This window comes from Lactiplantibacillus brownii, assembly GCF_031085375.1.
GTDB lineage: Bacteria > Bacillota > Bacilli > Lactobacillales > Lactobacillaceae > Lactiplantibacillus > Lactiplantibacillus brownii.
Genome location: NZ_JAVCWF010000001.1, coordinates 57,672 through 980,417 on the forward strand (window position 1 = coordinate 57,672; position 922,746 = coordinate 980,417).

The 922,746-nt window shown below is 43.7% G+C and carries 785 protein-coding genes, 17 tRNA genes, 3 rRNA genes, 1 other RNA gene, 7 pseudogenes, 1 CRISPR repeat array, 4 riboswitches and 3 other annotated features (2 of these 821 running past the window's edge); of the genes and pseudogenes, 586 read left to right on the forward strand and 227 right to left on the reverse strand.

Features of this window, described 5'->3' with window-relative positions; genetic code table 11:
* On the forward strand, nt 1–1,828 hold the 3' portion of the coding sequence (locus RA086_RS00225; protein WP_308701922.1) for a TetM/TetW/TetO/TetS family tetracycline resistance ribosomal protection protein. 134 nt of this gene lie to the left of the window's left edge; the window shows 1,828 of its 1,962 coding nt (coding positions 135–1,962); its start codon lies off the left edge, out of view; the stop codon is at nt 1,826–1,828.
* A 197-nt stretch (nt 1,829–2,025) separates the two neighbouring features.
* Here RA086_RS00225 and RA086_RS00230 read toward each other — a convergent pair whose 3' ends face one another.
* A complete protein-coding gene (locus RA086_RS00230) occupies nt 2,026–2,481 on the reverse strand; it encodes an ASCH domain-containing protein (RefSeq protein WP_308701923.1) in 456 nt (151 codons plus the stop codon).
* A gap of 155 nt (nt 2,482–2,636) precedes the next feature.
* On the opposite strand from RA086_RS00230, the gene RA086_RS00235 reads away from it, so the two are divergent.
* Nucleotides 2,637–3,677, forward strand: coding sequence for a zinc-dependent alcohol dehydrogenase family protein (locus RA086_RS00235; RefSeq protein WP_308701924.1), 1,041 nt, complete (start codon nt 2,637–2,639; stop codon nt 3,675–3,677).
* Nucleotides 3,678–3,712: 35 nt separating this feature from the next.
* On the opposite strand, the gene yaaA is transcribed toward RA086_RS00235, so the two are convergent.
* Nucleotides 3,713–4,459, reverse strand: coding sequence for a peroxide stress protein YaaA (gene yaaA / locus RA086_RS00240; protein ID WP_308701925.1), 747 nt, complete (start codon nt 4,457–4,459; stop codon nt 3,713–3,715).
* A 104-nt stretch (nt 4,460–4,563) separates the two neighbouring features.
* Here yaaA and pepI point away from each other — a divergent pair, with 104 nt between their 5' ends.
* The 18 genes and pseudogenes from pepI (at nt 4,564) to RA086_RS00330 (ending at nt 29,714) form a co-directional block, all read left to right on the forward strand.
* The gene (gene pepI / locus RA086_RS00245) at nt 4,564–5,451 is read left to right on the forward strand and encodes a proline iminopeptidase (protein ID WP_308701926.1); all 888 of its coding nucleotides are present in this window, start codon (nt 4,564–4,566) and stop codon (nt 5,449–5,451) included.
* 263 nt (nt 5,452–5,714) lie between these two features.
* Complete coding sequence (locus RA086_RS00250) at nt 5,715–6,602, forward strand: EamA family transporter (RefSeq protein WP_308701927.1); 888 nt, start codon at nt 5,715–5,717, stop codon at nt 6,600–6,602.
* Between the two features lie 285 nt (nt 6,603–6,887).
* Nucleotides 6,888–8,261 (forward strand): IS4 family transposase, encoded by a 1,374-nt coding sequence (locus RA086_RS00255; protein ID WP_308701928.1) that lies wholly within the window; start codon nt 6,888–6,890, stop codon nt 8,259–8,261.
* A gap of 75 nt (nt 8,262–8,336) precedes the next feature.
* Nucleotides 8,337–10,065 (forward strand): annotated as a pseudogene (locus RA086_RS00260) (ABC transporter ATP-binding protein).
* Nucleotides 10,052–11,848 carry an ABC transporter ATP-binding protein gene (locus RA086_RS00265; protein WP_407659039.1) on the forward strand — a complete coding sequence of 599 codons (1,797 nt, stop codon included), beginning with the start codon at nt 10,052–10,054 and terminating at the stop codon, nt 11,846–11,848. Before RA086_RS00260 ends, RA086_RS00265 begins: the two are co-directional and overlap by 14 nt.
* Before the next feature lie 312 nt (nt 11,849–12,160).
* On the forward strand, nt 12,161–14,863 hold the full coding sequence (locus tag RA086_RS00270; RefSeq protein ID WP_308701930.1) for a CDP-glycerol glycerophosphotransferase family protein: 2,703 nt from the start codon (nt 12,161–12,163) through the stop codon (nt 14,861–14,863).
* Nucleotides 14,864–14,970: 107 nt separating this feature from the next.
* Nucleotides 14,971–15,366 carry a glycerol-3-phosphate cytidylyltransferase gene (tagD, locus tag RA086_RS00275; RefSeq protein ID WP_308701931.1) on the forward strand — a complete coding sequence of 132 codons (396 nt, stop codon included), beginning with the start codon at nt 14,971–14,973 and terminating at the stop codon, nt 15,364–15,366.
* A 112-nt stretch (nt 15,367–15,478) separates the two neighbouring features.
* Nucleotides 15,479–18,169, forward strand: coding sequence for a CDP-glycerol glycerophosphotransferase family protein (locus tag RA086_RS00280; RefSeq protein ID WP_308701932.1), 2,691 nt, complete (start codon nt 15,479–15,481; stop codon nt 18,167–18,169).
* Nucleotides 18,170–18,179: 10 nt separating this feature from the next.
* Nucleotides 18,180–19,331: a glycosyltransferase gene (locus tag RA086_RS00285; RefSeq protein ID WP_308701933.1), complete on the forward strand. Its 1,152-nt coding sequence runs from the start codon at nt 18,180–18,182 to the stop codon at nt 19,329–19,331.
* 172 nt (nt 19,332–19,503) lie between these two features.
* Nucleotides 19,504–20,541, forward strand: coding sequence for an ABC transporter ATP-binding protein (locus RA086_RS00290; RefSeq protein ID WP_308701934.1), 1,038 nt, complete (start codon nt 19,504–19,506; stop codon nt 20,539–20,541).
* The gene (locus RA086_RS00295) at nt 20,541–21,359 is read left to right on the forward strand and encodes an ABC transporter permease (protein WP_308701935.1); all 819 of its coding nucleotides are present in this window, start codon (nt 20,541–20,543) and stop codon (nt 21,357–21,359) included. The genes RA086_RS00290 and RA086_RS00295 overlap by 1 nt, the downstream gene beginning before the upstream one ends.
* Nucleotides 21,360–21,486: 127 nt before the next feature.
* A complete protein-coding gene (locus RA086_RS00300) occupies nt 21,487–22,986 on the forward strand; it encodes a hypothetical protein (RefSeq protein ID WP_407659078.1) in 1,500 nt (499 codons plus the stop codon).
* A 125-nt stretch (nt 22,987–23,111) separates the two neighbouring features.
* Nucleotides 23,112–23,816 (forward strand): hypothetical protein, encoded by a 705-nt coding sequence (locus RA086_RS00305; RefSeq protein WP_308701937.1) that lies wholly within the window; start codon nt 23,112–23,114, stop codon nt 23,814–23,816.
* Nucleotides 23,798–24,121 (forward strand): hypothetical protein, encoded by a 324-nt coding sequence (locus RA086_RS00310; protein ID WP_308701938.1) that lies wholly within the window; start codon nt 23,798–23,800, stop codon nt 24,119–24,121. Before RA086_RS00305 ends, RA086_RS00310 begins: the two co-directional genes overlap by 19 nt.
* Complete coding sequence (locus RA086_RS00315) at nt 24,114–27,245, forward strand: SbcC/MukB-like Walker B domain-containing protein (protein ID WP_308701939.1); 3,132 nt, start codon at nt 24,114–24,116, stop codon at nt 27,243–27,245. The genes RA086_RS00310 and RA086_RS00315 overlap by 8 nt, the downstream gene beginning before the upstream one ends.
* Nucleotides 27,229–28,038 (forward strand): DUF2399 domain-containing protein, encoded by an 810-nt coding sequence (locus RA086_RS00320; protein ID WP_308701940.1) that lies wholly within the window; start codon nt 27,229–27,231, stop codon nt 28,036–28,038. Before RA086_RS00315 ends, RA086_RS00320 begins: the two co-directional genes overlap by 17 nt.
* A 291-nt stretch (nt 28,039–28,329) precedes the next feature.
* Nucleotides 28,330–29,226: a LysR family transcriptional regulator gene (locus RA086_RS00325; RefSeq protein ID WP_308701941.1), complete on the forward strand. Its 897-nt coding sequence runs from the start codon at nt 28,330–28,332 to the stop codon at nt 29,224–29,226.
* A 56-nt stretch (nt 29,227–29,282) separates the two neighbouring features.
* On the forward strand, nt 29,283–29,714 hold the full coding sequence (locus tag RA086_RS00330; RefSeq protein WP_308701942.1) for a pyridoxamine 5'-phosphate oxidase: 432 nt from the start codon (nt 29,283–29,285) through the stop codon (nt 29,712–29,714).
* 81 nt (nt 29,715–29,795) lie between these two features.
* On the opposite strand, the gene RA086_RS00335 is transcribed toward RA086_RS00330, so the two are convergent.
* Nucleotides 29,796–31,439: a peptide ABC transporter substrate-binding protein gene (locus RA086_RS00335; protein WP_308701943.1), complete on the reverse strand. Its 1,644-nt coding sequence runs from the start codon at nt 31,437–31,439 to the stop codon at nt 29,796–29,798.
* Between the two features lie 608 nt (nt 31,440–32,047).
* Between RA086_RS00335 and RA086_RS00340 the strand changes: the two genes are divergently transcribed.
* The 3 genes from RA086_RS00340 to RA086_RS00350 all read left to right on the forward strand — a co-directional run bounded on the left by RA086_RS00340 (nt 32,048) and on the right by RA086_RS00350 (nt 34,829).
* Nucleotides 32,048–32,917, forward strand: coding sequence for a TOTE conflict system archaeo-eukaryotic primase domain-containing protein (locus RA086_RS00340; RefSeq protein ID WP_308701944.1), 870 nt, complete (start codon nt 32,048–32,050; stop codon nt 32,915–32,917).
* Complete coding sequence (locus tag RA086_RS00345; RefSeq protein WP_308701945.1) at nt 32,910–33,194, forward strand: hypothetical protein; 285 nt, start codon at nt 32,910–32,912, stop codon at nt 33,192–33,194. Before RA086_RS00340 ends, RA086_RS00345 begins: the two co-directional genes overlap by 8 nt.
* Nucleotides 33,195–33,290: 96 nt before the next feature.
* Nucleotides 33,291–34,829 (forward strand): DEAD/DEAH box helicase family protein, encoded by a 1,539-nt coding sequence (locus RA086_RS00350; RefSeq protein ID WP_308704383.1) that lies wholly within the window; start codon nt 33,291–33,293, stop codon nt 34,827–34,829.
* Between the two features lie 49 nt (nt 34,830–34,878).
* Here RA086_RS00350 and RA086_RS00355 read toward each other — a convergent pair whose 3' ends face one another.
* Complete coding sequence (locus RA086_RS00355) at nt 34,879–35,112, reverse strand: hypothetical protein (protein WP_308701946.1); 234 nt, start codon at nt 35,110–35,112, stop codon at nt 34,879–34,881.
* A gap of 229 nt (nt 35,113–35,341) precedes the next feature.
* Nucleotides 35,342–35,448, forward strand: a riboswitch (TPP riboswitch).
* 62 nt (nt 35,449–35,510) lie between these two features.
* Between RA086_RS00355 and thiM the strand changes: the two genes are divergently transcribed.
* The 7 genes from thiM (at nt 35,511) to RA086_RS00390 (ending at nt 43,927) form a co-directional block, all read left to right on the forward strand.
* Entirely contained in the window at nt 35,511–36,302 is a 792-nt protein-coding gene (thiM, locus tag RA086_RS00360) for a hydroxyethylthiazole kinase (RefSeq protein ID WP_308701947.1), read from the forward strand.
* Between the two features lie 17 nt (nt 36,303–36,319).
* On the forward strand, nt 36,320–37,144 hold the full coding sequence (thiD, locus tag RA086_RS00365) for a bifunctional hydroxymethylpyrimidine kinase/phosphomethylpyrimidine kinase (RefSeq protein ID WP_308701948.1): 825 nt from the start codon (nt 36,320–36,322) through the stop codon (nt 37,142–37,144).
* Nucleotides 37,134–37,781, forward strand: coding sequence for a thiamine phosphate synthase (thiE, locus tag RA086_RS00370; RefSeq protein WP_308701949.1), 648 nt, complete (start codon nt 37,134–37,136; stop codon nt 37,779–37,781). The genes thiD and thiE overlap by 11 nt, the downstream gene beginning before the upstream one ends.
* Before the next feature lie 450 nt (nt 37,782–38,231).
* Nucleotides 38,232–38,975: a gamma-glutamyl-gamma-aminobutyrate hydrolase family protein gene (locus RA086_RS00375; protein ID WP_308701950.1), complete on the forward strand. Its 744-nt coding sequence runs from the start codon at nt 38,232–38,234 to the stop codon at nt 38,973–38,975.
* A gap of 12 nt (nt 38,976–38,987) precedes the next feature.
* Entirely contained in the window at nt 38,988–40,613 is a 1,626-nt protein-coding gene (locus tag RA086_RS00380; RefSeq protein ID WP_308701951.1) for a peptide ABC transporter substrate-binding protein, read from the forward strand.
* A 159-nt stretch (nt 40,614–40,772) separates the two neighbouring features.
* Nucleotides 40,773–42,170, forward strand: a complete 1,398-nt coding sequence (locus RA086_RS00385; protein ID WP_308701952.1) for a flavocytochrome c — start codon at nt 40,773–40,775, stop codon at nt 42,168–42,170.
* Between the two features lie 161 nt (nt 42,171–42,331).
* A complete protein-coding gene (locus RA086_RS00390) occupies nt 42,332–43,927 on the forward strand; it encodes an HIRAN domain-containing protein (protein WP_308701953.1) in 1,596 nt (531 codons plus the stop codon).
* A gap of 52 nt (nt 43,928–43,979) precedes the next feature.
* On the opposite strand, the gene RA086_RS00395 is transcribed toward RA086_RS00390, so the two are convergent.
* Nucleotides 43,980–44,435 (reverse strand): NUDIX hydrolase, encoded by a 456-nt coding sequence (locus tag RA086_RS00395; protein ID WP_308701954.1) that lies wholly within the window; start codon nt 44,433–44,435, stop codon nt 43,980–43,982.
* 228 nt (nt 44,436–44,663) lie between these two features.
* Between RA086_RS00395 and RA086_RS00400 the strand changes: the two genes are divergently transcribed.
* The 8 genes from RA086_RS00400 to csn2 all read left to right on the forward strand — a co-directional run bounded on the left by RA086_RS00400 (nt 44,664) and on the right by csn2 (nt 54,876).
* A complete protein-coding gene (locus RA086_RS00400; RefSeq protein ID WP_308701955.1) occupies nt 44,664–46,025 on the forward strand; it encodes an amino acid permease in 1,362 nt (453 codons plus the stop codon).
* Between the two features lie 107 nt (nt 46,026–46,132).
* A complete protein-coding gene (locus RA086_RS00405; protein WP_308701956.1) occupies nt 46,133–46,807 on the forward strand; it encodes a hypothetical protein in 675 nt (224 codons plus the stop codon).
* Between the two features lie 32 nt (nt 46,808–46,839).
* The gene (locus RA086_RS00410; protein WP_308701957.1) at nt 46,840–47,625 is read left to right on the forward strand and encodes an alpha/beta fold hydrolase; all 786 of its coding nucleotides are present in this window, start codon (nt 46,840–46,842) and stop codon (nt 47,623–47,625) included.
* A 134-nt stretch (nt 47,626–47,759) separates the two neighbouring features.
* Complete coding sequence (locus RA086_RS00415; RefSeq protein WP_308701958.1) at nt 47,760–48,554, forward strand: alpha/beta hydrolase; 795 nt, start codon at nt 47,760–47,762, stop codon at nt 48,552–48,554.
* Between the two features lie 215 nt (nt 48,555–48,769).
* The gene (gene cas9, locus RA086_RS00420; RefSeq protein ID WP_308701959.1) at nt 48,770–52,822 is read left to right on the forward strand and encodes a type II CRISPR RNA-guided endonuclease Cas9; all 4,053 of its coding nucleotides are present in this window, start codon (nt 48,770–48,772) and stop codon (nt 52,820–52,822) included.
* 191 nt (nt 52,823–53,013) lie between these two features.
* Entirely contained in the window at nt 53,014–53,919 is a 906-nt protein-coding gene (gene cas1, locus RA086_RS00425; RefSeq protein WP_308701960.1) for a type II CRISPR-associated endonuclease Cas1, read from the forward strand.
* Entirely contained in the window at nt 53,897–54,202 is a 306-nt protein-coding gene (gene cas2, locus RA086_RS00430) for a CRISPR-associated endonuclease Cas2 (protein ID WP_308701961.1), read from the forward strand. The genes cas1 and cas2 overlap by 23 nt, the downstream gene beginning before the upstream one ends.
* Entirely contained in the window at nt 54,199–54,876 is a 678-nt protein-coding gene (gene csn2 / locus RA086_RS00435; RefSeq protein WP_308701962.1) for a type II-A CRISPR-associated protein Csn2, read from the forward strand. Before cas2 ends, csn2 begins: the two co-directional genes overlap by 4 nt.
* A 24-nt stretch (nt 54,877–54,900) precedes the next feature.
* Nucleotides 54,901–57,908: a CRISPR direct-repeat array (repeat unit 36 nt; unit sequence GTCTTGAATAGTAGTCATATCAATAAGGTTAAGAAC).
* 172 nt (nt 57,909–58,080) lie between these two features.
* Here the strand turns inward: csn2 and RA086_RS00440 are convergent.
* Nucleotides 58,081–60,819, reverse strand: coding sequence for a cation-transporting P-type ATPase (locus RA086_RS00440; protein ID WP_407659040.1), 2,739 nt, complete (start codon nt 60,817–60,819; stop codon nt 58,081–58,083).
* A 285-nt stretch (nt 60,820–61,104) separates the two neighbouring features.
* Between RA086_RS00440 and RA086_RS00445 the strand changes: the two genes are divergently transcribed.
* Entirely contained in the window at nt 61,105–61,590 is a 486-nt protein-coding gene (locus RA086_RS00445; RefSeq protein WP_308701963.1) for a GNAT family N-acetyltransferase, read from the forward strand.
* A gap of 217 nt (nt 61,591–61,807) precedes the next feature.
* Here the strand turns inward: RA086_RS00445 and RA086_RS15995 are convergent.
* A pseudogene (locus RA086_RS15995) lies at nt 61,808–62,631 on the reverse strand (IS30 family transposase).
* A 255-nt stretch (nt 62,632–62,886) separates the two neighbouring features.
* The gene (locus RA086_RS00450) at nt 62,887–63,780 is read right to left on the reverse strand and encodes an IS982 family transposase (protein ID WP_308701964.1); all 894 of its coding nucleotides are present in this window, start codon (nt 63,778–63,780) and stop codon (nt 62,887–62,889) included.
* Nucleotides 63,781–63,860: 80 nt separating this feature from the next.
* On the opposite strand from RA086_RS00450, the gene RA086_RS00455 reads away from it, so the two are divergent.
* The 11 genes from RA086_RS00455 to RA086_RS00500 all read left to right on the forward strand — a co-directional run bounded on the left by RA086_RS00455 (nt 63,861) and on the right by RA086_RS00500 (nt 73,549).
* Entirely contained in the window at nt 63,861–64,610 is a 750-nt protein-coding gene (locus tag RA086_RS00455) for a LytR/AlgR family response regulator transcription factor (RefSeq protein ID WP_308701965.1), read from the forward strand.
* The gene (locus RA086_RS00460; RefSeq protein WP_308701966.1) at nt 64,603–65,868 is read left to right on the forward strand and encodes a hypothetical protein; all 1,266 of its coding nucleotides are present in this window, start codon (nt 64,603–64,605) and stop codon (nt 65,866–65,868) included. Before RA086_RS00455 ends, RA086_RS00460 begins: the two co-directional genes overlap by 8 nt.
* A 42-nt stretch (nt 65,869–65,910) precedes the next feature.
* Nucleotides 65,911–66,459 carry an accessory gene regulator B family protein gene (locus tag RA086_RS15940; RefSeq protein WP_407659079.1) on the forward strand — a complete coding sequence of 183 codons (549 nt, stop codon included), beginning with the start codon at nt 65,911–65,913 and terminating at the stop codon, nt 66,457–66,459.
* Between the two features lie 80 nt (nt 66,460–66,539).
* On the forward strand, nt 66,540–66,683 hold the full coding sequence (locus RA086_RS00465; protein ID WP_308701967.1) for a cyclic lactone autoinducer peptide: 144 nt from the start codon (nt 66,540–66,542) through the stop codon (nt 66,681–66,683).
* 18 nt (nt 66,684–66,701) lie between these two features.
* Nucleotides 66,702–68,147 (forward strand): hypothetical protein, encoded by a 1,446-nt coding sequence (locus RA086_RS00470; protein ID WP_308701968.1) that lies wholly within the window; start codon nt 66,702–66,704, stop codon nt 68,145–68,147.
* A 197-nt stretch (nt 68,148–68,344) separates the two neighbouring features.
* Entirely contained in the window at nt 68,345–68,986 is a 642-nt protein-coding gene (locus RA086_RS00475; protein WP_308701969.1) for an ATP-binding cassette domain-containing protein, read from the forward strand.
* Nucleotides 68,987–69,513: 527 nt separating this feature from the next.
* Nucleotides 69,514–70,005, forward strand: a complete 492-nt coding sequence (locus tag RA086_RS00480) for a hypothetical protein (protein ID WP_308701970.1) — start codon at nt 69,514–69,516, stop codon at nt 70,003–70,005.
* 123 nt (nt 70,006–70,128) lie between these two features.
* Nucleotides 70,129–70,323: an uberolysin/carnocyclin family circular bacteriocin gene (locus RA086_RS00485; RefSeq protein WP_308701971.1), complete on the forward strand. Its 195-nt coding sequence runs from the start codon at nt 70,129–70,131 to the stop codon at nt 70,321–70,323.
* Nucleotides 70,324–70,644: 321 nt separating this feature from the next.
* A complete protein-coding gene (locus RA086_RS00490; protein WP_308701972.1) occupies nt 70,645–71,688 on the forward strand; it encodes an efflux RND transporter periplasmic adaptor subunit in 1,044 nt (347 codons plus the stop codon).
* Nucleotides 71,685–72,362 carry an ABC transporter ATP-binding protein gene (locus tag RA086_RS00495; protein WP_308701973.1) on the forward strand — a complete coding sequence of 226 codons (678 nt, stop codon included), beginning with the start codon at nt 71,685–71,687 and terminating at the stop codon, nt 72,360–72,362. The genes RA086_RS00490 and RA086_RS00495 overlap by 4 nt, the downstream gene beginning before the upstream one ends.
* Nucleotides 72,359–73,549, forward strand: a complete 1,191-nt coding sequence (locus tag RA086_RS00500; RefSeq protein WP_308701974.1) for an ABC transporter permease — start codon at nt 72,359–72,361, stop codon at nt 73,547–73,549. Before RA086_RS00495 ends, RA086_RS00500 begins: the two co-directional genes overlap by 4 nt.
* Nucleotides 73,550–73,794: 245 nt before the next feature.
* Here the strand turns inward: RA086_RS00500 and RA086_RS00505 are convergent, their stop codons facing one another.
* A complete protein-coding gene (locus tag RA086_RS00505) occupies nt 73,795–73,989 on the reverse strand; it encodes a PspC domain-containing protein (RefSeq protein ID WP_308701975.1) in 195 nt (64 codons plus the stop codon).
* Between the two features lie 77 nt (nt 73,990–74,066).
* Nucleotides 74,067–74,666 carry an NADPH-dependent FMN reductase gene (locus tag RA086_RS00510; protein ID WP_308701976.1) on the reverse strand — a complete coding sequence of 200 codons (600 nt, stop codon included), beginning with the start codon at nt 74,664–74,666 and terminating at the stop codon, nt 74,067–74,069.
* Between the two features lie 114 nt (nt 74,667–74,780).
* Between RA086_RS00510 and RA086_RS00515 the strand changes: the two genes are divergently transcribed.
* Together RA086_RS00515 and RA086_RS00520 are read left to right on the forward strand one after the other, a co-directional pair.
* Nucleotides 74,781–75,254: a MarR family winged helix-turn-helix transcriptional regulator gene (locus RA086_RS00515; protein WP_308701977.1), complete on the forward strand. Its 474-nt coding sequence runs from the start codon at nt 74,781–74,783 to the stop codon at nt 75,252–75,254.
* A gap of 152 nt (nt 75,255–75,406) precedes the next feature.
* On the forward strand, nt 75,407–75,832 hold the full coding sequence (locus tag RA086_RS00520) for an Hsp20/alpha crystallin family protein (RefSeq protein WP_308701978.1): 426 nt from the start codon (nt 75,407–75,409) through the stop codon (nt 75,830–75,832).
* A 169-nt stretch (nt 75,833–76,001) separates the two neighbouring features.
* Here the strand turns inward: RA086_RS00520 and RA086_RS00525 are convergent, their stop codons facing one another.
* Nucleotides 76,002–78,599, reverse strand: coding sequence for an SH3 domain-containing protein (locus RA086_RS00525; protein ID WP_308701979.1), 2,598 nt, complete (start codon nt 78,597–78,599; stop codon nt 76,002–76,004).
* Nucleotides 78,600–78,933: 334 nt separating this feature from the next.
* Between RA086_RS00525 and RA086_RS00530 the strand changes: the two genes are divergently transcribed.
* From RA086_RS00530 to RA086_RS00570, 9 genes are all read left to right on the forward strand, one after another.
* Nucleotides 78,934–80,403: a glycoside hydrolase family 1 protein gene (locus RA086_RS00530; protein WP_308701980.1), complete on the forward strand. Its 1,470-nt coding sequence runs from the start codon at nt 78,934–78,936 to the stop codon at nt 80,401–80,403.
* 183 nt (nt 80,404–80,586) lie between these two features.
* Nucleotides 80,587–81,111 (forward strand): helix-turn-helix transcriptional regulator, encoded by a 525-nt coding sequence (locus RA086_RS00535; RefSeq protein WP_308701981.1) that lies wholly within the window; start codon nt 80,587–80,589, stop codon nt 81,109–81,111.
* Nucleotides 81,112–81,258: 147 nt separating this feature from the next.
* Nucleotides 81,259–82,488: an MFS transporter gene (locus tag RA086_RS00540; protein WP_308701982.1), complete on the forward strand. Its 1,230-nt coding sequence runs from the start codon at nt 81,259–81,261 to the stop codon at nt 82,486–82,488.
* A gap of 118 nt (nt 82,489–82,606) precedes the next feature.
* Nucleotides 82,607–82,906, forward strand: coding sequence for an ArsR/SmtB family transcription factor (locus RA086_RS00545; protein ID WP_308701983.1), 300 nt, complete (start codon nt 82,607–82,609; stop codon nt 82,904–82,906).
* Between the two features lie 59 nt (nt 82,907–82,965).
* The gene (locus RA086_RS00550) at nt 82,966–84,156 is read left to right on the forward strand and encodes a CynX/NimT family MFS transporter (RefSeq protein WP_308701984.1); all 1,191 of its coding nucleotides are present in this window, start codon (nt 82,966–82,968) and stop codon (nt 84,154–84,156) included.
* Between the two features lie 12 nt (nt 84,157–84,168).
* The gene (locus RA086_RS00555) at nt 84,169–85,143 is read left to right on the forward strand and encodes an alcohol dehydrogenase catalytic domain-containing protein (protein ID WP_308701985.1); all 975 of its coding nucleotides are present in this window, start codon (nt 84,169–84,171) and stop codon (nt 85,141–85,143) included.
* Between the two features lie 314 nt (nt 85,144–85,457).
* Nucleotides 85,458–86,330 (forward strand): aldo/keto reductase, encoded by an 873-nt coding sequence (locus RA086_RS00560; protein WP_308701986.1) that lies wholly within the window; start codon nt 85,458–85,460, stop codon nt 86,328–86,330.
* Nucleotides 86,331–86,615: 285 nt separating this feature from the next.
* On the forward strand, nt 86,616–86,915 hold the full coding sequence (locus RA086_RS00565; RefSeq protein ID WP_308701987.1) for a bacteriocin immunity protein: 300 nt from the start codon (nt 86,616–86,618) through the stop codon (nt 86,913–86,915).
* Between the two features lie 116 nt (nt 86,916–87,031).
* Entirely contained in the window at nt 87,032–87,487 is a 456-nt protein-coding gene (locus RA086_RS00570) for a nucleoside 2-deoxyribosyltransferase (protein WP_308701988.1), read from the forward strand.
* A 51-nt stretch (nt 87,488–87,538) separates the two neighbouring features.
* Here the strand turns inward: RA086_RS00570 and RA086_RS00575 are convergent, their stop codons facing one another.
* Both RA086_RS00575 and RA086_RS00580 read right to left on the reverse strand, forming a co-directional pair.
* Nucleotides 87,539–88,162, reverse strand: coding sequence for a hypothetical protein (locus RA086_RS00575; RefSeq protein WP_308704385.1), 624 nt, complete (start codon nt 88,160–88,162; stop codon nt 87,539–87,541).
* Nucleotides 88,163–88,382: 220 nt separating this feature from the next.
* Complete coding sequence (locus RA086_RS00580) at nt 88,383–89,195, reverse strand: HAD family hydrolase (protein ID WP_308701989.1); 813 nt, start codon at nt 89,193–89,195, stop codon at nt 88,383–88,385.
* Between the two features lie 209 nt (nt 89,196–89,404).
* On the opposite strand from RA086_RS00580, the gene RA086_RS00585 reads away from it, so the two are divergent.
* Nucleotides 89,405–91,099 (forward strand): oleate hydratase, encoded by a 1,695-nt coding sequence (locus RA086_RS00585; RefSeq protein WP_308701990.1) that lies wholly within the window; start codon nt 89,405–89,407, stop codon nt 91,097–91,099.
* A 564-nt stretch (nt 91,100–91,663) separates the two neighbouring features.
* Here RA086_RS00585 and RA086_RS00590 read toward each other — a convergent pair.
* The gene (locus tag RA086_RS00590) at nt 91,664–92,419 is read right to left on the reverse strand and encodes a hypothetical protein (protein ID WP_308701991.1); all 756 of its coding nucleotides are present in this window, start codon (nt 92,417–92,419) and stop codon (nt 91,664–91,666) included.
* Nucleotides 92,420–92,717: 298 nt separating this feature from the next.
* Between RA086_RS00590 and RA086_RS00595 the strand changes: the two genes are divergently transcribed.
* Entirely contained in the window at nt 92,718–94,235 is a 1,518-nt protein-coding gene (locus RA086_RS00595; RefSeq protein WP_308701992.1) for a hypothetical protein, read from the forward strand.
* A 589-nt stretch (nt 94,236–94,824) separates the two neighbouring features.
* Here the strand turns inward: RA086_RS00595 and RA086_RS00600 are convergent.
* Nucleotides 94,825–95,130: a PTS sugar transporter subunit IIB gene (locus RA086_RS00600; RefSeq protein ID WP_308701993.1), complete on the reverse strand. Its 306-nt coding sequence runs from the start codon at nt 95,128–95,130 to the stop codon at nt 94,825–94,827.
* A gap of 220 nt (nt 95,131–95,350) precedes the next feature.
* On the opposite strand from RA086_RS00600, the gene RA086_RS00605 reads away from it, so the two are divergent.
* From RA086_RS00605 to RA086_RS00615, 3 genes are read left to right on the forward strand one after another with little or no spacing between them, the layout of a single operon-like run.
* On the forward strand, nt 95,351–95,503 hold the full coding sequence (locus RA086_RS00605; RefSeq protein ID WP_308701994.1) for a bacteriocin: 153 nt from the start codon (nt 95,351–95,353) through the stop codon (nt 95,501–95,503).
* Between the two features lie 27 nt (nt 95,504–95,530).
* A complete protein-coding gene (locus RA086_RS00610; RefSeq protein WP_308701995.1) occupies nt 95,531–95,698 on the forward strand; it encodes a bacteriocin in 168 nt (55 codons plus the stop codon).
* Nucleotides 95,692–96,381: a bacteriocin immunity protein gene (locus RA086_RS00615; RefSeq protein WP_308701996.1), complete on the forward strand. Its 690-nt coding sequence runs from the start codon at nt 95,692–95,694 to the stop codon at nt 96,379–96,381. The genes RA086_RS00610 and RA086_RS00615 overlap by 7 nt, the downstream gene beginning before the upstream one ends.
* Before the next feature lie 472 nt (nt 96,382–96,853).
* Here the strand turns inward: RA086_RS00615 and RA086_RS00620 are convergent, their stop codons facing one another.
* From RA086_RS00620 to RA086_RS00650, 7 genes are all read right to left on the reverse strand, one after another.
* On the reverse strand, nt 96,854–97,180 hold the full coding sequence (locus RA086_RS00620) for a PTS sugar transporter subunit IIB (protein WP_308701997.1): 327 nt from the start codon (nt 97,178–97,180) through the stop codon (nt 96,854–96,856).
* Between the two features lie 30 nt (nt 97,181–97,210).
* Nucleotides 97,211–98,683: a PTS sugar transporter subunit IIC gene (locus RA086_RS00625; protein WP_308701998.1), complete on the reverse strand. Its 1,473-nt coding sequence runs from the start codon at nt 98,681–98,683 to the stop codon at nt 97,211–97,213.
* The gene (locus tag RA086_RS00630; protein WP_308701999.1) at nt 98,683–100,065 is read right to left on the reverse strand and encodes a glycoside hydrolase family 1 protein; all 1,383 of its coding nucleotides are present in this window, start codon (nt 100,063–100,065) and stop codon (nt 98,683–98,685) included. Before RA086_RS00630 ends, RA086_RS00625 begins: the two co-directional genes overlap by 1 nt.
* 273 nt (nt 100,066–100,338) lie before the next feature.
* Complete coding sequence (locus RA086_RS00635) at nt 100,339–101,175, reverse strand: energy-coupling factor transporter transmembrane component T family protein (RefSeq protein WP_308702000.1); 837 nt, start codon at nt 101,173–101,175, stop codon at nt 100,339–100,341.
* Nucleotides 101,175–102,875 (reverse strand): ABC transporter ATP-binding protein, encoded by a 1,701-nt coding sequence (locus RA086_RS00640; RefSeq protein ID WP_308702001.1) that lies wholly within the window; start codon nt 102,873–102,875, stop codon nt 101,175–101,177. The genes RA086_RS00635 and RA086_RS00640 overlap by 1 nt, the downstream gene beginning before the upstream one ends.
* Nucleotides 102,876–102,879: 4 nt before the next feature.
* On the reverse strand, nt 102,880–103,440 hold the full coding sequence (locus tag RA086_RS00645; RefSeq protein WP_308702002.1) for an ECF-type riboflavin transporter substrate-binding protein: 561 nt from the start codon (nt 103,438–103,440) through the stop codon (nt 102,880–102,882).
* 394 nt (nt 103,441–103,834) lie between these two features.
* Entirely contained in the window at nt 103,835–104,104 is a 270-nt protein-coding gene (locus tag RA086_RS00650) for a hypothetical protein (RefSeq protein WP_308702003.1), read from the reverse strand.
* 313 nt (nt 104,105–104,417) lie between these two features.
* Here RA086_RS00650 and RA086_RS00655 point away from each other — a divergent pair, with 313 nt between their 5' ends.
* The 12 genes from RA086_RS00655 (at nt 104,418) to RA086_RS00710 (ending at nt 117,366) form a co-directional block, all read left to right on the forward strand.
* Nucleotides 104,418–105,134, forward strand: a complete 717-nt coding sequence (locus RA086_RS00655) for a GntR family transcriptional regulator (RefSeq protein WP_308704386.1) — start codon at nt 104,418–104,420, stop codon at nt 105,132–105,134.
* Nucleotides 105,135–105,735: 601 nt separating this feature from the next.
* Nucleotides 105,736–106,074 carry a PadR family transcriptional regulator gene (locus RA086_RS00660; protein WP_308702004.1) on the forward strand — a complete coding sequence of 113 codons (339 nt, stop codon included), beginning with the start codon at nt 105,736–105,738 and terminating at the stop codon, nt 106,072–106,074.
* 48 nt (nt 106,075–106,122) lie between these two features.
* Nucleotides 106,123–106,917: a hypothetical protein gene (locus tag RA086_RS00665; RefSeq protein WP_308702005.1), complete on the forward strand. Its 795-nt coding sequence runs from the start codon at nt 106,123–106,125 to the stop codon at nt 106,915–106,917.
* Between the two features lie 33 nt (nt 106,918–106,950).
* Nucleotides 106,951–107,748: a hypothetical protein gene (locus RA086_RS00670; RefSeq protein ID WP_308702006.1), complete on the forward strand. Its 798-nt coding sequence runs from the start codon at nt 106,951–106,953 to the stop codon at nt 107,746–107,748.
* A 72-nt stretch (nt 107,749–107,820) separates the two neighbouring features.
* Nucleotides 107,821–108,618: a hypothetical protein gene (locus RA086_RS00675; protein ID WP_308702007.1), complete on the forward strand. Its 798-nt coding sequence runs from the start codon at nt 107,821–107,823 to the stop codon at nt 108,616–108,618.
* A gap of 381 nt (nt 108,619–108,999) precedes the next feature.
* The gene (locus RA086_RS00680) at nt 109,000–109,491 is read left to right on the forward strand and encodes an alcohol dehydrogenase (protein WP_308702008.1); all 492 of its coding nucleotides are present in this window, start codon (nt 109,000–109,002) and stop codon (nt 109,489–109,491) included.
* A 135-nt stretch (nt 109,492–109,626) separates the two neighbouring features.
* Nucleotides 109,627–110,421 carry an SDR family NAD(P)-dependent oxidoreductase gene (locus RA086_RS00685; RefSeq protein ID WP_308702009.1) on the forward strand — a complete coding sequence of 265 codons (795 nt, stop codon included), beginning with the start codon at nt 109,627–109,629 and terminating at the stop codon, nt 110,419–110,421.
* A 229-nt stretch (nt 110,422–110,650) separates the two neighbouring features.
* The gene (locus RA086_RS00690; protein WP_308702010.1) at nt 110,651–111,577 is read left to right on the forward strand and encodes an ABC transporter ATP-binding protein; all 927 of its coding nucleotides are present in this window, start codon (nt 110,651–110,653) and stop codon (nt 111,575–111,577) included.
* Between the two features lie 6 nt (nt 111,578–111,583).
* Nucleotides 111,584–113,200, forward strand: a complete 1,617-nt coding sequence (locus RA086_RS00695) for an ABC transporter permease (protein ID WP_308702011.1) — start codon at nt 111,584–111,586, stop codon at nt 113,198–113,200.
* Between the two features lie 18 nt (nt 113,201–113,218).
* Nucleotides 113,219–113,863: a TetR/AcrR family transcriptional regulator gene (locus RA086_RS00700; protein ID WP_308702012.1), complete on the forward strand. Its 645-nt coding sequence runs from the start codon at nt 113,219–113,221 to the stop codon at nt 113,861–113,863.
* A 205-nt stretch (nt 113,864–114,068) separates the two neighbouring features.
* Nucleotides 114,069–115,673 carry an FAD-binding protein gene (locus RA086_RS00705; protein ID WP_308702013.1) on the forward strand — a complete coding sequence of 535 codons (1,605 nt, stop codon included), beginning with the start codon at nt 114,069–114,071 and terminating at the stop codon, nt 115,671–115,673.
* A gap of 169 nt (nt 115,674–115,842) precedes the next feature.
* Nucleotides 115,843–117,366 carry a flavocytochrome c gene (locus tag RA086_RS00710; protein ID WP_308702014.1) on the forward strand — a complete coding sequence of 508 codons (1,524 nt, stop codon included), beginning with the start codon at nt 115,843–115,845 and terminating at the stop codon, nt 117,364–117,366.
* A 188-nt stretch (nt 117,367–117,554) separates the two neighbouring features.
* Here the strand turns inward: RA086_RS00710 and RA086_RS00715 are convergent, their stop codons facing one another.
* Nucleotides 117,555–118,079, reverse strand: a complete 525-nt coding sequence (locus RA086_RS00715) for a folate family ECF transporter S component (RefSeq protein ID WP_308702015.1) — start codon at nt 118,077–118,079, stop codon at nt 117,555–117,557.
* A gap of 146 nt (nt 118,080–118,225) precedes the next feature.
* Between RA086_RS00715 and RA086_RS00720 the strand changes: the two genes are divergently transcribed.
* The 14 genes from RA086_RS00720 (at nt 118,226) to RA086_RS00785 (ending at nt 139,343) form a co-directional block, all read left to right on the forward strand.
* Nucleotides 118,226–119,080: an AraC family transcriptional regulator gene (locus tag RA086_RS00720; protein WP_308702016.1), complete on the forward strand. Its 855-nt coding sequence runs from the start codon at nt 118,226–118,228 to the stop codon at nt 119,078–119,080.
* A gap of 83 nt (nt 119,081–119,163) precedes the next feature.
* A complete protein-coding gene (locus RA086_RS00725; protein ID WP_308702017.1) occupies nt 119,164–120,441 on the forward strand; it encodes a PTS sugar transporter subunit IIC in 1,278 nt (425 codons plus the stop codon).
* 3 nt (nt 120,442–120,444) lie between these two features.
* Nucleotides 120,445–122,655: a beta-glucosidase BglX gene (bglX, locus tag RA086_RS00730; protein ID WP_308702018.1), complete on the forward strand. Its 2,211-nt coding sequence runs from the start codon at nt 120,445–120,447 to the stop codon at nt 122,653–122,655.
* A 214-nt stretch (nt 122,656–122,869) separates the two neighbouring features.
* Nucleotides 122,870–125,107 (forward strand): glycoside hydrolase family 31 protein, encoded by a 2,238-nt coding sequence (locus tag RA086_RS00735; protein ID WP_308702019.1) that lies wholly within the window; start codon nt 122,870–122,872, stop codon nt 125,105–125,107.
* Nucleotides 125,108–125,370: 263 nt separating this feature from the next.
* Complete coding sequence (locus RA086_RS00740) at nt 125,371–126,390, forward strand: LacI family DNA-binding transcriptional regulator (protein WP_308702020.1); 1,020 nt, start codon at nt 125,371–125,373, stop codon at nt 126,388–126,390.
* A 528-nt stretch (nt 126,391–126,918) separates the two neighbouring features.
* The gene (locus tag RA086_RS00745; protein WP_308702021.1) at nt 126,919–127,866 is read left to right on the forward strand and encodes a LacI family DNA-binding transcriptional regulator; all 948 of its coding nucleotides are present in this window, start codon (nt 126,919–126,921) and stop codon (nt 127,864–127,866) included.
* A 13-nt stretch (nt 127,867–127,879) separates the two neighbouring features.
* Nucleotides 127,880–129,550 carry an alpha-glucosidase gene (locus RA086_RS00750; RefSeq protein WP_308702022.1) on the forward strand — a complete coding sequence of 557 codons (1,671 nt, stop codon included), beginning with the start codon at nt 127,880–127,882 and terminating at the stop codon, nt 129,548–129,550.
* 256 nt (nt 129,551–129,806) lie between these two features.
* A complete protein-coding gene (locus RA086_RS00755) occupies nt 129,807–131,063 on the forward strand; it encodes an extracellular solute-binding protein (protein WP_308702023.1) in 1,257 nt (418 codons plus the stop codon).
* A gap of 115 nt (nt 131,064–131,178) precedes the next feature.
* On the forward strand, nt 131,179–132,468 hold the full coding sequence (locus RA086_RS00760; protein ID WP_308702024.1) for a carbohydrate ABC transporter permease: 1,290 nt from the start codon (nt 131,179–131,181) through the stop codon (nt 132,466–132,468).
* A gap of 100 nt (nt 132,469–132,568) precedes the next feature.
* Nucleotides 132,569–133,354, forward strand: coding sequence for a sugar ABC transporter permease (locus RA086_RS00765; RefSeq protein ID WP_308704387.1), 786 nt, complete (start codon nt 132,569–132,571; stop codon nt 133,352–133,354).
* 290 nt (nt 133,355–133,644) lie between these two features.
* Nucleotides 133,645–134,469, forward strand: coding sequence for a DUF1189 domain-containing protein (locus RA086_RS00770; RefSeq protein WP_308702025.1), 825 nt, complete (start codon nt 133,645–133,647; stop codon nt 134,467–134,469).
* Nucleotides 134,470–134,508: 39 nt separating this feature from the next.
* Nucleotides 134,509–135,831, forward strand: coding sequence for an alpha-amylase family glycosyl hydrolase (locus RA086_RS00775; RefSeq protein ID WP_308702026.1), 1,323 nt, complete (start codon nt 134,509–134,511; stop codon nt 135,829–135,831).
* A gap of 99 nt (nt 135,832–135,930) precedes the next feature.
* Entirely contained in the window at nt 135,931–137,031 is a 1,101-nt protein-coding gene (locus RA086_RS00780; protein WP_308702027.1) for an ABC transporter ATP-binding protein, read from the forward strand.
* Nucleotides 137,032–137,063: 32 nt separating this feature from the next.
* Complete coding sequence (locus RA086_RS00785) at nt 137,064–139,343, forward strand: glycoside hydrolase family 65 protein (RefSeq protein ID WP_308702028.1); 2,280 nt, start codon at nt 137,064–137,066, stop codon at nt 139,341–139,343.
* Nucleotides 139,344–140,051: 708 nt separating this feature from the next.
* Here the strand turns inward: RA086_RS00785 and RA086_RS00790 are convergent.
* Complete coding sequence (locus RA086_RS00790; protein ID WP_308702029.1) at nt 140,052–140,534, reverse strand: GNAT family N-acetyltransferase; 483 nt, start codon at nt 140,532–140,534, stop codon at nt 140,052–140,054.
* A 145-nt stretch (nt 140,535–140,679) separates the two neighbouring features.
* Here RA086_RS00790 and RA086_RS00795 point away from each other — a divergent pair, with 145 nt between their 5' ends.
* On the forward strand, nt 140,680–141,606 hold the full coding sequence (locus RA086_RS00795; RefSeq protein WP_308702030.1) for a LysR family transcriptional regulator: 927 nt from the start codon (nt 140,680–140,682) through the stop codon (nt 141,604–141,606).
* Nucleotides 141,607–141,818: 212 nt separating this feature from the next.
* Here RA086_RS00795 and RA086_RS00800 read toward each other — a convergent pair whose 3' ends face one another.
* Both RA086_RS00800 and RA086_RS00805 read right to left on the reverse strand, forming a co-directional pair.
* Nucleotides 141,819–143,984 carry an alpha-galactosidase gene (locus RA086_RS00800; protein ID WP_308702031.1) on the reverse strand — a complete coding sequence of 722 codons (2,166 nt, stop codon included), beginning with the start codon at nt 143,982–143,984 and terminating at the stop codon, nt 141,819–141,821.
* A 688-nt stretch (nt 143,985–144,672) separates the two neighbouring features.
* Nucleotides 144,673–146,631 carry a sucrose-specific PTS transporter subunit IIBC gene (locus RA086_RS00805; protein ID WP_308702032.1) on the reverse strand — a complete coding sequence of 653 codons (1,959 nt, stop codon included), beginning with the start codon at nt 146,629–146,631 and terminating at the stop codon, nt 144,673–144,675.
* A 257-nt stretch (nt 146,632–146,888) separates the two neighbouring features.
* Here RA086_RS00805 and RA086_RS00810 point away from each other — a divergent pair, with 257 nt between their 5' ends.
* From RA086_RS00810 to RA086_RS00820, 3 genes are all read left to right on the forward strand, one after another.
* Nucleotides 146,889–148,337, forward strand: a complete 1,449-nt coding sequence (locus RA086_RS00810) for a sucrose-6-phosphate hydrolase (RefSeq protein WP_308702033.1) — start codon at nt 146,889–146,891, stop codon at nt 148,335–148,337.
* Nucleotides 148,338–148,358: 21 nt separating this feature from the next.
* Nucleotides 148,359–149,339: a LacI family DNA-binding transcriptional regulator gene (locus tag RA086_RS00815; RefSeq protein WP_308702034.1), complete on the forward strand. Its 981-nt coding sequence runs from the start codon at nt 148,359–148,361 to the stop codon at nt 149,337–149,339.
* Between the two features lie 71 nt (nt 149,340–149,410).
* Nucleotides 149,411–151,087, forward strand: a complete 1,677-nt coding sequence (locus tag RA086_RS00820; RefSeq protein WP_308702035.1) for a glycoside hydrolase family 13 protein — start codon at nt 149,411–149,413, stop codon at nt 151,085–151,087.
* A 515-nt stretch (nt 151,088–151,602) separates the two neighbouring features.
* Here the strand turns inward: RA086_RS00820 and RA086_RS00825 are convergent.
* Entirely contained in the window at nt 151,603–152,517 is a 915-nt protein-coding gene (locus RA086_RS00825) for an NADP-dependent oxidoreductase (RefSeq protein ID WP_308702036.1), read from the reverse strand.
* 130 nt (nt 152,518–152,647) lie between these two features.
* The gene (gene nhaC / locus RA086_RS00830) at nt 152,648–154,045 is read right to left on the reverse strand and encodes a Na+/H+ antiporter NhaC (protein ID WP_308702037.1); all 1,398 of its coding nucleotides are present in this window, start codon (nt 154,043–154,045) and stop codon (nt 152,648–152,650) included.
* Nucleotides 154,046–155,307: 1,262 nt separating this feature from the next.
* Here nhaC and RA086_RS00835 point away from each other — a divergent pair.
* Nucleotides 155,308–156,984, forward strand: a complete 1,677-nt coding sequence (locus RA086_RS00835) for a glycoside hydrolase family 13 protein (RefSeq protein WP_308702038.1) — start codon at nt 155,308–155,310, stop codon at nt 156,982–156,984.
* Nucleotides 156,985–157,058: 74 nt separating this feature from the next.
* Here RA086_RS00835 and RA086_RS00840 read toward each other — a convergent pair whose 3' ends face one another.
* From RA086_RS00840 to RA086_RS00850, 3 genes are all read right to left on the reverse strand, one after another.
* A complete protein-coding gene (locus RA086_RS00840; RefSeq protein ID WP_308702039.1) occupies nt 157,059–157,964 on the reverse strand; it encodes a LysR family transcriptional regulator in 906 nt (301 codons plus the stop codon).
* A 1,015-nt stretch (nt 157,965–158,979) separates the two neighbouring features.
* Nucleotides 158,980–159,201: a hypothetical protein gene (locus tag RA086_RS00845; RefSeq protein ID WP_308702040.1), complete on the reverse strand. Its 222-nt coding sequence runs from the start codon at nt 159,199–159,201 to the stop codon at nt 158,980–158,982.
* Nucleotides 159,202–159,299: 98 nt separating this feature from the next.
* Nucleotides 159,300–160,481 (reverse strand): MFS transporter, encoded by a 1,182-nt coding sequence (locus tag RA086_RS00850; protein WP_308702041.1) that lies wholly within the window; start codon nt 160,479–160,481, stop codon nt 159,300–159,302.
* A gap of 295 nt (nt 160,482–160,776) precedes the next feature.
* On the opposite strand from RA086_RS00850, the gene RA086_RS00855 reads away from it, so the two are divergent.
* On the forward strand, nt 160,777–164,148 hold the full coding sequence (locus tag RA086_RS00855) for a SpaA isopeptide-forming pilin-related protein (RefSeq protein ID WP_308702042.1): 3,372 nt from the start codon (nt 160,777–160,779) through the stop codon (nt 164,146–164,148).
* An 88-nt stretch (nt 164,149–164,236) separates the two neighbouring features.
* Here the strand turns inward: RA086_RS00855 and RA086_RS00860 are convergent, their stop codons facing one another.
* The 4 genes from RA086_RS00860 to RA086_RS00875 all read right to left on the reverse strand — a co-directional run bounded on the left by RA086_RS00860 (nt 164,237) and on the right by RA086_RS00875 (nt 169,134).
* Nucleotides 164,237–164,368, reverse strand: a complete 132-nt coding sequence (locus RA086_RS00860) for a hypothetical protein (RefSeq protein ID WP_263390610.1) — start codon at nt 164,366–164,368, stop codon at nt 164,237–164,239.
* 90 nt (nt 164,369–164,458) lie between these two features.
* Nucleotides 164,459–165,301: a helix-turn-helix domain-containing protein gene (locus RA086_RS00865; RefSeq protein WP_308702043.1), complete on the reverse strand. Its 843-nt coding sequence runs from the start codon at nt 165,299–165,301 to the stop codon at nt 164,459–164,461.
* A gap of 747 nt (nt 165,302–166,048) precedes the next feature.
* On the reverse strand, nt 166,049–167,704 hold the full coding sequence (locus RA086_RS00870; protein WP_308702044.1) for a peptide ABC transporter substrate-binding protein: 1,656 nt from the start codon (nt 167,702–167,704) through the stop codon (nt 166,049–166,051).
* A 533-nt stretch (nt 167,705–168,237) separates the two neighbouring features.
* Entirely contained in the window at nt 168,238–169,134 is an 897-nt protein-coding gene (locus RA086_RS00875) for a helix-turn-helix domain-containing protein (protein ID WP_308702045.1), read from the reverse strand.
* A 118-nt stretch (nt 169,135–169,252) separates the two neighbouring features.
* On the opposite strand from RA086_RS00875, the gene RA086_RS00880 reads away from it, so the two are divergent.
* Together RA086_RS00880 and RA086_RS00885 are read left to right on the forward strand one after the other, a co-directional pair.
* Complete coding sequence (locus tag RA086_RS00880) at nt 169,253–170,461, forward strand: MFS transporter (protein ID WP_308702046.1); 1,209 nt, start codon at nt 169,253–169,255, stop codon at nt 170,459–170,461.
* A gap of 110 nt (nt 170,462–170,571) precedes the next feature.
* Nucleotides 170,572–171,213, forward strand: a pseudogene (locus RA086_RS00885) (group II intron maturase-specific domain-containing protein); the annotation flags it as partial.
* Nucleotides 171,214–171,341: 128 nt separating this feature from the next.
* On the opposite strand, the gene RA086_RS00890 reads toward RA086_RS00885, so the two are convergent.
* The 3 genes from RA086_RS00890 to serC are packed head-to-tail and all read right to left on the reverse strand — an operon-like array spanning nt 171,342 to nt 174,045.
* Entirely contained in the window at nt 171,342–171,776 is a 435-nt protein-coding gene (locus tag RA086_RS00890) for a GNAT family N-acetyltransferase (RefSeq protein WP_308702047.1), read from the reverse strand.
* Between the two features lie 9 nt (nt 171,777–171,785).
* Nucleotides 171,786–172,955 carry a phosphoglycerate dehydrogenase gene (locus tag RA086_RS00895; RefSeq protein WP_308702048.1) on the reverse strand — a complete coding sequence of 390 codons (1,170 nt, stop codon included), beginning with the start codon at nt 172,953–172,955 and terminating at the stop codon, nt 171,786–171,788.
* A gap of 1 nt (nt 172,956) precedes the next feature.
* On the reverse strand, nt 172,957–174,045 hold the full coding sequence (serC, locus tag RA086_RS00900) for a 3-phosphoserine/phosphohydroxythreonine transaminase (protein WP_308702049.1): 1,089 nt from the start codon (nt 174,043–174,045) through the stop codon (nt 172,957–172,959).
* Nucleotides 174,046–174,421: 376 nt separating this feature from the next.
* Here serC and RA086_RS00905 point away from each other — a divergent pair, with 376 nt between their 5' ends.
* From RA086_RS00905 to RA086_RS00920, 4 genes are all read left to right on the forward strand, one after another.
* On the forward strand, nt 174,422–175,045 hold the full coding sequence (locus RA086_RS00905; RefSeq protein WP_308702050.1) for a histidine phosphatase family protein: 624 nt from the start codon (nt 174,422–174,424) through the stop codon (nt 175,043–175,045).
* A 34-nt stretch (nt 175,046–175,079) separates the two neighbouring features.
* A complete protein-coding gene (locus RA086_RS00910) occupies nt 175,080–175,715 on the forward strand; it encodes a GyrI-like domain-containing protein (RefSeq protein WP_308702051.1) in 636 nt (211 codons plus the stop codon).
* Nucleotides 175,716–175,934: 219 nt separating this feature from the next.
* The gene (locus RA086_RS00915) at nt 175,935–176,924 is read left to right on the forward strand and encodes an aldo/keto reductase (RefSeq protein ID WP_308702052.1); all 990 of its coding nucleotides are present in this window, start codon (nt 175,935–175,937) and stop codon (nt 176,922–176,924) included.
* A gap of 170 nt (nt 176,925–177,094) precedes the next feature.
* On the forward strand, nt 177,095–177,316 hold the full coding sequence (locus RA086_RS00920; RefSeq protein ID WP_308702053.1) for a hypothetical protein: 222 nt from the start codon (nt 177,095–177,097) through the stop codon (nt 177,314–177,316).
* A 42-nt stretch (nt 177,317–177,358) separates the two neighbouring features.
* Here RA086_RS00920 and RA086_RS00925 read toward each other — a convergent pair whose 3' ends face one another.
* Together RA086_RS00925 and RA086_RS00930 are read right to left on the reverse strand one after the other, a co-directional pair.
* Nucleotides 177,359–177,709, reverse strand: coding sequence for an iron chaperone (locus RA086_RS00925; RefSeq protein ID WP_308702054.1), 351 nt, complete (start codon nt 177,707–177,709; stop codon nt 177,359–177,361).
* An 8-nt stretch (nt 177,710–177,717) separates the two neighbouring features.
* Complete coding sequence (locus RA086_RS00930) at nt 177,718–178,581, reverse strand: NFACT RNA binding domain-containing protein (RefSeq protein WP_308702055.1); 864 nt, start codon at nt 178,579–178,581, stop codon at nt 177,718–177,720.
* A 109-nt stretch (nt 178,582–178,690) separates the two neighbouring features.
* Here RA086_RS00930 and RA086_RS00935 point away from each other — a divergent pair, with 109 nt between their 5' ends.
* Both RA086_RS00935 and RA086_RS00940 read left to right on the forward strand, forming a co-directional pair.
* The gene (locus tag RA086_RS00935) at nt 178,691–179,878 is read left to right on the forward strand and encodes an acetate/propionate family kinase (RefSeq protein ID WP_308702056.1); all 1,188 of its coding nucleotides are present in this window, start codon (nt 178,691–178,693) and stop codon (nt 179,876–179,878) included.
* Nucleotides 179,879–180,016: 138 nt separating this feature from the next.
* Nucleotides 180,017–180,211 (forward strand): small multidrug resistance protein, encoded by a 195-nt coding sequence (locus tag RA086_RS00940; protein ID WP_308702057.1) that lies wholly within the window; start codon nt 180,017–180,019, stop codon nt 180,209–180,211.
* A 189-nt stretch (nt 180,212–180,400) separates the two neighbouring features.
* On the opposite strand, the gene crcB is transcribed toward RA086_RS00940, so the two are convergent.
* Both crcB and RA086_RS00950 read right to left on the reverse strand, forming a co-directional pair.
* The gene (gene crcB / locus RA086_RS00945) at nt 180,401–180,754 is read right to left on the reverse strand and encodes a fluoride efflux transporter CrcB (protein WP_308702058.1); all 354 of its coding nucleotides are present in this window, start codon (nt 180,752–180,754) and stop codon (nt 180,401–180,403) included.
* Complete coding sequence (locus RA086_RS00950; RefSeq protein WP_308702059.1) at nt 180,754–181,137, reverse strand: fluoride efflux transporter FluC; 384 nt, start codon at nt 181,135–181,137, stop codon at nt 180,754–180,756. The genes crcB and RA086_RS00950 overlap by 1 nt, the downstream gene beginning before the upstream one ends.
* A gap of 298 nt (nt 181,138–181,435) precedes the next feature.
* On the opposite strand from RA086_RS00950, the gene RA086_RS00955 reads away from it, so the two are divergent.
* Nucleotides 181,436–182,950 carry an ATP-binding cassette domain-containing protein gene (locus RA086_RS00955; RefSeq protein WP_308702060.1) on the forward strand — a complete coding sequence of 505 codons (1,515 nt, stop codon included), beginning with the start codon at nt 181,436–181,438 and terminating at the stop codon, nt 182,948–182,950.
* 129 nt (nt 182,951–183,079) lie between these two features.
* Here RA086_RS00955 and RA086_RS00960 read toward each other — a convergent pair whose 3' ends face one another.
* Genes RA086_RS00960 through RA086_RS00970 form a run of 3 tightly spaced genes read right to left on the reverse strand, consistent with a single transcriptional unit; the run spans nt 183,080 to nt 185,745 of the window.
* On the reverse strand, nt 183,080–183,739 hold the full coding sequence (locus tag RA086_RS00960) for an energy-coupling factor transporter transmembrane component T family protein (protein WP_308702061.1): 660 nt from the start codon (nt 183,737–183,739) through the stop codon (nt 183,080–183,082).
* Nucleotides 183,736–185,154, reverse strand: a complete 1,419-nt coding sequence (locus RA086_RS00965) for an ABC transporter ATP-binding protein (protein ID WP_308702062.1) — start codon at nt 185,152–185,154, stop codon at nt 183,736–183,738. The genes RA086_RS00960 and RA086_RS00965 overlap by 4 nt, the downstream gene beginning before the upstream one ends.
* Before the next feature lie 15 nt (nt 185,155–185,169).
* Nucleotides 185,170–185,745 (reverse strand): ECF transporter S component, encoded by a 576-nt coding sequence (locus RA086_RS00970; RefSeq protein ID WP_308702063.1) that lies wholly within the window; start codon nt 185,743–185,745, stop codon nt 185,170–185,172.
* 108 nt (nt 185,746–185,853) lie between these two features.
* A riboswitch (TPP riboswitch) is annotated at nt 185,854–185,946 on the reverse strand.
* Nucleotides 185,947–186,097: 151 nt separating this feature from the next.
* Here RA086_RS00970 and RA086_RS00975 point away from each other — a divergent pair.
* Both RA086_RS00975 and RA086_RS00980 read left to right on the forward strand, forming a co-directional pair.
* Entirely contained in the window at nt 186,098–186,571 is a 474-nt protein-coding gene (locus RA086_RS00975; RefSeq protein ID WP_407659043.1) for a glutathione peroxidase, read from the forward strand.
* Nucleotides 186,572–186,580: 9 nt separating this feature from the next.
* Entirely contained in the window at nt 186,581–187,441 is an 861-nt protein-coding gene (locus RA086_RS00980; RefSeq protein WP_308702064.1) for an aldo/keto reductase, read from the forward strand.
* 226 nt (nt 187,442–187,667) lie between these two features.
* Here the strand turns inward: RA086_RS00980 and RA086_RS00985 are convergent, their stop codons facing one another.
* Together RA086_RS00985 and greA are read right to left on the reverse strand one after the other, a co-directional pair.
* A complete protein-coding gene (locus RA086_RS00985) occupies nt 187,668–187,823 on the reverse strand; it encodes a hypothetical protein (RefSeq protein ID WP_308702065.1) in 156 nt (51 codons plus the stop codon).
* 306 nt (nt 187,824–188,129) lie between these two features.
* Nucleotides 188,130–188,600, reverse strand: coding sequence for a transcription elongation factor GreA (gene greA, locus RA086_RS00990; protein WP_308702066.1), 471 nt, complete (start codon nt 188,598–188,600; stop codon nt 188,130–188,132).
* Nucleotides 188,601–189,017: 417 nt separating this feature from the next.
* On the opposite strand from greA, the gene RA086_RS00995 reads away from it, so the two are divergent.
* Both RA086_RS00995 and RA086_RS01000 read left to right on the forward strand, forming a co-directional pair.
* Nucleotides 189,018–189,731: a glucosamine-6-phosphate deaminase gene (locus RA086_RS00995; protein ID WP_308702067.1), complete on the forward strand. Its 714-nt coding sequence runs from the start codon at nt 189,018–189,020 to the stop codon at nt 189,729–189,731.
* Between the two features lie 133 nt (nt 189,732–189,864).
* Nucleotides 189,865–190,170: an MFS transporter gene (locus tag RA086_RS01000; protein ID WP_308704389.1), complete on the forward strand. Its 306-nt coding sequence runs from the start codon at nt 189,865–189,867 to the stop codon at nt 190,168–190,170.
* A gap of 110 nt (nt 190,171–190,280) precedes the next feature.
* Here the strand turns inward: RA086_RS01000 and RA086_RS01005 are convergent, their stop codons facing one another.
* The gene (locus RA086_RS01005) at nt 190,281–191,018 is read right to left on the reverse strand and encodes a sulfite exporter TauE/SafE family protein (RefSeq protein ID WP_308702068.1); all 738 of its coding nucleotides are present in this window, start codon (nt 191,016–191,018) and stop codon (nt 190,281–190,283) included.
* Between the two features lie 115 nt (nt 191,019–191,133).
* On the opposite strand from RA086_RS01005, the gene RA086_RS01010 reads away from it, so the two are divergent.
* Nucleotides 191,134–191,706 (forward strand): TetR/AcrR family transcriptional regulator, encoded by a 573-nt coding sequence (locus RA086_RS01010; RefSeq protein ID WP_308702069.1) that lies wholly within the window; start codon nt 191,134–191,136, stop codon nt 191,704–191,706.
* A gap of 561 nt (nt 191,707–192,267) precedes the next feature.
* Here the strand turns inward: RA086_RS01010 and RA086_RS01015 are convergent.
* Entirely contained in the window at nt 192,268–193,686 is a 1,419-nt protein-coding gene (locus RA086_RS01015; protein ID WP_308704390.1) for a C69 family dipeptidase, read from the reverse strand.
* Between the two features lie 308 nt (nt 193,687–193,994).
* Between RA086_RS01015 and RA086_RS01020 the strand changes: the two genes are divergently transcribed.
* The 4 genes from RA086_RS01020 to RA086_RS01035 are packed head-to-tail and all read left to right on the forward strand — an operon-like array spanning nt 193,995 to nt 199,553.
* A complete protein-coding gene (locus tag RA086_RS01020; protein WP_308702070.1) occupies nt 193,995–195,833 on the forward strand; it encodes a PTS mannitol-specific transporter subunit IIBC in 1,839 nt (612 codons plus the stop codon).
* Nucleotides 195,834–195,857: 24 nt separating this feature from the next.
* Entirely contained in the window at nt 195,858–197,933 is a 2,076-nt protein-coding gene (locus tag RA086_RS01025; RefSeq protein WP_308702071.1) for a BglG family transcription antiterminator, read from the forward strand.
* Between the two features lie 14 nt (nt 197,934–197,947).
* The gene (locus RA086_RS01030) at nt 197,948–198,397 is read left to right on the forward strand and encodes a PTS sugar transporter subunit IIA (RefSeq protein ID WP_308702072.1); all 450 of its coding nucleotides are present in this window, start codon (nt 197,948–197,950) and stop codon (nt 198,395–198,397) included.
* 1 nt (nt 198,398) lies between these two features.
* Complete coding sequence (locus tag RA086_RS01035; RefSeq protein ID WP_308702073.1) at nt 198,399–199,553, forward strand: mannitol-1-phosphate 5-dehydrogenase; 1,155 nt, start codon at nt 198,399–198,401, stop codon at nt 199,551–199,553.
* A 131-nt stretch (nt 199,554–199,684) separates the two neighbouring features.
* Here RA086_RS01035 and RA086_RS01040 read toward each other — a convergent pair whose 3' ends face one another.
* Complete coding sequence (locus RA086_RS01040) at nt 199,685–200,197, reverse strand: MerR family transcriptional regulator (RefSeq protein WP_308702074.1); 513 nt, start codon at nt 200,195–200,197, stop codon at nt 199,685–199,687.
* A 175-nt stretch (nt 200,198–200,372) separates the two neighbouring features.
* Here RA086_RS01040 and trxA point away from each other — a divergent pair, with 175 nt between their 5' ends.
* Together trxA and RA086_RS01050 are read left to right on the forward strand one after the other, a co-directional pair.
* Complete coding sequence (gene trxA, locus RA086_RS01045) at nt 200,373–200,705, forward strand: thioredoxin (protein ID WP_308702075.1); 333 nt, start codon at nt 200,373–200,375, stop codon at nt 200,703–200,705.
* Between the two features lie 250 nt (nt 200,706–200,955).
* Nucleotides 200,956–201,201, forward strand: a complete 246-nt coding sequence (locus RA086_RS01050; RefSeq protein WP_308702076.1) for a hypothetical protein — start codon at nt 200,956–200,958, stop codon at nt 201,199–201,201.
* A gap of 73 nt (nt 201,202–201,274) precedes the next feature.
* Here the strand turns inward: RA086_RS01050 and RA086_RS01055 are convergent, their stop codons facing one another.
* Together RA086_RS01055 and ndk are read right to left on the reverse strand one after the other, a co-directional pair.
* Nucleotides 201,275–201,661 carry a hypothetical protein gene (locus RA086_RS01055; protein ID WP_308702077.1) on the reverse strand — a complete coding sequence of 129 codons (387 nt, stop codon included), beginning with the start codon at nt 201,659–201,661 and terminating at the stop codon, nt 201,275–201,277.
* Between the two features lie 182 nt (nt 201,662–201,843).
* Nucleotides 201,844–202,314 carry a nucleoside-diphosphate kinase gene (ndk, locus tag RA086_RS01060; RefSeq protein WP_308702078.1) on the reverse strand — a complete coding sequence of 157 codons (471 nt, stop codon included), beginning with the start codon at nt 202,312–202,314 and terminating at the stop codon, nt 201,844–201,846.
* Between the two features lie 181 nt (nt 202,315–202,495).
* Here ndk and RA086_RS01065 point away from each other — a divergent pair, with 181 nt between their 5' ends.
* The gene (locus tag RA086_RS01065) at nt 202,496–203,845 is read left to right on the forward strand and encodes a DUF2252 domain-containing protein (RefSeq protein ID WP_308702079.1); all 1,350 of its coding nucleotides are present in this window, start codon (nt 202,496–202,498) and stop codon (nt 203,843–203,845) included.
* Between the two features lie 70 nt (nt 203,846–203,915).
* Here the strand turns inward: RA086_RS01065 and map are convergent, their stop codons facing one another.
* Together map and RA086_RS01075 are read right to left on the reverse strand one after the other, a co-directional pair.
* Nucleotides 203,916–204,704, reverse strand: a complete 789-nt coding sequence (map, locus tag RA086_RS01070) for a type I methionyl aminopeptidase (RefSeq protein ID WP_308702080.1) — start codon at nt 204,702–204,704, stop codon at nt 203,916–203,918.
* 182 nt (nt 204,705–204,886) lie between these two features.
* Nucleotides 204,887–205,741 (reverse strand): Rgg/GadR/MutR family transcriptional regulator, encoded by an 855-nt coding sequence (locus RA086_RS01075; RefSeq protein WP_308702081.1) that lies wholly within the window; start codon nt 205,739–205,741, stop codon nt 204,887–204,889.
* Between the two features lie 128 nt (nt 205,742–205,869).
* Here RA086_RS01075 and RA086_RS01080 point away from each other — a divergent pair, with 128 nt between their 5' ends.
* The 7 genes from RA086_RS01080 to RA086_RS01110 all read left to right on the forward strand — a co-directional run bounded on the left by RA086_RS01080 (nt 205,870) and on the right by RA086_RS01110 (nt 217,099).
* Entirely contained in the window at nt 205,870–206,796 is a 927-nt protein-coding gene (locus RA086_RS01080) for an ABC transporter ATP-binding protein (protein ID WP_308702082.1), read from the forward strand.
* 5 nt (nt 206,797–206,801) lie between these two features.
* Nucleotides 206,802–207,614: an ABC transporter permease gene (locus RA086_RS01085; RefSeq protein ID WP_308702083.1), complete on the forward strand. Its 813-nt coding sequence runs from the start codon at nt 206,802–206,804 to the stop codon at nt 207,612–207,614.
* Nucleotides 207,615–207,983: 369 nt separating this feature from the next.
* On the forward strand, nt 207,984–208,811 hold the full coding sequence (gene pnuC / locus RA086_RS01090; RefSeq protein WP_308702084.1) for a nicotinamide riboside transporter PnuC: 828 nt from the start codon (nt 207,984–207,986) through the stop codon (nt 208,809–208,811).
* A gap of 217 nt (nt 208,812–209,028) precedes the next feature.
* Nucleotides 209,029–212,331 (forward strand): bacterial Ig-like domain-containing protein, encoded by a 3,303-nt coding sequence (locus RA086_RS01095; protein ID WP_308702085.1) that lies wholly within the window; start codon nt 209,029–209,031, stop codon nt 212,329–212,331.
* A 366-nt stretch (nt 212,332–212,697) separates the two neighbouring features.
* Nucleotides 212,698–213,417, forward strand: a complete 720-nt coding sequence (gene treR, locus RA086_RS01100; protein WP_308704391.1) for a trehalose operon repressor — start codon at nt 212,698–212,700, stop codon at nt 213,415–213,417.
* A 21-nt stretch (nt 213,418–213,438) separates the two neighbouring features.
* Nucleotides 213,439–215,088 (forward strand): alpha,alpha-phosphotrehalase, encoded by a 1,650-nt coding sequence (gene treC, locus RA086_RS01105; protein ID WP_308702086.1) that lies wholly within the window; start codon nt 213,439–213,441, stop codon nt 215,086–215,088.
* A gap of 13 nt (nt 215,089–215,101) precedes the next feature.
* Nucleotides 215,102–217,099, forward strand: a complete 1,998-nt coding sequence (locus RA086_RS01110) for a glucose PTS transporter subunit IIA (RefSeq protein WP_308702087.1) — start codon at nt 215,102–215,104, stop codon at nt 217,097–217,099.
* 106 nt (nt 217,100–217,205) lie between these two features.
* Here the strand turns inward: RA086_RS01110 and RA086_RS01115 are convergent, their stop codons facing one another.
* Nucleotides 217,206–218,603, reverse strand: a complete 1,398-nt coding sequence (locus RA086_RS01115) for an aspartate ammonia-lyase (RefSeq protein ID WP_308702088.1) — start codon at nt 218,601–218,603, stop codon at nt 217,206–217,208.
* A gap of 709 nt (nt 218,604–219,312) precedes the next feature.
* Nucleotides 219,313–220,089 (reverse strand): hypothetical protein, encoded by a 777-nt coding sequence (locus tag RA086_RS01120; RefSeq protein WP_308702089.1) that lies wholly within the window; start codon nt 220,087–220,089, stop codon nt 219,313–219,315.
* 206 nt (nt 220,090–220,295) lie between these two features.
* Between RA086_RS01120 and RA086_RS01125 the strand changes: the two genes are divergently transcribed.
* The 4 genes from RA086_RS01125 (at nt 220,296) to lpdD (ending at nt 224,615) form a co-directional block, all read left to right on the forward strand.
* Nucleotides 220,296–222,485, forward strand: coding sequence for a glycoside hydrolase family 65 protein (locus RA086_RS01125; RefSeq protein WP_308702090.1), 2,190 nt, complete (start codon nt 220,296–220,298; stop codon nt 222,483–222,485).
* A gap of 163 nt (nt 222,486–222,648) precedes the next feature.
* Nucleotides 222,649–223,464: a chitosanase gene (locus RA086_RS01130; RefSeq protein WP_308702091.1), complete on the forward strand. Its 816-nt coding sequence runs from the start codon at nt 222,649–222,651 to the stop codon at nt 223,462–223,464.
* 175 nt (nt 223,465–223,639) lie between these two features.
* The gene (locus RA086_RS01135; protein ID WP_308702092.1) at nt 223,640–224,203 is read left to right on the forward strand and encodes a UbiX family flavin prenyltransferase; all 564 of its coding nucleotides are present in this window, start codon (nt 223,640–223,642) and stop codon (nt 224,201–224,203) included.
* Between the two features lies 1 nt (nt 224,204).
* Nucleotides 224,205–224,615, forward strand: coding sequence for a prenylated flavin chaperone LpdD (gene lpdD, locus RA086_RS01140; RefSeq protein WP_308702093.1), 411 nt, complete (start codon nt 224,205–224,207; stop codon nt 224,613–224,615).
* A gap of 84 nt (nt 224,616–224,699) precedes the next feature.
* Here lpdD and RA086_RS01145 read toward each other — a convergent pair whose 3' ends face one another.
* Nucleotides 224,700–225,140, reverse strand: a complete 441-nt coding sequence (locus RA086_RS01145; protein ID WP_308702094.1) for an Rrf2 family transcriptional regulator — start codon at nt 225,138–225,140, stop codon at nt 224,700–224,702.
* A gap of 184 nt (nt 225,141–225,324) precedes the next feature.
* On the opposite strand from RA086_RS01145, the gene RA086_RS01150 reads away from it, so the two are divergent.
* From RA086_RS01150 to RA086_RS01160, 3 genes are all read left to right on the forward strand, one after another.
* Nucleotides 225,325–226,002 (forward strand): TetR/AcrR family transcriptional regulator, encoded by a 678-nt coding sequence (locus RA086_RS01150; protein WP_308702095.1) that lies wholly within the window; start codon nt 225,325–225,327, stop codon nt 226,000–226,002.
* A 222-nt stretch (nt 226,003–226,224) separates the two neighbouring features.
* A complete protein-coding gene (locus RA086_RS01155; protein ID WP_308704392.1) occupies nt 226,225–227,592 on the forward strand; it encodes an Nramp family divalent metal transporter in 1,368 nt (455 codons plus the stop codon).
* 222 nt (nt 227,593–227,814) lie between these two features.
* A complete protein-coding gene (locus RA086_RS01160) occupies nt 227,815–228,315 on the forward strand; it encodes an NUDIX hydrolase (RefSeq protein ID WP_308702096.1) in 501 nt (166 codons plus the stop codon).
* Nucleotides 228,316–228,698: 383 nt separating this feature from the next.
* On the opposite strand, the gene RA086_RS01165 is transcribed toward RA086_RS01160, so the two are convergent.
* Genes RA086_RS01165 through RA086_RS01175 form a run of 3 tightly spaced genes read right to left on the reverse strand, consistent with a single transcriptional unit; the run spans nt 228,699 to nt 229,948 of the window.
* Nucleotides 228,699–229,325, reverse strand: coding sequence for a hypothetical protein (locus tag RA086_RS01165; RefSeq protein WP_308702097.1), 627 nt, complete (start codon nt 229,323–229,325; stop codon nt 228,699–228,701).
* 33 nt (nt 229,326–229,358) lie between these two features.
* Nucleotides 229,359–229,661, reverse strand: a complete 303-nt coding sequence (locus RA086_RS01170) for a hypothetical protein (RefSeq protein ID WP_308702098.1) — start codon at nt 229,659–229,661, stop codon at nt 229,359–229,361.
* Between the two features lie 38 nt (nt 229,662–229,699).
* On the reverse strand, nt 229,700–229,948 hold the full coding sequence (locus RA086_RS01175) for a hypothetical protein (protein WP_137616962.1): 249 nt from the start codon (nt 229,946–229,948) through the stop codon (nt 229,700–229,702).
* A 257-nt stretch (nt 229,949–230,205) separates the two neighbouring features.
* On the opposite strand from RA086_RS01175, the gene RA086_RS01180 reads away from it, so the two are divergent.
* Nucleotides 230,206–232,545, forward strand: coding sequence for a cation-translocating P-type ATPase (locus tag RA086_RS01180; protein WP_308702099.1), 2,340 nt, complete (start codon nt 230,206–230,208; stop codon nt 232,543–232,545).
* A 76-nt stretch (nt 232,546–232,621) separates the two neighbouring features.
* On the opposite strand, the gene RA086_RS01185 is transcribed toward RA086_RS01180, so the two are convergent.
* Together RA086_RS01185 and RA086_RS01190 are read right to left on the reverse strand one after the other, a co-directional pair.
* Nucleotides 232,622–233,998, reverse strand: a complete 1,377-nt coding sequence (locus RA086_RS01185) for a sensor histidine kinase (protein WP_308702100.1) — start codon at nt 233,996–233,998, stop codon at nt 232,622–232,624.
* A complete protein-coding gene (locus RA086_RS01190; protein WP_308702101.1) occupies nt 233,985–234,689 on the reverse strand; it encodes a response regulator transcription factor in 705 nt (234 codons plus the stop codon). Before RA086_RS01190 ends, RA086_RS01185 begins: the two co-directional genes overlap by 14 nt.
* 168 nt (nt 234,690–234,857) lie before the next feature.
* Here RA086_RS01190 and RA086_RS01195 point away from each other — a divergent pair, with 168 nt between their 5' ends.
* From RA086_RS01195 to celB, 3 genes are all read left to right on the forward strand, one after another.
* A complete protein-coding gene (locus tag RA086_RS01195; protein WP_308702102.1) occupies nt 234,858–235,145 on the forward strand; it encodes a hypothetical protein in 288 nt (95 codons plus the stop codon).
* Nucleotides 235,146–235,225: 80 nt separating this feature from the next.
* Entirely contained in the window at nt 235,226–235,957 is a 732-nt protein-coding gene (locus RA086_RS01200; protein WP_308702103.1) for a MurR/RpiR family transcriptional regulator, read from the forward strand.
* A gap of 312 nt (nt 235,958–236,269) precedes the next feature.
* Nucleotides 236,270–237,598, forward strand: coding sequence for a PTS cellobiose transporter subunit IIC (gene celB / locus RA086_RS01205; RefSeq protein WP_308702104.1), 1,329 nt, complete (start codon nt 236,270–236,272; stop codon nt 237,596–237,598).
* A gap of 97 nt (nt 237,599–237,695) precedes the next feature.
* On the opposite strand, the gene RA086_RS01210 is transcribed toward celB, so the two are convergent.
* A complete protein-coding gene (locus RA086_RS01210) occupies nt 237,696–238,001 on the reverse strand; it encodes a hypothetical protein (RefSeq protein WP_308702105.1) in 306 nt (101 codons plus the stop codon).
* Between the two features lie 234 nt (nt 238,002–238,235).
* Between RA086_RS01210 and RA086_RS01215 the strand changes: the two genes are divergently transcribed.
* Nucleotides 238,236–238,502, forward strand: coding sequence for a hypothetical protein (locus tag RA086_RS01215; protein WP_308702106.1), 267 nt, complete (start codon nt 238,236–238,238; stop codon nt 238,500–238,502).
* A 166-nt stretch (nt 238,503–238,668) separates the two neighbouring features.
* Here the strand turns inward: RA086_RS01215 and RA086_RS01220 are convergent, their stop codons facing one another.
* Nucleotides 238,669–239,706 (reverse strand): LCP family protein, encoded by a 1,038-nt coding sequence (locus RA086_RS01220; RefSeq protein WP_308702107.1) that lies wholly within the window; start codon nt 239,704–239,706, stop codon nt 238,669–238,671.
* A gap of 217 nt (nt 239,707–239,923) precedes the next feature.
* Here RA086_RS01220 and RA086_RS01225 point away from each other — a divergent pair, with 217 nt between their 5' ends.
* From RA086_RS01225 to RA086_RS01235, 3 genes are all read left to right on the forward strand, one after another.
* Nucleotides 239,924–241,318: an FAD-binding oxidoreductase gene (locus RA086_RS01225; protein WP_308702108.1), complete on the forward strand. Its 1,395-nt coding sequence runs from the start codon at nt 239,924–239,926 to the stop codon at nt 241,316–241,318.
* 155 nt (nt 241,319–241,473) lie between these two features.
* Nucleotides 241,474–241,761, forward strand: coding sequence for a hypothetical protein (locus RA086_RS01230; protein ID WP_308702109.1), 288 nt, complete (start codon nt 241,474–241,476; stop codon nt 241,759–241,761).
* Between the two features lie 46 nt (nt 241,762–241,807).
* The gene (locus RA086_RS01235) at nt 241,808–242,497 is read left to right on the forward strand and encodes a GTP pyrophosphokinase (RefSeq protein WP_308702110.1); all 690 of its coding nucleotides are present in this window, start codon (nt 241,808–241,810) and stop codon (nt 242,495–242,497) included.
* A 101-nt stretch (nt 242,498–242,598) separates the two neighbouring features.
* Here the strand turns inward: RA086_RS01235 and RA086_RS01240 are convergent, their stop codons facing one another.
* Nucleotides 242,599–242,865 (reverse strand): hypothetical protein, encoded by a 267-nt coding sequence (locus tag RA086_RS01240; RefSeq protein ID WP_308702111.1) that lies wholly within the window; start codon nt 242,863–242,865, stop codon nt 242,599–242,601.
* 149 nt (nt 242,866–243,014) lie between these two features.
* Entirely contained in the window at nt 243,015–243,599 is a 585-nt protein-coding gene (locus RA086_RS01245; RefSeq protein WP_308702112.1) for a TetR/AcrR family transcriptional regulator, read from the reverse strand.
* A 182-nt stretch (nt 243,600–243,781) separates the two neighbouring features.
* On the opposite strand from RA086_RS01245, the gene RA086_RS01250 reads away from it, so the two are divergent.
* From RA086_RS01250 to RA086_RS01270, 5 genes are all read left to right on the forward strand, one after another.
* Complete coding sequence (locus RA086_RS01250) at nt 243,782–247,939, forward strand: MMPL family transporter (protein ID WP_308702113.1); 4,158 nt, start codon at nt 243,782–243,784, stop codon at nt 247,937–247,939.
* 160 nt (nt 247,940–248,099) lie between these two features.
* Nucleotides 248,100–248,657 (forward strand): DNA-3-methyladenine glycosylase I, encoded by a 558-nt coding sequence (locus RA086_RS01255; RefSeq protein ID WP_308702114.1) that lies wholly within the window; start codon nt 248,100–248,102, stop codon nt 248,655–248,657.
* Nucleotides 248,658–248,812: 155 nt separating this feature from the next.
* Nucleotides 248,813–250,570, forward strand: a complete 1,758-nt coding sequence (spxB, locus tag RA086_RS01260) for a pyruvate oxidase (RefSeq protein ID WP_308702115.1) — start codon at nt 248,813–248,815, stop codon at nt 250,568–250,570.
* A 688-nt stretch (nt 250,571–251,258) separates the two neighbouring features.
* Nucleotides 251,259–252,743, forward strand: a complete 1,485-nt coding sequence (locus RA086_RS01265) for an ABC transporter permease (protein ID WP_308702116.1) — start codon at nt 251,259–251,261, stop codon at nt 252,741–252,743.
* Between the two features lie 14 nt (nt 252,744–252,757).
* Nucleotides 252,758–253,489, forward strand: a complete 732-nt coding sequence (locus RA086_RS01270; RefSeq protein ID WP_308702117.1) for an ABC transporter ATP-binding protein — start codon at nt 252,758–252,760, stop codon at nt 253,487–253,489.
* Between the two features lie 91 nt (nt 253,490–253,580).
* On the opposite strand, the gene RA086_RS01275 is transcribed toward RA086_RS01270, so the two are convergent.
* Nucleotides 253,581–254,819 (reverse strand): ISL3-like element IS1165 family transposase, encoded by a 1,239-nt coding sequence (locus RA086_RS01275; RefSeq protein ID WP_308702118.1) that lies wholly within the window; start codon nt 254,817–254,819, stop codon nt 253,581–253,583.
* 437 nt (nt 254,820–255,256) lie between these two features.
* Here RA086_RS01275 and apf (RA086_RS01280) point away from each other — a divergent pair, with 437 nt between their 5' ends.
* Nucleotides 255,257–255,892, forward strand: a complete 636-nt coding sequence (gene apf / locus RA086_RS01280) for an aggregation-promoting factor (RefSeq protein WP_308702119.1) — start codon at nt 255,257–255,259, stop codon at nt 255,890–255,892.
* Nucleotides 255,893–256,312: 420 nt separating this feature from the next.
* Here the strand turns inward: apf (RA086_RS01280) and RA086_RS01285 are convergent, their stop codons facing one another.
* The 8 genes from RA086_RS01285 to RA086_RS01320 all read right to left on the reverse strand — a co-directional run bounded on the left by RA086_RS01285 (nt 256,313) and on the right by RA086_RS01320 (nt 264,715).
* Nucleotides 256,313–256,921 carry a sugar O-acetyltransferase gene (locus tag RA086_RS01285; protein ID WP_308702120.1) on the reverse strand — a complete coding sequence of 203 codons (609 nt, stop codon included), beginning with the start codon at nt 256,919–256,921 and terminating at the stop codon, nt 256,313–256,315.
* A gap of 160 nt (nt 256,922–257,081) precedes the next feature.
* Complete coding sequence (gene apf, locus RA086_RS01290) at nt 257,082–257,810, reverse strand: aggregation-promoting factor (protein WP_308702121.1); 729 nt, start codon at nt 257,808–257,810, stop codon at nt 257,082–257,084.
* Between the two features lie 573 nt (nt 257,811–258,383).
* Complete coding sequence (gene apf / locus RA086_RS01295) at nt 258,384–258,962, reverse strand: aggregation-promoting factor (protein ID WP_308702122.1); 579 nt, start codon at nt 258,960–258,962, stop codon at nt 258,384–258,386.
* A gap of 420 nt (nt 258,963–259,382) precedes the next feature.
* Nucleotides 259,383–259,757: a glycine cleavage system protein H gene (locus RA086_RS01300; RefSeq protein WP_308702123.1), complete on the reverse strand. Its 375-nt coding sequence runs from the start codon at nt 259,755–259,757 to the stop codon at nt 259,383–259,385.
* A 421-nt stretch (nt 259,758–260,178) separates the two neighbouring features.
* Nucleotides 260,179–261,096, reverse strand: a complete 918-nt coding sequence (locus RA086_RS01305) for a sce7725 family protein (protein ID WP_308702124.1) — start codon at nt 261,094–261,096, stop codon at nt 260,179–260,181.
* Nucleotides 261,093–261,809 carry a hypothetical protein gene (locus RA086_RS01310; protein WP_308702125.1) on the reverse strand — a complete coding sequence of 239 codons (717 nt, stop codon included), beginning with the start codon at nt 261,807–261,809 and terminating at the stop codon, nt 261,093–261,095. The genes RA086_RS01305 and RA086_RS01310 overlap by 4 nt, the downstream gene beginning before the upstream one ends.
* On the reverse strand, nt 261,799–264,177 hold the full coding sequence (locus RA086_RS01315; RefSeq protein ID WP_308702126.1) for an ATP-dependent DNA helicase: 2,379 nt from the start codon (nt 264,175–264,177) through the stop codon (nt 261,799–261,801). Before RA086_RS01315 ends, RA086_RS01310 begins: the two co-directional genes overlap by 11 nt.
* A gap of 178 nt (nt 264,178–264,355) precedes the next feature.
* On the reverse strand, nt 264,356–264,715 hold the full coding sequence (locus tag RA086_RS01320) for a hypothetical protein (RefSeq protein WP_308702127.1): 360 nt from the start codon (nt 264,713–264,715) through the stop codon (nt 264,356–264,358).
* A 209-nt stretch (nt 264,716–264,924) separates the two neighbouring features.
* Between RA086_RS01320 and RA086_RS01325 the strand changes: the two genes are divergently transcribed.
* Nucleotides 264,925–266,139 carry an acetate/propionate family kinase gene (locus RA086_RS01325; protein WP_308702128.1) on the forward strand — a complete coding sequence of 405 codons (1,215 nt, stop codon included), beginning with the start codon at nt 264,925–264,927 and terminating at the stop codon, nt 266,137–266,139.
* Between the two features lie 36 nt (nt 266,140–266,175).
* On the opposite strand, the gene RA086_RS01330 is transcribed toward RA086_RS01325, so the two are convergent.
* Entirely contained in the window at nt 266,176–266,601 is a 426-nt protein-coding gene (locus tag RA086_RS01330; protein WP_308702129.1) for a GNAT family N-acetyltransferase, read from the reverse strand.
* A 73-nt stretch (nt 266,602–266,674) separates the two neighbouring features.
* On the opposite strand from RA086_RS01330, the gene RA086_RS01335 reads away from it, so the two are divergent.
* Nucleotides 266,675–267,100 (forward strand): MarR family winged helix-turn-helix transcriptional regulator, encoded by a 426-nt coding sequence (locus RA086_RS01335; RefSeq protein WP_308702130.1) that lies wholly within the window; start codon nt 266,675–266,677, stop codon nt 267,098–267,100.
* A gap of 176 nt (nt 267,101–267,276) precedes the next feature.
* Entirely contained in the window at nt 267,277–268,479 is a 1,203-nt protein-coding gene (locus RA086_RS01340) for an NAD(P)/FAD-dependent oxidoreductase (protein ID WP_308702131.1), read from the forward strand.
* Between the two features lie 76 nt (nt 268,480–268,555).
* Here the strand turns inward: RA086_RS01340 and RA086_RS01345 are convergent, their stop codons facing one another.
* From RA086_RS01345 to RA086_RS01375, 7 genes are all read right to left on the reverse strand, one after another.
* Entirely contained in the window at nt 268,556–269,323 is a 768-nt protein-coding gene (locus RA086_RS01345; protein ID WP_308702132.1) for a CPBP family intramembrane glutamic endopeptidase, read from the reverse strand.
* 96 nt (nt 269,324–269,419) lie between these two features.
* Entirely contained in the window at nt 269,420–270,490 is a 1,071-nt protein-coding gene (locus tag RA086_RS01350; RefSeq protein ID WP_308702133.1) for an ABC transporter substrate-binding protein, read from the reverse strand.
* On the reverse strand, nt 270,487–271,299 hold the full coding sequence (locus tag RA086_RS01355) for an ABC transporter permease (RefSeq protein ID WP_308702134.1): 813 nt from the start codon (nt 271,297–271,299) through the stop codon (nt 270,487–270,489). Before RA086_RS01355 ends, RA086_RS01350 begins: the two co-directional genes overlap by 4 nt.
* Nucleotides 271,296–272,132 carry an ABC transporter permease gene (locus RA086_RS01360; RefSeq protein WP_308702135.1) on the reverse strand — a complete coding sequence of 279 codons (837 nt, stop codon included), beginning with the start codon at nt 272,130–272,132 and terminating at the stop codon, nt 271,296–271,298. The genes RA086_RS01355 and RA086_RS01360 overlap by 4 nt, the downstream gene beginning before the upstream one ends.
* A gap of 12 nt (nt 272,133–272,144) precedes the next feature.
* A complete protein-coding gene (locus RA086_RS01365) occupies nt 272,145–273,242 on the reverse strand; it encodes an ABC transporter ATP-binding protein (RefSeq protein WP_308702136.1) in 1,098 nt (365 codons plus the stop codon).
* 21 nt (nt 273,243–273,263) lie between these two features.
* On the reverse strand, nt 273,264–273,806 hold the full coding sequence (locus RA086_RS01370; protein WP_308702137.1) for a helix-turn-helix domain-containing protein: 543 nt from the start codon (nt 273,804–273,806) through the stop codon (nt 273,264–273,266).
* 205 nt (nt 273,807–274,011) lie between these two features.
* Complete coding sequence (locus RA086_RS01375) at nt 274,012–274,479, reverse strand: ASCH domain-containing protein (RefSeq protein ID WP_308702138.1); 468 nt, start codon at nt 274,477–274,479, stop codon at nt 274,012–274,014.
* Nucleotides 274,480–274,677: 198 nt separating this feature from the next.
* Here RA086_RS01375 and RA086_RS01380 point away from each other — a divergent pair, with 198 nt between their 5' ends.
* Together RA086_RS01380 and RA086_RS01385 are read left to right on the forward strand one after the other, a co-directional pair.
* Complete coding sequence (locus RA086_RS01380; RefSeq protein WP_308702139.1) at nt 274,678–275,163, forward strand: GNAT family N-acetyltransferase; 486 nt, start codon at nt 274,678–274,680, stop codon at nt 275,161–275,163.
* Between the two features lie 6 nt (nt 275,164–275,169).
* A complete protein-coding gene (locus tag RA086_RS01385) occupies nt 275,170–275,700 on the forward strand; it encodes a GNAT family N-acetyltransferase (RefSeq protein WP_308702140.1) in 531 nt (176 codons plus the stop codon).
* A gap of 82 nt (nt 275,701–275,782) precedes the next feature.
* Here RA086_RS01385 and RA086_RS01390 read toward each other — a convergent pair whose 3' ends face one another.
* Entirely contained in the window at nt 275,783–277,642 is a 1,860-nt protein-coding gene (locus RA086_RS01390; protein WP_308702141.1) for an LPXTG cell wall anchor domain-containing protein, read from the reverse strand.
* A gap of 799 nt (nt 277,643–278,441) precedes the next feature.
* Here RA086_RS01390 and RA086_RS01395 point away from each other — a divergent pair.
* From RA086_RS01395 to RA086_RS01410, 4 genes are all read left to right on the forward strand, one after another.
* Nucleotides 278,442–278,627 carry a hypothetical protein gene (locus RA086_RS01395; RefSeq protein ID WP_308702142.1) on the forward strand — a complete coding sequence of 62 codons (186 nt, stop codon included), beginning with the start codon at nt 278,442–278,444 and terminating at the stop codon, nt 278,625–278,627.
* Nucleotides 278,628–279,004: 377 nt separating this feature from the next.
* Nucleotides 279,005–279,367: a GntR family transcriptional regulator gene (locus RA086_RS01400; RefSeq protein ID WP_308702143.1), complete on the forward strand. Its 363-nt coding sequence runs from the start codon at nt 279,005–279,007 to the stop codon at nt 279,365–279,367.
* Nucleotides 279,364–280,257, forward strand: coding sequence for an ABC transporter ATP-binding protein (locus RA086_RS01405; RefSeq protein WP_308702144.1), 894 nt, complete (start codon nt 279,364–279,366; stop codon nt 280,255–280,257). The genes RA086_RS01400 and RA086_RS01405 overlap by 4 nt, the downstream gene beginning before the upstream one ends.
* 14 nt (nt 280,258–280,271) lie before the next feature.
* Entirely contained in the window at nt 280,272–281,297 is a 1,026-nt protein-coding gene (locus tag RA086_RS01410; protein ID WP_308702145.1) for a hypothetical protein, read from the forward strand.
* A 213-nt stretch (nt 281,298–281,510) separates the two neighbouring features.
* Here RA086_RS01410 and RA086_RS01415 read toward each other — a convergent pair whose 3' ends face one another.
* Entirely contained in the window at nt 281,511–282,881 is a 1,371-nt protein-coding gene (locus RA086_RS01415) for an aldehyde dehydrogenase family protein (protein ID WP_308702146.1), read from the reverse strand.
* A gap of 439 nt (nt 282,882–283,320) precedes the next feature.
* Here RA086_RS01415 and fba point away from each other — a divergent pair, with 439 nt between their 5' ends.
* Together fba and RA086_RS01425 are read left to right on the forward strand one after the other, a co-directional pair.
* Nucleotides 283,321–284,184, forward strand: a complete 864-nt coding sequence (gene fba, locus RA086_RS01420; protein ID WP_308702147.1) for a class II fructose-1,6-bisphosphate aldolase — start codon at nt 283,321–283,323, stop codon at nt 284,182–284,184.
* Nucleotides 284,185–284,500: 316 nt separating this feature from the next.
* A complete protein-coding gene (locus tag RA086_RS01425) occupies nt 284,501–285,145 on the forward strand; it encodes an EAL domain-containing protein (RefSeq protein WP_308702148.1) in 645 nt (214 codons plus the stop codon).
* A 135-nt stretch (nt 285,146–285,280) separates the two neighbouring features.
* On the opposite strand, the gene RA086_RS01430 is transcribed toward RA086_RS01425, so the two are convergent.
* On the reverse strand, nt 285,281–287,194 hold the full coding sequence (locus RA086_RS01430) for a coiled-coil domain-containing protein (protein WP_308702149.1): 1,914 nt from the start codon (nt 287,192–287,194) through the stop codon (nt 285,281–285,283).
* A gap of 714 nt (nt 287,195–287,908) precedes the next feature.
* Here RA086_RS01430 and RA086_RS01435 point away from each other — a divergent pair.
* Nucleotides 287,909–295,630, forward strand: coding sequence for an Ig-like domain-containing protein (locus RA086_RS01435; RefSeq protein WP_308702150.1), 7,722 nt, complete (start codon nt 287,909–287,911; stop codon nt 295,628–295,630).
* A 285-nt stretch (nt 295,631–295,915) separates the two neighbouring features.
* Nucleotides 295,916–297,481 (forward strand): glycosyltransferase, encoded by a 1,566-nt coding sequence (locus tag RA086_RS01440; protein WP_308702151.1) that lies wholly within the window; start codon nt 295,916–295,918, stop codon nt 297,479–297,481.
* A 50-nt stretch (nt 297,482–297,531) separates the two neighbouring features.
* Here the strand turns inward: RA086_RS01440 and RA086_RS01445 are convergent, their stop codons facing one another.
* The 3 genes from RA086_RS01445 to RA086_RS01455 form a co-directional block, all read right to left on the reverse strand.
* Entirely contained in the window at nt 297,532–298,854 is a 1,323-nt protein-coding gene (locus tag RA086_RS01445; RefSeq protein ID WP_308702152.1) for an MFS transporter, read from the reverse strand.
* A gap of 192 nt (nt 298,855–299,046) precedes the next feature.
* Nucleotides 299,047–299,949 (reverse strand): SPFH domain-containing protein, encoded by a 903-nt coding sequence (locus RA086_RS01450; protein ID WP_308702153.1) that lies wholly within the window; start codon nt 299,947–299,949, stop codon nt 299,047–299,049.
* Between the two features lie 16 nt (nt 299,950–299,965).
* The gene (locus RA086_RS01455) at nt 299,966–300,163 is read right to left on the reverse strand and encodes a hypothetical protein (protein ID WP_308702154.1); all 198 of its coding nucleotides are present in this window, start codon (nt 300,161–300,163) and stop codon (nt 299,966–299,968) included.
* Between the two features lie 1,439 nt (nt 300,164–301,602).
* Between RA086_RS01455 and RA086_RS01460 the strand changes: the two genes are divergently transcribed.
* Nucleotides 301,603–304,071 (forward strand): DEAD/DEAH box helicase family protein, encoded by a 2,469-nt coding sequence (locus RA086_RS01460; protein WP_308702155.1) that lies wholly within the window; start codon nt 301,603–301,605, stop codon nt 304,069–304,071.
* Between the two features lie 120 nt (nt 304,072–304,191).
* Here RA086_RS01460 and RA086_RS01465 read toward each other — a convergent pair whose 3' ends face one another.
* Nucleotides 304,192–306,159: a leucine-rich repeat domain-containing protein gene (locus RA086_RS01465; protein ID WP_308702156.1), complete on the reverse strand. Its 1,968-nt coding sequence runs from the start codon at nt 306,157–306,159 to the stop codon at nt 304,192–304,194.
* Nucleotides 306,160–306,534: 375 nt separating this feature from the next.
* Here RA086_RS01465 and RA086_RS01470 point away from each other — a divergent pair, with 375 nt between their 5' ends.
* The 7 genes from RA086_RS01470 to RA086_RS01500 all read left to right on the forward strand — a co-directional run bounded on the left by RA086_RS01470 (nt 306,535) and on the right by RA086_RS01500 (nt 317,649).
* On the forward strand, nt 306,535–307,623 hold the full coding sequence (locus RA086_RS01470; RefSeq protein WP_308702157.1) for a glycosyltransferase: 1,089 nt from the start codon (nt 306,535–306,537) through the stop codon (nt 307,621–307,623).
* Nucleotides 307,613–309,598, forward strand: a complete 1,986-nt coding sequence (locus tag RA086_RS01475) for a glycosyltransferase family 2 protein (protein WP_308702158.1) — start codon at nt 307,613–307,615, stop codon at nt 309,596–309,598. The genes RA086_RS01470 and RA086_RS01475 overlap by 11 nt, the downstream gene beginning before the upstream one ends.
* A gap of 15 nt (nt 309,599–309,613) precedes the next feature.
* Complete coding sequence (locus RA086_RS01480; protein WP_308702159.1) at nt 309,614–311,452, forward strand: ABC transporter permease; 1,839 nt, start codon at nt 309,614–309,616, stop codon at nt 311,450–311,452.
* Between the two features lie 4 nt (nt 311,453–311,456).
* Nucleotides 311,457–313,319 carry an ABC transporter permease gene (locus RA086_RS01485; protein WP_308702160.1) on the forward strand — a complete coding sequence of 621 codons (1,863 nt, stop codon included), beginning with the start codon at nt 311,457–311,459 and terminating at the stop codon, nt 313,317–313,319.
* 924 nt (nt 313,320–314,243) lie between these two features.
* Nucleotides 314,244–314,993, forward strand: coding sequence for a WxL domain-containing protein (locus RA086_RS01490; RefSeq protein WP_308702161.1), 750 nt, complete (start codon nt 314,244–314,246; stop codon nt 314,991–314,993).
* A 30-nt stretch (nt 314,994–315,023) separates the two neighbouring features.
* Entirely contained in the window at nt 315,024–316,073 is a 1,050-nt protein-coding gene (locus RA086_RS01495; protein WP_308702162.1) for a DUF916 and DUF3324 domain-containing protein, read from the forward strand.
* Nucleotides 316,074–316,170: 97 nt separating this feature from the next.
* The gene (locus RA086_RS01500) at nt 316,171–317,649 is read left to right on the forward strand and encodes a hypothetical protein (RefSeq protein ID WP_308702163.1); all 1,479 of its coding nucleotides are present in this window, start codon (nt 316,171–316,173) and stop codon (nt 317,647–317,649) included.
* A gap of 79 nt (nt 317,650–317,728) precedes the next feature.
* On the opposite strand, the gene RA086_RS01505 is transcribed toward RA086_RS01500, so the two are convergent.
* Nucleotides 317,729–318,934, reverse strand: coding sequence for an MFS transporter (locus RA086_RS01505; RefSeq protein ID WP_308702164.1), 1,206 nt, complete (start codon nt 318,932–318,934; stop codon nt 317,729–317,731).
* Between the two features lie 296 nt (nt 318,935–319,230).
* On the opposite strand from RA086_RS01505, the gene RA086_RS01510 reads away from it, so the two are divergent.
* Together RA086_RS01510 and RA086_RS01515 are read left to right on the forward strand one after the other, a co-directional pair.
* Entirely contained in the window at nt 319,231–320,643 is a 1,413-nt protein-coding gene (locus tag RA086_RS01510) for a C69 family dipeptidase (RefSeq protein WP_308702165.1), read from the forward strand.
* Between the two features lie 61 nt (nt 320,644–320,704).
* Entirely contained in the window at nt 320,705–320,941 is a 237-nt protein-coding gene (locus RA086_RS01515) for a hypothetical protein (RefSeq protein WP_308702166.1), read from the forward strand.
* Nucleotides 320,942–321,076: 135 nt separating this feature from the next.
* Here the strand turns inward: RA086_RS01515 and RA086_RS01520 are convergent, their stop codons facing one another.
* Nucleotides 321,077–322,243, reverse strand: a complete 1,167-nt coding sequence (locus RA086_RS01520) for a hypothetical protein (RefSeq protein WP_308702167.1) — start codon at nt 322,241–322,243, stop codon at nt 321,077–321,079.
* Nucleotides 322,244–322,402: 159 nt separating this feature from the next.
* On the opposite strand from RA086_RS01520, the gene RA086_RS01525 reads away from it, so the two are divergent.
* The gene (locus tag RA086_RS01525; RefSeq protein WP_308702168.1) at nt 322,403–322,945 is read left to right on the forward strand and encodes a PadR family transcriptional regulator; all 543 of its coding nucleotides are present in this window, start codon (nt 322,403–322,405) and stop codon (nt 322,943–322,945) included.
* Nucleotides 322,942–324,378: an MFS transporter gene (locus RA086_RS01530; RefSeq protein WP_308702169.1), complete on the forward strand. Its 1,437-nt coding sequence runs from the start codon at nt 322,942–322,944 to the stop codon at nt 324,376–324,378. The genes RA086_RS01525 and RA086_RS01530 overlap by 4 nt, the downstream gene beginning before the upstream one ends.
* 115 nt (nt 324,379–324,493) lie before the next feature.
* Here the strand turns inward: RA086_RS01530 and RA086_RS01535 are convergent, their stop codons facing one another.
* The 3 genes from RA086_RS01535 to RA086_RS01545 all read right to left on the reverse strand — a co-directional run bounded on the left by RA086_RS01535 (nt 324,494) and on the right by RA086_RS01545 (nt 332,163).
* Entirely contained in the window at nt 324,494–327,790 is a 3,297-nt protein-coding gene (locus RA086_RS01535; protein WP_308702170.1) for a MucBP domain-containing protein, read from the reverse strand.
* Between the two features lie 419 nt (nt 327,791–328,209).
* Entirely contained in the window at nt 328,210–331,551 is a 3,342-nt protein-coding gene (locus RA086_RS01540) for a MucBP domain-containing protein (protein ID WP_308702171.1), read from the reverse strand.
* 345 nt (nt 331,552–331,896) lie between these two features.
* Complete coding sequence (locus tag RA086_RS01545) at nt 331,897–332,163, reverse strand: hypothetical protein (protein ID WP_308702172.1); 267 nt, start codon at nt 332,161–332,163, stop codon at nt 331,897–331,899.
* A 759-nt stretch (nt 332,164–332,922) separates the two neighbouring features.
* On the opposite strand from RA086_RS01545, the gene RA086_RS01550 reads away from it, so the two are divergent.
* On the forward strand, nt 332,923–334,242 hold the full coding sequence (locus RA086_RS01550; RefSeq protein ID WP_308702173.1) for an ammonium transporter: 1,320 nt from the start codon (nt 332,923–332,925) through the stop codon (nt 334,240–334,242).
* A gap of 291 nt (nt 334,243–334,533) precedes the next feature.
* A complete protein-coding gene (locus RA086_RS01555; RefSeq protein ID WP_308702174.1) occupies nt 334,534–337,230 on the forward strand; it encodes an Ig-like domain-containing protein in 2,697 nt (898 codons plus the stop codon).
* Nucleotides 337,231–337,811: 581 nt separating this feature from the next.
* Here RA086_RS01555 and rpiA (RA086_RS01560) read toward each other — a convergent pair.
* A complete protein-coding gene (rpiA, locus tag RA086_RS01560) occupies nt 337,812–338,483 on the reverse strand; it encodes a ribose 5-phosphate isomerase A (protein WP_308702175.1) in 672 nt (223 codons plus the stop codon).
* 253 nt (nt 338,484–338,736) lie between these two features.
* Between rpiA (RA086_RS01560) and RA086_RS01565 the strand changes: the two genes are divergently transcribed.
* The 14 genes from RA086_RS01565 (at nt 338,737) to RA086_RS01630 (ending at nt 352,745) form a co-directional block, all read left to right on the forward strand.
* Complete coding sequence (locus RA086_RS01565; RefSeq protein WP_308702176.1) at nt 338,737–339,297, forward strand: matrixin family metalloprotease; 561 nt, start codon at nt 338,737–338,739, stop codon at nt 339,295–339,297.
* Between the two features lie 560 nt (nt 339,298–339,857).
* A complete protein-coding gene (locus tag RA086_RS01570) occupies nt 339,858–341,363 on the forward strand; it encodes a multicopper oxidase family protein (RefSeq protein ID WP_308702177.1) in 1,506 nt (501 codons plus the stop codon).
* Nucleotides 341,364–341,539: 176 nt separating this feature from the next.
* Nucleotides 341,540–342,688: an MFS transporter gene (locus RA086_RS01575; protein ID WP_308702178.1), complete on the forward strand. Its 1,149-nt coding sequence runs from the start codon at nt 341,540–341,542 to the stop codon at nt 342,686–342,688.
* A gap of 94 nt (nt 342,689–342,782) precedes the next feature.
* Nucleotides 342,783–343,151 carry a DUF1304 domain-containing protein gene (locus RA086_RS01580; protein ID WP_308702179.1) on the forward strand — a complete coding sequence of 123 codons (369 nt, stop codon included), beginning with the start codon at nt 342,783–342,785 and terminating at the stop codon, nt 343,149–343,151.
* A gap of 139 nt (nt 343,152–343,290) precedes the next feature.
* Nucleotides 343,291–343,914, forward strand: a complete 624-nt coding sequence (locus RA086_RS01585) for a hypothetical protein (protein WP_308702180.1) — start codon at nt 343,291–343,293, stop codon at nt 343,912–343,914.
* A gap of 83 nt (nt 343,915–343,997) precedes the next feature.
* Nucleotides 343,998–345,023 (forward strand): LacI family DNA-binding transcriptional regulator, encoded by a 1,026-nt coding sequence (locus RA086_RS01590; protein ID WP_308702181.1) that lies wholly within the window; start codon nt 343,998–344,000, stop codon nt 345,021–345,023.
* A 218-nt stretch (nt 345,024–345,241) separates the two neighbouring features.
* A complete protein-coding gene (locus RA086_RS01595) occupies nt 345,242–347,476 on the forward strand; it encodes an alpha-galactosidase (RefSeq protein WP_308702182.1) in 2,235 nt (744 codons plus the stop codon).
* A 346-nt stretch (nt 347,477–347,822) separates the two neighbouring features.
* On the forward strand, nt 347,823–348,092 hold the full coding sequence (locus RA086_RS01600; protein ID WP_308702183.1) for an LPXTG cell wall anchor domain-containing protein: 270 nt from the start codon (nt 347,823–347,825) through the stop codon (nt 348,090–348,092).
* A gap of 2 nt (nt 348,093–348,094) precedes the next feature.
* Complete coding sequence (locus RA086_RS01605; RefSeq protein WP_308702184.1) at nt 348,095–348,673, forward strand: WxL domain-containing protein; 579 nt, start codon at nt 348,095–348,097, stop codon at nt 348,671–348,673.
* 220 nt (nt 348,674–348,893) lie between these two features.
* Complete coding sequence (locus RA086_RS01610) at nt 348,894–349,487, forward strand: WxL domain-containing protein (protein WP_308702185.1); 594 nt, start codon at nt 348,894–348,896, stop codon at nt 349,485–349,487.
* Between the two features lie 201 nt (nt 349,488–349,688).
* Nucleotides 349,689–350,270 carry a WxL domain-containing protein gene (locus RA086_RS01615; protein ID WP_308702186.1) on the forward strand — a complete coding sequence of 194 codons (582 nt, stop codon included), beginning with the start codon at nt 349,689–349,691 and terminating at the stop codon, nt 350,268–350,270.
* 146 nt (nt 350,271–350,416) lie between these two features.
* Nucleotides 350,417–351,001 (forward strand): WxL domain-containing protein, encoded by a 585-nt coding sequence (locus RA086_RS01620; protein ID WP_308702187.1) that lies wholly within the window; start codon nt 350,417–350,419, stop codon nt 350,999–351,001.
* Between the two features lie 32 nt (nt 351,002–351,033).
* Complete coding sequence (locus RA086_RS01625; RefSeq protein ID WP_308702188.1) at nt 351,034–351,678, forward strand: WxL domain-containing protein; 645 nt, start codon at nt 351,034–351,036, stop codon at nt 351,676–351,678.
* A gap of 56 nt (nt 351,679–351,734) precedes the next feature.
* Entirely contained in the window at nt 351,735–352,745 is a 1,011-nt protein-coding gene (locus RA086_RS01630) for a DUF916 and DUF3324 domain-containing protein (RefSeq protein WP_308702189.1), read from the forward strand.
* Nucleotides 352,746–352,808: 63 nt separating this feature from the next.
* Here RA086_RS01630 and RA086_RS01635 read toward each other — a convergent pair whose 3' ends face one another.
* The 3 genes from RA086_RS01635 to RA086_RS01645 all read right to left on the reverse strand — a co-directional run bounded on the left by RA086_RS01635 (nt 352,809) and on the right by RA086_RS01645 (nt 355,673).
* Nucleotides 352,809–353,720, reverse strand: a complete 912-nt coding sequence (locus RA086_RS01635) for a hypothetical protein (protein ID WP_308702190.1) — start codon at nt 353,718–353,720, stop codon at nt 352,809–352,811.
* Between the two features lie 216 nt (nt 353,721–353,936).
* The gene (locus tag RA086_RS01640) at nt 353,937–354,446 is read right to left on the reverse strand and encodes a YbhB/YbcL family Raf kinase inhibitor-like protein (protein ID WP_308702191.1); all 510 of its coding nucleotides are present in this window, start codon (nt 354,444–354,446) and stop codon (nt 353,937–353,939) included.
* 30 nt (nt 354,447–354,476) lie between these two features.
* Entirely contained in the window at nt 354,477–355,673 is a 1,197-nt protein-coding gene (locus RA086_RS01645; protein WP_308702192.1) for a DUF2075 domain-containing protein, read from the reverse strand.
* 109 nt (nt 355,674–355,782) lie between these two features.
* Here RA086_RS01645 and RA086_RS01650 point away from each other — a divergent pair, with 109 nt between their 5' ends.
* The 3 genes from RA086_RS01650 to RA086_RS01660 all read left to right on the forward strand — a co-directional run bounded on the left by RA086_RS01650 (nt 355,783) and on the right by RA086_RS01660 (nt 357,358).
* Entirely contained in the window at nt 355,783–356,247 is a 465-nt protein-coding gene (locus tag RA086_RS01650; RefSeq protein WP_308702193.1) for an RrF2 family transcriptional regulator, read from the forward strand.
* 155 nt (nt 356,248–356,402) lie between these two features.
* The gene (locus RA086_RS01655; RefSeq protein WP_308702194.1) at nt 356,403–356,723 is read left to right on the forward strand and encodes a hypothetical protein; all 321 of its coding nucleotides are present in this window, start codon (nt 356,403–356,405) and stop codon (nt 356,721–356,723) included.
* Nucleotides 356,724–356,821: 98 nt separating this feature from the next.
* Nucleotides 356,822–357,358: an acetyl-CoA carboxylase biotin carboxyl carrier protein gene (locus tag RA086_RS01660; protein ID WP_308702195.1), complete on the forward strand. Its 537-nt coding sequence runs from the start codon at nt 356,822–356,824 to the stop codon at nt 357,356–357,358.
* 194 nt (nt 357,359–357,552) lie between these two features.
* Here the strand turns inward: RA086_RS01660 and RA086_RS01665 are convergent, their stop codons facing one another.
* On the reverse strand, nt 357,553–358,599 hold the full coding sequence (locus RA086_RS01665; protein WP_308702196.1) for an SDR family oxidoreductase: 1,047 nt from the start codon (nt 358,597–358,599) through the stop codon (nt 357,553–357,555).
* A 116-nt stretch (nt 358,600–358,715) separates the two neighbouring features.
* On the opposite strand from RA086_RS01665, the gene RA086_RS01670 reads away from it, so the two are divergent.
* From RA086_RS01670 to RA086_RS01700, 7 genes are all read left to right on the forward strand, one after another.
* The gene (locus tag RA086_RS01670) at nt 358,716–359,303 is read left to right on the forward strand and encodes a TetR/AcrR family transcriptional regulator (RefSeq protein ID WP_308702197.1); all 588 of its coding nucleotides are present in this window, start codon (nt 358,716–358,718) and stop codon (nt 359,301–359,303) included.
* A gap of 684 nt (nt 359,304–359,987) precedes the next feature.
* A complete protein-coding gene (locus RA086_RS01675) occupies nt 359,988–367,904 on the forward strand; it encodes a KxYKxGKxW signal peptide domain-containing protein (protein ID WP_308702198.1) in 7,917 nt (2,638 codons plus the stop codon).
* A gap of 216 nt (nt 367,905–368,120) precedes the next feature.
* Nucleotides 368,121–369,743 (forward strand): glycosyl transferase family 1, encoded by a 1,623-nt coding sequence (locus tag RA086_RS01680; RefSeq protein ID WP_308704393.1) that lies wholly within the window; start codon nt 368,121–368,123, stop codon nt 369,741–369,743.
* A gap of 27 nt (nt 369,744–369,770) precedes the next feature.
* Nucleotides 369,771–371,276, forward strand: coding sequence for an accessory Sec system glycosyltransferase Asp1 (gene asp1 / locus RA086_RS01685; protein ID WP_308702199.1), 1,506 nt, complete (start codon nt 369,771–369,773; stop codon nt 371,274–371,276).
* 11 nt (nt 371,277–371,287) lie between these two features.
* The gene (locus tag RA086_RS01690) at nt 371,288–372,814 is read left to right on the forward strand and encodes a glycosyltransferase family 4 protein (protein WP_308702200.1); all 1,527 of its coding nucleotides are present in this window, start codon (nt 371,288–371,290) and stop codon (nt 372,812–372,814) included.
* Between the two features lie 28 nt (nt 372,815–372,842).
* Nucleotides 372,843–373,040 carry a hypothetical protein gene (locus tag RA086_RS01695; protein WP_308702201.1) on the forward strand — a complete coding sequence of 66 codons (198 nt, stop codon included), beginning with the start codon at nt 372,843–372,845 and terminating at the stop codon, nt 373,038–373,040.
* Nucleotides 373,041–373,214: 174 nt separating this feature from the next.
* The gene (locus RA086_RS01700) at nt 373,215–373,760 is read left to right on the forward strand and encodes a hypothetical protein (RefSeq protein ID WP_308702202.1); all 546 of its coding nucleotides are present in this window, start codon (nt 373,215–373,217) and stop codon (nt 373,758–373,760) included.
* Between the two features lie 65 nt (nt 373,761–373,825).
* Here RA086_RS01700 and RA086_RS01705 read toward each other — a convergent pair whose 3' ends face one another.
* Entirely contained in the window at nt 373,826–377,029 is a 3,204-nt protein-coding gene (locus tag RA086_RS01705; protein ID WP_308702203.1) for a CapA family protein, read from the reverse strand.
* Between the two features lie 306 nt (nt 377,030–377,335).
* Entirely contained in the window at nt 377,336–378,247 is a 912-nt protein-coding gene (gene rihC / locus RA086_RS01710; protein ID WP_308702204.1) for a ribonucleoside hydrolase RihC, read from the reverse strand.
* A gap of 141 nt (nt 378,248–378,388) precedes the next feature.
* Between rihC and RA086_RS01715 the strand changes: the two genes are divergently transcribed.
* The 4 genes from RA086_RS01715 (at nt 378,389) to RA086_RS01730 (ending at nt 383,854) form a co-directional block, all read left to right on the forward strand.
* A complete protein-coding gene (locus RA086_RS01715; RefSeq protein WP_308702205.1) occupies nt 378,389–379,276 on the forward strand; it encodes an oxidoreductase in 888 nt (295 codons plus the stop codon).
* A 644-nt stretch (nt 379,277–379,920) separates the two neighbouring features.
* Nucleotides 379,921–381,447: an ABC transporter permease/substrate-binding protein gene (locus RA086_RS01720; RefSeq protein WP_308702206.1), complete on the forward strand. Its 1,527-nt coding sequence runs from the start codon at nt 379,921–379,923 to the stop codon at nt 381,445–381,447.
* 1 nt (nt 381,448) lies between these two features.
* Nucleotides 381,449–382,417: an ABC transporter ATP-binding protein gene (locus RA086_RS01725; protein ID WP_308702207.1), complete on the forward strand. Its 969-nt coding sequence runs from the start codon at nt 381,449–381,451 to the stop codon at nt 382,415–382,417.
* Nucleotides 382,418–382,519: 102 nt separating this feature from the next.
* Nucleotides 382,520–383,854 carry a dihydrolipoyl dehydrogenase family protein gene (locus tag RA086_RS01730; protein ID WP_308702208.1) on the forward strand — a complete coding sequence of 445 codons (1,335 nt, stop codon included), beginning with the start codon at nt 382,520–382,522 and terminating at the stop codon, nt 383,852–383,854.
* Between the two features lie 100 nt (nt 383,855–383,954).
* Here RA086_RS01730 and RA086_RS01735 read toward each other — a convergent pair whose 3' ends face one another.
* The 5 genes from RA086_RS01735 to RA086_RS01755 form a co-directional block, all read right to left on the reverse strand.
* Complete coding sequence (locus RA086_RS01735; protein ID WP_308702209.1) at nt 383,955–384,572, reverse strand: sugar O-acetyltransferase; 618 nt, start codon at nt 384,570–384,572, stop codon at nt 383,955–383,957.
* The gene (locus RA086_RS01740; RefSeq protein WP_308702210.1) at nt 384,562–385,458 is read right to left on the reverse strand and encodes an MFS transporter; all 897 of its coding nucleotides are present in this window, start codon (nt 385,456–385,458) and stop codon (nt 384,562–384,564) included. The genes RA086_RS01735 and RA086_RS01740 overlap by 11 nt, the downstream gene beginning before the upstream one ends.
* Before the next feature lie 279 nt (nt 385,459–385,737).
* Complete coding sequence (locus RA086_RS01745) at nt 385,738–386,529, reverse strand: Cof-type HAD-IIB family hydrolase (protein WP_308702211.1); 792 nt, start codon at nt 386,527–386,529, stop codon at nt 385,738–385,740.
* A 70-nt stretch (nt 386,530–386,599) separates the two neighbouring features.
* On the reverse strand, nt 386,600–387,148 hold the full coding sequence (locus tag RA086_RS01750) for an AraC family transcriptional regulator (protein ID WP_308702212.1): 549 nt from the start codon (nt 387,146–387,148) through the stop codon (nt 386,600–386,602).
* A gap of 150 nt (nt 387,149–387,298) precedes the next feature.
* The gene (locus RA086_RS01755; RefSeq protein WP_308702213.1) at nt 387,299–387,472 is read right to left on the reverse strand and encodes a hypothetical protein; all 174 of its coding nucleotides are present in this window, start codon (nt 387,470–387,472) and stop codon (nt 387,299–387,301) included.
* A 188-nt stretch (nt 387,473–387,660) separates the two neighbouring features.
* Between RA086_RS01755 and RA086_RS01760 the strand changes: the two genes are divergently transcribed.
* Nucleotides 387,661–388,473: a Cof-type HAD-IIB family hydrolase gene (locus tag RA086_RS01760; RefSeq protein WP_308702214.1), complete on the forward strand. Its 813-nt coding sequence runs from the start codon at nt 387,661–387,663 to the stop codon at nt 388,471–388,473.
* A 316-nt stretch (nt 388,474–388,789) separates the two neighbouring features.
* On the forward strand, nt 388,790–389,956 hold the full coding sequence (locus tag RA086_RS01765; RefSeq protein ID WP_308702215.1) for a cation:proton antiporter: 1,167 nt from the start codon (nt 388,790–388,792) through the stop codon (nt 389,954–389,956).
* Between the two features lie 358 nt (nt 389,957–390,314).
* Here the strand turns inward: RA086_RS01765 and RA086_RS01770 are convergent, their stop codons facing one another.
* Nucleotides 390,315–393,833, reverse strand: a complete 3,519-nt coding sequence (locus RA086_RS01770) for an Ig-like domain-containing protein (RefSeq protein ID WP_308702216.1) — start codon at nt 393,831–393,833, stop codon at nt 390,315–390,317.
* 395 nt (nt 393,834–394,228) lie between these two features.
* Here RA086_RS01770 and RA086_RS01775 point away from each other — a divergent pair, with 395 nt between their 5' ends.
* Nucleotides 394,229–394,576 (forward strand): hypothetical protein, encoded by a 348-nt coding sequence (locus tag RA086_RS01775; protein WP_308702217.1) that lies wholly within the window; start codon nt 394,229–394,231, stop codon nt 394,574–394,576.
* Between the two features lie 61 nt (nt 394,577–394,637).
* On the opposite strand, the gene helD (RA086_RS01780) is transcribed toward RA086_RS01775, so the two are convergent.
* Entirely contained in the window at nt 394,638–396,947 is a 2,310-nt protein-coding gene (gene helD, locus RA086_RS01780; RefSeq protein ID WP_308702218.1) for an RNA polymerase recycling motor HelD, read from the reverse strand.
* A 253-nt stretch (nt 396,948–397,200) separates the two neighbouring features.
* Here helD (RA086_RS01780) and RA086_RS01785 point away from each other — a divergent pair, with 253 nt between their 5' ends.
* The 21 genes from RA086_RS01785 to glmU all read left to right on the forward strand — a co-directional run bounded on the left by RA086_RS01785 (nt 397,201) and on the right by glmU (nt 419,510).
* Nucleotides 397,201–397,980, forward strand: a complete 780-nt coding sequence (locus RA086_RS01785) for a carbon-nitrogen family hydrolase (protein WP_308702219.1) — start codon at nt 397,201–397,203, stop codon at nt 397,978–397,980.
* Nucleotides 397,981–398,428: 448 nt separating this feature from the next.
* Nucleotides 398,429–398,620: a binding site (T-box leader), on the forward strand.
* Nucleotides 398,621–398,749: 129 nt separating this feature from the next.
* A complete protein-coding gene (gene trpS / locus RA086_RS01790; RefSeq protein WP_308702220.1) occupies nt 398,750–399,772 on the forward strand; it encodes a tryptophan--tRNA ligase in 1,023 nt (340 codons plus the stop codon).
* A gap of 255 nt (nt 399,773–400,027) precedes the next feature.
* Nucleotides 400,028–401,023, forward strand: a complete 996-nt coding sequence (locus RA086_RS01795) for a tRNA dihydrouridine synthase (RefSeq protein ID WP_308702221.1) — start codon at nt 400,028–400,030, stop codon at nt 401,021–401,023.
* Nucleotides 401,024–401,247: 224 nt separating this feature from the next.
* The gene (locus tag RA086_RS01800; RefSeq protein ID WP_308702222.1) at nt 401,248–402,171 is read left to right on the forward strand and encodes a Ppx/GppA family phosphatase; all 924 of its coding nucleotides are present in this window, start codon (nt 401,248–401,250) and stop codon (nt 402,169–402,171) included.
* A 22-nt stretch (nt 402,172–402,193) separates the two neighbouring features.
* On the forward strand, nt 402,194–403,468 hold the full coding sequence (locus tag RA086_RS01805) for a hydroxymethylglutaryl-CoA reductase, degradative (RefSeq protein WP_308702223.1): 1,275 nt from the start codon (nt 402,194–402,196) through the stop codon (nt 403,466–403,468).
* A complete protein-coding gene (locus RA086_RS01810; RefSeq protein WP_308702224.1) occupies nt 403,461–404,420 on the forward strand; it encodes an IpaB/EvcA family protein in 960 nt (319 codons plus the stop codon). Before RA086_RS01805 ends, RA086_RS01810 begins: the two co-directional genes overlap by 8 nt.
* 18 nt (nt 404,421–404,438) lie before the next feature.
* Nucleotides 404,439–405,140, forward strand: coding sequence for an NAD-dependent protein deacylase (locus tag RA086_RS01815; protein ID WP_407659044.1), 702 nt, complete (start codon nt 404,439–404,441; stop codon nt 405,138–405,140).
* Nucleotide 405,141: 1 nt separating this feature from the next.
* Nucleotides 405,142–405,984: a DUF72 domain-containing protein gene (locus RA086_RS01820; RefSeq protein WP_308702225.1), complete on the forward strand. Its 843-nt coding sequence runs from the start codon at nt 405,142–405,144 to the stop codon at nt 405,982–405,984.
* A 513-nt stretch (nt 405,985–406,497) separates the two neighbouring features.
* Nucleotides 406,498–408,558 (forward strand): methionine--tRNA ligase, encoded by a 2,061-nt coding sequence (metG, locus tag RA086_RS01825; protein WP_308702226.1) that lies wholly within the window; start codon nt 406,498–406,500, stop codon nt 408,556–408,558.
* Between the two features lie 191 nt (nt 408,559–408,749).
* The gene (locus tag RA086_RS01830; RefSeq protein WP_308702227.1) at nt 408,750–409,004 is read left to right on the forward strand and encodes an AbrB/MazE/SpoVT family DNA-binding domain-containing protein; all 255 of its coding nucleotides are present in this window, start codon (nt 408,750–408,752) and stop codon (nt 409,002–409,004) included.
* Nucleotides 409,005–409,216: 212 nt separating this feature from the next.
* Nucleotides 409,217–409,993: a TatD family hydrolase gene (locus tag RA086_RS01835; RefSeq protein ID WP_308702228.1), complete on the forward strand. Its 777-nt coding sequence runs from the start codon at nt 409,217–409,219 to the stop codon at nt 409,991–409,993.
* Complete coding sequence (gene rnmV / locus RA086_RS01840) at nt 409,980–410,546, forward strand: ribonuclease M5 (protein WP_308702229.1); 567 nt, start codon at nt 409,980–409,982, stop codon at nt 410,544–410,546. The genes RA086_RS01835 and rnmV overlap by 14 nt, the downstream gene beginning before the upstream one ends.
* A complete protein-coding gene (gene rsmA, locus RA086_RS01845; RefSeq protein ID WP_308702230.1) occupies nt 410,543–411,430 on the forward strand; it encodes a 16S rRNA (adenine(1518)-N(6)/adenine(1519)-N(6))-dimethyltransferase RsmA in 888 nt (295 codons plus the stop codon). Before rnmV ends, rsmA begins: the two co-directional genes overlap by 4 nt.
* Before the next feature lie 105 nt (nt 411,431–411,535).
* Nucleotides 411,536–411,787, forward strand: coding sequence for a Veg family protein (locus tag RA086_RS01850; protein ID WP_137607841.1), 252 nt, complete (start codon nt 411,536–411,538; stop codon nt 411,785–411,787).
* 129 nt (nt 411,788–411,916) lie between these two features.
* A complete protein-coding gene (gene ispE, locus RA086_RS01855; protein ID WP_308702231.1) occupies nt 411,917–412,783 on the forward strand; it encodes a 4-(cytidine 5'-diphospho)-2-C-methyl-D-erythritol kinase in 867 nt (288 codons plus the stop codon).
* Between the two features lie 309 nt (nt 412,784–413,092).
* On the forward strand, nt 413,093–414,037 hold the full coding sequence (locus RA086_RS01860) for an alpha/beta hydrolase (RefSeq protein WP_407659080.1): 945 nt from the start codon (nt 413,093–413,095) through the stop codon (nt 414,035–414,037).
* A gap of 20 nt (nt 414,038–414,057) precedes the next feature.
* The gene (locus tag RA086_RS01865; RefSeq protein WP_308702233.1) at nt 414,058–414,906 is read left to right on the forward strand and encodes a glycosyltransferase family 8 protein; all 849 of its coding nucleotides are present in this window, start codon (nt 414,058–414,060) and stop codon (nt 414,904–414,906) included.
* Nucleotides 414,907–415,031: 125 nt separating this feature from the next.
* On the forward strand, nt 415,032–415,724 hold the full coding sequence (locus RA086_RS01870; RefSeq protein WP_308702234.1) for a metal ABC transporter ATP-binding protein: 693 nt from the start codon (nt 415,032–415,034) through the stop codon (nt 415,722–415,724).
* A complete protein-coding gene (locus RA086_RS01875) occupies nt 415,717–416,514 on the forward strand; it encodes a metal ABC transporter permease (RefSeq protein WP_308702235.1) in 798 nt (265 codons plus the stop codon). The genes RA086_RS01870 and RA086_RS01875 overlap by 8 nt, the downstream gene beginning before the upstream one ends.
* Before the next feature lie 707 nt (nt 416,515–417,221).
* Nucleotides 417,222–418,058, forward strand: coding sequence for a pur operon repressor (purR, locus tag RA086_RS01880; RefSeq protein WP_308702236.1), 837 nt, complete (start codon nt 417,222–417,224; stop codon nt 418,056–418,058).
* A 69-nt stretch (nt 418,059–418,127) separates the two neighbouring features.
* Nucleotides 418,128–419,510, forward strand: coding sequence for a bifunctional UDP-N-acetylglucosamine diphosphorylase/glucosamine-1-phosphate N-acetyltransferase GlmU (glmU, locus tag RA086_RS01885; protein WP_308702237.1), 1,383 nt, complete (start codon nt 418,128–418,130; stop codon nt 419,508–419,510).
* A gap of 55 nt (nt 419,511–419,565) precedes the next feature.
* Here glmU and RA086_RS01890 read toward each other — a convergent pair whose 3' ends face one another.
* A complete protein-coding gene (locus tag RA086_RS01890; protein WP_308702238.1) occupies nt 419,566–420,519 on the reverse strand; it encodes a LysR family transcriptional regulator in 954 nt (317 codons plus the stop codon).
* Between the two features lie 208 nt (nt 420,520–420,727).
* Between RA086_RS01890 and RA086_RS01895 the strand changes: the two genes are divergently transcribed.
* Together RA086_RS01895 and RA086_RS01900 are read left to right on the forward strand one after the other, a co-directional pair.
* Nucleotides 420,728–421,348, forward strand: a complete 621-nt coding sequence (locus RA086_RS01895) for an NADPH-dependent FMN reductase (protein ID WP_308702239.1) — start codon at nt 420,728–420,730, stop codon at nt 421,346–421,348.
* Complete coding sequence (locus tag RA086_RS01900; RefSeq protein ID WP_308702240.1) at nt 421,348–423,792, forward strand: flavocytochrome c; 2,445 nt, start codon at nt 421,348–421,350, stop codon at nt 423,790–423,792. Before RA086_RS01895 ends, RA086_RS01900 begins: the two co-directional genes overlap by 1 nt.
* Before the next feature lie 72 nt (nt 423,793–423,864).
* Here RA086_RS01900 and RA086_RS01905 read toward each other — a convergent pair whose 3' ends face one another.
* Complete coding sequence (locus RA086_RS01905; RefSeq protein ID WP_308702241.1) at nt 423,865–424,494, reverse strand: LysM peptidoglycan-binding domain-containing protein; 630 nt, start codon at nt 424,492–424,494, stop codon at nt 423,865–423,867.
* A gap of 834 nt (nt 424,495–425,328) precedes the next feature.
* Here RA086_RS01905 and RA086_RS01910 point away from each other — a divergent pair.
* From RA086_RS01910 to RA086_RS01925, 4 genes are all read left to right on the forward strand, one after another.
* Nucleotides 425,329–426,309, forward strand: coding sequence for a ribose-phosphate diphosphokinase (locus tag RA086_RS01910; protein WP_137625518.1), 981 nt, complete (start codon nt 425,329–425,331; stop codon nt 426,307–426,309).
* Between the two features lie 556 nt (nt 426,310–426,865).
* Nucleotides 426,866–430,093 (forward strand): CapA family protein, encoded by a 3,228-nt coding sequence (locus tag RA086_RS01915; RefSeq protein ID WP_308702242.1) that lies wholly within the window; start codon nt 426,866–426,868, stop codon nt 430,091–430,093.
* Nucleotides 430,094–430,304: 211 nt separating this feature from the next.
* A complete protein-coding gene (locus tag RA086_RS01920) occupies nt 430,305–431,327 on the forward strand; it encodes a YdcF family protein (protein WP_308702243.1) in 1,023 nt (340 codons plus the stop codon).
* Nucleotides 431,328–431,409: 82 nt separating this feature from the next.
* Nucleotides 431,410–432,396 (forward strand): hypothetical protein, encoded by a 987-nt coding sequence (locus RA086_RS01925; RefSeq protein WP_308702244.1) that lies wholly within the window; start codon nt 431,410–431,412, stop codon nt 432,394–432,396.
* A 140-nt stretch (nt 432,397–432,536) separates the two neighbouring features.
* Here the strand turns inward: RA086_RS01925 and yidA are convergent, their stop codons facing one another.
* The 3 genes from yidA to RA086_RS01940 are packed head-to-tail and all read right to left on the reverse strand — an operon-like array spanning nt 432,537 to nt 435,545.
* Nucleotides 432,537–433,346, reverse strand: coding sequence for a sugar-phosphatase (gene yidA, locus RA086_RS01930; protein WP_308702245.1), 810 nt, complete (start codon nt 433,344–433,346; stop codon nt 432,537–432,539).
* A 21-nt stretch (nt 433,347–433,367) separates the two neighbouring features.
* On the reverse strand, nt 433,368–434,714 hold the full coding sequence (locus tag RA086_RS01935) for an HD domain-containing protein (RefSeq protein WP_308702246.1): 1,347 nt from the start codon (nt 434,712–434,714) through the stop codon (nt 433,368–433,370).
* A gap of 18 nt (nt 434,715–434,732) precedes the next feature.
* Nucleotides 434,733–435,545 (reverse strand): lipoate--protein ligase family protein, encoded by an 813-nt coding sequence (locus tag RA086_RS01940; RefSeq protein WP_308702247.1) that lies wholly within the window; start codon nt 435,543–435,545, stop codon nt 434,733–434,735.
* Between the two features lie 251 nt (nt 435,546–435,796).
* Here RA086_RS01940 and RA086_RS01945 point away from each other — a divergent pair, with 251 nt between their 5' ends.
* The 6 genes from RA086_RS01945 (at nt 435,797) to RA086_RS01970 (ending at nt 442,040) form a co-directional block, all read left to right on the forward strand.
* Nucleotides 435,797–436,237: a DUF1934 domain-containing protein gene (locus RA086_RS01945; RefSeq protein ID WP_308702248.1), complete on the forward strand. Its 441-nt coding sequence runs from the start codon at nt 435,797–435,799 to the stop codon at nt 436,235–436,237.
* 44 nt (nt 436,238–436,281) lie between these two features.
* Nucleotides 436,282–436,899 (forward strand): DNA-directed RNA polymerase subunit delta, encoded by a 618-nt coding sequence (gene rpoE, locus RA086_RS01950; RefSeq protein ID WP_308702249.1) that lies wholly within the window; start codon nt 436,282–436,284, stop codon nt 436,897–436,899.
* Between the two features lie 174 nt (nt 436,900–437,073).
* A complete protein-coding gene (locus tag RA086_RS01955) occupies nt 437,074–438,684 on the forward strand; it encodes a CTP synthase (RefSeq protein WP_308702250.1) in 1,611 nt (536 codons plus the stop codon).
* 240 nt (nt 438,685–438,924) lie between these two features.
* Complete coding sequence (locus RA086_RS01960; protein WP_308702251.1) at nt 438,925–440,202, forward strand: UDP-N-acetylglucosamine 1-carboxyvinyltransferase; 1,278 nt, start codon at nt 438,925–438,927, stop codon at nt 440,200–440,202.
* A gap of 164 nt (nt 440,203–440,366) precedes the next feature.
* Nucleotides 440,367–441,665 carry a transcription termination factor Rho gene (gene rho / locus RA086_RS01965; RefSeq protein ID WP_308702252.1) on the forward strand — a complete coding sequence of 433 codons (1,299 nt, stop codon included), beginning with the start codon at nt 440,367–440,369 and terminating at the stop codon, nt 441,663–441,665.
* Between the two features lie 129 nt (nt 441,666–441,794).
* A complete protein-coding gene (locus RA086_RS01970; RefSeq protein WP_137607813.1) occupies nt 441,795–442,040 on the forward strand; it encodes a type B 50S ribosomal protein L31 in 246 nt (81 codons plus the stop codon).
* A gap of 563 nt (nt 442,041–442,603) precedes the next feature.
* On the opposite strand, the gene RA086_RS01975 is transcribed toward RA086_RS01970, so the two are convergent.
* On the reverse strand, nt 442,604–443,737 hold the full coding sequence (locus RA086_RS01975; protein WP_308702253.1) for a baeRF6 domain-containing protein: 1,134 nt from the start codon (nt 443,735–443,737) through the stop codon (nt 442,604–442,606).
* A 199-nt stretch (nt 443,738–443,936) separates the two neighbouring features.
* Here RA086_RS01975 and RA086_RS01980 point away from each other — a divergent pair, with 199 nt between their 5' ends.
* From RA086_RS01980 to RA086_RS02020, 9 genes and pseudogenes are all read left to right on the forward strand, one after another.
* Nucleotides 443,937–444,641, forward strand: a complete 705-nt coding sequence (locus RA086_RS01980; RefSeq protein WP_308702254.1) for a class A sortase — start codon at nt 443,937–443,939, stop codon at nt 444,639–444,641.
* A gap of 80 nt (nt 444,642–444,721) precedes the next feature.
* A complete protein-coding gene (locus RA086_RS01985; RefSeq protein ID WP_308702255.1) occupies nt 444,722–445,282 on the forward strand; it encodes a LemA family protein in 561 nt (186 codons plus the stop codon).
* An 11-nt stretch (nt 445,283–445,293) separates the two neighbouring features.
* Nucleotides 445,294–446,196 carry a zinc metalloprotease HtpX gene (gene htpX / locus RA086_RS01990; RefSeq protein WP_308702256.1) on the forward strand — a complete coding sequence of 301 codons (903 nt, stop codon included), beginning with the start codon at nt 445,294–445,296 and terminating at the stop codon, nt 446,194–446,196.
* A gap of 69 nt (nt 446,197–446,265) precedes the next feature.
* Nucleotides 446,266–447,045 carry a hypothetical protein gene (locus tag RA086_RS01995; RefSeq protein WP_407659045.1) on the forward strand — a complete coding sequence of 260 codons (780 nt, stop codon included), beginning with the start codon at nt 446,266–446,268 and terminating at the stop codon, nt 447,043–447,045.
* Nucleotides 447,046–447,344: 299 nt separating this feature from the next.
* Entirely contained in the window at nt 447,345–448,721 is a 1,377-nt protein-coding gene (locus RA086_RS02000) for a UDP-N-acetylmuramoyl-tripeptide--D-alanyl-D-alanine ligase (RefSeq protein ID WP_308702258.1), read from the forward strand.
* A gap of 274 nt (nt 448,722–448,995) precedes the next feature.
* Nucleotides 448,996–450,630, forward strand: coding sequence for a DEAD/DEAH box helicase (locus tag RA086_RS02005; protein WP_308702259.1), 1,635 nt, complete (start codon nt 448,996–448,998; stop codon nt 450,628–450,630).
* A gap of 253 nt (nt 450,631–450,883) precedes the next feature.
* Complete coding sequence (gene acpS / locus RA086_RS02010; protein ID WP_308702260.1) at nt 450,884–451,246, forward strand: holo-ACP synthase; 363 nt, start codon at nt 450,884–450,886, stop codon at nt 451,244–451,246.
* Nucleotides 451,246–452,373, forward strand: a complete 1,128-nt coding sequence (gene alr / locus RA086_RS02015; protein ID WP_308704395.1) for an alanine racemase — start codon at nt 451,246–451,248, stop codon at nt 452,371–452,373. The genes acpS and alr overlap by 1 nt, the downstream gene beginning before the upstream one ends.
* A 202-nt stretch (nt 452,374–452,575) precedes the next feature.
* Nucleotides 452,576–452,969, forward strand: a pseudogene (locus RA086_RS02020) (type II toxin-antitoxin system PemK/MazF family toxin).
* 675 nt (nt 452,970–453,644) lie between these two features.
* On the opposite strand, the gene carB reads toward RA086_RS02020, so the two are convergent.
* Complete coding sequence (carB, locus tag RA086_RS02025) at nt 453,645–456,710, reverse strand: carbamoyl-phosphate synthase large subunit (RefSeq protein ID WP_308702261.1); 3,066 nt, start codon at nt 456,708–456,710, stop codon at nt 453,645–453,647.
* Complete coding sequence (locus tag RA086_RS02030) at nt 456,703–457,773, reverse strand: carbamoyl phosphate synthase small subunit (protein ID WP_308702262.1); 1,071 nt, start codon at nt 457,771–457,773, stop codon at nt 456,703–456,705. Before RA086_RS02030 ends, carB begins: the two co-directional genes overlap by 8 nt.
* Nucleotides 457,774–458,040: 267 nt before the next feature.
* On the opposite strand from RA086_RS02030, the gene argC reads away from it, so the two are divergent.
* From argC to RA086_RS02060, 6 genes are all read left to right on the forward strand, one after another.
* A complete protein-coding gene (argC, locus tag RA086_RS02035) occupies nt 458,041–459,069 on the forward strand; it encodes an N-acetyl-gamma-glutamyl-phosphate reductase (protein WP_308702263.1) in 1,029 nt (342 codons plus the stop codon).
* A gap of 17 nt (nt 459,070–459,086) precedes the next feature.
* A complete protein-coding gene (gene argJ / locus RA086_RS02040; protein ID WP_308702264.1) occupies nt 459,087–460,295 on the forward strand; it encodes a bifunctional glutamate N-acetyltransferase/amino-acid acetyltransferase ArgJ in 1,209 nt (402 codons plus the stop codon).
* Nucleotides 460,296–460,308: 13 nt separating this feature from the next.
* Entirely contained in the window at nt 460,309–461,055 is a 747-nt protein-coding gene (argB, locus tag RA086_RS02045; protein ID WP_308702265.1) for an acetylglutamate kinase, read from the forward strand.
* Entirely contained in the window at nt 461,052–462,209 is a 1,158-nt protein-coding gene (locus tag RA086_RS02050; protein WP_308702266.1) for an acetylornithine transaminase, read from the forward strand. Before argB ends, RA086_RS02050 begins: the two co-directional genes overlap by 4 nt.
* Nucleotides 462,209–463,228: an ornithine carbamoyltransferase gene (gene argF / locus RA086_RS02055; RefSeq protein ID WP_308702267.1), complete on the forward strand. Its 1,020-nt coding sequence runs from the start codon at nt 462,209–462,211 to the stop codon at nt 463,226–463,228. The genes RA086_RS02050 and argF overlap by 1 nt, the downstream gene beginning before the upstream one ends.
* A gap of 50 nt (nt 463,229–463,278) precedes the next feature.
* A riboswitch (PreQ1 riboswitch) is annotated at nt 463,279–463,323 on the forward strand.
* An 8-nt stretch (nt 463,324–463,331) separates the two neighbouring features.
* Nucleotides 463,332–463,841, forward strand: a complete 510-nt coding sequence (locus RA086_RS02060; RefSeq protein ID WP_308702268.1) for a QueT transporter family protein — start codon at nt 463,332–463,334, stop codon at nt 463,839–463,841.
* A gap of 61 nt (nt 463,842–463,902) precedes the next feature.
* Here the strand turns inward: RA086_RS02060 and cbpA are convergent, their stop codons facing one another.
* The 3 genes from cbpA to RA086_RS02075 all read right to left on the reverse strand — a co-directional run bounded on the left by cbpA (nt 463,903) and on the right by RA086_RS02075 (nt 467,209).
* On the reverse strand, nt 463,903–464,541 hold the full coding sequence (gene cbpA / locus RA086_RS02065) for a cyclic di-AMP binding protein CbpA (protein ID WP_308702269.1): 639 nt from the start codon (nt 464,539–464,541) through the stop codon (nt 463,903–463,905).
* A 153-nt stretch (nt 464,542–464,694) separates the two neighbouring features.
* Nucleotides 464,695–466,089, reverse strand: a complete 1,395-nt coding sequence (locus RA086_RS02070) for a L,D-transpeptidase family protein (protein ID WP_308702270.1) — start codon at nt 466,087–466,089, stop codon at nt 464,695–464,697.
* 157 nt (nt 466,090–466,246) lie between these two features.
* Entirely contained in the window at nt 466,247–467,209 is a 963-nt protein-coding gene (locus RA086_RS02075) for an L-lactate dehydrogenase (protein ID WP_308702271.1), read from the reverse strand.
* An 884-nt stretch (nt 467,210–468,093) separates the two neighbouring features.
* On the opposite strand from RA086_RS02075, the gene pth reads away from it, so the two are divergent.
* The 26 genes from pth to RA086_RS02205 all read left to right on the forward strand — a co-directional run bounded on the left by pth (nt 468,094) and on the right by RA086_RS02205 (nt 496,136).
* Nucleotides 468,094–468,651 carry an aminoacyl-tRNA hydrolase gene (pth, locus tag RA086_RS02080; protein WP_308702272.1) on the forward strand — a complete coding sequence of 186 codons (558 nt, stop codon included), beginning with the start codon at nt 468,094–468,096 and terminating at the stop codon, nt 468,649–468,651.
* A gap of 17 nt (nt 468,652–468,668) precedes the next feature.
* On the forward strand, nt 468,669–472,196 hold the full coding sequence (gene mfd, locus RA086_RS02085; protein ID WP_308702273.1) for a transcription-repair coupling factor: 3,528 nt from the start codon (nt 468,669–468,671) through the stop codon (nt 472,194–472,196).
* A gap of 19 nt (nt 472,197–472,215) precedes the next feature.
* Nucleotides 472,216–473,820: a polysaccharide biosynthesis protein gene (locus RA086_RS02090; RefSeq protein ID WP_308702274.1), complete on the forward strand. Its 1,605-nt coding sequence runs from the start codon at nt 472,216–472,218 to the stop codon at nt 473,818–473,820.
* A 2-nt stretch (nt 473,821–473,822) separates the two neighbouring features.
* The gene (locus RA086_RS02095; RefSeq protein WP_308704396.1) at nt 473,823–474,104 is read left to right on the forward strand and encodes an RNA-binding S4 domain-containing protein; all 282 of its coding nucleotides are present in this window, start codon (nt 473,823–473,825) and stop codon (nt 474,102–474,104) included.
* A 135-nt stretch (nt 474,105–474,239) separates the two neighbouring features.
* Complete coding sequence (locus RA086_RS02100; RefSeq protein WP_308702275.1) at nt 474,240–474,638, forward strand: FtsB family cell division protein; 399 nt, start codon at nt 474,240–474,242, stop codon at nt 474,636–474,638.
* A gap of 124 nt (nt 474,639–474,762) precedes the next feature.
* Nucleotides 474,763–475,314, forward strand: a complete 552-nt coding sequence (locus RA086_RS02105; protein WP_308702276.1) for a S1 domain-containing RNA-binding protein — start codon at nt 474,763–474,765, stop codon at nt 475,312–475,314.
* Nucleotides 475,315–475,974: 660 nt separating this feature from the next.
* On the forward strand, nt 475,975–477,351 hold the full coding sequence (gene tilS / locus RA086_RS02110) for a tRNA lysidine(34) synthetase TilS (RefSeq protein WP_308702277.1): 1,377 nt from the start codon (nt 475,975–475,977) through the stop codon (nt 477,349–477,351).
* Entirely contained in the window at nt 477,348–477,890 is a 543-nt protein-coding gene (gene hpt, locus RA086_RS02115) for a hypoxanthine phosphoribosyltransferase (protein ID WP_308702278.1), read from the forward strand. The genes tilS and hpt overlap by 4 nt, the downstream gene beginning before the upstream one ends.
* Nucleotides 477,891–477,986: 96 nt before the next feature.
* Nucleotides 477,987–480,158 carry an ATP-dependent zinc metalloprotease FtsH gene (gene ftsH / locus RA086_RS02120; RefSeq protein ID WP_308702279.1) on the forward strand — a complete coding sequence of 724 codons (2,172 nt, stop codon included), beginning with the start codon at nt 477,987–477,989 and terminating at the stop codon, nt 480,156–480,158.
* 89 nt (nt 480,159–480,247) lie between these two features.
* Nucleotides 480,248–481,135 (forward strand): Hsp33 family molecular chaperone HslO, encoded by an 888-nt coding sequence (gene hslO / locus RA086_RS02125; protein ID WP_308702280.1) that lies wholly within the window; start codon nt 480,248–480,250, stop codon nt 481,133–481,135.
* Nucleotides 481,128–482,147, forward strand: coding sequence for a tRNA dihydrouridine synthase DusB (dusB, locus tag RA086_RS02130; RefSeq protein WP_308702281.1), 1,020 nt, complete (start codon nt 481,128–481,130; stop codon nt 482,145–482,147). The genes hslO and dusB overlap by 8 nt, the downstream gene beginning before the upstream one ends.
* 106 nt (nt 482,148–482,253) lie before the next feature.
* Nucleotides 482,254–483,753 (forward strand): lysine--tRNA ligase, encoded by a 1,500-nt coding sequence (gene lysS, locus RA086_RS02135; RefSeq protein ID WP_308702282.1) that lies wholly within the window; start codon nt 482,254–482,256, stop codon nt 483,751–483,753.
* A 637-nt stretch (nt 483,754–484,390) separates the two neighbouring features.
* Nucleotides 484,391–485,956 (forward strand): 16S ribosomal RNA (locus tag RA086_RS02140).
* Nucleotides 485,957–486,043: 87 nt separating this feature from the next.
* Nucleotides 486,044–486,117: transfer RNA gene (locus RA086_RS02145), tRNA-Ile, on the forward strand.
* Nucleotides 486,118–486,146: 29 nt separating this feature from the next.
* Nucleotides 486,147–486,219, forward strand: a tRNA-Ala gene (locus tag RA086_RS02150).
* A gap of 157 nt (nt 486,220–486,376) precedes the next feature.
* Nucleotides 486,377–489,297, forward strand: a 23S ribosomal RNA gene (locus tag RA086_RS02155).
* Between the two features lie 72 nt (nt 489,298–489,369).
* A 5S ribosomal RNA gene (gene rrf / locus RA086_RS02160) occupies nt 489,370–489,486 on the forward strand.
* The 16S, 23S and 5S rRNA genes sit together here with 4 tRNA genes alongside, the layout of an rRNA operon.
* 6 nt (nt 489,487–489,492) lie before the next feature.
* Nucleotides 489,493–489,565: transfer RNA gene (locus RA086_RS02165), tRNA-Asn, on the forward strand.
* Nucleotides 489,566–489,610: 45 nt separating this feature from the next.
* Nucleotides 489,611–489,683: transfer RNA gene (locus RA086_RS02170), tRNA-Thr, on the forward strand.
* Between the two features lie 562 nt (nt 489,684–490,245).
* The gene (locus RA086_RS02175) at nt 490,246–491,718 is read left to right on the forward strand and encodes a peptide MFS transporter (RefSeq protein WP_308702283.1); all 1,473 of its coding nucleotides are present in this window, start codon (nt 490,246–490,248) and stop codon (nt 491,716–491,718) included.
* A 10-nt stretch (nt 491,719–491,728) separates the two neighbouring features.
* Nucleotides 491,729–492,616, forward strand: coding sequence for a metallophosphoesterase (locus RA086_RS02180; protein ID WP_407659046.1), 888 nt, complete (start codon nt 491,729–491,731; stop codon nt 492,614–492,616).
* Between the two features lie 68 nt (nt 492,617–492,684).
* Nucleotides 492,685–492,767: transfer RNA gene (locus RA086_RS02185), tRNA-Tyr, on the forward strand.
* Between the two features lie 9 nt (nt 492,768–492,776).
* Nucleotides 492,777–492,848, forward strand: a tRNA-Gln gene (locus RA086_RS02190).
* A 314-nt stretch (nt 492,849–493,162) separates the two neighbouring features.
* Nucleotides 493,163–493,954 carry a pyrroline-5-carboxylate reductase gene (gene proC / locus RA086_RS02195; RefSeq protein WP_308702285.1) on the forward strand — a complete coding sequence of 264 codons (792 nt, stop codon included), beginning with the start codon at nt 493,163–493,165 and terminating at the stop codon, nt 493,952–493,954.
* A 318-nt stretch (nt 493,955–494,272) separates the two neighbouring features.
* Complete coding sequence (gene nagA, locus RA086_RS02200) at nt 494,273–495,409, forward strand: N-acetylglucosamine-6-phosphate deacetylase (RefSeq protein ID WP_308702286.1); 1,137 nt, start codon at nt 494,273–494,275, stop codon at nt 495,407–495,409.
* A gap of 25 nt (nt 495,410–495,434) precedes the next feature.
* Complete coding sequence (locus RA086_RS02205) at nt 495,435–496,136, forward strand: GntR family transcriptional regulator (RefSeq protein WP_308702287.1); 702 nt, start codon at nt 495,435–495,437, stop codon at nt 496,134–496,136.
* A gap of 51 nt (nt 496,137–496,187) precedes the next feature.
* Here the strand turns inward: RA086_RS02205 and RA086_RS02210 are convergent, their stop codons facing one another.
* Nucleotides 496,188–496,925: a WecB/TagA/CpsF family glycosyltransferase gene (locus RA086_RS02210; RefSeq protein ID WP_308702288.1), complete on the reverse strand. Its 738-nt coding sequence runs from the start codon at nt 496,923–496,925 to the stop codon at nt 496,188–496,190.
* Nucleotides 496,926–497,083: 158 nt separating this feature from the next.
* On the opposite strand from RA086_RS02210, the gene RA086_RS02215 reads away from it, so the two are divergent.
* The 9 genes from RA086_RS02215 to RA086_RS02255 all read left to right on the forward strand — a co-directional run bounded on the left by RA086_RS02215 (nt 497,084) and on the right by RA086_RS02255 (nt 507,966).
* Nucleotides 497,084–498,553: a nicotinate phosphoribosyltransferase gene (locus tag RA086_RS02215; protein ID WP_308702289.1), complete on the forward strand. Its 1,470-nt coding sequence runs from the start codon at nt 497,084–497,086 to the stop codon at nt 498,551–498,553.
* A gap of 14 nt (nt 498,554–498,567) precedes the next feature.
* Nucleotides 498,568–499,395: an ammonia-dependent NAD(+) synthetase gene (gene nadE / locus RA086_RS02220; RefSeq protein WP_308702290.1), complete on the forward strand. Its 828-nt coding sequence runs from the start codon at nt 498,568–498,570 to the stop codon at nt 499,393–499,395.
* 301 nt (nt 499,396–499,696) lie between these two features.
* Nucleotides 499,697–502,351 carry a cation-translocating P-type ATPase gene (locus tag RA086_RS02225; protein WP_308702291.1) on the forward strand — a complete coding sequence of 885 codons (2,655 nt, stop codon included), beginning with the start codon at nt 499,697–499,699 and terminating at the stop codon, nt 502,349–502,351.
* 56 nt (nt 502,352–502,407) lie between these two features.
* Complete coding sequence (locus RA086_RS02230; protein ID WP_308702292.1) at nt 502,408–502,842, forward strand: hypothetical protein; 435 nt, start codon at nt 502,408–502,410, stop codon at nt 502,840–502,842.
* Nucleotides 502,843–502,963: 121 nt separating this feature from the next.
* Entirely contained in the window at nt 502,964–505,144 is a 2,181-nt protein-coding gene (locus tag RA086_RS02235; protein ID WP_308702293.1) for a Tex family protein, read from the forward strand.
* A complete protein-coding gene (locus tag RA086_RS02240; RefSeq protein ID WP_308702294.1) occupies nt 505,137–505,583 on the forward strand; it encodes a SprT family protein in 447 nt (148 codons plus the stop codon). The genes RA086_RS02235 and RA086_RS02240 overlap by 8 nt, the downstream gene beginning before the upstream one ends.
* A 71-nt stretch (nt 505,584–505,654) precedes the next feature.
* Nucleotides 505,655–506,941 (forward strand): homoserine dehydrogenase, encoded by a 1,287-nt coding sequence (locus tag RA086_RS02245; protein WP_308702295.1) that lies wholly within the window; start codon nt 505,655–505,657, stop codon nt 506,939–506,941.
* A gap of 8 nt (nt 506,942–506,949) precedes the next feature.
* A complete protein-coding gene (thrB, locus tag RA086_RS02250) occupies nt 506,950–507,825 on the forward strand; it encodes a homoserine kinase (RefSeq protein WP_308702296.1) in 876 nt (291 codons plus the stop codon).
* Between the two features lie 56 nt (nt 507,826–507,881).
* Nucleotides 507,882–507,966, forward strand: a tRNA-Leu gene (locus tag RA086_RS02255).
* Nucleotides 507,967–508,283: 317 nt separating this feature from the next.
* Here RA086_RS02255 and RA086_RS02260 read toward each other — a convergent pair.
* Nucleotides 508,284–509,510 (reverse strand): tyrosine-type recombinase/integrase, encoded by a 1,227-nt coding sequence (locus RA086_RS02260; protein ID WP_308702297.1) that lies wholly within the window; start codon nt 509,508–509,510, stop codon nt 508,284–508,286.
* A gap of 181 nt (nt 509,511–509,691) precedes the next feature.
* Between RA086_RS02260 and RA086_RS02265 the strand changes: the two genes are divergently transcribed.
* The 31 genes from RA086_RS02265 (at nt 509,692) to accA (ending at nt 542,589) form a co-directional block, all read left to right on the forward strand.
* On the forward strand, nt 509,692–512,238 hold the full coding sequence (locus RA086_RS02265; protein ID WP_308702298.1) for a site-specific DNA-methyltransferase: 2,547 nt from the start codon (nt 509,692–509,694) through the stop codon (nt 512,236–512,238).
* Between the two features lie 332 nt (nt 512,239–512,570).
* Nucleotides 512,571–513,191: a recombinase family protein gene (locus tag RA086_RS02270; RefSeq protein ID WP_308702299.1), complete on the forward strand. Its 621-nt coding sequence runs from the start codon at nt 512,571–512,573 to the stop codon at nt 513,189–513,191.
* Nucleotides 513,192–513,445: 254 nt separating this feature from the next.
* Nucleotides 513,446–513,640, forward strand: a complete 195-nt coding sequence (locus RA086_RS02275; protein WP_308702300.1) for a hypothetical protein — start codon at nt 513,446–513,448, stop codon at nt 513,638–513,640.
* A gap of 309 nt (nt 513,641–513,949) precedes the next feature.
* On the forward strand, nt 513,950–515,299 hold the full coding sequence (locus RA086_RS02280) for a LysM peptidoglycan-binding domain-containing protein (protein ID WP_308702301.1): 1,350 nt from the start codon (nt 513,950–513,952) through the stop codon (nt 515,297–515,299).
* Nucleotides 515,300–515,696: 397 nt separating this feature from the next.
* Nucleotides 515,697–516,233 (forward strand): type III toxin-antitoxin system ToxN/AbiQ family toxin, encoded by a 537-nt coding sequence (locus RA086_RS02285; RefSeq protein ID WP_308702302.1) that lies wholly within the window; start codon nt 515,697–515,699, stop codon nt 516,231–516,233.
* 1,022 nt (nt 516,234–517,255) lie between these two features.
* A complete protein-coding gene (locus RA086_RS02290; RefSeq protein ID WP_308702303.1) occupies nt 517,256–518,107 on the forward strand; it encodes a hypothetical protein in 852 nt (283 codons plus the stop codon).
* A gap of 1,165 nt (nt 518,108–519,272) precedes the next feature.
* The gene (locus RA086_RS02295; RefSeq protein ID WP_308702304.1) at nt 519,273–519,722 is read left to right on the forward strand and encodes a hypothetical protein; all 450 of its coding nucleotides are present in this window, start codon (nt 519,273–519,275) and stop codon (nt 519,720–519,722) included.
* Between the two features lie 562 nt (nt 519,723–520,284).
* Complete coding sequence (locus tag RA086_RS02300; RefSeq protein WP_308702305.1) at nt 520,285–521,142, forward strand: hypothetical protein; 858 nt, start codon at nt 520,285–520,287, stop codon at nt 521,140–521,142.
* Nucleotides 521,126–523,219, forward strand: a complete 2,094-nt coding sequence (locus RA086_RS02305) for a hypothetical protein (protein ID WP_308702306.1) — start codon at nt 521,126–521,128, stop codon at nt 523,217–523,219. Before RA086_RS02300 ends, RA086_RS02305 begins: the two co-directional genes overlap by 17 nt.
* 72 nt (nt 523,220–523,291) lie before the next feature.
* Nucleotides 523,292–523,633, forward strand: a complete 342-nt coding sequence (locus RA086_RS02310) for a hypothetical protein (RefSeq protein WP_308702307.1) — start codon at nt 523,292–523,294, stop codon at nt 523,631–523,633.
* A gap of 86 nt (nt 523,634–523,719) precedes the next feature.
* Nucleotides 523,720–524,160, forward strand: a complete 441-nt coding sequence (locus RA086_RS02315; protein WP_308702308.1) for a hypothetical protein — start codon at nt 523,720–523,722, stop codon at nt 524,158–524,160.
* Nucleotides 524,161–524,169: 9 nt separating this feature from the next.
* Nucleotides 524,170–524,562 (forward strand): hypothetical protein, encoded by a 393-nt coding sequence (locus RA086_RS02320; protein ID WP_308702309.1) that lies wholly within the window; start codon nt 524,170–524,172, stop codon nt 524,560–524,562.
* Nucleotides 524,563–524,580: 18 nt separating this feature from the next.
* Nucleotides 524,581–525,024 (forward strand): hypothetical protein, encoded by a 444-nt coding sequence (locus tag RA086_RS02325; RefSeq protein ID WP_308702310.1) that lies wholly within the window; start codon nt 524,581–524,583, stop codon nt 525,022–525,024.
* Between the two features lie 129 nt (nt 525,025–525,153).
* Nucleotides 525,154–525,828, forward strand: coding sequence for a hypothetical protein (locus RA086_RS02330; protein WP_308702311.1), 675 nt, complete (start codon nt 525,154–525,156; stop codon nt 525,826–525,828).
* A gap of 178 nt (nt 525,829–526,006) precedes the next feature.
* Nucleotides 526,007–526,447, forward strand: a complete 441-nt coding sequence (locus tag RA086_RS02335; protein WP_308702312.1) for a hypothetical protein — start codon at nt 526,007–526,009, stop codon at nt 526,445–526,447.
* Between the two features lie 44 nt (nt 526,448–526,491).
* Nucleotides 526,492–527,031: a hypothetical protein gene (locus RA086_RS02340; RefSeq protein WP_308702313.1), complete on the forward strand. Its 540-nt coding sequence runs from the start codon at nt 526,492–526,494 to the stop codon at nt 527,029–527,031.
* 32 nt (nt 527,032–527,063) lie between these two features.
* The gene (locus tag RA086_RS02345; RefSeq protein ID WP_308702314.1) at nt 527,064–527,480 is read left to right on the forward strand and encodes a hypothetical protein; all 417 of its coding nucleotides are present in this window, start codon (nt 527,064–527,066) and stop codon (nt 527,478–527,480) included.
* Between the two features lie 735 nt (nt 527,481–528,215).
* Nucleotides 528,216–528,830 (forward strand): PBECR4 domain-containing protein, encoded by a 615-nt coding sequence (locus RA086_RS02350; RefSeq protein WP_308702315.1) that lies wholly within the window; start codon nt 528,216–528,218, stop codon nt 528,828–528,830.
* A 404-nt stretch (nt 528,831–529,234) separates the two neighbouring features.
* On the forward strand, nt 529,235–530,080 hold the full coding sequence (locus RA086_RS02355; RefSeq protein WP_308702316.1) for a C39 family peptidase: 846 nt from the start codon (nt 529,235–529,237) through the stop codon (nt 530,078–530,080).
* A gap of 292 nt (nt 530,081–530,372) precedes the next feature.
* Entirely contained in the window at nt 530,373–531,347 is a 975-nt protein-coding gene (locus RA086_RS02360; protein WP_308702317.1) for a mannose/fructose/sorbose PTS transporter subunit IIA, read from the forward strand.
* 31 nt (nt 531,348–531,378) lie between these two features.
* Nucleotides 531,379–532,185 carry a PTS mannose/fructose/sorbose transporter subunit IIC gene (locus RA086_RS02365; RefSeq protein WP_308702318.1) on the forward strand — a complete coding sequence of 269 codons (807 nt, stop codon included), beginning with the start codon at nt 531,379–531,381 and terminating at the stop codon, nt 532,183–532,185.
* 18 nt (nt 532,186–532,203) lie between these two features.
* Nucleotides 532,204–533,118: a PTS system mannose/fructose/sorbose family transporter subunit IID gene (locus RA086_RS02370; RefSeq protein WP_308702319.1), complete on the forward strand. Its 915-nt coding sequence runs from the start codon at nt 532,204–532,206 to the stop codon at nt 533,116–533,118.
* A 150-nt stretch (nt 533,119–533,268) separates the two neighbouring features.
* Nucleotides 533,269–533,652, forward strand: a complete 384-nt coding sequence (locus tag RA086_RS02375) for a DUF956 family protein (protein WP_308702320.1) — start codon at nt 533,269–533,271, stop codon at nt 533,650–533,652.
* A gap of 162 nt (nt 533,653–533,814) precedes the next feature.
* Nucleotides 533,815–536,664, forward strand: coding sequence for a sigma-54-dependent transcriptional regulator (locus RA086_RS02380; RefSeq protein WP_308702321.1), 2,850 nt, complete (start codon nt 533,815–533,817; stop codon nt 536,662–536,664).
* A gap of 79 nt (nt 536,665–536,743) precedes the next feature.
* Nucleotides 536,744–537,163: a PTS sugar transporter subunit IIA gene (locus RA086_RS02385; RefSeq protein WP_308702322.1), complete on the forward strand. Its 420-nt coding sequence runs from the start codon at nt 536,744–536,746 to the stop codon at nt 537,161–537,163.
* Nucleotides 537,160–537,675, forward strand: a complete 516-nt coding sequence (locus RA086_RS02390) for a PTS system mannose/fructose/N-acetylgalactosamine-transporter subunit IIB (RefSeq protein WP_308702323.1) — start codon at nt 537,160–537,162, stop codon at nt 537,673–537,675. Before RA086_RS02385 ends, RA086_RS02390 begins: the two co-directional genes overlap by 4 nt.
* Nucleotides 537,676–538,327: 652 nt before the next feature.
* Entirely contained in the window at nt 538,328–539,299 is a 972-nt protein-coding gene (locus tag RA086_RS02395) for a beta-ketoacyl-ACP synthase III (protein WP_308702324.1), read from the forward strand.
* Between the two features lie 9 nt (nt 539,300–539,308).
* Nucleotides 539,309–539,695 carry an acetyl-CoA carboxylase biotin carboxyl carrier protein gene (locus tag RA086_RS02400; protein ID WP_308702325.1) on the forward strand — a complete coding sequence of 129 codons (387 nt, stop codon included), beginning with the start codon at nt 539,309–539,311 and terminating at the stop codon, nt 539,693–539,695.
* 2 nt (nt 539,696–539,697) lie between these two features.
* Nucleotides 539,698–541,020, forward strand: coding sequence for an acetyl-CoA carboxylase biotin carboxylase subunit (locus RA086_RS02405; RefSeq protein ID WP_308702326.1), 1,323 nt, complete (start codon nt 539,698–539,700; stop codon nt 541,018–541,020).
* Nucleotides 541,017–541,823, forward strand: coding sequence for an acetyl-CoA carboxylase carboxyltransferase subunit beta (locus RA086_RS02410; RefSeq protein ID WP_308702327.1), 807 nt, complete (start codon nt 541,017–541,019; stop codon nt 541,821–541,823). Before RA086_RS02405 ends, RA086_RS02410 begins: the two co-directional genes overlap by 4 nt.
* Nucleotides 541,816–542,589 carry a carboxyltransferase subunit alpha gene (accA, locus tag RA086_RS02415; RefSeq protein WP_308702328.1) on the forward strand — a complete coding sequence of 258 codons (774 nt, stop codon included), beginning with the start codon at nt 541,816–541,818 and terminating at the stop codon, nt 542,587–542,589. Before RA086_RS02410 ends, accA begins: the two co-directional genes overlap by 8 nt.
* A gap of 315 nt (nt 542,590–542,904) precedes the next feature.
* Here the strand turns inward: accA and RA086_RS02420 are convergent, their stop codons facing one another.
* Nucleotides 542,905–544,092, reverse strand: a complete 1,188-nt coding sequence (locus tag RA086_RS02420; protein WP_308702329.1) for an LCP family protein — start codon at nt 544,090–544,092, stop codon at nt 542,905–542,907.
* 272 nt (nt 544,093–544,364) lie between these two features.
* Between RA086_RS02420 and RA086_RS02425 the strand changes: the two genes are divergently transcribed.
* From RA086_RS02425 to RA086_RS02435, 3 genes are all read left to right on the forward strand, one after another.
* Complete coding sequence (locus tag RA086_RS02425; protein WP_308702330.1) at nt 544,365–545,318, forward strand: AEC family transporter; 954 nt, start codon at nt 544,365–544,367, stop codon at nt 545,316–545,318.
* 79 nt (nt 545,319–545,397) lie between these two features.
* Complete coding sequence (locus tag RA086_RS02430) at nt 545,398–546,429, forward strand: DMT family transporter (RefSeq protein WP_308702331.1); 1,032 nt, start codon at nt 545,398–545,400, stop codon at nt 546,427–546,429.
* 121 nt (nt 546,430–546,550) lie between these two features.
* Nucleotides 546,551–547,228, forward strand: a complete 678-nt coding sequence (locus tag RA086_RS02435) for a 2,3-bisphosphoglycerate-dependent phosphoglycerate mutase (RefSeq protein ID WP_308702332.1) — start codon at nt 546,551–546,553, stop codon at nt 547,226–547,228.
* 124 nt (nt 547,229–547,352) lie between these two features.
* Here the strand turns inward: RA086_RS02435 and RA086_RS02440 are convergent, their stop codons facing one another.
* From RA086_RS02440 to RA086_RS02450, 3 genes are all read right to left on the reverse strand, one after another.
* Entirely contained in the window at nt 547,353–548,684 is a 1,332-nt protein-coding gene (locus tag RA086_RS02440) for a C1 family peptidase (RefSeq protein WP_308702333.1), read from the reverse strand.
* 66 nt (nt 548,685–548,750) lie between these two features.
* Nucleotides 548,751–549,434: a ribose-5-phosphate isomerase RpiA gene (gene rpiA, locus RA086_RS02445; protein ID WP_308702334.1), complete on the reverse strand. Its 684-nt coding sequence runs from the start codon at nt 549,432–549,434 to the stop codon at nt 548,751–548,753.
* A gap of 20 nt (nt 549,435–549,454) precedes the next feature.
* Nucleotides 549,455–549,733 (reverse strand): GNAT family N-acetyltransferase, encoded by a 279-nt coding sequence (locus tag RA086_RS02450; protein WP_308702335.1) that lies wholly within the window; start codon nt 549,731–549,733, stop codon nt 549,455–549,457.
* Between the two features lie 238 nt (nt 549,734–549,971).
* On the opposite strand from RA086_RS02450, the gene RA086_RS02455 reads away from it, so the two are divergent.
* The 17 genes from RA086_RS02455 to rplL all read left to right on the forward strand — a co-directional run bounded on the left by RA086_RS02455 (nt 549,972) and on the right by rplL (nt 563,990).
* Complete coding sequence (locus tag RA086_RS02455) at nt 549,972–550,508, forward strand: dCTP deaminase/dUTPase family protein (RefSeq protein ID WP_308702336.1); 537 nt, start codon at nt 549,972–549,974, stop codon at nt 550,506–550,508.
* 113 nt (nt 550,509–550,621) lie between these two features.
* A complete protein-coding gene (radA, locus tag RA086_RS02460; RefSeq protein ID WP_308702337.1) occupies nt 550,622–551,998 on the forward strand; it encodes a DNA repair protein RadA in 1,377 nt (458 codons plus the stop codon).
* A gap of 19 nt (nt 551,999–552,017) precedes the next feature.
* A complete protein-coding gene (locus RA086_RS02465; RefSeq protein WP_308702338.1) occupies nt 552,018–553,178 on the forward strand; it encodes a PIN/TRAM domain-containing protein in 1,161 nt (386 codons plus the stop codon).
* 254 nt (nt 553,179–553,432) lie between these two features.
* Complete coding sequence (gene gltX, locus RA086_RS02470) at nt 553,433–554,923, forward strand: glutamate--tRNA ligase (protein ID WP_308702339.1); 1,491 nt, start codon at nt 553,433–553,435, stop codon at nt 554,921–554,923.
* Nucleotides 554,924–555,666: 743 nt separating this feature from the next.
* Nucleotides 555,667–557,079 (forward strand): cysteine--tRNA ligase, encoded by a 1,413-nt coding sequence (cysS, locus tag RA086_RS02475; RefSeq protein WP_308702340.1) that lies wholly within the window; start codon nt 555,667–555,669, stop codon nt 557,077–557,079.
* 1 nt (nt 557,080) lies between these two features.
* Nucleotides 557,081–557,491, forward strand: coding sequence for a Mini-ribonuclease 3 (locus tag RA086_RS02480; RefSeq protein ID WP_308702341.1), 411 nt, complete (start codon nt 557,081–557,083; stop codon nt 557,489–557,491).
* Nucleotides 557,463–558,257, forward strand: coding sequence for a 23S rRNA (guanosine(2251)-2'-O)-methyltransferase RlmB (gene rlmB, locus RA086_RS02485; protein ID WP_308702342.1), 795 nt, complete (start codon nt 557,463–557,465; stop codon nt 558,255–558,257). Before RA086_RS02480 ends, rlmB begins: the two co-directional genes overlap by 29 nt.
* A gap of 2 nt (nt 558,258–558,259) precedes the next feature.
* Nucleotides 558,260–558,802, forward strand: coding sequence for an NYN domain-containing protein (locus RA086_RS02490; protein WP_308702343.1), 543 nt, complete (start codon nt 558,260–558,262; stop codon nt 558,800–558,802).
* A 190-nt stretch (nt 558,803–558,992) separates the two neighbouring features.
* Entirely contained in the window at nt 558,993–559,550 is a 558-nt protein-coding gene (locus tag RA086_RS02495; RefSeq protein WP_308702344.1) for a sigma-70 family RNA polymerase sigma factor, read from the forward strand.
* Between the two features lie 85 nt (nt 559,551–559,635).
* Nucleotides 559,636–559,785, forward strand: a complete 150-nt coding sequence (gene rpmG / locus RA086_RS02500; RefSeq protein WP_308702345.1) for a 50S ribosomal protein L33 — start codon at nt 559,636–559,638, stop codon at nt 559,783–559,785.
* A gap of 11 nt (nt 559,786–559,796) precedes the next feature.
* Nucleotides 559,797–559,982, forward strand: a complete 186-nt coding sequence (gene secE, locus RA086_RS02505) for a preprotein translocase subunit SecE (protein ID WP_308702346.1) — start codon at nt 559,797–559,799, stop codon at nt 559,980–559,982.
* Between the two features lie 107 nt (nt 559,983–560,089).
* Entirely contained in the window at nt 560,090–560,638 is a 549-nt protein-coding gene (gene nusG, locus RA086_RS02510) for a transcription termination/antitermination protein NusG (RefSeq protein WP_308702347.1), read from the forward strand.
* Between the two features lie 24 nt (nt 560,639–560,662).
* The gene (locus RA086_RS02515; RefSeq protein WP_308702348.1) at nt 560,663–561,550 is read left to right on the forward strand and encodes an alpha/beta hydrolase; all 888 of its coding nucleotides are present in this window, start codon (nt 560,663–560,665) and stop codon (nt 561,548–561,550) included.
* Between the two features lie 101 nt (nt 561,551–561,651).
* Nucleotides 561,652–562,077 (forward strand): 50S ribosomal protein L11, encoded by a 426-nt coding sequence (gene rplK, locus RA086_RS02520; protein ID WP_137606316.1) that lies wholly within the window; start codon nt 561,652–561,654, stop codon nt 562,075–562,077.
* A gap of 99 nt (nt 562,078–562,176) precedes the next feature.
* The gene (gene rplA, locus RA086_RS02525; protein WP_137615855.1) at nt 562,177–562,866 is read left to right on the forward strand and encodes a 50S ribosomal protein L1; all 690 of its coding nucleotides are present in this window, start codon (nt 562,177–562,179) and stop codon (nt 562,864–562,866) included.
* Nucleotides 562,867–562,921: 55 nt separating this feature from the next.
* Nucleotides 562,922–563,036 (forward strand) — a sequence feature (ribosomal protein L10 leader region).
* Between the two features lie 29 nt (nt 563,037–563,065).
* On the forward strand, nt 563,066–563,569 hold the full coding sequence (gene rplJ / locus RA086_RS02530; RefSeq protein WP_308702349.1) for a 50S ribosomal protein L10: 504 nt from the start codon (nt 563,066–563,068) through the stop codon (nt 563,567–563,569).
* 52 nt (nt 563,570–563,621) lie between these two features.
* Nucleotides 563,622–563,990, forward strand: coding sequence for a 50S ribosomal protein L7/L12 (rplL, locus tag RA086_RS02535; RefSeq protein WP_308702350.1), 369 nt, complete (start codon nt 563,622–563,624; stop codon nt 563,988–563,990).
* A 124-nt stretch (nt 563,991–564,114) separates the two neighbouring features.
* Here the strand turns inward: rplL and RA086_RS02540 are convergent, their stop codons facing one another.
* Together RA086_RS02540 and RA086_RS02545 are read right to left on the reverse strand one after the other, a co-directional pair.
* Nucleotides 564,115–564,306 (reverse strand): hypothetical protein, encoded by a 192-nt coding sequence (locus tag RA086_RS02540; protein WP_308702351.1) that lies wholly within the window; start codon nt 564,304–564,306, stop codon nt 564,115–564,117.
* Nucleotides 564,307–564,339: 33 nt separating this feature from the next.
* Entirely contained in the window at nt 564,340–565,032 is a 693-nt protein-coding gene (locus tag RA086_RS02545; RefSeq protein ID WP_308702352.1) for a type II toxin-antitoxin system death-on-curing family toxin, read from the reverse strand.
* Nucleotides 565,033–565,574: 542 nt separating this feature from the next.
* Here RA086_RS02545 and RA086_RS02550 point away from each other — a divergent pair.
* Nucleotides 565,575–567,845 carry an excinuclease ABC subunit UvrA gene (locus tag RA086_RS02550; RefSeq protein WP_308702353.1) on the forward strand — a complete coding sequence of 757 codons (2,271 nt, stop codon included), beginning with the start codon at nt 565,575–565,577 and terminating at the stop codon, nt 567,843–567,845.
* Nucleotides 567,846–567,921: 76 nt separating this feature from the next.
* Here RA086_RS02550 and RA086_RS02555 read toward each other — a convergent pair whose 3' ends face one another.
* The 3 genes from RA086_RS02555 to RA086_RS02565 form a co-directional block, all read right to left on the reverse strand.
* On the reverse strand, nt 567,922–569,613 hold the full coding sequence (locus tag RA086_RS02555) for a hypothetical protein (protein ID WP_308702354.1): 1,692 nt from the start codon (nt 569,611–569,613) through the stop codon (nt 567,922–567,924).
* A gap of 107 nt (nt 569,614–569,720) precedes the next feature.
* Nucleotides 569,721–570,725 (reverse strand): DNA/RNA non-specific endonuclease, encoded by a 1,005-nt coding sequence (locus tag RA086_RS02560; RefSeq protein ID WP_407659081.1) that lies wholly within the window; start codon nt 570,723–570,725, stop codon nt 569,721–569,723.
* A 159-nt stretch (nt 570,726–570,884) separates the two neighbouring features.
* The gene (locus RA086_RS02565; RefSeq protein WP_308702355.1) at nt 570,885–571,544 is read right to left on the reverse strand and encodes a sunset domain-containing protein; all 660 of its coding nucleotides are present in this window, start codon (nt 571,542–571,544) and stop codon (nt 570,885–570,887) included.
* 300 nt (nt 571,545–571,844) lie between these two features.
* Between RA086_RS02565 and mprF the strand changes: the two genes are divergently transcribed.
* On the forward strand, nt 571,845–574,463 hold the full coding sequence (mprF, locus tag RA086_RS02570) for a bifunctional lysylphosphatidylglycerol flippase/synthetase MprF (protein WP_308702356.1): 2,619 nt from the start codon (nt 571,845–571,847) through the stop codon (nt 574,461–574,463).
* A 319-nt stretch (nt 574,464–574,782) separates the two neighbouring features.
* On the opposite strand, the gene RA086_RS02575 is transcribed toward mprF, so the two are convergent.
* The 4 genes from RA086_RS02575 to RA086_RS02590 all read right to left on the reverse strand — a co-directional run bounded on the left by RA086_RS02575 (nt 574,783) and on the right by RA086_RS02590 (nt 579,041).
* Nucleotides 574,783–575,358: an LOG family protein gene (locus RA086_RS02575; RefSeq protein WP_308702357.1), complete on the reverse strand. Its 576-nt coding sequence runs from the start codon at nt 575,356–575,358 to the stop codon at nt 574,783–574,785.
* A gap of 106 nt (nt 575,359–575,464) precedes the next feature.
* On the reverse strand, nt 575,465–576,475 hold the full coding sequence (nrdF, locus tag RA086_RS02580; RefSeq protein WP_308702358.1) for a class 1b ribonucleoside-diphosphate reductase subunit beta: 1,011 nt from the start codon (nt 576,473–576,475) through the stop codon (nt 575,465–575,467).
* Between the two features lie 29 nt (nt 576,476–576,504).
* Nucleotides 576,505–578,670 carry a class 1b ribonucleoside-diphosphate reductase subunit alpha gene (nrdE, locus tag RA086_RS02585; RefSeq protein ID WP_308702359.1) on the reverse strand — a complete coding sequence of 722 codons (2,166 nt, stop codon included), beginning with the start codon at nt 578,668–578,670 and terminating at the stop codon, nt 576,505–576,507.
* Nucleotides 578,671–578,810: 140 nt separating this feature from the next.
* On the reverse strand, nt 578,811–579,041 hold the full coding sequence (locus tag RA086_RS02590; RefSeq protein WP_308702360.1) for a redoxin NrdH: 231 nt from the start codon (nt 579,039–579,041) through the stop codon (nt 578,811–578,813).
* Between the two features lie 224 nt (nt 579,042–579,265).
* Here RA086_RS02590 and RA086_RS02595 point away from each other — a divergent pair, with 224 nt between their 5' ends.
* The 14 genes from RA086_RS02595 to galE all read left to right on the forward strand — a co-directional run bounded on the left by RA086_RS02595 (nt 579,266) and on the right by galE (nt 589,554).
* Entirely contained in the window at nt 579,266–579,874 is a 609-nt protein-coding gene (locus tag RA086_RS02595; protein WP_308702361.1) for a class I SAM-dependent methyltransferase, read from the forward strand.
* 1 nt (nt 579,875) lies between these two features.
* The gene (tadA, locus tag RA086_RS02600) at nt 579,876–580,382 is read left to right on the forward strand and encodes a tRNA adenosine(34) deaminase TadA (protein ID WP_308702362.1); all 507 of its coding nucleotides are present in this window, start codon (nt 579,876–579,878) and stop codon (nt 580,380–580,382) included.
* Nucleotides 580,383–580,429: 47 nt separating this feature from the next.
* An RNA gene (gene ffs / locus RA086_RS02605) (signal recognition particle sRNA small type) lies at nt 580,430–580,527 on the forward strand.
* A 177-nt stretch (nt 580,528–580,704) separates the two neighbouring features.
* Nucleotides 580,705–582,396, forward strand: coding sequence for a DNA polymerase III subunit gamma/tau (gene dnaX / locus RA086_RS02610; protein ID WP_308702363.1), 1,692 nt, complete (start codon nt 580,705–580,707; stop codon nt 582,394–582,396).
* A gap of 21 nt (nt 582,397–582,417) precedes the next feature.
* The gene (locus RA086_RS02615; RefSeq protein WP_308702364.1) at nt 582,418–582,726 is read left to right on the forward strand and encodes a YbaB/EbfC family nucleoid-associated protein; all 309 of its coding nucleotides are present in this window, start codon (nt 582,418–582,420) and stop codon (nt 582,724–582,726) included.
* A gap of 22 nt (nt 582,727–582,748) precedes the next feature.
* Nucleotides 582,749–583,348: a recombination mediator RecR gene (gene recR, locus RA086_RS02620; protein ID WP_308702365.1), complete on the forward strand. Its 600-nt coding sequence runs from the start codon at nt 582,749–582,751 to the stop codon at nt 583,346–583,348.
* 3 nt (nt 583,349–583,351) lie between these two features.
* Nucleotides 583,352–583,615 (forward strand): YaaL family protein, encoded by a 264-nt coding sequence (locus tag RA086_RS02625; RefSeq protein ID WP_407659048.1) that lies wholly within the window; start codon nt 583,352–583,354, stop codon nt 583,613–583,615.
* Between the two features lie 736 nt (nt 583,616–584,351).
* Nucleotides 584,352–585,014 (forward strand): dTMP kinase, encoded by a 663-nt coding sequence (tmk, locus tag RA086_RS02630; protein ID WP_308704399.1) that lies wholly within the window; start codon nt 584,352–584,354, stop codon nt 585,012–585,014.
* Nucleotides 585,014–585,343, forward strand: a complete 330-nt coding sequence (locus tag RA086_RS02635; protein ID WP_137615837.1) for a cyclic-di-AMP receptor — start codon at nt 585,014–585,016, stop codon at nt 585,341–585,343. The genes tmk and RA086_RS02635 overlap by 1 nt, the downstream gene beginning before the upstream one ends.
* Before the next feature lie 18 nt (nt 585,344–585,361).
* Entirely contained in the window at nt 585,362–586,381 is a 1,020-nt protein-coding gene (gene holB, locus RA086_RS02640) for a DNA polymerase III subunit delta' (RefSeq protein WP_308702366.1), read from the forward strand.
* A 25-nt stretch (nt 586,382–586,406) separates the two neighbouring features.
* Complete coding sequence (locus RA086_RS02645; protein WP_308702367.1) at nt 586,407–586,754, forward strand: DNA replication initiation control protein YabA; 348 nt, start codon at nt 586,407–586,409, stop codon at nt 586,752–586,754.
* Nucleotides 586,755–586,774: 20 nt separating this feature from the next.
* Nucleotides 586,775–587,653 (forward strand): 16S rRNA (cytidine(1402)-2'-O)-methyltransferase, encoded by an 879-nt coding sequence (rsmI, locus tag RA086_RS02650; RefSeq protein ID WP_308702368.1) that lies wholly within the window; start codon nt 586,775–586,777, stop codon nt 587,651–587,653.
* A gap of 17 nt (nt 587,654–587,670) precedes the next feature.
* Nucleotides 587,671–588,456, forward strand: a complete 786-nt coding sequence (locus RA086_RS02655) for an acyl-[acyl-carrier-protein] thioesterase (RefSeq protein ID WP_308702369.1) — start codon at nt 587,671–587,673, stop codon at nt 588,454–588,456.
* Nucleotides 588,457–588,558: 102 nt separating this feature from the next.
* Entirely contained in the window at nt 588,559–589,554 is a 996-nt protein-coding gene (gene galE / locus RA086_RS02660) for a UDP-glucose 4-epimerase GalE (RefSeq protein ID WP_308702370.1), read from the forward strand.
* 64 nt (nt 589,555–589,618) lie between these two features.
* Here the strand turns inward: galE and phnW are convergent, their stop codons facing one another.
* Genes phnW through RA086_RS02690 form a run of 6 tightly spaced genes read right to left on the reverse strand, consistent with a single transcriptional unit; the run spans nt 589,619 to nt 595,062 of the window.
* Nucleotides 589,619–590,719, reverse strand: a complete 1,101-nt coding sequence (phnW, locus tag RA086_RS02665) for a 2-aminoethylphosphonate--pyruvate transaminase (RefSeq protein ID WP_308702371.1) — start codon at nt 590,717–590,719, stop codon at nt 589,619–589,621.
* 14 nt (nt 590,720–590,733) lie between these two features.
* Entirely contained in the window at nt 590,734–591,531 is a 798-nt protein-coding gene (gene phnX / locus RA086_RS02670) for a phosphonoacetaldehyde hydrolase (RefSeq protein WP_308702372.1), read from the reverse strand.
* Between the two features lie 27 nt (nt 591,532–591,558).
* On the reverse strand, nt 591,559–592,413 hold the full coding sequence (locus RA086_RS02675) for a PhnE/PtxC family ABC transporter permease (RefSeq protein WP_308702373.1): 855 nt from the start codon (nt 592,411–592,413) through the stop codon (nt 591,559–591,561).
* Nucleotides 592,410–593,213 (reverse strand): phosphonate ABC transporter, permease protein PhnE, encoded by an 804-nt coding sequence (phnE, locus tag RA086_RS02680; protein ID WP_308702374.1) that lies wholly within the window; start codon nt 593,211–593,213, stop codon nt 592,410–592,412. The genes RA086_RS02675 and phnE overlap by 4 nt, the downstream gene beginning before the upstream one ends.
* The gene (gene phnC, locus RA086_RS02685) at nt 593,203–593,976 is read right to left on the reverse strand and encodes a phosphonate ABC transporter ATP-binding protein (RefSeq protein WP_308702375.1); all 774 of its coding nucleotides are present in this window, start codon (nt 593,974–593,976) and stop codon (nt 593,203–593,205) included. Before phnC ends, phnE begins: the two co-directional genes overlap by 11 nt.
* Before the next feature lie 36 nt (nt 593,977–594,012).
* Nucleotides 594,013–595,062 (reverse strand): phosphate/phosphite/phosphonate ABC transporter substrate-binding protein, encoded by a 1,050-nt coding sequence (locus RA086_RS02690; protein WP_308702376.1) that lies wholly within the window; start codon nt 595,060–595,062, stop codon nt 594,013–594,015.
* 296 nt (nt 595,063–595,358) lie between these two features.
* On the opposite strand from RA086_RS02690, the gene tsaB reads away from it, so the two are divergent.
* The 4 genes from tsaB to tsaD are packed head-to-tail and all read left to right on the forward strand — an operon-like array spanning nt 595,359 to nt 598,151.
* Nucleotides 595,359–596,084, forward strand: coding sequence for a tRNA (adenosine(37)-N6)-threonylcarbamoyltransferase complex dimerization subunit type 1 TsaB (tsaB, locus tag RA086_RS02695; protein ID WP_308702377.1), 726 nt, complete (start codon nt 595,359–595,361; stop codon nt 596,082–596,084).
* On the forward strand, nt 596,068–596,649 hold the full coding sequence (gene rimI / locus RA086_RS02700) for a ribosomal protein S18-alanine N-acetyltransferase (protein WP_308702378.1): 582 nt from the start codon (nt 596,068–596,070) through the stop codon (nt 596,647–596,649). The genes tsaB and rimI (RA086_RS02700) overlap by 17 nt, the downstream gene beginning before the upstream one ends.
* Nucleotides 596,642–597,100, forward strand: a complete 459-nt coding sequence (gene rimI / locus RA086_RS02705; RefSeq protein WP_308702379.1) for a ribosomal protein S18-alanine N-acetyltransferase — start codon at nt 596,642–596,644, stop codon at nt 597,098–597,100. Before rimI (RA086_RS02700) ends, rimI (RA086_RS02705) begins: the two co-directional genes overlap by 8 nt.
* A gap of 13 nt (nt 597,101–597,113) precedes the next feature.
* Entirely contained in the window at nt 597,114–598,151 is a 1,038-nt protein-coding gene (gene tsaD, locus RA086_RS02710) for a tRNA (adenosine(37)-N6)-threonylcarbamoyltransferase complex transferase subunit TsaD (RefSeq protein WP_308702380.1), read from the forward strand.
* 48 nt (nt 598,152–598,199) lie between these two features.
* Here the strand turns inward: tsaD and RA086_RS02715 are convergent, their stop codons facing one another.
* The gene (locus RA086_RS02715; RefSeq protein ID WP_308702381.1) at nt 598,200–600,176 is read right to left on the reverse strand and encodes an ABC-F family ATP-binding cassette domain-containing protein; all 1,977 of its coding nucleotides are present in this window, start codon (nt 600,174–600,176) and stop codon (nt 598,200–598,202) included.
* Between the two features lie 164 nt (nt 600,177–600,340).
* On the opposite strand from RA086_RS02715, the gene RA086_RS02720 reads away from it, so the two are divergent.
* Complete coding sequence (locus tag RA086_RS02720) at nt 600,341–601,003, forward strand: redox-sensing transcriptional repressor Rex (protein ID WP_308702382.1); 663 nt, start codon at nt 600,341–600,343, stop codon at nt 601,001–601,003.
* A gap of 61 nt (nt 601,004–601,064) precedes the next feature.
* On the opposite strand, the gene RA086_RS02725 is transcribed toward RA086_RS02720, so the two are convergent.
* Nucleotides 601,065–601,700 carry a CPBP family intramembrane glutamic endopeptidase gene (locus tag RA086_RS02725; protein WP_308702383.1) on the reverse strand — a complete coding sequence of 212 codons (636 nt, stop codon included), beginning with the start codon at nt 601,698–601,700 and terminating at the stop codon, nt 601,065–601,067.
* Between the two features lie 190 nt (nt 601,701–601,890).
* Between RA086_RS02725 and groES the strand changes: the two genes are divergently transcribed.
* The 5 genes from groES to RA086_RS02750 all read left to right on the forward strand — a co-directional run bounded on the left by groES (nt 601,891) and on the right by RA086_RS02750 (nt 608,387).
* Nucleotides 601,891–602,175: a co-chaperone GroES gene (gene groES, locus RA086_RS02730; protein ID WP_308702384.1), complete on the forward strand. Its 285-nt coding sequence runs from the start codon at nt 601,891–601,893 to the stop codon at nt 602,173–602,175.
* A gap of 49 nt (nt 602,176–602,224) precedes the next feature.
* A complete protein-coding gene (gene groL, locus RA086_RS02735; RefSeq protein ID WP_308702385.1) occupies nt 602,225–603,850 on the forward strand; it encodes a chaperonin GroEL in 1,626 nt (541 codons plus the stop codon).
* Between the two features lie 225 nt (nt 603,851–604,075).
* Nucleotides 604,076–605,911 (forward strand): APC family permease, encoded by a 1,836-nt coding sequence (locus RA086_RS02740; protein ID WP_308702386.1) that lies wholly within the window; start codon nt 604,076–604,078, stop codon nt 605,909–605,911.
* Between the two features lie 164 nt (nt 605,912–606,075).
* The gene (locus RA086_RS02745) at nt 606,076–607,173 is read left to right on the forward strand and encodes a glycosyltransferase family 4 protein (protein ID WP_308702387.1); all 1,098 of its coding nucleotides are present in this window, start codon (nt 606,076–606,078) and stop codon (nt 607,171–607,173) included.
* 308 nt (nt 607,174–607,481) lie between these two features.
* Nucleotides 607,482–608,387 (forward strand): phosphate ABC transporter substrate-binding protein, encoded by a 906-nt coding sequence (locus RA086_RS02750; protein ID WP_308702388.1) that lies wholly within the window; start codon nt 607,482–607,484, stop codon nt 608,385–608,387.
* A gap of 70 nt (nt 608,388–608,457) precedes the next feature.
* Here RA086_RS02750 and RA086_RS02755 read toward each other — a convergent pair whose 3' ends face one another.
* Complete coding sequence (locus tag RA086_RS02755; protein WP_308702389.1) at nt 608,458–609,099, reverse strand: YigZ family protein; 642 nt, start codon at nt 609,097–609,099, stop codon at nt 608,458–608,460.
* Between the two features lie 72 nt (nt 609,100–609,171).
* Between RA086_RS02755 and RA086_RS02760 the strand changes: the two genes are divergently transcribed.
* The 20 genes from RA086_RS02760 to galU all read left to right on the forward strand — a co-directional run bounded on the left by RA086_RS02760 (nt 609,172) and on the right by galU (nt 629,322).
* The gene (locus tag RA086_RS02760; RefSeq protein ID WP_308704400.1) at nt 609,172–610,518 is read left to right on the forward strand and encodes a DEAD/DEAH box helicase; all 1,347 of its coding nucleotides are present in this window, start codon (nt 609,172–609,174) and stop codon (nt 610,516–610,518) included.
* The gene (locus tag RA086_RS02765) at nt 610,484–611,161 is read left to right on the forward strand and encodes a ComF family protein (RefSeq protein ID WP_308702390.1); all 678 of its coding nucleotides are present in this window, start codon (nt 610,484–610,486) and stop codon (nt 611,159–611,161) included. The genes RA086_RS02760 and RA086_RS02765 overlap by 35 nt, the downstream gene beginning before the upstream one ends.
* Nucleotides 611,162–611,294: 133 nt before the next feature.
* Entirely contained in the window at nt 611,295–611,861 is a 567-nt protein-coding gene (gene hpf / locus RA086_RS02770; protein WP_137615811.1) for a ribosome hibernation-promoting factor, HPF/YfiA family, read from the forward strand.
* 269 nt (nt 611,862–612,130) lie between these two features.
* Nucleotides 612,131–614,494, forward strand: a complete 2,364-nt coding sequence (gene secA, locus RA086_RS02775) for a preprotein translocase subunit SecA (protein WP_308702391.1) — start codon at nt 612,131–612,133, stop codon at nt 614,492–614,494.
* Between the two features lie 94 nt (nt 614,495–614,588).
* Nucleotides 614,589–615,705 (forward strand): peptide chain release factor 2 gene (prfB, locus tag RA086_RS02780; RefSeq protein WP_308702392.1). Its coding sequence is split into 2 segments (ribosomal slippage): nt 614,589–614,660 and nt 614,662–615,705, totalling 1,116 coding nucleotides; the frame shifts between segments, so codons are not numbered across the junction.
* Nucleotides 615,706–615,889: 184 nt separating this feature from the next.
* Nucleotides 615,890–617,068, forward strand: coding sequence for a PDZ domain-containing protein (locus RA086_RS02785; protein WP_308702393.1), 1,179 nt, complete (start codon nt 615,890–615,892; stop codon nt 617,066–617,068).
* Nucleotides 617,069–617,073: 5 nt separating this feature from the next.
* Entirely contained in the window at nt 617,074–617,793 is a 720-nt protein-coding gene (locus RA086_RS02790; protein ID WP_308702394.1) for a response regulator transcription factor, read from the forward strand.
* Nucleotides 617,786–619,180, forward strand: coding sequence for a two-component system histidine kinase PnpS (gene pnpS / locus RA086_RS02795; protein WP_308702395.1), 1,395 nt, complete (start codon nt 617,786–617,788; stop codon nt 619,178–619,180). Before RA086_RS02790 ends, pnpS begins: the two co-directional genes overlap by 8 nt.
* Nucleotides 619,181–619,591: 411 nt before the next feature.
* Complete coding sequence (locus RA086_RS02800; protein ID WP_308702396.1) at nt 619,592–620,467, forward strand: phosphate ABC transporter substrate-binding protein PstS family protein; 876 nt, start codon at nt 619,592–619,594, stop codon at nt 620,465–620,467.
* Nucleotides 620,468–620,477: 10 nt separating this feature from the next.
* A complete protein-coding gene (gene pstC / locus RA086_RS02805; protein ID WP_308702397.1) occupies nt 620,478–621,407 on the forward strand; it encodes a phosphate ABC transporter permease subunit PstC in 930 nt (309 codons plus the stop codon).
* A complete protein-coding gene (gene pstA, locus RA086_RS02810) occupies nt 621,397–622,281 on the forward strand; it encodes a phosphate ABC transporter permease PstA (RefSeq protein WP_308702398.1) in 885 nt (294 codons plus the stop codon). The genes pstC and pstA overlap by 11 nt, the downstream gene beginning before the upstream one ends.
* A 14-nt stretch (nt 622,282–622,295) precedes the next feature.
* The gene (gene pstB, locus RA086_RS02815; protein ID WP_308702399.1) at nt 622,296–623,108 is read left to right on the forward strand and encodes a phosphate ABC transporter ATP-binding protein PstB; all 813 of its coding nucleotides are present in this window, start codon (nt 622,296–622,298) and stop codon (nt 623,106–623,108) included.
* A gap of 13 nt (nt 623,109–623,121) precedes the next feature.
* Nucleotides 623,122–623,877 (forward strand): phosphate ABC transporter ATP-binding protein PstB, encoded by a 756-nt coding sequence (gene pstB, locus RA086_RS02820; protein WP_308702400.1) that lies wholly within the window; start codon nt 623,122–623,124, stop codon nt 623,875–623,877.
* A gap of 11 nt (nt 623,878–623,888) precedes the next feature.
* On the forward strand, nt 623,889–624,563 hold the full coding sequence (gene phoU, locus RA086_RS02825) for a phosphate signaling complex protein PhoU (RefSeq protein ID WP_308702401.1): 675 nt from the start codon (nt 623,889–623,891) through the stop codon (nt 624,561–624,563).
* Between the two features lie 99 nt (nt 624,564–624,662).
* Nucleotides 624,663–624,986 carry a PspC domain-containing protein gene (locus RA086_RS02830; protein WP_308702402.1) on the forward strand — a complete coding sequence of 108 codons (324 nt, stop codon included), beginning with the start codon at nt 624,663–624,665 and terminating at the stop codon, nt 624,984–624,986.
* A 14-nt stretch (nt 624,987–625,000) separates the two neighbouring features.
* Nucleotides 625,001–625,357, forward strand: coding sequence for a phage holin family protein (locus RA086_RS02835; protein WP_308702403.1), 357 nt, complete (start codon nt 625,001–625,003; stop codon nt 625,355–625,357).
* Between the two features lie 159 nt (nt 625,358–625,516).
* Complete coding sequence (gene hprK, locus RA086_RS02840; RefSeq protein WP_308702404.1) at nt 625,517–626,467, forward strand: HPr(Ser) kinase/phosphatase; 951 nt, start codon at nt 625,517–625,519, stop codon at nt 626,465–626,467.
* Nucleotides 626,468–626,482: 15 nt separating this feature from the next.
* Nucleotides 626,483–627,331 carry a prolipoprotein diacylglyceryl transferase gene (lgt, locus tag RA086_RS02845; protein ID WP_308702405.1) on the forward strand — a complete coding sequence of 283 codons (849 nt, stop codon included), beginning with the start codon at nt 626,483–626,485 and terminating at the stop codon, nt 627,329–627,331.
* A gap of 17 nt (nt 627,332–627,348) precedes the next feature.
* Nucleotides 627,349–628,365: an NAD(P)H-dependent glycerol-3-phosphate dehydrogenase gene (locus RA086_RS02850; RefSeq protein ID WP_308702406.1), complete on the forward strand. Its 1,017-nt coding sequence runs from the start codon at nt 627,349–627,351 to the stop codon at nt 628,363–628,365.
* Nucleotides 628,366–628,404: 39 nt separating this feature from the next.
* The gene (galU, locus tag RA086_RS02855) at nt 628,405–629,322 is read left to right on the forward strand and encodes a UTP--glucose-1-phosphate uridylyltransferase GalU (protein WP_308702407.1); all 918 of its coding nucleotides are present in this window, start codon (nt 628,405–628,407) and stop codon (nt 629,320–629,322) included.
* Between the two features lie 45 nt (nt 629,323–629,367).
* Here the strand turns inward: galU and RA086_RS02860 are convergent, their stop codons facing one another.
* A complete protein-coding gene (locus RA086_RS02860) occupies nt 629,368–630,048 on the reverse strand; it encodes an EAL domain-containing protein (protein ID WP_308702408.1) in 681 nt (226 codons plus the stop codon).
* A gap of 232 nt (nt 630,049–630,280) precedes the next feature.
* On the opposite strand from RA086_RS02860, the gene RA086_RS02865 reads away from it, so the two are divergent.
* The 3 genes from RA086_RS02865 to RA086_RS02875 all read left to right on the forward strand — a co-directional run bounded on the left by RA086_RS02865 (nt 630,281) and on the right by RA086_RS02875 (nt 633,371).
* Nucleotides 630,281–631,702 (forward strand): FAD-dependent oxidoreductase, encoded by a 1,422-nt coding sequence (locus RA086_RS02865; protein WP_308702409.1) that lies wholly within the window; start codon nt 630,281–630,283, stop codon nt 631,700–631,702.
* A 342-nt stretch (nt 631,703–632,044) separates the two neighbouring features.
* On the forward strand, nt 632,045–632,866 hold the full coding sequence (locus tag RA086_RS02870) for an EAL domain-containing protein (RefSeq protein ID WP_308704401.1): 822 nt from the start codon (nt 632,045–632,047) through the stop codon (nt 632,864–632,866).
* The gene (locus RA086_RS02875; RefSeq protein ID WP_308702410.1) at nt 632,853–633,371 is read left to right on the forward strand and encodes a hypothetical protein; all 519 of its coding nucleotides are present in this window, start codon (nt 632,853–632,855) and stop codon (nt 633,369–633,371) included. The genes RA086_RS02870 and RA086_RS02875 overlap by 14 nt, the downstream gene beginning before the upstream one ends.
* A 124-nt stretch (nt 633,372–633,495) precedes the next feature.
* Here RA086_RS02875 and RA086_RS02880 read toward each other — a convergent pair whose 3' ends face one another.
* Nucleotides 633,496–634,389 (reverse strand): IS982 family transposase, encoded by an 894-nt coding sequence (locus RA086_RS02880; RefSeq protein WP_308701964.1) that lies wholly within the window; start codon nt 634,387–634,389, stop codon nt 633,496–633,498.
* A 120-nt stretch (nt 634,390–634,509) separates the two neighbouring features.
* Here RA086_RS02880 and RA086_RS02885 point away from each other — a divergent pair.
* Nucleotides 634,510–635,763 (forward strand): annotated as a pseudogene (locus RA086_RS02885) (glycosyltransferase family 2 protein); the annotation flags it as partial.
* A gap of 211 nt (nt 635,764–635,974) precedes the next feature.
* Nucleotides 635,975–636,913 carry a thioredoxin-disulfide reductase gene (gene trxB / locus RA086_RS02890; protein WP_308702411.1) on the forward strand — a complete coding sequence of 313 codons (939 nt, stop codon included), beginning with the start codon at nt 635,975–635,977 and terminating at the stop codon, nt 636,911–636,913.
* 243 nt (nt 636,914–637,156) lie between these two features.
* Here trxB and RA086_RS02895 read toward each other — a convergent pair whose 3' ends face one another.
* Both RA086_RS02895 and RA086_RS02900 read right to left on the reverse strand, forming a co-directional pair.
* On the reverse strand, nt 637,157–637,789 hold the full coding sequence (locus RA086_RS02895; protein WP_308702412.1) for a DUF421 domain-containing protein: 633 nt from the start codon (nt 637,787–637,789) through the stop codon (nt 637,157–637,159).
* On the reverse strand, nt 637,790–638,242 hold the full coding sequence (locus tag RA086_RS02900) for a DUF3290 domain-containing protein (protein ID WP_308702413.1): 453 nt from the start codon (nt 638,240–638,242) through the stop codon (nt 637,790–637,792).
* Between the two features lie 220 nt (nt 638,243–638,462).
* Here RA086_RS02900 and RA086_RS02905 point away from each other — a divergent pair, with 220 nt between their 5' ends.
* Complete coding sequence (locus tag RA086_RS02905) at nt 638,463–640,190, forward strand: phospho-sugar mutase (RefSeq protein WP_308702414.1); 1,728 nt, start codon at nt 638,463–638,465, stop codon at nt 640,188–640,190.
* A 129-nt stretch (nt 640,191–640,319) separates the two neighbouring features.
* Here RA086_RS02905 and RA086_RS02910 read toward each other — a convergent pair whose 3' ends face one another.
* Nucleotides 640,320–640,877, reverse strand: a complete 558-nt coding sequence (locus tag RA086_RS02910) for a M15 family metallopeptidase (RefSeq protein ID WP_308702415.1) — start codon at nt 640,875–640,877, stop codon at nt 640,320–640,322.
* A 169-nt stretch (nt 640,878–641,046) separates the two neighbouring features.
* Between RA086_RS02910 and RA086_RS02915 the strand changes: the two genes are divergently transcribed.
* The 12 genes from RA086_RS02915 to whiA all read left to right on the forward strand — a co-directional run bounded on the left by RA086_RS02915 (nt 641,047) and on the right by whiA (nt 655,502).
* Nucleotides 641,047–642,252, forward strand: a complete 1,206-nt coding sequence (locus RA086_RS02915; RefSeq protein ID WP_308702416.1) for an MFS transporter — start codon at nt 641,047–641,049, stop codon at nt 642,250–642,252.
* Between the two features lie 126 nt (nt 642,253–642,378).
* A complete protein-coding gene (locus RA086_RS02920) occupies nt 642,379–643,026 on the forward strand; it encodes a YfbR-like 5'-deoxynucleotidase (RefSeq protein WP_308702417.1) in 648 nt (215 codons plus the stop codon).
* 131 nt (nt 643,027–643,157) lie between these two features.
* Nucleotides 643,158–645,161, forward strand: a complete 2,004-nt coding sequence (gene uvrB / locus RA086_RS02925; RefSeq protein WP_308702418.1) for an excinuclease ABC subunit UvrB — start codon at nt 643,158–643,160, stop codon at nt 645,159–645,161.
* Between the two features lie 12 nt (nt 645,162–645,173).
* Nucleotides 645,174–648,029, forward strand: a complete 2,856-nt coding sequence (gene uvrA, locus RA086_RS02930; protein ID WP_308702419.1) for an excinuclease ABC subunit UvrA — start codon at nt 645,174–645,176, stop codon at nt 648,027–648,029.
* A gap of 60 nt (nt 648,030–648,089) precedes the next feature.
* A complete protein-coding gene (locus tag RA086_RS02935; protein ID WP_308702420.1) occupies nt 648,090–648,566 on the forward strand; it encodes an S-ribosylhomocysteine lyase in 477 nt (158 codons plus the stop codon).
* 243 nt (nt 648,567–648,809) lie between these two features.
* The gene (locus tag RA086_RS02940) at nt 648,810–650,045 is read left to right on the forward strand and encodes an argininosuccinate synthase (RefSeq protein ID WP_308702421.1); all 1,236 of its coding nucleotides are present in this window, start codon (nt 648,810–648,812) and stop codon (nt 650,043–650,045) included.
* A complete protein-coding gene (argH, locus tag RA086_RS02945; RefSeq protein WP_308702422.1) occupies nt 650,045–651,451 on the forward strand; it encodes an argininosuccinate lyase in 1,407 nt (468 codons plus the stop codon). The genes RA086_RS02940 and argH overlap by 1 nt, the downstream gene beginning before the upstream one ends.
* 142 nt (nt 651,452–651,593) lie before the next feature.
* Nucleotides 651,594–651,920 (forward strand): heavy metal-binding domain-containing protein, encoded by a 327-nt coding sequence (locus tag RA086_RS02950; RefSeq protein ID WP_308702423.1) that lies wholly within the window; start codon nt 651,594–651,596, stop codon nt 651,918–651,920.
* 85 nt (nt 651,921–652,005) lie between these two features.
* Nucleotides 652,006–652,542, forward strand: a complete 537-nt coding sequence (locus RA086_RS02955) for an HdeD family acid-resistance protein (protein ID WP_308702424.1) — start codon at nt 652,006–652,008, stop codon at nt 652,540–652,542.
* Between the two features lie 132 nt (nt 652,543–652,674).
* Nucleotides 652,675–653,559 (forward strand): RNase adapter RapZ, encoded by an 885-nt coding sequence (rapZ, locus tag RA086_RS02960; RefSeq protein WP_308702425.1) that lies wholly within the window; start codon nt 652,675–652,677, stop codon nt 653,557–653,559.
* Nucleotides 653,556–654,557, forward strand: coding sequence for a gluconeogenesis factor YvcK family protein (locus RA086_RS02965; RefSeq protein ID WP_308702426.1), 1,002 nt, complete (start codon nt 653,556–653,558; stop codon nt 654,555–654,557). The genes rapZ and RA086_RS02965 overlap by 4 nt, the downstream gene beginning before the upstream one ends.
* Nucleotides 654,558–654,569: 12 nt before the next feature.
* Nucleotides 654,570–655,502, forward strand: coding sequence for a DNA-binding protein WhiA (gene whiA, locus RA086_RS02970; RefSeq protein WP_308702427.1), 933 nt, complete (start codon nt 654,570–654,572; stop codon nt 655,500–655,502).
* A 610-nt stretch (nt 655,503–656,112) separates the two neighbouring features.
* Here whiA and RA086_RS02975 read toward each other — a convergent pair.
* The gene (locus RA086_RS02975) at nt 656,113–656,784 is read right to left on the reverse strand and encodes an MmcQ/YjbR family DNA-binding protein (protein ID WP_308702428.1); all 672 of its coding nucleotides are present in this window, start codon (nt 656,782–656,784) and stop codon (nt 656,113–656,115) included.
* A gap of 406 nt (nt 656,785–657,190) precedes the next feature.
* Here RA086_RS02975 and RA086_RS02980 point away from each other — a divergent pair, with 406 nt between their 5' ends.
* The 3 genes from RA086_RS02980 to RA086_RS02990 all read left to right on the forward strand — a co-directional run bounded on the left by RA086_RS02980 (nt 657,191) and on the right by RA086_RS02990 (nt 660,409).
* Entirely contained in the window at nt 657,191–658,843 is a 1,653-nt protein-coding gene (locus RA086_RS02980; RefSeq protein ID WP_308702429.1) for a peptide ABC transporter substrate-binding protein, read from the forward strand.
* A 178-nt stretch (nt 658,844–659,021) separates the two neighbouring features.
* Entirely contained in the window at nt 659,022–659,549 is a 528-nt protein-coding gene (locus RA086_RS02985) for a helix-turn-helix domain-containing protein (RefSeq protein WP_308702430.1), read from the forward strand.
* 38 nt (nt 659,550–659,587) lie between these two features.
* The gene (locus RA086_RS02990; RefSeq protein WP_308702431.1) at nt 659,588–660,409 is read left to right on the forward strand and encodes an IS3 family transposase; all 822 of its coding nucleotides are present in this window, start codon (nt 659,588–659,590) and stop codon (nt 660,407–660,409) included.
* A 61-nt stretch (nt 660,410–660,470) separates the two neighbouring features.
* Here the strand turns inward: RA086_RS02990 and clpP are convergent, their stop codons facing one another.
* A complete protein-coding gene (gene clpP / locus RA086_RS02995; protein ID WP_308702432.1) occupies nt 660,471–661,061 on the reverse strand; it encodes an ATP-dependent Clp endopeptidase proteolytic subunit ClpP in 591 nt (196 codons plus the stop codon).
* Nucleotides 661,062–661,387: 326 nt separating this feature from the next.
* A tRNA-Arg gene (locus RA086_RS03000) sits at nt 661,388–661,459 on the reverse strand.
* 81 nt (nt 661,460–661,540) lie between these two features.
* Between RA086_RS03000 and rpoN the strand changes: the two genes are divergently transcribed.
* The 12 genes from rpoN (at nt 661,541) to smpB (ending at nt 675,410) form a co-directional block, all read left to right on the forward strand.
* The gene (gene rpoN / locus RA086_RS03005; protein ID WP_308704402.1) at nt 661,541–662,878 is read left to right on the forward strand and encodes an RNA polymerase factor sigma-54; all 1,338 of its coding nucleotides are present in this window, start codon (nt 661,541–661,543) and stop codon (nt 662,876–662,878) included.
* A gap of 217 nt (nt 662,879–663,095) precedes the next feature.
* Nucleotides 663,096–664,124 (forward strand): sugar-binding transcriptional regulator, encoded by a 1,029-nt coding sequence (locus RA086_RS03010; RefSeq protein WP_308702433.1) that lies wholly within the window; start codon nt 663,096–663,098, stop codon nt 664,122–664,124.
* Between the two features lie 66 nt (nt 664,125–664,190).
* Entirely contained in the window at nt 664,191–665,213 is a 1,023-nt protein-coding gene (gene gap, locus RA086_RS03015; RefSeq protein WP_308702434.1) for a type I glyceraldehyde-3-phosphate dehydrogenase, read from the forward strand.
* Nucleotides 665,214–665,326: 113 nt separating this feature from the next.
* Nucleotides 665,327–666,529, forward strand: a complete 1,203-nt coding sequence (locus tag RA086_RS03020; RefSeq protein ID WP_308702435.1) for a phosphoglycerate kinase — start codon at nt 665,327–665,329, stop codon at nt 666,527–666,529.
* 26 nt (nt 666,530–666,555) lie between these two features.
* Nucleotides 666,556–667,314, forward strand: coding sequence for a triose-phosphate isomerase (gene tpiA / locus RA086_RS03025; RefSeq protein ID WP_308702436.1), 759 nt, complete (start codon nt 666,556–666,558; stop codon nt 667,312–667,314).
* Nucleotides 667,315–667,391: 77 nt separating this feature from the next.
* Nucleotides 667,392–668,720: a phosphopyruvate hydratase gene (gene eno / locus RA086_RS03030; protein ID WP_308702437.1), complete on the forward strand. Its 1,329-nt coding sequence runs from the start codon at nt 667,392–667,394 to the stop codon at nt 668,718–668,720.
* A 145-nt stretch (nt 668,721–668,865) separates the two neighbouring features.
* A complete protein-coding gene (locus tag RA086_RS03035) occupies nt 668,866–669,768 on the forward strand; it encodes a phosphotransferase (protein ID WP_308702438.1) in 903 nt (300 codons plus the stop codon).
* A gap of 3 nt (nt 669,769–669,771) precedes the next feature.
* A complete protein-coding gene (locus RA086_RS03040; protein ID WP_407659049.1) occupies nt 669,772–671,322 on the forward strand; it encodes a ClC family H(+)/Cl(-) exchange transporter in 1,551 nt (516 codons plus the stop codon).
* Between the two features lie 100 nt (nt 671,323–671,422).
* The gene (gene secG, locus RA086_RS03045; protein WP_308702439.1) at nt 671,423–671,659 is read left to right on the forward strand and encodes a preprotein translocase subunit SecG; all 237 of its coding nucleotides are present in this window, start codon (nt 671,423–671,425) and stop codon (nt 671,657–671,659) included.
* 52 nt (nt 671,660–671,711) lie between these two features.
* On the forward strand, nt 671,712–672,464 hold the full coding sequence (locus RA086_RS03050) for an alpha/beta hydrolase (RefSeq protein ID WP_308702440.1): 753 nt from the start codon (nt 671,712–671,714) through the stop codon (nt 672,462–672,464).
* A gap of 15 nt (nt 672,465–672,479) precedes the next feature.
* On the forward strand, nt 672,480–674,909 hold the full coding sequence (rnr, locus tag RA086_RS03055) for a ribonuclease R (RefSeq protein WP_308702441.1): 2,430 nt from the start codon (nt 672,480–672,482) through the stop codon (nt 674,907–674,909).
* 30 nt (nt 674,910–674,939) lie between these two features.
* Nucleotides 674,940–675,410: an SsrA-binding protein SmpB gene (gene smpB / locus RA086_RS03060; RefSeq protein ID WP_308702442.1), complete on the forward strand. Its 471-nt coding sequence runs from the start codon at nt 674,940–674,942 to the stop codon at nt 675,408–675,410.
* 156 nt (nt 675,411–675,566) lie between these two features.
* Here the strand turns inward: smpB and RA086_RS03065 are convergent, their stop codons facing one another.
* Nucleotides 675,567–676,430 (reverse strand): aminoglycoside 6-adenylyltransferase, encoded by an 864-nt coding sequence (locus tag RA086_RS03065; protein ID WP_308702443.1) that lies wholly within the window; start codon nt 676,428–676,430, stop codon nt 675,567–675,569.
* 293 nt (nt 676,431–676,723) lie between these two features.
* On the opposite strand from RA086_RS03065, the gene RA086_RS03070 reads away from it, so the two are divergent.
* Together RA086_RS03070 and RA086_RS03075 are read left to right on the forward strand one after the other, a co-directional pair.
* The gene (locus RA086_RS03070; protein ID WP_308702444.1) at nt 676,724–678,160 is read left to right on the forward strand and encodes an amino acid ABC transporter substrate-binding protein/permease; all 1,437 of its coding nucleotides are present in this window, start codon (nt 676,724–676,726) and stop codon (nt 678,158–678,160) included.
* A 1-nt stretch (nt 678,161) separates the two neighbouring features.
* Nucleotides 678,162–678,896, forward strand: coding sequence for an amino acid ABC transporter ATP-binding protein (locus RA086_RS03075; protein WP_308702445.1), 735 nt, complete (start codon nt 678,162–678,164; stop codon nt 678,894–678,896).
* 208 nt (nt 678,897–679,104) lie between these two features.
* On the opposite strand, the gene RA086_RS03080 is transcribed toward RA086_RS03075, so the two are convergent.
* Nucleotides 679,105–680,319: an MFS transporter gene (locus RA086_RS03080; RefSeq protein WP_308702446.1), complete on the reverse strand. Its 1,215-nt coding sequence runs from the start codon at nt 680,317–680,319 to the stop codon at nt 679,105–679,107.
* A 264-nt stretch (nt 680,320–680,583) separates the two neighbouring features.
* Nucleotides 680,584–681,489, reverse strand: coding sequence for a LysR family transcriptional regulator (locus RA086_RS03085; protein WP_308702447.1), 906 nt, complete (start codon nt 681,487–681,489; stop codon nt 680,584–680,586).
* 222 nt (nt 681,490–681,711) lie between these two features.
* Here RA086_RS03085 and RA086_RS03090 point away from each other — a divergent pair, with 222 nt between their 5' ends.
* From RA086_RS03090 to RA086_RS03110, 5 genes are all read left to right on the forward strand, one after another.
* A complete protein-coding gene (locus RA086_RS03090) occupies nt 681,712–682,563 on the forward strand; it encodes a sugar phosphate isomerase/epimerase family protein (RefSeq protein ID WP_308702448.1) in 852 nt (283 codons plus the stop codon).
* A gap of 33 nt (nt 682,564–682,596) precedes the next feature.
* Nucleotides 682,597–683,436, forward strand: a complete 840-nt coding sequence (locus RA086_RS03095) for an SDR family NAD(P)-dependent oxidoreductase (RefSeq protein ID WP_308702449.1) — start codon at nt 682,597–682,599, stop codon at nt 683,434–683,436.
* Between the two features lie 86 nt (nt 683,437–683,522).
* Nucleotides 683,523–684,407 carry a shikimate dehydrogenase gene (locus RA086_RS03100; protein ID WP_308704404.1) on the forward strand — a complete coding sequence of 295 codons (885 nt, stop codon included), beginning with the start codon at nt 683,523–683,525 and terminating at the stop codon, nt 684,405–684,407.
* 15 nt (nt 684,408–684,422) lie between these two features.
* Nucleotides 684,423–685,307, forward strand: coding sequence for a shikimate dehydrogenase (gene aroE / locus RA086_RS03105; RefSeq protein ID WP_308702450.1), 885 nt, complete (start codon nt 684,423–684,425; stop codon nt 685,305–685,307).
* A gap of 1 nt (nt 685,308) precedes the next feature.
* On the forward strand, nt 685,309–686,544 hold the full coding sequence (locus RA086_RS03110; RefSeq protein ID WP_308702451.1) for an MFS transporter: 1,236 nt from the start codon (nt 685,309–685,311) through the stop codon (nt 686,542–686,544).
* Between the two features lie 626 nt (nt 686,545–687,170).
* Here RA086_RS03110 and RA086_RS03115 read toward each other — a convergent pair.
* Together RA086_RS03115 and RA086_RS03120 are read right to left on the reverse strand one after the other, a co-directional pair.
* Nucleotides 687,171–687,734 carry an LURP-one-related/scramblase family protein gene (locus RA086_RS03115; RefSeq protein WP_308702452.1) on the reverse strand — a complete coding sequence of 188 codons (564 nt, stop codon included), beginning with the start codon at nt 687,732–687,734 and terminating at the stop codon, nt 687,171–687,173.
* A 24-nt stretch (nt 687,735–687,758) separates the two neighbouring features.
* Complete coding sequence (locus tag RA086_RS03120; protein WP_308702453.1) at nt 687,759–688,628, reverse strand: Cof-type HAD-IIB family hydrolase; 870 nt, start codon at nt 688,626–688,628, stop codon at nt 687,759–687,761.
* A gap of 115 nt (nt 688,629–688,743) precedes the next feature.
* On the opposite strand from RA086_RS03120, the gene RA086_RS03125 reads away from it, so the two are divergent.
* The 4 genes from RA086_RS03125 to RA086_RS03140 all read left to right on the forward strand — a co-directional run bounded on the left by RA086_RS03125 (nt 688,744) and on the right by RA086_RS03140 (nt 691,596).
* Complete coding sequence (locus RA086_RS03125) at nt 688,744–689,436, forward strand: uracil-DNA glycosylase (protein ID WP_308702454.1); 693 nt, start codon at nt 688,744–688,746, stop codon at nt 689,434–689,436.
* A 26-nt stretch (nt 689,437–689,462) separates the two neighbouring features.
* Nucleotides 689,463–690,443 carry a phosphate acetyltransferase gene (gene pta, locus RA086_RS03130; protein WP_308702455.1) on the forward strand — a complete coding sequence of 327 codons (981 nt, stop codon included), beginning with the start codon at nt 689,463–689,465 and terminating at the stop codon, nt 690,441–690,443.
* A 170-nt stretch (nt 690,444–690,613) separates the two neighbouring features.
* Nucleotides 690,614–691,075, forward strand: coding sequence for a tRNA (adenosine(37)-N6)-threonylcarbamoyltransferase complex ATPase subunit type 1 TsaE (gene tsaE / locus RA086_RS03135; RefSeq protein ID WP_308702456.1), 462 nt, complete (start codon nt 690,614–690,616; stop codon nt 691,073–691,075).
* Nucleotides 691,076–691,080: 5 nt separating this feature from the next.
* Nucleotides 691,081–691,596, forward strand: coding sequence for a GNAT family N-acetyltransferase (locus tag RA086_RS03140; RefSeq protein WP_308702457.1), 516 nt, complete (start codon nt 691,081–691,083; stop codon nt 691,594–691,596).
* 73 nt (nt 691,597–691,669) lie between these two features.
* On the opposite strand, the gene RA086_RS03145 is transcribed toward RA086_RS03140, so the two are convergent.
* Together RA086_RS03145 and RA086_RS03150 are read right to left on the reverse strand one after the other, a co-directional pair.
* Nucleotides 691,670–692,206, reverse strand: a complete 537-nt coding sequence (locus RA086_RS03145; RefSeq protein ID WP_308702458.1) for a 3'-5' exonuclease — start codon at nt 692,204–692,206, stop codon at nt 691,670–691,672.
* A 66-nt stretch (nt 692,207–692,272) separates the two neighbouring features.
* On the reverse strand, nt 692,273–693,028 hold the full coding sequence (locus RA086_RS03150) for an exodeoxyribonuclease III (protein ID WP_308702459.1): 756 nt from the start codon (nt 693,026–693,028) through the stop codon (nt 692,273–692,275).
* A 72-nt stretch (nt 693,029–693,100) separates the two neighbouring features.
* On the opposite strand from RA086_RS03150, the gene RA086_RS03155 reads away from it, so the two are divergent.
* The 4 genes from RA086_RS03155 (at nt 693,101) to RA086_RS03170 (ending at nt 698,361) form a co-directional block, all read left to right on the forward strand.
* Nucleotides 693,101–694,003, forward strand: coding sequence for a Gfo/Idh/MocA family protein (locus tag RA086_RS03155; RefSeq protein WP_308702460.1), 903 nt, complete (start codon nt 693,101–693,103; stop codon nt 694,001–694,003).
* Nucleotides 694,004–694,640: 637 nt separating this feature from the next.
* Entirely contained in the window at nt 694,641–695,540 is a 900-nt protein-coding gene (gene murB, locus RA086_RS03160; RefSeq protein ID WP_308702461.1) for a UDP-N-acetylmuramate dehydrogenase, read from the forward strand.
* A gap of 34 nt (nt 695,541–695,574) precedes the next feature.
* Complete coding sequence (locus tag RA086_RS03165) at nt 695,575–697,710, forward strand: cation:proton antiporter (RefSeq protein WP_308702462.1); 2,136 nt, start codon at nt 695,575–695,577, stop codon at nt 697,708–697,710.
* 141 nt (nt 697,711–697,851) lie between these two features.
* Nucleotides 697,852–698,361, forward strand: coding sequence for a MarR family winged helix-turn-helix transcriptional regulator (locus RA086_RS03170; protein ID WP_308702463.1), 510 nt, complete (start codon nt 697,852–697,854; stop codon nt 698,359–698,361).
* A gap of 79 nt (nt 698,362–698,440) precedes the next feature.
* Here RA086_RS03170 and RA086_RS03175 read toward each other — a convergent pair whose 3' ends face one another.
* Nucleotides 698,441–699,109 (reverse strand): DUF1361 domain-containing protein, encoded by a 669-nt coding sequence (locus RA086_RS03175; protein ID WP_308702464.1) that lies wholly within the window; start codon nt 699,107–699,109, stop codon nt 698,441–698,443.
* A gap of 184 nt (nt 699,110–699,293) precedes the next feature.
* Between RA086_RS03175 and cdaA the strand changes: the two genes are divergently transcribed.
* From cdaA to glmM, 3 genes are read left to right on the forward strand one after another with little or no spacing between them, the layout of a single operon-like run.
* Nucleotides 699,294–700,136: a diadenylate cyclase CdaA gene (cdaA, locus tag RA086_RS03180; RefSeq protein ID WP_308702465.1), complete on the forward strand. Its 843-nt coding sequence runs from the start codon at nt 699,294–699,296 to the stop codon at nt 700,134–700,136.
* Complete coding sequence (locus RA086_RS03185; protein ID WP_308702466.1) at nt 700,133–701,110, forward strand: CdaR family protein; 978 nt, start codon at nt 700,133–700,135, stop codon at nt 701,108–701,110. Before cdaA ends, RA086_RS03185 begins: the two co-directional genes overlap by 4 nt.
* A 25-nt stretch (nt 701,111–701,135) precedes the next feature.
* A complete protein-coding gene (gene glmM, locus RA086_RS03190) occupies nt 701,136–702,494 on the forward strand; it encodes a phosphoglucosamine mutase (protein WP_308702467.1) in 1,359 nt (452 codons plus the stop codon).
* A gap of 379 nt (nt 702,495–702,873) precedes the next feature.
* Here glmM and RA086_RS03195 read toward each other — a convergent pair whose 3' ends face one another.
* Complete coding sequence (locus RA086_RS03195; RefSeq protein WP_308702468.1) at nt 702,874–704,118, reverse strand: MFS transporter; 1,245 nt, start codon at nt 704,116–704,118, stop codon at nt 702,874–702,876.
* A gap of 202 nt (nt 704,119–704,320) precedes the next feature.
* Here RA086_RS03195 and RA086_RS03200 point away from each other — a divergent pair, with 202 nt between their 5' ends.
* The 3 genes from RA086_RS03200 to RA086_RS03210 all read left to right on the forward strand — a co-directional run bounded on the left by RA086_RS03200 (nt 704,321) and on the right by RA086_RS03210 (nt 708,153).
* Nucleotides 704,321–704,476 carry a hypothetical protein gene (locus RA086_RS03200; RefSeq protein WP_308702469.1) on the forward strand — a complete coding sequence of 52 codons (156 nt, stop codon included), beginning with the start codon at nt 704,321–704,323 and terminating at the stop codon, nt 704,474–704,476.
* Nucleotides 704,477–705,394: 918 nt separating this feature from the next.
* The gene (gene glmS, locus RA086_RS03205; protein WP_308702470.1) at nt 705,395–707,218 is read left to right on the forward strand and encodes a glutamine--fructose-6-phosphate transaminase (isomerizing); all 1,824 of its coding nucleotides are present in this window, start codon (nt 705,395–705,397) and stop codon (nt 707,216–707,218) included.
* A 125-nt stretch (nt 707,219–707,343) separates the two neighbouring features.
* Entirely contained in the window at nt 707,344–708,153 is an 810-nt protein-coding gene (locus RA086_RS03210; RefSeq protein ID WP_308702471.1) for a Cof-type HAD-IIB family hydrolase, read from the forward strand.
* Nucleotides 708,154–708,269: 116 nt separating this feature from the next.
* Here the strand turns inward: RA086_RS03210 and RA086_RS03215 are convergent, their stop codons facing one another.
* Complete coding sequence (locus tag RA086_RS03215; RefSeq protein ID WP_308702472.1) at nt 708,270–709,289, reverse strand: aldose epimerase family protein; 1,020 nt, start codon at nt 709,287–709,289, stop codon at nt 708,270–708,272.
* A gap of 346 nt (nt 709,290–709,635) precedes the next feature.
* Here RA086_RS03215 and RA086_RS03220 point away from each other — a divergent pair, with 346 nt between their 5' ends.
* The 5 genes and pseudogenes from RA086_RS03220 (at nt 709,636) to RA086_RS03240 (ending at nt 716,223) form a co-directional block, all read left to right on the forward strand.
* Nucleotides 709,636–713,580, forward strand: a complete 3,945-nt coding sequence (locus tag RA086_RS03220; protein ID WP_308702473.1) for an InlB B-repeat-containing protein — start codon at nt 709,636–709,638, stop codon at nt 713,578–713,580.
* Between the two features lie 499 nt (nt 713,581–714,079).
* Nucleotides 714,080–714,388, forward strand: a complete 309-nt coding sequence (locus RA086_RS03225; RefSeq protein WP_308702474.1) for a hypothetical protein — start codon at nt 714,080–714,082, stop codon at nt 714,386–714,388.
* A gap of 94 nt (nt 714,389–714,482) precedes the next feature.
* A complete protein-coding gene (locus tag RA086_RS03230) occupies nt 714,483–714,893 on the forward strand; it encodes a hypothetical protein (RefSeq protein WP_308702475.1) in 411 nt (136 codons plus the stop codon).
* A gap of 13 nt (nt 714,894–714,906) precedes the next feature.
* Nucleotides 714,907–715,659 (forward strand): nitroreductase family protein, encoded by a 753-nt coding sequence (locus RA086_RS03235; RefSeq protein ID WP_308702476.1) that lies wholly within the window; start codon nt 714,907–714,909, stop codon nt 715,657–715,659.
* A gap of 3 nt (nt 715,660–715,662) precedes the next feature.
* Nucleotides 715,663–716,223 (forward strand): annotated as a pseudogene (locus tag RA086_RS03240) (TMEM175 family protein).
* Between the two features lie 77 nt (nt 716,224–716,300).
* Here the strand turns inward: RA086_RS03240 and glpK are convergent.
* Nucleotides 716,301–717,812 carry a glycerol kinase GlpK gene (glpK, locus tag RA086_RS03245; protein ID WP_308702477.1) on the reverse strand — a complete coding sequence of 504 codons (1,512 nt, stop codon included), beginning with the start codon at nt 717,810–717,812 and terminating at the stop codon, nt 716,301–716,303.
* 329 nt (nt 717,813–718,141) lie between these two features.
* Here glpK and RA086_RS03250 point away from each other — a divergent pair, with 329 nt between their 5' ends.
* From RA086_RS03250 to RA086_RS03265, 4 genes are all read left to right on the forward strand, one after another.
* The gene (locus RA086_RS03250; protein WP_308702478.1) at nt 718,142–718,924 is read left to right on the forward strand and encodes a hypothetical protein; all 783 of its coding nucleotides are present in this window, start codon (nt 718,142–718,144) and stop codon (nt 718,922–718,924) included.
* A gap of 99 nt (nt 718,925–719,023) precedes the next feature.
* Nucleotides 719,024–719,095: transfer RNA gene (locus tag RA086_RS03255), tRNA-Asn, on the forward strand.
* 212 nt (nt 719,096–719,307) lie between these two features.
* Nucleotides 719,308–719,730: a Spx/MgsR family RNA polymerase-binding regulatory protein gene (locus RA086_RS03260; protein WP_308702479.1), complete on the forward strand. Its 423-nt coding sequence runs from the start codon at nt 719,308–719,310 to the stop codon at nt 719,728–719,730.
* Nucleotides 719,731–720,297: 567 nt separating this feature from the next.
* Nucleotides 720,298–720,504, forward strand: coding sequence for a hypothetical protein (locus RA086_RS03265; protein ID WP_308702480.1), 207 nt, complete (start codon nt 720,298–720,300; stop codon nt 720,502–720,504).
* An 84-nt stretch (nt 720,505–720,588) separates the two neighbouring features.
* On the opposite strand, the gene RA086_RS03270 is transcribed toward RA086_RS03265, so the two are convergent.
* Entirely contained in the window at nt 720,589–721,998 is a 1,410-nt protein-coding gene (locus tag RA086_RS03270) for a DHA2 family efflux MFS transporter permease subunit (protein WP_308702481.1), read from the reverse strand.
* Between the two features lie 203 nt (nt 721,999–722,201).
* Nucleotides 722,202–722,855, reverse strand: a complete 654-nt coding sequence (locus RA086_RS03275; RefSeq protein ID WP_308702482.1) for a metal-dependent transcriptional regulator — start codon at nt 722,853–722,855, stop codon at nt 722,202–722,204.
* A gap of 121 nt (nt 722,856–722,976) precedes the next feature.
* On the opposite strand from RA086_RS03275, the gene RA086_RS03280 reads away from it, so the two are divergent.
* Together RA086_RS03280 and RA086_RS03285 are read left to right on the forward strand one after the other, a co-directional pair.
* Complete coding sequence (locus RA086_RS03280; protein ID WP_308702483.1) at nt 722,977–724,560, forward strand: Nramp family divalent metal transporter; 1,584 nt, start codon at nt 722,977–722,979, stop codon at nt 724,558–724,560.
* A gap of 2 nt (nt 724,561–724,562) precedes the next feature.
* Nucleotides 724,563–724,994 (forward strand): universal stress protein, encoded by a 432-nt coding sequence (locus RA086_RS03285; protein ID WP_308702484.1) that lies wholly within the window; start codon nt 724,563–724,565, stop codon nt 724,992–724,994.
* Between the two features lie 109 nt (nt 724,995–725,103).
* On the opposite strand, the gene ppx is transcribed toward RA086_RS03285, so the two are convergent.
* From ppx to RA086_RS03305, 4 genes are all read right to left on the reverse strand, one after another.
* A complete protein-coding gene (gene ppx, locus RA086_RS03290; protein WP_308702485.1) occupies nt 725,104–726,057 on the reverse strand; it encodes an exopolyphosphatase in 954 nt (317 codons plus the stop codon).
* Nucleotides 726,058–728,214: an RNA degradosome polyphosphate kinase gene (locus tag RA086_RS03295; RefSeq protein WP_308702486.1), complete on the reverse strand. Its 2,157-nt coding sequence runs from the start codon at nt 728,212–728,214 to the stop codon at nt 726,058–726,060.
* Between the two features lies 1 nt (nt 728,215).
* Nucleotides 728,216–729,745, reverse strand: coding sequence for a Ppx/GppA phosphatase family protein (locus tag RA086_RS03300; protein WP_308702487.1), 1,530 nt, complete (start codon nt 729,743–729,745; stop codon nt 728,216–728,218).
* A gap of 208 nt (nt 729,746–729,953) precedes the next feature.
* Nucleotides 729,954–730,763 (reverse strand): LicD family protein, encoded by an 810-nt coding sequence (locus RA086_RS03305; protein ID WP_308702488.1) that lies wholly within the window; start codon nt 730,761–730,763, stop codon nt 729,954–729,956.
* A gap of 190 nt (nt 730,764–730,953) precedes the next feature.
* Here RA086_RS03305 and RA086_RS03310 point away from each other — a divergent pair, with 190 nt between their 5' ends.
* A complete protein-coding gene (locus RA086_RS03310) occupies nt 730,954–731,430 on the forward strand; it encodes a MarR family winged helix-turn-helix transcriptional regulator (protein ID WP_308702489.1) in 477 nt (158 codons plus the stop codon).
* A 981-nt stretch (nt 731,431–732,411) separates the two neighbouring features.
* Here the strand turns inward: RA086_RS03310 and RA086_RS03315 are convergent.
* From RA086_RS03315 to RA086_RS03330, 4 genes are all read right to left on the reverse strand, one after another.
* Entirely contained in the window at nt 732,412–733,899 is a 1,488-nt protein-coding gene (locus tag RA086_RS03315) for a glycoside hydrolase family 1 protein (RefSeq protein ID WP_308702490.1), read from the reverse strand.
* Between the two features lie 45 nt (nt 733,900–733,944).
* Nucleotides 733,945–734,763 carry a Cof-type HAD-IIB family hydrolase gene (locus RA086_RS03320; RefSeq protein ID WP_308702491.1) on the reverse strand — a complete coding sequence of 273 codons (819 nt, stop codon included), beginning with the start codon at nt 734,761–734,763 and terminating at the stop codon, nt 733,945–733,947.
* 137 nt (nt 734,764–734,900) lie between these two features.
* Entirely contained in the window at nt 734,901–735,644 is a 744-nt protein-coding gene (locus RA086_RS03325) for a MurR/RpiR family transcriptional regulator (RefSeq protein ID WP_308702492.1), read from the reverse strand.
* A gap of 304 nt (nt 735,645–735,948) precedes the next feature.
* Nucleotides 735,949–736,110, reverse strand: a complete 162-nt coding sequence (locus RA086_RS03330; protein WP_308702493.1) for a hypothetical protein — start codon at nt 736,108–736,110, stop codon at nt 735,949–735,951.
* Nucleotides 736,111–736,337: 227 nt separating this feature from the next.
* On the opposite strand from RA086_RS03330, the gene RA086_RS03335 reads away from it, so the two are divergent.
* Nucleotides 736,338–737,645 carry an NCS2 family permease gene (locus RA086_RS03335; RefSeq protein ID WP_308702494.1) on the forward strand — a complete coding sequence of 436 codons (1,308 nt, stop codon included), beginning with the start codon at nt 736,338–736,340 and terminating at the stop codon, nt 737,643–737,645.
* Nucleotides 737,646–737,720: 75 nt separating this feature from the next.
* Here RA086_RS03335 and RA086_RS03340 read toward each other — a convergent pair whose 3' ends face one another.
* Entirely contained in the window at nt 737,721–738,311 is a 591-nt protein-coding gene (locus tag RA086_RS03340; RefSeq protein ID WP_308702495.1) for an NAD(P)H-dependent oxidoreductase, read from the reverse strand.
* A gap of 100 nt (nt 738,312–738,411) precedes the next feature.
* On the opposite strand from RA086_RS03340, the gene RA086_RS03345 reads away from it, so the two are divergent.
* Complete coding sequence (locus RA086_RS03345; protein ID WP_308702496.1) at nt 738,412–738,984, forward strand: Crp/Fnr family transcriptional regulator; 573 nt, start codon at nt 738,412–738,414, stop codon at nt 738,982–738,984.
* 32 nt (nt 738,985–739,016) lie between these two features.
* Here the strand turns inward: RA086_RS03345 and RA086_RS03350 are convergent, their stop codons facing one another.
* Nucleotides 739,017–739,742, reverse strand: coding sequence for an SDR family oxidoreductase (locus RA086_RS03350; RefSeq protein ID WP_308702497.1), 726 nt, complete (start codon nt 739,740–739,742; stop codon nt 739,017–739,019).
* A 121-nt stretch (nt 739,743–739,863) separates the two neighbouring features.
* Between RA086_RS03350 and RA086_RS03355 the strand changes: the two genes are divergently transcribed.
* Nucleotides 739,864–740,199 (forward strand): winged helix-turn-helix transcriptional regulator, encoded by a 336-nt coding sequence (locus tag RA086_RS03355; protein WP_308702498.1) that lies wholly within the window; start codon nt 739,864–739,866, stop codon nt 740,197–740,199.
* A gap of 186 nt (nt 740,200–740,385) precedes the next feature.
* Here the strand turns inward: RA086_RS03355 and RA086_RS03360 are convergent, their stop codons facing one another.
* Both RA086_RS03360 and RA086_RS03365 read right to left on the reverse strand, forming a co-directional pair.
* The gene (locus tag RA086_RS03360) at nt 740,386–741,159 is read right to left on the reverse strand and encodes a CPBP family intramembrane glutamic endopeptidase (RefSeq protein WP_308702499.1); all 774 of its coding nucleotides are present in this window, start codon (nt 741,157–741,159) and stop codon (nt 740,386–740,388) included.
* 167 nt (nt 741,160–741,326) lie between these two features.
* Entirely contained in the window at nt 741,327–742,232 is a 906-nt protein-coding gene (locus tag RA086_RS03365) for a proline-specific peptidase family protein (protein WP_308702500.1), read from the reverse strand.
* Between the two features lie 168 nt (nt 742,233–742,400).
* Between RA086_RS03365 and RA086_RS03370 the strand changes: the two genes are divergently transcribed.
* Nucleotides 742,401–743,282: a MurR/RpiR family transcriptional regulator gene (locus RA086_RS03370; RefSeq protein ID WP_308702501.1), complete on the forward strand. Its 882-nt coding sequence runs from the start codon at nt 742,401–742,403 to the stop codon at nt 743,280–743,282.
* Here RA086_RS03370 and RA086_RS03375 read toward each other — a convergent pair.
* Nucleotides 743,279–744,235, reverse strand: a complete 957-nt coding sequence (locus tag RA086_RS03375) for an NAD-dependent epimerase/dehydratase family protein (RefSeq protein ID WP_308702502.1) — start codon at nt 744,233–744,235, stop codon at nt 743,279–743,281. The genes RA086_RS03370 and RA086_RS03375 overlap by 4 nt on opposite strands.
* A gap of 1,290 nt (nt 744,236–745,525) precedes the next feature.
* On the opposite strand from RA086_RS03375, the gene RA086_RS03380 reads away from it, so the two are divergent.
* The 6 genes from RA086_RS03380 (at nt 745,526) to RA086_RS03405 (ending at nt 751,140) form a co-directional block, all read left to right on the forward strand.
* Complete coding sequence (locus RA086_RS03380; RefSeq protein WP_308702503.1) at nt 745,526–746,512, forward strand: biotin--[acetyl-CoA-carboxylase] ligase; 987 nt, start codon at nt 745,526–745,528, stop codon at nt 746,510–746,512.
* Complete coding sequence (locus RA086_RS03385) at nt 746,505–747,050, forward strand: biotin transporter BioY (RefSeq protein WP_308702504.1); 546 nt, start codon at nt 746,505–746,507, stop codon at nt 747,048–747,050. Before RA086_RS03380 ends, RA086_RS03385 begins: the two co-directional genes overlap by 8 nt.
* Nucleotides 747,051–747,230: 180 nt before the next feature.
* Nucleotides 747,231–749,213 (forward strand): acyltransferase family protein, encoded by a 1,983-nt coding sequence (locus RA086_RS03390; RefSeq protein WP_308702505.1) that lies wholly within the window; start codon nt 747,231–747,233, stop codon nt 749,211–749,213.
* Between the two features lie 416 nt (nt 749,214–749,629).
* Nucleotides 749,630–750,241: a type IV toxin-antitoxin system AbiEi family antitoxin domain-containing protein gene (locus tag RA086_RS03395; RefSeq protein ID WP_308702506.1), complete on the forward strand. Its 612-nt coding sequence runs from the start codon at nt 749,630–749,632 to the stop codon at nt 750,239–750,241.
* A 64-nt stretch (nt 750,242–750,305) separates the two neighbouring features.
* Nucleotides 750,306–750,920: a nucleotidyl transferase AbiEii/AbiGii toxin family protein gene (locus tag RA086_RS03400; protein WP_308704405.1), complete on the forward strand. Its 615-nt coding sequence runs from the start codon at nt 750,306–750,308 to the stop codon at nt 750,918–750,920.
* Nucleotides 750,921–750,933: 13 nt separating this feature from the next.
* Nucleotides 750,934–751,140 (forward strand): hypothetical protein, encoded by a 207-nt coding sequence (locus tag RA086_RS03405; protein WP_308702507.1) that lies wholly within the window; start codon nt 750,934–750,936, stop codon nt 751,138–751,140.
* A gap of 470 nt (nt 751,141–751,610) precedes the next feature.
* Here the strand turns inward: RA086_RS03405 and RA086_RS03410 are convergent, their stop codons facing one another.
* A complete protein-coding gene (locus tag RA086_RS03410; RefSeq protein ID WP_308702508.1) occupies nt 751,611–754,055 on the reverse strand; it encodes a Xaa-Pro dipeptidyl-peptidase in 2,445 nt (814 codons plus the stop codon).
* Nucleotides 754,056–754,190: 135 nt separating this feature from the next.
* Between RA086_RS03410 and RA086_RS03415 the strand changes: the two genes are divergently transcribed.
* Nucleotides 754,191–754,592: an OsmC family protein gene (locus tag RA086_RS03415; protein WP_308702509.1), complete on the forward strand. Its 402-nt coding sequence runs from the start codon at nt 754,191–754,193 to the stop codon at nt 754,590–754,592.
* A gap of 74 nt (nt 754,593–754,666) precedes the next feature.
* On the opposite strand, the gene RA086_RS03420 is transcribed toward RA086_RS03415, so the two are convergent.
* Nucleotides 754,667–754,945: a transposase gene (locus tag RA086_RS03420; RefSeq protein ID WP_308702510.1), complete on the reverse strand. Its 279-nt coding sequence runs from the start codon at nt 754,943–754,945 to the stop codon at nt 754,667–754,669.
* A 110-nt stretch (nt 754,946–755,055) separates the two neighbouring features.
* Nucleotides 755,056–756,453 carry an amino acid permease gene (locus tag RA086_RS03425; RefSeq protein WP_308702511.1) on the reverse strand — a complete coding sequence of 466 codons (1,398 nt, stop codon included), beginning with the start codon at nt 756,451–756,453 and terminating at the stop codon, nt 755,056–755,058.
* 234 nt (nt 756,454–756,687) lie between these two features.
* Here RA086_RS03425 and RA086_RS03430 point away from each other — a divergent pair, with 234 nt between their 5' ends.
* The gene (locus RA086_RS03430) at nt 756,688–757,503 is read left to right on the forward strand and encodes a PfkB family carbohydrate kinase (protein ID WP_308702512.1); all 816 of its coding nucleotides are present in this window, start codon (nt 756,688–756,690) and stop codon (nt 757,501–757,503) included.
* Nucleotides 757,504–757,564: 61 nt separating this feature from the next.
* The gene (locus RA086_RS03435; protein ID WP_308702513.1) at nt 757,565–757,984 is read left to right on the forward strand and encodes a bis(5'-nucleosyl)-tetraphosphatase; all 420 of its coding nucleotides are present in this window, start codon (nt 757,565–757,567) and stop codon (nt 757,982–757,984) included.
* A 969-nt stretch (nt 757,985–758,953) separates the two neighbouring features.
* Here the strand turns inward: RA086_RS03435 and RA086_RS03440 are convergent.
* Nucleotides 758,954–759,103 carry a hypothetical protein gene (locus tag RA086_RS03440; protein WP_137616724.1) on the reverse strand — a complete coding sequence of 50 codons (150 nt, stop codon included), beginning with the start codon at nt 759,101–759,103 and terminating at the stop codon, nt 758,954–758,956.
* Nucleotides 759,104–759,255: 152 nt separating this feature from the next.
* Between RA086_RS03440 and RA086_RS03445 the strand changes: the two genes are divergently transcribed.
* The 4 genes from RA086_RS03445 to RA086_RS03460 all read left to right on the forward strand — a co-directional run bounded on the left by RA086_RS03445 (nt 759,256) and on the right by RA086_RS03460 (nt 761,821).
* Nucleotides 759,256–759,834: a guanylate kinase gene (locus tag RA086_RS03445; protein WP_308702514.1), complete on the forward strand. Its 579-nt coding sequence runs from the start codon at nt 759,256–759,258 to the stop codon at nt 759,832–759,834.
* A gap of 71 nt (nt 759,835–759,905) precedes the next feature.
* The gene (locus RA086_RS03450; protein ID WP_308702515.1) at nt 759,906–760,349 is read left to right on the forward strand and encodes a Fur family transcriptional regulator; all 444 of its coding nucleotides are present in this window, start codon (nt 759,906–759,908) and stop codon (nt 760,347–760,349) included.
* A 167-nt stretch (nt 760,350–760,516) separates the two neighbouring features.
* Nucleotides 760,517–760,996 (forward strand): hypothetical protein, encoded by a 480-nt coding sequence (locus tag RA086_RS03455; RefSeq protein WP_308702516.1) that lies wholly within the window; start codon nt 760,517–760,519, stop codon nt 760,994–760,996.
* 3 nt (nt 760,997–760,999) lie between these two features.
* On the forward strand, nt 761,000–761,821 hold the full coding sequence (locus RA086_RS03460) for a DUF6681 family protein (protein WP_308702517.1): 822 nt from the start codon (nt 761,000–761,002) through the stop codon (nt 761,819–761,821).
* 130 nt (nt 761,822–761,951) lie between these two features.
* Here RA086_RS03460 and RA086_RS03465 read toward each other — a convergent pair whose 3' ends face one another.
* Nucleotides 761,952–763,004, reverse strand: a complete 1,053-nt coding sequence (locus tag RA086_RS03465) for an AraC family transcriptional regulator (protein WP_308702518.1) — start codon at nt 763,002–763,004, stop codon at nt 761,952–761,954.
* 172 nt (nt 763,005–763,176) lie between these two features.
* Between RA086_RS03465 and RA086_RS03470 the strand changes: the two genes are divergently transcribed.
* The 3 genes from RA086_RS03470 (at nt 763,177) to RA086_RS03480 (ending at nt 768,189) form a co-directional block, all read left to right on the forward strand.
* Complete coding sequence (locus RA086_RS03470; protein WP_308702519.1) at nt 763,177–765,492, forward strand: alpha-L-rhamnosidase-related protein; 2,316 nt, start codon at nt 763,177–763,179, stop codon at nt 765,490–765,492.
* A 2-nt stretch (nt 765,493–765,494) separates the two neighbouring features.
* On the forward strand, nt 765,495–766,853 hold the full coding sequence (locus tag RA086_RS03475; RefSeq protein WP_308702520.1) for an MFS transporter: 1,359 nt from the start codon (nt 765,495–765,497) through the stop codon (nt 766,851–766,853).
* Between the two features lie 70 nt (nt 766,854–766,923).
* On the forward strand, nt 766,924–768,189 hold the full coding sequence (locus tag RA086_RS03480; RefSeq protein ID WP_308702521.1) for an MFS transporter: 1,266 nt from the start codon (nt 766,924–766,926) through the stop codon (nt 768,187–768,189).
* 97 nt (nt 768,190–768,286) lie between these two features.
* Here RA086_RS03480 and RA086_RS03485 read toward each other — a convergent pair whose 3' ends face one another.
* Nucleotides 768,287–768,829, reverse strand: coding sequence for a TetR/AcrR family transcriptional regulator (locus RA086_RS03485; RefSeq protein WP_308702522.1), 543 nt, complete (start codon nt 768,827–768,829; stop codon nt 768,287–768,289).
* A gap of 167 nt (nt 768,830–768,996) precedes the next feature.
* On the opposite strand from RA086_RS03485, the gene RA086_RS03490 reads away from it, so the two are divergent.
* Nucleotides 768,997–769,998 carry an NADP-dependent oxidoreductase gene (locus RA086_RS03490; RefSeq protein ID WP_308702523.1) on the forward strand — a complete coding sequence of 334 codons (1,002 nt, stop codon included), beginning with the start codon at nt 768,997–768,999 and terminating at the stop codon, nt 769,996–769,998.
* 13 nt (nt 769,999–770,011) lie between these two features.
* Nucleotides 770,012–770,866, forward strand: coding sequence for an alpha/beta fold hydrolase (locus RA086_RS03495; protein WP_308702524.1), 855 nt, complete (start codon nt 770,012–770,014; stop codon nt 770,864–770,866).
* Between the two features lie 152 nt (nt 770,867–771,018).
* On the opposite strand, the gene RA086_RS03500 is transcribed toward RA086_RS03495, so the two are convergent.
* Nucleotides 771,019–771,642, reverse strand: coding sequence for an HAD family hydrolase (locus tag RA086_RS03500; RefSeq protein WP_308702525.1), 624 nt, complete (start codon nt 771,640–771,642; stop codon nt 771,019–771,021).
* A 418-nt stretch (nt 771,643–772,060) separates the two neighbouring features.
* Between RA086_RS03500 and RA086_RS03505 the strand changes: the two genes are divergently transcribed.
* The 6 genes from RA086_RS03505 (at nt 772,061) to RA086_RS03530 (ending at nt 777,782) form a co-directional block, all read left to right on the forward strand.
* Nucleotides 772,061–773,260: an aminotransferase class I/II-fold pyridoxal phosphate-dependent enzyme gene (locus RA086_RS03505; protein WP_308702526.1), complete on the forward strand. Its 1,200-nt coding sequence runs from the start codon at nt 772,061–772,063 to the stop codon at nt 773,258–773,260.
* Entirely contained in the window at nt 773,260–774,252 is a 993-nt protein-coding gene (locus RA086_RS03510) for a D-2-hydroxyacid dehydrogenase (RefSeq protein WP_308702527.1), read from the forward strand. Before RA086_RS03505 ends, RA086_RS03510 begins: the two co-directional genes overlap by 1 nt.
* Before the next feature lie 624 nt (nt 774,253–774,876).
* Nucleotides 774,877–775,617, forward strand: coding sequence for an amino acid ABC transporter ATP-binding protein (locus RA086_RS03515; protein ID WP_308704406.1), 741 nt, complete (start codon nt 774,877–774,879; stop codon nt 775,615–775,617).
* A gap of 21 nt (nt 775,618–775,638) precedes the next feature.
* Nucleotides 775,639–776,475 carry a glutamate ABC transporter substrate-binding protein gene (locus tag RA086_RS03520; RefSeq protein WP_308702528.1) on the forward strand — a complete coding sequence of 279 codons (837 nt, stop codon included), beginning with the start codon at nt 775,639–775,641 and terminating at the stop codon, nt 776,473–776,475.
* Nucleotides 776,475–777,113 (forward strand): amino acid ABC transporter permease, encoded by a 639-nt coding sequence (locus RA086_RS03525; RefSeq protein ID WP_308702529.1) that lies wholly within the window; start codon nt 776,475–776,477, stop codon nt 777,111–777,113. Before RA086_RS03520 ends, RA086_RS03525 begins: the two co-directional genes overlap by 1 nt.
* A gap of 15 nt (nt 777,114–777,128) precedes the next feature.
* Nucleotides 777,129–777,782, forward strand: a complete 654-nt coding sequence (locus RA086_RS03530) for an amino acid ABC transporter permease (RefSeq protein ID WP_308702530.1) — start codon at nt 777,129–777,131, stop codon at nt 777,780–777,782.
* 64 nt (nt 777,783–777,846) lie between these two features.
* Here the strand turns inward: RA086_RS03530 and RA086_RS03535 are convergent, their stop codons facing one another.
* The 4 genes from RA086_RS03535 to RA086_RS03550 are packed head-to-tail and all read right to left on the reverse strand — an operon-like array spanning nt 777,847 to nt 781,037.
* Nucleotides 777,847–778,578, reverse strand: coding sequence for an energy-coupling factor ABC transporter ATP-binding protein (locus tag RA086_RS03535; RefSeq protein WP_308702531.1), 732 nt, complete (start codon nt 778,576–778,578; stop codon nt 777,847–777,849).
* The gene (locus tag RA086_RS03540) at nt 778,565–779,395 is read right to left on the reverse strand and encodes an energy-coupling factor transporter transmembrane component T (RefSeq protein ID WP_308702532.1); all 831 of its coding nucleotides are present in this window, start codon (nt 779,393–779,395) and stop codon (nt 778,565–778,567) included. Before RA086_RS03540 ends, RA086_RS03535 begins: the two co-directional genes overlap by 14 nt.
* Entirely contained in the window at nt 779,373–780,356 is a 984-nt protein-coding gene (gene cbiM / locus RA086_RS03545) for a cobalt transporter CbiM (protein ID WP_308702533.1), read from the reverse strand. Before cbiM ends, RA086_RS03540 begins: the two co-directional genes overlap by 23 nt.
* A gap of 15 nt (nt 780,357–780,371) precedes the next feature.
* Nucleotides 780,372–781,037: a Crp/Fnr family transcriptional regulator gene (locus tag RA086_RS03550; RefSeq protein ID WP_308702534.1), complete on the reverse strand. Its 666-nt coding sequence runs from the start codon at nt 781,035–781,037 to the stop codon at nt 780,372–780,374.
* A 246-nt stretch (nt 781,038–781,283) separates the two neighbouring features.
* On the opposite strand from RA086_RS03550, the gene larA reads away from it, so the two are divergent.
* From larA to RA086_RS03585, 7 genes are all read left to right on the forward strand, one after another.
* Nucleotides 781,284–782,558 carry a nickel-dependent lactate racemase gene (gene larA / locus RA086_RS03555; RefSeq protein WP_308702535.1) on the forward strand — a complete coding sequence of 425 codons (1,275 nt, stop codon included), beginning with the start codon at nt 781,284–781,286 and terminating at the stop codon, nt 782,556–782,558.
* Complete coding sequence (gene larB, locus RA086_RS03560; RefSeq protein ID WP_308702536.1) at nt 782,558–783,298, forward strand: nickel pincer cofactor biosynthesis protein LarB; 741 nt, start codon at nt 782,558–782,560, stop codon at nt 783,296–783,298. Before larA ends, larB begins: the two co-directional genes overlap by 1 nt.
* A 17-nt stretch (nt 783,299–783,315) precedes the next feature.
* Nucleotides 783,316–784,113: a nickel pincer cofactor biosynthesis protein LarC gene (gene larC, locus RA086_RS03565; RefSeq protein WP_308702537.1), complete on the forward strand. Its 798-nt coding sequence runs from the start codon at nt 783,316–783,318 to the stop codon at nt 784,111–784,113.
* 53 nt (nt 784,114–784,166) lie between these two features.
* Nucleotides 784,167–784,583 carry a nickel pincer cofactor biosynthesis protein LarC2 gene (gene larC2, locus RA086_RS03570; protein ID WP_308704407.1) on the forward strand — a complete coding sequence of 139 codons (417 nt, stop codon included), beginning with the start codon at nt 784,167–784,169 and terminating at the stop codon, nt 784,581–784,583.
* A gap of 2 nt (nt 784,584–784,585) precedes the next feature.
* The gene (gene larD, locus RA086_RS03575; protein ID WP_308702538.1) at nt 784,586–785,302 is read left to right on the forward strand and encodes a D/L-lactic acid transporter LarD; all 717 of its coding nucleotides are present in this window, start codon (nt 784,586–784,588) and stop codon (nt 785,300–785,302) included.
* Between the two features lie 80 nt (nt 785,303–785,382).
* A complete protein-coding gene (larE, locus tag RA086_RS03580; protein WP_308702539.1) occupies nt 785,383–786,213 on the forward strand; it encodes an ATP-dependent sacrificial sulfur transferase LarE in 831 nt (276 codons plus the stop codon).
* 294 nt (nt 786,214–786,507) lie between these two features.
* Nucleotides 786,508–787,275, forward strand: coding sequence for a formate/nitrite transporter family protein (locus tag RA086_RS03585; protein WP_308702540.1), 768 nt, complete (start codon nt 786,508–786,510; stop codon nt 787,273–787,275).
* Nucleotides 787,276–787,339: 64 nt separating this feature from the next.
* Here the strand turns inward: RA086_RS03585 and RA086_RS03590 are convergent, their stop codons facing one another.
* Entirely contained in the window at nt 787,340–788,662 is a 1,323-nt protein-coding gene (locus RA086_RS03590) for an APC family permease (protein ID WP_308702541.1), read from the reverse strand.
* 295 nt (nt 788,663–788,957) lie between these two features.
* On the opposite strand from RA086_RS03590, the gene RA086_RS03595 reads away from it, so the two are divergent.
* From RA086_RS03595 to RA086_RS03605, 3 genes are all read left to right on the forward strand, one after another.
* Complete coding sequence (locus tag RA086_RS03595; protein WP_308702542.1) at nt 788,958–789,839, forward strand: sulfite exporter TauE/SafE family protein; 882 nt, start codon at nt 788,958–788,960, stop codon at nt 789,837–789,839.
* Nucleotides 789,840–789,989: 150 nt separating this feature from the next.
* The gene (locus tag RA086_RS03600; protein WP_308702543.1) at nt 789,990–790,424 is read left to right on the forward strand and encodes a MarR family winged helix-turn-helix transcriptional regulator; all 435 of its coding nucleotides are present in this window, start codon (nt 789,990–789,992) and stop codon (nt 790,422–790,424) included.
* Nucleotides 790,421–791,578, forward strand: a complete 1,158-nt coding sequence (locus RA086_RS03605) for an MFS transporter (RefSeq protein WP_308702544.1) — start codon at nt 790,421–790,423, stop codon at nt 791,576–791,578. The genes RA086_RS03600 and RA086_RS03605 overlap by 4 nt, the downstream gene beginning before the upstream one ends.
* A 178-nt stretch (nt 791,579–791,756) precedes the next feature.
* On the opposite strand, the gene RA086_RS03610 is transcribed toward RA086_RS03605, so the two are convergent.
* The 4 genes from RA086_RS03610 to hflX all read right to left on the reverse strand — a co-directional run bounded on the left by RA086_RS03610 (nt 791,757) and on the right by hflX (nt 796,808).
* A complete protein-coding gene (locus RA086_RS03610) occupies nt 791,757–793,412 on the reverse strand; it encodes an ABC transporter permease (protein WP_308702545.1) in 1,656 nt (551 codons plus the stop codon).
* Nucleotides 793,405–794,415, reverse strand: coding sequence for an extracellular solute-binding protein (locus RA086_RS03615; RefSeq protein WP_308702546.1), 1,011 nt, complete (start codon nt 794,413–794,415; stop codon nt 793,405–793,407). The genes RA086_RS03610 and RA086_RS03615 overlap by 8 nt, the downstream gene beginning before the upstream one ends.
* An 11-nt stretch (nt 794,416–794,426) precedes the next feature.
* Nucleotides 794,427–795,380, reverse strand: coding sequence for an ABC transporter ATP-binding protein (locus RA086_RS03620; RefSeq protein ID WP_308702547.1), 954 nt, complete (start codon nt 795,378–795,380; stop codon nt 794,427–794,429).
* Nucleotides 795,381–795,521: 141 nt separating this feature from the next.
* Nucleotides 795,522–796,808, reverse strand: coding sequence for a GTPase HflX (gene hflX, locus RA086_RS03625; protein ID WP_308702548.1), 1,287 nt, complete (start codon nt 796,806–796,808; stop codon nt 795,522–795,524).
* Between the two features lie 133 nt (nt 796,809–796,941).
* Here hflX and RA086_RS03630 point away from each other — a divergent pair, with 133 nt between their 5' ends.
* Together RA086_RS03630 and RA086_RS03635 are read left to right on the forward strand one after the other, a co-directional pair.
* The gene (locus tag RA086_RS03630) at nt 796,942–797,376 is read left to right on the forward strand and encodes an NUDIX hydrolase (RefSeq protein WP_308702549.1); all 435 of its coding nucleotides are present in this window, start codon (nt 796,942–796,944) and stop codon (nt 797,374–797,376) included.
* A gap of 144 nt (nt 797,377–797,520) precedes the next feature.
* Nucleotides 797,521–797,835: a DMT family transporter gene (locus tag RA086_RS03635; RefSeq protein WP_308702550.1), complete on the forward strand. Its 315-nt coding sequence runs from the start codon at nt 797,521–797,523 to the stop codon at nt 797,833–797,835.
* Nucleotides 797,836–797,900: 65 nt separating this feature from the next.
* On the opposite strand, the gene RA086_RS03640 is transcribed toward RA086_RS03635, so the two are convergent.
* The 4 genes from RA086_RS03640 to RA086_RS03655 are packed head-to-tail and all read right to left on the reverse strand — an operon-like array spanning nt 797,901 to nt 802,090.
* Nucleotides 797,901–798,557, reverse strand: coding sequence for a histidine phosphatase family protein (locus tag RA086_RS03640; RefSeq protein ID WP_308702551.1), 657 nt, complete (start codon nt 798,555–798,557; stop codon nt 797,901–797,903).
* Nucleotides 798,558–798,572: 15 nt separating this feature from the next.
* Nucleotides 798,573–799,229, reverse strand: coding sequence for a histidine phosphatase family protein (locus RA086_RS03645; protein WP_308702552.1), 657 nt, complete (start codon nt 799,227–799,229; stop codon nt 798,573–798,575).
* 42 nt (nt 799,230–799,271) lie between these two features.
* A complete protein-coding gene (locus RA086_RS03650) occupies nt 799,272–801,128 on the reverse strand; it encodes a cation:proton antiporter domain-containing protein (protein ID WP_308702553.1) in 1,857 nt (618 codons plus the stop codon).
* Between the two features lie 17 nt (nt 801,129–801,145).
* A complete protein-coding gene (locus tag RA086_RS03655; protein ID WP_308702554.1) occupies nt 801,146–802,090 on the reverse strand; it encodes a GrpB family protein in 945 nt (314 codons plus the stop codon).
* 234 nt (nt 802,091–802,324) lie between these two features.
* Here RA086_RS03655 and RA086_RS03660 point away from each other — a divergent pair, with 234 nt between their 5' ends.
* From RA086_RS03660 to RA086_RS03670, 3 genes are all read left to right on the forward strand, one after another.
* On the forward strand, nt 802,325–802,654 hold the full coding sequence (locus tag RA086_RS03660; protein WP_308702555.1) for a hypothetical protein: 330 nt from the start codon (nt 802,325–802,327) through the stop codon (nt 802,652–802,654).
* A 62-nt stretch (nt 802,655–802,716) separates the two neighbouring features.
* Entirely contained in the window at nt 802,717–803,286 is a 570-nt protein-coding gene (locus RA086_RS03665) for a helix-turn-helix domain-containing protein (protein ID WP_308702556.1), read from the forward strand.
* A complete protein-coding gene (locus tag RA086_RS03670; RefSeq protein WP_308702557.1) occupies nt 803,286–803,708 on the forward strand; it encodes a protein-export chaperone SecB in 423 nt (140 codons plus the stop codon). Before RA086_RS03665 ends, RA086_RS03670 begins: the two co-directional genes overlap by 1 nt.
* A gap of 197 nt (nt 803,709–803,905) precedes the next feature.
* Here RA086_RS03670 and RA086_RS03675 read toward each other — a convergent pair whose 3' ends face one another.
* Complete coding sequence (locus RA086_RS03675) at nt 803,906–804,541, reverse strand: DedA family protein (RefSeq protein WP_308702558.1); 636 nt, start codon at nt 804,539–804,541, stop codon at nt 803,906–803,908.
* A 228-nt stretch (nt 804,542–804,769) separates the two neighbouring features.
* Here RA086_RS03675 and helD (RA086_RS03680) point away from each other — a divergent pair, with 228 nt between their 5' ends.
* The 13 genes and pseudogenes from helD (RA086_RS03680) (at nt 804,770) to nadC (ending at nt 822,433) form a co-directional block, all read left to right on the forward strand.
* Nucleotides 804,770–807,076, forward strand: coding sequence for an RNA polymerase recycling motor HelD (gene helD, locus RA086_RS03680; protein WP_308702559.1), 2,307 nt, complete (start codon nt 804,770–804,772; stop codon nt 807,074–807,076).
* Nucleotides 807,077–807,215: 139 nt separating this feature from the next.
* A complete protein-coding gene (locus tag RA086_RS03685) occupies nt 807,216–807,707 on the forward strand; it encodes a hypothetical protein (RefSeq protein WP_308702560.1) in 492 nt (163 codons plus the stop codon).
* Nucleotides 807,708–807,766: 59 nt separating this feature from the next.
* Nucleotides 807,767–808,690, forward strand: a complete 924-nt coding sequence (coaA, locus tag RA086_RS03690; protein ID WP_308702561.1) for a type I pantothenate kinase — start codon at nt 807,767–807,769, stop codon at nt 808,688–808,690.
* Between the two features lie 94 nt (nt 808,691–808,784).
* Nucleotides 808,785–810,341, forward strand: a complete 1,557-nt coding sequence (guaA, locus tag RA086_RS03695) for a glutamine-hydrolyzing GMP synthase (RefSeq protein WP_308702562.1) — start codon at nt 808,785–808,787, stop codon at nt 810,339–810,341.
* A 368-nt stretch (nt 810,342–810,709) separates the two neighbouring features.
* Nucleotides 810,710–811,258 (forward strand): hypothetical protein, encoded by a 549-nt coding sequence (locus tag RA086_RS03700; RefSeq protein ID WP_308702563.1) that lies wholly within the window; start codon nt 810,710–810,712, stop codon nt 811,256–811,258.
* A 107-nt stretch (nt 811,259–811,365) separates the two neighbouring features.
* On the forward strand, nt 811,366–812,085 hold the full coding sequence (locus RA086_RS03705; RefSeq protein WP_308702564.1) for a restriction endonuclease: 720 nt from the start codon (nt 811,366–811,368) through the stop codon (nt 812,083–812,085).
* Between the two features lie 1,012 nt (nt 812,086–813,097).
* Complete coding sequence (locus RA086_RS03710; protein ID WP_308702565.1) at nt 813,098–814,087, forward strand: nucleoid-associated protein; 990 nt, start codon at nt 813,098–813,100, stop codon at nt 814,085–814,087.
* Between the two features lie 154 nt (nt 814,088–814,241).
* A pseudogene (locus tag RA086_RS03715) lies at nt 814,242–814,888 on the forward strand (IS5 family transposase).
* 156 nt (nt 814,889–815,044) lie between these two features.
* Entirely contained in the window at nt 815,045–815,950 is a 906-nt protein-coding gene (locus tag RA086_RS03720; RefSeq protein WP_308702566.1) for a restriction endonuclease, read from the forward strand.
* Between the two features lies 1 nt (nt 815,951).
* Nucleotides 815,952–819,233 carry a DEAD/DEAH box helicase gene (locus tag RA086_RS03725; protein ID WP_308702567.1) on the forward strand — a complete coding sequence of 1,094 codons (3,282 nt, stop codon included), beginning with the start codon at nt 815,952–815,954 and terminating at the stop codon, nt 819,231–819,233.
* On the forward strand, nt 819,233–820,252 hold the full coding sequence (locus tag RA086_RS03730; RefSeq protein ID WP_308702568.1) for an Eco57I restriction-modification methylase domain-containing protein: 1,020 nt from the start codon (nt 819,233–819,235) through the stop codon (nt 820,250–820,252). Before RA086_RS03725 ends, RA086_RS03730 begins: the two co-directional genes overlap by 1 nt.
* 161 nt (nt 820,253–820,413) lie before the next feature.
* Nucleotides 820,414–821,613 carry an MFS transporter gene (locus tag RA086_RS03735; RefSeq protein ID WP_308702569.1) on the forward strand — a complete coding sequence of 400 codons (1,200 nt, stop codon included), beginning with the start codon at nt 820,414–820,416 and terminating at the stop codon, nt 821,611–821,613.
* Entirely contained in the window at nt 821,597–822,433 is an 837-nt protein-coding gene (nadC, locus tag RA086_RS03740; protein WP_308702570.1) for a carboxylating nicotinate-nucleotide diphosphorylase, read from the forward strand. The genes RA086_RS03735 and nadC overlap by 17 nt, the downstream gene beginning before the upstream one ends.
* 97 nt (nt 822,434–822,530) lie before the next feature.
* On the opposite strand, the gene RA086_RS03745 is transcribed toward nadC, so the two are convergent.
* Nucleotides 822,531–822,815, reverse strand: coding sequence for an iron-sulfur cluster repair di-iron protein, ric (locus tag RA086_RS03745; RefSeq protein ID WP_308702571.1), 285 nt, complete (start codon nt 822,813–822,815; stop codon nt 822,531–822,533).
* Nucleotides 822,816–823,051: 236 nt separating this feature from the next.
* Between RA086_RS03745 and RA086_RS03750 the strand changes: the two genes are divergently transcribed.
* From RA086_RS03750 to RA086_RS03785, 8 genes are all read left to right on the forward strand, one after another.
* Complete coding sequence (locus tag RA086_RS03750; protein WP_308702572.1) at nt 823,052–824,293, forward strand: AAA family ATPase; 1,242 nt, start codon at nt 823,052–823,054, stop codon at nt 824,291–824,293.
* Nucleotides 824,283–824,858 (forward strand): hypothetical protein, encoded by a 576-nt coding sequence (locus tag RA086_RS03755; RefSeq protein WP_308702573.1) that lies wholly within the window; start codon nt 824,283–824,285, stop codon nt 824,856–824,858. Before RA086_RS03750 ends, RA086_RS03755 begins: the two co-directional genes overlap by 11 nt.
* A 237-nt stretch (nt 824,859–825,095) precedes the next feature.
* Complete coding sequence (locus RA086_RS03760; protein WP_308702574.1) at nt 825,096–825,923, forward strand: MerR family transcriptional regulator; 828 nt, start codon at nt 825,096–825,098, stop codon at nt 825,921–825,923.
* 135 nt (nt 825,924–826,058) lie between these two features.
* A complete protein-coding gene (locus RA086_RS03765) occupies nt 826,059–827,087 on the forward strand; it encodes an agmatine deiminase family protein (protein ID WP_308702575.1) in 1,029 nt (342 codons plus the stop codon).
* A 220-nt stretch (nt 827,088–827,307) separates the two neighbouring features.
* The gene (locus RA086_RS03770) at nt 827,308–828,168 is read left to right on the forward strand and encodes an ABC transporter ATP-binding protein (protein ID WP_308704408.1); all 861 of its coding nucleotides are present in this window, start codon (nt 827,308–827,310) and stop codon (nt 828,166–828,168) included.
* The gene (locus tag RA086_RS03775; protein ID WP_308702576.1) at nt 828,168–829,037 is read left to right on the forward strand and encodes an ABC transporter permease; all 870 of its coding nucleotides are present in this window, start codon (nt 828,168–828,170) and stop codon (nt 829,035–829,037) included. The genes RA086_RS03770 and RA086_RS03775 overlap by 1 nt, the downstream gene beginning before the upstream one ends.
* Before the next feature lie 18 nt (nt 829,038–829,055).
* Complete coding sequence (locus RA086_RS03780) at nt 829,056–829,514, forward strand: LytTR family DNA-binding domain-containing protein (protein ID WP_308702577.1); 459 nt, start codon at nt 829,056–829,058, stop codon at nt 829,512–829,514.
* A gap of 2 nt (nt 829,515–829,516) precedes the next feature.
* Entirely contained in the window at nt 829,517–829,915 is a 399-nt protein-coding gene (locus RA086_RS03785; protein ID WP_308702578.1) for a DUF3021 domain-containing protein, read from the forward strand.
* Between the two features lie 117 nt (nt 829,916–830,032).
* Here the strand turns inward: RA086_RS03785 and RA086_RS03790 are convergent, their stop codons facing one another.
* Nucleotides 830,033–830,395 (reverse strand): winged helix-turn-helix transcriptional regulator, encoded by a 363-nt coding sequence (locus RA086_RS03790; protein ID WP_308702579.1) that lies wholly within the window; start codon nt 830,393–830,395, stop codon nt 830,033–830,035.
* 91 nt (nt 830,396–830,486) lie between these two features.
* On the opposite strand from RA086_RS03790, the gene RA086_RS03795 reads away from it, so the two are divergent.
* The 3 genes from RA086_RS03795 to RA086_RS03805 all read left to right on the forward strand — a co-directional run bounded on the left by RA086_RS03795 (nt 830,487) and on the right by RA086_RS03805 (nt 835,724).
* Nucleotides 830,487–831,728: an MFS transporter gene (locus RA086_RS03795; RefSeq protein WP_308704409.1), complete on the forward strand. Its 1,242-nt coding sequence runs from the start codon at nt 830,487–830,489 to the stop codon at nt 831,726–831,728.
* A 247-nt stretch (nt 831,729–831,975) separates the two neighbouring features.
* On the forward strand, nt 831,976–833,022 hold the full coding sequence (locus RA086_RS03800) for a DUF4767 domain-containing protein (RefSeq protein ID WP_308702580.1): 1,047 nt from the start codon (nt 831,976–831,978) through the stop codon (nt 833,020–833,022).
* 167 nt (nt 833,023–833,189) lie between these two features.
* Nucleotides 833,190–835,724 carry a M1 family metallopeptidase gene (locus RA086_RS03805; protein ID WP_308702581.1) on the forward strand — a complete coding sequence of 845 codons (2,535 nt, stop codon included), beginning with the start codon at nt 833,190–833,192 and terminating at the stop codon, nt 835,722–835,724.
* 71 nt (nt 835,725–835,795) lie between these two features.
* Here RA086_RS03805 and RA086_RS03810 read toward each other — a convergent pair whose 3' ends face one another.
* Together RA086_RS03810 and RA086_RS03815 are read right to left on the reverse strand one after the other, a co-directional pair.
* Entirely contained in the window at nt 835,796–836,584 is a 789-nt protein-coding gene (locus RA086_RS03810) for a UTRA domain-containing protein (protein WP_308704410.1), read from the reverse strand.
* 3 nt (nt 836,585–836,587) lie between these two features.
* A complete protein-coding gene (locus RA086_RS03815; RefSeq protein ID WP_308702582.1) occupies nt 836,588–838,291 on the reverse strand; it encodes an amylo-alpha-1,6-glucosidase in 1,704 nt (567 codons plus the stop codon).
* A 150-nt stretch (nt 838,292–838,441) separates the two neighbouring features.
* On the opposite strand from RA086_RS03815, the gene RA086_RS03820 reads away from it, so the two are divergent.
* From RA086_RS03820 to RA086_RS03840, 5 genes are all read left to right on the forward strand, one after another.
* Complete coding sequence (locus RA086_RS03820; protein ID WP_308702583.1) at nt 838,442–840,367, forward strand: PTS sugar transporter subunit IIBCA; 1,926 nt, start codon at nt 838,442–838,444, stop codon at nt 840,365–840,367.
* Between the two features lie 145 nt (nt 840,368–840,512).
* The gene (locus RA086_RS03825; RefSeq protein WP_308702584.1) at nt 840,513–841,010 is read left to right on the forward strand and encodes a thioredoxin domain-containing protein; all 498 of its coding nucleotides are present in this window, start codon (nt 840,513–840,515) and stop codon (nt 841,008–841,010) included.
* A 164-nt stretch (nt 841,011–841,174) separates the two neighbouring features.
* On the forward strand, nt 841,175–841,567 hold the full coding sequence (locus RA086_RS03830; protein ID WP_308702585.1) for a hypothetical protein: 393 nt from the start codon (nt 841,175–841,177) through the stop codon (nt 841,565–841,567).
* Nucleotides 841,568–841,650: 83 nt separating this feature from the next.
* Entirely contained in the window at nt 841,651–842,097 is a 447-nt protein-coding gene (locus RA086_RS03835) for a hypothetical protein (RefSeq protein WP_308702586.1), read from the forward strand.
* A 143-nt stretch (nt 842,098–842,240) separates the two neighbouring features.
* Nucleotides 842,241–842,360, forward strand: coding sequence for a putative metal homeostasis protein (locus tag RA086_RS03840; protein WP_308702587.1), 120 nt, complete (start codon nt 842,241–842,243; stop codon nt 842,358–842,360).
* A gap of 59 nt (nt 842,361–842,419) precedes the next feature.
* On the opposite strand, the gene RA086_RS03845 is transcribed toward RA086_RS03840, so the two are convergent.
* The 5 genes from RA086_RS03845 to RA086_RS03865 form a co-directional block, all read right to left on the reverse strand.
* A complete protein-coding gene (locus tag RA086_RS03845; RefSeq protein ID WP_308702588.1) occupies nt 842,420–844,432 on the reverse strand; it encodes a collagen-binding domain-containing protein in 2,013 nt (670 codons plus the stop codon).
* Nucleotides 844,433–844,669: 237 nt separating this feature from the next.
* Nucleotides 844,670–845,677, reverse strand: coding sequence for an aspartate--ammonia ligase (gene asnA, locus RA086_RS03850; RefSeq protein WP_308702589.1), 1,008 nt, complete (start codon nt 845,675–845,677; stop codon nt 844,670–844,672).
* A gap of 67 nt (nt 845,678–845,744) precedes the next feature.
* Nucleotides 845,745–845,996: a binding site (T-box leader), on the reverse strand.
* Between the two features lie 86 nt (nt 845,997–846,082).
* Entirely contained in the window at nt 846,083–847,489 is a 1,407-nt protein-coding gene (locus RA086_RS03855; RefSeq protein ID WP_308702590.1) for a C69 family dipeptidase, read from the reverse strand.
* Nucleotides 847,490–847,560: 71 nt separating this feature from the next.
* Nucleotides 847,561–848,769 carry a hypothetical protein gene (locus tag RA086_RS03860; protein WP_308702591.1) on the reverse strand — a complete coding sequence of 403 codons (1,209 nt, stop codon included), beginning with the start codon at nt 848,767–848,769 and terminating at the stop codon, nt 847,561–847,563.
* Nucleotides 848,770–848,823: 54 nt separating this feature from the next.
* Entirely contained in the window at nt 848,824–849,087 is a 264-nt protein-coding gene (locus tag RA086_RS03865) for a hypothetical protein (protein WP_308702592.1), read from the reverse strand.
* A gap of 393 nt (nt 849,088–849,480) precedes the next feature.
* Here RA086_RS03865 and RA086_RS03870 point away from each other — a divergent pair, with 393 nt between their 5' ends.
* On the forward strand, nt 849,481–849,681 hold the full coding sequence (locus RA086_RS03870; RefSeq protein ID WP_308702593.1) for a helix-turn-helix domain-containing protein: 201 nt from the start codon (nt 849,481–849,483) through the stop codon (nt 849,679–849,681).
* A 57-nt stretch (nt 849,682–849,738) separates the two neighbouring features.
* Here RA086_RS03870 and RA086_RS03875 read toward each other — a convergent pair whose 3' ends face one another.
* Nucleotides 849,739–850,380, reverse strand: a complete 642-nt coding sequence (locus RA086_RS03875) for a TetR/AcrR family transcriptional regulator (RefSeq protein ID WP_308702594.1) — start codon at nt 850,378–850,380, stop codon at nt 849,739–849,741.
* Nucleotides 850,381–850,476: 96 nt separating this feature from the next.
* On the opposite strand from RA086_RS03875, the gene RA086_RS03880 reads away from it, so the two are divergent.
* Together RA086_RS03880 and recQ are read left to right on the forward strand one after the other, a co-directional pair.
* The gene (locus tag RA086_RS03880) at nt 850,477–851,478 is read left to right on the forward strand and encodes an NAD-dependent epimerase/dehydratase family protein (RefSeq protein WP_308702595.1); all 1,002 of its coding nucleotides are present in this window, start codon (nt 850,477–850,479) and stop codon (nt 851,476–851,478) included.
* A 793-nt stretch (nt 851,479–852,271) separates the two neighbouring features.
* Entirely contained in the window at nt 852,272–854,059 is a 1,788-nt protein-coding gene (gene recQ / locus RA086_RS03885) for a DNA helicase RecQ (protein WP_308702596.1), read from the forward strand.
* Here recQ and RA086_RS03890 read toward each other — a convergent pair.
* Nucleotides 854,046–855,242: a serine hydrolase domain-containing protein gene (locus RA086_RS03890; RefSeq protein WP_308702597.1), complete on the reverse strand. Its 1,197-nt coding sequence runs from the start codon at nt 855,240–855,242 to the stop codon at nt 854,046–854,048. The two genes, recQ and RA086_RS03890, sit on opposite strands and share 14 nt — an antisense overlap.
* 103 nt (nt 855,243–855,345) lie before the next feature.
* On the opposite strand from RA086_RS03890, the gene RA086_RS03895 reads away from it, so the two are divergent.
* Nucleotides 855,346–856,239, forward strand: coding sequence for an RluA family pseudouridine synthase (locus RA086_RS03895; protein WP_308702598.1), 894 nt, complete (start codon nt 855,346–855,348; stop codon nt 856,237–856,239).
* Nucleotides 856,240–856,313: 74 nt separating this feature from the next.
* Here the strand turns inward: RA086_RS03895 and RA086_RS03900 are convergent, their stop codons facing one another.
* A complete protein-coding gene (locus tag RA086_RS03900) occupies nt 856,314–856,640 on the reverse strand; it encodes an ArsR/SmtB family transcription factor (protein WP_308702599.1) in 327 nt (108 codons plus the stop codon).
* Nucleotides 856,641–857,036: 396 nt separating this feature from the next.
* On the opposite strand from RA086_RS03900, the gene RA086_RS03905 reads away from it, so the two are divergent.
* From RA086_RS03905 to RA086_RS03940, 8 genes are all read left to right on the forward strand, one after another.
* Nucleotides 857,037–857,801 (forward strand): flavodoxin family protein, encoded by a 765-nt coding sequence (locus RA086_RS03905; RefSeq protein ID WP_308702600.1) that lies wholly within the window; start codon nt 857,037–857,039, stop codon nt 857,799–857,801.
* A 22-nt stretch (nt 857,802–857,823) separates the two neighbouring features.
* Nucleotides 857,824–857,895, forward strand: a tRNA-Arg gene (locus RA086_RS03910).
* Nucleotides 857,896–858,568: 673 nt separating this feature from the next.
* Nucleotides 858,569–859,573, forward strand: coding sequence for a hypothetical protein (locus RA086_RS03915; protein ID WP_308702601.1), 1,005 nt, complete (start codon nt 858,569–858,571; stop codon nt 859,571–859,573).
* 77 nt (nt 859,574–859,650) lie between these two features.
* The gene (locus RA086_RS03920; RefSeq protein ID WP_407659051.1) at nt 859,651–860,772 is read left to right on the forward strand and encodes a YibE/F family protein; all 1,122 of its coding nucleotides are present in this window, start codon (nt 859,651–859,653) and stop codon (nt 860,770–860,772) included.
* Complete coding sequence (locus tag RA086_RS03925) at nt 860,769–861,533, forward strand: YibE/F family protein (protein WP_308702603.1); 765 nt, start codon at nt 860,769–860,771, stop codon at nt 861,531–861,533. The genes RA086_RS03920 and RA086_RS03925 overlap by 4 nt, the downstream gene beginning before the upstream one ends.
* Before the next feature lie 60 nt (nt 861,534–861,593).
* Complete coding sequence (locus tag RA086_RS03930; protein WP_308702604.1) at nt 861,594–862,157, forward strand: GNAT family N-acetyltransferase; 564 nt, start codon at nt 861,594–861,596, stop codon at nt 862,155–862,157.
* Between the two features lie 101 nt (nt 862,158–862,258).
* On the forward strand, nt 862,259–862,930 hold the full coding sequence (locus tag RA086_RS03935) for a histidine phosphatase family protein (RefSeq protein ID WP_308702605.1): 672 nt from the start codon (nt 862,259–862,261) through the stop codon (nt 862,928–862,930).
* A gap of 20 nt (nt 862,931–862,950) precedes the next feature.
* Nucleotides 862,951–863,598: a Vat family streptogramin A O-acetyltransferase gene (locus RA086_RS03940; protein WP_308702606.1), complete on the forward strand. Its 648-nt coding sequence runs from the start codon at nt 862,951–862,953 to the stop codon at nt 863,596–863,598.
* Nucleotides 863,599–864,184: 586 nt separating this feature from the next.
* Here RA086_RS03940 and RA086_RS03945 read toward each other — a convergent pair.
* The 5 genes from RA086_RS03945 to asnB all read right to left on the reverse strand — a co-directional run bounded on the left by RA086_RS03945 (nt 864,185) and on the right by asnB (nt 870,755).
* A complete protein-coding gene (locus RA086_RS03945; RefSeq protein WP_308702607.1) occupies nt 864,185–865,216 on the reverse strand; it encodes an alpha/beta hydrolase in 1,032 nt (343 codons plus the stop codon).
* Nucleotides 865,217–865,370: 154 nt separating this feature from the next.
* On the reverse strand, nt 865,371–865,886 hold the full coding sequence (locus RA086_RS03950; protein WP_308702608.1) for a hypothetical protein: 516 nt from the start codon (nt 865,884–865,886) through the stop codon (nt 865,371–865,373).
* A gap of 134 nt (nt 865,887–866,020) precedes the next feature.
* Nucleotides 866,021–867,499 carry a UDP-N-acetylmuramoyl-L-alanyl-D-glutamate--2,6-diaminopimelate ligase gene (locus RA086_RS03955; protein ID WP_308702609.1) on the reverse strand — a complete coding sequence of 493 codons (1,479 nt, stop codon included), beginning with the start codon at nt 867,497–867,499 and terminating at the stop codon, nt 866,021–866,023.
* Nucleotides 867,500–867,633: 134 nt separating this feature from the next.
* On the reverse strand, nt 867,634–868,848 hold the full coding sequence (gene dapG, locus RA086_RS03960; protein ID WP_308702610.1) for an aspartate kinase: 1,215 nt from the start codon (nt 868,846–868,848) through the stop codon (nt 867,634–867,636).
* Nucleotides 868,849–868,853: 5 nt separating this feature from the next.
* On the reverse strand, nt 868,854–870,755 hold the full coding sequence (asnB, locus tag RA086_RS03965) for an asparagine synthase (glutamine-hydrolyzing) (protein WP_308702611.1): 1,902 nt from the start codon (nt 870,753–870,755) through the stop codon (nt 868,854–868,856).
* Between the two features lie 522 nt (nt 870,756–871,277).
* On the opposite strand from asnB, the gene apf (RA086_RS03970) reads away from it, so the two are divergent.
* Nucleotides 871,278–871,952, forward strand: coding sequence for an aggregation-promoting factor (gene apf, locus RA086_RS03970; RefSeq protein ID WP_308702612.1), 675 nt, complete (start codon nt 871,278–871,280; stop codon nt 871,950–871,952).
* Between the two features lie 72 nt (nt 871,953–872,024).
* Here apf (RA086_RS03970) and RA086_RS03975 read toward each other — a convergent pair whose 3' ends face one another.
* Nucleotides 872,025–872,468 carry a MerR family transcriptional regulator gene (locus RA086_RS03975; protein WP_308702613.1) on the reverse strand — a complete coding sequence of 148 codons (444 nt, stop codon included), beginning with the start codon at nt 872,466–872,468 and terminating at the stop codon, nt 872,025–872,027.
* Nucleotides 872,469–872,567: 99 nt separating this feature from the next.
* On the opposite strand from RA086_RS03975, the gene RA086_RS03980 reads away from it, so the two are divergent.
* Nucleotides 872,568–873,578 (forward strand): NAD-dependent epimerase/dehydratase family protein, encoded by a 1,011-nt coding sequence (locus tag RA086_RS03980; protein ID WP_308702614.1) that lies wholly within the window; start codon nt 872,568–872,570, stop codon nt 873,576–873,578.
* Between the two features lie 71 nt (nt 873,579–873,649).
* Here the strand turns inward: RA086_RS03980 and RA086_RS03985 are convergent, their stop codons facing one another.
* The gene (locus tag RA086_RS03985; protein ID WP_308702615.1) at nt 873,650–873,976 is read right to left on the reverse strand and encodes an AzlD domain-containing protein; all 327 of its coding nucleotides are present in this window, start codon (nt 873,974–873,976) and stop codon (nt 873,650–873,652) included.
* Complete coding sequence (locus RA086_RS03990) at nt 873,969–874,673, reverse strand: AzlC family ABC transporter permease (RefSeq protein ID WP_308702616.1); 705 nt, start codon at nt 874,671–874,673, stop codon at nt 873,969–873,971. Before RA086_RS03990 ends, RA086_RS03985 begins: the two co-directional genes overlap by 8 nt.
* A 250-nt stretch (nt 874,674–874,923) precedes the next feature.
* Between RA086_RS03990 and RA086_RS03995 the strand changes: the two genes are divergently transcribed.
* On the forward strand, nt 874,924–875,142 hold the full coding sequence (locus tag RA086_RS03995) for a helix-turn-helix domain-containing protein (protein WP_308702617.1): 219 nt from the start codon (nt 874,924–874,926) through the stop codon (nt 875,140–875,142).
* A gap of 257 nt (nt 875,143–875,399) precedes the next feature.
* Here RA086_RS03995 and RA086_RS04000 read toward each other — a convergent pair whose 3' ends face one another.
* Both RA086_RS04000 and RA086_RS04005 read right to left on the reverse strand, forming a co-directional pair.
* A complete protein-coding gene (locus tag RA086_RS04000; protein WP_308702618.1) occupies nt 875,400–876,119 on the reverse strand; it encodes a DUF4811 domain-containing protein in 720 nt (239 codons plus the stop codon).
* Nucleotides 876,119–877,591 (reverse strand): MDR family MFS transporter, encoded by a 1,473-nt coding sequence (locus tag RA086_RS04005; RefSeq protein WP_308702619.1) that lies wholly within the window; start codon nt 877,589–877,591, stop codon nt 876,119–876,121. Before RA086_RS04005 ends, RA086_RS04000 begins: the two co-directional genes overlap by 1 nt.
* Before the next feature lie 129 nt (nt 877,592–877,720).
* Between RA086_RS04005 and RA086_RS04010 the strand changes: the two genes are divergently transcribed.
* Nucleotides 877,721–878,173 carry a MerR family transcriptional regulator gene (locus tag RA086_RS04010; RefSeq protein WP_308702620.1) on the forward strand — a complete coding sequence of 151 codons (453 nt, stop codon included), beginning with the start codon at nt 877,721–877,723 and terminating at the stop codon, nt 878,171–878,173.
* A gap of 678 nt (nt 878,174–878,851) precedes the next feature.
* Here RA086_RS04010 and RA086_RS04015 read toward each other — a convergent pair.
* A complete protein-coding gene (locus tag RA086_RS04015) occupies nt 878,852–879,196 on the reverse strand; it encodes a hypothetical protein (RefSeq protein WP_308702621.1) in 345 nt (114 codons plus the stop codon).
* Between the two features lie 243 nt (nt 879,197–879,439).
* Here RA086_RS04015 and RA086_RS04020 point away from each other — a divergent pair, with 243 nt between their 5' ends.
* The 5 genes from RA086_RS04020 (at nt 879,440) to RA086_RS04040 (ending at nt 882,891) form a co-directional block, all read left to right on the forward strand.
* On the forward strand, nt 879,440–880,087 hold the full coding sequence (locus RA086_RS04020; protein WP_308702622.1) for a metal-dependent transcriptional regulator: 648 nt from the start codon (nt 879,440–879,442) through the stop codon (nt 880,085–880,087).
* 255 nt (nt 880,088–880,342) lie between these two features.
* Nucleotides 880,343–880,543 carry a cold-shock protein gene (locus tag RA086_RS04025; RefSeq protein WP_137617075.1) on the forward strand — a complete coding sequence of 67 codons (201 nt, stop codon included), beginning with the start codon at nt 880,343–880,345 and terminating at the stop codon, nt 880,541–880,543.
* A 171-nt stretch (nt 880,544–880,714) separates the two neighbouring features.
* Entirely contained in the window at nt 880,715–881,458 is a 744-nt protein-coding gene (locus tag RA086_RS04030; RefSeq protein WP_308702623.1) for a threonine/serine exporter family protein, read from the forward strand.
* A gap of 12 nt (nt 881,459–881,470) precedes the next feature.
* On the forward strand, nt 881,471–881,923 hold the full coding sequence (locus RA086_RS04035) for a threonine/serine exporter family protein (RefSeq protein WP_308702624.1): 453 nt from the start codon (nt 881,471–881,473) through the stop codon (nt 881,921–881,923).
* Between the two features lie 116 nt (nt 881,924–882,039).
* Nucleotides 882,040–882,891 (forward strand): alpha/beta hydrolase, encoded by an 852-nt coding sequence (locus RA086_RS04040; RefSeq protein ID WP_407659052.1) that lies wholly within the window; start codon nt 882,040–882,042, stop codon nt 882,889–882,891.
* A 49-nt stretch (nt 882,892–882,940) separates the two neighbouring features.
* On the opposite strand, the gene RA086_RS04045 is transcribed toward RA086_RS04040, so the two are convergent.
* The 3 genes from RA086_RS04045 to RA086_RS04055 all read right to left on the reverse strand — a co-directional run bounded on the left by RA086_RS04045 (nt 882,941) and on the right by RA086_RS04055 (nt 885,762).
* Nucleotides 882,941–883,663, reverse strand: a complete 723-nt coding sequence (locus RA086_RS04045; protein ID WP_308702625.1) for a TIM44-like domain-containing protein — start codon at nt 883,661–883,663, stop codon at nt 882,941–882,943.
* Between the two features lie 138 nt (nt 883,664–883,801).
* The gene (locus RA086_RS04050) at nt 883,802–884,050 is read right to left on the reverse strand and encodes a hypothetical protein (RefSeq protein WP_308702626.1); all 249 of its coding nucleotides are present in this window, start codon (nt 884,048–884,050) and stop codon (nt 883,802–883,804) included.
* 701 nt (nt 884,051–884,751) lie between these two features.
* Nucleotides 884,752–885,762, reverse strand: a complete 1,011-nt coding sequence (locus RA086_RS04055; RefSeq protein WP_308702627.1) for an LCP family protein — start codon at nt 885,760–885,762, stop codon at nt 884,752–884,754.
* A 268-nt stretch (nt 885,763–886,030) separates the two neighbouring features.
* Here RA086_RS04055 and RA086_RS04060 point away from each other — a divergent pair, with 268 nt between their 5' ends.
* On the forward strand, nt 886,031–886,693 hold the full coding sequence (locus RA086_RS04060) for a phosphatase PAP2 family protein (protein ID WP_308704412.1): 663 nt from the start codon (nt 886,031–886,033) through the stop codon (nt 886,691–886,693).
* A 68-nt stretch (nt 886,694–886,761) separates the two neighbouring features.
* Here the strand turns inward: RA086_RS04060 and RA086_RS04065 are convergent, their stop codons facing one another.
* A complete protein-coding gene (locus RA086_RS04065) occupies nt 886,762–887,559 on the reverse strand; it encodes an alpha/beta hydrolase (protein WP_308702628.1) in 798 nt (265 codons plus the stop codon).
* Between the two features lie 61 nt (nt 887,560–887,620).
* On the opposite strand from RA086_RS04065, the gene RA086_RS04070 reads away from it, so the two are divergent.
* The 20 genes from RA086_RS04070 (at nt 887,621) to RA086_RS04165 (ending at nt 909,950) form a co-directional block, all read left to right on the forward strand.
* The gene (locus tag RA086_RS04070; protein ID WP_308702629.1) at nt 887,621–888,187 is read left to right on the forward strand and encodes a GNAT family N-acetyltransferase; all 567 of its coding nucleotides are present in this window, start codon (nt 887,621–887,623) and stop codon (nt 888,185–888,187) included.
* Nucleotides 888,174–888,698, forward strand: coding sequence for an Rrf2 family transcriptional regulator (locus RA086_RS04075; protein WP_308702630.1), 525 nt, complete (start codon nt 888,174–888,176; stop codon nt 888,696–888,698). Before RA086_RS04070 ends, RA086_RS04075 begins: the two co-directional genes overlap by 14 nt.
* A gap of 186 nt (nt 888,699–888,884) precedes the next feature.
* On the forward strand, nt 888,885–890,567 hold the full coding sequence (gene alsS, locus RA086_RS04080; RefSeq protein WP_308702631.1) for an acetolactate synthase AlsS: 1,683 nt from the start codon (nt 888,885–888,887) through the stop codon (nt 890,565–890,567).
* A 58-nt stretch (nt 890,568–890,625) separates the two neighbouring features.
* A riboswitch (Lysine riboswitch) is annotated at nt 890,626–890,809 on the forward strand.
* A 206-nt stretch (nt 890,810–891,015) separates the two neighbouring features.
* Nucleotides 891,016–892,464: an amino acid permease gene (locus tag RA086_RS04085; protein WP_308702632.1), complete on the forward strand. Its 1,449-nt coding sequence runs from the start codon at nt 891,016–891,018 to the stop codon at nt 892,462–892,464.
* A 659-nt stretch (nt 892,465–893,123) separates the two neighbouring features.
* Nucleotides 893,124–893,888 carry a M15 family metallopeptidase gene (locus tag RA086_RS04090; protein ID WP_308702633.1) on the forward strand — a complete coding sequence of 255 codons (765 nt, stop codon included), beginning with the start codon at nt 893,124–893,126 and terminating at the stop codon, nt 893,886–893,888.
* Between the two features lie 103 nt (nt 893,889–893,991).
* Nucleotides 893,992–894,627, forward strand: a complete 636-nt coding sequence (locus RA086_RS04095; protein ID WP_308702634.1) for a deoxynucleoside kinase — start codon at nt 893,992–893,994, stop codon at nt 894,625–894,627.
* A 259-nt stretch (nt 894,628–894,886) separates the two neighbouring features.
* Nucleotides 894,887–896,161 carry a serine--tRNA ligase gene (serS, locus tag RA086_RS04100; protein WP_308702635.1) on the forward strand — a complete coding sequence of 425 codons (1,275 nt, stop codon included), beginning with the start codon at nt 894,887–894,889 and terminating at the stop codon, nt 896,159–896,161.
* 567 nt (nt 896,162–896,728) lie between these two features.
* Nucleotides 896,729–896,810 (forward strand) — tRNA-Leu (locus RA086_RS04105).
* A 3-nt stretch (nt 896,811–896,813) separates the two neighbouring features.
* Nucleotides 896,814–896,886, forward strand: a tRNA-Thr gene (locus tag RA086_RS04110).
* Nucleotides 896,887–896,911: 25 nt separating this feature from the next.
* A tRNA-Gly gene (locus RA086_RS04115) sits at nt 896,912–896,983 on the forward strand.
* A gap of 8 nt (nt 896,984–896,991) precedes the next feature.
* Nucleotides 896,992–897,077 (forward strand) — tRNA-Leu (locus RA086_RS04120).
* A 10-nt stretch (nt 897,078–897,087) separates the two neighbouring features.
* Nucleotides 897,088–897,161, forward strand: a tRNA-Arg gene (locus tag RA086_RS04125).
* An 8-nt stretch (nt 897,162–897,169) separates the two neighbouring features.
* Nucleotides 897,170–897,243 (forward strand) — tRNA-Pro (locus tag RA086_RS04130).
* 55 nt (nt 897,244–897,298) lie between these two features.
* Nucleotides 897,299–897,372 (forward strand) — tRNA-Pro (locus tag RA086_RS04135).
* Nucleotides 897,373–897,756: 384 nt separating this feature from the next.
* Nucleotides 897,757–898,224, forward strand: coding sequence for a CtsR family transcriptional regulator (locus tag RA086_RS04140; RefSeq protein ID WP_137606063.1), 468 nt, complete (start codon nt 897,757–897,759; stop codon nt 898,222–898,224).
* Between the two features lie 18 nt (nt 898,225–898,242).
* The gene (locus RA086_RS04145) at nt 898,243–900,747 is read left to right on the forward strand and encodes an ATP-dependent Clp protease ATP-binding subunit (protein WP_308702636.1); all 2,505 of its coding nucleotides are present in this window, start codon (nt 898,243–898,245) and stop codon (nt 900,745–900,747) included.
* 196 nt (nt 900,748–900,943) lie between these two features.
* A complete protein-coding gene (locus RA086_RS04150; protein WP_308702637.1) occupies nt 900,944–901,549 on the forward strand; it encodes a TetR/AcrR family transcriptional regulator in 606 nt (201 codons plus the stop codon).
* A gap of 242 nt (nt 901,550–901,791) precedes the next feature.
* Entirely contained in the window at nt 901,792–905,406 is a 3,615-nt protein-coding gene (gene rpoB / locus RA086_RS04155; RefSeq protein ID WP_308702638.1) for a DNA-directed RNA polymerase subunit beta, read from the forward strand.
* 17 nt (nt 905,407–905,423) lie between these two features.
* Nucleotides 905,424–909,065, forward strand: a complete 3,642-nt coding sequence (rpoC, locus tag RA086_RS04160) for a DNA-directed RNA polymerase subunit beta' (protein ID WP_308702639.1) — start codon at nt 905,424–905,426, stop codon at nt 909,063–909,065.
* A 234-nt stretch (nt 909,066–909,299) separates the two neighbouring features.
* Complete coding sequence (locus RA086_RS04165) at nt 909,300–909,950, forward strand: endonuclease III domain-containing protein (protein ID WP_308702640.1); 651 nt, start codon at nt 909,300–909,302, stop codon at nt 909,948–909,950.
* Nucleotides 909,951–910,014: 64 nt separating this feature from the next.
* On the opposite strand, the gene RA086_RS04170 is transcribed toward RA086_RS04165, so the two are convergent.
* The gene (locus RA086_RS04170) at nt 910,015–910,695 is read right to left on the reverse strand and encodes a prepilin peptidase (RefSeq protein ID WP_308702641.1); all 681 of its coding nucleotides are present in this window, start codon (nt 910,693–910,695) and stop codon (nt 910,015–910,017) included.
* A 253-nt stretch (nt 910,696–910,948) separates the two neighbouring features.
* Here RA086_RS04170 and rpsL point away from each other — a divergent pair, with 253 nt between their 5' ends.
* The 21 genes from rpsL to rplR all read left to right on the forward strand — a co-directional run.
* Nucleotides 910,949–911,362, forward strand: a complete 414-nt coding sequence (gene rpsL / locus RA086_RS04175; protein WP_137606056.1) for a 30S ribosomal protein S12 — start codon at nt 910,949–910,951, stop codon at nt 911,360–911,362.
* Nucleotides 911,363–911,375: 13 nt separating this feature from the next.
* Nucleotides 911,376–911,846, forward strand: coding sequence for a 30S ribosomal protein S7 (gene rpsG / locus RA086_RS04180; protein ID WP_308702642.1), 471 nt, complete (start codon nt 911,376–911,378; stop codon nt 911,844–911,846).
* A gap of 175 nt (nt 911,847–912,021) precedes the next feature.
* A complete protein-coding gene (gene fusA, locus RA086_RS04185) occupies nt 912,022–914,121 on the forward strand; it encodes an elongation factor G (RefSeq protein ID WP_308702643.1) in 2,100 nt (699 codons plus the stop codon).
* A gap of 852 nt (nt 914,122–914,973) precedes the next feature.
* On the forward strand, nt 914,974–915,282 hold the full coding sequence (gene rpsJ, locus RA086_RS04190) for a 30S ribosomal protein S10 (RefSeq protein WP_308702644.1): 309 nt from the start codon (nt 914,974–914,976) through the stop codon (nt 915,280–915,282).
* Between the two features lie 36 nt (nt 915,283–915,318).
* On the forward strand, nt 915,319–915,948 hold the full coding sequence (gene rplC, locus RA086_RS04195; protein ID WP_308702645.1) for a 50S ribosomal protein L3: 630 nt from the start codon (nt 915,319–915,321) through the stop codon (nt 915,946–915,948).
* Nucleotides 915,949–915,966: 18 nt separating this feature from the next.
* A complete protein-coding gene (rplD, locus tag RA086_RS04200; protein ID WP_105448015.1) occupies nt 915,967–916,590 on the forward strand; it encodes a 50S ribosomal protein L4 in 624 nt (207 codons plus the stop codon).
* Nucleotides 916,590–916,883 (forward strand): 50S ribosomal protein L23, encoded by a 294-nt coding sequence (gene rplW, locus RA086_RS04205; protein WP_308702646.1) that lies wholly within the window; start codon nt 916,590–916,592, stop codon nt 916,881–916,883. Before rplD ends, rplW begins: the two co-directional genes overlap by 1 nt.
* A gap of 23 nt (nt 916,884–916,906) precedes the next feature.
* On the forward strand, nt 916,907–917,746 hold the full coding sequence (gene rplB / locus RA086_RS04210) for a 50S ribosomal protein L2 (protein WP_308702647.1): 840 nt from the start codon (nt 916,907–916,909) through the stop codon (nt 917,744–917,746).
* A 39-nt stretch (nt 917,747–917,785) separates the two neighbouring features.
* Nucleotides 917,786–918,061, forward strand: coding sequence for a 30S ribosomal protein S19 (gene rpsS, locus RA086_RS04215; RefSeq protein ID WP_057706095.1), 276 nt, complete (start codon nt 917,786–917,788; stop codon nt 918,059–918,061).
* A 19-nt stretch (nt 918,062–918,080) separates the two neighbouring features.
* Nucleotides 918,081–918,428: a 50S ribosomal protein L22 gene (gene rplV, locus RA086_RS04220; RefSeq protein WP_308702648.1), complete on the forward strand. Its 348-nt coding sequence runs from the start codon at nt 918,081–918,083 to the stop codon at nt 918,426–918,428.
* Between the two features lie 12 nt (nt 918,429–918,440).
* Nucleotides 918,441–919,097 (forward strand): 30S ribosomal protein S3, encoded by a 657-nt coding sequence (gene rpsC, locus RA086_RS04225; RefSeq protein ID WP_308702649.1) that lies wholly within the window; start codon nt 918,441–918,443, stop codon nt 919,095–919,097.
* 2 nt (nt 919,098–919,099) lie between these two features.
* On the forward strand, nt 919,100–919,534 hold the full coding sequence (rplP, locus tag RA086_RS04230) for a 50S ribosomal protein L16 (RefSeq protein ID WP_137617107.1): 435 nt from the start codon (nt 919,100–919,102) through the stop codon (nt 919,532–919,534).
* Complete coding sequence (gene rpmC / locus RA086_RS04235) at nt 919,524–919,718, forward strand: 50S ribosomal protein L29 (RefSeq protein WP_003638068.1); 195 nt, start codon at nt 919,524–919,526, stop codon at nt 919,716–919,718. Before rplP ends, rpmC begins: the two co-directional genes overlap by 11 nt.
* 24 nt (nt 919,719–919,742) lie before the next feature.
* Complete coding sequence (rpsQ, locus tag RA086_RS04240; RefSeq protein WP_137635528.1) at nt 919,743–920,012, forward strand: 30S ribosomal protein S17; 270 nt, start codon at nt 919,743–919,745, stop codon at nt 920,010–920,012.
* Between the two features lie 42 nt (nt 920,013–920,054).
* Nucleotides 920,055–920,423 (forward strand): 50S ribosomal protein L14, encoded by a 369-nt coding sequence (rplN, locus tag RA086_RS04245; RefSeq protein ID WP_137624877.1) that lies wholly within the window; start codon nt 920,055–920,057, stop codon nt 920,421–920,423.
* 33 nt (nt 920,424–920,456) lie between these two features.
* Nucleotides 920,457–920,768, forward strand: a complete 312-nt coding sequence (rplX, locus tag RA086_RS04250; protein WP_137606042.1) for a 50S ribosomal protein L24 — start codon at nt 920,457–920,459, stop codon at nt 920,766–920,768.
* 30 nt (nt 920,769–920,798) lie between these two features.
* Nucleotides 920,799–921,341 (forward strand): 50S ribosomal protein L5, encoded by a 543-nt coding sequence (gene rplE / locus RA086_RS04255; RefSeq protein WP_137606041.1) that lies wholly within the window; start codon nt 920,799–920,801, stop codon nt 921,339–921,341.
* Nucleotides 921,342–921,361: 20 nt separating this feature from the next.
* A complete protein-coding gene (locus RA086_RS04260) occupies nt 921,362–921,547 on the forward strand; it encodes a type Z 30S ribosomal protein S14 (RefSeq protein WP_137606040.1) in 186 nt (61 codons plus the stop codon).
* A 33-nt stretch (nt 921,548–921,580) separates the two neighbouring features.
* Nucleotides 921,581–921,976: a 30S ribosomal protein S8 gene (gene rpsH / locus RA086_RS04265; protein WP_003638074.1), complete on the forward strand. Its 396-nt coding sequence runs from the start codon at nt 921,581–921,583 to the stop codon at nt 921,974–921,976.
* A 29-nt stretch (nt 921,977–922,005) separates the two neighbouring features.
* Nucleotides 922,006–922,542, forward strand: a complete 537-nt coding sequence (gene rplF / locus RA086_RS04270; RefSeq protein WP_308702650.1) for a 50S ribosomal protein L6 — start codon at nt 922,006–922,008, stop codon at nt 922,540–922,542.
* 35 nt (nt 922,543–922,577) lie between these two features.
* Nucleotides 922,578–922,746, forward strand: the 5' portion of a protein-coding gene (gene rplR, locus RA086_RS04275; RefSeq protein WP_308702651.1) for a 50S ribosomal protein L18. The gene runs 197 nt beyond the window's last position; 169 of the gene's 366 nt are visible here — the first part of the coding sequence; the start codon lies at nt 922,578–922,580; its stop codon lies beyond the right edge, outside the window.

Below are 922,746 nucleotides of genomic sequence, written 5' to 3' on the forward strand. Positions count from 1 at the left end.
CGATGATTTAGAGAAACAGCGCGGTATCACGATTTTTTCACACCAAGCTAGATTTAAAACGCCTACTCTGACGATGACGCTTCTTGACACACCGGGACATGTGGATTTTGCTAGCCAGACTGAGCAAGTGCTAAGTGTGCTAGATTATGCCATCTTGGTCGTTTCAGCAACGGATGGTATTCAGGGCTATACGCGGACACTTTGGCGCTTACTTAAACGTTATCAGGTACCGGTGTTCATTTTTGTGAACAAAATGGATGTGGTTGGGACTAATCAAAAACAGGTCTTAACACAATTGCAAACGGCACTTTCTGATCAATGTTTAGCCTTTGCGGGAGACGAACTCACAAACGAGACTTATGAGGCTATGGCGCTTCAAAATGATGAGCTATTGGATGATTTTTTGACGAACGGTAAGTTGCCTGATACAGCGGTTCAGCAATTGATTAAAAATCGCGCAGTCTTTCCATGTTATTTTGGGTCAGCTTTAAAAGCTGACGGTGTAGATCACTTAATCGCGGGCTTAGATCGTTGGACGGTTGCCCCCACTTATCCAACGGAATTTGGGGCGCGTGTTTTTAAAATTTCCTATGATGAAACGGGCGAGCGGTTAACTTGGTTACGCCTAACTGGTGGTGAGTTAGCGAATAAAGCGGTCATTTTAGGTGAGCAAAAACTCAATCAGATCCGGGTTTACAATGGGGTTAAATTTGAAATCAGACCGAGGATTCAGGCGGGCGAAGTCTGTGCGATTCCGGGATTAACTGGGACATATCCGGGACAAGGGCTAGGCAATGTTAGTGATGCGCTGCGGCCAATGATGCAACCGGTTTTAACGTACCGGCTCGATCCTAACGGCAACGATTTGCATGCATGTTTGACCGCAATGCACCAGTTAGAGGATGAAGATCCACAATTACGAGTGACTTGGTCTAGTCAGCTACAAGAATTACGCGTACAATTTATGGGGACGATTCAATTGGAAGTGCTCCAGCAGATTTTAAAGGATCGTTTTCAATTAGTCGTTAACTTTGTTGAAGGTAGTATTCTATATCAAGAGACTATTACCCAAGCAGTTGAAGGTGTTGGTCATTTTGAACCGTTGCGACACTATTCTGAGGTGCATTTATTGTTGCAACCAGCACCACGGGGTAGTGGCTTGACGTTTGCAGCCGACTGTTCATTAGAAGTTTTAGGCCGCAACTGGCAACATCAAGTGTTGTCAAATCTACAAGCCAAAACGCAACTGGGCGTCTTAACTGGGTCACCGTTGACCGATGTTAAAGTAACTTTGGTCAGTGGTCGTTCCAGTAACGTGCATTCAGTCGGCGGTGATTTTCGCGAGGCCACTTGGCGAGCCTTACGACAAGGCCTAATGATGCTCAAACAAACCGGTGGCTGCCAATTGTTGGAGCCTTGGTATCGATTCCAATTAACCGTCGGCGAGTCACAGATTGGTCGTGCGATGACGGATATTCAACGGATGCATGGCCAATTTGAGACACCAGTAACTGATCAGAATGGCCGGACAACGTTAACTGGTACGGCACCTGTTTCCGAAATGCAAGCTTACCCACAAGTTGTGCGGGCGTATACGCATGGTCAGGGTCAGTTAACGTGTTTGATTGATGGGTATCGTCCTTGCCATGATCAAAAAGCTGTTTTAGCTGATCAGGATTATGATCCAGTGGGTGATTTGGAAAATACACCAGATTCTGTTTTTTGTGCACATGGTGCTGGTTACCCTGTGCCGTGGGATCAAGTTCCAACTATGGCACACGTCCCTTATGTTTATAATGCGACACAACTGAAAGCACTAGAAAATTAAAAAGTAGTGCCCTGATAGCCTCAATAAAAAAATGAGCCTGAAAATTTCAGGCTCATTTTGATATTCCTAATATTTATAGCCGAAACGTGGCACAAAAGGCTTTGATGCAACCGAGCTACGAAAGTCAAACGATTGAAAATGCCAATCATTCGACTTTCTAGGCTATGCTCGGTAGCAAACCGCTTTTTGTCCCACTCTCATTTTTTTGAGATTGGATAGACCACGTGAAACTGTTCTAGAACCATTTTTGCGGTGGCCGGATCGAAATTTTGACCGACTGACGCGTATTCTTGCGTGAAAAAAGTATCGTGAACCTGACGCCAATAAGAATAACTACGGTCACCTTCACCTTCGTGAAAGGCATGGGCTGCATCAACTGCGGTATAGGGTTTGATTGTCACGGTATCGGTCTTGGTCACACAAATCGGGTCATCTTTGGCGTTGAGAATGACGTCGTAAGCGCCAACTTGTGGTAATGGTTCATCGGATTCGTAAAGATCATAGGCGCTAGTTGTTGCTGTCTTAATACCAGTTAAGACGAGGTTGGCTAAGTCATCAGCGTCAACGCCAAATTGATAGGCACTTTGTAATGGGGTCGTAGGTGCTAAATCGAGTGTAGCTTTTGCCTGTTCAAAAAAATCTGCTGGCGTCATTGTTGGGCCTCCTATCATGTTTGACACTAAGTATACCCTAAAATGTTTCACGTGGAACAAACCTAAATGTGTGCTTAAACTTGCCTTAAAGTCCACTTCAAGGGGTAGACTAACCTTGTTACCTTTTATGAAACTTAAATTTGGAGATGGTATTGATGAAAGCAGCAGTATTTGTTGAACCTGGAAAACTGGTCGTCCAAGACTTACCTAAGCCACAACTTAAAGAACCGACGGATGCCGTTTTAAAAATTGTTCGAGCCTGTGTCTGTGGTTCTGATCTTTGGTGGTACCGTGGTATTTCAAAGCGTCAAGCCAATAGTCCAGTTGGTCATGAAGCCATTGGCATCGTTGAATCAGTTGGTTCGGCCGTAACGGCTGTGAAGCCAGGTGATTTTGTGATTGCCCCGTTTACACATGGGTGTGGGCATTGTGCCGCTTGTTTAGCTGGCTTTGATGGGGACTGTTTGACCAAAACGGATGACGAAATCGTCGGCTATCAGGGAGAATATCTCCGCTTCAAGCAAGCTGATTGGGCCTTGGTTAAAATTCCAGGCCAACCAGCTGATTATACCGATGCCCAATTGAATGATTTATTAACCCTTGCGGATGTCATGGCAACTGGTTATCATGCGGCCACTAGTGCCGAGGTTAAAGCCGGCGATACGGTTGTTGTGATGGGTGACGGTGCTGTGGGACTTTGCGGCGTGATTGCGGCCAAGTTATTAGGGGCAACTCGGATTATTGCGATGAGTCGGCATACGGATCGCCAAGCCTTGGCAAAAGAATTTGGGGCAACCGATATCGTTGCAGAACGTGGTGATGCGGCGATTGAAAAAGTCCGTGAATTGACTGCTGGTGCTGGTGCAGATGCCGTATTGGAATGTGTGGGCACGGAATTATCTGTTGATACGGCGGTAAAAGTCGGTCGTCCTGGCGCTGTGGTTGGTCGCGTCGGGGTGCCACAAAAAGCTGAAATGAATACCAATAACCTATTCTGGCAAAATATCGGTTTAAGAGGCGGCATTGCCTCGGTAACGACCGATGACCGCAATGTTTTGTTGGCGGCAGTTTTATCTGGAAAGATTCATCCTGGTAAAGTCTTTACCCAACGTTTCAAGTTAGCCGACATTCAAGCTGCCTATGCAGCAATGGATCAACGACAAGCCATTAAGTCATTACTGATTATCAACGACTAAATCAAAAAGAGCTGGCTCAGGCCGGCTTTTTTGATTTAGTCAATGTGGCTAAAAATAAATTCTGTGGGTGTCGAACGTTCAGCATCAAAGCGATAGTGTGGATGATCAAACTTTTGAATGTCTGCTAATTCAGTAATCTGATTTTCAGCTAAAAAGCGGACCATTTCTCCACGAGCCATTTTAGCTAAGGTCGCTTTAGTTTTAAACTGACCATTGACCCAGCTACCAAAAACAATTGTGATAAAAGGCTGATTAGGCTTTAAATAAGGCCGAATACTTTTGGCATACTCCTGTGAGGCTAAGTTGATGATAGGTTCCGGTTGTGGTGTTAAGGCTTGATAAAGTTGCGATCCCCAGAAGTCGTACAAGTTAGTGCTTGAATTTACTTTAAGTTTAGCTTGCATCTCTAAGCGGTAGGGGACGACACCATCAAATGGGCGTAAAATACCGTAAAAGCCTGAAAGAATCCGTAAATTATTTTGAACGTATTTTAACCCGGCGTCCGTAAATAAATCGGGAGCCATGTATTGATATTGAATGCCACTGTAACTCAAAATTGCGGGTGTAAGTTGGCGGGTCAAGTTGAGTTCTTGCAACCAACTGTAGTTGGCCTGGGCCAATTTATCACTACAATGCCAAAGACTTTTAGCTTCAGCATAGGAAAGTTGTCGAAGTTGGGCAAGGAGCTGCTTGGTCTGGCTGAGGTATTGTGGGAGTGCGTGGTAATTAAAGGTATCCGTATCAACGACCATTTTTTTAGCGGGAGCGATAATAATTTTCATTAGACACAACTTCTTTCGGCTGAAATAATTAAATTTAGCTTAGCATATCTGGCGTAATTGTTATAAGGTAGTTTTTAGACGAGTGGTTGAGGAGGATTGATAGAATGCAAATTAAAACTGGATACATGCCGTTTCGAGGCTATCAGACTTATTACCGGATTGTTGGCGACTTAACGAGTGACCAAACGCCGTTATTATTGCTACATGGTGGTCCAGGGTCAACCCATAATTATTTTGAAAGTTTTGATCAGCTCACCACTCAAACTGGGCGCCCAGTGGTGATGTATGACCAGTTAGGTTGTGGTTTATCAAGCATGCCAACGGATTCAAACTTATGGCAAGCATCAACCTGGGTCGCGGAATTAAAAGCGTTGCGGGAGTATTTAGGCTTGTCACGAATCCATTTATTAGGGCAATCTTGGGGCGGCATGTTGGCCATTATTTATCTGTGTGAAGCGCACCCCCAGGGGATTCAGAGCTTGATTTTGGCGAGCACGTTGTCATCCGCACAGTTATGGGCACAAGAACAACATCGCTTGATTAAACTGATGACACCAGCGGAACAAGCCGCCATTGCGCAAGCTGAAACAACAGGGAATTTTACGACCCCAGATTATTTAGCGGCCAATGACCATTTTATGTTGTTACATGCCGCGGGACCAGTCACTTCGGTTTCACCTGAATTCTTACGTCGACCTAAGAAAACAGGCACCACGGCTTACACGACCGCTTGGGGCCCCAATGAATATTGCCCAACAGGAACCTTGCGTCACTATAACTATACGGAAAAGATGGCCGATATGGTTACACCAACGTTGGTGACCAGCGGGGTGGACGATCTATGTACGCCATTGATCGCGAAAACAATGGTCGATCAACTACCAAATGGTCACTGGACTTTATTTGCGCATAGCCGTCACATGGCTTTTATAGATGAGCCAGTAGCGTATTTTAAACGGCTAACGACATGGCTGGCACAACAAGACGAATAAGGTTGAGATGAGGCTAACAAACTTTATCTGCGTAAGTTAATGAGTGGCAACCTAATTTTGAAAAGTGGCTATAAAAAAGACCGGCCGACGCAGTTACGTCAGACGGTCTTCTTGATGAGGTGCGGCGACCTTCTGAACGCTTGCGCGCCGATCGCGTACCCCCATCATGGTTTGGCACCGTGAGTATTATCGCATGGTGGCATAGTCGCGTCAATTGAAAGTTTTGAATTTCCGATTATTTTTTAGAAAGCAGGTGGACACGTTTGAAAAAAGTTGCGCCATTTTTTGTGGCTCTGGGAGCCATTAGTTATGGCATTCCAGCTTCACTATTTAAGTTGGCTGGTCGTGCCGGCGTGGCTAACGGGCCGTTACTTTTTTGGTCGTTTTTGGGATCTGCAATTATTTTAACCTTAGTACAATTAGGGCATGGACGACGGCTTCGACAGCAACCAGTGACTCGACGGCAAATTTTGGCCGTGTTACTGGCTGGCACCGCTTCTGGTTTTACAAATACTTTTTATATTAATGCTTTGAAGTTTATTCCGGTCGCCGCAGCTGCGGTAATGTTGATGCAATCGGTATGGCTATCCGTTTTGTTAGGCGCGCTGATCCAGCATCGGCGGCCGACACGTTTACAAGTGATCAGTATTGGGCTGGTTTTGGCGGGGACCATTTTAGCAGCGGGATTATTGCCGATGACACAGTCGTTGTCACTCTGGGGCTTGTGCCTAGGTTTTTTGGCCGCAGTGGCATACGCCTGTACGTTGCAGTTTACGGCTAGTTTAGGCAATCAGCTCACACCACTAAGCAAAACGTGGCTACTTTGTGTGGGGGCATTTTTGATGATCGTCATCAGTTGGGGACCACAATTAGTGACTGTCCCAATGACTTTGGCGGCAGTTAAATGGGGCTTGCTCACTGCCTGTTTTTCAATGATACTTCCGCTAGCCTGCTATTCGTTATTTATGCCTAAGTTGGCTTTGGGAGTGGGGCCGGTGTTGTCTTCTTTAGAATTACCCGCTTCAATCATCACTGCGTTCATTTTATTAAACGAAAAAGTTGATTTTCAGCAAATCTTTGGTGTCATAATTATTATTGTCGCAGTGATGCTCAGCAATTTAGCTGGTGGTCGAGCGACGACAAAGTCATGAGTGTTGCAACTTATTAGTCGCTTTTTAATCGTTTGCAACGAACAAAATCCTGACTTATGATAGAAGTACAAAATTAAAGAATTTAACAAGCGCTACGGATCCTTAGTCCTGACTAGGTTTAAGCTATCCGTGACGCTTTTTTTAGATAGGAGCTAAAGGTTGAAACATAAATTCTTGTTATTAAGCCCGCCTTGGCGGGCTTTTTGAGTCAAAAAATAAACACGAACTACTCCTAGCTCGTATAATTGAGTCGACTAAAAAACAATTTACGAGGAGTGTTCGTGCATGAATATTATACATCAATCTGATTCTGATTTAGACCAACTAGTTCATTCAATCCATGGATTTACAAAATTACTTCGTTTGCCACAACTACTACGGCTTGTTAACTTCCAAAAACATAAAGGGATTCGCTTCCAATCTTTATTAGAATGGCTACTAATGGCCATTTTTCAACGCTTTTCACTTTATCGGGCACCTCAAGATCCGGCTTTCACCACCAAGACGGTACGGAATCTAATCAATAACGCTAAAACCAATTGGCAGCGCCTGACCACCCTAACCGCACAACGTCTAATACATTGGCTGATGCCACTGATGGATGCTCGGCGCCGCCAGGTATTCATTATTGATGATTCTTTATTTCAACGTGATTTTTCTAAGAAAACTGAATTATTGGCGCGGATTTTTGATCATGATCATGGAAAGTACCTGAAAGGATTTCGGGCACTAACTTTGGGTTGGAGTGATGGGAATACTTTTTTGCCGGTGAATTATGCTCTGATGTCATCTAGAAAACCTAATAATTGTTTGGGCCGCGCGGCTCAAACAACGGACAAACGAACATTAGTTGGTCAACGACGACTTCAAGCCAAACGGCCAATGAATATTGTCGCAATTGAACTATTGAAACAAGCTCTTAATAATGGCATCAAAGCGCACTATGTTCTATTTGATAGTTGGTTTTCCTCACCTAAGGCTTTTGCTGCGGTAAAAGCCCTTGGTTGTGATGGTATTGGCATGTTAAAGAAAACTAGTAAAGTCGCTTTCCGCTATCGAAAACGGGAAACTAATGTTAAATTGCTCTTTGAACGGTTTAAAAGTGAAAAACGGTCACAACATACTGATTACTTGTATAGTCCGATTGTCACCGCACAGTTGAAAGACGGGACAAAAATGGCGCTTAAGCTTGTTTACGTTGTCAACCGAAACAAAAAGAATCAGTATTTAGTTCTCGGAACAACCAAAACTGATTTGAGACCGGAACAAATTATTAAACTTTATGCCCGCCGCTGGCAAATTGAAGGCTACTTCAAAATTGCCAAACAATATTTACAATTTGATCAAACCCAAATTCAAAACTATGACGGCCTATGTGGACATCTTGCTATCACTGCCATCGCCTATGATTTGTTGGCTTTGCAACAACGTGAAAATCATGATGAGAGAACGATTGGCGACTTGTTTTTCATCATGGGTGAGCCTTTACCAGACATTCGTATTGCCCAAGCATTGGATTGGCTAATGGCCACGTTGACCGCAGTAGGTCAACGTATGGCCCTGTGTAATACTGTATTAAATTCCATTTTTGAACATTTTATGCAAACATTGCCCATCAGCCTGATTCGACTGCTGGGCAATGCCAAAGTGATTAATTAATCCCAAACCAACCCAGTGATACCAAGGGGTTAGTCTACATTTTCGTCTTTCAACCTTTAGATAGGAGTGGTCGGTTTGTTTCATATTGTGATGCAACATATCCATGGTAAGACCCGCTGGTGTTTCTTTTTAGCGCCGTTAATTATGCTAGGCGAAGTTTTTTGCGATTTACAACAACCGACGCTAATGGCCAAAATTATTGACAACGGCCTCGCAAAAGGTGATTTTAACTTTGTGATTCGACAGGCCTTGTTAATGGTCATGTTTGCTTTGCTAGGGGTTGCTTTTGGCGCTAGTGCGGGGACGTTTGGTAGCTTTGCATCATTGAAAATGGGCGAAGCACTTCGCAATCACTTATTGGTAGTCGCACTAGAAGATCGGCAGCCAGGTGGGCTTGAGCCGGCAACCTTAATCACGCGGCTCACGAATGATGTGACCCAAATGCAAAATTTAGTGATGATGCTCACGCGCGGGATGGTTCGTTCGCCGATGTTGCTACTGGGTGGGATTGTGATGTCGATACTGGTTTGTCCAGATTTGGCACCAATCTTACTGATTATTATGCCTTTGCTAATCATTTTTTTATTGATTGTTGTTCGGCGCAGTATTCCGTTATATACCAAAATGCAACAAGCAGTCGACACTGTTAACCGCATTATGCGGGAAAACCTACAAGGTGCTAAAACAATCAAAGCCTATGTTTTAGAGCCCCATCAGTTACACCAATTCAAACGTGAGAATGCCAATTTACAACAAACTAGTCAGGACGCGGTTATGGCAACCGTGATCCTATCACCAGTGATTCAACTGATGTTAAATTTAGGCGTGGTTGTGGCATTAGGGTATGGTGGTAGTTTAGCCATTAGCCAGACGATTAGTGATGGCCAAATCATGGCGTTCGTGAATTATATGATCCAGATTACTTCGGCAATGATTCAAACGGTTAATATTTACAGCCTTTTCACGAGCCATTACGAGTGCTGCCCGGGTTCAAGCCGTTTTAGCTGAAGAAGTCGCGGCACCGACAACTACGATGACCGCGACAGCTGCGCCTAACGATAATACGATTAAGTTTGATAAAGTGACCTTTGGCTATCATCAAAGTGAACCCATTCTTGATCAGGTGAGCTTTGAAGTTCCCGATGGGCAATGGCTGGGAATTATTGGGGCGACTGGTGCTGGTAAAAGTTCATTGATTAATTTATTAACACGGCGCTTTGATCAATATACTGGCAAGATCACGCTAGGCGGCGTCGATATTAAAACGATGTCATTGAAGGCTGTACATACCAAGATTGCGGTCGCACTGCAAGATTCTTTACTTTTTTCAGGAACTGTCCGTAGTAATTTGGCCTATGGTGCGCCTAAAGCGCCGACAACAGTTTTGGCACAGGCTGCCAAGACTGCGGTGGCCGCCGACTTTATTGACCAGTTACCCGCAACTTATGATGCACCGGTCGAACAGGCTGGTAAAAACTTTTCAGGTGGTCAACGGCAACGGCTAAATATTTCCCGGGCAATAGTGCCAGATTCCGATATTTTGATCATGGACGATGCAACGAGTGCCGTTGATCAAACAACGAATGCTGAGATTAAAGCGCACCTCATGCAGGCACGGTCAAAACGAACGACGATCATTATTTCACAGCGCGTGACAAACGTGATGGCTTGTGATCAGATCATGGTTTTGACGGCTGGTAAGGTCAGTGCAGTTGGGACACATGCTGAGTTGTTGAAACGATCCGAATTTTACCGACAATTAGTTAAAACTCAGTTAGGCGGTGGTCGATATGGACATGCATAGACGAGGTCCGCGTCAGTTACATCGAGAAAAAGTTCAACTAGGCGATTGGCGTCAAACGATTGCGCGTGTTTGGGCCTATTTGGCTAGTCATAAGATCAGCTTATTGATTGTTTTCTTATTAACCGTGGTAACGACCGTTGTGACGATTGTTGGAAACCGAATTAACGGTATCGTGATTGATCGTTATGTCAGTAAGCATAAATTGCAGGCGCTTTTAATGGTTTGTGCGGCCATGGTAGTCATGTATTTGATTGCGAGCATTTTGATGTATTTTCAAAATTCAATCATCATTAAAGTTGCTCAAGCAACCAGTGCCCGCATTCGGCACGACGTGTTTGCTAATCTGCAACGCTTACCAATGCGTTATTTTGATACACATGATAACGGTGATGTGATGAGCCGGTTGACTAACGATGTAGATAATATTAATACGGCTTTGATGCAGACTTTTGTGCAACTATTTACAGGGATTATTAGTGTGATTGGGATGGGTTTAGCCATGTTGATACTGTCGCCATTATTGACCGGGATCACACTGTTGAGCACGTTGGCAACTTATGGTTTTTCCAAGGGCGTGGCAAAATTAACGCAGAAAGCCTTTATGACCCAGCAAACCGCCCTTGGAAGCTTGAATACCCAGATTGAAGAATCTGTTTCAGGGAAGCAATTAGTGCAATTGTTTGACCACACAACGACGACGATGGCTGCCTTTAAACAAACTAATCGTCTCTATACGAAAGCGGCATTTCGTGCGCAGGCGTTATCTTCAATTATTGGCCCATTTAACAATATGACGAATAATTTAGCCTACGTGTTGATCACTGCAGCTGGCGCAACTTCAATTCTGAGTGGTCGAGGCTCAATTACGGTTGGGGTTATTTTTACCTTCTTGATCTATTTACGAAACTTTACGGGGCCAATTAATAATGTGCTGGATTTGATCAATACGCTTCAATTGTCTTTAGCAAGTGCTGAACGGGTTTTTGACTTGATCGATGAGCCAACTGAGACCGATAACAAGCGCGCCGTAGCGGTTAAAACAACTGCGGGACAAGTGGCATTTGAACAGGTGTCATTTGCTTATGATCAGCGCCCGATTTTGACTGATATTAATTTAGTGGCTAAGCAGGGTGAAGTCGTGGCTTTGGTTGGGCCAACTGGCGCTGGTAAAACAACGATTATGAATCTGTTAACGAATTTGTATCCTTTGCAAAAAGGTCGGGTTTTGTTGGATGGCCGTGATGTCACGACCATTAAACGGCATGATTTAAGACGGTTGGTGACCGTGGTTGAACAGGAATCATTCTTGTTCACGATGACCATTCGTGAAAATATTCGTTTAGGCCGACCAACCGCTAGCGATCAAGACGTCGAATTGGCCGCGAAGCAAGCTAATGCCGAGACCTTTATCAAGCAATTACCAGATGGCTATGAGACGATTTTAAGTGAAAATGCCCACAGTTTGTCTCAGGGACAGTGCCAATTACTAAGCATTGCGCGCGCTTTTATTACTGGAGCGCCCGTATTGGTCTTGGATGAAGCCACGGCGTCGATTGATAGTAATACAGAAGCGGATGTTCAGACCGCCATGACGGCGTTGATGCGGCATAAAACTAGTTTTGTGATTGCACATCGCTTGTCCACGATTCAAGCGGCAGATCAAATTTTGGTCATCAATCATGGTCGCATCATTGAGCGTGGTAACCACAAGAGCTTACTAGCCAAGCAAGGGTTTTATGCGGCCTTATATAATAGTCAATTTGATCAGTCGGCAACTAACTGAGGGTTATTGACTTTAAAATGAAATTTTAATCTTTTTTATGAAAGACGTTAGTCGCAATGCTAAAGATTGTCTGAGGAAAGTGAGTTTGCCGTTGCTGCGATAATATCGTTGGACCTAATTTGTGACTGGTTTTGTCGCTAAACTGACTCATGCTAGTACTGTTAGTGGGTATTTTGGGTGGTACCAAGGATTAAAATTATTGTTGAAGATGGTCAATATTTTAAAAAATGGTATAGTTAACTGGTATTTAGTCTTTTATAATCGTAAGGTCTAAATTGGAAAAATATGAAACTATTTAGGGGTGGAACATAAATGAGTTTAATTGAACGTGTCACCCGAGTTATGACGCAACGACGGTTGGAACAGTACAAATATACGTACTTGAAGTATTATAAGAAACATCGAAAGTATCAAAATACGGTTCTGGTTGAGTCAACTCATGGCGATGGCTTTTATGGCCACATGTTCTATGTCGTTAAGGAAATACGGGCTAGTTATGCGGAGATGAAGGTCTATGTGGCAGTCAATCCCGAAAAGCTAACTGAAGTAAAAGCGATCCTTCAACGCGAGAATATTGAGGGTGTTCAATTAGTGCCATATTTGAGTAACCAATATGGTGAACTGTTGGCATGTGCTGAATATCTTTTTAATGATACGTCATTCTATGATTTTTTCATTAAACAAGATTTTCAAAAATATTTTAATATTTGGCATGGGACACCACTGAAATGCTTGGGTAAAGACGATGGTGACGTTGCTGGTATGGGAAATGTGCAAAAAAATTTCTATGCGGCGGATGCGTTAGTGGTTAGTAATGATTACACGCGCGATAAAATGATTCAATCATTCAATTTGGACCGTGTGATGCGTGGCGATGTGCTAGTCAGTCCTAGTCCTCGAAATAGTATTTTAGGCGATCAAGCGGCTTGGACGTCGATTCGTAAACAGTATCAACTTGAAAATAAAGAAGCGCTCGTTTACATGCCTACTTGGCGTGGCGACGTGGTGAATGTCAATAGCGACGTTTCTAGTGTGGTTAAATTGTTGACTGCGTTAGATACGGCTTTAGCTGACGACCAAGTTCTCTTCGTAAAATTACATCCGTTCCAAGCTAAATTAGCCAAGTTGGATTTTAGTCAATATCAACATATTGTGGCCTTTCCAACGGATGTTGAAAGCTACATGTTTTTAGCTGGTACGGATGCGCTGATCACGGATTATTCTTCTATTATGTATGACTATATGAATACCCGTAAACCAGTGGCACTTTACGTCTACGATAAGAAAAATTATTATGCCTCACGTGGTTGTTATGAAGACATTGATGATTATCCGTTTACACAAGCCCACAATGTACAGGCATTGTGTGACTGGGTTAGTTCACACCATAAGGCAATTGACTACTCAGATGATTTTGCTAACCGTTATGTTGGCGCTGATAGTGAAACCGGGACTAAGGAATTAGTGGCCTATTTATTTACGCACTATGGGAATGGTGAGGCGGTGACCACGTCAAACATTTCAGCACTTTGTCCTTACAATGGCAAAGAAACTGTGGCCATCTATTCAGGGCCATTATGGAATAATGGGATTACGACGGCATTACTCAATACTTTAAATAATGTGGATGTTGACGCGCGCAACTATGTGGTATTTTTCCAGAAGAGTAGCGTTAATGTTAAATTCACGCACGTTCTATTTAACTTACCTAAGGGTGTAACCTTCTATCCGGTTCCCGGTGGGGTGCTTGGGGATACCTTTGAACGCTTTGCGGTGCGCCGATATATTCGTAGTGAACACTTTAAACTGGCGCCGTTCAGTACGGCGACTGAAAAGGTTTATCGTCGTGAATATCGTCGTATCTTGGGTGGCCTCGACCCTGACTATTTGATTCATTACACGGGATTTGAGCGTGGTTACTCTGAAATGATTGCCAGTCTTCGCTCTGAACGTGTTAAAACCGCGATTTTTGTGCATACTGACATGTTTGAAGAACGCAAATTACGTGGTAAGGGACTTAATTGGAAGATGACGGCTCGTGCTTACAAGTATGCGGATAAAGTTGTCTTAGTCAGTGAAGAGCTACGGCAAGACTTTGTGGCTGGTTTTCCAGACACGGCTAATAAGATCACGATCGTAGATAATTTTCTTGGTTCGGAAACGGTCCAGCAAGCGGCTGAAGAAAGTGGTTTAACTGCCATCATCGAAGGACCAGTGACTTATAGCAATAATTCGCGTGCCGAAGAAGCCGTTATTAACAGTCTGGGTGGCAATCACGTCAACTTTGCTATGCCAGCGGCTAATGATTTTGTTGGCAAAGTCTTACTAACGCGGTACGCACAACGGCATCAATTCAAACACGTTGAACAGGCCTTGCCCGCAATACAAGCGGCTATTAATACTAAGATGGCTAATTATGTTCAGCTAAAAGCACCGATTGATTTTTCGACTAATGATTTATATGCGATGTATGGGGTCTCTAAGCTACGTTTGCTGGATGATTTATTGAATAAGCAAATCAAAGTGTTTATTAATGTGGGTCGAATGGCTGAACAAAAAGGCCACGATCGCTTAATTAATAGCTTTGTTGAGGTGCATAAACAATATCCGAATACACGGTTGGTCATTGTGGCGCCACATGGTGATTTACGCCGAGAGACGATTCAATGGATTCGTGATTCTGGCTGCTCAGGGAGCATTTACTTGCTTGGCAGTATGGATAATCCTTATTCATTGATGAAGATGGCGGATGCTTTTGTCTTTACGTCACGCTTTGAGGGGCTAGGTTTGGTTGTCTTCGAGGCACTAGCCTTGGACATGGATGTGATCACGGTTAATTTACCAGAAACGGTGGCAATGCTTGAACCTGGAAATGCCATGATTGCTGAAAATGATGACGCCGCGATTACTAAAACTTGGCTAGCTTATATGCAACATGGTTTTGAACGCAAACCGTTTAACTTCGCGATTCATAACGATTCGTCAGTCGCACAATTTGAACAGATATTTAAGTAAGCAGGGGCGAATCGGGCATTTTTGGAAAACCCCGTAATGACGTGCTATAATGGGCTCTATTAATGAATACCGCGGATCCAGTACTGGTATACGAGGAGGATATACACATGAAACGTGTAATCACGTATGGGACATTTGATCTTTTACACTATGGACACATTGAATTATTAAGACGGGCCAAGGCTCTCGGGGATTACTTAGTTGTGGCCTTGTCTACCGATGAATTTAATTGGGATAGCAAACAAAAGAAAGCATACTTTCCGTACGAAAAGCGTAAGGCGCTTTTAGAAGCGATTCGTTACGTTGATCTGGTCATTCCTGAGGAAGCTTGGGATCAAAAAGTTCGTGATATTAAATTGTACCAAATCGATACATTTGTGATGGGTGATGACTGGAAAGGTCAGTTTGACTTTGTCGGTGAGCAAACCGATGCCGAGGTTGTTTATCTCCCACGGACGCCAGAAATTTCAACGACGAAGATTAAAAAAGACCTGAAGATGTAGTTAACGCTAATCCCAGGTATGTTAGTGTTGGCTACAATCCAAGCGGTTGTAGCCAACATTTATTTTATGAAAAGTTAGCTAAATTTAATTCAGGGGTTAAGGGGTTAGCTCGATGGCAAATTATGTAAAAAAGGCGGTCGCTCTGCTTAAGAAAGCGAAGCGAACTTACTATATTACGTGGTACCGCAATGCGTTTTTGCAGCATCACAAGTTAGAAAAAACGGTACTGATCGAGTCAACACATGGCAATGATTTTTATGGCCATATGTACTATTTGACGCAATCGTTACGGGCGTTGTACCCAGAAATGAACTTGAATGTTGCGGTAGCCAAAACTAAGCTCACTGCAGTACGACAACAATTGGACCGCTTAGGTATGCAGGATGTAAAGGTTGTCCAGTTTTTGGGCCACGAGTATTGTACCTTACTAGCTTCAGCTGAATATTTGTTAAATGATACGTCGTTTTATCCATTTTTTATCAAACAAGACTTTCAACAGTACATCAACATTTGGCATGGGACGCCATTAAAGTGTCTCGGCAAAGATGATGGTGATGTGCCAAATATGGGTAATATCCAAAAAAATTTTTATAATGCAGATAAATTAATCGTCAGTAATGACTATACGCGGCAGGCGATGATTGACTCGTTTAACCTCGACGGTGTCATGAAGGGGGACGTGGTGGTGGCACCAAGTCCTCGTAATAGTGTGCTGTGCAACGATGAACTACGACAAACCGTTCGTGAGCGTTATCAGCTTGAGAATCAGGAAGTCTTGGTGTACATGCCAACTTGGCGTGGTGGCGTGGCTAAAGTTTTAAATGAGTCGCTTAAAATTACCCCTTATCTCAAACAAATGGACGCTGCGCTGAACGATGATCAAGTGTTATTCGTCAAGTTGCATCCATTTCAAGCCCAACTTGAAAACATTGATTTTTCGCCATATCGGCATCTCAAGCCGTTCCCAATGGACATTGAAAGCTATGAATTTTTAGCCGGGACGGATGGCTTGATCACCGATTATTCGTCAATTATGTATGATTATTTAAATACGGGCAAACCCGTTGTCCTATTTTCGTATGATAAAGATCATTATTATGCGGAACGCGGTTGTTATGAAGATATCGATAATTATCCATTGCCACAGTTTAGAACGATTGAGCGGCTCTGTGAGTGGCTGAAAAATGGCTCTCGTGAAAAGACCTATGATGAGGCCTTTGCGAAACGGTTTATTAGCTTAGACAATCGTGATGGTGATCGTCAGCTGGCACGCTATATCATTGAAGGGACGACTGACTTTGGATCGGTTAAAATTGATCCGATGTCGCCTGATAATGGGCGTGAAACGGTCATTATGCATGTTGGGACGCTGTGGGGCAATGGTATTACGTCAGCGTTATTCAATACATTAACGACGGTTGATGTGACAAAACGTAACTATTTAGTCTTTATCAATAAAAATCGGTTGACTGCCGATGACCAATGGCGCTTGTTTAATTTGCCAGCGGGTGTACAGTTCTTTCCGGTGCCATTAGGGCCTGCTAATAATTTAGCGGAGCGACTTGTGGTAATGCTGTTTTTGCGATTTGAAAAATTAAATCACCGTTGGTTCCAGCGGGTTGCTGATCGCTGTTTTCGGCGCGAATATCGGCGGCTATTTGGTGATCTTAAACCCAGTGCTTTTATTCACTACACTGGCTACGAGCGTAATTATGCTGAAATGATTTCCGCGTTGGCGCCAACTGAGGTCAAAACGTCAATTTACATGCATAATGATATGATTGCTGAAAAGCGAAGCAAAGGTAAAGGCATGAATTGGGCCATTCTCACGCGTGCTTATCGCATGGTCGATCACTTGGTGTTTGTGGATGCAGCACAACGGGATGACTTTTTGAAAGTTTATCCGGCGGTGTCCAAGCAAGCTGTCGTGGTAGACAATTTTATTGGTAGTCAAACGATTCAAGCTAAATCAAAGGCACCACTGGTTACAACGCTACTTGAAGCCCCTGTTATTGTGAGTCATGCGCCAGCGATTCTACGACGACAGATTCAGGTAAAAACAACCTTGAGACTTGAATTGGACCGGCCAGCGAGCCAAGTCGCAGAAACGGCGATGGCCTTTCTCGGCGTTGAAACGGCTCAATTTGATCATTTAGCGGCGCATATCGCCGAGTCTACGGCTGGTTTACGACAGGCATTACCAGCCAAGGTACAATTACCAAATGAGTTTGAAATGTCCGCTCGGCGAACCGTTAGTTTACTTGGCTTAACACGGAGTCAACTATTAGATGATCTCTACAATCCACAATTGAAGGTTTTCGTGAATATTGGCCGGATGGCTGCGGTAAAGAGTCATGAGCGCTTGATTCATAGTTTTATTGCCGTTCACCGCCAAAATCCTAAAACGCGATTGGTGATTATTGCTTCTTATGGTGATATGCAAGCTGCGATTGAGCAATGGATCGCTGATTCTGGTTGCGCCGATGCGATTTATTTCTTAGGTCGGATGAGTAATCCATACGTGGTTTTGCGTTTAGCGGATGCATTTGTCTTCACGTCACTGTATGAATCGCTGGGACTAGTCGCATTTGAAGCGTTAGCGGTTGGGACAGATGTGGTGACGGTTTCGATTCCCGCCACTAATGCGCGGTTACAACCAGGAAATGCCTTGGTTGTCGCTAATGATCAAGCGGAGATTACCAAGAGCTGGTTAGCCTATCTGGCTCACGGTTACGACCGGACCACAATGGATTTTGCTGCGGATGATCAACGCTCAATTCATGAATTTGAACAATTATTTTAGGGGAGCAGTTATGCGAAAAATTGGGATTATTGATTTTAATATTTTCACATTAGACGGGGTCACACAAAGTGATATCAACGTGATCCATGAATTTGCGGATGCTGGTTATCAGGTTGATTATTTTAATTATCGGCCCTTTACCAAAAAGCAAATTGACGGCTTTAAAGCGAGTTCACCGGCAATGCAAAACGTCCATTTTCATCGCGTTCGTGAGTTGCCTGATCACTTAGATTGTGAAGCTTATTTTATTACCCGTGAAAAACTCCTTAGTTTGGCGCCTTATATTCAAGCACATAGTCAGGCGTTGGTGATTGGTGAGTTGCACGGCCCACTAGATCTGGTTAAGGATGAGTATCTCAAGCCTTATTTACCATTTTTGACCTGTCTACGGGTGGCGACGCCATCAATCAAGCGCCGAGTGGCAGCTGAATATGGGTTCAAACGGGTCTACGTTCAAAATGTTAGTGTTCGCCATTTGGTGGATTCGCCGAGCCACTTTAGTTCGAGCGCAATGACCGAAGATGGGTTGATCAATTTAGTTGTGCGAGCCCGTTTTGCTTATCAAAAGGATGTCGGGGCAACAATCAAGCTTTTTAGCTATCTCGTTAACACGATGAAAAAAACGAATTTTAGATTGTATCTAACGGGATATGGCCCAGAAAAGGCCCAATTAGCCACAATGGTTACTGAAAATGGTTTAGCTCAATACGTGACCTTTACCAAAACCATTCCTGAACGTCATATTTATATTTCGACGGCGCGATTGGAAACTTTGGGCTATTCAATCTGTGAAGAGTTTGCACAGGGGTATCCAGTCGTGGCTTATCCGGGTGATGATGGTGTAGTTAAAGAGAATTTTGCGGAATTTCGCGATTGTTTATGGATTACCAAGGATCCAGTTATTGATGGTCCTCGGGTCGTCGAATTTGTCTTACAGACGCGCAAACTAGCCGATTATCAGTTCAATTTAAAATTGATTGATCACTGGCATCGTGATTACGTGAAACGGTTTGAAATGAACATGCAAGCCTTTGATCAAGTCAAAGTTGATCGACCGACAGATTGGGATTTTAAGCGTACCACTAGAATCTTACGCAAACAATTTGATGGTGGCTTAAAAGGAATGGTACGCCCGATTGTTTACACGTTGCGTAACTTATAATGAATAGTTAACTGTTTAACTTATCGTTAAGTTAAACAATTGTTAACAGACAATGCAATTATGAATGAGTATAATGTAAGGGGCTCAATGATGATTATATATGGAAGGAGCTGCTAGCGGATTGGATAAAAAGCTCAAAATTCGTGCTCGTTATTTAACAAAAGAGTACGACATGATGAAAACCAAAAGCGACATGTTGAAGTCGCTGATGCCGTTTGGCAATACAAGTATAGAAAAATTCTGGGCCTTAAAAGGCGTTAGCTTTGATGTTTATGAAGGTGATAGTGTCGGCATCGTTGGGTTAAACGGTGGTGGTAAGTCAACTTTACTAAACATTGTTTCACAGATTATTCCACCAACCTCAGGTGAGCTCGAAGTCAACGGTAATACGAATATTATTTCAGTTGGTGCAGGGCTCAATGGGAAACTTTCTGGACGCGAAAATATCATCATGAAGTGTGAAATGCTTGGGATGACTAATGATGAAATCAACGCCAAAATGGATGAAATCATCAACTTTGCGGGTGATCAAGTCATTAAAAAGATTGATCAACCGGTTAAGACATATTCCAGCGGGATGAAAAGTCGGTTAGGCTTTAGTGTGTTGGTACACCAAGATCCTGATATTTTGATTATTGACGAAGCGTTGAGTGTTGGTGATGCACCATTCTTCGAAAAAGGGGTTGCCCGGATGAAGGCCTTTAAGGCTGAGGGTAAGACCATCATGTTTGTTAGTCATAGCTTAAGCCAAGTTAAGACACTTTGTGACAAGGTGATCTGGATTGATCATGGTCGCGTTGTAATGGAAGGTGCGGCTGACGAAGTGCTACCGAAGTTTGAAGAATTTCAACGGACGTATAATAAGAAGACAAAGGCTGAACGAGCTAAAATTACGCGTGAATCTGGCAAAAACTTCAGTTTGGAAGAATTACACGAAGCACATCCAGAAGATCCAATTAGTTATTTTCAGAAAAAATTATATGACAAGCCATTTAGTTGGCCAACGCAAGGTGTGCTAGGTTTTCTAACCTTGTTGCTTGTTTTTACGGTGATTGCGACACTCAGAGAAATTCCGCTACGGACGGCAATTTTACATCCGCTCTATATTCTGCCACTCAAATGGCTGGCTTTGATTGTGGGAATTATTGCAATCATTATTGGCCTCGGAGTTTGGTCTCGTCATCGTAAGGAAAGGCATGTACTCGACTAATGAAAGAAACTTGGTTAGTTTTACTTGAACAATTCAAAAATTTGAATATTATTCATCGTTTAGCTAAGTATGAGGAAAAGTCGACTTTTCAGGCTCATATTTTAGGTAACGTTTGGCAAATCCTTGATCCAGCCATTAATATTGCTATTTATTGGTTTGTTTTTGGGATTGTGCTTTACGGCAATAAACCAATGGACGGCTATTCATATGTTGCTTGGTTATTGCCTGGTTTTATTGCTTGGCAGTTTATGCGGGCCGAGATTTTAGGGGCGAGCCGCAGTATGGTCAGCCGGGTTCAAATGGTCAGCAAGATGCAGTTTCCGGTATCGACGATTCCAAGTATGACATTGGCTAGTCAGCTGATTAACTATTGGTGGATGCTGGGCATTAGTATGGTCATCATGATTGGTTATGGTGTCCGGCCATCGCTTTATTGGCTACAATTTATTTACTATTTTGTTTGTATGATTGCATTTCTATATGCACTTGGTTTGGTTACTTCGACGATTACGGTCGTTGTTCGTGACTTCCATACGTTGTTAAACAGTGCGATGCAACTGATGTTCTGGGTCAGTGGGACAATTTTTAATTTCAATGCTAATGCGACGATTAAGCAACATCCGATGATTATTCACGTTATCCAGATTAATCCGTTTTATTACGTTATTAATGGGATGCGGGAAGCCTTTTTAGGCACTGGCTGGTTCTATCATGATATTAAAAGTATCATTATTTTCTGGTCAATTACGTTGATGTTGTTAATTCTTGGGAGTCATATTCATCTGAAATTCCGTAGTCGTTTTATCGATTATATTTAAAGTTAAGGGCAGTCTTCTTTGGAAGGCTGTTTTTTTGCGGTCAGTTAGGGACGAGGTGCAGTAGACCACTAGGCAAATTATTCGTATACTTAGAGCTAGCAGAAAAATTTGGAAGGGGGTGGTGAACATCGCGGTAAAAATTGGGTCAGCGTTAAAACAATTATTATTAGCCAGTAATTTAGGCTTAAATAAAAATCACCCGTTGGCGGGTTGGCAAATCTTGACGATTCTGTATCATGATGGTGCTGGCAGTACGCCGATGACGTTGGAAACGTTGGCGACTAAGTATAATGTCGATTATTTGGATGTTGAAACTCAAGAGGCCCCCATCTCGAATCCGGTTTTAAAAGGGGTATTGGACGTGCTAGAAGCACAAGCTCATTTAATTGAAGTATCTTCTCGTAAAGTGCGGATGCCGATGAAAAATGGTGTTTATCACAATCAACAATCGTATGTTTATAAGATTACGAGCTCCGGTATTGAATATTTAACCATGATGCAGCGCGTGGTGGATGCCGAAAATACCGTCACAGCCAATATTAATCGGATTGATGAATATTGTCAGTTAGTTGACGCATTATCTGCACCAAACTTAACGACTGATAGCACGCAACTTTACAATGATTTTGCCAAGATGTTGACGGCTTACACGGATGTCATGAAAGGGATGCACAAAGTTGATGATGATTTGAGTGAACTAGCTCATGACTTGGCTTTTAATCATGGTAGTGCGGCCGCAGAGCATCTGCAAACGATGTTGACGGGCAAAGCAATCCCTGCCTTTAAACAGTTGCTCGGTCAAGCCGGATTAGTCCAAGCGTTGGCCGATAGTGAGGAATTTAGCGCTCAAGTTGCTCGCAGTCAACAGGGGCGCGACGATTTAGATGCGGCGCACGCGGCCGGAGATGCTGGCAAAATGGTGTTACGATCGCAACGAACTCAGGCCTATGTGCAACGACAATTGCACCAGTTGGCCTTAAGTTTTAATGCGAGTTCTAGTGCTATTGATAGTAGTTTGGACTCAGTTTTTATGTTATTTCAAACGATTTTAGAGGTCGTTCGATTATTGAGCCAAGAATATGACCATGTTCAAAGCCAGACGGTGGATGTCAAAGTTTTAAAGGCTAGCCTAGATGATTTGTTGACGAACTACGAGTCATTACGTATTCCAGCAGCGATCCCACGGCATTTAGCACAAGACCGAATCGTCACGGATGCCAGTGATTTATTACAGGCTACGACGATGGGACCGGTGACTTATGCTTTGAGCACCCGCGTCGCAACGGTTGCGACAGCCGCGGATAACCCAACCATTGCGGCCGATGATAAAACGACTGCGCAAACGCTAAAAGCTGGTTTGGTTGAGTTTCAAAGGTTAGTAATGCGCCAAGCTAACACCGCTATTATTGATCATGATCTGACTTTTACAACGGTTTTGGCACGTGACGAAGTGGCACGGTTATATAGTGCGACAGGCTATGATCATTATGACAGCTTTGCACCGTTTGGACGTGCGGTTAAAGAGGTTCAAACGTTGCCAAAATCAGCAGCAGTACGGTTACACTGTGCTGGTGAGCAATATTCAGTTTGGCTACCAAGCGGTTTTAAAGTTGAGTTCGTGGATTAGTTTGTATTATTTGTGTAAATTAGGAACATACGTTCGATAAAGTGTGCTATATTCTAGTTAAGCCAAGCCATGGCGCACAGAAGTCGGTACTAGCTTAAGTCAGTCACTAATTAGCAGGGGGATCAATGAGTAAATTACGACATTCTGATCAAGTTATTTTTAATGATTTGATTGATCATCAGGTTTTCACGAGTACTGTCACGACACAAACTTCGCAGAAAACAGCGACCGCCATCGAAACCTTGAAGCGTCCTGGAACTCTGCAGCGCATCAATCATTTTTTGACGGCGCTAATTGGTCAGCAACCGGAAAATTATCAAGAAAATCTGGTGCTGTTCGTCGGGACACAGGCTTTGCCGGCTGAAACGGTGCACATTTTATTAGCCACGTTAAAGGCCATTATTAACCTGCCGGAATTACAAAATATGCGCGCCGATCGGGTCGTATTGGCAGCAACTGTCGTTCGACAAGTTCATAGTGAAGTGACCGCTTGTGATGAGCGGATGATTTTACGTCAAATCAACGCGTTATTTGTCGATCAATTGGGATTGCTGACTTTAGATCAACCAGCGACACCCCCACGTGATCAGGCCGGTGAAGTGCAGGATTACTGGGATGTTAGCCCAGATTTTACCTTTGTAACGCAGTGTATCGTCGATCAGTTAATGACGAATGCCACCAAGCCAGAACGAACCCCAATTCAGCAGCTTAATTTGCAATTATTGACGCAACGGTTAGTCGTAAGACTTCATCAGAGTTATGGCAAACTTTGGTTCAGAACCGAACAGAAATTGCTGAACAATGGGCACAATTGGGTCGTTTTGATTTAGAACTTGGCGACGACTACGCGCTATTATTGGATACGCAACGGACGCCGAGTGAAGCGAAACCATTCATCATTGCCATTGTGGTTGCCCATGCTCTGGGAAATGCCGGTATCAGGGAAGCGGAACTGACAGCATTAATCAAGAAAATGATGGCAGGGATGCCGGCCGTGTCAAATGTGACAACGACACAAGTCAAACAAGCATTAGCTGACTATGATTTGGTGACCAAAGCAGACGGTTTTATTAGCCCGACCCCGTTGGTTGCGCGTTTTCAAGTTAAGCCTGAGGAGGAAATTTTAAATGACTAGACAGCAGCAATTAGTACCAGTAAGCTTTCATCTGCGTAATTTTAATAAGTATACGCAGCTAGACTTGAATGCCTCAGAACGTGGTAATTTAACCTTAATTGGTGAAAACGCTGCTGGGAAAACGACCCTGGCAAACTGTTTCTTTCCAATGCTGATTGATGGGTCGATTGCCACACCATCATTTAATCCTGCTAAAGGCACCGATCGTATTGATAATCACGGCAAGCCACGCAATAGTGCGCGTGATACGCGAACTTTTGATAGCATGTTTCTTGGTTGGGGGGCCGGAGCCATGAAGGTTCGGACAGGCTATACATATATGCAGTTGGCCTCGGAACAACGACAAGTTATTTTGGGGATTGGGGCTCACCGCACAGTTGGTGAAAAACGAAAGCCGACTTGGTGGTTTGTCGTAATTAGTCAGCAAAGTGAGCCATTGACTTTGACAACGACTGATTCAGATGGTAATGGTCTGGCCAAAGACGCCTTCATAGCGGCTAATACAGACTTAGGGTCAGATTTAGTGGTGTTTGATCAAGTTGCAGCTTATCAGGAGTATGTGACGAGTAAAGTCTATGGTTTTGATAGTGTCGAAATTTTAGAAAAATTGGCGAATGTGTATCGGTTACTGGCTTCACCAATTCTGACCGCGGGTAATGCCCGTTTTACACCAATTCGTGAAGCTTTAAAGAATGCGCAAGCGGGTATTGATTCACAAGTGATTGAAGAAGTTGCGGCAAGTCAGCGAGATGTTAATCGGATGAATGGTGTTTTGCAGCGGATCGTCCGAGTTCGAGACCGATTGGCGCGGATGAAAAAAGAAGTCTTTTGGCGAAACCTAAATCGACTAGATGACAATCAGTTACGAGACTATAACCGGGCTCATCAAAATCTTGAACGTAAGCAGACAGCCAAAGCTCATTTTGAAAAGCAAATTAGCACCTTTGTGGAACAGCTTGAATTGCTAGCTGCTAATTTAAAAGCCGCCGAAACCCAACTGGCTGATTTACGGCGTGAACAAGCCAAGCAGGATGAGATCAAGGGTCGTCGTAAACAATACGATGATCAAATTAAGACGTTAAAACAACAATTGAAGAGTTTTAAAGCCCAGCAGCAAAATTTAGCAGAACAACAAGCGAAATTAGTCGCAGCTGAGCAGGAGCAGGCTGGTCTTGAGGCGGATCAGGCACATCTGATCAATCATGATTTGCGGCCACTGCAAGCTGAGTTAAGTGCTAAAACCGCAGCGCTACCTGCATTAAAAGATGCGTTGGCAGAAGTGGATTTAGCAAAAGTCGTCCAACAATTAGCGCACTATGTTCAAGAGAATCAGGTGAATCTGAGTAAGTATCAAGCCAATCAAAATGAACAAGCACATTTAAGCCAAGATGTTGAGATTGTTCATGGGATTCGGGTTGACTTGGATAGTCGTATTGAGCAACGGGTACAAGGTCCAATGACCAGTCGTTTCAAGACGGGACTTTTAGCTGATAATTTAGATGCCCATAATACTGGGGCCGAGAAAATGAACCAGAATTTAGCACCATTATTAATGGAAGCGAAGCGACTCTTAAACGACAATCCTGACTTGCCGGTCCTACTGGATCAACCAGAACTATTGGACTGGCTTAAGCAACGGCACAAAGCGTTATCTGTTGTTATGTCTAAGCAAAACAGGCTAGTAAATGCGCTTGATAAATTAAATGATCGTGAATTAACGTTGGATGATCAGATCAAGAAACTGCAACAAACGATGCCGAAAAATTATGATGTTGAAACGGAAGTCCAACGAATTGCGACTTTAGTGACTCAGCGGGACGCGCTTAAAGTTGATGAAAAAATCAAGCAGCGGGTTCAGCAGGCCGAACAAAACTATCGTCAGCTCACTGACAAGCGTGATGATTTAAATAGTCAACGTGCAGCGCTACAAGGCAAAGTGACCAGCGCTGAAGCAGATATTGTTGGCTACCAGGCGGAACTTAAAGCATTGGCTGAGAAGCTAACTTTAGCGTTAAGAACATTGGCGCCATATTTTCCGGATGAGTTGGATATCGCTAATGTGGCTGAATTAATTAGCTATACACAGCAACATCGTGTAGAAGTTCGAAATGCACCTTATGGGGATCTTACCAGCAAAATTAGCAAATTGATTCATCGCAATGATGAAAATGGCATTGACCGTTATGCGATCGATGATTTATTTGAAGCACGCAATCACATCAGTGAAGCGAGTGCGATTCATCAACAACGATCTGTTGAAGAGAATGGCATCAAATTTGTCGCTTTTGATATTAATCATGCCCAAGCGTTAATGGCGGCAGATCAAACTGCGGTGACCAAGGCACTTGAACAATTGAAAGTGGGGAACGATGTGGCCCAAGTTGCTTATCTAGGGGCAGCCACTAATTTAATTACAACTCAGTATCATTTGATCAATGATTATAATCAAATGCTGTCAGCAGGGGTTAATCGAGAACAAAGTATCAAACTAAAAATTACTTTAACCCCTTCTGAAGTTGATCCTAAAGTAATTGAAGAGGCTCGCAATCCACGTTTACATGAACGGCCATTACTACTAGCAGAAGTGCAAAAGCGGCTTATGCGATTAGCTAATGATACAACATTGACTGATGATAACGACTTCATGACTGCTGCTAAAGAATTACTAGATACTCGTCAATGGTCAGCGTTTCAAGTATTGATTAAGCGTCGACAAAATGGCGAAGATGATTATGAAATCGTGGATGATAAGTTTGTTCAGTCTGGTGGCTCTGGTGCTGAAAAGGCCCAGGCCATGGTATTGCCGCTATTGTTGGTTCCTAAAATGTTATTGCAACGAGCGACGGCTAGTGATGCACCTTATTGGGTCATGTTTGATGAATTTGCCGATAAGCTAGATCCAGAAACGGCCAAGTTATTTGCTAAGACAATTGCCCGCTTTGGGTTTAATTTTATTGCGACGATGCCAGGTGGGGCACAGAATAAGATCTTAGCAGATGGTGTCGATAATATTGCTTATGATGTGATTGCCCCTAAGAATCAAGCAGATGGTCAATTTCATAGAAATATTGTGCGCCAAGCATTGATTTGGCAATTGGAGCGAGCAAATGAATCCTTATCGTAAACAATACGAGGCACAAACGGGTAAGGTTGTTTCTAAACATGCCCAGCGGCTGGAACCACTATTCACAAAAATTTCGACTGGTGCCACATTACCCCCACGTGGGCAACAAGCCGTTGATCTGGGCTTTACAGCGCATAGCTTAAATGATCCACGTGAAGATCCAGAAGTTTATCAATACTATCAATGGGTATTAGCTAATTTTTTTGAAGATCAAGTAGTCCATGAGTTATCTGCAAAATTGATAGGGGCAACATTTACCGCGGCTAATATTTTTAAGACTGATTTACCACAACCGATAACGCTTAACCCGTGGCAAATTGAGAAAATGATGGCCTTTCCGTTGGCAACAAAACGTGCGATCATTGTTGAAAATAACGGTGTCTTTATTTGGTTGTTACATCGTCACCCAGATTGGCCAATGATCAATCAAGCAGGCAATGATTTTAATCAGGCTTATTTAGAAGTGGTCCAGTCACTCGAACAACGTCAAGTGGCTTTAACTTATATTGGCGATATTGATAGTCGTGGGATTCAAATGGCGGACTACTTATTTGGTCAGCTTTCAGCGACTACGATTGAAACTTTTACGGCAATTCAGTCACCAACGACTGTTTTTCAGTGGTTAACGACATTTGGCAAACCCAATGTCAAACGTAGTCGAGATTTGCGAGTGATACAGCCAACATTTCGAAAGGAATTAGATTCCATTAATGTTTTAAAGTGTTTCGTGGAACAGGAGCAATTGATATCGACCTATGAGGCCTTGATTCCAGCTTGGCTCCAGTCATGTTAAATTGTTTCACGTGAAACAATTGTTACTTAAAAGTGCCATTAAATAAGTCATCAAGGAAAATCACTTCCGATTTTCCTTGATGACTTATTTTGATTGTTGTGAAAATTATTAGCTGTTGCTGTTTCAACGCGTATCCAGTAACTCATTTATCGGAAATAGCCCCAATATCATTGAATTGAAACCGGTTAAGCGAATTTGATGTAATTCATTTAAGATTACGGTATTATAGGCTAACTAAATAGATTGTGTGCGAGTGATAATGACCGCAGAATTGGGAAGGGGGTTAGTAGATTGGATTTCAAACAATTGCAGTATTATTTGATGATTGCAGATTTAAAGAACATGACACAGGCAGCTGCAAAATTACATGTTGCTCAGCCTTATTTAAGCCGCCAATTAAAACAGTTAGAGCAAGAATTAGGGGTAACGTTACTCAACCGAACGACTCGTGAAATGCAACTAACTTCGGCTGGACGGGTATTGCAGCAACGGGCCCGAGAGTTATTAGCCTTGCGTCAACAATCCATCCATGAAATTACCTCAGTTCGTGATGGTCAGACGGGAACGGTGAAAATTGGGGTGGTTGCCTCCATTAATAATGGTATTATTCCAGCTTGGTTGGCCCAGTATCATCGCCATTATCCAGGGGTACAATTCTTAATTGAGGAACGTCCAAGTAGTGAAATTGTTAAAATGTTGCGAGAGCAGCGCATTGAGCTGGGAATTATGCGAACGGCTAAACCGTTGTCCGGTTTTCAACAATTAGAATTGCCTACAGTGCCAATTGTGATGGTTGGGCGGCAATTGATTGCGTCAGAAAAACTGGCACATACGGGCATTCAGATTCTAAAGAACCAACCCCTGTTAGTGCATCGTTATCATGTCGACTTAATTACTAAACTCTGTCATCAAGCTGGCTTCGAACCGATTTTTCTGGCGCAAGTCGACAATTCATTAACCTTATTACGGCTTGCAAATCAAGGCATCGGTGTTGCACTGATTCCACAGGATTGGTTAGATCTGGTACGAATGAGTCATTTACAGGCGCAAACCCTTGCCATTCCAGAATTGACCAGACCCACAACGGTTATTTGGCAAACGTCACGATTATCATTAGTTGGGCGGCGCTTTGTCGAGTTAATCGACTCGCAGCGAATAAAAATCAATTCGAACATACGTTTGCCATGAACGTAAACTAGCGTATAATAGATAGTAACAATTAGTTAAAGGGAAGGTGTAGAGGAATGGATCTGACAACTTTACAACATGTCGTGACGATGACCAATAAAATTGCGTTAAGTACGGCTCTGGACAATCAGGCGGACGTCAAAATTGTTAATTTCGTCTGGTATCCAGCACAGCCAGCGACGCTATATTTTTCATCGGTCAAGGATAGTGCGGCTTTGACTACTTATGCGCAAAATCCAGATGTGGCGTTTATTTCGGTGCCAAATGATACCGCTGTAGGAAATCCATATATCCGGGCACAACACGTGAAATTAGAACGTTCTGAAAAGACGATGGCAGAGCTATTGCCACGGTATTTAGAAACGGTGCCTAATTATCAAAAAGTTTGGGATCTTATTGGTCCAAAACTGGTGGTCTTTGAACTTAAACTCAAAGACTTGTACGTTGATCCGGGCCTGGGTCAAAATAAAGGAACCATGCATTTTTAAAATAAGCTTTAACAAACGAATTGGCTAAAAAGCACAATCGGTACCAGCGGGTTAAAACCGTTGGTATCGATTGTGCTTTTTTTAGTTGATATAGGCGGTGCGGTAGTTCATGGCACCACTGAACTTATTGATAACGACACCTTTTAAGTGTGGCTTGATGAGAACATTTGAGCCACCTTCATATAATGGCGTCACCGCTTGATCCTGCATGGCTGTTTTGGCAGCTTGAACAAGATCTTGGTAACGCGCTGGTGCGTTTAAGGCGTCTTTTCCGTCGGCATCAGTCATTGCTTGATCATAGGCTGAATTGTGATAGTGTCCCATATTGGAATTACTTTTTGACGTTAAAATCGTTAGGGCTTGCGACGGATCAGCGAAATCCATACTCCAACTCGTCAAATTCAACTGAAAATCACCTTGCGAAACTTTTGTGAGCATCGCATTGAAAGGCATTGCACGGACAGTTACTTTGAGACCTTTCAAATGACTGGTCAGTTGGCCTTGAATAAATTCAGCGGCCTGATGGGTGGTGTCATCGTCACCGCAAGTAATCGTTAATGAAAGCTGCTTTTGATGTAGCTGTTGTTTAGCCGTTTTGAATCGCTTAGTTGCCTGAGTTAAATCGAGTGTGGCGGTATCTTTAACCGTGGCATCGCTGACAAAATCATGTCCAGTTTGCGGGTTCTTTAACATATTCGTCACGGCAAATGTTTTGGCAGGGACTGAGCCATTTTCTAAAACCGTTTTGGTCAATTGCTGCCGGTTAATTGCCAGTGAAATAGCTGCTCGTAAGTTTTGATTAGCCGCAGTTTTATCTTTTTGATTGTACTGGATAAACCCAATTTGGCCTGCTGAAAGTGTTTTGAGGTCAGCGTTATGTTTATTTTGAACATTTTGTTCGCCAGTTAATGTGACCATGTCCAACTTATTAGCTTGATAAAGGTTGTAGGCCGTTGTGCTGGATTTAACGACCTGATAAGAGATATGGTTCAATTTAACGGCCTTTTTATCTTGATAGTGTGGATTCTTGGTTAATGTCCAGTGATCATTAGTCCCCGTCCAGCCACTAAGCGTGAAGGCACCATTATAAACAGTTTTACCGGCAGTGGTACCATAGTTCTGTCCATATTTCTGAACAGCATGTTGATTAATTGGGTAAAAAGTTACGCCAGCTAAGACTTGTTTGAAGTAGGCGGCCGGTTTACTCAAGGTAATCTTTAACTGATAGTTGTTGGTTGCTTTGGCACCTAAAGTATTGGGCGCCAGCTTGCCAGCAGCAATCGCATCGGCATTTTTGATGTTCGTGAAGAGGTAGGTGAACTCCGACTTAGTTTTCGGATTCAAGGCCCGTTCCCAAGAGTAAACAAAATCCTGCGCCGTTACTGGATCGCCATTACTCCAATGTCCGTTATGCCGCAAATCAATGGTATAAGTTTTACCATCTTTGGAAACAGTCGTTTTGGTTGCCAAAGCGTTTACGGGCTGACTATTCTGATTTAAACGGTAGAGCCCTTCATCTACTTCGCTCAGAACTGAGTTGGAAACACTGTCAGTGATTTTTGACGCATCAAGACTGGTTAGGGTTGTTTTTTCATATAGATTAATGCTTTGACTGGTAGGATGAGTAGCCGGTTGTGCATTAGCATGGACGGTAAAGGCAATTCCGCCGATTAAAATGAGACTGCCGCCGAGTAGTAAAGATTTTTTGTGATTCAAAAAGCTCATGATCAATTCCTCCAAAATTAGTAATGTACTTGGTTAGAAAAATCATTGAGCGTTGCCATCGTAACTGGATCATCATGATTCACCCCGTTTTAAAGTCAAAAAAAACGTCCTTATATTACAGCCAATGCTGCGATAAGGACGGTCTATAACCGCGGTGCCACCTTAATTGAGCCCACTCAAGTCGTTTTGACTTAATATGCGCTCCAACTCCATAGAGAACAACCATTCTCCTGACAACTGACGTATGTCGCACGTCTTTTCGTACTTTCGAAATTTCGGAAAAGCCCTCGGTGGTCCATTTAATTATCTGCGTTCGGCCATACTCTCAGCAACGATGACTCTCTGTGCGGGCACGATAATCTTGATCTCCACCTCATTGGTTTATAAGGACGATATTTAAGTTGAATTCAGTGTACAGCGGGGTGTTTTAGTTTGTCAACCCATTCATTTAAATCAGTTTTCTGAACAACCAAATAATTACTGATTGTTTCACGTGAAACATCAATGGCTTTCTTATTGTACATGCCAAGCTAAAAATGGCGATCGCCAGTAGTTTGATGGTTGAACTCCGGTATAATGGACTGGAGTTTAAAATTGGAGGAAACGGTATGGGTAATTCATGGCATGGTCCGCATAGTCGTGATATTTTGAAAGCAATTGCGACTGACGCTGAATCGGGTGAGCGACAGGCGGTATATTTTGATCAGGTTCGCCAGCAACTGATGATTGAGCCACTGGCAAAATTTCAACAGCGGACTTTAACAAATCATCGGCCAAAAATCCAGTTAACGACGGCAGAAAAATTGGCGCTTTATCGGCGCCGCTTTACTGGAAGACAAGATGTCTATGCAAAACGCTATTTTAATAAGCAAGCTCAACGCGATGTTTATAGCCCCGTTACTAGTTTTATCAACGGCCGCCCTAATAAAGACGATCCGCAACCACTGACGGATGCGGTTATTAAAGCTCATTTGAAGGGCCAGATTTTCATTGGCATTTACCCACTATTGAAAAATGAAACAACTAATTTTTTAGTCATTGATGTTGACAAGCATAATTGGCAAGAAATCATGACATCGTTAGTGCAGGTCTGCAAACAACTAAAACTACCAACGGCAGTTGAAAAATCTCAATCTGGCCATGGGGGTCATCTGTGGTTCTTTTTTGAACAGGCCATCACTGCAACCGTGGCACGACGATTAGGACAAGCAGTTTTAAAACGAGCCATGGCTATTAATCCGGATATTTCATTTAAAGCGTTTGACCGACTATTTCCAAATCAAGATACGCTGCCGGCAGGTGGGTACGGTAATTTAATTGCTGCCCCACTACAATACGAGCGGATGCAACTTTGGACGGAGTTTATTTGTAAACGACCAATTCGAGCCATATGCGGATCAATGGCAGTTCTTGCAGGCAATTGGCACACTGACATTGGCACAAGTTCAAACCGTTATCAGCAAACTCGCTATGACTGACAACTTTCAATTGTTTGAATCGCCAGCACAACAGGATAGTAATTTGTTGGATGATGAACTACTAAGTCTCACTCAAAAAATAACCATTATTCGTCGGAACCAACTATATTTGCTTAAATCGCCGTTAACTACCGCTCAAATTAATGCCTTACGATGGGCGGCAACTTTTGCTAATCCGACGTTCAGCCAACGTCAAAAACAACGATTTAGTACTTGGAATACGCCAAGATATATTTCGTTGGCTGAACAAAATGAAAAATATTTAATTTTACCGTGAGGAATAGAATCGTTCTTAAAACAACGGCTTCCGAAGTTAGTCGTTCAAGACAAAACTGAGAGTGGTCGTCCACTACATGTCAATTTTAAAGGGAAGCTGCGTCCCGAACAACAACAGGCGCAACAAGCGTTACTAAAAAAGGCGATGGGCGTGTTAGCTGCTCGAACTGGATTTGGTAAAACGGTCGTGGCGGCTAGTCTGATTGCGCAAAGAAAGTGTAGTACTTTAGTAATCGTCAACAATCGGGCGTTAGCACAACAATGGCAAGCCCAGCTAGCTAAATTTTTAACGATTGCTGATGAGCCATTAGTCGAGTACACGAGAACTGGACGAAAAAGGAAGAAAAATGTTATTGGTTCATACTATGGTAATCAAAAGCGATTGAGCCAATTAGTGGATGTTGCGACCATTCAAACTTTGAGTCGACTTAAAAATGTGGCTGAGTTTACGCAAGCCTATGGCATGGTTATCGTGGATGAAGTTCACCATCTGGCTGCCGTGACTTTCGATGAGGTTGTTAAGCAGATTGCTGCCAAGTTTATTTATGTCCTTTCAGCAACACCTTACCGTCGTGATGGCTGGGATCCCATCATTTTCATGCGTGCTGGTCAAATTGTTTATAAAACGGCTAAAATTGATGAGCAACAAGTATTGACGACGAAACGGTCATTGATATTACGATTGACTAATTGGGGAATGCTAAATAGTGACCAGTTTAAAGACCAGACAATCCATGAAAATTATGAAGCTATTTTAGCGGACCGCGATCGTAACCAATTAATTGCTGCAGATATTGTCGCTAACTTTAAAGCCGGTCGTCATCAATTGGTTCTGACGAGGCGGTTGGCACAAATTGAGTTATTAAGACAGTGTTTACCCAAAACTTTAGCAGCTAAAATATTTGAGTTGTCTGGGCATCAAAAAGCTACTCAAAATCGTGAAACTATTCAAAAAATTACTGACAGTACCGCGCCATATATCATTTTTGCGACAAGTAATTATGTTGGTGAGGGTGTTGATATCCAATCGATTGATACGTTGTTACTAGCGATGCCAGTTTCTTGGAAGGGGAACGTTGAGCAATACTTAGGACGTCTAAATCGAAATTTGGCTCATAAGACTGACTTGCGAGTTTATGACTATGTTGATTTGTTTGTACCTATGTTGGCGCGAATGTATCAGAAACGATTACGAACTTATCGAGAATTAGATTATCAACTAGTAGTGGATAATCCCCAACAAGTTGTCGCAATCTATCGTGGTCAGAACGGTTATCAACAGTTAGTGCAGGCAATTAAGGCTGCAAAGGGGCAGTCAATGATTGGCGTAGTGTCTTTAACACAACCAATTTTAAAATTTATACAGCAACTTAATCCGGCGACAATCACGGTGGTCATCACCGCTAACCTTCAAGCGGCCATGCCGTTGCGTTATCAGCAATTGGTAAAGACAGGTGTCAGAGTCCAAGTGGGGGCGACGGTTTTAAACACAATTATTATTGATGAACAAACCGTTTGGTATGATTACGAGGAATTGCTTGGAAAGGCACATCAAGGCTATGCTTTAAAGTTTGGGAGTGCGGCATTAGCAGCTCATTTCAAAAAATTGTTTGATCCAGAAGCAAAATTATTTTAATAAACGAAATCCAGCCGAGTGATTAGACTCAGCTGGACCTTATGAAATGTTAAAGACGGCTGTTATAAATTAAAAAGCTAATATAACAGTTGTCGCCATCGGGTAAATCATAACCCGTGTTTTGATTAGAACCATCGTTTTCATGTAAAACGACAAATTCACCAGAACCGTAATCTTGATCATTTAAATAAGTGACGAGGCGTTCGTCGCATTCGGCTAAAGTTTTACCTGTAACGACCCGGCGATTCCAGCCACGATGAATGGCACCATTTGGATTAATCAAATTCTCCCACTCCTCATTTTGAAGTCATCAATTGCATCATCTAGGATAATGTCACCTTGATGGACAGTGTTAGTTAATTCTAATAATAATGTTTTTAGAATTAACTGAATGTTATTACGACTTAATCATAGCAAAGTTTGACTAGGTTAATCAATGGCAAGACCTGCTATTTTAGTCCAGTTGAGTAGTTGACGGTAGCGGTTACAACTATTACACTAACAGTAACTTAAATAAACACTAGGGGTGTCCACGAATGGGCTGAGATGGCAATGAACTTGCTGATCCCTTTGAACCTGTGAGTCCAGACTTGCGTAGGGAAAGTGTCGATGCTAAGCAATTTGGCAACCACCGGTTCAATAAAAGTTGAATTGGTGGCTTTTTTTATGGAGGAGAGAAAATTGAATTTAGACTTATTAACGACCTTACGTGAACAAAACCCGATTGTTTTCAATATTGCTAATTTTGTGACAGTTCAAGATGTTGCCAACGGTTTGAATGCCATTGGGGCTTCTCCAATCATGTCGGCAGAACCGATCGAGGCGCCAGACATGGTCAAAATTGCGGGTGCAATCTGTCTTAATTTGGGGACTTTGACTCAGCGACAAGTCGAACAGATGAAGGTTGTGGGTCAATTGGCAAATCAGCAGCAAAAGCCAATCGTTCTAGATCCAGTGGCAGTTGGAGCCAGTACCTATCGCCATGATGTCGCTCAAAGGTTGCTTGAAACGTTTAAAGTTGCAGTAATTCGTGGCAATGCGGGGGAGATTGCCACGTTAGCTGGAATTGACTGGCAGGCTAAGGGGATTGATGCTGGGAGTGGGGACGGTGATTTGATTAAAATTGCCCAAACTTGTGCGCTGAAATACCATTGTGTCGTTGTCCTTTCTGGCCCGACCGATGTTGTAACCGATGGAAAACGAGTGATCCAAGTTCATAACGGGACACCGTTATTTCAATTGCACGTGGGTTCTGGTGATCTACTTTCTAGTTTAGTTGCGGCATTTACAGCAGTCAGTGGTGATGATTATTTTGAAGCTGCTCAAACTGCCTGCCTAGTGTTGGCAGTGACAGGTCAATTGGTGGTCAAACAAATGACCGCCGATCGACCAGGGACTTTTGCATTTGAGTTATTGGATAAATTGCATTTAATTACGATTGAGGAAGTTAAACGGCTCGCTTCAATCAGTTAGCGAAGAAGGTTGAAATAATGAATGAATTTCCAGAAGTATTGACGATTGCCGGCACGGACAGCGGTGGTGGTGCGGGTATCATGGCTGATTTAAAAACAATGCAAGCCCGACACGTTTTTGGGACCGCCGTGGTAGTTGCGGTTACGGCGCAAAACACGTTAGGTGTCCAAGACTTTATGGCGTTGCCAGCAAAACTGATTAATGAACAATTCGCGTCGTTGGCGGCTGATTTTAAAATTCGGGCTTGTAAAACAGGAATGCTAGCGGATGCGACACATGTCAAATTAGTTGCTAGGGCATTACAGCAATATGATTTTGGCCCACTGATTGTTGATCCAGTGATGATTGCTAAGGGTGGTGCTGCCTTGTTAGCGGATGATGCAATCGAAACTGTACGCACAGACCTATTACCCTTAGCAACGGTTGTTACCCCCAATTTGCCCGAAGCTGAACGTTTAACGGGACTGGTCATCCATGATGCGGCAGGGATGGTTGTCGCTGGTCACGCCTTGCAACAACTCGGTGCTAAAAATGTCATTATCAAGGGCGGCCATGAGTCTAATGCCAGCACGGCAGCTGATTTTGTTTGCTTGGCGGATGGCCAAGCGTTTTGGCTGGCGGCTCCGCGGGTTGACACGGTTCGGACCCATGGGACGGGAGACACATTATCAGCTTGCTTAACGGCTGAACTTGCTAAAGGGGTTCCGATGGCAACTGCCATTCACACGGCTAAAGCTTATGTGACCGCGGCAATAAAACAAACGATTCAAGTTGGTCATGGTCACGGTCCGTTAAATCATTGGGTGGCACCAAGTGATGAGGTTCAACAATATGACAATTGAATTTTCGGCGGAACAGTTACGGGCATACTTTGTTTGTGGCTCCCAAGATGTGGGAAATCGTGGCTTAGTAGAAATTCTTGAGGCTGGATTACGAGCGGGAATTACAGCTTTTCAATTTCGCGACAAGGGAATCAGTCGGTTAACGGCTACGGAACGCTTACAATTGGGGCAACAATTGCACCGACTTTGTGCCACGTACCAGGTGCCGTTCATTGTGGATGATGATGTCGAGTTAGCGCTGGCTTTGAAAGCGGATGGGATTCATGTTGGACAGCGCGATCAGCAAATTCGGCAAGTCTTGGCCCAAGTTGCAGGTAAGATGTTTGTCGGCCTATCTTGTTCGACCCCTGCAGAAGTTTTGGCAGCCAATCAGTTGTCTGGTTTGGCTTACTTAGGGAGTGGGCCGGTATTTCCAACAACTTCAAAAGCAGATGCTGATCCGGTGATTGGCTTGCCGGGATTGACCAATTTGGTTCAACTTGCGCAGACACCAATTGTGGCTATCGGTGGCATTACTGAATCGCAACTGGGAAAGATTGCGGAAACGGGTGCGAGTGGGGCAGCGGTCATCTCACTATTAACACAAAGCCCAGACATGACCGCAACCGTTCAAAAAATGTTACAAGCGTGGGTGTGATTTAAATATTTCCCGGGAAATATTTAAAAACTATTTGTGAGTAGGTATGAATAGTTAACGACTATCATGGAGCTGCTAACAAATCAGAATCAACTTATCAGTTGACTTTCACACCAATTAAACTTAATCTTTAATTAATCAAATAGCCATTTTGTTTTAATTCAATAAATTATATGTTGAAGAGCAGAGTAGGTTGAAGGATGAAGATTAGCGACTACCGACAGTGTGAGGGTAGCTTCCTAATTCGACTGAAGATGGGCTTGGAGTAGTTGATTAGTCGTGTGAGCGGCTAACGCGTGTGGATTCGTTATCATCCAGACACTGATTAGTGTCATTGAGGTGGCTATTAAGCCACAAACTCAGGGTGGTACCACGAAACCAATCGTCCCTGTATGTAGTGATTACATGCAGGTTTTTTTTATGGGATAAAAAAGAAAGAGGTTGTTATTAATGACAAAGCCAATTATTGGGGTAGCGCCAGGAACATTAGCAGTAGATAGTGAAATGTTTCCTGGGCGTCAACGGGATTATGTCAATCAGGTCTATTTACGATCAATTACGGATAACGGTGGGATGCCGTTAATCTTGCCGGTCACGCAGGATAAAGAAACTATCGAACGGTATGTTGGTCTAATTGATGGGCTGTTGCTTTGCGGTGGTCAAGATGTTGATCCATTGACTTATGGGGAAGAACCATTGGAAAAGTTAGGTGGTATCGATCCTAAACGCGATGCTTATGAAATTGCGTTGATCAAGGCAGTACATGCGGCCCACAAGCCGATTTTGGGAATCTGCCGGGGCATTCAAATTTTGAACGCTTGCTACGGTGGGACCATTTACCAGGATCTGTCTTATATGCCAGCGGGGCAAGGGACAATCAAACATTTACAAGCACAATTACCAGCTTATGGGATGCACCATGTAACGGTTACGGCTGAGTCAAAATTAGCACATTTCTTAGGTCAAACAAAATTGGCAGTAAATTCTTTCCATCACCAAGCGTTACACAAAATTGCCCCTGGTTTTCGAGTTGTGGCGACTGCGCCAGACGACGTGGTCGAAGCAATCGAAGCGGATGCAGGTGGATTACGACTGGCCGTGCAATGGCATCCAGAAGAAATGCAGCAAGTTACACCAGTTATGGCGCGCTTGTTTGCCAAATTTATTGCGGAAACTAATCAGATTAAGGATTGACGGGGATAGTGAATGAAAACAACCAAAAAATGGCTCAGTGGGTTAGGCTTGATTACTTTAGGCTTAATGTTAGCAAGCTGTGGGAATCAGACCGGGTCGCAAGCTAAGAATAAAACATTAACGGTGACGGCATCACAAGCGATTGCGACGGCTAATCCTAATAAAGCTGACGATATTGCCAGTCAGGCGGCTATTGCCCAGTTTATGGAAGGACTCTACACAACGACTCAAAAGGGTAAAGTTGTGCCTGCGATTGCCACAAAAATTGTGAAGCCGACGAACGGTGGTAAGACTTATACTTTTACCCTCCGGCACAATGCGAAGTGGTCCAATGGTCAAAAAGTCACCGCAGCTGACTTTGTTTATTCATTACGACGGCAGGTTGATCCTAAGACCAAGTCGCAAGAAGTGGGACATGTGGCCGAAATCCAAAATGCAACAGCAATTACAGCGGGTAAAAAATCAGTTAAAACGTTGGGTGCTAAGGCTTTAGGTAAGTATAAATTGCAATTAACCTTGACTCAAAAGGTCCCTTATTTCAATTACCGTTTAGCCACCGAAATTTATCCTTTAAGTCAAAGCTTTACCGAAAAATATGGGAATAAATATGGTACTTCAGCCGCCAAGACATTGTCGAATGGCCCGTATGTTTTGAAGGGTTGGGATGGTACCGGCGATACTTGGAAGTATGTCAAGAATCCCTATTATTATGATCATGCCGATGTTGCCATCAAAAATGTGAAAGTTGAAACGGTTAAAACAAATAGTACCGCCCAGAACTTATTTGAAAGTAATGCCGTTCAAGTCACACAAATTACTGGGACTCAAGTTGCGAGTGCCAAACGAGGTGCCTTGAAGCACGATTTAACGATTACTAAGCTCAATCAGCTCTACTTTATGCCTTGGAATAATAAACGCACCGCAACTAAGAATGCTGATCTACGGCGAGCGGTCAGCTATGCTTTGAACCGTAACTCACTTGTGAAAGATGTTTTGAAAGATGGCTCAACGCCAGCGACGTCATTAGTGCCAACGGGAAATACTAAGAATCCAAGTACTGGTCAAGATTTCAATACCGATACCGGCAATTTATATTCTTATAGTCCAACCAAAGCCAAACAATACTGGCAAAAGGCGCAGGCCAGTCTAGGCAAGCACAAGCTGACGTTACAATTATTAACGAATGATAATGATGTGAATAAGTCTGTTGCCGAGTTTATTCAGGCGGCAATTGAAAAGAACCTCACCGGTGTCAAGGTTAATGTAAAGTCGGTGCCATTGACTAATGAAATCTCAACGTTAAGCAAAGGTAATTTTGATTTTGCAACCTTGGCTTGGTCAAGTGATTTCCAAGATCCAATTGATTTCTTAAATAAAGCTTCAATCACAAATTCAGTTGATTTTGGCAAGTTTCAAGATGCTGATTATGAAAAGCTCATTACCACGATTACGGCTGGAACACAGTCCAAAACAACGCGATATCAGAGTATGCAACAAGCAGCTAAATTGGTTGCTGAAAAGCAGGGGGTCACGCCTTTATATCAAACCGCTGCGGCTCATTTGATCAGTAGTAAGGTCGGCGGCGTTCATTTTACCTTGTTACGGGACGCCTTGTATCGTTATGCGTATTGGAAATAATCAAGTTGTTCAAAACGACTCTGACTACTAGCCAGAGTCGTTTTTGAGTTTAGGGTGTTTATTTTGATTCTAAACCAGTAGAATAAGACTTAACAAAAATGTTTCACGTGAAACATCTGGATAACTTGATCGGATTTAGTGAAGAAATGGGGAGAAAACATGGCTAAGTTTCAATTTGAAGCAACCGCACCAACGGCTTTGAAGGATCAATATGACGTGATCATTATCGGTTCTGGTAGTTCTGGATTAGTGAGTGCAATTCAAGCCCATGAGTTAGGCTTGAAACCACTTATTTTAGAAAAAATGCCCAAGATTGGCGGCAATACGACTCGCGCTTCATCGGGGATGAACGCGGCAGAAACATTCGTACAGCTTAAACACCACGTGGTCGATAGTTACGCTGACTTTTATCATGAAACATTCGTGGGCGGCGGTGAAAAAAACGATCCTGCGATGTTGGATTATTTTACCTCACACGGAGCCTTGGCAATTGATTGGTTAGCGGCTCATGGTATCGAATTGGACGACTTGACGATTACTGGTGGGATGCGGGTCAAGCGGACTCATCGACCAAGTAGTCTTGCGCCAATTGGGAGCTTTTTAGTCACAGAATTGTTGAAACTAGTGGCCGCGGACCAATTGCCATTGGTCACTAATGCGACCGTCACGCGACTGTTACAAACGGCTGGCAAAGTGACCGGCCTGACCGTTGAATTAGCCGATGGTCATCAGCGGCAAATAAGCGCACCGGCAGTCATTTTAGCGACCGGTGGTTTTGGCGCTAATCCTGAATTGATTGCTAAATATCGACCAGACTTGAAGGGTTATCGAACCACCAATCAACCGGGTGCGACGGGTGATGGCATTAATTTGTCGACTCAAGTAGGGGCTGCTTTGGTTGACATGACTCAAATTCAAGTCCACCCAACGGTACAACAAGATACGGCGCATGCTTTTTTGATTGGTGAAGCTGTGCGTGGTGAAGGTGCTATTTTGGTTAATGCCATGGGTCAACGATTTGTTAATGAATTGACAACGCGTAAAGCCGTTACTGCGGCTATTGATCAACTCCCAACGAAACACGCTTATTTGATCTTAGATCAAGCGGTTCGTGACCGGGTCCCCGCCATCAACTTCTATGACTCAGTTGGCTTAGTGGTTACGGGGTCGAGTTTGGCTGAACTAGCTGAAAAAATTGATATGCCAAGTTCACAGCTGACTACAACGGTCGCCAAATGGAATCAAGCCGTTACGGCACAAGCTGATACTGAATTCGGTCGGACGACTGGGATGGCCCATGGCTTAGCCAAGGGACCATTTTATGCCATTCATATTGCCCCCGCGGTCCATTACACGATGGGTGGTGTCAAAGTTAAGCCCACGACGCAAGTGGTTTCCACAACAGATCAGGTTATTCCTGGGCTATATGCCGCTGGTGAAATTGCTGGTGGGCTACATGGTAATAACCGAATCGGGGGTAATTCCATTGCTGAGACGGTTGTCTTCGGACGTCAAGCTGGGCAACAAGTTTATCGTTATTTATCGACATTAAAATAGTGTCAACTAAAGTTAAAAATTCTGAATAAAATCAAGAAAAAATCCGACAAGGCAATCTGTCGGATTTTTTAGCCTCGTTTTTTTATGATACCTGAGAAGGCTTTCATTATCTGACAAAAGTAGGCTATAATTAACCATAAATACAAGGGGGTGGGGCGGTCATGAAATTAACCATCGGGTCGCAGGTTTTACTACAATCGGGAGTCCGATATCAAGTTTTGGCGATCATTGATCAAGGACAACACTGTTTAGCCAAACAATTACAAACGGATGCTTTAGTGGAAGTTATTGAAACAGCTGAAATTGTTCAGATAGCTGAACTTGAGCCAACTAACTCACCGGCGATTACTGATCAAGTATTGGCGACGGTGACGGTTGTGGGTGAACACTATGTATCTGATATTCAAGCCACCCTGGCCGACTTAGCGGACGGGATGACCGTTTTATTGCAACGGGAGGCTAATAACCAATATGATGAGCAGGCGATCTCCGTTTGGACACTTGGACATGCTCGATTAGGTTATCTGTCACGTCACCAGAACACTCCTTACGCACAACTCTTAGATCAAGGCGCCTACTTGTACGGTAAGGTTAGTCAGTTAGATCAGGATGAGCAAAAATTAAAAGTATGCTTATTTCGGGTGATGGGAGTTGCTGAGACGCCTGCGCTACAGATTCAGCAACGACTAGCACAGGTTAGGACTACCAGTCCAGCGGCGTTACCTAAGCAGTTATTGATGACACCACTGGGTAATTTAATCGTTAAGAGTAACGGTCGACCACTTAATTACCAGCTCACCCCACTCACCCCGTGGCTAACGCCAGATGATCAATTGACGGTCACCCAACGCTATTTGGTCACGCCAGAATGGTCGGAAGTAACAGATCAAAGCTTAGTTACCTGTGAATTGAGTGCAGAAACCAGCGTCATCGAAACTTGGCAGAATGCTACGGAGCAAGCGGTGGTGTTGGCAAACTCGGATAGTTTTTATGTGGTTGGCCTGAGTGCGAAAACCTATTTGGCTGCCAATGATAACTTTATTGCGGATACCACGCAACCAAGAGCTTTTTATCGTGTCAATCAGGTGGCGGCCCATCAAACGGCTAGCTTTGTCGTTAGTTGGTTATCATTTGGGGCTGTACAAGTCAAAGCAGCGATGCAGCAGGCACTACATTACCCGAGTGCCAATGTTTGGTTGCCATACACCGCGCAAGCGGCTAATCAACAGCAGCTCAGTTTAACGCGAGAGGAACTGGCGACATTAGTCGTTTCGCCGTTGCCTAATTACCCGGGTGGACGGGAATTAGCCCCAAGTATTAGTGATTTAACCCTCGCGAAAATACGAGCCGTTTTGGGTGACCGAGCTTATCATGCTTTGGCAAGTTATCGGGAGCGGGTACAATTAGTTGCCGGCAGTCTCGATGATGTGGCTCCCAACTTACTACAAACGATTATTCATGCGACAATATATCATGAAATTAGTACCTTGCGTTATTTTTCACCCGACCAAGGCATCATCAGTTTGCCAGTCTATCCTTGTCAGCTGTTCAGTGAGCCATTAGGGCAACACGAGACCAAGCAAATTGGTTGGCTAGCTTTCTATAATTTTGACAGTTTTGGGCTACAACAAGTTCCCTTGACCGCAATTTCGAGTTTGGCGATTATTGATAATCCAGAACATCCGCAGCGTCTGCAACCAGACGATGAACTGGATTGGTTAAGCCTATTCCTAAATAGTTGGAATGATGTAGACTAATTGGTCAAAATAAAAAGGTGGTGACCATCGTGGACACTACCTTTTTTCATTTTTAGCGATTAAGAAATGCTTTTGCCGCAACGAGGGTGTCGGCAGTTTGTTGGTTGAGTAAAGGTGGCAAGTGGTCAAAATCAAAGTAGTCTAATCGGATGGTTTCATCCGTTGCTTGGGCTAATTGATGACCGCCCACGGCTTCAACTAAGAAGAGCTCTGTAATGGTCTGAACCACATCACCGTTAGGGTAGGTCGTCTCACCCTGATCAAAAATACCGATGGGGGCGACAATTTTAACGTCGATGCCGCTGTCTTCTTTGTATTCACGAATACAAGCAGTCGCATAGGTTTCGCCATATTCCAAGTAGCCACCCGGTAAACTCCAGTTATGCGTGTCCGTTCTGAGATTCAGCAAAACTTGCTGTTGATCGTTGACTAAAATACCGGCCGCCGTATTTAAAATCAACGGTTTGTGACCAACTAACGCGCGTAGTTCTTTAATATAATTTGCCATTGAACGTAACCTCACTTCTTTTATTTTCTATAGTATAACGGTTACTTTAGTGTAAAGATATGTTGACGAACTTCTACTCATAGCCGTGTAACGCCGGTGAGTCCTGACTTTAACTGGGTTTATTAGAAAATTATCATTTGCACCACAGTGAAATTTTAGCTAAGATGAAAGTTATAACTTGCGAGTGGTTGCAAGTCGTTCTTTGAATTAATGAAAAGAGAGAAAGTTATGCAGAGAAAATTAAGTACGGGCCAAATGCAGATGATTGCATTGGGTGGCACAATTGGGGTGGGCCTATTTATGGGGTCTAGCTCGACCATCAAGTGGACCGGACCGTCAGTTTTGATTGCGTACATCGTTTCGGGGGCATTTTTATACTTGATCATGCGAGCTTTGGGTGAAATGTTATATGTTGATCCCAATACCGGCTCGTTTGCAAAGTTTGCTTCAGAATATATTCACCCAGTGTTTGGCTATTTAACGGCGTGGAGTAATATTTTCCAATTTGTCGTTGTCGGGATGAGTGAAATGATTGCGCTGGGCGGCTATTGCCGTTACTGGTGGCCAAATTTGCCAGACTGGATTCCGGGACTGATTGCGATCGTCTTCTTAGCGGTGGCTAATCTTATTTCCGTGAAAATGTTTGGGACGCTAGAGACCTGGTTTTCGCTGATCAAAGTTGTCACGATTATCTTAATGATCATTGCTGGTCTAGGGTTGATCCTGTTTGGTTTTGGTAATCACGGTCAGCCGATTGGGATCAGTAATTTATGGTCGCATGGCGGCTTCTTTACGGGTGGTGTGAAAGGATTTGTGTTTGCACTAGCAATTGTGTTGGCTTCCTATCAAGGCATTGAGTTAATTGGTGTGACGGCAGGAGAAGCCGAGAACCCGCAGAGTACGTTGGTCAAAGCGATTCGATCGACGGTTGCGCGTATCCTGATTTTTTATGTTGGGGCAATTTTTGTGATTGTGAGCATTTACCCCTGGGATAAGCTCAGTCAGATTGGCTCGCCATTCGTGCAGACGTTTGCGAAGATTGGGATTACCGCGGCAGCGTCTATTATTAATTTCGTCGTGATCACAGCGTCGCTATCAGGGACCAATTCTGGTATTTATAGTGCGAGTCGGATGACGTATACCTTAGCTGAAAATAAGCAGTTACCACACCGAATGACGTTGTTAAATCGGCATGGCGTGCCCTTTTATGCGGTGATCGCAATTTCAACTGGAATTTTGATTGGGGTCGTTTTGAACGTTATTTTACCAATTTTCTTTAAGGATGCCAGTGAGATTTTCGTGATGGTTTACAGTTCCAGCGTGCTACCAGGGATGGTGCCGTGGGTTGTAATTTTGATCAGTCAAATTGAGTTCCGTAAGCAAAATGTGGCTAAAATGGCAGATCATCCCTTTAAAATGCCGCTATCACCTTATTCGAACTATTTGACCTTAGCCTTTTTGGCCTTGACATTAGTTTTTATGTTCGTTAATCCAGAAACACGCTATTCAATTTTAGTTGGCGTGGTCTTCTTAGCGGTGATGACGGTCATTTATTTCCACAAATATCGCCAACCTAAAACCAATGATTAGTTAATGGTTGGCAAACTGAAAAGTTTGGACGCTCGTTGTCCAAGCTTTTTCTTTCGAGAAAATTTGCGTTAAAATGGGTTATTACTTCTATTCGGAGGACAGCTAAAATGGTTAAACAAGGGCATTATGCCAAATCAAGCCGGCGTCAGCGGGTGAAACGACTACGGCAACATCACCAAGCGCAAGCCGATCATGTCATTGATCCGAAGACTGTCACCACATTCTTACTAGTGCGCTACCAATTAACACAAGGGAAACAGCAACGACCGGTCGTACGGAAGACCATGCAACACTTTTTAACACAATGGTTAGCGGTCGCGACGACGCAAGTGGACAATCGTTGGGCATTAATGACGGTGACTCAGCAGACCTTACAACAATTTAATTTACAATTACCTTGGCAAGGCTATGCGATTATTGATCAAAATTGGGACGAGTTCCAGCACTTTTTGGTAAAAGAAGTTCCAGCTGTGCCATTACAATCCCGTCTACAGGTTACTAATCAAATCACTGCGTCGCGATGGCGAGAACGGTTAAGCCAGCAATTAGCGGTCAATAGTTTGTTAGGATTGTTCGGGCAGAATCAGCAGCAGCTGGCGCAGATCACAACGGCTCAGGTTGCTGATTTGCAGGCGAGCTTGGTAACGGCGCAAAAGATTGATTGGGGAAAAGTTGCTCAATTATTGACGCCATTTGCTGACAAAGCGCTAGCCACTACGGATGCGGCAGCGACAACTTGGCTAACACAATTAACTAAAATGGTACCAACTGATTTTGACTAATTAGTCAATTCACGAAAGGAACGTGTCCGCTCATGCGATTCATCACTTCAGACCGGGTGACTTTGGTGTACTCGGATCACGGCCAAGGACCAGCTGTGGTGCTATTAGCTGGTTTCGGTTTGGCGAAAGAAATTTGGCGTGCCCAAATCCCGGTACTAGTCGCGGCAGGTTATCGCGTGATTAATCTTGATAGTCGTGGTCAAGGCCAGTCACAACGGACGCAGACCGGGCAATCGTTGAAGCGCCGAGCCCGAGACGCACATGAACTGATGACGTTTTTAGGGCTTCAACGTCCCGTTCTAGTGGGTCATTCACTCGGTGCGGCAACTTGGTTTGCATTTATTGCCGAATTTGGTGATCAAGAGGTGCGGGCCATCGTGGATGTTGATCAACCGCCAAGATTATTACCAGCACCAGGTTGGTCAACGGGACTTAAACCACTCGTTTGGTCAAAATTACCTCGCTATTGGCAGCGGCCGCTGGGCTATGCCGCTTTTAAGGCTATTGATGACGATACCGCTGCCTTAATTGACGCAACCGAAATAGTCGCGCCATTTTCTTCGCTATCGTTGTTACCACTTTTAATTGATCATTTAGACCATGACTGGCGCCAAGTCGTGCGTCAATTACAGGTGCCACTCTTGATTATTGCAGGTGCTGAATCCCCATTATTCAAGCCTGAGTTTGCAGCGATCACGGCGCAAATGACTGCGGCGGGGACTAGTGTTGTGATTCCACAAGCTGGTCATTTAGTGATGGCTGAACAAGCGACCGAATTTAACCGCATATTGCTCACATTTTTAACCAATTTATTGTAAATTAGCTGGGTCATTAAATGATTCAGTTTTTTTATTGGCGTTTAGTTGTATTTGTTAACTAAATATGTAATAATTTATTCGAATATATTTTAATAATTAGTTAGGCAAAAATGAGTTCTAAATGGGGGCAGCTTATGTCGATTCATAGTAATAATTTTTATTCCAATACATTGCGACGTTCAGTAACGGTACAAGTGATTTTACCGGAGCCGCTTGATCCAGCCGGCAAGGTGGCCGCTGATTTCTGTAGTGGTCACCAACCATTACCAGTAATCTGGTTGTTACATGGCTTGGGGGGCGATGCAACGACTTGGATTCGGCAAACGGCGATTGAAACGCTCGCGACACAATATCGCGTGGCGGTCGTGATGCCACAAACAGAGCGTGGCTTTTATAATGATGTGCCACAAGGGCCGGCCTATTGGACGTTTATGACGGAAGAATTGCCGACGCGGATGCGGTTTATGTTTCCATTAAGCGCTGAACGCAATCAAAATTTTGTGGTAGGTAATTCAATGGGTGGCTATGGCGCGCTACGGTGGGCTTTGGCGATGCCAGATAAATTTGCGGCTGTGGCGGCCTTGTCACCGGTCACTGACTTGGCAAGTTTTCGTGTTAACCAAGCGGCGATCATGCCAGACTTTGATGGTGTGTTTGACAGTCAACATCTACATGATTCACCGGTCAGCTTGGACTACTTATTAGCTCGCTTACCAGATGCTGGGGCTGAGTTACGGGTATTGATGACGACGGGCAGTGAGGACATGCTACGACCTATGGATGTCGCTTTTAAGCCTAAATTAGCCGAACAATTTGGTGACCGATTCACCTGGAAAGAGTTACCTGGCCGGCATGATTGGCCATTATGGAATCAACAATTACCAATGGTGATGCATTGGCTGAGACAGGGAAGTTTTAAAACGATTTAAGTGTAAGCAGGTAATCCCATTTGAGGGGATTGCCTGTTTTTTTGTTTCACGTGAAACAATTATAGGAAGGATTGGCTGGTCACTGGATCGCGATGACTAATACAAAATACAGGCAACGCTTACAACGCCGTGAATTCAATGATTTTAGTGTTGCAAGTTGCAAGTGATATGCGGGATAATAGGGAGCGTATTAACAATCTAAAGGGGGACTTTAATTGACTGAAAAATATGGTGTTGGTTTAGATATTGGGAGTAATTCGATTGGTTGGACCGTAGTGGATGGCAATGGCCGGTTGAAGCGTGTTAAAGGTAAGGTAGCTATTGGTGCCCGATTATTCAAAGAAGGCCAAGCTGCGGCTGATCGTCGTGGGTATCGAACGACTCGTCGTCGGTTAAGTCGAGTCAAGTGGCGGTTACGATTACTTCGGGAAATATTTGATGAACCTATCAGTAAAATAGATCCTAATTTTTTTGCACGGCGCAAATATTCGGCAATTTCACCACGAGATTCTCAGTATGATGGTCTAGCTAAAACACTATTTAATAATCAGACGGACAAGGAATTTTATGATACATATCCAACAATTTATCATTTGCGCCAGGCACTAATGTCTGAAAAACGGCAATTTGATATTCGTGAAATCTATTTGGCTATTCATCATATTGTTAAACATCGGGGAAATTTCTTGCGTACAGGAAATGCGACTAATTATCAGACGGTTCCGCTAGACTTAGTCACCGCGTTTGCAAAAATCACCGATTTAATAGCCAGAATTAATCCTGAACTTGATTTAACGTTGACTAGTAACGTGATCCAAGCTGATCAGATCAAGGCAATTCTGTTGCGAAATGATTTGTCGCGGAGTGATCGGCAAAAACAAATTGTACCACTCATGTATCTGGCTACTGGCATGACCACCGATCAGAAAAAGCAGCAAAAGTCAGTTGTGAACGAATTAGCTAAAGCGCTGGCTGGGAATAAAGCAAATGTTGCAACGTTCACTATGACTGAAATCGATGTTGCTGAGAAAAAAGATTGGTCATTTGAAATGGGAAATCTGCAAGATGCATTACCAGTAATTGAATCTAAGCTGGAACCTTCAGCAATGGACTTACTAGAAACGGTGTCAGAGTTGTATTCAGCGATTAATTTGGCGCAATTAATTCCAGAAGGGTTAACCTTCTCACAGAGAATGATGGAAAAATATAACCAACATGCTAATGATTTGGTGTTACTGAAAGATTATGTGAAGAGTCAAGCAGATCGTGCGCGTGGACGTGAAATTCGTGCGACATATGATCAATATATAGCCGGTGAGAAAAGCAAAGCGATTACCCAAGACGAATTTTATCATCGATTGGGGAAATTTGTTAAGCAAGATTTGTTAACCAATACATTTGCAGCAAAGATTGATGCAGCGATGGCGAAAGAAGACTATTTACCCAAATTAAGAACTAAACAGAATGGGTCAATTCCTTATCAAGTTCAACAAAATGAACTTGACCAAATTATTGACAATCAAAAGCAGTATTATCCTTGGTTGGCAGAGAAGAATCCTGTAAAAAAACGCCAAGGTAAGTTTCCATATAAGTTGGACGAATTAGTTGGTTTTCGGATTCCTTACTATGTAGGCCCTCTGATTACGGCGGATGAGCAAGAAGCGAGCGCCAATGCTAAATTTGCTTGGATGGTCCGCAAAGAAGGTGGGTTAATTACGCCATGGAATTTTGATAAAAAGGTAGATCGTGAGGCGTCTGCTACCAGATTTATTCAACGGATGCAAACGACCGATACTTATTTAATTGGTGAAGAGGTCTTACCACAACAGAGTTTGATTTATCAGCGCTTTACCGTGTTGAACGAATTGAATAAGATTAAGATTGATGACTGGCCAATTACGCTAAAGCAGAAGCAGCGGTTGTATGAGCAAGTCTTTAAGAAGAAAAAAACTGTTAGTGTGAAAGATATTCAGCATAATTTGGTATCTGCTGGTGAATACCCGACGGCACCAAGTATCACTGGTTTGTCAGATCCTAAACGATTCAACAGTTCTTTATCAACTTATATTGATTATCAAAAAATCATGCCAACGGCCTTACTAGACTTAACTAAGCGTGCTGATATTGAAAAGATTATTTTATGGTCCACAATTTTTGAAGATACTGGTATTTTTATTACTAAGCTAGCTAGAATTACTTGGCTAACGGCTGATCAACGTAAGCAACTTAGCCATATTCGTTATCGAGGTTGGGGACAACTGTCGAAGAAACTTTTAACTGGGTTTGAGGATGATAATGGGCGAACGATTATTGAAGGACTATGGGAAACCAACCATAATTTCATGGAACTACGTAGTCAAGCGGAAGTTGCTAGCCAAATTACAGCTGCTAACAAACAAGATTTAGATGACGCTGATTTGAAAGATGCCATTAATGACTTATATACTTCGCCACAAAATAAGAAAGCCATTCGAGAGGTCATGCTAGTTTTGGCGGATATTAAACGAGCGATGCATGGTCAAGCACCTAGTTGGGTCTTCATTGAAGCAGCGCGTGGTGGCGGTCAAAAAGGTCGGCGAACGCAATCACGGGCGAGCCAAATACAGGCCGTGTATCAAGATTCTGCCAAGGAAATTGTGGATTCACAAGTCCAACAAGAGTTGAAGACAAAGATTAAAGATAAAGCCGAATTTAATGATCGTTTAGTTCTATACTTTATGCAAAATGGGCGTGATATTTATACTGGAAAATCAATTAATATTGACCGCTTATCAGAATATGACATCGATCATATATTGCCACAAGCACTAATTAAAGATGATTCACTTGATAATCGCGTGTTGACGGATGCTACGGGTAATCGTGAAAAGAATGATAGTTTTGCAATGGAAAGATTCGGCGATAAGATGGCTTGGCAGTGGCGCGAATGGCATAAAATGGGCCTGATTTCTAGCCGAAAATTGCGCCACTTAACCATGCGATCAACTGATATTGATAAATATGCTGTTGGCTTTGTTAATCGCCAATTAGTTGAAACTCGCCAAATTATCAAGTTGGTTACTAGTTTAATTGATACAACGTATCCAGAGACAACCATTGTTTCAGTTAAGGCTAATTTGACACATCAATTCCGCGTTGCGTTTGATTTCCCAAAATTACGGGAAGTAAATAATTATCATCATGCGTTTGACGCCTATTTAACAGCTTTCTTGGGGACTTATTTATTGAAACGTTATCCAAAGCTGGAACGGTTCTTTGTCTATGGAAAGTTTGCTAAGTTACCAATTAATATGAAGCACTTCAATATCATTCGATCGTTGGAAAAGGCCCAGGAGCCAATTGTTGTTCCGGAAACGGGTGAAGTAATTTGGAATAAGACTAGTGATCTAGCGATGTTTGAAAAAATCTACAATTTTAAACGAATCCTAGTTAATCGAGAAATCTTTGAAAACCGTGGGGCCATGTTTAACCAAACACTCTATAAAGCAAGTGATAATAATTCTAAGAAACTAATCCCAAAGAAGGATGGTTTTGATACGGCTATATATGGTGGGTATTCTGGTGGTACACCAGCGTATTTAGCGATTGTTAAGGTCACAAAGAAGAATAGTGTTGAATACAGGATAATTGGCGTACCAACGTTGATGATTGTTAAGATAAATAGATTAAAAAGTAGAGGCTTCTCCGAAAAACATGCTTTAACGGAACTACTAGAATCTAAATTTCAAAAGGTAAATAAGAGGACGGGTAATGTTCAAACCAGTGACTATGAAGTTGTATTACCACATGTAAAATTTGAACAGGTAATACGAGATGACGTTAAAGGTGCAACTCATAGATTCTCACTTGGAACTAGTACAGATTATCATAATATACAAGAGTTAATTTTACCATTGAAGTTTCAGCGGAAATTGAATAAAAATACTAAGTCAGCAGCAGATTTAGATGACGTTTTTGATAGAATCATTAATCAAGTGCAAGATTATTTCCAACTTTTTGAGAATCGGAGTTTTAGAGAAAAATTGTTGTCTAGCAATACTAAATTTAAAAAACTCGTTAATATCAGCGATAAATTCAGTGTGTTAAATGAAATATGTAAGACATTGCATGCTAATGCTTCAAACGGTGATTTGAGTTTGTTAGGGTTGGGCACTGGTTTTGGAAGAACGATGCTATCGGGTGGTATAAAACTTTCAGCAGATGCAGAAATTATTTATCAGTCACCAACTGGGCTATTTGAACGAAAAGTAGCACTGAAGGATTTGTAGAAAAAAAGATGCCACCGTAAAAACGGTGACATCGCAATACATATGTAGTGGGTCGAATACGACCTCAAAAGGTGAAACTTGGCATGAATGCCTTGTTTGATCTTGACGCTAGTAGTCATATCAATAAGGTTAAAAATTGATACAAGTGCAGTTTAGCATGGAAGTTTAGAAAGTGCAAGGGGGTTTTAATTATGGGATGGCGAAACATTGTGATTACGCAACATGCTAAAGTCATGTATTCGATGAATCGTTTGATCATTCAAACGGATCAGGATAAGTATACTGTACCGGTTGGAGATATTCAGTTGCTAATGCTGGAAACGACACAGGCAGTTATTACAACTGGGGCTGTTTGTGCATTGGCGGAAGAGCACGCTAAAGTAATTTTTACGGACCATCAAGGAAATCCAGTGTCTGAAACAACGGATTATTACCCAACTCGTCGAACTGCGGATCTGATTCGACGTCAAGTTGCTTGGCCAGAGCGTCGAATTGCGAATCTTTGGACTAAAAATATTGGCAGCAAGATTCAAAATCAAATCCAAGTTGTTGATTTCAACAAGCTTGAGTCACAATCGTTAGTTGATGAGTTGGATAAGTTGGAACTCAATGATATTACTAATCGAGAGGCGGTGGTCGCAAATAAATATTTCACTATACTATTTGGTTCTGAGTTTTATCGGCGTGATTTTAATCCAGTCAATGCGGCGCTCAATTATGGCTATGCCATCTTATTATCGCTGGTGAACCGCGCTGTGGTTGCAAATGGATATTTAACTTGTATTGGAATTCATCATGTAAATAATGAAAACGAGTTTAACCTTGGATCAGATTTAATGGAACCGTTCCGGCCAATTATTGATCAATGGGTAAGCCAGCAACATTTTGATGAATTTACCCAAAATATTAAGATTGGTTTGGTTTCATTGCTAAGTGTTCAACTAGTTTTTAATGGTCGTGAACAAATCCTGAGTAACGCAATTAAGGAACATGTTGCTAACTGTTTGCACTTTTTAAGTGGCGAAACGGATGAAATTCAGATTGAGGTGATAATTCCTAATGAGGTATCGAGTCATGCGATTAATGGTCATGTTTGATCTTCCTGTTGAAACGTCTGAAGAACGACGATCTTATCGAAGGTTTAGAAAAGCATTGATTAAAGAAGGCTTTTTGATGATGCAATATTCGGTGTATGTTCGAATCTGTCCCAATAAGAAGACGGCGGGTTTCATTGAAAAACGCATTACACCGTTAGCGCCGCCTGGTGGTAAGGTCCAGACGATGACGGTTACGGAAAAACAGTATCAAGCAATGCATTACATTGTCGGTGAGCCTAGTGGTGATATTTTAAATTCGGCGGAAAGGACGATTATCATATGAATCTTACATACTATCCTTTTGAGCCATTTAAGATAGTGCCCAACAAGGTTAATATTCTTGATGTTGGTAATAGTAAAATGTATTTTGATATTTGTCGTGGCTTTTCAGATTCGGCAGATACGATTAAAATTAGTAATGATGATTTAGAAATACAAGATTGTGGAAAACAATGTAGCTGGTATGGTGACTTAATGTTCTCAGTTGATTTAAACAAGTTATTTATGCGCAAGATTCAACAACGTTTGATGGCATTGATGACTGATGAACAACAAGTAGCGCTGTTAGATCGGGGTCGTGAAGTCATATCTGGTGTAACGGATATTAGTTTTCTAATGGATTTACCTTTGGAAGTCAGTTCATTACCAGATATTGAAAAAATCATGAAGTTTGTGGGCCTTAGTTTTCCAGCCGAATTGACAGGTAATCCGTATGCTATACTGGAGACGCTAATTCAGACACATGTGGAACTTGGAATCAAAAAACAACTAGTTTTAACGAATATTAGTCACTATATTAGTAAAAAGCAGTTTTCCGATTTAAGTCAGTTAGTCAGTGATTTAAATGTAACAATTATTAACATTGAATTCTCAGAAATCAACAGAGTAGAAAAGTTCGTGGATGCTCACTATTACTACGTTGATGAGGATTTTATGGATTGGCGTAGCAAGGGTTAATTAGATCCTTATGTGAAAATGACGGTCTTGAATAGTAGTCATATCAATAAGGTTAAGAACCGGTGCTTGAGAATTGCCAAGCGCCGTCATGTCTTGAATAGTAGTCATATCAATAAGGTTAAGAACAACACTTGAATCAGTTTATAATATTGTTTAGTCTTGAATAGTAGTCATATCAATAAGGTTAAGAACCACCAACCACGTGAGAAGAGTTAATCTGTTGTCTTGAATAGTAGTCATATCAATAAGGTTAAGAACTGCGCTATCTGCATGAGAATTTGCTTGATTGTCTTGAATAGTAGTCATATCAATAAGGTTAAGAACACCATCGTTCTCACTGCGGTCAATAATATTGTCTTGAATAGTAGTCATATCAATAAGGTTAAGAACTTGTTCAAATGATTATCGTATTAATTGGGGGTCTTGAATAGTAGTCATATCAATAAGGTTAAGAACAAATACCCATGACCGGCTGCAACCAGTCACGTCTTGAATAGTAGTCATATCAATAAGGTTAAGAACTTAAGTAAATGTTAATAATGTATAAATTATGTCTTGAATAGTAGTCATATCAATAAGGTTAAGAACATGCTTAACCAGCGGAATACCGCAATTCAGGTCTTGAATAGTAGTCATATCAATAAGGTTAAGAACGTTTCTCCTCCCACTCATCAAATGGGTATCGTCTTGAATAGTAGTCATATCAATAAGGTTAAGAACTTATTGTGCATGAAATTAATGGAGGTAAGTGTCTTGAATAGTAGTCATATCAATAAGGTTAAGAACCCAGCAGCCATTTGATTCACCCTCCTAAGTGTCTTGAATAGTAGTCATATCAATAAGGTTAAGAACTTAGATTCAATTTCAGCCATGCGCTCATTGGTCTTGAATAGTAGTCATATCAATAAGGTTAAGAACATACGGCATCGTCTTCCGTTGCATATTCGCGTCTTGAATAGTAGTCATATCAATAAGGTTAAGAACGAGTGATAATGGCAACGATGATTGCGGAACGTCTTGAATAGTAGTCATATCAATAAGGTTAAGAACGAATTTATTACCAAGCAATCTGGTTCGGTTGTCTTGAATAGTAGTCATATCAATAAGGTTAAGAACCATTACCACCTGTGTAACTACTCTTGATTAGTCTTGAATAGTAGTCATATCAATAAGGTTAAGAACATCTTCGGTCTTCACTTGATAGAATCCATCGTCTTGAATAGTAGTCATATCAATAAGGTTAAGAACTGGGGTACTGAAATAGGTTATGAAAATCCAGTCTTGAATAGTAGTCATATCAATAAGGTTAAGAACCAGACTTGGTAATCATCATGGCATTAGACTGTCTTGAATAGTAGTCATATCAATAAGGTTAAGAACAAAAGAGGTTGTTTAAATGAAGAAGCTTATGTCTTGAATAGTAGTCATATCAATAAGGTTAAGAACAAATAATTAGAGACTTCATCCAAATCACCAGTCTTGAATAGTAGTCATATCAATAAGGTTAAGAACTAGACTAATTAAAAAACTGAGGTAGTTACTGTCTTGAATAGTAGTCATATCAATAAGGTTAAGAACCGACGGGAACAGTGCCATGGGAACCCGACCGTCTTGAATAGTAGTCATATCAATAAGGTTAAGAACCAATCTGACGTTGAATTGGAACTAATCCACGTCTTGAATAGTAGTCATATCAATAAGGTTAAGAACACGGAAAGAAATATGTTGCTAAGGGTAAGAGTCTTGAATAGTAGTCATATCAATAAGGTTAAGAACTCGGGCGACAGCTTATGGGCAATTGCTCAAGTCTTGAATAGTAGTCATATCAATAAGGTTAAGAACGGTCATTTTCCGGTAAAACTGTTCAAGATGCGTCTTGAATAGTAGTCATATCAATAAGGTTAAGAACCGTTCAAGCCGTCGCTGAGTCTGCTCTAGCGTCTTGAATAGTAGTCATATCAATAAGGTTAAGAACCCGGTAATACGTCAATAACATCTTTAGGACGTCTTGAATAGTAGTCATATCAATAAGGTTAAGAACACATATTATAGGTATGTTGTAAGTTTAGTAGTCTTGAATAGTAGTCATATCAATAAGGTTAAGAACAATTGCATTTTGATACTTATGAATATTTATGTCTTGAATAGTAGTCATATCAATAAGGTTAAGAACTACAATGTCAATCACCTTATAACGACATACGTCTTGAATAGTAGTCATATCAATAAGGTTAAGAACAACGGTGTTGATTGGTTGGTCCCCATTAGGGTCTTGAATAGTAGTCATATCAATAAGGTTAAGAACCTGTTTGATTTAACAAGTTTTGCATTTGGAAGTCTTGAATAGTAGTCATATCAATAAGGTTAAGAACCATCTTCGGACAGTATGCGTGGCTTAGTAAGTCTTGAATAGTAGTCATATCAATAAGGTTAAGAACCCCCGGTCCCCGACCTCGCAGCGTCGCTGGGTCTTGAATAGTAGTCATATCAATAAGGTTAAGAACGCTTAGATGGTGGCCGCGGCCGCGGGTCAAGTCTTGAATAGTAGTCATATCAATAAGGTTAAGAACTTAATTTGTTCAACATTAAAAGAAGGCATTGTCTTGAATAATAGTCATATCAATAAGGTTAAGAACTGACCATATACGAATGCTGATGGTAAAACCGTCTTGAATAGTAGTCATATCAATAAGGTTAAGAACTCAGCGTCTAAGTAAAGCGCATAATAAGTAGTCTTGAATAGTAGTCATATCAATAAGGTTAAGAACATCAAGATGAAGGATAACGAAATGGCCGCCGTCTTGAATAGTAGTCATATCAATAAGGTTAAGAACCAGTCTGTAACATTAGCGATAGTACGTCTTGTCTTGAATAGTAGTCATATCAATAAGGTTAAGAACTAATTTCAGTTGGTAAATCTTTAGGCATGTGTCTTGAATAGTAGTCATATCAATAAGGTTAAGAACGATTTTTTGGTTGCTCTATAAGCAAAGCCGGTCTTGAATATTAGTTATATTAATAAGATTAAGAATCGAACTTCCTCATACTAATGGTGGGGTACAGTCTTGAATAGTAGTCATAAGCGTATCAATAAGACAGCACTTATCTTACAGGTGCCGTTTTCTGAATAGCAATCCAATGTAAACGAAAACCCGCTAAAACTCAGTCTATTCACTGAGCCCAGCGGGTTTTAGCTTGCGTCTGTTAGCCTAAAGCTTCATCACGATCAATAAATCTGAATCGGATAAATTTTCCAATTTCAGTCACAATTAGCACAATAATTCCGGCGATGATTGGGATTCCCCAACCGTACCAAAAGTTGATGCTAGTCGTGTGGAAGACGGATTGCATGAATGGTAGGTAAATAATCCCCAACTGCAATACAATCAGAATTCCAATGATATAAAACGCCATCTTATTTTGGAAGAAGTACTTGGAAATGACTGGATGGTCGTTTCGCAAGTTGAAAAGATAGAAAATTTTCCCAAAAATGATGATGTTCAAGGACATCGTACTACCAACGACGTTTGGCAATCCAATGGCGGTCAGGTAGTCGTAAGCGAAGATACCTAAGCCTGAAATTAACAGGGAGACATAGACGATTTCGAAGGAGTCTAATTTGGACAATAAGCCAGCTTTAACGTTTCGTGGGCCACGCGCCATGATACCGGCCTCGGGTGGTTCGAAGATAAACGCAAACTGGATGGTTAACGCGGAAACCATGTTAATCCAGAGCAATTGTGTTGGGTAGAGTGGTAACTCATGTCCCATCAAAATACTGATGATGACCACTAAGCCTTCAGCAAAACTGGTTGGTAGCAAGAACCGAATCGTTTTCCGAATATTATCGAAAACGTGGCGGCCTTCGCGTACCGCTGCGACGATGTCCGCAAAGTCATCGTCGGCAAGCACCATATCAGCCGATTCTTTGGCAACTTCGGTTCCTTTAATCCCCATGGCGACCCCAATATCAGCTTGTTTTAAAGCGGGCGCATCGTTGACACCATCACCTGTCATCGAAACAACATGATCATTAGCCTGTTGTGCACGGACAATCCGCAATTTATTAGCAGGAGTTGCACGGGCAAAGACGTTATAGTCGTCGATTTGAGCTTTCAATTGGTCGTCATCTAGGGCATCAATTTCTGGGCCAGAGATGGCTTTAACATGAGGCGCCAGATTTAACTTGTTCGCAATGGCCATCGCCGTATCTGGATGGTCACCGGTAATCATCTTAACCTCAACACCAGCTTTACGAAGCTCAGCAATGGCTGTCGCCGCTTCTTCACGCGGCGGGTCAATGATACCGACCATCCCAGCTAACTCTAGGCCACCGATTTGCTTGGCATCAATCGTGTCAACACTGTTATCGACGACCTGATAGGCGAGGGCCACCACGCGCAAGCCTTCTGCGGTTAAATCGCTCATAGCCTGTTCCCAGTAGTCGGGATCATGTGCTTGGTCGGTCAAACGTAGCACGGTCGCGGGCGAACCTTTGACCATTAGCAAACGTTGACCGTCCATGTCAGCGAGTCGTGCAGAAAAACGGAAGGCTGAATCAAATGGCAATGAATCAATTTCCGCGACTTCCGGATCGTGACCGGTCATTTTACGATAGAGGGTGGTTAAAGCGCCATCCGTTGGTTCACCGGTCAATTCCCAGCGATTATTTTCAAAATGAAGTTCCGCATCGGTAGTTTGACCAGCGATGTTAACTAGCCAGGCCATACTCTTATCTTGATGCCAGTCAACTGTTTTACCGTTGAGCTTTAAGGCACCTTCGAAGTTGACGCCACCATTATCATCGTAGCCAACGCCCGTCACATCAAAGAAATGGTGCGGTGTCACGACTTTGGTCACTGTCATTTCATTTTTCGTTAAGGTCCCAGTTTTATCGGTATTAACGATATCGACGGCGCCCAACGTTTCGACGGCTGGTAGTGACTTCACGATGACATTTTTCTTAGTCATTTGTCGTGTCCCCATCGCCAAGACGACTGAGGTACTAGCTGGCAGACCTTCAGGCATTGAACCAACGACCATTGTAATGACGGCAATCAACAAGGTTGGCAAGCTATAGGTATCCATAAACATACCGAGAATGAATAGCAACACGGCGGCGACCACGATGGCGATTGACAACCCAAACCCTAAGGAGTTCAAGTTACGCATTAGTGGCGTTGGTTTATTTTTAACTTCACCCACGGATTGTTGAATGTGGCCAATTTCCGTTTCCTCGGCGGTCGCGGTGACAATGCCATAGCCAGAGCCGCTCGTTACCGCGGTTGAAGCGTAGACCATGTTTAAACGATCCGCTAAAGCCAGTTTGGTTGCCGGCATCGGTTCTTCGATCTTTTCCACGGCATTGGTTTCACCGGTTAGGACGGATTCTTGCACGCTCAAGTTATCAGCGGCAATTAAGCGCATATCGGCGGGGACCGCGTCTCCAGCTTCTAAATTAACTAAGTCTCCAACGACTAAATCGCGGGCATCGACTTCGAGCTTTTTCCCATCACGGATAACGAAATTTTTTGAGATCAGCATTTCGCGAATCCGCTCCAAAGCATTGCCAGCTTGACGTTCTTGCACATAGCCAATAATGGCGTTTGCAATGATGACCAAGCCAATAACGATGGAATCGGAATACCGCTGCATGAAAAAGGTCATAATGGCAGCGGCCGCTAAAATATAAATAATACTGTTATTAAACTGCTTGATGAACTGAATGAAGCGTGAAACCCGCTTGGTCTCAAGTTCATTCCGACCGTCTTGTTGTAAACGGTGCTCAGCTTCAGCTGCAGATAGCCCGTTTTCCGGGTCGGTCTGGTACTTAGTTGCTAAAGCTGGTTCATCAAGCTGCCACAAATTAGGGTCATCGGGGGGCATGGCGTCTTGTTCGGCTGTTTCATTTTGAGCCGACTGCTGGGTGTTATCATCTATCATTAAAAAAATCACTCCTGTTTATCATTATTAGTTTCTAACGGTTTGGTTCGGTAAAATCTCGGCGTTTATTCCGAATTAAAGAGGCCAATTTCGCCACATCCCTTCCAGGTTCTTTTATTGTTAATTATTATTATAAACGAATATTATTAACTCATGTTATAAAAATGTTTGACATTTTTATTACGGATTATTACTTTGGTTGCAATAGCATATCAGATTTCCAACCGGAAGTCGCTGTTAGCGATTGATGAAAACGTTTAACTTAATTAAATTGGAGGCACCATATTGACTAAAATTGAGATACGATATTCGACAAAAGCCGATTTGCCAGGATTATTTGCAATTGATCAGCGGATTTGGACGACAGAAAATAGTCCGGGTCCCATCTTGGCACGGACTTTAAGTGATTATGCAAGCAATTATCCGGTCGGTAGTCAGCTGGTAGCGGTCGCTGATCAACAAGTACTCGGCATGATTTCGTGGAATCCATTACCACCGTTTACTTCTGCTCGATATACTTGGGATATTGGGATTGGTGTTTCGCCGGATGCTCAGCATCAGGGTGTTGGACACCGCTTAATGACTGAATTAAAGTCGGAAGCTAAACGGCATGGTATTCACCGGATTGAATTGCGGGTGCTATCAACGAATACTGTTGCACGTCAGTTTTATGCGCAACAAGGATTCCAAGTGGAGGGGGTTAACCGTGATGCCTTCTTCTTGGCTGGAAAATTTGTGGATGATTATGGCTTGGCTTATTTAATGGCTTAATGAGTTTTGAAAAACAGTTTAAAAAGTGGCTCGCTTCACGACTGACGTCTCATCGTGTTGCGAGCCACTTTTGTTTCACGTGAAACAGCGACATAACCAATCATGAAATGAGGAACACTTAGTAATGGCATTCCTTTAAAAAATTCATTTCCCGAATTGCCAAATCAAGTGCAATGCTTAGCTGAGATGAGCCAACCAAGGAGTTATACTTTTTAGTTTAATTCAAATGGTATGGTGAGAAGAGTTCAAAGATTTCACTGGCTCTTAGATAATTCAAGAATTTTCTAAGCTTGTGATTGAGAGCCTCTTAGACCTTAGCAATATAGTCATCGTCAAAGGCTCTCATGAAATTGTCTTTGGACATGAACGCACGAATAAGGCCATTCTGGTTCTCATTAATACCTCGTTCCCAAGGTGAGTATGGGTGAGCAAAGTAGATTTGAGTATCCTTGACTTAGTTCAATAAGGCAAACTTATTGCCATTGTCAAAAGTGATGGAATGAAATTTGTCAATGATGGTTTGAAGCGTTTTACGACAGGTCTCAGCGTGATAATCAGGAATTTTTACAATGATATCATAACGGGTCAAACGATCAGTTAAAGTCATAATGGCAGGTTCACTGGCGATTCACTTACCTTTGACTAGGTCGTCCTCCCAATCACCAATCGTCGTTCGTTCGTCAATAGAAGTGCCCGAGGCCTTCTTATTCAGATATTGGTGAGCTTTTGGTAAACCGTAAAGTAAAAGTAGTCCTTAGTCGATGTACAGTGGATGTTGAAGGACAAGACTTGTCGAAATATTGATGTTGAGAGCGATGAATAAAAATATCGATACTATCTGAACAGATCTGTACCTTAAGAGACTTACAAAGCATTGTGAAGAAGAGCTGACAACGATTCAACAAACCGTTGGTATGGCAGTTTGACCGATTCTTTTTACGAATTATTTGACCGAAGTCAGCGTAGAGCCTGAATCTGGCCTCTTTCTTCAGCTGAGAGTTGTTGGTAGTGGCAAGTAGTGATAAGATTTGATTGGGTCATGGAGAATCCTCTTTCTTTATTCGGCGATGTTTAAAGTATAGGTCTCCGTGACCTTTTTGTGTAATCATACCAGGTTGTTGTGCTTTAATTTTAAATCCGAGACTTAGAATTGAGATAATTAAGTGAAGAATAACCATGAAAGGAGTGGATAAAATGCTTAGCTTAGCTGTTTGTGACGATAATGAAAATGATCTAGAGTTTATAAAAACTAATATTAACGCGTAGTGCTAGTTCCGTAATATTTCTAGTGAAGCACTAATTTATGCTAAGTCCGCTTTTACCTTGAGCTAGATTGCTATGAACCTTGATAATGTTCCATAAAAATAGTGCCGCTAATCGGCTACCTAGGCCGATTAGCGTTCGGGTTCCAGGATGTTCAAAATGGCCAACGATATTCAAATTATTAAAACCTGTTTCAATATATCGTCGTTGATTTTTTAGAAATGAGGAATTTATATGATCTGTTTTCCTCATGTTCTTTCGCAGTGGAAACCAGAAGTTGATTCCTTGTGATTTTAATCGTTCTTGAAGCTTCCGGCTCAAGTATCCGCCGTCTGCTAAGACTTGATGAGCCGGTGCTTCTCGTAAAAGCTCTTCAACTGGTTTTCTATCATCAACGTTTGCTGGTGTCAGTTCCCAGTTCACAAAATAACCGTCATTATCCATCACCGCATGTAGCTTGAAGCCATAATAATATAGTTGCTTGGTTGCGTTATAGCCTTTATGAGCTACACCTCGTAAGACTTTTGCTTGATTACTTCGTCTTGCTGAGACCAAAGTGATTGGGGCACTATCAATGATTTCATAAGTGCTGCCATGCCGATATCGCTTCAATAGATACTGACGGATCAACTTCATTATTTGAAGAAGGTCGCGACACCGACGATTGTAACGACTTCGTTCTGGAACAACCACTCCGGAAGCCGCCAAAGTTTGATGGAAGTGGGTTTCTGAAGGGTCACGTAACGCTATTCGCGCAAGCATACAAGCGATAATCGTGACGTCATTAACTTTTAGTTGACGATAATTTTGACGAAAACGAAATCTTTTTGGCAATAGTTGGTAAATTGGTGTAATTATTTTGATGAATTCTTGGACGGTTGCTTGAATTAAATTGAATTTTGGGATAGCTTTAAGGAGGCCTTGCATTTACGGTTCTTCTTTCTGGGTTTAGTCACCTTAGAAGCTACCGCAAATGCGGGCTTTTTGCATATAATTTGATTTAATCAATGAACTATCCGACAAATGTTACAAGACTAGCACTACGCGTTAATATTAATAAATTCTCTATTGAAAACAACATTGATTTTAAAACTAATTACTTTAAAAGTATTAATTCTTTCAATTCATTTTTAAATAATACAGAGCTATTGGGAATAATTCTAATTTTTGATGTTCAACTTGGTTCTAGAAATGGCATTAATGAAGCTACTAGATTAAGGGAAAAATACGGTGCAAAAATCCAGAGTGTAATTTTTGTATCTAGTTATCCGGATTTTGTGTTTTCTTCATTTCAAGCACACCCGGATGCTTATTTATGTAAACCCATTGAATATAGCAATTTTAACAAGACATTATTAAAAATAATGAAAAATGTAACCTCTGGAATATCTGAACAAAAAAACATTCTAATCAAAGATGCCTTAAATGGTGATACTAAAATAATTCCGGAAAATCAGATAATTTCCATACAGGTAGCCGATTCGTATGATAGGTCAGTTAATATTTACACTGCCAGTAAGATTGTAATTACACACGATCGATTAAATAACTTATACCAAAAGTTAGATAGGAAATACTTTTTCCAACTTTCTAGGTCAATAATAATTAATTTAAAATGGATTAGTTCAGTTAATAAAAATTACGTAAAAATGAATGGGAATAATGAATGCGCTTTACCTATACCAAGATTTAAAAAGAAGCCTTTATTAGAAAAACTAGATAATCTTGTTTTAGTAAGGATGAATGAAAATGACTAAAATTATGTATTTAATACTTATGATTTCATCCATTGCTCAAGTAATAGTATTAATTAATTTTTTAGATGCTGTATTTCTTCGTAAAAAATTTCCCATAATTGTTTATCTATCATTTGTTATGACAAACGTCTTAATAGCTTTTTCTTCAACTATTTTTTTTATCAGGCCTCTAATAGCTGGTATTGGTACCATTGCAGGTTGGGCCGGATTATCTTATTTGTACAAAGGCTCATTAAAATCGAAGTTTCTGTATATATTGACCTTTTTTGTAATGAGTGCAATTTTAGAATCAATTAGTTTATATATTTTGGGAATTGGTAACGCCAATTTTATTAGCAAACTTGATAGAGTGCGTGCTTTTAGCATCACCACTATATTGTATGTTTGTGCCCTAATGATTTTTAAATACGTATTGCGCTGGGGCAACTCAAAAATGAAATTCAGGTCGAGCTGGTCGATATATTTGTTGCCAGTTTTTGGCTTGTGTTTTGATAGTATCGTATTCTACAGAAAAGATATTTACACGACATCTTTACAAGCAGTAGTTATAATAGGCTCTTTGTTGCTGTCCCTAGACGCCATTTTCTTAGTTAATAAGTTTGATAAAAAGTATTTTGAACTGCAAAAATATGCAACCTTAAACAAGCTATTTAAAATGCAGCAAAAAAAATTACGTGTGCTAACTAAGTACGAAGAAGCACTTTCAATTGAAGTTCACAAAAGTGATGAAATGCTGCTTAAATTATATTCAGCTATTAATGTAAACAACAACTCACTTGCTTTGGATTTAATTGAAGAAAGATTATTAGAGCTGAATACTAACTTGGTGAAAGTTAGCAATCCACAAAGGCAGATAACTAAAGATTTACTTATTGACCATATATATGAGATATGTGCTAAAAATAAAATTGATTTTATCAATGATACTCAACTTAAACATACCCTTAAAAAAATTAGTATAAAGGATCAAGTAGCATTAATAAGCGTTATTTTTTCATATGCTCTAGAAGAGATACTAAATTCAACAGAAACAAATAAATATTTTAAGTTAAAAATCCATCAAAAAACAGAAATAACATTTATATTTGTTTCTTTTTCTATGAACGTTACGGATAAACAAATAAATAAAGCAAGATACATTGATTTCTCTCGTAAAAGCTATGCACTTCAGTATGTTGATGTAATGGTAAAAAAGCATTCAGGGCATATTAAATTAAAATTATCGAAAGAGTCATTTGGGATGTTAATAACATTATAATTATTTCACTACATGTTATGCATTCATATGAAAGGAAAATCTATGAGATACTTATCCATTGTTTTAGTTGACTTACTAATCAAGAATAGTCCTAGCTGGTGGGGAAAAAGAGGACTATTAGTTTATTCTTTTGAATTACTCTTAGATAGAATAACCATGTTTGGTTGTATAATTGTCTTTTCTATTTTAACTAATACAGTACTCGATGGAATGGTCGTATTTATTTCAATGACAATTTTTAGAAATCTTTTCCCGGGATTTCACTTCAAACATTTTTTTACTTGCATAATTTTTTCACTGTCCTTATTCTATCTAGCTGTGGGAATGGTAGTCTTTGCACCAGATATTCTTTTGATGAAACTACTATATGTATTGTTTGTTTTTGACATTGGTGTATTACTCTTTATAAAGATAAAACAAAACTACGTTAAAGTTATTTCATTTTGTATTCTATTCCTGATGATATCTATCGCATATTTATATTATTCACTTGTGCCTTATTTATTTTTGATTAGTTTATCACTATGTTACTCACTACTGATGTTTTTGTTTAACATCAGTATGGTGAAACGCAGTTCAGAACAAAAGTAGTGCTGTTGACAGCACTACTTTTTTTTGTCATAAAAATTCATTTACTATAAGGTTATAAAGTTTGAAGGAAGGTGATATTAATGTTAGGAAAATTAAAACATAATGTACTTCAATTATCGCTAAGACTTGCAGCAAATTCATTGTGTGTATGGTTTGCCTACACACCCCAAAAGCCTGATGAGCTTAAAAAATATAACATTTGGAACAAGCAAGGTCATAAATAAGACAAGGCGGTGGATGAAATGTATAGGTTTTATCCATTATGGAAATTAACCACACTTAGAACGTATCGTATTAATGTCCATAGAAAAAAACTATCGCTAAATAATAGTTTTCCCTATTTACCCGATAATGTAATTGCATTTATTAGTATTTTATTAAGTAGTACAAATCTGGTTACTTCGATTTTGTTTCTTCCTGTCATGTTACTTATCATTTTAAAATACAATTACTTTGCGGTTGCAGTACCTATTTACTTAAGAATATGGACATTGATTCAAACAAAAAAAGTGTTTGAAAACACTACTGGACAGAATGCAACTAATAATAGTTTTTTTAATACGTCTAGGGAAAAATTTCTTCTACAAATTTTGAAATATATAGATGTTCAAACATTGACTATTTTATGTATTTTAGTCGTTTCATTTGGTGTGAAAGCGCTAATGTTAAAAAACATATATAGCTTGTTAGGTTTAGTATTTATCACATATTTACTCATAGTATTATTTTCAAAAGATGATTTTGCCTTAGTTCTAATTCCAATCACATTGAATTTTGTCCTTCTGATTTCCTTAAATAATCTTTTTTCGGAAATCATTTGGAATAATATATTAGATTTTAAAATATTTATGCAGCAAAATAGCGATCTGAAATTAAACTATTCTGAATTGTTTCAGATCTTTGTCTTATCAACAATTGCTATAGACTGTATCGTACACGTAATTATTGTTCTATATAAGCAACTAATAAAGAATCATTTGAATAAGATACCTAGGATTAAAAACAAAAAAATAAAAATACTCAGCGAAAGCGTTATTCAATATCGTAACTTTTTAAATACGTTATCTATTTCTGAATATTTTTCTAACTTTATTCCTATTCCCTCGCTCTTGGTTATAACATTAGCTTTCGTCGCTGAGTATCCACAAAAGCAAGTTTTATTTCCACTATTTCTTGGAGTAATAGGTTGTGCTACTAATGCACGAATAATTTTTAGAAACCCATATTTTTTTCAATACTTTAAAAGTAAAAAGGAACGGCAATTAAACACAAATAGTTTTTTCAGAATATATTTGGAAAAATTAGCTTTATTACTTTACAAGAACCAATTCTTTATTGTATATGGCACGGTTTTGTGTGCTCTAGCTTCTCATGGAAACATACATTTAAAAAATATTGCCATACTAATACTAGTATTGTTGGCTTCCATGATATTACCACTTTCAGAAAAAAGCATAATTATATATAACTATGCAGACATTAAAGATGATTATGCTGAATTAACCGGTGGCATTACAATATTGGCTTTTATTTTCGGCCTATTAACACTATGTTTTGTCATAATTGGAGTTTCACTTACGAATGCTACCTTTAAAACAAATACCCTAGTGTTAAATTACTTGATTATTTTCCTACTATTTGGCGGGCTACGAACATATTTAAATAATAAATTTCAGGTGGTGATCTAATTGAAAGCTTTTTATTATCTTTTTGTATTATTCTTGTTTGTTTTTCAAACTCACCTCATTTATAAAAACTATTTTTTATATCGATCAAAAAAAGGCAAGAAATATAAACTTTCATTGATTGTTTATGTGATCTCGTTAACCTGCACGGTTCTTGCAGGACTCGCGCTAGTGTTAAACATTTGATTTGAGGTGTGTATATGGGAAACAAGTTATCTATCTATTTAAGAAATGTGAGATATAAAAATAATAGTTTGGTCGTCCTGAAAACGATTGATATCAACATAAAAAATTTCGGGCTTTATCAAATCAAGGGACCTAACGGTGTTGGTAAAACGACATTCTTCAAGACTCTAAATGGTGAACTTTTCCCTGAAGAATCAAATATATGTATAAAAAATTCCAAAATTAATATTTTTAAATCTAATAGAATAATATTATTTGATAGTGACTTTACAGGGTATTTATATTTAACGCCACTAGAATATATAGAAATACTGGCCAGTGTATTTGGTCTAAATATAGATAAACCAGTTTTTGATTCCTTGTATAGATCTTCAGGGCTATCTGCTTATGAAAGCTATTTTATTAAGGATTTGTCTCAAGGTAATAAGCAGAAATTAGCCGCAATATTACCTTGTATTTTCAACCTTGAATTTATTTTGCTAGACGAATCGTTTGAACATATGGATACAGAATCTAAAGGGATATTTTTAAATTGGATTAAAAATAATAGAGCTGAAAAGTGGATTTTCGTTATTTCGCATAATGATACTTTTGATGAATTGGAACCAGCTACCCTTCTACTTAATAATAATGGGGAACTTACTTATGCTGAATAAATTCCCCTCAAAACTAAAGTATTTTGCCCTTTTAGTTCCGACTATATCATTTATAACAGGTATTCTGTATTCTATTGTCACTTCAAAATTTTTATCTCCCTCAACTAAGCCGGTTTTAGATGCTGAAGGGATATTGACTAACTTTATCGGGATATTTTCTCATAATCTTATAGTATATTTTTTGATTGTAATTTCTGGAATATCCATATATATCATAAATACCATTAGCATTTCATTCAATTTTTGGATTTTGGTGCTAGCGTAGCAAACCAAATTTTATCAAATAATCAACACGGACTACTTATTTATTCACATGCACTCTTTGAGGTTCCTGAGTTGATAATTTGTTACTATATTTCATTATGTTTTTCGTATCTAATATTATGCAAATTACGAAGTAATGATATCTACTTTTTTAAATCATTTAAGTCGGTAAATAAATTAATTCTTATTTCTATTTTACTTCTTTTAGCAGGAGCCTTTACAGAATCCATTATATTGAATTTAACCTAATTTGGAGGGAAATTATGAAAGTATCAGGAAAAAACAAAATTTTGAAAATATCAAGTATCATCTTGTTGCTAGTTTATGGAATAGTAAGTTGGGTCTCGTCCAATAGAATTATGCAAAGTAAAGAACTGGCTAACAGTGGCTTATCAATTGAAAATGGGCATACTGCAATAGTAATTAAAAGCATATCTGTCAGTTGGTTAATTGGTAGCTTTTTGATGGGGCTAGTTATTGTGTATCTAATTTTAAGATGGCTATTCCTACGCTTTATTGATCAAGGAGAATCAAAAAAAGCCTTTAGTAATATCTTTTTTCTAAATACAAATTTCAAACTCGTTTTTCTGATTGCTATTAATTTATTTAATATATCTGCTCTTTTGAAACCTTATGTAATTCTCTTAATCACAATTTTACTAGCGTTACTCTTGAATTTATATGTATTTCGAAATTTAAACACTGCAAAAAAATGGTTTGCGGTAATTCCGTTTGCACTTTCCTATGTAATTTAAAAATATATTTGAACACTGCAAAGTGATTATCATCAATATCTTGTCAGTGATAGTTAATTTGCAGTGCTCAAATTAATAAAACTGTTGGTAATTTGTCTTATTTGAAAGGAAAAGGTGATATTTATGTTAGCTGAACTTACAGGTGTTGGAATTAGTTCTGGAATTGCGGCAACAATTATTGATTGGATCAATGCGGGGTTAACGGTAGGTACTATTTTAACTTTAATTAGTGGTGTTGCATCAGGTGGCTCATGGCTTCTTGCCGGTGCTAAAACAGCACTTAAATCTGGTGGTAAAAAAGCTGCAATTGCTTGGTAAGAAATTAGTACTGTAACTTTTTAAACATTAATTTGGGTACTACTAATGAGCTTCACTTGGAAATGTTTTTTAATATTGACACGTGGAGCTCATTAGTGATTTTAAAAAAGGGAGATGACTTAATTGAACCTTTGGTACTTATTATTTGGTGATAATTCTGGTGGGGGGGCTTTCTAAGAATTTATCATAAAAGTAAATAATTCTGAATAAATGCAGCTCAAATATTTGAGCTGTATTTATTTTAGAAAGATATGGGTTTAAACGTAGCCATCTGCGAACTTATTTGTTTCGCTAGGCACAAAATGATAGGAGTGAATACTTTTGAAAAAAAGAAGATCATGGTCGTTAGTTCTAATTATTGCATCGTTAATAATTCTTACTGTAGTTTGTGTTTTCTACTTGCACAAAGAAAACACATCGAAAGTAGCTTACAAGCCCAATTTAATAACTATAAAGAGCATGCCTGACTTAACTGAGTCTGGGAAAGTATATGCGAAAAAGGTTCAACAGTTAAAAATACCCGATGGCACAATTTCACAAATTAATATAAAGAATGGTCAGTCTGTTATTAAAAATGATATCGTGCTTACCACACATGATGAAAAAGCAGAGAGTCAGTTATCTTCAATAGAGCAAAAAATTCAAAGAAACCAGAGATCAATTTTATCTCAAGATACATTAGTTACTGTCCTTCAAAGAAAATTAACTTCGTCAGAAAATAGTAACGACGAATTAAAATTACAGTTAGTACAAGAACAGAATAACTTAGAGGACTTACAAGGCGATTTAGCGTTACTTCAGAGTAAATACAATGAAGTAAGCAGTAAAATTAATCAAACTCTTGTAGCACCTTTTGATGGCATAATAAATTTAAATGATACTAAAACGGGAAAGCCAGAGTTGATCCTTCACTCTCAGGGGTTAGAGATTCACACAACTATTTCAGAATATGACTATACTAAAGCAACTGTAGATAATAAAGTTAAGATTTTTACTTTATCAGATAGAACAGAAAAAGTAGGAAAAATACAATTTATTTCAAAGACCCCTAGTGATACAAATAAAAAGAATTTCTCTTTATACAATATGGTAGTACAAACCCATGATAATTTTATGGAAGGACAAAGCGTTAGTGTATCGATTCCGCAAAGCGGATATAAGGTCCCCTTAAAAAGTATACAGAAAAAAAAGGACAACTATTATATATATAAAATTGATAAATATGATGTTGCCCACAGGATAAGGGTAAACATTACCAAAAAGGATTCGTTTTATATAGTAAATAGTGGCTTGAAACCTGGTGATGTTATTATAGCTGATCCAACAAATAAGCTCTCTGATGGAACTGAGGTAAAGTCATCATGATTTCTATTAAGAACTTGAATAAGTACTATAAACAAGGAAATAATTCAGTACACATCTTGAAAGACATTTCTTTTGATGTTACCGCTGGAGAGTTTGTTTCTATTATGGGACCATCTGGTTCAGGTAAATCCACACTAATAAATATTATTGGGTTTTTAGACGATAGTTTTAAGGGCTCCTATTCTTTTAAAGACCAAGAAACTAGTGTGCTAAACAAAGCTAGTAGATCTAATTTAAGAAATAGGAGTGTTGGCTTTATTTTTCAGAACTTTAAACTCATAAATAATCTTACCGTAGCTGAAAATATTGCGTTGCCGTTGTTGTATAGAGGTGCACCCCATTTGGAAATAGAACAACGTACAAATGAAATTCTGGAAAAGGTAAATTTACTGAAATTCAAAGAAGAATACCCTTTAATGCTATCTGGTGGTCAACAACAACGGGTATCGATTGCCAGAGCGCTTATTAATAATCCTAAATTCTTAATTGCAGATGAACCAACCGGTGCCCTTGATTCTATTACATCCCAAGATATTCTTAATATTTTTATCCGGTTAAACCGTATAGGTACCACAATTATCATGGTTACTCATGATAAAAAGGTTGCTGAAAAAAGTCAACGTATTCTACATATTGTTGATGGTTCTATAAATAGTGATAGGAGGCTGTTATGACTCACATAGACACGTTTTCAACTGCATTGAGATCTTTGAAGAGTCATCCAAAGAGAAGCTTTTTGACCATTCTAGGAATAGTGATTGGTGTGGCAGCAGTTATTGCAATAATTTCATTAGGAAACGGGTTAAAAAGTGCAACATTAAGAAACCTGCAAACAACGCATTCTGGGCAACAAACTGCAGAAATAAGCTATACATCTAACGACTATGAGAATAAAGATAATGGCTTTGACAACGGCGATATTACGCTGTTACTCAATACTTCCTCCTTACATTTAAACAAAGTTAAACTTATAAATGAAGATGGTGTAAAAACACCTGCCAGTATGAATGTGGATTTAAATGGAAAGGAAGTAGAAAAAGCTGTTAAATTTGTCAAAAAAAGCAATCTAATTCTCCTAGCTGGAAGGCAAATAACGATAAGTGATAATAATTTAAGAAACAATGTAGTCCTAATTAATGAAAAAACAAGTAATCTATATTTTATAAATAGCAAGACAGCATTACACAACAACATAGACGTTGAAGGCACTAGTTATAGAATAATTGGAGTGTTTAAAAACATAGATTCTATCGATGAAACGTCTACAGACATGGTTATTCCGCGAGCATCTTTCAATGAAAACAAAAAAACTACCGGCAGTAATAAGATCAAAATAATATTTGATAATGGTATCAATGTTAATAGAACAAGTAAAAAAGCATCTAATTTGTTAAATAAGAAAGGTAGTCATAAGTATGTGGGAAGTTATACCTATACAAATTTAGGGGCCATTTTAGAAGGTATAGGATCAGTTATAAAGGGACTAACGTATTTTATTAGTGCCATTGCAGGAATATCTTTATTTATCGCAGGAATTGGGGTAATGAATATGATGTATATATCTGTTTCTGAGAGAACACAAGAGATTGGAATACGATTGGCTATTGGTGCGACACGTCAGAATATTATGGAGCAATTTTTGTTAGAGGCAATAATACTGACCAGCCTAGGTGGTGTTTTAGGGTTAGTTATAGGTGGCACTGTTGCATATAGCATTTCATTATTCTTGCCCTTTCGAGCCGTTATTACCCTTGGGTCAGTTGTATTGGCTGTAGGAGTGTCAACAATTGTAGGATTGATTTTTGGGCTATTACCAGCTAAACAAGCTTCTAACCAGAACTTAATCGATGTACTTAGATAAAAATAAGACTATTTCTGCTGAGTTAAGAAAAACAGGCTGTTTTTCCAGCACCTTTAACCACTCAATTCACTGTTACTATTAACATTATGACGTACCCACTATACATTAGGGTCCCAGTTTGTTCACGAAAAATAGTCTAGTACCATATTGCCTAACGATTCTCAAAGGTACTAGACTATTTTTCGTGAACAAACTGGGTTAAAGAATTTAAATTCAATCCGGATGTTTCACGTGAAACAATTTGGTTAATTTTCAATTGGATCTTTCATAATCAGCCAGAGTATCAGATAAGCGATAATCCCAGGAAACATTGGTGTAATCGCTAAAATGACAAAAATCAAACGTGCTAAGTTAGTGTTCCAGTCAAAATGTTCGGCAATACCACCAATGACACCAGCGATAACGCGATCATGACGTGAACGATGAATGTTAATTTTCATGAGTAACCTCCCCGTGAACTGTATTTTAGCTCAAGTGTAGCGTTTTAAGTTGAGTGCGTCCACTAGAACGATTAGCCTCAGTGATTGGGGAAGGGGTGATCGGTTAGCAAGGTGGTGTAGTAGCTGATCTCTGCCAAGGCAGCAGTCAGACCTTTATGGTAGCGTGGTGCCAATGGGGCAGCCGGTATTGGTTGACCATCAGCCTGTAACGTTTCCTGAACATTTCCGACTGGCGTGGGCTTTGGTAAGACAAGCACGCCCAAACGTTGCAGAATTGGGACGAGCGCCGCGGCACCAAACTGGCCACCGCGCATATTATCGGCATAAGAAATAATCTTTCCAGGTTTGCGCTGCATCTCGAAGCCAAGAAAATCCAATGCATTTTTCAAAACGGCTGGTTCAGCATGATTATATTCTGGTGTTAAAAAGACATAACCATCCGCGGCGGCCATGTCGTCGACCCAACGCTGCTGATTGGCTGGTAGCGTTCTCTGTGGATTAGCCATCGGTGGGAGTGCTTCCGAAAAAAACGGTAACTGATAAGTGGCCAAGTCTAAAAAGGTGAATTGAACGGCTGATTTAGGTTGCGTAGCCACTAATTGTTGTAAATAGTTAAATAGGTAGCGTCCTAAAGCGCCTTGCCGTGTACTACCTAAGATAATTGAAATGTTTTTCATAGATTAAAGTCCTCATTTCTAATATTGATTCATGTGAATACAAAATGGTATTATAGACTCAAATTCAAAGTAAGACAAGTATTAATTCACGTGAATTAAAAATGGAGTGATTAAATGACAGGCACCTTAATAACACAACTTATGACCGAATTAAATGGTTTCATCACGCAAGATAGGTTGAATGACCGCGAGAAGCAGTGGGCGATCAACCAAGTTAGCGATGCCCAGCTACAAGCGCAATTAAAGCAGCTTTCGACGACCGATATCAAGATTATTGCCCAGTTAGCCCAAGCGGATTCGACACGCGCCAAAGCCCTACCACAGCCAACGGCGCTCTCACAGGCGACGATCTCACGGGGACTCACCAAGTTAGCAAAATTGGGCTTAGTCGTTAAGTTTCGCAGCCTGAAAAATAATAAAGAGATCCTCGTGCGGCTAACCCCCGCTGGTCAGCAAGTGGCCGAGCTACATGTGAAGTTGGACGCGGCCATCGCAGCCAAGGCTCAGGTCATTGCTGCAGACTATTCACCGACCGAATTGGCGCGATTTGTTGAGCTGATGCACCGAATTAGTCAAATAAAGCCGTAAGCATTAGCACTCGTACGTGCAGAGTGCTAAATTCTTGCAACCATGATAAAAGCTGTTAGGATAGATGGTGAAGGTCAGGAAAGGTCAAACAGTATTTGATCGTCATGACCCGGAATAACTAGCCAGTAACTTTTTGAAAGGGGATTGTGATTATGGCTAATGAAATGATGAATCGGAATGGTTTTGGAATGTTAGATCCTTTTGAACGCATGGCACAACGTTTCTGGGCACCTTTTGATGATGGTGAACAGGCGTTAAAGACTGATATTAGTGAAACTGATGACCAGTATCAAGTTAAAGTCGATGTGCCTGGTATTGATAAGCAAGATGTTAAGTTAGCTTATCGCGATAATTTACTTTCAATTAAAGTTCAGAAGCACAGTTTCGTTGATCATGGTGACCAAGCACAAAATGTGGTCATGAATGAGCGTCGCGAAGGCACGTTGCAACGTGATTATATGTTACCAGATGTAGAAGCTGATCAAATCAAAGCAACCCAAACGGCTGGTGTTTTGACGATTACGTTGCCAAAGTCCAAGCAAGCGATTGCGGACAACGGCAAGATTGAAATTAATTAATTTCAAGCCATTAAAAAATGATAAAACTGAATTAGGTCAGGATTAATAAAAAAATAAAGTTGGCAATCTTAGCAAAACTGAGAGTGCCAACTTTTTTGTGGTCAAAAAAATGTCTATCACTAGTAAAAACTAGCAATAGACATTTAAATTTATCAGTTAATTTTACCGATTAGTCAACGATGGCAACATAACGATAGCTGCCTGAAGTAGCTAAATATTTCATCCATTGATAACCGTCTGCAGAAACGGTGCCAAGGTAATGAACTGAATCACCAGTGTAATATTCGCCGACGATTGAAGCATTTAGACTTGCACCAGTTCGGATATTAGTGTTGGTCTTAAACGTGTAATACCCAGACTTGTTTGATGTCGTGGTTGAACTGGCTTTAGTGCTGGTCGTAGTCGTTGCGCCACTAACTTTGACGTAACGTTGTGCACCACTGGCAGCTAAATAACGTAGCCAAGTTTGACCATTTTTAGTGATCTTAGCATTGTAACGAACGGTACTGCCTTGGTAATAAGTCCCAACAGTTGAGGCTGAGTCACTAGCAGCCGATTTAATCGCGGTGGTGCCGGTAAACTTGTAAGTCCCAGTAGCCGCTTGAACCGTTTCACTAGTGTTGTTAGTCGTTGAAGCTGAGCTGGTAGTCGTGGTGCCACTGATCTTGACGTAACGTTGTGCGCCACTAGCAGCTAAATAACGTAACCAAGTTTGACCATTCTTAGTGATCTTAGCATCGTAGCGAACGGTACTACCCTTGTAGTAAGTCCCAACAGTTGAAGCTGAATCATTAGCAGCGGACTTGATTGCCGTCGTGCCAGTGAACTTGTAGACCCCAGTTTCAGACTTGATTGTTTCGCTTGAAGCGCTGGAATTATTAGTTGAGGTTGAAGTAGTTGTTTTAGCGCCAGCAATCTTAACGTAGCGTTGTGCGCCACTAGCAGCTAAATAACGTAGCCAAGTTTCACCATTTTTGGTGATTTGAGCATCGTAACGAACGGTACTGCCTTTGTAGTAAGTCCCAACAGTTGAGGCTGAGTCACTGGCAGCCGATTTGATCGCCGTTGTACCAGTGAACTTGTAAGTCCCAGTCGTTGCTTTGATCGTTTCACTAGACGTGCTAGTGTTACTTGAAGTTGAGCTACTGGTTGAAGCGGCAATTTTAACAAAACGTTGCGCGCCACTAGCTGCGAGGTAACGTAACCAAGTTTCACCATTAGCAGTCACTTTAGCATTGTAACGAACGGTACTACCTTTGTAATAAGTCCCAACAGTTGCCGCTGAATCACTAGCTGCTGACTTGATAGCGGTAGTCCCGGTAAATTTATAGGTCCCAGATTCAGCTTTAACTGTGGTCCCAGTATTGATTGTGTCACCGGAATTTGTGCTGGTGTTCGTGCTGGTATTTGTAGGGGTACCAGTGTTAGTGGTACTACTATTGCCAAATGTTGCCGTGCCAGCGCTGTCGCTCAACAAACCAGTGTAGTCGATGCTGACATCAATATCGCCGGTATAAGTTGAACCTGAAGGCAAAGTTGCTTTTGAAGAAAATTGCCAAGCACCCATATCTGAATTCCAACGGGTGGTGTTCGTTGGTGTATAAGGATATTGTGCCATCCAAACACGTGAATTACCAACTGTGGCTGCAACTGCATTGGCATATTGATAATCTTTGAAAGTATAAACACCATGATTAGTATAACCAGCAGCAGTTAAAGCGGACCAGAAAGTGTTCAAGCTAGAGGCGATGCTAGCGGTCGCAGTTGAAGATTCCATATCCGCGAAGATCAGCACTTGCTTAGAAACGTTATTCGTCGTCAAGAAGTTGACCAAATTAGACGCTTCGGCAGTGGCTTCCGTGCTAGTAGTAAAGTCAGCATAATGATAGAAATCAACATTTAAACCAGCTTGGTCAGCCATTTTAGCTTCGCTAACGGCTGCTGGGTTTGTATAAGTGGTTCCTTCAGTTGCTTTAACGATAACCGTTTTAACCCCTAAGGATTTCAAAGTGTTGAAGTCGGATTGGGTCATATCAGCTTGATAAGAGGAGACATCCACAGCGTCAACCGTTGGACGAGTCGTATCACCAATCGTCCAAGTATCTTCAACAGGTAAAGATTCTGCGACCGCCATGATGCGGCTAGCCACTGGGGCAACCGTCGTGGCGGCACTGGCACTGCTAGTTACAGTTGAGCTAGCGGATACACTGGACGTGACTGAGCTAGTAGCAGCAGAACTAGTTGCTTCACTAGAGACCGTTGAGCTAGTGGCAGCCGAACTGGTTGCTTCACTGGCACTCGACGTACTAGTTGCGGCACTAGAAGTCGTAGCACTGGTGGCAGTGGACGTGCTGGCTTCACTTGCAGCAGAAGTATTAGTGGTACTAGAACTAGTCGATGCTTGAGAACTGGAACCACTAGTTACAGTGGTACTTTTGGTACTGTCATTGGTTGAATTAGTGTTAGTGGCATCGCTAGTGCTGGTGTTGGTAGCGCTACTTGTATTAGTAGTACTATCTTGACTTGCAGCGTTGCTATATGTATTAACACTGTTTGCTGATGAGCTGGTAGCACTGCTGCTGGATTCACTGGACGTTGTCTTTACTGTGGCGGTTACGTCAGCGTGGATCGTCGGGTTACTAATCAGAGCACCACCTAAAAATGAGAAAAATGTGAGGCCGGTAACGAGCCAAAGTTTACCAGATTTATAGAGCTTAAATCTTTCTGACTCATCGAAATTAAGCTGCTTTCGTGATTTAAAATTCATTAAAATTACACATCCTTTAGTAGTCTTTGTCGAACAGTTTAATTATAAAAGATTTATTAATATAAGCAAGGTCACATTGTTAAATTATCGATACTGTACACCTTTTAAGCATCGTTGTTCTAAAAGAAAATTTATTTTCAATGCGGATAGTCGTTAGGAAACTGAACTAAAAAATTCAATCAGAGTGAGTAGTCATGCAGATTTTGCTAGTGGGGTGACAGTTTAAAATAATCAACGGAGAGTTGCGCACGAGCTAAATTATCGGTATGATAGAAATGTAAGCGTATTCATAACCAAAAGAATAGTTTTTATTCAGTTAGAAAAGGTGATTGGCATGACAACAGCATTTCCCAAGGGCTTTTTATGGGGCGGCGCGACCGCAGCAAATCAGATTGAGGGCGCTTGGAACGTTGACGGTAAAGGCCCCAGTACCGCGGACATGGTGACTGGTGGGACTTTTGAAACGCCGCGTCACTATACGGCGACGATTCAACCCAACACGTATTATCCATCGCATCAAGCGAGTGATTTTTATCACCATTGGCGTGAAGACTTAAAATTATTGCATGAAATGGGCTACAACACTTATCGGCTATCAATTGCTTGGTCACGGATCTTTCCAAATGGCGATGATGAAACGCCTAACCAGGCTGGGTTGGACTTCTATCGGCAAATCTTTGAACAATGCCGTGATTATGGCATTGAACCAATTGTGACGATCTCACATTATGAAACACCGTATCATCTAACCCAAAAGTATCATGGCTGGTTGGATCGGCGGGTGATCGATTTTTATGTGAAATATTGTAAGACGATTTTCTTAGCCTATAAAGATCTTGTTCATTATTGGCTGACCTTTAATGAGATTAATATTTTAATCATGATGGGTGGAGGCTATGTTGGCGCAGGTCTACCATTAAAAGATGGTGATCCCATGTTTGGCGGTAAGATGACGGATGCTACGCGTCAAGACTGTTTCCAAGCATTACACCATCAATTTTTAGCCAGTGCCAAAGCGGTTCAGCTGGCGCACCGCATCAATTCAGATAATTGGGTCGGTTGTATGATTGCTGGGAGCTTGAGCTATCCATTAACGCCAGCACCGGCAGATGTGCTATTGAATCAACAAGAAATGGCGATGAATAATTGGTTCTGTGGTGATGTGCAAGTTCGTGGCGCTTATCCATATTTCGCCAAGCATTATTTTGATGAACATCATATTCACCTGCAAACGGCACCAGAAGATACTGCGATACTGAAAGCGGGCAAAGTTGATTTTTACTCGTTTAGTTATTATTCTTCCAATACCCGAACGGCTGATCCAACTAAAGCTGAGTCGGCTGGTAATATGACAATTGGTGCGAAGAATCCCTATTTGAAATATAGCGAATGGGGCTGGAGTACAGATGCCACTGGATTGCGGGTTTACTTGAACGCCGTCTATGGTCGTTATGGCATTCCCGTTATGGTGGTTGAAAATGGCTTAGGTGCACGGGATGAAGTGACTGCCGATGGGCAGATTAATGACGATTATCGAATCTCATATTTGAAAGAACATATCGAAGCGATGCACGCTGCGATTGATGACGGGGTGGACCTGATTGGGTATACGCCCTGGGGTTGCATCGATTTGGTGTCAGCGGGAACTGGTCAAATGGCTAAACGCTATGGTTTCATCTACGTCAACCGTGATGATCAACAGCAAGGTGACTTTAAACGGTTACCTAAAAAGAGTTTTTACTGGTACAAGCAAGTTATTGCATCGAATGGTGCAGATTTAAGTACTACGGTAACTAAAAATTAAATTGAACCTAGTGAAACGACACATAATTGGCCTGGAGTTGATTAAGTGTCGTTTTTTGGCAAATATTCAGTATTGAGAAAACATTTCCCGGGAAATAGTCAGCTTAATTTCAAATTGTCGGCTATTTTTGACAGTCAGTACTGACCAGTCTTGTTATGCTGGTGTATACGAGGAGGATTACTTATGTTAGCGACACAACTACGTGCTCACCGAAAGGCCGCTCACCTGAGTCAGGCCGCTTTAGCTCAGCAGCTTTATGTCAGCCGGCAAACAATTTCCAACTGGGAAAATGGTAAAAGCTTACCGGATATTTACAGCTTAATTGCGTTGAGTGACCTATTTGAAATATCGTTGGATGACTTCATTAAAGGAGATGTCCGTATGCAAAAACGACTGGATACTGATCAACAACTTGCGCCATTATTTGCTGCTGGCACTATTTTTGTCAGCTTTTTAACGGTCATGAACAATGGTCCAATGAGTGAACCTTTTAGCCAACGCTTACGAATGGGACTAATTATTGGTCAGTTGCTATTCAGTGTTTTTCTGCTATATAAAGGGAAAAACTATGCCCATTCCTTTATTGACCGCCGTGGAAATGGTCGCAAGATTAAGCTGGATTGGTTTTCAACTTGGTTGATGTATTATTTAACTGTTTTTAATACCGTTGTAACGGTTGCTTTTGGCCTATGGGCGCTCACCGGCTAGCAAGGTATCGCTTGATCAGAAAAATTGGTGCTAAGTTCAAAGCGACAGTAAATTAAGTGTCACTGAGTGGATAAAAATGTGATAAGCTTGTTGAGATAACAATGACTTACTGAAAATTAGTAGAATTTTAATTTGGAGATGACCGACGTGGATGACGCAGAGCGCGAGCGCGGACCATGGCATCGTAATTTAATCGTTTTATGGTTTTGCACGTTTGTGGCCGGGATGGCTTTTAGTGAAATTATGCCGTTTTTGTCATTATTTGTGAGTCAATTAGGCGATTTTACCAAACAACAGGTGACGTTTTATAGTGGGTTGGCGTATGCGGCCGATTATGCGATCTCCGCAATTTCAGCGCCACTCTGGGGCATCATTGCAGATAAAAAAGGCCGTAAAATCATGTTGTTGCGAGCATCATTAGGTATGGCAATCGCCATGGGGCTGATGGGCTTTGTGACCAATGTCTGGCAACTGGTGGCTTTACGTGCCCTACAAGGGGTGTTCGCTGGCTTTATTTCAAATGCACAGGCCTTGGTGGCCTCACAAACGCCACGGAAGTATAGCGGTCACGCGCTTAGCACGCTGATTACGGGTGCTGTGAGCGGCCAGCTTTTTGGCCCGGTGATTGGTGGCTTTTTGGCACAACTTTTCTCAATTCGAAATACCTTCTTTATTACGGCCGGCTTATTAATGTTGGCTTTCCTGTTAAGTTTGGTATTTGTGCAAGAACATTTCAAGCCGGTGGTCCATCATCGACAACCTGGTGAAAGTCGTAATCCGTTGGCTGCCTTTAAGAATCCAACTTTAATTATGATGATGTTATGTTCAACGATGATTGTTCAAATGGGGAACGCCTCAATTGCGCCCATCATTAGTTTGTATGTCAAGCAATTAATGCATAATGTCGGGCCGATTACGGTTGTCGCTGGGATCATTGCGGCATTACCGGGGATTTCAAATATCTTAGCGGCACCGCGGCTAGGCAAATATGGCGATCAACACGGTTCCGGTCGTGTGTTAGTCTTTGGCTATATTTTTGCTGTGGTGATGTATTTCCCACAAGGACTTGTTTCTAGTGTGGTGGCGTTAGGGTTTTTACGATTTGCGATTGGGATCTCAGATGGGGCCTTGTTCCCAGAGATTCAGACGGTATTGACAAAAAATACACCGGTGCATCTGACTTCGACAATTTTTAGCTACAATCAATCTTTTCAAGCGATTGGAAATATGATTGGTGCGTTCGTTGGCGGGATTATTGCGGGTATTTTTGATTACAATTCGGTCTTTATTTTAACCGCAGTGGTTTTATTGATTAACTTAGTCTTGATTTTATGGTTAGTGCCAGACATTTGGCAGGGTCGTCGAACCGCGGCGTAGGCTAAAACTGAATGGGCCTGGGACTAATAATCCTGGACTCTTTTTTGACGGTTTTTTTAATTGTTGTCATTTTTACCACGGGCTTGTTTTTCAAAATGCCACGCGCATACTTAGTTTCATGAATATCGAACTAACAACTTGTGCCGCTGAAGATCAGCGACACGTGGCAATTTTTAAGGCATTGGCTGAGCAAAATCGGTTGCGAATTATTCGGGTGCTTTATCAAACAGACCGTGAAATGACTTGTAGCGAAGTGGGGGCACAATTAAATATCAGCAAGTCGACAACCTCTTATCATTTTAAAGCGCTCCGAATCGTTGGCTTGACCAATACGCGCCAAGTTGCCCAAACCAAATATTTGTCGTTACAGTTAGCGACCTTTGACCGTTACTTACCAGGGTTCTTAGCCACCCTGTAATTTTGAGTTGCTTAATTCGATCGCTATCGAATTAAGCTGACAGAAAGAAGTCTATCCGCATGACAACAACCCATACTCATCAACATAGCCGCTATCTCGCTTTAGGAATGGTGTTAGCCGCAACGAATATGCGCCTCCCAATTACGATGATGCCAGGCCTAATTAGTCCCTTGAAACAGACTTTAGGCTTACCCAGTTCAATGGCTGGCCTGATCACCACGATTCCTTTATTGACCTTTGCCGTGATGTCACCACTAATTGCGCGCTGGGGGCATCGTTTTGGAAATGAGTGGACGATTTATGGGATGTTGATCGTTTTAGCCGTTGGGAGTTACTTACGGGTGGTGCCTTCGATCACGTTGTTATTTATTGGGACATTATTGGTTGGCATCGGGGTTGATGGTGGTAACGTCTTGATTCCAGCGATTATCAAAGATAATTTTCCGCAAAAGATTGAGTTAGCAACTAGTGGCTATACCGTTTCGATGGTACTGATCGGTTCCTTGGGGACGGGTTTGTCGGGAGTGATGGCTGCCCACTGGTCGCTACCAGTCACCATGGCCGCATTATCCGTTATTGGTCTGCTTAACTTGGTCGTGTGGTCCCCAAATTTGAAATATAATCATCGGGCACCCGTTGAAAATTCGGAGACGGCCCAAATACCGGTGCGGCCGAGCGTGTGGCGCTTGCCGTTAGCCTGGGTCGTCACGGCATTTTTTGGCTTGCAAGCCTTAGTCTATTACTCATTACTGACCTGGTTGCCCACCATCCTGACGGCGCATGGGTTTACGACCGTCGTAGCCGGTAATCTAGTGACTTTAATGCAATTAAGTATTTTACCAATGTCATTTTTGGTGCCGGCTACTTCGGGTAAAAAAGCCGGGGTGATCACCATGAATGCTATTGTGGGAATTGGATTTATGTTAGGTGCTGCGGGGATATTATTGCCCGGGTTAAGTTTGCCATTGGCAATCATTCTGTGCGTGATGCTGGGATTAGGTGCCGGGGCATCGTTCAGCCTCGCTGTCGTATTTTTTACTCAAAAGACAACTAACGGTTTTGAAACTGCTGATTTATCAGGGATGGCACAATCGGCCGGCTATTTATTGGCAGCGTTGGGGCCAGTCCTCTTCGGTTGGCTTGGTAGTCACGTTGGCTGGACGTTGGTATTGTGGCTGGCAATTGGTTTTTCAGGCTTGTTAACGTTGTGTGGGGTGATCATTCAACGTCATGAGTCAATTTATGCTTAGGGGTGTTAGAAGATGCAAGCAGCTTATATTAATCAGACTGGGGCATTTAGCAACATTAAGGTGGGTGAGTTTCCGCGACCAACGATTAAAGCGAATGAGGTATTGGTTGCAGTACAGGCTGTAGCGGTCAATCATGTGGATACTTTTGTGCGCAGTGGCGGGTTTAAAACGGCCTTACCGTTGCCCGCGGTCATTGGTCGAGATGCGGTTGGGACCGTTGTAGCCGTGGGCGCCCAAGTCACCCAATTTAATCATGGTCAATTAGTGTGGACAAACAGTATGGGCTACGCCGGGCGCCCTGGCGTAACCAGTACGCTAGCAGCTATTCCGGCCGAACGCTTATTTCCAGTTCCAACAGGGGTTGATCCCCGTCAACTGATTGGTGCGGTACATTCGGCCGCAACGGCGGCTATTTTATTACAATCGGTTTTGCAGTTAAAAGCGGGTGAAACATTACTCGTTGAAGGGGCAGCAGGCCATGTTGGCACAAAGTTGGTTCAAGTTGCGACTGCTTTAGGTGCCACGGTTTTGGCAACTGCGAATCCCCATGACTTTGCCCGGTTAGCAGCTTTGGGTAGTTACAAGAGTTATGATTACCATGGTGACTTTGCTAAGTTGATTGCTCAGGAACAGGCAACTGGGATTGATGCGATTGTGGATACCTCGGGACGGGTGAGCTTGAAGACTAATTTAGCGTTATTAGGCGTGGGCGGTCGCATTGGGCTGATCACGGCACCGAAAAATAATCAGTTCACTTTTGAAGTCCGTCAAATGTATACGCGGCAACAACAAATTCAAGGTTTTGTCATTAGTCATGCAACCTTAGCGCAACTCCAAATGGCTGGCAAACGCGTTAATCAGTTGATGGAACAAGGAAAGCTGTTGGACGATCAGCTCGTCGTTTATCCTTTTTCACAGGCAGCACAGGCTCATCACTTGGTCGAAACGAACCAAGTTAAGGCAAAAATAATTTTAATTCCGGATTAAGCTTGATGGCATCTAACTTTTAAGGTTAGATGTATTTTTTTAGACAAATCACTTGCCTTCGAGTTAGTAGAACCTAGTAAAGTATGTTTTATTAATTTATCAAACGGAGGAATAGCTGATGGCAATTTTACAAATCTTGGCAGTCGTCTTGGTTGCGACTGGGTTGCTGACTTTGGTGGGAGACCCTACTAAATCCAAGCGACATCCCGCAAAAGTCAAAGTGAAATAACGGATAAAATAATTGACCTCGACCCCGGTCCAGGCGCTAAACTGTACTTGTAAATGAAGTTAGTCAAAATGATAGGAGCGATTTGATGACAACAGTAAATGCTGCTAATGCGGGTACTTACGCATTTGATGACACGTTTAAAGTTAATCGTTTAGGTTACGGGACCATGCAGTTAACCGGTCCTGGGACTTGGGGTCCTTATAAAGATCCAGAAAATGGGATTAAGGTAATTAAAAAGGCCCTGGATTACGGTGTCGACTTTTTTGACACCGCGGATTCATATGGTCCTTGGTTCGCTGATCGTTACTTGGCGGCTGGTCTAAAGGGTGCCGCTAACCGTGATAAGATTTTTATTTCTGATAAAGTTGGTCAAACACGGCAAGGCCCAAATGTCTGGACGCCACATGGTGAACCTAATTATTTGCGGCAACAAGTTGAAGTTTCAATGATGACTTTAGGCTTGGATCATGAAGACCTTGTTTTCTTGCACCGGATTGATTCACATTTCTCAATTGCCGATCAAGTTGGCGAACTGAAGAAGTTGCAAGATGAAGGTAAGATCAAGCATATTGGTTTAAGCCAAGTCACAGTCGACCAAATCAAGGAAGCACAAAAAGTGGCCAAGATTGATGCGGTTGAAAACTTGTACAATGTCGCGGATCATCGCGATGATGATGTTTTGGACTATGCGGAGTCACAACACATGGCGTTCTTACCATGGTTCCCATTAGCCACTGGGAAGCTAGCTCAGCCAGGTAGCCCGTTAAGCACCATGGCACAGAAGTATCAAGTTAGCCCAGCACAGATTGCGTTAGCTTGGTTATTGAAGCGTTCTAAGAATGTTTTACCAATTCCTGGGACGAGTTCGGTTGAACATTTAGCCGACAATGTCGCCGCTGCGAATGTGGTACTTTCGGATGCTGATTTTAATGAATTAAGTCAATTAAGTACTAAATAGTTTTTCCGAAGAGTGGGACAAAAGGCGGTCTGCTACCGAGCATAGCCTAGAAAGTCGAATGATTGGTATTTTCAATCGTTTGACTTTCGTAGCTAAGCGGAGGTCGCAGCCTTTTGTTCCACGTTTCGGCTATAAATATTAGAAATATCAAAATGAGCCTGGGGCCTTGTCCCAGACTTTCTTTTTTTCAAAAAGTTTGCGCGTATAATTAAATTTGAGGATTAATTATAAAGAACAGCGTGACGGATGGGTCTGTTGGTTGTTCCACAAAAGGAGTTCTAACCGATGACGAAGATTAATTGGGACGGAAGTGGTCAAGAAAAAGCGCGGGTTGCGACTGGGCTAATTGCGGATATCGTGGCAAACTTGGACCCAGAAAAGGATCGGCCGTTACGCGAATTGTTGGCGGCTTACTATACTGAATTGATCAATCAGCGTTCTGGCTCTAACTTATCCGTTTTGCGACGACTTTATCTTAGCGTTAGCAAATGTATGCAGCAAAATGGTATCATCTTGAATGCTGAAAATGAGCAACGATTAGCGGCATTATTAGCCTTAGGTGCGGTGCGCTATCCGAGTGACTAGTGGCAAGTGAGGGACTAAATCAGTGGTGGTGGCAAATGTGGCTGGACTGGTGCTTGTGTTTATCGTGTGATAACGACTAGAATGGGGAAACATTGTATTGAGAGAGGTTGGATAAAATGACACCACGAATTAAGAGCAATCAGCCCACAATCTATTTGGCTGGACCATGGTTTACAGCTGGTGAACCAGAGCGATTGGCTAAGATCGAGCAACTCATGAACGACTTAGGACTGACCTACTACAGTCCACGCTTAGATGGAATTGATTTAACACCGGATGCGACGGAAGCGGATCGTAATGCCGTTTTTGCTGATAATGTTGCCCATTTGAGGCAGGCGAAATTAGTTGTTGCCGTCGTTGATGACTTTGATACGGGGACCATTTGGGAAACTGGTACTGCCTTTGGGTTGGCTATCCCAGTCGCATACTACGCAGAAACCCTAGCAGGTGGAACTTTCAACGTTATGTTGGCGAAGTCTGGTAAAGCGATGGTTGAGAATATGACAGATTTAAAAGCCTTTTTGCAAGACCCAACTTCAGATGCCTTTCAGTATGCTGGAGCGATTCGATAAAATTGAATTATTTATCAAAAAAGGCGCCTGAGTCAGTTACTCGGGGGCCTTTTAAGCTTGCTTGATTTTAAAATTATGCACTAATTTTGGAAAAATAAACCGGTCAGCCGTTGCGATCAATACGCCATTCATGAAAAAGGAATAGAACGTGCCGACGTTAACCGCGTCCACCCGATGAGTGATGGTAAACGTGATCATCATGATTACAATTGGGGGCACGAAGTCGATCAATTGTGAGGCCGTTGCGTTTCCTTTCAAATACATAAATCGTAGAATGTTGGTCGTGTCATCGTTCGGATGCATGAAAATGTTCGCCCGTTGATAGATTGAAATAGCGACACAGAACGTTGACACACCCAAAATTGAAATAAACAATCGCACGAGCCACGGCAAACTGGAGATACCAATGGCGGTGAAAGCGGCGGTAAATAAATCGACAAAATAGCTGAAGCACAAGACGAAGATGACTTCGCCAACGAAACGCGGCACATCGAGATGGCGGATGAGCACCTGATTCGTGATGGCATTGACGAGCCCAATCAAGAATAACAACAGGCCAACATCGAAGCCGAATGCTTCGTGCATGTTGACGGCCGAAGCAGTCCAGATGCCACTTCCCATATTAGAAGTGATACATAAGGCGTTCCCGCAGGCATTTAAAACTAAGCTGAAAATTAACGCGACAATTCTGGCAGTTAGCGAGTTGCCGGTCTTGGTTAATGACTGTTTCACAAAAAGATCCTCCTAAAAACAACAAAGATTATCATAACGCGTTAACTGACTAAATCACAAGTGATTGTTTTGTTGGGGAATCATATTCTTAACAAGTCGCAACGATGTTTAAGCTAATGATAAGGTGGGGCGTTTTTCAAACGGCTTGCTGGCGTTTTACGGTTCAATTCGTTAAGTTAAAGAAGTCCTGTAGATAAACGGCAACGCCATCTTGTGTATTAGGCAAGGTGATCGCACTCGCGGCTTCTTTTAAAACGTCGTCCGCGTTGCCCATTGCGACACTATATTTGGCTACCTTAAACATGCCAAGGTCATTGAGCCCATCACCGAAAACAATGGTGTGTTCTTGATCAATACCAGTGGCTGCTTGAATCGCCGTGATTGCCGTGGCTTTATCGACACCATGTGGAATAATTTCCAAATTATTGGGACCAGAACTTGCCAAGTTTAGGTTGGTCTGTTTAGCTAACGTGATTCGAACCAAGTCTAAGTCGTCCGGTTTTCCATAAGCAATGGCGTTGGTGATATGGCCCGACAAATTGGGCAACATTTCCGGGCCGATTAAGGGCATTGAATTTAGATCCGACATCGCCATAACGTTGGCTTTGGCCGCATCTCGCGTGTATGGTTTTTCATCGCCGGTATAATACAGGCGGTTAGTTTCAAAAAAGAAAACTTTACAGTTAAAGCCGAGCACTGCTTCATAGATTTTATCGAGTTGCTCAGCGGTCAGGTAGGTGGTGATTAGGTGATCGTTTTGTTCAAATGTCGCGCCGTTAGCAGCAATCACTTTAACTGGTCCGCCAATTTGTTTAGCGGCATGGCGTGCTAAGGGCAGCATGCGACCACTCGCAATGTAAAATTGATGCCCAAGCGCCATGACTTGTTGGAGCGTGTGCTGTGTGGCCGTGGTTAATTGGGTGTGATCGATCATTAAGGTCCCATCAACATCGGAAAAGATTAAATAAGTTGTCATTATTATTCACTCCTAATTACGCCAATTATACTAGACCTGAGTCATTGTAAGCCAGTTGATTATTAAATTTATATTGAGGATGAAAGTCCGGTTTGACGGCATTGTTATGAAAATAATGAAAAATTTTCAGTTCAAACTAGACAATTGGTATCCAAGTTGTATAATGTATCTGTAAGCGTTAACAAAAACCGAATTTGGGGGCGTTATTTATGGTTAAAAGTAAAGCAATTATGATTGGTTCAGGGCTATCAAACATGGCCGCAGCGGTCTATTTGATTCAAGATGGCCACTGGGATGGTAAAGATATTACCTTCTACGGTGTTGATATGCATGGTGCCAATGATGGTGGGATTACCACTGATTTCACGAATGAATATTGGAACAAGGAACACCCAATGGAAAACACAACGGGTTATGTGGCTCGTGGTGGCCGGATGTTGAACTACCGGACTTATGTGGACCTCATGGATGTTTTGGATCGGATTCCATCAGTGACGGAACCAGGAATGACGGCAGCCGAAGATACCAGAGACTTCGATTCGAAGCACCGGACCTTCGACAAAGCCCGCTTATTACAAGGTGGCAAAGGGATTATCAATGCCAGCAAGATGGGCTTTAATAATAAAGACCGTGAACTGCTGACGAAGTTGATTTTGATGCCTGATAACGAAGAAGAAAAGCTCGACAACGTTACAATTGCCGACTACTTCAAGGATGATCCACATATGTTCCAGACTAATTTCTGGTACATGTGGGAAACGACATTTGCGTTCAGAACACAAAGTGCTGCGCAAGAATTACGTCGTTACATGCATCAAATGATTTATGAATTTACACAAATTGAACATTTAGTTGGGGTCAACCGGACCCGTTACAACCAGTTTGAAAGTATGATCGAACCTTTGATCAAGTACTTACAAGGCCAAAATGTCACTTTCATCGATAACAAGATCGTGGAAGACTGGAAATTTAAAGACACCGCCATGCAAGACGAAATTACGGTCACTGGTTTGAAAGTTAAGGATGTCAAAACTGGTGATGTTGAAGACGTTGAAGTCGATGATGATACTGCGGTTATCTTCACCAACGGTTCTATTACCGACTCTGCGACAATGGGTGATTACAACACACCTGCACCTGAAAACATGGAATATGGGATCAGTGCGGCACTTTGGAAGAAAGCTACGGAACGCTTCTATAACTTAGGGACACCGGACAAATTCTTCAATGATCGGAGTGCTAGCGAATGGGTCAGCTTCACTTTAACGACTAAGGACCATCTGTTCTTAAACGAAATCGTGCGGATTACGACTCAGGAACCTGGGAATGCGTTGAACTCTTTCCTATCAACCACGCCAATTACGCCGTTGAATCAAAAGGATATCAACATGTCGATCGTGGTTCATCATCAACCACACTTTACCACTCAGAATCCTAATGAAACCGTGCTTTGGGGCTACTTCCTCTATCCACGGCGTCAAGGTGAGTTCGTTCACAAGCCATACATTAAGATGACTGGTAAGGAAATGGCACAAGAATTAATTGGTCAACTCTCCAAGGTTGATCCTGGTCCTGGCAACATCAAGGATAAGGAAAAGGAAATCATGGACAGCATCATCAATAATATTCCAGTTTACATGCCATATGCTTCGGCCTTATTCAACAATCGGGCCAAAACTGACCGGCCAGAAGTCTTACCAAAGCATTCAACAAACTTAGCCTTCACTGGTGAATTTGCAGAACAACCTTATCAGATGATCTTCACGGAACAAAGTGCGGTTCGTTCTGGTGAAATTGCGGCTTATCACTTCGCTGGGGTACCTATGGAGAACTTGGTCAAGACACCACGTTATGACAAGGATCCTAAGACCTTGATGAAAGCAACTAAGAAGTTATTTGATTAAAATTTAAATCACATTAAAGCGGCTCCGTTGCCAAAAACGGAGCCGCTTTTACTTATGTCGACCAGTGCTAAATTAGGGCATCGCAACAGCCATATTTATCAACGGATGCTTAACTTGCCGCTGCGGTTGGTCTGGACTGATGCTGGAACGTGGTGGCCACGTTTGTGAGCCAAAGTACGGTCTCACAAGCCGGGCTTTTCCTAAGCTGGAAGATTCACCAGCCAAGGAAAATTTCACCACTGAGCATCATCCAGCCCACCCTGCGCTAGTCAGTAATCCAAATATTAATTGGATTTTGAAGATATTAAGATTACCAGATACTTTGGGTACAACCACTATTTAACGTCGGAGTGGACTAGTTCGTTTGCTGTGTCGAGACACTTAGCTGGGCGGTTTTACCCAGGTTAGTGTCTTGGCCGACTTTTAAGACGTGGACTTCGGCCTGAAAGCGCCCTGCAGACCGTTCTTTGGCTGCAGGTTTGCCTCACAGCAAACGGGCTAGTCCACGGAGACGGACAATTAATGGCTTATTTTGGTAAGCATGAACACTACGATGCATTAAGCTTATTTAATTGGTTTTAGATTTGTAGTTGCTGCCCAACCAGCTTTAGTTAAGAAGACGTATTCGTGGGTCGCTGCCTTGGTGCCAGTCTTAGCATAAAGTGTCTTCGTTGCACGATAAGTCTTGCCACTCTTGATCGTCCCCGCTTTAGTTAAGGTGACGACTGGGCGATCGGCGGCAAATGCAGCCTGATAATAAGGTGTGGCTGCTTTAGTCCGGTAAGTTTGCTTCAACGTGGCGACTTTTCTAGTGACCATCAGTGTCGTCGGGTTGGTTGTATCCCTGTTAGCTGTGGTTTTCTTAGGGGCTCTCTTAGTCACTTTTTTAATGGTTTTAGCCTTGGGAACCTTATAAGCACCAGCGGTTAGGCTAGTTGCTTTGATCCAGCCAAGTGTCTTACCTTTAGTGGTCTTGAGTAAAAGATAAGTGGTCGTTTTGGCGTCCTTCTTGCCAGCTGTCACTTTAATGGCCTTGGTGGCCGTGTAGGTGGTCTTCGTCGCAAGCTTGGTGGTAGTTGGTGCTAAAGTCACCGCGGCGCGATCAGCAGTGAAGCTAGCCTTTTCAAGCGTTAAGCCAGTTCTGGTCACATGGTAGCAAACCTTTTTAAGCGTCGGGGCTTTTACCAGTGTATAGGTGGCAGTCTTGGCCTTAGTGGTCGTCGCTGCATTAGCGACTAACGTGGCAGTTGGTGCCAATGGGGTCACGGCAATGGGTAAAGCTAAAGCAATAGTTGCAAGTAATGTCTGAAATTTTTTCATGATGAGAGTCTCCCTTATTTGTTTCATTTCTACGATACAGGGACAGTTTAGTGCCTTAATTACGTCGTTACAATTTTATTGCCAATAATGATTGGAAAAAACTAAGTTAGGTTATGATTATAATTAACGGTTTTATATCAACCAATGAACTTGAATTTTGGGATTTTAACGTGATTGATTTAAGCAATTAACTCCAGTATCGTACAATAGCTTTTATCATTGATGAATCATGACGCGGCATCATTTGTGGCAATTATGCTATGCTAGAAAGAGTTTTTTTGAGAATAGGAGGAGCATCATGGCTGCAACGACAACTTTAATTACCCCCGCTGAAAATCGGTTTTTTCGGCTGAGTGAGCAAGCCCGGCGCACGACATCATTACAACAGTTAAGTGGGCTGTTGCGTGAGCATGTGACGGTCAAAGTCGATAGTCCATTTCTAATCGATACAGTCCGTAATTTAATTATGCATGACCATGCGGCTTGGTTGACGGCCTGTAGCCACGAATGGCAGTTGTTGGCGAGCCTGCCGTATGTCGTTAATCCGAGTGATGATCGGCAACATTGGCAGCACTGTGAGCTGTGCCATAAACCAGTGCGGTATGAATATCATGTGCAAAATAAGCATGATCAACGGGAATTAGTAGTAGGTTCGGAATGTGTGAAGAAATTTATGAACGCGGAAACGCGCTATTTAATGGTCATTACGACCGAGGACAACTTTTATGCGGTTGCGCAATATCAATCCTTGACCGCACAAGCGCCTGCTATTCCAGTAATCATGTTCAAGCAACCTTGGTTTACGGCATTACCAGCAACTCATCAGGCCCAAGCTCAATTGGTTCGTCATGAAACGAGTCAGACAGTGACGACTTACTTAAAGCGGCGGACGCAAACGTTGCCATTAACGGCATTGGCACCTAATTTAAAACGATACACTGAATTAGTGGCACTAGAAACGGCGACTGTGACCGCACAACAAGCGGCTCAGGCTGCCAAAAAAGTCGCGACACAACGACAACAACGAGAAACGGCCCAGCAAGTTGCTCAGTCAGCGGAACAGGATTTACGCCAGAGTCAGGCTTACCGTCAATATTTACGACAACTGGCGGGAATTATTGTCCAGCGCCCGACGCGCCCGGCTGCCAAACAGCAATTTAGTCAACTAACCCCACCAGCGACCAAACGGCCGTTGGTGAATGCGTATCAATTTGGCTTAATGGTGACGGAATATGCGCAAACACACCAGATTCAGGTCCGGCGGTTAGCGATGCTTGATCGACAATTCGTTGCCGCATTGGATCAGCAGACGCAACAACTGGATGCCCAACAAACGACGCGTTTTTATGATGATGTTTTCAACAGTTGTTGGGGCTGGAATTATCACCAAAAAGCAGATCAATTGGCTGATTGGGAGCGGCTATTAGCGACACGTTGGGGGACAAAACTAACTTTAGCAGAATTGAAACAAGCCACTGAACTGACTTCAGTCGACCATATTCAGGCTTGGCTAACGACTCATGCGGATACTGAACTGGCCTCTCAGTTGAGACAACGCTTGGAAGCTAGCCCAAAATTAAGGTGTTTGCCACGAACCCGATTGCGACGTTCAGAATTGCGTGAATTTTGCCGCCGAGAACTAGCGACGAGTCTAGATCTGGACACTTTTATTCAACGATTCAAGCAGATATATCAACTTTCGGCACCCAAACAGGCTTTAAATGAGGAGACCTTAGCTTATTACTACATTGCCAAACAGCATTCTGGTGACCACCAAGCGGCGTTAGCTCAGTTGAAGATGCTGTTGACGGAATAGTTGCGATTAGGTTGATTGAACTTGTCTGAATTTGACTGAACGGTAAACATAATAGAAAAAGTTCTGGGGTTTGGGCTATGATAGGACAAAATAACAGATGAAAAAGGCATCTGGATACGAAATCCAGGTGCCTTTTGGTGTTATCGAAGCTTGTGTATCGTAGCTATTATATTTATAAGTATCCGCTTAGATGCCGTTCCGGTTGGTCTGGACTGATGCTGGAACGTGGTGGCCACGTTTGTGAGCCAGAGTGCGGTCTCACAAGCCGGGCTTTCTCTAAGCTGGAAATTCACCAGCAAAGAGAAATTTCACCACTGAGCATCATCCAGCCCGCCCTGCACTAGTCAGTGATTCTACTATCAATTGATCTTTCATTATTAGCATATTTATCAATATTCTATTGACTCAAACTATTATCGGACGTTGTAGTGGGCCAGCTCGTTTGCCGTATCGAGACATTTTTACCCAGGGTGTTCCACGGTGAACGTGCTGGTCAACGGAGACGGACAATTAATAAGTTCTTTTAATAAATATGATGGTTACGATTGTGCTGATAATCGTCTGCCAAGCCAGTTAGTCACGCAATCGACTATGGCTTAATTAATTGTTCAGCCGTTTTTAAGACATTAACGCCATTCATGGTGCCGTAATCATGCATATTGATGACTGCCATAGGAACACCAACTTGATCTGCTAATGCTTGGGTCTTGTCGGCAATGTAGCGAATTTGTGGGCCAAGCAAGAGGACATCTGGGCGCTGATCACCAGTTAAGCGGTCTCGAATCTCTGCTGCTGCCGTGGCAAAGATTTGATAGTCAGCATCGTTAGCTTTAGCAGCAGCCTTCATTTTTGTCACTAACAGTGAAGTGGACATTCCACCGGCACATGCTAGCATAATGGTTTTTTAGTCATATCATGCACATCCAATCCAGTTATTCGATAAATAACGGTAGCATAATTTTGATTGAATGGGAAGTGGGATGAATATATTGGTATATTGTATTGACATCTGGAAAGACCTACAATGCTGTTGTAGGGGGATTCTCATACATTATATTACGCAGAAGAAGTTATCTGTGTTTGTAAAATCATTTTAATAAAGGGGATGCGTTAAAATGAAGATGATTGAGGAATTGAATACAGTAGATGTATTTGCACCTGTTTCCAATAATGAGCTGAACACTGTTGTTGGTGGCAGTTGGAAAAGCTTCTGGCGTAGTCTCAGAAGTGGCTTTTATGATGGCGAAAAAGGAATCTTTCATGGCTAGTAGTTTAGTCTAGGTTAAGGAGATATTATGGAAAATAAATTAGATGTTTTAAATAAATTTGAAGTGTTAAACGTCGATACTGAAGAAAATATTTCTGGTGGAAATAAGAAAGGAAGTCACACCAATAAAGCAGAATATGCATTTGGGACTCTTGAACGGTTAGTAACTGGTGGCTTGGAGCCTAATAGATGGTAGAATTAAATTCCAAAAGAAAATATTACCCCATAGTGTTAATCTTATTTATTGCTGGGTATTTGGGTGCAATCTTTCTTGATTATCATCTCAATTGGTTGACAATGTTTATGGCTGGAATAGTTAGTTTGATAATACTATATGGTTTTTCAAATCTAAAACTGTTTTTTCAGCCGTTGTCTTCGCCAAAATTGCGCATATTGTTAAAATATGCGCTTTTGATGTTTGTTATGCAACTGGTGGTTATCGTGTTTATAAGTATTATTTATCCTCAAGGTCTGACGTCGGTCAACAATGTACCATTAAATCCCAATAATGCACCATTAAATATCAATGCAAGCGGGATAGATTATCCTTTAATCGAAAGAATATGGATAATCTTTACAATGATGGTATCTATAGTTGGCGAGGAAGTTGGAATGGCCTCAATTTCAGTACCAATGATTCACTTACTATCGCAAACGAAACTAAAAAAATTTGCGTGGCCTATTGTCAATATAATGGGGTGTATACTATTTGGTTCTTTACACATTCCGCACTATCATTTTAATTTGATTTATCCCTTAATAGTCGGTATTACGCGTTATCCGATGACGGCTTCGTGGCGATCTGCAAATACTTTACGGAGTTCCATCTATATACATTGGCTCGCCGACTCTGTATTGATTATCGGCACATTAATTTAAATGTAGAAGGTAAGGTATCTGTTAATGTTTAGTAAAACAATAAGCATGATTAAGAGTCATCCAATTAGAACTTTTTTGGTTGCCATTATTATAGTTTTCATTATTTACTTGATTTGCGATCCTTCCTTCATTACTTCGCTTAATCAAGGATTTCACGATGGCTCTTCTGGAAAGTAATAATTCTTTGTCAACTGTTGTTGGTAGTCAGTTGTTTTTTGGTGCCTAGCTGCCTTGTGGCTAGGCACTTTTTGCGTGGGCCTGGCATGGGTGGTAAGCACCAAATAACTGACCGTCTATGATTGACACTGAATGCACGTAAGCACCCAAAGAGCCCACGGCCTGTCTCTTCCACTACTGCTATAAAGTAATAGAGGCATAAGAGCATCCCGTCGGATAACTCTTATGCCTCTAAACTTAGTATTTTCGTGTTTCTTGAAAACTTTTCTGTATCACAATTTTCTTGTTATATGTGTTACTTGTCGCCAAGTAGTTTTTCGGCACTGGTCAGAACGGCTTCACCGTTCATCATGCCGTAATCTTGCATATTAATCATGGCCATTGGAATGCCGGCTTTGTCGGTTTTCTTTTTGACATCGGCAGACATATAACCAATTTGTGGTCCAAGTAGCAAGACGTCTGGTTTGTTCTCACTATTCAATTGATGATCAATATCAGATGAGGCGGTCGCAAAGATCTTGTAATCAACGCCATCAGCTTTGGCAGCCGCTTCCATCTTGGAAACTAAGAGTGAAGTTGACATACCGGCTGAGCAAGCCAACATAATTGTTTTTTCAGCCATAATAATTAAATCCTTTCAAAATCCGAAATGTTACTTAGCAACTTCGGCGTCACCGGCAGCAGCTTTAGCAACTTCTTTGTCATGTTCTTGTTTCGTCAAGATAGCATCATACTTCTTAGCAAATGGGAAGTAGATTCCGACAGACATCAACAAGGTGATTGTTTGCCAGATAGCCATCTTCCAGCCACCGATTAAGAAACCGGAAATAATAGCTGGAGTCGTCCAAGGCGCAGCGAAACCATTTAATGGTGGAATAATCCCGAAGCGGATAACCAAGTAAGTGGAAGCCGCAACGATCACTGGTGTCAAGAAGAATGGAATAGCCAAGAATGGGTTCATAACGATTGGTAAACCAAACAGGAATGGTTCGTTAATGTTGAATAAAGCTGGAACCAATTCAATTTTACCAATGGTCTTAAATTGAACTGAGTGGGCGGCAACTAAAGTGAAGACAACCAACCCAATGGTAATCCCAGAACCAGTTAAGTTAATAAAGTTATTGTAGAATTCGTTGGTAACAACATGGGCACCTTGTGCGATAGTCAATTTACCAGCTTTATATAAAGCAGCGTTATCAAAAGTGTTAGGAATTAAGATCCCACTAGTAATACCACCCATAATCAAACCACCATGGACCCCGAAGAACCAGAAGAATGGTACTAAGAAGGCGATGATGATCGCACCACCAAAGGAATCAGATAAGCCTTGGAGTGGTGTTTGAAGTAATTTGTAGATTAATTGCAAAACGTCGGTGTTCCCAAAAGCAGAGAAGGCGGCGTAGATTAACATTGCGACAATTAAAATAATGCCGGCAGGAATCATAGCTGTAAATTGGTTAGCAACACTTGCTGGAACTTGTTCTGGTAAGGTAATCTTCCAGCCTTTACGAATCATAGCGGAGTAAGCCCAACCAACTAAAATCCCACAAAGGATAGCGGCAATCATCCCTTGGCCACCAAGCCAAGTAATGTTAATGACACCAGTAACTGGGGCCGTTAAGAAACCTTGTAAGGCATGTGGTAATTTGTCAATGTTGGCAGCAACGGCAGACCCAGACATCACTGTTTTACCAGCGGCGTTGGTAATCCCGGTACCAGCTTTGCCCATTGCACCAACTAATGGGTTAGCGATGTTCAAAGTTTGGAGAATTAAGAAAGTTGCCATGGAAGTTAATCCGGCAGGTAACGCTTCATAACCTTCATTCCGAACATAAACATAGGCAATCCCAACGGCAGCCCAAAGTGCCATGATCCCGAAGGTAGCAGTGTAGGCTTGGTTGAAGAATGCTGACCAGCCAGAAGCCTTCATTGCGGCAGCGACAGCTGGAATAGGAATATTTGATAAGATCAAGAAGACTGACCCAATAATGATAAATGGTAGGGCGTAAACCATCCCATCTTGTAAAGCTTTAACCGGTTTGGTGTTAACGAACTTCATGACCGGTGGCAAAATTTTGTTGTTAATGAAATTACTAAACGCACTTTTACTTTGCGTATTATCCATTACAATTCATCTCCGTTTTTTTCTAGTAATGCTTGTAACCAATAGAAGGACTTTTTGGGAACCCGTTTTAAGTCTTTCAAATCGTGGTTACTGCGGTTAACATAAACGACCCCGTAACGTTTTTCAATATCAGCATGTGAACTCGGAATGTCAATCAATCCCCAGCCAAGGTAACCTAAGACCTTGGCGCCGTCGATAAACATGGCATCCTTCATCGCTTTGATGTGTTCAGCGTGATACTTGATTCGCAGGTCATCTTCAATCATATGCTGGCCGTCCCAGTGCTCGCTGATCCCAATCCCATTTTCAATGGGGAAAACGGGAACTTGGTAACGATTGTATAGGTCGGTAATCAAGGTACGAAAACCAAGCGGATCGATGGTCCAGTCCCATTCGTTGGTATCTAGAAAACGGTTGCTTTCACTCCCGTAATTTAAATAACGATTGGGCGCTGTCCCTGCTGGAATCTTATCGGCATTGATCGTAGTGGTGCGATAATAGCTGAATGAAATAAAGTCCGCGTGCATCTTGGCGAGAATTTCATCATCGCCAGGCTGCAAGTCGTAATCGATATCATGATTCTTGATATAGGTTAAAACTTCGTGGTCATAATGACCGTAGACGAACGCTTCGTTCAAATTTTGATTGGAAAATTGATCCAATTGCCGAGCAGCAAAGACATCATTCGGTTTAGCAGTGGCCGGATAAACCGGTGTATCCGCTAACATTCCGCCGAACTTTAAATTAGCATAATGTTCGTGAACGTACGCATCCAATTGCGCATGAGCGAGCATCGTGTGATGGAAGATCGTATACATATCGTTGAGGGAACGATCACCCTTGGTGTAACCAGAAATATTGAAAACTTCATCGCTGAAATAAAGGTTGTGTTCGTTGAACGTAATCCAATACTTCACGCGATCTGCGAAATGGTCAATCACTTTTTTACCAAAACGGACAAAAGCATCAACCGTGTGCCGCGACATGAATCCGTTTTCTTTTTGTGCCAAAGCTAATGGCATGTCAAAGTGATAGAGACAGATCATCGGGGTAATGCCACGTTTGAGCATGGCGTTGACGAGCCGGTCATAAAAAGCTAAACCAGCTTCATTAAAGGCGCCATCACCATCTGGAACGACTCGTGACCAAGAAACTTGAATCCGGTACATGTTCATGTGCATCGATTTCATCAGATCGAGATCTTCATCATAGCGATGATATTCATCGATGGCGTCATGCCAATCGGCAGTATTTTCGGTTGCGGGACGGACATCATAAACGGACAATCCCTTACCATCGATATTCCAGGCGCCTTCGGTCTGCATACTTGAAACTGAATTGCCCCAGAAAAAATCTGTGGGCATTTTACGTGAAACTGACATATTCTCCTCCAATCTGAAACGTACAGGAAGCGCTTTCCTTAACATTGGATAGTATAAACTGAATTGGTATTAAAAACAATCCTTTTATCGCTATTTGTATAGTCTTTTATAAATATAATAATATGTAATCGCTTTCAACCATTGAAATGAAAGCCTTTTCGAAAACAAATTTTTTTTTAAAAATAATCAAAAAACGCCACAGATTTTTATTCTGTGGCGTAAATCTTAGCCTAATGGGCAGTGGTGTAGGTGGGATTTCACAGTTGGCCGAGCCTATTTAAATGGATTCCAGAAGCGACCCCCGTTGACGTGGAAGAGAAAAATGCCCAAACCAATCAATAATGCCACGACGCCTAAGGCTAAATAATCGTTAGTCTTAAATCGCTGCGCCATATACCAACTACGGTGTTTGCCTTTACCAAATCGCCGCAATTCCATTGCCTGACTGATTATTTCGATGCGGTCAAGACTAGAGAAAATTAGTGGTAAGAGAATTTGAATACCACCGCGAACGCGGGTCATGAATTTAGCTTTCTTAGAAATTTCGAAGCCTCGTGCTTGTTGGGCTAAACTAATTGTTCGGTAGTCACTTTGGACGTCTGGAATGTAACGAAGCGCAATGGCCACGGAGTAGCTGATCCGATATGAGATGCCGATCTTATTTAAACTAGCTGCAAATTCACTCGGATTAGTCGTCATCAGAAAAATTAAGGCTAACGGCACGGCAAAAGTATACTTCAGCAATAAGTTGAACTCATAAAAAAGTTGCTCGGTGGTCAGGTTAAAATAATGCTGATTGCTGCCAAGCAGCAGATGTTCAGTCCCATAGATGGTGACGCCATAGTGAGGCGCAAAGACGTAAACCATTACCAGATTTAGCACGGAGAAGCCGATAATAACGCTAACGACAAATGAGATTTCGCTGGCTTTGATTTTTGAAAAATGAAAGATGACGAGTGAAAAGAGCATGATCCCAATGAGATAGCGGGTATCATAAGTCATCATCCCAATAATCGACAAACCGACGAAACAGAGTAATTTAGTGCTGCCACTCAGCCGGTTGAGGAAAGTGTGGCGATCAGCGTAACCAATTAAAAGTTGCGATTGCATTAGCGCGCCTCCCGTTCGGCTTGGACAAATTTGGCGACGAATTCAGTTGGCGCAATGTGGTGACGTTCGGCCAAGGTGTAGAGACTTGTTTTGGCTAATGACGCTTGTTCAATAATGGCATCGTTAGTCAAAACGTCAGCTGGCGCGGCGTCCATTAAGACTTGGCCGTGTCCGAGAACGATGGTCCGGTCGGTGTATTCGAGCATCAGGTGCATATCGTGGGTAATCAGCATGATCGTCATACCTTGTTCGTGATTGATCTTTGTTAAAAAGTTCATCATTTCCGTATAATGCTGTAAATCCTGCCCGGCAGTCGGTTCATCAAGAATCAACATGGTGGGTTCGAGGACTAAGATGGCCGCAATCGTGACCCGTTTCTTTTGACCGAAGCTAAGTGCTGAGATCGGCCAGTGCCGAAATTCATAGAGACCACAAACCTTCAAGGTCGCGAGAACTCGTTTTTCGATCGTTAGCTCGTCAAGGCCGCGCAAAACGAGACCAGTGGCTACTTCATCAAAAATCAGCGTTTTGGAGATCATCTGATTGGGATCTTGAAGAATGTAGCCGATGTGGTCAGCCCGTTCCTTGACCGACAACTCAGCGAGCGACTGACCATCGAAAGTCATGGTTCCACCCTGTGGCGTTAAAAAGCCAGTAATCAAGTTACTTAATGTTGATTTACCAGTCCCATTTTGCCCGACAAGACTGATCATCTCACCGCGATGGAGCGTGAGTGATAGCTGGTCGATAATGGGTTGGTGCGGGTCATAGCCGAAGCACAACTGATCGATGGTCAATAGTGGCTTCGAATGAGTTACAGGTGGATTTAAGGTCACCCCGGTGGCCCATTGTTGTAGTCTTTCAGTCAAGTTAGGCCCAGTTAATTTGGCCAAGTTGTCTAAATGCTGGCAAGCAGTTAGATCAATGCCAGCGTGTAGTAACGCTGAGAGATATAATGGTTCACGCAATCCCAATTGAGCCATCAATGATTGCCGGAGAATTGGTTCTGGCTGATCATTAGCGACAATTCGTCCCTCTTGCATGACAACTAAGCGGTCGATCGGTTGCTGGAGCACATCTTCAATCCGGTGCTCGATAATAATGACGGTTAGATCTTCGGTATGCGTTAATTGCTCTATGAGTGCCATAGAAGCCTTACCAGAAGCGGGATCGAGACTCGCTAAAGGTTCATCGAATAACAAAATCTTGCTATTGTCGATTAAGACACCCGCCATGGCGACCCGTTGCTTTTGACCGCCAGACAATTCTTGTGGTCGATGGGTCAATAAATTTTGTAAATCTAGTGTCTGAGCCCATTTGGCAGTAGCTGCGCGCATGTCGGCCTGAGTTCGCTGATCATTTTCGAGTGAGAACGCCATATCTTCAACGACGGTCAGACCAACAAACTGACTGTCAGGGTCTTGTAAAACGGTCCCGACTTGCAGTGATAAGTCAAAAATAGAACTGGTCTGAATTTCTTGGCCGTTGATGAAGACTTGACCACTCATTTTGCCCGGGTAGGATTGGGGAATCAGCCCATTTAGGCAACGACCCAACGTGGACTTACCAGAACCAGAAGGTCCCGCAATGAGGACTTTTTCACCGGGATAAATGTCTAGATTTAGATGGCGCAAAGTCGGCTCAGTTTGACTATCGTATTGAAATGAAAAATCTTTAAAACTAATAATCGGTGCAGTCATAATGTTAACGTTCCTTTGTTAAGCTCCCGTGTTGAGTTCGCGTCCGCGCGTATAAGACGAGCAAAATCGTCCCAATGACGGCAACTGAGATTGAGTCTATGAGCCAAGTTGTGATGCCTTGGATGTAGACTTTATTAGCTGGTTCATGATAAATAATGATATCACCGGTTGGAGCTAAAAGAACCCAACCGATAAAGTTAACGATAATTTGATAAATGTTAAACCAGATTAATTTGGCTTTGCCTAAAACTCCGGTTTCAATTTTAAGGTGATTCTTGGCTAAACCAAAGGCGACCCCAATTAAACCATCAACAATGACCCAAGTCCACCAAGGTGAGCCATAAGTCACGAAATCATTCAAAGCATGTCCAATAAAGCCGGCCAGTCCAGCTGCAACGGGGCCAAAGATAGCCCCTAGCAAGGCGAGAAAACCGATAGCAACATTGACTTGGGTGTTGGGAATCCCGGTTGGAATCGCGACGAACTTCATAAGAACAAATATCACGGCGGCACCGATCCCGGTGGCAACGACGGTACGAATTGAATTAGATTGCTTATTTTGCATAACGAAAACACTCCCTAATGATAGATAGTAGTAACAAAAATAATGGCAGCTAAATGAGACGATTTAAGGCCAACAAAAAACGCGCCCGAAAGCAAGTGCTTTCAAGGACGCGTTAGCGCGGTACCACCTAGTTTTTCCGATGACTCGGACTTCTCGTGATGGTAACGGATCGCTCCGGCTAGACTGAGCCTAGCAGCTTCTTCAAGACCATCTTCAACGCGAGTTGCCATCGTTTACACCAAACACGACTCTCTTAGGACAACGACACGCTTACTCATCTTGTCACAGCTTTTTCTCATCTGAATTTAACTTATCATAGCATACGCCAAACTGAGCTGATAAGCAAGCAAACCCGAACAAATGAAGCCGGTTACATGCATATTGACCGGTTAATTCATTTGTTATGGACTTTGTGAGCCATATAATAGGCACCCCATTCGGCTAATTGGCCTTTAGAGATTGCCTTAGCATAGCCCTGTTCTAATAATTTTTCGAAAACTGGTAAGAATTGATCAGTAGTCGCCTTAGCGAGAATTTTAGCTTCTTCATGATTGCTCATTTTAGAAAAATCGACGTCAACTTCCGGTGTGAAATCCGCGAGGGCTTTAATTGCAGCGGAGTAGATGACGGCGTCTTGATCAAGTGTTAAACTGTGGACTTCCATTAATAGTCACCTCATATTTTGTGTTTGAAAGGCGAATCTCGTCGTCATCACGAAAAGTGACTAATGCGTTGCCGAATTAATCGAAGCAACGATCGTCCTAAATGTGATTACGACGATCGACCGGCTGACAAAATATCAGCTGTACTCGTCTCTTTCTCTCATTATAGCGGCTTATCAGTTGTGACGGTCAATTTAAGTTCTTAATGAGTAAAAATGATATTTTGAATAAAAAGTATATACAAATGTTTCCTTTTGGGTATGAAATGGGGTAAACTATTTGACAAGAAGTTATCGAAGAAAGAATGTGACTAATTTGGCTTATAAGTATGAAGCAATCGCTGACAGCTTACGTCAGGACATTAAAAGTGGTAAATATGCGCCTGGGGAGCTCATGCCTGACCAAAATAAACTGGCAGCGACGTTTGATACAACCCGGATTACGATTCACAAGGCCATTCAACTGTTAATTATTGAAGGGATGGTTTACTCGAAGCGGGGTGCGGGGACTTTTGTGCGTAAAGATTTTGGCTTAACGAATACACGACAAGAAACACAAGTGGACCGCCCATTAGGAACGACCCGAACGAACCAAGGTAAAAAGGTTACCAGTAAAGTTTTGGAATTGGAAGCCCGGCTGCCAACGGCGCGTGAAGCTGAACAATTAATGATTGATACCATGGACCCAGTTTATGTCATTCGACGGACCCGATATGTCGAAGGCAAAGTTTGGGCCTATGAACATACGATCATGCCAACCAGTATTGTGACTTTAACCAAACAAGTCTTGGAAGGCTCGATTTATGGGTACTTAGAAAAAGAACGTGGTATGTCGATTGCGGGCACGCACCGCTTGATTTCTGCGGCCAAAGCGACCGATGAAGATGTGGAAGCCATGGGTGCTGAACTTGATGATCCCGTGTTAGTGATCAATCAGGTCAGTTATACGGACGATGGTCAACCATTTGAAGTTTCAGAATCACATTTCCCATATGATAGTAGTACTGTTGTCGCGGATGTTCAGGTGCATTAGCGTATTGTTTATAGATTAGATCCAGCTAACTTGCCGCTCCGGTTGGCCTGGATCGATGCTGGAACGTGGTGGCCACGTTTGTGAGCCAAAGGGCGGTCTCACAAGCCGGGCTTTCTCTAAGCTGGAAACTTCACCAGCAAAGAGAAATTTCACCACTGAGCATCATTCAGACCGCCCTGCGCTAAGTAGTGTCCTTAATATCAATTTTTCGTTTTGACTGAATTTTGTCTTTGTCTGAAGCACTATTTGATGTCGGAGTGGACCAGTTCGTTCGCCGTGTCAAGACACTTAGCTGGGCGGTTTTACCCAGGTTAGTGTCTGGCCGACTTTTAAAAGACGTGGGCTTCGGCTTGAAAGCGCACTGCAGACCGTTCTTTGGCTGCAGGGCTGCCTCACAGCGAACGAGCTGGTCCACGGAGATGGCCAATCTTACAGTGACCTAATTTTATGAAGGCTCGTTAACGAGTCTTTTTTTGGGCATGAATTTTATAATTGATGGCCGGTAAACAGTGATTTATTGGGGTTTGCAATCAAGAAATAAGAGGTGCATAATTTGAGGTAAAGTAAGCGCTTTCTTAAATCAAAAGGAGGAGACCGTATTATGGCTGGAAACTTTTATCAACGGTTAATCGATAAGTATGAACCAATGACCGAAGCCGCTTTTTTAACTTTAGTTAGTGTCCGGAAACCAATTAAGAGCGACGACATTCCTAAAAAAATCGCGACGTTAACTCATAATCAATTACAACTGGGATTGGGCACTTTATTTACTAATTTGCATGCAATGACCAAAGATTATTTGATGACGGAACGGGTCGATAGCGATGACGTGCACGTGTATGAGATTACCGGGAGCGGTGAAGCGCTATTAATGGCGGAGCGCGACCGGTTAAAGTTATTGACTGAGATTATTGAAAACGAGGATTTAAAAGCAGATTAAGCGGCGAACTAGGGGGAGACTAGTTTGCTGTAACGGGAAGTGATAAGCATGCGACGTTATCGAGTGCTGATTAAAGGCTCAGCGCCTGAATTAACTTGGCTAAATAAACTCGCAGCTGACGGGTGGCTTTTGACGCAGATTAATGGCAACTGGTATAAGTTTGAACGAACCACAGCGCATTATCGAATTTTGAGTGAGTACGTGCCAAATGAAGTCGCCGAAACATTGACGACCCACGAACATGTTTTTAAGGTGTTAACCAAAGTGCCATTGACTGTCGCTAAAGCACAAGTCGTTTATACCGGTAGTTTACACCCACAATTGCAGCAATCGCGAGTGGATCATCAGGACGCGCCATTAGAACTCAAAATTGCGGTTGCCACGCGGTTACGCTATTTGAATGAGATGGATATTGCGCTTTTCATGGGCTTGGTTATTATCATCGGGTCAATCATTGTGACCAAGGATGGTATTCCGGACGCAGTTGGCGATTCGATGATCAGTATCTGGGTACTCTGCGTGGCATTTTTTGCAATGCAATCAGCTAAGGTTCATACGATAGTTGCACGGTTGCGGCGTGAAACACAAAATTATAACGGCGCTTGGCGGCCCACGAATCATGTGTTTCTGGAACATTTGCCAGCAGATTTGGATCTGGAAAAGGTTGCCAGTCTCGGGGAATGGCGACTGGTTGGACACGATAAAAAGGGGTCATATTGGTACGATGTGCAATCGTTAGCGAGTGAAATAGAAATTCGGGATGCAGTCATGGCCATTGCTCCTAAAGGGACCACGGTTAAAGTGGTTAGTTTCTTGGGACTCGCACCAATTGGTTATCTATAAGTAACTTAATTAACAAAACGGGGAAGCGGTAGTATGTGGCGACATCGATTTTTAATCAAAGGTTCTGGTCAAGAATTAAAATGGTTAAATAAGCTGGCTAAGCGGGGATGGTTGTTAGCCGGTATTCGGGGAAATTGGTATCACTTTAAGCATGTGAAACAAACTTACCGGCTCTTTAGTGAGTATGTGCCGACGGAATTAGTTGCGGAGATCACCCAGGCTGATCAGGTCTTTCAAGTTTTGGCGACCGTGCAAGTGGCAAAGCCCGACATTCAAGTGGTGTATACCGGGAGCACCCAACCAGAAGTTGTCGCTGCCCAAGTGTCACCAGGTGATCCGCAGATGCGTTTGAAAGTTGCGCTAGGCATGCGGGATAAAGCCATGAATACGATGAATTTAATCATCTATCTGGGAGTTGGTTTTCTGGCCGTGCTAGTCTTTACGATGAATAATCCGATTCAGATGGATTTAATTGGTGCCTATGCATTGATTGGGTTGCTCGTCGCATTTCGGTTTGTCCTCAGCGCTAAAAACTTACAAAAACAAATTGCGATTTTACGTCGTGATACGCAAAGTTATGATGGCGCTTGGATGCCAACCATGCACGTCTTTATTGACCCATTGACGACTGATCTGGATACTGAAGCGTTGAAATCACTGGGACGTTGGCAATTAGTTGGTCACAGTCGTAAGGGCGCCTATTGGTATGATCTACAGACACTCGCTTCCGAAAGCGAAATCAAGCAGGTTCTACACCCAGTAGTCCCAACTGACGCAACGGTCAATGTGATGAGTTGGTTAGGCATGGCACCGATTGGTTGGTTCCTTTAATGCTGTGTAGCGTTATCATAGCGCTATGCCACTTGTGACTTTGCCTAACTTAATATCTGAGGTGGCGGTAGAATGTGGCGATATCGGTTCTTAATCAAGGGCTCTGGTCAAGAATTAACTTGGCTCAATAAACTGGCTAAAAGCGGCTGGTTGCTGGCTGGAATTCATGGAAATTGGTACCACTTTAAGCATGTGAAACAAATTTATCGACTCTTTAGTGAGTATGTCCCGACGGAATTCGTCGCGGAAATCACCCAAGCTAATCAGGTCTTTCAAGTGTTGGCGACCGTGCAAGTGGAGAAACCTGATATTCAAGTGGTGTATACCGGAAGTGATCAACCGGAAGTTGTGGCTGCCCAAGTCTCGCCAGGTGATCCGCGGATGCGGTTAAAAGTTGCACTTGGTATGCGGGATAAAGCCTTGAATATGATTAATTTGTTGATCTATCTTGGCGTTGGCTTTTTGGGGGTCTTAATTTTCACGATGACTAGTGGGGCGCAACTCTTACTAGCAATGATCTATGTCTTCTTTGGCATTTACGTGATTTTCCGCTTTTTCCTAAGTGCTAAAAATTTACAAAACCAAATTGTTATTTTACGTCGTGAGACCCAGAGCTACGATGGCGCTTGGATGCCGACCATGCACGTCTTTCTCGAGCCATTGAAAACAGATCTAGATACCGACGCTTTGAAGTCGCTAGGACGTTGGCACTTAGTTGGTCGTAGCCACAAGGGCATGTGTTGGTATGACTTACAGACGCTAGCCTCTGAAAGTGAGATCAAGCAAGTTTTACGACCAGTTGTCCCGACTGAAACCACGGTGAATGTGATGAGTTGGCTGGGATTGGCGCCGCTTGGTTGGATTATTTAGTGGTTAGCTTTGAAAATGAACGTGGCCTTCTATCGGTCATTTTGATGAACTATCAAGAACTGCAAAATGAGTCTGGACTAAATGCCAGACTCATTTTGTGGTTTTATTTGGGGCTAAAATTCAATGCAATCCTTAAATAATTATTATATAAATAATATTGAGTGACATTAAATAAAAATAGTAGTATCCTAATGTATGACTAAAGCTGGTATGGGTTGAGTGTTTTCTAAATTTGACTGCTAAATTAAAATATCAATAAATAATACTATGAATGTTTTTGTATTCGTCATACTATTTTCATAAAATCAGTATAAATTATAGTTAAGTTCAATTGGTAACGGGTGCGGTACCAAGAACTAGAAGAAAATCGAGGTGATTTTGATGCGACTAAAAGATTTAACAGGTGAGACGTATAGCCGATTAACCGTCGTTGAACGTGCTGAAAGCGCGCCAAACGGGAATGCCCGGTGGTTGTGTCAATGTTCATGTGGTCGGCAAGTCGTCGTCGATAGCTATCGTTTACGCAAAGGTATTACCAAGAGTTGTGGTTGCTTGCGAGCGGACGTTAGTCGGAAAAATATTTTTGAAAATCCAAAGACACGCCAAAATATGGGTCGTAGTGATAATTTGCCATTATATCAAGGGACTTCAGTGGATCGCCTGAAGCCTAACAGTCGCAATCGGAGCGGTGTGATTGGCGTTTCTTTTGATCGTTGTTCACAAAAATGGGTGGCACGATTAATGTATCGTGGTCATTTAGTTTTGAATCAACAATTCGCTGATATGGATGATGCTATTTTAGCGCGGAAGCAAGCTGAAGAACGCTATGTCAAACCAATCTTGGAAGAATATGCTAAAACCAGCGCGGAATAAAACGCGTACATACAAAATGAGTAAGTCTGGGCTGACGGCCTAGGCTTATTTTGTTTCTAGGGGACATTAGTTGTATTTAGACGGCGTAACCGCTAAGCTTAGGCAGAAAATTAATTTGAACGGAGGATTTTACAGATGGAAATGGGTTTGACACATAAGCGGGTGTTGGTGACCGGGTCGACCAAAGGGATCGGTCGCGCAATTGCCACCGCCTTTGCTAAAGAAGGTGCGGATGTGGTCATTAATGGGCGTCGCGCGGACACGGTGCAAGGCGTGGTTGATGACTTAGCGGCAGCTTATCCGGCAACGAAGCCGATTGCGGCGCCGTTTGACATTAGTGATCAGGCCGCTGCTGAAGAACTGTTCAAACTGGTCCCCACGGTGGACGTCCTCGTCAACAACATGGGGATTTTTGCCCCAATGACCTACGATGCCATCGATGATGCCACTTGGGAACGGTTCTTTAAAGTGAATGTTTTGTCGGGAAACCGCTTAGCACGGCATTATTTACCAGGGATGTTAGCGAATGATTTTGGCCGGATTATTTTTATTGCGAGTGAAGAAGCCGTCATGCCATCCGGTGAGATGCCCCAATATTCAATGACGAAATCGATGAATCTGTCTTTAGCGAAGAGCTTGTCAAAACTTACGGTTGGGACTCATGTGACCGTGAACACGGTGATGCCGGGATCGACTTTAACCGAAGGCGTACAACAGATGCTCAATAAGATGTATGCTGAGTCAGACTTACCAGCCGATCAATGGGAACATGATTTTATGACCCATCATCGGCCTTTGTCACAGATTCAACGATTGATTCGGCCAGCCGAAATTGGTCGTTTGACCGTCTTTGTGGCGAGTCCGTTTGCCAGCAGTTTTTCTGGTGAAGCCCTGCGAGCAGATGGTGGTTTAGTGCCAACGATTTTTTAAGCTGAAACAAGTTGAGTCTGGGGATAATCCTCAGACTTTTTTTGTTTAGAAAGTGAATTTGTAGTTGGTTAAAGCTTGCTATTACGGCAATGCAGAGGCGCTGATTATTTTTGTAATTAAATTGACTCACCAGTCATTGACTTGTGAGTCAACAAGGATTATCATTGCTCCTGCATTAGAAAATCTGGGTGTGTTAGGCGGTCGCGACACACGCTAGGGGGAAGTCACAATGACAACAACAGCACCATTATTAAAAATTTCGCATTTACAAAAACGTTTTGGCAAGTTTCAGGCGTTGAAAAACATTGATTTTGCCATCTATCCCGGAGAAGTTTTTGGCTTTATTGGACCGAACGGAGCGGGAAAGTCGACGACAATTCGTGTCTTATTAGGAATCTTGAAAGCGAGTGGCGGTTCGGCCACGATTTTCGGCGAAGATGTCTGGCAACACAGTGTTGCGATTCATCAGCACATTGCGTATGTGCCCGGGGATGTTTATTTATGGCCGAATTTGAGTGGTGGTGAGATTATTGACCTCTTTTTAAAACTGAATGGCGAAAAACATTCGGCTAAAACGGATGCCTTGATCAAGGAATTTGGTCTTGATCCGCGTAAGAAAGCTCGAACTTATTCGAAAGGCAATCGACAAAAGGTTGCGTTGATTGCGGCTTTTTCCACGGATGCTGACTTTTATATTTTTGATGAACCAACGTCTGGGCTAGATCCATTGAATGAGCAGACGTTTCAAGAACACGTTTTGAAGTTAAAAGCGCAGGGGAAGAGCGTGCTACTTTCGAGTCATATTTTATCCGAAGTTGAGAAGATGTGTGATCGGATTGGTATTATTCGGGAAGGGGCGATCGTTGAAACGGGGACCTTGGCTGAGATGCGCCATTTGACGCGCACGACGATCGAGGTACAAACGGTGAAACCTTTGACCGAGTTGGCAACGTTGCCAGGAGTTCACGGTTTAACGACGAAACACGGTGAAAATCACGTTAGCTTAGCGGTAGATGCGGACCAATTGTCGGCAGTGATGAGTTACTTAACGGCTCAAAAGTTAGTGACATTGACCAGCACACCCCCAACTTTGGAAGACCTGTTCATGCGTTATTACGAATCGCCAAATGACGCACGGGCCACTGATGGGAAGTGATTTGTGATGTCAGGACAATTATTTAAACGAACCGGGCTACTGATTCGCCTTAATTTAAAACGTGACTGGACGAAAATTTTGATCTGGACGATTGCTTTGGCAGGCTTATTTACCGCCATTGCAGCGAAATTCGATGGCATCTATGGCACACAAAAAGCAATCGATACAATCGTGACAACGCTGAAGTCACCCGCCATGGTGTCACTATTTGGGGCTTTTACCGCGAAAGCACCCTATAACACGGCTAAAATATTTGCGACTGAAATGGTCGTTTTCATGGCGTTGATCATGATTGTGATGAATATCATGTTAGCGGTGGCGACAACTCGTGGTGAAGAAGATGACGGCCTTTTAGAGTTAGTCCGGGCGCACTCGGTTGGCCGCTTAGCCCCATTAACGGCCGGGTTCGCGGAGTTGACTGGGTTAAATCTCGTCATCGGTATCTTATATGGCCTTGGTCTGCAAGTGGCTGGCATGCCGGGGGCGGATACGGCTGGTAATTGGCTGATTGGCTTCGGCCTAGCTGCGATGGGCTGGTTGTTCGGAATGTTGACACTACTGGTGGCGCAACTAGCGGATAGTGCGAGTGGTACGACCATGCTGAGCTATGCGATTTTTGGTGTCATGTATGTGGCGCGAATGAGCACGGATGTCAGTGATCCTAAAACAACTTGGTGGGTACCATTTGGCTGGATTGAAAAGCTAAGCGTTTATCAGAATAATAATTGGTACCCGGTGTTGTGGATGATGCTACTAGGCCTTGCTTTGGCCGGCTTAGCGGCATGGTTGAATGCTCACCGAGATTTAGGTGCGGGTCTCTTAGCGACTCGTCAAGGGCGACGAACCGCGACGCCCTTCTTACGCGGCCCCGCAACCTTATTATGGCGACAGTCAAGAGTCAGTGTGTTTGCTTGGACCCTAGGTAGCTTAGCATTGGGTGCCTCTTATGGCTCGATCTTTAATACGATTGGTGATTTGGCCAAAAGTAACCCAATGATTAAGCAACTTTTAGGAGCAACGGCCTTGGCTGCGGCTAATCGGGTCATCGTGAAGAATTTCATTGCCGTTTTAGCCATCGTTGTTGTGGTTGTGGCACTAATTCCAGCCGTTCAAACGATGCTGAAACTGGTAAGCGATGAGAATAAAGGCTATTTGCATCAATTATATGCTACGGCAACCTCACGTTGGCAGGTTTGGGCCAGCTATACCAGTTTCGCGTTAGCAGAAGCGGTCCTCGTTTTCTTGGCCGGTTTAGTTGGCATGTACGTGACCGGGGCAAGTGTTATGACTGATCCAATCAAATGGGCCACCTATTGGCGGGTCCTATTGGCTTATCTACCAGCCATGTTTGTGATGATCGGGTTTGCAAGCTTTTTGGCGGGATGGTTGCCAAAATGGCGTTACTTAGCCTGGGTTTGGGTCCTTTATGGGTTCTTCTCCCTCTATTTAGGCAGCCTAATCAAGTTACCGATGTGGGCGAAAAAACTGACCCCGTTAGGCTTTGTCAATAAGGTCCCTATGAAGGCGATTGATTGGTCAACCAACTGGTGGTTGCTAGCGATAACTGTGCTAATATTAGTGATAGCAAGTATTGGCTATCGCCAGCGCGATTTGGCGCAGTAGCAGAAAGGCAGGCGGGCAATGGCACGGAAAGAAACGCCCAAAGACCCCGAAAAGGTCACTCGAATTCTAGCAGCCGCCACGCATGAATTTGCTGTACATGGTTATACGGCGGCCAAGACGGATCAAATTGCGGTGGTGGCACAAGTTTCAAAAGGGCTGATCTTCCATTATTATGGGAGCAAACAACAACTGTATTTTCAGACAGTGGTGGCAGCAACTGAGCGCATCAAAACCGAGGTTAATCCGCAAGCGTTCAAGACACCAGCGGATTTGGTGACCTTAGTGGTTCGCAGTACGAAATACAAAGCCGAATTTGGCCGGCAACATCCTGATGAAATGCGCTTGATGATCAATGCGTACGGTAATGTTGACAAGCTACCGGTCAAGATTCAAGGTGAATTGCGAGAACTATATGCCCAAAGCTTACAAGTATCACAAGTTTTGATCGGCAAAGTGATCGAACGGCTACCCTTACGACCGGGAGTGGATCGCGAAACTGTGATTCAGTTAATTATGGGAGTCTATCAGCAAATCTTTGCGGAGTTTCAGGCACACATGGCCGTTAATCCGGATGCTGAAACAATGCTAGATGCCCAATGGATTGTTGATCGTGCCAAACAGTATATGGCAATCTTGGAAAATGGCTTTGTGCAACCAGAATAGCTTGAACTCGTCGCAATCCTCAGAAAAGAGTCAAACAACTTAGGCTAGTCACTATTTGGAATCGTCGAGTGGTGGCTAGTCTTTTTTGCTGGCGAGAAAATGGTCATAAATTGTGTGAAACGATAAAGTTTGGCCGAGAGATAACGGCTTTTTTCGCAAATTGTGGTAAATTAGAGCTAGTAAATCAATGAAGCGAGGTCGCGGGATGGATTTGAATTTAACTGCTGAACAACAAGCGCTATGGCAACATTTAACTAACTTTAGTCAGGAAAAGTTAGCGCCACTGGATGCACAATTAGCGCAAGGACGTCAAGCGAGTGCCGAAGCCTACCAATTGTTAGTCACAGAAGGCCTGCCTGAATTAGGCTTAGCACAGCCATTTGGCCTAGAACTTGATCTCTCCACACAAGCTTTGGCGGTAGCGGCAGTGGCGCAGGGCTCGGTAAGTGCCGCGGTAATGCTGGCGACAACTTGGGTCACAGCCACTGCGCTAACGCTATACGGCAAGCCAGCACAGTTTGCTGAAACGCTACAAGCTGCCAAGACGAAGCCGTTAGCGATTGCGGTGACGGAACCAGATGGCGGTGGTCGACAGGCCAGTCAAACGAGTGCCTCAAAGCAAGCCGATGAGCATTGGTCACTGGTCGGCGATAAAAGTTTTGTGGTGAATGGTGGACAGGCGGCTGCCTATTTAGTTTTGACGCGCACTTTTCGTGGCAATCACCTCCAATTCTTAGTTCCAGCCACGCAAAAGGCTCTCAGAGTATTAGAACCCGTGCAGTTGGCGGGCTTGCCCGGTGTCCCAGCGGCGACAATACGCTTAAATGGGGTGTCGGCGACAACGTCACAAATATTAGGCTATCAAGATCAAGGCATGACCATCGCGCGACATATCGATGCCTTAGCCCGTATCTTTATCGGTGCCATTAGTGTGGGCGTGGGGCAACGAACGTTGGCTGTCGTGAAACGCTATGCTCATGAACGCGCGCTTGGTAAAGGCCTTTTAAGTGACGAGCCATTGATTCAACAACAGGCTGGTGAATTGGCAATACGGTTGCACACCAGTGAGCTGTTAACTTGGGATGCCGCTCAGCGGGTCGATCAAAAGCAAGACTTTGAAGTTGCGGCCACGATGGCGGCAGTCACAGCGGCGGAAAATAGCCTGGTAATGACGCAACAGGCTGCCCAACTCATTGGCGGGATTGCTTATACTAAGGCGTTGCCACTGGCTCAGCTCACGGGTGAAGCCCAAGCGCTGGGGATGATGACTGGGGCTAAAGCCCAATTGACACGTCAAGTGGGGTGGCATGCTCTCGGAATTGATGAACGCAAACAGCTGACTGCGGATCAACCGGTGGCGGTTGCGAAACGACTTAAAGTAGCTGATTTGCACCGCGTCGTTAAAACGCTCCGATTAACGGAAGATGTTCCCGTGACAGTTGGTTCGATCAAGGCTGCTAAACGGTTGATCGTGCTTGGCCAAGGTGCCTTAGAACCAGCGGTGTTATTGCAAGCCCAACAATTGGCAAAATGGATTGGCGCGGCAGTTGCGGTGACACAGCCGTTGACCAAATTAGAGCAATTTAGTCAGAATCAATTGATTGGTATTGACGGCGCGACGGTCGCCCCTGAAGTAATTATTAATATTGGTATTTCAGGTGCAGAACAATATGTCCTTGGGATGACAGGCGCGAAGCATATTTTGTCGGTAAATCCAGACGAAAAAGCCCCGATATTTAAAGTCTCTCAGCAGGCATTTGTTGGGACCGCTGCGGATTTTCTTACTGGCATGATTGCAGCATTGAATTGAAAGTTAATATTGTGAACAATGAGCTAACTGAAACTTAGTCAGCTCTTTTTTATTGACTAAATATGAAAATAAATACTTACCATAAAGGGGTTCCGTTGGTTAGTTAACTCATGTTACAATTAATTCAACACTTCACAATATCAAAAATATCGTTTTGGAGGGGAATGTTATGAAGACACGTGGGTTGGCATTAATGGCCAGTTTGACCATGGTAGTAGCAAGCTTGGCTGGGTGCGGGAATACTAGTTCAAGCAGTTCTAAATCAAGTCGTCACAGTAAAAGTGCGACGTCTAAAAAGACTGAGGTGACTTCTGGGGCGTCGAAGACCCAATATTCGTCAATGAAGGATCTCAAGTCCAAATATGACGTGGTTATCATTGGTGCTGGGGGTGCCGGCATGTCGGCGGCCTTGGCAGCTAAAGAAAAAGGCTTGAAGCCAGTTATCTTGGAAAAGATGTCTGTCGTCGGTGGGAATACCTTGAAGGCGTCATCGGGGATGAATGCTTCCGAGACCAAGGTCCAGAAAAAAGCTGGCATCAAGGATTCTAACGAAAAGTTCTATCAGGAAACCTTAGCCGGTGGCCATGGCACCAATGACAAAAAGATGTTACGGTTCTTTGTTGATCATTCGGCGAGTGCGGTCGATTGGCTGGACGGCATGGGAATCAAGCTGACGAACTTAACCATTACTGGTGGCATGAGTGTTAAACGGACGCATCGGCCAGCGGATGGGTCAGCAGTCGGTGGCTATTTGGTTAGTGGCCTGTTAAGAAACGTTAAAAAGCAATCGATTCCAATTTATGTTAATGCGGATGTTAAGAAAATCAATGAAGCCGCTGGAAAAGTTTCTGGTGTGAAAGTCACGTTTGATCAAGATAAGACTAAAACGATCAGTTCTAAGGCCGTCATCGTCACAACAGGTGGTTTTGGAGCTAGCAAAGCGATGATCAAGAAGTATCGTCCTGATTTATCAAAATACGTCACGACTAATCAAGCCGGTAGTACCGGTGATGGGATTAAAATGATTACCGACTTAGGTGGTTATACCGTTGATATGGATAAGATTCAAATCCATCCAACCGTTTATCAAAAGCCACCGTACTTAGTTGGTGAAGCGGTTCGTGGTGAAGGCGGCATCTTGGTGAATACCAAGGGTGAACGTTTCACGAACGAAATGGGCACACGTGATGTGGTGTCCGCCGCAATCAACAAGCAACCGGATCAATATGCCTATGTCGTATTCGATGGTGGCGTTAAGCAGCGTGTCACCGCGATTAATCAGTACGAAAAGAAAGGGATGGTTGAATCAGCGGCCACCCTGGGTGATTTAGCGAAGAAGTTGAATGTTTCAAGTAGTGAACTCGAAAAGACGGTCACAACATGGAATGACGATGTGAAAGCTAAGAAAGATGGCCAGTATGACCGGACGACTGGGATGGATCACCAGTTGAATACACCGAAATACTATGCGATTAAAATTGCGCCCGGCATCCACTACACGATGGGTGGCGTGAAGATTAATCCAGAAACGGAAGTCTTGAAGCAATCTGGTCAAGCCATTCCTGGACTCTACGCGGCTGGTGAAGTGACCGGTGGCCTGCATGGTGACAACCGAATTGGCGGGAACTCCGTCGCAGAAATCGTAATTTTCGGGCGTCAAGCTGGGACTCAAGTTGCCAAATATGTTAAATAGGTAAGACAAAAATGAGTCTGGGACAAAACCCCAGACTCATTTTGGTATTCCTAATATTTATAGCCGAAACGTGGAACAAAAGGCTGCGACCTCCGCTTAGCTACGAAAGTCAAACGATTGAAAATACCAATCATTCGACTTTCTAGGCTATGCTCGGTAGCAAAACGCCTTTTGTCCCACTCTCATTTTTATTTGGCGTTAAACCGGGTTGTCAGTTGGTTAATAATGGGTACTCTGAACAGTAGCACGAGGACGGTCGTATAGACTAAGTAAGAGACGATTTCTTGAATGAACCGCGTCGTCAGTAGCGCTGACCACGGCGTCATATACATGATGTGGAGCCAGAGACTGTTGAGTAAGAGATTCAAAATGAATAGCACGACAAAGTTGGCTAGCAAAATACGGGTTAACGAGGTGCGTTGTTGAAAGGCCATCCCGAAAACGAGGCCAGTTAAGAACGCGGTCAAAATGAAGCCGGGGAAAAAGGTGAATTTAGGAAACAAGACCATGCCGAGAAAGTAAGCCAGCGCAGTGCTGCCAGCGGTGACCAGCGGGGAAAATAGGCGAGCCGTGATAGCAATCACCACAAAAGTGAAGGCAATTTTAGTCGTGAGAAATTGTACCGACAACAGACTATTGAGCATAATTTGCATGGCGGTTAAGACGCCGAGCAGTGTGATTGATTTGACGGGTGTGTGCGTGTGGGTGGACATGTGTTTTCCTCCTTGAAGTTGATAGTTTGATTAGTATTGTACTGGAAATGGGTGGATAATACTAGGGTGAATTTGTTAACTAGTGGTGTTCGTTAACTGATTTTGCTACACTTGGCATGTTTGTTGTAACGAAAGGTGGCGAGTTAATGGAGTATTTACATGAAATGATTAAATCTACTAGTCAGTTACCGGTAAAGATGTTTACGTTTCATTCAACTAATCCAAAGCGAATTATTCCCAAACATTGGCATTTGAGTTCCGAACTACTGTATTGTTTGTCAGGATCTTTAGTGATTTGGAAAGGTTCAAAGCAATATATATTGCATCCCCAAGATGTTCTCCTAATCAATCCAAATGAAATTCATTCAACACAAAGTCCTGAACAAAACCATATTTTAGTGATTCAATTTCCAATAGAATTTTTACAAAAGGTCACTAACGGTAAATTTTATAGAGCATTTGAGTTTAACCTCAATACAATTGCTTCGAGAAAGCCAGCTCAAGATCTGTTACCTATCCTTAATCGGCTGAGTGCTTTCTCAAAGCAATATACAATTATTGATAATTTGCATGCTACAGCAGCCATTTATGAATTAATAGCACTGCTATGTACAAATTATATGATTGAAACGCCACAATCCAGCTTAAATCGAGCGGGCGACTTAACTTTATTAGGAAATATCACTGGCTATATTCAACAGCACTACCAAGAATCATTAACACTATCACAGGTGTCGAGCCAGTTCGGCTATTCGGCAAGTTATTTTTCGAAGCTTTTTTCAAACCGAATGAATTTGACCTTTTCAGATTATTTACAACAGCTTCGGTTAGATGTAGCCAATGATCGTTTATTGAATTCAAACGAAACTTTAATTAACATCGCCTTTGATGTTGGCTTTTCCAGCTATCGTAATTTTTATAATGCCTTTTATACGAATTATCAGATGTCTCCGACTAAGTATCGAAAGCGCTATCAACATGACAAAATCTTACATGTTTAGTCATAACAGATAGCAAGTATTGGTAATCATTATCCGTTATTCTTTAGGAGGAATGAAAACGATAACAAAAGGAGATCAATCTGATGAAGAAAATGCAATCATTTTTTGAAAGAATATCACCAACCTTAAATAAGATTGGTAATAACCGTTATTTACTGACTATTATGGAATCTATGATGGCCACATTGGGACCAATTATTCTAGGATCATTAGCTGTGCTATTATTAGTATTCCCAATTAAGGCTGTTCCAGCAGCCATCACTGCATGGGGATTTACCCCAATTTTAACTTCAGTTAATACTTTTACAGTTGGGGCTTTAGCACTTTACATTGTTTTCCTGATGGCACGTAATTTAGTTGGGAACTTTTTGCCAGATGATAATGGATCAGCCGCAGGAATTATTGCGCTAATGTCATTTTTATTTGTTACGCCAATGGGCAATATCGTTGCCAAAAAAGTGACGACAACGGCTTTACCTTCAACCTGGTTAGGCTCACAAGGGGTTTTTTCCGCAATGATTATTGGGTTGGTTGTTGGTCGGCTATATGTTTATATTCGGCAACACAATTGGACAATTAAGATGCCAGAAGGGGTACCACCAATGGTATCGAATGCGTTTGCGGCATTGATTCCAACAGTTGTCATTGGTTTTCTGTTCATTCTTATTGCGCGGCTGTTTGCATTTACGCCATACGGTAATATGCATCAATTTATTTATTCAGTTATTCAAATCCCGTTACGTGGACTTGGCGGTTCTATTTGGGCAATGATTTTAGTTAGTCTGTTAATGCAATTATTATGGTTCTTTGGAATTCATGGTACCAATGTCCTTTTGCCATTAGTAACACCAATTTGGTTATCAATGGATATGGAAAATCTAAGTGCAGTTTCACATGGTCAAGCACCTCAAAACATTATTGGCCTAGCATTCTTTAATGTGGTGACTTGGAGTGGTTTAGCGCTTGGTTTGGTATTATTGATGCTATTTGCTAAGAGTAAACAATACAAAGATTTGGGTCGATTATCCGTGGTGCCAGCCTTATTTGGTATTACTGAACCGGTTATCTTCGGGACACCATTGGTTTTGAATTTTGATTTCGCAGTACCATTTATTTTCAATAATACAATTGCGTTAATTATCGCGTACTTGGGAACAAAGATGGGCTTAGTAGCAACCTTTATCGGTGCTCAAACAGTCTTTGGACTACCATTAGGTTTCTTTGCGGGTGTTGAAGGTAAGATTTCAATTATTGTCATGCAATTGGTCATTCAATTAATTGTTTCACCACTTCTATGGTATCCATGGTTCAAGCGTGCAGATATGAAAGCATACAAGGCGGAAACGAGTAGTGAGGGGTAACTGATGGAAGACAAAAAATTACATGCAGTATTAGATCATTTAACGTTACAAGAGAAAATTGGACAATTGATTCAATTGCCTGGTAATTTCTTCGATGTACACACAGCAACTACTGGTCCAGAAAAGAAGTTAGGAATTGATGCTGCCGTAGTCGATATGTGTGGCTCAGTTTTAAATGTTGCCGGTGCTGAAAAAACACGACGAGTTCAAGATCAGCATTTGAAGAAAAATAAAATTCCACTATTATTTATGTCTGATATTGTTTACGGATTTAAAACAATTTATCCAATTCCACTGGGTTTAGGTGCGACTTGGGATCCTGAATTGATCGAAAAAGATTATCAAAATACGGCTGATGAAGCAAAGGCCAGTGGTAATCAAGTTGCTTTTGCACCAATGGTAGACCTCGTTCGAGACGCACGTTGGGGTCGGGTCCTGGAATCAACGGGAGAGGATCCCTTATTAAATTCACAATACGCTAGTGCTATGGTACGAGGATTTCAACATAATTTTGATGCTAAGCATGGGATTGCGGCCTGTGTAAAACATTTCGCAGCATATGGTGCCGTTGAGAGTGGCAAGGAATACAACTCGGTTGATATGTCAGAACGTGAGTTACGTCAAAATTATTTGCCATCATATAAGGCAGCAGTTGATGCAGGAACCAAGTTAGTGATGACAGCATTTAATACGATGAATGGTGTACCGATTACTGGTAATAAGTGGTTGTTGAAGGATATTCTTCGTGATGAATGGGGATTTGATGGCATAATCATCAGTGATTATGCGGCAGTTGCCGAATTGGTCAATCATGGATTTGTTCCTACTAATCATGAAGCTACTGAACAAGCTTTCAACGCTACCGTAGACATTGATATGAAATCACCATGTTATGCGAATGAGCTTCAACCGTTATTAAAGGAAGGCCGTATTGACGTACAAAAAATTGACGAGGCCTGCTGGCGGGTGTTGAAGTTGAAGAACGAAATGGGCTTATTTGAAGACCCATATCGTGGTGCTAGTGTTGAAGCTGAAAAAGAACAATTAATTACGCCTAAAAAGCGTGCATTAGCACGAAAAACGGCTAATGAAGCTAGTGTCTTACTTAAAAATGATGGGATCCTACCATTATCTTCAGATCAAAAAGTTGCTTTAATTGGTCCATACAGTAATAGCCAAGAGTTGATTGGCCTTTGGGCAGTTCATGGCGATACTAAAGATGTGATTAGTATTGAAACGGCCTTTAATGAAAAAGTTGATGCTGGTCATCTAAGATCAACATTAGGAACTAGTCTCATGGCAGCAGATGATAACTACCAAGGAATGGGAATGAGCGAATCCCAATTCAAGCAAGCGATCTTATCGTCGGATGAACAGAAAAAAGAAGATCAAAAAGTAGCCGAATTGAGTGCTTGGGCTGATGTTGTTGTGATGCCAGTGGGTGAACATACTGTTCAAAGTGGTGAAGCAGGTAGTCGTGCAAATATTAATTTACCAGCACAGCAAGTTGCTTTAATTCATCGTGTTGCCAAATCTGGCAAGCCAATTGTTTTGGTGACGATTAGTGGTCGACCTTTGGTTCTTTCGGATGTTGAAACCGACGCGAGTGCCATTTTACAAGCTTGGTTCCCAGGAACTGAGGGCGGGCATGCGATTGCTGATATTATTTTTGGAAAAACGAATCCATCAGGCCGACTCTCAATGGGCTTTCCACGCAGTGTTGGTCAGTTGCCACAGTATTATAGTCATTTGAGTACTGGTCGGTCACCATTAACTTCTGGGCATAGTAGTCGTTATATGTCGAAGTATACGGATGTTAAAGATGGCCCATTATATCCATTTGGCTTTGGGTTGTCTTATCATCAAGCTGAATATCGAAATTTAACGTTAAGTCAAGACAAGATGATGGCTGATCAGACGTTGCAAGTTTCGGTTGAGTTAGAGAATAGCTCAGCAATTGCTGGTACGGAAACAGTCCAACTATATTTGCAGGATGTGTTTGCGAGTGTTGTTCAACCTGTGAAAGTATTAAAAGACTATCAAAGAGTGACCCTAAAAGCTTACGAGACCAAGACAATTGTATTTACAATCACCGCCGAGATGTTACAATTCTACGGTCAACAGAATCAGTTGACGATTGAACCAGGTCAATTTAATGTATTTGTTGGGAATAACAGTCGGGATTGCATGAAAACAAGCTTTGAGTTTATCTAAAAATTTCAGCCGAGGATACTAGTCAAATATGATTGGAATTCTCGGCTTTTTTGGTGCAATAAAATATTTTTGAAAGTAATTATCCGTTAAATTAACTGCGCTGAATTTTGGGGCATAAGCTACTTTCAATACAATATCTTTACAAAATCATGATAGTCCTCAAACCACATTGCGCTATGGTTAAGCTAATCAAATGATTAGTGGAGGGTGACAAATGAGTAATATCGTTCAAGTGGGATCACTGCGATTGACAATTCTAACCACCAAGTTAATCCGAATTGAATATTCAGAGACGGCAGTTTTCGAAGACCAGTTCACGCAATTGGTTCAGAATCGTGACTTTGCACCATGTGAATTTACGGTAGTGAAGTCATCACAACAACATGAACTTGAAATTATCACGACTGGTTTTCATCTATATTACGATGGTGGTCATCCGGCCGAGGGAAATCTGTATATTGACGCCGCACACAACTATAGTACTTATGACAGTCGTTGGTTCTTTGGCGATCGGGTGGCGAAAAACTTAAAAGGGACCATCCGAACACTCGATAAAGCAGATGGTGCGGTGCCACTGCCGGATGGGTTAATGTCAAAAGATGGCATTAGTGTTTTAGATGATTCTAAATCGTTCACGTTGATGGGAGCGCAAGTTGTTCCACGACAAACGGTTGAAACCGATTTGTATTATTTTGCTTATGGTCGTGACTACCAAACGACGCTTAAAGTTTATTATCAGCTTACGGGATTACCACCCCTCATTCCACGCTTTGCATTGGGCAATTGGTGGAGTCGATTCTATCGCTATACCCAGCGTGAATACTTGGATTTGATGACGAAATTTGATCAACGCCAAGTTCCAATTAGCGTGGCAGTCTTAGACATGGATTGGCATCCAACTAAGATTCCCGCTAAGTATGGGAGTGGTTGGACCGGATACACTTGGAATCAGGACTACTTTCCAAATCCCAAAGCGCTATTACAAACGCTACACGCACAAGGCCGCAAAGTAACCTTGAATGTCCATCCGGCTGCCGGAATTCGGGCTAATGAAGCTTGTTATCCAGCAGTTGCACGACAACTACAGTTAACGGCGGGCCAGCCAGCCCTTTTTAATTTGCAAAATGCGGCCTTTAAACAAGCCTACTTCGAGCTGGTCCATCGACCGTTAGAACAAGCTGGGGTTGATTTCTGGTGGCTCGATTGGCAACAGGGTGGTGCCCGCAGTCAACGTAAAGTCGATCCACTTTGGCTGTTGAACATCGATCATTATCAGGATAGTGCCAAGCAGCATGCGGGAACCGGTCTGATCCTATCACGTTATGCTGGTCCGGGCAGTCACCGCTATCCAATTGGTTTTTCGGGTGACACGGTGGCTTCATGGGCTTCCTTACAGTTCCAGCCGTACTTTACCGCAACGGCAACTAACATTGGCTATACGTGGTGGAGTCATGATATCGGCGGGCATATGCATGGGGCTTATGATGCCGAATTGAGTTTACGCTGGTTACAATTAGGCGTCTTTAGTCCTATCTTGCGGTTACACAGTTCTAGCAACCCATTTATGAGTAAAGAACCTTGGAATTATCCGACTGAAATCGCGACAATGATGATTCAGTTCTTACAACTACGGGCTCAGCTCCTCCCATATCTTGATAGTGCTAATGAGGATACGCATCGTGCTGGAGTGCCACTGATTCAGCCGATGTACTATGGGCATGGGGATGACGCGCAAGCTTATCAGGTGCCAAATGAGTATCAGTTTGGTCCGGCAATGATTGTTGCACCCATTACAACGCCGGTAGTGTCACAGACTCAGCTGGCTAGTACGCCGGTCTGGCTACCGACCGGTGAATGGGTTGATTTCTTTACTGGTTTGCGCTATCACGGCAATCGGTATTTTCAAGCGTATCGTGAACGACAAAATCTGCCGGTCTTTGTCAGAATGGGGTGTATTGTGCCATTGAATCCTGATGTGATGGCACCAGCTGGAGATTTGCCAACTAACTTAAAATTGAAAATTTTTGTTGGGGCACAAGGAACCTACAAACTGGTTGAACATCAGGGCGCTGCCACTGCAACGACAACGTTTATTTGGCATGATGCTGAACGTCAACTGGAAATAGTTGTGATAGATCCACAACAAATTATCCCAGCGGATCGTCAATATGACCCCCAATTAGTTGGGGCGACAGGCACAGCGGTTATGACCGACAATCAAACGATCAGCTTTGAGGATTTTGCTGTGCGGGGTAAAGATGATTCGGTGATGATAATGCCTTTAATTCAACAGCGATTACAATTTGCTAATTTGCCGTTTGATTTAAAACGAGATATTTGGCGAACACTATCATCAGGCATAAGCAAAGATCGGTGTTTGGCCTACATTGCCACGCTAGAAAACGCTAGTCTGCAAGGCATGCTAATGGAATTGTTCACTTGTGTTTATTAAATTAGCCTAGTCACTATATAGAATAGTAGCAACGAGAGTTCCCAGTTTTTTGGAATTCTCATTGCTACTATTCTTTTAATTTACTTCAATGAATCATTGCAAAACTATTCGTTTACAGCTTAGATGGCGTAACAATTAGGCGACTCACAAAGTATTAATTGAATTATAAATAAAAGTTACGCAATTTTATGCAATCGCTTGCAAAAGCGATGGAAACGTTTTATATTAAAGCGTGTAGTGTAATTCGGATTGGAGGAAGTAAGATGGCAACCATTAAAGATGTTGCTCAACGTGCAGGGGTTTCGCCATCAACGGCGTCGCGGGCGTTGCATGGGAGTAAAATTATCAGTCAGCCCACGCGTGCTAAGGTCGTTAAAGCGGCTCGTGAGCTTGATTATGCACCGGATTTTAACGCGCAAAATTTAGCAACTAAAGCCAGCAATACTATCGGGGTAGTGTTACCTGTTGACCATCATGAAATCTTTTCAAATCCATTCTTTTTGGAAATGATTCGTGGTATCAATGAAGTTTGTAGTAAACATGGCTCAATGACCACGCTGGCTACGGGGATTTCTAGTGATGAATTGGTACATAGTATTGATGTCATGATTGCGCAGGGGCATATTCGTAACTTTATTTTGTTGTACTCAGAAAAAGATGATCCGGTTGTTGAACGACTGAATCAATTTGATGTCCATTATGTCGTGATTGGTAAGCCATATCATGATGTTAACCGTATCTCATACGTCGATAATGATAATGTGCAAGCTGGCACGGATGCTGCCCAGTATTTGCTTGACCATGGGCATCGGCGAATTTGTTTCTTGTATTCAGACCTCTCAAAAATGGTTCAAGGTGACCGAATGTTGGGTTATCAACGCGTGATGATGCAGCACCAACTGCCCAACATTATGCTGTCAGAACGCTTTGAAAGTCATGAAGCGGGTGTGCAAGCGTTGCAACAATTTTTCAAGCAATATCCTGATGTCACGGCGTTTGTTGCTGTTGATGACATGATGGCGCTGAAGTTGCAACAAGTGTTGCATAACGATCCAGAGTGGAAAGTTAAACAGTTTTCTCTAATGGGCTTTAACAACTCGATCTTTTCAGAACTCGCTCATCCAACATTAACGTCAATTGCGGTATTTCCGCAACGCTTGGGTGAAGAGGCGGCGAAAATTGCGATTGCAGATCGTCCTAAAGATGAGTTATCAACGGCGATCATTGTGCCACATCAAATTATTAAGCGACACTCTGTTCATCAAGTGAAAAAGTTATTATAGTCGATGGCCAGTGTCTCGTAGCGTTCACATTCAAAATAGGTTATTAATTGTCCGCCTCCGTGGACTAGCATGTTCGCCGTGGGGGCAGACCTGCAGCCAAGAACCGGTCTGCAGGGCGCTTTCAAGCCGGAAGCCCACGTCTTAAAAGTCGGCCAGACACTAACCTGGGGAAATCACCCAGCTAAGTGTCTCGACACGGCGAACATACTGGTCCGCTTCGACGTTGGATGATGGTTTATGATCAGAGAGAGATTGGTTAGCTTATTATCTCCGAAAGCCAATTGATATTAAGTCTGCTGCTCAGCGCAGGGCGGGCTGGATGATGCTCAGTGGTGAAGTTTTCCTTTGCTGGTGAACTTCCAGCTTAGGAAAAGCCCGGCTTGTGAGACCGCTCTTTGGCTCACAAACGTGGCCACCACGTTCCAGCATCAAGCCAGACCAACCGGAGCGGCAAGTTAGGCGGGCACTTACAAGTAAACGCAACGATACACTAGTTTCGTAACCGACGACTAAAGGAGGAATTCGTTCATGGCAACATTAAATGATGTCGCCCAACGTGCGAATGTGTCAAAGATGACCGTGTCACGGACGATTAATCATCCGGAACAAGTTCGCCCTGAATTGCGGGCAACGATTTTTCAAGTGATGCATGAGTTGAATTATCAACCTAATGCGGCTGCCCGGGCCTTAGTGAGCCGTTGTACGCGGGTCGTTAAACTGACAATTTTCGAAGATATGGACACGACTGAACCGTACTATATGATGCTGTTAGCTGGCATTGCCAACGAACTGAATCGACATCAATATGCGCTGCAATTGGCGACCAAGAATAGTTATGAAGTCGGTGAATGTGACGGCTATATTTTAACGGGAATTCGTGATGAAAATTATGCTTGGGTTCGTCAGCTGCAACAGCCAGTCGTTTTCTTCGGTCGTAATTTGCAAGGGTATGACTATGTGGACACGGATAATTATCAGGCGATTCGTGATAGCACCACGTACGCGTTGCAACGCGGTTACCTGCATTTGATCTTTATTGGGATTGATGCGGATAAACCGTTTGAGTTGGATCGTGAACGCGGCTTTCGTGACTTGATGGCCCAACATGGTTTAGCAGCGACCGTCGTGCGATTAGCGAATCACGGTCATGTTGCGACCGATTATATTAACCAACACTGGTCGGAATTTGAGCCGAATACGGCTTTTATTTGCGCGAGCGATCGGTTAGCAATTGGAATTGAAGACGGGATTCTGTTACAAGGTGGGCGCGTGCCCGCTGACTTTGGGGTGATCGGGTTCGATGGCATGCTATTGAATCAAGTCGCGTCAAAACGGTTGACGACGATGAAACAACCACTGGAAGCTATGGGGCAAGCTGCAGCTAAATTACTGCTCACTAAGATCAAACAGCCTCAGCCAGCACAAGAAAAAATAATTATTAAGTCAAATTTGTCGGTCGCGGAATCGACACGGTAAGGGAGTTTACAGTATGAGTAAGCATTGGTATGACCAACAGACGATTTATCAAATTTATCCGAAGAGTTTTAATGATAGCAATCATGATGGCATTGGTGATATTCCTGGGATTACGGCCAAAGTACCTTATTTGAAAAAGTTAGGGATCACAACGTTGTGGTTGAACCCAATCTATCAGTCGCCACAAGTTGATAATGGCTATGATGTTTCCGACTACTATCAAGTTGACCCAAGTTTGGGTACGATGGCGGAAGTTGAAACGCTGATTAAAACCGTGCATGAACATGGGATGTATCTTATTTTTGACTTTGTCCTGAATCACACCTCGGATCAGCATCCGTGGTTCAAAAAAGCGATTGCCGATCCTAAAAGTCCTTATCGTGATTATTATTTATGGCAAGATCCAGCGGCAGATGGTGGCCGGCCGAACAACTGGGGGTCATTTTTTGGTGGTAGCGTTTGGGATCTAGATCCCGCTGGCACGGGTCAGTATTACTTCCATTTATTTGATAAACGGATGCCTGACTTAAATTGGAAAAATCCAGCAGTCCAGCAAGCGATGCGCGATGTTGCTGAATTTTGGGTCGAAAAAGGGATCGATGGCTTGCGGTTAGACGCCTTTATTCACTTGGCTAAGGCAGACTTCCGGCAAACTTATCCGAGTGAGACTGGTGATCAGACACCTATTATTTCCGATATGTTCTATGCCCATTTACCTAAAGTGCATCAATATTTGCATGATTTTGTGGCGGCAATTAAGGCTAAGTATCCGGAAACCTACGTGGTTGGTGAAGCTTCCTCGGCTGATCCTCATTTGATGGTCGATTACACTAAGCCGGGGACGGATGAATGTGATAATGTCATCACGTTCAAGACGTTTGCGGATGACGATTCAGTTAATGATCCAAGTTTTACTGACACGTTCCAACCGCGCCCAATGGCCGTTACGACGTACAAGCAGCATACGGTCGGGATTCAAGCAGCATTAAAGGGCGTTAGTTTACCCACCCTATATTGGAACAATCATGATATGGCGCGCGTTGCCACCCGTTATGGGGATGTCAACTATCCGAAGCAGAGTGCCAAGTCATTAGCAACCGTGCTTTATTTACAAACGGGGATTCCAATCATCTATTATGGTGAAGAAATTGGGTTAACGAATATTCGCTATACCGATTTGGACGATTTCGAAGATCAGACCGTACCTGAGTTTGCGGCGAGTGCGAAAGCAGCCGGTAAAACGGATACCGAAGTATTAACAATGCTAAATAAGACTCACAAGATGGCTGGCCGGGGCCCAATGCAATGGGATGCGAGTGCTTATCATGGTTTCTCAGATCACTTACCATGGAAACATGGTGCAACGGATGAGATGAATGCTGCTGCCGAAGCCGATGATCCCGATAGTGTGCTCAATTACTATCGTCAGTTATTGACATTGAAGCGCCAAGACTTATTTGCGACCGGCCAATTCATTATGTTGCCAAGCAATGATCAGCTATTCACCTATGAAATTGATAACGGTCAACAACAGGCTGCAATCGTTTGCAATCTAACGGCCAACGAACAAACTTATACGTTGCCATTTACGGCTAAACAAGTTTTGTTAGGCCAAGGCGGTGCGACGGTATCGCAACGGACAGTTAAGTTGCCAGCTTGGAGTAACTTGGTGATTCAAGCCTAATATGCAATGAAATGCATGACTTTTCATAATTGGTCTATATATAATAACGTTAATATTAATAAACGATTAGAATGATTTTTTGATAAATCGGTCTAATCCTTACAGCGACAATAAATCCCAGCATTTTTCATGGCTGGGATTTATTTATTCGTAAATTTTGTTAACGTTAACATTACGAAAACGCTTGCGAAAGCGTTTGCACAGTTGCATAATAACTTATGTAAACGAATTAAGTTATCCGCAAGGAGGAAGAACTATGAGTACTTGGAAGAAGTTGGGGATGGGTGTCTTAGCCACTGGCTTGGCACTCACGCTTGTAGGTTGTGGTAATAGTAAATCATCATCGTCAAGTTCATCAAAGATGGATAAGACCTTGAAGGTATCTGCTGATCCTTCATATAAATCATATATGAAGTCAGTAATACCTAAGTTCGAAAAGAAATACAATGTCAAAGTTAAGGTTTCATACAAGGCCATGCTTGATGAAGACGATGCTTTGAAGTTGGATGGCCCATCTGGGAAAGGGCCCGATGTTTTAATGGCACCATACGACCGGGTTGGTCAAATGGCGTCACAAGGTCAATTGACAACGGCTAAGTTAACTTCTGGTCGTTACAATGCTACTGGTAAGAAGTCCGTTACATACAAAGGCAAAGTTTACGCTGCGCCAGTAACGATTGAATCTGATGTGCTCTATTACAACAAGAAATTGTTGAAGAACGCACCTAAGAACTTCACTGAATTAGAAAAATTAGCTAAGGATAGCAAATATGCTTATGCTAATGATAAGACTAAGAATGTGGCCTTCTTAACACAATGGACAAACTTCTATAACTCATTTGGTGTGATCAAAGGTTACGGTGGTTATGTCTTCGGCGACAACAACACCAATTACAAGAAGATTGGTTTGAACAATGCTGGTGCCGTTGATGGGTTAACCTACATGACTAAGTGGTTCACGAAGTACTGGCCAAGTGGGATGCAAAATGTTACTTCAAACGAAAACTTTGTCACTCAGCAATTTACAACTGGCAAGACTGCCGCTGTTATCGACGGCCCTTGGATGGCTGCAACTTACAAGAAGTCTAAAGTTGATTATGGCGTTGCCGTATTACCAACTTTGACCAATGGTAAGGATTATCAAGCGTTTGCTGGTGGGAAAGCTTGGGCTATCTCAAACTACAGTAAGCACAAGACCGCTGCACAAGCTTGGTTAGACTACATTTCTAACAATGCTAACCAAAAGACCTTCTATAAGAAGACCGGCGAAATCCCTGCTAACACGGTTGCACGTAAATCTGCTTCCGATAGTGGCGATGCCATGGCAGCTGCCGTATCAAAGCAATATGATAAAGATGTTCCTTTGATCAACTTGCCACAAATGGCTGAAGTATGGACACCAGCTCAAACGATGATGACCAATGCTGCGGCTGGCAAGATGACACCAAAGCAAGCTGCTAATAAAGCAACTAAGACTATCAAGACGAACATTTCACAGAAATACGATAAGTAGTCGATCAACTTAAATAGTTCGAAGGGGGCTGAAACAAAATTCGTTTTGTCTCAGCCCTTTTCAAAAGAAAAAGTGCACTTAATTTAGGATTTATTCGGAAAGGGGTACGGGCGACATGCAGAAAAAAGATGTTAAAAAAGCGCAACGCCTGTCAATTATTCCCGGCCTAGGGCAATTTTATAACGGTCAAACGATCAAAGGTATTATGATGCTGGTCATCTTGGCTGTCTTCATTGCCGAATTTGCCTTAGTTGGGGTTAGTGCGTTTGCTAACCTGGTTAGTTTAGGTTCAGTATCAATGGAAGATAACTCCCTGTTCATGATTATTTATGGGACGTTACAGATCTTAGTCACCATTGTCTTCATCGTGTTCTACATCGCGAACTTATACGATGCTAAACACGTCGCTGAATTAATTAACAATGGGAAAAAAGTTTCACATACGTTTAAAGAACTTGGCTCTAATCTGTTGGGTGGCGGGTTCGCTTACCTCCTGACGACGCCAGCCTATCTCTTGATGATTTTCACGATTGTCTTCCCAGTCGTGGTCACCTTACTGATGGCGTTCACTAACTATGACTTTGCTCACATTCCACCGGCAATGCTGTTGGATTGGGTTGGTTTCAAGAACTTTACGCAAATGTTCTTCTTGAGTAGTTACCGAGCAACCTTCAGTGCGGTCTTTGGTTGGACCGTTATCTGGACCGTTTGCGCGACAACGTTACAAATTATTATCGGGATCGCCACGGCGGTTATCGCCAACCAGAAATTCATTAAGTTCAAGCGGATTTTTGGGGTTATCTTCCTATTACCATGGGCGATTCCAGCGTTCGTTTCAATTATGAGTTTTTCAAATATTTTCAACGATTCCGCTGGTGCGATCAACGTGCAAGTCATTGGCTTATGGAACACCTTAGTCCCATTTGCTCATATTGCACCAATCCACTGGATGACGGATACGTTCTGGACGAAAGTTGCTATTATTATGATTCAAGGCTGGTTAGGGTTCCCATATATTTACGTTATGATTACTGGGATCTTACAAGCCATTCCGGACGATTTGTATGAAGCTGCCACTCTAGACGGTGCGACGGTCATGCAAAAATTCCGCAAGATTACGTTGCCAACGATCTTTGCGATCGCGGCACCAATCTTCGTAACGCAATACACGTTTAACTTCAATAACTTCTCGATGATCTATCTGTTTAACCAAGGTGGTCCCGGTGATGTCGGTGCCAACGCTGGTGGGACGGATATCCTGATTTCTTGGATTTACAAATTGACTACTGGGACGTCACCGCAATACTCACTTGCGGCTGCTGTTACCTTGATCATTTCTGTCTTAGTCATTGGGATTTCGTTGATTGTCTTCAAGAAGACGCACGCATTTGAAATGGAGGACTGATGTTATGGATAATACAGCAGTAGCACCTAAAAATGCCAATTCAAAGCAAAACACCGCGCGTCGGCATCGTTTCTGGAAGCAATTCTGGACCTACTTTTACATGGTTATCTTGGGAATCATTGTTATTTATCCCGTTTTAATCACGTTTATCACGGCGTTTAAAGATGCCAACGTCCAAGCTTTCGTTTTAGACTTTGGTGGTAAATGGACTTTAGCCAACTTCAAAACGTTATTTACCTCGACGCTTTATGGTAGCTGGTACTTGAACACGATGGTCATCTCCATTTCATGTATGGTCATCCAAGTTATCGTTGTTACTTTAGCCGGGTATGTATACAGTCGTTACCGCTTTGCCGGTAAGAAATTCAGTTTGACCTTCTTCATCGTTATTCAAATGGTCCCAACGATGGCTGCTTTGACGGCTTACTACGTTTTGGCCAACATGTTAAATGCGTTGGATCATTACTGGTTCTTAACCGCAATTTACATTGGTGGTGGGATTCCACAAAACACTTGGTTGATGAAAGGTTACTTCGATAACGTCCCTTACGATTTGGATGAATCCGCTAAGTTGGATGGTGCCGGAAACTTCAAGATTTTCTGGTCGATCGTCTTACCATTGGTTAAACCAATGATTGCTGTCCAAGCCTTATGGGCCTTCATGTCACCAGTGCAAGATTACCTGATGGCGAAGTTCTTATTGACTTCCGAATCGCATTACACGGTTGCCGTGGGGTTACAAACGTTCATTAACAACGCGCAGAACCAACAAGTCGTCTTATTCTCGGCTGGTGCCATTCTGGTAGCCTTCCCAATCGCCGCCTTGTTCTTCTACCTACAACGATTCTTCGTTTCCGGCTTGCTTGCTGGTGGTAGTAAAGGTTAATTTCCGTCCACTATCCGCCGTGACGGGCTGGAACGCTGTGGGCAGCGACTTTAAGCCGGAAGACCACGTCTTAAAGCTCGGCCTTCCCTAAGGCGCCAAGAACGCACCTAAGGGAATTTCACGGCTGAGCCCCGGCTCCTAGTGGACTATGATCCAAATATTCATAACGTTGACAGATATTCAGTTAATTATTATGAGCTGGTGTTGGTTAGGCCGTTGTTCCACCGCGTAGCTGTTTGATCAGTAGCAGTGGCAAAGAACTACTCAAAAAATAGTAGAGGTGAATTTTGATGCAGACAACAAATAAAGGAACGGTTGCGTTTCCAGTTCGATTTTTTGGCAGCCTCTTCTCACCTCGAAGAATGTTTACGAATCGAAATAAATATAATTGGTTACAAATTATCGTTTTGTTTATCTTCTTAACGGCCGTGATGGTGATGCCGATTCCGTTTTATTATAATCACCAAACGAATTTTAATCTCGAACCGTTTTTACCACAGATCGACAAAATGGCAAAGAGTGATCAGATGCAAACGGCTTTAACTAAAATGACCTATCAAGATCGTGAGTTTAAAGACGTGCAGCATCAAGTGATTATCAAGACTAAAACGAATGTGGCTGGCTTTAACTTGACCAAAGCAGATCGTGCTGGTCGCAAAAATGTGATCAACTTACATGCCACGGGCTTTCAAATCAACTCAGTCGGTAGTGAGTTCCAAGCAAAATATGCCTCCAGACACCAAGTCCGCAAAGATGCGCATGCTTTTCTGGTTGATTCTTGGTATCAGAGCAACAAAGTCATGATCGGTCTCTTCATGTTAATGACTTTGGGGATGATCATCGTTGGGGTCAACTTGATTCTAGTGAATGGGGCGGCAGTCTTCCTGCTACTCTCACGGCACAATAAAATTACTGATATTCGCAATTTCCGTGAAGCGGTCAACACCACGCTCGCAATGATGGGTATCGGTAGTCTGATTGCGATGGTGATTGGCTTAATTCACTTTGATGTCACAATTGAATTGACCGTTCAATCCTTGAGCCTCGCATTCGTGGTCTTATGGGTTTATATGAAAACTAAGTTTAAAGATGTTGATAAAACAGCGTTGATGTAAATTGTCGGCAAGTAATAAAGATAGAAATGAGGAAATTAAATGGCACTTGAAACGAATACGGATTTACGCAACAAGATGATCTATTCCGTCTTTGTACGTAATTATTCTAAATCTGGAAAATTTTCAGCAGTGACTGCTGATTTGCAACGTATCAAAGATTTAGGAACCGACATTCTGTGGTTATTACCAATTAATCCGATTGGTGAAGTTAACCGGAAAGGCACGTTAGGCTCACCTTATGCAATTAAAGACTATCGGGCCATCAATCCGGAATATGGGACGTTAGATGATTTCAAAGCACTGACTGAAAAAGCCCATGAATTAGGCTTAAAAGTCATGCTGGATATCGTTTATAATCACACTTCACCTGATTCTGTCTTGGCAACGGCACATCCTGAATGGTTCTACCATGACGCTGATGGTAATTTGAGTAATAAAGTTGGCGACTGGAGCGACGTTAAAGATTTGGATTATGGTCATCATGACTTATGGCAATATCAAATTGATACGTTGGTTTATTGGAGTCAATTTGTCGATGGGTTCCGTTGCGATGTTGCACCATTAGTTCCACTTGATTTTTGGTTAGCAGCGCGCAAGCAAGTTAATGCCAAGCACCCAGGAACCTTGTGGTTGGCGGAATCTGCTGGCACCGGCTTTATTCAGGAATTACGGGCACAAGGGTTCACCGGTTTATCCGACAGTGAACTTTATCAAGCCTTTGACATGACTTATGATTACGATGTGTTTGGCGATTTCAAAGATTATTGGACTGGCCAAGCCACAGTTGATCACTATATCGACTTACTGCAGCGGCAAGATACTTGGTTCCCAGCCAACTATCTGAAGATGCGGTTCCTTGAAAATCATGACAATGCGCGGATGATGAGTCTGATGCATAGTGATGCGGAAGCTATTAATAATTTAACGTGGATCTTCCTCCAACGGGGCATTCCGTTGATCTATGCAGGCCAAGAATTCTTGGCAGAACATCAACCGTCCTTATTTGATAAAGATATCATTGTTGATGATCGTCATGGTGATATGACGGCACTGATTCAAAAGTTAGCAGCTATCAAACGGTTACCAATCATGCGGGCCGATGACTATCAATTGGCCGTTGTGACTGACGGCATCATTAAAGTGACCTATCGCGGTGACGGTGAAGAACTGGTTGCTTGGTTACCATTGAAGGGTCAAATGACCACGGTTAAAACGGACTTAACCGCTGGTGATTATGACAACTTATTAACGGCTGAAAAAGTGACGGTTACGGCCGGAGAATTAGCCGTTAAGGGGCAACCAGTACTAATTAAACACACAATTAAAGCGACAACTGGCAAAGTTGCCGATCAATCAAACTAGCTGTTAATTCAGCTTTGTTTTAGCAGAAAAAAGCAACCGGTTGCGGCCGAGTTGCGTATAGGACGTTCTTAGAAACGACAGACAAGGGAGTGGCTTTCGATGGTTGAAATGAATCTTGAACACATTTATAAAAAATACGAAGGTAACGAAAAGTATTCTGTTACCGATATGAATCTTGAAATTAAAGATGGTGAATTTGTCTTCTTCATCGGACCATCTGGCTGTGGTAAATCAACCACGTTACGGATGATCGCTGGTTTGGAAGATATCACTAAAGGCGACTTGAAGATGAGTGGCCAAATCATGAACGATGTTGAACCTAAGAATCGTGACATTGCCATGGTCTTCCAAACTTACGCGTTATACCCAAATATGACCGTTTTCGACAACATGGCTTTCGGGTTACAAATTCGGAAGACTTATACGCCTTCTGAAATTAAGAAGCGGGTCGATAATGCTGCGGAACAATTGGGACTAACGGATTATTTACAACGTCGCCCGGCGAACTTATCTGGTGGGCAACGGCAACGGGTCGCGTTAGGCCGGGCAATTGTTCGTGATGCTGGGACCTTCTTACTTGATGAACCCTTATCAAACTTGGATGCCAAGTTGCGGGTCGACATGCGGACGACGATCGCCCAAATGCACCAACGTTTAAAGACTAACATGATCTATGTCACTCATGATCAAATCGAAGCGATGACCATGGCCGATCGAATCGTCATCATGAATGATGGGAAGATTATGCAAGTTGGGACCCCACATCAACTTTACAATGAACCAGTTAACCAATTCGTGGCTGGATTCATGGGGTCGCCATCGATGAACTTCTTTGAAGCAACATTGCATGATGGTCGGGTGAGTGATGGTAAAGGCCTCGATGTCGCAGTCCCAGAAGGTCGTCTCAAGACCTTAGGCGCCTACAACGGCAAGCATATTACCGTTGGGATTCGTCCAGAAGATATTCATGCTGAAAAAGTTGCGTTAGATGCTATGGCTGATCAAGTCGTTCACACCAAAGTCGTTGTTTCTGAATTCTTAGGTGCCGAAACCATGTTGTATTGCACGGCTGGCCAATCGAAGTTCACGGCACGAGTGGATGCGCGTGATTATCGTAATCCTGGTGAAAACGTGGATGTCGCTTTTGAAATGAGCAAAGCCCACTTCTTCGATCCAGAAACTAAGGACGTTATTCGCTAATAAAGCGGGGTATTTTAGGAGGACGCGAAAAAATGAAACGTATTTTTGAAGTTAACCCGTGGCACGTCATCAGTCATGAATTAGTGCCGACGGATAAACGATTACAAGAAAGTATGACCAGTATCGGGAATGGTTATATGGGCATGCGGGGCATGTTCGAGGAACATTATTCTAATGACACCCTGAAAGGGATTTACATCGGTGGTGTCTGGTATCCAGATAAGACGCGGGTCGGCTGGTGGAAAAATGGCTATCCCGATTACTTCGGGAAAGTGATCAACGCAGTCAATTTTATCAAAGTTAATTTGACGATTGATGGTGATCAAGTTGATCTTGCCAAAGATGATGTCAGCGATTTCACGATTGATTTGGATATGCACACCGGTGTCTTACGGCGATCATTCATCGTGACTAAGGGTGAAAAACGGGTCCAATTCATGATTGACCGGTTTGTCAGTGTGGCTCAAAAGGAACTTTTCGATGTGCATTACAGTGTTCATAATTTGAGTGATGAACCCGTTCAGATTGGCTTCATTTCACAAATTGATGCGGATGTCTTCAATGAAGACGCCAATTACGATGAACAATTCTGGCAAGTGCTCGATAAAAGTCATGCGGTGACTGGCGGCAGTTTAGTGGCTGAAACCAAGCCAAATGACTTCGGCACGCCCCGGTTTACTTTGGGCATGCAAATGATGCACGTGACAGATTTCCGCGGCTCGAATGCGCCAGATACCGAAAAAGCGGTAACCAATATTTTCCGTGGGACACTGGCTGCTGACGAGACTAAGAATTTTGAAAAACGGGTCGTGGTTGTGACTTCACGGGATTATCCCGATATGTCAGCTTTACGATCAGGAATGGCGAAATTAGCCGAGACTGTGCATATGCAAAGTTACGAAGACTTGCTCAATGCGCACGTTGCCGTTTGGGAAAAACGTTGGGAATCTGCGGATGTTGCCATTGAAGGTGACGATGCGGCGCAACAAGGGATTCGTTTTAACTTATTCCAATTGTTCTCCACTTATTATGGCGAAGACAAACGCCTGAATCTGGGACCAAAAGGGTTCACTGGTGAAAAGTACGGTGGCGCGACTTATTGGGACACTGAAGCCTTTGGCGTGCCATTCTACCTGTCATTAGCTAAGCCTAAAGTGACCGAAAACTTGTTGGAATATCGTTACAATCAATTGGACGGCGCTTTCCACAATGCCAAGATGCAAGGCTTAGATGGGGCGTTGTTCCCAATGGTCACGTTTAATGGGATTGAGTGTCATAACGAATGGGAAATCACCTTTGAAGAAATTCATCGGAATGGGTCCATTGCTTATGCGATTTATAATTATACCCGTTACACCGGGGATGAAACTTACTTGAAAGAAAAAGGTATCGATGTCTTGACCGCTATTTCACGGTTCTGGGCTGATCGTGTTCACTTCTCCGAACGTAAGCAACAGTATATGATCCATGGTGTCACTGGTCCTAATGAATACGAAAATAACGTTAATAATAACTGGTATACGAACTTCTTGGCGCGCTGGACGTTACAATACACGCTGGCCAGCTTGAAGAAAGTTACCGATGACAAACGCACGGCGTTGGCAGTTAGTGCCGACGAATTAGCTAAGTGGCAAGATATTATTGACCGGATGTACTTCCCACATGATGATGAACTTGGCATCTTCGTTCAAAATGATACTTTCTTGGATAAAGACTTGAAGCCAGCGTCATCGATTCCAGCGGATCAACGACCAATTAATCAACACTGGTCATGGGATCGTATCTTGCGGTCACCATATATCAAGCAAGCGGATGTGCTACAAGGCATCTACTACTTCATGGATCACTTTACCGCTGAGCAAAAGAAGGCTAACTTTGACTTCTACGAACCCTTAACGGTTCACGAATCTAGCTTGTCACCAGCCGTTCATGCCATTTTAGCTGCGGATCTGCATTATGAAGATAAAGCAGTTGAGATGTATCAACGGACAGCCCGTTTAGACTTGGATAACTATAACAATGATACGGTCGATGGCTTGCACATTACGTCGATGACCGGTTCATGGTTAGCGATTGTTCAAGGCTTTGCTGGCATGCGGGTCCGTGATGGCAAATTATCCTTCGCGCCATTCGCACCAAAGGAATGGTCACATTATCAATTCCATATCAATTTCCGAGGACGGTTATTGAAAGTTGATGTTGATCATAAAAACACCAGCGTTGAATTGGTTAGTGGCGAAGCATTAACGATTGAATTAAATGGCAAAGATGTCATCTTAAAAGATAAGGTTGCGGCAAATACTGAAGCTTGATTTCGACGCGTCCGTATCTTGCCGGAATCAAGATTTAAACCTAGAATGACCCTGTCGTCGTTCTAACCTACTCCTAAACGAAGGCCGACACTGTGATGGTGTGGGCCTTTTTTAGGTTTTAGTGGATCTTAATTGGCTTTTGACGGTAGTAAGCTTACCAATATTCTTTTCCAATTTTTTAGCTTAAACCAGATGTAAAAGCGTACACTTTCTTACTGAAGTTTTCATATAATAACCCCAGGCTCATTTTTTTCTCTAAACTTATATTGCTGTGAAACGTGTGCCAAAAAGTGGAGCTTGCCACATGTTGGTGAAAAGCTTGTGGGGGGATGCCTAAAGAGTGGTGCAGACATCGTGGGTCACAGCTTGGATAAAGTATAGCCGTAATAGAACGTGATAAACGCTGCTATTGCGGCTTTTTTGATGGGACGACTGATTAAGGGGCAAAACCGAAGTGCAGGCTAAATAATCCGATTCTTGAGACCGAGGCAGGTTTTCCGAAAATAAAACATCGCTGTCTCGGGAGCAACAACGATGTTTGATGGAAATATTAAAGTCACGTCCAGTAACGTTGTGTTGGCTGAGGAATGTTTCCGCTGACCAAAGTGATTCTCTGATGGCTGTATTGCATATTAAATAGGTGGCAGAAAACCGTTGATTTCAAGTAAAGGATGAGTGTTCATAGCAGGCACTTAGTCACAGAAATGGTTACAGATCCTTCACGAAAAACAGCGACTCTCGGTCCGGGTAATCGTAATGAATTGGCACCGCCGTTCGCGGAATTTCAGCAAAGCCGTGCTTCCGGTAAAAATGATGGGCACGCAGACAAGCCGCCGGGGTATCCAACAGAATGTGTTGCAGGTGACTGTCGCTCGCCGCAGTTAATAAGGTGGCAAATAACTGATTGGAAACGCCGTGAGCGGTGCCACGATAGTCTTGATGGACGAAAAACTTTTTGAGCACACCGTATTGATTATCTTCTTGCAGCAGGCCAATCGTGCCGACCACGTCGTCCGTTTCGTTGACGGCCAGCCAGAAGCCACCTCGGCCATTGAGGTAGTGACCCGGAATGTCAGCCATGTCGGGCTGTTCTTCTAACGATAGATCGACCTTATTGTCAAAGTTCTGGAGATACAAGATCAGGGCAATCACTTGGTTGCGGTATTTAGGCGTATACGATTTGATTTGCATAGTAATCCTCTCTTTTCGGACCCATGATTGACAGGCATTAGGTTATTTCCTATACTAGGTCACAGTAATTATTCAGTCTAGTCAAAACTTTCGAATTAATAATTCGATAATTTCGATGGTTCGGGCCAAGAAAGGGGACGTTACAATGGATATCAAGGCACTCAAGACGCTTCGGGCAATTGCAGAGACTGGTAGTTTTCAGGCCGCCGCTAATCAATTGAATTATGCTCAGTCGACTGTGACGTTTCAGGTCCAACAGTTGGAACGAGAACTGGCATTACAACTCTTTGAAAAAGTTGGTCGCAAGATGGTGTTTACCCAGGCTGGTAAGGACCTTCTGCCAGCAATCGATAATATTTTGGGAACCGTGACCGCCATGAAAAATTATGGCAAAGCTACCGCCGCATTCACGGGTGACCTACGAATTGCAATTCCGGATACCCTATTGACGTACCGGATGCAGCCGTTTCTGAAGGCCTTCCACGCTGCAGCACCGGCCGTGCAACTTTCCTTACAGATGGCCAACTGTTTCGCGATTCCCCAGCGGGTCACTAACGGGACGGTTGATGTGGGCGTACATTACGACGTGGGTAGCTACGGACCGAATCTGGTGGTGGGACGGTTGCGGGACTTTCCACTAGTCCTGGTAGCCAGTGGTCAACGAGACCCAGCAACGGTTAATTTACAAGTCAGTCACCAGCGCCTAGATTGCGCGCTGATTACTGATGACCGGGAGAGCATTTATCACAAGCGGTTCTCCGCGGCAATTGCTGAACGGGACATTAGCTTTCCGCATTTTTTGGAGATTGGTAGCGTGGAGGCCGTGAAACAGAGCGTAATCAGTAATCTGGGGGTGGCTTACCTACCCAAGTTTGTGGTTCAACCGGAATTGGACACTGGGCAGCTTCAGGTCTTACCTACGGCGTTTGCCCACGAGACGCTCACGGCAGTTTACGTTTACCGGAAGAATAAAGAGCAGTCATCCTTGTTTACAGAGTTTATTCAGTCGTTAGTGACGGCATTTACGGACAAAAATAAGTCTAAAAATTCAAGTGGATTCGGCTATGACTAAATTAGGTGCAACGCAAAAAGGCTCAACGACCGTCGACAGTCGTTGGGCCCTTTTAATCGGTTACGAACTCGCAAGCTGAGTTCTAAAATACCTCAGGGGGTGGTGCGTTTGTTTCACTATTAACTATAGCTAATCAATGCATAGTTTTGATGAAGCTTGTGTATTGAAATTGTAAAGTCGGGACTTTGGGCCGTTTTTTCTAAACGATTCTCTTAATCACAAGCTTTTAACCAAATCAGCTGACTGGCAAAATCATGAGTTGCGGGTGGTAGCGTCAAACCAACTTGATTTAAAGTTTGTCCAGAGAACTGCTGAGCATTGATAAGATAGTGGCACTGTGGCTCTAAATAGTGTAAAGGCAATGGTGTGGGCACTTTGACGGCCGAACTGAGTCCACTTGTGTAGAATAAGAGGGCTTGTTCGCGCTGTGGTGTGACGAGTAACCATGCTTGGCAGGGCGTTTTGCGCCAGTCACGTAGACGATAGAACCGGGCTTGGGTAAAGCTCGGTTGCCACAGTTTGACTTGTTCGATCTGAGTGCGAACTTGTTGTCGTTCGGGACCTGTTAAACAATTAAGTGCCATCTCGAAGCCTAGGTTACCGATGCTTGCCAAGTTTAAACGGGTCTGTAAATCAGTGACGCGGCCATTTTGACCATTGGGTGAGGCCGACACGTGAGTACTGAAACAAGTTGGTGGAAAGAGATAACTAAAGCCATTTTCGATGACAGCACGATCAACGGGATCGGTGAGGTCGCTCAGCCAAGTTTGATTGGTATAAGCTAACATGCCGAAATCCAGCCGACCGCCACCTGCGGAACAATTTTCAATGATTAACTTTGGAAAACGAGCACGTAGTTGTGCCAGTAGCGCATAAAGCCCTAAAACGTAACGATAATAGAGCTCGCCCTGCTGGTTGCTGGGTAAGGCTTCGTTGCCGACCTGGGTTAAATGCCGGTTCATGTCCCATTTTAAATAGTCCAAATGATTGTTTTCAATTAGCTTGGTGATTGTTGCTAACAAATGTTGACGGACCGTTGCTCGTGACAAATCTAGTACCAGTTGATGGCGCGCCGTAATTGGCGATCGTTGCTGATAATGCAAGGCCCAATCTGGGTGTGCCTGATAGAGCTGACTGTTGGTGGTCACCATTTCTGGCTCAAGCCATAAGCCAAATTTTAGGCCTTTTTGATGCGCTAAATCAGCGAGGGGCCGTAAGCCTTTAGGAAACTTGACTGAATCTACTTGCCAGTCGCCTAATTGACCATTTTCGCCATGGCGGTTAACAAACCAGCCATCATCGACTACGACTAACTGAATGCCCAAGTCATCGGCCTGTTGGATGGTTTGGCTGACTGTGGTTGCTGTAACGTTGAAAAGTGAGCTCTCCCAAGTGTTGACGGTGATGGGGGCTGGGACGAGACTTGGCTGTATTTGATTGCCGAAGTCGTGGAAGACTTGTGAGAGACCGTTAAAACCGGCATCTGACCAAGCTAAAGTGGCTTCGGGTGACTGAAAACTTGTTCCGGGGGTCAGTTGCCATTGGAAAGTTGTGGGTTCTAGACCAATCGTTAAACGGGTGTGGGCATATTGATCGACTTCTACGGCGGCCTGAAAATTACCACTCCAGACAAGGGCGGTGCCCAAGACGTCACCACTAAATTCGGTGGTTTGTGGCCGGGCTAATCCCATAAATGGTTGTTGTTGTGGGCCACTGGTTCCACGCAAACTACGCTGACATTGAATTCCCGGTCGCAAAGGCGCCAGAGTCGGATTAGCTTCGTGCGCGTGGGTGCCACTGAAAGTTAATGCTTCATATTGGTCATCAGGCAAATCGAGCTGCAGACTATTAGCCGTTTGGATAGTGAGCGGCTGTGTCCCTGAATTGGTGAGCGTTGTGCTACGTAAAATTAACGCCGATTGGTCAAAAAGGGTATAGTTTAACGCTAATTTAAGCCCTGATACCGTGTCAGCTAAATGCAGGGTTAAAGTGGTCACAGCGGTAGTTGGTGCGACGGTTTGCGGGAACTGATCTGGATTAATCGGGTGGTCTGAAATGGTCATATCGGTATAAGTTAAAATTGGCAATAGTTGGCCCACATTATTTTCAATCAAATAACCCGGTTGGCGATAATCGCCGCTACCGATCGTCGAATATTCCAAAGGGAGCGAGGTGACTGAATAAGGAAATGCTGAACTAGGATCTACGGCGAAGGCATGATTGCCAGTTGGTAATGGGGGTAACGTTGTGGCATCAGCCAAAGTTGCGCCAAAGTAGCGTTGAACGGGATAACGCTGGTCGAGAATCTGAATCACATAACTGATCTGGTCATTATAAAGGTTAATTAGACCAGTCTTTTTGTCAACTTTAATGGGCATGGTCGATCCTCCTATCGGTTCATTATTTGGAAATGCTTCAATGGTAATAGTCAAAACGTGCGATGAAAAACTACTGGGACTGGCAGTTTCTAATCACACGTTTCAATACTAATTTAAGCATACAGAGACTAAGTGTTCACTTGTCGCTCCGGCTGGTCTGGACTGGTGCTGGAACGTGGTGGCCACGTTTGTGAGCCAAAGGGCGGTCTCACAAGCCGGGCTTTTCCTAAGCTGGAGGTGCACCAGCAACCGAAACGTGTTCGGTCCAACTGCCCCCTCCGCTTACTACGCCATCACAACCACTCGGAAAACCGCCGGGTAATTGTAATGGCTAGGTAAATGCTCAGGAGCAACCCGTTGGTCCTCACACTCTAAAAAATTTCACCACTGAGCATCATCCAGCCCAACCTACGCTAAATAGTGAGTCTGATATTAATTGGCTTTTTGTCGGGTTCTGACTTTACTATTGTCTAAATTACAATCACTATTTGACGTCGTAGTGGACCAGTTCGTTCGCCGTGTCGAGACACTTAGCTGGGTGATATTCCCAGGTTAGTGTCTGGCCGACTTTTAAGACGTGGACTTCCGGCTTGAAAGCGCCCTGCAGACCGCTTTTTGGCTGCAGGTCTGCCTCACAGCGAACGTGCTGGTCCACGGAGACGGACAATTAAGAACCTATTTTAAATAATTAAATTGCTGCGGCGACGCCAGTTTGAGCAGGCTCGGTCAAAGCGACTACTTGATCACCAGCTGTGACTTGTTTGGCCGTCAAACGTTCAACATTGGCATAGTCAGCGGTATTCGTAATCACTAACATAACCGTTGGATCGTAGTTAGCCGCCTTCAAAGCTTTAACATCGAAAGTCCCTAATAAGTCACCCTTGTGGACGGTATCGCCTTTCTTAACCTTGGTCGTGAAATGTTCGCCATTTAAGTTGACAGTATCGAGACCCAAATGAATCAATACTTCGGCACCATCAGTTGTTTTGATGCCATAGGCGTGCATGCTGTCATAAGTGACGGTGATAGTCCCATCGGCCGGCGCTAAAACTTGATCATCTGTTGGGATGAAGGCCGCGCCTTTACCCATGATTTCTGCAGAGAAGACTTGGTCGTTAACATCGCGTAAACTTTCAGCAGTCCCACTAACAGGGGCAACCAATACTTCATCACTAACCAAACTAGCGGCTGGTGTGACCGAAGCATCAGTTGTTTCAGCTTTATCAGAATCGTCGCCTAAAGTTCGTTTGGCATAAACAAAGGTTGGAATAAAAGCGATGATAAAGGCAATAACAGCACTTAACATGAACGCTGGAATTGATTTGGAAGCAATTGAGATGAACCCAATGACGGAAGCAGGTCCCATGGCAACGGATAAGACGTGGAATAGCCCTAAGAAGACACAGGCAATCCCAGAAGCAATCGCACCGAAGACAAAGGGGTATTTCATTTTCAAATTGACCCCGAAGATTGCGGGTTCAGTAATTCCAAGTAAGGCTGACAGGCCGGCAGAAGAAGTCAATGCCTTTTGTTTTTGACTCTTAGTGGCAAAGAAGATGGCTAAAGTTGCGGCACCTTGTGCAATGTTGGCCATGGAAGCTACTGGGAAGATAAATGACCCACCAGTTTTGGCAACGTTGGCTAAGAGCTGCGTTTCAATTGCCGGGAACGTTTGATGTAGACCGGTAATGACGATGGCTGAATAGAGGAGTCCGAAGATCCCCATGCCGATCCAACCAGTAGTGTTGTAAAGACCAACTAAGCCGTTTGTTAACCAGTCACTAACGGTCCGTAAGACGGGGCCGACAATCGTGAAGGTTAAGAAACCGGTGATCACAATGGCAAACATGGGGGTAAACGTAAAGTCGAAGGCCCCTTTGATGTGTTTGTGGAAAAACTTTTCTAAGGTTGCCAAGATGAAAGCAACTGCTAAGACTGGTAAAACTTGACCTTGGTAACCGGCTTGAGAGATGTGTAAGCCAAAGACGTTCCAATAAGGCATTTTACCGGCAGCCATGGTTGCGGCAACACTGTAACCATTAACTAAGGATGGTAAGACCATGATCATCCCCATGGCCGCACCTAGATAAGGATTACCACCGAATCGCTTGGTAGCTGAAAATCCCAGCAAAATTGGTAAGAAGGTGAATGGCGCACTTGCCATGGCGTTGATCATTTCGGCGATCCCTTTTAAACCGGGATAAACTTCAACGATGGATTTTGCCATGAAAAGATGTTCAGCAGTCAAAACGTTGTTCAAAGCCATTAATAGCCCACCAGCGACTAACGCTGGAATAATAGGAATAAAAATATCTGATAGCACTTTAAGAAAGTCCATTAATGGATTGCGTTTTTGACCGGCGCTGGCGACCGCTTTAATATCGTCGGGAGTGGCTTCTTTCAAACCGGTTGCAGTGATGAGGGCATCGTAGACATGATCAACATCCCCAGGGCCAATGATGATTTGATATTGACCGTTTGTTTCAAAAGTCCCTTTAACATCGGGATCATTGTCTAATGCTTTTTGATCGATTTTTGACTCATCCTTGATAACTAACCGTAATCGAGTTGCACAATGGGCAGCTGCTTGAAGGTTGTTTTTACCAATTGCGGCTAAGACGCGGTTCGCAACTTCTTGATGGTTCATTTAAGACCACTCCTTTTGATTTTGACTAATTTAAATTTTCGTTTTGCAAGCGCTTTACAAATCCAATCATAACAAGTTTTAAATTTATGTCAAGCGTTTACCACAAAAACATTTTGGCTCAAAAAAGACGATACCACCGACACTTTGTCATAAAACATCAAGAATTTAATATAAAAATGATAAACGTTTGACATATCGATGAAAGCGGTTTTATAATGGAGCTAACTTAAATTCGTCGTGTAAAGGAGTTTTAACTAATGATCTGGAATCGTGAAACGAGATATACCCCTTATAAAGCTTGGCCTAAGAACGTCTTACCAGTTTTAAAAGCGCAAGCTAAACGGTCAAAATGGCGGCTACAACATCATATTCAACCAGCTTCCGGTCTTTTGAATGATCCGAACGGGTTTACCTATTTTAATCATCAGTGGCATTTGTTCTATCAAGTTTTTCCATATGGCCCCGTGCATGGCCTGAAAGCTTGGCAACATGCCACTTCAACGGACTTGATTCATTGGCATGATGAGGGTTTGGCGATCCAACCTGATTCCAAATACGATTCACATGGTGCATACACGGGGACGGCGTTGCCTGTTGGTGATCAGTTGTTCATCATGTATACCGGTAATGTGCGCGACGCTGAATGGCAGCGACATTCCTATCAGATAGCGGCTTGGATGGACCAAGCTAATCAGGTCAAAAAAGTTACCCCACCAGTGATTGCTGCAGCGCCGGCGGGGTATACGACCTCATTTCGTGATCCACATCTTTTTGAGCGAGACGGCCAATACTACGCGTTGATTGGTGCGCAGACGACCGCTGAAGTGGGGGCAATCCTGCTTTACCATAGTTCAGATTTGGCGCAGTGGGATTTTCAGGGTGAACTTAATTTACCTGCCGAGTTACGTGGTTATATGGTTGAATGTCCAAATCTAGTTCAGATCGATGGTCAACCCGTGTTGATCTTCTGTCCACAAGGCTTACCACAGACCACGTTGGCTTATCAAAATATTTATCCAGATGTTTATTGGGTTGGGGAAAAATTCGATTTGCCGCAAGCTCAATTCACTGCTGCTGGGCTGCCAAATCAATTAGATGCTGGTTTTGATGTCTATGCGACCCAAGCAGTTAATGCGCCAGATGGTCGGGCACTCGCGATCAGCTGGATTGGGTTGCCAGAAATTGCTTACCCGACGGATGCTGAAAATTGGGCCCACTGTTTGAGTTTAGTGAAGGAATTGACTTTAAAAGATAATCATTTATATCAGAATCCCGTTGCTGAAACGACACAGTTACGTGGCGCTTCACAACCGCTACAAGCGACGGTTAGCGGCTTGACCGGTGCTTTTGAAACAGAATTTACATTGGCTGCGGATGAACAAGTGACGCTAAAAGTTGCGACGGCTGATGCGCAACACTATCTGGCCGTTAAATTGGACGCTCAAGCGGGAACGGTGACGATTGATCGCCAACAGACCGGTCATCCGTTTGCCGAAAAATATGGTCAGACCCGGACCGCTCAAGTTCGGCCGCACGCCGCACTGAAAATTCGGCTCATCATAGATGTCTCGGTCTTTGAATGCTATATTGATAATGGGTATACCACCATGACCGGTCGATTCTTCTTGGATGATGCCCCGACCCAGTTACGTTTAACTGGGCAAGTTGGGGCGATCAGTGGGACGGTCTGGAATTGGGATAAATAAGGTGTTATTGGAGCGGTTTGAATGAAACCAAAATTAAACGACGTGGCGCAACTTGCCGGCGTCTCAGTAACGACAGTCTCGCGAGTCATTAATGACCACGGCTATCTGAGTGAAAAAACCAAGCAAAAAGTTTTTGCGGCGATGCGTGAGTTACATTATCAACCAAATAATATGGCTCGTTCGTTGCAAGGAAAGAATACACAACTTGTTGGCTTGATTTTTTCAGATATCAGCAATCCGTTTTTTGCGGAGCTGGTTTCTCGCATTGAAAAGTTACTCTTTGCGAAAAATTATAAAGTGATTTTATGTAATAGTGCGGATGATCCGCAAAAAGAACGCGATTATTTGCAAATGTTGATGGCAAATCAAGTGGATGGCATCATTGCTGGAGCTCATAATCTGGGTATTGAAGAATATAAACAGTACGGCTTACCCATTATTTCGTTTGACCGTTACTTATCGGACAATGTGCCGATTGTCAGTTCAGACAACTTTAATGGTGGCTGGTTAGCGGCTCAAACGCTACAACAGGCTGGCGCCGACAAAATTGCGATTTTCACAGGTAAAAGTCATGCGGGTTCACCGACAAATGGCCGTCGAGAGGGTTATGAAGCGTATTTGAAGCAACACGGCTTAACGCCGCACGTCCATGAATTGCCGTTTGAACTGTCGCCAGCCTTAAAAACGATGGAGATTCGGACAATTTTAGAAAATCATGCTTATAATGGGGTCTTTTGCAGTGATGATCTGACCGCGTTGCTCACAGCGAACGTGGCCCAACAGCTGAAACTAGCGGTGCCAGCGACATTACGCCTTGTTGGGTATGATGGCACCGCCTTGATTCGAAATTACCATCCTAACCTCACAACCATTGCGCAACCACTAGCCGATATTAGTACGTTACTCGTATCGTTGCTGTTACAGCGGATTGCGGATGCCAATTGTAAGCTAGAACCGAAATACACTTTGCCGGTTAAGCTAATCAAAGGCACAACGGCTTAAACTAACGGTTGCGACAGATCAGTACTAAAAGAATCTATTAATGAAAATAGTGAAACAAGGAGGCAGATCGTGTGACCGAGACAGAAATCAAATGGTGGCAACAAGCTGTTGTCTATCAAGTTTATCCGCGGAGTTTTCAGGATACGAATGAAGATGGCATTGGTGATTTGCCCGGAATCATCGCGCATTTGGATTATTTAAAAGCTTTGGGGATTGATGTTATCTGGCTTAATCCAGTTTATCAATCGCCAAATGATGATAACGGGTATGATATCAGTGATTATCAACGAATTGCGAGTGACTTTGGCACCATGGCCGACTTTGACAAATTGTTGGCCGCCGCGCATCAACGGGGATTAAAACTGATTATGGACTTGGTCGTTAACCATACTTCTGATGAGCATGCTTGGTTTAAACAGAGTCGTGCGAGTCGTGATAATCCGTACCGCAATTTTTACTTTTGGCGCGCTGGTCAAGGTGATAAAGCGCCCAACAATTGGGATTCGGCCTTTGGTGGGTCCGCCTGGCAATATGATGCACAAACGCAAGATTATTATTTGCATACTTTTTCAACGAAACAACCAGATTTGAATTGGGAAAATCCAAAGCTACGCCAAAGTATCTATGACATGATGAATTGGTGGCTTGAAAAGGGTATCGATGGGTTTCGGATGGATGTGATTAATCAAATCTCGAAGCGTCCTGGTTTGCCGGATGGGCCGCTGAAGCCGCATAGTCAATTTGGTGATTCACAAGTCACTAATGGGCCGCGTGTTCATGAATTTTTACGTGAAATGCATCAGCAAGTTTTAAGCCGTGCCGATATTATGACGGTCGGTGAAACGCACGGGGTGACGCCAGCTGATGGCTTGAAGTATGCTGGGCGTGACCGTCACGAATTAGACATGATTTTTGAATTTCAGCATTTACGTTTGGATAATAGCCAACATGGTTTTGGCAAATGGAGTACCCGCAAAACACCGCTGGTAGCCCTGAAACAAGTCATCAATGAGTGGCAAACGGGCCTGCATGGTGAAGCTTGGAATAGTTTATTTTGGAATAATCACGACACGCCTCGTGCGGTTTCGCGATTTGGCAACGACAGCCCACAATACCGTGACCGTTCGGCTAAAATGTTGGCTACTTGTCTGCATCTGTTACAAGGCACGCCGTATATTTATCAAGGTGAGGAAATTGGCATGACCAACGCACATTTTAAGCAATTGGCCGATTATCGCGATATTGAGACGCTGAATGCTTATGATGAGTTGGTGACTTCACAACATCAACTCACCGCTACGGATATGATGGCCAGAATTGAAGCCAATTCCCGTGATAATTCGCGGACACCGATGCAGTGGGACGCCACTACGCATGCCGGTTTTAGTGCGGTTCAGCCTTGGTTACGTGTGAATGATAATTACAAGACGATTAATGTTGCCGCGGCTTTAGCGGATCACCAGTCGGTATGGTATTACTATCAAAAGTTGATTGCATTACGGCATCAGCAGCCGTTAGTGACGTTAGGTGATTTCAAATTGTTGGCTCCCGCTGACGAAGCCGTGTTTATGTATGAACGTCATTGGCAAGATCAAACTTGGCTGATCATTTGTAATTTTACGGCGACCACAATAAAGCGCCAGTTGGAATCGCTCAAGACAGCGCAATCGCGTTTGATTATTGGTAATTACCCAACGGATACTGGCGACAAATTGCGTCCTTATGAAGCACGAGTTTATGCTTTATAAAAACAACTTGAAATTGGCTATAAGGCTTCCGCTTAGCTTGTCGCTCCGGTTGGTCTGGACTGATGCTGGAACGTGGTGGCCACGTTTGTGAGCCAAAGGGCGGTCTCACAAGCCGGGCTTTCTCTAAGCTGGAAAGTTCACCAGCAAAGAGAAATTTCACCACTGAGCATCATCCAGCCCGCCCTGCGCTAATTAGTGATGCTAATTTTTAAGGCTCTGGTTTTACTATTGCCTAAAAGATAATTACTATCTAAAGTTGGAGTGGACAAGTTCGTTCGCCGTGTCGAGACTCTTAGCTGGGCGATTTTACCCATGTTAGTGTCTGGCCGACTTTTAAGACGTGATTTTCGGTTTGAAAGCGCCCTGCAGACCGTTCTTTGGCTGCAGGTCTGCCTCCACGGCGAACGTGCTGGTCCACGGAAACGGACAATTGACCAACCGAATTGGCAAGTTAAGCCTGATAACTACTAGGAATAACAAAAAGAGCTTGGGATTTTTATCCCAGGCTCGATTTTTTATTTTTTGACGACGATTCGACCATCGTGTGGCTGATCAAGTAACTGGTGACCGTGAATGAAGCCGGCCAAGTTAAATGGTAATTCGTAGCCAACATGCGTCTGTAATTGTTCGGTACTGAGTAGTTTGAACAACATCTGTAAGGCCGCTTGATCTGAAATCGCGTTAGTCGCATGAATTGACCGGAATCGAATCGACTTGCTAGTGGCAGGCAAATGTTTCGCAACTGACGCAATCGTCGCGTCAAATTTTGCCATAGCTAGGTCAGCTTTCCCATCCACCCCGTTTAATGACACGTTGATGACCACGTCACCGCTGTCCGCTAAGACATGGGCCGGATCTTGATGATCGTAGGCGACAAACTGACTGATTCCTAAAGCCATTAATTCATCCGCATGACTTTGACGCGCCACGGCGATAACTTTGGCGCCTAAACGTTTGGCTAATTGAACAACCAATTCGCCAACGCCGCCCCCCGCACCTTTAACAATCACTGTTTGATCAGGCTGAATATCCGCGAAGTAACGAACTGCCTTATAAGCCGTAATCCCCGGCGTAATCAAACTGACCGCTTGGGTGGGCGTTAAATTATCCGGCACTGCCACGGTACTGTCAGCGTCGACGCAAACTTGTTCAGCGTAGGTGTGTTCTGTGTGAGCGGCAACAATGGTGCCCACCGGTAAATCGGTGACTGCCGCTCCAATTTGACTCACGCGGCCCACAACATCGTGACCGGGAATCATCGGTAAAGGTGTGGTCGCATTGATGCCTAAACGTTCAATACGATCCTCATCGTTCAAATTAACCGCTAAAGTTGTTAAAACTACTTGGCTGGCCGCTGGTTTTAAATCCGGTTGGTCAAGGGTTTCAAATACAGCGGGTCCCCCAAATTTTCGATAACCATATGCAAGCATCGTGTGCCCCCTCCTTGATATAAAGTCCTTTTGATTAATTGTAGGGGGGAAGGGGGCATAATCACAAGTGGCGACCATCGGAATCGGATTTGTGTTTACTGATTAACTTAGTAAGGGCATTTGCTTGCTTTTAAGCTTTAGCGACCTTTTGACGTTTGAGACCCCAACCGGTAAAGCCACTAATGATTGAGAAAAGTGGGGACAGCAAGCTGAAGAAACAGAATGGCAAGTAAGCCAAGGTCGAGACGCCTAGTGTACTAGCCGCAAACGCGCCGGCCACTCCCCAAGGAATCAAGTAGTTGATGACTGTGCCGCCATCTTCCAGGACGCGACTGAGGGCCAAGTTAGCAAGCCCTTGGTCGTTAAAAGTCTTCTTGAAAGCTTTACCGGGAAGAATCACGGATAAGTATTGTTCACCAACGAAAACATTGACGCCAATACCGGCTAGAATGGTTGCGGTGACAGTCATACCAGCGTTTTGTAGGCGCTTAGCCAATGGCACCATTGCCGTTTGAATCAAGTTGAAACGCATCAATAAGCCCCCTAGAGCTAGGGTCAATAAGATTAAGGAGACTGTTCCCATCATGGCACTGATTCCACCACGGGAAAGTAATTGGTCGACGCCAGCATTGCCTGTTTTAGAGACAAAGCCAGTTTCAATCATGTTGGCGATCTTAACGAGCGGTGTCTTAGGATTTTGAATAAAGATCATGATGATCGCTAAAGTGATGTTCATCAGTAATGTGGCGATGGCTGGAATCTTGCGCACGGCACAAACGAGCATTAAGACTAATGGTAACGCGGCCCACCAACTAATCGTGAAGTTTTGATTTAGGACAGCTAAAGTGGTGTTGATTTTGTCTAAATGTGTTTCAGTTGCAGCACCAGCGCCCAAAACGGTGTATAAAATCAAGGAAACCACGAAAGCGGGAATCGTTGACCACATCAAGTTACGGATGTGATCAAAGAGGTCACTTTCCGCAATCGCAGCGGCTAAATTGGTTGAATCTGAAAGGGGAGATGTCTTGTCGCCAAAAATGGCGCCAGAGATAATTGCTCCCGCAATCAAAGCCGGATTGATACCCATGGTCGTTCCAATCCCAAACAGGGCAATCCCAATCGTAGAAATAATTGTAAAGGCACTACCGATAGAAGTCCCGATGATGGCACAAACTAGGAAGACGGATGGGACGAACCATTGTGCGGAAATTAAGTGAAAGCCGAAGACCATCATGGATGGAATAATTCCGGCGGCAATCCAAACACTGATCAAGGCGCCAATGAGTAAGAAAATAAAAATGGGAATGATCCCGGTTTTGATCCCCTCGATGATGCCACCATGAATATCATCCCAAGCAGCCCCGCGAACACGGGCCCACAAAATGACTAATGCAATGACGACAATAACGGGGGTTTGTGGTGACAACCCAAATTTGATGACGCCAAGTCCCATGACGGCTAGCATGATTAATAGAACCGTTAAGGCTTCCGGCAAACGAACCGGCCGCCAATTATCTGTATTTTTCATTAATGAACACTCCTCTAAAATTTTTCGATAAAAAAATCGTCCCCGCTGCAATAATTGCAACAGGGACGATTGATTAGACCGTGGTACCACCCAGCTTGAAAAGACCATTGTCCTTTCCACTCACTAGTTGATAACGGCACTAGTTACTATCCGCCGGGCGCACCCCGGACCTGGTCTACCGTATTTCATGATGAAACACCTGATCGGTTCGCAGCAACCACCGACTTCCTGACACACAGTGTTTATCCTACTTGAAGTAGCTTTATCGTTCATTATGAAGTTAAGTGTGATGATAGCATGAACTTTTGAGGGCGTCAAGGAAGTTTAGTGTGATGAAAGTTAGTTGTTGGTTGCCACTTCGGTTGGTCTGGATCGATGCTGGAACGTGGTGGCCACGTTTGTGAGCCACAAAGCGGTCTCACAAGCCGGGCTTTGACTAACCCGAGCAAACCCCACTCGGCTAAGTCAAATTTCACCACTGAGCATCATCCAGCCCGCCCTCGTTAAATGTGCGCTAATTTCCAATCAACTTTAGTACAAAAATTATTTCTAAATAGCTTAATTTTGCTCGATCCTATCGAGACCATGCTGTTTAAAGACAGCGAGTTTTGCATTAAGAACAAGGTAAAAGAGAGTCAACTTTAGTTGGATTACTAGTATGGTATTTAGCGTTTTAATATGAGGGGGATCTCCTGCCTTTGTCAAGAGTTTTGAATAACTGTTTATCAGTCATTCATCTTCAATTTTACTTTTAAATGGCTAGGTCATATTAAAAATAAGTCATTAATGGTCTGTCTCCATATGACCAGCGCGTTGTGAAGCAAACCTGTAGCCAAAAATCGGCCAGTCACCAATCTGGGTAGCTCATCCCGCTAAATGACTCGACACGGTAAACGAATTGGTCCACTTCACCGCTGAGTAACGATTTAATCAAAAGAACATTGATAAATTGATATTAGGACCACTAATTAGCGTAGGCGGGGCTGGATGATGCTCAGTGGTGACCTTTTCCTTGGCTGGTGAACTTCCAGCTTAGGAAAAGCCCGGCTTGTGAGACCGACCTTTGGCTCACAAACGTGGCCACCACGTTCCAGCATCAGTCCAGACCAACCGAAGCGGCAATTAATCGCTATCAATGCCACTTTACTAAACTGGAATATTTTTCAAAATTAGAAATAGTTCCGTCAATAATGAAGCCGGTTCAATGGTAAAATGAAACCGTTGGAACCGTTAACATAGACACATAAAGAGGAGTGATTTTCTTGGCAACTAATCAATGGTGGCAAAAAGCCGTCGTCTATCAAGTTTATCCACGGTCGTTTCAAGATTCAAATGGTGATGGTATCGGTGATCTACCGGGGATAACCAGTCGGCTCGATTATATTAAAAAGTTGGGCGCGGATGTGATTTGGCTCAATCCGGTTTATCGGTCACCGGGGGTTGATAATGGTTATGACATTAGTGATTATTACGATATCAATCCGGAATTTGGAACAATGGCGGATTTTGATCAACTGCTAGCCGCGGCCCATCAGCGTGGTTTAAAGATCATGATGGATATTGTTGTTAACCATTCGTCAACTGAAAATAAGTGGTTCAAGGAAAGTGCCAAGAGTAAAGATAATCCCTATTCGGATTATTATATTTGGCGTGATCCTGTTGATGGGCATGCACCTAATAACTGGGGTGGCTTTTTCGGCGGGTCCGTTTGGGAATACGTTGAAAGTCGCCAGCAGTATTATCTGCATTCCTTTGCGGTTGAGCAAGCAGATCTAAATTGGGAGAATCCTAATTTGCGGCAAGCCGTCTATGACATGATGAACTTTTGGGTCAATAAGGGCGTGGATGGATTCCGATTAGATGTGATTAATCTGATTTCTAAACCGGCTAGTTTTGCAGATGGACAACCTAATCCTGGTGAACCATACGCTGACATCGGCCCAATTATTGCTAACGGGCCGCGGTTGAGCGAATTTTTGCAAGAAATGAATGCAAACGTTTTAGCCGGTCATGATTTGATCACCGTGGGCGAATCGCCAGCTGCTACAATCAAAGACGCGGCCCAATCAGCCGGGTTGACGACCCATGAGTTAAACATGGTCTTTGAATTTGAACATATGGGTCTTGATGGTAATCCGGCACCTGAATTAGGCAAGTGGAATGATCAGCCCGTTAAGTTGGTTGATTTAAAGGCTAGTTTGACGAAATGGCAGAATGGCCTTCATGGTACCGCTTGGAACAGTTTATATTGGAATAATCATGACCAGCCGCGCATCGTGTCACGCTTTGGTAATGATGCGCCGCAATATCGGGAACGGTCAGCGAAAATGTTAGCGACGCTGCTGCATTTTCTTCAAGGCACCCCATATGTGTACGAAGGTGAAGAATTGGGAATGACCAACGCGCATTTTAAAAAGCTAGCTGACTATGAAGATCTGGAATCCTTGAACGCCTATCATCACTTTGTGGATGATGAAAAACGAGTCTCGGCACCGACAATGTTAGCTTATTTAGCCCACATTTCGCGAGATAATGCGCGGACCCCTATGCAATGGAACGCTAATTTGAATGCGGGATTCTCAACTGGGACGCCTTGGTTGAAAGTTAATCAAAACTATCCAGAAATTAATGCCGAACGTACTTTGGCACAGCCAGATTCAGTCTTTAGTTACTATCAACAGTTGATCAAGTTGCGGCACACGCTGCCGGTGATCACTACTGGTAACTATCAGTTGCTGGCGCCGGACGACGCTGAAGTTTATGCCTATTTACGTCAAGATGACCAACAAACGTTACTGGTCGTCTGCAACTTTACGGCGATGGCCCAAACGCGTCATTTTGCACAACTACCGGCGCAGGCTAAGTTAGTGATTAGTAACTATGCTGATGATCGTGGCGATCAGTTACGACCTTATGAAGCGAAAGTCTATGAATTTTAGGCCATTTTAGTCAAAAAAAGCAGGCTTGACAGTCACCGACACTTTAAGTGTTGTGATTGTGAAGTCTGTTTTGATTACTCTTTGGTAACGGCGTCTTCAGCCTTAAAAGTTTGTTCCACAATATCCATAATTTGCTTAAATAACCCGATTGGAAATTGGTGAGCCCGACGAATCAAATTGATATGCACACTAGGCACTTGGACGTCTTCAATAGGAATTTCGACGAGATCGTCAGCGGGAGGCGTTGCGATATCTGAAATAAAGCCTAGCGCAAGATTTTCACGAACGAGTCCGCTGATTAAGGTGCTGTTGTCAGATTCAAATAAGACTTGCGGCTCAATTGACAATTGTTCGGCCAACTGATGGAAAACCAGTTTGTTTAAGTAAGTGGCATTCAAAATGACAAAAGGCGATTTAAGCGCTTCTTTGAACGTTGGATGGGCCATTTTAGCCAAAGGATGTTCTGGATTTGCCAAAATTTTGAAATGGAATGGCCGCAACGGGGTGACCGCTAAACGTTCATCCAACGTTTGATCCAAATTACCACTGACCGCTAAATCAAGTTGACCACCAAGCACTTGTTTGACCAGCTGATTAGCACCCATTTCAACGGTGTGCACGCTGCTCAAGAGATCTTGTTCAATGATTGGCTTGGTCAGAGCGGGCAGATAGTGTTCCCCCACGGCAGGTTCAATGCCAAGTCGCAACGTATGTTGGCGTAAATGGCCAATTGATTCGTTGACATGTTGCCAGTTGGAAATAATATCATTGGCCGCTAACAAAAGTTGCTGACCACTAGGCGTCAGCACTAAGGCCTTAGTTTTAGCTTGTCGGAAAAAGAGCGTCGTTTGAAAGTGACGTTCCAATCGTTTAATAGCTTGTGAAATGGTGGGCTGACTGACATGGAAATCAGCAGCGGTTTGTGTGTAACTTTGAGTACTGATTAGACGCTGGAAGTAATACAAATCCTTAATATTCATGAAAAATGCAGCCTCCATAAAAATAATTAATGTTAAGTCGGAACTTAACGACAGTCGATTAAATAAAATTTGGTTTTGGTTGGGCGTTTATCAATTTATTTATTAGTTAAGGTGCTCCGCAATTCTAAGCACTTAACAATTAAGCTACCAACTAATCATACCACGGAAAAATTAATTAAGTCGGGTGGACTAATAATGAAGAAAATTAACAAAGTAGTTAACGCCTTAAACGGATAAGCTTTACTAATGTTCATTTAAATTGAATTTATCTGAACCTTGATATCATCAACTTTAGGTAAATCTTCCCCTTATCCTAGCTTATCAGTTAAGGGGGTGTCTAATCATATGCCCACGAAATATCAAAATAATATTTATTTATGTTGCTTTATCAAATCTTTTTAGAATAATTATTAAATAATGATGATTGAGACTTGATGATTTTAATAAAGCTTAAAGGGGTGTATTGATAACGAAATCTTATTGGCTTCGGCTAAGGCTCATTCGTGATAACTGAAAATAATGATTAACTGATAAAAACAGTATAAATTATATTTATCGGTTAAAGGCCTGTCATATATCAAGTGATAATTGAATGGGTATGACGACACGCCTATTAACAATGGGATACACCCATCTTATCGTATTTTGGTACGGATTGCGCAAACAAAGGTTGACCCCTTGAAGCTATAAATGAGTCTAATAGTCATTTTAAACGGTCCATATAAGACTGAAGCTTAGTTATTAAGGTTCGTTCTGATGGGCATAATGACCACTTATTAGTTAAAGGGGTGCTACGGTTTGCGCTTTTAAGGACTTCGTTACAAGCAAACGTTAATTTACACTAAAAACAATAATAACGACAATTTAGATTGACATAAATTATTATAATACTGATAAATGATAAAAGCCCGTAAAATGCAATCCGGATTAATGTTTGTTAACTAAACATAAATATTTATTATAGTTATTCGAGTAATAAAAAAGTGTGAGTGGCATACTCACACTTAAAGTGACTTTAAGCATCATCGTCATCGGAATCGTCGGTGGCTAAATGACGTAATTTTATCCGACCGAAAATATCTAGGCCGATGCCAAGAAGTACCATGCCAGTGAGATAGTATCGTAACGTGGGGTAAAGTGTGGCGGGGTCATCGCGCACGGTAATGACGGCAGCACCAATCACACTAATTAAAGCAAAGAATAGTCGACCGTTCACCAGTATCAATTTTTGATCCAAATCAATTTTCCTCTCAGTTATGCGAACAAACTTACCAATTGGAAAGATTATAAATGTGAGAACGTTTGCAAGTCAATTCCTTTGACTAATGACAATTTTTAAGGCCTTTGCTGGGAATTTTGACGCATTACGTGATTTAAAACTAAGACGGTCAGTAAAGCTAAGCCGGCGAAAAGTGCGGCACCATCGCCTAACCGCATTAAGCCACCGTGAGCCAACACACCAGCAGCGGTCGCCGAACCGAGGGAAATACCGATATTAAAGAAAATCGCATTGAGCGACGAGGCTAATAAAATAGCTTGCGGATAGTCGGCTTCTGCCACGTCCAGAAAGTGAATCTGAATGGGTGAATTTACGACGGAAATGATCAGCGCCAAAATCAAGAATACGAGCATACCAGTCAGTTTAGTCGTCATTGCCAATGGTAGAAGTAATAGTAGCACAATGTCTACCAGATAAAAGCGTGGCAGGGTGGTCAAGCCATGGCGTTGCGCAATCGTTCCTGAGAGGCGATTGCCTAAGATACTCATGATACCGAGAGCTAGTAGGAGCCAATTTAAGGCAGTCGTGCTAAAGCCTAGGCCAGTCGTTAGCAATGGGCGAATATAGGTATAGTACGCATACAGCGCTGCGGCGGAAAAGAGAATCAACAGTGCACCGAGGCCGACACGACGATCGGTCAATAAGACGAGCTGACCCTTGAGATTGCTACTAGGAGCCTTTGGGAGATGTCGCGGCAAGATAAAAGCTAAGGCAATGCAGGTCAACAGGCTTAGCCCTGAAATAAGATGAAAGGCGACATGCCAACTGGTTGCTGTGCTGACGGCCGTCCCAATTGGTAAACCAATGACTGAAGCGATACTAAAGCCGGCCGCAATCCAAGAAATCAAAATGGCTCGTTTGTGGCGGGGTGCCAGGTCATTGGCAAATAGGGTGATCAAGGATTCAATCGTACCAGCGACTGCCGCCGTTAATAGTCGGGAGATTAAGAACCAAGTATAGGTCGTTGCGAAGCCACTGACGGTATTCCCAATCAAAAAGAGGCCCATCAGGACCATCAAAGTTTGATAACGATCAAACCGATTGGCGAAAAGCGTAATGATGGGGGTACTGATGGCATAAACGATAGCAAAAATGGTTACTAAGTAGCCCGCACTAGCGACGGTGACCTTTAGCGATTGGGCAATGTCGGAGATGACGCCCACGACCATAAATTCGTTACAGCCCAGCATAAATGAAACTAAAACTAAAGCACTGGCTTGCCAGCGATATTTATTCACGGTTTTGTAACCTCCAATCAAATTTAGTGATTGTTTTAATTATACTATGAGATTAATTACCATAGACCACGTTTTTTAAGAAAGCCTGAATGCTAGTGTTTATCGTGTGCAATCGTCTGAATTTGCCAGCCAAACCTGGTGACAAATCAACCAATCAATAAAAATGGTTAATGCAATTGATAATATCGCATTATGATTGTTGTTATACTCAGCCAAATGGGATTATAATTGTAAGGTCAGCTAACATTGACATAATGTTAGCTACTGAATTAAAAAAGAGGGGAGGGAAAAAACGATGATTTTAAATAAAAAGCAGACGCAACACCGAATCCAGACTTTTATTGCTGGGGCCGCGACGTTGCTAACGTTGTTAGTCACGTCGACGATCACTGCTAAAGCGGATGACACCGCGACAACTAGCGCTACGTCGACGAGTGAGGCCACGATGACAAGCAGTCATTCGACGACTCCTGATAAAACGGTGGTGTTACCCGCTAGCAAGACTGCAACGAGTTCTTATTCTGAACCACAAACGAGTTCTGCCAGTACAACGACGTCAACTAGTCAAGCGACAAGTCATTCAGCAACGGTAACGACGTCAATGACCGCCACAAAAGCACCATCAACCAGCTCCGATACGACGGAGTCAGTTGATGTGGCTAAAGGCAGTTCAGTTGATGCTAGTGGTCAAAGTGACGCGAATCAAGTTCAGGCTAAAGCCAAAGCAACTAGTGCTCAGAATCATAATCAACAATCAAATTCACAGCAATACTCGGCAGTGACAACTAGTCAAAAGGATTCGTCAGCTCAGCCACTTCAATCGCAAGCCAGCCTAGCACGATTAAGTTATACGACCTTAGCCACCTTGGCGGCACAAGCAAAACAGGCTGTTAATGGATTGACAGCGGCTGATGCCACGGTGACGGATAGCGATGGCAAAATTTACAGTGCTAGCGATGCCTTGAGTTTATATGCGACTTATCTCGCTAAATACCACTGGTCCATTGATAATGGTGTCACAATCAAGGCCGGCGAAACGGCGACTTTGACGTTACCCAACAATGTGTTATTTACGACGGGGACCACCGATATCAACATGATGAATAGTGAGGGGCAGTCGATTGGGACTTTCTCAGCAGCGGCTGGGTCACAAACGGGGACGTTAACCTTTAATGATTATTTTGCCGTACATGAGGTTTCTGAACGGCAAGGCAGTTTGAGCTTCAATGTCACCGGGACGGATACGACCATTGGTGATAGTTCTGCTAAAATCAATAAGGTTGGTTGGCCGGTCCAAAATGGGACTCAAACCGATATGGAGTGGCAGGCGGTCGTTAACCTTGGCAGTGAAGCCTGGAACGACGTCACGCTGGTCGATCAATTAGGGCAGTACCAAACCCACAACAGTGCCATCACATTTGAAAAAGGTCAATATGTCGATGGTAGCTTTTCTGCAACGGCTAAGTTGGGATCTTATGATTTTGAGACGGACCACTTTACGCCAGCCACTGATGTGTCAGCGACGGCGGTGATAGTTACTGTCGATGGGAATCAGATGACCATTAAGTTGGGCAATATCACGACCGCCATCAATTTATATTATTCAGTCGCGCTTGAAGCTGGACAAACTTACACGAATAGCATCAGTGCAACGTACACGCCCGCGACAACGACTGATCCTGGTGATGGTGGTACGACCGATCCTGGCAGTGGCGACGGCGACGGTGGTAACACGCCTGACAAGTCGCAAACGGTCAATTCACGACCATCTTATAGTTATGGTGGTAGTGGTTCTGCGGAATGGCAGACCTACAGTTTGGTGATCAATAAAACGGATCAGCAGACTGGCGCTGCGGTAGTTGGGGCCACTTATCGGTTACAAACGACCACTGGGACGGTCTTGCAATCAGGCTTAGTCACTAATCAGGCTGGGCAGATCGTCATGACTAACTTAGCAGCTGGAACCTACGTTTTGGTTGAAACAGCGGCGCCTACTGGTTATCTGGTTGATCAAACGGCCTATTCAATTTTGGTTGGTGCCGAAACAGCCGTTAGTGGTGTTGTTTCAAAAGCTGTCACGGATACGGCGATTGCCAAGACGACGGTAGTGGTTAAAAAAGTTTGGCAAAATGTGCCTAAACAGGTGACGACACCGGCTGTTACCGTTCGACTGATCTTGAATGGCACACCAACGGCTCAAACCTTAACGCTAACCGCGGCTAACGGGTATCAGGGCTCATTTGACAACTTGGCAGCGACGGATGCTAATGGCCAATTACTTCAGTATACGGTCGTTGAAACGCCGTTAACAGGCTATACAAGCACGCAAACCACGACTGATCAAACGGCGACGTTAACGAATACGTATCAAACTGGTACGTTAACCCTGATCAAGACGGATACGACTGGTCAGAAACGCTTGGCTGGTGCGACCTTTACACTGACTAATGCTGCGGGAAATGTCGTGGCAACCGTTGTTACCGATAAAACTGGTCAAGCGGTAGTCACTGGCTTAACCCAAGGCACGTACACGTTGCGGGAAACGCTTGCGCCAACCGGTTATGTTGTCGATACCACGCCACAGACGGTCACTTTAACGAACGAAACCAACTATCAAACAACAGTGACGGTTGCGGATGCCTTAGAACCAACTGGCAGTGTAACGGTAATCAAAATTGATGGTGCAACGCAAGCTAAATTGTCCCAGGCCAAATTTGAGTTGCGTAACGCTCAAGGTCAGGTCGTCAGAACGGGTGTAACTGGTGCCAACGGTCAATTACGTTTTAGTGATCTAGCCGTGGGCACCTACACGTTACATGAAGTGACGGCACCGACTGGCTACGACCTGAATTCAGCAAGTCAAACGGTCACGATCAATCGTGATAACCAGTATCAAATGACCGTGACAATAGCGGATACGGCGACACCAATCGTTCAGCCAACTGGCAGTCTAACCCTGACAAAAGTCGATCATGAGACGACTGTACCATTAGCCGGGGCGACATTTGATTTAATGACGTCAGCTGGCAAACTTGTGGCAACGGGGACAACGGATGCGGCTGGTCGATTAACATTTACAGATTTAGCACTTGGCACTTATACGTTAGTTGAACAGAAAGCACCAAGTGGTTATTTAGTGGCAACGCAAGCAAGCACAGTGACGCTGACGACCACTAAGCTATTAGTTGCGATCACGGTGACGGATGCCAAGTTGCCAACTGGTGTCACGCCAGTTGTGCCGGAACAGCCAACTGAACCCGTGAAACCAGTTGAACCTGGCAAGCCGACCGAACCAGAAACACCGACTGAGCCAGAACAACCTGTTGAACCAACGCAACCAACTGAACCTGAAGACTCAACTCAACCAGCGAGTCCCAAAGCACCAACTGAGACGACTGCGGCAGATAAAATTCAGCCTTCAGAAACGGGATCTGTGATGGTAACTAACCCAGCTCGCTCGACAACTTCGACTACTGGCGAGTTAGCTAATATGGCTACAACTCCTGTGAAAGCAGCGATGACAGCCAAAATTGTTACACGTGAAACATCGAAATCAACGTCAACCTCACCTCAGACCGGTGAAAATAAGTCGGTTTGGGTCACCATGATTGGTTGGCTAATGTTTGTATTAGTCGGCTGGTTTATAGAACGACGTGTTCGAGTTTAACTTTTTTGAAATTTAGCACTAAATTAAAACAGTTCGTCGGGATTATGAAGATTAATCCTAACGAACTGTTTTTTTAAGTCACTTAATTTTAGCGACGATTTTGGCCTGAGCGTTCGTCGTGTCGTACTCTGACTGGCTGCGCTGCTGGCACACGATTGCCGGCGACCACGCCAGCAACTGCGGCTAGCCCAGCCGCTGCTAATAAACCTGCTAGTAACATGTGCAGGACCTCCTTACCGTCCAAATCAATTCTATTTCTTACTTTTAGTTTAGGCGATATTTTGGCGAGAAGCAATTAATAAGCAAGGGCTTAACGAGATTTTGAGAAACTTGAAATTTTCTTAATTAATTGGCGATTATTGTTGATTCGTGCAAAGGCGGTCGCGTCATTTAACAACTCGGTCGTTTTGGCGGGTTCAATGCTTAATTGTGCCTGCAAAAACTTAATTTTGGCCACGTAAAAAGTGACATGGAATTGAGCGCAAATCTTAATTGCGTAGGCGAGAAGCTTGTTGCTGGCAGCATTTTCATTAATACTAGCGTAGAAATTGCCAGTGTAGTAAGCCAAGTTGATGACGCGCCAAACACTTGCGGTCGTTTCCAAAGATAGATTTGGTAAGGCGTGGCGAACCTTTTCAAAATAATATTGTGCTTTATCTGGTTCGTGGTTGTTTTGATAGGCAATCCCGGTGCCACAATAAGCCAGTTGGGTATAAATCGTGGCATGTTGCTCATCAAGTTCAGTAATAATTTGGTCAAAGTTAAATAAGACGTCGCTGATTGGGTGTTGGTTCAATGCGGCAACGTACCCCTTTAAGAAGCAGTATTGTAACTTTGTTTCTTGATCATGACGTGGTTCGTTAGCAATCTTAGTTAACCGCTTTTCAGCATCCGCGTACTCACTAGTGATCAGGTCGAATTCAATCTTTGTCATTTCTGTTAAAACGGCGGCATCGGCGACACGCTCCGTTGGAAAAACATCCTCTAACTGGAGATGTAATCGTTGGCAAAGTTGCGCAACAATCCGAATGGCAGGGGCTTTCCCGTTGTTTTCGAATTTGCTTAGCGTTGCCTGGGTACAAATTCCCGCTGATAATGCTTTTTGCGATAAGCCTAAAGCCTTCCGGCGGGCGATGAATAGTTCAATGTTCAAGTGACTGACCCCCCTTAAAGGTTATCGCATTAACTTTAGCAGACTTAGCCCCGCACGACAAGTTAAGTTCTGGATAGCAAGGCTTATCTACCGGCATTGGTATCGCCACCAAAATTTTTATTTACAAATTGGGTACTTTGGTTAGTGGTCATAATCGAGCTATTTTAAATGTTGGCTAAAAAAGATTGATAACGACTCAGAAAAGTGCGAGCCGTTATCAATCTTTTTTTTGAAATCAGCTAACTGTCAGGAAAGCTGACCATAGCCGAAGTGAGTTATTAATTGTCCGTCTCCGTGGACCAGCACGTTCGCTGTGGGGCAGACCTGCAGCCAAAGACCGGTCTACAGGGCGCTTTTAAGCCGAAACCCGCGTCTTAAAAGTCGGCCAAACACTAACCTGGGAAAGCCGCCCAGCTAAGTGTTTCGACACGGCAAACGAGCTAGTCCACTCCGAAGTTAAACAGGAATTTAACAAAAGAACATTGATAAATCCCTGTTTAACGAAAAATCAATTGTTATTAAGAATCACAGATTAGCGCAGGGCGGGCTGGATGATGCTCAGTGGTGAAATTTCTCTTTGCTGGTGAATTTCCAGCTTAGAGAAAGCCCGGCTTGTGAGACCGACCTTTGGCTCACAAACGTGGCCACCACGTTCCAGCATCAGTCCAGACCAACCGGAGCGGCAAGTTAAGTGGGCACTGAACGTTACAAAAATATTAGCGTGATTCAAACACAAACAGTAATGCGTTACTTAGCCATGTAAGCTTCTTTGAAGTTGTAGTTGATGCCGGCAGTGTTGTAGACCAAGCCTTTCAACTTAGGATTGACCATTTGTGCAACGACATTTTGTGACAATGGTGCGACACCTTGATCAGTACCAATTTCTTTTTCAGCCTTTGCTAAAGCCGCCCAACGTGCTTTGGTGCTCGTGGTACTGTTGGCAGTGTTGATGGCTTCATCGTAGGACTTATTAGTCCATTTACCGAAATTGTAATCGTTGGTCGAGGTCATGATACCTAAATCAGAGATTGGGTCAGCGAAATCCGCTTGCCAAGCTGAGATGACCAATTCGAAATTACCAGCGACTTCACGAGCAATCCGGGTCTTATAAGGAACGGTGACACTTTTGACAGTTAATCCGGGGAGCTCTTTTTCCAATTGGCCTTGAAGATATTCAGATAAAGCTTTCATCTGATCCGTGTCGTCATGGGTCAAAGTTAAGGTCAGTTTCTTTTTGCCAACTTCTGCTAAACCAGCTTTCCAAAGCTTTTTAGCCTTAGTTGGATTGTAGCTGACAGCACTGGCGACTTTGTTTTCTGTGGCGAAGTCTTTACCCGTCGTGGGATCGTTGGCAAGTCCAGCCGTGACGAAACCTTGTGGTGTGACTGAACCATCGCCGAGCACGTTGTTGACGAGCTGCTTCCGATTCAGTGTTAACGACATCGCTTGCCGGAGTTTCTTGTTGCTTAATTCTTTGACTTTCTTTTGGTTAAGTTCCAAATAGTTTAAGCGTGATGACTTGCGGATCACAAGCTTTTTATTGTGTTTCTCGTTTTTGACTTGTTGGCCAGATAGGGTCGCCATGTCAAGCTTGCCACTTTGGAATAAATTGAACCCGGTCGTGGTAGATTTGACGACTTGATCGTGAATCTTGGTCAAGTGGACGTGGGTTTTGTCCCAGTATTGGTTGTTCTTAACTAAGGTCCAAGTTGAATTAGTTCCTTGCCAGCCCGTCATTTTAAATGGCCCATTATAGACCATCTTACTGGAGCTCGTGCCGTATTGCTTACCATATTTTTCTACGGCGTGTTGATTTTGCGGGAAGAAGACTACGAAGCCCATCAGGAGCTTGAAATATTGGATAGGTTTTTCGAGGGTTACGGTTAGCTTATATTTACCATCAGCCTTGATGCCTAAGCTGCTTGCTTTGGCCTTCCCATTAGTGATCTTATCGGCGTTCTTGATTCCTGAATACAGATAGGCATACTGTGAGGCCGTCTTAGGATTAACGGTGCGTCGCCAACCATAAACAAAATCGTTAGCGGTAACTTGATCACCGTTACTCCATTTGGCATTCTTGCGTAGCGTGAAAGTATAAGTCTTTTTATCTTTGGAGACTTTCGTGCTAGTCGCAATACCGGGAGTGACTTTACTGTTGTTTCCTAAGCGATAGAGGCCTTCTTGCGAGTTGTTGATCATCGTGCCACTGATGACATCAACGGCGAGAGACGGGTCTAACGTGGAGAGATCTTGACCATTTTCGGACCAATTTAAAACCTGTGATTTTGCTAAATCGCCACTCGTTGAACTGGTAGCAGAACTTGATTTGGTGCCGCAACCTGTGAGTAGAAAGCCGGCTGTGGCAGTAACGGCAACGGCCGTTGAAACTAATTTCCATTTCATCTATGTATGCCCCTTTTTGATATGAGCTGCCGTTACGTGAAGGAAACGACAAGTTCATTGATTTATGATATGTTAATGAGAATACATTAAAAACAAATTAAAATCAACATTAAAATTTTCACATTTTATTCAAAAAGGCACTCAAAAACGCTCGGAAAGGACAAATCCGGGCGTTTTAGTATAATATCAGTAACACAATTAAGCCCAATATATTCATAAAAATCAGCCAAGTGACTTATCGTCTAACGACTCAAAGGTACTTGGCTGATTTTCGTGAATATATTGGGACGATAAATAATGAACAAGGGCTTAGAATACACATGACAAGTATATGAAACAACGCTCAAGTGCCGAAACCTTGTTAAAACGCCACCTGTGTAAGATTGAGGCAGTGTTTTCACAACTATGCTGGTTATTTAGTATAGAGCCTGAAAATTCCGTCCTCTAAAGGGATTTTCTCCGTAGCACATCACCCCTTAGGCTGATTATGCTCAAAACATGTTAAACCAAAATCTTTTGCATCAGAACCTTTTCTATATTCTTTGACGATGATAGGTTTCACTTAACGATAGGTGGTAGTTATAAATAGCCTGAAAAACTCTAAAATCAGGAAACTTCAATTTTTGTAAAGTACGTAAAAATTCATAACATTCTGTTCGTGCATGATTTAAATCGTAATCAAAATAAAGATTAAATAGCAAATCACTAAACTTTAGTGTCAGTACTGCGGTAAAGTCTGTCAATTCAATAACAAAAGTATGACTTAATTTCAAATAGTTATTTATAAAATTATACTTCTTATTTGTTAACTGAATTTGCAAATAATTTAAAATTATACTTCCCATATTTTGATCAATTTCCACTTTAGAATCAACCAAATTTTTATATTTTGAATAAGCTTTAACAGCTCGATTCATACACAAATCTAAATTAAAATTTTCTAATCTAAAAATAAAGATTCCATCAACAAATTCTCTAAACTCAATAAGCGACCATTCAGAAGATTCAAGCAAATGTATCTTCAATGGATACGTTGGCTCTAATTGCATATTTAGAGGATTATTTCCGTGCACATATATTTTTACATATGCTAGTGCTGAGATCATTTGACTATCCAGAGAATCCTCCAAATGATACTGCTCATATATGCACTTCAATTCAGAAAAATTGTTTGACGAAGACGCATTGTCGATGTCACGCAACATCTTTTTGAACTTATATTCATTATTTCTATAGTGGATATATTCAAACTCATTTGGAGAAACGTTTAGCCTTTTTAAAATTTCGAAAAATTTACTAGTCTCAATACCTGAAAGTCCATTCTCAAATCGAGATGCAAAGTTTCGTGAAATTATTCCAGTATAAACCATACTTTGTGTTAATTTCCGTTGTTTACGAATTAATCGGATGCTTTCCCCAATTTTTTTCAAATAACCACACTCCCCTTAAGTAACAGCATTTATGCTATATAACGTAACCTTTATGCAACAAAATAACAAATGGATTAAAAATTAGAGTGATAAATTTAATTTAGCAAAGGAGGCAGACATGTTAAGAAATATTTCGCTAATTTCAGCAACCAATATTCTATTTAATCTATCTGTAACAACACTTAATTTTGTGTTTGGCTTATATTTTTTTGAGTTAACGGGATCTGCCTTCATCTTTGGTACATTAACAATTATTGGTCCTATAGTAAGCCTATTACTAACTCCAATAATGGCCAATATTGTAGATCGTATCAACCACAAAAAAATATTGATTTACTCACAATTACTTGCGGCTATTTTTCTTCTTATTTACGAACTTTTTTCTGTTCTTATTAGCTCTAAAAAGCTGCTACTAACTTATGTTTTAATGATTTTAATTCGGATTTGTGAGGAATTGTTTAGTGTCACCTTGAAAGCGACTGTCACGCAGCTAACCATTAAAAATAATTATCAAAAATTCAACAGTTTGATTCAATCCACTACGGCAACAGCAAACATTCTAGGCCCCATCTTGGGTGGCATTGCATACAGTTTAATTGATATAAACATATTTACATTAGGTAGTATTGCTCTTCTTCTAACATCAATACTTTTTACTCGCCATATTTACTTTGAATTTGAGCCTACTCAAGAAAAGCAAGAAAAGATAAACTTTCTTTCTGTCATAGACCTTATTAAACATCGTCCGGAAATCTTTTCCTTAATAATCATTGCAATGTTTCTTAACTTTTTTGCCTCTTCAATTAATATTGGATTACCTGTACTTATTTTGCAGAAATTAAAGTTATCGAAGTTAATTTATAGCTTTTTAGAGAGTCTAACTAGTATAGCTATGCTTGGCGGTGGCATGTTGCTTGTAGTTCTACAAATAAAAGATCAATTAAAATCTATTTATACTTCAATGTTAGCATTTACTATTATCTTAGTGCTATTTGGGATTCCTTTACAAAATTTCGGAGTATTTATTACGATTAGTTATATCAGTGTTCTCGTACTTTGTTTCGGTTTGATAATCGTCTTTGCGAATACTGCAATGACTACTTATTTGCAAGATACTGTACCAACTAATCAGCAGGGCGGAGTTTATTCAATTATCAATGCAATTTCTCAACTATTTGTCCCTTTAGGAGCACTGGGTTATGGACTATTATTTGATAAATTTGACTATACTTTTGTTTTTTTCATCTCAGGAATAAGTGCATTTTCCTTAGTTGTTCCATTACTACTTAGAGGCAAAAAGACTGTTCTTAAAGGAGATAAATCATGAAACCATATCTAATGCAAAGATCTACTGCAAAGATCTACTGGTTATCAATCAATCGGCCAGTCAAAAGATATCGACTTTAAATATTTGTTAAATGGTCAAAATACACCTATAAATTACTGGTCAGTCGAGGCCACCAATTTGTACGCTATGCGGACGACTGTAACATTTATGTCAAAAGTAAGCGTGCTGGTGAGCGAGTCCTGAGGAATATTACTAAATTCCTAGAAAACAGTTTAGAAGTGACAGTCAACAAGAAGAAAACAACGGTTGGGTCACCATTAAGACTAAAGTTCTTGGGATTTACGCTGGGTGTTGATCGAAATGGGGCGTATCCGCGTCCACATGGAATTGCCAAGCAATGTGTCAAACAGTCACTTAAAGTTATGACAGGTCGAAGCCGAAGTATCAGTTGGCAACAATTGATGAAAGAAATTCGTCAGAAAATGCGAGGATGGTTGCAATATTATGGGATTGGTAAGTTGAAGACGTTTATTCAGCAATTGGACACATGGCTTAGAAGTCGTATAAGACAATTGATTTGGAAACGTTGGAAAAAGGCCAAAACCCGAATTCGTCAACTGATGAAAATAGGCATGACAGTAGAGCAAGCCAAGACCAATGCCAATACCCGAAAGGACTATTGGAGAACAGCGCATAGTAAGACGATGTGCTATACGTATACGAATGAAAAGCTGGAGTGTTTTGGACAGATTTATCAGTCCAAGACACTCCAGCTTATTCAGAATACTTAAATTATTGAACCGCCGTATACGGATCCGTACGTACGGTGGTGTGAGAGGTCGGTAATTGAAATAATCAATTACCTCCTACTCGATTGATTATGGTATAGGGCTTTTAGGATGCTGTTGAGAATTTGCAATTAAGCCCGCCAACGCATGTTGTATTCTGGTTGATTCACGGCCTTATCGATCGATTGTCGATGAACTTGAAAGTCGCTGTGATGGTAAAACGCGACTGCTGAACGATTAGCCACATAGACATCAAGTTGTAGCTTGGATTGTTGTGTCTTAGCAGCGTTTAATAGTGCGGTTCCGACGCCCTGTTTTTGGGCTGTAGCGGTTACGAAGATACCCGCAATATAATTGCCTTGTAACCCCAGAAAGCCAATTAACTGGCCCGTCTCGATGGCAATAATCAAGCGTGCGGCCGGTAAAGCAGCCCGCACAGCTGGCAGTTGTTTGCGCCAATAGTCGGCTTTAACAAAGGGGTGGGCGGCCAAGTTCCCAGCCAGCCAAATCGCCATTAATTGATCTAATTGTGACTCAGTTGGTTGTTTCAACGTTTCGATTTGCATAGGATTTCCTTAGTGATGGATTAACAGTCGGACGCGATAGACTGCCGGAATTTTATTTAACGCGTCAATCAATTGTTGGCTACTTTCGTGATCGAGGTCGTCAACATCGATGATGGTGTAAGCCGTATGATCTTTAGCAGCATTGGCCATGGTGGCAATGTTTAGACCGGCCTCAGCCAATTTTGTCGTGATCTGGCTAACCATGTTGGGCACATTTTGATGCATCACCGTGAACCGGTAAGCGGCGTTAAAAGGCACGTTTAAAGTGGGTAAATTGATGGCGTATTGAACATTACCAGTCTCCAAATAAGTCATGATCGTGCGGGCAGCCTGGGTGGCGCCATTGACTTCTGCTTCCAGTGTTGAGCCCCCAATATGAGGCGTGACAGTCACTGCGGTTTGGTTCGCTAATTGGGGTTCACCAAAATCTGTGTAATAATGGGCCACTTGTCCAGCTTTGATCGCGGCGAGTACGGCAGTATTATCAACGATGCCACCGCGTGAGTAATTGAATAATTTGACTCCCGCTGGCATGGCGGCTAAATCCGCCGCACCAATCAGATTTAAGGTGTCTTTACTCTTAGGTACGTGAACGGTCACATAATCCGCGTTTTTGACAGCCATTTGTAAAGTTGCGGCTCGTTGGACTTGTTTGGAGATGTTCCACGCGGCATCCGCTGAAAGATAAGGATCGTAGCCAATAACGTGCATTCCTAAGTCTAAAGCAGCGTTCGCAACTAGTGAGCCAACGTGGCCTAAGCCAACAACGGCGAGTGTTTTTCCAAGGAGTTCTGTCCCGTTAAATTTGGTCTTATCGTGTTCCGTTCGTTGTGAAACATCCGCTTCGGTATGTTCAGCCGAATAGTCAGCGGCGGCGATTAAATTTCGTGAGGCGATGACCAGTAAAGCGATGACCAGTTCTTTGACCGCGTTGGCATTGCTACCAGGCGTGTTAAATACCGCCGTCCCATTAGTCGTGGCAACTTCGAGGGGAATATTATTGACTCCTGCACCGGCCCGCGCGATGACCTTGAGTGAGCTAGGTAACGCTTGATGATGAAGGTCGACGGAACGAATCAAATAAGCATCTGGTTGGTCGGATTGATTAAGGGCATAGTTGCTAGTGAAAGTATCGAGTCCAGCTTGGGCAATCGCATTATAAGTTTTAATTTGATACATTTTAGTTTTCTCCTTTAGCATGGTTAGCTTCAAATGTTGCGAGATAATCAACAAGAGCCTGGACACCGGCCAGTGGCATGGCATTATATAGACTTGCACGCATGCCACCAACTAATCGGTGACCCTTTAAGTTTAATAAACCTTGTTTAGTGGCACCCGCAATCACTTGCGCGTCAATCGCGGGGTCGCCGGTGACAAAGGGCACGTTCATCATTGAACGATCGGCCGGTTTCACGTGACAGGTGAATAATTTTGACTGATCTAAGAAATCATAAAGCAGGGCGGCTTTAACTTGATTACGTTTAGCGATGACGGTCAGACCGCCTTGGGCTTTGAGCCATTTCAACACGAGCCCTGCAGCATAGATGGCGAATACGGGTGGTGTGTTGAACATTGAACGTTTATCGGCAAAAAGCTGATAATCCAGCATGCTTGGTAAGTTTTGCGCTTGACCAATGAGATCTTCACGAACGATGACGATTGTTAAACCAGCGGGGCCAAGATTCTTTTGTGCGCCGGCAAAAATCATGCCAAAATCAGTGACGTTGTAAACTTGACCTAGAAAGTTTGAGGACATATCCGCGACTAACGGCACCCGTCCCGTTTGCGGCAAAGTGGTATAAGCCGTCCCTTCAATGGTGTTGTTCGTTGTGAGGTGAACGTAATCTAGGGCTTGATCGACCGGTGCGTTCAAGGTTGGTAGCGCGGTAAAATGATTACCCGCCGCCGTCGCCAGAATATCAACTTGGGTCTTGACCCGCCGTGCTTCATCGGCGGCGCGACTAGCCCAATGACCACTGTCGAGTAGGCCAATATGATGATGTTTGGTGGCTAAGTTCAAAGGGGCTGCGGTGAATTGCAAGGTCCCGCCGCCTTGGAAAAAGAGTACCCGGTAATTGTCGGGAATCTGCATCAGCTCACGCAGATCGGCTTCAGCATCGTTAATGACTTGATCAAATAGTTGAGAGCGATGGGAGATCTCCATGATACTCATCCCAGAGCCTTGAAATGATGGTAATTCAGCCTGAATTTGATCAATAACTGGCTTAGGCATGACAGCCGGACCAGCAGAAAAGTTATACGTTGTCATAAAAAAATCCCTACTTTCAAATTTAATCATTTATTAACTACAAAAAAAGTCCTAATGGTCATGATTGACCACGAGGACGGTTGATTTCAGTAATAGTTCGGCCCTCGTCATCGAATGTTAGTGGACATCCGTGTTCGGGCTGCATAAGTTCAGACGAATTTAGGCCGACACAGATGTTTGTGTTGACCAGGAGGAGACGATTAAGTTAGCATTACGATTGATAAACATACTGACCACTCCTAAAATTTCGTTGCCTTAAATCTACCAAGTTGGTAAACTTTTGTCAAGACGAAAAATTAGAAATATTAATCTAAGTATTAGAAGTACGTGAATTCTTTTAACGAAATATTAATTTGAAAGTGAGGTAGTTTACGTTATGACAACCTTTTACATTGTTCGCCACGGTCAAACGACCGCCAATGCGCAGGATTTGAAGCAAGGAACGATCAATACGGCCATCACGCACCTGAATGCGGTGGGGGAACAACAAGCACAGGCCCTACAAGCGTCGTTTGATATCAGCTTTGCGGACCGCTTGATCTGTAGCCCGTTAGCGCGGACACAAGAAACTGCGGCAATTTTGAACCATGGCCGTGATTTACCAATCAAAACGGATGACCGCTTGCTAGAAATTTCATATGGACAGTGGGATGGCTTGAAAAATGATGATTTGAAGGCCAAGTATCCGCAGTGTTTTGATGCCGCGTTACAAGATGTTTTGCCGCAATACGTTGAAGTTGCGACCAAAGGGGAGACCTTTGATCACGTGATTGCCCGGGTTCAGCGTTTTCTAACGGAGACTGCCAAGCAGTTTCCAAACGAAAAAATCGTGGTGGTAACGCATGGCTTCACGGTGAAAGCGATGGCGCTCGCGGTGCTACAACCGCGTGATCTGATGAGTTTTCCAGAACCGGAAAATACTAGTGTGACTAAAATTACGGTGGATGCAGGATTAAACCGGTCTTATCTGACTTATTACAATCGGCAAGTGGGCTACTAGTGAGCCTAACATCGTACTAGGAGGTATGTTAATTATGACAAAATATGAATGGCGCAAACAAGACCGTGCGTTGTATTTACCGAAAGCTGAGCCAACGCCGCTACACGTGCCAACGTTCAATTATTATACGATTGCCGGCCATGGTGATCCCAATGCGGCGGATTTTGGTGAGCGGACGGCGGCCTTGTATCAAGCCGCTTACGGGATTCGGATGATGCCGAAAAGTGGTCTAACACCGGCCGGCTATTATGAATACACGGTTTTTCCATTAGAGGGACTATGGACACTTGATCCTGCTAATGTCCGAGCTGACGGCAACTTTGATAAAGCTGATTTAGACTATCAGCTGATGTTACGTCAACCTGATTTTGTGACGCCCGCTTTAGCTGCCGAAAATATTGCGCGGGTGCAAGCGAAGAAAGCTGAGCCATTATTGATGGCGGTTAAGTTTGAAGCGTTGACGGATGGCGACTGTTTGCAAATCTTGCATCGCGGGTCATACGATGATGAACCCGCGACATTCCAACGATTAGCGGACTATGCTGCCGACCGTCAATGGGAACGGCGTACGTTGGCACATAAAGAAATTTATTTGTCTGATCCGCGTCGAACCGTGGCGGCTAAACGTCAAACCGTCTTGCGTTGGCTCATGACGCCACCAAAAGCTTAACGAATCCGCGATTTGGTTCTACAATGGACTATGTTGACTTGGGTCACCCTAGCCTGTTGCTCTCGGGCCCAAGTTGGAACACGTTAGTAGCAGCAACAGCAGACATCACATATCTGCAAACTCCTAAGTGAAGGCAATCCTGACGTTTCGCGAGGACTGCCTTTTTATTTTTGGCAAATTATCATAAAATAATTCTATTAACCAGAGGAGGAAAAAACAATGGCATTTTCAGCAGCCACGACCCGTTATGAGACGTTACCCATTCGACGGGTCGGTAAGACCGGGTTACAATTACCGGCAATTTCATTAGGATTATGGCGCAACTTTGGTGACGAAGCGCCGTTTGAAAATTCACGACGGGTGGTTTTAGACGCCTTTGATCATGGTATTTTTAGTTTTGATTTAGCAAATAATTACGGTCCATCAAAAGGCTCAGCTGAGGAGACCTTTGCCAAGATTTTAGCGCAGGATTTAAAGCCTTACCGTGAAGAATTGGTGATTACGACCAAAGCAGGTTATCCAGCGTGGCCGGGACCATATGGCGCTTTCGGCTCACGAAAAGCACTGATTGGGTCATTGGATCGTAGCTTGCGCCGGATGGACTTAGATTATGTGGATATTTTTTATTCACATCGGCCTGATCCAAACATTGATTTGCAAGAAACCGCGCAGGCTTTAGATTTACTGGTACGGCAAGGAAAAGCTCTGTATGTTGGTATTTCGAACTATACGAAAGCGCAGACGGCTGAAATGATCGGTTATTTCAAGGACATGCAGACGCCCTTTACTGTGAACCAAGTTTCTTATAATATGTTGAATCGCCAAGCAGAAAGCACGGGCTTATTGGATTATTTAGGCCAAAATAATGCCGGTCTAGTGGCTTATGGCCCATTGGCGGAAGGGTTATTGACGCAACGCTATCTCGATGGGATACCGGCCGACTTTCCAATTCATCGTACCAATAAGTATTTGTTGGCAGCAGGCGCAGATACCGTTGTGAAACGTTTAAACGCGCTGAATGCTATTGCCAGTCAACGGGGCCAAACCTTAGCACAGTTGGCGTTAGCTTGGTTATTACGATCAAAAACGGTCACGAGTGTGATTATTGGGACGACGAGTGTGGCACATTTACACGCAAATTTAGCAGCGACACAGCAATTAGCCTTTAGCGATGATGAAGTGCAGCAAATTAAGCAAATTTTAGGTTAACAAAAACGGCTCTGGATTTTCGTCGATGACGAAATCTTGGGCCGTTATTGGGTTGAAGGTAGCGGACTAAAAGTCGCAAAAAATAGTCATCAAAATGTAATTATAAGTATCGAACACACGTTCTAAAAGTGTGCTATGATTAGGTTACTATTTTCGATGAGGTGATCTGAATGGAACAGTTGAAAACGCTGGAAGCATCATTATTACAAGCATATGAATTGAATTGTGTCGTACGTTTGACCCTGACGGATGGTCAGCGACCGAGTGGCTTAATTGCAGCGGTTGATGACGAAAACGTCTTTCTGAATCAACAGGCTGGGGTCGTCAATCAAATGAAAATCAGCGATGTGACTGAGATTGCCTTTTTGAAAGAACCTTGGTGGCAACGTTAAAAAATCGGGTGGATTTGCCAATGACAGATCACCCGATTTTAGTTACAGTTGATATTTTTGACGAATTTCTTGTTTCCGAAATTCCGTGATTCGACGTACTAGGTCAAGTGGTAAGGGCTGGTCTAATGGCAATTGAATGGCCCCTTTGCTGGTCTTGTAAGGTGTCAGTTCTGTCGCAAAGGCCGCCACGCCGCTGGCAGTTGGATACAAGCCAATGTGATGTTTGAATAGGGCGAAGTGGATCACATTCTCGTGCCAATAAAAGGTCGGCATCTGGTATTTGAGTTGTTCTGCTGCCGTCGGTAAGCTGGTCAGAATCGTTGTCCTCAGCGAATTCAACGCAGGTTGATAAGCACTGGGGGTTGCAGCAATATACTTTTCAATAGGGGTCATAGCAGTCACTACTCCTTAACACGTAATTGTTTTACTAGTTCAGCATCTGGTCGCACCGTGATCGTGCTGGCTTTGCCAGAAAAAGTAACTAAGCCAGATTTAGCCCCCTTAGGCTTACGCAATTGGCTGACTTTGAGTACGTCGACAGGCACCCGTGATTGCTTACGCCCCTTACTGTAATAAGCGGTTAGGACCGCCGCTTCCTGAAGCGTCTGTTGACTAGGCTGATTGCTGTGGATAACGACATGTGATCCCGCGAGCTCGCTCACGTGCATCCAGTAATAGTCTTTGCGTGCAGTCAGCGTTAGGTGATCGTTTTGTTCACTGTTTTTACCGACTTCAACTAAGACGTGGTCACTCGTATAAAAACGGCGTGGATGTGCTGGCTCAGGGGCTTTTGAGGAATGTAGGACTTTTGTTTTGAGTGCGCCTTCGGTAATGAGTTCTTGTTTGACGGTTGCGACTTGATCAGCGTCTTCGGCCTCGAAATTTTTCTGACGGGCTACTTGTTGCTTGAGCTCGGCTTCAGCTTGGTCACGATTGCTCATGACGGTCTGAAGGCCCCGCTTATCTTTACGATACTGATGAAAATAAGCTTCAGCGTTAGCCATAATTGATTTGGTCACATCAAGTTGAATGGCTAGTTCTTGACCAGGATTACGATAATCAGGCAAAACGACAAAGTGATGACGGCCCTCAATTTGGCTGGCATAAGTTTTGAGTAGGGTGCCTTTCACTTGTAATTCAGTAGCATCATCAACGCGGTCAATGGCGCGAGTTAAGGCTTCAATTTGTTTGTTGGTTCGATGGATCTGCCGAGTCATCGCTTGTTGAACTAAGGTGGCATCGGTTGTTTCGGCTTGGTTTGACATAATTGCCCATCCTTTTTTGAAATTATTGCTATTTTTAGTATACCGCAGGCAAAATAATCCAGCAGGCTTCATGAAAATTCGGTATCCTAGTAGAGGGAGTGTGATTGTGATGCAAAAAACGTTAATTATTAATGCTGGGAGCTCGTCTCTGAAATGGCAGTTATTTGAAATGCCAGCAGAAACAGTCCTAGCTAGTGGTATGGTCGAACGGATCAGTATGCCAGGTTCGATTTTTACGATTAAGTATGGTGACCATCAAAAATTTGAAACAACAGTTGATAATTTAGATCAAGGTCAAGCGGCCAAAATGATGTTGACAGAATTACAACGCTTGGCAGTTATTCAATCGTTAAGTGAGATTACTGCCGTGGCCCACCGCGTCGTTGCCGGTGGCGAAACTTTTAAGCATGCGGTCGAAGTCACGCCAACGGTGCTAGCTGAGATCAAAGGGTTAAGTGATTTTGCACCATTGCATAATCCAATGGAAGCCCAAGGCATTGAAACAATGGCCCAAACCTTGCCTAACGTGAAACAATATGCGGTCTTTGACAGTCAATTCTTTACTGATTTGCCTGAAATGAACGCCATTTATAGCTTACCTTATGAGTTAACCCAAAAATATCATATTCGACGTTATGGCGAACATGGTATTTCTCACGGTTATTTAACAGGTCGTGCAGCTGAATTATTGAACAAACCTAAGTCAGACGTTGATTTGGTCACGTTACACTTGGGAAGTGGCGCGTCATTGGCAGCCGTCAAAAATGGCAAAGCTTTCGATACGTCGATGGGCTTTACCCCATTGACAGGGGTGACCATGGGAACGCGAGCCGGCGATTTAGATCCGGCGGTCCTACCATTCTTGATGAAAGAATTGAAGATCAGTGATCCTAATGAAATTATGATGATGTTTAATAACGACTCCGGATTACTAGGTGTTTCTGGCATTTCACCAGATATGCGTGAGATTAAAGCTCAGGAACAGACGAATCCACGTGCAAAATTAGCCATTGATATTTTTGTTAATCGTATTGCGAAATACGCTGGCAGTTACTTGACTGAATTGCACGGCGCCGATGCCGTCATTTTTGCTGGTGGTATTGGTGAACATAACGCTGAGTTGCGGCAACAAATTATCACTGAACTACAAGTCTTTGGCGTTAAATTGGATGCTAAGTTGAACGCTGCCGGCCATGAAGGTGTGATTAGCGCGGCTGATTCAGCCATCAAAGTCCTATTGATTCCAACGAACGAAGAATTGGCGATGGTTCGACAAGTTGCCGCCTTACAACAGTAAATTAAGCTTTTTTAAAACTGGAACAAGTTACTAGGTATCATGCTGATTACCATGCTAAACTAATTTCCAAGAGCAGGAATGTTCAACCAGCGGTCGTGACGACCGTAAGGAGGGAAGCGCCTTAGTTGGCGCGGATAGATGATCGGTTTATTGATTGCTTTGGTAATTGGATTCTGGTTGCTGAAAGTTGTCTTTAAAGTTGGTTTTTGGCTACTAGGATTAGTGGCAATGGTCGTGATTGGCTTATTTCTCATTCGAGTGGTTTTATGGCTTGGATTAGCAGTAGCAGCAATCGGCGGCCTAGCACTCTTAGCGATACCATTTCATAGCTAAACGATAAAAAATAATAGGGTCTGAATTTAGTGATTGCTTGCTAATTCAGGTCCTATTTTAATTTTATCGTCAAATTAACGAACTAATGAGTCTGCTGCAAGGTGGTTAACGGCATCGCTACTTCTGTGAGAGTAACTGGTTTGCCAGTCTCGGCAGTTAACTGATTTGTAAAGAAATGTCATTGAAGGATTACAGCAAAGTCCCCAGCCAGACCATGGCTAAGCCACCCACTAAGCTCAAGCTAAGATACCAACTAGCCGTTTGGTAATGACGACTTTGAACGAGGAGCACGATTTCATTAATCATCGTGGAAAAGGTGGTCAAGCCACCCATAATACCGGTGCCAAGAAATAACTGCCAAAGCATGGGTAGCGAGCTGGTCATATCCCAGCCCAGTAATAAGGCGCCAACTAAATTAAGGCTTAGGGTTGCCCAAGGGAGGGCGTGGCGCTGATTCAATGGTTTGGTGAGTTGCATGACCGTGTAGCGAATCAGTGCTCCTAGAGCAGCACCTAAACTGACAATACTGATCATGATTAACATTAGAATTTGCCCTCCGGTAACCAGTGTGTGCTCAATAAATTACCGGCAATGCCGGCTAACAGACCCAAGCCTAGACTGGCCGAAATATAGGCCAACACTAAAACGCTATGTCCTTGTTGCATGAGCTGTAGCGTTTCAAATGTGAATGTTGAGAAAGTGGTGAAACTGCCAATTAGGCCGACACTCATACCGGTAATCACTGATTCAGATAATGGCAATTTTGCCGGAAGTAATGTTGTGACGAGGCTGAGTAGAAAGGCTCCCGTGATGTTAATCAGAACGGTGAGCCAGAAATGTTGTGGCCAGCTGACAAGTAGATTGAGCCACTCCCGTAACCCACCACCCAACAGTGCGAAAATGATAATTGCAAAAACTTTTTTCAATGGGCGTCATCCTTTCAGAAAATAAGTCTAGTTTACACTAGATCACTTACTTGTGTGAGTTGCAAAACAAGTTAAAACATGCTAATCTATGAATCAACTTATGAAAACACGGGGTATTCAGCCAATGCGTAACTAATTAATTCTAGTAAATTACCAGTCAATCACCTAATCAACAGGGGTGGACTGTCTTTTTCGGGATTAATTCGTTATGCTGGCGGAATACCAATGCCAGCGGTCTCTAATCGAGAGCGTTTTTTTGTGCATAGCTTTAATCCCTGAACCTAAGGGGGAATTTTGAATGACTGAAATAAAATTATCAAATATTGAAAAACTAATTAATGGCCGACTGTTATTTACCATTCCGCAACTATTAGCGACTGGGCGCGATCATATTGGCATTGTTGGCCGGAATGGTGCTGGCAAATCGACATTAGCACATCTGTTAACAGGTGCTGACCAAGACTACACCGGTCAACGATTGGTGGACGCACCAGTAACTTATGTGACGCAGATTGCGCCAACTGAAGACCGAAGCGGTGGGCAAGCGATGATGGCACGTGTTCGTGAGGCACTTAGTGGGCGCCCTGAAATTTTAATTTTAGACGAACCCTCATCAAATTTGGATGAACCTCACCAAGCTTGGCTGATTAAAAAATTGCGTCAGTATCACGGGTTACTATTATTGATCTCACATGATCGTCAACTATTGAACGCAGTCACAACACAGACTTGGGCAGTGAGTCATCAAGTCTTTACAGCATATGCTGGCAATTATGCGGCATACATGGCGCAAAAGGCACAAACGATCGCCACGCAGCAGGCGGCTTATACACGCCAAAATCGGCACGAACATGATTTGAAATTGGCGATGCAAGCGCGCAAAGAAAAAGCTCAGCGTATTCGGAAAGGCAACCGGCGCATGACGGCTAGTGAACGGTCAAATTCTAAGTCGCTTCGTGAGGCCACCGCTGCTAAGATGGATCGGACAGCGAAGAATTTGATGACGCGGGCCGCTCGTGAAGCGACCGTTACTAAACCTTTTACCCAAGTTGGGTTTAAACTAGTTGCGACCGATTTTCCAGCTTTTACTGGGAAAACAGTTGTCTCAGCTAGTGATTTAACGCTACATGAATATGATGAAACGCTACTCAAACAAACCAGCTTTCAAATTAAGCCTGGTGACCGTGTCGCTTTAACGGGTCCAAACGGTTGTGGTAAAACCACTTTATTGACTGCTATCTTGACCGGTCATCCCGGGTTATCAGTCTCACCATCGGCTAAAATTGGGGTCTTCAAGCAGGACATGACTGCGTTAGAGGGTCACCTGACTGTTTGGCAGACTGTGCGTGCGGCTAGTCAATTGCCGGACCAAACGATCCGTAATATTATGGGTGCGCTAGGCTTGCCGGCAAGATTTTACGAGCAAGCTGTCGCAGGATTAAGCGGTGGTGAATTGGTTAAGTTACAGTTGGTTTGTATCTTAGTGGGCGCCTATAATGTTTTGATGCTAGATGAGCCCACGAATTACTTGGACGTGGATGCCTTAGATGCGTTGGCGGACTATTTACAAAACTATCCGGGCACGATTATCTTTGTTTCCCATGATGTGGTTTTTCGGCAACAAGTGACGACACGAACTTTAGCTTTTAAACAACAACACTTAGTTGATCCTGATCAAGTGGCAGTGAAGGCTAGCGCCCCATCTGATTTACCCTTACTACAATTTAAGTATGACCAATTGATGGCTGACCCCGAAGCATCTACGGCTGATATTCAAAAGTTGCGTGACCAAATTGAGGCGGCAAAAAAATAAAAGTGTTCAAAATTGGATTAGGACGACTTGGCTGATTTTGGATAATAAAATAGATTGATAACTACTCAAAAGTTGAGTGGCTATCAATCTATTTTTGTCAGACCCGTATTAAGGCGAGCGCTGCCCCGCTTAATGCCAAGGAATGACGAAGATTCCGAGTTGCATGAGAATTAGCCCAATGATGAAAATGGCCCAATCCTGCCAACGTAAGACACAGTGACGGTAGTGTGTGCGGGGAGCATCTTCAACAAAGCCATGCGAGATCATTGCCTGTGCTAAATTCTGTGACCAATTAATGGAAACTAAAACGGCTTTGAAATACAGTTTGGGCGACCAGAAAGAAAGTTGCTGCCCGCGCATCAAGCCAGCTGCGCGAATGATTTGTACCTCATGTTGAATCTTAGGTACCAAATTGTAGGCAGCTAAGACACCATAAGCGAACTTGGCAGGTAAATGCCAGTTTTGTTCCAGGGAGTCGGCCAGTTGCAAAATATTGGTCGTTAACGTAAAAGTGGCACCCGTAAACACAAAAGCATAGATTCGTGTAAATAAGACCCAAGCCATGAGTGTTTTATCGCCGCTACCATTAATGTATTGGGTACTCCAAAGACCAATAGCGGGTAAGAGGGGCACAATTAACAGCCAGCCAATCGTTCGTAACTTGATGCGATGCGCCAGCAAATAAATAATGGCGAGGCCGACTAAAGCGACGTTCAAACTAATCACTAGGCTAAAAGAAATTTCGAGCGCAATCACGAATAACAATAAGAGTTTGATACTGGGATTCATCTGAGCGCCCCCCGGTATTGCAATTGATGGTGATCAAAGCGCAAATGATAATCAATGAGTGGTGTTAATCCAGTCAATTGATGACTAATGATAACAAGCGATTGCTGCGTGACCGCGATGGTGTTCTGTAAGAGTGCCACCAGCGCTTGTACCGATTTCAAATCCAATCCCTTTAATGGTTCATCCATCAGTAGGACTGGTGATTGCATGATTAGCATCAGTAGAATTTGCAGCTTCTTTTTTTGCCCCTCGCTCAAGGTATAAATGACTTGATCTTCGTGACCAACGAGGTTCAGCTGCTGCATTGCCGCGGTAATGCGTGCGGATGTAAAATAATTTCCGTAGGCATATTTCTGACTTTGCGCCAGTTCTTCGGCAACGGTAATCGTTAAGAATTGCGTCTCAGCGTCTTGAAATAATAGCGCTACTTGACGGGCATAGCGTTTGCGGCGAAGTCGCTGAATGTCATCACCTAAATAAGTAATCTGTCCGGTATAGCTGGTTAGACGAACGAGACTTTCAAATAAGGTCGATTTACCACTACCATTAGGCCCAGTAATTAAGGTATTCCGATGTAACCATAGTGTCAGATCAGTTGGCTGTAACAGTTGATGGCGGCCTTGTTCTAACGCTACTTGTTGTAAGTGAAATAGTGGTTGGTCCTGATTGGTCGGTAGCGGCCACAGTTGATCCGGTTGATTAGCCCGTGCAAAGGCCGCAAATAGTGCTGGCCAATCGGCAGTTGGTAGCGTGGTTAATTGCCGCGTTGGGGTAATCTGAACGACTTGATCGACCAACGTCGCGTAGTCCGTTAAATCATGATCTGCTAAAATAATAGTTTTACCTGCTTGGTCGCGCAACTGAACGAGTCGTTTCAATAAACTTGCTCTGGCTGCGGGATCGACGCTGGCGAAAGGTTCATCTAATAAGATGACATCACTATCCATGGCAACGATTACTGCGAGGGCCACTTTTTGTTTTTCCCCACCGGATAAGTGGTTGAGCTGACGTTGCCGCAGCGCGCTAATGCCAACGAAATTAAGGGCTGTCGTAATTTTGCTATCAATCGCTGCAGGCGCAACTTGCTGATTCTCTAACGCAAAGATCAGCTCGTTTTCAACGGTATCCATGGCAAATTGTTGATTTGGATTTTGAAACATTAAAGCGACTTGGTTAGCACGCTCAGTGGGTGCAATTGAGGCGAGATCCTGTCCGTCGTAGCGGATAACGCCTTGTGCATTTGGCAACGGCATTAGGCCAGTCATTAACTTGAGTAGCGTTGATTTACCCGTACCTGAAGGACCAGTGAGCAATGTAAATTGGTGCGTTTTAAACGTTAGGTTAACGTGATTCAAGGTTGGCGCTTGCGCCTCCGGGTACGTGTAAGATAGATTTTCCAGCGCAATGTTCGCCATAACGATTCCTCGATTCTAGTTCGTGTGTGTGAACTTCAAGACGTGACTTCGGTCCAACATATTTGTGATTAAACGGGTCAGAACGCCGCCAAACAAGAACATTGAACAGAAGCGCACCACGAAGTATAAGATCAGTAGCCATAATTGTAGTTTGAAGTAGCCATTACGAGCGAGGTCCCAACCAAAAGTAATGATCGTGGTCGTGAATGCCGAAGCGGTTAAACCCAGCCAATCATAGTGTTTGTAACGGGTGACGATGTAGCCAAGTTCGGCACCGAAACCTTGGGTCACACCAGAAATTAAAGTTGAAATGCCCCATTGACCCCCGAAAAACATTTCAACGGTGGCAGCAAGCAATTCGCCCAATGTGGCAGAACCCTTTAAACGTAAGAGATAGCCAGCCAACATCCCTGGCATACACCAGAGCCCCAATAAAATCTCATTAGCGAGCCCCGATAAACCGACGGGTGCGAGGGCGGCGGTTAGAACGTCGTAAACGTAGTTAGTCCCCATAAAGATCGCACCAAAGAAAATCCCAATTAACGCGATTAAGATAATGTCACTTAATCGCCATGCTTTTGCCCATTTCATAATCAAAAAACCTCCCAAAGTTGTTATCATTCATGCCACCGTGCGACAAAAAACGGTCATCACTAGTTTTGACAACTAAGTGATGACCGGCTAAAGTCTGTTTGATGGTTCTCCAAATAAGCATTGCTCCCTTGCGCTGGCATTATCCAGATCAGGTTCAATGGGTATTATCTCAGCCGAATGGCACCCCAGTTGCTATGAATGATTAGTTTCAGTGTAAACGAATTCAGGGTGCAACGCAATTAACAATTTTGCCTAGTGAGCAAAGTTCATTGGAAAATCATGATTTTGTGCTTTACTTAAGTTAGTAAACCTCGCAGATTAATTTTTTAACGGATTGGAGGGGAAAATCATGACAACAATTTACGATTTTAAAGAAACTGAAATGAGTGGCGCCGACTTAGACCTAGCCGAATATCGTGGGCAAGTTTTGTTAATCGTCAACACGGCGAGCAATTGTGGGTTAGCGCCCCAGTTTAAAGGCTTAGAAACCCTTTATCAAAAGTATCAAAGTGAAGGCCTGGTCATCTTAGGATTACCTTCAAATCAATTTCATCAAGAAAAAGCGGATGATGCTGAGACGCAGGATTATTGTCAGCGGCATTACGGGGTGACCTTTCCAATGACTAAGCGTGTGATGGTCAATGGGGAAGCTGCTGATCCGTTATTTGCTTACTTGAAACAAGCTGCGGGTCATGGTCGCATTAAATGGAATTTCACGAAATTCTTAATTGGTCGTGACGGGCAAGTCTTACAGCGTTTTGCCCCCACGACACGGCCGCAAACTTTTGAAACGGCGATTCGAGATGCTTTGGCAGATCGTTGAACCTTTAGAATGAAGAAACGAGTTAAGGAGGAATTTTTGTTGGAAACTTATACCTTACGAGATGGGTTAACTTTACCCAAAGTTGGTTTTGGGACCTATAAATTAAATGGTGCGCATGGTGTTGATGTGATTGATTCAGCGATTGATCGCGGTTATCGGTTATTAGATACGGCGTTTAATTATGAAAATGAAGGCGCTGTTGGTGAAGCGGTTCGACGGTCGTCAGTCCCCCGTTCTGAACTGTTGATTTCTTCTAAATTACCCGGCCGTCATCAGACTTATCATGAAGCCATCGCAACGATTCAAGAATCGCTGTATCGTGCTGGACTGGATTATTACGATTTATACTTGATTCATTGGCCGAACCCCAAAGAAGATCATTACGTTGAAGCTTGGCAAGCGTTGATTGAAGCGCAAAAGTTTGGCTTAGTCCGTTCAATTGGCGTTTCTAACTTTTTACCGGCTCATTTGGATCGCTTGAAAAAGGAAACGGGTGTGATGCCGGTCATTAACCAAGTTGAACTCCATCCATACTTTAATCAACAGGAACAACGTGACTACGACGCCGCGCATGACATCTTGACGCAAGATTGGAGCCCACTAGGTCGTGCGAGTGAGATGTTAAAGAATGAAACGTTGAAACAACTGGCAACTCAATATGGTAAGAATGTTGGTCAATTGATTCTGCGCTGGGAACTTCAGTTGGGGACCTTGCCAATTCCAAAGTCTTCAACGCCAAGCCGTCAGCTAGGCAATCTTGACTTATTTGACTTTGAAATTTCGGCGGCGGATATGACCACAATCAATGGGCTAAGTTCGGCCACGGGTCGTTTGAATAATCAAGATCCGGCTGTTTATCAAGAATTCTAGTAATAAAGATTGGCTGTAGCTGGTCAATCTTTTTTGTTAGCGATGAAAAAGCCCTGAAGTTGGGCAGTGATGCCAAGCTTCAAGGGAGGATGAGGTCAAACTACGCCGAGCCATTTTTGTCTCAAAATCAGCGCAAAATAAAACTGACTAGCAGGTCTCCAATGGTGTCATGGAAACAAGCTAGTCAGTAAACAATGTCTATATTTCAAAAGCCCAACTAAATGACCTAAAGAAAGTCGATTTGGTGGAGATTTGCGGGCATCTTACTATTGTGATGGTTTACTGTCTTCACTTGCATTGCCCGTGAGGCATTCACAAAATGGACACCCGTTGCTGCAATCAAACCCATACCTAAAATCGTAATAATACTCAATACCATCATTATTCACTCTTTTCTGATTACTTTATGGGTCTATTTTAGCGCTTACATGAATTCCGTCATTTGAGAGCCATTAAAGAAAGATTAGGGTTTCCTTTTTTTAGTGTTTTACGTCAAAAACGTTAGATTATTAAGTTTTAGGTACTGATAACTATTGAATTAGTGCTTTGGGGCTTTATAATATAAAGTCGTTTTTCACGGTAATTGTCATCAAAAACACAAAAATAGGATGAGACTGAAAAAATTCGGCCTCATCCTATTTTAAAAGTGACATCGCACGATTGATTATTGAGCGGTGTCGTTATTTTTTTAGCTACGGTGAATTTCGATAATCTTAACTTGGTAGCTGCCATTTGGCGCTGAAACTGTCACAACATCGTTGACGGTATGGTGGTTAAGCGCGGTGCCAATTGGGGAAGTGAAAGAAATCTTGTTTTCGTCTAAGTTGGCTTCTTGCTTGCCGACCAGTTGATAGGTGACTTGATCGTGATCATCCATAAATTCTAGTGTGACGGATTTACCGATGTCTAGTTGATCATTGTCGGCCGGTTCGACAACTTTAGCATATTGTAGTTGCTTATTTAAGAAACGTAGGCGACTCTCCAAACGACCCAAGTCACGTTTAGCATTGGTGTATTCAGCGTTTTCGGACCGATCACCAAGCGCGGCCGCGGCAGCTAAAACTTTGATGCGGTGTGGTCGTTGCGCAATCAGATCAGCGATTTCTTGTTCAATGGCGTGATAGCCCGCTGGCGTCATTTTATTAAAGGTTGGTTCCATCTGATCAAGCCTCGGATTTCGTGGATTTTACTGGGAATAGTTTAACGCATTTTGAGAAAAATTTGTATTTTGTTTTAGAAAAATATTTTTAGGCGGTGTTTAGTGGTGACCTGCTAGCCAAATAGTGGCGATCCTCAGAAGTTTCTTGCTGATTTTGCCAATGATAAAAAAATAGCCAACGACTTTACAGCCTTGGCTAGTCGTAGAGTTTCTCACGCTCTACGGAGTTACGAACTCTTTAAGTATATGCAAATTAATTACATAATACAATTAATTTGTTATGAAAAGCAGTCGAAATTCGTGCATTTGGGAACGGTTGCAAATAAAAACTTGAAGTATTTCGAACAAACCCCTTGAATTTTAGTCTAGACCAATATACAATTGGACTATACCAAATAAAGAGGGAGTCAGTTAATTATGAAAGTTATCGTAGTAAAGGATCAAGCTGCCGGCGGTGTAGAAGGATACAAAGTATTTAAGAATGCCTTGGACAATGGGGCTAAAGTATTTGGGTTGGCAACTGGTTCGACACCCGTTACAACTTATCAAGAAATCGTAAAGAGTGACTTAGATTTCAGTAACTGCACATCCGTTAACTTGGATGAATATGTTGGTATTGCACCAGACAACGAACAAAGCTACAAATACTTTATGCAATCACATTTATTTGACCAAAAACCATTTAAACAATCATTCTTGCCAAACGGTTTAGCTGCTAATCCAGCTGAAGAAGTTAAGCGTTATGACAAAGTGATCGATGAACACCCAATCGACTTACAAATCTTAGGTATTGGCCGTAATGGTCACATTGGTTTTAACGAACCAGGGACTTCTCGCGATGTCACGACTCATGTTGTTGACTTAACAGAATCTACCATCGAAGCTAACGCACGTTTCTTCGAAAGTGAAAACGATGTTCCTAAGCAAGCCTTCTCAATGGGCTTAGCTTCAATCATGAAGAGCAAACACTTAATCCTTGAAGCCTTTGGCGAAAACAAGGCTGATGCCGTTAAGGGTATGATCGAAGGCCCTGACACCGTTGATTGCCCAGCTTCAATCTTGCAAAACCATCCTGACGTTACGGTTATCATTGATGAAGCCGCAGCCAGCAAGTTAAGCAAGAAGTACTAAAATTTAAACTTAACTAAATTTAAAAATTAATGCGTGTATACTTTAAAAGACTATTCGAAATCCAACGATTTCGAATAGCCTTTTTTTTATCTGCATAATGGCAACCATTGGTTATATCATCCTATTATCAATCATGCGAAACAACTTCGAGATGCTCTTGGCGGCTGGGCTAATGGCGGTTGGTTTTGGTGTGATGGTTTCTGTTTCTCAATCAACAGCTCTCCTGTTAGCTCCCATGGAAGAACAGGGACTTGCTAATGCCACTTATTATTTAGGAAGTGATATTGGTATGTCGATCGGGCCAATTATTGGTGGTATTTTACCAACTATTTTGCCACTAAAGTTCTTTTACCCAGTGATGTTAGTCGTCGTTCCTTTGACAGCAATTATCTATTTAGTTAATCGTCGTAAGCTCAATGCCGCAGTACAATACAATTAAAGTGGCATTATTACGAAATTGATTGCTTGGTAGTGTTTAAAGCAAACAATTACTGAGACAAAAAATAGGCGACTGTCATCGTTAAACTCACGATGACGGTGGCCTATTTGCTAAATAAACATTTTGATACCAAAGTAAATAATCAGTAAACCAAGAAATGGTGTTAGCACCCGATTGACTTTGGCTAAGTCCAATCGACGGATGACTAGCGGCATGATGATTGCGCCGATGATGGCACCAATCATCAATAGCCAACCGGCTTGCCAAGCAAAGGTGCTGGTAAACAGGTGTCCGACCAGACTAATGGCCGACATGGTAGTGAGGACGTAGGTGGCAGTTCCGGCAGCTTCAACTGCAGTTAAGCCCAAGATAGTGAGTCCGGCAGCGGTCGTGGCCCCACCGCTTAGTCCGCCGATACCGACCATTAAGCCGCTAAGTAGACCGAAGCCGCGCGCAATCCAGATTTGTTGAGCCGATTCACGTGACTTCTTTTGACGGCGGATGGCTTTAAGCAACACCATGCCACCCATGACAATAAAGATCGTGCCGACGATCCAGTTATATAGCTTTTGTGGAATGAATTGTGCACTGATCGTCCCGACCAAGATACCGGGAATCGCCGCTAGAATCATTTGGTTGCCAACGTGAAAATCAACATTTTTGATGCGCATTTGAGTTAAAAAGCCGAAAAATAACGCAGGAAGGGCAACCAATAGTGAAGTTGGCACTGCTACTGCGGTGGCTAAACCCAGCTGGCTGGTGAGAACGCCGAGGTACAAGGCCGCGCCACCGCCACCGATTAAACTGACAAAAATACCAATCATTAAACCATAGCTGAAAACGAGCATTTAGTTGACCTTCTTTAAAAAGTAAAAGTAAGTCAACTATAAACGGAGCATGCTCCACTTGTCAAGTGAGTTTAGTTAGCGTAAGCTGAAAGAAAACGTGTGAGGTGGTGTCAAAATGCGTAAAGATGCAGCACAAAATCGTGCCAAAATCTTGGTTACAGCAGCTAAGTTATTTCAACAACGGTCAGTTAGTACGGTGAGTATGAAAGATATTGCCAGCGCAGCGCAGATTGGCACTGGAACACTTTATCGTAACTATCCTAATAAGAGCGAATTATGCTTGGCCTTGTCATTCGATTTTATTCAACAGTTCATCACAACGAGTCAAAATTATCTCGGTCAAACGACAGCCAAACCAGTGGTTCAATTTCAGCAGGTGTTAGCGCAGTATTTGGCTTTTCGTGAGCGACGGCTACAATTGTTAACAGCGATTGAAAGTGGCCCAACAGTGATGGCCACTTATTACCAGAGTACGTTGTACCAACAATTGGTCGCGTTATTCAAACGAGTATTAGCACCAGTCAGTGGCGATATTGAGGATGACGAATTGACTTTTCGAGCGGACATGGTCATTGCGATGCTCAAAAGTAATAGCTATGCCTATCAGCGACAACAACAAGGGTTATCACGGGAGCAAATTGCTAACAATATCAGTCACTTAATGATCAGAAATGAAAAGGGACTTTAAAAATAGCGTGTCATTACTCTAGCTTTTCGAGTAATGGCACGCTGTTTTTTAAATGTGATCATTTAAATTGTTGAAACTAATGTGGTGTAGCTCTCATATTTATAAGTATCCGCTTAACTTGCCGTTCCGGTTGGTCTGGCTTGATGCTGGAACGTGGTGGCCGCGTTTGTGAGCCAAAGTGCGGTCTCACAAGCCGGGATTTTCCTAAGCTGGAAAAACCACCAGCAAAGGAAAATTTCACCACTGAGCATCATCCAGCCCGCCCTGCGCTAAATAGTGGATCTAATATTAATTAGCTTTTTGTCAGGTTCTGACTTTACTACTACCCAGATTAAAATCACTGTTTGACGTCGGAGTGGACTAGCTCGTTTGCCGTGTCGAGACACTTAGCTGGGTGATTTTCCCAGGTTAGTGTCTGGCCGACTTTTAAGACGTGGGCTTCGGCTTGAAAGCGCCCTGCAGACCGGTCTTTGGCTGCAGGTCTGCCTCACAGCAAACGTGCTGGTCCACGGAGACGGACAATTAATGAGCTATTTTAATAAATATAATAGCTTCACCACACTAAAGGTTTTGACCCTTTTCCCAGCTTGTCTTCGATAAAAGCAAACCGTGTTTAACGAGTTCATCGAATAACGCGTAAGTCCGCTTGGAAATTTCACCAGCAGTCTCAGCGTTAGCGGTCGTCAAATAGTCGGTCACATCACCAGTTACGTTGGCGTCGGTTGCGGCAACACGGCCGCGGGCATAGGATTGACAGCCGTTGCGATAAGCGTTGACGGCTTCAGCGAATTCATGCCAGTGGGGTTCGATCAACGTTGATAAGGTCTTGTTGAGCCAGTAAACGTTGTGTACATCAACGGTCGCCGTGGTATTGCGATAATCAAGTGGCGTGTCATTGATATTCGTAAAGAATGGCACAGATGGCGCATAGGCGAAGAAGCCCATGGCAACCCATTGAATGGCCGCTTGTTCAGCCGGCACATCGTTACGAATTTGCAAGATCGATTGACATTGGTTACGATCCATCGCGATTGAGCGGTATTTCTTCTGGTCATCGGCAGATCCAGAAGCATAGGTGTCAAATGGATCATATGGCGTGCCATTATAGTGGGATGCTAAGAAAAATTGGACGTCTTCAATCGCTAATAATTTGCTGGGTTTGCGGCACATTGGCATCTTTTGATCAGTCGGTTGTTGGTCAGCAATTTCTGGATTGAATAATTTTTGACCATACCAAGTACGAGGGGTGTTGTAATAAGCATCGTCCTCGCCATGTGTGCCGAAAATTTCACGGAAATTGAATTGACCTGGTCGTGGGTTTAAATGATTCTTTTCAACGAAATCGACTAAGTCAGTTGCGCCGAGAAAGTTATCGGCATCACTCAAATCCAAGTTTTCGACGACCGTTTGATTGGGCACGATCGCATAGGTGTTATCTGGCAAACGCATGGCGCCCCAATGATGACCACCGGCCGTTTCTAAAATCCAGATATCGTCATGGTCATTGAAGGCAATACTGTTACATTCGCCGGTCCCATACTTTTCAATTAAAGCCCCCAACCGTTGGACGCCTTCTTTGGCGCTCTTAATATAGGGAAGAACGAGGGTTAACATCGCTTCTTCGTTAACACCGTCAGTGACTAATGGATCATAGCCTAAGACGCGGGCATTGGTCGCAGTCGTTTCAGTTGCACTCATGCCGACGTTTAACTCATTGATCCCGGCTTCTTCATACTGACCATCACTTTGGTCCGCTTGCGGTGTGGCCGTATAGCGGTACGCATGGTCGGGCAGTGGCACCGTGACGCCCGTCGTCACTGACGTATAACTAGCAGCCGTTTGATCCTTGGCTGGATGCACCACGAATTTAATTGGATTAATCGGGCCGTAACCATCCTCGTTACGAGCCACAATCGTCGAGCCGTCAATGGTAGCGGCCTTACCGACGAGAATTTCGGTACAATCAGAACTTTTTTTCAACATTAGTTCTGCCCCCTTTGTACTTCCAGTATAAGAGTCCGCTGAGGGAATACAACGACCAATCGTGAAAATTGGTCCAAACCACTTGTGAAATAACCGACAGCTATGATATAAAATAATTTGTGAAAAGGTTGTAAATGCTGATATAACAATATTTATAATAAGTGTGCCAAACGTTGAACTTGTGAATTGCTGAGTTTAATTCTGGCACAACTTCCTGTGCCACGGGTCTGCCTAGAACTTCTTGAAACCGTTTTCGCTAGCCGATATGATAGAGACGTTAAGAAAACGGAAGGAGCTTTAATCGAATGAGTGAAGCAAATGTAAATAAAACAACCACATCACCCGCACCAAAAAAGAAATCGGGACTGAAAGCCCGCGTTCAAAAATTTGGTAGCGCTTTAAGTAATATGGTTATGCCGAACATCGGCGCCTTCATTGCTTGGGGGTTAATTACCGCGATTTTTATGGCCGGTGGTTGGTTCCCAAACGCTGATTTAGCTAAAATGATTCAGCCAATGGTCCACTACTTACTCCCATTATTAATTGCGTTTACCGGTGGGAATATGATCTCCGGTCATCGTGGCGGGGTCGTTGGGGCCATTGCGACGATGGGGGTCATTGTTGGGTCGTCGATTCCAATGTTTATCGGGGCCATGATCATGGGTCCTTTAGGCGGTTGGGCCATTAAGAAATGGGACGACGCCATCGCCGACAAAGTCCACAGCGGTTTTGAAATGTTAGTCAATAACTTCTCCGCTGGGATTATGGGAATGTTATTAGCAATTATTGGTTACTTTGGGATTGGTCCCTTGGTTGCCGGTGCGAGTGCCGCAATGGCGGTCGGTGTTAACTGGATCATCAAAGTTAACTTATTACCATTAGCCAATGTCTTTATTGAACCAGCTAAGATTCTGTTCTTGAACAATGCGATTAACCAAGGTATTTTGACACCACTTGGGATTCAAGCGGCGGCCAGTGCCGGTAAGTCAATTCTGTTCTTACTTGAACCAGATCCAGGTCCCGGCCTTGGGCTCTTGTTAGCCTTTGCCTTATTTGGTAAAGGGACGGCTAAAGCCTCAGCACCAAGTGCGATGATTATTCATTTCTTCGGTGGGATTCATGAAATTTACTTCCCATACGTTTTAATGAAACCAGCTTTGTTCTTAGCAGTTATCGCCGGTGGTGTTACCGGTACTGCAACTTTCAGCTTGTTAGATGTTGGGTTGAAATCAACCCCATCACCTGGGTCAATCATCATGTTATTCGTAATGTCACCACGTAGCGTTTCCAACTATTTGGGCTTGTTACTAGGGGTCACATTAGCCACGGTGGTTTCCTTCTTGGTTGCCGCAGTCATCTTGAAGCGTGATAAGACGATGGTTGATGATTCCTTAGCTGCTGCTCAAGGTCAAATGAGTGATATGAAGAATGGCAGCGCCGCAGTTGAAACTAGTGCCGCTGAACCAGCTGACGTGATTGCTTCTTATAAAGATGTTGACCATATCATCTTCGCTTGTGATGCTGGGATGGGGTCATCCGCAATGGGTGCTTCCTTACTCCGTGACAAAGTGAAAAAGGCCGGCATTGATATGTCTGTTACGAACACGGCGATTAGCAACTTGAAAGATGAACCAGGGTTGTTAGTCATTACGCAAAATGAACTCGCTGATCGTGCCGCTCAAAAGGCCCCACATGCGTTACGGTTGTCTGTTGATAACTTCTTGAGCAGTCCTAAATATGATCAAGTCGTTGTTAACTTGAAAGCTCGTGACCAAGTCAGTGACGAACCAGCGCCAACTTCGGCCGCACCACAAGCCACTAACGCGGAAGATCCAGGCGAATTACCTGCTGGATTGAACTTAGCCGTTGTTAACGAAATTGTCTTTGTGCATCACGATGGTCATTTAGGTACGGCCACTATGGCAACGTCCTTAATGAAGGATCGGATCAAGAAAGCCAACAAACAAGTGACAGTTAAGAATGTTGGGATTGACGAATTACAGGATGAAAATAGCTTGTTAGTTGTTTCTAGTCCTGAAGCGGCCAAGAACTTACGAACCCGTTATACCCAGGTTCAAGTGCTGGTCACCGATGATCTTCTGAACTCACCTAAATATGATAAGATGGTATTAGCGCTAAAATAAACCGTTATCATACGAGGTGGCCCCATGGTTAAGTTCACAAAACGTCAAGACGAATTATTACAACTATTGCTCACGAATCCAACTGGCTTGAGTATGAGTCAGATTGAAACCGCCATCAATAGTAGTCGTCGGACGATTTATCGCGAATTTAGTAACTTAGAATTAGTCTTAGCTAATGCGAAGTTACAGATTATCAATCAAGAACATCATTTTCAATTGAGTGGCACGACTGCTGATCTAGCAGACTTTCAAGCTCAATTGTCAGACAGTCATGGGATTGCGCCAGCGTTTGATTCGCAAACGCGGCAAAATGCCTTGGCTTGCCGGATCTTGATGGCTAATCGGTCCATGAAGCTTAAAGAATTGGCCTTGGATTTCGACGTGAGTATTGCGACGATTTCCAATGACCTAGGAACCTTGTCAGCACCGTTTGCCGATTATGAATTGTCGATTGAACGACTAAAATCACGTGGAATTCAAGTTGCGGGGACCGAAAGCAATATTCGTAGCCTTTTCGCAACGATCTTGAATAATGCAATCAACGATTATGAGTTCTTCAAGACGATTGGTAAATTGCAACGGGGGTTAGAAATTGCCGCAACGGACGAGCAATCATATTTCTTGAAGCAGTTAAGTCCGGCGGTGTTACTACACTGTTATCAAGCCGTGCGAAGCTTGAAGAAGAAGTACTTTTCCTCAGTTCCGGATGGTCAGCTCCAACAACTGATCATCACGCTGGCAACCGCGGTCATGCGGTTACAACATGGTCAACAAGTGACTTACTTGCGAGGGATTAACCGGGATGATTTTCTGAAATATCAACGGTTGGCGTTGGCAATTTTAACGCAACTCCCAAGTGAGATTAAGACCCAGATTACGGGGGCCGAGATTGATTTTATTGCGCAGCAGATCAAAGGGCTGACGTTCAGAATCGATCAGGAGTCTTCATTATCGAATTATGATTTACAGCTCACGTACCGCGTGAAAAAGTTAATTGACGCGGTCGCGACGAACTTTGACTGGTCGTTTGGCACGGATGATCAATTATTGAACAATTTGACGGCCCACATGCAAGTCGCGTTACAACGTAATGGCTTGCCGGGCCCCGTGCCACCGAGTCCAGAGTTGCAAGCGGTTCGGACGCAATATCCGAAACTGTATGCCGCTGTGGTGCGTGGCTTTGCGGCCACGTTTCCTGATCAGAACTTTCAAATCGATGAGTTAACGTATTTGTTGATTCATTTTGCCAGTACCTATGAGCAACAGTTGAGTCATCAGACTTTGAAAGTGTTAGTTTTATGTCCAAACGGTATGACGACTGCCCGTATTTTAAAGATGCGGCTGGCGCGGTTGTTGCCGGAGATTACCACGATTGAGGTCGCTCGGATCGGAAATCTTGGTCAGATTAACTTACAACAATTTGACATGATTCTTTCGACGACTCAGCTACCAGGTTTCAAATTAAACTATCGGGCGGTCAGCCCGTTGTTACTTGAAAATGAAGTCAGTGCCTTGCGCGAGTATATTCATCAGTACTTCCCTAGTACGCAAGTCAATGAATCGCAGCCGGCCCCCCAGCCGGTGATGACACTGGACTTTGACACGGTGTATCAGCGTATGACAATTGCCAAACAGATTTTGGATCGTTTTATGATTTCCCCAATCAACAATGATGCGGAGACGATGGCGGAAACGTTAGTCAAAATCACGCGTCATATTGATTCAAAGTTGATTCGCGACCCCCTAGAAGTCGCGGGTAAGTTGTTACACCGCATTGGTCTAGCCCCGGTTGGGATTCCTAATACCAACTTGGCGCTGGTTCATACCTTGAGTCAACAGGTGACCGCACCGTATTGCGCTATCTTTGAACTGGCAGCGCCAATCGATTTTAAAAGCATGGACGCGCAGACGATTCGTTTACAGCGGATCGTGTTGATGCTCGGTCCGGCCGACATTAGCGATTTTGAGAATCGGCTCATGGGTAAGTTGAGTGCGTTAGTCATCGAAAGTCAGGAAAATACCGAGGCTTTCATGACCGGCAGTCGCCAACAGCTCTATCAGTTAATTAGCAGTGCGTTTTTAAACGAACTAACGAAATAGCGTAGGTGAATAAAATGGAAGCTTTAGATAAAAAAATGATTGCGCTGAACCAACAAGTCGCAACGCAAGCAGAAGGCATCCGCTTAGCCGGTCAGTTATTGGTCGATGGCGGTTGTGTCGAACCGGAATACATTGATGCGATGCAAGCACGTAACCAAGATGTTTCCGTTTATATGGGTAATTTTATTGCCATCCCTCATGGTACTGAAGATGGCATGAAGTATATTAAGAAGACTGGTATCTCAGTCGTCCAAGTACCAATGGGTGTGAGCTGGGGTGATCCAGAAAATGATGATGACGATAAGACCGTTACTGTGATTTTCGGGATTGCTGGGTTGAATGGTGAACACTTGAATCTCTTGTCTCAGATTGCGATATACTGCAGCGACGTGGCAAACGTTGCCAAACTCGCGGACGCTCAATCTGAAGATGAAATTATTAATCTATTAAAGGAAGTTGATTAGCATGTTAGACGTACATTTTGGTGCAGGTAATATTGGTCGGGGCTTCATTGGCGAAACTTTGGCTGACAATGGCTTTAAAATTACTTTCGTTGACGTTAACGAAACTTTGATCGATGAATTAAACAAACGCAATGGTTATACCATTGAATTGGCCGCTGAAGGTCAGAAACATATCGAAGTTCATGATGTCAAAGGAATCAACAATGGCAAGGACCCTAAAGCGGTCGCAGCAGAGATTGCAAGCGCTGACATGGTGACTACGGCCATTGGTCCTAAGATCTTAAAGTTCATTGCACCCTTAATTGCTGACGGGATTAAGTTACGTCAAACAAACAACAATACCAAGCCAATCGACGTGATTGCTTGTGAAAACATGATTGGCGGGAGCCAATCATTGAAGAAGTCAGTTTATGAAGCTTTAAATGATGACGAAAAAGCCTTTGCAGATCAATACATTGGTTTCCCTAACGCGGCCGTTGACCGGATTGTGCCATTACAAAAGCACGACGATCCATTGTTCGTTTCAGTGGAACCATTCAAGGAATGGGTCATTGACAAGTCACAAATGAAAAACCCTAAGATTGAACTCAAGGGTGTCGACTATGCGGAAGACTTGGAACCATATATCGAACGGAAGTTGTTCTCTGTTAACACTGGTCATGCAACGGTTGCCTATACTGGTAATATGAAGGGCTACAAGACCATCGGCGAAGCGGTCAAAGATGACAGTGTCGTTGAACAGGCTAAGCATGTCTTAGCTGAAACGGGTGACTTGCTCATTCAAAAGTGGGGCTTTGATCCTGAAGTTCACCACGCTTATCAAAAGAAGATTTTGAGCCGGTTTGAAAACCCTTATATCTCAGACGATATTGAACGGGTCGGTCGGACCCCTATCCGGAAGCTCGGCTATGACGAACGTTTCATTCGCCCAATCCGTGAATTGAAGGAACGTGGCCGTGATTACAGTGCCTTAGTTGACACTGCTGGTATGATGTTCTTCTTCAACTATCCTAATGATAGTGAAAGCGTTAAGTTACAACAAATGCTTAAAGATGAACCAATCGACCAAGTCATTCGTGAAACTACTGGCTTGAAGGATGAAGATTTGATCAAAGAAATCAAGGCTTCATACGAAAATCATTTAGCTGAAAAATAAGCATTAAACAAAGGCACTGAGTCTCTTAATTTGAGCCCTCAGTGCCTTTGTTGTTGAATTATGGGATCAATAAAGCACTGACGAAATCAGTGCAAGGTGTTCCAGGCCATCCAAATATAAGAGGCTGGGACTCAGTAACGCCAGAATTGCCACCACGGATGTTGCGGTTGTGGGGTGGCTTGTTGGTCTAACTTAACCAGGACTTGGTTCAAACGTTGATTAAGTGAGTCGAGTCGGCGAATCATGATCTGTTGTTGTTTCAGAAGTTCGGCATTTGTCGGTTCATTGGGGGTAACCGGTGGCGTGTCGACAACTTTTTTAGCGGCGGTTGGTTGCCGAGTCACGGTTTTTTCAACGACCAAAGTGGTTTTGGGTTGTGGCTGATTGAAACTTTGTTGTAACGCTTCGGCCAGAGTAGTCCCGTGTTCGGTTAAGGTGATGGCATCCTTGAATGCGGCTAAATCTGCGGCGGTGTATAAGCGATGGCTGGTCCCGCTGCTACGAAATAGATCTTCATTATTGAGCTGTTTTTCAATCATGGTGCTGTACTTACGCAAGGTAACAGCCTTGATACCAAGTTGATCTGCGGCGACCGAAGCGACTAGTTTAGTCGTTTGATCTGATTGGCTCGTTTGAGTTGTCATGAAAATTCCTCCTTATATCGTTTCTATAACGCTATTATATCGAATTTTGAACAGTTTGCGTAGGGAATTGCTTATTGTGAGTTGGTTGAGCGAGTGGTCACGAACAGACGACACGAAGTTTTAGGCCAAAACGTGCTATGATAAAAAGTAACTTGAGTTGAAATGAGGAATCAAAATGATTGAACCAGTCAATGGGACCGAGTTTGAGACGGTCGCTGATGGGACTGACTTAACGGTGGTTGATTTTTGGGCAGATTGGTGTGGCCCGTGCAAGATGCAGACACCAGCACTGGAAGCTTTGGACGAAGACTATGATGGCAAAATTAAGTTTGCATCATTGGACGTTGATGCTAACAAAGCCATTGCGGAACACTTTGAAATTATGAGTATTCCGGCTTTGGTGATCTTTAAGCATGGTCAGCCCGCTGAAAAAGTCGTTGGGTTTCATCCCCAAGCAGCATTAAAAAAATATTTGGATCAGAAGTTGGCAGAAGTAACGGCTGACTGAAGGCAGGGTAACCGTCAGTTGATGGTTGCCTTTTTATTTATTTTTTAATAATCGTGATAATCGGCAAGGGGTGTCAAATTAAATTCAGCTGATAATGGCTCATTAATTGTGGGAGTCTCAAGGTGTGGCCGCGGCCGAGCTATTAATAATTAAAACCAGCTTTTGAAACTTAATATAAGTCAATTTTCGGTGGTATCCTTAATTAACTTGTGTACAAATTTATTTTGATCTGAGAAAGGTGATTTGATGAATGAAAAAATTGACCTTATTAGTTAGCGTGGGGATCACCATGGCAGGAGCCATTTTAATCCATCAGCAGCAACACCAAGTTGCCACTAGGCACGTGCGGCACGGGGAAGCGATGACGACTTCGTATCGACATCATCCAGTTCGCAGTCTAGTGGTTGCTGGCACTTTACCGAGTGACTGGCAGATACAACCATCACCAACTACGCCGCAATTACCAATCAATAATTTGGCACAATTAGCGGTTTGACTTAAACGGAAACTTTCAAGAAAAATAGCCTCTGACAGACGAAATTTCACGTTTGTCAGAGGCTATTTTGTCGTTATAAATTTGAATACAAGGTTTCAATCAAATCGTCACTGTTGGAGATCAGTTGGCGATTTAATGAAATCAAATATCCCGGTTGAGTCGGGTTCAGAATATTATGAAATGTATCTTGAATGATACAACCAGTCATGGAGAAAGTCGCTTGATGATTTTGCACGATAATGGTAAACGTCTGCCGATCGTTGGTCACGACGACGTTTACGCCCAGTAAGTGTGTTAAATTTAACCCTAAAGTTGCGGTTGAATTCGTTAGACCTAAGATACCAGTCTTAGTGATCAGCCGCAGACATTCATCAACGCGTTCTAGCGCAGCGTACATCGAAAATTTGTGTGTCGATTGTTCGTGTGGTTTGCGTAGAAACGGTCCGACAACTAAGTTCATAAAGATCCCCCCAAATCCTTATTTGATAACTCCAGCATACGGAATTATCGCGCGAGATTCGACTATTGCGACTTCTCAGCAAGGTTAATTGATTAACCTTACGGGGGGATTGGTAAGCCAGGTTAACAAGTAAATGCTTGGACGGTTAGCCAACGCTAGACCTAGCCTGTTTTAGACCGTTATTATTTTTTTGCGGTTTTAGCGGTGGCTTCCTTACGAGATTTGACTGCTAACTCTGGGAACCAGATGGCGATTTCATGATGCGCGTTTTCACGACTATCGGAAGTGTGGATCACATTACGCAGGATGCCGTCGGGATATTCATGGGCGAAATCCCCGCGAATCGTGCCGGGTTGAGCATCATTTGGCCGTGTCTTACCCGCTAAATTATGGACGGACTTGACGACGCCGGTGCCACTGACAATGATTGCGACTAATGGCCCTTCTGTCATATAGGTCTCAATTTCAGCGAAATACGGCTTTTCTACTTTTTCACGATAGTGTTGTTGTAATTGTTCAGGAGTGGCACTGATTACTTTTAAAGCGACAATTTGATAACTTTTACGTTCTAAACGGGAAATGATCTCACCGATGTGTCCTTCAGCGACGCCATCGGGTTTAACGAGTACTAAAGTTTTTTCTGAATTTGCCATAATGAAATTCCTCCTCAATTTTAGAAAACGCTTTCATTCCTTGATAACTTAAATTGTAGCTGAATGCATGGCGGGCGTCAATGGAAGACCAAGTTAATTACTGAAATATCAGCACAATCCTTTCGTTTTGCCGGCACAAATCGTTATAATGGAAACAGTTAAAAACAAAGGATTGATGTTCATGCCACCACTTGATTTATCACATATTCGCCAACATCATACTGTGGCCGAACTGATCGCGTTAGGCAAAGCGCGCCGGTTGGTCACATCGTTTGATCAACTAGGGTCATTTACGCCGGTTGAGCGGGATGCAGGCGCATTTTTGAAACACGTTCGAGAAATGTTAGTTCCCGAATTATTGCCATTACGACGTGACCGGATGGCTGCGTCAACATTTGCCTTTTTCCGGGGTTCGGTCGAACTCATGGATTATGATTTAGATTATCAAAATTCAACTGAAATTCCTGCCGTTGTTTGTGGCGACGCGCATATTGGAAACTTTGGGTTTTATGCCTCGCCGGAACGTCGGTTGGTCTTTGACCTGAATGATTTCGATGAAGCGGGCGTTCACCCTTGGGAATGGGATCTGCGACGGCTGCTTGTCAGTATTATCTTGGCAGCACGCGATTCTGACTTTAAGCCTAAGCGAGTGGACAAGCTCGTTCGTGAAGCGAGTGCCAGCTATCGTGAAGCCATCAAACGGATGTTTAATCAGACTACCCTAGAGCGTTTCTATCGGGATAATGAAGTCCAAGCTGTCCTGAACTTTGGCGGTGAACCGGAAGATACTGCGGATTTCATTGCTGACTTGGTCAAAAAGGCAACTAAGCGTAATTCAGAACAAGTCGTTCGAAAATTCACGTGGACGAACAGCAATGGTGAACGCCAGTTTAAAGATAACGCGCCACGGTCGGTGCATATTGATAAAAAGACCTATCAGGCGTTGAAACAAGGAATTACGCAGTATCTCCAGACGGTGCGGACGGATGTCGCATTGTTGTTGTCGCAATATGAAGTAACCGATATTATTCGTCATAGCGTAGGCGTCGGAAGCTTTGGCTCACTTTGCTATTTAGTCTTATTGACGAGTACGGATGGGAGCCACATGGTTTTGCAGATTAAGGAAGCCTTGCCGACCCGGAAAGTTGGTAGTCAGTCACGACAAGCCTTGACCGCCGCGATGGAACTGACAGAAGGCCAACGAATCGTCAGTTCACAGCGAATCTTGCAATCGACTTCGGATGTCTTTTTAGGGTATTTCCAAATGGCTGATAAGAGTTTTTATGTCCGGCAATTCCGTGACATGAAAGAGTCGATCGATATTCCAACCTTGTCGTGGGGCCAATTTCAGGCTTACGCGAATACTTGTGCCATGATTTTGGCACAAGCCCATGCCCAAAGCCCAACCGCTGCGATGATTCGGGGCTATATTGGCAGTTCAACGAAATTCGATGACGCCATGGCTAATTGGGCCGAAGCGTATGTTACGCAGGTTGAAGATGATTATCAGACGTTCTTAGACTTAGTCTGAAATTAGTAAATAATTATTTGGTGTTAAAAAAATTCCGCTGGCAAATTAATGTCAGCGGATTTTTTTACGATTATTTCAATAAATACTTAGCGTCAAAATCATGGTCGTATGAAGATAAGATCTTGGGACCATCATCAGTTACTACTAAAGTGTGTTCATATTGGCAGCTAAGGCTACCATCCATAGTCCGCACCGTCCAGCCGTCATCAGCGGTTTCGCCAGAGCGCCAGTCGCCAACGTTAACCATTGGTTCGATGGTGATAGTCATCCCAGCCTTTAAGCGGGTGCCATGACCAGCTTCGCCATAATGAGGGACATCTGGTTTTTCGTGCATCGTCGGTCCAATGCCATGGCCAATGTATTCACGGACGACGCCGTAGCCCATTTGGTTTTCAGCGTAGTTTTGGATAGCCCAGCCAATGTCACCAATACGGTTACCAACAACAGCTTGGTCGATGCCAAGGTACAAAGCCTTCCAGGTAACGTCCATTAATTTTTGTACTTCTGGTGACGCTGTACCGGCAACAAAGGCGTGGCAAGAGTCACTCAAGTAACCATGATAGTTAATAACGGTATCCACTTTTAATAAGTCGCCGTCTTTAATTAAGATGTCTTTGCTAGGGCAGCCGTGACAAATCATGTCATTGACGCTGACACAAGTTGAGTATTTGTAGCCTTCAAAGTTGAGTTCGCCAGGGGTGGCATCATGCGCAATGATATATTCATAAGCGTAGTGGTCAACATCCCAAGTTGTTAGTCCGGGTTTAATATAATCTGCGAGTGCATGAAACAGACCGACCATAATATCGCCAGCTGCTTGCATACCCTTAATCTCGCGATCTGATTTAAGAGTTATCATTTTGCCTTTTTTCCTCCAAAAAAATTTAAATATTGTAAGTGAAAAAGTTTCCATATCTAGTATACTCCAGGCAAGTCTTTCCGACAAAAAGCAAAATTGTGAGTAGTGGTAGTCAGGTACTTAAAAAATGATCTTTCATGAAATACAGGAATGTTGTCGCTGTTAGTGCGGTTTGAGCTTGGTTATATATGGGTAAGCTGATTGGTTGATTCTTTGAGATAGGTCGTAAATATGAGGGCTAGTTTGTTGCTCCCAAGGAATTTTAGCGCCTGAATAACTTCCTCATAATGAGACGTATCCGTGGTCTCACCTTGGATGAAGGCTAATAAGTTATTAAAAAAGCGTAAACAGGCATGTTCAAATACTAAGTCGTCTGCGAGGGTGATTTGCCTCATCTTCTGTAAAACACTGGTTGCAGTGGTCCATTCGTGCCGGTCAATCGATAATATTAATACATTGACAAGCATTCTAAAGGATTCACTGCCATAACTTCTCAAAGATGAATATGCACTCAAATTGCTTAAAGTTTTAAATATGACTACGTTGATGAAATCAGTTGAAAAAATAAACATACAATTATTAAAAAGTACGGTTTCATAGTGAGTCCAAGTTTCGATCCTTATCAAATAGTCATGCAGAATTTGTTCACAAGTCTCATCGCTTTTATGCTGTAATTTCTTTTTGAGAATGACTAATAGGCAATATAGATGAAGCTCTCTAGTGCTATTGTTTTTGATGGCCGCATATTCTTTAATCATATTGGTTAGTGCTTGGATATTTTTATTTTCAAACTCGTTTTGGGCTTTAGTGTAATCTAAGAATATTTTTTCTTGATTGAAATTTTCTTTGATAAAATAAAATTCGTCAAAGGTGACATTGAGTTTTTCAAGGATGAATCGAAACTTGGTGATTGAAGTATTTACTTGGTCGTGCGATATCCTGTAATAATTTTGTCTACTAATTTCGGTACCACATATAGCCGTTAAAGAAATATTTTTCCGTTGTCTCAAGTATTCGATTGTTTCCCCAGTTTTCATCAAAATTCACCCCATAGTCAAAATCTGTCTCACATCTGAGACAGTTGGTGAGTTTATGTTACCAAAAACAATCCTGTGTTGAAAAAGAATTACCCTTGTCTTGTAAAAGGAGAGGGGGGTATTCCAAAATGCAAGTAAGCGATAGCTTAATAGAATTTAGAAATGTCGATAAAACACTTGGAAAACGGAAAGTTATTCGAGATCTAAGCTTTAAAATTGAAAAGGGGAAAATTTTTGCATTGCTTGGTCCGAATGGCGCGGGTAAAACAACCACAATTCGTTTATTGACAGGGTTGCTAGCACCTACGAGTGGTCAGATAGTGTTCTCAAATAAAAGTAATCAACAAATTGACGATACGTTCAGACAAAATATTGGTGTTCAAGATGATGGTAACCTATATGACAATCTGACTGTTATAGAGAATTTGGACTTGTGGGGTGATTTTTATCAGATGCCACAGGAGTTGAAACATCATCAGATTGATGAAATTTTACGCTTTTTTGATTTATTCGATCGAAAGAATTCTAAGGTTGGTCAACTTAGTAAGGGAATGCGGCAAAAAGTCAGTATCGCAAGAGCTGTATTCCATAAACCCAAACTCTTAATTTTAGATGAGCCAACTTCTGGATTGGATCCACAGGCGATGGATAATTTGACACATTATTTAAAAAAGCTAGTCAAAAGTAGGAATATGACAGTTATGATGTGTACTCATCAATTACAGGGACTTGAGAAAATAGCCGATTCGATTGGTATCCTTAAAGAGGGTAACTTGATTCAGTACGGTGAATCACGTGAAATTATTGAAGCGTTTTGGCCCAATGTAGTCTATCAAGTTGTAGCAACGCCAATTGACAAAGCTAATATTCTTTTAAATAAGGATAAGAATGTCAAATCAGTTTGCAACGCTGACGTCTTTGAAGTGAGTTTAAATGCGGGTGCAACTATTGCAAATGTGGTGACTGATCTGGTTGAAAATAATGTTTCTGTAAGCATGGTCGAAAAAGTTGATCATACAATAAAAGAAGTTTATTTTGAGACGATAGGAAGGTAGGATTAATGATTAACTTAGGTCGTGTCAAAACGCTTGTCAAAAAAGACCTGCTTGGAATCAAAAATGATAAAGTAACGCTCTTACCACTATGTTTATTGCCGTTAGTGTTCAGCTTGATTTTACCTACTATTTTACTGTTGGGTGGTGAAAAAAGTACGGTGATTAATGATATTGGCGGCGTAAGTTCATTTATGACCAATTTGAATACTACGATTATTCCGCACAATATACCGTCAGAATATGTCGAGATATATGCGATCTTAATGTATTTTTTCATTCCAATATTCGCATTAATTCCAGTGATGCTTGCTACGGTAATTGCGAGCTCGAGCTTTGTTGGAGAAAAGGAAAACAAAACAATCGAGGGGTTACTGTATACGCCACTCACCAACAGTGAACTAGTTTTGGGGAAAATACTTGCAGCAGCGATTCCAGCAATGCTTGCTACTTGGGTATCAATTCTTATTTATGGGATATTGCTTGATACGCTGGGTTTGAATGTCTTTAAGACAATGATTTTCCCAAATGTGACTTGGATATTGGTGGCATTATTTTTGGATCCTTGCATTGTTTTCCTAGCAATAGCCCTAGTTATCTTCGTTGCCCAGCGCGTGAAAACCAGTAAAGCGGCCCAATCAGTGGCTATGATACTTATTCTACCAATCATCGTAGGAGTTATTTCTCAAGCAAGTGGTGCAGTTCTACTAGGAATACGCGCAGTTTTGATTGTTACGGTATTGTTGTTGTTAATTGATTTATTCATATTTGTGGTTGTTGTGAAACGTTTCAATCGAGAAAAATACATTTTAAAAATATAGTAATGATTTTCTGAAGGTATGTAGGACTAAATGATAATAGGTGATAAGGTTCGATTGGGGGCATGAATTTTTCACAGCGTGATATTTCAAGTACATGTACACTGCTGATAAACGAAGGATCAGTCAGCTCTTCTATAAGCGCTGATGATTGTTTTCGAGGTAAGTGGGAGTCAGATAATAATTGTAAAAAAATTCGCCCGCACAAAAACACCGTGCTGACGGGAAGAAATCGGATTCGTTGTTTACAACTGAATTAATATTTTGAAATTAGTCCTTTTCATCGTGGAAGATAATGATACAATATATAGTGTTGTTTCGAACGGAAGCACTACATATGGTAGTGTGAGTCGTAATGGTTGGCCAACTATAATGACGCAACGGCATATTATTAGTCACGGAAAGAGGAATTTGATTTTGAGTAATTATTTTAAATTTTTAGCGCACCAATTGAAAGGTTGGCCACAACAAAACTACTATTTATTCTACTTTAGCTTGGGTTGCCAAGTGATGACCTTGGTGAGTGCCCCAATCACAGCGTTATCTATTCTAACATTTATTGGGACCACTTTGGGCGTTTTATGTGTCTTGGCTATCAATGCGGCTAAATCAGTAAATGGCCTATTAGGAGTCATTTCCGCGGCTTGCTTTATCGTCGTTGGGTTCTCTGCAAAGAACTATTTGAGTATTGGTGAACAATTAGCTTATGTCGTTACTTTGGATATTCCAGTATTACTTAGTGCTAGCTGGAACGTCAACATGGTTTCAAAAATCCGAAAGTTTACGGGTAAAACTTGGATTGTTGCCATCGTATCAACGTTAGTCGTCTATGGCATTTCTGGTTACTTAATTGGTGCCTTAACGGATGATCCACGGCCATGGGTCGATGCTATTAGCTTTGCCATCTGCTTAACAGCCGGTGTCATTTGCTTCTTACGCTACAACAACCAATATTTCTGGTGGATCGCTTCTGGTCTGGCTCAAATGGTTCTTTGGTTTATCTCATTCCGTCAAGGCTCAGCCACTTTAGCGATGTTCATCAACAGTTCAGTTTACTTGATGAATGACATCTTGGCCTTCACGGTTTCACCTTGGTACAACAAGCATGAACGGGCTCGGTTGATTGCTGAAGAAAAAGCCAGTGCGCAAGCTGAAAAATCAACTGAACAAAATGTGTTTGGTTTGGATCATCAAGCTTAAAAGTTCCTGCATGACCATATTTTTAAAAAAGTAAACTAGCGACCGTTAATTCCTTGATGAAGGCTATCAAGTGATTAAGGTCGCTTTTCTGTCGTTGTTTTGAAAATGATCCTCATTGGTTTCAAAATAGCGTGACGAAATAGGTCGCGTTTGCAGAAAATTTGTTTTATACTAATACCGATGAGTGGGTTAACTAATTTTGAGGGGGATTTAGAGAATGTTGAATGCGGACGATCAAAAGCACCATTTTAAAATGTACAAACGTGGTAAAGTCTGGGTGACAATTGGTATTGTCGCCTTGACTTGGCAAATTGGGGGCATGACCAGTCAAGCTGCGACGACTAGGGTCACAGTTCCTACGGTGACACCCAAAACGACTGATGATGCCGTACCGGTCAAAGCAAAGACAACGACCTTGCGAACCAAGACGGTTAAGCCGAAAACTGATGACCAGAAGACAACCCAAACAGGGCATTCAAAGACAACCGCGGATGCACAAGTAAAATCTGATCATTCTCAAGTTAAAGTTGAAGCACCCAAGACTGAAAATCAGGCGGTTAAACCTATCTCTAAACCGACGTCGGCGACGAATCAGGCTCAATCGGAACCTTCGACACAACCGTTCAAACCAACACACAATACCATACCAACTGACCAGTCCGTGACTCAACCAGTAGTGGTCGTTAAACCCGCTAAGGTTGGCTCGCAGCCACAGTTAGCCATTAACCAGTCAACTAAGAATTCGGTAGTTCAGCCAGTCGCTGCGCCGTTAGGATCGACTAATGATAACAACACTAATCCTACTAAACCGACACCAGCAAAAGATTATGCGGCGTATAATCAGACCACTAATCTTGATAAAGGGATTTTAGGAACGAGTGAATGGTGGATTGATGCGGGTGATGTGTTACACATTGGGGGCGGCCAGCTCGCAGACACACATGTTTGGGACGATTACGATCCGAATAAAGCTGAAACTGACCATAATCCCGCGAATGAGAAGAAGGCTTCGCGACGTACAGGAATTAAGCCTCGTACCCAAGGAATCTCAATTTGGGGGAACGAAGCAACTAATATTAATCGAATTATTTTAGAGGACACGATCAAGACTAGCGCCGATGCTTCGGGGCTATTCTACAATTTAACGTCATTGTCACAGATTGACCACTTATCTAGGCTGGATACGCGACAAGCCACTAATATGGCATTCATGTTTGCCATGGATTTCTCGTTAGCCCAACTGGATCTATCCCATTTTCAGACTGCTAATGTGACCAATATGAATGGTACTTTTACCGGCTTATCTAGTCTTGAAAGCTTGGACTTATCATCGCTAAATACTGGTCAGGTTATCGATATGACTGAAATGTTGGCCGAAAATGCTAGTTTGACCCAACTTGATCTATCCACCCTAGACACACACAATGTGGTCAAAATGAGTGGCTTATTGATGGATGATAGCAGTCTTGAACGACTTAATTTAACCCATTTGGATACAAGCAACGTGACTTTGATGGATGAAATGTTTCAAGGCTTAGATGCTATTCAGGACTTGGATGTCTCTGGGCTAAATACGGGTAAAGTAGTCGATATGACGGCCATGTTTGGGCGAGATGATGATGCTTACCCGATGGACCCGGAAGATCCCGAAGAATCGGCACCAATTGAGAATCCAATGACACTTGACCTCTCTAACTTTGATATGCGTCATTTGGATTATGCATTAGGCATGCTGGATTTACCCTTAATTGAGATCACGCTTGGAAAAAATTCAATTTTGACACTGGATGTGCCTTACTATAATGAGCAGCACGAACTTATTAAGCAACAGACAATGGCACTGAACACATTTGCGCCAAATACTGAGTATGAGGGTCAACAATATACGGGTCGCTGGGTCAATACGAAAACGCATCAAGTGTACACGACCGCCCAATTAATGGCGCTTTATACGCTCAAAGGTGAGCGCCCGGTAGCGACCTATCAGCAGCAAAAAAATTTAGACGTTAAAGATAGTGTGATTAAGTTAGGGACGCCGTGGCAAGTTGCGGATAACTTTGTCAGTGCGACCAACGCTGACGGTAGCGCTGTTAGCGTCAACGAGTCGTTGATCAAAATTAAAAATCAGCCAAACACACAAGTGCTGGGGAAGACACTCGTGACATACGAGTTTACGAACTCAACCGGTTTCTTGGCCACGAGCCAAGCCCAAGTGATCGTGACTGGGATTCTTTTGACTGAAACCCACAAACAACTGACTGTTGGGACGACGTGGCAGCCATTGAGCAACGTTAAATTGGCAGTTAATTCTGCTGGAGATGTGGTGACGACAACGGGGGTCACGGCCACAATCTTTGATGCTAATGGCCAGCCGGTCACGAATTTTCATGTTCCTGGTCAGTATCACGTGACTTACCAGTTGAAAGATGATCCGACGAGTTTGGTGACAATACCGGTAACAGTGGTTAATTTAGCAGCCATTGAGGCCAAAAATAGTGCTATCAAATTGGGAACCGTTTGGCAGCCGAGTGATAACTTTAGTGCCGTTGATGAAAATGGTCACACGCTCGCGCCAACTGCGCCCGGTGTCCATTTAACCGGCAGGCCCAATACGAAGGTTCCTGGTAATTATCATGTGACTTATACCTATACCGACATGACTAACCATCAAGCGTCAAAAGAGGCAACGGTCACGGTTGCCGGTCTCCTGTTAAAGCAGGATCAAGCAAACTTGATCACGACAGCAAACTGGCAACCACAAGCCAATTTGAAATTGGCCGTTAACGCTGACGGTAAATCGTTAACAGCGGGTGAAATGCAAATTACGGCGCAACCAGTGACCGGCCACACGACAACCACGTCATTGGCACAGTTGACTGGCCCTGGAACTTACGTTGTGACATATCAGTTTACAGATCAATTAGGCACGCATCAGGCCCAGACGCGAGTCACCGTTGTTAGCCACGCTATGATCAAGGCACATGATCAATTGGTGGCGGCTGGTGATTCTTGGCATCCCAAAGCTGGTTTTGTGACGGCGACGGATGAATATGGCCGACCATTGGCGTGGTCAGCGATAACCGTTACTGGAAGAGTCGATGTTGATCAAGCCGGGCAGTATCCGGTCACCTACTCCTATGTGGATGCGGCTGGCAACTTAACGCGTCAGACCACTACTGTGACAGTTTTGGCTGCAAGCGTTCCAACCCAACCGACTGACAATCATCATCAAGGTGAGCAGTCAAAGCTACGCCCACAACCAGCAGCTGAAAAACCGACAATCGTGAAGCCTATAACTGTCAAGCCGGTGATTGTTAAGGCGACAACCGTCGCGGCAGCTAAGCCAGCTAAAATCAGTCACACCGACCAATCGGTGTTGAAACCACTCTATCAGCCGGCTTCACCGGTGACTTTACCCAAAACTGATGAGGCACCAACAACCGCGATTTCGATCATGGGGCTGGTTGGATTACTGATGAGTAGTTGGTTAGCGGGTGTCGCCTGGCTAAAAAGACACTAAATAGTCGCTTGAAAACGATTAAATGAGAGGTTAATAACATTAAATCCGCACCAGACTAGCTGAACAGTCGGCTAGCGCTGTGCGGATTTAATGCTTTCAGGGATCTAATACAGCGTAGTGTTCACATTTTAAAGCAATCCTGTGGACCAGCCCAACCGGAGACCTAAAAATAGGATGACTACGGGACCGCAATCTCAATAATTTCATAAGCTTGTCTAGACTTGTTAGACAAGTGAAAACAAAAATGAAAGCTTGGTAAAACACTATTTACGTCATTTCAAATGTAAGCGTTGACAACTTGTCTAAACAAGTTTAAGATGAACCTTGTAAGCGATTGCTTAAACAGTTAGGAGGAACGTTTAGATGGTGAACAAAGCTGCATTAATCTATGATGATTTAATGCAAAAAATTGATCGTGATGTCTATAAGCCAGGCACGTATCTACCAAGCGAGCACCAGTTGTGTCAGTTGTATGGCATTTCGCGCGAAACTGGACGCAAAGCGTTGGCCGAATTAGCCGAGAATGGCTATATTCAAAAAATTCGTGGCAAAGGCTCAATCGTGATTGAACACCGTCAGTACGAATTTCCGGTTTCGGGCATCGTGAGTTACAAAGAATTGGCCGAAAAGATGAATGTGACAACTGAAAACGTGGTCTATGGTTTTGAAGAACATGTCAGTTTGCCTGTTCAGATGTTTACCTCGTTGGGGGTGGAAATGACGACAGCGCCAGTAACCGCCGTGAAACGTGTTCGGGTCATTGATGGCGAACCAGACATTATTGATAAAGATTATATTTTAACGTCAATTGTCCCGAAATTACCAAAAGCGGCGGCGGAAGATTCTTTATATGCCTATTTTGAAGATGTCTTGGGTTTGGAGATTGCTTACGCCACGAAAGAGATCACGATGGAGCCAGCGAACGATGAAGATCGCGAACAGTTACAACTTGATCCAGGGGCCTACGTTGCAGTGGTTCGGAGTGTGACTAGCTTAGCGGATGCGACACCGTTTCAGTTCACAGAATCGCGGCATCGAGCAGACAAATTCCGATTTCGGGATTTTGCCCGCCGAACGAAAAAGTAACTAGCAGAGAGGGAAAGCAGCATGAAATTATCGCAACAAGTGATTTATCAGATTTATCCTAAATCTTTTTACGATAGTGATGGTGATGGCATTGGTGATTTACGCGGGATTATTGAGAAGATTCCGTATTTACAAAAGTTAAATGTCGATATGATTTGGTTTAATCCGTTCTTCGTTTCGCCACAGAATGATAACGGTTACGATATTGCCGATTATTATCGGATTGATCCAACTTTTGGCACGATGAGTGATTTTGAAGAATTGGTGGCCAAGCTAAAAGCCATTGGTATTGGCGTGATGCTAGATATGGTGTTTAATCACACTTCGACCGAGCATGTCTGGTTTCAAAAAGCCCTAGCTGGTGATCGTAAATATCAGAAATTCTATTATTTGCGACATGCTAAACCAGACGGCAGTTTGCCGACCAATTGGGAATCTAAATTTGGCGGCCCAGCGTGGAGCCCATTTGGCGAGTCTGATTTATATTATCTTCATTTATATGATCCGACTCAAGCTGATCTGGATTGGCATAATCCAGCAGTACGCGCAGCTTGTGCCGAGGTCGTCAACTACTGGCGTCAAAAGGGTGTGAAAGGCTTTCGTTTTGATGTGATCAACGTCACTGGGAAAGCGGCTCAGTTGGTCGATGCGCCTAAGGGTGTGGCTAGCAAGACCTTGTATACTGACACGCCAATTGTTCAGGATTATTTAAAAGAGCTCAATGCGGCTAGCTTTGGTCAAGATCCTGATAGTGTGACGGTTGGTGAAATGTCATCGACCACGATTAAGAATAGTATCGGCTACACTAATCCGGATAATCATGAATTGTCGATGGTGTTTAACTTTCATCATTTGAAGACGGATTATGTGGATGGTCGTAAATGGTCGCGGATGTCGTTTGATTTTCCACGTCTCAAGCACTTACTCGATGGTTGGGCAACTGGCATGAATGCTGGCAACGGTTGGCAGGCGTTGTTTTGGAATAATCACGATCAACCACGAGCATTGAATCGTTTCGGTGATCCTGGTCGGTATCGGGTCAAGTCCGCAGAAATGCTAGCCACCGTCATTCATTTGATGCGAGGCACGCCTTTCATCTACATGGGTGAAGAGATTGGGATGACTGATCCGGACTATGATTCTATGGCAGATTACGTGGATATTGAAGCATTAAACGCTTATCGTGCGTTAGTACGGAGCGGTTACAGCCATGCGGATGCCTTTACAATTGTGAAAACGAAGGCACGTGATAATTCGCGGACACCGATGCAATGGGATGCTAGCCCTAAGGCCGGTTTTACCACTGGCCGACCATGGTTACGACCAACGAATCAAGCTAAGATCAATGTGGTCCAGGAGTTGGCTCACGGGGAAATATTCAAGTATTATCAGCAATTAATTAAGTTGCGCAAAACGCTGCCTATCGTGGCAGATGGTGACTATCGTACTTGGCGTTTAGATGACGATCAGGTCTTTGGTTATTGGCGGCAACTTGGTTCACAGCAATTATTAGTTTTAAACAATTTTTACGCGACCACCACTACGGTTGATCTACCAGCCGAAATGGTGACTGCCAAAGTCTTATTATCAAATTATGATGCTGTCAAAGTCCAACCGAAGATGGTGTTACAACCTTATCAATCGGTCGCTTTGTTAGTCAATAAGAATTAGGGGAGGATATATTATGGCAAAAATGCAAGCGGTCACAATCGCAACACCGGTCAATGGTGAAGTGATTCCACTCAAAGCAGTTAAAGATCCGGTCTTTTCGGCCGGTATGATGGGGCTTGGCTTTGGGGTACAACCAAGCGATGGCAAAATCGTTGCGCCAGTTAGTGGTAAAGTGACGATGGTTGCGGAAACGAAGCATGCGCTTGGTTTTGCAACACCAGATAACAATTTGGAAGTTTTGGTTCATTTAGGCATTGATACGGTTGAATTGAAAGGGAAACCTTTTGACTTAAAAGTCGGTGTGGGTGATGAAGTCCAGACAGGCGATGTGATTGCGACGATGGACTTAGCAGCGATTAAAGCGGCTAACAAACAACAAACCGTCATCTTAGCAGTAACTAATTCCAGCGATAAATTGGAATCCTTGGATGTTCATGATGGCACTGCGACTGCCGGAACTGAAGTGGCGACTGGCCGGTTGAATGCCAACACATTCAATGCAAAACGCAAAGGTAAGTTGCCTAAGGAAGGCAAATACGATCAATTAGCGACGGATATTATAAAAAATGTCGGTGGCGTTGAAAATATTAGCAGTTTGATTCATTGTATTACGCGATTACGTTTTTATTTGAAAGATGAAAGCAAAGCTAATGACGATGTTGTGGCTAACCTAAAAGGGGTCATTGACGTTGCCAAGGCTGGCGGTCAATATCAAGTCATCATTGGGCCGGCTGTAACGGATGTTTATGACGCGGTTATTAAGCAAATTGGTCCAGAACTTTCTAACGATGCAGAAACGGCCAAAGCTGTGGCTGAAACAACTGCGGCAGCTAATCGACCAACGACGACTTGGGGCAAGATTAAATGGGCCCTCAGTAGCTTGATTGGGGTCATCACCGGATCAATGATTCCAGTGATTGGCTTGTTGGCTGCTTCCGGTATCTTAAAAGGGGTCTTAGCGTTATTGACCACTTTCAAGTTGGTCAGCACGACTGATACGACTTATGTCATTATTAATGCGATGGGGGACTCCGTCTTCTACTTCCTACCAATCTTTGTTGGGTTTACTGCCGGCAAGAAACTGGGCGCCGATCCCGTGATCATGGGGATCATTGGTGGGGTCTTAACCTATCCGGCATTGGTTACAATGGCTAGTGGTAAAGCGATTGGGTCAGTTTTAGGCATGAGCATTAACGCGACCTTCTTTGGGTTACCCGTGCACATGGCTTCATACACCTACTCAATTTTCCCAATGATCGCTGGGGCTTGGTTAGCCAGCAAGTTGGAACCATGGCTCAAACGAGTTATTCCAACCGTCTTGCGGATGATTTTTGTGCCATTATTTGAAGTTATTATTGTTTCTGGTGTGATTATCTTATTCCTCGGTCCAATCATTACGATGATCTCGACTGGTTTAGCTAATGCGATCGTTTGGATCTACAACTTGAGTCCATCGATTTCTGGTTTGATTATTGGTGGGTTCTATCAAGTGCTAGTAATCTTCGGGTTGCACTGGGCGGTTGTGCCAATTGTCGCCAACGATATTGCTTCAACGGGTCACAGTTATTTAAATGCCATTATTTCTGCAACGATGGTCGCTCAAGGTGGTGCCGTTATGGCAATCGCTTTGAAGTCAAAATTAGCTAATATCAAAGAATTAGCTTGGCCAGCAACAATTTCAGCGTTCTCTGGTGTGACTGAACCTGCCATGTACGGGATTAACTTGAAGTATGGTCGTGCCTTTGTGACGGCCAGCATCGGGGCTGCCGTGGGTGGTTTCCTAACTGGTTTGATGCGCGTCAACATGTGGGGCTTTACCGGTTCCTTGATTGGATTCACATCCTTCGTTAATCCTAAGGGGATGGACTTCAGTTTCTGGGGCTTCTGGATTGCGTCAATCGTCACGGTCATTGTTTCCTTCACCTTAACTTGGATGTTCGGATTCAAAGATGAAGATGTCAATGCCGTTAAGACAGCACCTAAGAAACGTCATTTGGGTGAAACGGCTTAGTGATTTGTTAAATAATTAAAGCGGCAGTAACGACTTGATTAAATTTCAAGTCGTTACTGCCGCTTTTAATATTGTTGTTTTTGACTGGTTACTTTAGTTGCAATAGCTAAGCTTGACTCTGCATAGCAGTTGGTTTTGTCGCGCGTGGTTGTGTCAAACTAGCTGGGCTAAAGAGCTGATTGACCAACGTGGCTGGCAATAATTGTTTTTTCAGTAATAAGGCTTTAACTGAGTCGTGTTGTGCGACGGCTTGCTTGATCAACTTTGTGGTCGCCACGTAGCCCAAATAGGGAGTCAACACGGTCGCGGTAATAGCAGATTGTTCAACCGACTTGGCGCAGGCGGTTTTGTTAACGGTTAAGTCGCGCAAACAATTTTTAACGAGCGTATGCATCGCTTGTTGTAAATAACGTTCATTGGCTAAAAGGTCTCGCAACATGATTGGCTCAAAAGCGTTCAACTCTAATTGGCCAGCTTCGGCGGCCATGGTGACCGTGACATCATTACCAATAACTTCGAAACAAACTTGGTTGACGACTTCAGGAATCACTGGGTTGACCTTACCAGGCATGATTGATGATCCCGCTTGTTTGGCGGGCAGATGCAATTCATCGAGTCCGGATTGAGGCCCACTGGCCAATAACCGCAGATCATTGCTGAATTTCGATAAATTAACTGCTAAAGTTTTCATTGCACCTGAAAATTCAACAAAGCCGTCGCAGTTTTGAGTGGCATCGACCAAATCGGGTGCCGATTGCAAGGCTAACTTAGTATTCTGATTCAAAACTTTCAAAATGTTTTCTTGATAATAGTGGGTCGCGTTGACACCAGTCCCAATTGCGGTCCCACCTAAGTTAACGACTGTTAAATGATCGCCGGCAGTTTGCAAGCGTGCTAGGTCGCGTTTGAATAAATGATAGTAGGCCATAAAAGTCCGGCCATACGTGGTTGGAACGGCATCTTGTAACTGGGTCCGACCGACTTTAATCGTGTCTTCATGGGCTTTAGCTTGAACTAGCAAGGTTTGAACCAATTGACCGATCGCACCTAATAAACCGGGCAATTGTTGGAGAAGCGCCATTTTTCCAGCGGTTGGAAAAGTGTCGTTAGTAGATTGTGACTGGTTGACGTCATCGTTTGGTTGCAACTTAACCGCTGGCTTTAGCCGATGAGCTAAGTTTGCAACGACTTCATTAACATTCATATTAGCCGAAGTGCCCGCACCACCTTGAATTGCTGGAACAATAAAGCTATCAGCGTGACGGCCAATCAACAGGTCGTTGCAAGCAGCGACGATAGCCTGTTGTTTGTCGGTTGCTAAGGTGCCGGCAGCATGATTGGTTTCAGCGGCAGCTTTCTTAATCTGAACTAAACTTTGAATGATCAATGGATCTAATTTTTCATGACTAATGGGAAAGTTCCGTACTGCTCGCACAGTGTGAATCCCGTACAATGCCTGCTCATCAATGGGCAATTTACCAATACAATCCTCTTCAATCCGCATGCCATAACCCTCTTAATTAGATTTCATGTCATAACTTCTTACATGAATAGTTACAGTGTAGACCATTACAGTTTTAATACAATGATTTACAGCTAGTTGTAAATTTTCTGAAGCTTAGAAACTCAAAGACAAAACATTCAACGGCCAAACGGCTCTAAAACTAACTTTTCCACTGTAAAAAGCAAATGAGCTAACTTAGACCAATTTGCGTCGATAATGGTTTTTAGCAAAAAAATGATTGGCAACTGTTCATTACACCTGAACGGTTACCAATCATTTGAACCTTTTCTAACACAAGGATGAGCTTAACTTGAATTTTGCTTGGACTGAAAATTAGTACACCACAGCCAGCATATTTATTAAAATAATTTTGTCGGTCTCCGTTGACTAGCACGTTTGCTGTAAAGTGTTTTAAGCCGAGAACCAATGTCTTGAAAGTCGGTCCACTCCGATGCCAAATAGCGATTTAATCAAAAGAATATTGATGATTCCAGTATCAACGAAAGATTAATTGATATTAGGATTACTGATTAGCGCAGGGCGGGCTGGATGATGCTCAGTGGTGAAATTTTCCTTAGCTGGTGGATTTCCAGCTTAGGAAAAGCCCGGCTTGTGAGACCGCATTTTGGCTCACAAACGAGGCCACCACGTTCCAGCATCAGTCCAGACCAACCGAAGCGGCAAGCTAGGCTACACCATATTGGCACAATCAAATTGCCTGTAATTGGGCTTGTTGCCGAATTGCTTCCACATAGATGCGAACAAAATCAGTGCCATAGGCGGCTGCCAGTTGTTGTTCCAAGCTGGGTGTCGGTGGTAATTGTCGTAATAATGGCCGAATCCATTGATTTGTTGGCAATAATCGCAATAATTGATGGCTCGTGAATTGTGAAAATAGTAAATTGCGGCCGAAATATTGTCCGAGTCGTGCTTGAAATGCTGGTTGCTTAACTGGCACCAGCTGTAAGCTGCTATTATTCATATTTCCTAACAATAATTTGGCACTTGGAAAATCATCGTGTAGATCCAATCGTTGATTCTTATACGCCTTCGCAATGGTTGGCGATAATTGAACTAACCAAATTAATTGATGCTGTTCCAGATGTAAGACTAACCGCAACGTCACGATATCGATTGGTTGTAAGTAGTAGCTATATTGTTGCAGTGTTGTTGGCGTTAAACGTTGCCGCAAGGTTTGTCGTACGCTTGCGAAGTTACCGGCCTCCCAAGTGACGGCTAACTGGTCATGATTACTCAGCCATAACGTATGATCAGCGATGCGCAGGGTCAGAAATCGTGGCATTGAATGATCCGGTTGGTCAAGCATGAGTAACCAGTAGGAACTCGCGCTGGAACGTGCGAAGTTGCGTGCCAAGATGTGGACGTTGGTTGGTAAGGCCATTTGCACCGCCAGTTGTAGCTGACGCCGATGGGCATCGGTATTTACGAATTGGTTAGGATCGTGATTAATTCGTCGTTTTGCCATTGGCCGTACCTCCTTAGATGATAAACTACCTTGAGTATAGGCCAAAATTAGTTTAACGACACAAATTTGGCCCAAATAGTTCGTGATTTTGGACATTCGATGGTGAAAGCAGCTATTGCCTGAGTTTTCGGGGTATAATTAAAAGTGACTATTAGCAATTTAACGCTAATTGTAAACGGAAACAGAAATCAATGAGGGGGTTCAGCATGGATTTATGGAAAATTACCGCCACGCAACCAACGCGTGAGTTAGCATCCAAGTTGACGGTCAGCAATGGCTTGGTGGGGGTCAAGGATTTAACTGAAATACCACAATTACAGAATGGCCCACAAACAGATACAGTGGTCTATGTAAATGGTTTCTATGATTACGAACCAATTCAATATGGCGAAGCACAATTTGGCTTTCCCCAACGCAATCAGATGATGATCCCACTCCCAGCACCAACCCGGTTTGATCTGTGGCTCGACGATGTCCCCGTAGATTTAGAACAGGGTCAGTTGATTTCACAAAATTATACTTTATCAATGCAAACCGGACAGTTCACACACGACTTAGTCTGGGAAGAAACGGCAACTGGTCGCCAATTAGCCATTAAGTTGACTCGGTTGACTAGTTTAAAAACAGCCGCTTTGTTAACACAACAAGTCACGGTCAAAGCACTTAATTTCAAAACGGGACAGTTGCGAGTGATTTCCGGGTTGCATGCACAAGCAACGCAACAATCCGCAGACTTTGATCCACGGTTAGCCCACTATGATGTCGCCGAGATCCTTGCTAATCAACAAGTGACACAAGTGACGCCAACGGTGCGTGGCTTAACTTTCAAGGCGTTACAAAGTGACCAACAATTGAGTCTACTGACAAGCTATGATCAGCCTGGCGACTGGGTCACTGATGGCGATTGGACGGGTGAGTTTGCGTTAAACGCTGAGCCTATCTCAGTCACGAAAAAAGTTTGGTTTGAACTCGGAACGGCTGAAGACTCTGAGGAAGCTGAAACAGCTTTAGCAGCCGACTTTGACACAACCGTTGCCGCTCAAACGGCCGCATTGACAGACTTTTGGGCCACGAGTGATATCGAAATTACCGGTGATGATGATTCCCAGCTGGGTATTCGTTTTTCACAATTTGGCTTACTGCAAGCGGTTGGACTGCATCAAGGCGGTCGTGGAATTGCCGCCAAAGGATTAACTGGCAGCGGTTATAACGGTCATTATTTCTGGGATACGGAAATTTACGAAGCACCATTCTTCTATTGGAACCATCCGGAATTAGCCAAGCGACTGTTAATGGTTCGTTATCAACAAATGCCACATGCCAAGGCTTACGCGCAGTCGTTAGGTTTAGCGGGTGCTTTATTCCCATGGCGGACGATCAATGGTGAAGAATCCTCAGCTTATTTTCCAGCTAGCACGGCGGCTATTCATATTGACGCCGACATCGCTTATCTGGTCATCCGTTATTACCAAATTACGCATGATGCGACTTTTATGCGTGACTACGGTCAAGAATTATTAGTTGAGACGAGTCGCCTCTATCTGAGTTATGGTAATTTCGACGAGGACAAGGGATTCGTGCTCAATACAGTCACAGGACCGGATGAATATACCGCTTTGATCAATAATAATGCTTATACGAATTATATGGCGCAATTTGAGTTGCGGTATCTAACGGATCATTTCAGTCAAAAAGATATTGGTCGGTTTAAAGTTTCACAACGTGAATGGACCAGTTTCCAAAAAGCCGCGGATGAGATGTATTTTGAGACACGTGGTGACTTGATTGCACAAGATGACAGTTTTTTGTCGAAGAAACGCATTGACCTTGCCAGAATTCCTAAGGATCAGTTCCCACTATTGACACATTTCCATCCATTGGTGCTTTATCGGTTACAAGTCTTAAAACAAGCGGATTTATTGTTGGCAATGGTTTTATTGCCCGAACAATTTACTGATGCGCAAGTTCAGACAAATTATGATTATTATGAACCTATTACGACACATGATTCGTCATTGTCGCCAGCTATCTATGCCATTGCAGCGGCGCGACTTGGCAAACATGATGGCGCCATCAACTTTTTCAAACGAACAATTAATACCGATCTACAAAACACGCAAGGTAATACCGCGGATGGGCTACATTTGGCAGCCATGGGCGGTAGTTGGATTACATTTGCGTGGGGCATGATGGGATTGACGGTTGACGATGATACGGTGACGTTACGGCCGTATTTACCAACGGGTTGGACAACCTGTCGCTTCAAGTTACAGTATCGTGGCAACATCTACACGATTAAGGTGACGGCTACTGAGTTAGCGGTTACCGGCACAACTGGCGATGAAGTCACAATTGATCAGGATCAGCGGACGATCAGCATTCAAGCTAACGTTTAATGGAAACCCAGTAAGTGGTCTACTAGTATTGACTGGTAGCGACTTACTGGGTTTTAAATTGGTCTAATTGTTAAATATAAAACAATTTATGAATTATGTCGCCCATGACTAGCCTAAATCCGGTAAACTAGGGGTAAAGAAGCTGAAAATGGGGGCATTTGAAATGCGTAAATGGTGGGGCTGGTTAGTTGGAATGGGGATCTTGTTAGGTTGCAGTGGTGGTTATTGGTACTATCGGTTACATCAAACCATTATGACCGGCAATTTGCGTGCAACAACCTTCGCGCTGGTGTCCAGTGCTGAAAATTCAACTTTAGCGTATCAGAAACAATATCGCTATATTGCCGATATTGGCGATGGGCGCGGCTACACTGCGGGTATCATTGGCTTTACATCAGGTACTGGTGATCTTTTACAAGTGGTCAAACGCTATACGACGCTACAGCCCAATAACCAGTTGAAAAAGTATGTCCCAGCTCTAAAGCGCGTTGATGGTACCGCCAGCCATCGGGGATTAGGACCTAAATTTGTCAAGGCTTGGCATCATTCAGCTAAAGATGCCAAGTTGGTCCAAGCTCAAAATGACTTGTTAAACAAACAATATCTGAGACCAGCCATTAAAGCGGCGCAACAGGACGGTTTGTCACCACTTGGCCAATATATTTACTATGATGCACTAGTGGTCCATGGTCCGGGAAATGATGGCGATAGCTTTGGTGGCATTCGGCGTGCTGCCAAGCAACGGGCACGGACACCTGCACAAGGTGGCACGACTAAAGCTTATTTACGCACCTTTTTGACGGTTCGGGCGCGCGTGATGCGTGAAGAAAGTGCGCATCATGATTTGTCACGGTTGATTGCGCAATGGCAATTTGTTTGTGCCGACAAGGATCGACTACAGTTACCATTAACGTGGAAAATGTATGGTGATACGTACAATTTAACCCCGGCAAAGTTGATTAAACTGAAAGCTTCTTAGAAATTAGTCAAATTATTGACGCCAGCAGCGGGTTGGCGTCTTTTTTAATATTCTTAAATCGAATAATACTCAGTCTAAACATGAGTTGTTCAGCGAATGGATTGTCTTTAGAATGGAAACTGAGAGAGAAACGATGAAGCTTAAAATATGAAGTTGAAAAAGTGAGGGTCATGAAATGAAGCGAATTATTGTCGGGATTACTGGTGCTTCTGGCACAATTTATGCGGTTGATTTATTAGAAAAACTGCACGCTTTACCAGAAGTAGAAGTCCATTTGGTGATGAGTACCTGGGCCAAGAAAAATTTGGAATTGGAAACAACTTATACGCTCAAGCAACTGAAGGACTTAGCCGATTATACTTATGCGATCAATGACCAGGGGGCAACGATTGCGAGTGGTTCATTTTTAAATGATGGCATGGTGATTGTTCCCGCTAGTATGAAGACTGTGGCCGGCATTGCGTATGGTTTTGGTGATAATTTGATTTCACGGGCGGCGGATGTCACGATTAAGGAACAACGTAAATTGGTGATTGTGCCACGTGAAACGCCGTTAAGTGTGATCCATTTGGAGAATCTAACCAAATTAGCGAAATTAGGCGCTCAAATCATTCCCCCAATTCCAGCATTTTATAACCATCCGCAGACGATTCAAGATTTGGTGGCACATCAAACGATGAAAGTTTTGGATGCGTTCCAGATTCCAAATAAAAATGATCATCGTTGGGAGGGGGACTAGCATGGCGACTTTTACAACGACGCAAGCGGGTTACCAAATGACGGCCGTGTTACAAGTCATTGGCCGTGATTTACTGATTGTCGTTACGGGTGGGACTAATCCACATATTGGAGATGTGACCATGATAACGGCCACCACTGCGGCACAAACAGTCAAGTTTCCGAGTCATGATGGCCGATTTCATAAAGACAATTTTATTTCAGAACGGTTGGCCAAGTCCCTCAAACCTTATTTATCCGGCAGTTGCACGGTTACGGCCGGGATTCACGTCAATCAAATCACTAAAGCACAGATCGCGGCAGCGGCACCGATGACGATGGCATTGAGTCAGCAAATTATTGATTGGCTAAAAGCTAACCCCATTGAAGTGGCACAGCCTGAATATTATGGGCCCGATGACGCACCTAAATAACGCCAGAATTTAACCCACAAAATAAGCTTAGTCCTTGATTCCCATAACGGAACCAAAGACTAAGCTTATTTGTGACAACTGATTTTAGTTAACGGCATCCTTTTTAGCTTGTTCTACCAAGATATTATCAACGATATCTTGCAAACTAGTCTTAGCCAGCCGGGCTTCCGCGGCAGTTTGTGCATCCTGATAGTATTGCTGTAACACATTTTGAATGTTACCGCCGACAATGCAATCTGGATTGGTCTTTGGATCAACAGCAAATAACGCCTTGTCACCTTCGACCGCGTAAAAAACAGTCAACAATGAAATTTCACTCAGCGGTTTAGCAAGTGCTGGTTGTGCGGTACCGGGAGTCGTGGTGATCAGTCCAGCATGCCGCAACTTACCCATCAATCGGCGAACCACGACGGGACTAGTTTCGATACTACTTGCAATCAAATCACTGGTCAGTCGCGCGTTAGCGTAAATCTTAATGAACGCGAGTAAATGAATCGAATCACTAAAACGAGTGGAGACTCGCATGTCAATCACTTCCTGTAACTAGATTAATTACTGTGATTATAGCTGATTCAGATCATTAAAGCAATTATGTCTTACTGAATCAAATTTCATGTAACTTTTCAGCGATAATTATTGCTTATTATGAAAAAATCGGTTATCTTGATGATAATGAATTGAGCAGTTACTTCAAAAAGGAGCTAGTGACATGAGTGAAATTGAAACCATCCAGGCGTATTATGCCGCCTCGTTAGGTAAGGATGGTCAGATTACCAAGACCCAGCAAAAGATTTTAGCTGCGGCCTTGGCGTTGTTTGCCGAGAAGAGCTATGAAGAAGTCGGGACGCGAGAAATCGCGGATCGTGCCGGAGTGGCTGAGGGGACACTTTTCCATAATTTTGTTAATAAGAACGGGATTTTGGATGCCATTATGCAGCCAATTGTGAAAAATATTTTACCAACGATGCTGAACACTTTGGATCAAGCGGTTTTAGATGGTGATAGTCAAACTTTAGATGCGTTTATTGTTGCATTAGTCACGGATCGCGTGGCTTTTGCTGAACGAAATCAAGAATCGTTGGCAGTGATTTTGTCCCAATTTTTCAATAATGAGGCTGATCGAGCCGCGGTCATGGGAATGGTTTCACCAGTAATTTTGACCCAGGCCAACGAAGTGATGGATCGTCTGAAGGCGGCCGGCGAGTTAGTCGAGTGGCCCAATCGCATGATCTTACAATTGCTGTTTTCAACGTTGGGCGGTTATCTGGTTGAAAAAGTTTTATATCCAGAACTCAATCAGCTCACAACCGCTGCAACCGTGCGGTATCTCAGCGATTTCTTAGTAAATGGTTTGAGCCCACGTCGAATGCCCTTACATGTGGATTAAATCAGTTTTGTCTAAGGTTTAGGACTACCAAACAATAAAATAAAAACAGTTGACTATTATCTCATTGATGATATACTACCAAGTGGAATTGAAGCAAGCGCTCAATCAGCAAAAACGAGTGTTGGCTGTTGAGGATCACACAGTAGTCCACAACCTGAATTCTAAACCAATAGAAGAGAGGGTTTCATTATGAAACTAGCAAAAACGAAGGACCGTTCAGCGATGTTCGCCACTAAAGGGAGTACCGGCAGTGGTATTCATTCGACTGGGACCGATAGTAAAAGCTTGGACGAAGTGAATGGGAGTGTTCGCGTTCCAAAGAATGCCAGCTTTTGGCGCACATTAGTGGCATACACGGGACCGGGGGCTTTAGTCGCAGTCGGGTACATGGATCCAGGTAACTGGATTACATCGATTGCTGGGGGTTCACAGTATAAGTACGCGTTGCTATCCGTCATCTTACTTTCAAGTTTGATTGCGATGTTGTTACAAGCTATGGCAGCGCGGTTGGGGATTGTCACTGGGAAGGATTTAGCCCAATTGACCCGGGAACGGACGTCAAAACGTATGGGGATCTTTCTCTGGGTTATTACTGAATTAGCTATTATGGCGACCGATGTGGCCGAAATCATTGGTTCTGGGATCGCGTTGAAACTGTTATTCGGTTTCCCGTTGATTGTCGGCATCTTGATTACCACCGCCGATGTTTTGATCTTGTTATTATTGATGAAGTTAGGCTTCCGTAAAATTGAAGCCATTGTGGCAACCTTGGTTGCGGTGATCTTATTCGTCTTCTTGTATGAAGTCATTATTTCACAGCCAAACGTCCCTGAAATGTTAAAAGGTTACGTGCCAACGACCAAGATCGTTAGCAATCAATCTATGTTGTACTTAGCCTTAGGGATTGTTGGGGCGACTGTTATGCCACATAATCTCTATCTGGGATCATCTATTTCACAAACACGGGCTGTTGACCGGAGTGACGAAAAGGAAGTTGCGAAGGCCGTTAAATTTACGACGATCGACTCGAACATTCAATTGTCAGTCGCATTTGTCGTCAACAGTTTACTTTTGATTTTGGGCGCCGCCTTGTTCTTCGGGACGAAAGGTGATTTAGGTCGCTTCGTTGACCTGTACAACGCGCTTGGTGATAGCAAGATTGTTGGCTCGATTGCGAGTCCTGTCTTGAGTATGTTATTCGCCGTGGCACTGTTGTCATCTGGTCAAAGTTCGACCATTACTGGGACGTTATCTGGTCAAATTATCATGGAAGGGTTTATCCGCTTAAAGATGCCACTTTGGGCACAACGGTTATTAACGCGTTTGATTTCCGTCGCGCCAGTGTTAGCTTTCGCGATTTACTACCATGGAAATGAAGCAAAGATTGAAAGCCTCCTGACGTTCTCACAAGTCTTCTTGAGTATCGCGTTACCATTTGCGATGATTCCGTTAGTTAAGTTCACGAGTGATTCTAAACTGATGGGTAATTTTAAGAATCGACGTTGGGTTGAATGGACGGCTTGGGTCATTACCGCCATCCTAATCGTTTTAAATATTTATCTGATTCTACAAACCATTGGCTTAGTTTAGCCGTTGGATATCTCGAAATAAACAAGCAGGTACTGGAAGTCTTAAATCCGGTGCCTGCTTTTTCTGTTGCGTTTAAAAAGGTCAATTGTCAGGACTCAGGAAAGGTGTCGTAGCCGCTGCTAATCAGATTATTGTGTTGAAGATGATGGCGGACAGTGGCATATTAAAAGAAGACAAATTAAGGATGGCAAAATTCAATGGGATTAAGAAAGGCGTTTAAAAATGAGCAAAAAATTTCATCACGCTTTTGGTGTCTATGGTGTCATGACAGATGGGAAGAATTTAGTTGTTATTAAGAAAAATGGCGGACCTTATCTAAACCGTTTTGATTTGCCGGGTGGCAGTCTGGACGATGGTGAGCCTTTAGCGCATGCGATAAAGCGTGAGATCCAGGAAGAAACCCAAATTGAAGTAATCCAGGTGAAACAGCTCGGAACAACCAGTTTTAGATTTCCGTGGCAATATAAAAATTGGCAGTACAATCAGCATATTTGTGTTTTTTACAATATCGAAAAATTTTCAGGCCCTATTGCTGATAAAGTAGCCCAATTTACAGGACAAGACTCGCTCGGTGCTGTCTGGATCGAGTTATCAAAAACTTCCATTGAGAATTCTTCACCACTTGTTTTGAAGGCCAAAGAATATGTTGAAAGTGGTCTGGTTTTTGATGTTGAAGATCAATATTTCGAAACTTGGGACGTTTTAGAGGAGCCTGCTTTTTAAGTTGAAGGAGTAATTGTAATAAAATACGACCTCGTCCTAAAAAGGATAAGGTCGCAATGGTGAAGAATTCACCAAAAGTATGATTGCTCATACTACGGACTCAAGGTCCAATAAGATATTGCTATCTTATGCTGCTATTTTAACAGTTTTGCCAGGGCTTTAATAGTCTGGGTCAATAAGTTTCAATAATTATCAGGAATTTTAAAACGCGCTGAGGATTACGCCCCCAGCGCGTTTTTGTATTCCTAATATTTATAGCCGAAACGTGGAATAAAAGGCTTTGATGCAACCGAGCTACGAAAGTCAAACGATTGAAAATGCCAATCATTCGACTTTCTAGGCTATGCTCGGTAGCAAATTGCTTTTATCCCACTTTTTCGTCATTAACCAGCCGCTGCCAATGAGAAGGGGGTTGGCGCGAGTAGGTTGGCGAGGAGTGGCAGAATGCCAGTGTTCAGATCATATAGATTTGTAATCAGAGTTGATTGTGTCGGTGCTAGCGCCGCTGTTAATAGTTCAGCTTGCGAGACTGAAGTCTGACTTAACGGTAAGACGAGCGCTGGTGCTTTGGTGACCGTGGGTTGCGGGGCCAGGTCATGGACGAAATAAGCAAAGTCTGGTGCGGTGTTCAGTAGCAAAGTGAGGAGGCTTATTTTTTGTGGATCAACTTGTTTTGCGAGCCGTAGCGTTTGGCTGGTTGAATAGGCCATCGCGGCATAGCGTTTCGTCATCAATTCCGGTAAATCGCTGCTGGCTGGGGCTAACGTGACGGTTAAGCCTAGTTGCCAACTGGCGATTAGCAGGACCGGAATGGTGGCTGGATTGGTTGCGCTGATGAGGATGGCTTGACCGGGCCGGACAGCTTGTTGTTGTAAGCTTGTGCGGCACAGGGTCAAATCTTCGAGGAGATCAGCGCCGGTGTACCAGATTCCTTGTGTTGGACTTTGTAAGATCGGTTGTTGGTAGCTTTTTCGTAGTTGGGTTTCAAGCTTTTCAGTTAACACAGACATCTGAGCACCCTCCTTTCCGTGTGTTCAGTTAGATTATTTGGTCGGTTGGTACTTTAGTTTGTCTAAGTTTTGGCTGCTGGCGTCGATCGTCTCTAAGACTTGTGTTTGAGTCCCTTTGGCGACTAGTTTAGTGGCATGTGGCGTTAAATCGTCGGCTGGTTTCGGTTTGGCAGTCCGCGTGGCTAGGTTCGTGCCATGATTGACACGACGGACTAAAGTGGTTGAGGCCTGAGTGGTCGTTGTGGTCGTGGTATCGGCCATGGCCGTCCCAGTCGTGGCGAATAAAGTTCCGGCAGCCATAATGGTAATCGTTAATTTCTTTAAAGTGTTTTTCATGATAATTGAACCCCTTTTGGTTGGTTGATTTTTTTAGGTTAAGCGACTGGGATGAGCCAGTCGTTCGAAAGCAGTTGATGGAATTTACGGCCAAGTGGCACCCATAATTCGGACTGGCAAATGTTACGGGCCGTTTCCCAAAACAGCGGGTCGTTGAGTTGATCATCGCTTAATTTAACTTTGATGTACTCGCCTTGTTCCGTTTTCGCAATGACCAGCGGGTAAAAGACTTTCACCAAATGGACTGCGGTAATATTTTTAATTTTAGGATCGGTATCTAATAACATATTTCCAGCTCCTTAGTTGCTTGCTTGACTTGAATGACTTTAGTTTACCGGCAAATAGGGGTCGCAACTATCGACTTTTCGTAAATCTAATCTAAGAATTTCTTATAAATCGACTTAGAATCGGGACAAAGCGCCAGCTAGCGCTGATTATGAACTTAAAAATAAGTTAAATCAGCTTTAATTTAAGCGTTAAAATCGTCAAAAATAAGCAAAATTGTTTACAATGGAAGGTAAAGTAAATCGAGGGGGGACCCAGGATGACCGAACGTTATTTACCACCATTAAAAACAGGTTTGACCGCAGCCGAGGTCCAAAAACGGATTGCAGCTGGACAGCATAATGAACCACTACCACCATTGACGCGCAGTGTGCAACAGATTTTTCGCGATAACCTGTTGACGTTATTTAACTTAATCAATGTGTTATTAGGTGGTTTAGTTTTTATGACGGGGAGTTATAAAAACCTGCTATTTTTATGCGTTGTGATTGTGAATACGGCCATCGGGATCTTTCAAGAAATTCGAGCGAAGCGGCAAGTCGATAAGCTATCGATCCTATCTGCGGCGAAGTTGACGGTTCGACGAGATGGGCAAGCATTACTGGTCGATCAAGCTGACTTGGTACAAGATGACTTGATCAGTGTGACTCGTGGGGACCAGTTACCAGTCGATGCGGTTGTCCGCGAAACGACTGGACTAGAGGTCGATGAATCACAAATTACCGGGGAATCGGAGCCGATTATTAAAGGCCCCGGTGAGGCTTTAATCTCAGGTAGTGTCTTATTAGGTGGGCACGGCATCGTGCAAGCCACAGTAGTCGGCCATGGTAGTTATATCAAACAATTGGCTCGCTCGGCGAAAACTAATCGACGGAAACCAAGCCGTTTATTAACGATTATCAATCGAATTATTAAAATATTGACGGTGACGATTATTCCGCTCGGGACGGCGTTGTTCATCTCGACCTTGATGCGGGGTTCAGGTCAGAATCGGGCGATTTTAGGCACGGTGGCGGCGATGGTCGGTATGATTCCCGAAGGCTTGGTGCTGCTGACATCCGTCGCTTTAGCGGCCGGTGCCTTCACACTGGGCCGTCATCAAGTGTTGGTCCGTGAATTACCCGCGATTGAGGCATTAGCGCGCGTTGACATTCTGTGCTTGGATAAAACGGGGACCATCACCAGTGGTAATTTGAAATTTGAACGCATTGAACCGTGGGCCGATATTTCAGCTGGAACGGTTCAAACCACGCTGGCGAAGCTAGTCAGTGCGATTAATGACGATAACGAAACGGCGCAAGCCATTCAGGCGGGGCTAGGTAAACCAAATGTGACCCCGGATGAAGTGATGCCATTTTCATCCGGTCGTAAATGGAGTGGGGCGAGCTTTGACGGCCAAGCCTATGTTTTAGGTGCGCCAGAGTTTATCTTCCGAGAAGTCTCACCAGCGTTGAAGCAGCGGATTCACCAATTGGCACAGCAAGGTTTCCGGCTCTTAGTTTTGGCAAAGGTGGCCCAGTTGACGACGCCCAAGCCCACTGAGCCCGAAGCCTTGGGGTTGGTTTTGATTACCGATGAATTACGGCCACATGCGCGCGACACGTTTGGTTTCTTTGAAAAACAAGATGTGGCGCTAAAAGTTATCTCTGGCGATAATCCCGTCACGGTCGCCAGTATCGCCCAGCGCGCTGGTATCGCGGGGGCCGACCGGTTGATTGATATGAGTCAAGTTGGCACGGAACCGGACTATGATCATTTAGTCGCAACTTATAATGTTTTCGGACGTGTAACACCGCAACAAAAAGCCGGTCTGATCAAGGCTTACCAGACGGCTGGCCATACGGTTGCCATGACTGGTGATGGTGTGAACGATTTATTAGCGATGCGGCAATCGGATTGCAGTGTGGCGATGGCGAGTGGGAGTGAAGCCACGAAGAGTTTGGCTGATTTCGTCTTGTTGGATTCTAATTTTGATGCGATGATCCAAGTTTTAAATGAGGGTCGACGGGTCATCAATAATATTGAACGAGTGGCGGCATTGTATCTGATCAAAACGATGTATTCAGTCGCATTGACGGTGATTTTCATCTTTATGCGCCACAGTTATCCTTTTGAACCGATTCAGTTAACGCCAATTTCATCGTTAATGGTTGGGATTCCGACTTTCTTCTTAGCCTTACAACCGGATTACACACGAATCACAAGTCGGTTTATGAAACAGGTTATGGAGATAGCAGTTCCCGCAGCCATTGCGGTAGTCGGTTATATTATGGTAATTGATTTGTTGGGCGCAGAGTTTAATTTGAACTTTGCCACGACCTCGACGTTGAACGTGTTATTGACCGGTATTATCAGTTTAAATGCGCTACTCATTGCGGCGCGACCGCTGAATCGGTTCAAAATTGGACTCGTCGTGTTAATGGCGACCTTGTTCGCGATGGCGTTCCTATTCGCCGGTCGAATTTTCTCGCTGGTCAATTTACTTGATTGGCATTTAGCTTTGATTTATCTACCTTTGATGTTGAGTGCCTACCCGGTTTTTATCCTGTTACAAAATGGTCTGGGCCGGCGCGTATTGAGTAAGATTCGTTGGAAATGAGTCATCATCACAAAAATAACCGGATTCAAGGTTAGCCTAGTGGGCCAAACTCGAATCCGGTTATTTTTGTGGTTCTTTATTTTGACCAAATCAAAGTAAAAATACTTCCTTGTGGCTGGTTATCAGTGACTTCAATTTTGGCATGATTCAGCGTGACTAATTGTTGCACAATCGCTAAACCGAGGCCGCTACCTTCGACTTCTTGTGAGCGCGATTGATCCACACGGTAAAACCGTTGGAAAATAGCCGTCTTTTGGTCATCTGGAATCCCTTCACCACAGTCGGCGACCGCTAAGCGAATGGTGTTATCGGTGGCGTGGAGGCTTAGCGTAATGGGTTGGTCAGCCGGTGAATACTTATGAGCGTTATCCAGCAAGGCAACGACGATTTGTTGTAGCATCTCGGGATTACCAGTGACGTGGATATCGGGGTCAATCGCCAATTTTAAGGGTTGTGAGAGGGAAGGCTGATAGTGTTCTCCCAGTTGTAACAATAAAAAGGATAAATTTTGATCTGTCAGCGTCAATTTAGCGCGATCCGCGCGTGATAAATGCAGCAAGTTTTCAATCAAATGTTGCATGCGTAGTGATTCTTCATCAATGAAATTTAATGATTCGGGAATCACTTCTGGATGGGCTTCACCACGGCGACGAATGAGACTTAGGTTACCACGGATCGCTGCGATGGGGGTTCGAAGTTCATGCGAGGCATCTGAGATAAATTGGCGCTCATGCTGTAAGCGGTCATTTTGGGCGACTAACAGTTCGTTAAACGCTTGTCCAAGATCATTAACTTCGCGTGGGCTAGTCGGCACAGTCAACGTGGGCTGGTCGGCGTCAGGATTATTTGACGTGTATTGCGTCTCGTGTAACAGACTAATTGTGGGGGCACTTAAACGCGCGGCTAACCGATGAGCCCACCAAGTGCCAGCGGCTAAGGTCAGCAAGGTGACCACAATGATTAGCGCAATCAGCACGAATAAACTATTCATTAAACGCCGCATACTAACCCATAGCTGATAGGTGTTATGACCATCTTTTTGCGTATACGAAAGAAAGAAGCCGAAGCCGCGAACGTGGACTAACGCCCCGAACCAATGTGTTTGGTGACGTGCAAAGAAAGCCTTGGAAGAGGGTGAGGTTAAAATGGTCTGCTTAGTTTTGGTGGCGGTCGTCAAAGTGGCCTTTTTAGTTGTCACACGAATAAATGCCGGTTGTTTGGTATTGCGCGTGGTGGTATTGTTCCATTGAATAAAGCTGGGCACATCTTTAATATTAGCTTGATGCAAGCTACTCATTAATTCGCGGGCTTCGCGTGACGTGTTGACAGTTTGTTGTGTCCCAACCATCACCAAAATAACGGCGCTGATCGTCAAAGTAATCGTCAAAACGAGTCGTTTGATGGCTTTGTTAATTAACTGTTCATACGTTGGAATCGTGTTATTCTGCCGCATGCGTAATCGACTCCCTTAATTTATAGCCTACGCCGCGAACGGTCTTGATTAGTGGGCCCGCGTTTGCGGTGGCTAACTTATTGCGCAGATAGCCGACATAAACATCGACCACATTTTGTTGACCAAGAAAGTCAGCGCCCCAGACTTGATCAAGCAAGTCGTCACGTGTGAAGACTTCGTCGGGATGCGCTAAGAAGAACAGCAAGAGATCATATTCGCGATGGGTGAGTTGCACCTCAGCGCCATTGTTGGTGACGCGATGTGCTTTCGTATCTAAGACAATGGTGTCTAGTTGATAAACTTGATTGGGTTCCAGCTGGTTTTCAGCCCGCCGCTGGATCACGCGGATGCGGGCGAGCAGTTCTTCTATTTCAAACGGTTTGGTAATGTAATCATCGGCACCGTTATCTAGGCCAGCGACTTTATCACCGATATAATCACGTGCCGTCATGATAATAACCGGGACTTGATCATGTTTACGAATCCGTCGCAGGACTTCCATACCGTCTAATTTTGGTAACATCCAGTCGAGCAAAATTAACAGGAGATCATTCTGATGCGCGGTATATGCTGTCATGGCGGCTAAACCGTCATTGGCGACAACCACGTCGAAATCTTCGAATTGGAGTTCTTTGGTGAGGTAACCGGAGAGACTCAACTCATCCTCAACAATCAGAATTGTTTTTTTCATAACGGCAAAGGTCCTTCCTATATAACAAGATTTATTCTCATTATAGCTAATAGTTGTGAAAGGTTCGCGAAAAATCGACTTATTTTTACAAATTTACATGGTAAATGTAAGCGCCTCAGTAAGATATGGTAAACTTGGAATAACAAATTCGAGAAAGTAGGGATGAACATGGGACTCTTTAATGACGCCATGCAGGCGATGTATCACAGTGGTCATTATGGTTATTCGATTGAAGTTAAAAAAACGGCGGCTAAGGTTGATCCTAAAGATGTACCTGCGATTGTTGCGCTAGGAAATTTGAATCGGACGCCCAATTATCGGACTTGGCACATTGATTCACCATTTAAAACGAAAGAATTCACGGAAAAATTCACCTTGGCATTAGCCGATTGTGAGCTTGAAATGACTGATTTAACGATCAAGCCAGAAATCGATGGTCGCTGGGGCGATCGTTAACTGGAATTTGTTCCTACAAGTTGGGGTTGTAGTCATCAATTAACAATTAGACCAATTTGAAAGTTTAGAGGTGTGATGCGATGTTTTCATATGACCAAGTGCAACAACTCAACCGCTTAGAAATTGAGATTTATAAGTATATTATGGGACATCCCGCTGAAGTTAGTACGATGACGATTCGCCAATTAGCGAGTCAGAGCCACGTTTCGGCTACGACAATTTTGCGATTCTTGAAACGGATGGGTTATGACGGCTATGCCGAATTTAAATTCACGCTGAAAGAACAACTCCGTAAAGACGCGGCTCAGCCGGTGTCACAGACGGTGATCCCGATGCGGACTTTCTTTGATCGGATGGACGTTCCCACGGTCACGGCTAAGATCAGTGCGGCGACTGCGCTGATCCACCAAGCTAAAACGGTGGTCCTAATTGGGGCCGGAACGAGCAAAGGGTTAGCCGGTTATGGCACCCATTTATTAGCCAACTTTGGGGTTTACGCGTTACAAGTGACGGAAACGGCGCAACCCTTACCAGTTACCGCAGTAGATTTATCGGACACCGTGCTTTTGCTACTATCGGTTTCTGGTGAATCAGAAGATGTCATCCAACAAGGCATCTTTTATCAGCAAAATGGGGCCAAACTCGTCGTGATTACGGCCAGTAGCCATTCGACGGCGGCTGGAATCGGTGACGTGGTCCTGACATATGATACGCCAGAAGTACAGGCTATCAGTGGTGGGAGTACACTGTCCCAATTACCAGTGGTTTACTTTTTGGAACAAATTACCATGGGTGTGCAAAAAGTGGATTAGACCGATTTGAGATATTTTACTGGAACAAAGTCCAAAAATGGAACACGTTCCTTTATAAGAAACACTACACAATGTTTTTTGAAAGGGTATACATTACCGCGATGATAGGTATAATAGAATTTGTAGAAAGCGTATTCAGCAACTGTGATGCTTGAAACATCCACAGCCACGAAACATGCTATTATTCATACAATTGCAATTGCCCGTAATAATCGGCCATTATTACAACGTGCAAGTGCGGTTGGTCTTGTGATATCCAGGACATTGGGTTTCAAGCAATGCGTTTTCAAATTATTCTAGGGGGTCAACGACATGAGCGAAAACAACAAATCAAGTTTCGTTAATGACCGACTCGTCCCATTATTTGGTAAGATTGCTGGTTCTCGTCACTTAATCGCATTACGTGATGGGATGACACTAGCCGTACCAATGATCATCATCGGGTCAGTCTTCATGATCATTGCTCAATTCCCAATCCAAGGTTATCAAAACTTTATGTTAAATACCTTTGGTAAGAACTGGGCAACCATTGTTCAATATCCAACCAACGCATCATTCCATGTCATGGGTTTAATCGCCGTTATTGGGATTTCTTATAATATGGCTAAGAGTTACAAAGTCGATCCAATTTCAGCATCGATTGTTTCTATGAGTGCTTGGCTGTTAACTATTCCGCTAAACACTGATAAAGCAGGGGCGCTTTGGGTACCCTTAACACAACTAGATTCGGCTGGTTTGTTTACTGCTCTTCTTATTGGTTTATTCATTACCGATCTTTATGTGTTCATGGTTCACCGCAATTGGACGATTAAGATGCCCGATAGTGTGCCACCGGCTGTCAGCAACTCATTTGCGGCCTTAGTTCCTGGTGCTATTATCTTAGTCTTGATCTGGGTTTTACGTTTACTCGTCGAAGCAACCCCAATGGGCAGTATTCCAAACGTGATTTCATTCGTTTTGGCAAAACCATTAGGCTTGTTGAGTAACACCTTACCAGGCGCTTTAGTTGCTGAATTCTTGATCTGTTTACTTTGGATCTTCGGGATTCATGGTGCCAACGTTGTTTCTGGCGTGATGTCACCAATCTGGTTATCTGCAATGTCACAAAACGCACATGCTGTTAGTGCTGGCAAAGCTATTCCTAACATCGTTACGTCACAATTCTTCGATAACTTCATCCACATGGGTGGTTCTGGTGCGACCCTTGGGTTAGCCTTCATGATTGCCTTTGTTTCACGGAGTGCTGAATTTAAGACTTTAGGTAAATTAATTATCGGACCTGCTATCTTTAACATTAACGAACCAATCGTCTTTGGTTTGCCAATCGTTATGAACTACCGGATGGCGATTCCATTCATCTTGGCCCCATTAACCAACGTTGTCACAACTTATGTTGCGATGTCTACTGGTTTGGTTGCTAAGACGATGGGTGTCATGGTTCCTTGGACCACGCCGCCAATTATCTCTGGTTATCTGGCAACTGGTCATGTTTCCGGTGCCGTTATGCAAATCGTTAACATCGTTCTTGATGGCGCGATTTACTACTTCTTCTTCAAGGCTTTGGATCGTGACAAAGTTAAAGAAGAAAAGACTTTTGCTGCTAAAGAAGCTGCTGCTGCAGCCCAAACTGCTAAAGCCTAAATTGAACTTTGAAAGGACTCGCTACGGCGGGTTCTTTTTTTGCGCAAAAATAAAAAGGAACCCAGCGATTGGCTTCCTCAAAAATTTTAAAATCAGTTTAGCGCGTGTGAAAACGCGGATGTAACATGGTTGGATGGCGATGGTCATTACCTTCATATTGAATCAACCAATAGTCGTTTTGTGGTAATGAATAGCGTGCAATGACGTGTGAAACGACATAGCGGATCGTATCAGCATTTTCGTCACTCCATAAGCGCCAAGTAGGTAACTTAGCGGAGTAAACGCGCTCCCAGTCGCCAATTTGACGTTCTTCGGCCGAAAGCGAGGCAAGAAGCTCAGAGTGGTTATTACCAGTCAGTTCAATTAAATAACAATATCTTTGCTCATGTGTTGATTCGGTCATAATCATGGCGACAACTCCTTTGACTGGGATTAGCTTGCGTGATTAGCAAGCCCATAAATTAATGTTCAAATATATAGTACAACCATTTGACTAATAAGCCTAGTGTTTTATAACAGTGTTATTAAAATGTAACAATTGACCTTGCAGTTTAACTTGCGAGAAGTTTTACTTGACCTGAAACGGGTTTCAGCACTTATCATAATCCTGTAAATTAAATGGAGCGGGGTGTGCGTCATGGAAACAGGAATTTTGAAGCAAGTTGACTTGCAAACGGCGATAGCTCAGTATTTTTATGTTGAGGCTGACCATCATGCTAACTGGATTAAGGTGTCTTCAACTCAACCGTTTAAACCGTTTGAGCTAACGTTACGGATGAGCGACTTACAAATTGAGCATGATTCTGCCGTGGCGGCCACTAAACATAAAAAGTATGAATTTAACGATAACACGGGTGGCCTGATTACGCTATTCGAAAATTGGCAACGGACGTTGATTGCTTAGAGTTCACTCAGGTGAGGCCGTCCGTTTTCATAGATTAGTACGTTTGTTATGAGGCAAACCTATAGACAAAGACCAACCGAAGCGAAAATTTTAGCAAGAACCTCAATCAACAACATCAAAAAACGCGAGCCAGCCTAGCAATTTGCTAAGTTGGCTCGCGTTTTCTTTAGTACGTGCCGTCTGTATAGGTAATGGTGTCTAAACCATTCGTATCGTAATTTTGATTATTCACGCCATCATAGGATGGATTAAGGGCATTGAGTTGTGTTTCAGTATTAGATAACTTTTCAGTTGATAATCCGAGCTGTGTTCGTAGCGCATCTGATGCCGCTTGGAGCTTCTGGGTGCTCAGAATTTGATAGGAACTCGTGTTGATCCAAGCACCAGTCCCAACGACTTGCGTGGATTTGATGTTTTTCACATTGGCGCGATCATGCGTCGCTAGTGAAATAATATCGTCGAAGCTGAGGTCAGTCTTTAAATTACCTTTGAGTGAACTCAGTAAGGCACTGTAATGGGTCGCGGAAGTTGTTTTGGTGAGCTTAGTGAGGACGGCTTTCATGACTTGTTGTTGTCGTAGCTGTCGCCCGTAGTCACCACGCGGATCTTGATAACGCATCCGCGTATAGCTCAGTGCTTGTTTCCCATTGAGATGATGTGTCCCTTTGGTCGTTGTGATGTGGTCAAAGGTCACGTCCATGTCGCTGGTAATTGTGACGCCACCAACCGCATTTACCATTTGTTTCAGGCCACCCATATTGATGGTCGCATAATAGTTGATTGGGACGTTGAATAGCTTGCTGACGCTGGCCTTGGCCATTTTAGAACCACCAATATTATAAGCGGCGTTTAACTTTTGAACGTTTGGCGTCTTGGTGCCCACCATCAGTGCTAAGGTATCGCGTGGAATACTTGTGATCACGGTTTTTTTCGTCTTAGGGTTAATGGTCACGATCATGATCGTGTCAGAATTACCCTTATCGATCCGACCGTCTGCCCCGGTGTCGACGCCGAGCAATAGAATACTGATCGGTTGATTGGCGTTAATGGCCTGATTGCTACTGGTACCAGTGTAAACGGATGATTGGTAACGGGCCTGTGCTTGTCGAATTATGACCCCCACGGTGATGATTGCGATGAGCGCGATGATGCCTCCTGCAATCAACCATGGTTTTGCTTTTGAATGATGTCCCATATGTCGCATAGTGCCCTCCTTTTGAAACTACAGTTGTTAGCATACCGTTTTCGCGGCTAACTGAAAAATACCTATTTTGAGTGTACTTAATTCAAAAAATAGATACCATCAAGGACACTTTGATAAGAAAGTGTGCAAATTTTGTCGGAAACAAATTAACCCCCAATTTTCAAAAGGTAGCTTATACTAATCATGCAATCAATTAAAAAGAAATGGGGTTATTAATGTGACAACGTTTAAAGCGTTTTCAGATGCGGATATTTTAACCGACTTAAAAGCCCAAGTACCGGCAACGCAGATTTTTACGGATACGGCAACTTTGACTAAGTACTCCTTTAGCAAAAATTTAACGGATGAGGATAGTGGCTTAGCACTAGCTTATGTTGAGGCACACTCAACCGCCGATATTCAAGGCACGTTAAAAGTGGCGTGTAAGTATCATTTACCAGTTGTGCCGCAATCACAGACGACGAGTACCGTGATTGGTTCGGACGGCATCGCTGGCGGATTGATCTTATCGACAGCTAAAATGAACCATATCCTAGAAATCAGTAAAGCAGATTCCTTAGCGGTCGTGGAACCCGGCGTGATTAATGGTGATCTGGATCAAGCAGCACGCAAACAAGGGATGTTCTACGCACCTGATCCTGGTTCCAAACCAATTTCTGGCATTGGTGGCAACGTCATGACGAATGCTGGTGGGATGAGTACCGTCAAATACGGTGCCACGAAAGATAACGTCTTAGGGTTAAAAGTGGTCTTAGCGGATGGTCGCGAGATCAAGCTCGGTGGTCGGACCTTGAAGCAAGCGTTCGGCTATGATCTCACCCAGTTAATGATCGGTTCTGAGGGGACGTTAGGAATTGTTACCGAAGTTATCGTCAAATTACTGCCGATTCCGTTAGGGACACCAGTGATGGGTGTGGCCTTTTTCGATAATATGACGGCTTTGGCTAAAGCCGTGGCAGCTATCCGAATTTCCGGCGTTTATCCAACCATGCTAGAAGCCTTGGACGGGCAGACGGTCGCAGCTTTGGATCGTTATGAAAAGACGCAGTACGCTGCTGACAGTGCCGCCATGTTGATTTTTAAACTGGATAATGGTGGTGACGCCAGCATGCAAGTGGTACAAAAGTTATTAGCTGAACAACAAGCCAGTAATGTGACGATTACGACCAAGCCAGCAGAACAAGCGCAATTGGAAAAGCTGCGGCGTGATATGTTACCCGCAGTCTTTGCTGGCCAGAATCATATTATGGAAGATATGGCGGTGCCGTTGTCACAGTTAGCGCCATTGATGGATTATATTCAAGACTTGGCACAACGCCTGAACGTTAAGATTTACACGGCTGGGCATGCGGGTGATGGTAATGTCCATCCAACCTTAGTTTGGCCGAAAGAGGCTAAAACAGTGCCAGAAAATATTATTGTGGCCTTACAAGAAATGTTCCATAAAACCTTGGCATTAGGCGGCACGATTTCTGGTGAACATGCGGTTGGAATGTTGAAGAATCAATGGAACAACGCGGAGTTAGGTGAAGATGTCGATGAGTTACAACATCAGATCAAAGGGTTATTTGATCCGATGGGGATTTTAAATCCTAAACGGAAAATTAACTAAGTTAGACTTTAATTGAAATCGTTGAGAAGTTCGCGCTGAGTGGTGCGGACTTTTTAATTTCCCTTAAACCAGTTCTAATTCGCAAGTTAATGATTGCGTCGCGACATAATTATGATTATGATTGATGTATTAAGAGCAATTGGGGAGGAACGCAGGTGACACCAAAAAGTTCAAACGTGCGGCTTGAATTTGCTGCCGAAGTCTTGCGTAACGAGGTTTTTGACGTCGTTGATTTTGCAAGCTTTCAACGTTTCTGGCAACGATATGAGCACTTTTTAGAAGATCGGATGGTCAACGGACACTTAAATGTGTTAGAAGGCCATGGCCTAATTCCGAGTGATTTCAAGGATGTTGGTGGTCGCCTAGGGTACCACGCTGGCGATGAACAGTACCAGATTGATTATAGTCAAATTGTTCGTGAATGGATCGTGACGATTCAATAATTGTGACATCAGAGTGTTAAGAGAAAGTTAATGGAGAGCGAAATAATTGCGTAAAACAGATTCTCAACCGGATGAACCGGATCAACTATTACCAGCCCAACCAGAGCTATTACAAGCAGTCGACCAATTGAGAGCGTATTCATTACGTTATGAAGTTGCCATGAAGTTAGTCCTAGATAAGTTGGATTATATCAGTCGCGAATATGAGTTACGTTATGGTTATGCTTTGATTGACAGTAAGCAGTCGCGAATTAAGTCACCAGAAAGTATTGTTGGCAAAATGCAGCGTAAACATCTGCCATTAACGCTGGAAGCCGTTTTTGATCATCTACATGATATTGCTGGGATTCGACTAATTGTGCGCTTTTTAAGTGATGTTAAAACTGTAGAAGATTTACTAGCGACCCAGGCTGATTTAAAAGTGTTGCGGGTGAAGGACTATATCCATCATCCTAAACCCAACGGCTATCAAAGTTTGCATTTGATTTTAGGGGTGCCCATCTATACTGTCGACGGTCCCAATATTATCGAGGTTGAACTACAGATTCGAACGATTGCAATGAATTTCTGGGCCTCACTGGAACATGAACTCAACTACAAGAAGAATGTACCAGACCAAGCGGCGCTGCGGCAGTCGTTAACTGAAAAAGCCCATTTAATTACACAATTGGACCAAGAGATGGACGATATTAAGGAACGTATGTACGATCAGAAACCACCGAAAAAACAAATTTAAAAATCCCGCTGAACCGTAAACTGGTTTGGCAGGATTTTTTTGTCATCACATGAAACTTGAGTTTAATCAAGTTAATCGCGACCGGATTTTGTTAGAATTTTTTAGTTAAGTCTGACGGCATCGTGTTGTGGGAGCACCCAGTCATCCGCCAGCAATTGATGAAATTTGCGGCCAACGGGCACCCAGAGTTGTGCGCGCCAAATATCTTGGACGGTCTCCCAGAAAAGTGAGTCACCGAGCTGGTCTGAGCTGACGTTAATCGGCAAGTATTGACCGGCTTCAGTTTTCACAATAATTTGAGGGTAGAATACTTTCACTATTTTAGCCGCCATGATATTTTTAATGCGTGGGTTATTATCCAGTAGCATAGTTAACACTTCACTTTCAATATGACCTAATCGATAATACAAAGATTAGTATACTGATGAAAAGTGACCATTTTGGTTGTGGAAGCATGATGATTTTGTTATTAATTCCTTTAGACCGCTTAAGAAAGGTTGTGATTGGGTAACAGTCGTTAAGATCCGCTTGGAATATCTGAGATATCCTTAAACGGTTTACCACGATACCACCAGTCATTAATAAAATTGGCCAATTGTTCTGGCGATTCGTCCAGGCCGGTTTTGAGCCAGTAACGGACGACGCCCACGATGCCATTGAGGTAATATTCGAACATATATTGGCCTTCGCGGGGATCAATATTAGCTATTTTGACCCGATCATTTTCCAAAATTTCACGTTTGGTAATGGCAATAAAACTCATTAGGAAATCTTGATCGGTCGTTGGGATAAATGATGTGACGGCGTGACGTTTTTTAACGACTTCGAAGATCCCTGTTAAAATAGCCCGCAACGAGTTGGGATCAGTATGTTCGTTAATTACCGCTAGCAACTCTTTCGTCGCATCCTGTTCCATGGTATGCATGCAATCTTTGACGTCCTCATAGTGAGCGTAAAAGGTGCCCCGATTAATGTCTGCTAATTTACAGACGGCAGTCACGGTGATGTCATTAATCGACTGATCCTTTAACAATTCAATCAAGCTATTTTGAATGAGTCGTTCGGTCATTTGGGCGCGTCGGTTATTTTTTGTTCCTACCATAATTATTTCACCTCATTAACTAAACAATTTCGCCACTGTTGTTTATTTAATGACGGAATTATGAAAATTGTTGGTTGAAGTTTTCATCTTTTTCAACTAACATGTTGTTATTATTTAAACACATTGTTGATTAAATGTCACGATGTCGTTTTAGAATCTGAAACAGGGAAGGGATTATAACGTTGAAAGGGAGCCGTAGACAATTTACCATTCAGGCTGTCATTTGGCTGATAGTGATGGTGGCGGCCATCATTTTGCTACCAAATGTCAGCAATCTGGTCCGCGATAAGGGCCAAACACAGTTGCCAAGTAGTGCGAAGAGTCAAGTTGCGTCCGTTATTCAAAATCATTGGGGACGTAATCAAAACAACACGCGCCAAGTGGTCGTGGTGTTTAGCAACGGGGATAAACCGATAACTTCGACCCAGAAGCAGGAGATTGCTGGGACAATCAAACGCTTCAAGGTACAGAAGTCTAAATACCATGTGAAATCAATGACCGCAGCTAGCGATAATTCTGCAGCTAAGAAACAATTGATTTCAAAAGATAAATCAACCGAATTATTACAATTAATGGTTGGTGAAAATCAGACCGTTACTAATATGACGAAGACCATCACGCAAGGAGCCAAAACGGCGGGCGTCAAAACGTACGTCACCGGGAGTGATATCTTAACTGATGACTTTACGCAGGAAACGGAAACCGGCCTACAAAAGACTGAAATCATTACCGTGATCTTTATCTTCATTGTTTTGACATTAGTCTTCCGGTCACCGATTACACCGTTGGTATCGCTATTATCAGTTGGGTTATCGTTTATTATTTCATTGAGTATTGTGATGAATTTGGTCGATAAGTTTAATTTTCCATTGTCCAACTTCACTCAGGTCTTTATGGTCGTGGTCCTCTTTGGGATTGGGACCGACTACAATATTTTGCTGTTTGATCAATTCAAAGAAGAACTCAGTCATGGCGATAGTCCAGTCGCCGCGACTGGGCGGGCGTTGAAGATAGCTGGCCGGACGATTCTGTTTAGTGGTTCCTCACTATTAATTGGGTTTAGTGCCCTCGGATTAGCCAACTTCTCGATTTATCGCTCTGCCGTTGGGGTCGCCGTTGCGGTGGCGATTCTGTTGTTAGTGCTATTAACTTTGAACCCGTTCTTTATGGCTTTACTCGGACCGAAGTTGTTCTGGCCATCTAAGAAGTTCTCAGGTGGGAGTACTAGCAAGATGTGGCATGGGATTGCCGCTGGCTCTGTGCGTTATCCTTTGATTGCCTTAGTGGTCGTCTTAGGGGTTGCAGCGCCATTTATCTTTACCTATAGTAATCAATTAAATTATGATACTTTAGCTGAATTGAATGATTCGATTCCAGCTAAGCAAGGCTTTAAAGTGGTTCAGGCTCATTTTTCAAAAGGGACGGCAGAACCTTCGACGCTCTATATTAAATCGAGTCATAAGTTAAATAATGAAAAAGATATCAAAGCAATTGACAACTTAACACGTCAATTGAAGCAAGTTAAGGGTGTCAAAACCGTTGCTTCTGTTAGTCAACCAGGTGGCTCAGAAATTAGTGACCTGTACGTTAACAAGCAATTGGGTACCGTGACAACCGGGATGAAGTCCGCAAGTAAGGGCTTGAAGAAGATTAGCAGTGGCTTGGATAGCGCTGATAGTCAACTGAAAAACTCAAACATGTCGTCCGGTGTCAGCAGCGCTAAGGAATTAGCGGATGGCGCACAGACCCTTTCAGATGGTGTCGTGACCTATGCTAACGGTGTTTATACCGTTAACAATGGTTTGGATCAGTTGAATGGGAAGACGGGCACGCTGTCGAGTGGTGTTAATCAGTTGGCAAGTGGGTCAAAACAAGTGACGACTGGGTTAAATACCTTAAATGGTAAGACTGGAACCTTAGCAAGTGCTACTAGTCAATTAGCGAGCGGTTCTGGAACTCTTGCCAAGGGTGTTGTGACTTATACTAACGGTGTTTACACTGTCAATAGTGGTTTGAATGAATTGAATGGTCAAACTGGAACACTGAGTTCTAAAGTTGGAACTTTGTTTAATGGTACTTCAACGCTCTCCTCTAGTTTGGACAAACTTTCTAGTCAAAATGGCACAGTGGCATCGAGGCAGGCTGAACTAATTAGCAGTATTGGTCAGTTACAACAAGGCTCTTCTGCAATTGCGTCTAAGCTTCAGTTGATGCAAACAGCGGTAAATAATGGCAACACTACTCAGAATAAGTGGGATTTAAATGAGTTGACTAAAGGGCTTAACTCACTTAATTCAAGTATGGATGAGTTACTAGAACTTTCTAATTCCATGGGATCTGCTACGGATGATGTTAATAACTTTGCCAGTGTTCTTTCAAGCACACAGACACCGATTAAGTCTGATATGGGTACGATCCAAAGTGCTTTAGAGAGTGCTGCTCGAACAGATGTTGCTAATACAAAGACAGGTTCAACGAGTACGGGTGTCAACGCTAGCGATGTTGCTTCTGCAGCGATTGCAGCAGCTGGCTCATCGGCGACATCAGAACAAAAAGCGGCAATTACCTCCGCCGTTACATCACAAGTTAATGCGCAAAATAGTGCTAACAGTAGTTCAGCAACATCTACAACTAAAGCTACTAGTGCTACGGATGCAAAGGCTGGGTTAAATGCATTATCTGATCTGCAAAAGCAACTAACAAGCATTACTGATGCAGCTGGTAAGTTACAGACGTTAAGCACAAATATGACTAAGCTATCAAGTTTAACTAAACTTGCAAACAGTTCAAAAGCGGCCAACACTAAGTCAATTGAAGCTATAACTAAATTGGAAGCATCCATTACTGAAGTGCAAACTGCACTCAATGGGGCCGGAACTGCCGATAATCCTGGATTTGTACCAAGTATGGATAGCTTATCTTCAAACTTACTCCAATTACAAAATGGTGCTGCAACATTAGCTTCAAGTATTAATGGCTATACAGGCTATGTTTCTCAAGCAGCTAATGGCGCTAATGAGATTAATAATGGTGTTGGGACTTTAAATGCTTCGATTCCAACATTAACGAGCGCTATCGGGGCGTTAACAGCCGGAACGAATAAGTTAGCAGCTAATTCTGCTACTTTGAATAGTGGTGCTTCCCAAGTTGCTGCTGGTAACAGTCAATTGAATGCGCAAGTACCTGCTTTAGCAAGCGGTGTTAGTCAGTTGGCTTCTGGTTCTAATCAAGTTTCCACTGGATTAACTAGCCTTCAAGGGCAATTACCAACGTTAGTTAGTGCTATCAGCGCCTTGGATGCTGGGACCAATAAGTTAGTTGCAAACTCTGCAACCTTAACTTCTGGGGCTTCCCAAATTGCGGCGGGTAACCAAACGATGTACACAACGTTGCAAAGTCTTGTTAAACAGATGGCAACGTTGCAAAAAGGTTTGGCAACGGCTAGCGATGGGACTAAGACCATCAACAAAGGTGTTGGTTCAGCTAATAGTTACTTGACTGGCTTGAAGGATTCAGACGCGGCGAAGACTTACTACGTACCAAAGAGTACGTTGAAGAGTAAGACTTATCAAACAGCGCTGAATACGTATATGTCCAGCAATTACCATGCGACGAAGTTGACGATTGTCTTGAAAGATAATCCAAGCTCCAAGGCCGCGATGAATAAGATTTCTGCTATCCAAACACAAGCCCAAAATACGTTGAAGGGGACTTCCTTAGACGGTTCTACGATTGCCATCGGTGGTCAAACGTCTGAAACGAATGATACCCAATCAATCGCATCGAGTGACTTTGTCCGGACTGCAGCAATTATGTTAGTCGGAATTTTACTTGCGTTGATGTTCATCACGCGTTCCGTCTTACAACCGTTCTACATCTTAGGGACGTTGTTATTGGCTTATATTATGTCCTTGAGTATCACGCGGATGTTGAGTAGCTGGTTCATGGGTCAAGATATGTTGACTTGGAACACGCCATTCTTCGGTTTCATCATGCTGATTGCGCTTGGGGTCGATTACAGTATCTTCTTGATGATGAAGTATCGTGAGTTTGATAACACGGCGGCAACGCCAAGTACACGGATCGTGCGGGCTTCTGCGGTTATCGGTGCGGTGGTCTTATCCGCTGCCCTGATCTTGAGCGGGACCTTCGCCGCCTTGATGCCATCTGGTGTCTTGACCTTGATCCAAGTGGCGATGGTTGTGATTATCGGGTTAATTATCCTGGTATTCGCTATTCCAACGGTTATTCCAGCGCTGATTCGTTTGACTTATCCTTTGACGGATAACATGGAAAATGAATCGACCACGGATGAACCAACGAAACGATCACACAAATAACGATTTGAACTGAATCGTGCCTTGAAACGGTGTGTGTTAGATGAGTCTTTGGACTGATTTAACGCGCACCGTTTTTTTATAACCAAAAGAACGTATGTTCGAATAACAGCTTTTGTGGTATGCTTAGAACAATTAAATTGTCAGAAACGAGGAATGGACGATGAAACGATGCGACTGGGCAGAACATGCCACGCCTTTGATGCAACAATATCATGATAACGAGTGGGGTCGGCCGGAACATGACCAACAGAAATTATTCGAATTATTGTGTCTTGAAACCTATCAAGCGGGTCTCAGTTGGCAAACCGTTTTAAATAAGCGGGCCGCCTTTAATGAAGATTTCTATAATTATGACGTGGCTAAAGTCGCTGCAATGACTGCGACCGATATGGACCGGCTGTTGCAGGATGCTCGAATTATTCGGCATCGTCAAAAGCTGGCGGCGACAATTAATAATGCGCAAGTCATTCAAAACTGGCCGGCGGGATCAACTTATTCAGCTTGGTTGTGGTCGTTTGTCGATGACAAGCCCATTCGTCAGGCTTGGCAAAGCGCTGCTGAGATACCAACGACTAATGAGTTGGCGAAGCGTGTATCCAAAGCGATGAAGGCTCGTGGCTTCAAGTTTGTTGGACCAACAACGATCTATTCTTATTTGCAGGCTGCTGGTTTGATCAATGATCACTTGGCTGATTGTGATTGGGCACCGGAAAATTAAAAAGGTTTACAAAAAACATTGTCGTTTAACCCTTGAACGACAATGTTTTTTGGCTAACTTGGTTGCTTACAATTGAACTTTGCACTATTTAGATGTATATTGAAGCCGCTAATGAAAACGCTAACAATAATATTTTAAAAGAAGGCCATGCAATTATGGGTAAAACTATTGAAGCATCCGTTGCAATGTTAAAGGTTCTTGAAGCTTGGGGGATTAAACAAATTTATGGTTACGCCGGTGGATCGTTTAATTCGACGATGCATGCCCTTGATGTGGAGCAAAAGCGCCTACACTATATCCAAGTTCGTCATGAGCAGGTTGGCGCCTTGGCCGCAGCAGCCGCTGCCAAGTTAACCGGCAAGATTGGGGTAGCGTTTGGTTCCGCAGGCCCTGGCGCTGTTAATTTATTGAATGGCTTATATGATGCCAAGGAAGACCACGTCCCAGTTTTAGCTTTGGTCGGGCAAGTGGCTCACACGAATATGAATTATGATTACTTCCAAGAATTTGCGGAAGAACCCATGTTTAGCGATGTTGCGGTATTCAATCGGACTATCATGACGCCAGAAAGTTTGCCGTATGTTGTGGATAAAGCAATCCGGACGGCGTATAAAGAAAAAGGAGTGGCAGTCGTCACGATTCCTAATGATTTTGGCTATGCGGCTATTCCGGACGTGGACTACGATTCAGCTAGTGTGCCGGCTGGAGAAGTGACCGCTCCAGCGATTCCCGATGATCAGATTAAGCACGTTTTAGCTTTGATCAAAGCCGCTAAATATCCAGTCTTTCACGTTGGGCAAGGAACCCGTGGTGCGACCGAACAAATGATGCAACTAGCCGATCGCTTACAAGTGCCTATTATCATTACAGGCTTGGCTAAAGGTGTCATTCCAGATACGTTTGCCGGCAACATGGGGAGCGCTTATCGAGCTGCCTCGAAAGCAGCTGACGAATTAATGGCGATCACTGATTTGGTTGTTTCAATCGGCGCGGATTACTCCTTTGCCCAGATTATGTATACGACTCATGATTTCAAATATGTTCAAATTGAATTAGATTCGGGCAAGTTTGGTCGGCATCATCATTTGGATTATGGGATTAATGGTGATGCTAAAGCGTTCGTGACACGAGCTTTAGCCTTGAGCGAAGCCGCAGCGCCGTCACCTTATTATCAAGCGGCGGAAGCAGATATGGCTGACTGGAAGCAATATTTGCAACGATTGAGCAATCGGACGACGGACCCACTCGAATATGAACAAGTTTACAAGGAGATCAATCGTGTCGCGACAGATGATGCCATATTCTCCATGGATGTTGGCGATAATACGATTAATAGTTTCCGCTTCTTACAAATGACTCCCAAACAAAAGTTGTTGACCTCGGCGCTATTTGCGACGATGGGGGCCGGCGTTCCCGGCGCAATTGCGGCAAAGCTGAGTTATCCAGATCGGCAAGCCTTTAACATTGCTGGGGATGGTGCCTTTTCAATGGTCATGCAAGACTTATTGACCGAAGTGAAATACCAGTTGCCAATCTTTAATATTGTGACGTCTAATCAAACTTTGAACTTTATTAAGTCTGAACAAGAGGACGTGCCACAGCCTTACTTTGGGATTGATTTGATTGGTGCAGACTTTGCTAAGATTGCAGAGGGCATGGGCGTTAAGGGGATTAAAGTAGCGCACTTCGAACAATTGCATGCGGCTTTTGATACTGCCATGGCTGAGATTAAAGCCGGTCGTCCAGTGTTAATTGATGCGAAGATTACGGCTAAGCGTGGGTTGCCAGTTGAAATCCTGGATGTTGATCCAGCTAAGACTTCGGCTGCTTCGGTCGCTAACTTCAAGCGCCAATACGATGCCGAAGCCTTACAACCACTTGCCGCCTATTTCAGTAAGTTTGGGGTCAAATAATTTGTTGATATTGTCCGTCTCCGTGGACCAGCACGTTTGCTGTGAGGCAGACCTGCAGCCAAAGACCGGTCTGCAGGGCGCTTTCAAGCCGAAACTCACGTCTTAAAAGTCGGCCAGACACTAACCTGGGGAAACCACCCAGCTAAGTGTCTTGACACGGCAAACGAACTGGTCCACTCCGACGTTAAATAGCGATTTAACAAGGGAACATTGATAAACCAAGTATCAATGAAAGGTCAATTAATATTAAGGATTACAGGTTAGCGCAGGGCGGGCTGGATGATGCTTAGTGGTGAAATTTTCCTTTGCTGGTGACTTTCCAGCTTAGGAAAAGCCCGGCTTGTGAGACCGCACTATGGCTCACAAACGTGGCCACCACGTTCCAGCATCAGTCCAGACCAACCGGAGCGGTAAGTTAAGCAGATACTTCTAAATATGATAGCTACACTACACCACTTTGTGTTAAAAAATAACAATTAGCCTAGTCCTGGTAAAGGTTAAATATCAGGGCTAGGCTATTTTTTTGATTAACCATCTCATTACAGCATTAGTATTTGCTTATTATAAATATTCGGTAACTAGCCATCGAAAGACCCCGATAACTTCATAGTTTAGTCCTTTTTACCCTGTAGATTGAGGGATGTTCAGAGCAAAGCAGTACTAAATACTTATTTTGAGGAGGGCAAGCATGAATTTCTTTAAACGTGCATGGCTTAATTTAACGGCGAAAAAGGGTCGTTCAATCTTATTGATTATGGTCACATCAGCAATTATGTTGTTTGTGTTGGCCGGCCTGTTGATCCGAAACGCTGCCGATACGGCAACGAGTAATGCGAAGAAGAGTGTCGGCGCTACCGTCACTTTATCCGCGAACCGGGACGTAGCGTTCAAGAAGATGCGCAGTAGTAGTACGTCGACGAGTAAGCGTAGTCGACCTAAACTGACGACTTCACCGGTTAAATTGAGTGATGCTAAAAAGATTGCCAAACTCAATAATGTTGCAAGCTACACGGCCACGGTGACGACTTCGGCTAATGCGACAGGTTTTGAGGCGATTTCGACATCTGGCAGTAGTAGTGCTGGTGGCATGAAAGGGATGGGTGGTAGCACGACGAGTTCTGGAGATATTGCGATCTCCGGTGTCACGTCGACGAGCGCCACTTCAGCCTTTGAAAATAGTTCAAGCAAAATCACCAAAGGTCGCGGGATTACCACGGCTGATGAAGGCACAACTAATGTTGTCATCGAAAGCGAGTTAGCCAAAGAGGATAGCTTAAAAGTTGGTGATACGATCAAGTTGAAGGCCACGACTGGCACGAAGAAGACTTATACTTTGAAGATTGTTGGGATCTATAAGGCGGCTTCAAGTACTAGTACGGCACAAGGTCCTGGCGCCACTGATCCATCTAACAGCGTCTACACGTCGTACACTTTTGCCAATACGGTCAAAGGGTCGAAATACAAGAATACCGCTGATTCAGTGACTTTCAATGTATCGAATCCTGCTAAGGTCAGTTCAGTTAAAACCGCTGGGAAAGCCTTGATCAATACATCGAAGTATTCATTGACGACGAATGACAGTAGCTATCAAACTGTGAAGGCTTCGATGGACAATGTGAAATCGTTCGCTGACAAAATTGTTTGGTTAGTTGCGATTGCTGGGACGATCATCTTAGCCTTGATTGTCATTTTAATGATTCGTGAACGCCGCTTTGAAATTGGCGTGCTACTATCTTTGGGTGAAGCCCGTTGGAAGATCGTGGCTCAGTTCTTTGTTGAAATGGTCATGGTATTGGTTGTTTCAATTGCGATTGCGGGTGCCGGCGGGAAGTTTGTGGGGAATCAACTTGGTAAACAGTTAGTTTCTCAACAAACGACGACGGCGACGACAACGAGTTCGACAAGTACTCAACAAGGCCCCGGCGGTAATGGTGCCCCTGGTGGTAGTACTTCTGGCAGCAAACCATCTGGTAACATGCAAGGTGGCGGTGGTGCGCCTGGCAGTAGTGCTGCCAGTGTCTCAACTCAAAAACAAGCTGAATTGGCGATTAATGTTACGCTGATGGACTTAGTTGAACTGGGTGGCTTTGGCCTAGCGATTATGTTCTTATCCATTATGTTAGCGTCTGGCGGAATTCTCCGGTTACAGCCGAAGAAAGTCCTGATTGAATAGAGAGGAGTTTTTCCATGTTAAAAGCAAATGATATTGGTTATTGGTATGATCGCCAGGAAAATAGTCTGTTCGAGCATGTGAACCTCGAATTTAAATCAGGCAATTCTTACGCGATTGTTGGTCAAAGTGGTTCCGGTAAGACGACGTTTCTATCGTTATTGGCAGGGTTAGATAAGCCTCGCGCAGGTCAAATTGAGTTGAATGGTGAACCCATCAATCAGTTAGGTTTGACGAAATATCGTCAGTCACATGTGGCGATTGTGTTTCAATCCTACAATCTATTCACTTATATGTCGCCATTGAATAATTTATTGACGGCAATGGCAGTGACTGGATCTAGTCATCGAGGAGATAAGCAGTTTGCCATGTCGATGCTAAGTAAGCTGGGAATTACGGATGACCAGATGACCAAGAATGTGCAGAAGCTTTCTGGTGGTCAACAACAACGGGTCGCCATTGCGCGGACCATGGTTTGTGACGCGAAGATCGTGGTTGCGGATGAACCGACTGGGAACTTAGATGAAGAAAACACGAAATATGTGATTGAACAATTTCAGAAAATTGCGCATGACCAACATAAATGTGTGATCATTGTTACTCATGAGCCGGATGTCGCAGCGGCTTGTGATCATGCTTATCGGTTAGCTAAACACAAATTTACGGCTCTTTGTCAAATGGTGTTGAAGGATAGTTTCTATCCTTTGGAGATCTCCTCGTGTGGGAGATCTTTTTTGTTTTTTTATTAGTTGCGGCGTTTAATCTGGTGTGTCGTCTGAATATCGTACTTGAAGGCATAACAAATAAGCCTACCATCGTGACGTTATTGTGGTAGATAATCTAGGCAATCAGCTGGTAGACGCGTGTGAACATATTGGCCTGATTGGAGAAGCCATAACAAGCACGTTTGAGCTCCTTGATCTTACGGTTGATGCCTTCTATCGGTCCGTTAGAGTAGGACGATTTGGCGGCATTAATTACTCCATTAAGATTCTTTCGTAGGGTATGCATGGCCGTATCTAGGGGCGTGCCGTTAGGCTGATAGTTAGTGATGATATTCTTGAGTTCATCAGCGTGACGCCCCATCAAAGCATCGTGGAGATCGATGTAGGTTTCATAAGCTGTTTTGAAGGCCGGAAACGTATCGGTTCCAATATCAATAGCGTTCTGTTCGGTCGAGTACTCATTCAGGCCGAAGAGGTAGCGGCTCTTTTGTGCGTCAGGGGTGGCCTTGTGGAATAGGCGCCATAGTGATTTCAGTACTTTATATTCCCGCGAATGCTTGTCGAGTTGCTTTAAACATTGAGTGCGAATGGTATCCATCGTCCGGCCCATTAATTGAATAATGTGGAACCGATCAATAATGAGTTCGGCGTTAGGGAATAGTTCGTGCACGAATGCCTGATAGGAGGCGTTCATGTCCATGATGACGCGTTGAACCGCGGCCCGTTCTACGGTGCTGTACTGACTAAGAAAGAACTGTTTGATGGTTCTATTAAGGCGGTCGCTAAGTACTTTAACTGATTTGTGAGTGTCGGCGTCAATGCAAATAAACGACATGGAGCCGTGCGTGGAACGGAATTCATCAAAGCATAGATTAATCGGTAACCGGCGGCTCGCGTGTGGATGAATATTAGCCGTCAAAATACGCTGAACTGAGTTTGTCGAAATACCGGTGAGACTGGCGATAGTCTTAGCCGGGAGTGATTTACTGGCTAGCTTCAGCACATGAGTCGCTAGTCCGTGACCGATGGCGTGGTTGGTTGATACCACTGGAGTGGTGGCCGTACAAGTGCTATGGCAGTTACTACAACGCCAGCGTTGCTTGTTTAGCTCTAGAATTACGGGCCGGTCCATGGGTCCTGAAATGTGGACATGAGTGAGCTTGTGTCCGTTAGGGTGCAACGTATTGTATCCACAGCTGGGACAGCGCCTGAGTGTGTAGGTAAGCTCTGCCTGGATGACCAAATACTTTTTGCGACCCGAGCCCCGACCATTAAATTCCTCACGAGTACCGAACACCTGAATGTTTGTGTCTGTAATTCCCAGTAATTTAAGTGTATTATCTAGTTGAGACATCTATTCCTACCCCGCTTATCTTGAGTTTAGTCGCTTAAAGCATAGCACTAGGGAGGCTTAGATGCTTTTTTTGTTATCAAAAAGGGCCTAGTACTTTTGGAATGGAAATACTTTCCAACACCAAAAATTCTAGACCCAAATTTACGTTAGAAGTTTAATTTTGGGCAAAGCGCTCACGAAGACCATAATGGCCGTCGTGAGCGCTTTCTTGTGCACAAACCAGTAATTTGTTGGCTGAAATAACTGATTAATATTACAAAGTATTACGAAATTGATGGTTTATGACAACGAACCCTATAAAATGTAACGTCACGTTGATGTCAGTGCAACACTTTCCAGTTATACTAGTTTTTGTTGATTGGTTATGACCGATCAAGCGAATCACAGAAAACTTACAGATAGAAATCAAGCCAAACTAATAGGAGTGTTTTATTTTAATGAAAGCTAAAAATCTTGTCTTATCAACTGTTGCTGCTTTAGGGTTATTCACTGTCGCTGCCACGACTGCCAATGCCGATACGGTTACGGTTAAAGCCGGTGACACGGTTGCTAAAATCGCTAGCGAACACCAAACAACGATTAGCGCCATTGAAAAAGCGAACAATTTAAAGAACGTTAACTTGATTTTTGTTGGTGACCAACTTGAAGTTAATGGTTCAACGACCGCTACAACCACGTCAACTAATACTGTGGCTGCTAGCACAACGGCCGCAACGACGAACAACACGACAAGTCAAAATACGGCTGCAACAACGAGCCAAAATACGACTTCATCAACGAGCCAAAACACTGCTACGGCAGCGACTAGCTCAGATACCAGCGCTTCAACGACCACAACCACAACTAGTGATAGTGACAGTTCAGCGAAAGCTTGGATCGCCAACAAAGAATCTGGTGGTTCATACACGGCTACTAATGGCCAATATATTGGTAAGTATCAATTGAGTTCATCATATTTAAATGGTGACTACTCAGCTTCTAACCAAGAAAAGGTCGCAAATAGCTATGTTTCTTCACGTTACGGTTCATGGAGTGCGGCTAAAGCACACTGGGAAGCTAACGGCTGGTATTAAAATTTAATTGATTATTCGATCCGATTCACTGTCATGGTGGGTCGGATTTTTTGCTGCAGTTTAAAATTAAGCTAATAGCGATCGGGCTATAACACAAATAAATAATGTAGATTCATGAAGGTAATGGTTGGGTCTAGGTGTCATATAAAATTAGCTCCTATACTGATAAGCGGGATAATAATGAGATTGCTGAATTTATGAAGGTTTTAAAAAGACGTTGGTCTCAATCAATGATGAGGATTGTTTTATCATTAAGACATTGAGTAAACTGCAAGCGGAGCGATTAAGACGTGGTATCACACAAAATGGCTGTTCAGGTCCGTGTTTGAGACTGAACAGTCATTTTTTAGTATTGAGGTTATTAACGGTTACTATTAATTGCCATTGTTTTATTGTAAAACTGGGGGACCTCAAATATGCTTACTGGATTAAGTGAGCAATCCGATCCGATTCAGTGATCTTTCTAATAACCCGGCATGGATTCCCAGCAGCAACCACATTAGCGGGGATATCTTTACTAACTAAGCTATTGGCACCGATGACACTACCGGTACCAATGGTTACGCCTGGTACGATGCAGACGTTACCACCTAGCCAAACATTGTCTTCAAGAGTGATGGGAAGGGCGATTTCGATGCCGGTATTTCGTTCGGTCGCAACTAAGGCGTGATTTGCAGTGTATAGACCAACATTGGGGCCAATCATGCAGTTTGCGCCAATCGTGATCAATGCCTCGTCCATGAAATACGCGTTACGATTAATGAAAGTGCCTTTGCCGATGGAGGTATATCTACCATAATCCGCCCAAATCGGATTCATAATAGTGACGTCCTTGGATTGATTTGGAAATAGCGCTTTAAGTAATCGCTGGCGTTCAGGGCTAGTCTGGCCTAAACGATTTATTGCAGTACAAAGTTCGTCGGCCTGCGCACGTTCATGGATCAGTGACGGGTCACCATTTGGGTCGTACCACATTTGAGAAAAACACTTTTCCTTTTCAGTTAGCGGTGATTCTTTCGAACTACTCATCTTGCCCTCCATTTAATACAGTATTTTAAGTCTATTATAGCGGTATTACGTCAATATTGGCTCGACTATTTGGTGGGTGATTTGTTAAAGTTGCTCATTTTTAGACATAAGAAAAAAGCATCGCCGAAACGATGCTTTCAAGGGATAACTGATTTAAATTTTAGTACCAGCCAGTAGCTTGTGAATGAGCTTTGGCTGCAGCCCATGAACCATAACGTGATGAAACGTAGTTGTTAGCAACGCGTTCTTGGTTAGCAGCTGAGTAGTCACCATTTAAGTATGATGAACTTAATTGGTATTTGCCAATGTATTGGCCGTTAGTAGCTGAGTATGAGCCACCAGATTCTTTGTTAGCAATCCAAGCTTTAGCTGAACTTTCATCTGAGTTAGTGTTGCTGCTCGTGTTAGTTGATTGCGTGGTTGCAGCTGGCTTAGTAGCTACTGTAGTCGTTTGTTTTGGTGCAACATATGAACTTGCTGCAGATTGTGTGTTGCTTGAGCTTGAAACAGTTGCTTTAGGCGTTGTTGCAACTGAGCTACTTGTTGAGTTAACAATAGTAGTCGTTGCAGGTGTGGTCTTAGCAGCAACAGTTTGGTTGCTTTGAGTAGTCGTTGCAGCAACCGTTGTATTAGCAGCTGGTGTGCCGGTTGTTGAAGTTGTGGTAGCATTACCACCAATTTCAAGTTGGTCGCCAACAAAGATCAAGTTAACGTTTGACAAGTTGTTCGCATCGCGAATCGCGTTAACCGTCGTGTTATAAGTGTTGGCAATTTCAGCAACCGTGTCGCCAGCCTTAACTGTAACAGTAGCGGCGTCAGCGGCAGTAGTCGTAGCAGCGAATAAAGCTAAAGCTGCAGCAGATGATAATACAAGGTTTTTGATTTTCATAATGTGTATGCACTCTCCTATAATTGGGTGGTCGGTTTACTTATCTATAATTATTATGATTCTTTTCGTTAGCGACAACTAATATCGCCTTAACTAATTAACAATGACTAGTATACCGAGCGAGTGTTGCAACACAATAAACAGGAGGTTACGTTTTTACCCCAATCTTGTAATATAAGCCGATTTTTGTAATGAATTGTAATATTTAGTGCCTCTTTTGGGATAAAAATGTGATAAAACCGTGAATTTGCCGCAAAATGGCTGACTAAGCACCGAATGTTAGTGATGATTGTTAAATAGGATTAGGGAGATTCAACCGAAAAAAAGATTGTTGAACCCTTAAATTAAAAGCCACAAGATTAATTATATTTAAGTTATAGTACAACTGTTAACTAATTTTGAGATTTCCAGGAAAACGATTTGATCATGTGTTGATAAAAACTAGGTCGACTTGTCATGCTAAATCGAAAAGTGACCATACTATAGTAGTTTTTGTAAATTCCGGTTTGTTTCCGAAAGCACAAAAAAACAGATCACCGAATAGGCAATCTGTTGAATGAGTTTAATTTTAGTTTAGTACCAGCCGTTTGAGATCCAATGAGCCTTAGCAGCTGACCATGAACCGTAACGTGAAGAAACATAACTGTCAGCAACACGTTCTTGGTTGGCAGCGGAATAGTCGCCACCTAAGTAAGAAGCACTTAATTGATACTTACCAATGTATTGGCCGTTGGTTGCGCTGTATGAGCCACCAGATTCTTTGTTAGCAATCCAAGCTTTAGCTGAACTATCTGAACCGTTGTTACTATAGTTAGAAGTTGTGGTTGCAGCTTGAGTTTGAGTCTTAGCAGCTGGTGCGCTGTAGCTTTGAGTTGTTTGGCTTGATTGAGTCGTCGTTGTAGTAGTTGATTGAGTTGTCGCAGTATTGCTAGTCCCATTAACTTCAAGTTGTTGACCAACAAAAATCAAGTTAACATTCTTTAATTGGTTAGCTTTTTCAATTGCTGAAATAGTTGTGTTGTTTTCGTTGGCAATAGCTGAAACTGTGTCGCCGGCCTTAACCGTGATCGTGGCTGCTTGGGCAGTAGCACCGATAGCAAAAAGACTAGAAGCGGCTGCAGCAGTAGATAATAAAACGTTCTTCATTTTCATAAGTAATGTACACTCCCTATTTTTAGTCCGAATTGCTTGGCCCCTATTGCATTTCCAAGCACCTTAACTAAGCAATAGTATAACCGTTGATTGTAACAAACGAATAGCAATTCTTTTACGAAATTGGGCGCTTCTTGTAATATAAGCCACTTTTTGTAATCTTTTGTAATATACGAAACCTAATTAACGAACATAATTGCTGCTCAGAAAGCGATTACAACCGTACCAATACGCAGCTTACGTCCATTTTGCTTTTCCGTAAATCTAAACTAACCCATTACTACCGGCATTGTGCTTTGGTAGTAATGGGTTAGTAATGACGCTAATTTTAAGTGTCGATGACTAGGCCAGTTTTGAACGGGTCGGTTAAACAAGTTCTCAAAAGTCGTAGTTAGTTACTTTTAGTAATTGATAAAAAGCTTAATCAGCTCTGAGTTTGGAAAGCCAATTATCTTTCTCAATGTTATCAGTGATCAGTTGTGGGTTGTCCGCTAAATCGGTATTCAACTTTTGCACGGTAACACTGAAGGGGGTTGCAAGTTGCTTAGTCATATTGGTGCCAGTAATGGTCAACAAGATTTCGCCAGCTTCGAGGTGCGTATTGAGTGCTGGGTAGTCAATCGCTGTAACGGTTCCCAAGGCTGCTTGAGCATCGGCGGTCAGGCCGAAAACTAATCGTTGACGAGACTTGGTGCGAACCCAGATATCGCCGTAGACCATGGGTGCATGGATGGCTTGATGCTCATCCTGATAATATTGGATCATCGTTTTCCAGACTGATTGATGTTCGGGCATGCGAGTACCTCCTGTAATGGCTCTAAGTATAGCACTAGTGTATTATAGCGTTCATGTTTATTAAAACAATTTGTTAATTGTCCGTCTCCGTGGACCAGCACGTTTGCTGTGAGGCAGACCTGCAGTCAAAGACCGATCTGCAGGGCGCTTTCAAGCCGAAAGCCACGTCTTAAAAGTCGGCCAGACACTAACCTGGGGAAATCGCCCAGCTAAGTATCTCGACACGGCAAATATGCTGGTCCACTCCGACGTTAAATAGCGATTTAACAAAAGAATATTGATGATTCCAGCATCAACGAAAGATCAATTAGTATTAGAATTACTGGTTAGTCCAGACCAACCGGAACGGCAAGCTAGTTGGATACTTATAGATATGGTGGCTACGATGCACTAGCGTTGTAACTTTGAACACAACGATGACTTAGTTGGGACGGGTCAATAGTCGGTGTATGAGTTGAATATGATGCATCAGGGCCAATTTTTTAATGATTCCGAGACCTGGAAATTTGGTGCCAGTTTGGTAGGCCAGTAATTCGGCTAGCGCTGGAGTGGCGTTTAATCCGGTTAGATGTGCCGGTGCCCAGTCGACTAACTTTTGTAAGGCCTCAAAGAATTTTTGCTTTTGCCCACGCATCTGATCGTTGCTATCGGAGACAAAATGATGAAGACGTAGTTGTCCCGAGGCGGTGACATAAATCAGATGTAACGCAATGGCACGTGATGGCATACCCTTGTCGAAATAAACACTGCCGACCACGGAGTAGTCCCCATAGCCTTGCGTCCCAAATGGTGGCGTCACCCAATTAGCGGCGGTGAAAAATTCGTCCGTTAGTTCAGCGTAGTCAGCGACATGGGCGCGAAAAGTGAGTGGATCGGTCAATAAAATGGCGCGATCACCCACGAGTTGTTGTAAGCGGGCTTCATCGGGGATCAACACGCCACTCACACGCTTTAACATGGTGGTGTGTTGATAAGCTTTCAGCAACGGATAGTTGGTTGCCACTAAAAGACTGGTTTGTCCGTGCGTGGTGGTCAAAAAATCCGAACTAAAATCAGCCGCCAAAATGGCACTGGGGTGATAGAATGGTAGCTCATTTAAAGCGGGCAACGGGTACAACTTCGTGTGATTCAAGCCGTAGACACTGACTTGCGGGTTTGCGACGACACTAAATGGCTGTTGCTGATCAATCAAGCATTGAACGGTTTGTTGTAGTTCCTTTGAATCACGAACGGGTTCAATGATCGGGATGATTTTGGGCCCTAATTGCTGTTGCTCGGCCAATGTTTTCAGCGCCAATAGATCATACATACGTCCACGAAAATAAGGATAGTAAGTCATAGGTCATTCTCCAAATGTGGCAACGTCAAAGCTTGGTATTTTTGTTGTAAAGCTTGATATTCTGCATTACGAGCGTCCAATTCAGTTTGCAACGCCGTGATAGCGTCATTTTGGCAGTCATCAATGAAGCGGTCATAAAGATTTTGCTCTGGATCATAGATGTCATACCCAGACTGTGCACGTTTGCGCAATTCCTTGTACAGCTGGTCGTCGGAGTAAAGTTGCAATCCCTTTTTGACGCGCTTAGCTTTATCGACTTCTCGGAATAGTGATGCGATAAAGTGACTGATTAGAGGTTGTTCATCGACTTGTAGCGTTTGATGTTGCGCTTTTTTAGCAACCGTCAAAAAGCCTGGTGCTGATAACGGTCGTGGTGCAAGTGCCATGGCGCGTTCATCAAAGGCACGATAGATCAAGACGCCAATATGAGCCGGAATCTCGTCAGCGACGACTTCGTAAAGCTTTTGCGGCAGAACGAAATAATTATAATTACCAATGAAGGAAAGTTTTGCTTTAGAGTGAAAATCAGCCTTGGTTACTTTGAGTTCGTAACAACGCCAGTCCCGTTGACCGTCGGGGAGTTGCTGATAACTCAGTGTGTCGACGATGCCTTGATCTGCCGGCATGGACACCTCTTCAACAACGTAAGCGCCTTGCTCGAGACAGTATTGATAGAGCGTACTTTCAAGTTGTCGGGTTAATTTAGTCTTCATGATGACTGGCCTCCGTTTGTTGCCAAAAATTGGCGATGGTTGCTTGTAATTGTGGTACTGAGTAGATCGACTGGAAGTAACGCCAATGTGGTGGAAATAGGTCTGTGTAACGCCGACTGGCAAAACGTTGGTCCAGCAGTAAAATAATCCCGGTATCATGGCTACTGCGAATTAAGCGGCCGGCCGCTTGCAAGACGTTGTTCATGCCGGGAAGTTGGTAGGCATAGGCAAAGCCCTGACCATTATCATGATTGTAATAATCACGGATCAAATTAGTTTCTGGATTGATCCCAGGTAAGCCAACGCTGACAATTGCGACGCCAATTAACCGATCCCCGCGTAAGTCGATACCCTCCGAAAAAATACCACCCAAGACGCAGAAACCCACGAGTGTTTTGGCTGGTTTGGCTTGAAATTGGGCCAAGAACGCCTGACGTTCACTGCCAGTCATCCCATTAGCTTGCGTCGTCGTTTGAATCTCTGGATTTGCGAGTTCGAAGGCCGCTTTAATTTGTGTCAAATAACCATATGATGGAAAGAAAATTAAATAATTACCTGTTTTGGCGGTGACTAACGCCTTGAGACTGGCCACGATAGCGGGTTCGCTGTGTGGGCGTTCATGATACGTTGTTTGAACGTATTGGGTGACCAAAATTGCCTGATGCTTAGGTGGGAAGGGTGAGGGCAACTGGTAAGCTAAACTATTTGCTTCACCACCGAGGACGCGCTGATAATAGCTCATTGGTGAGAGGGTCGCTGAAAATAAAACGGCCCCGGCGCCTAACTTCAAGGATCGATCCAAGAAGTCACTGGGATCTAAGCAAAGTTCTTTGACCGTCACATGATGGCCCTCCAGAACGGTCCGAGTTTGGTAGCTGCCATCATATAGGTCACTAATTTTGACGAAAGTTAAACAGTCAAAAAAGTAGTCACGTACCGCGTCTAATAAGGCAGATGGTTGTTGTTTTTGTAGCCACTCGCTGATGAAATCGTTGAAGTTCCGCAACGTCCGGCTGAGCTTCTCGGGTGGTTCTATTGAAAGTTGTTCAGTGACATCGTCGTCGATTAACGTTTGACTGATTCGGCCAAAACTTCGTCGGACCTTTTTAAGCTCGCGTTGAAGATCGTCACTAGGTTGTGACTGATCTGGCTGGGCTAATTTGAGCAAGTGTGCGATTGGGGCATCACTAATGTTGGCGGAATACATATCGCGTGCACGACTGACTAAGTTATGGACTTCATCGACTAAGAAAAAGTTATCACGGTCTTCTTCGCTGAAAAAACGCTGCAAGTAGACCAGTGGATCAAACAGATAATTATAATCACAAATAATGACGTCACAAAAAAGTGAGATGTCTAGCGAGAATTCAAAAGGATCAAGGGTGTGGGCGCGCGCATATTTTTCAATCACTGGCCGCGTTAGCTGGGTTTCGTGTGTCAAAATATCTTTTAAACCGGGTTTTAGCCGATCATAATAGCCAATCATAAAGGGATTCTCTTCTGGCGGCACATCCTGTTCTTCAGGAAAACGAATTTGATCCTTGGCTGTTAGGGTGATGCTCTTGAGCTGCAAGCCATCTTGACTCATTAAGGTGATGGCTTCTTCGGCAACGTGACGAGTGCTTTGTTTGGCGGTTAAATAGAAGATGCGTTCAATTTCATCTTCCCCCATCGCTTTAATTGCTGGAAATAAGGTCGAAATCGTCTTACCCGTCCCAGTGGGTGCTTCGACAAAGAGCCGTTTTTGAAAACGGATGGTTTTGTAAACGGCCGCCGCTAATTCATGTTGCCCCGTCCGATAACTTGGAAAAGGAAAAGGTAGCTCAGCAATTGACGCATTACGTTGTTGGCGTAAGTCAGCCCGTAGCGTGAGCCAATACTCGTATTCGGTGATTAAGTCTTTAAAAAACTGATCTGCTGCCGCACGAGTTAAAACGCGTTGCGTCTTGGTGGTCTTTGCGGCTAAAACTTGAAAGTAAGTGAGTTGGAGGGTGACTTGGTCGAGGTCCGGATGGGTCTGTAAGATCAAGTAGCCATAAACTTGCACTTGGCCCCAGTAAAGGGCACGTGTGTTGTCAGTCAGGTCATCAAAGGCTTGATCAGAAGTTTTGATCTCTTCGATGAGGATACCATCATCGGTTGTTTGGACGCCATCGGCCCGACCAGAAATCAGATAATCCGCGCCATTCATGGTGACGGTCGTTTTTAAGTAAACTTCACTCTGATAAGCTTCAGAGCGGCTACTTTGGAGTTGGCGGTGGATCTTTGCACCAGCTAAAGCCGTATTTTGACTGTTTTTTACTTCGTTGAGGTCACCTTTACGCAAGACGAACTCGACTAGTTGACGAATCCCGATTTTAGTTGGCATGCCGAATTCCTTTCTGAGGTTAGTTATGATTTATTATAAAACAGACGTTCGGTTTTGTCTGCTGAAAACAGGAATTATTCGGCAAAATTGGCGGTATGCTTGTTTTTGAGATAGTTTAGATGAAATTAGGCCAGTAAAAAGGTCATCCGTTTTTCAACTGGATGACCTCAAGTAATTTTTAGAACCATTGACTATGCCGCCGTTTCATCGTGCGCCGCAAGCTGAAGCCGTAACTGATAATGGCCGCGACGATCAAGACTGCCAGGATACTAGCCAACCAAGACTGTTGAGCACTGAAATAAGTGGCATAACCGGCACCCAAACTAATGATGCCAATCATTGGGACGAGAATCTTAAATGGGACGGGATGCAAGTAAACGAGCCCTGCCAACATCAAGACGAGTGCGGTAACCGTTGCTTCAATGCCTAAGCGTGAACCGAAACTAATGATGAGGGCCACAATTAGTAGACCTAACCCTAAGACCAACAACAACGTGGCAAACAAATTGCTGAGTGTCCAGACAAATGTTTTTTTCATAATGAGCACCTCGCTTTCACTACCTTAATTATAGTCTAAACAGGGCTAACCACATGCACAATATGCATACCAGTTAAGCAAAATGGAACTTAAATTAAGTTAATTTTCAGACAATTTGCGGTCTTTTTCAACGAGTCCTTGAAAGCGTATTCAATATTAGTTACACTTACAGTATGCACACTTGATGATGGATGGAGGAAATGGACATAATGGCAAAAGTATTAGCAATTAACGCGGGTAGTTCAACTTTAAAATGGAAGCTATTTAGCTTACCAGAAGAAACGGTGATCGCCTCAGGAATGGTTGACCGGTTGGGCTTACCAAACGCTGTGTTTGTTTTGAAAAAGGCGGATGGCGACAAATATTCGGAAACACACGATGAAATCAATGCTCAGGAAGCGGCGGCAATGGTGCTGACACGCTTGAAGAGTGACGGTATCGTGGACCATTTGACAGAAATTACTGGGATTGGTCATCGTATCGTGGCTGGGGGCGAAGATTTCCAAGATTCAGTGGTCATCACCCCAACGACTTTGAAACAAATTAAAGATTTATCAGAGTATGCGCCGTTACATAATCCAACGCAAGCTTATTATATTGAAGTGTTCCAGCAATTATTACCTAAAGCTGTTCAGGTAGCTGTTTTCGACACGTCATTATATGCGACGATGCCAGAAGTCAATTATCTCTACAGTATTCCATATGATTATTACAAACAGTTTGGTGCTCGGAAATATGGGGCACACGGGACCAGCCATCGTTACGTGGCACAGCGTACGGCCGAATTGTTAAACAAACCTTTGGATGAGTTGAAGTTAATCACGTTACACCTTGGTTCCGGCGCTTCTATCACGGCCTTTGACCATGGGAAGGCGATTGATACTTCGATGGGATTCACCCCATTAGCTGGGATTACGATGAGTACGCGTTCCGGTGATATCGATGCGTCGATGATTCCGTTTTTGATGCGACATCTTGGTATTTCAGACGTGCAAGACTTCATCGACATCCTAAATAATAAGTCGGGTCTGCTAGGAATTTCTGGTGTTTCACCTGATATGCGGGACTTAGATAACGCGGCTAATAACGATCATAATCATCGTGCCGAGTTAGCGTTGGAAATCTTTGCGAGTCGAGTTATCAAATATATTGGGAGTTACATTGCCGAAATGAACGGCTTGGATGCGCTTGTCTTCACGGCTGGCGTTGGTGAAAATTCAGTGGCGATGCGTTCACGAATTTTAAATCAATTAGGCTACTTCGGCATCACGATTGATGAAGAGAAGAACAAGTGTCATGGGGTTGAGCAAGTCATTAGTAAACCAGACGAGCCAGTCACCGTCATGGTTGTGCCAACCAATGAAGAGTTAATGATTGTTCGTGATGTTGAACGACTGACTCACCGGGCACCCATTGATAACTAATAATCAGTGCAAAAAAACACCTGCAAGGGTGTTTTTTTAGGCAATCATTTTGATATGTGGCGTGTGGTTGAATAAAAATGGCTCACCAATAGCCTTAAATCCAAAATAGGCATAGAAGCTTTGAACGTGGGTCTGTGCTTCGATTTGAATGGTTTCGTTTGCAAATTTTACGGCAATTACAGCCAGAACTTGAGTGATGAGTTGGCGGCCTAAATGCTGACCGCGAAGCTGACGATCAACCACGACGCGACCAAATGAACAATGGTCGTCCTCTTGGAAAACACGTGCATATGCAACAATTTTGCCATCAATAGTTTTAAAAACATGAAGTGCAGTTGGATCGATGGCGTCTACTTCCTGATAAACACGATGTTGTTCAACGACGAACGTTTTGACGCGTAATTCATAAATAGCGTATAATTCAGATGTTGTAAGCTCATTAAATGTTTTGACTGACCACATGGGATAACCTCCTAGAAACTGAAAATAAGTTTATCACCAAATGATTGCATATGCAATGATAAGGAGAAAAATAATGATACCAACACTGCGATTAATGGGAACACTCTCACGGATGATTATGAACGAGGGTAACCAACGCTTTGCCAAATATGGCCTGAATAGTAATCAATTTATTTATTTAATCCGGATCTGCGAGCAGCCTGGGCTATTTTTCAGTCAGCTCGCTGATCAGATGAAAATGGATCGTACAACCAACTATCGCGCCGTGCAGAATCTAATCAAAAAAGGGTACGTCATCAAAACGGCGCATCCTGATAATAAGAAGGTTCGTTGCTTGTATCCAACAAAAGAAGGGACCGCGATTTATCCAGAATTGCACGCTTATGAAGTCTGGTGTGCACAATTAGTGGGTGAAAAATTAACGACTGGTCAGCAGCAGCTACTGTTTGAAAGCTTGACACTGGTTGAAAAAAACGTTCAACAACACTTAGAAAGCTAATTGACAAAATAAATGCGCCAATATAGCTGATTTTTTTAGGCTGACAGTGTACGATGGTAATAGCTGAAAGTTTAGACCATGTACAGTTCAGATTAGCGTGAGACACGTTGATTTGTCTGGACGTGACTTAATTGGATTTTTAAGCAGAGTTCGGTTTATAAAGGGGATTAACTAATATGGCAACAACAGTAGTATTGGGTGGTGGCTACGCTGGGATGCGAGCCATCAAATTTTTACAAAAAGCACTTCCGAGTGACGATCAACTGATTTTAGTTGATAAAAGTGCCACGCATACGGAAAAAACAAATTTACATGAGGTCGCCGCGGGGACGATTGATCCAGATAAGATAACGTATGATATTCGGACAGTTATTGGCAAGACTGTTCAGTTTGTCCAAGCCGCAGTCAAGCATGTGGACATCGCCAAAAAAATGGTCAGTTTTGAAGATCACGCGGATCTTAGTTACGACTATCTGGTCTTAGCGTTGGGCTTTCAATCTGAAACATTTGGTGTGCCAGGTGCCGATACCAATGCCTTAGCAATGGATGATCTGGCAACTTCTAAGGCCGTTTATAAGCATATTGAAGCGACAATCAAAGGTTATCGTGAAACTAAGGATCATAATGATCTGAAGATTGCGGTCTGTGGCGCTGGGTTTACTGGGATTGAACTCTTAGGTGAATTGACCCAGTCATTGCCAAAGTTGCAGGAAAAATATCAAACACCCGCGATCAAGTTGGTTTGTTTGGAACGGATGCCGTCAATCTTGCCAATGTTTACGCAAGATCTACGCGATTATGCCTTGAGTTTCATGTCGAAACACGATGTTGAAATGATGTTAGGCTCATTGATTGCTGAAATCAAGCCAGGTGCCGTGGTATATAAAGATAGTGACGGTCAAAGTCATGAATTCACGGCGAATACCATCATTTGGACGGTCGGGGTCAGTGGGTCGCATGTGATTGCGGATTCTGGTTTTGAACAACGTCGTAATCGTGTCATGGTTCAACCAGACTTGTCATTAGCAGATCATCCAGAAGTATTCATCGTGGGTGATGTTGCGGCGGTCATGGCGCCAGATGCTAAGCGGCCTTATCCAACTACGGCACAAATTGCTTTAGCTTGTGGGGAACAAGCCGCCAAGAATATCGGCGCGTTACGCCACGGCAAAGCCACTGAGCCATTCGTCTATCATTCCAGCGGGACAGTGGCGTCATTGAGTGATCGTGATGGTATTGGCGAAATCTTTAGTAGCAACAAGCCAGTGCATGGCTATCCAGCATCCGTTTTGAAGAAAGTCATTACCGACCGCTCATTGGTTGAAAGTGCACATTTGAGTACGATGTTTAGCAAGGGTCGCTTCGATTTGTATCATTAAAAAGTGACATGAGTTAATCTAAAAATAGCGTCTAACAGTCTCAAATTAGAGGACAGTTGGACGCTATTTTTTTAGACTAAATTTCAGTTTTAATGGTTTGATGTTCGGTCTGACGTGCGACCCAAAAGATTGCCATAACGAGTAAAGACGCGTAGAACAAGGCAACCGTGATTGAAGTTTGCACCGGCATGTTTAAATTTGCCATTGACGGATGCTTAACCAGTTGTACAATGACCGAAATGTCGGTCAAACTGTGCAAGATAATCGGTAATGCAAGATTGTGCGTGCAAACATAAATGCCAGCAAATAAAGTACCCAAGAGCATGGCGAATAGAATTTGTGGCAGCACATAAGTCAATGAAATATGCGTGCTGTTCATGAGATGTAGGCCGCCGAAAAAGGCACTACTAATAAGAATACTAATTAATGGCTGGTTGGGAAATGAACGCGCCACGATCGGTAATAAGACGCCACGGAACACGTACTCTTCCGTAATCCCAATCAGTAAAACATAGCCTAAGTACAATAAGATGAGGGTGCTAAAAGGTAATTGCAGTACTCTGCCAATATTAGCCGCAAACAAGAGTCCAACGATTAGGATGGTTGGTAAGGCGAGGCACAGTTGCTGCCCCAAATGGTGTCCAGACCATAATTGGACAGGCACATGACCGACTAAACGGTTGAAGATCCAAACGCCAAACAGGACGAAGGCATCTTGAAAAATACCAACAAAATGAGTCGGTATCCAGTTGAGGCGTACGATCCAGGCTGCCCCGAAAAAGAGGGCAATGACCCAAATAAATAATAGCAGCGCTAACCCTAAGCCGCGTTTAAAGTGTTGCATGACGATCGCCTCCAAAGTGGTTGATTGTTTTTAGTTTAGCATGAATGGCCGTCAAAAAGGGTGACTCAGGAAAATTCCTAGTCACCCTTTTAGCGTTTAATGGTGCATCTTAAATTCTAAATAACGGTCGTTATATAGTCCGACTTTTTCTGGTGATAAATTTTTATAAATCTGTAAATGTTCAATCGTGCGATTATCTGGATAAAATTGCCGGTCGTTCCGAATAGCCTTAGGCAACAGTGCTTTAGCCTTCTTGTTAGGTGTGGCATAACCAATATATTCGGCATTTTGTGCCGCATTCTTGGGTTCACTCATGAAATTCAAAAAGGCATAGATGGCCTTGAAATGTTTGGCGGTCTTAGGAATGACCAAATTATCAAACCAAAGATTACTGCCTTCAGAAGGAACGACGTAATGCAAATGTGAATTGCTGTCCAACATTTCTGAAGCTTCACCAGACCAATCAACCGCAACGGCTGCTTCATTTTGAATCATATACATTTTAATTTCATCAGCGACCACGGCTTTAACATTGGGTGCCAACCGATTGAGTTTGTGCTCTGCGGCGAGTAAGGTAGCCGGATCAGTGGTGTTCATGGATTTACCCATGGAAGCCAGTGAAAAGCCCATGACATCACGTGCACTATCAATCAACATAATCTTGTTTTTGTATTTCTTTTCCCATAGGTCTTGCCAATGTTGAATACTGCCAGGCTTCACGAATTTGTCATTATAGATGATTCCCAAGGTGCCCCAGAAATAGGGTACTGAGTAGCGGTTGTTGTGATCAAAAGCCAGATTCAAAAAGCGAGGATCGTAATTTTGCATGCCGGTTAACTTGGATTTGTCTAAAGGCAGTAAAAGTTTAGCGGCTTTCATTTTTTCAATCATATAGTCGCTGGGAACGGTCAAATCGTAACTCGTGCCACCTTGCTTGATCTTGGTAAACATGGCTTCGTTGCTATCGAAAGTTTCAACATTCACGTGATAACCGGTCTCTTTTTGAAACTTGGTTAACAGGCTAGGATCGATATAATCCCCCCAAGTATAAAGGTTCAGGACTTTCGCCCCGGTACTTCCTGTACTTGATTGTAGACGATGTGCCCCGAAAGCCAACAAACCACAAACGACTAATAGGCCGACAATGACACCAAATAGCTTCTTCATTTGCGACGCCCCCTAACGTTGGAGCGATGCCGACTACTGTACTGATTGATGAAGTAGTAGCCGATAACGAGGACTAGGGCCATGAGGAACATCAGGCCAGATAGTGCGTTGATTTCCAAATTAATTCCTTGGCGTGCACGTGAGTATATTTCAACGGACAGTGTCGTAAAGCCATTTCCAGTCACAAAGAAGGTGACGGCAAAGTCATCAAGGGAGTAGGTTAAGGCCATGAAAAATCCGGAAAAGATTCCCGGCATGATATAGGGCACAATGACTTGGCTCAAAAGTTGCCAGTTATTGGCGCCTAAATCTGCCGCTGCATCCAGCAAACTGGTACTCATTTCTTGGATCTTCGGTAGCACCATCAAAACGACAATTGGAATCGAGAAGGCAATATGGCTGAGCAAAACAGAGCCAAACCCCAATGGAATCTTTAAGGCTGTGAAGAAGATCAAAAAGCTCGCACCGATAATGACATCCGGTGACACCATTAAGATGTTGTTCAAAGCCAAAATGGTATTTTTTGTCACCGGACGGGTGGTGTTATTGATGCCTAAAGCGCCCAAGGTACCAATCGTTGTTGCTAATAAGGATGATAATAGCGCAATTAATAATGTGTCTAAGAAAATGGCAATTAAACGACTGTCTGCAAATAGATCCTGATAGTGTGCCCAAGTGAAACCATGAAAATTAGTCATGGTGTCGCCCTTACTGAAAGAGTAGACCACTAAGAAAATAATTGGCGCATATAAGACAATAAATACTAACCAGAGATACAGATTACGCCATTTAAATCGTCGTTGGGTCATTTCGTCAGCCCCTTTCGTGTATGGCGTTTACCACTACCGCCAGTGAGCCACATGATAATGACCATGGCGACAATCAAGACGACGCCAATCGTCGAACCCATGCCCCAATTCATCGTCGTGAGGAAATGTTCTTCAATCGCTGTCCCCAGTGTGATAACTTTGTTCCCGCCAATTAGACGGGTCAACATGAAGAGGGAGAGTGACGGAATAAAGACTGCTTGAATCCCTGCTTTCACGCCTGGTAGCGTTAAAGGAAAGATGACTCGGCTAAAGGTTTGCCAATTAGTCGCCCCAAGATCACGGCTGGCATTGATATACGAGGGCTTTAATTCACTGATCGAGTTGTAGATCGGCAACACCATGAACGGGATCTGAATGTAGGCTGCGACAAAAATAAAGCTAAATTTTGTGAAAAGGAGTTGTTTAGGACCAATCCCCATAAAACTTAAAAATTGATTGGCAATCCCAGCTTGACTAAAGATGCCGATGAACGCGTAAGCCTTTAATAATAAATTGATCCAAGTTGGCATGATAATGAGCAATAGCCAAAGTTGCGGATGCTTGGTCTCATTGAGTAAATAAGCGGTTGGATAACTGATCAGCAACGTGGCTAACGTGATCAAAAAGGCATACCAAACCGAATTGACCGTCATCATTAGATAAGTGCTGGACGAAAAATAAGTTTGATAGTTGCCCAGCGTGAATTGACCATCAATATTGAAGAACGATTGATAGATCAATAAGAGCACCGGCGCAATGACAAATAGCAAAATCCAAAGGGTATAGGGGACAAAGTAAGCCGTATTGCGACTTAGTCGTTGTTTTCGTTGCATCGTTTATCCCCCCTAATCGTCTTCGTATTGTTCTAGCCGCGCATCAAAGGCCGCTTCGGTTTCGTGCAAGCGCATGACGTGGATATCTTGTGGGTCAAAGGTTAGCCCAATTGGTGTCCCTTCGTCAGCTGGATTGGTCGAATGGACGAGCCACTCATTTTGGTCATTGTCATAAGCGACAATTTCAAAATAATTGCCACGAAAGAGTTGCGAGTCCACGGTCACGACAAGTTTGCCTTGGCTGGCCGGAACGATATCTAAGTCTTCAGGCCGTAACACAATCTCAACGGCTTCGTTTGGCCGCATCCCAGCGTCGGCACATTCGAATGATTTGCCAACAAATTCGACGGTGTAATCTTTGAGCATTTTACCAGGGATAATGTTACTCTCACCGATGAAATTCGCGACAAAGTGATTGATCGGTTCGTCGTAAATATCCACGGGTGAACCTCCTTGTAAGATTTGACCGTTATTCATGACGAAGATCTCATCACTCATCGCTAAAGCTTCTTCTTGATCATGTGTGACGAACAAGAAAGTAATACCCAATCGTTGCTGCAAATCGCGTAGTTCATACTGCATGTCCTTGCGCAATTTTGCATCCAGCGCCGATAAGGGTTCGTCTAACAGAAGTACTTTGGGCTGCATGACTAACGCCCGGGCAATCGCGACCCGTTGTTGTTGGCCGCCAGAAATTTCACTGATCTCACGGTCGCCAAAGTCGGCTAATTGCACGAGTGCTAAGGCTTTTTGAACGCGCTCATCAATTTCCGCCTTAGCAACTTTATGTAGTTTTAAGCCAAAGCCCACGTTTTCGGCCACGTTTAAATGGGGAAACAGCGCATAGTCTTGAAAGACGGTGTTCACTTGGCGTTGATTCGCAGGCAGGTCATTGATTACTTGACCATCAAAATAAACTTGGCCCGCCGTAGCGTCCGTAAAACCAGCAATGGTGCGCAAAATCGTCGTCTTACCACAGCCTGAGGGCCCTAACAACGTGTAGAATTTTCCCGCTTCGAGTTCTAAATTAATGTCTTTGAGAATCTGATGATCCCCATAACTTTTACAGATATTGGTTAATCGAATGATTGGTTGTGTGTTAACCGCCAATTTGAAAGCCTCCTTCAAATGTTACAGATAGGACGCCGTCGTCACGAGGGTGAATGTACATGGGTCGGGACCCACATTCGTGAGTTGGTGCGCCTTAGTTGCGTGAAAGTACAAGCTATCACCGCGACTAGCGTGATAATCTTGCGAACCTAAATGTAAATTGAGCGTGCCAGCTTGGACGATAATTAACGTCTCCGCTGGCGAGGGCTCGAAAGGTTTGAAGCGACCATTGGGAGCTAAAGTGATTTTTACGGGTTCGAGTTCATTTTCATTCGAAGCCGGTATAAGCCATTTTAGTTGGTAACCAAGGGCTTCATCGTCAAAAGTGATTTGTTCGCTTGGGTGATAAACAATTTTATTCGTCGGCTGTTCCGGGGTGAAGAATTTTGCCGGCGTCTCACCGAGAACTTCGAGAATCGCGAAGAAAGTTTCCATTGAGGGGGAGGACTGGTTATGCTCAAGCTGAGAAATATAGCCTTTGCTCAAATCTGTCCGTTCGCCCAATTCTTCTTGGGTCAATTGTTTTTGCATGCGCAAGTTACGGATGCGTTGACCGATATCCATGACAATCACCTCTTTGTTTTGTAATAGTAAACAACAAGTTTAGTTTAAGCTTTAATTATTATAGCGAAAAAATTAGCGCTGACAAGTTAAAGTTTGGTGAAAGTAACTAGTGCGTGAAGCTGGAACGTAGTGGTTAAGCTTACCGGTCTTAATGTCAAAAAAACGGCCCAAGACACACCGGTCTTAGGCCGTGATTAATATTAAGTTAATCTGCGCGGTAAACGACTTCGAAGACTTCGCTAACCATCGGCGTGTCAGGTGTTAAAGACTGGCCGTGATCTTCCAGAGCAGGGGTGAATTCTTCGGTCTTCCGCTTCCGCCAATCACCGATCGTCCCATCGCCATCACCTTCATGATAAGCGTGTTCACCGGAGATCCGATAAAATGGGATTAGTTCAGAGACCACGGTTTTAATCACAGCGACTGGTTTCATGTCACCATTTAATAAGACGTTGTAATCGCCAACTTGCGGAATCGCAACTTGTTCGGCGGTGTAAGTATCAAGTGGCGTCGTGGTAGCGGTCTTGGTACCAGCCAAAATGGCATCGGCTAAGGCTTGAACTTGGGTCGGCTGGTTTTGTTCCCCAAACCAACGAGTTTGATAAGACGCCCCGTTGGTATTTGTTTCTTCATTGTAGTCTTTCCATAATTGTTCTGCTGATTGTGCTGGCATGACATTCACCTAATTTCAATAAGAATATTGAATTCACATTGATGTAACCGAATTCACAACCTAAGTATAGCATGTCAATTGATAAAGCGACACGTCATTTATCTTTTTCTGTTGTTTCGGTATTAGCCACAACGTTATTGACGTTTCAAGCGGGTAATTTTGCTATACTAGAGGTACTTTTTAGGGGGCTGATTTGGTATGGAAATTACATCAGTAAAAATGACCGATTTACCACAATTACTGACGATTGAAAAAGCTGGCTTTTCTGCGGCTGAAGCAGGCAGTGAAGCCGCGTATCGTGAGCGAATTGAAAAACTAGCTGCAACGTTCTTGGTGGCTCGTGATGGTGATGAAATTTTAGGCTTCATTGTAGGTCCGGCAGTTAAGGCCCGCTATATTGAAGATGAGATGTTTGCACAGACGCCAACTAATTTAGATCATGGTGGTCATCAACTTGTTTTTACATTGGCGGTTTCCCCGCTAGCACGCCATCAAAAGATTGGGAGTCAGTTATTGACGGCGCTAGAGAAGGTGGCACGATCGGCACAGCGTGAAAGCATGGCCTTAACTTGTTTGGCGCGGTTGGTACCATTTTATGAACGTAATGGTTATCATAATCAAGGTGTTGCGGATTCGAGCCATGCCGGTGAAACCTGGTATAATTTAGAAAAGAAATTGGAGTAAAAAATTATGAAATTAGCAACAGTACAAGCAGCCTTACCCAATTTTAAAATTCGGCTTTTAACGGATACTGATCAGGCAGAATTATTAGCACTAGAACAAAGTAATCCAACTTATCATCAATATTTTTCACCGAATGAGTTAACGTTAGCGGAAATTCACGATGATTTAACGGCCCATCCTGATGAGATTGAAGCTGCGCAGAAACAAGTTTTCGGATTCTATTTAGCCAATCATTTAGTGGCGGTGTTGGATATTTTGAATCAATATCCAGAACAAGATTTCTTGTTTATCGGTTTATTGATGGTTGGCAACCCTTATCAACGCAAGTCGGTTGGTAGTGTGATAGCCACTGGCTTGATGCAAGCGGCGTTAAAGAGCAATATTCATTGTATCCAGTTGACTCGAGTTTCAGCGGATACGGGAGTCGCTGCTTTTTGGAAAAAGCTAGGCTTTGAAGATGGTGATCAGTTGTTCTTGCCATTAGCCAACAATGGTCGTTTAGCAGTGACGACGATGACACGGGTATTAGTCTCATAAACGGTCTTAGTAATAGAAACAGCGTGAAGCCGATGATGGCATTCACGCTGTTTTTTTCGTTATTTAGCAGGTTGCAGCGGCTTTAGTTTTGACGTTTACGCCGAAGACCTAACAGGCCCAATGTGGCAGTTAAACTAACTAACATTAAACCGAAAAGTGAAGTAACTGTTGTCGTTGATTCGGACGTTTGTGGTAATGTTTTGGCTTTTTTAGTTGCTGGCAAGATAATTTGTTTATGATTACCGTGCTTTAGTGGGACGACAGTTGCTGAATGGTTGACAACCGAAAGCTTTTCTGGGAGGGTCGTTGCTGACGAATGGTCGGATTCTGTTGGTACCGTGGTTGGTACCGTGTTCGGCGTCGTAATGAAATCGCCAGTTAACATTGGTTGCGGTTGTGGCGTTGAGTCATTGTCGGCTGTTTGATTAGCAGCTAGTTCGGCCTCTGCTGCACTCATCGCTTCGTCAACTTCAGCTAGGCTGACTTTTTTATGGGATAAATCGGTTTTGGCAGTTGCTAGTGCGTCAGTGGCAAGTTTGACTGCTTGTTTTGCCGCTGACACGGCTTGATTAGCGGCATCTTCATCTGCTTGAGCAGCGAGTAAAGCGGTACTGGCATTACTGTAATCGTTTAGTTTGTTTTGTCGTTCAGTAACAGTTTGTTGGTCTTTGAGGGTGAGCGCTTGTGCAGCCTCGTAATTTTCTTCTAGTTGATTGACCTGCTTAGTTTTATCTGCCAAGTTTTGTTTAGCCGCGTCCAGCTTATTTTCTTGCGCTGTTAATTCAGTTTGAGCAGTAGCCAAGGTCTCTTTTGCTGTATTAGCTGCTTTGATTTCTTGTTGTTGCTTTTCTAGTGCCGTAATTTGGTTGTTGTAATTAGCAATATCTTGCTGAGAGGGTTCGATGGGAAATAAGTTAAGTTTGGGTTTTAAGGCATCAAGATTAGCTTGTGCTTGTTTCAACTTATTTTCGGCAGTTGCTAAGTCGGTAGTTGCTTGGTCTACAGCCTGAGTGGCATCATCATAAGCTTTTTTGGTCTTAATAGCATTAGCTTGAAGAGTATCAAGATTGTTATTGGTTTCTTTAGTAGCTGGCGTCGACTTAGTCGCTGAATCTAGGGCCTGCTTTGCCTGATCATAGTCACGCTTCGCTTTTGTTTGTTGGGTAGTGGCTTGCGTGAGCGTACCTTTTTGCGTGTCACGCGCCGTTTGTGCGTTGTTCCGTTCGGTGGTTGCTTTGGCTATTTTTGCGGCAATGCCATTTTGTATTTTCGTGTTTTTATCCACGATTGATTGGGATTGAGAAATGTTATTTTTTAGTTGATCGATCTTGTTAGTGATTTCTGCCAAACTAAGCTTATCTTTTGAGGCAGCTGTGTTTTTAGTGTTGAAGCCAGTTTGTGCCTGATTGAATTTGTCTTGAGCCTGTTTGAGGTCAACCGAACTGTTAGTGACAACCGATTTTTGGTTGCTTTCTGCGGTTTTGGCATCGTTCAATTTTTGATGAATGTCTTGTGCATTCTGAGTATCTTTCGTTACTTGTTCTTTAGCCTGATCTAAGTTATCTTTGGCAGTTAACAAGTGTTCTGGTGTTGCATTTAAGAGCTCTTTTTGAGCTTTGTCAGCGTTTTTTTGCGCGGTAGCTTGTTTTTTCTGTGTTGTCGTTAAATTAGTTGTTGCTGTCGTAACTTCCTTGGTCGTACTGTCAACTTTATCTTGAGCTTGATTGACACTATTTTGTACTATGGCGTGTTGACTAGCAACGTGTGCCAGTTTATGTTTAGCCGTCAAGGTATTAAGCTGATGGTCAGTCGTTTGGTGATCAGATTGTGAAACTGGTGCGGCAGTAGTGGCTGCATTCGCATTGATAGTTGCTCCTCCAAAAGCAATTATTCCTGCAAAAGTGGCAACCCCGGTTGTTATTTTAGTAACATTCTTATTCATGAAAAAAATTCTCCTTTTGATCATTTTTTTGTGAATCGACTGTTTAACTGTGCTGGTTGTTTTGCAACACAACCACAGCTTACCAGAACAATACATGTAATTGCTAGTTGATTTAGTCAATGATTAATCAGGGAACAGGATGATATTTATTTATTGATTAGTATGTTGTGAATCAACGGCCTTTCACGGTCAAAACTGCAAAGTGCAATATTTTTAAAATTTTTTCAGCATTGAAACAAGTTAATAATCACGAATTTTTCATAGCTATATTAGGTAAATGTGATTGCAGTGATTGTTTACTTTTAAGTGGTCGGTATTAATTATTGAATTAGTTCCTAACCTACTGATAGGTGCAATAGTTGCCATAAAAAGTGCAATTTAAATGACTATTTTTTTAAAATGGAGACATTATGAAATGAATTTTTTAGGATTTTGGGTAAGCTGAAAGTTCAAATAACGAGGCTTGATGTTAGTGGTTTGGGGTATAGTAAGTGAATTTAAATGGGATGTTTGGCAACTAATTTTATCGGGCAGAAAGAATGTGACTGGCTAGGAATAAAGCAACTCAATCGTAATTACTTGATATTGGGAATTCGATGATCCTAGGATAAAATCGGTAGCGCAAATTAGTTCGAACAATAGTCTAATAAACTATGGCTGTATGATACAGCTCATACGGGAAGCCACCTGCGCAAGTATTAAAAATTTTCTAACCGGATTCTTAAGCAATCGCTCTCATAAACTGATGTGAGTCGTGTTACACTCGTGATATCAAATAAATTGAAATGAGGATGTACCGATGATCAAACACTGGGGAATAGTGGATACTGAAATGTTGATTGCCGCGATTGTTTTACTCACCTTCGTCTTTTACTTCTTTGAATTGACAGCTAGTTTAGCCGTGAGCGCGATCACTTTTCCAATTAGTTTAGTCGTTTTGATGGGCATTATGGAATACGCGGCCCGGGAACTGCGACGCAAATAAGTTTAAAAGAGAGTGGGACAAAAGGCGATTTGCTACCGAGCATAGCCTAGAAAGTCGAATGATTGGTATTTTCAATCGTTTGACTTTCGTAGCTAAGCGGAGGTCGCAGCCTTCTGTTCCACGTTTCGGCTATAAATATTAGGAATACCAACAAGAGTCTGGGATTTTGTCCCAGACTCTTTTAGATTAAGCTAGTGGCGTAATAAAAGCATGATCCATAGTGTTATGACAAGTTTAATCGTCATCGCCCAAACTTCGAACTGCCAGCAATGGCGGTTTTTTATTTATAAAAAATTAAGTATTCACCACTTGTCTCTAACTGTATTGCATCGTACAATACACGTAGTACAGCATAATACAGTTACGGAGGTGACGGCATGGTTGTGATTAATCATGATAGTGGGCAACCGTACTACGCTCAGCTGGTGGCTGGGCTCAAACGTGAAATTGCACGCGGTATTTTACAAACGGATGACCAGCTGCCTTCGGTTCGTGAGATGGCTAAGGCGCACTTGCTTAATCCGAATACGGTCAGTAAAGCCTACAAACAGTTAGAAGCGCAGCAAGTGATTCGGACGGTCCCGGGCAAAGGAACCTATGTGAATGCCATTGATCCGGCGGTAGCACGGTCAGAACTACAACAAAAATTACAACAGTTAGTGTTGCAAGCCAGTCAAGCCGGGATCACAATTGCCGATCTGATCACTTGGTTAACGAAAATGGAGGGGCAGTCATTATGAGTTTGAAAGTCAATGGATTATGTAAGCAGATCAATCAGGAGCAGACGTTAGATCAAATCAGTTTTGAAGTCCAGTTAGGCCAAATCGTCGGGGTGATTGGTCGAAATGGGGTTGGGAAGACGACACTTTTTCGAACCATCAACGGTCAGTATCTCGCTGATCAGGGGCATATTACCATAGATGGTGAAGCGCTATTATCCCAGCCCAACTTGCGTACACAATTAAGCTTTGTTGATCCGCAAGCCAACTTTTTTAGAGGGGCAACCGCCCAGCAAGTTGCTTGGTACTATCAAGCCGCTTATCCCGATTTTGATCAGGATAAGTTTACGCAGTTACTAGCACGGTATCATTTAGCAAAAAATCAAAAGTTACGACATTTTTCGAAGGGGATGTTTGGCTTATTTACGATCATTCTTAGTGTGGCAACGAATGCGCCTTATCTATTTCTGGATGAACCCTTGGATGGGCTAGATGTCATTGTCCGGAAAAATGTGCTCAGCATTTTAATTGACGAAGCGGCCACACAAAAACGGGCGATCATGATTGCCTCTCATAATTTGAGTGAGTTGGAAGGGATTATTGATCGGGCATTAATGTTGAAAAAAGGTCGCTTGATTCACGATTACCAACTAGAAACCATGCGGTCACAGGCACGCAAGTTACAGTTGGTCTATCGAGATAAACAAATTCCGTCATTACTACGGGAACAAGGGCATATTGTCAGCGTTTCTGGACGGGTGATCGTGGTGGTCTTTGAGGACTTTACCCTAGCATTACAAACCGCGCTAACCGCGACTAAGCCAGTCTTTCAAGAAACTTTGCCATTATCGTTGACCGATTTATTTATGGCCAACTTAACGGATGCTGGCGATTATGAATTATTGTCATAGGGGGGAATCATACAATGAGTAATCATGAAATTAGACGGCTAATCTGGCATCGTTATCGCGCCATTTTAGGAACGGCAATCATAGTCTTGTTATTGACCGGATTAAAAGCGGCCAGTGATGTTGCGACAGCCGATGGGGCCACAATTGGCCGAACTGTACGTGCCTTTACAAGTGGCGGTTACACTGCGGAAATGAGCGGTAGCACAATGCTGATTGTTAATTTTATTGTCGTTTTGATTTTAGGTTGGCTGACTTTTATGTGGGACAACTACACTAACTTTAACCACTATTTATTTAGTCTACGGGCAACTCGACAACAGTTGTTCACCCAAAAATTAATTATCTTTGGTAGTACGATTATTGGCAGTTTTGTGATGATGCATTTGCTATTTTTAGGAACTGTACGTTTACTGATTCATCATGTGGCTAGTTATAACCTGAGTTGGGGACCCGAACTACGCTATTCATTCAGTCAGTTGATGTTCTTACTAGCCATGTATGCGATTGTGGCGACCATTGGCTTATGGTTAGGCCAAGCAGTGGCGAGTGCCTTATTTACGATTATTTCTATTCCAAGTTTAATTTTCGCACTGGAAGGCGCACTCAACCTATTTAGTTATGCGACTGGTGTTGATCCTAATCGCGCGAGCTACTTGGCTAGGTTGGATCAGTCAACTTGGTCTGGACTGGGCATCTTTACGATCGTGAGTGCCCTGATTATCAGTTTTTTATGGCTAATGGATTATTGGGCTTTTCAACATCTATCATTGGAAAATGCTGGTAACTTTATGTTGTTCCCACGCTTTCGACTGGCCTTCTTATGGTTAACGGTGATTTATTTGGCAGTAGCGGTGGGCTTTTCAACGTTTGGCCGGACAGTTTATGCCATTGTAATCAATAGTTATACTGGCGAAATTCCGTTCAGTATCAGTTTAATTATCGCTATTATCGTGGGTTATTTAACATGGAGCGTTGGGCGGTTACTTCTCTATCGTCCAGACCATGCGTGGGACGCTTTCAAATTCAAAAAATTAGCTTAATGACTATGCAGTTATTTTGCCGTTCCGGTTGGCCTGCACTGATGTTGCTCAGCTTGACCTAATCAGTGGTCTCGCTATTAGGTCAACGAAGAACGGGGATAACGAATCAATCAGGATGTACGAGGGCACGAAAAAGCGCCGCTACTAGCAAGCTAACTTGCTGAGTAGCGGCGCTTTTTGGCGGCAAATCGATTACATCTAAATAGTGAAGGTTTAACGAATCTTGTTTAAACGTTTAGCAACGGTCTTGATGTTGAGTAAATCCCAATCTTCCAAATTATGGGAAATGGAGTTATGACCCCAAGTTCCGCAGCCTAACGTTAATGATGGCGCAACATTGTCATATTTGAAACCAATTGCACCTTGAGATGAAGGTACATTGATCAAAGCTCGACAAGCGGTCATTTCAATGGCGAATTCATTCATGACTTTTTCGTCAGTGGTATGCAAGGTCGCAGTATGACCTAAGCCGCCCAATGATAGACTCCGCTTCATTAAATTGAAGCCTGCCTTGGTACTTTTGGCGTGAACCACTGCTAAAACAGGGGATAACTTTTCCCGTGAAAGCACTTGGTCACCACCAATATCAGGCAATTCAACAGCTAAGACTTTGGTGTCAGCAGGAACGTCGAAGCCGGCCCACTTGGCAATTTGCCATGGGGTTTGGCCAGCGACTTTCGGGTCGACCGCTTGTTTCTTTAAATTCATGACGGTACTCTCGAGGGCTTTGAAATGATCATCGCCGACGAAGTAGACGCCGTTATGGCTCAATTCTGTTTTGACTTGATCGTAAATACTATCATCCACGATTAAGTTAGATTCAGAAGCACAAATCATCCCATTATCAAATGACTTTGAGGTGATCACATCGCTGACTGCTTGTTTGACGTCGGCAGTTTTTTCGATGAAGCAAGGCACATTACCAGGGCCAACGCCTAAAGCTGGTTTCCCAGTGGAATAGGCGGTCTTGACCATGCCGGCCCCACCAGTAGCAATAATAGTTGCGACGCCCTTGTGGTTCATCAAAGCACTCGTAGCAGCCATGCTAGGAACTTTGATCCATTGAATCCAATCCTTGGGTGCCCCCGCAGCTTCGGCAGCATCACGGATGATCTTGCCGGTTTCAACACAGCATTTCTGTGCAAAAGGATGGAAACCGAAAATGATAGGATTCCGAGTCTTTAAAGCAAGCATCGCATTGAAAATGACGGTTGACGTTGGGTTAGTCACTGGTGTGACACCAGCAATAATTCCAACGGGTTCAGCAACCTTCGTAATGCCACTGACGGGATCGTCATTAATGATACCAACTGTTTTATCATCTTTAATGTAGTTATAGACATTCTTAGCAGCAAAGTCGTTCTTGGAAACTTTGTCACGGTAATTCCCACGGCCAGTTTCGTCAACGGCCATTGCCGCTAACATACCACGAGCAGCGTGAGCCGCATGGGCCATTGCAGTAACGGCTTCATCAATTTGATCTTGATCCATGACTTCCAAACGACTGGCAGCCAAAGAGGCATTTAACACTAGGCGATCAATTGATTGTTTAACTTCAGTTTTTGCATCAATTTCTTTCAACATCGAGTGGTTCCTCCTAAGCGATACGATACTTGTTGTTTATTTCACAAGTCCTATTATAAACACTTCTTCACAAATGTAAATGATAACTTTTTAGTTACAAAATAGTTTTGCTTACTTTTGGTAATGCCGGCCTGAACGCTTCTTATTGTGAAATTCAAGAAAGCGTTTACATTATTGATTTTAGGATAAATGGTTACTGTTTTCACAAACAAAAACGCTTATATTTTGTGGTTAGTTGATTACCATTACCAAAGTCGATATAAATAGGATAATATTTTTGAAAAGGCTTACAGCCTCAATGCCTCGGTGAGCCGCGGTCTTAGACGGGTTGAGTTGGTTAATAAATATCGCGAATCGGTTATCACTCCTAGGTAAAGTGTGCTAAAATGAATGTGATTCAAAAATCGTATCTCTTAATTAACCTAGGAGGGTTATTTTTATGTCATTTGTAAATGCTGTTGATATGACACAAGACGCATACAAGAACCATTACGCTATTGGTGCGTTCAACACTAACAACCTTGAATGGACTCGTTGCATCTTAAAGGGTGCTCAAGAAACAAACACCCCAGTTATTCTTCAAGTTTCAATGGGCGCTGCTAAGTACATGGGCGGTTACAAGCTCGTTATGGACTTAGTTGCTGATACTATGGAAAGCATGAACATTACCGTTCCAGTTGTAATGCATTTGGACCATGGTAACTACGAAGCTGCCAAAGAATGTATCGAAGTTGGTTTCTCATCAGTTATGTTTGATGGTCATGACTTACCATTTGCCGAAAACTTAGAAAAGACTAAGGAAATCGTCAAATTAGCTCATGCTAAAGGCATCTCTGTTGAAGCCGAAGTTGGTTCAATTGGCGGTGAAGAAGACGGTATCATCGGTGAAGGTGAATTAGCTTCAGTTGATGAAGCTAAGACTTTAGCTGCTACTGGTATTGATATCTTAGCTGCTGGGATTGGTAACATCCATGGTAAGTACCCAGAAAACTGGACTGGCTTACACTTCGATCGTTTACAAGAAATCTCAGACGCTGTTAAGATGCCATTAGTACTTCACGGTGGTTCTGGTATTCCTAAGGACCAAATCGTTAAGGCTGTTGAAATGGGTATTAGCAAAGTTAACGTTAACACCGAAAACCAAGTTGCTTTCGCTAACGCTACTCGTGCTTACATCGAATCTGGCGCTGACCAAATCGGTAAGGGCTACGACCCTCGTAAGTTATTGGCACCTGGTAAGAAAGCCATCGTTGATGTTATCACATCACGTATTGGCTGGTTCAAGACTCCAGCTGTTAAATAATTTGATTTTTGATTCAGAAGAGTCGACTCCGGTCGACTTTTCTTATGGCTTTTAAGATAAAAAAATGTCGTTTTCAATTGATCATTTCAATCAATTGGAAACGATTTTTTTGTCTCAAAAAAATAGCGTATGTACCGTTTTGCGCAAATATAATCACGTTTTGAACCCAGTAATCATTTGATAAATCTTTTCGGGCAGAATGGCGTAAATCAATTGCACATAGTCATAGTTTATCCTACAATAAGCTTATTGTATAAGCTTAGCTGAAACTGGATTATACAGGCGTTAGGAGGAGAGAATTATCTTTAAATTCTTTGTGCAACCACAAATTGATGTTGGAACGCATGCAGTTTATGGCTATGAAGCGTTACTACGAAAATCAAAGCAAGATGGTTGGACGGTGCCGACCAGTTTTCTGGAACTTTCAGTGGCCGAACAGGCTAAACTAATTGAAGCGACGGTCATTGAATTGGGTGCAAAAATTTCCAATCAATTTTTGGCTTTTAATCTTAATCGCGTTCAGTTTTCAGATCCGACGACTTTGGCGACCATCATTGCGTTACAACAAAAGATTTTACCAGTCCGCTTAGCGATTGAATTGACTGAAACGCCCACCTTGGCAGAAATGAAGCACTACAGTGAAACGTTGCATGCTCATGATATGAAGCTCGATCTAGATGATGTTGGCACGGATAATACATATGCAGACATTAAAGCATTTTTGCCTTACGCGGATAAGATTAAATTCGCGATGCAAAACTTTCGGATGAACGGCACCGCTGATCAGATTCCTAAACAATTAGCCTTTTGGGTGGCACAAGCCCGTAAATACGAATTAACCATGATCCTCGAAGGGGTCGAGGATGCCCGTGATCAGCAATTAGCTGCCGAACACGGGATTACGATTCATCAAGGTTATTTGTACAGCAAACCAGTATTGCCAAGCACAGTTGCCGATTAAGAGGCTCTTAGTCGTTGACTGGTATGGCATGCACTTAAAGAATCGACTTTAGAAACCATTCAGCGTTTTCTAAAGTCTAAAAAGCAACGGCTCGAATTTTAATTAATTCGAGCCGTTGCTTTTTAGGTTGGGTGGTTAAGCTTCGAGTGAATTGGAATCCAACATCGGTCCAGCAATTTGTGAAGGAAGATAGACTGAATTCAAGTAACCTAATTCGAGATTGTTAGCGGTATTTTGAATCAACGCTTGGGCCGTTTGATAATTGGCGACAATGAATTGTTGTTGATTCGGTTGTTGTAAGTAGTCGTGTAATTGCTCACTTGTCAGAAAATCTTCAGAGACGAATGGCACGGCGGTAATGTGATTGTCATGGACGAATTGATTGTAGTTGTCGCTCGCAATGTGACCAACTAACGCACAACCTTGCGGGAAATAATGATGCATCCACCAAGCAATCATGCTCTCGGTATTGATAAAGGTGTTGGTTTGAATCCCAGCACCATCAAAGAGTGCTACGCCGGCTTGTTGGCCACCTTGGTAGTCGATGGTCAGGCCAACGAGACCGTCGCGGCGGTAATACTGCTCTTGAGCCAGTGAACCGTCCGCATTGAAGAGGGCGTTGGCAGAAAGTAAGCCGTGACTATCGAAAAAGCTCCGCTTAGTCAATTGATTACCAGTGATATAACTGATTTCACCAATTAATTCCGGATTTTCTAGTCGATATTTAACTTGTAGTTGCCCGCTGTTATCCGACAAGATGACGTTTAAAATTTGTTGCGCGGGGTCCCATTGTTTCTTGGCAATGTTTTGAGGCAGCTTGACCGGCTCGCCCGTTAAATTACCCTGATTTTGAATCTGGTAGAGGGGATTGATGATAGTCAGGTGATCACGGTCTAAGCCGTTTTCGTTAGCCCACAAGTCAATTTCGGATGACAAATTAATGTCAAAAAGTTCTGAGTATAAGCCCACACGATTGGCGCCCATTGATAGGAGTCGTTGAACGGTCTGAACCAGCGCCACTGGATGTTTTGGTAAAAAGGCATCCAAGGCCACGGCATATTGATGGTGTTCATCGACTGGTAGTGGTAAGACACGATGAACAGTGCCAAACCAGTTCGCCAATTGACGTTCGTTGTGCTCGATTTGTTTGGTCAACTGTGCCAATTGTTCAGTGGATCGTTGCTTAGTCTGTTTCAATTGGTTCAATTGTTGTTCTTGACTCGCTAATTGTTTCTTTTGATCACGTTGTTCCGTTGAAAGTTGTTTTTCAGTCGCCGTTTGGGCGGATTGTGCATGCTTCAATTGTTCATTTAACTCACGTAAGTCAGTCTCGGCTTCGTGTGAACGCACATTGAGTTTGACGGCTTCAGCATCCGCTTGACTTTGTTGTTCAGCAAGCTGTTTCGTCTGTTTCTCTAAATTTTCTAACCGTTCACGATAGGCTTCGGCTAATGACAAAATTTTGAGCGGATCAGCTTCGGCGTGTAGCTTGGTCACGATCTCATCACGTGATTTGGTTAGTTTGTCCTTGGCGGCTTGCAAACTTTTCTGCCGTGCAGTGATGACTTTTAGTTGGTCCGCTAACGTACTTAACGTTTGCTTCAACTGTAATTGCGACTGGTTAAGCGATGTGATGCTGGTTTGATCTTTTTTTAGTTGGGCTTCAAGTTCAACACTGTCCAATTTTTTGAGCTCGGCTAGTTTAGTGGTCGTGGCTTCTAATGCTTGATTAGTCGTAACGATGGTTTGTTGAACCTTGGTTTTCGTTTGGCGCTGTTCATCTAATTCGGTAAAGAGTTGTGACTGTAACTGTGTACGAACTTGGTTGTAATCAGCTGTGATCGTCGTGATCTTTTTAATTAAAGTATTGAGATCATAGCTGGAAGTCGGTGTCGTGGCAGGCTTTTTTTCAACCGGTTTAGTGGTTGCTGCTGTCACGGTCGGCTTAGGCATAGTCGTCGATTTAACTTGTGGCGACGACTTCGCCTGAACTTTGAGTGCGTTCGTATCGTTAGTGACTTCCTTTTCTCTTGATTTAAAAAATTTCATTGAGACCCCTCCAAAAATAGCTCAACGGTCGTCATGACCATGATTAAAATTAGTTTTGGTGCTAAATATAAACTGCTAGTCGCCATTGCTGTCGATTGATCGGCACAACTAGACGTTCCCCATTAGTCTGAATTGCTGGGATTCCCTCATTAGTTTCGAAAATTAATTTAATAATTAAAAGTCATAATTATTAACCCGCTGAATGAAAAGAGTCGCCGATAAAACAGAATGATTCGCTGATAACCATATCATATTTAATTGATAAATACACGTAAATTATTAACAAGTCGTTGCTTTATTTCAATCTAATTATATTGTGTCACATAGTGAACGAAAATTTAGAGAATGATTAGGCGATGATTAAATAATTGATATTAAATTCTAAATCCGTATAAGCATGGGATTGTTGCTAACAGTGATTAGTAATCTGATGGTGTCAGGAAATGACTGTTGCTAAATAATTGATAATTTCAAAAAAATATAAAAATTTTTTTGAAATTATTTTGTCCTCGCTAATGCAATGATTTAAAAGGGTTTATCAATTACTGAGGGTAAGTATTAATCTGGTTTATATTATAACACCTAATTAATTAATTGCATTTAACTATTATTTTAGTTATAGTATATGCGTTGAAGCCAATGACTTAGCGAAAATAGTATGGGGTATACTAAAATTCAAGCTTTGACGTAACCATAAAAGGGGGTTTATTTAGAATGCAAATCAGGGGAATCCATTCTTTCGAACGTATCGACACTGATACTAAACAGCGATATAAGATGTATAAATCAGGTAGACAGTGGGTATACGCTGGCTTGATTACAACATTCTTTGTGACATTACCAATTTTAAACAGTCAAACGCTGAACGCAAACGCTGATACTACTGACACAACAACGACCAAGGAGACGGTCGTTACTGGCAGTAGCAGCGGTGATTCGACACAAGCGGCTGCGACGAGTACTGCCGCAACTGCTGCAAAAGCTGGTGCACAAGTAAGTGCCAGCAGCCAAGCGCTGAACCAAAGCACTGATGCTAACTCAACTTCTACTAAGACGGTTGAAAGTGCACCAACAATTGGTCAGCCAACCGTTACCACTAATGGCGATACGGCGACCTTAACTGGAACCGCAACTGCTGGTGCCACCATTACGGTGAGTGTCAACGGTGCGACCCAGTCGACCGTAACGGCCACTGGTACCGGGACTTATACTGCTACAGCTAAAGCCGGTCAAACGGTTCAATTAACTGCGAGCCGCAACGGTCAAATGAGTGCTAGCGTGACCGTATCAATTCCAGCAACGAGTACGACGAGTGCCGCTGCAACTAGCTCAACCGCTGCTAAATCAGCAACAAGTGCTGAAAGCACTAAAGCTAGTGCCGCCAGCACGACGAGTTCATCAACTTCAGCAACGAGTGCCACTAGTCATAGTAATACCGTAACTGCGAGTGCGGCTGCTAAAACGACGAGTGCTGCTAGTGAAGTTGCTGCTGAAAAGACCACGGTCAGTGATCCGGCTACGACTAATGATGCAACCAACACGGTTTCAACTCAAAATGACTTAACAGGTGCCACAACGACGGCACAGAATAGTTCGGCAAGTAACGGAACTACGACAAATGCCAATAACTCAACGAGCACAGCTAATACTGCTAGCGAAGTTGCCACTGGTCAAACTTTCTTAACAGATGCTGCGGCGCAAAAGATGCAATCTTCATTAGCAGTGGCTAAAACCGCTAGCTTATTACGGACAGCTATCTTGGCAACGCCAATGGTTGAAGATGCTACTGTCTTAACGAGTTCATCCGATGCAACTACCACTGGTTCTGATGGTGGTACTGGGGTTGGCTTAACGTCAACACCAACGCAAACTTACAATGCTGACGGGAGCTTTACCGTTACTGGACAAGCAACTGCCGGTTCACGGGTCACATTTAAGAGTGCTGCCGGTGCGACAATTGTTTCGGCAAATACTGCCAGCAATGGTACTTATACCGCTAATCTGAACAACGTTAATTCAGGCGACCAAGTCTCAATTACTGTTGCCAAAGATGGCGTGACTTCGACTGCGCAATTATTAACTTTAACCAATAATACAACTGATACAAGTTCAATCGGTAAGACCGGTTTACTTGAAGGTCAAGTCTTCGGTAAATCAGGTTACACGGTTGATAACACCGCAACGGCTCAATTAGGGCAAACAGATGCCGTTGCTAAGATGATTAAACAGGCCAATGCCGCTAACTTAAACCAGAAGAACTCTGGTAAAGTTTACGACGAATCAGGAACGGCCGTTAACCCAACCAATGATAATAGTACTGATAATAACGATAGTTATGATGATGACATTCTCTATGGTGGGAAGACTTACGTTTCTGGTGCGAATAAGGTCGCCTCAATTGGGGTCGACATTATGAATGACCAAGGTGCAATCAGTTCAGACGATAACAATTTGCAAACACGTTACACTGATATTATTACGGCCATTGAAAACCCAGGACTTTCAGTTAAGTTATTAGGGTCAACGACCAACGGTGCCACATTTGGATTTGATAACCGGATCAGTAACTCGGTTAAGATTGGGACTTGGACTGTTCAAAGTGCCAACCGCGCCGGGGCTATTGTTAAAAACAATGATACTGGCGAAACCTTCCAGATCACTGATGCCACTTCAATGTCAAATAACTTATTTGGTTCAGCTGGGGTTAAAGCCGGGGATAAATTAAGTAATACGGCCGTTATTGAAACGACCTTCACCGGTGGCCCAATTGAAAACTTATTCAAGATCTTTACTGCTGGGATCACTGGGATCTTAGGCGCTGCTGGGGTAGTTGCCTTAGTTCCTGATACAATTGCGCAAATTGTTGCAATTATTCCAGCTTTGAAGAAATCAGCTTACTATGCTGGTCTACAATCTTCTGTTCAAAAGGTTAAAGATGACCAAGCTGCTTTAGCTGCTTTGGGTGGTAACTCGATTGCCATTACAAAATTAGCTGGTGTGACTAAACAAGCAGACGGTACTTACAAAGTAACGAATGATTCAACGTTAACTGAATCATTAACGAACTACTTACAATCTGCAGTTAACACTTGGATCGTTGACTTGTATGACATGATTGCTTCATTGATCGCAATGTCAAACACTAGTGTTAATGGTGGTGGGACTGCTCTTGGTAAGTTACCAGTAGTTGGTGACTTATTACAAGGCTTGACTGATACCTTAAACAACAAAGTTCAAGGCGCCTTTACAACTGTGACCCAATTTATTGCCGATACAGTTGGTGAAGCCTTAGGTCAAGTTGCGGACTTATCAATTAGTGGGGTTCAAAAGGTCGTCTTACCAGTCAGCTTTACTGATCCAGACTTCTCTTCACAAAAGACCACTAGTGGTAACCAAACCTTAGCAACTTTAGGTGTTGGGGACTTTGCGCAATTAGTTGTTAGTTCAACACCAACCTTGTACGGTGTTAGTCCTAAGACCCCTGTTCAAACGTCAATCGTTTACCAACGGGTCAATACGTCTAATTTGCAAAAACAATATGATTCATTAACAACGGAACAAAAATTGAGTGCCGCTGGGGTTGCAGCGCGTTTAGTGCTACAAAACTTAAGCGCCACTAAGTACAATGATGATGATCCGTTGAATGCAACGAGTCCAGACGCAATTGCCACCGATTCTGATGAAGATGGTGTCTCAGACTTTAATGAAATGTATATTGATCATACTAACGAACATGTTGCTGATACTGACGAAGACGGTTTAACCGACCTCCAAGAAAAGCAATATGGGACTAAGGCTGGGAAACCAGATGATATTTTATCTGGTAACGAAAATGCTTTAAAGGCTGATCAAGATAGTGATGGCGATGGACTCAGTGACTTCGATGAAGTGACTAAATATCACACTAACCCAATGCTAGCCGATACCGATGGTGATGGTTTGAGCGACGGTGCTGAAATTAAGGCCGGAACTAATCCATTGATGGTCGATTCTGACGGTGATGGGATTGCTGATGGTAAAGATACCGATCCATTAGGTGGCGATCCTAAGTTCACTGAAGGCGTCGATACTGATAGCGATGGTATTCCAGATGCTGTTGAATTACAAATGGGAACCGATCCTAACAATCCTGATACCGATGGCGATGGCTTGAATGATTTCCAAGAACTTCAATATGGGACGAACCCACTTAAAGCAGATACTGATGAAGATGGCGTTAGTGATGGTCAAGAAGTTACTGATCACACTAATCCACTTAAAGCAGATACTGATGGTGATGGGTTAACCGATGGCGAAGAAAAGACTCGTGGGACCAATCCATTAATGATTGATACTGATGGTGATGGCTATAATGATGGCCGTGCCCCTCAGACTGCCTCTGAATTGGATATCAATACTGCCTTTGAAAACATTGGTGGGGTTGAACTCTCAACGAATGCAATCGTTAAAGGTAATTCAAAAGATGGTTATACCGTTACTGGTCAAGGGACTGCGGGCGCAACTGTCACAGTAACTAACGCTAGTGGTGCCACAGTTGGTACTGGTACTGTTGGGACTGATGGTAACTACTCAATCACTGTTCCAGGTTCTGTTGGTGCAAAGGCAACGTTGAAGCTAACGCCTTCTAAAGACAGCAGTACTGGTGATTCAATTACCGTGATGACCCCAGCTGATGCCGCTACTTCTGGCGATAACTCTGGTTCCGGCGACAACTCCGGTTCTGGCAACAATTCCGGCTCCGGTGACAACTCCGGTTCTGGTAACAATTCCGGCTCCGGCGACAACTCTGGTTCAGGCAACAATTCAGGATCAGGCGACAATTCTGGTTCCGGTAATAACTCTGGCTCCGGTGATAACTCCGGTTCTGGCGATAACTCTGGTTCAGGGAATAACTCCGGCTCCGGTGACAACTCCGGTTCTGGTAACAATTCCGGCTCCGGCGACAACTCTGGTTCAGGCAACAATTCAGGATCAGGCGACAATTCTGGTTCCGGTAATAACTCTGGCTCCGGTGATAACTCCGGTTCTGGCGATAACTCTGGTTCAGGGAATAACTCCGGCTCCGGCGACAACTCCGGTTCAGGTAACAATTCCGGCTCCGGCGACAACTCTGGTTCTGGCAACAATTCAGGATCAGGCGATAATTCCGGTTCAGGGAATAACTCCGGCTCCGGTGACAGCTCCGGTTCTGGTAACAATTCAGGATCAGGCGACAACTCCGGTTCTGGTAACAATTCAGGATCAGGCGACAACTCCGGTTCTGGTAACAATTCAGGATCAGGCGACAACTCCGGTTCAGGTAACAATTCCGGCTCCGGCGACAACTCTGGTTCTGGCAACAATTCAGGATCAGGCGATAATTCCGGTTCAGGGAATAACTCCGGCTCCGGCGACAACTCTGGTTCAGGTAATAATTCCGGCTCCGGTGACAACTCTGGTTCAGGCAACAATTCAGGATCAGGCGATAACTCAGGTTCTGGCAACAATTCAGGGTCAGGCGATAACTCTGGTTCCGGTAACAATTCTGGCTCCGGTGACAGCTCCGGTTCTGGTAACAATTCAGGATCAGGCGACAACTCCGGTTCTGGTAACAATTCAGGATCAGGCGACAACTCCGGTTCTGGTAACAATTCAGGATCAGGCGACAACTCCGGTTCAGGGAATAATTCCGGCTCTGGTGACAACTCCGGTTCTGGTAACAACTCAGGATCAGGCGACAACTCCGGTTCTGGCAACAATTCCGGCTCCGGTGACAACTCTGGTTCTGGCAACAATTCAGGATCAGGCGACAACTCCGGTTCAGGGAATAACTCAGGATCAGGCGACAACTCTGGTTCTGGCAACAATTCAGGATCAGGCGACAACTCCGGTTCTGGCAATAACTCAGGATCAGGTGATAACTCCGGTTCTGGCAATAACTCAGGATCAGGCGATAACTCCGGTTCTGGCAACAATTCCGGCTCCGGTGACAACTCCGGTTCTGGCAATAACTCAGGATCAGGCGATAACTCCGGTTCTGGCAACAATTCCGGCTCCGGTGACAACTCCGGTTCTGGTAACAATTCCGGCTCCGGCGACAACTCCGGTTCAGGTAACAATTCCGGCTCCGGCGACAACTCCGGTTCTGGTAACAACTCAGGATCAGGTGATAACTCCGGTTCTGGCAATAACTCAGGATCAGGCGATAACTCCGGTTCTGGTAACAATTCCGGCTCCGGTGACAACTCTGGTTCAGGTAATAACTCAGGATCAGGCGACAACTCTGGTTCCGGTAACAATTCTGGCTCCGGTGACAATTCCGGTTCCGGTAATAACTCAGGATCAGGCGACAACTCTGGTTCTGGTAACAACTCAGGATCAGGCGATAACTCCGGTTCAGGGAATAACTCAGGTTCCGGTGACAACTCCGGATCAGGCGACAACTCCGGTTCAGGGAATAATTCCGGCTCTGGTGACAACTCCGGTTCAGGCAACAATTCCGGCTCCGGTGACAACTCTGGTTCAGGGAATAACTCAGGATCAGGCGATAACTCAGGTTCTGGCAACAATTCAGGATCAGGCGACAACTCCGGTTCAGGGAATAATTCCGGCTCTGGTGACAACTCTGGTTCAGGAAACAACTCAGGATCAGGCGACAACTCAGGATCAGGCAACAATTCCGGCTCCGGTGACAACTCAGGTTCAGGGAATAACTCAGGATCAGGCGATAACTCAGGTTCTGGCAACAATTCAGGATCAGGCGATAACTCTGGTTCTGGTAACAACTCAGGATCAGGCGATAACTCCGGTTCAGGGAATAATTCAGGTTCCGGTGACAACTCAGGTTCCGGTAACAACTCCGGTTCTGGTAACAATTCCGGCTCCGGTGACAACTCTGGTTCAGGTAATAACTCAGGATCAGGCGACAACTCTGGTTCTGGCAACAATTCGGGTTCTGGTGATAACTCTGGCTCTGGCGATAACCAAGGCAGCACGATGAAACAACCAACGAACGTCACTGTTAAGAAACAAGCTGATGGTTCGGTTGTTATTGCTGGTAAAGGTGAAGCTGGTGCTACCGTTACAGCCCGTGATGCGAATGGCAAGTCAATTGCTACGACCACTATTGGAACTGACGGAACCTTCACGTTGACTATCCCAGGTAGTGCAGTAACTTCTGGTGATAAGATTACAGTTGTTCAACAAAAAGACGGTAAGACAAGTGATGCGATTAACATCACCATTCCTGCTGACCAACCAACGAGCATGGTAGTGACTGTTGATGATAATGGTTACGCACATGTTACTGGTAAAGGGACACCAGGTTCAACAATCTACGTCTTTACTGCTGATGGTGATTCATTAGCTTCTGGTAAAGTTGGCGCTGACGGTAACTTTGATATCCAAGTACCATTGGATAACAGCAAGCCTGGGACGGTCTTAGCAATTGTCCAAGCCACAAATGGTGGTTTGAGCAATGCAATTGGCATTAAGGTGCCAGCTAAGCAACCAACTAAGACGGTTGTTAACAACAAAGATGGTAACATCACAGTTACTGGTGAAGGAACACCTGGTGCAACGATTACAGTTACGGATAGTAACGGTAATAAAGTTGCAGAAGGCACTGTTGGCAAAGATGGCACGTTTACTATTACGATTCCTAAGGGCTCAATCAAGCCTGGTCAATCAGTCACAATCGTTCAAACGACTGACGGAACTGACAGTAACCCAATCACGATCAAGGTACCTAGTGAAGAACCAGGTAGTCTCAATGTCACGAACAATGACAAAGGGATTACAATCACCGGGACTGGCAAGCCAGGCGCAACGATTACCATTACGGATAGCAACGGTAATAAGCTTGGTGAAGCTACTATTGGTTCTGATGGTAAGTTCACAATTACGGTTCCTAAGTCTGGTTTAACGCCTGGTGACAAGCTTTACGTTACTTCGACTGACGAAGGTATTGCAAGTAACCCAGTTGCCATCACGGTTCCTGAAGTGGATAAGACAACTGGTTCTGGCGATACGACCAATGGTAATGGTTCAAACACTGGTAATGGTAGCGATACTGGCAACGGTAATGGCACCACTAACGGTAATGGCTCAACCACTGGTAACGGTAACGGAACTGGTTCAACAACTGGTAACGGCTCGACGACTGGTAACGGTTCAACAACTGGCAATGGGACTGGGACCACAACTGGTACTGGCACTAACGCTGGCAACGGAACTGGTTCAACGACTGGTACTGGTACGACCGCTGGCGATACGTTGAACAATGGTTCAAATCTCGCTAAGTTGGCTAAGGACAGTAGCAAGCAAGCTACTTCAAACAATGGTTCATTGCCACAAACTAACGATTCTGTTGAAGGATCATTAGCAGTTGCAGGCACGATCATGCTTGGTTTAGTTGGTTTGTTAGGTGCTCGGCGTCGTCGCGAAGACATGATTTAAGGTTTTAGTGAAACGTTCACTTTAACTTGAAATAAATTGATTTAGGAAAGGAGTAATTCAGTGATGAATTGCTCCTTTTTTTGGAAACAATTCATCACTTTTAGTTGGAGGGCCGTTTAGGTGTGTCACTAATAAGTTAGTTTCTTTGTAAAACTATTACATGACGCACATAATTAACATCAGCGTACTTTAACTTGAACAATCTGATTTGAAGAAAGCGTCATTCGGGGGATGAATGGCACCTTCTTTTTGGAAAAATAAACTGTTTAGTGGGGAAGAGTGCAAATGTATTATTTTTTGGATAGTAACATTGGACAATTAGCTTCAGGACTGGAGCACGCGGAATTTAAGCGTATTAAGTTATTTAATCGCTTCAACGTTCCTGCCAAGATTGTGACGACACAATATTCCGCGGTGACGCGTAGTTGTAATCGTTTTTGGCAGCTGGAAGAAAAGAATTTTGTTAATTTATATGATTTTTATGCAGGCACGGAACAGTTTAAAGGACCGCAGTTAAAGCTGTCAGACTTGCCAATCGCGCGGCAAAGTTATCGGATTGAAACTAATCCTGGTAGTGCGCGGTTCTGGGATGGTAAACGAGAAGTGGCTGAAGTCCATTACTTTAAAGATGCCCAATCGCCAATTAGTACCATCGATTATTTTGATGGGGATGCTCAGAAGATTCGCACGGATGTCTATGACGAGCGTGGTTTTAGAGCCTATTCTAAATTTTTTGCAACGCAAGATGACATTAGTCTGGGCTATTTAGCCTTAGAACAGTTTGTGACATTGTCCGGCCGACCTTATCTGGAAATCACGTATCGTAAACGTGGTGATCGCGTGTTTGCGACCAATCATCGTTTAATCACAGCCGATGGTGCGAGCTATTCTTATATGAATCAGAATCACTTGATGGCTAAATTTTACGATGATCTAAATGCCCGTGACGGGGGTCATTCAACGTTTATTTCTGACCGCACGATGGTGGTTAATCTACCAATGACGATGATGCAGACACCGGCACGAAAAATTGAATGGGTGCATAGTATTCATTTCAGTCCATATCGGGAGCCATTTAACTCGGAATTAGTGTACCCATCATTGCGTAACACCGATCAGCTGAGTCGCTTGGCGATGGTGGTCAATGCGACGCCACAACAAGCGGATGACATGCGACAACGTTTGCGAACACAAGTGCCAATTACCAACATTCCAGTGGGGATGGTCAGTGATGAACGTTTGGCAGCGCCACGACGGCCAATCACGCCTGATTTCCGGGAACGTGGCAAAATCGTGGTCGTGGCGCGGCTCTTCTTTGAGAAGAATTTAAGCGCAACTATTCGGGCCTTTAAAACAGCGCATGATCAGTTAAACTGGTTGACACTAGATATTTATGGCTATGGCGATGGGTCGGATGGCAATCAAGAGGAACGCCAGCTGCATCAACTGGTTCAAGAACTTAATTTGCAAGATTGTGTGCAGTTTAAAGGCTATACCTACAATATTGCGGCTGTGTATGAGCAAGCTCAATTAATGTTACTGACCAGTCGATTTGAATCGTTTGTCTTAGCCCTATTAGAAGCTAATTCGTATGGTGTGCCGGCAATTTCGTATGATACGTATTACGGTCCAACTTACATTATTAATAATGATCAAAATGGTTATATCGTGCCTTATGGTGATGAAGCGGCGATGGCGCAACATGTCATCGATGTCATGAGTGATCCGGCTAAGCTGCAACGGCTCAGTACCGGGGCTTACGAACGTGCGGCTGATTTCTCGGAAGCCAAGATTTGGCAATTGTGGCAAACTAAGATAATTGAAACTGATCCAGCATTGGATTTAGACTAAAGTAAAGGCGCGTTTAGGTCTCGTTATTGAGATCTGAACGCGCCTTTAAGTTATTTTTGATCGTTAATGGCAGCCAATAGTCGTGTTTCGTTGTAGAACAGCAGGATCACAAACATAACCACGTACAAGGCTAAAGGAAGCCAGGCATAGTTTAACGTAATCATGTGCTGGGTCGCCACGTTCTGAGCGTGGTTAGCGGTATAACCGGATAAGTGGAACAAACCAGCTGTCACGAGCCCACCGAGGCCAAGGCCAACGTTAACTCCGAAGTCATCGGTGGAAGCTAAAATGCCTTCCGCTTGGATCCCCATACTCATCCCAAAACGAATAGTGTCGGCGATCATGATGGAAACGAGCCCAATAATCAAGCCGTTACCAACGGAGTTAATAAGGGTGCCGCCGAAAATCAATGGCAAGTTTTGTAACTCGGCGCCACTTGCCAAGATCAATTGACCGCTGGCGGCGACCAAAATACCCGTTAACATCGTTCGCTTTTTCCCAATTCTGCGGGAAGCGCGGACGATAAGCACTACCCCAACCAAGGCGGCAAACGTAAAACCGTTGACAATTGGCACTAAGTTTTCATTATGAATCAGATATTTAAAGTAATAAATGGTCGTCTGATTCTTGATGGCCGTGGTCAGCCAATAGAGAAGAATCACGACTGAAATCACGATCCATGGTTGGTTCTTTTTGAGCATGCCCCAAACTTCGCTAAGGGACTGGTGGGCGCGTTCGGGTTGGCTGAAGCGTTCCCGAACTTGGAAGAACGTATTCCAGATGAGTGCCAGTGAAATAATACCAAATAAAATAATCGTTAATAAGAAGCCCAGTTGTTGATTGCCATGACCGAAGAAAGCGACTAATGGCAAGGTGAAGACTGCCACAATAATTTGAACGGAGCTACCAAAGAATTGGCGGATGACGCCTAATAATGTTAATTCGTGTTCATTTTTCGACATCGTCGGTAGAATCGACGTGATCGGTAAGTTGACGGCCGTGTAGAAAAAACCGAGACCAAGATAAGTGACGTAGGCCCAAGCCAATTTACCCGTAGCGCCAAAGTTAGGGGTCACAAAGGTCAGCATGGCAAAAATAACGTAGGGCAGCGCGTACCACAAGAAAAATGGGCGACTTTTACCATACCGTGAATGAGTATGATCAATCATAATGCCGATCAGCAAACTTTCAACCACATCTGCCAAACGGGCCACGACGAAGAGAATCGCCGCCGCACTCGCTGAAAGGCCGTAGACATCGGTGTAGAAGAAAAGTAGGTACGTGGTCATCATTTGAAAGACTAAGTTATCCGCGGCGTCACTCAAGCCATAACTGATTCGTTCCGGCCAAGCAGTTTGCCAAGGTTGTTTCAAGACATCATCTCCGGTATAATAAGTTTTACAAGTCTTAATTGTACACTATTTAAGTTATCAACGATATTTTAAATCGTTGTTGGTCAAGGTTAATATGGCCTAAGTGCAGTGTCCTTTAAGACTAGTGTAACTTTTAACCGGTCGTTTCCAGACTAAAAACACTCAACTAATGATTTAGTTGAGTGTCGGTGATTAGTTTTTGGTTAATTTACTGACTTTCGTTAGTGCTGGAATCAAGCCTAAACTGTCTAAAGTTTGGTTAGGCAAGACAACGGTGTTGGCACTACCATCAGCCAGTGCCTTGACAGCTTCAGTGTTCTGGAAGATGAAGTAGTTTTCAGAGGACTGACTCAAAGCTTCGTTAAGAATGCGTGTCCGATAAGCATCCGCGTCCGCTTCAGTTTGAACCGCGGTGGCTTTAGCCGTCGCACTGTTCACTAAAGCTTCGTTTTGAGCCTTGTTGGTGGCAAGTAACGCCCGGTTATTGGCTTCGTTTTCCAAAGTAATTGATTTACTCTTACCTTCAGCGGTCGCAATCGTCGCATCCCGTTCCCGAGTGGCTTGCAACAGTTTATTCATGGAAGCTTGGATGTCTGAGGAAGGGTTGACGGAGTCAATGTTGACCCGGTCGACGTTAAGACCATAACCAGCAGTAACTGAGGAAATTTCCTTGAATAACGCGGCGTTGATTTCTTGCGTCCCATTCAAGACTTCGTTCAATTCCTTATTCCCAATAATACCCCGTAAAGCAGCCCGCGTATCTTGAATCATGCTCCGGACAGAATCCTCGTTTTTGAATACAAAGTCTTCTATATTAGTCACGTGATATTTAAGCGAGATCTTTACCGAGATCTCAGCGTTATCCTTAGTGATCACGACTTGCTGATTCAAGTCGACTGGCGTTTGGGCCGTGTTGACTGTGATCACGTGTGAAATAAATGGTTTAATAAAATGGAAACCAGAATCGATGATGCGTTCAAATTTCCCGAAAGTTAACACGATGCCTTGATTCGGTTGAGTGATGATCCGAATTGATGCAATCAAGATGGCAATGAGCAATAAGACGACAATAATACTGATAATCAATGTGAGCATAAGACGATTCCCCCTATTAGTGCGGTGTAACGACCGCCACCGTTAAGCCGTGCGCATTGGTTTGCACGATTTCGACTAAATCCCCAACATGTAGCGGCGTTGCGGCATGGATATGATAGAAGATGCCATAAAACATCACGCCATCAGTTAAGTCTGCTCGTTTGAGTTTGAAACGTTGGCCGATTAAGCGCTGATCTAAGTAACCTTCTGTCATAACCCTGCCCACCTTTATTGTGATGGGTTAATTATAAGCTGTTTGTGGGGGAATTGATAGTCTCACGCAGCTGCCAACAATTTGGGCAAAACTAAAAAAAGTTAAATTTTAATCAAAAATTTAACTATAAGTATTTATTTGTTCGAATAACTAATATACTATGTGTGAATAGTATATAGTATAAAGCTTAAAAGTCGATTATCGCATGATAAAGTTTTGGGTGACGTGAAAAAATAATTTGGCGTATGATAATTAACCACTGTAACCTTTTGAGGATTAACCAATTGTCTGGATTGCGCGTGAACTGGTATAGGAAAAGTAAACATGCACTAACTAGCCATAGACGATAAAGTGATTTACAATTAATTGTTCATACAATAAATTAATTGTCACTTGGTATTACTGTATCTTATATTGGTATTTGGAATAACCGTTTAAAGCGTTAAACCTCAACGTTTAAGCTATTTACATTTTTTATATTTTCGTTAAAATATGACTTGTAGATAGGTAATTCTGGTTGCACTTAATCCTAGCATCTATCAAGGGGAACGTGGGGTTAGGTATGATCACCAATGAAAATGGCCATTTTCAACAACCTAGTAGCATGAATTCTACAATGTGGGCACATAGGTAAACGTGATCCAAATAGTTCTGGCCTGAGACGTGTCAGACCTTGTGATTATTTGGGCAAGCACGTGATCAAGTAGGATTGCTTTGAGGGTCGATAGGTTAGATGAAAGAGGACTTCAATATTAATCAAAACAGAACGCTTTAAGTTCTGGCGGGGATACGCAGCGCCATTTTGGGCCGAGTAGATTATAGTACAAACCTGGTTATCAGCACAATTCACAATCTAAGCTTTTGCGGACGATTGTGAAAGGGGGTGGTAATGAGCAGGGCGTTGGATCCAACCAATGTGATGTGAGTCAACGCTTGATCAACAAAGTTATAACCACTGATTGTAGATCTGATGGGGCGAATCGGCAGGCGGACGCAAAAAAACATCATTCAAAAATGGCTTTATTGGCGACATCTGATTCTTACACTGGGCGTGTTGATTCTGATCAGATGATTAACCAAATGAATCGTCATTTTCGAACGATGTCGAACCGACCGCTACGACCGATTTATCAGACGAAGGTACGGTTTTACTGGCTTTTAGTGGCATGTTAACTTAACTAGATCAAGCGCTAAAATCACATCGCGATTAGCAATATCAATCTTTTTCACATAAGTTACGCAGTGTCCAGCAATTGCATGGCACTAAAAGAAACGAGGTGGCAACTCTTGGATAGAGACTTGCTGATCTCGTTTTTTGTATAAGTTTATTATATGACATCTTAGTTATAAATAAAGCCTAATTTAAATCTTTTTTGACAAAATGTCAGTTGAAACCAGTTTCCCATTAGAGGAGTTGGATTGAAGGGAACGTGATTCAAATGGATTTTTTAGAAACTGTCCGACTCGCCCCAACCCAATTAGTAAAAACGACCCGGCCGTGGGAATGCTTTGATGAGTTGACCCATGATGCCGGATATGACTATTTAAGAAGTGGTCAGCAAGCTAGTCTACGTCAATGGTATCAACGCCGACAAGAACACGATCTAGTCAGTGTGATGAATGCCGGTGCTGGTAAAACGTTAGTCGGTTTGTTGGCGTTACAATCGCAACTAAATGAACACGAGGGTCCTGGTCTCTATTTATGTGCGGACCAAGTTCAAGCGGATTATGTGACCAAGTTAGCGCAGCATTACGGCCTAACGGTGGCGACAATGCGGACGGCAGAACAGCCAGCCAATGCGCTGATCGTGGCGGCAGTCGCTGACCTAGTGCCCCCAACCGCCGAGTTACCAGCCAGCCAGTTGACCCACTTGTCAATGCTGGTCCTAGATGATGCGTTAACTTGTCTGCAAGAACTACAAACAGCGTTAACTTGGCATATTGATTGTGAACAACAGGTAGAATGGTATACGTCACTCGTCACTAAATTCAGTCAAGACGCTGACACGCAACCGGCCAGTCAGTGGGCGGCGTTACAACAGACTGCGCCCGTCCCGTTGACCTTGGCGGTACCTTATTGGACGCTAGCTAGATTACAAACAGAAATTTTAGGTGGTCCAGTCAAGCCACCCGCTTGGTTGACCAATTTGGCTAATGTCGAGGTGTACGTTGATCAGCACGGCATTGACTTTCAACCGCACTGCTTACCGATTGCCCAATTGCCATTCTTGGCTCAAGCGCAGCACCGATTATTCTTGATGACGAGTCTCGCCGCGAGTGAGGATTTAGCCGGCCAGTTAGGCTTAGATGAAAGTAGCTTACTCAATCCAATCACCGTGAATGCGCCAAGTGACGTGGGTGAAAAGTTGATTATTACCCCGCAACAATTGGATATTCAATTAGATGATATGCGGATGCGAAGTTATTTAAAATATTTATTTGATAATGGCTTTTTAGCGACTAACCTCGTTATTTTGGTGCCAACAGCTGCGGCCGCTATTATTTGGAAAAAGATGGGTGCAAAAATTTATCAAGCCGCAGAACAAGCCAGCTTGATGACGGATCTGGCTACGAATCAGCCAATTATGGCCGTCGTGATCGGCGGTTATACTGAGTTGGATTTGGCGGCAGCGGCAAGTCATTGTCTTGTCTTGGATGGCTTACCGGTATCCAACCGGTTAGCAGATCAAGTGGCGTTGCAACGGGACCCAGAGGCGTGGTCGATGATCAACAATTTAGTTCGAATCGTGGAGCAAGGGTTAGGCCGCTCGGTTCGTTCCGGCGCCGACAGTTCGCTGATCTTTATCCTAGGCAACCAGTTACAAGCTTTGACGGTCATGCCGGCGATTCAGGCGCTATTTAGTCGGCGGACGCAAGCACAACTACAGTTTTCACAAAAGTTAGGCCAAGCCATCAAACAGACGAGTCAGACCGCGTCGGATGTCACGATTAAATTGAATCAATTGATCAAGGCGGTTTTGACGCGTGATGGGAACTGGCGAACAATTTATCGACAAAATATTAACTATAATTACCGCCAGTTGGTTCAGCGGACTTTGACACCTAAAGCGATCACGCAAGCCAAGCTGATTTATCGCGCGGATCAACAGGCTATGGCTGGAAACTTTCAGCAGGCAGTCGACTTGCTTAAACAATTGGCGCAACCTACTGCCATGACGCTGGAACGCTTGGCAACTTATGAGTATCAGCTTGACCCAGTCACGGCGTTGAAGACCCAGCAATATGCTTATCAAAAGAATCAGCACTTATTCCGACCAGCTGGGATGACTTATTTGCCGCGATCACGGCCCAGTTTGGCGGCGGGACAACGGCTTAAAAGTTACTTAGAACGTTTAAATTTTGATAACGGCAATGATTTAGCCATTTATTTTAAAGCCCGCGTGACGCCATTAGCAATGCCAAATAATTTTCAAACGGAAGACTTTCAACGGGCAATTGCGTGGATCGGTAAACTGATAGGATTTGATACTAGCCGTCCGGTCGCAGAGATGGTTCCGGGTTCAACCGGATTTTGGCGGGGCTCAGGCACGGATATCGTATTACAACTTGTCACGACGACGGACACAGCGCTAAATTCGGCCAGCGTGCAATCGGCGCTAACGTGGACTCAAACGACCTATGCACAACCAGAACTGCAATTGGTGTTGATGCAGGCCAAACGGTCCGTCCGACTTGCGCCAGAGCTAGTGCGACAGGCACGCGTTTTAACGGATACGAAAGTTGCTAACCTCAGTCAGCGAGTGGCCGACTTAGCCGCTCAACTGAGTGTCAAGACGCCCAGTTCGTGGACGGCAGCGGAATTGAGTCAATTATTGGCGAGTGAAAAGCTTACGATGACCGATTTTATGAGTGCCTTCACATTGCCGGCCCGTCAGGCAGAGGTGTAAGACTAATTGTAGTGAAATAAGCAAATAATCAAAAAAGCGACGACCACTAAAACTTTTGATGATAGCACCTCATCGAAGGCTTAGTGGTCGTCGCTTTGTAGTTATTTCAAAAAAACAAATTTAGTAATAATAAGCTAATAAAGCGGTCAAATTATTATAGGTTGCAGATTTTTTACTTGGAATATCTCCTAAACACCCAGAGAAGTCACCATAGCCGTCAGGAACTTGTGAATCATTTAGATCTTGAACACAATCGTTATACATTGTCTTATCACCAACTGTTGAGGCAATCATGGCTGCAATAGCATATGATGATGCTGCCGAATTTTTTTCGACTGGCGTGCCATCGGTATAATAATTATTATACAGGGTTCGATTGTGGACATGAGCTTTAATCCAACTGATACTTGCTGGTTGTGCTTTACCGATTTGGGCTAAATGCAAAATAACGAGCAGACTATCAATCGAGTTAACTTCTCCTTTTGCTTCAGGTAATGTAGAGTACTCTCCGGCTTTATAACCGTTCATGTCACCGTAATAGTAATAAGTTTGGTACCAAGGAAAGCTATCGCCTAAGTAGGCATTTTCTAATACTTTTAGCTGATCATCGTAATCTTTTTGACTCCAACCACCTTCACCATACACATATTTCAATTCTTGCATGTCTAAGTAGTCAAGACGAATGGCTGGTTCTTTGGTGCCATCCGCAAAATCAGTGCCATCGATCATTTTTCCGTTTAATAATGAATACTTCTTAAAACCAGTAACTAGGTCCTTAATTTCAGAGGCACGAGCGGCCGATGGTGATTTTGCTTGCATCATTGTCAAGGCGCGCATAATACGAAGGTCGTCTAACGAGGCGTTACCTTGTTTATAGTCTTTGGTTCGCGTGTTATACATCCAATAGAAGGCGCCATCACCATTAGAGAAGGTCTTCTTGACCTGTGTATAGTAATTATCAAAAGCAGTTGCATCACCACGCATTGCCAAAGTTTCAAGATAAAGTCCAGCAGATTCCGTAATTTGACTAAACATGTCATTATCTGTATCCACACTAGCCTTTTGGGCTTCAGTCATATAACCAGAATAGATACCAGAGTCAGTCATCATCGTATTAACCATAAAATGGTCTAAGGCAGTGACCTTACTAGCGATAACATTAGTGTTGTCCTGACTTAATGGCTTAATATCAGTCAATTGAGTCGGCTCACTTGGCGATACCGGATCAGTAACTGTTGCATCTGTTTCTGGGACCTTGAAATTAAGCGTATCCCAGGTCGAATAAGAAGCGTTTGTGTCCGATGCGCTCACGGCAAACTGAATCTGAACCGTGGTCGCAGCAGAAACCTGGCTTAAATCCAATTCAAGTTGTTTCTTATCGGTATTTACTACAGGTGCTAGATGATCGTTACTGGAATATTTAATACTGATAGAAGGTGTCACATCTTTATAGGACCCGTCGGACTGCTTAAAGCCTTTAAATAGTTTACTAAACGAAATAGTCGCACTTTTCTTGTCGGTACTATAGTTAATCACGTCCTCGGATGGCAAATAAGTGCCACTAACGGTCTGCCCAGCAAAGCCATAGTTTAAATCGGTATAGGTCGTTGTTGAATTTTTGAAACTAACTTTTGATGAGAGTACCCAAGTTGGACTATTTGCCACCAAGGCGTAGTTTCCGATATTTAATGAATATAGATTGTCACCACCGGGCATCACACTTGGTAATTTACTAATCGAATTATTACTAAAATCGGCTTGGACGAGTCCGGTTGCGTATTGCAAACCATCTAGGTCGGTAATGTCAGTAGTATCAACATGTAAGTAACGTAAATCTGCTAACATCGCAGGGGTAATTTGATTCACACTGGTGGTATTGTAGCCGCCAGCTGTATTAGCTGATTGGCTTAAATCATGTAATCCAGAATAAATGACCTTCTGTAAATTCTTGTCTGGCATCCAAGTATCAATGCTTGAATCGCTGGTTGCAGCGGCCGATACCGTCTGAGTTGGTAGACAAAGCGTTCCCATGCCAGTTATTGTCACCAAAGCTAGTATCATTCCGATTGCTCGAATAATTTTTTTCAATATAGTCTCCTCCAAAGAATATCATAGTAGCATAAGAAATATTAATATATTAATATTCAGATGTCTAGTGATGCTGGTTATATTTTTAGTCAGGGATGAGATACATAAGCTATTGGTATAGCCAATTGAGTCAACTGGTTTTAATTGATCATACAATCACCTGTATGCAACTGAATGATTCAACGAAATATGTCGACGTTAGTGTTAAGTTAAATGATAATCGAAATAATCTGCTATTGGTCTGTCGTGATACTAAGACGACGCCTGTTGTCGCAAGGCTATGCCAACGTTGACCAGCATATACTTTTGATTGATAATGTGATAAGTTGATACATATGGACCTATAGTTCAAGCTTTTAACCAACGGGGGAAATTATGTTACAAATCGGGATTATCATTCCGGCGCTCAATCCAGACAACCAACTCATTACATTAATTCGGAATTTTATTAATGCGCCTGCTCTGATGCAAAAAATTAAAAATTTTATCATCATTGATGATGGCAGCGATCAGGACCACCAACCCATTTTTGATCAATTGCAAACTTTACCATTAACTAATCTGACGGTGATCCACCACGCAACTAATCTTGGCAAAGGGGCTGCTTTAAAAACGGGTTTTCGTTACGTCCAAGCACACTTTCCATCGTTAACTGGCGTGGCAACAATGGATTCTGATGGGCAACATACGGTTACGGCGCTTAATAGTTGCTTGGATAAATTCGGTCGAAACTCACAGCAGCTTGTCATTGGTGTCCGTCAATTTACGACTGCTATCCCATTTCGGAGTCAGTTTGGCAATCTTTTAACTAGTGGGTTAGTCCGGATTTTAACGCATCAAAGTATTTCAGATACGCAAACGGGGCTGCGCGTTATTCCAATGGCGTACCTCACAGAACTGGTCAACTTTCCTGGTGACCGTTTTGAATTTGAGTTCGATATGCTTCTACAAGCTAAAAAATTTCATGTGCAAATCGTGGAACAACCGATTCCTACAATTTATCTCGATGGTAATGCGTCTTCCCATTTTCGGGTTATCCGGGATTCAATTGCTATCTATGCGCGTTTCTTTAAGTTTGCGGCGAGTGGCCTCATTTCGTTTGCTGTCGATATTAGTTTGTTTTATATTGTCCTGTTCTTACTTGGTAACCACATTTTAGACAGCATTCTAGTTGCCACCGTGGTTTCACGAGTGCTGTCTTCGGTGGTTAATTATGGGATTAATCATCGTGTCGTTTTCAACCGAGCAGGCCATCAAACACTCTTAAAATATGGGTGTTTATTTGTCATGCAGATGTTTGCCTCGGGACTTTTTACGGATGTTGTGACCAAAATCTTGCCAGCAACGACTGGACAACTCATGCCGACTATTGCCAAAATGATGGTTGATTTTATCTTATTCATTATTAGTTATCAGATTCAACGGGATTTTATTTTCAAAGAGAGGCCACAACATGTCCAATAAGCGGCGGTTTCTTTATTTTCTGGCCATTGCGCTGTCGGTTATTTATCTCATATGGCGAGTCTTCTTTACGATTCCGTGGCGGTCGTCGATTTTTACACTTATTTTTGCACTTTTACTTGTCCTCAGTGAGATTTTGTCGAACCTTACAGGCTTCATCCTAATTTTCTTTCGGATGCTTTCAACCAAGAAAAAATGGCGTTTGACGATCCCAGCGTTTAGTGCCACCGAGGGACTGCCCGATGTCGATCTGATTATTGTGACGCATAACGAGGATGTTGATTTACTCAGAAAAACGATTAATGCAGCAACTTATATTGATTATCCTAATAAAACTAAAGTACATATCGTGGTTGCGGATGATGGTAATCGGCCGGAAGTGATGGCCTTGGCTAAGCATTATCATGTTGGTTATTCTGGAATGGAAAATAATAAGCAGGCGAAGTCTGGCAATATTAACCATACGTTGGCTAAGTTACATTCACCACTTTTTGCTATCTTTGATACGGATATGATTCCGTTTTCTGGCTTCTTGCGCAATACCGTGCCTTTATTTACTGAAAACTTTCAGCAATTAGCGGATGATCCTGATCATACAGATCCACTTGGTTTTGTACAAACGCCGCAAAGTTTCTATAACGCGGATATTTTTCAATTTAATTTATTTTCTGAAAAAATCATTCCAAACGAACAGGACTTCTTTTCACGTGATGTTAACGTTTTAAATGGCGGCAACAAACGGGCACTTTTTACTGGTTCAAATGCGGTTTTTTTACGAAAAGCAGTGGATGAAGTTGGTGGGTTCCCAACGGATACGATTACAGAGGACTTTGAGTTGGGATCCATGCTGAACATGGCTGGTTACATTAGCTTGGCTACTAAGGTGCCTCAGTCCAGTGGAATTACTCCGATTGACATGAAAGGCGTGATCAAGCAGCGGACGCGCTGGGCTCGTGGCGTTATTCAAAGCTGTCGTAATTTGCATATTTTTACCAACCCACACTTGTCATTCATTAACCGTGTTATTTTGCTCAACACTTACTTTTATTGGTGGGCTTTTTTTCGTCGGATGATTTATATGATTGCACCTATTTTGTATGCCTTATTCAAGATTCAAGTTGTCAATGCTAACTTTTGGATTTTAATGGTGGTCTGGGCGCCCGGTTACTTCCTATTACATTATGTTATGGGGGACACTTCTGGGATGGGAGACACTGCCAAAATTCGTAATGAACGTTGGGGTGAAGTCCAAGAAACCTTTTTTGCGCCGTATTTATTTATTCCGGTCATTCTTGAAAGTCTGGGTATTAAAGCTAAAAAATTCAAAGTAACTGAAAAGAATGTGAGCTACTCACTCAAAGATAAGCTTCATATCTTGCCTTACTTAATTCTATGGACGATTACACTCCTTGCCATTATTAAGTTTAATTATGGCAAATATGGTTCAGAAATTTTAGTTGGGAGTGTTATTACGTTTTGGCTATTGATGCACTTTGTTAATTTAAGCATGTGCCTATTTATCTCACTTGGTCGTCCGGTCTATCGTAAAAATGAACGTTTTATTCGACAGGTTCCCGGAACGGTACAAACAAGTGACGGCAAGTGGCATCAATTATTGACTGAAGATGTTTCTGAAGGTGGCATTGCGTTTAAGATTACAGATGGTGCTGTTGAAGACATTGCTGAGGGTGATAGCATTAAGTTGACCGTCAAGCATCAAGATTTTGATGTTCAGCTTAGTGGGAAGGTAGCCCGTATTAGCCATCGTGATGACACGGCAATCTATAGTGTTCAAGTTACGGTTGCCCCTGATAAAAATCGAGATCACTATTTACAATTGATTTACGATGGGGCTAACAAAACGCTACCTAGTGTTCAAGATACTTGGGTCACGCCTTTTGACGAGTTATACATGAATCTCGTTGTTCGGGCGCGCACCTATGAACGTAAATTCAGTCGACGGTTCAACCGCTTTTAGAAAGGAACAATTAACATGTCAGCTTGGATTGGGTTTATTTTATACGCAATTGGGTTATTGGGGTATAACGGTACGCTCCGACGTCTCGGTGTTAGTCCTTATTTAGCTTGGATCACTGCCATGCTGGTCCAAATTTTAATGCTATATGGTTTTGCAATGACGGGCTGGTTAAATTTAGGAATTCAATTAGTCACCGTGCTTGGAATTGGTTTAGCCATTTTGTGGGTGGGATTAAGTTTCTTTCGGAAAGCACAATTAAAGTTTGAAGGGATTCATTTATTCGACTTTTGGATGGTTGGTCTAGGTATTGTGACTGGTCATGCGTTATGGCAAAGTCCTTTGGTCCATTACGATAATTTTTCTCATTGGGCGGTAATGGTCAAGTTTATGGTCTTTACCGGCCGCTTGCCTGGTGCCAAAGACCAGCTCATCTCATTTACGTCATATCCACCAGCAACAGCACTTTTTATAACCCAGTTTGTGCACTGGGTTGGCTTTAGTGATGGCGCCATGTTAGTCGCACAGTTTATTTTGATCTGGGGTTCGGCTTATGCGATTTTTGCGGGGTTACGTGATCGTTCACGGGCATTAACTAGTTTTGCTTTATGTTTTACTTTAGCTATTTCATTTGTTTTCAATGTTGCCATTCGACTCAATAACTTGCTTGTTGACTATGTTTTGCCAATTATCACGATTGCAGCGCTCGTGGGAATCTTTGTTTATCGTAAACGACCGTTGCTATTGTGTGCTCACGTGGCATTATTCTGTGGCACGTTGTTACTTGTGAAAAATTCAGCAACTTTTTTTGTCGTCATGATTGGGGTGTATTTCTTGTACATACTAATCACAAACCATCACTGGCGTTGGCGTCGGTTACTAACAGTTCCGATTCAGTTTCTCATGACGTTAGGAGTGGGGGCGTTGCCTTTTGCTTGGTGGGAATGGCATGTAAAACACACTTTTACGGTTTCCAAACACCAAATCAGCACTCAAGCGTATGCTAAGCAATTGAATGGGGAGAGTCATCAGGCGCTTATTAAAATTGGTCATAAATTTTTAACGCAGATTTTAAGCTTAAATTCGCTTTCAACTAAAGGTATCTTGCTCATTAATGTCACGCTGATCTTGACCTGGTTGTTTATTCGATTTCGGCAACATCAACGTAACGATTTACTGGGGATGGCGGTACTTTTAGATGTTATTTTTATCGCATATTATGGCAGTTTGTTTGGAATGTACATTCTATCAATGCCCTATGCTGAGGCCATTTTACTTGATGGTTTTGAGCGCTATATGGCTAGTATTGTTATTTTAAACTTATTTATTGGCGCCATTGCGTTAGTCCGAGTTCTGGACCGTCAACAATTTGAGCAAAATTTTCAAAAACGCAATACTCAGGCGTTTAAGAGTGCCACGACTAAAAATATTTACCAAATGGCGACATTGGTTACTGGTTTCTTTGCGATTACCATGATGTATTCGGAAATTACCGGGACTAAATTTACTAATAAAATGAATCACAACACGTTGCCTTTGCAGATGACTAGAGTTTCTAAACAGTGGCATCACTTAAATCACCGCAAAGTTCTGATTGTTGATCCCAAAGTAGTGGACGTTAATGACTACTACGCGGGTTATGTTGGCCGCTACTGGTACTTTACGGATAAGGCAGTTGGTCAGGAAAATTTCATGATGACGCCAAAAGTGTTCAAACAAACCATTGAGAACTATCAGTATGTGGCGATTCCTGAAACGCACCGAACATTTACAGTTCTGACTAAAAAAACGTTTCATCAACACGTGGTGACCGGGCTTTTTAAAGTGACGAAAAATAAGTTAATTCGGATGCATTAATATAGTGAAAGTAGGGATTGTTTTGGCGGTTTTGGGGTTTGTTTTCTTTGCGTTAGCGTTAATTGGCTATAGTAGTACCTTACGTCTTTGTCATGTTAATCCCTATTTAACTTGGATCACAGGAATTTTAGTTGAAATTATAATGCTATACGGATTTGCTATGGTCAACCTACTTCGGCCGGGAATCTGGATTGTTACTAGTTTAGGCGTTCTCTTGTTGTTGAGCCGCCTAATTTTCGGTTATTTGGGTAAGGTCAGTATTCATTATGAAGGTTTGCACTTATTTGACAGTTGGATGATCTTTTTAGGAATTGTCATGGCAGTCGTGCTATTTCAGAGCCCACTAATCCATTATGATAACTTTTCTCATTGGGCGACCATTGTTAAATTCTTAATGTATACGGGTCACTTGCCAGGGGCACAGGATACGATTATTTCGTTTACCTCTTATCCGCCAGCCACGGCACTATTTATCACACAGTTTGTGACATTTACTGGCTTTAGTGCTGGTAATATGCTGGTTGCCCAATATATCTTGATCTGGGCGGGGAGTTATTCGATTTTTGCCACACTTCGGGATCGAACTCGCGGGCTGAACTCGATGCTCTTATGCCTGACGATTGCCATTTCATATGTTTTTAATATCAATATTCGTCTCAATAATTTGCTCGTTGACTATGTCTTAGCGATTCTCACCGTAGCGGGTTGTGTGGGTATTTTTGTTTATCGGTATCGGCCCAAAATGTTGGCGGCTCACGTGGCGTTGTTTTGTGGCACATTGCTACTGGTTAAAAACTCAGCAGCTTTTTTCGTGACTATTTTAGTCATTGATTACTTAGTCACGTTGATTCGACATCGTACTACCGGACACTGGTTTCGACAAATCCTCCGATTAACGTGGCAATTCTTAGGGACACTAGTCATCGCTGCACTGCCGTTTATTTGGTGGGAGGGCCATGTCCATTCAACGTTCACAACTTCGAAGCATGAGATTAATGCAGCTGCTTATCAAAGTCAACTGGCTCATGACGGTGTTCAGGGATTTTTGCAAATCGGACAAGCCTTTTTAAAGCAAATTTTCAGTTGGAACTCATTATCGACCCAAGGCTTTTTAGTGATTAATATTGGTTTGATTAGTGCGTGGGCCATTATTAAGTATGGTTGCCATCACCCCAATCCTTTGGTCAAATTACTGGGAGGACTCGACCTGATTACTGGCCTCTATTATGGCAGCCTTTTGGGCATGTACGTGTTATCGATGCCATATGCTGAGGCAATTACCCTAGATGGATTTGAAAGGTACATGTCGACCGTTGTTGTCCTAAACTTATTTATTGGGATGATCGTTATGGTTCGTGTGATTGACGAAACGTTTTACGAACAAGACTTGGCAGCACGTAGCACACTCACGTATCAGTCAATTTGGACTAAAAATGGTTACCAGTTAGCAACATTTTTAGTCATGTTTTTTGCCATTATTATGATGTATTCTGAAATTAATGGCACCACGTTTACGAATCACTATAATCGTCGTGCTTTGCCAGTTACGCTCTCTAAGGTGGCCCAGCCATGGACCAAACTCAATCATGCTAAGATTTTAATTGTTGATCCGCAAAAAGTTGAAGTCACAACGTATTATGCCGGTTACTTAGCGAATTATTATTTTTTTACAAATAATGCGAGTGGCCAAGCAACTTTCAGCAAGTCACCACGGGTTTTTCGCAAGACTTTAAATCAGTATGAATATGTTGTTGTACCGAAGTATGATCGTCGCTTTAGTCGCGGCGTCCGTCAAACTTATCACCAGCATGTTCGTACGGGCTTTTACCGGATTCATCAAGATCGGTTGACTCAGATTCAGCGTTAGCAGCGGGGAAATTTATGAATTCAGCATTTGGATACTATGATGTGCGATGGTGGGTCAGTGTGAACTGACTTCTCATCGCACGTTTTTTGCACAAAAAAACCTTCGTACGGGAATACGAAGGTCAAAAGGAGTAGGTCAGCATGCAATTGGGGAATCACATGCTGAGAACCTAGCAAGCGTTTATTCATATAAGCGGGGGGGCGTTCACATGCCGCTTACTAGGCATGTCAGAGTTACGCGCTCTGACGGATTTCATTACTTTGGAGGAGTAAATGAAAAGAATGTTAATTGTTATAGTAGCAATCTTGGAGGGGAATCCTTAATTGCTATGAATATAATATACCAACGAAATATGAAGAAAGTGTGGCGATGATTTTTCAAAAATAAGAAGACTTTCTTAAACTGACGTCATTCGGTAAAAATAAAGTTATTTATAGTTGATTTTTAAGCTATTGGGCAGTACGGGTCACAAAAAGAATCGTTGAATGAAATTAACCTAAACAGAAATAGTCGCTTAATGGGCGATAAACGAACCTGATAATTAAGTAATTTATGGCGTTTGGGGGCACAAATTGGCATCAACGACTTTTGACAGAATCACTTGTGCTGATTATTTAGGTGAACATAATCAATTTTTAGTTTGTTGACTGAATTTAAATGAATCAAGACAGTTTATACAAAATATCAGAATATAGATATTTTGTAATGGGAATCATTGGAACGCTGTATTTATCTTACATACCATTTTAATTGTTAAATTACACAAAATTAATTGTCATGAACAATTGCCACTCTGCGGGACTATTGCCAGTGAAATCCGGTCAGATTATACTTTGATTGTACACAATTGGTTGAGTGCCAATTGGAGAAGACTAATCAAACCTATCTAAGCATAGGCTATCAGAAATAAGGAGTGTACAGATCATGAAAAGATTAATCACACGTTTAGTTTTAGTTAGTTTGGCCATATTGGTGGCCCCGACTACGGTTAAAGCTGCCGATACTACTAGCCCAGATCAACCACTGGCAACCGGTAAAACGACTGCCAAGATTCAGTTTGATGCTAGTGACACGACCAGCCTAAAACCAATGAATCCTAATAATCCTAATACGGCGGTGACCGATCCAGTCTTGGGTCAAGGAACAGTTACGAATGTGAAGTCTGGGGCGTCATTTGTTTATGTGACCGAAAACATGACCTTCGGGAAAACGGCAAATTTAATTGATATGTTTCAGGCACAAAAATACCCAGCAGAAGTGACCTTGAACGAGTCCAAATTGACTAAGGCGGTATCAGATGACTGGAAAACGAATTTTATCGTTGAGGTTGCGGATGGCCGCGGTGCTAATGCCAATTGGCAATTGCGGGTTTCAGGATCGCCACTCTCAACGGGAAATACGAGCGTCGATGGGGCAAAAATCGAGTGGCCCAGTGCCGTGATTCATCGTAGTGGTGAGGCGCCCGAACAAGCACTACAGGCGGGAAATGCGACGACCATTCAGTTAGATCAGTCGTCTAATACGATTTTGTCATTTACCGGGAAAGAAGCTGCTGGGGTAACGACTGCACAGTTTGCACCTAAGGATATTATGTTAGACGTTCCAGCTAATCGTGCACAACCAGGGACATACAGCACGGATCTTAACTGGACTTTGGCCGACACACCCGCGTAAAAAGGGTTCACGCAGTAAGGGGTTTAAAGGATGTTGATGAAAATACGATTTTGGGGAATCGTCAGGGTCATGTTAGGACTGTTAGTGGGCTTGTCTTTAGCACAAGTGAGTCGCGCGGCAACCACTGGACCCAGTAATAATATTGGTTTCAGTGTGTCAGCGCAATTACCGAAAAATCAGGTTAATACAGCGCACACTTATTTTGATTTGCAATTATCTTCTGGTCAGAGCCAAACATTAAAAGCTGTTATTTATAATGTGACTAATCGTGATATTCAGGTCAAAACGGGCATTCATACGGCCTACACTAATGGCAATGGTGTTATCGAATATGTGAAACCAACGACGGTTTTTGATCCTTCGTTAAAACTTCAGATTGGTCAATTGACGCGAGTTCAAGGGAAATCAGTGGTGACAGTACCGGCAAATGGGACTAAAGTCGTCACAGCACAGGTCAAGATTCCGAAAACGGCTTTCCAGGGCACGATGTTAGGCGGTTGGTATTTCGAAAAACTCACTGAGAAAGTCACCAGTGAGGTCAAAGGGTCAATGAACGTTCGTAACCAGTATTCTTATGTCATTGGGATGAAATATTCGCTTGGCAAGACACCCAAACCAGCACTCAAACTGGGACAAGTTGAACCCAAAGTGGTTAATGAACACCAAGCCATCGTCGCTGATTTGCGGAATGTTTCAGCGACAATCAATCAAAACTTGAGCTTGACGACAACCATCACTAGTAAGGCCACTGGCGACGTGGTGAAAACTGTCAAAAAAGCGTCGGTACAATTAGCCCCGAACACGGTGTATCACTATCCTCTTTTAACGGGAACGTCGGCGTTAAAATCCGGTCATTATCAGTTGAAAATGATTGTTAAGGGCCAGTCACAGCGCTGGGTGCTTGAAAAAGACTTTACCATTACTGCGTCTGCTGCTAAAAAGCTGGCTCACCAATCCGTTGAAAATAAGGGGCTCAATTCCATCTGGCTAGTAGTTGCGGGAGCGGTGGGGATGCTGGTGATCGGTGGATTACTGGCTGGATTGGTCTTCTTTTTAAGGAAACGGCGACGAGATGAGTAAAAAACTAGCAGCGAAGCGCTTATCTAACCCAAAATCGTGGCTTCCCATAAGTAAGTTTTGGCCACTTTTGCTGACCATCGGTGTTTTATTGACTTTTGTGACAGACAAACCATTGACGGCAGTTGCGCAAACCGGTACTAGTCATTTCGACAACCTATCGTTAAGTGACCCTTACTTTGAAAAAACGGCTGCGCAACCGATGCAGAGCCAGTATCAGAATGAGTTACGACGATTTCCTGAATTGACGTCAGTGAGTGCGAATTATACGAGCAACGATCATCGGGTGACCAGTGACACAACAACGATTGATGTTAAATTTAGTGGCAATGCTTCTATTGATGAAGACATTGCTAGAAAGAATAATATTCTAAAATTTGAATTAGTGGTCATGTCTGGGAAGCAATCAAGTCTAGATCTGGCTGATTCAATAAAATACTACGGTAATACGCCATACGGTGGTGGGGAGACGACGACTAGTATTGGTTTTAGCGCTAATTATGATCACTATATCAATGTGGGTCTAAAGAATATCAAATCAAAGCTGCCATTGAAGGTTGGGTTTCGACTAACGACTCGGCAACATCCGAATGTCTGGACCACCTATAGTTTTGGCACGATTAAGACGCAACCACTCAATACTAAGCCGACAATCGATCAGTTAACGCCGGCTAGTCAAACGATTGAAGGCCACGGGACACCTGGTAATTATGTCACTAGTAATATCGATCCAGACAATGAACAGCAGATTTCACCAAGTGGCAAGTATCAGCTGGCGTTGAAGAATCCTTTGGGAGTCTATTTGAGTGATCGAGAGGCAGTCACGGTGACTGAGAGTAATGCTGCGGGCGACGCGGCGAGTGCTTCTCAGTACAAATTGAATTTGTCACATGCGGCACAAAATCCAGAATTTGATCTTGAAGATTCCGCGGACTTAACGCCGGAGACCTTACCAGAGGCAATCGCCAAGCAACTTGATTTTAAGGTCGAGAATACAACGGATGTCAAGTTTGAGAGTAGTTACAGCGTCGAAATGCTATCAACTTTGATTGAAGCGTTAAAGCTTGGTAAAACGATTGAGGTGCCAATCTACGCAACGAAACCAGGCTATATTCAGTCAAATACGATCGTGGTAAAAGTGACTAAAAGCCATGGAACTGTCATTTTTAATCAGAGCATGGGTGGGCTAGATTTTGGAGAAGTCACGGTGCCGATGCGCCCAACACGCTTTTTCCCCGTAACTAACTTTGAAATTACGGTCAAGGACCATCGTAGTAAGCCAGTACCATGGCAACTTTCGGCGCAAACGGTTGCCTCAGACACTAAAGATAGCTATGATTTGAGACCGTACCTTCATTTTCTGGATAAGAATTTGCAGGAACAGTCGCTTGATTCAAGCGTCGTTGTTTATCGAAAAGCCGCGACCGATACGCAGACGCTCACTTCAATTCCCTTTGGAAATAATGCCGCTGCGGTAGGTCCGAAGATTTGTATTACAGCCGGTCCGGATATGAAGGTTGGCAAATATGCGGCGACGATTCAGTGGACGTTGGCGGACGTCCCAGTCAATGGAAACTAACTAAAAGGCCTAGTATCGATGAAAGTTAATCGGTACTAGGCTTTTAGACCATCTTGCAGTGTCAAAGTAGCTGTTAATATTATGAATTGCGTTTTTTGGATTTTAAGATTAAATAGTAAGACATGATCACTAGTAATATTGTGATGATTGAAATTTGTACGAGCATATAAACCGTGCCGAACTTTTGAGTAATAAAACCAATAATTGGATTTACGATCATGGTTGCCAAACTAATGGAAAAGGAAAGGCCTGAAATAAAAGTGGCTCTAGACTCGTCCTTAACCCATAGATTTAACATTTCCATAACGATTGGATCTAAAATATCCACTGTAATATATAGCATCCCAATCCCAAGTAAGAAAAGGTAATGATTCGTTTGAATTTGAAAAAGGCAGCCAATAACCAGCAGGTTTGAAATCATCAGTATGAGTTTTTTATAACTAAGCTTTGAGAATCGATAAGCCTGTGTTGCTACAATTCCGCCAATAAAACTGAAAATCATAAAGATAATTCCATTAGCAGCGGATGAAAATCCTAATTTTGACACATAAGCGGGTAGCAATGAAAAAACAGCATTGACCATCGCCACAATTAATGTCGTAAAAATAAACATAAAGAAGACGTTTGAAGCATTTAACATCTCTTTAAAAACGGTTAGGATACTCATAAGACTGGGACTAGAGTCGATTTCTTTATTATCTTGGGAAGGGTTATTGGTGTTTTTAATCGTCAATAGGACGATTAAACCTAAAACCAACATTAGTGATTGCATCAGATAGGGCAAAAATAGTTGGATGCTATAAAAGTAGCCGCCTAAGAAAGTTGCCAGTCCCGTTGCAATCGCTGTAAATAATTGCATTTTCCCTCTTATTTTGCCATACTGCTTTTCTTTGCCCTCATCGCGAATCGCTTCATAAAAAAGGGCATCGTCAGCGCCGCTTAATAGTGCGTTGCCAACACCTTCCGCAATAAATGAAATCAATAAAAAAATAAAACCGGTAGTCTTTGTTAATAACAAGATTGAAAATAGCATCAATGGGGAAATCGTGAGGATTAATAAACCGGTCATCACGATGCTTTTCTTTTTGAACAGATCGCCAAGAATACCGCTTGGAATTTCCGCAGCAAACTGAGAAAAAAGAAACAATGATTGCAGAAAAGCAAACTGAACAAGACTAAATTTTAAAAATTGCACTAAAAAAATAACATTAACAATTCGTGTAAAGCGAAGTTGTGTGAATATTGAATAAAGGTAGTACTTTAGTACCACATTTTGTTTGGCCATGGTCAACCCGTTTCTAAATATCTCGTTATTTATGTATTTATGACTAAAAATATAATCAATATTTAATTATATTATCATTTAAGGGGAAAGTGTCAACTCATTTTTAATTGTTACTTGGATTGATGAGTGAATTTGCATTAATTTCAAAACCCGTTATTAAAATGGTCGAGCATCGGCCCATTAAAATTGCGTAAGAATTTTTGTTAACGTTTCCATGCAACCTAGCATTTTTACCTAGAGCGTGTAAAATTGAAAGTGGTAAAACGTATTCATAATGATAATAGAGGAGTGTTTTCATGAACGAACAAGCTTGTACAACCATTTTAGTAGGAAAAAAAGCCAGTGTTGATGGCTCTACAATGATTGCCCGGAACGATGATACTTTTATGCCCATTACACCACAAAAGTTTATTGTCCATCCAGCGGTCCACGGTCGTAACGAAACGTTAACTTCTGGTAAGAACGGCTTTACAGCGCCACTACCAGCTGATGGTTACCGCTACCAAGGGGTGCCTAACATCGAAGTTGCTGAAAAGGGTGTCTTTGAAGAAAATGGTTTTAATGAAAAAAACGTCGGCATTTCCTCAACTGAAAGTGTCTACGGTAACGAACATACGCTAACTTTCGATCCATTTATCAAAAATGGGTTGGCTGAGGATTCACTACCAACGATGGTTATTCCATTTATCAATTCCGCTAAAGAAGGGGTGCAATATTTAGGCCAATTGATTGCTAAATATGGCTCGCCTGAAGGTAACGGAGTCTTGTTCAATGATAAGAATGATGTTTGGTACATGGAAATTGTGACTGGTCATCACTGGGTTGCACAACGGATTCCAGACGATGCTTACGCGGTCGCTGCAAACCAAGTGGCTATCCAATGGATCGATTTTGATGATTCGGACAACTTCATGTGGTCAGATGGCATTCGCGAATTTGTTGACGAACATCATTTGAATCCTGACAAGGAAGGCTTTAACTTCCGGCATATCTTCGGGACTGACAATGAAAAAGATCGTCACTACAATACGCCACGTGTTTGGTACGGTCAACATTACTTCAATCCAGAAATCGAACAAGATCCACAATCAAGTGAATTACCATTCATTTGCCATGCCGCAAAGAAGATTTCAGTTGCGGATGTGGAATATGTTTTAGGCTCACATTACAATGAAACGAAGTACGATCCATTCACTGATTCACCAGAAGGTAAAAAATTCCGGCCAATCGCGATGAATCGGACGCAGAATTCACACGTGATGCAAATTCGGAATGATGTTCCAGAAGATCAAAGTGCCATTATGTGGATGACTTTCGGGATGCCAGCCTTTGCACCATATTTGCCATTCCATGCGAATGTTTCTGAAACTGATGCTAGTTTTGCAAATACGCCATTAACGTATGACCGGAAGAGTGCTTACTGGTTATATCGGACGGTCTCAATGATTGTGGAATCGCATTATGCGGACTTTGTGCAAGAAGACATTGATTACTTGAAGGAATGTCGGATGGCATTAGGCCAATTCGTTGCCGAAACGGATGCTAAAGCGGCCAAATTATCTGGTGAAGAATTAACCAAATTCTTGACGGCTCAAGATAAGGTAATGGTTGCCGACATGCGTGATAAAGCCGAAGACTTAATTGGTCGTTTGATTACTAAAGGGTTAACTTTATCGAAATTGACTTACAATGTCGATATCAATCTTTAAAATTTTCGTTTTGTCGTTAAGTGTGTATAATTAAGGTACTAATCCAAAGGGGTGATCTGAAATGGATGAAAATGTTTTATTTAATCCGGGTGACGCAATTTCCGAATCCCATGATTATAACGAAGCGCTACGTAGTGCAGATATTTACAACGCGCAACAAGGCCGCAAACGCGGGCTTTTAATTGCCAAACCGCTTGAAGAAGATCAGGGTTATTCGGTCTTTTATGCGGATGATCTCATTTCGGCGGATGGTCCTAAGCCAGACGCACGCAAGTATCACGTCGAAAAACGCTTATAAATAGGCGGCGCCAAACGGAGATTCATTCCGGTTGGCGGACGTTTAACGATAAATAGTTAAAGTAACAAAAAAATCTCTCTTAACTGGTTGTGCTAACCAGCTAAGAGAGATTTTTGGTTACCTTGAAGTCGAGACTTACAGGTTCCCAGTATCTTTCAAACGTTTTTCTAATAAATAAGCATCCATATAGCCAAATGAGAGTTCGACCACTGCGTCTAAATCGATCATGGTTCCCACCCGGTTGATCTGATTATCGTCTTCAATGTTGTAGAAGATAAAGTGACCATTGGTGACGGTGCCTGGATAACCAGTCATGTCGGGCAGCATCGGATTGTCGGTCGTTAAATGCAACAAGTTATTGAAGTTGCCCGCCTGACGCAGGATGGCTTCAAATAAATCAATCGTTGGATCGAATAACCGTTCATCATTTAACACGGGTTGCACGCTTAATTCAAATTGTTGATTCAGTTCGATGAAGCCGCGCATAGTTTGTAAATAATCTGATTGAATAGTCACTGATTCAATTAATGATCGCCGGCACAAGGTGTAGCCACCAAATTGTCCGGTCATATCGATCAAATTGATCACAACACTGTCGGCATTCAGCGCATTCACAAAACCAACGAAGAACATCTCTGAACCGTCAGCGGAGCGAATCGCAATGAGTTCATGATTCGCTTGAGCATGAACTAAGGTGTCATTAGTCGCCTGTGCACCAGTGACCTTGATGGAATCCACGTGGTGATAAGCCGTTTTGACATAGGCACTTTCAAGCAAGAGCTCGTTGCCACGGAATTCAATGATATTGACGGCGTCATAATTAATGGCGCTAGTTTTTTGTTGTTGATAATTAAATTTATCAAAGGCTTTAAATTCGAATTCTGATTCCGCCAAGCTTTGGACTTGGCCCTCTAAATAATTGTCACTGATCGTAGTAACTAACAAAATGACTTGCTTTTGCGTTAAAGCACTCGCCAAAATTTGCGACAATTCGGCGTGTTCGGCGTTGAAATGGACCGGTGACTGTGGCACGGTACTCAAGTTTTCGTCACCAGCATTTTCGATGCGAAAGGCCATGTTGTCTAAATCCTCGCTCATCATTTCCACTTCATCAATGACCCGGTAGCGCATGAAGACGGCGCCGTCTTGGAGCCCGGCATCGTCATAGGTATTCAGGACGACGCCATCGGGTGCCAGACTATCAATATAGCCGGTGTAAACCACATCGCTGTTGGCTTGATAAAGATTGATGAGATGGGCCTGTTGCTCGGCCAGTTGTAAATCTTCCATAATTGAACTCATCTGTCTAACCCCCTTCATTGTTATCGTTTAACTATAGCACGTTTTACTAGGGAACCGTTGCTTTTAGTCCGTTTTATGGTGGTTAACAAGGTGAGGATACTTGCAATATATCTAAAAGATATATATACTAATGAAGCTCTAAAAGTTAGGTGGCAAAATATGTATGAATTATTTGTTTTAGGTCAGTTGATGGATCGACCAATGACCGGCTACCAGTTGCGCAAAGCGTTGGTAGGGGTGGTTGGGCAAGAGTTGACGATTAGTTTCGGGGCACTCTATCCCTTGCTAGATAAACTGGCAGGTGCCGGGGACTTAACGTTAGATTTCAAAACGACCACGAGTAAACGACCCCAGAAAGTCGCAACGCTCACTGCTAGTGGTCGGCAACACTTTTGGGCACTAGTGCTCGCGCCCGTTGCGCTGAATAAGCAGACTCAACTGACGTTCCAGATTAAGTTGAATTTTTTACATTTGTTGACACGTGACCAGCAACTTAGCGTGTTGACTGATTTTCAAGCGTTTGCGCAAGGTCAACTAACACGATTAGCCACGCAAAAATCGCATTTGCAGCATAACGCCCATATGTTGGCGGCGGATATTGCGGATGCCTTGTTAGCAACGTCACTCCAAGAACAACGTGCGCAGGTCCAATTTGATTGGATCACTGCGCTAATTCAAGCAAAGAGGGCAAAAGAATTATGAAAGTAACATCATTTGCGGCTGATCCGCAAATTCAAAAACGGCGTTGGTGGATTTTGATTGCCGTTTGTCTATTTACGTTTATGTCGACCTTGGATGGCAGTATCGTCAACATTGCCTTGCCCGTGATGAGCAAATCGTTGTCGATTCCCATGAACCAAGCCGAATGGGTCGTTTCAATTTATTTGATTATTATTTGTGCGCTATTGTTATTATTCGGTAAATTAGGCGATTCACACGGCAAGATTCGGATCTTTAAGATTGGGTCCGTCCTATTCACGATTGGCTCATTATTGTGCGGATTTAACTCTGGTCTAGGCATGTTACTAGCGGCTCGGAGTATCCAAGCAGTGGGCGCAGCGATGACGATGAGTGCCAATAATGGGATTATTACCGAAGTCTTTCCGTTCCAGGAACGTGGTCGCGCGTTAGGGATGATTGGTTCATTCGTGGCCCTCGGTAGTATCGCCGGTCCTGGGATTGGTGGGCTGATCCTGGCCCATTTGAGCTGGGGGTATATTTTCTGGATGAACGTCCCAGTAGGAATTTTAGCTATTATTTTAGGGCAAGTGATCTTGCCAAAAGATATTACGATGAGTAAGCAGCCGATTGATAAACCAGGCGCCATATTGTTCGCGGTTATGATGGTCAGCTTGTTTGCAGGCGTCTTTATTGGGCAACAAATTGGCTTCACTAAACCGATTATCTTAGGGGCTTTTGCGATTGCGTTAGTGGCGACCGTCGTCTTTGTACGCGTCGAACTGCATCATGATAATCCTATTTTAGCGTTACAACTCTTCAAGAATTCACGCTTCTCGATTAGTATTCTCTGTGCCTTTCTGATTTTTGTAGCGAACTTCTTCTTTAATGTGATTTCACCATTTTATTTGGAAAATGCCCGCGGATTGGCCGCTAACTACGCTGGCTACGCCTTAATGACCTTCCCAATTGTGCAAGTGATCGTGGCACCAATTGCTGGGGCGATCTCCGATAAAATTGGCCCAGAATTATTGACGTTCATTGGGTTAGTGTTGATTTCATTAAGTCAGATTGGCTATATGTTTGCGGACCTGACTACCCCGTTATGGTTCTTCATGTTCTTTATCGGGTTAGTCGGCTTCGGTAACGGGGTCTTCCAAGCGCCGAACAACTCAATCGTGATGAGTTCGGTTGAAGTGAAAGACCTTGGAGTTGCCGGTGGAATCAATGCCTTAGCACGTGAGCTCGGCATGATCATCGGGATTTCCGTGGCAACGACGGTGCTATACGATGCCATGAGCAAGTCGGCTGGTTATAAAGTCACGTCATACTTGCCAGCTCATCCTGAAATCTTTATCGACGGGATGCGCGTGGCGTTCATGGTGTCATTGGTCATCTGTTTGGTTGCAACGGGAATCACTGGCGTTCGGCTATTACGGCGTCGACAACAAGCTTAAACTTAGTTGCCTAATTAGACACAAAAGCAGGTCATGGAAAGTCAAAACTTTCCATGACCTGCTTTAGATATCAGACTGTTATCGTAGCCTGTTTAAAGGCAACCTAATCACTCAGTTAAAATTCTCGCTTAAATAGCCGCTTCAGACTGGCGAAGAACCCAACTAAGGCCACTAAGATTAAACCTAACAAAGAAGCATGATTGGATTGCTCATTTGTTTGAGGTAATCCAGATTGCTTCTGTTGAACTGATTGAGCCGCAGTTTGATGTGAACCAGTAACATTAGCTGTTTTAGTAAGCTTTACGGATGCTGCCGCACTAGTTGTCGTCTGCTTTGGTAGACGGACAGGTGTTGCGGTCGTCTTGGATTCAGAAGCAGCTGGCGCAGTTAACTTAGTCATCGTTGCTGACTTAGTTTCGCCAGACCGAGTCATCATCGTTGGTGTCGCTGGTTGTGCCACTTCACTGGTTGGTGTCGTATTGGTTACGCTAGTTGTTTTAGCTGGCGCCATGCTCATGACACGCTTAGGCGTCGTTGAAGTTGCGGCACTTGCAGTGCTAGTAGCCGTGCTAGTCGTTGTGCTGGTAGCTGCACTAGTAGCCGTGCTCGTAGCGGTGCTAGTCGTTGCACTTGTCGCCGCACTAGTAGCGGTACTCGTTGCCATGCTGGTTGTTGCACTAGTAGCGGTACTCGTAGCTGCACTAGTCGTTGCGCTGGTAGCTGCACTAGTCGTTGCGCTGGTAGCTGCACTAGTTGTGGCACTCGTAGCCGTACTCATCGCACCGCTCGATGCGCCGGATGTGGCAACTGGTGAGTAAGTCACGGTTTCAAATTCGTCTGGTGTTGTTTCAGCCACCGCAGCTTCTGCTGGAATAGCAGTTGTATTTGGCGTGAAATTGCTAATCATTGGTGGTGTGACCACACCAAAGGCATCCGTATTTGTGGCGACCCATGGCCCATAGGTGACATCGCCAGTAACCATGTCACGTACAGCGTTCCGATTAAAGGTAATCGTTTCTACCGTTGGTGTCGCAACAGACTCATCAGCTTTGTTGACGTAGCTAATTGTACGGGTGACGTCATTTTGAAGGGTCACGCCGGTTGGCAAATCTGCTGTCGTAGGTGTTAAAGTTTCCGTCTTATGTGCTAATTCAATTTCGTAAGTCTTAGTTGGTGTTGGATCACCAAACAATGACCCAGTCGTTGGATAATTATCCGCGACTAATTGATAACCTTCCGCTTCATAATTGGCAATTTGTGTCGCTGGATCATAACTAGTTGTACTCTTATAAGGTTCAGAAAAGCCATTAGCTGTTATGACTCGACCAGTCGTGACATCAAAGTATTGAATGGTCCGTGTTAGCGTATTCGTGTTATAAACATAATTAATCTTGCCTGGAGTGGTAGATAACGTCCCACTAGTTGGCACAGTCGTAGGTAATACGGCCGCTTGTAAAAGCGTATATCCGGCGACTGTTAAAGGCTGACTTTGATAAGCAGCGCCTACATAACCATTAATGGTGGTGCTTGGTGCAATGGCGTTACCGTCCATATCAATGTAGTTTACCGTAATCGGAGCAGCTGGCTCTTGAGCAAACGTGAAGGTCAAGGCTTGTGGATCTTGTGTGTACGTCCCAGTTGGTGAACTACTCTTTTGCGCGTCAAATGAATATCCAGAAATTTTAGTTTGAGGCGTCAGATCATAGGCAGACCCAATCGTGGTCCCTTGGAACAATGCGGTTGGTTGAAGGGCAGCCCCAGTTTTAGCGTCCACATATTCGACGGCTACTTCGGGATTTGTTAACCAGTAAGCAGGTTGATAAACCATAATATCGTATTCAAAGTCCGTACCGTTTGGATAAGTGTGTTCAACGAAGTTGGTATCCAATTGGGCCGCAGTGGTCAAATTGTAGTAACCACTTAAACCATAAGCGAACCAGTTAGCGTTTGGCACGGTTTGGTAAGGGGTCGGAATTTCAAATTCGCCATTACCCAAGCTTGTCAAGGCAACTTCTGGATGGTGAGTCGTATCATTTGCGGCTTGCGTCGCACTACCACTCAAAGTGACGGCATAATGACTCGTCATTGAAGTCCCATCGGGGGCAGTTAATGGTAACGCGGTGAAGATACCGGGTTGGCCGTCGACAAAGAATACCGGTTTCGTATCGTAATTGACGCGTTGACCTAATGCAGAAAATAGCACTGGCTTCGTAAAACCACTTAATGATGAGAAGTCGGTTAAGGAGTTATCTGACAAATTCATGTTTACTAGGTGAGTTGAAGTCTGATCAATGGCAGTTAACCATGGCGCAATTTCTGCTAATTGTGAATTCGTCATCCCATCTGGAATACCTTGATAAACACTCATGTTCATCACAGTCGAACCATTTAGTTGAAGCGACACAATTGTCGATGGATCAATTCCTAACAATGGTTGGAGATTCATTGCCGCCATATCGTCAACATCAATGGTCAAATCGCCAAAACGGTCACCTTCCAATGGTGTTAAATCAAAGGTTGGTGATGTCAAACTAGTATAGAAGTCAATCAACGTTGTCTTTGGCAAACATTGTAAGTACTGCATCCCGGCTAATGATGTCGTAATTTGTAGTGGCACGTTCGTCGTCCCGATAGTCAAGGTTGACCCGCTATAGTTTCGAATGTCACCTAATGTGATGGGACCATAACTATGCATATCAAATAAGACGTCTGCTTCAACAGCCGGATCAGCAAAGGTAATGACCGTCGAATCTGGTAATGCAGCTAAACCGGCTGCTGAATTGCTACTACTCGTTGATGCTTGACTCGCGGTACTAGTTGCTGCACTGGTTGCGGCGCTTGTTGCCGTACTCGTTGTTACGGTTGTTGTCACGGTGCTAGTCATGGTACTAGTCGCGACGCTGGTTGCTGCACTAGTTGCCATACTCGTTGTCGCACTTGTCGCGGTACTCGTTGCCGTTGTGCTTGTTGCGGCACTAGAAGCGGCACTTGTTACCGTACTCGTTGTTGCGGCACTGCTGGTTGAACTGGTTGCGGCCGAGGTTGTCGTTGTCGTGGCTGAACTGGTCGCAGTCGAAGCAGTTGTCGAAACTGAACTTGTGGCAACCGAAGTTGTTGGTGCTACCGAACCAGCTGAACTAACTGCTGTGCTAGAACTCGTGGAACCAGCCGATTGAAGGGCAACTGAACCCGTACTTGCTGCCGTACTAGTTGTCACTGAACTTGTTGCTGATTGTGGCGTTATCGTTGCCGTAGGGGTAGTCGCAGCGGCTACAGGTAAAGTCCATAATACCGCTCCTAAACCAACACTACTCCCAAGTAAAACTAACCGAGTTTCCCAAGTTCGTTTGAACTGTTGTCGCTGGTTTTGTTTTGTAATTCTTTGTATTTGTTGTAATTTAGTTAAACGCATCGTCTAAGCGACCTTTCCGAAAGACAATGAATTTTTAGCAATTGTGGTTTTAGGCTTACATGTGATAAGTCCTAACTTGGCTGTATCGACTCATTGCTTTCAAGTCTGGTGTACCATGATTCAGCGGTCACCTCAATTCTCAAGCTTGTACACGCAATGCTTGAATCGATTTTTTCGCCTTTTTCGTTAGTAAGGTTTATTTTATACTGAGTCTGCAGGCGTTCCATCACTATCTTGTCTGAAAAATAAGACAGCGGCTGGACTATTTTCAAGTACAACCAACTGGGGCTAATATAAGGAAGCAAAAAAGAGTTGATCACGGTATCGTGATCAACTCTTATAGCAGTCAAAGTTTCTATGACCTGCTTTAAATATTAGACTGTTGTCACAGCCTGTTTAAAGGCAACCTAATGACTCAGCTAAAATTCTCGTTTGAATAGCCGTTTCAGACTAGCGAAGAATCCAACTAAGGCTACTAAGATTAAACCTAACAAAGAAGCGTGATTGGATTGCTCATTTGTTTGAGGTAATCCAGCTTGTTTCTGTTGAACTGATTTAGCCGCAGTTTGATGCGAACCAGTAACATTAGCGAGCTTTACGGATGCCGCCGCACTAGTTGTCGTCTGCTTTTGTAGACGGACTGGTGTTGCCGTCGTCTTGGATTCAGAAACAACTGGCGCAGTTAGCTTAGTCATCGTTGCTGACTTAGTTTCGCCAGACCGATTTATCAGCGTTGGTGTCGCTGGTTGTGCCACTTCGCTGGTTGGTGTCGTGTTAGTTACGCTAGTTGTTCTAGTTGGCGTCATGCTCATGACACGCTTAGGCGTCGTTGAAGTAGCCGCACTCCTGGTACTAGTAGCCGTGCTTGTAGCGGCGCTAGTTGTTGCGCTGGTAGCTGCACTAGTTGTTGCGCTGGTAGCTGCACTAGTTGTTGCGCTGGTAGCTGCACTAGTTGTGGCACTAGTAGCGGTACTCGTGGTCGTGCTAGTCGTCGCACTAGTGGCTGCACTAGTTGTGGCACTGGTAGCTACACTAGTAGCCGTGCTCATCGCACCGCTTGATGCGCCGGATGTGGCAACTGGTGAATAAGTTACGGTGTCAAATTCGTCCGGTGCTGTTTCAGCCACCGCAGCTTCTGCTGGAATAGCAGTTGTATTTGGCGTGAAATTGTTAATCATTGGTGGGGTGACTACATCAAAAGCATCCGTATTTGTGGCGACCCATGGCCCATACGTGACATCACCAGTAACCATGTCACGTACGGCATTCCGATTAAAGGTAATCGTTTCTACCGTTGGTGCCGCAACAGATTCACCAGCTTTGTTGACGTAACTAATCGTGCGAGTGACGTCATTTTGAAGGATTACGCCGGTTGGCAAATTTGGTGTCGTAGGTGTTAAGGTTTCTGTCTTATGTGCTAATTCAATTTCATAAGTTTCAGTTGGCGTTGGATCACCAAACAATGACCCAGTTGTTGGATAATTGTTTGTGACTAATTGATAACCTTCCGCTTCATAATTGGCAATTTGTGTCGCTGGATCATAACTAGTTGTGCTCTTATAAGGTTCAGAAAAACTATTAGCCGTTAAGGCGCGACCAGTCGTGACATCAAGATATTGAATGGTCCGCGTTAACGTATTTGTGTTATAAACGTAATTGATCTTGCCTGGAGTGGTAGATAACGTCCCGCTAGTTGGCATAGTCGTAGGTAATACAGCCGCCTGTAAAAGCGTGTATCCGGCGACTGTTAAAGGCTGACTTTGATAAGCAGCGCCCACATAGCCATTAATTGTGGTGCTTGGTGCAATAGTGTTACCGTCCATATCAATGTAGTTTACCGTAATCGGAGCGGCTGGCTCTTGGGCAAACGCAAAGGTCAAGGCTTGTGGATCTTGCGTGTACGTCCCAGTTGGTGAACTACTCTTTTGCGCGTCAAATGAATATCCGGCAATTTTGGTTTGAGGCGTCAGATCATAGGCGGACCCAATCGTGGTCCCTTGGAACAATGTTGTTGGTTGAAGGGCAGCACCGGTTTTTGCGTCCACATACTCGACGGCTATTTCGGGTTTTGTTAACCAGTAAGCAGGTTGATAGACCATGATATCGTATTCAAAATCCGTACCGTTTGGATAAGTGTGTTCAATGAAGTGGAGATTGATTGGGGTCTTACCATCAAACTCGTAGTAACCGCTCAAACCATAAGCGAACCAGTTAGCATTTGGCACAGTTGGGTAAGGGGTTGGAATTTCATACTTGCCATTACCCAAATTTGTCAAGTCAACTTCTGGATGGTGGGTCGGATCATTTACCGCTTGAGTCGCACTACCACTTAAAGTAACGGCATAGTCACTCGTCAGTGAAGTCCCATCGGGGGCAGTCAATGGTAATCCGGTGAAAGTACCAGGTTGGCCGTCGACAAAGAATACCGGTGTTGCATCATAATTGACCCGTTCACCTAATGCAGAAAATATCACTGGCTTTGTAAAACCGCTTAATGGTGAAAAGTCGGTTAAGGAGTCATTTGACAAGTTCATGTTGATCAGATGAGGAGAGGTCTTATCGATGGCGGTTAACCATGGCGCAATTTCTGCTAATTGTGAATTCGTCATGCCGTTTGGGATATTTTGATAAACACTCATGTCCATCACAGCCGAACCATTTAATTGCAGCGACGTAATTGTTGTTGGATCAATTGCTAATAATGGCTGAAGGTTCATTGCTGCCATATCGTCAACATTAAGAGTGATTCGGGTATAGCGATCATCTTCCAATGGTGATAAATCAACAGTTGGTGATGTCATATTAAGATTGAGGTCAATCAACGTTGTCTTTGGCAAACATTGTAAGTACTGCATTCCGGCTAATGATGTCGTGACATCTATAGGAACTTCGTACCCTGTTCCAATCAGAAAGGTCGACCCACTATAGTTTCGAATGTCACCTAATGTGATAGGGCCAGTAACGTTCAAATGAGATAAGACGTTTGCTTCAATAGCCGGGTCAGCAAAGCTAATGACCGTCGAATCTGGTAGCGCAGCTAAACCGGCTGCAGAATCGCTACTGTTCGTTGATGCTTGACTTGCTGAACTGGTTGCAGTGCTTGTTGCCGTACTCGTTGTTGCGGTTGATGATGTTGTGCTCGTTGCAGTGCTTGTTGCCGTACTCGTTGTTGCGGTTGATGATGTTGTGCTCGTTGCGGCACTAGCAACTGTACTTGTCGTTCCAGTTGTAGATGATCCTGCTGACGCTGCACTGCCATTAGACCCAGTGCTCCCAAAGTTCACATTTCCGGAAGTAACCGTTAATGTTGGAAGAACGAAGGTTATGCCACCACTGCTGACTTGTGAAGTTGTTGCAGTTGAACCCGTTTGACTGGCACTACTGGTTGTTGCGGTTGTCGTGGCTGAACTGGTCGCAGTTGAGGTAGTAGTTGTCGTCGCTGAACTCGTAGCAACCGAAGTTGTTGGTACTACCGAACCAGCTGAGCTAACTGCTGTGCTAGAACTCGTTGAACTAGCTGATTGAAGGGCAACTGAACCGGTACTTGCTGCCGCACTAGTTGTCACTGAACTCGTTGCTGATTGTGGCGTTATCGTTGCCGTAGGGATTGTCGCCGCGGCTACAGGCAAAGTCCATAATACCGCTCCCAAACCAACACTACTTCCAAGTAAAACTAACCGAGTTTCCCAAGTTCGTTTGAACTGTTGTCGCTGGTTTTGCTTTGTAATTCTTTGTATCTGTTGTAATTTAGTTAAACGCATCGTCTAAGCGACCTTTCCGAAAGACAATGAGTTTTTAGTAATTGTGGTTTTGGGCTTACATGGGATAAGTCCTAGCTTGGTTGTGCCGACTCATTGCTTTCGAGTCTGGTATACCATGATCCGATTAGTACCTCAATTTGCAGGCCTGTACATGTGCCGCTTGATTCAATTTTTTTCGTCTTTATAGTTAGTAAAATTTATTTTTCCTTGGGTTTTCAGGTGTTACATCGCTATCTCGTCCGAAAAAACGAGATAGTGGCTGAACCATTTTTTGCCACAAACAACTGGAACTAATATAAGAAAACAAAAAAGCTGACCACGGTATCGTGATCAACTCTTATGTACTTAGCCACGGAAATAACCATAGCTTCCTAAAATCACAAGCACGTAACCTGCGGCGATAACGAGCGAAAGTAGCATGCTACTTCCTTGTTGGAAGCCACGGGCCTTGCAAAACCGTAGACATCCACTCGTTAAAGTTGCTAAGGCAAATCCAATTAGCACAACACTTGCAGTGCGGCCCCATTTGCCTAATAGGGCACAACCGATACTGATAATCGTTAAACCAACGAAAAGTAACAATCGTCGTTGACCAGTCAGTTTTTGTTGCATAAAATCATCCCACCATAATTAGTTGACGCATTAAATATTCTGCTTAGTAAAATTTTACCATTTTGGAACTAAGCTTGCCAAGGTGTTTTGCGGAACAATTTTGTTTTTAGTAGAAATTTAAGGGATATCACTTAACAAACTGTAGTGGTTCTATTCTAAATAATTGTGTAATGGCCGTCTCCATGGACCAGCACGTTCACCGTGGAGGCAGACCTGTAGCCAAAGTTCGGTCTACAGGGCGATTTCAAGCCGAAAGTCACGTCTTAAAAGTCGGCCAGACACTAACCTGGGTAAGCTCGCCCAGCTAAGTGTCTTGACACGGTGAACATACTGGTCCACTCCGACGTCAGATAGTGGCTATTTGTAAGCTATCTGATGTGATCCAATTAATATTAAGGTTCGTTAATTAGCGCAGGGCGGGCTGGATGATGCTCAGTGGTGAAATTTTCCTTTGCTGGTGAATTTCCAGCTTAGGAAAAGCCCGGCTTGTGAGCCCGACCTTTGGCTCACAAACGTGGCCACCACGTTCCAGCATCAAGCCAGACCAACCGGAGCGACATATTATGCGGATACTTCTAAATACAGACAGCTGTACTGAATGTCACAAAACATCACATGTGATTAGTAAAAGTCACTAAATTAACTTATTAATTATTGGATAATTGCAAAAAATCTGTAGCGGATTAAAAAATAATAAGATATTTTCATAATTAATGTTATAATTTCTTACATCAAGTGGTCTGGATAGGAGTTGTAATTATGAGTGCTGCAAATTCAACGTTCTTAGTTTTGTCTAGTATATTGGTATTGTTCATGACACCCGGCCTAGCGTTTTTCTATGGCGGGTTAGTCACCAAGCGGAACGTTGTGAATACGATGTTATCAGTATTCATGATTTGTGGCTTGGCAATTTTGCTCTGGGTGTTAGTGGGCTACTCACTTTCTTTTTCAGGTGATTTTGGCGGCGTCGTTGGGGATTTGAAGGCAATCTGGTTGCACGGCGTGGATCTGTCGGCATTAACGCCAACCAAGATTCCGACTGGACTGTATATGATTTTTGAAATGATGTTTGCCATCATCACACCAGCACTGTTCGTTGGTGCGGTCGTTGGTCGGATTCGATTTAAGTTCTTGTTATCCTTCATCATTTGCTGGTCCATTTTGATCTACTATCCTATGGTTCATATGGTTTGGGATAACGGCTTTTTGGCTCATCTCGGTGTGATTGATTTCGCCGGTGGAACGGTCGTGCATATTAATGCTGGGATTACCGCGCTGGTGTTGTCAGCATTCTTAGGACCGCGTTACAACTATAGTAAGGGGAAGCCACAGGAACATTACAACATTTTGTGGGTACTCTTAGGTACGGTTATTCTCTGGATTGGCTGGTATGGGTTCAATGCGGGTTCGGCGTTAGCGATGAATGGCATTGCCGTTCAGGCCTTCTTGACAACGACCGTAGCGACCGCGACTTCCATGATGACGTGGATGGTCATTGATATGATCACTAAAGGTAAACCAACGTTGGTTGGTGTTTGTACCGGGACGCTCTGTGGCTTAGTTGGGATCACACCGGCTTGTGGGTATGTGACGACTAGTGGGGCTTTCTGGATTGGGCTGATTGCCACGATGACAAGCTATGCCTTCATCACATTGCTCAAGCCACGCTTAGGCATTGATGATGCTTTGGATGCATTCGGCTGTCACGGAGTTTCTGGAATCATGGGTAGCATTATGACGGGGCTATTTGCCACCAAAGCTGTTAACTCAACGATCACGACCAATGGGTTATTTTACGGCGGTGGGTTTAAACTCTTTGGCCTACAATTACTTGCGACAGGCTTCACGATTGCCTTTACGACGGTACTTTGTATCGGAATCATCGTAATTTTGAAGCGGGTCGTGAAGATGCGAGTCGATGTCGACGAAGAAAAACTCGGTTTGGACCAAGGGGAGCATGGGGAAGTTGCGGACTACACCGTGCCAATGAGTTCCGAACTGACCGATATTCAGAATCATAGCAATGAATTTCAAGGTCAACTGGCTAAATTAATGAATAATCATCAACGCTTTCGGTGAAAGTGGTAAAGTGATGAGTCTGGGGTTTCTGACCAGGCTTATTTTTTTATACTTGAAAATTTTTTATTTTTTTAATTATGATGAAACTGCTTGGTCCTTGCTCGTCCTTAGTGGGGCTAGCAGTAAAATATTAATTGTTTTATAAAAGCTGTGATAACGGCATTTTAAGGTGGTTTGTAAGCTTAACGAATGAATGATAACGGTAAAGGGTACATGTACAACGATGGTAACTTGGAGGTGTTGAGCAAGGAAGTACTACTTGATAACAATAAATACGAGGAGGAAATAATAATGATGCGCAAGTTTTGGCGATATTTGTTACTTGCAATAACTGGTTTAGCGCTGATGGTTCTGAGTCCACCAATTTTAGGGCAGGCGAAGGAAATTACGTCAGTCGTTGGACTTGATGTCAATAGTGCGGTCATTAAAGATGCCAATGGCAAGGTTTATTCGAATGATGCGCAGCTTCCAAAGGGCGAATACACGGTAAACTATGCTTGGAGTATTCCAAACGGTACCGATGTTAGATCTGGCGACACAATGATTTTCCAGTTGCCACAAAATATCAATATTCCAGAGCCGGATGATTTCAGTTTAACTTCCAGTAGTGGGAGCGGGACGATTGGCCGAGCTCATATTGATCAAGGTGCTTCTTACGGTGTAATTACTTTAAATCGATATTTACAAACCAATACGAAGAATCGGAAAGGCTGGATCAAAGTCAGTGTGGAGAGTAAAGCCACTGAACCAGATGGCCCGATTTCGATGTCAAAAACGGCTAGCTGGGTTGATCCAACAAAGCCTAATTTGATCAACTGGCAATTAGCGGTTCGTCCAGATGGCAATACGTTGACTAATCCAGTCATTAAAGATACCTTCAGTGGCAATCAAAAGTATGTCGCTGGGAGTGTTAAAGCGACGGATGCCGCGGGTCAAAATATTCCGGTAACTGCTTCTGGTAGCTTGCTGAGCAATACGATGACCTTTAAGTTGTCAGGGTCGTATACGACTGACATTACATTAACTTATCAGACACGTCCTAAGTTAGCAACTGGTGCTGATACATTCAACAACAATGCCACTTATACGGACGATGGTGGGCATCAAGCGTCAGCGAATGCGTCCATTGATCGTGAAGGCGAAACGACACCACCGGAAAATCCTGGGACTGATGAACCTGGTCAAAAGGAACCGATTGCGATGTCTAAGTCCGTTAGCTGGGCTGATCCTGAAGATCAAACAAAGTTAAATTGGTCCGTTGAAATTAATGATAATGGGAATAAGTTAGTCAATCCACAGATTGTTGATCATTTAAGCAAGAATCAAACTTATGTGGATGGTAGTGCGAAGTTAGTCAATGCTTACGGTGATAAAGTTATGGTCGCAGTAAGCCAGAGTTCAAATGGTCAATCATTAGTTTTCAGTGCCACTGGGACGTTTACGACTAATCTACATTTGACTTATCAAACGACTACGACTGGCAAAGGCGCGGAAACGTTTAGTAACGATGCCACTTATAAGGATGATAACGGCAACAACGCTAATGCGACTGCCGAAATCGACCGGACCGTGGTGCCAGAAGAACCAACTAAAGAGCCAATTACGATGGCGAAATCAGTTGCTTGGGCTGATCCTAAAGATCAAACAAAGTTGAACTGGAAGTTGGCGATTTCGGCTAATGGTAATAAATTAGTCAATCCAACGATTGTTGATAAAATGAGTGCTAACCAGACGTTTGTTGATGGGAGTGCTCGGGCTGTCACCGCAACGGGTGCAACCGTTCCAGTTATCGCGACGGCTAATGGGACTGAAATAACCTTCAAACTTAGTGGGACTTACGAAGATAATTTCGATTTAACGTATCAGACCACTACTGATGAAGCTGATACCGCTGCAACTTATGCTAATGTCGCTGTTTATGAAGATGAAGCTAACAACAATGCGTCAGCCGATGCTTCGATTGACCGCGATGCCACAGAAGTTGAACCAGCTAAAGATCCTATTAGTATGACTAAAGAGGCTGCTTGGAGTGATCCAAACGACCGGACTAAGATCAACTGGACATTAGCTATTAAAGCTAATGACAATCAGTTAATTAATCCAGTGATTACCGATGAACTCAGTGATAATCAAACGTATGTGAGTGATAGTGCTCAGGCGGTTGATGAAGATGGTCAACGGTTGCCGTTGAACGTTAGTGTTGCTGGGAATGTGATCACATTTAGTTTAGCTGGTAAGTTTGAAACGAATATGACGATAACCTATCAGACTAAGACCAATAAAGATACAGGTGCTGCAACCTTTGACAATGCCGCCCTTTATACGGATGACGATGGCAATAATGCATCTGCCGATAGCTCTATTGATCGGCCAGCAGTTGAAGAACCTGAAGAACCAGGGACAACTGAACCTGAAGAACCAGGGACAACTGAACCTGAAGAACCAGGGACAACTGAACCTGAAATGCCAGGTACGACTGAACCTGAAAAGCCAGGGACAACTGAACCTGAAGAACCAGGGACAACTGAACCTGAAATGCCAGGTACGACTGAACCTGAAAAGCCAGGGACAACCGAACCTGAAATGCCAGGTACGACTGAACCTGGGAAACCAGGAACAACCGAACCTGAAATGCCAGGAACAACTGAACCTGAAAAGCCAGGGACAACTGAACCTGAAATGCCAGGTACGACAGAGCCGCAACAACCAGGAACTACCATACCAGTAAATCCTGATATGACAGCACCTAGCACGACAATGCCGACAACACCTAATGCACCAGCAACTGCGACACCAAGTGTGCCAAATACAATTATGCCAAATGGCAATGGCGCAACCAATACGCCAGCACCATATAGTCCAGCTTCTGGTCGTTTGCCACAAACTAGTGAACATCGGAACTCGGCTGTTGACACGATTCTTGGTTGCTTAGCCTTAGTACTAATTTTGGTGTTAGGTTACTTGGGCTTTCGTCGTCAGACACGATAATTTAGAAAGGTGGATTGCCTCATCGCAGTCTTAACCCAAAACCAATTAGCTGTTTTAACTAGTTGGCATCAGACCCCATAAGTCTAACCGTCATTAACAGTTAGATTTATGGGGTTATTTTTGTCGTCATTATTTAAGGAAAGTGACTGGGTGCATCATAGCCATCGTATTTATTAAAATAGGACATTAATTGTCCGTCTCCGTTGACCAGTTCGTTTACCGTGGGGCAGGCAACCTGCAGCCAAAGTTCGGTCTGTAGGGCGCTTTCAAGCCGCAAATCACGTCTTAAAAGTCCGCCAGACACTAACCTAGGACAGCTCACCCAGCTAAGGGTCTCGACACGGTGAATGTACTGGTCAATTCCGACGTCAGATAGTGGCTATTTGTAATCTAATTGATGTTAAGGTTCGTTAATTAGCGCAGTCCAGCCCAACCGGAGCGGCAAGTTAAGTGGGTACTTATAAATGTGATAATCACACTACACCGGCAACAGCTTTAAATCATAATTTCAATTGATTGATATTAAATTTAGCCGGTGATTGATTTTTCACTAGAATCAATCACCGGCTAAATTTAATTTTTTAGAATAGTTGTTCGACCTTACCAGTGGTTTCATCACCAAGGAGCGCATTTGTCACTAACCGATCAAAATAAGACGTTTCAACAACGCCAGCGAGTGTGGCAAAATCGTTATTTAGCGCGGCTAGATGTTCATAACTTGGAAAATGGCAGTCGATTAAAAAGTTGCCATTGTCCGTCAAGGTCATGCCATCACGATTGGTTGCGGTCCGAATTGTGGGTTGGCCGCCGTGCTCGGAAATGGTGCGCATGACGAGTGCAAGGGCCTTAGGTAAGACTTCTAAAACTAACGGTGTCTTCGTATCAAAGGTCGTTTGAACCAGTCGTGAGCTGACTGTTAATAACCAGTATTCATCGGCTAAGGTCGCAATGATCTTTTCGTTAGCGTGAATCCCGCCGCCACTTTTTAGGGCGGAACCGTGCGTATTCAGTTGATCACAGCCGTCAAACGCGATGTCCACGCGATCACAGTATTGCGGGTCAATGACGGTATATCCTAAAACTGTCGCCAGCTGGCGTGTTGTTGGCGATGGCGTGACAACTTGAATCTCGTTGACAAGATTGGCCGCTTCTTTGACGAGTTCGGCAACCGTGGAACCGCCGCCGAAACCGACGACCATGCCGGGTTTGATTAAAGGTAAAGCTTGTTGAACAATGGTTTGTTTAATGGACATTTAAGTCCCTCCTGAAAGTTAGATGTTGTGGTCACAAAGCTGGTTCAGCCCTTAGTAATGAAGAGAACTGACCAGTAATTATTTCCATAATAGCACTCGCGATGAGATAGCGCGATTAACTAACGAGGGTGGTACGATAAATCTCGTTATTTTCTGATAAATTGGACTGTTGAATGGCGTCCGGTCGTGAGCTGGTTTTAAAATAAAAGTACATTGATGGCTACCTCAATTGTGGTGAAAAGAGGTAACGGCAATGAAGAGAGAGCGAATTCGATTAGGTGTGTTAGTGTTGGCAACAACTTTGGTTCTGAATATTGGCGTGGTGGCGGAGGCTTCGTCAGCGACGCCGTTCGGAGCTAGTCGCTGGCGTGAACCACGTGTCACCTATGTTGTTAGTGGGTCCCGTTATTATCGGAACATTTACGCCACTGCGATTCGCGCTTGGAATTCAACGGGTCAATTTAGATTCATTCAGGGTTCCAATGCGCATCATCAGGTGACGCTAACAACCAGTAATTCGACGACCGGCCAGTATCATATGTTGGCTGGAATCACGTTTACGTATGGTCCTCAAAAAGGATACTATAATCAGGCCAAAGTTTTGCTGCTAACCAGAAATTTAGCAACGTACCATTACACGACTTCCAACCAGATTCACGTTGCCGAACATGAGCTCGGTCACGTGATGGGGTTGCAACATAGCACTGCGCGGAATAGTGTAATGCTCGCCGACAATCGTTATAACGGCATTAGTAGGAATGATATCACTGCAGTCAAAAAGCGGTATCATACGCCAGTTGGTAGGCATTCGTAAGCTTAGTTTTTCAACTATAGTTGGTGGTTGGCTATCGATTTGAAAAACGTGGTGTAGACCCCACAGGCATGATTTGCAATCGCCACGTTTTGACTGAGCCCAGGCTAAAACCTAGGCTCTTTTTTATTGCTGAAATGTGAGGTAACAGCCCATCTCCGTTGACCAGCACGTTCGTCGTGGGGGCAGACCTGCAGCCAAAGATCGGTCTGCAGGGCGCTTTTAAGCCGAAGCTCCCGTCTTAAAAGTCGGCCAGACACTAACCTGGGTGAGCTCGCCCAGCTAAGTGTCTTAACACGACGAACGTACTGGTCAACTCCGACGTCAAATAGTGGCTAGTTGTAATCTTTACTGATGTGATCTGATTAATATTAAAGATTCGTTAACTAGGGCAGTCCAGACCAACCGGAGCGGCAAGTTAAACAGATACCTTGTAAATAGCTCCGTTAGTCGTTGACACTGTTTTAAAATAATTCTAAACTAAAGTTATGTGTTAGTAAGCGCTGACACGGATTAGGGACTCAACGGATAATTGTTGTTTAGAATTTTAAGGGGATGTCGAAATGGCAAAGAAAGTCTATACCGATTATTTTTTTGATGAACCAGCTTATAATACTCACGATGGGGGCTACATTCCGTTAGTGACACCGAAAATGCCACCACAACCGTTAGCGATTCCACCGTTATTGAAGCCAGATAAGCAAACGGCGACGGATGACTATTACACGGTGACTGCGGAAGCTAGCGAAACACAATTTTTACCAGGTAAGAAGACTAAAACCTGGGGCTACAATGCAGGTTTCTTGGGTCAAACCATTGTTTTTCACAATGGTAAACATACGCATATCGATTTAAAAAATACTTTACCTGAATTAACGACTTTTCATTGGCATGGCTTGAACGTGCCAGGGCCAATCACTGATGGTGGCTGTCATGCGCCGGTCTATCCTGGTAAGACGAACCATATTGATTTTGATGTGGATCAACCAGCTGCGACAATTTGGCTACATGCTCATCCGTGTCCATCTACTGCGACCCAAGTTTGGAAAGGCTTAGCAGCGATGGTCCTCATTAAAGATGATGTAGAAGACCAATTACCATTACCGCGCAATTATGGCGTCGATGATATTCCAATGGTCTTGCAAGATCGTGAATTCCATGAAGATAACCAGTTTGATTATCGGGCGGACTATGATCCGGATGGCGTGCAAGGGCATACGGCCTTAGTTAATGGGACCGTTAATCCTTACTTTGACGTGACCACTCAACGCGTGCGGCTGCGGATTTTAAATGGGTCCAACCGGCGTGAATGGCGCTTACACTTTGATGATGATCTGGAATTTGCGCAAGTCGGTTCTGACGGCGGGATCATGCCAGCACCCGTTTATTTGACCAAATTAATGGCAACTTGTGCTGAACGTGATGAAATCGTGGTGGACTTTGGCAATTACCAACCAGGCGATGAAGTCACGTTGATGACGGATGACACGCCATTGTGCCATTTCCGTATCAAGGCCTTTGAACCAGACAACACTAAGTTACCAGATCGGTTGGTTGATATTCCAGATGAGACGCCGACACCGGGATTACCCGTACGGAAGATCACCATGGATGGCATGGATGAAGAAGTCGCCATGGATCATAAGAAATTTGACATGCAACGGATTGATGCGCGCCAAAAAGTTAACGATGTGGCGATTTGGGAAATTACCAATACGAATAGTACGAAAAATGGGATGGTTCATCCATTCCACGTCCACGGGACACAATTCACGGTATTAGCCCGTAATGATGGTCCGGTTTATCCAAATGAACATGGTTGGAAAGATACGGTCGGGGTTAATCCTGGTGAAACGGTTCGAATCAAAGTTCGGTTCAAGTTGACCGGGGTCTACATGTACCATTGCCACATTATCGAACATGAAGATGGTGGCATGATGGCGCAGATTGAATCCTATGATCCAGCCCATCCAAAGACGTATCATTTAATGGATATGACCACTTTGCGTAATGCGTTTGCAGAAGAACAAGGGGTCAAGCCGGAAGATGTTTGGATGCCTGGAATGTAAATTTCTCCTTGATTTTCAGTAAGCAGTTACGCTAAAATTAAGGAAAATAAATAACACTATCGGAAGACATTAAAGTTAGATAAGGTACGCTGCGGCGTATCGGAGGGTTACGGCCAGATAAGATGAAACACTTAATCTTATCTGGCCGCTTTTTGTCTTCTCAGGGAGGAATTTTCATGACGAAAACGTCGTATTGGAGCCGTAACTTCATCTTAATTTTAATTGGTAACGCGCTATTGTTTATGGTTTACAACATGCAAGTGCCAGTTTTGCCATTGTTTGGTAAACAACTCGGATTAAGCCCCGCGCAAATCGGGGTCTTCGTGGGCGCCATTATGTTTGCGGCACTGGTTACCCGGCTATTCGTGCCGTGGTTTTCAGGCAAATTTAGTAAGAAAGTCTTGCTAGTGGGTGGAATCTTGGGTTACTTGTTAGCGTCAATCGGTTATCCGTTGTTGGGGAGCTTCGGGTTGTTAGTCTTGTTGCGGCTGTTTAATGGTTTGGGCCATGGCATCACGACGACTTATTTTGCGACTTCGGCCGCGGATGAATTACCGGTGAACAAGATTGGTGAGGGCATGGGATACTTCGGGATTGGCACGATGGTAACCGCGTCGTTGGCGCCACTGTTGGCTTTGGCAATTGTGCAGCAGTTTTCTTTCACCGCGTTTTTCATGACTTGTATCGGTATCTTGTTTTTGGCACTGTTAACCATTCTGGGGACGACCAAGTCGACGGCCCCTGATGCTGCCGCCAAGCCGACTAATCGTGCGCCCGTCTTCGATCGCCAATTTATCCCACAATGTAGTTTGGTCTTTATCCTGGGTGTTTTGATGAGTGGCGTGATGACGTTTACGCCGATTTACGCACAGGCGCAGCATTTAACAGCGATTTCGTGGTTCTTCTTTGTCGCTGCAATTGCTGGGGTGGTTATTCGGCCAATCGTGGGGCGGTCATTCGATCAACGTGGTCCCCGCTTGGTATTATTGATCAGCACGGTGCTTTTGACAGTGGGCATGGTCATGATTGCGCTAATCAGTAGCAATTGGTTATTAGTTGTCGCTGGTGTTTTTTATGGTGTCGCGGATGGCGCCATTTACCCGACCTTGCAGGCATGGGTCTTTAAAGTGACGACTTTAGAAAATCGTGATACTGCCACAGGCATGTTTTTGAACTCCTATGATCTTGGCATGGGCTTGGGTGCGGTTATTCTTGGCTGGCTCGTAGAAGGGCTACAGTATCAAGGCATGTTTTTTGTACTGGCATTAGTGGGCCTGGTGTATATTGGCTTAGCCTTGCGTTTGAGCAAACGCGTCAGCCTGTAACGCCGATAAGTAAAAAGTTAGTGAATTCTGTTAACTAAGATAAGGTTCTGTTAAACTAAAAGGTGGAAATATGGTTTACAAAGGGGATAGCAAGATGCAAATCGCAGCAACCATCATGGCGTGCTTAGTTGCACTGGAACACTTTTTCATCTTATGGTTAGAAATGTTTAATGCGGATAGTGAAATGGCTTCACAGGCGTTCGGGGTTGATCGCAACTTATTGGGTGTCCCAGCGGTCCAAACGTTGTTAAAAAATCAAGGCTTGTATAACGGCTTCTTGGCCGTGGGAATCATCTTTAGTTTGTTCGTCGTGCCTGTCGCCGCGAGTGCTGGTGTGACCATGTTCTTCTTGGCTTGCATTATTATTGCCGCGATTTTTGGCAGTGTCACGGCCAGCAAATCAATCTTAGTGATTCAAGGCTTACCGGCTTTAATCGCCTTTATCTTGGCTTATTTAGCCTAACTTAATCGGACCAACAGTCAGCGACCAGTACGACATGGTGCTGGCTTTTTTGCTGCCTGAAAATGACTGAAAACAGTATATTTGCGGCAATGAAAGCGTTACAATTTGATTATATAGCTTGCAGAAGGGGATGGCTCTAATGACATCACGAATAGCGAAGATTATTAGCTGGCTGTTGATTGGCGCGCTAGCAATCACCGAGTTAGTGGCGACCGGGTTAATGTGGCGGGGGCATAGCCCATTTGGCGTTGTGATTCATGGCTTATTAGGATTAGCAATGATCGTAATCGGTTGGTGGGCGTTACGGTGCATCCATCATCAGCGAATTTTTTCACGCCGACAGCCGTCGTTGAGCCAGAGCTATGTGTTAGTGATCACGAATCTAGCCATGTTGGAGATTATTGCTATTCATGATTGTGATCATATGCGTCAGGCCATGGGGTGGGGCTATCGGTTCACACTGGCTTTGTTACTCGTTAATATTATCGTGTATCTGCCTAACTTGATTTCGATCGTCTTAGCCAGTCAAGGCAGGCTTAGTGGCGTGTTGGCGACCTTAGTCAGTGGGCCGTTGATTGCGGTGGCATTTTTAAAATTACATTTACTAGGCGCCTGGTTACCCGTCTGGGGGTCATGGAATCAGTCCTTCTTTGCGCTGGGGGTGGATCTGTTAAGTTGGTGGGTTTTAGCCATTACTGCGATTGCGGGTGTTTTGGTTGGCGTGGTAGCCACTTATATTTTGGGACAACTATCTGTTCATTGAGCGGAGGAGTTTGCCGATATTAGGCTTTTAAACAAATCGGGAGTAAAGTGTAAACAGTAAACGAAAGTAGGCGGATCTAAAAAATGGTTAGTATTCGAGATATTGCACGGATGGCGACGGTCTCACCGGCTAGTGTGTCACGCATTTTAAACAATGATCCAACGTTTAGTATCAACGATAATACGCGCCAACGGGTGATTGAAATCGCCAATCGGATGCATTATTCCAAGGAAGCTAGTAAAAAAGGGCCGCGCTATAATCATGACAGTATGAGCATTGGCTTGATTTTGCGGCATAATTTGGAGACGGAATTGCAAGATCCATATTTCCATGAAATTCGGCGTGGGATTGAACAAGAAGCGGCGAAGTGGCGGATGCGGGTGATCAAAGCATTTGGCATGCGTGATGCCGAAAAAGACTGGGATCAGTTGAGTCAGTTTGGAGCAATCATCATGGTTGGTGAAATGACACAATCAGCAATTGATCAGATTACCGCCCAGAATAAAAATCTCATTTTGGTGGATAGCTATGCCAAGCATGCTGGCGTAGACGTGATTCGCACGGATTTTTCGGAAAAGACGGCGGATATCTTAACAAAATTGACTGATTTAGGCCATCGCCGGATTGCTTTTGTTGGCGGTGAGAGCAGTATTGTGCGGCCAGACGGTAGTGTCGTTCGAGACGAGAATGAAGTGCGGGCGGTGAGCTATCGTAACTGGATGAAATTACATGATTTGCCTGCCAATGATAAGATTGGTCACTGGACCGCGGAAGATGGCATGCAGCTGACGGCGCAAATTTTAGCACAGCCGACGCGGCCAACTGCCATCGTGGTGGGGAGTGATCCCATGGCGATGGGCGTCTACAAAGCTATTAATAACGCCGGGTTACAGATTCCAGCTGATATTTCAGTGGTCAGCTTCGATGATGTTGAAATGAACCAGTATCTGGTACCAGCGTTGTCCAGTGTACGGATGGAAGCAGAAGAAATGGGTCGTACCGCCGTCAAATTAGCTCGTGATCGCATGATTGAACCGCACAAAATGGTCTTACACCTCGTTTGTGGCAGTCGACTAATGTTGCGAGAATCTGTAAAAAAAATAAAATAGACTTTTTTATTTTCATTTATGTAAACGTTTATTAAAACATCACAATGATTATTGCACTGATTCAAAATTATGATGTCCGCTTTAAGTTACGTGGCAGGTTTAACATTTCTTAGTGTTATTAAGCATAGCTAAGCTGAAATAGTCGGTCATATTACCAAGGTTGTGGTAATAATGAAGCATAATCAAACAAATTTGGGCATGGGAAAGTGGGAGAAGACATGATTGAGCTGATTGATAACAAAACCTTTCATTTACATAATGACAAAGTTAGCTATGTGCTAACTGTCATGGCGAACGGCCAATTGGGACATTTGTACTATGGCAAAGCACTAGGAAGTTTAACAGCGACTGAGGTGACCTATTTGTGTGACCAGGTCAGTAGATCAGCCGGAACGGTGAAATATTCACCGGAACTCGGCGATTTCAACTTGGCCGACCGTGCTCAGGAATATCCTGTGTATGGGTCCTCTGATTTTCGTCGCGGTGCTTTGGATGTTTACCGGCAAAATGAGCCGTGGTATTTGGACTTTAGGTATCAAAGCCATACCATCAGCACGACCAAGCCGCGTTCATTAGCTCAACCGGCGACTTATGCGGTGGGGTCTCAGGAAGCTGAGCAGTTGGCGATTACTTTAGTGGACGCTGTACACCAATTGAAATTAGTGGCCCACTACACTATTTTTAAAGCGCAAGGCGTGATTGTTCGTAGTAGTACTCTGACCAATTTGGGGTCTGACGCGGTGATGCTTCAAAATATGATGAGTGGTGTGTTGGAACTGCCCGATGATGATTTTGAGATGGTTAATCTGGCTGGTGCCTGGCTCAAAGAACGACACGTCACGTTTCACAATTTGGCGCAAGGCACGGTGTCAGTAGAATCTTTGAAAGGAGCGTCCGGGCATCAGCACAATCCGTTCGTAGCCCTGATGCGGCAGCGTAACTTAACACATGGGGATGTTTATGCGAGCAATCTAATTTATTCTGGGAATTTCTTAAGCCAAGTTGAAGTCAATGAGTGGCATAAGACACGTTTAATGACGGGGATCAGTCCAGCTTATTTTGGCTGGCAACTCGCGCCAACAGAGTCATTTGAAACACCGGAAGCATTGCTGTATTACAGTCCGAACGGCATCAATGGTTTAATGGTCGAGACGCAAACTGTTGCACAACAACATATCGTAGATAGGCAGTGGCAAAAACGCCCGCGGCCAATTGTTTTTAATAATTGGGAAGCGACTTATTTTAACTTTGATGAAACGAAATTGTTGACCTTGGCTAAACAAGCTAAGCTACTCGGCATGGAATGCTTAGTGGTCGATGATGGTTGGTTCGGCCATCGTGATAACGACCGTACGTCACTGGGTGATTGGCGGGTGGATCGCCGCAAGTTTCCGCATGGCATGGCGTCCTTTTCACAACAAATCCACGAATTAGGGTTACAAATGGGCCTATGGTTTGAGCCAGAAATGGTTTCACCAGATACGCCGTTGTATCGGGATCATCCAGATTGGATTGTGCGGCATCCTTATCCGCGGACATCAATTGGTCGCGGGCAGTATGTGCTTGATTTTGCTAACCCAGCCGTGGTCCAGGCAATCTATGCACAGATTAAGCCTGTGATTATTGCCGCCAAGCTCGACTTTATTAAGTGGGACATGAACCGCAATATTACAGAGGCTTACTCACCTTATTTGGCAGCGAAAGAGTTACCACAAACGGAATTCTTTCACCGGTATATTCTTGGCGTCTATCAGCTCTATCAACAAGTTTTGACTGATTTTCCGGATTTATTGATTGAAGGTTGTGCCGGTGGTGGTGGCCGATTCGATCTTGGCATGCTGTTTTACAGTCCCCAAATGTGGCCGAGTGATGACAGTGATGCAGTTGAACGGCTATCAATCCTAAGCGGGACGGCGTTGGCATATCCGTTATCAGCATTCAGCAATCATGTCTCAGCTGTACCGAATGGTCAAGTGGGGCGACAGACGCCGCTAGCGATGCGACAAAATGTTAGTAATTTCGGACCACTAGGTTACGAGTTGGATATTACCAAGTTACCAGCAACTGAATTGGCGGTTATCAAAACCGCTATCGCCTATTATAAGCAACATCGTGATTTACTAGTGAATGGTCAGTTCCAACAGTTGCGGTCACTTGATCCAACTGCCAACACCGTAGCTTGGAGTATTGCTAATCCGGCACAGACGGAGCTATTTGTTGGGTTTTATCGGAAGCTAGCCACGCCAAATTCAGGCGTCTTGAACTATCTCAAACTGCCAACGGTTATTGCGGATCAGAATTACTGTATTGATGACGGTCCAGTTATCAGTGGTCGTTTATTACAGCAGTTGGGTCTGCGTGAACCCGCACAATTCAACGGTGCTAATTCGGATACGGCTGAATTGCGAGGCGATTTCCAATCACATGTTTATCATTTAGTTGCAATCGATTGAGGGGAAAACGAGCCAATTTAACCCAACTTTTCGAATGATGGGCTAAGCAAGCGTGTGAAATTGACCGGCGTTAGACTTATCAAAAGTCCCCCCAAAGTGATATTGCCAAAGCATGATACTATAACCTTTTGTGATCCAAACTAAAATAAATTATCATACAAGCCCCGTAAAGCCAACACGACTTTATGGGGCTTTTTGTGTCACAAGACAAGCAACTAGAAAGCTATAAGCACGAAGATGTAACCGATTACAAAATTTAAGCGAAAACTGTTGCTTATCAAACGATAATCTGATAGATTAATGGTTGAAGTGTTTGTTCGTTAATGTGAACATAAGTAAACGTGCAATGATACGTATCAGTTTAGTGATTTTGAGAGTCGTGACGCGGTATTACAAGGAGGGGTTGATGATGCTGGTTGATAGTCAAACTAGCCAATATGAGTTATTAGTCACGCCGGCTAAAACGGTTAGTCCGGGAATTTTTGGTGCGCTACCACAAACAGACGAAAGCCAGTGGTGGTTGTTAATAAGCTTATTAGGAATCATCTGTTTATTGCTAGTTGCGATTGGTTTGGCTTGGTGGCGGGGTCATCAAGTGGCAAAAAGGGGTCAATAATCATGAAAAAAAGTTTAGGGTTAGCAGCAATTTTAGGCGTTGCAACATTGTTGGCAGTCCCAGTTGTTGGCCAAGCGGCAGAAGTACAATCCGGGGATACTACTACTGCAAATGTTGGGTTAACGCAAGATCCAGTTAACGATGCCGTTAAATTAACCCATGCGCCAAATATTGATTTTGGAACACAAAAGATTGGTATTAGTTCATTCATGCTTAATCCAGTGAATATTGATGATGATCTTGTTGTAGAAAATCCTGGCTTAGGAGATGGGTGGCGGGTCAACGTGAGTGCAACTCCTTTTGAAGATGGTTCAAAGACGTTGGCTGATGCTAAATTCATTCTTAAAGCAGGAAATGTTACTCCTGTTGAAGCAAATTCATCAGCAAAACCAAATAGTATGGAAGTAACATTACTTACGTCAGATCAACTGATTTTTGTAGCCGATAAAAATGCTGGGATTGGTGCTTGGAAGACCACGTATGCTTCTGACCAAGTAAGTTTAAATATCCCCGCTGGTCATGTTGCTGGTCATTATACTTCGACACTGACTTGGACACTAGCTAACACACCATCAGAATAACTAGGGTCACAGATAATTAGGTGGTGTTCAAGTTGAGACGAAGTAAGTATTGGGTGTTACCGGCAATCAAATGGTTATAAATAGTACTTCTTGATGAACTTTTTTAAACAAATGACGTTGTTTAAGTAATGAGCCTATTAGGAATCATCTGTTTATTGCTAGTTGCGATTGGTTTGGCTTGGTGGCGGGGTCATCAAGTGGCGAAAAGGGGTCAATAATCATGAAAAAAAGTTTAGGGTTAGCAGCAATTTTAGGCGTTGCCACATTGTTGGCAGTCCCAGTGGTTGGCCAAGCGGCAGAAGTGCAATCCGGGGATACCACTACAGCAAATGTTACTTTAACTCAAGATCCAGATAACAAGGTTGTTAAATTAACCCATGCGCCAAATATTGATTTTGGAGCACAACCCATTGGTACTAGTTCATTAACGCTCCATTCACAGACTATTGATGATGATCTTGTTGTAGAAAATCCTGGCTTGGGAGCCGGGTGGACGGTCAACGTGAGTGCAACTCCTTTTACAGATGGTTCAAAGACGTTGGCTGATACTAAATTCAATCTTGCAGCAGGGAGTGTTACTCCTGTTGAATCAAATTCATCAGCAAAACCAAATAGTATGGAAGTAACATTACTTACGTCAGAGCAACCGATTTTCGTAGCCGATAGAAATGCTGGGATTGGTGCTTGGAAGACCACATATGCTTCTGACCAAGCAAGTTTAAATATTCCCGCTGGTAATGTTGCTGGTAGTTATACTTCGACACTGACTTGGTCACTAACTAACGCACCAGAAGCCCCAGATGATTATGATTAGGTGGTGTTCAAGTTGAAACAAAGTAAGTACTGGATGTTACCGGCAATCAAATGGTTATAAAGAGTACTTCTTGATGAATCTTTTTTAAACAAATGACGTGGTTTAAGTAATGAGCTTATTAGGAATCATCTGTTTATTGCTAGTTGCGATTGGTTTGGCTTGGTGGCGGGGTCATCAAGCGACGAAAAGGGGTCAATAATCATGAAAAAAAGTTTGGGCTTAGCAGCAGTATTTGGTGTCGCCGTGTTGTTGGCATTACCTGTGACGGGACAGGCAGCGGCGATTGATAATAATAGTGGTATGACCACAGCCGAAGTTGGGTTAACTCAAGATCCAAATGGTCAGATCATGTTGACACAAGCGCCTAGTTTTAATTTTGGTTCCGGAGTACTTACTGCGGAAGAGATGACGCTTACTCCAGTGACTACTGATGAGCTTACTGTGGCAAATCCTAGTTTGAACACTGGTTGGCGTGTTGAGGTATCTGCGACACCATTTGTGGATGACGACACAAGTTTTACGTTAAATTCAACTGATTTTACTATTAATGGCATTGTAAGCCCTGAAGATACTAAAAATCCTTCAGTTTATCCGACTAACTTTTCAGTGGATGTAAATCCGAAGCCACAGGTAGTTCTTCAAGCTGAAAAAAATACAGGATTGGGTATTTGGCATGATTCATATTCAGAGGGTAATGCCACTTTGACAGTTCCAGGTGGTAACCAGCCTGGTAGTTATTCTTCGACAATGACTTGGACATTGTCTAGTTTACCGGAAGAATAACGAGCGTTACGGATATGTAGTTGGTGTTCAGGTTGAAACGGTGTAAATCCTGGATGTTGCCACAATCAATATGAATTGTCTTATTATCGCTAGTTGTGTTTGGCTTGGTGGCGGGGTCATCAAGTGGCGAAAAGGGGTCAACAATCATGAAAAAAAGTTTAGGGTTAACGGCAGTATTTGGTGTCGTGATGTTGTTAGCGGTACCTGTGACGGGACAAGCAGAGACAATTGATAATAATAGTAATACGACTAAAGCTGTCGTCGGACTAACTCAAGATCCAGATAGTAAGGTTGAATTGACTAATGCGCCTAGTTTCGATTTTGGTTCAACAGTACTTACTGCGAAAGGTTTTACGCCTGAAGCAACTATCAAGGATGATATTGTTGTGGCGAATCCTGGTTTTGCCACTGGTTGGAGAGTTGACGTGTCGATGGGACCATTTATAACATCGGACGGCTCAGATACAATAAAAAATTCTTTATTTTCTATTGATATGGGCACTGTAACTCGTGAGGAGTCTAGTAATAATTCAGCGCCACCAGCTAGTTTTTCAGTGGACCCAAATGAGAATCCAAAGCCAATTTTTCAAGCTGTAGAAAATGAAGGGCTGGGTGTTTGGCATACTTCATACTCAGCTAAAGATATCCGTCTAGAAATTCCGGCGGGTAATGTTTCTGGTGATTATTCTGCAACAATGACTTGGACATTAGCTGAATTTCCAGCAGAATAACTAGCGTCACAGATAATTAGGTGGTGTTCAAGTTGAGACGAAGTAAGTACTGGATCTTACTGGCAGTCACTGGTGGCTTGTTCGTTGGTTGGTTTGTATCACCCAATCCGGTGCAAGCTTTGACAACGCAAGCGACGGTTCAACTGACCCGTAAAAGTGAGTCATCCGTGGTTAATCCGATTGTCAAGCCGCCAACGACGGCAACGTCGACTGGTTCGAAAGACAGTTTAACAATTGATGTTGTCAGTGATTTACAATTTCAAACCCAGGCGACCACGCAAGCCAGTACCTTATTACCGACCGTATCAGCGGTTATGGTACAAGTGTCTGATCGACGCGCACAACCATCTGGGTGGCAGTTGACGGTGCGGCCTTCTGGATTGTCTCAGGGAAGTAAAGTATTGCAAAGTCAATTACAGTGGCCGATTGATGGTGATTTACGGACGACCAATGGTAATGTGAGTCGGCCACCACGTCAGGTCAGTCCGGGAAAGTTGATCAATCGACAAGCCAATCCATTATTGGTTGCTAAAACTGGTCAAGGGTTGGAATCTTGGGCATTGGTCATGCCAACTAAAACTGCACCGGTTAGTTTACGACTGCCAGCACAAAATTTGACGGCTGGCAGGTATCGAGGAACCTTAGTTTGGCAATTGGTTAGTGCCCCAATTGACTGAATCAAATACGGGGGAATGCCTCCGTAATACATAATTTAGTAAGAGAGGGTGGGAACGTGAAACGTTGGTTAATTGGAATTTTAGCAGGAGTTAGTTTAATTATAGGTGGCGTCACTGCACAGGCCGAAAGTAATCATTTTAGTGCTCAGGCGGTTTTACCGGACAATCAGGTCGATAAAGACGTGAGTTACTTTGACTTATTGGTGAAACCTGCCCAGACACAATCGGTGACTGTTCGGATTAACAATGGTGATACGAAGGCGCATGAGTACGACGTCCATACTTATTTAGCGGCGACTTCGGATGATGGCCACGTGATTTATAATGATACTGGGAAGCATCCAGATCAGTCTTTACAATACAATTTAGTGCGAGCCACGACCCCAGTGAAAACTCTGACGGTTGCGGCAAATAAGTCGGTATTAGTTAATTTAAAAATAAAGGTTCCCGCTAAAAAGTTTCCAGGGGTCGCTTTGGGTGCGATCGCGGTGGTTCAACATGTTACCACTGATAAGCATAAAAAAGTAGTAAGTGTTCAAAATCAATTTGGCTATACAATAGGGTTACAACTTCGTGAAACGGCAAAGTTAACGGTCAAACCAAAGTTGAATTTATTAGCCGCGGGGGCAAAACAAGTTGATTATCGCAACTACATTACGGCCAAGCTGCAGAACTCGCGGGCAGTGATGGTCCATGACCTAAAAGTAACCGGTTACGTGACTAAAGTTGGTCAATCTAAGCAATTATTGAAAACAACCAAAAGTAAATTAGCCATGGCGCCAAATAGTCATTTTAATTATAACTTGGGTGATGGGACGAAACAGTTGGCGGCCGGTAACTATGTGATGCATATTAAGGCTAATTCGGAAAAAGGTAAATACCATTGGACGTTGAGCAGACCATTTACCATTACTAGAAAAACAGCCAATAAGCTGAATCAGACATCCGCGTATAAACCAGAAAAGACAACTAATTGGACACTTGTTGCCATTTTAGCTGGGGTCATCATTATTTTGATTGGTTTATTGATCTGGGTTCTGATGAAGAATCGTCGGCGTAATTCTTAATTGTCGTGAGTAAAATATAAAGCACCAACAGCGCCGTTTTTACGGGAAGCTGCTGGTGCTTTTTTATTCGCTTTCAGTCGCATAGCGCCTCCGATTAGCCACTTGCTTGTAAACAAAGACGATGCCCAGAAAGAAGCTGGCTGCCAGCAACGCCGCAATCGGCAGGTGACGAAACATGTTGGCAGGTAAGACGAGAGCGAGCAGCGGAAAGGCGTACGCTGCGGGCAACTTCAGTCGTAAAACAGTCAATAAAATAAAGACTAACGGTAAACTAATTAACGTCGTTAGGAGCCATGAGGCGAAGAGTAGGTGGACCAGCACGCCAATCGTTGCCGCACCACTCAAGGCGACAATGTGTTTGAGAGCCATCTTGCCGCCGTAAGCTGGTTGTTGTAAAGTTTCAAAAAAGACAACTAGTACTGGTGGAATGGCGGCCATTTGGGGATTACCACTCAACCAAACGAGGCCAGTCCACAACGACCCAGCTGCTAGAAAGAGGGCCATGTGCCGATAGTTGAGGGGTTTACCGGCTGGAATACCGCGATGCAGACCGCGTAACCAGACGCCAGCCATCAAAATCAAGGTGAAGGCGAAGATCGCCACAATAAAGGACCAGTGGGTGGCATTGACGATAATTGGCAGTAAGCCGGTTGCAAAAGATGGCGCTAACGTCGAACGTAATCCGCGCAGTAAAACGAGGATGAGCAAGAGTGTTAGGACCACTTTTGTCGGATAGTTGAGCGGTAATAGGTTGATGACAAAGCCAATGACGGCCGTGCCAGAGGGCGCCAAGAAAATTTTAATAGGTTGACGAACCCAGTCCTGTTTATGATAGATCCACATGCCGGTCGTTAAAGCCGCAATTTCGGGTAAAATAATTTCGTAATCGTGTAACCAAGTGGCCACGCCAACCATCGTTAAGACGAGTGCAAAGCCAACTAAGTAGTCGCGCAATTCAGTTTTCTTCAAAGACATATAAAACAAGTTTCCTCCTGTATGGCATTTGATATAAAAAAGTTATTTATTTAGCAACAATGTTTTCGATTATATCACAAGCTAAATTTAAATTCAGGTCATATGTAATGATAACTATCAAGATTATAAATCAATCTGATAACAAAAATAGCTATGAAATAATTCCATAAATAAATAAAGCTCGTTGCCAATTGTTTTTGACAACGAGTTTAAAAGTCACTTTTTACCCACGACCACAGTTTGGGCGGTGGCGAGGATGTGACCGGCACTGGCTTTGTAAAAGTTGTTTAACCAGTAGCCAGCCGATAGTGGTAATTGCGTATCTAAAGCGTAAAGTTTAAAGGTATAATCATGATCTTGATCTGGTGGATATGGCCCCACGTAATGTTGCGTCACTTTCAGATCTGTTTCGCCGGTATAACCGCCAGCAGTCGAGTTGTTTCCTTGAATCATTGGAATGACACCGGTTTGACTGGCATTGGCTGGAATGGCCGTCGTGTCAGCCGGTAAATTTGCGGCAATCCAATGAATCCAAGTAAAGCCACCGACCGGAATCGCATCGTCATCGTAAAAAACGAAGGCTAAGGATTGGGTGCCAGTGGGAACATCGGCAATTTGCACTGGAAATGAAATGATTGGGTGTCCCTTGTATTGTTGGTCTGCGGTGGCTTGCTTGGAATATTGTGCTGCGAGCGCACCGTTTTCAGTTGGAATGGAAACTTTCATAAAAATCCCTCCTCTTACAATTATGGTTAATTATAACGCTAATAACCGTTGACGTAGTGCGGGGTCGACCGCATATAAATAAAGCCCATAGCGGCCACGCTTCATGAGGACGTTGATCGAATTGAAGATAAGTTGTGACTTCAACGGGTCCAACTGACCGAGATCATCGCGTTTTTTGAAAGCTTCCTGATCTTCGTAACGCTCAGGGTGAACGACGATGGTGTCGGTGGCGGCATCATAACCAACGGATGGCCCAAGAATGACGCCGGCATAGTTCAGATCAAAGCCTTGAATGGTGTAGATTGATCCCACTTCATCCAAGGTCTCTGGTCGCAGTGCCCAAGGATCATCCGTCAAATTCACTTTATCCCACGGTAATTTAAGTTGACCAGCCGTCACGTACCAAGTGCCATGATTGACCACGTACGGGAAATCAGCGGTGGCAATCATGCGCGACAGCTGGACTTGCTGATCACGTTGGCGGATAAGATCATACATGGGTTGACCATCGGCAAAAATTCGAAAGTCGAATTTGGGGTCATGTGGTTTGGGCAACAGTCGGCCTTGGGTAAACTGATCGATCCAATTGACGACCTGAGCATTCCCCGTGACGCGAAATTGTTCATCTAAGTTAAACGTTTGATGCGGGTATTGGGCTAAAAATGGCTGTAAGTCACTCGCTTGCCAGTAGCTTTTCAGTTTTAACACTTGATGGGTATCAAAGACTAACACCACGACACGACTATGCTTGATAATCTCGGCCAGTTGATTATGACCCGTGAATTTATTATAGCGATCCGGCTGGGTCAGGAGTAAGTGCGCCTCATCAATAAAGACGACGTCAGCTGGTTCGGTCGTTTTAGCCAGCCGATTGATAAGTGGTGTGGGCTTTTGAAAGTCTTTTTTGCGCAAGTCTGGTTCGTCACCGGCCAGTCGCTTATAAATCTTTAGCATTTCGTTATGGTTAACAACGAGATAGTTATGGGTTCCTTGCAAGTCGTTGGGTGTTTGACTCCGACTCAACGCTTGCAGTCGACTGAAGGCCGCCGCTAAAACGGCACTTTTACCAGTGCCGGCATCGCCGTGAATGACAAAAAGCCCCGTTTTCGGCTGGGTGCGGTGCTCGCGAATAAAGGTTAGTAAAGTTTGTTCCAATTGTTGTTGTGCAGGTGACAAAGCAGCTTGATCTGCTAGTTTGAAGGTCGCCGCACTGAGTTCAGTTGTCATAAAAAGCCTCCTGAGCGCATTATAACGTAACTTGAAAGCTAATTGAAATGATAATAGTTACAGCTGGTGGTAAACTAGAGTTAATTCATGGATTGCGGGAGAGATTATTATGAAACTTGATTTTTCAGTGGCGGTGCACAGTTTATTATATTTGGATGCGCATCGGCCTAATAAGGTATCCAGCCGGGAACTGGCGCTATCGTTACATTTAAACCCCGTGATGATTCGTAATATTTTATCGGTTTTACATAAGCAAGGGTATTTGATTGGGACCGTCGGCAAGAATGGCGGTTACCAACTTGAAAAAGACTTAGCTGAAATGAACCTAGGCGATCTGTACGATCTGACGATTCCGCCAACGATTAGCTACGCGCGCTTCATTACCGGTCATTCAGAGACGGATGATGAAGCGGAGCAGTCCCCAATTGCCGCCAATATTAGTGAGACGTTAACGGATTTATTTACCGTCGCCGATCGTCAATATCGGGCGTACTACCATCAATTTACGATGGCTGATTTGCAACAGGATATTCAACATCATGGCTACTTTTTGAACAAAGAACGTGGTTTATAATCTTAAGAAAAACGACTAACTTGTTTTCAAATTAAGGTGACGACAGTTAAGAACCTTAATTTCAAACCGGTTGGTCGTTTACTATTGTCAGCGTCCACAGCTGATGTTATCTTTTGTGACGTAGGATGTTGCAATAAGTTAAAGGGGGACTGGCAATGAAACCACGTTTAGTATTAATCCATGAGGCGGGCCGTTATCGTGAGTTGTCAGAACAGCGTTATTGGTTAGAATCGACTGATTTTTGGGGTGTTGATGGCCGTGGTGACACAATTAATGAAGCTATCGGCAATTTCTTGACGAATCTAATCCAGTATTGTCATGATTATTATCAACGTGATCTTTGGCAGCTGGATAATCGGCTGATGCAACTGGATCACGTCGATGCGGTCTTAGCCTATGCAACTGCTGGTAAATCACCGGCGCCATTATTTTCATTTAAACTAGCGGCAACCGCGCGCGACTTGGCTTCAGCGTAATGTTGAGAAAATCTTAATCAAGGCTTCACATTTCCACAACAATCCTGCGCTACACTTAGCGCTATAATAATAGTTGTAAATTATTGGAGGGTTGTTTGATGGATTTAAAGCAAGTTTATCAATTAATGGATAAGTTTGAACAGAGTAATTTAACCAATTTTGAATATCGTGATCAAGACTTTGAAATTCAAATGGGTAAAAAAGGTCATGGCAAACCAGTTGTGACGACTCAGCCAACACCTATGCCGAATGTTCCCGCAGCCAGTGCGGCACCAGTCGCGCCAACGCCCGAACCAGTGAGTACCCCGGCTGTTTCGGCAGCGGCGCCAACACCGGTTAGCACACCAGCTCTAGCACCAACCGAAGTAACCATTGATCCAGCGGACTGCATTACGGCGCCCGTGGTTGGGATCTTCTATCAGGCCCATTCATCAGAAGAAGCACCATACGTCAGCGTTGGTGATCAAGTGAGCGTGGGTCAACAAGTTGGGCTGATCCAAGCGATGCAAATGATGCGGCCGGTAGTTGCGAAGCAAGCTGGGCAAGTTAAAGCCTTACTCGTCAAGAATGGTGATGAAGTTAATTTTGGGCAACCATTGATTCAATTAGTTCCTGATGAGCCCAGTGAGATCTAAAACAAGTTTAAGCAATAGCGTTTGGAACAAGAGTCAAAAAGAGACTTGCAGGATAACTGCAAGTCTTTTCTAATATTAGCGTCGAAATGTGCGTGAAAAGACAGTTTATGCCGCTGATTCCACGTTGATGCTCGTAAACTAACCGCCTTTGGGCTCGTTCTCGTTTTTAATCACTGAAATTAAGTCATTTAGGTTTATTGCCTTTTAGGAGCAGTGACGATTCCTAAATCAATCATCGACTGCGCCGTTGCGATAATGGCTGTGGCAGCGGAGCGGGGGTGCCAATCTAATTCGGTAACGGCTTTATGGTTACTGGTTTCGGCATAAGTCCCCACTAGTCCCGCTACCATTTTTAAGTAGGGCTTAGTCATCGCGGCTACCTTAACGGCAATGTTAGGTAATTCTTTGGTTGGCAACTGATTGGCAAACGCGGGAAAGTGGGCGCGTAAAATAGCTGCGACGTCCAACATAGATAAAGTCTCTCCCGTGGTTGCTAAGAAACGTTCACCTTTGGCTTGTGGTTGAGTCATTGCTAAGAGGTGCAAACTAGCTACGTCGCGGACATCAACGTAACCCGAGTCAACTTTGGGAACGGATTTGATTTTTCCGGTCAGCAAGTCTTCGATTTGAATGTTAGAGTGGGAATAATCGTTGGCTAAAACGGGTCCCATCACACCAACGGGATTAACGCTGGCTAACTCTAACCCACGGCCGTCTTTTTGGATGAATTCCCATGCCGCTTGTTCCGACAGTGTTTTGGATTTTTGATACGGATGAATATTTTTGGCTGATAGGTCAGACCAATCCGCTTCTGTGTATGGTGTGGTTCGATTGGGGTGACCTGCAAAGATGGCACCGTAAGCAGAGGTTAAGACGACCCGTTTAACGTTCGCGTTGCGGGCCGCTTTTAAGACCCGTAAAACACCATCAACAGCTGGACGAATCATCTCGTCTTCATTTTTGAAGTTCAGCGTGGGCGTCGGTGAAGCGACTTGCATCACGTAGGTGGCACCTTGCATAACCTGATCCCAATTCTGATTGGAGGTGAGGTCGGCGGAAACGACTTCTAAGTCGGTGAAATCAGAAACCCCGCCGGTTGTTAACATTTGGTGGATTAAAGCCACTTTCTTTAGTGAACGGACAGTGGTGCGGACCGCGTAACCTTGTTGTAGCAATTGTAAAATGATATGGACCGCAATAAAACCACTACCACCAGTAACGACAACTAATTGTTTTTTCATAAATTAAGCCTCCAAATTTTTCGTTACACTTGTAACGTCTGTGGAAACATCCTACAATGAAATTAATCGGCAAACAAGTCAATTGCGGGCATCTGTGACAAATGGGAGGAATTGTAATGGCAGCGACAAATCACGCACAGTCAATCAAGCAGGATTCAAGAGATTATTTAACGACGGCACTGTTACAACTATTGGAAACAAAAGATTTAAATGTGATTACCGTCACACAAGTTGTAAAGCGTGCCGGGGTCAGTCGGATGGCGTTTTATCGGAACTTTGAAACCCTCGACGACGTGTTAGTAGGATACTTTCGACCGGCGATTGCGAGTCGGTTTAACGACGTCTTGACTGGAGTCGCACACGACGATAAGCTGACGGCAATGGATCAGTTCTTTGTAAACTTTGCGGCGACAATGCGTTTGGCAGTGGACCGAGGTTTTGAACACATTATCCGTCAGATTTTTAACGAAAATATGGTAGCGTTTTACCGTCAAAATATGCATTGGCAGGGGATTAGTCAGACACAGCAACGTTACTGGACTCAATTTATGAGCGCCGGAGTGTATGCAATTTGGCGGGAGTGGTTATTGGGTGGCCAGCAGGAAACGTTGAACGAAGTGCACGACTTAATTGCTACTTTTCAGCATGCGACCATGGCGGCGTTGATGACAGTATCAAAAGAGCGCAAATATGGAGATGGCTAACAAGGAATCGTCATCTCTGTGTGTACATAAGTTTACAAAAGGGTAGTTCTGGGAAATCGGCTGATTTCTCAGAACTACCCTTTTTGAGGCGAGTCAGGGGTTTGCCTCAGACTCGCCTATTTTTGAATAAAGTGTGAAGCTTGTGACGAAAATATGAAGAACGTTTTATTTAGAAATAATTTTATTTGAAATAAACTGTTGTGAACAGCTTATCAACAAATCAACTTTAACCAATACCAGTTGCTTATAAACTGATTCAGTCAGTTATGAAACAAAATGAAATAATTTAGTGAAGTGGTGGTTAACATGAGTTAATCAACATGGCCTGTTGGTGATCAAAATATTGTTGAAACATTGAATTAAAGGGATTAGCAATCATGGAAATAGCCAACAATGTTCGTTTCATTAAACCTGTTAATCAGTCTTATTAGCATATTATTTATATATAATATTCAAAAATAAATTGCACGATTATTAATACAACGGCCTAAATATGCTCAGTTGGATTATCAAATAATTGATGTATTATGAGGTTTGCGAAAATGATTAACAATGTTAACTTGGAACGTCAGTCACCATAAAATACCGTTAACAATTTGACGATAACCGGTAACAATTGGCAATCTACTTCGTTAGTAATCTAAATAATCAATGTTTTTTGAAATCTAGAAAGAAGGCATCATCGTGAAGTTTTTACAGAATAAGGCGTTTAAGGGTGACCCTAAACTGCGCTACAAAATGTTTAAGGTTGGTCGGACTTGGGTCTTTATGACTATGGCATCCTTTGCCTTGACCGGAAGCATGCTTGTCTCACATGCGGATACTGCAGCACAAGCCGATACCACCAGTACGGTGACCGCTTCCAGCAGCTCCAGTAGTTCAGATAGCAGTTCTGCCAGTACCGAAGCAACAGACTATGCCGCCGCAGCAACCTTAGCTGCCAGCACTGCTAGCAGCTCTGAAGCCAGCAGTTCAGCGACTAGCAGTTCAAACGCAAGTAGCTCGGCGTCAAGTACTGCGACTGATACTAGTTCTGAAGCCAGCAGTTCAGCTTCAAGTACTGCGACTGATACTAGCTCTGAAGCCAGCAGTTCAGCTTCGAGCACTGCGACCGATAGTAGTTCGGCTGCAAGTAGTACAGCATCAAGCACTGCGACCAATACCAGCTCTGAAGCCAGCACCAGCAGTTCAGCATCGAGCACTGCGACTAATAGTAGCTCAGCTACAAGTAGTACAGCCTCAAGTACTGCAAGTCAGAGTAGTGAAGCTAGCAGTACTGCAACGAACCGTGAAACTGGGCCTAGCAGTTTAGCGGACCTGACTTCAACAGCCGCTGCCACGACTAACGCTACGATCACGGCAGTTCAGGCTTATGAAGCCTCAACCGATTCTAATAATACGGATAGTACAGCCGCTAATGCTGCCGCTTCATCCGCAACTTTGGCCTCATCATACGCCTCAGAAGCCAGTTCGTATGCTAACTTAGTGAACACTTTAGAGACACAAAATGCGTTAAGTGCGGCTTCAAGTGCCTATCAAGCCGCGTTAAATAGTGCTGCACTAGCTAATCATTATAATAGTTTAGCGAATATGTATTTGAATGCGAACGAAGATGGTGTTGGTTCAGTAGCCGGCAATGCGATTGATTATGCCGCTGCTTCAACTGCGGCTGCTTCAGCGGCAGCTGCGGCGAGTTCGTATGCCGTAATTGCCTCATCGGCAACAGATACGGCCAAAACTGCCGCAACTTCTGGCATGGTTAGCTTAGCAAGTAGTACTTATGCCGCTGCCAGTTCAGCCGCAACGGCCGCAACTAGTGCCGCCAATGCCGCGACTGAAGCTGCCAACAGTGCTTATCTTGCTATGCAGTATGACAAGAATAATGCAACGGTTTCTTCAGCCTACGCGGTTGCGAGTGGGGCAGCTGTGACGGCATCGACTGCGGCATCAGCTGCAGTAGCTGCCGCAACCGTTGCTTCGTCGGCTTACTTAGCAGCCGTTGATGCTGCCACGGCTAATGATTACACGGCCGGTAGTACGGCTTATTCAGTAGCAACCGATCAAATGAATACTGCCATTAGCAATAATTCTGCAGTGGCCGCTGCCAATGAAACGGCTCAGTCGTCAGCGACTTATGCTAATTCGACGGCAATTTCTGATGCAGCTTCTTCGGCGGCAAATGATACGACCAGTGCTAGTTCATCAGTGACTGATGCGACAACTGCTGCGAGTGATGCGGCGACTTACACCGGTACCCAAGCGTCACCTAAAGAAGCTAATTCATTAGCTCGGGTAGCGGCATCAGCTGCGGCCGAGGCAGCAAGTTATGCTGCAACAGCACAAACTAACGCCACGTTGGCTAAAGAATTTAGTAATGATGTTTCAGGCGAACAATCAACTAATTCGGGGGCCTCATCGACCTTAACAACTAGTACTGAAACCGTTACGGTGGGTGGTAATGCTAAAGTTGTTGGATCAGTTGAAGCAGTTAACGGTTCTGGCGCTTTGGCAATCCAGTACAAGATCAGTACCGCAACTTATGTTTGGTACGTTTCAACGGATGGTAAGACTTGGACCCAAATTGATAGCGATGGGACAGCTTATTTATCTTATGCGATGAGCGAAGCTGGAACTTATTATTTCCAAGCGACCGTTTCTGGTAAAAAGACTTATTTATTGAGCTCACAAAATTATACGGCTTCATCAGATGTGATCACGATTGTCGTGACTGATCCGAATGGGTCTTACGATGAACAAGCTAGCAGTTCAGCCAGTTTAGCAAATAGCTATGCCTCAGGAGCGAGTTCTAATGCCGATTTGGCTAGCAGCGCGATTTCAGCGGCAAGTTCTAGTGCGAATTTAAGTGGATCATTAGCGAGTTATTACGCTAGTCAAGCCAATTCAGCTTATAACAATGCCAGCTCGTATGCCCAATTAGCTTCGGGTGCAGCAAGTGCTGCGCAAGTGTCCTCTGACCAAGTTGCTGGTTATGAAACAACGGGTGACTATGTTACGGCCAGTTCCTACGCTACTGCGGCGGCCAGCTATGCGGCTGCGGCGAGTTCATATGCCGCATTAGGTAGCACGGCTACGTCAGCAGCATTAAGTGCCATCACTGAATCATTGAATCAAGCTGTTGATGAAGATGGTGGGACTGAAGCGGGAGATTACTTGGCTTCAAGCTATGCGAATGCCGCTTCTTCTGCGGCGGCCGCGGCTCAAAAACAAGCATCGCTGGCTTCTTCACATGCCAATGATGCAGCTAACGCTTATACTTCAGGCGCTAATTTTAATGCGGGGACCGATGACTATTCAACGGCCGCTAGTTCAGCTGCTTATGCCGCAAGTTCGTATGCTGCGTACGCCGCGAATGCCTCAAGTTTAGCCAACTCTTATGCGGCTAACGGCGATTACGCTAATGCTGCGCGACAACAAAGCTATGCTTCATTGGGCTTGTCCTTAGCAACGGAACAATTGACCGCCGCGACCAGTGCAGCCGCAGCGTTGACCGCAACCATTGTTAATACGGAAACGACTTACTATAATTCAGTCGCTCAAGATGCACTGAATGCCGCTTCCGATGCTTCTTCTGCGGCCGCCATCGCGAGCTCAACGGCAAATTCAATTGCTTCAGCGACAACTAGCAACACAGCGTTAGGATCATCTTATGTTTCAGCAACCCAGAATCACGCGACCGATGCTGCAAGTGCGGCGGCGGAAGCGAATGCGTCAGCCTCAATGGCGACAAGTTACATGACTTTAGCTTCAAGTGCAGTTGCAGCGGGTAATTTTGCGGATGCCAGTTCGTATGTCAACCTGGCTAGCACGGCGACCGATGATGCGACTTCTTATGCAGCAGCTGCCAATTCAGCAGCAAGTGCTGGGACTGACGCCGCGACCAGTGCAGTGGCTTATTCAAATGACTTATCTAATCCAAAATATAGTGAAGCCGGCGATGCTAGCAGTATTTGGGGCATTGTTGTTTCCGGTGGCTTTACCACTCAGCCAGCTGCAGTGACGTCAACGAAGTCTGGTAACACTATTACTTTATCAGTCGCTTCAGCAACTGGGTTAGGCGCAATCAATACTGGGAGCAAGACGTCTTGGTATGTACAAGTTAATGGTACTTGGATGTCAGTGGCTGATGCGGTTACGGCGGGTTATTTAACGAGTCAATCCGCTACTGGTAGTAATAAAGCTGCCTCAAATAACAGTACTTTGACGGCAACCATTGCCAGTGATTTTACTGGGACGATGATTTTCCAAGCCTACACGCAGTATGGCAATCTTGGCGCCTATCTATTTTATAACTGGGGTAGTAATTTAGCCGAAGTCGATGTGTACGACAGTGATATTCCAGCGACCGATATTTCCGTCAATGGGAATGACTATATTGTCTTACCAACTGATGGCTCAGGCGATTCAGATGTTACCGGTCAATATACGGCAACGACGAACCCTGATAACGCGACGGGTGAAATAACTTGGTCAAGTAGTAATACCAATGTTGCGACCGTTGATGGTACTGGGTTAGTCACGGCGGTTGGTAATGGGACGACCACGATTACGGTAACGATTACGAATGCGGATGGTTCCACTTACTCATCATCGAAAACTATTACAGTGGGTAATGGCTTAAGCGACAAAGAAGTTTCAACTGGTGATGATTTAACTTGGGTTCCAGAAGGCAACACCACTAGTTCTGATTCTGATGCAACGTATCAATGGTATTATTCTGCGACTGCCGATGGGACTGGAACAGCCCTTGATGGTCAAACTAACTCATACTTGGATCTTAAAAATATTACTTTGGGTCAATCAGGCTATTACTATTTAGTTGTGACGGAAAGTGTCACCACCGATGGGACAACCAGCACGCAAACAATTACGCTTGGCCGTGCTTATTTAACCGTTGATGCCACCCAAACCTCAGCTGCTAGTTCAGCCGCTAGTGAAGCTGCGGATCACGCCAGTGCTGCTGACTCGTATGGTGAAATTGCTAGTTCTTATGCGGATGTGGCAAGTCAATATACCAATCAAAGCTCTAGCTCAGCATCGTATGCTGCCGAAGCAGCGACTGCCGCCAGTGAAGCTGCCGACGCTGCTAGCGAAGCAAATTCAGCTGAGGCTGCTGCAAGTACTGCGGCGGCGAATGCGGATTCAGCTGAAGCAGCCAATGATAATTCAGCCGCTTCGAGCCATGCTCAAGCTGCTAAAGAAGCTGCCTCAGCTGCCTCGTCAGCTAAAAAGAAAGCATCAAGTGCTGCTGATAAGGCAGGATATTATGCCGCTTTAGCTGCGGGTGATCAGTCTGATACCGATACAGACGCTGATTCAGATACTGATTCAGATACTGATACCGATACCGATACCGATACCGATACCGATACCGATACCGATACCGATACCGATACCGATACCGATACCGATACTGATACCGATACCGATACTGATACCGACACTGATACCGATACTGATACGGATACTGATACTGATACCGACACGGACTCAGATACCGATACCGATACCGATACTGACACTGACACTGACACGGATACCGATTCAGATACTGACACCGATACGGATACCGATACCGATACCGATACGGATACCGATACCGATACGGATACCGATACGGATACCGATACCGATACGGATACAGATACAGATACAGATACAGATACAGATACAGATACAGATACAGATACAGATACAGATACAGATACAGATACAGATACAGATTCAGATACTGACACGGACACCGACACGGATACAGATACAGATACTGACACGGATACCGATACGGATACTGATACGGATACTGACTCAGATACAGATACTGACACGGATACAGATACAGATACTGACACGGATACAGATACAGATACCGACACGGATACGGATACGGATTCAGACACAGATACCGACACGGATACTGACACGGATACGGATACGGACACGGATACGGACACTGATACCGATACCGACACGGATACGGATACCGACACTGATACCGATTCAGACACGGATACGGATACTGATTCAGATACTGACACGGATACGGATACCGACACGGATACGGATACAGATACCGACACGGATACCGATACCGATACCGATACCGATACGGACACGGACACGGATACCGATACCGATACGGATACCGACACCGACACGGATACGGATACAGACACGGATACGGATACAGACACGGATACGGATACCGATACGGACACGGATACGGATACGGATACCGATACGGACACCGATACTGATACCGATACGGACACGGACACGGATACCGATACAGACACGGACTCAGATACCGATACGGATACTGATACGGACACAGATACGGATACGGATACGGATACTGATACTGATACGGATACTGACACGGATACCGATACTGACACGGATACCGATACTGACACGGACACAGATACGGATACGGATACCGACACGGATACTGATACCGATACGGATACTGATACTGATACCGATACCGATACGGATACTGACACTGACTCAGATACGGATACCGACACAGATACCGATTCAGACACGGATACTGATACTGATACCGATTCAGACACGGATACCGATACGGATACCGACACGGATACTGACACTGATACCGATTCAGATACTGATACGGATACCGATTCAGACACAGATACGGATACTGACACTGACACTGACTCAGATACGGATACTGACACGGACACAGATACGGATACTGACACTGACACTGACTCAGATACGGATACTGACACCGATACCGATACCGATACAGATACCGACACGGACACGGATACTGATACCGATTCAGACACTGATACGGATACAGACACGGATACAGATACCGATTCAGATACGGATACGGACTCAGATACCGATACCGACACTGATACCGATACTGACACCGATACGGATACCGATACTGACACGGATACTGATACGGACACAGATACGGACACGGATACCGATACTGATACGGACACCGATACTGACACAGATACGGACACCGACACTGATACTGATACCGATTCAGATACTGACACGGATACTGACACGGATACTGACACAGATACTGATACTGATACCGATTCAGATACTGACACGGACACTGATACCGATACTGACACGGATACCGATACCGATACGGATACCGACACAGATACTGACTCAGATACCGACACAGATACGGATTCAGATACCGACACAGATACTGATACCGATTCAGACACGGATACTGATACGGATACCGACACGGATACTGACACGGATACTGATACTGACACGGATACTGATACGGATACCGACACGGATACTGATACTGACACGGATACCGATACTGACACCGACACGGATACCGATACTGATACGGATACCGACACGGATACTGATACTGACACGGATACTGATACTGACACGGATACTGATACGGATACGGATACCGACACGGATACTGATACCGATTCAGACACGGATACAGATACTGACACTGATACGGATACCGACACGGATACCGATACCGATACTGATACGGATACGGATACCGATACGGACTCAGATACGGACACAGATACCGACACCGATACGGATACGGATACCGATACGGATACCGATTCAGATACGGACACGGATACCGACACGGATACCGATACGGACTCAGATACGGACACGGATACGGATACGGATACAGATACTGACACGGATACTGACACGGATACCGATTCAGATACTGACACGGATACCGATACCGACACGGACTCAGATACCGATACGGACACAGATACTGATACGGATACGGACACGGACTCAGATACGGATACTGACACGGATACTGATACTGACTCAGATACTGATACGGATACTGATACGGATACTGACACGGATACTGATACGGACACAGATACGGACACCGATACAGACACAGATACCGATACAGACACAGATACGGATACCGATTCAGATACCGACACTGATACCGATACCGACACCGATACTGACTCAGATACCGATTCAGATACCGATACCGATTCAGATACAGATACCGACACTGATACCGATTCAGATACGGACACTGATACCGATACTGATACTGATACCGATACGGACACAGATACTGATACCGATACGGACACAGATACAGACACGGATACTGACTCAGATACCGATACGGATACTGACTCGGACACAGACACCAATACCGACACGGACTCTGATTCCGATGGAGATACGATCAATACTGGTGACTCGGACAATGGGTCAAATGGTAATGGCGGTTCTAACAGTGGTTCTGGTTCAGAATCTGCTGGTGACGCAATCAATTCAGGCAATCAAAGCAATGGGGCCAATAGTAGTACCAATAATGGTACGGCTACAACCACTGCGGTGTCCGCTGATGATACGACGACTGCGGCTGATCAGTTAACCAGCAATAGCAAGAGTCAACTTGGAGCGACGAACAACTTGCCACAAACTAATGAGGCTAGTGCTAATCCAGCGACAGTTGCTGGTGCAGTCTTGCTAGGACTTAGCAGTTTAGCAGCTTTGCTTGGTCGAGCTTTCAAGAAAGAAGATCAACCAAAATAGATCAATTTATTGCCGAGATAGTGCTGAAACAGTTCTAGTTAAACTATCTTCAAAATAAAATCTCAAAACATTAATAATTTTATAGATGTTTTGACACATAAGTTAATCGTTTAGGTGGTAAATTGTAGTTAGCCGTCAGAGCGGGGGATGCCCCGTTCTGGCATACATACGGGATAAACCAAAAAAGGGAAAGGTGTGAATGTTCAGTTGCAACGAATGGCAATTAATCAATTGAAACAATCAGTCAGAAAGCTAGGGGATTTAGACGATCCGAGTACGCAAACGGTCACCTTGGTTTTATCGGTATCTGATCGGCGTCAACGTGCGAAAGTCGACTTTATTCGCCAGCCAACCTTTAGCGCGGCTTGGCAAATAGTAGCAGCAACCTTGGCGAAAACAGCTCAAAATGCCTGGGTTCGTATTGAAGTCGTGCAGGCTATCCAGAAATTATCACGCCCGCAGTTTGAAGCACGGTTAGCCAAAGTGGCGCGAATGAATTATTGGCGAGATGGGATTAGTTTTGATGCTGATTTTAGGACGGCTTTACTGGAAATGGAGATTAATGGGCAAGCCATGTTCCGACCGAGCAAGAGTCATCGAATTGGTCGGAACTCGGCTAAAGCTTGGGTCGACTATGACCGGGTGGTGCCGTATTTAAAACGACGAGACGGTGAGTTAGCGGTGGACGTAACTAAAATGGCATCGATTTGGACTTTTACAACGGCTGGAATTTTCACAACTGGTGGTCAGATTTGGCCGTTAGCGACTACGGAGACTTGTGCTAAGGGAATTCGCGTTTTAGCCGATCCGGAGGCTGAAATCAAACAAACTATTGATGACGGCGAGCGTTTTTTGATCAATCAGTTGAAACCAACCGGTGAATTCATTTATGGCTATTTTCCAAGTCGTCAACGGGTGTTAACTGGCTACAACTGTGTCCGTCATTTTTCTTCATTATATGCGTTACTAGAGGCTATTGAATTTACGGATCGAACAGCAGACTACGCCAAAATCAAACAAGCGATTCAGTGGGGCTTAGAAAATGCCACGATCGTTGTTGATGACGCCATTTTTATCAATGATAATGGTGAATTAAAGCTCGGTGGTCAGGCGTTACTAATGTTGACACTGAGCAAATATCAGGCGGTGACTGGTGATGACACGTTCAAAGCGGTGCTAATGCAAGCCTTTCGTGGTGTGCCCCATTTTATTGGGACGGACGGTAAATTGGTCCATGTTTTGAATCCAGATTTAACTTTGAAGGCCGCTTACCGGATTATTTATTATGAAGGTGAAGTGGTCTTCGGCCTGGCAAGATTATATGAATTAACGAAGGATGATGACGTTTTAGCACTCGTTAAACAAATCTTGGACTTCATGGTTGCCAATGATTACGGCCGCTACCATGATCACTGGATCTCATATGCAATTAATGAGGCTTTACAGGTCTTTCCGGATAATCGTCAATATATGGCGCTGGGGTTAAAAAATGTTTTTATCCACCTGAAATTTATCGAAGAACGGGAAACGACCTATCCGACTTTACTAGAATTGTTGGATGCGGCCGTAAAAATGACGGATATGGTCAAAGCTAGCGGAAACGATGACTTGTTAGCGCCGTATAATTTGCGGCGGTTGCGACAAGCGCTGAAGTATCGTGCGGAATACGAAGTGACGACTGGGAGCTTCTTACCGGAAATTGCGATGTATCTCTATGCGCCATCGAAATTTATTGGGGGCTTTTATGCGCGACACGATAGTTTTAGAACTCGGATTGATGATTGTGAACACTTCCTATCCGGGCTAATTAATTATTATAATTATACTTATCGGCGTTGATTAAGTGCAGTCAGAGAGGAATTTATCATGATTTATTTTATTAATGAATATATTCTACCTAAAAATTCAAGTGTTGAGCATCGCGCAATTAAACGGGTGAAGTTATTTAATCACTATCACACGCCCGCTCAGATTGTGACTAAGGTCTACGATCGACTACAGCATCACACCCAAACGAGTTTTGATTTAACAGATGATCAACTCTTGAATATGTTTGATTATTTTCAAGAAGCAACAACTGTCCCGACTAAAGTCATGCATACGGAAGATCTGAATTTGCCACCAGAATATGCGGTCGAAGTCGGTTCGAACTTTAGCCGTGTCTTTGATGGGGATAATCTTGTTGAAAACGTCGGTTTTATTCCTGGCACGATTGGACGAGTCTTTTATCAGGAATTCCTAGATAACCAAGGTAACCGAGCCGCAACCGATCTTTGGGATTGGCGTGGCTTTAGGTCAGCAACGCAATATTTTGGTCAAGATGGCAATCTAACGATGGAACGCTATTACACGCCCACGGGTAAAATTGTGCTCGAACAATATTTTGTACCGGATACGGCGGGCAAGCCGTTAGCGTCGCGCGTGATTTTAAAAGACTATGCCGACAAAGCCGAACTTTTCTTCCAAAATCCGACTAAATTATTTAACTTTTTTATTGCGGAGTTAAGTCGCTGTGATCCTGATCAGACGACCTTTATTAGTGATCGTCCGGGAACCGGTGTTGAACCACTATTGGCCTTAAATGATGATTCCCAAAAATTCGTCATGGTGCCGGTTTACCATGCCAAAGATATTAATGATCCGCTCCATGCGCCGTTAGATGGCTTTTTACAGCCAGCATTTGATAATAGTCCACATTTTACGGGCTTTATCACGGATACGGCCAGTCAGCAGCGACACTTACAACAACGATTCAGTTCAATTGCAGTGACGACGATGCCAACCGTTGCGACGACCGCTTTGAAGCAATCCCATCTAGTCCCAATTACCGAGCGGCAGCGACAATTACTTTATGTTGGCCGATTAGCGCCCGATCGACAATTGGATCAATTGATTCGAGTGGTTGCCTTAGTACGTGATCAAATTCCGGACATCCAGTGTGATTTATATGGTTTCGGTGACCCCGATTATGTTAAGACACTAAACGAACTGATTACTTCATTGAAATTGACTAATCAGGTTCATTTGAAAGGTTATGATCCTCATTTGGCAGCGCACTATGATGATTATGAATTGCTTTTAAATACGGAACTTGTGAATGGTGGGCCGTTAGCGATGACAGAAGCGATGGCCCATGGGATTCCAGTCATTAGTTATCGCTTTAACTATGGTCCTCGCGATTTCATTAATGATGGGGTCGACGGTTTTATCGTGGCGGCCGGCGATCAATTGGCGATGAGCCAACGGATTTTAGCGTTGTTACAGCATCAAGATCAGCTGGCAACTTTTAGTGAAGCCGCCTTTAAACAAATTCATGAAAATCAGACCCATTTGAAAGTCTGGCATCGTTGGCAACGACTATTGGGACGCTAGGGGGCAAGTAAATGTATTATTTTTTAAATGATAACTTACAGTATTCAAAGTCTGGAATTGAGCAGGCAGAAATTAACCGATTACGGTTATTTAAGCAGCATCAACGTTCAGCAGCTATTGTCACACGAATTTTTTCAATGGAGCTTCATGCGGTCATGCACCAAGCGGCTTTAGACGATCAAGATGTCATCAACTTATTCGATTTCTTTTGTGGCAGTCAAACGGTTCCCACTAAACCGTTAATGCTTGCTGATTTTCAAGTGCCGGCCGATGCTATTAAAACGCGGAAGGATCGCCAAGTTCAAGTTGTTCAACAAGGCAAATTATTAATGGTGATTTATTTGCGCGGCCAAAGTGATGAAATTAGTAATGTTCAATATTTCGATGTGACTGGTAAAACGCTCAAAATGACTTGGTGGGATACCCGTGGCATGAAATGTTTGGAGCAGTTTTTCGATTGGACGGGTAAGATTGCTCAAGAAGCCTATTTTGGACCAGATGGCCAGATTCATCTCGAAAAACTGCACCTGTTGACTCATGCCGGTAAAGAACGGCTGACTTGGCGCGTCTTGAATTATCGTGGGAGCAGCTGGACCTTCAGTGGGCTGAACGGCCTAACTCGTTTCTTTTACGATGAATTGAATGCTAATGTCGATGACAATGTCTTTATTTGTGATCGAACGGTTGAGTGTGCCTGGGGCTTGTTCAATATGACCACGCCAGCGCACAAAGTTTTGCATTTGCACAATAACCACGTGGGGGATGCTGGCGATGTACGCTATGCGACCTTGAATAATAATTATGCCAACGCGCTCAATAATTGGGACCAATGGGATGCCGTGATCTCGGCCACGCCACAACAGTCTGAAGATGTCGCAGCGCGTTTTGGTAAGTCAATCCCATGTTTCACGATTCCAGTTGGCTATGTCACGGCGGCAACACTAGCCACGCCACACGTGCTATTTAACCAACGTCAATCTCATTTGATCGTTCAAGTGGCCCGGCTCGCGCCAGAAAAACAGCAGAATCATTCAATTGAAGCCTTTCAACAAGTGATTCGCCAATTTCCAGATGCTAAACTCGAATTATGGGGTTATGCCAACGGGGATACTGAGAAGGCGCTACGGCAGCAAGTTAAAGCCGCTCATTTGGAAGATTCAGTCTTGTTTAAGGGATATACGACAGACGTCAACGCGGTCTACAATCGCGCTCAAATTGGGCTGTTACCTAGTCGTGCAGAAGGCTTTTCATTGATGTTATTGGAAGCACAAGCGCACGGCCTACCCATGGTTGCCAACGATGTTAAATATGGGCCAAGTGACATTATTCAAGACGGTGTTAGTGGTATTTTGACGACAGATGGCAATATTCAGCAATTGGCGGATGCGATGTTGGAATTATTGAGTCATCAAGATAAATTGGCTGAATTCAGTGCTCAGGCCTATGAGAATGCGACCCGTTATTCGGAGGATGCTGTTTATCAGCAGTGGCAGGATTTACTGACGTATTTTGAGCATGAGCCGGTGACAGCCAAATAATTATTGCTGATAGAAAGTGAGGCAGAACATGCTGATTGTTGCGACCATTTATGCGAGTTTGAAATTGGCAATGCGGTTGGTTATTTATACCGTGTTGGGTGGTTTAGTCATCATTGTCCGGCATCATAATCGTAAGAAGTCACGTCGCGAGATGGACAAAGATACTGAAAAATTTGTTGCTAAGACCAAAAAGGATTCCCGCGGAAAATATCCTTGGGAGCCATAAAAAAATATAAGAAGCGGTCACTTGATAACGTCTCTGGTTATCAGGTGACCGCTTTATAGTTGGGCTGTTTTAAAAAAAACTTTTTTCAAAAAAATGGAATCCATAGCTAAATGCGTACTTAATATTATCGTGGGTAAAACTCATGAAGCACTATTTAGATAGGAGAGTCTGAGATTGAAAAGGTTTAGTTTAGGGTTATTGTTTCTCATGGTAAGTGCTGTGGCGCTTGCTGGTTGTAGCGTCGACGAACAAACTAGCGAATCAGCAGAGTCATCAAGCGAGCAAGTGTCAACTTCGTCAGAGTCTTCGGATGCAGAGTCAGATAAGGTTGAAGCCGACGTCACAGAAAGCTCCAGTGACGTCAGTTCAGACAGCGAAAGTGAATCCACTGAGTCGTCGGATTCAACAATGGCTTCAACGAGTAACGCTGAAGTTTCAGGCACTAATGAACAGTCCAAGTCGGATACGGCACCAACGACTGCGACCAGTGCATCAACAGTTCATCCAGCACAGACAACTGGACAAAGTAGTCAAGCTGTTCCTAATAATAAAGTTTCAACGGCTGGTGACACACGAGTTTGGGGCGATCAACATACTATGCGATACTATACGCCAGCACAAAATTATCGCGGCTTTCGACCACGGCATGCTGTGCCATTCGATAGTGAAAGCGCAGCCCAAGCGGCAGGTTATCAAAAATCAACTCGTCGGGCACGATAGATCAGTTAAAATAAACGGACCTATGATTGAATCTTGAGATCAATCATAGGTCCGTTTATTTTAACTCAGAACGAAAGCTTAACTGCATTCAAACCAGCTAATTTAGTTGTGGCATACTGTCTGCCGAAAACGTTGGCGGCTTCTTTGAAATCTTCATCATTGACGAAATCTGGTTGCCAAAATGTTTCGCGGTTGTTCGCATAAAATGGGCACAGGTACAACTCGCCTTTTGCTAAATTAAGTCGAACCGTTGCGCCATAAGCTAAACAACCCCGTTTGACAAATTCACCATTATTGTTAAAGACCCCATTGCCGATACTGTAAACAACTGGCGCATGCCCGATAAATTTAAGTGGTTGTAAGATGTGAGGACCGTGCCCAATAATTAAGTCAGCCCCAGCGTTGACTAGCCTTTCAGCGGTCGCCTGTTGGGCTGGTAGGATGCTTTCGTGAAAGTCGTTACCCCAATGGGCACTGACAATTATTTTAGCCTGCGGATGTTGCCGTCTGTAGGCTCGCACATCTTCCCAAACTAAGGTGTCCAGACAGTTCACACCTGCACTGGTCGTTTTTGCGTAGAAATCAAATAAATTATAGGCCGGATTGCGGTACCAGTAGCCATTGAATAGCGCCGTCTTTTGACCATCATACTCAAATTCAATCAAGCGGCGACTGTCTGCTTGATCAATCCCAGCACCAATCGTTGAAATGTCAGCTTGATGGAAGGCAGTCACGGTATTGATTAAAGCTGTCGCACCAGCATCTTTGGCATGATTGTTTCCTAGCATAGCCAAGTTAAAATGTCGCTTCTTTAATTCTTGAATGGTGGGTTCAACTTTTGCATCTAACACGAACGGTTTGATGCCGGTTAAGGCACTAGGGCCTTCTGAAAAAACGGCTTCAAAGTTGAAAATGTTATAGGCAGATTCAGTGAAGAATGGTCCGAGCTTTTCAAAGGAATAGCCATAACCGTACTTTTGTAGCGCATCGTCAATTTGCCGCCGTTGCCGTGCTCGGGTGTACATCTCGCCAAAGTAAGTATCGCTGAGCAAGTTAACAACGGGTTGTTCCAACTTAATTGTCTTCAATGGCGCAGTTGCAGTGGTTGCGGCTAGACCACCGTCAATTAGTGTTTCAATTTTAGCGTCAATATAGCTGATGTGAGGCGCATTAATAAAAGCAATGAAATGTCTGCCAGTCTGGTTATTAAAGAAAATCAAACCGTTAGTTTCTGATGGCCCAAAGAAAATGGAACCATAAACTTTGCCAGTCTTTAAAAGTTGTGAGCGCTTTTGGTAACTTTTAAGGCTATTCATTGGTTGTGCCCGCTGAAGACTTAGGAGACTCAAGAATTCATTGGGGAGTTTGATATAAGCTGAGCCGATCTTTTCCAAATCACTTAAATAGGTCCGTTGCGCGAAACGAGTCGGACGACCCGTAATATTCACTAGTGCTTGATCGGATAGGCCAAGTTGCTGGGCTTTTTTTCGTAGTCCAAGCGCTGCAGCACGATTACCACCAAAGAGATGTTCTGCTAAGTTAATGATGACGTCAGGTGCTGGGGCGACAATGGCCAAGCTCAGTAAGGTCAACAGGGTTTGTGATTCGCCAATAGTTAAGCCAATTTTATTGACACTACGATCTTTAGCTAAGTCTTGCGTGATCTTAACTAAATCGGTCAGGTTGATTTTCCGATAAGTCAGTCGTTCTAAGCATTCTAAAACAACTAGTAAACGGCCGACGCCATTGAGAGTGTAGGCAGTCTTGCTAGGAGCAATTTCTGAAATTGCGACTTCATCGTCATGATTGGCAAAATAATCAGCGTGGCTGACAAGTCGACGACCAATACGACGAATATTGGAATTACGACTAGAACCTTTAATGAAAACCACCGTATCAGCCGTTAAATGCGTTATTAATGATTTGATTAAGGCATCCATGTTCGTAAATTGGCCGGCAAACAAGTGCGGTGCAAATTCAGTCGCGACTTGATCAATTTCTGGTCCAAAGGTATAGACTTGATCAAATTGACTCTGATTGAATTTCGTTACTAATTGTCCGTAAACTTGAGACGCTTGCTTTTCCAAATTAATAATTCGGCCGGCGATGAAGATTTTTTTAGTACCAGGAGCAACTGGATAATTTTGGGCGTAGTCCATAAAGTTAGTCATGGATAGTAATTCGGCATTATGGGTATCATCGACAATCGTTAGCTCGTGCTGATTGACGCGTACTTTTTGAGAGACTTTTTTCGCCATAGCCTGACAAATTGCACTGAAAGCAGTCAAAGTAGTGTCATCTAGGGCACCAACAAGTAAGTGATAGGTGGCTAAAGCACCAATGATGTTGCTAATCAGGCCTTCATCAAAACCAGCGACCGCTAGTTTTGCCACAATGCGATTTTGGTAAGTTACGGTTAAAAGGCTGTTTGAATCAATTTTCCCGACGAAATCACACTGGTCTGTTAAGCCATAGGTCACGAGGTCAGTCGTGTAACGCTGAGCATCGGTTAAGACTTCATCAATATTAGCGATTTCACCATTGATTAGAAAAGGTCGACCTGGTTTTAAGCCGTAAGCAAGCCGTGTTTTAAAATCGGCCATTTGGTGTTCGTCGTAACCTTTTTGACCCACCCCAACTTGCGTTAAAATGGCAAAATCAAGTTTTATATCCTCAACAACACCGACATGTTGTTTGCCATACCACAGGGACGCCACGGCAATTTCCAAAACGTTGTATTCAGCGCCACTATTGTTTAAAATAGAAACTTTTGAAGACGTGCGTGAATTATGATTTGCAGGCGTTTCACGAGTGGTTGTTTTCATTGATAACAGTGCAGAGACTAATTCTTTCATGGTACTTTTGCCAACAGTTCCAGTAATGCCGATGTTTTTACTGATGGCACGTTGATTGACGATTTTGAATAGCTTGACCATTGCTGCATAAGGATCTTCAACCTGTAATTGCGGGACATCCGCAGCAACCGGATGTTGCACGATGGCCATCTTTAATAAGTTTTGAAACTGACTGACCTTGGCATGAGAATCTGGAAAGGTGGTCGCGTAAACACCTGTATTTTTCGTGCCGCGTTGCCAAGTGGGCAAGTCCATCGCAAACCATAAGTTAGCTTTTTCTTTATGTAATAATTCGCCTGAATAGATGGCATAGTGTTCAATTAGGTCGTGATCATCGGTTGGTTCAACTACCCAGTGACCATCTAAAATTTCGGCAATTTCGTGGATGCTTAGAAGGTTAGCTTGGTTCGTCATTGTATGAGTCTCCTTGGTTAAGTTTAAGTGGTGCCCTATGTTCATCAAGGCAGCCTGAATAAAAATATTTTTATATGCCCTTACTATAGCGGTAATTGTTTCAGTTTGAAACTGATTGCATTCGTTAATTATTAGTAACGTTAATTTGTTAGAAACCCTTTTATTGGATATAAAAAAATCTTCCTGAAGTAACCAAGCATTGATGCCGCTTGGTTTCCTGAGGAAGAGTATGACTAAATTTACAAGCTTAATTGAGAGATACTTCATTAGAACAGCAACAAATAGCCTTGGAATTGTGCAATAGAATTATCCGATAGCTGCGACAGTATCCAAGAACCAGCTATTAAAGGCACGTGCATCAATATCCACGCAAACCGTCGCATTAGTCTGACCGTTGTGATAAGCGCCACGCGTATCGCCAACGGTTTCGCCATTTGCTGGGCCTTCGGTTTGAACATCGATCCACATTTTTTGTGTGGTGAAAGCCTCTGGGTGGAGCAAGTAGAATAGCGTATTGACGTCATGCATAGGGAGGCCAGTTTGATCGCCATCACCGTAATGATTGAACAAGGCATGCAACATCGTCCCGGTACGACCAAGTGTCGGTAATTTTTGCATCGTTTCAGGTGTCAACAAGGCTTTCAGAGTCACATCTAAGCCAACCATCGTAATTGGCACGCCAGATTGATACATGATTTCGGCAGCATGTGGGTCAGTAAAGACGTTGAATTCGGCCGCGCTGGTCATGTTGCCGCGACCAAGTGTGCCACCCATGGCGATGATTTCTTTGATATGAGTTTTAACTTCTGGATAAGTTTTAAAAAGTAGTGCAATATTCGTGTAAGCACCCGTTGGGACGAGCGTGATTGGTTCGGCCGCTTGCATGATGTGATCACGCAAGGCTTCCACGGCGGTCATCGGTAGCGGTTTTGCCAGATCCGTTGGGAAATCGTAACCGGGCATCCCGGAAACCCCGTGGACGCGCACAGCATCTTCGAATGGTTTGATCAATGGCTGTGGTGCACCGCCTGCGACTGGCACCTTACTATTGAAGAAACGTGTTAATTTTAAGGCATTTAAAGTCGTTTTATCGACGGTCACGTTACCGGCCACCGTAGTGATTAAATCGAGATCGAAATCGGGATAGTTGATGGCAATCGTAATTGCGGCCGCATCGTCGATTCCAGGATCGGTATCCATAATAAGCTTAGTTGGCATTGGAATCCCTCCAAATAACAAGTTTAGTGTATCGTGGTGATTGCTTCTATTTTAGCATATTACAGGTGTTGAATCCGATTGCATTTCTGGCGTGATTGCCGTAGCATGGCATTAAGATAGTGACATACTGGAGGAAACAAAATGGCAAAACCACGGGTAATCTTAATTACAGGGGCGTCTTCAGGAATTGGCAAGGCGACCGCATTAAAGCTTCAAGCACAAGGTAACATTGTTTACGGTGCCGCCCGGCGGATTGAAAAAATGACGGACCTCGCCGCAGCCGGTGTTCACGTTTTAAAAATTGACGTCACGGATGAAAAAACGTTAGTCGCCGCAGTTGAGACAATCAAAGTGGAACAGCAGCGCTTAGATATTTTGATCAATAACGCTGGTTATGGGTCTTATGGGGCGTTGGAAGATGTGCCATTAGCTGAAGGTGAACGTCAATTCAAAGTGAACGTCTTTGGGGTGATGCGTTTGACCCAGTTAGTGTTACCAATTATGCGAGCCCAACACCGCGGCCGTATCATTAACGTTTCATCAATTGGTGGCAAAATTTACCAGCCATTGAGTGCGTGGTATATGGGGACTAAACATGCGGTTGAAGGCATGAGTGATGCGTTACGAATGGAAGTAGCGCCATTTGGCATTGATGTCGCCATTATTGAACCAGGTGGGATCAAGACTGAATGGGCTGGAATCGCAGAAAAACAGTTGCTGTCGATTTCTGGTGAGACGGCCTATCATGATCAAGCGATAAAAGTTGGGGCCATGCTGTCTTTGTTTGATCAGTTTGCTTCCAATCCCGGTGTCATTGCGAAATTAATGGTGCGAGCCGTCAATGATGTGAAACCGAAAACACGTTATCACGCAGGTATGGGGGCTGGCTTATCGCTAACTGCCCGCAAATGGTTGTCAGATCGACAGTTTGATAAAATGATGACTCAAGCAGTGAACGGCGCGGCCAAGCTGTCGAAATTGGAACATCACGGTCAACGGGCCGGCAAACGACATTACAGTCATAACTAGGGCATCATAACTTACGGATAAGCGCTTAATTTGTCCGTCTCCGTTGACCAGCACGTTTGCTGTGAGGCAGACCTGCAGCCAAAGACCGGTCTGCAGGGCGCTTTCAAGCCGAAAACCACGTCTTAAAAGTCGGCCAGACACTAACCTGGGTAAAATCGCCCAGCTAAGTGTCTCGAAGCGGCAAGTTAAACGGATACTTTTAAATATTGATAGTTACCCACATTAGGCTACTTTACATGAAAATTTTGAAATAAACAGTTAGCAATGATTCGGCAATCAAGTCCGAATTGTTGCTAACCGTTTTTTGTTTGGGCTGACTAGCTTCGCTACGAGGGTGTAAGTTTTGATGACACCGGTACGGGCTAAACGACGGGGGATAACTAAATGGCTTTATGCTGCAAAATGGTTGATTTTGAGTTGATCTGTAGGTAGATTGGTCTAATAAAGTGAACATCCCGGTTGATAAAGCCTGAGTCTGTGAAGATTCTAATGATTATCTCAACAGATTTTAGACGAATCATTAGACGGTTTACGTGAAACTTTTTTAGTTACACTATTCTGAAATTCCGGGAGCATTTTACTGCGGTTTTAGGATTGGTTATGCTACGATTAAATTCATTAAGGAAAGTACTTGGGAGGCTATTATGCAGACCTTGATTCAAACATTTATGGAACGTCGCGGAGACTTACTCACGGCGTTATGGCAACATTTGGGTATTTCAATCGCCGCATTAGTGATTGCGATGGTGATTGCCATTCCACTCGCTATTTGGGCCGTTCGGCGACCCAAAATGGCTGAGGGGTTACTCCAGCTGACCAGTGTGTTACAGACGATTCCCTCACTGGCTCTTTTAGGGTTGTTGATTCCGTTAGTCGGAATCGGGACGGTGCCTGCAGTCATTGCGTTAGTCATCTATGCGCTGTTACCGATCTTTCAAAATACGTATTTGGGTATTTCGGAAATCGACGACTCGATTGAAGAAGCTGCGGATGCTTTTGGCATGTCACGGATGCGTAAGTTGCTTAAAGTAGAAATTCCAATTGCGCTCCCCCAAATTATTTCTGGGATTCGAACCGCGTTAGTTCTGATCATTGGGACAGCCACCTTGGCGGCTTTAATTGGTGCCGGTGGTCTGGGGACCTTTATCATGCTGGGGATTGACCGAAATAACACGTCATTATTGCTGATTGGCGCAATTTCGTCCGCACTCCTGGCAATCATTTTATCCGCCCTAGTCCGTTGGTTTCAAACCGCGAAGCCGAAGCAAGCTTTAACCGTTTTTGCTATTATTGTGGCTTTGCTCGGTGGTGGCGGTGCGTATAGCGTGTATGCGAGCCGGACGGAAACGATTACTATTGCGGGTAAACTAGGCTCAGAACCTGAAATATTAATTAACATGTATAAAGATTTAATTGAAGCGAGTGACGCGCATGTCAAAGTCGCGCTGAAACCTAACTTTGGGAAGACAACGTTCTTATTTAGTGCGTTGAAACATGACCAAATCGACATTTATCCTGAATTTACTGGTTCGGTATTGGAAACGTTAGTTAAAGGAAATAACCCTAAGAGTATGACAGCTGCGGCCACCTACAAACTAGCCAAACAACGACTAGCGAAACAGGATGAAATGTCACTATTAAAGCCGATGGCCTATAACAACACCTATGCGTTGGCAGTCACGAAAAAATTCAAACAAGCACATCACCTTGAAACCATCAGCGATTTAACACAGGTGGATTCGTTGTTGAAACCAGGTATGACTTTGGAATTTATCGACCGCGATGATGGCTTAAAGGGGTTGAAAAAGGCGTATGGCTTAGATGTGACAGCTAAATCAATGGAGCCAGCCTTGCGTTACGAAGCAATTAGTAAAGGCCGCATCAATTTAGTCGACGCGTATTCAACTGATAGTGAATTACGACAATATCATCTGGCAATTTTAAAGGATGACAAACGTTTCTTCCCAACCTATCAAGGGGCACCGTTGATGAAGACGAGTTTCGCGAACAAGCATCCGAAAGTTGTCCAAGCATTGAACAAGTTAGCTGGGAAGATTTCGGAAACGGACATGCAGGAAATGAATTATGAAGTGAACGTCAAGAAAGAATCCGCCGCAACGGTTGCACACAACTATCTAGTCAAGCACGGGTTATTAGAAGGGAGCAACTAGGATGACGACAGCAATTGAGTTTAAACACGTTAAGAAAGATTTCAATGGAAACAATGTCATCCCAGACTTGAATCTCAGTGTCAAAAAAGGCGAATTATTCGTGTTAGTTGGGACTTCTGGTAGTGGCAAAACGACCTCGCTAAAAATGATCAACCGACTAGAGCCGTTAAGTGCCGGCGAAATTTTAGTCAATAATCAAGATGCTACCACGGTTCCCGTACGAGATCTGCGCTGGAACATGGGCTATGTGCTTCAGCAGATTGCCTTATTTCCAACCATGACAGTGGCGCAAAATATTGCAGTCATTCCAGAAATGAAAGGCACGCCGAAGAAAGAAATTGCGCAAACAATTGACGAGTTATTGGATGAAGTTGGGTTAGCGCCAAAAGTTTATCGGAATCGGATGCCAGATGAGTTATCTGGTGGGGAGCAGCAGCGGATCGGGATTTTACGCGCTATTGCTTCGAAACCGTCGATTGTTTTGATGGATGAGCCATTCAGTGCGTTAGACCCGTTGTCACGCCAACAGTTACAAGATTTGGTCTTGTCATTACATCAACGCTATGACAATACGATTGTCTTTGTCACCCATGATATGAGTGAGGCATTGAAGTTGGGCGACCGAATCGGTGTGATGCGGCACGGCGAGTTATTGCAAGTGGACACACCAACTGCCATTGCCCAACATCCTGTTAATGACTTTGTCCGTGACTTTTTCGGTGCGAGTCGTGCTAAAAACGTCTATGATATTTATGTTGGGCGAGTTGGGTTGGTCCAAGGTTATTTGAAACAAAAGCCAACTGTAGCGGCTGGTCGAATTCAAACCTTAGATGCTCAAGCGACGCTACGGACTGGCTTTGAAGCGCTAAGTAATCATGATTATTTAGCAATTACTGATGACCAGGTCGTCCAAGGCTATTTGGATCGGCAGACCGTGATGGCCTATTTGAGTGAACATGAAAATGATTAGCTTGTAAGACGAGCGTAACCTTTAGCCCAATTCAATGAGCAAATTAAGAAAAGATCCAGCGTCTTAACCAACACAGCGAAAAAATCAGGAGGAATGGCAACGATGGCAAAACAATATGATGTAATCGTAATTGGTGGTGGCCCCGCGGGGACTGCGATGGCGAGTGGTTTAAAGGCTCAAGGCAAATCGGTCCTAATTGTAGAAGCTGATTTGTGGGGCGGCACTTGTCCTAACCGTGGTTGTGATCCCAAGAAGATTTTGTTGAGTGCGGTTGAAGCGAAACAGGCCGCAACTAACTTACAAAGTCATGGTTTAGCAGGTATTCCTAAGGTAGATTGGCCAGCTCTGATGGCAACCAAACGTGGCTATACTAACGGAATTAATGATGGAACTTTGAATGGCTTACAAGCTCAAAAGATTGAGACGATTCATGGGCAGGCTTATTTCCAAACTGACGGACAATTAACGGTCGATGGTGAAGTCGTTAACGGCACTGATATTGTGATTGCGACCGGTCAACGACCAGCTATTTTGCCGATTAAAGGACACGAGTATTTTAAAACGAGCACGGATTTCTTAGATTTAGATGCCATGCCAAAACGGGTGACCTTTGTCGGTGGGGGCTATGTTGGCTTTGAGTTAGCGACGATTGCACGAGCTGCCGGCGCTGAAGTACACTTGATTCACCATAATGACCGGCCTTTAAAAGAATTTGATCCAGAGCTGGTGAAAGCATTGATGGCTAACTTGACGACTCAGGGGGTAACGTTCGATCTCGACGTTGATCTCAAGCAAATCACAAAAACGGCTACAGGATTGACGTTGTCAGATGGTCAAGGATTCAAATTGGACACTGATTTGGTGATTTGTTCTGCGGGACGTCTGCCGAATGATGATCACCTCGGTTTGGAAAATGTGGGTGTGACGGTTGGGCGCCATGGCATTCAAGTTAATGATCATTTACAAACGGCAGCCGCACACATTTATGCGATTGGTGATGTCAGTGATACACCGGTTCCTAAGTTGACCCCGTTAGCTGGTTATGAAGCGCGTTACTTGGTCGGTGAATTGGTGAAGTCTGGGGCGGCCATCACCTATCCAGTTGTGCCGACGCAAGTTTATGCTTCGCCAAAACTCGCTAAAGTTGGGGTTACAGCCGTTCAAGCAGCCAAAGCACCTACCAAGTATCGGATCAGCTCATTAGATATGACAAAGTGGTTCACTTATTATCGGTTACAAACGCCGCAAGCCTTGGCTAAAGTGGTGGTTGATCGGCAAAGTGGCTTAATTGTTGGTGCTAGTTGTTTGAGTGAGATTGCGGATGAAATGATCAACTATTTGACACTTTTGATTCAAAAGCAAATTAGTTTGTCAGAAATGCAAAAGTTGGTCGTCGCTTATCCGACACCAGCCAGTGACTTACAATATTTATACTAAAACAAGTTAAAAATGAGGCTCGTTATCAACTGATTTTTACAGTTGAAACGAGCCTCATTTTTTTATCAAAAGCTACAGGATACTTCAGTCAATTGAAGCCTTAGTCAGCTAATAAGTCAGGATCAATTCGACGAGTCTTAAAGTAATACTCACGATCATGATCATTAACTTGACGCAGAATGTGGCAGGGATTACCGACCGCGACCACGTTATCTGGCAAATCTTTGGTGACGATACTACCGGCACCGACAACCACATTGCGACCAATGGTGATACCTGGTAGCACGATCACTCCAGCACCGAGCCAGCAATTTTCACCGATATGAACGGGTGCATTATATTGATAACCTTGTGCACGTAATTCTGGCAGGATTGGATGACCTGCAGTGGCGACGGTAACATTTGGACCAAACATTGTGTGGTCGCCAACGTAAATGTGCGTATCATCGACTAAAGTTAAATTAAAATTCGCATAAATTCCACGACCAAAATGAACGTGATGACCGCCAAAATTACTATGAAAGGGTGGTTCAATGTAGCAATTTGGTCCAATTTCGGCAAACATTTTAGCGAGTAAAACTTGGCGCTTGGTCATTTCTGTGGGGCGAGTCTGATTATAATCGTAGAGTTGATCAAGATATTGAAATTGTTGTTGTTCAATGGCGGCATCGTTTGGCAGATATAAGTCGCCACTATGCAATTTTTGCTTATTTTCCATGTGCTAGTGTTCCTTTCGCAGTTGGTTTCAAGAGGGTGGCAACGGCGATCAATGTGAGAATCAGCATGATCCACAAGAGCACATTGTCGGTGAGCACCCCGGGCCCCAGTTGACCCAATAAATTCCACACTAATGGGGCGAAGAAGGCGCTGATAATTGTCGCAATGGTGAGGTAACTACTCATCGTGTTGATTTGTTCATCCGCCAGCCCCGCATTACTGGTGAAGACCAGATATGGGCCCGTGTACGAATAAATAAAATTGAAGAAAATTGCCGCGCCAATCGCCACGGTGCTCTGATTGGTCAACCATAATAACAGGATGCTAGCGGCAGCACCCGCATAGCCGAGCGTTAAAGTATAACGGTGTAACCGTTTATGCAACCGCCCAAACGTTAAACCGGCGATTAAGCCACCTAAGTTCATTGCCGCCAGTGTCCAATTCAAGATGCTGGCATCACCAAAGTGGCGATTGGCAAATAGACTGGGGAGCTTTAGTTGGACGCCCCAGATCAGTAAATAGGTGATAAAAGTGAGACCGGCTAAGCCCCAGTGTGAGGCTGGAAGCTTGGCATGGCCGAGCTTAGTTGTGGTCGTCGTTAGCTTAGTTTCGGGCACAAAACGCCAAACTAAGAGCGCAATGATTGCCAATACGAGGTAAAGCCAGAAGACGGCTTGCCAGCTGATAACGACTAACCAACCGGCGCCAGCCAGCAAAACGGCATTGCCTAGCGCTGACAGCCCAGTTTGATAGCCAAGCAATCGGGCTCGTAGCTCGCCGCGATAGACATGAGCAATCAGGCTGATCGCATGGGGTGAAAAGAGGCCGATACCCAAGCCTAAAATAGCTCGACTGAGCATGATTAAAGTGAAATTGTGGCTCAGCATCGGAAAAGCCCCTGCGATGGCACTTAATTAGGAGGCCACTGATCACAACTTTGCGGATGCCGAACCGTTGCGTGAGCTGGGGATTGATCAGTAAAGTCACGAGTGCACTCAAATTAGCAATGGTCACTAACCATTCGATCACGGTCGTTGGCACCTGTGGAAATTGTTGCTTTAACTGCGGAATAATGCCGGTGATGACGGTCGAAATACTGCTAACAGTGGATAGACTCAGGATACTGATGGTCGTCCAACGCGCTGGTTGAGTTGATTGCATGCTCGTTACGCCTCCAATGCCTCACTAATAAAGTTGAGAACGCCTTGATCTTGATTGCTGTCAGTTGACCGATCAGCGACCGCGGTGACGGCTGGTTGAGCGTTTTGCATAGCAACTCCCAGCCCAACTTCGCGTAACATTTCCAAATCATTGCCACCATCGCCAAAGGCACACATTTCAGTCAAATTGACATGCAGTAGTTGGCCAAGTTCTTTTAACCCAGCCGCTTTATTCAAACCCGGTTGGATGATGTCGATATCACCGTGACCACTGCTGGTGGGTTCGCCTAGATCGCCAAGCTTGTCACGTAGTTGGTCAACGATTACTTGCGTTTGCGCCGGCGGACAGCTGATGGCAAACTTTAGAATATAATCGTGAATATTGGCAAAGTCGTCCACAACCGCTAAATGATGATAGTATTTTCGCATTTCAGTCACATGGGCAGGCGCCATGGTCTTCAGTGCATAGGCACTCTTGGCGCCACAAACGAGAATCTGTAACGTCGGCATTGCCGTAATAATGGCGAGAATTTGCGCGACCGTGGTCGACTCAAACTGGTGCATGGCGTAGATTTGGTGTTCATCACGAATGAGCGCGCCATTCTCAGAGACATAGATCGTATCTGGGTAAGCTTTGAAAAACGATTTCAGTTGATAATATTGGTTCCCGCTAGCGACGACCCATTGAATCCCATAGTGTTGCATCTTAGCGTGTAACCGCTTGAATTTAGCCTCATCATAAGTCATATCATCTCGTAAAAATGAGCCATCCATATCTGTTGCAATTAATTTAATCATGTTAAATTTCTCCCTTGTTTTGATTGATGTCGTTAGTTTAGCATGATAATTCGGACAACAAGGGACATTTTTAGAGGCAACTGGTATCAATTTTGTGATATTTGGCAAAAGTTTGGCGATAATCTGTCGGCGTCAAGCCTTTCCAAGCTTTAAAGTTACGATTCAACGTTTTCCGATTGGTAAAACCGCAACTCGTGGCGATGTAATCGATTTTACGGTCGGTTTCTAATAATAGCCGACGCGCGTTGAGTAACCGCACTTGGCGTAAGTAGCGGTTGACGGAAAGTTGTAGATTGGCGTTGAACTGCTGATTAAGGGTAGTCAGTGATACGTGGAAGCGTTCGGCCAAAGTGGTGCCACTGATTGGTTCGGCGTAAGCTTGATTGATGTAGTCCATCACCGTATCCGTCAGATTCTGGTTGGGACTGACATCACTTTCAGCCATTGGTACGGTGAAAGCTTGACCAAGTTGTGCCACTAACGCATAAAAATGACTGAGAATTTCCAGTCGCGCGAGGTCCGTCGCACCAGCCGCTAACAAGTCATGAATGGCGATCAAGTGGTTGCGGATCGTCGCGTATGCCGTTGGATTGCTAAGCTCGATGCGTGGGTTCGTCAAGGTTAGCTGCCAATTGGCACTCGATGGAACTTGGGATTGGAGAAAGTCATCATCAATAATCAGGCCAAATTCAATCCAGTCAGCTTGGTCGGGACCAGTTGCACTATGGACAACGCGCCGGTTAACGGCCCAGATATCGCCGGGATGGAATTACGTTGTTTGACCATCCGTCACGAACTTTAAGGTATCCCCGGCACCAAGATAATTCAGTTCAATACCTTGGTGCCAGTGTGGGGCCACGTCAATGGATGTGAGTGGATCGTGTTCATAATATTTGAAGGGCAGATGAGGAATCGTCTGCACGGTTTCATGAAGAATTTTCAATTTTAATCACCTAAATTGTTAAAAATGAGCCATTTTGGTTTCAAAAATCGGCTTTTTAGTTTATGTCGCTATGCTATATTAAAACTATCAAAATGTGGCGAAGCGTCAATGTGGATTGAAAGCTAGGCCAAAGCTAGCAGACATGTCCTAATTGTAACCGTATTCGCAATTGAAGGGAACTATTGATCATGTCAATTAAATTAATTGCTTTAGATATCGATGATACATTGTTGGATTCCACTGGAAAATTATTAGCTAGCACCAAAGCCGCTGTAAAAAAAGCGTTGGCGCAGGGGATTAAAATCGTGCTCTGCACTGGGCGACCATTAGCGGGCGTTCAACCTTATTTAGACGCCTTACAGCTTACCGGTGACGAGCAATATGTGATTACTTATAATGGTGCCGTCACCGAATCTGTGAGTGGTCACGTGGTTGCCAAACACTTAGTGGATAATGCGATGTATCGGAAAATGACGGCGTTTGGTCAAGCACACCAGGTTCCTTTTAATGTCTTAGATGAAGAAAGCAACATTTATACTGCGGATCGAGATGTGAACTGGGTGACCGTCATTCAAGCTTGGGAAAATAAGGCTGGCGTGCTCGTCCGTGATCCTGATGATTTACCCGCTGACTTTCAGATTACGAAAGGGTTATTTGTCGGTGATGAGGCCCAGTTAGATGCGCTGGAACCTTTAGTTGACCAAACGTTTGGCAAAGACTGTTATATCGTCCGGGCGGGCAGCGTCTTCTTAGAATTGATGAATCCGGTCGTTAACAAAGGCCAAGCGCTTAAAGATTTAGCTCAGGTGTTAGACTTATCAGCCGATGAAGTTATGGCGGTTGGCGATGAGAAAAATGATATTCCAATGTTCAAGTTTGCGGGAACGGCGGTTGCGATGGGTAACGGTAGTGATGCCGCCAAAGCCGTTGTTGATTATGTGACCGGTACAAATGACGAGGGTGGGTTAGCCGACGCCATTCAAAAGCTGGCATTAATCTAAGCTGGATTAACTTTTCAACAGGGCATGTGGACAAGTCGAGACTAAGGCTGAAAAAAGTTATCCACTGTGGAAAACTTTTAGAAACAGTTGCCACCGGCAGTTGTCCACTTACCCACAGGTCGAATGGTGATAAGTGACTTAGCTGTTAATAAAAGCATCGGTCGAAAACCAAGTTGGGTTTTCAGCCGATGCTTTTTTAGTGGCATAAGCGGGTCGTTAAAGCCAGGTCAGAGTGGCTTGGAAAGGCCCATACGGTTAAAATGAACCAGAGATAAGGTGTATCATAGCAGTAAGGCACGACTAAAGGATGGCGACTATGAGCTTTTTAGGCACGTTATGTATTTTGTTATTAGCAACAACTTTGGCGGGACATTTTTCCCATCGAATTGGGATTCCCGCTGTGATCGGTGAGATTTTAGTAGGCGTTGTTTTAGGCCCCGCTATTTTCAATCTGGTTCATTTGACCAATCTTGTCCAGACCTTCTCTGATTTAGGTGTGATTGTGTTGATGTTCATTGGTGGTTTAGAGAGTAATTTAGCGCTATTAAAAAAATATTTGCGACCAGCGATTGGCGTGGCCGTGATTGGGGTCGTTTTCCCCGTTCTGATCATGGGTGGGGTCAGTCACTTCTTTAATTTTACTTGGTTTGAATCTTTATTTATTGGCGTGATCTTTTCGGCCACTTCGGTCTCGATCTCAGTCGAAGTCTTGAAAGAATTCAAGGCGTTGGATACGAAAGAAGGGGCCACGATTCTAGGGGCCGCCGTGGCGGATGATATTATTGGGGTCATCTTACTGAGTATCATGATTTCAATGATGGGTGATAAAAGTGGCGGGGCCCAACCGGCACTTTGGTTGGTACTACTCGAACAAGCCGCGTTTTTCGTTGGGGTATTCTTGTTAACTCGTTGGATTGCGCCAGCTTTAATGCGTTTGAGCAATCACTTATTGATGGCCGTAAGCCCGACCATTATGTCCGTCATTATCTGTTTAGCAATGGCTTGGCTCGCAGAAACCGTTGGCCTTAGTGGGGCAATCGGTGCTTTCTTCGCTGGGACTGCGATTGCACAGACCGATTATCAGCACCAAGTCGATGTCAGCATCGAGCCGGTGGGTTACACGATTTTTATTCCAATTTTCTTCGTGAGCGTCGGCTTAAACATGACGTTTGAGGGTTTCTGGCAGTCGTTACCATTTGTCGCCGTGATGACTGTATTGGGTGTTTTGACCAAGCTACTTGGTTGTGGTTTGGGTGCTAAATTAAATGGCTTCAATGCGCACAGTAATTATTTGGTAGGTGCTGGGATGATTTCGCGGGGTGAAATGGCGTTAATTACGGCCCAGATTGGTTTTTCGGCGCACCTGCTGTCGAGTAACTATTATTCCGATGTTATTTTAGTCATTATCTTAGTCACAATGATCGCGCCCTTTGTTTTAAAAGACGCCATTCATCGGGCTCCTGCAACGAGACCATCAGTCTAAATCTTGCTAGTTTTAGTGGGGTGTTGGCTGATTGTGACAAAACAGGAGAGTGGGACAAAAGGCGTTTTGCTACCGAGCATAGCCTAGAAAGTCGAATGATTGGCATTTTCAATCGTTTGACTTTCTTAGCTCGGTTGCATCAAAGCCTTTTGTTCCACGTTTCGGCTATAAATATTAGGAATACCAAAATGAGTCTGGGGTTTTGACCAGACTCATTTTTTTGGACAAAAAAGGATCCTAGTAACGGCAATGAAATCAAATCCGTTGTCGTTGCTAGGGTCCGTAATGCCAGCATGTTAACAGCACGTGTTGGTCGTGGGTTAAGTAAGGTTGTGATTGGACAATCCGCCTTTCTAAATTACATGTTATGACGACGTAAATCGAAATAACCTAAGCCAAAGGTTAACAACAATATCAAGAAACCAACAATAGTCGCTAACGCATTATTCTGATGTTCACTAGTTTGTGGTAAACGACCAGATGCTGGACTATAAGGTGCTGGTGTTTGCGTTGAGCTATATGGCGTTGTTGGCATTCCAGGCATCTCAGTTTCTGGCATGCCAGGTTCACTAGGTTCAGTGGTGCCAGGCATTTCAGATTCTGATGTACCAGGTTCGCCGGGTTCAGTGATGCCAGGTACTTCAGGTTCCCCAGTACCAGGTTCGCTAGGCTCAGTGGCGCCAGGCATTTCAGGTCCTTCCATACCAGGTTCGCCGGGTTCAGTAGTGCCAGGTGTTTCAGGTTCCCCAGTGCCAGGTTCACTAGGTTCAGTGGTGCCAGGCATTTCAGGTTCTTGAGTACCAGGTTTGCCGGGCTCAGTAGTACCAGGTGTTTCAGGTTCTTCGGTGCCAGGTTCAGTTGGCTCAGTGGTCCCAGGCTTTTCTGGTTCTTCTGTCCCAGGCTCATTTGGTTCAGTGGTGCCAGGATTTTCTGGTTCCTCAGTACCAGGTTTGCCAGGTTCAGTTGTCCCAGGTTCGTCATCTTCATCTTCACCATCACGTTCGATCGAAGTATCAGCACTGGCTTCATTGTCATCGTCATCCGAATAAACGGCGGCGTTGGCAAAGATTTCAGCACCAGATGCTTTGTTGGTCTTCGTTTGATAAGTCAAACGGAAATCAGCGGTGAATTTGCCAATGATCTTAAAGGTAATGGTTGAGCCATCGACACTGACATCAAGTGGTAATTCTTGGCCGCTGTCATCAACAGCACGAGCACTACCTTCGCGATAAGTTTGGTTATCACTTAAGATATCGGTGATCACTGGATTCGATAAGTCGTTGCCATTAGCTTTAACAGATAAAGTCCAATTAATGATTGTGTGGTCGGTTGAATCACTCCAAGCGGCGACTTTACTCATTTCGATTGGATCTTTAACTGGCATAACCGGTGGATTTTCACGGTCGATTGAGCTTTCAGCTTCGGCATGATTATCGTTGTCGTCATCTAAGATGGCCGCGTTGTCAAAGGTTGCGGCACCTGATTGTTCATTAGTTGTCGTCTGATAACTCAAAGTTAAATCGTTCGTGATCGTCCCACTAAATTTAAAGGTTAACTTGTTACCTTCAGTAGTCACAACAACTGGCACCGTATTGCCAGCTGCATCAACGGCTTTAGCACTGCCATTACGATAAGTTTGGTTATCGCTCAGTTGGTCGCTGATGACTGGATTCAGTAACGTGTTACCTTTAGTGGCTACTTTGAGTTGCCAATTGATCATATTGTGATCATTTGGATCGCTCCAAGCAGCGGTCTTAGTCATTTCAATCGGATCTTTTGCAGGTTCGACTGGTTGGGCTTCACGATCAATAGCCGCATCCGCTTCCGCATGATTATTATTTTGATCATCTAAAATCGCGGCGTTGTTAAAGGTTGCGGCGCCAGTAGCAGTTTTAGTCGTGGTCTGATAGGTGATCTTCAAATCAGCGGTCGTTTCACCAGTAATCTTGAAGGTGACTTCGGAACCATCAACGGTGGCAGTCACTGGTAACGTTTTGCCGTTAGCGTCAGTAACTTTGACACTCCCAGCAACGTAACTGTGGTTGTCACTTAAAATATCACTGATAACGGGGTTGGTTAACTTATTACCATTAGTCGTAACATTGAGTGCCCAGTCGATCTTAGTTTTATCAGCTGGATCACTCCAAGTTGCGGTCTTAGCCATGGTAATCTCTGGCTTCGGCGCTTCGGTTTCATCACGATCAATCGAAGTAGAAGCATCAGCATGGTTGCCAGCTTCATCATCATAAATTGCACCGTTAGCAAAAGTTTCGGCCGTATTAGTTTCATCAGTTGTCGTTTGATACGACAATTGAATATCACTCGTATAAGTCCCGCTTAACTTGAACGTGATTTCTGTCCCGTTCGTTGACGCGGTTACCGGAATTTTTTCACCCGTAATAGTTTTAGCTTCAGCGCTGCCAGCCACAAAGGTTTGGTTAGCACTGATCTTATCGACAATCGTTGGATTGATCAACTGGTTGCCGTTAGCGCTGACGGACAATTTCCAGTTCAACTTAGTCTGATCATTAGGATCAGCCCAAGCTACACTCTTTGTCATGTTAACTGGATTGCGATTAGGGAGCTCAGGTTCTGCCGTACGGTCAATTTCGGCCGTGGCAGAAGCATTATTATCGTTGTCATCTTTATAGGTGGCATCGTTAGTAAATTCTTCAGTTCCTTTAGTCGTGCTCGTTTTGCTTTGGTAAGTCAAATGTAGATTAGTCGTGTAAGTCCCAGTCACTTTGAAGACGATCGTCAGACCATTACCACTAGGACTAGCAGTTATGGGAACTGTATCGCCTAACGAGGTGACCATCTTGGCACTGCCTTGTACATAAGATTGATTAGCACTTAAATGATCAGTGATTTCAGGGTTAACTAATTTGTTACCATTATCATTGATCCGAATCGACCAGTTCAACTTGGTTTGATCATTAGGATCAGCCCAGCTAACTGATTTTTCCATCGCAATTGGTTCATTAGGTTCAGGCGTTCCAGTCCCCGGATTTTCCGGTTGAGAAGTGTCTTCATCTTCACGATCAATTGACGCATTAGCCGATGCCTTATGACCGCCATCGTCGGTATAGGTCGCGTTGTTATTAAACGTATCGCCACCGGTCGTTAACTTAGGTCGTGTTTGATAAGTGAGGGCAATATCTGAATCAATCGTTCCACTTATCTTAAAGGTAACGGTATTTGAAAGTAGACTAGTTGTTGCGGTAACTGGAAGGCTCTTACCACTAGCATCAGTGGCCTTAACACTACCAGCGACATACTTTTGATTGCCGCTGAAAGTATCTTTAATCACTGGGTTAGTTAAAGTATTGCCTTCGTGATTAACGTTTAAGTGCCAGTTGATCAAATTCTTGTTGGTTGGATCAGCCCAGCTAGCACTCTTAGTCATGCTAATAGGACCAGTTGGCTTAGTTGGATTCATGTCTTTTTCTTCAACACCAATTCGAATCCACCCACGCCGATTAATCATATTATGCATCACGTTATTCGCAGTAACGACCACAATTGGATTGTCCTTTTCCATATGAGCAACCCCCATTGAGGCACCAACCGCGTTATATAACTTGAACTCTTCATCTTCTGTAACATGGACATTGCTAGGTAAAGTCAGTGTCATGGTGTCACCGGCATTGACATTTGTACTGTTAGAAATCTTCCACTGATAATTAACGGTATAATCGCCTTTTGGTAACTGGACATCGTGAGGATAAACCTTACCCTTAGTATCTTTAATGATGGCACTATTAACATCTAACCCGGTCGCTGGAATTTCACTAGCGCTCCCGATAACTGGTGGACTCAGAATCATCAGCGCTACTCCAGTGACTGCGAGTAAGAAGAATTGCCAAAATCTACGCATCATCATTCCTCCATTCAATTCTCTTTTACTATCAAGTGAGCATTACTCACTCAACAATTAAAAAGTACCACGCGATTGCTTACAAGGATTACCTTGACGGATTATTCGTAAACCTGTCAAACTGGTCAAAAATGCCGTTTGACAGGGCCTTAATAACAATACTAATTGGCGAGCCACTAGTACGACAGTGAATTGCATACAATTGACTTTTTAAAAATTAAATATATTGATTAAATAATATTTTTAAATCAATTTATTGGGCTACGATGATGTGCCAAAAGATGTTGTTTTTGTAAATATTGTAGTGTTTCTGTAAAGGTGGTTTAAGGTGCAAATTCTGAGCGTACAATGTAATCAAAAGCGCCTTGGTCATTCAAATTAAGGGGGAAACTCACTTGAATTTAATGCTGACAATTAGTTTGCGACTGGTAATGTTTGGTCTAGCAGTGGGATTACTAGAACGTAATTTTGGTTTATCGGAATTGGTTCGGGGCTACATTGGGCAAGAGACAGCGGCACGGGTAACTTTTAAAGCGCACACCTTTCAGCGGCAATGTTTAATTGTTGCGCTGGCGATTGGGTTTTTAATCGTCATGATTGCGGCGCTCAGTAGTATTTTGACCTTGGTAATCCAACCCACGGTGACGACGCGACAAACGCAAGGACTGCACTTGCTGCAATTTGCACTGGGCTTAGGGCTCGTCGGTGAAACGGTCCGCCAACTGAATTCTCACACAAAGTAAAAAAAGACCTGAACCAGGCCAATTCAGCAATAGCTAGAATTGACTGGTTCAGGTCTTTTAGTTAAACACGAACTTGGTGTTCGATCGTAAATAACGTTGGGTCTAAATGCGCAATGAGCGGCGAGACATCACCAACACTAAGCAAGGTTAGATGATGCATGGCGCGTGAGGCAATCGTGTATAGCAAGCCGACGGTGGTTTTGTCGGGATAATTTTGTGCGGAAACGTCATAAGCCACGACTGCATCAAACTCTAAGCCTTTAGCAAGATAGATGGGCATCACAATCACCCCTTGGGGCATGGTGCGATCACTATCAGCCATGAGCGTCGCAATCGTCTGATGTTTCAGTGCTTGATAGACTTTTTTACTGTCGGCTAAGTCTTTCGTTAAGACTGCCACCGTTTTTGTATGGGTTAATTGGCGCTTAACTTCAGTAAGTAAGCCGGCCAGCGCATTTGTTTCGCCGTAGCGAATCATGACTTTCGGCAAATCACCTTCACGCGTAAAGGCTTGAATTTGGTCACCATCTGGCAATAACGCCTTAGCAAAATTGGTGATCTGTAAGGTGGAACGATAACTCTTATTTAGGGTGATTAAGTTAGCCCGACGAACATTGAAGGCGTCACGTAGACGTTGCAATAATTGTTTGGGCAACTCGATGTCCTTGAATAACGCTTGTTCACTATCGCCCAATAAGGTGAACTTGGCTAATGGAAAGGCGTGCTTGATATAGAGGAGCTGCGCTAACGAATAATCTTGCATTTCATCGACAAAGATATATTGCATCCGCCGATTTTGCCCGCTACCCGTTAAAATATCGCGGAGCAGTAGCAGGGGGGCACAGTCGACCAACGCGATTTTGTGATATTCAATGCCAGCTTGAAATTGCTGCCGCCGAGCATGCCACTGAGCCGGAGTGATTGTTGCAGGTCGGTCAAGCTGGTCCAAGAAATCGTTGTATTGTTCATAAGTGTCTAAAAAGTACCCATTATAAATGGCGTCGTAAACTTGTCGCAAACGTTTCGTGACGATTTGTTTACCAATATAGAAGACTTCATCGTCTAATGATTGGAAATCACCACGGCGCTTGTCACCAAGTAGATCGTGATAGTCTTCATCATTTAATTGATCAATGATCTCATTGACCCAGTCGGCTTGTGCTTCATGGTCAATACGATGTTTTAGTCGTTTGATCAAGGTGTTTTTTAGGCTGAGAAAACGGTCAGCTGGTTGCATCGCTGCGGGTAACGCGGTCGCAATTGCCGTAATCTCCGCCCGTGAGAAGAAAATTTCACCATTAAAGACGATATTGGTGAACCGCAGTTGGTCCGCAGCCAACGTTTGGCAATAATGCGTCACTTGTTGCATGAAGTCGGCGCTTTCTTGGAATTTCCGCACGGCCGGCACGTTACTAGCGGCTTGCCGATCACTTTCGTAACGTTCAAATAAGCTTTCAACATTCAAGCCTTGAAAACGAGCACTTAAAAACTCGGCTAGCGTGACCTGGCGCATGTTTCGCTCACCCAAACTTGGCAAAACTTCAGAAATATAGTGACTGAAGAGGCGGTTAGGTGAGAAGAGCACCATTTGATCGGCTTCAAGGGATGCCCGTGAATGGTAAAGCAAGAACGCGATGCGTTGGAGAATGGCGGAAGTTTTACCGGACCCGGCGACCCCCTGAACAACTAATAGATCACTATAAGTGTCACGAATAATATCATTTTGTTCTTTTTGAATCGTCGCCACGATATTCTGCATATAGGCGTCATTTTGTTCGCCCAAGACGCTTTGCAGAATCTCATCACCCACGGTTTCATTTGTGTCAAACATGTTTTTGATCTGACCATGATCAATTTGAAATTGCCGCTTTTTTTGTAACTCGGTCGTTTGTTCGCCGGCCGGGGTTTGATAGCGGACGGTACCGAGTGTGCCATTATAGTAAACGGATGAAATCGGCGCGCGCCAGTCATAAACTAAGAAATTCTGATGCGGATCGACGAAAGAAGCTGTCCCGATATACAATTTTTCAGGGACTTCGTCGGGACTATCTTGGATATCAATACGGCCGAAATAAGGTGAATTGCTGAGGTCTTTCAAGACACCGACTTGGCGGCTCAAAATGGCTTCAGATTCAACAGCACGTTCGACCATTTGTTTTTGTTGTTGTAACTCGGCGTTAGTTTCGATACGGTCATCGACTTCAAACGTGTTGACTGAGTTATTATCACCATAATTTTTCTGGATTACATCGGTTTCGCGGTGCGCCTTGGCAACTAAGCGGTCAGTCTCTTTGGCACGAGCCTTGACCTGCTTAATAACGGCGTCCACCCGCTGTTGTTCTTGTTGTTGTTCTTGGTCTGATGTTGTCACTGTGATAACAGCCTCCAGTCTTATTCTCAGGTAAATAGCTTGAACAATTCTAGGCGGATTTAGCCGGACTGTCAATTAAAGCGCCTGAATTGCAGGTGCTTTTTTGAGACTTGGTATTTGACGGCCTAGTCGTATCGCATTTACCAATATCTGGTTAACTTGCCGCATCGGCTATTTTGACGTCACGACTTGCAACTGCTTTCGGATTACTCTAGGATGATTTTAATAATTCTAATTGAAAGTCAGTGATGAGATGCGAGTAGCTTTAGCACAATTAGATATTCAGTTTGGCAATCCAGATGAGAATTTTCGGCAAGTAACCACGGCCATCATGAAAGCGGCTGAAGAGGCAGTGGACGTGATTGTTTTGCCGGAAATGTGGAATACGGGGTACGCGCTGACCCGGTTAGCGGCGTTGGCGGATTTGAATGGGGAGCGTACCCAAAAATTGCTCAGTCAACTTGCCAAGCAATTTAACGTGGCAATTGTTGGCGGCTCAGTCGCAGTTGAGCGTGACGGCGCTTATTATAATGAGATGTTAGTGTTGAACCGGCAGGGTGAGTTGATTAGTTGCTATGATAAAGTGCATCGGTTTGGATTGATGGGCGAAGATCGGTATATCACCGCTGGCAAGACGCCCAATATTTTTCCAATTGATGGGCATCCGGCGATGGGCGCTATTTGTTATGATATTCGTTTTCCAGAATGGCTGCGAACACAAGCCGCTCAGGGGCCTGAGGTGATTTTTGTCAGCGCGGAATGGCCTACTATACGACTGCCACAATGGCGAATCTTGCTACAGGCGCGCGCTATTGAAAATCAAGCTTTTGTGGTGGCAGTCAATCGTGTCGGCAGTGATCCAGACAATAATTTTGGTGGGCAATCGTTAGTGATTGATCCCTTAGGTCAAATTATTGCTGAAGCAGGGTCTCATCCTCAAATTGTGACTGCTAAGTTAGATTTAGCCCAAGTAACGCAGGTTCGAGGCAGTATGCCGGTATTTGCGGATCGTCGACCGGAACTGTATCAATAGAAAACTGAGGTTCAGTCAATGAACTTTTCAGAATCAAAAGTGAGTACCAGTTACCCAAACAATTCTTTGTTAGTGCATCGTAGCCACTATATTTATTAAAGTCGCTCATTAATTGTCTGTCTCCGCTGACCAGCACGTTAAATAGTGATTTAAAAAAGAAACATTGATAAATCCAACGAAAAACCAATTAATATTAGAATTACTGATTAGTGCAGGGCGGGCTGGATGATGCTCAGTGGTGAAATTTTCCTTTGCTGGTGGGCTTCCAGCTTAGGAAAAGCAGACCGCCCTTTGGCTCACAAACGTGGCCACCACGTTCCAGCATCAGTCCAGACCAACCGGAACGGCAGGCTAGTTGGATACTTATAGATATGATAGCTACACCACACTAGTTTAGTTCCTTCGAATTTATTTTGACAGGCGCGGGCGTAACGCTTACACTGAATGTAATTAATCGTTGAAGAAAAGAAAAGTAAGGCGTCCAATGACAGAGACCTAGCAACCGCTGAAAGCTAGGACGGACAATTGAATTGGCTTTTTGGAGATTTGGTGAGAACCGGGAACCCACCCTTATCGGTGTAATGAGTGGCAGAAAAATTTTTCTGCAATTTAGGTGGTACCACGGTAATGCGTCCTAATTGACTAGAGTTAGTCAATGGGGCGTTTTTTTGTTAGCTCACAGTGTTACCGAACACGTTGCGGCAATTCTGCACTTAGGCGCTAGCCATAATGACAAGTAACGTTTCAATTATGAAAGGATGTTTTAAACATGACAAAAAAAGTTCTACTAACAGGGGATCGACCAACTGGACAATTGCACATTGGGCATTATGTGGGGTCATTACGTAATCGGGTGGCGCTGCAAAACACTGGCGATTATGACTCATATATTATGATTGCGGATAACCAAGCTTTAACGGATAACGCGCATGATCCTGAAAAGATTCGCAAGAGTTTATTACAAGTCGCAATGGATTATTTGGCCGTTGGTATTAATCCTGAAAAATCAACGATTTTAGTTCAATCACAAATTTCAGCTTTGACGGATATGATGAATCAATTCCTGAATTTGGTCACAGTTGCTCGTTTGAACCGGAATCCTACCGTTAAAACCGAAATTAAGCAAAAGGCGTTTGGCGAAAGTGTACCAGCAGGCTTCTTTGTTTATCCGGTCAGTCAGGCAGCTGATATTACGGCATTTAAAGCAACAACGGTGCCAGTGGGCGATGACCAAGAACCAATGTTGGAACAAACGCGTGAAATTGTGCGGAGTTTCAACCGGACTTACCAACAAGATGTTTTAGTTGAACCAGAAGGGTACTTTCCACCAAAAGGCTTAGGTCGAATTCCTGGTTTAGATGGGAATGCCAAAATGAGTAAATCGCTTGGCAACGCGATCTATTTGGCGGATGACGCGGACACGGTTCAAAAGAAAGTCATGTCCATGTATACTGATCCCGACCATATCCACGTTGAAGATCCTGGTAAGATTGAAGGCAATACGGTCTTCACTTATTTAGATATCTTTGGTGAGGATACCGCCAAGATTGCAGATTTAAAGGCCCAATATCAACATGGTGGTTTGGGTGATGTGAAGATCAAACGTTACTTAATCGAAGTCTTGGACGCCGTATTACGGCCAATTCGGGAACGACGTGCGATTTATGAAGCTGACCCAGCCCAAGTGATGGGTATTTTAAAGGCTGGTACGGCTAAAGCTAACGTGGTCGCAGATCAAACTTGGCGTGAAATGCAAGCGGCGATTGGAATTAACTATTTTGATCAAAAATAAGTGACGACAAAGTAAGCCTGGGAGTAATTCTCAGACTTATTTTTTTGGCTACAGGTCTGCACCATCACAAACGTGCTGATCTATTCCGACATCGAATCAAAATAAAAAAATGATTACAGATGATTGGGGGAATATTTGAAAGCTTGCGTCTTTAGTTGCCATCTTTTTAGACGTCACGATGATAGACACTGCAGTTTGTCACGATTAATGCTAGAATTAAACACAACTTTATTCTGAAAAAGGAGCGTTTTTAACGTGACAGAATCAACTTATTGGTCGGCGATTGCGGCTAAGGCCCGCGCCGCACAACGACCTTTTTTTACCATGGCACCCATGGAAGCCGTGAGCAATACGGTCTTTCGCCAAGTTGTTGCGCGGGCAGCAGCTCCGGATGCCTTTTTTACGGAGTTTGTTTATGCGAAAGGCATTACGACGCCTAACACGAAATTTCCGGTGCACGGCCGTTTATACGTTGCGCCAACTGAAGCAACCAAACCAGTCGTTCAATTGTGGGGCAATGAAGCCGCCGATTTTGTCACGGCCGCAGCCGCACTCAAGGCGAAGGGCTTTGAAGCGATTGATATTAATATGGGGTGTCCCGATGGCACTGTCATAAAAAACCACGGTGGTAGTGATTTGATTCGCCATCCTGAACGGGCAACCGAGGTGATTGCGGCGGCTAAAACGGCCGGTCTAGCCGTGAGTGTCAAGACGCGCTTAGGTTACAGTAAGTTACCTGAATTTCGAGATTGGCTCGCCACACTTTTACGACAAGATGTCGATCTATTAACGGTTCATTTGCGAACGAAGCAAGAGATGAGTAAAGTTGACGCTCATTTTGAGCTGATTGATGAACTAATCAAGTTGCGAGATACCATCGCACCACAAACGTTGTTACAAATTAATGGTGATATTCCCGATTATCAAGCTGGCCTAGCATTGGCACAGCAACATCCAGGGTTAGACGGTATCATGATTGGTCGAGGAATCTTTGCGAATCCTTTTGCCTTCGAAACTCAGCCCCAACCGCATTCATTGGCGGAATTGTTGGATCTGCTTCGTTATCAATTAACGCTATTTGATGATTTTTCAACCCGATATGCGGTCCCTCGTTTTCCGTCATTAAAACGTTTCTTCAAGATTTATGCGCGTCCAGAGTTGGGCGCTACTGAATTGCGGAATGCGATGATGGATGCCAAATCGACGGATGAGGTTCGTAAAATTTTGGCAGCGTCAACGCTCACTCATTAAAATAAATGCTGATCGTTCAGGCAGACAAACACTCGGAATAGCCGAATGCTTGTCTGCTTTTTTGACGATTTTGCTTAAATGCCCAGTCCAAATCAGTCGAAGTGGCAAGTGAAGGCGATCTAAGGCCAATGATTTTGTGACTCAGCGGCCTTCATCGCCCAGTTCACAGCCTTTAATGTTAAAATATAAACAAATAACCTCAACGAAAAGTGAGTGTGGTGTTCATGAGAAATTTAGCAATTGTCGATCTTGGGTCGAATTCGGCCCGGATGGCGGTTAGCCGGTTGCATCCTAATGGGACGGCCGATGAGATCAAACGGGTCAAAGAAGATACGCGGTTGTCCGAAAGTATGGGCACCGAACATGTGCTCCAACCGGCGGCGATTGACCGAACGATTCGGGCGTTGTTAGATTTCAAAAAAATTTATACTCGATTACCCCACACGGATGTGATTGGCATTACGACGGCGGCGGTACGTATGGCCAAAAATCAGGCGGCCTTTTTGGCACGAGTCAAAAAAGAAGTGGGCTTGGAGCTAAAGGTATTGTCTGGTGACGATGAAGCCTACTATGATTACTTGGGTGTGGCGAATTCTTTGGTGATCAATGACTGCTTGATTTTAGATACGGGTGGTGCAAGTTGCGAGCTGATCCTAGTCAAAGGTGGCCGGGAACAACAATTGATTAGTGTCCCGTTTGGCGCTGTGACGCTTTCCGAACAGTTTGAATTGGACGACTTAGTGCCCGCGGCCAACTTATTTCGTGCGCAGATGTTTTTGCGTAATCGGTTGGCCGATATTTGGTGGTTGACCGAAGCGATGCATTTTCCAATTATTTTACTGGGCGGTGCCAACCGGACTTTAGCCCGAGTGAATCGTCGGCGGCAGCAGAAGTTGAAAGTTGAGGACATCCACGGCTACCGCTTGAAAACGGAGACCGTTTATCATACGTTCCTCGACTTGCTCACACGGTCGAAAGCCGGTCGTCAAGATATTTCTGGTATGGAGTACGATCGCGCCGATATTATTGTCGGTGGGATGTTGCCACTAGTGACACTCCTACAAATGTTGGATAGTGACCGGGTGATCTTTTCAGAGAGTGGTGTGCGCGAGGGCATCATCTCGGAACACTTGAATTCAGCAAACTGAACTTAAAGAATGGACTGATTATATGACGGCTGATTTTCGCCATTTTTATCAAAAATCATGGGCCGAACGGACGGCAATTGTTGCCGAACAAGCGCAGCTCTCGACTGCAGAAACGGCTTTGTTTAAGCAATACTATTTACCGCAACACAGTGAAATTATTGAGAATTATCTGACAGATTACCCATTGCCGATGGGGTTAGCGGTCAATTTTGTGGTGGATGATCACCCTTATATCGTGCCAATGGTCACAGAAGAACCTTCCGTGATTGCTGCGGCCAGCAATGGCGCTAAGATTGTGAAGCGCGCTGGTGGATTCACCACGAAGCTCACCAAACGAGAAATGGTGGGTCAAATTGTTTTGGAGCAATTGGCTGATCCAGCTAAAACCGCTGAAATCATCATGGCTCATCAAGCCGACTTGTTAGTGGTAGCCGATGCGGCCCATCCAAGTTTGAAAAAGCGCGGTGGTGGTGCGCGCCGGTTGCGCACACGAGACCTTGGTCAAGGTTACTTGTCGATTGATTTGTTTGTAGATGTGCAGGCCGCAATGGGGGCCAACATGCTCAATAGTATGCTGGAAGCTGTTGCGAAATCAGTCGGCGTCTTAACGAAAACGAACGCGTTGATGAGCATTTTATCCAATTACGCCACTGCCAGTTTAGTCCAAGCGACCTGTGAGTTACCGGTCAGTCTCTTGCAGGCTGGTCGGTATGCTGGCAAACTAGTGGCGCAGAAAATCGCCTCAGCTAGTACCGTTGCCCAGATTGATCCATATCGCGCAGCGACTCATAATAAGGGCATCATGAATGGCATTGATGCGTTAGCCATTGCGACCGGCAATGATTGGCGTGCGCTTGAAAGTGGCATTCATGCTTATGCGGCTCGCGATGGTCAATATCGGGGCGTAAGCACTTGGACCACGGATGGGCAGACGTTGACGGGGACCATCACGTTGCCATTACCGGTGGGGATTGTTGGTGGCTCGATTAAAATTAACGCGCTCGCTCAATTGAACCAACGTATTCTGGGCCTACAAACGGCACCAGAATTAGCCAAAGTGATGGTTGCGCTTGGTCTAGCTCAGAACTTAGCGGCCTTACGAGCATTGGTTACGACCGGGATTCAACAAGGTCACATGCATTTACAACTGAAGTCTTTAGCTTTAGCGGCCGGTGCGACGGCCACCGAATTACCAATCGTCTTGCAGCAATTGGAACAAGCCCCACAACAAGACCTCGCAACGACGCAACATTTAATTAAAAAATTACGACAAACAAAGGAAGAAACTGATGACTGAACCTAAATTAACGCAAACTTTAACGGACTTACTCGGTACAACCAACTCGCTTTATCCAGGCAACGTGACCGTTTCATTTGGACATGATGAGGCCGGGTATGTGCGTCATGACCAAGCTAATCAAGTGATGCATGCCGGGAATATCGACATTCATGTGGCGGATGTCACCGCGCCAAACTATACGGCTTCACATGAAATGTTGCACCTATTATTGCTATTACAAGGATTTCCGCAAATCACGTTTAATTTGACGACGCGGAATCAGCAACTTGACGAACAATTGATGGCGATTGCGATGGAATTATACGATGCTGTCGCGCATGTCTTGGTCGTCAAAAAGCAGCGTGAACATGCGCTGATTGATGACCAGATTGAAACCTTATATTTTAAAGGTATCTATGCCACGATTGATCCTGAAAAGCCACAACAAACCGATGCGATGATGACGCTACGATTACTCACGTTGACCGATCTACTCGTCTTCTTTCATGGTGATTTGACTGCCGATCTGTTGGCAAAAGTTACCGCGGACTTTCCGAAGTCTTGGGCAGCGGCGCAAAAACTTTATACGGTGATTACAGAGAAAGCCGTAGATACGCCATTTGCCATGCGACGGGCCGTCGTGAAATTATTCAAGGCGTTTGATGAACAGATGGCCTTGTGGGAACTGCCATTGTTGCATGGTAGTGAGTTTGTCACGATGCAGTCCGTCTTTAGTGAGCACCAATTACGGCTCGAAGTGCGCCAATTATTTGATGTGTATCATTCTGACATGCTTGATAAGACTAAAAATACGCGGGCTTACATTGGATTGAACAAAGGTGACCGCCAAAATGCGTTTGTCGTGCCAGCACCAGCGCAAAAAAAGAGTGACGAATTTTTCAAAGAATTATATGGCAAAACGGTCAAAGAATTATTTACGGACTTAGACTTACCCTTTACGTTGCGGTAAGTCGACTCAAGGGGGGCCTTGAAAGTGACGACTGCACAAGAAGCGTTACAAACAGCGCAACACATTGTTTTTATGACGGGGGCTGGGGTTTCAACGCCCTCAGGGATTCCAGATTATCGGTCTAAAAATGGCCTGTATACGGGTCATCACAATGCGGAATATTATTTAAGTCATGCTTATTTGGCAAGTGACCCGGAAGGCTTTTATCATTATTTAAAAGAAAATTTGTATTATCCTGATGCCAAACCCAATGTGATTCATCAAAAGATGGCGGCGTTGACACAACAAGGCCGTGCTGGGGTGATTACCCAAAATATTGATAATTTATATCAGATGGCTGGGACTAAAAATCTCGTTGAATTTCATGGGAACCTTTATCAGATTTATTGTACAAAATGTGGGCAAGACGTGCCGTTTCAAGATTACTTGAAGGCGCCATATCACAACACAGACCAGGGCTATTTGCGGCCCAAGGTGGTGCTTTATGATGAAGGCATTGCGCAGCAGAATGTTGACCGGTCGTTGAAACTGTTGCGGCAGGCTGATCTGGTCGTCATTTGCGGCACGTCATTTCGGGTCTATCCGTTTGCTGGTTTGATTGATTATCGGAATTCGGCGGCAAAAGTGATGGTCATCAATGAAGAACCGTTACAGTTGCCATTTGAATTTGAAATGGTGCAGGCGAATGCCGTTGACTTTTTTGAAGGGGTGACAGTTTGATATGATTACAATTGGCTTAACCACTTGGACGGAACACCCCAGTTTACTTGGGGGAACGGATAAGCTCACGTTGACGGAATATTCGGGCGTGTTGCCGGTTGTTGAAGTTGATACGCCATTTTATGGGATTCCAAAACCGAGTACCGTTGCCAAATGGCAAAAGGCAGTCCCAGAAAAGTTTCAATTCATTTTAAAGGCCAATCAAACGATGACCTTACACGATACTTATGAAGATGGGGTGTCGATGGACGCTTTAAAGACGGCCTACAAGGAGTACCGCGCGATGCTGAAGCCGTTGACTCAGCATCATCAATTGAAAGCCATCTTATTTCAATTTCCACCATTTTTTGAACGCTCAACCCGTAATTTTCATTACTTACAACGGGTCGTACAGTGGTTACCGGGACTGCCTATTGCGGTTGAATTTCGTAACCAAAGCTGGTATGAGCCAGGCGTGAAGGATTCAGTCTTTGATTTTCTCAAAGACCTGGGAATCGTGCATGTCATGGTTGATGAACCCCATGCGATGAATGACGGTGTGAGTTTTGAACCGGTCGTCACGAATCCCAACCTGGCCATAATGCGGCTGCATGGTCGCAACCAGCAAGGCTGGTCAGCTAAAGGCAAAAACTGGCGTAGTCAACGGACCCTTTATCGGTACAATGCCACTGAGTTAGCCGAATTTAAAACGACTATTGAACAACTTCAGCCTAAAGTGAAGGAAATCTGTGTGATTTTTAATAATAATTCTGGGGGCGACGCAGCGGACAACGCCTTGGCGTTAAAGACCTTATTAGGGGTTTCGTTTGGCGACCTCGGACCACAGCAACTGGATTTATTCTAACCGTTTCCTAAGCAACGGCGGAAGTATGATACAATGAAAAAGAATCTAACTAAAAATGTTAATCCTAATGTTTTATGTTAGCTAAATGGTTCCTAACCACTCTGGTTGGTCCAGAATCGGCTGGAACGTGGTGGCCACGTTTGTGAGCCAAATGGCGGTCTCACAAGCCGGGCTTTATCTAAGTCGCAAAAACCGCAACTAAGATAAACGACACCACTGAGCCAATTCTGGCCCGCCCGGCGTTAAATGACTGATTATTTGGTAGTCACAACGTGTCACAGGAATCCGGCATTTAGCCGAGAGGTTGGGGACTAAAATGCTCAGCCATGAGATTTGTCTTAGTTCGGGTGATTTTTCCCGGACTTAGACAAAGGCCAGTTTTGAAGACCGCTTTTTGGCTTAAAAATGGCCCATGGCGTTCCAGCGTTTTAGGCCCCAACCGGCAGGCGGAAAGTTTAGCTAGCACAACACGTTAATAGCGACTTAATAACATGTTTGAAGGGAATTAAAGTCATGGCAGACACAAAACCAACTTATTATATTACGACGCCGATTTATTACCCCTCCGGTAAATTACACATCGGTAACTCATATACCACGATTGCGTGTGATACATTGGCACGCTACAAACGCGCCATGGGTTACGATGTCTTTTTCTTGACTGGGACGGATGAACACGGCTTAAAAATTGAAGAAAAAGCAGAAAAACTACACACTGATCCTAAGAGCTATGTCGATGGCATGGCTAAAGATATCAAAGCGCTCTGGAAATTATTGGAAATTTCGAATGATAAATTTATTCGGACGACTGATGATTATCATGAACATGCGGTACAAGTTATTTTTGACCGCTTGTTGAAGCAAGGCGATATTTACCTTGGTGACTATGAAGGCTGGTATTCGGTTGATGATGAAGAATACTTCACCGAAACGCAACTAGCCCAAGTCGACCGTGATGAAAATGGTAAAATGATTGGCGGAACGGCACCTAGTGGGCATAAAGTTGAACTCGTGAAGGAGCAATCTTACTTCTTTAAGATGAGTAAGTATGCGGATTGGTTGTTGAATTACTACCAAACACATCCTAACTTTATTCAACCAGCCAACCGGATGAATGAAATGGTCAATAACTTTATCAAGCCTGGTTTGGAAGACTTAGCTGTCACCCGGACAAGCTTTACTTGGGGCGTTCCAGTTAAGACGGATCCTAAGCATGTCGTTTATGTTTGGCTGGATGCTTTGATGAACTATATCACGGCATTGGGTTACGCGACCGATGGCGATGACCAATTGTTCAAGAAATACTGGCCTGCTAACGTACAAATGGTCGGCAAAGAAATCGTGCGGTTCCATACGATTTACTGGCCAATTTTCTTGCACGCATTAGGCTTAGAATTACCAGAAACGGTCTTCGGCCATGGTTGGTTACTCATGAGTGACGATAAAATGTCCAAATCCAAAGGCAACGTCATTTATCCTGAAACGATCGTTGAACATTATGGCTTGGATGCGCTACGTTATTATCTGATCAAGGCAATGCCTTATGGGAATGATGGGTCATTTACGCCTGAAGATTTTGTGGCTAAAGTAAACTATGATTTGGCCAATGATCTGGGGAACTTGTTGAACCGGACTGTTGCCATGATCAATAAATATGAAGCCGGTAAGTTGCCTGAATTTAAGGCAGGGGTGACCGAATTTGATGCTGACCTAGAACAAACGGCCGCTGAAACGATCACTAATTACAACGACTGGATGGACAAGTTGCATCTTTCCGATGCGTTAAGCGAAATCTGGAAGTTGGTCAGCCGGACTAACAAGTATATCGACGAAACCGCGCCTTGGCAGTTAGCTAAGAGTGACGATGCGGCGGATACTGAAAAACTAGCCAGTGTCATGGCACATTTAGCTGCTAGCTTACGGGTTATTGGCAGTTTGATTAGCCCGGTAATGACTCATGCACCAAAAGAAATCTTTACGCAATTAGGTTTGGATCCCGAAAGCTTGTCATTGATCGACTTGAAGCTCAGTGATTTACCAGCCGGTAAGCAAGTCGTTGCAAAGGGAACACCGATTTTTCCACGGTTAGACATGGCAAAAGAAGTCGACTTTTTGAAGGGTCAAATGACCCAATCAGACAAGAAGAAGGGCCGCTCTGCGATGGCCGCTGCCGCTAAAGCTGAAGTTGCCAAGCACGAAGCAGCCATTGAAGGCGATTGGAATCCAGCTGAAACGAAGTTGAATTTGACGAAGCCAGAAATGGTCTTTGAAAAAGTTGAACTCAAGGTTGCCGAAGTGGTGACCGTTCAAAAAATGAAGGGCAGTAGTAAGCTATTGCAATTCCGTTTGGACGCTGGGGATGAAGATCATCGACAGATTCTTTCAGGAATCGCGAAGTGGTATCCAGAACCAGAAGAGTTAATTGGTAAGAAAGTAATTATTGTGGGTAACTTGAAGCCCCGCAAGATGATGGGCCAATTGAGTCAAGGCATGTTATTATCAGCGGAACATGGTGATGAAGTTCAATTGATCACCGTCCCTGATAACTTGCCAAATGGGTCCTTAATTTCATAAGAAGTAGTTTGATGTCGTTGTCCATTTTGGATGACGATTTTTTTGTTGGAAAAATTCTGAATAGTAAAAGTGATTGCCCTTGTTTTGCGTAATTGATCATTGAATCGTTAGGAAAAGTTCGGTCAGGGGTGTATACTCATGCCATGTTTATGACGACCCTGCAAGCAGAGTTCTGAATGAGGTGAAGAGATATGGTCACGACAAAAATTGTTAAGTTAGGTCATTCGCAAGGTATTAGATTGCCAAAGTCCCTCTTGAAAGAAGTGGGCATCGATGAGCCGATTAACACACCAGTTCGAGTGTCAATTGAAGACGGTAAAATTGTTATCATGCCAGCGCAATCGTTAATGCAACGATTTGCGGGCTTTGATTTGGACACATATTGGCAGGAGAACGATTCCGAGGAATATGATTGGGGCAAATCGGTGGGAAAAGAAATTTTTTGAGTGCTTTACACAGTTTAAGCTGCTGAAATAGGAAATGGCACTTGTCGCAGAGTCATTTCAGTAGGCAGTAATTAGGATGGCAAGAACGTCTTTTGTTTTGAGAGGTTTTCGGCATCCTTTTTTTACGTTCATTTTTTGGTCTCACTTGCGCAACATGTTAAAATCAACTATGATTACAAATTGAATGTCAAAATTGAAAAGGGGTTACGGTCGTGCGAATTTTTGATTCCCATACCCATTTAAATGATGAAGCGTTTATTAACGATGTTCCAAAATATTTAGCGCAGGCGAAGGCTTTGGACGTTGTCCGGATGGCAATTGTGGGTTCTAACACTCAGTTGAATGCGGACGCCATTAAATTAGCGGAAACTTATCCAGAATTGGTCGCTATCGTTGGCTGGCATCCAGAAGATTCCAAAAATTATGATACCGCCGCTGAAAAATTGTTGATCAAACAACTGCAACACCCCAAGGTAGTCGCATTAGGCGAAATTGGGCTCGATTATCACTGGGACACCTCGCCACGTGAGCGACAACGGCAAGTGTTTGCGCGTCAAGTCGCAATAGCCAAAGACATGCAACTACCAATTTCAGTGCATAATCGGGATGCCTTTGAGGATACTTACAAGATTTTAAAAGCTGCCGATATCCGTGATACTGGCGGTGTCATGCATAGTTTTAACGGTGATCCTGAATGGCTGAAACGTTTCTTAGATCTCGGCATGCACATCTCCTATAGCGGGGTAGCCTCCTTTAAACATGCGGATGAAGTCCATGATGCTGTTAAACAAACCCCAGCGGAGAGCTTAATGGTTGAAACGGATGCGCCTTATTTAACGCCAGAACCTTATCGTGGCAAACAAAATGAACCAGGTTTTACTCGGTATGTCGTTGAGGCCGTCGCCAAGTTACGTGAAACGCCCGCCGACGAAATTGCCGCTCAAACTTATCAAAATGCAGAGGACTTATTCAAGATTGAAGAAGATTAAAGAAGTTATCGTCGTTGAAGGTAAGGACGACACTAAACGGTTAGCCTTGGCAGTCAATGCCGATACGATTGAAACCAACGGCTCAGCCGTTAGTGATGAAACGGTGGGGCAAATCAAAAAATTACAGGCGTCGCGTGGCGTCATCGTTTTCACCGATCCTGACTTTTCTGGTGAACGGATTCGACGGATTATTTCTGCGGCCGTGCCCGGTGTCAAACATGCCTTTTTGCCCCGCAAAGCAGGTGTGCCAACGAAAGCGGGGGGCAGTTTAGGCGTAGAACATGCCAGTCCTGACGCTATTCGGACAGCTTTAGCGCACTTATATACTGAAAATCTGAGTGAGCCAACGACTTTGATTAGTCAATCAGATCTGATCAAGGCTGGGCTGTTGGCAGGTCCTGCTGCACGTCAACGCCGTGAGAAGCTCGGCGAAGTGCTGAAAATTGGTTATGTCAATGGGAAACAATTACCAAAACGGCTCCAACTATTCCAAGTCCAACCGGCCGATTTCTGGCAGGCGGTCGACCAAATCAACCTTGAGGAGAAAAAATGAGTAAAGAAATTGATATTGCAAATCCCGCTCGTACCCAGGCGATTATGAATTCATATGGTTTGAGAGTTAAGAAAAGTCTCGGCCAAAACTTTTTAACCGATCAAAACGTGTTGCACAATATTGTGTTCACAGCCGATATTAGTCAAAATGATAATGTGATTGAAATTGGTCCCGGAATTGGCGCGCTGACAGAATATTTGGCCCGCGTTGCCCATCAAGTTTTAGCATTTGAAATTGATGACCGGTTGTTGCCAATCTTGGATGAAACCTTGGCTGACTACGACAACGTGGAAGTGATTAATCAGGATATCTTGAAGACCGACTTACCAGCGATGATTGCTGAGCATTTAGATGCGGATCATCCACTAAAGTTAGTTGCCAATTTGCCTTATTACATTACGACGCCAATTTTAATGGGCGTTTTATCCGGACCAATCAAGTTTGAAAATATCGTTGTTATGATGCAAAAGGAAGTTGCAGATCGTTTAGCGGCAGAACCAGGCACCAAAGCCTATGGCGCATTGACGATTGCGGTGCAATATCGCATGGCTGCTGAACTTGCCATGATCGTGCCACGGACAGTTTTTGTGCCGGCACCGAACGTGGATTCAGCGATTGTTAAGTTAACTGCCCTACCGACACGGGTCCATGTGCCATTCGATGAAGGAGCTTTCTTTAAGGTTGTTAAAGCGGGTTTTGCTCATCGGCGAAAGAATTTATGGAATAATATGCAAAGTCTTTTTGGCAAGTTGCCAGAAACGAAAAATGCCATTCAGATGGCGCTTGACGCGGCTGGAATCGATCCAAAAATTCGCGCAGAACGGCTCTCGGTCGATGAATTTATTACCTTGACCGATGCGTTACACCATGAAAAATTAATCTAATATCGATAGACTTATAAAATTGTTGCACATTGGAAAACCTTGTGATATAATATTGACTTTTCTATGAAAAGCTAGTATAGTTGTTTCACATGAGGAGGTTTCTGAATGCCAATTTCACTAGCTGCAATTAAAGATAAGCTTGACGCTCGCATCGGACAACGTATGAAGGTTGTTGCCCAAGCGGGCCGTAAGAAGACCACTGAACGTCATGGTATCTTAAAAGAAACGTACCGTTCTGTGTTTGTCGTTGATTTAGACCAACAGGAAAACGCATTTGAACGGGTCTCATACAGTTACACGGATGTGTTAACGAAAAACGTTCAAATCGCCTTTGAAGACGAAACAACTGAAGCTTAATTCGCCATGTGCGAACTCTCAATATTAAGACCCCCAGCAAGGTCTTTTTATTTTGGCCTTTAATTAGTATAATTATAGTCAAAGTGAAAACGACCCAAGACATCGCGGTCATAAAAGAGGGTGAGACGCGTGCAGATCGTGGAAAAAGCGCCAGCCAAAATTAATTTAGGGCTGGATACCTTGTTTGAACATCAAAACGGGGATAAAGAATGGAATATGGTCATGACTTCCGTGGATTTGGCCGACTACGTTCAGATTGAAACGTTGCGGACAAATCGCATTGAGGTCGCAACAGATAGTGGCTTTTTGCCGAACGATCGCCGCAATTTAGCATTTCAAGCAGTTAGTTTGCTAAAACGACACTATCATATCCATTCGGGCGTCCGGATTAAAATTAAAAAGGCTATTCCAGTAGCAGCCGGGTTAGGCGGTGGTTCTTCCGATGCTGCCGCGGTTTTGCGTGGCTTAAATCGTCTATGGGAATTGAACTTGGACCTAGCAACCTTGGCAAAACTTGGTCTCAAGATTGATTCGGATGTGCCTTATTGTGTTTATAGTCAAACAGCACATGTGACGGGGAAGGGCGAGCTCGTCCGGCCACTAACGAAGTTGCCACCAATGTGGATCGTGTTGGCGAAGCCGAAGATCAGTGTGTCCACGCCAAACATTTTACGACAAGTTGATTATCGTCAATTGACGGCGCATCCGAATATTGACGGTCTTTTAGCCGGCATTCAGCATCAACAACCGAATGAAATTTTTCCAAATATGGGAAACGTTTTGGAGACCATTACGGCTAAACGTTATCCAGAAATTACGCAGATCAAACAGCAATTGCTGACTTTTGGTGCGGATGCGGCGCAGATGAGTGGCACTGGACCGACTGTTTTTGGTGTTTGTCGGAAACAATCACGTGCGCAACGTGTTTATAATTCGCTAAAGGGTTTTTGCAAGGAAGTCTATTTGGTTCGGCCAGTCAATTTGACGGATCGGTAGGCAACACGCGATACAGGCAATTGATTGTCTGGTTTGAGAACAACTAAATAAGTTAAATGATGACAGACTGCTAATACAAATTAGTGGTCTTTTTTGGCTCACAAACGTGGCCACCACGTTCCAGCATCAGTCCAGACCAACCGGAGCGGCAAATAGAACGGATTATCGTAGCAACGATGCAGTAGTAAGTTGCACTAAATTTGCTTGCAAGTTTTTCAGTTCGGCATGGCTATTCGTGAAGAATAATGGTAAATTATGCACAAGTAAGCGATTTTATGGTTAAATTAAAAGAGAAATGAGGTGGTTATGATGAAATCGACAACTAAAATGGGCTTGAAACTAGCTGGGGTCGTTGGTGCAACGACCTATGCTGGTTCGTTACTTGGCGGTATGGTGGCGTATAATTTTGCGATGCATGTGAGTGATGAGCAGAAGCAGCGGGGTCAAGCGCTATCCCGTTCTGAAAACACGGAAATCGAGAATTTTTGGTACAGCAAACAGCCCAAGCAACAATGGCTCGTGCAAGCGTTTGATGGCCTTAATTTGGTGGCGACGTATATTCCTAACCCCCATGCAATGGGGCGCTTGGCTATTTTGGCACACGGTTTGGGCCATTCGCGTGAGCAAATGATCCCGTATGCACGGATTTTTATGAGCCTTGGTTATGATGTTTTAATGCCGGATGCGCGAGCTTTTGGCGATAGTGAAGGCCACACGATTGGCTATGGCTGGTTGGATCGGCTAGATTATGAACGGTGGATCAGCATGGCGTTGGACGAGTTAGGGCCAGATTTAGCAATCGTCTTAATGGGAATTTCAATGGGTGCAGCTACTGTGATGGCGACGAGTGGTGAGCCACTACCGAATAATGTCAAAGCGATTGTGGAAGATAGCGGTTATGCTGACTTGTACGATGAAGCTAAGTTTCGCTTAACGCATAAATATCACTTGCCAGCCTATCCAATAATGCCGATGGCGAACCAAATTGCGCGCAGTAGCGCTGGTTATGCGTTTACGGATGGTCATATCTTAAAACAAGTCGCAGCCAGTGGCTTACCGATTCTGATGATCCACGGGTCAAAGGATCAGACGGTTCCAGTTCGCAATGCGCATCAATTATATGAAGCTTTACCACAACAAAAGGGTTTATATATTGATCCAGAGGCGGCGCATGTTCAAGCGATTCGGACTCATCCGGATCGGTATCAAGCAGTAATCAATGAATTTTTAACTGAACAAGCGGGGCTAAACTAAGTTAACTGAGGTGTCAGAAGATGGCTGATGAAATTAACGTGCTAGTAACTTTGAATGCGGGGTATTTACTGCCACTGAAAGTGATGCTCTGGTCGTTACGGACCAACAATCCAACGGAGAAGTTTAATATTTGGCTGGTACACGCCAGTATGACGCCAGCACAGGTCGCTGAGGTCCAACAATTGACGACTCAATTCGGGTGGCAGTTGCATAATGAGCAAGTGACGACAGCATTTAAGGACCAAACGCCATTGATTGAGCGCTACCCTCAAGAAATGTATTTTCGATTATTATGTGGTCAGATTTTGCCAACCACGGTTAAACGCGTGATTTATTTGGACCCGGATATTTTGGTGATCAATGCGATTCGGCCATTGTGGGAATTGGATCTACAGGGGAAAATGTTAGCGGCTGCGGCCCATCGTGGTGTGACAAAGCTAGTCGATAATGTGAACCAGCTACGTTTGGGCACGACGACCAGTTACTTCAATTCCGGCGTGTTAGTGATCGATGTTGCCCAAGCGCGGGACAAAATCAAGCTGGCGGATATTACCGCTGCAATCGAAACCTACAGTGCCACACTGATTTTACCGGATCAAGATATTCTGAACTTCCTGTATGGAAATGACATTTTAGAAATCCCAGAAGAAATTTGGAATTATGATACTCGGAAATACTTGGTTTATCAGACGAGAACGTTGACAGAACATGATATTCACTGGGTTATGGCCCAGACGGTCATCTTACATTACTGTGGCACACCCAAACCTTGGGATGCCAAGAGTGATGGTAAGTTTACTGGTTTATTTTTAAATTATCAACAACAATTAAACCGCTTGGTGGCAACGCTTGCACCGGTGGCAGAGTAAGCTCGACCACGCGTGCTGACTTTGGCACGCCTTTTTGTTGTCCTATTGACAAAATTCACATTTCCGGTAAACTAAAATAGTAATCATTACTATTTACTTTATTTAAGAGAGATGGGGGCAGACATATGACGGAACCCTTAATTGCCGTTCAACACTTAGGGATTACTTTTCCCAATAATCAGGTTTTCAAGGATTTGAGTTTTAATATTGAACAAGGTGACTTTTTAACAGTCATTGGCGAAAATGGGGTTGGGAAAACCACCCTGATTCGGGCTTTGCTGGGGTTAGTTAAACCATCTGCTGGTCGAATTAGCTATTTTCCTAGCAAAAAGGCCATTAAAATTGGCTATGTCCCACAATTTAGAAATTTAGATCAAGAATATCCTTTGACCGTGGAAGATTTTGTCGGTTTAAACATTCGGGGCTGGTTGCCATGGCTGACTAAGGCGGAACATCGCCAAGTCCAAACGGCGATGGCGGTCACAAACATTAAAAAGATCAAGCAACGGCCATTGGGAATGGCTTCCGGTGGCGAAAAGCAACGCGCCTATTTGGCCCAAGCCATTGTCCAACAACCACAGTTATTGATTTTGGATGAATCCACCGCTAGTTTAGATAATGAAATGAAGTACGAATTACTAGATCTCGTACAGAATCTTAATCAAACCAGCAATATTACGGTCTTTTTCGTCACGCATGACTTACCTTTAGCTAAGCAGTACGCGAAACATTTTCTAGCGTTACGACCTGGTCAGCAGCAGTTTGGCGACATGGCGGGCATGTCGGTCGATCAGCTGAAGGGGGTTAGCAATGTTTAGTTTAGCCTTTATGCAAAATGCGTATTTAGCCGGAACCTTCATTGCCATTATTTGTGGGACAATTGGGGTTTTCGTGATTGCGCGGAATCTGTCATTCTTGACACACACGTTGTCTGAAATTGGCTTTGCCGGGGCCGCCTTTGGGATCTTTATGGGTTGGACCGCTTTAACGGGGATGCTGATTTTTACCGTTGTTAGTTCCGTGATCGTGGGGCAGATGAGTGTTAAACAGTCCCGACGTGAGGCGTCAATTTCGGCGATTTCAGCGTTATTTATTGGGTTAGGAATTCTGTTCCTCTCACTATCCAATCAAACGTCGAGTTATGCAACGAGTATTCTATTTGGGAGTGTCATTGGGATTGCGCATGCGGATGTGATTCGGGTCGCGGTGTTATCCGGCATTGTGTTATTAGCGATGCTTGGCTTATATCGGCCTTTAAAATTTGATTCGTTTGACGCGATTGGTGCCAAAGTTAGTGGCTTATGGACGACTGGTATTTCAGTGATCTTCTTAGTCCTAGTTGCGATGAGTGTCAGTGTCGCGGCACAAATCGTGGGGTCATTATTAATTTTCATCCTGCTAACTTTACCGGCGGCGGCTGCACGATATTTCGTGCATACCGTCAGCAAAATGATTGGTTTGTCGATTGGATTTGCCTTAGTTGGGGTTTGGCTTGGCCTGTATCTCAGCTATGTCACCAATTTACCAGTCAGTTTCTTCATTGCGTCTATCGAGTGTCTATTCTATATCGCAGCCTTAGGGTATCAACGGCTACGCGTCGGTAGTTAAATTGTGTCGGATTTGTGTTGATTTGTGTTGCCACTTCGGTTGGACTGGCTTGACGCTGGAACGTGGTGGCGCGTTTGTGAGCCATAGGACGGTCTCACAAGCCGTGCTTTTTCTAAGCCGGAAAGTCACCAACTAAGAAAAATTTCACCACTGAGCATCAGGCCAGTCCAACCTGCGTTAAATAGTGGCAATGTTTATGATTGATTTTAAGCCAAGGAACCGGGTCTTGAGGTTTCTGAATGCTACTGCTCATATCTGAACATTTAAGGTGTGGGGGCAATTAGATTGATTTTAGAACACGTTAGCTGGTCTCAATAATAACGTTCAAAATTAGCTTTGTATCAAAAAAGGATTACAGTTTAACGTCGGGCGGTCTGTCATTGGCTCACAAATGTGGCCACCACGTTCCAGCCGGTGACGGACCAACCAGAGTGGCAAACTTAACTCATTTATTTTTCAATCCGCTAGATTTCAAACTATTTAAATATTAATGAATTTTACCTGCTTAGCACTAATCAAATTCGATTAGTGCTTTTATTGTTCTCAAATTCCGGTATAAGTTCCGCATAAATTCATGATTTTCTCAAAATGATTAAGAAATTCCGATTGTTTCGTAAAAATATGCTAAAAGACTACCTAATTCCCGAACGTTTGTGTTATCATTTTGCATGGACTTTAAAAAAGATGATTTAGGTTGAGGTGGAAACATGAAAGTACGTAGAAGCGAACGTTTAATCGATATGACGCGTTATTTATTAGAAAGACCCCATACGTTAGTTTCACTAACGTTTTTTGCAAAGCGCTATGAATCGGCGAAATCTTCCATTAGTGAAGACTTGACGATTTTGAAGCGCACCTTCCAAATGCGTGGCACTGGGATTTTGGAAACGATTCCGGGAGCTGCCGGGGGTGCTCGTTTTATTCCTTATATTTTAAAGGAAGAAGCACAAACCTTTATTGATGCCATGACGGCAAAAGTAGCCGATAAGAGTCGCGTGTTACCTGGGGGCTACGTCTATCTTTCAGATATTCTAGGCCAACCAGAAATCTTGCGCCAAGTGGGTCGGGTGATTGCCACGCAATACTTGAACCAAAAGATTGACGCGGTGATGACGGTCGCAACGAAAGGAATTCCGATTGCGCAAAGTGTTGCCACTTACTTGAATGTGCCGTTTGTCATTGTTCGGAATGATTCAAAAATTACTGAAGGCTCAACAGTTAGTGTTAATTATGTGTCAGGGTCATCTGAACGCATTAAGAAGATGGAACTTTCTAAACGTAGCTTGACTGAAGGCGCCAATGTTTTAATCGTGGACGACTTCATGAAGGGTGGCGGAACTATCAATGGGATGAAGACACTGATTGAAGAATTTGATGCGAACTTGATTGGGATCACCGTGTTTGCGGAAGCCGCCTTTACTGGTAACCGGTTAATTGATGACTATACATCATTGTTGCGGGTTACGAATGTCAACGATAGTGAAAAAGCCATTAAGGTGGTGCCTGGAAACTATCTTGAAACGGTTTTTGGTGCCGAAGTTTAATAGGACCATGTTAACTATACCAATTTTTTGGTATAGTTAAGTTATCTGAAGACTAAGGAGAAATTTTTAATGACAACCAAAAATGCAATCATCATGGCCGCCGGTAAAGGGACCCGGATGAAATCCAAGTTAGTCAAAGTACTGCATCAAGTTTGTGGCAAATCCATGGTCGACCACGTGTTGACCCAGGTTGAAGCAACCAAGATGGATAACATCGTGACCATTGTGGGCCATGGCGCTAAAGACGTTGAAGCGGCGTTAGGTGACCGGACGCAATATGCGGTCCAAACGGAACAATTAGGAACGGGACACGCCATTTTACAGGCGGAACCACTTCTCAAGAATGAAGCCGGCATGACGCTAATCGTCAGTGGCGACACGCCATTATTCCGCGCTGAAACGTTCCAAGAACTATTTGAATACCATCAAGCTAAAAAAGCAGCCGGAACGGTTTTAACGTCCGAAGCACCAGACCCACAAGGCTATGGCCGGGTGGTTCGTAATCATTTGGGCATCGTTGAAAAAATTGTGGAACAAAAAGACGCGACTAAAGAAGAACAAGAAATCCATGAAATCAACACAGGGGTTTATTGTTTCGATAACCAAAAGTTGTTTGCGGCCTTACATCAGGTCACTAACGATAACGCGCAAGGCGAGTATTATTTGACTGATGTGATTCAGATCATGAAGGATCAAGGCGATATCGTGGCGGCCTATCGGATGTCAGATTTTGACGAATCCATGGGAGTTAACACGCGTTCAGCCTTAGCCCAAGCAACGAAAGTCATGCAAAAACGGATCAATGAAGCGCACATGGCAGATGGCGTTTCAATCGTTGACCCAGCAGCAACTTACATTGATGCTGGCGTCAAAATTGGTGCGGATACCGTGATTGAACCAGGTGTTTTGATCAAAGGTAAGACAACAATCGGTGAAGATTGCTTCATTGGCGCCCATTCTGAAATTCATGACATGACGATTGAAGATCGGGTCACGGTCACGGCTTCCTTCTTGGAAGATTCAATTATGCATGCGGATAGCAATATTGGACCATACAGTCATTTGCGGCCACAAGCTGAGATTGGCGAACACGTTCACTTAGGCAACTTTGTGGAAGTGAAGAAAGCCCAGATTGGCGCGCGGACTAAGGTGGGACATTTAACTTATGTTGGTGATGCCACTTTAGGCAAAGATATCAATGTCGGCTGTGGTGTTGTTTTCGTCAACTATGACGGGGTTAATAAGCACCATACCAATGTTGGTGATTCGGCCTTTGTTGGCAGTAATTCTAATATTATTGCGCCAGTTGAAGTGGCGGATCATTCCTTTATCGCGGCCGGTTCAACCATTACCGATGATATTAAGTTCCATGAAATGGGCATTGCGAGAGCTCGGCAGACCAACAAACCGGACTTTTGGAAACGTGTCCCACATGAACCTGAAAATATGTAATTTAAGTCATTAAAAAAATATTGAGTCTGGCAAAAATGCCAGGCTCTTTTTTAGGCTATTCAGGTGATAACGAAGCGATTTCAGCTAAGCTGGCTTCCAAACTGGTCAAGAAAATGGTGACCAAGTCTTGTTCGTTTTGGCCTAGGGTCTGATTACTTGGGAAAGCGATGAAATAGTTCAAAGACAATAAGCTCGCTGGTAGGGGATAAAGATTATAATTTTCTGGATCAGGACGAACGGTGACACTATCGGGGAGAAAAGTAATCCCCAGTCCTTTTTCAGCTAATTTGGCAATGGTGAAGGTGTTCGTGCTTTCAATCACAATCTGCGGGGCAACGTGATATTTTTGTAATAAATAGTCGACTTGTCGCCGAATCGACGACCCACGTGGTGACAAAATCAAAGGTTCATGCAGTAAGTCCGCTATCGCTACCGTCCCCGGATTAATGTAGGCCTGTTGGGGATGATAGTATTTAGAAGTTTTAGGAATTACTGCATAATAGCCATCTTTGCCACGGTCGTGAATGGTTAGTCCAGGAGCGACCGTCTCAGGATTCTGGCCGACTAAGAAATCTAGGTCGCCATGCAAAAGCCGTTGCTCGTTGCGGGTTGAAATGTCTTCGGTTAACTTGATCTTTACCTCTGGGTGGACTTGTAGATAAGTCGGTAAAAATAAAGGCAGTAAGTAATAACCTAGACTTGAAAGAATTCCAAGGCGAATCGTCTGTTGTGCCGGGGTGGTAAATTGACTGATTTGTTGATGAAATCGGTCTTTTTGACTTTCTAAAGTCGTTAAGTATTGATAGTATAATCGCCCGGCTGGCGTGAGTTTTAAAGGGGCGGCTTCGCGATCAATAATTGTGACACCTAGCTCGTGTTCAACACTTTTGATGGTTTGGGTTAAGTAGGGTTGTGAAATATACAAGTCTTTCGCCGCTCGCGTAAAATTACCGTGCTTTAATAAAACATCCAGAAATTGCAACATGTTAGTTGAATCAGTTTTAGGCAATCAAATTCCTCCCAACCGTGATAGCCATTTGGTTATGACGTGATAGTTAAATAAATATTTCACAAGCAAATGCTTTACGCCTAAACTAAGGCTATTAACTGGTCTCGTACAACGTTTAAAGGTTGTGCGAGTTACCCCAGAATGAAACGGATAAAATCACTTATATTTTAGCATAATATGAGTGGCCCATTGAGAGGATGTTTTATAAATGAAATTAGTCGGAATTGTTGGCACGAATGCTACGGCATCAACCAATCGTCAATTGTTACAATATATGCGCCAACGCTATGCTTCTAAGGCCACGATTGAAGTTGCTGAAATCGCGGGCTTACCGGCATTCAATGAACCAGAAGACCGTACTGCACCGGCGTCGATTCAAGCACTATCTGATCAGATCAAGGCTGCGGATGGAGTGATCTTTGCCACACCAGAATATGATCATTCCATTCCGGCGGTACTCAAAAGTGCTATCGAGTGGTTATCATACACAACACGGCCTTTGATTAGTAAGCCCGTCCTGATTGTGGGGGCTTCGAATGGTGCGTTAGGCACCTCGCGTGCACAAGCCCATTTGCGTCAGATCTTAGAGGCACCAGAATTAAAAGCCTTAGTCATGCCGAACGTGGACTACTTGTTGGGTCATTCACTACAAGCTTTTGATAAAGCCGGTCAGCTGAAAGATGCTGAAAAAGTGGCCGAGCTAGACAGTGATTTCACCGCATTTTTGGCCTTTGTGGCGTTGACGGCGAAAATAACGCCAGAAAATAAGTTTGTCGAGAAAAATCAACAATTTTCTTGGAGCCAAGTGACTGATGGGAGGGATTTCTAATGAAGTTTATCGGAATCGTGGGTACGAATGCTAAAAAGTCCTATAATCGGACCCTATTAAAATTTATGCAACAACATTTTGCGGCGAAAGCTGAGATTGAAATCCTGGAACTGACGGATGTTCCCATGTTTGATGAATCTATTGACCAGTCACAAAGTCCAGTAATTCAAAATTTTGTCACGAAAATCACGGCGGCGGATGGCGTCATCATTGCGACACCGGAACATAATCATTCAATTCCGTCAGCGCTAAAAAGTCTCATCGAATGGTTATCGTTCAAATTACATCCGTTAGATGGTAAACCGGTGATGATCGTGGGCGCGTCATACAGCGTTCAAGGGTCGTCGCGAGCACAATTACATTTACGCCAAGTCTTGGATGCACCAGGGGTCAATGCGAGCGTCATGCCAGGGTCAGAGTTCCTACTTGGCCGTGCCCAAACGGCCTTTGACGCTACCGGTCAGTTAAAGTCAGCCGGGACGATTGATTTCTTAGAGAGTTGTTTTGCAAAATTCATGAAGTTTGCTGACCTAGTGGCTGCCATGGCCGCACCGACAGCGGTTAGCTATCAACCAGGGACTTACGATGTGACCGCGACCGGCCATAACGGTGATCTACCCATGGCCGTAACTTTATCAGCTGATCGGATCGAGTCGATCAAAATTGATACCAAGAGTGAAACAAAAGGGATTGCGGATGTGGCTTTCAAACGTATCCCACAAGCCATTATTGATGGGCAGACTTTGGCCGTCGACGCGATTTCCGGAGCTTCCATCACGAGTCATGGTGTCATTGATGGGGTCGCACAAGCAGTCAAACAAGCCGGCGCTAATCCCGATGATTTGAAGAAGCGGGCGCAACCGCAAACGAAGCCACAACAGAATGTGATAGATATTACGACGGATGTGGTGGTTGTTGGTGCGGGTGGTGCCGGGTTAACGGCCGCCGCCAGAGTGTTACAAGCGGGTCGTAATGTGTTAGTACTCGAAAAGTTCCCCGCAGTCGGTGGCAATACGGTACGCGCCGGAGGCCCCATGAACGCTGCGGACCCTGATTGGCAGCATCAATTTGACGCAATTCCCGGTGAAAAACACACTTTAAAAGAAATTGCGGCGATTGACGAGACCACGATTGACCCTGAATATTTAGCTGATTTTCGAGCATTAAAGACGCAAATTAAGGGTTATTTAACCGAAAATGCGGATCAACGCGGGTATTTATTTGATTCAACCTTGTTGCACCGAATCCAAACTTATTTAGGTGGGAAACGTACTGACCTCAACGGGACGAAAATCTACGGTCAATATGACTTGGTCAAAGAATTGACGGATCATGCTTTGGATTCCGTAAAATGGCTAGAAAAAATTGGGGTCAGGTTTGATCAATCACAAGTGACGATGCCAGTTGGGGCGATTTGGCGCCGTGGTCATAAACCAATGGGTGACCTTGGCTTTGCTTATATTCAAGCACTACAACCGTATGTGACGACCCACGGCGGCCGGATCATGACTGAAACGGCTGTCAAATCGTTGACGACTACCAATGGCAAAGTCGATGGCTTGATTGCGGATGGTCCTAAACATGAAAAAATCATCGTGCATGCCAAGGCAGTGATCTTAGCCGCCGGTGGTTTTGCCGCCAATACTAAGATGCTGCAACAATACAATACCTATTGGACGGCGATTGATGACGATATTAAGACGACGAACTCGCCAGCTATGACTGGTGATGGGATTCGGTTGGGAACGAGCGTTGGCGCGGACTTAGTTGGCATGGGCTTTTCACAAATGATGCCAGTTTCAGATCCTGAGACGGGCGAACTGTTTAGTGGCCTCCAAGTGCCACCGCAGAATTATGTGATGGTCAATCAAGCTGGTAAACGTTTTGTCAATGAATACGGTAGTCGAGATGAGTTAACCCAAGCGGCGATTGATAACGGCAACTTGTTCTATCTGATTGCGGATGATGCCATTAAAGCAACGGCTTACAATACGACTCAGGCCAAAATTGATCAACAAGTTGCTGCCGGAACCTTGTTCAGAGCGCCTAGTTTGTCAGCCTTAGCTAAACAGCTCAACATGGACCCAGCCGTATTGATCAAAACGGTGACTGATTATAATTCGTATGTGGATGCTGGTGAAGATCCAGAATTTCATAAAAATGCCTTTGATCTCAAAGTTGCAGTGGCACCGTTCTACGCCACGCCAAGAAAACCGGCGACCCATCATACCATGGGTGGCTTAAAGATTGATACTGGTGCACACGTGTTGAATAAACAAGGCGCCATCATTGACGGCTTGTATGCAGCTGGCGAAGTGGCTGGCGGCATTCATGCGGGTAATCGGCTTGGTGGTAACTCCTTGGCTGATATCTTTACCTTTGGCCGAATTGCTGCGACAACGGCCATGCAAGATGAACTGACGGTCACATCTTTAGTAAATTAAAAAGTTAGACACTAAAAAGCACATTGCCAAAATCGGCAATGTGCTTTATGTTGATCAATTAGACTGTGTGGTTTAGAGTGCCCAAGCTTGCATGCCTTGAACCCGGTAAAGGTTAACAGCCGCATTGACTTGTTCTTCAACGGAACCACCATTAATGTGCATGTTTTGGAATAAACCATAGGCCCCACTGCTACTGTTACGTACAGATGGTTGCCAGTTAGATTCACGCGTGATGATGTGATTCCAAGTTGCCGCTGAAACGCCGGTCCGTGCTGACATTTGGCCTAAAACATAGCTTTGTAAGTTACTACCAGTATAGCTTGAGCCAGCTGTCGTTGGTGCTGATTGAGTAGCTTGGCTAGTAGCTGGTTGCGCCGCTGGTGTTGAAGCTGCCGCTTGACTAGTGGTCGTTTGTGTTTGTGCCACTGGTGTTGAAGTCGTTGCTGCTGGGGTGCTCGTTGACGTGGTGTCATTGGCCCCAGGAATAGCTAATTGTTGTCCTGGTAAGATCAAATGGCCTTGGATATGGTTGGCTGATTCGATTGTGTTAATGCTGCTATGATATTGTTGTGCGATTGCCCAAACGCAATCGCCTGCTTTAACCGTATAAGTTGAGTCGGCGTTAGCAGTTACTGCACCGGCTAATAATAATCCCATGGTTGCGGCTGAAGTCGTAATAATGGTACTCATGAATTTTTTCAAAATAGTCACTCCTATAAGTGTGTAAACCGATTAGTGTCAAACGCAAGTCTAAAGTAATTTTTGCCTTCTTAATCAACGCCTTAGAGTCTAACGGATGACTATTACAGGAAAGTAACAGGTGTTTTAAAAATAGGCCGGGATTGTGTTGGGTTTGTTAAAAAACTGAAATATCCGTAACACTGCGCTTGTCAGGTTAGTTTATTAATAGTTGTACTGAACGGCATGGTCAAGCGGTTCCAATTGGTCTTAACCAATTCAAGGCTATGTTACGAAAATCGTGATTTGGGGATATTTTAAGCTGACATGTAATAATGATGAATTTTCGGTTCTCGTAACGGCTGATTTTGAAAGATGTTCTAGATGAATCGCTTAATAGCAGGCGCTAAACGCAAAATATGGTCGTCAGGCGTCCCATCTATTGAAGAAAGTTAGCAAGTTGACTTAACGTAAACGTGTAAGGATGATGAGGACTGTAATTATTTGAAAAGCCACTAACCATCAGGACTTCTGGTTGATAGGTATCAAAACGTCGTTAAGATATTCAGCACATGACCAAAATTTCGAAACGATGCTCATGAGAAAATAGGGCCACATAAGTTTGTCTTTTTATGAGGATCGTTCTTTAGGCAGCGCTACCATGATAAAGCCCGTCAGACCGATAGTTCCCGGAAATCGACCTCACGAAACTTTAATATTATAGTAATATGTCCGTCGAAAACCCGAAATGCCCGCCTCCAGCCCAGTCTAACGCAATTTATAACCGTCAAGGGGGCTTGCTTTTCACCCTCAAAATGCATATTATTTATATGTAATAAATTTCGAATGGAGGAAATTATGTCAGAACAGTATTTTGATCCAAAGTTAAAGATTTTTGCTTTGAATTCAAATAAACCATTGGCAGAAAAGATTGCTGAAGCCGTTGGTGTTAAATTAGGTAAGACATCAGTTGATCGCTTTAGCGATGGCGAAATTCGCATTAACATTGAGGAAAGTATTCGTGGTGATCAAGTTTATATCATCCAATCAACTTCCGCCCCAGTTAATGATAACCTAATGGAATTGTTGATTATGATTGATGCGTTACGGCGAGCCAGTGCTAAGACAATCAACGTGGTCATCCCTTACTACGGGTATGCCCGGCAAGACCGTAAAGCTCGTTCACGGGAACCAATTACCGCTAAGTTAGTTGCTAACATGCTTGAAACAGCCGGTGCAACGCGGATTTTAGCGCTTGACTTGCATGCTGCTCAAATTCAAGGTTTCTTCGACATCCCATTGGATCATTTAATGGGTGCGCCACTGTTAGCTGACTACTTCTTAACCCATCATTTGGCTGAAAATGCCGTTGTTGTGTCACCAGATCATGGTGGTGTGACGCGGGCACGTAAATTGGCTGAATTCTTAAAAGCACCTATTGCCATCATCGACAAGCGGCGGCCACGGGCCAATGTTGCCGAAGTGATGAACATTATTGGTGATGTAAAAGGTAAACGGGCCATCATGATCGATGATATGATTGATACGGCCGGTACGATTACCTTAGGTGCGCAAGCATTGATGGATGCAGGTGCCACGGATGTTTATGCTAGTTGTACGCATCCTGTACTTTCTGGTCCTGCCATCGAACGGATCGAAAAGTCACCAATCAAGCAATTGATTGTGACAGACTCAATCGAATTACCAGCAGAAAAGCAAATCGATAAGATCGTGCAAGTTTCTGTTGGCCAATTAATGGGTCAAGCCATTAAGTTCATTCATGAAAATAAACCAGTTAGTCCATTATTCAAGAATCGTTTCCATAACGAAGAAAACTAGACTAGCCTTATTGAAACGCCAAGTGGGTCTTTTGCCTGCTTGGCGTTTTTTTGTCTTGGTAAATACATCTAATTATCAAATGTATTCGAGTGACGTACCCGATTGGATTGGTGTAAAAAGGTCTCAAGTAGCACGCGTTAGAATGGTTAGCTTACTAAAATAGTCAGCGGCACGGTGACCGCGTATTAGGATAGCCACCATCATATTTAATTAAAATAAGATATTAAGTATCTATTTCCGCTGACCAGCACGTTAAATAGCGATTTAACAAGGGAACATTGATAAATCAAGTATCAACGAAAAATCAATTGATATTAAGGCTTACTGATTAGCGCAGGACGGGCTGGATGATGCTCAGTGGTGAAATTTTCCTTTGCTGGTGGTCTTCCAGCTTAGGAAAAGCCCGGCTTGTGAGACCGTCCTTTGGCTCACAAACGTGGCCACCACGTTCCAGCGTCAATCCAGACCAACCGGAGCGAGAAATTAAGCGCGGATACTTATAAATATGATACGGCACGCTAGGCTGTTAGAACGTTTTACAATCCAAGGGGGAGTAATGTTGAATACATTATCAGAAGTACAAACCACAACACACTTACTAAGTATGCGGGAAGTGGCAGAAATTGTGGGTGGTCGTTGGTTGATCACGCCGGCTGATGATCGTGATCTGGTCAAACATTTTGCGCTTTATTCAGGCGAATTGCTTAAGGAATCAGAAGCCAACTGCATGATTGCGATGGACACCAAAACTTGGCAACGCGGTACGGGAAACCGGGGCATCTATGCCAATATTTTTTCTGATTCCCATAATAGAATCGCCCGCTTCCGCCGTCTAATGAAAATGGCTATTGTGCAACGGTTGATTCCGGGTCTCGAAGTGCCGCAATTACTAGTGAAGGATTCTTATCAAGCCATTGTCAAATTAGCGCAGTATGCTGGAGCAAAACATTTCAGCAAAAATATTGGGATTACAGGTACGGTGGGTAAAACCACCACTAAGGATTTGTTGGCTGGCATGTTGGCCGTTAAACATTCAACGGCCAAAACGCCGTTCAGTCATAATTCACGAACATCAACAAAAATTACGTTAATCAACAGCTTAGCTGCGAAGTACGATGTCTTTGAAATGGCGATGGCAGCACTTTGGTATGGGCCCAATAAAGTGGGGGTTGCGCAAGAAGTTCCCATGGACTTAGCGATGTTAACCCAAGTGGGTGTCGGTCAACGTGGTTATGATGAACGCCAAACTGCAGATTTCAAGACACGAATTGCGTACGGTCTTGGTGAAGGCAAACCATTTTTAGTCAATGCTGAAATTAGTAACATTGATGAAGTGATTACGCTGGCACATCGTTATACGCAGACGATCGTGACGTACGGTCGTCATAAGACTGCGGATTTTTATGGCGAGGTTCAAGATGATCATTTGAAAGTTTACTATCAGGATCAGTGCTTGGCGGAAGTGATGGTGCCTAACTTCGATCAAGGCTTGATTACCAATATTATTGGCGCGATTGCGGCTTATCGGTTACTAACGGGAACTTTTGATCTCAAAACAGCTGATTTGATGGCGATTTGTCAACGTGAAGCGATTCGCAATATTCGCGAGTTTACAGTCAACGCGCATCAAGTTGCGGTTATTGATGAGACTCATAGTGCGGAACTACTTTCGATGACTAATTTTATTAATTATGCGAATTCCTATCAAACCGCCCCAGGAACGAAGAAGATTTTTATTGCCGGTCGAATCGTTAATTTGGCGGACAAATCACTCGCGATGCATCGAAAGTTGGCGATGCAACTCAATCAGAGTCAGTTAGATAAGATTTATACTTATGGGCCCGAAATTAGTCAGGTAGCTGATCAGTTCAATCGCGAAAAGTTCGGCGGCCATTTTGAGAGTTTAACAGCATTGGTCAAAGCGGTTGCCGCAGAATTCAATCAGGATACCGTGGTCTTCATCAAAGGCTCACATCGTAATTCTGAGATCGGGCAGGCTGGTTGGCAACTAGTTCGTAACAGCGCCTATTATGCAACGGGAGCGGATCGGCTGGCAATTTCAACACTAGCACCCAATGCAGTAGCTTATACGCGTAATGGTGTTGGCCGTATGTTAGTTATCTTGGCATGTTTGCAACGCCTGACAACTGGCAAGTTGCGGTTAACCGATCTGGTTGAGGTGACTCAAGACTTAGCTGGTGATGCCAGTCCAAATAAAATAGGTCTGCATCGTGGCGATCATTGGCAATTACAGACTCTCTTAGCGGTGGCAATCGTGGCACCAGCGCCAGATGTTATCATCAACTTGGCTGAGTTTGTCTTTGGTGGCAATCAAGCAGCTGTGACTGGGCTCAAACGTCAGGCTAAGGCAATGCAACTTTCTGAAAATGCCCTAATCAATCTCACCGGGCGACCAACGCGTCAGGGTCATCAGCGGACGTTCCTTAGTGATCTGATGAAGATTGGTACGGCGTTTACGCAATTGCCAAATGAATTTTTCAGCCTGCTACAGGCTCAACGGGCCGCACTTGATCCACGAGGAAGAGTCTATCAAAAACGGTCGCAATTACTGAAAACAGGTAAAGCCAGTGGGTCACTCTTTTTCGGCGTCCAAGAAACCAATGGCTTATTCTTCTATGAAAAAGGTGGTCAGCGGCAAATGATCGCCTTTATCAATGCCCCCAGTGTGAATTATATGGATGCCAAGATGGAGCAATTGATCGACGGCGGAATAACGGCCGCAACGACCGCAGCTCCGAATGAGTCAATAACATTGAAGACGCCAGTGATCAACGTGTTGAGTGATACGTATTTTGGTGAGATGTATACGCGGGCACGACGGCATCAAAAAGTGGATGATGCGTTACAAAAGCACGGTTATCATTATTCGTTTGAAAAGCTAGGGCGATTCTTCAAACCTGACGATTATAATATTTTTAATTTTGAAGGCGTCTTTTCGGATGACGGGCAAAGTTCGTTAAAGGGGATTAAGCCATTTGTTTTAGATGCGGATGCCGAGCAAACGATTCCTGAATTAAAAATGCGGCATTTGAATTTAGCCATGATGGCCAATAACCATGCCAAGGATTGTGACGCACCAGCCTTGGAAAAGAGCCTCCAGCAATTTCAAACGGCAGGATTCAAAACCGTTGGCGCTGGTCTGAATCAGTTGACGAGTCGTCAGATCATGACTTTTGACTATGATGGGCAAAAGATTGCCCTCTTCAACGGCTACTGGTACCGGAATCCAGCGTACAATTTATTTAATTTTTATGCGAAGTATCAAGAACCCGGTGTCAACTGCCTAGATACTTGGGTGTGGGAAGATGTCCGCGCTTATAAGCAGGCTCATCCGGACACCAAGATCATTGTTAGTGCTCATTGGGGCGCCGATTTTCAGCCAATCTTGGATCCGCAACGGCGAACGGCACAACGACTGGTGGAAGCGGGCGCTGATTTGATTATCGGTCATGGGCCACACATCTTACAACCGATTGAATATGTTGGCAAAGTTCCGGTAATTTATAGTATTGGCAACGGGGTCTTTAATAATAATGGCGAATTTGTGAAACGTCACTGCTTAGCTTACGGGGCAACGGTTCGCTTGAATTTGGCACAGCGTAAATTGTACCTATGCCCGTTTTATGCCAATAATCGAGAAACATTCTGGCAACCAGCATTTGTCAAACCGGCTGATTTTGATGAAGCCCGACATGAGTTTGGGGACCAGTATGCCACCACCACGATTGATGACGATATTTCGGCAGTCGTAATTCCATTTTAAGATTTGCTCCAAAGTACCGATTAGACTGAATTAAGTCTTAGTCTAATCGGTACTTTTTTTACGTTCTATCGGTCAGATAAGTCGGGCTGACCGAGTGTGAAACAGTTTAGTTTGTGCCATTAGGCAAGGTAAAATTGGTCTAGAGCAGGACTTCTGAAATATGAGTGACTTTTAGGTATAATCAAGTTGTTGAGTAAAGAAGGTGGGTTGTGTGAATTGGTTTTATTGGGGTAGTTTAGCATTGGCCATTGCCATAACGTTGCAATGGACCGATCGACGTCGCTGGTTGACGGGGCACTTTTTCCTCCTAGCCGGAATTAGTTTCGCGTTAGCGGCTTATCGCAAGGTGAGTGACCAAGCAAGTCCACTTTGGCAGTTTATGATTGTCGGCTTAAAAGTTGCGGCATATGGTTTAATGCCATTGATCGTACTAGTCGTGGCGATTAGTTTTATTCGTTATAGCTATCGGTTGATTCGTAAAGAAGGCTGGCAGTTACACTACAGTTTGTTGGCCATTGTTGGGATGCTAATGGTCGGCATGTTAGGACTTTCGGTCTTAAATGGCGTTTATTGGCATATCACTTGGCTATGGCAACTGTTAGGATTAGCAATTTTATTGACCGCTTATTTTGCCTTTAGCTTTCTAGCCTATTTAGTCGCCTGTGTGACGACGCGGTGGGGACGACATATCCCAGTTACGGATATTATTGTCTTAGGTGCCGGCTTAATGCCGGATGGTCGTCCCACTCGAACGTTGAGTTATCGTTTGAAGACGGCCGCAAAACTTTATCGAAAACAACGTGCAAAAGATCATCATGAAGTTACGATAGTGGTGTCCGGTGGTCAAGGAGCCGATGAAGTGATGCCCGAAAGTACAGCGATGCGCCAATATTTAGTTGATTTAGGAATTCCACGAGACGTTATCCAAGAAGAGAATCAGTCCACTTCGACGGTGGAAAATCTCAAATTTTCGCATGCCCTGATCGTTAAGCGCCAACCGTTGTATCGTGCGGCGATGGTCACAAGTGATTACCACGTTTTACGGGCGAATATTTTTGCGCGTCAATTAGGATTGCCGATCTATGGTACTGGGTCTCGGACACCTTGGTATTATTTGCCGTTTGCCATGTTTCGGGAATATTTGGCATTGATCTTGCGCTTCCGGTGGTCAAACTTAGGACTAGTACTTGCGTTGAGCTTGTATTACCTCGCAGCGTTAGTTAAGATAATTTAATAAACTGACACCGTTCGATGAATTTAATCGTTCACGAGTAGTTAATGTTATAATGAATGCAGTTTAAAAGGAGGGATTTGCCGTGAAGCAGGCACAACGGTTACCTTTAGGGCTGATAGTGATCATGCTGATGAGCGTGATGGCTTTATCAGGTTGTGCGAAATTCACTGGCGGGTCTGTTGATAGCAACTCCGCTTCGACGACCACCAGTAGTACTGCGACGGTTTTGACTAAAGCCGATCAACAAATTTCGCATTCAAAGATTGCTGCCGCTCGGGAGACCTTAGCGGCAGTCAAAAACCCGAATGCTAGTGTCCAAAATTTAGCAACGGGTTTGAAACATTATCAAGAAGCAGCTGAAGCATTAAATAATAATCAGCTTAGCTTGGCAAAGCCGTATTTTAATACGCTTGAAAATTATCAAGGGACGACGGATGCTAGTTTCGTCAAAGCCCGTTCGACCTTGCAACATCAATATCAACAAGTCAAGTTAGCCAATAGTTATTATAATACGGCGCGTGATGATTTAAGTGTCCATGAATTGTCCGCAGCTAAAACCAGTATTGATAAGTTAGATCAAATTGATCCGGTTCATCCAGTCATCAAGCAACTTCAAAAGAAGACTTTGGCGATGAAACAAGCAATCATGAACTATGAAGCGTCACAGTCCACGAGTTCTGGTAGCGACAGCTCGACGGTGGTTGCCTCAGCAACGAGTAGTCATGATGAAGTTGCGGTGACAAGTTCAACGAGCACCAGTAGTCATTCAACTAGCAGTGAGAGTAGTGCGAGTGGTACCGAGACGAGTTCGGCGACGAGTTCAACTAGCAGTAGTCATGCGATGACTACCCAAGATGTGCTGGATGCTTTTCAAACTGCAGCTGGCGGTCATTTTACTAAAACGGACCAGTTTAATATCATTAAACAGACGAAAGATTATTATCAAATTGATGTTTTACATGATAGTGATCCGGCTGAAACAGATACCAATTTGACGGATGTTTACCGGTATTATCCGAACAGTGGTAAAGTGACGAAGCAAAATACCGTTAATGGTGAATTTAAATAAGGATTAGGACACAATCGCGGTTTGGCGGTTGTGTTTTTTTGGCCAGTAAACTATCAGTGCGAAAAAGCCAACCAATTTTGAGGGTTATTCTCAAAATTGGTTGGCTTTTATTGTGGCAACGTTATGGCTGCTTAGATCGACTAAGCGAGTGCCCAAGTCTTAATGGCGTGTGCAACGCCGTCTTCAACATTGGTTTTGGTTTCGTATTTTGCCGCTGTTTTAACGTCGTTGATGGCATTACCCATGGCGACACTATTAGTGGCGTAGTTGATCATACTGAGGTCGTTGCCTTGATCACCAATTGCCATCACTTCATCGGGGGTTAAGTTTAAGCGTTCTGCTAAAACTTTTAACGTCCGTCCCTTGCTGGCAGCTTTGTTCATTAATTCCAAGAAAAATGGTTCTGATTGCACAATGTAGTACCGGTCATGGAATTCGGCGGGGACTTTGTCAATTGCTGGCCCCAAAATACTAGGGGTGTCAATAAACATACATTTAACGATTGGTAAATCGGCCCGCATTTGATTAGGACTCCGATAACGAATTGGCATGCGGACAAGATTGCTTTCGCCAACAGTATAAGGGCTGATATCGGCATTTGCGGTATAAATGTGATCTTCGCTTTCAACGTGGCAATGGACGCCAAGCTTGCGACTTAGCGCTTCAATGTCGATGTAATCGTTGTGCGTGAGCGTTAGGCTAGTGATGACCCGCCCTTCGACGGTTTGCGCCATGGCGCCGTTAAAGGTAATCACGTATTCATCATCACCGGTGAGGCCGAGTTCTTTGATGAACGGCGTCACGCCGCTGAGTGGTCGGCCGGTACACAGGACAACTTTGATGCCTTGCGCTTGTGCGGCGTGTACCGCTGCAATCGTTGCCGGGTTGAGTTCACTGTGTTCGTTGAGTAGGGTGCCATCCATGTCGATGGCAATGAGCTTGATTGACATTAAAATTCCTCCAAATAAAAATTAAACAATTAACCGATCATTTTGAATGTGCTTTTGAAAAGCTTCGTAAATTGGGTCAAAGAGATCCACTTCGGCATTGCGACTGAGCATCTCTTTTGGGAAGAAGAAACGTTGGTCGCCAGAGACTTTGCCGGTAATCGCCCGAACGAGGTCACTGACAGTAGATAATTCCACCAGGGAGCCATCTTCTTGCATCAGTTCGATCTGTGTCCGGGGTTTTTTCATCTTCGGATCATAGGCATCGTAGGGTAAATCATAACTATCGTTGATTGCCGTGTAGTAGTGGCTGTTGAAGCCAGCCCGTTCAATCAGTTGTTGCAGATCAGGCACGAGGTCCTTTGTTTGGTCATCAATGCGGGCTGATTTAAGCGGTCGCCGGTCCAAAAAGCGAGTAGCGAGATCAGCTAAAATCTTATCCTTACTATCACGCCAATGATTAAAGTAAGTGTTCAAGACACCATCATCTAAGCGTAAGTAGTCTTGTAACGTGAAGTCGTTATTGAAAAATGGCAGCAACATGTGGGGCGTCGCTTCGGCGTCAACGTCATGACTTTGATACAGATCGTTGGCACGTTCCAATAAATGATCTAGGATAACTTCCATGGACCGAGAAACCGGATGGAAATAAACTTGCATGTACATTTGAAAACGGCTGACGATGTAGTCTTCAACGGCGTGCATGCCTTCCATGGCAAAGGTAATCCCTCCCTTGTAAGGCTTCATGACCCGTAAAATCCGGGTGAGATCAAAATTACCGTAGTTCGTCCCCGTAAAGTAAGAATCACGTAGTAAATAGTCCATCCGATCAGCGTCGATCTGGCTAGAGATCATCTGAACGACTTGTGGATTCGGATAAGTTTTCTGAATTACCGCGGCCACTTGGGTTGGAAACTCTGGTGAAACTTGGCGTAACACTTGGTTAACTTCGGTTTCAGGTGAAGTCAGAATCTTGACCGTCAAAGCCTCGTGATCCGTATGGAAAATATGTTCGAAAGTATGTGAATAAGGGCCGTGGCCAATATCGTGCAATAAGGCTGCACAGAGCGCAACGAGGCGTTCGTTATCGTCCCAGCCGCCGTCGCCAGGCGTTTTAGTGGGATAGTTACGTTCGAAATTATCACAGATACGCCGGGTCACTTCGTAAACACCGAGGCAATGACCAAAACGTGAATGTTCAGCGCCATGAAAGGTCAACGAGGTGGTGCCTAACTGTTTAATGCGCCGTAGTCGTTGAAATTCGGAAGTATTGATTAAATCCAAAATAATCTGGTGTTGAATATAGACGTAGTCATGAACCGGGTCGCGAAAGACCTTTTCCATGGGTAAAAGTTGATTACGATATGACAAATAAATTCCTCCGTTCAATCAGTGAGTTGTCAGGCGTGCCTGGCGTCGTTGCATTTGGCGATAAGCGGCAGCTAAGTGAGCTTGGAACTCAGGTTCTTCAATTAATTTAGGTAAGACTTGTTGGTCAAGGGTTCCGTGCTGAGTGAGCACGTGATTAAAGCGTGCAATTGCGGTGTCGACCGTTAACACCGCCCCTAACTGATCTGCCACAGTTGTCATGACAGCGGGATCAACTTTTGGAAAGCGGTCATCCGTTTGTCCGGCTAAACTGGTTTGATAAAAATGACGAATCAGTTGGCTGCGCTGATCTTGATTGCCGTTAATACTAATGTATAACATGATCACGAGGGCCGATTCTGTTCGACGTTGCGACATGCCAGCGATTTTTTGACCATTGAGGCTCAAATCATAATCGCCGGGGCAATAAGACTGGCTGATTTCGCCAGTCGTCAGATTCAAATTGGGCCAGACCGCTTGAACGTAGTCGGCCATCAATTGGTAAGCGGCGGTAATCGAATAGTCGCTGCGATGGGCAGGCAAGAATAGGGAAACGTTGAGTACGCCTAAATCGGCCACTACGGCGAGGCCGCCAGAATTTCGTAGTAGTGTTTGGTAACCAGCTTGCTTTAATTGGGCTAAACCGGCGTCCAGTTGTGGTAACTTCTGGTCTAGTAGGCCTAAAATTACGGTCTGTGGGAGTTGCCAATAGTGGACGATTGCTTGTTGGCGTTCACTCGTTAGCCATAGCAAAGCATTCATGTAGGCGAAACTGTCGAGCATCTCTTCGGGTTGATAATGTTGTGTTAAGGTTGCAATGGTTGTTTGCGTCAAATTTGGATCACCTCATCATCTATCGGTTTCATCAATTAATTATACCCGAAATCGCTAACCGTCACAGCTAAATTGCCGGGTTAGGTGGATTTTTAGGCATTTTTAGCGAGATGGCTTATAATTAATGACGAGATAACATAGGAACACTGGCGAAGACCGTTGACAGGTTGATATCCGCTGGACTGTCGAGTCGTTAAACGGTAATGGACCCATGACCTATGTAATGATGGACAAAGTAGGAGGACCAGATTATGGATGATTTAACAACGGGCGTACCAGTGGCCATTCATTTGGAAACGCAAGCGACTCAAGATGGTGATACCGCTAATTATGCGTTGGATGTCGATGGTCAACTCGTTCAAATGGGCGATGCTTTTTATTTACGTTACAAAGAAGTCAGTGATGCCACGACGGAACCGATTCCGGTGACCATTAAATTGGCTGCAAATGGCGATGTTGTTTTGACACGTAGCGCTGAGAATCGGTTGCGACTGCATTTTTCGAATGGCAAACGAATCCAAGCACGCTATCGGACGCCGATGGGGGTGCTACCTGTCGAAACAGTCACACCAATGTTACAGGTGCGTTTACGGGAACGCCCATTTTCCGGAGCAGTCAATATTGACTACGAATTATACGCTGGCGAACAGCTTATCGGTCAATACAAGCTACGATTGCAATTCACGGCTTAATTTGTTATTATGTACTGTAAACTGTGGAAAGGACGTGCACCAGTTTGGAACTAAAACAATTTGATGGACAGAAAAAGTCCGAATTATCTTTAATCGAGGTTGCGCATGCTATTTTGGCGCAACACGGCGATGCCATGGGCTTTGCCGACATTACCAACGCTGTACAGACTTATTTGGGTAAAAGCGACGAAGAAATTCGGGAGCGTTTATCACAATTTTATACCGATTTAAATATCGATGGTAGTTTCATTTCGCTCGGTGACAATATGTGGGGCCTGCGTGCATGGTACCCATTTGAATCCATTGACGAAGCTGTAATTCATACCGATGATGAAGAGGATGAAGATCGGCCTAAGCGTAAAAAGCGCAAGAAGGTTAACGCCTTCTTAGCTGACGCCGGCGATGATGATGATGTCATTGATTACGATGATGATGATCCTGAAGACGACGATAATTATGAAGATGACGACGACAATTCCGATGACGACGATGATGACGATTCAGAAAGCAGTAGTAAGTATGATGAATTATCCGGCGTTGATGACTCGGATGATGACGCCGCGGACGAAACTTTACCAGATGGCATCGAAGGTCAATTGTCTGAATTAAATGATGACGATGATGACGACTACGATGATGACGATAGCGACGATAACAAGTAATCAACGTTTGTGATTTAACTTGACGAATGCTGAATGGACTTGTATTATCTTTATTGGGCTCTCTGGTAGTAATACTAGAGACAAGCGAACGAAATCAAGCTCCCTATTCACTGAATAGGGAGTTTTCTTTATTTTATCTAATCCCCACGAAATAAATCTTTAAGGAGTTATCACATGACCAAATATATTTTTGTAACTGGTGGCGTTGTGTCGTCAATTGGTAAAGGCATTGTCGCAGCATCATTAGGGAGATTACTGAAAAACCGTGGCTTAAAGGTCACTATTCAGAAGTTTGATCCATATATCAACGTTGATCCTGGTACGATGAGTCCTTACCAACATGGTGAAGTGTTTGTCACCGATGATGGGACCGAAACTGATTTGGACCTGGGACATTATGAACGGTTCATCGACATTAATTTGAATAAATATTCAAACGTCACGACCGGTAAGATTTATTCTGAAGTTCTTCAAAAGGAACGACGGGGCGATTATTTAGGGGCCACGGTCCAAGTGATCCCACATATTACCAACGCAATTAAGGAAAAGATCATGCGGGCCGGAACGACCACTGACTCTGACATTGTGATCACTGAAATCGGTGGGACGGTCGGTGATATCGAATCCTTACCATTCATCGAAGCTTTGCGTCAAATGAAGAGTGACTTAGGTTCCGACAACGTTTTCTACATTCACACGACTTTAATTCCTTATTTAAAAGCCGCTGGCGAAATGAAGACTAAACCAACCCAACATTCTGTTAAGGAACTCCGGAGTTACGGGATTCAACCAAACATGTTGGTGGTACGGACTGAAAAGCCAATTACCCGGGAAATGCGGAACAAGATCGCGTCATTCTGTGACGTGGAACCCGAAGCAGTTATCGAATCCTTAGACGTTAAGACCATCTATTCGATTCCATTGAACGTGCAAAAACAAAATATGGATTCAATCGTCTTGAACCACTTTGGCATTGACGCGCCTAAGGCCGATATGAGCGACTGGGAAGAACTTGAACATCACGTGCAACACTTATCCCGGACCATCAAGATCGCTTTAGTTGGGAAGTATGTGGCGTTACAAGATGCTTACATTTCGGTGACCGAAGCTTTGAAGCATGCTGGTTATACGGATGATGCTGAAATTGAATTAAATAAGATCTCGGCTGAAGATGTGACACCAGATAATGTGCAAGATCTACTTGGCGATGCTGATGGGATCTTAGTTCCCGGTGGTTTTGGTGATCGGGGCATTGAAGGCAAGATTACCGCGATCAAGTATGCGCGTGAAAATGACGTGCCATTCTTAGGTATCTGTTTAGGGATGCAAATGGCGAGTGTTGAATTTGCTCGCGACGTGCTGAACTTGAAAGAAGCCAACTCCGCTGAAATCGACCCAGATACGCCAGATAACATCATTGATTTGATGGCGGATCAAGAAGATGTTGAAGATATGGGCGGGACGCAACGTTTAGGCGCTTATCCTTGCAAGTTGAAGCCCGGCACGGTTGCGGCTAAGGCTTATGGCAATGAAGAAGTGGTCATGGAACGACACCGTCATCGTTATGAATTCAACAACAAGTACCGTGAAGCGATGAAGGCCAAAGGGTTAGTATTCTCTGGAACTTCGCCAGACAACCGACTCGTTGAAATTATTGAATTACCAACTAAGCGCTTCTTTGTTGGTTGCCAATATCATCCTGAATTCTTGTCACGGCCTAACCGACCAGAAGGCTTGTTTAAAGCATTCATCGATGCGGCTAATGCGACTGGTAAAACAAAATAACGTTACAGTATGATTCGAAGAGCCTGGGATAATAATTCTCAGGTTCTTTTTTTTCGGCAAAATAACGTCAAAAATTTGCAGTTTCTTAATGAAAGCGATTAAATGAGATAAGTTCTCGATTTTCTGGTTCGAAAAGATTACAGTTTCCTGATATTGGTTGTTTTTTTGCATGACATTCTTTATTATGGTTAATGATTGTATTGTACAGTGTGACACTTATTTAGCGAGGAAAGTTATGTTATGAAAAAAATGATTATCCATGGCGGAAAAAGACTTTCTGGGGAATTAACGATCGGTGGCGCAAAAAATAGTACCGTCGCACTGATTCCTGCTGCGATTCTTGCAGACACTCCGGTCCGATTTGATACGGTTCCGCATATCTTAGACGTTCACAATTTAAAAATTATTCTGGAATCGATGAATGTCCATTCCACTTTTGAAAACGATGTATTAACGATTGATCCAACTCAAATTATTGAATCCGAATTACCAAGTCACGCAATTAAAAGCCTGCGTGCATCTTATTACTTTATGGGGGCGTTACTCGGCCGTTTTAACCGAGCAACGGTAACCTTTCCTGGCGGGGACAATATTGGTCCGCGGCCGATTGACCAACACATTAAGGGATTTAAAGCCCTTGGTGCGAACGTGGTCGAAAAAAATGATTCTGTTTTTATCTCAACTGGAACAGAAGGCCTGCATGGCGCCCGGATCTTTTTAGATGTGGTTTCAGTTGGGGCAACCATCAACATTATTTTGGCTGCCGTCAAAGCACACGGGACGACGACCATCGAGAATGCTGCCAAAGAACCAGAAATTATTGATTTAGCGACTTTTTTGAATAACATGGGTGCCAAAGTACGTGGTGCCGGTACGGATGTGATCCGAATTGAAGGGGTCCAATCGTTACGGTCACGTGCAACGCACACCATTATTCCTGATCGAATTGAAACGGGAACTTATTTGTCATTAGCTGCGGCGATTGGTGACGGGGTCTTACTCAAGAACGTCATTCCAGAACATATGGAATCCTTCACTGCGAAAATGATTGAAATGGGCGTTGACTTGCAAATCAACGAAGATAGTATTTACGTGCCACGAGTCGGCGAATTAAGTCCAGTTCGGGTTAAAACGATGACCTATCCTGGGTTTGCAACCGACTTACAACAGCCTATTACGCCGTTATTATTACGTGCTAACGGAAATAGTGTCGTGATTGACACGATTTATCCACAACGAACGCAACATATTGCCCAGTTACGCAAAATGGGGGCAGATATTCATGTCCAAGACAACTTAATTGTTGTGGGACATTCGGCCCATTTACAAGGCGCCCACGTTGAAGCGGGAGAAATCCGTTCGGGGGCAGCCTTGATGATTGCCGGTTTAACGGCCAGCGGGACTACTGTCATTTCCCGTGCAGATAATATCTTACGGGGGTATGATCGCGTGATTGATAAGTTGCATACCTTGGGAGCCGATGTCGAGATTGCGGCGGATGAACAAGAGACCGTGTAAAGCACAGCCACTGAATATGTTGCAGTGATCCAATGAAAAACGTTAGGAAGTAGTCTATTGTTTTGTTGAAAGCTAGCCCGACAAACAGTGGCGCGTCACAACAATTAACTAGGTCGAAAGTACGATTTCAACAGCCAATCACAAGCTGAGAAAGAGCAGTGATAATGGAAAAGATTTTAACGATGCACGACCTTGAGCAAAAAACACTCAAGGAAATCTATACGTATGCCCGTGATTACAAAATTCAATATTATTCACAAATGAATAAAAAGGAATTATCACTGGCCGTTTTACGTGAACAAGACAAGAAGCGCGGCTTTGTCCAAATGGAGGGTGTCCTCGAAATAATTGGGCAAGAAGGCTACGGCTTTTTGCGACCAATCAATTATGGCCCCTCACAAGAGGATATTTACATTTCGCAGTCGCAGATCCATCGGTTTGGGTTGCGGAATGGCGATTATGTCGCTGGACAAGCCCGACCGCCCAAGCCTAATGAACGTTATTATGGCTTAATGCGAGTCGGTACCGTTAATGGCAAGGACCCCAATGAGGCGCGTCAACGACCGCATTTTCCGGCATTGACACCTTTATATCCACACCGACAAATTAAACTATCAACGACCCAACAGATTTTGTCGACACGGTTAATTGATACCTTTATTCCGATTGGTTTTGGGCAACGGGGCTTAATTGTCGCACCGCCTAAAGCAGGGAAGACCACTCTACTGAAAAACATTGCGAACGGCATTATGACGAATTATCCAGATGCCAAGTTGATCATGTTACTCATTGATGAACGGCCCGAAGAAGTGACTGACTTAGAACGGTCGATCAAGGGTGAAGTCGTGAGCTCGACCTTTGATCAGCAACCGCAAAATCATGTCCGTGTGGCTGAATTAGTCTTGGAACGGGCCCGACGGTTAGTTGAAGACAAGCAAGATGTCATCATTTTGCTCGATTCGATTACACGGTTGACGCGCGCCTATAACTTAACGATGCCATCCAGTGGTCGGACACTTTCTGGTGGGCTAGATCCAACGGCTTTCTACAAGCCCAAACGGTTCTTTGGCTCTGCCCGAAATATTGAAGAGGGCGGTAGTCTAACAATTTTAGGGACTGCGCTCGTCGATACGGGTAGCCGGATGGACGACATGATCTATGAGGAATTCAAGGGAACTGGGAATTCTGAATTACAATTGTCGCGTGAGTTAGCGGAACGTCGGGTCTTTCCAGCACTGGATTTAAAGCAATCCAGTACGCGTAAAGAAGAATTGTTACTCAGCAAGGCTGCATTGGAGCCCGTTTGGCAAATTCGGCGGTCAATGGGTGGCAATTCATTGGAATACACTGAACAATTGTTGCAATTTTTGAAGCATTCTAAGACCAATCAAGACTTCTTGCATGATCTGGGCAGCTTGAAAATTGGCGGTGGTTCGGTGAATCGGCGCAAGCCACGACGGTAGGTCCAGCATTGATTACAAGTCACTGCCGCTTGACGTACCCTAGCTGTTCATGCTAAGATACAAAGGTTGATTTAAAACTATGATAATCTCTGTTTCAGCAAATGATTCAGGGCAAAGGAGCGTAATATTATGCAAAAAGGAATCCATCCAGATTACCACCAAGTTGTTTTCCAAGATTCAACAACTGGTTTCAAGTTCATCTCTGGTTCAACAGCAACGTCTGACGAAACTGTTGAATGGGAAGACGGTAACACTTACCCATTAATCCGGGTTGAAGTTACTTCAGACTCACATCCATTCTACACTGGTAAGCAAAAGTTCACCAAAGCCGATGGTGCGGTCGATCGTTTCAACAAGAAATACGGTCTCAAATAAGCATCGAATTTATAAAGCCAACCGACAATTGCCGGCTGGCTTTTTTAATAGTTTAAAGTTGTCCGTCTCCGTGGACCAGCACGTTCACCGTGGGGGCAGACCTGCAGCCAAGGAGCGGTCTGCAGGGCGCTTTCAAGCCGCAGTCCACGTCTTAAAAGTCGGCCAGACACTAACCTGGGCAAAACCACCCAGCTAAGTGTCTTGACACGGTGATCGTACTGGTCCACTCCGACGTCGAATAGTGATTTATTAAAAATAATATTGATAAAATCAGTATCAATGAAAGGCCAATTACATTAGAGTCACTAATTTAGCGCAGAGCGTCCCAAGCGGAGGGAACAGTTGGACCGAACACGTTTCGACTGCTGGTGAATTTTCCAGCTTAGAGAAAGCCCGGCTTGTGAGACCGTCCTTTGGCTCACAAACGTGGCCACCACGTTCCAGCATCAGTCCAGACCAACCGGAGCGGCAAGCTAACTGGACAACATGGTCGTCACACGATAAAAAAGCTGGTCATGGCAAATCCGCAGATTGCCATGACCAGCTTTTAAGTTATAGCTTGTTTAGTAACGTAATAATGCGAGAGCCGCAGTTTCAACGGGCATCCGTTCCGCGGGGATAATTCGGATCTGGCCTTGTTTACTCATCACGACGTCTACGAGGTCATCAATTAAGTTATCTGGTAAAGCTAAGCCAGTTGTTTGTAAGCCATCCGCAGTCATCGTGCCGCTGACTTGGGCATCCGCCGCGACAATCAAAGTGTCGATACGGCCGTGTAACGCGGGCGTGATCATGTCGAATGGATCATCAAGTGCTAGCTGGCGTGATTTAGCAGTGTCATAACGTTCTAACAAGATATCAGCCAGTTGCGTGTGCCAAGCGGTTTGTACCGGTTCGGTCGCAGTCTGGATCTCCGCAGTCGTTAAGTCATTTGGCGACCGTTTGACCATCAAATGTTGTGACAAATAAGGATTCTTGCTCAGCTTGCGGTACATTGCTTGATTGGCGGGTAAGCCCATCAGGATTAAGGGCCGTTGAGTTGCCTGCGACCGTTCACGAACATATTGATCCACTTGCAAGTAATAGTTGCGTTGATCGACGGCCCGTTCTTCCGCCTTGGCGTTATGGCCGTGATAATTGACCCCATGAGCGGGACTGGAATTAAAGTTTAAGTCACCGCCGCGTTTTTCTTCGCCGAGGGCTTGTTTCATGGTGGCGGGGGCGTCCTCAGGTAAGTTGACTTCAACGAAATCGCCTTGCCGTTGATGATACATGGCCATCGTGGTTTCACTGATAGCCAATAGATCAAAGTCAAATTGATGCTGGCGGTCTGCTAAAATTGGTCGGATTGGCGGCATACTATTGACACTCACGTGGTTTTCAGTTGGAATCTGTAAGTCAAAGATTCGTAAGGTTTCCGCGTTAACCACTAGCCCCGTTTGTGGCCCGGTATGTTGTAGCCAGAAACTATTGTCATCGGTTAAAGCATCTAGTTGGGCTTTAAAGGGGGCAAAATCGGTTTTAGGAAAGTGTTGGGCCAACTGGGTCTGGGCTTCAGTCACGAGTTGTTTGAGTTGTAAACGGCGGTGAGTTAAGTCATTTAGAACAGCTTCAGTATTCAGATAAATGGCGATGAATGGTCCCGCATCGCGCTGTTGCATTAATTGGTTAAGATCATTTTTTACCATAATATCCATAGGTCCAACCTACTTTCTTTAGTTGATACTATCAGGATAACAGACCCGATAATGATTATGCAAGCGTTATGATTTGAATAAGCTTTTTTTAATTATTGAAAAAAGTCAAGGCCAGTACTTTCTTATTGGCGCTAATTAAGGTATATTTACCGTAGACCGCAATTGTTTGAGTGGTTAAGCATATGGGAGGATGGAAAATATGAAGCCGAAGCAACATCGGGTTTTAAAGTGGTTAGGCCGCGTGGTGTTTGTGCTTTTGATTGCGCTGTCATTGGCATTGATCTTCAATGAACAAATCAAGAGTTGGTTGGTCAGTTCATACGCGCCCACGGTCACGACGAAATCCGTCGCTAAGAACAAAAAGAAAAAAGGTAATTTTGATTTTACGAAAGTGAAGTTGCTGGATTTTCAAACCGTCGCTAAAGCTCGTTTGAATAAGAGTTCGATCAATGTGATCGGCTCGATCTCGATTCCAGACGTTGACTTGTATTTGCCAATCGGTAAAGGTGTCAGCAACGAAACGTTGGCTTTAGCAGCGGGGACGATGAAAGCTGATCAGCAGATGGGGACTGGCAACTATGCGTTAGCCGGTCATCACATGATCAAGCATGGTGCGCTATTTAGTCCGTTGTACTATAAGAGTAAGGTTGGTCAGATGATTTATTTGTCCAACGCTAAGAGAATTTATGCTTATAAGACGAGTGAACGCACGTTTATTAAAGCAACGGATGTCCAAGTGATCAACGATGTGCCTGGTCAAAAACTGGTCACCTTGATTACTTGTGATAAGACGGGGGCTGGCCGATTAATGATCCAAGGGAAGTATGAAAACTCCTGGTCGTTCTCGCAAGCGCCAGCAAGCGTTCAAAAATCATTCACGAGTCACTTTAATAACAAATATTAAATTTTGACGACTGACTGTGGTTCGCTTTCGTTTCACGTTACAATAGAGTAGTAGTAAATTATTTGAGGAGGTCCCACTTGATGGTAGGATTAATTATTATTGCGGTCATTTTAATCGTGATTGCAGCCTATGTGATCATCTATAACGGGCTGGTCAAGTCACGGATGTACACGCAAGAAGCTTGGAGCCAGATCGACGTGCAATTAAAACGGCGGAATGATTTGATTCCAAACTTAGTTAGCACGGTGAAAGGGTATGCGAAGCACGAAAAGAGCACCCTGGAACAAGTCGTTTCATTACGTAATCAATTGACGCAACTGCCTGCTGGTGATCATCAACAAGCGATGGCCGTTTCGGATCAATTGACGAGTTCATTAAAAAGTATTTTTGCGTTGGCCGAAGCGTATCCTGATTTAAAGGCGAACCAAGAATTCAGTAAATTAATGGAAGAATTGACTAACACAGAAAATAAGATTGCTTATTCACGGCAACTCTTTAATTCTAGTGCGGCCAGTTACAACATGAAGTTACAACAATTTCCATCAAACTTGGTTGCCGGTGTTCATCACTTTAAAAAGGTTGAATTCTTGGCTGTTCCTGAAGCAGAAAAGGAAGCACCTAAAGTTTCATTTGATGATTAGAGGTTATGCCCATGTTATTTGAGCAAATTGCCCGCAATAAGCGGCACACGATATACGTGATGGCCGCTTTTGTCGTGTTAGTGGCCGTAATTGGCGCCGCGGTCGGGTATGTATTTTTTGATAGTACGGTCGCTGGCCTGATCTTGGCCTTAGTCGTGACCTTGTTTTACATTGGTATCATGGTCAGTGAGTCGACAAATATCGTCATGAGTATGAATCATGCCCGTGAATTGCATTCAGCGGATGATGATCCAGAATTGTGGCATATTGTGGAAGATATGGCGTTAGTGGCGAAGGTCCCCATGCCCAAAGTTTTCATTATTGAAGATGAGAGCCCGAATGCCTTTGCGACTGGCAACAATCCCGAACATGCGGCAGTTGCCGTCACGACTGGGATTCAAGCCCGTTTGAATCGTGAAGAGATGGAAGGCGTTATTGGGCATGAAATGACCCATATTCGCAACTATGATATTCGGTTACAGACGATTGCTTTAGCGTTAACCGCAGCGATTAGTCTCTTGGTCAATTGGGGGTTAAACTCTTTTTGGTGGGGTGGCGGTCGGCGCCGTGATAATGATCGTGAAGGTGGCAATGGTAGCGTACAGCTGATCTTGATGCTAGTTTCAATCGTTTTGATCGTGTTGGCACCGTTAGCTGCGAGTCTAGTACAATTGGCCTTGTCTCGAAATCGTGAGTACTTAGCGGATGCGGGGGGCGTGGAACTGACTCGAAATCCCCAAGGCTTGATTGATGCTTTGACTAAGATCGATGACAGTCAGCCCATGAAAGCCGCGGACCCTAGCAGTGCGGCGCTATATATTTCAGACCCATTTAAGGCCAAAAAATCGTGGACGCATTTATTTGATACACATCCACCGATGGCTGATCGGATTGCCCGATTGAAAAAGATGTGACAAAAGCCAGCTATTTGTAAGTGGACGGCTTATAATATAAATAAATAGATTGTTGAAAGAGTGAGTCCGGTGCAACGCAGATATATTTACGCCAATTTAGAAAAACTTGATAATTTAGTCTTTGCTTATGGCATTGACCAAAGCGATTTTGTGCATGGCATCAAACGGCTGCCTGACAATCTTGTCTCACTAGTCGGGGTTGACGACGATGTGCATGCGGTCAATGCCCATACTGGGTTGAACGTCATTAACGATGAGAATGAAATTCGGCGATACTTATTACAAAGTCATCCGTTGCCAGTCAAGTGGATGGACTACGATGAGGTTGGTGATTTAGATTTCTTGACCGCGACAGAGATTGCCGAAATCCTCTATCTTGGTCATATGGACCGACCGATTCGTTCCCCTTTTAATTATAAATTACGTAATCATTACGTGTTCTTGGAACAACGTAATGGCGGCATCAAGCTTTATTTCTATTATATTTCAGCTTTTAGTCATGTGTTGAGTGCTTCCATCGTGCGGCATACGTTGGCTGCTTATCGTGGTCGGCGGATGTTCATGCGGTCGTTGAGTGTTCCTAGGGTACCTGAGGACATTTTGAAGCAGTTGGTCCGTTTGATGCCAGATGGCTTGTTCATTTACTTTGATCAATTAATGGTGCGACAACGGCAACTGCTGGTGCCGGTGCATACTGAAATGGCGAATGACGATATTGAAGTCTTTGATCCAGCACGAACGGATGAGAACCGGCGAACCCATAACGTGGCGACGTTACGATTCAATCTAGTTTCTGGTGAATGGGGCTTGCAAGTCCATGACAAATTAGCTTTTGAAGATCATCTTTAAAAAATTGTTTAGCTAAAGCCCCCTTAGTTAGGTCAGTTGTCGCTGACTCTACTGAGGGGCTTTTTTAGTGAAAGTCGTTTGTTAAAGGGGAAAAAGCCTCCCGACATGGGTAAGAAGGGTCAAAATGGTCCAATAATATCGACGTAATTTAACCGTTCGTAGAGTCTAGACAGTCAAAGTGGTATAATTTCAAATGCGAGTAGCTAAAATTAATCGAGCTATACGAGAAGTAACGGACACATTAGTCAGTAAATTGGCGACTGCGATACTGGTCACCACGAATGGAGAGTTTAATTCATATGAAGATGCAAGTTACCGAAATTGCAAAGGCGGTTCAAGCGACTAACGCTGAACAAGCTTGGCCTGATGTCAATGTAACTGGGGTGGCTTTTGATAGTCGGCAGTTAAAGGCGGGGGACTTATTTATCCCGTTAATTGGCGCACAAGATGGTCATCAATTTATCCAAAATGCGATTGAACATGGGGCGGTCGCCACTTTATGGGCACAAGACCATGCGGACAGTGCCCCAAGCGACTTGCCAGTGATCTTAGTTGCCGACACTCTCAAAGCCTTGCAAGCCTTGGGTCGATATTACCTACAAAAGATTAATCCAAAAGTTGTGGCAGTGACGGGTAGTAATGGTAAAACAACGACTAAGGATATGATTGCCAGCGTACTAAGCACGCAATTCAATGTCACAAAGACGCATGCCAACTTTAACAACCAAATTGGTGTGCCGATTACGCTATTGAGCATGGAACCTAATACTGAAGTGGTGGTCGTGGAAATGGGGATGGATCACTTTGGCGAACTTGACTTCTTGAGTCGCCTAGTGGAACCAGACGTTGCTGTGATTACGATGATCGGAGAAGCACATATTGAGTTCTTTGGGACGCGTGATAAAATTGCCGATGCTAAGATGGAAATTGTCCATGGTCTTAAAGAAGACGGGACGTTCATTTTTAACGGTGACGAACCGCTGTTACAAGAACGGAGTGCGAAAGTCGATCAACGCAAACGGACCTTTGGTTTAAATGACACCAATACCTTAGCTGGGAGCGACGTGCAAACTAGTCGTGCCAGCACAAGCTTCAAAGCTAGTCTCTGGCCAGATGAAGCGTACACGATTCCAATGATGGGTGCCTATAATGTGAACAATGCGCTAGCCGCACTGTTGGTGGGAGACACGTTCCATATTCGACCAACGGCTGCTCAAAAGGCCATTGCGACCTTTGTCCCTACAGAAAATCGGACAGAATGGTTAACGGGTTCCGATGGCGAAGCGATTTTAAGTGATGTGTATAATTCTAACCCGACGGCTGCCAAACGGGTATTAGCAGCCTTTTCAGCGATCCCAACTAATGGCAAACGGATTGCCGTTCTCGGCGATATGTTGGAATTAGGGGATCAAGCAGATGTGTTACATGCTAGCTTGGCCAGCGAATTAGATCCAACGATGATTCAAAGCGTCTATTTAAATGGGTCACACATGGTTGCTTTAGCCAAAGCTTTAGCCACAAAGTACCCGGCAACGGCGATCCATTACTATCCAACCGCCGGCCAGCCCCAATTAATTGCAGACTTGAAAGCTGCGATTGGTTCAGATGATGAAGTCTTGTTAAAAGGCAGTCACGGGATTCATCTGGAAAACGTTTTGGCGGCGTTAGAAGCTTAGTTTAAATAAAAGTTTTAATGAATTTTCACCGATTGGTTTGAAAGGCCACTGGTGATTAACTGGGAAGTGGTGACGCTAACATAAATTAGCGGGCCACTTAACGCCGGTTAACCACCGGGGGTCTTTCTTGCTAATTTAGAATAACCGGTGTATGATAATTCAGTTGTACTATTTGAAAGTCAGGCCGTTGGCTTATATGACAGCGTATTACGGGGAACGGATTTTTTCCTAGCTGTCAGTAATCCCATGGCGTCATCCTTAGGAGGAAACATATTTGAAGTTTACAGAACTAGGCTTATCCGATAGCCTACTTAAAGCAGTTAACCGAGCAGGCTACGAAGAAGCCACCCCAATCCAAGCAGAAACCATTCCAATGGTGCTGAACGGGGAAGACGTGATTGGCCAAGCACAAACCGGTACTGGTAAAACCGCCGCGTTTGCATTGCCAATCCTACAACGTTTGGATTTTGATAATCATCATATCCAAGCATTGGTCATTTCACCAACGCGTGAATTGGCCATCCAAACTCAGGAAGAAATCTTCCGTTTGGGTAAAGACGAACGGGCGAAAGTCCAAGTTGTCTACGGCGGTTCTGACATCCGTCGTCAAATCAGAAACCTGAAGCAAAACCCACAAGTGATTGTTGGGACGCCAGGTCGTTTACTAGATCATATTCGTCGCGGCACGGTCAAATTAGACCATGTTAAGATGTTGGTCTTAGATGAAGCCGATGAAATGTTAGACATGGGATTCTTGGATGATATTGAATCAATTATCAAACAAGTTCCTTCAGAACGGCAAACGATGCTTTTCTCAGCAACGATGCCTCCTGAAATCAAACGCATCGGTGTTCAGTTCATGCATGAACCACACCATGTAAAAATTAAAGCTAAAGAATTGACTGCCGATACGGTTGATCAATATTACGTTAAAGCTAAAGAATATGAAAAGTTTGATATCATGACGCGTTTATTCGATGTTCAGGCACCTGAATTGACGATCGTGTTTGGTCGGACGAAGCGTCGCGTTGACGAATTGTCAAAAGGCCTTGAAGCTCGTGGCTACAATGCTGCTGGGATTCATGGTGACTTGAGTCAACAACGTCGGACGCAAATCATGCGTCAATTCAAAGCTGGTAAATTGGATATCTTAGTGGCAACCGATGTGGCTGCTCGGGGACTTGATGTTTCTGGTGTAACCCACGTTTACAATTACGATATTCCACAGGACCCAGATAGTTATGTTCATCGGATTGGCCGTACTGGTCGTGCCGGACACAAAGGGGTTTCATTGACCTTCGTGACACCGAACGAAATGGAATACTTGCGGGTCATTGAAAAGTTGACCAAGAAGCGCATGTTACCATTGAAGCCACCAACAGATGCTGAAGCTTTTGCCGGCCAAATTGCCGCTGCGGAAGCTGATGTGGATACGTTGGTTGCTAAGACCAAGACTGAAAAGTATGCGGATCAAGCTGCAGAATTATTGCAAAAATATGATGCAACTGATTTGGTTGCGGCATTGCTTAACGATTTAACTAAGGACGACGCTAACGCCGTACCAGTTAAGATCACGCCAGAACGTCCATTACCTCGTCACAAGGGTGGCGGCGGCAATCGTCGTGGCGGTGGTGGTTATCGTGGTGGTAACCGCAATCGTAATCGTAGCAGTAACAGTCATGGTGGCGGTAGCGGCCGTGGTGGTTATTCGCACAATGGTCGTAGCCGTGACCGTGATGATCATCGTAGTAGTGACCATCGTGGCGGTGGCGAACGCCGTGGTAATGATCGCAAGAGCAATGGTTACAAGAGCCGCAGTCGTGAAGACAACCGCAGCAACAACCGTAACCATGATGAAGGCCGTAAGCAAAGTAGCAAACGGAACTTCACCATCCGCACGAACGATTAAGCTGAATAATTGAAATAACAAACTAATTGATGTCTTAATCGTCGGTTAGCCGAAAAGTCGAGCGTATGCTCGGCTTTTTTTGTGGCGATTGATGCTAAAATTAGGGTAGTCGTTGCTGTCATCTGACGGTTTCTGGGCAGTAGACTTGCCGAGCTTTCATGATTTAATGAAAAGATTGCGTGCTAATCGCCCTGTTATGTCGGCGATAACTGTGGTAAATTGGAAACATCATCAATGAAAGGCGGCCGCGTAAATGATTATTGGCACAGGAATTGACTTAACTGAATTAGCACGAATTGCTAAAATGTTACAAGCTGGGTTGAAATTGCCAGAGAAAGTTTTGACGCCAGCGGAACTTGCCGTTTTTTCCGGCTATGGGCCTAAACGCCAAGTTGAATTTTTAGCCGGCCGCTTTTCAGCTAAGGAATCGTATAGCAAAGCCTTTGGTACGGGGATTGGCGCTAAAGTTGGGTTTCAAGATGTTGAAATTCTCGATAATGCGCTGGGTCGACCAGAAATCACCCGTCAACCGTTTACGGGCACGGCCTGGATTTCGATTTCACATACGGATCAATTAGTGATGACACAAGTTATTTTGGAAAGAGGCAAATCGTGATGGTTGTAATTGGGGAACACCGCCACACGCAAGTTAAGATTGACTTGCAGGCAATTAAACACAATATTAATGAAGAAATGACTCGCAAAGACCCATTGACAGAATTATGGGCCGTTGTTAAGGCGAATGGCTATGGACATGGGATTATTCAAGTCGCGCAAGCCGCCAAGCAGGCCGGTGCGACTGGCTTTTGTGTCGCAATTTTGGACGAAGCTTTAGCTTTACGTGCCGCCGGACTGGTTGAACCAATTTTAGTTTTAGGGATTACCGAACCGGAATATGCGCCGTTGATTGCTGAAAAAGACATTTCTGTCGCAGTTGGCTCACAAGCTTGGTTAGACCAGGCTGAAAAAGTTTTAGCGGCGAATCACGTTGCCCAACCGCTACATGTCCATTTGGCATTAGACACTGGGATGGGTCGGATTGGGTTTCAAACGCCGGCTGAATTAGCCGTGGCAGTCAAAACATTGGCTCAAGCCAACTCACCGTTTGATTTTCAAGGAATCTTTACGCATTTTGCAACCGCTGATCAAGCAGATGATACGTATTTCACTCATCAGTTGGACAATTGGAAGGCCTTGATTGCGGTTGTCCCAGAGTTACCGCGTTACGTTCACGTTTCAAATTCGGCGACTAGTTTGTGGCACCAAGCTTGCAATGGCAACATGATTCGTTTTGGAGTCGCTTTATATGGGTTGAATCCATCAGGAACGGATTTAAGCGCGCCTTATCAATTACAACCAGCACTTAGCCTGACCGCAGAATTGTCATTTGTTAAAAAGTTAGCGCGGGGCAAGTCTATCAGTTATGGTGCGACTTACACGGCTGATCAAGATGAATGGATTGGGACCGTGCCGATTGGTTACGCCGATGGTTACGAACGGCGGCTACAAGGTTTTCATGTCTTAGTAGCTGGTCAGTTTTGTGAAATTGTCGGTCGGGTCTGCATGGATCAAATGATGGTGCGGTTACCAAAGCCAGTTCCAGTTGGGACTAAGGTCACACTAGTTGGATCTGATGGTGATCAAGAGATTTCATTACAGTCAATCGCAGACTATTGTGGGACGATTCATTATGAAATTGCTTGTGGTTTAGCCCCACGATTGCCAAGAGTTTATACTGAATAATAAGTATTTTTATCGCCTGATAAGGGATGCAAAAAGCCTTTATTCAGGCTTTTTTGGTGATTTTGACCAAGGATGGAGTGGGTAAACAGTTGCTAAAAGTTAAGAGTTCATGCTATTATTAAACTCAAGTATGGTCACAGCTAGCGCAGGCAACGGGGAGGTTAGTTGGATCATTAGCATCAGTAAAAAGGGAGATGAGGCGATGGCCGCAGCTGACATTAAGCGTGGTGATATTTTTTATGCTGATCTTTCACCGGTCGTAGGGTCTGAACAAGGCGGGATGCGACCAGTGTTAATCGTCCAAAATAACGTCGGGAATCATTATAGTCCAACAGTGATTGTCGCTGCCATTACGGCTAAGGTTCAAAAGGCCAAAATGCCCACGCATGTGAATATCAATGCCGCTCATACCGGGATTGAAAAAAAATTCGGTTGTGCTTTTAGAACAGGTTCGGACAATCGACAAACAACGATTAAAGGACCGTGTCACGCACTTAGATGAACAAACCATGCAACGAGTCGATAATGCGTTGCAGATCAGCATTGGACTAGCTGACCGTGCCAAACGTCGACCACGCCGTACCATGCAACATTAGTTAATTGATGGGGATCGTCATTTACATAATTGATTCGTTTCGGTGTGATTTACCGAGCGCAACTAAAAAGCAGTTTCGCAATTAGTCAAAATGGCTAGTTGTGAAGCTGCTTTTTTTGTTGGTTTAGAATTTGGCTCATCACGGTTACCATCAATACATCATCGTCGCGTTCACATTTGAAATAAGTCCTTAATCGTCCGTCTCCGTGGACCAGCTCGTTTGCCGTGGGGCAGACCTGCAGCCAAAAACCGGTCTACAGGGCGCTTTCAAGCCGAAACCCACGTCTTAAAAGTCAGTCAAACACTAACCTGGGGAAAACCGCCCAGCTAAGTGTTTCGACACGGCAAATGAGCTAGTCCGCTCCGACGTTAAATAGTCGTTCAGATAAAGAGAAAATTCAGTGAAAATGAAAGACTAATTGATGGTTAGGAGTGCTAATTAGCGCAGGTTGGGCTAGAGGATGCTCAGTGGTGAAGTTTTCCTTTGTTGGTGGTTTTCCAGCTTAGGTAAAGCCCGGCTTGTGAGACCGTACTTTGGCTCACAAACGTGGCCACCATGTTCCAGCATCAGTCCAGACCAACCGGAGCGGCAAGTTAAATGAAAATATGAGTGTTGCCACACTGACATGCCAAAATATGGATGCTTTTTTACATCAGCAATTAGACTGTGGATAACTTAATTGATCACATGCTCTGCAGTCGTCGTCACTGTGACTAACGTCTTCAAAGTATCAAGGGCGGTGACCATTGTTTTAGCATGATTCAATGCCCAGAAAATTAAGGGTGCACCGGGTTCGGCCGCTAGACTAAAAATCACAGCCGGTGTTTCAGTTGGCAAGTTGGTCGGGGTGATCGCCACGGTCATAGCAATGTCTTGATCTTTAGCCCAAGCCTGTACTGCGGGCATCGCCCAAGTTTCTGAGTCGGTGATAATGCCGTCACTTAACTGCCAGTTTTCTAAGTGATAACTGTCGGCCATTGCGGTGTGCCAAGCTTGACCAAAAGTTTTCCCCAGGCCAATGGTTTCACCAGTGGATTTCATTTCCGGACTCAACTTGGTGGGCATTAGCGGTAATTTATTGAATGAAAAAACAGGCGCTTTGATAGCAACTTGAGCTATTTGGGGTAGCAAACCCGCTGGTAAACCTAAGTCGGTCAAGGACTGACCTAAAATCAATTTGGTGGCGAGCTGAGCTAATGGGCGTTTGAGAACTTTACTCATAAATGGCACCGTCCGGCTTGCTCTGGGATTCACGTCAATAACATAAACTTGATCCGTGATGACGAACTGAATATTCATCAAGCCGATACAATGTAAACTTTTGGCTAATTGGGTGGCAATCGTCACGATTTGTTGTTGAACGGCTGTGGCTAAGTTTTGTGGTGGATAAACCGCCATTGAATCGCCAGAGTGAACGCCAGCGCCTTCGACATGTGACATAATCCCTGGAATACAAACGTTGTGCCCATCTGCAAGCACGTCGACTTCACATTCTTGACCGGCCAAATAGTGATCCATCAAGATAGGTGCCCCATGTCCAGCCGCAACGGCCGCTTTGATGACGGGCGTTAACGCACTGGCCTTGTGGACAACTGCCATGGCCCGACCGCCTAAAACAAAGCTGGGCCGGACTAGCAGGGGATAACCCACTTTTATCGCAGCTGCCTTTGCTTCAACCAGGTTGGTGACCGTTGTTCCGGTTGCTTGAGCAATATGATGTTTTGCTAGCAAAGCAGCGAAGGCTTGTCGATTCTCGGTTAAGTCAGTGGCGGCCACACTAGTCCCTAGGATGTTGACGCCATGTGCAGCCAGTTGTTTAGCGAGATTAATGGCTGTTTGCCCACCAAATTGAACGATAACGCCTAATGGTTTTTCAAGTTGGATAATCGGTAATAGGGCTTCGAGCGTTAGTGGCTCAAAGTAAAGTTTGTCTGAACTTGAGAAATCGGTCGACACGGTTTCAGGATTATTATTCACCACAATGGCATGGTAACCAGCTTGCTGAATGGCCTTGACGCAATGGACGGTCGTGTAATCGAACTCAATGCCTTGACCGATACGAATGGGTCCCGCACCAAGCACGAGTACGCTATGTCCGAGCGGCTGACTTTCGGTCGTCTGCCCAAAGGCGGTGCTGTAGAAATAAGGTGTCGCACTGGCAAACTCACCGGCACAAGTATCCACCATTTTGTAAACCAAGGGTTGTGAGGCGGTCGTGGCGAGAATTTCGTTTGGCGTTAACCCACTATAGTGGGCCATCGTCGCGAGACTGAGACCGTATTTTTTAGCGGTTAAGAGTCGAGTAGCTGTCGGTTGCTGTTGTAGCCCTTGGATCAGACGACTAATGTGTTGTAATTTGCTTAAAAAGAATGGTGTAATCTGCGTCAAAGCGGCTAGTTTAGCGAGCGGCCAGTGTTTGGCGAACGCCGCGAATAAATAAAATAATCGTTGATCCGTCGGGTGTGTGAGTGCCGCTAACAGTTGTGCGGTCGTCACGTGACCCAGTGGTAAAAGCGTGGTCTGCACTGTGGCAGTCGTTTCCAATGACGCCACGGCTTTTAGTGTCGCTTCTTCTATCGTGGTACCAATCGCCATCACTTCACCGGTAGCCTTCATTTGGGTCCCTAAATGGGCATCCGCCGTTGGAAATTTGTCAAAAGCAAAGCGTGGAATTTTGGCGACCACATAATCTAGTGCCGGTTCAAAAGCGGCATAAGTGGTTTGGGTGACTGGATTCTTGATTTCAGATAAATTGAAGCCGACCGCAATTTCAGCGGCAATTTTTGCAATTGGATAACCGGTGGCTTTAGACGCCAACGCAGAAGAACGACTGACTCGCGGATTCACTTCAATGACGGCGTATCGTGAGGACTGCGGATCTTGGGCTAACTGAACGTTACAACCGCCTTTAATATCCAGAGCTTCTACAATAGTTAGCGCCACGGTTCGCAATCGTTGTAATTCGGTATCTGTCAGAGTCTGGGCGGGCGCATAGACGATGGAATCCCCAGTATGGATGCCGACTGGGTCAAAATTTTCCATTGAACAAACGATGAGCTTAGTGCCCAGATTATCACGCATCACTTCAAATTCGATCTCTTTGAAACCCGCGATACTTTGTTCGATCAAGCATTCATTGACCGGTGATAAGGTCAGCCCACGTTGTAAAATCTGAGTCAGTTCGGCTGGATTGGTTGCAATCCCACCACCAGACCCCCCTAAGGTAAAGGCTGGCCGCACAATGACAGGATAACCGATCTTGGCTGCAAAGGTTAACGCCGATGCCACGTGATGCACCGTTGTACTAGCCGGAATGGGCTGTTGGAGCTGGGTCATTAAGTGTTTAAAAGCAGCCCGGTCTTCGGCTTGATTGATCGTCTTGAGCGAGGTTCCTAATAATTGAATATGAAGTCGTTGCAAAATGCCAGCCTGATCGAGTGCCATGGCTAAGTTAAGGCCAGTTTGACCGCCTAGGGTTGGCAACAAGGCATCGGGACGACTCTTTTCGAGAACCGCGGTCACGCTGGTCAAGGTTAAGGGCTGCAGATAAACCTCATCCGCAGTCCCGTCATCCGTCATGATGGTTGCGGGGTTGGAATTGATGAGAATCACGTGGTAACCGGCCGTTTTCAAGCTTAAACAAGCTTGAGTACCAGCGTAGTCAAACTCGGCGGCTTGGCCAATTTTGATAGGGCCGGACCCAATCACGGCAACCGACTTAATTTTGGTATTTTTAGGCATTGGCAATAGCCTCCTGTTGGATGGATTGAATAAATTGATCAAAAAATTGGCTGGCTTCTTGTGGCCCCGGATGAGCTTCGGGATGAAATTGAACCGATTGGACCTTTTGATGGGGCAAAGTTAGCCCTTCAATACTGCCATCATTTAATTCGGTATAGGTGACTTGTAAGGGGGTGTTTGCAATAGAGGCCGGGTCGACCGCAAAATCATGATTCTGAGCAGTCATCATGACCGCCCCCGATGGCACTGCTTGCACAGGATGGTTTAAGCCATGATGACCAAAGGGAAGTTGATAAGTCGTGGCCCCAAAAGCACAGGCAATCAATTGATGGCCGAGACAAATTCCAGCTAACGGATAGGTAGCTGCTAACCGTTTAATGGTCGGGAGCACGTGGTGGTAAGTTTGTGGGTCACCGGGACCATTTGAAAGTAAAATTCCGTCGGGTTGATAAGTTGCGATCGTTTTAAAGGTTACTGTAGCTGGCACGCTGATGACTTGGCAACCGCGCGCTAATAGGGCATCCTCAATGGCTTGTTTTTCACCAAAATCCATGATAACAATCTTGGGTTGCTGACCAGTTGGCAGGCCCACCGGCAAAGGTCGGGTGGTCAGCTGTTTACGTGGAATGGCGGCGTATTCGGCCTGAAAGTCATGGACTGGTTGTGAAGTCAGTAAGGCGGCTTGCGAGCCAAACTTGCGAAGATGGCTGGTCACGTCGCGGGTGTCAATCCCCGCGATGCCGGGCACGTGGTGGGCGATTAGAAAATGATCAAGTGTTTCACGACTCCCGTAATGGTCACTAAAATCAGCGAGTTCATGCACGATAATCGCCTGGGCACCCACGGCTTTAGCTTGATCAACGGTCGGGTCGATGCCGTAGTTCCCAATTAAGGGGTAAGTAAATGTGATCAGTTGATTTAAGTAAGAAGGATCAGTAATGGTTTCTTGGTAACCGGACATGCCGGTATTAAAAATGAGCTGGCCAGCACCAGCGCGATGGCGATCACCAATCGCCGTCCCAAACCATTGTGTGCCATCTGCTAAAGTTAGAAATTTTTGCATGTCATCGCGCCCTTTCTGATAAATCGGTTAAAATGTTTTTTGATTGTGAGCTTAGTAAACAATGGTTTTAAATTAAAGTCAAGCTAAAAATACATAAATTGTGAATATAATGACTAAAATCAGACTAAATATGCAAATATGATAAATTATCTGAATATTATTTCAAAAATGCTTGCATTTATCATTTGATGAGAATATAGTGTGAAACATGCTAATCGCATAAATATGCATTAATAAAAACAAAATTTGATTATTTGAGGTGATTTTATGCAAGTTGCGCTAGTCGGTGTTAGCGGTTATAGCGGCATGACGTTGTATGCGTTGTTAAAACAACATCCCGCCGTTGACCAGATTAATTTATATGGTCATGCCGGGAGTCAACCCGTCGCATTGAAGACGGTCGCACCCATGTACCAGAAAGAAACCGCAGTTATTCGACCTTTCGATGCTCAAGCGGTGATGGCTCAGAATGACCTGATTTTCTTCGCAACTTCTGCTGGGGTCACTAGTCAACTAGCCTTGCCGTTGATTGCTGAAAATTTTCCAGTAATCGATCTATCCGGCGACTTTCGATTATCAAACCCGGCACAATACACTAAGTGGTATCACCGCGCGGCAGCACCTGCTGAGGCGTTGGCGAAAGCCAGTTATGGTTTGGCAGATTTCAATCCGACCTTGACCACATATGTTGCCAATCCCGGTTGCTATGCCACGGCAACGTTGTTAGGCCTAGCACCATTAGTGCAACAACAGTTGATCAATCCCAACAGTATTGTGGTGGATGCTAAATCTGGCCTGTCCGGGGCTGGCAAAAAATTAACGCCGACCAGTCAGTTTGCGATGGTCAACGATAATTTACAACTCTATAAAGTCAATCAGCATCAACATATCCCAGAAGTGATGCAACAATTGAAAAAATGGTGGCCCGCAATCCCGGCTATCGAATTTACGACGACGTTGATTCCGGTGACGCGTGGCATTATGAGTTCAATATACGTGAAGGCCGCTCAAGCCACGACGACCGCAACAATTTTAGCCGCCTTTGAACAAGTTTATGGTGATCAGCCGTTTGTACAAATTTTGCCGGCGGGTGAGATGCCGACGCTAAAAGACGTCATTGGTTCAAATAATTGCGCGATTGGTGTGAACGTTAATCCAGTGACGAACACGATCTTTGTGGTAAGTGTGATTGATAATTTGATGAAGGGGGCGGCTGGGCAAGCGATTCAGAATTTTAATGCCTATTTCAATTTCGCCCCCACGACTGGCTTACCCACATTGCCAGTCTTTCCATAAGAGAGGAAGTTATGTCGATGCAAGTTTTAACGACGCAAAAATTTCAAACGGTCGCGTTCCAATGGCCAGCTGGTTTCTACAGTGATGGGATTCATATTGGGTTACGGAAAGCTAAAAAAGATTTTGGCTGGCTGTTTTCTAAGGTGCCAGCGGCCGCAGCGGGGACCTATACGACGAACCAATTTCAAGCGGCCCCAACGAAATTGACTAAAAATATGATCAATCAGGATCATCAGTTACAAGGCTTATTGCTCAATAGTGCGGTCGCGAATTCATGTACGGGTCAGCAAGGCTGGGATAATGCGTTACAAGAACAGCGCTGGTTGGCGAATAAATTAGCCGTCGCGCCCAGTTTAATTGGGGTCGCTTCAACGGGATTGATTGGGGCACAATTGCCGATGGATTTGATCAAAAATGGGCTACCACAATTAACGCCAACGAAGAGTGATGCGGTCACTTACGCTGTTCTGACCACCGATAAGCAGCCTAAGACGATTAGTGTTCAATGCGAGTTGAGTGGCAAACTTGTGACGATCACTGGTTTTGCCAAAGGTTCCGGGATGATTCATCCTAAAATGGCGACGATGCTTGGATTTGTGACCACTGATGCGCAAGTTGATGGTGACTTGTTGCAAACGATGCTCAGTGACAATGTTGAGTCAACTTTCAATCAAATTACGGTCGATGGCGATACGTCAACCAATGACATGGTCGTCACACTAGCAAATGGCTTGGCGGACAATCCGACCTTAGTGCCAGAGACGACTGATTATGAGATTTTTAATCAAGCGTTGCATGCAGTTTTGGGACAATTAGCACAGCAGATTGCTGCGGATGGCGAAGGCGCGACGAAATTAGTTGAATGTAACGTCTTGCACGCGGCCAACGAAGCAGATGGGCAAAAAGTGGCCAAGGCCATTGTGGGATCTAATTTAGTCAAAGCTGCGATTTTTGGGGAAGATCCTAACTGGGGACGCATTATTAGTACGATTGGTGCAACGGATGCGGCCATTGATATTGCAACTGTTGATATTGCGATGAACGGCATGAAATTAGTGACAGACAGTTTGGCCGTGCCTTTTGATGAGGCCGCAGTCAAAGCCACCCTGCAACAAGCCAAAATCATGATCGATGTTGATCTGCATCATGGGTCGGCCCACGGTCAAGCTTGGGGTTGCGACCTGACTTATAACTACGTCAAGATTAATGCCAGCTATCATACTTAAACGGAGGGCGCTAATGCAAAATTTAATTATCATCAAGATTGGCGGACAGGCCATTCAACAATTGCGCCCCAGTTTCTTTCAACAATTGGTGAGTTGGCGTAAGGCCGGTAAGCAGCTTTTGATCGTGCACGGGGGTGGACCGATGATTACTAAGCTGACGCAAAAATTACAGTTGCCCGTCCATAAAATCCATGGGTTGCGAGTGACCGATAGTGAAACGCTGGCTCTGACCAAACTGGTCTTACTGGGTGATGCACAACCCGCTTTACTCACCCAATTAGCGCAGCATGGTTTGCCGGTCGTTGGCCTGAATGCTGCGGATAATCAGTTGCTAACCGGTACTTATTTGAATCGCGCGCAGTTGGGCGCAGTCGGCCAAGTGACAAAAGTTAATGTGGCCGAACTACAGCGGCAGTTAGCGACCCACATTGGGGTGTTGGCACCATTGGCATTAACGACTACCGGTCAGTGGCTCAACGTCAATGCGGATATGGCAGCAACGGTGCTGGCCCAACAATTACAGGCTGAAAAACTGGTTTTGTTGACGGATGTGCCGGGGATTATGCAACATGGGGCGGTCATGACCACGTTGTCGCCGCACCAAGCGCAAGCTTTAACCCAGCAAGCCGTGATCACGGCCGGCATGCGACCCAAAGTTCAAGCGGCAATTCAAGCGATTCAAGCAGGCGTTCAGCAAGCGATTATTACGGACGCTATTGATCAACCTGGAACAGCAATCATTCAGGAGGCGGTAATATGAAATATGTCTATCCAACGTATCAACGATTTCCCTTTGAAATCAAAACTGGTCAAGGCAGTCATTTGACCGATAACCATGGCAAAACGTACTTAGATTTTACGGCCGGGATTGGCGTCTGTAATTTTGGCGTCCATCAGCCAGCGATTCAAGCTGCGGTGGCCGAACAATTAACGCAGATTTGGCATACTTCTAATTTATATGAAAGTTCATTACAGGATACGGTCGCCAAATTGCTCGTGCATGGGGAGGACCGGTTAGTGTTCTTCGCCAATTCGGGCACTGAAGCCAATGAAGCTGCCTTAAAATTAGCCCGTAAATATACGGGTAAAACGAAAATTTTGGCGTTCAATCAGTCTTTTCATGGGCGGACGTACGGGTCAATGTCGATGACGGGTAATCCTAGTATTCGCGCGGGCTACGCACCGTTAGTGCCCGACGTGGCCTTCGCTAACTATAATGATGACGCCGCGCTAGCCCAAATCACGCCAGATCTAGCGGCGGTTATTTTAGAAGTGGTGCAAGGCGAAGGTGGCGTGTTTGCCGGCAAACCGGCTTGGTTACAAGCAGTACAAGCTAAATGTCAGGCACAAGGCGTTTTATTTATGATCGATGAAGTTCAAACCGGTATTGGGCGGACTGGTTACCGTTTTGCTTATGAAGGTGCTGGCCTCGATCCAGATATTTACACGGTCGCTAAAGGTCTGGCGAATGGATTGCCAGTTGGGGCGATGGTTGGTCGGGCAAAGTTTGCCACTGCTTTTGGTCCTGGTAGTCATGGCTCAACTTTTGCCGGCAATCCACTGGCGATGGCGGCGGCTCAAGCGGTACTAACACAACTAACCCCGGCATTTTTAACTCATGTCCGGGCTAAATCGCAGCAAGTTTGGGCTGCTGTGACGCAACAAATTGCGGGGCTACCCATGGTTAAACAGGTTACTGGCAAGGGGCTCATGATTGGGATTCATTTAACGACTGAGGTGCCGGTAATCAAAGTCATGACTGCCTTGCAGCAGGCGGGACTGTTGACGTTATCCGCTGGCGACAATACGTTGCGCTTATTACCGCCATTAGTGATGCCAGTTGAAGAACTCTTACAAGGAATTCAAACAATTGCGACTGTCTTGCCCCAAGTTGAAACGGAGGTTGAAGTCTAATGACACATTTTGCCGGAAAATCATTTTTAAAAGAGTGCGACTATACGCCGCGTGAGCTGACTTACTTGATTGACTTTGCCAGCCATTTAAAACAATTGAAAGCCAAGCATATTCCCCATCCTTACATGCAAGGTCAAAATATCGCCTTACTATTCGAAAAAACTTCCACTCGGACGCGTTCGGCATTCACGGTCGCTGCCAATGATCTCGGGGCACGCCCTGAATTTTTAGGCAAAAACGACATTCAGTTTGGTCGAAAGGAATCGGTTATTGATACGGCTAAAGTGTTAGGGTCGATGTTTGATGGCATCGAATTTCGGGGCTTTTCGCAACAGACGGTCGAACAACTGGCGGCATATAGTGGGGTGCCGGTCTGGAATGGTTTGACGGATGAGTGGCATCCGACGCAGATGATTGCAGACTTTTTGACCTTAAAGGAACATTTTGGTCACTTGACGGGTTTGACACTGGCTTATGTCGGTGATGGGCGGAACAACATGGCTAATAGCTTGCTTGTGACGAGTGCCATGCTCGGTGTGAATTGCCATATCGGTGCCCCAGTTGATTTACAGCCAAGTGCGGCCGTAATTAAGTTAGCGCAAGCCTATGCGGCCCAATCTGGTAGTGAAATCTTGATTACAGATGAGCCACAGGCCGCGGTCACTGGTGCGGACGCGCTCTATACGGATGTCTGGGTCTCAATGGGAGAAAATGTGGACTATGGCGCGCGAATCAAGCAACTTTTGCCTTTCCAAATTAATGCCAAGTTATTAGCGGCGACTGGTAAAACAACGACCATCATTATGCACTGTTTGCCAGCCTTACATGACCATCAAACGGCCGTCGGGGCCGCCCTAGGTAAAAAGTATGATTTGGCGGCAATTGAGATCACGGATGAGGTTTTCAATGGCCCACAATCGGTCGTCTTTGAAGAAGCTGCTAACCGGATGCCAGCAATCAAGGCAATTATGGCGGCAACTGCGGGTCATTTATTTATTCCCGATCGGTTGTTTGACTAAATTTGCGACGACTGCGGCTGCGTGCTATGATGTAACTCGCTTGTCATTTTTAAAACGTGGTTCGTAACCATCCCACGTTAAAAAACTAGGAGGCAGTTTATCAATGACGCAGTCAAAAATTCGGCCGTGGATTATTAATGCTTTAGTCGCGGCTATTTATATCGTTTTATCCGTCGGTCCCGCCGCGTTCAATTTAGCTTCGGGTGCCATCCAGTTTCGGGTTTCAGAAGGGTTGAACCATTTAGTGGTTTTTAATCGAAAATACATCTGGGGTATCGTGGCCGGTGTCGTCTTGTTCGATGCTTTTGGTCCGGGGGCGAGTTTACTCAACGTGGTCTTTGGTGGTGGTCAATCCTTGCTGGCACTGCTATTAGTGAGCTGGATTGGCCCTAAGTTAAAGGCCGTTTGGCAACGGATGGTCTTGAACATCATTTTATTCACGTTGTCGATGTGCATGATCGCCTGGATGCTCATGCTGGTTGGTGGGGCGACCGCTTTTTGGCCGACTTACTTAACGACGGCGTTATCAGAATTAATCATTATGTCGATTACGGCACCAATCATGTATGGGCTGAACCGAGTCTTACAGTTCAGCGAACGGATTGGAAAATAACGTTTTAGTCATCAAAGAGGCACCACAAACGAAAGCTTCGTTTGTGGTGCCTCTTTGATGACTATTCTGTTTGTAGATCTTCGACTTCAATGACTTTGAATTGTTTCCGATTCAAGTTGTCAGTAATTCGCTTGAGTTTTTCGGTATCCACGTCTTCTGGTAAGGTGAAGAGCGTCCGGTGACCAAGCGTGCCGTTTTGGACGTCTAGCGTCATACAACTGGCAATTGAAGTGTATTTCGTAATGATCTTTGCCATGGCTGCCAAATCACCACGTTCACCAATGGAAACGACCGTCAAAACATAGCTACCAACGTTGACGTTCCATGATTGTGAAAGCATGTCGAGCAAGCGAGTATGCGTCAGGATGCCATAGAAATAACCATGTTCGTCTAAAACAGCGATATAAGGTAAGTCTTTGATGGAGAAGAAGACGTTATAGAACGCGGAGTCGACTTGGATCGTCTTAGTCGCGTTTTTTAATAATGAGGTGACAGGCAAGGACATATCGCCACCTCGTGATTTATGTCGATAAATGTGCATTTTATAAATGTTACCACGGAAGATGTGCCCAGTTTCGTCTAAAATCGGCACACAACGGAAGCCAGAATCTTCAAGCACTTGTAAGGCTTCAGCTAACGTGGCATCGGCGTTCACCGTAGTTAAACGTTCTTTAGGTTTAACGAGAGTTTTTAATAACATAACGAATGATCCCCCAGATTTATTAGTTTGTTTTAATAAATAATACCATAAAACATGACCCGATAGGAGCGTTTTATGCGCGGGGTTATCGCCATTGATGCTAAAAAGTCAGTTATCGGCTTGCGATGACTGACTTTTTAAATTAAATTTAAATTAGAAAATAACGATCGGTGTTCCCACCGGAATAGCATGATACACTTTCGCCATTGTGGCGGGTGGCGTATTCACGCAACCGTGGGAGCCATGGCTTTTATACCAAGTGCCACCATATTGTTTTTGCCAAGGTGAATCATGAATGCCTTGACCAGTATCATCGAACGGCAACCAGTAAGCGACAGGCTGCGAATAGCCGGAGCCGTCATCGTTATCACCCTTTAAGGTACTGTTACGTTCTTTGTTCCAGATACTCCAGACGCCGGTAGTGGTTTCATGCTTGCCTGGAGTCCCAGTGACCACATCCGTGGAAACCTTGACTTGGCCATTAACATAGACCCACATGTGTTGGGCTTGTTTATCGACTTCAATATACGTGTCACCAATATCTTTTTGATCATTATGATAACCAGAGCCACTGATCAACGGCGAGCGGCTAAAGTCTTTGCCAGCCAAAATGTCTTTTGACAAGGCCGTGGTTTCCGCTGCTGTCTGGATGGTCCAACCGTAGAGCCCACCACTAATCTTAACCGTACCGCGTTGTGTGCTCTTAAACGTGCGTGTCGTATGATAAGTATGATATTTAGCGTCCAACTGATCGACGTAAGCTTTCACGGCCGCTTGTTTAAGACTCACCTTACCGGCACGATCAACGTTTAGCCAGCTAAGGATCGTGGCATGTGGAATCTCAAATTTATGACCATTGATATTGTAACTGGCCGTTTCGGTCGCGTATTTTTGCGTCTTCGTTTGGGCCGTCTTTAGTTGTTGGCTCGTACTGGTGACGGTCGGTGTGACGTAAGCTTTTTGTAGATCAATTGTGGTTTGCCCACTTGCCAATGCCTGTCCAACGAGTTGTTTAAGCTTGGGCTGACTAATTTGTGTGCCTTGGATTTCTTTTTTGATTTCAACTTGATTGTTTTGATAGACCAACTTAGCATTTTCAGTCGTTGTGCGTGACGTCTGATTTGCAGTGTGGGTAATGTTGGTGAGTAATTGCGCCATACTGGCTTGACTGACTTGTAGCTGACCGATGTTAGTCGTTTCCGCCGCATGTGCTGATTGCATCAAAGCAAGTGGCCAACGCCAATAGTTTTGACACTTAACTAACTTTGTCAGTTCTTTTTTAGACTTGATGGTGATACCGGCACTCTGACTATTAAAGGAATATAACTTTTTGCCATTTTCAGTAATATGGTAAGTGCGATGTTCAAGTGCCCGACTGACTTTTGGTGCGGCTTGGGCCGCAGTTTGACCACTGACGTTAATGCCAGCCACTTGAGTGTTGGTGAGAAAGGTTTGTTGATGCTGCCAAACTAAGCTGGTGGCAATGTATCCGATGGCGATTAAACCAACGACGCCCCCGGCAATGCTCAGCCCGCGTTTGTGCTTCATTTCAATTGCCCCCGTAAATGTGTGTCATCGTGTGTTCACCTTATAACACTTTGTGTGTAAGTGCAAATACCTTGCTGTAAACGTTGGCGGATTTCGAGTCAATACAAAAAGCACCTACCGGGGTTACCAGTAAGTGCGCATGAACCTTAACGATTAATTACTTGTTTTCAAGAGCAGCTAAGCCGTCCGTCAGAACCTTTTTCAAGGTAGCAGCGGAAGCTTGCATCTTCTTTAATTCATCTGCTGAGAGTGGGGATTCAATGATTTGTTTCAAACCAGTACCGCCAATGACAGCGGGTGTCCCGATGTAAATATCGTTCAAACCGTATTGGCCGTCCATGTAGGCACCAATTGGTAAGACCGCATTTTCATCACGTAAGATGGCTTTTGAAATCCGCATTAGTGCAGTCCCAATACCATAGAAAGTCGCACCCTTTAAGTTGATGATGTCGTAAGCCTTGTTACGAACACCATCTTCAAGTTTAGCTAAGTCTTCGTCAGAAACGCCTTGTTCCTTAGCAATGTCTTTAACGGGACGCGTCCCAATAGTGGCAGTTGAGTAAGCGGCAAATTCTGAGTCGCCATGTTCGCCCATGATGTAGGCATCCACGGAACGAGGATCAACTTTGAATTGCTTGCCTAAAGCAACGCGTAAACGAGATGAATCCAAGGAAGTCCCAGAACCAATTACGCGTTCTTTAGGGAAACCAGAGAATTTCCAAGTGGCATAAGTCAAAATGTCAACGGGGTTAGCGGCAACTAAAAAGATGCCGTTAAAACCGGAGTCAACGACTGGTTTAACGATTGAAGATAAGATATTTAAGTTCTTGTTAACTAAGTCTAAACGTGATTCGCCAGGCTTTTGTGGTGCGCCCGCGGTGATCACAACTAAATCGGCGTCTTTGCAATCGGCATAGTCGCCCGAGTAAATCTTCTTGGGAGCGGTGAAAGCTTGGGCATCTTCAAGATCTAAGGCGTCACCTTTGGTACGATCTTTAATGACATCGACAATTACAAATTCTTCAGCAATTCCTTGTTGTGCCATAGCGAAAGCGTAACTAGAACCAACGGCCCCGTCACCGACTAACACAACTTTTTGATGGTTTGGCATGCTTGACAAAATAAGTCATCCTCTCATAACGAAAATTTGTTTTTCAACGATTTGAGTATACCATGATTAACCCAACCAAGTCGCTAAAACGGCTGCGCTTTTAATGGAAGTGTAATCCTTGTGGGCGGGTCGGTTGCGACAATAACGGCTGTTGATAATGCGGCTGTTATGGTTGATTAAGTTCAGAAGGAAAACCTCCAAACTGAGCACTATTTTAGTTGGTCAAGCTGGCTTAATAAGTAGCCATTTAGATTGCTGCTTCGGTTGGCCCCCACACGGTTGGAAATTTCACCACTGAGCATCATCCAGACCAACCTGGGTTGAATCAGTAGTCCTTAATATCAATTGATTTTTTGTTGATATTGGGTTTATCAATGTTCCCTTGTTAAACCACTATTTGACGTCGGAGTTGACCAGTACGTTCGCCGTGTCGAGACACTTAGCTGGGTGTTTTACCCAGGTTAGTGTCTGGCCGACTTTTAAGACGTGGGTTCCGGCTTGAAAGCGCCCTGCAGACCGGTCTTTGGCTGCAGGCCTGCCTCACAGCGAACGTACTGGTCAACGGAGACGGACAATCAATGTACTATTTTAATAATAGTTTATCGGTTGTTAAGGGTTAAGTTGCTCCCTAAGGCATGAACTGATCATTGTTGCCAACACCGTTGGAGGCTATTGATGACTAGGGTGGCCTAAACGTTTCAAATGGGTATTCCGCGCCGGTTTGTGGTATACTGATTGCACTAAAAATGTGGCTACGGCCGGTTATTAATCAGTGGCTAACCAGATTAAAACTAAAAACGTTAATTAACCGTGCAAGTAATACTGCCGAATCAGTTTGAATCTGGTTCGGCCTGTTTTGCATGTCAACGGGACTATGGGAGTTAATTCTTAAAATGAAAATGATTGTTGGTTTAGGAAATATTGGTCAAAAGTATGCCCAAACGCGGCATAATGTCGGGTTTATGGTCGTCGATGAAGTCGCGGCAAAACTAAATGCGGCGTTTAAAACGAGTAAGTTTGAAGCGGAAGTTGCGACGGCTTTTGTAGCCGGTGAAAAGGTGCTATTGGTCAAGCCATCGACTTACATGAATGATTCCGGTCGAGCAGTGGGTCCTTTGATGACTTATTACCATGTTGAGCCAGCAGATTTGTTGGTCGTACATGATGACTTGGACTTACCACTAGGAGTGGTCCGCTTAAAGCAAAAGGGTTCTGCTGGCGGACATAACGGAATCAAAAGTATTATTGCCCATGTGGGTGACCAGCATTTCAAACGGGTCAAAGTCGGTATTGAACATCCGCAAAAGATGAGTGTCGTCGATTATGTGCTCGGTAAGTTCACACCTGCCCAGTTACCAGCATTCAATGATGCTAAAATCACAGCGGTCGCGGCAGTTGAAGTGTGGCTGACGACGACTGATTTTGCTGCTTTGATGAATCAGTATAATTAATAGGAGGAAAAGTCGCTATGGATATTGAAGCGATTGTTGAACAAACCCCGGATTTTCAAACGATTTTAGCGGGAATTAGTCCGGCCAGTCGTCAATTGATCACTGGGTTAAACGGCTCAGCGCGGACGGTGTATGTCAGTGCGTTATTCCATCAACTCACGCATTCTTTGTTGATCGTGACGGATAACCTCTTCCATGCCAGCCAGATGGTCGATGATTTGAATGGGTTATTGGCCGATAATCAAGTCTTTTTGTTTCCGGCCGAAGAAATGGTGGCCTCAGAGATTGCAACGAGTTCACCAGAATATCGCGCACAACGGGTGCAGGCGCTAAATGCCTTACAGAGTGATCAACCCGCAATTGTCGTGACCTCTGTTTCAGGGGCCCGCCGATTTTTGCCACCGGTTGACCAGTTTGTGGCGGCGCGGTTGCCATTAACCGTGGGTGACGAGATTGATTTGGCTGAGTTACAAGTGCGGCTCCACGACATGGGGTACGTCAAAGAAAAGTTGGTTGCACGTCCCGGTGATTTTGCCGTGCGTGGGTCGATTGTTGATATCTATCCGTTAGATGCGTATTTTCCGTTGCGGTTAGACTTTTTTGACACGGAGATCGATACATTAAAATATTTTGATCCTGAGACACAACGTTCTGTGGATAATCTCGAAACATTTACCGTGCTACCGGCCACGGATTTTATCTTGACGAAAACGATGCTGGCAGCTGGGGCGGACCGTTTGACGAAAGCCATGGCCGCCGAGAATAAAAAGTTATCTCCAGCTGATCGGCAAACTTTGACTGATAATTTAGCCCAACCGTTAGCCGATATGCAAAAAGGCTTGATCGGTAATGACTTACTATTATATGGTGAATATTTTTATCATAGTAAAACGAGCCTTTTTGATTATGTGCCAGATGATGGCATCGTGGTCTTTGACGAATATTCACGGATCTTAGACAGCGAACAACAATTATTACAAAGTGAAGCGGATTGGGTCACTGACCAGTTGGCGCATCACAAGGTCCTTTCAACGGCAAACTATGGCAATGATATGCGTGACTTGCTGAAAGCCGATAACCATGCGCAAATCTTGATCTCGCTGTTTCAAAAAGGGATTGGCAATGTGCGTTTGGCCCAGATCACCAACGTACGGACGCGCCCGATGCAAGAATTTTTCGGGCAATTACCAGCTTTGAAAACGGAGCTGGATCGTTGGCATAAGTTAAAACAGACGGTTGTTTTGATGGTTTCTGAAGCGGAACGCCTGACCAGGGTTAGCAATACCCTTGATGATTTTGAAATTGACGCGATCATGACGAAAGCTGAGAACTTGCAGCCAGAAGTTGTGCAGGTTGTGCAAGGCAGTTTACAGAATGGCTTTGAGTTCCCTGATGGGCATTTGGTCGTCATCACCGAACAAGAAATGTTCAAAAAGGTGCCCAAAAAACGGCCGCGTCGTCAGACTTTAGCGAATGCGGAGCGTTTGAAGAGCTATACCGACCTCAAGCCGGGCGATTACGTTGTTCATGTGAATCATGGGATTGGGAAGTACGTTGGCATGCAAACGATGGAAGTAGACGGGGTGCACCAAGACTACATCACGATTGCTTATCAGAATAATGCCAAGATTTTTATTCCTGTGACTCAGTTAAATTTAGTTCAAAAGTATGTCTCGTCCGAGTCCAAAACGCCCCGAATTAATAAGTTGGGTGGGACCGAATGGACCAAAGCTAAACGTAAAGTTGCGGCTAAGATTGAAGATATAGCGGATGAATTGGTTGAACTCTACGCTCAACGTGAAGCTGAAAAGGGGTTCCCATTCCCGCCAGACGACAGTTATCAGGACGATTTTGATAACGACTTTCCTTATCCGGAAACGCCAGACCAATTGCGCAGTATTGATGAAATCAAGCACGATATGGAACGCCCCAAGCCTATGGATCGCCTCTTAGTGGGTGACGTGGGTTACGGAAAGACGGAAGTGGCGTTGCGGGCAGCCTTTAAGGCGATCGAAGCCGGTAAGCAAGTAGCCTTTTTGGTTCCCACGACGATTTTAGCGCAACAACATTATGAGACAATGTTGAACCGCTTTGAAGGTTATCCGGTCAATGTTGGCATGCTGTCGCGGTTCCGCACGGGTAAAGAAATGAAAGAAACCGTCAAACAGCTTAAAGATGGTGAATTAGATATCGTTGTCGGGACTCATCGGTTGTTATCCAAGGATGTTAAATTTGCTGACCTTGGGCTACTGATTATTGATGAGGAACAACGGTTTGGCGTCAAACATAAGGAACGGCTAAAGTCGATGAAGGCCAGCGTGGATGTGTTGACGTTGACGGCCACGCCGATTCCCCGAACCTTGCACATGTCGATGTTAGGCGTGCGGGACTTATCCGTTATTGAAACGCCGCCCACCAACCGGTATCCAATCCAGACCTATGTGATGGAACAGAATTTCGGCATGGTCAAAGAGGGTATCGAACGCGAAATGCAACGTAACGGCCAAGTCTTTTACTTGCATAACCGGGTTCATGATATTGAAAAAGTGGTCGCGCAGATCAAGGATCTGGTCCCAGATGCTGCCGTGGCTCATATCGACGGTCAGATGCCAGAATCACAATTAGAAGGAATTTTATATGACTTTATTCGTGGTGAGTATGACGTGCTGGTCACGACGACGATCATTGAAACTGGGGTCGATATTCCGAATGTGAATACGTTATTTGTGGAAAACGCTGACCACATGGGCTTGTCGCAGTTGTATCAATTGCGCGGTCGTATTGGGCGGAGTAGTCGGGTCGCTTATGCGTACTTCACGTATCAGCAGAATAAAGTCCTGACTGAAGTTGGTGAAAAACGCCTGCAAGCCATTAAGGACTTTACCGAACTTGGTTCTGGCTTCAAGATTGCGATGCGGGATCTGTCGATTCGTGGTGCTGGGAATTTACTTGGCAAGCAGCAACATGGGTTTATTGATTCAGTTGGGTACGATCTCTATACCCAGATGTTGTCCGAAGCTGTGGCTAAGAAACGTGGCAAGCAAACGAAAGTTAAAACGGATGCCACGATTGAGTTGGGCATTGAAGCTTACTTACCAACCACGTATATTGAAGATGAACGTCAAAAGATCGAAATCTATAAGCGGATTCGGCAATTAGAAAATAATGATCAATACTTGGAAGTTCAGGCTGATTTGATTGATCGCTTTGGCGATTATCCAGCGGAAGTCGCGGGATTATTGGCCGTCGGTAAGCTGAAATTATTAGCGGATGACGCGTTGATCGAGAAGATTCAGCGACTTGATAGCGATCTTCATTTAACGTTATCGAAGCAAGGCACGGCTAAATTAGACACTAAAGATATCTTTAAGGCTTTAGCAAAAACGAACTTACGAGCGACAGTTGGCATTGATGATGATAAAATGAAGGTTAAATTAGTGATTCAGCCGAAAATGTCCGAGTCAGACTGGTTAGAACAGCTGACGTTATTCGTACAACAGTTGGGGGTCGTTTTGATGCCCGCTGTGGCGACACCGAGTAAGTAATCGGTAGAAGGGAATTGTGATGCCAAAAGATCACCTGAACACCATGTTCCGGGGGGCTTTGATACTTTCAATTTCGTCGTTAGTGGCGAAAATTCTTAGTGCGGTCTATCGGATTCCATTTCAAAATATGGTGGGTAACACCGGTTTCTATGTTTATCAGCAGATTTATCCCATTTATGGGATTGGCATGACCTTTGCACTGAATGGCTTTCCAACCTTTATTTCAAAATTAGTCGCGGAGCAGCCCGATGAAACGAGTAAGTCCTTAGTGACGCGACGTGCGTTCCATATTTTGAGTGGCTTGTCGTTAGTCATCTTTTTGGCCCTGCAACTAGGTGCCAATTGGCTAGCGGTTCGGATGGGTGATCTCAAATTAGCCCCCATCATTAGCGCGGTAGCATGGATGTTTGTGTTCATGCCATGGTTGGCGACGGGACGTGGTTACTATCAAGGAAAATTCTTAATGGGACCGACCGCCGTTTCGCAATTGATCGAGCAAATGGTGCGTGTTGGGGTAATCATTATGGCCGCTTACTTTAGCATCCATCGTGGTTGGGACGACTATCATATGGGTGCTTGGGCCATGAGTTCTGCCCCGATTGCCGCCGTTTGTTCCTCGTTGATTTTCGTCAGCTTCGGTTTGCGACATTTATTAGCGCCAGCCCCAGCCGCGACGCACCCGTTGCCGAGTTATCGAAAACTCGTGCATCGTTTTATCGTGGAAGGCGGAACACTTTGTTTGGTGGCCGCAGTCGTTATTTTGTTACAGTTGATTGACTCATTTTCTGTGATGCGTGGGTTAGTTCGACAAGGCTTGCCGATTGAAGCCGCTAAGTCAGTCAAAGGGGTCTATGACCGCGGCCAACCGCTTGTTCAATTGGGTTTGGTCGTGGCAACGTCATTTTCGGCGACCTTGTTGCCAGCGTTGACCAATGCGCTAGCGAAACGGCAATTTATTGAGTTCAAACGGCATACGCGGGCGATGGTCCATGTTAGTTTAGCGTTGTCGATGGCGGCAACGGTGGGCCTAGTCGCTTTAATGCCTCAGATCAACCGGCTCTTGTTTGGGTCGATGGAAGGCACGACCGCACTACGCGTGTATGTTTTTAGTATTTTATTTGCGGCACTGATCACCACCTATACGAGTGTCATGCAAAGCTTAGACCAGTATACGGCGATGATCGTTGGAATTATCGCGGGTCTAGCGACCAAGGTCGGCTTGAATTATTTGATGGTCGTACATTTTGGTATCAACGGGGCCAGCTTGGCGACGGTTGCCAGTCTTGGCGTGATGTTTGCGGTCATGTGGATTGGGTCGCCAGAAGATTTACAACAAGTTTTATTAGAAAGTGGCTATTTAGTCAAATTACTGTTTGTCAGCGGGTTGATGGGCGTTGTCGTATTGTTAACGAGTCATGAAGTACAAGCGTTAGTGGGACCAGTATTAGCGAATGATCGTGGGATGACCGGATTTATTACGCTGATTGGGGTCGTTGTGGGCGTAATTGTCTTCGTCGTTGGCGCTATTGCCTTACGACTGTTCACCATTCGTGAATGGTTAGTCTTACCCTACGGCAAACGGGTGATGAAATCAGTCATTAAAGGAAAGGAACATCATTCATGAGTATGCGTTTAGATAAGTTCTTAAAAGTTTCACGGATTATTAAACGGCGCACCGTCGCCAAAGAAATCGCCGATAAAGGGCGGATTCAAATTAACGGTAAAGTTGCCAAGTCCTCAACTAATGTGAGTGTGGGCGATGAATTGATCATTGGTTTTGGGAACAAAACTTTAACGATCAAAGTGAACCAATTATTGGAAACGACCAAGAAAAATGATGCTGAATTGATGTATGATATCGTGAGCGAAGATTATAAGACCGATTATCGGCAACCATTTAGCGATTAATTCGCTCACTTTAAAAAATCAATTAGTCCATTCAAATGGCCGTAAACATTGGTCTAATCATTATGATGTCGTTTACACCATCGATTGAAGTTGTTATAATTTAGTCAACACAATTTGAAAGGACTGGCAGAGGAAATGACAAACGGGTCACGCAATAACGTCAAACAGTTAGATAATGATTATTCGCGGCAAGTCGCGTCCAACCAACAAGGTTATTCAGACCGAGTGAGCAAAGTGCGGCGGCGACGCTTTATCTTGATCGTGGCGATTTTTGGGGCGTTATTATTGTTCTTTGGGTATCAGTTGATCAATACGCGGGCCAACCTAAGTCAGGTCAATCATCAAGTTGCGACTAGTCAAGTTAATTTGAAACAGGAACAACGGAAAAATGCCAAGCTCGATAGCCAGATCAAACAACTCAATAATCAGGATTATCTCCAGAAATTATTGCGGTCGAAGTATGATTATACGAAGAGTGGCGAAACGGTCTACAGCTTACCAACTGACAATGCATCAGATGTAACTGCCAATTAATCAATCTTTGATGCGGTTATTTGTAGGTAGACCATTTTCGAAAGGGCCCGTGAAAATTTAACTCAACATTTCACAAAGTATGCTATACTAAAACCATTATTTCATAGGAGGAACAACTTTTTTTATGGCAATTGAAGTAGGTACGAAAGTCACTGGTAAAGTATCCGGGATCACTAATTTTGGCGCATTCGTGAGCCTGGGTAACAATCAAACGGGGCTGGTGCACATCAGTGAAGTTTCCGATGGATTCGTTAAAGATATCCATGATGTTTTGAGTGTTGGCGATGAAGTGACCGTCAAAGTGTTATCAGTTGGTAATGATGGAAAGATTGGCTTGTCGATTCGTAAGGCTGTCGATCATCCTCAAGGTGAACATGAGCATCATGAACACCATAACAACAACCATCAAGGTGGCAATAACAGTCACCAAGGTAATAATCATGGTCGCTCTGATCGCAACGAACACCAAAGCAATGGTGGCAATCATCGATCAAACAATTTCCATAGTCGCGGCGGTAACGGCGGTGGTCGTTTCCAATCACGGCAACATGAAAACAAGAAGGAAGACTTTGACTCATTGATGTCTGGCTTCTTGAAGGATAGTGAAGATCGCTTAGCAACCTTGAAACGAAACACTGAAGGTAAGCGTGGCGGCCGTGGTGGTCGTCGGAGCTAATGAAAAGAGTGTGAACCAAGCCGGGTTGCTACTGAGCATCACCTAGCCAGGGACAAAATGCGGGTTAGGCATTATGTCCCTGGCGTAGTGAGCGGAGGTAGCAGGCTTGGTAAACACGTTTCAGAACACCAGCCAGCGGTTTCAAGCTGAAGCGTAGTGCTACTCGCCATTTAATTTAGTTAAATTCAAGTACCCATGCGAGACTAATCGTTGTCGCGTGGGTACTTTTTTTGTTTAGCGTGCAAGTTAAAATCAGATTTGCGTGTCTTTCCGCCTTACCGGTTGCCACTTTTTAGGGCTGGAACGTGGTGGGCACGTTTCCGAGCCAAACGGCGGTCTCGTAAGCCGGCCTTTGACTAAGTCGTCGGCAGTTACCGCCAACTAAGTCAAAGGTCACCACTGAGCCCTAAAAACCGTCAACTTCACGGCTAAATGGCGCTCTTAATTTAAAGTGGCCTGTATTGAAGACGAGTCTAAAGTAAGATTAAGTCATTCTCGACTAAGCGACTTTTTAGTTGGAAGATGAGGTAAGATGTTGGTATTCGTATCGCTGTAAAAAGATTATGTTCACTCATGACAAGTCAGCTTGAAGAAATTTTAGTATTAAACTCTGGTCGACTGGGGAAGTGATCAGTGGCTGATAAGAAAGGAAGACAACCCATGACTTTGATCCAACAATTTAATCGTGAATTAGCGAGTCAAAAATTATTATCGCCAGCTAAAACGATTGTGGTGGCAGTTTCTACAGGCGTGGATTCAATGGTGTTGCTGGATTTATTGTTGCAAGTGTCCGTGCAACAGCGACCGCATTTGGTTGTGGCTCATGTGAATCACCATTTGCGCGCGCAGAGTGCCAAGGAAGCTAAGTTCCTAGTGCGTTATTGCCAAGAACATGCGGTGACGTTGAAGTTGGCGGATTGGTTGGTGACTGATCATCCGCAAACGGGGATTGAAGCAGCCGGTCGCCAGTTTCGTTATGACTTTTTTGCGAAAGTGATGGCTACGACTGATGCGACTGCGGTATTAACGGCGCATCATGCGAATGATCAGGCGGAAACTTACTTGATGAAATTAGCACGGGGTGGGGATCTGGCGCAATTGCGAGGCATTCAAACGAGCCGTGAGTTTCATAACGGTCGTTTGGTGCGACCACTATTAACTTTTTCAAAGGCTCAATTACGGCGGTATGCGACTGAACGGCAACTGACTTTTTACGAAGATGTGACGAATCAGGATATCACTTTAACGCGTAATCGGTTACGTCAACGCGTGGTGCCAGAATTGATGCAAGTTAATCCGGAATTTTTAGCACATGTGACCGACTATGAACAACAACTAACTACCTTATTAGCTGCGAAAGCTCAAATGGTGGCGAGTTTATTGGCGACGGTGGTAGTTCGGCAACAGCTGGACCAACAGCAGTGGGTAAAATTGCCCAGCAAGTGGCGGTTGGCAGTCCTACAAGCTTGGTTACAAGAGCGAACCCAACTGTTGATGAGTGCGACCAAGTTAGGCCCAACTTCTCATTGGGTCGGCCACTCACCGGCGACTGCCACTCACTTACAATTGAATGGGACGTTTGAACTAGTGAAAGTCGCTGGTATGCTTGATGTTGTTCCTGTTAAAAAAAGGGTCAAAAAGTTAAGGCCCAGTGAAAAAATTATGGTAGACTTAAACCAATGGCAGAAAATTTTGCCGACCCAAATCGTGGGCATTTTCAATACCGCACCAACGGTCGAGAATCAGCCGTTTTCTTTGTTGCCAAGTGACCAACCTTTATATTGGCGGCGCTGGCAACCAGGGGATCAGTTGCAATTAAAAAATGGCGGTCATCAAACGGTGCGTCGGATTTTAATTGATCAAAAGGTCCCCCAAGCGGTACGATCAGACGTGCAGGTGTTAGTCAATGCGCATGGCACAGTGTTGTGGTTAGTCGGTCACAAGTTTAGTTACCGCAAACCGAACACCGTGGGGTCACAAACAGTCTTTTTAGCCTTAAAACATACGGAGTTGAAAGGAGTACATCTGAAACGATGAACAACGACATTGAACGAGTACTTTATAGTCGCGAGGATATCCATCAGGTCACGCAGAAATTGGGTCAGAAATTAACAGCAGAATATGCTGATAAAAATCCATTAATTATTTGTGTACTCAAGGGTGCCGTCTTATTTACCACGGATATTATTCGAGAAATGGATGTTTATGCCGACTTAGATTTTATCAACTTATCCAGTTATGGCAACGAAACCATTTCAAGTGGTGAAGTCCAATTAACGAAGGATTTAGATGATGATGTTGCCGGTCGCGATGTTTTGGTGATCGAGGATATCATTGATACTGGTCGGACATTGAAGTTTATGGTGGATTTGTTGAAACGGCGCCAAGTGAAGTCTGTAAAGGTCTGCACCTTGCTGGATAAACCCGCTGGTCGATTGGTGGACATTAAGGCTGATTATATTGGTTTTGAAGTTCCCAATGAATTTGTGGTCGGGTACGGCTTGGATTATGCGGAACGCTATCGGAACCTCCCTTACGTCGGAATCTTGAAGCCAGCAATTTACGAGCATAAATAATTGGTCAATGATAGTCAAATGTGCTATTATTTAGACTATCGAAGAATAGTACCGTGCTTTTAATAGGTTATAAAAGTTTCGATGAAGGAGGCACATATGAACAACAATCGACGCAATGGACTCTTTCGTAATAGCTTATTTTATATTTTGATCTTTCTAAGCTTAATGGGGATTATTTACTTCTTCTTTGGAAATAATTCCAGCTCTCAAACCCAAAATATCCGCTATAGCGAATTTGTCACACAATTAGACAAGGATAACGTCAAAAACGTTAGTATCCAGCCTAGTGGTGGCGTCTACAAGGTAACTGGTCAGTACCGGAAAGCACAAAAAGTTTCTTCAACTAATGCGTTAGGAATTAACAGTTCGTCTAGCAAGACGACGTCATTCTCAACCACCATGTTGGAAAACAACTCGACGGTCGATCAAGTTTCCAAGTTAGCTGCCAAGAAAAACGTTAAATTAACGGCGAAAGCTGAAGAATCTAGCGGGATTTGGGTCACGTTATTGATGTATATCGCGCCATTGATCTTGTTTGTGTTCCTATTCTATATGATGATGGGACAAGCTGGTCAAGGCGGCGGAAACAACCGGGTGATGAACTTTGGTAAGACGAAGGCTAAACCAGCCGATAGTAAGCAAAACAAAGTTCGTTTCTCAGATGTTGCCGGTGAAGAAGAAGAAAAACAAGAATTGGTCGAAGTTGTCGAATTCTTGAAAGATCCGCGTAAGTTTGTTTCCTTAGGCGCACGGATCCCATCGGGTGTCTTGCTCGAAGGGCCTCCGGGTACTGGTAAAACGTTACTTGCCAAGGCGGTCGCTGGTGAAGCGGGCGTACCATTCTTCTCAATCTCAGGTTCAGACTTCGTTGAAATGTTCGTCGGGGTCGGGGCTAGTCGGGTTCGTGACTTGTTTGAACAAGCCAAGAAGAATGCCCCATCAATCATCTTTATTGATGAAATTGATGCGGTTGGTCGGCAACGTGGTAGCGGCATGGGCGGCGGTCATGATGAACGTGAACAAACCTTAAACCAATTATTGGTTGAAATGGATGGGTTCACTGGTAACGAAGGTGTTATCGTCATGGCAGCGACTAACCGTTCCGATGTTTTGGATCCTGCCTTGTTACGTCCAGGTCGTTTTGACCGTAAGATCTTAGTTGGTCGTCCAGACGTTAAGGGTCGGGAAGCCATTTTGAAAGTCCACGCTAAGAACAAACCTTTAGCGGCGGATGTTGATTTGAAAGAAATTGCTAAGCAAACACCTGGGTTCGTTGGGGCCGACTTGGAAAACTTATTGAATGAAGCCGCATTATTGGCCGCTCGACGCAATAAGAAACAAGTGGAAGCTTCGGACTTGGATGAAGCGGAAGACCGGGTTATCGCTGGGCCAGCCAAGCATGATCGCGTGGTCAGCAAGCAAGAACGGGAAACTGTGGCTTACCATGAAGCTGGACATACGATCGTGGGGTTAGTCTTAAACGATGCGCGTGTTGTGCATAAGGTTACGATTGTGCCACGGGGTCGTGCTGGCGGTTACGCCATCATGTTGCCACGTGAAGATCAGATGTTGATGTCCAAACGTGATGCTAAGGAACAAATGGCTGGTTTAATGGGTGGCCGGGCAGCCGAAGAAATTATCTTCGATGCCCAATCATCTGGTGCTTCTAATGACTTTGAACAAGCAACGCAAATTGCTCGGGCAATGGTCACACAATATGGGATGAGTGATAAACTCGGCCCAGTTGAATTAGAAAACGCCAACCAACAAGCTGCTTATCAACAAGGTATGGGCTCTAGCGCCTTTTCACAACATACGGCTCAGTTAATTGATGATGAAGTTCGGCGTTTAGCTGAGGAAGCTCACCAAACTGCTACCGATATCATTCAATCGCATCGTGATCAACATAAGTTGATTGCGGAAGCCTTGCTGAAGTATGAAACGTTGGACGAAAAGCAAATTCTCAGCTTGTTTAACACTGGGAAGATGCCTGAGAAGACTGGTAGCGAATTTCCTAGTGAAAAAGCGGCCTCCTTCGAAGAATCCAAACGTGAATTGGAACGCCGTGAAGCTGAAAAGCAAGCCGACGCTCAAGCAAAAACTTCGGATGCAACGAGTGAAACCACTTTCCCAAGTGAGTCAGCGGCTGGTTCTGAAACGACTTCAAGTACAACAAGTGAAGCTGATTCAGCAACGCCTACGACAAGTGCGGTTAGTGAAGCAGATAGTGCTGCCTCATCAGCTGATGATTCTGACAGCCAAGTTTAATACGCAATCTAAAAGAGCTGAGACTTTGTCTCGGCTCTTTTTATGCGTTATGATTAATCGAAAGTTAAAACAGAGATAGGAGTTTATTGATGGCAGATTATTTAGTTAAAAGTGTGGCGGGAAACGAAATGTTTCGGGCCTACGCTGTAAATGCGACAGATACGGTGGCGGAAGCACAACGACGGCATGACACTTGGAGCGCTGCTTCGGCGGCATTGGGTCGAAGCTTAGTCGGTACTTTGTTATTGGCTACCTCGGTCTTAAAGGGCGATGAACGTTTAACGGTAAAAATTAATGGTGATGGCCCAGTCGGTGGGATTGTGGTTGATGGTAATGCCAAAGGTACTGTCAAAGGTTACTTGCAACAACCACATGTTCATTTACCATTGAATGACAAGCATAAAATTGATGTGAAGGCCGCGGTGGGCTCGAACGGATTTTTAGCGGTGACTAAGGATCAGGGCGTTGGGAATCCATTTACCGGACAAGTCCCATTGGTTTCTGGTGAACTCGGTGAAGACTTTACCTACTATTTAGCTCAGTCGGAACAGATTCCGTCAGCAGTCGGGTTGTCCGTGTTTGTGAACGAGGACAATACCATTGGCGTGGCGGGTGGTTTCTTAGTACAAGTGTTGCCCAATGCAACTGATGACGCAATCAGTTCATTAGAAGGCAAGCTGAAAGAGTTACCATTAGTGTCGAAGTTACTCCGGGATGGCAAAACCCCTGAGGACATTTTGACGTTGCTGTTCGATGGCGATGTCAAAATTTTAGATAAAATGCCAGTGAAGTTCGAGTGTGACTGTTCTAAGGAACGGTTTGCAGAATCTTTGATGGCATTGCCTAAGCATGAAGTTCAAGCAATGATCGATGAAGACCAAGGCGCCGAGGCAGTTTGTCATTTCTGTGGTAACAAATATCAGTTTTCGGTTGCCGAATTGCAAGCCGTTTTAAGTCGTTCACACGGCGATGCTTAGTCAATTAGCAACGCCTTGGCAAATTGGTGATGTGACGATTCCTAATCGTGTCGTTGTTGCGCCGATGGCTGGGGTAACTAACGCCGCTTTTCGAGTAATCTGCAAGGAATTTGGGGCCGGCTTAGTTGTTTGTGAGATGATTTCTGATAAGGGCATCATGTATCAAAATCAGAAGACTCTAGATATGCTGTTTGTCGACCTTAAAGAACACCCGATGAGTATTCAAATCTATGGTGGTTCCAAGGATACGTTAGTTGCGGCGGCCAAATTTGTTGATCAGCAAACGGCAGCTGACATCATTGATATTAATATGGGCTGTCCGGTGAATAAGGTAACTAAAACAGACGCTGGTGCGAAATGGTTGCTAGATCCAGATAAAGTCTATGAGATGGTAGCAGCAGTCACGGCCGCAGTGCACAAACCGGTGACCGTCAAAATGCGTACCGGTTGGGATCAGGATCATTTGTACGCAGTTGAAAATGCGCTCGCGGCTGAACGGGCCGGTGCCGCAGCAATTGCGATGCACGGCCGTACCAGGCAGCAACACTACCAAGGAACTGCTGACTGGGCCGTTTTAAAGCGGGTGGCCGCGGCGTTAACGATTCCGTTTATGGGTAATGGCGATGTCCGAACCCCACAAGACGCCGAGCGGATGCTGACAGAAGTCGGGGCTGATGCGGTCATGATGGGCCGTGCGGTCGAAGGAAATCCCTGGATTTTAACACAGACGACACATTACCTGGCGACCGGCGACTTGTTACCATTGCCTTCACCATTAATGAAACTAGCTATCGCGAAGGATCATTTAGAACGTTTAGTGGCATTGAAAGGCGAGCAGCAGGGCTGTCAGGCGTTTCGGGAGCAGGTGCCTTACTATTTAAAAGGTATTCCACGATCAGCGCGAACCAAAGTCGCTTTGATGGAAATGACGACGGTAGCAGAAATGACACGTCAAATTGAGGCATTTACGTTACAATTACAAACTTATTTGGCTCACCGCCCGGTAAAGTGAAGAATTCACTTGCTTTTTTACGTCCTGATTGTCAAAATTAACATGTAGTAGTTGTTTAGTGATATCCCGTTAATGAGATAGGCTAACTGGAAATGGAGGAACACTAGTGGCACGACAAGAACAAACGATGAACGACCAACTTAAGGTTCGTCGTGAAAAGATGAATGAATTACGTGAAGAGGGGATTGATCCCTTTGGTCATCGGTTTGAACGCACTGATTTAGCGGAAGATTTAACCGAAAAATACGGTGACATGGACAAAGATGACCTTGATGCTAAAAAGGTGACCGCAACCATTGCTGGCCGGATGTTGGCTAAACGTGGTAAGGGTAAGGTTGGCTTTGCTGACCTCTGGGACCGTTCTGGCAAAATGCAGTTATACGTTCGTAAAGACGTTGTCGGCGAAGAGGTCTATCATATTTTCAAGCGTTCTGATATTGGTGACTTTCTTGGTATTACCGGTGAAGTCTTCAAGACAGATTCTGGGGAATTAACGATTAAAGCAACGAATGTGACGTTCTTATCGAAGGCGTTGCGGCCATTACCTGATAAGTTCCATGGCTTACAAAATGTGGAACAAATCTATCGTCAACGTTACTTGGATTTGATCTCTAATCGTGATAGTTTTGATCGGTTCTTAAAGCGGACTAAAATCATTTCAGCGATTCGGCATCATTTAGATAGTAATGATTTCATCGAAGTTGAAACACCAATGTTGCATAACCAAGCTGGTGGTGCCTCAGCACGACCATTTATTACGCATCATAATGCTTTGAACATTGATCTCTACTTACGGATTGCGTTGGAACTACATTTGAAGCGCCTAATCGTCGGTGGTATGGAAAAAGTCTATGAAATCGGACGTGTTTTCCGTAATGAAGGGATGGATCGTGAACATAACCCTGAATTTACAATGTTGGAAAGCTACGTGGCTTATTATGATTTCCATGATGTCATGGCCGAAACGGAAGGTATTTTCAAAGCTGCTGCTAAAGCGGTAACTGATGACGGCATCATTACTTATCATGGTCAAACAGTTGATTTGAATAAGCCATTCAAGCAAGTGCATATGGTTGATGCTATCAAGGCCCAAACTGGGATTGATTTCTGGCAACCAATGTCCTTAGATGATGCGCGTAAATTAGCGGATGAACATCATGTTAAGTATGAATCTTATTGGAAGGTTGGCCATATTATTAATGCGTTCTTCGAAGAATTCGTTGAAGATACGCTTAATGAACCGACCTTTATCTATGGTCATCCAGTTGAAATTTCACCATTGGCCAAGAAGAACGAAAAGGATCCTCGATTTACTGACCGGTTTGAATTATTCATTTTAGGTAATGAATATGCCAATGCCTTTAGCGAATTAAATGATCCTATCGATCAACGCCAACGTTTTGAAGCACAGGCTGCTGAACGGACTGCTGGTAATGATGAAGCAGAACATATTGATGAAGACTTCGTAGAAGCTTTGGAATATGGGATGCCGCCTACTGGTGGTTTAGGTATCGGAATTGATCGCTTGGTCATGTTGATGACGGATGCGGATTCCATTCGTGACGTATTGCTGTTCCCAACCATGCGTCCTGAAGAAGATAAGTAGTTAATTTAAAGTCTCGTTGAAATTAGTTGTGACTAATTTCAACGAGATTTTTTTGGTTTCTAACATGTTTTGAGTCATTCTGTAGGGGCTTTTGGTTGATTTTAATGAGTTAACGTAATTTTTTTTAAAAAGTGAGGTAATTTTTTAGCCGAACAATTATTTTGACTGGTTGCGTAATCATCCATGGTTAAGGGGCAAGCTGCTACAAAACACGATTGTTTATGTGCCAAATATGTTGAATGACTACTAATATCCGTACATTTACAAAATGGCAATGTCGACATGGTAATATTGACTGGTTATTTTTGCAATTTAGGGCTTGCAATCTGCCCGGATAATTGGTAAATTAGTATACGTTGTTGAGGCGCACAAAGCGGTTAGCCGCAAGTCTTCAACGAAAATCAATTATAAAAAAGTTGTTGACATGTTGTTCTCAACTTGGTATGATGATTAAGTTACGTTGAGGTAATCAACCAACAAATTAGACCTTTGAAAACTGAACAAAGTTTCGACAAATCAAATGTGTAGGGTCTAGCAATCCTTGTGATTGTTAGCAAAACATTTGCGAAGTCAATTCGTGAAAACAATTAATAAATTTGAACCAACTTTTTAAATGAGCTTTTTTAGAACTCATCATTAATTTGAGAGTTTGATCCTGGCTCAGGACGAACGCTGGCGGCGTGCCTAATACATGCAAGTCGAACGAACTCTGGTAATGATTGGTACTTGTATCATGATTTACATTTGAGTGAGTGGCGAACTGGTGAGTAACACGTGGGAAACCTGCCCAGAAGTGGGGGATAACACCTGGAAACAGATGCTAATACCGCATAACAACTCGGACCGCATGGTCTGAGTTTGAAAGATGGCTTCGGCTATCACTTTTGGATGGTCCCGCGGCGTATTAGCTAGATGGTGGGGTAACGGCTCACCATGGCAATGATACGTAGCCGACCTGAGAGGGTAATCGGCCACATTGGGACTGAGACACGGCCCAAACTCCTACGGGAGGCAGCAGTAGGGAATCTTCCACAATGGACGAAAGTCTGATGGAGCAACGCCGCGTGAGTGAAGAAGGGTTTCGGCTCGTAAAACTCTGTTGTTAAAGAAGAACATATCTGAGAGTAACTGTTCAGGTATTGACGGTATTTAACCAGAAAGCCACGGCTAACTACGTGCCAGCAGCCGCGGTAATACGTAGGTGGCAAGCGTTGTCCGGATTTATTGGGCGTAAAGCGAGCGCAGGCGGTTTTTTAAGTCTGATGTGAAAGCCTTCGGCTTAACCGAAGAAGTGCATCGGAAACTGGGAAACTTGAGTGCAGAAGAGGACAGTGGAACTCCATGTGTAGCGGTGAAATGCGTAGATATATGGAAGAACACCAGTGGCGAAGGCGGCTGTCTGGTCTGTAACTGACGCTGAGGCTCGAAAGTATGGGTAGCAAACAGGATTAGATACCCTGGTAGTCCATACCGTAAACGATGAATGCTAAGTGTTGGAGGGTTTCCGCCCTTCAGTGCTGCAGCTAACGCATTAAGCATTCCGCCTGGGGAGTACGGCCGCAAGGCTGAAACTCAAAGGAATTGACGGGGGCCCGCACAAGCGGTGGAGCATGTGGTTTAATTCGAAGCTACGCGAAGAACCTTACCAGGTCTTGACATACTATGCAAATCTAAGAGATTAGACGTTCCCTTCGGGGACATGGATACAGGTGGTGCATGGTTGTCGTCAGCTCGTGTCGTGAGATGTTGGGTTAAGTCCCGCAACGAGCGCAACCCTTATTATCAGTTGCCAGCATTAAGTTGGGCACTCTGGTGAGACTGCCGGTGACAAACCGGAGGAAGGTGGGGATGACGTCAAATCATCATGCCCCTTATGACCTGGGCTACACACGTGCTACAATGGATGGTACAACGAGTTGCGAACTCGCGAGAGTAAGCTAATCTCTTAAAGCCATTCTCAGTTCGGATTGTAGGCTGCAACTCGCCTACATGAAGTCGGAATCGCTAGTAATCGCGGATCAGCATGCCGCGGTGAATACGTTCCCGGGCCTTGTACACACCGCCCGTCACACCATGAGAGTTTGTAACACCCAAAGTCGGTGGGGTAACCTTCGGGAGCCAACCGCCTAAGGTGGGACAGATGATTAGGGTGAAGTCGTAACAAGGTAGCCGTAGGAGAACCTGCGGCTGGATCACCTCCTTTCTAAGGAATATTACGGAAACCTTACACATGATTGTTGAAACTTTGTTTAGTTTTGAGAGGTCTAACTCTCAATTTAATAACGCTTTTGGGCCTATAGCTCAGTTGGTGAGAGCGCACGCCTGATAAGCGTGAGGTCGATGGTTCGAGTCCATTTAGGCCCATCGAGAACGCATAGTTCTTGTATCACTATGGGGAATTAGCTCAGCTGGGAGAGCACCTGCTTTGCAAGCAGGAGGTCAACGGTTCGATCCCGTTATTCTCCATTGACGACATTGGTCGTCAACGAAACTTGTTCTTTGAAAACTAGATAATATCAAATATATTTTTTCATAATGAAACCGAGAACACCGCGTTTTTTGAGTTTTTTAAAAGAAGTTTAATCGCTAAACTCAATTAATCGTATTTTCCTTTGGAAAATAAGGTTAAGTTAACAAGGGCGCATGGTGAATGCCTTGGCACTAGGAGCCGATGAAGGACGGGACTAACACCGATATGCTTCGGGGAGCTGTACGTAAGCTATGATCCGGAGATTTCCGAATGGGGCAACCCAGCAGTTTTAATCAACTGTTACCGCTAGATGAATTCATAATCTAGTCGGAGGTAAACGCTGTGAACTGAAACATCTCATTAGCAGCAGGAAAATAAAGAAATTTCGATTCCCTAAGTAGCGGCGAGCGAACGGGGAACAGCCCAAACCAGAGAGCTTGCTCTTTGGGGTTGTAGGACTGAACATTTGAGTTACCAAAAAGTTTGATAGTCGAAGGATTTGGGAAAATCCGCCATAGATGGTGATAGCCCAGTAGATTAAATCAAGCTTTCTCAGTTCAGTATCCTGAGTACGGCGGAACACGTGAAATTCCGTCGGAATCTGGGAGGACCATCTCCCAAGGCTAAATACTACCTAGTGACCGATAGTGAACCAGTACCGTGAGGGAAAGGTGAAAAGCACCCCGGAAGGGGAGTGAAATAGTTCCTGAAACCATGTGCCTACAATAAGTCAGAGCGCGTTAATGCGTGATGGCGTGCCTTTTGTAGAATGAACCGGCGAGTTACGATCCCGTGCAAGGTTAAGACTGAAAAGTCGGAGCCGTAGCGAAAGCGAGTCTGAAATGGGCGTTTTTAGTACGAGGTTGTAGACCCGAAACCAGGTGACCTATCCATGTCCAGGTTGAAGGTGCGGTAAAACGCACTGGAGGACCGAACCCGTGTAAGTTGAAAATTGCTGGGATGAGGTGTGGATAGCGGTGAAATTCCAAACGAACTTGGAGATAGCTGGTTCTCTCCGAAATAGCTTTAGGGCTAGCCTCGGATTAAGGATCATGGAGGTAGAGCACTATTTGGACTAGGGGCCCGTCTTGGGTTACTGAATTCAGATAAACTCCGAATGCCATTGATTCATATCCGGGAGTCAGACGATGAGTGATAAGATCCACCGTCGAAAGGGGAACAGCCCAGATCACCAGTTAAGGTCCCTAAATGTATACTAAGTGGAAAAGGATGTGGAGTTGCATAGACAACTAGGATGTTGGCTCAGAAGCAGCCACCATTTAAAGAGTGCGTAATAGCTCACTAGTCGAGTGATCCTGCGCCGAAAATGTACCGGGGCTAAGTATACTACCGAAACTGTGGATGTGACCATTAGGTCACGTGATAGGAGAGCGTTCTAAGGGCGGTGAAGCAAGACTGTAAGGACTTGTGGAGCGCTTAGAAGTGAGAATGCCGGTATGAGTAGCGAAAGATGGGTGAGAATCCCATCCACCGAATGACTAAGGTTTCCTGGGGAAGGCTCGTCCTCCCAGGGTTAGTCGGGACCTAAGTCGAGGCCGAGAGGCGTAGACGATGGATAACAGGTTGATATTCCTGTACTAGTTAAATGCGTTTGAACGATGGAGGGACGCAGTAGGCTAAGATGTGCATTCTGTTGGATTAGAATGTCCAAACAATAAGTCTTGTGAAGAGTCAAATGCTTTTCACTTTAAGGACAAGTTGCGATGGGGAGCGAAATTTAGTAGCGAAGCGTCTGATGTCACACTGCCGAGAAAAGCTTCTAGTGAGTATTTAACTACCCGTACCGCAAACCAACACAGGTAGTCGAGGAGAGAATCCTAAGGTGAGCGAGTGAACTCTCGTTAAGGAACTCGGCAAAATGACCCCGTAACTTCGGGAGAAGGGGTGCTGATCGCAAGATCAGCCGCAGTGAATAGGCCCAGGCGACTGTTTATCAAAAACACAGGTCTCTGCAAAATCGTAAGATGACGTATAGGGGCTGACGCCTGCCCGGTGCTGGAAGGTTAAAAGGATGGGTTAGCTTCGGCGAAGCTCAGAATTGAAGCCCCAGTAAACGGCGGCCGTAACTATAACGGTCCTAAGGTAGCGAAATTCCTTGTCGGGTAAGTTCCGACCCGCACGAAAGGCGTAACGATCTGGGCACTGTCTCAACGAGAGACTCGGTGAAATTATATTGTCCGTGAAGATGCGGACTACCCGCGACAGGACGGAAAGACCCCATGGAGCTTTACTGTAGCTTGATATTGAGTGTTTGTACAGCTTGTACAGGATAGGTAGGAGCCATAGAAACCGGAACGCTAGTTTCGGTGGAGGCGTTGGTGGGATACTACCCTCGCTGTATGACCACTCTAACCCGCGCCACTAATCGTGGCGGGAGACAGTGTCAGGTGGGCAGTTTGACTGGGGCGGTCGCCTCCTAAAAAGTAACGGAGGCGCCCAAAGGTTCCCTCAGAATGGTTGGAAATCATTCGCAGAGTGTAAAGGCACAAGGGAGCTTGACTGCGAGACAGACAGGTCGAGCAGGGACGAAAGTCGGGCTTAGTGATCCGGTGGTACCGTATGGAAGGGCCATCGCTCAACGGATAAAAGCTACCCTGGGGATAACAGGCTTATCTCCCCCAAGAGTCCACATCGACGGGGAGGTTTGGCACCTCGATGTCGGCTCATCGCATCCTGGGGCTGTAGTCGGTCCCAAGGGTTGGGCTGTTCGCCCATTAAAGCGGTACGCGAGCTGGGTTCAGAACGTCGTGAGACAGTTCGGTCCCTATCCGTCGCGGGCGTAGGAAATTTGAGAGGAGCTGTCCTTAGTACGAGAGGACCGGGATGGACATACCTCTGGTGTACCAGTTGTGCCGCCAGGCGCATCGCTGGGTAGCTACGTATGGATCTGATAAACGCTGAAAGCATCTAAGTGTGAAACAGACCTCGAGATGAGATTTCCCATTCCTATATGGAAGTAAGACCCCTGAAAGATGATCAGGTAGATAGGTTAGAAGTGGCAGCACGGTGACGTGTGAAGCGGACTAATACTAATCGGTCGAGGACTTAACCAAGCAATTGGTGTTCAGGTTCATAGGAGAAATTATTTGATATTAGCTAGTTTTGAGGGCACAAGTTCTCAATAGTGTGGCGACGATGGCAAGAAGGATACACCTGTTCCCATGTCGAACACAGAAGTTAAGCTTCTTAGCGCCGAGAGTAGTTGGGGGATCGCTCCCTGCGAGGGTAGGACGTTGCCATGCGAATATTCCGACATAGCTCAGTTGGTAGAGCGCTTGACTGTTAATCAAGATGTCGACGGTTCGAGCCCGCCTGTCGGAGTGACAGATGTTAGCCCCCACGGTGTTGACATCTTTTTTATATCATGCCGGCTTAGCTCAGTTGGTAGAGCATCGGTATCGTAAACCGAGGGTCATCAGTTCGACTCTGGTAGCCGGCACTTGTTGAGACGAGACGTGGTTCTCGTCTTTTTTCTTACACGAATTCAATTGTGAGGGTGATCATCAGTCAATGGTGGTCATCCTTTTTTAGATTGTACTGATGTCGTGTGACGCGCATGGTTGCGTTCGTTCGGCAAACAAATTTCCGATGCTTCGATAGTGACACGGGTTCAATTTAAACGTTGAAATCGGTCTGGTTCTTGATCAATCAGAGCCACAACTAGATTTGTTTAATTAGATTTTGACAGTATGATAGCCTTCATTGACCCTAAATTACAGTTGACTACTAATTTATAAAATTAGAAATCAATGTTATTAAATAATTAATGTAAGTCCGCACAATTGCCTAAGAGACTGTATTTCGGTAATTTGACGGGCTTTTTGTTTATCACATTATTATGAGAAAAGCTTTCATTAATGTGTTATAAATTAGAAATTAGTTAAAGTCGTTGTTGAATAAGATTAACGCTAGTATAATAGTTATTATGTTTAATTAAGAAACGAAATTTGTTACTTTTAAACGAAGTTCAATCTGCTTGAGGAAGTTTGGAGGAAATTTAATTGGATAATGAGCAAAAACTGGATCGGTCGTTCTTTGGCCAACCACGCGGCTTGCGGACGTTGTTCTTCACAGAAATGTGGGAACGATTCAGTTACTATGGGATGCGCGCGCTGCTGATCTTTTATATGTACTACAGTGTGGCAAAGGGTGGCCTTGGATTTGATCAAGGTACCGCGGCATCGATTATGTCGATCTACTCAGCTTTAGTTTACGTTTCCAGTGTTCTGGGTGGGTTTTTATCTGACCGGGTCTGGGGAAGTCGTAAGACGGTCTTTATTGGTGGGGTCTTCATTATGTTGGGCCACATTGTCTTATCGATTCCAGCCGGTGTTAGTACGTTATTTGTTTCAATTGCACTGATTGTTATTGGGACTGGGTTATTAAAGCCTAATGTTTCGGATATGGTTGGTCAGTTATATACTGCCGAAGACACACGACGGGATGCTGGTTTCAGTATCTTCGTGTTCGGGATAAACCTTGGGTCACTTGTTGCGCCAGTCTTAGTTGGTCGTATTGGCCTGAACTTTAACTTCCACGTTGGTTTTTCACTTGCCGCAATCGGAATGTTCTTTGGTTTATTACAATATTACTTTGATGGTAAGAAGAACTTAAGCACGGCTAGTTTATATCCAACTGATCCATTGGAACCCGGTGATTTGAGTAAAGTGATCCGCCGCGTTCTTATCGGTATCGTTGGTTTGGGCTTAGTCTTGCTCTTAATGAACTTAATGAATGCTTTGAACTTGAATAATGTGATTTCATTGATTAGTATTCTGGTTATTTTGACACCAATTGTTTACTTTGTTTTGATGTTAACTTCGGAGAAAACTAACGCTAAAGAACGGTCACGTGTCCGTGCTTATATTCCATTATTTATTGCCGCAGCACTGTTCTGGGCAATTGAAGAACAAGGTTCCGCTGTTTTGGCCTTATTTGCCGCTGATCGGACGAGTTTACACATCTTAGGCCGGACTTTAGCAGCTTCTGATTTTCAAATTTTGAACCCACTGTTTATTATGCTTTATACCACACCATTCGTTTGGTTATGGACGAAATGGGGTAAAAAGCAACCTAGTTCACCAGCTAAATTTTCTGCTGGACTAGTCTTCGCTGGGATTTCTTACTTGATTATGGCAATGCCAGGGTTCTTCTTTGGGACCGCTGGTAAGGTTAGCCCATTGTGGTTAGTCGGTAGCTGGGCAGTTGTAGAAATTGCTGAAATGTTGATTTCACCAATTGGGTTGTCAGTCACGACTAAACTTGCGCCTAAAGCCTTTGCTTCTCAAATGATGAGTATGTGGTTCCTGACCGATGCGGCCGGGAGTGCGTTAAATGCGCAGATTGTTCGTTTTTATTCAACCAAGACCGAAGTTCCATATTTTGCGACTATCGGGATCGTTAGTGTCGTCTTAGGGATTATTCTCTTTATGATGGTACCAATGATTAAAAAAGCGATGCAGGGCGTTAGATAAACGTGTTTTAATGAAGGTATGTTATCTTAGTGATAGCATATCTTTTTTGTTTGGAGTGAACAGTGTGATACGAGTTGCTTTTTCCAGTGATAATCATTTTGATGTGAATAAAGTTGACGTACAGGCGACAATGGCTGTGCAGGCTGAAATATTGTTAGCTCACGGCGTGCAATTCTACCTGATTGCGGGCGACTTGTTTAACGACTTTCAACGAAGCCAGCAGTTTGTCGTCGATCTACAGGCGTTACTGGGCACTCAAACGCACGTTTACTGGATTGCGGGTAATCATGACATGGTTCATGGCATTTCGTTTGATGAGCTCGAGACAGGGCAATTTGCAGGCTACTTACATAATCGTTATGTGGACCTGCCGCACAGCGACTGGCGGTTAATTGGGCACAATGGCTGGTACGACTATGGCTTTGCTCAGCAAATTCCCGGGGCGACTGTCGCTGACTTTGAAATGTGGAAGCATGCTTATTGGATTGATCGTGCTATTCAGCAGCCGATGAATGATCCTGAACGAGCAACCCTAATGCTCAATCAAGTTGATGCCCAGCTCGCGTTGGCTAAGGCTGAACACAAGCGGGTGATTTTCATGACCCATTTTGTCCCCAAAATTGACTATTTACGTTTTACGGCGGACAATCGTTTTTGGAATATGGCCAACGCTTTAATGGGCACGCCACGCCTGGGGACGTTAGTTGAACAATATCAGGTTTCGCATGTCCTGTTTGGTCATTTACACATTCATCCACAACCAAGGCAGTTTGCGCAAACGATCTATTATGATCAGGCAGTTGGCTATGGCCGCCCACGACTCAACGAGTGGCAAGAGTCGACCTTCATGGCGGAGTGGCAACGAGACCTTGAAATATTAGATTTAGCTGAAAAATAAAAAAACTTTGCAAAATGGCTTGATTTTTTATTCAAAGTTTTGTATTCTAATATAGTTGAATGATTCACGGAGGGGTAGCGAAGTCTGGCTAAACGCGGCGGACTGTAAATCCGCTCCTTCGGGTTCGGTGGTTCGAATCCACTCCCCTCCATTTTATCATTGGGCTATAGCCAAGTGGTAAGGCAACAGGTTTTGATCCTGTCATGCGCTGGTTCGAACCCAGCTAGCCCAACTACCGAACAGTCACTACGGTGGCTGTTTTTTTGTGTCTTCATACGTTATTTGTGAATTTATATTAATTTGATTGTAAGGTTATGGTTCTGCCTAATTAGTGAACGGTTCAGGCACGGTAATCTGAGCAGCCACTGTGAGTTGCGGCTGGAAACTGGGGCCGTCGATCGTTAAGTATAAATTGGTTTAGTTGTTAGCGTTAATTATTAGCCCAATCGGGGACTGGTATAGTACAATTGGCCTAGTGAGTTTTTGAGAAAAATGAATCAGGTTACTAGCAAAGTAACGATCAATGAATAGAGGGAGTTTTGACGGATGAAAATTGGATTTATCGGTGCTGGCAATATGGGCCGCGCCATTATTGATGGCTGGCTAAAGACCAAAGCGGTTGCCCCAGACGATTTATATATTCACAGTGCCCATGCTGCCAGCTATGAACCTTATGCAAAAGCGAATGGGTTGCATGCAGTTGAGTCGAATCTGGCGGTCGTGAAGGCGGCTGACGTGATTGTACTAGCAATCAAGCCTGATATTACCTTAGAAGTACTTGAGAGCGTTAAACCAGCGATTACGGCTGGAAAATGGGTTATCACGATGGTTTCCGGAATTGAACTAGCTGACTATCAAGCTGCGGTTGGGAATCTCCCCATCTTACGGATTATGCCAAATGTGAATGTTGCGATTGGTGCTGGGATGACCGCATTAGTAGGAAATGCCAGTTTAACTGAAGCTCAATATGCAGCGGGCCAAGCGTTATTTAACGCCATTGGCGAGACTAGTGAAATTTCTGAAAAGCATTTTAGTACGTTTTCAGCACTCGCCGGGAGTTCGCCTGCTTACGTTTACTTTTTCATTGATGCCATGGCGCGCGCTGGGGTCAAACATGGTTTGGACAAGGCGACAGCGACCAAGATTGCGGCACAAGCCACGTTAGGCAGTGCCAAAATGGTTTTGGCTTCAGACAAAATTCCGTTTGACTTAATTGATCAAGTTTCTTCGCCAGGTGGGACCACGGTTGCCGGGCTACTAGCCATGGAAGAAGCCGGCTTTATGACTGCCGTCGTCAAGGGCATCGACGCGACAATCGCTAAGGAACTTGGGGACTAAGTTTTATCGAAACGTGCTCAGAATGCCTGCGGGTTCCGCTTATCCCGGTTGAGCAATCACTCGGGAAAACACCAAGTGATGACTTAACCACGATAATGCTCGCCAGCACCCGGCACTCTTCACACTCTTATTGAAACGTGCTCAACAAACCAAGGCCTTGCGCTTAGCGACACTTGGTCACCATTCGGAAAAACGCCAAGTGATCACTTAACCATGATAACGCTCACCAGCACCCCAGCATTCTTCACACTCTTTGTGGTTGCATATTTGGTCTATACCGATTATAATGAAACCAGTAAATCCAAGGAGGAATTGTTCATGAGCAAAGTTTTAAAACATGCCATCATTTATACTGGTCTAGAAAAGATTGATGACGGCTACATTCGTTTCGGTAAGGAAATTGAAGCGGTCGGGCCAATGGACGAGTATGTTGCCCAACCTGACGATGATATTGAATTTGTCAGTGGCAAGACAATTGTACCTGGTTTCATCGATGTGCATAGCCATGGTGGTTATAGTTTTGATTCAATGGATGGGAATCCAGCTGAAATTAATGAAATGGTCAACGATATGGTTGCCCGTGAAGGGATTACGTCATATTTCTGTACCACTATGACCCAATCTAACGAAAATCTGGATCATTCAATGGCCGGTATTAACAAGGCTGCCCAAGAAAACCCAGTGATTCAAGGGGTCCATTTGGAAGGCCCATTCATTTCAGCAACGTTTAAGGGTGCCCAACCAGAAAAGTATATTAAGAATCCCAACGTTGAACTACTAGACAACTGGAATAAATTATCTGGCGGTCGCGTTAAATTAATTACGTATGCTCCTGAAGATCCTGGTTCACGTGAATTCGAAAAGTATTGTTTGGAAAACGGCATCGTGCCTTCAGTTGGCCACAGTAATGCGACTCGTGAACAATTATTAGCAAGTAAAGCAACTCATGTGACGCATTTATACAATGCGCAACGGGAATTTAAGCATCGCGAACCCGGTGTGACTGGGCACGCCATGCTTGAAAACAACATGTATTGTGAATTGATTTGTGACGGTTTCCATATCGTTCCTGACATGATCAATCTTGCTTATGAACAAAAGGGTGCTGATCGCATTGAATTGGTCACTGACTCGATGCGTGCCAAAGGTGAACCCGATGGGATTAGTGAATTGGGTGGTCAAAAAGTCATTGTTAAAGACGGCCAAGCACGTTTGGAAGCTGGCAACTTAGCTGGTTCCGTTTTGACTTATATCAATGCCTTTAAGAATATTCAAAAATTCACCGGTTGTGGCATCTTCGAAGCAGTTAAGATGTCATCAGTTAACCAAGCTAGAGAATTCAAATTAACTTCTAAAGGGACTTTGGAAGCTGGCAAGGATGCTGATATCAACGTTTTGGATGCCAACCAAGACTTAGTTGCAACTTATAGTTACGGCAAAAAAGCAGTTAAATAAATAATAGAAGTAAGGGATGAGATCCATGAGTTCGCCAATTTATATTCAAATTCACAACCAAATCAAACAAGCCATTGAAGCCGGTCGCTGGGCAGTTGGTGACCGTATTCCATCCGAACGGGAGCTGGCTGTTCAGTTTGATGTGAGTCGAATGACATTACGCCAAGCGATTCAAACGTTGGTTGATGAAGGGATACTAGAGCGGCGAGTCGGCGCTGGCACCTTTGTTGCGAACCAAAAAGTGCAGGAAAAGATGTCTGGTGTGACCAGCTTTACTGATTTAATGCTGGCTCAGGGTAAAGTGCCTTCCAGTAAGACGATTTCGTATCATGTGACGAGTCCATCACTTTCTGAAAGTGAGAAGCTGGCGTTACAACCGAATGAGCAAGTGTTACGGATGGAACGCATTCGCTATGGTGATGATTTGCCAATTTGCTTTGAGGTTGCGACGGTGCCAGAACGTTTGGTTAAGCAATTTACCAAGGATGAGGTCACTAGTTCGTTGTATCGGACTTTGGAAGAAAAAGCCGGCTTCGTCCCGGGTAAAGCCCAACAAACTGTTTCGGCCATGTCGGCTTCTGAACGCATTGCGGAGTTTCTGTCCGTCCGTCGTGGTGACGCGTTATTACGATTACGGCAGATTTCTTACCTGCAAACGGGTGAACCGTTCGAATATGTGCGGACCCAATACGTTGGGAATCGGTTTGAATTCTATTTAGAAAAATAAGCTTGTAAAAAAGCGATTCACCAGTTTCAAAAACTGATGGATCGCTTTTCGCTATTTATTTTGTTGGCGCGCAATTTTTTTAACCAAGCGCAAATACCGTGGTAGGACTAACATTCGTTTGAAGCGGCTCGGTTCTTGAATCAAACGATAGAGCCATTCGATATGGTGCTTTTGCCAGAATTTAGGCGCTCGTTTAACCGCGCCAGCTAGCACGTCAAAACTTCCACCAACACCCATCCAAAGGGCATCCACGCGATGACGGTATTTGGCAATGAAGAATTCTTGTTTCGGAAAGCCGGTCGCAATAAAGATCATATCCGGTTTAGCGGCCACGATTTGGTCCACGACGGCGGCTTCATTGTCATAATAGCCATCTAGTGCGCCCGCAAGGACTAGGTTGGGTGTCGTAGCCTTTAAAGTGGCGACGACTTGTTTCAAAACGGCTGGCTTGGCCCCAAGTAGGAAGAGTCGTTGGTGATGTTTGGCGCCCCATTGCAGCAGGCTAAGCAAAGTATCATAACCGGTGATCCGTTCCGGGAGGGGTGTCCCTAAGATTTGCGCACCCTGAATGACACCGATCCCATCAGGTGTGATGTAGTCCGCTTGGTGCAACACACGCTGATAGTCGGGATGCTCACGGGCATACATTAAAATTTCAGGGTTAGCGGTGACGACAAAACGATTTTGATGCGCTAACACATCTTGTTCAAGCTGGGTCAAAAAGGCCCGGTTCGTGGTATTAATAAAGGGCACGTTTAGGATGGAAATCGTGTCAAACGGGACAGACATAGGCAGCCTCACTTTCTGATGTTAATTAAAGTATAGATATTTCAGGAATTTCTGCAACTTTTTCAGGTGCTTACATTCATTAGTTTTCAAAAAAATGATAGAATAGGCTTAACTTATTATAATGTCGTTTACAACCTACGAAATGGAGAATTAAACTCATGACTCAAATCTATCCGGATGATAGTTTAACCTTGCATACGGATGCTTACCAGATCAACATGATGCAAACTTATTGGGAACAGGGAATTCACAATCGACACGCGGTGTTCGAAGTCTTCTTTCGGAAGATGCCGTTCCAAAATGGCTATGCGATTTTTGCTGGTCTTGAGCGAGTAGTTAATTATATCAATAATCTCCACTTTACGGATACGGATATTGCGTATTTGCGTGAAGCTGAAAATTATCCAGAAGGTTTTTTGGAATATTTAAAGAATTTTAAATTTGATGCCACGATTCGGTCTGCTCGCGAAGGCGATCTTGTTTTCAATAACGAGCCGTTAATGCAAGTTGAAGGGTCACTAGCCACTTGCCAATTGATTGAAACCGCCTTATTGAACATTATCAACTATCAAACGTTGATTGCGACTAAGGCGGCACGCATTAAATCGGTCGTTGGTGAAGAAGACGGTCTCCTTGAATTCGGTACGCGTCGGGCTCAAGAAATGGATGCGGCTATTTGGGGCACTCGAGCGGCTTATATCGGTGGTTTTGATGCGACAAGTAACGTCCGCGCTGGGAAGATTTTCGGAATTCCGATTAGTGGGACCCATGCGCATGCCTTAGTACAGACTTATCGTAATGACTATGCGGCGTTCAAAGCATACGCTGAGACCCACCATGACTGTGTCTTCTTAGTGGATACGTATGATACCTTGCGTAGCGGCGTGCCATCTGCCATTAAAGTGGCTAAGGAAATGGGTGACAAAATTAATTTCCAAGGCGTACGGATCGATAGTGGCGATATGGCCTATCTCTCTAAACGGGTGCGGGAACAACTAGATGAAGCGGGCTTCCCAGATGCAAAAGTCTATGCCTCCAACGATTTGGACGAAAAGACGATTCAAAACTTGAAAATGCAAGGTGCCAAGATCAGTGTCTGGGGTGTTGGGACGAAGTTGATTACGGCGTTTGACCAACCGGCTTTAGGGGCTGTTTACAAAATGGTTTCGATTGAAGACGATAACGGCAAAATGGTCGATACAATCAAGTTGTCCAACAACGCCGAAAAAGTGTCGACACCTGGGCGAAAACAAGTTTGGCGGATTACTAAGCGCGCGGATGGTAAGTCGGAAGGGGATTATGTGACCCTTTATGATGAAGATCCACGTAACGAAGAATCTATTTACATGTTCCATCCAAGTTACACGTATATTAACAAGACGGTTAGCGATTTTGATGCGCGGCCGGTCCTAGTGCCAATTTACGATCAAGGCAAACAAGTCTATCAGTTACCAGCACTAAAGGAAATCAAACAGTATGCGTATGATAGTTTGGATTCTTTATGGGACGAATATAAACGTGATTTGAATCCTCAAGATTATCCGGTCGATTTATCACAAAAATTATATGATCACAAAATGAATATTATCCATTCGGTCCGAGATTGGGTGAGCAAAAAAGATTATTAGGAGGAATTTTGCCGATGCGGCCATTACAAACTGAAATTATTACTGCCTTGCACGTCAGCCCCAAAATTGATCCAGAAACAGAAATCCGACGTAGTGTGGATTTCTTAAAAGCTTATTTAAAGAAGAATTCATTCTTAAAAACGTATGTATTAGGCATTTCGGGCGGCCAAGACTCGACGTTAGCCGGTAAAATGACTCAAATGGCCATAACGGAAATGCGGACTGAAACGGGGGATAACGACTACCAATTCATCGCGGTGCGGTTGCCTTATGGCGATCAATCAGATGAATCGGATGCCATGGATGCGATTAAATTCATGCAGGCTGATGTGGTCGACCGCGTGGATATTAAACCCGCTACGGATGCGATGGTCACGGCTTTAGAAGCCAATGATTTAACGATTCATGATTTTAACAAGGGTAACATCAAGGCTCGTCAACGGATGATCGTCCAATACGGTATTGCTGGCGAACGGCATGGCGCCGTTGTCGGCACGGATCACGCTGCTGAAGCTGTGACTGGCTTCTACACGAAATACGGTGATGGTGGGGCAGATATCGTGCCATTATATCGGCTAGATAAACGTCAAGGTCGTGCGATGCTCGAAGTCTTGCAAGCACCTGAACATCTTTACAAGAAGGTGCCTACCGCTGATTTGGAAGATGACCGACCAGCATTACCCGATGAAGTCGCATTAGGGGTACATTATGACGACATTGATGACTATTTAGAAGGTAAAACGATCGCTGTTGCGGCGGCAGAAAAAATTGAAGCTTGGTATTTGAAGACGGCGCACAAACGCCATGCGGCCATTAACGTTTTTGATGATTTCTGGAAATAAGTGCCGTGAAAATCGCTGACCACTGACTAGTGGTTGGCGTTTTTTTACGCGTGAACAAACCGACTGAATTAAAATAATCGTATCAGTAGACAGTCTGCAGGTTATCTGGTATATTAACCTTACAATCATAAGGGAGTAACTAGCAGTGTAACTGCGGCAATATCGTCAGCAAGAAGCCAATCCGGTATTGTCTTAAATAGTGAGACTTATGTATGTCACAATTACACGTGCATACATGAGTCTCATTTTCTATATCTGGTTGATTTAGAAAATGGGGCTCGGATGCAAGGAGGAGACTTACATGTCAAAACAACCTAGGTACCAACAATCATTACCAGCGATTTATGAGGATTTGAAGGCCGATGAACGCGGGTTACAACAAAGTGAAGCCAGTCAGCGTTTAGCACAATATGGGCACAACGCTTTAAACCAACAAAAGACGACTTCTATGTTACAAAAGTTTATGGCACAGTTTAAAGATTTCATGATCATCGTCTTATTGGTGGCGGCGCTGATTGCCGCGTTCACCGGTGAGGTCGTGGATGCCGTAATCATCTTACTGGTTGTCGTTTTGAATGCAATCTTTGGGGTCTTCCAAGAATCCAAGGCGGAAGAAGCGATTAATGCCTTAAAAGAAATGGCCGCACCAGACGCGACCGTCTTACGTGATGGTGAATTTAAAACGGTCAAGAGTGACGAACTGGTGCCGGGAGATATTATCACCTTAGAAGCCGGCGATATTGTGCCCGCTGACGTCCGGTTAATTGAAAGTGCGTCATTGAAAGTGGAGGAATCGGCACTGACCGGTGAATCTGTGCCGGTTGAAAAACAGGCGGAGCTGCTGACTGCTGACGATTTAGCCATTGGTGATCGGCTCAACATGGCGTATATGAACAGTAATGTGACCTATGGCCGGGCCACGGGGATCGTTGTGGCGACTGGGATGCAGACCGAAGTGGGTCGTATTGCTGGCATGATCGAAGCTGCCGATGAAACCACGACGCCACTACAAGCCAACTTAACGCAACTTGGAAAATCACTAACGATTCTCATTTTAGTAATTGCGGCCGTCGTCTTCGGCATTGGGATGCTACGGGGTAGCGAGAGCCTCATCAATATGCTACTAACGGCGATTTCTTTAGCTGTCGCAGCGATCCCAGAAGGTTTACCAGCTATCGTGACCATTACCTTGGCACTTGGCACACAACGGATGGCGAAACGCCACGCCCTAGTGCGGAAACTGCCAGCTGTTGAAACGCTGGGAAGCACTGATATCATCGCTTCTGATAAGACTGGGACGTTGACACAAAATAAGATGACCGTTGAAAAGTTGGTCGTGAATCAAGAACTCGTTGATGCACGGTCCACACATTTACCAACGGATAGTCATTTAGCCCAAGTGATGATCTTAAGTAACGATACTAAGATTATGGCGGATGGCTTAGCCGGTGACCCGACCGAAACCGCGCTGGTACAATATAACTTAGATCAGGCTTATCCAGTTGATCAGTTATTAAAAGACCGGCCACGAGTCAGTGAAGTGCCATTCGACTCAGAACGAAAATTAATGTCCACGGTTCATCCGCTTGATAACGGGAAGTTTTTAGTCGCCGTTAAGGGCGCACCCGATGAATTACTCAAACGGGTCACGGCTGTTGAAATTAATACTGAAGTACAACCATTGACGAAACCACTACGTGACCAAATTTTGGCGACAAACCATGACTTAGCCACACAAGCTTTACGGGTCTTAGCCTTTGCCTACAAGGTGATTGACGTTGTGCCAACCACGGTCAATTCAACCACGCTGGAAAATGAGTTAGTCTTTGCTGGTATGGTCGGCATGATTGATCCTGAACGTCCAGAAGTCGCTCAGGCGGTCGTTGAAGCCAAATCGGCCGGAATTCGACCATTAATGATCACGGGTGATCATCGTGATACCGCCGAAGCAATTGCCGTTCGTTTAGGCATTATCGCTGCAGGTGACGATGCCGCCGTGATTACCGGTGCCGAACTTGATGAGATGAGTGACGCAGAATTTGGCAAAAAAGTTAGTGACTATTCAGTTTATGCACGGGTCGCGCCTGAACATAAGGTGCGTATCGTGAACGCTTGGCAGAAACGCGGCAAGGTCGTTGCGATGACCGGTGATGGTGTGAATGATGCGCCCGCTTTGAAAGCCGCAGATATTGGAATCGGGATGGGAATCACAGGGACTGAAGTGTCAAAAGGTGCCAGTGATATGGTCCTTGCCGATGACAACTTTGCGACGATCGTGGTAGCCGTTGAAGAAGGGCGAAAAGTTTTCGCCAATATTCAAAAAGCGATTCAATACTTGCTGTCAGCCAACTTAGGTGAAGTCTTGACGTTATTCATGATGACCATGTTGGGTTGGCAAATCTTAGCTCCCGTTCACATTTTGTGGATCAACTTGGTCACGGATACTTTGCCAGCGATTGCGTTGGGGGTTGAACCGACAGAGAAAAATATCATGGCCCACAAACCGCGTGGCCGAAATTCAAACTTCTTCTCGGGCGGCGTATTCTCAAGTATCATTTATCAAGGGTTGCTTGAAGGTGGCATCACCTTATTGGTCTACTGGTTGGCAATCACGTATCCTGTGCATGCCAATGCAAGTCTGGCCCATGCGGATGCGTTAACCATGGCTTTTGCAACTTTAGGCTTGATTCAACTGTTCCATGCTTTCAACTCCAAGTCGATTCATGAATCCTTGTTTACCGTTGGCTTGTTCCGTAACAAGTTTTTCAACTGGGCAATCTTGATTGCCTTTGCGCTCTTAGCCATGACAATTGTTGTCCCAGGCTTTAACAGCTTGTTCCACGTGACGCATTTAGATGCTTACCAATGGGGGATCGTGTTTGCCGCGTCATTGGCAATGGTGATCGTTGTTGAAATTGTTAAGTTCTTTCAACGCCGTCATCTGCGACAAGCATAATCGTGAAGAATAGGGTAAAATAAGCAGTAACTTAATCTAAGAAAAGAGCTTATAACATGAGAAAAGCAACGATGGCAACTTATATGCCAGTTCTATCTAAAGTGATCGAAAGTACCGAAAAAATGGGGGAAGAATTGAATCCTTCATTTGAAAAGTTACGGCAAGCAATTGATGATGACGCAGTTGCTAAGATGGTGCCCGCTGAATTCAATGATATCCAGATGGAATTCACTGATGGGACCGAACAGTACCAACAAAACTTGCAAAAACTACAAAAAGCTGGCGTTCCGGCCCGCTTGATCGGTCGGCATCGCAATTTGATTGCTGCCTATGAAGCGTATGCTAACGCCTGCGCTGCCATGACTGCGAGTTTAAATATTACTGATCAAACGGTTGATGTGGCTGCCTTTAATCAAGCAGAAAAAGATCAAGAAACTGAAATGACGCACGTTTCCAATGATGTGCAACGCATTATGACCATGATCGGCTAACCGAGATTAAACGAAGATCAATGACTGAGATTTTTCAGTGATTGGTCTTTTAATTTAACGAAAAATTGGGGTTAAGCGCGTATAATAATAGTATTAAGCAAGTCAAAGATTGGGTGAAAAAATGGATAATCAAATTTTAAAACTCGTGCAACAAGCACTGACGAATTTTAAGCCGCAACAGATTAAAGCGGTATTGAGCATGATGGACGAAGGCAATACGGTACCATTTATTGCGCGATATCGAAAAGAGCGGACGGGCAACTTAGATGAAGTTGAAATTCGCGACATTAAAGAAAATTATGATCGGTTAGCCAGTTTGGAAGGCCGTAAAGCGGATGTCATCAAATTAATTTCTGAACAACAACAATTGACGCCGGCATTGAAAACGGCGATTGAAAAAGCCGATAAATTACAAGATGTGGAAGATTTGTATCTGCCGTATAAACAAAAACGGCGAACGAAAGCGACGATTGCAAAAGAAGCTGGTTTGGAACCATTAGCGGCTTGGTTGCTACGCTTTCCACAAACGGCACCAATCCAACAGGCACAACAATTTATTAACGCCGAAAAAGACGTGCCTGATGCCTCGGCAGCTCTAGCAGGGGCGCATGAAATCTTGGCCGAAGCGTTTGGGGATAATGCCCAATTACGGAATTGGATTCGTAACGAGACACGCCAACGTGGTGAACTAGTCGTCAAGGTCAAACCGAAAGCCAAGGCTTTAGATGAACAAGGGGTCTATCAACAATACTATGATTTCACTAGTCCAATTAAGCAGCTGGTTTCGTACCGCGTGTTGGCGATTAATCGTGGCGAAAAAGAGAAAGTATTGCGTGCAAGTATTCAGATTGACCAAACGGGGATTGAGCGTTATTGCCACTTCCGGTTTATTGGTCAACATCAAGGACCAGCTGTTGCATTGATTGAAGCTGCTTATCAGGATGCTTACAAACGTTTTATTGGCCCGGCCATTGAACGCGAATTGCGTAACGAATTATCGGATGCCGCGGATGAACAGGCGATTAAGGTCTTCGGCGATAACTTGTATCATTTATTGATGCAAGCGCCATTAAAGGGACGGGTTGTGCTTGGCTTTGACCCCGCCTATCGAACGGGCTGCAAGCTGGCAGTGATGGATCCCAACGGCAAGTTTTTAGACAAATTAGTGATCTATCCACATAAACCTGCGAACGCCGAAAAGCGGGCCGCAGCGGCGGGTGAATTTAAAGTCTTTTTGGAAAAATACCAGGTAGAGATGATTGCGATTGGTAACGGGACCGCTTCACGGGAATCCGAAGAGTTTGTTGCCAATGTATTGAAGACAATGACCCGGCCGGTTTATTACGTGATCGTTAATGAAGCGGGAGCCTCTGTCTATTCTGCTAGTGATAATGCGCGGGCAGAATTTCCAGAACTCCATGTTGAACAACGTAGTGCCATTAGTATCGGTCGGCGGTTACAAGATCCACTAGCCGAATTAATTAAAATTGATCCAAAATCGGTCGGGGTGGGGCAATATCAACACGATGTGCCACAAAAAGCCTTGACTAACCAGTTGGATATTGTGATTGAAACAGCCGTTAACCAAGTGGGTGTCAATTTGAACACGGCTAGTCCCGAATTATTGACGCATATTTCTGGCTTATCGAAAACGATTGCCCAAAATGTCGTTGCTTATCGTGATGCCAATGGGGAATTTAGTAGTCGACCACAATTGAAGAAGGTGCCACGACTGGGGCCTAAAGCCTATGAACAAGCCGTGGGGTTCTTACGGATTATTGATGGCAAGACCATTTTTGATAATACTGATATTCATCCAGAAAGTTATCCGGCAGCCAAAGCCTTGCTACAAGCGACCGGTTTAGCGACGACGGATGTTGGAACGGCTAAAGCTCAAAAATTATCACAATTGGATTTGACGCGACTAACTACTGAAACTGAGGTCGGTAAGTTGACACTACAAGATATCATCAGTAGTCTTCAAAAGCCTGGCCGTGACGTACGTGATACCATGCCGGCGCCGTTATTGCGACAAGATGTGTTAAAGATGAGTGATCTGAAACCAGGGATGCAACTGCAGGGTACCGTTAGAAATGTCGTGGACTTTGGTGCGTTTGTAGATATCGGTGTGAAGCAAGATGGGTTAGTCCATGTATCCAAATTAACGACTAAATTCTTAAAAGATCCGCGTCAAGCGGTCGCAGTGGGCGATATCGTGACGGTTTGGGTCGAAGAAGTGGATGAACAGCGGCAACGGATCGCTTTGACCATGGTCGACCCGAAAGTGTCAGCACATGACTGATGGCCAACTACAACAATTAGTTAGCCAAATCTCCTTGCACGATTTTAAGCGGCCATTTCGCCACCGAGCTTATTTTAATGCGCGATTGCGGACAACGGGTGGTCGTTACCAATTGGAAAGTCATAATATTGATATTAATCCTAAAATGTTGACGGATTTTGATGAGAAAACACTGGTTGGGGTGATTAAGCACGAGCTTTGTCACTATCATCTTCATTTGACCCAAAGGGGGTATCAACATCGCGATGCTGATTTCAAACGTTTATTGGCCCAAGTAGGCGGCTCGCGTTATGCACCGACCCCGAAGAAACAAACCCGATTGGCGTATCGTTACACTTATCAGTGTCAACGTTGCGGCCTAGTCTATCATCGTAAACGACGCTTGGATACACAACGGTATACTTGTGGTCGTTGTCGCGGGCCAATCAAGCCCGTTTGAAAAGGTTTGCTTATCTGGTGGGGATTCGATAGAATTAGGCTAATTATAATGACTATATGGAGGGATTATCGATGGAAACAATTAAAATTGGGATCGTCGGGCTCGGCACCGTCGGGACTGGCGTGGTCAAAATGCTCCAAGCCCATCAAGCTAAAATTTCTGAGATTACGGGACGTAACCTGGAATTAGCCTGTGTGGTCGTCCACAACTTAAAGAAGCATCAAACGACTGATTTGGGGGACGTGCGGTTGACCGACCAGATTGAAACTTTGATCGATGATCCTGAAATCCAGATTATGGTTGAAGTGATGGGGTCGATTCATCCGGCCAAAGAATACATTACACGTGCCTTGCAAGCTGGGAAGCATGTGGTAACTGCCAATAAGGATTTAATTGCCCAATATGGTCGCGAACTGGTCCAAATTGCGCGCGAGAATCATCGGGATCTATTTTACGAAGCCAGCGTGGCTGGGGGTATTCCCATTCTGCGGACAATTGATAACAGTTTTGCTGCGGATAAGATTCAACGCGTGATGGGGATTGTCAATGGGACGACCAACTACATCATGACGCAAATGTTGACGAAAAATTGGTCGTATGATCAAGCGTTGAGTTCTGCGCAAGATTTGGGTTTTGCCGAAAGTGACCCAACCAATGATGTCGAAGGTCTGGATGCGGCCTACAAAATGATTATTTTGACGCAATTTGCCTTTGGGATGAGTTTGTCGATGACGCATGTCAAGGTGCAGGGGATTACTAAGATTAGTCCTGAGGATATTGCAGAAGCCCATCAGTTAGGCTATACCATTAAGTTGCTTGGAATTGCGGAAGAAATCGATGATCGAATTGCTGTTTCAGTTGGCCCAGTACTGGTTTCAGATCATCATCCGTTAGCAACCGTGCAGAATGAAAATAACGCTGTTATGGTGACCGGGACCGCAGTTGGCGACACGATGTTTTATGGGCCCGGTGCGGGTGAATTGCCGACCGCCAATAGTGTTTTGAGTGATATTACGACGGTTGCCAAAAATATTGCGCTGAATACGACGGGGAATACGTTTAATTCCTATCGGCAAGAAACTGTTTTGGCGGCACCGACGGATGTGATTTATCCGCACTTTATCGCCTTGAAGATGCGTGATGTCCCTGGGATGATGTTACGATTAACTGAAATTATGACGCGAGCGAAAGTCTCGTTTAGCCGTATCATCCAAAATCAATTGGGGGACGGCAACGCGCGGGTGGTCATCATCACCCATGCCATGAATGATCAGCAGTTAGCGGACATTACGGCAGCCATTGCTGGTCAAACGGACATGCATTTATTAGCCAGCTATAAAGTTTTGAAGAACGAGTAGGTGAGTAGATGTTAAAGATTTCAGTTCCAGCAACGTCCGCTAATTTGGGTCCAGGATTTGACTCAATAGGGCTAGCGTTAGCCATGCCATTGACAGTGACACTGTTAGGACCTAGCCAAGACTGGCAAGTTGAACACCCATTTGGGGCAGCCGTCCCGACGGATGAACGCAATTTGATTGTTAAAACCGCTTTGAGCTTAGCTCCGGATCTGGCACCGCAACGGTTAAAAGTGACTTCAAATATTCCACTAGCTCGTGGTTTAGGCAGTAGTTCGACCGCGATTGTGGCGGGTTTGGCAGTTGCCAATGAATTATCAACCAAACCTATTTCTAAAAATGACTTGTTATTGCGAGCGACCGAATTAGAAGGACATCCTGATAATGTGGCGCCGGCAATACTGGGCGGTTTAGTTGTGGCGACTTATGTTGATCAAAACGTCCAAGCGGTTCAATTGCCAATACCAGAGTTGTTCGCGAGTGTCTATGTCCCTAATGAGGAATTGTTAACGTCGGCTAGTCGCAAGGCGTTACCGGTACAGCTCCCATTTAAACAAGCGATTGCTGGCAGTAGCATTGCGAATACGTTGGTTGCGGCGTTGGCAACCCAAAATTGGTCATTGGCGTTGACATTAGTAGAACAAGATCGGTTCCACGAACAATATCGTGCCAAGCTGGTACCAGCCTTAGCAACGATTCGGGCAACGGCACATGCAATGGGAATCGTCGGAACTTATTTAAGTGGCGCTGGGCCGACGATTGTGACTCTCGGAACGCAGGTAGACTTGAAAAATTTACAAGCAAAATTGAAACAAAACACGTCATTGACTGGACAATATCATCTGCTACCAGTTGATGCTCAAGGGATTAAGGTTGATAAATCTTAATTAAGCCTTGTCAGACTCACGACATTTTGTTAAAATGGTTTTTGTGAGTTATTGATGCGGCCATGGCGGAATTGGCAGACGCGCAAGATTAAGGATCTTGTGAGGGTTAACCTCATGGAAGTTCGAATCTTCTTGGCCGCACTAAACTTTTGAAGCATTACAAACGTTGTTAAACCGGCGTTTGTGGTGCTTCTTTTTTGTCGTCGAGCTTCGAAATGGCTTGCTGATGCGTTTTTTGATGACAAAAAAGTGTGCTAGAGACTGGTATAGAGAGGTTTCAAAGGGGTTGAATTTGCATCGAATTTGGTATTATATGGATTTTAAGCTAAAAACAAGCCGTTTTACCAACGAATGTTATCACCTAAAAACACCTAAATTTAAGAGTGTGAAGAAGAAAAACGTGAATCACATTGATAGTCATTCACGTTTTTTTGATATGAAATTGATGTTAATTTGATTTATTCAAAAAAGTTAACTTGGCCGATTTTTCTTTGCACACTATCCATGGTATGAAGATAGTGTTTGGCAAAGGTTTCCAGCGTATCTCCAATACTAGCCGCAATTGCTTCGGCGTCTGGATTAGCATGGTAGGCCAAGGTTGCGTAAGTGTGACGTAACGAGTAAAGGCTGTATTTAGGTATCATCGGACTAGTATCACGAAGTTTCGGCCATAGCTTAGAGCCTAAATAGGAAACTCGGTAAGGTAAGCCATCGCCATGGGCAAATACCATGAAGAGCTTTTCAGCACCCTCATCCATGCACCAACCGTAATCTGGATTCTTAGCGGCACGGGCTTGGATAATTTTGTATTGGCTGAGTAAAGCCTTTCGCACGGTTTCATTAAAATAAACTCGACGGTGGACACGGTTTTTAGTAGTTTTAAATAGCTTAGCTTTTTCTTTGGTAGCGGTTATTGCTTTATTAATCCATAGATAATTTTCTTCCCAGTTAACCGAATGTTTGAAATCAAGTGCCGCCATTTCTTGATCGCGTAATCCAGTTCCAGCCATGACAGTAACGAAATTCAATTCCCACTGTCTAACTTTAGGACTAGCCTTTAAGTCATCCATTAATGTCTGCAATTCAATTTGTGTATAAGCGTTACGAGTAGTGGACGAATTAATGATTTTATCTTGCTCATTAGCGGGTGGGATAATTTTATCCACGCTGACATGTCGCATGTTGTTCTTTTCGATGTAGCCGGTCTGCACGGCAAACGTTAGGATATTGCTGAGCGCTCGCTTGTAATTGTATAAGCCACTATGTGATAACTGTTTATGAGTAAGCTTGGTATAGCGTTTGGTCGCGTCGATTAAAAATTGATTGAGAAATCTAAAGCTTAATTGGTTAAGCCGTTTCTTGCCGATTAAAGGAATGATTTGGCTGTCAACGGTTGAGGTGTATCGCTCAAAAGTAGCGGTGCCCCGATTAGGATGCTCTTTACGCCAGACATTGTTGATGAAAGCTCCTAATGTTGGAGAGTCGCCTCGGCCTTGGTCAAAGGCTTGTTGGGTTTCTTGCACCCACCTATTAGCAGCCCTTTTAGCTTCTCTAATAGTTCGAATATTTTCTTGCTTACCGAATCGCTTCGTTCGAAGCTTGGTGCCGCCTTCAGGTTGTTCAAATCGATATTGTAGAATCCAACCTTGTTTCTTACTAATTTTGCGAAGGTTAAGTGTTCCCATGATAAATCCGCTCCAATCATTTTTAATTAAGTCTATGTGATGAATCATAACGTCAGACGTTCGAAACATCTAGTCGATTTTTATCACGTTTCACTTTTAAATAAAGTGCATTGTATCAGCATGAACAATAGCGGTATGATGAAATAGTGAAGAATATGATGACCAAAAATGGAGAAGTAATATGACAAAAGATGAATTAGACGACGGGATTGCGTTAATCAAAGATAAGACGTCGCTAAATGATGCAATACTTAAATATGTTAAAACTCAAACTCCTGAGAAGAAGAACCCAGAAGGAGCGGCTGACCTTATAATTGCCATTATCAATCAACAGATGAAGTCTGTGGTTGAAAGGTATCAGCAGAATTGGGACAAGCTAGACCCAGCGAATATCGATAAGGAGAAACAAAATCTGGAGTATGGCATTATAGGGGCAGGTAACTTACCGCCTAACGACCCAGAAGATGATAATATCACTCATCAAGTAATGTCTATCTTGAATCCATTAGTCGACGAAATTGATACGTATTTTCAATCATCAAACCATGATATTAAAACTAAAGCAAATGGCACAATAACTGATGGCTTGGAGATACTAGATGACTCGGAACCAGCGTCAATTAAGCCATTTAATATTTATTGTTCAGATTATGAAAAGTTCCATCGAAGCTTACAGAATCAGATTGAACAGGGGGAAACGGATAAGATTGATGCAGTTATTACTGACCCGCCGTATTACATCAATCTAGCGTCTTGGGATAAAGAGTTGCCAGACACTAGTGATGATGATGGTGTCGCAAGTAAAGAATCAGAATTCAAAAATTATCTATTATCAGTTAACCCATTGTTAAGTGATGATGCTTTTTTGCTAATTTTTAATACCTATGAAAATGTCCAATTACTGAATGCTCTAATCAATAAGTTAAGTGCTAGTGCTGATTACCCAACTTTTAACTACCAAACAGTCAATTATGAAGAGTGGGTGAAGACTAATCCAGATCGTAAGTCTGATTCTAAATACAGGCAACGCAGTGAATATGTTGCTATCGCCTACCGAGACACCCCAGCAGGTCGAGAAAAACATCAAAAGTTGAGTAATGGGAATGAGAACCAGCTGTATGAATCATCAGCAAAAACCAAATTGTTTGATGATAATAAGAGGATTAACCAGACACCAAAGCCGCCGCATATGTTAATGCGGTTAATCCAACGTTATACCGAAGTTGGAGACACCGTTTTGGACAGTTACAGTGGTAGCGGGTCAATTATGTTAGCTGCTTATAACCTTGGACGTAAGGCTTACGGCTGTGAACTGAGCCGTTATACTCAAATTAAAGGAACTAACCGTGTAATGCGTTTCAGGCGCTATGTTGGGCAACGTATACTAAGAGCTGAACCTTGGATTGATTTAAAGGGGTTTGATGTTACGCCAGATGAACAAGAGTTGATTGATGACACGGTCTGGAACACACTGCAAATGTTGCCTGACACTCAACAACGAGTAAATTTAATCAACGAAGCGTTAATTAAAATCAAAAATGATTTCAGGAATCGGCGGGTTAATACCCAAGTTGATGCTGACCTTGCTCAGCTGGAACAAGTCACCCCTACACAACGTCAGGCAAAAACCGTTAAGCGTCAAAAGAGCGTTGAATATGCACTATACCAAGACTCAAGGTTAACAAAAAATGAGTTAGGAACATTACTTGGATTTGGTCAGGTTTGGGGAGCAACTAAAGATGACCCAATGAGTTCTTTTAAAGATTTATTTGGCGTTGATAGTGATGACATTGACAAAGTGGAGCAGTTGTTTGACCCTATTGCATTAAATTTAGCAATTCGTTTTCGATATCAGCACATGTTAAAACGTCATACGATGGATTTTTCAGAACTAATGTGCCAGTTTTCTGATAGTTTGCATGACCAAAAACACAAACCAACCGATGACCAAATAATTGAATATGAGCATTATCTACTGCAACTACTAAATGATTTGAACAATTATGAAAACCAGGTTCAAGAACAGCAATTGAATTATACGTTGAAGGCTGGCAAGGAGCTTGATAATTCTGAATCACAGGAGATTGTCGGTCAGATCAAATACTTCTATCGAATTGTCGGCATTCTGTTACGAACAATAAACGCTATCCATTATTATTTATTACTGAACCATGAAAATGATGAGGGTGCGGAGCCCGAGTATAATTTTATGGCGGATATTCAAGCAATCTTAACCGAAGAGCATTTCAGAAATGGTGACTACAACAAAGAGATTATGAGAAGCGCTGTGACTGGTGATACTCGTATCTTTGATAAGCGATTATTAAAGGATGATTTAGGCAACAAGTTAAAATCGCAGGGATTGAGCAACGGACTAAACTACTATAATGATTTTATGGCTAATAAGTTGCAGCGAAGTAATCCACATATCTTTGAAATCCCAGCACTTGCACCAAAGGCCATTATCAAAGGCTTGAAACTGAAACACGCCGATGCTAAGAAATACAGCATGTATAGTTTATTGGGCTGGTTTAAGGCTGGTAATAAAACTACTAAGGCAGATACTGAAATTGTGCGAGAAAAGTTTGAGAACAAGGTCGATGAAAAGCAGTATCTTAAGTCAACAATAGCTGATTTAAAGCACAATCGACATATGCAAGTGGCAGAAATTGCACGTCGATTGATGCTCACCCAATCAACGGTAAATAATTATTTGAAATCCGAATAACCAATGACACGTCTAGCTAAAATTGCTGGACGTGTTTTTATTTGATAAAGAAACTGAGACAACCTAAAACCTTGAAGTTACACTTGGGTTAAGAAGTAAGGGTTAAGGACGATTTAGATAGAGACTAGGGCAATATGGGATGAAGCAAGATTAGATTAAGACTGATTAGCAAGTATACCAATTATCAATCAAGGGTGACAACTGATTAAAATATGACAACTGAATAATTGATAAGTGATACCAACATGAATTAATTGATAGAAATTAGTTGATGAATGAAACTCGATATGATTAGGTGAATATTTAAATAATATTGAGGAGTGGAATTGATTATGAAGACTATTAAGGTAGGATACGCACGGGTTTCGACAGGTGAAGATAAACAGAAGTTAGGTTTAGACCTACAGAAACGTGCGTTAAGAGAGCAACGTTGTGAGTTTATTTTTTCGGAAGAGGAATCTGGAACGAAAGATAATCGACAAGAGTTTAGCAATGCCATGCAAGCTGCTAAGTATTTAGCTGAAGAAGGCTACCATGTTAAGTTTGTGGTCTTAAAACTAGACCGGCTGGCCAGACATTTAGTGCGTTCAGCCATGGTAATTGATGACTTGCAGCACTATGGGATTCAGTTAGTGTCCCTAAAGGAAGATATTGATACGTCAACGCCGGGTGGTATCTTGCAGTATCAAATGCTAAGCATGTTTGCGGAATTTGAAGTTAATCAAACTAAACAGCGGACTAAGGATGCACTGGCAGAATTGAAGAAAGAAGGGAAAGTGTTAGGGCGACCTAGGATTGACCCTAAAGTTGAAAAAGAGGTTTGTCGGCTATATAAACGAACAGAATACCCAATTGCTAAGATAGTTAAACGAACTGGAGTTGGTCGATCAACGGTATTTATGATTGCCAAACGTAATAATCTTAGCCGACGTCGAAAAAGCCTGACCATTTAACTATGATTTATGTTAATATAATTTATGTAATCAGCTGACCGCTGGTTTAAAAATCGAGCGTTTTTTAGACCTTATTTACATAAAAATAAACACTATCCGAGTCCTTGTTGTGACTGCATTAGCAGTTATAGCAAGGGCTTTTTTGTGCCAAAAACAAGTAGTTCATAAAACGCTCGTTATTTAGACTTGGGAGGCTGTATGGCTATACCTATCAGGCGTAAGTAGAATTTTAGAGAAGAAAAAAGGGGACGTAGATGAGTCAGAATAAAAAATATATTGTTATTGAGCAGGATGCCGAACCGGAATCTAGTGTTGGCTTCTTTACCAAGGTTAAGGTTTATCTGCTTCTAACGGTTATTAGTGTGGTCATCGGTGCGTTCTCAGCGCCATTTGGTTGGTTGTTTTTCTTGCTAAGTGTTGTCATCGCACATCTTGTGATGAAGGACTAGTCAAAAAAGTTTGGAAAAATTCTTTTCTTACAGCCACTAAGTGCACTTTGATCATGGATAACTAATTTGATGAAAAGTGATAAGCATTTTGACACAAGGATGAAGCCTGAAGTTAACATGTGTTTAGTTGTTAAGGGTTAAGGACTTTCCTAGACTTATAGGCACATTGGCACAGAGTAGAAGGATGTTGGAAGAGTTAGTTAGATGACCAATATGACTGTCAGACTGACCAAGCAAGATAAGCACTATCAAAAATAAAGTGAATTAAGTTGTAAAGACAAAAAAGGAAGAAATAGGGGTATTTCAATCATGAAGAACAAGTTTTTCACATTTTCCGCATTATTGTTAGCAGGCGCGGGATTAGCATTCGCCCGTCCTACCAATGTTAAAGCTAATGACGGGGGTACCAACGGTGCCGCCGCTAACGATATCAAAGTAACTGCTAAAGCTGGCGATACAGTTTGGGGTTTTGCGCAACAATACAACTCGACGGTGGACAACATTGCGGCCGCTAATAATCTGTCCAATCCAAGTTTCATTTTAATTGGGCAACAATTAGTAATTCCTCATTCAAATGAAGTAGTTTACATCGTTAAGTTAGGCGACACGATTTCCGAATTAGCCCAAAAGTTTGGTGTTAGTCAGAGTTCAATTGTTAGTCGGAATAATATCAGCAATCCTGACTTCATCTTAGTTGGTCAAAAGTTGATTATCCCAATGACAAGCAATAGTAGTTCTGCGGTTAAAGGATCGTCTACGTCAGCATCCACTAATTCTGGCGCTACAACTCAAACTACTACCAACGCCAAAACTTCAACTACCAATGGGACTGCTACTGGCTCAGTTAAGCATGTTCACCCAGTTGGCACAGTAACTACGGCACCTGCTAAAGCTACTAATTCTACCAAGACGTCGAGTGCCACTGAAACTGTTGTATCTGGGGATAAAGTAACCGCACCTGCAACGGGAACTACCCAGAATCAATCGAAGCCAGCGACAACTGTAACAAAACCAGCGACAAGCAACTCAGCAAGCCAAGCAACGAGTGCTTCAAATGGTAATTCGGCTAGTCAAGCAACGAGTTCATCAACTAGCCAAGCACAGAGTTCTGCTATGAGTTCTTCTAGCCAAGCAACCAGCAATGCAACGAGTTCTAGCTCAGCGGCAACGAGTTCATCAACTAGCCAAGCGACTAGTTCAAGTGCAAGCAGTTCAGCAAACTCCGGCAGTTCATCAAGTGCAGGTTCTGCAACAAGTTCAGCGTATAATCATGATGCAGTAGTTCAATCAACAATTAGTTTATTGAACCAAATGCGGGCTAAGAAGGGTATTGCACCTCTAGAATATGATGGGACTTTACAAACAATTGGGGATATTCGAGCACAACAATTGGTAACAGAATTCAGTCATACGTATAAAGGAACTGATGCAAGCACGGTATTAGCCAAGCAATATGGTATCTATGATAGTTATTATGCAACCGAAGATTTAATTACAGCACCAGTAGGAGCAACGAATGCTGACACAGCGAGTGCAGTAGAAGCATTTGATGGGGCACATATGGCAGATGTAATGAATCCAAGTTTCAGTAAGATTGGTGTAGGTATGGTAAAGGATGGAGATACTGATGGATACATGGCAATCCAACTAGGATTCTAGGCTATCGAATTAAAGTAACGTAATCTAACTTAATCAAGTTTCAAAAGGGGCAAATCCAGCGATGGGTTGCTCTTTTGTTTAGATGATTTATACTGGTTACTATTGAATATAAAATCTACAGTTAAACAGGTAGATTCTTAATATTTTAGCCTAGATACTCCGTTATTACCCCTAGCAAGCAAAATAGTTTGAAATGTTAGTTGTAAAGAGATATACTATTTGTAGTGATAGAGAAGCAATTAGGAATGCTCCTGCCATAAGTGGAGACGATAAAATTGGAATGCTCCTGCCATAAGTGGAGACGATAAAATTGGAATGCTCCTGCCATAAGTGGAGACGATAAAATTGGAATGCTCCTGCCATAAGTGGAGACGATATCTGGATTTGGGGTTGCGGGTTGCAACCTCTTTTTTGTGGATATTTTGAAGGAGTAGTTTTGGAATTTGGCTATGTAAATACTGATTATATCAATTATTTAAGGCAACATGAGCACCGGATATTAATAAATAAGAGTCATCGGCCTTACTTAGGTATTGTTTTAAAATTTGGAAAGTATACTTACTTTGCACCTTTAGAGTCAAGGAAAACTAGTAAAAAAGTAAATGGGCAAGTTACTTTAAAAGTTTGGGGAAATCTTGATAAGAATGAAGACCTATTGGGCTACTTGCTATTGAACGACATGATTCCAGTAACAGATAATAATTGGACACCCTTGGATTTTCATGTTTTTGAGCAATCTGACCCTAAACGGTACTTATTATTATTAAAGGAATGGCAGTGGGTTAAAGTTAATGCTGACCGAATTAAAAATAAGAGTGCTAGGGTATATGCTTTAAGGTGCAATCGAAATATTCCATTTATTAATTCTATATGTATAAATTACAAGCAACTGGAACCCTTGTGTCAGCAATTCAATAGTTCTTTGGGTAATTAAGTATAATTGTCTAAGAATATTTAAGGGTTAATTACTGGCGTTTTAAGAGTTAGAATGTATCTAGATTACTTTATTATGCAATGTAACAAGTTTCCAAGGTGATGGTCATTGGAATGATGTAATTAATCCATCCATCAGCATCAAAGATTGGTATTGGGATGGCAGAAGACCCAACGAACCCCGGTGACTACTATGTAGCGGTAGAAATGGGCTTCTAGGCTACTGAATTAAAGTAACGTAATTTAATATAAATTTCAAAAGGGGCAATCCAGTGATGGGTTGTCTTTTTTTGTTTTACCCTAAAATTACCCATTAAGTTTGAGTGAATGATGACCGATCAGAATATATTGTTTGGATCAAACTAAATATTCCACTGTTAAACATTGATTTTTCTAGCTCCACACTTTCGCGCCCTATGATTTAGGCCATCAATTGCTAAGATTATTCCTGTTAAGATGACACCCCCGACAGAGTGCCACACAGGCGTTTCAGAGTCCTTGGGTATAATTATTCCAAGTAGATGGCAAGAGGCGACACATGGCCGGACAAGTGCCACACGATTCGAATGGAGTGTTCTTAGTTACCATGGAGTTCAGGGTTAAGGATGGCCTATGAGTGCCAGTTTGACAATGCTCCAGACCAGATGGCGATTTCTGAGTAGCAAGATAAATGACCAATTAATAATTATATAGATGACCAATTACTATAATTAAGCATGACTAAAATGTTAGGCGAGGAGTCATTCTTTTAGGATGGCTTTTTTAGTTTGTCTAAAATTGGATGACTTTCGATGGATTACCTTACTTTGATCCAGAATATGAACTGTTTGTGCTAAGAATAATGCCCAATTTTACTACCACTTGGTTAATTATGAAGATTACGTCAGTTAAATGGAGTCCCAACACAGTGGCACACAGGCTAACAAATTTGAAACCTTAGTTTTTTGCTTCCAAATTGCCTAGTAGAATTTGGAAATATATATGATAAAGTTAAAGCAATTCTATATTTAGGTGGGGATGAAGATGAATTTATTAGACTCAACGAGTGTTGGTAAACGAATATTACGTTTCTTAGGTGAAATAGGGTATGCAGTTTTTATGGGGGTCCTTGCTTTTGGAGGTCGGGAATTAGCATTCCTGTATGTAGCAATTGATGTGTCACCCAAAATGTTATATTTTGTCTTATCATGTCTTATAATACTTTTTGTTGTTAAGAATTGTGATGATTATTTTATGCAAGACACCCATCGTAAGAGGATATTCTTGTCGTTCGTGATAGTGGAAATGCTTTTTTTAACTATTGAAGCTTTTGCAGCTTTTTTTGCTCACATGCATGTTTACATGTGGTTTAGATTATTGGGTGAGATTGCCACAATTGGTGTATTGATAACATGGTTGGCACAGGTGATTCAACGGGTGGGGTATACATTTATGTGGATGTTCTATCCGTTTATTGTTGATAAGCGGTATGTAGTAAGTGTGAAGACTTTTCGTATTATTGGGAAAAACAGTCGCTTTCTAAGTTATAACGATATGGTGACTTATACATTGTTAACAATCGTAAGGATTATGCTCTTATTATTTTTCGATATTTATGTATTGGAATATTTTGCAACAATTGATAAAGTGGTTAGAGATGCATATGGTTCATTTCTCTGGATTGCAGCTGTAATTAAATTGAGTGATAGTTATAACGTGGTATCTTTTATAGGATTTTTAGCAGTCGTTGTTTCGATGGAAAATTACATCTATAAGTTTCAGAACAAATTGTATAGGAAAATTGACAGAGGGTTACACAAGTTTGTTGTGGTAAAACGAAAAAAATGTATGGTGCGTTCTGATGCACTATTAAAAATATATGAACAGTTAAAGTAGCCTGTATTAGCTAATACTATTTGATGTTTTATTCTGGTTTATGTAATCATCCTTTCATAACTTAGAATATCACTAGTCCACTTACCAAGTTTATACCTGTTAAGATAACAGTCCCCGCGGAGCGCCACACAGGTGCTTCAGGACATTTAGGTATAATTATTCCAACCTAATATGAAGAGCCCACACGCGGTTCGACAAGTGCCACAGGATTCGAATGGGGTGCTCTTAGTTACCATGGAGTTGGAGGCCAAGGATGACCAGCAAGTGCCGGTATTCCAGTCTGGGTGGTGATTAATGGGTGACAATAAAATGACCAATTAATTACTATAAAGATGACCGATTTCTTTAATTGAATATGACTAACAATGTTGACGACTACTAGGTAAGAAGTCATTCTTTTTAGGATGGCTTTTTTTGTTTTATCTAAAATTCGATGACTTTGGATGGGATACCTTACTTTGATCCAGAATATGGCTTGTTTGTGCTAGAAATATCGCTCCAAGTTTGATATTACTTGCTAGTTGCTAAGATGACGTCGGCTAATTGACACCTCGACACAGTGGCACACAGGCCATCCAATACTATTAGGTGTAATTATTCTGGCTGGGTGGCAAGAGCTGACAGACGTCTCGACAAGTGCCACACAAATCGACCTGAACAGCCTGTAACCCAGATGTGGCAAGACTTTGGAATGATTAATGTAACAGGATTTGGTGACCGAAGACTATAAATAATTGCAAAAAAGTCCTCTAATTAAAAACTAATTTTTGAAAAAGTTGTCAAAAGCTTGCCATAAATTTATACAAATATGCTGGTAATAGTTGGATTATACACATGGCCCGTTCGTAAATGTGCAAATTAAAGTAATCGGAATGCTGTTAAACTGGCATTTATACATTAGAAAGTTCTCATAATTACGTGAATTGGAAAATCACGATTGTTAGAATTTGTGCACTTAAACCCTTGCTGTAGGTCTGTCTTCATCCCCAAAATTGGCAAACCTAAATTGATGAAGACTGCTGTAGGACAGGCGTTTCAGCGGTTTGCCAACCTATCGGAATGGGATTACACTTGCGTTGTTAATTGATGAGGCGCCGGTGCTTACACAATAACAAATACGTAAATTTCAAAAATAATAAATTTAAAAAGGGTAAGGTGTTTTATCATGGTCAAAAATCAAAAATTAATCAGTGCAGTAGTAAAATTAATCGATAACAATCAAAGTGGGCTATCAGCTTGTGCTTTGCCACAAATCTTGGGCGAGTATTATGAAACACAGGTTCCCAATCAAAAATATGTAGATGTGTTACATGACAAATGGCATCGAAATGGTAATGTTTTTGCGTTGGATTATGATGAATTTGGGGAGGAACCTTCACTGGACTATGTCTCATACACGCTATTGTTACATCTTGAAAATCCCAGCAAACCTTATGTAACATTTCCAATTGTTGCTCATGGGGCATTTAAAGAATTAGTTACATCGCCATTAGATGCAGAGTTTTTGGAAAATGTTTTTTTACAAATGCCTGAAACTTCTAATAATCCAACTCGTGCGCAACAACTGGCCGATAATAAAAGAATCAGTTATTCAATACCAGTAGTTGAATATTAAAAAAGTTTAATTTTAGCCAGTTTGTATTCGTAATTAGTCGTCCGTTAATTTGGGCGGCTTTTTGTGTTTAAAATGCTTATCCAACATCTATGTCAAAAGATGCGAAACCGGCATTAGGATGTTACAACAGTGATGGCTAGATGGGACAGGAGATGAAGCAAGGATGATTAAATTTATTAAGTTTTATATGGAATATCGGCGAGAAAGCAAGTTAGTAGTTAACCGTCGCATTCGCCAACAACAACAACCTTTAAAGCCAAACTGGAAATCTATTCGGTTATGTTACAAATATGGCTATTCGGGTTCAGATGCAGCTTCCATTTTAATTTAGGGCTGGTATTAACGAATATTAGATGACAGGTGACTGGCAATTATCCGACACAAATATGAAGACTTAGATCAAGTAACAGGATTTAGATGAGAAGGTCGTTGTCATCTGATAAAGCAAGGTGCTTGTTAGTAATATTGGTTATTAAGATGACCCAGTGGTTTTGGGAAATCTTGCTCAAAGGGTGTCAAATAGGGACCTAAGAATTATTTCAGGAACGATGAGGAGGACAAAATGAAAAAATCAGACCGCCAAGCAATAGTATCAAAAAAGCTTGGTAAAAATGAACTGTTATATACGAACAAGCTAGGCGTCAAGCGGATTATGGGGCAAGATGAACTGCTAAATTTAGTCATGAACTTAGGAACAGTCTCAAATGAAGTGTTAGCTAATTTGACCGCTAATAATGGGGTGCACGTGTTTCAATCTCTGTTTAAAAATGAAGCAATTAAGAAAAGGCGTGTATATGGAATTGCCGGACATCGAGTTCAGAATGCAATATTCCCCCAGCAAGTTGACCTATCAGTGCTAGAACATTGGACAATTTTAAGCAAGGCCATTTGGTTTCTACGCGAGAAAGGAGTGAAGTTAGGACGAGTAATAAGGGTTGATAATGACTTGCAAGCAGTCGCAACTTTCGATAATCAGCATTTAGTTCATTTGCAGTTTAAGTTGATTAATGATGATAATATGACCGATAAACCGGTAATTAACGATGGAAACGCCATGGTTGCAGTGTTTGAAAGCTATGAGTTAATGGCTGAAGTTCTAAATAAACATGCCGATAAGTATCTGAATGCAATTATAAATGGCTGTATTGTGATGTGCTTACGACGAAGACAAGACTTTGACACGATAGAGGGCTATATATTAATCACAACAAAAGTGGATGGCAAATACCAACTGAAGCTACAGCCAATTGTAACTATTGATGACTTGGTAAGAACCAATTTTAAATTGATGACTGAACCTACTGGCAATGAATTAGAACAGTTGGAATGGGAATATGACGAAGCGCTAACTCGAACTAATCAGAGTAATCATCTTGCTAAGCCAGCAAGTAATGGTATGTCAAATGATGAAACAAAGTGAGTTTGGCGAATTTATACATTTTCTACTTTTACGGTTAAAAGAATGGCTCACGGCAAAAATTGGAGATGATCGGGCAAAGGAGCTGAATCATCAGTTCAAAACTCTTGGTCATTTGCTAGCAAGAACTTACTTTGAGAATATCTATTTAAACGCTAAAAATAGGCTGATTCAAAAAGTGAAGCAGCAATATCGTTGGGAAATTATCACCCATTCTAGGTTAAAGGTAACGTTGCTTGTGGTAGCCCTCCTATTATTAACATGGTTAATGCGGTGGTTAGTAGTGCTTGATATAGGCTTGTTATTAGGATTTCTGGCATTCCGGCATTACCAATATGAACATGACATAAGTCACGAAATGGTCGAACTAATAATGGATGACCTGCCACAAACGTCCCTTAGCCGTCGCAACTATAATTACCCGTTAAAGGCATTAAAAGAGTTAGTAGGATTATATAAAGATTTATATATTGATAGGCAACGGATTAGTATTGATGATTTTATATTCGCTGATACTTTAGAGAGTCAGCAAATACCTAATTATGGCAAGATAGTTCAAATTCAATTGTCGGGGCACAGCCCAGTTTTAAGCGCGCGAAACATGAAAGATTATTGGTTGATAAAATATCGATTATTACCTGAACCAAAGTTGGGGTTATACATAAATAAAGGCTATGTAAATATTGATTTAATATCAGTTTTGGCAGATGAGTCACCAGAAAAGTTAGCAAGTAGAATGGTTTCTAGTGGCTTCTTTAACCAATATATCGAAGTAAGAAATATGGTGGCAAAAGATGCCCAAACGAAGGAACTTAATGAGAGACAGGAGTATATAATCGAGCGTGGGTTGCCAACAAAATTGAATAATATTTGGCACTACTTTGACATTCATTCGACCGAAATAGGATTTACATATTGGGACAACAATGGAAAATCGGTAGATGGCAACGATAATTATTTGCGATTAAGAATGCGTCTGGTTGGTGATACGACTTTTGATGACGCCAAGAAAAAGTCTGGACTGGTAGCCAAAGAACTACGTTGCAATGTGATGGTTAAAGGAATAGCAAGCGACCCAGGGAGCTTTTGGATGACTTTCCTGCTTAAAAATATTGAAGCACCAAAGACTGCTACTATTGCACAAATTAAAGAAGATGCCAAAACAGGGAAAGTTCGGCTTGGCAATTCTCGGACAGGTAGCTATCTGATGAATCTGCCCCGAGGAGACTCATTAACTTCATTATTGTTAGGTGGCTTATCAAGAAGTGGTAAAAGCACTTTAGCGACACAGGTAATTACGGCATTGCTCTATCTGAAAACTGGCGGCACCTATGACTATTCAGATGTTTATGTAGCTACAGTGAAGCCAGAGGATTATCAGTCCAATGGTTTTGAAGCCAGTGGCATGGTGGTTAAAGGTAATCCATCAGACATATATGACATGTTAAGTTACGTCGACGAAAAAGCAACTGCTAGACGTGATTTGTTCACAAAAAATGGTTGTAAGAATATATCGGAATATAATAGTAAGTTTCCGACTAAACGATTAGGAAAATGGCTAGTGGTATTCGACGAATATGCTAACACAATGGCTGCAGCAGAGTCTGAAAAGGTTGAAATAGCCGGTAAGAAAGTGAAGTTAAGCATTGCAATTGAAAACTTGGTAGTTAAGATTACCCAAGAACACGCCAGCCGTGGAGTCTCATTTATTTGTATCACACAACAATTCGCAAAAAATGCAATCGGCCGTGTATTTGATAATTTTAATGCCCAAGTGCTTGGTTACGCACGGAGCAATGTTTGGAACTCAGTCGATTCGACTCAAGAAATGAGCAAGTATATTGACGCTAGAGATGATGAACGTCGAGGAATGTTTTTCATCAATGCTCCAGATTATCCCGTTGACATACCGCAAGTTACCTTTAATTCAGGTTTTACCGAAGTCAAAACAGCTAATATCATTACCGATGAAGTGAGAGCCGATTTTGATCGAAAGTTTGATACTGCTAAGAAATACGGAGGGAATGATTCACCTACAAGTATTGATGCACCTGCATTAGAAGCTTTATTCAAAATATGATAAGAACTGCCTAGATGATTTGTAATAATGACGTTAACATGACATCACAAATCTAAGAGGGGAGTTCTTTTTTTGAATTTAAACGATGATGATAAGACATGCTTGATTGCTAATATTGTAGCTGGATATGAGGAAGGTCGGTTTGAGGCAGGAGTTCAAAACCAGTTAAATCAACTACTGGGCTACCAAGTTGAACCGAGTGAAAGCTGTTACCAAGACTTACTGAGTTTGTATTTTAAGCTTGGTGGTGGTGCCGGAATTAAGAATTTAAGCGGATTAGATTTTAGCCATGACGACTATATTAAAATGGTGAAATTGGACAATCGGATTAGCATTGAAACTTATGTGAGACAACGATTTGGTTCAGGGTTAACCGTAACAAGGACAGTATTTGATACGTTTGTGGTTTATTAGTGATGAGTAACATGATAAGAATTGAAACACAAACTTAAATGGTGACGGTAAGATGACAACAACTTGAATGAAAGAAGGTTTTTTGAGTGGCAAGCAGTAATAAGGTTAAAAGTTTTGAAGATTTAAGTATTGATGAGGGGAATGAACTGGCCGAAGGAATTATGAATAGTTATCTGGCTGGAAAATTTGACAAAAAGACTAAGCAGACTTTGGATGATTTGGGTGAAGAGGACGATATCCATAGTTATGAGTATCTTAGCTTACTATCGCTATATTATCGATTGAATCATTGTGAAGTAGTATTCATTAATGAAACAAAATATCAAATGAACAGTGATGACCGTATGGTATTGATGAGGCATAGCTCACCAGAGGATTTGCGGGAACACTTTAAGTTGCGCTTTGGTAATAATGTGGCTTTAGAAGTTCGTGAATTTGGTGCTTATGCCTTGGTTTATCGAGATAAATATTATCGCATGACACAGACATTTGGCGAGCCTGAGGGTTATACCGGTTATATTGGTTAGGAGAAATTTATGACAGGTAAGAGTATTAAAGAATTAATGAATAGAGCGACGGAAGACCAGAAACTAAAATTAGCTGCTGGAATTTTTGAAGGATATGACACTGGAGAATTCAACCCTAACATTCAAATTATGGTCGATAGATTGTTAGGTAAGCATGCTGAACCTAACAGAGAGAATTACCCGTTTTTCAGTAACATTTTTGAGTATATGGAAATCGGGCAAGGACTGTCTATAAATACAAATATTTATATGAGTAAAGCCGAACACGACAAAATTAAACAGATGAATTCGTTGACTGAAATTCGAATTTACATGAGAGATCATTATCATATTAGGGTAGCTGTGGAATTACGCGAATTTAATATGGTAGTAGTTTCAGAACTTGATGATACGGTATTTTAATAAGGGAGATTTATAGATATGATCGATGAAATTGATTTGAAAAATTGGGATGCAAGAGGATTAACGATTCTTAGTCTGAATATACGGCAGCGAGGACGGCTATCCATGGGTATCGTTGATAGTTATCATCGAGGAAAACTTGATGATTATACACAAGCAGCTGTAAATAAGATTACTGGGCAAGATGTTTCAATTGATGATTATTCAATGTTGAACCTAATTTACTGTCGATTAGGTAATCAAGCTCAGGTTGTTGATGAAACTGGATTATTGGTGGAATCAGATATGGTGTATATTGACCAACATCCATTTCAAGTTGGCATTCAAACTCATGTCCGGCAAAAATACGGGTCATCATTAGTGGTTGAACAGCATGAATTCAATACATTCGTTATAAGCTCACTGTTGAACCAACAAGACTTCAAAGATTTTGTTGCACAGGTAATGGCTGGAAAAATATAAATCATGGGTAATAGTAGACGAGAATTAGTTGGTAGCTAATCCTCGTTTTTGTTCATGAAAAAAATTTGTAGCGTTGAACACGCTTTCACCTGTATCATACTAATAACTATTGAAATGGAGATGAGTTTTGTGTTGGACGATCTTAAATATATAGAAAAGAAAGTTTCACGGGAGAAAAAGTTAACGCGCTTGAGAATTGTTACTGACTTAAGTATTTTACTGGATGGAGCGGGGGTAGTAGCATTCTTTTATCTACTTGGTTATTTTAATGGTAATGATAGAATACTTTTTTCAATAATAACAGGTATAGTGCTTGGATTGACACCAATTATATTGCGGGGAATCAGTAAGGTTCCAATTGAAACTAATGAATTAATGGTAGATGATTTTTGTGATTTTCTGAAGATTCTGAATCTCTATTCAAAGACATTGATACTTAAATATGAATCGATTGAGAAACAAAAAATTGATGACGCAAAACGCGAAAATAATGGGATACTTGCGATTATCGGAGCTGCTCTTGTAGTATGGTTTTCGATAATGGGGGATTCCGTGCTTAGCAAGTATCAAAACGAAAGCATATGGACAGTTTTGGTTGCTGCCAGTGCTATTGTCTTACTTATAGTATGTGCGTTGACACCATATATCAAATGGGGTGGAGACTATCTTCTTAGGTTGGGATATCAAGTTCGAACTGAGACGTTAGAATTACTAAATGCAGCAGAAATAAGAATCATAAAGGAACAAGAAGATGATAGCAATGTAACAAATACTCCTATCCATCACCCTAGAAAAGGCTATTAAGTATTGTGGAAACATGCACTAGTCTCTAAGTAGTAGAGCCGTTTAGTTGAATAAAGATATTTAAATGAGTGCTGGCTGATGCTAACACTCATTTTTGTTTACTAGTAGTAAGTCCGAAAGTTAATGACTGTTGAAAGCTTGAAATATAAGCATCAAACGATAAGAAGACGATGCTTATATGAAAACTAAAAAAGGTGACAAAGTGGTAAACCTAGAATGGTTTGCTGCCGAGTGTCGGGCGGGGCAGTGGTTTGATGACCATGACTTTAAGTGTGAGCAAGCAAAAATCGGCAATAAAGGATGGGATTTGTTAGTGAATGACAGTATCACAGTTAATGTTAAATATGCCAGCGGACAGAAGAATAACCATGACAATCTTGAGTTTTTCTTCCATTATTTACATCAGATTTGCAACACGGATTATTTTTTGATAGTTTTCGCACACAATTTTGACAGTAATAAAATGGAGCGATATTTGATTCCAGTCGGTCAGGTAGCTGATACAACGGTCTTACATTTCAATCGGTATGATATTCCTGACTGGTTAAAACGTTTTAAGCTGACCAAACAGGAATGTCTGTTGCTTTTTGACATTAAGCCCACAGGATTAAGTCTTTGAATCGAGTTACAACTAGACCATCAAATAAAAAGGTGGTCATTAAAATGAGTGCAACCGAAGAAGTAATCAAGCAATTGCCAATCGTATTAAAGGACGGTCAACCGCAGACCCAAGCTGAAATTTGGTCTGAACTAATTAAGGATACGCGGCTAAAATCAATGCTATTTACAACCAGCGGAAAGGCTCGGAAAGGTGTCCTGCAGGGTATCACAACGCGGATTAAGCAAGGTAAACTTAAAGGATTGGCGATGACAACTAATGAGGCCGGACACAGTGCCATTAGTTATGTTGGCGTGAGTGTTAATGAACGATTGAGTCGGTATCAGTTCATGTTAACGGGACTGGGAAATTTAGATATCAAAGCAGATTTAAGTGATAGTCAACGCAAGCAATGGGAACGATTAATGGTTCAGACGGTTAGTCTACACCGCAATTTGAACAAGTTTAATGACCAATTTAATCAGAATAAAATGACTGAAATATTCTATCCTAAAGACCAAAAATCGGTGGCTAAAGAGAATGATACTTACCCAATTAGCAAATTTAAAAGTAAGGCTAATAAAGCTAAGAGTGTTAAGAAGTAGTTGTGCCCTATTAATAGGAAGAAAGTGATTGAGTGCAAAGTGCGGCACAACAGGTAATATCAAAAATGAAGATAATGTTGGCTGATCGGCAAGTTACTGCCGGTCAGCTTTGGTGTGAGCTCATTAAAGATGACCAGCTTAAAAATGTGTTAATAGTTAATGGTAAGCCCAGGAAAGGCGTGCTACGGGGTGTTTTACAGCGTATTAACAATGGTAAGGTGCCAGGCTTAAAGTCGATAATCGATGATAATGGTCACCGAAAATATGAGAAAGATGATAATAAACTGGTCGATATGGAGAGACATTTTGAGCTTCTGGCAAATGAAGTTGAAAGTATTGAGATTGATGATAACAAGTTAAATGGTAATCAGCGGCGATTAAGAGACAAGACCGCAAGGGATATACGGGATTTAAGGTATGATATTAATGAGATAAAGTTGGCTTTTTAAGCCGTAAGATACTGGCTGATTACATATTTGATGACAAAAAAAATCTGACTAAAATAGATTGGAAGCATGTTTAAGAGGAGCTTAAGCATAGGGACTGTAGCTGTTGCGGCTGTGAGTGTCATCAGTGAAACCCCTGATTTCTGATTAGCTTTTTGATGACAAAATATTCAAAAAAGTGCATCCTACTAGTGAATTTCAAAAAGTCGAATTGCTCAATCCCTTGTGGCTGTAAGGGTAGCACGTTTTGATTTTCGATTTGAGACCCATGGAAGTTCGAATCTTCTTGGCCGCACTAAACTTTTGAAGCACTACAAACGTTGTTAAACCGGCGTTTGTGGTGCTTCTTTTTTGTCGTCGAGCTTCAAAATGGCTTGCTGAGGCGTTTTTTGATGACGGGCTTTAGTGGTGTGTGGCAGCGGACAAATACTGATGTAGAAATGCTTGAATAAAGATGATTTTGATGCTAGAGCTAGATGATTGACTAGATATCTGAATTTTGATAACATTTATTTGTAGGAAAGTAGTTTTCTTCAGTTGTTCAGGCAACTATAAAATCAGATAGTTGTTAGATGATTTAATCTAACGTCCGCTGGGGACAGAAAATTCAGATAGTTTTTGCTAGTTAACCAACTAGCGTTCGCTGAGAACAGAAAAACCTGATTGGGATTGTTAATGAGTCTTTAAATTGGACTTGTTGGCAATCTCTTTATTTTTGGTTGGAAATGAGTAGATATCTTGAAACAGCCACAAGCATATAGGCGTGCAACGCCACAAGATCTTAAACGTATCAGGTTGAAAATGACTGATTTGAAGGTGGCTTTTAGCTATGTAGAAGCTGATTTATGTGATCGTGAGCGATATTATTTCTACCAGAAGGATGGCAGAATAATGTCTATGCAATTGAAGGTTAAACGAGAAAACTTCATGCACCTTTGTGGATTGAGTTACAGGAATGGTGGGGCCAAACGTTTTTGGCATGATTTGAAGCACAATCACTTGATTTTAGAAAACTTACAGGTAAAAACGGATGGGACGACATTTCAAAAACTACAGGTGATAAGTTTATTACCTGAGTTGAGTAAGTTAGATGTGAAAATTACTAGCGCAGGTAAATATTTGAAGTTGCAATATGATCATGCCATTAGAACTAAAAGAGAATTAATGGCAATTGCTTTTCAGTTTGATATTGATGGCTATGTTCCAGTATCCCTTTTGAATTTAAGTGATACCAAATTTAGAAATAATACCATATATGGCGTTTTAGCTATTGTAGATTGTTTTGAGGACGCCAATGTTTTAGTGGCCGGGTCTAAGACAACAGATTATTGGCTAACAAGAGCTAGAAGTTAGTCAGGTTTAAGTGAAACGTGTGTTTGACATGAATTTTATTTTTAAGCTAAATAAGTGAGACATCAAAAGAGCAATCCGCTAAAAAGGGTTGCTCTTTTGTATCGCCCAAGAATCTGTCAGCCAGTCTACACTTTGCAAATCAAATGATAACTGGGGGAAGATATTGTTCGGATTAAGCGTGTTATTTTATTGGTCAAATTTGATCTTTCTGAAGTTTGACTTAGCCATTGGCTGCTTCTGAGTTTGTTTGGTCGCGTCGATTAAAAACAGCTTCAAAAAAGACGCTTTTCATTTCACTTTCATTAAAATATTTATAAGCAACTTTACTACAACCCCACAATTGCCAGCATTATAATCAACCTAATCAAATAGAAACTAAACTAACAATCAAAGAGGCGGTTAGGATGGGGAACAAACAATGGGGCTTAGTTGGCGGGCTCAGCCTACTATTGGGTCTAGGGCTTAGCCAAGCACAGATTGTCCATGCGGCTAGTACTGATCGAATCACGGGAATTCGTACAACGACGAGCCAAACTTTTCGTACTAATAGTCAAACGGGAAAAGGGTACCATATCACGGTATTACCACAGCAACGAGTCCATTTGCGACCTAATTTACAGTTGAGTCGCCATCAGAATACGATTTGGACACGGTCAGAACAAGCAATGATTACTCATAATGGTAAAAAGCAACTATATTATTATGTCAAAAATGCTGCGGGCCAAAGTGGTTGGATCTGGGAGGGGTATCTGACCCCAGCAAGTTATCGGTTGAAAGTCCCAGTGGTCAGTCAACTGCCGGAACTCCCAACGGGTTGTGAAATTACAGCGGTGGATATGATGCTCCAATACGCTGGCGCCAAGGTTAATAAGAATCAATTAGCCAATGAAATGCCGCGTAGCGATGATCCGAATGAAGGTTTCGTTGGAGACCCACACTCTGAATATGGTTATGGGCTATATGTCTATCCCCGCGGGCTCCTGACAACGGTGCAGCGGCATGCCGGTAGTGCCGTTGATCTGACCGGGATTAGTTTGACTCAATTGAAGGCGCAGATTACCCGCGGTCATCCAGTGGTGGTTTGGGTAACGAACATTGATGGTTTTGCCAGCCATGCACTAACCGTGACTGGTTTTGAGCCGATGCGGATTTATTTCAATGACCCGTGGACTGGTCAGGCGGCTAGCTTATCTAATGACGCTTTTAATCTGGCTTGGCAGGGAAATGGCAGTCGGGCGCTCAGTTATTAAATCATTTAAAAGTTAATCTTAAGATTATCAACTGTTTCATAATATTGTATTAAGAATACACTAATTTGATACACAAAAGCTTTTTAACATAGTGTATCGCTACTAGTGTATCGTTCAAAGGACAATGATACCGGTAATCGGCATTTAGTGTATTTTGGCACGAAACTTGCATATATATTAGTGAGTGCGAAAAAGACTGCGCTTACAGTATCAAAATAACTTAGGTTACAGGCTATTTAGAACTTATTTATTCATTTCCTATGACTGTAACAAAAAAATAGGAGGTACAAAGATGGTAAGCATTATCATTGCTAGTCATGGCGAATTTGCTAAAGGCATCTATCAATCTGGTTCAATGATTTTCGGCGAACAAGAAAACGTTCAACCCGTTACGTTGATGCCTAGCGAAGGCCCTGATGACATTAAGGCTAAATTGGAAAAAGCAATTGCTTCTTTCGATGATCAAGACCAAGTCTTGTTCTTAGTCGATCTTTGGGGTGGTACACCTTTCAACCAAGTCAACGGCTTGTTTGAAGCACATAAGGACAAATGGGCGATCGTTGCTGGTTTGAACCTACCAATGTTAATTGAAGCCTATGCATCACGGCTTTCAATGGACTCTGCTCATGAAATCGCCACTCATATTATTGAAACGGCGAAGGATGGGGTTAAAGTTCGTCCCGAAGCATTAGCACCTAAGGAAGCCCCTAAAGCGGCTGCTAGTGGCGCAAGTGCTGGTCGTCCCGGCAAGTTCGAATATGTCCTTGCACGGATTGACTCACGTTTGTTACATGGTCAAGTTGCAACGGCTTGGAGTAAGACGGTTAACCCAACGCGGATTATCGTTGTTTCTGATAACGTTGCTAAAGACAATTTACGGACCCAAATGATCATCCAAGCGGCACCAAACGGGGTTAAGGCTCACGTGGTACCAATTGATCAAATGATCAAGTTAGCTAAGGATGACAAACACTTTGGTGGTCAAAAAGCCTTGTTATTATTCGAAACACCACAAGATGCTTTGAAAGCTATCAAGGGTGGCGTGCCATTGGATACCTTGAACATTGGTTCCATGGCGCATTCCGTTGGTAAAGTTCAACCAAACAAAGTTTTGGCTTTTGATCAAAATGATATCGACACTTACCATGAATTGGAAAAGATGGGCGTTAAGATGGACGTTCGTAAAGTTCCAACTGATGGTCAAGATAACCTCGATCACATTATGGATAAAGCTGAAAAGATGTTGAAAGAACAAGCGAATAGTTAATCACTATCGGAGAAAAATGGAGGATTAAATCATGAATTTGAACGCGATTCAAATGATTTTAGTCGTATTAGTCGCATTTTTAGCTGGTATGGAAGGTATTTTGGATGAATTCCATTTCCATCAACCAGTTGTTGCCTGCGCATTAATCGGCTTAGTTACCGGACAATTAGTCCCATGTATTATTTTAGGTGGTAGTCTTCAAATGATCGCTTTAGGCTGGTCAAACGTTGGTGCTGCCGTTGCCCCTGATGCCGCATTAGCAGCTATTGCATCTGCAATTATTTTAGTACTTGGTGGCCAAGGCCGTGCCGGAGTGGCATCTGCCATTGCCATCGCCGTACCTTTGGCTGTTGCTGGGTTATTATTAACCATCCTTGCTCGTACGTTAGCAACTTTGATCGTGCATATCATGGACCGTGCTGCTGAAGAAGGTAGCTTTGCTAAAATTGACATGTGGCAAATGATTGCCATTGCAATGCAAGGTTTACGTATTGCTATTCCAGCTGCATTGATCTTAGCAGTTGGTGCTGGTCCCGTTAAAGCAATGTTGAACGCTATGCCTACTTGGTTGACAGATGGTTTGTCAATCGGTGGTGGGATGGTTGTTGCCGTTGGGTATGCCATGGTTATTAACATGATGGCTACTCGTGAAGTATGGCCATTCTTCATTTTAGGTTTCGTCCTAGCTGCGATTTCTGAATTGACACTTATTGCCTTAGGTGGTATCGGTGTTGCTATGGCCCTCATCTACTTGAACCTTTCTAAAATGGGTGGTTCTGGTAATGGTGGCGGTTCTGGTACCGGTGACCCTGTCGGCGATATCATCGACAAGTATTAGCGAAGGAGGAAAACTAAAATGGCTGATCAAATTAAATTAACTAAAAGTGATCGTATTCATGTTTGGTGGCGTTCAACGTTCCTCCAAGGTTCTTGGAACTATGAACGGATGCAAAACGGTGGTTGGGCTTACTCATTAATCCCAGCTTTGAAAAAGTTATATACGACTAAAGAAGATCGTGCCGCTGCTTTAAAGCGTCACATGGAATTCTTTAACACTCATCCTTACGTGGCATCACCAATTATTGGTGTTACCATGGCGCTTGAAGAAGAACGTTCTAATGGGGCTCCCATTGACGATGTTACGATTCAAGGGGTTAAAGTTGGGATGATGGGTCCTTTGGCCGGTGTTGGTGATCCAGTGTTCTGGTTCACGGCTAAGCCAATCATTGGTGCCTTGGCTGCTTCCCTTGCTATGGGTGGTAGTATCATGGGTCCTATCTTGTACTTCGTTGTCTGGAATGTTATCCGGATGGCATTTATGTGGTACACACAAGAACTTGGCTACAAAGCCGGTTCTGCGATTACTGACGACTTATCAGGTGGTATTTTGCAAGACATTACCAAGGGTGCTTCTATCTTAGGGATGTTCATCTTACCAGCCTTGATCGAACGGTGGGTCAATGTTGACTTCAGTCCGGTTAAAGTTTCATCAATCAAACAAGCTAAGGGTGCTTACATTGACTGGAACAGTCTTCCAGCCGGTGCTAAGGGTGTCAAAGAAGCTTTGACACAACAAAAAGCCGGTTTATCATTGGACAAATACAAGGTTACGACCTTGCAAGATAACTTGAATCAATTAATTCCAGGTTTAGCTGCCTTAGTGATTACCTTCTTATGTATGTGGCTCTTAAAGAAGAAAGTTTCACCAATCTGGATCATCTTTGGTTTATTCGCCTTTGGTGTTATCATGCACGTTCTTGGTGTTATGTAGAGATGATTTGATGCAATCTGAGTCATTGACTTAGGTCTTAAGAGATGGACTCATCTGAGTTCGTCTCTTTTTGTTAATCAGGGGCTTTGCGAAAAAAGCGCCAGCGCCGTATAATCGGTGTAATCAAGAGAAAGAAATGGAGATACTCACATGGTTCAATCGCTTAATACAAAGGTTGATATGGTTGTTGACGGTAATTCGCATTTAGGTCTGACTGATTACGGTAAAATCATGGTCGGTGATCGGGGCTTTGAATTTTACGATAACCGCAATGCTAAAAACTATATTCAGATTCCTTGGAATGAAGTTGACCGAGTCATTGTATCGGTTATGTTCAAGGGACGCTGGATTCCGCGGTATGGTTTTCGCACAAAGAAGAATGGGACTTATACCTTTTCTTCGAAGACCCCACGGAAAGTTTTACGAGCCGTTCGAAAACATGTTAAGCCTGAACATATTGTTCGGTCGTTGACCTTTTTCGATGTGCTGAAGCGGGCGTTTAAGGGTAAAAATCAAAGTAGTTATTTGAAGTAAAACTAGTTCAACATGAAGGCGACCTTTCGAGGTGGCCTTTTTGTTTGTCCATGTGGTCGAACGAAGAATAGTCGTAGTGTATTGATACACTTGTGTGGTAAGATTAGACTTAATTAAGCGTTTTATGACACGTAACGACTGTAATACAAAGGAGTGGCTTGGTTGACTAGAAAAGCACGGATTTATGAATTTGTCTGCCAGCACGGCGATTCGGCGGGCATGACGACCGAAATGGTTGCCCAGGGTTTAGCGCTAGCCCGACCGAATGTCAGTAAAGAGTTGAATACATTAGTGCGTGAGGGACAACTGGTGAAGCTCAGTGGCCGCCCAGTTCGCTATACGCCGTTAACGGCTGAACAACCGGCAGCGCCTGCTTCGCCAGCACGTGTTCATTCAGCACAAACACGGACCAAACGTGCGACAACTAGTACACCAGTCACGACTAAGGTTGGCGCTACGGATATTTTTGACAGTATGATTGGTGCCCACGAGAGTTTACAAAATCAAGTAGAACAAGCCAAAGCGGCAATCCTATATCCGCCGCGAGGCTTAAATACGTTGGTCATTGGGCCAACTGGTTCCGGGAAAACTTACTTTGCCAATACGATGTATGAATTTGCGGAAACACAAGGGGTTTTGACGAATCCTCAAGGCTTGATCACGTTTAATTGTGCAGACTATGCGCATAATCCGGAACTTTTAATGTCGCATTTATTTGGCTACATTAAGGGATCGTTTACCGGCGCCAATGAGGATAAAGATGGCCTGATTCAAGAGGCGGATGGCGGCATGCTCTTTCTGGATGAAGTCCACCGTTTACCACCAGAAGGTCAAGAAATGATCTTCTACTTCATGGATCATGGGACTTATTCACGTTTGGGTGAAACGGCTAAAAACCATCATGCTAACGTGCGACTAGTTTGTGCCACGACTGAGGACCCCAAGAGTTCACTATTACAAACTTTCGTCCGGCGGATTCCGATTACGATCCAGTTGCCAGCGTTCAACCAACGGTCGGCTAAAGAACGATTGGCATTATTGAAAGCGTTATTGTCACTGGAAGCGGCGCGTATCAATAAGCAAATTCGGTTGACTGAAGACGTGGTGCAAGCCTTATTAGGGTCGGTGACTTATGGGAACGTGGGCCAATTGAAGTCCAATATCCAATTAGTCTGTGCCCAAGGCTTCGTAAATAGCATTGAAAATGATACCGAGATCACTATTACCATGGATGATCTACCCCAAAATATTCGGAGTGGCCTGATGACGGTGGCGTCTAATCGCCACGAACTTGGCGCCATTTCAGAACTATTGGACCCAGTTTTGGTGGTTAAGCCGAATGATGGCCCGACACCCTTACGAAATAAAAATGATAACTATGAATTGCCTTATAATTTATACGAAATCATCGGGGACAAGGCGTCCTTATTACGCCGCGAAGGTTTAGATAAGGAACATATTAATCGCTTCATTACGACTGACATTAATTTACACTTAAAGTCGTTTTATAAGCAAACGCAGATGAACATTTCACCAGAAAACAAGCTGGCAGAAATCGTTGATCAAGATGTGATCGATTTTACCAAGACGGCTCAGGAAACGATTCAACAGTTACTAGGATACAATTTTAAAGATAATTTCATTTATGCGGTCAGTTTGCACATTAGTTCATTTATCAAGCGGATTCAGGCCGGAAAGCCGATGCGACAAATGAGTGCTGATATGCTGGCCATGGTTAAAGAGTATCCGGCTGAAATCAAGGCAGCCCAAGTTTTAAAGCAGAGTTTGGATGAACGCTATCATTTACCGATTCCAGAATCGGAAGTGTATTATTTAGCCATTCTGTTAATTTCATTGAAGTCAATGCAACTAGACGGTAAAGTGGGCGTCTTTGTGGCGGCTCATGGGATGAGCACCGCTTCTTCGATGGCTCAAGTTGTTGGTCAACTGTTAGATGATTACGATGCCGCGGCGTTTGACATGCCGCTGGATATGGACCCCGAGGTTGCTTACACCCATATTAAGGAACAGATTCAGAAATTAGACGCTGGCAATGGCGTGCTGATGTTAGTCGATATGGGGTCGTTAACGACCTTCGGCAAACGTATTCAGAAAGAAACGGGAATTGCCATTCGTACGATTGATATGGTAACCACGCCGGTTGTTTTGGAAGCCGTCCGCAAGTCGGGCTTGATCGACAGTGATCTGGAGACGATTTATCGCGAATTGGTCGGATTTAAAGGTTATTCACGAATTTCGCGTAACTTACCAACAGAGACCACGCCAGCCATTCCGGTACCAACTGAAACGGCAGGAAAGCCGGATGCTAATCATCGCGCTATTATCGCAATCTGTGCGACCGGTGTTGGCACGGCTGAACGCATTAAAACCATTCTGGATAGCTTGTTGGCACAAAACTTTATTGAGGGAATCACGGTCTTTCCAATTTCAGTGGTCGACATGCCGAATCGTTTGGCACAGATTAGTCGAAGCTACCAAATCATTGCGGCAACTGGGATTGCGAAGCCTAAACTAGATGTGCCATTTATTTCGCTGGAAGAACTGCTACAAGGTGGTGGCGAAAAATTCATCGATCAATTGGCGATGGGGTTAAATGCGCCTCAAAGTAAGTTGACTGATTTGCGTGAACTAACGCCAGAATTATGCGAGAAGTATTTGGGTGATTATTTCACTTTCTTAAATCCTAAAAAGTTGACCACGATTTTGTGGCAGTACAGTGAAAAGATTAATCAGACTTTGGATGAACCGATGACGAATGCCTTTCGAATCGATTTAATCATGCATTTGGCGGGAGCTTTAGAGCGCACGGCTATCAAAGATCAGATTACAGCCCCCACAGAAGAATTACCAACGATGGCTAGTTCCAAGTGGTATCCAGTCGTGCAAGCAGCTGATCAGCAGTTAACTGATCAGTTGCAACTGACCTTCTCAGAGGCCGAAAATTATTACATTGTTCAGTTATTAGAAAATCATCAGGCCAAGCTGGCATAGCGTGATACACTACTTGGCATGTTTCTTGCATGTATATCAATGAACAGTCACTTAAAGGGAAAAAGGGAGGTTATTTTAGATGTTAGCGTTTGTCGTTGTGAGTCATGGGGAATTTGCGAACGGGGTGGTCAATTCATCCTATATGATTTTTGGGCAACAGGAGAAAGTTCAAACGGTGACCTTTAAATTAGATGAAGGCCCGGAAGATTTAACGAAAAAGCTCGATGCGGCTTTAGCCACTTTTGATGCGGATGACCAGGTCTTATTTTTAGTGGATTTGTGGGGTGGGTCACCGTTCAATGCGGCAAGTCGAATTGTCGCTGAACATACCGACCGCATGGGGTTAATCACGGGGCTCAACTTGCCGATGTTGATTGAAGCCTATACGGTCAGAGATAAACCAATTAATGAAGTAATCGCCCATTTGGAAGAAACTGGAAAAATTGGGATCAAACACTTGGAACTATTACAAGATGGCGAGGAAGATGACTTACTATGACGATGACAGTCCGGTTAGCACGGATTGACAGTCGTCTATTACACGGTCAAGTGGCGACGGTTTGGACAAAAACAGTTGCGCCTAACCGGATTCTAGTGGTTTCTGATAGTGTCGCACAGGATGACTTACGCAAAATGTTAATTGTGCAGGCCGCGCCGCCGGGTGTGAGGGCGAATGTCATTACGGTTGAAAAGATGATTCAGATCTATCATGAACCATTATTCGACACCGTTAAGCCACTAATACTCACAGACACGCCACAAAATATGGCGCGGTTGGTAGCTGGTGGCTTGGACTTTACGGCGACTGGCGTTGATATTGGTAGTTTAGCCTACACCGCTGGCATGGTGATGGTGACTAATGCGATTGCCGTTGGTCCCAGTGAAGCAGCGGCGCTCTATCAATTGCAAGCGGCGGGTTTATCGATCTTTGCGCAAAAGGTACCCACTGACAAACGAGTCGATGTCATGCCGTTATTAGCTAAAAATGGTTTTGAAGCACCAGTTGAATAAAACTAAAACGAGCATTGTCCAGCGGGATGATGCTTATTTTAGTCACGATGAAGTTGAACGGCTTTTTGATGTTGGCGTTATAACGGTATCCGCTTAGTCTGCCGTTCCGGGTGATCTGGACTGATGCTGGAACGTGGTGGCCACGTTTGTGAGCCAAAGGGCGGTCTCACAAGCCGGGCTTTCTCTAAGCTGGAAAATCACCAGCAAAGAGAAATTTCACCACTGAGCATCATCCAGTCCACCCTGCACTAATAATCAGCGGGGCTAATATCAATTGGGCTTTCATTTGGACTAGGGCTATCGATATTTTTGGGAAAATTGGTGTTTAACGTCGGGGTTGATCAGTAGTTATAAACAATAGGATATTGGCAAACTTAGTTCCGATGATTATATTATTAGTATTACTGATTAACGGAGGATGCATCTGAAACAAGGCCGTTTAAACCTTGTTTAATCTATGTGATCGTGATGCTACCATGAGTCGCATCAGGATGACTTTGTTAGAATAGTTAACAATGCTTCAGACAGTTGTCAGGCACTTGTCTAAGGATTTGACTAAATTTCAAGCGCAAACTTTGACGTGACGCGTTTTATTGATAAAATTAAACCAACGAACATAATTAATTCGAGATGGAATAGTGGGGTTCAGTAAATGACAGTCTATACAAAAATCACAGCGGCAGGGCAGTATGTGCCAGCCCGCGTGGTCACCAACGATGAATTAGCAGCGATTATGACGACTAATGACGAATGGATTCAAGCGCATACTGGAATCGTCACGCGTCATTTTGCCATGGACCAAGAAAACACTTCGTCGTTGGCAACCGAAGTCGCACAACAACTGTTAACGAAGAGCGGCTTGGCAGCCCGCGAGATTGACTTGATTATTGTGACGACAATTACGCCCGATGCTTTGACACCCGCAACAGCTTGCCTGGTACAGGCTAATATTGGTGCCGATCAGGCGTTTGCCTTTGATATGAGTGCAGCCTGTGCGGGCTTTACTTTTGGTCTGTCGACGGCCGATAAATTTATTCGTAGCGGGCAGTATCAAAATGTGATGGTCATTAGTGCAGAGGTTAATTCAAAAATGATGGACTTTAAAGATCGCACTGCCGCTGTCTTTTTTGGCGATGGCGCGGGTGGTGTCTTACTGCAACCGACCACTGATCCGGCAGAAAATAGTATTTTGGCGGAAAAACTACAGACGCAAGGAAACGCCACCGTTATTCATTCTGGTCGGGTGCGTCCCATCACGACGATTAGTGCAGATAATTATCCACAAACGGATGCGTTTTATCAAGCTGGACGTGAGGTCTTCAAGTTTGCAACGACAGTGGTGCCGCAACAAATGAAGACATTATTGCAAACGGCGCAGTTGGCGCCAACGGACTTACAGTACGTGATTTGTCATCAAGCTAATTTACGGATCATTGAACAGATTGCAGACAACTTAGCGTTACCGATGACTAAATTCCCCCACAATGTGCAAAAGTTTGGCAATACGTCATCGGCCGGCGTGGCAATGGCGTTAGCTGGGGTATTTGACCAGTTAACTGGCCCCGTTTTATTGACGGCCTTTGGTGGTGGTCTGGCCTATGGGTCAATTCTAATCAAGAAATAGGAGCGGTGGATGATGGACTTAAAAGATTTGGATTGCTTAGTTGAAAAATACGATCGTGAAGGTTATCAACAAATTCGGGTGAAAGCTGGCGACTTAGAGATCGAAGTTTCCCGGAATCAGCCTGCTGCCACGCCAACGACGCCAGCAGGTAAAGCTACGGCAACCACTGATGACCAAGTCATTACCAGTCCCATGGTCGGAGTCATGCACCTTTCTTCAGATTTGACCGTGGCACAACCAGTTACCAAGGGTCAGGAATTGGGTCAAATTGAAAGTATGAAGTTATTTAATCCATTGACTTGCCCACATGCTGGGACGTTGACGGCGATTTTGGTTGCAGATGGCGCACCAGTAGAATTCGGGCAACCGTTATTTAAAATGCGAGAGGATCGGTAGAAATGTTTCACAAGCTGCTTATTGCTAACCGGGGCGAAATCGCGATCCGGATTATCAAAGCCTGTCGACAATTGAATATTCAAACGGTCGCCGTGTGTTCAACGGTTGACCGACATGCTTGGTATACCCAATTAGCAGATGAAGTCGTCTGTATCGGTCCGGCTCCCGCAGCTAATTCGTATTTAAATGCTGAAGCTATTTTGATGGCGGCGCTGAATACCCATGCAGATGCCATTCATCCGGGTTATGGCTTTTTGGCTGAAAATGCCAATTTTGCGGCGATGTGTGCAGAATGTGGCATCACCTGGGTCGGTCCCCAAGCAGCGCAGATCAAGCTAATGGGGGATAAATCGTTAGCGAAGGACTATGCTCGTGAACAGCGGGTCCCCGTCTTAGCTGGTGCTTCAATTCAAGGCTTAGCTTGGCCACAGATTAAACAATTAGCAACCAAAATTGGCTTTCCATTAGTCTTGAAAGCGAGCCATGGCGGTGGCGGTAAAGGGATTCGGGTGTTAGCGACTGCCCAAGCCTTGCACCAGCAATTGCGGGCGGCGCGTCAAGAAGCGGCGGCGGCCTTTTTAAATGATGCCATGTATTTGGAACACTTTTTACCCACGGCTCGGCATATTGAAGTCCAAGTCTTAGGCACCGCAGATCAGCTTTATATTTTAGGGGATCGGGATTGTAGTTTGCAGTTACATAAACAAAAAGTCTTGGAAGAAAGCCCGGCCAGCGTTTTAACGCGTTCGCAACGGCAGACCCTCTATCGGTTGTCACATCAATTATTAGCCGATTTAAATTATCAAAGCTTAGGTACGATCGAATATTTATTCGCTGAAGGCCAGTTTTACTTTATGGAAATGAATACGCGTTTACAAGTTGAACATGGGGTGACGGAGTTGACGACAGGTGTTGATATTGTCGTCGCACAGTTGCGCCAAGCGGCTGGGGAAGCTATCGATTATCCAACTACGATTGGGCTAAAACCACGTTGCGTGGCAATTGAAGCACGAATTACGGCGAGTTTGCCAATCAGACAAACGGTGATCAAAACCTTGACTTGGCCAACTGGGGTTCGAATTGATACAGGGTATCGTGCGGGTGATCACTTGGTGACGATGTATGATGGCTTGATTGCAAAATTAATGGTCACCGGACCGACTCGTGCAGCAGCGGTTCAAAAGTTACAAGCCGCGTTGGCAGCAGTCGAAGTCAGCGGTCCTGCGACGAATCTAGCTTTCTTGCAACAGACAGTAGCGCGGCCAGCATATGCGGCGGACACGTATTCAATACACAGTTTAGCGCGTTGGGAGGCTGAAAAATGAGTCATTATCCAGCTGCCGGCATTTGGACCCGTTGTCCAGCTTGTGGTCGGCATGTACACCAATCACAGTGGGGGCCTTGGCGACAATGTCCATACTGTCAAGCTTGGCAACGGTTATCCGCAACAGAACGAGTAGCTCAACTAGCTGATTCAGGAAGTTTTACGGCCCTAAAGTCGTCAGTGCGGTCGCAAGATCAACTCAAATTTCCAAATTATGCGACCAAATTAACCCAAGCTCAAGCTAAAACAGGACTGGATGAGGCCATTATCACTGGCTGGGCCACTTTTGACACTTGGCCAGCGATGCTGATGGTGATGGACTCCCATTTTATGATGGGAACACTCAATACAACCGTCACCCGAAAAATTATCGCGGCCTTGCAACAAGCACGCCAACGCAGGGTACCGGTCGTTATTGTCACGGCGTCAGGTGGCGCTCGGATGCAAGAGGGACTTTACGCTTTAGTCGGCATGAATCTTATTTTAGCGGAACTAGCGCGGTTCGCAGCGGCTAAATTACCACTTGTGACCGTTTTAACTGACCCAACGATGGGTGGCGTTTCGGCGAGTTTTGCCTTCAAAGGAGATGTCATCGTGGCGGAAGCGGGGGCCAAAATCGGTTTTGCCGGCGCCCGTGTCATTCAACAAACGATGCCAACGTCGTTACCTGATGATTTTCAATCGGCACCCAGTTTACGCGCACACGGTCAGTTAGATGCCGTGGTAGTGCGGCCACAATTGCGTGCGTACTTGATCAATGTCTTGGCTAACTATCAACAATCAGGGGGGCCACAACATGGATGAACGTTTACGACGGTTACGGGCGGCGGATCGGCTCAGCGCGCCCACGGTGATCAAAGCACTATTGCCAACGATGGTGGCGCAACATGGTGATCGTGTATTAGGTGACGATGCCGCATTAACTGCGGGGTTTGGTCGTACCGCTCAACAGCAAGGTTTAGCGGTTTTAGGGATTGATCGTGGTCATGATCTCAAGACACGGCGTGAAAAAAATGGTGGGGCCTTGGCGGTGGCCGGTTATCGGACGGCGCAACGAGTGGTGCAGCATGCAGAAAAGTTTGGCTTTCCGGTGGTCAGTTTAATTAATATGCCTGGAGCGGATGCCAGTCCTAAATCGGAACGTTTTGGTCAAAGCCAAGCGATTGCAGACTTGATTGCAACGATGGGACAGCTGACAGTCCCAAACTTAGTGGTCTTTTTAGGTGAAGGCCATAGTGGCGGTGCGCTAGCATTTGCCAACGCTAATGCGATGATTATGTTAGATGACAGTCTGTTTAATGTGGCGTCACCAGAAGCCGTGGCCGCGATTTTGCATGGTCAACAAACGGTTAGTGAAGCAATCGATCTGCTACCAATGACTGCGGCTGATTTACAACGGCGAGGGCTAGTTGATCAAGTCATTGATCATCAGCGACCAGATTTGGTGGCAACACTTTGTCAGCAAATCATTACGACAATCACCACGCTACAGACACAGTCTGCTTCAACTTTGATTGCGCAAAGGGAAGCGAAATTCCAAGCATTTTTAGATCAGTGGCCACAAGCATGACTAAATGGTGGTTATGATCTATAAAATATTATCTAAGTTATATCCTACTAATAACTAATTAATATTAGCGTTGCTAATTAGCGCAAGGCGGGCTGGATGATGCTCAGTGGTGAAATTTTCGGTTGCTGGTGAACTTCCAGCTTAGGAAAAGCCCGGCTTGTGAGACCGTTCTTTGGCTCACAACCGTGGCCACCACGTTCCAGCATCAGTCCAGACCAACCGGAGCGGCAAGTTAAACATACACATTATAAAATGCGTCAAAAAAAGCGATACCCAGAATTAAATGGGTATCGCTTTTTGAGGATCAGCTAGAGCCTAATAACCCTGCTGAGTCGTCGTGTTATCTTGTGTGGTTGTATCATAAGTCTGAGAACTATCCGTGGTAGTGCCATCAGTAGTGGTGCCATCAGTGGTCGTTGCCGATGACGATGACGAACTAGCACTACTGCTACCAGTAGTAATTGACGCGGTCGTTTCAAAATAGGATAGCGTCAAATTAGCGGTTGAGAGTTGCAGATCTTGGCGAATATGCTTCGAAGTCTTGTAGCGTTCTGATGCCGATGCGACTTGGTAGGAAAGCCCGTCAATAGTTGCATCCGTTCCTTGCAACGTGTAGGCTTTCGCGTGATGCGAAGCGTTTTTATACTTCGTATCTAGCGCAACCATATCGCTCCAAGTCAAATCAGTTCGCATATTCGTTGAAAGCTTTTTCGTGATTTTTTCAATATTTGCGATGGAACCTAGTGAGTTAGATTGACTAACCATCGCCATGATAATCTGGCGTTGGCGTTTTTGCCGACCATAGTCACCTAACGGATCATCATAGCGCATCCGTGAGTAATCTAATGCCGCTGCGCCGCTCAGCTTGATTTTAACGCCTTTTTTAACGTTGGCATTGCCATACTTGAAAGTCATCGTGGGTGTAATCGTCACGCCGCCCATAGCACTAATGATCTGTTTCAGACCACCCATGTTAATCAGTACATAGAAATCGATTGGAAACTTAAGTAACTTTTGTACTGACTTGACGGCACCACTAGCACCACCTATGGTATAAGCAGCGTTAATCTTTTGCGATTGACCATCAATGGTGACTAAGGTATCACGAGGGATACTCGTTAAGGTCATCTTTTCTTTTTTCGGGTTGATTGTTGCGACGATCATCGTATCGGTTCGAGCAGAAAAAGTCTTGCCTCGCCCTAAAGCGCCCGTATCGGTTCCTAACAGCAGAATGGAGAACGGCTTACCTTTCTTTAAAACGGCATCCACGTTACGGAGCTTGGAGGTGCCAGTTGCTTGATAAGTCGTATTCATCGTGTTTTTAGCGGCATTCCAGGTTTTAATCCCCCAGATGGCTGCGCCAGAGCCCAAAGCTACCACGATCAGCAGTAGAATCAGCAGCCATGGCCGGCGCTTATGTGGTCGTAGATGGGGGTTCCGATGCTCACGCTGTCGGTACCGAGTTTGCCGTGGCCCCAGTGGTTCATTATTATTTTCTGACATATTAGTTCCTCATTATCTCGTATTTTCACTAGTCTCATTCTATGCCGAAACCCAAGTTTACGTGCTTTACTGTGGCTGATTTAAGAAGATTTTAACAATCGGTCGCTGGACCAGTGACTCAAATCAACCAGAACGCAATTATAGAATACTATAAGTAAAATTGTGACCAGAGTCAAACGTTTGCAAAATTGAACCAACTACAAGAGCTGAAAAAACAGTGGTATACTTGAAGAATTCTCATGAGATTATTATTTTTAGGAGGGTAAGCACTTATGGCTATCTTTTTACATAGTATTCAAGGGGTCGTTATCATTATTGTAATGATTGCTTTGGGCTATTTATTAGCATCCTGGGGGTGGTTTAGTGAAGATTCCACTAAACTTGTGGCCCGATTAGTCACACAGATCGCCTTGCCGGCCTACATGATTGCGACAATCACCAAAGATTTCACGGCCCAGAAATTATTATCAACGTTACCCGGACTGCGATTTCCAGTATTAAATATGGCTATTTTGTTTGGGCTATCATTCGGCGTGATGCGGGCGCTTAATATTAAAAAGTCACACCGTGGGCTATTTTCGTCGATGTTTCTGAACTCTAACACGGTTTTTATCGGGTTGCCGGTGAATGAAGCGCTATTTGGGAATAGCGCTTTGCCTTACGTTTTGGTTTATTACATGGCGAATACCACGATATTTTGGACATTAGGGGTCTATTTGATTCAGCGTGATGGGGTCGGTACGGCCAAATTTGATTTAAAGCAAACGCTATCGAAGATTTTTTCACCGCCATTATTGGGCTTTATTATTGGGGTGATCTTGGTGTTATGCCATATTCAATTGCCCAATTTTTTGATGCAAGATTTCACTTATATCGGTGGCTTGACCGTACCATTGTCGATGATTTTCATTGGGATCTCCATGGCTAACGCTGGTTTGAGTAGCATGCGATTTGATAAGGATAGTATTGGAATTTTACTGGGACGCTTCATTTTTGCCCCAGTCTTGATGACTTTGATGCTGATTCCAATGTCCATGCCAGTAGAAATGAAACAAGTTTTCATTTTGCAATCTGCGATGCCAGTCATGACCAACGCGCCAGTTGTTGCTAAATTGTATGGCGCGGATGCCGACTATGCGGCGGTTATGGTGACTGAGACCACCCTGTTGAGTTTGATCGTAATTCCAGTTTTGATGATGATTGTCCAGTCAAATTTCATTCGTTAGTTTGAAAGCTTACTGAAAATGGTGCTATACTAGATGTCATTAACGATTAAATTTTTATTAAGAGGGAAGCGAACGTTTCGTGAAGAAAGCATATCTTTACATTGCAATTTCGACGTTGATGTTTAGCTCAATGGAAATTGCCCTAAAGATGGCAGGTAGCGCATTTAATCCGATTCAATTAAACTTGATTCGGTTCTTTATTGGGGCAGTAGTTTTGTTACCATTTGCCTTGAGTGCGTTAAAGCAAACTGGTCGAAAATTGGTTGGAGCCGATTGGCGGTTATTCGCCCTCACCGGGTTGGTCTGTGTCATTGTTAGTATGTCACTCTATCAACTTGCGATTACGGTGGATCAAGCGTCGACGGTCGCGGTGTTATTTAGCTGCAATCCAGTCTTTGCACTGCTCTTCTCATACTTGATTCTCCATGAACGCTTGGGTCGTTCAAATCTGATTTCAGTCGTGATTTCGGTGATTGGGTTGCTGATCATCGTTAATCCGGCGCATTTGACGAATGGCTTGGGATTAGTGTTAGCTATCGGTTCAGCCATTACTTTTGGCTTGTATAGTATTGTTTCACGGTACGGTTCCGTTAAACGGGGCTTAAATGGGTTGACAATGACTTGTTTCACCTTTTTTGCCGGGGCTTTCGAATTATTGGTTTTGGCATTAATCACTAAGATTCCGGCAGTTGCGAGCGGCTTACGGGCAATTGGCTTGCGTCAGTTTGCAGCTATTCCGGTTTTAACGAACGTTAATATGTCTTATTTCTGGCTATTATTCTTTATCGGTGTCTGTGTCACCGGGGGTGGCTTCGCTTTTTACTTCCTGGCTATGGAACAGACCGATGTTTCAACGGCATCGTTGGTTTTCTTCATCAAACCAGGGCTAGCACCAATTCTAGCCGCGATGATTTTACATGAACAGATTCTGCCAACGACGATTGTCGGAATTGTTGTGATTCTAATTGGTTCTGTGGTGACCTTTGTTGGGAATCGATTCAAGGAACGCGACAGTGCGATGGGCAAAGCTGTGAAGCAGGCGGCTGACCAGTCGACAGCGCAACAGCCGTTGGCGACACATTCAGCGCCAATCTCTGAACAAGAGGATTAAAGTTGAAATGAGCAAGGTTTGAGTGAAAGCACTCAAGCCTTTTTATGTGGGGTCAACTTGCGTTTATCCCGTAGAATCGATTATGATAGAGTCATTCAAGGCGACAGGTGGAGAGAAATTTATGACAGAATTGGTTATTGTCCGACATGGTGAAAGCACGGCCAATCGTGATAACACGTATACGGGTTGGAGTGATGTACCGTTGACAGCGGTGGGAATTCAGCAAGCGCATCATGCTGGCAAACGGTTACGTGAAGCCGGCTTACAATTTGGCGCGGTGCATACGTCAGTTTTAAAGCGGGCCATCGTCACGGCAAATATTATTTTAGATGAAATTGATCAATCATGGCTCCCAGAATCTAAAAGTTGGCGTTTGAATGAACGCCATTATGGCGCGTTACGCGGCCAAAATAAAGATGAGACTCGCCGGCTATACGGGAAGGCTCAAGTGCAGCAATGGCGACGGAGCTTTTACACCGTGCCACCGTTGCTGGCGCCTGCCGAATTGAGTAATGATCGTCGTTATACAAAGTATGGTCCTGCCGTGGAGCCACGGGGAGAAAGTTTAAAAATGGCCTATGATCGGATCATGCCTTACTGGATTGATACGATTGCGCCACGATTACTTGATGGGCAAAATCAACTCATCGTTGCGCACGGGAGTACGTTGCGGGCACTGATTAAATATTTAGAGCAGATCAGTGACACCGGCATTGACGGGGTTGAAGTCGCTAACGGGGTGCCAATTCAATATCATTTGGATGACCAATTACGAGTAATCGGTAAAGACGAATTGTAGTGGCTGATTTTTTAAGACCATTCCGACATTTATTTATGTTGCAACCTAATTAAAAAAACAATAAAAAAATCCGGGCTTGATAAAATTAATTATCAAACTCGGATTTTAAATTATCTTGAAATACTTAGGCTAAAGCACCCATTGGATCCCAAGGGGCTAAAACAGTTGGTTCTTCTGATTGCGCAGCTTTGAGGCCATCAGACAAGAATTGCTTGTTGACGACGACTTGGTAGCAATATTCGTCCATCCAGGCATCACTCATTACGAAGAAGCCTTTTTCGCCGACTTTGTCACCCCAGCTGTTTTCGACCTTCCATTTAGTAGGTTGGCCGTTAACAAGGTCAACACCAGTGATGACCATGGCATGAGTCATCAAGCTTTGACCATAATCTAGGCGCTCAGCTTTAGACATGGCTAGGTCAACATCGAATAATTCATCGGTACCATAAACATCGGTTGCCATCACACCTTTTTGCCGGTCAGAAGACTTGCCGACATCACAACCGAACCAAACCGATTGGCCAGCTTGGAGTTGTTTGATGGCAAGTTGTTTGAAGTCAGCCATTGAAACGTTCAAATGTTTGACTTCACGCCCACCTAAAACATTACCCAACATTTCGATGGTGTAAGTATGGTTGTATGGCTTGTCATCAGTTGGGGCGTTGATGATTGAAACGTAGTCATCTAGGTTCCAGCCGATATACTTTTTGAAGAAGCTTTGTGGTGTTAAGCCTTGATCGATATGATAATTTTTATCGTCATCGCGGTATTCCCAGTCAAATTGTGTGACTGGTTCACCAAAAGCGTAAGAAAGCATCCGGTAAACTTCGTTCAACATTTTTTCTTTACGGTCTTGAATTTGGTCGTCGGTTGCTTTAGAGGCAACTAATTCTCGTAATTCAACCGCGTCTTTGCGTAACTTTAAGTTAAGCGTACTGTTGATTTCAGCCGACTTGGAACTGTTATAAGTTTCAGGCATCACGCTCTTAGGCACGATCCCGTATTTTTGAATAATGGCAACGAGCATATCCCATTGACCGCCATCTTGTTGTGGTGTGGTCATTAACCAAGCAACTTTACGGCTGCTGGTAGGTTGATCCGCCGTTGCGAGGACATTTTCGTAAAAGTAGTTGGCTTTTTCGAATTTATCCCAGAAGAAGGTGTAGTTTTGTGACAATTCAAAATTCTTTAATTTGAAACGATCAGCGAGTGAATGCCGCATGGTGTTTAAAGCGGCAAACATCCAACAACGACCACTTTGTTTTTGATTGGCCACGCTACCAGTGTCTAAATCAATGGAGAACACTGGGGTGGTTTGACTCATGGCTTGAATATCTTGGCTGCTAGCTAAGATCCCATTTTTGGTGACGGCGCGTTCGATGACTTTAGCCTCTGCGCGTTGATCTAAATCAGCTTGGAAATTAGCGATTTGATCCATACTAATTGCTTTACTCAAAAAATCACACTCCTTTAATCTTATTTTAATTGTATCGGTAAAATGGCTTTCCGGCAAGTCTGCAATTTAAGGGCGAGCTTCGATAACTTCGGGACCGTTTTCATGACCGACAATAACCGTGTTGACCATATCTAAAAAGAGACCATGTTCAACCACGCCAACCATATGAATCAAATCTTCGGCGAGAGCGTGTGGGTCAGTAATCGGATCGAGATGTAAGTCAATGAGATAATTATTAGAATCGGTGCGGACAAAGTCACCATCAACTTTGCGGAAAACAGGATGATAACCTTTAGCGGCCATTTTTTCAAAAATATGTTGACTACCATAAGGAATGACTTCGACAGGTAGTCCGAAGGCGCCAAGTTGGTTGACCATTTTACTCTCATCAACGATCCACATGACTTTGTCGGAATTGATTGCAACAATTTTTTCGAAAAGTAAAGCGGCACCGCCACCTTTGACGCCTTGGTAGTCGGCTGAAATTTCGTCGGCACCGTCAATGGTCAGATCTAAATGATCGACTTCGTCCACGGACTTCATGGGAATCCCTAAACTTTTGGCCTGAGCCGCAGTCCGGGCGGAAGTTGAGACGCCAACGATTTGTAAGTGTTCTTTTTTAACCCGTTCACCGAGTGCATCGACCATAAATTTAACAGTTGAGCCGGTTCCGAGGCCAACTTTCATGCCATCTTGGATATATTCAACGGCTTTTTGGCCGACAAGTTTTTTCAATTGATCTTGAGTCATTTTTGCTGTGCTCCTTAATTTTAATTGGCTAAAACATCTGCAACTTCGGGGTGACGATCAAAGAATGCCTTAGCGTAAGTACAAAGCGGTTTGATTTGTTTGTGTTCCGTTCGGGCCGCGTCAATAACGGCGGTGACGAGTTGGCCGGCGATCCCTTGATGACCAAAATCGTCACGGACAAAAGTGTGTTCAATGACCCAAACTTGACCATTGTTGATTGCTGGAAAGGTTACTTCACCAGCTAATTTACCATCAGAATCGTTGAAGAAAAAACGATTCGGTTCACGTGTGAATTCCATTGCTGTCACCACCTTGTAAAGGGTTTTATATCTCAAGGTAATTAAACCGATAAATGCCTGATTTGTCAACGATATCTCCAGCTGAAGTATGGTAAAATATTAACATTATCAGCTGTGTCGTTGAAACCTCAGGGACGGCTGGCTGATAACTTAAAATAAGATCACTTGATGACGCAACGAAACGCTAGCAACGGATGACTTGCTGAGCGTTTTCTTTAAAGAAAGTAGGAAATAATAAATGGCACGTGGATTTAAGATTGTCAGTAAGTATGCCCAAGCTGGATTAACCATCCCCTATCGGACGACCAAGCAAGCTGCCGGTTATGATTTTGAAGCGGCGGCTGATTTTACACTTCCTTCAATTTGGAAGTTGAATTTCATCAAAGTTCTTTGGCAATTACGGCATGGCGAAACGTCTTCAGCGACTGACTTAGACGCGGCGGCTAAGACGCTTAAACCATTTTTAGTGCCAACGGGTATCAAGGCTTTCATGAATGAAAATGAATATTTATTAATTGCAAACCGGTCCAGCAATCCACTCAAACGGGGCTTGATTTTGCCAAACGGGATTGGCGTGATCGACGCCGATTATTATGACAATCCGAACAATGAAGGTGAAATCTTCATTCAATTGATTAATATGGGCATTCGTGACGTTCAGATCAAAAAAGGTGAACGGATTGGGCAAGGTATCTTTACATCATATTTAACGGCCTCGGCTGAGGACGAAATTAAGACCACGCGCTCTGGTGGCTTTGGGTCAAGTGGTAAATAGCTAAAAAAAGGTTAAACCAAGGTAATTTGGCGGCTTTTATTGCCATTAATGGTAGAATAAAAGTTGTATGACTTGAACCATTGGCTAAGTAGTCGGATTGGAGGAAATGATTAGTGGCAAAAGTTAAAACGCAATTTGTTTGTTCCAATTGTGGTTACGCGACCCCACGGTATTTAGGACGTTGTCCAAACTGTGGCGAATGGAATACCTTAGCTGAAGAACGGTTTGACACAACGCCTGATCGTAAATCACGGGTGAGCTTTACGGGTAAAAAGGCTAAACCACAACGGTTAAAGGAAGTTTCATTAACCAAGACGCCGCGGGTGAAAACCAAATTACAGGAATTCAACCGCGTGCTCGGTGGTGGTGTGGTCCCCGGATCACTAGTGTTAATCGGTGGTGACCCCGGAATTGGTAAGTCGACCTTGCTATTGCAAGTTTCCGGCCAACTCGCAGAAACGGGCGGTTCGGTGCTATATGTGACCGGTGAAGAAAGTGCTGCCCAAGTTAAGATGCGGGCCGAACGGTTAAAGGTTGAAAGTGAAGACTTCTACTTATATCCTGAAACGGATATGACCAACATCCGGGCGACTATCGAAGCCACTAAGCCGCAATACGTGATCATCGACTCGGTCCAAACGATGCAGGAACCCGATGTCCAGTCGGCGATTGGGTCCGTTTCTCAGATTCGAGAAATCACCGCCGAACTCTTGCAGATCTCAAAAACCAACGGCATCACGATCTTTATTGTGGGCCATGTCACTAAAGGTGGCGCCATTGCGGGGCCTAAAATCTTGGAACATATGGTTGATACCGTCTTATACTTTGAAGGGGATCTACACCATACGTATCGAATTTTACGAGCGGTTAAAAACCGTTTTGGGTCAACCAATGAATTAGGCATTTTTGAGATGCGGACAGAAGGACTGGTCGAGGTTGCTAATCCGTCCGAAATCTTCTTAGAAGAACGACTAAAGGATGCGACCGGTTCCGCAATCGTCGTGTCGATGGAAGGGACACGGCCAATTTTGGTTGAAGTTCAGGCCTTAGTGACGCCGACGGTCTTTGGCAACGCTAAGCGAACGGCTAGTGGCCTGGATCATAACCGGGTTTCATTGATCATGGCAGTTTTAGAAAAGCGGGCCAGTTTGATGCTCCAAAACCAAGATGCTTATTTGAAGGCGGCGGGTGGCGTTAAGCTCGACGAACCGGCCATTGATCTGGCCATTGCGGTCAGTGTGGCCTCCAGCTATCGTGATCAACAAACGCGCCCTAGTGATTGTTTCGTGGGTGAAGTTGGCTTGACCGGCGAAATTCGGCGGGTGAACCGTATCGAACAACGGGTCGGTGAAGCCGCTAAGCTTGGATTTAAACGCATTTTTATCCCTAAAAATAATCTGCAAGGCTGGGATATTCCAAAGGGGATTGATGTGATTGGAGTCGCAACTTTAAAGGAAGCCCTTCAATTAGCACTACAACAACCAAATTAATTAAAAAGGGGCTGACGCCATGAAGAAATTAACGGTGCGACTCGTGTTCATTGTCGTTGGTGGGACGTTGGGATTAACTTACCTGCCATTCTTATGGAACGCGATTTGGACGCAACCGAATCCGTTGTTAAATAATATTTTGACCAACTTTTTGTTGGGGGCACTCGTTTTATGGGTTCTATCGCTATTCTTAGCGAACGCGGCGATGCGGTTAGTTGACCGGGTCGAGAAGAATCTTTCAAAACAAAATCCGATGACCTTATTATTCGGGAGTGTCGGGTTCATTATTGGGTTACTGATCGCGGTTCTGATTTCGCAATTATTCAATCGCAGTCCATTATTCTTATTGAACACGGTCGTCCCGATTATCTTGATGCTGTTTTTCGGTTACATTGGTGCCCGTGTTGGGACCACACGTATCGACGAATGGCGGAAAGTCTTTAACTTCCGGCGACGAGATAAAGAAACCTCGCCAGAAATTACGGATGCACAGCCAGATCAAAACTATCATCATTATAAAATCTTGGATACCAATATTTTAATTGATGGTCGTATCTATGATCTGGTCAAGACTGGTTTTCTGGAAGGCACGTTATTAGTCCCAAACTTTGTGTTGTATGAATTACAATACATTGCCGATTCTGCAGACAGTATTAAACGTGTTCGAGGCCGACGTGGCTTGGATATTTTGAATAAGTTGCAGAGTGAAAATATTATTCCAATTGAAATGTATAAAGGTGATTTCGAAGACATTCCGGAAGTCGATACCAAGTTGATCCAATTAGCTAAAAAGGTCAACGGGGTCATTGTGACGAACGACTATAATTTGAATAAAGTCATCGAATTTCAAAATGTGCAAGTGCTCAATATTAACCAGTTGGCTAAATCACTCAAACCACGCGTCATTCCTGGTGAAGAGATGAATGTGATGGTCGTGAAAAACGGGAGTGAGCGACAACAAGGGGTCGGTTATTTGGACGATGGGACGATGGTCGTCATTGAAGATGGAAAATTCTACATCAATGAAAAAGTCGACGTCGTAGTTACCAGTGCACTACAAACCGATGCTGGCCGAATGATTTTTGCCCGTTTAGCGCATGCTAATCGAGGAATTTCGGATAAACCAGAGCACGAGAGTCAGAATAATAATCACCACAATAATAATCGTCGGAATAAATAGACTGAATCCGAGTGAGTCCTTTATTTTTAGCGATAAACATTGTAAACTAAACTAGCAAGAGTGTGAGGTCAAGCAACTTGCCGGTGGGGATCGCCGGATGCTTTTTTTGCATTGGGCGGTCCCGCGTGGTAACTGGCATCGGCAGCTTGACCGAACATGTTTCGACCATTTAGAAGTCGAATAATGAAAATCAAACTGATCGTATTTAAGTGACTGAATCGTTTGATAAAAAAATGAAAGAGGCGTTAATCACATTGGCAAAGAGCAAGATTCGTGTGCGTTACGCACCAAGTCCAACTGGCCATTTACACATTGGTAATGCCCGGACAGCGTTATTTAATTATTTATTTGCCCGGCATAATAAAGGGAAGTTCATCTTACGGATTGAAGACACCGATTTAAAGCGGAATGTTGCTGACGGTGAAAAGAGTCAGATGGACAACTTGGCCTGGTTAGGAATTGATTGGGATGAAGGTCCAGATAAGGGCGGCGATTTCGGTCCTTATCGGCAATCAGAACGTAAATCAATTTATGATCCATTGATTCAACAATTAGTTGATGAGGGCAAAGCCTATGAATCATACATGACCGAAGATGAATTGACGGCTCAGCGTGATGCCCAAAAAGCTAACAAAGAAATGCCACATTACGTCTACGAATTTACTGGCATGAGTGAAGACGAAAAGCAGGCTAAAATTGCGGCGGCTAAAGCTGCTGGAATTACCCCAGTGATTCGTTTCCACGTCCCAGAGGGTCAAACCTATGCTTGGGATGATATGGTTAAAGGCAACGTTTCCTTCGAATCCAAGACAGTTGGTGGCGACTTTGTCATCAAAAAACGTGACGGTATGCCAACGTACAACTTTGCGGTTGTCGTTGATGATCATATGATGCAAATCAGCCACGTTTTCCGTGGTGATGATCATGTTGCCAATACACCTAAACAATTGATGATTTATGAAGCTTTTGGTTGGACTCCACCAAAGTTTGGTCACATGAGCTTAATTATCAATACCGAAACGGGTAAGAAATTAAGTAAACGTGATGAAACGGTGCTCCAATTCATCGAACAATATCGTGACTTGGGCTACTTACCAGAAGCGATGCTCAACTTCATCGTGTTGCTCGGCTGGTCACCAGTTGGCGAAAATGAATTGTTTACAAAGCGTGAATTCATCAAGATGTATGATGAAAAACGTTTGAGCAAATCACCAGCGTCATTTGATGGCAAGAAGCTCGAATGGGTCAACAACCAATACATCAAGAAGGCTGACGAAAATGAAGTCTTTGCGATGTCGATTCGGCAATTGATCAAGGCAGGTCGTTTACCTAAGCGTCCAACCCAGGCTCAAATCGAATGGACTCGGACTTTAGTGTCACTTTACAAGAATCAAATGAGTTACACGGGTCAAATTGTTGAATTAGCTGACTTATTCTTTAATGGTCCGGCTGAAATCAATGATGAAGCCAAGGCTGAATTAGCAGTTGAAACGGCGCCAACGGTCTTAAAAGAATTCCGTCAACGAATTGAAAATGTCGATGTTTTTGAAGCAACTGAAATTCAAAAGACGATCAAGTCAATTCAAAAAGATACTAAGATCAAAGGCCGTCAATTGTACATGCCAATTCGGATTGCCGTTTCCCACGAAATGCACGGTCCAGAATTGCCAGAAACGATTGAATTGTTAGGTCGTGAAACCACGATGGCACATCTAGATGCGATGATCGCGGAATTAGCTAAATAACTGATAATAAGAGTAAGCTGGGGCAGAGTCTACAGGAAGCGACGGGGTGCTGAGACGTCGTGATGAAACCAGTTGAAGTGCAATTATCATGCTTGTCATTCGGGTGGCCGTTATCCCAGTAATGAGGCCGGTCAACGGTGAAGCAAGAGTGGAAGCACGCGGGAGCGTCTTTTGTATTGGGGGAGGAATCCTTTGATATGAAAGTCGCTTTTTTGATAGAGCTGTGCGAAAATAGTAATCTTTAGTTCAAGGGTAGAGATTGGCTTATAGTGGCCATGTTTTAAATGATTGATTCATTAGCTGTCTCCGTTGATCAGCACGTTCGCTTTCAAGCAAAAATCACGTTTTAAAAATCGATCAGACGCTATCCTAGAGTAAGATCATTTAACTAAAGGTTTCGATGATACGGCGAATATACCGGTCCATTCCGACGTTGAATAGTGCTTTTTAATCAAAGCATTGATAACTTTAGTGTCAAAAAAACGATTGATATTAAGTTTGCTGATTAGCGTAGGACGGGCTGGATGATGCTCAGTGGTGAAATTTCTCTTTGCTGGTGAATTTTCCAGCTTAGAGAAAGCCCGGCTTGTGAGACCGTCCCTTGGCTCACAAACGTGGCCACCACGTTCCAGCATCAGTCCAGACCAACCGGAGCGGCAAGCTAAGTTTGTATACTGTAATATAGTCGTCATGATGTACTAACAATTTGGTCGTTAGATTGAAATTTGAGAGGAGCTGGAAAGATGCTACAAGTCTTTAATACGTTAACGCGAACCAAAGAACCCTTTAAACCACTAACACCTGGTGAAGTGAAAATGTATGTCTGTGGTCCAACGGTGTATAACTATATTCATATAGGAAATGCCCGTTCTGCCATTGCTTTCGATACCATTCGTCGATATTTTGAATATCGTGGGTTTAAAGTGGATTATGTGTCTAACTTTACCGATGTGGATGATAAGATGATCAAACGCGCTAAAGAAGACCAGACGACGGTGCCAGCGATTGCGGACCGCTTTATCAAAGCTTTTACGGCGGATACCGCAGCAGTTAATATTGAACCGGCGACCGCCCATCCTCGTGCTTCCGAGAATATTCCAGAAATCATCGACTTTATCAAAGTTTTAATTGAGAAAGGCTATGCTTACGAATCTGATGGCGATGTCTATTACCATACGCGTAAGTTTAAGGCTTATGGTCAATTGTCAGACCAACGCATCGACGATCTGGAGGTTGGTGCCAGTCAACATACGGCGGATGAAGAAACGAATCGTAAGGAAGATCCGATTGACTTTGCTTTATGGAAAGCTGCGAAGCCAGCCGAAATCTCATGGCCGTCACCATGGGGCGCTGGTCGACCTGGCTGGCATATTGAATGTTCGGTAATGTCGACGAAGTATCTCGGGGACACTTTTGATATTCATGGTGGGGGTCAAGATCTAGAATTCCCACATCATGAAAATGAAATTGCCCAAAGCGAAGCCAAGACTGGCAAAAAGTTTGCGAACTATTGGTTGCACAATGGTTTTGTGACGGTCGGCGATGATAATGAAAAAATGAGTAAGTCTTTAGGTAACTTTGTGACGGTTCATGATATTATTAAACAAATCGATCCGCAAATTTTGCGATTCTTTATGGCTACGACGCAATATCGGCGACCAATTCAATACAGTCAAAAGAATCTGGATGAAGCTGCTAATAATTTGAGCAAACTGCAAAACGCTTATCGTAACCTGACTTATCGGTTAAAAGATGCTGGAGCTGGTGAAGACGCTGAGGTGCAAGCACAGTTAGCAACATTGACGGCTCATTTTGTGACCGCGATGGACGATGATTTTAACGTGCAAAATGGGATTGCGGCAGTTTACGAATTGGCTAAATTGGCAAATGTCTATGCAGGTCAAACGACCGTTCAAACCACGACTTTGCAAGCACTCCAGACTGCTTTAACTGAATTGACCAGTATTTTTGGTATCAAATTGGCTGTGAGTGAACCTACTTTGGCGGATGCCGATATTCAGGCGTTGATTGATGAACGTGAAGCGGCTCGCCAACATAAAGATTTTGCAAAAGCGGATCAGATTCGCGATGAGTTAAAGGCCCAGGGGATTATTTTAGAAGATACACCTCAAGGGGTCCGTTTCAGAAAGGATTAATATGACAGTTGATTACCAACAATTAAATGGCATTGCACTCGCTTATTTAGGCGATGCGGTGTATGAACCATTTATTCGCCAACATATGATTGAACTTGGGTATACCAAGCCCACGAAGTTACACCATCATGCGACTCACTATGTTTCTGCTAAGGCGCAAGCTGCTTTGATTGCGCGGATGCAAGACACAGATATTTTAACGCCGACTGAGGTCGATGTTTTCAAGCATGGTCGCAATGCAAAGAGCCATACTTCAGCTAAACATACTGATGTGGTGACCTATCGGATTTCGACGGGCTTTGAGGCCGTTTTTGGCTATTTACAATTAACGAAACAGACCGCTCGAATTGCTGAGCTGGCTAAATGGTGTATGACAGAAGTAGATGAAGGGAGGGTTTCAAGTGTCAAATGATGAACAGCAACAAACTAACCAAGAACCAGCCGATTTTGTGATTGGTCGTCATCCGGCGATGGCTGCAATCAAGAGTGAACAACAAATTAATAAGGTGTTTATTCAAAGTGGCCTTCAAGCGGATGTCTTAAATGATATTGCTAAAATTGCGAAGAAACGCAACTTAATCGTTCAGTACGTGCCCAAGCAGAAGTTGGACCGTTTAACTGACAATGCGAACCATCAAGGGGTTGCCGTGGGGGTCGCAGCGTTTGAATATGCCACGATTGAGGACTTATTTGCCGTCGCTAAAGCTAAAAATGAACCACCATTCTTCTTGATCCTTGATAATATCGAAGATCCTCACAATTTGGGGTCCATTATGCGGACTGCGGATGCTGCTGGTGCGCATGGGATTATTATTCCTAAACGCCGCGCGGTTGGGTTAACGAGTACCGTAGCCAAAACGTCAACTGGTGCGATTGAGCATGTGAAGGTTGCGCGGGTCACAAACATGGTTCAAACGGTCAAACAGTTACAAGAACAAGGCCTCTGGATCTTTGGAACGGATATGAACGGGACAGACTACCGGCGTTGGGACGCTACTGGCGCGGTTGGCTTGATCATTGGTAACGAAGGCAAAGGGATTTCCCCACTGCTGAAAAAGAGTGTTGATGAGATGCTGACGATTCCGATGATTGGTCATGTTCAGAGTTTGAATGCGAGTGTCGCGGCCAGCTTATTGATCTATCAAGGATATACGTCGCGTCATCCACTTGGAAATTAATTATGAAACAACAATTATTAATTGTGGATGCATATAATATGATTGGTAATTGGCCGGAACTCAATCATTTGAAACAAACCGATCGGCTGCCAGAAGCCCGTGATGAGCTGTTAAACGTTCTGACCGAATATAAAAAAATTAGTGGCTTAAACATCACCGTTGTTTTTGATGCGATGTATGTGCCGGGCAACTCTAAAAGTTATCGGCAAGCAGATTTAGAAATTGTTTGGACGAGTAAAGACCAAACTGCGGATAGTTATATTGAAAAGCTGGCGGCGGATAAACAGTCGCGTATCTTACAGGTGACGGTTGCAACGAGTGACCAAGCCGAGCAATGGGTGATTTTCTCAGAGGGGGCTTTGCGGATTCCAGCCTTGGAATTACGTAAGCGAGTCCGCGAAGATCTGAAGGAAGTCCGGCATACGGCGTTGCGCAGTCAGGATCTTGGTTCTGTGCGCAAATCGCCTTGGGATGACCATCAATTATCAGCCCTGGAGCAGTATCGGCTGCAGCTTGAACGTGAGCATACGAAACGGCATCATTAGAATGGTAATGTCATTAATAGTGCTAATTCGACAATTAAATTAAACTTTAAAGATCAATTAATCATTCGATTAGTTTTGGCTGTCAAATCAGAATGCTTGTTCGCTTGTATCAGTCTCAGACCGTCTGTATATTAAGCTTTACAGATGCACGGGGTGGGTTTCTGAAAACAAGAAAATGGGGCCTAAAACTTTGGATGAACAGCAATTGATCGGGTTAGCTAAATCGGGCGATACAGATGCCTTATTGCGACTGACTAAACAATATGTTCCCGTAGCGAATAAGCTACAGCGCCAATATTTCATCCGGAGTTACGATGACGATGATTGGGGTCAAGAAGCCTTAATTATGATGCACCGCGCAACACAGCAATATGATCACCGGCAAGCTTGCAGTTTTGGGGCTTTTTATCGGTTGTTATTAAATAATCGCGTGATTGATCTAATCCGACGGGCACAAGCCCAGAAGCGGCGCCCAGATCAAGAAATCTTATCGTTAGATTATGAAGCCGCAATGATCTTAGAAGAGTTAGTGGGTCCTGAACAGCTGGCAATAGATATTCTCTGTATTCATGAGGTGATTAGGCGTTTTGTCACGGAATGCTCTAAGTTTGAGAATCAAGTTTTTGAAGCTTTACTGCATGGTTTAACCCCACAGGGGATTGCAGCTAAGCTGAAGTTAGAGTTAGCACCGGTTATTAATGCGATCGATCGTTGTCGGCGTAAATTGCGGGCACTATTGTTGGATTAAGGGCTATCTTGTTTGATGAAGCTTAAATTGACAATCGATTCGGTCCATGATAATGTTATAGCTGATAATTATGGAGGTAGACTCGATGGCACATAAAAAAATTGCGTTGGCTTGTACTGTGTGTGGTTCTCGAAACTATACAATTGACGCCAATCCTAATCGAACTCGCCGCTTAGAAGTTAAGAAATTTTGTAAATTTTGTGGTAAACACACACTTCATCGTGAAACGCGGTAGGGGGATTAATGATGCGATTATTTAGATTCTTTGGTTCAGTCGGACATGAAATGAAAAAAGTGACTTGGCCAACTTGGCGTGAAAATCGGCGTGATTCTTGGACCGTTATTTCAACCTCTTTGTTCTTCGTAGCCTTTTTCGCCGTATTTGATTGGATTATCCAATTGTTATTAAAACTATTGATGGCTTGGCATTAATGGTCATTTAGCGAAAAATTTGTTATAATACAGTTATTGGAGAAAAAACTTCGTTACGACGAGGTTTTTTTATTTTACCTAAAAGACATTCTTAAAGGAGTTTAATCATGGTCGAATCTGTTGAAAAAAAGTGGTACGTTTTACACACTTATGCTGGTTATGAAAACAAAGTTAGTTCAAACTTGGAATCTCGGGCCCAATCAATGGGTATGGAAGATAATATTTTTCGGGTCGTTGTGCCTGAAGAAGAATCCCATGAAGTCAAAAATGGGAAAGACAAAGTTGAAATGAAAAAAGTTTTCCCTGGCTACGTATTAGTTGAAATGGTGATGACCGACCAAGCTTGGTATATTGTTCGAAATACGCCTGGTGTGACTGGGTTCTTAGGCTCTCATGGACAAGGGAGTAAGCCAACGCCACTATTACCTGAAGAAGCGGAAAACATTCTGCATCAATTAGGAATGAGTGCGCGTCATACTGAATTAAACGTTGAAGTTGGCGAACAAGTCACGATTATCGACGGCGCTTTCTCTGGTCTTTCAGGTGAAATTACCGAAATTGATAATGAAAAAATGAAATTAAAGGTCAATATCAATATGTTTGGTCGTGAAACGAGTACCGAATTAGACTTTGACCAAGTTGATCAAATTCAATAATTTTAAGTAAGCTGGTGGGGAACTGTGGCACAACTGGTGTTGATCATTATCGGGGTCATCATTATTGGTATCTTAGGCCGAATTGGGTTTAAATTTAGTCAATATGGTCAACCCAAACATTTATCCCCGTCATCGCAGCCACAGACCGCGGATGATAGTGCAGTTACCTTGTTCATTCCGGGCTATGCGGGGAATCGATTTTCATTTGGTGGCATGCTACAACGGTTCGTCCGTAGCGGCGTAGCCAACAAGTCACTGGTCATCATGATTGATCGACATAATCAGCCACATGTGACGGGGCATCTAGATGCGTATCGGCCAATGGTTCAGCTCGTTTTTGCCACGCCACGCGTTGCTGTCAGACAGCAAGCTGCGGGCGTTTTGGCGGTTGTGAAGTATCTATTGGCGCATGAGCATGTCCAAACAATCAATCTGGTGGCACATTCAATGGGTGGCGTGGTCTTGTTTCAATATTTGACCACTGCCGCACAACTGGTCAATTTACCAGAGGTACGCAAAGTTGTGACGATTGGCGCACCATTCAATGATAGTGAAGTCGGCCAGAATACTTATCCCATCGAAAATCATCCGTTGACGACTAGTGGCCCCACCCAAACGACACCGGTTTACAATTATTTCTTGCGCACGCTCCAACGGTTACCGAATACAATTTCGTATTTGAATATTGCGGGCAATATTGGTGATGAGGTGCAAAGTGATGGTGTCGTCGCGTTGAACAGTGCGTTGTCATTAAAGTTTTTATTGCGGCCGGTTGTTGATCGATATCACGAATTTGTGGTGCATGGAAAAAATGCGCGCCATTCGCGATTACATGAAAACTATGAAGTTGATCGTCAAATCGTACAATTTTTATATCCAGAACCGACAAAAACGGTTGTGGATAAAAAATAGATGTGGTAGAATATCGTTTGTGCGTCACGTATGCACGTTCACGTGGGAGGAGCAAAAACTCAGCTCCATTTACCACATCACGGACTAAGGAGGAATGTCTCGTGGCTAAAAAAGTAGCTAACGTTGTTAAATTACAAATTCCTGCGGGCAAAGCAACACCTGCTCCGCCAGTTGGCCCAGCATTAGGTCAAGCAGGTATCAATATTATGGGTTTCACAAAGGATTTCAATGCTCGTACCGCTGATCAAGCTGGTATGATCATTCCTGTTGTGATCACGGTTTATGAGGATCGTTCATTCGACTTCATTACCAAGACCCCACCTGCTGCCGTTCTTTTAAAGAAAGCTGCTGGTGTTGAACATGGTTCCGGCGAACCTAACACGAACAAAGTTGCTACGGTAACTTCAGCTCAAGTTAAGGAAATCGCTGAAACTAAAATGCAAGATCTAAACGCAGCTGATGTTGAAGCAGCTATGCGCATGATCGAAGGTACTGCTCGGAGTATGGGATTCACCGTCGAAGGCTAATTCAGTACTGAGAGTATGTCGGACACTTCATCAAAATGGATGTGTCAAGTGGGAGGAAATCTCCGTTTGAACCACATTTGCAAGGAGGAAAACACTTAGATGGCAAAGAAAAGTAAACAATACCAAGAAGCCGCTAAGCTAGTTGATCGTGACAAAGCTTACGATGTAACTGAAGCGGTAGACTTGGTCAAAAAGATGGATTTCGCAAAGTTTGACGCAACTGTTGAAGTTGCTTTCAAATTAAACGTTGATACAAAGCAAGCTGACCAACAACTTCGTGGTGCAGTTGTCTTACCAAATGGTACCGGTAAAGAACAAACCGTTATCGTATTTGCTAAAGGCGATAAAGCTAAGGAAGCTGAAGAAGCTGGTGCTGACGTTGTCGGTGAAGCCGACTTAGTTGCCCGGATTCAAGATGGCTGGTTAGACTTTGACGTTGCAATCGCAACCCCAGATATGATGGCCCAAGTTGGTCGTTTAGGGCGGGTCCTTGGACCTAAGGGCTTAATGCCTAACCCTAAGACTGGGACGGTTACAATGGACGTTGCTAAAGCGGTTAACGATTCAAAAGCCGGGAAGGTTACTTACCGGACCGACCGTGATGGTAACGTGCATGTTCCTGTTGGCAAGGTATCATTTGATACTGACAAGCTTGTTGGTAACTTCAAGACCATTGAAGAAACCATCACTAAAGCTCGTCCAGCCTCAGTACGTGGGACTTTCGTCCAAAACTTGGTCGTTACCTCAACCTTTACACCAGCTGTACGGGTTGACTTAGCCTCATTTTAAAGATTAGCTTTTGAAAACAATTGACCCCGTAGGTGATCTGTGATAGATTACTAGAGGTTAAGTAATATCTCTACCTAAGACTCAGGCGGCCAATATGGCCTTAATCTACCTGCCGAGGACATTGTTTTTTCTCTATGTCTTGGTGGACATAGGGATTTTTTTATAAATCCCTGAACAAAAATTCCGGGAGGTGAATCATTTGAGTAAAGAAACTGTTGCTGTAAAAGCACAAAAAGTTGAAGAAGTCACTGAACAACTGAACAAATCTGTATCTGCCATTGTGGTTGATTACCGTGGTTTGACGGTTGAACAAGTCACCGACTTACGTAAGCAATTACGTGATGCTGGTGTTAAGATGGAAGTCATCAAAAACAAGATCATGGTCCGTGCCGCTGAAAAAGCTGGTTACGCTGACATGAATGATGTTTTTGCTGGCCCAACTGCTGTTGCCTTCTCTGAAGAAGACCCAGTGGCTCCAGCTAAGATTTTAGCTAACTTCGCAAAAACTGCCGATGCCCTACAATTAAAGGGTGGGATGGTTGAAGGTAAAGTTGCAACTCTTGAAGAAATCCAAGAATACGCTACGATGCCATCACGTGAAGAATTATTGGCTACGATTGCTAACTTGTTACAAGCACCTGTTCGTAACGTGGCATACGCTGTTAAGGCGATTGCTGAAAAGGGCGACGAAGACGCAGCCTAGGCTGTTGGTGTTAAAAAACTAAAAATAGTTCACATAAATGGAGGAACACAAAATGGCTTTTGATAAAGATAGTATTATTGCTTCATTAAAAGAAGCATCAATTTCAGATTTAAACGACTTAGTTAAGGCTATCGAAGACGAATTCGATGTCTCAGCTTCAGCACCAGTTGCTGTTGCTGGCGCTGCTGGTGGCGATGCTGCTGCAGCTAAGGATTCATACGATGTTGAATTAACTGAATCAGGCGACCAAAAGGTTAAGGCTATCAAGGCCGTTCGTGATATCACTGGTCTTGGCTTGAAAGACGCTAAGGGTCTTGTTGACAACGTACCTTCAGTTGTTAAGGAAGGCGTTTCAGAAGACGAAGCTAACGACATCAAGGCTAAACTTGAAGAAGTTGGTGGCGTAGTTACCCTTAAGTAGTCGAATACTTAAAATAACTACGACAGTCCAATCCAACCGTTGTAAAACGGCTTGGTTGGGCTGTTTTTATAAAGCAAAAAAATTCCGCACTAGCCTTAGTTGGCCGGTACGGGATTTTTTGTTTTTAAACTTTAGAAAGCATTTCCATCGTGTTCTTTATTTCCTTAACGCTCAAAATATCTGATACATTTCTCCTAATAGTGTCAATGTCATTGAAAGAGTTATGAACAGCAGTATTTACATCAGCATTCGCCATTTGTTCTTTTGTTACTGAAGCATTTAAGTTGAAAGCAGGCATGTCTGCACGTTTCATCATAATATTCCTCCCTTATTGGATACTATACTACATTTATTGGGTGTTTTGATATATAAGTGACTGTGAATAACTAAATTCACCATATTTTAGAGCATCTGACATATTAGTATAGCTGAGCGATACATGAGCATTAATAAAATTCTCAACTTGTTTTTGGTTCCATTCATTATTAGCGATACGCAATGAAATGTCATACAGTGAATTAGCGTCTACTACATCAAAAGTGTAAAAGTTACCAGCTAAAAAGTATATGGCGGAGAGCATTGCAGTGCGCTTGTTTCCATTGTTAAAAAATTGATTGGATGCTATTTTATACCACAATGCTGCTGCTTTAGATGTTACTGTTGGGTATGGCTCAAATGATCCAAAGCCTCCAAATAGAGAATTATTAACTCTATCCAGGCCATAAAAATCTTTAATTCCGTATACACTTTCTTCTCTAAACATCTGTTCTGCCTGTTTGTTTGCTTCCCCAAAAGCTTTTTCAGACATCTTTTGAGGTTCTATCATTCTAACACCAAAATGTCCAACTTGTTCTTTTTGGTAGTAAACATCTAAAGCGTATAGAGTCCCATCTTTACGAAGTTTTCTCAATTGCAGGTTTCTATCGGCTTTTTTGACTTTTGTTAAATTATCTTTAGCAAACATTCTTTTAAATTGATTAATTTGCTTCTTAGAATTACCAGAGCAAATCAGAAAGCCATCAAATCTTTCTGAGTTATTCACAGGAGCCCTCCTTATAGAATAGTTGATTTATTAATACTCCTTAAAAGAGTAGCCGTAAAATTCAAATTATTCAATACCTAATGTAGTGAATCTTTAAAACTAGAATTATTGTAGAAAAACGAAGGCGTTGAATCTTAAGTTTAGTACTAGATTGTGTTTCACAACGTCTGTAAATAATTGTTCAAAAATCAAAAGGCGGAACAACACGTCAACGTGCCTTTAACGGCAACATGTGGCGACCCCGTTTGAAAACTTTTAGCAGTACTGTTGCAGTCATTTTAGATGGCTCAACGGTGCTGTTTTTTTTATGTACGCAGAAATAGGTGGTCGAAAATGTTACACAGTGTTGTCTGGATTTAGGGGAAGCACCAGTTCACCGAACGATCTTAATTTTATGGTGAATGTCAATGGTGTTAAGGCTAAGTCACACAAATTGCCCGGTTGATCACGATCAACAATTCGCAACTACCGACAAAATTTTAGAATGTGGTATGGTGGAATAGTAATGATTTAGGTTGATTAAATGAGAGGAGTAACTTGGGATGCAACCAACTTTCAAGCATGGCTTTATTGAAATTAAGGATGCAACACAAAATAACTTACAACACGTGACGTTGCGGGTGCCAAAATACGAAACAACGGTATTTGTGGGTTTATCGGGTTCTGGTAAGTCTTCGCTAGTCTTTGATACGATTGCGGCGGCGTCACGGCGTGAATTGAATGAAACGTTTCCGAGTTTTACGCAACAGTATTTACCCAAATATGGGCAGCCACATGTTGGAGATATTGAGCATTTACCGGTTGCCATCGTCATCGAGCAGCAACGGTTGGGGAAAAATGCCCGCTCAACATTAGCGACATATACGGGGATCTATTCACTGATGCGCCTGTTGTTTTCTCGGATTGGGAAGCCATTTATTGGTTATTCCGATACGTTTTCATTCAACTTACCACAGGGGATGTGCCCAACCTGTCAGGGACTCGGTTATGTTGATGATATTGACGAACAGAAATTGATTGATCCAAATAAGTCATTAAATCAAGGGGCCATTACCTTTGTAAGCTTTGGACCAGATACTTGGCGTTGGCGGCGATATGCAACTAGTGGGTTATTTGATGATGACAAGCCGATTAAGGACTATACCACCGAGGAATATGAGCTGTTGATGCATGCACCCCAACAAAAATTAGCTCATCCAGGTGAAGGCTTTCCGCATACCGCACTGTATGAAGGCGTGGTGCCACGCATACGCCGGTCAATTATTGGCAAAAAAGAAGCGGAACATCATCGTGAAGCGATTGCGGAGATTGTGACACGCAAGCCTTGCCCCGCTTGTCACGGAACACGTTTGAAGCCAGAAGTGTTAACCAATCATATTCAGGGCAAAAATATTGCGGACGTTACCGCCATGGATTTGCAACATGTGCTGGCGTTTTTAAATCAGATCACCGAAGTGTTGGCAACTGATGTGGTTCGGGAATTGAGCACCAAGATTCAATCATTGGTTGATATCGGGCTGGGTTATTTGACCCTTGATCGAGGGACTAGTTCATTATCAGGTGGGGAAGCCCAACGAATCAAGATTGCGAAGTATTTGACCAGCGCGTTGGTCGATATGGTCTACATTTTGGACGAACCCAGTGTCGGCTTACATCCGCATGACATCCAGTTGGTCAAACAAGCTTTAACACGGTTGAAGGCAAAAGGAAACACGATTTTAGTTGTCGAACATAATCCGGCGATGATTGATTTTGCGGACTATGTGGTCGAAATGGGGCCATTAGCCGGTCAAGACGGTGGTACCGTGACGTTTACAGGAACTTATCCAGAATTATTGGCGTCAACGTCATTGACCGGTAAATGGCTACGACAGCCCCATCATTGGGGGGCAGAACGACAACCAACGGGTCAGTTGAGTTTGCAACACGTGACGCAAAATAATTTAAAAGACGTGAGCGTCTCAATACCGCTGGGTGTGATGACGGTTATCTCAGGGGTGGCCGGCTCCGGTAAATCTTCACTAGTCACGGCATTGAAGTCTCAATTGCACGAGGCTTATATTGATTTAACACAAACCCCTGTTGGGATTAACATTCGTTCGACACCAGCGACTTATTTGGGGATTTTAGATGAGATTCGTAAGTTATTTAGTGCGGCAAATGAGCGTGTCGGGACAAGTCTATTTAGCTACAATGGCAAAGGGGCTTGTCCACGTTGTAAGGGGAAAGGCGTCACGATTACAAACATGGCGTTCATGGACCCAGTCGTGCAAACTTGTGAGCTTTGTCATGGCAAACGCTACAGCGAAGTAGCGCTACAGTATACGTATCGTTCTAAAAATATTGCTGAAGTGCTCCAATTATCAGTGAAAGCTGCGGCGGCCTTTTTCCAAGATACACCACAATTAGCCAAGAAGTTGGCTAACTTGGATCGCGTTGGTTTAGGCTATTTAACGCTGGCACAGCCATTGACCACGTTATCTGGTGGTGAATTGCAACGCCTGAAGTTAGCGGTCGAACTTGGTAAACAAGGTACGATCTATCTGTTAGATGAACCCACGGCTGGGCTACATTTGAAGGATACCGATCGCTTGTTGAAGTTATTTAATGAGTTGGTTGCGGCAGGCAACTCGTTGATCATCATCGAACATAACTTGGCGGTTATTGGACAAGCTGATTGGTTGATCGACGTGGGTCCGGATGCTGGCCGTTATGGTGGTCAGATCCAATACAGTGGGACACCGCGGGGCTCAATCAAGGTACCAAAGTCGCGAACAGGTGTGGCACTGAAAGCTTGGATCAACGAAAACTAAACTGTACTGAAAACTAAAAATGCTCGACTTCGATCAATTGTTAATCGAAGTCGAGCATTTTTTAGTTGATAAAGCGTTAGTGCTTGCTGTGCCACCATTTTGAAATAACGGCGACAGCTAGTCCGAGCCAACTGGCAAACGCGATGAAAAGACTCGCGAAAAACCATTTAGAGGGTTGATAACCGATGCTGACGGTATGTTTTCCGGCAGCTAACTCGGTTTGAACGGTGCCACGGAAGCTAGTTTGCAATGGTTGAGCCTGACCGTCTACGTGTAATGTCGTCTGGTGGTAGCGTACGACCGGAAAATCAAGCACACTGTGTTTGGCGAGCTTAATCTGATAAGTGATCTGGTTAGGCGCGCTCACTTTTCGTAGCTTGATGGCGTGATGGTTCAGATAAGTCTGGTTGTTAATGATCGACTCAGAATGTGCCAAACTTTTTTGCGGAAAGTAATCCGTTTCGCCCCACTTGACGCGATAGGCGAATTGATTGGCATAATTTTGATTACGCAGCAAAAATGGTTCTGGTAAGGTGGCCCCCACAGTTTTTGGTTGTGGTAATGCCGTCAGCTGAGCGCCGGTCTGGTTGCGAGTGATGGTTGTTGCAACTTCGCCAAAATATAAGCCACCACTGACGATGAGGATGAGTCCCAAGCCAATGATTGGCTTAGTGTTAAGCGAGGTTTTGGTTAAGCCAATCTGTGCCAGTTTGGCGAAAGCTACAGCCAGAAATAGGCCGGCAAAGCTGAGGTAACGGTAAGGCATTTGCACCACTGCTAGGAAAGTGTGACTCAGCAATGTCCATGGGAAAATAGCAGTCGAAACTAATAGTAATAAGCCACCAATCATCGTCGCAAGTTGGTAACGATGATTGTCACCAGCGAGTTTTGAATAGAAAATAATTGGCACCAATAATAGGATGCCGATACCTGGCGTTAATTGATTGCCTAACGAATTCAATACCACGTCATTTAACGGGAGGAGAAAAGCGATACCTTGTGACACGGTGGCCACGGATTGCCCAATGAAGTCGGTGAAAAAAGGGATGATAATTGGTAGCGTTAAGCCAATTGTGAGTCCAATACTTTTGAGTAAAGCAATCCATTGTGGCTTGGTAAAATGACGAGTGTAAATGAGCACCGCTAGTAGCAATACGGTCATAATTTCGGTCGCTAAGATTGCAGTCAAGAGATGCGTGTAGAGGATCAACGTCATACCTAGTGATAATAGCGGCCAATCAGTGAGCTTTCCCTTCAAAAGTTGATAAAAGCCCAGAAAGACTAACGGTAAAAAGAGGGTGGCAACGAACTCGGCCAAGGTAAAGACGCCCAGTCCTAGCATCAACCGGTAAGGTAATAAATTATAGACTAAACTAAAAATAAGCGCCTGTTGACGGCGATGGGTGAGCCGATAGCAACAAAAGAAACTGATCGTTAAGCCGGCCCAAATGAGTAGTCCTAACCACAGAAAAAAGGCGGTCAGTGGCGCGGCAATAAATCGGAGACCTGCCCACAGGTAGAGTAGTGGCGTGGGATAGAATAGAAAAGTCCCGGAACCAGTCCCTTGAAAAGTCTGAGACGCAATTGTGGTTAACCACTGACCGGCTTTTAAATTAAGAAAGATTTCCTCTACACGTGACGCATGAAAGGACCAATCACTAAGCACCACTAATTGATGTGGCCGCCAAAATGGATAAAGCATGATGAAGACGATCAGCAGGAATAGCCCACTGTAAGCCAAGTTAAGTGCAATATTTTTTTTGCGCATGAGTAACCCCCCAAAGTGACTCGTGATTAAAGATTTAACAGGTGATAAAGCCCCGACCAAGAGTGAGACAAGCAACTGTTGGTCGGGGCTTTACGATAAAAATGATCTTATTTAGCGACGCGACTGGTCCCGTCATTGTAGTTCAATGTCATACCAGCTTGGACATTGAAAATATAAATATTGAAACTGACAGCATCACTGCCAACGGATTGACCCCGCATTTGGACCCCACGGGCTAATAATTCGTTGTCCTTGAAAACAGGGGTCACTTGATAGCGGACATAATTTTTAGGATTTGCTTTTAAATAATCTGCGACTTGATTTTCATAAGTGACCATCTCAGGAGCGTTGAGTGAACGAGTCCCTGTCATGAGATTTTTAGGATTATTGTTTTGGCCGGTGAGTTGGTAACCGATCAAATGACTCCGGTTATATAACCACCCGCTAGCAAGCTGTTTGTTTCGCCAGCCTGTTGGATTGACATTGAGCGCTTCTCGTTTAGCCTTGGGCATCAGAGATTGCGACAACAGGGCATTTGCGGCTGTGACGCGGTTCAATTGATCTAAATTACCGTAGCGTTGCCAAGTCCCATGATCCGTGGCTAAGTCAGCTGAACTAAAGGCCGGATGATTGTGATTGATCACAATCGTTTGCTGACCAGTATAAGCCATGTTGGCTAAACTAGTCGCACTAGGACTCTCGCCAATTTTAACACTGGTGGTTGCAGTTTCTTTAGTGGCGCCGGCCTGTTGGTTTTTAGCTTTAGTTTGATCGATCTTTGACTTTTCTTTGGCTAAGTCGGCAGTTTCAGTTTTTAAACTACTAGCGGAACTCGAGTTAGCCTTCTGTAGTGCTAGTAACTTTCGATCATTTTTAACCGTGATCGCACGGACTTTTTTGACTGTTTCAACTTTGACTTTCGGTTCCGGCGTGGCATTGGCGGTGCTAGTATTCCCAATCAAACCAATGCTAACAAATAGTCCTACGATGATGGGCCAACCATATTTGAGCAGTTGTTTTCCCCGATAGTTTTTGCGGACGATTAAGTGCCAGCCCCAGTAACCAAGTCCAGCCAGTAAAATTAGGCCACTGATGCTACTCCCAAGTAGGATCAGACTGATTAAAAGGGGGATTGCAGTCGGCCACGCATGACGTCGCCATTGTTTACCTTGATAATGTTTATTTCGGGTGAGATGCCAAGCCCAATAAAAGCTGGCGATAAAAATGATTAGGCCTAGAAATGTTTTCATAATTGTTTTCCTCCAAAGTGTTTAACGCATTGATTTCCGATAACCTGCCGCTTGGGCGTCCGCCTCTGAATTGAAGTAAACGACATTTTTACCGGACATATGATAATTATGCTGGGTTTCAACGTGATAAATTTTGGAACGGCTGTTACCAACAACGCGACCATTTTGGGCCGTATCGGTATTACCAGAAAAGTTATTAGCATGATTAGTTGTGTTCGCGGCACTGCTAGTTTGTGTCGAAGCAGCAGACTCTGAAGCGGCCTTAGCCGAACTCGAGGCGGCTTTAGTTGAGCTAGCAGCGGCCTTTTCAGCGGCACTCGCGGCTGAAGCTTGAGCAGCGGCTTGTTTAGTGGATGATTCGGCAGCTTCCCGAACCGCTTTTTCTGAAGCGGCTTTGGCGGTCTGACGACTTTCAGCTAACTCACTCGCTTGCGAGCTAGCTTCGGTTTCGGCTTTGACTAATGTCGTGGATTCTTCGCGCAGCTTTTTAGCGGATGCCGCAATGGCTTGACTTTCCGCTTTAGCCGCGGACCAAGCGTCTTGATTGGCCTTAGTGCGATGATCAACGTAACTGATCTGATGCTTAGTGATAGTCTTCGGTGCGGATGTCTTGGTCGACCCACAGCCGCTGAGCAAGGTTAATCCGAGCACGGCTAGTAGGGTAGCTCTTTTGAAATACATTTGGTTCCCCTCCAATAGTTAATACTTAAATTATACAAGAGTGGAAACCGAATGGTAAAGCCCAATTACGGGTGATTTGCTAAATAATCACTGTGATTGAAATTAGGCTTTAATGATAGGACTTATTAGAATTTTCAGAGTGTTCGCCAGTTGACTAAAATTAGGGCGCAGATTTGGGCGTCTTTTACGGAAGTAATCAATGAATGATAATTAAGTGAAGTAAGCTGAGACCGTGGGTGGTTGTATAAATGGTTAAAGCTTGCGATAATAGGAACAACTAGATTATTGGGGGAATGATTTTTGAAAGCAACGTTACAAAAATTGGGGGCTGTGCTGAATAAGCGAATGGGACTGATCAAAGCACTCTTTATTTTTTCAGTGTTACTATTCGTGATTACAGAGGTCGGCAAAATTGCGAAAGAGGTCAGTGGTGCGCAATTGGGCACCGCCTTAGCGTCGCAATCTTGGTGGCATTTATTAAGCATGGTCATTATTGGTATTGTTGCTGTGACGCCAATGCTCACCTATGATGTTATGATTACAAAATTTTTACCCAATCATTATTCACGAGCTTATATTTTAAAAGCCGGTTGGATTACGAATACTTTTACGAACATTGGTGGCTTTGGTGGCGTTTTGGGGGCCTCGTTGCGGGCTAATTTTTACAATAAGGCAGCTAGTAAGAAACAGATCGTCTTTGCTATTTCTAAAATTGCGCTATTTTTAGTTTCTGGGTTATCGCTGTATTGCATGATTTCATTGATTTTAGTTTACGGCTTCCGTATTGGCGGCGTTTACGATAGTTATTGGATCTGGTTAGTCGGTGGTGCGCTGTATTTTCCGGCCATCTTTATTTTTACACGTGTCAATGATTCTGAATTTTTTAAAGGGTTAACGATGGGGAACGTGGTCCGCTTACTAAGTGGGTCATTTGGCGAATGGACCGGCTGTGTGCTGTTCTTCCTCTTAATTGGGAACTTCATGCAGTTACCGATTGATTTCGCTGCCGTAGTGCCATTATTTGTGATCGCTTCGGTCGTCGGGGAAGTTTCGATGGTGCCAGGTGGGATTGGGTCCTTCGATGTGTTCATGATCTTTGGCCTCGGTGCTGTCGGGGTTTCGCGGCCGGATGCGGTCGCTTGGTTGCTCTTCTATCGGTTATTTTACTATATTATCCCGTTTGCCATCGGGCTGACCTTATTCGTCCATGATACGGGGCATCGACTCAATGTTCGGTTGGAAGGCTTACCGAAAGTGGCGCTACAACGGGTTGCTCAGATTGCCTTGACGCTATTCTTATATTTATCTGGATTTATGATGTTATTAATGTCGACGGTCCCTAATTTTGCGTACAATAACAAGCTTTTTCTGCAAGTTTATCCGTTTACGTTCTTTTTCATTAATCAAGCCAGCAGTATTTTGATGGCGTTTCTCTTGATTGGGGCAGCCTTAGGGACTGCTGGTCGGGTTAAAAGGGTGTTTTGGCCAACGGTCGTGATTTTACTGGTAGCCATCCTAAACACCATTCGTTGGCTAGTCGTCTATGATGCGATTTCGATGAAATTTATTATCTTCTTAGTCATCATTTTAGCGTTGGTGGCATTATCCAAGCATGCCTATTATCGTGAACGGTTGGCTTTTTCTTGGGGACAAACGCTCTGGGTCGCCTGTGTGTATGTGGTTACTTTTGTGCTGTATACGATTGTGGGTGTCTATAATGCGCCACAAATTCATCATCGTCACGCGGTTCCGGAAGCGTTATTCTTCCCATCACAAAAATTATGGTTATTTGGGATCATTGGGTTGGTCTTGGCAGCCTTAATCTTAATTGCGATGTATGGGTACTTGGCGCGTGGTCATAATGCGCGTTTAGGCCTTAAATTAGATGCGGCTCGTATGAAAAAATTGATTGCGACTTTTGGTGGGAATGAAATCTCTCATTTGGCCTTTTTGAATGACAAGTTGGTTTATTACTATCAAGTCGATGGTGTCGATCAGTTAGCTTTCCTGTATCAACAGAAGGCTGACAAGCTAATTTTAATGGGTGAGCCGTTTGGTAACCAGGACTATCTTCAACCGGCCTTAGAACAGCTGATGGACGATGCTGACAGCGATGGCTGTTCACTCGTATTTTATGAAATTAATGAAACGCTCACGATGCGTCTGCACGAAATGGGCTTTGACTTTATCAAGACTGGTGAAGAAGGCCATGTTAAGTTGGCCGACTTTAGTTTGGCCGGCAAACGGCTTCGTGGTGAGCGCGCCTTGATGAACAAGTTTACCCGTGATCACTATACGTTTAAAGTGCTGCAACCACCATTTTCTGAGGACACCATGGCGGCATTACGAGCCGTCTCGGACAGTTGGCTGCAGGGTGAAACTGAAAAGGGCTTCTCATTGGGGTTCTTTGATGAGACTTATTTGAATCAGGCACCCGTTGCAGTAGTTTATAACGCTGAAGATCAATTGGTGGCATTTGCGAATCTGATGCCGCAAGGGAATGATCAAGTTGCTTCAATTGATTTGATGCGTTCCAGTTCGGATGCGCCATCCGGCATTATGGATACGGTGTTTGTTCATTTATTTGAAGATGCGCGGAATCAAGGCTATGTCTCGTTCAACATGGGGATGGCCCCGCTGGCTGGTGTGGGAGTCTCTCGCTACAGCTTTATCCAGGAAAAAATAGCCCATTTAATTTATGAATATGGCTATCAGTTATACGGATTTCAGGGATTACGGTCATATAAGGAAAAGTATGTGACTGATTGGGCGCCTAAATATATTGCTTATCGTAAGCGGAATTCACTGATCTTTACGATTCTACAGCTATTACAAGTTGTCAATACCCGGAGCAAAAAGCATGGTGGTCAGCACAATTTTTTGATTCCCAAGTGGGTACAAAATATGAATCACCATTAAAAGCAAAATAGTAGCTAAAAAAAACGATTAATGACCACTCGAACTTTTGAGTGATTATTAATCGTTTTTTAGACTCATGTATTACAGCTAGCCTATATTGCTTAACTTGCCGCTCCAGTTGGTCTGGATCGATGCTGGAACGTGGTGGCCATGTTGTGAGTCAAAGTAGTGCGGTCTCACAAGCTAAGCTTTCTCTCATCTGTACTAGATTATCAATAGGGGCAATCGTTATTTGACGTCGGAGGCGGACAATTAATGAGCTATTTTAAATACGAACGCTACAAGAAATCAGTCAAATAGCGCTCCAATTTCTTTGGCGTTAGTTAGTGTACTTAGGTGGTAACACGTGCTTAAAGGTATCAAAGCCAGTAAAGATCTCATTTAAATCGTGCCCGTTGATGAACAGATCCAGATTCTCTTTAGGCGCGAAGCCGTATTTAGTAGCTGTCTGCATCATGGTCACCATTGGGTCATAGAAGCCATCGATGTTATATAGGGCAATGGGTTTTTGATGAATATCCATTTGGCTCCAAGAGAGCATCTGGATGAATTCTTCAAAAGTCCCAAAGCCACCAGGCAATACGATGAAGGCATCTGCGAGATGCAACATCTTTTCTTTACGTTCACTCATGGTTTTGGTTTCAACAAAAGTCGTAACGGTTTTTAAGGCGAGGCCACGTTCAACTAAGAAATGGGGAATGATCCCAATCACACGACCCTTTGCGTCCAAGGTAGCTTGTGCAACATCGGCCATTAAACCGTGATTACCGCCGCCATAGATGAGTTGATAGTCGTGGGCTGCCAAATAACGACCGAGTTCAGCCGTCTTGTTAGCAAATTTTGGATCTAAGCCCGAATTAGAGCCACAAAAAACACAAACATTATGAATTGTCATAAATGTCACCTTTCTAGTTGTCAGGATTAAACTGCTCTTTAGAGCCATTTTGGAATCAAAAAAGTGGCCGATTCATCACTGAACCGGCCACTAAAAAGGCACTTAATTAATCGTCAGGTTCGCCAATATCATAATCGGTATCCTGCATGGCCTCAACTTGACCTAAACGATAACCATTCCCAACTTGTGAGAAGAAGTCATGGTTTGAAGTCCCCGTTGAGATCCCATTCATTACGACTGGATTAACATCTTCGGCCGTATCTGGGAAGAGGGCGTCTTGACCTAAATTCATCAAGGCCTTGTTCGCATTGTAACGACTAAAGGTTAAGACTTCGTCAGACCAGCCAACTTGATCGTAAACTAAATGAACATAGTTTTCTTCGTTTTCATATAATTTGTATAAGAAATCGAACATCCAGTCCTTAAATTCAGCCTGTTCCTTGTCAGACCGATCTTTAAAGCCTAATTGGAATTTATAGCCAATATACGTGCCATGGACACTTTCGTCCCGTAAAATCAATTTGATGATTTCAGCGACGTTTGGTAATTGGTTATGACCCAAGTAGTAGAGTGGCGTGTAAAAACCAGAGTAGAATAAAAAGGTTTCCAAGAAGACGTTAGCAACTTTTTGCTTCAAAGGATCTTCATCAAAATTATCATATAATTTGTAGATCCATTTAGCTTTATTTTGCAAGTATTCTTCGCTGTCACTCCAGTCGAAGATTTCATTGATTTCATCGGGAGTATTCAACGTTTCAAAAATCGTTGAGTAACTCTTGGCATGAACGGATTCCATAAATTGGATGTTATTTAAAACAGCCGTTTCATGTGGGGTAACGACGTGCCGCCGTAAAGATTGTAGGCCATCTTGCGATTGAAGGGTATCTAGTAAAGTCAACCCACCAAAGACGTGTCCCACGACCCAACGATGATCATCATCTAAATTACGCCAGTCCGCCATATCATTGGAAACGGGGATTCGAGTATCTAACCAAAATTGTTCGGTTAATTTTTCCCAAGTACTTTTATCGATTGCATCTGAAACGTGATCCCAGTTAATTGCTTTATAGTTGCCGTTACTGAGAAGTTTTTGGTAATAAGCCAAGTCTGTTGCCATAGCCAGTGTCCTCCTAGAGATCTAATGTTCTAAATTACGCAGCTTTCACATTCATTGACGCCAACTTCACCGTCGTCATCCGTAAAGGTCCGGATGTAATAGATCGACTTGATCCCTTTCCGGTAAGCATAGTTCCGGAGAATGTTTAAGTCTCGAGTCGTCATCTTGTCTGTGCGGCCGTCTTTCCATTCATATAAGCCAGCAGGAATCGTGGAACGCATGAAGAGGGTTAAGCTCATCCCTTGATCCACATGCTGTTGTGCGGCGGCGTAAACATCGATGACTTTACGCATATCTGTATCATAAGCTGACTTATAATAGTTAATTGTATCATTAGATAGGTAAGGAGCGGGATAATAAATCTTACCTATTTTCTTTTCTTGACGTTCTTCGACCCGATTGATGATCGGATGCAAGCTAGCGGTCGTGTCATTGATGTATGAAATCGACCCGTTTGGTGCGACAGCCATCCGGTTTTGGTGGTATAACCCATCCCGCATGACATCAGCTTTTAGCGCGGCCCAGTCGGCTTGACTTGGAATAAAGATATCTTTGAAAAGTTCTTGGGTCTTCGCAAACTTTGGTTGCCAAGCTTGTTCGGTATATTTGTCAAAATAAGAGCCATCCGCGTATTTTGATTTTTCAAAATTAACGAAAGTGGTTTGACGTTCACGAGCAATTTCGTTAGATGCTTTGAGCGTCCAGTAATTTAAGAGCAAGAAGTAAATGTTAGTAAAATCAACGGCTTCTTTACAGCCATAGGTCATTTGGTTTTTGGCAAAGAAAGCGTGTAAGCCCATTGCACCCAAACCAATCGTATGAGCCTGATGATTCCCTTTTTGAATAGAAGGGACCACATCAACGTTTGAGTTATCCGTAACGAAGGTGAGGGCGCGGACCATTGCTTCGACCGAATGACCAAAGTTTGGCGAGTGCATCAAGTTGACAATATTAGTAGAACCGAGGTTACAGCTAATATCCGTCCCCATCTTTTCGTATTCTTGTTGATCATTGATCAATGAAGGGGTTTGGACTTGCATGACTTCAGAACAAAGGTTACTCATGACGATTTTGCCATCAATCGGATTGTCACGATTGGCGGTATCGACGTTAACGACGTAAGGATAACCAGATTCTTGTTGCAATTTACTGATTTCATTTTCCAAATCACGAGCTTTGATCTTCGTTTTCTTGATGTTAGGGTTCTTGACCATGTTGTCATATTCTTTAGTGATATCAACATAGGAGAAGGGTTCGCCATATTCGCGTTCAACACCATAAGGGCTGAAGAGGTACATATCGGCATCTTCCTTGATGAGTTCATAGAACTTATCTGGAACGGTGACACCTAACGATAACGTTTTTAGACGAATTTTTTCATCGGCGTTTTCTTTTTTAGCAGACAAGAAGGCAATAATGTCTGGATGGAAGACGCTCAAATAAACGACTCCGGCTCCTTGACGTTGGCCTAATTGATTGGAGTAAGAAAAACTATCCTCCAATAATTTCATGACTGGGACGACTCCACTGGCAGCACCGTCGATATGCTTGATAGGATCACCGGCACCCCGTAAATTGCTGAGATTGATCCCAACGCCACCACCAATTCGAGAAAGTTGTAGGGCCGAGTTGATCGTCCGACCAATGGAATTCATGTCATCCGTCGATTGAATCAAGAAACATGATATTAATTCACCACGACGCGCACGACCGGCATTCAGAAAACTAGGCGTGGCTGGTTGATAGCGTTGATGGATCATTTCATCGGCTAAATCTAGCGCCAACTTTTCATCGCCATCCGCAAAATAAAGAGCGTTCATCGCGACACGATCAATATAGTTTTCCAGATAATAATCGCCATTATCGGTTTTTAACGCATATTGAGCATAAAATTTATAAGCAGCCATGAAAGTTTTAAAATGGAAATCTTGTGATTTGAGATAATCGTAGACTTTTTCAATAAAGCTGAAGTCGTATTTTTCAACAAAACCTTCTTCGAGATAATCGTGGTCAAGCAAATAATCAAAACGAGCCTTTAAGTTGTCAAAACGTTTCGTGTTGGGGCGAACATTCTGATCGAGAAAAGCTGCCAAGGCTTCTTGGTCTTTGTTCAGCGGAATCTGATTATCAACCGGAATATTAATTTCGTTGTTCAAATCGTAATACGTGACGTCTTTTAAATTTTTTAGGGTCATGAGTACTCCTCTTTCTATCTAGTTTGAAAGTTGTGGTTAAAATGGACGACCCACAATCAGTAGAGTCCTATTGATTGTGGGTCGCATATAAATAAGTGCTGAATCGCAACTATGTAGCCACGCAAAAAAGCGCGGTGGTGCTATACAGCGAGCTGCTTTAAAGCATCGGGGCGGAAACCAGCAATACTGCTTTCGCCATTGATTTCGACAACGGGAACCGCTTGGAAACCTTGATCCTTTAAGTAGTCAACATATTCAGGATTGATGTTGATGTTCTTTTCTTCAAAGGCAATGTTGTGGGCAGCCAAAAACTTCTTGGTCATCTTGCATTGCATACAATTGTTTTTCGTAAATACCGTTACTTTTTTCATAGTTAATCACCCTTAATTCGTTTTAATCGATAAATTTAGTATACAACAAGATAGGGAAAATACAATCAAAAAACACAACATCTTGTGGACGAAGCAAGTCCAAAATACAAGATGTTGTGTTAGCGACGGCCTTTAACCGTAAATAAAGTTTTTTAAATTAATTGTCGTTATTTATCAGAATCAGTTATCATAGAACTAGCCTACAAATTCAGAGGAAAATAAATATGACCAACTATTATTATACACACAATCCAGACGTTGTGCATGACGAAAAGCAATGGAATTTTGAAATTTTTAATCATGACTTTAAATTTACCACGGATAACGGGGTTTTCTCCAAACGAACTTTAGATTATGGGTCACGGACCCTATTAGCTGCCTTTGAGCCAACTAACTTGCCGGCCGGTGCAATCTTAGATTTAGGAACCGGCTACGGTCCCATTGGCATGGCGTTGGCTTACCAGTCACCGGAACGAACGGTCGATATGGTGGATGTCAATGAATTGGCATTGAGTTTGGCACGCAAGAATACCGCGTTAAATCAAATTACGAACGTTAATATTTTTACTTCAGATTGTTATGATCAAGTGACCACGACGGACTATGCGGCCATTGTGACTAATCCCCCCGTTCGCGCCGGTAAAGCAGTCGTGGACGCAATGCTGACGGGTGCCATCGACCATTTGGCAGCTCAGGGCACGTTAACGGTCGTGCTGCAAAAGAAGCAAGGGGCACCGTCTGCTAAAAAATTGATGACGGCAACTTTTGGTAATTGTACTATTATTAAGAAGGATAAAGGCTACTATATTTTGCAAAGTATCAAGGAGGGATAATTTGAAAGCGACCGAATCGGAAAAATGGATGCTCGAAGCCTTGCATGAAGCTCGGATGGCTAGCTTGATCGGCGAAGTACCGATTGGCGCCGTTATTGTCCATGAAGGTGAGATTATTGGACGCGGACACAATTTACGGGAGCATGGTCAAGATGCCACATTGCATGCCGAAATTGTTGCGATTCAAGAAGCCTGCGAATACTTGCATAGTTGGCGGCTAGAAGATTGCCAAATGTATGTGACCCTTGAGCCTTGTATCATGTGTTGTGGTGCCATCATTAACGCACGCATCCCAACGCTCTATTATGGGGCACGTGATCCCAAAGCTGGGGCCGTTGGTAGTCTGTATGAATTATTAAGTGACGATCGGTTGAACCATCAAGTCGAGGTTCATGAACGACTTTTGGCACGGCCAGCTGGCGAAATGTTAGAAAACTTTTTCCGCGATATTCGTAAGCGGAAAAAGGCTGAGAAAAAAGCGAAGCGGGCCGCTGCCGAAAAAAATTAGGCGGATGGCTAGCATTCTCTGAATAAATCATGTATTATAGTATTTGCCGCAAGGCCTTAAGGCAAGGGTGGATTTACGAATCGTGTCAGGTCCGGAAGGAAGCAGCACTAAGTTTGCTTCATCTTGTGCCTTTTGTTTTTATGAAATGTAACAGCTCTTAGCCATTCGGTTGAGAGCTTTTTATTTAATTAAATGTTAGTCATTAAAATAAGTGCCACGACGGCCTGCGCCACAGCGAACGTGCTGGTCCACGGAGACAGTCTTTTAACTTAAAAACAGTTTCATACATACTTCATTAGTCAATATAGAAAGGAAGATTCGCATGTATCGGGCATTATATCGGGTTTGGCGACCCCAACGTTTTGATGAGATTGTCGGGCAACAGATGATTACACAGACCTTGAAAAATGCCATCATGACCCATCAAACGAGTCATGCGTATTTATTTACCGGTCCGCGGGGAACTGGGAAAACTTCCGCCGCTAAGATTTTCGCGAAAGCGATTAATTGTCATCATTTAGTTGATGGGGAACCTTGTAATAACTGTGAAAGTTGCCAGGCCATTACGAAAGGCCAAATGAACGATGTCATCGAAATTGATGCGGCTTCCAATAATGGGGTCGAAGAAATTCGGGATATCCGAGATAAAGCCAAGTATGCGCCAACGCAGGCTGATTACAAAGTTTATATTATTGACGAAGTCCATATGCTATCTACCGGTGCGTTTAATGCACTATTAAAGACGCTAGAAGAACCACCGGCTAACGTTATTTTTATTTTAGCGACGACTGAGCCACATAAGATTCCGTTGACTATTATTTCGCGAACGCAACGTTTTGATTTTCGTCGGATTACGGCCAAAGATAGTTATGAACGTATGGTTTACATTTTGCAGCAGAAAAAGGTCGATTATGATGAAAAAGCACTGCGGGTCATTGCTCAAGCGGCAGAAGGCGGGATGCGGGATGCGTTAAGCATTTTGGATCAAGTCATCTCCTTTGGGGACAATACGGTTACCTTAGATGATGCGTTGATGGTGACTGGTAGCGTCACTAAAAAGTTGTTGGCCGATTACGTTGAAGAGGTGACGAGCCATGTCACTAAGCCGGCGTTAGAGACGATGCGGCAAATTTTACAAGAAGGTAAAGATGCTAACCGATTTATCGAAGATTTGATTAGCTACACACGTGATGTGTTACTCTATCAACAAGCCCCAGAAATGGTCGACAGTGTTGCCATGGGCGAAGATGATCAACGGTTTGCTGATTTTGCCAAGCAGATTGATGCGGAAGTTTTGTATCAAATGATTAAAACGTTAAATGACGTTCAGCAACAGATGCGCTTCACGACGCATCCGGACGTTTACTTGGAAGTTTTGACGGTGAAATTAGCTCAGCTAGAAGCGCCGAAGCCAGTTGCCGCAGCGACTGCTGCCACTGATCCTGCCGACCCAACGATTCAAAAACTGGCTAGCAAGGTTGATCAGATGCAAAGTGAATTGACCGCCTTAAAAGCGACTGGCGGTGGGACGACCGCGCCAAAACCAACGCGTGCACGACCAAATAGTGGTCCCGTAGTCAAGAAGGTCAATGTGAGCCAAATCTATCCAATCTTGGGTGCGGCCACGAAAGATGATCTCTTGAAGGTTCGTGAGGTTTGGACGGACTTGATGAATATCTTGAGTGTGACACAACGGGCGTTGATGCACGTGGCCAAACCGGTCGCGGCCAGTGCTGCTGGGGTAGTCGTCGCTTTTGATTATGCCTTTTTATATCAAAAAGCTATTGATGATCAAGTGTTGATGGATGCGCTGGGTAACGGCTTGGACCGCTTAATGGGTCAAGCACCGAAGATCGTGTGTGTGCCCAAAGAACAGTGGCCACAAATTCGAAAAGATTATTTGGCAACGCACCAACCAGAAGGCACGGCGACCAAGCAGGCACCACAAAAGGCGCCGGTCGTGGATGAAGCTGAAAAACGATTCGGTGATTTAGTAGAAGTTAAACCAGATTAAATTTGAAGGGAACTGATAATAATGATGCGTGGTATGGGCAATATGCAAAATATGATGAAACAAATGAAAAAGATGCAACAACAAATGGCAACGGAACAAGCAGCTTTGAATGAAGAAACTTTTACGGGTAAAGCCCCTGATGATATGGTTACGGTAACTTTTACCGGGGACAAGAAAATGCAAGATATTAGCATTAAGCCCGCCGCAGTTGATCCGGACGATGTTGATATGTTGCAAGATTTAATCGTGGCAGCGGTCAACGATGCCTTGACGCAAGTTGATTCACAAACGCAAGACACGATGGGCAAGTATACTAAAGGTTTGAAGTAAAAAACGGTCGTGAGGTAGAGTAATGCAATATCCAGAACCAATTGCAAAGTTGATTGACAGTTATATGAAATTACCAGGAATTGGCGGCAAGACCGCCACACGCTTAGCCTTTTATACGATTGACATGGATGGCGATGACGTGACTGAGTTTGCCAAGTCTTTGGTGGCAGCTAAACGGGATCTGCATTTTTGCAGTATCTGTGGCAATATTACCGAAGACGATCCTTGTGTGATCTGCAAAGATAAGTCCCGTGATCAAAGTACGGTCTTAGTCGTTGAAGAAGCCAAGGATGTCATGGCTATGGAAAAAATCAAAGAATACCAAGGGTTATACCATGTTTTGCACGGGGTGTTGTCCCCAGTTGATGGTAAAGGACCCGAAGATATCAATATTGCTAGTCTGCTAAAGCGGCTACAACAAAATGATGCGATTAAAGAAGTGATTATTGCGACCAATGCAACGCCAGAAGGAGAAGCCACGGCGATGTATATTTCGCGTTTGGTGAAACCTGCGGGAATTAAAGTCACACGATTGGCGCATGGGTTGTCGGTTGGTAGCGATATTCAATATGCGGATGAAATGACCTTGTTCAAGGCGGTTGAAGGCCGTCAGGAGATGTAAGTCATGCCAAGAATGTTATTTAAACGACGTCAAATGATCAAGCAACCGAAAGCCACCTATGATGAACAATTGCTAGGGTTGCTGAATTCGGCTAAGGTCGATTGGGACCGGGCTAAGCAAAATGAACAAGCAATTTATGATAACAATACGAGTGAACTTGTGACTCAAACTGCGTTGGCACGAGCGAAGTACCTCTACTTGTATCGTGAAGCTCGGCGGCGACAAGTTCATGGTAGTCAAATTCAACGGTCGGTTATCGATAAATAAAAAGTAAAGTTATCTGTCACTTATTTTGGTGGCAGATTTTTTTATAATTAACTAAAGGTTGAAAGACTCAAAAGCATCACAAATGTTGTCCTACCGGTAACCCATAAGCCTAAAATAGACTCACCTAAATTTAGCGCTCCGTCAGTCAAAATCGGTGTGCTGTGGGGGACGGTGCCAGCCAAGGTACGGTCTGACGCCTCAATTCCAAGCCGACAAAACACGTCTTTGAATTGCCCCGCGAATTAGTCAGCCAAGAACGCCGATTAATCTCGCCGACACTGCACACCGATTTTGACTGACTCCACTAAGCGTAAATAACTACTGACTTAGCTGGAGATTGTTACTGATAGCATCGGACATGCAGGTAGCGTTTGACCGGCGTTCTTTTGCCGGCCTTACACCACGGACGGTCCGGGAGATTTGCGGCTTTGGCAAAGTTTCCGGGCGAGGTTCAAGACGTTTCTATGGCTTGAACCGGTCCCTCGTCCGCATGTTATCGGCAACAACCGGAAGCGGCAGTAGTCGACTAGTTTTCATTACCGGATTGTTGACGTAGTAGTGCAGACCGGCAATTTTTAACTTTCAACCTTTAGTAATTAATTAAAAAACACAATTGGTTGTGGCTAATGCGGTAAAATGAGATTGGTTGATACCCTCACTAGTGGTAAAGCCATTAGACATGGTCGCGACAATCAAGTACAATTATGACAACTATGAATTTTAGATGGGATTGGGAATTTTGACAGGAAAATTAATTACCTTTGAAGGTCCAGACGGCGCCGGTAAGACGTCCGCCTTGAATGCCATCGTGGCAAAAATTGCGCCACGACTGGGAGATCAACTCGTTGTTACTCGTGAACCGGGCGGCAATCAAATCTCAGAAGCAATTCGTAAAATTATTTTAGATCGCAAAAATACGGCCATGGATGACCGGACAGAAGCGTTGTTGTATGCCGCGGCCCGGCGACAACATATTGTGCAAAAAATCTTGCCAGCTTTGGCGGCGGATAAATTAGTGCTGTGTGATCGCTATATTGACAGCTCTATCGCGTATCAAGGAGCTGGTCGTGGGATTGGCGAGCAAGCCGTGTATGAGATGAATCAGTTTGCGACGGCCGGCCTGTTGCCAGATTTAACGTTGTATTTTGACGTGGACGCCGAAGTTGGGCTGCAACGAATCCAAACACACCGTCAAAATGAAGTCAATCGGTTGGATGTTGAAGCGTTGAGCTTTCATCGTCGTGTTCAGGCGGCATACTTGCGGATGTTGGCAAAGTATCCAGACCGAATCAAACGCTTAGACGCCAGTCAGTCGCTGGACCAAGTTGTCGCGCAGGCCATGACGGTCATGACAACCCAGTTACCGCAATATTTCGCAACTGAGGGGAAGTCGAAATGATGAAATTAATTATTGCCATTGTTCAAGATAAAGATAGTAACCGATTAAGTAGTCAATTTATTGAAGCCAACGTTCGCGCCACCAAATTGTCGACAACGGGTGGTTTCTTACGTTCTGGAAATACCACATTTATGATCGGGATCGATGATGATCGGGTAGATGAAGTTTTGGAAATGATCAAAAGTACCAGTCATGCGCGCGACCAATTCATGACACCGCCAGTTAATTTGGACGTCACGATGGATGGCGCTTCGGCTTATCCAGTTGAGGTTCAGGTCGGTGGTGCGACGGTATTTGTCTTGCCAATTGAGCAGTTCCACCAATTCTAAGTTGTGGAGGTTGTTAAGATGGCAGAAAACGAGAATCTGAGCGCAACTTTAACGGTTAAACAACCACGCTTATTGGCGGCATTCAAACATATTATCGCGCAAAACCATCTAGCCCATGCTTATCTATTTGCTGGGATGGAGGGGGCTGGTCAGCAGACCTTAGCCTACTGGATCGCACAACGATTATTTTGCTTACATGTGGTTGATGGTGAACCGGACGGGACTTGTGAAGAGTGCATGCGGATTGCAAATGGTCAACATCCCGATATTGTGACGGTGGCGCCAACTGGTCAGAGCATTCATGTGGACCAAGTACGTTACTTAAAAGCAGAATTTTCCAAAAGTGCTGTCGAAGGAAATCGGAAGTTATTTATCATTTCTGATGCTGAAAAAATGACAGCTAGTGCTGCCAATAGTTTACTTAAATTCATCGAAGAACCCAGTGGCAATGTGACCGCATTACTACTAACGACAAACAAGCAGTTAATGTTACCAACGATTATTTCACGAACACAAGTGATTGAATTTCCACCGTTGGGCGCAGCCGCTTTGCAGAAAAATTTTGAAGCGGCTGGTATTAAACCACAAGCGGCCCAAACTTTACGCCATTTGACCAATAGTGTTAGCCAAGCGCAAGCACTACTAGTGGATGATTGGTTGCCTAATGCGGTTGAACAGTTGTGGCGCTGGTTTGAACAAGTGGTTAAAGGTGATGCACGCAGTTTTGTTGCGGTACAAACGAGTCTCGTGGGTTTAGCCAAGGATAGCAATCAGCAATTAGTCATGTTGGACTTAGTTGCCGCGTTATTTCAAGATCTATTACAATTACATTTTCAAGTCGATACGGCCGCTGAATTAAGCTTCGGCCAGTATCAACAAGCGTTACAACAAATGACCGACCAGTTAACAGATCAGCAGTTAGTGCAGGCGACGGAATTAGCGTTGACCGCCAAACGCCGGCTAGCTAGCAACGTGAGTTTTCAAAATGTGCTGGAAGGTCTAACTTTGAACTTATGGCCAATTTTTAAAAACGCTTAATTAATAGGAAGCTGAGGGTGAGCGTGTGGATAAGCGTGATTTATATGATAGTTTCGGTGAAATGGAACAACAAATGCAACAGATGCTTGAAAAAATGGCTCAATTAAGAGCCGATATGACGACTGTGTTAGAAAAAAATGCCGAACTCGTCATTGAAAATGAACACTTACGTGAGCACATGGTCGAAATCGAAAATGAATTACCGAAAAAACCAGCTGGTACCGCTCCCCTTTCTAAATCACGGCAAAATCTGGAGAAGCTTTATGATGAAGGTTTTCATGTCTGTAATCAATTCTACGGCAAACGCCGCGATGATGATGAATCTTGTGTCTTTTGTCTAGAAGTGATCTATGGCGACCGTGAACGGTCCTAAAAACGAGGGGGAACAGTGCATTGGAGACGCAACAGAGTTTTGCAGATCATGCGGGTGTCGGGACACTTTATTTAGTGCCGACGCCAATCGGTAACTTACAAGATATGACTTATCGTGCCGTGGCAACTTTAAAAGCGGTCGACCTGATTGCGGCAGAAGATACTCGTAATACGCAAAAATTATTAAATCACTTTGAAATTGAAACGAAACAAATTAGTTTTCATGAACACAATACGCAAGAACGACTCCCACAATTAATTGCCAAATTGCAGGCTGGGACTAATCTTGCCCAAGTCAGTGACGCCGGTATGCCGTCAATCAGTGATCCTGGGACTGAATTAGTGGCAGCTTGTGTGGCAGCCAACTTACCGGTTGTCCCGTTGCCAGGGGCCAATGCTGGCCTCACGGCGCTGATTGCGTCTGGGCTAGTACCACAGCCTTTTTACTTTTATGGCTTTTTGCCTCGCAAGAAGCATGAACAGCAAACGGCTTTGGCAGCATTGGCGCAACATCAAGAAACGGTGATCCTTTATGAATCACCATTCCGGGTCGCAAAAACGTTGACGGCACTGGCAAAAGTTTGTGAGTCAACGCGGCCAATTGTTGCTTGTCGGGAATTGACGAAACGTTATGAAGAGTTTGCACGTGGCACCTTGGCAGAAATGATCGCCTGGTCACAAGATCACCAATTAAAAGGTGAGTTTGTGCTGTTGATCGGTGGCAATCCTAATGAGCCAGAACCAGACAGTCCGGATGAGTTGGCTGAATTACCTTTAAAGGCCCAGGTTGAGGCGCTCATTGCTGCTGGCAACAAGCCGAATGCTGCGATTAAAGAAATCGCTAAACGGCGTCAGTTGCAACGACAAACGGTTTATAACGACTTTCACGAGATCAACTAACAGATGGGAGCAAATTAATGGCAGCTTTAGGCGCGCAAGCAAAGGTTTTTACTGAAGAGCATCGGTTAACTTATTACGAATGTGATCGCACCGGTCGAGCCACTTTAGCAACTTTAATTGATATTGCTATTTTGGGATCACAAGATCAAAGCGACGCGTTAGGGTTAACGACCGATTTTGTGCAACAGCATGGCGTTGGTTGGGTGGTGACCCAATATGCGATCAACGTCACACGGATGCCTCGTTTAGATGAAGTGGTGACGATTGCAGTTCGTGGTTCGGCCTATAATCCGTATTTTGCTTTCCGTGAATTTTGGATTCGGGATGCTAATGGGGAAGAGTTGGCTTATATCACAAGTATTTGGGTCACGATGAGTCAAACGACGCGTAAGATTGTCAAAATCAATCCGGAATTAGTGGCGCCTTACCATTCGGAAGCCACGAAACGGATTCCACGTTTACCACGGCCGATTAGTTTCGAAACCACTGCGGACACGATTAGTAAGCCGTATCAAGTGCGATTTTTTGACATTGATCCTAATCGACATGTCAATAATGCCCACTACTTTGATTGGTTGCTGGATACTTTGCCAGCCGAGTTTTTGTTACAACACGATTTAAAGCATGTGGATGTGCGCTACGAGAATGAAGTGAAATACGGTCATACGGTTACGGCGGAAGTGAATATTTTACCAACCAGTGACGCTGAGCAGGTCACAACGAGTCATCGCATCCGTTTGGGTGATGAGAAATGTTGTGAGGTCACGATTCAATGGCAAATGTTAGCAACACCAATAAACTAAATTAGAAGCTGAGTATAAAAACTCAGCTTTTTTGGTTGGAAATTAGGTCGTATTAGGGACTGGATATGCTATGATTAGAGCATATTATAAGGGAGGGTCATTATGTCAATTCTTGTGTTGGGGGGAGCCGGTTACATTGGTTCTCATATGGTTGATCGGTTAGTTGAAACTGGTCATGAGGTCGTTGTTGTAGATAATTTGGTCACTGGTCATTTAGCGGCAATTAATTCTGCGGCTAAGTTCTATCAAGGTGATTTACGTGATGCCAACTTTTTAAATCAAGTTTTTGATCAAGAATCCATTGAAGCAGTCGTTCATTTTGCAGCCTTTTCAATCGTGCCAGAGTCAATGGCAAAACCATTAAAGTATTTTGATAATAATACTGGTGGCATGATTACGTTGCTAGAAGCGATGCAAGCACACGATGTGAAGAAAATTGTCTTTTCATCAACTGCGGCAACGTATGGGACACCGAAGCAAATTCCAATTAAAGAAACTGATCCACAAGAACCAATCAATCCTTATGGGGCAAGTAAACTCATGATGGAACACATCATGCATTGGTCTGATGTGGCTTATGGGATTAAGTTTGTCGCATTACGATACTTCAATGTGGCCGGGGCCAAACCTGACGGCAGTATTGGTGAAGATCATGGCCCAGAAACTCATCTGGTACCAATTATCTTACAAGTTGCGCAAGGCAAACGTGATGAATTAAAGATCTTTGGCGATGACTACAATACGCCTGATGGGACGAATGTGCGTGACTATGTTCACGTGGTTGACCTGGCGGATGCTCATATTTTAGCGTTGAAATACTTGGCTGCGGGTAATGACAGCAATGCTTTCAATTTGGGCTCGTCTACTGGCTTCTCTAATCGCCAAATGCTCACGGCAGCACGTGAGGTTACTGGAAAGCCAATTCCAGCCAAAATTGCACCACGGCGCCCTGGCGATCCAGACTCATTAGTTGCGGCTAGTGATAAGGCTCGGAAGGTTCTTGGTTGGCAACCACATTACGACGATGTCAACGAAATTATTAAAACAGCCTGGACTTGGACGCAAAAGCATCCAAATGGGTATGATGATCGTCACTAGATTAAAAAAAGACCCCCGTACACTGACCGAAAATAGTCAGTGTACGGGGGTCTTTTGGGGTTAACTAAGGATTTAATTGACGGTAGTCGCTGATAATGGCTAATAGCCGGTTAATATCAGCAAGGTCAACATCACCAATAGTCCCAATTCTAAAACTTGGTAGTGTGGAGACTTTACCCGGATAAATCACGAATCCGCGAGCCTTGATGAATTGATAAAAATCATCAAAGTCAAATTGATCGTTAGGGTATTTGAACGAGGTGATGATTGGGCCTTGATTAGCGGGGTCAATCACTAAATCAAAACCTAGTGCCTGCATACCAGAACTTAATCGTGATTGGTTAGCAGCATATCGGTGATAACGCGTGTCAACACCGCCTTCTAAATTCAACTCATTAAGGGCCTGCGCAAACGCATGCACCACATGTGTTGGGGAAGTGAACCGCCATTTACCTGGTTGCTTCGTCATTGCTTGCCATTGGGCATAGAGGTCAAGACTCAATGAACGTGCGTTACCAGCAGTTTTAGCTAGTTCACTTTTCTTTGCAATAATGAAAGCAAAACCAGGGACGCCTTGCACACATTTGTTGGCACTACTAATCAAGTAGTCGCAGTCCAATTGATCCATAACGATTGGGACACCGCCTAAGCTAGACATGGCATCGATGATCGAAATGATGCCACGTGAAGTTAATAGGGGCATCAGCTGATCGATGGGGTTAAGGATACCAGTAGTCGTTTCGCTATGGACGGTGGCAAAATGAGTGACTTCTGGATGGGCATCTAAGGCCGCATTAATCCGTTGTGGATCAACGATTTCATCTTCGCCAAAAACAACGTCAACGTGTGGAATGGCATAATAGTCAGCAATTTCACTAATTCGTTGGCCGTAAGCACCATTGATAGCGACCATCAACACCGCACCTTCGCGAGGAATGGCTGAGCCGATAGTTGCTTCGACCCCATAACTCCCACTACCTTGTAGCAGAACGGTCGTGTAATTATCGGCATTGGCTTGTGCCAACGTGAGGATTTGGTCGCGAATGGTTTCAGTGACCTGACGATAATCACTATCCCAAGTACAGTAGTCAATTTGCATGGCGGCTTTAACGGTTTCAGTCGTACTAAGTGGTCCGGGGGTTAATAATAAATAGGGTTGTTTCATGAAATCTCCTTTGACTAATGCAAATCGCTAACAGGTTGACTAAGAGTGGTTAAGAGAGCAGGAAGGTCGGCCATTGATTGTAAAATGTAATCGGCACCGGCTGCTTCGTATTGGGTTGCGACCTTAACGCGTCGTTCAGCTTGTTCAGCGGCACTTAATCCGTCAAAGGCTGCTTGAGATAGTCCCATTAAATTACTCCCGTCAATGATACCAACACTAATTGCATCGGCGTTTTGACCTTCGAGAATATCATTGATTGAATCGCCCACTTTAACGACATTGGCATAGTCAGTGACTTCTAATTGATCACAAGCTAATTCAAGCATGGCAGAAGCCGGGCGGCCAATGCCGTTAGTTTGTGCTGAAGTAATGTTAACCGTTGGCCGGTAGCCTTGATTAGCGGCGATTGGTAAAACCGTCGCCAACATTTCGTCATCATAGCCCGTTGTTGAACCATAAGGAATCTGGTTAGTCGTTAAATAGTCAACGACACTAGCCATGCCGGGTTTGAGGTGCGCAAAATTGGTTAAAGTTGCTAACAAGATTGACTTGAAATCTTGAAAAATACGATCACAGTCATCGGGTGTAGGCAACACTTGGAAACGAGCTTGCCAATCATTTTGAACAGCGGGTAAGCTGATAATCTTATGGATATGAGTATATTTGTCTAAGCCCATATCTTGGCGAATCTCAGCTTCAGAAATCTCAATGCCAACATTGGCAAAGGCTTGTTGAAATGCAACGATGGGTGCACGGCTACCATAATCAATCGTGGTCCCGGCCCAGTCGAAAATAACGGCTTGAATTGTCATTTAAAAAACTCCTTTAAACTTAGCAAACTAATTGCGCTTTAAATAGTGCCCACGTAACCGCATGGAGATTAATTCGAGAATGATTGCAAACCCTAATAATAGGTAAACAATCAACCCAACTTCATGGAAATTGAAATAAAAACCACTGGCCATGAAGAGGTAGTACCCGATATCATCCGCACCAGCAGCCGCACCAACGGCGACTGCATTAGCAAAGTTGATCTCAAAACGGATGAAGGTCCAGCTGAGTAATGCCGGAACGATCGAAGGTAAGATAGCTTGAAAAATAATGGGCCAAAAACGAACACCACTAGCCTTTAGGGCCTCAATGGTTGCTTGTGGGGTTTCTTCAATACTTTCTGAATAGGCTTTAACCAAGTAGGCAATACTATGGAAGGTCAAACCAATCACAGCCGCACTAGCACCTAGTCCCATAACAGCCGAGTAAATTAAGACCCAGATAATGGTTGGAATGGAACGGATAAAGGCCATCACAGCTTTTAAAGTGTTCGCTAACCAAGCAGGGGATAAGTTACGGGCTGAGAAGACGGCAATAAAGAAAGCAATCAAGGCGCCTAAAAGGGTTGTGAGTAAGGTTAACGCAATACTTGTTGAGAGTGCTTTTAGGAGCACAGACCAAGTATCTTGACCAACATTGGGTTGTAAAAACATGGCCTTTAAATTAATCCCCAAACTATGAAATGCTTCACCAAGCTTTAAGCCAGCGGTGTCCATCGTAACCAGTGAATAAATGGTCACTAGTCCTAAAACGGCTAGGACGCTCCGTAAAATCAGACGTGGCTTTGTCATTAGTGAAATCCGTGCAGTCTTTGGTACTTGAGGATTAACTGTATTTGATTCAGACGATGAATTTTCAATCATGCAATTGCCCTCCTAATCCGCGTTGAAGTTAGCTCTAAGACGATGACTAGGACTGCAATCAACAAGACGATTAGGCCAGCAGCATCATAGCGGATACTCTTGAAATATTGGTTGAACAAGAAGCCAATTCCAGTTCCAGTCAAGATCCCAACTAAGGTGGCATCACGAATGTTGTTTTCAATCATGTACAGGACCCAACTCGTCATACTGCTAGCCGCTTCAGGTAAAACCCCACAGAAAACGCATTGAAAATAATTGGCCCCAACGGCTTGTAGCGCATGTAACTTTTCAGTATCTAAATCTTCAATCGTTTCAGTAAAGGCCCGGGTAAGGTAGCCTAATGTCATGAAGAATAAGGCTAGAAAACCTGTAAAGTCGCTTTGCTTAAAGGAGAAAAGCAAGATCATCGCCCAAGCAACAACCGGAATGTTTCGCAGTAACGATGCGCCAAAGCGGACTGTTAATTGAAAGCCACGATTTGGACTGGTTGTCTTTGCACCTAAAACAGCAAAAATCAAACTTAAAATGGCGGCACAAACCGTTGAAGAAATAGCAACGATCAACGTCTTCCAAAGCTGATAGAAGATGGGTCCCAAATAAGTAGTCGTGTGCTGATTAGGGATAAAGGTTTTAAACAACCAAATCAGGCCAGCAGGAACTTGGGCTAATGATGAAAAAGTCTGAAAGTTAACTAGCCAAACTGAAACCAAGTAGATGCCAAGTAAAATGATTAAAACGACCGTCAACCGTAATTGGCGTTCATGAAAGAATTGTTGCGGTGACGTGTATTTAGTTTTCATTCGCCGCTACCTTAACTTTCGTTTCAGTTGCCTGACGGTAGATTTTTTGTAGTACAGTGTCATCAACTTGTTTGGTTGGCCCTTCAAAGACAATGGCGCCGTTGTTGATGCCAACAATATGATCAGCGTAAGCCATCGCAATATCAATTTGATGCAAGTTAATCAAAATAATCAATTGCTTTTCGCGAGCTAATTGACGCAAGATGTCCATCACGATCTTGGTTGACTTAGGATCAAGTGAGGCAATAGGTTCATCACAAAGAATCATTTTGGGATGTTGCATTAAAGCCCGAGCAATCCCGACCCGTTGTTGTTGACCACCACTGAGTTGATCACAGCGTTGGTAGGCATAATCTTTGAGTCCGACTTCAGACAATAAGGCCAAAGCTTCAGTTTTTTCAGCGGTACTGTAGAGTCCGAACATGCCAGCCAAGGTTGATTTAGCTCCTAGACGACCATGCAAGACGTTCTCAAGTGCGGTGAGGGGACTGATCAAATTGTAGTTTTGGAATATCATGCCAATATGATGACGAATCTTACGGAGCTCGGCTTTATTTGCTTGGCGAATATCTTGATCGTCTAACAAAATTTGACCGCTATCATCACGAATTAATTGATTGACACTCCGTAAAATCGTCGTTTTACCTGCCCCAGAGGGACCGATAATCGCGGTAACTTCACCGGGTTGAGCTGTGAAACTGACTGACTTGAGCGAATGCTTGTCTTGACCATATGTTTTATCTAGTTGATTTACCTTGAGCATAGCATGTCCTTTCGTTAATCCAGATTAATGGTGAGTTTAGTAACCAACTAACTTATGAGTTGGGGCATACCATTTATCAGTAACCTTCAATAATTGCGTCTTTTCAGACTTCTTAGGGAAGAGTTTTGGTGTTTTGGCGTCTTTATCAGAGAAGATTTCTTTATTTTGAGCAAATTCCTTGGAAGTGAATTCTTTAGCAATCTTGTCTTGGTCATCCTTGCTCAATGACTTAGTGTTGTAGACCCATGGGCCTTGTTGAACAGGCATCATGGCGATGTTAGTTACCTTTTTACCAGTTAAACTACTGAATGGGGCTTCTGCATCAGCTTTAACTTCGAAAGTTGAGCCGACTTTATCCCATGAACCTTCAGAAACTTTCAAGTAAGGCATTAAGTCACCATCATCAAAGGCAGCAACGTCGACGTCACCCTTTAAGAGGTTAACGGCTGAACCTTGATGAGAGCCACCGTAGAGGACTTTACTGAAGAATTTGCCATTTTGAGTCAAGTCATCTTTGTTCTTGATCTTAAATTCGTTAGTGATTTTAGCAGTTGGTACTAAGAAACCAGAAGTTGAGCTATTAGAAACATAAGAAATTTTCTTACCTTTAATATCTTTAATACTAAATTTGCCATCTGCTTTGTACTTATCGGCATCTTTTTGTTGTACCATTAAGTAAGAGTTGTAAGTGGCTTTCTTCAAGCTACCATCAGCGTCTGATTGAGCGGCGAAAGGTTCAACATCTTTGCTAAGCTTATGGGCTTGAATATAACCGTTGGCACCCATATAAGCTAATTGTGCTTTGCCAGAAGCAATGGCTTGAATTGCCACGTTGTAGTCGGTGGTCGTTTGAACTTTGACCGTTTTGCCAGTGACCTTTTCAATCGACTTTTTCAAAGCATCACGTGAGCCTGCAAAACTTTTTGCAGATTCATTTGGGTAAAAGACGACCGTAATGGCCTTACTCTTATCGGTGCTTGCGCTACTACCAGTCTTGGTGCTAGTACCACTAGCACAACCAGCCAATCCTAAACCTAAAACTGAAATTAATGAGAGTCCAACGAGGGACTTGTTAAGCTTTACCATAATATCAATTACCTCCAAAGTAATATTAGTTACCTGTGTAGAATACCAAGGCAATGTAAACGTGTGAAAAATTATCGGTGAATAATTGGTATAAGTTATGTAAAGAATATTTACGAATTGATTACATCGTAAATATCATTGACTGTGAAAGTGGCATACAGCGATGAAGCCTAACATTTTTTGTAAAATGCTTAGGATTTGATTGCAAAGCGCTTGAAAACGGCCGGATTCCTTTCAAAGCTAGTAAATTATGATAAGATATGTGAAGTAATTCAAAATGAGGAGCTTTTTTAAATATGAAGTTGTTGGCAATTGAGACATCCAATCGCCCGTTGAGTGTGGCGGTTTTAGATGATACGAAGGTGCTTGCCACGACGACCACCAATGTTGGTCGTAACCATAGCAGCACTTTGTTACCAATTATTGAAAAGTCAATTAGCCAAGCTGGGTTGACAGCGGACGATTTGGATCGTGTGGTCGTTGCGGCTGGACCGGGGTCGTACACTGGCTTGCGGATTGGTGTGACGACTGCTAAAACATTGGCCTTTACGTTACATAAAGCGTTAGTTGGCTTATCCAGTTTAGCCGTTTTGGCAGGCAACATTGTTGCTGAAGGACAATTAGTTGCGCCATTATTTGATGCTCGACGGGACAATTTATTCACGGGTTTGTATCGAATCAAAGCCGGTCAGCCAGTCAATGAATTACCAGACCAACACATTAGTGTGACGGAATGGTGTCAGCAATTAGCTGCGATTCATGAACCGATTGTGTTTGTCGGCAGTGATGTGACGCAATATGCCCCCGCATTACAAGCACAACTGGGTGAGCAATTTGTTCGTGCGCAACCCCAATTAGATTTACCGCAAGCGGTGGTACTCGGCTTAATGGGCCGAACAGCGACCCCCGTGGAAAAGATCCATGCTTTTGTGCCTAACTACTTACGGCTAACGCAAGCGGAACGCGAATGGTTAGCCAAACATCCGAAAGAGGACCATGCGCCATATGTTGAGAAGATTTAAGCAGTACTTTCAGAAGATAACAAAAAATCGTAGCCAGCGCCGTCAAAAAATTATGCGGATTGATAATCACGTCGTTCAAGTGGGTGCGACGGGTTATTATTTGTCCCGCGCGTTGATCACAGATGTGCCAGAAATGTTGGCCATCGAACGTGCCGTTTACGCTGGCAAGACACCTTGGGATGAGAATGCCTTTAAGACGGAGTTACGTCGTCAAGGTGGTCGGTTTTATATTGTGATGCGCCACGAGGACCGGTTATGTGCTTTTTGTGGTTGCGCCTTTGATGATCGCCGGCAAGATGCTCATATCACGAATATTGCGGTGCATCCTGATTTTCAAAATCAAGGTCTCGGCAGTTTTATGATGAAAACAATGATTAAACGGGCTGGTTATTTAAACTATCGAACCGTGACGCTTGAAGTCCGGTATAGCAATACTAATGCGCAACGGTTGTATCAAAATTTAGGCTTTGAGAAGACGGGGGTCAAAAAACGGTACTACTTTGGTGATCATGAAGATGCCATTGATATGACTTACCACTTGCCAGTAGTGGCCCCCAATGCTTAAGCCTGAATTGGTTGCTAGTCCGGCATGGTCAACTGAATGGGTTGCTCAAGCGTGTTATGATCTCGCCGCCGCGGCATATCCAGGTGGCGCGCCATGGCGCTTAGCAACCTTTGCGGCTGACCTTGCTTTGCCGCAATCACGGTACCAGTTATTGGTGCTTCGGCAACGGCCAATCGGGTTTATTAGTTTGACGACGGTGCTTGATGAGACTGAAGTCACTAATGTTGCGGTACACCCTGATTATCAACGTCACGGTTATGCTCGGCAGATGCTTGAAACAGTTTTCGCCCAATTGACGGCTGCGGATAAATTGTTTTTAGAAGTGCGGACTAGTAATGTCGCTGCACGAGGTTTATATGAACAATGTGGTTTTGAAAAAATTTCCGTGCGGCAGAATTATTATCAGCACCCGCGTGAAGATGCCATAATTATGCGTAAAATTATTGAATGAAGGATGGTAGCTCGTGGAGAAACAGAATTTAATCTTAGCGTTCGAATCTAGTTGTGATGAAACGAGTGTCGCCGTCGTCGCAGACGGACAAACAATTTTATCGAATGTCATTGCAACACAAATTAATAGTCACAAACGTTTCGGTGGGGTCGTGCCAGAAGTGGCAAGTCGTCATCATATTGAACAAATTACGATTTGTATTGAAGATGCCTTGAAAGAAGCCAACGTTACTTATGATGACTTGGACGCGGTGGCAGTCACATATGGTCCCGGATTAGTGGGAGCGTTGTTGGTGGGGGTTAACGCGGCTAAGACCGTTGCGTATGCCCATCATTTGCCATTGATCCCGGTGGACCATATGGCGGGACATATCTATGCGGCCCGTTTTGTGAAGCCGTTTGAATTTCCATTGATGGCATTGCTCGTTTCAGGTGGTCATACGGAGTTAGTTTACATGCAAGCCGATGGTCAATTCGAAATTATCGGTGAAACGCGTGATGACGCAGCTGGTGAAGCTTATGATAAGATTGGCCGTGTGCTAGGGGTACCTTATCCAGCCGGCAAAGTAATCGATGAAATGGCGCACCAAGGTCAGGATACCTTTAACTTTCCACGTGCCATGATTGATGAAGATAATTATGATTTTAGCTTTAGCGGGTTGAAAAGTGCCTTCATTAACACAGTGCATCATGCCGATCAGATTGGTGAAACCTTAGATAAAAATGACTTAGCAGCGAGTTTTCAGGCCAGTGTGGTTGACGTGTTAACCGCTAAAACGATGCGGGTCTTGGCACAGTATCCGGTTAAACAACTGGTACTCGCTGGGGGTGTCGCTGCTAATCATGGTTTACGCGAGCGTCTACAAACCGAATTGCCGACGAAGTTTCCGGCAACGGAGCTCTTATTAGCACCGTTGAAGTTATGTGGTGATAACGGTGCCATGATTGGTGCTGCGGGTTATGTTCAGTATCAGCATCATCAATTTGGGGATGCTACTTTGAACGCTGACCCTAGCTTGGAATTCGATTGGATGCCTAACATGGTTCATTAAAACTAATAAAAAACGTCGGCCCTGATTATGATCAGGCCGGCGTTTTTGTTAACCGAGATTTTCTAATTGTTCTGCTTGTTCGGTCCAGTCGTTTTCTGCTTGTTCATGTTCAGCATTGACGGCCTCTAATTGCTTTTGAAGATCCTGCAATTTACCGGCATCTGCGAAAACTTCTGGTTGTGACATCTGTTCTTGAATGGTTGTTGCTTGCGTTTCCAGCGTACTCATTTTTTCTTCTAGTGCGGCCACTGAACGTTCAAGTTTGCGTTTGTCACGTTGCTGTTGCTTGCTAGCTTGATAGTTCTGCTGTCCCTTTGAACGTGGGTCGGGTGCGGCAGTGGCTTGTTCAGTTGTGGCAGCACTTTCACTAGCGGCGGCCGCGCTTGCCGCTGCCTCGGCTAATTCGGCTTGTTCTTGTTTCTTGTCGATGTAGTAATCATAATCGCCTAAGAACAATTCAGTCCCAGTTGGTGAGACTTCTACGACGCTGGTGGCGACTTGATTAATGAAATAACGGTCATGAGAAACAAACAATAAGGTCCCATCAAAGTCATTTAAAGCAACTTCCAAAACTTCGCGGCTATCGATGTCCAAATGGTTCGTCGGTTCATCTAAAATTAGAAAATTGTCATTTTGCATGGCTAACTTAGTTAAAAGTAAGCGGGCACGTTCACCACCAGAAAGGGCGTTAATTGGTTTATCGACATCTTCACCCGTAAAGAGAAAACTCCCTAAGATCGTGCGAATGTCTTTTTCAGGTGTCGTGGGATGTTCGTCCCAGAGTTCACTCAAGACAGTTTTACGATCATGTAAGTTCTTCTGTTCCTGATCGTAGTAACCAGTGACCACATTTGTCCCGAATACGGCTGCGCCTTTAATAAATGGAATCTGCCCCAGGATACTTTTTAACAGGGTAGATTTACCGATGCCGTTTGGGCCAACAATCGCGATAGCTTCATGTTTCTTGATGTTTAAATTATCCGGTTCAGACAGAATCTGACCTTGATAACCAACGGCAGCATCTTTGACGGTTAACACAATGTTGCCACTTTGTTTAGCCGCGTGAAAGCCAAAGTGGGCAGTCTTTTCGTCACTATCTGGTCGTTCCAACCGATCCATTTTAGCGAGCTGTTTTCGTCGTGACTGCGCTCGTTTGGTGGTCGAAGCCCGGACAATATTGCGATTGACAAAATCTTCTAATTTACTGATTTCGGCCTGTTGTTTTTCGTAGTGTTTCCATTCAGCTTGAATCCGAGCGGCTTTCGTTTGGATATATTGATCGTAATTACCGGTGTAATGCACCATTTCATGATGCGACAAATCGTACACTTCATTAACGACGCGATCTAAAAAGTAACGGTCATGACTCACGATTAGTAGCGCACCGGTATAGGATTGCAAATAGCTTTCCAACCAGGTTAACGTCTCAACATCCAAGTGATTGGTTGGTTCATCTAAGATCAACAAATCTCGTTTTTCGAGCAACAGCTTCGCCAAGGCTAGCTGGGTCTTTTGACCACCTGATAATTCGGTCACTGATTTATCATAAACATCGGCATCAAATTGGAAGCCATGTAGCACGCCTCGGATTTCTGCCTGATAACCATAACCATTTTGTTGCTGAAAATCTGTTTGAACTTGATCATAAGTTTTCAAAGTTTGCTCATAGGTCGGTTGATCGGCAATCACTGCGGGGTCACTGAGTTGATCTTCCAGTTGGTGCATCTGTGCTTCTAATTTATGTAAGCCAGCAAAGACACTGCTCATTTCTTCCCAAATCGTATGCGCGCTATCTAAGCCTTGATCTTGGGCTAAATACCCAATTGTTAACCCCTTGCGCATTGAAATTTGGCCTTCATCTGGGACGGTTTCACCAGCAATCATTTTTAAAAGGGTGGACTTGCCAGCCCCGTTGCGACCAACTAATGCCACGCGGGCGTGGTCTTGAATGTCCATTTGTACGTTATCGAACAAGACATCAGCGCCAAAACGCCGCATGACTTGTTGCACTTGTAGTAAAATCACGTTTTTAAGCTCCTTTCAGGGTTGATTCGTCAAATAATTGTAGCATATTGCCACGATTAGCCCTAATGAAACGGAATAATAAGTAAATATTATTTCACAAAGTGTCGGGGTATGCTAGAATAGTGTCAGCAAATTCACAAACTTTTAATAAGGAGGGTCGTCCAATGGCAGAAACAAAAATTCCCCGGGCAACGGCGAAACGGTTACCGATTTACTACCGGTATTTAAATATTTTATTAGACGCAGATAAAAAGCGCGTCTCATCAACAGAACTGTCTGAGGCGGTTAAAGTTGATTCAGCCACGATTCGACGGGATTTTTCCTATTTTGGCGCACTTGGCAAACGTGGTTATGGTTATGATGTTGAAAAGTTGCTAACCTTTTTCAAGAAGATCTTGAATCAAGATACGTTAACGAATGTGGCTTTGATTGGGGTCGGTAATTTAGGACATGCTTTGCTCAATTTTAATTTTCACAAGAACAGTAATGTCCGGATTTCGGCTGCTTTCGATGTTAATGAGTCGATTGCGAACACCGTACAAAGCGGCGTGCCAGTTTATCCAATGTCTGAACTTAAGAAACAATTAATCGAACAACAGATTGAGATTGCCATCTTAACGGTGCCAACCTCGGTTGTCCAAGCGGTGACGGATGAATTAGTTTCAGCAAATGTGAAGGGAATCATGAACTTTACGCCTTTGCGCATTTCAGTGCCAGAAACGGTCCGGGTTCAAAATGTTGATTTAACCAATGAGTTACAAACTTTAATTTACTTTATTGAACATTATGGTGAACAACTTGGCGATAAATCTAAAGCTGAAAAGTAACGAATGAAGTTTAAAAAGACGCAACTAGCAAAAGCTGGCTGCGTCTTTATTTTAAGCTGATTTAATTGAAAAGTATCGGTATGACAACCGCGCCGTTCATCAAAACATGTGCAATCATTGAAGTCTGAATGCGACCGGTGTGGCGGTAGAGCCAACAGAAGAACAGGCCAACAAAGGCGTAGAGGATGAGATGACCGTCCGCGTGGGCGAAACTGAACAGTAGACTGGAAATAACCGCGGCACCAATGCTTCCAGTGACCGGCGTGAAAAAGCCAAAAATAACTTTCCGAAAAACGATTTCTTCCATAATTGGGGCCCCAACAAGCACAGCCAAGAAAAAGAAGGGGTACTTTTGCCCAACTGCGAGTAAAGTACTGGTGTTTTCAGATGCAGTTGATTGACCTAACAAACGAGTCAAGTTTAAGATGGCATTTTGGCCGACAATCACGATAAAGGTACCAGCTAAGCCCCAGAGAATGGTCGATAACCAAGTGCTAGGCTGTTGCTCAATGGTGTTGGGCTGGGCATGGTGCCAAGCCAACCAACCGATGATTATGGCACCGATTAAGTAATCTAAAGTTTGGATAAGGTAAACTTCTGAACCCAAGTGTGGGAAGCCCGTGACTAATAAAGTGGGCAACGCATAAACGATAAAATAACAAACTAAAATACTGAGAGATTGGCGGCGATTGGCCATTTCTTTCACGTCCTTACGGTGTAGATTTCGAGTCAAACTTGACTTAAGTAGTCCCATTATAGTCGATTTGACATTCTTTGACTAATTATTGACGAATAACTTGCATTCTCAAATGAAAATGTTATAGTTGATTTTGTGATTAGCACTTGAACTTTAGGAGTGCTAAAAAAGAACAAATGGAGGGATTCACGTGTTAAAACCATTAGGTGATCGTGTCATTTTGCAACAACAAGCAGAAGAAGAACAAACAGTTGGCGGAATCGTTATTGCCAATAACGCTAAGGAAAAGCCACAAAGCGGTAAAGTTGTTGCCGTTTCCGATGGCCGTGTTTTAGATAACGGGTCTAAAGTAGCCCCAAGTGTCAAAGTCGGCGAACAAGTTTTGTTTGACAAATACGCTGGTACTGAAGTTAAGTATGAAGGCGCTACGTATCTTGTTTTGCACGAAAAAGATATTGTCGCAGTCGAAGACTAATCCATTTAAATGATTTAATTAAAAACTATTTATGAGGTGAATACAGATAATGGCTAAAGAATTAAAGTTTTCTGAAGACGCACGTTCAGCAATGCTCAAAGGTGTCGATCAATTAGCTGACACTGTAAAATCAACGCTTGGTCCTAAGGGTCGTAACGTTGTTTTGGAACAATCATATGGCTCACCAACTATTACTAATGATGGGGTCACAATTGCTAAGGCCATCGAATTAGACGACCATTTTGAAAACATGGGTGCTAAATTAGTTTCGGAAGTTGCTTCTAAAACTAATGATATCGCCGGTGATGGGACGACTACTGCGACGGTCTTAACACAATCGATCGTTAATGAAGGTATGAAGAACGTAACTGCCGGTGCTAACCCAGTTGGCATTCGTCGTGGGATCGAAGAAGCGACTAAGACGGCGGTTGATTCATTGCATGCAATGGCTCACGAAGTTAAGACACAAGAAGATATCGCTCAAATCGCGGCGGTTTCATCTTCAAGTCAAGAAACTGGTAAGTTAATTGCTGAAGCAATGGAAAAAGTTGGTCATGATGGCGTCATCACGATTGAAGAATCACGTGGCGTTGACACAAGCTTGGATGTTGTTGAAGGTATGCAATTTGATCGTGGTTACTTATCACAATATATGGTTACCGATAACGATAAGATGGAAGCAGACCTCGATAGCCCTTACATTTTAATTACCGATAAGAAGATCTCGAATATTCAAGATATCTTACCATTATTGCAATCAATCGTTGAACAAGGCAAGCCATTGTTGATCATCGCGGATGATATCTCTGGTGAAGCTTTACCAACCTTAGTCTTAAACAAGATGCGTGGGACGTTCAATGTCGTTGCAGTTAAGGCACCCGGTTTTGGTGATCGGCGTAAGGAACAATTACAAGATATTGCCATCTTAACTGGTGGGACGGTCATCACTGATGATTTAGGTCTTGAATTGAAAGACACTACGATTGATCAATTAGGTCAAGCTAACAAAGTTACGGTTACTAAAGATAACACCACCATCGTTGAGGGTGCTGGTGCTAAGGATGCCATCTCAGAACGAGTTGACTTCATCCGTAACCAAATTAGTGAAACCACTTCTGATTTTGATAAAGAAAAGCTCCAAGAACGTTTAGCTAAGTTGGCTGGCGGGGTCGCCGTTGTGCGGGTCGGTGCTGCAACTGAAACTGAATTGAAGGAACGTAAATATCGGATCGAAGATGCTTTGAACGCAACTCGTGCAGCCGTTGAAGAAGGCTTCGTTGCTGGTGGTGGGACTGCCTTGGTTAACGTTATCAAAGACGTTGACGCTTTAAAGGAAACTGGTGACGTTCAAACTGGGATTAACATTGTTAAACGTGCTTTGGAAGAACCAGTTCGTCAAATCGCCGAAAACGCTGGCCTTGAAGGTTCAGTTATCGTTGAAAAACTCAAGGAACAAAAACCTGGCGTTGGCTTCAATGCTTCGACAGATGAATGGGTTGATATGGTTAAAGCTGGGATCGTTGATCCAACCAAGGTGACACGTTCAGCTTTACAAAATGCAGCCTCAGTTTCAGCCTTATTATTAACGACTGAAGCCGTTGTTGCTGAAAAGCCTGAACCACAAGCACCAGCAGCACCTGCTGCACCAAACCCAGGTATGGGCGGTATGATGTAAGTTGAATTAAGACTTTTAACACCTACTCGTTGGAGTGGGTGTTTTTTTAATCAAAAATAAGTAGCCAAGTCTTGAAGTGAGGAGTAAACTAGGGGGCTATGCGGGTTGAAAAAGTTAGGGTGTTCCAGTTAAACGTGTAGTATTTATTAATTTAAAGTAGTAAAATCAACTTTGACTTAGCACTTACTTGGGAATAATTATTTTTGAAATAAAGGAGTTATTATCATGTGGCGTTATTTAAAACGGTTAGTTATCGGGAAACCGTTAAAAACCATGGATGAAGGCGGGCAGGCGCTCACTAAGTTCAAGGCGCTGGCGCTGCTGTCATCAGATGCGCTCTCGTCAGTCGCTTATGGTACTGAACAGATTACCACCGTATTGATTGCCCTTTCAGCAGCAGCCTTAATGTATCAATTATATGTTGCGGCATTGGTATTGGTGCTTTTATTTGCGATTACGATGTCTTATCGACAAATCATTCGGGCCTATCCTTCGGGTGGTGGCGCGTATGTGGTTGCCAGTACGAACTGGGGGCGGCCAGCTGGATTAGTCGCTGGGGGGTCGTTACTTGTTGACTATATGTTGACGGTCGCGGTTTCTGTGACTTCTGGGACCGAAGCGATTACTTCGGCGGTACCGGCATTAGTCAATTATCAAGTTCTGATTGCGGTCCTGATTGTGATTGCAATTATGGCCTTGAATTTACGTGGTATGCGAGAATCAGCGTCATTTTTAACGTTTCCGGTTTATTTCTTTATCATTATGATTATCGGAATGATTTTATGGGGTATTATGAACATTGCTAGCGGTAACTTGACGTATCACGCCTCGGCCGCAATTGGGGCACCAGTCAAAGGGATGACCTTGGTACTCTTCTTCCGGGCCTTCTCATCAGGTTCTTCTTCACTGACAGGGGTCGAAGCCATTAGTAATGCGGTTCCTAACTTTAAACGACCAAAACGGCGTAATGCCGCGAATACTTTGGCTATTATGGCGATCGTATTGGCCATCTTCTTTGGCGGAATTACCTATTTAAGTTATTATTTGGGGATTAAGCCACAAGCTGACAATACGGTCCTATCACAAATTGCAACGGCCGTCTTTGGCCATGGTTTGTTTTATTACCTATTGCAATTGGCGACGGCTTTGATCTTGGCAGTTGCCGCTAATACTGGGTTTTCGGCCTTTCCAATCTTGGCTTATAATTTGGCGAAAGATAAGTTCTTGCCACATGCCTACATGGATCGTGGGGATCGACTCGGCTATTCTAATGGGATTATCTCATTAGCCGTCGGTGCGATCGTTTTGATCATTATCTTCCATGGGAAAACAACGTTATTGATTCCACTGTATGCTGTTGGGGTCTTTGTCCCGTTCACCTTGTCTCAATCTGGGATGATCGTGCATTGGTTACGTGAACGTGGTGAATGGTGGTGGCTTAAATCAGCGGTCAATTTGCTGGGCGCTTTGATTTCACTAGTTTTAGTAGTCTTCTTATTTGCCTTACATTTTGGCAATGTTTGGCCTTATTTGATCGTGATGCCACTCTTGCTTTACATGTTCTACCGAATTCACGTGCACTACAATCGGGTTGCGGCTCAATTGCGTGTGGTGGCGAAAGAAAAGGCAGAATTGCATGACTATGATGGTGCCACAGTCATTGTCTTAGTTTCCAATGTGACACGGGTTACTGCTGCGGCTGTCAATTATGCGCGTTCCATCGGTGATTATGTGATTGCGATGCATGTTTCCTTTGATGAAAATCCAGAAAAAGAACATAAAACGGCGGCTGAATTTAAATCAACCTTCCCAGATGTCCGTTTTGTGGATATTCATTCATCATATCGTTCAATTGCCACGCCAACGTTACGCTTCTGTGACGTCATTGCAAAACGTGCGGCAGAACGCAACTTTTCAACCACGGTCTTGGTGCCACAATTTGTTCCTAAGAAGCCTTGGCAGAATATTTTGCATAACCAAACGAGCTTACGCTTACGAGCGGTTTTGAATTCACGGGAAAATATTATTGTTTCAACCTACAACTATCATTTAAAAGAGTAGTTAACGACGACGTGGGGATGGCACTGCTATCTTAACACGTCGTTTTTTTAGTTGATTTGTGACCGAATTGTGTAGGCTTTCCTAAGTTTCCTTGAATCGAGTTGTCAAGCGGGATTCTGGTTTGTATAATTATCGGTAGTAGGTCAGAGAGGAGTTACGCGCAAATGATTAGATTTGAAATCTTAGTCTGCTTAGTTGCGACCATGATGATATCCGCGATATTAACGCCGTTTGTGCGAAATTTTGCGTTTAAAATTGGGGCGGTCGATCGACCAAACAATCGTCGGGTGAATAAGATTCCTATGCCAACGATGGGTGGTTTAGCCATTTTTATTGCTTATACGTTCGGCACGACGATGCTCTATTTAATGCACCAATTTCCGATGCGCTTATTTTACGCGCTATTGGGTGGCGAATTAATTATTTTGGCGACCGGGATTATTGATGATATCTATGAATTAAAACCACGGCAAAAAATGCTGGGGATTACGCTAGCCGCCTTAGAAGTATACTTCATCGGTGGTATTCGGATGACAACGTTTACCTTCCCATTTATCGGTCTGATTCATTTTCATTGGTTGAGTTTACCGATTACGTTGTTGTGGATCTTAGCCATAACTAATGCCATTAATCTCATTGATGGCTTGGATGGCTTGGCCACCGGGGTTGCCATCATTGCATTGAGTACGATGGGGATCATTGGGTTATTCTTCTTGAATGCGAATACCTTTGTCTCATTGTTGATCTTTACATTGGTCGCTGCTATGTTAGGTTTTTTACCTTACAATTTTTTCCCAGCCAGAATTTATCTCGGCGATACCGGCTCATTGTTGATTGGTTTTATGACCGCGGTATTCTCGTTATTTGGCTTAAAAAATGTCACATTGATTTCGGTTGGGGTCCCCGTGATGATTTTAGGAGTCCCGATTACGGACACTATTTACGCGATGATTCGACGGATCTTAAATAAAAAGCCCATTTCGCAGGCCGATAAACATCATCTGCATCATCGGTTGATGCAGTTAGGGTTGACCCACCGACAAACGGTCATGGTCATCTATGGCATTGCTTTGATTTTTTCCTTTATTTCATTGCTTTATCCAATCTCGTCAATAGGTGGTTCGATTCTGTTAACCATTGGTTTATTATTTGGGCTAGAATTATTTGTGGAAGCCATCGGGCTAGCGGGTGACAATCGGCAACCCTTGTTAAATTGGATTAAGCGGACAGTTGCGAGATTTACGTCAAAAAGTAATCATTAAAGCTTAGCTTCAATTGTCAAAGACTTGATAACGTTATGGTTATCAGGTCTTTTTTGTTGTGGTTGATTAGGTTGAAATTTGTAGCCTTTACGAAAACTATACAAGGGTTTTACATAAACATCATTTTGAATTTACAAACGGCCAGTAATATAAAGACTGTTCCAAATGGCAGTCAATGAATCGTCCAAGCTAAACAGTGATCATGCTCGCATCACGATATAGTACTTTCTACCCAGACTTGCTATTTTAGCTGGGCGACGTTGATTGTTCTAATTATGAGTGCAAAATGGAAAAGGGGAGTTTCAATTATGAAAAAAGCAGTGACATTAGGGGCGCTGGCCGTAACAATGACCATCTTATTAGCTGGCTGTGGTAGTAGTTCAGCAACTAGTACTAAGAACACTAGCAGCAGTAGCGCAAAGTCTTCTAAGACGACTAAGATTGTTGCAACCGGGTCAACCGCGTTACAACCATTAGTTGAACAAGCCGGTCAAGCCTTCCAAAATGAACATTCGAATGTAACGATCAATGTTCAAGGTGGTGGTTCTGGTGCCGGGTTAAGCCAAGTTGCTAAGGGTTCTGTTAATATTGGTAACTCCGACTTATTCGCTGAAGAACAAAAAGGTCTCGATGCTAAAGGACTTGTTGATCATAAAGTTGCCGTTGTTGGGATGGCACCAGTTGTCAACAAAGCCGCTGGCGTGACCAACGTTTCTAAAGATCAATTGGTTAAAATCTTTCAAGGCAAGATCACTAACTGGAAAGAAGTTGGCGGTAAGAACGAAAAGATTACCGTTGTGAACCGGGCTCAAGGTAGTGGGACACGGGCAACCTTTGAAAAATGGGGCTTAGACAACGCTAAAGTTGCGACAAGCCAAGAACAAGATTCAAATGGGACAGTTGAAAAAATCGTTTCAACCACGCCAGGTGCCATCAGCTATTTAGCCTTTTCATACATCAAGTCTGGTCTTGAACCACTTTCAATTGATAACGTTAAGCCAACTGAAGCGAACGTTGCCAATAACAAGTGGAAGATCTGGGCTTACGAACATATGTATACTAAGGGTGCCCCAACTGGTGAGATCAAGACCTTCTTGACTTACATGACTTCCAAGGGTGTTCAAGGGAACTTAGTTAAGAAGTTAGGCTATATTCCATTGACTTCAATGAAAGTTGATCGTGGGTTATCTGGTAAGATTACCACGCTTAAATAATTAAATTTAAATGACTAAAAGCACTTTTCAATCGTCGGCTATGCTGACCTTGAAAAGTGCTTTTTTATGATTACTCGGTTGTAAGTGGGACCTCGTTATATTGCTCGCCTTGATTGCTAAACGTGGCTTGGCCGCTGAGAAGATTGGTAATAGCAGTTTGAGTGGTGTCAACAGCCGCTGTGTCCACCGCGATGATCAATTGTACTTTTACCGCATAGTGGGTATCTAATGTGGCTAAATGGTGCTGTGTCAGATAATAAGTTAAGGCATCGACATTGCGATAATCAATTGTGACCGCTAATTTGGTTTGGCGGACGCGTTGAACTTTGCCAATTGCCTGAATCGCCTGAACGGGTGTACTGTTGTAAGCTCGAATAAGGCCACCAGCGCCAAGCTTGATGCCACCAAAGTAACGCGTTACAACAGCAAGAACATCATGAACTTGATTTAATTTTAGGGCTTCTAAGATTGGGACACCAGCGGTTCCAGAGGGTTCACCGTCGTCACTCATTCGTTGAATATGATCGTCATCACCAAGGACGTAAGCAAAGCAATGATGAGTGGCTTTGGAATCTGCGGCACGAACGGCAGCGATTTTAGCTTGGGCATCGGATTCATCCGTAATACGATACAAATGAGCGATAAATCGTGACTTCTTAATCGTTTGTTCAAAAACTGTATCAGTGGCCAATGTATAATATGGCTCGGTCAAAATGAATCAGCTCCTTTTTAAATTAATGCGGGTTAAAAATTCGTAGTTAAGTGGTAAAGGGGGCGGAAAATGATGCAAGCAACTGAGCTATACGGCCGTCAGATTGCTTTGACGGCTGCTGAAGCAGAGGCGTTACCAGCAAAGACCCAGAAATTGATTGGCTTGCAAGTGACAGCCAAGACATTGAAATGCCAACGTTGTGGGAGTTTATTAAACCGTCAAATGGCCCAATTACCACGACAACAATTTTATTGTTATCAATGTTTGAATCTAGGCAGAATTAGTACCTTAACTTCACTTTATCACATTCCTGAACCAAATGATTTTCCGAAGACAGGACGGTTGACTTGGCACGGTCAGTTAACGACGCAACAAGCAGCTTGTGCTGAAATGATACAACATAACTTTGCCACACACCAACGACATTTATTATGGGCAGTGACCGGTGCAGGGAAAACGGAAATGTTGTTTCCGGGATTAGCATGGGCGTTAGCTCAAGGCTGGCGGGTTGCGATTGCTTCACCCCGGGTAGATGTGTGTATCGAATTATATCCGCGACTACAGGCCGCTTTTTCAGATTTAGAAATTGCGTTGTTGCATGGCCGACAGACGGCACCATATCGCTATTGCCAGCTGACAATTTGTACCACACATCAGTTATTGCGATTTCGGGAAGCGTTTGATGTTCTCATTGTAGATGAAGTCGATGCCTTTCCGTTTGCGGCTAATCCGCGTTTAGGTTATGCCGTTGAGCAGGCATTAAAACCCGTCAGTGCCTTGTTATATTTAACCGCGACACCGAGTCGAGAGTTGTTACGAGAGGTTCGGCGTCAAACGCTGAGTCTAAGTTATCTGCCATTACGTTTCCATCAACAATTATTGCCGACAATCAAAGTGACGTTGCAACCGAAGTGGTGGACACAGATTCAGGCCGGACGGCTGCCTTCAAGACTACGACATTGGTTAACTGATTACGTTAAGCGCGGTCAACGGTTTTTAGTTTTTGTCCCGCGAGTGGCCCAATTGGCTGTCGTTCAGGCGGCGATTCAACAAGCCTATCCAACCTTAAAAGGACTGACCGTTCATTCGACTGACCCAGAACGGTTAGCCAAAGTACAAGCGATGCGGGCGACAACGGTACAATATTTAGTGACGACGACCATTTTAGAACGGGGGGTCACTTTGCCAGGAATCGATGTGATTGTGTTAGGAGCTGATGAGCCAATCTTTTCCACCGCGGCGTTAGTTCAGATTGCTGGTCGAGTGGGGCGCTCACGGGAACACCCCACCGGACAAGTCCGGTTTATCTGTAGTTCCTATGCACGTCCGGTTAAGCGTGCCATTCGTCAAATTAAATTGGTTAATCGGAAAGGACGGCGGTTACGTGACCAAATGCCTGTTGTGTCAGCGGACAACTGAACCGAAACTCACTTTACCTTGGTTGCTGAGCTGGCAGCCACTAGTTGCGCCGGTCGTCTGTGCAACTTGTTGGCAAACCTTTACGCCAATTGTGAGTAGTCAAGCTTGTATCGGCTGCGGACGTTCACAAACCCAGCGGTCATTATGTCATGATTGTCAACGCTGGCCACAAAAAGCATTTTACAATCAAGCGCCCTTTACATACAATGACGCGATGCAAGCTTATTTTGAACAATATAAGTTTAAGGGGGATTATCGACTCCGACTTGTCTTTCAACAAGTCTTACGAACAAAATTGGCTCAAATGCAGCCAGATTTGAGTATCGCAATTCCAGTGACACCGATGACCATGGTGACGCGCGGGTTTAATCAAGTGACTGGTTGGCTGGCGGCCGGTGAAAATCCAACTTGGTTGCAAACTCAGGAAAGTGACAAAGTGATCCCACAATCGCGTAAGACACGTCAAGAGCGTTTATTAACCGCACAGCCGTTTAAACTTACCACTACGGCACCGCCATTAACGGGTAAAACGGTCGTTATTATTGATGATGTTTATACAACTGGACGGACGTTACGGCATGCTGCTGATCTAATCCTGGAAAACGGTGCCAAGTCAGTGATAGGGCTAACTTTAGCCCGTTAATTATGATGAAAAATGGCATTTGGATTGTTTATTATAGCGCTTTCTATTATAATGAATTTAAGCAAAGTAATGAAAGAGTGGTCCTTTGATTACTTTGGGTACACAGTAATGTGTGTGAAGGGAGAGAAGATCTATGCTTAATTTTAATATTCGCGGTGAAAATATCGAAGTGACACAAGCTATTCGTGACTATGTTCAAAAACGGGTGGGTAAGTTACAAAAATTCTTTGACAATAACGTTGACTCAATTGCTCACGTCAACTTGAAGATTCACCCAGACAAGACTGCTAAAGTCGAAGTAACGATTCCACTTCCCTATTTAGTTCTCCGGGCAGAAGAAACTTCTCCTGATATGTATGCTAGTGTTGATTTGGTAACCGACAAGCTCGAACGCCAAATCCGCAAGTATAAGACCAAAGTCAATCGCAAGTCCCGTGAAAAGGGCTATAAAGCCATTGACTTTGCGGCGACTGATGAAACGGTTGCAGCTGCTGATAACGATCAGGACGATAAGTTAGATGTTGTACGTACGAAGCGGGTTTCATTGAAACCAATGGATAATGAAGAAGCAATCTTACAAATGGATATGCTTGGTCATGATTTCTTCATCTACGAAGACGCGGAAACGGATGCCATTAATATCGTTTATCGGCGAAACGATGGTCGTTATGGTTTGATTGAAACTGGCGACGATCAATAAATTGAATGCCCAAATAAAGAACTGGTCTTTGGCCAGTTCTTTTAATTTACAAAAAAACTTCTGTTGGTGACGTTAATCATTAAGAATGTTAAAAATCGGGGCTTGTTGGCGCTAAAATTTGAAATAAACCGCTTCGATACCGGTTACATTGGGCTAGTGTAGTTCCCATTAACGTTAAAAAATGGTAAAATTACAGATGGTATTTTATTTTGAAAATAGACTATAAAGAATCGATGACTTAATAATTATTATTTGGAGAGGATACGTAAATGGCCAACATTTTAAAACGCTGGGTTGAAAGCGACAAGCGCGTCATTCGGCGTCTTGATAAAACTGCGAACAAGGTTGAAGCTTATGCTGACGAATATGCTAAATTAAGCGATGCCGACCTAAAAGCGAAAACACCAGAATTCCGTGAACGATATAAAGAAGGCGAGTCACTAGATGACTTGCTCCCAGAAGCATTTGCGACCGCCCGGGAAGGCGCTAAACGGGTGCTTGGCTTATATCCATTCCACGTGCAAATTTTAGGTGGGATCGTGTTACATGAAGGCGATATCGCCGAAATGAAAACTGGTGAAGGGAAGACCTTAACGGCCACCATGCCGGTTTATTTGAATGCTATTTCCGGTGATGGGGTACATGTTGTCACGGTTAACGAATATTTGTCAGCACGTGATGCGACCGAAATGGGTGAACTTTATCACTGGTTAGGCATGAGCGTCGGTATTAACAGTGCAGACAAAACGCCTGAAGAGAAGCGCGAAGCTTATAATTCTGATATTACCTATTCAACTAACGGTGAAATTGGGTTTGATTACTTGCGGGACAACATGGTCGTTTATCGTGAAGACATGGTTCAACGCCCATTAAACTTTGCGATTATTGATGAAGTTGACTCAATTTTAATTGATGAAGCGCGGACACCACTGATCATTTCCGGCCAATCCGAAGGGACGACTGGGATGTATAAGCGGGCGGACCGCTTTGCCAAGACGTTAACTAAAGAAGAAGATTACAAGGTTGATCTAGAGTCCAAGACGGTTGCGTTATTGGATGAAGGGATTCGGAAGGCTGAAAAGTATTTTGGCTTGTCTAACTTGTACGATACGGACAATACTGCCCTAAACCATTACTTAGATGAAGCGCTACGTGCCAACTACATCATGTTGAAGGATAAGGATTATGTGATTCAAGACGGTCAAGCAATGATCGTGGATTCGTTTACAGGTCGGATTATGGATGGACGACGGTTCTCAGATGGGTTACATCAAGCCATCGAAGCCAAAGAACATGTTGAAATCCAAGAAGAAACCAAGACTATGGCGAATATCACCTACCAAAACTTATTCCGGATGTACAAGAAGCTTTCTGGGATGACTGGGACGGCGAAAACGGAACAAGAAGAATTTCGTGAAATTTACAACATGGAAGTTATTACGATTCCAACCAACCGACCAATGATTCGGGATGACCGTTCAGATTTACTTTATCCAACTTTGCGGAGTAAGTTTAATGCAGTTGTTAAAGAAATTACTGAATTGCACAAAAAAGGTCAACCCATGTTAATTGGGACGGTCGCCGTGGAAACCTCTGAATACTTGTCACAACGTTTGGATGAAGCCGGTATCCCGCACGTGGTCTTGAACGCTAAGAACCATGCGAAGGAAGCGGACATCGTTGCGAACGCTGGGCAACGTGGGGCGGTAACCATTGCCACCAACATGGCTGGTCGTGGGACTGATATTAAATTAGGACCTGGCGTCAAAGAACTTGGCGGTTTGGCAGTTATTGGGACTGAACGACATGAGTCTCGACGGATTGATAACCAGTTACGAGGCCGTTCTGGTCGTCAAGGTGATCCTGGTATGTCACAGTTCTACTTGTCATTGGAAGATGATTTGATGTTGCGTTTTGGTTCAGAACGAATCAAGAACTTCTTGCAACGGATGAATGTTGAAGATGATGATGCGGTGATCCAATCACGGATGATCACACGTCAAGTGGAATCGGCACAGAAACGAGTCGAAGGGAACAACTACGACTCCCGGAAAAACGTCTTGCAATATGATGATGTGATGCGGGCTCAACGTGAAGTGATTTACGGGGAACGTCAACAGGTTATCATGGAAGAGAAGTCTTTGAAGTCGGTCATTATGCCAATGATCAAGCGAACGGTTGAACGGACAGTTCAATTGCATACCCAAGGCGATCAAAAGACTTGGGACTTGGCAGCAATCGTTGACTTTGCCACGGCGGCAATGGTCAAGGAAGATGCGATTTCGGTCGATGATTTGAAAGATAAATCACAAGCTGATATTGAAGATTATTTGATGCAACGTGTTGAGACCATTTATGCAGATAAAGCCAAACAACTTTATGATGCCGGGCAAATGCTCGAATTCGAAAAGGTGGTTGTTTTACGAGTGGTTGATGCGCATTGGACCGATCATATCGATGCCATGGATCAATTACGTCAATCCATTGGGTTACGTGGTTATGGTCAATTAAATCCATTGGTTGAATACCAACGAGATGGGTATCGGATGTTTGAAGAAATGATTGCGGATATCGATTATGATACAACGCGACTCTTCATGAAGTCTGAAATTCGTCAAAATATCCAACGTTAATTAAACATTAATCGGTGAAAACGTAGTTGGCTTTGGTCCGACTACGTTTTTTGCCAAGTAAATCATTTTAAATAAGTTGAAAGAAGGGTGCTTTGTGGAATTAAGTGAAACGAAACATTTAATTGAAGAAATGCAAACTGCCGTTAACAACTTTAGGGGGTCGCTTTGACTTAGATGCTTTAAATGAAAGCATCCAAGAAAATGAAGCTCGCATGGCCGAACCAGGTTTCTGGGATGACCAAGCAGCGGCCCAAAAAGTTATTGACGATAATAATGTCTTAAAAGGTAAGTTTGACGACTATCAGCAATTAGCCGATGAAGTTGGAGATCTTGCTGTGGCGTACGAACTATTGAATGAAGAACCCGATGCTGAAATGCAGGCTGAGTTTGAAACTGATTTGACTAAAGCTCAGCATCATTTACAACAGTATCGGTTGAACTTATTGCTGGATGGCCCATATGATCGAAACAATGCGATCCTTGAAATTCATCCTGGTGCTGGTGGCACGGAATCACAAGACTGGGGTTCAATGTTGTTGCGCATGTATACTCGGTGGGCCGCTAGTCATCATTTCACGGTAGAGACCGTTGATTATCAAGCTGGCGATGAGGCTGGCATCAAAAGTGTGACCTTGCTGATTAGTGGGCACAATGCTTACGGTTATCTGCGGTCAGAAAAGGGTGTGCATCGATTAGTCCGGATTTCACCTTTTGATGCAGCTGGGCGTCGGCACACCTCCTTTGCGAGTGTCGATGTGATGCCAGAATTGGATGATAGTGTTGAGATTGAGATTCGTCCAGATGATTTAAAGGTGGATGTTTATCGCGCTAGTGGTGCGGGTGGACAACATGTCAATAAAACGTCATCAGCTGTTCGAATTACGCATTTGCCAACTGGAATCGTGGTTGCTAGTCAGGCACAACGATCGCAACTTCAAAACCGCCAAACGGCGATGAACATGTTACGAGCAAAACTATATGAGCGTGAAGAAGAGAAAAAGGCTAAAAAACGCGCCGCTATTCAGGGTGAACAACTGGATATTGGCTGGGGATCGCAAATTCGTTCCTATGTCTTCCATCCCTATACCATGGTGAAAGACCATCGCACAAATTATGAATCCCATGATGGTCAAGGGGTCATGGATGGTGACTTAGATCCATTTATTGATGCTTATTTGCAATGGAAATTGGCGCAACGTAATCCACAATAGCTAAAAGTAATACTAAGTTGACTTAGCAATCGGTGGGTCGACTTAGTATTTTTTTGTTTATCAGTATTATAATGACGGAGCATTAATTCGTTAATGCCGGGGAGAAACTCGTGGTGGACAGCATTGGTGTGCCATAGTAAAAATGCTATACTAGCCTCAGAGTTTAACGTTAGGAGCAGCGCGCATGCACGTATGGAAAGTACTGGAATTATTTTTGATTCAACCACTGGTTTGGATTGGGTTGATTCGCTGCTATTTGGCAGCACGTCACCGTGTCCATTATGAACGGTTACATTTTAGAAGTGCGATTGATGCGCACTATTTGGAAGTCCGTAATTTTTTTAAAGATGGGTTATTATTTGGCGTGATTGCGACTGTGGTCAGCCTAGCTTTGGGCTTAGTCGTTTCGCCAATCTGGGTCGTGATCTATGAATTATTAGCGGTCTTGAGTTTATTATTGATACCGACTCGCTTGACACCAGTAACGGTATTTGGGTTGAGTTGGCTAGTTTACTGGGTCCTGAATCCAAGCTTAGTGGCTCAAATTGGCGCTCGCTTACGGACTCATGGGGTCATTTCATTAGGCTTGAATAGTGGCGTGATTATTAGTGGCTTTTTAATTCTGGGTTTAGGTTTGGCAGCGACCGCTGTTTTATTGCGACGTCGAGACACACAACTAAATTCACCACAAATTCGGCCGGACCAGCGTGGCAAACGAATCGTGCGCTACCGTTGGCAACAGCTATTGGTTATCCCAGTTGGGGTCCTAATTCCAGGGGATTGGTTGCATGCGACGTTACCCTGGTGGCCTGTTTTTCAAGTCGGCACACAACAGTTTAGTGTTTTGCTATTACCATTATTGTTAGGTGCAAGTGTCCAAGTTTATAAACAGCAGCCACAGGTGGCTTGGCGGCGATTAGCGAAGGACTATTGGCTAGTCGCAGCTGTAAGTGTCATTTTCGCACTGGCGGCGCGTTGGTTAGCACTTAGCCCACAATGGTTAATCGGTTTGTTGGGAGTGTTAGTGGTCCTTCTTTGGGGCAGTTTATTGCGGCATCGCTATCACGATCAACACCAACAATTTTGGTTTTCTGATACGGATCAAGGGGTCAGAGTCATTGGGGTGCGGCCCAAGACCCCCGCAGCCAAGCTTAATTTGAGTATTGGCGATGTGATCTTGGAATGTAATCGTCAGCCGGTCCATTCAGAGGCGCAATTTTATGCCGCAATTTTGACGAGTCCGACTTACGTACATCTGAAAGTTCGGAACGTCCAACAAGAATTAATTATTACTGAAACGGCGATTTATAGTGGGGCACCCCACGAGTTAGGGATAGTGTTATTCACTGATCAGGAGGATTAACGACCATGGATAAGATTTTAGTAGTCGACGATGAACCAGCAATTGTGACGTTATTATCATATAACTTGAAACAAGCTGGGTACGAAGTGGTGACAGCGACGGATGGGGAAGCCGCGTTGTCGTTAGGACTAGAAGAATCATTTGTTTGTATTTTATTAGATTTAATGTTGCCAAAATTAGATGGTATGGAAGTGACTAAACGGTTGCGTCAAGAGAAAGTCCGGACGCCAATTATTATTGTGACGGCCAAAAATGATGAATTTGATAAAGTCTTCGGCTTAGAATTAGGTGCTGATGACTATATCACGAAACCCTTCTCACCACGGGAAGTTTTGGCACGGATCAAGGCGGTGATTCGCCGGATGACACCTGTTGATGATACCGAAACGACCCCAGCGCCAACCCCTAATCGGGCGATTACCGTCATTGGTGATTTGCGTGTTGATCAGAATAAGTATCGTGTGACGCGTAATGGCAAAAATATTGGTTTAACGCCCAAAGAGTTTGAATTGCTCGTTTATTTTATTGAACGTGAGGGCCGTGTTTTAAGTCGTGATGCCATTCTAAATCATGTTTGGGGTTATGATTATGCCAGTGAAACGCGAATTGTGGATATTCATATTTCACATTTGCGAGAAAAAATTGAGGTTGATCCTAAAGATCCCCAGTTAATCCGAACTGTGCGTGGTTTTGGATACGAATTTGTGGGTGCGGATCATGCATGACCAGTGGCAACAAACTTGGCGCCTGCTAACCTTGGAAAATATCCTGATGCTGTTGCTCGGCTTAATTGTCGTGCAACATTTTTCAGTCATTCGATGGTCAACGGCGCTGGTACTTTGCCTATTGGTGGCGGTGGTCGGGCTCGCACTGATTGAAGCTGGTATCGTGTGGTTTCGACAACGTGAACGACAAAAAACGATTGACCGCATGGAAGCCAAGTTGCGGCAAATGAGCAGTCAACAGTTTCCACCACATATTTTGTTGCCAGAAAATGATCCGTTATATAGCTTGTCACAGGCAGTTAATCAATTGGAAAGTTACCAACGAAATCAGACACGACGAGCCGAATTACAGGAAAAAGAATTGATGATGATCATGCGGTATTTGCCGATCGGAGTGATGGTTATTGATCATCATCGGCAAGTTCAGCTTTCAAATCCTGCGATGAGTGAATTGTTGTCCCAATCAATCAACTCAGTGGCACATTTATATACGAAGGATATTCAGTTATACGCGCTAACTAAAGTGATTGAAGATACTATTACGACGCAAAAAAATCAGCGGGCAACGGTCACGTTAACACCAGCGCCGAATACGCAAGTAGTGGAGGCAACGACTGTTTATATTCAAAATAGTCGTTCACACTACCAAATTGTGCTGATGCTCTATGATATTACAGAAGTTTATATGATTGAACAGATGCAAGATGACTTTGTCAGCAATGCCAGTCATGAGTTGAAGACGCCAATTACGGCAATTGCTGGGTTTACTGAGACGTTGTTGAGTGGTGCTAAAGAAGATCCAGCTACCTTGGATCAATTTTTGAAGATCATTGCGGACGAAAGTCAACGCTTGATTGACTTGATTCAAGACGTGTTGTCCTTATCACGAATCCGAGCTCAGAGTACCACACGTTTAGCGAGTCAGACCATTAAGTTAAAGCCGCTGGTTGACCAAGAGCTATCTTTACTGCAACAGGCTATTCAGAGTAAGCAATTGACGGTCAGAGATGACGTTGATCCTGCCATTTCGGTTACTGCGGATGTGCAAAAGCTGAGTCAAATCGTCAAAAATTTACTTTCAAATGCGATTAAGTATAATCGACCGAGTGGAACGGTTACTGTGATTGCAAAGGCCGATGAGATGAATTGGGTTTTGATTGTTAAAGATACCGGCATTGGCATTAGTGCGGATGATCAGCAACGTATTTTTGAACGTTTCTATCGCGCTAGCCCATCTCGGTCACAGCAAGTGGTTAGTGGGACTGGTCTTGGACTGGCTATCGTTAAAGAATTGGTGACGGCAATGCACGGACAGATTGCAGTGACAAGCCAACGTGGTGTCGGTACGACGATGACTGTCACGTTTCCATTGAAAATAAGCCATTAAAAAAGATGATTTAGGCGTCGAGTTGACCTAAATCATCTTTTTTTGTGTCCTTATCTATCACGGTGTCTTTGAGTCACGAAACAACCAAGTTTATTTTAAGAAAAGCGTATTTGAAAATTCAGTGAACATTTCAACGACCGATTTGTCAAAATAATCTATTTGAAGGGCTGTCTTAGTTTACTTTGAAAGCATTGACGGCAACAAATGACCAGTGGTTGGTTAAGTTGCCGAAGTTAACTTCAAGTTTGCCATGTCTTTAGTTTACCCGGGCATGCCGGGAGCGTATAGTCACAGAGAACGTTGAGCCAGTGAACGTTGGCGATATTTACACAATCTTTACAAAACGCCTATCAAGACTTTACACAAACTTTGTATTATTTATATTGAGCAATGGGTAGGAGGTATTTTGTCATGAAAAAAAGTCGGGTCATCCAATTACTGGGGCTGATCTTGATTGGCGTTTTGGTCGGACTGGGATACAGCCAGCGAGCAGCGACCGATGCTAGTCAGTCAATCACCGCAGTTGGTTCCACCGCTTTACAACCATTAGTTGAAGCTGCAGGTGAGCAGTATAGTTCTGAACACACAGGTGTTTTTATTAATGTGCAGGGTGGCGGGTCTGGAACCGGCCTAAGTCAGATTCAATCTGGCGCCGTTGCCATTGGTAATTCGGATATTTTTGCAGAAGAACAAGCCGGTATCAAGGCGAGTCAGTTAAAAGACCACCAGGTGGCAGTTGTTGGGATTGCGCCAATTATTAATAAGAAAACTGGTGTGACCAATTTAACGAGTGCCCAATTAAAAGCAATCTTTACGGGTAAAATCAAAAATTGGCGGACCGTTGGCGGCAAAAATTTACCAATTGTCTTGATTAATCGGGCACAAGGGTCAGGGACACGTAAGACCTTTGAGACTTATGCCTTGAATGGTCAGGAAAGTGCAGATTCTCAAGAGCAGGATTCTTCTGGACTGGCTCGTTCGATCGTCGCGAGTACGCCAGGTGCGATTAGTTATGTCGCTTTTTCATATTTGGATACTTCTGTAACGACGCTACGAGTAGATGGCATCAAGCCAACGGAAGCTAATGTCAAAAACAATCACTGGAAGATCTGGTCTTACGAACATTTGTATACGAGTTTAAAGCCAGATCAATTAACAAAGAAATTTATTAATTACATTTTATCAACGGCTGTCCAGAAAAAGTTAGTGAAGCAGTTAGGGTATATTTCGGTCCATGACATGCATGTTCAACGTAGTGCGACCGGTAAGATTACAATAGTGAAATGAGGGGGACCGCATGGATAAAATTCGAGCAAGCTTATTAAAAAAGTCAATTGCCAGCAAAATTGAGCGGCGCGGGAAGATTATTAGTCTGACCTGTTTAGCGTTAATTATTCTGGTCGTATTCTTAATCTTTTATTTTGTGGCGTCACGTGGGTTAGCAACATTTTTTCAAAATCATATTAATTTCTGGCAGTTTCTAAGCGGCACGCAATGGAATCCAGGCACGACCGGAACCAATGGTCAACCCGCCGTGGGTGCGCTACCGATGATTGTTGGTTCATTTCTAATTACGATCCTGTCAGCAATCATTGCAACGCCGTTTGCAATCGGAACTGCGGTCTTCATGACTGAGATTTCGCCACGACGCGGAGCCCAAATCTTACGGCCCGTCACTGAATTGTTAGTCGGAATTCCGTCAGTTGTCTATGGGTTTATTGGGCTACAAGTCGTTGTCCCGTTTGTTCGTAATACTTTTGGTGGCAGTGGTTACGGGATTCTCTCTGGGACCTTCGTCCTATTTGTGATGATCTTGCCGACAGTCACTTCAATGAGTGCGGACGCTTTAAACGCCGTGCCACGGTATTATCGGGAGGCGTCGTTAGCCTTAGGGGCAACTCGCTGGCAAACGATTTATAAAGTGGTGTTACGTGCAGCCATTCCTGGTATGTTGACAGCGATTGTTTTCGGGATGGCGCGCGCTTTTGGGGAAGCTTTAGCCGTTCAAATGGTGATTGGGAACGCAACCTTGTTACCACACAACTTAGTGTCACCAGCATCAACTTTAACCAGTATTTTAACCATGGGAATTGGGAATACTGTCATGGGTTCACTTCAAAATAACGCGTTATGGTCCTTAGCCATGATTCTGTTATTAATGTCATTAGTCTTCAATATGGTGATTCGCTATATCGGCCGAAAGGGGAAATTAAGCAATGAACGCTAAACGAGTTGATAAGATTGCAACCGGCGTATTGTACGCGATTGCGGCATTTGTTGTCATCATTTTGGTGGCGTTACTTGGTTATATTCTCGTTCAAGGGGTACCAGAAATTTCTTGGCATTTCTTGACGTCACCGGCCTTGTCGTTTGAAGCTGGTGGTGGGATTGGCATTCAGTTGTTCAACTCTTTCTACTTATTATTCTTAGCTTTACTCATTTCACTACCGATTTCTTTGGGAGCTGGGATTTACTTAAATGAATATGCGCCACAAAACACGGTGACTGGGCTGATTCGAACGACAATTGAAATTTTGAGTTCGTTACCATCCGTGGTTGTCGGATTATTTGGTTATCTCTTCTTCGTAGTTCAGTTCAAATTAGGCTTCTCGATTCTGTCTGGGGCCTTTGCCTTAACGGTCTTTAATCTGCCAATTTTAACGCGGAGCATTGAGGAAGCCTTGGCAAATATTTCCAATGATCAACGCGAAGCTGGGTATGCCTTAGGTTTGTCACGATGGGAAACCGTTACTAAAATCGTGGTACCGGCAGCCTTACCTAGTATTATTACTGGGATTGTTTTAAGTGCTGGACGAATTTTTGGTGAAGCCGCTGCGTTAATTTACACGGCTGGTCAATCAGCACCAGCGCTGAATTTCCATGATTGGAATCCGTTCAATATTAGCAGTCCACTGAGTCCAATGCGGCCGGCAGAAACATTAGCCGTCCATATCTGGAAAATCAATTCAGAAGGTATTATGCCAGATGCTAAGGCGGTTTCGGCTGGGGCTTCGGCTGTGCTGATTATTGCAGTCTTGCTCTTTAACTTCTTAGCACGTTGGCTGGGCAAACGCTTGTATAAACATTTAACCGCTGAATAAAGGAGGCCCTTTTTATGGCAGATAGTAGCAACTTAACGACGTCACAACGTCACATTATGAAATTTGATCCAAAAGACCATGAAATTGCGCTTTCGACCGAAGACTTGCATGTATTTTATGGTAAGACTGAGGGAATTTCAGAAGGTGATTTACAATTTGAACGGTATAAGATTAGTGCCTTGATTGGTCCGTCTGGTTCTGGTAAATCGACTTATTTGCGGTCGTTGAACCGGATGAATGATCGAATTGCGACGGTTAAAGGTAAAATTATGTATCGTGGATTAGACATCAACAGCAACGATATTGATGTTTACGAGATGCGACGCCACATTGGAATGGTGTTTCAGCGACCCAACCCATTTGCTAAATCAATCTATGAAAACATTGCATTTGCATTGCGACAACGGGGAATGAATAAAAAGCAAGATCTAGATGAGATTGTGGAGCGTTCTTTGCGCCAAGCGGCCATGTGGGATCAAGTTAAAGATGATTTGAATAAAAGTGCCTTGGCGCTATCTGGTGGTCAACAACAACGGCTCTGTATTGCCCGGGCGATTGCCATTAAACCAGACATTTTATTATTGGATGAACCGGCCAGTGCCCTCGATCCAGTATCAACAAGCCAAATTGAAGATACTTTATTAGAATTAAAACAAAACTATACCATCATTATTGTGACTCATAATATGCAACAAGCGTCACGAATTAGTGACTATACGGCGTTCTTTAACTTAGGCAAAGTCTTAGAATATGGCGAAACCGGCGATATTTTCACCAATCCTCAGGTCGATCTGACCAATGATTATATTTCTGGTAACTTTGGTTAAAAAGGAGGCCGCTATGAGTACGATTTTAACAACTGAAAATTTATCTTTATTTTATGGCAAGAAACAAGCCCTCAAAGGGGTCAATATGAGTTTTGATGAAAAAGGCATCACAGCTTTGATTGGGCCTTCTGGCTGCGGTAAATCAACTTTTTTACGGTGCTTAAATCGGATGAACGATTTGATTCCAAATGTTACAATCACCGGTGAAGTTAATTTTAATCAGAGTAATATTTATGCCCCAACGACAGATACGGTTAAGCTACGCAAAGAAATTGGGATGGTTTTCCAACAACCAAATCCTTTTCCGTTTTCAATTTATGAAAATGTGGTCTATGGGTTGCGATTAGCTGGTGTCCGAGATAAAGAAACTTTGGACGCTGCGGTGGAAAAAAGCCTGAAACAAGCCGCAATTTGGGATGAAGTCAAAGACCGGCTACATGTCAACGCCTTAGCACTCTCCGGTGGTCAACAACAACGAGTCTGCATTGCGCGAGTGCTCGCTGTTGAGCCAGATATTATCTTATTGGACGAAGCGACGAGCGCGTTGGATCCAATTTCTAGTCATACGATCGAAATGACCCTCTTGAATTTACGGCATGATTACACTATCATAACTGTTACGCATAATATGCAACAGGCTTCACGGATTTCTGATCGGACCGCATTTTTCTTGAATGGTGAATTAATTGAGGTAAATGAGACCAAGCAGATTTTCATGAATCCGGTAAAACAAGAAACCAATGACTATATTTCTGGACGATTTGGCTAGGAGGATAAAACATGCGACGACTATTCGACGATGAGTTAAATGATATCGATGCTAATTTTACTGAAATGGGAATGATGGTCAGTGAGACCATCGAAAAAGCAGTCAAAGCCTTTATCGACCATGATCGGGAATTGGCTCAAGAAATCATCGATAATGATGCAAAAATCAACGAGCGTGAAGTGGAATTAGAACAAAAATCTTTCGAAATGATTGCTTTGTATCAACCCGTGACCTCTGATTTACGGGAAATCGTCACAATTTTGAAAGCTGTTTCTGAACTAGAACGGATGGCTGATTATGCCCGGAACATTGCGCACGCCACGATTCGGGTCAAAGGGCATGTCCGAGTTCCTGAAATTGAGGCGCAATTGTCTGAAATGGGGAACCGGGTCCGTAAGATGGTTGAAGAGATGTTGGCAGCTTATGTTAAGAGTGACGACCTGGCTGCGCGCAAAGTTGCCGAGAAGGATGCAAAAGTTGGTGAAATGTTCGATAAAATTAACGAAAAAGGCATTTCTAAGATGGAGCGTCATCCGGAAACGGTGATTGGGTCAACCGACTATTTAAACGTGGCGAGCTATTTAATGCGTATCGGCGCATTAGTCACAAATATTGGTGAATGGATTGTCTATTTGAATACGGGACAAATTATCGAATTAAATCCCGAAAGCTCAAATTTGGTCTAGATAAACCTAAATAATCTCTAAAGCTGGTTCGTGAAGTTTGCAACCAGCTTTTATAATTAGTAAGATATAATTAGACTAAACTTATTGAGGTGTCTAATTATGAAAACTAAAACTAATCGTAAACTAACTAAATCTAATAATCGTGTCATTGCTGGCGTCTTGGGCGGTATTGCGGAATATCTGCAATGGAATGCTAATGTCTTACGGGTCTTGTTTGTTTTGTTGACCATTGCCTCCCATGGCTTTGGAATTTTGTTGTACTTGGTCTTGATGACCATTATTCCTAGCAAGCCTGAAAATACTGGTTTCTTTGAACAAATGCGCCAAGCGAGTCAACAGGAAAAACCGCGGACTCAGCATTCTGAAGGTCGTAAAGAGATTCATAACGTGCATGAGGAAGATGAACCGCGCCACCAAGATTAATGGAGTGATAGTGAGTGGGTTTTTGGAAACGAATTTTAATTAATACAATTTTATTTATCGCGATTGCTGGCTTCTTTCAGAGCGGTTTCCATGTGGCAAACTTATGGGTCGCACTGATTGCCAGTTTCGTGTTGGCGGTTTTAAACGCCGCAGTTAAACCAATCTTGATTTTACTAACCTTGCCAATCACGTTAATTACGATTGGTTTGTTTAGTATTGTGATCAATGGGTTTATGTTGCAAATGACGTCGTATTTTGTCGGTAAAGCTAATTTTGGCTTCTCAAGTTTTGGGATGGCCGTCTTAGTCTCAATCTTAATGTCATTGGCCAACGTGATTGTTTCTAATTTTTTCGCAAAGTCAGCGGAGTAAATGGTGAATAAAGCGCTTTAAAGTGCTAAGATTAACAGATAGGAATGATCCGTTTTCGGTCCAAAAAGTGTGGAAGGCTTGAAAGATGATTGCAATAGTAATCATGGACAATGCCGACCGCACTTTTTTTAATAACTGATTGATTTGGGAGGGATTAACTTGGCAGGAAGCGTAACAGTTGCCGATTTAGTAAAAAACACCCGTTTGGATGTCTACCACGGCGCCAAGCTATTGGCAGATAAAGAGATTACAACAAGTGATATTTCACGACCTGGGCTGGCACTTACGGGTTACTTTAATTATTACCCGCGTGAACGGGTACAGCTTTTAGGAAAAACTGAAACCGCTTATTCAAAAAATATGAGTCATGATGAACGGTTGATGATTTTTCGCAAAATGTGTCAAATGACGACACCGGCGTTTGTGGTTTCAACCGGTTTGCCTGTGCCTGATGAACTTGTACAGGCGGGTGAGGAAAATAGTGTGCCAATCTTAGGCACTAAAATGACGTCATCGCGAATTTTGAGTAATATGACGAACTACTTGGAAGGTAAATTAGCGGAACGTCAGTCTGTTCATGGGGTCTTAGTAGATATTTATGGACTCGGTGTCTTGATTACGGGTGACTCCGGTGTTGGTAAAAGTGAAACCGCATTGGAACTTGTTAAACGTGGTCACCGTTTGATTGCGGATGATCGAGTAGATGTTTATCAACAAGATGAACAGACACTGGTTGGTGAAGCACCTAAAATTTTAAATCATTTGCTGGAAATCCGTGGTATTGGGATTATTGATGTGATGAATCTCTTTGGTGCTGGGGCTGTTCGGCAAGATACGGACATTGACCTTATTGTACACTTAGAGAGTTGGACGCCAGATAAGCAATTTGATAGACTAGGAAATGGAGAACAGTCGCGGAAGTTCTTTGATGTTGAAGTTCCTGAAATTTCGATTCCAGTTAAGACTGGTCGAAACTTAGCCATTATCATTGAAGCCGCTGCCATGAACTTCCGTGCGGAAAGCATGGGTTATGATGCAACTAAAGTCTTTGATGATAATTTGAACTCCTTAATTAAAGAAAATTCGGCACATGATTCTCACAAGCATTAAGGAGATGGCAACAGCGTGAAACTCGTCTTGGGGGCGTTAAACCCAATTGCCTTACGATTAGGGCCAATTGAGGTACATTGGTATGGGGTCATTATCGCGACGGCCGTAGTAATTGCGGTCGCTTTGGCTGTTCGTGAAGGTAGTCAACGTGGTATTCGACCAGATGATATTTATGACATGATTCTATGGGCATTACCATTTACGCTTATTGCGGCTCGGACGTATTATGTGGCTTTTCAATGGTCGTATTACAGTCAGAATCCCGGTGAGATCATTCGCATTTGGGATGGGGGCATTGCCATTTATGGTGGCCTCATTGGGGCTGCGATTGTCGTGATTCTCTTTTGTCGACACCGGTTTATTCCGGTTTGGTTAATGCTCGATGTGGCGGCGCCAACCGTCATTATGGGGCAAGGAATTGGCCGCTGGGGTAATTTCATGAACCAAGAAGCTTATGGTCGGGTAACGAGCTTAAGCTTCTTACAAGGGCTGCATTTGCCGCAATGGTTGATTTCACAAATGAATATCAACGGTGCTTACCGACAACCAACTTTCTTATATGAATCGATTTGGGATTTATTAGGATTTGTGGTCTTGATGGTGACTCGGCACCGAACGGGTCTTTATAAGCAAGGTGAAGTATTCTTAGCTTACGTGGCGTGGTACTCCTTCGGGCGCTTCTTTACTGAAGGCATGCGAACGGATTCACTGATGCTATTTCATATAATTCGAATTTCACAAGCACTATCTGTGGTATTATTTGTTGGGAGCATCGGCCTCATTATTTGGCGCCGACGTCACCTGACGCAGAACCGTTGGTATTTGGACGGTTCTGGTCAAAAATTTGCCACAGAAAATAAGTAGATAAGAGGTTTATTTGGATGACAGAAAAAATTGCTGTTTTGGGTGCTGGCTCATGGGGCAGTATCTTAGCGAATTTATTGGATGAAAATGGGAATGAAGTGCGGCTATGGTCGAATTCTGCGGCCCAAGTAGCCGAATTAAATGATCAACACACGAATGAACGCTACGTCCATGATTTTCATTATTCCGAATCACTAACGGCCTATACGGACTTAGCAGCTGCTTTGGACGGGGTCGCGGCAATCTTGTTTGTTGTGCCAACCAAAGCGATCCGTAGTGTTGCCCAACAAGTGACAACCGTTTTACAAGCGAGTCATCAGCGGCCCATTATCATTCATGCTAGCAAAGGGCTCGAATTGGAGACGCATAAACGTTTGTCACAAGTCTTAGCAGAAGAAATTCCGGCTAAGCTACGCCAAGCCATTGTCGTATTATCCGGTCCTAGTCACGCTGAAGAAGTGGCGAAAAAAGATATTACGTTGATTACTGCAGCCAGTGCGGACACTACTGCGGCTGAGTTTGTTCAGCACTTATTTATGAATGATTACTTTCGAATTTATACCAATCATGATGTGATTGGGGTTGAGCTTGGTGCGGCGTTGAAAAACATTATTGCGCTAGGTGCCGGGGCCTTGCATGGCCTTGGTTACGGCGATGATGCCAAAGCTGCCCTAATGACTCGGGGACTAGCGGAAATTAGCCGTTTAGGAGTTGCTTTAGGTGCGGAACCGTTAACCTTTATCGGGTTGTCGGGTGTTGGCGATTTAATCGTTACCGCCACAAGTGTTCATTCACGTAATTGGCGTGCCGGTAATGAACTGGGTGCTGGGCAAGATTTGAAGACGGTCATTGCGACGATGGGGATGGTCATTGAAGGTATCCCATCGACTAAAGCTGCTTATGAATTAGCCCAACAGCATCACATTGACATGCCAATTACGAGTGCCATTTATGATGTTTTATATAACGGTGCTGATATCAAACAGGTGATTCCACAATTAATGCGTCGTGAGGGTAAGCCTGAAATTCAATAGGTTATCATTTAATTTCATTATATTTAGGAGGATTATCATATGTCTAGAGTTAAAAAAGCAGTGATCCCTGCTGCCGGTTTAGGAACCCGCTTTTTACCTGCTACCAAAGCAATGCCAAAGGAAATGTTACCAATCGTCGACAAGCCAACTATCCAATTTATCGTGGATGAAGCCCGCAAGTCTGGTATCGAAGATATTGTCATTGTGACTGGGAAGAGCAAACGTAGTATTGAAGATTATTACGATTCCAATCCAGAACTAGAAGATAATTTACGAGCTAAGCACAAGGATGAAATGTTGAAGTTGGTCCAAGAAACGACTGATGTTAACTTATACTTCATTCGTCAATCTCATCCACGTGGCTTAGGTGATGCCGTTTTAACGGCGAAAGCTTTTGTTGGGGATGAACCATTTGTCGTCATGTTAGGTGATGACTTGATGGAAGACAAAGTGCCGTTAACTAAACAATTAATGGATAGTTATGATAAGACCCATGCGTCAACTTTGGCTGTAATGAAGGTTCCTCACGAAGACGTTTCGAAGTATGGCGTGATCAATCCTGAAAGTGAAAAAGAACCTGGTTTGTACAATGTGAATAACTTTGTTGAAAAGCCAAGTCCTGAAGATGCACCCAGCGATTTAGCAATCATCGGTCGCTACTTGTTAACACCAGAGATTTTTGACGTGTTGGAACATCAAAAACCTGGTAAGGGCAATGAAATCCAATTGACGGATGCCATTGACACCTTGAACAAGACTCAGCGCGTTTTTGCCCATGAATTCAAAGGGACTCGCCATGATGTTGGTTATAAGTTTGGTTACTTGAAGACGACCATTGAATATGGCTTGACTCATCCAGATGTTAAGGATGATCTACGGGCTTATATCAAGGATTTAGGCGCCAAGTTAACTAAAGCAGACGCCGGCAAAACGACGACCAAAAAGACGACTAAGTAATGACTAAAAAACGTTGCCAACTGAAATCAGTTGTGCAACGTTTTTTTAACGATCACTTTTTAATTTAAATAGGTGAGGCTTACCGTAGTAATACCCTTGACGAAGTGGAATCTCTAAGTCATCCGCGAGCTGATCCTCGGCATCATTCTCAACACCTTCTAGGATCAAACGCATATCATGCTCACGGGCCACTTGTCGCCAAAATTTAAGTTGGGTTGGAATCTCATCTGCACGTTCCTCATTGCGGAAATTCTGCATGGCAAATTTGATTTCTTCGGCATACCCCAAAAGTGGTTTAATGTGGTCATAGACGTTAATCCCCGTACCAACGTCATCTAAACTAAACTGTAGACCATGTGATTTAATCAATTCGATTTGCTTTTGCATGGCAGTTAACGAATAGTTATCTTCACCAGGTTCTTCAGTGACTTCGACAATCACTTTAGTTGGAAATAGCTTCATTTGCGCCGCAATCACGGCAGCCGTGATCTCTGGATTAAGGAATTGCTTACGGTTAAAATTAATCGAAACTGATCCAATTTTTAGGGATAACTCACTGGCAGTCGCCTTTAGCAGGTCGATCTGAACGTCAATGGGAATCGCTTCAAAGTTTTCTGGCAAAGTCCAGCGATCATTTTCGGTTTCACGATAACGGATGAGCATTTCATAGCCAATTAATGAATTGTTGAATTTATCTAACTGTGGCTGAATAAAATAACGGTACATAGCGTGCTCCTCGCATATAAATTATGTTTAAAAATATTACCCTGTAAGCTACAGTTTAACCCAAAACGACTTAGAACGAAACGATAAACCACTGTTTGCCGGAATTATTCGTTCCCCTAAATAATAAATTGCCCAATAATTAACGATTTTGGATATAAATTAATTCCGAAAGCGTTTATAATGGTAAATGACTTTGTTAATGCATTTGAACATAAAATGGAGGATGTTAGATATGAAAATTGTTATCGTGGGTTGTACCCATGCAGGAACTGCGGCAGCGGCTCAGATCTTGAAAAATCATCCAGAAGCAAAAGTAACAATCTATGAACGAAATGATAATATTTCGTTTTTGTCCTGTGGGATTTATTTGTATTTAGGTGGCAAAGTTCAACGGCTGGAGGACATGTTCTATTCGTCACCAGCAGCGCTTGAGAAGTTGGGGGCCACCGTTAAAACTAAACATAATGTCTTAAAAATCGATGCCAAGGCAAAAACGATGCAAGTTGCAGATATGGCAACAGGGCGTGTTTTTGCAGATGACTATGACAAATTGATTATGACAACCGGCTCATCAGTAGCCGTCCCACCAATTTTTGGGATTGATGAATCGAAAGTCTTACTCTGCAAAACTTACGAGCAAGCTCAAGAAATTTATAAAACGGCCAAAGATAACCGCCGTATTGCCATCGTTGGGGCTGGTTATATCGGGACCGAATTATCCGAAAGTTATGCCAACACGGATCATGACGTGACCTTATTCCAGTCACATGATCAAATCTTGAATCATTACATCAGTAAAGATATGTCTGATCGGGCCGTTGGTGTTTTAAAGGAACATGGAGTCAATGTCCTCTTGAGTCATCGAGTGACCGGATTTACGGGCAATGAAGATGGTGAACTAGTCATTGAAACCAATCAAGGTGATTTCACCGCGGACTTAGCCATTGTCGGAACAGGGTTTGTGCCTACAACGGAACTGTTACGGGGACAAGTTGACATGGATAAACATGGCGCAATCATTATTAATGATTACGTCCAAACGTCGAACCCTGACATTTATGCCGCTGGGGATTCTTGTGTCGTTAACTTTAATCCAACGGGTCGTTCTGCTTACACCCCGTTAGCGACGAATGCGGTTCGGCAAGGTGCTTTAGCTGGGTTGAACGTTTTTGGCGATATTCAGCGTTATATGGGGACACAAGCTACCTCAGCAATGCAGTTGTTTAACTATACGTTGGCCACGACAGGATTGACTTATGAGGTAGCTAAGCAGAGCCATGTACCTGTTAAACGAGTAGTCTTTGAAGGAACTTGGCGGCCAAGCTACATGCCATCAACGGATCCTTTAACGATTGAATTGACCTATAATCCTGAAAATCGACAAATCTTAGGCGCTCAATTTTGGAGTCCACACGAAGTGGCTCAATCGGCGAATACCGTTTCGGTTGCGATTCAAAACGGCAACACCATCGATGATTTAGCGTTTGTTGATATGTTATTCTCACCAAACTTTGATGATCCATTCAACTACTTGAATCTGGTAGCTCAAATGGCCGTAGATCAAGAAGAACAAGCGGGTCATGGTAAGAGTCGATTCACTGCGGTTGGTGATTGGGCTAAGCAAAATGATCAAAGTTTGAAGGATCAAAAATAATAAAGCTACGTTATGGTATAGTTATAACGTAACAATTGTTAAATGATAAAAGCAATTTTTATTTCGAATCATAGTAGTTATAGCATGAGCCGCTTCTTGTAGGTTAGTTTTAGACAACTAAATTATACGAGTCGTGTTGGCTTATGCTTTCTTTGTTTCAATTAATATATTATTCAAGCCGGGAGACAGAGTAACTGCTTTTTGGTCAAAGTTTACCTTATAATCATTAATCAAGGTTGAGATTAAATAAGCATAACGCTATACTTTCAATATAAATTGATTATGTTAACGCTGTAGAATTTAAATACTTTTAATTCGATACTCAGTATGAGGAAAATAATGATGACACTCAATCAGCTGGAAACTTTTTTGTTATGGATCACGTTAATACTAGCAGTGGCTTTTTTTGCAACGATTATTATTTATTATTGGTATTCTCGTAAAAACACTAATAATTACTTGGAAAATAGCGCTATTGAGCTACGTTACTTTATTCAAAAACAAGTGAACTATCATGGTGAATTGACAGGTTATGAGTGTTTATTGCGGCAACATAACGTAGATGGCTCATGGTCGTTACCACAAAGGCTAGATTCATTGCCGTTGCAACGAGTCATTTTTTTGTTGCGAACGACTTTTAAAGCACTGCCATCAACTCCGATTACGTTATCGATTAATTTAGAGTATGACCAAATTATTAGTCCTGACTTCCGTTATTTTGTTCGTTGGGCGATTGCCAATATTGATCCGATGCATTTGGCAATCGAATACACCCCCAAATACCAGCCTAAGCGAATTAATAAATGGTTGTTTCGGCGGCGGATTCGACAGGCGCGACAATATGGGATGACATTTGGAATTGATAATGTTGGTTCCAGCTTGAGCGATTTAAAAAGTATTGAATGGTTATTACCAGAAATTGATGTATTAAAGTGTTCAATGCGTGATTTTCGTAAAGAAGACTCATCCGTTTGGTTAGATTTAAATCTACAATTTTGGTACAAACTTTCTAGAGAACATCATATTAACTTAATTTTAATGGGTGTAGAGAATGCTGAGGATGAGCGACTCGCGGAACAGTTGAAAATTGGTATTCGTCAAGGTTACTTATTCGGTCGACCGATAGACCCAGATATGAAGGAGACAAAACATGGCAAAAAATAAGCCAACTAAGGCAGTAACGTCACAATTATATACGGATGCTTTTTTTAGTAAGGGACATTGGCTATTAAAAATTTGGCAGAGCTTAATTGCGATACTTGGTTGGCTTGCGGCAATTTTGCCAATGCTGTGTACAATATTGTCATTATTGCATAGTATTAATCCTAAAATCCCTGGATTGTGGCATTATCATGAAGGAATCTTTGAAATTAAATTTATTGGCATATTACTGTTATTTATGTTTGTATTAGCTTCGCTATTTGCGGTGACTATGACGATTATTCAGAACCGTAAACGTGACCGAGTTGTCGAGCAGTGGCCAACTTTCAATCCAATTAATCAGAATAAGCGAACTAAATTGTTGGCTAAGTTTATGGATGACCGATTTGGCAGTACCGACTTTCGGGAAAATGTTCGGGACTATCATGTTAAGCCAGAGCAAAATTTAGATACTGATACATTCCAAAAATTGTACGAAGAACATGATATTAATGATTTGGATTCATGAGGTGAGCTATGTTCAATATTTTTATCGATCATTTATTAGCGGCAACCTGGGGACAGACGCTATTAAATGTTTGTTTGTTAATATTAACGCGTAGTGCTAGTTCCGTAATATTTCTAGTGAAGCACTAATTTATGCTAAGTCCGCTTTTACCTTGAGCTAGATTGCTATGAACCTTGATAATGTTCCATAAAAATAGTGCCGCTAATCGGCTACCTAGGCCGATTAGCGTTCGGGTTCCAGGATGTTCAAAATGGCCAACGATATTCAAATTATTAAAACCTGTTTCAATATATCGTCGTTGATTTTTTAGAAATGAGGAATTTATATGATCTGTTTTCCTCATGTTCTTTCGCAGTGGAAACCAGAAGTTGATTCCTTGTGATTTTAATCGTTCTTGAAGCTTCCGGCTCAAGTATCCGCCGTCTGCTAAGACTTGATGAGCCGGTGCTTCTCGTAAAAGCTCTTCAACTGGTTTTCTATCATCAACGTTTGCTGGTGTCAGTTCCCAGTTCACAAAATAACCGTCATTATCCATCACCGCATGTAGCTTGAAGCCATAATAATATAGTTGCTTGGTTGCGTTATAGCCTTTATGAGCTACACCTCGTAAGACTTTTGCTTGATTACTTCGTCTTGCTGAGACCAAAGTGATTGGGGCACTATCAATGATTTCATAAGTGCTGCCATGCCGATATCGCTTCAATAGATACTGACGGATCAACTTCATTATTTGAAGAAGGTCGCGACACCGACGATTGTAACGACTTCGTTCTGGAACAACCACTCCGGAAGCCGCCAAAGTTTGATGGAAGTGGGTTTCTGAAGGGTCACGTAACGCTATTCGCGCAAGCATACAAGCGATAATCGTGACGTCATTAACTTTTAGTTGACGATAATTTTGACGAAAACGAAATCTTTTTGGCAATAGTTGGTAAATTGGTGTAATTATTTTGATGAATTCTTGGACGGTTGCTTGAATTAAATTGAATTTTGGGATAGCTTTAAGGAGGCCTTGCATTTACGGTTCTTCTTTCTGGGTTTAGTCACCTTAGAAGCTACCGCAAATGCGGGCTTTTTGCATATAATTTGATTTAATCAATGAACTATCCGACAAATGTTACAAGACTAGCACTACGCGTTAATATTATGTCTTTATCCGGTTACGGGTTCTTTTTTTTGGTTCGCAGGGGCTTTGTCATATCGTTTTTTTAAAACTAATAAACGTGATGACGACTGGGTAAATCTGCCAGTAGAAAAGCAACCAATGATTACGATCATGATTCCAGCCCATAATGAGGAAGTCATGATTGAAGAAACGATCACGTATCTTTTTGAAAACCTAAATTATGAAAATTATGAAGTGTTGGTCATGAATGACGGTTCAACAGATAAGACTGCGGCTATTATTCATCGATTGCAAGCTAAATATCCCCGCTTACGGACGATTGAAATTGAAAAAAACAAAGGCAAAGCACATGCTTTTAATATTGGTATGTATTTTGCAAAGGGTGAGTATATACTGAGCAACGATGCAGATACAATTCCTGAAGAGGATGCATTGATGAAATATATGAATTTCTTTATCCATGATCGTGATATGAATACTTCAGCAGTGACAGCCAATATGGATGTGCAGAATAGAACGAAATTACTTGGTAAGTCACAAACCGTTGAATTTACGAGTATTGTTGGTGTTATCAAACGGAGTCAAACGGCAATCAATGATTCAATGTATGCTTATAGTGGTGCAAATACGTTATACCGCAAGCAATTTTTGATTGATGTCGGTGGGTTCCGACAAAATCGGGCGACCGAAGATATTAGCATTGCTTGGGATCATCAAATGGTTGGTGCAGTGCCGCGCTTTGCACCAAATGTTGTTTTTCATATGAATGTCCCTGAAACGATACCCGATCTGTATAAACAGCGTAAGCGGTGGGCACAAGGTGGCACTGAAGTTTGGTTAACAAATATTAAGAAATTTATTTTCCATCCATGGCGTCGTCGATATCAATTATCGATGTTCATTGATTCAACGTTATCAATTATTTGGTCGTTCTTCTTCATGATTACGTCCGCCATGTTCATTCTTTTAATGCTTTATTTTTTAGTTGTTGGTGAGTTTGAACGAATTTATCATGGTATTATGATTTCATTCATTTTTGTCACTTTTGAAATGATTGCGGGTTTCATGCAGTTACTAGCGGCGTTAATATTGGATCATCATGGTGCAAAGCTGAAATATCTTTGGTTTGCACCCTTGTATATGTTATTTTATTGGATGGTCAATCCAGTCACTGTGGTGATGACCTTTATTCCAGCCTGCAAAACGATTTTGGGATGGGGTTCAGGAACTTGGACTAGTCCTAAACGAAAATCTTTACAGAAATAAAATGAGTTTCGTTGCTGTTAAATTTTAGTGAAACTCGTTGTCTTTGAATTTGATTAGTTAGGTCTAAATACAACTATCAAAGCTACCGAATATGATGTCGCACAGTCCTAAATCAACCTTTTCAGTTGTGTACAAACAACTTAGTCGACAAATGTAAATTTTGGGGGTATATTAAGCCACATAGTATTTTTAGTGGAAGGGGTCTTTTGAAATGGCAAAAAGTTACGACGTGATTATTATTGGTGCTGGTCCTGCAGGGATGACTGCGGCCCTCTATGCTTCACGAGCCAACTTATCAGTGTTACTGTTAGATCGCGGTATCTACGGTGGCCAAATGAATAATACCGCCGCAATTGAAAACTACCCTGGTTTTAAATCAGTTTTAGGACCAGACTTAGCGAAGGACATGTATGAATCGGCGACACAATTCGGTGCGGAATATGCCTATGGTAGTGTCGAATCTGTTGAAGACAAAGGCGACGTTAAGATCGTCAAGACGGACTCAGATACTTTTGAGACCAAAGCCTTAGTCATCGGGACTGGTTCTGAATATCGGAAGCTGGGTGTCCCAGGTGAAGATACGTATGGTGGCCGTGGGGTTTCTTACTGTGCGGTCTGCGATGGCGCATTCTTCCGTAACAAGCATGTTGTCGTGATTGGTGGCGGTGATTCAGCCATTGAAGAAAGCACTTATTTGACCCAATTAGTGGCTAAAGTGACGGTCATTCATCGTCGTGATCAACTACGGGCTCAACAGATTCTCCAAAAGCGGGCGTTTGCGAATGACAAGATTGACTTTGTCTGGAACAGTAACGTGACCGAAATCGTGGGTGACGGTAAAAAAGTCACTGGCGTCAAAGTTAACAACAATCAAACTGGTGAAAACAGTGAAATCGTCGTTGACGGGGTCTTCATTTATGTCGGGATCAACCCAATTACGAAGCCATTTAGTAATCTTGGGATTACGGATGAAAATGGTTGGATTGAAACCAACGATCACATGGAAACCAAAGTTCCTGGAATCTTTGCGATTGGTGATGTTCGTAAGAAAGATTTACGTCAAGTTGCCACTGCTGTTGGTGAAGGCGGGACTGCTGGCCAACAAGTTTACAATTACTTGACCGCTTTGGGCGATAAAGTTAAAAACTAAATTCAGTAAAAAAATGAGGTTGAATTCACATTGAAGAATTCAACCTCATTTTTTTGTGCGCCCAATTGGCCCCTAATTAATCTCAAATTGGCCCTTGGAATATATTGTGGCAACCTCATAAAATAGAAGTTGTTCAGCAGGTATGAAGTTGCCGGATAACAGTTGTGATCTGATCGTCATCAACTTGTGCAGCCATGGCGATTAGGGTCGTCACGTTTGTTGCTGATGGTGGCGTTAATTTGATTAGTGTTGATAAGGAAATAAGCGCAATTGTTTATGTGTATAAGTCGCGAGATAGATCTCACTGATATCATAATGTTGCGCGTCTAACTGGTTTTGTAACCAAGCTAAATCATGGTCACTCGTTTCGAGCGCATCCGCATTCAGTTGACCATCCACGATAATGGGGTATTTAATGGTATCATCGCCGACTTGGGCAATCGTCAGCTGGCCATTTTGCTCCAGAATGGTCCGTTTGACTAAGCGAATATCTGTGATGCCTTCCGTTCGCAACCGAAAAGTCAGGTCGTTAGCACTCATGCCATTTTTCAACGCTGTGGCGACTAATAATTCACCGTTTTTAATGAGTAACTGTGGTTTACCATCGATCAATTGTTTAATATGACGATTATGATGAGTCAAGAAGCGCAACGTCAACACGAGGAGCGTCCAAATCAGTAAAACGAGAATATATTGCAAGACGGTGACACTGGTGCTGTAGATCATGCCACCAACAATTGCACCGAGAACATAGTTTTGAACCTGGTCGAGCGCGCTAATAGGGGCCAAGTTACTCTTACCAGATAAATTGATTTGTAAAATAATGGTTAATAAGCCTAAGGCCAGTTTCAGCGAAACATCCCAGTAAGAGAACATTTAGTTGCCTTCTTTCACGTAATTAAGTTGTGTACTGATGGGAGTGGCTTTAGTCAAGGTATAACTATTGCCATCGGGGTTGACCGTGACGTTATAAATTTGGTGTTTGACCTTGATCAGCATGCCACTGCTGACCGTTGTGGTATTCGACCAAATGTCAGATTGCCGGACGCCTTTTTCACGGGCCACCCGTTGCATAATCTGTGTGACCTGTGATTTCTGTGAGAAACTTGATTGTAAACTTTGCCACTCATTAACTTGAATGCCAACGAGTAATAATAATAACAACACCATGATGATGAACAAATCTCGATATTTGAGGTCTGATTTATGGCGATACCAGAGCCAACTGACACCGGCGATAACAAGAATAATGATACCGATAACGACTAGTTGGAAGAGCGTATGGTTGCTATTTTGATGCGTTAAATAAGCGTATGAATAAAAAGTCATGACAACCTCCCTTTATTAACATAATTATACCAAGTTTGATTGGTGAATTAACGAATTCGCGCTGATTAAATTGTAAAGGTAATCAATTAATGTGCACTTAAAATTGACAAGAAATCTGCGTTTTAACGGGATTTTTAGTAAATTTTAGGTTACGAGCCACGTGCATGTTGTATACTATTTTTGTAAGCACTCACAACAATAAGAATTGGGGATGGTCTACTTGAATTGGAAAGACACCTATGCAACTTGGAAGAACCAAGCAACGCTTGAATCAAGCCTTAAACAAGAATTAGCCGCCAGTGCTGGCGACGATGCGACTTTGGAGGATGCATTTTATCAGCCAATGGAGTTCGGAACCGCTGGGATGCGCGGTGTACTCGGACCTGGTATTAATCGGATGAATATCTATACGGTTCGCCAAGCCACAGAAGGTTTAGCAACCTTTATGGATACTTTGGATGCTGACGTGAAAGAACGTGGTGTGGCGATTAGTTTTGATTCGCGTCATCACTCAGAAGATTTTGCGCATGAATCTGCCCGAGTTTTAGGGGAACATGGGATTAAGTCATTTGTTTTTGAAAGTTTGCGGCCAACGCCCGAATTATCCTTTACTGTTCGGCATTTACACACTTATGCCGGAATTATGATCACCGCAAGTCATAATCCTAAGCAATATAATGGTTACAAGATTTATGGTGAAGATGGTGGTCAAATGCCACCAAAGGAATCTGACTTAATTACGTCTTACATTCGAAAAGTTACGGATTTATTTGCGATCAAAGTTGCGGATGAAGCCCAATTATTAGCGAATAAGACGATGACCATCATTGGTGACGATGTTGATCAAGCTTATTTGGCTAAAGTTAAAACGGTTAACATTAATCAGAAGTTAATCGATGAAGTCGGTAAGAACATGAAGTTAGTCTTCACGCCGCTACATGGAACGGGCCGGATGTTAGGTGAAAAAGCCTTACGGAATGCTGGGTTTAAAAACTTCAGTGTGGTTAAAGAACAAGCCGTTGCCGATCCTGAATTTTCAACGGTTAAGTTTCCAAACCCAGAATTTCCAGAAGCCTTCAAAATGGCGATTGATTTAGGCAAAAAGGAAGGCGCCGATGTGTTGATCGCCGTTGATCCTGATGCTGATCGGTTAGGAACGGCAGTCCGTCAACCAAACGGCGAATATGTGCTCTTAACTGGGAATCAAATTGCAGCATTGTTGTTGCATTATATCTTGCAAGCTAACAAGGATGCTGGTACCTTGCCTGCCAATGCTGCCGCAGTTAAATCAATTGTTTCGAGTGAGTTTGCAACGAAGGTCGCAGCTTCATATCATGTGGCGATGATCAACGTTTTGACTGGCTTTAAGTATATCGCTGAGCAGATTGAACATTTCCAAGAAACTGGCGAACATACTTATATGTTTGGTTTCGAAGAAAGTTACGGTTACTTAATCAAGCCATTCGTGCATGATAAAGATGCGATCCAAACGACTGTTTTATTAGCCGAAGTCGCTGCTTACTATAAGCAACAAGGCAAGAACCTGTACGATGGGTTGCAAGAATTATTTGCGGAATACGGTTACTTCCGTGAGAAGACGACTTCCGAAGAATTTGACGGCGTTGGTGGTGGTGATAAGATCACTGCTTTGATGACTAAGTTCCGGAATGAAGCGCCCGTTGATTTTGCAGGCTACGAGGTTGTGTCAACTGAAGACTTTGCTTCACAGACAGAAACCTTTGCAGATGGTCACACGGCACCAATCGCGTTGCCAACCGCTAATGTTTTGAAATACAAATTAAAAGATGGCACTTGGATCGCCATTCGCCCATCTGGGACGGAACCTAAGATCAAGTTCTATATTGGGACTTTAGGTGACAGCTTGGACGAGGCTAATTCGAAGCTTGATCAATTTGACCAAGCCATTCAGGCATTCATCAAAGAATAAGTGGGTTAAAAATAAAGCTAGGCCTCAGAAAATTCTGTGGTCTAGCTTTTTTTAGCGCCTTGAAAATGGCAATCACGATGTTCTAGGGTCATTTCAGAATATGATGGCACCACTCAAGCACCAGTTCGACTATTGGTAATCATTGGGATCAGCAGTAGCGGGTTGGTAGTCGTCCATGTCAGCATCGCGGTAATCCCACCATTCATTTTCGTAGCCGACAAAACCAGCTTTTAACATTGCAGTGTTCAGGATTTGGTAATAATGATCTTGAATCTTGGTCCGGGGAGCTTCACGATGAGCTAACGGGCTGAAATTATCGAATGGTGTCGGTAATGGGCATTCCTTCCCGGCCATATCCGTCAATGTTAGGTCGAGCGTGACCCCCTTTTGATGACTAAAATTAGGGTTGGGCCTAGCAACGAATTCAGGATCTGGATAAACGTCAAACAACCGCTTTTGGGCGCTGACTGGTCGATAAGCATCCCAAACTTTTAACCGATAGCCTTGCTGGTTCAAATCGGCACTTGCAATGGCTAGCTTCTGGGCGGTACCTGTGCGGACAATGGCGGTTGTGAAATCATAGATCACTTGGTGAGTGAAATTAGTCGTTGTCGCATAACGTAAATCCACAATAATCGCCGGGGCTAATTTTTGAATGTTGGTGAAACCAGTTAATTCAGGTGACATGTCATGACCCTCCTTGGGTTCAATTAGCTTTATTGTACGCATTATCACTATTTTTGTCTGGTGAAATGAATTTAACGGATAAAAATAATCTTAAAAGTAGACAATTATTGTTATCACTTGTTATGATGTACAGTATTGCGTGAAAAAGGGAAAGATAGAGGTGAAGCTAATGACTCGTCAAACGAAACGTGCCATTTTTATTTTAATCTTCAGTGAATTTTTAGTGTGTTTAGGAATCAGTTTAGTGATTCCAGTGATGCCGTTTATCAAGAACGATTTAAAGTTAACCGCGACCGATATGGGGATTATGAATGCGTTGTTTGCGTTGGCGCAGTTCGTGGCCTCACCGATTATTGGCCGAATTTCAGACCGGATTGGCCGTAAACCAGTCTTAACTGCCGGGTTATTCTTGTTTATGGTTTCTGAATTCTTGTTTGCGATGACCAATCATTTATGGATGTTCAATATTTCTCGTCTGATTGGCGGGTTATCCGCCGCGATGGTCGTCCCGACGGCCATGGCCTTGGCTTCCGACATCACGACTAAACGTCAGCGGGCCAAGGTGATTGGCTGGTTGTCAGCGGCTTTTAGTGGTGGGTTGATCTTAGGGCCGGGAATTGGTGGGATTCTGGCTGGTATCAGTTATAAGACGCCCTTTTGGGTTGCGGGGGCGCTCGGACTCATTTCGGCAATTGTCCTCATCAGCTTGTTGCCAAATGATGCGGAAACGTTGGCTAAAACAGACCTTGAACCAGTTGAGCAGGCACAATCGCAACATCATCCGATGACGCGCGCCTTTTGGACGGTGCCAATCATTATCTTATTTACCATGATTCTAGTGTCGTCATTTGGTCTTCAAGGTTTTGAAAGTATTTACAGTATTTATGTTAATGAAGTCTTTCATTTTAGTTTAAACAACATCGCGTTAGTTCTGACACTTAACGGACTAATCTCATTATTCCTACAAGTGGCGTTATTTGATACCTTTGTCCAACGATTTGGTGAGCGTCGGGTGATTCGTGTTTGTTTCGCTTCGGCGGCGATTTGTACGATTTGGATCACACAAGCCCATTCTAAAATAGCGGTTATGATCGCCACGTTGGTCATCTTTTCAGCGTTTGACTTGTTACGGCCGGCCATTACGACCTTGCTAACTAAGGCGAGTGAAGCCAATCAAGGTTTGATCAATGGTTTAAATATGTCTTTGACAAGTGTCGGCAATATTGTTGGGCCAATCATGTCTGGGATGTTATTAGATTTGAATACGCACTATCCTTACATGGTGGTGGCGGTCTTTCTAATTGTGTCCTATTTGATGGCCTTCATGTTGCGAGAACCGGGGACACAGGCTAAAGGCGGCTTGAAACAGTCTTAATTAGGGCTCATTAAAAAGAGGTTGGCTGACTTGGCTATTTCAAGTGAGTCAACCGCTTTTGTTGCTCATGGCGATTGGTTTTGTTACACTAAGGCCAAATTAAGGCCAGCCAGGAAGGTGATTTAGATGGGAATGCATCAATATTTACAAAGCTTGAGTAACTTAGAAACGATTCAACGCGCACCGGGGTTCTTTAAGTATCAAAATCACTCCGTGGCGGCTCATTCGTTTAAAGTTGCGGAAACCGCACAATTTTTGGGGGACGTCGAAGAAAATGCCGGGAATCAAGTTAATTGGCGCTCTTTGTATGAAAAGGCGCTCAATCACGATTATAATGAACGATTTATTGGCGATATCAAGACGCCCGTCAAATACGCCACGGCTACCTTACGCGAGATGCTCGCGGATGTTGAACATAAGTTGTCACAAAACTTTGTTCAAAATGAAATTCCAACTGAGTTTCAGGCCGCCTATTCACGGCGCTTGTCTGAAGGCAAAGATACCACTTTAGAAGGGCAAATCTTATCGGTCGCTGATAAGATCGACCTGTTGTATGAATCATTTGGTGAAATTCAAAAAGGTAATCCCGAACCTGTTTTTACGGATATTTATCAAGAGAGTTTGAAGACAATCGTGGCGTTCAAGCAACTCGCGAGTGTGCAATATTTCTTACAATCGGTCTTACCAGAAATGCTGGCAGAACCGTTTACGAACCAAGATAAACTGCAAGCACTGACGACCCAGATTTTAACGCCAAGCTCACAATCCGATTAATGGCGAAAGTATGTTCGATGTGCTAAAATGAATAGCGATTTGTAGTTGATAGGGAAGCGTGCGCTTGCCTATTTTTTATGCCGCTTCAGGACTAATAAGAAAATTTAAACGCTTCAAAGGAGGAGTCGCTTTTGATCGATCGAGTTGATGATAACAAGTTTGACCTAGTTTCAGACTATCAGCCAACGGGGGACCAACCCCAAGCTATCCAAAAATTAACGGCAGGCTTAGATGCTGGCGAAAAGGAACAGATTTTGCTAGGCGCAACGGGGACTGGGAAAACGTTTACGATTTCCAATGTGATTGCCCAGGAAAATAAACCGACGTTGATTTTATCGCATAACAAGACGTTAGCCGGCCAATTATATGGTGAATTTAAGAAGTTTTTCCCCAATAACGCCGTTGAATACTTTGTCAGTTACTATGATTATTATCAACCGGAAGCGTACGTGCCTTCGAGTGATACTTATATTGAAAAAGACTCAGCCATCAATGATGAAATTGATAAGTTACGACATTCGGCAACGAGTTCATTGTTGGAACGTAATGATGTGATTGTGGTGGCGTCTGTTTCCAGTATATTCGGTTTAGGTGATCCTACCGAATATAAGAACCACGTGGTATCACTACGTGTTGGGATGGAAATTGACCGTAATGAGTTATTACGTAAATTAGTGGATATTCAGTTTGACCGCAATGATATTGATTTTCAACGGGGCCGCTTTCGTGTCCATGGTGACGTGGTTGAAATCTTCCCCGCGTCACGTGATGATCACGCGTTACGTGTTGAATTTTTCGGCGATGAGATCGACCGGATTCGTGAAATTGATGCGTTGACAGGTGAAGTCGTGGCTGACCGCGATCATGTCGCAATTTTCCCAGCCACCCACTTTATGACTAACGATGACATTATGGAACATGCCATTAATGGCATTGAAGATGAATTAACTCATCGTCTGAAAGAACTTGACGATGACGGTAAGTTGCTAGAAGCGCAACGGCTCAAGCAACGGACGACCTATGATATTGAAATGCTCCGTGAAATGGGTTATACCAGTGGGATCGAAAACTATTCACGTTTTATGGATGGTCGTAAGCCAGGTGAACCACCGTATACCTTAATGGATTTCTTCCCGAAAGACTTTTTAATGGTCGTGGATGAATCACATGTAACGATGCCCCAAGTCCGGGGGATGTACAATGGTGACCGGGCACGGAAACAAATGTTGGTGGATTATGGTTTCCGGTTGCCAAGTGCATTGGATAACCGACCATTAAAGCTTGAAGAAGTAGAGCAACATATCAATCAAGTTGTCTACATGTCTGCGACGCCAGGCCCATATGAAATGGGTCGGACGAAGCATGTCGTGCAACAAATTATTCGACCAACCGGATTGTTGGATCCTACTATTGAAATTCGGCCAATTATGGGTCAAATTGATGATTTAGTTGGTGAAATCAATAAGCGTATTGACCGCAATGAACGGGTCTTTATTACGACCTTGACGAAGAAAATGTCGGAAGATTTGACGGACTACCTTAAAGATTTAGGGATCAAGGTTCAATATCTACACAGTGATATTAAGACGCTAGAACGAACTAAGATTATTCGTGATCTACGATTAGGGAAGTTTGATGTCTTAGTCGGGATTAACCTCTTGCGTGAAGGGATCGATGTGCCGGAAGTTTCATTAGTCGCGATTTTGGATGCGGACAAGGAAGGCTTCTTGCGTAATGAACGTTCCTTGATTCAAACCATTGGTCGGGCGGCCAGAAACGAACATGGGGCCGTGATCATGTATGCGGACTCAACGACTGACTCGATGCAAGCTGCGATTGATGAGACCGCGCGTCGACGTCAGATTCAGGAAAAGTACAATGAAGTTCATCATATTACACCGCATACGATCAAAAAGGCGATTCCAGACTTAATTGCCTCGACTAAGAACACGTCTGATGCGGGTAAAAAGGATGATTTCTTGGAAACCGACTTTGATGATATGACGCATGAACAACAATTAGATATGATCAGTAAATTAGAAGAACAGATGAAGACCGCGGCCAAGAAGCTCGACTTCGAACAAGCCGCGACGTTACGGGATACCGTAATGGAATTGAAAGCACAGATTAGCTAGGAGGTCCTTTTTTTGGCAAACGATAAGATTGTCATCCATGGCGCCCGCGCCCATAATTTAAAGAATATTGATGTCACGATTCCACGTAATAAACTGGTCGTCGTGACCGGGCTGTCCGGTTCCGGTAAGAGTTCGTTGGCTTTTGATACGCTGTATGCGGAGGGTCAACGGCGCTACGTTGAAAGTTTGTCGGCGTATGCGCGACAATTCTTAGGTCAAATGCAGAAGCCCGATGTTGATTCAATTGATGGGCTGAGTCCCGCAATCTCGATTGATCAGAAGACGACCTCTAAGAACCCGCGTTCAACGGTCGGGACGGTTACCGAAATTAATGATTACTTGCGGTTATTGTGGGCTCGTGTGGGGCAACCAATTTGTCCTAACGATGGGACCTTGATTGCCAGTCAGACGGTTGAACAAATGGTTGACCGGGTCCAGAAACTACCTGAACGCACCAAACTTCAAATCTTGTCACCTATTGTGCGTGAGAAGAAGGGTGAACATAAGAAGATTTTTGAAAAGATCAAACGTGAAGGCTTTGTTCGAATCCGTGTTGACGGTGAAACGCATGACATTAGTGAAACTTTTGACTTAAATAAAAATCAAAAACACACGATTCAGATCGTCATCGACCGAATCGTGGTTAAACCTGGAGACCGTTCACGGTTATTTGATTCCTTTGAAGCAGCTCTACGGTTAAGTGGGGGTTATGCGATCGCGGATGTTATCGGCGGTGACCCTATTCTGTTTTCTGAACACTACGCTTGCCCAGTCTGTGGTTTTACAGTTGGCGAACTTGAACCACGTTTGTTCTCATTTAATGCCCCCCAAGGCGCTTGCCCAGATTGTGAAGGCTTAGGCGTGAAGTTGGAAGTTGATGAAGATTTAGTCGTTCCCGATAAGAGTTTGACCTTGGGCGAAGGCGCGTTGTTGCCATGGAACCCAATCAGCTCGCAATATTATCCTGAAATGTTGAAACAAGCTTGTGAGCAGTTGAAGATTCCACTGGATGTGCCATATGAAGACTTATCCAAGGCTGACCAACAAACGGTTTTATACGGGTCCAATGGCAAAAAGTTCCATTTTCATTATCAGAATGATTTTGGTGGTGTGCGTGATGTTGACGCTGTCTTTGAAGGTGTCATTAATAACGTTGACCGTCGTTATCATGAAACAAATAGTGACTTCACTCGCGACGTGATGCGGAAATACATGACGGAATTAACTTGTCAGACTTGTCATGGGTTCCGATTAAACCGCAAAGCCTTGGCAGTTAAAGTGGGTGGCGAACACATTGGGACGATTTCTGATGAAGCCATCGGTGACGAATTAGCCTTCTTTACGGGATTGAAATTGTCAGAACAAGAGCTGGTGATTGCTAAGCCGATTTTGAAGGAAATTCATGATCGACTGACTTTCTTACAAAATGTTGGGCTGGCATACTTGACGTTAAGTCGGGCGGCACGGACGCTATCTGGTGGGGAAGCCCAACGGATTCGGTTAGCGACGCAGATTGGCTCGAATTTATCTGGGGTGCTCTATATCCTAGATGAACCTTCGATTGGGTTACATCAACGTGATAATGACCGCTTGATCAGTTCACTCAAAAAGATGCGTGATCTTGGAAATACCTTGATTGTCGTTGAACATGATGAAGATACGATGCGGGCAGCGGATTATATCATTGATATTGGTCCGGGTGCCGGTGAAAATGGTGGCGAAGTAATGGCTGCCGGAACACCAAAACAAGTCGCACGGTCACGCAAATCATTAACTGGTCAGTATTTAGCTGGCAAGAAGTTTATTCCAGTACCGACTAAACGCCGCGCTGGCAATGGTAAGAAGATTCGCATCACGGGCGCTGCTGAAAACAACTTAAAGCAGATCGATGTTGATTTCCCATTGGGTGAATTTGTTGTGGTCACCGGGGTCTCCGGTTCCGGTAAATCAACCTTAGTCAACGATATTTTGAAGCGTGCGTTAGCACAGAAATTGAATCATAACTCGGAAAAACCTGGTAAATACAAGTCAATCAGTGGAGTCAAGAATATTGAACGACTTGTAAACATTGATCAGAGCCCAATTGGCCGGACACCACGGAGTAATCCAGCGACTTATACCGGCGTTTTCGATAATATTCGGGATCTCTTTGCCCAAACCAACGAAGCTAAATTACGTGGTTATCAAAAGGGTCGTTTCAGTTTCAACATCAAGGGTGGCCGTTGCGAAGCCTGTCATGGTGATGGGATTCTAAAGATTGAAATGAACTTTTTACCCGATGTTTTTGTGCCATGTGAGGTTTGTCATGGCAAGCAATATAATTCAGAAACTTTGGAAGTGGAATATAAAGGCAAAAACATTGCGGATGTCTTAAAGATGACGGCTTCAGAAGCCTTGAAATTCTTTGAACCGATTCCAAAAATTCGTCGTAAGTTGCAGACGTTGGTTGATGTGGGGCTCGGTTATGTCAAGCTTGGCCAACCAGCCACGACCTTATCTGGTGGTGAAGCCCAACGGATGAAGTTGGCCTCAGAATTGCACAAGCAACAGTCTGGGAAGAATTTCTATATTTTGGACGAACCAACAACTGGGTTGCATACGGAAGATATTCGCCGTTTGATTGGCGTACTGGAACGTCTCGTGGATGCGGGCAATACGGTTTTGATTATTGAACATAATCTCGATGTCGTGAAGTCGGCAGATCACCTGATCGATCTCGGTCCAGAAGGTGGCGCGGGTGGCGGTCAAGTCGTCGCAACTGGGACGCCTGAAGAAATTGCCGCGGTGCCAGAAAGCTATACCGGTCAGTATTTGAAGCCAGTCTTGGAACGTGATAAGGCACGTGAAGCCGCAGCGACTGCCAAATAATCTTTAGATTGTGCTACACTAAGATTGTTATGAGAATTTAAATAGAGGAGTGTTTTAGATATGGCTAAAGTTGAAAGTTTTACATTAGATCATACGAAAGTTTTAGCACCATACGTGCGCAAAATTACGGTCGAACATGGCGAAAAAGGTGACGCCATCACTAACTTTGATCTACGGTTAGTTCAACCCAATAAAACAGCGATCGATACGGCTGGGTTACACACGATTGAACACATGTTGGCTGGCTTATTGCGTGATCGCATGAGCGGCGTGATTGACTGTTCACCATTTGGTTGCCGGACTGGTTTCCATTTGATCACTTGGGGTGAACACAGCACGGAAGAGGTTGCTAAAGCTTTGAAGTTCTCGTTAGAATTCATTGCCGGTCCTGCTGAATGGAAAGACGTTCAAGGGACGACCATTGACAGTTGTGGGAACTACAAGGATCATTCTTTGTTCTCAGCGAAGGAATGGGCTAAATTGATCTTGTCACAAGGCATTTCATCTGACCCATTTGTGCGTAAAGTCGTAGAATAACGTTTAACTTGTTTTTGATAAAAGATGTGTTGATCAACATTTTGTTGGCCAACGCATCTTTTTTTATGCTTTGAAAATGAGACTGAAAATACATAATACGATGAATAAGTGTATAAATATTCTCAAATTAACTGAATATTTGAAAAATAACGAATATTTTATAAAAATCGTTGCATAAAGTTAAATCAGGTGGTACGATACTGTCATTGATAAATAAGACATTAATTTTGGAGGTACAACGCAATGGTCAAACAAAATGATAAAATTATTCTCGCTTATTCAGGTGGTCTGGATACGTCAGTCGCAATTAGTTGGTTAAAGGACAAGGGCTACGATGTGGTTGCTTGCTGTATTGATGTTGGTGAAGGTAAAGATATGGCTGCCATCAAAAACAAAGCCTTACAATTAGGCGCGGTCTCATCATATATGATCGATGCAAAACAAGAATTCGCTGAAGAATATGCCTTGATTGCTTTACAAGGCCACACCTTGTATGAAGGCGAATATCCGTTAGTTTCAGCGTTGTCACGGCCATTAATTGCTAAGAAGTTAGTCACCTTAGCTAAAAAAGAACAAGCAGTTGCGATTGCCCATGGCTGTACCGGCAAGGGTAATGACCAAGTTCGTTTTGAAGTGGCAATTCATGCTTTGGCACCAGATATTAAGATTGAAGCGCCGGTTCGTGACTGGCACTGGTCACGTGAAGAAGAAATTGATTATGCTAAAAAGCACAATATTCCAGTACCAATTAATTTGGACAGCCCTTACTCGATTGATGAAAACCTTTGGGGTCGAGCCAACGAATGTGGCATCTTGGAAGATCCATGGGAAGGGGCACCAGCCGATGCCTTTGATCGGACTAAAGCGTTAGCCGACACACCTGACAAGCCAACTGTTCTCGAAATTACGTTTGAAGCTGGGGTGCCAGTTGCCTTAGATGGCGAAAACTTGAACTTAGCTGATTTAATCGTTAAGTTGGATAAAATTGCGGGTGAACATGGGATTGGCCGAATCGATCATATCGAAAACCGGTTAGTCGGGATCAAATCACGTGAAGTTTATGAAGCACCTGCAGCGACTGTTTTATTAAAGGCGCACAAAGATTTGGAAGATTTGACTTTTGAACGTGAGTTAGCACATTTTAAACCAATCATTGAACAAAAGCTCGCCGATACCATTTATAATGGCCTTTGGTTCTCACCTTTGATGGATGCCATGATGGCCTTCTTAAAGGAGACGCAACAAGTTGTAAATGGCGTTGTTCGGGTTCAGTTATTCAAAGGTAACGTGATTACTGAAGGTCGGAAGTCACCAAATTCTTTATATGACAAGAATTTGGCAACTTACACAGCCGCTGACGAATTTGATCAACAAGCTGCTGTTGGTTTTATCAAGCTTTGGGGCCTACCAACGCAAGTTAATGCGCAAGTTCAAGCCAAGGCCCAAGCTGAAGCCAAAGCCACTAAGGAACATGCCTAATGAGTACCAAAAAGCTTTGGGGCGGCCGGTTCACTGAAACGGGCGCCAAGTATGTGGATGATTTTGGTGCTTCAATCGGGTTTGATCAGTTGTTGGCCGCAGAAGATATTACCGGGTCATTAGCACATGTTAAAATGCTCAAGAAAACGGGTATTTTGGACGCGGGCGATGTTGACCAAATTGTGGCCGGCCTAGAAAAACTCGCACAGAAATTGCAAAAAGGTGAACTTGAATTCTCGACGGTCAACGAAGACATTCATATGAACATTGAATCGTTATTGACAGCTGAGATTGGCCCCGTTGCGGGTAAATTGCATACGGCACGTTCACGTAATGACCAAGTTGCCACGGATTTTCATTTATACATGAAACATCAATTGCCAAAAATTTTGGATCGGTTGCATGACTTGGAAACCGTCCTCGTGGAAAAAGCGAGCGAGAACGTAGAAACGATTATGCCAGGTTACACACACTTGCAACACGCACAACCCATCTCATATGCGCATTATTTACTGGCTTATTATCAGATGTTCAAGCGGGACATGGAACGTTTTGAATTCAATATGCAGCATACTGATATTTCACCTTTGGGTGCGGCGGCCTTGGCAGGGACAACTTTCCCAATTGATCGGGAATATAGCGCGAAACTATTAGGGTTCAGTGCGGTTTATCATAACAGTTTGGACGCGGTTTCTGATCGAGATTTCGTTTTGGAATTTTTGAGTAATGCTTCAATTTTGATGATGCACCTCTCACGCTTCTGCGAAGAAATCGTTTCTTGGAGCAGTTATGAATTTAACTATTTGAGCTTGAGCGATCAGTTCTCAACCGGTAGTTCGATCATGCCACAAAAGAAGAACCCGGATATGGCTGAATTAATTCGGGGTAAATCTGGTCGGGTCTACGGCAACTTAATGGGGTTATTGACCGTTATGAAAGCTATTCCACTCGCGTATAACAAGGATCTGCAAGAAGATAAAGAGGGCGCCTTTGATACGGTCAACACGGTGTTGACGAGTTTACATGTGTTTACTGGCATGCTGGCGACCCTAACCGTTAATGAAGCCCGGATGGCACATGCTACCACCAACGATTTCTCAAATGCGACTGAGTTGGCAGATTATCTTGCTAACAAGGGGATTCCGTTCCGCCAAGCCCATGCGATTGTGGGCAAGCTGGTCTTGGATGGATTGAAAAAGAATCGACCGTTGCAGGATATTCCGTTAGCGGAATATAAGGAAATTTCACCATTAATTGATGAGGATGTCTATCATGATTTAGACGCCAAAGTTGCGGTTGAACGGCGACACTCCTTAGGCGGTACCGGTTTTGATCAAATTAAAGCAGAACTCAAGCGTGCCAATCAACAACTGGCAGCGTACCAATCGCCTGATCGCGATAATTAAAATTGTTTATCAATTTGACCATTGATAGCGAAAAGGTCTGGGAAGTTTTCCCAGGCCTTTTCATTTCGCTGAAAACAGTTGAAAACGATTGCAAGTGTGCGTGATTACCGGTATATTAAAAGCACTGAAGGAGTGATTTTTAATGCCAAAAATGTTAGTAACGACTACGGAACAAGTTCCGGGTCAAACTTATGAAATTATTGGAGAAGTTTTCGGTGTCACGACGCAATCAAAAAACGTTTTCCGTAATATTGGTGCTTCCATGAAAAATATTGTAGGTGGCGAAGTCAAAGATTATACGAAAATGCTGGATGAAGCACGGGAAGCCGCGGTAGACCGGCTACGGACCAACGCGGCAGCACTCGGTGCGGATGCCGTCGTGATGATGCGCTTTGACTCTGGTTCGATCGGCACGGATATCCAATCTGTTGCGGCCTATGGGACTGCGGTGAAGTTTAAAGAAGTTTAAGTCGGTTCATGGACTTCCAAAAAATTGGAAACTCTTTCATGAACTGGTATGATGGTACTAAAGAATATTGGAGATGTTATTTCGTATGTTTAATGATCATCGTTGGGGCTTTGATTGGACCGAGTTCATGACGGGTATCGTGTTCCTAATCGCGGCCTATTTTGTCATGAAACAACCTAAAGCCGCGTTACTTAGTTTAGTTTTCTTATTTGCGATTGCAGCCATTATTAGTGGGATTACTACGATTGGCGGTTATACTAAATTACGACGGGAGACCGGCCTCCGTGCCAATTTTGCACTCGTTTTTGCCGTCATTGATCTCTTAGTCGGGCTATTGTTCTTGTTCCATGCACCAACCGGTATCGTTGTTTTAGGTTATGTGTTTGCGTTCTGGTTCTTAATTGACTCAATTGAACGCTTAGTCGTCGTCTCGCATTTACGTGTGCTCGGGATGGGCTACTACATCTTGTCATTGATTTTAGATATTTTAAGTTTAGCCATTGGGATTATGTTGATCTTTAATCCACTTGTGGCGGCATTCTCATTTAATATCTTAGTCAGTGTTTACTTTGCCATTTTCGGGATTAACGCGATTTTAATTGCCTTTGCCCGGCGTAATTAGGCTTAAATGGTTAAGCGGTTAGGCCAAAAGGTGGTCTAACCGCTTTATTTTAAAGTCATTCCGGGGCTTAGTGTAGAAATGACACGCCCGGTATGATATACTACCACCAATATGGATTGAAGGGGTTTTGTTATGGCAGACTCATTACAATTAGTGATTGTCTCTGGAATGAGCGGTGCTGGTAAAACAGTGGCCGTCCAGAGTTTCGAAGATTTAGGTTATTTTTGTATTGATAATATGCCGCCAGCCTTATTGCCAAAATTTTCCGAGTTAGTCGAAGAATCTGGGAAAATCAAAAAGGTCGCGTTGGTGATTGATTTACGATCACGCGCGTTTTATGACGAAATTATTGATATGTTGGCAAATTTGGATAATACCGATTTTGTATCAACCAAGATTATCTTTTTAGACGCTTCTAATGAGGAATTAGTCTCACGTTATAAGGAAACGCGGCGGTCACATCCATTAGCAATGGAAGGCCGTATTATGGATGGGGTGCGCAAAGAGCGGTCGTTATTAGGACCATTGAAGGATCGGGCGTCATATATTATTGATACGACGACGCTCACGCCACGTGAATTGCGTGAATCAATCTTTGACAAGTTTGAAACGAGTGCGGATGAGACTTTTCACATTGAAGTCTTATCATTTGGGTTCAAGTATGGCTTGCCAATCGATGCCGATATCGTGATGGATGTCCGCTTCTTACCAAATCCATATTATTTACCAGAATTAAAAAATCAGACCGGTTTGGACAAGCCAGTCTATGATTACGTGATGCAACAACCTGCGACTGAAAAGTTTTATCAACAATTTTTAGGCATGCTAGAAAGTATCATGCCAGGCTATGAAGCCGAAGGGAAAACTAGTTTGACGATTGCGATTGGTTGTACTGGTGGGCAACACCGTTCTGTGGCGTTAGCGAAGCGCATTGGTGAAGCCTTGGGGAAAACGTATAAGGTGCACATCAGTCATCGTGATATCGGCAAACGGAAGGAAACCGTTAATCGCTCATGAGAAAATATACGTTTAAAACGCAACGGCCTAAGATTGTCGTGATCGGTGGGGGAACTGGTTTGCCAGTTGTCTTGAATGGGTTACGAAAACAAGCCGTTGATATTACCGCTGTTGTCACGGTGGCCGATGATGGGGGATCTTCCGGGATCATTCGGAATTATGTCAACGTTGTGCCACCTGGTGATATTCGGAATGTCATGGTAGCCTTATCGAATTTACCACACCTTTACAAAGACATTTTCCAATATCGTTTCCAAGGTGATGACCAATTTTTTGCGGGCCATGCGATTGGAAACTTGATTATTGCTGCTCTGACAGAAATGAAGTCAGGGGTCTTTGATGCGGTCCAAGAACTCTCCCACATGATGCAAGTTGACGGCCACGTTTATCCCGCAGCCAATGAAGCCTTAACTTTGCATGGTCGTTTTAAGGACGGTTCAGAGCTTGTGGGTGAGGCGGAAATTACCGCTGCTCATAAGTCACTGGATCGGGTTTGGGTGACCGACAAAGATGGCAATAATCCCGAAGCCGTTCAACCCGTGATTGATGCCATCATGCAGGCCGATCAGATTGTCTTAGGCCCAGGGAGTTTGTTTACAAGTATTTTACCTAATTTGACGATTGATAATATCGGCCGGGCGGTCTGTGAAACGGATGCCGAAGTCGTGTATATTTGTAATATTATGACGCAAAAGGGTGAAACCGATAACTTTTCGGATGCAGATCATGTGCGCGTCTTGAATCGACATCTTGGTGATAACTTTATTAATACAGTCTTAGTTAATACCGAAAAAGTTCCAGATGATTACATGGATTTCCATAAGTTCAACGAAGTTTCTCGCCAAGTTAGTCATGATTTTCGCGGGTTACGGGATCAAGGTTGCAAGGTGATCTCAGCTAATTTCTTAAAGTTACGGGACAATGGGGCCTTCCATGATGGCGACCAAGTTGTGACGGAACTGATGAATTTAGTGGGACACTCCGACGTTTTAAGATAGGAGGACGCTTAGATGTCATACGCCAGTGAAGTTAAAAAAGAACTAACCAACCTCGCTGTCCATCGCGAGAATGCGAAGGCTGAACTAATGGCCTTGATTCGAATGAACGGGACGATTAGTTTAGCTAATCATCACTTTATTTTGAATATTCAGACGGAAAATCCGGCCATCGCGCGGCGTATTTATCGGTTATTGAAGCAATTTTATGATGTGGCCAGTGAGTTGATCGTACGTCGCAAAATGAAATTGAATAAGAATAACTTATATATCGTGCGCCTAAAAACGGGGACGGACATGGTTTTGGCAGATCTGGGGATTCTCAAAGATCTGCAGATTGTGGAAGTCGCCCCGACTGAGGTTTTGACGGATGATGCAGCTGTTCGTTCGTATTTACGCGGCGCATTTTTAGCTGGTGGCTCGGTCAACAATCCGGAAACTTCACGATATCATTTGGAAATCTATTCACTGTATGAAGAACATAACAAAATGATTTCCCAAATGATGAACAATTATGGGCTGAACTCACGTACGACGGATCGTCGTGGTGGGTTTATCACCTATATCAAGGAAGCCGAAAAAATTGCAGATTTCTTATCGTTAATTGGCGCGACAACGGGAATGTTAAAATTCGAAGATGTCCGTATCATGCGTGACATGCGAAACTCGGTGAACCGGTTAGTGAATTGCGAAAATGCGAATATGGATAAGGTTGCCAATGCGTCCAGTCAGCAGATTGAAAATATCATGTTGATTGATGCTACGGTGGGCTTAAAACAATTGCCAATCAAGTTACAAGAGGTTGCGATTGCGCGTTTAGCCCATCGGGAAGTTAGCCTGAAAGAGCTTGGGACTTTAGTGCCGGGTGGGCCAATTTCCAAGTCGGGAATCAATCACCGGTTACGGAAAATCAACCAATTTGCTGCCCAGCTACAAAAGGATGCCTAGTGCTAAAATAGTTTTAAAAAAAGTTTGGACCAATTGTCCAAACTTTTTTAGTTACCCGTCTAAAGGTTGAAAGACTCAAAAGCATCACAAATGTTGTAGTACCGGTAACCCATAAGTAAAGTAGACTCACCTAAATTTAGTGCTCCGTCAGTCAAAATCGGTGTGCTGTGGGGGACGGCGCCAGCCAAGGTACGGTCTGACGCCTCAATTCCAAGCCGACAAAACACGTCTTTGAATTGCCCCGCGAGATTAGTCAGCAAAGAACGCCGATTAATCTCGCCGACACTGCACACCGATTTTGACTGACTCCGCTAAGCATAAATAACTACTGACTTAGCTGGAGGTTGTTGCTGATAGCATCGGACGTGCAGGTAGTGTTTGACCGGCGTTCTTTTGCCGGCCTTACACCACGGACGGTCCGGGAGATTTGCGGCTTTGGCAAAGTTTCCGGGCGAGGTTCAAGACGTTTCTATGGCTTGAACCGGTCCCTCGTCCGCATGTTATCGGCAACAACCGGAAGCGGCAGTAGTCGACTAGTTTTCATTACCGGATTGTTGAGGTAGTGGTGCAGACCGGCAATTTTTAACTTTCAACCTTTAGTTACTCGTGATTAATGGGCTAGTTCATAACTTGTTTGTAAAAATTGCAATAAGTCAGTGTCGGGGATACTGCCGTCTAGGATGACGGTGAACCAATGTTGTTTGTTCATGTGGTAACCGGGGAAAAAGGTTTGATTATCAATGAGTTGGTCGTGTTGTTTGGCGGTTAACCGAAAATCGACGATGGTTACGAGATCGTCGCTGTCTAAACCAAGCTTACGTTTAGAGATCTTCATCAATAACGCATACCATTTTTTGGTGTCACTACGACGCCAAATTGCGTTCTCTGGGAATTTTTGCCAGAGAAATTCGAGTTCGTCGCCATAGTTTTTGCGACAAGTCTGGATGAGTAAATGTGCTTGCGTCGTTTGAAAAATATCGGTCTCAAAACTCTCAGTAGCGATAGTCTTTAGTACGTTAGTATAAGCTTCACGAACTTTGGCCACAAAGTCCCCGGTATTGTTGGCATTGAGGTGCAACGTGTAAGGTTGTTTGGTTTCGTTGTCAATCAGCTCAGTGAGAATCGTGTCAGGTAAGGTGACGGTAACAGTCAAGGTAAAGGCTTGGTTTAATAATGGTTGCTGCCGGACAAACTGCTGACCTCGTTTTTGAAAACCAGTTTTGAGCAAGTTTTCAGTTTTAGCACGCTTGTTTTTGAAAATTAATTTAGCAATATTATCCATTTTCATTCCTCCAATGAATGGTACTTTAGGTCTAGTCTAGACGCTATAGTGGTCAGAATTCAACTGGATTTTTTGGAATTAATTTAATTGTGTCCCAAATAAATCACTTGACAAAAGTAAGTGGCAATCTCTATACTGAAACCATCTTATGAAATCGGAGTGACGTTAATCATGCAAAATAATTCTACGCAAATGATGATGTGCTGTCCATGTTGTGAATCTAACAACATGGCTATTTGCGTTGAATTACAAGCGTCACTAGTGCATCAAAGTTAACGAGATTGAGCTCAAAATCGTTATTTTGAAACGCCTGCTTGGAATCTGACGAGATTCTAAGTGGGCGTTTTTTGTTTCCGATCGGGGTAAGTAAAGTTTAAAAAAGTGAAAATTAAAGGGGCGAAAAGGTTTGAAAAAGCGATCAGTGTTAGCAGTTATTTTTAGTTTATTATTAGTGACGGTGTTGGCCGCTTGTGGCAAGCAAAGTAGCCAAACGAGTGGTTCTGGCAAGTACGCCGCTAAACAAGTTTTGAATTTATCTTACCCAAGTACCTTGGATTCGATTGATATTTCCAAGTCGTCTGGTTTTGGAACGACGGGTAATATTTTTGAAAGTTTGTATCGGTTAGGTAAAAACGGGAGTATTACCCCCGGCTTGGCAAGTAAAACCAGTGTTTCAAAAGATGGGCTAACTTATAAATTTACGATTCGGGATGCTAAATGGAGTGATGGTTCCGCGATTACGGCTCAAGATTTTGTTTATTCTTGGCAACGGGCCGTAACACCTAAAACAAAATCACAATACGCCTATTTATTCTCAGGAGTCAAAAATGCCGATGAAATCGTCGCTGGTAAGAAGTCACCTGAGTCGTTGGGGGTTAGTGCGGTGGGCAAGCACACGTTTGTCGTCACGCTATCAACGCCAATCAAGTATTTTAAGAAGTTGATGACTTATCCGTTGTTTGGACCGGTTAGTGAAGCTGCCGTTAAAAAGTGGGGGAGCAAGTATGCGACTAAAGCGCAGTACATGCTCTACAGTGGGCCTTTTAAATTGGTTGGCTGGACTGGGACTAATAATAGTTGGCAATTTGTGAAAAACAACGACTATTGGGATAAAAAATCAGTACATTTGACTAAGATTAATTACACCGTTAATGAAAGTACGACAACGACACTCAATTTGTTCCAAGATAAAAAGCTGGATCTGACGCAGCTCTCCAGTGAACAAGTTAAGAACCTGAAAAGTAATGCGGACTATAAGACCTATCCGTATTCAATTACGCAATTCTTATCCTATAACTTCAATGCCTCTAACAGTACAGTCAAAAAAGCGTTGAACAATAAAGATATTCGGCGGGCAATCTCGTTAGCAATTAACCGTAAGCAGTTGGTGACAAAAGTTATTGGTGATGATTCGAGCACGGCCAAAGGGTTAGTTGCTAAGGATTTGGCCAATAACCCTAAAACTGGGCAAGATTTTGCAACACAGGCTTACTTGAAAAATACGGTCGATTACAATCCGACCTTGGCAAAGAAACTGTGGGCGAAGGGATTGAAAGAAACTGGAATAAAGAAGCTGACCTTGCGGATGGTTTCGTCTAATGAAGAACCGAATAAGCCAGTTTCACAGTATTACAAAGGTCAATTAGAAAAAGAACTTGATGGCCTAACCGTTGATCTAGCTAATATTCCGGCTTCTGTCATGAGTCAACGTCGTGAATCTGGAGACTTTGATATTTACCTTGGGATGTGGGGCGCTGATTTCAACGATCCAATTTCTTATCTGCAGATTTTCAAAAAGAATAGCGGGTATAATTTTGGTAAATATAGTAGTGCTAAATATGACGCTCTAGTTGATAAAGCCTCAAATCAGGATGCCAACAATGCGGATGCACGTTGGCAAGATATGGTTGAAGCTGAGCAAATCTTGATGAAGGATCAAGCAATTGCACCGGTTTATCAAACGGTCTATTCATTCCTAGTTAATCCTAAGGTGAAAGGCATTATCCATAATACTGCTGGGACCCAATGGAATTACAAATACACTTATATCGCAAAGTAACTTTGTGGTGGCTAGTGTGAAGATATAAAAAACGGTCGATAATTATTCAGAATTTTCCGAATAATTATCGACCGTTTTTTGTCGTTAGCCTGTGCTGATTTTAATTAAAAGAGCCGACCGCAGTGAAGTGCCCTACAATTGTTAGACAGATGAGTCTAACGATTGTGGGGTTTTTATTATGACTAAATATAGCAGTAAATTTAAAGCTAAGGTGGTTCATGAATATTTGGATGGGGGGATTGGATTAAATGAATTACAACAAAAGTATCAGATTGCCCGGCATAGTACTGTTTCTTCATGGGTAAAACGTGCTCAAGTTCATGGTATGAGTTCACTAAAAGTAAGTCATCATCGTAACAAGTATTCACAGGATTATAAGATAAGCGTGGTAGACTATATTCAAACTCACGAGATCAGTCGTAACCAAGCCGCAATTCACTTTGGAATTTCCAGTAGCCAGGCTAATAGTTGGATGAAAATTTACCAGGAACAAGGTGTGGCTGGATTGCGTCCTAAACCTCGTGGAAGAAGGTCAACCATGAGTAAACATAAGAATCAAAACCGCTCCCCAAAACGATTAACCGCAACTAAAGAGGAAAAATACAAACAACAAATCACTGAATTAAAGCGGCAACTGCACAACGCTGAATTGGATCGTGACATTTTAAAAACACTAGCGACCATAACCAGGAAACAACCAAAGTAAAAGCTAATATTGTCTCTAAGTTACGGTCGCGATATCCGTTGAAGGAACTACTACGCAAGCTTAAATTGCCTAGAGCGACTTATTATGACCGTTTAAAGCGTAACCACAAACCTGATAAATACGCTAAGGTCAAACATTTTATTCGACAGGAATATGTTAATTCTGGAGCCAGCTATGGTTATCGACGTATGCATAAAGAGGCCATCGATGCTGGATTCACGTATTCCGAAGAAACAATTCGAAAAATCATGACCGATATGGATCTTAAAGTGACCTTATTCTCCAAACATACTGGCAAATATAGCTCCTATAAGGGGACCGTTGGTAAGATTGCGCCGAACTTGCTCAAACAAAAGTTCAACGCCACCAAGCCTTTAACTGTCTTGCACACTGATGTAACCCAAGTGGCACTATATAATGGTAAATGGAGCTATATCTCAGTCATTATTGACGAAGCCAGTAAGGAAGTGCTCTCAGCAGTGACAAGTTATTCACCTAATAAGAAGCTAATCAAAGCGACCTTAAGGACAGCCCAAAAGCATATTCCAAATGATCTTCACCCAATCCTCCATTCCGACCAAGGATGGCAATATCAAATTCCTGGTTATCAATCAAAGCTCAAAGAAATGGGCATTATTCAAAGCATGTCCCGAAAAGGGAATTGTCATGATAACGCACCCGTAGAGAGTTTCTTTAGTCTACTTAAGCGGGAGTGTTTGAACCAATACAAGATCAAGAATATTACCGAATTACGCGGTATCCTAAACGCTTATATTGAATGGTTTAATCATGATCGAATTTCAATGAAGACAAAAGGCTTAAGCCCTATAAGTTACAGGACTCAAGCCTTAGCAGCATAAATTAAATTACCATTTGTCTAACTTTTCTATTGCACTTCACAGTCAGCTCAATTCATTTAACTTATTTCAAACTGTTGTTTTCCATGATATCATCGATCAAACCGTAATCTTTAGCTTCTTGAGCTGTTAAGTAGTTATCACGTTCAGTATCGTGGTTCAATTTTTCAATTGATTGACCAGAATTGTTAGCCAAGATTTCGTTGATCTTCTTACGAGTCTTCAAAATTTCTTCGGCAACAATTTCGATTTCAGTTTGTTGACCTTGAGCACCACCAGATGGTTGGTGAATCAAGATTTCTGAATTAGGTAAAGCAAACCGCTTGCCCTTAGTTCCGGATGATGCCAAGACACTGGCCATTGAAGCTGCCATCCCCATGACGATCGTTTGAACATCAGATTTGATGAAGTTCATGGTGTCATAGATAGCTAAGCCAGCGGTAACGACGCCACCGGGTGAGTTGATATAAAGGTAGATGTCTTTATCAGAATCTTGGGCATCCAAGAAGAGTAATTGGGCAATGATCGCATTCGCCATATTGTCTTCAATGGGACCAGATAACATGATGATACGGTCCTTTAAAAGTCGTGAATAAATGTCATAAGCACGTTCGCCACGTGATGACTGTTCGATAACTGTAGGCACTGGATACATAACTTGTTAGCCTCCTAAGGTTTCAATAGATTAATTAGCTGCTTGCTAATATAAATGTAGTTTACCGCTAAGGTCAGTAAAGGTCAAAAGAAAAACCTCAAAAACAAAATTCCGTTTTGCGTGGTTTCATGGTATACTTAGGCTTCTATCATATACGGCTTGAGATTGGGTGATCCCAATCTCTTTTTTTCGGTCTAAAATTATTGACCAACTTGCGAGCTCAGGTGTTGGTGAGCGGTTGGAGTATGGTATGATGAAAGCGGTGCATTTGTGACTATTCCGTAAAAGTAAGTATAAAAAAAGCTGAGAATAATCTCAGCAACTGATGCGCCCGGAGGGAATCGAACCCCCATTTCAAGAACCGGAATCTTACGTGCGATCCATTACACTACGGGCGCCTAAACAACATATTATAGTTTAGCGGATTATGGATAAAAACACAAGGGTTATTAATAAAAATGTTTTGGGAGGAATTAATGATGGCATTAGGACCAGGCTTTCGTCAGCAGCAACGTCAAAGTCAAAAGTTAGCCATGACGCAACGGTTACAGCAGTCAATTCAGATGCTGCAATTTAATGTCGAGGAATTGCGGGATTTTCTGACCCAAAAGGCGCTTGAAAATCCCTTGATTGACGTCGACACTAATTGGAATGCGAATCATGCGAGTTTAAGTGCAGCTAAAAATACGACGGCCCATGCAGATTTTATCGAGCGGGTGTCAACCACGAACCAGCATTCATTATTTGAATACTTATTAGATCAGATTCATTTGACAATGCGGGATACTAAGCTCCGTAAAATCGTTTTGGCGCTGATTGAATATGTCGATGTGAATGGTTATTTAAAAGTCGATGATCAACAAGTGATGGCTGAAACTGAGGCAACTCCGGTAGAACTATTAGATGCCGTTACCTTGTTACAGCAACTTGATCCACCGGGTGTTGGGGCACGCAGTTTACAGCAAGCATTAATGCTACAAACTGAAAATGATGAAAGCGCGCCAAATTTAGCTTACATTATATTAGAAGAAAACTTTGATGCTTTAGTCAATCGGCAGTGGTCGATTTTGGCTAAAAAATATCAAGTTGAACTATCTGATATTTCGAGTGTCTACGACTACGTTCGCACCTTGAGTCCAACTCCGGGTGCGGCAATTGGGCAAGAAACAACGGGGTACATTTTTCCTGATCTCGTTGTGACAAAACAACGAGGTCAGTTAGCACTGAAGACCGCCTCAATGGCGCAACCCGTTGTGAAGTTTCAAGGAAATTATTATCAACAGATGAGCCAACATGATGACCAAGAAGTGACCGAGTATTTAAAAGAGAAAAAATCTGAGTATGACTGGATTGCTAGCAGTCTACAACAACGCGAAGCCACGATTTTTCGAGTTGGGACGGCAATCATCGAACGTCAAGCAGACTTCTTCCTTGAAAAGACGACCGACCTGAAGCCATTATTGTTACGTGACGTGGCGCAACAGTTGAAAGTTCATGAGTCGACGATCAGTCGGAGCATCAATGGCAAATATATTCAAACTGACTTTGGGATGTTTGAACTTAAACGTTTCTTTACCAAGGCGGTCAGCAAACGTCCCACAGATGGCAAATTAGTTTCTGCAGACAACGTTCAGCACCGAATTGTGGCACTGATTGATGGCGAAAATAAAGAAAAACCGCTTTCAGACCAGAAAATAGTTCAGATTCTTAAGTCAGAAAATGTCGAACTTTCTCGTCGGACAGTTGCCAAATATCGGGAAAATCTTAACATTCCGGCATCTTCGAAACGAAAACAATATTTAAAAACCGAACAGTAACAAATGCGGTGACTTTAAGCAATCGGTTATAAGCACCTCATTGTTCTGATTTGCAACGACCCCATGAACCTGTTATAATTCATGTTGTGGTTAAGAGAGGTATGCAACGTCAATTTCGTAGTAAATTATGGTTGTGTGCTTTGTTTTTTGAAGTCTTTGGGTCGTTATTCGACATAGCTGGACTGAATCCGTCCCACTAGAGAGCAGGTTGAATGCCATGCATTCAGATATTCAATGGATTGAGGCAATTGCCCCAGACATGGTTGAAATGCTGAGTCGTCGTTACTTAGTATTAAGAACCATTAATTGGATGGCCCCAGTTGGACGTCGGTTATTAGCTCAAACCTTAGACGTTAGTGAACGGACGCTGCGTACCGAAACAGATACGTTACGAAAGTTAGATTTAATTATCGCTAATAAGTCTGGGATGCAAGTGACACAGCAAGGTAAAGATGTTTTACTGGGACTGAGTCAGTTCATGGACGAGCTAATGGGGATTCGTCAGAAAGAACGACAATTGGCACAACGGTTCAATATTAAACGTTGTATCATTGTTTCTGGCGATTCTGACCGACAGTTAAAAGTTATCGGGTCCATGGGTGAAGAAGTTAACCAATTGCTGCAACGGTTGTTGCCAGAAGGCGATAACGTTATTGCGGTAATGGGTGGCCATACAATGGAACACGTTGCAAATAACTTAACGAACAAACTCGCCAGAAAACGGCAGTTGTTATTTGTTCCAGCACGCGGTGGCGTGGGTGAATCGGTTGCGATTCAGGCTAACACCATCGCGTCACAAATGGCCGAACACACCGGTGGTAAATTCCGGTCGTTGTTCGTCCCAGAACAGGTCAGTGAACGAACGTATGAACCACTCCTCAAGGAACCAAGTATCCAAGAGGTGTTGGGAATCATTCAGCAAGCTAATGTGGTGATTCACAGTGTGGGAGATGCAGTTTCGATGGCGCATCGCCGTAACATGTCAGAGGATCAAATCAAAGTTTTGAGGCAGCGCTCAGCTGTTGGCGAAGCTTTCGGTTACTTCTTTGATCAAGACGGTAATGTTGTTTATCGCATTCCACGCATTGGTTTGCAAATCGGAGAACTGGCCAATATGGAGATTATACTCGCGGTTGCAGGTGGCGCATCTAAAGCTACCGCAATTGAGGCGTATATGAAGATCGCACCGAAACGGACGTGTTTAATCACGGACGAAGGTGCAGCTAACTTGATTTTAAAAAAGTAATCTTCTACACTGAAGTTGCTTTTTAAAATAAAAATATTTTTATTTCCACAAGGAGGAAATTCTAGTATGTCTGTAAAAATTGGTATTAATGGTTTCGGACGTATCGGTCGTTTAGCATTCCGTCGTATCTTAGAACTTGGTGCAAAATCAAGTGATATCGAAGTTGTTGCTATTAACGATTTAACTTCACCTGCATTGTTGGCTCATCTTTTGAAGTATGACTCAACTCATGGTACTTTGGATGCTGATGTTTCAGCTACCGACGATTCAATCGTTGTTAACGGTAAGAGCTACCGTGTATATGCTGAACCAAAGGCTCAAAACATTCCTTGGGTAAAGAACGACGGTGTTGACTTCGTTCTCGAATGTACTGGTTTCTACACATCAAAGGCTAAGTCACAAGCTCATTTGGACGCCGGCGCAAAGCGTGTCTTGATTTCTGCACCAGCTGGTTCAGACTTGAAGACTATCGTTTACAACGTTAACGATGACATCTTAACTTCAGATGACCGTATCGTTTCTGCTGGTTCATGTACTACTAACTGTCTTGCACCTCTTGCATTCTTTGAAAACAAAGAATTCGGTGTTAAGGTTGGTACCATGACTACTATCCATGCTTACACTTCAACTCAAATGTTGTTAGACGGCCCTGTACGTGGCGGTAACTTCCGTGCTGCTCGTGCTGCCGGTGTAAACACTATTCCTCATTCAACTGGTGCTGCTAAAGCTCTTGGCTTAGTTATCCCAGAATTGAAGGGTAAGTTACAAGGCCATGCACAACGTGTTGGTGTTGTTGACGGTTCATTAACTGAATTAGTTGCTATCTTAGACAAGAAAGTTACTGCTGACGAAGTTAACGCTGCTATCAAGAAGCATACTGAAGGTAACGAATCATTCGGTTACAACGCAGACGAAATTGTTTCATCTGACGTTATCGGTACGACTTTCGGCTCAATCTTCGATCCTACCCAAACTGAAGTTACTTCAGATGGCGAAAACCAATTGGTTAAGACTGTTGCTTGGTACGATAACGAATACGGCTTCACTTGCCAAATGGTACGTACTTTATTGAAGTTCGCTACTCTCTAATCTAAATTAGTTTGTTAGAACTTTAAAACCGCATACGGTTTAGACGGCGGGGGGAGGCAAACTCTCTCTGCCGTTTTTTTATACGAGTCACGAATTCTAGGAGGATTTTAACATTGGCTAAATTAATCGTTTCAGATTTAGATGTTAAAGATAAAAAAGTTTTAATTCGTGTCGACTTTAATGTTCCAATTAAAGACGGCAAGATTGGTGACGACAACCGGATCGTCGCTGCATTACCAACCATTAAATATGTCAGTGAACATGATGGTAAAGCAATCTTGTTCTCTCACCTAGGTCGGATTAAGAGTGAAGACGATAAGAAGGGCTTGAGCTTACGTCCAGTTGCTGAACGTCTTTCAAACTTGTTAAACAAGCCTGTTACCTTCGTACCTGTTACTGAAGGCGAACAACTTGAAACTGCGATCAACAACATGAATGACGGTGACGTCTTAGTTGTTGAAAACACTCGTTTCGAAGATGTTGTTAATGGCGAACAAGTTAAGCGCGAATCAGGTAACGATCCTGAATTAGGCAAGTACTGGGCTTCACTCGGTGACGTTTATGTCAACGATGCCTTTGGGACTGCTCACCGTCAACATGCTTCTAACGTTGGGATTGCCTCAAACATGGACAAGGTTGCCGCTGGTTTCTTAATGGAAAAGGAAATCAAGTTCTTAGGTAACGCTGTTGATAATCCAAAGCACCCATTCGTTGCTATCTTAGGTGGTGCTAAGGTTTCTGATAAGATCGGTGTGATTGATCATTTGCTTGATAAAGCTGATAAGATCATCATCGGTGGTGGGATGACTTATACGTTCTATGCTGCTAAAGGCATGGGCATTGGTAACTCACTTGTTGAAAAAGACAAAATTGATTTAGCTAAGTCAATCATCGAAAAGGCTGGCGACAAGTTGGTCTTACCTAGTGACTCAGTTGTTGCTGAAAAGTTTGACAACGATGTTCCTAGCAAGATTGTTGACGGGTCAATTCCTGATGGTTACATGGCTTTAGACATCGGTCCTAAGTCTATTCAAGAATTCGAAGATGTTTTACGCGACGCTAAAACCGTTGTTTGGAACGGACCAATGGGTGTCTTCGAAATGAGCAACTATGCCAAGGGTACGCTTGAAGTTGGTAAGTTCTTAGGAACTTTATCAGATGCAACGACTATCGTTGGTGGTGGTGACTCAACTGCTGCTGTTAAGCAACTTGGCGTTGGCGATAAGTTGACCCATATCTCAACTGGTGGTGGTGCTTCACTTGAATACCTTGAAGGTAAAACTTTACCTGGTATCGCTGCTATTTCTGATAAATAATCTGTTCTCCGAAAGGAAGGTCTATCGTGCGTACACCTATTATTGCCGGTAACTGGAAAATGAACAAAACCGCTAGCGAAGCTTTAGCTTTCGTTAACGCCGTTAAGGACCAATTACCAGATCCTAACAAAGTTGAATCAGTCGTTGCTGCTCCAGCCCTTTTCTTACAAGAAATGGTCGAAGCTGCTAAGGGAACTGATTTAAAGATTGCTGCTGAAAATGCTTATTTTGAAGATGCTGGGGCCTTTACTGGTGAAACTTCACCAGCTGCTTTAGCTGACTTAGGCGTTGACTATGTCATCATCGGCCATTCAGAACGTCGTGGCTATTTCCACGAAACTGATGAAGATATCAACAAGAAAGCTCATGCTATCTTCAAAAATAACATGTTACCAATCATCTGCTGTGGTGAAAGTTTGGAACAACGTGAAGCCGGCCAAGCCGAATCATGGGTTTCAGGCCAAATCAAAGCTGCTTTGAAGGGCTTGTCAGCTGACCAAGTTAGTTCATTAGTTCTTGCTTATGAACCAATCTGGGCTATCGGTACTGGTAAGACGGCTTCAAGTGACCAAGCTGAAGAAATCTGTGCCGTTATTCGTAAGACGGTTGCTGATCTTTATTCACAAACGGTTGCCGACAAAGTTCGCATTCAATACGGTGGCAGTGTTAAACCTGCTAACGTGGTTGACTTGATGAGCAAAGCCAACATCGATGGTGGTTTAGTCGGTGGTGCTTCAATGCAACCAGATTCATTCTTGGAATTAGTTAACTACCAAAATAACTAATTATTATTGCAAGTTCTATCACAACCTCTTACAATAGGTTGTGAACCAATTACAAGCAAAATTAAGGAGAGAATTTAATGTCTATTATTACAGATATTTATGCTCGCGAAGTCTTAGACTCACGTGGCAACCCAACTGTCGAAGTTGAATTATATACTGAAAGTGGCGCATTTGGCCGCGGTATCGTTCCTTCAGGTGCTTCAACCGGTGAACATGAAGCCGTTGAATTACGTGATGGTGACAAGAGCCGTTTCATGGGCAAAGGTGTAACTAAGGCTGTTGACAACGTTAACAAGTTGATCGCCAAAGAAATCGTTGGCTATGATGTTACTGACCAACGTGCCATTGACCAAGCTATGATCAAATTAGACGGTACTCCTAACAAAGCTAAGTTAGGCGCTAACGCCATCTTAGGTGTTTCAATCGCCGCTGCACGTGCTGCTGCTGACGAACTTGAAATGCCATTATACAACTATCTTGGCGGATTCAATGCTCATGTCTTGCCTGCACCAATGATGAACGTTATCAATGGTGGTGCTCACGCCAACAACGACGTTGACTTCCAAGAATTCATGATCATGCCAGTTGGTGCTTCTTCAGTTAAAGAAGCTATCCGTATGGGTTCAGAAACTTTCCATAACTTGAAAGCTATCTTGAACGAACGCGGTTACTCGACTGCTGTTGGTGATGAAGGTGGTTTCGCTCCTGACTTGAAGAACAACGAAGAACCATTCGAAATCTTAATTGAAGCTATCGAACGTGCTGGCTACAAGCCAGGCAAAGATATCTCAATTGCCTTTGACTGTGCTGCTTCTGAATTCTACAACGAAGAAACTGGCAAGTATGACTTAAAGGGTGAAGGCGAAAATGGGAAATCATTTACTGCTGAAGAATTCGTTGACTTACTTGACAGCATCGTTGACAAGTACCCAATCATTTCCATCGAAGATCCTTTGGATGAAAACAACTGGGAAGACTGGCAGATGGCTACTGAAAAGCTTGGCAAGAAGGTTCAAATCGTTGGTGATGACTTGTTCGTTACTAACACTGACTACCTTGCTAAGGGGATCAAGATGGGCGTTGCCAACGCTATTTTAATCAAAGTTAACCAAATTGGTACTTTAACTGAAACTGTTGAAGCTATCGAAATGGCTAAACAAGCTGGCTACACTGCAATCGTTTCACATCGTTCTGGCGAAACTGAAGACACGACCATTGCTGACTTAGTTGTCGCAATGAACGCTGGCCAAATCAAGACTGGTTCAATGAGCCGTACTGAACGGATTGCTAAATACAATCAATTAATGCGGATCGAAGACCAACTTGAAAGCACTTCAGAATACAAGGGTCTTGCTGGTTTCTATAACTTAAGCGAAGATGCTCGTAACACCATTGCTAGCAAGTAATTGGTAAGTTCTACTAAAAGAGTCGTTCATTGATGAGCGGCTCTTTTTGTGTCCAATCTTTTTTGACTCGGGTTTATTCCGGTTAGGATAGGCTTGTCGTGGTAAAATAAGAACACGAGTAATTTTAAAGGAGTCGTCAAGAGGAATGGATTATTTCAAAAATCAGCTTAATCAATGGACTGACTGGCAGGCTGCGATTGCAGAACCAGGAGCCTTCGAACCATTAATTCAACAAATCTATCGTAGTGAAAATGAACCATTTAAGACGCCTGAACTCGTGCCAGACTCATTGGCAGCAGTCTTTGCCGTGGGGGCGACTCAAATTGCGATTTTTCCACCTACATCAATAGCCACCCATCCGCGTGACCGTTACCAAACCGAACGCTTTAGTTTAACGCGATTGGCACGCTTGCAAGTAACTGCACCAATCTTGTTACACTCAGGGTTCATTTTTGACACTTATCAGTTTTATTATGTGATTTATCAACCCTTAGTCGGGATTTCGTTAACTGAATTTGCGAACACTGCTGAACCGTTGGCGAAGTCGACATTGGGACGCCAAATTGGGACCGCGTTGCGGAAAATTAATCGTGAGGTTGCCAGTTTTAATCAGGTTGACGTCCAAGTACTAGCCTCACAAGCCGATTGGAATCAACTCGGGGCAACGTTTGCAGCTGAACGACAAGCTTATTTGGCAGCCCATCCGGTTGCGATGAATCGTTTCGTCCATGGACAATTGAACGGCACCAATGTCATTGTCACGACTGGAACCGTGGGCTTTCAACATTTTCAAACGGCTTTACAAGGACCGTGGCAAATGGAACTTGTCCCGTTGGTGTTGCAAGCCTTTGGTGGTGATCCAGACTTTTTAGCTGGATTGCAAACAACGTTACAGTCGCCTGATTTAGCCACTGATTTGTTGATTGGGCTTTTGTGGCGAGCAGATGGACCGGCTCAAATTAAAGCTTGGCTGGGTGTTGACACAGTGACGTTGACAACGCTAGCACAAAAGCTTACTAGACTGGTGAAAAATGAAAGTGAGGGCTAATTTTTGAAAATCCAACAGCAACCAAAACAGCATCATTTTGATTTGACCCGTTTGGGATTGATTGGTCGGGGATTGCTGGTTGGGCTATTAACCGGCGTGGTTGTCAGTGTTTTTCGTTTTTGTATTGAACGCGGTTTAAAGGTCGTTCAATGGATTTATGGTCAGATTGCGCAAACCCCTTGGTTGATCGTTCCGTGGATTGGGCTTAGTTTGATTGTGGCGGTTTTTGTCGGCTTACTAGTAAAAAAAGTTCCAGATATTAAAGGATCTGGGATTCCGCAAGTTGAAGGTCAATTGGCCGGCGAACTCGATTATGCTTGGTGGCCAGTGCTCTGGCGCAAATTTGTCGGGGGTATTTTAGGTATCGGTTCAGGCTTATTTCTGGGTCGTGAAGGACCATCGATTCAATTAGGGGCGACGATTGGTCAAGGGTTCGCCGAAAAGACGCATCAAACGGGTGCGGATCGACGGTCACTGATTGCTGGTGGCGCCGCGGGTGGTTTGTCAGCGGCTTTTAATGCGCCCATCGCCAGTACGCTATTTGTTCTGGAAGAAGTTTATCATAACTTTTCGCCGATTATTTGGACGACGGCTTTGACTAGTGCGATTGCGAGTAACTTTGTGTCGCTTAATTTCTTTGGCTTGGTGCCGGTGTTACATATTCCTTATGGGACGAACTTACCGCTGAGTCAATATGGTAATTTAGTTGGTTTAGGTGTTTTTCTGGGTGTCTTTGGCTATCTGTATCAAAATGTCACCCTGACCATGCCAAGTTGGTACGCTAAATTACGTTTGCCAAGTTGGTTAGATGGCATCGTGCCATTTTTACTGATTATTCCAATTGGCTTGTTCTGGCCTAAATTATTAGGTGGTGGTAATGCGGTCATCTTAAATATTGCCGCAATTACCCCGGCTTTATTGCCATTGATCGGTATTTTTGTGTTACGGTTTGTCTTTTCGACGTTGTCCTATGGATCGGGCTTGCCCGGTGGGATTTTCTTGCCGATCTTGTCATTGGGCGCCATTTTAGGTGCCATCTATGCTCAGGTGATGGTCGCTGTAGGCTGGATGCCGGCTAATTTTGTGCCTAACTTCATTATTTTTGCGATGGCGGGTTACTTTGCCGGTATTGGGAAAGCGCCGTTTACGGCCATTCTATTGATTACTGAGATGGTCGGCACGTTGCATCATTTGATGCCATTAGCGGTAGTTTCAATGACGGCTTACCTGGTTGTTGATTTACTCGGTGGGGCGCCAATTTATGAAGCCTTGCTGGAAAAGTTGACTTTGCCCAAATTACCAGAACATAGTGGGATTCAAGATCGTTTAGAAATCCCCATCTTTGAGGGCGCTACTTTTGAAGGCCATCAAGTTCGTGATTTCAAATGGCCCAAAGAATCTTTGTTGATTGCGATTCGGCGTGGTGAACGTCAAGTGATTCCGCACGGTGATACGTTAATGCGTGCTGGTGACACGCTCATCATCTTAACGGATCGTAGTAATCGCGCTTGGGTGCGACATCAAATCGATAAGTTAAATGTCAGTCCAACCTGATTGGCTTTAGAATGTAACAAATTCGGCGCGATACTGGAAAAATAACGCTAAATATGTTAAATTGTTATAGACATAGCGGACTCTTTAGGAGGCACTTTTATTGTATAATATACTGATGACGTTAATATTGGTCATTTCCGTACTGATTATCATTGCGGTGATGATGCAACCGTCCAAAACAAATGATGCCATGTCTTCATTGACTGGTGGCGCTGACGACTTGTTCGCCAAGCAGAAACCCCGTGGCTTTGAAGCCTTCATGCAAAAGGTGACCGTCGTACTTGGAATTATTTTCTTTGTTGCGGCCCTCGCTTTAGCTTGGTATTCATCGAAGTAAACGACCGTCCTCCTGTGATTTCAGGAGGCTTTTTTTTAAGAAGGTGCAATTTGTGTTAAAACGACCAGAACCTTTTTTCTTTGAACATGGGGACTGTGCGGTGATTTTACTGCATGCCTATTCGGGAAGTGCGAATGATGTGCGGTTATTGGCACGAAGCCTGGAACGCGAAAATTATAGTATCTATGCGCCACAGTTTAGTGGTCATGGGACGGGGGACCTCCGTGATGTTTTACGGCAAGGTTCACCGGCGCAATGGTGGCAAGATACGCAACAGGCAATATCATTTGTGCGCCAAAAAGGCTATACTAAAATTAGTATCTTTGGGTTGTCATTAGGTGGTATCTTTGCAACGATGGCCTTGGAAAATGACCCAGCTCTGCTTGGCGGCGGTGTTTTCAGCTCGCCAATTTTGCCTAGCGCCCACACACAGGTGCCAGAAATGTTTATGGCGCTATGTGCACGTCAGTTCAAGCAGCAAGGCTTATCGAGTGAGGCTCAAAAGCAGGCCTTAGCGGCAATCAAACCCGACTCACAAGCGCAATTACAGGCAATCACGCAGTTTACCATAACTCAGGTTCAGGCGCTGTTAACACAATTGACACGGCCATTTTTCATTGGTCAAGGTGGTCAAGATGAATTGATTGATGCCACAGTAGCACCACGATTACGTGATCAATTGATGACTCAAGGCTTAACTGTTGATTACCATTGGTTTGCGGATGCCGGCCATGTTATTACGGTTAATCAAGCGCATCATGCATTAGAACAAGCTGTCTTAACGTATTTAAAAACTATTTATTAAAAAATGAGGTAAATAATGTCAGAATCTAACTTAAAAGAACAAATCCTGACCTTTTTGCAAGCTCATCCCGACCGTAGCTATAGTGTTGAACGGTTAAGTGATGAATTGCATTTTTCAGGTGCAACCGCGTTCACATTTCTTGTTAAAGAACTTGCAACGATGGAACGCAAAAAATTAGTGACCACCGATGATCATGACCAATTCAAGTTGGTTCAAGAAACCAAACTTGTGGATGGGTCATTTCATGGAAACGACAAGGGCTTTGGCTTCGTACGTTACGATCCAGATTTGCCAGATATTTATATCAATCCCGATAACACCATGTTTGCGTTTACCGGCGACGATGTGCAAGTTGAAATTATTCGACCAGCTCGTCCTGGTTCAGATCGGGGTCCAGAAGGTAAAGTTGTCCGCGTCACGCAACGCAACTATTCTCAGATTGTTGGGGCGTTTGTTCCAAGTACTGAAAATGCCGGTTTTATCGGTAAAGTTGAGATCAAAGAAAAGAAACTTTCTAAGTATGAACTCTTAATTACTGAACAAGGGATTCACCCAACTGAAGGTGAAGTCATTATTGCGGAAGTTTCAGCTTACCCAGATGCGCAACATCCGACACGAATCGTGGGGATTGCAAAGCAGGTCATTGGGAGTGTCGATGATCCTGGGATGGATGTCTTACAAGTTGTTTATCAACATGAAGTGCCATCAGTCTTCCCTGAAGAAGTCACGGATGAAGCCAATCGAATTCCAGACTATGTGACAGAAGACGATAAAAAAGGTCGTGTGGATATCACCGACCAACCATTAGTGACCATTGATGGGGCTGAATCAAAAGACTTGGATGATGCCGTTGTTGCTTGGCGGTTACCTAATGGTAATTTCCATTTAGGGGTCCACATTGCGGATGTCAGTCATTATGTGACTGAAAATTCTGAATTGGATCGTGAAGCGTTCAAACGCGGGACTTCCGTTTATTTGACTGACCGGGTTATTCCAATGTTGCCACGACGGTTATCAAACGGGATCTGTTCATTAAATCCAGATGTTGAACGACTCGCCATGAGTTGCGAAATGGAAATTGACCAAGAAGGCAATATCATTAATCATAAGATTTTCCAAAGTGTGATCAAGTCACATGCTCGGATGACTTATGATGGCGTGAATCAGATCTTGGAAGCTCATGATCCAAAGACGCGTGAAAAGTATGCGGATTTGGTGGACATGTTTGATACGATGGGTGACTTACATCGTATTCTTTACAAGCATCGTCGTCATCGTGGCGCCATTGACTTTGATGATAACGAAGCTAAAATCATCGTCGACGAAACTGGGCACCCAATTGATATTCAATTACGGGTTCGTGGTTTAGCTGAACGAATGATTGAAAGTTTCATGTTAGCGGCCAATGAAACGGTTGCCAAGCACTACAGTATGTTAAAAGTACCATTTATCTATCGGGTGCATGAAACGCCAGATGCTGATCGGATGCTTAGTTTCTTCGAATTTGTCACCACTTTTGGGGTCAATGTCACGGGCTCATCCAAAGATGTTAAGCCAAAAATGTTGCAAGATGTTTTGAAGAAAGTTGCGGGCAAACCGGAAGAAGCGATGGTTTCCGTGATGATGTTACGGAGCATGAAGCAAGCACGGTATGCCGATCAATCCTTGGGACACTTTGGCTTGGCTGCACCATACTATACCCACTTTACTTCACCAATTCGACGTTATCCGGATATGATGGTGCATCGTTTGATTCGTCATTATGCCGAAAACGGGACGGGTGAAGAAGCGCGTGCGAAGTATCGGGATAATTTGCCAAACATTGCTGAAACGACTTCTGATAATGAACGTCGTGGGATTGACACGGAACGCGATGTTGATTCAATGAAGAAAGCTGAATACATGGCTGATCACGTTGGCGAGAAGTTTGACGCCGTCATTGACTCTGTCATGAAGTTTGGCCTGTTCGTTGAATTGGAAAACACTGTTGAAGGATTAGTTCATATTAGTGTGATGGATGACGATTACTACGAATATGTTGAAAAACAACTCGCCTTAGTCGGTCGCAAGACCCATCGGACTTTCAGAATTGGGCAACCGGTTAAAGTACAATTGATGCGGGTTGATAAAGATCAACGTGAAGTAGACTTTAAGTTGTTGAATCCTGAAGAGGCACCAAAGACCGATTTATTGCCAAAACGGGAACATCACGATAACTATCGTGGTAATAATCGTCGCGGTGGTAACGGAAACTATAAGCGAAATGGTAGTAATAACAATAGTCGTAATGGTAACCGGAACGGTGGCAATGGTAATCGCAGCAGCAACAGTAATGGCGGCGGTTATCGTGGCAACAACAATAATCGTAATCACAGTAACAATAATAACAATCATAGCAATAACACTAGTCGGCGGTCGACGAACAGTAGCAACAATCGCCACTAAGACTAGTTAGACGTTAGGGGTGCGCGAAGGATGGCCAAACAAAAAGGTAAACATCAAGACAGCGCCCTCGCACAAAACCGGAAGGCCCGACATGACTATGCCGTCGAGGAAACTTATGAAGCGGGAATCGCTTTAACGGGGACAGAAATCAAATCGGTGCGTGACCGGCGTGTGAACTTGAAGGATGGCTATGTGCAAATTCGAAATGGTGAAGCAATCATGATGAATGTGCATATCAGTCCCTTTGCCGAGGGTAATCGGTTTAACGTTGACCCATTGCGCAATCGTAAGTTATTACTTCATAAAAAGGAAATTCGTAAAATTGGCGCGGCAACCACGACTAAAGGGGTTACCATTATTCCACTAAAAATGTATCTCAAGCATGGTTTTGCGAAGGTCCTTATTGGAGTCGCGCATGGGAAGCGTGAATACGATAAGCGTCAAGATATTAAGAAACGCGAACAACAACGTCAAATTGATCGCGTTATGAAACATTATTAAACTAAAATACGCGCCAACCAGAAATTGGTTGGGGCGTATTTTTTTGGCTTAAAGTCATTATGTTCTAGCTGGGCGGGCTTGTCTAAATTATTTAAGTAGAACGGTCTCGCGGTAAAAAGGTGATTCTTTGCCGTGTGAGCCTATTAGAATTAGCCGTTAGTATTTTGAGCGAAAATAATGTGCTAGTTGAGGTTCGTGCTTACTTTGTAAATAACGTTCTGGAACAGATTCATAGGGGATAAATTGCCGATAATCGACGCCTACTTCAGAAGTGAGTAAGCGAGCGATTGGGACCATTAAATCTTGTAACAAGCGGAGTGACTCGTTGAGTGCGCGCGGCGAACTGGTGTCAAATGTCGCCAGTAATTGAGCACGGTCATGTGACGGGAGCTGACTGATTAGATCGGTGTTTTGCTTTCCATAGGAGCGCTCAAAGCCATCTGGATAAGCTAGTAACCAAGTCCAGAGCTGGACGAGTTCAGTGCGCGTTAGATTTAGATAAAATTGAGCCAATAGAAAGTCATGACGACAGTTTGCTTTGAGGGTATTTAAAAATTGCCACCAAAACTCACGGACCGTGGCGCTGTATTGAGCGGTTGTGGGTGGAAGCGTCCAGTAATCCCGATCACTGGGAGTCGGTGGCTGAGGCAAACACTGGTCCTTATCAGCCATGATTTTAGTTAGCTGGTCACTAGCCAGGCAGTTGGCTAGCTGATCTAAGGCATAAAATTGAAAGTCGATTCGTAAGCCACTAGTATATTGAACGAGGTAAGTGCAGCCCTGTGTCGGCTGACTCACATGGGGTGTGGGTGGTTCAGTTTGAAGCAAGACTTCACCAAATTGCGTCAGAAAATGGTCATCTTGACGGTAAGGGGTGACATCGGTTGTAAAGAAGGCCACATCGTAATCTGTGAACTTATCGCGCGTGCGTCGGGGATTGACTAGGGAACCAGTCATCGCCCAGAGACGGCAATCAGCTTGGTTTTCGAAAAAATGTGTTAAGGGGTCTAAGGGGGTCATGCTATCTCGTCCTTTCCAATATAAACAAACTTTTACACTTGATATGGTGATGTTAGCTTTGCTAATTTGTTAATTCAAAACAAAAAACTTTATAAAAGCAAAAATTGGCTGGATTCCTTAATTTCTTTGCCCAAAAGTGTATTTCACTTAAGATAATTAAGTGAAATACAAAAGATAGCGCAATCATTAAATTGAAATTAGAATATTATTACAGCTTGAGTTGGTGAGAACAATCAATCTATGTTATATTTTATGACATACCGTTCAGGTAGAATGAATTAGGAGGTCTCATCATGAAGAAATGGCAAGTTGCTGTTGTCATGGTGTTAGCCACACTCGGTAGCTGGTTCGCATTTGGGTCAACTGCTCAAGCCAAGACTTACACCATCGCGACGGATACCACGTTTGCCCCGTTTGAATTTCAGGCAAAAGGTGGTAAGTATAAAGGAATCGATATTGATATTTTAAAAGCGATTGCTAAAAAAGAAAATATCAATTATAAACTCAAAGCAATTAGTTTCGGTGCCGCCGTTCAGCAGCTAAGTGCTAACCAAGTTGATGGGGTCATCGCGGGGATGAACATTACCCCTGAACGGAAGCAGACTTTTGACTTCTCTGATGCTTATTATACGTCAGGAGTGGTTATGGCGGTTGCTAAAGGTAGCTCAGTCAAGAACTTCAAGGATTTGAAGGGCAAGACGGTTGCGTTGAAGACTGGGACCGCTGGATCGACTTATGCGAAGTCCGTTCAAAGCAAGTATGGCTTTAAAATTAAGTATTTCAATGATTCTAATAATATGTATAACGATGTCAAAGTCGGGAATTCTGCAGCCTGTTTCGAAGATTACCCAGTCATGTCTTATGGGATCAAAAATGGGATTGCATTGAAGATTGTCTCTAAGCAATATGAAGCTGGGGATTATGGCTTTGCCGTTAAAAAAGGTAAAAATGCTGCTCTGTTGAAGAAATTCAATGCGGGTTTGAAGGCAATCAAGGCGGATGGTCAATATAAAAAGATCGTTGATAAATATTTACATTCCAGTGAATCATCCTTAACTGGTGAAACTGCCAGCAGTCGGACCTTCATCGGGTTATTCACCCAAAACCTAAGCACCATTGGTAGTGGGCTCTGGATGACCATGGAATTAACAGTTATTTCAATTATTTTAGCGACAGTTTTAGGGATGATCTTAGGGGTCTTAGGTGTGATGCCTGGGAAGATTGGCCCAGCCATCTCTAGTACGATTATTTATATTTTTCGGGGGATGCCATTAATGGTTCTGGCGTTCTTCATCTACATTGGTTTCCCAGACTTGATTGGACATGGCTTCAAGATACCCGCGTTCATTGCCGGGATGATTACCCTGATGCTTAACGAAGGGGCGTATACGGGGGCCTTTGTCAAAGGGGGCTTCCAAGCCGTCGACGCTGGTCAAATGGAAGCCGCTCGGTCATTGGGCTTACCTTATTGGACGGCAATGCGTAAGGTGATTATGCCACAAGGGATTCGAATTATGGTACCGTCATTTATTAACCAATTTATTATTACCTTGAAGGATACGTCAATTCTATCCGTGATTGGGATCGTTGAATTGACTCAAACTGGGACATTAATTATTGCTCGGAACTTTGAAGGGTTCAAGATTTGGCTAATGATTGCGATTATTTATCTGATTATCATTACTATTTTAACCTGGGTTTCAAATTGGGTTCAAAGGAGGATGAATTAGCATGGCTAAAGTGATCGTGAAAGATTTACACAAAAGTTATGGTGACAACGAAGTCTTAAAAGGGCTGAACTTAGAAGTTCAAGATAATGAAGTTGTTTGTATGATTGGTCCTTCCGGCTCCGGTAAAAGTACCTTTTTACGCTGCTTGAATGATTTGGAAGTGCCTACTAAAGGCCAAATTATTATTAGTGGCTATGATTTATCTGATAAGGGGACGAACATTAACTTAGTTCGCGAAAATATTGGGATGGTATTTCAACATTTTAATCTCTTTCCACATCTGAGTGTCATGCAAAATATTACTTTGGCACCGGTACAACTCAATAAAGAATCTAAAGAGACTGCCGATGAAACGGCACACGCCTTATTGAAAACTGTTGGACTTGCTGACAAAGCGGATGCCATGCCGAATTCGTTATCTGGTGGACAACAACAACGGGTTGCGATTGCCCGTGCGTTAGCCATGAAGCCCAATATCATGTTGTTTGATGAACCAACCTCGGCCTTGGACCCAGAAATGGTTGGCGATGTCTTGGATGTCATGAAGAAGCTGGCGGCTGGTGGGATGACCATGATCGTTGTGACCCATGAAATGGGCTTCGCCAAAGAAGTCGCGGATCGCGTCGTCTTCATGGCGGATGGTCAGATTCAGGAAAGTGGCAAGCCGGATGATGTCTTTGATCACCCTAAGAGTCCACGATTACAAGACTTCTTGAATAAAGTGATCAACGTTTAAGGCTTACGAAATAACTAGAATTGACTTAGCAATTAGGACATCGTAGTGATTAAAATAATGTCCGTCTCCGCATAACAGCACGTTTGCTGTGAGGCAGGTTTGCAGCCAAAGAACAGTCTGCAGGGCGTTTTCAAGCCAGACCAACTGGAACGGTAAGCTAAGTGTAACCAAAAATGAGTCCTCAAATTTGAGGGCTCATTTTTATGGCTTAAAGATCAAATTTTCGATTTCGAATGAATAAAATAATGATAATAATCAGACTGAATAGGGTAACCCCAGTGTCGATTTCAAAAACATGTAACACACTGGCGGCGGTGTCATCAATAATGAGACTGGAGACGAGTGGCCCAACGAAGAAAGTCAGGGAAGTCGCAAAACTGTAATAGCCGGTAACTTTGCCTTTTTCAGCAGGAAAATATTGACTTAACAAGGTCAAGCCTAGTTGCCAAATACCCCCAGCAGCGAAGAATCCAATCAAAACGGCGGTTAGGCGCGCACCATCGGCATTAGGAAAAGTAACCATTTGGACTAACCCCAAAAATGAAATTAAGGTATAAGTAAAAATAAGCTTGATTGGTTTGAGACGAGTGACTAAGGACGAAGTGATAAACACCGAAATTAAGGAGGCCATGGCATACCATGAAATCAATGATTTTGCGCCGTTAGCACTCATGTGTAGAACACTACTCCCAAAATTGGGTGCATATTGTGAGAAGACATAAAACGTGAAAGATAAGGTAAACCCAACGACGATTAGCAAGCTACCATCAATTAACATTGAAGGTTGAGCACCACTTTTGACAGCGACCTTTTCAGGGGCTTGTGTTGGTGCTGATTTGAGTGTTTGGGGGGCAAAACGGGTCATTCCAATGAGTGCAATATCCAAAGCCATGATGACGACCATGACGATTAAGGTGAACTTGGCATTAGGTTGGACGGCAACGATAAATGGCAAGGCAAATTGTGCCAGTGACATCGCAGCTTTGACCAATGAATTCATACTGGCGGCATTTTCTTTGAAGGCGTCAGTTAAGGCCGGGTAGCTTGAGGTGTCACCGAAAGAGTTAGTTGCGCCCATAAATAAAGCGGCAACGCAGGCACTGATCAAATTGGTGCTGAAGACTAGTCCGAGTAAAAATAGAATTTGTGCGAGCATTCCAATTAACATGGTTTTCCGACGTCCTAGGCGATCGGAGAGGTAACCGGCAACTAGAATGGTTAATAAGCGACCAATCCCAATCATGGCAATCACAGTAGAAAGCCCTTTCATATCGGTGTGCCAAAGTGCTTGGAATTGCGTGCCATATTGAGAAATAATAATCGTGGCCATTCCTAAAATCGCATAATTTAAGTAAATCCCAGTCGCCAGCGGCAAATAGGTTCGATGTTTCATCGTCATAGGTTGTTTTTCTTTGAGTTCCATAATCTCACCCACCAATTATATTTTTCACAAGATTAATCAAAATAATCGTTTAGCAATCAAAAGTAACTAGCATATAATCTTGCTGAACTGCCAGAACGTTAGGCTAGCCGGGCGTTGTCAATTGATATTGTTTTATTTGATATCTAATTCACAATCCTTGAGTCAACTTAAATTTTAACACGAGTCTTAAAAGTGTCTAATGACAAAATTGCATTCAATCAATAACCTCAGACTATTGATTGAATGCAATTTTTTTGACTAGATTTAAATATTGTTGATAGAGAGCGTTTTACTTTGTTCGCGGACGAAGGTAATGAATTCTTCAACGGCCGGCTGTGGCGTGCGATGTTTGAGGACACCCATGTATAGGATACGTTGCCACGTCGGAAAAGATAGCGGAATAATTTTAACTGGCATGGTTTGTAAAATGGACATATTAGGGACAATGGCAATTCCAAAACCACTCGCAACTAAACCAGCGATAGCTTGATCTTCTTCCACGGAATAGGCACTGATGGGTTGATCACCACAATCATCAAAAAGTTTTTGCATAATGGGATATAACCCACTACGTTTTGAAAAAGTGATTTGGGGATAGGCTAGTGTTTCCGTTAAGTTAATGCTGGAACGATTAGCCAAGGGATGGGTCATTGGGGTAATACAAACCATGTTTTGTTCGGCAACCGGGAAAAATTCAATATCACTAAAGTAATCTAGTTTGGAACAAAAGGCGACATCGTATTTGTGGTTACGGATGCCCTTTAAAATATCTGGGGAGAGACCGGTATCTGTATTGAATTGAAACTGCACCGCAGCGTGAGCGCCAAGTTGTAAAAAGCGTTGCGCCATGTCGGGTAACCACTTAATGGTTAGTGTTCGCAATGACGCGACACGAATCGGGGCTTTTTGTTCATTAAACCGTTTAACGTTAGTCACACTCTTGTCAATCAGTAGCAAGGCAGAGGCAATATCATTTGAAAAGACCTTGCCAGCAGGCGTTAGTGTGACGCTACGACCAGACTTCTGGAAGAGCGCAATATTTAATTCGGCCTCTAAGGTGTGGATGGCCTTGGTTAAACTAGGCTGTGTAATATGTAACAGCTTGGCAGTTTGAGTATAGTTTTCAGTACGGGACAATGCGACAAAATAGCGCAAATGATCCAAATTCATAATAATAAAAGCCTCCTAATGGCTTATTTTTGGCATAGACGATTAGGGCTGTGACAAGTCGCTAGGCCTAATATAACAGAATTGATAACTTTTGGCTATGGCTGATACCGGCTAAAAGCAATTGGACGTCGTCGGTGATAGCGATTACATTAGACGTGTTAAATAAATTATGTGAAATACAAAACATGCATGTTATGAATCCACTATTTGGAGGAAATTATTATGACAAAATTACATCCAATTACTGTTAGTTCCTGGACACTTGGTGATCAATGCACTTTCGAAGATCGTTGTAAGGCAGCAAGTGCTGCTGGTTATGATGGTATCGGGCTACGGGCTGAAACCTATGTCGATGCGTTGAATGAAGGCTTAACTGATGAAGATATTTTAGCAATTTTAGCCAAATACAACATTCGTTGCACTGAAGTTGAATATATTGTTCAGTGGTGTGAACCAACCCGTTCCTATGAACAGAAGTATAAGGAACAAGCTTGTTTCCACATGTGTGAACTCTTCGGTGTTAAACATATCAACACTGGGTTGATGGAAGATTACAGCATTGCGTATACCGCCAAGAAATTGCAAGAATTGGCAGCGCGTGCGGGCGACTTAATTATTGCGCTAGAACCAATGCCATATAGTGGTTTACCAAACTTGGACAAGACTTGGCAGATCATGCAACAAGCTGACTGCGATAATGTTTACATGTTATTAGATATGTGGCACTGGGTACGCGCAAATCAACCATATGATCTATTAACCAAGGAACAAGCTAAGCGCGTTATTTCTATTCAGATTGACGATGCCTACACCCGACCATATGCCATGTCCATTTTGCGTGACGAGTCGATGCACGATCGTTTAGCACCAGGTGCTGGTGATTTGGATACGGTTGGCTTCGTTAAAATGATCAAGGATGCCGGTGTTGATCCAAAGGTCATTGGTGTCGAAGTAATTTCTGATCAATATATGGCCAAAGGAATTGATTATGTGGCCGATTATACTTACAAGCAGACGGTTTCAGTTTTGAAGCAAGCTTGGCCTGAAATTTTAAAAGAACCGGTCAAAGCTTAAATAACAAGGTAAATAACGAGGGAGCGAATAGTTATGACGAATAGTTGGTTAGGATTAACGGATAAAGTTGTTGCGATTACAGGTGCTGTTGGCGGTATGGGAACAAAATTTTGTGAGGAATTTGCAAAACAAGGTGCCAAAATTGTCTTGATTGATATGATTGCCGATAAAACACAAATCTATGCTGAAGAATTAACGAAAAAGTACGGTGTGGAAACGTTAGCGGTGCAATGTAATACCACGGATGAAGCAGAAGTTGACGCAACCGTTAAAGCGGTGATCGATAAATTTGGGAAAATTGACGTGTTAGTCAATACGGCGGCGATTCTACGTTTTTCACCACTTGAAGCCTTACGCTTGGACGAATGGCAAACTGCTTTAAATGTTAATTTGACGGGTTACTTCCTAATGTCACAACGGTTCGGCCGCGTCATGATTCAGCAAAAACATGGCACGATGGTTCACATTTCAACTGTCGCTTCACGTTCGCCTGAAACCTACAGTGGTGCCTACAGTACGACCAAAGCAGCTGTAAACATGATGTCAAAGCAAATGGCTGCTGAATGGGGTCAATATGGTGTTCGGAGCAACTGTGTTTTACCTTGCTTGGTTAAGACACCGTTATCCGCCAACTTCTATAGTGATCCAGCTGTTGAAAATGGCCGCAAACGGTTAGTCGCTAGTCGGCGTATCGGAACCTTGGATGATATCGCTAATACCGTTTTATTCATGGCCAGTGACCGTTCTGATTATACTAATGGCGATGAAGTGACTGTTGATGGTGGCTTACACATGATGATGTCAGACATGATTCCTAAGCCAGGCGGCCGTCGTCAATATGCCATCGATCATCATCAACCAGCTAAAAAATAACGATTATTTTATCAGACAAATTGACGAAGGAGACTGGGACGACTGTCTCGGTCTCTTTCACGCTTGAGGAAACGGAGATTTTTATGATGGAGAAACGAATTTCAGGTACGACAGGCTTATTTACACTACTCGGTTCACCAGTGGGGCATTCGGGCTCACCCGCGATGTATAATTTTAGCTTTCAACAGCAAGGCTTAGACTATGCCTACTTAGCATTTGATGTGAAAAAGGACCAAATGCCAGAAGCAATTGACGCATTGAGATTATTCAAAGTTCGTGGCAGTAACGTGACCATGCCATGTAAGAGTGTCGCGGCAACGTTAGCGGATGAGTTGTCACCAGCTGCCAAGATTGTTGGCGCAATTAATGTCATCGTTAACGATAATGGGAAGCTGACTGGGCATATTACGGATGGTATCGGGTTTGTCCGTAACTTGAAAGAAAATGGCGTTGAAGTTGCCGGTAAAAAGCTTGTTATTTTAGGAGCTGGTGGTGCGGCAACCGCTGTGCAAGTTCAATGTGCCTTAGATGGGGCCAAAGCGATAACGATCTTTAATCAAGATGATGCATTTTATGCGAATGCCGAAAAGACGCAACAAAAACTCAAGGCTGTTAAGCCAGACGTTGAAGTTAAAGTTTATCCATTAGCTGACCAAGCGCGATTGACTGCAGAAATTAAAAAGGCTGATATTTTAGTCAATGCGACGATTGTTGGGATGAAACCTTTAGATCACCAATCATTAGTCGATCCGAGTGAGTTACGGCCAGACTTAGTCGTTGCGGATACCGTCTATAATCCACTTAAAACCAAACTGATTGAAGATGCCGAAGCGCTAGGCTGTACGGTAGCCCCCGGCAAAGGCATGTTGTTATGGCAAGGTGATGCAGCATACACGCTGTTCACGGGTAAAGCAATGCCAACCGCGGAATATCAAGCCTATGAAGCACGGCAAGCGGCTAAGACACACTAGAAAGGGGTGGCAGTTATGGAAGCAAGAATTGATGGTCATACAACCATGTTAGGACTGTTTGGGTCACCAGTAGGCCATTCAGGTTCACCAGCAATGTATAATTATAGTTTTGAAAAAAAGGGAATCAATGCCGCTTATCTAGCTTTTGATGTACAAGCCGATGACATGGCGAGCGCGTTAACTAAAATGCGCGTCTTGAACATGCGTGGTGCGAACGTTACGATGCCGTGCAAGAAAATTGCGGCAAAGCTGGTTGATGAACTGTCACCAGCTGCGGAATTGATCGGAGCGGTCAACACGATTGTTAATAATGATGGTGTCTTAGTGGGTCACAACACAGATGGGGTGGGGTTCGTCGAAAATCTGCGCCATCATGGCGTTGAACCTCAAGGAAAAAAGGTCACTATCTTGGGTGCTGGTGGTGCGGCTACTGCGATTGCCGTTCAACTAGCTTTGGATGGCGCGACCACGATTCATATTTTTAATCCACGAGACGATTTTTACAAAAATGCTGAATTAACCGCTCAAAAAATCATGCAAAAAGTACCCACTTGTCAAGTAACCGTTGGGGATATTAATGATCAATCCGCGCTTGCTCAAGCTATCGCACAAAGTGACATTTTATCGAACGCGACGAAAGCTGGGATGGCGCCAAATATTGAGCAGACGAATATCAAAGATATGAACGTTTTTCGCGATGATTTAGTTGTTACTGATACTGTTTATAACCCAGCCGTGACTAAAATGTTGGCGGATGCTGCTGAGCATGGCAGTCAGACCATTGGCGGTAAGGGGATGCTCGTTTGGCAAGGTGCCGCGGCCTTTAAACTGTATTCTGGTCAAGATATGCCGGTTGCAGAAGTGACGCAATTGTTCTTCTCGGCTAGTGGAGGACATTGAAATGGCGACTAATTCTAACAAAAAGTATTACATTACGGCATTTGCCCTTTACTTTGCTTACTTTATCTTAGGAATTGCTTCTTCAATTATGGGTCAATATAAAACGGCTTTTGCAAAGGCCTGGGGGGCTGGCACCTTAGCTAATGGCACGGTCGATGTGAGTATGGTTGTGTCGGTCATCGCAGCATATGGCTTAGGACGATTGATTGCCTATCCATTTGCAGGGCCAGTTTCCGATAAAATTGGTCGGCGAATTAGTGGCTTCATTGGCATTTCGTTATACGCGGTCTTCTTCTTCTGTATGATCAGTGTTCATAGTCTGTGGTGGGCTTATGCCATTGGGATTGTCAATGGGATTGCAAACTCATTCTTAGACACTTGTGTTTCGCCAAGCGTGATGGAAATTTTTCCAAAATCAGCTTCAATTGCGAATTTATTTACCAAGTTTGCCATTACTTTGGCCCAATTTATTTTACCGTTTGTCATTGGCTTAGTTGCTAGTGCACAGCTGTCATATCAGGTCATCTTCATTGGTTGCGGTATTTTGATGATTATTGACGCGATTTTAATTTTGATTCTGCCATTTCCTGCTCAAAAGTCAGCGACAACGACGACTAAAACGACCGATTCACAACCTAAGCATCGTTTTAGTCCGGCCGCAATTGCTTCAATTTTAATTGGTTTTACGAGTTCGGCTACTTTTATGATTTGGCTGAATTGTAATCAAGAATTAGGGCTTAGTTATGGTATTAAGAATCCTAGTACGTTGCAATCATTTTATGCGGTGGGTGCTACGGTAGCAGTACTGTTAACGGCGCAATTTATCCATATGGGTTTGAAAGAAACCACTGTGCTGATCTTGTACCCAAGTATTTCAATTATCATGTTATTGCTTTGCTACTTTATCGAACAGCCAATCATTTTATATATCGGTAGCTTTGTCATCGGTTATGCCGCAGCTGGCGGGGTCTTACAATTGGCGACTTCGACGACTATCGGGTTCTTTCCTGATAGTAAAGGCTTGGCGACTTCGTTGGTGATGATTGCTTCAAGTATTGCCAATTATGTGGTCTTGTCGGTGGCAGCCTATTTGACAAAAGTTACGGGTACCGGGGCACCACGGATGATTATTCTAATGAATATCGTGATTACGTTAGTTGGGGTCGGTTTAGCGATCATCGTTAAACGTCATGGCGCCTCAGCAGCTACTGTCCCTGGTGTAGAAGCCGAAAGCTAGCCCATCGTAGCTAGTTCATAGCGCATTATCCGTCTCCGTGAACCAGCACGTTTGCTGCGAGGCAACCCTGCAGCCAAAGAACGGTCTGCAGGGCGAAATCCACGTTTTAAAAGTCAGCCAGACATTAACCTGGGTAAGCTCACCCAGCTAAGTGTCTCGACACAGCAAACGAGCTGGTCCACTCCGACGTTAAATCGCAATTTAACAAAGAAACAGTGATAAATCTAGTATCAACGAAAGCTCGATTGATATTGGGCTTATTGATTAATTCAGGCGTCATTAATACGGAGAGGTATTAGTGACGTTTTTTGATATTTGGAAATGAGTACCAAGTTTGACTGGAGGCTTGCTAGCAATCAATGTTAGGAAGGATTAATTAGCGCAGGGCGGGCTGGAAGAGGCTCAGTGGTGAAATTTCTCTTGGCTGGTGGGATTTTCCAGCCTAGAAGAAAGCTCGGCTTGTGAGACCGACCTTTGGCTCACAAACGTGGCCACCACGTTCCAGCGTCTTCCAGCCCAACCGAAGCGGGAATCGGAACAGCTCTTGCAACTATTGGTACGATGCTGGAATTAATCAATGGCACAAAAAAGCTATCAGCGATTAACGCACTGATAGCTTATAATCATTATGTTTGTGGTAATTTGTTATGCGGATGCAACGTATAGTTACTTTCGCCGAAGGTCATGTTATAGCCTTCTTGTGGGGATTGCGATCGTTCACGGTTGGTTGGCTTTTGCCAGTGATCCAGAATCGCGGCGATACAAATACAAATTGGTTCGGTTGTTTCATCACTAATTGCGAGTTCAAAAGCTTCGCCGTTTGTTGTGACGACCGGTCGCATTGTCATGACTAGTTCAGTCCCGTGATAGATGCGGTAATTTTCATTGCTGAGACTTCCCATGATGATCCAGCGGAGTTTACGAACATAGATCATTTCATGCCAAAAGCCCAAAGTCTTACTAATTGAGCCGACGTTTTGACGGTTGTAGTACAAATCAAACTTCGGCAATAGGCCGAGTGAGGTTTGTTTTATTTCGGCAAGTAGTTCGCCTTGAATCGCATAGAGGCTGAGCGCATCTTGACGTCGACCCCAACGACCGACGAGTAAGTAGTGTGACTGACCGTGCTCATCACGAACGATGCGAGCGCCCTTAGCAAAACTATTGCGACTGAAATATAATTTACGCATGTCAAACCCTCATTTCCCGGTTAACTATTGATTAGCTAACACTTCCAAAATGGCTTTACCGACACCATCGTTCACATTAGTTTCTGTCACGTGGTTCGCGAGCTGTTTAACTTCGGCCGTAGCGTTACCCATGGCGTAGCTCGTGCCAGCGAGTTTCAACATGGAAACGTCGTTGTTGTTGTCGCCAATTGCCATAACGTTACTCATAGGTGTGTTGAGCATATTGGCATACCGCTCAACGGCGATCCCTTTTTGGGCGTTAATATTATTGATTTCAATATTCGAGCGCGCCGAAGAGGTGATCTTAATGGAAGAATGTTTGGCTAATAATTCAGTTGATAATGGTTTTAATTTTTCCGGACCAGCTTGGCTGAACGTAATGATCTTCATGACGTGATTCTTAGGATCGTCAAGGAGTTCATTGTAATCAGTTACATAGTTGATATCCATTAATTCTAGCCGAGCGGTTGCTAACGTTACGGCAATTTTAAAGGAAGTATCCGGATTTAAATTTGTTAATAAGTGGGCAATTTGTTCAACCCGCTTAGCTTTGCTATTAGAGTAGACGCCGTCGTTACCAACGACTTCGTAGTAGTAGCCTTGCGAAGCGAGGGTATGAAAAATTGCACGCGCGACCGTTTTCGTGATTGGGACCATATCGAGCATTTTGCCGGAAGCATCGTACACTTCGGCCCCGTTTAAAGTAATTAGTGGGGCGGTGATGCCTTGCGCAGCAATCAACGGCTGAGCTTCAGAGTAGCGGCGACCCGTGGAAATAATAAAATGGACGCCTTGCTGCTGGGCTTTGAGAATGGCTTGGGCATTGAAATCCGATACGGTCATTTCGTTATTCAAAAGGGTCCCATCCATGTCAGAAGCGATAATCGAAATCATGTTGTCACATCCTTAGTTATCTTGATAGTTACATTCTACCATGTTTGAAAGTGAATTCAGAATTATTATCATTACCGGTTTTGAGTATGCTACAATAATGCTAGAGGTGTTAAGGATGAAAGCGTTTATTCATACTGATTGGTGGGACGTTCTCGAACCCGAATTTGAGAAGCCGTATTACCAACAATTACACAAGTTTTTGAAAGCTGAATATCGGACGAAAAATATTCATCCCGATATGTACAATATTTTTCAGGCCTTTGAATGGACGCCGTTTGCTGACACCAAGGTCGTTATTTTAGGTCAAGATCCTTATCATGGACCACATCAAGCACATGGACTCAGTTTTTCGGTATTACCTGGTGTGCCAGTGCCGCCATCGTTGGTGAATATTTATAAAGAATTACAAACTGATGTTGGTTGTACACCGGTCAACCATGGTTACTTAGAAGCTTGGGCGAAGCAGGGTGTTTTATTATTGAACTCCGTGTTGACTGTGCAAAATGGCATCGCTTTTTCGCATGCTGGCAAAGGCTGGGAGCGCCTAACGGATGTTGCCATCCAGCGGCTTTCCGAACGCCCGACGCCTGTCGTCTTTATTTTATGGGGCAAGGCCGCTCGCTCGAAAATTTCGTTGATTGATACGGAGACTAATGTCGTGCTTCAAGCGCCACATCCCAGCCCGTTGTCAGCTTATCGTGGCTTTTTTGGTTCCAAACCATTCTCTAAAACTAATATTGCGTTGAAATCATTTGGTGAACAGCCAATCAATTGGCAATTGCCAGCGCAAGTTAGTGTCGAAAAATAGCTCATTAATTTATTGGAGGTCATCTCATGGATTTATTTACATCATTGGCACAAAAAATTACCGGTAAAAATCAAACTATCGTCTTTCCCGAAGGCACTGAACCACGGATTGTTGGGGCAGCGGCTCGACTCGCTGCAGATGGCTTAGTTAAGCCAATCGTTTTAGGTGCAACCGCTAAAGTTGAAGCGGTTGCCAAAGACTTAAAGGTCGATCTAACCGGCGTTCAAGTCTTAGATCCAGCAACTTATCCAGCAACAGACAAGCAAGCCATGCTCGACGCTTTGGTAGAACGGCGCAAGGGTAAGAATACCCCTGAACAAGCCGCCAAAATGTTGACGGACGAAAACTACTTTGGGACGATGTTAGTTTATTTGGGTAAGGCTGATGGGATGGTCTCCGGTGCGGTACATCCAACTGGTGATACCGTTCGGCCCGCTTTACAAATTATTAAAACTAAGCCCGGTTCACATCGGATCAGTGGGGCTTTCATCATGCAAAAAGGTGACGAACGTTATGTCTTTGCGGATTGTGCCATCAATATTGATCCAGATGCAGACACGTTGGCTGAAATTGCGACCCAAAGTGCACATACCGCGAAAGTCTTTGACATTGACCCGAAAGTTGCCATGTTGAGCTTTTCAACTAAGGGTTCAGCCAAGGGCGACATGGTCACCAAGGTTCAAGAAGCTACTGCAAAAGCCCAAGCAGCCGAACCAGATTTGGCCATTGATGGCGAGATGCAATTTGATGCAGCGTTTGTTGAAAAGGTTGGTCTACAAAAGGCGCCTGGCTCAAAAGTGGCTGGTCATGCCAATGTCTTTGTCTTCCCAGAATTGCAATCTGGTAATATCGGCTACAAGATTGCGCAACGCTTCGGTAACTTTGAAGCGGTTGGCCCAATCTTGCAAGGCTTGAACAAACCGGTTTCAGATTTGTCACGGGGTGCCAGCGAAGAAGACGTCTATAAAGTTGCGATTATCACCGCAGCGCAAGGGTTAGAAGCCTAATTAGTTTGTTAAGCGGGGGAAACTTCAGAGCTTGTACTTTGAAGTTTCTCACGTTTTTTTTATAATATGATAGTAGGAAATTCAGTTCGGCTGGTTTAAAATTTGGTCAACGACAACTATTGGTGTGCCGCTCACTGAATAAAAATGAATGGAGGTTTTCTGAAAATCGTATGAAATCAGTAACAGTCACATCCCCGGAACAAACCATGCAACTAGGCGCCCAAGTCGGCCAACTAGTGCAGCCGGGTGATTTAATTTTATTAGATGGTGATTTAGGTGCCGGCAAGACCACCTTTACAAAAGGACTTGCCAAAAGTTTAGGGATTGAGAAGAATGTCAAAAGTCCCACGTTTACCTTAGTCCGTGAATATCAACAAGGTCGGATTCCGTTGTATCACATGGATGTCTACCGGTTGGAAGATGGCGGCGCCGAGGATTTGGGCTTAGACGAATATTTTGACGGTGATGGCGTCAGTGTGGTTGAATGGTCGGAATTTATTAGTGAGCTCTTACCTGATCACTATCTGCGTATTGCCCTCAGTCGTGCCGATGAGCAGGCGGATGTGCGGACCATTAAGTTTGAACCAAATGGGACTCATTATCAAAAGTTGGTGGATGAATTAGAGAGGTGACAACTATGACAGCAGAAGTTGTCGATGTCCGTCCAGCGGAAGCTGCCGATGCAGCACAATTATTAATCTTACTGAAGCAATTAGCCACTGAATCGAACACGTTTACGGTTGATGATGGGTTGGGTGAATTAAGTGAGTCTGATGAACGCAGTCAAATCGAGCAAATCACCCGTACCACGACCAACACCATCTTTGTGGCCTCACTAGGTCAGCGACTGATTGGTGTCAGCACCGTTCAAGCCACGGATGAGTTGATCAAAAAGCAAGGTGAAGTTGGGGTGGCCGTTTTGAAAAAGTATTGGGGTCAAGGCTTAGGAACCGCTTTAGTTGAAGAAGTGATTCATTGGGCACAAGACTTCAGCACGCTGAGTCAGTTAGTCTTAACGGTCCAGCTACGTAATCAACGCGCAACGAAACTCTATCAGCAGTTAGGCTTCAAGCAAGCGACGCCAGCCAGTTATAGCGTGGTCGATCCAACCGGAAAAAAGGTTGCGGCCATTGATATGGCTTTAGCCGTCTAAAGCAAGTTAAGGCCTAAGTGCCAACAAAAAAGTGGGCCAAACCGCCAGTAATTAGCTGTTTGACCCACTTTAGTTAACCTTGAACGCGGACGAACGGTTTGAGCCGCTCAGCACCAAATTGTTGTGCCTCGGTGATCAGAATATTGGCACAAGCCAAACTATCATCGAGCGCATTATGGTGATGTTGCAGTTCAATGTTTAACGCTCGGCACATGGTGTCAAGCTTGTGGTTAGGTAATTCAGGGTAGAATTTTTTACTCGTTTTGACGGTATCCATCGACAGATATTCTGGTGCGCTGATGCCATAATGCGCTAGCGTTTGGCGTAACACGCCAGTATCAAACGGCGCATTATGGGCAATGACGAGCCGATCCCGTTGAAAGAACGGTTGAATGTGTTCCCAAACGGCGGGAAACTTCGGGGCATCCGCCACGTCCGCCGCGTGAATACCGTGGATTTGGACGTTGCGCCAGAAGAAGTCTGTTTCTGGTTTGATCAAAGTATAAAATTCATCCGCAATTTGATTGTTACGAACAATGGTGAGGGCCAGCGAACAAGCGCTATCACGTTTGGCGCTGGCAGTTTCAAAGTCCATGGCGACAAAATTCAACCAGTTCACCTACATTTCTAAAGATTATGGGCTAATCCTACTTGGATTGAAGAAAAAATTCAAGTCTTAGACTCGAATATCCAATTCAACCGGACAATGGTCGGAGCCCGTGACATCCGTTAAGATCCGAGCGTTCAATAACCGGTCGTTTAAGCGTTGAGACGTGATGAAATAGTCGATCCGCCAACCGGAATTGTTTTCACGGGCATGGGCGCGATAGCTCCACCAAGAATAGATTTCAGTTTGGTCGGGATAGAAATGGCGGAACGTATCCGTATAACCGGCGGCCAAGAGGTGGTCAAATTTACCACGTTCTTCATCAGTAAAGCCGGCACTATGATGATTACTGCGCCAGTTCTTTAAATCAATATTTTCATGGGCCACGTTGAGATCACCACAAAAGATTACCGGTTTCTGGGCGTTGAGCCCATTGATATACGTTAAAAAGGCGTCTTCCCAAGTTTGGCGATAAGCGAGTCGTTTGAGCTCGCCACCGGAATTGGGTGTGTAACAGGTGACAAGATAATAGTCAGCGTATTCCAGGGTGATCACGCGGCCTTCAGTATCGTGCTCTGGCACGCCAATGCCATAGCTGACTGATAATGGCACGTTTTTAGTGAAAATAGCGGTGCCAGAATAGCCTTTACGTTCCGCATAATTCCAATATTGATGGTAGCCGGGAAGGTCGAGTTCGATCTGACCCGCCTGAAGCTTGGTTTCTTGCAGACAGAAAGCATCCGCATCTAATTGGTTAAAACTGTCGACAAAGCCATGTTTAACGGCCGCGCGCAGTCCATTGACGTTCCATGAGATAAATTTCATTGTGTCAACGCCCTTTCTATGATTAATAGTTCAATTGTACCGCAAATGCTGAATTTAATTGGAGGATTTCACATGTTAAAAGTTGGTGTGCTCGGTTTAGGTAATATTGCTCAAAAAGCCTATCTGCCAGTAATGGCGGCTATGCAGGATCAAGTTGAATTTCATTTAACGACCCGTAATCCGGGAAAAAGGGCCCAGTTAGCGGCAGAATATGGGTTTACGCACACGCATGCGACTTTAGATGACCTGATGGCCGCCAAACCCGCGGCGGTATTTGTGCATACCCCGACTGTAACACATGCGGCAATTATAAAAAAATTGTTGCTCGCAGATATTAATGTGTACGTGGACAAACCCGTGTCAATGGATTTACAGGAAGTTCAAGGCTTGTATGACTTGGCAGCGTCACGCCATCTCTTACTTACTTGCGGCTTTAATCGTCGCTTTGCACCTTTAAACCAACAATTAAAAGCAATCCCAGATAAAAGATTGATCATGGTCGAAAAGGTACGTGAGACCAGTGATCAAGATGTTGAAACGGCGGTTTTTGATTTGATGATTCATAGTGTAGATACGGGCTTATACTTATTGGATGAGCCGATGGTCAGCACGACTGGTCGTATCGTGGCTAGTGCTACTGGACAACTAGAACAGGGTTATTTCACTGCTCAGACGGCTCACGAACAGTTACAAGTCGTGACGAATATGCGTGGTGGCGTTAACCTTGAAACCGCCACAGTGCAAGCTACTGCGCAGCGTGCCTTGGTAACCAATCTGAGTCGTTTAACGACTTATCAGACTGCACAAACACAGACCACAGCCTTTCCAGATTGGACGCCAACCTTGGAAAAACGGGGGTTTGCGCCGTTGATTAGAGCCTTCATCACGGCGGTCGCTACCCATGGCGAGAACCCGGTTGACCCGACGTCAGCAATCACGAGTCACGCGGTGTGCCGTCATTTATTAAGCGATTAAAAAGTGCTATCATTATTTAAGCAAGTACGTTCATCTCGGTGGGTGACTTTCGAGCAGTTGTGAAGCTAAATTAAAAATCGGGTCATCGCAGTATCCCCGACGATTACTTATGCTTAAAATAAAGGTAATGTTAGTGAGTGTTCGCTTAACTTGCCGCTTCGGTTGGTCTGACTTGTGGTCACGTTTGTGAGCCCAAATGCGGTCTCACAAGCCGGGATTTTCCTAAGCTGGTATAGTTTACCAGCCAAGAAAAACTGCACCACTGAGCATTATTCAGACCAACCTGCGCTGAACCAGCGATCCTTAATATCAATTGATCTTTCGTTGATGTTGGGTTTATCAATGTTCCCTTGTTAAGCCACTATTTGACGTCGGAGTTGATCAGTATGTTCGTCGTGTCGAGACCCTTAGCTGGGTGGTTTTACCCAGGTTAGGGTCTGGCCGACTTTTAAGACGTGGACTTCGGCTTGAAAGCGCCCTGCAGACCGATCTTTGGCTGCAGGTCTGCCTCACAGCGAACGTACTGGTCAACGGAGACGGACAATTAAGCAATAATATTTAAAGATAAGCACTATGATGCACAACAGCGTTGATTAAACGCCACCAAGAAAAATTGAAACATGAAAGGAACCTCACCATGACCCAAGATGTGTTGGCCAGTTTTCCAGCCATTGAAATAAAAAAAGATGAATCACTCAGTCATTATACAAATACCAAAACCGGCGGCCCGGCTGATTATGTCGCATTTCCTAAATCTATCAGTGAAACCAAAAGCTTAATTGACTATGCAAATGAGCAGGATTTACCTTTAACGGTCATTGGTAATGCCAGTAATCTAATTGTTAAAGACGGCGGAATTCGCGGTTTGACGATTATTTTGACGCAAATGAAGCAGATCCATACGAGCGAAACCGAAGTTGTGGCCGAAGCTGGAGCTGCTTTGATTGCGACGACGAAAGCCGCTTGTAAAGCTAGTCTGACTGGACTTGAATTTGCCGCGGGTATTCCAGGCAGTGTCGGCGGAGCCGTTTTCATGAATGCTGGCGCTTATGGCGGTGAAATCAGTGAAGTCGTCGAAGAGGTCACGGTCATTACGCGCGAAGGCCAAATAAAGACTTTATCCAATGCGGAACTTGACTTTGGTTACCGGCACAGTACGATCCAAGATTATCGCGATACCGTCGTGACGGCAACGTTTAAGTTGAAGCCAGGGAGTCAGCGGAAGATTCAAGCGCGGATGGATGAACTTAATACATTACGTGCATCGAAGCAACCGCTAGAGTGGCCTTCGTGTGGAAGTGTTTTTAAGCGACCAACTGGCTACTTTACTGGTAAACTAATCCATGATGCCGGTTTGCAGGGTCATCAAATTGGTGGGGCCCAAGTTTCGAAAAAGCATGCCGGGTTCATTATTAATGTCGATCATGCCACTGCGACCGACTATATGGATATGATTCATTATGTTCAAAAAGTTGTTTATGAAAAGTTTGGTGTCCACCTCGAAACTGAGGTCCGAATTATTGGTACCGACGCCTAGTTGAAGTCAATTGAACAAAGGAGGCAACACTTTAATGCCGATCATCGAATTAGTGATTTTATTGGCATGTTTAGTGCTGCTGTCGAATGTGTTGAGCCACTATCTAGTCGCTATCCCGGTCAGTTTGATTCAAGTCGGGCTGGGTCTAGGAGTGGCTTTATTATTAAATGTACAAGTCAAGCTGCAAACGGACTGGTTTATGCTCGTTTTTATTGCGCCGATGCTGTACAACGATGGCAGACAGTTTCCCAAACAAGAGTTGTGGGAACTTCGCGGGGCGATCTTTGCCAACGCGATCGTGCTTGTATTTATTACCACCATATTAGGGGGCTTTTTGATTCACGTCCTCATTCCAACGATTCCATTAGCAGTCAGCATCGCGCTGGCTGCCATCCTCTCACCAACTGATCCAGTGGCGGTGCAATCGATTTCTGAAGGGGTAAAGTTACCCAAAGAAATCTTGCACTTAGTGAGTGGCGAAAGCCTGATCAATGATGCCAGTGGGTTGATTGGTTTTAAATATGCTTTAGCTGCGGCAGTGACCGGGAGCTTTGTCCTTGGTAGAGCCGTTGGTGATTTCTTTTACATTAGTTTAGTCGGCCTGGCCGTGGGGCTGGCGTTGATTACGATTATTCAGTTGATTCGCGATATTTTGCGACGTGAAGGGATCAATGACACGGTCTTTAACGTGGTCTTACAAATTCTGACCCCCTTTGCCATCTATTTTATCGCCGAAGAATGGTTCCACGCGTCAGGGGTTGTTGCGGTTGTTGCGGCCGGCGTGTTAGCACACGTTCAAGGTTCACATGAGGCCGAAGACGCGCCAGAATTGCGATTAGTGACGGAAAAAGTCTGGAATATCATTGTGTACTTGCTGAATGGGATTGTTTTCCTTATTTTGGGGATTGAACTACCCATTGCGACGAAGGCAACCATTGAAGGCAATCACACCAATACGTTGCATGCGATTTTTGATGTGCTGATTGTCTGGGGGATTCTACTCTTGATTCGGGTCGCTTGGACGTATGGTTACATGCTGATCAACTGGTTGCGAAATCATGAAAAAACCAAGCCAAGTTTACGAATTGCAACGTTGTCTGGCTTATCTGGTGTTCGTGGAGCGATTACCATGGCCGGGGTCTTCACGATTCCGACGGTGATTGCCAACGGTGATGCTTTCCCAGAACGCGCCTTAGTGCTCTTTATCGCGGCTGGTGTAATCATCGTGAGTTTAGTTTCGGCAGCTGGGATCTTACCGATTATGGCTGCCAAATCCTTGCCATTCATGACACGGGGTTCTAGCTTAGATGAAGATGGTGCGGTGATCGTGGACGATCCGGATGATGAGGGTGAGGACACGACCGCCATTGCGCCCCAGCAATTTACTTACAAACAAGCTCGGATTTATGTGTTACAACTTGCTGTTCAAAACATTGAAGAACATCGGCGTCCTGAGAATCAGCGTGCCGCTTATGATTTGATCTTGGATCAACAATTTCAAATTCGGCGATTAGAAGTGGCTTCACAGACGGCCGATGAACTCCAGCCAATGTTGACGGATGAGATGCAGCTACGGTTAGTTGCTTTGGCGGGTGAACGTCAGGCCGTCAAAGAGATGCTGGCGGCTGGTGAAACGTCAAAATTAGGGGCACAAGCCTATTTGCGGCGGATTGATCGCCGGGAACAACGGTTGTCACAAGCGGCACATAAGCCCGGTTTACCAACGCTAAGGTCATTACGCTTGATGTTTGCGCGTGGGATGCAAAGCTTGCGCGTGTGGTTAACACCGGTCGATAGCGATAAATTTCGCGCCGAACAGTTGGAGATTCAACGGGTGGCTTCCAAAGCGGCCATTAAGGCATTATCACGTTATTTGAAGCAAACGGGTGTCGATGAACAACAATTTGATCGACAAGCACTCTACCACTTAATCGTTCACTACCGTAACCGGATTGAGAGTGCTAAAGCGGATCATAGTTTGTCACGGGCCGATTATGAACGTCAACTGCAAACTTTGCGGATTAAAAGTCTAGGTGCCGAACGAGCGGGAGTACAACACTTATTAGAAAGTGGTCAAATCAGCTTACGAACGGCCTCCAAGCTCCGCCAATTCATTAACTATTCTGAAAATTTATTAATGTTGAATGACATTGAAGCAGATGACGATTAATAAATTATTTTATATTGCATTGTAATAGTTCTCGGTTATAATAATGTTAGAATAGTATTTATAGTGAATGATTAGAACTGGCAATTAGTTGTTAGTTCTGAAACGGGATTTTTAATGCTAGACCTAGCGGGGGGACGTAACATGACAGAAACAGAGATTCATGAACAATTCGTTGAAACTTATATGCACATTTTGAAGTATATCGGGGATTTCGTCTCGGTACCGACACGGCCATATAAGATCACTTTTGAGGCTTATATTGTGATGCGGATGATCGCCACGACTAAGGAACCATTAACGTTAGTCAAGATTGCGAATGCTCAACGTGTTTCGCGGAGCGCGATTGCGCGTCAAATCAATGTTTTGTTAGATTTAAAGTATATTGACCAAACGACCAACAAGAGTGATCGGCGGATCAAGTACTTATCACTGACCCCAGCTGGGTTGAAAGTTGAACAAGCCATTAGTACGGCTTCGGATGAACGTTTCCACCAGTGGTTACAGGTTTACGGTGAAAAACGCGCAGACGACACGCTCCGTTACATTACGGATGCTGAAAAGAAAGCGACTGAAATGGGTTTTAGTGGTTTTAGTGGCTTACATGACAAGCGCAGTGCGCATGCCAGTTACAGCGACCCTAAAGTGTTATAAGTAATTAGTCATCAAAATTGATCTACTCAAATAAAAAGACTATTGATCATCGTTTTTAAACGAAAATCAATAGTCTTTTTTAAGATTCTGAGTTGGAATTTTGACTGGGATTAAGGGTCGTCGTGAAACGCCAAGCGCCGTAGATCACAAGCTGTAAGGCCCAGATGATTAAGACGAAAGCTAACATTTTAGATGACCACATTTCGGCTAATTGTTCCAAAATATATTGTGGCGTAATCAGCAAGTAAATCGTGTGAAGTCGTAAGAAACGGCCCACGTACACGCCAATGCTGGCAAATAAGAATAAGACCATGCTAATCAAGGTTCGGCCGGCGAATAATTTTGTTAAATGTAATCGCCGCTGAATTTCTTGGGCAATCTGATCCACGCTGTAGGTCCCTAATATGATAGAGACCACTGTCGGTGTGACTAAGTAAGCAAAGTCGCGCCACATGCCCAAATCAAATTTAAGCAAGCCGTTGACCGCGTATGGTTTCAGTAGACTCAAATGAAATAGATCGGTTAATAAATAAGGCGCGTTCGGGTAGAATAGTAACCAAATAACCGCCAGCAACCAGAAGAAAATGGTTGAACGACGACTTGTGAGCCAAAAACTTAGTTCAATGGGGATATAAGCTAATAGGGTGTTCAACAATAGGAACGAAAAAGAATCATGAATGGTTAACGCCACGAAGCCCATAAATCCCCAATAAGCTAACCGGACGAGCCAACGTTGTAAACGGGTCATTTGATCACCACACTTTCACCATCATTTTAACAGAAATATTAGCGAAGCTATATTAATTAATCACAAGTTTAATACTAATGCAAAAAAATGCAGATTTTGGTCGCTTCGATTGCAAAAGGGGTCAACGCTAATGGTTCCCCGTGCTATAATGTGAAAGTAAATAATTTTCATAAGGAGGGGGATTATGAACTTCAACTGGAGCGATTTGTTGACGGTGACAAACTTTGTCCGGCTCCTTGACATACTAGTGGTCTGGTTTGTCATTTATGAATTGATTGTCCTATTGCAAGGGACCAAAGCGGTACAGCTGTTCCGCGGGATCGTTGTGATTGCAGTCGTTAAAATTTTGAGCGTGGTCATTGGTCTAGATACGGTTTCATGGATTATGGACCAAATCATTAACTGGGGAGTCATCGCCCTCGTGATCGTCTTTCAGCCAGAAATTCGGCGCGGCTTGGAACATTTGGGCCGTGGGTCGATTTTTGTGCGAGGCAAGCGTCAAAATGAAGACGAAGAACGGATGATTAACGAACTGGATAAAGCCATTCAATATATGGCCAAACGTCGAATCGGGGCGTTAATGTCCATCAAGATGGACACTGGTTTGGAAGATTACATTGAAACTGGGATCGCCCTTGATGCGGACATTACCGGTGAGCTCTTAATAAATATATTTATTCCAAATACGCCCTTGCATGATGGTGCGGTGATCATTCAAGATAATCAAATTAAGGTGGCGGCCGCTTACTTACCGCTATCTGAAAGTAATTTGATCCCGAAAGAATTAGGGACACGCCATCGGGCCGCTGTCGGGATCAGTGAAGTGACGGATGCCTTGACCATTGTGATCTCGGAAGAAACTGGCGAAGTCTCCATTACCAAAGATAATGAATTGATGCGCGGTATGACTCGTGAGAATTATTTGCGCTATTTCCGGCAAGTCTTATTAACACCGGAAGATGAAACGAAGCAAAACGCGATTCAAAATTGGTTCGTACACATCTTTGGAGGGGGGCAACGTAAGTGAAAAAATTCATGGATAGCGCCTGGTCAATGCGGTTATTGGCCTTGATTTGTGCACTGGCCTTATTTGCTTACGTTAGCTCGATGAAGACGAATAATACGTCCAGTCTGTTAACGAATAGCACGTCTAAAACCACGTTAACTTCCAACCGGAAAGTGACCATTACCGCGCCTTTGGAATTGAACGTGAATAGCACTAAATATTTTGTGACTGGTTACCCTGAAAACGTTAAAATTACGATTGAGGGTCCGGCGGCCTTAGTGACGACCACGGCCAATACACAGAATTTTAAAGTTTACGCGAACTTATCAGATCTATCGATTGGTCGTCATAGCGTCAAAGTTCAAGTCGATGGCTTGAATAAAGAATTAAGTTATACTTTAAATCAAAAATATATCCATGTTAATATTCAACAACGGCGGACCGCAACCTATAAGGTGAGTGCTGATTTCAATAAGAGCAACGTCGCATCCGGCTATGAGGTCGGTAGCGCGCGTTTAGGCACAGCTTCGGTTAAAGTTACCGGGGCGGTCAGCGAAGTTAGCAAGGTCGCCAAAGTCGTGGCAGTGGTTAACACCGAGAAAAACTTGAAAAAGTCGGTCAACCAGCAAGCGATGATTGAGGCTTTGGATGCCAATGGGCAAACGTTGAATGTCGTCTTAACGCCGTCAACGACGTCCGTCTATATTCCAATTACGGCGGCCACAACGAAGAAAGATGTCGCGGTGGATCTGAAAGCCAGTGGGAAGACGACGGCGGATACGAGTTATTCGTTTTCAACGGATACGAAGTCCGTCTCGGTCACTGGGACTAAGGCCGCGTTGGCTAAGCTGGATAAACTACCGGTGGATGTCGATGTGACGGATGTCAATGCGACCACGACAAAAACGGTGGACATTTCTGACACTGACGAAGATGGCATTTCGGCGGTGAGTCCAGCCACAATTAAAGTTAAAATTACAGTTAAAAATAACTGAAAATCTGAAATGAGGTAAAGAAACGATGAAATATTTTGGTACTGATGGTGTGCGTGGCATTGCAAACTCTGGGTTAACCCCTGAACTTGCTTTTCGTTTAGGTCGTGCTGGTGGGTATGTCTTAACGGAACATGCTGAAGATAAAGAAACCCAACCACGGGTCTTAGTTGCGCGCGATACGCGGATCTCTGGTCAAATGTTAGAAGAATCATTGATTGCTGGTTTATTATCCGCCGGGATTGAAGTGTTACGCTTAGGCGTGATCACGACGCCTGGGGTTGCTTACTTAGTTCGGATTCAAGATGCAGACGCTGGGGTCATGATTTCAGCTTCTCACAACCCGGTTGAAGATAATGGCATCAAGTTCTTTGGTGGTGACGGCTTCAAGTTATCCGATGCCAAAGAAGAAGAAATTGAAGCCTTACTTGAACAACCTAAGGATGACCTACCACGCCCAGCCGCAGAAGGCTTAGGGACGGTTGCTGATTTTCCAGAAGGTAACTTGAAGTATTCTCAATTCTTGGAACAAACGATTTCCGATGATTTAAGCGGCTTACATTTAGCCGTTGATGGCGCTAATGGCTCAACCAGCAATTTGGTCTCACGGATTTTTGCGGACTTAAATGTTGATTTTGACACGATGGCTACGTCACCAGATGGCTTGAATATTAACAAAGGCGTGGGTTCTACCCATCCAGAGGCTTTATCCAAGTTTGTCGTTGAAAAGGGTGCCCAAGTTGGGTTAGCCTTTGATGGGGATGGCGACCGGTGTATTGCCGTTGATGAATTGGGCAATATCATTGATGGTGACAAGATCATGTATATTTGTGGTAAATTCTTGGCAGAACGTGGCAAGCTTAAAAAGGATACCGTAGTCACGACCGTTATGAGTAACCTTGGTCTATATAAGGCCCTGGAAGCAGCCGGCCTCCACAGTGAACAAACCAAAGTTGGTGACCGTTACGTTGTTGAAGAAATGCTCAAAGATGGCTTCAACTTAGGTGGCGAACAATCTGGTCACGTGGTCTTCTTAGACTTCAATACGACTGGTGATGGGATGTTAACTGGGATTCAATTACTACATGTCATGAAAGAAACTGGTAAGAAGCTGTCTGAATTAGCTGCGGAAGTCACCACTTATCCACAAAAGTTAGTGAACGTTAAAGTTCAAGACAAGCAAGCGGCCTTAGACAACGAACAAATCAAGGCCGTGATCGGTGAAGTTGAAACTGAAATGGCTGGCGATGGTCGGGTGTTAGTTCGTCCTTCAGGAACGCAAGACTTACTCCGGGTCATGGCAGAAGCCAAGACCGACGAATTGGTCAATGCATACGTTGATCGAATCGTGGATGTGGTGCGTAATGAAGTTGGCGTAACTGAATAAGTATTTATTAATCAAAATGAGCTTGGGACAAACTCACTCGAATCTCGTTTTTGAGGCTGAACAAATCAAATGTAGATTCAGCTGCTCAGATTGAGTAGTTTTTCGTTAATCTAGACAAACTTATACCTTGGTCTTACAGAGAAAATTAATACCTGCAGTAAAGTTGCTTGTCCCTTATGCTTTGCTTCAAAATCTGATAAAATTTGTTCCATGGAAGACCGCTTCTCTCTATTGATGTGTGGTAACTCAATTAGAGATGAAGGGGTCTTCTTTGTCAACCAATCTTTCTACTGAGAGAAATTTCACACTAACAGAGTGACGTGATGATATTAGATGATTTTTTGTTAATAAGAAATCAGAAAAACTCTCTGATTTCTTATTAATCTGACATTTTATTCGAATCAATAGCATGTAACCACAAAAACAAAGTTACACCTAGCATTAACAAAATAATTGCAGTTCCAGAGTAAATCACTTGATACCGAACATGATCAAACAAAAACGTATAAACTAAAACCCCAATTGGATTTAAAATTTGAGATAAGGTCAACATTACGGTTGTTAGATGTCCTAGCAAATTATATGGCGCTTCAGTTTGAAAATATGCAAATAATGGGGGATCACCCAAAGCGTTTAACAAACCTAAACAAAAATTGACGCAGGAAAAAATGACTAACAACGGAAAAATAGCAGTTTGAATCAATACTCCAGTAAAAACCATTACTAGTCCAAATAGTGTGTACACCCAAAAAGCAAATCTAAATATATTTTTTAACATCACAAACGTTATAATCATTCCACCTAGCACAACACCAACAGAAGTGAAAGATTGAATTGTTCCTGAAATTGTAGCACTTTTATGTAGCTGATGCATTACTACATAAGGTCCTCCGATTTGAAACGCAACATATGCAACGTTTAATAAACTAGCTAGTATCACCAAAAAAAGTAGTCTGTGTTCTCGCAGTAAGTATTCCCAAACTGACCTAAAAGTAACTTTTTCATCAGATATTACAGAGTTAACTTTATTTTCCACCGAAAATGCATTGAAATCTGTTCTGTGCGTCAACCACAGCGTAACTAATTCTGTAATAATCTGAATTAATAAAATGTACTTCAAGGGAAACAACCCAAAAAGTACACCTGCGAGCGGTGGCGCCAAAATACCCGCTGTTGAATTGCCAACGCTTTGAACCGCGTTCAACCGTTGCACTAATTTCGAGGGTACGATTCCCTTAACAGAAGCCATATAGGATAGAGAAAAAAAACGCCCAGCAATATTCATAAAGATACTCACAATTACAGCAGATGCCAACAATCCATATTTACCATTTGTTAAGATCACGTACCCCTCAAAACCCAACAAGCTGATAATTGTTAGGATAGTCCCTAATATTGTGGTCTTCTTATGACTCCAGCTATCAATTAAATTCGCAATCCATGGAGCCGTTACTAGACTGACAATTGGTCCAATAAATATTGAAAGTCCGAAACTAAGTGCAGATCCGGTTTGGGCTAAAAGGTAATAACCAAGCGTATACGAGAACAGTTGTGCACCTAAAGCATTGATAATTGTGCTTGCTCCTGAGCGAATCAACTGGTGCTCGGCTAACGACAACTTCATAACACCACTCCTTTCAAAACAACACGTTTGTATTTTAATCATTTTGTAATTATTTTCTGTATACAAATACTACCACGTGGGGGTTCTGCTTTCAACATGAGGTTAATTGTTGTAATTGATTACAAAAAAATTAGATTTCTTCTTGAATTATTATTTAATGTGGTGTTTAATATAGTCATTCCAAGGGAAAGGAGATTTTATTATGAGCGAAGTAACTAGCGTTAAAGTCGATAATACTTCAATGATTGATGCTAACTCCATTTCAAAAGAGAATGAAGTCGCTAAGAAAATGTGGATCAATTTTGAAGCAGACTATAAAACACGCATCCATGATTTAATTGACAAAAAAGATGCATAAATCATTGGATCGCCTGCTACAACAGAAAAGCTTATTTCATTATTTGATTGCTATTCGAATGTATAGCAACACAAAAAAAGATTGGCCCTGCTCAACTAATTTAAATGAACCTCCTGAGTTGGAACACTTTCTACTCAGGAGGTTCATTTGGCATCGATTATTCCCCCAAAAAATATTTTTAATATCCAGCCCGTTTTATTCATAGAATCGATGTTAATCGCAAAACTTCAAAAACGAGATCCGAATGAGCCTTCAAAATTCCGAGCTCATTTTTTGTTAGAAAATTTAAATTGAGTTTGCCATGTTCCGGTTCAACTGGAGCAACAAGTCACAGGCAAGCGTAATTTAGTAAGGTTAGTCGTTTAACCAAGTAACATAAGTGTCGGAATCAGACGCGTTGATGAGGAGTGCCTACAATTAAGTTATGGCAAAGAATTTAACCGTTTTTAGTGTTTGGTTGACGTTGAGCTGTCGAAAGTCGTTGTCACTTTAGCTTGGGTTGGCATTTTCCTGAGAAATATGCGACATGTTTATTAATATGAACAAAAAAATCATTATTTAGTCAAAAGGGTGCTAGTTGATTGATAGACTTACATTCTTGATTGGTATAGTTGTTAATTAACGTGTATACCAATATAAAATATTGTTGACTTTTTGTGATTGTAACGTTAAAGTAATACTGTTTCTAGGAAATATACCAATCAGAGGTGAAAAGCAACTAATTCTTAATTGGTTAAAGCGGAATAGCGCCAGGGCTTTAGATTCTAAAGTTGACGAGGATGACATTTATCGACAATCGACGGGTGATGTCAGGGACTGCACTCTACAGGTCAATTACAAAAACTAGTTGTGAGACTAGTGACAGATAGGTTGACCAAGCAGCTAGAAACAATTCAAACAGTAAAGGAAGATAAATTTATGTGTGGAATTGTTGGAGTTACCGGTAAAGATAATGCCGTATCGATTTTGTTAAATGGTTTACAGAGATTGGAATACCGTGGGTACGATTCAGCGGGTATTTATGTTAATGATCAGAATGGTAAAGACTATTTGGTCAAAGAAAAAGGTCGGATCGACGACTTGCGTAAAGAAGTTGCCGCAACCCCTAATGTGCATGGAACCACTGGGATTGGGCATACGCGTTGGGCGACTCATGGTGAACCAAGTGTGGCCAATGCGCATCCACAAGTTTCCGAAGATGGCCGTTTCTATTTGGTTCATAACGGTGTGATTGAAAACTTCCAAGACTTAAAATCAAACTATTTGAGTGATGTCACTTTCACGTCACAAACAGATACCGAAGTCATTGTTCAATTGGTTGACCGGTTTGTGACAAAGGAAGGTATGGCAACTTTGGCTGCTTTCCGGAAAACGTTGAGTTTACTGGGCCATTCATCCTATGGTTTCTTGTTGATGGATAAAGAAGATCCAGATACGTTGTATGTCGCTAAAAATAAGAGTCCTTTACTTATTGGTGTCGGCGATGGTTTTAACGTGGTCTGCTCAGACAGTTTAGCAATGCTCGACCAAACAAAAGATTTCTTGGAATTACATGATGGTGAAATCGTGGTTGTTAAACCAGATGAAATCAAGATTACTGACCAAGCTGGCGACGCTGTTCACCGCGAGACCTTCCACGTGGACATTGATGCAACGCAAGCTGACAAGGGGACTTATCCTTTCTATATGTTAAAAGAAATCGATGAACAACCTAACGTGATGCGGAAGTTGTCACAAGTTTATTTGAATGATGATGGCGCGCCAGTGATCAACGCGGATTTACTTGCAGCAATTAAAGAAGCTGACCGGTTATACATTGTGGCTGCCGGGACGAGTTATCACGCTGGTTTAGTTGGGGCTAAGTTGTTTGAATCCTTAGCCGGTGTGCCAACCGAAGTGCATGTTTCATCCGAGTTTGCTTATAACCAACCATTGTTGTCGAAGAAACCATTCTTCATCTTCTTGACACAATCTGGTGAAACGGCCGACAGTCGTGAAGTCTTGTTGAATGTGAATGAACAAAAATTCCCAAGCTTGACGATTACCAACGTGCCAAACTCCACGTTATCGCGTGAAGCAACCTATACGTTATTGTTACATGCTGGTCCTGAAATTGCCGTGGCTTCAACCAAAGCTTATACAGCTCAAATTGCCTTACAAGCTATTTTGGCTAAAGCGTTAGGCGAAGCCGACAATCAAACACCTGCCAAGAACTTTGATGTGAAGCAACAATTGGCTTTAGTGGCTAATGGGATGCAAGCTTTGGTCGATGAAAAGTCGACTTTTGAAAAATTAGCTCAGAGTGCTTTGTTGCACACCCCCAATGCCTTTTGCATTGGTCGGGGCTTAGACTACGCGGTTTCATTGGAAACAGCCTTGAAGTTGAAAGAAATTTCATATGTGCAAGCAGAAGGATTTGCTTCCGGCGAATTAAAGCATGGGACGATTGCGTTGATCGAAAAGGATACGCCAGTTATTGGGATTATCACCCAACAAAAGACGGCCAGCTTAACACGTTCCAACTTACAAGAAGTCGCTGCGCGGGGCGCTAAAACGATTACGATCGTGACGGATGCCTTAGCTAAGCCAGAAGATACCATTGTCTTGCCAACGGTTGACGAACGTATGACGGCCTTACTCAGCGTGGTACCTGGTCAATTATTGGCTTACTACACCAGTTTGAATAAGGGCTTAGATGTTGATAAGCCTCGGAACTTGGCCAAGAGTGTAACGGTTGAATAATTATTAAATGAAAACAATTCTGTAGCTTGTGGGAAGCTGCGACTAAGTGTCAGCGCATTAAGTTGTGTTGGCGCTTTTTTAGTGCGTATAATGAATCAAGATAAAAAGATTAGGAAGTGGACTAAGTGTCAATTAAATTAATTGCGACCGACTTGAATGGGACGCTCTTACATGGTGATCAAACGTACAATCAAGCGTGGTTACAACAAACGCTGACGGCGCTAAAAGCCCGCGGAATTCGCTTGGTCTTGTCTTCTGGCAATCAATACGCGCATTTAAAACAATTGTTTGCTGGCATCACGGCTGACAACTTAGTGATGGTCGCGGAAAATGGGGCTTCGATTTATGTCAATGATGAACAGCTCTATGATGGCAGTTTATCCGCAACGGAGCTTGAGCAGTTCGTTACGGTCGACCGACAGCAAGCGCCGTTGAAATCAGCCTATCTGATTATGGTGGGTGAACACGGCTCGTACACCGAGGCTGGTGCGCCAGCAGCTTTGATTGCGGCTGCCGAAAAATTCTATGATAATTTGCAACAAGTGGCCGATTTTTGTGTCGTTAAAGACAAAATCAAAAAAATCAGTGTCGCCACTAATCCGGACCACGCCGCACAAAAGGTGGCGGCTTTAAACGCGCATTTTGCTGGTCGACTGTTGGCGCATGATAGTGGTTATGGCGTGATTGACCTAGTGACTGCGGGTGTCGGCAAGCTACCGGCAGTTCAGTGGTTAATGGCGCGTTGGCACTTATCTGCCGATCAACTCTTGGCATTTGGTGATGGTGATAATGATAAGCCATTATTGCAGTTTGCTGGGCAAGGCGTTGCAATGAAAAATGCGGCTGCCAGTGTGCGTCAGGTGGCGACAAGTGTCACTGAACTCGATAATGAACATGATGGCGTGTTAGCGACGATTGAGAAGTTAGTACTGTAAGATCGTGTTCCTGGCCCTAAATGCGTACTGATCACGATAAATTAAAAGACGCTTGACCATCTTCCCAAATTCGAAGGATGGTCAAGCGTCTTTTTTTAGGCAGTCAAAGGATGGTTCTAAACATCGTAAATATTGGAAAATTGATAGGCTGTTTGGTAAGTGACGGGGATATTTGGTTCAATAATGATGTTACCAAATTCTTTGTGGTGAATGGCATCAGGTAATAGCTGTGGCTGTAAGGACAGCCCAAGCTGTGAACGCATTGGTTTGCCACCGTTGAGGCGATAGCGGTCGTCACGGTAGTTGGTTGCACTGGAGACGACGATTGCTTTGGCATTGGTACGGAGGGTGACCTTACGACCACTGACGCGATCCAGCAATTCTACTTGTGGGTAAGGCGTCTCGTTTAATACAAAGCCGTGATGCAGTCCACCTTTGATGGTTGCAATCTGTGGGCCAATTTCGGTTCGGTCACGAAAGTCAAACGGTGTTCCGGTTACCCAGGGCAATTTACCGGTCGGAATGCCGTGTTTATTTAGCGCACAGTATTCATCGGCATTGATTTTTAAAATCTGGTGATCAATTAAGCGGTCAGCGTTGCCACTGAGATTGAAATAGGCATGGTTGGTCGGATTGAAGAGGGTCGCCTTATCGCTTTTACCGGTATAACTAATGGTAAATTTACCATTGTTATCTAAGATGAAATCAGCGGTGATCGTCATCGTACCTGGGAAACCGTTTTCACCATCGAGCGTAATATATTGCATGACTAAACCAACTTGGTCAGAGGTATGTAATTTACGTTCGAGAAACCAAGGCTCAAAAGCAATCTGTGGCATGTTACCACCGTTTAAATTATGTTCGCCAAAATTTTGAGTCAAGTCGTAACCACGCCACCGAGCATTTTTCAACACGCCAGCGACTCGTGCAATTGTTGCGCCAAAAAACGATTGATACGTAATATAATCCTCGCCATTGTCAAAACCTAAAATAACATTAGCGAACTCACCGTCTTTATCATGAGTTTTAATCGCGGTGACGGTTGCCCCCCAGTCCATGATCGTGACGCTCATGTGATGATTGTTCACTAATGTATAATAATTTATCCCGTTGGCTTGATGCTCAATGATCTTCATAGATTCCACTCTCCAATGCATGCCTGACATTTATTCTGTTACCATTAGTATATTTCATTATTCCTTGGAATGCGAACGATTGCCTAGCTGAGTCAGAACTAATTTGTGGCTATTCTCACAAATTAATCAAATCAAGCGGTTGAAGCTGAATATTGCACAGAGTTGTGTGTAGTGATGCGAGGATAATGGTCATTTGGAGGCAATGAAAAAAATTTAATGACATCAAGTTAAAATACATAACCCATTCAAAAATGAAAGTGTTAAACTAAAATCGTAAGTTAACACGATCAACAATTACTAGACTTATGTAAACTAAATTAGTCTAGAATTTTTGGAGGGGAATCATATGCTAAAAGGACGTTTTTTACGGGGAATTATGGCGCTTGTACTGTTGGTTGGACAGTGTAGCAATTTGACAGCGCTATCAGCACAAGCTGATGAATTGCCGAATCAAACAACTGCCTCAAAACAACAGGCAGCAAGGGCACCATCAGTGGCATCCCAAGCATCGTCTCAGGCCACGCAATCATCGACGACGCAACCAAAAGCACCAGAATGGTTAACGCTGACTTTTATGACGGGATCGACGGCATGGAAACAAACACGTGTCGCACCAGGGACTAGTGTGAACATGCCCGCTAATCCGCCAGCAGGAGCTGGTCAGGTAGCCTTTGAAGGCTGGTTCACCGCACCTACCGGGGGTAAACAATATTACTTTCCGCGAAAGGTCACGAAATCACAGACCTTATATGCTCATTTTAGCGACAAATACTTAATTAATTTTAAGGATGCCGATGGAAAGGTCATTGACTCTAAAACGGTTGCACCGGGGGAGCTAATTCCTAAGACCACGACAGCGGTGACGCCGCCAACTGGCGAGCATTTTGATTACTGGATGGTCGAAGGGGACACTAGTCAAAAAGCGTTTGATTTTAAGTCGACCAAAGCCAAGCAGAATCTCGTATTGGTGCCTAAATTTTCAGCACAACGGACGATTATTTTCTTTTCGGAAGGGTCACAAGTTGATCCTGAATACGTGAAAGAAAATGGCCGCGTGACGCAGCCTGCCGCACCCAAACGTGATGGCTATCAATTTGTGCGTTGGTCGACACAACGAGACGGGGCAACGGCCTATGATTTTGCAACACCAGTCAAGTCGAATGTGACGTTGTACGCGGTGTGGGCGCCGATTCAAGTGAAGTATACTATTGCGTATTGGTTGGAAAAGCCCAATATCAGTGGTGATGCCGGGACGACTAAGAGCAATTACCGCTATGCTTGGTCGACCACTGCGACGACGGATGCTGGAAATAACGTCACGATTGATCAAACTAAAGCGGACCAATTAAAAAATGGTGATACCGCCGGAGTGGCTGCACTCAGGTATGGTGAATATGGGTTTAGCGAAAGTAAAAAGGTTAGCGGCAATGGTCAAACCGTGATTAATGTCTATTACAAACGAATCGTTTATAAAATTGACTTTAACCTAAATAGCAACACTCATACGACTTCCATGAGTGCTAATGGGCAGACCTATTACGGGGATGGGGAACAGTATCAACTGGCTGCAAAATATGGACAAGATATTGGTCAGTATTGGCCGACAAATTATTTTAGTGCAACTAGCGTGTTTGATACATGGGCTGGTGCACCAATTCTTTTAGTTACTAAACAGCTGGTCATGAATGCAAGTATGCTACCTGTAGGTGATCCATTAAGGTACACATTAACTGCAAATTGGTCAACTAATCAAACTAGAATTCCTGCTATTTATATGTTTGAGAGCTTGGATGGTACTGGCACAGAATATAATGACAGATATTATCAGGAGGATGAACGCTATCGTGATTTAGTGACGAACATGACCTTGTTGGCTAAAGATATTCCAGGTTTTGATGATGTCCATGCTACAGTCGTGCGTACTCCCGAAGCTTACACGCTTTATTATCCGCGCAAGCAGTATACGCTGGCTTATAATCCAGTGGGTGGGCAACTTGGAAAAGATACCAACGATAGTATCATGCCGTATCAGAAAAAGATTACACAGCCAGCGGACCCAACTCGTACTGGGTATACTTTTGCAGGGTGGTATCAGGATGCAAATTATCGTGAAAAGGTTGATTTTACTCATTTAACCATGCCGGACAGTAATTTAACTTTGTATGCTAAGTGGGAATCCATCAGTCACAAAGTGAATTATTTTGATGATTTAAATGGGACGTGGCTGTTTCAACAAGGCTACGGTACCGATGAGTATGTTAATTTTCCAGCAGAATACGTTAAGGGAGACACATTCACTAATGGCAAAGGAGTCTTCAACGGGTGGTTCTGGCAGATTGGTGAATCCGATGTTGAATTTGCCGATACGATTCCGATGACTCGTGATATTGATTTGTTTGCTAAATGGTTGACCAGTGGCTATCGCGTGAGCTACTTGGCCGGTAATGGTACTGGGACGGTACCACAAGATCCTGACAGCTATGACCTCACTAAACAAGCAGTCGTTAAGGCTGGTCCTGACTTAGTAGCGCCAGCAGCCAAAACATTTATTGGCTGGACGTCGAATCGTGATACGAGTGTCCATTATGCCACGGATAAAATGGCGGTACATGGCGATACGAAATTAACCGCGGTCTATGCGAATAAAGCCGACCTGATTGCTCTGACTTATCATGCGGGCGACTACGATGGTCATCCGGCAGCGGTTTCACAAGTTGTTTTAGGGCAATCAAACGTGGACTTAAAAGGGGCTATTTTTAATCGCAAAGGTAAGACACTCGTTGGCTGGAGCAAGACGCCCAATGGTGCAAAGGACTATGATCTTGAACAAGCCGGGGTGGCTTTAGGCCAAACGGATACAGATTTATATGCGGTTTGGCAAGCCCAATCAGTCAATGTCACTTTTGTGCCTGGCGATAATGGGACACTTGACTACGGTGGTCAAGGGGCCACCGTCAGCACGGATTATGGCAATCAATGGCAAGATCGAACGTTTGCGATTCCGACAGTCGTCCCCGATGCTGGCTATAAATTTGCCGGTTGGAGTCCAGCTTTGCCGGCCGAGACGGACCGTTTAACTAGTGATCAATTTTATACGGCTCAATTTGTTAAAAAGGTCGCGGGTTCGGTAACCGTACGCTATTTGAATGAACAAGGTAAACAGATCGCTGCGGACAAATTGATTTCCGGAATAGAAGGCGATCATTATGATGTCAGCGGCAGCGACTATGCGATTCAAAAGTTGGGTGACTATGACTTAATTGCGACGCCAGAAAATGCACAAGGTACGTATAATGAGTCGAATACACTGGTCATTTACCGTTATCGTAAACGGCTTCCGGTCGCTAATAGTACGGTAACCGTAAAATATTTGGATGAACATGGTCAGACTTTGAAAGACGACTTAGTTGTGACGGCTAAACCGGGTACAAGCTACGATCTGCGAACTTCTGAAGTTGCCATCAAAGGTTATCATCACGTTAAAACGACCGGTAACTTGCAAGGAACTGTTACGAGTGCGCCAATCATCATTACGCACCAATACGCCAAGGATGCAGCGGCACAAAGCCAAATTAAAGTGACTTACGAAGATGAACAAGGGCAAAGCTTGCATGCGCCACTAACACTCACGAAACCAGTGGGAGCGACTTATGATGTTCGAGACTCGCAACGTCAGTTTGCTGGCTATCATTACGTTAAAACGATTGGTGCTTTACAAGGAATTGTGGCTAGTCAGCCAATGACAATCAGACATCAATATGCGAAGACGATTTTGCCAGCAGCAGTAGGCCAGGTTAGTGTTCGCTATATTGATCAAGCGACTGGTCAAACGCTACATGCGCCTTCAATCTTACAAGGAACCGTTGGCGATGATTATCAGGTCGCGCCAATAGCCATTGCCGGTTACCAATTTACAGGGGTGACTGGGAACTTAACCGGGCAGTATTCGGTGAAACCACAAGTGGTGACCTTGTCTTACGCTAAAGTTGTGGTAGACAAAGCCATTCAGCAACCGCAACCAGAAGCGCCGAAAACTGAGTCACAATCAGTTGCTAAAAATAATCAATCACCATCAACAACCGCGCCGGTAGCCATGGCAGATGAAGTTGTCGCGTCACGAGCACCAGTCAACCGTATCTTTAATGAGCAGACCCCTACGCCTAAGACTAAGCTGCCTCAGACGCAGGAACATGAAGTTAAAACTCTGTGGATTGGGATTGGTTTCGTTGTGTTGGCGCTGGCTTCCATGAGTTATGGTTATGCTGAAAGTCGTCGTCGACAACGTCACTAGTGATTTTTTGAACGAGATCGTAATTAAAGCCAATGTGCTGCTGAAAAGTAGCCATTGGCTTTTGTAAGTTATCGTTATTAATTGGATCATATAAAATAAATGTCTTATAAAAGTTGATGAAGTTTATTGTTAATGTTTGTCGGAGTAGCGATGCGGTGATGTTAATGTGAGACTATTCCTTGATTTATAAAGGCTTGAATCAATTTTATTATCATTTTTTGGTAATTTATTTATTTATTTCTGCTAACTGTTGACAACGCTTACAATATCGCTTATTCTTAGTTCGTAAGGTATTTAGTTACCTTCTAATCAATTCTCTTTCTCTCTTATGCCGACCACTATCTTTGGATAGTGGTTTTTTATTTGTCTGACATAGTGACTAAGTGTACGAGCTATGGCATGGTCTCACAGATTAGACTTTCGCTAAGTTGACCAGTCAGCAACTTTTGACACTGCTCGCAACCCTCGCTATACTAAAAAATGAAGTGAGGGATTCGTTTTGAAAAATCATGAAGTCTTGGATTTAATTCAAGAAATTACGCGTAATGATGGCACAACTTACATGGAAATTGGTAATATGGTCATGAATGGTCGTGCAGAATTGGCGGCTGAACGTGGCTTTATTAAACAGGTACGGATTTTGCAATTGAATATTCCACATTCAACGCATGTGGTGAAGTATCAAGCTTATATTAATGAAAATTTTGAAATCCCGGATGAATCCATGGATCATTGGGAAGAGTGGACTAAAACGCCTGATATGCAGGCAGAAGTCGATATGATCTTGACAGAAAATCATATTGGTTAAGTGATGAGACACCAGTCGAACTGGTGTCTTTTTTGGTGTCGCTGGGTGATGAAAGTGGTATCGTAGACCAAGGTAAAATGAGAGGAAGATCCCATTGAGGAAAGCATTATTACAATTTATTCAAAGTCGATTTCAAACACGATTTCGGTTTCGCAATGAATTTGAAACAATTCTAACGCTAAAAATATTACTCCGCTTAATTACGGAACATCCCGAAAGTTTATTATTGACCAAGCGTGACGTTGAGAACATGGTTGGTCAGCCACTAGACGCACCGGAGTTGCAACGTGATTATTTCCCCCAACGGTCAATTACGTTGCTAGAAACAGCCTTAGACGAGCTCACAACGCTAAGTGTGGTGTGCCAGCAAACGACCGGACGGACACGATACCCATTATTTCAAAGCATTCAGATTGATCAAACTTGTGAACGGATCGTGTTCAATTTAAATGTGGCGGTTTTGCCAAAGTTGACGCAGTGGTCAACAGAATTAGTACAAGGATAGGAGTAATTAAATCATGACCGATTCAGTTAGTGACCTTTTAAAAGCGCACCGAACGCACCGCAATTTTACTGATCAGCCGGTAACCGATGAGACTTTGGCGACGATTATTACGGCCGCACAACATGCACCTACCAGTCAGTATTTGCAAGCATATAGTTTAATCGAGGTGACGGACCCAACTATCCGACAGGCGTTGGCTAAAATTACCACTCGTGCTACGGTGGCGACGCAAGGTCGTTTACTGGTCGTGTTGGCCGATCAACATCGTAATGCGAAATTGGCCGCGACGCCAGTAGCTAAGCGTGCCTTGACCGAGTTAGACCGATTTATGGGCAGTGTTGAGGATGCCACACTGATGACCGAAGCCATGGTGATGGTTACCGAAAGCTTGGGTCTGGGGAGCGTGGTCTTGGGATCAATCAATAATGATACACAAGCGGTGATTGACTATTTGCATTTGCCAGCCTTAACGTTGCCTGTATTTGGTTTCCAACTGGGTTATCCAGCGACTGAACCAGAAACTAAGCCGCGGTTAGGCTTGCCAGCGTTGCTCTTTAAGAATCAGTACGTTGAGCCTGAACGTTATCAAACTGAATTAACCCGATTCGATCAGCGGCTACATACCTATTATCAACAACGTGGCGGCAATGCCCGTGATGAACATTTAGCCAATATGACTCGCGAAGCACTCGGTACCGCAGCTAAACGGCGTGACTTTTTAACCATTGCACGACGCCAAGGGTTTTTGCCAGAAATTGAGGATTAAGTGATGAAAAAGGAACGGTTTGAAGCCTTTACGGATGCCGTAATTGCCATTATTTTAACCATTTTGGTACTAGAAATTCATTTACCAAGCCATGACCATTCGTAGCAGGCACTGGTTGGCATGGCTCCACAATTTGGCGCGTACGTATTAACGTTTATTTTTATCGCTACCATGTGGGTCAACCATCACTACATGTTTAGCGAGGTTAAGGTGATTAATACTCAAACGATTTGGCTAAACATCTTGCTACTGTTTTTTGCTTCGCTATTGCCAGCGACAACAGCGTGGTTTGGGACAGATGTTTTCTCCAGAGTGGCTGGCGTTTTGTATGTACTGAATATGATGTTTTACAACATTGTGACGGCATTACTTCGGCGCCAAATCGTCCAACTAAATCACATTACGACGATGGGTAATCTTCTTCGCTCAGAAGTGGGATCATTTATTGTGAATACGATGACGTTGGTCGTGACGTTCTTTTATCCGCCGTTTTTATTTTTGGGGTTATTGATTAACGTTTCAATCTGGTTCGCACCACGGCCAAGCAAACCAAACAATAGGTGAGTCCAAAATTGAAAAAAGGACAAAAAAGTTAGTGCAGACGAATCGTCAATAACGATTTCGGTACACTAACTTTTTTATTACCCTTCATAAGGGGCGTGTTTAAACAATTGTGCAGCTTTAACTGCAGTTTGCCAGCCGGCGTATAAATTATCGCGTTCCGCGGCTCCCATCTTGGGCGTAAAACAGTCACCGACCTGATGTGAGGCTTTGATTTCATCTAGGTCAGACCAATAACCAACCGCCAAGCCAGCTAGGAAAGCCGCTCCTAATGCGGTGGTCTCCAAGTCGGCCGCCCGTTGGATTTCGACATTTGAAATGTCTGCTTGAAATTGCATTAACCAGTTGTTGCGAGCAGCGCCACCATCAACTTTTAAGGTTGGAATGTTGATGTCAGCGTCATTTTTCATGGTATCAATAACGTCACGTGATTGATAGGCTAATGATTGCAAGGTGGCTTTAACAAAGTCTGCGCGGGTAGAACCACGCGTCAAGCCGAAGACGGCGCCACGAGTATTGGAATCCCAATAAGGTGCGCCGAGACCCGTAAAAGCAGGGACGACGTAAATCTCATTATGATTGTGTGATTCACGTGCCAATGCTTCTGAATCCGGTGCCGTTTCAACGAGTTGCATGCCATCGCGTAGCCATTGGATGGCTGAACCAGCCACAAAAATAGACCCCTCCAGTGCGTAAGTGACTTTGCCATCTAAGCCGTAAGCGATAGTCGTCAAGAGGTTGTTGTCTGAGAGCTGTGGCTTTTCGCCAATATTCATCACGATAAAAGCGCCAGTACCATACGTGTTTTTGACCATGCCTGGTTCGAAAGCCAGTTGACCAAAAAAGGCGGCCTGCTGATCACCAGCCATTCCACTGATAGGAATGGCACTGCCATAAAAAGCATAATCCTTAGTTGTCCCGTAAACTTCTGAATTGGAACGGACCTCCGGCAGCATAGCTCGCGGAATATTTAGTAGTTTTAAAATGGTGTCATCCCACTGGAGTTCGTGAATGTTAAAAAGCATGGTTCGACTGGCATTAGAATAGTCAGTGACGTGTGCAGCCCCACCAGTCAGTTTCCAAACTAACCAGGTATCGATCGTGCCAAATAACAGCTCGCCATTTTCAGCGCGTTGTTGTGCGCCGGGAACGTGGTCTAAGATCCAGCGAATTTTCGTTGCTGAAAAGTAGGCGTCGGTGACGAGCCCCGTATGCCGATGAATTAAGTCGCCGGCGCCGACATCAATGAGTTGATCAGCTAGCGGTGCCGTTTGCCGTGATTGCCAAACAATGGCGTTATAAATGGGTAAACCGGTGTGCTTGTCCCACACGACCGTCGTTTCCCGTTGATTGGTGATCCCAATTCCCTTAATTTGATCAGGTTGAATACCAGAATCGATGAAAACATTGGCAATAGTCGATGAGACCGCATCCCAAATCTCATTAGCGTTGTGTTCAACCCAGCCCGGCTGGGGAAAGTATTGCGGAAATTCACGTTGCGAATCGGCGACTTGGTGACCAGCGTGATCAAAAATAATTGCGCGCGTACTGGTCGTGCCTTCGTCAATGGCCATGATATATTCGGCAGTCATACAATTTTCCTTCTATCTTTAAACAATTTTAATTATTTGAAATCGTTAACATTAAGGTTAATAGTAGCATGCCAGCGAAAATTTGTGAATATTCAGTAAAAACCGACCTTAACCCGGATTGTCCGTAAATTGAACTAATCTTTACCTAATTTTAACTATACCAATTTTCGTATGATGAAAGGGATACCATCACTAGTACCATTGATTACGGCTTTAATGCCGGTTAGTTACGACATTGAACTAAAACTTGTGTCCAATTGAATAATAGACCAATCCGGTTATAATGGACTTCCAATGAGTTAAATCTAAACTTTCTGGAGGTCCCGCGCATGCAAAAAACAAGATTCTTTTTAAAAGGTTCCGCGGCAGAAACCCAATGGCTTAATCAACAAGCTCAGCATGGTCAGCAGCTCACTCAGATTGTTGGTTGCCGTTATCAGTTTGAGGCGGTTGATAAGCCTGGGCAAGTTTTAGCCGAGTATTTACCCGCAGCAACGTTGACTGCCATGGCCGAAACGTTTAAGCCGTTGGCAAGCTACCGTTTTAAACACAATAAAATGGCCGTGGCTTATTCTTGTGTCACCGGCGATGAGCGTGTCGTTAAGGCGGATGATAATTATCGGTTGACGGTAACCCGGCAAGCGCGTGATTATGCGTTAAATTGTGTTAATGGTGCCATCGTTGGCTTTTGGTTACTGATGTGTGCCGCAATTCTATTAGCAAATCAAACGCGCGTGATGATACCAACCAAGGTTTTCTTAGGCGGCTTAGGCTTGGGAACCGTGCTGGTGGCGTTATTAGTCACGGCTAGTCTCATTGCCGCGATTCGGTTGCACCGGCAAGTTCATGCTTTGGTGCAACTGACCGGTAACGATAAGAACACGTGGAAACCCACCTTTCACGTGATGTTTCGACATCAAAAAGACGTGCCGGACACTGATCAATTCGGTGAACTAGGTAAGTGGCTACTGTCAGTGCATAACAATAAGGGTGATTATTACTTCGATCTACGTTCCAGCTTAAGTGAGTATGACATTAGAAGCACGATTCAAAAAGTCGTGAATAAAGAAGATTTTACTGTGATGTCATGCTTCGGACTCTATCCACTATAGGATTGTCGGTTAATTTTTAATGTGAATAAATTAAAACTAAATTAGAAAAATAATTGCTTTACATCTGGTGATTGTGTTATAACTATTGAGTAGCAAAATTGCCCAGTAGTTCAGCGGTAGAATAATTGACTGTTAATCAAGAGGTCGCTGGTTCGATCCCAGCCTGGGCAGTTAGTAAGTAAAAGCGGTTTGAGCGGTATCTCGTCAAAGAGGTACCGCTTTTGACGCCAGACGCTTAGTTTAGGACATGTTCAAACTTAAATCACACTTTCATCACGAAAAAGATGTCTGACAAACCTTGACTATTCTTGACTAAAAACGTATACTTACTATATAAAAGTAAGTAAGAAAATCACTTACTGTAAACTTAGGAGGAATTCATCGTGACAGTAAATTTATATTATTCAACATCTAGCAAGTCGAGCCGTAGTGCACGTGCATGGTTGGTTGCTAACAACATTGCTTTCAATGAACGCGACATTATTGCGAACCCTCTAGATCGCGATGAATTGAAACAAATCCTCCGGCTAACTGAAAATGGCTTCGAGGACATTGTTTCAACGCGTTCTAAGGCTTTCAAAGCATTACACATCGACTTATCAGAGTTAGGGTTCAATCAACTCTTAGATCTATTAGTTGAAAAGCCACAATTACTCAAACGGCCAATCATTTATGATGGGCGTCGTTTACAAATCGGGTACAATGAGGAAGACATTCGAGCATTTTTGCCACGTTCAGTGCGTAAGTCTGAATTACGTGAAATTCAACAGAAACTATACAATGACGACCAACAAGCAGTTGGCTAATCATTATTTGGGATTCCAGTTCACGCTGGAGTCCTTTTTTTTGCAAACGTCTAGTGGGTAGCAGGTCAATTTGAAGGTTCAATCCTCATTATGCCAGCAGATTAGTTGTTGAATCTGGGCAGATTGAGTACAATTTAATGAGTCGTTGGGTTCAACTGTCGAATTGTAGCCTAATCGTTTGTCTCTGTTGAACAGATTGTGTTGCCTAGTCAAAGGTCTCGACACCGTAAGCGGCCTAGTCTACTCTGACATTAAATCATGGTTGTAATTAAAGTAATATTGATAATTTTAATATCTACAAAAGCCAATTGATATAAGGACTACAGATTAGCGCAGGTTGGGCTGGTCGATGCTCAGTGGTGAAATTTCTCTTAGCTGGTGAACTTCCAGCTTAGAGAAAGCCCGGCTTGTGAGACCGATTCTTGGCTCACAAACGTGGCCACCACGTTCCAGCATCATGCCAGCCCAACCGGAGCAGCAAGCAAAGATGATCGTTATGAGCGTGACGCTACGATGGTTTAACGATGGTTAGCTTCAGGGCTAAAGACAATTAAAGGGGTATTAGTGATGAGTGAAAAAGACCAATCAGCATGGGCAATTTCAGAATTAAAGAAATTGCAAACCACGGATAATCAAGCTGTGATCGCTGGAATTATCAAAGTAATCGATGATCAACAAGCAGAAATTGACAGCTTGCGCGGTTCAATGGAAGGGCAGCTCTGGAGCCCGAACAGTTGGAAAAAAGATCAAGACGAACAGCATCGTCAGAATTAAAAATAACCTGAATGATTAAAGAGACCACCAAACAAGCAGCTGAGCTGTCCGTTTGGTGGTCTCTTTTTTGGGCTCTTTAGTTGATTATAACGATGATTTATCAGTAACTGTGGGTTTAACGAACCAAGCAATGATCGCAACGAGCACAATAACGATCAAACAGAGCCAAAGTGCTAATTGAGTGCCTAGTTTTGTCTGAGTAATGGTGGACTCATGTGGCAAGAGCGTGGTCCCAGTCGCAAGTAAGGCCGCCATAATGGCTGTTCCAAGTGAGCCGGAGTATTGTTGCAACGTATTAAAAGTCGCATTACCATCACCTAATTGTGGTCGTGGTAATTGTTGTAAACCATAAGCCAACGTATTGTTGAACATGAAACTAAACCCAATTTGGTAAAGGATAAATAACCCGATGATGATTGGGATTGAGAGTTGTTTGGCGAGCAATGCAAAGAGCAAGGTAGCTAACAATAAAAAGGCGCTCCCAAGTCGTAAGGGCTTAACGATCCCGACGCGATCCATGAACTTACCAGTCAGTGGCGATAGAACGGCAGAAGTCAAACTCCCAGCCAGTAACATCAAACCAGAAACCATGGCGTCTTTGTCTAAGGCCAGCTGTGTAAAGTTTGGCAATAAGAAGGTCAGTCCAATTTGAATAAATTGAATCAAAAAGTAGATTGCGAGGGCTTTGTTAAAGGCCGAATTATGGAAGATAGCGATATTGATTAGCGGATGCTGGCTCTTTTGGGCGCGGGTGATAAAACCAATTAAGGCTAAAACGGCTAATAATACCGGCAGCCAGCAATTAAATGAGGTGACGCCTTGTGTGCCGGCAGCATTGACGCCCCAAGTCATTAAGCCTAAAGCCGCAACAATCAGTATGAATTGTCCCCAAGGAAAGGGCTTAGCGACTGGTTGCGTTGTTTGCCGAATATTTTTGACGGTAATGAGCCAAGCAATGATCCCAAACGGCAAGGTGATCCAAAAAATTAAGCGCCATGAAAGCAGTTGTGTAACGAGTCCTCCATAGGTAGGTCCTAATGAGGGGGCTAGCGCAATTAACATGCCCGCGGTACCCGTGAATTTACCTTGTTCTTTAAACGGAATTTGGCTCATGATTTGTGCAAAAACTAATGGCAGTGCAAAACCGGTCCCAATTGCTTGAATGATTCGACCAGTGAGCAACACCCAGAGACTCGGCGCGGTGGCACACAACAGGCCACCAATCACAAAACCGATCCCACCAACGTTCACAATCGTGCGCCAATGAAAACGATTCTGGGTAAAGGCTGCGATGACCATGGTGGCAGCCACTGCCAATAAATAAGCGGTGGTTACCCACTGAACGGCGTTTAAAGACGTCTGAAATTGGGTCATTAAAGTGGGAAAGGTGACGTTCATCGAGGTTTCGACGAGGACACCACAGAATGCTAGACCAGCTGCACCGAAAATAGCACGTTTGGTCGTTGGTTCGATTAAATTTGAACTTGTTGACAAAAAAAGACCTCCAATTGTTCAAGGCAAAGTCCGTTTCAGTAGTTGAAACGATACTTTTCCCTAACAACTCGGCGGCCGTCTAAAAGATATACAAGCATCTGGTTAACTATTACCTTGACATTTTTTACTAACATTAACAGTATACCGCAACCAAGACCGAAAACGTCAATAAATTAAATTGAGTTGACCTGCGAGACTGACGGTTATTGCTCAACTTTTGAAACGTAAAGGTGGCGGGCTACCGCGGTATTAATCAGGACCTCACGTTGTTGCGAATCTAATAACGTGATGATGGCAATATCGTTGGCTTTGCCGACACAGGTGAAAATTTGTTGGCTGGCAATCTGACTGTGTTGGCAGTAACGAATCGTACTGACGGTTTCTAAATAACTCTCAATCATAATGGTCTGACCACTAGTAATGGTTTCTAGTGAATGCCAAGCGGGGCCTGGCTGATTGGCTTGGATATTAAGTTGACCACCAAATGGGCTACGTTGTGGATGATTTAGTTGTATATCTAATTGTCGCAGTAATTCTGGATTATCAATCGCAGCCATTAACCAGGCCTGTTCAGGAATCACTGGGAGTGGTAATTGGATTATTTTGGCTAACCAAACTTCGCATAAGCGGTAGCGATACATTAATTGGCAGACTTGTTGGTAACCGGCCGTCGTCAATGAAATGCCATGATATTTTTGCCGTGTCACGTAACCCGCGATAACCAAATTGCCAACAGCTTCCGTCACCGATCCCGGTAGAACCCCCATGAGTGTCGCAATTTGCTTATTGGTCGTGTGTTCTTTAGTAAAACTAGCCTCATAAATAGTTTTCAAATAATTGCTAAAACTGTCACGCATAAAAAATAACCCCCAAACAACTTTTTTCTAGGTATACCTAAAAAACATTTCAATTTTATATTATTTATTGTATAATAACAACTGCTCATATAAATTAAACGAAATAAAGGGGGAACTTTACTTGAGCAAAGAAAACGTAAAGACCGGTCAAAAACATAAGTTAATTCAATATGCGAATGGCCCGTCACTAGAAGAGATTAATGGGACGATTGAAGTCCCTAAGAACCTTAATTTTTGGAAAACCTTGTTTGCCTATTCTGGGCCAGGTGCGTTAGTTGCCGTTGGTTACATGGATCCAGGGAATTGGTCGACCTCAATTACTGGTGGGCAAAATTACCAGTACATGTTAATGTCTGTCATCTTGATTTCAAGTTTGATTGCGATGTTGCTTCAATATATGGCAGCTAAACTTGGGATCGTGAGTCAGATGGATTTAGCGCAAGCGATTCGGGCCAGAACCAGTAAGTCATTAGGGATTGTACTATGGATCTTAACTGAGTTTGCGATTATGGCGACCGATATTGCGGAAGTTATCGGGGCAGCTATTGCCTTGTATTTATTATTCGGAATTCCATTAGTGATTGCGGTTTTCATTACTGTTTTTGATGTCTTAGTTTTGCTATTATTGACCAAAATTGGATTCCGTAAAATCGAAGCCATTGTGGTTTGCTTGATCCTAGTTATTTTGTTTGTGTTCGTTTATCAAGTTGCACTGTCGAATCCTGACTGGGGTGGCGTAATTAAGGGCTTAGTCCCAACTGCGGCCACTTTCTCAACGTCACGTAGTGTTGCCGGAATGACGCCATTATCTGGGTCATTAGGGATTATTGGGGCTACCGTGATGCCACATAACTTGTATTTACACTCAGCTATTTCACAAACACGGAAAATTGATCATAGTGATGAAAGTGATGTTGCACGGACGGTCAAATTTGCCGCTTGGGACTCTAACATTCAATTGACCTTTGCCTTTGTCGTTAACGCTTTACTGTTGATCATGGGGGTCGCAGTTTTCAAGAGTGGCGCGGTTAAAGATCCATCATTCTTCGGACTTTATGAAGCCTTGTCAAATACGTCAATGCTCAGCAATGGTATTTTAATTGGGGTTGCCAAGTCTGGGTTACTGTCAGCGTTATTTGCGATTGCACTATTAGCCTCAGGTCAAAATTCAACGATTACGGGGACTTTGACTGGGCAAGTGATCATGGAAGGCTTCGTGCATATGCGGATGCCACTATGGTTACGGCGGTTGGTGACGCGGCTTATTTCAGTTATTCCAGTATTGATTTGTGTCATGCTGACTAGTGGTAAGAGTGCCATTGATGAGCATACGGCGCTGAATAATTTGATGAACAATTCGCAAGTGTTCTTAGCCTTTGCGCTCCCATTCTCAATGTTGCCATTGTTAATGATGACAGATAGCAAGGTTGAAATGGGGAATCGGTTTAAAAACTCGATCGTTGTCAAAGTATTAGGTTGGTTGTCCGTCATTGGGTTAACCGTTTTAAACATGATTGGGTTGCCAGATGCTGTTTTAGGATTCTTTGGGGACAATCCAACGTCTGGCGAACAGCTGATTTCTAAAATTATTGCTTACGTCTTAGTTGCGGCTATTTTGGCCTTGCTGGTCTGGACCGTCTACGATTTACGACGGGGCAATCAACGTTATGCTGAACAACAAAATGCGATTAAGGATGGTGAATAGCCATGAGTACAACTTTTAAGCGAATTTTAGTTGGGGTTGATGATTCGGCAGATGCGTTACTGGCATTCAAGTATGCCATTGGGCAAGCTGCTCAAACTGATGCCGAATTAGTGATCGTCTCGATTCTAGAAAGTGACGACATGAACGTCTACCAAGCCTTGAGTAAAGATTATGTACATGGTGAACGTGATGACTTGAAAAAACACCTTTTGAAATATCAAAAGCAAGCACAAGCGGCTGGGGCCAAGCATGTGCGGTCGTTGATTGCAGAAGGTGAGCCAGGTGAAACCATTGTTAAAGAAGTGATTCCACATCTTCAACCAGATTTGTTAATTATTGGTTCGATTGCCAAAAAGGGCTTAGCACGCCGATTTGGGAGTCAAGCTGCCTATATGGCAAAATATTCGCCAATTTCAGTGTTAGTGATCCGCTAAGACAAAATTAAGTACAGCAAGTCAAAAAAGATCTCTCAAGAATTCATCTTGAGAGATCTTTTTTTGACTGCTGGAAGCTTGATATACTGTAATTTAGCTGCGAACCTTTTTATCCAGGAACGTTGTTATTTTGTTCAGCTAAGGTGGTGAGATGTTCAAACAAGATGCCTTCACGTAAGCCGTTTTGTGAGAAGATGATGCGATCAGAATCGAGAAAACGCATCAGCATGATAGCTGGTACCATGCCGCCGACAATGATATCGGCCCGATCCTTGGCCAGCCCAGGAATCTTCGCGCGACCCGCGGCGTCCTGAGTGAGCACGTCGTTAAAAGTTTGATAGATCGCGGTGTCACGTAACCGATAGCCGTGAATGTCTTCAAAATTCAAAAAGTTACTTTTACGACGATTGATCTTAGCAATGGTTCGGTTACTGCCGCCGAGACAAACTAGCGGTAGGTTTTGACCGTTGCGAAGCCACCACACACTATTAAACAATTTATCGACAAACGTCATCGTGTCAAAAAGGGCATTGGCTGGAATCTGATCGTTGAGGCCAAACTTTTCCGATAAACTGACAGCGCCAATCGGGAGACTGATGAGATTTTTCGCGCGGCCGTTGATGATCAAAACCAATTCACAACTCCCGCCACCAGTATCCATCATGACACAGTTAGTTGTGGGTAGGGTATTGACCACTCCGAGGTAATCATAGTAAGCCTCAGTGGTACCAGGGATTACTTCGATATCTAGACCAACGTCGGTTTTAACGCGTTTTAAAAACTTTTTCTGATTCGTGGCTTTACGCGTGGCCGCAGTGGCGACGGCTCGTAATTTTAAATTAGGTAATTTGTCATAAACGTCTTTAAAAGATTGCAAGGCGGCGACGGTTCGGTCAATTGCGGCCGCTTTTAAGGTTGGCGCTTCCGCATCATCTTCGTTTTCAGAGAGCCGAACCATTTCTTTTAACCGGTGGGTAACTGTATAACTGCCATCCGGTTGAATCTGGGTCACGGTCATCCGACACGAGTTCGATCCTAAATCAATTACGGCAAAATTTTCCATTTATTGGTCATCTCCATCATCACTGAGTGGGTTCGGTTCATTCTTGGGACTCATCATCGGAATAAATTGATGCGCCGTACTGGTGGGCGTCGGTGTCGCATGATCGGCAGCAACGCGTTTTTCAGCTCCGGCAATAAAACTGTTTTGTGAATCCAATGTTGGCAAGCCCCGGCGATCACATTTTTGATAAGTGTTGTCGGCTTGCAGAATCCGTGTCTTGACGGTGTCATGCCACATCGTGTTGAAAATGGTCATGGCGCGATCACTAATTTCTGGTTGTAACAGTGGGAATAGTAATTCGACTCGACGATTTAAATTCCGCGTCATCATGTCCGCACTGGATAAATAAATCTGTGGTTCGCCATCGTTGCTAAAGTAATAAATCCGACTATGTTCCAATAATCGTCCAATAATCGAATGGACTTCGATATTGTCGGAGACCCCCTTGATTCCGGTACGCAAACAACAAATTCCGCGGATGATTAGTTGAATTTTAACTCCCGCATGTGAAGCTTCATAGAGTTTACTGATAATTTGCGGGTCAGAAAGTGAGTTCATTTTCATTTTGACGAGTGCTGGGCGGCCGGCTTTGGCGATGGCAATCTCAGCGTCCAACTTTTCATTGATGAAATCACGAATGCCATCTGGTGAAATATGCAATTTGTGGAAATAGGGTGGTTCTGAGTAGCCGGACAACATGTTAAAGATGTTGGAGGCATCAATCCCCATATCGGTATCGGCGGTAAACAAGCCGAGGTCGGTGTAGAAATGTGCGGTAACATCGTTATAGTTCCCGGTACCCATGTGCATGTAACGTTTGATGCCTTCATTTTCGCGCCGTACGACTAAGGCCAACTTACAGTGGGTCTTTAAGCCAATGAGGCCGTAAATGACATGGCAACCCATTTCTTCGAGCTTTTTGGCCCAATGGACGTTATTTTCTTCATCAAAACGTGCCTTAACTTCTACCAGTACCGTGACTTGCTTACCGTTTTGGGCTGCTTGACCTAAATACTTAATGATCGGTGAATCTGCCGAAACGCGATAGAGGGTCATCTTAATGGCTAAGACATTTTTATCCTCAGCCGCTTCATGAATGAAGTCAACGACTGGTTGGAAGTCGTCGTATGGATATTGCATTAAGATGTCGTGATCTTTAATTAAATCAAAGATTGATTTTTCACGATAGACTGCTGGATAGTAGGCATGATATTTTTGATAATTTAAGTCATCGTGTCCCGTGATCGACTTGACTAGCTTGGATAAGAAAGTCAAATTGAGCGGGCCATTGACGATGTAGAGGGCACTTTCAGTCGTGCCGAGTGCTTTGACTAAGCGCGTCCGCTGATGCTTACTCATGCTCTTTTCGACTTCTAGGCGCATTACCTTACCGTGTTCACGCATCTTCAATTGCTTTTGAACTTCTTTGAGTAAATCAGACGTATCTTCTTCCGCGACATCTAAATCGAGGTCACGAATGACGCGGTAGGCGCTGGTTTCTTTGACGGTATAATTGATGAATAGTGAGCCAACAAAGGCCTTAATAATATCTTCAATTAAAATAAACCGGTTTTCGGCACCAGGTAAAATGACGACTCGTGGGAAAACGTCCGGAACTTGAACGGTCGCAAACTTGCGCTCTTTTTTATTGCCATTTTTATAGATGCGTAACGCAATATTTAACGTGTTGTTCGCAATAAATGGGAATGGCCGTGAAGAATCATCCGCCATTGGGGTCAACGCGGGATACAATTCATCGTCAAAGTAGTTCTTAACGAAATTATATTGCTCATCCGTCAAATCCGCCATCGTTAGCAACCGGATATCGTGTTGTTCAAGTAACGGCATTAATGAACGGTTCAACGTATTATATTGACGTTTGACCATTTCATGGGCCTGATCACTAATAGCGGTCACTTGATCCGTTGGGGTCATGCCCGCGGGATCGGTTTTAGTGTAATTAACCGAGATCAACTTGCGTAGTGAGGCGACCCGGACCGTGAAAAATTCATCTAAATTACTCTGTGTAATGCCTAAAAAACGGACACGTTCTAGCAATGGATTATCCTTATCACGTGCTTCGTCCAGCACACGATAGTTGAAGTCCATCCAACTTAGTTCGCGATTGGTGTAATAACTTTCCTTTTGGTAATTCATCTTAACGTACCCCCCGACGCTTAATTACAGGTGTTAGTCCAAAGACCTCCTTGAAGAATTCGGACTTTTGTGAGAACACCCAATTTTCTAAAAATAGATCATCGTGTGCGTAACACGTAATGATGACCCGTGGATTTTTAATGGACACGGAAATTTTACTGATCTTCTGACGACGCCCATCATCTAAGGCATCCGCTAACCTTAAAATGGCTGATAATTTAGAAACGACTAAGCGTTGCTCCAAGCTCATATGTTCAAAATGCTTGATATCTTTAGACGGTGTCTGCGCACTATGATAGCGGGCAATCGTCGCAATCGTTTGCTTCTCAGCGTTGGTGAGTCCCGTTAATTCCGTGGCGCGCAAAATGTAATCCGAATGCATGTAATGTTGATGCGGATCAATATAACTACCGACGTCATGCACGATGGCAGCCACTTGGAGTAATAAACGTTCGCGTTTTCCTAAATGATGTAACGGTTTGAGCTGATCAAATAAGTGTAATGAGAATTTGGTCACTAAATCGCGGTGCTTTGGTTCGACATTATACCGGTCTGCTAAATTTTTGGCTGCCGTCACGATTTGGTTATTAAAGTTATATTTTTTATAACCTAACTTAACGGCTTCCTGAATAATGAGACCATCCAGAGCCGTGACGTTGCCAAGCCAGATGGTTTTGGCATCTGTGAGTTGTAAGAGCTCGTTAATGAGTAGTAGTTCTGGAATAATGAGCCGCACATCGTTTTCGTCGACTTCGTACTTATCCATTAAGTATTGATCGGAGGCGTTGATCACATCATCATAGAGGGCTTTGAAGTCCGCTTTACTGAGTTCTTCCACGCCAGCCTTAGATTGTTGCCGCTGGAATAAGTTGGAAAATGGTGCAACGCCCAACATCACCACGTTGCTCGGTTGTTGCCGAGTCGCCGGTAAGAACCGACCAAAATCGGCAATTTGACTAGAAATATAATCGTCTAGGACTTCGACGTAGTTCGGCACACTGGATTGTAAATCTTCTAGGACTTCGGCAATCCGGACGGGTCCTAGTCGCAGACTACGCGAAAATGCAAACGTCCCGTGATCATAATGTGAAATGCCGACACTACCAGAATTGATCCCCAATAAGTAGGTCGGTGATTCGATGATCTGTTTGAATTTTGGAAAATGGACTGCGACGGCGGCCGAGCGTAAATAAGTTTCCTGACTACTTGAAAGCCAGTCGATCTTTAAGCCGGTCCGTACCAAGAGTTGATCTTGAATGTAATCCGCGTTATTGGCGGTCGATAGAGACCAAGAACCCCAGAGATGGTAATCTTTCACGCCATAATCATGCATGATTTGAATGAAACCCGTCAAAGCCTGCGTGGCTTGTTCGACTGAGTCGTAATCAATGGTGTGCTGATCGTAAATATCTTCACCTAATGACACGTCTGAGCGAACGCGTTCGACTTGTCGTAAGGTCCGTAAGTTGACGATGGACAGTTCAATGCTTTGGACATTGATCATCATAATACCGAATAATTTTGCTGCCATATTAATCCCCCGTTTATGTCTTTTGGTGCTTATTGTATATGTATTCTGGCCGCTAATTGCCGCATACTCCAGTTTAACATATGCAAAAGGTCGTTAATATCTATCAAAAAGGTGTAAATTTTTTTTTATTGTTGTAAAGATTCAGTTAACACTAAAAAAAGCGCAATTCAGCAGCAAACGAGTTGTTTCTGAACCGCACTAGTGGGGCTTACAAAATTTCATGATTATTAATAATTAGTTTGTTCAGATGCTTTTCAACTCGTTGATCAACTGGTGGTAATTGGTGATAGTCGCCATACATTCTCGTCAGAATTTGGTCGTAAGCCTTAGGAATCTTGGCCTGGATCGTTTCAAAAGGGGCCAGTACTAATTCCGTTAACTCCGCGTGCGATAAGATTTCTTTGTCATAGTCATATTGTGACGCTAAGTTCTTGTAAGTCCGTGAATCCGATTGCTCATAGAGACGCATGTAACCGTCACGTTCTTGTTTATGCGCGTTAACTTCAGCGAGTTGCTGGACCGTCTTTTTCTTAAGGATATTGCGTAACGGTGTTTTAACAAAATTATAATTTAACCGGAGTAAGATGGCGGCATCTTCAAATTTATAATGTCTCATTTGTGACCGGCGGAGCGCTTCGTCAGCGGGAATCTTATCAAAAGGAAAAATATCCACAAAGACGCCTTTGAAGGCATTGTTCACATTGTTTTTTTCTTCAATGTAAGTATTGACGTCGAGCAGCTTCATATAGCTGAGCGCGTAATCGGGATCACTAGCCCCAGTTTGGAGAAAGTATTGGTTTGGATCTAAATAACGATTGGCCACTGTGATGAAACGTTCATACTCACTACGGCGCATCCCGATATCAATATCGTCATCCCACGGAATGAAGCCTTGATGACGGATGGCGCCAAGCAATGAGCCGCCAATCAGAAAGTAATCAATCTTTTCCGTGTCGCAAATTGTGATCACGGTTTGCATGAGGTCTAATTCGACTTGATGCAATGGTGAAAGTGGCATAATGTCAGCCTCCTTTTCGTAAGCGTTTCCTCAAACTCTATCATACACTTTGTCCGCTTGAATTGTTAGGCAGGATGCCTTACGTCCACAAATCTGGTCAAATGATAGGTGATTTTGTGCAAACTGGTTAAAGGCGTGTTATATTTTAAAAAATGCTTAGAATGCAAATTTGAAATGATGGTGAAATGTAATGACAAATGCTGATTTGAGCAAATTATTAAATAACTATTTTGAGGCCTATCAAAATACAACCAAAATTATGGCAGATTTGGTTGCTTGGCCATTAAGTCAAAATAAGTTATCGTTTGAGCAATTTTTAATCTTACGCCGGATCGCAACGACCGACGCAGTAACCTTAAACGATATTGCGGTGCAACGTCAAGTGACGTGCAGTGCGATTTCGCGGCAAATTAAGGCACTCCTAGCGCAACATTATGTGTTTCAAGTGCCTGATCCACAAGATCGGCGGCGGTTATATTTACATTTAACTGAAGCAGGTCAGCGAGTCGAAGTAGTGGTGAACTCCGCCATTACGGATCATTTTGATAAGTGGGTCGATCGACTTGGTGAGTCTCAGATCAATGAGGCGCTAAAGATGATGGAAACAATCAGTGACCAAGTGATGAAGCTGGGTCAGACGGATAATGAATCCCCACATGATCGGTAGTCAGGAATGGCAGCGGTATAAGGATTAGGTGAGTTTGACGTTTTTTTTGACGCAAAACTTAACTTATCAGTTTATTGATAGCAGAATAGGCAAGTGACCGGTAAATACTCAGAATGTTCTGAATAGTTACCGGTCACTTTTGAGTCAGAATTTTTGTTGTCATTGTAGATTAACTGAAGAAGTTGGGCAAAAAATGTTTGGAAATTTGAATACGAGCATGTCTTAGTCCTATCAGTATCAAAAATAGCCAGTTTCAATGGGCTGGCTGCGCGATTGAAATTGACTATTAACTATTTAGTATTGGTGTTAATTACTGGTCCACCTGACGCCACTGGCTGAGTATGACGCGGTGGCATCGTTGATTCTAGGGGATACAACGAATCCCAATTCAATCAACACCAAGTGTAAAGCCGTGATTATTCGTGACATATATACCTGCATAACTTGTCGCTCCGGTTGGTCTGGACTGATGCTGGAACGTGGTGGCCTCGTTTGTGAGCCACAGTGCGGTCTCACAAGCCGGGCTTTCTCTAAGCTGGAAATTCACCAGTAGCCGAAACGTGTTCGGTCCAACTGCTCCCTCTGCTTGGGACGCCATCACAACCACTCGGAAAACCACCGAGTCATTGTGATGGCTAGGCAATGCTCAGGAGCAACCCGTTGGTCCTCACACTCTGAAAAATTTCACCACTGAGCATCATCCAGCCCAACCTGCGCTAAATCAAGAAGTCTAATATTAATCGGTTTTCATTGGATCCTGATTTTGCCAATGTTTTATTGGTGACAACCACTATTTAACGTCGGAGTGGACTAGTTCGTTTGCCGTGTCGAGACACTTAGCTGGGTGAGTTTCCCAGGTTAGTGTCTGGCCGACTTTTAAGACGTGGACTTCGGCTTGAAAGCGCCCTGCAGACCGTTTTTTGGCTGCAGGTCTGCCTCACAGCAAACGGGCTGGTCCACGGAGACGGAAACTTGGACAAGTTAGTTACTCAAATCCGAACCATTATTGGCGATCACTTTCTGGTACCAGTAGAAGGAATCTTTTGGTAGTCGCTTCAGACTCCCATGACCTAAGTCGTCACGATCAACATAAACGAAGCCGTAACGTTTCTTCATTTCGCCGGTTCCCGCGGAGACCAAGTCAATGCAACCCCACATGGTGTAGCCCATCAGATCAACGCCGTCAATCGTCACCGCATCACGCATTGAGCGCAAGTTAGCCTGTAGATACTTGATACGATAGTCATCGTGGATCTTCTGATCTGCGGTTAGCTCATCCGCCCAACCGATACCGTTTTCGACAATCCATAGCGGCTTGTGATAACGGTCGAAGAGGTTGTTGAGGGCAATCCGCAAGACATCGGGATCGGTTGCCCAACCCCACGCATTTGTTTTCAAATAGGGATTTTTGACGCCGGTCATCAAATTACCCGCAGCTTCGCCAGCCTCATGATGGGTCGTGACGGTATTTGAACCGTAACAAGAAAAGCTTAAAAAGTCTGCCGGATAGTTGGCTAGTAACTCATAGTCTGCTGGTCGGTCATCTAATTTGATGCCGTCGCGTTCATACTGTTTGAGCCGGTAATTGGGATAATGCCCACCAGTTTGCACGTCGCTGTAGAAATAAGTGTTTTGTTGTTGTAATTGCGCTTTGAGCTGGTCAGCCGGATCAGCGGTATAGGCATAAAGTGGCCCGTAAGCTAGCATTTGACCTACTTGGATCTGCGGGTCAATGGCATGTGCTGCTTGGACGGTTAACGCACTAGCGACAAATTGGTTATGCGCCGCTTGGGCACGATTTTGAGGCGTGCCATCAATGACGCCACCGGCTAAGAAAGGCGCGTTATCCATAAAGTTGATTTCGTTAAAGGTAAGCCAGTAGGTCACTTTGCCTTGATAACGAGTCATGACTAATTTGGCATATTTGACGAAGTCAGCGATGAGTCGTCGGTCTGCCCAGCCGTTGTATTTGATGGCGAGGTTTAACGGTGTTTCATAGTGGGACAAGGTGACTAATGGTTCAATATGATACTTTTGACATTCGTCAAAAACGTGATCATAGAAAGCTAGTCCGGCTTCGTTTGGTTCAGCGTCGTCGCCATTTGGGAAAATTCGTGACCAGTTAATGCTCAAACGGAAGGTCTTGAATCCCATTTCGGCCATTAATTTGATATCGCCTTGGTAATGATGATAAAAATCAGTCGCCGTGTGGCTGGGATAATAGTGTCCGTCAAGTACGGCGGGGACGGTGCCTTCTGGAACTTGGCGTTTATCACTAAAGAAGCCAAAATCGGTGGCACCAGTCGCGCCAGTGGTCGGGTTTTTCCAAGTCACTTGGCGCGGGTGATCGTATGCGCCTGCAGTAATGACGTCTGCCGTACTCAATCCCTTACCATCCGTTAAATAGGCGCCTTCAAATTGGTTAGCGGCCGTTGCGCCGCCCCAGAGAAAATTTTTATTAAATGCCATGTGGGTCCACCTTTCGTGTGTTCAAATCAGTTATGAGTCTTAAAGTTATGAAACTGGCGTTAACAGGAACTTTTCAATCGTGTGAGCAACGCCATCTTCGTCATTGCTAGTCGTGATATAATCAGCGGCAGCTTTAGCGTTGGTCCCACCATTTCCCATGCTGACAGCGATCCCAGCGAACTCAAACATCGGCAGGTCATTGTCGGCGTCACCAATTGCGAGAACTTCTGCTGGCGCGAGACCTAGGTAACTGGTCAAATCAAACAAACCGTTACCCTTATTGGCACAATCACTCATCACTTCGAGCAGTACTGGGGCTGAGCGGACAATGTAAGTTCCCGTAGCCAGTCCGGCTTGGATTTCAGCCAAGTGAGCGTCTAATTGGTCTGGTTCACCGACAAACACGCCTTTGGTGAGTGCCAAGTCAGTTGGTAAATCGGCAACGTCACGGACAAATAGCCCCGCTTGATTTTCTGAAGCTTGCATCACGACATATTTATTAATGTTGGCATTGGCAGTATAGATATTGCCCGCGGTATCAATGGCGTTGAAGCCTAAGCTTGTTTTAACGCTCAGCGCAGCTAGTTTAGCATAATAATCAGCGGTCAAGGTGCTTTGAGCCAAGATTTGGCCCGTTGCGGTTTGAACGAGCGCCCCATTATTGGTGATCACATATTGGTCGTCACCCGTAATGCCAAGTTCAGTTAGGAAGGGTTTTACACCGTCGAAGGGGCGCCCGGAACAAAGAACCACTTTGACGTCACTGGCGAGTAACTGTTGTACCCGGTGTTTAGTGCTAGCCAATAATTGGCCGTGTGAGTTTAGTAACGTGTCGTCAATATCAATTGCCATTAATTTAATCATGTTAAACGCTCCTTTATTTAGTTGATAGTGCAAGTATAAGCGCTACCAATAGCTTTTCCTAGGGCTTAGAGCGTTCCTGATAAGTTGTACCATTAGGTTGAAACATCGTACCATCATTGGTACAAATCGTACCATCTTTAGTGATGCGGTAATTGTGCCTGATGGCGGATCGTGCGTGCCAGTGCTTCAACAATCGTCATTGCGGGGAGTTGGCTGGTCAGATCGTAGTGACCATGAATCCGTTGTTCCGTCGTATGGTACGTGAGCGCATAAGTACTGAGCATGGCAATTGGACTGTCACGATGACCGGTAATACTAATTAAGGTCGTTGCGGGATCATTTTGAAATTGCCGCAGCATGCCTAACACTTCTGCGGCTTGCCCAGAAACTGAAAGGGTGATCAAGACGTTCTTCTGAGTTTGTTTCAGCTGAGGAATTAAAGGGTAATAAGGGTCCGTTACCGGAAAGCTGTTGACTCCCAGTGTTGACGTTAAGCGGCTAGCGTATTCAGCAACGTTACCTGAAGAACCGGTCCCAGTGAAGACGACATTATTAGCGGTAAGCACCGTTTGGGCGACTAAATCGAGGGTCCGTTGCAAGGTACTGGGAAACGTTTCTGCACTGAGCAATTGCACGCCATTTTCCAAACTAGGCGTGGCTTCTAAGGATTGTTTGTGGAACGCTACTTTGAATTCAGGAAAACTACTGTAACCCATTTTGCGGATGAAGCGCATGACGGATGAATTGGAAACATGGGCCCCTGCCGCCAGATCACGAACATGCATAAAGGGGATGCCTGATTCGTGTGCCAAGATATATTCATAGATTGCGACATCAACGCCGACGAGGGTCTTGGCGTCGTTATAACCGAAAAATGCCATGTCAAAAAAACTCCTTTAGTAAAGCGATTACATTAAGTATACGACATGGATAGCTTGCGTGGAAAGGGATTATGTTGGTGAGAATCACTGGTACGATAGTTCAGCAATTTTGGCGAAAAAAAAGCCTGAGACAAAACCCCAGACTCTTGTTGGTATTCCTAATATTTATAGCCGAAACGTGGAATAAAAGGCTTTGATGCAACCGAGCTACGAAAGTCAAACGATTGAAAATACCAATCATTCGACTTTCTAGGCTATGCTCGGTAGCAAACCGCCTTTTGTCCCACTCTCTCGTGAACGGTTGTTAATGTTTAAAGAAATTACAATAGATGCCTTCACAGGCTTCCAAGAACATGCCAATGGCCATCAAGTACATCGCGGCCATGTTGTGCATTGAAAAGACTAAAAAGAGTAGAACTGCGTATAAAATCAAAAAGAAAACGGCGCTAAACTTTGAACTTGCCATTCATGCCACCCCCAAAGTAGTTTAATGATAATCCACATGTAACCACTTACAGTTTAACGCTATCGTCACCTATTTAAAACTGACATCAAATTTGGTGGAAAAATAGATAGTGTTCGGATATTGCTTTTAATGACGACAGATGATATGATAATGACTGTCATAAATAAAGAAAACACGAACATTTACAAATGTGCATTTTCTGTTATTTCAATTATCTGGAGGGAATCATGACTAAAATAGCGGCATATTTTAATTTCTCAGAATTAAAAACTAACTTACGGACGGAAACGTTAGCTGGACTAACGACCTTTGTTTCCATGGCTTACATCTTGTTCGTTAACCCTAGCGTTTTAGGCGCTTCGGGGATGAGTCAGGGCGCTGTCTTTACTGCCACGGCACTCGCATCAGCTTTAGGTTGTTTGTTAATGGGGCTAGTGGCCAAGTATCCAATTGCCATTGCACCTGGATTAGGTGTCAATGCTTTCTTCACATATTCCGTAGTAATTGGAATGGGCGTGAAGTGGCAAACCGCTTTAGCGGGTGTCTTTGTTGCTTCCATCATTTTCATGATCATCACACTCTTTAAGTTACGTGAGATGATTATCGATGCTATTCCGCGGGATATGAAATTAGCCATTTCTGCTGGGATTGGGTTCTTCATCGCCTTTATCGGACTGCGTGGCGGTGGTTTAATCGTTGCGAACAAATCAACGGTCGTTAGCTTAGGCCCATTGAATGTCGGGACAACTTGGTTGACTATCTTTGGGTTGTTAGTGACGTTGGTCTTGATGAGTCGCAAAGTTCCCGGTGGTATTTTTATCGGGATGGTTTTAACGTCAATCTTAGGTTTGGCGACTGGGTTGATCAAGATGCCAGCACATTGGGTTTCAGCCGCGCCATCGCTAAAACCAACGTTTGGTGTCGCCATTGCGCATGTCGGTGACATTAACAGTGTCCAATTAGTGATTGTCGTTTTAACTTTCTTGTTAGTGACCTTCTTCGATACCGCCGGGACATTGGTTGGTTTGGCCGAACAAGCTGGTTTCATGAAAAATAACAAAATGCCGCGAGTGGGGAAAGCTTTGATGGCTGACTCAACGTCGATGTTAGTGGGATCTGTTTTAGGGACTTCACCAACGTCAGCTTATGTTGAATCATCCGCTGGGATTGCGGTTGGTGGTCGTTCTGGATTTAGTGCCGTCGTGACGGGCTTCCTATTTATCTTAGGGCTGTTCTTCTCACCATTATTAAACGTGGTGACCGAACAAGTGACGGCGCCAGCATTGATTATTGTTGGGGTCTTGATGGCTGAATCATTGAAAGAAATTCACTGGGAACGTTTTGAAATTGCTGTTCCAGCATTCTTGACAATGATTGGAATGCCGTTGACTTACAGTATCTCCGATGGGATTGCCCTAGGGTTTATCTCGTATGTTGTCACGATGGTTGCGACTAAGCATGCTAAAGAAGTTCATCCATTAATGTATGTGTTGTTCTTCGTTTTCGTCATCTTCCTTTGGATCTTAAACATTTAACAAAAAAATAGCGGCTCAGCATTGGTTTTTGACCTAATGTTGAGCCGCTTTAGTTTGTCTTGAAGTAATTTGGGGTTATATCGTGAAATCACGTAAAATGGCTTGTCGTTGCGCGAGGGTTTTCTTTTCAACTTGAGCAAAGTTGTGCCATTTGAAATGCCATAGTCGCGTTTTAATAAATGTCCCACGGAAGAGCATTTTTGCTAAAGGGGCGCCGAACAATAAGCGGTAAGCCCAGTTGGGTGTGCTCATCGTCGTAATAATCTCGATTCTGGGTTGTTTGACCAGCTTAGTTTGCATAGATTTTGGGTCATAACATTGCCCTTTAGCGTAAACTTTATCCAGGAAGCCCTTGGTCATGGCCGGCATCACTTCCCACCAAACTGGAAACATGAAGATAATTCGATCAGCGGCTAGTAGCCGTTGTTGATAGTCCGCAACTTGTGCGTTGAGCGGTTGGCCTTTGCGCCAAGTGGTTAAATCGGTCGCGGACATGACGGGATCAAAATTATCGGCGTGCAGGTCGATCAAATCAATGGTGTCACCAGCTTGTTCTAGCTTGGTGAGGGTGGCTTGTAGCAAGGCGGCCAAAAATGAACGATGGTGGGGGACATTGTTACCAGCAGCTGCGGTATAAGGATGGTCAAAGATAATTAAGGTTTTCATGAGTCAAGACTTCTTTCGTTAGTTAATAATGGTAGTATAGTGACAATAAACTAACGCGGCATTAACATATGTTAAGTCGGTTGCAAAAAGGTGGTTGACCATGGTTTTAACAGACTATTTAGCCCAGCAGTTTCCAGTCATCAGTGATCATTGGGCGACTTTGGAAAAGCGATTTACAGCCAAAAAAGTGACAGCCGGGACGACTTTATTAACAGAAGGAGCCATTGCCACTAACTTATATTTTATTGTGAGTGGGGCGGCACGTTTGAGTCATAGCAGTGAAAATCGTGAGATCACGTTGCAATTTTTCTTTGAAAACCAGGTAGTCGCATCGTTTGAAAGCTTTTATTTGGCCCAACCAAGTGGCTTTGCGCTAACTTGTTTTGAAGATAGTGACTTATTGGTGCTGAGTCGCACGGATTTTGATTGGCTGCGGCAGACTTATCCAGCGATTGAACCGGAAATTACACGATTTGTGTGTGACCGCTTCATTACTTATCGCAATATTTTCTTTGATCAATTACAACACTCACCGGTTGAACGCTACCAAAATTTGGTGATGAATACGCCAGAGATTTTGGACCGCGTGCCGTTGCACTTAGTAGCGTCTTATTTGGGGATAACGCCAGTTTCACTGAGTCGGATTCGAACACGGTTGCAACAAAAAAGTTGAGTCGATTAATCTCGGCTCAACTTTTTCTGTTTTTAGCTATCTTGACGGGTCGCAGCAATGTCTACTTCGCGGATATTGACTTCTTGCGGCATGTCGTACATAAATTTGACCGTTTCAGCCACATGTTTAGGGTCTAATGTGATCCCACCCATCGTTTGTTTCCAAGCTTCATATTCCGTTAAGGCATGGTCATCGGTGACGTGCGTCAACAAGTTGGTTTCGGCAGCGCCGGGGGCGACTAACATGATACGGACATTCTTGGCCGCAACTTCTTGACGGATGGTTTCGGTGAGACCGTGCACGCCAAACTTGCTTGCAACATAAGCTGCATGATTTTGAAAGGCTTTGAAACCAGCGATAGAAGAAACGTTGATGATCGTCCCATGTTCACGTTTAGTCATTTGTGGCAAGACGAGTTGGATGCCATTCAAGACGCCCATGACATTGGTATCGAGCATCGTTTGCCATTCGATTGGCGATTGTTGCCAAACGTTACCGAGCAGCATCACGCCGGCATTGTTGATCAACAAATCGGTTGGGCCATAGACGGCTTCGGCCGCATTAATGGCGGTACGAAGCTCCTCTTGGTCAGTGACATCAGCGTGTTTGATCATGATATCGCCGCTAAGGTTCAAAGCAGCAATTTTGTCGGTATTGCGTCCGAGTAATAATAGGGGATGTTGGTCAGCATTAAAAATCTTGGCCATTTCAGCCCCAAAGCCGGAACTTGCACCGGTAATAACGATTAATGATTTCATTTGAATAAAACTTCCTTTTTAATTAATTTTCTGATTTGACGACTACGAAATATTAGTATAGTCTAAATTGGCAATTTGCCTAGTACGCACTTTTTGGTAACTGGGTGTGGAGGAATTAATAATGTATGCAAATGAATTTGATGCGACGATGCAAATGATTCGTGGTAAATGGAAAATCTTGATCTTGTATGAGTTGGCTGATGGTGATGGCCGCTTTAATCAGCTGCAACGTACGTTGAGTGTGACACATAAAATTTTGGCGGAGCAATTGCAACAGTTGATGACGGATGGCTTGGTGCAACGGCATGATTTTCATGAACAACCGTTACATGTGGCATACCAATTGTCGCAAAAAGGGCAATCTATGATACCCGTGCTAGATACGATTTGTGATTGGGGCTTAGCCCATGTGGACCGTGATCAATTGACCAGTGTGTTATGTGATGAAACTGAATAGTACGAGGGCCTGGGACAAAACCCCAGACTCATTTTGGTATTCCTAATATTTATAGCCGAAACGTGGAACAAAAGGCTGCGACCTCCGCTTAGCTACGAAAGTCGAACGATTGAAAATGCCAATCATTCGACTTTCTAGGCTATGCTCGGTAGCAAACCGCCTTTTGTTCCACTCTCTTGTTTAAATTTATGCCTGTAATTGTTTTTCAATATTAAGATGACGTGTCTGCCAATAGACAAAAGCGGCTACAATTAGAAATATAACGGCAAATATAAGTGTCAAGCCTAGTGCAATTCCGTTAGGCGAACTCAAATTACTTCGAGTATGCGTGTGGGACATGAATTGAACGATCATATTGATATCACTGAAGGCATGTAGCAAAATTGGTAGCATGAGATTTTTAGTCTTTAAGTAGACCCCGCAGAGCAATAGCCCCGTTACAGATGCCATCATCAGTTGTGGCAAAACATAAGTCCAATTTAAACCAGTTAGATTGATTAAATGCACGCAGCCAAAAGCCAAACTGTCGAGAATAATGACCAACATGGTTTTCCCAGGCAAGGCTTTCGCTAATAATGGTAATAAAACGCCACGATAGCAATATTCTTCGGTAATGCCAATTAATAGCACGTACCCACCATAAAATAAAATCATCGCGCTGAATGGTAATTTAGCCAGTTGTAAGGCGCTTATTATCTTTGGCACTAACAAAAATAGCGCAGCAGGTAAACAATTGAGTAATTGTTGCCAGCCGTGTTGTGATTGCCATAATTTAATGGGCATTTTGAAAAGGTAATGATTGAGCGCCCAAATAATTACTAGAACGATTAGATCTTGCGCGATTCCCGAATAGGTGTCAGAAACGACCCGCTTGGTGATTAATGGAATAAATAGCAATAATAGTGGTACTAGGACAATTAAAATGATTGAAAATAGTGAATAACGGCGTGACTGTGACATATGAACATCCCTAGAAGACTCAATGATTTTGACTTCAGATTAAGTTTACCACCGGGAGAACCAGACTAATAGTGGAGATTGTGAAAAAGAACACTTTTGAAATTGGCAATTTTTTAGAATGACTAAAAAAAATCCCACCAGAATTAACCCTGGTAGGATTTTTGCAATTATTTATTAAAAGTATCTGCTTCAACATCCTTGATGAATTGTTCCAAGTGGTCGAAGTAAACGGGCGCATTATCGATCATGTGATGATGACCACCGTTTGGCGTGGTAACTAAACGTGAGTTAGGAATGTCACGAGCCATCCGACGAGCAGTGGCTAATGGCATGGTTTCATGTTCACCAAAGGTCAATAAGGTTGGCACTTTGATGTTATGGATTTGGTCACGAACGTCCCATTCCTTTAACTTACCAGTGATCACGAATTCGTTGTCGCCTTGGAAAGCATTATAAACTGGCGTTGCCGTCGTATCAATCAAGTGTGAGATAGCTTTAGGTTGTTTGCGGTCAACATAGTTGGCGTTCAACACGTCCACATATTTTTGATATTGGGGATCGTTCCAGTTGCCTTCAGCTTCTTTTTGTTTCATATAAGCAACCGCATCGGCTGGCAAGCATTCTTCACGACATTTGTTGACATTGACGACATATTCTTCAATATTGTCGACCATGCTTGAAATGATGGCACCTTTAAGATGTTGACCATATTTCAAAGCATACATCATGACGAGCGCGCCGCCCCATGATTGACCGATTAAATAGAAGTTGTCCAAACCAAGTTTTTGACGAACTTCTTCGACTTCATCTAAGAAGTAATCATAAGTCAGATACTTTTTGGCAATTTCAGGGTCGGAATAATCGGGTTGGTCAGAATACCATGAACCAAGTTGGTCATACATGGTAACTTGAACGCCGAGGTCAGCTAGCTTTTCACCAAAGTTTTCCCAGTATTCATGATTGCCACCAGGGCCACCATGTAGACAGAGCAAGTGAATGTCGCCTTCGCCTTGTGTATTGGTCCATAAATGGTAGCCATTATCCAGCGTGAGGATCGTTGTTCCTTGTTTCAAATGATCACCTAATTTCGATTTATTTATGCCGTCGTGGGCACATGATTGTCATTATCTTACCACTGTTAACGAGTGGGGGTCAAAAGTGGCTGTCGGTTGAAGCTAACTGGCTAAGTTTGACTTGCGATAAACCGGTCAAATCGGTACGATTAGTCCGAGGTGAACGCGATGTTATTGCAAGAAAAAATGACTCAGACTGATTTTTCACCAAATGAACAGTTGATCGTCGACTTTATGTTGACCCAACAAGATCAACTAAAAGCATACGGCACGCCACAAATTGCACAGGCAACGTATACCTCGCCATCGGTGATTGTGCGTGTTGCAAAGAAACTCGGGTTTAAAGGCTGGCGCGAATTGAAGGCCAGTTTTTTAGCCGAAGTGGCTTATTTGCAGACGAACTTTCAAGGGCTAGATGCCAACCGACCATTTACCGCGCAAGATTCTGCCATGACTATTGCTGGCAAGTTGACGCAACTAAACATTGAAAGTGCGAAGGATACCTTAGCATTGATGGATCATGACACTTTGCAAAAAGCCCAGCGAATCATTACGACGCACCGGACTGTAAATTTATTTAGTTTAGCCAATCTGAACTTTGTTGCCGAAGAGTTTGTCTATAAGTTGCGCCATATTGGGAAAGCAGCGACGGCCTTTCCAATTCAAAATATGATGTTTCAAGAAGCAGCGATGCTAACGACGGCGGACTGTGCGATCTGTCTGTCATATTCGGGTGAGTCGGATCCATTATTTCAGGCATTAGGTCATTTGAAAACGAACCATGTGCCCCTAATCGCAATCACAAGTATTGGTGAGAATCGCTTGTCGCGACTAGCGGATGTCACGTTGCATGTGACGACGCGTGAAAAAGCCTATTCCAAAATTGGCGGCTTTTCTTCACTGACTTCAATGGCGTTAGTTTTGGACATTTTATATAGTAGTTATTTTGCCTTAGACTATGACAAAAATCTCGATTTTAAGCAACATTTAGCCCAAATCACAGAAACTCGTCCAATCGATAATCATATTATTGATGATGACGCGGACTAAGCGTGTTTAATGATGCCACGGTCGAGGTAACTTTGAACGGCAATCTCTGCGACCTCAATGGGTGAATATTGTGGCTGATAATCGAGTAACTTTTGCGCATTAGCGATACTGTACTGACCACTGCGCGCAATATGATAGTAAGTTTTGTCGACATCGGCTGGATTGTTGATCATTTTAGTCCAAGCATCCCAAGGCATAAAGTTGATTTGCGGCGTCCTATCGAAGAAACGATACATGGCTTGGGCATAACCGTAAAGCGTTAGCGAGCTAGTACCAACCGCATGGAAACTTTCGCCAAGCGCTTGATTACGATGGGTGACTGCTTTAAAGAAGACTTGCGCAACATCACTGGCATGGACGAGATGCAACGTTTCCATGCCCAAGTTGGGTAAAGTGATTGCCTGACCGTCGGCGATTTGCTGGAAAACGGTTGGATTAGCATTAGCCAAGGGACTCATAATGGTCCAACCCGGACCAGAAATCTGACCAGGCATGATGATGGTTGCGGGAAAACCCGTTTCACGATAAACCTGTTTTAACCACTTTTCACTGGCGTATTTCTGCTTGCCATATTCGTCTAACGGATGTTTGACGCCATTGGGGTCGGCTGGCAAACTTTCGGCGCGACCATGTGCCCAAACGGATGAGCAAAAGATATAATGACTTAACTTGGTGGCCTTTAACGCGGCGACCATTTTTTGCGTGTCCGCTAAAGTGAAACTGATCAAATCAATTACCACATCGGCATTGAGCGCGGCCACGGCTGTATTAAAGTCGACATCTTTACTGCGATCTAAATACAGATGGTCAACGTGATTCCAAGCACGATCAGTCACGTACGGCTGGTGTTTGCCACGGGTTACTGAAGTGACGGCATAACCGGCTTTAACTAACATTGGGACTAAATAAGAGCCGATATGACCGGCACCTCCAAGAACAACTGCTTTCAACATATTAAAATTCCTCCTTGATGACATGACCATAGTTTAGCAAGTGGCGTGATCAATGAGAATGTGTTGAACTTAGGTTAGAAAGCCTTTCTCAAATTAAGTGGTCAAACGGCAGATTTTTGTAAAAACGATTGCGCTATGTTGAGAGTGATAGTCCAAATGGGGAAGGTATTTGCTTAGCTTGCCGTTCCGGTTGGTCTGGACTGATGCTGGAACGTGGTGGCCACGTTTGTGAGCCAAAGGGCGGTCTCACAAGCCGGGCTTTTCCTAAGCTGGAAGTCCACCAGCAAAGGAAAACTTCACCACTGAGCATCATCCAGTCCGCCCTGCACTAATCGGTAGCCTCAATATTAATCGAATTTTGAGGATATTAAGATTACCAGTACTTTGAGCACAACCACTGTTCCACGGGGACGGGCAAAATTAATGAGCTATTTATAAGTATCTGCTGAGCTTCCCGTTCCGGTTGGTCTGGACTGATGCTGGAACGTGGTGGCCACGTTTGTGAGCCAAAGGGCGGTCTCACAAGCCGGGCTTTCTCTAAGCTGGAGAACCACCAGCAGTCGAAACGTGTTCGGTCCAACTGCTTCCTCCGCTTGCTACACCGTTACAACCACTCGGAAAACCACCGAGTAATTGTGACGGTTAGGCAATGCTCAGGAGCAACCCGTTGGTCCTCACACTATTAAAAATTTCACCACTGAGCATCATTCAGTCCGCCCTGCACTAAATAGTGCTCCTAACATTAATTGACCCTTTCGTTGATACTTGGTTTATCAATGTTCCTTTAGTTAAGTCGCTATTTAACGTCGGAGTTGACCAGCTCGTTTGCCGTGTCGAGACACTTAGCTGGGTGGTCTTCCCAGGTTAGTGTCTGGCCGACTTTTAAGACGTGGACTTCGGCTTGAAAGCGCCCTGCAGACCGGTCTTTGGCTGCAGGTCTGCCTCACAGCAAACGAGCTGGTCAACGGAGGCGGACAATTAATGAGTTGCTTTCATAGAATCGGTTTTAGAGGACTATTTCTAAGTAGACCAATTTTAAAATGGTCGATTATTTAGCACAGGTTGAGTTAGATAACATTTAGTACTGAAACGCTGTTTTGATGGTGGCTTTACTGACTTTTGAGTCCGTTCTTTAGGGGACACCACGTGCTAGTGTCTAACTGGAGTAGCAGGCTAAACAATCGGGCACGATGAAAAATGTAATATTACAAAACAAGAGAACCAATTGCGGTTTGTTAACCGATATGAAATAATGGGTTAACAAATCTATGGAAGGGTTGATAGTCAGACATGGCAACACAGACCGAAGTTTTACGGCAATTGATTAAAATGGCACCAGATTATTGTTCTGGTGATGACTTAGCCCATGAATTTGGGATTAGTCGGACCGCGATTTGGAAAACGATTCAGGGGCTTCAAAGTTCCGGGTATACGATTGAAAGTCGGCATGGGCGTGGTTATCGCTATGTCGCCAATAATCAACTCAGTGCACCAGTGATTCAAGCAGGCCTCCCAAGTGGGGTCGTGCCCCAATTAGTCGTATTGCCAACGGTGGATTCGACGAATGCCTATTTGAAACGGCTCGCCAGTCAAGCACCGTTACCACAACCGACCGTGGTCGTAGCGGATACACAAACGGCGGGGTATGGCCGTTCTGGTCGGTCCTTTTATTCACCGGAATCAACTGGGCTATATTTGAGTATTGGGTTACCGATGCCAGCAAAAGAGTCTTTTGATCCGGGTTTGTTAACGACGAGTACGGCGGTTGCCGTCGCTAAGACGTTAACCAAATTATTCGAAGTTCAAGTCGAACTGAAATGGGTCAACGATGTGTTGGTCAATCATCATAAAGTCGTGGGAATTTTGTCAGAGGCCGTTGCTGATCTTGAAGCCGGTCAGATTTCAACCATCGTTGTTGGCATTGGCATTAACCTCACAACCAATGATTTTCCAGGGGCAATTGCGACTAAAGCCGGTGCCGTAACGCAGCAAACGACCGTGACACGGAATCAGGTGGTTAGCACCTTGCTTGCTGAATTTTTCAAGCGGTACCAAACTTATACGACCGGTGATTTCATGGCCGACTATCGCCGACTATCCATGGTTATCAATCAACAAGTGGAATTAAAGCGTGGTTCTAAAAAGTTGACCGGAATTGTGAAAGACATTGATTCAACTGGGGCTTTGGTTGTACAATTGCCGTCGGGTCAGATCCAACGACTGAGTTCTGGCGAAATCACTAAAGTCAATCTATTAACGGGGGCCTATCATGGTTAAGCACACGCAATTAAGTCGCCTGATCATTGCCGCAGAACTTGCGGTCGGGTTAGCAATCTGTTCTAAGATTACGATTCCACTCGGCTTGATCCCGTTAACGGGTCAGACTTTGGCAGTGGGGTTGATTGCCAGCATTGTGCCACCCTTGGTCGGAACTTGGGCAATCAGTATTTATCTGTTGTTAGGGGTAATCGGTTTGCCGGTCTTTGCGGGCAGTACAGCTGGTTTGGCGGCGCTATTCGGGCCAACCGGTGGTTATCTCTGGGGGTTCTTCTTATATATTTGGATTGTCGGGCTCTTTTATAAATTGACCAAACAAACTCTCGCTTTAATTATTGGTAATTTGGTGGGCGCTGGTAGCCAACTGCTTGCTGGTGCATACTGGTTAGTTCTCTCGGCAAAACTTTCATGGCCAGCTGCTTTAAGTAGTGGTGTGACACCATTTCTAGTGCCAGCAGTTATCAAGATAATTCTGGTCGTTGTTGTCGCAAAGGCAATCTTGCGTCGGCTACCAGAACGGTTTCGTTTGAAAAATTAAGCAATTTAGACCTGATCAATAATAATTAGGATCAATAAATAAAGTAGTTAATAAAAATAATTAAATAAGGTTCGGAAATACTAGTCAAGCGGGTGCATTACATATTATAGTAATGGTATTAGCGCTACTAGTTTAAGAGTTAGTGGTTACTGACAGAAACAAATCAAGGGGTAATGGGAAATGAACGAAAATTTGCAGGGCGTGAACATGAGCCGGACGATGCGGCGGATGAATCGGCAGAAGATGCATCCTAGACGTTATATTACCGGCTTTGATGGCATCCGGACTTTGGCGGTTCTGGGCGTCATCATCTATCACTTAATGCCAGCGTCACTACAAGGCGGATACTTAGGAGTACCAATTTTCTTCGTCGTTTCTGGCTATTTAATTACGGATATTTTGCTGCAAGAATGGGAAAGCCATAGCGCCATCCATTTGTGGAATTTTTACGCACGACGTTTGCGGCGACTTTATCCGGCGTTAGTCGCGATGCTGCTGGCAACAACGGCGTATATTACGTTGTTCCAGCGGACGCTTCTGACAAATATTCGGGCGACAGTTATGACGAACTTGCTGTACGTGTACAACTGGTTCGAGATTGGTCACGGTCAAAGTTATTTTGACCGTTTTAATGGGGAGTCACCTTTTACACATTTATGGTCGCTGTCGATTGAAGGTCAATATTACTTATTCTGGCCGTTGGTTATCATCTTTTTGTTGTTAGTCTTTAAGAAACGAACCCACATTTTCGTTATCATGATGGTAGCGGCATTGCTGTCAGCTTTGGCGATGGCGTTATTGTATGATCCAGCTAATACTAACCGGGTCTATTATGGGACGGATACGCGGATGTTCGCGATCTTGATTGGTTCGGGGCTCGCCTTTATCTGGCCATCACGTGAATTGCCACAAGATGTTAACGTTGGTAATCAGTGGGCACTAGATATTTTGGGTGGCGGTTCTTTAATCGCGTTGATCGTGATGTTCTTCCAGATGTCTGGTCAATCGGCCTTTACTTATCGTGGTGGGATGTTAATCTTCACAATCCTATCTGGGGTATTGGTTGCCACCGTGGCCCATCCAGCTAGTCATATGAATCGCGTGTTAACGAATCCGGTCTTTACTTATATTGGGCAACGAAGCTATGGGATTTATTTGTACCAATTTCCAGTGATGATTTTTTATGAAACTAAAGTGCATAACATCGGCGATCATCCGTTGGTTAACAGTTTAATCGAAGTCGCGTTAATTATGTTAGTGACGGAACTCAGCTATCGCTTTATCGAAAATCCGCTGCGTCACTATGATTACGGTCAGTTGTTGACGGATATTCGTCACTTTGTTCGGACACCTCACTTCAATCGGGTCACGGGAACCATGGCTAGTTTAGCCACTGTTCTCTTTGTAATCACGGCAGTCGGGTTTGTGCAACAGCCTAGCAAGGCGTCGAGCAAGCAAAAGTCTGCGATTCAGGATACGATTACGAAGAATACCAAGACGGTTAAAAAGCAAAATACCGCAGCTTTGAAACGACAAAAAGCGGCCGAAAAAGCCGCTGCCGAGTCTAAGCAAGTTGCGACGGATAAGTTGAAGACTAAGCAAGCTTATGATCGGTTGTCAGAGGCGCAAAAGAAAGTTGCTAATGATTACAAATTGACTCCACAAGTGGCTTTAGCCATGAATAGCACACCGTTAACTGCGGTCGGAGACTCCGTTTTGTTAGATGTTTCTAGCGATTTACAACAAGTGATTCCTGGGACTACCGTTCAAGGTAAAGTTGGTCGGCAAGTTTCTGAAGTGCCGGGAATTATTAGTTCGTTAAAATCCCAAGGACAATTAGCACATAATGTGTTAGTTAATATTGGGACTAACGGTACGATTACCGGGGCACAAGCGGACCAAGTGGTTAATGCGATTGGGAGCGACCACCAGATTTTTTGGGTCACGGCGCATGTCCCAACACAGAGTTGGCAAAATCAGGTCAACCGTCAGATTAATGCGACATCAAAGAAGTATTCAAATGTTCATGTTGTCGATTGGTATACGGAAGCGTTGAACCAGAGCTCGTGGTTTGCAAGTGATAATGTTCACCCGAACCCAACCGGTAACAAGAAGTTAACGGCGCTAATTGCTAATCAAATTGCGAAAGTTAATAACAACTAAAGCTCAGTGAAAAAGCAGGTTTCAAAATATCTGTTGTTGGTAATCAAGACGAATCTTGATTATTGACAACGGATTTTTTGTATTTAACTATTAATAGGATAACTTTAAATGAGAACAGAAAGAGTGCGATAAAAGGTGGTTTGCTACCGAGCATAATCTATAAAATCGAATGATTATCATTTTCAAGCGCTTGATTTTTATGGCTAAGGTGCATCAAAACCATTTGTCACACGTTTTGACTATAAATATCAAATATGCTTGGTTTTATCCCAGACTTATCCATGACAGATAAACGGCATATGTTTTGATGATTGCTACAAGAATTTCCGAAATGTTATTCGCATAAGAAGCGAAATGACTTGCTTTTTTTACACCTAGTGCTATTATTTTAACAAAATATAGTTTCAGGTGATAAAATGAAAAATGATACACTGTTAACTAAATTATTTAAATTAAATGTTATCTTTACAACTAAAGAAGCAGAAGCGGTAGGTATTTCTAAATATCATCTTAAAAGATTCGAACAGGACGGAGAAATTGGGCGTTTTGGTACAGGGCGTTCAGGTGTACAGTTATGGAACAATGAAAATTATTCCATAGATCCTTTTTTTGGAATTCAATTACGTTATCCTAAAGCTGTTATTTCAGGACGAACAGCACTAAGTTGGTGGCATCTTATTGATCGGCAATTTAATTATTTAGATTTAACAGTGCCAAAAGGGTATCGGCTACCTAATCAATTTGGAGGATATATCGTTTCAATACATCATGTTGCGCTCGAATATTATAAAGTAGGATTGACAACCGTGAGAAATGAAGAAGACAGTGGTGATCTTGTTATATACGAACCGGAACGTGCGTTAATAGATGCATTTCGATTCAAGACAATTGCTGAATATGATAGAAATCAAGCTGTACGAAACTATTTTCAAAGTGATTTTTGTGATCCACAAAAACTATTTCGTTATATTGAAAAATTTCCGGGACTGGCAGATTTGAAAAAAATCACGGAGGTATTGAGCAATTAAAACAACTGATATTATCAGACAGATTAGGAATGCGGCTCGGACTAATCACACCGATTTACGTGAAATTCAAACAAGATTTGCAGCAGAACGGTTTTTAGCTCGTATTACTCAGTCAAGGTACAAAGATGAGATGGTGCTTAAAGGCGGCTATTTAATTGGCGCAATAATTGGATTGAACAATCGAAGTACTCATGATTTAGATTATTCTTATCAGCAAAATGTATCAGTTGAAGATTTGAGAAAAATAGTTATTGAAATAGCGGAAATCAATTTACAAGATGGAACTAGTTTCAATAATATTAATGTTATTGAGAATAAAACTGCTAAAAATCGGTATAATCCTGGTTACCGAGTATCAATGGATTTGGAGATGAATAATCCAGATCCGTCAAAGCCTGACCGACCAGTGAGCTATCATTTAGGTATTGATTTGGCTACAAATGATGATATTATCCCAAGTGTACAACGTTTTAAGCATAAGTCCGAGATAGATGGCAGTGAAATCAATGTCTATGCTTATCCAGTAGAACAAATTCTTGCTGAGAAAATGTCAGCGTGTTTTTCTCATGGAGATCAAGATACTAGAATTCGTGATTATTATGATATATTTGCTTTACAACGCTTTGAAGGCTCGAACATTAACTATAAAAATTTGCATGAATCAATTACAAGTTCATAATCAGGTTGATGCTTTGAAAAATCCAATTGCAGCTTTTAATGATCTACGGCATAGCACTAAATTGAAGGGATTATGGGAAAATCGACATAATCAAATTATTTCAGATGAGCAACTAAGCTTCGATCAAACGATTGATGCAGCAAATGGCTTATTACGTGATGCTGGTTTTAAGGAAAATGATCCACAATCATTGAATAAACCGTGGTTGAGTGAAAAATAGTGCTGGAAAACTATTTTAGTGATTCAAGTTCAGACAACCTTGATTTCATTGAATAATTACTACGAATAAATTAATGAGTTGTTATCATAAAATGCAGAAAATTTATTGGTTAAAACAACTATTCAGACTGTTTTGATGATGAATATTGGTGGTGGAAAAGTTTATCTTTGTTGTACTACTTGATATTATAAAAGAGCAATGACTAGATTTTGTTAATCGATTTAGTTCTACGAGATGTAAAGCCCAATATTGGGTTAGCTGACTATGTGAATCTCATATAGTAAAGAATAAAACCACCGACTACGGAAATTGTGGCTGGTGGTTTTTGTGGATAAGGTTTTGATGCAGTTTGACGGGTAAGGACTTGATGTGCCTTTTTAATGTTTTAGTCGCTTGCTAAGTTCTATATTGACATAAAGGGTAATCAAAAAAAACGGCAAAAATCACGCATGGATTTTTGCCGCTTTAGCTTATTTAGCTTTCAATGTTTTTAAAGGAATTTGTAGCTTAATGTCATTTAAATTCAGAGAATATTGTAAGTCTTGATTACCACGAACCGTCATCTTCATATCGGTCGCATAAATGACTAAGCCAAGTTGATGACCCGCAAGTAAGCGATGGAAGATCGGTTGTAGCTCAACACTAAAGTCATTGAACTGGTTCGGTTGAATGGCTTCCGCATGCCAAGGCTCGTGTCGGTTTTGCAGATTCAAATGACCTTTTGTAATCATCTTGAATGAGGTGGCCGGTGCTAACTTGAAATCTTTCAAGTCATCCTCACGCCAATGATAGCCGAGATCGAGCGCCTTGGACGCAATCAATTGTGGACTGACTGTTAACCGTTGCGCGAGGCCAAAGTCAATCAACATGAAACTTAACATCCCGAAGTTTTGATTCACGGCCACGGAGCCACTCACTTGTGGTCGACCCACGAGCAATTGATCCGCCGGTGCTTGCCAAGATTTAAACAATAGCCGGTGATTGTACAACGGATTAGTTTTATCCTCACTGAGTAGATCGTTTTGCCAATCATTCAGATGCTGTTGATAGTGGGTGAATAACTTGTCCGACAATTTGTCCGTGAAATGGGCTGCACGTTGGTCAACGGGATGGTCAGCGGGCACGAGCTCCTTATATTGCACCTTAAAGTCGAGCGACTTGTCGGCATCTTCCCACCAATTATCATGTGCAGTCCAAGTCTCAGCGGCGGTATTATCCTGTACGAGCACATTAGGTAAGAGGGCTTCCGCATGGTTATCCAAGTCATAGAGTTCATGACTGAGCCAAAGATTCATCATGTCAGTGAAATCGAGTGACTGTAAGTTATTAATATAAATATGTTGACCTTGGTGTAAGATGAGTTTTTTGGTCACTGGAACACTTTGTAATTTATCCCAAAGGTTAGCGACATTGCGGGGCTTAACGTTCCAGTCATTAAGTCCGTGAACCATGACAATATCTGCTTTTATTTTATCAACATTTTTGAGATAGTTGCGTTCGTCCCAAAAACGATTATAACTCCCAGTTTCACGATCTTGATCCGCGGTCAATTCGGCGAGCTTTTGGTTAAACTTGCCTTGAATATGATGTGCATCGCCAGCTTTAAGGCTCCGTGAAAAGACTTCTGCTGCTAAGACATCGGTATCCTCACCTTGGAACGTATCAGGAGCAACCACGAGACCGTTGTCGCGGTAGTAGTCGTACCAACTCGAAATGGCAGCTTCTGAAATGATCGTCTTTAAGCCTTCGACCCCGGTTGTCGCAGCGGCAGTCGCCAAAGTACCCAGATAAGAGCGCCCGGTCATTGCGACTGAGCCATTGGTCCACCAAGCTTTGATGGCAACATCACCATCGCGGGTCGTGAAGGCATTCCGTTTGCCAGTCAGCCATTCAATGATAGCAATGGTCGAGGTGGTCTCGTCTTCATCGCCAGTTGGCGCCAAGCCATCGGAATCGACTGAGCCAATGCCAGCGGCGTAAACGACAGCGAAACCGCGTGCTAGAAAGTAATCGTTTAGCGTGTAAGAACGTTCACGGCCAAAGCTTTCTTCTGCTTCAGAGGTGGTTTCATCAACGGCACGTGCGGCAGGCAATTGGGGTGCTGTTGCTTTAAACTCAACGTCTGCGTAAGTGTTGTTGTCTGGCGTCTTGGCGGTCAATGGCACGTCAACATTGTGCATTTGCGCCTTGCCAGCCTGGTCATCAATCCCTTGATTATAAGGACTTGCCGTATAAAGGACCGGGACTTTCAAACCGGTATTGGTCTCAGCGGGCCGCAAAATCTCAACCTTTAATAAATCACGTTGACCATCGTCGTCAGTATCCAAGGGGGCTTCCACGTAAACGACTTCACGGATGAGTTTGTCAGTATCGAAGACGGCTTGTGCTTTCCCGTTGAAGAATAGTGGTTTTTGATCCTGATCTGCTTGATAAAATGGCGCAAAAAAGCCGCGGGTCGTCAATAATTCAATCAAGGTTTGACCTTGAACGCCACGCGTGTTTAGCAGTAAGTACCAGGCGTAGTAGAGTGATTCACGATCGAAGGCGGATTCGCCGACCATGGGCAAATGAATGTCGCGCATCGCTAACAGCGGATCAGCGAGGTCGAAGTCTTGACCAGGCAAGAAGCCGAGTAACTGTAGACCGACGTTGTAGAAAACTTGATTGTTTACAACCGTTGCCGTGTCTAGCCATTCAGTCAAAGTGTGCTGACTCGTTGCCATTAAGTTGCTAAATTTGTGTTTTAGTCCAGCCGCGGAATGAACTTCCGGAAAGCTTTTGGCTAAAAGGGCCCGGTAAACAGCTGGCACCGTAGTTAAAGCAGCCATGTCAGTGGTAATGAAATGAATTTTTGTGAGTTCAGCAATCGCCGCTTCGGAATCAGTGGGCACGATTGCAAATTGATTATTTTTCATAGGTTTGTCCTTTATGATAAAAGTTATATTTTAAGTAACATTATACCGCTATTTGGCTTTAGACCAAATTAGAAACTGACAGGGTTCCTAGCTTGTGCTACATTGAAGTTAATTTAAATTTGGAGGTGACAGTACATGGCTCAATTTCCAATTTTGTATACGACTAAGGCGGTTAACGAAGACGGGATTCATGGCGAAGCTTATATCGAAGATGGGATGCGGGTGCCAGTGGCGAGTCCGACCAAAACTGATCCGGGGTCGAATCCAGAACAGTTGCTTGGTTTAGCGTTGAGTACTTGTTTGAATGCCACGCTGGAGGCCATTGAAAAGGAACATGACGTGCCGCACCAAAGTAAGGTCGTCACGACAGTTAAGATGTCACGGGACCGGTTTGGGTATCAATTCTTTTTGGATGCGCAAGTCACGATTCCAGAAGTTGACTCGGCAACTGGTGCGCACTGGTTAGCGCTTGCGGAGACTCGCTGTCCGGTGGCTAAATTACTTGGCGACAACGTGAACGTTAAAATCCATTTGTAGGCAAAAATAAACTGATTGGTGGTCCAACTAAGGACGATCAATCAGTTTATTTTGAAAGCGACTGGTGATGCTTTTTAGCAGTCGTGATGAAATGGACAATGTGAATGTGCCGTTTTGACGACGTCTTCAACCTTATCGACCTTATCCAAGGCTTGGCGCTTAGTCTTTTCACGTTCAATTCTGAGTTGGAGATACTTCTGATGAGTCTTGTAGAACCCATGAATCGCAATGGCTAACGGTACGGTGTGTAATAACGTTAATGCCGGAATCAGCCAAGGATAATCGTGCGCCATGTTATAAACACGTTCGTGATGTACTTTCCAAGCCTCGTGCATTTCTTTTGGTGGTAACATATAGGTCACACTCCTTAAAATAGTTGCCCTTAGTATAACGGTTATTGTAATCGCTGTCACTAATGGTGCCAAAAAACGTTCAGGCAACTGGCCTGAACGTTTTAGTCGTTTTAATCTAATTTCTGGTTCATTTTACTGTGACGAATACCATAGCTAAAGTAAATAATCAGTCCGAAGACGAACCAAATCAGTGAAGCAACCCAAGTTTCGAGGGAAAGTTGCGTCATCATGAAGAGACACAATAAGCCAGAAACAACCGGCAGAACTGGGTAGAATGGCACGCGGAAGCCTTTAATTTTATTCAAAGTTGGGTTCCGACGTAATAACAGGATCCCGAATGAAACGAAGGTAAAGGCGATTAAGGTTCCGATGTTAACCAAGTTGGCTAATTGTCCCAGTGGAATAAAGCCACCGAGAATCGAAATCACAACCGTGACCGTTAACATAGCATGTTTTGGCGCATGGTGTTTGTCGATTTGACCAAGAAAACTTGGTAACAAGCCGTCACGCCCAATTGAGTACAAGAGTCGAGAACTACTGTAGATCATCGTGACCATCATGGTGAACATGCCCGCTAGTGCGCCAATCGAGACAATACCAGCGACGAAGTTTTGATGGACAAGCTGTAGCGCGAAAGTGACAGCGTCATCAACGTTTAACAACTTGTAAGAGACCATCCCAGTTAACACACCGGAGACCATAATATAGAAGACGGTACAAACAATTAAGGTTCCAATGATCCCAATCGGCATGTTGCGCTTAGCGTTTTTAACTTCCGCGGCGGAGGATGAAACGGCATCAAAGCCTAAATAAGCAAAGAAGACGACCGCGGCGCCTTGGAAGATGCCGTGAATCCCAAATGGGGCAAACGGCGTCCAGTTAGAAGGCTTAACGTAGAATGAACCAACCAATAAGAAAATCACAATAATAGCTAATTTAACGGCAACGATAATATTATTCAAACGAACGGAAGTCTTCAGGCCTTCGTCGATGATCCAAGCAATCAAACAGACGATTAAGATGGCTACCAAATTGACGTACGTGCCATGTGCTGGGTCAAAAGACCCCGTGATGGCTTTCGGTAATTTGAGACCGAAACCGGCAATAAACGAATTAAAGTAGGCGGCCCAGCCAACCGCGACGGCAGCCACGGCTAAGACATATTCCAACACTAAGGCCCAGCCGATGATCCAGCCAATCATTTCACCATAGACGATGTTGCCATATGAATAGGCGGAGCCAGCGATAGGTAAAACCGAGGCAAACTCGGCATAGCACATTGCGGCGACGGCACAAACGATGGCGGCAATTACGAAGGATAAGATAATCCCAGGACCCGCTTTCGTGGCAGCCACCGTGCCGGGTAAGATAAAGATCCCAGTCCCAATAACGGCCCCAATGCCAAGTGCAATTAAGTCAATGGCGGATAGGGTCCGCTCAAATTGACTATCTTTTTGTAAATAGCGCTCCAGATTTTCTTTCTGAAACAAGCGCTGACGAATCCCCATAAATGTTGTCCCCTTTTTGGTTATTATTAACAGCTCGTTGTCACAATTCGACAAGTTACTCTGCTCACATGATACCTTGACTGATTATTAAAAGTCAATTAGAATCAGATGCTAATTTCAAAAGTAACCAGTAGAACTGGTTTGTTAGGGCACTTAACTGAATTCTGCCCCGTTACAATGATGGCGGATTCTGATAAGATGATTAGTGAAAATGATTAACGAGGAGGCCATGGGATGTCATCAATTTTAGTGGCAGAAGATTTATCGGCGGTCGGCGGAATTTCACTCAGTGCCGCGTTACCAGTCCTGACGGCGATGGACTATCAAGTGGCGGCATTGCCAACGACCCTGCTGTCAACACACACCAGTGGCTATGGACAACCGGCTGTGGTCGATTTGGCGACTTGGTTACCCCAAGTCTTTAAACACTGGACAACGGCCCAGTTGGCTTTTCAACAAGGACTGATTGGCTACGTCGGTTCGGTCGAACGATGCCAGTTGTTACAAGATTATTTAGTGACGCAAAAATTAGCTTTGTTGGTGATTGATCCAGTCATGGGAGATCTGGGCAAGCTATACACTGGCTTTGATGACCGTTATGTGGCTGCCATGCGCCAGCTGGTCCAACTGGCCGATGTGATTTTGCCAAACGTCACCGAAGCTTGTTTGTTAGCGAGTGTACCATACACGGAAGCCCTAAATTTACCGCAGCTCCTAGCTGCTTGCCAAAAATTACTCAAACCGGGTGCTCATGTGGTGATTACGGATGTCACGCAAAATGATCAGATTGGTTGTGCTTGGCTGACGCCAGATGGGGTGCAATTTGTGGGTGAGCCACGCTTAGCCGGACACTATAACGGCACTGGTGACACGCTTGCAGCGGTCATCACAGGATTACTCGGACGAGGGTTCTCTTTGACACGTAGTCTGGAACTGGCTAATCAGTGGCTTCATATTGCGGTGGCTGAGACTTTGTCTGAGCATCGGTCAGATGGTCGACAAGGTGTGGCGTTAGGCGGTTTGTTGCGTGCTATTTTAACACTAGGTTAAGCCGGAAAATGTTATACTAGCTGGGAGTGTTTTTGAAATTGAATTTTGGAGGAATCGTTTTATGAGTATTGAAATTACGAGTGGGGCGGTCGTTTATCAACAAAAGGACGGCCATCCGGCTTATCTCTTATTACAAAGTGCCACTAGCAACTTTTGGGGCTTTCCAAAAGGCCACGTTGAAGGTGAAGAAACCTTAGCCGAAGCCGCTTTACGTGAAATTCATGAAGAAACGCAGTTGGCTGTCACCTTAGACACGAAGTTTAAAGGCTATACGGAATATGATTTGCCAAATGGTAATCGCAAGCAAATGACGTTATTTGTCAGCGAAGTGCCTACAGGTGTGGCTGTGACGCGGCAAAAAGTTGAAATCAGTGCCAATGGTTGGTTCGACTATGCGACGGCGCGTAAACGGCTGACCTACGATAATTTGAAAGAATTATTGGATCAAGCCAACGACTATATCGAAAAGAAATTAAACTAGTTTTTTAATAGCTTAGCAGTTATAAGTGGTTTGCCGCTCAGTGTTTGAACCGTACTAGCGCATTGTAGCAATCATGTTTAAAATAAGTGATTAATGGTCCGTCTCCGTGGACTAACTCGTTCGCTGTGAGGCAGACCTGCAGCCAAAGTGCGGTCTGCAGGACGCTTTCAAGCCGAAAATCACGTCTTAAAAGTCGGCCAGACACTAACCTGGGTAAACTCGCCCAGCTAAGTGTCTCGACACGGCAAACGAGCTAGTCCACTCCGACGTTGAATAGTAGTTGAATTAAAACCATATTGAATTAACTCAGCATCTAGTTAAAAAGCAATTGATGTTAGAAACACTAATTAGCGCAGGGCGGGCTGGAGGATGCTCAGTGGTGAAATTTTTCAAGAGTGTGAGGGCCAACGGGCTGTTCCTGAGCATTGCCTAACCATCGCAATTACTCGGCGATTTTCCGAGTGGTTGTGATGGTGTAGCAAGCGGAGGGAGCAGTTGGACCGAACACGTTTCGGCTGCTGGTGAACTTCCAGCTTAGAGAAAGCCCGGCTTGTGAGACCGACCTTTGGCTCACAAACGTGGCCACCACGTTCCAGCATCAGTCCAGGCCAACCGGAGTGGCAAGCTAAATCTATACACTATCTGATCAACATTGATGTGGTGGCTTTCGCCGTATTTAACGGAACGAGTTCATGAGCGATGTCGAATTTTCTTACTTGATCAAAAGAGAACTACTTTGTAAATGGTTCAAAAAAGTATGAAAAATGCCAATCGGTGCAATTGCCTTTTGAAAGTAACTTCTAGGTGCTTTCACCGTCAAATGCGACTATTTATCGTCAATTCACCCGAATCTGAGCACAAAAAAATTACTGGCACCGTCGCATAAACGGTTACCAGTAATTTTTAAACTATAAAACTACGATAGAACTTAAAACTGTACATCAATTTTTTAATTATAATGAACGATTTTTAGGCTTGAGTTTTCAAGTTAGCAACTGCATCTTCGATTGTAACGCCTTCAGCGCGCAATTCTGGATGAAGTTTGTCAGTTGCAACGAATAATTGTCGCTGGGTATCCAGAACGATACTGAACCAGCTGTTTGTCGGTTGAAATTTCATGTGACAAAACCCCCTTCTGAAAATTGTTTGGTTTTGCTACGAGATGCTTACATCATCTGTGAACCTTACAATTCACTTACTATACGCCGTTCCGCGGTATAATGCAAATGAAAAGCCTTACAGAAAATATATATTTAGGAGAAAATGACCCAATGACCCATAACAAAGTTTTTGTAATTACCGGTCCAACTGGTAGTGGTAAAACGACCGTCAGCCAGTATATGAAAGAACACTATAACATGCCACAGGTGATAACGCACACAACTCGCTCGCCACGTGCGGGTGAACAAGATGGGGTGGACTATTATTTTGAAACACCCGCCAGTTTTGCCACCAAACATTATTTGGAACACGTGACCTATAGTGGTAATCAATACGGGTCCTCTCGTGAAGGTTTGGCAGCAGGGTGGCAACGGTCACCGTTTATCAGCATCGTTTTAGATACCGCTGGTGCGGTGACTTATGCTAAAGAACTTGGCGATCAAGCCGTTATTATTTATTTGGAAGTGCCCAACCAGCAAGCCTTATTGGAACGTCTAACTAAACGTGGCGATCAGCAGGCACGGATTGAACGACGGGTCGCTAGCAAAGAATATTTACGTGATCAACAATTGCCAGTGGGCTTAGTTGGGCATGCGCAAGTTATTGTAAATGATGATTGGGCGCAAACGCAACAGGCGCTGGATCAGCTAATCGCCCAATACCAGACTGATCCACAATCGGCGAATTAATTCCCTTTCAAGGTCGGATATGCTAAACTAAATAGTAATGATTATGATTTAGTGAGAAGGAGGCCGGCCTAATGGAAGCGACCCTGGAACAAGCGGTATCGATTTTACGGCGCAATCAATTGAAGATTACCAAGCAACGCCATGCGCTGTTAGATTATTTAGTGACCTATCAGGATCACTATGTGGCGATTTCTGCGGTTGATGAACATATGAGGACCTTATTTGCCGGCATGAGCCATAATACGATTTATCGTAATATTAAAGAATTTGAAACGCTTGGTTTGTTGGAAGTGAAATCCGCTGACAATCAAACTTTAGTCAAATATCAATGTGATTTTGAGCATCAGCACCATCACCATTTTGTCTGTTCAAATTGTGGACGGGTGATTGAATTAAAGGCTTGTCCACTAGATGTCTATGAAGCTCAGTTACCTGGTTGTACGATCACGGGTCATCGCATGGAAATTTATGGTTTGTGTGCGGAATGTACGGCTAAAAAGGCGCATGAAAACTAGTCGACAAATCGTCGGCTTTTTTATTGTCCAAAAGGGTTCGTGGCCGTGGTAAACTGGTCTTAAAGACTTTATTAATTTCGACCACTTTTGATGCATTCTAAGGTCAAGCATGGTTTAATTAAGCCTTAGAGATTGTAGAACGGAAAGATTAGAAGGGAATGACCTCGATGGCTTATCGAACACCACCATTTATTTCACCATTTGCCATTGTTTCGATTGTGTTAGCGCTGGGCGCGACCAACGTGGTTGTCAATAAGACGACGCATACGGTGAATGGTGCGAAGGCTAGCAGCAGTAAAGTTGTGAAGTCTTCCAGCAGCACCACTAGTGATAAAAATTCAAGTGATAAAAATGCGAGTGACCACAGTTCTGATCATTCAAGCGAGTCGTCATCCGATAATTCAGATGACCAAAGTTCGCAAGACAGTAGCTCGACGACCGATAATACAGGCGAAAACAGTAGCTCTTCAACGTCGAATAGCGCGACGACTAGCAGCTCAACCACAGATTCTAGTTCTAGTGCTGAATCTAGTTCGACTGACACGGGTAATGATGCCTCATCATCGTCGTCAAGTGCGACGCAATCGAGTTCAGCGGCCACGACAACTGAGACGACGACTGATACTTCAGATGACGGGGGCGAATAGGACATGTTTAGTATTTTAGATATGATCAACCATGCCTTAGGTTACGTCAACGTTAACTTAAAAATTAAAAACCAGATTTATATTGGGATTGGGATTGCCGGTAACCTTTACTTAGGTTACGTTGCCATTCAATTGATGCGAAATGGGGCGTGGTTGCGCGGCCTGCTCTACATGCTGGTCTTCTTAGTGTTGATTTATTTCATCACGTTAAACGTGATCTATTATTTCACTGAAAAAAGAGCTAAGTATGATTTATCGCCAAAAATTGAAAAATTATTGGGTGGTAAACCTAAAGAAGCGATTGCGGCAGAAAAGCAAGCGCGTCAAGGCACGCAACAACAGCCATATATTCCGGCCAATGGTATTTTTGATGGGCAAGAGTTATTGCCAGCCGCGATTAGAACTTCGCGAGAGGAACAACGTAATGTTCATCAAATCGTTGACCAATTGCAAGCGGCCAACATTGTCCGACTAGATTATGGTGGGATGAGTGATCATGATATCATGACGCAAGTTAAGGCAACTGGCGAACCAGTTGCCGCGATTGGGCAAGGCATTCAGATTCCTTATTCGGAATTAAGAGTTGAAAATCATCGGATGACGGTGTACGCGGGCATTAATCAGATTGATCAATTGCCAGTTGGACACATTACCCGAGTGGGATTGACGGATGTCCACGATGCGCATGAAGATTATAAGCTCTACCTAGCTTCTACAGTGATTACTGGTGGTATGGAAAAAATCGCGGGTCGTTCAGCAACGATTGAACAACCTAACGATTATCACATCACAGCACAAGTGGCTTTTGAGGACCGTGAAAATTAGAACAACTTAATATCAAAAAGCGGTAGTTAATGATCAAGTAAAGCTTGATGACTAACTGCCGTTTTTTGTGCTGACATAATATTATTTTATTTAAACCCGAATTGCCAAATCAAGTGCAACAAACGATCGGTTAATGATACTCCTGAAGTGCCTGCCGAAATTTTGCCGGACTGATACCTTGTTCGCGTTTAAATGTTCTGATGAAGTTTTCGACATTGTTGTAACCGACTTCTTCACTGATAGTTTTAACTTTCTTTTCGGTCCCCTTTAATAATTCAACGGCAATTTGCATTCGTCGGTTTAATAGAAATTGGCTAAATGCTAGCCCAGTGGCATGTTTAATTCGTTGAGAAATATACTGTGTAGAATAATGAAATTTTTGTGCGAGTTTTGGTAGTGTGATCGTTTGATAGTCTTTTTGGATGGCAGTAATGATTTGAAAATCGACTAAATCCTGTTTCTTAGTTGGTTTAGGAATAGTAGCCGTTTTCATATAATGTCTTAATAGGTGGCTGAAAAGTAATAATAAGTATGAGTGAATAACTTGTGTATAGTATTGTGACTTATTCAAGATTTCTAAGTACATTTTGAGGATTAAATCTTGCGTCTCATGTTCACCAAGGGTTTTAAAAATGATATAAGTATTCAGTTTTTCCGAAAAGAAATCATTTCTGAAGAATGTTGAAAAAGTATTTTCACCAACGAGGTCGTTGAAAAAAATTGATTCAAATGTTTGACGCTCAATCAGAATATTTAACACAATGCTGTAATTGTTAACATCCAAAGAATGATAGACGCCGGGCTGAATAAGACAAATATCACCAGTATGCATTGTCATACTTTTTTGATTGATAAGTTGTGTGAACTCACCTTCATAGACGTAGAACATTTCATAGAAATCATGCTTATGTAGGATTGGTGTTGAGTAACGGGTGTGTTGCGTCATTTTTACTTTTAATGGATCATCTTCTGAAAAGAAAAAATTAGCAGGAAAAGTACTAGGTTTACTGGTGTCTGACTCATTAATAATCGGGACTAGCATTTCATTAACTTCTTCAGGATTTAATTGCTGGTTAAACTTATTTATTTGTTGTTGATTATTGCGGATATCTCGATGGGTCATTAAGTATCGTTCGATTTTAGTATAAGTGTGCATTTGAGCTAGTAACTCGTTTAAAGTCATGACGTAATTCTCCCTTTTACATATTTTGCAGATTGTTACCTATTTTATTTATCAATAAAGCTGGATTGTTTTTCTTTGTATACGTGAATAAGTCAATAGATGTTAGCTGATATATGCATTGTATGCTTTTTTGAAAGCGAATACAATTATTGTCATACGAGGAGGATATGACATGCAGACAAAAAAAGACTCGGGCTGGATCTGGACGCCGGATTGGACAGTCAAGGATCAACAAGTGCCTAAACTAGTCTTATTTCGACGATCGATGATGATTACGAGTTCTGTAAATGCGGCCAAAGTAAAGGTGACGGCAGATTCACGATATAAATTCTACGTAAACGGCAGACTCGTTGAGGTTGGGCCTCTAAAAGGAAATCAAAAAAAGTGGTATTTTGATGAATTAGATATTAGCAATTATTTACATGTTGGTTTAAACGTGATTGGGGTTAAAGTATTGCGTTATCCACCAGTACATCGAGCCGGTAATTATGGTGTGGTACGAACAAAAATGCCCGGGTTGTATATTCAAGGTGAAATTGACACAGATGAAGGGACTTATCCGTTAGTCACCGATAGTGGCTGGAAGACCTTTAATGAGCACCGGTTTGAAATTGTTAGTGAAGCTAACGACTTTGCACCGCTACAAATCTATGAAAAAAGTAGTGGTAGTGAAGTATCACAAAAGTGGCTGATGGTGGATGCTGATTTAACGAGTTGGAAACCGGCAAAGCTGTATGAGCAAACAGATATTCCAACTATATTAAAAGTTGAAAATCTGCAACAACGAACCGTACCATTTATGCGACGACGATTGGCACGATTTGGCGGGATTAAGCAATTGGTTCAAACGGATAGTTCTTTAGAAATATGGAATTCATTCTTGTTAGATGACCAGCCGATAGCAATTGCGGCCAATCAGCGAACAATTGTTGAAATTACGGCGAATGCTGAACAAACAGGTTATTTACGGTTATCAGTTGCAGGTGGTGCTGGGACACGGATAAAGATTTTACAATCTGAAGCCTACGTTAAACCTGAAACACAAACAGTCAATGGCCTTACTATTCATGTCAAAGGGGATCGTGAGGATGAGAAAAATGGCTATCTAGATGGTTTCTATGATACGTATACCGTTGGTGGGACAGGAACCAGCGCTTCACCAGAAGTTTATGTGCCGTTTTGGTTACGCACGTTTAGATTTATTCGACTAGAGATTGAGACGGGTGATCAACCGTTGACATTAACACAATTTAATTATGAATCAACAGGTTATCCGTTGACGGTTAAAACTGAGGTCCAAACTTCAGATGCAAGTTTGCATCAAATCTGGCAGTTGAGTGAGCGAACCTTGCGTCGTTGTATGCATGAAACTTACGAAGATTGTCCTTATTATGAGCAACAACAATATTTGATGGATACACGAGCACAAATCTTATATACTTATGCGATTTCTGCAGATGATCGTTTAGCACGAAAAGCAATTGATGATTTCAAGTGTTCACAGAACCCAGATGGGACATTAAATGCTTCTTCACCGAATTTTGAAGAAAATATCATTCCAACCTTTTCAGTGTATTACATTTGGATGGTTTATGATCACATGATGTATTTTGATGATCATCAATTATTAAAAGATAACTTAGAGACTATCAAACGAATATTGACCTATTTTGAAGCCCATGTTACTGATGAAGGCTATTTAGATAATTTAGGTGGTTTAAATGGTATTTCGAGATATTGGTCATTTATTGATTGGGCCGCAGAATGGAATCAAACCAGTGGGGTGCCAACCGCCGTCAAATATGGGCCGGTTACAATTGAAAGCTTGTTATATTTGTATGGTTTACAAGCAGCCATTAAGATTATGATCCACTTAGGATTCGATAAGTTGGCTAATAAGTATCTTGATCAAGCAGAAAAATTACGTGCGGCGATTAAGCGGAATTGTATTGGGGAGAACGGCATGATTCAAGATGGTCCTGGATTGGCTATTTACAGTCAACACGCACGGGTCTTCGGTATTCTGACACATGTTCTGTCATATGAGCAAGGAAGACTTAGTTTGGTACGAACGATTGAGCATCGACAAGACTATGCGCAGTGTTCAGTTGCAATGTCATTCTATTTGTTTGCGGCTTTAAAGCAAGTTGGACTGTATTCTGAAAGTAATCAGTATTGGGATATTTGGCGGCGGATGCTGGCTAAACACTGCACAACAAGTGTGGAGGCAGAGGCTGGAGAACGAAGTGAATGTCACGCATGGGGGGCACTAGCCCTATATGAATTACCAACAACAATATTAGGTGTTTCTCCGGCAACTCCAGGATATCGGACGGTATCGATTAAGCCAACTCCCGGTTACTTAAAGTGGGCTAAGGGTTCAGTCAAGACACCGGTTGGGGTTGTAAATGTCGATTGGCGGATGAAAGATGGTCAAATGAATTTAAACTATGACGCCCCGGTGGAGGTTGAATTGGAGGAAGAATAAACATGAGTGTTGCTTCTAATCTTAATAAACCAAAGGATATTCGGTTAAAAGAAAAGGTTTCATATGGGTTAGGCAATCTTGCTGCCAATTTGTTACTAACAACTGCGAATACTTATATGGTTTATTACTATACCGATATTGTCGGTATTACAGCTGCTATAGTTGGCACTTTATTACTAGTTGCTAAAGTAATTGATGGAGTATTTGATCTGGGTGTTGGGGCATTTTTGGATGGTCAACCAAATAATAGAAACGAAAAAGCACATCCATGGATAAAGCGATTGGCAGTCCCATTTGGCATTGCGCTGATACTGATGTATAGCGTTCCTGATTTGAATGAAAATATTAAAGTTATTTATGCTTTTAGCACGTATATCTTTGCCATGTTTATTTTTTCGGCGATTTCAGTGCCATACAATACGATGATCTCACTAGCATCGACGAATCCGATTGAACGTAGTGAGCTAAGTAGTTATCGAAATATGCTAGGGAGTGTTGGTGGCTGGGCTTTAACAGTTGTCACATTACCATTAGTTGCATTCTTGGGGAATGGTCGTCAAGGTTGGTTTTTCTTGGCTGTCATTTATGGGATTGTTGCTAGTGCTGCCTACTTGATTTGTTACCGGAATACGAGAGAACGAGTGACAGCAGTTGCTAAAACAACTGAAAAGGGAAAGTTACGAGATAAAATTAAAACGGTTTCTAAGAATAAGTATTGGTGGATTGTTTTAGTCATTATGATTTTGACGTTTATTACTGCTGGATTGGGCGGTGTTAATGTTTATTTTGCTAAATATATTATGGGTAATGCTAATTATGTTGGTGCGTTAGGCACGGCTAACTATATTCCGATGATCATAGGTTCCATTGTATTAATCCCATTGGCTGCAAAGTTTAATAAAAAGACAATTGTCATGGGTGGACTGTTTCTAAATACCTTAGGCTGCTTGGTAATTCTGTTTGGCATTCATAATGTGACACTAATTATTGTAGGTAACGCTTTAAAAGGCGCTGGTTCAGCAGCAATCTTTGGCCTTATTTACGCAATGTTTGGTGACACAGTGGACTATGGTGAATGGAAGTTTGGTAAACGAGCAGAAGGATTAACCTTTAGTGCCGGAAGCTTTTCAGAAAAGATTGGTTCAGGTATTGGCGTGATCATTCTGGGGTTTGCACTAAATATTGGTGGTTATGTGGGTGGCAAAGCTGTTCAAATGGCCTCTGCACTACAAGCAATTAACTTCATATTTGTTTATTTACCGTTACTGATTGACATTATTTGCATCATTTTATTAATGTTTTATGGACTGGATAAAATTTATGATTCGATCCGTATCGATCTGGATGAATCCACTAATTAGCAAATAGTTTCAGTATTGAAATTTAAAAGAAAAGTATATCTGACTTAATAAATGGAAACGAGGAAATAAAATGGCTTCAAAATCTAAAAGCTTTCAACAGTATCGCCCGGTTGCAATGGCTGCTGGACTGGGTTCTATGCTTGGATCAGGAATTATTGTTGGTCTATCGGCGACAATTACGGTGTGGCAGCAAGGACTAAACTTAACTAATATGCAAGTCGGAATTATTTCTGGGGCACTAACTTTTGCAATTGCCTTTGGTTCATTATTTGGCGGCCGCTTTGCCGAGTCGTTTGGATTAGTTAAAACGTTTAATTGGACGAATTTATTTTACGGTATTGGTACCTTGATTTGCGTTTTCTCAACGAACTTTTTAATGTTACTGATTGGTGCAGTAATAGCTGGTATCACTTCTGGCTGTGATTTACCAATTTCGCTTACAATTGTTTCTCATGATGCACCTGACAATAAGACTTCATCCGAGTTGGTTTCATTTACACAAATTTTCTGGCAAATAGGGATTTTTATTTCATACTTTTGTTCTTTCATTGTTTCAAAAATGGGTGGTCTCTTAGGTGCCAGAGTGGTATTTGCGATTTTGTCACTAATTGCAATTATTACATGGGCTTGGCGCACGTTCTCTTCTAAGTTGAATCAATTTCATATTGATGGTGAGGTACGTTATGCCAAGTTAGCAGCAGAAAATGATTCAGTTAATACTAAGTCAGTGTTTAAAGCATTATTTGCGTCAGAGAACAGTGGTAAATTACTCAAATTTTTCTTAGCAATTTTAGTTTTTTACGTGGGCTGGAACCTATTAGCAAATACTTGGGGGCAATTTCAAACATTTATGTTGGTTAAGGCCAATGCCTCGCAAAGTCTTGCCACTGGATATGGTATTGTTACTCAATTATTAGGATTACCATTAGTTGCATTATATGCTTGGATTGCAGGAAGCAAATACCGTAATCTAGCATTTAGCATTGGATCGGTTGTCATGTTCGCTGCCATTGCAGCGATGGCAATGGGTGGTAACCTGTTATGGGTTATCATGGGGGCAATCTTCTTATATGGTCTTGGCAGCAATTTCAGTGGTGAAGCTTTGTACAAGGTTTGGACACAAGAGTCATTTCCAATGGAGATTAGATCTTCAATTCAAGGAATTATTAATGGTATTTCCCGAATCTGCTGCGCTTTGTTTGCGCTAATTACGCCAAGCTTAGTAGTCCCTTCGGTGATTAAAACAACGATGTGGTGTTTTGCTGCAATTGTTCTTATTGGCTGGGGAGCTGGTCTTTTAATGATTCATTGGCAAAAGAAGTATGGTTTGGAATAAGACTTTCACATTAAGCTGTGTTTAAAATAGAATTATCATCTGAAATAAGTCAAACAACGACGTGCAAACCATTTTAAGTGGATTGCACGTCGTTGTTTTATAGCCCATTTTTAATCAAATTCCAAAGTCGCTCAAAGCGAGCTTGGTAGTCGGGATCGTTCCACGTTTCCTTAAAGTTGGGCAGTGTAAAGATAGCGAAGGTAGCTAAAATCGTTTCTGCCCGTTCATAATGCTGATCATGGTAGCCCATCATTTGATCAATTATCCGATAGGCGTCAATTAGGACGGCCTTCAAAGCAATTGGATTATTATCGATGTACTGCGTATTAAGGGCAAACATTTTGGAGTTTGAGTTGTAAGTTTGCTTTTTGGCGTTGACGAAGGCCCAGAGCCAAGCATGTAATTGCTCAACCGGAGGGCATGACGTTGTGATATGAATCTTTCCAATAATTTCACGTTTAAACCAAGCTGCGGCGACCGCTTCCCAAAGTTCTTGTTTATTACGGAAATGTTTATAGATCGCAGCATGCGTCATACCCAACTTTTCGGCAATCTGATTCAAGGTAATGCTGGCATTGCCAGTTTGATCAATTAGAGCTTGTGCAGTCAAAATGATTTTATCACGTGTTTTCTGTGTCATGCGGGACTCCTTTCAACTAAAAATAACTTTTTAACTAGTTTAACATAAGTTGACTAAAAAGTTACTTTATTTGAAATTTGTAACTAAACTTGTTAAACTGATTCCAAGTTACAAAATAAATAAAATGTTACTTAAATTTATCAACAATTAAGAGAGGTCTTAAAAATATGCAAGCAGCGCAATTGACTCATTACCAATCAGATTTCAAGTTGGCTATTCGTGATATTCCAACACCAACCCCTAGTGAAAATGAAGTTTTAGTGCAAGTAAAAGTTGCCGCCGTCAATCCACTCGAACATCTGATTGGTAGCGGCAGTGTGAAGCTGATTCAAAATTATGCCATGCCATTGACGATGGGCAATGAACTTGCAGGAATCATTACAGCGGTTGGTTCAGCGGTGAGCCAATTTAAGGTTGGCGATGAAGTCTATGCGCGCCTGCCATTGACTAAGATTGGAGCCTTTGCGGAGTATGTGGTGATTGACGAACAAGCGCTGGCGTTGAAACCAAAGCACCTCGATTTTGCACACAGTGCCGCCGTGCCTTTAACCGGTTTGACAGCTTATCAGGGTTTTACCGAAGAATTAGCCGCACAACCAGGGCAAAGTGTGATGATTCCGGGTGGCTCTGGTTCATTTGGACAATTGGCGATTCCAATTGCCAAGGCGTTGGAGTTAACTGTGATGGTGAGTGGTAATGCCCGTGGTCAGAAAAGTGCTACGGCGATGGGCGTAGCGCAGTATTTTAACTATAAAGAGGAAAACTATTGGGAAACGCTAGCACCTGTCGACTATGTGATTGATACCATTGGCAAGTCAGAGTTTGCCCATGAATTATCAGTCTTAAAGTCGGGTGGCCGGTTGCTTTCATTGCGGATGGGGCCTAATCGCCGGTTTGCCCAACAACATCAGTTGTCTTTCCTGAAGACGACACTTTTCTCGATGGCGGGAGCTCAGTTAGATCGCCAAGCGAAAAAAGCTGGCGTGCAGTATCATTTTATCTTTGTTCGAAGTGATGGGGCCCAATTAGCCAAGATTACTGAGATTGTGGAACGTGAAAATATCGTGCCAGCGATTGATCCAACCGAATTCAGTTTAGCGCAAGTTAATGAAGCCCTGGATCTAGTGGCCAATGGTCATCCAAAGGGTAAAGTCCTGATTCGTTTCTAGAAAGGTGATTAAGATGAAAAATACGACTTATACAAAAGTGCCAACCCAAAAAATAAGGGCCAACAATGGCGTGACGTATGCTTATCGTGATTTAGGTGACCCAGTTGGTGTGCCGTTAGTTGCGGTGACGCATCTTTCTGCAAATTTGGATAATTGGGACCCCGAAGTGATCGATGGTTTAGCCCGGCATCAACGTGTGATTACGTTTGATTACCAAGGCGTCGGGTCTTCTAGTGGCCGCGTGCCAACGAGTATCCAGGGAATGGCTAGTGACACTTTGAATTTCATTAAAATCATGCATTTGACCAAAGTTAATTTACTCGGTTTTTCAATGGGGGGCATGGTCGTGCAAGAAATGTTATTGCAACAACCCGAACTTGCTCAGCATGTGATTTTGGCGGGAACTGGTCCGCGGGGTGGTCAAGGAATTGAGCATGTGACTAAAATTTCAGATTTAGACTTGTTACGCGCAATTTTCACTTTAACGGATATCAAAACGACCTTATTTTTCACTCGGACGGAAAACGGGAAGACTAGTGCAAAACAGTTTTTAAAACGTCTAAAACGTCTAAAACGTCGGCAACAACAGCGTGACCGCACGATTTCATGGGTGGCGTATCGTCGGCAACTAAAGGCAATCAACCGCTGGGGTCGTGACAAACCAGCTGATCTTTCGGGAATAACACAACCAGTGTTAATTTTGAATGGTGACCATGATCGCATGGTACCGACTGAACCGAACACGTATGACCTACATCGGCAACTAACTAACAGCCAACTGGTGATCTATCCGGATGCTGGGCATGGGGGTATTTTCCAAAATGGTCCTGATTTTGTCAAAAGAGCTAATGAATTTTTAGCCGAGTAGGTTTTAATATTGCTAGTTAGCGCGATCCCTTGACGATTAATCAACGCGGGACCGCGCTCTTTTTATCACTAGCTGTAGTCGATTTTAGGCCTGAGCCACTTTTTCGAGATAAAAAGCGCCCATCGACTGAAGTGAAGTCGACGAGCTTAAAGTTAAAATAGTTTTAGCAAATCTAAAGGTTGTTTAAAACGATAGGCGGTCTGTTGATGATCAGCGTTTGGGTCCATTCCCCAAACGGCTAAGCCAAAATCAACCTTGGCTGCGGCAGCGGTTTGTTCATCGCTGAGAGAATCACCGACGAATAGCGCGTCGCTAGGTTTGACCTCAACACGTGCTAATGCGGTCAGTAATGGTAACGGGTCAGGCTTACGTTTAGGGGTGTCGTCGGCACTAATGGTGACGGCGAGTCGGCTCATAAAGTCATATTGAGCCATCCCACTGACCATTTCATTGCGCCGTTGTGAGGTCACAATGCCTAAGGTCACGTCGGACGGTAATTGTTGCAAGAGGGTGGCAATTCCAGGATACAAGGTAATATCTTGGTAGTGGTCGGCCATCACGGCTTCATAGCGGGCTTGAAAGTGGTCAAAGTCATCCGCAGCGATCCCTAAATGCGCCATTGCTTGTTCGGCAGCCATCGGAAAAGTTGTTTGGGCATCCGCGGCGCTAAACGGTTTGCCGTATTCACTTAAAACTTGGGCCATGACCTTGGCGTAAGCGGGCTGGCTATTGGTGAGTGTACCGTCGATATCGAACATAATGGCTTGATAAGTCATGGATCATCATCCTTTCAACCTGATTTACTCTCAGTATATCAAATTAACCGTTGACAGTGATTATTTGGATTGTTATAGTTAGATTAATAATTGATGAGGAGCTAATGATATGTCATTACCGTTGAACCAACCGAAAACTGCAACTAGCTTTTACTTTTGGTATTTTCGCTAGTGTTTGTGCCCGCTGCATAGGTGCAAACACGAATCCGATGTTTGCATCGATGCGGCTTGCCAAAGGCTTTTTGCGATTCAATGGCGCCCATGGATGTTTGAAAATTCCAGGGGTGGCGACAAAATAAGTTTTTTTAAGTAACACACCCTTTGAATTTTCGACGGGTGTGTTTTTATTTTCACAGAAATCGCTCAACATTCACAGATCAGACCCCAAGCCAATAAAAAAATTCTGGAGGGAACCCATATGTCAATTGATTCAGAAACTTTAGTGCAACACATGAATAACCAACTTAGTGCCATCCAACCGTCCGATATTTTAGCTTTTAACGCTGAAATTGCTAATATTCCCGGAATTGTTCGTTTAACGCTTGGCGAACCCGATTTCAATACGCCTGAACATGTCAAAGACGCGGCAATTAAAAGTATTCAAAATAACGAAAGCCACTATGCTCCGTCAAATGGGGCCATGGCGCTGCGGACGGCTGCGGCGAATTTCTTAGCGACGAAATATGACGTCCATTATGATCCAGCTAGTGAAGTCATTATTACAGCCGGTGCAACTGGCGGTATTTACACGGCTTTGAGTTCCATTTTGAACCCTGGTGATGAAGTGTTGATTCCAACCCCAATTTTCCCATTATACATTGCGATTGCGAAACTCAACGGTGCTGTGCCAGTATTCATGGACACCTCTAAAAACGGGTTCGTTTTATCCCCAGAACAGTTAAAACAAACTTTAGCTGATCATCCTAAAGCCAAAGCAGTTGTGTTAAACTTCCCATCAAATCCAACCGGGGTCACTTACCGTCGGGACGATTTGAAAGCGTTGGCCGAGGTTCTCGCTGACAAACCAATTTTTGTCTTATCTGATGAAATCTATAGTGAATTGACTTATGGTGACGCCCACGTGTCAATTGCCAAATACTTGCCAGAACAAACGATCTTATTAAATGGGGTCTCAAAGTCGCACGCGATGACTGGTTGGAGAATCGGGATCATGTGCGCGCCAAAAGCCATCACGGCTCAACTGGGTAAAATTCATCAATTCACTGTAACGACCACGACAGCAAATGCCCAAGCCGCGGCCACAGAAGCGTTAAGCAATGGGATGGATGATGCTCAAGTTATGAAGAAAGAATACCAAGCTCGGCGCGATTACTTGTACGAAGCTTTGAATCAACTGGGCTTCAAATCAGCCAAACCAGAAGGGGCCTTCTACTTATTCAGTAAAATTCCAGCCAATTTGCCACAAGATAGTATGGCGTTCTGCCGTGAACTTGCTCATGATGCGCGGGTTGCCCTGATTCCTGGGAGTTCATTTGGCCCTGGTGGTGAAGGTTACGTTCGGATCAGTTACGCTGCTTCGATGACAAACTTGGAAACCGCAGTTAAACGGATCGGTGACTATGTTGCCAGCAAAGCCACGCAAACGGAGGCAAACTAATGAAAATTTTAATGTACAGTGTGCGTGATGATGAAGAAGCAGCCATTAAAGACTGGGCCGCTAAGAATGAAGTACAAGTTGATACGAACGCGTTAGAATTCCATCCAGAAACAGCCCACTTAACACAAGGTTATGATGGCGTGATCATTCAACAGCGTAGTGCGATTGGCGACAATCCAGCCGTATATCAACAATTAGCAGACTACGGCCTGAAGCAGATAACCAGTCGGACTGCTGGGGTAGATACCATTGATATTCCAGCTGCAAAAGCGGCTGGGTTGACCGTCACAAATGTGCCCGCATACTCCCCAAACTCGGTTGCTGAAATGGCCGTGACCCAGACGATGCGTTTGATTCGAAATTTAGAATTATTTGATAGTCGAATCAGTCAACAAAATTTCCAATGGGCAGGGTTGCAAGCTCGCGAAATTCGTTCCTTAACGGTTGGGGTGATTGGTGCAGGCCGGATCGGTGGCACTGTTGCTAAATTGTTCCATGGTCTAGGGGCGAAGGTGATTGCATATGATGTGGTCCGTCATGACGAATTAACGGATGTTTTGACATATGTCGACACTAAGGAAGACTTACTAAAACAAGCTGACGTCGTGACGTTACATGTTGACCTGAATGAAACGTCTAAAGCGTTGATTGATGCCGCTGCATTGAAGTTAATGAAACACGATGCTTTCATCATTAATGCGTCTCGAGGTCCCGTCATTGTGACTGCTGATTTAGTTGCCGCTTTAAAGGCTGGGGAAATTGCAGGGGCTGCCTTGGATACGGTTGAAGGTGAAGCCACGTTATTTAACCAGAATCATCAAGGCGAAGTGCTGACTGATAGTTTAATCGCACAGTTACTACAAATGCCGAATGTCATTTTAACGCCACACGTTGGCTTTTACACCAACTTGGCGGTGAAGAATATGGTAGATATTAGTTTAGATGATGTGTTAACCATTCTGAATGGTGGGCAAACGGATCATGCCTTCTAAATGCGGTGAAAATAGTTTGATTTTAAAAAATTGAATCAATCCTTCAAATTAAGTTTCTCAATGGTTACCGCTTATGGCGACTATTGAGAAATTTTTTTGTGACCAACCGCCAGAACTAGTGATACACGGGAGTTGTTAGCGAAAAACCGTCTTTTATATTGCATCAACTTGAACGACTATGTAAAATTGACCCTGTCGTTCAGTAACTAAAATTGGGTTAAGGGAAGGCCAAATAGGTTCTGATTGCGATAATTAGGTTGATTAATCCCCTGAGTTGTTGCGTCAAGTTGAGAAGACAAACGATATTTGGGCAAATTTAAATGGCAATGATTGATTTTTTTGACTGCTAAAGACGAATATTGACGGGCGAAACAAGCAATTTTGTTCAACAATCACGAATAATTCACATTATTTTCGGTCAAATTAACCTAAAATGGTGGTGAGAATTACCACCATTTTAGTGAATACGGCCAATATTGACTTGTTTTTTGACAGATTTACTAATTATGTATTAAACTATTTAAATAGCATTAACGAAGAATAAGAATTTATTAACAAAAATCTTAATGCGATTAAATAAAAATGTCAGCAATTGAACTGGCAAAAGAAAGCGATGGTGACGCCATGTCAATGATCGAATTTCATAACGTGGAAAAGTATTACGGAGAATTCCACGCCCTTAAAAATATTAATTTAACGATTAACGAAGGCGAAAAGGTTGTTTTGATTGGACCGTCTGGTTCTGGTAAGAGTACCTTGATTCGAACGGTCAACGGTTTGGAACGCGTGCAAGCGGGGCAGTTATTAGTTAATGGGTTTGATTTAGCCGATAAAAAAACTGATATGAACAAAATTCGTAAAAATGTCGGCATGGTATTCCAACACTTTAATTTATACGCTAATAAAACCGTTCTAGAAAACATCATGATTGCACCGCGGTTAGTTTTGAAGCGGCCGGAAGCTGAAAATAAAAAGTTAGCGATGGATTTATTGGATAGTGTTGGTTTAGCAGATAAAGCGGGGAGCTTACCAAGCCAACTTTCTGGGGGCCAATCACAACGTATCGCCATTGCACGTTCGCTAGCGATGAAGCCAAAATGTTTATTATTTGATGAACCAACCTCAGCGTTGGATCCAGAAATGATCGATGATGTTTTGAATGTGATGAAGAACGTCGCTGAAGATTCTAGTATGACAATGCTTGTGGTGACCCACGAAATGGGTTTTGCCAGAGAAGTTGCTGATCGCGTGATTTTCATGGCGGATGGCGAAATCTTGGAAGATGATCGCAAAGAGCAGTTCTTTGATGGCGAACCGACGAATGAACGGGCCCGTCAATTCTTAAGCAAAATTATCACACACTAGTCAGCGCGGGGAGGACCATTTATGAAAAAGTTAACGCGATATCTCGGGGTCATTGGCATGCTAGGCCTGCTGACAGTGGTTTTGGCTGCTTGTGGCTCACGCAAGTCGCTCTCGCAACAAGACGTCTTGACGAACGACCGCGCCAGTAACACGATTACTTGGGGTGTTAAGGCCGATACCAAATTGTTCGGTTTGATGGATGTGAAAGACAACACCATTAAAGGTTTTGATGCTGACATTGCGACAGCGATTACGAAAAAAATTCTCGGTAAAAATGGTAAGGCTAAATTCGTGCAGGTGACGAGTCAAACGCGGATTCCCTTATTAAAAAACGGTAATATTGATGCAATCATCGCCACCATGACGATTACGCCAGAACGTCAAAAACAAGTTGATTTTTCGGATTCCTATTTTGACGCTGGTCAATCCCTGTTAGTTAAAAAAGGTAGCGCCATCAAGTCCGTTAGCGATTTGAATAAAGCTGGGACTAAAGTCATCGGGGTAACTGGGGCGAACTCAGTGGCCAATATCAAGAAGTTTGCGCCGAAAGCTCAGGTTTTGGAGCTCTCTGATTATGCGCAGGCCATGACTGCTTTAAAATCTGGTCAAGGGGTCGCTTTAACGACCGATAACGGGATTTTATATGGGATGGCATCACAAAATCCTGGTTATGAAGTTGTTGGGGGTGCCTTTACCAAGGAACCTTACGGGATTGCGATCAATAAAGGGCAAACGCCGTTCAAAAAACAAGTTAATCAAGCACTTAAAGAAATTGAAGCTGATGGTACCTATAACCGTATCTTGAAAAAGTGGTTCGGGAACGTCGCTGGCTTCGACTATAAGGAGGCGGCACGCTAATGTGGTATATCCTTACGCACTACTGGTCCGAGTTGATTCAGGGACTCGGGTACACTTTACTATCTAGTCTCATTGCACTGTTTTTTAGTACCATTATTGGCACGATGTTTGCGATTTTTGAAGTACTTCCTAATCGCGCCATGCGGATTATTGGTCGAATCTATATTGAACTATTCCGAAATATTCCGTTGTTAGTCATTGCGATGTTCTTCTATGTCATCATCCCAATGTATGTCGCTAAAATCGACGGTTTCACTGCCGGCACGATTGGCCTAACGATTTACACGTCCTCATTTATCGCGGAAACGGTTCGTGCGGGGATTCAATCGGTCGACGGTGGGCAAATGGAAGGTGCCCGTTCAAACGGCTTAACTTATTGGCAAGCGATGCGTTACATCGTTTTACCACAAGCTTTTAAAATTGTGATTCCGCCATTAGGCAACCAATTTATCAACTTGGTGAAAAACTCCTCTGTCCTCGCATTCGTGGCGGGCTTTGATTTGATGTACCAAGGAAATTCGATTGCGTCTTTATCACTGGACACGATTAATAGCTATATGGTCGTCGGGGTCTTCTACTTGATTATCACGTTGCCATTGAGTTATTACATGCGGCACTTAGAAAAACGGCTAGCGTAAAGGAGGCGGCTAAAGATGCAAAATTTTATTGATGCTTATTCTTGGGTAAATATTCGCTTCTTACTCGATGGCCTCTGGGTGACCGTGGAAGTGTCAGTGATCTCGATCATTGCGAGTTTCATCATTGGGTCGATTTTAGGTGTGTTACGGTATGTCAAAATTAAATATTTATCCGCGGTCGTTGGTTTCATCGTGGATATTGTCCGCAACTTACCCCTGATTTTGATCATTTTCTTCACTTACTTTGGCTTACCCCATCTCGGATTCAAACCAGGAATCTTGTTTGCAGCCATGTTAGCGATGACGATTTTTGAATCAGCAATGTTGGCTGAAATCGTTCGGTCCGGGATCTTGGCTGTTGATTATGGTCAAATGGAAGGTGCCCGCGCCAACGGGATGACTTATGTGCAAGCACTCTGGCATATTGTTTTCCCCCAAGCGATTAAAAAGACGATCCCAACGATTGTGAGTCAATTTATTTCACTAATCAAGGATACGTCACTGGCAACGATTATCGTATTGCCAGAATTATTGAACCACGCGCAAATTATTTACGGGCAAAACTCCGCGTTCATCATTCCGATGTTCTTGATGGTTGCGTTCATGTACTTCGTGATCTGTTACGCGCTGTCTGTGTTGTCACGGATTTTAGATAAAAAGTTAGCTTAAAAGAGCCGTAAGGTTAAAAAAGTACCGTCCTGATTGTTTGTTGATCAGGACGGTACTTTTTTTGCTATAACGTGAGTAATTCCGCTTGTTGGTCAGGCTGAGCGGTCAATTCAGTGGCAGTGAGATCTGCTTGGATTTGATGGTCCGCGTTGAAGATGACAAATCGCGGTGCGACGGCTTGGACCTGTTTGAAATTATGACTAGCCATGATAATGGTTTTACCAGCTGCTTGTAACGTTTGCAGTAAGGTTAACATTTGTTGTTGTGCCGCGATGGTTAGCCCATTCAGTGGTTCATCTAATAGTAAGACTCTGGGATTCAATGCGAGGACGCTCGCTAAGGCAACGCGCTTTTTTTCGCCACCAGATAACTGATAGGGCACGCGATCACGGAGGTCCGAGCTGTGTGTTAAGGCCAAACAATCCGTGACACGTTGGGCAACTTCAGCTTCAGATAGTCCAAGTTGACGCGGGCCAAAGGCAATTTCATCCGCGACGGAAGTATTGAACAGTTGCACGTCCGTATTTTGAAAGACTAAGCCAATCTGTTGGTGAAGTCGTTGCCGGTCTTGGGGGTCTGCCAAGTAATCGGTAGTGATGACCTGACCATCAAACGTGTAAGTTCCTTGGGTGGCAGGTTCGAGCCCACTCAAAATGCGTAACAGGGTCGATTTACCGGAACCATTCGGCCCCATTAGACAGATGAATTCACCCGCATTGAGTTGTAAGTTGAGCTGGTCTAGGCCACAAGTATTGGGATAGTCGTAACTAAGATCAGTAAGTTCAATTAATGCCATAGATTCCTCCGAAAATAAAAACGATAACTAGGACTAAGTAGGGAGTCAGGGTCAAATAGTCATGCCAACGCGTCGTTGTGGTCGGTTGATTAACATATTGACCGTTGAATCCGCGGGCTTCCATTGCGGCATACAGTTCTAGCGCATAGGCGTGGCTTTTTAAAAATAAATTGCCGAAGAGCGTCCCGATCAATTGGTAGGGATGCTTGGCTGGCGCGACGAGTCGCATGTCTAGCGCCATCATGGTTTGTAGTAAATAGTGACCTAACATGCGCAAATAAGTGATTGCTACGGCCAATGTCATGATAAATAAATTTGGGCAATGCAGCGCTTTTAAGCCAGACAAAAGCGCCTGAAAGGTCGTCGTTAAACGATAATATTGCGTGCTGGCCAAGATCAAGCCGGTCTTACAGACAAATAGTAAGACTGTTGCGGGGCCAACGAGCCAATAACTCGGCAAAACGACGAGTAGGGCGATCCCAGTGCTTAACAACCAACTCCGAGTGAAACGTCGCAACTGTGACGGGGTCAAGACGAGTAAATGGCCGGCTAATAACAAACCTAGCACCCAAAGCCAGGCCGTATTGTTGGTTAAGGCAATCAATAAAACTAAGATGCCCAAGCGAATCAAGCTAGTAGCGGGACTAAGCTGCCAGCGGGTGGCCTTAACGGCTGGTAACGGCTGAGCTAAACGACTTAACAATTGGGTCAGATGTTGCTGGTTATGTGCTAAAAAGTTATGTCGTTGTGGCTGACTGGTGAGGTGGTTGGGTTGTTGCAGCCAATTAGGCAAGCTATTTGGTTGTTTGACTGTCATGTTGTAACCCCCGCATTAATAGCAAGAAAATCAGAATTGCAGTAATCGCCGATAAAATGTATCCCAAGCTGATCGGTAGATGACCAATTGTATAGTCTTGGAACAACGCTTTAAAATGCAAGCCTTGGGCCATTCCTTGCGGCACTTGTTGGCCTAAGTGTTGCTGAGCCAAACGAGCCTTTAATTCAGTTGCGGACCATTCGCCCCAGGCGGTGTTGCTAGCGAGTAAGCCGAGTGGGGACAGGATTACTAAGCCACCTAGAAGATACAGCCAGGGACGCCGTGATTGGGGCGCAGCGGCTTGATAGAGATTAGTCGGTGCGACTTTTTGAATAAACTGGTACACGAGAACGGTGAAAATAGCTTCTACCCAACCGGCGACGAGTAAGTGCGCGGCGAGCATGGCTGGTACGGTTACAGTTAACCCATACGGGCAATATAGTGGTGCGCCACTAGCGGTATGCGCCAGCAAGGGTTGTAGGCCCAGCTCGATTCCGGCGACTAAAGCTGCCACATTGATGCCGACATAAGCGCCGACAAATAAACCAATTTTGGGATGATGTAATTTTTCGCCCAAGCGATAACAAGCGTAGCCGACCATCGGCATGATGACGGCCATGTTGAAGGCATTAGCGCCAAAGGCCAGGATGCCGCCATCACCGAACAAGAGTGCTTGCAGGAGTAAGGTGACGGTTAACGCGAGTACCGCTGCCCACGGCCCAATCAGGACCGCCAGTAGCGCGCCACCGACGGCATGAGCAGTCGTGCCACCAGGAATTGGTAAGTTAAACATCATGATTAAGAAAGCTAATGATGCTGCGATACCTAGCATCGGTAAGGTTTCACGTTTTTGTTTGATCTGTGCTTTCACTTTGATGACGGCAACGGTCCAAACGGGCGCCACTGCTAACACTAAAGTGCCGCAAGTGGCAGGACTTAAATAATTATCCGGGATATGCACGGATGAGCACCTCTTCTAATTTGCGATTTGATCTAAGAGGTAACTGAGGTCTTGAATAATAAATTTGTGATTTTTTACTTGTAAGACACCATCGGCCCGCAGTTCGGATAACATGCGATTTACGCTGCTTCTGGAGCTAATGCCACAAAAACCAGCGATATCATCGTTGGTGACGACGAAATCAATTAATAAGCCATCTTTGGTTTTTCGACCGAATAGATCAACGAGACTATAAATGAATGCACAAATGGCACCCTTTTTCCCGTTCATGACCATGCGTTGCAGCCGAGAAATATTTTCAGACAACTTTTTTCGATAATAGTTTTTGACATAATTTTGCAATTCGTCGGTACTGTTGACATATTTCCAAAAATCTACGCGGTTGATCTGATAAAAAGTGGCATAGTCAGATTCAATCCGCACGTTAAACGGTTGATCCGTCGAACGGGAAACTTCATCACGCAGCAAGGAAATCACATCCGGCTTCGCAATATAGGATAAATTAAACTCGCGACCATCTTGCAAAATAATACTATTTTTAATCACGCCGTCTTTTAAAACATAAGTATAATGTTCAGCTAAACCGTGATAGGTCAAGTAAGTATGGCGTTTTTTTCGAATCGTCGGGACATGGTGGACTTCCAAATAACTCAATAAATATTCAATATCAGTTAAAACCATCTCAGAGTCAGTTCTTTCATTAGTAGGTTTGACTGTTAATGACGAAGCTTACTCGCATTGTCAGTCACGGGCCAAAACTACTTTAGCAAATCATATGATTACTTTGTAATTATAGCTACCGCATTTAAAGTATACATTTGTTAATCCTTTTTGAAAACTTTAAATGTAACAGACATTAAATAAAAGGACGTGTATAACAATTGTCATGCGCAAAAATTTTATTTTTGAAAGAGGATGCCCAGAAACATGGTTAAAATTAATTTACCATATGACAAAAAAACCATCACGGTTGAAATACCTGATGAAAACTTCGCCGGTAAGCTAGTCTCAGAAGCTGCAACATATCATAACAACTTATCCGAAGCGGAAACGGTGGAAAAGTCTTTAGACAACCCCATCGGTTCTGACTCATTAGAAACCCTTGCAAAAGGGAAAAAGAATATCGTCATTATTAGTTCTGACCATACGCGTCCCGTACCTTCACACATTATGACGCCCATCTTATTACGGCGGTTACGTTCGGTTGCGCCGGATGCCCGGATTCGAATTTTAGTGGCGACTGGTTTTCACCGACCATCGACCCATGAAGAATTAGTTAACAAATATGGTGAAGAAATCGTTGCTAACGAAGAAATCGTCATGCATGTGTCTACGGATGATGACGCAATGGTTAAAATCGGCCAATTGCCTTCCGGTGGGGACTGCATTATTAATAAAGTTGCTGCTGAAGCGGATTTATTGATTTCAGAAGGTTTCATCGAATCGCACTTCTTCGCTGGTTTCTCTGGTGGTCGGAAATCTGTTTTACCTGGGGTTGCCTCATACAAAACGATTATGGCGAACCATTCTGGTGAATTTATTAATTCTCCCAAGGCTCGGACAGGAAACTTAATGCATAATCCGATTCATAAAGATATGGTTTATGCGGCTCGGACTGCAAAATTAGCCTTTATTTTAAATGTCGTCTTAGACGAAGATAAAAAGATTATTGGGTCATTTGCGGGTGATATGGAAGCTGCCCATAAAGTGGGTTGTGACTTTGTCAAAGAACTATCCAGTGTCCCTGGGATTGATTGTGATATCGCTATTTCAACGAATGGTGGCTATCCACTTGATCAAAATATTTATCAAGCCGTTAAAGGGATGACTGCTGCGGAAGCGACCAATAAAGAAGGCGGCACAATCGTCATGGTTGCTGGAGCACGTGATGGTCACGGTGGTGAAGGCTTCTATCACAATTTAGCCGATGTGGACGATCCCAAGGACTTTTTAGACCAAGCGATTAACACGCCACGGTTGAAGACGATTCCTGATCAATGGACGGCACAAATCTTTGCGCGGATCTTGGTTCATCATCACGTGATCTTTGTCTCAGATTTAGTTGATCCAGAGTTGATTACGGGGATGCACATGGAATTAGCGACTTCAATTGACCAAGCCATGGCGAAAGCTTATGCGCGGGAAGGTCAAGCTGCCAAAGTCACTGTGGTCCCTGATGGGCTAGGAGTTATCGTTAAATAATGAAAACAACACTGGAAATTTTACAAGCGGTCGCCGCTGGTCAGATCAGTCCAACACTGGCGACGAAACAATTAGCGGGGACGCAAGTTGCTGATCTCGGCTTTGCAACTGTCGACTTGGATCGTCAGCGCCGCAATGGTTTTCCGGAAGTGGTTTATGGCGCAGGCAAGACTGCCGCTCAGATTACCGGAATCATTCAAGCCATGACGTCACAAACGGCACCGATCTTAACCACTAGGCTGACTGCTGAAAAATTTGCAGTGATCAAACCTGAATTACCTCAAGCAGTCTATTATGAGGCGGCGCAATGTATGACGGTCGGGGCGCTACCAACGCCTAAAACTGACGATTACATTGCCATTGTCACGGCGGGAACATCGGATATGCCGATTGCCGAAGAAGCGGCCATTACAGCTGAAACGTTTGGTAACCATGTTGAACGCGTCTATGATGTCGGGGTTGCTGGCATTCAGCGGTTATTTGCCAAGTTGGCTGTCATTCGGCAGGCCAAAGTCGTGATTGTGATTGCTGGTATGGAAGGGGCTCTAGCGAGTGTCGTTGGCGGCCTGATCGATAAACCATTGATTGCGGTTCCGACAAGTATCGGTTACGGGACGAACTTTCAAGGCATGACCGCGTTGCTGACGATGCTGAATAGTTGTGCGTCAGGCATTACCGTTGTGAATATTGATAATGGTTTTGGCGCAGCGTACTCTGCCAGCATGATCAATCAATTGTAGAGGAGAAAAATTCAGAAATGCGAACACTTTATTTAGATGCTTTTTCTGGGATCAGTGGGGATATGTTCTTAGGGGCAATGTTGGATTTAGGCCTCGACTTTGACGCACTGGAACAAGAATTAGCTAAATTGCACGTTAAGGGTTATCACTTAACCCATCAACGTTTAGCCAAAAGCAGTATTTATGGGACGAGTTTTGATGTCGAAGTCGCCGGTGGGAAGGACCACGGCTTTGTAGAAACGCATCATCATGCTGGTCATACGGTGGCAGAAGGCCATCATCATCATGATGCCCGGCACTTAAACGACATTTTGGCCTTGATCGATGCTAGTGAGTTATCGGCAACGGTGATTGCCCATGCGAAAGCCATTTTTATGGAAATCGCGCAAGCAGAAGCGACCGTTCATGATATGCCACTTGCCGAGGTTCATTTTCACGAAGTGGGTGCCTTAGATTCGATCGTCGATATCGTCGGTTGCTGTGTCGCGTTGGAATTGATGAAAATCGATCATATTATTGCCTCGCCATTAACGGATGGTAGTGGCTTTATTAACGTGGCCCATGGTCAAATGCCGGTGCCGGTACCCGCTGTTATGCAGATGCGTGTCGGGAGTCAAATTCCAATCAATCAACGGTTGGATATTCATACTGAATTGATCACGCCAACTGGGATGGGCTTAGTGAAGACCCTAGTTTCTGAATTTGGTCCACTTCCAGCAGACGCGACCCCAACGAAGATTGGTTATGGTTTCGGTCAACGTGATACTGGCGGGTTCAATGCGTTACGGGCAGTTCTTTTTGAAAAAAAAAACTAAGCCAACAAGTTGTCACACAAACTAAAGATGCGGTCGTTTTAATCGAAGCAAATCTGGATGATCAAACGGGCGAGGGGCTTGGCTACGTGATGGCACAATTGTTGACGGCTGGGGCGTTTGATGTCTACTTTACGCCGATTCAAATGAAGAAAAATCGGCCCGCTACCAAATTGTCCGTGTTAGCTGACCCCCAGGCGCGGGAATCGTTAACCAAGTTGATTTTAGCCGAGACGAGCACGGTGGGAATCCGCTATCAAACTTGGCAACGGACGATTATGCGGCGACACTTTATTGAGGTGCCAACAGCTTATGGTCTAGTGCATCTAAAAGTGGCTAGTTATGACGATATTGAGAAAAAGACGCCGGAGTATGCAGATTGTGCGCGCTTGGCACAAGCTAACGGCGTCCCATTGATGGCCGTCTATCAGGCAGCCTTAGCCGCTGCCGACCAATCAGACAAGGAGCGGTGAGTTTGTTACATCAATTAATTGCAGAATTTATGGGTACGGCCCTCATGATTGTTTTTGGGGTCGGAGTTCATTGTAGTACGGTGCTGAAAGGAACCAAATATCGGGGTTCTGGTCACATTTTCGCGATTACGACTTGGGGATTTGGGATTACGATTTCGTTATTTATCTTTGGGAATGTGTCGATTAATCCAGCGATGGTTTTGGCGCAGTGCCTGTTAGGTAATCTGCCGTGGGCGGTATTCGTGCCTTATTCAGTGGCGGAAGTTTTAGGTGGTGTTGTGGGGGCAATCATTGTTTGGATCATGTATGCCGATCATTTCAAAACTTCAGCGGGTGAAATTTCACCAATTACGATTCGTAATTTATTTAGCACTTCACCAGCAATTCGCAACTTGCCACGGAACTTTTTTGTGGAATGTTTTGATACATTTATTTTTATCGCCGGTATTTTAGCAATTTCAACGATCAAGACGCCAGGAATCGTGCCAATCGGTGTTGGATTACTGGTTTGGGCAATTGGGATGGGACTTGGGGGTCCAACTGGATTCGCAATGAATCTAGCTCGTGATATGGGGCCAAGAATTGCGCATGCGATCTTACCAATTGCGAATAAGGCGGATAACGATTGGCAATACGGAATCTTAGTGCCCGGAATCGCCCCATTCGTGGGAGCAGCATTGGCGGCCTGGTTCATGCACGGCTTTTTCGGTATTAGCTAAATTGGTCCAAATGTTATTGGACAACGGTACGACTGAACTTTTTGGAAATTAACTAAAACTATTAGAAGAGGGTCATTATAATGACAGGATTAGCAGCGAAAAAAGTAGCATTAATGGATTCATTGAAAGCATTGAAGCGGGTCACCGTCGCTTTCTCTGGTGGGATTGATAGCACATTAGTTTTGAAGATGGCATTGGAAACGCTAGGTCGCGACAATGTGACTGCGGTCGTTGCCAACTCTGAATTGTTTACGGATGAAGAATTTGACAAGGCAGTTAGTTTAGCCGAAGAATTAGGGGCTACTGTTCAAACAACGACTTTGGATTACTTGAGCGAAACGCATATTGAACACAACACACCTGACAGCTGGTACTATGCGAAAAAAATGTTCTACGATCGTTTGACTGAAATGGCCGCCGCTAATGGTAGTGCCGCGGTGTTAGATGGCTTAATCAAAAACGATGAACAAGATTACCGCCCAGGAATGAAAGCACGGACCGAAGTGGGCGCTCGTAGTTTGTTGCAAGAAGCTGATTTTTACAAGGTTGACGTTCGGGCCTTATCACAAGAATTAGGTTTAACCAACTGGAACAAGGTTGCTTCATGTTCAGTAGCTTCACGCTTCCCATATGGCACGACGTTGACCCACGAAAATGTTGCCCAAGTCATGGCCGCTGAAAGTTACTTACGTGGCCTTGGTTTCCCAACGGTTCGAGTTCGTTTCCACGAAGACATTGCGCGGATCGAATTGCCTGAAGCTCGTATTGGTGATTTCTTGGTCTTCAATGACCGTGTTAATCGTCAATTACAATCACTTGGTTTCCGTTATGTGACCTTAGATTTAGGTGGTTTCCGGAGTGGTCGGATGAACGATACTTTAACCAAGCAACAATTAGCAACCTTTGCTTAAAGGCTTGATTGATTAGGACTAAACGAAGTCTGAGATGAAAATCTCAGGCTTTTTTGCATCACCAAGTATCATGCTAGAACAAGCAAAGTGGCAAAAGGTGAGTATCCTAGGGCGCTAATTATTTTGAGCAACGGTCAATACGGGAAATTATTATCGATTTAATATAAATAAGAATTAAAGTTCGGATAAAACATCTTGATTTTAAAATTAAGGTGTTTTTTGTTCAAAAAATAATGAAATTAACGAACAATTCCGGTATAGTAGTGATATTAAGTGAATATGGGGGCAGTAAAAGTGACGAATCCAGAAGTGATTTTGCAAACGAGTATTGAAAAAGGGGTCGGCAAGATTGGCAAACCCTGGTTAGCCAAGTGGTTGCTAGGTTTTGTCGGGGGTGCAATGATTGCACTAGGGTTTTTGGCTGATATCCGAGTTTCAGCGGCCATTCCGGCCAGTGGTGGTAGTACGTTGATTGGGGCGAGCGTCTTTCCAATTGGCCTGATCGTGATCTTACTCGCTGGTGGCGAACTGGTGACCGGCAATATGATGGCGGTCAGTACCGCGGCCTTCGCCAAACGAATCCGTTGGGGAGCTTTCTGGCAGAATTTGGCGCTGATTACGGTGGCCAATTTGATTGGTGCCATAGCGGTAGCGTTCTGCTTTGGACACTTTGTCGGTCTCACGCATACGGGTGTCTTCAAGACAGCGGTGATTACGATGGCTCAGGGAAAGATTCAAGCTTCATTTTGGCAGAGCCTCGTTTCTGGGATCGGTTGTAATTGGTTCGTGGGCTTAGCCGTTTGGCTCTCATTTGGCGCTAAAGACGCGGCTGGTAAGATCATGGGTGTTTGGTTTCCCATCATGATCTTTGTGGCAACGGGCTTTCAACATAGTATTGCCAATGCATTCTTGATTCCGGCGGCGATCTTTGAGGGTGGCGCGACTTGGTCTCAGTTTGCACTGAATTTACTGCCAGTTTATCTCGGCAATATTATTGGTGGGGCAATATTTGTTGGCGCACTGTACTACTACAGCTACCGGCAAGCGCTGAAAGTATCGTAGGTTATGACAATTAATGGGTAATCAAAAAACGACGCCAAACTGGCAGTCGTTTTTTTAGTAGTGCTTATTGCACTCGTTGCTTGTAGTAATAAACTGGAATCCCAAGGGCCACGATGATTAATGAGAGTGCGACTCCGGGTAAATCAGAACCAATTTCACTGATGATCACGAATAGTGCGCCGAGGATGGCAATCAGTGGCGTTACCGGAAATCCAGGCGTTGAGAAGGGCCGTTTTTCACCGGTATGCCGTTTGCGTAATAAGAAGACGCCAATGAACGTGGCAACGTAGAAGCAATACACAGTGAAGATGCATAAGTCGGACAGACGATCAGGATTGAAAAAGACAATCATGATACTGGCATAAACTAGAATGAACAGGGTGGCGATAATGGGCTCGTGTGATTTCGGATTTAAGTAACTGAGCTGTTTGGAAAAAGGTAACTGTTTTCGTTCAGCCATCGCATAAATAATACGCGGGAAAGTCATAATTTTGCCATTAAGACAGCCGACCATTGAGACGATGATCCCGATATTGAGTAATCGGCCACCCACCGTGCCAAACGCTGCTTGGGCAAAATAAATCGTCGTTTGCTGGCCAAGCTTGTGGATCGTGTCAGCGGGAATGAAGTGGAGAATCCCATAGGTGACCAACGTATACGCGACCAAAACTAGTGAGATACCCAAGATGATGGCGCGTGGCAGCAATTTCTGCGGTTCCTTGATTTCGCCCCCTAAGTTGGCAACGAGAATCCAGCCATCATAAGCGAATAAGGTGGCTAAAACGGCCACACCGAAGCTACCGGTGGACTGTTGAACTGTATGTAAAGTTTGTCCGAAGGCATTTTGGTCACCGTAGAACAGGCCAAAGATGATGATAGCGGCAATGGGTAATAATTTGCCGAGGGTCGTCGCGATTTGAAAGGCAGCGCCCCAGCGATTCTCAACCATATTCAATAACCCAATCAAAACGATTACGCCAATGGACAGTGGCGCCTGCCAGCCATTGCTGAGATGAAAGAAACCAACGAGTAGGATACCCAGGTAAGCAGCAATGGAAGCAATGATGGCAGGACCATAGACCGCAATTTGCATCCAACCGGAAAGAAAACCCCAGATTTTACCGTAAATATTTTCCATATAGACGTAAAGACCACCGGTATGCGGCATTTGTGCACCAACTTCGGCGATCGTTAAGCCGGCCGTTAAAGTGATTAGCCCCCCTAACAACCAAGCTAATAACGCATTGGTGGTGGAACCGGCACTATCTAAAACGGATGATTGTTTGAAAAAAATCCCGGAGCCAATCACGGTTCCGACGACGAGCGATAACGCGGACCAAAAGCCTAACGAACGGTTAAGCTTGGTCTCTGATTTAGCGGTTGGCATAGTTGGAAATCCTCACTTTCGCTGAGCAACACGATTAAATTGAATGATTTTAGCATACCAGAATTTCCGGTGACTAGCAATTGTAAAAACCTCGAAATAAGACCATTTATCGTTAAATTACGAACTTATTTTAAATGTGAACACTTTAAAGTTCGACATTTGCGATAAAGCCAACAAAAGCAATCAGCAATGTTCGCTATATATTAAAATAATTATATTGACATTATGTGCACTTCTCTTTGGCAGCCGTGGGTAAGACGGGTATAATGCTAGAGTACGAGAGCGAGGAAGAGAAATGGTAATTGCAATTGTGACGATCCTGACACTTAGCAGTGTGGGGTTATTTGGTTTGCTGATCCGTGGCGCTCGGCAGCGTCATTATCGGCCAACGATGCGAAATTTTGGCATTGGTTTTTTAATTGGTGGGGTGACCGACTTTCTAGATACCTTGGGAATCGGTAGTTTTGTGACATCAACCGCCATTTTTCAGGCGAGTCATTATTTAAATGATGAACGGCAGTTGCCAGGAACATTGAATACGATGCACGCGATTCCGACGGCATTTGAGGCCATCTTTTTTGTGACGGCCGTCAATGTAGAGCCACTAACACTCATGAGTTTAGTCCTCGCAGCGGCAGTCGGGGCAGTGCTTGGTAGCGAAATTATGGTAAAACTCAATCAACGGCGCATTCAGCTGATTATGGCGGCCGCATTAATTGTGACGGCACTTTTGATGGCGGCTAAATTAGTGGGGTGGGTGACCTTACTCGGCGTTGCTAATCACGCCACTGGATTACGTGGCTGGCCATTGGTTATTGGTGTGGTTGGTAACTTTATTTTAGGCTTATTAATGGCTGCGGGCGTGGGATTATATGCGCCGTGCATGGTGATGGTATACTTTTTAGGACTCACACCGATTGCGGCGTTTCCCATTATGATGTTGTCATGCGCGCTGTTGATGCCGAGTTCTGCCGTCAACTTTATTCGTCGTGACCGGGTCGACTACCGTGGTATCTTCGGCATCATTGTTGGGGGTAGCTTAGGCGTGGTGATTGCGGCGACCGTTGTCAAGTCTTTGTCGATGACGATGATCAGTTGGCTAATTGTGTTAGTCAGTCTTTGGACTGCGCAGTCGCTATGGCGCGCCGCGATTCGGCAAAAACGAGTGATTAATTAAACAGAGGTGTGCTTAAAAGGTCGAATGATTGCTACTTTCAATTGTGCGACCTTTTTAGCGTTAAGTGACGTCACGGCGTTGGGTACGATCAGTTATGAAGTATTGCTCAATTATACAGCTAGCTGTATAATTTAATTGAGGTGAGCTAGCGTGGAAAATGATGAAATGGTTGCCCAACAGGTTTTACGGTTGGCGCGACAAATTACTAAACGACGTAATCACCATATTCGTGATCTGGATTTAACGACGGAACAGGCGGATGCGTTGCGCTTTTTTGAGGAACGACCGGATCGTTCAATCACGGCGTTTAAAACGGTTCAAGGCATTACCCACCAAACGGCCCGGTTGATTGTGCAACGGTTGGCTAAGCGGGGACTGGTTCAATTAGTGACTAGCTCGACGGATGCGCGCATGAAGCAGGTCGAATTAACGCCTGCCGGTAAACAAAAGCGACAACAGTTGCAGCAGCATGGTTGGCAGACCAGTGCGGATTTATTTGATCACTTTTCCGAAGCAGAGCAGCAACAACTCTTAAACTTTCTCCAACGAGCAAATCATAATTTAGAAAGTGACAAAGTACAATGAAAACAAGTTTATATACGAAAGATGTCAAGCTGGTATTGGCAGCCAGTTTCTTCTACTTAATGAGTCCCATGTTGATTAATCCAGTCATTGCGGGATTTGCCAGCACGATTGGCGCTAGTAGTATCTTGGCTGGGGTCATCGCCGGAACGATGAATTTAACCTCACTCTTACTGCGTCCCTTGGCGGGTAATTTGACTGATCACGTTTCCAAATATCGGTTAACTCTCATTGGTGGCAGTTTAATTGTTCTAGCGAGTCTTGGTTATAGCTTAACGAGTAACGTGATATTAATTATTGGCTGTCGCATTCTGAATGGGGTCGGCTATACCTTGTGCTCGGTTTGTATGGCAACCTGGATGGCGAGTTTACTACCAGCCGATAAAATTGGTTCTGGCATGGGCATTTATGGATTAGCCAATGCGATGGGAATGGCCGTTGGTCCGGCACTAGCGGTATTCTTGTATGAAAATTTCAATTATCAAACGGTCTTTTTGACGGCAGCATTTTGTTGCTTGGTCATGCTTATTTTGATTCAATTTGTCGGTAATCGTGGCGTGCCGAGTCCGGCCTATCAATCAACGACAGGTCAAAAGCGACATCTGCGTATCGTTCAACCCAAAGTCGTGCCAGTGGCAGTGATCCTGATGCTGTTTTCATTGCCATATTTTGCTACCCAAACGTATATTGTGAGCTATATTGCCCAACGTCATCTCGCGGTGCCGGCCGGAGCATTCTTCCCCGTGTATGCGCTGATCTTATTAGGTCTACGATTGAGCATGCAAAATTTGTTTGATCACGTGCCCTTTCGAAAATTTTTCTGGATTTGCTTAGGCTGTAATTTAGTTGGTTTATTGGCATTGACCAATCTGAGTAACTGGTTGATGTTAGTGATTGCGGCGCTGGGATTAGCGGCTGGTTATGGCTTGATGTTCTCCATTTGCCAGGCTAAGGCGCTAACGTTAGTACCCGATAGTGATCGTGGACTTGCCAATAGTACGTTCTATATTGGTATCGATCTCGGCATGTCGCTGGGACCAATGTTTGGTGGCCTAATCAGCAGTTTGTTGCCATGGGCTTGGTTCTATCCGATGATGTTAGTCACGTTACCTCTGATTGTTTTAGTTTATTGGATCAGTCGTCGTCGACTGGCTTAAAATTGATCTAAAAGAGACCGCCGACAATTAATCAGTCGGCGGTCTTTTAAGGTGCTTGATTTTTGGCATTCGTTAATAGTTGCCACGTCTCCGTGGACCAGTAATTAGATAGCTGCAATCTTAATGTACACACGGCACATCGCAACGAATCGTTATCCTGATGCGCCCTTTTGAGACGTTAGTGTTTTGAGTTTAACTGCTTGTCCAATAGACTGTTCGAAACTGATAAGACAATAAACGTCATCAGGACGGTAATTACCGCTAATGCCATCCCCTGAGAGGCTTCACCTTGTTCGAAGGATTGATAAATAAATGACGAAATGGTCGTCAGGCCTGAAGGGAGTAATAGTAACGCAACGACTAATTCACGACTAGTGGCGATAAACGACATCGCAAAACTATTGATTAACGCAGGCATTAAAACTGGCACGATGATCTTTAAGAAGATCCGACTAGGTCGTGCTTCAAAAATACGCGCACTATTCAAAAAATTATCGTTAAATTCTTGCAAAGCGGTTGTCATGTATTGGACAGTGGTTGGCAAAAATAAAATAATATCTGCAATAATTAGCACGGTAATGGTGCCATAAAGTTTGGTGAAAGCGAATAATTGTGAGAAGAAAATCATCAAGCTTAGGGCTAACACGACGTTAGGAATTGCCAGTGGTAAAGCGCCTAACAAGTGCAAACTTTGTCGCAGCCATTTTGGGAATCGTTTGGTCAGGCTACCAACACTGATTAAAGTGCCGATGACTAGATTAAAGACGCTGATGACGATGGCTAAACCAAAGGTGTTGAGCAATGCTTTGAAAGCCGGACTATCAAAGCGTAAAAGATTGAGATAGTGTTCTGCAGTCCAATTGCCTATTGCTAACCCGGCACTGCGTTGCTTGAGTAATGATTGGAAAATAATTGAGAGATAAGGAATTCCAATCGCCACAAGCAGTAAACTTCCTACGAATAAACTCGCACCAAGCGTGACGGCCCAGTGTTGATTAATAATTGGCCGATGGTTGTGCGCCATTTGAATTTTAGGCTGTTTCAGTAAAGTCTGTTGTGCGACCCAAGCGAGTAAGGCAAGGCTTAACAAAATTGTCCCGGCTAAGACGCCCCCTTTAAAGTCCAATGGCCACTGACTCAAATCTTTTTGAATGGTGGTCGTCAGGACTTCAAAATGAGCATTACGGCCTAAAGTAGCCGGCGTGCCAAATTCAGCAAGGGTTTTCGTGAAGACTAAGACCCACATCGCTAAATAAGGAACTAACAAGATGGGCAAAGTTACCCGAGTGAGAATTCTGAAACGGGAAACACCGTGTACCAAAGCTGCTTGCGTCCAACGCTGATTGAATTGGGCTAGCGCATTGCGCAGTAATAAGTAGGCAAAAGGATATAAGTGTAAGCTCATAATCAAAATGATCCCAAATGGTGAAAATAACCCCTTAAAACTGAACGCACTGTTGGGAAAAACTTGAGCTAAGAGGCCGTGTGGCTGGAAAAAGTAGATCCAACCCATCGCATTGATATAAGGTGGCGTCATAAATGGGACTAATAGCAACCAATGTAGCCAAGCGACTTGCCCCAATTTCGTGCGTGCCATCACGAAGGCTAATGGCGTTGCAATGAGTGTGGTTCCAATGATTGTCCCAGCGCCGAGCAGTAAACTGTGGCGCAAGCTGGTCATGATTGCTGGTGTCGTTAAACGATGCAATAATTCTGCCGGTTGGCTGCCGAAAAGCGTTTGCCCAATTAAGGCAACTAGTGGGCCAGCAATCAGTAAAGCCAACAGTCCCGCGAAAAGACTGGCCGACCAAGTCCAAATACGGCGATTAGTCATTGCCTAGAACCTGATTGAATTTTTTGACGTTGGCTGCTAGTGCCTTATTCGCATCTTGCCAATTAACGGTATAAGACTTAATTGGTTGATTATTGAGCGGATTTGTCAGTTTATCAGCGGTTCCGGGAATCAAATAACTGCTTTTAAGTTGTTTTTGGACAGTGTCTGTCAACAGGTAGTCAATGAATTTTTTGGCCGCTTCAGCATGTTTCGTTGATTTGAGAATCATAGCGGGTCGTGGGTTAACTAGTGTCCCACTCGTCGGATAAGCAAAGCCGATTTTTTCACCTTTCTTGATGGCGGCAATACTCATATAGTCCACGCCACCAACGACCGCTTTCTTTTGACCGGTAACGACGGCATCTAAGACTTCTTTATTCGCACCACCAATTTCAGCGCCATTTTGCTTCAACTGTTTGAGGTAACTTTGACCGTGCTTCATTTGATAGACATTGATGAAGTCTAGGCTTGAACCGGAAGTTTTAGGGTCAGGAATCGTTAAACTATTCTTATAGGTTGCTCCAGTTAAGTCTGCCCAATCGGTTGGCGCGGTTTTAACTTCTTTTGTATTATAAGTAATCCCGACAGCGGAAGCACTGTAGTTGAAGAGTTGATGCTTACTATCTTTAAATTGTGGATTTAATTTATCACTGTTTTTGGCGTCATAAGTCAGTAACTTTTTGTTCGTTTGGAGGTCAACGCCGGCTGCCATCGAAGCGAGCACGAGCACGTCAGCTTGTGGATTGCTTTCTTCGGCTTTCAACTTGCTCAAAATTTTGCCAGTCGTGCCATCGAAGGTTTTGACTTTAATGCCGGTCTCTTTTTCGAAACCTTTAACGATTTTATCCGATACCGGTTTGGGACCGGCTGCATAGACGGTCAGCGTTTGTGATGTGTTTTTGCTGGCGGTCGCTGTTTTACCTTGATGATTGGCAGCATAGAGACCAGTTCCTAAGGCTAAGATAGCAAGGGTCGAGAGCGTTAAAGCGATTTTCTTTTCCATGAGTTAAGCTCCTAATTAGTTAGAATGAATTGTGGGTCGACAAAAATTTGAGCGGCGTGTGGTTGGCAACTGTTGGCGGTGTTAACGTGCCACTGAGCGGCCGGTAATTGTACTAAGGTGTCAAAGTGACTACCAGCAAAGGTCGAATTGACAATTTGCCCGTCAAAAGCTTGCCAGTCCGACTGTGGCGTTAGACTAACATGTTCTGGTCGGACGCCAGCATGATCATTGATCACATTTAAAGGGCCAATAAAGCTGGCGGCAAATAGATTGATCGGACTTTGATACAGTTCAGTTGCGGTACCCGTCTGGACGATCTGACCGTCTTTAATGAGAACAAGGTGGTCTGAAAGTCGCAAAGCTTCATGACGATCATGGGTCACGAAGATCGCAGTCAAATGGTTACGGTGAATAAGCTCACTGATTTCGAGTTGCAAGGATTCCCGTAATTGTGGATCCAAAGCACTGAGGGCCTCATCGAAAAGAATGATTTTTGGTTGGACCGCCAAGGCACGTGCTAATGAAACACGTTGTTGTTGACCACCAGATAATTCTCCGGGATAACGCTGACCAAAATCGGCGAGGCCAACTTGTGCTAGTGCCCAGTGAACACGATCTTGGACGTCTGACTTGCTCAGCTTAGTTTCGAGGGCAAAAGCGACATTTTTGAATACTGTCATGTGCGGCCAGAGTGCGAAGTCTTGAAAGACCATGGCTAGATCTCGTTTGGCGGGTGCTAGATTGACCTGATGCTCGGCATCAAAGACCACAGTTTGGTCAAAGGTGATCTGACCAGCAGTGGGGGCCTGTAAACCGGCAATCATATTGAGTAAGGTGGACTTACCTGAACCAGAAGGCCCAATTAAGGTCGTGATCTGTTGATCAGGGATATTGAGATTGAGCTGATCAATGACCGTGTTATGGGCATAACTTTTCCGAATATTGCTTAATTTTATTTGAACCACAGTGACGCTCCTTTTAGCTATTCTGCTTGTAATTGTAACGAGCTTTTGGGAGCAAAAAGTATATTTCTGGTAAAGAACGGGTAAAAATTATGTATTTTTACAAAAAAAGACCGCAACTCGATTGAATTGCGGTCTTGAGATTTAAGCTGGTGTGACGACGTAGTTCGCATACCGTTGGGCATCAACAGCATTGAGCTCAACTTTAAGTTGCGTACCATCAGCTAAATAATCGGTTTTTAAAATATTTGCATGGTCGTTCAAGTAGGCGACCACATCCCCATCACTGAATGGAATCAGCAAGGTCGTTGTGACGTAATTTTTGAAAACCTTGCCCTTAATGATCTTGGTCAACAGTTGTAATGACTTCTCATCTTTGGCTGCGTAGATCAATTGATCATCTTGTTGGTTAGGATAGCTGGCTTCGGTCAGATCGGCTTTGTTATAAGCATAGATCATCGGCACATCGTGAACACCGATGGCTTTCAAAGTCGTTTCGGTCGTGGCCATCATTTCTTTGTAATGTGGGTCTGAATAGTCGATTACTTGGATCAATAAGTCAGCGCTGGCTGCTTCCGACAATGTTGAACGGAAGGCGTTGATCAGATTATGTGGCAAGTTGCTAACGAATCCGACCGTATCACTCAATAACAATTGTTTGTTATCAGAGAAGGTGAGTTGGCGGATGCTAGTGTCCAAGGTAGCGAATAACATATCTTTTTCGAAGACTTGTTTATCTTCACCTTTACCAAATAGTCTGACTAGCCCATTCATGGTCGTCGATTTACCAGCGTTGGTGTAACCCACTAAGGCGACGTTTGGTAGGCCAGCTTTTTCACGTTGCGCCCGCCGAACTTCTTCGTCTTTGTTCAATTCTTTGAGTTCGTGTTTGGCATGACTGATACGGTCTTGGATCGTCCGACGATTCAATTCCATTTGAGTTTCACCAGCACCACGGTTAGTATAGCCACCGCCACCACCAGCTGCGGCCCCGGCTTGTTGATCCAGTCGGTTCGCCATACTCGTTCGTAGTCGTGGTAATTGATATTGTAATTGGGCAATCTTAACTTGTAGTTTGGCTTCTTTACTCCGGGCACGATTACCAAAAATTTCGAGGATCAATCCCGTCCGGTCAATGATTTGTAAGCCGGTTTCATTTTCTAAGTTACGCACTTGGCTAGGCGTCAAGTCGGCGTTGATCACCATGATGTTGAGGTCGTTAGCCTCACCCATTTCTTTGATTTCAACGACTTTCCCTTTCCCGAAATAGGTTGCGGGGTTAGGTTTTTCGAGACCTTGGTCGATTCGTAATGCGGCATGCATATTGTTCGCTTCAACTAAGGCTTCGAGTTCAGACATGGCATAGTCGTAGTTAGCGACAGTTTTGGACATGCCGGCGATAATGACATTTTGAACGCTTGGTTCAGACATTCAATCACTCCTGACGTGTTATAGTTGACCTAAGTATAACATGAGTTAATAAAAGTATTATTATATCGGTCTTTAATCCCAGGCGATGTGGGTTGACCGTCCAAACTCAAAATTAATCAGGAAGGTGAGCGAAATGGGGTACGTTTTAGATTTACGAAAAAAGGTTGGTCATCAGCCGTTGGTGGTCGTCGGTGCGGCAGTTATCGCCAAAAACGCGGCCGCTGAAATTTTATTGGTGAAGCGGACGGATAATCACTTGTGGGGCTTGCCAGCCGGCTCAACGGAACCGGGCGAGACCGTTGCCCAAACGGCCCAGCGTGAATTGAAAGAAGAAACTGGTTTGACGGTCGGCACGCTTGAGTTAGTTGAGGTGTTTAGCGGTCCCAAGTTTCACTATCAATATCCGAATGGTGATGTCATTGATAGCGTCACCATCTTATATCAAGCTAGCGTAACGGGCGGCGAACTGGTTACGGCTACCAATGAAACCAGTGCCGCACAATACTTTGCCCCAAACGCTTTGCCAGCGGCGTTAACCCCGCTGACGAAGGCCATGTTAGTGAACTAGCACGCTTGACCACTGGGGTTAAGCGTGCTATATTAGATTGAATTAATTAAACAGAACTGTCACCGGACAGCGTATCGTTCACTTCCATAGGTCATTGCGGAAGTGTACAGGACGCTGTCTTTTTATTTTGAGGAGGAAATGAGCATGACGTGGATTTATTTAGTGGTTGCTGGGGTTTTTGAGGTTTTCTGGGCAACAATGATGAAATTAAGCAACGGTTTTAGTCACTTAGGTTACGCTGCCGCAACGGTAGTTGGGATGATCTTGAGTTTTGGTTTCTTGGCATTAGCCACAAAACACCTACCATTAAGTATTGCATACCCGATTTGGACGGGGATTGGGGCCGTTGGAGCCATCTTAGTTGGTGTGATCTTTTTCAAGGATCAGCTGGCGCCAATCACTTGGCTGTTTGTTGTCATGCTAATCGTGGGAATTATTGGCATTAAAGTGACAGGATAGCCGCTACAAAACAGTGATCGAGATCACTTAAAAGGGACCCGCAATTTTGCAAGTCCCTTTAGTGATTAGTCAGTTAAATCCTTGGCATAACTGACTACTTTAATTTGGTCACCATCAACGTCAATCCGGGTGACACTACCGTTCTTAGGACCGCGAGTAATGTCGATTTCAGGACCAAAGTGTGACACGATACTACGAATGGTAGTCCCGTGACTGACCACTAAGACTTTTTCGTGATTGTCATGGTGGGCTTTCAAGTATTCAAACCCACGATTGACCCGTTGCCAGTAAGTCTGGTTATCCTCAGCTTCGTGGAAGGGGTCAATTTTGCGCATGAGATCCTTAGTTTCTTCAATCGTAACGTGGTCCAATAACTCATGAAGACTGGTGACACCATAATCCTTACCAACGAGCGACCAAGTTCGACTGGAATCATCGCCTTCGTAGTAACCATAAAAGGTTTCGCGAAAACTAGGCAAAGTGGTTAATTCAGCAGTTGCTTTGCCAGCTGCCGCCTTGATTAAGTTGGCCGTATCCATGGCGCGTTTGGAATCACTGGAGTAGTAGTGGGCGAAGACTGTGGGTGCCAATTCATGACCAACCTGTGTTGCGGTGGCTTTACCTTGGTCAGTCAATGGGGAGTCTGACCAGCCTTGCATCCGATTGAATAAATTAAAATACGTCTGGCCATGCCGGACAAAATAAATTGAAAATTGAGACATAATTTGCTCCTTAAATTAAGCGATATGGTCTTTTTTGCCGAAGCAATCCACATGAATGTCATCATCCGAAATGGTGAACTTCGTGACACTGCCATTTTGTGGTCGTGCTGGTGAGGTTAATTGCAGGTATTCTGCCGCAATACTGAAAATAGTATTGCCATGGCTGACGAGTAGTACTTTGTCGCCATCGTGTGATTTAGCACGTAGGTCGGCAATCCCGCCATTGACTCGTTCCCAAAACTCCGCGTTGTTTTCAGCTTGATGGAATGGATCAGCTTCCTTGGCGAAATCCTTGGCTTTATGAATGCCATATTTTTCAATGATATCAGATAGTGTTGGGGCCTGGTGAGGCGCGCCAATCATATACCAAGTTTGCGAAGTATCATCCCCTTCAAAATAACCATAGAAGGCTTCACGGAAAGCAGGCATCGGCGTCACAGCGAGTTCACCGTTGCCACTGTTGGGCAAGATCAACTTGGCCGTGTCCATGGCACGGGTCATGTCACTGGCATAAGCAGCGTCAAAGTGGATACCAGCTAACATTTTACCAGCGTTGCGGGCGTCTTGTTTGCCAACTTCCGTCAACGGTGAATCACACCAGCCTTGCATCCGCCGGTACTTGTTAAAATAAGTTTGACCATGACGAATCATGTAAACTGAAAATGTAGACATTTGGTTTCTCCCTTAAATGAATGATAGTTCTATCTTAGCATATTAGTTAGCCGTTGCTAACGCTTGCCGAATTCGAGGGGCATCTTGTTTACTTCCTGTGAAGATTAATCGGTCACCGTACTGGATCAAAGTACTCCCATTTGGCACAATGATTTTTCGGTTGCGGATGACTTGACTGATCGTAATATCCTTAGCAAATTGCAAATTCTTGATCTGAACATTGGTGTATAAGTGGTTGACGACGCGGACTTCGTAGATACTGTTTTCGGTATCGCGCAGCATCAACAAGGTTGAAGGCGATTCGATCAAGGAACGTAGCAACGTGATATTCGCTTCTGGCGTATTGTACACTTCAATGCCTAAATCACGGAGTTCGTCTTCGTGTTCATTTAAGACGTTCCGGTCCTCAAAGCGCACAATGATCCGTTTGACCCCGTAGTCCTTGGCGGTTTTGGCGAGCGTGTAGTTACGTTCCGCGTCGATATGACCCAATACGAGAATGTCGGTATCAAAGACTCCCTGAGCTTCCAGTTGTTCAGCGGAAAAGTTTTCCATTAACTGGACCGGCGCCTGAGCATGATAAGTCTCGTAATTTTGCGGATGGTTGGTGTACATTTTGACATCATACCAACCTTTCCGTAACTGTTGCGCCACGGGAACGGTACTGAGATTAGCACCGATGAAATGCACCGCCGTCTTAACGAGATCTTCTTTTTCAGCTGAATAAAATTTGTTAAAAATTAACGGTGACACGATACATGTCAGGAGGGCAGCCAACAAGAAGGCACCCGATTGATCACTCGTGATGGTTTTCATTGACTTGGCAACCCGTAAAACCGCTAAGACCATTGTCATGGTGGTAGCGGTCAACGCGGTCCCTGCCACTGCATTAGCTTGTTTGAAGCGTAATTTTAAAATCCAGTAACCGCCCATTTTGGCGACCATGTAAGCAACGAAGAATAACGGAATCAGGAGTAGCGTTTTACCACTAGTCAAGATGGTCCGTAAGTTCAAGTCGACCCCAGTCGAAATAAAGAAGATTGGAATGAAAAAGCCATAACCAATGGAATCTAACCGTTCACGAGTGCTCTCACTGGGTTGTAACAATTTCAAGACGATCCCTGCGACAAAGGCACCTAGAATGTTCTCCGCACCGACCGTTTCAGCGACGGTGACCATCGTGACGATCAAAAAGAAGGCGAGCCGGATGTCGAGTTGGGTGGTCGACTTATTAATATTTTGATAGAAGTTAAAGAACGGCTTGAATCGCAATAATAAGACCGCGGCAACTGCTAAAATTAAAAGTAATAGCCACAAACTCTGTGAATTACTGCCAAAGATTGAGGCATAGAGCGTTAGACCCATCATTGGGACGATTTCCCCAAATACCGAGATCAGGAGAATGGTTTGGCCGAATGCTTTACTGAGTAGTTCTTTTTCCTTTAAAGCCGCAATCACGATCCCTAGTGAAATGGTGCCAAAGAGAATCGTGGCAAGCCAGAAATCACTGAAAAGGCCACTGACTTTAAAAGCGGCGGCAAGTAATAATGACAGGATGATCACGGTACTGTAGGCGTACACGGATAACCGAACCGGTGAGTATTTGGGTAACTTACCGGCTTGCTTTTGTTCAAGTGGTGTCAGGGCCGTGCGCCGTTTCTTAAATAAACTAAAGTCAATTTCCAGTCCGCTTAAAAATAGTAGGACGATGACGCCAATCGTCGATAATTGTGAAATTGACGTGGTCATTTTGACGATATTCAATAGACTGGGTCCGAGCACGATCCCGATGATGATTTCCATGACGGCCGTGGGTAAACTGTTGATCTTGAATTTTGCCATCACTAACGGAATTAGTAAGGCGGCAAATAAAATAATGACTAATGAGACTTGATCCATAATAAATCCTCTCTTTGCTAATAAACCTTGAGTTGGTCGTCATCAAAGCCCCAAAACGCTTCATTGAGCTGTGGGTTGGTGAAGACTTTCAAAATTGGTTCGATGCCTGGGGCCAGTTTGTCTGGTGTCAGGACGCTGAGTGGTTGCCAACTGATGGCACCTTCATAGGACCCGGCAAGCAGCTCGCCATGGTAATCACTCGTCGTGTACAGCGTGCCGAGTGACACATCACCTTGGTCGTTCTCGACCCAAGTGACCGTGCCGACTAATTTTAAGTTGGTGACCGTTAGACCGGTTTCTTCAAGCACTTCGCGTTGCATGGCGTGAATTTGCGATTCGCCGGGGTCAACGTGGCCACCGGGAAAGGTCAACCCGGTCCATTTGGCATCAATCTTATTTTCGACGATCACTTCGTGTGTCTCAGGATTCATAATCAAGCACATGTTGACGAGTTCGGCCCGGACAGTCCGGTCATGGGTTTCATGCGCATCTTTAGTAGCGAGCCAATCACTGGCTTTGCCATTGAGACTGGTGACAAAATCAGTCTTGGCGGCGTAGTAGTCGTCTGTCGTCAGCGCAATTTTACGCACCGCTGTATATTTGCGACTATCTGTGCGATGCGCGTTCACGTAGTCTCGGAAATTGATGACCGTTTGATAGGCGTGAGCGTCCGTGAAAAGCAGTAGATTGAAGGCTTGATCGTGCCAAGTTAGACGATAAGTAGCTGTTCTGACTGACTGGAGCACAAATTCAGCTCTGAGCGCCGTTAGCGCGGGCACTGAATCCTTGACTAACAACGCGAGGTCGATGACCGGTTGTGCCGGAATTTTAGGCATCGCGGTACTGCCGACATGACTACAGTTGATCAAATTAGAACCAAGTTGTGATTGGAGCGATTGTTGAAAGACAGTCGCCATTTTTTGCCAAGTAGGTTGGTAACTGACGAGCGATTGGATTGTCATAAACTGGACACCTCCGTGAGTTTGCTTCTATGAAAGGATACACTTTTTGCAAGTTTAATGAAAGAATTTGCCGATGGTGAAAAATGCAATTGTCCCTGAATTTACGGAATTAAAAGTGTCCCCAGGTGAATCAATGGTGGGGATAGACATTCTAAAAAATCAGAAGTGATGCATAACTGTTTCTCACTGAAAACAGTTGTGATATGTTTTAAGCAAGGACGATGTGAAATTGAAATGAGTAAACTGGCCACTCCAGCAGAAATCAACACGATTCTTGAGCAGATTAAGGGCATGACAAGTCAGTGGCGACTTTCACCTAGACCGAAGAATATCGAATTATTACAGGAGTTAGGCCTTTCAAAAGAAGATGTCTTTGCAGAAATCACCAAAATGATCACTTGGCAGGACTATCTTACTGGGCCGGAGCGCGATAATCATCGTGTTGCCATTCCAGGCGAAATTTGGGTATTTGGGACTGTGTTGTATCAGCTCCCGTGTTACTTGAAATTTCAAAATCGACCAACGGGTGTCATTGTGTGGATTTCAATTCATCGTGCTAAGTAGCCATTTAATTATCCATATCGGTGATTCTTAACTGTTAGTGACCATTATAGGAGTAAATAATAATGAAAACGCAAACCAAAGAATTTTATAATATTGAAAAAGATAAGCGTGAGTGGTACACAAAAGTAGTCAGACTGGAGCGGGTTAAAGTAAAAGATGTCGATGACCTATTGATCAATGCGAATTATTGGCGAGATTCAGACGGAGATATTTGGTTGAATCCTGAAGACCCGATGGAGAATGTACGAGCAAGTTTTACGGAATATCGTCAGGTCAAGCATTATATGCAACCACTTGAAATTAAGCAATTACGTCAAAAATTACAACTCTCGCTTAATAAATTTGCCAGAATGTTAGGTATGGGTCCCTCATCATTGTCACAAATTGAAAATAATTTAAAGTTGCAAAATAAAGAACAAGATGTTTTGTTTAAGAGTATTCGTAATGAATATGAAGCAACTGGTGAAGTACAATCTTTGGCTGTCAAAAAAGATCCAATTTCGCAGTTATTTCTTGATGGTATGGGGCGTATTAAGGGAACCTGTACAACGACGGATTATGATAGTGGTGAGTTATTTTCCAATCGGCTTAATCAATTTCAGTTGGCTTGTCTTGAGGAAGTGTCAGCGTAATGAGTGTGCTAAATTTTAATGGTTATACGGTCAAAAAAATGACTTATGAAAGAAATCCTGAGTTCAAAAAAAGCAAAACTCAATTCAAAATGTCGCCTAAACTTGCAGCTAACCAGCATATAGATGGCAACCGGATTCAAATCGAATTGAATATTAGGGTTGGTTCGAAAACTGAAACTCAATTACCTTTCAGTGCGATGGTCGAAATTGAAGGTAGTTTTGACTACCATCCTGATGAAGATAAGACCTCTAAGGGGATTACAACATTTGTCAGAGATAATGCGGTGGCAATCTTATATCCGTATGCTCGCGCGTTAATCGCACAACTGACGTTATCTTCCAATGAGTTTCCTGGATATAATTTGCCAACAATCAATGTCCCTGAAGCTTTGAAGCTGTCTGACTTAGCCGCAAAAAGTTAAGTTGTGTGTTATTGGCAGCATTTAATCTTGTGGCTGATAAACCAGTTATGCGCGCTTTTGTCGGCCAATTTTGAAAATTTTCAAGTTGTTAATGAAAAGGATGGTTGATATCCGCCCATACAGGGCATCAGTTATCAACCATCCTTTTATTTCCAAAAAAATAACTGCCAATCGACAGTTATTTGTGAGGCTTAATTTTAAGCAACTGGGTGACGACGTAAAGCTTTAAACAAGGTAATCGCAGCGGCTGGAATTAACGCGCAGGCCAAGATACCTAGGAAGAATAATGATAAGTGGGTCTGCACGAAACTGATAGAGCCGAAGAAGTAGCCGAGTGAGCAACCCACTGCGACCCAGACACCGACCCCAATTAAGTTCCAGAAAGCGAATGACTTTTGTTTCATTTGTGAGGCACCGGCGCTCAAGGGGACAAAGGTCCGAATCAGTGGCACGAAGCGGCCAAACATGACGGCTTTAGAACCATACTTAGCGAAAAAGTGTTGTGCTTTAAGTTGTTTATCTTGTGGCAAATGGCGTTGTAGCCACGGCAATTTGATTAAATGCCGGCCAATTTCAAAGTTGACCGTATCACCGATCACTGCGGCAGCAAAGAAGACCGGAACCAAGACCTGAATATCTAAGCTGGTATGGGTTGCCGCCATTGTGCTGGCGAGAAAGATTAGCGATTCACCGGGTAAGAATGGGAAAATCACCATCCCAGTTTCGAGGAAGATGACGGCAAATAGCGTGATATAGCTCCAGTTACCTAACGTGGTTAAAATGGGAACGATGAAGTCCTCCAAATGAGTTAGGATTTCGATTAAATTGGCCAACGGCGCCACCTCCAATAAAGTTAAATCTAGTTTAATCGGATTTAAGGACAAATACTAGTGTAAGCGATAACATTTTTGCTGAATTAAACGAATCGTAACTTTGATAACGGAATGTTCATACTTTCTTAACTAAAACTGTGAAATTAAACGATTTAACAGGTTATTGATTGAGTCGTCTGGCGGATAGTGATAAGATTGTTTATCGAGTTTTAGGAATGGAGGACGCTGATGGCTAAGTCGATTAAAGCTTCAGAACAACAACATCTTGATTATGTGGTTGATAAGATTCGAGTCGAGGAAACGAAACAGAGTGAGACGATTCAACGCTCCGAAAACGATCAAGCCGATATTAAGCAAAACTTTTATAATGACGTCAATATTAAGACCGATAGTTATGAAGGCATGATGGAAACAGGATTGTCCGTCCGTCAACAGCAACAAATGTTGGATGAACGGCAGAATAGCTGGCAACATGCAACGAAACAGCTGTCGACCTTGAAAAAGTTGGAAAAGAATGCTTATTTTGCGCGTCTTGATTTTCATGAGGCGGGTGAACCGGCGACCGAAACCATTTATATTGGTCTGAGTTCATTTTCGGATAGCCCCGATCATTTTCTCATCTATGACTGGCGGGCGCCGATTTCGAGCATCTATTATGATGGTGGTCTCGGCAACGTCACTTACCAGACGCCAGATGGCTTACAGTCGGTCGATGTGCAACTCAAACGGCAATTGATGATTGAAGATGGCACGATCGTGACTGTCTACGATACGGATGAGGCCGTGGGAGATTCCATGTTGCTCGAAGTGTTGGATGAAAAATCTGACGTTAAGATGAAGAGCATCGTCACGACCATCCAGAAGGAACAAAACACGATCATTCGTGATACGAGTTCGGACCTCTTATTCGTCCAAGGTGCTGCGGGATCAGGGAAAACATCGTCGGTCCTGCAACGGGTGGCGTATCTCTTATACCGTTATCGGGGTAATTTAACCGCGGGGCAAGTGATCCTGTTCTCACCTAACCAATTGTTCAACGATTACATCAACCAAGTGCTGCCCGAATTAGGCGAACAAAATATGGTGCAGATGACGTACTACCAATACGCATCGTACCGGTTGCCACGGATGCAAGTGGAAACTTTGCAACAACGTTTTGAAACTGAAAACACGCCTACGATGGCTAAGATTACGAAGCTTGAAGGTAGCTTAGCCTTTTTCAAAGCGGTCACGGCATACGGGCATCATTTGGAAGCGGCCGACATGCGGTTCCGTAATATCATGTTGAACGATGAAGTCTTGATTCCACGGGCTAAAATTAAAGAAATTTACTATTCATTTAATGAAAACTACCATTTAGGGAACCGATTATCGGCGACTAAGGAAGAATTGATTAAAATCTTGAACCGCAAAGTTGCAGCTGAAATGCGGACTAAGTGGGTTGAAGAGACCGTTCAAGATTTGTCCAAAGAAGAATTAAACGATATGTATGGCAACCAACCGCGCGAATTCAAGAATGGCGACGAAGAGTTCAAGTTCTTGGCGCGTAAAATTGTGATGCAACGTTTAGGGATTGCGCGGACTCAAATCGTGCGGAATCGTTTCTTGAGCATTAACATGCAATACGCACACTTCCTGCGTCAAGTGCCGGAAATCCTGAATTTGGAAAAGTATGGGATTTCTCAGGATGACTGGGATCAGGCGGTTGAGGCGAAGTTAGCGGCGATTAAGCAACGGCACATTTCGTTAACGACCGTTTCGGCCTACATGTATTTGCATGATTTGATGACTGGCAAGAAGGGACAACGAGATATTCGCTTCGTCTTCTTAGATGAAATTCAAGATTACAACGCCTTTCAATTGGCATTCTTGAAATTCAGCTTCCCAAATGCGCGCTTTACGATGCTGGGGGACTTGAATCAGGCTATCTTCACCAAAGAAAACAGTCATACCTTGATTGGTGAACTGGAAACGTTGTTCGATCCGGAAAAGACCCGCGTTGTCCAATTGACGAAGTCCTACCGTTCAACACAACAAATCACCGACTTTACGAAGGAAATCCTCGTTAATGGGGAAGCCGTCACGGCGTTTGATCGCCAAGGTGACTTGCCAAACCTTGCCGTCACAGCTGATTTTGAGCAAGCCGTTGACCAAGTTGTGAAGCAACTCGCGGCCAACGATTCTGACCGTGATACGACTGCGATTATTGGGAAAACCTTGGCTGAAAGCGAACGATTGACCGAAGCGTTAAAGGCCCGTGGCGAACATGTGACCTTAATTCGGACAGAAAATCAGCGTTTGGCTCCCGGTATCATCGTGGTACCGTCATTCTTAGCTAAAGGGCTGGAATTCGATGCGGTGATTGTTTGGAATGCGGATCGTGATAATTATCAACGCGAAGATGAGCGGCAATTGCTCTACACCATTTGTTCACGCGCGATGCACGAATTGACGGTGATTGCGATTGGTGAATTGACACCGTTACTTTCACGGGTGAACTCAGATTTGTATACGATTAATGAAATGACTGTTTAAATTTTGACTGACATTTTCTGAAAATTTGTGGTATGCTACAAACACTAATAAATATTCGTGCGTATAATTGATCAGCGCGACAACTGTTAACTCAGCTGTCGTGCTGATTTTTTTCGCCGTGAAAAGGAGTTTTTACTTTATGGAATTTGTTAAACGATTACCACAGAACTTGAAAGAAACAATTATTTTTATGGCGGTGGTGTCAATCATCTCAGTTAATCTGATTGCGCCAGTGATTACTGGTTTGGAAGTTGGGTTTTCACTCGAGCATTGGGTGATGGTTCTACGTCAATTGCCGTTACTTTGGTTGAGTGTGATTATCTTGGTGGTCCTCACCCAACAACCGGCTGCTAAATTAGCGGGCTACTTTTTGGGCAAACAACCCAGTTTTCGTGCGGCAATGCTGGTGACTGCAATGTGTAATGTCTTCTTGATGTCACTGGTGTTAACGATTTTGGGGACGTGGATTGGGACTGGGCATGTCACGCTCGCACCGATTGTGCACTTTGCCAGCAAATGGCCCCGTAATTATACGATTGCCTTGATCGTGGAAGCCTTTATTGCCCAGCCGATTGCACGTTGTGTGATGGCATGGTTGCATCGAGATAATCCGGTTACTGTCGAAGATTAATTACGTTAAGTTTTATGCTATAATTACCCCATTAATTTAATGATGGTGGCAGATAAATTATGGAAGAGCAATTGAATTATTATCGCTTCTCACGGGAGCAATGGAAACGATTCTATCGCGGTGGTCACGTGCCATTGACCGCCGAAAATCTACATGAAATTAAAGCGTTCAATGATCAAATCAGCATCGATGACGTTCGCGAGATTTATTTACCCGTGGCGCATTTACTCCAGGCTAAGTTTGAACACTACTTATCCTGGCGCGAGACAGAATCGGTCTTTTTGCAACGACAAAATAAACAATCACCCTTTATTATCGGCGTTTCTGGGAGTGTGGCGGTCGGCAAAACGACGACGGCACGGTTACTGGAAATATTATTTAAATATTTATATCCAGATCGGCGCACGCAACTGATTACGACGGATGGTTTCTTATATTCGAACGCTGAGTTAAAGCAGCGCCATTTGATGGAACGCAAGGGCTTTCCAGAAAGTTATGATATGCCACGGTTGATTCAGTTCTTAAATGATGTTAAAAGTGGCAAACCGATTGCTAAGTCGCCGGTGTATTCACATCAAACTTACGATATTGTGGCTAATCGGTATAATGTGATCACACATCCCGATATTTTGATTATCGAAGGAATCAACGTGTTACAACTGCCGACCAATCAGCATATTTATATTAGTGATTTTACTGACTTTTCAGTCTATGTTGATGCGGACGCTGATTTAGTTGAAACATGGTATCTCGACCGCTTTGAAGCGTTGATGAAGACGGCGTTTCAGGACCCACAGAATTACTTTTATCCTTGGGCAATCGGAGACCATGCGGATGCCATTGCGATGGCTAAACGGGTCTGGCAAGACGTGGACTTGAAAAACTTGAATGATTATATCTTGCCAACTAGAAATCGTGCGGATTTAATTTTGCACAAGGTTGCGCATCATTTGATTGACGCGGTCTATTTCCGCAAGTATTAAACCACTAAGAAATTTCTCATAGTTGTTGACCGACCGTTGAGAAATCAGTATGATAGAGCTATTGAACTACAATTAATCCAAAGGAGTGAACAACTTGGCAAAAACGGACACCGCGTCATTCGACTCAATTCTTGTGTTGGATTTTGGGAGTCAATATAACCAATTGATTACCCGGCGCATTCGTGATTTCGGTGTTTATTCGGAATTACTTCCGAATAAGATCACCGCTGATGAAATCAAAGCCCGCCACCCAAAGGGAATTATTTTCTCTGGTGGGCCGAATAGTGTTTACGATGACGGCGCCTTTCGGGTTGATCCTGAAATCTTCAAGCTAGGAATTCCTATCTTGGGGATTTGTTATGGGATGCAGCTGATGACTTACTCACTCGAAGGTGGGCAAGTGGAATCCGCTGATAACCGCGAATATGGGAAGGCCAACATCACGGTCACTAGCGATAACGCAACCTTATTCAAAGATACGCCGAAAGAACAATCAGTTTGGATGAGCCATGGTGACTTGGTTACCCAAGCTCCCGATGGTTTTGACGTGGTCGCAACCTCAAAGAACTGTCCCATCGCTGCGATTCAAGACGTTGACCGTAAGCTGTATGGGATTCAATTCCATGCGGAAGTACGGAACACGGATTATGGTAACGATATTTTACGGCATTTCGCGTTTGATGTTTGCCAAGCTGAAGCCAACTGGTCAATGGATGATTTCATTGACATGCAAATTGAAAAAATTCGCGCTGAAGTTGGGGACAAAAAAGTCTTGCTCGGCCTTTCTGGTGGGGTAGACTCTAGTGTTGTCGGTGTCTTGTTACACAAGGCAATTGGCACGCAATTGACGAGTATTTTCGTTGATCATGGTCTGTTGCGTAAAGGTGAAGCTGACCAAGTAATGGCTAGTTTGGAAGGTAAATTCGGTCTGAACATCATTAAAGTTGATGCTAAAGACCGGTTTATGAGCAAATTAGCCGGTGTCAGTGATCCCGAAACGAAACGGAAGATCATTGGTAACGAATTTATCCAAGTCTTCGATGAAGAAGCAACCAAATTAAATGGGATGGAATTCTTAGCGCAAGGGACGTTGTACACCGATGTCATCGAAAGTGGCACTTCCACGGCGCAAACGATTAAATCTCATCATAACGTTGGTGGCTTGCCAAAAGACATGCAATTTAAGCTGATCGAACCTTTGCGGACCTTATTTAAAGATGAAGCCCGTGAATTAGGTGAAAAGCTTGGCATGCCTTCAGCGCTTGTTTGGCGTCAACCATTCCCAGGTCCTGGTTTAGGGATTCGGGTGATTGGTGAAATTACCGAAGATAAGCTGAAAATTGTCCGCGATAGTGATTACATCTTACGAGATGAAATCAAGAAGGCCGGCTTGGATCGCGAAATCTGGCAATATTTCACGGTATTACCAGGATTCAAGTCAGTTGGTGTCATGGGTGATGGTCGAACTTACGACTACACCGTTGGCATTCGAGCCGTAACGTCCATTGATGGCATGACTGCCGACTTTGCGCGGATTCCTTGGGATGTTCTACAGAAGATCTCGGTGCGGATCGTCAATGAAGTCGATCACGTTAACCGTATCGTGTACGATGTTACGAGTAAGCCGCCTTCGACTATTGAGTGGGAATAAAGCGCTAAATGAATTAAATTGAACTTTCCCCGATGAACTACCTTGAGTGGAAAAAGCATCAAAAAAAATATATACGAAGATGCTTACCGAACGTCATCGTCTATCCTCACTGGAATATTGAATTCTAGTGAGGATTTTTATGATGAGTGCGGTTTAGACCTGTTGTGTATGTTATTTTCAATTTTGATTGGATCATTTATGAAGCAAAATAATGGTCAAGTGACGACCGCAAATGCAAAAAGCTTGGGCTCAACCCCACATTCAATATTTGGCTTAAATTCTATACTAGCAAAGAAAAATGTCTTTGCGGAACCAATATGTCAAAATTATATTTGTGCAGAGTGGAATAATGATTGGAGGAAAAACAAATGAACGGTCAAGATAGATATGAAGAGCAAACTGCGGTTCAAGCTCTAGTTAAAAGGCACCCAAAAAAATTTGCGTCAGCGTACTTGCCTAAGGAAGATATGCCAGACATCCAAGTTAATAATGCCAGCATAGGTGTTGAAGTCGTGATTGGAGTTAAGACTAATATTACACGCGTTCTTTTTATGAATAAACAACCAGGAAAGCGACAAATTGATAATCCTATTGAAGCTTTGAGGCGTATGGGTATTCAATTTTATCATCCCAATCTGGAAGGTAGCAGTATGCAACCGATTCTGCCGAATGCTTTTTGGGATTCAGGAAATAATATTCAAGTGGTCATTCAGTCGAAAGTACAGAAAGCACGTAAGTATACTAAACTTTCAGAAAATGATTTGTTTATCCATGTGATTGATTCCAAGGATGAAGTTGTAAAAACTGTAGAGGCAATTTCTACTATTTCTGATATGCCATTTGATTATATTTATTTGTGGGATGGGTTCGATTTGATCGAAATTAAGACAGCAGACGGAACATCAATCGTGTATTGAAGAGCTTATATGCTACAGTATCTTCACTGTGTAGTCCATGGTGAGAATAGCGCTTAAACACGCTAAAAATTTAATCAGGGATACTGCAATAATTGGTAGGGGAAAGTATGTTTAAAAATAAGGGAGATAGACTGGAATCATTGATCCAGTATTTCTATCAAGAATTATCAAAACTTTCGAATAAAAATATTAAAGTTAAAACTAAATATGATATAGATGGAAAGTCGGGTACAACTCATAACATTGATGTGTATTATCAGTTTGAGTTGAACGGAATAATTCATAGAGTAATATTTGAGTGTAAGAATTGGAAAAATAAAGTGTCAAAAGATAAAGTATTGACATTGAAAGCAATAATTGATGATATTCCCAATTCAGTGGGCGTTATGGTAGCTCCAAAGGGTTATCAAAGTGGTACACAAACTTTTGCTGAGCATCATGGCATCAAATTGATATCTGGAAGTGAGCAATCGTTACTTGCAATCGTTGTTCAAAGTAAATTAAGCGTCGTTTTACCTGACGAAACAGTCATTGGAGAACCATTCTATTGTTTAATGGAGAAAGATAACAACGGAGAATTAACGGGAAACTATATTCAAAACGGTGATGAAAGCGGAAAATTCTTTCTTATCTTGTATTTTTCAAAAAAGGAAGCGAGAGAGAGTAGAACAGATTTGAAATCAGTGGTGAGAGGAATAGATAAAAATCATCTTACGATATTGTGTGAGTACAGCGAGCATCTTGGACTAAAATTGGCTATCAAGCAATTTGTGAGTACAGAGGCTTTGGGTGTAGATGCTAATCTGTTAAAGAATTATTTTCTTTGAGAGAGTGTCTAAAAATATAACTAATTACGTTTGGTGCTCAATTTATTTCAAAGTAAATGTGTTGTTCCATGATGAAAATATATTTTTAGTTTATCTTTATTATTGATAAGTTAACGTGTAATGTTAGGCTTGAAATGTTTATCTTGAGTCCGCTTAAGCCTTGTTACAATTGATGATGGCTATGGATGAAAATCCAAGAAAAAGTGTCGATAATCCGCAGTTCAGGTCACTCATCGTATTAGTTTTGGGATGTTCAAAGGGTCCAACTGTATTCAAAATATTAAAAACTGGTTCAATATGTCGACGTTGTATCATGTAATAGATCTACTACTGCTTTACGATCATTTTACTGATGTCAGTGTCAATTCCAATTAACAATGTAGCTGGTATCAGTCATCGCAACATGTAACTTGAATCCCGTAGTAGTAAGTCCACTCGGTTGCGTTATAACATATATCAACAATAAAACTTTGGCTTGGTTGTTGCGACAATCGGAAACTAGGATGATAGGTGTACTGTCAGTGATTTTATAAATTGCTGATGTTTGTAGTAATCGAGCATCCAAATACAAATCGACTTCAAAGCGTTTGTGAGGTATAGGAATAACGACTGTAGTGTGTCCTTTCAGGTATGGACATTTAGAGACCACCAAATTCTGAAGAAATTGAGCTTCAGATAGCTAGTGTCGTTTAACCCTGCCAACATACAGGCAATAATTACGATATTGCTAATTAGCAGTTGATGCTAACCACAATGTAATCAGAAAGACCTATGTAATTTGGCATAAAATGTTTGAATAGTTTTACGAATTTTATGACAGAAGCTTAAATTAGATTAAATTGGTTGGATTAAATTTTGCAATGATTTTAGGAAAAACTAACATTTGCGATTTTTTTGATACCTCAGAAGTTACCGCAAATGTGGTCTTTTGCACATCATGGGACTGATTCTTGCCGTTTAGTTATTCAATTATTACAAATCTAGCACTACGCGTTAGAGAAAGGTAAAATTAATGAGAATTTTAAATGTAATTGACCATATCTTAGATAAGGACTCCGGCAATGTCGTGTTGTCGCAAAAAGAGATTGCTAAGGATAACCTTGAAATTACCAAGTACGTTGAAAAAGTCATTGATAAGTTTGAAAAAAGCGAATATGTGGAGTTGGATTTATCCCGGATTCCGATGCTCGAACAATTTTGGAACGATCGTGATGATTTTCAGCAACTGACAGAAAAGTTTGCGCGGGATTATTTCGATAGTATCAAGGTTAATGAAAAGATTCCGGGTGGTGACTTATTATTTTTTAACGTTGAGCTAGATGATTTAAGCCAAGTAATCGGGATTGCTAAGTTAGACTATACCCAACGCTATATTCATAATGTAGAGTATGACGATGATGTTTTGGTTAACAATATCGTTCAAAACAACAGTATTTTGCCGTCTCCCGGTCAAGGTGTCAAAAACATGATCTTGATTGATGCGGATAAAGTCCAACTTCGTGAACAATCATACACTGGCACTAGTGGCAAATGGCTGATGTCTAGGGACTTTCTTAACGTTGCAGCGGTGCCTGCTAAAGTTTCGAATAACGTTAAACAAATTAAGAAGTCGATTCAAAAGATTTCTGAGAAGTATGATGACGAAGATGACTTTGCCGTCACGTCTAAGACGCAACAAGCGATTCATGAAAGTCTTGAAATGGATGGCGTCATTGATAATGACTATATTGCTGATATGGTCTTCGATAAGAAAGAAGAAGCTAAGGCAGAATTTAAAGATGAATTAGCTAAAAAAGCCATTGAACCAGTCGTTACCGTTCCAAACGCGAACTATTTTGAAAAGAAGTACGAGCATCAAAAAATCAAACTGGATAACGGTATTGAAATCAATGTTCCAATTAGTTTGTTGAAGAATCGGGATGCGATTGAGTTTGAGACGAATCCAGATGGGAGCACTTCGGTAGTAATTAAAAATATTGGCAGTTTGAAGAGTAACTTTTAGGGATGTAAATCAATTGCAATTGTGGAATTTGAGTGATAAAACTAGGGTCTGTTTAAAAATATTTATTTTAGGTATAATCTTTGTAAAAACGAATTGAGGTTTTACAAAGATTATACCTAAACATTATGGGCTTGAAAATGATTAGTGGGAACGTATTGCCCCATTATTTCCACCATACCGAACTGGACGTCCATCCAAAATTGATGACCGAACTGCCTTTAACGCCATTCTCTGGGTTATGCGCAGTGGTGATTTACCGGAACGGTACGGCGCTTGGCAAACGGTCTATAGTCGTTTCCACCTTTGGGTTGAATCTGGGTTCTTCGAACGTATCTTTGAAGCACTCATCGATGATCCAGATATGGAAAACCTTAGTTTAGATTCGACGATTGTTCGAGCTCATCAAAAAGCAACTGGTGCAAAAAAGCGCCAAATGTTTGGTCTAAGCAATCCGGGTCGCATTTTACTAACAGGCGGTCAAGTCCATGATAGTCGTGCAGCTCAAACTTTACTGGCATCATTGGATATATCTGAATCAAACGTCATTGCGTACAAAGCCTATGGAACCGCCAAGTTACGGCAATATATCACGGCAGAATCAGGGGCTTACACGATTCCGCCAAAAGAGAATGCCAAAAATAAATGGCATGTGATTATTGCGTTTATTTTGAGCGCCATTTGATTGAAAATTTCTTTAACCTATTAAGGAACTATCGACGAATAGCAACTCGTTATGATAAATTAGCGCATGTCTTTTTATCAGCGATGTATGTTGACTCGATTTGTATCTTACTCAAGTAGTTTTCAAACAGATCCTAGATTTAAACAATAGTTATGTTACGATTCTTAAGAAACTAATATTAAGTGACAAGATGTATGAACAATTGGTTTCCAAATTGATATTTTCAGAAGATAATCCAAACGATCATATTGGTAACGAAAGGTGATTAGAATTCAATGACAGAACAAGATGTGTCATGGTCGGGTGACATTTCAGAAACCCGCATTCGTGAGCATATGCCTGAAGTGCTCGACATTTTGTTGATTGATCGGACAAAATCAACCGCCAAAAAGGATCAGAATATTATTTGGGCGAATGATAATTACATTCAATTTGGAGCTAGGGCATACGCCCCAGAAGCGCCGATAAAGCCGGAATTGGTCACAGGGGTAATGGATAGTATTATCATGCCGCGTGCACTGAAGTCCAGTAGGTTGCAAAAGAAGCGAACCAAGGCCAAGGCTGAAGTATTTACGCCAACATGGATCGTTAAAAAGCAGAATGACGCCGTTGATGAAAACTATGCTGGTGATGATCTTGAAGCTTATATGAATCGGACGTGGTTAGAGATTACTTGCGGTGAAGCACCATATATGGTTAGTCGCTATGATATGGACACTGGCGATGAGATTCCATTGCCTGATCGTGTAGGATTTGTTGATCGTAAACTTCGCCGAATTAATGCTGAAGTCGATGACCAAGTGACGTGGCAATCACTTGTAGAAGCTGCGTATAAGGCAAGCTATGGCTTCGAATGGAACGGTGATTCATTGCTGCTAGCCCGTGAGAACTTACTCTATACGTACCGGGACTATTTCATGGCGAAGTGGGGTATTGAGCCAGACACAGAACAACTGAAGACTGTTGCAGAGATCATAAGCTACAATCTTTTCCAGATGGATGGCTTTAAGTTCGCTGTGCCGCTCAGCGAAACCCAGGTAAAGGTTTCTCAACAGGAAATTTCTTTGTTCGATGATCCAGAAGACATTCAAGAAAAATGGATCACTAAGCCTGGCAGGCGGGTCAAGGTTATGAATTGGAGTAAGAATAAGATGGAATTCTTTGATAAAGGGGTCGCGTGACATGGCTGATAAAACTAAAATTAAGACGACAAAAGTGGTTTATCCACAGATCTATGCGTACACATTACCACAAATTGTTGAAGACAGGGGTTGGATCAAAATTGGCTACACTGAACGTGAAGATGTGGACACGCGTATTCGTGAACAGACCCATACCGCTGCGATTAGGTTGACCGCGAATAAACTTTGGTCTGAACCGGCCAAGTATTCCATTGGTGATGGCTGGTTTAACGATAAGAAGTTGCATAAATACCTAACTTTTCAAAAGAACATCAAGCAGCGGTTAAATACTGAATGGTTCTATTACGATGGCACGCCAGAACGTGCCCACGAAGATTTTGAAGATTTTTGTAATCGCAAATATGATCAGTCCAAGGGAACTTCCGAATACACATTACGGGACGAGCAAGAGGCGGCTGTTAAGAAAACAGTTGCATATGCTAGAGACCATATCGGCGGCAAATTTCTTTGGAATGCTAAGCCTCGTTTTGGTAAGACGTTGACGACTTATGACTTAGCTCGGAAGTTGAATGCTGAGACTGTGCTTGTTGTGACTAATCGTCCAGCAATTGCTAACTCATGGTTTGACGACTTCGAGAAGTTTATTGCATGGCAAACAGATTATGCTTTCGTTTCCACGACAGATTCACTAAAAGAGCGACCAATAATGAGCCGTGAAGAGTTTATGAATCAGTTGGATGGTGGCAAACAGCGGATGGTTGCCTTCATTTCGTTACAAGACATCAAGGGCGCTATTCCGTTTGGTGGGGATGTTGACAAACTTAAATGGGTCAAGGATCTGCATTGGGATTTATTAGTTGTTGATGAGTCCCACGAAGGCGCTGATACCTTGAAAGCTGATGTTGCTTTTGACAATATCAATCGCGATTTCATGCTGAATCTCTCTGGCACACCATTTAAGGCTGTTGCCAAAGGGACATTCAGTGATGAGCAGATCTTCAACTGGACTTATGCGGACGAGCAAACTGCTAAGAAAAATTGGTCAGAAGATGATGAAGAACACAATCCTTACCGCAAATTGCCGTGTTTAAACCTATTTTCGTATCAAATGAGTCGGATGATCACGGATGAAGTTGATGCCGGAGCTCAGATCAATGGTAAAGACGAAGATTATGCCTTTGATCTCAATGAGTTCTTCTTGACTAACGTTTCCGGCAAGTTTATTCATGAAGACGATGTTCGCAAGTGGCTTCACAGTCTATGGGAAAATGACGGATATCCATTCTCAAATACTGAGTTGCGCAATGAATTAAAGCATACGTTCTGGATTCTCAACCGTGTAGCCAGTGCTAAGGCACTTGAAAAGCTGATTAAAAATATGGACGTATTTGACGGCTATGAGGTTGTTATTGCGGCTGGTGATGGTCGGACAAATGATGATCAAGTCCAAAACATGCGGTCTTTAGATAAAGTTCGCAAGACAATTGCAGAGCATAATCGAACGATTACTCTTTCCGTAGGTCAGTTGACTACGGGTGTCACAGTTCCGCAATGGACAGGTGTTTTAATGTTATCTAACATTAAGTCGCCTAGCTTATACATGCAAGCAGCGTTTCGCTCGCAAAATCCTTGGACTTATACTGAAAATGGTATCCGAAAAGAAAAGGCGAATGCTTATGTGTTTGATTTTTCGCCAGAGCGAACGCTGATGATTTATGATGATTTCGCCAACGATCTTTCTGGTGAGACAACCAATGGTGGTGGCACTACTGAGAAGCGTAAGGATAACCTTAAGAAGTTGTTGAACTTCTTCCCAGTTATTGCCGAAGATACTGAGGGCAAGATGGTTGAGCTTGATGTTAACCAAGTGCTGACGATTCCTAAGAGTATCAAGGCTAAGGAAGTTGTTAAGCGCGGGTTTATGTCCAACCTGCTGTTCCAAAACATCGGTGGTATTTTTGCTTCAACTGAGGCTCGTGAGATTCTAGAACAAATGCCGGCAGTTTCTGAAGGCAAGACCGTTCCTAATCAGAAGGCTGAACCAGTCGATACTAAGAAAGTTCAGGTCGATGATAAAGGGGAGGCAGTCGTTGAACCGGAAGCGGTTGAACCGGCAGTTGAGTATCATTTTGGCGAAAAGATTTACGCCGAAATTGAATCCGCTGCGGAAAACGTCGACGTTGATGAAAGTTCACGTATTGCTAAGAACATTGCGGATACATTCCACGCTCAGACACTTGATAGCATGAAAAGTCTCGCCAAAGACAGTGGGTTGACTACAAAAGTTGCCGAGACAGCTACTGAACAAGGTGCAAAGGTAATCGCTCGCGAAGTCGAAAGGGTTCAAAGGCAAGCTAAAATCAAAGTTAATGAAGCTCAAGTTGAATATCAGACAAAAGTTCAGGATGCGCAGCATGATACCGCTATGGAAGAAGCTGCCAAGCGTCAATTCGCGGAAGCAGCTAAACGTGAATTAGAGCAAAAGCGTCAACAAATTCAAGATGACTTGCATAAGAATATGGTAACAACCATTGTAGATAGGTCCAAAGAAGTTATTCAATCGTCAACTGCAACCTTGCTTAGAAAGGCCGAGGATAAAAAGAAAAACACGGTTGAAGATGATATTCGTTCGCGCCTTCGCGGGTTTGCTAGGACTATTCCGTCATTCTTGATGGCATATGGCACGATAGATACAACACTTGCTAACTTTGATACGACGATCAGTGAGAAAGTCTTCCAAGAAGTGACTGGTATCACGTTGACTCAATTTCGTAAGCTTCGCGACGACTTCCAATTTTTTGATCCAATCGTGTTCAACGAATCCTGCTTGGAATTCTTGCGAAAGCGGGTTGAGCTGGAAAATTACTTTAACGACACGCATGACGGGGATATTTTTGACTATATTCCGTCACAAAAGACCAACCAAATCTTCACACCAAAGAAGGTCGTCAAAATGATGATCGACAAGCTTGAAGAAGAGACACCCGGGATTTTCGAGCAGCCAGACAAGACCTTCGCTGATTTGTATATCAAGTCAGGACTTTATCTGACGGAAATTGTCAAGCGTCTGTACGATGGCTTGGCTGAACAGATTCCAGATGGGCATGAACGCATCAAGCATATTTTGGAACACCAGATTTATGGGTTTGCACCATCAGAAATCATTTATAATATAGCACGCAACTTTATCTTTGGTTTTGATGCCAGTGCTAATGATATCGATGATTCACATGTTGTTTGTCTTGATACCACGACTTATGCGATGGGTAATGGCGATTTTGAAGCTAAGTGTGATGAGTTGTTCGGAAAGGAGATTAACTAATGAAATTTGATGTTGTAGTAGGAAACCCTCCTTTTCAAGAAACCCTGGAAGGGACTAGCGACGCACCGGTGTACAATTACTTCTATGATCTTGCATGTATGTTCGGTAAAAAGTATTGTTTAATCTCACCAGCACGTTTTTTATTTAACGCAGGAGGGACCTCAAAAGTATGGAACGAAAAGATGCTTAATGATCCACATATTCGGGTCGAATATTATAATCCAGAAGCAGCTGAGGTATTTAAGGACACTGGTTTTAAGGGAGGTGTGGCTGTTCTATACCGAGATGAATTCAAAAACTTTGGACCAATAGGTACATTCACAAAATTCCCGTTGTTAAACGAAATTCTGACAAAAGTAACTTGCTCGGATAATTTTGAAAGCATCGTCCCAATGGTCACTCTACAAGAAAAGTTCGATCTTAAAAAATTGTACACTGATTATCCGGAACTGGAGTCATTAATTGGTAGTAAAGGAAGAGAAAAAAGATTGACGACTTCAATCTTCAATACGGTCCCTTCACTTTTTCATGATCATAATAACGATGATTATAATATTGAAATATTAGGACTGATTGACAATAAGCGAGTTTATAAGTTTATCAACAGCCAGTATATTGTTAAAAAGGATAACCTCAATTCATGGAAGGTTGTCCTTCCAAAATCTAACGGTACAGGTTTGTTCGGCGAAAAGCTATCCAATCCAATCATTGGTAGACCTGGATTGGGACATACGCAGAGTTTCATCTCTTTCGGTAAATTTGACAGCAGTACCGAGGCTAATAATTTGCTGAAGTATCTTAAGAGTAAGTTTTGTCGAGCACTGTTAGGTGCAATTAAGATTACTCAGGATAATAATCCAGCAACGTGGGCCAAAGTCCCAGTGCAGAATTTTTCTAATGATTCAAACATTGATTGGACCAAAGCGGTATCTGAAATTGATCATCAACTTTACATGTTGTATAGACTTAATCAGTCTGAGATTGATTTTATCGAATCTAAGGTAAAACCAATGGATTGAGGCAAGGTAATGATAAAACTTTACAGAATACAAGATTCCATATTGACATTACCATCAAAAATGAGTACCTTATAATACAAGAAGATAAAGGTCATATTGGCCTTTATTTTTTGAATCAATAAAAGTAAAAAATACTTTTATTACAATTTGGGGGATTTTTGATGCAATTATTGAAGGAATACCGGTTGTTAGCAATTATTGGAACGGCTTGGTTATTTGATGCGATGGATGTCGCAATGTTATCTTTTATCATGCCACTGATTAAAACAGAATGGCATTTAGCACCAGCACAATTGGGGTTGGTTGGTGCCACGACGTCGATGGGGATGGTTGTCGGTGCAATGATCTGCGGCATCTTGGCTGACCGAATTGGGCGTAAACATGTATTGATCTTAACGTTAGCGTTATTCTCAATTGGTAACTTATTACTAACAGTCACCCCAAATATTACCGCGTTTATTGCGGTGCGTTTCTTAACAGGTATTGGTCTTGGGGGCGAATTACCAGTTGCGGCCACGTTGGTTGCGGATAGCTATCAGGGGACGAAGCGGTCAAAAATGCTAGTGCTTGCGGATAGTTTTTGGGCGATTGGTTGGATTGTCGCTTCACTATTAGCTTTTTGGGTCATGCCAGTTATTGGGTGGCGTTTGACTGTCTTAATTACGGCGGTAACCATTTTGTATACTTTATTATTGCGGCGACATTTACCGGATACGCCGGTTGAGCCACAAACGCGGCCATCGTATAAAATTTTATGGCGCACACCAGTATTTCGGCAAAAGACGTTATTATTAGGGACACTCTGGTTTATCGTCATGTTGACCTATTATGGGATGTTCTTATGGTTGCCAAGTCTCCTGGTGATGCGTGGCTTCTCGATTGTTCATAGTTTTAGCTACACCTTGTTAATGAGTTTGGCACAACTACCTGGTTATTATTTAGCTGCCTATTTGATGGGTAAAATCAGTCGCAAATCAGTCCTAACGATTTATTTGAGTGGAACGATTGTGAGTGCGTTAGCATTTAGCTTAGCCAGTAGTAACTTTGCGGTACTCATGAGTGGCGCTTGGTTATCCTTCTTTGACTTAGGCGCTTGGGGAACCTTAATTGCCTTGACGCCTAGTCAATTTCCGCAAGCCATCCGTGGGACTGGGATGGGTGCTGCACAATCAATTGGCCGTATTGGTGCGATGATTGGACCATATGTTGTCGGGGTCTTGTTACAAATGAAGACACCGTTAACGGGTATCTTTGGTATTTTTTTGGTTCTGCTATTATTAGGGATTACCATTTTGACCCTAGGAGTTCAAGACGTCGATGCACAGCGGAAAGAGGGCGTTACTGGTGAAGCTAACTCCTAGACAGATTCAACCCGCAATCACCAGTTTTCTAGCAGAAGATCTTGGGCGTGGCGATTTAAGCACGCTAACGTTACCACATCGACAAGTGACCGGTGAGATTGTCGCACGACAAGCCGGTGTCATTGCCGGTCAACTAATTCCATCAGTGGTATTGCAAAGCTTAAATCGCGATAGTCACTATGAGCAACTGGTGGCGGATGGCGCGTGGGTGACAGCTGGAACGGTGACTGGCCGTGTCACGGCGCCCATTGTGGATTTATTAGCCGGGGAACGGGTCCTGCTTAATCTGATGCAACGGATGAGCGGCATTGCCACGGCAACTCATGCGGCCGTTGAGGAATTGAATGATGCCAGCATTGCGATTTTGGATACGCGCAAAACGTTGCCCGGATTGCGGCAATTTGACAAGGCGGCGGTGGTTATTGGTGGTGGTCAGAATCACCGCTTTGGTCTTGATGATGCTGTGATGATTAAAGATAATCATTGGGCACTCATTGAAGATTTACCGACAACCGTTCAGCAGTTACGACGTCAAATTGGGCCAACTAAAATTATTGAGATTGAAGTTGAAACTGAGACGCAATTACGAGCAGCGGTGGCTAGCCAAGTGGAGATGATTATGATTGATAATCAAACCCCAGCGACGGTTCGCGCGTGGCGACAGCTGATTCCGGCAACCATCATGGTCGAAGTTTCGGGTGGTATCACGCCAGCTACATTGGCGCAATATGCCCATACTGGTGTTGATTACATTTCGCTGGGTTACTTAACACACAGTGTCACGGCACTAGACTTGGCGATGGAGATCGAACCGGTTTAGTCTAAAAAAGTTGATATGGCTAGTCTGAGCTAACCTCAAATAGACTTAATTGTAAAAGCGCCACTCACGTCAAAATGTGAGTGGTGCTTTTGTTGACTTAGGCTGAGGCATTCAATTTGTCAGCGGTAGCCAGCATATGATAGGTAGCCTTAAATACGGGGCAAACATCATTTGGAATCGCGTAATCATGAGTCGTTTGTCGCAATTCAGCGAAGTTCTCATCTAGCGAAAGATCAGAATTCACGGCTGTACGTAGTCTAATATATTGACCACGTACTGCGAAAACTTCCGGATGGTTTTGTCCATGGGCGTTGGTAATTGCATGGGTGTAAAAGTTTAATCTGTCATCATGGGTAGCTATATAATCTTTAACGGTTGTCATGTGACCCACCTCTTTGTTTTTGATGACTTTAGTATAAGGGCGGAAGTCATCAAATAACTTGATGTGGGTCAAGCAATAACGGATTTTTGACAATTGTGGCATAATGACTACTTATTTGAAATGCAGCATGCAAAATTAATATTTGCGGCTTTTTTCTTTGCACAGGCTAATGTCGAAATGGTATTATTACTGTAGTAATTACAAAATAAATGTAATTACCAGGAGGAGGCTCATGAATGCTTAAACTTATTGGTTTTAAAATATATGGTCATGCTTTGTTTGAAGATGGGACACAATTCACAATTCAAACTGCCAGTCAGGTGACAGAGCGCACTAAAGATCGAATTATTAAGTTTAACCAGATATTAACGCTGAATCGGGTTATTGGTATTGTTGGTATTAATGCTACTGGTAAAAGTACCTTGATGAATATTTTTGAAGGGTTAAGTGACTTTTATTTAAAATCACTCTCGATTGACCAAACGGCACTAAATGAAGCCTTCAGATCTAATGAACGACGAATTCGAATTATCGCTTTTTTAGCAGCTACTACTGGCGAACGGTATCGTGTTGAAACGTCGTTTGATAAAAATGCTGTTGAGAGTAATGATATGGGTCGAACTTTCAACTGGAAAATCAGTGAAGAAAAAATATATTCTGACAATAAGCTGATGCCAAAGTCAAAGTACTTTGATTTTGAAAATCAAGAACCGATACAACAACGGACCAAGCTTAGTAAAAATGAATTGAGATTGTTGAGCAACAAAGATTCAATTTTCAGAATCATTAGTCAAGCGTCACAAAACTTAGAGGTTCTCTCAACGGTTTCGATGACCGATAGTAATATTGTGCGTAGTTTTGCGGATGAAACGCCGACTGCATTATTAGAATACTTGGACAATTCAATCGACTATTTAAAGTATCAGTTAGATTCAGAGGGGAAAACTTTGAGTTATCACTTGAAGTTTAAGCGTGATCGACATGAAATTGTTGTCTCTCAGCTGAACGATATTTCAAAGTATATTTCATCTGGGACAATTAAAGGAATTACATTATTTTATGAGTTTCTGATTGCTTTGAGACATGGCTCAACATTATTAGTGGACGAAATTGAATTGCACGTGAATAAACAAATTGTGCGTGATTTTATAGGCTTCTTTGCTAATCCTAAAGTGAATGTTAATCAAGCGACTTTGATTTATTCATCACATTATGTTGAATTAACGGATGACTTAAAGCGTCAAGATGAAGAGTATGTTTTGTTGCGGAATGGTGTGACGAAATTACGTCGCCTGAATGATACTGGTGTTAGAACAGAATTAAAAAATAGCGATATCTTTCAAAGTAATTATTTCAAAGGAACGGCGCCTAATTATGAACGATATATTAATCTAAAAAAGACAATTGTTGCCCATAATCAGCGTCGTTTTGACGTCGACACAGATTCCGTGAGTACGGGGTCTATAAATGCTAAATAGTATAGTGACAGAGGGAGCTAGTGAGCATGCCATCATGGACATTTTACTTGAAAACGATCTTTTAGTTTTTAGTTCGGACACTTTGATTGAGAATTCAGCTGGAGAAGTGATTCATGAAGGGCTAAATGCGAAGGCGTATAGCAATGAATTTTTGAGTCATGCTTTTCAAGATGATATTACAGTTCATGTTGTCATGGATGATCCTAAACGTCAGCTTAAATTGAAAAAATACTCTAATCAGATTAGCGTTGTGAAATGTTATATTACTCGTGAAGAAATTGAAGCGATTCATTTACACTATAATGAAGCGTGGTCATCACAATATAGTCAGTATAAGCAAAAAAGTAGCGGCAAGTTTGCGAAACCGAGTGCATTTTTTAAGGCAGCAACTCCTGAAGGATTGGGAATTAAGACGATTAAAAAATATGAGTACGTTTATCGAATGTGGTCTTCAAATCCTAGTCGTTTAGTAGCGGCAATTTATGCCGTTCAAACGGAAATGAAGCACAAGAAAAGTCTCAGAGGCTATCCAAATCTATATTATTTAGCTGATTTGATAAAGTAAGTGCGTTGTACATTTTAGTTGAACTCAAACCAGTTGCTAAGGTAGCAGAGTGCTGGTGTAGTGGTATATAGAAAATAGGGTGTTAGTTTGCCAGTGGGTATTGGTGAAGTAACGCCCTATTTCGCAATTAGGTCATAAATAGCCGATATGATCTGATGAGTGCATTATTGCCGTGACCAGCGCGAACGCGTAAAATGGAGCCAATGAATCGCAATCAGTGAAAGGAGGCCAGTGAAAATGACACCAAATAAAATTGAACCTGTGAGTGAGACTAATAACGAGTATACTATTGGGACTTTTGCCACGCTCAATCGGATTAGTGCGCGGATGTTACGCCATTACGATAAGATTGGTCTTTTTAAGCCACAAACGGTGTTGGCGAATGGTTATCGTTACTATTCATCTAAGCAGATTCCAACGATTACTTTAATCAAACGGTATCAGGCTTGTGGCTTCACGTTGGCCGAGATTTCTAACTTACTGGGTGCTAGCGATGCGACTATCAAAACACTAGCAAAAGAAAAGCAACGTCAATTGGCGCAGCAAGATGTCAGACAAGGCGAGGCTGATCAACTCCTATTAAATTTATTGGGAGATGTTGAAGCGCCTTTGCCAGATGATGGCGTCATTGCCGTCACTCAACAACCTGAACGACTGTTGTTATGTGGGCAAAGTTTGGGGAGTGAAAGTGAGATTGAGGTTGCGTTTGACATCCTTTACGGCGATATCGAAGACGCCCATTATCGGGTGAGTGGGTTGCCAATGCTATTGGTGAATTTAGCCTCTGATGATGAGGCTTACCGAGTAGCCGTGCCGGTGCAACAAACTACCGTCCCTCCTGTCAAATTAACTAGCCAAACGCTTCCTAGTGGTGATTATTTGTCAACCTTGCATTATGGTGGCTATGATAGTCTTGGTGTTGTTTATGATCGGTTGCTTCGCGCTGCTCAGAAACGGCAGCAAAAGCCAGTGATGCCGTTTATTGAACGTTATTTACTCGATAGCACGTTTGCCACTAATTCCAACGATTACATTACGGAAATTTCTATTAAAGTAACCCCTTGACCTTATCACAGTGTCAAGGGGTATTCTTTTTTTAACGAAGAAAGGATAGCCGTGATGAAACTGTTGAAAATTGCGTTATGTTTTATATTAGTATTTTTGAGTGGCTGTCGCGTCAATACGAGGGGGAACACAACTATGAACAATGATTACTTTCCAAAAGAAACGGCCCGACATGAGGGCACTTGGTTGACTTGGCCGCATCGCTATACCTATGGTCGGGCCTACCGAAATGAGATTGAACCGATTTGGATTGCGATGACTGCGGCGCTGAGTCATGGCGAAAAGGTGCACATTATTGCGTATAACGTGAAAGAACAGAAACGTATTACGCAACTCTTAACGCGGGCCAAGGTGGACCTACGTCAAGTTGATTTCACCATTGCTAAAAGTGATGATGTTTGGTCACGTGATACGGGCCCCATATTTGTGCGTCAGGCTAATGGTCAACTCACGATTGCAGATTTCGGCTTTAATGGCTGGGGTGGCAAGACCGCTTATCATCGAGATAATGACATTCCTAAGGCCATTGCCAAAGCAACCGGAATTCCAAGGGTATCGGTTCCTGATTTTGTGCTAGAAGGTGGCTCAGTGGAATTGGATGGACATGGCACGGCGTTATTGTGCAAAAGCTCAGTGTTGAATGATAATCGTAATCCGGGGATGAGCAAAGCTGAGGCGGAAGCTGAAATGACCAAGTATTTGGGTGCCACTAATTTTATTTGGCTTGATGGGGTTAAAGGTGAAGATATCACCGATGCCCATATTGACGGGATGGCTAGGTTGTTAGATACGCGAACCATTTTGACCGTGTCGAAGCATGATTTCTTACAACTCTACGAAGGCATTAACCCCAAGGATTACGACCGGTTGCATCATGCCACTAATGCCAAAGGCGATCCATATAGAGTTGTTGACCTACCTATGACGGCTAAAAACGTGCGCGGCTTAGACTATCAAGGGAGCTATCTCAACTATTATGTTGGTAATGAGGTGGTACTGGTGCCAACTTATCATGATAAAAACGATCGCGTTGCGCTGCAGATTTTAAGTCAACTTTATCCGCAGCGAAAGATCGTGGGCATTGATGTCACAGCACTGTATCAATATGGGGGCATGCTACATTGCGTGACGCAACAACAGCCTGAGGCGTTAAACCGCGAATAAAAAAATTTGGTTGCTATTTTTGTCATGAACCTACTTGAGCCGATAGTTAACCGATTGATGGTCATGTTAAAGTAGCAATTCTTAGTCAGCCGATTTTTGTATTTCAGAACCGATATTTCACCAGTTAGGGGTCGTATCTGACCACTAACTGTTTTTTTGCGTACAGGTTTGCGAGTGGCTGATAAGCTAGGGTCATCAATAACCGAGGAGCGGAATAATGATGTTATTAACAACGAAAGAACTCACGAAAACTTATGGCAGTCACGTGGCTGTGAACGGATTGACTCTCGAAATCGAGCGTGGTAGTTTTACTGCCATCCTTGGCCCGAATGGCGCTGGCAAATCGACCACGATGGGCATGCTGACGGGCAATTTGATCCCAACTTCCGGCACGATTACTTATGCATCAGGAACAAAAGTTGGTATCGTCTTTCAAGCGAGCGTGCTCGATGCAAACTTGTCTGTCCGCGAAAATTTGACCATCCGTGCCAAACAATATAAGCATGTTGAGCCAGGAAAAATTGAGCAGCTGATCGAACAACTCGGCTTGACTGCGTTCAGTAAGCAGCGCTATCACACCTTATCTGGAGGTCAGAAACGTCGGGTGGACATCGCTCGTGCTTTGCTCAACCAGCCAGACATCTTGTATCTCGACGAGCCGACTACTGGGTTGGATATTCAGACGCGTAATGCAATATGGGCGCTGCTGCGCGATTTGCAGGCGCAACATCAGCTGACAATCGTACTGACGACTCACTACTTAGATGAAGCAGATTCTGCCGACAGTGTGTTTGTTGTTGATCACGGTCGTGTGATTGCGCATGGTAATGCCGCTTCAATTAAAGCGGCATACGCACCAGACCAGTTGCGGATTACGCCGAAAGATACTGAACAGCTGTATTCCCGACTGCACCGAGGGACCTTTAAAGTCGAAAACGGCGACTTCACTTTCAAATTAAAAACGGCCCAAGAAGCTCTGAAGATACTGACAGAAAATCAAGCGTTGGTCCAGAATTTCCAGTTCCATCCAGGAACTATGGACGATGCCTTTATCGCTTTGACCGGCAAGGAGGTTCGCTAATGCTAGCTTTGATTCGACGCGATTTACTGTTATATTTCCGCAACCCTTCTGGTGTGATTTTCTCGCTGATGGGGGCGATGATTTCATTTGTTTTGTACTTAGTATTCTTAAAGAATAGTATTCAGGCCGACTGGAAGTCCCTGCCTGGCAGCAACCTTTTACTTGATCAATGGTTGATTGGTGGAACGCTGGCGATTACTGGAATCACAACGACGCTAGCTGGGTTGACTCAGGTCGTCGCCGATCGTGAATCACAAGTGCGCCAAGACCTGTTACAGACGGATATTGGCAACGTCAAACTCACTATAAGCTATTTGGCCGGTGCTAGTTTGATTGGCTTATTGATGCAAGTCATCATGTTTGCAATCATGATCGGTTACTTCCATGTACAAGACGGCTTGACCGTCACTGGCGCACAGGTTGGTTTGCTGATGGCATTGATGTTACTCAATGCGGCGTTGTCCACAGCCATCAACGCCATTGTGATTAACTTCGTCAAACACATGAGTAGTTTGAGTAGCCTGTCTACTGTTGTCGGTACTGGTGCGGGCTTCTTGGTCGGTGGTCTGATTCCAATCGGTACCCTGCCTGACTTTGCGCAAAAGTTAATCAAGATTACTCCCGGTGGCTACATTGCTTCCTTGAATCGGCAAGTGCTGATGAACGACAAGTTAGCTGACACCTTTAATGGTCATCTGGCCATGCAGCACCATTTCGAAAAGTTGCTTGGCGTCCGCATCGACTGGGATGGCTTGTTGACACGTCAAGAAACTTTGAATATAGTGATTGTAGCCTTAGTCGTTGCAACCCTGCTGGCCGTAGCGCCACAGTTGATTGCTGGACGACAACGCCGCAAGTTGACGGCATAGGCACGAAAGGGGCCAGTCATGGTTTATAGTCGTTTTGAAGAAAATCCACACATTGCTACAGATGATCCGATCGTGATTGTACAGGCTGCTGCGCAAGACTCGCAGATTCAGGCGCTGATGAGCTATATCAATCGCTATCAGGCGGCCAATCCCACAATCTTACCAGTAAAAAGTGAAGACAGAATCCTGATGATTCGACCGGGTGAAATCATTTTGGCGGATCTAGTCAACGGACAGTTGCTACTGACGACAATCAACGAAATTGTTGTGACCAATGAGGCACTTAGCCATTTTCTGGGACGTTTAGCTAAGCCGAGTTTTGTTCAGGTCTCTAAGCATGCGGCCTTGAATCTTGACCACTTACTTTCGTTGTCGGATAGTTTTTCTGGTAGTATGTCGGCACGACTGACTAACCGTACAAAGACAGAGGTCAGCCGAAAATATGTCAAAGAACTGCTGCAACGATTGGAGGTGTAGCCATGTTGAAGAAAATCGTGCATAATGCCATGAGTGGCATCGGTTTTGGCTCGTTTGCCTATATGTTGATTATGTTGTTTAAGGTCCAACCAATCATGCCGACGACTGCGAACATCCTCAGTATATTGGTGATGAGTGTCGGGATTGGGATGGTATCGCTGATTTTTCAAAGTGATGCGCTGCCATGGTTGACTGAGTTGGGAATCCATTTTGTCGGGACGTTTTTCCTAGTTGCTGCTATGATGGGCTTCAATCATTGGCCAATCGTGCCATCGTTTTGGGTGACCTTTGTTGCCTTGTATGTCATCTGCTGGATAATCATTCGTGTGCAACGTTACTTGCAAGTCGAGCGGATTAACAGTGCAATTGCTAAGCGCCGACAGAAGCGAGCAGATGAATAATTAATAGAAATGACTTCGCTACCAAATTAAGCTTAGCCATAACAAAACCCCCGATATTGGATTGTTGTCCAACATCGGGGGTTCATTTTAGCTTAGATTATTGAATTTGGTTATTTTTTAGAGATCATCGCGATGCAGTAACTTAATTGCTTCACCATTTTCGCGACGCAAGTCAATATTTTCTTCACCCCAAACGCAGAGTTGATGTAACACACCTGATAAGCTGTGACCATAATCAGTCAGCCGATAGTCAACGCGTGGTGGGACTTCCTGATACACTTGTCGTTGAACAATGTTCGCTGCTTCGAGTTCACGTAATTGTTGGACCAACATTTTTTGAGAAATCTGTGGAATGGCCCGTTCAAGTTCACTAGTCCGCATCGGTTTTAGGCGTAAATGACACAGAATAATGGATTTCCATTTACCACCGATGACTTCCATGGTGGCTTCCACGCCGATTTGATAAGTTTTTTCAGGCATAAAATGGCCTCCTTATTGATACTTACTTTTTGGTGGGTATACCACTTTAAAGTCGGTACTTGTTCTTAAGTTACTTGCTAGTATAATCATTATTTATCACGTTAGCAAGTATAGGAGGAATTTTAAAATGAGTAAAAAAGTTAATCCAACCTGGACACTGTTAGCGCTCGCCATTAGCGCGTTTGCGATTGGGTCCACAGAATTTATTAGTGTTGGGCTGATGCCAATGTTGGTCAGTAGTTTTCATATTAATTTAGCCCAAGCGGGGTTGACGGTTTCCGTCTATGCACTTGGAATTATGGTTGGCGCGCCGGTCATGACGTTACTGACGGGTCGCCTGAATCGGCATCGACTGATGATGTTAATCATGGGACTATTTATTGCGGGCAACTTATTAGCCGCGTTGGCGCCAACCTTTAACGTCTTGTTGCTCGGTCGGATCGTGGCCGCCTTAGCACATGGAATTTTCATGACGGTCGCATCAGTCATTGCGGCGGACGTTGTGGCACCAGAAAAGCGGGCCTCCGCGATTGCGGTGATGTTCACCGGGTTAACCGTGGCAACGGTCACTGGGGTGCCGTTGGGGACGATGATCGGTCAGCTGGGTGGTTGGCGCTGGTCATTTATCTTCATTAGCGGTATTGGTGTTGTAGGACTATTAGCAGATTATTGGTTGATTCCACGTCATTTGCCATTACCGGTCAAAGCCACTGCACGTGGGATTCTGCGCGTTTTGACTAATCCGCAACTGCTGTTAGCTTTATTAGTCACAGCTTTAGGTTACGGTGGGACTTTTGTCGCCTACACGTATTTATCACCACTATTGGAACAATCGATGGGGTGGTCAGCTAGTGCAGTCGTTGTCATTTTAGTTGTTTACGGCTTGATGGTGGCCTTAGGCAATACCCTTGGCGGTCGCTGGGCAAATAAACGTCCGTTAGTGGCACTATTTAAAATGTTCGTCGGTTTGTTGATCACGTTACTAGTTTTAGCATTCACGGCGCACAGTCACTGGCTCGGATTATTCACTGTTTTGGTCATGGGTATCTTTGCGTTTATGAATGTTCCTGGTCTACAGCTCTATATTGTTCAGTTAGCTGAAGTGCATACGCCACAAGATATTACGATGGCGTCCGCGTTGAATATTTCTGCGTTTAACGTTGGGATTGCTTTAGGTTCAGGAATTGGCGGTCAAGTGACGACACAATTTGGGTTAGCTTGGACACCGGTCTTTGGTGCCTTGATGGTTGCCGTTAGCTTGGTATTGTTGGCTGGATTGATTTGGTTGGCGCGACCGGTTGCTGAGGAGACACCTGAGGATTGCGAAAACTAAGTTAAATAAGACCGTTTAATCGATGTTCTGAGAGGAAAGAAGATTCTGTTGTTAGGACAGGGTCTTCTTTTTTTGTGACTTTTCAGGTTGGTGTGCTTGTCGAAATACTTAATTGGATGATTTTTAAATAGTTGCCCACTGCAACTGATAACGGTTGCAATTATTACTGTAACCGATAGAATTGGATTAACAAAAACTAAAACGAGTAGGGGGCAGAATACTCAAAGTGGGAGAGTGTTCGTCATAAATGAAGAAAAGCTGGTTGATAGCGTTAGCCGGAGCAGTGTTATTAGCAGGTTGTTCCGCAAACGATGGGAAGTTAGCGCATCAAAAATCAAGTGAGGTAGCAGTCAGCACAAAACAAGCCATAAAATCTACTAAAACAACCAAGGCAAGTAAGCAAGCTAAATCGGATAAGATAAAGCAATCACTGAATCAGACAGGGAAGACTAAAAAAATCACGACCACTTTATGGAATTCTGCCAAAGAAAAACAACTTTCAGCGTTTATGAAAACTTGGCAGACTCAGATGGGTCAAACCTATGAAGGAACTTATGACGGCCAAAACCCGGATCATTTGGGGTTTGTTTTCCCTAAAGCAATTACGAGTGGTGAATTGAATCATCGTGTCAGTTGGGGGCATCAACCGATTAAGTTGTCATGGTCAACGGACGGTGAAAATGGTCAAGAATTTCAAATTGTGGCCGTTGCAACGGGTGGTAAGAGTGGCAGTGAATTTCCAACGTCATATTTATTCTGTCTACACGACCAGCGCCCAGTTGTTTTTATGTCACAAACAACCAATGGGGATACTTTCTATCTTCAAGATACACAAAATAGTGCGCTTCAGGCCGGATTTACTAAAATCGTGACTGGTATTGAACCAGCCGTGAAGCGTGATGCTAGTTTGAATGCGGATGTGAAAACTGCGGTGGCAGCTTCACCACAGCGGATACCGAGTGCCTATGGTGGGGTTTGGTATTACTACTCTAAATATGATGGCAAAATTAATGACACACAACTTTCAAATGTCAGTAAATTAAAGCTAAGATATGCAGAAAGTACCACACCAAAATGGTTAAATATTAAAGGCATTGATCAAACTGCTGGTGCTGGTGATAGTGAGTATGTTCGCTATAAATATTATGATGGTCGGCAAATCCCAGTAATGATGATGGCTAGTGGCGCTGGTCCTTGGTTTGATATCAATGCCTATAAGAGCAGTGCTGTTGCAAAACAGATGGCAGATTATCGGTTTGGTGATGAGAAATCTACACGTGAGGATATGGATTAATCACTATGAGCAGGCAATTTCATTTTTGAAATTTGGTATGTTTGATTAATGGGACATGATAGTGATAAAAACGGGAAACTTTCAAATCTAAAAGATAGTCAAACCAGTCCCACCACGGCTTAAAGTGTCGTATAATGAAACTATTCTAACAATTTAGGGGGAAACTCATGAGTGAATCAACGCATCTTTTTCATAAATTTCAACCAAAGCACTACAATATTTACCTCGATATTAACCGTGCACAAAAGTTAATCACTGGTCAAACAACGATTACCGGTGAAGCTAAAGCTAAGACGATTAGTATCCATCAAAAAGGCCTAATCATTACTGAAGTCCAAGCTGACGGCGTAGCGGTGACTTTTAAAGACAATCCGGCTCAAGAAGCTATTGATCTCGATTTAGCCAAAACTGGTGAAGTCACCTTAGTCATCAATTATACGGCGCCCTTGACCGATACGATGATGGGGATTTATCCTTCATATTACGAAATTAATGGTGAAAAGAAACAAATTATTGGGACACAATTTGAAACAACGGCTGCACGTCAAGCCTTCCCATGTATTGATGAACCAGAAGCCAAAGCAACCTTTGACTTAGCCATCAAATACGATGAACACGCGGGTGAAACAACGATCAGCAATATGCCTGAAACGAAAGTCGAAAATGGGGTCCATTATTTTGACACCACGGTTAAAATGTCGACTTACTTGATTGCGTTTGCTTTTGGTGAGTTACAAAGCAAGCTCACCACCACTAAGAGTGGCGTCAAGGTTGGGGTGTTTGGTACCAAAGCCCATCAAGCAAATGAACTTGATTTTGCCTTAGATATTGCCAAACGGTCAATCGAATTCTATGAAGATTTTTATCAAAAGCCATATCCGCTACCACATTCATGGCAATTAGCTCTACCAGACTTTTCGGCAGGTGCCATGGAAAACTGGGGCTTAGTCACTTATCGGGAAGCTTACCTCTTACTCGATCCTGATAACACCGCCTTAGATATGAAACAACGGGTCGCAACTGTCATTGCGCATGAGCTTGCGCATCAATGGTTCGGTGATTTAGTGACCATGAAATGGTGGGACGATCTCTGGTTAAATGAAAGTTTTGCCAACATGATGGAATATGTGGCGGTTGACGCTATTGAACCGGATTGGCACATTTGGGAAACGTTCCAGACGTCAGAAGCACCGGCTGCGTTACAACGGGATGCCACGGACGGTGTGCAATCAGTCCATGTTCAAGTTGAAAATCCAGCTGAAATTGATTCGCTATTCGATAGCGCAATCGTGTACGCTAAAGGGGCACGGATGCTAGTAATGGTGCGGGCCTTAATTGGTGATGAAGCGCTACGCAAAGGTTTGAAACAATACTTTGAAACGCATCAATATGGTAACGCTACGGGGGCGGATCTCTGGCAAGCTTTGGGTGCGGCTTCTGGCATTGACCTGGCAACCATCATGCAGTCATGGCTCGAACAACCTGGCTACCCAGTCGTTACCGCGGCAGTCGTTGACGGTCAATTGACGTTAGCACAGACCCAATTCTTCATTGGCGACGGCCAAACGGCGGACCGCCAGTGGTCGATTCCACTGAACAGTAACTACGATGCGGCACCACAAATTTTGGCTGCACCGCGGGTAACTTTGGGCGACTACGCTGAATTACGGCAGGCGGCGGGCAAACCGTTCCGTATAAATGTCGGTAATAATTCTCACTTTATTGTCAAATACGACCAGACCTTATTGGATGATATTTTGAGCGATGCGGAAAGTTTAGATGCGATTTCACAATTACAAACGCTACAAGACTTGCGGCTCTTAGCTGAAGGTCGACAGATCTCATATGCAGCCGTCGTCCCATTGCTCGGCCGGTTTGCCAACAGCCAGTCAACGGTTGTTAACTTGGCGCTATACCGCGCAGCCGGTGATTTGAAACGCTTTGTGGATCCCGCTTCACCTGCGGAAAAACAATTGAAAGCCTTATATGATCAATTGAGTCAGGCCGAAGTGAAGCGCCTCGGTTGGACTGCTACAGTTGGTGAGACCATCGACGACCAACTATCACGTCCAGTTATTTTGAATGTTGCATTATATGCTGAAAATGCTGGAGCAATCTTGGCCGCTCATGAATTGTTTGAAGGTCATGCCAGTCAATTAGATCAATTGTCGGCAGATGTGCGACTCTTGATTTTACGGAATGAAGTACAGCATTTTGGCAACAAAGCGTTATTTGACAAGTTGCTGACCGCTTACCGTCAGTCTTCAGATGCAAGTTACAAAGCAGATATTTGCGCCGCATTGACGAGTACGACGGATGCAGACTTGATTGCGCGTTTGATCGTTGCATTTGAGGATGCGGATACGGTTAAACCACAAGACTTGCGGGCCTGGTATCGTGGCGTTTTGAGCAACCATGCTGGTGAACAAGCCGCTTGGGATTGGATTCGCAACGATTGGGCTTGGCTCGAAAAGACGGTCGGTGGTGACATGGAATTCACCACTTATATTACTGTCACTGCTGGTGTTTTCCGGACAGCCGAACGTTTAGCAGAGTTCAAAGCCTTCTTTGAACCAAAATTGAACACCCCAGGCTTAACCCGTGAAATCACGATGGATACCAAAGTGATTGAAAGTCGCGTTAGCTTGATTGAAGCCGAACAAGCAGCGGTCAATGACGCAGTTACTAAGGCCATTAACTAAAAATTGTTCAAAAAAAGTGTTGAGACACCGATAGCCGATGTTTCAACACTTTTTGACTGTCCTTAGAACGATTACGGTAAGAATAACACGGGATTGCTGGTTGCCTGGTCGTAGAAAATAAAATGTTTAGGCTGGTGTCGCGATTTAGTGTATTCAAACATGGTGCCATCTTGTAGGTATGAGTAATTGGTGATTACCGGGACCGTATTAAATTGTCCCAAGTTTAAATATTTATGATCGTCGGCCGTCGCGAGTGACATCATCAAAATGCGGCGCGTGGTCGCGATTTTTTGTGACAGTTGATGGATCAAGTAATCGTAAACTGATTCTTGGGCGATCTCCAGAGTCAGTTCAGGCATCACTTTTTTTAAAAAGTAACTTTCTTGTAAGATAAAAGGTTCGCCATCCAGAATCCGAATGCGCTTAATGTAGAAAACGGGCGTGCCAACTGGAAAGGAGCTTTCCTTGGCAATTTGCGTATCGACTAACTTTTCATCGAAAAATAGGACTCGTTTGGTGAATTTGGCTTCCCGATTTTTAGCCAGCCGATTAAAAGACGGTTGACCATTCTTGATAATCTGTTGTTCAAAGTTGCCATTATAGAGTACGATGACGCCTTTGCCGTGAACACTCTGGACTAAACCCTCGTCTGCCAGCTGTTTGATTGCCCGTCGCACGGTATTACGAGAGCAAGCATATTTTTGGATTAAAACTGCTTCAGTCGGGAGGGTGTCTTGATAGGAAAATTTGCCATTGATAATTAATTCTCTTAAATCTAAATAGATTTCTTTATATTTTGCTTTGATTGCGAGCCACTCCCTCCATGAACCAATTGTATCGGAGGAGAAAATTTTGTCAATTGTTTAAACAACTTCCAATAAATAAATTAAAGCACTGGCAGTCCAACTAAATGAGCGATCTCGTAGGCCTTGCCCAGTTTTAGCATCAAAGTTTTCGGCGAAGCCGCTCTGACGGATCATGTGACAGAGGCCTTGTTTAAGCTGGTTCGCGAGGGTCGTTTCACCAAGTTGTTCAAGTGCTAGATAAATTAGAATGGTCGATGGGGCCCAAACCGCGCCACGCCAATAACTATCTGCGTGATAGTCAGGACTAGCCAACGCTTCAGTAGCGAGACCATAAGTCGTCATAAAGTGTGTTTTTAACTGTTTGACCATCGCCTGATTTAAAGCGGTTGGTAGATAGCGATTCGCGGTAAGACTCATCAAGGGCAGCAAGCTTTGAGATTGGATGGCCTGTTTCGTCTGAGTTTCACGCGCAAATGGCAGTGACTCTTTATCAAAAAAGGTCGTCACTAGACGTTGACTCAATGCTTTAGCTTGTTGTTGCCAGTGATTGGCGGTCGTTAACTGAAGTTCGGTCGCGAGTTTTGCCAACAGATCGTAGTCCATAATTAAATAAGCGGTTAAATCCGGCGAATCCACCACGACTTGATGCTTAAAGACCGTACTATTATCCATACCACTGTCATTACCATGTAAATATTCGACGATACCATCATGATTTGTATCACGATAAGTGACCAGATAGTTGACTTGTTTACTGATCCAGCGATAGATCTGCTGTTTTTGCGCAGTAGTAAGCGACATGACCCGTAACATTTCAGCGAAAATAAGCCCATGGATTGGTGGCTTGGAAAAGTTCCAACGAATGGTTGAATCGCTGATAGATCCCGGTAGTTGGCCAACGGCGTCCTGGTAATCAAAAACGGTTGCCATTTGCGCCCACGCCAAGTCTGGGTGAGTGCGCATCAAGGCGAGTGCCATGAAACAATGATCCCAAGTCCAGACGCCCGGAAAGTGATTATTTGAAGCATAGACGGAAGGATAATGTAGTAAGCCGGTTGGTGCCACGGTGTCCGACCACAGAATATAATAGGCGTCTTGATAAATTGATTTAAATTTTTGGGGACACTTTGTTAGCTGACTTGTCGTAATAAAGTCAGCCATTTTTTGTTTGTTTTGGGCGACAAGGGTCTCAAATTCAGGTAGTTCCCAATGTGGATTAGCCATATTATGCTGAATCTCTTGAATTGCGACGACCATTTTACCCGCGGCGTTTGGCTGCACTAAAATATCCGAACGATTATGGGCAGTCGAGTTACTACCAGTGGTATCCACTTGTAATTCCTGACTAAGTTGGTCGGTTCCAGCCAAAGTATAGACAAGATACTTTGTCAGATTCTTGTAACTATTGATGATATAGTAGGGCTGCTCAGCTGAGCCTAGCTGGTAACTGTACTCAAAATTGAATTTAGGCTGACTACAGATCTTGAGCCCAAGCTGTGTGTTACTTTCAAAAACTAAGGTATCTTTGTCGCCAAAAGTGAGGTTAAGCTGGCCAAATTTGGTGCTGATCGTGACGCTGGTCGCCGTCATCTTAGTCGTAAAGTCTGTGACTACTTGTTGGTGGTACAACGGGATGAGCTCAAGGCTATTCATGTTGGCCTTCGAGTCACCGTGCAATGAGCGTAAGAATAAGTGTTGATTTTCAACGAGTAAGCCCATGTAGGATCCATAGAAACTAAAGGTATTAAGTTCAAGTCGCATTTTTTCTAACTCCTAACGTGAACAAATTTTATTATATATGCCTATCTAACAACTAAGATATTAATTCTAAAATTAGCACTTGTCAAATTTGTTTAAACGAATTATAATGATGGCTGTAAACGTTATCAAAAACAAAACGGGGGGATTGTTATGTCAAAAGCGTTAAAAACACCTGTCAGTGAAATTGTTAAGTTGGTTGGGGGCAAAGCAAACATTGATTCGGCAACGCATTGCATTACACGGTTAAGATTAGTTTTAAAGGATAAAAAGGCTGTGGATCTCAAGGGGCTGGATCAGATTGACCTGGTTCAAGGCACTAATTTTGTGGGTGATCAATTTCAAATCATTATTGGTCCCAGCGTGGGCAAAGTGTACGATGAGTTCATGGCCCAGATTGGGGAGATTAAGCCGAGCACCACTAAGCCGACCCATTCAGGCAATTGGTTGCAACGTTTGGTATCATTATTAGGCGATATATTTATTCCAATTATTCCAGCTATTGTTGCCGCTGGGCTCCTCATGGGGGTCAATAATGTTTTAGGAAACCAAGGTATTTTTTATCCAAAAGCCTCATTCATTCAGATGCATACTGAATGGAAAGGGGTTTACGATATTATTCAATTGATTGCCCAAACGTCTTTCGCTTTCCTGCCAGCGTTAATTGGTTGGTCAGCGGTGAAACGTTTTAAAGGAAATCCATTGTTAGGAATTGTTTTAGGGCTGATTTTAGTTAATCCGTCATTAATGAGTGCGTATGATTACGCTGCTAATCCGGCAAAGGCCCCGACTTGGAATATCTTTGGCTGGCACGTGGCGCAAGTGGGCTATCAAGGTCAAGTGATTCCCGTATTAGTTGCCGCTTGGTTATTGGTCAAACTAGAAAAATATTTTGAAAAACATATTCCGGATGCGCTACAGCTTGTCTTAGTGGCACCATTAGCGCTATTGATTTCAGGATTTGCCTCGTTTCTTTTCATTGGTCCAGTCACGATGGCTGGCGCTAATGTGATTACGAGTGGCGTAGTCAATTTATTTAACGCGGCACCCGTGATCGGTGGGGCCTTGTATGGGTTCATTTGTGCGCCCCTGGTGATTACTGGGATGCATCATTTATTCTTGGGCGTTAACTTGCAGATGGCTGGGACGCTGGGGTACGTTACTCTCTGGCCAGTCGGTGAACCAGTGACAATGGCCCAAGGTGCAGCCTGTTTAGCCATGACGTACATTTTTCGTAAGGACGCTAAGAAAAAGAACGTGGCTTGGACCAGTGGGTTGTCGTCGTTTCTTGGTATTACGGAACCCGCAATTTATGGGGTTAATTTGAAAAATCGTTATCCATTCGTCGCCGTCATGTTAGCTGGTGCGATTGGTGGTGGCTGGATGGGATTCTGGCATGTTCGTTCAACTAGTGTTGGTGTTGGTGGGGTCTTGAGTTTCTTGAGCGTCTTTCCAAAGCAATGGGGCCTCTATCTCACCGGTGAAGTGATGACCTTTGTTTTGACCATTGTGTTCACGCTGCTCTTGATGCACACAAAGCTGAATCCTGCTAAGAATGCTAAAGCTGGGGCGACACCTAAACAAGTGCCCACGGATCTAATGGCCTATGTTGATGGGAAAACAATGCCGATTACCGAAGTAAAAGATACGATGTTTTCACAAAAACAACTGGGCGATGGGGTCGCAACGACACCGACTGGTGAACAGATTTATGCGCCAGCAGCGGGTGTCATCAGTGCTTTAATGCCACATGCGGTCGGCATGACTTTAGATAATGGGATGGAAATCTTGATTCATATAGGTTTAGAGACGGTCAATTTGAAAGGTCGCGGTTTTGAAACTTCAGTCACACAAGGTCAACGGGTCACTGCCGGGACAAAATTAATTCATTTTGATGATCAATTGTTGAAAAAGGAAGGCTATGACGATTCTGTCATGATGGTCGTGACCAACCAAGGTAATTTGGTTGCGGGCGTTGATTTTAAGACTCATCTAAGCCACGTTCAGGTCGGTGAGCCCATTGCCAATGTGAGTTATTTACCCTTGGCAGATGTTGATGCCGGCGGGCTAGAGGCGTAGTTGGCGGGATACGTTGACTTTCGTCAGCTAGAATTCTATACTGAGTTGAAATTAACTTAGCCTTAAGCAACACGTTAAATCGTTCCTGGCTTAATTTGCTGGAACGATTTTTGGTTGTCGGCCATTTTCAGAAAGCAGGACAATTATGAGTGGATTTAGTGATTCAGATGCAACGACCATTAATCTCGGTCAACCCCAAGCCCCACATACCTTAACGGCGATTCTTAATTTGGGTTGTGAAGATACCCAAGATTGGTGGTTACCTAATGTTGACGAGCTATTCCAAGCGGTTGATGATGGTCAGCTACAAGTTCATCTAAAATTTTGGAACAAGATCAAGGAACCACTTCGCAATGGAAATATTGCCAATGGTTATATTGACTATCAACAGCCAGAGCAAGCTTTGACCTACATTGAAGCTGTTTTTCAAGGGCAGGACGACCTGCGAGGATTGGCTAACGCTGCGGTGCCAGCTTATCTTGAACAAACTTATGGCGTGAAACCGTACGCTGCGGCTGCGGCAGTTAAACAGCAAATTGATCAGGAAGTTGCCGCGAATGGGATAACGAGTCTGCCAACCTTGATTTTCGATGGCAAGATGAGGTTTGATGAGCAGCTCGTACCACTCAGTCAACTATTATAAGCAGGTTTAGTCAGCGTCATAGACGCGGTCAAGTCACCTCAAACAGGTGGCTTTTTTAGTATAAATAAATTTGTAACACCTTTTAATAGTAATTTTCAAGGCATTTTCATATACTTGATTCGAAATATGAAAGCGCTAACAAATTTTGCATGGTGGTGATAAGAATGGATTGGGGATTGATTAATGCGCTGGGGTACTTAGTATTAGTGTGTTTATGTTTACGATCATTTTGGTCGTTTGTCGCAGCGACCTGTTGGCTTGGTCGTCAAGTTGGTTGCTGGCTATTAGATGAGCCACAAATCAGCCGCTTGTGGGTCAAGTTGCCACTCAATATTCGGTTACAGCAGCAACATCCTGAATTGCGCTTCGCTAATCTAATTAATGGTCTCGGGGGTTATGTTATTTTAACTGCCGGAATCACTCATTATTGGACTGTCGAGCAAATTGACGCGGGAGCGCTGGGATGGTGGGCTTGGGGCCTGATTGGAATTCTGTTGGTTATTAATAGTTACCAACGTCGTTTCCTCCGGTATTATCGGCAACATCCGCTGTCATAACTGTCCCAGTTCAGTTTTAGAATTGTCCGCACTTTCCAAAATTAAAGCGCTACCATAGACTTAATTGTAGGGGGTGACGGGGAATGCCAATTTCTAATCCAAACAGATTTATTGAGGGACTTAATTTAACGACACTGGGGATTTTAATCGTAATCTTAGTGGCAGTTAGGGTTTATAATCAGCGGCATCATTTGACGAGTCGACTGGACTACTTTTTTGCCCACTTGGCTGGTTATGTGAAATGGGCGCAACAAGCTCAGCAGGTCCAGCCAGCTATTTTAAAAATTCACCTGTCCTATCAACGCTGGCTGGGACATGGTTTTTGGCAATTAGTGTTATTATTAGGTCTCAACTTTGGTCTGGCACTCAGTTTACACGCGCCACTCAACGGGTGGTTCTGGTGGTCAGCTTTGGCACTGTGTCTGGGATTACAGACAGCGGTGGACCAATTGATCAAAGCTAAGCTGGCTCGGCAAATGAAAGGCGAATTGGCCACTTATTTAATCCTAATGGCGGCGCAATTTAGCTGATTGATGCGCACACTAAATTAAATGGTTCAGATGAGGTTGAGAGTTTAGCGACCAGGTTGGCGGATTAATTAATTGTTTCTTGGGGTGGCTCGTGGTATCTTTTAAATAGTAATTATTACCATTTAAAAGAGAGGTAACGTCAAATGGAAAAACAAGATTTAGCCAGTGCACGCCGTCGCATGCGTAGTACTAATATTAAGTCGCGTAAACGAGCCCTAAAAGTGTTACATGATTATCGCCGTCAGTTGCAAAAGGCGAAATAAAGACATCAAAAATAGTTGGTTAGCGTTTGATTGCTAATCAACTATTTTTAGTTGGAATTTTAATTTTTCCGCCGGCGACGTTTGGTGATTTCCCAGCTGGTAGCTATAACTGCGATAATTAATCCCAAACCAATGGCCGTTAAGGCTTGTGTTCGGCGTTCGTCAGTTTGCGGTAACTGACCAGTATGCAAGGCAGCTAAGCCACGAATACGTAAACTTTCTAATTTAGTTGCGCGAATTGGGGCCTTGGCTACGTGAGCTTGCCTGATGGCTGTATCAATTTTGCTTAAAACACGCTTGACTGCCGTTGTTCGTTGCGCTACCGGTAAACTCAAGGCGGCGTTTAATTCAGTTTCGAGTTCGGTGACGATTTTGGCGTCGTCCGTAGTTGTTTCGTTTCCGGTCTGAGTCTCAATGGGCACAGCGGTTTCTTCAGTAACTGCTGGTTCGGCCACAGTTTCTTTTTCTACTGAATCCGGATTTTCTGATTTTGATTCAGTAGTATCACTTTCTTCAACGATATCTTCGTCTTCAGAATCAGGTTCGACGACATCATCTTCGTCTTCCGGATCAGGTTCGATGACATCATCTTCTTCCTCTGGATCAGGTTCGACGATATCATCTTCTTCCTCAGGATCAGGTTCGATGACATCATCTTCTTCGTCTTCCGGATCGGGTTCGACGATATCATCTTCTTCCTCAGGATCAGGTTCGACGACGACATCATCTTCGTCTTCCGGATCAGGTTTGGTGACATCTTCTTCCTTTTCTTTAGGGTCATGCTCATTATCGGTATTGTCCTGTAAATCCCAACGGTGTGTTTCGCCACTCACTGTCACGTGAGTCGCGATTAAATTACCATCCATATTTTGATTAGCAATTAACGTTGCGCGTGGTGCTAAGACACTACCTTGGAAGCGGGCATTAACGTCAAAGGTTCCAGTAAATGGTTGTTGATTGGCATGTAAATTCCATAGAAGATGATTATCACCGTAAGCATCCGCGTCTTTATTAGCACGGACGGTCCCATCTGGATAAGTGACTTTGATTTCACTGTTGTTGGGATAGATCGTTTGCCCGTTAGTTTCAACATTGAAAATAATTGTGTTGCCGTTTGCGTCAGGGGAGACGCCTTTAATAATTAAAGGACGGTCTTTTGCTAAAACATCTGCGTCTAAATTGATTATAATTTGACCAGCTTCGTTGGGAGTCATATCGGTAACGTCGATTGTCCGTTGATTTTCATCTTTGAAATCGGCTGTCGCATAACTGGCGTTGGAAACTTGCCGACTCAGATTTAGGCTGGTTTCAGTTAGTTTGGCGAATTCTGCGTCGAAATCAATATAAGTTTCACCAGGCTGATCTTGATAGACTTCGTCTGCTACCAAATGAGCAATTGTCGTATCGGCAACAATCGGTTGATTTCGGTCACTGACATCAATAGTGATGCCTTCACCAAAAATAACTTTATTGCAACGGGTACTTCCTGCCGAAACGAAAGAACTATTTGCGATTTTAATAATTTGTTGAATATAAGTGATATCGCGATCGAGCAACTCCAATTTGTTGGTCGTTCCAAAGTCGACGAGGCCATTTAATCGGGCTACGGCCAAGTTTCCGGCAGTATGTGCGCGTAGTTCGGCCTCATAAGCAAAAATGTGGAATTGCGAGGCGATGCCCAAGATGTTCACTAAACCGGGATGATCTTCGTAGACGTTGCCACCAGATGGGATAGCGTCAAAAACATCACTAGTCGCATCTGATTCAATTTCAGCAGTATCACTAAATGTCGTTTGAGCTTGATCATCAGTGGTCGGACTATTTTCGGTGCTGTCAGTTTCAAAAGTCGTCGTGGCTTCGGTATCGGCATCCGTATCACTTGTTGCCGGCTCACTGGCGGAACGATCTTCTGATGGCGTTGTCGATTCTGTTAAGGTTTGTTCAACCGTATCGGCTAGGGCCACAGCAGGCGTTTGTAATGCAAAACATCCCAAGATGGCCAATGTTGTCATAATCAGAATAAGCGTTCTTGTCAAATCAAGCCATTGCGACTTGCTTTCTCGAGTAGTCATATCCATGCACCTCACTTGTTGGTTACAGCTGCTAGTCGGCATAAATCTTCACTTTTTGGCAAAACGCGGACCGCGTTTATCCCCCATTTCTTTGATGGCACTCGTCTTGTGAGACAATTCACTTAACTTATGAGCATCATAATATCTGACCCCAAATAAAAAGTCAAACGTTATACAAACTATTAGAAAATGGCACAAAAAAGCACTGACCAATTTCGGTCAGTGCTGCGTTAATTTTTAGAGTAAATGAATCCCATTGGCTTCGCATTTGTCGATCATGGCTTGTGGCCACAAAGCGGCTTGCACTTCGCCAACATGGGCTTTGCCAAGTAACAACATGCAGAGTCGTGATTGACCAATCCCGCCACCAATCGTGAAGGGGAGTTGATCGTGCAAAATGGCTTGGTGATAAGGATACTGGAGTCGATCCTCGGCGTGAGCTAATTTTAATTGCTTAGCTAAGGAATCGGCATCGACCCGAATGCCCATGCTAGAAACTTCGAGCGCGAGTTGTAAGGGTTCGTACCAGAACAAGATATCACCGTTTAATTGCCAGTCATCGTAGTCAGGGGCGCGGCCATCATGACGTTTGCCGCTGTGCAATTCACCACCGATTTGCATTAAGAAGACGGCACCGTACTTTTTGGTGATGGCGTCTTCACGTTCTTTAGGTGTTTTGTCAGGGTACAGATCTTCCAATTCTTGAGTGGTGATGAAATGGATTTCGTCTGGTAGGTGATGAACGGCCTTCGGGAATTTATACCAAACTTCATGTTCCATATGTTTGATTACTTTGAAAATAGTTTTTACGGTTGCTTTTAAAGTATCGATGGTTCGTTCGTCTTTAGCAATCACTTTTTCCCAATCCCATTGATCAACGTAGGCTGAGTGGAGGTTGTCTAAATCCTCGTCTTTGCGAATCGCGTTCATGTTGGTGTATAAGCCAGTATGCATGTCGAAGCCATAGCGTTTTAACGCAACACGTTTCCATTTAGCTAAGGAGTGCACGATTTCAATCGTTTCATCTGGTAAGTCTTGCATCGTGAATGACACTGGGGTTTCCACGCCGTTGAGGTTATCGTTTAAGCCAGATGATTTTGTGACAAACATGGGTGCGGATAGCCGTGACAAGTTAAGTTCTTTACCAAATTCGGTTTGGAAGGTTTCACGAATATAGCGAATCGCTTGTTGGGTTTCTTTGACGGACAATTTTGGATCGTATGACTTTGGAATAATTAAATGCATAATTTCAGTTCTCCTTTGGGTTTTTGGCTAAGATAAAACGAAAAAAGTCTCCCGTCTCTTGACATAATCAAGGGACGAAAGACTTTTTTCGCGGTACCACCCAAGTTGTTTATCTAAAATAAACCAGCTTTTAATAGTGTACAAACATACACCACCGATGATAACGTACCGGTCGACGACTAATCCTACTTTAACGAAGTTATTTCAGTTAGCAACTAAGAAAGTGTTTTTCGGCACGATCAAGATCTGGTTGGGTTTCCACTAAGTCCCAATTCACTGGCAGGTTGATCGTACGTACTCCTCTTTCCTACGTTTTTTATCTTGTGACATTTATATTAGCACTCATTCTTAAAAAGTAAACCCCAAAATTAAAATTTAACGAGACCCTGATGAACAAAGCTCTAATTAATCATTTAAATTATAGCGAAGCTTCATTTGTTCAGAGCCAGCGATGACCATGTCACCGAGCAATTTAGTTTGACGTTTCATTGATTCATCCGCTAGTTTTTGATTAGCGGCTTCCAGATAGGCATTCACGTCGGTTTGCTGACTCAAGCCGGCATCCGTCGCATTTTCAATCTGACGATAGGCACTCATTGCACCTAATTCAAAACTGTTTCGCATATCAACGTAGAAGTCATAATCAGTATCGCCAAGTAAAGCTGTGGTGCAACTTAACCAGTACATATTGTTCAGGTTGAAGGTACCATCCGCATCTTTATAGCTGGCAGGGGTATCTTTAACATTGGCATAGAAAGGCACAACCGTATTGAACGTGTTGGCCCCGAAGGCTAACCAGTGAATCCCAGCGATTTCTGCCGGTACGTTGTTACGAATTTGTAAGATGTGCACATCATGATTCCGGTTGATCCCGATTGGGCGGAATAACTTTTTATCCGCTTCAGAACCGCTACCGTAAACGTCATATTTTGTGTTTTCATAATGTGAACTCAACACAAATTTAACGTCTTCGATGGAGATCTTCCGGTTGGCGTGGCAAATGAAAGGCAAGTCTTGTCCCATCGGATCCTGGTCAACGTCTGGAGTAAAGTATTTCTGACCAAACCAAGCTCGTGGATTGTTATAGACCGTATCTTTAATCGTGGCGCTACCAAAGATATGACGTAGGTTGATACGATCAAAATCAGGGTTCAAATGGTTGGTTTCGATTAATTCAGCCAAATCAGCTGAGGCCAACGTATCGGCGGCACTAAAGTCGAAGTCGTCAATATTCATCCGATTAGGTGCGACCACATAGGCGTCGTCTGGAATCCGCTTGGCCGCCCAATGATGACCACCAATGGTTTCTAGCCACCAAATTTCATTATTATCGGAAAAGGCGATCCCATTTGGTTCATAAGTGCCGTATTCTTTTAAAAGTGAGCCTAGTCGTTCGACCCCTTCTTTAGCAGAATGGATGTAAGGCAATACTAGGGTGACAAGATCTTCTTCCCCAATGCCATCGTCAACTAGGGGATCGATGCCTTGAATGCGGGAATTGGTCGTAATGGTTTCAGTCGCAGACATCGCAATGTTTTCACTGTTGATACCGGCGGCTGGCCAAGTTCCGTTAGTTAAGATTGAGTTTGGAATTGACGTGTAACGTAACGGGTTAGCAGGTAATTCCACCTTAACTTTACTAATAACGGATTGATAATGTTGTGGTTGGTCTTCTGGATTGACGACAACTAACCGTTCTGGATCTAGTGCTTCATGGCCGTCATCATTTCGTGAAATAATGGTGGAACCATCGATGGAGGCCTTTTTACCAACGAGAATCGTGGTACATGAGCCTTGAATTCTTTTTGTCATTTTCTTCGACACTCCTTTGAAGTTATTATCCTCATTATACGCTTTCCCGTTCTGTAATAGCAGGGGGGAAATTAGCCAACAGCTTGACTAGTTTTCTTCAAGATATAGTTCACGCCACTAATACTGATACCGGCTCTGCTAGCAATTTCACGATACGTTTTGCCTGCTGTTCTAAGACGACGAACTAATTGATGTTTAGTTTCCTGACCATCAATTTGTTCAGCTTTGTGAATGGCTGGCTTGACTGGCTGTGGCAACGTTAAAATCTCTGGCGTAGCTGCTTGGATGATTGCCATTTTGTGAATGACATGGTGAGTCGTTTGAGCGTCCCATAGCGCATTATGTTGCTGTGGATTAATGATATTTAGCAAACCAGCCACGCCATTGAGTGGTAAGTCATGTGTGGTGGTTAAAGCATGCTTGTTGCTACGATTGATCACTAAATTAGTGTATTGTTCGCCATCGAAGACGGTCAAAGGTTGATTTACCGTGGCTTGCTCACTAGCGGTCAGTTTTTGATAATACTGTGCGATCAACCAGCGTAAGGACCGTAAATCGTAGGCCTGATCCCAGAAAACCAGTGGTAGTTGGGGAACCAAGACCTGAGCGATGAATTTTTTAAGGACAGTCAGTGGTTCGGCTTGTCGTTCAAATGTCGCCAAAGCGAGCTGAGTCGCGTCAAGTGCTGCGAGCTTTCTCTCTGGTAGGAAGGACGGAAAGTCCAAATAGTGATTGAAGAAGACCGTTGTTTGGGTACCAGCGACATAACTTAGTGCGGCTAATTGAAAAACGGTGGCATCAGCGCCATTGATTTTGGTCGGTTGCCACTGGAAGCTACCATTCACAAAATGCTTCCGGAAAAATGGCCCAAATTCGCAATCAATGACGATATAGTGTTTGGGGATGCTAGTCAGTGTCGTGACGTGTGAAAATACTTTGCTGAAGTCTTCCTGAAAATCGCTTAGCTGAGTGAGTTGATTGGGCAATTGGTAGTGGTAGGCAGCCAGCAGGTTTGAAATCGACAAGCCAGTTGGGTTGGCATCGGCCTGAGAGACATTTTTGAGTTTAATTTGTTGCATGCGGTCGTTTTCGAAGTGAATTGTGTACACGACACCAGCTGAACTAAGCTTGATCCGTGCGACTAAGCCGTGCTTGGCTTGATCTTCAGCGAGCTTGAGTTCACCAGTGGCTGTGACCTCAAAGATGGGATAACCGACTATGTATAAGTGATCAGGATTATTTTGGGTACTTTGCACTAATAAGACGATTTTTGCAGCCATGTGGCAACCTCCCTAAACCTTTTTGAATCCAATAGTGACGTTAAACTTGTGTTGCTAGCTTGCTAAAATTTTAGTGGGCTGACCGACCATGAATTTGTTGATGACGAATTGGTGGCGTTGATTATAGTGACCATATAAAGCTAGCTGAGCATCCGCTTGTAACTGATAATAAAGGGTTAGCGCGTGCTTAACAACCAGACAGTTAATCGTCTTCTCAGGGTCATCAAGGCGTTGGACGCGAACGTATAGCATGAAAGGATCTAATTTTAAGATTTTAGTGTGGTTGGCATATTTAACGTTTAAATTTTGCATTTCCATGATTATCACCTCAAAATCATTATACGAACATATGTTCTAAAAAGCTAGTATAAATTGTCTTTTAGACCAAAAAAATTTGTGAGTGGTTTAATTCAGGCAATAGTCAGCCAGATGTCATGATTAACGGGTGTGCTCGAAAACGTGCGTCTCACCACAAACTGGTGACACAATTATGGTGAGTTTTGACTAAACCGCAGACTTGATCAGTTATCATTTTGGCAAAGACTAGTGGGTTAGCGATGGTAACGGAACCAACATCGGGTGGTTGAGCACCCGTGAAGGCGGCTGAGTGGGCCTTTTAGTGAAGATTTATTTAAAATCACCAATAAAAAACTACAAAAAGACGGCAACTCTTGGTATGATAAACTCTGGCGAATGAAAGGGGGACCGACCATGGAACGTGGACGGCGAGCAACATATGAAGAGCGGATTGAAATTGTGAAGTATACTTTGGCGCATGAGAATAATTATCAGGCGGCGGCCGATAAATTTAATGTGTCGTATCCACAAGTCTACACGTGGGTCCGTAAGTACCGGCAATCCGGTGACGAGGGGTTAGTGGATCATCGCGGCCGGCCCAAAGAATCAAAATAATTATTTACATATGAAAATGCCAACCGAGGGTATCATGACCTTGGTTGGCATTTTTACTTAGGCGATTAACGTGTAGGTGGCGCGAAACTCGGCCAAAATGGTCGTTTTGAAACGCGCAATTTGATCCGGATTGAGCTGTGCCTGTTGATGGGGTTCAACAAGGCCGTTTAATTGAAAGGCCAAAGTCGCGTCCAAATAACTTTCCGCAGTGGGCAAGCTCAGCCTGTGATCTTGGACTTGGGCTAAGATTTGTGTGACTAACGCCTGCGCCTGAAACAGCATGAAAGCTGGTGTTAAATTTGACACCAAGAAGTGGGCCGTTTGGGCTTGTCGCAAGTAAGCGAGTAGGTCAGCTAAGTAAGTTTTGGTCGCCTGTTGCAATTGTTGGGCAAGTTCTGGATAGACGACTTGTAAATCTGTTGAAAAAGTTGTGGTCGTCGAACCAAGTAATAGCAGCGAATTCAGCCAAGTCGGTAAAAAATTAGCCGCTTGAAACTCGGCAACTGGATGTTGTTGAATAAAAGTTAGATGACGATTAACGACGGCCCGCACCAGGTCGTCTTTATTTTTGAAATTGAGATATAGTGTGGCGCGGCTAACACCCGCCTCTTTGGCAAATGTGCTCATAGATTGTTTTTGAAAGCCGCGAATTAAAATTAAGTGATTTAGCTTAATCACTAGGTCATGACGTTCGATCATCTTGATCACCTCAAAAAATAGTATACAATAATTTTACAAATTAGACAATATGATGTATTATTTGTCTAATCTAAAAAACAAACGAGGTTATTAATTATGAAAAAAGTTATTGTGACCGGTGGTTCCGGTTTTGTGGCCAGTTGGGTGATTGCGGAATTCTTAACACATCATTATGCGGTAGCGACAAGTTTACGTTCACTAAAAAAGGCTGCCACCATCAAGCAAGGGTTAGCACGCTATGTTTCAGCGACTGACTTAGCGCGATTGACTTTCTTTGAAGCTGACTTAACGAGCGCTGACGGCTGGGAAGCCGGACTGCAAGGGGCTGACGGCGTTATTCATGTGGCTTCACCATTAGGACATGGCACGGAGTTGACCGAAGAATTGGTTTCGATCGCTAAAGCTGGGGTACAACATGTCCTGTCAGCGGCCCATGCCGTGGGAATTAAGCGGATCGTGTTGACGAGCTCAGAAGCGGCTTCGACGCCAGCGAGTTTGGCGAGTGGGACTTTTGATGAAAGCTTTTGGACGCAATTAGATAATCCAGAATTAGATGCTTACCGAATTTCAAAAGTCGAAGCGGAAAAGGCTGCTTGGCAGTTGGCGAAAGCGGATGCGCTGGCTTTAACGACAATCTTGCCTGGCGCCATCTTTGGTCCGGTTATGACAAGTAATCTGAGTTCGAATGGCATTTTATTACAATTACTAAAGGGGCTACCGGCGATTCCTAAAGTGCCAATGGAAGTGAGTGACGTGCGGGATCTAGCACGCTTACACCGCCTGGCTTTTGAAAATGATCAAGCGATTGGACAGCGCTATTTAGCAGCCGACCAGTCCATTAGCATGCTGCAGATTGCACGAACTTATCAACAAAGTTTTCCACAATTGAAACTAGCCGTGCGACCATTGCCTAACTTTGCGACCCGTCAACTGGCAAAAGTGATGCCGAGTCTGCGAGCCTTAGTGCCAATGTTGGATCGGCACTATCACCACACAACCCAAGCTGCAACCACTCAGTTGGGTTGGTCACAACATACGCCAGTAGAAACGGTTGTTGCGGCTGCCCAGCGATTAATTAGCTTGGGACTAGTTGAGTAATTGGTAGGTGCTTTTCACAACCGTCACAGTTGAATCTAGGTTTAAAGGTTGAAAGACTCAAAAGCATCACAAATGTTGTAGTATCGGTAACCCATAAGCCTAAAGTAGACTCACCTAAATTTAGCGCTCCGTCAGTCAAAATCGGTGTGCTGTGGGGGACGGCGCCAGCCAAGGTACGGTCTGACGCCTCAATTCCAAGCCGACAAAACACGTCTTTGAATTGCCCCGCGAGATTAGTCAGCCAAGAACGCCGATTAATCTCGCCGACACTGCACACCGATTTTGACTGACTCCGCTAAGCATAAATAACTACTGACTTAGCTGGAGGTTGTTGCTGATAGCATCGGACGTGCAGGTAGTGTTTGACCGGCGTTCTTTTGCCGGCCTTACACCACGGACGGTCCGGGAGATTTGCGGCTTTGGCAAAGTTTCCGGGCGAGGTTCAAGACGTTTCTATGGCTTGAACCGGTCCCTCGTCCGCATGTTATCGGCAACAACCGGAAGCGGCAGTAGTCGACTAGTTTTCATTACCGGATTGTTGACGTAGTGGTGCAGACCGGCAATTTTTAATTTTCAACCTTTAGTCTAGGTTAAAAAAATTGGTTAATGCTCAGGGTTTTGAGTAGGCACCAATTTTTTTATTAGTTTTAGGCCAGAAAGTAAGCACGGTTTAGGGAAAAACGGCCAAGTACCGGCTAAAATCGCGTCTTTGTTCCGTGAAACCGTCAGTTGTAACTCGACTGGATTCTCGGTAGAATGGAAACACTGAATTGATTAAAAGGAGTAGTGGGCGATGGACTTAGCGGCGGCGCAACAAGTATTAAAAACAACGTTTGGTTATGATGAATTTCGACCGGGACAAAAAGCGGTCATTGAACAAGTATTAGCTGGCCAAAATACGCTGGCCGTAATGCCAACTGGGGGTGGCAAGTCTCTGTGTTACCAGATCCCAGCCTTACTATTTGAAGGTCTAACGGTGGTCGTTTCACCCTTGATTTCGTTAATGAAGGATCAAGTTGATGCGTTAAATGATAATGGTATCGCGGCCACATTTATCAATAGTTCGATGGCCTATCGTGAGATCAATCAACGGTTGCAAGAACTGCGCGCGGGCGATTACACGTTGCTCTACATTGCGCCAGAACGGTTAGATTCACCACAGTTTATTCAAGCATTGGGGAATTTGCCCATCAAATTGTTGGCGATTGATGAAGCCCATTGTATTTCGCAATGGGGACATGATTTTCGACCAAGCTACTTAGCTTTGAGTACCGCGATTGAACAATTACCGACCCAGCCACAAGTCTTAGCGCTAACTGCAACGGCGACGGAACAAGTGGCACAAGATATTTGTCAGCGTCTGCAGATTGCCCCTGATAATGAAGTCAACACTGGTTTTGCGCGCGATAATTTGGACTTGTCAGTGGTTAAAGATCAGGACACGGATCAGTACATTTTGGATTATTTAGCAGCTAACGCAGCAGAAGCCGGAATCATTTATGCTAGTACGCGGAAAGAAGTCACGCGGATCGCGGCGTTATTGAAACGACATCATATTCAAGCAACGATGTATCATGCAGGTTTAGACGATGACGTTCGCCGAAAAAATCAGGAAGACTTTCTGTATGACCGTGTTCAAGTGATGGTCGCAACGAATGCGTTTGGGATGGGAATCGATAAGAGTAATGTCCGATTTGTGATCCATGCACAGGTTCCTGGTACCTTGGAAGCCTACTATCAAGAAGCGGGCCGGGCTGGTCGAGACGGCTTGCCAAGTCAGGCCATCTTGATCTATCGGGCTAAAGATATTCAAATCCAGCATTTCTTTATTGATGAATCTGAAATGGATGACGAACATAAACACCGTTCTTATCACAAATTACAGCTAATGACGCAATATGCGAATACGCAAGGGTGTTTGCAACAATTTATTTTAAAATACTTTGGTGAAGCTTCGGAACCATGCGGGCGGTGTAGCAACTGTCGTGATGACCGCGCGGCGCAAGATATTACCACGGCCACACAAAAAGTGTTGTCTTGTGTAGTCCGTTTGCATGCACGTTTTGGCAAGGGCGTCGTGGCACAAGTCTTGTGTGGGGCCAACAATCAGCGCATCCGTGACTTGAATTTGAGCGACTTGCCAACTTATGGCATTATGAACGGGCAACGCCAAAAGAGTGTGACGGAACTGATCGATTTCTTAACGGCGACTGGCTACTTACAAACCCAAGGCGGTCAATATCCCACTTTGGCGGTCACTAAAAATGGCGTCGCAGTTTTAAAGGGACAAACGCAAGTGTATCGTAAAACGGCGCAGACCGTTGAGCAGGCTGCGCCGGAAAATGATGCGTTATTTGAACAATTACGGACATTGCGACACAACTTGGCTGAGGAACAACATGTCCCACCGTTTGTTATTTTTTCAGATAAAACGTTGCATTCGATGTGTGAAAGATTACCAGAAAACGATGAAGCCTTTCTAGACGTTAAAGGTGTTGGCGCTAGCAAGTTGGAAAAGTATGGTGAGACGTTCATGGAAACCATCCGCGCCTACGCGCATCAACCCGCTACCGCGAACTAACGACCGTTTGATGACTGAGTGCAGGCGTTCGCTTAGTTTCAGCTCGATTTAAAATACCATAAATATCACTCGCAACTTGACCATAAGATTTAACGCCGTTTTGAATATTCGACATGATGACGATATAGGTCTGACCATTATGACTAAAATTATTAGCGATATTCCAACCGCTCAAAACGCCGTGACTACTGTAACTGGCGGGATTAGCGTAAAAACCCATGCCATAAGTTGACGAACTACCAGCCGTGAGCATGGTTTTGCGCGCCGCTTTTGAGATTAACCGGTTAGTCATGAGGGCGTGGTCAAAGCGGTACATATCGCTGACCGTCATGTAAAGATTACCACAACCATATAGTTGAGATAAATCCGGCAGTGTGGGCGTGGTATAGACGCCATTTTTAATCTTGTAACCAGTGGAATGATTAGCGATTTGATCAAAGGTTTGATAAGTGCCAGTGGTAGCCATTCCGGCTGGTTTGAAAATATGCTTTTCCAAATAAGGCATTAATGGCTGACCACTGACTTTTTCCACTAAATAGGCCAGGACGGTGTAATTACTGTCTAGGTAATGCCATTGTCCCGGTTGGGCGCGGATGCCTTGCTTTTCGATATCTTTAACCAATGCTTTGGGTGTGATGGCCGCGTTAGTTTCGGCGTGACCAATTAAACCGGAAGTATGGGTTAATAAGTGGCGCAGTTTAATCTGATGACCATTGGGAAAATTAGGGAGAAATTTGCTGACAGGATCATCGACAGTTAATTTACCGGCGTCCTGCAATTGCAAGATGGCTGTGGCAATGACGGCTTTTTGTGCCGAGCCGATATAATAGGGCGTGGTCACTTCGTTCGGAAGCTCAGTTTTGCGATTACGCCAGCCGTAACCTTTACGGAGCACGATGCGGTTGTCACGGACTACCAAAATTGATCCTGAAAAATGTAAATTGGTCATATAACGATCGAGTGACTGATTGTTAACCACTGTCGAGAGTGGTCGTTTGACCGCTGTTTTCGTGGTAGCGTTGGCCGGCTTAGGTTTAGCCACCACCGTTGTTGGCGTCGGTTTAGCGGTTCGTGGTGATGGTTGCAGCAAATCAGTTGTCATCGCCAAGATGCCACCAATCCCGACGACTGCCAGTATAAGTATGCCAAGCCGGTAACGCCAATTAGGCTGTTGAAAATGCATGTCAATTTCCCCCAAAAATTAAGTTTGATTCAAATTAACCTAACTATACCATTGTTGTACAAAGTCAATTGTTAAATTTCGGTAATCTTGGAGGAACTTACAGATGGAAATAGCTTGGAAAAACACTTCAGAATCCGTTTCAATGAAACACTTTTTAACCACCCACGGGATTAGTATGCGGCTTATTAAAGAAATTAAGCATGGTAACGGCGATTTCTTGGTCAACGGACAGTCGCAAACGGGGGTGATCACGGTTGCCAAAGGGGATGTGGCAGGTATCGCTTTGCCAGCTGAAGCCAGTGACGAGACGATTGCGAGCAGCGAGCAACCAGTAGCGGTACTTTACGAAGATGCCAATTGGTTGGTCGTCAATAAACCCGCGGGCTTAACGAGTGTGCCGGGGCCTAGCAATCGCGACGAGACTTTGGTTAACCGGGTCAAAGGACATTTGCAGCGGGAAGCGGCGGAAAATTTGAAGCCACACTTGATCACACGTTTAGACCGTGATACGAGTGGCATCGTGCTAGTTGCCAAGCATCGTGTGGCTCAGAGCATTCTGACTTATCCACCGGTTGCGGCATCCTTGCGAAAAACCTACTTGGCCTGGGTGAGTGGGAAAGTCATGCCGACGCAAGGCATGATTGATGCGCCTATTGGCCGACCAACGGACAGTCCGCGACGGGCAGTCATGGCTAGTGGTCAACCAGCCGTCACCGAGTATCGCGTCGAAAAAAGATTTGCAGCGCAGGTCACCCAAGTGAGCTTAACTTTGGTGACTGGTCGGACACACCAGATCCGGGTCCATTTGACCCATTTAGGCCATCCGTTGCTGGGTGATGCGCTGTATGGTGGCGACCAAACCTTAATCAAACGGCAGGCGTTACACGCCGAAAAGCTCGCTTTCTTTGATCCTTTCACGGAACAGCAACGCGACTTTGTGGCGCCGTTACCAGCCGATTTAAAACAATTAGTTGCCACCTTAAACACTGAAGTTTAGGTGCCAAATTAAAAACGTCACGAGTCAGTGTAACCCTAAGGTTAGCTGTCAGCGTGACGTTTTTTGTGTAAAAATTATTTACCAGCAACTGGTTCGTAGTCAGATGCCAGTGTTGCGAATGTTGATTCTAATTGTGCGAGCGGATCGGTCAAGGTTAGGTAATAGATATGTTCCACACCGTTACTGCGCATGTCGATCACGCCGGCTTCTCGCATCAAGCGAAGATGATGTGAGACTGCGGGCCGCGAAATGTTGACGAGTGCGGTAATATCCGTTACGTTCAAACCATCACCACTGTTCCCCAAGGCAATGATGATTTGGCGTCGAACCTTTTCGGAAAAAATACCGATAAGCTGGGCGCTTTCCGCTAATGCTGTTTCAGATTTTTCATAGTTAGCCATAACTGAACTAGTCCTTTCAAATTTGATTAACTTAGACCTGATGAATTCCCCCACGGTGGCTTAATTACGCTGAAACCAGGTTTGGCGCGGGTTAAGCAAGCAACTACGCCAGCTTTGGCGTTCATGCTCAAATTAATTCGGGCACAATTTATTCGAATGAGTTAGTATTAGAGACGGATACTAAGTCACCCAAATCATTAAAGTCCGCAAGTTGTCAAACGGACTGGTTGATTTAAGGTACGGTTATACTTATACCTTATTAAAACAAGTCGGCTATTAGTTGTCAATTGTTTTTATTGTATCTGTACATTATTAGGCACTTAAATCATTAATGTTTGTTTTATATCCGTATATTGAAAAATGAGGTAAAATAGTTGTATACAAGGGGTGAGCGGGATGCACGTTTTAGGAATTTTAGGATCACATCAACCAGATGGGGTTACCGGAAAAATGTTGCAAGCAGTTTTGAAGGGGGCTAACGAGACAGCGACGACGGATTGGATCAATTTGGCAGATTATGAAATCAAACCAGATCATGATAACCAGCCTAACCCGGTGCTCGACAAATTGGAAGCAAAGTTGCTTGCGGCGGACGTTTGGGTCTTGGCTGCGCCAGTTTATTTGGGTAGTTTATCAGGAGTCATGAAAAACTTTTTAGATTGCTTTCGTAGTCGCATCGCACGGTATAACGCCGTTGGTGAGGCCGTGCCGGATCGGTTTAAAAACAAACATTATGTGACGATCACGGATTGTTATGCTGGTGGGATTGAGAACTATGTGACGGGGGTCACGGATGCGGCCTTCAAAACAATGGATAAGTTTCTCACGATGGGCGGTTTGATTAAGTTACGTGAAATTGTGATCACTCATACTTGGGGCATGCAAACGTTGGCGCCAGCAAAACAAGCAGAAGGTGAACGAGTCGGGCGTCAGGCAGCACGGAAAAAGGAGCGAGATGATAATACTGTGAAACGTTATATTGAATTATTTTTCATGATTGCCGTGATGGCATTAGTGACAATGGGCATTGAAGCGGGAATTGGACAATTGGTGCCACTACATAATTTTTGGGCGTATTATGGCGTATTTGTGCTAGTCTTTTATGTGTTATTGGCGTCAATTTTACACTTTTTTACGGTGGTCAAACATCGTCGGCGTTAATTGTGCTAACATAGAGGCGTGGGCGCCCTTAGTGTAATGGATAGCACGCGAGATTTCGGTCCTTGCGATCCGAGTTCGACTCTCGGGGGGCGCATATTTTAGACCCGATATAGCAACATTGATTTGACACCATTTTATTATGGTGTCTTTTTTTGTGATTTTTTAGTGAAAACTGCCCAGTATCATAACGTTTGTGAGCCAAAATGCAGTCTCAGAAATCGGGCTTTCTCTCATATTTAATTTGTCGAAACGTGCTCGGACCAACTGCCCCCTCCGTTTGGGATGGTTAGGCAATGCTCAGGAGTGACCCGTTGACCCTCGTGCTCTGAAAGACTTTACTACTGAGCATCATTCAGTCCACTCTGCACTAATCAGTTATCCTAATATTAATTGGTCTTGATACTGGGGGTTATCAATGTCTCCTTGTTTAATCGCTATCTGACGTCGGAGTGGACCAGTTCGTTTGCTGTGTCGAGACACTTAGCTGGGCGGTTTACCCAGGTTAGTGTCTGGGCCGACTTTTAAGACGTGAACTTCGGCTTGAAAGCGCCCTGCAGATCGTACTTTGGCTGCAGGTCTGCCCCACAGCAAACGAGCTGGTCAACGGAGACGGACAATTAATGAGCTATCTCTATTTGGTCCGGTTGGTCTGCCGTAATGATTAGTCAGGGTTTAAGGTTATTGATGATCATCAAGCTTCTACGGTTTCAGCGCGTCCTAAATTAACGTATAATTTAACTAATAATAACTTACAAGGAGGCAATTGCATGCAGGTAGTGGGACAATTTATCGCCACGGTTGGCTGGCTAGGGCTCGCCCTAATTGTCAGTGAACTCGGCGCGACGCTAATTTACGAATTGGGACAATGGGTGAGTTTTCGCCTGATTGGGGCACGCGTTGTGCAGATTGCGGGGTTTCGCTATCACTTGACGAAACGTGATGGACATTGGCGGTTCAGCCATCCGTTGACCAGTCGGCCGCATTTAGTCGCAATGCCGCCCGCGGACGCGCATCGGTTTAATCATGCGGTGTATTGCTTTGGTGGCGGCTTGTTTAGCCTGATCACGGTTGTTTTGAGCTTGGTCACGTTAGGGCAGTTTAAATTGAGCTTTAATCTCTGGCTGCTGGCGTTCATTATTTGGATCTGGATGAATACGTTAAAAATTGGCCAGTTGTTACCGATGAATTTGCATGGTCAACCGACTGCCGCCAAAGACTTTCAGTTGGCACGTGAGTCAGACGCGGCGATGACCGCGGCTTATGTGACGGCTGTCGCCACGGCCCTGAACGCGCAAACTGGCAGTGTCGCTGATCTGGACGCTAGTATGATTGTCATGCCACGTGGCGGCGGTAATCAGAATTATTTTGTCGTGCGACAAGCCTATCTGACCTTGACCTGGGGGCTGCAGCATGGCCTGAGTACCCCCGATTTGTTGGCTGGTCTCGCGCGTTTGGAACCGAGTTTCAATACGTTGCCGCCGGCGGATTTAGCCAAGTACTTAGATGCAACGATTTATTGGAATTTGGTGGCTAATCGGACAGAACGACAAATTACGGGGTGGTATCAAGATACTGGGGTCCAACAGCTATTACAACGGTATGAACCGCTGGCCTACTATAAATTGCAAGCGGCTTATAATTGGCGGGTTGCCAAACAACCGGCACTTGCGTTGACCCAGATCAAACAAGGTTTGAAATTTGCTAAACGCAGTCGAGATGTGACGGAGCAACAATGGTTACGCGCACTAAAAGTCATGATTGAAGCTTCTTAGGTTCTGGTAAAGATTGGTCGGCAAACGATTTGTTAGCAATTGGCAGTGCTAAGCTGAAAGTAGCTTAAGTGAGAAGGGTGAAAAAAGTGAAGCAGCGGATACAACAACATTGGGGTTTGTGGTTAACGCTATTGGTCATTGTCATTGGCCTAGTGGGGGTTGGATTGACCCGAGTGAACGCGGGTCTCTACCAACAGACCGTGGCGAAGGTGACTAAGATACAAACGATTAATCATCAAACGACGACGGATGAGTTCAATAATCAGGATGCCAGTTATACCCAGTGGGTGACGGTCAAAGTTTTAAATAATCATCATCAGGGGCACACTTATCGGATTAAAAATACGTACACTAAGTCGCAAGCGATGGATCAAAAATATCGGGTCGGCAACCAAGTCTTTTTGCGCATTCCCAGTCAAAAAGATGCCGCAATTACGATTCAAGGGTTAAAACGGGATACGACACTAGCTTTTGTCGCCTGGCTGATGTTAGCGTTATTATTGTTGATCATGCGATTTAGCGGGCTAATGGCGCTTTTGAGTGTGACGTTAAATGCGGTCTTATTTTATGCCGCAATTCAAATTGATCTCGCCACGAACGGTGGTCATCTTTATACATTATTTGGTATTTTGGCAGTTATTTTTGCGGTCCTCACGCTATGGTTAGTCCTTGGATTGACCCGAAAGATGTTGGTGACTCTTGGCGCAACGATTGTCGGCACGGGACTTGCGGTTGTGATTAGTTTGATCGTCTTCTCGGTGACTCATGAACGAGGGGTGACTTATGAGGCGATGCAGTATGTGACTCAGGTTCCCAAACCGTTATTTCTAGTGGAAACGATCTTAGGTTCGTTAGGAGCGGTCATGGATGAATCGACCGACATTGTCGCGTCATTGTTCCAGTTACAAACCGAACGACCAGATATTGCCCCCAATCAAGTTTTCAAGTCTGGGCTACAAATTGGTCATTCGATTATGGGACCGTTAATTAATGTGCTATTTTTAATTTTTATGGCCGACACGTTCTCGATGACTTTACTTTATTTACGCAACGGTAATAATTGGGGCTATACATTCACTATGAATATGTCGTTAGGCATGGTCCAAAGCCTGATCTCAGGGATTGGTATTGTTTTAGCGATTCCGGTGGCTAGTTGGTTAGCGAGCCGCTTGATGCCACGGGAGGTGACCTCAGCATGAGTACGATCACAGTTTTAGGGCTTGTTTTATTTGCCTTGATGACGATTATTGGTGGTAAAACTGGGGCAACCGCGTTTTTAAGCCTAATTTTGAATTTCGGACTTTTATTCTTATCAATTGTGCTCATCTCATGGGGCTTTCCAGCTATGGGCGTGTCATTGGTGATTGGAACAGTTATTTTAGCCTTCACAATTTTCTTCGGCGAAGATAATGAGTTAGCGGCCAAAACGGCTTATATTGCGTCGTTGATTATTATGGTTGCGCTGATTCTATTAATTTTCCCAGTGGAACATTGGATTATGGCGCAGGGCTTCAGTTTGGAAGATAGTGAAGATTTAGAAGGGATGTCGTTAACGATTGGCGTGTCCTTTGTTGGTGTGGCGGTCACAGAAGCCATTCTCAGTACGTTAGGTGCGATTGCGGAAGCCAGCATTGCCATTGCCGCCGGACTCAGTGAAATTATTGAGCAACATCCTCACGTAGCGACTAAACGGCTTTTTACAGACGGGATTAGTATTGGTAAACAGATCATCGGGACCACCTTCAACACGTTGTTCTTTGGTTTCTTCGGGGGCTTTTTAGCACTGTTTATCTGGTTTTCGGGTCTGCACTATTCATTTGGTAGTGTCATCAATAACAAAATTTTCGTCGGGGAAGTCTTGATGGTCATGTTTTCCTTGATTGGGGTTATTTTAGCCGTGCCAGTGACGACCTGGGTCATGACACTAGAACATCGTCGGGCGGCTAAGCTGAAAGATTGACGAGTCACCTGTTAATCTGGTACGGTGAAGTGAAATTAAGTCGAGGAGGAATAATGTTCTATGAAGATTCGTAAAGCGCAACCGCAAGATAGTGGTCAAATTGCGCCCTTAATTGCGATGATTTATCGTGATATGGCCATGCCAGTTTTGGCAAAGGTCAGTGAAGCAGATTTATTGGCGATGCTGACGACGTTATATGCGCTGCCAGAAAATTTGGATGGCTTGGCACAAACGTTTGTGGCGACGGATGACGACCAAGTGTTAGGCATCGCGTTCGGTCATCCAGCAGAAAATGAAGTGGCCGTCAATCAAATTTTAGCTAAAGTTTCAGCGGCACAACCGGGCTTCTCAGGACCGTTGGAACTTGGCGGTGAAACGCGTCCGGGAGAATGGTATTTAAGTATGCTAGCAGTCGCACCCCAAGCGCAAGGTCACGGGGTTGGCGGGCAGCTATTGACTGCGTTACCTCAGCTCGTCGCAACGTTGGGTGAAACCAAGCTCAGTTTAAATGTGGACGATGGTAATCCGCGGGCGGCTAAGTTATACCGGCGCCATGGCTTTGTGGCGGATGGTCAACTGATGATTGGCGTGCATCCGTATGCGCACATGCTCAAATCACTTTAAAAACGTGTAAAAGTCTGAGACCGGTTTGGGTCTGAGGCTTTTTTAATTGGATATAGACGGGTAAAATGGAACTTATTGAGCTAAACGAGGAGGAATAGTAAATGCAACTTTATTTTGTGCGCCACGGTCGTACCCAGTATAATGTTGAGCACCGATTTCAAGGTGGGTCAGCCGATTCGCCGTTAGTTGAAAGTGGGATTGCGGGGGCCAAGGCCGCTGGCAATTATTTGCGCCACGTTCAGTTTGCAAAAGTCTACAGTAGTCCTCAGGGGCGGGCCCTAGATACTGCCAAATTGATCACCGCTGAAAATCAATGGCAACCTACGATCACGATTGAACCACGATTACGAGAATTTGATTTTGGCAGTTGGGATGGGCAACTGGAACAGGATGTGACGCCTAAGGATCAGTTGGAAAAGGTGATCCATGAACCGGCCAAGTATCAGCCAGAGTTGGCTAACGGCGGGGAAAACTTTGCCGAATTCATGGCGCGAACGACTGCGGCGATTCATGAGGCAGTGGCTAAAGCTGGCATTGATAATCCCTTACCGGTGCTAATTGTGTCGCATGGTCTCGTGACCACGATGACGTTAAAAACGTTGATGGGCGTTCCGATTGCTGGCCTTCGTGATCCCTTTGTCGTCGATGGTAAAGTTTTAAACACAGTTGGTCATGGCATTGTGGATAACGATAGCTTAACAATTGTCGAAACCAATGATAATCAAAATTTTAAACTGAAAACTTGGAATGAAACGAGTTATTTAACCGACTAATTAAAAGGAGTGGTTAATAGATGAGTATTCCTGATAAAGAGGCACTTTATCCTAATCCAGCCATTAAAGAAGTGATCTTTCTAAAAAATGCGATCAAACGCGCCAATATTCAAGTGGGTGACTACACGTATTATGATGATGCCGTTGATCCATTGGCGTTTGAACAACACGTCACGCATCACTATGACTTTTTAGGCGATAAGTTAGTGATCGGGCGGTTTTGTTCAATTGCGTCCGGCATTGAATTTATTATGAACGGGGCGAACCATGTGATGCATGGTGTCTCAACCTATCCATTTAATATTTTAGGTGGCGATTGGCAAGCACATACGCCAGCGTTAAGTGACCTACCCATGAAGGGGGACACCGTAGTCAGCAATGACGTGTGGTTCGGTCAAAATGTCACGGTGTTACCCGGAATTAAAATTGGTGATGGCGCAATCATTGGCGCGAATAGTACCGTGACTAAAAATGTCGCGCCTTATACGATTGTTGGTGGCAATCCCGCCAAGTTAATTCGGCCAAGATTCAGTGCCGAAAAGGTTGCCGCCTTACGTCAGTTGGCTTGGTGGGATCGAGATATTACTTGGATTACTGCACACATTGACCAGCTGACGCAGGCCAATCTAACCGTTGCGGAAATCACACAATTAAGTCGTCAACAATAGACCTTTATCAAGGTCCCACTTAACTTGCTGCTCCGGTTGGTCTGGACTGATGCTGGAACGTGGTGGCCACGTTTGTGAGCCAAAGCGCGGTCTCACAAGCCTGGCTTTCTCTAAACTGAAAAATTCACCAGCTAAGAGAAATTTCACCACTGAGCATCATCCAGCCCAACCTGCGCTAATTAGAGTATCTCTAATATCAATTGATTTTTCGTTGGTATTAGGTTCATCAATATTCCCTTATTGAACCACTATTTAACGGCGGAGTGGACTAGCTCGTTTGCCGTGTCGAGACACTGAGCTGGGTGATTTTCCCAGGTTAGTGTCTGGCCGACTTTTAAGACGCGAACTTCGGCTTGAAAGCGCCCTGCAGACCGCACTTTGGCTGCAGGTTTGCCTCACAGCAAACGTGCTGGTCCACGGAGCCGGACAATTAATAATTTGTTTTAATAAACGCGATGATATCACTAGAAAAATAGTGCCAAAAAGACCGGCAAAATGGGTGATAATCCATTTTACTGGTCTTTTTATAGTCTGACTTGGAAGTCAAGACTGATTAAGCTATGCCACTTTTTAGTTCAGGCAAAACTTAGTCTGACATCAAGCTAACGAGGCGTTCAGTCATCAAATCTGCGACGTCACGTGCTTGCCAAAAACGGTCAATCAGTGGTGCAAAGGCATGATTTTGTCCTTGGTACTGAACAAATGTCGTGTCCACACCGGTATTGGCGAGATTTTCCGCATATTCCCAAGCTTGGAGTCGGAAGGGATCGAATTCACCCATCATAATCAGAGTGGCCGGTGAGTTGGCTAAATCCAATTGATTGAGTGGTGAAATCAGCGGCGAAGTCGTGTCCGTATTGGCTGGTAAATAGTAGTCAGTCATCAAGGTGTCAATTTGCTTGAACAAATCGTGATAATGTTCAAAACGCGCGCGTTGGTTGGGGATAATGGCATACTGGTTCACATCCCACAGTGGTCCCTGGTGGTCGGCACCTGGTGCTGTGACAGGATAGAGCAATAGTTGCTGGTTGATTTGGTGGCTGCCAAGTTGGCGATTTAAACTGGCCACGGCGAGCGCAATATTTGCGCCAGCCGAATCACCAGCAATTGCAATTTTGGTGTCTAGTCGGGCCTGTTGTAAATATTGAATAACGGCTAAACCATCCAAAATACCGGCTGGTGCTTTGTGTTCTGGCGCTAAGCTGTAATCAACATTGATTATTTCACAATGGCTGTGGTCCGCGATGGCCTTTAATAGGGCTGTATTATTGCTGGCTTGACCGCCATAAAAAGCGCCCCCATGGAAGTAAACCATGATTTGATGTTTCAAAATGATTGATGGTGTGAGCCACTCTACGGGGACAGCGCGACTTTGGCAATTGAGTAAAGTTGTTTCGACGGTCACACGGTCGCCCACGGAATCTTTAATTGGAGGCGTCAAGCTCCCAGTTCGTAACTCTGTGAGGTTATTTTCCAATTGAACCGGATTGTCCAAATTGGTCATGGTTTTCAACACGGCCGGGTCAAGTTGCCCGCTGGCAACCGTATCATTAAAAGGTTTGGTGATTTTATTAACACCATTAATTTTAACGGTGTCCAGATTTCTCATTGGCATCATGATTAAGACCCACTTTCTTAAGTTATAACTGATATTATTCAGTTTTATACTTAAGTCTTATTATAAGTATGAGTAATGTGGATTAATAAAATACTGAATAGTAACTTCAGTGAATAATCATATTGAGTCACCACTGTGAAATCAATCAGTGGTGTTAGCTGGTGATCAAGAAGAAATCGAAGATAACGGTCTCGTAACTAAACAATAGCAGTAAGCAAATAATCATGTAAGTGTAAAATGCCCCATGGATTTTGGTTGAGAGGGGTAGTCGCAGCTGGTGTTCACGATAGCTGCGACGTAGCCGGTAAAGACTACTGAGGATAATCATGGTCGCCACGGTGATAAAAATCGCCACACAGACTAGGTATACGATCAGACCTTCGATGAAGCGATTGGGAGCAAAGATAATGGAAATGAGTGGCAATAATAATAGAATATTACTGTATCGTTGTATGGCATCCCACCGCTGAACCCGTTTGGCTAATTTGCCAGTCTGCGGATGTGATTGGTTAAATTTGCCCTGCTTAACGATGAAATCAGCATAAGTTTGCACGCTGATGAGACTGCCATCGCTGAGCTTGGTATAGAGCCGATTCCGCAAAGCAGAAAAGATGACGATTGCCAGTAAGGTGACAACTAGTAAGGTAAATAAAATGAGTATAGTAAGCAAATGAAAATCCTCCCAAAAAGTTTAGCTAATTATAGGATACACGTTGATTGTAAAGCTTTGATAAAGTTGAAATAGTTTGACGAAAAAACGACGCTTGGTCAGTCTTTTAAACTGAACCAGCGTCGTTTTTAGATTTAAATAGTTGGTTTTAAAGCCAAGGCTTTAGCAGCTTCTTCACTATCATCAAAGTGATGTTTTGTGCGGCCTAAAATCTGGTAATCTTCGTGACCTTTGCCAGCGATGAGGACCACGTCACCGGGTTGTGCGGCGGCAATGGCTTTAGCAATCGCTTCATGACGGTCAACGTAAACAGGAACATTGGCATCTGGAACGCCCGCAACCATGTCTTGTAAAATGGCTTCAGGATCTTCTGTTCGAGGATTGTCCGAAGTGAAGATCGGCTTAGTACTCCGTTGTACGGCAATTTTGGCCATTTTTGGTCGTTTACCTTTATCACGATCACCACCACAGCCCACGACACAATAGATGTCCTTTTTGGCAAAGTCTTGAATGGTCTCTAAAGCGTTGAGTAGGCCATCGGGGGTATGTGAATAATCAACGATGACACTAACGCCAGTATGTGATGGCACGGCTTGAAAACGGCCCTTAACGCCAGGAACTTTTTCGAGTGAGGCGATGATCTGATCTTCAGGAATACCGCTAGCATAGGCGGCTGCGAAGGCCGCTAACATGTTATAAACATTGAATTGACCGATCAACTTCATCGTGACATGCGTGATATGTCCGAAAACGGATAGATCAAATTCTGTGCCATGACTCCGAATTTGCACATTTTGCGCATTGATCATGGCGTCTGGTTTTAAGCCAAACGTGAGGACGTGGGCCGCCGTGTATTGTTCAAATTCACGACCCACCGGATCATCGGTATTTAAAACAGCAACTTTTTCAGTGCCGTTGGCGCCGTATTTGTTACCAAGTTGTGCAAAGAGCATGGCTTTGGCTTCAGCATATTTTGCCATTGTTTTATGAAAGTCTAAGTGATCTTGCGTCAAGTTGGTGAAGACGGCGATATCGTAGTCGATACCCCAAACCCGGCCTAAGACCAAAGCAATTGAAGAAACTTCCATTGCAACAGTTTCAACACCAGCGTCGCGCATTGCTGCTAACGTCCGTTGTGTCGTAATGGCATCTGGCGTGGTATTGGCAGTTGGCAACTTTTTGTCTTTAATTTTACGATACATCGTGCCAATCAAGCCGGTTGCTTGTTGTTGATCGCGATAGATCTGCTCGATTAAGTGGGTGACGGTCGTTTTACCGTTTGTCCCGGTAACGCCGATCATCCGCATCTTTTGGCTGGGTGCGCCATAGAAGACATCGGCTAAGATGGCCATGGCACGTTCCGTATTTTGCACGTAGATCACAGGCACGGTCACGTGAATTGGTTTTTGAGCCACAATAATTTTGGCACCGGCCGCCACTGCTTGATCGACTAAGGTATGGCCGTCAACGTGATAACCATCGACCGCGACGAACATGGCGCCCCGTTTGATCTCACGGGTATCTTGTGTCAGCATGGTCACGTCGAAATCCGTGGTCAAAGCTGGTTGCACTTGTTTAAATTTTAAACTGTTAATTAAGTCGCTTGCTTTCATTAATTAGACGTCCTTTTTATATATAATTAGACTACTTGACGCTTTCTAGGATACCATGCAAATATGCTAAAAGTCGAGACCCACCAGCCGCATCGTAAGTTGACCGATACTTGGTAGGACTCGACTTTTTTAGTTTAGGCGGGTGACGCTTCGACACCTAAAAATTCATCATGTAAGGCATTCATTGCAACTTTCAAATCAGCTTCTTTAACTAAGACCCAAATCGTGGTATAGCTATCGGTTGATTGTAAAATATCAATGTGTTGTGCACTTAGAGCGGTGACGATCCGTGCGGTTACCCCGGGAGTGCCGGTAATACCAGCACCGACCACGGAAACTTTGGCACAGTCGCCAATTGCTTGGCAATGCACATGTGCTTTAGTTAATAGCGCTTTAGCCACTTTAGCATCACCGTTAACTAGATTAAAGACGACTTGGTGTTGCGTAATATTGATGAAGTCGACACTTAAATTGTGTTGGGCCATCAATTGGAAAATCTCACTCGAACTTAAAGTATCGGTCGGCACCGTGAATTGGGTCAAATTGGTTTGATGTGCAACTCCGGTGACGGTCCGATAATGCTCAATCTGTGTCGTGGTGCGATCGGTGACTAGAGTCCCAAGTTCGTCAGGTGCTTGGTAAGTCGAGCGAATGCGCATCGGCACATGGGCTTGTTCCGCAATTTCGACAGCCCGCGGATGAATCACTTTAGCCCCTTCATGCGCCATATTAGCTAATTCTTCATAACTGATGGCTTTGATGAAGCGTGCATGGGTGACCAACCGTGGATCGGCGGTCATCATACCATTGACATCTGTAAAGATATCCACTCGTTTGGCTTTCAAAGCCGCACCAAGGATAGCTGCCGACGTGTCAGAACCACCACGACCAATCGTCGTAATGTGCCCAGTTTCAGTTGCTCCTTGGAAGCCAGTGACAACCACAACGTCAGCATCAGCGAACGCATCTTGAATCGGTTGGGGATCGACCCGCAAAATTTTTGCATTTTGAAAGTCATCGTTGGTCACGATTCCGGCATCATGACCGGTCATCGCAACCACATTCAACCCTTGTTCGCGTGCTAATTCGGTGAAGACGGCAGTTGAAATCGTTTCGCCAACTGAAACCAGCATATCCAGTTCACGGTTCGTTAACCGGGTGGCCTCACCGTGTACTAACCCAAGCAGTGAATCGGTGGCGTAGGGTGCGCCCTTGCGACCGATAGCTGAAACGACCACGATGACTTTATCTCCTTGATCAACAGCATATTGCACGTGACGTAAGGCTTGCTTGCGGGCCGCCTCATCTTTTACGGACGTCCCGCCAAATTTTTGTACAATAATTTCCATGAAAATTACGGCTCCTCAATTTGGTTCGCATGGGCGTTAGCAGTTGGACTATCCATCAAGTTGTCGCTCTCGACATAAATCTTGTGCCACATCATGAAGGTCAAGACGGTCCATAGCTTCCGAGAGTTATCGCGAACCCCGGCTTTATGGTCATCTAATAATTTTAAGAAATAATTTTTGTTGAAATACTCATCGGTCTGGGAGTCATTGATGATTTGTTTAGCCCAATCATACATTTCATCCTTCAACCAGAATCGAATTGGGACTGGGAAACCAAGCTTCTTACGATGCAAGACGTGGGCTGGAACAATATCTTCCACGGCTTTCCGTAAGATATATTTCGTTGTGCCGTGGCTGATCCGCAAGTCTGCTGGAATCTCAGCGGCCAAGTTATAAACTTCACGGTCAACGAACGGGGTCCGCAATTCCAAACTATGCGCCATCGTCGTCCGATCCGCATTATGCAACAAGTCACCGTTTAACCAAGTATGCATGTCGATGAATTGCATCCGGCTGATTGGATCATAGTCGACAGATTCATCGTAAAATGGTTGCGTGATGGATTGGAACGGATGGTTCGGATTATAGTTTTTAAGGAACTTTTGTTTCTCTTGTTCGCCGAAGATAAAGGCATTACCGACGTAGCGGTTTTCAAGTGGCGTCGTCCCACGCATTAAGAAGGAGCGTCCACGCATCCCTTCAGGCATCATTAAGGCGATCTTTTTTAAAGCGCCATTGATTGGTTTGGTGTAACGGAATGGTTTCAATGATTCGGGTTCGTGATAGATCGTGTAACCCCCGAATAATTCATCCGCACCTTCACCAGTTAAGGCGACCTTAACGTGTTTGATTGCTTCCTTGGCTAAGAAATACTGCGGCACAGCAGCCGGGTCAGCCAACGGATCATCCATACTCCAAACAAAGTGTGGGAAGGCCTTCATGAAGGCTTCTGGCGTAATAATACTACTATAGTTCTTGACCCCTAAAATCTGCGCGGTTTCTTGAGCCACGTCTAATTCACTATAGCCTTCGCGCTCAAAACCAACCGAAATGGTATTCAAGTTTGGATTATAGTTTTTGGCAATTGCTACTATAATAGAAGAATCGATTCCACCAGATAAGAATGAGCCAACAGGAACGTCTGACCGCATATGGATCTTAACGGAATCAATCAAGGCTGCCTTGATCTTTTGGGCATATTCATCCTCTGATCGTTTGACCGGATGAAATTCACGATGATAGTACCGTGTGATCTGTGGTGCTGAACCTAATTTCTTGATTAAAGAACAACCCGGTGCCAGCATCTTGATTTCTTTGGTCAAAGTTTCTGGTTCGGGAACAAATTGGAACGTCATGTAGTCTTGTAAAGCGTTTTGATCGAAAGTCTTATCTTTCAAGATCTTGTAGATGGCTTTACTTTCAGAAGCATAGTAGAAATCTGATCCTTGAACGGCATAATAAAATGGCTTAATCCCAAATTGATCACGCGCTGCAAAGAGGGACTTTTCCTGTTTATCCCAAATAACAAACGCAAACATCCCGCGGAAGTATTTGGTACAGTCAGCCTTATATTTGGCATACATACCCAGAATAACTTCAGAGTCGGAATTCGTTTTGAATTCATAACCTTCAGCTTTGAGTTGTTCACGTAATTCAATATAATTGTAGATTTCACCATTAAAGGTCATCCAATAACGTTCATTATCATAAGAAAGTGGTTGATGACCACCCGCTAAATCAATAATACTCAAGCGACGGAAGCCCATCGTAATGTTATCATCGGCAAAGTAACCATCATCATCGGGACCCCGATGGACAATCATCTTTGTCATTTCGTGGATGGTTTGATCATAAGCTTCATTATCTGCTTTGGTCCGATCAGTTAAGCAACCAGCAAAACCGCACATGTGTGTTCATCTCTCAATCTGTAAGTTTAAGTTTTTTAGTAGCGCAAGCGTATGCTTGTTTTGTTGTTAATTTACCCGATTTTACCGTTTAAGTAAAGCAATCATGGGCATTGTAACGGATTCTTACCGAATTGCCATCTTTATTTGACAAGAATTTGGGCAATTTCGGTATCGAAATAAAAATATTCCGTTTATATCAAAACTTAATACGTATACTTGAACTATTATACTTGCTTTAAGCGCTAAGATAAAGATTATTAAACGTTTCGTAGCGGTTACAAAGTAAAATAAATTTAATATAATTGACTTTCAAACGACATCAAAACCCGTTGATTCCAGCTTGAATATTACAAAATATTACGAAAACCCCGTTTTATTACAGTGTGAGGGTGAATTAGTAATCTGTCTGCTATTAGTTTGTTACATCCAGTCCGTATACTTAGCTTCTGTTGTTAAGTCCGGTAACCAAGTGGTGCCGACTTTAAGAAACTACCCAAAAATTACAGGAGTGAAACTATTTATATGAAGATCAAGAGTTTACTATTATCAACTGCAGCCGCGGCTAGTTTGTTTGTCCTCGGCACAACTGCTGCCAACGCCGACACTGTTACGGTTAAAGCTGGCGACACCGTTAGTGCACTGGCAAATACTTATAACACCACGATTTCAGCAATTGAAACAGCTAACTCATTAGCGAACGTAAACTTAATTTACGTTGGCCAACAGTTGGAAGTAAATGGCACGACGACTCAAGCTGTGGTAACGCCAGCTTCCCAAGCACCGGCCCAATCACAGGCGCCTGCTTCGCAAGCACCAGCTCAGTCTCAAGCCCCTGTACAATCACAGGCACCAGCATCACAAGCGCCAGTACAGTCACAAGCACCTGTTCAATCACAAGCAGCTTCAGCAGCGCCAGCAACCACGACGCCGAGTGCCCCTGCACAATCGAGTGCAGCACCCGCAACGACGTCTGGTTCTGACAGCGCAGCTAAGGCTTGGATTGCGAACAAAGAATCCGGTGGTTCATATACTGCAACTAATGGCCGTTACATTGGTAAGTATCAATTAGATTCAGCTTACTTGAATGGTGACCATTCAGCTGCTAACCAAGAACGTGTTGCTAACAACTACGTTTCATCACGTTACGGCTCATGGGCTGCAGCACAATCATTCTGGCAATCACACGGCTGGTACTAAAATCAGCTTAGTTTATAATGAAAGTTTCTTAAAAACGCGCCAACATTCCTCAGTGGATGTTGACGCGTTTTTTTAGTTAAGTGTTGGATAAGGATCAGGTAAGTGATTCGCCAATTTTTCAGCCTTGGCAAATTGACGTTCGGCGGTAATGACTTGTTTGGCATTGGAAGCACTATAAATGTTGAGTTTAAAGTCGATCTCTTGCAAATTGTCCCGGATTTTTTGCTGCTCAGCCAAAATTGCTGCTCGATGATCACTCAGCAGTTGTCGTCGTTCTGGAATGGTCTGAGGTCCAGCCATCACCGCGTCAATATAACGACGGATGGTGGCAATTTTCATGCCAGTATTTTTCAAGCAGGTAATCGTGCGTAAGAGTTGTAAGTCGGCATCGGTAAATTCTCGGTAGCCGGAGTCATTACGGCTGACAAAGGGCAAGAGTCCTTGCTTGTCGTAGAAGCGCAAGGTATAGATGGATAGATGCGTTTTTTCAGCGACTGTTTTGATGGTATAAGTCAAAAATTTTCCTCCTGAGCTTGCCCTAGAGTGTTGTCGAGGGTTTATGATATGACCAGTTTAAAAGAATTAAACTTAAAATACAAGTAAACAGGAGATATCATGATGAAAAAAACAGTATTGGTGACTGGTGGCAACGGTTTCTTAGCCCTATGGTTGATTAAAGGATTATTGCGACAAGGTTATGCGGTCCGCGCAACGTTACGGTCAGAATCAAAGGCAGCCGAAGTGACCGCAGCTTTGACGAGTCAAGGACTCACGTCGTTAACTGATTTGCATTTTGTCGAAGCCAATTTAACTAAGGATGCTGGGTGGGCAGCGGCAATGCAAGATGTCGAAACGGTGATGAGTGTGGCAGCGCCAGTGTTCGTCAATGGTGAGTCTGTGGCTGATCAAGTTGTTCAAACCGCTAAGCAGGGAACTTTGCGGATCTTAAAAGCTGCTGAGCAAGCTGGGGTCAAACGAGTCGTCATGACGGCAAATTTAGGCGCGGTTGGTTTTAGTCGCTTAGATCATCAGGGCGTGGTCACCGAACAAGATTGGACCAATCCTGATCAACCCGGGCTGTCCTTATATGAAAAGTCTAAACTATTGGCTGAACAGGCGGCTTGGAACTTTTCACAAAATTCAAAATTAGACTTGGTAACCGTCAATGCCGGGGCCATGTTAGGCGCGGCGATGGGACAACACGTCTCTGGAAGCTTTGGCTTGGTACAACGTCTATTGACTGGACAAGTCACTCCTAACTTTAAGGTGAACGTGGTGGCTGCTCAGGACGTTGCTGCAATGCACATTTTAGCGATGCAAACACCGAATGCGGCTGGACAACGATTTTTGGCGGTCGCAGATCAGGCCATTACGGCTAAAGAAATCATGACTTTGATCAAAACTCAGCGTCCAGCACAAGCGACACAGTTACCCAAGTTGCTCTTACCGACTCCAATCGTGCGATTATTAGCACCGGTAATGCCACAAATCAAAGAAGTTAATCTGATGATGCGTGTGAATCACCAAGTCAGTAACCGTAAAGCTCGCACGATTTTGGGGTGGCAACCAAAAAGTTCAGCGGCCGAGACCGTATTAGCTGCAGTTGACTCACTGACTACCAAGTAAAAGTCCGTTATTGGTTAAATAAAAGCACTCAGCAGTTGGATTAACAGTTGCTGAGTGCTTTTAAACGATCATTAACCCCAGCCAACTAAGCGAAGTAGCGCCATGGCGATTACACCAGTAATGACGACGGCTAGCAAGCTCTTGGTTAAGACGCCAGCGAGGATCGCGGGAATTGAGGCATAGATGTTTTCGAGATTAAAGCCAGGCCATTGTCCAGCGTGATAGACGAGTAGACTTTCAACAAAAATAGCGGTCATGATGGCGACTGGCACAAAAGAAAGAAAATCGATCAGCCATTTGGGAACCGTTAAATTTTTGATGATGGCAAAGGGAACCACACGAGAGAGCCATGTGACCAAGCCAGAGAGTAAGATGGTGACGAGCACATAATTAGTCATGAGCGGTCACCGCCATTCCAAAACCGCAACCGAGTAACGTAGCAATCAGAAGCGCAATATTGCCTGGGAAAAAACGCATGAGAAAATACATGGCAATGGCGACGAACAGGACGACCAACAGCTGTGTTTTGAGAGTCTTACTGCGGTCGGTAATAATTTGCAGATAAAGTAGACCAATAAACATGCCAACAACGGCAAAATCCAGGCCAAATTGATTCGGGTCAGCGATTAAATGTCCCAGTAAACAGCCGACGACGGTGGCGGCTGCCCAGACCAAATAAGCAATAATATTGGCAGCGTGAAGCCACCGTGGTCGTAGCTGATGATCGGTTTGATTGATTTTGTTCATGCTCAGTGCAAATGTTTCATCTGTTAGTAGTGACCCCAGTGCCAGATTTTGCCACAAAGAATCTTTCTTAAAATATTGAGCAATCGACATACTCATGAGAATCATTCTTGAATTAATGAGAAAGGTTGAGAGAACGATGGCAGAGATGGGACTGCCGGCCAGTAGCATACTAATGATGATGAATTGTGCCGAACCAGCATAGACAATGAGCGACATGAGTAGGACGGCCAAGACCGACAAATGGCTGGTGTTAGCGACAATGCCCATAGCTAAGCCAACGCCGATGTAGCCGAATAAAGTCGGGATAACGTCTTTAAAACCACTTTTAAATGTTAAACTTGCATCCATATGTATTCGTGAAACCTCCTGATTGAAGATGGGACCGAAATTGGGTGATGGCACGGTTAAGCCGCGTCTGGTCAGGGACAATTATCGGGTCAGCGTTAATAATTTCTAGTGTACACTTTTTGGTGAAAATAATGAAGAACTTTATCATTACATTTTAATGCTGCAGTCACGAAATTATTACTTGCATTTGGTACTGGCTGGGCGTAACATAAGCTCATTGATTTTTTGAAAGGACAAATGGTGAGAGAAAATGACTCTGGAACAATTAGCAGCCCGTAGTGGGGTCGCTGCTGATAAAATCGTTGCTTATACACAAGCTGGGTTGTTGCCATGTAAAGATGCGCGGGCAACCTTTAGCGCCGACGATCAATATTGGCTAGATATGGTCAATTGCTTCTTAGAAAATGGCTCATCCGTTGAGGACTTAAAAGATTTGATGCCACTATGTGAACAATGTGCCACCAATTAGGCCGAAATTAGGATACTGCAATGATATGAGCGAGTCTGAGTCAAATCAGGCTCGTTTTTTGTTGCAATTTTGTCAGAGTGAGCGGACGCCCAACTTCACCCGGGAAATAATTGTGCCTGCCAAGTGCCAATCTCTTGGTGACCTTTCAGCTTGGTTAACCCGTATTTCAGCGGTGGAAAAAATATGAACAAAAACAATAGTCGCCGACATTAGTGATGATTAACTAATGTCGACGACTATTGTTTGTCAGAGTGAGCTTATTTCGATTGTTTAACGGTTTTAATCATATTTTGCATGGCTTTAGCTTGATATTGTGCAGCAGCCTGTTTTTCAAGGGTTGCCATTTGGGCTTGCGTCATTGCTGGATTCTTCACCATTGCGGTTTTGACAGCATTTTGAACGTAGACCTTGGCTTGTGCCTTTAAAGTTGTGGACTGTTGCTTAGCAAGCTTGCTAAGCTGTTTTGCTTGCGACGTGCTGAGCACGACCCAAGTCTTTTGAATATAGAACGTATTGGTCCGTTTAATCAATTGATTGTCGTTATTGGCAATTCCAAACCAGAACTTGGCAGCGTTGCTCTGATACATCCAACGAGTGGTCTTGGTGACCAACTTGGTCGAGCCAGTGGTGGTCTTCACGTGATTAGCCGTATTGACGTTAGCTTTAGTCGTGCTGACCTTTTTCTGATCTGTCATGGTTTTATAAATGTAAACGCGGTTTTTGTCCGCGGTGCCAATCGATTGATACAGGAGCATGTCCATCTGGCTACTACCGGCGGACTTTAGTGGCACGGTTTTAGTCGTGGTGACCTTTGTCATTCCCAGGTGTTGGCTATCATTTTCAATGACTAAGACGAGTGAAGCGACTAGGGCGATACCGAAGATGGTCGTTAAAATGAGACGAGTAGCGTTTTGATGCATGTACACGAAGGTCAAGAATAACGCAATCGCGCTGAATACTAAAACAACGAGAATCATTAGTCATCAACCTCCTTTGTAGTTGGTTTAATGGAATGTTGTTTGTCTTGCATGAAGAATGCGACGACTAAACCAACGACACAGAAAGCGACGGCAACATAGAAAGCTGCATGATAACCACTTAAAGTTGCATTGAAATACTTATCTTGATAGGCCAATGGTTGGCTCTTGAGTAAGCTTTTAGCAGGGGCTTGTGACGTGGTAACATTGGACAATACTGAAGTTAAAATGGCCGTCCCGATTGAACTAGCAATTTGACGAACCGTGTTGTTAACCGCTGTTCCATGACCCATCATGTCGAGTGGTAAAGCATTCATGCCGGCAGTTGTTGCGGGCATCATAACCATCGAAATCCCAAACATCCGTACAGCGTACAAAATAACGATGTAAATCGTTGCTGTAGTCCGAGTAATGAACATAAATGGAATCGTCCCGGCAGTTAATAGGAACATACCTAAGATGGCTAAGCGTTTGGCCCCAAAGCGGTCAAACGCTTGACCAGTAATTGGACTCATGATCCCCATCATTAAGGCACCAGCCAATAAAGTTAAGCCGGAATCAAAGGCAGAGAACCCATGGATGATCTGCAAATAAAGCGGAATAACCATTTCGGCGCCGACCATCGCCATGTTGGTGACTGAACTTAAAACGGCGGCGACGGTAAAGCGAACGTGTTTGAAGACGCGGAAGTCTAGGAATGGTTTTGCCATCGTTAATTGGCGCCAAACGAATAGTACGATCCCGATGACCCCAATGACTAGAGTTGTTAATACTTTGGCAGAAGTCCAGCCATCATCACCAACGGATGAGAACCCATAAAGTAGGCTCCCAAAGCCTAAGGTGGATAACGCTAAGGATAGGAAATCAAGTTTAGGATCAGAAGTTTCGAGCACGTTGGCCATGAAGAAGAAGCCAGCGATTAAGACAACGGCAACGATTGGAATAATCATGCCAAATAAATCGCGCCAGCTCATGTTGTCAATCACCCAGCCAGAAAGGGTCGGGCCAATCGCAGGCGCCAGGCCAATAACGATCCCGGCCATCCCCATTGCGGCCCCACGTTTATCAGCAGGGAAAATGGTGAGCATAATGGTTTGTAAAAGTGGCATCGTTACACCGACGCCGACCGCTTGAATCAAACGGCCAGTCAGTAAGAATTGAAAATTAGGTGCGGTAAAACAAATAATCGTTCCAATTTCAAAAATTGTCATGGCTGATAAGTACAACCATTTGGTACTAAAACGGGTACTTAACCAGGCACTGACCGGAATCATGATCCCGTTGACCAGTAAGAAACCGGTGGTCAACCATTGAACGGTGGAAGTTGTAATATCGAAAGCCTTCATCAAAGTTGGAAAGGCGGTCGTTAAAATCGTTTGGTTCAGGACGGTACAGAACGTCCCAATTAATAGTATGGCAATGAGTAAACCGCGATTATACGGTTTCCCATTGTTATCAACAGCAGTTGACAAGTAAATCCCTTCTCTCTAAAAAACTACGTTGTCTAATATAAGCGGATTTTATGTATTTGTCAACAAACTTGACATTAATATCAAAAATTATATACTTAGTATTGGAAATTTAAGAAAAGAGGTCGTTTCGTGAACAATCAGAATACAGAATTTTTAAAAAATTTGAAAGCACAAATTAATAAGCACAAATTTACCGTCGGCATTAGTGACCTCGCTAAGACCACGGGCGTCTCACAAACGCAACTTCGCTATTGGGAACAAAAGGGTTACATTCATAGTCAAAAGGTGACCGAGAAAAATACGACCCATCGATTTTCCTATGGTACCTTGATGCGGGTTCATTTCATCAAAGCGATGTTGGATGAAGGATTTACCTTAGCGTCGGCTGCACAACGGGCAACTGAACAAAGTACGCAGATGGAAATGATGCGAATTTTTGTCACGAATGCGTTTCAAGGCGTGGAAGAGCGTGAGGGTCATCATATGATTAATCTGGGTTATTTTGATGAAGCCCATACGCAAAATTTATACGTTTATATTGTGGATAATGAGGCACATTACCGGGTCTATCCGAAAAAATAATCGCATCGTGCCGGCTTCTAGCTTGTGAAACCGTTTGATTAATGGTAGATTTAAGTCGGTAAGTATCGGTAAGTCATGCGGACAACAAGTTTCCCACTCGTCAATCGATCTTATGGCTGGATTGACCGTTGTCATGTTGGTCGTGTTTTGAAGTTTAACTTTGCGAAGAGATTTACAACAGAGCGCGAAAGAAGCGCTGAGAGATGCCTGGGCCATTCCAGGTAGTGATCGTGCATAAAACAACGTGTAATTGAATCTAGAAGTAGTTTTCAATTGTCCGGTGATGATACTTACTAGTAGGGCCCAAGTGCTGTGGGAAAGCTTGGGTCTTTTTTATTAAGAAAAAGAGTGCAAACAACAGCGGGTTGCTTCCGAGCATAGCCTAGTCAGCGGTATCATGCGGGTTTAGCATGGTGCCGTTGACGTAGCTAAGCGGAGGACGCAGCTGTGGTTTGCACGTTTCGACTATTGAGGTAGGAACCAATTGCTCGGTGGTTTTCCGAGTGGTTGCTTAACCGGGATAAGCGGAGCCCGCAGTCGAATTTTGCACGTTTCGGCTATTCATATCGTGAGAATGGTATACAACCAAGCTCATAACCGTGTTTCACACGATAAAAGTTCCCAGCAAAAAGGCGTCGGACTTTTTATCAAGCCAGACGCCTCAAAGTTTTAAGTTGATTATGAATTAGACAGTTGTGCGAAATGGCTTGCATACCATTCGTCCCAAGTCATTGCCGGATTACCACTTTCAAAGTATTTTTGATCGAGGTTGTCAATGAGATGTAGATAGTCTTGATAAGAGAAGTCAATACTATCCTTTAAACGTTGGGCTTTGGTCATGAAGCGGGCTAAGTTCAAATGTTCATTGATATCAGTCATATTGTTAACGACTGGGTAGTTGGACATTAATTCAAGATTGTTAGCATCATAGAGACGTTGATAAAATTTAGCAAAGTCTTCAACTGCTTTATGTTGTAAGCTATCATTAAGTTGGGTAATGGATAATTGAGCATCATCATTCACGATGCGGTTCCTCCTTAGATTTGAAGCACGATCCGAAAAAATAAAATTTTTACAACGGCTGTAACCCGAAAGTCACAGTTTTGCGCTACAATTTAATTATGGCACGATTGCTGTGGCTTTTCAAAGGATTGTCAAAATTGCGACGCTTAATTAACTAGTAGCAAAAAGATGGTAATTGGTGTACGATACACTAACTAAGCAGGTTAAACGGCAAGATAAATTTAGTTGAGGTGAAGTAAATTCATGACCCCCATGAAGGAAGATTACTTAAAAATTATTTTCGAACTTGGTGGTACGAAGAAAAAGGTGTCGAATAAGCAAATTGCATTAAGCTTAGACATCGCGGCCGGCTCTGTAACAGAAATGGTCGGTAAATTAGTACAAGATGGGTTAGCCAAGCATACCCCGTATGCGGGTATCTCATTAACAAAGCAAGGTATTCGATATGCGGAAACCTTGGTTCGGAAGCATCGTATCTGGGAAGACTTTTTAGTTGATAAATTAAATTATGATCTACCAGATGTGCATTCGGAAGCTGAAGTTTTGGAACATGTTACCAGTGAACGGTTGGTCGATTCCTTGGAATCTTTCCTTGGACATCCAACCCATTGTCCACATGGCGGCGCAATTCCAGATAAGAATGGGCACTACACGGAAGACAGTCATACGGCACTTGCCGATACCGAAGATGGGACAGTTGTTTCCATTGAACGGTTTATTGACAATCATGATTTGTTAGTTTACTTGCATGACATCGCCTTGAAGATTGGGCAAGCCGTGAAAGTCATCAAGCATGATCCGTTTGAAGGCCCCGTGACGATCGAAGTCCAAGCCACGGGCCAACAGATTCCAGTGAGTTACAAAGCTGCGCACAATATTTTTGTAAAGTAGCTGGAATCTTCGCATCATCCTGAACAAAGCGGAGCATTAATCGCCTAGATATTCTGAATTTTTAATGGCTTAATAAAAGAATTTAGGAAATACGCTTGATTCGCTATCCTTTTCGAAAACAATATGCTACAATTACTCTTGTAGCTTGGTTAGGTAATTTTGGTCAGATCGTTTCAATAAACTATCCCCATTTGCACCGAATCATGATTTACATTAATTTATATGTGCAAAAAAGCACTAGGAGGATTTTTTATTATGGAACATGGAACAGTTAAATGGTTTAACGCCGACAAAGGTTTTGGTTTTATCACTCGCGAAAACGGTAGCGATGTATTCGTACATTTCTCAGCTATCCAAGAAGACGGCTTCAAGACTCTTGAAGAAGGCCAAGCTGTATCATTCGACGTTGAAGAAAGCGATCGTGGCCCACAAGCAGTTAACGTTACTAAAGACTAATTAACGGCTTAAACGGCTTCTCTCTAACTTGTTAGAGAGACTTCAAAAACCGGTTATGAAGGGAAACCCTCATGACCGGTTTTTTTCTGGACTTTTTTTCATTTAATGGTGGTCGTGGCAACAAAATTGGCTTAAAGTTAGGCTATCAAGAAATTGTGAGGTGTGGGCAGCATGACGACAGATGAATTAATTATCGCGACTTGTCTGAAAGCGGGCAAGATTATGGTTGAAAATGGCTCTGAAATTTCACGGGTCGATGATACGATGACGCGAATTGCACAGAATGCTGGCGTCGTTCAGGCCAATACTTATGTGACAATCACCGGTGTCATGATGTCGATTCAGGGTCGTAATGCGACTCAGATTGCTTCGGTGACCAAGCGGACGATAGATTTGGAAAAAGTCGCGCAAGTTAATCAGCTGTCACGTGAATTTGCCGCCCAACAAATTGACCTGCCAACTTTACATACGCGTCTGGGTCAGTTAGATCAAGCGTCACGGTCGTTTCCACTCTGGTTGCAACTCGTTGGTGCAGCACTGGTTAGTGGTCCGTTAATGATTATGTTTCGCCAAGAAACGATCAATACTTGGCCAACCGTCGTCATTGGAACGTTAGGCTATTTGGTCTTTTATTTGTTGAATCGTTATTTAAAAATTAAATTTTTGAGTGAATTAGTGGCTGCGCTATTTATTGGCTTCGCAGCTGAATGGGCGTACCAGGTCGGTTGGGGCACTAATATCAATGACATTATTATTGGGGCATTGATGCCATTAGTTCCAGGAGTGCCGTTGACGAACGCGGTCCGTGACATTTTGGCCGGCAACTTTGTGAGTGGGCCGGCACGCGCGGTCGAGGCGTTGATTAGTGCGGCTGCGTTGGGGTTTGGCATTGCGGTCGTGATTACACTGTTTTGAGGGGGCGTACGGATGGGTATCGTTGGACAACTTATTTTAGCGTATTTAGCCGTTTTAGGCTTTGGCTTGATTATCAATATTCCCCGACATGCGCTAAATCTGGCCGGTTGGATTGGCACGTTGACTTGGGGCTTTTATTTAATTGTTCAGGCTTTTGATGGTGGCATCGTACTCGGCAGTTTCATTGGTTCCGTGGGGATTGGCGTTTTGAGTAGTTTAGCGGCGCGCTATAAGAAAATGCCCTCAATTATTTTTAATATTCCGAGTCTCGTTTCATTTGTACCAGGAAGTCAGGCTTACCAGATGGTTCGAAATTTTGCCTTAGGAAAATATGATCAAGCGGTTGGCTTCATGCTGCAAGTGGTTGTGATCACCGGGGCAATTGCACTAGGCTTTCTAGTTGCAGAATTATTAAATCAGTTGATCGCATTTTGCCGTCTACGCTGGCAACAAGTGCGTTCATAATTAAGCGGTGGTCTTCACGAAAATAGTGATGACCATTTTTTTGTACTGATGACTTGCCTTCTAGCTACTCGAAGCTAGTATGATAATGGTACATTAAAAAAATGGGGGATTAACAGATGTCACGAAAATTTATGACCGTATTAATTAGTTTAGGTTTGGCGCTGACGGTTGGTTTGGCCGGTTGTGCACAACACGTTAAAGCAAACAAGTATGTTCAGAGCACCACACCAACGTTGTTTTTTCACGGCGGTGGTAGTAGTTACCATGCAGAAGAGCATATGGCGGATGCGGCTAAGCAAGCTGGCGTCACTAACACGATTATTCGTGCAATGGTCAGTAAAACGGGTCACGTTAAGTTGGTGGGTAAGCTTAAAACTGGCGCTATCAATCCGATTGTGGAAGTGAACTATGCTAATAATCGAGAATTGAATTATCGCAAGCATGGTCAATGGGCGACCAATGTGGTTGTGGCGCTGCAAAAGCAGTATCACTTCAAATCAATTAATATGGTCGGCCACTCATTGGGGAATATTTCGTTGATTTATTATTCGTTAGCCAATGCCGGGAATCATAAGTTACCGAAGTTGCGTAAGCAGGTAGATATTGCTGGTCACTTTGCTGGTCTAGATTTTAAAGGGATGCCAGCTAGTGTCACTCAGCCAGCCGGGTTGAAATTGAATGCCGCTGGCAAACCGAATCAGATGAATGCGACTTATCGCGAAATGACTAAATTGCGTCAAGTACTGCCAAAGAATCAAGTTAAGGTATTGAATATCTATGGCAATATCGGCGGGCATACGGATGGTACGGTACCAAACGTTGCCAGCTTATCCTTGAAATATTTAGTCACACCACGGGCTAAATCTTATCAGGAAAAAGAATTTACAGGAAAACTTGCCCGGCATTCGAAATTACATGAAAATCCACAAGTAGATCGTACTTTGATTAAATTTTTGTGGGGGAAATAGATCGTAAAAAGACACCAGCCATTGGATTTGCTGGTGCCTTTTTATAACCTTATTGTCGAATTCGAGTGAGCACTAGCGGTTGATGAGGGTCACGCGTCAGTTCCCAAACTTCGGTAAAGCGTTCAATATAAGTTTTATCATAGCTATTTTGATTATAAGCGGCGGACTGGTCACTGTAGACAAAGTAATCGCGGGCTTGAGCGGTGACGACCACATTTAGATGCGTTGGCGCCGACGTGATTTCTTGTGCTAAATCAATAATAACTAGTCCCTCTAATTGATCAGTTTTATGTTGTTGCCGATAGTTGTTTAGAATTCGCCGTTGTTTGGCAAAATAGCGGGGAGCCATTAATTTGCTGAGGGTGTCGAGGTCATTTTTGGTCCAGGCAGCCTCAACTTGATAGAAAAAGGGTTCAAATTCAGCACGCAACTCGTCAGGTAATGGCACGGTATTTTGAGGCTCAAGTCGTTGGGATTGACGGCGTTGCCAAACGCGGCGTAGTCCCGGCGCAAAGAACAATAAGCCAAAGCCACCAAAAATAATGACATCAAAAATGTTTGTCCGATGATAGTAACCGCCGCCATAATAACCACCACCATGATAGTAGCCACCGTTGTCATAATCGTTATGATTAGAAGTTGTGGTCCCACCACTGGGACTCCCGCCAGTGCTGCCGCCACCCCCAGTACTACCGCCGGCGCGAGCCATGGCAGTCAGTGGATTTAATAATAGTGCCAGTGTCAAGACAAGTATCAGTAGGAATTTTTTCAAGGTTGGCATCCTTCCGTTAGAAAATTAGTAAGTTAAGCTTACCATATCCGTTGGTCGTTAAAGTGAGACTGACAAAAAAGCCATCAAACTATCATAAAAAACAGTTTGATGGTTTTGGGTTATCGAAATGAGTTGCCGTTAGTTTGATAATGGGGTGGATTCAGCGGCATTAAAGACCCAGTGTGCGTTAGCAGATTTTTGGTAAGCCATTTCAGTGACTTTGCCCGTTTTTATCGCGGTAAAGATAAATTTAATTTCATCGTTATTGCGAGTCGCATAACGAACACTCAAGCCATTGCTTGGATCATCTTTGATTTTTTCAACGGCGGCACCCAAAGCGGGACCGTTAATATAGTCACTGGCCAGTTCAAATTTTGGTTTTGACATGTCATTTCAGCTCCAAATTAAAGAATGTCTCATTATAACACGCGGCTTTACCGGGTTAATACCGTGTTGCGTTCATAAATAGATCTGTCCGTCTCTGGAAGCCAGCTCGTTTGCTGTGGACTACCTGCGTCTGTGCGGCGTTTCCGAGCCAAAAGTAACATCTTAAAAGTCGGTCAAACACTAACCTGGGAAAACTCGCTCACTCAGCTTAATGTTTCAATACGGCAAACGTATTGGTTCACACCGATGTTAAATAGTGGTTGTAATCAAAGCATGGAAAATTAGAACATGCTAATAACCAATTAATATTAGAATTGCTGATTAGTGTAGGGCGGGCTGGATGATGCTCAGTGGTGAAATTTCTCAGAGTGTGAGGTCCAACGGGTGCTTCTGAGCATTGCCTAGCCATCACAATGACTCGGTGTTTTTTCCGAGTGGTTGCGATGGCGTAGCAAGCGGAGGGAGCTGTTGGACCGAACACGTTTCGAGCTGGTGAACTTCCAGCTTAGAGAAAGCCCGGCGTGTAAGACCGCACTTTGGCTCACAAACGTGGCCACCACGTTCCAGCATCAGTCCAGACCAACCGAAACGGCAATTAAAGTAGAACTTACAAAACAACCACACCGTTTTCATGAATGGGTGTTAGAACGCAAAAAAAAAGTCTGAGAAATTTTCCCCAGACTGTTTTGTGTTTAACTATATTATTTACCGTACAATGAGCCAGTTGTGGCTGATTTCAGATCTAATGATTTCCGTAAAACATTGGTGACCCGTTGCTTTTCAGTTTGTGGTACCACTTCAAAGGATTGACCACTGATCATCTTACCGGAACCTTGAGCATGATCCGAAACGATATTCTTGGTTGAAGCACGATAGTTCGAAACGATGCTGGTTAAGTTACTGAACGTTAAATCGGTTCGAGTTTCTTTGGCTAAGGACTTCAAGAAGTCTTGTTTCATCAAGTTAGTGGCATTGGTGCTTTCACTAATGATGGCAGTGATTAATTGCCGTTGGCGTTGTTGCCGACCGTAGTCACCTAAAGGATCATCATAACGCATCCGTGAATAGGCCAATGCTTTGGCACCGTTCATATGCGTCTTAGCACCCTTGGTAAAGGTGTAGCCTTCATAAGTAAAGGTCCGGATTGGTGTAATATCCACGCCGCCGACTTCATTGACAACTTTCTTCATACCACCCATGTTGATCAAGGCGTAATAGTCAATTGGCACGTTTAACCATTTTTCAACCGTTTTAATGGTTGTCCCAGCACTACCGTAAGCGTAAGCAGCGTTTAGTTTTGATGGAAAATCCTGCTCAAAGCCAGAGACAGCGACTTCGGAGTCCCGTGGGATACTCATTAAAGTGGTTGTTTTGGTTTTGGGATTGATGGTTGCCAAGATAATTGTATCGGTCCGGCCTTTGTAGTCACGGCCCAATGCCCCGGTATCGGTTCCGAGTAACAAAATCGATACTGGCTTTTTACCACTTAAAATGGCGTCGGTGTTACGTGACTTTTTGATGCCACTGCTCTGGTACACAATCTTAGCCGCGTTCCGTGCATTGAAATAAGTTCGTGCCGCAAAGGCCCCAATCCCAACCAGTAAGACTGCTAGGATAATTAAAAGCGCGTTACGAACTGGATGCTTTTTCTTGGGACCTTTACCCCCAGAATTATCTTGATGCATCTGTGAACGACTTGGCATTTCTTCCATGAATTTTTCCTCCAATAGTTATGTAAAAACTATACATAGTTTAGCATCTTTTGGGGTTATCGGAAACAAATTTCAAACAACCCCTAAGAATCTTAAGAACCCGAATCCCGAATTCCATCATAACCGTTTTTGGACGGGAAAGGGTTGGATTTAAATTTTCTTGGTGATTTTTTAAGGTTCCGTAAACAAGATTGCGTCTATTTTAGTCATTCAGAGCCTTATGGTATAATTTTATTAATCGATAATATTAATGGGGGTTCTAATTTTGATGATCGATAAGTCGCGTAGTCGGCCGGTCAAGTTTGTCATTGCAGTCATTTTATTTGCGTATTTAAGCTATTTTATTCAGACTGGCGCAGTGGGGATTGATTTATTTGACGCTGGTTTGGCCTCGCTTGCCACGATTAAGGTGAATGGCTTCTTTACACTAGTTTTTAAAACGATCAGCTGGTTGGCATCACCCGGCCGTGATGTGTTTTGGATGGTCCTGTTGGCATTTTTGCTATATGGGTTTAAGTATAAAATTCAAGCGTTGTGGGCAGTCGTATTGATGGCGGGTGGCATGGTCTTAGAGACGTTTTTCAAGCACTTGATTGCCCGTGCTCGGCCGATTGGTCACTTGGCTACGGACGATGGTTATAGTTTTCCAAGTGGACACACCTTAGGAACATTTTTGCTAGTTGCTACGATTATTATAATTATTGTTCCGGAAATAGATAATTATCGCATCGCACAAACAGTTAAATGGATCAGTATTGTTTGGTTGTTACTGGTGATGGTTGCGCGGGTTTACATGCAAGCTCATTATCCAACTGACACAATTGGTGCGGTTTTACTAGGTTGGCTCTGGCTTGAAATCATGGAGTGGGTGTATGTAATCTACGCCCCACACTTACTGAAGTGGCGACTATGTTACCGATCCTATTTGTAAGCTGACTGAACCAAGTCAAAAACGATCTCCGAATTGGAGGTCGTTTTTTTGTTTTGACTTATTTTAAGTTAATTAGCGTGTGCTTGCAGCCAGGCTAACGCTAAATTGAACCAATGTGCCGCGTGAGGCTGATTGGCATCTGGTTTCCAAGCCGTTTGCGAATTGGCTAATGCTAAACCGTGTGGGCCGTGTTCAAAAACGTGTAATTCGTAAGGACGCTTGGCTTTGGCGAGTGCGGTTGCGTAGGCCAAAGCATTGGTGGCGGGAACTAACGGATCATCCGCGGTCACCCAAATAAAGGTTGGCCGATTATGCTGATTGACCAGTTGATCTGCTGCCATTTCAGTCGAATTAGCCGTCCATTTGGACAGGGTCGCGGCGTCTTTTGGATATCCCAGACTTGGGTTGATGACGGGGTAACTCAAAATCACGGTTGCAACGGCTAAATTTTCAGCGGTCGTTTTAAGCAACGCTGGAAGTTGATTTTGCCAATAATCGTTGTAGAGTGCGACGATGTGGCCGCCAACGCTAAAGCCAACCGGCGTGAGTTGCGTGGTGTCAATATGCCAAGCATCGGCATGTTGCCGTAATAATAAGACCGCGCGTGCGAGGTCTAAAACGGGCGCTAAACCCAGCGGTTGCTGGTCACCCAACAAAGTGTATTCCAAATAAAAGGCCTGATAACCGTGACCGGCAAAGGCAAGCGCGAGTGTTTCGGCCTGACCAACCGGAATGTGTGTATAGCCACCACCAGGGACAATAATAATGGCGGGTAACTTAGTTTGATGGGCATTTGGATCTGGTGTGTGTAGTAGTCCTGTCAATTGCGCGGGACTGTTGGTTAATTTTTGCTGAATCACTTGCATGCAATCACCTCTATTGATATGGTTAACATAACTATTATAACGCAAGCGAGGTGGCACGGTGATGCTGAAGGCAACGTCAAATTTACAAAATGAACAGCTTAAATTGCGCCCATTTGTTGCGGCAGATGCTGCTGCCTATTTTGAAATGGTGCGCGATCCGAAAGTGGCTGTTAATGCTGGTTTTACGCCCGCTAACAGTTTGGTTGAGGCTGAATATTTACTAAGCCGCCAGTCAAAGCTATCAGAAGTGTACGCAATCGTATTAATGTCCACGGCCGAAGTCATTGGCAGCATTGGGTTGTATGAGCGAATGAACTCGCAAGGTGAACCTGCGCCACAACAGATGGACCTAGGCTATATGTTGACACAAATGGCTTGGGGGCATGGCTACATGACAAGTGCGGTGCATTTGATTGTCAATTATGCGTTCCAAGATTTAAACTTACGACGATTAACCGCAAGCTGTTTAGCGCCGAATACGGCTTCGCGACTGATTTTAGAACATGCGGGCTTTCGACAATACGATCAAGTCACGCATCCGGCTTATGCTCAGTTTGGTGCGGGCCAAACTGAATTGTTTTTTGAGTGTTTACCCGCAAATGGAGATGACACAAATGCAACTCGCTAAATCATTCGAACAAGCTGCGTGCGTCGTCGTGTTATTAGCGACGCAGCGACCCGATATTCCGCTCACATCGGATGTGATTCATGAACGGATTGGTGGTTCGGCTTCTTATATTCGCAAAATTATTCGAAAATTGGTCGTGGCGGATTTAGTGGCTTCAACTAGTGGTAACAATGGTGGGGTTCAATTGGCGCGCTCGCCGGAAGCCATCTCGATTAAGGATGTGGTGCTCGCCATCGAGGGACCATTGCATACTTTTCCAGATCGTGGTTATTTTGACCAAGTCTTTAAAGATGTGGAACCCGTGGCGGATGAAGGGACTAAAGTCGTTAACGCGATCTTTTCGCAGGCCGACCAACAGTGGCTTGCTTTTTTGAGTCACCAAAAAATTGCCGCGCTGATTAAGGATTTATTAGCGGTCAGTCAGATTCCAGTCTTGAATTGGAACAACCAATCTGAAGACAAAATGGGGCAATTAAATCAAATTTTAACGCGGATGCGCGCCGCCAAGTGAGTTAATCTACAAACAGCCTGAAAATGTATGCGGTTTCGATTATTTAATTGCTGAAAACTGCAGTCTGACGTGCTTAGCTTAAAAAAATGGCTCAGAAACTTTTTTTCACAAGTGAACAATCGCTGTTATTACAAGGCTATCTATGGTATTCTAACAATAATTTTCACAATAGGAGCGAGCAAAAAAATGGCAGATAAAAAGTATTATGGTGCTGACGCAATCGTTGACAGTTTGGTCAATCATGACGTCAAGTATGTATTCGGGATTCCTGGGGCAAAGATTGATCGGGTTTTCGAACGTTTAGAACATCCGGTAAATGCTAAGAGTCCCAAGTTGATCGTGACGCGGCACGAACAAAATGCGGCATTCATTGCAGCTGGGATTGGCCGCATTACCGGTAAACCAGGGGTTGTCATGACGACTTCTGGTCCCGGTGCCAGTAATTTAGCCACTGGACTAGTGACTGCGACGGCTGAAGGGGACCCAGTTTTGGCCATTTCTGGTCAAGTTCAGCGGGCCGATTTATTGCGACTGACTCATCAAAGCATGGATAACGCTGCATTATTTGAACCCATCACGAAGTATAGTGCTGAAGTTCAAGAGCCAGAAAATGTTTCTGAAGTGATTGCGAATGCTTATCAATCTGCAGTTGCAGCCAAGCAAGGCGCTAGTTTCGTCAGCATTCCACAAGATGTGACGGATTCAATCGTGCGCACGCCAGTCATTAATCCGTTGCAGGCGCCTAAACTTGGGCCAGCTAGCCCAGTTGAAGCCACTTTATTAGCAAAAAAAATCAAAGCAGCCAAATTACCAGTATTGTTAGTGGGGATGCGGGCTTCTTCACCAGAAGTGACCCAAGCAATTCGGAATTTAGTGACAGCGGCAAACTTGCCCGTTGTTGAAACGTTCCAAGCTGCCGGCGTTATTTCACGCGATTTGGAAGCTGAACACTTCTTTGGTCGGGTTGGGTTATTCCGAAACCAACCTGGTGACATGTTATTGAAGAAGTCAGATTTAGTGATTGCCGTTGGCTATGATCCAATCGAATACGAACCACGTAACTGGAACGCCGAAGGTAAGTCTCGGATTGTGGTTATTGACGCCATGCGGGCAGAAATTGATCACAACTTCCAACCAGAAACTGAATTAGTGGGTGATATTGCCCAGACGTTAGACTTCTTATTGCCTTATATGAAGGGCTACGATATTAGTGATGACGCCAAAACTTATTTGAGTGAATTACAAGAAAAGCTGAAGACACGTGACTTTGTACCCAACATTGATGCGGATTCAACATTGAGTCATCCGCTATCCGTGATTGCCGCGTTACAACAACGTGTGACGGATGATATGACGGTGACGGTTGATGTCGGAAGCTTCTACATTTGGATGGCGCGGCATTTCCGTAGCTATGAACCGCGGCACTTGTTATTCAGTAATGGGATGCAAACACTTGGGGTTGCCTTACCATGGGCAATTGCCGCAGCGTTAGTCCGGCCTAAGACACAGATCGTTTCGGTCTCAGGTGATGGTGGGTTCCTATTTTCTAGTCAGGAACTCGAAACGGCCGTTCGTTTGAATTTGAATATCGTGCATCTGATTTGGGATGACGGTAATTATGACATGGTCAAGTTCCAAGAAGAAATGAAATATGGTGAAGATGCTGCGGTCAGCTTTGGCCCAGTTGATTTCGTCAAATATGCTGAAAGCTTTGGCGCTAAGGGGTTACGGGTGAATAAGCCTAGTGAACTAGAAGCCGTGCTAGATAAAGCTTTCAAGACGACTGGTCCGGTCGTAGTCGATATTCCAATTGATTACTCCGACAACCAAGCATTAGGTAAAACGATGTTGCCAGATCAATTCTATTAAACCGTCGTGTGAATCGCGGTTGTCAAATTGAAATGACTTTTGTATAATGATTGAGTATATCGAAAGAAGAGGACGCGATTAACAAGAGTAGCTGATTCGAGTCGGGTAGCCGATGATGATGATCAGTGAAAGGGGCAATCGCCGAAATGAACCTGACTGTTACCGTCAAGTTTGTTGGGCTTTGGTTGAATAAATCAAGGACTGTCGCAACTGGGAAACAGTTGCGGGGCGCTATCGACGATGAAATCAGCATTTAACATGACCATCTGATTAAGTCTTTTTGCGCACTTTGCAGAAAGACTTTTTATTTTGGTCAAAACGGATGCCAGAATCGGTGGAAACACTTTTAGATATAAATTTAGGACGGCGGTTAGTGTTCGATTGATGGACAATGGTGTCGATCAATTGTTGCCAACTTTGACGTCAAACTATTTTTGGAGGTTTCTGCATGGCAGAAGAACAACAGCATGAAGTGAAGCGCTCGTTACAGACGCGGCATCTCTCCATGATTGCATTAGGCGGTAGTATTGGGACTGGACTGTTTGTGGCGTCTGGTTCCGCAATCTCAACAGCTGGACCAGGTGGGGCCTTATTGGCCTATGTTGGGATTGGGATCATGGTCTATTTCTTAATGACCAGTTTAGGTGAAATGGCGACTTATCTACCGGTTTCTGGGTCATTTTCGACTTATTCGACCCGATTTGTTGATCCGGCCTTAGGGTTTGCGATGGGCTGGAACTATTGGTTTAACTGGGCGATTACGTTAGCGGTCGATATTAGTACGGCGGCAATCGTGATGCAGTTTTGGTTACCACATGTTCCTGGGTGGATCTTTAGCTTGATTGCATTGATTTTGATCTTCACAATTAATGCCCTTTCCGTACGGTCATTTGGTGAGACCGAATATTGGTTATCTTTAATCAAAGTGATTACGGTATTGATTTTCTTAGTCGTTGGGGTCTTAACGATTTTTGGTATCATGGGCAGTAATGCGACTGATCTCAGCAACTTCACGTATAAAAAAGCGCCATTCGTCGGCGGTATTCCAACAATTTTAAGTGTCTTCGTCGTGGCTGGGTTTTCATTTCAAGGAACCGAATTGATTGGGATTACGGCTGGTGAATCTGCGACACCGGAAAAGAGTATTCCAGCGGCCATTAAACAAGTTTTCTGGCGTATCTTACTTTTTTATATTCTAGCGATCTTTGTGATTGCGGCAATTATTCCTTATACTTCGAAAGATTTGTTAGGGTCATCTGCGAGCGATATCGCCATCAGTCCGTTTACTTTGGTCTTCAAAAAGGCCGGTTTAGCAGCGGCGGCGAGTGTGATGAATGCGGTCATTTTGACTTCCGTTTTGTCGGCAGCCAACTCTGGAATGTATGCTTCCACACGGATGCTCTATTCATTGTCTAAGCAAGGTTATGCGCCTAAAACGTTCGGTCGCGTCAATGGTCGAGGAATTCCGATTATGGCGTTATTTGGGACGACTTTCATTGGGTTACTGACCTTCTTGTCGAGTCTATTTGGTGATCGGATCTACATTTTCTTAGTGTCTGCTAGTGGGTTGACCGGGTTTATTGCCTGGTTGGGGATTGCTATCTCACATCTTCGTTTCCGGCAAGCCTTTGTTAAACAGGGCCATGATCTGAGCGAGTTGCGTTATCATGCCAAATTATTTCCATTTGGCCCATTGTTTGCATTCTTCCTCTGTATGATCGTCATTATTGGTCAAGACTTGCATTCGTTTGCGACCATGGATTGGCAAGCTATTGGGGTCACCTATATGAGTATCCCGCTGTTTATTGTGCTATTTTGCTACTATAAGATTCGTTACCATACGAAGCTGATTCCACTAGATAAAGTGGATCTTAGCAAACATCATTTGGACGATTAGTATTGCTTGACGGTATTTTGTAGCCGTCTCCGTGGACCAGCTCGTTCACTGTGAGGCAGACTTGCAGCCAAAGAGCGGTCGGCAAGGCGTTTTCAAGCCGAAAATCATGTCTTAAAAGTCGGCCCAGACACTGACCTGGGTAAAATCACCCAGCTAAGTGTCTCGACACGACGAACGAGCTGGTCCGCTCCGATGTTAAATAGTGATTGTAATCAAAGTATTGGTAATCTTAATATCTCCAAAATTCAATTGATATTGAGGCTACTGATTAGTGCAGGGCGGGCTGGATGATGCTCAGTGGTGAAATTTCTCTTGGCTGGTGGTTTTCCAGCTTAGAGAAAGCCCGGCTTGTGAGACCGCCCTTTGGCTCACAAACGTGGCCACCACGTTCCAGCATCGATCCAGACCAACCGGAGCGGCAAGCAAAGTAGATAGTTGTAAATAGGATAGCGATGATGTGCAGGCTTCAATAAAGTATAAAACAAAACGACCGTTGATTTGGCTGATGCCAAAATCGACGGTCGTTTTGTTGTCTTCGTTTAGCTGTTGTTAGTAAAAAAAGCTACCGATAAATTAAGATGTTGCCAAAAAATGTTCTCAGCGAATACAAATTCACAAAATCATGCTAGGCTGTGGAACAAGAAAGGCAGCGAGTAAATTTGAAAAAAACAATCGTAACTAGCATGGTATTGATTGCACTGACGAGCTTATTAGGTGGTTGTTCGACCAATTTAAGCTCAAGCAGTACGCTGTCTCACTCTTCCAAGACAGCCAAAACGCAAACCAAACGCCAAAAACTAATTAGTGCCTTGCCCAAGGGCGTGCGCTCGACAGACAGTGATTTGATTGTCGTTAATAAATGGCATCAGCATAATGAATTAAACTTTAGTAAAGCAACGGTGAAGGACATTCCGGTTCGTGAAACAATCGTAAAGCCGTTGACGGCATTTTTAAAAGGGGCGCAAGCGGCTGGCTACCCAGCGACCCTAGTTTCCGGTTATCGTTCCGTCGATTATCAAGAAACGGTTTGGAATCAGTCGATCAAGACTTATGAGGCTAAAGGTAAATCTGCCAAGCAGGCCTTGAAATTGACCAAAGAATTTGTGGCCGTTCCACGGGGGAGCGAACACCAAACTGGGCTGGCCGTCGACGTCATGAATACTAAATGGTATGATGCCAACGATAGTCAGTTGTTGTCAAAATCAGATCAAACTGCTGGGCAACAATGGCTCATTAAACATGCACCAGAATATGGCTTCGTTTTACGTTTCACGAAGACAGGTAAGGCCTCAACCGGTATTGGTTATGAATCCTGGCATTTCCGGTATGTGGGCAAAAAGAGTGCGGCCTTTATGACGAAGCACAACTTAACGTTGGAACAATATGTGTCTTTGCTAAAGGCGCGTGAAAAAGTGGCCAAGTAATCTTGCAACCAGATATTGCATTTTGACGAGGGTGTGCGTACAATATGTAGTGTTGCTTTAATAAACAGACGAAATATTGTACATGAATAAAGGAGAGAACCCCATGCTTGTAATGTCAGGAACAATCGGTGCCGGCAAGACCAGTTTGACGCAATTAGTTGCCGATCACTTCGGCTCAAAAGCGTTTTACGAATCCGTCGATGACAATCCTATTTTGCCATTATTTTATAAGGACCCTAAAAAATATGCGTTTTTACTACAAATTTATTTTTTAAATAAACGACTAGGTAGTATCAAATCTGCTTTTGCCAACGACTTAGATGTTTTGGATCGTTCAATTTTTGAAGATTCACTACTCTTCCATTTGAATGGTGACTTAGGTCGAGCAACTAGCACAGAAGTTGATATCTATGATTCCTTATTAAAAAATATGATGCAAGAGTTGCCAGAAGCACCGCACCAAAAGAGTCCTGATTTATTGATCCATATTAATATTTCGTTTGATACGATGTTAAAACGGATTCAAAAGCGGGGACGTTCCTACGAACAAATTGATCAAGATCCCGCCTTATATCAATACTATGAGACCTTGAATGATCGGTATACGCAGTGGTATGCCAACTATGATCATAGTCCTAAGATGCAAATTGATGGGGACCAACTCGATTTTGTTGCGGACGCTGATGCCCGACAACAAGTCATTAAATTAATTGATGATAAGGTTGCTAGTTTGGCTTAGTTGCCTTATAGTTATACCAGAATATTAAACACGACGCGTTTTAAGTAGACAGTCAGAGAGCCGGTGGTTGGTGTGAACCGGATGTCGAAACTCCGACGCGACAAAGTGGGCAGGTAATACTGCACGGCAGAGCCGTTATCCGTTTAAGGGTGGGATTCTTAGCAATCCTGAACTTGGGTGGTACCGCGAATCGCAGTCTCTTCGTCCCAATCTGGGAGAGAGACTGTTTTTTTATCGAAAATTTAAGGAGGATTTTAAGATGTTAGATGTCAAACAAATTCGTCAAAAACCAGATTTCTTTAAAGAACAACTCGGCCACCGGGGTGTTCCCGCAGAACAGATCGATGCGTTGATCAAAGCCGATGCTGATCGTCGCGATTTAATTGCCAAGAGTGAACAATTGAAGTCCACCCGGAACCAAGTTTCTGGTGAAATTTCACAATTAAAGCGTAACAAGCAAGATGCTAGTGCCCAAATTGCCGAAATGCAAAAGGTCAGTGCTGAGATTAAAAGCTTGGATGATCAGCGTCGGACTGCCGATGGTCAAGTACAAGATATGGCTGCGCATTTGCCAAATGTGCCACATCCAGATGTGCCAATCAGCTTAAATGAAGACGACTCAGTGGAGTTACGTCGAATCGGGACGCCTCGTCAATTTGACTTCGAACCCAAAGCCCACTGGGAACTCGGTGAAGCCTTGCATATCTTAGATTTCGAACGTGGGGCTAAAGTTTCAGGTAGCCGCTTCCTCTATTATATGGGCGATGGCGCTAAACTTGAACGAGCCGTCTACAACTTCTTCTTGGACCAACACGAAGCGGAAGGGTATACCGAAGTCTTGCCACCTTATTTGGTCACGGATGAATCAATGTACGGTACCGGCCAATTTCCTAAGTTTAAGAATGATGCTTTCCGAATCACGACGCAAGATTTGAGCTTGATTCCAACGGCGGAAGTGCCGTTAGTGAACTATTACCGTGATGAAGTGATTCCTGCCGAAAAGTTACCGGTCTACTTTACAGCGTTAACACCAGCTTTCCGCGAAGAAGCGGGGAGTGCTGGTCGAGATACTAAAGGGTTAATTCGTTTACATCAATTTAACAAGGTCGAAATGGTTAAGTTCACCAAGCCAGAAGACTCATGGGATGAGCTTGAAAAGTTGACGCATAATGCGGAATCGTTATTGAAGAAGCTAGGCTTACCATATCACGTTATTACGTTGACTACTGGCGATATGAGCTTTACCGCGGCGATGACGCATGACTTGGAAGTTTGGTTCCCAGAACAAAATAAGTACCGCGAAATCTCAAGTTGCTCAAACTGTACTGATTTCCAAGCACGCCGAGCACACATCCAGTATCGTGATGATGACGGCAAGCTCCAATTTGTCCACACTTTAAATGGGAGTGGCTTAGCTGTTGGTCGGACGGTCGCTGCAATTATGGAAAATTATCAAAATGCGGATGGCTCAATTACCATTCCTGACGTCTTAGTACCATACATGCATGGCAAAACTAAGATCACTAACAATTAGTTGAAATATAAAAACGACCCAAGCCGATTTAGCAAGAAATTGCTGAGTCAGCTTGGGTCGCTTTTTGTCAGGCCAGGTCGTTAGACTAAAATTTGTCTCTGGGATTAGGGACGTTTCTGATGAGGACCATCTTTTAGAAAACGGTCAGACGCATGTTTACCAATAATTTTTGAATATATTCAATGGTTGCGATAATCGCCCAAAATTGGGATTTGTGAGGGATTGTCGTTGGTTCTCCGCAAATTGATCCCTAGAAAAAGTCAGCGGTAAGGGGCCATCACCCGCAAAATGTTGAATCTTTTACCGAGTGATAATGCCGGTATATCAAGGATTGTTGCTCGTTATATTATCAAAATGTAAAAAAAGTGTATTTAGGGGTTTGCTAAATTTAAAACCAGTGCTATAATATTTCTTGTCGGAAAATATGCGTCCAAAAAGTATATTTATCCATTAAAGTTAAAAATATGTTGACAATTATTCAACATGATGATAAAGTTAAATAGTTGTCAAGGCTTACCAGTAAGTACTGCTTGGAACGACAACAAGGCATGATTACTTATTAATCATGCGGGTGTGGCGGAACTGGCAGACGCGCTAGATTTAGGTTCTAGTGTCTTACGACGTGGGGGTTCGAGTCCCTTCACCCGCACATGCCGACTTAGCTCAGTTGGCAGAGCATCTCACTAGTAATGAGGAGGTCGGAGGTTCGAATCCTCTAGTCGGCATTTTCCATAATTTAATATTTTTTTTGCGGAAGTAGTTCAGTGGTAGAACATCACCTTGCCATGGTGGGGGTCGCGAGTTCGAATCTCGTCTTCCGCTTTTAATTTGCCGGGGTGGCGGAATTGGCAGACGCACAGGACTTAAAATCCTGCGGTTAGTGATAACCGTACCGGTTCGATCCCGGTCCTCGGCATTTTAAATATGCACCCATAGCGCAATTGGATAGAGTGTCTGACTACGAATCAGAAGGTTGTAGGTTCGACTCCTACTGGGTGCATTTAGTATCGGGAAATAGCTCAGCTTGGTAGAGCACCTGGTTTGGGACCAGGGGGTCGCAGGTTCGAATCCTGTTTTCCCGATCGATCAAAACAGTCTTAGTTATTGTAACTAGGGCTTTTTATTTAAATTTTTTAACGGGAAGTAGCTCAGCTTGGTAGAGCACTACGTTCGGGACGTAGGGGTCGCAGGTTCAAATCCTGTTTTCCCGATGAGGACTAAACCACAGAAGGATCCAGTCAATTAGGCTGGATTTTTTTGTGCCCAAAGCTTGTTTAACGTCGTACTCATCGTTACAATTATCCATTTAACTTGCCAATTCGGTTGGCCTGAACTGATGCTGGAGCGTGCTGAGCAACAGAGACAGACAAGCGATAGAGTAGCTACAATATCTTAACCACCAGCTCGCCATAATTTTTGGCCGCTAAGGCAATTTTCAGTCCAATCAATTGAATGCAGGTCAGGGGCGTGCTATGCTGTAACAACCGTGAGAGGCCTATCTGTACCGCCCTTTAGGTGAAATTCTTTGCAATTTCTGGTTATCCTCGTATAATGAAAGTCAATATTAGTCAAAGATAATGTAAAGGGTGAAGCAGATGCAAAGTCAAAATATCTCCGATATCATCGAAAAATATTTAAAAAGTATTTTGGCGGACGCTGAGCATGTTGAAATTCGGCGGTCAGAAATTGCTGACTTGTTCAATGTGGTCCCTTCTCAAATCAATTATGTGATTAAGACTCGTTTTACCATTCAAAACGGTTACTTAGTAGAAAGCAAACGTGGCGGTGGTGGTTACATTCGAATCGAGAAGGTTAACCTCTTGGATGACGCTGACGTTTTGGACACCCTGATTCAAGTGATTGGGGATTCAATAACGCAACGGGATGCCTACGCGGTCGTCCAAAGCCTCTATGAGGATGATGTATTGAATCGCAGGGAAGCCCAATTAATTTTAGTCGCGACTGATCGGAATACGCTAGGCGTTGATGATCATGACTTGGAAAACAGTTTACGAGCGCGCATCATTATTGGAATCTTGAACCACCTGCGTTACGAAAGTTAAAGAAAGCGAGGAATCGCAATGGATAACCTATTTACCCCGAGTGCCAAGAGTGTCTTAGTTTTAGCGCAAGAACAGGCTAAGTATTTTAAACACCAAGCAGTGGGAACGGAACATTTATTATTAGCATTGGCCATCGAGAAAAATGGGATTGCTAACAAAGTCTTACAACAATATGCGGTTACGGAAGATGATATTCGTGAAGAGATCGAACGTTTCACGGGTTATGGCACCTTAAGTAATGTCGGCAAAGAGACCTATTTACCTTATTCACCAAAAGCAAAGGAAATTTTGTCTGTGGCGGGTGATGAGGCCAAACGTTTGGGTGCCAACAAGATTGGGACTGAACATCTCCTATTAGCGATGTTGTCTGATGAAAGTATCCTGTCCTCGCGTATCTTAATGAACTTAAACTTAGATTTAGGACAAACACGCAAAGTAGTGTTACGAAAACTTGGTGTCAGTGATGCCATGGGTAAGCGTAAAACTAATGGTCAAACGCGTGGTGGCAAAAAAGCTGAAGGCACCCCAACCCTAGATTCGTTAGCACGTGATTTAACACAATTAGCTAGTGAACAAAAGATGGACCCTGTGGTTGGACGTTCAAAAGAAGTCAAACGGGTCATCCAGATCTTGTCACGGCGAACGAAGAATAACCCTGTTTTGATTGGGGAACCTGGTGTTGGTAAGACGGCGATTGCTGAGGGTTTGGCCCAAAAGATCGTTGCCGGTGATGTTCCAAGTGATATGGCAGATAAGCGGTTAATGATGCTCGATATGGGGTCATTAGTTGCTGGGACCAAGTATCGTGGTGAATTTGAAGACCGTTTGAAGAAGGTCATCGATGAAATTTACAACGATGGACATGTCATTCTCTTCATTGATGAATTGCATACGTTAATTGGTGCCGGTGGTGCTGAAGGGGCAATTGATGCGTCAAATATCTTGAAACCTGCCTTGGCTCGTGGTGAATTACAAACCATTGGTGCGACGACTTTAAATGAATATCAAAAGTATATTGAATCTGATGCAGCGTTGGAACGACGTTTTGCGACAGTGATGGTTGATGAACCAACGCCTGACGAAGCGGTCGAGATTTTAACCGGTTTACGGCCACGTTATGAAGAACATCATCATGTCAATATTACGGATGAAGCCGTGGAACAAGCAGTTAAGCTTTCTAGTCGTTACATCAGTGATCGTTTCTTACCAGATAAGGCCATTGATTTAATGGATGAAGCTGCGGCTAAAGTTCGTATCGATCAAATGGACAAGCCGACAAAATTATCCAAGAATCAAGATAAGTTGGCTGATCTGCGGCAACAAAAAGAAACGGCAATTGAAGATCAAGATTTCGAACAAGCTGCGGATATTCGTAAAAAAGAAATGAAACTTAAAGATCGGTTGGATACTTTAGCGGCAGCCCAAGCAGTTGCGGCTGAAGACGGTGATGAACCTAAGTATGCTTTGGATGTCACTGGCGAAGATATTGCCCAAGTGGTTGCTGAATGGACAGGCGTGCCGTTGACACAGTTACAAAAGACTGAAAGTGAACGGCTGGTCAATTTGGAAAAAATCCTGCATAAACGAGTCATTGGCCAACCGGAAGCTGTTTCAGCGGTTGCACGTGCTATTCGGCGTGCACGAAGTGGGCTAAAAGACCCTAGCCGGCCAATTGGTTCTTTCATGTTCTTAGGCCCAACTGGGGTTGGGAAGACTGAACTTGCGAAGGCCTTGGCTGAAGCGATGTTTGGCTCTGAAGACAACATGATTCGGATTGATATGTCTGAGTATATGGAACGTTACTCAACGAGTCGTTTGATTGGTTCTGCACCTGGTTATGTCGGTTACGACGAAGGGGGCCAATTAACAGAAAAGGTTCGGCAAAAGCCATACTCAGTCGTCTTGTTTGACGAAGTTGAAAAAGCCCATCCAGATGTCTTCAACATTTTGTTGCAAGTTTTGGATGACGGCTACTTGACTGATTCGAAGGGACGTAAAGTCGATTTCCGGAATACTATTTTAATCATGACATCTAACTTAGGAGCCACGACCTTACGGGATGAAAAATCCGTTGGGTTTGGTGCCGAAGATAAGGCTAATGATTACAAGGCGGTTTCAGCGACAATTCGCGAAGAACTTCGAAAAGCGTTCCGTCCTGAATTCTTGAACCGAATTGATGAAACGATTGTCTTCCATTCATTGAATCGCGAAGAATTGCATGAAATTGTGAAATTGATGGCCAACGAGATTGTTGAACGAGTGGCGCAACAAGGCATCAAGATTAAGATGACCCCAGCTGCGATTGACGTGGTTGCCAAGGCCGGTTTTGATCCTGAATACGGTGCGCGACCAATTCGACGGGCTTTACAGACCGAAGTTGAAGATCGGTTAAGTGAATCATTGTTAACCGGTGAAATCAAAGTTAATGATCAAGTAACAATTGGTGCCAGTCGTGGTGCCATCACCATTAATGTGAAGTCTCAACCGAAGTCGGATGGCCGTTCAACGGTTTCCTCTAAATAAAAATCATGAGATAAGTTTAAAAAGCTCAGGCGCTTCATTCTGAGCTTTTTTGCTATCAATAAATTAGCAACGGTCCCGGTAGTAATCAGTAAAAAAATGGTGTAGATTATAAGGTGACTGTGAAACTTTGACGATGATGTTAGCAGTGAGTCATGACAGACCCAAAAGATTTAAGAAGAGAAAGGTGCTGATTTGAATGGTCACGCGTGCGGAACAACTGGCTAAAACGCATCAGGCAATTTTAGATGCCGCACGAACGTTATTCCTGAAGCATGGCTATGCCGCAACCAGTACTCGCGACATTGCTAATGCGATTGGAATTACCCAGCCAGCTTTGTATCATCATTTTAAAGACAAAGAAGTTATTTTCCTAGCCGTGATTACCACGGTTGGTGGCGAGATCAAAACTGGTTTGGACCAGATTTTATCACAGCCCAACCAAGTGCCACTGGAACAGTTGACGGATGTCTCACTGTTACTCACGCACAAACACCCTGCCGATATCTTTACGCTGATTCATACGAGCTTTAAAGATTTATCCCGTGAGCATATTGGTCAATTGGCCGGCATCTTTCGAAATGATTACGTACAACCGTTGCAAGTGTTCTTTGCGCAACCTAATATTCAGTTGCAGGCGGGCGTGACACCAGCCATGGCCGCCAACTTTTATCTCACGAGTTTGAGTCCGCTGTTTAATAGTTTTCATCGTATTGGTGATCCCGATGCGGATGAACGGACTCAGATACAAACCTTATTAAAAATGATTATGTTTGGCGTTGCTACCGCGCCAACGACGCACTAAGAATATCGAGTCGTTTGGTTGACACACCATCGGTTTCGATGTATATTATAACTTGTCTGTAACCGTGAACTTGAACAAAGGCGCAATCTATTGTCTGCGCGCTTTGTTAATATAAGCCCAAAAATAGTCCAACTTAAATGACTATTTTTGGTTTTTTTATGCCCAAAATTCGGTTTTTAGTGCATTTGTAACACAAATGTAATATTTGCTGAGAGGGCCGAGTCACGGAATAATAAGAAGGGGTGAACAACTTGGCCGGACATTTAGTTAAATACGGTAAACACCGTACCCGTAGAAGTTATGCACGTATCAAGGAAGTTCTTGATTTGCCTAACTTGATCGAAATCCAAACTGATTCATATCAGTGGTTCTTGGATGAAGGTCTCCGGGAAATGTTTGAAGATATTTTGCCAATCGACGATTTTGCAGGAAAACTTTCACTTGAATTTGTCGACTATCAACTATTAGAACCAAAGTACACCGTCGATGAAGCACGTGAACATGATGCGAACTATTCAGCACCACTGCATGTGACTTTACGACTGACTAACCATGAAACTGGCGAAATCAAGTCGCAAGATGTATTCTTTGGCGATTTCCCATTGATGACTGAACAAGGGACTTTTATTATTAATGGTGCCGAACGGGTCATTGTTTCACAATTGGTTCGTTCACCCGGTGTTTACTTTAATGAAGAATTAGATAAAAATGGTCGTCCTAGCTATGGCACAACGGTTATTCCTAACCGTGGGGCTTGGTTAGAACTTGAAACGGATGCTAAGAATATTTCTTATGTTCGGATTGACCGGACACGGAAGATTCCATTAACGGAATTGGTTCGGGCCTTAGGTTATGGTTCTGATGACGATATCATCGATATGTTAGGTGAAACTGACAGTTTGTTGAATACCTTGGAAAAAGATGTTCATAAGAACACCGATGATTCACGTGTTGAAGAATCTTTGAAAGATATCTACGAACGGCTACGTCCTGGTGAACCTAAGACCGCTGACAGCTCACGGAGTCTTTTAACCGCACGCTTCTTTGATCCTAAACGTTATGACTTTGCTCCAGTTGGCCGTTACAAGGTCAACAAGAAGTTAAGCATGAAGACGCGTTTAATGGGTCAAACCTTAGCTGAAACTTTAGCTGATCCAGATACTGGTGAAGTGATTGCACAAAAAGGCGACGTCATCGATAAAAATGTGATGGCGAAGTTGGGAAGTTATTTGGAACGTGACGACTTTAAGACGGTGACTTATACGCCATCCGACGAAGCGGTTGTAACGAATCCAATGGTCTTACAAGTTGTGAAAGTTTACTCACAAAACGATCCTGAAAAGGTTGTTAACGTGATTGGCAATGGCAACATTGACCTTAAGTTCAAACACATTTTACCTGCTGATATCATTGCTTCCATTAATTACTTCTTTAACTTGCAAGAAGGTTTAGGCACGACTGATGATATTGATCACTTGGGTAACCGACGGATTCGTTCCGTGGGTGAATTGTTACAAAACCAATTCCGGATCGGGTTATCTCGAATGGAACGGGTTGTACGTGAACGGATGTCAATTCAAGACGCCGCCACGGTAACACCACAACAATTGATCAATATTCGACCAGTTGTGGCTTCAATTAAGGAATTCTTTGGGTCATCACAATTGTCTCAATTCATGGATCAAACTAACCCCTTAGGTGAATTAACGCATAAGCGGCGTTTATCAGCCTTAGGACCTGGTGGTTTGACGCGTGATCGGGCCGGTTATGAAGTTCGAGATGTGCACTATACCCACTACGGTCGGATGTGCCCAATTGAAACGCCTGAAGGGCCTAACATTGGTTTGATCAACAGTTTGTCATCTTATGCCAAAGTTAACCGTTATGGGTTCATCGAAACGCCTTATCGTCGTGTCGATTGGACGACTCATAAAGTTACTGACAAGATTGACTACTTGGCCGCCGATGAAGAAGACCAATTTGTCATTGCCCAAGCGAACTCGCCATTAAATGACGATGGTTCTTTCGTTGAAGATACTGTTTTAGCCCGTAAAAAGGAAGAAAACTTGGAAATCTCCATCGAAGACGTCGATTACATGGACGTTTCGCCTAAGCAAGTTGTTGCTGTTGCCACCGCATGTATTCCTTTCTTGGAAAACGATGACTCAAATCGTGCCTTAATGGGTGCGAACATGCAACGACAAGCGGTTCCTTTGGTTGATCCACATGCCCCATTAATTGGGACTGGGATTGAATACAAAGCGGCCCATGACTCCGGGATTGCCTTGATTAACCGGCATGAAGGAACGGTCGAATATGTCGATGCACGTGAAATTCGTGTTCGGCGTGATGATGGTTCTTTAGATACCTACAAATTAATGAAGTTCCGTCGTTCAAATGGTGGTAAGAACTATAACCAACGCCCAATCGTCAAAACTGGCGATCACGTTGATAACGACGAAGTCTTAGCCGATGGTCCAGCAATGGAAGGCGGGGAATTAGCTTTAGGGCAAAACCCATTAGTCGCCTTCATGACTTGGAACGGTTATAACTTCGAAGATGCCATCATTATTAATGAACGTTTGGTTCGTGAAGATGTTTATACTTCAATCCATATTGAAGAATATGAATCAGAAGCTCGTGACACCAAACTTGGACCTGAAGAAATGACGCGTGAAATTCCTAATGTTGGGGAAGACGCTTTGCGTAACCTTGATGAAGATGGAATTATCCGTGTCGGTGCCGAAGTTAAAGATGGTGACATTTTAGTTGGTAAGGTAACGCCTAAGGGAGTTACAGAATTATCAGCTGAAGAACGTTTGTTACATGCCATTTTCGGTGAAAAAGCACGTGAAGTTCGGGATACCTCCCTCCGAGTACCACATGGTGGTGGCGGGATCATCCAAGATGTTAAAATCTTTACTCGTGAAAACGGGGACGAATTATCACCTGGTGTGAACATGATGGTCCGCGTTTACATTGCACAAAAGCGGAAGATTCAAGTTGGTGACAAGATGGCTGGACGGCATGGGAATAAAGGGACCGTTTCAATCGTGGTTCCTCAAGAAGATATGCCGTACATGCCTGATGGGACACCAATCGATATCATGTTGAGCCCAATGGGTGTGCCTTCACGTATGAACATCGGACAAGTTTTGGAATTGCATTTAGGTATGGCTGCTCGTAAATTGGGTATTCATATGGCAACGCCTGTCTTTGATGGGGCGCGTGATTCTGATATTTGGAAGGCTGTGCGTGAAGCCGGGATCGATGCCGATGGGAAGTCAATCGTCTATGATGGCCGAACTGGTGAACCATTCGACAAACGTATCGCCGTTGGGGTTATGCATTATATGAAGCTTAGCCACATGGTCGATGATAAGATCCATGCACGTTCAATCGGACCTTACTCTTTAGTTACGCAACAACCACTTGGTGGGAAAGCGCAATTTGGGGGTCAACGTTTTGGTGAAATGGAAGTTTGGGCCTTGGAAGCTTATGGGGCTGCTTATACATTACAAGAAATCTTGACTTACAAGTCTGATGACGTGGTTGGTCGGGTTAAGACCTACGAAGCCATTGTCAAGGGCGAACCAATTCCTAAGCCAGGTGTACCGGAATCATTCCGTGTGTTGGTTAAGGAATTACAAGCATTAGGACTGGATATGAAGGTCTTGGATGCTGAAGATAAAGAAATTGAATTGCGGGATATGGATGACGATGACGACGATGTCGTTAACGTGGATGCCTTGAGCAAGATCCAGCAAGAAAACGAAAAGAAAGCTGCTGACAAGCCAGCCAAAACTGACAAACCAGCTGCTACTGAAACAACAAACGCTCACCAGGATAATCAATAAAAAGGGAGGTCGGTCCTTTGATCGATGTCAACAAGTTTGAAAGCATGCAAATCGGTCTGGCATCCCCAGACAAGATTCGCAGCTGGTCATATGGCGAAGTCAAAAAGCCTGAAACCATTAACTACCGGACATTGAAACCTGAAAAAGACGGTCTGTTTGATGAACGTATCTTCGGTCCTACTAAGGATTGGGAATGTGCGTGTGGTAAATACAAACGGATCCGTTATAAGGGTATCGTCTGTGACCGTTGTGGTGTCGAAGTTACCCGTAGTAAAGTCCGTCGTGAACGGATGGGGCATATCGAACTCGCCGCACCAGTTACTCACATCTGGTATTTTAAGGGTATTCCTAGCCGGATGGGCTTAGTCTTAGACATGAGCCCACGGGCACTTGAAGAAATCATTTACTTCGCTTCATACGTCGTTATCGAACCTGGTAACACGCCACTTGAAAAGAAGCAATTGCTTTCAGAACGTGAATACCGTGAAAAGAAAGCCCAATACGGCAAAGAATTTGATGCTGAAATGGGTGCCGAAGCCATCAAGCGCTTATTGAATAACGTGGATCTTGAAAAAGAAGCACGTGATTTAAAGGAAGCCTTGAAGGATGCGTCTGGTCAAAAGCGGACGCGGGCCGTTCGCCGTTTGGATATCATCGAAGCTTTCGTGACTTCTGGTAACGAACCAGCTTGGATGGTAATGGACGCGATTCCGGTCATTCCCCCGGACTTACGACCAATGGTTCAATTGGAAGGTGGGCGTTTTGCCACTTCTGACTTGAATGATTTGTATCGTCGTGTTATCAACCGTAACAACCGGTTGAAGCGTTTGTTGGACTTAAACGCCCCTGGGATTATCGTTCAAAACGAAAAGCGGATGTTACAAGAAGCCGTTGATGCGTTGATCGATAATGGTCGTCGTGGCCGTCCAGTCGCTGGTCCCGGTAATCGTCCTTTGAAGTCTCTTTCACATATGTTGAAAGGGAAGCAAGGTCGGTTCCGTCAAAACTTACTTGGTAAGCGGGTTGACTATTCTGGTCGTTCCGTTATCGATGTTGGTCCATTCTTGAAGATGAATCAAATGGGGTTACCTCGTCAAATGGCGTTGGAACTCTTCAAGCCATTCATCATGAAAGAATTGGTTAAACGTGAATTAGCTTCTAATATTAAGAACGCTAAGCGGAAGATCGAACGGGCTGATGATGATGTTTGGGGCGTCTTAGAAGACGTCATCAAAGAACATCCCGTGTTATTAAACCGGGCCCCTACGCTTCACCGTTTAGGGATTCAAGCTTTTGAACCCGTTTTGGTTAGTGGTAAAGCGATGCGGTTACATCCATTGGCTTGTGAAGCTTACAATGCCGATTTCGATGGGGACCAAATGGCCATTCATTTGCCTTTGTCAGATGAAGCCCAAGCTGAAGCCCGTTTGTTAATGTTAGCAGCCCATCATATCTTAGCGCCTAAGGACGGGAAGCCCGTTGTAACGCCTTCTCAAGATATGGTTATCGGTAACTACTACTTGACGACTGAAGAAGTTGGTCGTGAAGGCGAAGGCATGATCTTCAAAGACTTGAATGAAGCACAAAAAGCTTATCAAGCTGGTTATGTGCACATGCATAGCCGGGTTGGGGTTCAAGCCTCATCAATGCCTGACAAGCCATTTACGGACGAAGAAAAGCAAGAAGTCTTGGTTACGACGGTTGGTAAAGCAATCTTCAACAATATCTTACCTGGTAAGTTCCCATATTTGAACGAACCAACGAATGATAACTTGATTGATGGTACGCCGGACAAGTATTTCTTGAAGCCAGGTGAAAACATTCATGACTTCTTAGATGGTCAAGAATTGATTATGCCATTCAAGAAAGGCTTCTTAGCGGATATTATCGCCGAAGTTTACAAGCAATATCATGTGACGGCAACGTCACTCTTGCTTGACCGGATGAAAGACTTAGGTTACAACATTTCAACTAAGTCTGGTTTGACGGTCGGGGTTGCCGATATTACTGACTTGAAGGAAAAGCCAGCGATTATTGACGAAGCCCATAAGCAAGTTAATACGATTTCAAAACAGTTCCGTCGTGGGTTAATTACCGACGATGAACGTTATGAACGGGTCATTGGTGTTTGGAACGACGCCAAGGATCAAATTCAACAAAAACTGATTGAAAGCTTCAGTCCAGATAACCCAATTTACATGATGAGTGATTCTGGTGCTCGTGGTAACATTTCTAACTTTACGCAGTTAGCTGGGATGCGTGGTTTGATGGCCGCTCCTAATGGGAAGATCATGGAATTGCCGATCCTTTCTAACTTCCGTGAAGGACTCTCAGTCTTGGAAATGTTTATTTCAACCCATGGGGCTCGTAAAGGGATGACCGATACGGCCTTGAAGACTGCCAACTCAGGTTACTTGACACGTCGACTTGTCGATGTTGCGCAAGATGTCATTGTGCGTGAAAAGGATTGTGGGACCGACCGTGGGTTACGGATCAGTGCCATCATGGAAGGTAACGAAGTCATCGAACCATTGTACGACCGGATTCTTGGTCGTTACACGATGAAGACGATCTTTGATCCTGAAACACATGAAGAAATCATTGGTAACAACGTTATGATCGATGAAGACTTGGCTCAAAAGATTGTTGACGCTGGGGTTACCGAAGTAACGATTCGTTCAGCATTCACTTGCAACACTAAACATGGGGTTTGTGAACACTGTTATGGTCGTAACATGGCTACCGGTGACGAAGTTGAAGTCGGTGAAGCGGTTGGGACCGTTGCGGCTCAATCAATCGGTGAACCAGGGACGCAGTTAACTATGCGGACTTTCCATACTGGTGGGGTTGCCGGAGACGATATTACCCAAGGGTTACCTCGGGTTCAAGAAATCGTTGAATCACGGAATCCTAAAGGTCGTGCGGAAATTACCGAAGTTACTGGGACGGTTGAATCGATCGAAGAAAACCCAGCTGAACGGACAAAGGAAGTTACGGTTAAGGGCGAAACTGATACCCGGACTTATACTTTACCGCTGACAGCGCGGATGGCGGTTAGTGAAGGCGACTTTATTCACCGTGGTGCAGCGTTGAACGTTGGGTCAATTGATCCTAAACAATTAATCCAAGTGCGTGATGTTTTATCAACTGAAAACTACTTGCTCCGTGAAGTCCAACGGGTTTATCGGATGCAAGGGGTTGAAATTGGTGATAAGCACGTTGAAATCATGATTCGTCAGATGCTTCGTAAGGTCCGGATCATGGATCCAGGTGACACTGATGTCTTACCTGGGACTTTGATGGATATTGCTGACTTCAAGGATGAAAACTACAAGACATTGATTGCTGGTGGGATTCCAGCAACGTCACGTCCAGTTATTCTTGGGATTACGAAAGCTGCCTTGGAAACTAATAGTTTCTTATCAGCGGCTTCATTCCAGGAAACAACACGGGTCTTAACTGATGCGGCTATTCGTGGTAAGAACGATCCATTGATCGGTCTGAAAGAAAATGTCATCATTGGTAAGATTATTCCTGCCGGGACTGGTATGCCGATCTATCGTCATATCAAGCCTAAGGAAGTTGGTAACGTGGCTGATGGGGTTTACTCGATCAGTGATCTTGAAAAACAAATGCAAGAACAAGACGCTAGCAAGTAATTGCTACTGAGCTTGAAAAGGGGCGACCAGTCAAATGGTCGTCCCTTTTTGTATCCATTGCTTTGATTAGCGTCTTGCAGATTGCCGACAGACTTGCCACACCAATGAGTCTGAAATGAGGTTGGCACGTGCTGGTCAAGGGCGACAGAAAAATTTGTCGCCACTTTTCAGATGATTTCGAGTATGATAAGACTGAAGGCACAATTAAACTTAGTGAAAGTGGTGGTTAAGCTCATGTTAAAAGATAACCAAATTGTTTGGGCAATTCATCAAATGGAAGCCGACATCGGGCCAGTGGGTCCTTCCTTGGATTCAAGAACACCATTTCAGTATTTGATCTCGGTGATTTTGAGTGCGCAAGCGACGGATGTCTCGGTCAACAAAGTGACCCCCATCTTGTTCGAAAAGTATCCAGCACCTAAAGATTTGATGGTAGCGGATGTGGCAGTTGTTGAGAGCATCATTAAAAGTGTCGGATTGTTTCATAACAAGGCTAAAAATATTATCAAGACGGCCCGCATCGTTCATGAAGAGTTAAATGACGTTGTGCCGACTGACCGTAAAGGCATCATGGCCTTACCCGGTGCCGGGAGAAAAACGGCCAATGTGGTGTTGAGTGATGTTTTTGATCAGAATACGTTTGCAGTAGATACGCATGTCTCGGCGATTTCTAAACGGTTGTATTTTGTTCCGCAATCCGCAACACCGCTACAAGTGGAGCAAAAAATCGTGTCTGTTTTACCACCAGCTGAATTACATCAGGCCCATCATACGATGATTGAATATGGTCGCAAATATTCAATGAAGTTGGCTCCTGATAAAGAAGTCTGTCCGTTGATTCGTGCCTGCGATAAATTGAACGAAGAAAACGAAGCTGAAGTGTGAGCTAATGTTCAGTCAAAAAAGGTTTGGGGAAATTCCTAAACCTTTTTTGATTGCCCAAAAGCATTCAGCTTAATTGCGTGACGATGATAAAGGCCCAAGTCAAATAGGGGACGAAGGGTAATTTGGCTTGTTTCGGTGGCAATGAGAAAATGATCAGCGCCGCAACACAAGCCAGGACTAAACTATTTAAAACTAAATTTGGCTCGACTAAGCAAGCTAGTAACACTAAAACGTCAACATCTCCCAGACCGAATTGATGCGTTTTCCAAGCAATCCCATAGAGCACGACTAATAAGCTAACGATGATTAATAACGGGATTGAAAAAGTGAGTGGTCGTAGCCACAAGCCGATGATTCCCGGAATAACTAAAGTGAGTGGAAAGACACTGAAATTTAGTTGGTCGGTTAGACTGTTAAAAATTAGTACAGCATAACCTAGTAAAAGTGGGACACTGGTTATCGGTGGCATTTGCCAGTTGAGAACTAATAAGCTACCACAGATGAATTCAATCCAAGTAGACTGCAATTTGATGCGAGCGTGGCAATCGAAACAGGTCCCACGCTGGATCAAAACGCCGAATATGGGAATCAACTGCCAAAATCTTAATTGATGTTGGCAATTTGGACAAATCGAACGCTGATTAGTGTATAATGATTGCATGTCGCTCAAACGTTCGGCCATACAAGTAATGAATGAGCCGCAACAGGCGCCGCTGATAAAGATGAAACTATTGAGGAGTAACATTGAGAACCACCTTTCTATGACGTAAATACGTAAAGAAATCGTTGTGGCTTTATTGACACACCTCAAACATCATGTTAATCTAGTGAAGGTGCTTTTTGCAGACAGATTCCTGTATCAGGAATACAGACATGCTGACTGGTCGGCTGAGCGCACAATCGCCATCATCCAAGGGTTATTTTTTTAGTTAAAAAAGAACCACCTGGATGTGTGGACTTAAAAATCAGACATTTTTGGAAGGAGGACACTTTAGAACATGCCAACAATTAACCAATTAATTCGTAAAGGTCGTAAATCTAAAGTATCAAAATCAAATGCCCCAGCTTTGAACTTCGGGTATAACAGCTACAAGAAGGTTGCTACTAACAACCCTGCACCACAAAAACGGGGTGTTGCAACTCGTGTCGGCACAATGACTCCTAAGAAGCCTAACTCAGCTTTACGGAAGTATGCTCGTGTCCGTTTATCTAACTTAATCGAAGTTACCGCTTATATTCCTGGTATTGGTCACAACCTCCAAGAACATAGTGTTGTTTTGATTCGTGGTGGACGTGTAAAGGATTTACCTGGTGTACGTTATCACGTTATCCGTGGTACTTTAGATACGGCCGGCGTCGAAGATCGTCGTCAAAGTCGTTCTAAGTATGGTACCAAGAAGCCAAAGGAATAAGGAGGTAAATTAAATGCCAAGAAGAGGACATGTAGCAAAGCGCGAAGTTTTGCCTGATCCAATGTACGATTCAAAATTAGTAACGCGTTTAATCAACCACTTAATGTTGGATGGTAAGCGTGGGACTGCATCTACAATCTTGTACGATGCGTTCGATCAAATTAAAGAACAAACTGGTAACGAACCTTTAGAAGTCTTCGAAGAAGCTATGAAGAACGTTATGCCAGTACTTGAAGTTAAGGCTCGCCGTGTTGGTGGTTCTAACTATCAAGTTCCTATCGAAGTTCGTCCAGATCGTAAGACGACCTTAGCACTTCGTTGGATCGTTCAATATGCTCGTTTACGTGGTGAACACACCATGTCAGACCGGTTAGCACGTGAAATCATGGATGCCGCTAACAATACTGGTGCCTCAGTTAAGAAGCGTGAAGATACGCACAGAATGGCTGAAGCCAACCGTGCCTTTGCGCATTATCGTTGGTAGGATTTCTATGGTTTGGTTGAAGCTTAACTTTAACTAAACGTAACAACAAGGTGGCTATTATATGTGAGCATATAGTAGTCATTTTTTGAAAAAAGCTTTATAATTTTTCCTACTATATTAATAGTAGGTTTTGACTGTTAATTCCATTTAATTGAGAGGAGTAACACATTTTCTAATGGCTAATACAAGAGAATTTTCACTCGATAAGACTCGTAACATTGGTATTATGGCCCATATCGATGCTGGTAAGACTACTACTACCGAACGTATCTTGTACTACACTGGTAAAATCCATAAAATTGGTGAAACCCATGATGGGGCTTCACAAATGGACTGGATGGCCCAAGAACAAGAACGTGGGATCACCATTACTTCTGCTGCGACAACTGCTCAGTGGAAGGACCACCGGATTAACATTATCGATACCCCAGGACACGTTGACTTCACTGTTGAAGTTGAACGGTCACTTCGGGTCTTAGATGGTGCAATTACCGTCTTAGATGCCCAAGCTGGTGTTGAACCTCAAACTGAAACTGTTTGGCGTCAAGCATCAACTTACAACGTTCCTCGTATCGTTTTCGTTAACAAGATGGATAAGATTGGTGCGGACTTTAAGTACTCTGTAAGCACGATCCATGATCGTTTACAAGCTAATGCCCATGCCATCCAATTACCAATCGGTGCCGAAGATGATTTCGAAGGGGTTATTGACTTAATCGAAATGAAAGCTGATCTTTATGATGAAGATAAGCTCGGTACGGAATGGGATACTGTTGACGTTCCTGAAGAATACAAAGCAGACGCCCAAGCTGCTCGTGATGACTTGATTGAAGCTTTAGCTGATATCGATGATGGCATCATGGAAAAATACCTTAATGGTGAAGAAATTTCTAAAAATGAAATCAAGGCAGCTATCCGTAAGGGGACGTTGGCACTTGAATTCTTCCCAGTTTTAGCTGGCTCAGCCTTCAAAAACAAGGGTGTTCAAATGTTGATGGATGCGGTTGTTGACTACTTACCATCACCACTTGATGTTAAGCCTTATAAAGCAACTGATCCTGAAACTGACGAAAACGTCGACTTGATTGCTGGTGATGACAAGCCTTTCGCTGCTTTAGCGTTTAAGGTTGCCACCGACCCATTCGTTGGTCGTTTGACATTTATCCGGGTTTACCAAGGTACCTTGGAATCTGGATCATATGTTTTGAACGCAACCAAAGACAAGCGTGAACGTGTCGGTCGTTTACTTCAAATGCATTCTAACCAACGGAAAGAAATCCCAGAAGTCTTCTCTGGTGATATCGCCGCTGCGATTGGTTTGAAGAACACGACTACTGGTGATTCATTGACTTCTATTGAACATCCATATCATTTGGAATCAATGGAATTCCCTGATCCCGTTATCCAGGTTGCTGTTGAACCTAAGACTAAGGCTGACCAAGATAAGATGAACGTTGCCTTACAAAAGCTTTCTGAAGAAGATCCTACTTTCAAGGCTGAAACTAACCCTGAAACTGGTGAAACTTTAATCGCTGGGATGGGTGAATTGCATTTGGACATCATCGTTGACCGGATGCGTCGTGAATTCAACGTTGACGCCACTGTTGGTGCACCTCAAGTTTCTTATCGTGAAACCTTTACTAAGAGCACTAAGGTTCAAGGTAAGTTCGTTCACCAATCTGGTGGTAAAGGTCAATATGGGGATGTTTGGGTTGAATTTACACCTAACGAAGAAGGTAAAGGCTTCGAATTCGAAGATGCCATCGTCGGTGGGGTTGTTCCTCGCGAATACATTCCTTCAGTTGAACAAGGCTTGAAGGAATCAATGGCTAACGGTGTGTTAGCTGGTTATCCTTTAGTTGACGTTAAGGCTAAATTGTATGATGGTTCTTACCATGATGTCGATTCTAGTGAAGCAGCCTTCAAGATTGCCGCTTCATTGGCCTTACGGAATGCTGCTAAATCAGCTGGTCCTGTTATCCTTGAACCTATCATGAAGGTTGATATCGTTGCCCCAGAAGATTACTTAGGTGATGTTATGGGTCATGTTACCGCTCGTCGTGGTACTATCGATGGGATGGAAGAACGTGGGAACGCGCAAGAAGTTCATGCGTTTGTTCCTTTAGCTGAAATGTTTGGTTATGCAACCACATTACGTTCAGCTACCCAAGGCCGTGGGACTTTCACAATGGCATTTGATCATTACGAAAAGGTACCTAAGTCTGTTCAAGCAGAAATCATCAAGAAAAATGGCGGCACTCCTGCCGAAGATTAATCTTTGATGTTAAAAAGTCGTTAAGCAATTTTGCTTAGCGGCTTTTTTTTACACAATTTTTTTTGAGTGTGGGCATCGCATTTTAATAGAATTGGGGTGATTGCTTATATGAAGCGTCGATTACTTGGTGTTCGAAAAAATTTAGATGTCACAGGGATTAATCATTGGAATGGTTGTTAAGGCTTTTCAATAATGATGGTTGGAAAATCATGAGTGACAAATAAATAGACGTTGGCTATGTGGTGCGTAAGCCTTGCGTATTGTCGCAGTGTCCTGTGACGGTGTTAGTTGATGGAGAACAGCGCTAGTCTCAAAATTGAAATCGTGTGATGTTTAGGATCATCTTGGTAGAAAGCCTGATGAATTTTGAACAAAAGGTGTGCAACGACTTGAAATCAAAACAAAACGCGCGTATGATGCTAAATAACGTCGTGCTTGAATTACTAATTCGTTTTAAGCCAATTGGTCAATGGTGATCACAGTAGGTTAAAACAAAAATGACTAGCAACACTCATGTGACAACGAAATGCTTGGTTCGTGAATAAAAGTTTAAAAAGACTACTATTTTCAACGAATTTATGTTACATTTATTGGTGCTGGTTCAAAAAAGGTAACACGGTTTACAACGATGGTTTAAAAAAGTGCGTCAGCACTTGCTATTACAAAGCTTTTCAGTTATTATAGATTGTGCTTGGTATTTAGAAGGGGTGTACTGTACACCCCGGCATCAAGTAGTCGTAGTTAGCTTTGATGTGAAAGGTTGCGACACGCCCGGCCACATTGTCATGGGACGTGGCGGTAATTTTCACGGAGCTAGTCTTATTTTCAAAATAGACGAAGGAGGTCACAACAATGGCAAAGCAAAAAATTCGTATCCGTTTAAAGGCATACGAACACCGTATTCTTGATCAGTCTGCTGACAAGATTGTTGAAACGGCAAAGAGAACTGGTGCTACTATTTCTGGTCCAATTCCATTGCCTACTGATCGGACCGTTTACACGGTTCTCCGGTCACCACATAAGTTCAAGAAGTCACGCGAACAATTCGAAATGCGGACTCACAAGCGGTTAATCGATATCGTTAACCCAACGCCTAAGACAGTCGACTCATTAATGAAGTTAGACTTGCCTAGCGGTGTAGATATTGAAATCAAGCTTTAATTTTTAAACTAAAATCAATTAATTGGAGGTGTACTCATGACCACTAAAGGAATCTTAGGGAAAAAGGTAGGAATGACGCAAGTCTTCACCGAAGCTGGGGAATTAATCCCAGTAACAGTTATCGAAACTGAACCTAACGTTGTGTTGCAAGTTAAAACCATCGAAAACGACGGTTACGAAGCAATTCAATTAGGTATCGATGACAAACGTGAAGTCTTAAGCAACAAACCTGCTCAAGGTCATGCAGCAAAAGCAAAAACGGCTCCTAAGCGCTTCATTCGTGAAATTCGTAATGTTGAGCTTGGAGATTACACAGTAGGTGACGAAGTCAAGGCTGATATTTTCGCAGCCGGTGACGCAGTTGACGTTACGGGTATCACTAAAGGTCATGGTTACCAAGGTAACATCCACAAAGACGGACAAAGTCGTGGACCAATGGCTCATGGTTCTCGTTACCATCGTCGTCCTGGTTCATTGGGTGCCATTATCAACCGGGTCTTCAAAGGTAAGAAATTACCAGGCCGGATGGGTAATCACCAACGGACGATGCAAAACTTAACGGTGGTTCGCGCTGACGTTGATAACAACGTTTTACTTATTAAGGGTAATGTCCCTGGCGTAAACAAATCATTCGTTACGATTAAAACATCTGTAAAGAGTAAATAAGAAAGGAGGACATAATACATGACTAGCGTAGCATTATATAAACAAGACGGTACGCAAAATGGTGACGTCACATTAAACGACGCAGTGTTCGGTGTTGAACCTAACGAAAACGTGGTTTTTGATGCCATCTTGATGCAACGTGCATCTTTGCGTCAAGGAACTCACGCTGTTAAGAACCGTAGTGCTCGTCGCGGTGGTGGTCGTAAACCATGGCGTCAAAAGGGTACTGGTCGGGCTCGTCAAGGTTCTATCCGTTCGCCACAATGGCGTAAAGGTGGGATTGTCTTCGGACCTACACCACGTTCATACAGCTACAAATTACCTAAGAAGGTTATGCGCTTAGCTTTGAAGTCTGTCCTTTCTCAAAAGGTCTTAGACAACAGCTTAGTTGCAGTTGAAGGCTTAGCTTTCGACGCACCAAAGACTAAGGAATTTGCTAACGTATTAAACAACCTCAATGTAGACACCAAGACTCTTGTTTTGGTTGAAGAGGACAATGAAAAGGCTGCTTTGGCAGGTCGTAACTTACCAAATGTTAAGATCCTAAAAGCCAAAGGTGTTAACGTCTTAGATGTCGCAAATAGTGACAAATTAGTCGTTACCCAAAAAGCCCTCGATCAATTAGGGGAGGCGCTCGCATAATGGAAGCACGCGATGTAATTTTACGCCCTGTCGTTACTGAAGCATCAATGGCTGGCTTGGATGACAAGCGCTATACTTTCGATGTCAACGTACAGGCTACTAAAACTCAAGTTAAAAAGGCTATCGAAGAAATCTTCGATGTCAAAGTTGTTAAAGTTAACGTCATGAACGTTAAAGGGAAGTTCAAGCGTCAAGGTCGTTTCGCTGGTTACACTAAGAAGCGGCGTAAGGCTATTGTGACCTTAACTCCTGATTCAAACGAAATTAAGTTGTTCAACGACGCTCAACAATAAATCTAATTTAGGAGGTTACTCTAGTGGGTATTAGAAAGTATAAACCAACCACTAACGGCCGTCGTAATATGACTGGTTCTGATTTTGCTGAAATCACTAAAACAAAACCAGAAAAGTCATTATTAGACTCACAAAGCCATACAGCTGGTCGTAACAGTTATGGTCACATCACTGTTCGTCATCGTGGTGGCGGTCATAAACAACAATACCGTTTAGTTGACTTCAAACGTATCAAAGATGAAGTTCCTGCAACGGTTAAAGCAATCGAATATGATCCAAACCGGACTGCTAACATTGCCTTATTGGTATATGCTGACGGTGTGAAATCATATATCTTAGCACCAAAGGGTTTGGAAGTTGGCATGCAAGTACAATCTGGTGTCGAAGCTGATATCAAGGTTGGTAATGCATTACCATTAAACAACATCCCAGTTGGTACTATCGTGCACAACATCGAATTGAAGCCTGGTAAAGGTGGTCAATTAGCTCGTTCAGCTGGTGCTTCCGCACAATTACTTGGTAAGGAAGGCAAATATGCGATTGTACGTTTGTCATCTGGTGAAGTTCGTTTAGTTCTATTAACTGCTCGTGCCACTATTGGTACTGTTGGTAATGAACAACATGAATTGATCAACTCAGGTAAAGCCGGTCGTACTCGTTGGCAAGGTAAACGTCCAACAGTTCGTGGTTCTGTCATGAACCCTAACGATCACCCTCATGGTGGTGGTGAAGGTAAAGCACCAATCGGTCATCCATCTCCTATGTCACCATGGGGTAAGAAGACTCTTGGTAAGAAGACCCGGAACAAGAAGGCTCGTTCGAACAAGTTAATCGTTCGTGGTCGTCGCCCAGGCAAACACTAAAATTTGAAATTACTGTAGTTCTCGAGAGGAGGTCACACGATGGGTCGTAGTTTAAAGAAGGGACCTTTCGCAGATTCGCATCTATTGAAAAAAATCGATGCTCAATCTGATTCTGACAAGAAATCTGTCATCAAGACGTGGTCACGTCGTTCAACAATTTTCCCAAGTTTCATTGGGTACACTATCGCTGTTTATGATGGGCGCAAGCATGTCCCTGTTTACATCCAAGACGATATGGTCGGTCATAAGTTAGGTGAATTTGTACCTACACGGACATTCCATGGTCATGGTACAGACGATAAGACAACGAAGTAATAGTTAGGAGGATAAAAGAATGGCTGAACAAGTAACATCTGCAAATGCAACTGCAAAAACTGTTCGTATCGCCGCTCGTAAGGTCCGCCTAGTTGTCGATCTTATCAGAGGTAAAAGTGTTGCTGAAGCATTAGCAATTTTGAAGTTCACTCCACGGGGTGGCTCGCCAGTAGTTGAAAAAGTACTACTCTCAGCGGTCGCTAACGCTGAAAATAACTTTGACTTAGATCGTGAAGATTTGGTCGTAAGTGAAGCCTTCGTCAACGAAGGACCAACCTTAAAACGGTTCCGTCCTCGTGCCAAAGGTTCTGCTTCACCAATCAACAAGCGGACAAGCCACATTACGATCACAGTTACTGAAAAATAGGAGGGATAACGCGTGGGTCAAAAAGTAAATCCAACCGGATTACGTGTAGGAATCATTCGCGACTGGGAAGCAAAATGGTATGCTGAAAAAGATTTTGCGACTTATTTGAACGAAGATTTACGCATCCGTAAGTATATCGAACAACGACTTGCCGACGCTTCCGTCTCCACCGTTGAAATCGAACGCGCTGCAAATCGCGTGAATATTTCAATCCATACCGCTAAACCAGGGATGGTTATTGGTAAGGGTGGTTCTGAAGTTGAAGCACTTCGTAAAGAATTAAACAATTTAACTGGTAAACGAGTACACATCAACATCATCGAAATTAAGAAACCTGATTTAGATGCTAAATTAGTTGGTGAAAGTATTGCGCGTCAATTGGAAGGCCGTGTTGCTTTCCGTCGTGCAATGCGTGGTGCTATGCAACGTACTATGCGTTCAGGCGCTAAAGGGATCAAGACACAAGTCGCTGGCCGTTTAAACGGTGCCGACATGTCACGTGTTGAAACCTACTCAGACGGTACTGTTCCATTGCATACGCTCCGTGCTGACATTGATTATGCATGGGTCGAAGCTGCTACCACTTATGGTAAGCTTGGCGTTAAGACATGGATCTACCGTGGCGAAATCTTGCCAGAAAAGAAATCTGCAGATAAAGGAGGAAAATAAACATGCTAGTACCTAAACGGGTTAAATTCCGTCGTGTTCACCGTGGTAAGATGCGCGGTGAAGCTAAAGGCGGTAAATCAGTTGCTTTTGGTGATTATGGTTTACAAACACTAGAATCACACTGGATTAGTAACCGGCAGATTGAAGCTGCTCGTGTTGCTATGAACCGTTACATGAAGCGTGGCGGTAAAGTATGGATTAAGATTTTCCCTCACAAGTCCTACACTGAAAAAGGTGTCGGCGTGCGGATGGGTAATGGGAAAGGTACTCCTGCAGGTTGGGTTGCCCCAGTAAAACGTAACAAGGTTATGTTTGAAGTCGGTGGCGTATCTGAAGAAGTTGCTCGCGAAGCTTTACGCTTAGCCGGCACTAAGTTACCTGTGAAAACAAAGATTATTAAGCGCGAGGAAGTAGGTGGCGAATCAGATGAAGGCTAAGGAAATTAAAGCATTGTCCACTACTGAAATGCTCGAAAAAGAAAAGTCTTACAAAGACGAACTCTTCAACTTGCGTTTTCAATTGGCCACTGGTCAGCTAGAAAACACCGCTCGTTTAAAGCAAGTTCGTAAGAATATCGCGCGTATTAAAACTGCGTTGCGTGAACAAGAATTAAACAAGTAGCCTATAAAAGGAGGCAATCAACGAATGAGTGAAGATACTCGTAATAGCCGCAAGGTTATCCAAGGACGCGTTGTTTCAGATAAGATGGATAAAACCATCGTTGTTGTCCGTGAAACATACAAGAATCATCCTGTATACGGCAAACGTGTTCGTTATTCAAAGAAATACAAAGCTCATGATGAAAATAATGAAGCTCATATTGGCGATATCGTCCGGATCATGGAAACTCGTCCTCTGTCAGCTACAAAGCGTTTCCGCTTACTTGACGTCGTTCAAAAAGCTGTTATTATCTAGTTTATTAGCTGAAGAAAATTAAATGAAGGGAGGACACTTACTGTGATCCAACAAGAAAGTCGTTTAAAAGTTGCTGATAACTCCGGTGCCCGTGAAATCCTGACTATCAAGGTTTTAGGTGGCTCAGGTCGTAAGACTGCTAACATTGGTGATATTATCGTTGCTACGGTCAAACAAGCAACACCCGGTGGTGTTGTCAAAGCTCATGACGTTGTTAAGGCGGTAATCGTCCGGACGAAGTCTGGTGTTCACCGTACTGACGGTTCATACATCAAGTTTGACGAAAATGCTGCAGTTATCATCCGCGATGACAAGACTCCTCAAGGTACTCGTATCTTCGGACCTGTCGCTCGTGAATTACGTGATAAAGACTTCATGCGTATTGTTTCATTAGCGCCAGAAGTTCTGTAATCACACACCGTAAATAAGGAGGTGCGCAACCTAATGTTGATTAAAACAGGTGATAAAGTTCGTGTCATCAGTGGCAAGGATCGTGGCCAAGAAGGTACTGTTAAATCAGTAATCAAAGCTAAGAACCGTGTCGTTGTTGAAGGTGTTAACAAGATTAAAAAACATCAAAAACCAACGAACGTTAACCCACAAGGCGGTATCGTTGATGTTGAAGCAGCTTTAGATGCTTCAAACGTTATGGTCCTTGACCCATCTACTAACGAACCTACTCGTTTAGGTGTTCGTCGTGAAGACGGGAAGCGTGTCCGCTACGCTAAAAAGAGCGGCAAAGATTTAGAAAACTAAAACACTGACTGAAAGGAGGAAGCAAGTTTCATGGAAAACCGTTTAAAAGCTCAATATGAAAAAGAAATCGTGCCAGCATTAGTTGACAAGTTCAACTACACTTCAGTAATGCAAGTGCCAAAGATGGCAAAGATTGTTTTGAACATGGGTGTTGGTGATGCAGTTACTAACGCTAAGAACTTAGACGAAGCAGTTGAAGAATTGACTTTGATCTCCGGCCAAAAACCTTTGGTTACCCGAGCAAAGAAATCTATCGCTGGTTTCCGTCTTCGTGAAGGCATGGCCATTGGTGCCAAAGTTGACTTACGTGGCGAACGTATGTATGACTTCTTGGACAAGTTGATCAATGTTTCATTACCACGTGTTCGTGACTTCCATGGTGTTAGCACGCGTTCATTTGATGGTCGCGGTAACTACACATTGGGTGTCCGTGAACAATTGATCTTCCCAGAAATCAACTATGATAATGTTAACCGTGTACGCGGTTTAGACATTGTAATCGTCACAACAGCTGATAGTGATGAAGAATCACGTGAGTTGTTAACTCAATTTGGCATGCCATTTGCTAAATAATCGAAGGGAGTTTATCTAAGTTGGCTAAAAAATCACAAATTGTTAGACAACAACGCGGTGCGAAGTTTGCAGTTCAAAACTACACACGTTGCGAACGTTGCGGTCGTCCACATTCAGTTTACCGTAAATTCCACTTGTGCCGTATCTGCCTCCGCGAATTGGCTCACAAAGGTCAAATTCCTGGCATGAAAAAGGCTAGCTGGTAAAAACAAACCCAAGTTAAAGGAGGTTAAACTTTCATGATGACTGATCCAATCGCAGATTTCTTGACTCGTATCCGTAACGCTAACATGGTACGCCACGACTCATTAGAAGTTCCTGCATCAAAAATCAAACGCAACATTGCCGAAATTTTAAAGAATGAAGGTTTTGTTCGCGACGTTGAATATATCGATGATGACAAACAGGGCATCATCCGTGTCTTCTTGAAGTATGGTAAAGACAACGAACGCGTTATCTCTGGTTTGAAGCGTATTTCAAAGCCAGGTTTACGTTCATACGTCAAAGCTGATGCTGTTCCTAAGGTTTTAAACGGTCTAGGGATTGCTATCATCTCAACTTCAGAAGGTGTAATTACTGATAAAGAAGCTCGCGCTAAGAAGCTTGGCGGCGAAGTTTTAGCTTACGTTTGGTAATAAATAATTAAGACGGGAGGTGCAAGTAAGTGAGTCGTATTGGTTATAAAACAATTAATATCCCCGCTGGGGTAGAAGTATCACAAGCTGGCGAAGTCGTTACGGTTAAAGGCCCTAAAGGTATCTTAACTCGGAACATTGCTAGTGATATTACGATGTCAGTTGAAGGCAGCGAAGTTAAATTCACGCGCCCAACTGATGACTTTAAGATGAAGGCATTACACGGTACTACCCGTGCTAATGTTAACAACATGGTTGAAGGGGTCACTAAAGGCTTTACTAAGAATCTTCAATTGGTCGGTGTTGGTTACCGTGCCCAATTGCAAGGGACTAAATTAGTATTAAGCGTTGGTTACTCACATCCTGTTGAATTCGCAACGCCTGAAAACTTAACAGTTGAAGTTCCTGACAACACGCATATCAATATCTCTGGTATTGGTAAGCAAGCTGTTGGTGATTTTGCTGCTGAAGTCCGGGCTGTTCGTTCACCTGAACCTTACAAGGGTAAAGGGATTCGTTACGTCGATGAATATGTTCGTCGTAAGGAAGGTAAAACTGGTAAATAAAGCAGCTTAGTGCTGTCCATAACTATATATAAGAGGTGACTATTGTGATTTCAAAACCAGATAAAAATAAGACACGCCAACGTCGTCACGCCCGTGTCCGTGGTAAGATTTCTGGTACTGCTGAGCGCCCACGCTTAAATGTTTATCGTTCAAACAAAAACATCTACGCTCAAATTATTGATGATGTAGAGGGTGTAACGCTAG

Bases quoted from the DNA above. Each gene is read 5' to 3' on its own strand.
- RA086_RS00230 (WP_308701923.1), bottom strand. From the start codon at position 2,481: ATGACGCCAGCAGATTTTTTTGAACAGGCAAAAGCTACACTCGATTTA.
- RA086_RS00235 (WP_308701924.1), top strand. From the start codon at position 2,637: ATGAAAGCAGCAGTATTTGTTGAACCTGGAAAACTGGTCGTCCAAGAC.
- yaaA (WP_308701925.1), bottom strand. From the start codon at position 4,459: ATGAAAATTATTATCGCTCCCGCTAAAAAAATGGTCGTTGATACGGAT.
- pepI (WP_308701926.1), top strand. From the start codon at position 4,564: ATGCAAATTAAAACTGGATACATGCCGTTTCGAGGCTATCAGACTTAT.
- RA086_RS00255 (WP_308701928.1), top strand. From the start codon at position 6,888: ATGAATATTATACATCAATCTGATTCTGATTTAGACCAACTAGTTCAT.
- RA086_RS00265 (WP_407659039.1), top strand. From the start codon at position 10,052: ATGGACATGCATAGACGAGGTCCGCGTCAGTTACATCGAGAAAAAGTT.
- RA086_RS00270 (WP_308701930.1), top strand. From the start codon at position 12,161: ATGAGTTTAATTGAACGTGTCACCCGAGTTATGACGCAACGACGGTTG.
- tagD (WP_308701931.1), top strand. From the start codon at position 14,971: ATGAAACGTGTAATCACGTATGGGACATTTGATCTTTTACACTATGGA.
- RA086_RS00280 (WP_308701932.1), top strand. From the start codon at position 15,479: ATGGCAAATTATGTAAAAAAGGCGGTCGCTCTGCTTAAGAAAGCGAAG.
- RA086_RS00285 (WP_308701933.1), top strand. From the start codon at position 18,180: ATGCGAAAAATTGGGATTATTGATTTTAATATTTTCACATTAGACGGG.
- RA086_RS00290 (WP_308701934.1), top strand. From the start codon at position 19,504: ATGATGAAAACCAAAAGCGACATGTTGAAGTCGCTGATGCCGTTTGGC.
- RA086_RS00295 (WP_308701935.1), top strand. From the start codon at position 20,541: ATGAAAGAAACTTGGTTAGTTTTACTTGAACAATTCAAAAATTTGAAT.
- RA086_RS00305 (WP_308701937.1), top strand. From the start codon at position 23,112: ATGAGTAAATTACGACATTCTGATCAAGTTATTTTTAATGATTTGATT.
- RA086_RS00315 (WP_308701939.1), top strand. From the start codon at position 24,114: ATGACTAGACAGCAGCAATTAGTACCAGTAAGCTTTCATCTGCGTAAT.
- RA086_RS00320 (WP_308701940.1), top strand. From the start codon at position 27,229: ATGAATCCTTATCGTAAACAATACGAGGCACAAACGGGTAAGGTTGTT.
- RA086_RS00330 (WP_308701942.1), top strand. From the start codon at position 29,283: ATGGATCTGACAACTTTACAACATGTCGTGACGATGACCAATAAAATT.
- RA086_RS00335 (WP_308701943.1), bottom strand. From the start codon at position 31,439: ATGAGCTTTTTGAATCACAAAAAATCTTTACTACTCGGCGGCAGTCTC.
- RA086_RS00340 (WP_308701944.1), top strand. From the start codon at position 32,048: ATGGGTAATTCATGGCATGGTCCGCATAGTCGTGATATTTTGAAAGCA.
- RA086_RS00345 (WP_308701945.1), top strand. From the start codon at position 32,910: ATGACTGACAACTTTCAATTGTTTGAATCGCCAGCACAACAGGATAGT.
- thiD (WP_308701948.1), top strand. From the start codon at position 36,320: ATGAATGAATTTCCAGAAGTATTGACGATTGCCGGCACGGACAGCGGT.
- thiE (WP_308701949.1), top strand. From the start codon at position 37,134: ATGACAATTGAATTTTCGGCGGAACAGTTACGGGCATACTTTGTTTGT.
- RA086_RS00375 (WP_308701950.1), top strand. From the start codon at position 38,232: ATGACAAAGCCAATTATTGGGGTAGCGCCAGGAACATTAGCAGTAGAT.
- RA086_RS00380 (WP_308701951.1), top strand. From the start codon at position 38,988: ATGAAAACAACCAAAAAATGGCTCAGTGGGTTAGGCTTGATTACTTTA.
- RA086_RS00385 (WP_308701952.1), top strand. From the start codon at position 40,773: ATGGCTAAGTTTCAATTTGAAGCAACCGCACCAACGGCTTTGAAGGAT.
- RA086_RS00390 (WP_308701953.1), top strand. From the start codon at position 42,332: ATGAAATTAACCATCGGGTCGCAGGTTTTACTACAATCGGGAGTCCGA.
- RA086_RS00395 (WP_308701954.1), bottom strand. From the start codon at position 44,435: ATGGCAAATTATATTAAAGAACTACGCGCGTTAGTTGGTCACAAACCG.
- RA086_RS00400 (WP_308701955.1), top strand. From the start codon at position 44,664: ATGCAGAGAAAATTAAGTACGGGCCAAATGCAGATGATTGCATTGGGT.
- RA086_RS00405 (WP_308701956.1), top strand. From the start codon at position 46,133: ATGGTTAAACAAGGGCATTATGCCAAATCAAGCCGGCGTCAGCGGGTG.
- RA086_RS00410 (WP_308701957.1), top strand. From the start codon at position 46,840: ATGCGATTCATCACTTCAGACCGGGTGACTTTGGTGTACTCGGATCAC.
- RA086_RS00415 (WP_308701958.1), top strand. From the start codon at position 47,760: ATGTCGATTCATAGTAATAATTTTTATTCCAATACATTGCGACGTTCA.
- cas1 (WP_308701960.1), top strand. From the start codon at position 53,014: ATGGGATGGCGAAACATTGTGATTACGCAACATGCTAAAGTCATGTAT.
- cas2 (WP_308701961.1), top strand. From the start codon at position 53,897: ATGCGATTAATGGTCATGTTTGATCTTCCTGTTGAAACGTCTGAAGAA.
- csn2 (WP_308701962.1), top strand. From the start codon at position 54,199: ATGAATCTTACATACTATCCTTTTGAGCCATTTAAGATAGTGCCCAAC.
- RA086_RS00440 (WP_407659040.1), bottom strand. From the start codon at position 60,819: ATGATAGATGATAACACCCAGCAGTCGGCTCAAAATGAAACAGCCGAA.
- RA086_RS00450 (WP_308701964.1), bottom strand. From the start codon at position 63,780: ATGCAAGGCCTCCTTAAAGCTATCCCAAAATTCAATTTAATTCAAGCA.
- RA086_RS00455 (WP_308701965.1), top strand. From the start codon at position 63,861: ATGAACTATCCGACAAATGTTACAAGACTAGCACTACGCGTTAATATT.
- RA086_RS00460 (WP_308701966.1), top strand. From the start codon at position 64,603: ATGACTAAAATTATGTATTTAATACTTATGATTTCATCCATTGCTCAA.
- RA086_RS15940 (WP_407659079.1), top strand. From the start codon at position 65,911: ATGAGATACTTATCCATTGTTTTAGTTGACTTACTAATCAAGAATAGT.
- RA086_RS00465 (WP_308701967.1), top strand. From the start codon at position 66,540: ATGTTAGGAAAATTAAAACATAATGTACTTCAATTATCGCTAAGACTT.
- RA086_RS00470 (WP_308701968.1), top strand. From the start codon at position 66,702: ATGTATAGGTTTTATCCATTATGGAAATTAACCACACTTAGAACGTAT.
- RA086_RS00475 (WP_308701969.1), top strand. From the start codon at position 68,345: ATGGGAAACAAGTTATCTATCTATTTAAGAAATGTGAGATATAAAAAT.
- RA086_RS00480 (WP_308701970.1), top strand. From the start codon at position 69,514: ATGAAAGTATCAGGAAAAAACAAAATTTTGAAAATATCAAGTATCATC.
- RA086_RS00485 (WP_308701971.1), top strand. From the start codon at position 70,129: ATGTTAGCTGAACTTACAGGTGTTGGAATTAGTTCTGGAATTGCGGCA.
- RA086_RS00495 (WP_308701973.1), top strand. From the start codon at position 71,685: ATGATTTCTATTAAGAACTTGAATAAGTACTATAAACAAGGAAATAAT.
- RA086_RS00500 (WP_308701974.1), top strand. From the start codon at position 72,359: ATGACTCACATAGACACGTTTTCAACTGCATTGAGATCTTTGAAGAGT.
- RA086_RS00505 (WP_308701975.1), bottom strand. From the start codon at position 73,989: ATGAAAATTAACATTCATCGTTCACGTCATGATCGCGTTATCGCTGGT.
- RA086_RS00510 (WP_308701976.1), bottom strand. From the start codon at position 74,666: ATGAAAAACATTTCAATTATCTTAGGTAGTACACGGCAAGGCGCTTTA.
- RA086_RS00515 (WP_308701977.1), top strand. From the start codon at position 74,781: ATGACAGGCACCTTAATAACACAACTTATGACCGAATTAAATGGTTTC.
- RA086_RS00520 (WP_308701978.1), top strand. From the start codon at position 75,407: ATGGCTAATGAAATGATGAATCGGAATGGTTTTGGAATGTTAGATCCT.
- RA086_RS00525 (WP_308701979.1), bottom strand. From the start codon at position 78,599: ATGAATTTTAAATCACGAAAGCAGCTTAATTTCGATGAGTCAGAAAGA.
- RA086_RS00530 (WP_308701980.1), top strand. From the start codon at position 78,934: ATGACAACAGCATTTCCCAAGGGCTTTTTATGGGGCGGCGCGACCGCA.
- RA086_RS00535 (WP_308701981.1), top strand. From the start codon at position 80,587: ATGTTAGCGACACAACTACGTGCTCACCGAAAGGCCGCTCACCTGAGT.
- RA086_RS00545 (WP_308701983.1), top strand. From the start codon at position 82,607: ATGAATATCGAACTAACAACTTGTGCCGCTGAAGATCAGCGACACGTG.
- RA086_RS00550 (WP_308701984.1), top strand. From the start codon at position 82,966: ATGACAACAACCCATACTCATCAACATAGCCGCTATCTCGCTTTAGGA.
- RA086_RS00555 (WP_308701985.1), top strand. From the start codon at position 84,169: ATGCAAGCAGCTTATATTAATCAGACTGGGGCATTTAGCAACATTAAG.
- RA086_RS00560 (WP_308701986.1), top strand. From the start codon at position 85,458: ATGACAACAGTAAATGCTGCTAATGCGGGTACTTACGCATTTGATGAC.
- RA086_RS00565 (WP_308701987.1), top strand. From the start codon at position 86,616: ATGACGAAGATTAATTGGGACGGAAGTGGTCAAGAAAAAGCGCGGGTT.
- RA086_RS00570 (WP_308701988.1), top strand. From the start codon at position 87,032: ATGACACCACGAATTAAGAGCAATCAGCCCACAATCTATTTGGCTGGA.
- RA086_RS00580 (WP_308701989.1), bottom strand. From the start codon at position 89,195: ATGACAACTTATTTAATCTTTTCCGATGTTGATGGGACCTTAATGATC.
- RA086_RS00585 (WP_308701990.1), top strand. From the start codon at position 89,405: ATGGTTAAAAGTAAAGCAATTATGATTGGTTCAGGGCTATCAAACATG.
- RA086_RS00590 (WP_308701991.1), bottom strand. From the start codon at position 92,419: ATGAAAAAATTTCAGACATTACTTGCAACTATTGCTTTAGCTTTACCC.
- RA086_RS00595 (WP_308701992.1), top strand. From the start codon at position 92,718: ATGGCTGCAACGACAACTTTAATTACCCCCGCTGAAAATCGGTTTTTT.
- RA086_RS00600 (WP_308701993.1), bottom strand. From the start codon at position 95,130: ATGCTAGCATGTGCCGGTGGAATGTCCACTTCACTGTTAGTGACAAAA.
- RA086_RS00605 (WP_308701994.1), top strand. From the start codon at position 95,351: ATGAAGATGATTGAGGAATTGAATACAGTAGATGTATTTGCACCTGTT.
- RA086_RS00610 (WP_308701995.1), top strand. From the start codon at position 95,531: ATGGAAAATAAATTAGATGTTTTAAATAAATTTGAAGTGTTAAACGTC.
- RA086_RS00615 (WP_308701996.1), top strand. From the start codon at position 95,692: ATGGTAGAATTAAATTCCAAAAGAAAATATTACCCCATAGTGTTAATC.
- RA086_RS00620 (WP_308701997.1), bottom strand. From the start codon at position 97,180: ATGGCTGAAAAAACAATTATGTTGGCTTGCTCAGCCGGTATGTCAACT.
- RA086_RS00625 (WP_308701998.1), bottom strand. From the start codon at position 98,683: ATGGATAATACGCAAAGTAAAAGTGCGTTTAGTAATTTCATTAACAAC.
- RA086_RS00630 (WP_308701999.1), bottom strand. From the start codon at position 100,065: ATGTCAGTTTCACGTAAAATGCCCACAGATTTTTTCTGGGGCAATTCA.
- RA086_RS00635 (WP_308702000.1), bottom strand. From the start codon at position 101,175: ATGCAATCGCAACTTTTAATTGGTTACGCTGATCGCCACACTTTCCTC.
- RA086_RS00640 (WP_308702001.1), bottom strand. From the start codon at position 102,875: ATGACTGCACCGATTATTAGTTTTAAAGATTTTTCATTTCAATACGAT.
- RA086_RS00645 (WP_308702002.1), bottom strand. From the start codon at position 103,440: ATGCAAAATAAGCAATCTAATTCAATTCGTACCGTCGTTGCCACCGGG.
- RA086_RS00650 (WP_308702003.1), bottom strand. From the start codon at position 104,104: ATGGAAGTCCACAGTTTAACACTTGATCAAGACGCCGTCATCTACTCC.
- RA086_RS00660 (WP_308702004.1), top strand. From the start codon at position 105,736: ATGGCTGGAAACTTTTATCAACGGTTAATCGATAAGTATGAACCAATG.
- RA086_RS00665 (WP_308702005.1), top strand. From the start codon at position 106,123: ATGCGACGTTATCGAGTGCTGATTAAAGGCTCAGCGCCTGAATTAACT.
- RA086_RS00670 (WP_308702006.1), top strand. From the start codon at position 106,951: ATGTGGCGACATCGATTTTTAATCAAAGGTTCTGGTCAAGAATTAAAA.
- RA086_RS00675 (WP_308702007.1), top strand. From the start codon at position 107,821: ATGTGGCGATATCGGTTCTTAATCAAGGGCTCTGGTCAAGAATTAACT.
- RA086_RS00680 (WP_308702008.1), top strand. From the start codon at position 109,000: ATGCGACTAAAAGATTTAACAGGTGAGACGTATAGCCGATTAACCGTC.
- RA086_RS00685 (WP_308702009.1), top strand. From the start codon at position 109,627: ATGGAAATGGGTTTGACACATAAGCGGGTGTTGGTGACCGGGTCGACC.
- RA086_RS00690 (WP_308702010.1), top strand. From the start codon at position 110,651: ATGACAACAACAGCACCATTATTAAAAATTTCGCATTTACAAAAACGT.
- RA086_RS00695 (WP_308702011.1), top strand. From the start codon at position 111,584: ATGTCAGGACAATTATTTAAACGAACCGGGCTACTGATTCGCCTTAAT.
- RA086_RS00700 (WP_308702012.1), top strand. From the start codon at position 113,219: ATGGCACGGAAAGAAACGCCCAAAGACCCCGAAAAGGTCACTCGAATT.
- RA086_RS00705 (WP_308702013.1), top strand. From the start codon at position 114,069: ATGGATTTGAATTTAACTGCTGAACAACAAGCGCTATGGCAACATTTA.
- RA086_RS00710 (WP_308702014.1), top strand. From the start codon at position 115,843: ATGAAGACACGTGGGTTGGCATTAATGGCCAGTTTGACCATGGTAGTA.
- RA086_RS00715 (WP_308702015.1), bottom strand. From the start codon at position 118,079: ATGTCCACCCACACGCACACACCCGTCAAATCAATCACACTGCTCGGC.
- RA086_RS00720 (WP_308702016.1), top strand. From the start codon at position 118,226: ATGGAGTATTTACATGAAATGATTAAATCTACTAGTCAGTTACCGGTA.
- RA086_RS00725 (WP_308702017.1), top strand. From the start codon at position 119,164: ATGAAGAAAATGCAATCATTTTTTGAAAGAATATCACCAACCTTAAAT.
- bglX (WP_308702018.1), top strand. From the start codon at position 120,445: ATGGAAGACAAAAAATTACATGCAGTATTAGATCATTTAACGTTACAA.
- RA086_RS00735 (WP_308702019.1), top strand. From the start codon at position 122,870: ATGAGTAATATCGTTCAAGTGGGATCACTGCGATTGACAATTCTAACC.
- RA086_RS00740 (WP_308702020.1), top strand. From the start codon at position 125,371: ATGGCAACCATTAAAGATGTTGCTCAACGTGCAGGGGTTTCGCCATCA.
- RA086_RS00745 (WP_308702021.1), top strand. From the start codon at position 126,919: ATGGCAACATTAAATGATGTCGCCCAACGTGCGAATGTGTCAAAGATG.
- RA086_RS00750 (WP_308702022.1), top strand. From the start codon at position 127,880: ATGAGTAAGCATTGGTATGACCAACAGACGATTTATCAAATTTATCCG.
- RA086_RS00755 (WP_308702023.1), top strand. From the start codon at position 129,807: ATGAGTACTTGGAAGAAGTTGGGGATGGGTGTCTTAGCCACTGGCTTG.
- RA086_RS00760 (WP_308702024.1), top strand. From the start codon at position 131,179: ATGCAGAAAAAAGATGTTAAAAAAGCGCAACGCCTGTCAATTATTCCC.
- RA086_RS00765 (WP_308704387.1), top strand. From the start codon at position 132,569: ATGGTTATCTTGGGAATCATTGTTATTTATCCCGTTTTAATCACGTTT.
- RA086_RS00770 (WP_308702025.1), top strand. From the start codon at position 133,645: ATGCAGACAACAAATAAAGGAACGGTTGCGTTTCCAGTTCGATTTTTT.
- RA086_RS00775 (WP_308702026.1), top strand. From the start codon at position 134,509: ATGGCACTTGAAACGAATACGGATTTACGCAACAAGATGATCTATTCC.
- RA086_RS00780 (WP_308702027.1), top strand. From the start codon at position 135,931: ATGGTTGAAATGAATCTTGAACACATTTATAAAAAATACGAAGGTAAC.
- RA086_RS00785 (WP_308702028.1), top strand. From the start codon at position 137,064: ATGAAACGTATTTTTGAAGTTAACCCGTGGCACGTCATCAGTCATGAA.
- RA086_RS00790 (WP_308702029.1), bottom strand. From the start codon at position 140,534: ATGCAAATCAAATCGTATACGCCTAAATACCGCAACCAAGTGATTGCC.
- RA086_RS00795 (WP_308702030.1), top strand. From the start codon at position 140,680: ATGGATATCAAGGCACTCAAGACGCTTCGGGCAATTGCAGAGACTGGT.
- RA086_RS00800 (WP_308702031.1), bottom strand. From the start codon at position 143,984: ATGCCCATTAAAGTTGACAAAAAGACTGGTCTAATTAACCTTTATAAT.
- RA086_RS00805 (WP_308702032.1), bottom strand. From the start codon at position 146,631: ATGAACCATCAAGAAGTTGCGAACCGCGTCTTAGCCGCAATTGGTAAA.
- RA086_RS00810 (WP_308702033.1), top strand. From the start codon at position 146,889: ATGATCTGGAATCGTGAAACGAGATATACCCCTTATAAAGCTTGGCCT.
- RA086_RS00815 (WP_308702034.1), top strand. From the start codon at position 148,359: ATGAAACCAAAATTAAACGACGTGGCGCAACTTGCCGGCGTCTCAGTA.
- RA086_RS00825 (WP_308702036.1), bottom strand. From the start codon at position 152,517: ATGCTTGCATATGGTTATCGAAAATTTGGGGGACCCGCTGTATTTGAA.
- nhaC (WP_308702037.1), bottom strand. From the start codon at position 154,045: ATGAAAAATACAGATAATTGGCGGCCGGTTCGTTTGCCGGAAGCCTTA.
- RA086_RS00840 (WP_308702039.1), bottom strand. From the start codon at position 157,964: ATGAATATTAAGGATTTGTATTACTTCCAGCGTCTAATCAGTACTCAA.
- RA086_RS00855 (WP_308702042.1), top strand. From the start codon at position 160,777: ATGATTTTAAATAAAAAGCAGACGCAACACCGAATCCAGACTTTTATT.
- RA086_RS00860 (WP_263390610.1), bottom strand. From the start codon at position 164,368: ATGTTACTAGCAGGTTTATTAGCAGCGGCTGGGCTAGCCGCAGTTGCT.
- RA086_RS00870 (WP_308702044.1), bottom strand. From the start codon at position 167,704: ATGAAATGGAAATTAGTTTCAACGGCCGTTGCCGTTACTGCCACAGCC.
- RA086_RS00880 (WP_308702046.1), top strand. From the start codon at position 169,253: ATGTTAAGAAATATTTCGCTAATTTCAGCAACCAATATTCTATTTAAT.
- RA086_RS00890 (WP_308702047.1), bottom strand. From the start codon at position 171,776: ATGCAAATCGAAACGTTGAAACAACCAACTGAGTCACAATTAGATCAA.
- RA086_RS00895 (WP_308702048.1), bottom strand. From the start codon at position 172,955: ATGTATCAAATTAAAACTTATAATGCGATTGCCCAAGCTGGACTCGAT.
- serC (WP_308702049.1), bottom strand. From the start codon at position 174,045: ATGACAACGTATAACTTTTCTGCTGGTCCGGCTGTCATGCCTAAGCCA.
- RA086_RS00905 (WP_308702050.1), top strand. From the start codon at position 174,422: ATGACAACCTTTTACATTGTTCGCCACGGTCAAACGACCGCCAATGCG.
- RA086_RS00910 (WP_308702051.1), top strand. From the start codon at position 175,080: ATGACAAAATATGAATGGCGCAAACAAGACCGTGCGTTGTATTTACCG.
- RA086_RS00915 (WP_308702052.1), top strand. From the start codon at position 175,935: ATGGCATTTTCAGCAGCCACGACCCGTTATGAGACGTTACCCATTCGA.
- RA086_RS00920 (WP_308702053.1), top strand. From the start codon at position 177,095: ATGGAACAGTTGAAAACGCTGGAAGCATCATTATTACAAGCATATGAA.
- RA086_RS00925 (WP_308702054.1), bottom strand. From the start codon at position 177,709: ATGACCCCTATTGAAAAGTATATTGCTGCAACCCCCAGTGCTTATCAA.
- RA086_RS00930 (WP_308702055.1), bottom strand. From the start codon at position 178,581: ATGTCAAACCAAGCCGAAACAACCGATGCCACCTTAGTTCAACAAGCG.
- RA086_RS00935 (WP_308702056.1), top strand. From the start codon at position 178,691: ATGCAAAAAACGTTAATTATTAATGCTGGGAGCTCGTCTCTGAAATGG.
- RA086_RS00940 (WP_308702057.1), top strand. From the start codon at position 180,017: ATGATCGGTTTATTGATTGCTTTGGTAATTGGATTCTGGTTGCTGAAA.
- crcB (WP_308702058.1), bottom strand. From the start codon at position 180,754: ATGTTAATCATGATCAGTATTGTCAGTTTAGGTGCTGCTCTAGGAGCA.
- RA086_RS00955 (WP_308702060.1), top strand. From the start codon at position 181,436: ATGACTGAAATAAAATTATCAAATATTGAAAAACTAATTAATGGCCGA.
- RA086_RS00960 (WP_308702061.1), bottom strand. From the start codon at position 183,739: ATGAATCCCAGTATCAAACTCTTATTGTTATTCGTGATTGCGCTCGAA.
- RA086_RS00965 (WP_308702062.1), bottom strand. From the start codon at position 185,154: ATGGCGAACATTGCGCTGGAAAATCTATCTTACACGTACCCGGAGGCG.
- RA086_RS00970 (WP_308702063.1), bottom strand. From the start codon at position 185,745: ATGAAATGGGCAAAAGCATGGCGATTAAGTGACATTATCTTAATCGCG.
- RA086_RS00975 (WP_407659043.1), top strand. From the start codon at position 186,098: ATGACAACAATTTACGATTTTAAAGAAACTGAAATGAGTGGCGCCGAC.
- RA086_RS00980 (WP_308702064.1), top strand. From the start codon at position 186,581: ATGAAGAAACGAGTTAAGGAGGAATTTTTGTTGGAAACTTATACCTTA.
- RA086_RS00985 (WP_308702065.1), bottom strand. From the start codon at position 187,823: ATGATGGTATTGAGTATTATTACGATTTTAGGTATGGGTTTGATTGCA.
- greA (WP_308702066.1), bottom strand. From the start codon at position 188,600: ATGGAACCAACCTTTAATAAAATGACGCCAGCGGGCTATCACGCCATT.
- RA086_RS00995 (WP_308702067.1), top strand. From the start codon at position 189,018: ATGAAAGTTATCGTAGTAAAGGATCAAGCTGCCGGCGGTGTAGAAGGA.
- RA086_RS01000 (WP_308704389.1), top strand. From the start codon at position 189,865: ATGCGAAACAACTTCGAGATGCTCTTGGCGGCTGGGCTAATGGCGGTT.
- RA086_RS01005 (WP_308702068.1), bottom strand. From the start codon at position 191,018: ATGCTCGTTTTCAGCTATGGTTTAATGATTGGTATTTTTGTCAGTTTA.
- RA086_RS01010 (WP_308702069.1), top strand. From the start codon at position 191,134: ATGCGTAAAGATGCAGCACAAAATCGTGCCAAAATCTTGGTTACAGCA.
- RA086_RS01020 (WP_308702070.1), top strand. From the start codon at position 193,995: ATGAGTGAAGCAAATGTAAATAAAACAACCACATCACCCGCACCAAAA.
- RA086_RS01025 (WP_308702071.1), top strand. From the start codon at position 195,858: ATGGTTAAGTTCACAAAACGTCAAGACGAATTATTACAACTATTGCTC.
- RA086_RS01030 (WP_308702072.1), top strand. From the start codon at position 197,948: ATGGAAGCTTTAGATAAAAAAATGATTGCGCTGAACCAACAAGTCGCA.
- RA086_RS01035 (WP_308702073.1), top strand. From the start codon at position 198,399: ATGTTAGACGTACATTTTGGTGCAGGTAATATTGGTCGGGGCTTCATT.
- RA086_RS01040 (WP_308702074.1), bottom strand. From the start codon at position 200,197: ATGACAACTCAAACGAGCCAATCAGATCAAACGACTAAACTAGTCGCT.
- trxA (WP_308702075.1), top strand. From the start codon at position 200,373: ATGATTGAACCAGTCAATGGGACCGAGTTTGAGACGGTCGCTGATGGG.
- RA086_RS01050 (WP_308702076.1), top strand. From the start codon at position 200,956: ATGAAAAAATTGACCTTATTAGTTAGCGTGGGGATCACCATGGCAGGA.
- RA086_RS01055 (WP_308702077.1), bottom strand. From the start codon at position 201,661: ATGAACTTAGTTGTCGGACCGTTTCTACGCAAACCACACGAACAATCG.
- ndk (WP_308702078.1), bottom strand. From the start codon at position 202,314: ATGGCAAATTCAGAAAAAACTTTAGTACTCGTTAAACCCGATGGCGTC.
- RA086_RS01065 (WP_308702079.1), top strand. From the start codon at position 202,496: ATGCCACCACTTGATTTATCACATATTCGCCAACATCATACTGTGGCC.
- map (WP_308702080.1), bottom strand. From the start codon at position 204,704: ATGATAACTCTTAAATCAGATCGCGAGATTAAGGGTATGCAAGCAGCT.
- RA086_RS01075 (WP_308702081.1), bottom strand. From the start codon at position 205,741: ATGAAAACTGGGGAAACAATCGAATACTTGAGACAACGGAAAAATATT.
- RA086_RS01080 (WP_308702082.1), top strand. From the start codon at position 205,870: ATGCAAGTAAGCGATAGCTTAATAGAATTTAGAAATGTCGATAAAACA.
- RA086_RS01085 (WP_308702083.1), top strand. From the start codon at position 206,802: ATGATTAACTTAGGTCGTGTCAAAACGCTTGTCAAAAAAGACCTGCTT.
- pnuC (WP_308702084.1), top strand. From the start codon at position 207,984: ATGACGCAACGGCATATTATTAGTCACGGAAAGAGGAATTTGATTTTG.
- RA086_RS01095 (WP_308702085.1), top strand. From the start codon at position 209,029: ATGTTGAATGCGGACGATCAAAAGCACCATTTTAAAATGTACAAACGT.
- treC (WP_308702086.1), top strand. From the start codon at position 213,439: ATGAAATTATCGCAACAAGTGATTTATCAGATTTATCCTAAATCTTTT.
- RA086_RS01110 (WP_308702087.1), top strand. From the start codon at position 215,102: ATGGCAAAAATGCAAGCGGTCACAATCGCAACACCGGTCAATGGTGAA.
- RA086_RS01115 (WP_308702088.1), bottom strand. From the start codon at position 218,603: ATGCGGATTGAAGAGGATTGTATTGGTAAATTGCCCATTGATGAGCAG.
- RA086_RS01120 (WP_308702089.1), bottom strand. From the start codon at position 220,089: ATGGCAAAACGACGAATTAATCACGATCCTAACCAATTCGTAAATACC.
- RA086_RS01125 (WP_308702090.1), top strand. From the start codon at position 220,296: ATGGATTTATGGAAAATTACCGCCACGCAACCAACGCGTGAGTTAGCA.
- RA086_RS01130 (WP_308702091.1), top strand. From the start codon at position 222,649: ATGCGTAAATGGTGGGGCTGGTTAGTTGGAATGGGGATCTTGTTAGGT.
- RA086_RS01135 (WP_308702092.1), top strand. From the start codon at position 223,640: ATGAAGCGAATTATTGTCGGGATTACTGGTGCTTCTGGCACAATTTAT.
- lpdD (WP_308702093.1), top strand. From the start codon at position 224,205: ATGGCGACTTTTACAACGACGCAAGCGGGTTACCAAATGACGGCCGTG.
- RA086_RS01145 (WP_308702094.1), bottom strand. From the start codon at position 225,140: ATGCGAGTCTCCACTCGTTTTAGTGATTCGATTCATTTACTCGCGTTC.
- RA086_RS01150 (WP_308702095.1), top strand. From the start codon at position 225,325: ATGAGTGAAATTGAAACCATCCAGGCGTATTATGCCGCCTCGTTAGGT.
- RA086_RS01155 (WP_308704392.1), top strand. From the start codon at position 226,225: ATGTTCGCCACTAAAGGGAGTACCGGCAGTGGTATTCATTCGACTGGG.
- RA086_RS01160 (WP_308702096.1), top strand. From the start codon at position 227,815: ATGAGCAAAAAATTTCATCACGCTTTTGGTGTCTATGGTGTCATGACA.
- RA086_RS01165 (WP_308702097.1), bottom strand. From the start codon at position 229,325: ATGTCTGTGTTAACTGAAAAGCTTGAAACCCAACTACGAAAAAGCTAC.
- RA086_RS01170 (WP_308702098.1), bottom strand. From the start codon at position 229,661: ATGAAAAACACTTTAAAGAAATTAACGATTACCATTATGGCTGCCGGA.
- RA086_RS01175 (WP_137616962.1), bottom strand. From the start codon at position 229,948: ATGTTATTAGATACCGATCCTAAAATTAAAAATATTACCGCAGTCCAT.
- RA086_RS01180 (WP_308702099.1), top strand. From the start codon at position 230,206: ATGACCGAACGTTATTTACCACCATTAAAAACAGGTTTGACCGCAGCC.
- RA086_RS01185 (WP_308702100.1), bottom strand. From the start codon at position 233,998: ATGCGGCAGAATAACACGATTCCAACGTATGAACAGTTAATTAACAAA.
- RA086_RS01190 (WP_308702101.1), bottom strand. From the start codon at position 234,689: ATGAAAAAAACAATTCTGATTGTTGAGGATGAGTTGAGTCTCTCCGGT.
- RA086_RS01195 (WP_308702102.1), top strand. From the start codon at position 234,858: ATGGGACTCTTTAATGACGCCATGCAGGCGATGTATCACAGTGGTCAT.
- RA086_RS01200 (WP_308702103.1), top strand. From the start codon at position 235,226: ATGTTTTCATATGACCAAGTGCAACAACTCAACCGCTTAGAAATTGAG.
- celB (WP_308702104.1), top strand. From the start codon at position 236,270: ATGAGCGAAAACAACAAATCAAGTTTCGTTAATGACCGACTCGTCCCA.
- RA086_RS01210 (WP_308702105.1), bottom strand. From the start codon at position 238,001: ATGACCGAATCAACACATGAGCAAAGATATTGTTATTTAATTGAACTG.
- RA086_RS01215 (WP_308702106.1), top strand. From the start codon at position 238,236: ATGGAAACAGGAATTTTGAAGCAAGTTGACTTGCAAACGGCGATAGCT.
- RA086_RS01220 (WP_308702107.1), bottom strand. From the start codon at position 239,706: ATGCGACATATGGGACATCATTCAAAAGCAAAACCATGGTTGATTGCA.
- RA086_RS01240 (WP_308702111.1), bottom strand. From the start codon at position 242,865: ATGCTACTGGATAATAACCCACGCATTAAAAATATCATGGCGGCTAAA.
- RA086_RS01245 (WP_308702112.1), bottom strand. From the start codon at position 243,599: ATGGTAGGAACAAAAAATAACCGACGCGCCCAAATGACCGAACGACTC.
- RA086_RS01255 (WP_308702114.1), top strand. From the start codon at position 248,100: ATGAAACGATGCGACTGGGCAGAACATGCCACGCCTTTGATGCAACAA.
- spxB (WP_308702115.1), top strand. From the start codon at position 248,813: ATGGGTAAAACTATTGAAGCATCCGTTGCAATGTTAAAGGTTCTTGAA.
- RA086_RS01265 (WP_308702116.1), top strand. From the start codon at position 251,259: ATGAATTTCTTTAAACGTGCATGGCTTAATTTAACGGCGAAAAAGGGT.
- RA086_RS01270 (WP_308702117.1), top strand. From the start codon at position 252,758: ATGTTAAAAGCAAATGATATTGGTTATTGGTATGATCGCCAGGAAAAT.
- RA086_RS01275 (WP_308702118.1), bottom strand. From the start codon at position 254,819: ATGTCTCAACTAGATAATACACTTAAATTACTGGGAATTACAGACACA.
- apf (WP_308702119.1), top strand. From the start codon at position 255,257: ATGAAAGCTAAAAATCTTGTCTTATCAACTGTTGCTGCTTTAGGGTTA.
- RA086_RS01285 (WP_308702120.1), bottom strand. From the start codon at position 256,921: ATGAGTAGTTCGAAAGAATCACCGCTAACTGAAAAGGAAAAGTGTTTT.
- apf (WP_308702121.1), bottom strand. From the start codon at position 257,810: ATGAAAATCAAAAACCTTGTATTATCATCTGCTGCAGCTTTAGCTTTA.
- apf (WP_308702122.1), bottom strand. From the start codon at position 258,962: ATGAAAATGAAGAACGTTTTATTATCTACTGCTGCAGCCGCTTCTAGT.
- RA086_RS01300 (WP_308702123.1), bottom strand. From the start codon at position 259,757: ATGCCCGAACATCAATCAGTCTGGAAAACGATGATCCAATATTATCAG.
- RA086_RS01305 (WP_308702124.1), bottom strand. From the start codon at position 261,096: ATGACTTACTATCCTTATTTTCGTGGACGTATGTATGATCTATTGGCG.
- RA086_RS01310 (WP_308702125.1), bottom strand. From the start codon at position 261,809: ATGAAGACTAAATTAACCCGACAACTTGAAAGTACGCTCTATCAATAC.
- RA086_RS01315 (WP_308702126.1), bottom strand. From the start codon at position 264,177: ATGCCAACTAAAATCGGGATTCGTCAACTAGTCGAGTTCGTCTTGCGT.
- RA086_RS01320 (WP_308702127.1), bottom strand. From the start codon at position 264,715: ATGAAAAAAACATTTGTCTGGACACTCAGCAATTTGTTTGCCACGTTG.
- RA086_RS01325 (WP_308702128.1), top strand. From the start codon at position 264,925: ATGGCAAAAGTATTAGCAATTAACGCGGGTAGTTCAACTTTAAAATGG.
- RA086_RS01330 (WP_308702129.1), bottom strand. From the start codon at position 266,601: ATGTGGTCAGTCAAAACATTTAATGAGCTTACAACATCTGAATTATAC.
- RA086_RS01335 (WP_308702130.1), top strand. From the start codon at position 266,675: ATGATACCAACACTGCGATTAATGGGAACACTCTCACGGATGATTATG.
- RA086_RS01340 (WP_308702131.1), top strand. From the start codon at position 267,277: ATGGCAACAACAGTAGTATTGGGTGGTGGCTACGCTGGGATGCGAGCC.
- RA086_RS01345 (WP_308702132.1), bottom strand. From the start codon at position 269,323: ATGCAACACTTTAAACGCGGCTTAGGGTTAGCGCTGCTATTATTTATT.
- RA086_RS01350 (WP_308702133.1), bottom strand. From the start codon at position 270,490: ATGAAGAAGCTATTTGGTGTCATTGTCGGCCTATTAGTCGTTTGTGGT.
- RA086_RS01355 (WP_308702134.1), bottom strand. From the start codon at position 271,299: ATGACCCAACGACGATTTAAATGGCGTAATCTGTATCTCTGGTTAGTA.
- RA086_RS01360 (WP_308702135.1), bottom strand. From the start codon at position 272,132: ATGCAACGAAAACAACGACTAAGTCGCAATACGGCTTACTTTGTCCCC.
- RA086_RS01370 (WP_308702137.1), bottom strand. From the start codon at position 273,806: ATGGATATCGGTCAACGCATCCGTAACTTGCGCATGCAAAAACAATTG.
- RA086_RS01375 (WP_308702138.1), bottom strand. From the start codon at position 274,479: ATGCCAGCACAATCAGCAGAACAATTATGGAAAGACTACAATGAAGAA.
- RA086_RS01380 (WP_308702139.1), top strand. From the start codon at position 274,678: ATGGAAATTACATCAGTAAAAATGACCGATTTACCACAATTACTGACG.
- RA086_RS01385 (WP_308702140.1), top strand. From the start codon at position 275,170: ATGAAATTAGCAACAGTACAAGCAGCCTTACCCAATTTTAAAATTCGG.
- RA086_RS01390 (WP_308702141.1), bottom strand. From the start codon at position 277,642: ATGAATAAGAATGTTACTAAAATAACAACCGGGGTTGCCACTTTTGCA.
- RA086_RS01395 (WP_308702142.1), top strand. From the start codon at position 278,442: ATGATCAAACACTGGGGAATAGTGGATACTGAAATGTTGATTGCCGCG.
- RA086_RS01400 (WP_308702143.1), top strand. From the start codon at position 279,005: ATGGTTGTGATTAATCATGATAGTGGGCAACCGTACTACGCTCAGCTG.
- RA086_RS01405 (WP_308702144.1), top strand. From the start codon at position 279,364: ATGAGTTTGAAAGTCAATGGATTATGTAAGCAGATCAATCAGGAGCAG.
- RA086_RS01410 (WP_308702145.1), top strand. From the start codon at position 280,272: ATGAGTAATCATGAAATTAGACGGCTAATCTGGCATCGTTATCGCGCC.
- RA086_RS01415 (WP_308702146.1), bottom strand. From the start codon at position 282,881: ATGTTGAAAGAAATTGATGCAAAAACTGAAGTTAAACAATCAATTGAT.
- fba (WP_308702147.1), top strand. From the start codon at position 283,321: ATGTCATTTGTAAATGCTGTTGATATGACACAAGACGCATACAAGAAC.
- RA086_RS01430 (WP_308702149.1), bottom strand. From the start codon at position 287,194: ATGAAATTTTTTAAATCAAGAGAAAAGGAAGTCACTAACGATACGAAC.
- RA086_RS01435 (WP_308702150.1), top strand. From the start codon at position 287,909: ATGCAAATCAGGGGAATCCATTCTTTCGAACGTATCGACACTGATACT.
- RA086_RS01440 (WP_308702151.1), top strand. From the start codon at position 295,916: ATGTATTATTTTTTGGATAGTAACATTGGACAATTAGCTTCAGGACTG.
- RA086_RS01450 (WP_308702153.1), bottom strand. From the start codon at position 299,949: ATGCTCACATTGATTATCAGTATTATTGTCGTCTTATTGCTCATTGCC.
- RA086_RS01455 (WP_308702154.1), bottom strand. From the start codon at position 300,163: ATGACAGAAGGTTACTTAGATCAGCGCTTAATCGGCCAACGTTTCAAA.
- RA086_RS01460 (WP_308702155.1), top strand. From the start codon at position 301,603: ATGGATTTTTTAGAAACTGTCCGACTCGCCCCAACCCAATTAGTAAAA.
- RA086_RS01470 (WP_308702157.1), top strand. From the start codon at position 306,535: ATGTTACAAATCGGGATTATCATTCCGGCGCTCAATCCAGACAACCAA.
- RA086_RS01475 (WP_308702158.1), top strand. From the start codon at position 307,613: ATGTCCAATAAGCGGCGGTTTCTTTATTTTCTGGCCATTGCGCTGTCG.
- RA086_RS01480 (WP_308702159.1), top strand. From the start codon at position 309,614: ATGTCAGCTTGGATTGGGTTTATTTTATACGCAATTGGGTTATTGGGG.
- RA086_RS01490 (WP_308702161.1), top strand. From the start codon at position 314,244: ATGAAAAGATTAATCACACGTTTAGTTTTAGTTAGTTTGGCCATATTG.
- RA086_RS01495 (WP_308702162.1), top strand. From the start codon at position 315,024: ATGTTGATGAAAATACGATTTTGGGGAATCGTCAGGGTCATGTTAGGA.
- RA086_RS01505 (WP_308702164.1), bottom strand. From the start codon at position 318,934: ATGGCCAAACAAAATGTGGTACTAAAGTACTACCTTTATTCAATATTC.
- RA086_RS01510 (WP_308702165.1), top strand. From the start codon at position 319,231: ATGAACGAACAAGCTTGTACAACCATTTTAGTAGGAAAAAAAGCCAGT.
- RA086_RS01515 (WP_308702166.1), top strand. From the start codon at position 320,705: ATGGATGAAAATGTTTTATTTAATCCGGGTGACGCAATTTCCGAATCC.
- RA086_RS01520 (WP_308702167.1), bottom strand. From the start codon at position 322,243: ATGAGTTCAATTATGGAAGATTTACAACTGGCCGAGCAACAGGCCCAT.
- RA086_RS01525 (WP_308702168.1), top strand. From the start codon at position 322,403: ATGTATGAATTATTTGTTTTAGGTCAGTTGATGGATCGACCAATGACC.
- RA086_RS01530 (WP_308702169.1), top strand. From the start codon at position 322,942: ATGAAAGTAACATCATTTGCGGCTGATCCGCAAATTCAAAAACGGCGT.
- RA086_RS01535 (WP_308702170.1), bottom strand. From the start codon at position 327,790: ATGCGTTTAACTAAATTACAACAAATACAAAGAATTACAAAACAAAAC.
- RA086_RS01540 (WP_308702171.1), bottom strand. From the start codon at position 331,551: ATGCGTTTAACTAAATTACAACAGATACAAAGAATTACAAAGCAAAAC.
- RA086_RS01545 (WP_308702172.1), bottom strand. From the start codon at position 332,163: ATGCAACAAAAACTGACTGGTCAACGACGATTGTTACTTTTCGTTGGT.
- RA086_RS01550 (WP_308702173.1), top strand. From the start codon at position 332,923: ATGAGTGCTGCAAATTCAACGTTCTTAGTTTTGTCTAGTATATTGGTA.
- RA086_RS01555 (WP_308702174.1), top strand. From the start codon at position 334,534: ATGATGCGCAAGTTTTGGCGATATTTGTTACTTGCAATAACTGGTTTA.
- rpiA (WP_308702175.1), bottom strand. From the start codon at position 338,483: ATGTCCATTAAACAAACCATTGTTCAACAAGCTTTACCTTTAATCAAA.
- RA086_RS01565 (WP_308702176.1), top strand. From the start codon at position 338,737: ATGAAGAGAGAGCGAATTCGATTAGGTGTGTTAGTGTTGGCAACAACT.
- RA086_RS01570 (WP_308702177.1), top strand. From the start codon at position 339,858: ATGGCAAAGAAAGTCTATACCGATTATTTTTTTGATGAACCAGCTTAT.
- RA086_RS01575 (WP_308702178.1), top strand. From the start codon at position 341,540: ATGACGAAAACGTCGTATTGGAGCCGTAACTTCATCTTAATTTTAATT.
- RA086_RS01580 (WP_308702179.1), top strand. From the start codon at position 342,783: ATGCAAATCGCAGCAACCATCATGGCGTGCTTAGTTGCACTGGAACAC.
- RA086_RS01585 (WP_308702180.1), top strand. From the start codon at position 343,291: ATGACATCACGAATAGCGAAGATTATTAGCTGGCTGTTGATTGGCGCG.
- RA086_RS01590 (WP_308702181.1), top strand. From the start codon at position 343,998: ATGGTTAGTATTCGAGATATTGCACGGATGGCGACGGTCTCACCGGCT.
- RA086_RS01595 (WP_308702182.1), top strand. From the start codon at position 345,242: ATGATTGAGCTGATTGATAACAAAACCTTTCATTTACATAATGACAAA.
- RA086_RS01600 (WP_308702183.1), top strand. From the start codon at position 347,823: ATGATACGTATCAGTTTAGTGATTTTGAGAGTCGTGACGCGGTATTAC.
- RA086_RS01605 (WP_308702184.1), top strand. From the start codon at position 348,095: ATGAAAAAAAGTTTAGGGTTAGCAGCAATTTTAGGCGTTGCAACATTG.
- RA086_RS01610 (WP_308702185.1), top strand. From the start codon at position 348,894: ATGAAAAAAAGTTTAGGGTTAGCAGCAATTTTAGGCGTTGCCACATTG.
- RA086_RS01615 (WP_308702186.1), top strand. From the start codon at position 349,689: ATGAAAAAAAGTTTGGGCTTAGCAGCAGTATTTGGTGTCGCCGTGTTG.
- RA086_RS01620 (WP_308702187.1), top strand. From the start codon at position 350,417: ATGAAAAAAAGTTTAGGGTTAACGGCAGTATTTGGTGTCGTGATGTTG.
- RA086_RS01635 (WP_308702190.1), bottom strand. From the start codon at position 353,720: ATGTCTTTGAAGAAAACTGAATTGCGCGACTACTTAGTTGGCTTTGCA.
- RA086_RS01640 (WP_308702191.1), bottom strand. From the start codon at position 354,446: ATGAAAGTTTCCATTCCAACTGAAAACGGTGCGCTCGCAGCACAATAT.
- RA086_RS01645 (WP_308702192.1), bottom strand. From the start codon at position 355,673: ATGACAACTGAACTCAGTGCGGCGACCTTCAAACTAGCAGATCAAGCT.
- RA086_RS01650 (WP_308702193.1), top strand. From the start codon at position 355,783: ATGAAACTTGATTTTTCAGTGGCGGTGCACAGTTTATTATATTTGGAT.
- RA086_RS01655 (WP_308702194.1), top strand. From the start codon at position 356,403: ATGAAACCACGTTTAGTATTAATCCATGAGGCGGGCCGTTATCGTGAG.
- RA086_RS01660 (WP_308702195.1), top strand. From the start codon at position 356,822: ATGGATTTAAAGCAAGTTTATCAATTAATGGATAAGTTTGAACAGAGT.
- RA086_RS01665 (WP_308702196.1), bottom strand. From the start codon at position 358,599: ATGAAAAAACAATTAGTTGTCGTTACTGGTGGTAGTGGTTTTATTGCG.
- RA086_RS01670 (WP_308702197.1), top strand. From the start codon at position 358,716: ATGGCAGCGACAAATCACGCACAGTCAATCAAGCAGGATTCAAGAGAT.
- RA086_RS01680 (WP_308704393.1), top strand. From the start codon at position 368,121: ATGGCAATTAATCAATTGAAACAATCAGTCAGAAAGCTAGGGGATTTA.
- asp1 (WP_308702199.1), top strand. From the start codon at position 369,771: ATGATTTATTTTATTAATGAATATATTCTACCTAAAAATTCAAGTGTT.
- RA086_RS01690 (WP_308702200.1), top strand. From the start codon at position 371,288: ATGTATTATTTTTTAAATGATAACTTACAGTATTCAAAGTCTGGAATT.
- RA086_RS01695 (WP_308702201.1), top strand. From the start codon at position 372,843: ATGCTGATTGTTGCGACCATTTATGCGAGTTTGAAATTGGCAATGCGG.
- RA086_RS01705 (WP_308702203.1), bottom strand. From the start codon at position 377,029: ATGACGAACCAAGCTAACCTTCTAAGCATCCACGAAATTGCCGAAATT.
- rihC (WP_308702204.1), bottom strand. From the start codon at position 378,247: ATGCCAACTAAGCTTATTATGGATACCGATCCTGGAATCGACGATGCG.
- RA086_RS01715 (WP_308702205.1), top strand. From the start codon at position 378,389: ATGGCAAAACCACGGGTAATCTTAATTACAGGGGCGTCTTCAGGAATT.
- RA086_RS01720 (WP_308702206.1), top strand. From the start codon at position 379,921: ATGCAGACCTTGATTCAAACATTTATGGAACGTCGCGGAGACTTACTC.
- RA086_RS01725 (WP_308702207.1), top strand. From the start codon at position 381,449: ATGACGACAGCAATTGAGTTTAAACACGTTAAGAAAGATTTCAATGGA.
- RA086_RS01730 (WP_308702208.1), top strand. From the start codon at position 382,520: ATGGCAAAACAATATGATGTAATCGTAATTGGTGGTGGCCCCGCGGGG.
- RA086_RS01735 (WP_308702209.1), bottom strand. From the start codon at position 384,572: ATGGAAAATAAGCAAAAATTGCATAGTGGCGACTTATATCTGCCAAAC.
- RA086_RS01740 (WP_308702210.1), bottom strand. From the start codon at position 385,458: ATGCTGAGCCACAATTTCACTTTAATCATGCTCAGTCGAGCTATTTTA.
- RA086_RS01745 (WP_308702211.1), bottom strand. From the start codon at position 386,529: ATGATTAAATTAATTGCAACAGATATGGATGGCTCATTTTTACGAGAT.
- RA086_RS01760 (WP_308702214.1), top strand. From the start codon at position 387,661: ATGTCAATTAAATTAATTGCTTTAGATATCGATGATACATTGTTGGAT.
- RA086_RS01765 (WP_308702215.1), top strand. From the start codon at position 388,790: ATGAGCTTTTTAGGCACGTTATGTATTTTGTTATTAGCAACAACTTTG.
- RA086_RS01770 (WP_308702216.1), bottom strand. From the start codon at position 393,833: ATGCGTAGATTTTGGCAATTCTTCTTACTCGCAGTCACTGGAGTAGCG.
- RA086_RS01785 (WP_308702219.1), top strand. From the start codon at position 397,201: ATGCGAGTAGCTTTAGCACAATTAGATATTCAGTTTGGCAATCCAGAT.
- trpS (WP_308702220.1), top strand. From the start codon at position 398,750: ATGACAAAAAAAGTTCTACTAACAGGGGATCGACCAACTGGACAATTG.
- RA086_RS01800 (WP_308702222.1), top strand. From the start codon at position 401,248: ATGAGAAATTTAGCAATTGTCGATCTTGGGTCGAATTCGGCCCGGATG.
- RA086_RS01805 (WP_308702223.1), top strand. From the start codon at position 402,194: ATGACGGCTGATTTTCGCCATTTTTATCAAAAATCATGGGCCGAACGG.
- RA086_RS01810 (WP_308702224.1), top strand. From the start codon at position 403,461: ATGACTGAACCTAAATTAACGCAAACTTTAACGGACTTACTCGGTACA.
- RA086_RS01820 (WP_308702225.1), top strand. From the start codon at position 405,142: ATGATTACAATTGGCTTAACCACTTGGACGGAACACCCCAGTTTACTT.
- metG (WP_308702226.1), top strand. From the start codon at position 406,498: ATGGCAGACACAAAACCAACTTATTATATTACGACGCCGATTTATTAC.
- RA086_RS01830 (WP_308702227.1), top strand. From the start codon at position 408,750: ATGGTCACGACAAAAATTGTTAAGTTAGGTCATTCGCAAGGTATTAGA.
- rsmA (WP_308702230.1), top strand. From the start codon at position 410,543: ATGAGTAAAGAAATTGATATTGCAAATCCCGCTCGTACCCAGGCGATT.
- RA086_RS01850 (WP_137607841.1), top strand. From the start codon at position 411,536: ATGCCAATTTCACTAGCTGCAATTAAAGATAAGCTTGACGCTCGCATC.
- RA086_RS01860 (WP_407659080.1), top strand. From the start codon at position 413,093: ATGAAATCGACAACTAAAATGGGCTTGAAACTAGCTGGGGTCGTTGGT.
- RA086_RS01865 (WP_308702233.1), top strand. From the start codon at position 414,058: ATGGCTGATGAAATTAACGTGCTAGTAACTTTGAATGCGGGGTATTTA.
- RA086_RS01870 (WP_308702234.1), top strand. From the start codon at position 415,032: ATGACGGAACCCTTAATTGCCGTTCAACACTTAGGGATTACTTTTCCC.
- RA086_RS01875 (WP_308702235.1), top strand. From the start codon at position 415,717: ATGTTTAGTTTAGCCTTTATGCAAAATGCGTATTTAGCCGGAACCTTC.
- purR (WP_308702236.1), top strand. From the start codon at position 417,222: ATGAAAGTACGTAGAAGCGAACGTTTAATCGATATGACGCGTTATTTA.
- glmU (WP_308702237.1), top strand. From the start codon at position 418,128: ATGACAACCAAAAATGCAATCATCATGGCCGCCGGTAAAGGGACCCGG.
- RA086_RS01895 (WP_308702239.1), top strand. From the start codon at position 420,728: ATGAAATTAGTCGGAATTGTTGGCACGAATGCTACGGCATCAACCAAT.
- RA086_RS01900 (WP_308702240.1), top strand. From the start codon at position 421,348: ATGAAGTTTATCGGAATCGTGGGTACGAATGCTAAAAAGTCCTATAAT.
- RA086_RS01910 (WP_137625518.1), top strand. From the start codon at position 425,329: ATGTCAGAACAGTATTTTGATCCAAAGTTAAAGATTTTTGCTTTGAAT.
- RA086_RS01915 (WP_308702242.1), top strand. From the start codon at position 426,866: ATGTTGAATACATTATCAGAAGTACAAACCACAACACACTTACTAAGT.
- yidA (WP_308702245.1), bottom strand. From the start codon at position 433,346: ATGTCAATCAAGCTCATTGCCATCGACATGGATGGCACCCTACTCAAC.
- RA086_RS01945 (WP_308702248.1), top strand. From the start codon at position 435,797: ATGGATGATTTAACAACGGGCGTACCAGTGGCCATTCATTTGGAAACG.
- RA086_RS01955 (WP_308702250.1), top strand. From the start codon at position 437,074: ATGACCAAATATATTTTTGTAACTGGTGGCGTTGTGTCGTCAATTGGT.
- RA086_RS01960 (WP_308702251.1), top strand. From the start codon at position 438,925: ATGAAAAAAATGATTATCCATGGCGGAAAAAGACTTTCTGGGGAATTA.
- rho (WP_308702252.1), top strand. From the start codon at position 440,367: ATGGAAAAGATTTTAACGATGCACGACCTTGAGCAAAAAACACTCAAG.
- RA086_RS01970 (WP_137607813.1), top strand. From the start codon at position 441,795: ATGCAAAAAGGAATCCATCCAGATTACCACCAAGTTGTTTTCCAAGAT.
- RA086_RS01975 (WP_308702253.1), bottom strand. From the start codon at position 443,737: ATGGATATTATGGTAAAAAATGATCTTAACCAATTAATGCAACAGCGC.
- RA086_RS01980 (WP_308702254.1), top strand. From the start codon at position 443,937: ATGAAGCCGAAGCAACATCGGGTTTTAAAGTGGTTAGGCCGCGTGGTG.
- RA086_RS01985 (WP_308702255.1), top strand. From the start codon at position 444,722: ATGGTAGGATTAATTATTATTGCGGTCATTTTAATCGTGATTGCAGCC.
- htpX (WP_308702256.1), top strand. From the start codon at position 445,294: ATGTTATTTGAGCAAATTGCCCGCAATAAGCGGCACACGATATACGTG.
- RA086_RS02000 (WP_308702258.1), top strand. From the start codon at position 447,345: ATGAAGATGCAAGTTACCGAAATTGCAAAGGCGGTTCAAGCGACTAAC.
- acpS (WP_308702260.1), top strand. From the start codon at position 450,884: ATGATTATTGGCACAGGAATTGACTTAACTGAATTAGCACGAATTGCT.
- alr (WP_308704395.1), top strand. From the start codon at position 451,246: ATGGTTGTAATTGGGGAACACCGCCACACGCAAGTTAAGATTGACTTG.
- carB (WP_308702261.1), bottom strand. From the start codon at position 456,710: ATGCCTAAAAATACCAAAATTAAGTCGGTTGCCGTGATTGGGTCCGGC.
- RA086_RS02030 (WP_308702262.1), bottom strand. From the start codon at position 457,773: ATGCAAAAATTTCTAACTTTAGCAGATGGCACACAATGGTTTGGGACG.
- argC (WP_308702263.1), top strand. From the start codon at position 458,041: ATGCAAGTTGCGCTAGTCGGTGTTAGCGGTTATAGCGGCATGACGTTG.
- argJ (WP_308702264.1), top strand. From the start codon at position 459,087: ATGCAAGTTTTAACGACGCAAAAATTTCAAACGGTCGCGTTCCAATGG.
- argB (WP_308702265.1), top strand. From the start codon at position 460,309: ATGCAAAATTTAATTATCATCAAGATTGGCGGACAGGCCATTCAACAA.
- RA086_RS02050 (WP_308702266.1), top strand. From the start codon at position 461,052: ATGAAATATGTCTATCCAACGTATCAACGATTTCCCTTTGAAATCAAA.
- argF (WP_308702267.1), top strand. From the start codon at position 462,209: ATGACACATTTTGCCGGAAAATCATTTTTAAAAGAGTGCGACTATACG.
- RA086_RS02060 (WP_308702268.1), top strand. From the start codon at position 463,332: ATGACGCAGTCAAAAATTCGGCCGTGGATTATTAATGCTTTAGTCGCG.
- cbpA (WP_308702269.1), bottom strand. From the start codon at position 464,541: ATGTTATTAAAAACTCTCGTTAAACCTAAAGAACGTTTAACTACGGTG.
- RA086_RS02070 (WP_308702270.1), bottom strand. From the start codon at position 466,089: ATGAAGCACAAACGCGGGCTGAGCATTGCCGGGGGCGTCGTTGGTTTA.
- pth (WP_308702272.1), top strand. From the start codon at position 468,094: ATGAAAATGATTGTTGGTTTAGGAAATATTGGTCAAAAGTATGCCCAA.
- mfd (WP_308702273.1), top strand. From the start codon at position 468,669: ATGGATATTGAAGCGATTGTTGAACAAACCCCGGATTTTCAAACGATT.
- RA086_RS02090 (WP_308702274.1), top strand. From the start codon at position 472,216: ATGCCAAAAGATCACCTGAACACCATGTTCCGGGGGGCTTTGATACTT.
- RA086_RS02095 (WP_308704396.1), top strand. From the start codon at position 473,823: ATGCGTTTAGATAAGTTCTTAAAAGTTTCACGGATTATTAAACGGCGC.
- RA086_RS02100 (WP_308702275.1), top strand. From the start codon at position 474,240: ATGACAAACGGGTCACGCAATAACGTCAAACAGTTAGATAATGATTAT.
- RA086_RS02105 (WP_308702276.1), top strand. From the start codon at position 474,763: ATGGCAATTGAAGTAGGTACGAAAGTCACTGGTAAAGTATCCGGGATC.
- tilS (WP_308702277.1), top strand. From the start codon at position 475,975: ATGACTTTGATCCAACAATTTAATCGTGAATTAGCGAGTCAAAAATTA.
- hpt (WP_308702278.1), top strand. From the start codon at position 477,348: ATGAACAACGACATTGAACGAGTACTTTATAGTCGCGAGGATATCCAT.
- ftsH (WP_308702279.1), top strand. From the start codon at position 477,987: ATGAACAACAATCGACGCAATGGACTCTTTCGTAATAGCTTATTTTAT.
- hslO (WP_308702280.1), top strand. From the start codon at position 480,248: ATGGCAGATTATTTAGTTAAAAGTGTGGCGGGAAACGAAATGTTTCGG.
- dusB (WP_308702281.1), top strand. From the start codon at position 481,128: ATGCTTAGTCAATTAGCAACGCCTTGGCAAATTGGTGATGTGACGATT.
- RA086_RS02180 (WP_407659046.1), top strand. From the start codon at position 491,729: ATGAAGGTATGTTATCTTAGTGATAGCATATCTTTTTTGTTTGGAGTG.
- proC (WP_308702285.1), top strand. From the start codon at position 493,163: ATGAAAATTGGATTTATCGGTGCTGGCAATATGGGCCGCGCCATTATT.
- nagA (WP_308702286.1), top strand. From the start codon at position 494,273: ATGAGCAAAGTTTTAAAACATGCCATCATTTATACTGGTCTAGAAAAG.
- RA086_RS02205 (WP_308702287.1), top strand. From the start codon at position 495,435: ATGAGTTCGCCAATTTATATTCAAATTCACAACCAAATCAAACAAGCC.
- RA086_RS02210 (WP_308702288.1), bottom strand. From the start codon at position 496,925: ATGTCTGTCCCGTTTGACACGATTTCCATCCTAAACGTGCCCTTTATT.
- RA086_RS02215 (WP_308702289.1), top strand. From the start codon at position 497,084: ATGACTCAAATCTATCCGGATGATAGTTTAACCTTGCATACGGATGCT.
- nadE (WP_308702290.1), top strand. From the start codon at position 498,568: ATGCGGCCATTACAAACTGAAATTATTACTGCCTTGCACGTCAGCCCC.
- RA086_RS02225 (WP_308702291.1), top strand. From the start codon at position 499,697: ATGTCAAAACAACCTAGGTACCAACAATCATTACCAGCGATTTATGAG.
- RA086_RS02230 (WP_308702292.1), top strand. From the start codon at position 502,408: ATGAGAAAAGCAACGATGGCAACTTATATGCCAGTTCTATCTAAAGTG.
- RA086_RS02235 (WP_308702293.1), top strand. From the start codon at position 502,964: ATGGATAATCAAATTTTAAAACTCGTGCAACAAGCACTGACGAATTTT.
- RA086_RS02240 (WP_308702294.1), top strand. From the start codon at position 505,137: ATGACTGATGGCCAACTACAACAATTAGTTAGCCAAATCTCCTTGCAC.
- RA086_RS02245 (WP_308702295.1), top strand. From the start codon at position 505,655: ATGGAAACAATTAAAATTGGGATCGTCGGGCTCGGCACCGTCGGGACT.
- thrB (WP_308702296.1), top strand. From the start codon at position 506,950: ATGTTAAAGATTTCAGTTCCAGCAACGTCCGCTAATTTGGGTCCAGGA.
- RA086_RS02260 (WP_308702297.1), bottom strand. From the start codon at position 509,510: ATGGGAACACTTAACCTTCGCAAAATTAGTAAGAAACAAGGTTGGATT.
- RA086_RS02265 (WP_308702298.1), top strand. From the start codon at position 509,692: ATGACAAAAGATGAATTAGACGACGGGATTGCGTTAATCAAAGATAAG.
- RA086_RS02270 (WP_308702299.1), top strand. From the start codon at position 512,571: ATGAAGACTATTAAGGTAGGATACGCACGGGTTTCGACAGGTGAAGAT.
- RA086_RS02275 (WP_308702300.1), top strand. From the start codon at position 513,446: ATGAGTCAGAATAAAAAATATATTGTTATTGAGCAGGATGCCGAACCG.
- RA086_RS02280 (WP_308702301.1), top strand. From the start codon at position 513,950: ATGAAGAACAAGTTTTTCACATTTTCCGCATTATTGTTAGCAGGCGCG.
- RA086_RS02290 (WP_308702303.1), top strand. From the start codon at position 517,256: ATGAATTTATTAGACTCAACGAGTGTTGGTAAACGAATATTACGTTTC.
- RA086_RS02295 (WP_308702304.1), top strand. From the start codon at position 519,273: ATGGTCAAAAATCAAAAATTAATCAGTGCAGTAGTAAAATTAATCGAT.
- RA086_RS02300 (WP_308702305.1), top strand. From the start codon at position 520,285: ATGAAAAAATCAGACCGCCAAGCAATAGTATCAAAAAAGCTTGGTAAA.
- RA086_RS02305 (WP_308702306.1), top strand. From the start codon at position 521,126: ATGATGAAACAAAGTGAGTTTGGCGAATTTATACATTTTCTACTTTTA.
- RA086_RS02320 (WP_308702309.1), top strand. From the start codon at position 524,170: ATGACAGGTAAGAGTATTAAAGAATTAATGAATAGAGCGACGGAAGAC.
- RA086_RS02325 (WP_308702310.1), top strand. From the start codon at position 524,581: ATGATCGATGAAATTGATTTGAAAAATTGGGATGCAAGAGGATTAACG.
- RA086_RS02335 (WP_308702312.1), top strand. From the start codon at position 526,007: ATGAAAACTAAAAAAGGTGACAAAGTGGTAAACCTAGAATGGTTTGCT.
- RA086_RS02340 (WP_308702313.1), top strand. From the start codon at position 526,492: ATGAGTGCAACCGAAGAAGTAATCAAGCAATTGCCAATCGTATTAAAG.
- RA086_RS02355 (WP_308702316.1), top strand. From the start codon at position 529,235: ATGGGGAACAAACAATGGGGCTTAGTTGGCGGGCTCAGCCTACTATTG.
- RA086_RS02360 (WP_308702317.1), top strand. From the start codon at position 530,373: ATGGTAAGCATTATCATTGCTAGTCATGGCGAATTTGCTAAAGGCATC.
- RA086_RS02365 (WP_308702318.1), top strand. From the start codon at position 531,379: ATGAATTTGAACGCGATTCAAATGATTTTAGTCGTATTAGTCGCATTT.
- RA086_RS02370 (WP_308702319.1), top strand. From the start codon at position 532,204: ATGGCTGATCAAATTAAATTAACTAAAAGTGATCGTATTCATGTTTGG.
- RA086_RS02375 (WP_308702320.1), top strand. From the start codon at position 533,269: ATGGTTCAATCGCTTAATACAAAGGTTGATATGGTTGTTGACGGTAAT.
- RA086_RS02385 (WP_308702322.1), top strand. From the start codon at position 536,744: ATGTTAGCGTTTGTCGTTGTGAGTCATGGGGAATTTGCGAACGGGGTG.
- RA086_RS02390 (WP_308702323.1), top strand. From the start codon at position 537,160: ATGACGATGACAGTCCGGTTAGCACGGATTGACAGTCGTCTATTACAC.
- RA086_RS02395 (WP_308702324.1), top strand. From the start codon at position 538,328: ATGACAGTCTATACAAAAATCACAGCGGCAGGGCAGTATGTGCCAGCC.
- RA086_RS02400 (WP_308702325.1), top strand. From the start codon at position 539,309: ATGATGGACTTAAAAGATTTGGATTGCTTAGTTGAAAAATACGATCGT.
- RA086_RS02405 (WP_308702326.1), top strand. From the start codon at position 539,698: ATGTTTCACAAGCTGCTTATTGCTAACCGGGGCGAAATCGCGATCCGG.
- RA086_RS02410 (WP_308702327.1), top strand. From the start codon at position 541,017: ATGAGTCATTATCCAGCTGCCGGCATTTGGACCCGTTGTCCAGCTTGT.
- accA (WP_308702328.1), top strand. From the start codon at position 541,816: ATGGATGAACGTTTACGACGGTTACGGGCGGCGGATCGGCTCAGCGCG.
- RA086_RS02420 (WP_308702329.1), bottom strand. From the start codon at position 544,092: ATGTCAGAAAATAATAATGAACCACTGGGGCCACGGCAAACTCGGTAC.
- RA086_RS02425 (WP_308702330.1), top strand. From the start codon at position 544,365: ATGGCTATCTTTTTACATAGTATTCAAGGGGTCGTTATCATTATTGTA.
- RA086_RS02435 (WP_308702332.1), top strand. From the start codon at position 546,551: ATGACAGAATTGGTTATTGTCCGACATGGTGAAAGCACGGCCAATCGT.
- rpiA (WP_308702334.1), bottom strand. From the start codon at position 549,434: ATGACTCAAGATCAATTGAAAAAACTTGTCGGCCAAAAAGCCGTTGAA.
- RA086_RS02450 (WP_308702335.1), bottom strand. From the start codon at position 549,733: ATGGAATTCACACGTGAACCGAATCGTTTTTTCTTCAACGATTCTGAT.
- RA086_RS02455 (WP_308702336.1), top strand. From the start codon at position 549,972: ATGGCACGTGGATTTAAGATTGTCAGTAAGTATGCCCAAGCTGGATTA.
- RA086_RS02465 (WP_308702338.1), top strand. From the start codon at position 552,018: ATGAAGAAATTAACGGTGCGACTCGTGTTCATTGTCGTTGGTGGGACG.
- cysS (WP_308702340.1), top strand. From the start codon at position 555,667: ATGCTACAAGTCTTTAATACGTTAACGCGAACCAAAGAACCCTTTAAA.
- RA086_RS02480 (WP_308702341.1), top strand. From the start codon at position 557,081: ATGACAGTTGATTACCAACAATTAAATGGCATTGCACTCGCTTATTTA.
- rlmB (WP_308702342.1), top strand. From the start codon at position 557,463: ATGAAGGGAGGGTTTCAAGTGTCAAATGATGAACAGCAACAAACTAAC.
- RA086_RS02490 (WP_308702343.1), top strand. From the start codon at position 558,260: ATGAAACAACAATTATTAATTGTGGATGCATATAATATGATTGGTAAT.
- rpmG (WP_308702345.1), top strand. From the start codon at position 559,636: ATGGCACATAAAAAAATTGCGTTGGCTTGTACTGTGTGTGGTTCTCGA.
- secE (WP_308702346.1), top strand. From the start codon at position 559,797: ATGCGATTATTTAGATTCTTTGGTTCAGTCGGACATGAAATGAAAAAA.
- nusG (WP_308702347.1), top strand. From the start codon at position 560,090: ATGGTCGAATCTGTTGAAAAAAAGTGGTACGTTTTACACACTTATGCT.
- rplA (WP_137615855.1), top strand. From the start codon at position 562,177: ATGGCAAAGAAAAGTAAACAATACCAAGAAGCCGCTAAGCTAGTTGAT.
- rplL (WP_308702350.1), top strand. From the start codon at position 563,622: ATGGCTTTTGATAAAGATAGTATTATTGCTTCATTAAAAGAAGCATCA.
- RA086_RS02540 (WP_308702351.1), bottom strand. From the start codon at position 564,306: ATGATGAAACGTGCAGACATGCCTGCTTTCAACTTAAATGCTTCAGTA.
- RA086_RS02550 (WP_308702353.1), top strand. From the start codon at position 565,575: ATGCAACCAACTTTCAAGCATGGCTTTATTGAAATTAAGGATGCAACA.
- RA086_RS02555 (WP_308702354.1), bottom strand. From the start codon at position 569,613: ATGCGCAAAAAAAATATTGCACTTAACTTGGCTTACAGTGGGCTATTC.
- RA086_RS02565 (WP_308702355.1), bottom strand. From the start codon at position 571,544: ATGTATTTCAAAAGAGCTACCCTACTAGCCGTGCTCGGATTAACCTTG.
- RA086_RS02575 (WP_308702357.1), bottom strand. From the start codon at position 575,358: ATGACAATTCATAATGTTTGTGTTTTTTGTGGCTCTAATTCGGGCTTA.
- nrdF (WP_308702358.1), bottom strand. From the start codon at position 576,475: ATGGCAACAGACTTGGCTTATTACCAAAAACTTCTCAGTAACGGCAAC.
- nrdE (WP_308702359.1), bottom strand. From the start codon at position 578,670: ATGACCCTAAAAAATTTAAAAGACGTCACGTATTACGATTTGAACAAC.
- RA086_RS02590 (WP_308702360.1), bottom strand. From the start codon at position 579,041: ATGAAAAAAGTAACGGTATTTACGAAAAACAATTGTATGCAATGCAAG.
- RA086_RS02595 (WP_308702361.1), top strand. From the start codon at position 579,266: ATGACCAACTATTATTATACACACAATCCAGACGTTGTGCATGACGAA.
- dnaX (WP_308702363.1), top strand. From the start codon at position 580,705: ATGTATCGGGCATTATATCGGGTTTGGCGACCCCAACGTTTTGATGAG.
- RA086_RS02615 (WP_308702364.1), top strand. From the start codon at position 582,418: ATGATGCGTGGTATGGGCAATATGCAAAATATGATGAAACAAATGAAA.
- recR (WP_308702365.1), top strand. From the start codon at position 582,749: ATGCAATATCCAGAACCAATTGCAAAGTTGATTGACAGTTATATGAAA.
- RA086_RS02625 (WP_407659048.1), top strand. From the start codon at position 583,352: ATGCCAAGAATGTTATTTAAACGACGTCAAATGATCAAGCAACCGAAA.
- RA086_RS02635 (WP_137615837.1), top strand. From the start codon at position 585,014: ATGAAATTAATTATTGCCATTGTTCAAGATAAAGATAGTAACCGATTA.
- holB (WP_308702366.1), top strand. From the start codon at position 585,362: ATGGCAGAAAACGAGAATCTGAGCGCAACTTTAACGGTTAAACAACCA.
- RA086_RS02655 (WP_308702369.1), top strand. From the start codon at position 587,671: ATGGCAGCTTTAGGCGCGCAAGCAAAGGTTTTTACTGAAGAGCATCGG.
- galE (WP_308702370.1), top strand. From the start codon at position 588,559: ATGTCAATTCTTGTGTTGGGGGGAGCCGGTTACATTGGTTCTCATATG.
- phnW (WP_308702371.1), bottom strand. From the start codon at position 590,719: ATGAAACAACCCTATTTATTATTAACCCCCGGACCACTTAGTACGACT.
- phnX (WP_308702372.1), bottom strand. From the start codon at position 591,531: ATGACAATTCAAGCCGTTATTTTCGACTGGGCCGGGACCACGATTGAT.
- RA086_RS02675 (WP_308702373.1), bottom strand. From the start codon at position 592,413: ATGATTGAAAATTCATCGTCTGAATCAAATACAGTTAATCCTCAAGTA.
- phnE (WP_308702374.1), bottom strand. From the start codon at position 593,213: ATGAAAACTAAATACACGTCACCGCAACAATTCTTTCATGAACGCCAA.
- phnC (WP_308702375.1), bottom strand. From the start codon at position 593,976: ATGCTCAAGGTAAATCAACTAGATAAAACATATGGTCAAGACAAGCAT.
- RA086_RS02690 (WP_308702376.1), bottom strand. From the start codon at position 595,062: ATGGTAAAGCTTAACAAGTCCCTCGTTGGACTCTCATTAATTTCAGTT.
- tsaB (WP_308702377.1), top strand. From the start codon at position 595,359: ATGAAGTTGTTGGCAATTGAGACATCCAATCGCCCGTTGAGTGTGGCG.
- rimI (WP_308702378.1), top strand. From the start codon at position 596,068: ATGTTGAGAAGATTTAAGCAGTACTTTCAGAAGATAACAAAAAATCGT.
- rimI (WP_308702379.1), top strand. From the start codon at position 596,642: ATGCTTAAGCCTGAATTGGTTGCTAGTCCGGCATGGTCAACTGAATGG.
- RA086_RS02720 (WP_308702382.1), top strand. From the start codon at position 600,341: ATGGCAGAAACAAAAATTCCCCGGGCAACGGCGAAACGGTTACCGATT.
- RA086_RS02725 (WP_308702383.1), bottom strand. From the start codon at position 601,700: ATGGCCAATCGCCGCCAATCTCTCAGTATTTTAGTTTGTTATTTTATC.
- groL (WP_308702385.1), top strand. From the start codon at position 602,225: ATGGCTAAAGAATTAAAGTTTTCTGAAGACGCACGTTCAGCAATGCTC.
- RA086_RS02740 (WP_308702386.1), top strand. From the start codon at position 604,076: ATGTGGCGTTATTTAAAACGGTTAGTTATCGGGAAACCGTTAAAAACC.
- RA086_RS02745 (WP_308702387.1), top strand. From the start codon at position 606,076: ATGATTAGATTTGAAATCTTAGTCTGCTTAGTTGCGACCATGATGATA.
- RA086_RS02750 (WP_308702388.1), top strand. From the start codon at position 607,482: ATGAAAAAAGCAGTGACATTAGGGGCGCTGGCCGTAACAATGACCATC.
- RA086_RS02760 (WP_308704400.1), top strand. From the start codon at position 609,172: ATGCAAGCAACTGAGCTATACGGCCGTCAGATTGCTTTGACGGCTGCT.
- hpf (WP_137615811.1), top strand. From the start codon at position 611,295: ATGCTTAATTTTAATATTCGCGGTGAAAATATCGAAGTGACACAAGCT.
- secA (WP_308702391.1), top strand. From the start codon at position 612,131: ATGGCCAACATTTTAAAACGCTGGGTTGAAAGCGACAAGCGCGTCATT.
- RA086_RS02785 (WP_308702393.1), top strand. From the start codon at position 615,890: ATGCACGTATGGAAAGTACTGGAATTATTTTTGATTCAACCACTGGTT.
- RA086_RS02790 (WP_308702394.1), top strand. From the start codon at position 617,074: ATGGATAAGATTTTAGTAGTCGACGATGAACCAGCAATTGTGACGTTA.
- pnpS (WP_308702395.1), top strand. From the start codon at position 617,786: ATGCATGACCAGTGGCAACAAACTTGGCGCCTGCTAACCTTGGAAAAT.
- RA086_RS02800 (WP_308702396.1), top strand. From the start codon at position 619,592: ATGAAAAAAAGTCGGGTCATCCAATTACTGGGGCTGATCTTGATTGGC.
- pstC (WP_308702397.1), top strand. From the start codon at position 620,478: ATGGATAAAATTCGAGCAAGCTTATTAAAAAAGTCAATTGCCAGCAAA.
- pstA (WP_308702398.1), top strand. From the start codon at position 621,397: ATGAACGCTAAACGAGTTGATAAGATTGCAACCGGCGTATTGTACGCG.
- pstB (WP_308702399.1), top strand. From the start codon at position 622,296: ATGGCAGATAGTAGCAACTTAACGACGTCACAACGTCACATTATGAAA.
- pstB (WP_308702400.1), top strand. From the start codon at position 623,122: ATGAGTACGATTTTAACAACTGAAAATTTATCTTTATTTTATGGCAAG.
- phoU (WP_308702401.1), top strand. From the start codon at position 623,889: ATGCGACGACTATTCGACGATGAGTTAAATGATATCGATGCTAATTTT.
- RA086_RS02830 (WP_308702402.1), top strand. From the start codon at position 624,663: ATGAAAACTAAAACTAATCGTAAACTAACTAAATCTAATAATCGTGTC.
- RA086_RS02850 (WP_308702406.1), top strand. From the start codon at position 627,349: ATGACAGAAAAAATTGCTGTTTTGGGTGCTGGCTCATGGGGCAGTATC.
- galU (WP_308702407.1), top strand. From the start codon at position 628,405: ATGTCTAGAGTTAAAAAAGCAGTGATCCCTGCTGCCGGTTTAGGAACC.
- RA086_RS02860 (WP_308702408.1), bottom strand. From the start codon at position 630,048: ATGTACCGTTATTTTATTCAGCCACAGTTAGATAAATTCAACAATTCA.
- RA086_RS02865 (WP_308702409.1), top strand. From the start codon at position 630,281: ATGAAAATTGTTATCGTGGGTTGTACCCATGCAGGAACTGCGGCAGCG.
- RA086_RS02870 (WP_308704401.1), top strand. From the start codon at position 632,045: ATGACACTCAATCAGCTGGAAACTTTTTTGTTATGGATCACGTTAATA.
- RA086_RS02875 (WP_308702410.1), top strand. From the start codon at position 632,853: ATGGCAAAAAATAAGCCAACTAAGGCAGTAACGTCACAATTATATACG.
- RA086_RS02880 (WP_308701964.1), bottom strand. From the start codon at position 634,389: ATGCAAGGCCTCCTTAAAGCTATCCCAAAATTCAATTTAATTCAAGCA.
- trxB (WP_308702411.1), top strand. From the start codon at position 635,975: ATGGCAAAAAGTTACGACGTGATTATTATTGGTGCTGGTCCTGCAGGG.
- RA086_RS02895 (WP_308702412.1), bottom strand. From the start codon at position 637,789: ATGTTCTCTTACTGGGATGTTTCGCTGAAACTGGCCTTAGGCTTATTA.
- RA086_RS02900 (WP_308702413.1), bottom strand. From the start codon at position 638,242: ATGACTTTTTATTCATACGCTTATTTAACGCATCAAAATAGCAACCAT.
- RA086_RS02910 (WP_308702415.1), bottom strand. From the start codon at position 640,877: ATGTCACCTGAATTAACTGGTTTCACCAACATTCAAAAATTAGCCCCG.
- RA086_RS02915 (WP_308702416.1), top strand. From the start codon at position 641,047: ATGACTCGTCAAACGAAACGTGCCATTTTTATTTTAATCTTCAGTGAA.
- RA086_RS02920 (WP_308702417.1), top strand. From the start codon at position 642,379: ATGGGAATGCATCAATATTTACAAAGCTTGAGTAACTTAGAAACGATT.
- RA086_RS02935 (WP_308702420.1), top strand. From the start codon at position 648,090: ATGGCTAAAGTTGAAAGTTTTACATTAGATCATACGAAAGTTTTAGCA.
- RA086_RS02940 (WP_308702421.1), top strand. From the start codon at position 648,810: ATGGTCAAACAAAATGATAAAATTATTCTCGCTTATTCAGGTGGTCTG.
- argH (WP_308702422.1), top strand. From the start codon at position 650,045: ATGAGTACCAAAAAGCTTTGGGGCGGCCGGTTCACTGAAACGGGCGCC.
- RA086_RS02950 (WP_308702423.1), top strand. From the start codon at position 651,594: ATGCCAAAAATGTTAGTAACGACTACGGAACAAGTTCCGGGTCAAACT.
- RA086_RS02955 (WP_308702424.1), top strand. From the start codon at position 652,006: ATGTTTAATGATCATCGTTGGGGCTTTGATTGGACCGAGTTCATGACG.
- rapZ (WP_308702425.1), top strand. From the start codon at position 652,675: ATGGCAGACTCATTACAATTAGTGATTGTCTCTGGAATGAGCGGTGCT.
- RA086_RS02965 (WP_308702426.1), top strand. From the start codon at position 653,556: ATGAGAAAATATACGTTTAAAACGCAACGGCCTAAGATTGTCGTGATC.
- whiA (WP_308702427.1), top strand. From the start codon at position 654,570: ATGTCATACGCCAGTGAAGTTAAAAAAGAACTAACCAACCTCGCTGTC.
- RA086_RS02975 (WP_308702428.1), bottom strand. From the start codon at position 656,784: ATGGATAATATTGCTAAATTAATTTTCAAAAACAAGCGTGCTAAAACT.
- RA086_RS02985 (WP_308702430.1), top strand. From the start codon at position 659,022: ATGACTAAATATAGCAGTAAATTTAAAGCTAAGGTGGTTCATGAATAT.
- clpP (WP_308702432.1), bottom strand. From the start codon at position 661,061: ATGTATCCAGTGCCTACAGTTATCGAACAGTCATCACGTGGCGAACGT.
- rpoN (WP_308704402.1), top strand. From the start codon at position 661,541: ATGGCATTAGGACCAGGCTTTCGTCAGCAGCAACGTCAAAGTCAAAAG.
- RA086_RS03010 (WP_308702433.1), top strand. From the start codon at position 663,096: ATGCATTCAGATATTCAATGGATTGAGGCAATTGCCCCAGACATGGTT.
- gap (WP_308702434.1), top strand. From the start codon at position 664,191: ATGTCTGTAAAAATTGGTATTAATGGTTTCGGACGTATCGGTCGTTTA.
- eno (WP_308702437.1), top strand. From the start codon at position 667,392: ATGTCTATTATTACAGATATTTATGCTCGCGAAGTCTTAGACTCACGT.
- RA086_RS03035 (WP_308702438.1), top strand. From the start codon at position 668,866: ATGGATTATTTCAAAAATCAGCTTAATCAATGGACTGACTGGCAGGCT.
- rnr (WP_308702441.1), top strand. From the start codon at position 672,480: ATGTCAGAATCTAACTTAAAAGAACAAATCCTGACCTTTTTGCAAGCT.
- smpB (WP_308702442.1), top strand. From the start codon at position 674,940: ATGGCCAAACAAAAAGGTAAACATCAAGACAGCGCCCTCGCACAAAAC.
- RA086_RS03065 (WP_308702443.1), bottom strand. From the start codon at position 676,430: ATGACCCCCTTAGACCCCTTAACACATTTTTTCGAAAACCAAGCTGAT.
- RA086_RS03070 (WP_308702444.1), top strand. From the start codon at position 676,724: ATGAAGAAATGGCAAGTTGCTGTTGTCATGGTGTTAGCCACACTCGGT.
- RA086_RS03075 (WP_308702445.1), top strand. From the start codon at position 678,162: ATGGCTAAAGTGATCGTGAAAGATTTACACAAAAGTTATGGTGACAAC.
- RA086_RS03080 (WP_308702446.1), bottom strand. From the start codon at position 680,319: ATGGAACTCAAAGAAAAACAACCTATGACGATGAAACATCGAACCTAT.
- RA086_RS03085 (WP_308702447.1), bottom strand. From the start codon at position 681,489: ATGAATTTGGATCATTTGCGCTATTTTGTCGCATTGTCCCGTACTGAA.
- RA086_RS03090 (WP_308702448.1), top strand. From the start codon at position 681,712: ATGACAAAATTACATCCAATTACTGTTAGTTCCTGGACACTTGGTGAT.
- RA086_RS03095 (WP_308702449.1), top strand. From the start codon at position 682,597: ATGACGAATAGTTGGTTAGGATTAACGGATAAAGTTGTTGCGATTACA.
- RA086_RS03100 (WP_308704404.1), top strand. From the start codon at position 683,523: ATGGAGAAACGAATTTCAGGTACGACAGGCTTATTTACACTACTCGGT.
- aroE (WP_308702450.1), top strand. From the start codon at position 684,423: ATGGAAGCAAGAATTGATGGTCATACAACCATGTTAGGACTGTTTGGG.
- RA086_RS03110 (WP_308702451.1), top strand. From the start codon at position 685,309: ATGGCGACTAATTCTAACAAAAAGTATTACATTACGGCATTTGCCCTT.
- RA086_RS03115 (WP_308702452.1), bottom strand. From the start codon at position 687,734: ATGCGTAAATTATATTTCAGTCGCAATAGTTTTGCTAAGGGCGCTCGC.
- RA086_RS03120 (WP_308702453.1), bottom strand. From the start codon at position 688,628: ATGATTTCGATTATCGCTTCTGACATGGATGGGACCCTTTTGAATAAC.
- RA086_RS03125 (WP_308702454.1), top strand. From the start codon at position 688,744: ATGAAAGCGTTTATTCATACTGATTGGTGGGACGTTCTCGAACCCGAA.
- pta (WP_308702455.1), top strand. From the start codon at position 689,463: ATGGATTTATTTACATCATTGGCACAAAAAATTACCGGTAAAAATCAA.
- tsaE (WP_308702456.1), top strand. From the start codon at position 690,614: ATGAAATCAGTAACAGTCACATCCCCGGAACAAACCATGCAACTAGGC.
- RA086_RS03140 (WP_308702457.1), top strand. From the start codon at position 691,081: ATGACAGCAGAAGTTGTCGATGTCCGTCCAGCGGAAGCTGCCGATGCA.
- RA086_RS03150 (WP_308702459.1), bottom strand. From the start codon at position 693,028: ATGAAATTTATCTCATGGAACGTCAATGGACTGCGCGCGGCCGTTAAA.
- RA086_RS03155 (WP_308702460.1), top strand. From the start codon at position 693,101: ATGTTAAAAGTTGGTGTGCTCGGTTTAGGTAATATTGCTCAAAAAGCC.
- murB (WP_308702461.1), top strand. From the start codon at position 694,641: ATGACCCAAGATGTGTTGGCCAGTTTTCCAGCCATTGAAATAAAAAAA.
- RA086_RS03165 (WP_308702462.1), top strand. From the start codon at position 695,575: ATGCCGATCATCGAATTAGTGATTTTATTGGCATGTTTAGTGCTGCTG.
- RA086_RS03170 (WP_308702463.1), top strand. From the start codon at position 697,852: ATGACAGAAACAGAGATTCATGAACAATTCGTTGAAACTTATATGCAC.
- RA086_RS03175 (WP_308702464.1), bottom strand. From the start codon at position 699,109: ATGACCCGTTTACAACGTTGGCTCGTCCGGTTAGCTTATTGGGGATTT.
- cdaA (WP_308702465.1), top strand. From the start codon at position 699,294: ATGAACTTCAACTGGAGCGATTTGTTGACGGTGACAAACTTTGTCCGG.
- glmM (WP_308702467.1), top strand. From the start codon at position 701,136: ATGAAATATTTTGGTACTGATGGTGTGCGTGGCATTGCAAACTCTGGG.
- RA086_RS03195 (WP_308702468.1), bottom strand. From the start codon at position 704,118: ATGAAGTTGTCGTTAGCCGAGCACCAGTTGATTCGCTCAGGAGCAAGC.
- RA086_RS03200 (WP_308702469.1), top strand. From the start codon at position 704,321: ATGAGCGAAGTAACTAGCGTTAAAGTCGATAATACTTCAATGATTGAT.
- glmS (WP_308702470.1), top strand. From the start codon at position 705,395: ATGTGTGGAATTGTTGGAGTTACCGGTAAAGATAATGCCGTATCGATT.
- RA086_RS03215 (WP_308702472.1), bottom strand. From the start codon at position 709,289: ATGAAGATCATTGAGCATCAAGCCAACGGGATAAATTATTATACATTA.
- RA086_RS03220 (WP_308702473.1), top strand. From the start codon at position 709,636: ATGCTAAAAGGACGTTTTTTACGGGGAATTATGGCGCTTGTACTGTTG.
- RA086_RS03235 (WP_308702476.1), top strand. From the start codon at position 714,907: ATGACCGATTCAGTTAGTGACCTTTTAAAAGCGCACCGAACGCACCGC.
- glpK (WP_308702477.1), bottom strand. From the start codon at position 717,812: ATGACTGCCGAATATATCATGGCCATTGACGAAGGCACGACCAGTACG.
- RA086_RS03250 (WP_308702478.1), top strand. From the start codon at position 718,142: ATGCAAAAAACAAGATTCTTTTTAAAAGGTTCCGCGGCAGAAACCCAA.
- RA086_RS03265 (WP_308702480.1), top strand. From the start codon at position 720,298: ATGAGTGAAAAAGACCAATCAGCATGGGCAATTTCAGAATTAAAGAAA.
- RA086_RS03275 (WP_308702482.1), bottom strand. From the start codon at position 722,855: ATGCGTGACAGTTTTAGCAATTATTTGAAAACTATTTATGAGGCTAGT.
- RA086_RS03285 (WP_308702484.1), top strand. From the start codon at position 724,563: ATGAGTACAACTTTTAAGCGAATTTTAGTTGGGGTTGATGATTCGGCA.
- ppx (WP_308702485.1), bottom strand. From the start codon at position 726,057: ATGGAAAATTTTGCCGTAATTGATTTAGGATCGAACTCGTGTCGGATG.
- RA086_RS03295 (WP_308702486.1), bottom strand. From the start codon at position 728,214: ATGAATTACCAAAAGGAAAGTTATTACACCAATCGCGAACTAAGTTGG.
- RA086_RS03300 (WP_308702487.1), bottom strand. From the start codon at position 729,745: ATGGCAGCAAAATTATTCGGTATTATGATGATCAATGTCCAAAGCATT.
- RA086_RS03305 (WP_308702488.1), bottom strand. From the start codon at position 730,763: ATGCCACTTTCACCATTGCATCAAGTCGAATTAGACCTCATGCAAACC.
- RA086_RS03310 (WP_308702489.1), top strand. From the start codon at position 730,954: ATGACAAATGCTGATTTGAGCAAATTATTAAATAACTATTTTGAGGCC.
- RA086_RS03315 (WP_308702490.1), bottom strand. From the start codon at position 733,899: ATGGCATTTAATAAAAATTTTCTCTGGGGCGGCGCAACGGCCGCTAAC.
- RA086_RS03320 (WP_308702491.1), bottom strand. From the start codon at position 734,763: ATGATTAAATTAATGGCAATTGATATTGACGACACGTTACTAAACTCA.
- RA086_RS03325 (WP_308702492.1), bottom strand. From the start codon at position 735,644: ATGGCATTTTTCGGTTATAACGACGCCAAGACCCTCGTCGGCGTTGAT.
- RA086_RS03330 (WP_308702493.1), bottom strand. From the start codon at position 736,110: ATGGCAAGTTCAAAGTTTAGCGCCGTTTTCTTTTTGATTTTATACGCA.
- RA086_RS03335 (WP_308702494.1), top strand. From the start codon at position 736,338: ATGACTAAAATAGCGGCATATTTTAATTTCTCAGAATTAAAAACTAAC.
- RA086_RS03340 (WP_308702495.1), bottom strand. From the start codon at position 738,311: ATGAAAACCTTAATTATCTTTGACCATCCTTATACCGCAGCTGCTGGT.
- RA086_RS03345 (WP_308702496.1), top strand. From the start codon at position 738,412: ATGGTTTTAACAGACTATTTAGCCCAGCAGTTTCCAGTCATCAGTGAT.
- RA086_RS03350 (WP_308702497.1), bottom strand. From the start codon at position 739,742: ATGAAATCATTAATCGTTATTACCGGTGCAAGTTCCGGCTTTGGGGCT.
- RA086_RS03355 (WP_308702498.1), top strand. From the start codon at position 739,864: ATGTATGCAAATGAATTTGATGCGACGATGCAAATGATTCGTGGTAAA.
- RA086_RS03360 (WP_308702499.1), bottom strand. From the start codon at position 741,159: ATGTCACAGTCACGCCGTTATTCACTATTTTCAATCATTTTAATTGTC.
- RA086_RS03370 (WP_308702501.1), top strand. From the start codon at position 742,401: ATGTTATTGCAAGAAAAAATGACTCAGACTGATTTTTCACCAAATGAA.
- RA086_RS03375 (WP_308702502.1), bottom strand. From the start codon at position 744,235: ATGTTGAAAGCAGTTGTTCTTGGAGGTGCCGGTCATATCGGCTCTTAT.
- RA086_RS03380 (WP_308702503.1), top strand. From the start codon at position 745,526: ATGGCAACACAGACCGAAGTTTTACGGCAATTGATTAAAATGGCACCA.
- RA086_RS03385 (WP_308702504.1), top strand. From the start codon at position 746,505: ATGGTTAAGCACACGCAATTAAGTCGCCTGATCATTGCCGCAGAACTT.
- RA086_RS03390 (WP_308702505.1), top strand. From the start codon at position 747,231: ATGAACGAAAATTTGCAGGGCGTGAACATGAGCCGGACGATGCGGCGG.
- RA086_RS03395 (WP_308702506.1), top strand. From the start codon at position 749,630: ATGAAAAATGATACACTGTTAACTAAATTATTTAAATTAAATGTTATC.
- RA086_RS03410 (WP_308702508.1), bottom strand. From the start codon at position 754,055: ATGAAAAATAATCAATTTGCAATCGTGCCCACTGATTCCGAAGCGGCG.
- RA086_RS03415 (WP_308702509.1), top strand. From the start codon at position 754,191: ATGGCTCAATTTCCAATTTTGTATACGACTAAGGCGGTTAACGAAGAC.
- RA086_RS03420 (WP_308702510.1), bottom strand. From the start codon at position 754,945: ATGTTACCACCAAAAGAAATGCACGAGGCTTGGAAAGTACATCACGAA.
- RA086_RS03425 (WP_308702511.1), bottom strand. From the start codon at position 756,453: ATGGGGATTCGTCAGCGCTTGTTTCAGAAAGAAAATCTGGAGCGCTAT.
- RA086_RS03430 (WP_308702512.1), top strand. From the start codon at position 756,688: ATGTCATCAATTTTAGTGGCAGAAGATTTATCGGCGGTCGGCGGAATT.
- RA086_RS03435 (WP_308702513.1), top strand. From the start codon at position 757,565: ATGAGTATTGAAATTACGAGTGGGGCGGTCGTTTATCAACAAAAGGAC.
- RA086_RS03440 (WP_137616724.1), bottom strand. From the start codon at position 759,103: ATGAAATTTCAACCGACAAACAGCTGGTTCAGTATCGTTCTGGATACC.
- RA086_RS03445 (WP_308702514.1), top strand. From the start codon at position 759,256: ATGACCCATAACAAAGTTTTTGTAATTACCGGTCCAACTGGTAGTGGT.
- RA086_RS03450 (WP_308702515.1), top strand. From the start codon at position 759,906: ATGGAAGCGACCCTGGAACAAGCGGTATCGATTTTACGGCGCAATCAA.
- RA086_RS03455 (WP_308702516.1), top strand. From the start codon at position 760,517: ATGGCTTATCGAACACCACCATTTATTTCACCATTTGCCATTGTTTCG.
- RA086_RS03460 (WP_308702517.1), top strand. From the start codon at position 761,000: ATGTTTAGTATTTTAGATATGATCAACCATGCCTTAGGTTACGTCAAC.
- RA086_RS03465 (WP_308702518.1), bottom strand. From the start codon at position 763,004: ATGACTTTAAACGAGTTACTAGCTCAAATGCACACTTATACTAAAATC.
- RA086_RS03470 (WP_308702519.1), top strand. From the start codon at position 763,177: ATGCAGACAAAAAAAGACTCGGGCTGGATCTGGACGCCGGATTGGACA.
- RA086_RS03475 (WP_308702520.1), top strand. From the start codon at position 765,495: ATGAGTGTTGCTTCTAATCTTAATAAACCAAAGGATATTCGGTTAAAA.
- RA086_RS03480 (WP_308702521.1), top strand. From the start codon at position 766,924: ATGGCTTCAAAATCTAAAAGCTTTCAACAGTATCGCCCGGTTGCAATG.
- RA086_RS03485 (WP_308702522.1), bottom strand. From the start codon at position 768,829: ATGACACAGAAAACACGTGATAAAATCATTTTGACTGCACAAGCTCTA.
- RA086_RS03490 (WP_308702523.1), top strand. From the start codon at position 768,997: ATGCAAGCAGCGCAATTGACTCATTACCAATCAGATTTCAAGTTGGCT.
- RA086_RS03495 (WP_308702524.1), top strand. From the start codon at position 770,012: ATGAAAAATACGACTTATACAAAAGTGCCAACCCAAAAAATAAGGGCC.
- RA086_RS03500 (WP_308702525.1), bottom strand. From the start codon at position 771,642: ATGACTTATCAAGCCATTATGTTCGATATCGACGGTACACTCACCAAT.
- RA086_RS03505 (WP_308702526.1), top strand. From the start codon at position 772,061: ATGTCAATTGATTCAGAAACTTTAGTGCAACACATGAATAACCAACTT.
- RA086_RS03510 (WP_308702527.1), top strand. From the start codon at position 773,260: ATGAAAATTTTAATGTACAGTGTGCGTGATGATGAAGAAGCAGCCATT.
- RA086_RS03515 (WP_308704406.1), top strand. From the start codon at position 774,877: ATGTCAATGATCGAATTTCATAACGTGGAAAAGTATTACGGAGAATTC.
- RA086_RS03520 (WP_308702528.1), top strand. From the start codon at position 775,639: ATGAAAAAGTTAACGCGATATCTCGGGGTCATTGGCATGCTAGGCCTG.
- RA086_RS03525 (WP_308702529.1), top strand. From the start codon at position 776,475: ATGTGGTATATCCTTACGCACTACTGGTCCGAGTTGATTCAGGGACTC.
- RA086_RS03530 (WP_308702530.1), top strand. From the start codon at position 777,129: ATGCAAAATTTTATTGATGCTTATTCTTGGGTAAATATTCGCTTCTTA.
- RA086_RS03535 (WP_308702531.1), bottom strand. From the start codon at position 778,578: ATGGCATTAATTGAACTTACTGATCTTAGTTACGACTATCCCAATACT.
- RA086_RS03540 (WP_308702532.1), bottom strand. From the start codon at position 779,395: ATGACAGTCAAACAACCAAATAGCTTGCCTAATTGGCTGCAACAACCC.
- RA086_RS03550 (WP_308702534.1), bottom strand. From the start codon at position 781,037: ATGGTTTTAACTGATATTGAATATTTATTGAGTTATTTGGAAGTCCAC.
- larA (WP_308702535.1), top strand. From the start codon at position 781,284: ATGGTTAAAATTAATTTACCATATGACAAAAAAACCATCACGGTTGAA.
- larB (WP_308702536.1), top strand. From the start codon at position 782,558: ATGAAAACAACACTGGAAATTTTACAAGCGGTCGCCGCTGGTCAGATC.
- larC (WP_308702537.1), top strand. From the start codon at position 783,316: ATGCGAACACTTTATTTAGATGCTTTTTCTGGGATCAGTGGGGATATG.
- larE (WP_308702539.1), top strand. From the start codon at position 785,383: ATGACAGGATTAGCAGCGAAAAAAGTAGCATTAATGGATTCATTGAAA.
- RA086_RS03590 (WP_308702541.1), bottom strand. From the start codon at position 788,662: ATGCCAACCGCTAAATCAGAGACCAAGCTTAACCGTTCGTTAGGCTTT.
- RA086_RS03595 (WP_308702542.1), top strand. From the start codon at position 788,958: ATGGTAATTGCAATTGTGACGATCCTGACACTTAGCAGTGTGGGGTTA.
- RA086_RS03605 (WP_308702544.1), top strand. From the start codon at position 790,421: ATGAAAACAAGTTTATATACGAAAGATGTCAAGCTGGTATTGGCAGCC.
- RA086_RS03610 (WP_308702545.1), bottom strand. From the start codon at position 793,412: ATGACTAATCGCCGTATTTGGACTTGGTCGGCCAGTCTTTTCGCGGGA.
- RA086_RS03615 (WP_308702546.1), bottom strand. From the start codon at position 794,415: ATGGAAAAGAAAATCGCTTTAACGCTCTCGACCCTTGCTATCTTAGCC.
- hflX (WP_308702548.1), bottom strand. From the start codon at position 796,808: ATGTCTGAACCAAGCGTTCAAAATGTCATTATCGCCGGCATGTCCAAA.
- RA086_RS03630 (WP_308702549.1), top strand. From the start codon at position 796,942: ATGGGGTACGTTTTAGATTTACGAAAAAAGGTTGGTCATCAGCCGTTG.
- RA086_RS03635 (WP_308702550.1), top strand. From the start codon at position 797,521: ATGACGTGGATTTATTTAGTGGTTGCTGGGGTTTTTGAGGTTTTCTGG.
- RA086_RS03640 (WP_308702551.1), bottom strand. From the start codon at position 798,557: ATGTCTCAATTTTCAATTTATTTTGTCCGGCATGGCCAGACGTATTTT.
- RA086_RS03645 (WP_308702552.1), bottom strand. From the start codon at position 799,229: ATGTCTACATTTTCAGTTTACATGATTCGTCATGGTCAAACTTATTTT.
- RA086_RS03650 (WP_308702553.1), bottom strand. From the start codon at position 801,128: ATGGATCAAGTCTCATTAGTCATTATTTTATTTGCCGCCTTACTAATT.
- RA086_RS03655 (WP_308702554.1), bottom strand. From the start codon at position 802,090: ATGACAATCCAATCGCTCGTCAGTTACCAACCTACTTGGCAAAAAATG.
- RA086_RS03660 (WP_308702555.1), top strand. From the start codon at position 802,325: ATGAGTAAACTGGCCACTCCAGCAGAAATCAACACGATTCTTGAGCAG.
- RA086_RS03665 (WP_308702556.1), top strand. From the start codon at position 802,717: ATGAAAACGCAAACCAAAGAATTTTATAATATTGAAAAAGATAAGCGT.
- RA086_RS03670 (WP_308702557.1), top strand. From the start codon at position 803,286: ATGAGTGTGCTAAATTTTAATGGTTATACGGTCAAAAAAATGACTTAT.
- helD (WP_308702559.1), top strand. From the start codon at position 804,770: ATGGCTAAGTCGATTAAAGCTTCAGAACAACAACATCTTGATTATGTG.
- RA086_RS03685 (WP_308702560.1), top strand. From the start codon at position 807,216: ATGGAATTTGTTAAACGATTACCACAGAACTTGAAAGAAACAATTATT.
- coaA (WP_308702561.1), top strand. From the start codon at position 807,767: ATGGAAGAGCAATTGAATTATTATCGCTTCTCACGGGAGCAATGGAAA.
- RA086_RS03700 (WP_308702563.1), top strand. From the start codon at position 810,710: ATGAACGGTCAAGATAGATATGAAGAGCAAACTGCGGTTCAAGCTCTA.
- RA086_RS03705 (WP_308702564.1), top strand. From the start codon at position 811,366: ATGTTTAAAAATAAGGGAGATAGACTGGAATCATTGATCCAGTATTTC.
- RA086_RS03710 (WP_308702565.1), top strand. From the start codon at position 813,098: ATGAGAATTTTAAATGTAATTGACCATATCTTAGATAAGGACTCCGGC.
- RA086_RS03720 (WP_308702566.1), top strand. From the start codon at position 815,045: ATGACAGAACAAGATGTGTCATGGTCGGGTGACATTTCAGAAACCCGC.
- RA086_RS03725 (WP_308702567.1), top strand. From the start codon at position 815,952: ATGGCTGATAAAACTAAAATTAAGACGACAAAAGTGGTTTATCCACAG.
- RA086_RS03730 (WP_308702568.1), top strand. From the start codon at position 819,233: ATGAAATTTGATGTTGTAGTAGGAAACCCTCCTTTTCAAGAAACCCTG.
- RA086_RS03735 (WP_308702569.1), top strand. From the start codon at position 820,414: ATGCAATTATTGAAGGAATACCGGTTGTTAGCAATTATTGGAACGGCT.
- RA086_RS03745 (WP_308702571.1), bottom strand. From the start codon at position 822,815: ATGACAACCGTTAAAGATTATATAGCTACCCATGATGACAGATTAAAC.
- RA086_RS03750 (WP_308702572.1), top strand. From the start codon at position 823,052: ATGCTTAAACTTATTGGTTTTAAAATATATGGTCATGCTTTGTTTGAA.
- RA086_RS03755 (WP_308702573.1), top strand. From the start codon at position 824,283: ATGCTAAATAGTATAGTGACAGAGGGAGCTAGTGAGCATGCCATCATG.
- RA086_RS03760 (WP_308702574.1), top strand. From the start codon at position 825,096: ATGACACCAAATAAAATTGAACCTGTGAGTGAGACTAATAACGAGTAT.
- RA086_RS03765 (WP_308702575.1), top strand. From the start codon at position 826,059: ATGAACAATGATTACTTTCCAAAAGAAACGGCCCGACATGAGGGCACT.
- RA086_RS03770 (WP_308704408.1), top strand. From the start codon at position 827,308: ATGTTATTAACAACGAAAGAACTCACGAAAACTTATGGCAGTCACGTG.
- RA086_RS03775 (WP_308702576.1), top strand. From the start codon at position 828,168: ATGCTAGCTTTGATTCGACGCGATTTACTGTTATATTTCCGCAACCCT.
- RA086_RS03780 (WP_308702577.1), top strand. From the start codon at position 829,056: ATGGTTTATAGTCGTTTTGAAGAAAATCCACACATTGCTACAGATGAT.
- RA086_RS03785 (WP_308702578.1), top strand. From the start codon at position 829,517: ATGTTGAAGAAAATCGTGCATAATGCCATGAGTGGCATCGGTTTTGGC.
- RA086_RS03790 (WP_308702579.1), bottom strand. From the start codon at position 830,395: ATGCCTGAAAAAACTTATCAAATCGGCGTGGAAGCCACCATGGAAGTC.
- RA086_RS03800 (WP_308702580.1), top strand. From the start codon at position 831,976: ATGAAGAAAAGCTGGTTGATAGCGTTAGCCGGAGCAGTGTTATTAGCA.
- RA086_RS03805 (WP_308702581.1), top strand. From the start codon at position 833,190: ATGAGTGAATCAACGCATCTTTTTCATAAATTTCAACCAAAGCACTAC.
- RA086_RS03815 (WP_308702582.1), bottom strand. From the start codon at position 838,291: ATGCGACTTGAACTTAATACCTTTAGTTTCTATGGATCCTACATGGGC.
- RA086_RS03820 (WP_308702583.1), top strand. From the start codon at position 838,442: ATGTCAAAAGCGTTAAAAACACCTGTCAGTGAAATTGTTAAGTTGGTT.
- RA086_RS03825 (WP_308702584.1), top strand. From the start codon at position 840,513: ATGAGTGGATTTAGTGATTCAGATGCAACGACCATTAATCTCGGTCAA.
- RA086_RS03830 (WP_308702585.1), top strand. From the start codon at position 841,175: ATGGATTGGGGATTGATTAATGCGCTGGGGTACTTAGTATTAGTGTGT.
- RA086_RS03835 (WP_308702586.1), top strand. From the start codon at position 841,651: ATGCCAATTTCTAATCCAAACAGATTTATTGAGGGACTTAATTTAACG.
- RA086_RS03840 (WP_308702587.1), top strand. From the start codon at position 842,241: ATGGAAAAACAAGATTTAGCCAGTGCACGCCGTCGCATGCGTAGTACT.
- RA086_RS03845 (WP_308702588.1), bottom strand. From the start codon at position 844,432: ATGACTACTCGAGAAAGCAAGTCGCAATGGCTTGATTTGACAAGAACG.
- asnA (WP_308702589.1), bottom strand. From the start codon at position 845,677: ATGCATTTAATTATTCCAAAGTCATACGATCCAAAATTGTCCGTCAAA.
- RA086_RS03855 (WP_308702590.1), bottom strand. From the start codon at position 847,489: ATGACAAAAAGAATTCAAGGCTCATGTACCACGATTCTCGTTGGTAAA.
- RA086_RS03860 (WP_308702591.1), bottom strand. From the start codon at position 848,769: ATGGCTGCAAAAATCGTCTTATTAGTGCAAAGTACCCAAAATAATCCT.
- RA086_RS03865 (WP_308702592.1), bottom strand. From the start codon at position 849,087: ATGGAAATGCAAAATTTAAACGTTAAATATGCCAACCACACTAAAATC.
- RA086_RS03870 (WP_308702593.1), top strand. From the start codon at position 849,481: ATGGAACGTGGACGGCGAGCAACATATGAAGAGCGGATTGAAATTGTG.
- RA086_RS03875 (WP_308702594.1), bottom strand. From the start codon at position 850,380: ATGATCGAACGTCATGACCTAGTGATTAAGCTAAATCACTTAATTTTA.
- RA086_RS03880 (WP_308702595.1), top strand. From the start codon at position 850,477: ATGAAAAAAGTTATTGTGACCGGTGGTTCCGGTTTTGTGGCCAGTTGG.
- recQ (WP_308702596.1), top strand. From the start codon at position 852,272: ATGGACTTAGCGGCGGCGCAACAAGTATTAAAAACAACGTTTGGTTAT.
- RA086_RS03890 (WP_308702597.1), bottom strand. From the start codon at position 855,242: ATGCATTTTCAACAGCCTAATTGGCGTTACCGGCTTGGCATACTTATA.
- RA086_RS03895 (WP_308702598.1), top strand. From the start codon at position 855,346: ATGGAAATAGCTTGGAAAAACACTTCAGAATCCGTTTCAATGAAACAC.
- RA086_RS03900 (WP_308702599.1), bottom strand. From the start codon at position 856,640: ATGGCTAACTATGAAAAATCTGAAACAGCATTAGCGGAAAGCGCCCAG.
- RA086_RS03905 (WP_308702600.1), top strand. From the start codon at position 857,037: ATGCACGTTTTAGGAATTTTAGGATCACATCAACCAGATGGGGTTACC.
- RA086_RS03915 (WP_308702601.1), top strand. From the start codon at position 858,569: ATGCAGGTAGTGGGACAATTTATCGCCACGGTTGGCTGGCTAGGGCTC.
- RA086_RS03925 (WP_308702603.1), top strand. From the start codon at position 860,769: ATGAGTACGATCACAGTTTTAGGGCTTGTTTTATTTGCCTTGATGACG.
- RA086_RS03930 (WP_308702604.1), top strand. From the start codon at position 861,594: ATGAAGATTCGTAAAGCGCAACCGCAAGATAGTGGTCAAATTGCGCCC.
- RA086_RS03935 (WP_308702605.1), top strand. From the start codon at position 862,259: ATGCAACTTTATTTTGTGCGCCACGGTCGTACCCAGTATAATGTTGAG.
- RA086_RS03940 (WP_308702606.1), top strand. From the start codon at position 862,951: ATGAGTATTCCTGATAAAGAGGCACTTTATCCTAATCCAGCCATTAAA.
- RA086_RS03945 (WP_308702607.1), bottom strand. From the start codon at position 865,216: ATGATGCCAATGAGAAATCTGGACACCGTTAAAATTAATGGTGTTAAT.
- RA086_RS03955 (WP_308702609.1), bottom strand. From the start codon at position 867,499: ATGAAAGCAAGCGACTTAATTAACAGTTTAAAATTTAAACAAGTGCAA.
- dapG (WP_308702610.1), bottom strand. From the start codon at position 868,848: ATGGAAATTATTGTACAAAAATTTGGCGGGACGTCCGTAAAAGATGAG.
- asnB (WP_308702611.1), bottom strand. From the start codon at position 870,755: ATGTGCGGTTTTGCTGGTTGCTTAACTGATCGGACCAAAGCAGATAAT.
- apf (WP_308702612.1), top strand. From the start codon at position 871,278: ATGAAGATCAAGAGTTTACTATTATCAACTGCAGCCGCGGCTAGTTTG.
- RA086_RS03980 (WP_308702614.1), top strand. From the start codon at position 872,568: ATGATGAAAAAAACAGTATTGGTGACTGGTGGCAACGGTTTCTTAGCC.
- RA086_RS03985 (WP_308702615.1), bottom strand. From the start codon at position 873,976: ATGACTAATTATGTGCTCGTCACCATCTTACTCTCTGGCTTGGTCACA.
- RA086_RS03990 (WP_308702616.1), bottom strand. From the start codon at position 874,673: ATGGATGCAAGTTTAACATTTAAAAGTGGTTTTAAAGACGTTATCCCG.
- RA086_RS03995 (WP_308702617.1), top strand. From the start codon at position 874,924: ATGACTCTGGAACAATTAGCAGCCCGTAGTGGGGTCGCTGCTGATAAA.
- RA086_RS04000 (WP_308702618.1), bottom strand. From the start codon at position 876,119: ATGATTCTCGTTGTTTTAGTATTCAGCGCGATTGCGTTATTCTTGACC.
- RA086_RS04020 (WP_308702622.1), top strand. From the start codon at position 879,440: ATGACCCCCATGAAGGAAGATTACTTAAAAATTATTTTCGAACTTGGT.
- RA086_RS04025 (WP_137617075.1), top strand. From the start codon at position 880,343: ATGGAACATGGAACAGTTAAATGGTTTAACGCCGACAAAGGTTTTGGT.
- RA086_RS04030 (WP_308702623.1), top strand. From the start codon at position 880,715: ATGACGACAGATGAATTAATTATCGCGACTTGTCTGAAAGCGGGCAAG.
- RA086_RS04035 (WP_308702624.1), top strand. From the start codon at position 881,471: ATGGGTATCGTTGGACAACTTATTTTAGCGTATTTAGCCGTTTTAGGC.
- RA086_RS04040 (WP_407659052.1), top strand. From the start codon at position 882,040: ATGTCACGAAAATTTATGACCGTATTAATTAGTTTAGGTTTGGCGCTG.
- RA086_RS04050 (WP_308702626.1), bottom strand. From the start codon at position 884,050: ATGTCAAAACCAAAATTTGAACTGGCCAGTGACTATATTAACGGTCCC.
- RA086_RS04055 (WP_308702627.1), bottom strand. From the start codon at position 885,762: ATGGAAGAAATGCCAAGTCGTTCACAGATGCATCAAGATAATTCTGGG.
- RA086_RS04060 (WP_308704412.1), top strand. From the start codon at position 886,031: ATGATCGATAAGTCGCGTAGTCGGCCGGTCAAGTTTGTCATTGCAGTC.
- RA086_RS04065 (WP_308702628.1), bottom strand. From the start codon at position 887,559: ATGCAAGTGATTCAGCAAAAATTAACCAACAGTCCCGCGCAATTGACA.
- RA086_RS04070 (WP_308702629.1), top strand. From the start codon at position 887,621: ATGCTGAAGGCAACGTCAAATTTACAAAATGAACAGCTTAAATTGCGC.
- RA086_RS04075 (WP_308702630.1), top strand. From the start codon at position 888,174: ATGCAACTCGCTAAATCATTCGAACAAGCTGCGTGCGTCGTCGTGTTA.
- alsS (WP_308702631.1), top strand. From the start codon at position 888,885: ATGGCAGATAAAAAGTATTATGGTGCTGACGCAATCGTTGACAGTTTG.
- RA086_RS04085 (WP_308702632.1), top strand. From the start codon at position 891,016: ATGGCAGAAGAACAACAGCATGAAGTGAAGCGCTCGTTACAGACGCGG.
- RA086_RS04095 (WP_308702634.1), top strand. From the start codon at position 893,992: ATGCTTGTAATGTCAGGAACAATCGGTGCCGGCAAGACCAGTTTGACG.
- serS (WP_308702635.1), top strand. From the start codon at position 894,887: ATGTTAGATGTCAAACAAATTCGTCAAAAACCAGATTTCTTTAAAGAA.
- RA086_RS04140 (WP_137606063.1), top strand. From the start codon at position 897,757: ATGCAAAGTCAAAATATCTCCGATATCATCGAAAAATATTTAAAAAGT.
- RA086_RS04145 (WP_308702636.1), top strand. From the start codon at position 898,243: ATGGATAACCTATTTACCCCGAGTGCCAAGAGTGTCTTAGTTTTAGCG.
- RA086_RS04150 (WP_308702637.1), top strand. From the start codon at position 900,944: ATGGTCACGCGTGCGGAACAACTGGCTAAAACGCATCAGGCAATTTTA.
- RA086_RS04165 (WP_308702640.1), top strand. From the start codon at position 909,300: ATGTTAAAAGATAACCAAATTGTTTGGGCAATTCATCAAATGGAAGCC.
- RA086_RS04170 (WP_308702641.1), bottom strand. From the start codon at position 910,695: ATGTTACTCCTCAATAGTTTCATCTTTATCAGCGGCGCCTGTTGCGGC.
- rpsL (WP_137606056.1), top strand. From the start codon at position 910,949: ATGCCAACAATTAACCAATTAATTCGTAAAGGTCGTAAATCTAAAGTA.
- rpsG (WP_308702642.1), top strand. From the start codon at position 911,376: ATGCCAAGAAGAGGACATGTAGCAAAGCGCGAAGTTTTGCCTGATCCA.
- fusA (WP_308702643.1), top strand. From the start codon at position 912,022: ATGGCTAATACAAGAGAATTTTCACTCGATAAGACTCGTAACATTGGT.
- rpsJ (WP_308702644.1), top strand. From the start codon at position 914,974: ATGGCAAAGCAAAAAATTCGTATCCGTTTAAAGGCATACGAACACCGT.
- rplC (WP_308702645.1), top strand. From the start codon at position 915,319: ATGACCACTAAAGGAATCTTAGGGAAAAAGGTAGGAATGACGCAAGTC.
- rplD (WP_105448015.1), top strand. From the start codon at position 915,967: ATGACTAGCGTAGCATTATATAAACAAGACGGTACGCAAAATGGTGAC.
- rplW (WP_308702646.1), top strand. From the start codon at position 916,590: ATGGAAGCACGCGATGTAATTTTACGCCCTGTCGTTACTGAAGCATCA.
- rpsS (WP_057706095.1), top strand. From the start codon at position 917,786: ATGGGTCGTAGTTTAAAGAAGGGACCTTTCGCAGATTCGCATCTATTG.
- rplV (WP_308702648.1), top strand. From the start codon at position 918,081: ATGGCTGAACAAGTAACATCTGCAAATGCAACTGCAAAAACTGTTCGT.
- rplP (WP_137617107.1), top strand. From the start codon at position 919,100: ATGCTAGTACCTAAACGGGTTAAATTCCGTCGTGTTCACCGTGGTAAG.
- rpmC (WP_003638068.1), top strand. From the start codon at position 919,524: ATGAAGGCTAAGGAAATTAAAGCATTGTCCACTACTGAAATGCTCGAA.
- rpsQ (WP_137635528.1), top strand. From the start codon at position 919,743: ATGAGTGAAGATACTCGTAATAGCCGCAAGGTTATCCAAGGACGCGTT.
- rplX (WP_137606042.1), top strand. From the start codon at position 920,457: ATGTTGATTAAAACAGGTGATAAAGTTCGTGTCATCAGTGGCAAGGAT.
- rplE (WP_137606041.1), top strand. From the start codon at position 920,799: ATGGAAAACCGTTTAAAAGCTCAATATGAAAAAGAAATCGTGCCAGCA.
- rpsH (WP_003638074.1), top strand. From the start codon at position 921,581: ATGATGACTGATCCAATCGCAGATTTCTTGACTCGTATCCGTAACGCT.